General features: G+C 41.3%; 829 protein-coding genes, 17 tRNA genes, 3 rRNA genes, 1 other RNA gene, 7 pseudogenes and 2 riboswitches (2 of these 859 running past the window's edge). Of the genes and pseudogenes, 383 read left to right on the top strand and 474 right to left on the bottom strand.

The annotated features are described in order from the left end of the window. Both M0M83_RS15015 and M0M83_RS15020 read left to right on the top strand, forming a co-directional pair. Nucleotides 1–816 carry the 3' portion of an SPFH domain-containing protein gene (locus M0M83_RS15015; RefSeq protein ID WP_004260315.1) on the top strand. Its footprint begins 129 nt before the window's first position, so only the last 816 of its 945 coding nucleotides appear in the window; its start codon lies off the left edge, out of view; the stop codon is at nt 814–816. Continuing rightward, nucleotides 813–1,292 carry an NfeD family protein gene (locus M0M83_RS15020; protein WP_125891549.1) on the top strand — a complete coding sequence of 160 codons (480 nt, stop codon included), beginning with the start codon at nt 813–815 and terminating at the stop codon, nt 1,290–1,292. Before M0M83_RS15015 ends, M0M83_RS15020 begins: the two co-directional genes overlap by 4 nt. On the opposite strand, the gene cueR (M0M83_RS15025) is transcribed toward M0M83_RS15020, so the two are convergent. Further along, a complete protein-coding gene (gene cueR / locus M0M83_RS15025) occupies nt 1,246–1,656 on the bottom strand; it encodes a Cu(I)-responsive transcriptional regulator (RefSeq protein WP_213913914.1) in 411 nt (136 codons plus the stop codon). The genes M0M83_RS15020 and cueR (M0M83_RS15025) overlap by 47 nt on opposite strands. 118 nt (nt 1,657–1,774) lie before the next feature. Between cueR (M0M83_RS15025) and copA the strand changes: the two genes are divergently transcribed. Then, nucleotides 1,775–4,708, top strand: coding sequence for a copper-exporting P-type ATPase CopA (gene copA / locus M0M83_RS15030; RefSeq protein WP_248466852.1), 2,934 nt, complete (start codon nt 1,775–1,777; stop codon nt 4,706–4,708). A 94-nt stretch (nt 4,709–4,802) separates the two neighbouring features. On the opposite strand, the gene M0M83_RS15035 is transcribed toward copA, so the two are convergent. From M0M83_RS15035 to M0M83_RS15070, 8 genes are read right to left on the bottom strand one after another with little or no spacing between them, the layout of a single operon-like run. Then, nucleotides 4,803–6,434, bottom strand: a complete 1,632-nt coding sequence (locus M0M83_RS15035) for a sodium/sugar symporter (RefSeq protein WP_125891552.1) — start codon at nt 6,432–6,434, stop codon at nt 4,803–4,805. Between the two features lie 15 nt (nt 6,435–6,449). Beyond that, entirely contained in the window at nt 6,450–7,208 is a 759-nt protein-coding gene (locus M0M83_RS15040; RefSeq protein ID WP_125891553.1) for an SDR family NAD(P)-dependent oxidoreductase, read from the bottom strand. A 34-nt stretch (nt 7,209–7,242) separates the two neighbouring features. Next, nucleotides 7,243–8,589, bottom strand: a complete 1,347-nt coding sequence (locus M0M83_RS15045; protein WP_248466853.1) for an MFS transporter — start codon at nt 8,587–8,589, stop codon at nt 7,243–7,245. Between the two features lies 1 nt (nt 8,590). Further along, nucleotides 8,591–9,508, bottom strand: a complete 918-nt coding sequence (locus tag M0M83_RS15050) for a dihydrodipicolinate synthase family protein (protein WP_125891555.1) — start codon at nt 9,506–9,508, stop codon at nt 8,591–8,593. Continuing rightward, nucleotides 9,508–11,214 (bottom strand): dihydroxy-acid dehydratase, encoded by a 1,707-nt coding sequence (gene ilvD / locus M0M83_RS15055; RefSeq protein WP_213913910.1) that lies wholly within the window; start codon nt 11,212–11,214, stop codon nt 9,508–9,510. The genes M0M83_RS15050 and ilvD overlap by 1 nt, the downstream gene beginning before the upstream one ends. Before the next feature lie 18 nt (nt 11,215–11,232). Further along, nucleotides 11,233–12,093: an SMP-30/gluconolactonase/LRE family protein gene (locus M0M83_RS15060; RefSeq protein ID WP_248466854.1), complete on the bottom strand. Its 861-nt coding sequence runs from the start codon at nt 12,091–12,093 to the stop codon at nt 11,233–11,235. Beyond that, complete coding sequence (locus M0M83_RS15065) at nt 12,093–12,737, bottom strand: 2-dehydro-3-deoxy-6-phosphogalactonate aldolase (RefSeq protein ID WP_125891558.1); 645 nt, start codon at nt 12,735–12,737, stop codon at nt 12,093–12,095. Before M0M83_RS15065 ends, M0M83_RS15060 begins: the two co-directional genes overlap by 1 nt. A gap of 1 nt (nt 12,738) precedes the next feature. After that, complete coding sequence (locus M0M83_RS15070) at nt 12,739–13,617, bottom strand: 2-dehydro-3-deoxygalactonokinase (protein WP_248466855.1); 879 nt, start codon at nt 13,615–13,617, stop codon at nt 12,739–12,741. 343 nt (nt 13,618–13,960) lie between these two features. Between M0M83_RS15070 and M0M83_RS15075 the strand changes: the two genes are divergently transcribed. The 4 genes from M0M83_RS15075 (at nt 13,961) to ybaK (ending at nt 16,933) form a co-directional block, all read left to right on the top strand. Then, nucleotides 13,961–14,695, top strand: a complete 735-nt coding sequence (locus M0M83_RS15075) for a FadR/GntR family transcriptional regulator (RefSeq protein WP_125891560.1) — start codon at nt 13,961–13,963, stop codon at nt 14,693–14,695. A gap of 203 nt (nt 14,696–14,898) precedes the next feature. Next, entirely contained in the window at nt 14,899–15,480 is a 582-nt protein-coding gene (locus M0M83_RS15080) for an HdeD family acid-resistance protein (RefSeq protein ID WP_125891561.1), read from the top strand. A gap of 157 nt (nt 15,481–15,637) precedes the next feature. Beyond that, nucleotides 15,638–16,438 carry a TraB/GumN family protein gene (locus tag M0M83_RS15085; protein ID WP_248466856.1) on the top strand — a complete coding sequence of 267 codons (801 nt, stop codon included), beginning with the start codon at nt 15,638–15,640 and terminating at the stop codon, nt 16,436–16,438. Nucleotides 16,439–16,459: 21 nt separating this feature from the next. Beyond that, on the top strand, nt 16,460–16,933 hold the full coding sequence (gene ybaK / locus M0M83_RS15090; protein ID WP_248466857.1) for a Cys-tRNA(Pro)/Cys-tRNA(Cys) deacylase YbaK: 474 nt from the start codon (nt 16,460–16,462) through the stop codon (nt 16,931–16,933). Nucleotides 16,934–17,030: 97 nt separating this feature from the next. Here ybaK and ushA (M0M83_RS15095) read toward each other — a convergent pair whose 3' ends face one another. Further along, entirely contained in the window at nt 17,031–18,701 is a 1,671-nt protein-coding gene (gene ushA, locus M0M83_RS15095; protein ID WP_248466858.1) for a bifunctional UDP-sugar hydrolase/5'-nucleotidase UshA, read from the bottom strand. 258 nt (nt 18,702–18,959) lie between these two features. Between ushA (M0M83_RS15095) and M0M83_RS15100 the strand changes: the two genes are divergently transcribed. The 3 genes from M0M83_RS15100 (at nt 18,960) to M0M83_RS15110 (ending at nt 23,123) form a co-directional block, all read left to right on the top strand. Beyond that, the gene (locus M0M83_RS15100) at nt 18,960–20,183 is read left to right on the top strand and encodes an MFS transporter (RefSeq protein WP_213913904.1); all 1,224 of its coding nucleotides are present in this window, start codon (nt 18,960–18,962) and stop codon (nt 20,181–20,183) included. A 286-nt stretch (nt 20,184–20,469) separates the two neighbouring features. Continuing rightward, on the top strand, nt 20,470–22,218 hold the full coding sequence (ybaL, locus tag M0M83_RS15105) for a YbaL family putative K(+) efflux transporter (protein ID WP_125891566.1): 1,749 nt from the start codon (nt 20,470–20,472) through the stop codon (nt 22,216–22,218). A gap of 113 nt (nt 22,219–22,331) precedes the next feature. Then, the gene (locus M0M83_RS15110; RefSeq protein ID WP_125891567.1) at nt 22,332–23,123 is read left to right on the top strand and encodes an RHS repeat domain-containing protein; all 792 of its coding nucleotides are present in this window, start codon (nt 22,332–22,334) and stop codon (nt 23,121–23,123) included. 73 nt (nt 23,124–23,196) lie between these two features. Here M0M83_RS15110 and M0M83_RS15115 read toward each other — a convergent pair whose 3' ends face one another. The 4 genes from M0M83_RS15115 to M0M83_RS15130 all read right to left on the bottom strand — a co-directional run bounded on the left by M0M83_RS15115 (nt 23,197) and on the right by M0M83_RS15130 (nt 27,096). Beyond that, nucleotides 23,197–23,547 carry a DUF1937 family protein gene (locus tag M0M83_RS15115; RefSeq protein ID WP_125891568.1) on the bottom strand — a complete coding sequence of 117 codons (351 nt, stop codon included), beginning with the start codon at nt 23,545–23,547 and terminating at the stop codon, nt 23,197–23,199. 110 nt (nt 23,548–23,657) lie between these two features. Further along, nucleotides 23,658–24,434 (bottom strand): DeoR/GlpR family DNA-binding transcription regulator, encoded by a 777-nt coding sequence (locus tag M0M83_RS15120; RefSeq protein WP_102139387.1) that lies wholly within the window; start codon nt 24,432–24,434, stop codon nt 23,658–23,660. A gap of 35 nt (nt 24,435–24,469) precedes the next feature. Further along, nucleotides 24,470–25,699, bottom strand: a complete 1,230-nt coding sequence (locus M0M83_RS15125; protein WP_213913902.1) for an NAD(P)/FAD-dependent oxidoreductase — start codon at nt 25,697–25,699, stop codon at nt 24,470–24,472. Continuing rightward, the gene (locus M0M83_RS15130) at nt 25,696–27,096 is read right to left on the bottom strand and encodes an NAD(P)/FAD-dependent oxidoreductase (protein ID WP_125891570.1); all 1,401 of its coding nucleotides are present in this window, start codon (nt 27,094–27,096) and stop codon (nt 25,696–25,698) included. Before M0M83_RS15130 ends, M0M83_RS15125 begins: the two co-directional genes overlap by 4 nt. A 241-nt stretch (nt 27,097–27,337) precedes the next feature. Between M0M83_RS15130 and M0M83_RS15135 the strand changes: the two genes are divergently transcribed. Further along, nucleotides 27,338–28,777, top strand: coding sequence for an FGGY family carbohydrate kinase (locus M0M83_RS15135; RefSeq protein ID WP_213913901.1), 1,440 nt, complete (start codon nt 27,338–27,340; stop codon nt 28,775–28,777). A gap of 22 nt (nt 28,778–28,799) precedes the next feature. Beyond that, nucleotides 28,800–30,050: an ethanolamine utilization protein EutH gene (eutH, locus tag M0M83_RS15140; RefSeq protein ID WP_125891572.1), complete on the top strand. Its 1,251-nt coding sequence runs from the start codon at nt 28,800–28,802 to the stop codon at nt 30,048–30,050. 386 nt (nt 30,051–30,436) lie between these two features. Here eutH and M0M83_RS15145 read toward each other — a convergent pair whose 3' ends face one another. The 9 genes from M0M83_RS15145 to apt all read right to left on the bottom strand — a co-directional run bounded on the left by M0M83_RS15145 (nt 30,437) and on the right by apt (nt 40,881). Then, a complete protein-coding gene (locus tag M0M83_RS15145) occupies nt 30,437–31,750 on the bottom strand; it encodes an inosine/guanosine kinase (protein WP_125891633.1) in 1,314 nt (437 codons plus the stop codon). Nucleotides 31,751–31,856: 106 nt separating this feature from the next. Then, nucleotides 31,857–32,882 carry an LPS O-antigen length regulator Wzz(fepE) gene (gene wzz(fepE), locus M0M83_RS15150; protein WP_248466859.1) on the bottom strand — a complete coding sequence of 342 codons (1,026 nt, stop codon included), beginning with the start codon at nt 32,880–32,882 and terminating at the stop codon, nt 31,857–31,859. Nucleotides 32,883–33,101: 219 nt separating this feature from the next. Beyond that, on the bottom strand, nt 33,102–34,067 hold the full coding sequence (gene hemH / locus M0M83_RS15155) for a ferrochelatase (RefSeq protein ID WP_125891573.1): 966 nt from the start codon (nt 34,065–34,067) through the stop codon (nt 33,102–33,104). A 182-nt stretch (nt 34,068–34,249) separates the two neighbouring features. Continuing rightward, nucleotides 34,250–34,894: an adenylate kinase gene (adk, locus tag M0M83_RS15160; protein WP_213913897.1), complete on the bottom strand. Its 645-nt coding sequence runs from the start codon at nt 34,892–34,894 to the stop codon at nt 34,250–34,252. 192 nt (nt 34,895–35,086) lie between these two features. Beyond that, complete coding sequence (gene htpG / locus M0M83_RS15165; RefSeq protein WP_185746886.1) at nt 35,087–36,955, bottom strand: molecular chaperone HtpG; 1,869 nt, start codon at nt 36,953–36,955, stop codon at nt 35,087–35,089. Nucleotides 36,956–37,296: 341 nt separating this feature from the next. Further along, a complete protein-coding gene (recR, locus tag M0M83_RS15170; RefSeq protein ID WP_213913895.1) occupies nt 37,297–37,896 on the bottom strand; it encodes a recombination mediator RecR in 600 nt (199 codons plus the stop codon). Then, nucleotides 37,896–38,225, bottom strand: coding sequence for a YbaB/EbfC family nucleoid-associated protein (locus tag M0M83_RS15175; RefSeq protein WP_004260403.1), 330 nt, complete (start codon nt 38,223–38,225; stop codon nt 37,896–37,898). The genes recR and M0M83_RS15175 overlap by 1 nt, the downstream gene beginning before the upstream one ends. 48 nt (nt 38,226–38,273) lie before the next feature. After that, complete coding sequence (dnaX, locus tag M0M83_RS15180) at nt 38,274–40,217, bottom strand: DNA polymerase III subunit gamma/tau (protein WP_213913893.1); 1,944 nt, start codon at nt 40,215–40,217, stop codon at nt 38,274–38,276. Nucleotides 40,218–40,329: 112 nt separating this feature from the next. Further along, nucleotides 40,330–40,881, bottom strand: a complete 552-nt coding sequence (gene apt / locus M0M83_RS15185; protein ID WP_125891578.1) for an adenine phosphoribosyltransferase — start codon at nt 40,879–40,881, stop codon at nt 40,330–40,332. Nucleotides 40,882–41,023: 142 nt separating this feature from the next. Between apt and priC the strand changes: the two genes are divergently transcribed. Both priC and M0M83_RS15195 read left to right on the top strand, forming a co-directional pair. After that, nucleotides 41,024–41,572, top strand: coding sequence for a primosomal replication protein PriC (gene priC, locus M0M83_RS15190; RefSeq protein ID WP_102139397.1), 549 nt, complete (start codon nt 41,024–41,026; stop codon nt 41,570–41,572). Between the two features lie 18 nt (nt 41,573–41,590). Next, nucleotides 41,591–41,767, top strand: coding sequence for a DUF2496 domain-containing protein (locus M0M83_RS15195; RefSeq protein ID WP_213913892.1), 177 nt, complete (start codon nt 41,591–41,593; stop codon nt 41,765–41,767). Here the strand turns inward: M0M83_RS15195 and mscK are convergent, their stop codons facing one another. The 3 genes from mscK to acrR all read right to left on the bottom strand — a co-directional run bounded on the left by mscK (nt 41,768) and on the right by acrR (nt 46,265). Further along, entirely contained in the window at nt 41,768–45,148 is a 3,381-nt protein-coding gene (mscK, locus tag M0M83_RS15200; RefSeq protein WP_248466860.1) for a mechanosensitive channel MscK, read from the bottom strand. A gap of 107 nt (nt 45,149–45,255) precedes the next feature. Then, nucleotides 45,256–45,609 carry a DsrE/DsrF/TusD sulfur relay family protein gene (locus M0M83_RS15205; RefSeq protein WP_125891582.1) on the bottom strand — a complete coding sequence of 118 codons (354 nt, stop codon included), beginning with the start codon at nt 45,607–45,609 and terminating at the stop codon, nt 45,256–45,258. 11 nt (nt 45,610–45,620) lie between these two features. Then, nucleotides 45,621–46,265: a multidrug efflux transporter transcriptional repressor AcrR gene (gene acrR, locus M0M83_RS15210; protein WP_125891583.1), complete on the bottom strand. Its 645-nt coding sequence runs from the start codon at nt 46,263–46,265 to the stop codon at nt 45,621–45,623. A gap of 134 nt (nt 46,266–46,399) precedes the next feature. On the opposite strand from acrR, the gene M0M83_RS15215 reads away from it, so the two are divergent. From M0M83_RS15215 to M0M83_RS15225, 3 genes are all read left to right on the top strand, one after another. Then, on the top strand, nt 46,400–47,587 hold the full coding sequence (locus M0M83_RS15215) for an efflux RND transporter periplasmic adaptor subunit (protein ID WP_213913889.1): 1,188 nt from the start codon (nt 46,400–46,402) through the stop codon (nt 47,585–47,587). Between the two features lie 15 nt (nt 47,588–47,602). Beyond that, nucleotides 47,603–50,761 carry an efflux RND transporter permease subunit gene (locus M0M83_RS15220; protein WP_125891585.1) on the top strand — a complete coding sequence of 1,053 codons (3,159 nt, stop codon included), beginning with the start codon at nt 47,603–47,605 and terminating at the stop codon, nt 50,759–50,761. A 328-nt stretch (nt 50,762–51,089) separates the two neighbouring features. Then, the gene (locus M0M83_RS15225; protein WP_248466861.1) at nt 51,090–52,025 is read left to right on the top strand and encodes a filamentous hemagglutinin N-terminal domain-containing protein; all 936 of its coding nucleotides are present in this window, start codon (nt 51,090–51,092) and stop codon (nt 52,023–52,025) included. Nucleotides 52,026–52,092: 67 nt separating this feature from the next. Here the strand turns inward: M0M83_RS15225 and M0M83_RS15230 are convergent, their stop codons facing one another. The 8 genes from M0M83_RS15230 to dgt form a co-directional block, all read right to left on the bottom strand. Then, nucleotides 52,093–53,478 carry a DASS family sodium-coupled anion symporter gene (locus M0M83_RS15230; RefSeq protein ID WP_213913888.1) on the bottom strand — a complete coding sequence of 462 codons (1,386 nt, stop codon included), beginning with the start codon at nt 53,476–53,478 and terminating at the stop codon, nt 52,093–52,095. A 382-nt stretch (nt 53,479–53,860) separates the two neighbouring features. Continuing rightward, nucleotides 53,861–59,779, bottom strand: a complete 5,919-nt coding sequence (locus tag M0M83_RS15235) for a TcdA/TcdB pore-forming domain-containing protein (RefSeq protein WP_248466862.1) — start codon at nt 59,777–59,779, stop codon at nt 53,861–53,863. Nucleotides 59,780–60,014: 235 nt separating this feature from the next. Beyond that, complete coding sequence (gene eno / locus M0M83_RS15240) at nt 60,015–61,316, bottom strand: phosphopyruvate hydratase (RefSeq protein ID WP_004260453.1); 1,302 nt, start codon at nt 61,314–61,316, stop codon at nt 60,015–60,017. Between the two features lie 65 nt (nt 61,317–61,381). Beyond that, entirely contained in the window at nt 61,382–63,019 is a 1,638-nt protein-coding gene (gene pyrG / locus M0M83_RS15245) for a glutamine hydrolyzing CTP synthase (protein ID WP_213913884.1), read from the bottom strand. Between the two features lie 409 nt (nt 63,020–63,428). Beyond that, nucleotides 63,429–64,223 (bottom strand): nucleoside triphosphate pyrophosphohydrolase, encoded by a 795-nt coding sequence (gene mazG / locus M0M83_RS15250; protein WP_248466863.1) that lies wholly within the window; start codon nt 64,221–64,223, stop codon nt 63,429–63,431. Between the two features lie 407 nt (nt 64,224–64,630). Next, on the bottom strand, nt 64,631–66,862 hold the full coding sequence (gene relA / locus M0M83_RS15255; protein ID WP_248466864.1) for a GTP diphosphokinase: 2,232 nt from the start codon (nt 66,860–66,862) through the stop codon (nt 64,631–64,633). A gap of 16 nt (nt 66,863–66,878) precedes the next feature. After that, nucleotides 66,879–68,210, bottom strand: a complete 1,332-nt coding sequence (rlmD, locus tag M0M83_RS15260; protein ID WP_213913881.1) for a 23S rRNA (uracil(1939)-C(5))-methyltransferase RlmD — start codon at nt 68,208–68,210, stop codon at nt 66,879–66,881. A 174-nt stretch (nt 68,211–68,384) separates the two neighbouring features. Then, nucleotides 68,385–69,911, bottom strand: a complete 1,527-nt coding sequence (gene dgt, locus M0M83_RS15265) for a dGTPase (protein WP_213913879.1) — start codon at nt 69,909–69,911, stop codon at nt 68,385–68,387. Nucleotides 69,912–70,168: 257 nt separating this feature from the next. On the opposite strand from dgt, the gene mtnN reads away from it, so the two are divergent. Next, a complete protein-coding gene (gene mtnN, locus M0M83_RS15270) occupies nt 70,169–70,864 on the top strand; it encodes a 5'-methylthioadenosine/S-adenosylhomocysteine nucleosidase (RefSeq protein ID WP_213913877.1) in 696 nt (231 codons plus the stop codon). A gap of 63 nt (nt 70,865–70,927) precedes the next feature. Further along, nucleotides 70,928–71,758, top strand: a complete 831-nt coding sequence (btuF, locus tag M0M83_RS15275) for a vitamin B12 ABC transporter substrate-binding protein BtuF (protein WP_213913875.1) — start codon at nt 70,928–70,930, stop codon at nt 71,756–71,758. 350 nt (nt 71,759–72,108) lie between these two features. Here btuF and erpA read toward each other — a convergent pair whose 3' ends face one another. Next, nucleotides 72,109–72,453: an iron-sulfur cluster insertion protein ErpA gene (gene erpA / locus M0M83_RS15280; protein WP_004260480.1), complete on the bottom strand. Its 345-nt coding sequence runs from the start codon at nt 72,451–72,453 to the stop codon at nt 72,109–72,111. Nucleotides 72,454–72,667: 214 nt separating this feature from the next. On the opposite strand from erpA, the gene hemL reads away from it, so the two are divergent. Further along, nucleotides 72,668–73,957, top strand: a complete 1,290-nt coding sequence (gene hemL / locus M0M83_RS15285) for a glutamate-1-semialdehyde 2,1-aminomutase (RefSeq protein WP_248468458.1) — start codon at nt 72,668–72,670, stop codon at nt 73,955–73,957. A gap of 177 nt (nt 73,958–74,134) precedes the next feature. Here the strand turns inward: hemL and mrcB are convergent, their stop codons facing one another. Both mrcB and hrpB read right to left on the bottom strand, forming a co-directional pair. Continuing rightward, the gene (gene mrcB / locus M0M83_RS15290) at nt 74,135–76,657 is read right to left on the bottom strand and encodes a bifunctional glycosyl transferase/transpeptidase (RefSeq protein ID WP_213913873.1); all 2,523 of its coding nucleotides are present in this window, start codon (nt 76,655–76,657) and stop codon (nt 74,135–74,137) included. A gap of 182 nt (nt 76,658–76,839) precedes the next feature. Beyond that, a complete protein-coding gene (gene hrpB, locus M0M83_RS15295; RefSeq protein WP_248466865.1) occupies nt 76,840–79,299 on the bottom strand; it encodes an ATP-dependent helicase HrpB in 2,460 nt (819 codons plus the stop codon). 99 nt (nt 79,300–79,398) lie between these two features. Here hrpB and sfsA point away from each other — a divergent pair, with 99 nt between their 5' ends. From sfsA to panD, 7 genes are all read left to right on the top strand, one after another. After that, complete coding sequence (sfsA, locus tag M0M83_RS15300; protein WP_248466866.1) at nt 79,399–80,109, top strand: DNA/RNA nuclease SfsA; 711 nt, start codon at nt 79,399–79,401, stop codon at nt 80,107–80,109. Nucleotides 80,110–80,304: 195 nt separating this feature from the next. Next, nucleotides 80,305–80,760: an RNA polymerase-binding protein DksA gene (gene dksA, locus M0M83_RS15305; RefSeq protein ID WP_004260494.1), complete on the top strand. Its 456-nt coding sequence runs from the start codon at nt 80,305–80,307 to the stop codon at nt 80,758–80,760. Nucleotides 80,761–81,488: 728 nt separating this feature from the next. After that, a complete protein-coding gene (pcnB, locus tag M0M83_RS15310) occupies nt 81,489–82,835 on the top strand; it encodes a polynucleotide adenylyltransferase PcnB (RefSeq protein WP_213913947.1) in 1,347 nt (448 codons plus the stop codon). A gap of 17 nt (nt 82,836–82,852) precedes the next feature. Further along, nucleotides 82,853–83,344, top strand: a complete 492-nt coding sequence (gene folK, locus M0M83_RS15315) for a 2-amino-4-hydroxy-6-hydroxymethyldihydropteridine diphosphokinase (RefSeq protein ID WP_125891599.1) — start codon at nt 82,853–82,855, stop codon at nt 83,342–83,344. Between the two features lie 58 nt (nt 83,345–83,402). Then, nucleotides 83,403–84,194, top strand: coding sequence for a 3-methyl-2-oxobutanoate hydroxymethyltransferase (panB, locus tag M0M83_RS15320; protein ID WP_102139420.1), 792 nt, complete (start codon nt 83,403–83,405; stop codon nt 84,192–84,194). A gap of 30 nt (nt 84,195–84,224) precedes the next feature. Beyond that, on the top strand, nt 84,225–85,088 hold the full coding sequence (gene panC / locus M0M83_RS15325; protein WP_125891600.1) for a pantoate--beta-alanine ligase: 864 nt from the start codon (nt 84,225–84,227) through the stop codon (nt 85,086–85,088). 212 nt (nt 85,089–85,300) lie between these two features. Then, nucleotides 85,301–85,681, top strand: a complete 381-nt coding sequence (gene panD / locus M0M83_RS15330) for an aspartate 1-decarboxylase (protein WP_125891601.1) — start codon at nt 85,301–85,303, stop codon at nt 85,679–85,681. A gap of 126 nt (nt 85,682–85,807) precedes the next feature. Here panD and M0M83_RS15335 read toward each other — a convergent pair whose 3' ends face one another. Both M0M83_RS15335 and M0M83_RS15340 read right to left on the bottom strand, forming a co-directional pair. After that, nucleotides 85,808–86,578 (bottom strand): ABC transporter permease, encoded by a 771-nt coding sequence (locus tag M0M83_RS15335; protein WP_004913713.1) that lies wholly within the window; start codon nt 86,576–86,578, stop codon nt 85,808–85,810. Continuing rightward, nucleotides 86,575–87,516: an ABC transporter ATP-binding protein gene (locus M0M83_RS15340; RefSeq protein WP_004913716.1), complete on the bottom strand. Its 942-nt coding sequence runs from the start codon at nt 87,514–87,516 to the stop codon at nt 86,575–86,577. Before M0M83_RS15340 ends, M0M83_RS15335 begins: the two co-directional genes overlap by 4 nt. Before the next feature lie 257 nt (nt 87,517–87,773). Between M0M83_RS15340 and can the strand changes: the two genes are divergently transcribed. Next, complete coding sequence (can, locus tag M0M83_RS15345) at nt 87,774–88,427, top strand: carbonate dehydratase (protein ID WP_102139423.1); 654 nt, start codon at nt 87,774–87,776, stop codon at nt 88,425–88,427. 427 nt (nt 88,428–88,854) lie between these two features. After that, nucleotides 88,855–92,997, top strand: coding sequence for a filamentous hemagglutinin N-terminal domain-containing protein (locus M0M83_RS15350; RefSeq protein ID WP_213913870.1), 4,143 nt, complete (start codon nt 88,855–88,857; stop codon nt 92,995–92,997). Between the two features lie 93 nt (nt 92,998–93,090). On the opposite strand, the pseudogene tnpA reads toward M0M83_RS15350, so the two are convergent. Further along, nucleotides 93,091–93,527: pseudogene (gene tnpA / locus M0M83_RS15355) on the bottom strand (IS200/IS605 family transposase). A gap of 829 nt (nt 93,528–94,356) precedes the next feature. On the opposite strand from tnpA, the gene M0M83_RS15360 reads away from it, so the two are divergent. The 6 genes from M0M83_RS15360 (at nt 94,357) to M0M83_RS15385 (ending at nt 100,396) form a co-directional block, all read left to right on the top strand. Continuing rightward, nucleotides 94,357–94,902, top strand: coding sequence for a fimbrial protein (locus M0M83_RS15360; RefSeq protein WP_213913869.1), 546 nt, complete (start codon nt 94,357–94,359; stop codon nt 94,900–94,902). Between the two features lie 49 nt (nt 94,903–94,951). Beyond that, on the top strand, nt 94,952–95,629 hold the full coding sequence (locus M0M83_RS15365) for a fimbrial biogenesis chaperone (RefSeq protein ID WP_248466868.1): 678 nt from the start codon (nt 94,952–94,954) through the stop codon (nt 95,627–95,629). Nucleotides 95,630–95,773: 144 nt separating this feature from the next. After that, entirely contained in the window at nt 95,774–98,233 is a 2,460-nt protein-coding gene (locus M0M83_RS15370) for a fimbria/pilus outer membrane usher protein (RefSeq protein ID WP_248466870.1), read from the top strand. A gap of 14 nt (nt 98,234–98,247) precedes the next feature. Then, nucleotides 98,248–99,270, top strand: a complete 1,023-nt coding sequence (locus tag M0M83_RS21850; RefSeq protein ID WP_213913867.1) for a fimbrial protein — start codon at nt 98,248–98,250, stop codon at nt 99,268–99,270. 16 nt (nt 99,271–99,286) lie between these two features. Then, complete coding sequence (locus M0M83_RS15380) at nt 99,287–99,835, top strand: fimbrial protein (RefSeq protein WP_248466872.1); 549 nt, start codon at nt 99,287–99,289, stop codon at nt 99,833–99,835. A 9-nt stretch (nt 99,836–99,844) separates the two neighbouring features. Next, nucleotides 99,845–100,396, top strand: a complete 552-nt coding sequence (locus M0M83_RS15385) for a fimbrial protein (RefSeq protein WP_125891607.1) — start codon at nt 99,845–99,847, stop codon at nt 100,394–100,396. Nucleotides 100,397–100,493: 97 nt separating this feature from the next. On the opposite strand, the gene hpt is transcribed toward M0M83_RS15385, so the two are convergent. Then, the gene (gene hpt / locus M0M83_RS15390; protein ID WP_125891608.1) at nt 100,494–101,030 is read right to left on the bottom strand and encodes a hypoxanthine phosphoribosyltransferase; all 537 of its coding nucleotides are present in this window, start codon (nt 101,028–101,030) and stop codon (nt 100,494–100,496) included. Nucleotides 101,031–101,156: 126 nt separating this feature from the next. Then, nucleotides 101,157–102,758, bottom strand: a complete 1,602-nt coding sequence (cueO, locus tag M0M83_RS15395; RefSeq protein WP_213913865.1) for a multicopper oxidase CueO — start codon at nt 102,756–102,758, stop codon at nt 101,157–101,159. A 240-nt stretch (nt 102,759–102,998) separates the two neighbouring features. On the opposite strand from cueO, the gene M0M83_RS15400 reads away from it, so the two are divergent. Then, nucleotides 102,999–103,346 carry a YacC family pilotin-like protein gene (locus tag M0M83_RS15400; protein WP_125891610.1) on the top strand — a complete coding sequence of 116 codons (348 nt, stop codon included), beginning with the start codon at nt 102,999–103,001 and terminating at the stop codon, nt 103,344–103,346. A 59-nt stretch (nt 103,347–103,405) separates the two neighbouring features. Here the strand turns inward: M0M83_RS15400 and M0M83_RS15405 are convergent, their stop codons facing one another. Both M0M83_RS15405 and M0M83_RS15410 read right to left on the bottom strand, forming a co-directional pair. Continuing rightward, nucleotides 103,406–104,455, bottom strand: a complete 1,050-nt coding sequence (locus M0M83_RS15405; protein ID WP_213913863.1) for an AbrB family transcriptional regulator — start codon at nt 104,453–104,455, stop codon at nt 103,406–103,408. A gap of 212 nt (nt 104,456–104,667) precedes the next feature. Then, complete coding sequence (locus M0M83_RS15410; RefSeq protein WP_125891612.1) at nt 104,668–105,291, bottom strand: TetR/AcrR family transcriptional regulator; 624 nt, start codon at nt 105,289–105,291, stop codon at nt 104,668–104,670. Between the two features lie 370 nt (nt 105,292–105,661). Between M0M83_RS15410 and M0M83_RS15415 the strand changes: the two genes are divergently transcribed. Further along, nucleotides 105,662–106,879: a Tm-1-like ATP-binding domain-containing protein gene (locus M0M83_RS15415; RefSeq protein WP_248466874.1), complete on the top strand. Its 1,218-nt coding sequence runs from the start codon at nt 105,662–105,664 to the stop codon at nt 106,877–106,879. A gap of 12 nt (nt 106,880–106,891) precedes the next feature. Beyond that, complete coding sequence (locus M0M83_RS15420; protein WP_213913862.1) at nt 106,892–107,719, top strand: phosphoenolpyruvate hydrolase family protein; 828 nt, start codon at nt 106,892–106,894, stop codon at nt 107,717–107,719. A gap of 100 nt (nt 107,720–107,819) precedes the next feature. Here the strand turns inward: M0M83_RS15420 and M0M83_RS15425 are convergent, their stop codons facing one another. Then, entirely contained in the window at nt 107,820–108,542 is a 723-nt protein-coding gene (locus tag M0M83_RS15425) for a hypothetical protein (RefSeq protein ID WP_213913861.1), read from the bottom strand. A gap of 171 nt (nt 108,543–108,713) precedes the next feature. Continuing rightward, entirely contained in the window at nt 108,714–109,610 is an 897-nt protein-coding gene (locus M0M83_RS15430) for a diaminopimelate dehydrogenase (protein ID WP_125891616.1), read from the bottom strand. 197 nt (nt 109,611–109,807) lie between these two features. On the opposite strand from M0M83_RS15430, the gene M0M83_RS15435 reads away from it, so the two are divergent. Both M0M83_RS15435 and M0M83_RS15440 read left to right on the top strand, forming a co-directional pair. Beyond that, entirely contained in the window at nt 109,808–111,154 is a 1,347-nt protein-coding gene (locus tag M0M83_RS15435) for an MATE family efflux transporter (protein WP_125891617.1), read from the top strand. A 209-nt stretch (nt 111,155–111,363) separates the two neighbouring features. Then, on the top strand, nt 111,364–112,686 hold the full coding sequence (locus M0M83_RS15440) for a serine dehydratase subunit alpha family protein (RefSeq protein ID WP_248466876.1): 1,323 nt from the start codon (nt 111,364–111,366) through the stop codon (nt 112,684–112,686). A gap of 133 nt (nt 112,687–112,819) precedes the next feature. Here M0M83_RS15440 and yjiA read toward each other — a convergent pair whose 3' ends face one another. From yjiA to M0M83_RS15460, 4 genes are all read right to left on the bottom strand, one after another. Beyond that, nucleotides 112,820–113,782 (bottom strand): GTPase, encoded by a 963-nt coding sequence (yjiA, locus tag M0M83_RS15445; protein ID WP_125891619.1) that lies wholly within the window; start codon nt 113,780–113,782, stop codon nt 112,820–112,822. A 22-nt stretch (nt 113,783–113,804) separates the two neighbouring features. Continuing rightward, the gene (locus M0M83_RS15450; RefSeq protein WP_125891620.1) at nt 113,805–114,008 is read right to left on the bottom strand and encodes a YbdD/YjiX family protein; all 204 of its coding nucleotides are present in this window, start codon (nt 114,006–114,008) and stop codon (nt 113,805–113,807) included. Between the two features lie 102 nt (nt 114,009–114,110). Then, nucleotides 114,111–116,264: a carbon starvation CstA family protein gene (locus M0M83_RS15455; RefSeq protein ID WP_125891621.1), complete on the bottom strand. Its 2,154-nt coding sequence runs from the start codon at nt 116,262–116,264 to the stop codon at nt 114,111–114,113. Nucleotides 116,265–116,697: 433 nt separating this feature from the next. Continuing rightward, nucleotides 116,698–117,123, bottom strand: a complete 426-nt coding sequence (locus M0M83_RS15460; protein WP_248468459.1) for a WG repeat-containing protein — start codon at nt 117,121–117,123, stop codon at nt 116,698–116,700. An 866-nt stretch (nt 117,124–117,989) separates the two neighbouring features. On the opposite strand from M0M83_RS15460, the gene M0M83_RS15465 reads away from it, so the two are divergent. The 7 genes from M0M83_RS15465 to M0M83_RS15495 all read left to right on the top strand — a co-directional run bounded on the left by M0M83_RS15465 (nt 117,990) and on the right by M0M83_RS15495 (nt 124,277). Then, nucleotides 117,990–118,541: a fimbrial protein gene (locus tag M0M83_RS15465; protein ID WP_185746885.1), complete on the top strand. Its 552-nt coding sequence runs from the start codon at nt 117,990–117,992 to the stop codon at nt 118,539–118,541. A gap of 97 nt (nt 118,542–118,638) precedes the next feature. After that, nucleotides 118,639–119,313, top strand: coding sequence for a fimbrial biogenesis chaperone (locus M0M83_RS15470; protein WP_125891624.1), 675 nt, complete (start codon nt 118,639–118,641; stop codon nt 119,311–119,313). 318 nt (nt 119,314–119,631) lie between these two features. Continuing rightward, a complete protein-coding gene (locus M0M83_RS15475; protein ID WP_213913854.1) occupies nt 119,632–120,177 on the top strand; it encodes a fimbrial protein in 546 nt (181 codons plus the stop codon). A gap of 19 nt (nt 120,178–120,196) precedes the next feature. Next, entirely contained in the window at nt 120,197–120,913 is a 717-nt protein-coding gene (locus M0M83_RS15480) for a fimbrial biogenesis chaperone (protein WP_248466878.1), read from the top strand. Continuing rightward, complete coding sequence (locus M0M83_RS15485) at nt 120,910–121,332, top strand: fimbrial biogenesis chaperone (RefSeq protein ID WP_248466879.1); 423 nt, start codon at nt 120,910–120,912, stop codon at nt 121,330–121,332. Before M0M83_RS15480 ends, M0M83_RS15485 begins: the two co-directional genes overlap by 4 nt. Then, the gene (locus M0M83_RS15490; protein WP_248466880.1) at nt 121,304–121,660 is read left to right on the top strand and encodes a fimbrial biogenesis chaperone; all 357 of its coding nucleotides are present in this window, start codon (nt 121,304–121,306) and stop codon (nt 121,658–121,660) included. Before M0M83_RS15485 ends, M0M83_RS15490 begins: the two co-directional genes overlap by 29 nt. Nucleotides 121,661–121,718: 58 nt before the next feature. Continuing rightward, the gene (locus tag M0M83_RS15495; protein WP_248466881.1) at nt 121,719–124,277 is read left to right on the top strand and encodes a fimbria/pilus outer membrane usher protein; all 2,559 of its coding nucleotides are present in this window, start codon (nt 121,719–121,721) and stop codon (nt 124,275–124,277) included. A 189-nt stretch (nt 124,278–124,466) separates the two neighbouring features. On the opposite strand, the gene purT is transcribed toward M0M83_RS15495, so the two are convergent. From purT to M0M83_RS15510, 3 genes are all read right to left on the bottom strand, one after another. Beyond that, the gene (purT, locus tag M0M83_RS15500) at nt 124,467–125,645 is read right to left on the bottom strand and encodes a formate-dependent phosphoribosylglycinamide formyltransferase (protein WP_213914287.1); all 1,179 of its coding nucleotides are present in this window, start codon (nt 125,643–125,645) and stop codon (nt 124,467–124,469) included. A gap of 123 nt (nt 125,646–125,768) precedes the next feature. Next, nucleotides 125,769–126,695 carry an EamA family transporter RarD gene (gene rarD, locus M0M83_RS15505; RefSeq protein WP_125894004.1) on the bottom strand — a complete coding sequence of 309 codons (927 nt, stop codon included), beginning with the start codon at nt 126,693–126,695 and terminating at the stop codon, nt 125,769–125,771. 151 nt (nt 126,696–126,846) lie between these two features. Beyond that, nucleotides 126,847–127,842 (bottom strand): LacI family DNA-binding transcriptional regulator, encoded by a 996-nt coding sequence (locus tag M0M83_RS15510; RefSeq protein WP_248466882.1) that lies wholly within the window; start codon nt 127,840–127,842, stop codon nt 126,847–126,849. 471 nt (nt 127,843–128,313) lie between these two features. On the opposite strand from M0M83_RS15510, the gene M0M83_RS15515 reads away from it, so the two are divergent. Then, entirely contained in the window at nt 128,314–128,718 is a 405-nt protein-coding gene (locus M0M83_RS15515) for a hypothetical protein (RefSeq protein ID WP_248466883.1), read from the top strand. Between the two features lie 51 nt (nt 128,719–128,769). Continuing rightward, nucleotides 128,770–128,943, top strand: coding sequence for a LuxR C-terminal-related transcriptional regulator (locus M0M83_RS15520; RefSeq protein WP_248466884.1), 174 nt, complete (start codon nt 128,770–128,772; stop codon nt 128,941–128,943). A 606-nt stretch (nt 128,944–129,549) separates the two neighbouring features. Here M0M83_RS15520 and M0M83_RS15525 read toward each other — a convergent pair. From M0M83_RS15525 to M0M83_RS15535, 3 genes are all read right to left on the bottom strand, one after another. Next, the gene (locus M0M83_RS15525) at nt 129,550–130,191 is read right to left on the bottom strand and encodes a helix-turn-helix domain-containing protein (RefSeq protein ID WP_248466886.1); all 642 of its coding nucleotides are present in this window, start codon (nt 130,189–130,191) and stop codon (nt 129,550–129,552) included. Nucleotides 130,192–130,404: 213 nt separating this feature from the next. Beyond that, nucleotides 130,405–131,739 (bottom strand): 30S ribosomal protein S12 methylthiotransferase RimO, encoded by a 1,335-nt coding sequence (gene rimO / locus M0M83_RS15530; RefSeq protein ID WP_213914289.1) that lies wholly within the window; start codon nt 131,737–131,739, stop codon nt 130,405–130,407. Nucleotides 131,740–131,931: 192 nt separating this feature from the next. After that, nucleotides 131,932–132,861 (bottom strand): haloacid dehalogenase-like hydrolase, encoded by a 930-nt coding sequence (locus M0M83_RS15535; RefSeq protein ID WP_125893994.1) that lies wholly within the window; start codon nt 132,859–132,861, stop codon nt 131,932–131,934. Nucleotides 132,862–133,143: 282 nt separating this feature from the next. Between M0M83_RS15535 and M0M83_RS15540 the strand changes: the two genes are divergently transcribed. The 6 genes from M0M83_RS15540 (at nt 133,144) to efeB (ending at nt 137,160) form a co-directional block, all read left to right on the top strand. Next, the gene (locus M0M83_RS15540; RefSeq protein ID WP_248466888.1) at nt 133,144–133,701 is read left to right on the top strand and encodes an iron transporter; all 558 of its coding nucleotides are present in this window, start codon (nt 133,144–133,146) and stop codon (nt 133,699–133,701) included. A gap of 93 nt (nt 133,702–133,794) precedes the next feature. Further along, nucleotides 133,795–134,130 carry a cupredoxin domain-containing protein gene (locus tag M0M83_RS15545; protein WP_125893992.1) on the top strand — a complete coding sequence of 112 codons (336 nt, stop codon included), beginning with the start codon at nt 133,795–133,797 and terminating at the stop codon, nt 134,128–134,130. 11 nt (nt 134,131–134,141) lie between these two features. Beyond that, nucleotides 134,142–134,975, top strand: a complete 834-nt coding sequence (locus tag M0M83_RS15550; protein ID WP_213914290.1) for an FTR1 family iron permease — start codon at nt 134,142–134,144, stop codon at nt 134,973–134,975. Then, complete coding sequence (locus tag M0M83_RS15555) at nt 134,968–135,642, top strand: EfeM/EfeO family lipoprotein (RefSeq protein WP_248466890.1); 675 nt, start codon at nt 134,968–134,970, stop codon at nt 135,640–135,642. Before M0M83_RS15550 ends, M0M83_RS15555 begins: the two co-directional genes overlap by 8 nt. A gap of 73 nt (nt 135,643–135,715) precedes the next feature. Continuing rightward, complete coding sequence (locus tag M0M83_RS15560; protein ID WP_248466892.1) at nt 135,716–135,871, top strand: hypothetical protein; 156 nt, start codon at nt 135,716–135,718, stop codon at nt 135,869–135,871. Nucleotides 135,872–135,882: 11 nt separating this feature from the next. After that, nucleotides 135,883–137,160 (top strand): iron uptake transporter deferrochelatase/peroxidase subunit, encoded by a 1,278-nt coding sequence (efeB, locus tag M0M83_RS15565; RefSeq protein WP_248466894.1) that lies wholly within the window; start codon nt 135,883–135,885, stop codon nt 137,158–137,160. Nucleotides 137,161–137,499: 339 nt separating this feature from the next. On the opposite strand, the gene M0M83_RS15570 is transcribed toward efeB, so the two are convergent. After that, nucleotides 137,500–138,396 carry a hypothetical protein gene (locus tag M0M83_RS15570; RefSeq protein ID WP_125893985.1) on the bottom strand — a complete coding sequence of 299 codons (897 nt, stop codon included), beginning with the start codon at nt 138,394–138,396 and terminating at the stop codon, nt 137,500–137,502. Between the two features lie 166 nt (nt 138,397–138,562). After that, nucleotides 138,563–139,489 (bottom strand): LysR family transcriptional regulator, encoded by a 927-nt coding sequence (locus tag M0M83_RS15575; RefSeq protein WP_125893983.1) that lies wholly within the window; start codon nt 139,487–139,489, stop codon nt 138,563–138,565. A 144-nt stretch (nt 139,490–139,633) separates the two neighbouring features. Between M0M83_RS15575 and M0M83_RS15580 the strand changes: the two genes are divergently transcribed. Next, nucleotides 139,634–141,409: an adenine deaminase gene (locus M0M83_RS15580; RefSeq protein WP_213914293.1), complete on the top strand. Its 1,776-nt coding sequence runs from the start codon at nt 139,634–139,636 to the stop codon at nt 141,407–141,409. Nucleotides 141,410–141,450: 41 nt separating this feature from the next. Then, nucleotides 141,451–142,794, top strand: a complete 1,344-nt coding sequence (locus M0M83_RS15585) for an NCS2 family permease (RefSeq protein ID WP_213914294.1) — start codon at nt 141,451–141,453, stop codon at nt 142,792–142,794. 58 nt (nt 142,795–142,852) lie between these two features. On the opposite strand, the gene M0M83_RS15590 is transcribed toward M0M83_RS15585, so the two are convergent. Together M0M83_RS15590 and M0M83_RS15595 are read right to left on the bottom strand one after the other, a co-directional pair. Next, nucleotides 142,853–143,257, bottom strand: a complete 405-nt coding sequence (locus M0M83_RS15590; protein WP_125893977.1) for a RidA family protein — start codon at nt 143,255–143,257, stop codon at nt 142,853–142,855. A 127-nt stretch (nt 143,258–143,384) separates the two neighbouring features. Continuing rightward, nucleotides 143,385–144,149 (bottom strand): aminoglycoside adenylyltransferase domain-containing protein, encoded by a 765-nt coding sequence (locus M0M83_RS15595; RefSeq protein ID WP_248466895.1) that lies wholly within the window; start codon nt 144,147–144,149, stop codon nt 143,385–143,387. Nucleotides 144,150–144,823: 674 nt separating this feature from the next. On the opposite strand from M0M83_RS15595, the gene gltS reads away from it, so the two are divergent. The 5 genes from gltS to M0M83_RS15620 all read left to right on the top strand — a co-directional run bounded on the left by gltS (nt 144,824) and on the right by M0M83_RS15620 (nt 150,692). After that, on the top strand, nt 144,824–146,029 hold the full coding sequence (gltS, locus tag M0M83_RS15600) for a sodium/glutamate symporter (RefSeq protein ID WP_213914297.1): 1,206 nt from the start codon (nt 144,824–144,826) through the stop codon (nt 146,027–146,029). A 211-nt stretch (nt 146,030–146,240) separates the two neighbouring features. Continuing rightward, the gene (locus M0M83_RS15605) at nt 146,241–147,113 is read left to right on the top strand and encodes a LysR family transcriptional regulator (RefSeq protein ID WP_125893971.1); all 873 of its coding nucleotides are present in this window, start codon (nt 146,241–146,243) and stop codon (nt 147,111–147,113) included. Nucleotides 147,114–147,205: 92 nt separating this feature from the next. Further along, nucleotides 147,206–148,447 carry a D-amino acid dehydrogenase gene (locus M0M83_RS15610; RefSeq protein ID WP_248466896.1) on the top strand — a complete coding sequence of 414 codons (1,242 nt, stop codon included), beginning with the start codon at nt 147,206–147,208 and terminating at the stop codon, nt 148,445–148,447. 2 nt (nt 148,448–148,449) lie between these two features. Continuing rightward, complete coding sequence (locus M0M83_RS15615; protein ID WP_248466897.1) at nt 148,450–148,803, top strand: RidA family protein; 354 nt, start codon at nt 148,450–148,452, stop codon at nt 148,801–148,803. Nucleotides 148,804–149,030: 227 nt separating this feature from the next. Then, nucleotides 149,031–150,692 (top strand): alpha-keto acid decarboxylase family protein, encoded by a 1,662-nt coding sequence (locus tag M0M83_RS15620; RefSeq protein WP_213914300.1) that lies wholly within the window; start codon nt 149,031–149,033, stop codon nt 150,690–150,692. Nucleotides 150,693–150,768: 76 nt separating this feature from the next. Here M0M83_RS15620 and M0M83_RS15625 read toward each other — a convergent pair whose 3' ends face one another. After that, a complete protein-coding gene (locus M0M83_RS15625) occupies nt 150,769–151,779 on the bottom strand; it encodes an XdhC family protein (protein ID WP_248466898.1) in 1,011 nt (336 codons plus the stop codon). A 9-nt stretch (nt 151,780–151,788) separates the two neighbouring features. Then, nucleotides 151,789–152,352 (bottom strand): nucleotidyltransferase family protein, encoded by a 564-nt coding sequence (locus M0M83_RS15630; RefSeq protein WP_213914302.1) that lies wholly within the window; start codon nt 152,350–152,352, stop codon nt 151,789–151,791. A gap of 195 nt (nt 152,353–152,547) precedes the next feature. On the opposite strand from M0M83_RS15630, the gene M0M83_RS15635 reads away from it, so the two are divergent. From M0M83_RS15635 to M0M83_RS15665, 7 genes and pseudogenes are all read left to right on the top strand, one after another. Beyond that, a complete protein-coding gene (locus M0M83_RS15635) occupies nt 152,548–155,343 on the top strand; it encodes a xanthine dehydrogenase family protein molybdopterin-binding subunit (protein ID WP_248466899.1) in 2,796 nt (931 codons plus the stop codon). Beyond that, complete coding sequence (locus M0M83_RS15640; protein WP_248466900.1) at nt 155,340–155,891, top strand: (2Fe-2S)-binding protein; 552 nt, start codon at nt 155,340–155,342, stop codon at nt 155,889–155,891. Before M0M83_RS15635 ends, M0M83_RS15640 begins: the two co-directional genes overlap by 4 nt. Further along, nucleotides 155,888–157,123 (top strand): cytochrome c, encoded by a 1,236-nt coding sequence (locus tag M0M83_RS15645; RefSeq protein ID WP_248466901.1) that lies wholly within the window; start codon nt 155,888–155,890, stop codon nt 157,121–157,123. Before M0M83_RS15640 ends, M0M83_RS15645 begins: the two co-directional genes overlap by 4 nt. A 426-nt stretch (nt 157,124–157,549) precedes the next feature. Further along, complete coding sequence (locus M0M83_RS15650; protein WP_248466902.1) at nt 157,550–160,468, top strand: xanthine dehydrogenase family protein molybdopterin-binding subunit; 2,919 nt, start codon at nt 157,550–157,552, stop codon at nt 160,466–160,468. After that, a complete protein-coding gene (locus M0M83_RS15655; RefSeq protein WP_213914306.1) occupies nt 160,465–161,031 on the top strand; it encodes a (2Fe-2S)-binding protein in 567 nt (188 codons plus the stop codon). The genes M0M83_RS15650 and M0M83_RS15655 overlap by 4 nt, the downstream gene beginning before the upstream one ends. 11 nt (nt 161,032–161,042) lie before the next feature. Beyond that, nucleotides 161,043–162,362: a cytochrome c gene (locus tag M0M83_RS15660; protein ID WP_248466903.1), complete on the top strand. Its 1,320-nt coding sequence runs from the start codon at nt 161,043–161,045 to the stop codon at nt 162,360–162,362. A 55-nt stretch (nt 162,363–162,417) separates the two neighbouring features. After that, nucleotides 162,418–162,670 (top strand): annotated as a pseudogene (locus M0M83_RS15665) (hypothetical protein); the annotation flags it as partial. Here M0M83_RS15665 and M0M83_RS15670 read toward each other — a convergent pair. Together M0M83_RS15670 and M0M83_RS15675 are read right to left on the bottom strand one after the other, a co-directional pair. Further along, complete coding sequence (locus M0M83_RS15670; protein WP_248466904.1) at nt 162,667–162,831, bottom strand: hypothetical protein; 165 nt, start codon at nt 162,829–162,831, stop codon at nt 162,667–162,669. The pseudogene M0M83_RS15665 and the gene M0M83_RS15670 overlap by 4 nt on opposite strands. Before the next feature lie 150 nt (nt 162,832–162,981). Beyond that, a complete protein-coding gene (locus tag M0M83_RS15675) occupies nt 162,982–163,296 on the bottom strand; it encodes a hypothetical protein (RefSeq protein ID WP_319863620.1) in 315 nt (104 codons plus the stop codon). A 183-nt stretch (nt 163,297–163,479) separates the two neighbouring features. Between M0M83_RS15675 and M0M83_RS15680 the strand changes: the two genes are divergently transcribed. From M0M83_RS15680 to miaE, 9 genes are all read left to right on the top strand, one after another. Further along, the gene (locus M0M83_RS15680) at nt 163,480–163,911 is read left to right on the top strand and encodes a DcrB-related protein (protein WP_248466905.1); all 432 of its coding nucleotides are present in this window, start codon (nt 163,480–163,482) and stop codon (nt 163,909–163,911) included. Between the two features lie 5 nt (nt 163,912–163,916). Beyond that, nucleotides 163,917–168,227, top strand: a complete 4,311-nt coding sequence (locus tag M0M83_RS15685; protein ID WP_248466906.1) for an RHS repeat-associated core domain-containing protein — start codon at nt 163,917–163,919, stop codon at nt 168,225–168,227. A gap of 10 nt (nt 168,228–168,237) precedes the next feature. Then, nucleotides 168,238–168,834: a hypothetical protein gene (locus M0M83_RS15690; RefSeq protein ID WP_125893949.1), complete on the top strand. Its 597-nt coding sequence runs from the start codon at nt 168,238–168,240 to the stop codon at nt 168,832–168,834. 113 nt (nt 168,835–168,947) lie between these two features. Further along, on the top strand, nt 168,948–169,823 hold the full coding sequence (locus tag M0M83_RS15695) for an RHS repeat-associated core domain-containing protein (protein WP_248466908.1): 876 nt from the start codon (nt 168,948–168,950) through the stop codon (nt 169,821–169,823). A 10-nt stretch (nt 169,824–169,833) separates the two neighbouring features. Beyond that, the gene (locus tag M0M83_RS15700; RefSeq protein WP_125893949.1) at nt 169,834–170,430 is read left to right on the top strand and encodes a hypothetical protein; all 597 of its coding nucleotides are present in this window, start codon (nt 169,834–169,836) and stop codon (nt 170,428–170,430) included. 113 nt (nt 170,431–170,543) lie between these two features. Beyond that, a complete protein-coding gene (locus tag M0M83_RS15705; RefSeq protein WP_248466910.1) occupies nt 170,544–171,419 on the top strand; it encodes an RHS repeat-associated core domain-containing protein in 876 nt (291 codons plus the stop codon). Nucleotides 171,420–171,429: 10 nt separating this feature from the next. Next, nucleotides 171,430–172,026 (top strand): hypothetical protein, encoded by a 597-nt coding sequence (locus M0M83_RS15710; RefSeq protein WP_248466912.1) that lies wholly within the window; start codon nt 171,430–171,432, stop codon nt 172,024–172,026. A 647-nt stretch (nt 172,027–172,673) separates the two neighbouring features. Beyond that, a complete protein-coding gene (gene mutS, locus M0M83_RS15715) occupies nt 172,674–175,241 on the top strand; it encodes a DNA mismatch repair protein MutS (protein ID WP_213914308.1) in 2,568 nt (855 codons plus the stop codon). 1 nt (nt 175,242) lies between these two features. Continuing rightward, nucleotides 175,243–176,007 carry a tRNA isopentenyl-2-thiomethyl-A-37 hydroxylase MiaE gene (miaE, locus tag M0M83_RS15720; protein ID WP_125893910.1) on the top strand — a complete coding sequence of 255 codons (765 nt, stop codon included), beginning with the start codon at nt 175,243–175,245 and terminating at the stop codon, nt 176,005–176,007. A gap of 77 nt (nt 176,008–176,084) precedes the next feature. Here the strand turns inward: miaE and rpoS are convergent, their stop codons facing one another. From rpoS to cysJ, 15 genes are all read right to left on the bottom strand, one after another. Continuing rightward, nucleotides 176,085–177,071 carry an RNA polymerase sigma factor RpoS gene (gene rpoS / locus M0M83_RS15725; protein WP_125893908.1) on the bottom strand — a complete coding sequence of 329 codons (987 nt, stop codon included), beginning with the start codon at nt 177,069–177,071 and terminating at the stop codon, nt 176,085–176,087. A 54-nt stretch (nt 177,072–177,125) separates the two neighbouring features. Then, nucleotides 177,126–178,196, bottom strand: coding sequence for a murein hydrolase activator NlpD (nlpD, locus tag M0M83_RS15730; protein ID WP_125893906.1), 1,071 nt, complete (start codon nt 178,194–178,196; stop codon nt 177,126–177,128). Nucleotides 178,197–178,499: 303 nt separating this feature from the next. Then, the gene (locus M0M83_RS15735; RefSeq protein ID WP_213914309.1) at nt 178,500–179,126 is read right to left on the bottom strand and encodes a protein-L-isoaspartate(D-aspartate) O-methyltransferase; all 627 of its coding nucleotides are present in this window, start codon (nt 179,124–179,126) and stop codon (nt 178,500–178,502) included. Then, the gene (gene surE / locus M0M83_RS15740) at nt 179,123–179,884 is read right to left on the bottom strand and encodes a 5'/3'-nucleotidase SurE (RefSeq protein ID WP_125893903.1); all 762 of its coding nucleotides are present in this window, start codon (nt 179,882–179,884) and stop codon (nt 179,123–179,125) included. The genes M0M83_RS15735 and surE overlap by 4 nt, the downstream gene beginning before the upstream one ends. Continuing rightward, nucleotides 179,862–180,920, bottom strand: coding sequence for a tRNA pseudouridine(13) synthase TruD (gene truD / locus M0M83_RS15745; RefSeq protein ID WP_248466914.1), 1,059 nt, complete (start codon nt 180,918–180,920; stop codon nt 179,862–179,864). The genes surE and truD overlap by 23 nt, the downstream gene beginning before the upstream one ends. Beyond that, entirely contained in the window at nt 180,886–181,398 is a 513-nt protein-coding gene (ispF, locus tag M0M83_RS15750; protein ID WP_004260732.1) for a 2-C-methyl-D-erythritol 2,4-cyclodiphosphate synthase, read from the bottom strand. The genes truD and ispF overlap by 35 nt, the downstream gene beginning before the upstream one ends. A gap of 9 nt (nt 181,399–181,407) precedes the next feature. Continuing rightward, nucleotides 181,408–182,145, bottom strand: a complete 738-nt coding sequence (ispD, locus tag M0M83_RS15755) for a 2-C-methyl-D-erythritol 4-phosphate cytidylyltransferase (protein WP_248466915.1) — start codon at nt 182,143–182,145, stop codon at nt 181,408–181,410. A 67-nt stretch (nt 182,146–182,212) separates the two neighbouring features. Then, nucleotides 182,213–182,500, bottom strand: coding sequence for a cell division protein FtsB (gene ftsB / locus M0M83_RS15760; protein ID WP_004260736.1), 288 nt, complete (start codon nt 182,498–182,500; stop codon nt 182,213–182,215). Nucleotides 182,501–182,660: 160 nt separating this feature from the next. Beyond that, nucleotides 182,661–183,269, bottom strand: a complete 609-nt coding sequence (cysC, locus tag M0M83_RS15765; RefSeq protein WP_125893897.1) for an adenylyl-sulfate kinase — start codon at nt 183,267–183,269, stop codon at nt 182,661–182,663. Between the two features lie 5 nt (nt 183,270–183,274). Further along, nucleotides 183,275–184,717 (bottom strand): sulfate adenylyltransferase subunit CysN, encoded by a 1,443-nt coding sequence (gene cysN, locus M0M83_RS15770; RefSeq protein WP_248466916.1) that lies wholly within the window; start codon nt 184,715–184,717, stop codon nt 183,275–183,277. A gap of 36 nt (nt 184,718–184,753) precedes the next feature. Then, nucleotides 184,754–185,662: a sulfate adenylyltransferase subunit CysD gene (gene cysD / locus M0M83_RS15775; protein WP_248466917.1), complete on the bottom strand. Its 909-nt coding sequence runs from the start codon at nt 185,660–185,662 to the stop codon at nt 184,754–184,756. A 13-nt stretch (nt 185,663–185,675) separates the two neighbouring features. Further along, complete coding sequence (cysG, locus tag M0M83_RS15780) at nt 185,676–187,088, bottom strand: siroheme synthase CysG (protein ID WP_125893891.1); 1,413 nt, start codon at nt 187,086–187,088, stop codon at nt 185,676–185,678. Nucleotides 187,089–187,457: 369 nt separating this feature from the next. After that, nucleotides 187,458–188,192 (bottom strand): phosphoadenosine phosphosulfate reductase, encoded by a 735-nt coding sequence (cysH, locus tag M0M83_RS15785; protein WP_248466918.1) that lies wholly within the window; start codon nt 188,190–188,192, stop codon nt 187,458–187,460. After that, on the bottom strand, nt 188,189–189,922 hold the full coding sequence (gene cysI, locus M0M83_RS15790; protein WP_248466919.1) for an assimilatory sulfite reductase (NADPH) hemoprotein subunit: 1,734 nt from the start codon (nt 189,920–189,922) through the stop codon (nt 188,189–188,191). The genes cysH and cysI overlap by 4 nt, the downstream gene beginning before the upstream one ends. Next, complete coding sequence (gene cysJ / locus M0M83_RS15795) at nt 189,922–191,727, bottom strand: NADPH-dependent assimilatory sulfite reductase flavoprotein subunit (RefSeq protein ID WP_125893885.1); 1,806 nt, start codon at nt 191,725–191,727, stop codon at nt 189,922–189,924. Before cysJ ends, cysI begins: the two co-directional genes overlap by 1 nt. Nucleotides 191,728–192,070: 343 nt before the next feature. Here cysJ and queD point away from each other — a divergent pair, with 343 nt between their 5' ends. Both queD and M0M83_RS15805 read left to right on the top strand, forming a co-directional pair. Then, entirely contained in the window at nt 192,071–192,436 is a 366-nt protein-coding gene (gene queD, locus M0M83_RS15800; RefSeq protein ID WP_125893883.1) for a 6-carboxytetrahydropterin synthase QueD, read from the top strand. A gap of 359 nt (nt 192,437–192,795) precedes the next feature. After that, nucleotides 192,796–193,413, top strand: a complete 618-nt coding sequence (locus M0M83_RS15805) for a YagU family protein (RefSeq protein ID WP_125893881.1) — start codon at nt 192,796–192,798, stop codon at nt 193,411–193,413. A gap of 65 nt (nt 193,414–193,478) precedes the next feature. On the opposite strand, the gene queE is transcribed toward M0M83_RS15805, so the two are convergent. Beyond that, nucleotides 193,479–194,150 (bottom strand): 7-carboxy-7-deazaguanine synthase QueE, encoded by a 672-nt coding sequence (gene queE / locus M0M83_RS15810; RefSeq protein ID WP_125893879.1) that lies wholly within the window; start codon nt 194,148–194,150, stop codon nt 193,479–193,481. A 178-nt stretch (nt 194,151–194,328) separates the two neighbouring features. Between queE and M0M83_RS15815 the strand changes: the two genes are divergently transcribed. Continuing rightward, nucleotides 194,329–195,696: an amino acid permease gene (locus M0M83_RS15815; RefSeq protein ID WP_248466921.1), complete on the top strand. Its 1,368-nt coding sequence runs from the start codon at nt 194,329–194,331 to the stop codon at nt 195,694–195,696. A 48-nt stretch (nt 195,697–195,744) separates the two neighbouring features. Here the strand turns inward: M0M83_RS15815 and M0M83_RS15820 are convergent. The 12 genes from M0M83_RS15820 to gmhB all read right to left on the bottom strand — a co-directional run bounded on the left by M0M83_RS15820 (nt 195,745) and on the right by gmhB (nt 209,619). Then, nucleotides 195,745–196,955, bottom strand: a protein-coding gene (locus M0M83_RS15820; RefSeq protein ID WP_423811116.1) for an IS3 family transposase whose coding sequence is annotated in 2 segments (ribosomal slippage) — nt 195,745–196,613 and nt 196,613–196,955 — 1,212 coding nt in all. Because the reading frame shifts where the segments join, the coding sequence is not laid out codon by codon here. Nucleotides 196,956–197,069: 114 nt separating this feature from the next. Then, entirely contained in the window at nt 197,070–198,272 is a 1,203-nt protein-coding gene (megL, locus tag M0M83_RS15825) for a methionine gamma-lyase (protein WP_248466923.1), read from the bottom strand. Nucleotides 198,273–198,287: 15 nt separating this feature from the next. Beyond that, nucleotides 198,288–198,680 carry a hypothetical protein gene (locus tag M0M83_RS15830; RefSeq protein WP_213914318.1) on the bottom strand — a complete coding sequence of 131 codons (393 nt, stop codon included), beginning with the start codon at nt 198,678–198,680 and terminating at the stop codon, nt 198,288–198,290. Nucleotides 198,681–198,693: 13 nt separating this feature from the next. Then, nucleotides 198,694–199,881, bottom strand: coding sequence for an NAD(P)/FAD-dependent oxidoreductase (locus M0M83_RS15835; protein ID WP_213914319.1), 1,188 nt, complete (start codon nt 199,879–199,881; stop codon nt 198,694–198,696). A 214-nt stretch (nt 199,882–200,095) separates the two neighbouring features. Further along, on the bottom strand, nt 200,096–200,641 hold the full coding sequence (locus M0M83_RS15840) for a DUF1287 domain-containing protein (RefSeq protein WP_413776253.1): 546 nt from the start codon (nt 200,639–200,641) through the stop codon (nt 200,096–200,098). A gap of 95 nt (nt 200,642–200,736) precedes the next feature. Then, a complete protein-coding gene (locus M0M83_RS15845; RefSeq protein ID WP_213914321.1) occupies nt 200,737–201,528 on the bottom strand; it encodes an endonuclease/exonuclease/phosphatase family protein in 792 nt (263 codons plus the stop codon). Between the two features lie 1,511 nt (nt 201,529–203,039). Continuing rightward, nucleotides 203,040–203,155, bottom strand: a 5S ribosomal RNA gene (gene rrf, locus M0M83_RS15850). Nucleotides 203,156–203,299: 144 nt separating this feature from the next. After that, a 23S ribosomal RNA gene (locus tag M0M83_RS15855) occupies nt 203,300–206,317 on the bottom strand. Between the two features lie 315 nt (nt 206,318–206,632). Next, a tRNA-Ala gene (locus tag M0M83_RS15860) sits at nt 206,633–206,708 on the bottom strand. Between the two features lie 134 nt (nt 206,709–206,842). Further along, nucleotides 206,843–206,919, bottom strand: a tRNA-Ile gene (locus M0M83_RS15865). A 65-nt stretch (nt 206,920–206,984) separates the two neighbouring features. Next, a 16S ribosomal RNA gene (locus tag M0M83_RS15870) occupies nt 206,985–208,524 on the bottom strand. The 16S, 23S and 5S rRNA genes sit together here with 2 tRNA genes alongside, the layout of an rRNA operon. Nucleotides 208,525–209,052: 528 nt before the next feature. Continuing rightward, nucleotides 209,053–209,619: a D-glycero-beta-D-manno-heptose 1,7-bisphosphate 7-phosphatase gene (gmhB, locus tag M0M83_RS15875; RefSeq protein WP_004915273.1), complete on the bottom strand. Its 567-nt coding sequence runs from the start codon at nt 209,617–209,619 to the stop codon at nt 209,053–209,055. A gap of 168 nt (nt 209,620–209,787) precedes the next feature. Here gmhB and metN point away from each other — a divergent pair, with 168 nt between their 5' ends. The 6 genes from metN (at nt 209,788) to proS (ending at nt 215,419) form a co-directional block, all read left to right on the top strand. Next, nucleotides 209,788–210,819, top strand: coding sequence for a methionine ABC transporter ATP-binding protein MetN (gene metN, locus M0M83_RS15880; RefSeq protein ID WP_248466924.1), 1,032 nt, complete (start codon nt 209,788–209,790; stop codon nt 210,817–210,819). Then, nucleotides 210,812–211,465, top strand: coding sequence for a methionine ABC transporter permease MetI (gene metI, locus M0M83_RS15885; RefSeq protein WP_004257375.1), 654 nt, complete (start codon nt 210,812–210,814; stop codon nt 211,463–211,465). Before metN ends, metI begins: the two co-directional genes overlap by 8 nt. 59 nt (nt 211,466–211,524) lie before the next feature. Then, entirely contained in the window at nt 211,525–212,346 is an 822-nt protein-coding gene (locus M0M83_RS15890) for a MetQ/NlpA family lipoprotein (RefSeq protein ID WP_213914633.1), read from the top strand. 126 nt (nt 212,347–212,472) lie between these two features. Beyond that, a complete protein-coding gene (gene rcsF, locus M0M83_RS15895; RefSeq protein WP_125890266.1) occupies nt 212,473–212,874 on the top strand; it encodes an Rcs stress response system protein RcsF in 402 nt (133 codons plus the stop codon). 7 nt (nt 212,875–212,881) lie between these two features. Continuing rightward, on the top strand, nt 212,882–213,601 hold the full coding sequence (gene tsaA / locus M0M83_RS15900; RefSeq protein WP_248466925.1) for a tRNA (N6-threonylcarbamoyladenosine(37)-N6)-methyltransferase TrmO: 720 nt from the start codon (nt 212,882–212,884) through the stop codon (nt 213,599–213,601). A 99-nt stretch (nt 213,602–213,700) separates the two neighbouring features. Beyond that, nucleotides 213,701–215,419 carry a proline--tRNA ligase gene (gene proS, locus M0M83_RS15905; RefSeq protein ID WP_248466926.1) on the top strand — a complete coding sequence of 573 codons (1,719 nt, stop codon included), beginning with the start codon at nt 213,701–213,703 and terminating at the stop codon, nt 215,417–215,419. 65 nt (nt 215,420–215,484) lie between these two features. Here proS and chbG read toward each other — a convergent pair whose 3' ends face one another. The 7 genes from chbG to nlpE all read right to left on the bottom strand — a co-directional run bounded on the left by chbG (nt 215,485) and on the right by nlpE (nt 221,829). Next, nucleotides 215,485–216,240: a chitin disaccharide deacetylase gene (gene chbG, locus M0M83_RS15910; RefSeq protein WP_213914636.1), complete on the bottom strand. Its 756-nt coding sequence runs from the start codon at nt 216,238–216,240 to the stop codon at nt 215,485–215,487. Between the two features lie 35 nt (nt 216,241–216,275). Continuing rightward, a complete protein-coding gene (locus M0M83_RS15915) occupies nt 216,276–217,634 on the bottom strand; it encodes a 6-phospho-beta-glucosidase (protein ID WP_248466927.1) in 1,359 nt (452 codons plus the stop codon). Between the two features lie 109 nt (nt 217,635–217,743). Beyond that, nucleotides 217,744–218,610: a transcriptional regulator ChbR gene (gene chbR, locus M0M83_RS15920; RefSeq protein WP_125890271.1), complete on the bottom strand. Its 867-nt coding sequence runs from the start codon at nt 218,608–218,610 to the stop codon at nt 217,744–217,746. Nucleotides 218,611–218,620: 10 nt separating this feature from the next. Beyond that, nucleotides 218,621–218,968 (bottom strand): PTS N,N'-diacetylchitobiose transporter subunit IIA, encoded by a 348-nt coding sequence (gene chbA / locus M0M83_RS15925; protein ID WP_248466928.1) that lies wholly within the window; start codon nt 218,966–218,968, stop codon nt 218,621–218,623. A 43-nt stretch (nt 218,969–219,011) separates the two neighbouring features. Then, nucleotides 219,012–220,370 carry a PTS N,N'-diacetylchitobiose transporter subunit IIC gene (gene chbC, locus M0M83_RS15930; RefSeq protein WP_125890273.1) on the bottom strand — a complete coding sequence of 453 codons (1,359 nt, stop codon included), beginning with the start codon at nt 220,368–220,370 and terminating at the stop codon, nt 219,012–219,014. A 114-nt stretch (nt 220,371–220,484) separates the two neighbouring features. Beyond that, a complete protein-coding gene (locus M0M83_RS15935) occupies nt 220,485–220,805 on the bottom strand; it encodes a PTS sugar transporter subunit IIB (protein WP_248466929.1) in 321 nt (106 codons plus the stop codon). A gap of 367 nt (nt 220,806–221,172) precedes the next feature. Further along, on the bottom strand, nt 221,173–221,829 hold the full coding sequence (gene nlpE / locus M0M83_RS15940) for an envelope stress response activation lipoprotein NlpE (protein ID WP_125890274.1): 657 nt from the start codon (nt 221,827–221,829) through the stop codon (nt 221,173–221,175). A 271-nt stretch (nt 221,830–222,100) separates the two neighbouring features. On the opposite strand from nlpE, the gene rof reads away from it, so the two are divergent. Continuing rightward, nucleotides 222,101–222,364, top strand: coding sequence for a Rho-binding antiterminator (rof, locus tag M0M83_RS15945; protein ID WP_102139922.1), 264 nt, complete (start codon nt 222,101–222,103; stop codon nt 222,362–222,364). A 63-nt stretch (nt 222,365–222,427) separates the two neighbouring features. Here the strand turns inward: rof and tilS are convergent, their stop codons facing one another. The 19 genes from tilS to rpsB form a co-directional block, all read right to left on the bottom strand. Continuing rightward, nucleotides 222,428–223,780, bottom strand: coding sequence for a tRNA lysidine(34) synthetase TilS (gene tilS / locus M0M83_RS15950; RefSeq protein ID WP_248466932.1), 1,353 nt, complete (start codon nt 223,778–223,780; stop codon nt 222,428–222,430). 13 nt (nt 223,781–223,793) lie between these two features. Further along, the gene (locus tag M0M83_RS15955; RefSeq protein ID WP_125890276.1) at nt 223,794–224,681 is read right to left on the bottom strand and encodes a DMT family transporter; all 888 of its coding nucleotides are present in this window, start codon (nt 224,679–224,681) and stop codon (nt 223,794–223,796) included. A gap of 146 nt (nt 224,682–224,827) precedes the next feature. Then, nucleotides 224,828–225,787: an acetyl-CoA carboxylase carboxyl transferase subunit alpha gene (gene accA, locus M0M83_RS15960; protein WP_125890277.1), complete on the bottom strand. Its 960-nt coding sequence runs from the start codon at nt 225,785–225,787 to the stop codon at nt 224,828–224,830. Between the two features lie 12 nt (nt 225,788–225,799). After that, nucleotides 225,800–229,282, bottom strand: coding sequence for a DNA polymerase III subunit alpha (gene dnaE / locus M0M83_RS15965; RefSeq protein ID WP_213913019.1), 3,483 nt, complete (start codon nt 229,280–229,282; stop codon nt 225,800–225,802). A gap of 11 nt (nt 229,283–229,293) precedes the next feature. Then, nucleotides 229,294–229,887 carry a ribonuclease HII gene (gene rnhB / locus M0M83_RS15970; RefSeq protein WP_248466934.1) on the bottom strand — a complete coding sequence of 198 codons (594 nt, stop codon included), beginning with the start codon at nt 229,885–229,887 and terminating at the stop codon, nt 229,294–229,296. Further along, complete coding sequence (lpxB, locus tag M0M83_RS15975; protein WP_125890280.1) at nt 229,887–231,038, bottom strand: lipid-A-disaccharide synthase; 1,152 nt, start codon at nt 231,036–231,038, stop codon at nt 229,887–229,889. Before lpxB ends, rnhB begins: the two co-directional genes overlap by 1 nt. 44 nt (nt 231,039–231,082) lie before the next feature. Beyond that, a complete protein-coding gene (lpxA, locus tag M0M83_RS15980; protein ID WP_248466935.1) occupies nt 231,083–231,880 on the bottom strand; it encodes an acyl-ACP--UDP-N-acetylglucosamine O-acyltransferase in 798 nt (265 codons plus the stop codon). A 1-nt stretch (nt 231,881) separates the two neighbouring features. Then, entirely contained in the window at nt 231,882–232,334 is a 453-nt protein-coding gene (gene fabZ, locus M0M83_RS15985) for a 3-hydroxyacyl-ACP dehydratase FabZ (RefSeq protein ID WP_004257450.1), read from the bottom strand. A 128-nt stretch (nt 232,335–232,462) separates the two neighbouring features. Beyond that, on the bottom strand, nt 232,463–233,500 hold the full coding sequence (gene lpxD, locus M0M83_RS15990) for a UDP-3-O-(3-hydroxymyristoyl)glucosamine N-acyltransferase (RefSeq protein ID WP_125890282.1): 1,038 nt from the start codon (nt 233,498–233,500) through the stop codon (nt 232,463–232,465). A gap of 3 nt (nt 233,501–233,503) precedes the next feature. Continuing rightward, entirely contained in the window at nt 233,504–233,998 is a 495-nt protein-coding gene (gene skp, locus M0M83_RS15995; RefSeq protein ID WP_125890283.1) for a molecular chaperone Skp, read from the bottom strand. Nucleotides 233,999–234,087: 89 nt separating this feature from the next. Continuing rightward, complete coding sequence (bamA, locus tag M0M83_RS16000; protein WP_213913021.1) at nt 234,088–236,502, bottom strand: outer membrane protein assembly factor BamA; 2,415 nt, start codon at nt 236,500–236,502, stop codon at nt 234,088–234,090. Nucleotides 236,503–236,544: 42 nt separating this feature from the next. After that, complete coding sequence (rseP, locus tag M0M83_RS16005; RefSeq protein ID WP_102139932.1) at nt 236,545–237,897, bottom strand: sigma E protease regulator RseP; 1,353 nt, start codon at nt 237,895–237,897, stop codon at nt 236,545–236,547. Between the two features lie 8 nt (nt 237,898–237,905). Then, the gene (cdsA, locus tag M0M83_RS16010) at nt 237,906–238,766 is read right to left on the bottom strand and encodes a phosphatidate cytidylyltransferase (protein ID WP_125890286.1); all 861 of its coding nucleotides are present in this window, start codon (nt 238,764–238,766) and stop codon (nt 237,906–237,908) included. Between the two features lie 9 nt (nt 238,767–238,775). Further along, the gene (uppS, locus tag M0M83_RS16015; RefSeq protein WP_248466936.1) at nt 238,776–239,531 is read right to left on the bottom strand and encodes a polyprenyl diphosphate synthase; all 756 of its coding nucleotides are present in this window, start codon (nt 239,529–239,531) and stop codon (nt 238,776–238,778) included. Nucleotides 239,532–239,717: 186 nt separating this feature from the next. Continuing rightward, entirely contained in the window at nt 239,718–240,911 is a 1,194-nt protein-coding gene (gene ispC, locus M0M83_RS16020) for a 1-deoxy-D-xylulose-5-phosphate reductoisomerase (RefSeq protein WP_125890288.1), read from the bottom strand. 149 nt (nt 240,912–241,060) lie between these two features. Continuing rightward, a complete protein-coding gene (frr, locus tag M0M83_RS16025; RefSeq protein WP_125890289.1) occupies nt 241,061–241,618 on the bottom strand; it encodes a ribosome recycling factor in 558 nt (185 codons plus the stop codon). Between the two features lie 110 nt (nt 241,619–241,728). After that, on the bottom strand, nt 241,729–242,457 hold the full coding sequence (gene pyrH / locus M0M83_RS16030; RefSeq protein ID WP_004257499.1) for a UMP kinase: 729 nt from the start codon (nt 242,455–242,457) through the stop codon (nt 241,729–241,731). Nucleotides 242,458–242,653: 196 nt separating this feature from the next. Next, on the bottom strand, nt 242,654–243,505 hold the full coding sequence (tsf, locus tag M0M83_RS16035) for a translation elongation factor Ts (RefSeq protein ID WP_213913023.1): 852 nt from the start codon (nt 243,503–243,505) through the stop codon (nt 242,654–242,656). A 142-nt stretch (nt 243,506–243,647) separates the two neighbouring features. Then, nucleotides 243,648–244,373, bottom strand: a complete 726-nt coding sequence (gene rpsB / locus M0M83_RS16040) for a 30S ribosomal protein S2 (protein WP_004257504.1) — start codon at nt 244,371–244,373, stop codon at nt 243,648–243,650. 653 nt (nt 244,374–245,026) lie between these two features. Between rpsB and map the strand changes: the two genes are divergently transcribed. The 4 genes from map (at nt 245,027) to M0M83_RS16060 (ending at nt 250,259) form a co-directional block, all read left to right on the top strand. Continuing rightward, the gene (gene map, locus M0M83_RS16045; RefSeq protein ID WP_166264459.1) at nt 245,027–245,824 is read left to right on the top strand and encodes a type I methionyl aminopeptidase; all 798 of its coding nucleotides are present in this window, start codon (nt 245,027–245,029) and stop codon (nt 245,822–245,824) included. Between the two features lie 108 nt (nt 245,825–245,932). After that, a complete protein-coding gene (glnD, locus tag M0M83_RS16050) occupies nt 245,933–248,569 on the top strand; it encodes a bifunctional uridylyltransferase/uridylyl-removing protein GlnD (RefSeq protein ID WP_248466937.1) in 2,637 nt (878 codons plus the stop codon). A 62-nt stretch (nt 248,570–248,631) separates the two neighbouring features. Beyond that, complete coding sequence (gene dapD / locus M0M83_RS16055) at nt 248,632–249,459, top strand: 2,3,4,5-tetrahydropyridine-2,6-dicarboxylate N-succinyltransferase (protein WP_213913025.1); 828 nt, start codon at nt 248,632–248,634, stop codon at nt 249,457–249,459. A 419-nt stretch (nt 249,460–249,878) separates the two neighbouring features. After that, nucleotides 249,879–250,259, top strand: coding sequence for a DUF3461 family protein (locus M0M83_RS16060; RefSeq protein ID WP_004908747.1), 381 nt, complete (start codon nt 249,879–249,881; stop codon nt 250,257–250,259). Nucleotides 250,260–250,345: 86 nt separating this feature from the next. Here the strand turns inward: M0M83_RS16060 and M0M83_RS16065 are convergent, their stop codons facing one another. The 3 genes from M0M83_RS16065 to M0M83_RS16075 are packed head-to-tail and all read right to left on the bottom strand — an operon-like array spanning nt 250,346 to nt 251,921. After that, nucleotides 250,346–250,798 carry a flavodoxin gene (locus tag M0M83_RS16065; RefSeq protein ID WP_248466938.1) on the bottom strand — a complete coding sequence of 151 codons (453 nt, stop codon included), beginning with the start codon at nt 250,796–250,798 and terminating at the stop codon, nt 250,346–250,348. 21 nt (nt 250,799–250,819) lie between these two features. Then, on the bottom strand, nt 250,820–251,578 hold the full coding sequence (gene truC / locus M0M83_RS16070; protein ID WP_248466939.1) for a tRNA pseudouridine(65) synthase TruC: 759 nt from the start codon (nt 251,576–251,578) through the stop codon (nt 250,820–250,822). A 7-nt stretch (nt 251,579–251,585) separates the two neighbouring features. Further along, nucleotides 251,586–251,921 carry a YqcC family protein gene (locus tag M0M83_RS16075; RefSeq protein ID WP_125890295.1) on the bottom strand — a complete coding sequence of 112 codons (336 nt, stop codon included), beginning with the start codon at nt 251,919–251,921 and terminating at the stop codon, nt 251,586–251,588. Nucleotides 251,922–252,173: 252 nt separating this feature from the next. On the opposite strand from M0M83_RS16075, the gene M0M83_RS16080 reads away from it, so the two are divergent. After that, the gene (locus M0M83_RS16080; RefSeq protein ID WP_248466940.1) at nt 252,174–253,070 is read left to right on the top strand and encodes a DUF535 family protein; all 897 of its coding nucleotides are present in this window, start codon (nt 252,174–252,176) and stop codon (nt 253,068–253,070) included. Between the two features lie 476 nt (nt 253,071–253,546). On the opposite strand, the gene syd is transcribed toward M0M83_RS16080, so the two are convergent. Continuing rightward, entirely contained in the window at nt 253,547–254,107 is a 561-nt protein-coding gene (gene syd, locus M0M83_RS16085) for a SecY-interacting protein (protein WP_213913029.1), read from the bottom strand. Nucleotides 254,108–254,254: 147 nt separating this feature from the next. Between syd and queF the strand changes: the two genes are divergently transcribed. The 3 genes from queF to xni all read left to right on the top strand — a co-directional run bounded on the left by queF (nt 254,255) and on the right by xni (nt 257,326). Continuing rightward, on the top strand, nt 254,255–255,100 hold the full coding sequence (queF, locus tag M0M83_RS16090) for an NADPH-dependent 7-cyano-7-deazaguanine reductase QueF (RefSeq protein WP_213913030.1): 846 nt from the start codon (nt 254,255–254,257) through the stop codon (nt 255,098–255,100). Between the two features lie 85 nt (nt 255,101–255,185). Next, nucleotides 255,186–256,553, top strand: coding sequence for a nucleotide 5'-monophosphate nucleosidase PpnN (ppnN, locus tag M0M83_RS16095; RefSeq protein ID WP_102139946.1), 1,368 nt, complete (start codon nt 255,186–255,188; stop codon nt 256,551–256,553). A 17-nt stretch (nt 256,554–256,570) separates the two neighbouring features. Further along, nucleotides 256,571–257,326, top strand: a complete 756-nt coding sequence (gene xni, locus M0M83_RS16100; protein WP_248466941.1) for a flap endonuclease Xni — start codon at nt 256,571–256,573, stop codon at nt 257,324–257,326. A 55-nt stretch (nt 257,327–257,381) separates the two neighbouring features. On the opposite strand, the gene rlmM is transcribed toward xni, so the two are convergent. The 3 genes from rlmM to M0M83_RS16115 are packed head-to-tail and all read right to left on the bottom strand — an operon-like array spanning nt 257,382 to nt 259,842. Beyond that, the gene (gene rlmM, locus M0M83_RS16105; protein ID WP_125890299.1) at nt 257,382–258,485 is read right to left on the bottom strand and encodes a 23S rRNA (cytidine(2498)-2'-O)-methyltransferase RlmM; all 1,104 of its coding nucleotides are present in this window, start codon (nt 258,483–258,485) and stop codon (nt 257,382–257,384) included. Next, a complete protein-coding gene (locus M0M83_RS16110) occupies nt 258,478–258,873 on the bottom strand; it encodes a DUF423 domain-containing protein (RefSeq protein ID WP_125890300.1) in 396 nt (131 codons plus the stop codon). Before M0M83_RS16110 ends, rlmM begins: the two co-directional genes overlap by 8 nt. Nucleotides 258,874–258,900: 27 nt before the next feature. Continuing rightward, complete coding sequence (locus M0M83_RS16115) at nt 258,901–259,842, bottom strand: transcriptional regulator GcvA (RefSeq protein WP_102139949.1); 942 nt, start codon at nt 259,840–259,842, stop codon at nt 258,901–258,903. Between the two features lie 708 nt (nt 259,843–260,550). Here M0M83_RS16115 and csdA point away from each other — a divergent pair. Together csdA and csdE are read left to right on the top strand one after the other, a co-directional pair. Next, entirely contained in the window at nt 260,551–261,756 is a 1,206-nt protein-coding gene (csdA, locus tag M0M83_RS16120) for a cysteine desulfurase CsdA (RefSeq protein WP_248466943.1), read from the top strand. 18 nt (nt 261,757–261,774) lie between these two features. Further along, nucleotides 261,775–262,233, top strand: coding sequence for a cysteine desulfurase sulfur acceptor subunit CsdE (csdE, locus tag M0M83_RS16125; RefSeq protein ID WP_125890302.1), 459 nt, complete (start codon nt 261,775–261,777; stop codon nt 262,231–262,233). Nucleotides 262,234–262,274: 41 nt separating this feature from the next. Here the strand turns inward: csdE and tcdA are convergent, their stop codons facing one another. Both tcdA and mltA read right to left on the bottom strand, forming a co-directional pair. Continuing rightward, nucleotides 262,275–263,090 (bottom strand): tRNA cyclic N6-threonylcarbamoyladenosine(37) synthase TcdA, encoded by an 816-nt coding sequence (gene tcdA / locus M0M83_RS16130; protein ID WP_125890303.1) that lies wholly within the window; start codon nt 263,088–263,090, stop codon nt 262,275–262,277. Nucleotides 263,091–263,126: 36 nt separating this feature from the next. After that, the gene (gene mltA / locus M0M83_RS16135) at nt 263,127–264,242 is read right to left on the bottom strand and encodes a murein transglycosylase A (protein WP_248466945.1); all 1,116 of its coding nucleotides are present in this window, start codon (nt 264,240–264,242) and stop codon (nt 263,127–263,129) included. Nucleotides 264,243–264,474: 232 nt separating this feature from the next. Here mltA and M0M83_RS16140 point away from each other — a divergent pair. From M0M83_RS16140 to M0M83_RS16150, 3 genes are all read left to right on the top strand, one after another. Then, nucleotides 264,475–264,551 (top strand) — tRNA-Met (locus M0M83_RS16140). Nucleotides 264,552–264,611: 60 nt separating this feature from the next. Further along, nucleotides 264,612–264,688, top strand: a tRNA-Met gene (locus M0M83_RS16145). An 18-nt stretch (nt 264,689–264,706) separates the two neighbouring features. Then, nucleotides 264,707–264,783, top strand: a tRNA-Met gene (locus M0M83_RS16150). Between the two features lie 135 nt (nt 264,784–264,918). Here M0M83_RS16150 and amiC read toward each other — a convergent pair. Next, nucleotides 264,919–266,169: an N-acetylmuramoyl-L-alanine amidase AmiC gene (gene amiC / locus M0M83_RS16155; protein WP_248466947.1), complete on the bottom strand. Its 1,251-nt coding sequence runs from the start codon at nt 266,167–266,169 to the stop codon at nt 264,919–264,921. Nucleotides 266,170–266,531: 362 nt separating this feature from the next. Between amiC and argA the strand changes: the two genes are divergently transcribed. Further along, nucleotides 266,532–267,875 (top strand): amino-acid N-acetyltransferase, encoded by a 1,344-nt coding sequence (argA, locus tag M0M83_RS16160; protein ID WP_213913034.1) that lies wholly within the window; start codon nt 266,532–266,534, stop codon nt 267,873–267,875. A 103-nt stretch (nt 267,876–267,978) separates the two neighbouring features. Here the strand turns inward: argA and M0M83_RS16165 are convergent, their stop codons facing one another. The 13 genes from M0M83_RS16165 to rppH form a co-directional block, all read right to left on the bottom strand. Next, nucleotides 267,979–268,548: a hypothetical protein gene (locus tag M0M83_RS16165; protein WP_213913035.1), complete on the bottom strand. Its 570-nt coding sequence runs from the start codon at nt 268,546–268,548 to the stop codon at nt 267,979–267,981. 53 nt (nt 268,549–268,601) lie between these two features. After that, nucleotides 268,602–270,449, bottom strand: coding sequence for an exodeoxyribonuclease V subunit alpha (gene recD / locus M0M83_RS16170; RefSeq protein WP_248466949.1), 1,848 nt, complete (start codon nt 270,447–270,449; stop codon nt 268,602–268,604). Further along, the gene (recB, locus tag M0M83_RS16175; protein WP_248466951.1) at nt 270,449–274,057 is read right to left on the bottom strand and encodes an exodeoxyribonuclease V subunit beta; all 3,609 of its coding nucleotides are present in this window, start codon (nt 274,055–274,057) and stop codon (nt 270,449–270,451) included. The genes recD and recB overlap by 1 nt, the downstream gene beginning before the upstream one ends. Next, on the bottom strand, nt 274,054–276,951 hold the full coding sequence (ptrA, locus tag M0M83_RS16180; protein ID WP_248466953.1) for a pitrilysin: 2,898 nt from the start codon (nt 276,949–276,951) through the stop codon (nt 274,054–274,056). The genes recB and ptrA overlap by 4 nt, the downstream gene beginning before the upstream one ends. Nucleotides 276,952–276,968: 17 nt before the next feature. Continuing rightward, the gene (gene recC, locus M0M83_RS16185) at nt 276,969–280,343 is read right to left on the bottom strand and encodes an exodeoxyribonuclease V subunit gamma (protein WP_248466955.1); all 3,375 of its coding nucleotides are present in this window, start codon (nt 280,341–280,343) and stop codon (nt 276,969–276,971) included. Beyond that, nucleotides 280,321–280,707 (bottom strand): prepilin-type N-terminal cleavage/methylation domain-containing protein, encoded by a 387-nt coding sequence (locus tag M0M83_RS16190; protein ID WP_213913039.1) that lies wholly within the window; start codon nt 280,705–280,707, stop codon nt 280,321–280,323. Before M0M83_RS16190 ends, recC begins: the two co-directional genes overlap by 23 nt. Continuing rightward, a complete protein-coding gene (locus tag M0M83_RS16195) occupies nt 280,707–281,147 on the bottom strand; it encodes a DUF2509 family protein (protein ID WP_248466957.1) in 441 nt (146 codons plus the stop codon). Before M0M83_RS16195 ends, M0M83_RS16190 begins: the two co-directional genes overlap by 1 nt. Next, nucleotides 281,144–281,749, bottom strand: coding sequence for a prepilin peptidase-dependent protein (locus M0M83_RS16200; RefSeq protein ID WP_213913041.1), 606 nt, complete (start codon nt 281,747–281,749; stop codon nt 281,144–281,146). The genes M0M83_RS16195 and M0M83_RS16200 overlap by 4 nt, the downstream gene beginning before the upstream one ends. Then, complete coding sequence (locus M0M83_RS16205; protein ID WP_248466959.1) at nt 281,743–282,228, bottom strand: prepilin-type N-terminal cleavage/methylation domain-containing protein; 486 nt, start codon at nt 282,226–282,228, stop codon at nt 281,743–281,745. Before M0M83_RS16205 ends, M0M83_RS16200 begins: the two co-directional genes overlap by 7 nt. 317 nt (nt 282,229–282,545) lie before the next feature. Continuing rightward, the gene (locus M0M83_RS16210) at nt 282,546–283,397 is read right to left on the bottom strand and encodes a thymidylate synthase (RefSeq protein WP_213913043.1); all 852 of its coding nucleotides are present in this window, start codon (nt 283,395–283,397) and stop codon (nt 282,546–282,548) included. A gap of 118 nt (nt 283,398–283,515) precedes the next feature. Continuing rightward, nucleotides 283,516–284,412 carry a prolipoprotein diacylglyceryl transferase gene (gene lgt, locus M0M83_RS16215; RefSeq protein ID WP_213913044.1) on the bottom strand — a complete coding sequence of 299 codons (897 nt, stop codon included), beginning with the start codon at nt 284,410–284,412 and terminating at the stop codon, nt 283,516–283,518. A 163-nt stretch (nt 284,413–284,575) separates the two neighbouring features. After that, nucleotides 284,576–286,822: a phosphoenolpyruvate--protein phosphotransferase gene (ptsP, locus tag M0M83_RS16220; RefSeq protein ID WP_248466961.1), complete on the bottom strand. Its 2,247-nt coding sequence runs from the start codon at nt 286,820–286,822 to the stop codon at nt 284,576–284,578. Between the two features lie 3 nt (nt 286,823–286,825). Then, on the bottom strand, nt 286,826–287,359 hold the full coding sequence (gene rppH, locus M0M83_RS16225; protein ID WP_004908658.1) for an RNA pyrophosphohydrolase: 534 nt from the start codon (nt 287,357–287,359) through the stop codon (nt 286,826–286,828). A 112-nt stretch (nt 287,360–287,471) separates the two neighbouring features. Further along, a riboswitch (TPP riboswitch) is annotated at nt 287,472–287,569 on the top strand. Nucleotides 287,570–287,627: 58 nt separating this feature from the next. Between rppH and thiB the strand changes: the two genes are divergently transcribed. The 6 genes from thiB to rluA all read left to right on the top strand — a co-directional run bounded on the left by thiB (nt 287,628) and on the right by rluA (nt 297,416). Then, on the top strand, nt 287,628–288,632 hold the full coding sequence (gene thiB, locus M0M83_RS16230) for a thiamine ABC transporter substrate binding subunit (RefSeq protein ID WP_125890318.1): 1,005 nt from the start codon (nt 287,628–287,630) through the stop codon (nt 288,630–288,632). Further along, nucleotides 288,608–290,212 (top strand): thiamine/thiamine pyrophosphate ABC transporter permease ThiP, encoded by a 1,605-nt coding sequence (thiP, locus tag M0M83_RS16235; protein WP_248466963.1) that lies wholly within the window; start codon nt 288,608–288,610, stop codon nt 290,210–290,212. The genes thiB and thiP overlap by 25 nt, the downstream gene beginning before the upstream one ends. Continuing rightward, on the top strand, nt 290,205–290,915 hold the full coding sequence (thiQ, locus tag M0M83_RS16240) for a thiamine ABC transporter ATP-binding protein ThiQ (protein ID WP_248466964.1): 711 nt from the start codon (nt 290,205–290,207) through the stop codon (nt 290,913–290,915). Before thiP ends, thiQ begins: the two co-directional genes overlap by 8 nt. A 73-nt stretch (nt 290,916–290,988) precedes the next feature. Next, nucleotides 290,989–293,340: a DNA polymerase II gene (locus M0M83_RS16245; RefSeq protein WP_248466965.1), complete on the top strand. Its 2,352-nt coding sequence runs from the start codon at nt 290,989–290,991 to the stop codon at nt 293,338–293,340. A 379-nt stretch (nt 293,341–293,719) separates the two neighbouring features. After that, nucleotides 293,720–296,626 carry an RNA polymerase-associated protein RapA gene (gene rapA / locus M0M83_RS16250; RefSeq protein ID WP_213913050.1) on the top strand — a complete coding sequence of 969 codons (2,907 nt, stop codon included), beginning with the start codon at nt 293,720–293,722 and terminating at the stop codon, nt 296,624–296,626. 136 nt (nt 296,627–296,762) lie between these two features. Further along, nucleotides 296,763–297,416 (top strand): bifunctional tRNA pseudouridine(32) synthase/23S rRNA pseudouridine(746) synthase RluA, encoded by a 654-nt coding sequence (gene rluA / locus M0M83_RS16255; RefSeq protein ID WP_140171583.1) that lies wholly within the window; start codon nt 296,763–296,765, stop codon nt 297,414–297,416. A gap of 445 nt (nt 297,417–297,861) precedes the next feature. On the opposite strand, the gene djlA is transcribed toward rluA, so the two are convergent. Next, nucleotides 297,862–298,677, bottom strand: coding sequence for a co-chaperone DjlA (gene djlA, locus M0M83_RS16260; protein ID WP_248466966.1), 816 nt, complete (start codon nt 298,675–298,677; stop codon nt 297,862–297,864). 181 nt (nt 298,678–298,858) lie between these two features. On the opposite strand from djlA, the gene lptD reads away from it, so the two are divergent. The 6 genes from lptD to apaH all read left to right on the top strand — a co-directional run bounded on the left by lptD (nt 298,859) and on the right by apaH (nt 305,810). Then, nucleotides 298,859–301,231, top strand: a complete 2,373-nt coding sequence (lptD, locus tag M0M83_RS16265) for an LPS assembly protein LptD (protein ID WP_185746836.1) — start codon at nt 298,859–298,861, stop codon at nt 301,229–301,231. Nucleotides 301,232–301,482: 251 nt separating this feature from the next. Next, entirely contained in the window at nt 301,483–302,802 is a 1,320-nt protein-coding gene (gene surA / locus M0M83_RS16270) for a peptidylprolyl isomerase SurA (protein ID WP_125890325.1), read from the top strand. After that, nucleotides 302,786–303,778 (top strand): 4-hydroxythreonine-4-phosphate dehydrogenase PdxA, encoded by a 993-nt coding sequence (pdxA, locus tag M0M83_RS16275; RefSeq protein ID WP_248468461.1) that lies wholly within the window; start codon nt 302,786–302,788, stop codon nt 303,776–303,778. The genes surA and pdxA overlap by 17 nt, the downstream gene beginning before the upstream one ends. Further along, a complete protein-coding gene (rsmA, locus tag M0M83_RS16280) occupies nt 303,775–304,584 on the top strand; it encodes a 16S rRNA (adenine(1518)-N(6)/adenine(1519)-N(6))-dimethyltransferase RsmA (protein ID WP_004257672.1) in 810 nt (269 codons plus the stop codon). The genes pdxA and rsmA overlap by 4 nt, the downstream gene beginning before the upstream one ends. Before the next feature lie 18 nt (nt 304,585–304,602). Continuing rightward, complete coding sequence (gene apaG / locus M0M83_RS16285; RefSeq protein ID WP_004257676.1) at nt 304,603–304,980, top strand: Co2+/Mg2+ efflux protein ApaG; 378 nt, start codon at nt 304,603–304,605, stop codon at nt 304,978–304,980. A gap of 2 nt (nt 304,981–304,982) precedes the next feature. Beyond that, entirely contained in the window at nt 304,983–305,810 is an 828-nt protein-coding gene (apaH, locus tag M0M83_RS16290; RefSeq protein ID WP_125890326.1) for a bis(5'-nucleosyl)-tetraphosphatase (symmetrical) ApaH, read from the top strand. 73 nt (nt 305,811–305,883) lie between these two features. Here apaH and folA read toward each other — a convergent pair whose 3' ends face one another. Continuing rightward, a complete protein-coding gene (gene folA, locus M0M83_RS16295; RefSeq protein ID WP_125890327.1) occupies nt 305,884–306,378 on the bottom strand; it encodes a type 3 dihydrofolate reductase in 495 nt (164 codons plus the stop codon). A 236-nt stretch (nt 306,379–306,614) separates the two neighbouring features. Between folA and M0M83_RS16300 the strand changes: the two genes are divergently transcribed. After that, nucleotides 306,615–307,229 carry a LysE family translocator gene (locus M0M83_RS16300; protein WP_125890328.1) on the top strand — a complete coding sequence of 205 codons (615 nt, stop codon included), beginning with the start codon at nt 306,615–306,617 and terminating at the stop codon, nt 307,227–307,229. A 71-nt stretch (nt 307,230–307,300) separates the two neighbouring features. Here the strand turns inward: M0M83_RS16300 and ftsP are convergent, their stop codons facing one another. The 7 genes from ftsP to nudF all read right to left on the bottom strand — a co-directional run bounded on the left by ftsP (nt 307,301) and on the right by nudF (nt 316,395). After that, the gene (ftsP, locus tag M0M83_RS16305) at nt 307,301–308,716 is read right to left on the bottom strand and encodes a cell division protein FtsP (protein ID WP_213913053.1); all 1,416 of its coding nucleotides are present in this window, start codon (nt 308,714–308,716) and stop codon (nt 307,301–307,303) included. Nucleotides 308,717–309,069: 353 nt separating this feature from the next. Continuing rightward, nucleotides 309,070–309,804, bottom strand: a complete 735-nt coding sequence (locus M0M83_RS16310; protein ID WP_125890330.1) for a 1-acylglycerol-3-phosphate O-acyltransferase — start codon at nt 309,802–309,804, stop codon at nt 309,070–309,072. Between the two features lie 107 nt (nt 309,805–309,911). Next, on the bottom strand, nt 309,912–312,167 hold the full coding sequence (gene parC / locus M0M83_RS16315) for a DNA topoisomerase IV subunit A (protein ID WP_248466967.1): 2,256 nt from the start codon (nt 312,165–312,167) through the stop codon (nt 309,912–309,914). Between the two features lie 33 nt (nt 312,168–312,200). Beyond that, nucleotides 312,201–314,096 (bottom strand): DNA topoisomerase IV subunit B, encoded by a 1,896-nt coding sequence (gene parE / locus M0M83_RS16320; protein ID WP_248466968.1) that lies wholly within the window; start codon nt 314,094–314,096, stop codon nt 312,201–312,203. Between the two features lie 87 nt (nt 314,097–314,183). Further along, nucleotides 314,184–314,765: an esterase YqiA gene (yqiA, locus tag M0M83_RS16325; RefSeq protein ID WP_213913056.1), complete on the bottom strand. Its 582-nt coding sequence runs from the start codon at nt 314,763–314,765 to the stop codon at nt 314,184–314,186. Between the two features lie 7 nt (nt 314,766–314,772). Next, nucleotides 314,773–315,612 carry a 3',5'-cyclic-AMP phosphodiesterase gene (gene cpdA, locus M0M83_RS16330; protein WP_213913057.1) on the bottom strand — a complete coding sequence of 280 codons (840 nt, stop codon included), beginning with the start codon at nt 315,610–315,612 and terminating at the stop codon, nt 314,773–314,775. Between the two features lie 144 nt (nt 315,613–315,756). Continuing rightward, entirely contained in the window at nt 315,757–316,395 is a 639-nt protein-coding gene (gene nudF, locus M0M83_RS16335) for an ADP-ribose diphosphatase (protein WP_248466969.1), read from the bottom strand. 305 nt (nt 316,396–316,700) lie between these two features. On the opposite strand from nudF, the gene tolC reads away from it, so the two are divergent. The 3 genes from tolC (at nt 316,701) to M0M83_RS16350 (ending at nt 320,360) form a co-directional block, all read left to right on the top strand. Then, nucleotides 316,701–318,089 carry an outer membrane channel protein TolC gene (gene tolC, locus M0M83_RS16340; RefSeq protein WP_125890336.1) on the top strand — a complete coding sequence of 463 codons (1,389 nt, stop codon included), beginning with the start codon at nt 316,701–316,703 and terminating at the stop codon, nt 318,087–318,089. A 399-nt stretch (nt 318,090–318,488) separates the two neighbouring features. Further along, nucleotides 318,489–319,190 (top strand): DUF1190 family protein, encoded by a 702-nt coding sequence (locus M0M83_RS16345; protein WP_125890337.1) that lies wholly within the window; start codon nt 318,489–318,491, stop codon nt 319,188–319,190. Nucleotides 319,191–319,196: 6 nt separating this feature from the next. Continuing rightward, nucleotides 319,197–320,360 (top strand): glutathionylspermidine synthase family protein, encoded by a 1,164-nt coding sequence (locus tag M0M83_RS16350; RefSeq protein WP_248466971.1) that lies wholly within the window; start codon nt 319,197–319,199, stop codon nt 320,358–320,360. 82 nt (nt 320,361–320,442) lie between these two features. Here M0M83_RS16350 and ygiD read toward each other — a convergent pair whose 3' ends face one another. Beyond that, nucleotides 320,443–321,246 carry a 4,5-DOPA dioxygenase extradiol gene (gene ygiD, locus M0M83_RS16355; protein WP_185746825.1) on the bottom strand — a complete coding sequence of 268 codons (804 nt, stop codon included), beginning with the start codon at nt 321,244–321,246 and terminating at the stop codon, nt 320,443–320,445. 238 nt (nt 321,247–321,484) lie between these two features. Further along, nucleotides 321,485–322,138 (bottom strand): 3,4-dihydroxy-2-butanone-4-phosphate synthase, encoded by a 654-nt coding sequence (ribB, locus tag M0M83_RS16360; protein WP_125890339.1) that lies wholly within the window; start codon nt 322,136–322,138, stop codon nt 321,485–321,487. Nucleotides 322,139–322,295: 157 nt separating this feature from the next. Beyond that, nucleotides 322,296–322,447, bottom strand: a riboswitch (FMN riboswitch). Between the two features lie 232 nt (nt 322,448–322,679). On the opposite strand from ribB, the gene ubiK reads away from it, so the two are divergent. Then, a complete protein-coding gene (gene ubiK / locus M0M83_RS16365; protein WP_125890340.1) occupies nt 322,680–322,946 on the top strand; it encodes a ubiquinone biosynthesis accessory factor UbiK in 267 nt (88 codons plus the stop codon). A gap of 117 nt (nt 322,947–323,063) precedes the next feature. Here the strand turns inward: ubiK and hldE are convergent, their stop codons facing one another. From hldE to M0M83_RS16380, 3 genes are all read right to left on the bottom strand, one after another. Beyond that, nucleotides 323,064–324,491 carry a bifunctional D-glycero-beta-D-manno-heptose-7-phosphate kinase/D-glycero-beta-D-manno-heptose 1-phosphate adenylyltransferase HldE gene (gene hldE / locus M0M83_RS16370; RefSeq protein WP_213913060.1) on the bottom strand — a complete coding sequence of 476 codons (1,428 nt, stop codon included), beginning with the start codon at nt 324,489–324,491 and terminating at the stop codon, nt 323,064–323,066. 92 nt (nt 324,492–324,583) lie between these two features. Then, nucleotides 324,584–327,430: a bifunctional [glutamate--ammonia ligase]-adenylyl-L-tyrosine phosphorylase/[glutamate--ammonia-ligase] adenylyltransferase gene (glnE, locus tag M0M83_RS16375; protein ID WP_248466973.1), complete on the bottom strand. Its 2,847-nt coding sequence runs from the start codon at nt 327,428–327,430 to the stop codon at nt 324,584–324,586. A gap of 12 nt (nt 327,431–327,442) precedes the next feature. Then, entirely contained in the window at nt 327,443–328,405 is a 963-nt protein-coding gene (locus M0M83_RS16380; protein ID WP_213913062.1) for an inorganic triphosphatase, read from the bottom strand. A gap of 280 nt (nt 328,406–328,685) precedes the next feature. On the opposite strand from M0M83_RS16380, the gene M0M83_RS16385 reads away from it, so the two are divergent. Both M0M83_RS16385 and M0M83_RS16390 read left to right on the top strand, forming a co-directional pair. Then, nucleotides 328,686–329,300 carry a TIGR04211 family SH3 domain-containing protein gene (locus M0M83_RS16385; RefSeq protein ID WP_125890344.1) on the top strand — a complete coding sequence of 205 codons (615 nt, stop codon included), beginning with the start codon at nt 328,686–328,688 and terminating at the stop codon, nt 329,298–329,300. 14 nt (nt 329,301–329,314) lie between these two features. Further along, nucleotides 329,315–330,541, top strand: coding sequence for a multifunctional CCA addition/repair protein (locus M0M83_RS16390; RefSeq protein WP_248466975.1), 1,227 nt, complete (start codon nt 329,315–329,317; stop codon nt 330,539–330,541). Between the two features lie 39 nt (nt 330,542–330,580). Here M0M83_RS16390 and folB read toward each other — a convergent pair whose 3' ends face one another. Continuing rightward, a complete protein-coding gene (gene folB / locus M0M83_RS16395; protein ID WP_125890716.1) occupies nt 330,581–330,940 on the bottom strand; it encodes a bifunctional dihydroneopterin aldolase/7,8-dihydroneopterin epimerase in 360 nt (119 codons plus the stop codon). A 108-nt stretch (nt 330,941–331,048) separates the two neighbouring features. On the opposite strand from folB, the gene plsY reads away from it, so the two are divergent. Together plsY and M0M83_RS16405 are read left to right on the top strand one after the other, a co-directional pair. After that, nucleotides 331,049–331,705 (top strand): glycerol-3-phosphate 1-O-acyltransferase PlsY, encoded by a 657-nt coding sequence (gene plsY, locus M0M83_RS16400; RefSeq protein ID WP_125890346.1) that lies wholly within the window; start codon nt 331,049–331,051, stop codon nt 331,703–331,705. A 275-nt stretch (nt 331,706–331,980) separates the two neighbouring features. Continuing rightward, nucleotides 331,981–333,513 (top strand): annotated as a pseudogene (locus M0M83_RS16405) (methyl-accepting chemotaxis protein). A gap of 70 nt (nt 333,514–333,583) precedes the next feature. On the opposite strand, the gene tsaD reads toward M0M83_RS16405, so the two are convergent. Beyond that, nucleotides 333,584–334,603: a tRNA (adenosine(37)-N6)-threonylcarbamoyltransferase complex transferase subunit TsaD gene (gene tsaD / locus M0M83_RS16410; RefSeq protein WP_248466977.1), complete on the bottom strand. Its 1,020-nt coding sequence runs from the start codon at nt 334,601–334,603 to the stop codon at nt 333,584–333,586. Between the two features lie 330 nt (nt 334,604–334,933). Between tsaD and rpsU the strand changes: the two genes are divergently transcribed. From rpsU to rpoD, 3 genes are all read left to right on the top strand, one after another. Beyond that, nucleotides 334,934–335,149 carry a 30S ribosomal protein S21 gene (gene rpsU / locus M0M83_RS16415; protein WP_001144069.1) on the top strand — a complete coding sequence of 72 codons (216 nt, stop codon included), beginning with the start codon at nt 334,934–334,936 and terminating at the stop codon, nt 335,147–335,149. A 170-nt stretch (nt 335,150–335,319) separates the two neighbouring features. Continuing rightward, on the top strand, nt 335,320–337,065 hold the full coding sequence (gene dnaG / locus M0M83_RS16420; RefSeq protein WP_213913065.1) for a DNA primase: 1,746 nt from the start codon (nt 335,320–335,322) through the stop codon (nt 337,063–337,065). 186 nt (nt 337,066–337,251) lie between these two features. Further along, on the top strand, nt 337,252–339,099 hold the full coding sequence (gene rpoD, locus M0M83_RS16425) for an RNA polymerase sigma factor RpoD (protein WP_213913066.1): 1,848 nt from the start codon (nt 337,252–337,254) through the stop codon (nt 339,097–339,099). 70 nt (nt 339,100–339,169) lie between these two features. On the opposite strand, the gene M0M83_RS16430 is transcribed toward rpoD, so the two are convergent. Then, entirely contained in the window at nt 339,170–339,562 is a 393-nt protein-coding gene (locus tag M0M83_RS16430) for a hypothetical protein (RefSeq protein ID WP_213913067.1), read from the bottom strand. Further along, nucleotides 339,563–340,894 carry an MFS transporter gene (locus tag M0M83_RS16435; protein WP_248466979.1) on the bottom strand — a complete coding sequence of 444 codons (1,332 nt, stop codon included), beginning with the start codon at nt 340,892–340,894 and terminating at the stop codon, nt 339,563–339,565. 99 nt (nt 340,895–340,993) lie between these two features. Here M0M83_RS16435 and M0M83_RS16440 point away from each other — a divergent pair, with 99 nt between their 5' ends. Then, complete coding sequence (locus tag M0M83_RS16440; RefSeq protein ID WP_125890352.1) at nt 340,994–341,893, top strand: LysR family transcriptional regulator; 900 nt, start codon at nt 340,994–340,996, stop codon at nt 341,891–341,893. 112 nt (nt 341,894–342,005) lie between these two features. On the opposite strand, the gene M0M83_RS16445 is transcribed toward M0M83_RS16440, so the two are convergent. The 8 genes from M0M83_RS16445 to M0M83_RS16480 all read right to left on the bottom strand — a co-directional run bounded on the left by M0M83_RS16445 (nt 342,006) and on the right by M0M83_RS16480 (nt 350,348). Then, nucleotides 342,006–342,305, bottom strand: a complete 300-nt coding sequence (locus tag M0M83_RS16445; protein ID WP_125890353.1) for an HdeA/HdeB family chaperone — start codon at nt 342,303–342,305, stop codon at nt 342,006–342,008. 420 nt (nt 342,306–342,725) lie between these two features. Then, entirely contained in the window at nt 342,726–343,826 is a 1,101-nt protein-coding gene (locus M0M83_RS16450; protein WP_248466981.1) for an ABC transporter substrate-binding protein, read from the bottom strand. Nucleotides 343,827–343,909: 83 nt separating this feature from the next. Next, nucleotides 343,910–346,111, bottom strand: coding sequence for a TonB-dependent siderophore receptor (locus M0M83_RS16455; protein ID WP_248466983.1), 2,202 nt, complete (start codon nt 346,109–346,111; stop codon nt 343,910–343,912). 213 nt (nt 346,112–346,324) lie between these two features. After that, a complete protein-coding gene (locus M0M83_RS16460) occupies nt 346,325–347,095 on the bottom strand; it encodes a class I SAM-dependent methyltransferase (RefSeq protein WP_248466985.1) in 771 nt (256 codons plus the stop codon). Nucleotides 347,096–347,108: 13 nt separating this feature from the next. After that, nucleotides 347,109–347,474 (bottom strand): cupin domain-containing protein, encoded by a 366-nt coding sequence (locus M0M83_RS16465; protein WP_125890357.1) that lies wholly within the window; start codon nt 347,472–347,474, stop codon nt 347,109–347,111. Nucleotides 347,475–347,510: 36 nt separating this feature from the next. After that, nucleotides 347,511–348,251 carry an ABC transporter ATP-binding protein gene (locus M0M83_RS16470; protein WP_248466986.1) on the bottom strand — a complete coding sequence of 247 codons (741 nt, stop codon included), beginning with the start codon at nt 348,249–348,251 and terminating at the stop codon, nt 347,511–347,513. Further along, on the bottom strand, nt 348,248–349,267 hold the full coding sequence (locus M0M83_RS16475; RefSeq protein WP_248466987.1) for a FecCD family ABC transporter permease: 1,020 nt from the start codon (nt 349,265–349,267) through the stop codon (nt 348,248–348,250). Before M0M83_RS16475 ends, M0M83_RS16470 begins: the two co-directional genes overlap by 4 nt. Beyond that, complete coding sequence (locus M0M83_RS16480; RefSeq protein WP_248466988.1) at nt 349,260–350,348, bottom strand: ABC transporter substrate-binding protein; 1,089 nt, start codon at nt 350,346–350,348, stop codon at nt 349,260–349,262. Before M0M83_RS16480 ends, M0M83_RS16475 begins: the two co-directional genes overlap by 8 nt. Before the next feature lie 95 nt (nt 350,349–350,443). On the opposite strand from M0M83_RS16480, the gene M0M83_RS16485 reads away from it, so the two are divergent. Beyond that, the gene (locus M0M83_RS16485; protein WP_213913075.1) at nt 350,444–351,160 is read left to right on the top strand and encodes a Crp/Fnr family transcriptional regulator; all 717 of its coding nucleotides are present in this window, start codon (nt 350,444–350,446) and stop codon (nt 351,158–351,160) included. 39 nt (nt 351,161–351,199) lie between these two features. Here the strand turns inward: M0M83_RS16485 and M0M83_RS16490 are convergent, their stop codons facing one another. Beyond that, nucleotides 351,200–353,257 carry a TonB-dependent receptor family protein gene (locus M0M83_RS16490; RefSeq protein WP_248466989.1) on the bottom strand — a complete coding sequence of 686 codons (2,058 nt, stop codon included), beginning with the start codon at nt 353,255–353,257 and terminating at the stop codon, nt 351,200–351,202. Between the two features lie 257 nt (nt 353,258–353,514). Between M0M83_RS16490 and M0M83_RS16495 the strand changes: the two genes are divergently transcribed. Both M0M83_RS16495 and M0M83_RS16500 read left to right on the top strand, forming a co-directional pair. Then, nucleotides 353,515–354,240: a hypothetical protein gene (locus M0M83_RS16495; RefSeq protein ID WP_248466990.1), complete on the top strand. Its 726-nt coding sequence runs from the start codon at nt 353,515–353,517 to the stop codon at nt 354,238–354,240. After that, the gene (locus M0M83_RS16500) at nt 354,236–355,063 is read left to right on the top strand and encodes a S8 family serine peptidase (RefSeq protein ID WP_282561521.1); all 828 of its coding nucleotides are present in this window, start codon (nt 354,236–354,238) and stop codon (nt 355,061–355,063) included. Before M0M83_RS16495 ends, M0M83_RS16500 begins: the two co-directional genes overlap by 5 nt. 32 nt (nt 355,064–355,095) lie before the next feature. On the opposite strand, the gene M0M83_RS16505 is transcribed toward M0M83_RS16500, so the two are convergent. From M0M83_RS16505 to M0M83_RS16530, 6 genes are all read right to left on the bottom strand, one after another. Next, a complete protein-coding gene (locus tag M0M83_RS16505) occupies nt 355,096–355,689 on the bottom strand; it encodes an ATP-binding cassette domain-containing protein (RefSeq protein ID WP_248468462.1) in 594 nt (197 codons plus the stop codon). A 14-nt stretch (nt 355,690–355,703) separates the two neighbouring features. Further along, nucleotides 355,704–356,480, bottom strand: a complete 777-nt coding sequence (locus M0M83_RS16510) for an ATP-binding cassette domain-containing protein (RefSeq protein ID WP_248466992.1) — start codon at nt 356,478–356,480, stop codon at nt 355,704–355,706. Beyond that, nucleotides 356,474–357,286 (bottom strand): ABC transporter permease, encoded by an 813-nt coding sequence (locus tag M0M83_RS16515; protein ID WP_102137865.1) that lies wholly within the window; start codon nt 357,284–357,286, stop codon nt 356,474–356,476. The genes M0M83_RS16510 and M0M83_RS16515 overlap by 7 nt, the downstream gene beginning before the upstream one ends. Beyond that, nucleotides 357,283–358,251: an ABC transporter permease gene (locus M0M83_RS16520; protein WP_125890366.1), complete on the bottom strand. Its 969-nt coding sequence runs from the start codon at nt 358,249–358,251 to the stop codon at nt 357,283–357,285. Before M0M83_RS16520 ends, M0M83_RS16515 begins: the two co-directional genes overlap by 4 nt. Continuing rightward, nucleotides 358,251–359,795 (bottom strand): ABC transporter substrate-binding protein, encoded by a 1,545-nt coding sequence (locus M0M83_RS16525; RefSeq protein ID WP_248468463.1) that lies wholly within the window; start codon nt 359,793–359,795, stop codon nt 358,251–358,253. Before M0M83_RS16525 ends, M0M83_RS16520 begins: the two co-directional genes overlap by 1 nt. 249 nt (nt 359,796–360,044) lie before the next feature. Beyond that, nucleotides 360,045–360,902 carry an AraC family transcriptional regulator gene (locus tag M0M83_RS16530; protein ID WP_248466993.1) on the bottom strand — a complete coding sequence of 286 codons (858 nt, stop codon included), beginning with the start codon at nt 360,900–360,902 and terminating at the stop codon, nt 360,045–360,047. Nucleotides 360,903–361,349: 447 nt separating this feature from the next. Between M0M83_RS16530 and M0M83_RS16535 the strand changes: the two genes are divergently transcribed. From M0M83_RS16535 to ureG, 7 genes are read left to right on the top strand one after another with little or no spacing between them, the layout of a single operon-like run. Then, nucleotides 361,350–362,186: an urease accessory protein UreD gene (locus M0M83_RS16535; RefSeq protein ID WP_125890369.1), complete on the top strand. Its 837-nt coding sequence runs from the start codon at nt 361,350–361,352 to the stop codon at nt 362,184–362,186. Nucleotides 362,187–362,206: 20 nt separating this feature from the next. Continuing rightward, complete coding sequence (locus M0M83_RS16540; protein WP_004908484.1) at nt 362,207–362,509, top strand: urease subunit gamma; 303 nt, start codon at nt 362,207–362,209, stop codon at nt 362,507–362,509. A gap of 8 nt (nt 362,510–362,517) precedes the next feature. After that, on the top strand, nt 362,518–362,841 hold the full coding sequence (locus M0M83_RS16545) for an urease subunit beta (RefSeq protein ID WP_125890370.1): 324 nt from the start codon (nt 362,518–362,520) through the stop codon (nt 362,839–362,841). A gap of 2 nt (nt 362,842–362,843) precedes the next feature. Then, nucleotides 362,844–364,547, top strand: coding sequence for an urease subunit alpha (gene ureC, locus M0M83_RS16550; RefSeq protein ID WP_102137871.1), 1,704 nt, complete (start codon nt 362,844–362,846; stop codon nt 364,545–364,547). Nucleotides 364,548–364,569: 22 nt separating this feature from the next. Then, the gene (gene ureE, locus M0M83_RS16555) at nt 364,570–365,052 is read left to right on the top strand and encodes an urease accessory protein UreE (RefSeq protein WP_248466994.1); all 483 of its coding nucleotides are present in this window, start codon (nt 364,570–364,572) and stop codon (nt 365,050–365,052) included. A gap of 21 nt (nt 365,053–365,073) precedes the next feature. After that, a complete protein-coding gene (locus M0M83_RS16560) occupies nt 365,074–365,739 on the top strand; it encodes an urease accessory protein UreF (protein WP_140171546.1) in 666 nt (221 codons plus the stop codon). 9 nt (nt 365,740–365,748) lie between these two features. Further along, entirely contained in the window at nt 365,749–366,366 is a 618-nt protein-coding gene (ureG, locus tag M0M83_RS16565; RefSeq protein WP_125890373.1) for an urease accessory protein UreG, read from the top strand. A 42-nt stretch (nt 366,367–366,408) separates the two neighbouring features. Here ureG and hypE read toward each other — a convergent pair whose 3' ends face one another. The 12 genes from hypE to hypF all read right to left on the bottom strand — a co-directional run bounded on the left by hypE (nt 366,409) and on the right by hypF (nt 379,106). Then, the gene (gene hypE / locus M0M83_RS16570) at nt 366,409–367,425 is read right to left on the bottom strand and encodes a hydrogenase expression/formation protein HypE (RefSeq protein WP_125890374.1); all 1,017 of its coding nucleotides are present in this window, start codon (nt 367,423–367,425) and stop codon (nt 366,409–366,411) included. Then, complete coding sequence (hypD, locus tag M0M83_RS16575; protein ID WP_248466995.1) at nt 367,426–368,538, bottom strand: hydrogenase formation protein HypD; 1,113 nt, start codon at nt 368,536–368,538, stop codon at nt 367,426–367,428. Then, a complete protein-coding gene (gene hybG / locus M0M83_RS16580) occupies nt 368,522–368,818 on the bottom strand; it encodes a hydrogenase maturation factor HybG (protein WP_248468464.1) in 297 nt (98 codons plus the stop codon). The genes hypD and hybG overlap by 17 nt, the downstream gene beginning before the upstream one ends. Further along, nucleotides 368,809–369,840 carry a hydrogenase nickel incorporation protein HypB gene (gene hypB, locus M0M83_RS16585; RefSeq protein ID WP_248466996.1) on the bottom strand — a complete coding sequence of 344 codons (1,032 nt, stop codon included), beginning with the start codon at nt 369,838–369,840 and terminating at the stop codon, nt 368,809–368,811. The genes hybG and hypB overlap by 10 nt, the downstream gene beginning before the upstream one ends. Before the next feature lie 90 nt (nt 369,841–369,930). Continuing rightward, nucleotides 369,931–370,272, bottom strand: coding sequence for a hydrogenase maturation nickel metallochaperone HypA (gene hypA, locus M0M83_RS16590; protein ID WP_248466997.1), 342 nt, complete (start codon nt 370,270–370,272; stop codon nt 369,931–369,933). Then, on the bottom strand, nt 370,265–370,756 hold the full coding sequence (gene hybE, locus M0M83_RS16595; RefSeq protein ID WP_248466999.1) for a hydrogenase-2 assembly chaperone: 492 nt from the start codon (nt 370,754–370,756) through the stop codon (nt 370,265–370,267). Before hybE ends, hypA begins: the two co-directional genes overlap by 8 nt. Next, on the bottom strand, nt 370,746–371,243 hold the full coding sequence (locus tag M0M83_RS16600) for a HyaD/HybD family hydrogenase maturation endopeptidase (protein ID WP_248467001.1): 498 nt from the start codon (nt 371,241–371,243) through the stop codon (nt 370,746–370,748). The genes hybE and M0M83_RS16600 overlap by 11 nt, the downstream gene beginning before the upstream one ends. Further along, entirely contained in the window at nt 371,243–372,946 is a 1,704-nt protein-coding gene (gene hybC / locus M0M83_RS16605) for a hydrogenase 2 large subunit (RefSeq protein WP_248467002.1), read from the bottom strand. The genes M0M83_RS16600 and hybC overlap by 1 nt, the downstream gene beginning before the upstream one ends. Next, nucleotides 372,943–374,130: a Ni/Fe-hydrogenase cytochrome b subunit gene (hybB, locus tag M0M83_RS16610; protein WP_125890381.1), complete on the bottom strand. Its 1,188-nt coding sequence runs from the start codon at nt 374,128–374,130 to the stop codon at nt 372,943–372,945. The genes hybC and hybB overlap by 4 nt, the downstream gene beginning before the upstream one ends. Beyond that, nucleotides 374,114–375,100 carry a hydrogenase 2 operon protein HybA gene (hybA, locus tag M0M83_RS16615; RefSeq protein ID WP_248467003.1) on the bottom strand — a complete coding sequence of 329 codons (987 nt, stop codon included), beginning with the start codon at nt 375,098–375,100 and terminating at the stop codon, nt 374,114–374,116. Before hybA ends, hybB begins: the two co-directional genes overlap by 17 nt. A gap of 2 nt (nt 375,101–375,102) precedes the next feature. Further along, nucleotides 375,103–376,221, bottom strand: a complete 1,119-nt coding sequence (gene hybO, locus M0M83_RS16620; RefSeq protein WP_125890382.1) for a hydrogenase 2 small subunit — start codon at nt 376,219–376,221, stop codon at nt 375,103–375,105. Nucleotides 376,222–376,811: 590 nt separating this feature from the next. Further along, a complete protein-coding gene (gene hypF / locus M0M83_RS16625) occupies nt 376,812–379,106 on the bottom strand; it encodes a carbamoyltransferase HypF (protein WP_248467004.1) in 2,295 nt (764 codons plus the stop codon). Between the two features lie 463 nt (nt 379,107–379,569). Between hypF and nirD the strand changes: the two genes are divergently transcribed. From nirD to M0M83_RS16695, 14 genes are all read left to right on the top strand, one after another. Then, nucleotides 379,570–379,884 carry a nitrite reductase small subunit NirD gene (gene nirD / locus M0M83_RS16630; protein WP_248467005.1) on the top strand — a complete coding sequence of 105 codons (315 nt, stop codon included), beginning with the start codon at nt 379,570–379,572 and terminating at the stop codon, nt 379,882–379,884. Nucleotides 379,885–379,886: 2 nt separating this feature from the next. Then, complete coding sequence (locus M0M83_RS16635; RefSeq protein WP_248467006.1) at nt 379,887–380,195, top strand: recombinase-like helix-turn-helix domain-containing protein; 309 nt, start codon at nt 379,887–379,889, stop codon at nt 380,193–380,195. A 58-nt stretch (nt 380,196–380,253) separates the two neighbouring features. Further along, nucleotides 380,254–381,294: an aromatic ring-hydroxylating oxygenase subunit alpha gene (locus M0M83_RS16640; protein WP_248467007.1), complete on the top strand. Its 1,041-nt coding sequence runs from the start codon at nt 380,254–380,256 to the stop codon at nt 381,292–381,294. Continuing rightward, on the top strand, nt 381,287–382,042 hold the full coding sequence (locus tag M0M83_RS16645) for an SDR family oxidoreductase (RefSeq protein ID WP_248467008.1): 756 nt from the start codon (nt 381,287–381,289) through the stop codon (nt 382,040–382,042). The genes M0M83_RS16640 and M0M83_RS16645 overlap by 8 nt, the downstream gene beginning before the upstream one ends. A gap of 33 nt (nt 382,043–382,075) precedes the next feature. Further along, complete coding sequence (locus M0M83_RS16650) at nt 382,076–382,852, top strand: IclR family transcriptional regulator (protein ID WP_248467010.1); 777 nt, start codon at nt 382,076–382,078, stop codon at nt 382,850–382,852. 110 nt (nt 382,853–382,962) lie between these two features. After that, the gene (locus M0M83_RS16655; RefSeq protein WP_248467011.1) at nt 382,963–383,889 is read left to right on the top strand and encodes a VOC family protein; all 927 of its coding nucleotides are present in this window, start codon (nt 382,963–382,965) and stop codon (nt 383,887–383,889) included. Between the two features lie 4 nt (nt 383,890–383,893). Continuing rightward, nucleotides 383,894–385,108 (top strand): NAD(P)/FAD-dependent oxidoreductase, encoded by a 1,215-nt coding sequence (locus M0M83_RS16660; RefSeq protein WP_248467012.1) that lies wholly within the window; start codon nt 383,894–383,896, stop codon nt 385,106–385,108. Nucleotides 385,109–385,129: 21 nt separating this feature from the next. Further along, on the top strand, nt 385,130–386,410 hold the full coding sequence (locus M0M83_RS16665; protein ID WP_248467014.1) for an MFS transporter: 1,281 nt from the start codon (nt 385,130–385,132) through the stop codon (nt 386,408–386,410). 24 nt (nt 386,411–386,434) lie between these two features. Then, nucleotides 386,435–386,947, top strand: coding sequence for a cupin domain-containing protein (locus M0M83_RS16670; protein ID WP_233618402.1), 513 nt, complete (start codon nt 386,435–386,437; stop codon nt 386,945–386,947). A 15-nt stretch (nt 386,948–386,962) separates the two neighbouring features. Further along, nucleotides 386,963–387,802, top strand: a complete 840-nt coding sequence (locus M0M83_RS16675; protein ID WP_248468465.1) for an alpha/beta fold hydrolase — start codon at nt 386,963–386,965, stop codon at nt 387,800–387,802. A 10-nt stretch (nt 387,803–387,812) separates the two neighbouring features. Beyond that, nucleotides 387,813–388,607 carry an SDR family oxidoreductase gene (locus M0M83_RS16680; RefSeq protein WP_248467015.1) on the top strand — a complete coding sequence of 265 codons (795 nt, stop codon included), beginning with the start codon at nt 387,813–387,815 and terminating at the stop codon, nt 388,605–388,607. Between the two features lie 10 nt (nt 388,608–388,617). Beyond that, the gene (locus tag M0M83_RS16685) at nt 388,618–389,409 is read left to right on the top strand and encodes an aspartate dehydrogenase (protein ID WP_248467016.1); all 792 of its coding nucleotides are present in this window, start codon (nt 388,618–388,620) and stop codon (nt 389,407–389,409) included. A 13-nt stretch (nt 389,410–389,422) separates the two neighbouring features. Next, nucleotides 389,423–390,892, top strand: coding sequence for an aldehyde dehydrogenase (locus M0M83_RS16690; protein WP_248467018.1), 1,470 nt, complete (start codon nt 389,423–389,425; stop codon nt 390,890–390,892). A 41-nt stretch (nt 390,893–390,933) separates the two neighbouring features. After that, complete coding sequence (locus M0M83_RS16695; RefSeq protein ID WP_248467019.1) at nt 390,934–392,577, top strand: thiamine pyrophosphate-binding protein; 1,644 nt, start codon at nt 390,934–390,936, stop codon at nt 392,575–392,577. 120 nt (nt 392,578–392,697) lie between these two features. Here the strand turns inward: M0M83_RS16695 and M0M83_RS16700 are convergent, their stop codons facing one another. From M0M83_RS16700 to M0M83_RS16715, 4 genes are all read right to left on the bottom strand, one after another. Beyond that, complete coding sequence (locus tag M0M83_RS16700; RefSeq protein WP_140171526.1) at nt 392,698–393,192, bottom strand: nucleoside deaminase; 495 nt, start codon at nt 393,190–393,192, stop codon at nt 392,698–392,700. 557 nt (nt 393,193–393,749) lie between these two features. Beyond that, on the bottom strand, nt 393,750–394,766 hold the full coding sequence (locus M0M83_RS16705; protein ID WP_248467020.1) for a phage integrase: 1,017 nt from the start codon (nt 394,764–394,766) through the stop codon (nt 393,750–393,752). Next, the gene (locus M0M83_RS16710) at nt 394,756–395,691 is read right to left on the bottom strand and encodes a hypothetical protein (protein WP_248467021.1); all 936 of its coding nucleotides are present in this window, start codon (nt 395,689–395,691) and stop codon (nt 394,756–394,758) included. Before M0M83_RS16710 ends, M0M83_RS16705 begins: the two co-directional genes overlap by 11 nt. A gap of 1 nt (nt 395,692) precedes the next feature. Beyond that, the gene (locus M0M83_RS16715) at nt 395,693–396,283 is read right to left on the bottom strand and encodes a phage repressor protein CI (RefSeq protein WP_248467022.1); all 591 of its coding nucleotides are present in this window, start codon (nt 396,281–396,283) and stop codon (nt 395,693–395,695) included. Nucleotides 396,284–396,429: 146 nt separating this feature from the next. On the opposite strand from M0M83_RS16715, the gene M0M83_RS16720 reads away from it, so the two are divergent. The 5 genes from M0M83_RS16720 (at nt 396,430) to M0M83_RS16740 (ending at nt 398,064) form a co-directional block, all read left to right on the top strand. Further along, nucleotides 396,430–396,654, top strand: a complete 225-nt coding sequence (locus tag M0M83_RS16720; RefSeq protein ID WP_248467023.1) for a helix-turn-helix transcriptional regulator — start codon at nt 396,430–396,432, stop codon at nt 396,652–396,654. A 29-nt stretch (nt 396,655–396,683) separates the two neighbouring features. Further along, nucleotides 396,684–397,193 (top strand): phage regulatory CII family protein, encoded by a 510-nt coding sequence (locus M0M83_RS16725; RefSeq protein WP_195697486.1) that lies wholly within the window; start codon nt 396,684–396,686, stop codon nt 397,191–397,193. A 2-nt stretch (nt 397,194–397,195) separates the two neighbouring features. Continuing rightward, nucleotides 397,196–397,351 carry a hypothetical protein gene (locus M0M83_RS21855; protein ID WP_231068180.1) on the top strand — a complete coding sequence of 52 codons (156 nt, stop codon included), beginning with the start codon at nt 397,196–397,198 and terminating at the stop codon, nt 397,349–397,351. A 9-nt stretch (nt 397,352–397,360) separates the two neighbouring features. Then, the gene (locus M0M83_RS16735) at nt 397,361–397,711 is read left to right on the top strand and encodes a DUF5347 family protein (RefSeq protein ID WP_219108939.1); all 351 of its coding nucleotides are present in this window, start codon (nt 397,361–397,363) and stop codon (nt 397,709–397,711) included. Between the two features lie 71 nt (nt 397,712–397,782). Continuing rightward, nucleotides 397,783–398,064, top strand: coding sequence for a hypothetical protein (locus M0M83_RS16740; protein WP_238562768.1), 282 nt, complete (start codon nt 397,783–397,785; stop codon nt 398,062–398,064). A gap of 15 nt (nt 398,065–398,079) precedes the next feature. Here M0M83_RS16740 and M0M83_RS21860 read toward each other — a convergent pair whose 3' ends face one another. Further along, nucleotides 398,080–398,352 (bottom strand): hypothetical protein, encoded by a 273-nt coding sequence (locus M0M83_RS21860; RefSeq protein WP_096864694.1) that lies wholly within the window; start codon nt 398,350–398,352, stop codon nt 398,080–398,082. Between the two features lie 101 nt (nt 398,353–398,453). On the opposite strand from M0M83_RS21860, the gene M0M83_RS16750 reads away from it, so the two are divergent. From M0M83_RS16750 to M0M83_RS16760, 3 genes are all read left to right on the top strand, one after another. Further along, nucleotides 398,454–400,622 carry a replication endonuclease gene (locus M0M83_RS16750; protein ID WP_248467024.1) on the top strand — a complete coding sequence of 723 codons (2,169 nt, stop codon included), beginning with the start codon at nt 398,454–398,456 and terminating at the stop codon, nt 400,620–400,622. Further along, on the top strand, nt 400,582–400,950 hold the full coding sequence (locus M0M83_RS16755) for a hypothetical protein (RefSeq protein WP_231068177.1): 369 nt from the start codon (nt 400,582–400,584) through the stop codon (nt 400,948–400,950). The genes M0M83_RS16750 and M0M83_RS16755 overlap by 41 nt, the downstream gene beginning before the upstream one ends. 125 nt (nt 400,951–401,075) lie before the next feature. Further along, entirely contained in the window at nt 401,076–401,297 is a 222-nt protein-coding gene (locus tag M0M83_RS16760) for a hypothetical protein (protein WP_248467026.1), read from the top strand. Here M0M83_RS16760 and M0M83_RS16765 read toward each other — a convergent pair. From M0M83_RS16765 to M0M83_RS16775, 3 genes are read right to left on the bottom strand one after another with little or no spacing between them, the layout of a single operon-like run. Then, a complete protein-coding gene (locus M0M83_RS16765) occupies nt 401,283–401,600 on the bottom strand; it encodes an ogr/Delta-like zinc finger family protein (RefSeq protein ID WP_141395919.1) in 318 nt (105 codons plus the stop codon). The genes M0M83_RS16760 and M0M83_RS16765 overlap by 15 nt on opposite strands. Beyond that, nucleotides 401,600–402,631: a phage portal protein gene (locus tag M0M83_RS16770; RefSeq protein ID WP_423811125.1), complete on the bottom strand. Its 1,032-nt coding sequence runs from the start codon at nt 402,629–402,631 to the stop codon at nt 401,600–401,602. The genes M0M83_RS16765 and M0M83_RS16770 overlap by 1 nt, the downstream gene beginning before the upstream one ends. After that, complete coding sequence (locus M0M83_RS16775) at nt 402,631–404,418, bottom strand: terminase large subunit domain-containing protein (RefSeq protein WP_248467027.1); 1,788 nt, start codon at nt 404,416–404,418, stop codon at nt 402,631–402,633. The genes M0M83_RS16770 and M0M83_RS16775 overlap by 1 nt, the downstream gene beginning before the upstream one ends. Before the next feature lie 163 nt (nt 404,419–404,581). Between M0M83_RS16775 and M0M83_RS16780 the strand changes: the two genes are divergently transcribed. The 23 genes from M0M83_RS16780 (at nt 404,582) to M0M83_RS16890 (ending at nt 421,949) form a co-directional block, all read left to right on the top strand. Further along, the gene (locus M0M83_RS16780; RefSeq protein ID WP_248467028.1) at nt 404,582–405,427 is read left to right on the top strand and encodes a GPO family capsid scaffolding protein; all 846 of its coding nucleotides are present in this window, start codon (nt 404,582–404,584) and stop codon (nt 405,425–405,427) included. Between the two features lie 57 nt (nt 405,428–405,484). Continuing rightward, entirely contained in the window at nt 405,485–406,510 is a 1,026-nt protein-coding gene (locus M0M83_RS16785) for a phage major capsid protein, P2 family (protein ID WP_248467029.1), read from the top strand. Continuing rightward, a complete protein-coding gene (gpM, locus tag M0M83_RS16790) occupies nt 406,510–407,217 on the top strand; it encodes a phage terminase small subunit (RefSeq protein WP_248467031.1) in 708 nt (235 codons plus the stop codon). The genes M0M83_RS16785 and gpM overlap by 1 nt, the downstream gene beginning before the upstream one ends. 95 nt (nt 407,218–407,312) lie before the next feature. Continuing rightward, complete coding sequence (locus tag M0M83_RS16795; protein WP_248467033.1) at nt 407,313–407,723, top strand: hypothetical protein; 411 nt, start codon at nt 407,313–407,315, stop codon at nt 407,721–407,723. Continuing rightward, nucleotides 407,702–408,154, top strand: coding sequence for a head completion/stabilization protein (locus M0M83_RS16800; RefSeq protein WP_248467034.1), 453 nt, complete (start codon nt 407,702–407,704; stop codon nt 408,152–408,154). Before M0M83_RS16795 ends, M0M83_RS16800 begins: the two co-directional genes overlap by 22 nt. Then, nucleotides 408,151–408,630 (top strand): phage tail protein, encoded by a 480-nt coding sequence (locus M0M83_RS16805; RefSeq protein WP_248467035.1) that lies wholly within the window; start codon nt 408,151–408,153, stop codon nt 408,628–408,630. Before M0M83_RS16800 ends, M0M83_RS16805 begins: the two co-directional genes overlap by 4 nt. Further along, nucleotides 408,620–409,333 carry a hypothetical protein gene (locus tag M0M83_RS16810; RefSeq protein ID WP_248467036.1) on the top strand — a complete coding sequence of 238 codons (714 nt, stop codon included), beginning with the start codon at nt 408,620–408,622 and terminating at the stop codon, nt 409,331–409,333. Before M0M83_RS16805 ends, M0M83_RS16810 begins: the two co-directional genes overlap by 11 nt. A gap of 12 nt (nt 409,334–409,345) precedes the next feature. Then, nucleotides 409,346–410,464: a DUF2586 domain-containing protein gene (locus tag M0M83_RS16815; RefSeq protein WP_048608862.1), complete on the top strand. Its 1,119-nt coding sequence runs from the start codon at nt 409,346–409,348 to the stop codon at nt 410,462–410,464. Next, nucleotides 410,464–410,919 (top strand): phage protein, encoded by a 456-nt coding sequence (locus M0M83_RS16820; protein ID WP_048608860.1) that lies wholly within the window; start codon nt 410,464–410,466, stop codon nt 410,917–410,919. Before M0M83_RS16815 ends, M0M83_RS16820 begins: the two co-directional genes overlap by 1 nt. A gap of 16 nt (nt 410,920–410,935) precedes the next feature. After that, a complete protein-coding gene (locus tag M0M83_RS16825) occupies nt 410,936–411,229 on the top strand; it encodes a phage holin family protein (RefSeq protein ID WP_048608858.1) in 294 nt (97 codons plus the stop codon). Further along, a complete protein-coding gene (locus tag M0M83_RS16830) occupies nt 411,226–411,636 on the top strand; it encodes a structural protein (RefSeq protein ID WP_248467037.1) in 411 nt (136 codons plus the stop codon). The genes M0M83_RS16825 and M0M83_RS16830 overlap by 4 nt, the downstream gene beginning before the upstream one ends. Then, a complete protein-coding gene (locus tag M0M83_RS16835; protein WP_164455416.1) occupies nt 411,633–412,010 on the top strand; it encodes a hypothetical protein in 378 nt (125 codons plus the stop codon). The genes M0M83_RS16830 and M0M83_RS16835 overlap by 4 nt, the downstream gene beginning before the upstream one ends. 101 nt (nt 412,011–412,111) lie before the next feature. After that, nucleotides 412,112–412,375: a putative phage tail assembly chaperone gene (locus M0M83_RS16845; RefSeq protein WP_096864679.1), complete on the top strand. Its 264-nt coding sequence runs from the start codon at nt 412,112–412,114 to the stop codon at nt 412,373–412,375. A 107-nt stretch (nt 412,376–412,482) separates the two neighbouring features. Then, nucleotides 412,483–412,566: a DUF6890 family protein gene (locus M0M83_RS22025; RefSeq protein WP_375084321.1), complete on the top strand. Its 84-nt coding sequence runs from the start codon at nt 412,483–412,485 to the stop codon at nt 412,564–412,566. Continuing rightward, nucleotides 412,563–414,662: a phage tail tape measure protein gene (locus M0M83_RS16850; protein WP_248467038.1), complete on the top strand. Its 2,100-nt coding sequence runs from the start codon at nt 412,563–412,565 to the stop codon at nt 414,660–414,662. The genes M0M83_RS22025 and M0M83_RS16850 overlap by 4 nt, the downstream gene beginning before the upstream one ends. Beyond that, on the top strand, nt 414,655–414,990 hold the full coding sequence (locus M0M83_RS16855; RefSeq protein WP_048608849.1) for a DUF2590 family protein: 336 nt from the start codon (nt 414,655–414,657) through the stop codon (nt 414,988–414,990). The genes M0M83_RS16850 and M0M83_RS16855 overlap by 8 nt, the downstream gene beginning before the upstream one ends. Further along, nucleotides 414,980–416,170, top strand: a complete 1,191-nt coding sequence (locus tag M0M83_RS16860; protein ID WP_248467039.1) for a baseplate J/gp47 family protein — start codon at nt 414,980–414,982, stop codon at nt 416,168–416,170. Before M0M83_RS16855 ends, M0M83_RS16860 begins: the two co-directional genes overlap by 11 nt. After that, nucleotides 416,157–416,774: a phage tail protein gene (locus M0M83_RS16865; protein ID WP_248467040.1), complete on the top strand. Its 618-nt coding sequence runs from the start codon at nt 416,157–416,159 to the stop codon at nt 416,772–416,774. Before M0M83_RS16860 ends, M0M83_RS16865 begins: the two co-directional genes overlap by 14 nt. A gap of 12 nt (nt 416,775–416,786) precedes the next feature. After that, nucleotides 416,787–418,547, top strand: coding sequence for a phage tail protein (locus M0M83_RS16870; RefSeq protein WP_248467041.1), 1,761 nt, complete (start codon nt 416,787–416,789; stop codon nt 418,545–418,547). Nucleotide 418,548: 1 nt separating this feature from the next. After that, nucleotides 418,549–419,001 carry a tail fiber assembly protein gene (locus M0M83_RS16875; protein ID WP_248467042.1) on the top strand — a complete coding sequence of 151 codons (453 nt, stop codon included), beginning with the start codon at nt 418,549–418,551 and terminating at the stop codon, nt 418,999–419,001. Further along, the gene (locus M0M83_RS16880) at nt 418,983–419,759 is read left to right on the top strand and encodes a hypothetical protein (protein WP_248467043.1); all 777 of its coding nucleotides are present in this window, start codon (nt 418,983–418,985) and stop codon (nt 419,757–419,759) included. Before M0M83_RS16875 ends, M0M83_RS16880 begins: the two co-directional genes overlap by 19 nt. Then, nucleotides 419,704–420,270, top strand: coding sequence for a hypothetical protein (locus tag M0M83_RS16885; protein WP_248467044.1), 567 nt, complete (start codon nt 419,704–419,706; stop codon nt 420,268–420,270). The genes M0M83_RS16880 and M0M83_RS16885 overlap by 56 nt, the downstream gene beginning before the upstream one ends. A 2-nt stretch (nt 420,271–420,272) precedes the next feature. Beyond that, nucleotides 420,273–421,949, top strand: a complete 1,677-nt coding sequence (locus M0M83_RS16890; RefSeq protein ID WP_248467045.1) for a phage baseplate assembly protein V — start codon at nt 420,273–420,275, stop codon at nt 421,947–421,949. Between the two features lie 680 nt (nt 421,950–422,629). Here M0M83_RS16890 and M0M83_RS16895 read toward each other — a convergent pair. Next, nucleotides 422,630–422,706, bottom strand: a tRNA-Ile gene (locus M0M83_RS16895). Between the two features lie 359 nt (nt 422,707–423,065). Here M0M83_RS16895 and M0M83_RS16900 point away from each other — a divergent pair. Next, on the top strand, nt 423,066–424,139 hold the full coding sequence (locus tag M0M83_RS16900; protein WP_125890387.1) for a dihydrodipicolinate reductase: 1,074 nt from the start codon (nt 423,066–423,068) through the stop codon (nt 424,137–424,139). Between the two features lie 45 nt (nt 424,140–424,184). Here M0M83_RS16900 and M0M83_RS16905 read toward each other — a convergent pair whose 3' ends face one another. Continuing rightward, nucleotides 424,185–424,781: a GNAT family N-acetyltransferase gene (locus M0M83_RS16905; protein ID WP_125890718.1), complete on the bottom strand. Its 597-nt coding sequence runs from the start codon at nt 424,779–424,781 to the stop codon at nt 424,185–424,187. 222 nt (nt 424,782–425,003) lie between these two features. Here M0M83_RS16905 and M0M83_RS16910 point away from each other — a divergent pair, with 222 nt between their 5' ends. After that, nucleotides 425,004–427,025, top strand: a complete 2,022-nt coding sequence (locus M0M83_RS16910) for an NADPH-dependent 2,4-dienoyl-CoA reductase (RefSeq protein ID WP_213913094.1) — start codon at nt 425,004–425,006, stop codon at nt 427,023–427,025. 105 nt (nt 427,026–427,130) lie between these two features. On the opposite strand, the gene sstT is transcribed toward M0M83_RS16910, so the two are convergent. Together sstT and M0M83_RS16920 are read right to left on the bottom strand one after the other, a co-directional pair. Beyond that, nucleotides 427,131–428,384: a serine/threonine transporter SstT gene (gene sstT / locus M0M83_RS16915; protein WP_125890389.1), complete on the bottom strand. Its 1,254-nt coding sequence runs from the start codon at nt 428,382–428,384 to the stop codon at nt 427,131–427,133. A 263-nt stretch (nt 428,385–428,647) separates the two neighbouring features. Further along, nucleotides 428,648–429,607, bottom strand: coding sequence for a TerC family protein (locus M0M83_RS16920; protein ID WP_248467046.1), 960 nt, complete (start codon nt 429,605–429,607; stop codon nt 428,648–428,650). 615 nt (nt 429,608–430,222) lie between these two features. On the opposite strand from M0M83_RS16920, the gene M0M83_RS16925 reads away from it, so the two are divergent. From M0M83_RS16925 to M0M83_RS16945, 5 genes are all read left to right on the top strand, one after another. Continuing rightward, complete coding sequence (locus M0M83_RS16925; RefSeq protein ID WP_125890392.1) at nt 430,223–430,891, top strand: DedA family protein; 669 nt, start codon at nt 430,223–430,225, stop codon at nt 430,889–430,891. 236 nt (nt 430,892–431,127) lie between these two features. After that, nucleotides 431,128–431,433, top strand: a complete 306-nt coding sequence (locus M0M83_RS16930; RefSeq protein ID WP_125890393.1) for a DUF883 family protein — start codon at nt 431,128–431,130, stop codon at nt 431,431–431,433. A gap of 6 nt (nt 431,434–431,439) precedes the next feature. Beyond that, complete coding sequence (locus M0M83_RS16935) at nt 431,440–431,847, top strand: phage holin family protein (protein ID WP_248467047.1); 408 nt, start codon at nt 431,440–431,442, stop codon at nt 431,845–431,847. Further along, on the top strand, nt 431,834–432,133 hold the full coding sequence (locus tag M0M83_RS16940) for a YqjK-like family protein (protein WP_125890395.1): 300 nt from the start codon (nt 431,834–431,836) through the stop codon (nt 432,131–432,133). Before M0M83_RS16935 ends, M0M83_RS16940 begins: the two co-directional genes overlap by 14 nt. A 238-nt stretch (nt 432,134–432,371) precedes the next feature. Continuing rightward, nucleotides 432,372–432,767 carry a DoxX family protein gene (locus tag M0M83_RS16945; protein ID WP_248467048.1) on the top strand — a complete coding sequence of 132 codons (396 nt, stop codon included), beginning with the start codon at nt 432,372–432,374 and terminating at the stop codon, nt 432,765–432,767. Nucleotides 432,768–433,065: 298 nt separating this feature from the next. Here M0M83_RS16945 and M0M83_RS16950 read toward each other — a convergent pair whose 3' ends face one another. Beyond that, nucleotides 433,066–433,959 carry a LysR family transcriptional regulator gene (locus M0M83_RS16950; protein WP_125890397.1) on the bottom strand — a complete coding sequence of 298 codons (894 nt, stop codon included), beginning with the start codon at nt 433,957–433,959 and terminating at the stop codon, nt 433,066–433,068. Between the two features lie 123 nt (nt 433,960–434,082). Between M0M83_RS16950 and M0M83_RS16955 the strand changes: the two genes are divergently transcribed. The 10 genes from M0M83_RS16955 (at nt 434,083) to dagF (ending at nt 443,159) form a co-directional block, all read left to right on the top strand. Beyond that, entirely contained in the window at nt 434,083–434,784 is a 702-nt protein-coding gene (locus M0M83_RS16955; RefSeq protein ID WP_125890398.1) for a pirin family protein, read from the top strand. A gap of 141 nt (nt 434,785–434,925) precedes the next feature. After that, complete coding sequence (locus tag M0M83_RS16960) at nt 434,926–436,896, top strand: BglG family transcription antiterminator (protein ID WP_125890399.1); 1,971 nt, start codon at nt 434,926–434,928, stop codon at nt 436,894–436,896. A 471-nt stretch (nt 436,897–437,367) separates the two neighbouring features. Next, nucleotides 437,368–437,706 carry a transcriptional antiterminator gene (locus M0M83_RS16965; protein ID WP_125890400.1) on the top strand — a complete coding sequence of 113 codons (339 nt, stop codon included), beginning with the start codon at nt 437,368–437,370 and terminating at the stop codon, nt 437,704–437,706. A gap of 32 nt (nt 437,707–437,738) precedes the next feature. Beyond that, complete coding sequence (locus M0M83_RS16970) at nt 437,739–438,104, top strand: SFCGS family glycine-rich protein (protein ID WP_004258177.1); 366 nt, start codon at nt 437,739–437,741, stop codon at nt 438,102–438,104. Further along, complete coding sequence (locus tag M0M83_RS16975; protein WP_004258180.1) at nt 438,104–438,400, top strand: DUF4312 family protein; 297 nt, start codon at nt 438,104–438,106, stop codon at nt 438,398–438,400. Before M0M83_RS16970 ends, M0M83_RS16975 begins: the two co-directional genes overlap by 1 nt. Nucleotides 438,401–438,426: 26 nt before the next feature. Then, nucleotides 438,427–439,218 carry a DUF4311 domain-containing protein gene (locus M0M83_RS16980; RefSeq protein WP_125890401.1) on the top strand — a complete coding sequence of 264 codons (792 nt, stop codon included), beginning with the start codon at nt 438,427–438,429 and terminating at the stop codon, nt 439,216–439,218. Nucleotides 439,219–439,220: 2 nt separating this feature from the next. Then, nucleotides 439,221–439,889 carry a DUF4310 family protein gene (locus M0M83_RS16985; RefSeq protein WP_248467052.1) on the top strand — a complete coding sequence of 223 codons (669 nt, stop codon included), beginning with the start codon at nt 439,221–439,223 and terminating at the stop codon, nt 439,887–439,889. A 289-nt stretch (nt 439,890–440,178) separates the two neighbouring features. Next, entirely contained in the window at nt 440,179–441,321 is a 1,143-nt protein-coding gene (locus tag M0M83_RS16990) for an amidohydrolase/deacetylase family metallohydrolase (RefSeq protein WP_248467053.1), read from the top strand. Beyond that, on the top strand, nt 441,305–442,417 hold the full coding sequence (locus tag M0M83_RS16995; protein ID WP_125890403.1) for a DgaE family pyridoxal phosphate-dependent ammonia lyase: 1,113 nt from the start codon (nt 441,305–441,307) through the stop codon (nt 442,415–442,417). Before M0M83_RS16990 ends, M0M83_RS16995 begins: the two co-directional genes overlap by 17 nt. Before the next feature lies 1 nt (nt 442,418). After that, the gene (dagF, locus tag M0M83_RS17000; RefSeq protein ID WP_125890404.1) at nt 442,419–443,159 is read left to right on the top strand and encodes a 2-dehydro-3-deoxy-phosphogluconate aldolase; all 741 of its coding nucleotides are present in this window, start codon (nt 442,419–442,421) and stop codon (nt 443,157–443,159) included. 126 nt (nt 443,160–443,285) lie between these two features. Here dagF and M0M83_RS17005 read toward each other — a convergent pair whose 3' ends face one another. The 3 genes from M0M83_RS17005 to rsmI all read right to left on the bottom strand — a co-directional run bounded on the left by M0M83_RS17005 (nt 443,286) and on the right by rsmI (nt 446,008). After that, complete coding sequence (locus M0M83_RS17005) at nt 443,286–444,362, bottom strand: 4Fe-4S binding protein (RefSeq protein WP_248467055.1); 1,077 nt, start codon at nt 444,360–444,362, stop codon at nt 443,286–443,288. A 305-nt stretch (nt 444,363–444,667) separates the two neighbouring features. Next, nucleotides 444,668–445,041, bottom strand: an RNA gene (gene rnpB, locus M0M83_RS17010) — RNase P RNA component class A. 94 nt (nt 445,042–445,135) lie between these two features. Further along, nucleotides 445,136–446,008, bottom strand: a complete 873-nt coding sequence (rsmI, locus tag M0M83_RS17015) for a 16S rRNA (cytidine(1402)-2'-O)-methyltransferase (RefSeq protein WP_125890406.1) — start codon at nt 446,006–446,008, stop codon at nt 445,136–445,138. 61 nt (nt 446,009–446,069) lie between these two features. Between rsmI and M0M83_RS17020 the strand changes: the two genes are divergently transcribed. The 4 genes from M0M83_RS17020 to dolP all read left to right on the top strand — a co-directional run bounded on the left by M0M83_RS17020 (nt 446,070) and on the right by dolP (nt 449,508). Then, nucleotides 446,070–447,797 carry a penicillin-binding protein activator gene (locus M0M83_RS17020; RefSeq protein WP_248467057.1) on the top strand — a complete coding sequence of 576 codons (1,728 nt, stop codon included), beginning with the start codon at nt 446,070–446,072 and terminating at the stop codon, nt 447,795–447,797. 39 nt (nt 447,798–447,836) lie between these two features. Further along, nucleotides 447,837–448,217, top strand: a complete 381-nt coding sequence (locus M0M83_RS17025) for a YraN family protein (protein ID WP_125890408.1) — start codon at nt 447,837–447,839, stop codon at nt 448,215–448,217. 115 nt (nt 448,218–448,332) lie between these two features. Further along, nucleotides 448,333–448,923, top strand: a complete 591-nt coding sequence (gene diaA, locus M0M83_RS17030; protein ID WP_004908326.1) for a DnaA initiator-associating protein DiaA — start codon at nt 448,333–448,335, stop codon at nt 448,921–448,923. Between the two features lie 9 nt (nt 448,924–448,932). Further along, nucleotides 448,933–449,508, top strand: a complete 576-nt coding sequence (gene dolP, locus M0M83_RS17035; RefSeq protein WP_125890409.1) for a division/outer membrane stress-associated lipid-binding lipoprotein — start codon at nt 448,933–448,935, stop codon at nt 449,506–449,508. Between the two features lie 63 nt (nt 449,509–449,571). On the opposite strand, the gene mtgA is transcribed toward dolP, so the two are convergent. From mtgA to arcB, 3 genes are all read right to left on the bottom strand, one after another. Further along, entirely contained in the window at nt 449,572–450,294 is a 723-nt protein-coding gene (gene mtgA / locus M0M83_RS17040; RefSeq protein WP_125890410.1) for a monofunctional biosynthetic peptidoglycan transglycosylase, read from the bottom strand. An 8-nt stretch (nt 450,295–450,302) separates the two neighbouring features. Beyond that, on the bottom strand, nt 450,303–450,953 hold the full coding sequence (gene elbB, locus M0M83_RS17045; RefSeq protein WP_125890411.1) for an isoprenoid biosynthesis glyoxalase ElbB: 651 nt from the start codon (nt 450,951–450,953) through the stop codon (nt 450,303–450,305). A 232-nt stretch (nt 450,954–451,185) separates the two neighbouring features. Next, complete coding sequence (gene arcB, locus M0M83_RS17050; protein ID WP_248467059.1) at nt 451,186–453,531, bottom strand: aerobic respiration two-component sensor histidine kinase ArcB; 2,346 nt, start codon at nt 453,529–453,531, stop codon at nt 451,186–451,188. A gap of 300 nt (nt 453,532–453,831) precedes the next feature. On the opposite strand from arcB, the gene M0M83_RS17055 reads away from it, so the two are divergent. After that, on the top strand, nt 453,832–455,238 hold the full coding sequence (locus tag M0M83_RS17055; RefSeq protein ID WP_213913100.1) for an FAD-dependent oxidoreductase: 1,407 nt from the start codon (nt 453,832–453,834) through the stop codon (nt 455,236–455,238). 84 nt (nt 455,239–455,322) lie between these two features. Here the strand turns inward: M0M83_RS17055 and sspB are convergent, their stop codons facing one another. From sspB to zapE, 5 genes are all read right to left on the bottom strand, one after another. Then, the gene (gene sspB, locus M0M83_RS17060; RefSeq protein ID WP_213913101.1) at nt 455,323–455,817 is read right to left on the bottom strand and encodes a ClpXP protease specificity-enhancing factor; all 495 of its coding nucleotides are present in this window, start codon (nt 455,815–455,817) and stop codon (nt 455,323–455,325) included. A 4-nt stretch (nt 455,818–455,821) separates the two neighbouring features. Continuing rightward, a complete protein-coding gene (gene sspA / locus M0M83_RS17065) occupies nt 455,822–456,463 on the bottom strand; it encodes a stringent starvation protein SspA (RefSeq protein WP_125890415.1) in 642 nt (213 codons plus the stop codon). A 541-nt stretch (nt 456,464–457,004) separates the two neighbouring features. Next, nucleotides 457,005–457,397 (bottom strand): 30S ribosomal protein S9, encoded by a 393-nt coding sequence (gene rpsI, locus M0M83_RS17070; RefSeq protein ID WP_004258235.1) that lies wholly within the window; start codon nt 457,395–457,397, stop codon nt 457,005–457,007. A 14-nt stretch (nt 457,398–457,411) separates the two neighbouring features. Further along, nucleotides 457,412–457,840, bottom strand: a complete 429-nt coding sequence (gene rplM / locus M0M83_RS17075) for a 50S ribosomal protein L13 (protein WP_004258237.1) — start codon at nt 457,838–457,840, stop codon at nt 457,412–457,414. Between the two features lie 306 nt (nt 457,841–458,146). Continuing rightward, nucleotides 458,147–459,277 carry a cell division protein ZapE gene (gene zapE / locus M0M83_RS17080; protein ID WP_125890416.1) on the bottom strand — a complete coding sequence of 377 codons (1,131 nt, stop codon included), beginning with the start codon at nt 459,275–459,277 and terminating at the stop codon, nt 458,147–458,149. Between the two features lie 345 nt (nt 459,278–459,622). On the opposite strand from zapE, the gene zapG reads away from it, so the two are divergent. The 3 genes from zapG (at nt 459,623) to degS (ending at nt 462,978) form a co-directional block, all read left to right on the top strand. Next, entirely contained in the window at nt 459,623–460,027 is a 405-nt protein-coding gene (zapG, locus tag M0M83_RS17085; protein ID WP_125890417.1) for a Z-ring associated protein ZapG, read from the top strand. 377 nt (nt 460,028–460,404) lie between these two features. Next, entirely contained in the window at nt 460,405–461,799 is a 1,395-nt protein-coding gene (locus tag M0M83_RS17090) for a Do family serine endopeptidase (RefSeq protein ID WP_125890418.1), read from the top strand. A gap of 114 nt (nt 461,800–461,913) precedes the next feature. Continuing rightward, entirely contained in the window at nt 461,914–462,978 is a 1,065-nt protein-coding gene (degS, locus tag M0M83_RS17095) for an outer membrane-stress sensor serine endopeptidase DegS (protein ID WP_125890419.1), read from the top strand. A gap of 109 nt (nt 462,979–463,087) precedes the next feature. On the opposite strand, the gene murA is transcribed toward degS, so the two are convergent. From murA to mlaF, 7 genes are all read right to left on the bottom strand, one after another. Beyond that, complete coding sequence (murA, locus tag M0M83_RS17100; protein WP_125890420.1) at nt 463,088–464,350, bottom strand: UDP-N-acetylglucosamine 1-carboxyvinyltransferase; 1,263 nt, start codon at nt 464,348–464,350, stop codon at nt 463,088–463,090. A gap of 52 nt (nt 464,351–464,402) precedes the next feature. After that, the gene (gene ibaG, locus M0M83_RS17105) at nt 464,403–464,657 is read right to left on the bottom strand and encodes a BolA family iron metabolism protein IbaG (protein WP_125890421.1); all 255 of its coding nucleotides are present in this window, start codon (nt 464,655–464,657) and stop codon (nt 464,403–464,405) included. Between the two features lie 222 nt (nt 464,658–464,879). Further along, nucleotides 464,880–465,170 carry a lipid asymmetry maintenance protein MlaB gene (gene mlaB, locus M0M83_RS17110; protein ID WP_125890422.1) on the bottom strand — a complete coding sequence of 97 codons (291 nt, stop codon included), beginning with the start codon at nt 465,168–465,170 and terminating at the stop codon, nt 464,880–464,882. 1 nt (nt 465,171) lies between these two features. Then, nucleotides 465,172–465,801 (bottom strand): phospholipid-binding protein MlaC, encoded by a 630-nt coding sequence (gene mlaC, locus M0M83_RS17115; RefSeq protein WP_125890423.1) that lies wholly within the window; start codon nt 465,799–465,801, stop codon nt 465,172–465,174. Between the two features lie 35 nt (nt 465,802–465,836). Beyond that, nucleotides 465,837–466,340 carry an outer membrane lipid asymmetry maintenance protein MlaD gene (gene mlaD, locus M0M83_RS17120; protein ID WP_248467061.1) on the bottom strand — a complete coding sequence of 168 codons (504 nt, stop codon included), beginning with the start codon at nt 466,338–466,340 and terminating at the stop codon, nt 465,837–465,839. A gap of 3 nt (nt 466,341–466,343) precedes the next feature. After that, a complete protein-coding gene (gene mlaE / locus M0M83_RS17125) occupies nt 466,344–467,126 on the bottom strand; it encodes a lipid asymmetry maintenance ABC transporter permease subunit MlaE (protein WP_102137925.1) in 783 nt (260 codons plus the stop codon). Between the two features lie 6 nt (nt 467,127–467,132). Then, entirely contained in the window at nt 467,133–467,936 is an 804-nt protein-coding gene (gene mlaF / locus M0M83_RS17130) for a phospholipid ABC transporter ATP-binding protein MlaF (RefSeq protein ID WP_125890424.1), read from the bottom strand. 476 nt (nt 467,937–468,412) lie between these two features. Here mlaF and kdsD point away from each other — a divergent pair, with 476 nt between their 5' ends. The 11 genes from kdsD (at nt 468,413) to rnk (ending at nt 476,046) form a co-directional block, all read left to right on the top strand. Next, on the top strand, nt 468,413–469,381 hold the full coding sequence (kdsD, locus tag M0M83_RS17135; protein WP_185746828.1) for an arabinose-5-phosphate isomerase KdsD: 969 nt from the start codon (nt 468,413–468,415) through the stop codon (nt 469,379–469,381). 14 nt (nt 469,382–469,395) lie between these two features. Further along, nucleotides 469,396–469,956 carry a 3-deoxy-manno-octulosonate-8-phosphatase KdsC gene (gene kdsC / locus M0M83_RS17140; protein WP_102137928.1) on the top strand — a complete coding sequence of 187 codons (561 nt, stop codon included), beginning with the start codon at nt 469,396–469,398 and terminating at the stop codon, nt 469,954–469,956. A 16-nt stretch (nt 469,957–469,972) separates the two neighbouring features. Beyond that, nucleotides 469,973–470,548, top strand: a complete 576-nt coding sequence (gene lptC / locus M0M83_RS17145) for an LPS export ABC transporter periplasmic protein LptC (RefSeq protein WP_125890427.1) — start codon at nt 469,973–469,975, stop codon at nt 470,546–470,548. A gap of 1 nt (nt 470,549) precedes the next feature. Further along, complete coding sequence (lptA, locus tag M0M83_RS17150) at nt 470,550–471,110, top strand: lipopolysaccharide ABC transporter substrate-binding protein LptA (RefSeq protein ID WP_125890428.1); 561 nt, start codon at nt 470,550–470,552, stop codon at nt 471,108–471,110. Between the two features lie 5 nt (nt 471,111–471,115). After that, nucleotides 471,116–471,841 carry an LPS export ABC transporter ATP-binding protein gene (gene lptB, locus M0M83_RS17155; RefSeq protein ID WP_125890429.1) on the top strand — a complete coding sequence of 242 codons (726 nt, stop codon included), beginning with the start codon at nt 471,116–471,118 and terminating at the stop codon, nt 471,839–471,841. Nucleotides 471,842–471,883: 42 nt separating this feature from the next. Beyond that, nucleotides 471,884–473,329, top strand: a complete 1,446-nt coding sequence (rpoN, locus tag M0M83_RS17160; protein ID WP_125890430.1) for an RNA polymerase factor sigma-54 — start codon at nt 471,884–471,886, stop codon at nt 473,327–473,329. Nucleotides 473,330–473,351: 22 nt separating this feature from the next. Further along, the gene (gene hpf, locus M0M83_RS17165) at nt 473,352–473,639 is read left to right on the top strand and encodes a ribosome hibernation promoting factor (protein WP_125890431.1); all 288 of its coding nucleotides are present in this window, start codon (nt 473,352–473,354) and stop codon (nt 473,637–473,639) included. A gap of 92 nt (nt 473,640–473,731) precedes the next feature. Further along, a complete protein-coding gene (gene ptsN / locus M0M83_RS17170) occupies nt 473,732–474,199 on the top strand; it encodes a PTS IIA-like nitrogen regulatory protein PtsN (protein WP_125890432.1) in 468 nt (155 codons plus the stop codon). A gap of 116 nt (nt 474,200–474,315) precedes the next feature. Then, nucleotides 474,316–475,167, top strand: coding sequence for an RNase adapter RapZ (gene rapZ, locus M0M83_RS17175; RefSeq protein ID WP_125890433.1), 852 nt, complete (start codon nt 474,316–474,318; stop codon nt 475,165–475,167). A gap of 7 nt (nt 475,168–475,174) precedes the next feature. Beyond that, entirely contained in the window at nt 475,175–475,447 is a 273-nt protein-coding gene (gene npr, locus M0M83_RS17180; protein ID WP_125890434.1) for a PTS phosphocarrier protein NPr, read from the top strand. Nucleotides 475,448–475,635: 188 nt separating this feature from the next. Next, nucleotides 475,636–476,046: a nucleoside diphosphate kinase regulator gene (gene rnk, locus M0M83_RS17185; RefSeq protein ID WP_125890435.1), complete on the top strand. Its 411-nt coding sequence runs from the start codon at nt 475,636–475,638 to the stop codon at nt 476,044–476,046. 133 nt (nt 476,047–476,179) lie between these two features. Here rnk and pmbA read toward each other — a convergent pair whose 3' ends face one another. Next, nucleotides 476,180–477,520 (bottom strand): metalloprotease PmbA, encoded by a 1,341-nt coding sequence (pmbA, locus tag M0M83_RS17190; RefSeq protein ID WP_213913104.1) that lies wholly within the window; start codon nt 477,518–477,520, stop codon nt 476,180–476,182. Between the two features lie 185 nt (nt 477,521–477,705). On the opposite strand from pmbA, the gene yjgA reads away from it, so the two are divergent. Continuing rightward, the gene (gene yjgA, locus M0M83_RS17195) at nt 477,706–478,251 is read left to right on the top strand and encodes a ribosome biogenesis factor YjgA (RefSeq protein WP_004258329.1); all 546 of its coding nucleotides are present in this window, start codon (nt 477,706–477,708) and stop codon (nt 478,249–478,251) included. A 71-nt stretch (nt 478,252–478,322) separates the two neighbouring features. Here the strand turns inward: yjgA and M0M83_RS17200 are convergent, their stop codons facing one another. The 11 genes from M0M83_RS17200 to M0M83_RS17250 form a co-directional block, all read right to left on the bottom strand. Further along, entirely contained in the window at nt 478,323–478,910 is a 588-nt protein-coding gene (locus M0M83_RS17200) for an RBBP9/YdeN family alpha/beta hydrolase (RefSeq protein ID WP_213913105.1), read from the bottom strand. A gap of 60 nt (nt 478,911–478,970) precedes the next feature. Next, a complete protein-coding gene (locus M0M83_RS17205; RefSeq protein WP_125890438.1) occupies nt 478,971–479,258 on the bottom strand; it encodes a barstar family protein in 288 nt (95 codons plus the stop codon). Between the two features lie 12 nt (nt 479,259–479,270). Next, entirely contained in the window at nt 479,271–479,759 is a 489-nt protein-coding gene (locus M0M83_RS17210) for a ribonuclease domain-containing protein (RefSeq protein WP_125890439.1), read from the bottom strand. A 111-nt stretch (nt 479,760–479,870) separates the two neighbouring features. After that, nucleotides 479,871–481,316, bottom strand: coding sequence for a metalloprotease TldD (tldD, locus tag M0M83_RS17215; RefSeq protein ID WP_125890440.1), 1,446 nt, complete (start codon nt 481,314–481,316; stop codon nt 479,871–479,873). A gap of 5 nt (nt 481,317–481,321) precedes the next feature. Further along, nucleotides 481,322–482,173 (bottom strand): deaminated glutathione amidase, encoded by an 852-nt coding sequence (nit1, locus tag M0M83_RS17220; RefSeq protein WP_125890441.1) that lies wholly within the window; start codon nt 482,171–482,173, stop codon nt 481,322–481,324. After that, on the bottom strand, nt 482,173–485,964 hold the full coding sequence (yhdP, locus tag M0M83_RS17225) for an AsmA2 domain-containing protein YhdP (protein WP_248467063.1): 3,792 nt from the start codon (nt 485,962–485,964) through the stop codon (nt 482,173–482,175). Before yhdP ends, nit1 begins: the two co-directional genes overlap by 1 nt. Nucleotides 485,965–485,978: 14 nt before the next feature. Next, nucleotides 485,979–487,448, bottom strand: a complete 1,470-nt coding sequence (gene rng, locus M0M83_RS17230) for a ribonuclease G (RefSeq protein ID WP_125890443.1) — start codon at nt 487,446–487,448, stop codon at nt 485,979–485,981. Continuing rightward, nucleotides 487,445–488,032 (bottom strand): Maf family protein, encoded by a 588-nt coding sequence (locus tag M0M83_RS17235; RefSeq protein ID WP_125890444.1) that lies wholly within the window; start codon nt 488,030–488,032, stop codon nt 487,445–487,447. Before M0M83_RS17235 ends, rng begins: the two co-directional genes overlap by 4 nt. Nucleotides 488,033–488,067: 35 nt before the next feature. After that, nucleotides 488,068–488,556, bottom strand: coding sequence for a rod shape-determining protein MreD (mreD, locus tag M0M83_RS17240; RefSeq protein WP_115167923.1), 489 nt, complete (start codon nt 488,554–488,556; stop codon nt 488,068–488,070). A 44-nt stretch (nt 488,557–488,600) separates the two neighbouring features. Continuing rightward, complete coding sequence (gene mreC, locus M0M83_RS17245; protein WP_125890445.1) at nt 488,601–489,569, bottom strand: rod shape-determining protein MreC; 969 nt, start codon at nt 489,567–489,569, stop codon at nt 488,601–488,603. A gap of 86 nt (nt 489,570–489,655) precedes the next feature. Then, nucleotides 489,656–490,699 (bottom strand): rod shape-determining protein, encoded by a 1,044-nt coding sequence (locus M0M83_RS17250; RefSeq protein WP_004908213.1) that lies wholly within the window; start codon nt 490,697–490,699, stop codon nt 489,656–489,658. Between the two features lie 603 nt (nt 490,700–491,302). Here M0M83_RS17250 and M0M83_RS17255 point away from each other — a divergent pair. The 4 genes from M0M83_RS17255 to accC all read left to right on the top strand — a co-directional run bounded on the left by M0M83_RS17255 (nt 491,303) and on the right by accC (nt 494,831). Next, nucleotides 491,303–492,283, top strand: coding sequence for an oxidoreductase (locus M0M83_RS17255; RefSeq protein WP_248467065.1), 981 nt, complete (start codon nt 491,303–491,305; stop codon nt 492,281–492,283). 235 nt (nt 492,284–492,518) lie between these two features. Continuing rightward, entirely contained in the window at nt 492,519–492,983 is a 465-nt protein-coding gene (gene aroQ, locus M0M83_RS17260; protein ID WP_248467066.1) for a type II 3-dehydroquinate dehydratase, read from the top strand. A gap of 18 nt (nt 492,984–493,001) precedes the next feature. Beyond that, a complete protein-coding gene (accB, locus tag M0M83_RS17265; RefSeq protein WP_125890448.1) occupies nt 493,002–493,472 on the top strand; it encodes an acetyl-CoA carboxylase biotin carboxyl carrier protein in 471 nt (156 codons plus the stop codon). Nucleotides 493,473–493,484: 12 nt separating this feature from the next. Then, nucleotides 493,485–494,831, top strand: coding sequence for an acetyl-CoA carboxylase biotin carboxylase subunit (gene accC, locus M0M83_RS17270; protein ID WP_125890449.1), 1,347 nt, complete (start codon nt 493,485–493,487; stop codon nt 494,829–494,831). 76 nt (nt 494,832–494,907) lie between these two features. Here accC and M0M83_RS17275 read toward each other — a convergent pair whose 3' ends face one another. The 4 genes from M0M83_RS17275 to M0M83_RS17290 are packed head-to-tail and all read right to left on the bottom strand — an operon-like array spanning nt 494,908 to nt 500,162. Continuing rightward, on the bottom strand, nt 494,908–496,158 hold the full coding sequence (locus M0M83_RS17275; protein ID WP_248467068.1) for an anaerobic sulfatase maturase: 1,251 nt from the start codon (nt 496,156–496,158) through the stop codon (nt 494,908–494,910). Between the two features lie 26 nt (nt 496,159–496,184). Then, nucleotides 496,185–496,901, bottom strand: coding sequence for a GntR family transcriptional regulator (locus M0M83_RS17280; RefSeq protein WP_248467070.1), 717 nt, complete (start codon nt 496,899–496,901; stop codon nt 496,185–496,187). Nucleotides 496,902–496,957: 56 nt separating this feature from the next. Then, nucleotides 496,958–498,727 carry a sulfatase gene (locus M0M83_RS17285; RefSeq protein WP_282561379.1) on the bottom strand — a complete coding sequence of 590 codons (1,770 nt, stop codon included), beginning with the start codon at nt 498,725–498,727 and terminating at the stop codon, nt 496,958–496,960. Nucleotides 498,728–498,740: 13 nt separating this feature from the next. Then, the gene (locus tag M0M83_RS17290) at nt 498,741–500,162 is read right to left on the bottom strand and encodes a PTS transporter subunit EIIC (RefSeq protein WP_248467072.1); all 1,422 of its coding nucleotides are present in this window, start codon (nt 500,160–500,162) and stop codon (nt 498,741–498,743) included. A 164-nt stretch (nt 500,163–500,326) separates the two neighbouring features. Between M0M83_RS17290 and M0M83_RS17295 the strand changes: the two genes are divergently transcribed. The 7 genes from M0M83_RS17295 to fis all read left to right on the top strand — a co-directional run bounded on the left by M0M83_RS17295 (nt 500,327) and on the right by fis (nt 505,367). Further along, the gene (locus tag M0M83_RS17295) at nt 500,327–500,683 is read left to right on the top strand and encodes a YidH family protein (RefSeq protein WP_125890453.1); all 357 of its coding nucleotides are present in this window, start codon (nt 500,327–500,329) and stop codon (nt 500,681–500,683) included. A 7-nt stretch (nt 500,684–500,690) separates the two neighbouring features. Beyond that, nucleotides 500,691–500,990 (top strand): DUF202 domain-containing protein, encoded by a 300-nt coding sequence (locus M0M83_RS17300; protein ID WP_125890454.1) that lies wholly within the window; start codon nt 500,691–500,693, stop codon nt 500,988–500,990. 133 nt (nt 500,991–501,123) lie between these two features. Then, nucleotides 501,124–501,366, top strand: coding sequence for a YhdT family protein (locus M0M83_RS17305; RefSeq protein ID WP_125890455.1), 243 nt, complete (start codon nt 501,124–501,126; stop codon nt 501,364–501,366). After that, on the top strand, nt 501,356–502,816 hold the full coding sequence (gene panF, locus M0M83_RS17310) for a sodium/pantothenate symporter (RefSeq protein WP_125890720.1): 1,461 nt from the start codon (nt 501,356–501,358) through the stop codon (nt 502,814–502,816). Before M0M83_RS17305 ends, panF begins: the two co-directional genes overlap by 11 nt. Nucleotides 502,817–502,878: 62 nt before the next feature. Then, complete coding sequence (prmA, locus tag M0M83_RS17315) at nt 502,879–503,763, top strand: 50S ribosomal protein L11 methyltransferase (RefSeq protein ID WP_248467073.1); 885 nt, start codon at nt 502,879–502,881, stop codon at nt 503,761–503,763. Nucleotides 503,764–504,079: 316 nt separating this feature from the next. Further along, entirely contained in the window at nt 504,080–505,063 is a 984-nt protein-coding gene (gene dusB / locus M0M83_RS17320; RefSeq protein WP_125890457.1) for a tRNA dihydrouridine synthase DusB, read from the top strand. 7 nt (nt 505,064–505,070) lie between these two features. After that, on the top strand, nt 505,071–505,367 hold the full coding sequence (fis, locus tag M0M83_RS17325; protein ID WP_004258438.1) for a DNA-binding transcriptional regulator Fis: 297 nt from the start codon (nt 505,071–505,073) through the stop codon (nt 505,365–505,367). Between the two features lie 97 nt (nt 505,368–505,464). Here fis and M0M83_RS17330 read toward each other — a convergent pair whose 3' ends face one another. Continuing rightward, on the bottom strand, nt 505,465–507,021 hold the full coding sequence (locus M0M83_RS17330) for a methyl-accepting chemotaxis protein (RefSeq protein WP_248467074.1): 1,557 nt from the start codon (nt 507,019–507,021) through the stop codon (nt 505,465–505,467). Between the two features lie 399 nt (nt 507,022–507,420). Continuing rightward, nucleotides 507,421–507,837 carry an aromatic amino acid transport family protein gene (locus tag M0M83_RS17335; RefSeq protein WP_248467075.1) on the bottom strand — a complete coding sequence of 139 codons (417 nt, stop codon included), beginning with the start codon at nt 507,835–507,837 and terminating at the stop codon, nt 507,421–507,423. Between the two features lie 69 nt (nt 507,838–507,906). Between M0M83_RS17335 and M0M83_RS17340 the strand changes: the two genes are divergently transcribed. Continuing rightward, nucleotides 507,907–509,060, top strand: a protein-coding gene (locus M0M83_RS17340; protein ID WP_102140835.1) for an IS3 family transposase whose coding sequence is annotated in 2 segments (ribosomal slippage) — nt 507,907–508,153 and nt 508,153–509,060 — 1,155 coding nt in all. Because the reading frame shifts where the segments join, the coding sequence is not laid out codon by codon here. Nucleotides 509,061–509,070: 10 nt separating this feature from the next. On the opposite strand, the gene M0M83_RS22030 is transcribed toward M0M83_RS17340, so the two are convergent. Continuing rightward, on the bottom strand, nt 509,071–509,160 hold the full coding sequence (locus M0M83_RS22030) for a hypothetical protein (RefSeq protein ID WP_423811144.1): 90 nt from the start codon (nt 509,158–509,160) through the stop codon (nt 509,071–509,073). A 68-nt stretch (nt 509,161–509,228) separates the two neighbouring features. Here M0M83_RS22030 and M0M83_RS17345 point away from each other — a divergent pair. Then, nucleotides 509,229–510,382, top strand: a protein-coding gene (locus M0M83_RS17345; protein ID WP_102140835.1) for an IS3 family transposase whose coding sequence is annotated in 2 segments (ribosomal slippage) — nt 509,229–509,475 and nt 509,475–510,382 — 1,155 coding nt in all. Because the reading frame shifts where the segments join, the coding sequence is not laid out codon by codon here. Here the strand turns inward: M0M83_RS17345 and M0M83_RS17350 are convergent. The 6 genes from M0M83_RS17350 to M0M83_RS17370 all read right to left on the bottom strand — a co-directional run bounded on the left by M0M83_RS17350 (nt 510,379) and on the right by M0M83_RS17370 (nt 514,829). Beyond that, nucleotides 510,379–511,140: an aromatic amino acid transport family protein gene (locus tag M0M83_RS17350; RefSeq protein WP_248467076.1), complete on the bottom strand. Its 762-nt coding sequence runs from the start codon at nt 511,138–511,140 to the stop codon at nt 510,379–510,381. The two genes, M0M83_RS17345 and M0M83_RS17350, sit on opposite strands and share 4 nt — an antisense overlap. Nucleotides 511,141–511,203: 63 nt before the next feature. Beyond that, the gene (locus M0M83_RS17355; protein WP_248467078.1) at nt 511,204–512,607 is read right to left on the bottom strand and encodes a tryptophanase; all 1,404 of its coding nucleotides are present in this window, start codon (nt 512,605–512,607) and stop codon (nt 511,204–511,206) included. A gap of 96 nt (nt 512,608–512,703) precedes the next feature. Then, nucleotides 512,704–512,805, bottom strand: a complete 102-nt coding sequence (tnaC, locus tag M0M83_RS22035) for a tryptophanase leader peptide (RefSeq protein WP_125890461.1) — start codon at nt 512,803–512,805, stop codon at nt 512,704–512,706. A gap of 333 nt (nt 512,806–513,138) precedes the next feature. Beyond that, nucleotides 513,139–513,795 (bottom strand): DUF799 domain-containing protein, encoded by a 657-nt coding sequence (locus tag M0M83_RS17360; RefSeq protein WP_213914283.1) that lies wholly within the window; start codon nt 513,793–513,795, stop codon nt 513,139–513,141. Beyond that, nucleotides 513,792–514,145 carry a DUF4810 domain-containing protein gene (locus M0M83_RS17365; RefSeq protein ID WP_213914282.1) on the bottom strand — a complete coding sequence of 118 codons (354 nt, stop codon included), beginning with the start codon at nt 514,143–514,145 and terminating at the stop codon, nt 513,792–513,794. Before M0M83_RS17365 ends, M0M83_RS17360 begins: the two co-directional genes overlap by 4 nt. A gap of 9 nt (nt 514,146–514,154) precedes the next feature. After that, the gene (locus tag M0M83_RS17370; RefSeq protein WP_102137964.1) at nt 514,155–514,829 is read right to left on the bottom strand and encodes a CsgG/HfaB family protein; all 675 of its coding nucleotides are present in this window, start codon (nt 514,827–514,829) and stop codon (nt 514,155–514,157) included. A 587-nt stretch (nt 514,830–515,416) separates the two neighbouring features. On the opposite strand from M0M83_RS17370, the gene M0M83_RS17375 reads away from it, so the two are divergent. Next, nucleotides 515,417–516,712 (top strand): MFS transporter, encoded by a 1,296-nt coding sequence (locus M0M83_RS17375; RefSeq protein WP_248467079.1) that lies wholly within the window; start codon nt 515,417–515,419, stop codon nt 516,710–516,712. Nucleotides 516,713–516,778: 66 nt separating this feature from the next. On the opposite strand, the gene M0M83_RS17380 is transcribed toward M0M83_RS17375, so the two are convergent. Both M0M83_RS17380 and M0M83_RS17385 read right to left on the bottom strand, forming a co-directional pair. Further along, a complete protein-coding gene (locus tag M0M83_RS17380; RefSeq protein ID WP_248467081.1) occupies nt 516,779–517,909 on the bottom strand; it encodes a hypothetical protein in 1,131 nt (376 codons plus the stop codon). Continuing rightward, nucleotides 517,906–519,159, bottom strand: a complete 1,254-nt coding sequence (locus tag M0M83_RS17385) for a hypothetical protein (RefSeq protein WP_248467082.1) — start codon at nt 519,157–519,159, stop codon at nt 517,906–517,908. The genes M0M83_RS17380 and M0M83_RS17385 overlap by 4 nt, the downstream gene beginning before the upstream one ends. Nucleotides 519,160–519,437: 278 nt before the next feature. Here M0M83_RS17385 and M0M83_RS17390 point away from each other — a divergent pair, with 278 nt between their 5' ends. Continuing rightward, nucleotides 519,438–520,151, top strand: a complete 714-nt coding sequence (locus tag M0M83_RS17390) for a UTRA domain-containing protein (protein ID WP_125890466.1) — start codon at nt 519,438–519,440, stop codon at nt 520,149–520,151. A gap of 89 nt (nt 520,152–520,240) precedes the next feature. On the opposite strand, the gene M0M83_RS17395 is transcribed toward M0M83_RS17390, so the two are convergent. The 12 genes from M0M83_RS17395 to M0M83_RS17450 form a co-directional block, all read right to left on the bottom strand. Continuing rightward, nucleotides 520,241–521,923 (bottom strand): electron transfer flavoprotein-ubiquinone oxidoreductase, encoded by a 1,683-nt coding sequence (locus M0M83_RS17395; RefSeq protein WP_248467084.1) that lies wholly within the window; start codon nt 521,921–521,923, stop codon nt 520,241–520,243. An 11-nt stretch (nt 521,924–521,934) separates the two neighbouring features. Continuing rightward, nucleotides 521,935–522,885 carry an electron transfer flavoprotein subunit alpha/FixB family protein gene (locus tag M0M83_RS17400; protein ID WP_213914279.1) on the bottom strand — a complete coding sequence of 317 codons (951 nt, stop codon included), beginning with the start codon at nt 522,883–522,885 and terminating at the stop codon, nt 521,935–521,937. A 15-nt stretch (nt 522,886–522,900) separates the two neighbouring features. Further along, complete coding sequence (locus M0M83_RS17405) at nt 522,901–523,656, bottom strand: electron transfer flavoprotein subunit beta/FixA family protein (RefSeq protein WP_213914278.1); 756 nt, start codon at nt 523,654–523,656, stop codon at nt 522,901–522,903. A gap of 151 nt (nt 523,657–523,807) precedes the next feature. Further along, complete coding sequence (locus tag M0M83_RS17410) at nt 523,808–525,247, bottom strand: purine-cytosine permease family protein (RefSeq protein WP_125890470.1); 1,440 nt, start codon at nt 525,245–525,247, stop codon at nt 523,808–523,810. Nucleotides 525,248–525,521: 274 nt separating this feature from the next. Further along, on the bottom strand, nt 525,522–526,661 hold the full coding sequence (locus M0M83_RS17415; protein WP_125890471.1) for an acyl-CoA dehydrogenase family protein: 1,140 nt from the start codon (nt 526,659–526,661) through the stop codon (nt 525,522–525,524). After that, nucleotides 526,658–527,842, bottom strand: coding sequence for a CaiB/BaiF CoA transferase family protein (locus tag M0M83_RS17420; protein ID WP_248467086.1), 1,185 nt, complete (start codon nt 527,840–527,842; stop codon nt 526,658–526,660). The genes M0M83_RS17415 and M0M83_RS17420 overlap by 4 nt, the downstream gene beginning before the upstream one ends. 56 nt (nt 527,843–527,898) lie before the next feature. Beyond that, nucleotides 527,899–529,566: a urocanate hydratase gene (gene hutU / locus M0M83_RS17425; protein ID WP_125890473.1), complete on the bottom strand. Its 1,668-nt coding sequence runs from the start codon at nt 529,564–529,566 to the stop codon at nt 527,899–527,901. Nucleotides 529,567–530,877: 1,311 nt separating this feature from the next. Then, a complete protein-coding gene (gene livF, locus M0M83_RS17430) occupies nt 530,878–531,579 on the bottom strand; it encodes a high-affinity branched-chain amino acid ABC transporter ATP-binding protein LivF (protein ID WP_102137976.1) in 702 nt (233 codons plus the stop codon). Next, nucleotides 531,579–532,358 (bottom strand): high-affinity branched-chain amino acid ABC transporter ATP-binding protein LivG, encoded by a 780-nt coding sequence (gene livG / locus M0M83_RS17435; RefSeq protein ID WP_213914276.1) that lies wholly within the window; start codon nt 532,356–532,358, stop codon nt 531,579–531,581. The genes livF and livG overlap by 1 nt, the downstream gene beginning before the upstream one ends. Continuing rightward, nucleotides 532,355–533,626, bottom strand: a complete 1,272-nt coding sequence (locus tag M0M83_RS17440) for a high-affinity branched-chain amino acid ABC transporter permease LivM (RefSeq protein ID WP_102137978.1) — start codon at nt 533,624–533,626, stop codon at nt 532,355–532,357. Before M0M83_RS17440 ends, livG begins: the two co-directional genes overlap by 4 nt. After that, nucleotides 533,623–534,549, bottom strand: coding sequence for a high-affinity branched-chain amino acid ABC transporter permease LivH (gene livH, locus M0M83_RS17445; protein ID WP_125890475.1), 927 nt, complete (start codon nt 534,547–534,549; stop codon nt 533,623–533,625). The genes M0M83_RS17440 and livH overlap by 4 nt, the downstream gene beginning before the upstream one ends. 102 nt (nt 534,550–534,651) lie before the next feature. Beyond that, a complete protein-coding gene (locus tag M0M83_RS17450; RefSeq protein WP_125890476.1) occupies nt 534,652–535,761 on the bottom strand; it encodes a branched-chain amino acid ABC transporter substrate-binding protein in 1,110 nt (369 codons plus the stop codon). Between the two features lie 379 nt (nt 535,762–536,140). Here M0M83_RS17450 and panM point away from each other — a divergent pair, with 379 nt between their 5' ends. Further along, nucleotides 536,141–536,554 (top strand): aspartate 1-decarboxylase autocleavage activator PanM, encoded by a 414-nt coding sequence (panM, locus tag M0M83_RS17455; protein WP_125890477.1) that lies wholly within the window; start codon nt 536,141–536,143, stop codon nt 536,552–536,554. Then, nucleotides 536,541–536,927 carry a VOC family protein gene (locus M0M83_RS17460; protein WP_125890478.1) on the top strand — a complete coding sequence of 129 codons (387 nt, stop codon included), beginning with the start codon at nt 536,541–536,543 and terminating at the stop codon, nt 536,925–536,927. The genes panM and M0M83_RS17460 overlap by 14 nt, the downstream gene beginning before the upstream one ends. A gap of 110 nt (nt 536,928–537,037) precedes the next feature. Here the strand turns inward: M0M83_RS17460 and rpoH are convergent, their stop codons facing one another. From rpoH to ftsY, 4 genes are all read right to left on the bottom strand, one after another. Further along, nucleotides 537,038–537,916, bottom strand: a complete 879-nt coding sequence (gene rpoH, locus M0M83_RS17465; protein ID WP_125890479.1) for an RNA polymerase sigma factor RpoH — start codon at nt 537,914–537,916, stop codon at nt 537,038–537,040. Nucleotides 537,917–538,173: 257 nt separating this feature from the next. Next, a complete protein-coding gene (gene ftsX, locus M0M83_RS17470) occupies nt 538,174–539,151 on the bottom strand; it encodes a permease-like cell division protein FtsX (RefSeq protein WP_125890480.1) in 978 nt (325 codons plus the stop codon). Beyond that, a complete protein-coding gene (gene ftsE / locus M0M83_RS17475) occupies nt 539,144–539,809 on the bottom strand; it encodes a cell division ATP-binding protein FtsE (RefSeq protein ID WP_004258545.1) in 666 nt (221 codons plus the stop codon). Before ftsE ends, ftsX begins: the two co-directional genes overlap by 8 nt. Nucleotides 539,810–539,815: 6 nt before the next feature. Beyond that, nucleotides 539,816–541,777 (bottom strand): signal recognition particle-docking protein FtsY, encoded by a 1,962-nt coding sequence (gene ftsY, locus M0M83_RS17480; protein ID WP_248467087.1) that lies wholly within the window; start codon nt 541,775–541,777, stop codon nt 539,816–539,818. A 276-nt stretch (nt 541,778–542,053) separates the two neighbouring features. Between ftsY and rsmD the strand changes: the two genes are divergently transcribed. Next, nucleotides 542,054–542,635 (top strand): 16S rRNA (guanine(966)-N(2))-methyltransferase, encoded by a 582-nt coding sequence (rsmD, locus tag M0M83_RS17485; protein ID WP_248467088.1) that lies wholly within the window; start codon nt 542,054–542,056, stop codon nt 542,633–542,635. A gap of 11 nt (nt 542,636–542,646) precedes the next feature. Continuing rightward, a complete protein-coding gene (locus tag M0M83_RS17490; protein WP_213914273.1) occupies nt 542,647–542,943 on the top strand; it encodes a DUF1145 family protein in 297 nt (98 codons plus the stop codon). Between the two features lie 6 nt (nt 542,944–542,949). Here the strand turns inward: M0M83_RS17490 and M0M83_RS17495 are convergent, their stop codons facing one another. Beyond that, nucleotides 542,950–543,300 (bottom strand): DUF2500 domain-containing protein, encoded by a 351-nt coding sequence (locus tag M0M83_RS17495; protein ID WP_125890484.1) that lies wholly within the window; start codon nt 543,298–543,300, stop codon nt 542,950–542,952. Nucleotides 543,301–543,452: 152 nt separating this feature from the next. Here M0M83_RS17495 and M0M83_RS17500 point away from each other — a divergent pair, with 152 nt between their 5' ends. The 3 genes from M0M83_RS17500 to M0M83_RS17510 all read left to right on the top strand — a co-directional run bounded on the left by M0M83_RS17500 (nt 543,453) and on the right by M0M83_RS17510 (nt 547,859). Beyond that, the gene (locus M0M83_RS17500) at nt 543,453–544,082 is read left to right on the top strand and encodes a lysoplasmalogenase (protein ID WP_125890485.1); all 630 of its coding nucleotides are present in this window, start codon (nt 543,453–543,455) and stop codon (nt 544,080–544,082) included. A 161-nt stretch (nt 544,083–544,243) separates the two neighbouring features. After that, nucleotides 544,244–546,655: a zinc/cadmium/mercury/lead-transporting ATPase gene (locus M0M83_RS17505; RefSeq protein WP_248467089.1), complete on the top strand. Its 2,412-nt coding sequence runs from the start codon at nt 544,244–544,246 to the stop codon at nt 546,653–546,655. 229 nt (nt 546,656–546,884) lie between these two features. Continuing rightward, on the top strand, nt 546,885–547,859 hold the full coding sequence (locus M0M83_RS17510; protein ID WP_213914270.1) for an Rpn family recombination-promoting nuclease/putative transposase: 975 nt from the start codon (nt 546,885–546,887) through the stop codon (nt 547,857–547,859). A gap of 52 nt (nt 547,860–547,911) precedes the next feature. Here the strand turns inward: M0M83_RS17510 and tusA are convergent, their stop codons facing one another. After that, the gene (gene tusA / locus M0M83_RS17515; protein ID WP_125890488.1) at nt 547,912–548,160 is read right to left on the bottom strand and encodes a sulfurtransferase TusA; all 249 of its coding nucleotides are present in this window, start codon (nt 548,158–548,160) and stop codon (nt 547,912–547,914) included. 168 nt (nt 548,161–548,328) lie between these two features. On the opposite strand from tusA, the gene M0M83_RS17520 reads away from it, so the two are divergent. Then, the gene (locus tag M0M83_RS17520) at nt 548,329–548,997 is read left to right on the top strand and encodes a 7-cyano-7-deazaguanine/7-aminomethyl-7-deazaguanine transporter (protein WP_125890489.1); all 669 of its coding nucleotides are present in this window, start codon (nt 548,329–548,331) and stop codon (nt 548,995–548,997) included. A gap of 94 nt (nt 548,998–549,091) precedes the next feature. On the opposite strand, the gene glpC is transcribed toward M0M83_RS17520, so the two are convergent. From glpC to glpA, 3 genes are read right to left on the bottom strand one after another with little or no spacing between them, the layout of a single operon-like run. Further along, the gene (gene glpC, locus M0M83_RS17525; RefSeq protein WP_004258601.1) at nt 549,092–550,285 is read right to left on the bottom strand and encodes an anaerobic glycerol-3-phosphate dehydrogenase subunit GlpC; all 1,194 of its coding nucleotides are present in this window, start codon (nt 550,283–550,285) and stop codon (nt 549,092–549,094) included. Continuing rightward, the gene (glpB, locus tag M0M83_RS17530; RefSeq protein WP_248467090.1) at nt 550,282–551,577 is read right to left on the bottom strand and encodes a glycerol-3-phosphate dehydrogenase subunit GlpB; all 1,296 of its coding nucleotides are present in this window, start codon (nt 551,575–551,577) and stop codon (nt 550,282–550,284) included. Before glpB ends, glpC begins: the two co-directional genes overlap by 4 nt. Beyond that, the gene (glpA, locus tag M0M83_RS17535; protein ID WP_248467091.1) at nt 551,567–553,222 is read right to left on the bottom strand and encodes an anaerobic glycerol-3-phosphate dehydrogenase subunit A; all 1,656 of its coding nucleotides are present in this window, start codon (nt 553,220–553,222) and stop codon (nt 551,567–551,569) included. Before glpA ends, glpB begins: the two co-directional genes overlap by 11 nt. Nucleotides 553,223–553,658: 436 nt before the next feature. Here glpA and glpT point away from each other — a divergent pair, with 436 nt between their 5' ends. Both glpT and glpQ read left to right on the top strand, forming a co-directional pair. Then, complete coding sequence (gene glpT / locus M0M83_RS17540; RefSeq protein WP_248467092.1) at nt 553,659–555,008, top strand: glycerol-3-phosphate transporter; 1,350 nt, start codon at nt 553,659–553,661, stop codon at nt 555,006–555,008. 102 nt (nt 555,009–555,110) lie between these two features. Continuing rightward, nucleotides 555,111–556,184 carry a glycerophosphodiester phosphodiesterase gene (gene glpQ, locus M0M83_RS17545; protein ID WP_125890493.1) on the top strand — a complete coding sequence of 358 codons (1,074 nt, stop codon included), beginning with the start codon at nt 555,111–555,113 and terminating at the stop codon, nt 556,182–556,184. A 61-nt stretch (nt 556,185–556,245) separates the two neighbouring features. Here glpQ and epmA read toward each other — a convergent pair whose 3' ends face one another. Continuing rightward, a complete protein-coding gene (gene epmA / locus M0M83_RS17550; RefSeq protein WP_125890494.1) occupies nt 556,246–557,223 on the bottom strand; it encodes an elongation factor P--(R)-beta-lysine ligase in 978 nt (325 codons plus the stop codon). 799 nt (nt 557,224–558,022) lie between these two features. On the opposite strand from epmA, the gene frdA reads away from it, so the two are divergent. Genes frdA through frdD form a run of 4 tightly spaced genes read left to right on the top strand, consistent with a single transcriptional unit; the run spans nt 558,023 to nt 561,325 of the window. After that, entirely contained in the window at nt 558,023–559,819 is a 1,797-nt protein-coding gene (gene frdA, locus M0M83_RS17555) for a fumarate reductase (quinol) flavoprotein subunit (protein ID WP_213914267.1), read from the top strand. After that, nucleotides 559,812–560,546 carry a succinate dehydrogenase/fumarate reductase iron-sulfur subunit gene (locus M0M83_RS17560; protein ID WP_248467093.1) on the top strand — a complete coding sequence of 245 codons (735 nt, stop codon included), beginning with the start codon at nt 559,812–559,814 and terminating at the stop codon, nt 560,544–560,546. The genes frdA and M0M83_RS17560 overlap by 8 nt, the downstream gene beginning before the upstream one ends. 14 nt (nt 560,547–560,560) lie before the next feature. Next, nucleotides 560,561–560,956 carry a fumarate reductase subunit FrdC gene (frdC, locus tag M0M83_RS17565; protein ID WP_109911650.1) on the top strand — a complete coding sequence of 132 codons (396 nt, stop codon included), beginning with the start codon at nt 560,561–560,563 and terminating at the stop codon, nt 560,954–560,956. Between the two features lie 15 nt (nt 560,957–560,971). After that, nucleotides 560,972–561,325 (top strand): fumarate reductase subunit FrdD, encoded by a 354-nt coding sequence (gene frdD / locus M0M83_RS17570; protein ID WP_248467094.1) that lies wholly within the window; start codon nt 560,972–560,974, stop codon nt 561,323–561,325. A gap of 76 nt (nt 561,326–561,401) precedes the next feature. Here frdD and tetR read toward each other — a convergent pair whose 3' ends face one another. Next, nucleotides 561,402–562,001 carry a tetracycline resistance transcriptional repressor TetR gene (tetR, locus tag M0M83_RS17575; RefSeq protein WP_248468467.1) on the bottom strand — a complete coding sequence of 200 codons (600 nt, stop codon included), beginning with the start codon at nt 561,999–562,001 and terminating at the stop codon, nt 561,402–561,404. Nucleotides 562,002–562,079: 78 nt separating this feature from the next. On the opposite strand from tetR, the pseudogene tet reads away from it, so the two are divergent. Beyond that, nucleotides 562,080–563,269 (top strand): annotated as a pseudogene (gene tet / locus M0M83_RS17580) (Tet(A)/Tet(B)/Tet(C) family tetracycline efflux MFS transporter). A 310-nt stretch (nt 563,270–563,579) separates the two neighbouring features. Here tet and M0M83_RS17585 read toward each other — a convergent pair. Genes M0M83_RS17585 through M0M83_RS17600 form a run of 4 tightly spaced genes read right to left on the bottom strand, consistent with a single transcriptional unit; the run spans nt 563,580 to nt 567,591 of the window. Further along, nucleotides 563,580–564,764 (bottom strand): MFS transporter, encoded by a 1,185-nt coding sequence (locus tag M0M83_RS17585; protein WP_213914264.1) that lies wholly within the window; start codon nt 564,762–564,764, stop codon nt 563,580–563,582. 52 nt (nt 564,765–564,816) lie between these two features. Next, nucleotides 564,817–565,581, bottom strand: coding sequence for a helix-turn-helix transcriptional regulator (locus M0M83_RS17590; protein ID WP_248467096.1), 765 nt, complete (start codon nt 565,579–565,581; stop codon nt 564,817–564,819). A gap of 15 nt (nt 565,582–565,596) precedes the next feature. Next, entirely contained in the window at nt 565,597–566,790 is a 1,194-nt protein-coding gene (locus tag M0M83_RS17595) for an MFS transporter (protein WP_248467097.1), read from the bottom strand. Nucleotides 566,791–566,829: 39 nt separating this feature from the next. Further along, entirely contained in the window at nt 566,830–567,591 is a 762-nt protein-coding gene (locus M0M83_RS17600; protein WP_213914261.1) for a hypothetical protein, read from the bottom strand. Between the two features lie 206 nt (nt 567,592–567,797). Between M0M83_RS17600 and M0M83_RS17605 the strand changes: the two genes are divergently transcribed. Further along, nucleotides 567,798–568,007: a helix-turn-helix domain-containing protein gene (locus M0M83_RS17605; RefSeq protein ID WP_004908101.1), complete on the top strand. Its 210-nt coding sequence runs from the start codon at nt 567,798–567,800 to the stop codon at nt 568,005–568,007. Nucleotides 568,008–568,115: 108 nt separating this feature from the next. Here M0M83_RS17605 and sugE read toward each other — a convergent pair whose 3' ends face one another. After that, complete coding sequence (gene sugE, locus M0M83_RS17610) at nt 568,116–568,430, bottom strand: quaternary ammonium compound efflux SMR transporter SugE (protein WP_125890504.1); 315 nt, start codon at nt 568,428–568,430, stop codon at nt 568,116–568,118. 268 nt (nt 568,431–568,698) lie between these two features. On the opposite strand from sugE, the gene M0M83_RS17615 reads away from it, so the two are divergent. The 3 genes from M0M83_RS17615 to M0M83_RS17625 all read left to right on the top strand — a co-directional run bounded on the left by M0M83_RS17615 (nt 568,699) and on the right by M0M83_RS17625 (nt 572,488). Further along, nucleotides 568,699–569,607: an EamA family transporter gene (locus tag M0M83_RS17615; RefSeq protein WP_125890505.1), complete on the top strand. Its 909-nt coding sequence runs from the start codon at nt 568,699–568,701 to the stop codon at nt 569,605–569,607. A gap of 341 nt (nt 569,608–569,948) precedes the next feature. Then, the gene (gene cstA, locus M0M83_RS17620) at nt 569,949–572,042 is read left to right on the top strand and encodes a pyruvate/proton symporter CstA (RefSeq protein ID WP_102138006.1); all 2,094 of its coding nucleotides are present in this window, start codon (nt 569,949–569,951) and stop codon (nt 572,040–572,042) included. A gap of 248 nt (nt 572,043–572,290) precedes the next feature. Continuing rightward, a complete protein-coding gene (locus M0M83_RS17625) occupies nt 572,291–572,488 on the top strand; it encodes a YbdD/YjiX family protein (protein ID WP_004258665.1) in 198 nt (65 codons plus the stop codon). A gap of 77 nt (nt 572,489–572,565) precedes the next feature. Here M0M83_RS17625 and efp read toward each other — a convergent pair whose 3' ends face one another. Further along, nucleotides 572,566–573,132 carry an elongation factor P gene (gene efp, locus M0M83_RS17630; protein WP_125890506.1) on the bottom strand — a complete coding sequence of 189 codons (567 nt, stop codon included), beginning with the start codon at nt 573,130–573,132 and terminating at the stop codon, nt 572,566–572,568. A 43-nt stretch (nt 573,133–573,175) separates the two neighbouring features. On the opposite strand from efp, the gene epmB reads away from it, so the two are divergent. After that, a complete protein-coding gene (epmB, locus tag M0M83_RS17635; protein WP_125890507.1) occupies nt 573,176–574,204 on the top strand; it encodes an EF-P beta-lysylation protein EpmB in 1,029 nt (342 codons plus the stop codon). A 44-nt stretch (nt 574,205–574,248) separates the two neighbouring features. Here the strand turns inward: epmB and M0M83_RS17640 are convergent, their stop codons facing one another. From M0M83_RS17640 to M0M83_RS17655, 4 genes are all read right to left on the bottom strand, one after another. Then, nucleotides 574,249–574,593: a DUF4156 domain-containing protein gene (locus tag M0M83_RS17640; protein ID WP_004908089.1), complete on the bottom strand. Its 345-nt coding sequence runs from the start codon at nt 574,591–574,593 to the stop codon at nt 574,249–574,251. Nucleotides 574,594–575,010: 417 nt separating this feature from the next. After that, the gene (gene groL, locus M0M83_RS17645) at nt 575,011–576,654 is read right to left on the bottom strand and encodes a chaperonin GroEL (RefSeq protein WP_125890508.1); all 1,644 of its coding nucleotides are present in this window, start codon (nt 576,652–576,654) and stop codon (nt 575,011–575,013) included. A gap of 51 nt (nt 576,655–576,705) precedes the next feature. Continuing rightward, nucleotides 576,706–576,999, bottom strand: coding sequence for a co-chaperone GroES (locus tag M0M83_RS17650; protein ID WP_004908085.1), 294 nt, complete (start codon nt 576,997–576,999; stop codon nt 576,706–576,708). 163 nt (nt 577,000–577,162) lie between these two features. After that, nucleotides 577,163–577,678 carry an FxsA family protein gene (locus tag M0M83_RS17655; RefSeq protein ID WP_125890509.1) on the bottom strand — a complete coding sequence of 172 codons (516 nt, stop codon included), beginning with the start codon at nt 577,676–577,678 and terminating at the stop codon, nt 577,163–577,165. A gap of 438 nt (nt 577,679–578,116) precedes the next feature. Between M0M83_RS17655 and aspA the strand changes: the two genes are divergently transcribed. The 8 genes from aspA to M0M83_RS17695 all read left to right on the top strand — a co-directional run bounded on the left by aspA (nt 578,117) and on the right by M0M83_RS17695 (nt 585,844). Next, nucleotides 578,117–579,541 (top strand): aspartate ammonia-lyase, encoded by a 1,425-nt coding sequence (gene aspA / locus M0M83_RS17660; RefSeq protein WP_213914258.1) that lies wholly within the window; start codon nt 578,117–578,119, stop codon nt 579,539–579,541. A 144-nt stretch (nt 579,542–579,685) separates the two neighbouring features. Continuing rightward, the gene (locus M0M83_RS17665; protein ID WP_125890511.1) at nt 579,686–581,008 is read left to right on the top strand and encodes an anaerobic C4-dicarboxylate transporter; all 1,323 of its coding nucleotides are present in this window, start codon (nt 579,686–579,688) and stop codon (nt 581,006–581,008) included. A 626-nt stretch (nt 581,009–581,634) separates the two neighbouring features. Then, complete coding sequence (locus M0M83_RS17670; protein ID WP_102138014.1) at nt 581,635–581,928, top strand: helix-turn-helix domain-containing protein; 294 nt, start codon at nt 581,635–581,637, stop codon at nt 581,926–581,928. A 218-nt stretch (nt 581,929–582,146) separates the two neighbouring features. Beyond that, nucleotides 582,147–582,719: a division control transcriptional repressor DicD gene (gene dicD, locus M0M83_RS17675; RefSeq protein WP_413776252.1), complete on the top strand. Its 573-nt coding sequence runs from the start codon at nt 582,147–582,149 to the stop codon at nt 582,717–582,719. A 126-nt stretch (nt 582,720–582,845) separates the two neighbouring features. After that, nucleotides 582,846–582,921, top strand: a tRNA-Phe gene (locus M0M83_RS17680). A gap of 237 nt (nt 582,922–583,158) precedes the next feature. After that, the gene (locus M0M83_RS17685) at nt 583,159–583,476 is read left to right on the top strand and encodes an MGMT family protein (protein ID WP_125890514.1); all 318 of its coding nucleotides are present in this window, start codon (nt 583,159–583,161) and stop codon (nt 583,474–583,476) included. Between the two features lie 281 nt (nt 583,477–583,757). Further along, complete coding sequence (locus M0M83_RS17690; protein ID WP_248467098.1) at nt 583,758–584,723, top strand: hypothetical protein; 966 nt, start codon at nt 583,758–583,760, stop codon at nt 584,721–584,723. Nucleotides 584,724–584,764: 41 nt separating this feature from the next. After that, nucleotides 584,765–585,844, top strand: a complete 1,080-nt coding sequence (locus M0M83_RS17695) for a hypothetical protein (RefSeq protein ID WP_248467099.1) — start codon at nt 584,765–584,767, stop codon at nt 585,842–585,844. A gap of 71 nt (nt 585,845–585,915) precedes the next feature. Here the strand turns inward: M0M83_RS17695 and ushA (M0M83_RS17700) are convergent, their stop codons facing one another. From ushA (M0M83_RS17700) to M0M83_RS17725, 6 genes are read right to left on the bottom strand one after another with little or no spacing between them, the layout of a single operon-like run. Then, the gene (ushA, locus tag M0M83_RS17700) at nt 585,916–587,520 is read right to left on the bottom strand and encodes a bifunctional UDP-sugar hydrolase/5'-nucleotidase UshA (protein ID WP_413776242.1); all 1,605 of its coding nucleotides are present in this window, start codon (nt 587,518–587,520) and stop codon (nt 585,916–585,918) included. Nucleotides 587,521–587,552: 32 nt separating this feature from the next. Continuing rightward, nucleotides 587,553–588,701 carry an esterase-like activity of phytase family protein gene (locus tag M0M83_RS17705; protein ID WP_125890516.1) on the bottom strand — a complete coding sequence of 383 codons (1,149 nt, stop codon included), beginning with the start codon at nt 588,699–588,701 and terminating at the stop codon, nt 587,553–587,555. Between the two features lie 18 nt (nt 588,702–588,719). Then, nucleotides 588,720–589,634, bottom strand: a complete 915-nt coding sequence (locus tag M0M83_RS17710; protein ID WP_213913605.1) for a carbohydrate kinase family protein — start codon at nt 589,632–589,634, stop codon at nt 588,720–588,722. Nucleotides 589,635–589,649: 15 nt separating this feature from the next. Beyond that, nucleotides 589,650–590,693 (bottom strand): SIS domain-containing protein, encoded by a 1,044-nt coding sequence (locus tag M0M83_RS17715; RefSeq protein WP_213913607.1) that lies wholly within the window; start codon nt 590,691–590,693, stop codon nt 589,650–589,652. Then, complete coding sequence (locus M0M83_RS17720) at nt 590,690–591,772, bottom strand: ADP-ribosylglycohydrolase family protein (RefSeq protein WP_125890519.1); 1,083 nt, start codon at nt 591,770–591,772, stop codon at nt 590,690–590,692. The genes M0M83_RS17715 and M0M83_RS17720 overlap by 4 nt, the downstream gene beginning before the upstream one ends. Nucleotides 591,773–591,785: 13 nt before the next feature. Continuing rightward, entirely contained in the window at nt 591,786–592,532 is a 747-nt protein-coding gene (locus tag M0M83_RS17725; RefSeq protein WP_125890520.1) for a GntR family transcriptional regulator, read from the bottom strand. A gap of 264 nt (nt 592,533–592,796) precedes the next feature. On the opposite strand from M0M83_RS17725, the gene M0M83_RS17730 reads away from it, so the two are divergent. The 3 genes from M0M83_RS17730 to add all read left to right on the top strand — a co-directional run bounded on the left by M0M83_RS17730 (nt 592,797) and on the right by add (nt 596,208). Further along, the gene (locus M0M83_RS17730; RefSeq protein ID WP_213913609.1) at nt 592,797–593,564 is read left to right on the top strand and encodes an oligogalacturonate-specific porin KdgM family protein; all 768 of its coding nucleotides are present in this window, start codon (nt 592,797–592,799) and stop codon (nt 593,562–593,564) included. A 106-nt stretch (nt 593,565–593,670) separates the two neighbouring features. Beyond that, the gene (locus M0M83_RS17735; protein WP_213913611.1) at nt 593,671–595,002 is read left to right on the top strand and encodes an MFS transporter; all 1,332 of its coding nucleotides are present in this window, start codon (nt 593,671–593,673) and stop codon (nt 595,000–595,002) included. A gap of 27 nt (nt 595,003–595,029) precedes the next feature. After that, entirely contained in the window at nt 595,030–596,208 is a 1,179-nt protein-coding gene (gene add / locus M0M83_RS17740) for an adenosine deaminase (RefSeq protein ID WP_248467100.1), read from the top strand. 186 nt (nt 596,209–596,394) lie between these two features. On the opposite strand, the gene M0M83_RS17745 is transcribed toward add, so the two are convergent. Further along, nucleotides 596,395–597,966, bottom strand: a complete 1,572-nt coding sequence (locus M0M83_RS17745) for an AbgT family transporter (RefSeq protein WP_102138017.1) — start codon at nt 597,964–597,966, stop codon at nt 596,395–596,397. Between the two features lie 457 nt (nt 597,967–598,423). On the opposite strand from M0M83_RS17745, the gene M0M83_RS17750 reads away from it, so the two are divergent. Both M0M83_RS17750 and M0M83_RS17755 read left to right on the top strand, forming a co-directional pair. Continuing rightward, a complete protein-coding gene (locus tag M0M83_RS17750; RefSeq protein ID WP_125890524.1) occupies nt 598,424–598,804 on the top strand; it encodes a DUF1992 domain-containing protein in 381 nt (126 codons plus the stop codon). Between the two features lie 155 nt (nt 598,805–598,959). Further along, nucleotides 598,960–599,367 (top strand): DUF2628 domain-containing protein, encoded by a 408-nt coding sequence (locus tag M0M83_RS17755; protein WP_248467101.1) that lies wholly within the window; start codon nt 598,960–598,962, stop codon nt 599,365–599,367. 38 nt (nt 599,368–599,405) lie between these two features. Here the strand turns inward: M0M83_RS17755 and M0M83_RS17760 are convergent, their stop codons facing one another. From M0M83_RS17760 to M0M83_RS17845, 18 genes and pseudogenes are all read right to left on the bottom strand, one after another. Beyond that, complete coding sequence (locus M0M83_RS17760; protein ID WP_125890526.1) at nt 599,406–600,119, bottom strand: helix-turn-helix domain-containing protein; 714 nt, start codon at nt 600,117–600,119, stop codon at nt 599,406–599,408. Between the two features lie 183 nt (nt 600,120–600,302). Continuing rightward, on the bottom strand, nt 600,303–600,638 hold the full coding sequence (locus M0M83_RS17765) for a tRNA-binding protein (RefSeq protein ID WP_125890527.1): 336 nt from the start codon (nt 600,636–600,638) through the stop codon (nt 600,303–600,305). A 198-nt stretch (nt 600,639–600,836) separates the two neighbouring features. Further along, nucleotides 600,837–601,163: a DMT family transporter gene (locus M0M83_RS17770; RefSeq protein WP_042845455.1), complete on the bottom strand. Its 327-nt coding sequence runs from the start codon at nt 601,161–601,163 to the stop codon at nt 600,837–600,839. A gap of 21 nt (nt 601,164–601,184) precedes the next feature. After that, on the bottom strand, nt 601,185–601,613 hold the full coding sequence (locus M0M83_RS17775; RefSeq protein WP_213913615.1) for a DMT family transporter: 429 nt from the start codon (nt 601,611–601,613) through the stop codon (nt 601,185–601,187). Between the two features lie 61 nt (nt 601,614–601,674). Further along, on the bottom strand, nt 601,675–602,367 hold the full coding sequence (locus tag M0M83_RS17780) for a hypothetical protein (RefSeq protein ID WP_248467102.1): 693 nt from the start codon (nt 602,365–602,367) through the stop codon (nt 601,675–601,677). Nucleotides 602,368–602,381: 14 nt separating this feature from the next. Continuing rightward, nucleotides 602,382–603,026 (bottom strand): phosphate propanoyltransferase, encoded by a 645-nt coding sequence (locus M0M83_RS17785; RefSeq protein ID WP_213913618.1) that lies wholly within the window; start codon nt 603,024–603,026, stop codon nt 602,382–602,384. After that, nucleotides 603,023–603,454, bottom strand: a complete 432-nt coding sequence (locus M0M83_RS17790) for a BMC domain-containing protein (RefSeq protein ID WP_125890531.1) — start codon at nt 603,452–603,454, stop codon at nt 603,023–603,025. The genes M0M83_RS17785 and M0M83_RS17790 overlap by 4 nt, the downstream gene beginning before the upstream one ends. Nucleotides 603,455–603,467: 13 nt before the next feature. Continuing rightward, nucleotides 603,468–604,417 (bottom strand): annotated as a pseudogene (gene cutD, locus M0M83_RS17795) (choline TMA-lyase-activating enzyme). 101 nt (nt 604,418–604,518) lie between these two features. After that, nucleotides 604,519–607,950: a choline trimethylamine-lyase gene (gene cutC, locus M0M83_RS17800; RefSeq protein ID WP_248467103.1), complete on the bottom strand. Its 3,432-nt coding sequence runs from the start codon at nt 607,948–607,950 to the stop codon at nt 604,519–604,521. 58 nt (nt 607,951–608,008) lie between these two features. Next, the gene (locus M0M83_RS17805) at nt 608,009–609,139 is read right to left on the bottom strand and encodes a 1-propanol dehydrogenase PduQ (RefSeq protein WP_213913624.1); all 1,131 of its coding nucleotides are present in this window, start codon (nt 609,137–609,139) and stop codon (nt 608,009–608,011) included. Between the two features lie 7 nt (nt 609,140–609,146). Beyond that, the gene (locus tag M0M83_RS17810) at nt 609,147–609,404 is read right to left on the bottom strand and encodes a EutN/CcmL family microcompartment protein (RefSeq protein ID WP_004259057.1); all 258 of its coding nucleotides are present in this window, start codon (nt 609,402–609,404) and stop codon (nt 609,147–609,149) included. A 26-nt stretch (nt 609,405–609,430) separates the two neighbouring features. Further along, nucleotides 609,431–611,065, bottom strand: a complete 1,635-nt coding sequence (locus M0M83_RS17815; protein ID WP_213913625.1) for an acetaldehyde dehydrogenase (acetylating) — start codon at nt 611,063–611,065, stop codon at nt 609,431–609,433. 69 nt (nt 611,066–611,134) lie between these two features. Next, on the bottom strand, nt 611,135–611,413 hold the full coding sequence (locus M0M83_RS17820; RefSeq protein ID WP_004259063.1) for a BMC domain-containing protein: 279 nt from the start codon (nt 611,411–611,413) through the stop codon (nt 611,135–611,137). Between the two features lie 15 nt (nt 611,414–611,428). After that, complete coding sequence (locus tag M0M83_RS17825; protein ID WP_004259066.1) at nt 611,429–611,713, bottom strand: BMC domain-containing protein; 285 nt, start codon at nt 611,711–611,713, stop codon at nt 611,429–611,431. Between the two features lie 20 nt (nt 611,714–611,733). Further along, nucleotides 611,734–612,012, bottom strand: a complete 279-nt coding sequence (locus M0M83_RS17830) for a BMC domain-containing protein (RefSeq protein WP_004249182.1) — start codon at nt 612,010–612,012, stop codon at nt 611,734–611,736. A gap of 618 nt (nt 612,013–612,630) precedes the next feature. After that, the gene (locus M0M83_RS17835) at nt 612,631–613,149 is read right to left on the bottom strand and encodes a FidL-like protein (protein ID WP_125890536.1); all 519 of its coding nucleotides are present in this window, start codon (nt 613,147–613,149) and stop codon (nt 612,631–612,633) included. Continuing rightward, entirely contained in the window at nt 613,146–613,988 is an 843-nt protein-coding gene (locus M0M83_RS17840; RefSeq protein ID WP_248467105.1) for a transcriptional regulator, read from the bottom strand. Before M0M83_RS17840 ends, M0M83_RS17835 begins: the two co-directional genes overlap by 4 nt. A 79-nt stretch (nt 613,989–614,067) precedes the next feature. Further along, nucleotides 614,068–614,640 carry a TetR/AcrR family transcriptional regulator gene (locus M0M83_RS17845; protein ID WP_125890722.1) on the bottom strand — a complete coding sequence of 191 codons (573 nt, stop codon included), beginning with the start codon at nt 614,638–614,640 and terminating at the stop codon, nt 614,068–614,070. A 293-nt stretch (nt 614,641–614,933) separates the two neighbouring features. On the opposite strand from M0M83_RS17845, the gene M0M83_RS17850 reads away from it, so the two are divergent. Continuing rightward, entirely contained in the window at nt 614,934–615,494 is a 561-nt protein-coding gene (locus M0M83_RS17850; RefSeq protein ID WP_213913627.1) for an NADPH-dependent FMN reductase, read from the top strand. Between the two features lie 97 nt (nt 615,495–615,591). On the opposite strand, the gene M0M83_RS17855 is transcribed toward M0M83_RS17850, so the two are convergent. The 7 genes from M0M83_RS17855 to potA form a co-directional block, all read right to left on the bottom strand. Continuing rightward, entirely contained in the window at nt 615,592–616,071 is a 480-nt protein-coding gene (locus tag M0M83_RS17855; protein ID WP_125890539.1) for an Hcp family type VI secretion system effector, read from the bottom strand. Nucleotides 616,072–616,084: 13 nt separating this feature from the next. Continuing rightward, complete coding sequence (locus M0M83_RS17860; RefSeq protein WP_248467106.1) at nt 616,085–616,480, bottom strand: DUF1240 domain-containing protein; 396 nt, start codon at nt 616,478–616,480, stop codon at nt 616,085–616,087. 5 nt (nt 616,481–616,485) lie between these two features. After that, nucleotides 616,486–617,397: a hypothetical protein gene (locus M0M83_RS17865; protein ID WP_213913631.1), complete on the bottom strand. Its 912-nt coding sequence runs from the start codon at nt 617,395–617,397 to the stop codon at nt 616,486–616,488. A gap of 221 nt (nt 617,398–617,618) precedes the next feature. Further along, the gene (gene potD, locus M0M83_RS17870) at nt 617,619–618,668 is read right to left on the bottom strand and encodes a spermidine/putrescine ABC transporter substrate-binding protein PotD (RefSeq protein ID WP_125890542.1); all 1,050 of its coding nucleotides are present in this window, start codon (nt 618,666–618,668) and stop codon (nt 617,619–617,621) included. A 163-nt stretch (nt 618,669–618,831) separates the two neighbouring features. Next, complete coding sequence (potC, locus tag M0M83_RS17875) at nt 618,832–619,620, bottom strand: spermidine/putrescine ABC transporter permease PotC (RefSeq protein ID WP_125890543.1); 789 nt, start codon at nt 619,618–619,620, stop codon at nt 618,832–618,834. Then, a complete protein-coding gene (gene potB / locus M0M83_RS17880; RefSeq protein WP_125890544.1) occupies nt 619,617–620,480 on the bottom strand; it encodes a spermidine/putrescine ABC transporter permease PotB in 864 nt (287 codons plus the stop codon). The genes potC and potB overlap by 4 nt, the downstream gene beginning before the upstream one ends. Further along, a complete protein-coding gene (potA, locus tag M0M83_RS17885; RefSeq protein ID WP_125890545.1) occupies nt 620,467–621,576 on the bottom strand; it encodes a spermidine/putrescine ABC transporter ATP-binding protein PotA in 1,110 nt (369 codons plus the stop codon). The genes potB and potA overlap by 14 nt, the downstream gene beginning before the upstream one ends. A 901-nt stretch (nt 621,577–622,477) precedes the next feature. Between potA and M0M83_RS17890 the strand changes: the two genes are divergently transcribed. Then, a complete protein-coding gene (locus M0M83_RS17890; protein ID WP_102138038.1) occupies nt 622,478–624,124 on the top strand; it encodes a fumarate hydratase in 1,647 nt (548 codons plus the stop codon). Nucleotides 624,125–624,284: 160 nt separating this feature from the next. On the opposite strand, the gene M0M83_RS21865 is transcribed toward M0M83_RS17890, so the two are convergent. The 6 genes from M0M83_RS21865 to M0M83_RS17920 form a co-directional block, all read right to left on the bottom strand. Then, a complete protein-coding gene (locus M0M83_RS21865) occupies nt 624,285–625,250 on the bottom strand; it encodes a fimbrial protein (protein WP_248467108.1) in 966 nt (321 codons plus the stop codon). A gap of 12 nt (nt 625,251–625,262) precedes the next feature. After that, nucleotides 625,263–625,739, bottom strand: a complete 477-nt coding sequence (locus M0M83_RS17900; RefSeq protein ID WP_248467109.1) for a fimbrial protein — start codon at nt 625,737–625,739, stop codon at nt 625,263–625,265. An 85-nt stretch (nt 625,740–625,824) separates the two neighbouring features. Continuing rightward, entirely contained in the window at nt 625,825–626,553 is a 729-nt protein-coding gene (locus tag M0M83_RS17905) for a fimbrial biogenesis chaperone (RefSeq protein WP_125890548.1), read from the bottom strand. 11 nt (nt 626,554–626,564) lie between these two features. Further along, nucleotides 626,565–629,060, bottom strand: a complete 2,496-nt coding sequence (locus M0M83_RS17910) for a fimbria/pilus outer membrane usher protein (RefSeq protein ID WP_248467110.1) — start codon at nt 629,058–629,060, stop codon at nt 626,565–626,567. 76 nt (nt 629,061–629,136) lie between these two features. Continuing rightward, nucleotides 629,137–629,694 (bottom strand): fimbrial protein, encoded by a 558-nt coding sequence (locus M0M83_RS17915; protein ID WP_125890550.1) that lies wholly within the window; start codon nt 629,692–629,694, stop codon nt 629,137–629,139. Between the two features lie 228 nt (nt 629,695–629,922). Further along, a complete protein-coding gene (locus M0M83_RS17920; protein ID WP_125890551.1) occupies nt 629,923–630,168 on the bottom strand; it encodes a helix-turn-helix domain-containing protein in 246 nt (81 codons plus the stop codon). 1,307 nt (nt 630,169–631,475) lie between these two features. Here M0M83_RS17920 and M0M83_RS17925 point away from each other — a divergent pair. From M0M83_RS17925 to M0M83_RS17965, 9 genes are all read left to right on the top strand, one after another. Further along, complete coding sequence (locus M0M83_RS17925) at nt 631,476–632,471, top strand: nitrilase family protein (RefSeq protein ID WP_213913635.1); 996 nt, start codon at nt 631,476–631,478, stop codon at nt 632,469–632,471. Nucleotides 632,472–632,553: 82 nt separating this feature from the next. Next, nucleotides 632,554–633,459: a LysR family transcriptional regulator gene (locus M0M83_RS17930; protein ID WP_213913636.1), complete on the top strand. Its 906-nt coding sequence runs from the start codon at nt 632,554–632,556 to the stop codon at nt 633,457–633,459. 78 nt (nt 633,460–633,537) lie between these two features. After that, on the top strand, nt 633,538–634,536 hold the full coding sequence (locus tag M0M83_RS17935; RefSeq protein ID WP_125890554.1) for a 3-oxoacyl-[acyl-carrier-protein] synthase III C-terminal domain-containing protein: 999 nt from the start codon (nt 633,538–633,540) through the stop codon (nt 634,534–634,536). After that, nucleotides 634,533–635,540 carry an NAD-dependent epimerase/dehydratase family protein gene (locus M0M83_RS17940; RefSeq protein WP_248467111.1) on the top strand — a complete coding sequence of 336 codons (1,008 nt, stop codon included), beginning with the start codon at nt 634,533–634,535 and terminating at the stop codon, nt 635,538–635,540. Before M0M83_RS17935 ends, M0M83_RS17940 begins: the two co-directional genes overlap by 4 nt. Beyond that, entirely contained in the window at nt 635,534–636,337 is an 804-nt protein-coding gene (locus M0M83_RS17945) for an MBL fold metallo-hydrolase (protein WP_125890556.1), read from the top strand. Before M0M83_RS17940 ends, M0M83_RS17945 begins: the two co-directional genes overlap by 7 nt. Continuing rightward, nucleotides 636,331–637,614 (top strand): F390 synthetase-related protein, encoded by a 1,284-nt coding sequence (locus tag M0M83_RS17950; protein ID WP_248468468.1) that lies wholly within the window; start codon nt 636,331–636,333, stop codon nt 637,612–637,614. The genes M0M83_RS17945 and M0M83_RS17950 overlap by 7 nt, the downstream gene beginning before the upstream one ends. After that, complete coding sequence (locus M0M83_RS17955) at nt 637,607–638,221, top strand: phosphatase PAP2 family protein (RefSeq protein WP_213913639.1); 615 nt, start codon at nt 637,607–637,609, stop codon at nt 638,219–638,221. Before M0M83_RS17950 ends, M0M83_RS17955 begins: the two co-directional genes overlap by 8 nt. After that, complete coding sequence (locus M0M83_RS17960; protein ID WP_248467112.1) at nt 638,214–639,338, top strand: sterol desaturase family protein; 1,125 nt, start codon at nt 638,214–638,216, stop codon at nt 639,336–639,338. Before M0M83_RS17955 ends, M0M83_RS17960 begins: the two co-directional genes overlap by 8 nt. Further along, nucleotides 639,328–640,431 (top strand): fatty acid desaturase family protein, encoded by a 1,104-nt coding sequence (locus M0M83_RS17965; protein WP_213913643.1) that lies wholly within the window; start codon nt 639,328–639,330, stop codon nt 640,429–640,431. The genes M0M83_RS17960 and M0M83_RS17965 overlap by 11 nt, the downstream gene beginning before the upstream one ends. A gap of 34 nt (nt 640,432–640,465) precedes the next feature. Here the strand turns inward: M0M83_RS17965 and M0M83_RS17970 are convergent, their stop codons facing one another. Beyond that, on the bottom strand, nt 640,466–641,785 hold the full coding sequence (locus tag M0M83_RS17970) for a polysaccharide deacetylase family protein (RefSeq protein WP_248467113.1): 1,320 nt from the start codon (nt 641,783–641,785) through the stop codon (nt 640,466–640,468). Nucleotides 641,786–641,918: 133 nt separating this feature from the next. Continuing rightward, nucleotides 641,919–642,680, bottom strand: coding sequence for a transcriptional regulator ExuR (gene exuR / locus M0M83_RS17975; protein ID WP_004259169.1), 762 nt, complete (start codon nt 642,678–642,680; stop codon nt 641,919–641,921). Between the two features lie 240 nt (nt 642,681–642,920). Between exuR and M0M83_RS17980 the strand changes: the two genes are divergently transcribed. Further along, nucleotides 642,921–644,414, top strand: coding sequence for a UxaA family hydrolase (locus M0M83_RS17980; protein WP_213913650.1), 1,494 nt, complete (start codon nt 642,921–642,923; stop codon nt 644,412–644,414). Between the two features lie 164 nt (nt 644,415–644,578). On the opposite strand, the gene araD is transcribed toward M0M83_RS17980, so the two are convergent. Then, on the bottom strand, nt 644,579–645,277 hold the full coding sequence (araD, locus tag M0M83_RS17985; RefSeq protein WP_213913651.1) for an L-ribulose-5-phosphate 4-epimerase: 699 nt from the start codon (nt 645,275–645,277) through the stop codon (nt 644,579–644,581). A gap of 455 nt (nt 645,278–645,732) precedes the next feature. Between araD and M0M83_RS17990 the strand changes: the two genes are divergently transcribed. The 11 genes from M0M83_RS17990 (at nt 645,733) to M0M83_RS18040 (ending at nt 658,225) form a co-directional block, all read left to right on the top strand. Next, nucleotides 645,733–646,545, top strand: coding sequence for a DeoR/GlpR family DNA-binding transcription regulator (locus M0M83_RS17990; protein WP_125890566.1), 813 nt, complete (start codon nt 645,733–645,735; stop codon nt 646,543–646,545). Nucleotides 646,546–646,756: 211 nt separating this feature from the next. Continuing rightward, complete coding sequence (locus M0M83_RS17995) at nt 646,757–647,749, top strand: substrate-binding domain-containing protein (RefSeq protein WP_036958239.1); 993 nt, start codon at nt 646,757–646,759, stop codon at nt 647,747–647,749. A 157-nt stretch (nt 647,750–647,906) separates the two neighbouring features. Beyond that, nucleotides 647,907–649,424, top strand: a complete 1,518-nt coding sequence (locus M0M83_RS18000; RefSeq protein ID WP_125890567.1) for a sugar ABC transporter ATP-binding protein — start codon at nt 647,907–647,909, stop codon at nt 649,422–649,424. After that, a complete protein-coding gene (locus M0M83_RS18005) occupies nt 649,417–650,406 on the top strand; it encodes an ABC transporter permease (RefSeq protein ID WP_125890568.1) in 990 nt (329 codons plus the stop codon). The genes M0M83_RS18000 and M0M83_RS18005 overlap by 8 nt, the downstream gene beginning before the upstream one ends. A gap of 13 nt (nt 650,407–650,419) precedes the next feature. Then, nucleotides 650,420–651,454 (top strand): ABC transporter permease, encoded by a 1,035-nt coding sequence (locus M0M83_RS18010; protein ID WP_125890569.1) that lies wholly within the window; start codon nt 650,420–650,422, stop codon nt 651,452–651,454. Nucleotides 651,455–651,472: 18 nt separating this feature from the next. Next, entirely contained in the window at nt 651,473–652,336 is an 864-nt protein-coding gene (locus M0M83_RS18015; RefSeq protein ID WP_248467114.1) for an L-ribulose-5-phosphate 3-epimerase, read from the top strand. A gap of 11 nt (nt 652,337–652,347) precedes the next feature. Beyond that, nucleotides 652,348–653,820 (top strand): FGGY-family carbohydrate kinase, encoded by a 1,473-nt coding sequence (locus M0M83_RS18020; protein ID WP_213913653.1) that lies wholly within the window; start codon nt 652,348–652,350, stop codon nt 653,818–653,820. Between the two features lie 391 nt (nt 653,821–654,211). Next, nucleotides 654,212–654,961, top strand: a complete 750-nt coding sequence (locus M0M83_RS18025) for a sugar phosphate isomerase/epimerase family protein (protein WP_248467115.1) — start codon at nt 654,212–654,214, stop codon at nt 654,959–654,961. A 4-nt stretch (nt 654,962–654,965) separates the two neighbouring features. Further along, entirely contained in the window at nt 654,966–655,946 is a 981-nt protein-coding gene (locus tag M0M83_RS18030; protein ID WP_248467116.1) for a sugar kinase, read from the top strand. 13 nt (nt 655,947–655,959) lie between these two features. Next, complete coding sequence (locus M0M83_RS18035) at nt 655,960–657,240, top strand: MFS transporter (RefSeq protein ID WP_248467118.1); 1,281 nt, start codon at nt 655,960–655,962, stop codon at nt 657,238–657,240. A 10-nt stretch (nt 657,241–657,250) separates the two neighbouring features. After that, nucleotides 657,251–658,225, top strand: coding sequence for an NAD(P)-dependent oxidoreductase (locus M0M83_RS18040; RefSeq protein WP_248467120.1), 975 nt, complete (start codon nt 657,251–657,253; stop codon nt 658,223–658,225). 43 nt (nt 658,226–658,268) lie between these two features. Here the strand turns inward: M0M83_RS18040 and M0M83_RS18045 are convergent, their stop codons facing one another. The 3 genes from M0M83_RS18045 to dsdC all read right to left on the bottom strand — a co-directional run bounded on the left by M0M83_RS18045 (nt 658,269) and on the right by dsdC (nt 660,904). Continuing rightward, nucleotides 658,269–658,736: an E3 ubiquitin ligase family protein gene (locus M0M83_RS18045; RefSeq protein WP_248467121.1), complete on the bottom strand. Its 468-nt coding sequence runs from the start codon at nt 658,734–658,736 to the stop codon at nt 658,269–658,271. 112 nt (nt 658,737–658,848) lie between these two features. After that, nucleotides 658,849–659,889 carry a LacI family DNA-binding transcriptional regulator gene (locus M0M83_RS18050; protein ID WP_423811126.1) on the bottom strand — a complete coding sequence of 347 codons (1,041 nt, stop codon included), beginning with the start codon at nt 659,887–659,889 and terminating at the stop codon, nt 658,849–658,851. Between the two features lie 43 nt (nt 659,890–659,932). Continuing rightward, entirely contained in the window at nt 659,933–660,904 is a 972-nt protein-coding gene (gene dsdC, locus M0M83_RS18055) for a DNA-binding transcriptional regulator DsdC (protein ID WP_102138076.1), read from the bottom strand. Between the two features lie 216 nt (nt 660,905–661,120). Here dsdC and dsdX point away from each other — a divergent pair, with 216 nt between their 5' ends. Beyond that, nucleotides 661,121–662,458: a D-serine transporter DsdX gene (gene dsdX, locus M0M83_RS18060; protein ID WP_213913659.1), complete on the top strand. Its 1,338-nt coding sequence runs from the start codon at nt 661,121–661,123 to the stop codon at nt 662,456–662,458. Nucleotides 662,459–662,470: 12 nt separating this feature from the next. Further along, the gene (locus M0M83_RS18065) at nt 662,471–663,805 is read left to right on the top strand and encodes a D-serine ammonia-lyase (RefSeq protein ID WP_213913660.1); all 1,335 of its coding nucleotides are present in this window, start codon (nt 662,471–662,473) and stop codon (nt 663,803–663,805) included. Nucleotides 663,806–663,880: 75 nt separating this feature from the next. On the opposite strand, the gene M0M83_RS18070 is transcribed toward M0M83_RS18065, so the two are convergent. The 8 genes from M0M83_RS18070 to M0M83_RS18105 form a co-directional block, all read right to left on the bottom strand. Then, nucleotides 663,881–664,393, bottom strand: coding sequence for a GNAT family N-acetyltransferase (locus M0M83_RS18070; protein ID WP_125890580.1), 513 nt, complete (start codon nt 664,391–664,393; stop codon nt 663,881–663,883). Beyond that, nucleotides 664,390–664,677, bottom strand: a complete 288-nt coding sequence (locus M0M83_RS18075; RefSeq protein WP_102138080.1) for a DUF1778 domain-containing protein — start codon at nt 664,675–664,677, stop codon at nt 664,390–664,392. Before M0M83_RS18075 ends, M0M83_RS18070 begins: the two co-directional genes overlap by 4 nt. Nucleotides 664,678–664,925: 248 nt before the next feature. After that, nucleotides 664,926–665,981 carry an osmoprotectant NAGGN system M42 family peptidase gene (locus M0M83_RS18080; RefSeq protein WP_213913662.1) on the bottom strand — a complete coding sequence of 352 codons (1,056 nt, stop codon included), beginning with the start codon at nt 665,979–665,981 and terminating at the stop codon, nt 664,926–664,928. Between the two features lie 4 nt (nt 665,982–665,985). Further along, a complete protein-coding gene (locus M0M83_RS18085; protein ID WP_125890582.1) occupies nt 665,986–666,756 on the bottom strand; it encodes a FadR/GntR family transcriptional regulator in 771 nt (256 codons plus the stop codon). A 30-nt stretch (nt 666,757–666,786) separates the two neighbouring features. Beyond that, on the bottom strand, nt 666,787–667,590 hold the full coding sequence (locus M0M83_RS18090) for an ABC transporter ATP-binding protein (RefSeq protein WP_213913663.1): 804 nt from the start codon (nt 667,588–667,590) through the stop codon (nt 666,787–666,789). Continuing rightward, a complete protein-coding gene (locus M0M83_RS18095) occupies nt 667,590–669,404 on the bottom strand; it encodes a dipeptide/oligopeptide/nickel ABC transporter permease/ATP-binding protein (protein WP_213913664.1) in 1,815 nt (604 codons plus the stop codon). Before M0M83_RS18095 ends, M0M83_RS18090 begins: the two co-directional genes overlap by 1 nt. Then, on the bottom strand, nt 669,401–670,348 hold the full coding sequence (locus M0M83_RS18100) for an ABC transporter permease (protein ID WP_125890585.1): 948 nt from the start codon (nt 670,346–670,348) through the stop codon (nt 669,401–669,403). Before M0M83_RS18100 ends, M0M83_RS18095 begins: the two co-directional genes overlap by 4 nt. 51 nt (nt 670,349–670,399) lie before the next feature. Further along, nucleotides 670,400–671,959 (bottom strand): ABC transporter substrate-binding protein, encoded by a 1,560-nt coding sequence (locus M0M83_RS18105; protein ID WP_248467123.1) that lies wholly within the window; start codon nt 671,957–671,959, stop codon nt 670,400–670,402. Between the two features lie 163 nt (nt 671,960–672,122). Between M0M83_RS18105 and M0M83_RS18110 the strand changes: the two genes are divergently transcribed. The 4 genes from M0M83_RS18110 (at nt 672,123) to M0M83_RS18125 (ending at nt 677,428) form a co-directional block, all read left to right on the top strand. After that, a complete protein-coding gene (locus tag M0M83_RS18110) occupies nt 672,123–672,785 on the top strand; it encodes a DUF1028 domain-containing protein (protein ID WP_125890587.1) in 663 nt (220 codons plus the stop codon). A gap of 917 nt (nt 672,786–673,702) precedes the next feature. Further along, nucleotides 673,703–675,121 carry an NAD(P)/FAD-dependent oxidoreductase gene (locus tag M0M83_RS18115; protein ID WP_248467125.1) on the top strand — a complete coding sequence of 473 codons (1,419 nt, stop codon included), beginning with the start codon at nt 673,703–673,705 and terminating at the stop codon, nt 675,119–675,121. Between the two features lie 124 nt (nt 675,122–675,245). Continuing rightward, nucleotides 675,246–675,749, top strand: a complete 504-nt coding sequence (locus M0M83_RS18120) for a RidA family protein (RefSeq protein WP_102138089.1) — start codon at nt 675,246–675,248, stop codon at nt 675,747–675,749. Between the two features lie 212 nt (nt 675,750–675,961). Beyond that, a complete protein-coding gene (locus M0M83_RS18125) occupies nt 675,962–677,428 on the top strand; it encodes a hypothetical protein (protein WP_125890589.1) in 1,467 nt (488 codons plus the stop codon). Between the two features lie 163 nt (nt 677,429–677,591). Here M0M83_RS18125 and M0M83_RS18130 read toward each other — a convergent pair whose 3' ends face one another. From M0M83_RS18130 to M0M83_RS18220, 19 genes are all read right to left on the bottom strand, one after another. Continuing rightward, a complete protein-coding gene (locus tag M0M83_RS18130; protein ID WP_102138091.1) occupies nt 677,592–678,350 on the bottom strand; it encodes an ABC transporter ATP-binding protein in 759 nt (252 codons plus the stop codon). Nucleotide 678,351: 1 nt separating this feature from the next. Further along, nucleotides 678,352–679,335: an iron chelate uptake ABC transporter family permease subunit gene (locus M0M83_RS18135; protein ID WP_213913669.1), complete on the bottom strand. Its 984-nt coding sequence runs from the start codon at nt 679,333–679,335 to the stop codon at nt 678,352–678,354. Next, on the bottom strand, nt 679,322–680,284 hold the full coding sequence (locus M0M83_RS18140) for an ABC transporter permease (RefSeq protein WP_125890591.1): 963 nt from the start codon (nt 680,282–680,284) through the stop codon (nt 679,322–679,324). Before M0M83_RS18140 ends, M0M83_RS18135 begins: the two co-directional genes overlap by 14 nt. A 3-nt stretch (nt 680,285–680,287) precedes the next feature. Beyond that, nucleotides 680,288–681,256, bottom strand: a complete 969-nt coding sequence (locus tag M0M83_RS18145; RefSeq protein WP_125890592.1) for a siderophore ABC transporter substrate-binding protein — start codon at nt 681,254–681,256, stop codon at nt 680,288–680,290. A gap of 375 nt (nt 681,257–681,631) precedes the next feature. Further along, nucleotides 681,632–681,904 (bottom strand): helix-turn-helix domain-containing protein, encoded by a 273-nt coding sequence (locus tag M0M83_RS18150; RefSeq protein WP_004259284.1) that lies wholly within the window; start codon nt 681,902–681,904, stop codon nt 681,632–681,634. Nucleotides 681,905–681,918: 14 nt separating this feature from the next. Next, on the bottom strand, nt 681,919–682,761 hold the full coding sequence (locus M0M83_RS18155) for a fimbrial protein (RefSeq protein WP_125890593.1): 843 nt from the start codon (nt 682,759–682,761) through the stop codon (nt 681,919–681,921). A 16-nt stretch (nt 682,762–682,777) separates the two neighbouring features. Then, nucleotides 682,778–683,308, bottom strand: a complete 531-nt coding sequence (locus M0M83_RS18160; RefSeq protein WP_125890594.1) for a fimbrial protein — start codon at nt 683,306–683,308, stop codon at nt 682,778–682,780. Continuing rightward, nucleotides 683,308–683,793, bottom strand: coding sequence for a fimbrial protein (locus M0M83_RS18165; RefSeq protein WP_248467127.1), 486 nt, complete (start codon nt 683,791–683,793; stop codon nt 683,308–683,310). The genes M0M83_RS18160 and M0M83_RS18165 overlap by 1 nt, the downstream gene beginning before the upstream one ends. A gap of 10 nt (nt 683,794–683,803) precedes the next feature. Next, on the bottom strand, nt 683,804–684,358 hold the full coding sequence (locus tag M0M83_RS18170; protein ID WP_125890595.1) for a fimbrial protein: 555 nt from the start codon (nt 684,356–684,358) through the stop codon (nt 683,804–683,806). Continuing rightward, entirely contained in the window at nt 684,351–684,932 is a 582-nt protein-coding gene (locus M0M83_RS18175; RefSeq protein ID WP_125890596.1) for a fimbrial protein, read from the bottom strand. Before M0M83_RS18175 ends, M0M83_RS18170 begins: the two co-directional genes overlap by 8 nt. 13 nt (nt 684,933–684,945) lie before the next feature. Beyond that, complete coding sequence (locus tag M0M83_RS18180; protein WP_125890597.1) at nt 684,946–685,698, bottom strand: fimbria/pilus periplasmic chaperone; 753 nt, start codon at nt 685,696–685,698, stop codon at nt 684,946–684,948. 35 nt (nt 685,699–685,733) lie between these two features. Then, nucleotides 685,734–688,424, bottom strand: coding sequence for an outer membrane usher protein (locus M0M83_RS18185; RefSeq protein ID WP_125890598.1), 2,691 nt, complete (start codon nt 688,422–688,424; stop codon nt 685,734–685,736). Between the two features lie 20 nt (nt 688,425–688,444). After that, nucleotides 688,445–688,996 carry a fimbrial protein gene (locus M0M83_RS18190; protein ID WP_125890599.1) on the bottom strand — a complete coding sequence of 184 codons (552 nt, stop codon included), beginning with the start codon at nt 688,994–688,996 and terminating at the stop codon, nt 688,445–688,447. Between the two features lie 79 nt (nt 688,997–689,075). Next, nucleotides 689,076–689,606, bottom strand: a complete 531-nt coding sequence (locus M0M83_RS18195; RefSeq protein WP_148099013.1) for a fimbrial protein — start codon at nt 689,604–689,606, stop codon at nt 689,076–689,078. A gap of 1,233 nt (nt 689,607–690,839) precedes the next feature. Continuing rightward, nucleotides 690,840–691,517 carry a respiratory nitrate reductase subunit gamma gene (gene narI / locus M0M83_RS18200; protein WP_004907792.1) on the bottom strand — a complete coding sequence of 226 codons (678 nt, stop codon included), beginning with the start codon at nt 691,515–691,517 and terminating at the stop codon, nt 690,840–690,842. Further along, entirely contained in the window at nt 691,514–692,236 is a 723-nt protein-coding gene (gene narJ / locus M0M83_RS18205; RefSeq protein ID WP_213913674.1) for a nitrate reductase molybdenum cofactor assembly chaperone, read from the bottom strand. The genes narI and narJ overlap by 4 nt, the downstream gene beginning before the upstream one ends. Then, a complete protein-coding gene (narH, locus tag M0M83_RS18210; protein WP_125890602.1) occupies nt 692,233–693,774 on the bottom strand; it encodes a nitrate reductase subunit beta in 1,542 nt (513 codons plus the stop codon). The genes narJ and narH overlap by 4 nt, the downstream gene beginning before the upstream one ends. Next, on the bottom strand, nt 693,774–697,535 hold the full coding sequence (locus M0M83_RS18215) for a nitrate reductase subunit alpha (protein WP_248467129.1): 3,762 nt from the start codon (nt 697,533–697,535) through the stop codon (nt 693,774–693,776). The genes narH and M0M83_RS18215 overlap by 1 nt, the downstream gene beginning before the upstream one ends. A gap of 67 nt (nt 697,536–697,602) precedes the next feature. Then, nucleotides 697,603–699,003: a NarK family nitrate/nitrite MFS transporter gene (locus M0M83_RS18220; protein WP_213913679.1), complete on the bottom strand. Its 1,401-nt coding sequence runs from the start codon at nt 699,001–699,003 to the stop codon at nt 697,603–697,605. 333 nt (nt 699,004–699,336) lie between these two features. On the opposite strand from M0M83_RS18220, the gene narX reads away from it, so the two are divergent. Together narX and narL are read left to right on the top strand one after the other, a co-directional pair. Next, nucleotides 699,337–701,079 carry a nitrate/nitrite two-component system sensor histidine kinase NarX gene (narX, locus tag M0M83_RS18225; protein ID WP_213913681.1) on the top strand — a complete coding sequence of 581 codons (1,743 nt, stop codon included), beginning with the start codon at nt 699,337–699,339 and terminating at the stop codon, nt 701,077–701,079. Nucleotides 701,080–701,100: 21 nt separating this feature from the next. Then, entirely contained in the window at nt 701,101–701,757 is a 657-nt protein-coding gene (gene narL, locus M0M83_RS18230; protein WP_248467131.1) for a two-component system response regulator NarL, read from the top strand. Nucleotides 701,758–701,769: 12 nt separating this feature from the next. Here the strand turns inward: narL and M0M83_RS18235 are convergent, their stop codons facing one another. From M0M83_RS18235 to M0M83_RS18265, 7 genes are all read right to left on the bottom strand, one after another. After that, nucleotides 701,770–702,924 carry a CdaR family transcriptional regulator gene (locus M0M83_RS18235; protein WP_125890607.1) on the bottom strand — a complete coding sequence of 385 codons (1,155 nt, stop codon included), beginning with the start codon at nt 702,922–702,924 and terminating at the stop codon, nt 701,770–701,772. A gap of 14 nt (nt 702,925–702,938) precedes the next feature. Beyond that, entirely contained in the window at nt 702,939–704,102 is a 1,164-nt protein-coding gene (locus tag M0M83_RS18240) for a glycerate kinase (protein ID WP_213913684.1), read from the bottom strand. A gap of 33 nt (nt 704,103–704,135) precedes the next feature. Continuing rightward, the gene (locus M0M83_RS18245) at nt 704,136–705,476 is read right to left on the bottom strand and encodes an MFS transporter (protein ID WP_125890609.1); all 1,341 of its coding nucleotides are present in this window, start codon (nt 705,474–705,476) and stop codon (nt 704,136–704,138) included. A 120-nt stretch (nt 705,477–705,596) separates the two neighbouring features. Beyond that, nucleotides 705,597–706,781, bottom strand: a complete 1,185-nt coding sequence (locus tag M0M83_RS18250; RefSeq protein WP_125890610.1) for a thiolase family protein — start codon at nt 706,779–706,781, stop codon at nt 705,597–705,599. Nucleotides 706,782–706,790: 9 nt separating this feature from the next. Then, complete coding sequence (gene fabG, locus M0M83_RS18255) at nt 706,791–707,528, bottom strand: 3-oxoacyl-ACP reductase FabG (RefSeq protein WP_125890611.1); 738 nt, start codon at nt 707,526–707,528, stop codon at nt 706,791–706,793. 26 nt (nt 707,529–707,554) lie between these two features. Further along, nucleotides 707,555–709,123 (bottom strand): acyl CoA:acetate/3-ketoacid CoA transferase, encoded by a 1,569-nt coding sequence (locus M0M83_RS18260; RefSeq protein ID WP_213913688.1) that lies wholly within the window; start codon nt 709,121–709,123, stop codon nt 707,555–707,557. Nucleotides 709,124–709,189: 66 nt separating this feature from the next. Next, complete coding sequence (locus M0M83_RS18265) at nt 709,190–710,707, bottom strand: class I adenylate-forming enzyme family protein (protein WP_213913690.1); 1,518 nt, start codon at nt 710,705–710,707, stop codon at nt 709,190–709,192. Between the two features lie 493 nt (nt 710,708–711,200). On the opposite strand from M0M83_RS18265, the gene yghU reads away from it, so the two are divergent. From yghU to M0M83_RS18295, 6 genes are all read left to right on the top strand, one after another. Next, nucleotides 711,201–712,040: a glutathione-dependent disulfide-bond oxidoreductase gene (gene yghU / locus M0M83_RS18270; protein WP_213913692.1), complete on the top strand. Its 840-nt coding sequence runs from the start codon at nt 711,201–711,203 to the stop codon at nt 712,038–712,040. Nucleotides 712,041–712,692: 652 nt separating this feature from the next. Beyond that, nucleotides 712,693–713,961, top strand: a complete 1,269-nt coding sequence (locus tag M0M83_RS18275; protein ID WP_125890615.1) for a cytosine permease — start codon at nt 712,693–712,695, stop codon at nt 713,959–713,961. Nucleotides 713,962–714,474: 513 nt separating this feature from the next. Beyond that, complete coding sequence (locus M0M83_RS18280) at nt 714,475–715,881, top strand: cytochrome-c peroxidase (RefSeq protein ID WP_125890616.1); 1,407 nt, start codon at nt 714,475–714,477, stop codon at nt 715,879–715,881. A 307-nt stretch (nt 715,882–716,188) separates the two neighbouring features. Further along, nucleotides 716,189–717,460, top strand: a complete 1,272-nt coding sequence (locus M0M83_RS18285) for a nucleoside permease (protein ID WP_248467133.1) — start codon at nt 716,189–716,191, stop codon at nt 717,458–717,460. Nucleotides 717,461–717,545: 85 nt separating this feature from the next. Continuing rightward, nucleotides 717,546–718,565 (top strand): ADP-ribosylglycohydrolase family protein, encoded by a 1,020-nt coding sequence (locus M0M83_RS18290; protein WP_248467135.1) that lies wholly within the window; start codon nt 717,546–717,548, stop codon nt 718,563–718,565. Further along, a complete protein-coding gene (locus tag M0M83_RS18295; RefSeq protein WP_248467136.1) occupies nt 718,552–719,535 on the top strand; it encodes a PfkB family carbohydrate kinase in 984 nt (327 codons plus the stop codon). The genes M0M83_RS18290 and M0M83_RS18295 overlap by 14 nt, the downstream gene beginning before the upstream one ends. 31 nt (nt 719,536–719,566) lie before the next feature. Here the strand turns inward: M0M83_RS18295 and M0M83_RS18300 are convergent, their stop codons facing one another. The 5 genes from M0M83_RS18300 to M0M83_RS18320 all read right to left on the bottom strand — a co-directional run bounded on the left by M0M83_RS18300 (nt 719,567) and on the right by M0M83_RS18320 (nt 725,050). Beyond that, nucleotides 719,567–720,313, bottom strand: a complete 747-nt coding sequence (locus M0M83_RS18300) for a GntR family transcriptional regulator (RefSeq protein ID WP_248467137.1) — start codon at nt 720,311–720,313, stop codon at nt 719,567–719,569. Nucleotides 720,314–720,422: 109 nt separating this feature from the next. Next, a complete protein-coding gene (dmsD, locus tag M0M83_RS18305; RefSeq protein WP_248467138.1) occupies nt 720,423–721,061 on the bottom strand; it encodes a Tat proofreading chaperone DmsD in 639 nt (212 codons plus the stop codon). Nucleotides 721,062–721,123: 62 nt separating this feature from the next. Next, a complete protein-coding gene (locus M0M83_RS18310) occupies nt 721,124–721,975 on the bottom strand; it encodes a DmsC/YnfH family molybdoenzyme membrane anchor subunit (protein ID WP_248467139.1) in 852 nt (283 codons plus the stop codon). Nucleotide 721,976: 1 nt separating this feature from the next. Beyond that, nucleotides 721,977–722,594, bottom strand: a complete 618-nt coding sequence (locus M0M83_RS18315; protein ID WP_102138125.1) for a DMSO/selenate family reductase complex B subunit — start codon at nt 722,592–722,594, stop codon at nt 721,977–721,979. Nucleotides 722,595–722,605: 11 nt separating this feature from the next. Continuing rightward, nucleotides 722,606–725,050 carry a DMSO/selenate family reductase complex A subunit gene (locus M0M83_RS18320; protein WP_248467140.1) on the bottom strand — a complete coding sequence of 815 codons (2,445 nt, stop codon included), beginning with the start codon at nt 725,048–725,050 and terminating at the stop codon, nt 722,606–722,608. Nucleotides 725,051–725,580: 530 nt separating this feature from the next. Between M0M83_RS18320 and M0M83_RS18325 the strand changes: the two are divergent. Then, nucleotides 725,581–725,667 (top strand): annotated as a pseudogene (locus tag M0M83_RS18325) (hypothetical protein); the annotation flags it as partial. 650 nt (nt 725,668–726,317) lie between these two features. Here M0M83_RS18325 and M0M83_RS18330 read toward each other — a convergent pair. Continuing rightward, nucleotides 726,318–726,638 carry a hypothetical protein gene (locus tag M0M83_RS18330; protein ID WP_185746830.1) on the bottom strand — a complete coding sequence of 107 codons (321 nt, stop codon included), beginning with the start codon at nt 726,636–726,638 and terminating at the stop codon, nt 726,318–726,320. A gap of 552 nt (nt 726,639–727,190) precedes the next feature. On the opposite strand from M0M83_RS18330, the gene M0M83_RS18335 reads away from it, so the two are divergent. Beyond that, nucleotides 727,191–727,871, top strand: a complete 681-nt coding sequence (locus M0M83_RS18335) for a hypothetical protein (RefSeq protein ID WP_248467141.1) — start codon at nt 727,191–727,193, stop codon at nt 727,869–727,871. A gap of 100 nt (nt 727,872–727,971) precedes the next feature. Then, nucleotides 727,972–728,265 carry a DUF1240 domain-containing protein gene (locus M0M83_RS18340; protein ID WP_248468471.1) on the top strand — a complete coding sequence of 98 codons (294 nt, stop codon included), beginning with the start codon at nt 727,972–727,974 and terminating at the stop codon, nt 728,263–728,265. A 24-nt stretch (nt 728,266–728,289) separates the two neighbouring features. Here the strand turns inward: M0M83_RS18340 and M0M83_RS18345 are convergent, their stop codons facing one another. Continuing rightward, the gene (locus M0M83_RS18345; RefSeq protein WP_248468472.1) at nt 728,290–728,763 is read right to left on the bottom strand and encodes an Hcp family type VI secretion system effector; all 474 of its coding nucleotides are present in this window, start codon (nt 728,761–728,763) and stop codon (nt 728,290–728,292) included. Between the two features lie 853 nt (nt 728,764–729,616). Between M0M83_RS18345 and M0M83_RS21870 the strand changes: the two genes are divergently transcribed. Both M0M83_RS21870 and M0M83_RS22040 read left to right on the top strand, forming a co-directional pair. Further along, nucleotides 729,617–730,123 (top strand): PAAR domain-containing protein, encoded by a 507-nt coding sequence (locus M0M83_RS21870; protein ID WP_423811145.1) that lies wholly within the window; start codon nt 729,617–729,619, stop codon nt 730,121–730,123. 24 nt (nt 730,124–730,147) lie between these two features. After that, entirely contained in the window at nt 730,148–730,447 is a 300-nt protein-coding gene (locus M0M83_RS22040) for a DUF4225 domain-containing protein (RefSeq protein WP_282561527.1), read from the top strand. Nucleotides 730,448–730,507: 60 nt separating this feature from the next. Here M0M83_RS22040 and M0M83_RS18360 read toward each other — a convergent pair whose 3' ends face one another. The 10 genes and pseudogenes from M0M83_RS18360 to M0M83_RS18405 form a co-directional block, all read right to left on the bottom strand. Then, a complete protein-coding gene (locus M0M83_RS18360; protein ID WP_248467144.1) occupies nt 730,508–731,332 on the bottom strand; it encodes a DUF932 domain-containing protein in 825 nt (274 codons plus the stop codon). A 95-nt stretch (nt 731,333–731,427) separates the two neighbouring features. Further along, nucleotides 731,428–731,862 carry an antirestriction protein gene (locus M0M83_RS18365; RefSeq protein ID WP_004917455.1) on the bottom strand — a complete coding sequence of 145 codons (435 nt, stop codon included), beginning with the start codon at nt 731,860–731,862 and terminating at the stop codon, nt 731,428–731,430. Between the two features lie 197 nt (nt 731,863–732,059). After that, nucleotides 732,060–732,563 carry a hypothetical protein gene (locus M0M83_RS18370; RefSeq protein WP_231131548.1) on the bottom strand — a complete coding sequence of 168 codons (504 nt, stop codon included), beginning with the start codon at nt 732,561–732,563 and terminating at the stop codon, nt 732,060–732,062. 37 nt (nt 732,564–732,600) lie between these two features. Beyond that, nucleotides 732,601–732,947 (bottom strand): annotated as a pseudogene (locus tag M0M83_RS18375) (DUF932 domain-containing protein); the annotation flags it as partial. 59 nt (nt 732,948–733,006) lie between these two features. Beyond that, a complete protein-coding gene (locus tag M0M83_RS18380) occupies nt 733,007–733,423 on the bottom strand; it encodes an antirestriction protein (protein WP_248467146.1) in 417 nt (138 codons plus the stop codon). A gap of 89 nt (nt 733,424–733,512) precedes the next feature. After that, the gene (locus M0M83_RS18385) at nt 733,513–733,683 is read right to left on the bottom strand and encodes a hypothetical protein (RefSeq protein ID WP_248467147.1); all 171 of its coding nucleotides are present in this window, start codon (nt 733,681–733,683) and stop codon (nt 733,513–733,515) included. A gap of 107 nt (nt 733,684–733,790) precedes the next feature. Next, nucleotides 733,791–734,237 carry a hypothetical protein gene (locus tag M0M83_RS18390; RefSeq protein WP_104872832.1) on the bottom strand — a complete coding sequence of 149 codons (447 nt, stop codon included), beginning with the start codon at nt 734,235–734,237 and terminating at the stop codon, nt 733,791–733,793. Nucleotides 734,238–734,251: 14 nt separating this feature from the next. Next, on the bottom strand, nt 734,252–734,926 hold the full coding sequence (locus M0M83_RS18395; RefSeq protein WP_210799349.1) for a helix-turn-helix transcriptional regulator: 675 nt from the start codon (nt 734,924–734,926) through the stop codon (nt 734,252–734,254). A gap of 56 nt (nt 734,927–734,982) precedes the next feature. After that, nucleotides 734,983–735,711, bottom strand: a complete 729-nt coding sequence (locus M0M83_RS18400; RefSeq protein WP_071547780.1) for a DUF3944 domain-containing protein — start codon at nt 735,709–735,711, stop codon at nt 734,983–734,985. Nucleotides 735,712–735,980: 269 nt separating this feature from the next. Then, complete coding sequence (locus M0M83_RS18405) at nt 735,981–736,961, bottom strand: hypothetical protein (RefSeq protein ID WP_248467148.1); 981 nt, start codon at nt 736,959–736,961, stop codon at nt 735,981–735,983. Nucleotides 736,962–737,745: 784 nt separating this feature from the next. Here M0M83_RS18405 and M0M83_RS18410 point away from each other — a divergent pair. The 9 genes from M0M83_RS18410 (at nt 737,746) to M0M83_RS18445 (ending at nt 751,771) form a co-directional block, all read left to right on the top strand. After that, nucleotides 737,746–738,786, top strand: a complete 1,041-nt coding sequence (locus M0M83_RS18410) for a YagK/YfjJ domain-containing protein (protein WP_248467149.1) — start codon at nt 737,746–737,748, stop codon at nt 738,784–738,786. Nucleotides 738,787–738,899: 113 nt separating this feature from the next. Next, nucleotides 738,900–739,136, top strand: coding sequence for a helix-turn-helix transcriptional regulator (locus tag M0M83_RS18415; protein WP_248467150.1), 237 nt, complete (start codon nt 738,900–738,902; stop codon nt 739,134–739,136). Nucleotides 739,137–739,411: 275 nt separating this feature from the next. Further along, entirely contained in the window at nt 739,412–739,801 is a 390-nt protein-coding gene (locus M0M83_RS22045; protein WP_423811146.1) for a putative zinc ribbon protein, read from the top strand. Nucleotides 739,802–739,929: 128 nt separating this feature from the next. Beyond that, nucleotides 739,930–742,371: an EcoAI/FtnUII family type I restriction enzme subunit R gene (gene hsdR / locus M0M83_RS18420; RefSeq protein ID WP_248467151.1), complete on the top strand. Its 2,442-nt coding sequence runs from the start codon at nt 739,930–739,932 to the stop codon at nt 742,369–742,371. A 71-nt stretch (nt 742,372–742,442) separates the two neighbouring features. Next, complete coding sequence (locus M0M83_RS18425) at nt 742,443–743,915, top strand: N-6 DNA methylase (RefSeq protein ID WP_248467152.1); 1,473 nt, start codon at nt 742,443–742,445, stop codon at nt 743,913–743,915. Then, on the top strand, nt 743,915–745,699 hold the full coding sequence (locus tag M0M83_RS18430; RefSeq protein ID WP_248467153.1) for a restriction endonuclease subunit S: 1,785 nt from the start codon (nt 743,915–743,917) through the stop codon (nt 745,697–745,699). The genes M0M83_RS18425 and M0M83_RS18430 overlap by 1 nt, the downstream gene beginning before the upstream one ends. Nucleotides 745,700–745,709: 10 nt before the next feature. Then, nucleotides 745,710–746,801, top strand: a complete 1,092-nt coding sequence (locus M0M83_RS18435) for a nuclease (protein ID WP_036942752.1) — start codon at nt 745,710–745,712, stop codon at nt 746,799–746,801. Between the two features lie 145 nt (nt 746,802–746,946). Then, on the top strand, nt 746,947–748,110 hold the full coding sequence (locus tag M0M83_RS18440; RefSeq protein ID WP_248467154.1) for a DUF4268 domain-containing protein: 1,164 nt from the start codon (nt 746,947–746,949) through the stop codon (nt 748,108–748,110). A gap of 1,063 nt (nt 748,111–749,173) precedes the next feature. Beyond that, nucleotides 749,174–751,771, top strand: coding sequence for an SIR2 family protein (locus M0M83_RS18445; RefSeq protein WP_248467155.1), 2,598 nt, complete (start codon nt 749,174–749,176; stop codon nt 751,769–751,771). A 795-nt stretch (nt 751,772–752,566) separates the two neighbouring features. On the opposite strand, the gene M0M83_RS18450 is transcribed toward M0M83_RS18445, so the two are convergent. Both M0M83_RS18450 and M0M83_RS18455 read right to left on the bottom strand, forming a co-directional pair. Next, complete coding sequence (locus tag M0M83_RS18450) at nt 752,567–753,814, bottom strand: tyrosine-type recombinase/integrase (protein ID WP_248467156.1); 1,248 nt, start codon at nt 753,812–753,814, stop codon at nt 752,567–752,569. A 316-nt stretch (nt 753,815–754,130) separates the two neighbouring features. Continuing rightward, nucleotides 754,131–754,215 (bottom strand) — tRNA-Leu (locus M0M83_RS18455). A gap of 414 nt (nt 754,216–754,629) precedes the next feature. Here M0M83_RS18455 and ampH point away from each other — a divergent pair. Further along, nucleotides 754,630–755,853 carry a D-alanyl-D-alanine-carboxypeptidase/endopeptidase AmpH gene (gene ampH / locus M0M83_RS18460; protein WP_125890624.1) on the top strand — a complete coding sequence of 408 codons (1,224 nt, stop codon included), beginning with the start codon at nt 754,630–754,632 and terminating at the stop codon, nt 755,851–755,853. A 203-nt stretch (nt 755,854–756,056) separates the two neighbouring features. Then, complete coding sequence (locus M0M83_RS18465; protein ID WP_213913346.1) at nt 756,057–756,503, top strand: hypothetical protein; 447 nt, start codon at nt 756,057–756,059, stop codon at nt 756,501–756,503. A 60-nt stretch (nt 756,504–756,563) separates the two neighbouring features. On the opposite strand, the gene lptG is transcribed toward M0M83_RS18465, so the two are convergent. Further along, nucleotides 756,564–757,640 carry an LPS export ABC transporter permease LptG gene (gene lptG / locus M0M83_RS18470; RefSeq protein WP_125890626.1) on the bottom strand — a complete coding sequence of 359 codons (1,077 nt, stop codon included), beginning with the start codon at nt 757,638–757,640 and terminating at the stop codon, nt 756,564–756,566. Next, nucleotides 757,640–758,737 (bottom strand): LPS export ABC transporter permease LptF, encoded by a 1,098-nt coding sequence (gene lptF / locus M0M83_RS18475; RefSeq protein WP_125890627.1) that lies wholly within the window; start codon nt 758,735–758,737, stop codon nt 757,640–757,642. Before lptF ends, lptG begins: the two co-directional genes overlap by 1 nt. 339 nt (nt 758,738–759,076) lie before the next feature. On the opposite strand from lptF, the gene pepA reads away from it, so the two are divergent. The 4 genes from pepA (at nt 759,077) to M0M83_RS18495 (ending at nt 764,819) form a co-directional block, all read left to right on the top strand. After that, entirely contained in the window at nt 759,077–760,588 is a 1,512-nt protein-coding gene (gene pepA / locus M0M83_RS18480; protein ID WP_102138169.1) for a leucyl aminopeptidase, read from the top strand. Between the two features lie 220 nt (nt 760,589–760,808). Then, the gene (locus M0M83_RS18485; RefSeq protein WP_125890628.1) at nt 760,809–761,258 is read left to right on the top strand and encodes a DNA polymerase III subunit chi; all 450 of its coding nucleotides are present in this window, start codon (nt 760,809–760,811) and stop codon (nt 761,256–761,258) included. 37 nt (nt 761,259–761,295) lie between these two features. Further along, a complete protein-coding gene (locus M0M83_RS18490; protein ID WP_213913416.1) occupies nt 761,296–764,166 on the top strand; it encodes a valine--tRNA ligase in 2,871 nt (956 codons plus the stop codon). Nucleotides 764,167–764,324: 158 nt separating this feature from the next. Continuing rightward, nucleotides 764,325–764,819: a GNAT family N-acetyltransferase gene (locus M0M83_RS18495; RefSeq protein WP_125890630.1), complete on the top strand. Its 495-nt coding sequence runs from the start codon at nt 764,325–764,327 to the stop codon at nt 764,817–764,819. A 51-nt stretch (nt 764,820–764,870) separates the two neighbouring features. Here M0M83_RS18495 and M0M83_RS18500 read toward each other — a convergent pair whose 3' ends face one another. From M0M83_RS18500 to M0M83_RS18510, 3 genes are all read right to left on the bottom strand, one after another. Further along, on the bottom strand, nt 764,871–765,272 hold the full coding sequence (locus M0M83_RS18500) for a MerR family transcriptional regulator (RefSeq protein ID WP_248467157.1): 402 nt from the start codon (nt 765,270–765,272) through the stop codon (nt 764,871–764,873). 164 nt (nt 765,273–765,436) lie between these two features. After that, nucleotides 765,437–765,790, bottom strand: coding sequence for a helix-turn-helix domain-containing protein (locus M0M83_RS18505; protein ID WP_213913347.1), 354 nt, complete (start codon nt 765,788–765,790; stop codon nt 765,437–765,439). Nucleotides 765,791–765,819: 29 nt separating this feature from the next. Beyond that, nucleotides 765,820–766,110, bottom strand: coding sequence for a DUF1471 domain-containing protein (locus M0M83_RS18510; RefSeq protein WP_213913348.1), 291 nt, complete (start codon nt 766,108–766,110; stop codon nt 765,820–765,822). A 296-nt stretch (nt 766,111–766,406) separates the two neighbouring features. Between M0M83_RS18510 and M0M83_RS18515 the strand changes: the two genes are divergently transcribed. The 6 genes from M0M83_RS18515 (at nt 766,407) to M0M83_RS18540 (ending at nt 774,528) form a co-directional block, all read left to right on the top strand. After that, nucleotides 766,407–767,591 (top strand): efflux RND transporter periplasmic adaptor subunit, encoded by a 1,185-nt coding sequence (locus tag M0M83_RS18515; RefSeq protein WP_213913349.1) that lies wholly within the window; start codon nt 766,407–766,409, stop codon nt 767,589–767,591. Next, nucleotides 767,591–770,731: an efflux RND transporter permease subunit gene (locus M0M83_RS18520; protein ID WP_213913418.1), complete on the top strand. Its 3,141-nt coding sequence runs from the start codon at nt 767,591–767,593 to the stop codon at nt 770,729–770,731. The genes M0M83_RS18515 and M0M83_RS18520 overlap by 1 nt, the downstream gene beginning before the upstream one ends. Nucleotides 770,732–770,933: 202 nt before the next feature. Then, nucleotides 770,934–773,432: a heavy metal translocating P-type ATPase gene (locus tag M0M83_RS18525; protein ID WP_213913350.1), complete on the top strand. Its 2,499-nt coding sequence runs from the start codon at nt 770,934–770,936 to the stop codon at nt 773,430–773,432. 63 nt (nt 773,433–773,495) lie between these two features. Continuing rightward, nucleotides 773,496–773,765: a glutaredoxin family protein gene (locus tag M0M83_RS18530; protein ID WP_213913351.1), complete on the top strand. Its 270-nt coding sequence runs from the start codon at nt 773,496–773,498 to the stop codon at nt 773,763–773,765. Nucleotides 773,766–773,808: 43 nt separating this feature from the next. Then, entirely contained in the window at nt 773,809–774,270 is a 462-nt protein-coding gene (gene cueR, locus M0M83_RS18535) for a Cu(I)-responsive transcriptional regulator (protein ID WP_213913352.1), read from the top strand. Nucleotides 774,271–774,330: 60 nt separating this feature from the next. Further along, a complete protein-coding gene (locus M0M83_RS18540; RefSeq protein ID WP_213913353.1) occupies nt 774,331–774,528 on the top strand; it encodes a heavy-metal-associated domain-containing protein in 198 nt (65 codons plus the stop codon). 130 nt (nt 774,529–774,658) lie between these two features. Here the strand turns inward: M0M83_RS18540 and rraB are convergent, their stop codons facing one another. Further along, entirely contained in the window at nt 774,659–775,072 is a 414-nt protein-coding gene (gene rraB, locus M0M83_RS18545) for a ribonuclease E inhibitor RraB (RefSeq protein ID WP_125890640.1), read from the bottom strand. Between the two features lie 169 nt (nt 775,073–775,241). Between rraB and argF the strand changes: the two genes are divergently transcribed. Continuing rightward, nucleotides 775,242–776,267 (top strand): ornithine carbamoyltransferase, encoded by a 1,026-nt coding sequence (gene argF, locus M0M83_RS18550; RefSeq protein ID WP_213913354.1) that lies wholly within the window; start codon nt 775,242–775,244, stop codon nt 776,265–776,267. 48 nt (nt 776,268–776,315) lie between these two features. Here the strand turns inward: argF and phnX are convergent, their stop codons facing one another. After that, a complete protein-coding gene (gene phnX, locus M0M83_RS18555; RefSeq protein WP_213913355.1) occupies nt 776,316–777,125 on the bottom strand; it encodes a phosphonoacetaldehyde hydrolase in 810 nt (269 codons plus the stop codon). A 9-nt stretch (nt 777,126–777,134) separates the two neighbouring features. After that, nucleotides 777,135–778,238 (bottom strand): 2-aminoethylphosphonate--pyruvate transaminase, encoded by a 1,104-nt coding sequence (gene phnW, locus M0M83_RS18560; RefSeq protein WP_213913356.1) that lies wholly within the window; start codon nt 778,236–778,238, stop codon nt 777,135–777,137. A gap of 138 nt (nt 778,239–778,376) precedes the next feature. Here phnW and phnR point away from each other — a divergent pair, with 138 nt between their 5' ends. The 13 genes from phnR to nrdG all read left to right on the top strand — a co-directional run bounded on the left by phnR (nt 778,377) and on the right by nrdG (nt 789,864). Then, on the top strand, nt 778,377–779,096 hold the full coding sequence (phnR, locus tag M0M83_RS18565) for a phosphonate utilization transcriptional regulator PhnR (RefSeq protein ID WP_125890644.1): 720 nt from the start codon (nt 778,377–778,379) through the stop codon (nt 779,094–779,096). A 127-nt stretch (nt 779,097–779,223) separates the two neighbouring features. After that, nucleotides 779,224–780,237 (top strand): 2-aminoethylphosphonate ABC transporter substrate-binding protein, encoded by a 1,014-nt coding sequence (gene phnS / locus M0M83_RS18570; protein WP_248467159.1) that lies wholly within the window; start codon nt 779,224–779,226, stop codon nt 780,235–780,237. Between the two features lie 6 nt (nt 780,238–780,243). After that, on the top strand, nt 780,244–781,353 hold the full coding sequence (phnT, locus tag M0M83_RS18575; RefSeq protein ID WP_213913358.1) for a 2-aminoethylphosphonate ABC transport system ATP-binding subunit PhnT: 1,110 nt from the start codon (nt 780,244–780,246) through the stop codon (nt 781,351–781,353). A gap of 1 nt (nt 781,354) precedes the next feature. Beyond that, the gene (gene phnU, locus M0M83_RS18580) at nt 781,355–782,215 is read left to right on the top strand and encodes a 2-aminoethylphosphonate ABC transporter permease subunit (protein ID WP_248467161.1); all 861 of its coding nucleotides are present in this window, start codon (nt 781,355–781,357) and stop codon (nt 782,213–782,215) included. A 2-nt stretch (nt 782,216–782,217) separates the two neighbouring features. After that, entirely contained in the window at nt 782,218–783,015 is a 798-nt protein-coding gene (gene phnV / locus M0M83_RS18585) for a 2-aminoethylphosphonate ABC transport system, membrane component PhnV (RefSeq protein WP_213913360.1), read from the top strand. Nucleotides 783,016–783,416: 401 nt separating this feature from the next. Further along, entirely contained in the window at nt 783,417–783,920 is a 504-nt protein-coding gene (locus M0M83_RS18590) for a fimbrial protein (protein ID WP_125890649.1), read from the top strand. 109 nt (nt 783,921–784,029) lie between these two features. Beyond that, nucleotides 784,030–784,545: a hypothetical protein gene (locus M0M83_RS18595; RefSeq protein WP_125890650.1), complete on the top strand. Its 516-nt coding sequence runs from the start codon at nt 784,030–784,032 to the stop codon at nt 784,543–784,545. 193 nt (nt 784,546–784,738) lie between these two features. Further along, nucleotides 784,739–784,870: a hypothetical protein gene (locus tag M0M83_RS21580; RefSeq protein ID WP_272664528.1), complete on the top strand. Its 132-nt coding sequence runs from the start codon at nt 784,739–784,741 to the stop codon at nt 784,868–784,870. A 34-nt stretch (nt 784,871–784,904) separates the two neighbouring features. After that, the gene (gene pyrB, locus M0M83_RS18600) at nt 784,905–785,840 is read left to right on the top strand and encodes an aspartate carbamoyltransferase (RefSeq protein WP_125890652.1); all 936 of its coding nucleotides are present in this window, start codon (nt 784,905–784,907) and stop codon (nt 785,838–785,840) included. Between the two features lie 13 nt (nt 785,841–785,853). Beyond that, on the top strand, nt 785,854–786,318 hold the full coding sequence (pyrI, locus tag M0M83_RS18605; RefSeq protein ID WP_102138191.1) for an aspartate carbamoyltransferase regulatory subunit: 465 nt from the start codon (nt 785,854–785,856) through the stop codon (nt 786,316–786,318). A gap of 162 nt (nt 786,319–786,480) precedes the next feature. Continuing rightward, nucleotides 786,481–786,867, top strand: coding sequence for a 2-iminobutanoate/2-iminopropanoate deaminase (gene ridA, locus M0M83_RS18610; RefSeq protein ID WP_004907508.1), 387 nt, complete (start codon nt 786,481–786,483; stop codon nt 786,865–786,867). A 389-nt stretch (nt 786,868–787,256) separates the two neighbouring features. Beyond that, nucleotides 787,257–789,395 carry an anaerobic ribonucleoside-triphosphate reductase gene (gene nrdD / locus M0M83_RS18615; protein WP_125890653.1) on the top strand — a complete coding sequence of 713 codons (2,139 nt, stop codon included), beginning with the start codon at nt 787,257–787,259 and terminating at the stop codon, nt 789,393–789,395. A gap of 4 nt (nt 789,396–789,399) precedes the next feature. Next, complete coding sequence (gene nrdG, locus M0M83_RS18620) at nt 789,400–789,864, top strand: anaerobic ribonucleoside-triphosphate reductase-activating protein (protein ID WP_248467163.1); 465 nt, start codon at nt 789,400–789,402, stop codon at nt 789,862–789,864. On the opposite strand, the gene M0M83_RS18625 is transcribed toward nrdG, so the two are convergent. Both M0M83_RS18625 and bhsA read right to left on the bottom strand, forming a co-directional pair. After that, complete coding sequence (locus M0M83_RS18625) at nt 789,861–790,298, bottom strand: YhbP family protein (RefSeq protein ID WP_248467165.1); 438 nt, start codon at nt 790,296–790,298, stop codon at nt 789,861–789,863. The genes nrdG and M0M83_RS18625 overlap by 4 nt on opposite strands. 319 nt (nt 790,299–790,617) lie before the next feature. Then, entirely contained in the window at nt 790,618–790,869 is a 252-nt protein-coding gene (gene bhsA, locus M0M83_RS18630) for a multiple stress resistance protein BhsA (RefSeq protein ID WP_125890656.1), read from the bottom strand. A 270-nt stretch (nt 790,870–791,139) separates the two neighbouring features. Here bhsA and M0M83_RS18635 point away from each other — a divergent pair, with 270 nt between their 5' ends. Further along, nucleotides 791,140–791,478: a GIY-YIG nuclease family protein gene (locus M0M83_RS18635; RefSeq protein ID WP_248467166.1), complete on the top strand. Its 339-nt coding sequence runs from the start codon at nt 791,140–791,142 to the stop codon at nt 791,476–791,478. On the opposite strand, the gene M0M83_RS18640 is transcribed toward M0M83_RS18635, so the two are convergent. Both M0M83_RS18640 and ubiT read right to left on the bottom strand, forming a co-directional pair. Then, nucleotides 791,451–791,954, bottom strand: coding sequence for a GNAT family N-acetyltransferase (locus M0M83_RS18640; RefSeq protein WP_248467167.1), 504 nt, complete (start codon nt 791,952–791,954; stop codon nt 791,451–791,453). The genes M0M83_RS18635 and M0M83_RS18640 overlap by 28 nt on opposite strands. Further along, entirely contained in the window at nt 791,948–792,472 is a 525-nt protein-coding gene (ubiT, locus tag M0M83_RS18645; protein WP_125890659.1) for a ubiquinone anaerobic biosynthesis accessory factor UbiT, read from the bottom strand. Before ubiT ends, M0M83_RS18640 begins: the two co-directional genes overlap by 7 nt. 513 nt (nt 792,473–792,985) lie before the next feature. On the opposite strand from ubiT, the gene ubiU reads away from it, so the two are divergent. Together ubiU and M0M83_RS18655 are read left to right on the top strand one after the other, a co-directional pair. Next, nucleotides 792,986–793,981, top strand: a complete 996-nt coding sequence (gene ubiU / locus M0M83_RS18650; RefSeq protein ID WP_125890660.1) for a ubiquinone anaerobic biosynthesis protein UbiU — start codon at nt 792,986–792,988, stop codon at nt 793,979–793,981. A 17-nt stretch (nt 793,982–793,998) separates the two neighbouring features. Then, nucleotides 793,999–794,874, top strand: coding sequence for a U32 family peptidase (locus tag M0M83_RS18655; protein WP_248467168.1), 876 nt, complete (start codon nt 793,999–794,001; stop codon nt 794,872–794,874). A 39-nt stretch (nt 794,875–794,913) separates the two neighbouring features. On the opposite strand, the gene M0M83_RS18660 is transcribed toward M0M83_RS18655, so the two are convergent. The 5 genes from M0M83_RS18660 to M0M83_RS18680 form a co-directional block, all read right to left on the bottom strand. Further along, nucleotides 794,914–795,231, bottom strand: a complete 318-nt coding sequence (locus M0M83_RS18660) for a type II toxin-antitoxin system YafQ family toxin (RefSeq protein WP_125890662.1) — start codon at nt 795,229–795,231, stop codon at nt 794,914–794,916. Next, the gene (locus tag M0M83_RS18665) at nt 795,212–795,505 is read right to left on the bottom strand and encodes a type II toxin-antitoxin system RelB/DinJ family antitoxin (protein WP_125890663.1); all 294 of its coding nucleotides are present in this window, start codon (nt 795,503–795,505) and stop codon (nt 795,212–795,214) included. The genes M0M83_RS18660 and M0M83_RS18665 overlap by 20 nt, the downstream gene beginning before the upstream one ends. 129 nt (nt 795,506–795,634) lie before the next feature. Next, nucleotides 795,635–796,789 carry an ABC transporter permease gene (locus M0M83_RS18670; protein WP_125890664.1) on the bottom strand — a complete coding sequence of 385 codons (1,155 nt, stop codon included), beginning with the start codon at nt 796,787–796,789 and terminating at the stop codon, nt 795,635–795,637. Beyond that, a complete protein-coding gene (locus tag M0M83_RS18675; RefSeq protein WP_248467169.1) occupies nt 796,789–797,934 on the bottom strand; it encodes an ABC transporter permease in 1,146 nt (381 codons plus the stop codon). The genes M0M83_RS18670 and M0M83_RS18675 overlap by 1 nt, the downstream gene beginning before the upstream one ends. An 11-nt stretch (nt 797,935–797,945) precedes the next feature. Then, the gene (locus tag M0M83_RS18680; RefSeq protein WP_213913369.1) at nt 797,946–798,917 is read right to left on the bottom strand and encodes an HlyD family secretion protein; all 972 of its coding nucleotides are present in this window, start codon (nt 798,915–798,917) and stop codon (nt 797,946–797,948) included. A 515-nt stretch (nt 798,918–799,432) separates the two neighbouring features. Between M0M83_RS18680 and M0M83_RS18685 the strand changes: the two genes are divergently transcribed. Together M0M83_RS18685 and btsR are read left to right on the top strand one after the other, a co-directional pair. Further along, nucleotides 799,433–801,118: a sensor histidine kinase gene (locus tag M0M83_RS18685; RefSeq protein WP_125890726.1), complete on the top strand. Its 1,686-nt coding sequence runs from the start codon at nt 799,433–799,435 to the stop codon at nt 801,116–801,118. Between the two features lie 19 nt (nt 801,119–801,137). Further along, complete coding sequence (btsR, locus tag M0M83_RS18690; protein ID WP_213913370.1) at nt 801,138–801,854, top strand: two-component system response regulator BtsR; 717 nt, start codon at nt 801,138–801,140, stop codon at nt 801,852–801,854. Between the two features lie 4 nt (nt 801,855–801,858). Here btsR and M0M83_RS18695 read toward each other — a convergent pair whose 3' ends face one another. The 18 genes from M0M83_RS18695 to rlmE form a co-directional block, all read right to left on the bottom strand. Then, nucleotides 801,859–802,188, bottom strand: a complete 330-nt coding sequence (locus M0M83_RS18695) for a helix-turn-helix domain-containing protein (RefSeq protein WP_004905885.1) — start codon at nt 802,186–802,188, stop codon at nt 801,859–801,861. Continuing rightward, nucleotides 802,178–802,612, bottom strand: coding sequence for a type II toxin-antitoxin system RelE/ParE family toxin (locus M0M83_RS18700; protein ID WP_096864327.1), 435 nt, complete (start codon nt 802,610–802,612; stop codon nt 802,178–802,180). The genes M0M83_RS18695 and M0M83_RS18700 overlap by 11 nt, the downstream gene beginning before the upstream one ends. Nucleotides 802,613–802,720: 108 nt before the next feature. Beyond that, the gene (locus M0M83_RS18705; RefSeq protein WP_248467171.1) at nt 802,721–804,577 is read right to left on the bottom strand and encodes a DEAD/DEAH family ATP-dependent RNA helicase; all 1,857 of its coding nucleotides are present in this window, start codon (nt 804,575–804,577) and stop codon (nt 802,721–802,723) included. 170 nt (nt 804,578–804,747) lie between these two features. After that, entirely contained in the window at nt 804,748–805,614 is an 867-nt protein-coding gene (gene nlpI / locus M0M83_RS18710) for a lipoprotein NlpI (RefSeq protein WP_125890727.1), read from the bottom strand. A 144-nt stretch (nt 805,615–805,758) separates the two neighbouring features. Beyond that, nucleotides 805,759–807,882 (bottom strand): polyribonucleotide nucleotidyltransferase, encoded by a 2,124-nt coding sequence (gene pnp / locus M0M83_RS18715; protein WP_125890669.1) that lies wholly within the window; start codon nt 807,880–807,882, stop codon nt 805,759–805,761. A 280-nt stretch (nt 807,883–808,162) separates the two neighbouring features. Beyond that, nucleotides 808,163–808,432 (bottom strand): 30S ribosomal protein S15, encoded by a 270-nt coding sequence (gene rpsO / locus M0M83_RS18720; protein WP_004905890.1) that lies wholly within the window; start codon nt 808,430–808,432, stop codon nt 808,163–808,165. A 112-nt stretch (nt 808,433–808,544) separates the two neighbouring features. Further along, nucleotides 808,545–809,498 carry a tRNA pseudouridine(55) synthase TruB gene (truB, locus tag M0M83_RS18725; protein ID WP_125890670.1) on the bottom strand — a complete coding sequence of 318 codons (954 nt, stop codon included), beginning with the start codon at nt 809,496–809,498 and terminating at the stop codon, nt 808,545–808,547. Continuing rightward, a complete protein-coding gene (rbfA, locus tag M0M83_RS18730; protein WP_125890671.1) occupies nt 809,498–809,908 on the bottom strand; it encodes a 30S ribosome-binding factor RbfA in 411 nt (136 codons plus the stop codon). Before rbfA ends, truB begins: the two co-directional genes overlap by 1 nt. A gap of 86 nt (nt 809,909–809,994) precedes the next feature. Beyond that, a complete protein-coding gene (gene infB / locus M0M83_RS18735) occupies nt 809,995–812,733 on the bottom strand; it encodes a translation initiation factor IF-2 (protein WP_125890672.1) in 2,739 nt (912 codons plus the stop codon). A gap of 23 nt (nt 812,734–812,756) precedes the next feature. Next, nucleotides 812,757–814,265, bottom strand: a complete 1,509-nt coding sequence (gene nusA / locus M0M83_RS18740) for a transcription termination factor NusA (RefSeq protein WP_125890673.1) — start codon at nt 814,263–814,265, stop codon at nt 812,757–812,759. Nucleotides 814,266–814,288: 23 nt separating this feature from the next. Beyond that, nucleotides 814,289–814,741, bottom strand: coding sequence for a ribosome maturation factor RimP (rimP, locus tag M0M83_RS18745; RefSeq protein ID WP_125890674.1), 453 nt, complete (start codon nt 814,739–814,741; stop codon nt 814,289–814,291). Nucleotides 814,742–814,993: 252 nt separating this feature from the next. Beyond that, nucleotides 814,994–815,070: transfer RNA gene (locus tag M0M83_RS18750), tRNA-Met, on the bottom strand. Nucleotides 815,071–815,129: 59 nt separating this feature from the next. After that, a tRNA-Leu gene (locus tag M0M83_RS18755) sits at nt 815,130–815,219 on the bottom strand. Between the two features lie 115 nt (nt 815,220–815,334). Beyond that, nucleotides 815,335–815,679 carry a preprotein translocase subunit SecG gene (gene secG, locus M0M83_RS18760; RefSeq protein ID WP_125890675.1) on the bottom strand — a complete coding sequence of 115 codons (345 nt, stop codon included), beginning with the start codon at nt 815,677–815,679 and terminating at the stop codon, nt 815,335–815,337. Between the two features lie 220 nt (nt 815,680–815,899). Next, nucleotides 815,900–817,237: a phosphoglucosamine mutase gene (gene glmM / locus M0M83_RS18765; RefSeq protein WP_125890676.1), complete on the bottom strand. Its 1,338-nt coding sequence runs from the start codon at nt 817,235–817,237 to the stop codon at nt 815,900–815,902. 4 nt (nt 817,238–817,241) lie between these two features. Continuing rightward, the gene (gene folP, locus M0M83_RS18770) at nt 817,242–818,078 is read right to left on the bottom strand and encodes a dihydropteroate synthase (RefSeq protein ID WP_248467173.1); all 837 of its coding nucleotides are present in this window, start codon (nt 818,076–818,078) and stop codon (nt 817,242–817,244) included. A gap of 65 nt (nt 818,079–818,143) precedes the next feature. Next, nucleotides 818,144–820,135 carry an ATP-dependent zinc metalloprotease FtsH gene (gene ftsH, locus M0M83_RS18775; protein ID WP_125890728.1) on the bottom strand — a complete coding sequence of 664 codons (1,992 nt, stop codon included), beginning with the start codon at nt 820,133–820,135 and terminating at the stop codon, nt 818,144–818,146. Between the two features lie 57 nt (nt 820,136–820,192). Beyond that, entirely contained in the window at nt 820,193–820,822 is a 630-nt protein-coding gene (gene rlmE, locus M0M83_RS18780; protein WP_102138213.1) for a 23S rRNA (uridine(2552)-2'-O)-methyltransferase RlmE, read from the bottom strand. Nucleotides 820,823–820,957: 135 nt separating this feature from the next. Between rlmE and yhbY the strand changes: the two genes are divergently transcribed. Beyond that, entirely contained in the window at nt 820,958–821,251 is a 294-nt protein-coding gene (gene yhbY / locus M0M83_RS18785) for a ribosome assembly RNA-binding protein YhbY (protein ID WP_004905914.1), read from the top strand. A 118-nt stretch (nt 821,252–821,369) separates the two neighbouring features. Here the strand turns inward: yhbY and greA are convergent, their stop codons facing one another. Next, a complete protein-coding gene (gene greA, locus M0M83_RS18790) occupies nt 821,370–821,846 on the bottom strand; it encodes a transcription elongation factor GreA (RefSeq protein WP_125890678.1) in 477 nt (158 codons plus the stop codon). A gap of 244 nt (nt 821,847–822,090) precedes the next feature. Between greA and dacB the strand changes: the two genes are divergently transcribed. Continuing rightward, nucleotides 822,091–823,539, top strand: a complete 1,449-nt coding sequence (gene dacB / locus M0M83_RS18795) for a serine-type D-Ala-D-Ala carboxypeptidase (RefSeq protein WP_248467174.1) — start codon at nt 822,091–822,093, stop codon at nt 823,537–823,539. 60 nt (nt 823,540–823,599) lie between these two features. Here the strand turns inward: dacB and cgtA are convergent, their stop codons facing one another. The 3 genes from cgtA to rplU all read right to left on the bottom strand — a co-directional run bounded on the left by cgtA (nt 823,600) and on the right by rplU (nt 825,526). Then, nucleotides 823,600–824,775: an Obg family GTPase CgtA gene (gene cgtA, locus M0M83_RS18800; protein ID WP_125890680.1), complete on the bottom strand. Its 1,176-nt coding sequence runs from the start codon at nt 824,773–824,775 to the stop codon at nt 823,600–823,602. Between the two features lie 165 nt (nt 824,776–824,940). Then, entirely contained in the window at nt 824,941–825,198 is a 258-nt protein-coding gene (rpmA, locus tag M0M83_RS18805; protein WP_004905922.1) for a 50S ribosomal protein L27, read from the bottom strand. Nucleotides 825,199–825,217: 19 nt separating this feature from the next. After that, nucleotides 825,218–825,526, bottom strand: coding sequence for a 50S ribosomal protein L21 (gene rplU, locus M0M83_RS18810; RefSeq protein ID WP_004905925.1), 309 nt, complete (start codon nt 825,524–825,526; stop codon nt 825,218–825,220). 334 nt (nt 825,527–825,860) lie between these two features. On the opposite strand from rplU, the gene ispB reads away from it, so the two are divergent. Further along, on the top strand, nt 825,861–826,832 hold the full coding sequence (gene ispB, locus M0M83_RS18815; RefSeq protein ID WP_248467176.1) for an octaprenyl diphosphate synthase: 972 nt from the start codon (nt 825,861–825,863) through the stop codon (nt 826,830–826,832). 40 nt (nt 826,833–826,872) lie between these two features. On the opposite strand, the gene M0M83_RS18820 is transcribed toward ispB, so the two are convergent. Together M0M83_RS18820 and M0M83_RS18825 are read right to left on the bottom strand one after the other, a co-directional pair. Beyond that, on the bottom strand, nt 826,873–827,235 hold the full coding sequence (locus tag M0M83_RS18820; RefSeq protein ID WP_125890682.1) for a DNA-binding protein: 363 nt from the start codon (nt 827,233–827,235) through the stop codon (nt 826,873–826,875). 130 nt (nt 827,236–827,365) lie between these two features. Then, nucleotides 827,366–827,713 carry a DNA-binding protein gene (locus M0M83_RS18825; RefSeq protein ID WP_125890683.1) on the bottom strand — a complete coding sequence of 116 codons (348 nt, stop codon included), beginning with the start codon at nt 827,711–827,713 and terminating at the stop codon, nt 827,366–827,368. Nucleotides 827,714–828,229: 516 nt separating this feature from the next. Here M0M83_RS18825 and M0M83_RS18830 point away from each other — a divergent pair. Next, on the top strand, nt 828,230–828,502 hold the full coding sequence (locus M0M83_RS18830; RefSeq protein WP_115168092.1) for a helix-turn-helix domain-containing protein: 273 nt from the start codon (nt 828,230–828,232) through the stop codon (nt 828,500–828,502). Nucleotides 828,503–828,645: 143 nt separating this feature from the next. Here the strand turns inward: M0M83_RS18830 and mdh are convergent, their stop codons facing one another. Continuing rightward, nucleotides 828,646–829,584, bottom strand: a complete 939-nt coding sequence (gene mdh / locus M0M83_RS18835; RefSeq protein ID WP_125890684.1) for a malate dehydrogenase — start codon at nt 829,582–829,584, stop codon at nt 828,646–828,648. Nucleotides 829,585–830,077: 493 nt separating this feature from the next. Here mdh and argR point away from each other — a divergent pair, with 493 nt between their 5' ends. Further along, nucleotides 830,078–830,548: a transcriptional regulator ArgR gene (gene argR / locus M0M83_RS18840; protein ID WP_004907450.1), complete on the top strand. Its 471-nt coding sequence runs from the start codon at nt 830,078–830,080 to the stop codon at nt 830,546–830,548. An 85-nt stretch (nt 830,549–830,633) separates the two neighbouring features. Beyond that, nucleotides 830,634–831,095, top strand: coding sequence for a DUF6122 family protein (locus tag M0M83_RS18845; RefSeq protein WP_248467178.1), 462 nt, complete (start codon nt 830,634–830,636; stop codon nt 831,093–831,095). Here the strand turns inward: M0M83_RS18845 and mpl are convergent. Then, nucleotides 831,092–832,474: a UDP-N-acetylmuramate:L-alanyl-gamma-D-glutamyl-meso-diaminopimelate ligase gene (gene mpl, locus M0M83_RS18850; protein ID WP_248467180.1), complete on the bottom strand. Its 1,383-nt coding sequence runs from the start codon at nt 832,472–832,474 to the stop codon at nt 831,092–831,094. The two genes, M0M83_RS18845 and mpl, sit on opposite strands and share 4 nt — an antisense overlap. 163 nt (nt 832,475–832,637) lie before the next feature. Here mpl and fbp point away from each other — a divergent pair, with 163 nt between their 5' ends. Together fbp and ppa are read left to right on the top strand one after the other, a co-directional pair. Continuing rightward, on the top strand, nt 832,638–833,645 hold the full coding sequence (fbp, locus tag M0M83_RS18855) for a class 1 fructose-bisphosphatase (RefSeq protein ID WP_004905947.1): 1,008 nt from the start codon (nt 832,638–832,640) through the stop codon (nt 833,643–833,645). Between the two features lie 187 nt (nt 833,646–833,832). Beyond that, on the top strand, nt 833,833–834,363 hold the full coding sequence (ppa, locus tag M0M83_RS18860; RefSeq protein WP_102138224.1) for an inorganic diphosphatase: 531 nt from the start codon (nt 833,833–833,835) through the stop codon (nt 834,361–834,363). Nucleotides 834,364–834,509: 146 nt separating this feature from the next. Here ppa and M0M83_RS18865 read toward each other — a convergent pair whose 3' ends face one another. Genes M0M83_RS18865 through tamA form a run of 3 tightly spaced genes read right to left on the bottom strand, consistent with a single transcriptional unit; the run spans nt 834,510 to nt 840,376 of the window. Beyond that, nucleotides 834,510–834,857, bottom strand: a complete 348-nt coding sequence (locus M0M83_RS18865; RefSeq protein WP_004907442.1) for a gamma-glutamylcyclotransferase family protein — start codon at nt 834,855–834,857, stop codon at nt 834,510–834,512. Between the two features lie 3 nt (nt 834,858–834,860). Continuing rightward, entirely contained in the window at nt 834,861–838,637 is a 3,777-nt protein-coding gene (gene tamB, locus M0M83_RS18870) for an autotransporter assembly complex protein TamB (protein WP_248467182.1), read from the bottom strand. Next, complete coding sequence (gene tamA / locus M0M83_RS18875; RefSeq protein ID WP_213913375.1) at nt 838,634–840,376, bottom strand: autotransporter assembly complex protein TamA; 1,743 nt, start codon at nt 840,374–840,376, stop codon at nt 838,634–838,636. The genes tamB and tamA overlap by 4 nt, the downstream gene beginning before the upstream one ends. 133 nt (nt 840,377–840,509) lie before the next feature. Between tamA and msrA the strand changes: the two genes are divergently transcribed. After that, nucleotides 840,510–841,151: a peptide-methionine (S)-S-oxide reductase MsrA gene (gene msrA / locus M0M83_RS18880; protein WP_248467183.1), complete on the top strand. Its 642-nt coding sequence runs from the start codon at nt 840,510–840,512 to the stop codon at nt 841,149–841,151. Between the two features lie 253 nt (nt 841,152–841,404). Further along, nucleotides 841,405–842,772, top strand: coding sequence for a hemolysin family protein (locus M0M83_RS18885; RefSeq protein WP_125890689.1), 1,368 nt, complete (start codon nt 841,405–841,407; stop codon nt 842,770–842,772). 75 nt (nt 842,773–842,847) lie between these two features. On the opposite strand, the gene M0M83_RS18890 is transcribed toward M0M83_RS18885, so the two are convergent. Next, nucleotides 842,848–843,054, bottom strand: coding sequence for a DUF1107 domain-containing protein (locus tag M0M83_RS18890; RefSeq protein WP_004905964.1), 207 nt, complete (start codon nt 843,052–843,054; stop codon nt 842,848–842,850). Nucleotides 843,055–843,344: 290 nt separating this feature from the next. On the opposite strand from M0M83_RS18890, the gene M0M83_RS18895 reads away from it, so the two are divergent. Next, on the top strand, nt 843,345–843,905 hold the full coding sequence (locus M0M83_RS18895) for a YtfJ family protein (RefSeq protein ID WP_248467184.1): 561 nt from the start codon (nt 843,345–843,347) through the stop codon (nt 843,903–843,905). 169 nt (nt 843,906–844,074) lie between these two features. On the opposite strand, the gene qseC is transcribed toward M0M83_RS18895, so the two are convergent. Then, nucleotides 844,075–845,436 (bottom strand): quorum sensing histidine kinase QseC, encoded by a 1,362-nt coding sequence (gene qseC, locus M0M83_RS18900; protein WP_213913420.1) that lies wholly within the window; start codon nt 845,434–845,436, stop codon nt 844,075–844,077. Then, nucleotides 845,436–846,098, bottom strand: a complete 663-nt coding sequence (gene qseB, locus M0M83_RS18905; protein WP_213913377.1) for a quorum sensing response regulator transcription factor QseB — start codon at nt 846,096–846,098, stop codon at nt 845,436–845,438. The genes qseC and qseB overlap by 1 nt, the downstream gene beginning before the upstream one ends. Before the next feature lie 177 nt (nt 846,099–846,275). Here qseB and M0M83_RS18910 point away from each other — a divergent pair, with 177 nt between their 5' ends. The 4 genes from M0M83_RS18910 to mqo all read left to right on the top strand — a co-directional run bounded on the left by M0M83_RS18910 (nt 846,276) and on the right by mqo (nt 849,593). Further along, nucleotides 846,276–846,680 (top strand): YgiW/YdeI family stress tolerance OB fold protein, encoded by a 405-nt coding sequence (locus M0M83_RS18910; protein ID WP_213913421.1) that lies wholly within the window; start codon nt 846,276–846,278, stop codon nt 846,678–846,680. Between the two features lie 115 nt (nt 846,681–846,795). Further along, nucleotides 846,796–847,386 (top strand): GDP-mannose pyrophosphatase NudK, encoded by a 591-nt coding sequence (nudK, locus tag M0M83_RS18915; RefSeq protein WP_125890692.1) that lies wholly within the window; start codon nt 846,796–846,798, stop codon nt 847,384–847,386. Between the two features lie 315 nt (nt 847,387–847,701). Next, nucleotides 847,702–848,091, top strand: coding sequence for a cupin domain-containing protein (locus M0M83_RS18920; RefSeq protein ID WP_213913378.1), 390 nt, complete (start codon nt 847,702–847,704; stop codon nt 848,089–848,091). A gap of 8 nt (nt 848,092–848,099) precedes the next feature. Next, the gene (gene mqo / locus M0M83_RS18925) at nt 848,100–849,593 is read left to right on the top strand and encodes a malate dehydrogenase (quinone) (RefSeq protein ID WP_125890694.1); all 1,494 of its coding nucleotides are present in this window, start codon (nt 848,100–848,102) and stop codon (nt 849,591–849,593) included. 44 nt (nt 849,594–849,637) lie between these two features. Here the strand turns inward: mqo and cysQ are convergent, their stop codons facing one another. Further along, nucleotides 849,638–850,378, bottom strand: a complete 741-nt coding sequence (gene cysQ, locus M0M83_RS18930; protein ID WP_213913379.1) for a 3'(2'),5'-bisphosphate nucleotidase CysQ — start codon at nt 850,376–850,378, stop codon at nt 849,638–849,640. Between the two features lie 124 nt (nt 850,379–850,502). Next, on the bottom strand, nt 850,503–851,123 hold the full coding sequence (locus M0M83_RS18935; RefSeq protein WP_125890696.1) for a peptidylprolyl isomerase: 621 nt from the start codon (nt 851,121–851,123) through the stop codon (nt 850,503–850,505). A gap of 218 nt (nt 851,124–851,341) precedes the next feature. Between M0M83_RS18935 and M0M83_RS18940 the strand changes: the two genes are divergently transcribed. Continuing rightward, nucleotides 851,342–851,941: a LysM-like peptidoglycan-binding domain-containing protein gene (locus tag M0M83_RS18940; protein WP_125890697.1), complete on the top strand. Its 600-nt coding sequence runs from the start codon at nt 851,342–851,344 to the stop codon at nt 851,939–851,941. 132 nt (nt 851,942–852,073) lie between these two features. Further along, nucleotides 852,074–852,823 carry a CDP-diacylglycerol diphosphatase gene (locus M0M83_RS18945; RefSeq protein ID WP_248467185.1) on the top strand — a complete coding sequence of 250 codons (750 nt, stop codon included), beginning with the start codon at nt 852,074–852,076 and terminating at the stop codon, nt 852,821–852,823. A gap of 90 nt (nt 852,824–852,913) precedes the next feature. Here M0M83_RS18945 and rplI read toward each other — a convergent pair whose 3' ends face one another. The 7 genes from rplI to nsrR all read right to left on the bottom strand — a co-directional run bounded on the left by rplI (nt 852,914) and on the right by nsrR (nt 858,277). Beyond that, nucleotides 852,914–853,363 carry a 50S ribosomal protein L9 gene (rplI, locus tag M0M83_RS18950; RefSeq protein WP_125890699.1) on the bottom strand — a complete coding sequence of 150 codons (450 nt, stop codon included), beginning with the start codon at nt 853,361–853,363 and terminating at the stop codon, nt 852,914–852,916. 38 nt (nt 853,364–853,401) lie between these two features. After that, nucleotides 853,402–853,629 (bottom strand): 30S ribosomal protein S18, encoded by a 228-nt coding sequence (rpsR, locus tag M0M83_RS18955; protein ID WP_000135199.1) that lies wholly within the window; start codon nt 853,627–853,629, stop codon nt 853,402–853,404. Between the two features lie 4 nt (nt 853,630–853,633). Next, nucleotides 853,634–853,951, bottom strand: coding sequence for a primosomal replication protein N (priB, locus tag M0M83_RS18960; RefSeq protein WP_125890700.1), 318 nt, complete (start codon nt 853,949–853,951; stop codon nt 853,634–853,636). 8 nt (nt 853,952–853,959) lie between these two features. After that, nucleotides 853,960–854,355: a 30S ribosomal protein S6 gene (gene rpsF / locus M0M83_RS18965; protein ID WP_125890732.1), complete on the bottom strand. Its 396-nt coding sequence runs from the start codon at nt 854,353–854,355 to the stop codon at nt 853,960–853,962. A 156-nt stretch (nt 854,356–854,511) separates the two neighbouring features. Beyond that, nucleotides 854,512–855,261: a 23S rRNA (guanosine(2251)-2'-O)-methyltransferase RlmB gene (gene rlmB, locus M0M83_RS18970; protein WP_125890701.1), complete on the bottom strand. Its 750-nt coding sequence runs from the start codon at nt 855,259–855,261 to the stop codon at nt 854,512–854,514. 88 nt (nt 855,262–855,349) lie between these two features. Beyond that, nucleotides 855,350–857,812, bottom strand: a complete 2,463-nt coding sequence (gene rnr / locus M0M83_RS18975; protein WP_213913381.1) for a ribonuclease R — start codon at nt 857,810–857,812, stop codon at nt 855,350–855,352. Nucleotides 857,813–857,854: 42 nt separating this feature from the next. After that, on the bottom strand, nt 857,855–858,277 hold the full coding sequence (nsrR, locus tag M0M83_RS18980; RefSeq protein WP_125890703.1) for a nitric oxide-sensing transcriptional repressor NsrR: 423 nt from the start codon (nt 858,275–858,277) through the stop codon (nt 857,855–857,857). A gap of 501 nt (nt 858,278–858,778) precedes the next feature. On the opposite strand from nsrR, the gene M0M83_RS18985 reads away from it, so the two are divergent. Beyond that, nucleotides 858,779–859,981, top strand: coding sequence for a mechanosensitive ion channel family protein (locus M0M83_RS18985; RefSeq protein ID WP_248467186.1), 1,203 nt, complete (start codon nt 858,779–858,781; stop codon nt 859,979–859,981). A 106-nt stretch (nt 859,982–860,087) separates the two neighbouring features. Here M0M83_RS18985 and M0M83_RS18990 read toward each other — a convergent pair whose 3' ends face one another. The 9 genes from M0M83_RS18990 to tsaE all read right to left on the bottom strand — a co-directional run bounded on the left by M0M83_RS18990 (nt 860,088) and on the right by tsaE (nt 870,447). Continuing rightward, a complete protein-coding gene (locus M0M83_RS18990; RefSeq protein ID WP_125890705.1) occupies nt 860,088–861,386 on the bottom strand; it encodes an adenylosuccinate synthase in 1,299 nt (432 codons plus the stop codon). Between the two features lie 280 nt (nt 861,387–861,666). Next, nucleotides 861,667–862,668 (bottom strand): protease modulator HflC, encoded by a 1,002-nt coding sequence (gene hflC / locus M0M83_RS18995; protein WP_109912137.1) that lies wholly within the window; start codon nt 862,666–862,668, stop codon nt 861,667–861,669. A 2-nt stretch (nt 862,669–862,670) separates the two neighbouring features. Further along, entirely contained in the window at nt 862,671–863,876 is a 1,206-nt protein-coding gene (gene hflK, locus M0M83_RS19000) for an FtsH protease activity modulator HflK (protein ID WP_248467187.1), read from the bottom strand. 117 nt (nt 863,877–863,993) lie between these two features. Next, nucleotides 863,994–865,274 carry a ribosome rescue GTPase HflX gene (gene hflX, locus M0M83_RS19005; protein ID WP_213913383.1) on the bottom strand — a complete coding sequence of 427 codons (1,281 nt, stop codon included), beginning with the start codon at nt 865,272–865,274 and terminating at the stop codon, nt 863,994–863,996. 92 nt (nt 865,275–865,366) lie between these two features. Beyond that, nucleotides 865,367–865,660: an RNA chaperone Hfq gene (gene hfq / locus M0M83_RS19010; protein ID WP_102138247.1), complete on the bottom strand. Its 294-nt coding sequence runs from the start codon at nt 865,658–865,660 to the stop codon at nt 865,367–865,369. Between the two features lie 107 nt (nt 865,661–865,767). After that, the gene (gene miaA, locus M0M83_RS19015; RefSeq protein WP_125890708.1) at nt 865,768–866,709 is read right to left on the bottom strand and encodes a tRNA (adenosine(37)-N6)-dimethylallyltransferase MiaA; all 942 of its coding nucleotides are present in this window, start codon (nt 866,707–866,709) and stop codon (nt 865,768–865,770) included. After that, entirely contained in the window at nt 866,702–868,672 is a 1,971-nt protein-coding gene (mutL, locus tag M0M83_RS19020) for a DNA mismatch repair endonuclease MutL (protein WP_125890709.1), read from the bottom strand. Before mutL ends, miaA begins: the two co-directional genes overlap by 8 nt. Nucleotides 868,673–868,681: 9 nt before the next feature. Then, complete coding sequence (amiB, locus tag M0M83_RS19025; protein WP_125890710.1) at nt 868,682–869,968, bottom strand: N-acetylmuramoyl-L-alanine amidase AmiB; 1,287 nt, start codon at nt 869,966–869,968, stop codon at nt 868,682–868,684. A 14-nt stretch (nt 869,969–869,982) separates the two neighbouring features. Beyond that, nucleotides 869,983–870,447 carry a tRNA (adenosine(37)-N6)-threonylcarbamoyltransferase complex ATPase subunit type 1 TsaE gene (gene tsaE / locus M0M83_RS19030; protein ID WP_125890711.1) on the bottom strand — a complete coding sequence of 155 codons (465 nt, stop codon included), beginning with the start codon at nt 870,445–870,447 and terminating at the stop codon, nt 869,983–869,985. Nucleotides 870,448–870,734: 287 nt separating this feature from the next. Between tsaE and queG the strand changes: the two genes are divergently transcribed. Beyond that, nucleotides 870,735–871,916 carry a tRNA epoxyqueuosine(34) reductase QueG gene (gene queG / locus M0M83_RS19035; RefSeq protein ID WP_213913384.1) on the top strand — a complete coding sequence of 394 codons (1,182 nt, stop codon included), beginning with the start codon at nt 870,735–870,737 and terminating at the stop codon, nt 871,914–871,916. 683 nt (nt 871,917–872,599) lie between these two features. Here queG and M0M83_RS19040 read toward each other — a convergent pair. The 4 genes from M0M83_RS19040 to orn all read right to left on the bottom strand — a co-directional run bounded on the left by M0M83_RS19040 (nt 872,600) and on the right by orn (nt 873,719). Next, a tRNA-Gly gene (locus M0M83_RS19040) sits at nt 872,600–872,675 on the bottom strand. A 42-nt stretch (nt 872,676–872,717) separates the two neighbouring features. After that, nucleotides 872,718–872,793, bottom strand: a tRNA-Gly gene (locus M0M83_RS19045). 40 nt (nt 872,794–872,833) lie between these two features. Continuing rightward, nucleotides 872,834–872,909 (bottom strand) — tRNA-Gly (locus tag M0M83_RS19050). Between the two features lie 264 nt (nt 872,910–873,173). Continuing rightward, nucleotides 873,174–873,719 (bottom strand): oligoribonuclease, encoded by a 546-nt coding sequence (orn, locus tag M0M83_RS19055; protein WP_213913385.1) that lies wholly within the window; start codon nt 873,717–873,719, stop codon nt 873,174–873,176. A gap of 109 nt (nt 873,720–873,828) precedes the next feature. On the opposite strand from orn, the gene rsgA reads away from it, so the two are divergent. From rsgA to M0M83_RS19075, 4 genes are all read left to right on the top strand, one after another. Then, the gene (gene rsgA / locus M0M83_RS19060; protein ID WP_248468473.1) at nt 873,829–874,881 is read left to right on the top strand and encodes a small ribosomal subunit biogenesis GTPase RsgA; all 1,053 of its coding nucleotides are present in this window, start codon (nt 873,829–873,831) and stop codon (nt 874,879–874,881) included. 157 nt (nt 874,882–875,038) lie between these two features. Further along, nucleotides 875,039–875,935 carry an archaetidylserine decarboxylase gene (gene asd / locus M0M83_RS19065; protein WP_248467188.1) on the top strand — a complete coding sequence of 299 codons (897 nt, stop codon included), beginning with the start codon at nt 875,039–875,041 and terminating at the stop codon, nt 875,933–875,935. Nucleotides 875,936–875,968: 33 nt separating this feature from the next. Beyond that, on the top strand, nt 875,969–879,310 hold the full coding sequence (gene mscM / locus M0M83_RS19070) for a miniconductance mechanosensitive channel MscM (protein WP_248467190.1): 3,342 nt from the start codon (nt 875,969–875,971) through the stop codon (nt 879,308–879,310). Between the two features lie 8 nt (nt 879,311–879,318). Further along, complete coding sequence (locus M0M83_RS19075) at nt 879,319–879,657, top strand: hypothetical protein (RefSeq protein ID WP_248467192.1); 339 nt, start codon at nt 879,319–879,321, stop codon at nt 879,655–879,657. A 3-nt stretch (nt 879,658–879,660) separates the two neighbouring features. Here the strand turns inward: M0M83_RS19075 and M0M83_RS19080 are convergent, their stop codons facing one another. The 5 genes from M0M83_RS19080 to pldA form a co-directional block, all read right to left on the bottom strand. Further along, entirely contained in the window at nt 879,661–880,464 is an 804-nt protein-coding gene (locus M0M83_RS19080; RefSeq protein WP_248467193.1) for a tetratricopeptide repeat protein, read from the bottom strand. A gap of 256 nt (nt 880,465–880,720) precedes the next feature. Beyond that, nucleotides 880,721–881,533, bottom strand: a complete 813-nt coding sequence (gene yigL, locus M0M83_RS19085; protein ID WP_125894281.1) for a sugar/pyridoxal phosphate phosphatase YigL — start codon at nt 881,531–881,533, stop codon at nt 880,721–880,723. A 13-nt stretch (nt 881,534–881,546) separates the two neighbouring features. Continuing rightward, a complete protein-coding gene (pldB, locus tag M0M83_RS19090; protein WP_248467195.1) occupies nt 881,547–882,542 on the bottom strand; it encodes a lysophospholipase L2 in 996 nt (331 codons plus the stop codon). Between the two features lie 20 nt (nt 882,543–882,562). Further along, nucleotides 882,563–884,389 (bottom strand): ATP-dependent DNA helicase RecQ, encoded by a 1,827-nt coding sequence (recQ, locus tag M0M83_RS19095; protein ID WP_125894285.1) that lies wholly within the window; start codon nt 884,387–884,389, stop codon nt 882,563–882,565. A 110-nt stretch (nt 884,390–884,499) separates the two neighbouring features. Further along, entirely contained in the window at nt 884,500–885,393 is an 894-nt protein-coding gene (gene pldA, locus M0M83_RS19100; protein ID WP_125894287.1) for a phospholipase A, read from the bottom strand. Nucleotides 885,394–885,548: 155 nt separating this feature from the next. On the opposite strand from pldA, the gene M0M83_RS19105 reads away from it, so the two are divergent. The 6 genes from M0M83_RS19105 to prfH all read left to right on the top strand — a co-directional run bounded on the left by M0M83_RS19105 (nt 885,549) and on the right by prfH (nt 893,710). Continuing rightward, nucleotides 885,549–886,019: a thioesterase family protein gene (locus M0M83_RS19105; protein ID WP_125894289.1), complete on the top strand. Its 471-nt coding sequence runs from the start codon at nt 885,549–885,551 to the stop codon at nt 886,017–886,019. A gap of 158 nt (nt 886,020–886,177) precedes the next feature. Further along, complete coding sequence (gene rarD, locus M0M83_RS19110) at nt 886,178–887,071, top strand: EamA family transporter RarD (RefSeq protein ID WP_213913391.1); 894 nt, start codon at nt 886,178–886,180, stop codon at nt 887,069–887,071. Between the two features lie 883 nt (nt 887,072–887,954). Beyond that, nucleotides 887,955–889,307 (top strand): APC family permease, encoded by a 1,353-nt coding sequence (locus M0M83_RS19115; RefSeq protein WP_125894382.1) that lies wholly within the window; start codon nt 887,955–887,957, stop codon nt 889,305–889,307. Between the two features lie 101 nt (nt 889,308–889,408). Beyond that, the gene (locus tag M0M83_RS19120; protein WP_248467197.1) at nt 889,409–891,127 is read left to right on the top strand and encodes an amidohydrolase; all 1,719 of its coding nucleotides are present in this window, start codon (nt 889,409–889,411) and stop codon (nt 891,125–891,127) included. A gap of 838 nt (nt 891,128–891,965) precedes the next feature. Further along, entirely contained in the window at nt 891,966–893,099 is a 1,134-nt protein-coding gene (locus tag M0M83_RS19125; RefSeq protein WP_248467199.1) for an RNA ligase RtcB family protein, read from the top strand. After that, on the top strand, nt 893,099–893,710 hold the full coding sequence (gene prfH / locus M0M83_RS19130; protein WP_248467201.1) for a peptide chain release factor H: 612 nt from the start codon (nt 893,099–893,101) through the stop codon (nt 893,708–893,710). The genes M0M83_RS19125 and prfH overlap by 1 nt, the downstream gene beginning before the upstream one ends. An 83-nt stretch (nt 893,711–893,793) precedes the next feature. Here the strand turns inward: prfH and M0M83_RS19135 are convergent, their stop codons facing one another. From M0M83_RS19135 to lptM, 9 genes are all read right to left on the bottom strand, one after another. After that, the gene (locus tag M0M83_RS19135; protein WP_213913394.1) at nt 893,794–894,063 is read right to left on the bottom strand and encodes a hypothetical protein; all 270 of its coding nucleotides are present in this window, start codon (nt 894,061–894,063) and stop codon (nt 893,794–893,796) included. 214 nt (nt 894,064–894,277) lie between these two features. Continuing rightward, nucleotides 894,278–894,862 (bottom strand): 2OG-Fe(II) oxygenase, encoded by a 585-nt coding sequence (locus M0M83_RS19140; RefSeq protein WP_248467203.1) that lies wholly within the window; start codon nt 894,860–894,862, stop codon nt 894,278–894,280. A 252-nt stretch (nt 894,863–895,114) separates the two neighbouring features. Beyond that, nucleotides 895,115–896,539, bottom strand: coding sequence for a hypothetical protein (locus M0M83_RS19145; protein ID WP_248467205.1), 1,425 nt, complete (start codon nt 896,537–896,539; stop codon nt 895,115–895,117). 200 nt (nt 896,540–896,739) lie between these two features. Continuing rightward, nucleotides 896,740–898,902: a DNA helicase II gene (gene uvrD, locus M0M83_RS19150; protein WP_248467206.1), complete on the bottom strand. Its 2,163-nt coding sequence runs from the start codon at nt 898,900–898,902 to the stop codon at nt 896,740–896,742. Between the two features lie 87 nt (nt 898,903–898,989). Further along, nucleotides 898,990–899,706 carry a 5-amino-6-(5-phospho-D-ribitylamino)uracil phosphatase YigB gene (gene yigB, locus M0M83_RS19155; protein WP_248467207.1) on the bottom strand — a complete coding sequence of 239 codons (717 nt, stop codon included), beginning with the start codon at nt 899,704–899,706 and terminating at the stop codon, nt 898,990–898,992. Then, nucleotides 899,706–900,635, bottom strand: a complete 930-nt coding sequence (xerC, locus tag M0M83_RS19160) for a tyrosine recombinase XerC (protein WP_248467208.1) — start codon at nt 900,633–900,635, stop codon at nt 899,706–899,708. Before xerC ends, yigB begins: the two co-directional genes overlap by 1 nt. Continuing rightward, complete coding sequence (locus M0M83_RS19165) at nt 900,617–901,321, bottom strand: DUF484 family protein (protein WP_125894313.1); 705 nt, start codon at nt 901,319–901,321, stop codon at nt 900,617–900,619. The genes xerC and M0M83_RS19165 overlap by 19 nt, the downstream gene beginning before the upstream one ends. A 24-nt stretch (nt 901,322–901,345) precedes the next feature. Then, entirely contained in the window at nt 901,346–902,170 is an 825-nt protein-coding gene (gene dapF, locus M0M83_RS19170) for a diaminopimelate epimerase (RefSeq protein ID WP_248467209.1), read from the bottom strand. Between the two features lie 21 nt (nt 902,171–902,191). Further along, nucleotides 902,192–902,377 carry an LPS translocon maturation chaperone LptM gene (gene lptM, locus M0M83_RS19175; protein ID WP_004906065.1) on the bottom strand — a complete coding sequence of 62 codons (186 nt, stop codon included), beginning with the start codon at nt 902,375–902,377 and terminating at the stop codon, nt 902,192–902,194. Between the two features lie 235 nt (nt 902,378–902,612). Here lptM and cyaY point away from each other — a divergent pair, with 235 nt between their 5' ends. Continuing rightward, entirely contained in the window at nt 902,613–902,930 is a 318-nt protein-coding gene (gene cyaY, locus M0M83_RS19180) for an iron donor protein CyaY (RefSeq protein ID WP_125894317.1), read from the top strand. 46 nt (nt 902,931–902,976) lie between these two features. Here cyaY and M0M83_RS19185 read toward each other — a convergent pair whose 3' ends face one another. Further along, entirely contained in the window at nt 902,977–905,547 is a 2,571-nt protein-coding gene (locus M0M83_RS19185; RefSeq protein WP_125894319.1) for a class I adenylate cyclase, read from the bottom strand. 592 nt (nt 905,548–906,139) lie between these two features. Here M0M83_RS19185 and hemC point away from each other — a divergent pair. From hemC to hemY, 4 genes are read left to right on the top strand one after another with little or no spacing between them, the layout of a single operon-like run. Beyond that, nucleotides 906,140–907,084: a hydroxymethylbilane synthase gene (gene hemC / locus M0M83_RS19190; protein WP_248467210.1), complete on the top strand. Its 945-nt coding sequence runs from the start codon at nt 906,140–906,142 to the stop codon at nt 907,082–907,084. Next, nucleotides 907,081–907,836 (top strand): uroporphyrinogen-III synthase, encoded by a 756-nt coding sequence (locus M0M83_RS19195; protein ID WP_125894323.1) that lies wholly within the window; start codon nt 907,081–907,083, stop codon nt 907,834–907,836. The genes hemC and M0M83_RS19195 overlap by 4 nt, the downstream gene beginning before the upstream one ends. 3 nt (nt 907,837–907,839) lie before the next feature. Then, the gene (hemX, locus tag M0M83_RS19200) at nt 907,840–909,108 is read left to right on the top strand and encodes a uroporphyrinogen-III C-methyltransferase (RefSeq protein ID WP_248467211.1); all 1,269 of its coding nucleotides are present in this window, start codon (nt 907,840–907,842) and stop codon (nt 909,106–909,108) included. Nucleotides 909,109–909,110: 2 nt separating this feature from the next. Then, nucleotides 909,111–910,304 carry a protoheme IX biogenesis protein HemY gene (gene hemY, locus M0M83_RS19205; protein ID WP_125894327.1) on the top strand — a complete coding sequence of 398 codons (1,194 nt, stop codon included), beginning with the start codon at nt 909,111–909,113 and terminating at the stop codon, nt 910,302–910,304. A gap of 1,361 nt (nt 910,305–911,665) precedes the next feature. Here hemY and M0M83_RS19210 read toward each other — a convergent pair. The 14 genes from M0M83_RS19210 to wecC form a co-directional block, all read right to left on the bottom strand. Continuing rightward, a tRNA-Pro gene (locus M0M83_RS19210) sits at nt 911,666–911,742 on the bottom strand. 29 nt (nt 911,743–911,771) lie between these two features. Continuing rightward, nucleotides 911,772–911,857, bottom strand: a tRNA-Leu gene (locus tag M0M83_RS19215). Nucleotides 911,858–911,872: 15 nt separating this feature from the next. Then, nucleotides 911,873–911,948: transfer RNA gene (locus tag M0M83_RS19220), tRNA-His, on the bottom strand. A 79-nt stretch (nt 911,949–912,027) separates the two neighbouring features. Beyond that, nucleotides 912,028–912,104, bottom strand: a tRNA-Arg gene (locus M0M83_RS19225). Between the two features lie 167 nt (nt 912,105–912,271). Continuing rightward, complete coding sequence (thrP, locus tag M0M83_RS19230) at nt 912,272–913,648, bottom strand: bifunctional threonine/serine APC transporter ThrP (protein ID WP_213913401.1); 1,377 nt, start codon at nt 913,646–913,648, stop codon at nt 912,272–912,274. Nucleotides 913,649–913,939: 291 nt separating this feature from the next. Further along, nucleotides 913,940–914,707: a lipopolysaccharide N-acetylmannosaminouronosyltransferase gene (gene wecG, locus M0M83_RS19235; protein WP_125894333.1), complete on the bottom strand. Its 768-nt coding sequence runs from the start codon at nt 914,705–914,707 to the stop codon at nt 913,940–913,942. Between the two features lie 9 nt (nt 914,708–914,716). Further along, nucleotides 914,717–916,072: an ECA oligosaccharide polymerase gene (gene wzyE / locus M0M83_RS19240; protein WP_125894335.1), complete on the bottom strand. Its 1,356-nt coding sequence runs from the start codon at nt 916,070–916,072 to the stop codon at nt 914,717–914,719. Then, nucleotides 916,069–917,151 (bottom strand): TDP-N-acetylfucosamine:lipid II N-acetylfucosaminyltransferase, encoded by a 1,083-nt coding sequence (locus M0M83_RS19245; protein WP_213913403.1) that lies wholly within the window; start codon nt 917,149–917,151, stop codon nt 916,069–916,071. The genes wzyE and M0M83_RS19245 overlap by 4 nt, the downstream gene beginning before the upstream one ends. Then, complete coding sequence (gene wzxE / locus M0M83_RS19250; RefSeq protein WP_125894339.1) at nt 917,148–918,398, bottom strand: lipid III flippase WzxE; 1,251 nt, start codon at nt 918,396–918,398, stop codon at nt 917,148–917,150. The genes M0M83_RS19245 and wzxE overlap by 4 nt, the downstream gene beginning before the upstream one ends. Beyond that, nucleotides 918,398–919,528, bottom strand: coding sequence for a dTDP-4-amino-4,6-dideoxygalactose transaminase (gene rffA, locus M0M83_RS19255; protein WP_125894341.1), 1,131 nt, complete (start codon nt 919,526–919,528; stop codon nt 918,398–918,400). The genes wzxE and rffA overlap by 1 nt, the downstream gene beginning before the upstream one ends. Next, nucleotides 919,515–920,255, bottom strand: a complete 741-nt coding sequence (rffC, locus tag M0M83_RS19260; RefSeq protein ID WP_213913405.1) for a dTDP-4-amino-4,6-dideoxy-D-galactose acyltransferase — start codon at nt 920,253–920,255, stop codon at nt 919,515–919,517. Before rffC ends, rffA begins: the two co-directional genes overlap by 14 nt. Further along, nucleotides 920,233–921,114: a glucose-1-phosphate thymidylyltransferase RfbA gene (gene rfbA / locus M0M83_RS19265; RefSeq protein ID WP_125894345.1), complete on the bottom strand. Its 882-nt coding sequence runs from the start codon at nt 921,112–921,114 to the stop codon at nt 920,233–920,235. The genes rffC and rfbA overlap by 23 nt, the downstream gene beginning before the upstream one ends. A gap of 8 nt (nt 921,115–921,122) precedes the next feature. Then, nucleotides 921,123–922,196, bottom strand: a complete 1,074-nt coding sequence (gene rffG, locus M0M83_RS19270; protein WP_213913406.1) for a dTDP-glucose 4,6-dehydratase — start codon at nt 922,194–922,196, stop codon at nt 921,123–921,125. Then, nucleotides 922,187–922,746: the end of a UDP-N-acetyl-D-mannosamine dehydrogenase gene (gene wecC / locus M0M83_RS19275; RefSeq protein ID WP_248467212.1), read on the bottom strand. It continues 703 nt past the right edge of the window; the window shows 560 of its 1,263 coding nt (coding positions 704–1,263); its start codon lies off the right edge, out of view — the gene reads right to left on this strand; the stop codon is at nt 922,187–922,189. Before wecC ends, rffG begins: the two co-directional genes overlap by 10 nt.

The following is a 922,746-nucleotide window of genomic DNA, read 5'->3' on the forward strand; positions in this document are numbered from 1 at the left end:
ACGCTACAACCGGGCTTGCATATTATTGTGCCATTTATGGATAAAATTGGCCGTCGTATCAATATGATGGAACAAGTCCTTGATATCCCATCTCAAGAAGTTATTTCCCGCGATAACGCCAACGTCACGATTGACGCCGTCTGCTTTATTCAAGTGGTTGATCCTGTACGTGCAGCCTATGAAGTCAGTAACCTTGAGCTTTCAGTCCTGAATTTGACGATGACCAATATTCGTACCGTATTAGGTTCCATGGAACTGGACGAAATGTTGTCACAACGTGATTCCATTAATAGCCGTTTGTTGCACGTAGTGGATGAAGCAACCAACCCTTGGGGTGTCAAAATTACCCGTATCGAAATTCGTGACGTGAAACCACCAAAAGAATTGATTAGTGCGATGAATGCGCAAATGAAGGCTGAACGTACTAAACGTGCTGATATTCTTGAAGCCGAAGGGATCCGCCAAGCGGCAATTTTAAAAGCTGAAGGTGAAAAACAGTCACAAATTCTCAAAGCCGAAGGGGAACGTCAGTCGGCATTTTTACAAGCCGAAGCACGTGAAAGAGCCGCGGAAGCGGAAGCAAAAGCGACACAAATGGTATCTGAAGCTATCGCAGCCGGGGATATGCAAGCAATTAACTACTTTGTGGCGCAAAAATACACTGATGCACTGACTAGTATTGGTTCCGCCGAAAATAGCAAAGTCATCATGATGCCATTAGAAGCCAGTAACTTAATGGGTGCAATTGGCGGGATCACTGAACTAATCGGTGAAAGCAAGAAAACCAGTGCCATGAAAAAGCAGGTAAAAGAATGATAGAGCTTATCAGTGCTCAACCTGCATGGTTTTGGCTGTGTCTTGGTGGGCTATTGCTGGTTGGTGAACTTCTTGGTACCGCGGGCTATCTTTTATGGTCGGGTATTGCTGCAGTACTTGTTGGGGTTATCGTTTGGGCACTGCCATTCATCGGTTGGGAGTGGCAAGGAGTCTTATTTGCTATTTTCACTGTGGTTTCTGCCGTATTATGGCGTAAATGGTTGAACAATAGGCAAAAAGGCAAAGCGGATAATGTCAATCAAATTAGCCATCAACTCATCGGTGTTAAAGGCCGTTTATTGTCAGATACTGAAGAAGGTTTTAGCCGAGTACGCCTTGCTGATGGCAGTTGGCGTGTCTATAGCGACACGCCATTAAAAGCCAACACGGAAGTCGTCGTCATCGCAGTAGACGGCATCACCTTGCAAGTTAAACCTTCTCATGATGACAACACCCACGAGCCAAATGGTCAATAATTGGGCAATCCGCCCCATCATCCCCAGGGCACACGTCCACAAGCTCTTGTAATGTATCTCGAATGGCAGACAATTTAACGATTGTCTGCTCAATTTCATTTATCTTAGCTATCGTTGTCGTTTTTACATCTGCGCTATGTCTGGTTGGATTACGAAACAAACCTAGTAGTTCGCCACATTCATCTAAGGTAAAACCCACATCTTTTGCCTGTTTGAGTAATACAAGTTCGTTTAAATGACGCTCTTGATAATAGCGGTAGCTATTTTCACCCCTTTCAGGTGGTGTAATTAGCCCTTTTTCTTCATAAAAACGAATAGCTTTTGCTGTTAGGCCCGTTTTTTTGGCAATTTCACTAATATTCATAATTCCTCTTGACCTTAACCTTGCTGGAAGGTGTAACCTTTGTTCATTGTCGAATTATAGACCTAATTGTAGATAAAGTTATAGACCCAATACATCAAACGGGTTTGGAGGCTGCAAAATGAGTAACATGATTATTTTAAAATTACAGGGGCTAAGCTGCATGCACTGTGTCGGCTCAGTCACTAAAGCGCTCGAAGGGCGCGGTGATGTCACTAACTTAAAAGTCACTATCGATTATGCTGTGATGGAAAGTGATAGCAATATCGATGACATAATTAAAACCATCGTCGATGCAGGCTATGAAGCTGAGGTGGCTAAGAGCCCAGATATCGAATTACAACTTTCTGGCCTCAATTGTATGAAATGCGCAGGTAAAACACAAAAAGCACTCGAAGAAGTTGACGGTGTCGCCGCTGCTGTTGTCGATACTACTAGCGCCAAGGTATATGGCACTGCTGATGCACAAACGTTAATCGCTGCCATTCAACAAGCAGGCTACAACGCAGAAATTGCCCAAACTAAGGCGATCACTTTAGCCCTTTCAGGCCTAAGTTGCATGAAATGTGCCGCTAAAACACAACAAGCGCTAGAAGCGGTTGATGGTGTTGAAAGCGCAACTGTCGATACCCAAACTGCTGTTGTTCATGGTACGGCCTCCGTAGACGCCTTAGTTGCTGCGGTTCAAGCCGCTGGCTACCAAGCCACTGCGGATGAATCTCACCCAAAAACTGAGCCGCTGAGTACCACAACTGAACAGCCGGAAGCTGATTCAGCGGCAATCTGTGAGATCCCGGCACAAGAGTCTGATTTAGGTGAACAACCTGAAATTAGCCCAATGGATGACAGTGTACAGTTACTGCTTGATGGCATGACCTGTGCCAGTTGTGTCAATAAAGTTCAGAAAGCCTTAAATAGCGTACCGGGTGTTGAAAATGCACGGGTTAACTTAGCAGAGCGCAGTGCTTTAGTCACCGGAACTGCTGAACCTAACGATTTAATCGACGCGGTTGTCAAAGCAGGCTATGGCGCGGAGATCATTCAAGATGAAGCCAAACGCCGTGAGCGCCAACAAGAAGTCGCGCAAGCCAATATGCGCCGCTTCCGTTGGCAATCAGCATTAGCTCTTGCCCTTGGTATCCCTGTGATGGTATGGGGGATGATGGGCGATAACATGGTGCTGACTGAGCAAAACCATACCATTTGGCTTACCATTGGTGTATTAACCCTTGCGGTCATGGTATTTGCAGGTGGGCACTTTTATCGCAATGCATGGCAAAGCCTAAAAAATGGCAGTGCCACCATGGATACCTTAGTTGCGTTAGGAACGGGAGCGGCTTGGCTCTATTCTATTGTGGTGAATATTTGGCCTGATTTATTCCCAGATCAAGCTCGCCACCTTTATTATGAAGCCAGTGCCATGATCATCGGTCTTATTAACCTTGGTCATGCCCTAGAACAGCGAGCTCGCCAACGTTCATCAAAAGCTCTTGAACGACTGCTAGACCTAACACCGCCAACTGCCCGTGTTGTCACAGAGCAAGGCGAAGTGGATATGCCACTGGAGCAAGTCAAAAAAGGGATGGTTTTACGCTTAGCTACGGGTGATCGTGTGCCTGTGGATGGTGAAATTATCGAAGGCGAAGTCTGGTTAGACGAAGCCATGCTAACCGGTGAGCCGATCCCACAGCAAAAGAGTAAAGGGGATCAAGTCCATGCCGGAACCGTGGTACAAGATGGTACCGTGCTATTCCGTGCCGCTGCTGTCGGTAGCCAAACGACTTTAGCACGAATTATCCACCTTGTTCGCCAAGCACAAAGTAGTAAACCACAAATTGGCCAGCTTGCTGACCGTATTTCTGCGGTATTCGTGCCTGTAGTTGTTGCTATTGCTTTGATTTCAGGGGCTATTTGGTATTTTGTTGGTCCTGCGCCACAAATCACTTACGCATTGGTTATTACCACAACGGTATTAATTATTGCGTGTCCTTGTGCGCTAGGCCTTGCAACACCAATGTCGATCATTTCTGGCGTGGGCCGAGCCGCTGAGTTTGGCGTGCTAGTACGCGATGCGGATGCGTTACAGCAAGCCAGTGAGTTAGATACCATTGTGTTTGATAAAACAGGTACATTAACTGAAGGAATGCCTCAAGTTACGGATATCCATGTGTTTAATGGGTTCGAACAAGACACCGCCTTACAGTATGCCGCTTCATTAGAAAATGGCTCTAATCACCCACTAGCCCGCGCTGTTTTAAATCGCGCAAAAGGTTTAACACTGCCGGCTAATGAACAATTTAGAACCTTAGCTGGGTTAGGCATTAGCGCAGTAATTAACGGCCAAACTATTCTGTTAGGTAACCAAAAACTGTTAGCGCAAAATAATGTTGATACCCTTGACGTAGAAGAAACGCTACACCAACAAGCGACTCAAGGCGTAACACCTGTTCTACTGGCTGTTGATGGTAAAGTTGCCGCACTGTTATCTATCCGTGACCCATTGCGTGAAGATAGCATAAGTGCACTGGCGCGGTTACATAAACAAGGTTTCCAATTAGTCATGTTAACTGGGGATAACCCAGTAACAGCTAACGCCATAGCCAAAGAAGCGGGTATTGATGAAGTCATTGCGGGCGTCATGCCAGACGGCAAATCTGCTGCTATTGAAGCCTTACAAGCCAAAGGCCACAAAGTGGCAATGGTGGGTGATGGTATCAATGATGCACCTGCTCTCGCTCGAGCTGACGTTGGTATTGCGATGGGGGGCGGTAGTGACATTGCGATTGAGACCGCATCGATTACTCTGATGCGCCAAAGCTTACATGGCGTTGCCGATGCGGTGTCTATTTCAAAAGGAACACTGCGTAACATGAAACAAAACCTGTTTGGTGCCTTTGTTTATAACACATTAGGCATACCTATCGCGGCGGGGATTTTATACCCAATTACGGGGACTTTACTTAACCCTGTCGTTGCAGGTGCGGCAATGGCGCTATCGTCAATAACTGTCGTGAGCAATGCCAACCGGTTATTACGCTTTAAACCTGAGAAATAAGAGCTAACTTATTGATATTTTGTTCCTATTATATTAAATAACATATTAAAGGGCCTCAAATTGCTGAGGCCCTTTATATTAAAAGTATCGGACACTACCAGAAAACAGCATATAACATAGCGAAAATAATAAAGATGGCATATGACGAGATATTAAATGCCGTACTCGTTTTAAACTCTTTCGCTGTCAGTATAATCGCCTTCGGATCATCATCACCTGTATTATTAGTCAAACTCACTACAAAAATACAAACGATAGTAAACAGGAATGTATATAGCATTTGATCTAAGAATGGCATACCAAATGGCATCAACTTAAGGAATAAGGCGAATGGAATTGATAAAACCACTCCCCAAATAGCGCCTTTAGACGTTGCTTTCTTCCAGTATATCCCTAATAAGAAGACCGCTAAAATCCCTGGGCTGACTAAACCAGTATATTCTTGAATATACTGAAACGCTTGCCCCAGATTTTTCAATAATGGTGCAATAAAACTCGCAATAATTAATGAAATAATGGCAGAAAAGCGACCGACATTAACTAAAACTTTTTGGCTAGCTTTAGGCGCAATGTACTCTTTATAGATATCCATCGTAAATATTGTCGCGATAGAGTTAAGCATTGAAGCTAATGAAGAGACAATTGCTGCAGTTAAAGCTGCAAATACAAGCCCTTTAACACCTGCAGGTAAAAATTGAGCTAACCATGGGTAAGCTTTATCCGCTTGTTCAAAGCTTGGCAAATTAAATGTCGCATATTCTCCTAATCCAGCCAATAAAGCAGGGTCATTTACAATAACATAAGCTGCTATTCCCGGTATAACCACAATGATAGGCAATAAAAATTTAATAAAGGCAGCAAAAACTAATCCTTTTTGCGCTTCATTTGTTGATTTAGCCGCTAATGCTCTTTGAATAATATATTGATTAAATCCGAAATAGTATAAGTTAGCGACCCACAATCCCCCGAGTAAAACAGCGATACCCGGTAAATTTTCAAATTGAGGGTGGTCCTTACTAAGGATCATTTCGAAATGATCTGGTGCCGCTTGCGTTAATTGGCCTAACCCTGAGAAAAAGCCTTGTTCTCCGCCAATGTAGTCTATCGCTAAAAATGCAGTTAAAAAACCGCCAAGAATGAGCACAAAAACTTGAACAACGTCAGTCCATGCTACAGCAGATAACCCACCATAAACTGAATAGACGACAGCAAATATTGATAGCCCTGCAATCGCATACATCATTGGTACATTTAGAATCGTTTCTAATGCTAATGCACCTAAATATAATACGGAGGTTAGATTTACAAAAACAAATAACCCTATCCAGAAAATAGCCAGAATTGTTTTTAACGATTTATTGTAACGTTTCTCAACAAACTCCGGTATTGTATAGATTCCTTCTTTTAAAAAAATTGGTAATATAAATTTAGCTACAACCACTAATCCTATTGCAGCAATCCATTCATATGCTGAAATCGCTAACCCAATTGAAAAACCAGAACCAGACATGCCGATAAATTGCTCTGCGGATATATTCGCTGCAATTATTGAGGCACCTATCGCCCACCAAGGTAAGCTTTTACTTGCAAGAAAATAATCCTCAGTTGTTTTTGTTTGACCATTTTTCGTTCTGGAAACCCATAAGCCAATTCCAATAATAACGATCGCATAAGTAATAAAAATCACATAGTCTAAAGTACTTAAACCAATTATTTCTGTGTTCATAGTGTATTCTCCACACTAATCTTGCATAACGGCACTACGACCGCCATCAATTAAAATTGTTGTCCCTGCAATAAAACCAGCATCATTACTCGATAGAAATAAACAAAGCTTACCTACTTCTTCCGGCTTACCTATCCGCTTAACACAATGCTTATTTTCAATTTCTTGGCGTGCTTTATGTGAATCAGCAAAAGAGTCAAAATAGGTTTGATTACCTTCTGTATCAATAAAACCCGGTGCAATACCGACCGTTCTTATTGTGGGTCCCCAATTTAACATTAAGCTTTGAACGAGAGATAGAAGAGCCCCTTTGCTAATATTATAAGGTGCGCATTCTGGTAATGTGTGATATGCATGATTAGATGTAATAATAATAATTACGCCATTACTTTTTTCTAATAATGGCTTAAACGCTTTAGCCATTCTCCAATGTGATTTTAAATTCAAGTCAAAATTGTGATCCCAATCTTCTTCCTCACAATCGATACCTTTGAATATATTTTTCCCTGCATTTGAAACTAAAATATTAATTACCCCAAACTTTTCACTTACTATTTTTGAAAAACTTGTGATTTCGTCTTTTTTAGAAACATCAACTTCATAATAATGAAAATTATCAATGTATTTTTCTGCTAAAAGAGAAATGTTTTTATTTTCAGGTTCACAAGCGCATCCAATAACAATATCTCCATTCTTCAAATACGTTTCACAAATACTATAGCCAATACCTTGACTGACGCCAGTAACAACAACGACTCTAGAATTATTATTCATATTAAGATACCTGTTCTATCTTTTGCTATGTTTATTAATTATTTTTTATTTCAGGATTAACTAATTTAGCGGGAATGAGAAATATCAAAGGTGCACACAAAGCAAGAAAACCGGCTAAAATAAGTAACCCAATACCAGAACTACCTGTTAAATCATTTAACCATCCTAAAACTGTCGGCCCAAAAAAACCTGCCAGATTTCCAACCGAGTTGACTAACGCTATACCAGCAGCTGCAGCAGTTCCTGAGAAAATCGCACCCGGTAAACTCATATAAGTAGGGATCAGAGCTAAAGTTCCTGAAATCGCAACACAAATCCAAAACATCATTGCTATTGTTGAACCTTCATTTAAAGAACTAAATACTAGCCCTATAGAACCTAATATCGCAGGAATAGCAATATGCCAACGTCTCTCTTTTTTAAGATCTGAGTGATAACTATTCCACAACATAAATACAGAACCAAATAAATAGGGTAATGCAGCTATAAAGCCAATTGATAAGTCATCAGTTATCCCAGACGATTTAATGATAGATGGCAACCAGAAATTAATTCCATAATAACCAATATTAAAACTAAAGAAAATCAGTGATAATAGCCAAACATATTTATTTTTTAACAAATCTTTCAAACTAACAGCAATTTTTCCATCGCTATTTTTCTTCTTTTGCTCTCCATCTTTTTTTAGATCATTTTGTATGACCAATTTCTCTTCATCTGTTAACCATTTTGCTGATTTAACATCATTATCTAAATATTTTAAAACAACAAAAGCCAATAAAAATGAAGGTATTGCTTCAACCAAGAAAAGCCATTGCCAATTGTACCAAGGCCCAACACCGTCAAATATTTTTAGAATAAAACCTGATAGTGGGCTACCTAAAATTGTCGATAAAGGTGTTACTAATATAAATAACCCCAATGTTTTAGCTGAACGCCATGATGGAAACCATAGCGTCAAGTAGAAAACAATCCCTGGAAAGAATCCCGCTTCCGCAACACCTAATAAAAAACGGACAACGTAGAATTGGGTCGGCGTTTGAACAAACATCGTTAATGCAGATAATATTGACCAACTGACCATTATTCTAGCGATCCAAAACCTCGCACCATATCGCTGCATTAATAAGTTGCTAGGTACTTCAAATAAAAAATAGCCAATAAAAAATATACCAGCGCCGAGCCCGTAAACTGTATTACTAAAGCTAAGATCCTCCTGCATATGTAATTTTGCGAAACCTACATTTACTCTATCTAGGTAAGCAAAAAAATAACATAGCACAAGGAAAGGAATTAACCTAAATATCACTTTCCTATAAACTTTATCTTTTTCTTTCTCTATTTTTTTATCATTTTCAGAGATCAGTGATGAATTAGCCATATCACCCCCCACCTTTAATTGGTGTTAAGTTAAATTCATTCATAAATTTAGCAATTATTTTCATATCATCATTATTCAGTGGGTAATTGGGTTTTCGACAATAATCGCTTTTTAAAATCCCTCTTTCATTTAGAATTGTTTTTTCTACTTGAATAATATATTCGCAATGTGTCATCCATTGAGTAATATATTTCAATAATCGGCCATGTAACTCCCTCGCTTTATCTTTTTCTTGATTTATCCAAAGACGATATATTTCGACATAAATTTCCGAAAAAGAGCAGCCTGGCATAACACCTTTCCCACCAATATCTAGCATGTCAAGCATATAGAGGCCTGCATAGCCATTAAGTACTACAGCATCAGGGGCATAGCTCAAGAATTCTTGGGTATATTCTGTCGGAGGATTACACTCTATTTTGAAAACCGCATTAGGATAAATTTCACTCCACTGCGCCATTTTTGATGGCGTAATAAGAAACCCCGTTTCATTGGGAGCATATTGCAACATAACAGGAATTGATACTGATTCTAATACCTCTTGAATATGCTTCTCAACCGCAGCCTGAGATGGATTCAAAAAAAAGGGAGGAAGCAGCATCAATGCATCCGCACCAAGCTGTTCATATTTTTTTGCTCTTTTAACTGCATTTTCAGTTGAATGATCAGTGACTGACAATGCCTTATAAAAATTAACCTCTGATTGATTAAGGTAAATATCTGCTAGTAAATCACGCTCATAATCATTAAATTTAGCAAATTCACTCGCAACACCAAATAGCGTTGCACCATTAACACCAATCGAATTTAAATAAGAAATAATATTAGAAAAACCCTGTTCATCTATTTCACCATATTTATCAAATGGTGCAGCAATAATTGGATTAACACCAATTATGTCTTTAACTTGATATTTCATTACAGATCCTCATCATCAATAAATATAGCGCCAAGAGCTGCTGAAGAAGTACTTTTTCGATATAAACGTAAAAAACCACGGGGAACTTCTTTTCGAATTGGAGTCCAATTTTGCTTTCTAGAATCTAAAATTTCATCTGATACTTTTAGTGATATTTGTCGATTAGGAATATCTATAACTATAGAGTCACCATCTTCAATTAAACCAATAATCCCTCCTTCTACAGCCTCAGGAGACATATGGCCAACAAATAAACCTCGATTAGAGCCAGAGAATCTTCCATCTGTAATGAGTGCACAACTGTCTGATAAATTCATACCTTCGAGTAATTTCATCGGTAGGTACATTTCAGGCATGCCCGGCCCTCCTTTTGGCCCCTCATAACGTAGGACAAGAACGCTACCAGGTTTTACTTGACCATTCATAATTGCATCAACAGATTCTTTCTCACTATTAAAGGTGATTGCTTTGCCTTCAAAAAACATCAGGTTTTCAGGAACCGCGGCAGGTTTAACCACACAACCTAGAGGCGACAAATTACCTGTCAGAACCGCAATTCCTGACTCTTTGCGAACAGGATCACGCAAGGTTTTTATGACTTCTGGGCGTGTTGTCTTCACATTTCTGGCTAACAAAGCACCTTTTTCTTCACCATCAACAGTCATTGTGTCTGAAAATAAAATAGATGAAATTTCATGCTCGACGGCAGGAACGCCACCTGCTTCCCAATAATCAATCATGTCGTGCTCTGATGCGGGATATAAAGCAGATACTAGAGGAACTTTATAACTCAATTCATCAAATGATTTTAAAGGCAAGTGCCCTAGTCCTGCTTCATAATGAATCGCTTGTAAGTGAAGAATGGCATTCGTTGACCCGCCTGTTGCCAGTAGGTAAGCCATTGCATTATGTATAGATTTCTTATTAATAATTTGACGTGCGGTGATATCTTTCAGTACTAAAGAAACTATCTTTTTTCCTGACTCAATAGCAATCAACCTACGCTCCTTCGATACCGCAGGCAACGTGCTACCACCAGATAAAGACATCCCCATCGCTTCTGCAATACAGCACATCGTATTCGCTGTACCATACATTGTGCATGAACCTGGCCCAGGCTCTGCGATATTTTCTATATGTTCAAATTCGGCCTCATCGATTAACCCTTGTTTTTTCCATCCAATTGCTTCCGTTATTATGTTTCCGTCCCAATGTTTTCCTTTATATTCAGCTGGATACATTGGTCCACCATTAACAAGGATCGCAGGGACATCTAAACGCGCTGCGGCCATTAGCATAGCTGGAACTATCTTGTCACAAGAACCGAGTAGCACCATTCCATCAAATCGATGCGCCCTCATCATGCATTCAATAGAAGCGGTGATAACTTCACGGGATGCTAAGACATAACGCATACCAAAATGACCTTCCGCAATACCATCACAAGGCGCGATAGTACCGAAAACCATACCGACACCGCCTCCTTCATCGATCCCTTTTAATACATTTTCGGTAAGTTCATTTAGATTAACGTGACCCGCAGTTGCATTAGTGTAGCTATTAACTACCGCAATAACTGGGCGTTTTAATTGTTCTGTCGTGTGGCCACTTGCTTTATATAAAGCTCGTTTTAAAGCCCCACTGTCTCCTTGTAAACTCGGGTTAAAGTGTGTATTACAAGAAGAACACCCTCCACAATTACTCATTATTTTCTCCATCAATTTTTACAGTACAAATGTATTACTAGGTTGACCAATAAAATTTGTTTTAATGGACGTTACCATTCCATCATTTATCGTTATTTTTTCTAATCCGTCATAAGCAGAAGTTACATAAAGAGTTGAATAGTCAATTCCTGAAAATAGGCAACTTGTTGGTTGAGAGGAATCAACTATTATTCTTCCTATTAATTGCATTGAATTATTCAGGTCGTATAAAGCGAGACATTTATCTCCCCAGCAAGCATTAATTAAAATACCCTCTTTGGTTAGAGCTGAACCATCTGCAATATAATTAACTGGATACTCTTTAATCGCTTTTGTATTTAAATCTTTTCGATAAAAAACTTTACGTCCTGAGTCTGCAAACCAAAACCCACCGCCAAACCACTGCATGGTATTCGGGATTAGTAAATTAGAATGAATACAGTTCAATTCCTTTCTTTCAGCATTGAACTCATAAATCACACCAATAGGATTATTCGCATTTTTATCCATTACACTGATAAAAATATTTCCATCAGGTGAGACTTGGCATTCATTTGTTCTTATTTTTTTATTATTAAATTTAAATTCAAAGTAAACACTCAACTCTCTTGTCTTATAGTTTAAGACATAAATTCCATCGATATTAATCAAAACAAATAGGTCTTTTATATTTGTAGGTAAAACAGCACTTGTTAACGTTGGAATATTCTGTACTTCTACAGCATCACTTAAATTAGGGTAAAACCTAAACAATTTCCCTTTTTTAATATCAACCCAAAGTAGTGAATTCGTGTGATAACACCAAATTGGTGACTCACCCAATTCAGCTTGGGGGCTTTTTATAATTTTAGTATCAAATGCAAAAATACTTTTTGACATTATCGATTATTCCATGCATCAATTAATTCATCTGCATTTTTCAAAACTTCTTCAACGCTCATCGTTGGCTTATATAGGCTTCCACCAATACCGAATCCATTAGCTCCTGATTTTATATATGCGTTTAATTGATTCGAATCCGCGGAAATCCCCCCAACAGGAAAATATAAGCCTGTTTTAGGCAGAACAGTTAACATTGCACTCAGTACTTTTGGAGTGATCATATCTGCGGGATAAAACTTTAAAATATCTGCACCATATTCTATTGCATTAAAAGCTTCAGTCACTGTGTAAACACCAGGACAACTAATCATTTGTAGATCTTTAGTTTTTCGAACAACATCTTCATTCAAATTAGGCGATATAATAATTTCCCCACCAATATCTTTGATTTTTTGAACCTGTTCTGTTTTTAGAACGGTTCCTGCACCAATAATTGCTTGGTTACCAAACTCTTTAATTAACAATTCAATAACTTCATATGCATAATCAGTATTTAAGGGTACTTCTATATATTTTATCCCCTTATTAATCAAACCACGACAAACTGGAATTGCATGTTCTACCGTTAACCCTCTCAATATAGCAATAAATGGATATTTATTATTACTCCAATTCACCTTAAACTCTGTTCCATTTTTCATTTTAATTACCTAATTGATTAATTAATTTGTAAGCACCTTTTAGAAAGCACTCATTACCAGACACATACTCCATATTTAGTCCAAAGTATTTTCCTGCGACAATATATTTTTCACCTAATGACTCATTTGTAATAACCCATATTTTGTTTTCACACTCAACATTATTTAATTCGATTCCAATTAAAATCCCCGACAAGTAACTACCAACATACTCAGCAGGTATTTCTTTATTTAATTGTTTCGTTCTGGCAGAAAAAATTAAATGTGTAAATGGGATATTTTTCTTTGACTTTTCGAGTCCCATTAAGAAATATTTTTCATTATCAATCTGTTTTGGTAATCCTTTACCAATCATTGATGATTTTATTAATAAGGAGTAGAGTTCTCCCGTCATAAAGCTAGTAAAGGTTTTAATTTCACCATGAGAAATAACGCTGTGCTTACTATGTGTGCCAGGCAAAATTGCATAAGTATCCGCACTGTCTACTAATCCTAGTAATTGGGTTTCTTCTCCACGCATAACATCTGGTAATGCATACTGGCTTAGATTTTGAATACCTGGAACAATCCACGCTTTACTACCCCAGTATGTGGTTATTTCTTTCAGTGACTCAGTTAATCCCTTTGCGGTTATTGGTACTGCTTGATATGGAACTTCATACCACCCTTTTTGGGAACCAACCATTCCAGCTAATAAAATAGGAAGGTGCCCTTTCGATGTCAGCCAATGCTCAATATTACGGTGTAAAACAACATCAAATTGATTTTCAGTAACAGATAAAATCCCTTCGGTTCCAATAACCTCATCAATGACTTCATCTTTTTTCATTAAAAAGGCACGAAAATTTGTAGTACCCCAATCAACCGCGATCCAATACACTTTGTCCACCCCCCCCAATCTTGTAATACAAGTTTATATAATTTGTATCACATGATTTTATTGTGTCAACTAGCTCAAAATAGGAGGAAAATAATAAACAATTGATAATGCTGGATTTACTGGCATTTGTGGGATAATTTGTTTTTATTATTTGTTATCTACGTCTACTTTTTTGTAAGTATAAGATTTACCTTACAGTAAAAATAAACTGTATAGCTGACGGTAGAATCGATATCCGTTACGTTATTGTAATCACACGAACAAAGATCAGCAGGCAGTTGGACGTCAATCATGATAGATTGTTACAGTCCTCACTATTACATCAAAATAAGGTTTTAATTTAATGGCCGAGCCTCAGCAAACATTAGCTCAATCGATCATGCAACAAATCGGGATGCAAATTATTCTTGGGCATTATAAAGACAATATGCTGCCTGGTGAAAATGAGCTCGCACAACAATTTTCTGCGTCAAGAACGTCAATTCGCAATGCACTACAGCAACTTTCTAGTAAAGGGCTTATCTCTATTCAACCAAAGAAAAGAAGTGTTATTAATCCAAGAGATGAATGGAATTTTCTTGATTTCGACCTACTTAAATGGGTTGGCAAAGCAGGAGTTTCTCCTGAACTATTCAAACAGCTCGTTGTATTAAGACTCATGTTTGAACCTAATGCTTCTGCACTCGCCGCCAGCTTTGCTACAGGGGCAGATTTAGCAGACTTAGAGAAAGCCTGGTTTTTAATGCAAAAAGGCCATGAACAAGATTCTTTGGCTTTATTTGAACAAGGTGATATTGACTTCCACTACGCATTACTCAAAGCATGTCATAACCCTTTTTTATTCTCAATTGGGAATGCTATTCAAGAAGCACTCATTTTATCGTTTAAACATACGCAAGAAAAAAGTGCGAGAGAAACAACCGAGTCAGTTAAAATGCATAAATTATTGTTTGATGCGATCCGCTTAAAAGACAGCCATAACGCAAAAAAACTGATGAAAGAAATTATTTTAACTGCTGCGACTCGTCATTTTCCAAATTTAGATCAAGAAAAATATTTAGATATTTTAGATCACTAACTAAAATTGGCCATAATATTGATAGTTTCCAGATTCTATTTACACTATACATCGACTTCCCTACGTCATTTAAAGTATAAAAATGATGCAAACTTACACGAAGACAACTAAAGCGGATTAAATTTATACTAACTAAGATGTTATTATGTGAAAGCTAAGCCTATACTTATAAATAGTTGGTTATTTAATATTTGGAGTACAAAATGCTTAATATTGATCGTGAGAAACTCGCCAAACTTGCGGGAGAAGAGTTTAAAAAACAACGCACCTTTCTAATGATCTTATCCATTTTACTGTTAGCGGGTGGGCTTTTTTGTATCATCAACCCGATGATCTCCGGTATTGCCGTCAGTACAGTACTGGGCGTACTCCTGATTATTGGAGGTGTTGGTGCAATAGTCAGCATCTTAAGCACGGTGATTTATACTGGTTGGTCTCGGTTGTTTGGTTTTATTATTGGCCTTATTTATATTATTGTCGGCTACTCTTTCATTAAAGACCCATTAAAAAGTCTGGTCGCTTTGGCTATTTTAGTCGCAGCATTATTTATCGTGGGTGGAGTGATCCGGCTCTATGTCGGTTTCCAAAAAATTAGCTCAGCCAGTGGCTGGTTACAAATCATCATTGGGCTGCTAGATTTCTTTATTGCCTATTTACTCATCGGTAATGGCCCAATTACATCAATTACCTTACTGACAACCCTAATTGGGATCGAAATGGTGTTTAGTTCCTTTAGCTTATTCGCTTTACTCAGTGTATTTAAAAGCATTAGTAAGAATAACTAACCTTATAATGCCCCTGTAATAGGGGCATTTTTTTGCATTATTTCGCCTCCACGAAAAAAACAGTTAGCTAAAAAATGCGTAATCAATGATAAGCATTCGCAAATTGCAGCAAGATTGTTTAACCTAATAAAATGAGAAATAACGCAGGGACGAAATCGTGGGCAAACTGATTGAAAATTTTAAAAATTGGCTTCATACGGAAACCGCTCCGGTTTATCCTTACCCTGCTATTGATATTCGGCTATCAAAAAAATGCAAATTGCACATTGTGGGTAGTATCCATATGGGAACAGAAAATATGTTTCCTTTATCTGCCACATTACTCGATAAACTCAATTTCGCAGATGCCTTAATTGTTGAGGCAGATATCACTGAGACATCTCCCCCATTTCCTAATGATGCAGCAGAATATCTTCCTGTCGAGCAGCGGTTAACCCAAGATGAATATCATCTTTTTCAACAATATTGTTTAGAGCTCCGCCAATCCCCCGAGCGTTTTGATACCTTACCCTCATGGCAAATTGCCCTGATCCTACAAGCGACGCAAGCTCAAGAACTCGGGCTCAGAGGCCATTATGGTATTGACTACCAACTTATCCGTAATGCGCAATCACAACTCAAACCGATTATTGAGTTAGAAGGAACCGCCTCTCAAGTTGAATTGCTGCTTTCTTTACCTAATAATGGGTTAGCGTTATTACAAGATTCGTTGAACCACTGGCGTGCAAACGCGCGCTCGCTACAGACAATGATAAGCTGGTGGCTAGATTACCAACCCAACAATCGCGCCACTTTACCCAATACCTTTAGCGAAGACATTTACCAAGTATTGATGAAGCAACGAAATGCGAATTGGAGCGAACAGCTTAAGTCACTTCCTGATGGTAACTATGTTGTTGCCGTTGGTGCATTGCATCTGTTTGGTGAAAACAGTCTGGTAGAATATTTGCGAAATTAAGTTATACATAGAAGGCTCAAAATGACCCCAGCCGTTAAATTACTCGAGAAACAAAAAATTTCCTTCACATTACACCCCTACGATCACGACCCAAATGAAAGTAGCTTTGGTGATGAAGCCGTACGAAAACTTGGGTTAGATGCCAAACAAGTGTTTAAAACCTTATTAGTTGCACTCAATGGCGACCAAAAAACGTTAGCCGTTGCCGTTACCCCTGTTTCAGGGCAATTAGACTTAAAATTAGTCGCCAAAGTATTCAAAGTGAAAAAAGTAGAAATGGCTGATCCGCAAGTTGCGCAAAAAACAACTGGGTATTTACTCGGTGGCATTAGTCCATTAGGCCAAAAAAAACGTCTACCAACGGTAATTGACGACCAAGCTCAGCAATATGCCACACTGTTTATTTCAGGTGGAAAACGTGGGCTAGATATTGAACTTGCGCCTAACGATCTCGCAAAAGTACTGAATGCAACCTTCGCGGAAATACGGAAATAGTATTGCACTTTGATGATATTGGGGATTATTGGGTAGTATTAAACTAAAAAGCCCCACTGTGAAATAAAGTGAGGCTTTCAAGGTAATAATGGTTTAATTATTTATTATTATAAATAATTTCACCTTTTGGTTCATAATCTGCCGCTTTCAGAGGGGAATGCTTTTCAATATACCCTTTGAGAACTTCTGCATCGACAAAACCGGTATTAACGTAATTAGGGTGGTTGTCAATTTTTGGATAACCGTCTCCACCAATCGCATTGAAGTTCAAAGTTGCCATACGATAGGTTTTCTCTGGGTCAACTGGCTTACCATCAATTTTGACATCACTAATCGTGCCGTCTTTATTCAACGTTAAGTTCACATTGTAAAACTGGCCATACGCCCCTGCATCTGGTTTCATGTTTGCAACCGCAGTCAGGTATGAGATCACTTCATCGCCTTTGAAATCCACATAAACTAACTCATTGGCAAACGGCTGAACTTTAAGAACATCTTTATAAGTGATATCGCCACTTTCGATAGAATCACGAACACCACCACCGCTCATAATCGCGAAGTCAGCCCCTGCGCGTTCTTTCTGTGCGGCTAACAGAAGGTGCCCCATATTGGTTTGAACAAAACGTACTTTGCTGCGATCGCCTTCGAGTTTACCTTCAACAGATCCCACTTTAACGCTTAGTTGCTTGTCACCTTTTTCTTGATAAGGTGTCAGTAATTTCATCATATCAGGGTTATGAGCAATTTCTTGCGTATAGTAAACTCGCTCGCTAGTTCCATCTTCTTTTGTGACTTTTTTCTTCAAGTTAATTGGGATTAACTGGTAATGCTTCAGGGTAAACTTACCGTTTTTAAATTCAAAATCCGCGCGGCCAACATATTTACCCCATTCATGGGCTTGCACAATCCAAGTCCCATTTTGGTTATCTGGTGCACATGGTGTACCGGGTACATAGTCTTCTTGTTTGTAGTTTTTCTTTTCTTGAGACATACAAACAGGATCTTGTGAGTGACCACCCACTATCATATCTAAATAGCCTGCGGGTAAGCTGCGCGCCATTTCGACATCGCCTGGGGCATTGGAGCCATGATTGCCATCGTCATAGTGGCCCATATGCGTTGCGGCGATGATAATGTCTGGTTTCTCTGTCGCACGGAGCTCTTCAACCACTTTTTTGGCTTCGTCCGCAGGCACACGGAATTCAACATCAGGGAAGTTAGCAGGGTTACCGATACGCACAGTATCGTCGGTTGTCAGCCCCATTACTGCAATTTTTACACCTTGTTTATCAAAAACTTGGTAAGGTTTGAAAAGGCGTTTGCCTGTGCTGGTTTGATAAATATTGGCTGATAAAAACGGGAAAGTTGCCCATTTTTCTTGCTGACGCAGTGTTTCAAGTGGGTTATCAAACTCATGGTTTCCTAATGCCATCGCATCGTAACCCACTAAGTTCATTCCTTTAAAATCGGGTTCTGCATCTTGTAAATCAGACTCTGGTACACCGGTATTAATATCACCACCAGAGAGCAATAAAACACTACCCCCTTGTTTAGCGACTTCGTCACGGATTTCATCAACCACCGTTTTTTGCGCGGCTAAACCATATTCTCCATGGTCGTTGTGCCAGAAATGGCCGTGATGGTCATTGGTATGTAAAATGGTAATATTGTATGTTTTGTCTTTTTCCCACGCATTTGCCATAGTCGCGGGTATTAACGCTAACGATACCGTTAATGCGCATACGGATGCCTTAAATGCAAGTTTCATACATTTCTCCCTGCTGATATAGGAATTTTTATTCAGTCATATTAGATTATAGTTTGTCACTACCTGCTGTTTTATAGCACAAAAATATGATCAGGATTTGATACCTATTGCAGAATAAGAAATTCGTTTCATAAAAATGAGATCGTCATCAAATAATTAACCGGCACTAATTATTCACGTGATTTATTTATTCATTTAAATAAATTGTATTTCAGTTATATTGATAACAATTATGTAACACAGAAAGTTGATAATAATATGAGTGAGCAAACCACAAACCCTAGCAACCCAAGCCCGTCAAAGCCATTAAACAAAACGGGAAAAACGGTTTTTAGTATCCTAACGGCGATCAGTGTCTCTCATTTACTTAATGACATGATCCAGTCACTGATTTTAGCAATTTATCCTTTATTACAGTCTGATTTTTCATTAAGTTTTGCCCAAATAGGGATGATCACCCTCACTTATCAGATTACGGCATCATTACTTCAACCCATTATCGGCTATTATACTGATAAACACCCGCAACCATATTCTCTACCAATAGGTATGAGCTTTACGTTAACGGGATTAATATTGTTAGCAATGGCAGAAACCTTCCCGACCATATTACTTGCCGCAGCACTTGTTGGTACGGGCTCTTCCGTGTTCCACCCTGAATCTTCACGCGTTGCTCGTATGGCTTCAGGAGGACGACATGGCCTTGCACAATCCTTTTTCCAAGTGGGTGGTAACTTAGGGGCCTCCCTTGGGCCATTACTTGCAGCGCTGATTATTGAACCTTATGGAAAAGGCAATATTGGCTGGTTCTCACTGGCGGCTCTACTTGCAATTGTTATTTTGCTGCAAGTCAGTAGTTGGTACAAACACCAACACCGTGCCGCAAGTAAAAAGCCGATCAGTGCGGGAGATGTTAAAGTCTTACCACGCAAAGTCATTGTTGGCTCTTTAGCTGTCCTGTTAGTTCTAATTTTCTCCAAATACTTTTATTTGGCCAGTATTAGCAGCTATTACACCTTTTATTTGATCGATAAATTCGGTGTTTCTGTGCAAAATGCGCAAATTCATTTGTTTGTTTTCTTATTTGCCGTTGCCGCTGGCACGATGATTGGTGGGCCAATAGGTGATAAAATAGGGCGTAAGTACGTTATTTGGTTCTCAATCCTTGGTGTTGCACCATTTACCTTAATTTTACCCTACGCATCCCTCTATTGGACTGGGGTACTGACTGTCATTATTGGTTTGATTTTAGCCTCTGCATTTTCGGCTATTTTAGTCTACGCACAAGAGCTAATCCCCGGTAAAACTGGCATGGTATCAGGGTTGTTCTTTGGACTCGCATTCGGTATGGGGGGCGTTGGCGCAGCAGTTTTAGGCCATATCGCTGACCAGACCAGTATTGAACAAGTTTATCATTATTGCGCTTTCCTACCATTACTTGGGATTTTCACAGTATTACTGCCAAATATTGGCAATAAATAGATTTATTTTCTTATTTTACCCATACTTACACAAAAATAAGTATGGGTCTTTCCATCCATAATTCAAACAAATTTCAGATAAAAATCTCACAAACACAGCGATTGTAACGATTTAGCACCTTTAAGCTGTCTTTTTTTTTAAAACATTTCATTTTTTTAAGGAAATTTATCTCAAAAAAAGTTAGAATATAAAAACATGCAAATTGCATTTTAAAATGAAGGCCTCATTTTAAAAGTCAACGGCATGTACCCACCTTTCTATTTTTATATTCACCAGAGGAGACTAAATGGAGCATTCAACGCCCTTAATTACAACCATTGTTGGTGGTCTCGCCCTTGCATATTTGTTAGGTATGATCGCGCAGCGATTAAAAATTTCCCCTTTAGTTGGCTACCTTGCAGCCGGTGTCCTCGCAGGCCCATTTACTCCCGGGTTTGTCGCTGATGCAGCGCTTGCCCCTGAACTTGCTGAAATCGGTGTTATCTTACTGATGTTTGGGGTTGGCCTACACTTTTCATTAAAAGATTTACTTGCTGTTAAAGCTATCGCTATTCCAGGTGCCATTGCACAAATCGCAGTAGCCACTTTACTGGGTCTTGGCCTCTCTATGCTATTTGGCTGGGGAATATTTACAGGTGTTGTATTTGGCCTATGTTTATCCACCGCCAGTACCGTGGTATTACTACGTGCTTTAGAAGAACGTCAATTAATTGAAAGTCAGCGTGGGCAAATTGCTATCGGCTGGCTGATTGTTGAAGACTTAGCCATGGTCTTAACACTTGTTCTACTGCCTGCCGCTGCCGCTATTATGAACACGGATGACGCAAGTTTCAGTGAGCTCGCATTAGGCCTTGCATGGACAATTGGTAAAGTAGTTCTATTCATATTCATTATGATTGTCGTGGGTCGTAAAGTGATCCCATGGATTTTATCGCGTACCGCATCAACCGGTTCTCGTGAACTATTTACCCTTGCGGTTCTTGCTCTTGCATTAGGTATTGCCTATGCCGCTGTGGCAATTTTTGATGCTTCATTTGCCCTCGGTGCGTTCTTCGCAGGGATGGTATTAAATGAGTCTGAACTCAGCCATCGCGCTGCACAAGACACTCTGCCATTACGTGATGCCTTTGCGGTTCTGTTCTTTGTCTCGGTTGGGATGCTATTCGACCCAGTCGTATTAATTGAACAACCTTTAGGGATTTTGGGGGTTCTGGCCATTATCATTATTGGTAAATCTGCAGCAGCCTTGGTTCTTGTCAGGATGTTTGGGCACTCACGGCGAACAGCACTAACCATTTCTGTCAGTTTGGCGCAAATCGGTGAGTTTGCCTTTATCTTAGCTGGCATGGGCTTGACCCTTGGCGTGATGGATAAAGACGCTCAAAACTTGGTATTAGCGGGGGCAATTGTCTCTATTATGCTAAATCCTGTGTTATTTAGCTTATTAGATAAATACCTTGAGAAAACCGAGACTATCGAAGAGCAACTGCTGGAAGAGACTTTGGAAGAAGAAACTCAAGTTCCTGTCGATATCTGCGGCCACGCTATCATCGTCGGTTACGGCCGAGTCGGTGGCATGCTTGCAGACAAACTACGCAGAAAAGAAATTCCTGTCGTTGTCGTTGAAGATACCCGCGCTCGGTTTGAGGAACTTGCTGAAAATGGCTTTAGCGCAATTTTAGGTAATGGTGCAAATAAAGATATCATTAGCCTTGCACGTATTGAGTGCGCCAAAACATTGCTTTTAACCATTCCGAATGGTTATGAAGCTGGGGAAATTGTCGCAACAGCAAAAGAAATGAACCCTGATATCACTGTGATTGTTCGCGCCCATTATGATGATGAAGTCAGTTTTATCAAAGAACGAGGGGCTGAGCATATCATTATTGGTGAACATGAAATTGCTAAGTCCATGGCAACACTCATGTGCAATGATGTGGAAGAGTTCGGTTGTTCTATCGATGATTTTATTGATAACGACAATAAAAAAGTTGAAGGCAAAAACTTAGATGAATATCTAAAACCTAGCCACTAAACACCACCCTATTTTTAAAGCCGTAGCCTTTGGGTTACGGCTTTTTTACGCAAACTTTTTGCTCATCTCTTAGGTAGTATTCCGTAAACATAAATCATCTAGGAACTTACCGAATGAAAAAAACAGTTTTACTTTCTCTATTAACCTTGCTTGCTTCATCTGCTTATGCCGTTGAAAACTGTAGTGATGAACAACGGAATATGCATGATGATAATTTGCATTTGATGACGCAAAAAATCGTGTATGGCCCTATCAAAACAATTAAAACCGTAAACTATAGCTCAGCCCATACAGGTTCATCCTTAGACAGTAAAACACTTAAAATGGCATTTTTACCTTGCGGTGAACTAGAAAGCTATCAAAGTGAATCAAAATGGTTTTTAAATGGAGAGCTCAATTCATCACTGAAAAGAACAATCCAGAGAAAACCAACTTATCAAATGGTGAACCTGATTTCATTAGGTCAACCCGTGCAAAATATGGAAAGCAAGTTCACTTTTGAACAAGATCCATCCGGCAAAATATCAGCAGTCAAAACTCAAGATCAGGCAGGCAAAGACTACACTGTCACTGCTAAGTATAACAATGGCAAAATAGATTCGACAAAAGGGTTTTCTGAAGGGATGGAGGTGTTTTACCAATATTCTTATGATGACCAAGGTAGGTTAGCCGCTATTCATGGAAATTCAGGGCGTGATACTCGCCAATTTACTTATGACTCTGATGGCTTCTTTCAGAAAGAAACTCGGACAATTAAAATTGATACTGATGAGATAACTACCATTATTGAATGCCTAGAAACTGATAAATATGGTAATTGCTTAACTGAAACAGTAACCAATTCACATAGTAGCCAGCCAGCCCCTTTAATTGAGACGTTTAAATACCAGTACCAATACTATTAAAATTAATTAATATTCCACAAAAAATCCATGACGATAAAACGTCATGGATCATCAAGATAACTATAAATAAACGTTATTCTGCCATTTGTAGTTTAAACTCATCCCCCGTCCAAACTGGCAATCCTTGGTCTTTAAAAAATTGAATTTCCGCTGCTACGCCACCACTTTTTTCCCAGCCTGGTAATGTCAGCACAATTAAACCATCACAGCGCTTTAGAAATTCCATATCAATAGAAGACCAAGCAACCTTTTGCCCTTGTGAGGCAAGGTATTGGTTAATAGGATGGGTCATCGTGATTTGGCTGTAAGTAGCGATACCTTTAAGCGCAAGCTCCGCCGCAAATTTGGTACACTCTTGGAAGCGCATTTCCACAACATTGCTATCAGGATCTGAATAAGGGCAAGCAATAAAATAGAGGCTCATAATAATTCCTAGTATTGGCGTTAATCAAATTTCAGGTAAAGTAACCCTATGAAAAATAATTAAATATATTTCATAGAGTGTGTTTATAATTGAATGATAATAATTAAAACTTATTCAACATCCGCAACAATAATCTTCGTTTTAGGATGTTTTTTATTTTCAGGTAATTTAAATTCTTTGCTAGTTGTCACCAAATAATCAATATTTTCCCAACTCGTCACAAAATTAATCGCATGCTTATTGGCCTTTGTGCCATCCGCTAGTACCATTAATTTATCGCTATTTTCCATCATCTTTTGCGCAATTGCAGCTTCATCGACGTGCTGGTCCATCACACCATGCAGTGCGTGTATCGCCCCTGCGCCAATCACGGCGTAATCAGCAAAAAATTCAGCAATATTTTTTAGCGCAATCGCACCTAAGCACGCGTTTTGCGCTGCATTAAATTGCCCACCAATCAAAATTGTTTCGATGGTTGAGTTTTCTTGTAACGTATTTGCCAATAAAGGCGAATTCGTAATGACGGTTAAATTATCAATCAACTTGATTCTTTGGCTAAATTCAAAGGTGGTTGTGCCAAAATCAATAAACAATGTGTCTCCGGGTTTTATTAGCTCAGCCGCTTTTGCTGCAATCGCTTTTTTCTCATCAACCGCGGCTTGTGCTCTTTCCGTAAAATTACGCTCAAATTTTGACTGGATATTGACCGCCCCACCATGGACTTTTTTCAGTAACTTTTGTGTTTCAAGTTTACTAAGGTCACGACGGATAGTTTCTTGCGCGACATTAAAATGTTTTGCAAGCTCCTGTACGTAAACCTGGCCTTGAGTAGAAAGTAGCTCAATGATGGTTTGATGACGTACTTTTGAGGAACGTCCCTCACACATAGTTTAATCCTTCTTAACCATTTAACTTTCCAGCACTATACAACAGTGATACTAATTTCAGTAGCATCCCGTTGTATTTTTGTTAAATCAATATTTTTCAGTAAAATACGTCGTGTTGGTAAACAGCGATGGCGTTTTTCATATAACAGGGTATTTCCTGCCATAACTCGAATAGTTCCGCTCACGGGTTGTTCAACTTTGATATTAAAATCAATTTGTCGCACTGATAAATTATCAATATCAATACATGCAGGAACACTAAAACAAATTTTCGAGTCAAACTGCACAGGAATATGTTGGGTTTCTTTTAATTGTTGTTGATGATGATTCGCTAATAAATCGTCTGCTATCCGCCCCCCTGTCACTAAGCCTTCTTGATAACATTGGTCGCCCATATCGGCCGGATGCAACATATTGCCCGCAGCATAGTAACTGGCATCTGAGCAACGTCCATATTGGTCTGTTACCGGTTTTCCTGTCGCCGCATCAAACCCCAAATGACTTTTACGGATTAACGTGTTTTCACCGACAAATTGCCCGGTAAAAATGACCGAATCACACATAATTTTGTGGCTTTTACCTTTGGTTTCAACAATCACATATTCCACGCGATCTAATCCACCAATCTCCGTAATCTTACTGTTTAGATGAATGGGAGTCCCCATTGCCTTGGCAAATAACGTCGCGGGTTTAAAGGCTAAAATCCGTTCGCCACTTTCAATCATCGCTTGGGCTTTAACGCCTGCGTTTTTTAGTGTCCATAGCGCCGAAAAACTCACTAATTCACTGCCGACTATCACAGGATTACGGCAAGGCTTCTTACCATTTAAATAAACAAATTGCTGTAATGCCCCTGCCGTTAATACCCCTTGAGGGCGTAAGCCGGAGACCAAACGTGGGTGGCGTGGTGTTTCTCTTACCCCTGTTGCTATCAGAACCCGCTTAGCTTGCATTTCAACAAGGCCTTCTGGTGTTGAAACCGTTAATTTTCCATTAGGCTGTAATGCCGTTACCGTACTACGGGTGAAAATCGGCGTATTTCCCAGTTGATTGACAATTTTTTCTGCAAATTGATTGCCTTTCATCGGGCGCTTGAATGCGAGTATGCCAAAAGTTGGGTGTTGGCAATGACGCGGAACACCGCCTGCCTGCGCTTCACGTTCAATAATGGCAATATTTTGAATACCGCGACGACGCAAAGCCTGTGCCGCAGCAACACCAGTAGGACCCGAGCCAATGATAATCACATCATAATTTAAACTCATTTTACGGCCTCCACTGCCAGTGTGTGGTCGAAACGACCATTAATGATTTCAGCCACCTGGCTACTACAATAAAACCCATTACAGCGCCCCATCATCACTCGCGTTCTGCGGCGTAAAGCGCCTAAACACTCGGGAGGAATATCCGAATCAAATGCGGCTTCAATCTCCCGCTGAGTCACTAATTCACAATGGCAAACAATACCGCCATTGCTTTTGCATTGGTAATCCCGTTGATGATATTCAGAAATCATTGGCATAGTGGGCCAAATGAGCGCTTCTGGCGGTGATAATTCAAAAAGTGGTGTGAAGTTTTCTTGATACAATTTACCAAGATAGCTCGCCACACCTAACGCTGAGGTTAAGCCTGTGGAACGAATTCCCCCCGCACATATCCACTGCTTTTCAGGGTAATCATTAATGCGGTAATATTTCTCTTCTGTCGCAGGACGTAACCCCGCATAGGTTGCGGTCACACTGTAATTGTGCAATGAAGGTAACATACGCGAACCTTGAGCAATTAAGTCCTCAAGGACTTCCTGTTTTACCTCAGCTTTCCAACGGTCATTTTGTTCTTCCGCTGTTGGGCCAAGCAAGAGGTTGCCGAAGATGGTTTTTGATAACAAAACACCTTTTGTGATGGCCGTTGGCACAGGCAAGATAATCGCATTGATATCTGCCGCTGCGGCTTTATCATAAACAAGAAACTGCCCTTTACGTGGTTTTATTTGAAACGGTGATGGGTGGCAAATGGATTCAACAATATCCCCATTAATTCCTGCACAGTTAATGACTAAACGGGCAGAAAACTCACCTTTTGATGTGGTTAAATTCCATACTCCATCATTAAGTGCTCCGCCGCTTACCTCACAATGAAAACGGTATTCAGCCCCATGTTTCACAGCTTGAGTTAAATACGAAAGCGGTGTACTCCATGGGTCGATAACCGCCTCACCGGGAACAGAAACGGCTGCTAGAGCACCTTCCGCTAAATGTGGTTCTCTACGATAGAGCTCTTCTTTATCAATAATTGCCACATCTAATACATTGTTAGTATGCGCTTGTTCGACTATCGCAGGTAATTTACTGAGTTGCTCATCATTCCATGCAACCACTAATGCCCCTGTTTCAAGAAGAGGTAAATTCATTTTTTCTCTAATTTCAATGAATTCACGATACCCTTCTTGCATGCACTCAAGCTCTAGACTCCCTGGTGTGGCGTCAAAACCTGTATGTAATAGCGCACTATTTGCCTTACTTGCTCCCGAAAGGATGTCACCGCCACGTTCGAGTAACAACGTGTTGGCTCCCATCAGTGTGAATTTGCGTGTCACTGCACAGCCAATGACACCACCGCCGATGACAATGACATCCCAAATTTTTTTATTATTAATATCCATGGCTGAGATCCTTAACTTAAAACTTGCACACATAAAACCACATAATTCCCACAATCACAATAAATAAAACAACACAAAGAACAACAACAACCAAAAACTTACTCACATTGTTACTTTATTGTGATTTTTGTCACATTAGTGAAACTTACTGTGAGTTTTTTGTGGATTTTATTTCCGATTGAACGATAGTAAGCAAAAAAACAGACCTATTTACAACATTTATAACACTGGGAACATTGTGATGCTCAATCAACGTTATGCGGCTATCGATCAGGGAACAACGGGAACCCGGGTCGTTGTCTTTGAAGAAGGCGGCCATTATCACTCCCCTATGAGCATTCCTCATAAGCAAATCACATTAAATAGTGGTTGGGTTGAACACGACCCAGAGGAAATACTGGCAAACATCATTAAGTGCTTACACAGTTGTGAAGTTGTTGATGCTATTGGGCTTTGTCACCAAGGTGAAAGCATTGTGGCATGGGATGCGGACAGCAAGCGCCCTTTATATAATGCCATTGTCTGGCAAGACTTACGGACAGAAAAAACTATCTCAATGCTCAAAGAGGCAGGATTAGAGCCACTGGTGCAATCTAAGTCGGGATTACCTCTCGACCCGTATTTTTCCGCCAGCAAAATGGGGTGGATAATTGAAAATGTCGTCGGCGCGAAAACATTAGCGGATAAAAATAAACTGCGTATCGGTACGATGGATGCTTTTTTTCTCGACCGCTTATGTGGCGTATTCGTCACCGACTATAACTCTGCATCTCGAACGTCATTACTCAACATTCATACCTTGGAATGGGACCAAGAGCTATGTGACATTTTTGGTGTTCCCATCCACTGTTTACCGCCTATTAAGGACAATATTGGTGACTTTGGCGCAATAAATCTCGATGGGCATCTCACACCAGTCACCGCCATTATTGTTGACCAATTTGCAGGCACATTTGGCCATGGTTGTCGTGAAAAAGGCGATGCAAAAATTACCTTCGGTACAGGCGCTTTCTTACAAGCATTGACTGGCACCGATATTCCACAAACTCATCACAGTGGTTTATTACCCACACTCTGCTGGAAGTTCCCCAATCAGCCCCCTGTCTTTGGGTTAGATGGCGGCGTATACAACGCAGCATCAGCCATCAATTGGGCTCGTAAAATCGGTTTATTTGACTCATTCGATGAACTCGGTGATTTCAGGGCTGAATCCGCTATTAAACGTGGTCTCGCCTTTGTCCCTGCGTTATCGGGTTTAGGGTGCCCATACTGGGATCGCAGTGCCGCAGGTCTCTGGGCTGGGCTTTCATTAGATACTGACAAAAAAGACATGATGCAGTCTGTCTTGGAAGGTATAGCAGCACGCTCTGCTGAAGTTATTTTTGCAATGGAAAAAATTTCACCACTAGGCCAATCAATCTCAGTCGATGGAGGGCTTTCTTCAAATCAATATTTTAAGCAGTTTTTAGCGAATTTATTACAAAAAGACATTGAAGCACCAGCAAACCGTGAAGTCACCGCACTAGGCGCAGCCTTGCTAGCTCGCAAAGGCATCGGTATCACTCACGAAATGGCGGTAAGACGCAACGCGACTGTGACGCATCCTGATGGAACGAACATGCAAGGTGTGATGGAACAATATCACGACATCATTGCCCGTTCTCGCCAATTAAGACACTAAAATAATAAAAGGAAACCCTACCATGGCTGAATTCGGAAATTACATTATTTATTTGATTATGTGCGGAGCCATCATTGGCGCAGTCGCATCCATTGTGAAACCAACCAGTGAACTGGGGAAAGAGTTTGTTAACGGGATCTTTTCTATCGGCCCTGTATTTCTTGCTCAAGCGGGGATCATGGCTGCAGTTCCACTACTCTCACAGTTAATATCTTATGTACTCGGCCCTGTGTTTTCATCGGTCGGGTCTGATGTTTCAATCGCGGCTTTATCCATTATTGCCGTCGATATGGGGGGCTACCAATTAGCGGATGCCTTAACCACTAATCGAGATATGTGGATCACCGCAATGTTGATCGGCTATACCTCTGGGGCCACCATTGTTTACCTGATCCCAGTAGGGTTAACAATGTTAAATCGCAAAGATCATAAATACCTTGCACTTGGTGCAATGGCTGGGTTGATCTCAATACCATTTGGCGTACTCGCTTCACTGCTATTAATTACGTTCAATAATATTCCAGTCAGGGACATTATTTCTACGAACTCACCAGCGGCACATCAATTAACCTTAGATTTCTTTACCATGTTGCAATACTTGATGCCGCTGTTTGTATTCTGTTTTTTATTGGCTGCTGGGCTAAAATATCGCCCGATGTTAATGGTAACCGGCTTCCTGATTTTCGGTAAAATCATGGATGCATTCGTCAAATTAGTCTTAGCATTTTCCATTGTTGAGCACTTTACCGGAGTATTCACCAAAGTTTTCGGTGCATGGGGCTTCGACCCACTGTTTGCAGACCAAAATGAGCTATTCCGTGCCATCGAAATTGCAGGTTATATCGGTATTATGTTAGCGGGTACATTCCCAATTTGTTATTTGTTCCAACGCTACTGTAAACCTTTAGTACGTGCATTAAGTAACCGTTTAAAACTGAGTGATACGGGTTCTTTAGGTTTTATTATGGTGATGGCAAACATTATCGCGACTTATCACTTATTCAAAGAAATGCGAGCGAGGGATAAAGTATTATGTGTCGCATTTGGTGTCTGTGCGCAAGCGACCATCGGTGATCACCTTGCATTCACGGCCAATTTCCAACCTACACTCGTTTTGCCTATTTTGCTTGGTAAATTGGTCGGTGGCTTCTTAGCCGTATTTATTGCGATTAAAATTTCAGTACCACAGGCGATGCGTTATGAAGCTGATGATATAAAAGCGGCTGAAATATCCAAAGAAGAAAGTGAACTCGCGGTTGCGAAACAACATTAATTAACATTAACCACACTTATATATTTAAAGATAAAACCCGCTGTATGCTAAATATGAATACTCATAAAGTAGCATACAGCTTTTATTTATTAGCCTAAAAGCAACTAAAATACTCGTCCATTATTAACATTAAACTCATCCATTATTAACATCAAATTCATTAGATAAATTATCTATATTTAGTCATCACGAACTATTATATGGCCTATCTTTAAATGATATTTTTATATAAATAACTATCAACAATAAATAAAATGTAATAATAACAATTTATAAAAGAGTAATTTATCAAATAACAATTCTCCCAAAATAAAAACACCTCAATAATAGAGATATTGAGGTGCTTCAAGATAAATACCATTAACTCAAATAAGAATCATTTCGCTTTAACGTTCCCAATACGATTCTTCTAAACTATCTTCTTTTTCAGGTAAACCACGAGTCAAGCGAGGTGAATGCTGAGTTAATACTTGATAACTTACACGATTAGCATATTTACACACTTGGGCTAAAGATGAATACGTTAAGTATTGGCGCTCATGTTTACTGGAATTCGGTACATTAGAGCGATGATAAGAATTGGCGGTAATATCGTGAAGTAATGCAGATAAAGCCCCGTCTCCCGCCCCATTCGTGTTCATGATTTTCTCAGGTCCGCCCATATAAGGCTCAATATGCGAGAAAATTCGTAATGGAGTTTGGCAATCTTGTTGGCGCATTGCTCGGCTAAATTCATACAAATTAAATTCTGCAATTGCACCCGGCAATAATGGGTGCTGCGTCGTGCGTTTATAAGCGTCTTCGGTATAGCCAGCCATATACAAGCCAGACGGGCCAGCGGTACATAAAACTAAATCGACCCAGTCTAATGCCATATTAGAGGCAAGTAATGGGTCACTCAGCCCGGTCAGTTCCTGCGCTTCGTCTTCATTCATTGCAACGACTGAAATATGTTCCGCCAAAAAATCACGCCAGAACTGAGGGTCTTGAGCGATGACGAATTTTGTTCCAAGTGTCAACACGACGGGGACATTATGCTTTTTCGCATACGCAATAGCCTGCATCGTCGCATCCGGCATAGTTTCTCCGGGTTTACAGCGAACTAAATAAGCCGTTAATACCAGCGCGGAAGCCCCCGCAATGATATCTTCTGGAATGCTATTTGGGTGCAAGCGGTTCATATGGCCGGGACTGATAGCAAAAGTCCGCTCACCATTTTCAGTGACTAAAGTAAAACAGCGCCCAATCGGGCCATCCACACCCTGTAGAAAATTTAAATCCATACGGCTGGAGGTATGGCATAAATAGCGATAAGCATAGCTGCCAATTTGGATGTTATTGCACATTGCGCCTAATAACACAGATCTGTCATCTGCTAATACTGAATAATTGTGCAGTGTGTTGCCAATCGTTCCACCCGCAAACTCATGAGTAATCAATGCATTATCTGTAAGTTCTTTATATAACGCTTCGGCGGCATCATCTTCAATAACCAGTGAATGCCCCTTACTCAACTGATAGCGTTGAATGAATTCGTCATCCACTTTCGCTTCAATATCGACTAATGTTTGGTCGATACCAACGATATAGGACTTACAATTCTCATCATCTACTAACGTTTCTTTTAAAGGCTGTAATAAAGGATCTCTGAGACTAACAGGGAAATAGTGTTTTGACTTGCGTTGACCGGGGAATTTCATAATTAGAAGATTAACAATGGAACATCGCCCTATTCTAGCACGATAAAATAAAGCCAGCACCTGCAAAGAAGACACTGGCTCCATTGTTTGTCATTTGGTGGTAATTTTACTGATTCTGATGTTTATAATCGCGGTAAAGCTCCCGACTTAACACAAATGCACAGCTCAAAATTAAACCTAATATAGCGCTTAACGCAACAATCAACGCTGATTTAGGCGAATCTTTCTGTAACGGTAAGTCTGGCGTTAAAATAAACTTAACAGGCGTAAAAGCTAATTCTTTCGCGGTTATCTCTTGTAAATTATCGAGATAAATTTTACGATTTTGTAGATTTTCACTCATCAAAGCCAAATCACGATTTTGAGTTTCAATCAGTAATTTTCGCTCTAAAGCTTCAGTTCCTAACGCAATTGGGTAATCAGGATCATCATTAATAGCAACGGATTCGCTGGCGATTGGTTTTTCAATTCCCGCAGCTTTTGCAATATCAACGGCACGCTTAAGCCTTTCAACTTTAACATCATATTCTGTTTGAATTTTGCTGACTTCGCGTTTTAGTGACTCACTAGCATAAATAAGTTTCTCTGAAATCAGATTATCGATTTCAACTTTTAACTGCTGCCTTACTTTCGATGCACTATAACGAATATAGCCTTCAAGCAAATCTTGGGCTTCTGTAGGCGAGGGGGCAGTAAAGCTTAATACAATATCATTTGAGGTACTGTTCTTCTCTTTTGAGAGATCTTGAATTCTAATATCATTAGAAATGATTGAATTCACTAGCCTTTGCTGCGCGATAACATCATCTTTTGGGTCAATTTTCTCGACAAGATTATGGTAATACTCAGTACTTCTTATATAATTTTCTTGATTAACTTTTGAACGATACTGGTCAATAAATGCAGTAAAAACACGTTGAGCACTAAGGTCAACAGGAACATCTAAGACATCCAATTGCGCTTTAAATGCATTGACTTCTTTAAGCTCCTCAGATGCAGGAGGAATAACAATAGCAGTACTGCTCCATTTTTGAGGTAATAACTTAACAACACCAGCACTTACCCCAATACAAACAATCGTAAATATAAGAATCAAAAATTTATGTTTTAACAAAATGGAAAACAAGGCCATCAAGTCAATTTCATCGTTTTGTTGTATATGAAATTGATGAGCAGAAGTCGTCTTCTGCTCTATATTACTCTATGGTGGCTGCTGCTTATTGCTCATATTAATTCCAAAAGACATAACATTTGTTCAATCATTTATAATTTCAGATAAGTGATTATAGTCTATAATCCGCTTATTGATATATCGATAAGCAAACTTTTCTACATTATTTTGCTGAATAGATTATTTTAGTATACCTTGAATTATTGTATTAATCATATGAATACTATTTGGATTGTCATTTAAAGCTGGTATGTAATTATATTGATTACCACCGCTACTCATAAAAAACTCTTTATTTTGTTCGCTAATTTCTTCTAATGTTTCTAAGCAATCAACTGAAAAACCAGGGCAAATAACCTGAACTGATTTTACACCTTGGCTGGGTAATTCATGCATCGTTTTATCCATATAGGGCATCAACCATGGCTCACGCCCAAAACGTGACTGGTAGGTCAGCATGACTTTATCCTTTGGATAATTCAACGCCTCACGGAGTGCCTCAGCCGTTTTTTCGCATTCTTGCTGGTATATATCTCCAGTATCACAATAACGCTGTGGAATGCCATGGAAAGACAGTACAAGCCTATCGGGCTCACCATGCTGAGCGAAGCTTTCTTCTATCGAGCTGACTAGCGCTTGAATATAAGCGGGATGTGTCGCATAACTGCGAATGAATTGCACGTTTGGAATGGTTCGTCTGCTGGCAAATGCTCTCGTTAATGCATCATATACCGCGGCAGTGGTCGTACAGGAATACTGTGGATACAGTGGGAGGACGACTAAATCGGTCACGCCTTGGTCTAACAAACTATCCACTGCGCTTTTAATTGAAGGGGAACCATAACTCATACCTATCTCTACGGCAGTATCCGGCAATAATTCCGCTAATTTCTGTTTTTGACGTAAGGAATAGACCAGTAATGGCGAGCCATCTTCTAACCAAATCGATTGGTATAATTTGGCGACTTTAGAAGAACGAAGCGGTAAAATCGCCCCATGCAAAATGGGTTTCCAAATCAAGCGAGGTACATCAATAACGCGCTTATCACTAAGAAATTCGGCTAAATAGCGTTTCACTGCTGAGGTTGTTGGGGCATCAGGGGTTCCTAGGTTAGCTAACAAAATGCCGGTTTTTTTTTCTGACATGAAACAACTCCTAATTGATAATTATTCCCAACTTTAGCACAGTTAATTAACGATTTTTGTCACCAAGTGGTATAAAAAAGAAAGGCAGCGATCACCGCTGCCTTCATATAATACCTTTATACTTAAAACAATTCGAATCACAGTAACTATAACTGCAATGCAAAGCATAATAAGTACAAATATTAACCTAAAATTTTCGCCAGTTCTTCACTAACTTCGGCTACTTTACGCGTACCATCTAATTTGAAGTACTTGGTATTCCCTTTTTTAGCTTCATTTTGGTAATACGCAATTAAAGGCGCGGTTAATGCATGATATTCTACCAGACGCTTACGTACGGTGTCTTCTTGGTCATCTTTACGGATGGTTAGTTCTTCACCTGTTATATCGTCTTTGCCTTCAACCTTTGGTGGGTTAAAGTTAATATGGTAAACACGGCCTGATGGTGCATGTACACGACGACCAATGATGCGCTCAACAATAATTTCATCAGGTACATCAAATTCCAGCACGTTATCAACCGTGATGCCTGCTTCTTTCATGGCATCCGCTTGTGGGATAGTACGAGGGAACCCATCCAACAAGAAGCCATTGCGGCAGTCATCTTGTTTGATGCGCTCTTTAACTAATGCGATAACTAATTCATCAGTAACTAATTTACCGTTATCCATCAGCTCTTTAGCTTGTAAACCGAGCTCGCTCCCTGATTTAACAGCGGCACGTAACATGTCACCAGTTGAAATTTGAGGGATCCCAAACTTTTCCATAATAAACTGAGCTTGAGTGCCCTTACCAGCGCCCGGAGCGCCAAGCAGAATGATACGCATTGCGTAAACCCCTTGCTATTTAGATTTTTATAATTTGAAAAGAAAACAAGCTACCATACCATTAGCATGCCGCTTTACTCAAGAACACACGTAAACGATTTCGCATTTATCTTTTTTCGCAAAAGAAAAAAACCACGCTAAAGCACAAGCAAAAGCGTGGTTTATGCTCAATAACGAAAATACCAAATTAAATTACTTTAGAAGTAATTCATTGATTTTTCGTATAAATAGGTTTGGATCTTCCAATGTACCGCGTTCTGCTAGTAATGCTTGATCCAACAATACATCAACCCAATCTGCAAATACGGACTCATCTGTGACTTCAGCTGCTTTTTTCACCAACGGATGCGTTGGGTTCAGTTCGAAGTTATATTTCACTTCCGGCGCGGCTTGCCCTGCTGCTGCAAACAGTTTCGCCATCTGAGTACTCATTTCATCTACGTCGGTTGTCACAATGGCTGGAGTATCCGTTAAGCGGTGTGTAAGTTTAACTTCTTTAACACGCTCACCTAAGAATGATTTTACGCGCTCAATAAAGGGCTCTAACTGCTTATCGGCTTCCTCTTGCTCCGCTTTGTTTTCATCCGCTAGCTTATCTAATGACTCATCGGCTTTACTTACGGATTGGAACTGTTTGCCGTCGAATTCCGATAAGTAATTCATCATCCATTCATCTATACGGTCAGATAACAGCAAGACTTCTATACCTTTTTTACGGAATAACTCAAGGTGCGGACTACCTTTTGCCGCTGCATAGCTGTCTGCGGTGATGTAATAGATTTTATCTTGGCCTTCAACCATACGGCTTACATAGTCTTCTAAAGAGACATTCTGTACGCTACTATCGGTATGAGTCGTTGCAAATCGCAGAAGTTTAGCAATAGTTTCGCTATTTGCCATATCTTCTGCTGGGCCTTCTTTCATTACTAAGCCAAATTGTTGCCAGAAGGTTTGGTATTTTTCGGTATCAGATTTAGCTAGCTTTTCCAACATTTGCAGAACGCGTTTAGTTAATGCGCTGCGTAAACTACGGGTTAATGCGCTGTCTTGCAGTATTTCCCGTGAAACGTTCAGCGGTAAATCATTGGAATCCAACACCCCACGAATAAAGCGTAGGTAATTCGGCATGAACTGCTCTGCGTCATCCATAATAAATACGCGTTGAACATAGAGTTTCAAGCCGTGCTGTTGGTCACGATTCCATAAATCAAACGGCGCTTTAGAAGGTACATATAGTAGGCTGGTGTATTCTTGCTTACCTTCTACACGGTTATGGCTCCATGTCAGCGGGTCTGCATAGTCATGGGAAATATGTTTATAGAATTCGATGTATTCTTCATCTGAAATTTCAGACTTACTACGCGTCCATAATGCTTTCGCTTGGTTAATTTTTTCCCAAGTAACCGTACCGTCTTCTTCATTTTTTTCTTCAATTTCAACCGGTAAGGCAATATGATCAGAATATTTGCTAATCACTGAACGCAAGCGCCAGTTATCCAAATATTCTTTTTCATCATCGCGCAAATGCAAGGTAATTTCAGTGCCGCGTTCTGCTTTTTCAATATCAGCGATAGTGTATTCACCTTCACCGGCAGATTCCCAGAACACACCTTCGTCTGCTGGAGCACCTGCCGCACGGCTACGTACTGTTACTTTGTCAGCCACGATAAATGCGGAATAGAAGCCCACACCAAATTGACCAATCATTTGGCTATCTTTGACTTGATCACTACCTAATGATTCTAAGAATGCTTTTGTGCCTGATTTCGCGATAGTTCCGAGGTTTTCAATCACCTCTTCACGGCTCATACCGATACCGTTATCGCTGATGGTCAATGTACCTTGGTCTTTGTCGGCACTAATACGCACGCGCAGCTCGCCATCGTTTTCATACAGTTCGGGGTTAGATAATGCACGAAAACGCAGTTTATCCGCCGCATCAGATGCGTTAGAGATCAATTCACGTAAGAAAATCTCTTTATTGGAATAAAGGGAGTGGATCATTAACTGGAGGAGTTGTTTAACTTCTGATTGGAAACCACGAGTTTCCTGTCCTTTCATACTCATTAATCGCCTCTATTTCATCAATCTAATTTAATTGGATAGGTTTGACTTATCGATGCAGATTAATTGGGGGCGAAAAACAGAAATTCAAGCGAAAAGAACAAAAAATTTAAACCATCAGAACCAAAAGCCAATGATTAGAAAGAAAATAATAACCGCAATCATTTTAAAGGTAGTTAATAAAAGGAATAGTTTTATTCATCTCCAATCATGTCCTCTAAATAATTTGTGCCGTAGCTAGGCGTCGAATGCATTAATCCCTGGGAGCATACACAAGTATGTGACTAGGGTTGATGCATGAAGACAACAACGCTACGGCGCAAAGAATGACGAGGACTTTAGAGCCGTTGGCGCCCCGCCAACGAGTGAGAAAGTGTGGTTCCATCAACCATTTCCAACTCCCCACCCACAGGCACCCCGTGCGCAATTCGGCTCGCTGCCACCCCATATTGGCCACACATTTGCCCAATATAGTTTGCCGTCGCTTCCCCTTCTACCGTTGGATTGGTTGCTAAAATGACCTCATTGACCGTCTCTGACGCCAAACGCTCTTCAAGCCTATCAAGGCCGATATCCATTGGGCCAATACCATCAAGAGGTGACAAATGCCCCATCAACACAAAATAGCGCCCGGAAAATTGACCAGTTTGTTCAATTGCATAGATATCTGCTGGGCTTTCAACCACACAAATTAAACCATTTTGTTGGCGGCGTGGGTTATCGCAAATATTACAAACATCTTGTTCTGTAAATGTTCTGCAATCACGGCAGTGACCAATTTCAGACATGGCTCGAGTGAGTGATTGTGCTAAACGCATTCCACCACTACGGTCACGCTGTAAAAGATGAAAAGCCATTCGCTGCGCTGACTTGGGGCCAACCCCCGGAAGACAGCGCAACGCTTCCATCAACGATTCAAGAAGCGGACTTGTTTGCATTAGAATGGCATCTTAAAGCCTGGTGGTAATTGCATACCACTTGAAACGCTAGCCATTTTTTCTTTTTGCGTTTCTTCGATGCGACGCGCAGCATCATTAAATGCCGCTGCAATCAAATCTTCTAACATTTCTTTGTCGTCTTCGAGCAAGCTAGGATCAATTTCAACACGGCGGCAGTTATGTGAGCCATTAATGGTCACTTTAACTAAGCCAGCTCCAGACTCACCTGTAGCTTCGAGTTGAGCGATTTCTTCCTGAACCTTTTGCATTTTATCTTGCATTTGCTGGGCCTGTTTCATCAGGTTACCCAATCCACCTTTACCAAACATAGTTATCTCTCACAACTGAGGCTACAGCTTAACAATGAGACTGTAGCGTTAAACGGGGCGAATACTCTCTTCATCTAATTGCGCATCAAACATTGAGCGCAGTTTTTGAATCGTTTTATCCGCAATAATAGACTGGCGCGCTTGTGCCAGTTTTTCTTCATAAATCGCCTGTCGCCATTCTAGCGGGGTTTTCACCTCGCTATTATCATCATGAACGATTTTCAGTTCAACAGTACGACCATATAGTTCGCTCAGAGCTTCTTCCAACGCTTTGTGTGCCGATGGTTTATCCAGATGCTTCTGAGCCGAGCGCAAATGTAAAACAATTTGCGACTCGCTTAACTCTTCTATATATGAATTCAAAGCTAATTGTTCAACCAGTTTGGGAATATTTAATTTTGCAATCTTCCCAGACCAACTGTCACGAATTCGCCCTTCCTCAATAATTTTAACGGCTAACTCAGGCGTTTTTTCATATTCCAACGCCTCTTTGATCCCGCTTGGCGTTGTCACTGCCTCTTTTGGCGCCATCGCCTCTTCATTTTGAGGCTTCCATTGGTACTGCTTTGGTTTTTGTGGTTTAGCTGCCAGAGACGCTTTATTGACCACATTTTGTTGATGTTTGCTGGTCACGGCAGCCAGCCTTTCCAGTGCTGATGCCGCCGGCTTAGCCCTTTCAGGCATCACCGGTTTAGCCTTTTTTGGGCTAGGATCCTCACTTTGTGGAGATTGTAACGCCTGCCTAGCCTTCAATAACTGTAAAGTTGGGCTATTGTCTGGCAGATTTTCTGCTCGCGCTTGTGCCGGAGGCACCCTTTGCGCCATATTTGATGCCGCAGACGGTGCAGATTGAACAGCGGCTTGTGGAATAACTTTTGGCGGTGCTTCAATTTCAGCAATCACATTTTTAGGATGAAAAGCCAATGCACGTAATAGTGCCATTTCAACCCCCATACGCCGCTCAGGGGCATAGGGGAGTTCTTTTCTTCCGACTAATAACGTTTGGTAAAACAGTTGAAGGTCTGCAGGGGAAATGACCCTTGCGACCTGCCGTAGCCGCCCTTCTGTCGATGACGGATCTGTTTCTTGTTCAGCAGGAAGCAGTTGGATCATCGCGATACGGTGTAATTGCGACAAAATTTCCACCAGCAAGTTTTCCCAATCCGCACCGCGGCTGGCAGCTTGCTCTACCTGTCCCATCACCGCCATGCTATCAGCACGTACTAGTGCTTCAATAATGGCTAATGGCTGCTCGTCATCAAGGGTTCCTAGCATTTGGCTGACAATATCAGCCGTGACTTTCCCTTGCCCCATCGCAATGGCTTGGTCAGTTAAGCTTAATGCATCACGTAAACTGCCATCAGCCGCTCTTGCTATCAGCTGGCGAGCACGTTGGTCATGCTCAATATTTTCTGCATTCAGGATGAGTTCAAGTTGCTCACTGATTTGCGTCACATCTAACGCTTTTAGATGGAATTGCAAGCAGCGAGACAAAATGGTCACGGGGAGTTTTTGCGGGTCCGTCGTCGCCAATAAAAACTTCACATGTTCAGGCGGTTCTTCAAGGGTTTTTAACAACGCATTGAAACTATGACGAGACAGCATATGTACTTCGTCAATTAAATAAACTTTGAAGCGCCCACGTGCTGGCGCATATTGAACATTGTCTAATAATTCACGCGTATCTTCGACTTTGGTTCGGGAGGCTGCGTCAATTTCAATTAAGTCGACAAATCGCCCTTGTTCTATTTCAAGGCAATTAGCGCATTGTCCACAAGGTGAGGCTGTGATCCCTGTTTCGCAATTAAGGCCTTTAGCAAATAGGCGCGCAATCGTTGTTTTCCCTACACCACGTGTGCCGGAGAAAAGATAGGCATGATGAAGCCGCTGATGCGTTAGCCCATTAGCGAGTGCAGTCAAAACGTGCTGTTGGCCAACAACGTCTGAAAATTTTTGGGGGCGCCACTTACGGGCAAGTACCTGATAGCTCATGGATTCCACTGTCATTTAACATGGTACGTGAATATATATAATCATAGTACCATGCTACCACAGCCTCAACCTATACAGCGAGGCTGTGATAAAAATAGAGGGAAAATAAAGATTAGTGGCCTGGGAACTCAACAAGGCTATAAGAAGAAACACCTTCTTTTTGTAGACGTTCAACGCCACCAAGATCAGGTAAACAGATGATAAATGCCGCATCAACAACATTAGCACCAAGCTGTTTGATCATTCTTACCGTTGCTTCCACGGTACCACCGGTCGCGAGTAAGTCATCAACAACTAAGACGTTATCTTCAGGGCTGATGCTATCTTTATGGATCTCAAGCGTATCGGTGCCATACTCAAGGTCGTAAGTCATACTCAATACTTCACGTGGTAATTTCCCTTTTTTACGCACAGGGACAAAACCTACGCCTAAACGTAATGCAACTGGCGCGCCAAATAGGAAACCACGCGCTTCAGTTCCTACAATTTTAGTGACGCCTTTATTTTGATAATGTTCTACTAACATATCAATCGTTGCTTGGTATGCAGCAGGGTTATTTAATAAAGTCGTAATGTCACGAAAGATCACGCCTTCGATTGGATAATCTTGAATCGATGCGATACTTTCTTTAATCAATTGCAGTTGTTGCTCTTTAGCGGTCATAATAAAAGCCATGTAGTAAACACGAAAGTGTAGAATCTATGTAAAGTACCATGAAAATGCAATAAGAAGCCGTCAATTTGGCATCAGTTTTGTTGCTGAATATCAATATTTCGCTATTTTTGACACTTAATGAGAACAAAAAATGAAAATCCCCGCTCTTTTGGACGCGTTAAAAAAGCAAATTGATGAATTGAAAACACGAGTGGAACCCATAAAGGATCTTGAATTTTCACATTCACGCTTCGATATGCAATTGTTTAGTCGCAAATCAACCCGTTTGGGGGATTGCCAAAACGAATTGCAGACCTTATACCAGCAATTGTGCCATAGCGTAACGTTAAACCACAGCGAGCAGGTCAATTTTCTGACTGAAAAAATTGTCCATCAAATGCAAGCAATTTCACGAGAGATCTCTACACAAACGCTACGTGAAAAAGAATCCAGTTTTACTAAAAAAAGGGAACAGGTTGATTTATATGAACGTTTATCACAACATCAAGACTATGAACGACGCTTGCAGGCCATGGTGAGTGAAAAAGAACTTCATTTAAGTGAGCTAACCGACCACCGTTTGCAGCACCAATGCCAAAAAGAACTTGCTGTACTCGCAGGCCGTTTGTACCGATGCCGCCAAGCACTTTTGCGTATTGAAAAAGCCATTGAACATCAAGAAAATCAATATTTTGATTAAATCTCAGAAGGGATCACTATGAATTCGCTCAAAGATGCCCCCCAAGAAGTACAACTTGCCGTTGATTTGATTTATTTACTCGAAAATTCAGGTATTGAAGCCGATATTGTATTAAAAGCTCTTGATATTGTTAAAAATGATTATATTTCCAAACAGATGCAGGCGGCACAAGCCACCCGCACAGATGAAATCTAATTAACTTGGTAGGTTGTCATCACTGTCTTTTGGTGTACGTTTCACTTCTTGCACTTCATCCCCTTTGCTATTATGCAAATGAACCTCTAACTGATTGAATGCAATATCAATATCATTTTCTCGACATAATTTATCTATCGCACGGTTCACTTCATCGCTGGTCACACCACGGTCACCTATCTGCCGCACATAAAAACGCAATTCATGATCTAGCGTACTTGCCCCAAAACTGGTGAAGTAAACATTGGGAGCAGGTTCCGTCATTACCTTGCTATTACTGGTGGCTGCAGATAATAAAACGCGTTTTACTTTATCGAGATCTGAACCATAAGCTACCCCAATCGCTATCGTTACTCGTGTGACGGTGTCTGAAAGCGACCAATTGATCAACCGTTCAGTCACAAAGGCTTTATTGGGTATGATCACTTCTTTACGATCAAAATCGACGATCGTGGTTGCCCGAATACGAATTTTACTAACTGTTCCTGAATAGGTCCCAATCGTCACCGTATCGCCAATGCGGATCGGCCGTTCAAACAACAAAATGATCCCGGAAACAAAGTTTGCAAAAATCTCTTGTAAGCCAAAACCTAACCCGACCGTTAAGGCTGCCGCCAACCATTGCAGCTTGTTCCACGTGACACCAATCATCCCTAATGAGGCGATCGCCCCAATTCCCACAATAATATAAGTCAATATTGTCGTGATGGCATAAGTGGAACCTTGACGAAGTTTTAACCGCGATAAGACCAACACTTCGAGCAACCCCGGTAAGTTCCGTGTCATGACCCACGACACGACGATAATCACTAACGCTAAGATTAAATTAGCCAGAGTCACGTATTGCAAGATATTGCCACCGTCTGCAGAGGTGGTGGTATAACCCCACAAATTCACGCTATCTAAGAAAGAGAAAATAGTGATGAAATCAGACCAAATTGCGTAAAACGCCAATGCAAAGATAATAAACAACACCATCGTGGTGAGGCGTAACGATTGCTGGCTAATCAGCTCAATAGTCATTGGTGGCTCTTTGATTGGCTCATTTTCAGCATCTTCTTGCTTCGACATCGCACGGCGTTCTATGGCACGTTGATATGCTAATTTACGAGCAACCAATGTTAACCCCCTCAAACACGCGCTATAAGTGATATACCACAGCAATAACAGGTATAAACTGTCTATCCAACGGTTTGCTAAGCGTAACGTGGTGTAGTAGTAGCCCGCCATCATTAATCCCACTAAAATTAATGGCGAAAATGTCAGCAATGTCACGACAATACTACGCGTTAAGTGGCTGCCCTTCTCTTGCCAAACTTGTTTGCAAAAAGGAATCGTAAAGATACACAACAAGATAAGAGAAACCAGTACAATTAACTGACCTATCACGTCCTCAGACACTTTCAGTGGGTTAGTAACCCCATAAGTGGAGAAGAAAATGAGTGGTACCAACGGAATCGATAACCGGAGCATTTGGCGCCGCGTCTGGGATATTTTCTCTTTTTCGATACCAAAATGTTTTCGCGCAATACCTTGCGGTTTTAACACGCGGAAAGTTAGCTCAAATAACGCCCAAAATATCGCCAATTGTTGGCAAAATTGCCAAAAGAAGGGCCCTTGTACATTTCCTGTTTTCAAAAACCAGTAACCTAATGCCAGTAAAAACAGTGAAATAGGCAAGGTTTGTATTAATGTCAGCAGCAGCGCAAAAGGTGTGCTTAACACACTATCGTTACGCAAACTGGAAAGCCGCTGGTCAATATCTTGCAATCGATTATTAATTTTACGGTTAAACCAAATAAACAACAGGGCAACCAAAACAAGTGGAATAACCACTAACAGAGAGTTACTAATTCCTCGTTTAATACTGCGGTTCGATAAACTAAAATCAAAGCTATTAATTTGTGTCGCTGCGGCTTCAGGGAAACCTTTAACCCATTCCAAATCGATTGGCTTATTGCTATTCACCCAAAATATTTGTTGCGCCAAGGTATTTTCAAGAGAGCTCACCACACTCAATAATTGGTTTTGATCCAGTTGCAAGTTGATAGCTTGCGAAATTTGCCCACCAAGCTGCTGGTTGAGTTCGTCTAATAAACCCCGGCGTACTTCCAATAATTTCAATAATGTAGATTTATCTTCAGCTGATAATAATGTGCTATTTGCTGGCTCATCCCCTGTTTTTATTTCAAATTGCTGTTCCAACTTCGTAATATAATCATTAGGTTGATAAAGCTCATCACGCTGTTGGTTAATATCAAACTGTTCAAGCCGCAAATCGGCAATCGTTGTGGGTAAATTTTTCGTTAAAATGTCAGGTGGCAAGTCAATTTGTTGTTGAAATAAAATTCGTGAAAGCAATAAGCTACCGCGTAATACATTAATTTGCTCTTTTAAATTTCGTTCAGACTGTGTCGCTCTTTCAAGCCATGTTTTAACTCGAATACCATTTTGCACCAGTTTATTGCTATTTTCGGTCACTGCGATTAAACGGTCACTGAGCGCATTATTAATCGTAATTTCTTTTTGAATAATGGGATTCTGTTGCGCTTCAATATCGGTTTCAGAAGTACTCAATGCTTCACGCACTGTTGATTGGGAGTCATTTAGTCGGCGATGGCTAATCGCGTTTTGTACTTGCTGAATATGGTGCTCCAATTGCTCAATATAGGCTGCGGTATAATCACGTTGTTTTTGCAGCACATCTTGTAATTGAGTGTTCGCCTGTAGAATACGTTTTTGATATTCATTTTGTTGCTGCAATAAATACTGTTCAACTTGCAGCATGGTAATTTGAGTCGGTCTTAAATTCACAGATTCATTCAATGAACTATTTAGCTCATTACGAATTTCTTGTAAGCGCCTCGCATTTTCCAACATCATCGCTTGTGCCCTTTCAGGCTGCGTTTGTAAGCCAATTAATTGGCTACTATAGGTTGCAAGGTCATTTTGCTCTATTTGCAGACTTTCTAAATAAGAGGCTTGTAATGCTTCTAATTGTGAAAGAGAACTATCTTGTATTTTTCGTAGGAAATTTTCGGTGCGTTGCTTATTTTCATTTTTTATTTGCAACAAACCTTGTGCTGCTTGTTTCGATTCTTCACTCGCGCTACTGAGTTTTTTTTGCAGTTCAGCCGTTCGCTGTTCAAGTTTATCCAGCTCGTTATAAAAATCTGAGGTTTTTTCCAGATCAGCGAGAGCAAGTTTATCTTCTTCACTGAGTGAACTTTTTTTATTCAATGCGCTGAGCGCACTTTTTATTTCATTCTTATCAGGTAAGTTATTAGATGTTAATGCCGTAATTGAACTGGAAAAAGATATGATGAAAAAAAACAGTGTTATCGATACTAACTGCCGCCACTTCCATTGTTGTTTCATCATAATGGCATTCCTTTATACAAATAATAATATTGTTTAATTAGGTAAAGTGCCGATAGTCGCCTACCAACACTTACTTTCATCTAATTAAACACATTTTACGTAAAATGCTAGAAAGTTAATATCTTATCAGCTGTTAATGTCCAGCTTGCAAGCTCAACCAATGTGCCGACCTCAACACCATCAGCAAGAGTTAAGTCACTCACACCACGGGCGTCTGTACACGTTTTACATAATTTAACAGGGACATTTTGTGCCGTTAAAATCTCTAACATTTGTTGAAGATTATAACCTTCCTTCGGCTTTTGAGCTGCCAATCCTGCGCTCACTGCATCTGACATCAGAAAAATTTTTAAATCTAACTGTGGCTCTTGCTCTTTTAACGTTATCGCTAGTCGCAATGAGTTGAACAGTGTTTCACTGCCGTAAGGTGCCCCATTGGCAATAATCAAGATAGAGGACATATGGACTCCACTTATTCAGTTTGAATTGGTTTTAACCGGATTGTCGTACTACACTTTAGTGTTTCTAATAGTGTATCAACCAATGTGATTGTATGTTGATTAAAATTTTCTGATTGGAGTAGCCAGTTCTCTAATAAACCCGACATTAGTGAACGGATCATAATCGCAGCACATTCCACATCAAGGTCTGCGGGAAGCTGTCCTGCATCAATACAGGCAGTCAAATTGCCAACTATTCGGCATTGACTCGCAATATAATTAGCGCGTTTAAAATCAACTAACTCAGCCATTTCACCAACTAATTCACACTTCAAAAAGAAAATTTCCATCAAAGCGCGATTTTTTGGGCTTTCAATAAAGTCAGTCAAAATATAAATTAATAATTCTCTTAGTATTGAAAGTGGATCATTGGTATATTTAGAACGATAATATTCTTCAGCTTGTATTATTTGATTATCACCAAATTCACAAGCTTGATAAAAGAGATCAACTTTGTTTTTGAAATGCCAATATATTGCACCTCGGGTAACCCCGGCTGCTTTTGCAATATCGGCTAATGATGTGGCAGAAACTCCTCGTTCAGAGAATGTTTTGATGGCAGCATCTAATATTTCCTGACGGGTTTCTTCAGCCTGTTGTTTAGTTTTTCGTGCCATTGTGACCCGTTTCTATCGAAAGCTGATTTACATACATTCGTGTATGTTTGTACTATAGCATAGTGATAAATCATATTGTTTACCATTTTTCTTATTTTTGTTTTGAACTCATATTGATTAATTGAGGTTAACTTATGCGAAAAAACAGAGGGGTGTTACCTCTGGCTCTGTTAGTTCTTTCAGGTGGCTTGGCTTTATCTGGTTGTAACGATGAACAACAAGGTGGCGGAGAACGCCCGGCGCCTGAAGTAGGAATTGTTACGCTTAAAGCCGAACCTCTGACTCTCAAAACCGAGTTACCAGGCCGTACATCCGCATTTCGTGTTGCCGAGGTTCGCCCTCAGGTTAGTGGCATCATTTTAAAGCGCAACTATAAAGAAGGTAGCGACGTAGAAGCAGGAACATCTTTATACCAAATTGATCCTGCACCATTCCAAGCAACCTATGACAGCGCAAAAGCGGAGCTAGCAAAAGCACAAGCGAATGCAAATCTGGCTGCCTTAACGGTGAAGCGTTATAAACCATTATTAGGAACTAATTACATTAGTCGTCAGGAATACGACCAAGCAACCTCAACCTATGCGCAAGCACTTGCTGCCGTCAAAGCGGCTGACGCAGCGGTTGAAACTGCACGTATCAACCTGAATTATACCAAAGTCACCGCACCGATTAGCGGCCGTACTGGCAAATCGAATGTGACTGAAGGGGCTTTAGTATCATCAGGGCAAACCACTGAATTAATGCGAGTTCAGCAACTTGACCCTATCTATGTAGACGTAACGCAATCGAGTGACGATTTTTTACGTCTGAGAAATGAGATAGCGAAAGGTGCTGTGCAGCAAGAATCAGGGCAAGCTCCTGTCCGTTTGATCAATAATAACGGTCAAGAATATGCTCAAAAAGGCGTTCTAGAATTCTCTGATGTCACTGTTGATGAAACAACAGGGTCTATCACGATGAGAGCCATGTTCCCTAACCCGAACAAAGAGTTACTTCCAGGTATGTTTGTTCGTGCTGTATTAGAAGATGGTGTTATTGATAATGCGATTCTAGTTCCGCAACAAGGCTTAACTCGTACGGCTCAAGGAACTTCTCAAGTCATGGTTGTTAATGCTGAGAATAAAGTTGAAGTCAGACAAGTTAAAGCAGGACAAGCAGTTGGCAACAAATGGCTGGTAACTGAAGGTCTACAAGCAGGTGATCGTGTCATTGTCATCGGCTTACAAAAAATCAAACCAGGAATTGTTGTGAATCCTAAGGAAGCAAACTTAGAAACGCAATCCATAGACAATCAGGCAAAACCTGAAGAAAAGTCTAAATAAGGGAGCGGCTGATTAATGCCTAAGTTTTTTATAGAAAGACCAATTTTTGCGTGGGTAATTGCAATTATCACCATGCTTGCTGGTCTGTTGGCAATTATCCAGTTACCTGTTTCACAGTACCCGACCATCGCGCCACCAGCTGTTTCTATTTCAGCTAACTATCCAGGAGCGGATGCTGAGACGGTACAAAATACAGTAACGCAGGTTATCGAACAGAATATGAACGGTATCGATAACTTGGTATATATGTCATCGAGCAGTGATTCATCAGGTTCTGCTAGCATTACGCTGACATTTGAAGCAGGAACTGATGGTGATATCGCGCAAGTACAGGTGCAAAATAAATTGCAACTGGCAATGCCATTGTTGCCACAAGAAGTTCAGCAACAAGGTATTAGTGTCGATAAATCAACTAGTTCATTCTTAATGGTTGCGGGTTTCGTTTCTAGCGATGGCTCAATGGGGCAATACGATATTGCCGACTACGTAGGGTCAAATATTAAAGACCCTCTTAGCCGAGTTAACGGTGTAGGTGAAACCCAGCTGTTCGGTACCCAATATGCAATGCGTATTTGGTTAAAACCAGAGCAACTCGTTAAGTACAACATGACCACTACAGATGTCATTAATGCGATCAAGGTACAAAATAACCAAGTCGCAGCAGGGCAACTCGGTGGAGCACCTTCTATTGCAAATCAGCGTTTAAACGTATCTATCATTGCGCAGACACGTTTAAATAGCCCTGAAGAATTTAGCAATATTTTATTACGTGTTAACCAAGATGGTTCTCAGGTACGTATTAAAGATGTTGCTGATGTTCAATTAGGTGCTGAAAACTATAGTACGATTGCCCGCTTTAATGGTAAGCCAGCAGCAGGTATTGGTATTAAACTGGCAACTGGTGCGAACGCATTAGATACATCTAATAACGTTCGTGCTGCGCTTGAGGAAATGAAGCCTTTCTTCCCTCAAGGATTAGAGATTGTTTATCCATACGATACAACCCCATTCGTTAAAATTTCGATTAACGAAGTAGTTAAAACGTTAGTGGAAGCAATCATGCTGGTTGTTGTCGTTATGTATTTGTTCCTACAAAACATCCGTGCAACGCTGATACCAACAATTGCAGTACCTGTCGTATTGTTAGGTACCTTTGCTATCTTGTCGGCATTTGGTTATTCCATAAACACCTTGACCATGTTCGCGATGGTACTCGCCATCGGGCTTCTCGTCGATGACGCCATCGTCGTTGTTGAGAACGTTGAGCGTGTTATGCAAGAAGAAGGCTTGTCTCCAAAAGAAGCGACCAAAAAATCAATGGGTCAAATCCAAGGTGCATTAGTCGGTATTGCAATGGTTCTATCTGCGGTATTTATCCCAATGGCCTTCTTTGGAGGTTCTACCGGAGCAATTTATCGTCAGTTCTCTATTACCATTGTATCATCCATGATCTTGTCAGTACTGGTTGCGATGATCTTAACGCCAGCACTGTGTGCCACCATGTTGAAGCCAATTGAAAAAGGCAGCCATGGTAGTCAAAAAGGGTTCTTTGGATGGTTTAACCGTACATTTGAAAAACAAGCACACCACTACACCGACAGTGTAAGCCGTATGCTTAACGGCACTGGCCGTTATTTAGTGATTTACCTGCTGTTAGTGGTTGGTATGGCGTTCATGTTCGTCCGCTTACCGTCTTCCTTCTTACCCGCGGAAGACCAAGGGGTATTCTTGTCGATGATCCAGTTACCACCAGGCTCAACACAAGAACAAACCCAAGCGGTATTGGATGAAGTGAATAACTACTACCATACCGAAGAAGCCAAAAACGTTGAATCGGTCTTTACCGTTGGGGGCTTTAGCTTCGCCGGTCAAGGACAAAATATGGGTCTCGCTTTCGTCGTTCTGAAAAACTGGAGCGAACGTAAAGGCGATGAAAACCACGTTGATGCGATTGTACAGCGCGCGAATATTGCACTGTCACAAAAACAAGAGGCATTGATTTACGCCTTTAACCTACCCGCAATTGTTGAGTTAGGTACCGCAGACGGGTTTGACTTTGAGTTAGTCGATAAAGGTAACTTGGGGCATGATAAATTAATGCAAGCCCGTAACCAGTTACTTGGATTAGCGGCTCAGCACCCAGAAATGCTTCAAGGTGTTCGTCCAAATGGTCAGGATGATACCTCGCAATACCGTATTTATATTGACCAACAAAAAGCACAGGCTCAAGGTGTTGCTATCAGTGATATCAACGCAACATTGAGTTCTATGTTTGGTGGAAGCTACGTGAATGACTTTATCGACCGTGGTCGTGTGAAGAAAGTTTACGTACAAGGTGACGCAGAAAGCCGTATGTTACCTTCTGACATTAGTAACCTGTATGTTCGTAATAACCAAGGTAAAATGGTTCCGTTCTCGGCCTTTATGGACGAATCCAAAGATCCTTGGAAGTATGGTTCACCGCGTTTAGAGCGTTATAACGGTGTCCCTGCGATGAACATTCAAGGCCAAGCAGCTCCTGGGAAAAGTACGGGTGATGCGATGCTGTTAATGGAAAAACTCACCACTGAAAACCTGCCTGAAGGAATTGGTTACGAGTGGACAGGTATGTCATATCAAGAACGCTTAGCAGGTAACCAAGCCCCTGCTCTGTACGCAATCTCCTTGATAGTGGTCTTCCTGTGTTTGGCGGCTCTCTATGAAAGCTGGTCAGTTCCATTCTCAGTTATGTTAGTCGTTCCATTGGGGATTATTGGTGCATTACTGTTTACCAGTGTTCGTGGTCTAGACAACGACGTTTACTTTAAAGTGGGTCTCTTAACAACCATTGGGCTCTCGGCGAAAAACGCAATCTTGATTGTTGAATTCGCCAAAGACTTGATGGAGAAAGAAGGTAAAGGGTTAGTCGAAGCAACGCTGAATGCAGTTAAAATGCGTTTACGACCAATTCTGATGACATCTTTAGCATTTATGTTAGGTGTTATCCCTCTGGTATTTAGTAACGGTGCAGGTTCAGCATCCCAGAACTCAGTAGGTACTGGTGTTCTTGGGGGAATGTTTGCCGCAACCTCATTGGCTATCTTCTTCGTACCTGTCTTCTTCGTGGTGATCCGCCGCCGCTTTACCAAGAAGTCAGAGGATATTGAACACAGCCATCCACCAACAGCACAATAATTGCTGATAGGTAAATTGAAAAGAGCCACATAAGTGGCTCTTTTTTTTGTGTATTAATTCTAACTTGCTGCAGACCGCCTCCCCTTTCAAGCTAATCAGTATCTGTGCCTTCGCTCTCTTGATAACCCAAATAGAGACGTCTGATAACCAAAATAGAAACACACCTTGGTGCGGCTAGAATGGAAATATCGTGTTTCATCTAGGTCAATTGAGGGTCTGCGTATCATATTTTATTAAACCCAGATAATTTTTGATTATTAAGACAAGCCACTCCGTGCATTATACTTTTAATCATAAAATGGATTTTTACAGCAAGGAGCTAATAAAAATGAAGAAAACCATATTATTCACTCTATTAACTTGTACTTTATATCACCACTCATCATTGGCCGGATCCCCTGATATTTCTAAGGCAAAGGTCATTAATATAGAAGCCCCTCTAAAAAACAACATTTCATTTAATACATTTGAAAGTCTCTCATCTAATGACGATGGCTTAATTTTTAATAATGATATTAACAGTAATAACAAACTTAATAATAAGGCAGCAAGGCTTATTTTTGCAGAAGTTACAGGGACTGAAGCAAGCCAACTGCAAGGAATATTAGGTATTAAAGGGCAGCGCGCTAACCTTGTTATTGCGAATCCTAATGGCATTTCATGGAAAGATGGCACCGTTGATAATATTAATAGCCTCTCCTTAATTGCCGGTAAGTTTGAAAAAAAATATGTGAAAAACAAAGATAAAGATAACCAGCTCGAACCCCAAAAATTGGAAGACTATAACCAATTGAAGTTTTCAACGCAGCCAGCTAGCCAAATCAGTATTAGTCAGCAGCAAGGCAACCCAATTCAACTAGCAAAATTAAATGTCGTTGCAGACCAAATAAAGCTGCAAAATTCCCTTAATATTCACTCTGCCATACAAAACTATATCAGCGCATCTGGCAATAGCACCCTTTCCCCTAGTGAAGGCATTGTCAAATACAGCTCAAAATTCAAAACTGATATTCCATATATTCAAGGTAATCATTTAGAGCTAAATGAACAGGCTACATTGACAGGACGTAACATTGTGCTTGAAAGCCACCAATATCAATGTAAAGACAGTTTTCTTTGTCCACAAAATAAAGTCGATATTCAAGGGGTTATAAATACGATGAGTTTCTCTGTACGTGGAGATGCAGATATTATATTTTCAGATAAAGGCATCATAAAAATAGGGAAAAATCAGCAAGCCCTTATCGCTAAAACAGCGAACTAATTTTAATTTAGCCTACAAAAAATAACGGCCTCTAAAAGAGGCCGTTAAGATGAATTTTGATACTAAATTACATCCAGACAAACCAAGCAAACAATGAAATAACTAGGATACAGGCCACATTCAATACCGCACCGACACGTACCATCTCAATCTGCCTAATATAGCCTGAACCAAACACAATCGCATTTGGTGGTGTAGCAACAGGTAACATGAATGCGCAAGATGCACCAATACCGATGATCATTGTTAAGACAATCACAGGCATACCTAATGCTTCAGCAACGGTTGCAAAAATAGGTACCAATAAAGCTGCGCTCGCTGTATTACTAGTAAACTCAGTCAGAATGATGATAAAAGCAGTAACAGCAAGAATAATAACGAACCAGTGGCTTTCACCAAATGTCATTTGCATCCAGTCTGCCATGATTTTACTTGCGCCAGAAGAGCTTAAGATTGCGCTGAGTGTTAAACCTCCACCAAACAGCATCAATACGCCCCACTCAGTATTTTTTTGAATTTGAGACCAACTAGCTACGCCAGTTATACCAATTAAGATAGCTGCAATCATTGCAATAACGGTGTCTAAATCTTTCACACCACCTAACGCATCACTAATGAAAGTACTGGTGATCCAGCAAACAACCGCAAACAGGAAAATCCCCATTGCAGTAATACGTTTACCATTCCATTTCACATGCTCTAATTCAATTTCAAAGCGATGTTTTAAGTTAGGTCGAAGCATCATGTACATCAATACGAACATCATAGGCAGCAACACTACCATGATTGGAACACCGTATTTCATCCAGGATAAGAAATCTAAACCTAAAGCTGCTGCTGCAATTGCGTTTGGTGGGCTACCGACAATCGTACCTAAACCACCAATACTTGCACTATAAGCAACACCTAATAGAACAAACACAAAAGTATTGCGCTCATGGCGGACATCAAGATTAGACAGTATACCTAATACTAACGGCAGCATCATTGCTGCGGTCGCTGTGTTACTAATCCACATAGACAGTAACGCGGTTACACCAAACAGTAATAGTACCGCTACTGATAAACGCCCACGAGCAGCCATAAGTAAGCGATTAGCAATTAGCCTATCAAGACCTTGGATATGTAGAGCTGTCGCTAGCGCAAAGCCACCGAAGAATAAGAAAATGATTGGGTTTGCAAATGATTTCAATGCCTCCCCTGTATTCATCAGCCCTAAGCCGACGGCTAAGATAGGAATACACAATGCAGTAATGGTGACGTGGATAGCTTCAGTTAACCAAAGCACACCAATGAAAACCATCATTGCAAGACCTGCATTCGCTTTGTCATCGAATGGTAAATATTTTAGTAATAGAATTAATAATACGATATCAACAGCTAAGATTATCCACCCTCGTTTGTTCGAGGGCGTAGGGCTCACTGATGGTGTTAACGATTCTGAAGCGTCCATGTTTACTCCATAGCTTTGGAAGCAAGTTTAGTTTTAGCGCGTGCATATTGTTAATAGTTATTTATAAGGAGTGAAATATAGAGTTAATTTATTGAGATGAAAATGTGGATAACCTAAAAGTGAGATCTACCCCGCGCAATTTAATTCATTTTTCGTTTAATCAACAAGAAATGTTTTATTTTCCTTACAAAAACCAAGCTAGGAGTCGCTCCAGCGACACAAAAGACTACAAAACCGACCATTCAGTTTTAATTACCAAAAAAAAGCAATAAAAAAGATAAATTTAAGAATAATCAATACACTTAAGTATTATACTCAACACTTTAATTTAAATTTGGCTATTTTATTAGCCAGCACTGATGGATGGCTAATCTATCACAATTTATAATATATGCCCGATGTAAAGAGGGGGATTTATTAAAGGGGAATGGACAATGCGCTGATTGCTAAATGTACTCTCATCGTTATTCAACGACACTGTTGAATCTGCCAGCTGTAACAATTGATTTTCATTTCTCAGTGCGATTTCTTCACTACTTTTATCAAATTTACTGGTTTCGGACAAAAAAACACCAGTAAGCCCATAGTTTTCTACTATCGCTTTTACTTTGATTTCTTCTGTTGAATTTAAAAACCGCAGTTGCAAATGCTGATACTTTTCAGCATTTAGTTCAAAAGCCTTATTAATTAATAACATACTATTAGTGTTGATATCAGTAAGAATAAGATCATCGTTAAAACGGCTTACAACTAATGATCCCATATCATCTACAGGTAAAACGAGAGTATCGGTTAAATAATCACTTGCATGATTATTAATAACAATCACTTGATAATGTAGCCAAGCCGCTCGGGAAATAACATAGCTATCTTGTTCATTTCCAGCGCTCAAGACAATATTTTTGACATTATCAATAACGGGAGGATTAATGATGTCTTTTTGATTTCCACCTTTAATGAGCAATGAAGAGAGAAACCCTCTTTTATTACCATCTGCATGAGCAATCGCACTATCGTGATATAAAATTTCATTATTTGAAGTATACATGAGCAACCCGTCAGCTAATTTTTTGACTGCTTCAAATCTCATGTTAGGGTATATTTCATACAAAGATGGTAATGAAGCTGGGTTATACATTTTATTTCCAGTAAAAGCTTTCTCTAACTCGATAGTTGTTGCTAAAGGCTGCCAATAAAGTCGCTTACTTGATATATCATAAATAATAGCAGCAGACGATTTATTATCTATTCCTAAATATTGTAATGTGTTTTTAGAGGATAACTGGTGAGCAATAATAATATTTCCATTATCATACCAAGCAGGTATAACTTCATTATTATCCATTCTTTTAAGGCCAAGTAATAAATATGAATTCATTTTATTATTTACTTCCTTTAAATTTCCCCACCAGACCACATTTTTATCAAACCAATTTTCATTTATTGCAAAGTTATTCATTTCTCCTTTAGCTGTAATTTGATTAACAATACCATCTTGATTAATAACAAGGAGTATCCCGTGAGAAAAAACAATACTATCTACATTAGAAACCTCAATGTACTTAACTTGTTGCTTACCTATTTGAGATATATTAGGAGCAGAACCAACCTGACGATAAATCAGGCTATTATCTTGACTATAAAAATAAAACACCTCATTATCATTTTCATCAATTAGATTCGCGACCAATATAATATCTTTAGGTTGACTTAATTTATTGAGGCGCGTATTTTTGTTATCCATAGAGTCTAAATAAGAAATGACATTTGACTTAATAACCGTACCATCGCCAGATTTCAGCCAATCGTGATAAACGCGGTTATTCTTATCAACACCGGTGATGAGTATTATTTCCGCGAAATTTGATGGGTTTGCATTTTTATCACTAACGAGTTTTTCATGATCCTTCACTGATAGTAGATACTTATCTAAAACCTGTTCTAACATTTTCTTAGGTATTTTATCTTGCCCTTCAGATAATCGGTAGTATGTTAACTCATCAACAGAAATACCAATGAGTATAATGTTATCGCCGTCAATCATATAGGTCACAACTTGCGGTAGATCATGATCTTGATAGCGACATGAAAAATAAACAGCTCCATTGTTTTCCCATAGATTCATTAACTCAAAAGAATTTCCCTGATTATTAATTAGCATATACTTGGATTTTATTTTATTATCTGAATTAATCGCCCATATTAAATTGTATTTTTTAGAATAAAGATAAAATAAATCACCAATAATAACAAAAGAGTCCGCGCTGTTCGTTTTATCATCAGAAGAATGAGTGAAAATATAACGACCTGTGGATACCTGATAAAATGCACGCCCCACATTCCTCCCCTTATATTGATAATTTTCAATTATTATATATTGGCTATTAAACTTGTGTTGAGAATTTAACTTATCCAAATGTGCAGATAATTCATCCCCCTTACCTGCCCACTTATGACCATCTTCACTAATAAGATAGTAACCTAAATTCAAAAAATCAATTTTATAAATCTCATTATTATTATTAATATACAATATATTATCTTTAGACATTGATGGCGAAAAATTAACTTCTACTCCAGAAATAACAACTTTATTATGATGGATTATTATTTCATTATTTTCAAAAAACGCGCCATCAATAAACCAATTAGAAGGTGATTTAGAACCAGATTCATCAAATAATGTAATTTTCGTTCCTAATTGAGGTGCTATTTTATATACCCCACCATTTCCCTTAATAGAATAATTCAACTTTCCGTACCATTCATTAGGAATTTTAGGAACAACCACATAACGATAGTTATCATCCAGATTTACTTCTATTGGTGTATCTACATACTCATGGAATATTTGTGTTATTGTATTCTCACTTGGAAAAATATAAAAATCATAGTCAAATTTATCTGTGTTTTCTAAGCGACGAATAATATCAAATCCATTATCATGCCGTGTTGTTGCACCAGGCCACAGATTATAATTATATTTAATGTAAGATTTAGGTGTCGTTGGTAAAACAACTATTTCAGCCTCTAAATAATCAAATTCTCTATAGCTATTTGAATAACCAATACCTTGACGTATGTTTAGAGCTTGTTGCCGGTCATGAAGCATTGTAGGGAAATTACCGGCCCAAAAAATATAATTTTTTCGCCCTCCCCCTGCAGAATGTGAAGTTGTTCTATAAATATACTGGCTATCAAATTCTATTTGGTTATTTTTAAGATCTATTCTTTTAAACACCGCACCAAATTTTGGTGTTGCTATTTTTTTCTTAGTCAAATAGTCATATCCATTACTTTGATAAGCTTGATCTAACATATAAAAATAATGGCCGACAGATTTTGCATCTTCACCTATAACGACAAAATTACGAGCTAAACTTGTGAAGCCAATACTCAAACCAGCGCAAATAACGCCAGCTCCACTCATAAATGTTGATACCCCGCTAGCCCCTAGAAGCCCAGCTCCTAAACTCGCACCACCCGTTATCAAGTTTGCTGAGTCAAAGGCAAGTTGTGTACCAAAAATAACCTTCTGTGGTTCGTTTTTTGCTTGGGATAGCTCATATACATCAATACCAACTAATGCACCATTGAATAAAATCGCTGTACTTTCATTCGCTGTTCGCACCAATGAGGAAGAAAAAATATTAATGGCTTTAGACTCTACTGTTAAATTATTTTTTAATCCTTTTCGAATAACCCCTATAATTTTAGATAAATCACTCATTATGCCGTGTGAGATCATGCCATGATTAATATAACCATGTATTTTTAGAGCAATGGCTAAATTAAAACCATCAGTTTCGATTGGTTTAATACTATTATTTTCATCCGAATACCATTGAATGAGTGATTGAACAGCAATTCCCGTATTTAATCCATCAAAAGTGTGAGTGTCACTGCTAAACTCTTTTAGCTTAATATCGTTTTCTTCAAGATGGGAATACGCTTTAAATCCTTCCATCTTTTTATTATAGTAATGGTTAAACTCTAAAAAAGTGGTATCTTCCGTTTCTACCCAATGACTTTTTTCTGGATCGTCATAATTAACGAACTGTAGACGATATTTTCCATTCTTTGTTTCTTGTAAAGTAGAAAAAATAGGGATCCACTTTTTCGTCATTTGATACTCAAATAACAAACCTTTTATTGAATTATCTAGCCTGTCCCCCCATTGTTCTGCCTCTAAAATGCTGAGAGTTCCTTGTAACTGGAGGTCATTTTTTATTGTATCCTGCTTTTCAATGACTCGGCGGCTCTCTTGCTCTCTTTTAGCTAACTGACTAAGTTCATTTGAATCACTTAAGTGACTTACTTTTAAACCATTACCAACAGAGACAATCGCCATATCTTCAGTTGAAATTGTAATAATTTCAAAGTGAGGTTTTTTAGCGCTACCAAATGCCGAATAAAAATCAGCCATTTTGTGTTCAACCATATACATTTTAAAAGCGATGAAGAGTTCTTGACTGCTATTAAATGTAAATAGCCCAAAGTTAGGGTCATAAAAATAGTAATGTGATTGGTCATTTCCCACCACTTTTCCAATCAGCATGGAATGATTTTGGCTATTAATCGCAAACATTACTGTTTTTTCCCCTACATCCAATAAATTTTGCGTCTCTTCAATTCCCATCCGGCCATGAGAAAAAGAAGCTTCAACCGCATCAACATTTGAATGGAGCTTCTCTAGCGCTGATTTAAGTAGTATTGAGTCTTTATCTTTTGGATTCGCAGAAGCAATAAATAGCTTATTAATTAATACATCTGCACCATTTTGTCCATCTCTAGCTAATGCTACAGACATTGCTCTAACTAATGGATAACATCGCCCCTTAGTTTCTCCCCCCATAAGTGACAAATAGAAGTCTTGTGGCATTAACCGGTTTGATAGGCTATTAAAGGAATAAAACAACTTGCTGACTTTACTTGTTTCGCTCAATACATACTTTATGTATTCTTCATGGCTAATTTCACTAATTCGTCGATACAATGCCCCACGCTCTATCGGGCTAAGCTCCAATGTTAAGTACAACTTTTTTAATTCTAAAGACGACATTTTTCTATTAATACCTGAAATATTTACTTCATTAAAATCTTCCATACCTTCGCTAAAACGTCGTCTAAATGGAATATTGTTTGAATTCTTATGCACAAAAACTAAATTTTCATAACGCTCATTAACCGTTTTTTTGTTTTCATCACTTCCTCCTTGAATAATCAGCTCCCCTGTCTTTACAACCGCATTCATTCCATATTTTTCTTTTAGCTGCCACCATAACCAACTACGTTCAACTTGTCGGGCTTCTACCAAAGCTTTACTGTAACGGTTTTGATAAAGGCTAATGTAGATATCACTCTGTATTATTTTTTGTTGTAAAGCTTTGATTTGTAATCTTTCACTGACTGAGGTTTTAGATAATTGTTTTATTTTATGTCTCCACCTATTTTGAACCTCATCTAATATTGAAATGTTTCTATTCAATTTTTTATAAATTACTGCATTCAAATCTCTCCACGTATTATTTATGGTACTTTCTAGAGAATCTTTATCTTGAATATAGAGACCACTATCTATTTTCTTCACTTCGATATTTAGCTCATTTGCTAATGACAATGTTTCTTGGTGTACTGCATCTCTATATTTTAGAAATTCTTTTTTATTATTAACTTCCTTACTAGGTGATTTTTGTACTAACCGACTATTTTCTCTTAATATTAAGGTTTTTTTTCCTTCATAATATTTTGTCTCTTGCCTTTGGTAGTATAGTTGCCATTCATTATTAATATACTGCATGTAAGCCGTTGCATTTCCACTTTCCTTACCTTTAATATGGTAATCCTTATAATCAACTGCCATGACAACATTGTCATATAATATAGAACTATTAGTACGGCAATCATGATACACCCGATAATGATCTTTATCATAATCAGTGATAATTAAAGAATGTTTATCTAGCGTATCTGTAAATAAAAAGAAACTGTCTGATGGATTTTTAGGAATATCAATATAGTATGGATAGAAATGGCTTTGGTCGGTTTTGTTATAACTCAAAAAATAGCTATTAATTGTAGGCTTATTTTTACTATCATTTAAATACCTCACAACATAACGTTTATCTTTTGTTTTAATAAATTCCACTTTTCCTTTTTCAACAATACCACTCGAATTTATTAACTCACTTGTGTCTATCGTTAATTTCTTTGACACCTCTTTTAAATTGGCTATTTTATTGCTGCGAATAATATTATTTTCTGTAATAGTTACTAATGATTTAGTTTTATCATTTTTCATATTCATTCCTTTGAATATATTATATAAGTGAACGGAAAAGCGGAAAAGCGGAAAAGCGGAAAAATAAAAATAGTTTATTATTAATAGAAAAACCACTACTGGCTTACAATTTCAGACAGACTTCTATTTAACAATAAAGTTGTTTTATATGTTGATTAGAGGGGGGGATATCATTGATTCAAAAAAAATGGGAAGCTTTCGCTTCCCATTAATGATTTTAGCTAAACAAAATAAATTATGCTTGGCCTTTAACTTCTTTTAAGCCATTGAATGGTGCATTTTTACCTAATGCTTCTTCAATGCGGATCAGTTGGTTATATTTAGCAACACGGTCAGAACGGCTCATAGAACCTGTTTTGATTTGACCTGCTGCTGTACCGACCGCTAAATCTGCGATAGTTGCATCTTCAGTTTCGCCTGAACGGTGAGAGATAACTGCAGTATAGCCTGCATCTTTCGCCATTTTAATTGCAGCCAACGTTTCAGTTAAAGAACCGATTTGGTTGAATTTGATCAGGATAGAGTTAGCGATGCCTTTATCGATACCTTCTTTCAGGATCTTAGTATTCGTTACGAATAAGTCGTCACCAACCAGTTGGATTTTGTCACCAAGAACTTTAGTTTGGTATGCAAAACCATCCCAGTCAGATTCGTTCAGACCATCTTCGATAGAGACGATTGGGTACTGTTTAGTCAGCTCTTCTAAGTAGTGGGTAAACTCTTGTGAAGTAAAGGTTTTACCTTCACCTTTCAGTTCATAGTTACCGGTTTCTGCGTTATAGAACTCAGATGCTGCGCAGTCCATCGCCAGTGTTACGTCTTTACCTAACACATAACCTGCTTGTTCAACCGCTTCTTTAATTGCTGCTAATGCCGCTGCGTTTGACTCTAAGTTAGGTGCATAACCACCTTCATCACCAACCGCAGTGTTCATACCTTTAGACTTCAGTACTTTTGCTAAGTGGTGGAAGATTTCAGAACCCATACGAACCGCTTCTTTCAGCGTTGGAGCGCCAACAGGCTGGATCATGAATTCTTGGATATCAACGTTGTTATCAGCGTGCTCACCACCGTTGATGATGTTCATCATTGGCAGAGGCATAGAGTATTGACCGTGAGTACCATTTAAATCAGAAATGTGCTCATACAGAGGCATACCTTTCGCCGCTGCTGCTGCTTTAGCATTTGCTAAAGATACAGCAAGGATTGCGTTTGCACCAAATTTAGATTTGTTCTCAGTGCCATCGAGATCAATCATGATTTTATCGATGTTAGCTTGGTCTTTAGCATCTTTACCAATCAGCGCTTCTGCGATTGGACCATTAACAGCAGCAACTGCTTTCAGAACACCTTTACCCAGAAAACGTGCTTTATCACCGTCACGCAGTTCCAGAGCTTCACGAGAACCAGTTGACGCACCTGATGGTGCTGCTGCTAAACCAACAAAGCCACCTTCTAAATGAACTTCAGCTTCTACAGTTGGGTTACCACGAGAGTCAATGATTTCACGACCGATCACTTTAACAATTTTGGACATTAGGTTTTCCTCAGTACAAGTTAAATTTTGGGAAGTTGGTGCACCTGCGCCGACCTCCCCATATCTTATTTCAACTCACCTTTCTGGTACTTACCAGCGGCTTTAACAAAACCTGCAAACAACGGATGACCATCTCTTGGCGTAGAAGTGAATTCTGGGTGGAACTGACATGCCACAAACCATGGATGATTAGGGTTTTCAATGATTTCCACCAGCTTATTGTCCACTGAACGGCCTGCAATTTTTAGACCCGCATCTTCAATACGTTTCAGTAGTAAATTATTCACTTCATAACGGTGGCGGTGACGTTCAATGATAGTTTCTGAACCATACATTTCACGTACAAGGCTACCATTCACTAAATGACATGGTTGACCGCCAACACGCATTGTTCCACCAAGATCGCTCTCTTCTGAACGTACTTCAAGGTTACCCTCTTCGTCACGCCATTCAGTAATCAGCGCAACAACCGGGAATTTACAATCCGCTTTAAATTCTGTTGAGTTTGCATCTGCCATATTGGCAACATTACGTGCAAATTCAATCAATGCAACTTGCATGCCCAAACAAATTCCTAAGTAAGGGATTTTGTTTTCACGTGCATATTGTGCGGTCAGAATTTTCCCTTCAACACCACGCTCGCCAAAGCCGCCTGGTACTAAAATAGCATCTAAACCTTTTAATAACTCAACACCACGTGTTTCGATATCTTGTGAATCAATTAATTTGATGTTCACAGTTAAACGGTTTTTCAAACCGCCGTGTTTTAATGCTTCAATTACAGATTTATACGCATCGGGTAACTCGATATATTTACCCACCATTCCAATAGTGACTTCACCCGCTGGATTGGCTTCCTCGTATATAACTTGTTCCCACTCAGCTAAATTAGCTTCTGGTGCATCAATACGAAAACGGTTACAGATGTATTCATCCAAACCTTGTGATTTCAATAAGGCTGGGATTTTATAAATTGAATCAACATCTTTGAGAGAAATAACGGCTTTCTCTGGTACATTACAGAACAGCGCAATTTTCGCACGCTCATTCGCTGGGATCACTCTGTCTGAACGACAAATTAACACATCTGGTTGAATACCAATTGACAGTAATTCTTTCACAGAATGTTGAGTTGGCTTAGTTTTCACTTCACCAGCGGCTGCAAGATATGGCACTAAGGTTAAGTGTAAATATAATGTGCGCTCACGGCCGACTTCTGCTGCCATTTGACGAATTGCTTCAAGGAATGGCAGAGATTCGATATCACCTACTGTGCCGCCAACTTCAACCAAAACAACGTCATGGCCTTCGCCACCACGGATGATGCGGTCTTTAATTTCATTAGTGATATGTGGGATAACTTGAATTGTCGCGCCTAAATAGTCGCCACGGCGCTCTTTGCGCAGAACTTCAGAGTAAACACGGCCGGTCGTAAAGTTATTACGACGAGTCATTTTAGTACGAATGAAGCGCTCATAGTGACCCAAATCTAAGTCAGTTTCAGCGCCGTCTTCTGTAACGAAAACTTCCCCGTGTTGGGTTGGGCTCATTGTGCCTGGGTCTACGTTAATGTAGGGATCCAGTTTCATAATAGTCACATTGAGTCCACGGGCTTCGAGTATAGCCGCCAAAGAGGCTGCGGCAATGCCTTTACCCAGAGAGGATACGACCCCGCCGGTCACAAAAATATAATTAGTTTTCATGCTGAACCTGAAAGTTTAGGTTTAAAAGATGATGGATATAACAGGACGGGAAAACAGTATACCCGAACCTTAATTTCGCTACAAATGTTCTAAGCATAATAAGGCTAAATTTCATCAATACTCTAATATTATCAGCAAGTTAAAAGCGAAAGTTTTTTTATCGCTTCAAAATTAGTCATCTTTATCTATTTTTATAGATTAACACAGTTCAAACATAAAAGCTAAATCCTTTCAGCTCATTATAAGGTATAAAAAATGCGATTTTGCACTAACTTTGATTTTGAATAACTATTTACTCTAACTCTCCATCGCAACAAGAGAGGATATCTCGGGGAGCATACACTAAGTATGTGACCCGTGTAGCTGAACGCAGCCAACAACGCTGTAGTGCGAAATATGACGAGCCATTTTATTCTTGGCTCTTAACCTGCTTCCAAAGTGCCTCCATCTCATCAAGTGTAGCACTTTCTGTCGTTTTGCCACTTTCCGCGAGGCTTTTTTCGATTTGGCGAAAACGACCTTCGAATTTCTTACAAGCTTTTTGCAGCGCTATTTCAGGCTTATGTCCTAAATGACGGGATAAATTCACTGTTGCAAACAGTAAATCACCGATTTCTTCTTCTAAGCGAGCTTGGTCAACGACAACTTGAGTGGCTTCTTCCATGACTTCTTCAAGCTCTTCATGGACCTTTCCAAGCACTGGACCTAAGGTATCCCAATCAAACCCTACAGAAGCGCAACGTTTTTGAATTTTATAGGCTTTCATTAGTGCTGGGAGCGAATTCGGGATATCATCCAGCACAGAAAACTGCGATTTTTCAGCTCGCTCTTTTGCTTTTCGTTTTTCCCACCCCTCAATCACTTCCGAGCTGCTCAATGTGTTATTTGTATCAAAAATATGTGGGTGACGATGTTCAAGCTTATCGCTCACTGCTTGGCAAATATCATTAAAATCAAACAATGATTTTTCATTCGCCATTTGCGCATAGAAAACCACTTGGAACAATAAGTCGCCCAGCTCACCTTTTAAGTCGTTAAAATCTTCACGTTCTATCGCATCAAGCACTTCATAGGTTTCCTCAAGTGTATAAGGTGCAATAGTTTTAAATGTCTGTACTTTATCCCATGGGCAACCTGTTTGTGGGTCACGCAGCTGTGCCATAATGGATAATAAGCGTTCGATTTCGGGTTTTTCCTGACTCATTGTATTAACCTTTGATTTTCTTTTGTTTCTAATTGTCATCTTTATCTCAAACTTACCAGATATAAAGGCAAATCAACAAATTTTTCCCAACAAAAGAAAAAACAAAGAAAAGATTATTGAACATTTGCAAAAAATTATTTTCAAAATAGTTTGAATTGCAGCTAGGCGGCAAGTAAACGAGCCCCTAGGAGCATACATCGGTATGTGACTAAGATGAGAGCGCGCAGCCAACAACGCTGCGGTTCAAAATATGAAGAAAACCACTGACAATATAACAGTACTGATTTTCAAAATAGTTTGAGATGTAGGTAGGCGGCAAGCGAAGATATCTCGGGGAGCATACATAAGTATGTGACCCGAGTAGCTAAGTGTAGCCAACACCCCTACAACTCAAAATATGAAGAAAATCACTGGGAATGGCGTTTTGCCTCAATAACATCCGGCAACTGATTTAATTTTGCTAACACCCGACTCAGCACCTCAATATTATACAGCTCAATTGTCATATCTATCGTCGCCAATTGCTGCTTCACATCACTGCGGCTACTGACGCCAAGTACATTCACTTTTTCATTCGCTAATATTGTCGTGATATCACGTAATAACCCGCTACGATCATTAGCTACGACTCTAACCACTAGAGAATAACCGCTGGAATAGTTTTCGCCCCACACCGCATCGATGACGCGTTCTGGCGCATGACTTTGTAATTCGGCTAACTGCTCACAATCTGAACTATGAATGGAAATACCTCGCCCTTTGGTGATAAAACCAACTATATCATCCCCTGGAATTGGCTGGCAGCAACGTGCAATATGGTGCATTAAGTTACCAACCCCTTCAACGACCACTCGACCGCTACCATGAGATGGCGCTCTTGGTAGTGAAGACTTGCTTTCCAACGTCTTCATTGCCGCGCGGTCTTCTTCTTCCGCTGTGGCTTTATTAAATTTACTTTGCAGGAAATTCACTAATTGGTTAATACGAATATCACCTCCCCCTATTCCTGCTAACACTTCATCCAATGAATGAACATTATAGCGAGCTATCAACAGTTTCTCTGCTTCGCGGAGACTGATATCAAGCTGTGATAGTTCACTATCTAGAATTTGACGCCCTGCAAGGATATTTTTGTCTTTATCTTGCTTACGGAACCAATTTTGGATTTTCGCACGCCCACGGCTGGTTGTGACATACCCTAAGTTAGGATTTAACCAGTCACGGCTTGGGTTTGGGTGTTTTTGAGTGATAATTTCAATTTGATCACCCATTTGTAATTGATAGCTAAATGGGACAATACGCCCACCTATTTTTGCACCAATACAACGGTGGCCGACATCACTGTGAATATGGTAGGCAAAATCAAGTGGTGTAGAGCCTGCGGGTAAATCCACCACATCCCCTTTTGGGGTAAAGACATACACGCGGTCATCAAATACTTGGCTACGAACTTCATCCAACATTTCGCCAGAATCTGCCATTTCTTCTTGCCATGCAATCAACTTACGTAACCACGCAATACGATTTTCGTAACTACTGCCTTTGCCAATGCCAGTCGCGCCTTCTTTGTATTTCCAGTGCGCCGCAACCCCCAGTTCTGCATCTTCATGCATTTGGCGGGTACGAATTTGAATTTCAAGCGTTTTGCCGTTAGGGCCTAACACCACAGTATGGATCGATTGATAGCCATTAGGTTTCGGGTTCGCCACATAGTCGTCGAACTCATCAGGAAGGTGGCGAAAATGGGTATGAACAATCCCTAAGGCTGCATAACAATCTTGCAAGCGTTCAACGACAATACGCACTGCTCGCACATCAAACAGCTCATCAAATGCCAATGATTTTTTCTGCATTTTGCGCCAAATGCTATAAATATGCTTAGGTCGGCCGTAGATATCTGCTTGAATACTCTCTTTTAACATGTACTTGCGTAAAGTTGTAACGAAAGTATCTATATACTCTTCACGGTCAATACGTCGTTCATGGAGGAGTTTTGCTATTTTCTTATATTCATCTGGGTGCAAATAACGAAAACAGAAGTCTTCTAACTCCCATTTCAATTGACCAATTCCTAAGCGGTTTGCTAAGGGTGCATAAATATTTGAACACTCTTTTGCGGCTAAAACGCGTTCATCTTCCGTTGCATCTTTGACTTCACGTAAATGGGCAATTCGTTCCGCTAACTTAATGACAACACAGCGGAAATCTTCCACCATCGACAATAGCATACGACGAATATTATCGACTTGTGTGGAGCTTGTTTCGCTCGATTGTGTGGCTTTGAGTTGACGAATGGCATCCATTTCCAGCACGCCTTTAACAAGTTCGTGAATGGATTTGCCAAATTCATCAATAACTTCTTGTTCTTCTAACTTTCCCTCCTCCACCAAGGGGAAAAGTAAAGCCGCTTGTAAGCTGCCGATATCCATACTTAGTGTCGATAGGATTTCGGTCATTTCAATACCACGCCACAGTAATAGAGGGGCGATTTCTTGTCCGGCTAATTTATCGTGACAATATTGCCAGGTATGGATGAGCTTTTCTTCTGATTGTTTATTGCTCAACCCTAGGCCGTTAACCCACTTTTCTGGGGCAAACTCACCTGCTGGGGTAAGATGTGCACTTCTTACTGCAACCATATATTCTCCCTACCTGTTAAACCTCTGGGCGACGGATAAATAGCGCCATTGACTCTAAATGGCTAGTTTGCGGAAACATATCTAGCATCCGCAACTGTAATAATTGATAGCCCCCATCCAGTAAAACTTTGCTATCTCTCGCCAATGTTGTGGGGTTACATGAAACATAGACAATTTTTTCTGGCATCAGTTTAATTAAATGTTCCATAACACCAGCAGCTCCAGCTCTAGCTGGGTCTAATAATACTTTGTTAAAACCATGAGCCGCCCAAGGTTGTGTGTGTATCTGGGCTTCTAAGTTTTCATTATAGAATGTGGCATTACAAATAGTATTGAGCTGGGCATTATTTCGAGCTTGTTCGACTAAATTTTCAACACCTTCAACACCCACAACGGATTTCGCTAGCCGTGCGATCGGTAAAGTAAAATTACCCATTCCACAAAAAAGGTCTAATACCCTATCTTCACTGTTTAGATCTAACCATACTAATGCTTGTTCTACCATCAACTGGTTAACTTGCCCGTTCACTTGAATAAAATTTAATGGGTTAAATTTTAATATCTCCCCTGCAACTTGATATTCTGGTTGTGGCGAATTTGGTGATAGAGCTTGTAAGCTTTCATCATTCCCCGCTAACCAGATAGACACTCCGTGCTGATTCTCAAAATCACTCAACTTTTGAGTATCTGATAACGAAAAAGGCGTTAAGTAACGAATCAATATAATTTTGCAATTGTCTGCACGGATCAGTTCTACATGACCCAGTTTCGCTTTATTACTGAGCTCGTTAATGCATTCAGAAAGCGGCTTTAGTAAGATATCCAATTCAGGGGAAAGTACCGGACAATTTTTTATATCAACCAATGTGTTAGATTGAGGTTGACGGAACCCCATAATGACATTTTTACTTTTAGACTGATATTGTAGCCCTAATCGAGCTCGACGGCGGTAACCATATGGCTCACCACTCATCACCGTAGGAATGGATATATCTAGCGATGTTTCGCGCTGCATCAGGTAAGCTAAAGCATGAGCTTTACTTTCTCTTTGCAGAGCAATGTCAACATGCTGTTGTTGGCATCCTCCACATTGATTAAAATTACGGCAATGAGGCTTTACTCTCTGGGGGCTAGTGCTCAAACGCTTAACCACCTTTCCTTTAGCAAAATGTCGTTTCTCTTCCGTCAATTCAATTTGAGCTTCTTCTCCAGGCAATAAACCTGTTACAAAAATGGTTTTCCCTTCGATACGGGCAACACCTTGCCCTGCGGCATCAAGGCTATCAGCAATAACCGTGATTTGGCGACGTGAAGTGGTGCGACGATTAGGGGAGTAAAATTGAGCCATAAAGTAGTCACTACAGAGTATTAAGTTATAAAAATCATGATTGTCGTGTTTCCAATTTTAGTACGATATTTTTTCCGCTAATTAATTAAGAAAAACGAACAGGCCCATTATACCTATTTTCCTATCATTTGATTGACTACTTTTATAGTTTTATCATTCCATTCAATTATTATATTAGTTACTAACCATAAATTTACGATATTCTTCATAAGCATAGTGGTCGGTCATACCACTAATATAGTCTTGAATCAAACGAGCTCGATAATAAAACTCTAGAATAGATTTATCTGATTCATTCGTTGCAGAGATTTTCTCAAGTGCTTCTGTGTAGGATAAGCGGTGCTTATTAGATAATTTATGAAACAACCTCGTTTCTATGAAAAAGTGCTTGTGATAATTTTTTTCGACAAGATCAGCAAAATCGCGTCTATCCATCATCAGTAATGGACTATAAAAATCTAATAACCCACTGATAATTCGGTAACCTTGCAACTCTAACTCTTCAACTTCATGATGGTTAAATACATGTTTAAAGGCCACTGTTTTTAGTACTTTCAGTAATCTATGTTCTGGACTTTTATCTTCTAGTAACGCACTGTTAAAAGTGCCATTATAAATTTCAGGCAAATTTTTAATAAATTGTTGTGCGCTGTAATGTGACAATTTCCCCGTGATATTCACGCGCAAATACATAAAGAATTGATCTTGCTGAATACGCCTTGTGTGGTTGTCACTGATATTATTGAAAGCTCGCATGACAGTTTGATCGAACAAATCATTTTGTTGAATATCTCCCCACTCGGCTTTTAAAAATTCAATCAACTGTTCAACAGTAAAAATGCCTTTTTCCGCGGCATCATCCAAGTCAGCAATACAATATGAAATATCATCAGCCGCTTCCATAATATAGGACAGCGGAAAACGACAATATTTCTCCATATCGAGCTTTTTAGTTAACTCACTAACAAAGTCCACCTCAGACCAATAATAGCCTGGCTTTTTCATCAAATAATCAAACTCAGGTGGAATTGGCTCCAAATCATAAGCCCCACGCGTATATTTTAAGATAGAACCAACTTGCGCATAGGTTAAGTTTAATTTGAGTAAGCGATGCGCCATACGCAGCCCTTGCGCATTACCTTCAAATGAGCATAAATCCTGCTTTAATTGGCGGCGGAATAAATCTTGTTTTTCATTTCCAGTTAACTGTAATGCAGGTATTTTGCATGGATCAGGAGTATTCGGTGTAAACAGGTAACTTGGAGACAATAATTTGGTGAACCAACGTTGAATTGCGGCCTCACCAAAGTGCCCAAATGGTGGATTACCGATATCATGCATTAAACAAGCCATTTCGACTAAGCTTTCAAACGCATCACAACGTTCATCTAGCCCATAGGGTTCCAGTAATTTTTTCTTTTTTAATTCACCTAAAACCGTTTTACTGATGTAACGGCCAACCTGCTGAACCTCTAGTGAGTGAGTTAATCGGCTACGCACTGCTGCGTTTTGCTCTAAGGGGAAAACTTGTGTTTTTTGTTGTAAGCGGCGAATGGCTGCTGAATTGATAATCCGCCCACGATCACTTTCAAATAAGCGATTAACCGCATCTTCATCTTTAGGTGAAATTTTTTGGTTTTTCGCACTGCTCATGTAGTTACGCTGAAAGTTTAGCTTCTTAACAAAATTAATCTCACCCACTCTGCCACCTTCCCTATTTCGATTGATGTTTCATTATATAGCCTAAATATAGGAAAAAACCTTCACGACTCACCTTTCAATGTTACACTTCGTGCATCTTTGTAATTTCGTTGTCTAAATCCGAGTTGTTGCAATTAAAATTGCGAACCCACTCGAAGAATACAGCAATAACACAATAAAACATTATCGTCCCTAGTCAAAATTTTGACACTATATTGACATTAATAGTGCAAATTGTGCAGGGAAAAGGAGACAAAATGAAAGTTGGAATAATTGGCGCCATGGAACAGGAAGTGGCGATTTTGCGCTCACAAATTGAAAACTGCCAAACTATTAACCGTGCTGGCTGTGAGATTTATACAGGCCAAATTAATGGCGTTGACGTTGCGTTATTGAAATCGGGTATTGGAAAAGTCGCAGCCGCAATCGGTACAACGCTATTATTAGAGCATTGCCAACCAGATGTCGTGATTAACACGGGTTCTGCGGGTGGTTTAGACCCTCGTTTAAACGTCGGCGATATCGTGGTTTCTACAGAAGTTCGTTACCATGATGCTGATGTGACCGCATTCGGTTATGAACCCGGCCAAATGGCACAGTGTCCGCCAGCTTTCGTTGCTGATACTAAGCTAATTGAAGTTGCTGAGCAGTGCATTAAGTTATTGGATATGAATGCTGTACGTGGTTTAGTCTGCAGCGGTGATGCTTTTATTAATGGTGCTGAACCGCTAGCTCGCATCAAGGCCATGTTCCCGCAAGTTGCGGCAGTAGAAATGGAAGCCACTGCAATTGGCCAAGTGTGCCACCAATTTGGCACCCCGTTTGTCGTCGTTCGTGCTATTTCAGATGTGGCAGATAAAGAATCTCATACGAGCTTTGATGAGTTTTTACCTGTTGCTGCTCGTCAATCTTCACTGATGATCACAGCAATTTTAGCTAAACTCGTTAAATAATTTTCATAAAAGGTATAACCTTATGTTAGTTATACCTTTTTATTAATATCACAATGAATTCCCATGAGAAGCATAACGTATTATTTTTCCCTTACAGCTAGCTTATTATGCGCTTTATTGGTGTCTTTTTCTGTTCTAGGAGCAGCAAAGCAACGCGTTATTAGTTTATCGCCTGCTAATACTGAGCTTGCTTATGCGGCAGGGCTTGGGGATAGCTTGATTGCAGCCAGTGCTTACTCCGATTACCCAGAGCAAGCAAATAATTTGGAACAAGTCGCTGATTGGCAAGGTTTAAACGTCGAACGTATTATCGCACTTAAACCTGATTTAATCCTTGCATGGCGAGGAGGTAACCCCCAGCGTCCTCTTGATCAGCTTGCGGGTTTTGGCATTCCAATTATTTATTTCGATCCTCAAACCATTGATGATGTTATCAGTTCAGTGATTGAATTAGCGCAATACAGCCCAAATCCAGAGCTAGCACAGCAAAATGTAGAAAAAATGCGCGCTAAGCTGACTCCTTATCAAAATAAAAAAGTATCAAATAACAACCCCAGAAAAGTATTCATTCAACTCGGTACTCAGCCTTTATTTAGCGCAGGTAATCACACGCTGCAAAATAATATCGTCGAGTTTTGTGGTGGTGAAAATGTTTTTGTAAATAGTGCAGTACAATGGCCACAAGTCAGCCGTGAGCAGGTACTCACTCGCAAACCAGATGTAATTATTATGACTGGTTCAGCCGAACAGGAAAAAACAGTGAAAAAATTTTGGCACTCACAGCTCAATGTCCCAATTATCCGATTAAATGAAGATTGGTTTCACCGAGCAGGCCCAAGGATTGTTAATGCGACAGAACAACTGTGCGAGCAGTTAAACGCATTATCTGATTGAGAATTACAAATTACAAATTACAAAAATTTTCTAAATAGTTCGAGTTGTGGCAAGGCGGCAAATGAAGATATCTCGGGGAGCATACATTAGTATGTGACCCGAGTAACTGAATGAAGCCAACACCGCCACAACTCGAAATATGACGAAAAATAGGAGCATACAAAAGTATGTGACTAGGTCTAGTGAATGCAGCCAACACGGCTACAGATTGAAGAAGAACTCAATAATTCTCTAAATCATTCGGCCTGTAGCAAGGCGGCAAATGAGCTAGAACCTAGGAGCATACAAAAGTATGTGACTAGGTCTAGTGAATGCAGCCAACACAGCTACAGGTTGAAGGATGACGAGAATTAGACGCTAAAGGACGAACCACACCCACAAGTAGACTTAGCATTCGGGTTAGTTACAATAAAGCGCGAACCTTCTAAGCCTTCAGTATAATCAACACTTCCACCCACTAAATATTGTAGGCTCATTGGGTCTACAACAAGAGCAACACCTTGTTTCTCGATTGTCATATCGCCTTCATTGATTTGGTCATCAAATGTGAAACCATATTGGAAACCGCTGCATCCGCCACCAGTGATATAAACACGCAGACGCAGATTTGGATTGTCCTCATCAGAGACTAGATCTTTAACTTTAATTGCTGCCGCATCAGTAAATTGCAAAGGCAGAGCTGCATCATCACTCATTTTTTTACTCCAAACCGGTGACCGGTAAATTCATGTGTAGGCTAAAACCTACTCAGATCAATTAACCTAATTATCCGCCACTTGACTAAATGGTTCAAGTGTTGTTACGCAATTAGACACATTGTGCATATCTTCGTATCAACATTTGGTTTAATTGGTGTGGTGCTTTAGAATGAGAGCAATTTTTTTCTTAGCCTCTTTCTGGAGCCCTGCGATGTCACAATCTGAAAAACTTTACGCACAAGCAAAAGAACAAATTCCTGGTGGTGTAAACTCCCCTGTTCGTGCTTTTAATGGTGTTGGTGGAACCCCATTATTTATTGAAAAAGCGGATGGCGCTTATATTTATGACGTTGATGGTAAAGCCTATGTAGATTATGTTGGCTCATGGGGACCAATGGTTTTAGGCCATAACCATCCTGAGATCCGTGATGCCGTGATCAAAGCGGTTCATAAAGGGTTAAGTTTTGGTGCTCCGACTGCCGCTGAAGTTGAAATGGCTGAATTAGTTTGTGAGTTAGTCCCCTCTATGGATATGGTACGCATGGTGAATTCAGGCACTGAGGCGACCATGAGCGCAATTCGTCTGGCGCGCGGTTACACAGGCCGTGACAAAATCATCAAATTTGAAGGCTGCTATCATGGCCATGCAGATTGCTTATTAGTCAAAGCGGGTTCTGGTGCGCTTACTATGGGCGAACCAAACTCCCCGGGTGTACCTGAAGATTTTGTAAAACACACATTAACTTGTACCTATAATGACCTAACTTCAGTTCGCCAAGCATTTGAAAACTACCCAGAAGATATTGCGTGCGTGATTGTTGAACCTGTTGCTGGAAATATGAATTGCGTACCACCAACAGCTGAATTTCTCCCCGGTTTACGTGCACTATGTGATGAATTCAATGCCGTACTCATCATTGATGAAGTTATGACAGGCTTTCGCGTCGCATTAGGTGGAGCACAAGATTACTATGATGTTCAGCCTGATTTAACCTGTTTAGGTAAAATCATCGGTGGTGGTATGCCTGTTGGCGCCTTCGGTGGCCGCCTTGAAATTATGGAAAAACTAGCACCAATTGGGCCTGTTTACCAAGCAGGGACCTTATCGGGTAACCCTGTCGCGATGGCTGCAGGTCTTGCTTGCTTAAAAGAAGTCTCTCAACCGGGTGTTCATTCACGTTTAAATGAATTAACAGAAAAGTTAGCTCGTGGTTTAAAACGTGTTTCCGCAGAGCAAGGTATCCCGATGGTTATCAATCACGTCGGTGGCATGTTTGGTATTTTCTTCACCGACGCCCCAACCGTAACTTGCTACCAAGACGTGATGAAATGTGACGTTGAACGCTTTAAAAAGTTCTTCCATTACATGTTAGAACAAGGTATTTACCTCGCACCTTCTGCATTTGAAGCAGGTTTTATGTCTATCGCACACAGCGATGAAGATATTGAGAAAACGGTTAAAGCGGCAGAAACTGCATTAATGAAAATTAAAAAGAATTAATTCACATTGATGTTATAGAGGTGAAATTTATCCAATTTCACCTCTATTTTTTTATAGTTAAGAATAGATAACGCTCGATTTGACACCACAACGCTCTAACTAGCCTTTAAAATAATTAATTCACCAGCTAATTCTCTATGAAGCCAACACAGTCACAACTTGAAATATGACGAGAATTTAGGGGCTATTGCCAAACATATCCTTAACCCAATCCGGTGCATCATCTTGTTGCTCGCCATTATTACCATTTAAGTCCCAGACCGGAGCTTGCTCTTCTGACGCTTGGCATAACCCTTCTGGGTTATCTGTCCAAATCGGCAACATTCTACCGCCGCCGAAGTTTGAGCAACTTAATTGACCATCAGCAGTGACTTGCATATCAACAATGCCCTCTGGTGCACGGTTAATGAGTGCCAATGGCGCTTGGTTATCTAAGTAGCGTTGGTACACCTTCAGTGCGCCTGTCGCCCCAGTTAATTGTGTTGGGCCGTTATTGTCACGGCCAACCCACACAATTGCGACCTCTTTGCCATCAATCCCTGCATACCAGCTATCACGTAGATCGTTAGTTGTCCCTGTTTTACCGGCTAAATTATACTTTGCGTATTTAGACAATAAGACTCGGCCCGTACCTTGTTTAACCACTTGTTGCATACCATACAATGTGAGGTATGCCGCTTGTGAAGGTACTGCTCGCTCAGCAGATGGGTAGCTTTGGTAAATCTCGTTGCCATCGCCATCAATAACAGAACGTAGTGCCGACAATTTCGCACGATTACCATTACCACCAATAGTTTGGAATACTTGAGCAACTTCAGCAGGTGTTAAGTTAACCGCCCCTAAGAGCATCGCGGGAACTTTTTCCATAGCCGCCGCAGGTGCCCCTAAGCGTACAAAGGTGTTAAACACTTGGTCTAAACCGACCTCTAAGCCTAAGTTTACGGTTGGGATATTCTGTGATTTAGCCAAGGCGTCAACTAACATCATCCGGCCATTGAAATTGCGGCTGTAGTTTCTCGGGCTCCAGTTTTGATTCCCAACTTTAACTGTTAGTGGCTCATCTTTTAACCATGTATTTAAACGAAAACGGTCCGGTTCACTTAGTGCAGCGAGGTATACAGGAGGTTTTGCCAGAGAACCAATGCTACGCCGTGCATTTAACGCACGATTAAACCCTGAATATTGGGGTTGAGAACCACCAACCATCGCACGTACTTCGCCATTAATGCGGTCAACTACTACCATGGCTCCTTCTATGTCATCTAATTTACGAGATTTACGTAAATCAGCGACACCATTCTCAACTGCATTTTCAGCCGCAGTTTGAGCAACTGGGTCTAGGGTGGTAAAAATTTTCGCACCGGAGAGTTCTTTAACTTTATCACCCAATTTTTCATTGAGTTCTAAACGAACCATTTGCATAAAGGCAGGTTGAGAAGCCACCAGCCCTTCTTTATTTTTCACCCCAAGAGGCCTTGCGCTAAGTACCTGATACATTTCTTGGTCAATCACGCCACGTGTTTCCAAGATTTTCAGCACGATATTACGGCGTTTAATCGCATTTTGTGGTTTAGTCCAAGGGTTATATGTTGACGCCCCCTGCACCATCCCCACTAATAAAGCCTGTTGGTCAAAGCTTAACTCATTGATTGGTCGGCCAAAATAATACAGGCTCGCTAATGGGAAGCCACGAATTTCGTCATTTCCATTTTGACCTAAAAAGACTTCGTTTAAATACAGCTCTAAAATACGTTCTTTACTGTAGTTGTAGTCCAGTAAAACCGCCATATACGCTTCATTCGCTTTACGCTTTAATGTGCGCTCATTAGTTAAAAACAAGTTTTTGACTAACTGTTGGGTTAACGTACTTCCCCCTTGAACGGAGCGCCCAGCACTTAAGTTAGCAACAACAGCACGACCAATAGAGTACAAACTGACGCCATCATGCTCATAAAAGTTGCGATCTTCGGTTTCTAGTAAGATTTTAACTAGAGATTCGGGAAAGTCAGATATCGGCAAAACTAACCGTTGCTCATTATTTGCCGACTGCATCATTGTGATCAGTTTCGGGTCTAAACGGAAAAAACCAAATGAGCGACCGTTCTCCATGTTTTCGATCTTACTCAAGGCATTATTTTCAAACACCATTCGAGCAAGTATTTGCCCTTCTTTTTGATCAGGGAAATTGAACGGTCGACGTAAGATTTCGATGCTATTACCACGCACCACAAATTCGCCCGATGTTGTTATTTTACTCACCTTACGGTATTGCATGCCTTCAAGTAGGCGAACCATTTCTGCCTGGCTGTAATCCATACCGGGCTCAAGGTTAACCATTCGGCCGTATACGGCGGCGGGTAAATCCCACACCTTACCATCGAGACGTTCTTTAATTTGTTGATTTAAATAAAAACCATATGCCGCGAGTAAAACCGCAAACACGATCATCAGTTTGACGAGCAGCCAAAACCAACGCCATTTACTTTTTACCTTTCGAGGCTTGTTATTTCTTGAGCCTTTTTTAGCCATTTGCTCTTCTTCATCTTCATCATCGAGATATTGTTCATCAATATCATCATGTTCGAATAAATCTTCATCGTCATAGTCATCGCGGTCTCTACGACGGCGGGATGAAGACTGTTTTTTCCCAGCAGTTTTTTTGTTACGCCTGCCGATTGGTTCAAAATCTTTACCTGACATGGTCGCTCCATATCACCTTACAAAATATCTGAGTCACTCACTATTTATGCCAGTTTAGTGGTTAATTTTGGCCCATAACCTCAGAGATTTCACCAAAGAAAGCTCTTAATTACATTTCCTTACTCAGTTTAGCCTATCAATTGGCTAAACAAGGAAACCCGCTATTAGAGCATAAAAATAGGTTATTTCGCACCCATCATCGCTTTTTTTGTTTGTCTTGTTGGTGCAGTATTTGCAGGGTCATCCGGCCATAAATGTTTTGGATAACGCCCTTTCATCTCTTTTTGTATCTCTTTATAGCTGCCTTGCCAAAACGCGCCAAGGTCTTGCGTGATCTGCAACGGCCGCATGGCAGGGGACAGTAGAGATACCGTTACCGCTATCTTCCCTTGTGCTATTGTCGGATTTGTTTTTTCTCCATACATCTCTTGCATTCGAATTGCGATTACAGGAGGCTTATCTAACGAATAGTGAATACTTACATCATGTAAAGATGGCGCCTGATAGCGTCTTGGGAACATATTTTCTAACCATTGTTGCTGCTGCCAATCTAATCGATTGATTAATAAAGAGGCTAAGTCAATCTGCTGTAATTTTTGTTTATTCGTTACGCCATCAAGATAAGGTTCTAGCCATTCACCCAGCGAATCCAATAGCGCTGTATCATCAAAATCTGGCAAGTCAACATCGGGAAAATACTGCTTAGCTAACGTACAACGGACACATAATTGCCGCGCATCTTCCTGCCAATTTAGCTGCTGTAAGCCATTTTGTTTCAACCAATACACCAACGCTTGGCGAAGTTCAGTCTTATCTGGGTTGCTTAAACGTTCTGATTTCACCACTAATTGACCGCATTGCAAGCGCTTCCAAGCTAATAATGTCCCTTTTTGTTCATCCCATTCGACCGTTTCTTGAGTGTTAAACAGTGATGGGCAATCGGCTTGTAGTCTGTCAATCTCGACAGGGTAAGCCAAGGAAATACGTGCATCCGCTGTATTTTCTGGCTGCCATAAGGATACCACCATTAACCACGGTGTCCCCAATAGTCTATCTGATTCACCCAACGTTGCCCCTAAGCCACTCGCTAATTGGTAACGTTGTTGGTTATCTCGAGATTTCGCTATGTAGTCGGGAAACCCTGTAGCCAGCAACGTTGGTAACCACTCACTAATGAGCGCATCTCGCTGACCAATGGTACTCGGCACTTTTTGTTCGCAAAGTGCTGATGCTCTTTTACACCACCCCTCTGTTGGCCTTTCTATGCAATAGCGAAGATCCGCATCTTGTTGACGAGGAGGTTCCTCGATAATCGCCACCAGTAGTGCTGCTAATTGAATAACATGCTGATTTTGGCTTTGTTGTGCTCTACATAACATTGCTGCTGTTCGTACTGAACTACCTAACTCCGCCATCTGCTGCCCAAAAGACGTTAACTTACCAGCAGCATCAATAGCACCTAATTTACCCAGTAAATCTTTTGCCGCTGATATCGCAGGTTTTGGTGGTAAAGTGAGCCAGCTAAGCTGTGCCGCATCGTGGCACCCCCACTGTAATAAAGACAGCCATAAGCTACTCAGGTCACTTTGCGCAATTTCGGCTTCACTAAATTGTGCCGCCCGCTCAGCTTGCTCTTCACTAAACAAGTGCCAACAAACTCCTGCTTCCAAACGGCCTGCTCGCCCTGCTCTCTGCGCCATCGACGCTTGGCTAATTCGCTGTTTCACTAATTTGGTTAACCCTGTTCGTGGATTGAACTGCCCCACACGTTCAAAACCACTGTCCATCACAAGGCGGATCCCTTCAATCGTCAAGCTGGTTTCCGCAATATTGGTGGCTAATACCACCTTACGCATACCTTCAGGTGCCACTTGTATCGCTTGTTGCTGAGCCTGTAGAGATAGTGCTCCGTATAAAGGACATAAAAGTATGTCCTCACTGACCATCAAAGCGAGTTCTACTCTTACTTTCTCGATTTCCCCCACACCTGGAAGAAATAATAATAAAGACCCATGCGCTTGCTGCAATAATTGCCAAGCTGCCAATGCCACTTCTTTATGAAAGAGTTTATTTGGCTTTATTGGATGATACTCACGTATGACGGGAAATGTACGCCCTTGTGAAGTAATAACCGGCGCATCAGGAAACAGCTGAGACAGCCCTTGATTATCCAATGTCGCTGACATCAATAGAATACGCAAATCTTCGCGTAAAGCTTGTTGTGAATCAATTAACAAAGCTAGACCGAGGTCTGCTTGTAAGTTTCGTTCATGAAACTCATCTAAAATAACTAAACCAACCCCTTCAAGCATTGGGTCATTTTGCAATAAACGAGTCAGTACGCCTTCTGTCACCACTTCAAGACGCGTGTGACGACTAACTTTAGTTTCAGAGCGCATGCGTAAACCGATGGTATGACCGACTTCTTCACCAAGTTGTTGTGCAAGACGAGCCGCCACTGAACGTGCCGCTAGGCGACGAGGCTCCAACATGATAACCCGACCATTAATAACCCCACTCTTTAATATTTCTAGCGGCAAAACAGTTGATTTACCCGCACCTGTAGGTGCATGAAGCAATACTTGAGGTGAAGCCATCAAGGCGGTAAGTATGTCCTCACAAACTTCGAATATCGGTAACACTGGGGTTATCACTCCATCTATTTAACTTTTACTGTCAGACATTGTAGCATTAGCCTCTTTTGCCAGTAAGCATATTACCGATACGCTAGCGGAGAGCTCATGGAATTTAAACCTGCCTTACAACCAGCCACTTTAATTAAGCGTTACAAGCGCTTTTTGGCTGATGTCACTTTACCGAATGGTGAAGAAATGACAATTCACTGTGCAAACACAGGCGCTATGACAGGTTGTGCAACCCCGGGTGATACCATCTGGTATTCAACGTCTGATAATAAAAAACGCAAATACCCGTATAGCTGGGAGTTAACCCAAACAGCAAACGGTCATTTTATTTGCATTAATACCCTTCGTGCGAACCAATTAGTTGCGCAAGCCTTAACCGAAAAACACATTCCAGAATTATCCGAATACAGCGTAATAAAACCTGAAGTCAAATATGGCACAGAAAATAGCCGAATCGATTTCTATCTCATGCAAAATGGATTACCCGATTGCTTTATCGAAGTAAAATCAGTAACTTTACTCGAAAATAATCAAGGTTTTTTTCCTGACGCAGTGACACTTAGGGGCCAAAAACATTTAAGAGAACTAATGTATATTGCGAAAGAAGGAAAAAGAGCCATACTATTGTTTGTTGCTTTACACACAGGTATTCACGTAGCATCTGCTGCGGCACATATTGATAAACAATATGCGCTATTATTGGAGGAAGCGAGACAAAGTGGTGTTGAAGTGCTTTGTTATCAAGCTGATATAACTGTTCAACAAATGGTGTTAAGTAAGCAGATTCACTTTAACTCTATTAAATAAAGTTTTTTTAACCGATTTTTATACGAGGCCGCAGAGTTCTGGGCGCTAAAAAGGGAATAAACACGCTCGCCCTCACAGCATTACAAAACTCATTGCAGGAACGATTGCCAAGAGAGCAGTCTTCTGCTATTTATAGCGACCTTAATTTTTCCCCCTTGGGGTTTTTGTAAAATTTGCGTGTGTAGGAGAAGCATTATGCAAGAAGGGCAAAAACGTAAGACATCGTCCTTAAGCATTCTCGCCATTGCTGGGGTTGAACCCTATCATGAAAAAGCTGGCGAAGAGTACATGAACGAGGCCCAGTTGGCGCATTTTAAGCTCATTCTCGAAGCATGGCGCAATCAACTCAGAGATGAAGTGGACCGGACTGTTACTCATATGCAAGATGAGGCAGCTAACTTTCCAGACCCCGTTGATAGAGCCGCTCAGGAAGAAGAATTCAGCCTTGAATTACGTAACCGGGACCGTGAACGTAAACTGATTAAGAAAATCGAAAAAACGCTGAAAAAAGTTGAAGATGACGACTTTGGCTATTGTGAATCATGTGGTGTAGAAATTGGTATCCGTCGTTTGGAAGCCCGTCCTACCGCTGATTTATGTATCGACTGTAAAACATTAGCTGAAATTCGCGAAAAGCAAATGGCTGGCTAGTGTCTATATGGAGTCCTGAACGGCGCATATTACTGCGCCGTTACAAGGGAACTCTACATTTTATTGTGTTCAGCTCAAAGCTTATTCCTTGCGTTAGCTATCACGTCACTCCATCCTCCCCCGCACCTTTCTACTCATTAATTGGCGATAACGTCCTATCGTGCTCTTTTAAATAAGATAAACATTTACTTTCACGTAAATTTTTACGGAAATAGATTAGGTTATTTTTTAACCCTATAGTTTGAAGTTGAATAATCCTCTAACAACAAAAAAGCGCTTAAAATAAGGCTTCTAACCTTATACCCCTATAGCAAGAAAGCTTTTTACGCTATTATTTTGCGTAAATTTTATTGGTAACGTTTATAATTAGAGACGACTTTTATTCGTTTAACCATTCTCAAAGAAACTTCTGTGAGCTATGATTAGCCGCTTATTTTGTTTAATGAATATTGGTAATGACATCGAGGTGTACTATTTTTAACCGAGTAGCAAATTTCTGCCGTAACATTTTATCTCGCAATACAGCCGCATCCCCTGAAGATGTAGTAGAACATCGTGATCCTTCGCGAGATAGTCAGGCAGCCGGTAAAAGGCCAGTCACTCATTCTGCTCATGCGCAAACCGCACCTAAAGAGCGGAACACAGCTCAGCCCCATAAAACAACCCCTATTAGAAAAACGGTTCGTCAATCTCAACGTGCCGATTCAACACCTGAGAAGCGCCCTACAATGACAACCGTAAACGAAGAAAACATTACTGTTATCCCGCGTTCCGAACACCCTATTTCGCGCAGTGATATTAGTGACAATGCGTTAAAAGTGCTGTACCGCTTAAACAAGAGTGGCTTTGAAGCCTATTTAGTGGGTGGAGGTGTGCGTGATTTGCTTTTAGGCCAAAAACCTAAAGACTTCGATATTACGACGAACGCCACACCTGAGCAGATCCGCAAATTATTTCGCAATTGCCGACTCGTTGGTCGTCGTTTTCGTCTAGCACATATTATGTTTGGCCCCGAAATTATTGAAGTTGCAACTTTCCGTGGCCACCATGACCAAAATGCCTCAGATGACAAAAACTTATCTGCACAAGCACAAAACGGCATGTTGTTACGTGATAACATCTTTGGTTCCATTGAGGAAGATGCGATCCGCCGGGACTTCACCGTTAACAGCCTCTATTACAATATCGAAGACTTCACATTACGTGATTACGTTAATGGTTTAAATGACTTAAAAGCTGGCGTTATTCGTCTAATTGGTGACCCAGAAACACGCTATCGTGAAGACCCAGTCAGAATGCTACGAGCGGTACGTTTCGCCTGCAAATTAAATATGAACATCGAACCAAAAACTGCAGAGCCAATTTACCAACTTGCTCATTTATTGAGAGAAATTCCATCTGCTCGGTTATTTGAAGAGTCACTCAAATTACTACAAGCAGGCCAAGGTTACGATACCTATAAAATGCTCAAAAAATATGGTTTGTTTGAGCAGCTTTTCCCTGTTGTCGCAAGCCGCTTTACGGATAACAGTGATTCGCCAATGGAAAAAATCATTGAGCAAGTCCTTAAAAATACTGATTTCCGATTAAAAAATGATAAGCGTGTTAACCCTGCTTTTTTATTTGCGGCTATGTTATGGTACCCAGTGACAGAGCATGCTGAAAAGCTCTCTCAAGAAGGCGGGCTAGCCTATTATGATGCCTTTGCCCTTGCGATGAATGATATTTTAGACGAACAGTGCCGTTCGATTGCGATCCCCAAACGCATTACAACCACGATGCGCGATATTTGGTTGCTGCAGTTACGTTTACCTCGTCGCCAAGGTCGTCGTGCCAATAAATTAATGGAGCACCCGAAATTCCGTGCCGCGTTTGATTTATTAGAATTAAGGGCCAATGTTGAGCACCGAAACGAACTACAAGAGTTAGCATTATGGTGGGCTGATTTTCAACAGGCAAATAATACTAAACAGCGTGAAATGATTTCGGAATTAGGCAATGCACCCACTCGCCGTCGCCACCGCCCACGTTCATCACAAGGTGGAACAGGTGCGCGTCGGTCAAATAAGTCATAATAGATAGAGAGAATACAATGGAACACGTCTATATTGCAGTAGGAAGTAACCTTGGTGAGCCGCTACTACAGGCACAGCAAGCTATTGCAGCATTAGATGCTATTCCCAATAGTCGTGTTGTTTCTACCTCTTCTGTTTATCGAACCAAGCCACTAGGCCCGCAAAATCAGCCAGATTTTCTGAATCTGGCTGTACTACTCGAAACGAGTCTTGAGCCCGAAGTACTTCTCAACCACACTCAAAAAATAGAACTTGAGCTTGGTCGTGTACGTAAAGAAGAACGTTGGGGCCCACGAACACTTGACCTTGATATCATGCTTTTTGGTAACCGTATTATCAATACTGAACGGTTAACCGTTCCACATTATGGGCTAAAAGAGCGCGAGTTTATGTTGTATCCGCTTAATGAAATCGCTCCTTCTCTTGTTTTTCCTGATGGCGAAAAGCTTTCAGAAAGACTCAAACAAGTCCCTCGAAATGGCCTAACATTTTGGGATATTCCAGCCTAAAATGTTCAACCTCTTATGAGGTATGGTCGCAGGGAGATCATTTCCGGAGGTTATTATAATGAAACCAATTTCTCTGGCTGATTTATGTCAGTTTAAAAAAGACAAACACAAATTTGCAACGATGACTGCCTATGACGCAAGCTTTGCTCAATTATTTTATGAGCAAGGTATCCAAGTGATGCTCGTTGGAGACTCACTGGGAATGACGATCCAAGGTGAATCATCGACTTTACCAGTTACTGTCGAGCAAATTGCTTACCACACCCGATGCGTTCGCAAAGGCGCCCCCAATGCCTTCATTATCGCAGATATGCCATTTATGAGTTACGCCACCCCAGAACAAGCTTGTGCTAATGCAGCAATCTTAATGCAAGCAGGTGCAAACATGGTGAAAATTGAGGGTGGCAGCTGGCTATGTGATACTGTAAGAATGTTAGGAGAACGCTCTGTTCCTGTGTGTGGTCATCTCGGTTTAACACCACAAGCCGTCAACGTCCTAGGTGGTTATAAGGTCCAAGGTCGTGATGAGGTGACAGCAAATCAGTTACTCAAGGATGCGATTGCATTAGAAAATGCAGGTATCCAATTGTTGGTTCTCGAATGTGTTCCAACCGCCTTAGCAAGTCATGTTTCGGAAGAGCTACTTCTACCGGTAATTGGTATTGGTGCAGGAAATGGAACTGATGGACAAATCCTTGTTATGCATGATGCACTGGGTATTACAGCGCGAGCGCCTAAATTCGCTAAAAACTTTTTAGCTCAAGCAGGCAACCTTCATGATGCTATTCGTATGTATATCCAAGAAGTGGAAGATGGCATTTACCCAAGTGAAGCCCACTCTTTTTCTTAATTGATATCAGAAACTATAAGGAACACACGTATGCTTATCGTTGAAACGGCACTTATTTTACGCCGTGAAATCCGTCGCTGGAAACAAGAAGGCAAACGTATTGCACTTGTCCCAACAATGGGTAATTTACACGATGGTCACTTAACGCTCATTGACCAAGCAAAAAAACAGGCTGATATTGTCATTGCCAGTATTTTCGTCAACCCGATGCAATTTGATAGGCAATCTGATTTAGCCAATTACCCTCGGACGTTGCAACAGGATTGCGAAAAATTAAAGCGCCGTGACATCAACTTAATTTTTGCCCCTTCCCCACAAGAGTTTTACCCTGAAGGGATGGAAAAGCAGACTTTTGTTGACGTTCCTGAATTATCGACCATGTTAGAAGGCGCAAGCCGCCCCGGTCATTTCAGAGGTGTCGCAACGGTTATCACTAAGCTGTTCAACTTAGTTCAGCCAGATATTGCCTTGTTTGGTGAAAAAGATTACCAACAATTGCAATTAATTCGCAAATTAGTTTCTGACTTATCATTTGATACTCAAATTGTTAGTGTCCCAACGGTTAGAGCCAAAAATGGCCTAGCACTGAGTTCACGCAACAATAATTTATCAGCGGAAGAGCTAAAAACAGCGCCTAAACTGTTTCAAATTATGCAACAAGCGGGTGAAAAATTAGTCGCTGAGCCTAACGCATCTGAAGTTATTATCGAAGAGATGAATAATAGCTTACGTGAGGCCGGTTTTACCCCTGATGAGCTATTTATTCGTGATGCAGATACATTATTACCACTTGGTGAGTCCAGTAAACGTGCGGTTATTTTAATGGCTGCATGGTTAGGTCAAACGCGTCTTATTGATAATTTACAAGTTGACCTGCAACGCGATATTGCATAAAAATAAATCAATTATAAAAATGAAATAACACACTGCAATTACAGTGTTTATAGCGTTAATTCAATGTCTGTGTTCCGAATGGCTTTTATTTTTCAAACTCATTTGGTTCACAGCTAGGCGGTAAGTAAGCGAGTCCTTAGGAGCACATAAGTATGTGACTAGGGCGAGTGAGCACCACCAACAACGCTGTGAGCCAAATGAGGAAGAAAAAAATGTTAAGAAGAATGTTACAAGGCAAACTCCATCGCGTCACGGTTACACAAGCAGACCTACACTATGAAGGCTCATGTGCGATAGATCAGGACTTCATGGATGCCGCGGGGATCCTTGAATACGAAGCCATTGATATTTACAACGTTGATAACGGTGAACGTTTTTCAACTTATGCTATTTCAGGCGAACGTGGCTCAAAAATTATCTCGGTTAATGGTGCTGCTGCACGCCGAGCTGCAGTTGGTGATAAACTGATTATTTGCTCTTATGTGCAAATAGAAGATGAAGATGCTCGTTTACATAAGCCAAAAGTAGCTTACTTTGATGAAAACAATAAAATGAGTCGCCTAGCAAAAGCGGTTCCTGTCCAAGTGGCTTAATTTGGGGTTTTACTTACCCAATGAATTGATTAATAACACCATTTATACACATTTCAATAAAAAACGGCTTTTGATTACATTCAGTATCAAAAGCCGTTTTTTTTAACACAATTTCATCCCTAAAATTTAGCTTCTGAGGCCTCGACCCTGCTCAATTAGGAACCATGTTAATGCATAAAAAACGACTAAAAAAATCATTAAGACGCCTAATGTAATCGCGATAGAAACATCAGCTATTCCCAGAAAGCCATAACGAAAGCCGCTGATCATATACACAATTGGGTTCAGTTTAGAGACGGCTTGCCAAAACGGTGGTAGTAATGACAACGAATAAAACACACCGCCTAAATACGTTAATGGTGTTAATACAAAGGTAGGAACAATACTAATATCATCAAATGTCTTAGCGAAGATGGCATTTAATAAACCGGCAAGGGAAAACACAATTGCGGTTAGCAATAAAGTTATTACCACCATTGCCCATGAATGCACTTGCAATGGAATAAAAAATAACGATACCAATGTAACGAGAAAGCCGACTAAAATCCCTCTAGCAACACCACCACCAACAAAACCTGCGATAATAATATGCGTCGGAACAGGGGCAACGAGTAATTCTTCAATATTTTTCTGAAATTTAGAACCAAAGAAAGAAGAACAAACATTTGAATATGAATTAGTGATCACCGCCATCATGATCAGCCCGGGGACGATAAACTGCATATAATCCACACCGCCCATATCACCAATTCTTGAACCAATTAAATTACCAAAAATCACAAAATACAACGACATTGTGATCACTGGTGGTAACAATGTTTGTATCCAAATACGGCCAAACCGCGTGACTTCTTTTATCCAAATAGTTTTTAATGCGACCCAATATAATGAGATCATCTTGCAATCTCCTTCTCGGTTGCATTACTTTCTCTTTTGACTAAGTTAACAAATAACTCTTCTAACCGGTTTGCTTTATTTCGCATACTTAAAATCTGAACACCTTGCTCACTGAATTGGCTAAAAACACTATTTAGACCTTGCTCTCTTTTGACATCTACCTCAAGTGTTGAGGTGTCTATCAAACGTGATTCATACCCTAATAATTGAGGGATCGGACTTTTTGGCATTAAATCAAAAATAAAGGTTTCTGATTCTAATTGGCTCAGTAATTGTTTCATACTGGTATTTTCAACTAATTCACCATGTTGAATAATGCCAATATTACGGCACAACATTTCAGCCTCTTCCAAATAGTGAGTGGTTAAAATGATTGTCGTTCCCTGAGCGTTAAGGTTCTTTAAGAATGTCCACATTGAACGACGAAGTTCAATATCAACACCTGCTGTTGGTTCATCCAAAATTAATAGCTTTGGTTGGTGCATCAACGCACGGGCTATCATTAAGCGGCGTTTCATACCACCGGACAAATTACGCGCCCGCTCATCACGTTTTTCCCATAAATCAAGTTGGGTCAGGTACTGCTCCGCACGTTGAACAGCCACAGAGCGAGTAACACCATAATAACCGGCTTGGTTAAGAACAATTTGCAATACCGTTTCAAATGGGTTGAAATTAAACTCTTGAGGCACTAATCCAAGTTGCTGCTTTGCTTGTACAACTTGCTTTTCTAAATCATAACCAAATACTTTTACAGAACCGCTCGTTTTGTTCACCAGTGAGCTAATGATCCCGATTGTGGTTGATTTACCCGCGCCATTTGGCCCCAACAATGCGTAAAAGTCACCGTCTTCAACGCTCAGGTCAATCCCTTTCAGGGCTTTCACACCACCTGGATAGGTTTTGGTTAACTGCGATAACTCAAGTGCATATGTCATATGTAAAAAAAACCTTTATTCTTAGGACGATTTGAAGGCAATATATCACCATGATGCCACTTTTTTCTGCTCTATGTTATGCAGAAAAGAGATAATTAGTTTATACAATATAATTCAATATGTTATGAATATAGGGTTGTCTTGACGAAAAGACAGGTTCATCATAAGGGTGTTGAAATTAGTATAACTAATTATTAATTAATCAATAAATGTTGTATAAGATTTTATCGCAAAGTAACACAACTAGGCTATAAGTCATGATGAGAAAAATCGAAGAGCTGTTTGCTAACAATGAAGCATGGTCAGCATCAGTCAATGAACAAGATCCCGAATTCTTCAAAGAATTATCAAAAGCGCAAAAGCCGAGATTCTTATGGATAGGCTGCTCTGACAGCCGAGTACCTGCAGAAAAATTAATTAACGCCGCACCTGGCGACCTTTTTGTGCACCGTAATGTTGCCAACTTAGTTATTCACACTGACCTAAACTGTTTATCTGTCATTCAATATGCCGTTGATGTCTTACAAGTTGAGCACATCATTATTTGTGGCCACTACGGTTGCGGTGGTATTGAAGCAGCGGTTGATAACACCGAACTTGGCTTAATTAATAACTGGCTATTACACATAAGAGATATTTGGTACAGACATAGCTCTATGTTAGGTGAGCTAAAACCTTGCGAGCGCCTTAACCGTTTATGTGAATTAAATGTCGTTGAGCAAGTTTATAATTTAGGGCATTCAACCATCATGCAATCTGCATGGAAACGAGGCCAGAAAGTGATGATCCACGGTTGGGTATATGGGATTAATAATGGCCGGTTACACGACTTACATATTACTGCAGACAGCCGAGAAAAACTTGAGTTATGTTACCGTGAAGCTATTTCAACATTAACTCAAAAAAAATAAATTAAACTAAAAATAAAAAGCTCTTACATTTAAGAGCTTTTTACCGATTAAATCCAAAAATAGCGTAATTAAATTATAAAATATATTTTCATTTCTTTTAAATTAAAATGAAAATATTAATCCAAAAAAACTTATGATTAACAATTGTTGTAATTATATTTATACGCATATTGATTTAAGTATTGATACATATTTATTCTGAAGCAGAGTAAAGCTTATTTGTTGATTACAAAGAAATTAACCTCAAGAAATATATATTCAACCACGAAAAACTCATTGATGATATTTTATTTTGGAATAAAAAACTGGACTTTGAATAAGTATTTTTAAATATACTTATTTTAAATTTCAATCATAATTCAAGTGTTATAATGGGGTATTGTTAATTTACATATATTAACTTCAAATCATATTTAGGGATATTTCTATGAGTCAGCCTATTAAAAGTGGGTCTTCTAATCATACATTAAAGCTAAAGCCTATCGTCTTATGCGTCTCTGCAATTTTAGGGATGACTTCAATGGCTCATGGCGAAATAATTAATACTAACGGTGCTGGAGTAATCAATCAGCACAATGGCCCAACAATTGTTAATATAAATAAAGCTAGTGACAAAGGGGTTTCTCACAATATATACAATAAATTCGATGTTGATAATAAGGGAGTCATTTTAAACAACAGTAAAGATAACGTTAATACTCAGTTAGGTGGAATGATTAACGGAAACCTTAATTTAGCGGGTGGTGAAGCAAAAGTTATCCTTAATGAAGTTAACTCTAATAATGCAACAACGCTAAATGGTATGGTTGAAGTTGCAGGGAAAAAAGCACAAGTTATTGTTGCTAACCCATCAGGTATTACATGTAACTCATGCGGCTTCATTAATACAGAAAGTGCGACTCTAACAACGGGTAAGCCAATTGTTACTAACGGAGAAATTCTTGGCTATAACGTTTCTAAAGGCCAAATTATCGTTAATAAAAACTTAACGTCTAATTCTCCAACTGAACTGATTGCTCGTTCAGCAATTATTAATGGTCAATTAGCAGCAAAAGAAATCAAAGTTGTTACGGGAAATAACTTTGTCGATGCTAATGGTGAAGTATTATCTTCTGTTGCCGGTACAGGTAGCCGCCCTTCTGTCGCAATTGACGTTTCGTCTTTAGGGGGTATGTACGCAGATAAAATTACCCTTGTTTCTACCGAAATGGGGGTCGGCGTTAGCAATCAGGGCATTATTTCTGCTGGTAATGATGGTTTATCTATCTCTTCTAATGGTGGGCTATCTAATAAAAGAAATAGAATTGAATCTAACGGTAATATTGATGTAAAAGCCTCAGGTATTAACAATGATGCCATAATTACTGCTAGAAAGAATATTAACGTTGATATTAATTCCGGTGGTTTCATCAACAACGATGGTGGAAAAATCATCTCAACAGATGGCAGCATTAGTCTCGCAGGTAATTCCTCAGTATTTAACCGCTATAAAGGTTCCATTCAAGCTAAAAACAATGTAAGTATTTCAGGTGAAACGCTTCAAAATGGTGATGGTATAATCAAAGCCGAAACTGGTGATATTAATATTGATTTAACTGATACACTCTATCAGTGGCGAAATACAGCTAATAGCCACGTTGAAGATAGAATTATTGCAGGTAGAGATATTAATATAAAAGCCAGCCGAATCATTAATGAAAATGCAAGAATTGAATCTGGAAGAGATATTAATTTAACGCTAAATTCAGGGTTAGAAAATACAAATTCTGCAGTAACCGCGCAACGTAGAATAAAAGTTGATGCTGATATATTAACCAACAAATCATCATCTATTACAGCAAAAAATGCAAAATCTGATTATAACATTACCAAATATATTAATAATGATGCAAAATCTACCATTAGTAGCGGCCGTGGATTAAATATCACTTCTGCAAAATTAATCAATGCAGGTAAAATTGTTTCACCTACTAATGTACCAAATACAGTACCAGTCCCAACTTATGCTTCTAACATCAAGGTTGACAATCTTGAAAATAACGGTGGGTCTATTGCTGGTGATAACTTAACTATTACTTCTAATAATATAAGTAACACACAAGGTTTCATTGACGGAAAAACACTTAAAGTTACCGCTAATACTCTAAGCAACAATGGTGGATATATTCGCTCATATAACGACATGACATTAAATGTTGGTCATTTAAGCAACTTAAACTCTAATAATTTCTCTTCTGTTGCATCTCGATTTGCTTTAACAAACAAAGTTGGTGGTATTGAAGCATTAAATTCCGGCATTACAGTTACTGGTAATAAGGTTTCTAACTATTTTGGATTATTTAAAAGTTCCTCATCAGAAAAAGCAGCAACAAGTGGTGGAATGGAGTTTAAATTAACTGATGAACTAGATAACAATAATGGACAGTTAATTAGTTATGGCGGAATCAATATTGATGCTAAAGGGCTAAATAACTATAAAGGTGATATCTATGCGGGAGGCCGTTTGGATATTAAATCAGCAAGTAATATTAATAACTATTATGGTAAACTCAGATCTGATTATATAACAACCCTTTATGCTCCGGGTATTAGTAGCTATGATACGAATGGAACCTATAGTTTAGACGGTACAGGTATCATTTATAAACCAAACGGTTTAAATATCATTCACATCAAAAAACCAACAGACAGTGGTATTTCCCATAACACCTATCAAAGTTTTAATGTGAACGAAAAAGGCGTTATTTTTAATAACAGTAGCACTGCAACTGATACCCTTTTAGGGGGTAATATTTTTGGAAATGATAATATTACTGCTGGTAAAGAGGCTTCAGTTATCTTAAATGAAGTTATCGGCAACAGCATGACAACTATTAATGGTATGATGGAAGTTGCTGGAAATGCAGCTCAAGTTATTGTTGCTAATGCATCGGGTATTACATGTAACAGCTGTGGCTTCATCAACGCTACACGTGGTGCATTTGTTACAGGAACACCTATTGTTGTTGGTCAAAACTTAGTTGGCTACAATGTCTCTAAAGGCGAAATTACAGTTAATAATGACCTGACATCTAACAGCGTTGTTGATTTTATCTCTCGCGCTGTACTTGTTAACGGCAACGTTAAAGCAAATGAACTAAACATTACAACCGGTTCTAATTTTTATGATGCAAATGGTAATATAATCTCTAGTATTACCGGGCCTTATAATCAGAAAAATTACGGTGTAACTGTCGCTGCAAACGGTAGCTTAAACGCAGAAAAAATGAACATTAATATTAATGATTCCAATACAGGTCTCTTTAATAAAGGTGTTATTAATGCGGGTAATCAAGGATTAAACGTTAAAGCTGGTGCTATAAATAATACTGGAACCATTCAAAGCAGAGGAAACATTGACTTAGCTGCTAATTCAACTAATTCCTTTAGTAATGATTATGGGACAATTATCTCCTCTAATGGTGATGTTAATATTTCCTCAAATGGTACTTTACTCAATCGCTATAATGGGTTAATCAAAGCTAATCAAAACGTTAACATCAATACCGCACAAGACATCCAGAATAGTAATGGCTTGATTCATGCTGAGAAAGGCAACATTAATGTTAACGCAGATACAATCTACAACTGGGCAGGTAACAATAGTAAATATGGTAAATACAGATTTACTGCTGGCCAAGATATTGTTTTTAACGTTAATAGACTCATCAATGAACAAGCTATCATTTCAGCAGGTAGAGACTTTACTTTCACAGGTAAAAGTTTAGATAATAAAGCATCAAGTGCGCTCTATGCAAAACGCCGCATGACTATCGATACTAATATTTTAAACAACCTGTCATCTACCATGAAAACTGAAAATGGCAGAATGGATATTACTGCATACAATTCAGTCGTTAATGATAGTAAATCGGTAATTAGCAGTGAGAAATTATTGAATATTACTTCACCAAAACTGACAAATAATGGTGTTATCTCTTCTAACAATGGTAAATCGACGTTTAAAGTTAATAATTTAGTTAATAATGCTGGTTACATTAAAGGCTTTAACCTTAACTTTATCTCTCAATATTTAAACAACTCTAATGGTTTGATTAAAGCGGATAATAACTTAGTAATGAATGCTGATTATATCAGTAATACTAATTCGTCTGACTTTAGCCGATACACATATAACCTTGGTTTACCAAGCCAAAAAGGGGGGATTGTCACCAACAATGGCAACATTAAAATTAAAGGTATTCAGATGAATAATACTTCAGGTATCGTTCAAACGAATGCTCTTTTCCCTGCACCTGGTGAAGCTGATATTGATGTAGCATTGAGCAATGAGCTTATTAACAACTACGCTCAAATTAATAGTGCAGGAAATATGAATATCCAAGCGAATTCAATTTCCAACTATAATGGTGCAATAAATGCAGGTATTAATTTAACAGTTAAGGGCAACAGTTCCATCAACAATGCCTATGGTAGAATCAACTCAAATGGTACTACTCAAGTTAACACGCCTCTGCTTTCCAATTCTTATGGAAAAATCACGGGCGGTACTGTTATCATCAATAAATAGTTATAATATAATTTATTGATTTATCTAATATATGCCACCTTCTAAAAGAGGTGGCTTTAAATATAGCCCTCTATAAGTGGGCTATATTCTTTATTAATCCTCCAATAATTCCATTTGTTGGTCGAGCTCTTGATCAACTTTATCCTGATGCCTTACATAACGCCTAATGATGACTTCATTACCCCTCACCGTATTAGCAAAATATCCCCTAGCCCAAAAGTGATTACTCCAAAGTTTCTTACGTATATGTGGAAATCGATTATATAACCTCATCGCACTACGTCTTTTCAGGACTCCCATCAGTGCTGATATTGATAGTTTAGGTGGGATCATTACAACTAAATGAACATAGTCTGGCTGAACATTTAGCTTCAATACTCACAGTCTTTCATATTGCAGAGAATATAAATTGTTCTATAAAGTTCTTTTCCTACTTTATCTTTCAATATCTTATAACGATATTTAGGTATCCAAACTAGATGATATTTGCAACACCAATACACATGTGATGAACTTCTGTATAAATCCATGTTATTTCCTCTTTACTTGTGGTGAGTAAGAGGTAGTTTTTTAATATGGGTTTCCTTCCGGCTATAGCCTCACAGGGTCAATCACTACCTCCTTAGGAGGTCGTTTAAGGCTGACAATGAAAAGGTCATATCTATCGTTGTCACTCAACTAATTAGATACGGCCTTTTATTTTTAAGTAAAACCACTTAATTAAGTAAAGAATATTCTCGATATAAAACCAAAACTAAAGTAAATTTAATAAAAATTCATATATTAAAGAGAGTTTACTCTCTCTTTAATTTAAACTATAAATAGTTTCTTATTGAAAACATTAAAATCCATAGTCTTATCATTCATTTTATTTACCTAAAAAGGTAAAAATAAAAAGATGATTTTATAGCACCATAAGATCATATCTTAAGCGTTTTCACATCCCCCCACAGTAAATAAGCTTTAAGCACCTTAAAAACCAACTTTAGACATTTTTAATACCACGCACCCCACAAAATAAGAATATTAGTCTGCACAAACCTATTAAATTGTATTTCAAGCGAAATATAATGTTACAGTTACTTGAATAATATTTAAATTTAATTTTGATTTGATTGATATCGTTAACAGTTAAGATAATGGTAATTTATTGGATTATCCATCTACTCCATTAACTTAAATGCATTAATTACAGGTTAAATATCACAACCTAAGTTAAATACCTAAAATTACTCGTCCAGTGGACTTACTTTAAAAATACTAATACAATCTTTACGTGTGAAATATATGGAATAATAGTTATTAAAAAATAACTTAAATATAATTAATAAATCTTTACTAGATAGATAAGAGGTTCCTATGATTTTTAAAAAGTCAGTATTAATGGCATCAATTATTATGGTTTCATTATCAAGTGTGGCACATGCTGCAATTGATAGCGGTAATGCTAAAGGTACCATTAATTTCAAAGGTCAATTTATTGATACGACATGCACTATTGAAGTTAATAATGCTAATAAAAATGAAGGTGTAGTACAACTTGGCACTTGGATGACTAACACCTTCGATAAGGTCGGTGAATTAACTGATGCAGTTCCTTTAACAATAGGCTTGAGTGGTTGCCCTGCAACATTAGCACGTGCTCGCGTCACCTTCGGAGGAACCGCACATCCAGATAACAACCAATTATATGCAGTCAATGAAGCTGATGGTGTTGGTATTGGTATTTCTGGTGATGTTAACGGAACAAATTTCTATACTCCAGACACTGAAGCTGATGGTATTGATTTGAATGGTAATAGTGGAGAGAAAACATATTATGCGCGTTACGTTACAACCGCAAATGAAGTTACTGCAGGTAAAGCAAACGCTGACGTTACTGTCACTATTCAATATAACCAATAGTTCACTGAATTAAGGGAACATTCGTTCCCTCTTTTTATAGGGGAAAATTTTGAAAAAGCATCTCATTTCATTAGCGCTTTTATTTATGACGACTCTTAATGCAAACGCCAGTGTTATTTTAGGTGGTACTCGTGTTATTTATGAAGGCAATAAGAAAGAAGCTTCAATTTCAGTGAGAAATGATGATAAAACACCTTATCTAGTACAATCTTGGGTAAATAATTTTAATAATAATGATAAACAGAAAGTACCATTTACTGTAACGCCTCCACTTTTTCGCATTGAACCTGAATCAGCCAATGCCATTCGAATTGTTTTAACAGATTCTCAGCTGCCCTCTGATAAAGAATCAGTTTATTGGTTAAATGTTAAATCAATTCCACCATCTGACCCAAATTCAACAAATAATTTAACAATTTCAATTAATAACAAGATTAAATTATTTTATCGCCCTGCTGGTTTACCAACAGCGGAAGCGTTAATTGCGTATGAAAAATTAACCTTTGAAAAACAAGGAAACTATTTAAAAGCAAATAATCCAACTCCTTATTATGTTTCATTTGGGGAGTTGAAGATTGGTAATAAAGAAATTGCAGAACCAGGCATGGTCCCTCCTCTGGGCGAAGCGTCATGGGATATTTCGGGAACTCAAGCAAACCAAGTTACTTGGAGTGCAATTAATGACCATGGAACGATAACGAAAGCGAAAAATCAGACATTAAAATAATCAGTTGGAAGAACATTCATTATGCGCTGCATTTCAAGAAAGCAACATTCATTCAATTGTCATTATGACGCGATAACCGATTTGCATAATGGGATAACTTATTTTCGATTGAAAAAAATATGTCAGGTAGTAACCGCAATAATTTTGGCTGGAATAAACATCAGTCATGTATCTGCGGAAGATTATTTTAGTCCTAACTCACTCAGCGTCATTAATGGCCAAAATATTGCAGATCTACCTAATTTAGACCAGTTCGCTAATCCTGGAGGACAGTTAGCGGGTGAATACCATGTCGATATTATCGTAAATGGTATTTTAATGGATTCTAAGGTTACCGAATTTGTTAAAGATGATAAATCAAGCCAGTTAATTCCACGCATAACAAAAGAAGAATTAGCACTTTGGGGAGTTAAAGTTAACTCTATTCCAGCATTGTCTGCACTTTCTGCTGAGCAATATATAGGCCCAATAGGCGAGTATATACCCGAGGCAAAATCTACGCTCGAATTGAATCAACAGAAGCTGAATATCTCAATACCTCAAGTCGCTATGAATAAACAAGCATTAGGTACTGTTCCCGTTAGTCAGTGGGAAAATGGTGTTCCTGCTTTAATCTTAAATTATTATTATAGTGGTTCAAACAATTGGAGTCGTAATAACACCAAAGACACAAACTCTCATTATTTCAACCTTCGTAGCACTGGAAATCTAGGCCCATGGCGTTTAAAAAATTATTCGACTTATACGGATAATAGCGGAGAACGCGAATGGAAAAACATTGAGACTAGCTTAGAAAGAGGGATTAACTTTTTAAAATCTCAATTAGTAATTGGTGACACAGCGACACCAAGTGAGATTTTTGATGGTTTTCAATTCCGTGGTATTCAATTACAAAGTGATGAATCCATGCTACCTAGTTCAATGAGAGGGTTTGCTCCCATTATTAGAGGAATAGCTCAAAGTAACGCAGAAGTTACGATTAAACAGAATAACTATGTTATTTATCAATCCTATGTCTCTCCAGGTGCATTTGAAATTGATGATTTATACCCAACGGGGACTAGCGGTGACTTAACCGTTATAATTAAGGAAGCAGATGGTACTGAACGCTCATTTACTGTTCCTTTCTCATCAATTGCTATTATGCAGCGAGAAGGGCAACTCAAGTATTCATTAACGGGGGGAAAATATAAATCTAATGCCTCCGGCGAAGTAGAACCTGATTTCCTGCAAAGTACTTTTATTTATGGGTTACCAAAAGGTATTACTGGGTATGTTGGAACTTTACTATCAAAAAATTACCAATCTTATGCGATAGGAATGGGGATTAATTTAGGTAGTTTGGGCGCACTATCGGCCGATGTTACACAAGCAAACAGCCAAAATTTATTAGGGAAAGAAGATACCGACAGTGGGCAGTCATATCGTTTCCAATACTCCAAAAACGTGACCTCGACTGGGACATCTGTAACTTTAGCTAACTATCGTTACTCAACGGAAGGTTTTTATTCATTCAGTGAAGCTAACAGTAATCAACCTAAAATATATCGCGATAATAAAAAAAACCGCTTTCAAGTCTCACTAAATCAGTCACTAAATAAATTTGGTAATATTTATTTTTCTAGTTATCAGCAAGATTATTGGAACCGTTCGGGTAAAGAACGCTCATTAAATGCGGGTTATAACAAAAGCTTTGATGGGATCACTTATAACTTTAATTACAGTTATTCTGATAGTGCTTATCAGCGTAAAGCTGATAATTATTTCTCTTTCTCAGTTTCTATTCCACTTAATAATACATCCGGTAATTACACATCGATAAATAGTAGTATTACAGCGGATAACAGCGGCAATGCAGACGCAATGATGGGAGTAAGTGGTACTCTTGGCGAAAAAAATAATATTAATTACGCTGTTCAGCAATCATATGGAAATAAAGAAACTCGTGGTAGTGGAAATGCTTCGGCATCTTATAGAGGAAGTTATGGTGTCGCTAATGCGGCCTATGGCTATGATAGATATTCACAGCGAGCAAATTACGGTTTAACAGGAGCGATTGTTGCTCACCCATATGGCATCACTTTAGCTCAGCCTATCTATGATTCTTTCGCGATTATTCGAGCCCCGGGCGCAGAAAATGTGCAAGTTTTAAATCGATCAAATATTTCAACCGATTCTCGAGGTTACGCAATTGTGCCTTATCTCAACCCTTATACTAAAAATGAAATATCCCTCAACATTGACTCTTTACCTGAAAATGTTGAATTAAAAACCAATACAGTTAATGCGGTACCAACAAAAGGCGCCGCAATTTTGGCAAACTACCAAACTCATGTCGGTTACCGATTATTATTTAATGTTATTCATAATGGAAAACCAGTGCCTTTTGGTGCAATGGCCCAATTCGCTCAAAATGATGACCAAAATATGAGCTCAGGTATTGTCGGTGATAATGGTGATGTCTATCTCAGTGGGATGCCAGAGCAAGGGCGACTACAAATTAAATGGGGTAAAAACCAAGAAGATCAGTGTGTTGCCGAATATAAATTAACCGCTGAACAATTGAAGCATCATTTACCCATATTGCCCGTCAACTGCCAATAAAATAGGTTTTGAATATGAATATAAAACAAATTATTGCTTTGGTTGGTATTACCTTATTTTCATTTAACGCGCTCAGTATCGGGCAGTTTCGCATCAATTTAGGGGATTTAGAAATTGATGCGGCAGCTCATAAACTTCCCCGTGAAGCGATATTGGGTAATGGTTGGAAGCAATTTGAGTCTACAGGGAATCAGGAATTATGTGTTGCTGAAGGGCCGGGAAACTTTAATTTTATTCCACAAGTAAATAGCCAACCCGTAGGAACGGTAATTAATGATAGTTCAGGGAGCTACCCCGTTTTTAGCACAGGTATTAATGGCGTGGGTTATGTCATGGCATTAAGGCAAAAAGGAACGAGCCAATGGTATCCGTTAACAGGAAATAATAGCGAAATTAGTGCCATTGATGGCTCATCATCGCTACAACTTGAAACACGAATGATGTATGTCAAAACCGTTCAAGGAGATATTGAAGGAACGGATAAAGCTGTTACACATTTTAATCCAGTCAAAGTGCAATGCAGTGGTGATATGAATTGGATCTCATCAGTAGGAGAAATATTACCTGCATCAACATTGATTTCATGGGCACAACGCACTTGTGCAGTTTCATCGGTTCGACAATCGGTCGACCTCGGCGTCCATGACATCGCTAAAGTTCGCGCGTTAAATATAGGAGATACCTTTGGCCATGCTCAACAGTCTATTACGATTAACTGCCCTGCCATCATGTCTGTAGCCTACACCATAGCGGATAACTTACACCCAAGTAATATAAATACAGATATTATTTATTTAGAAAATGAAAGCGAAAGCCCTGGATTTGCAGTGCGAGTATACGAAGCAGGTCAATCTTCCCCATTGAAATTAGGAGGAGACCGTACCTTATCCAACAATTATGTCTATTCCTTGCTGGATAAAGCAAGTCTGAACCCTATTGTCACAAAAACATTTGAATTCAGATATGTCAAAACATCGAATGAAGTGAAGGCAACTCATGGTAATGCACAGGTTACGGTTACCCTTGTGTATAAATGATCAAGGGTCATTATTTATGAAACATAATTTAAACATATTTGTACTGTTCTTTATATTTCTAATGCCAATGAATGCGATAGCTGTGGATGCCAAAATCAAGGTGAATTTTACAGGTTCGATTAAAGGTGCAACGTGTAGCATATCTTCTGATGCGCAAGGCGTTGATTTAGGAATGTGGTTTTTAGAAGGGGGTGGAAGTAACTTCCCTCGTAACTCAGTGACAGATTGGGTGGAATTTGATTTGATTTTTAATTGTTCAACAGCAAATCGACAAGTGAGTGGCGCTTTAGAAGGAACTCCTGCAGCACTAGATAGAAAGCTATTTGAGTTGGATCAGAGCGAAGGTTCAGCGAGCGGAATGGCTATTCAAATTGAAGCTTATTCGCCTGAGCGCAAACGTTGGGAAGCAAAAAATGCAAATGAAGTCAGTACCTTAATTAGTGCGGCAGGGACAACTTCAGGAACTAATACAGTTCAATTGCGTGCGCGCTATAAACAATTAGCAAATAGCGCAACACCAGGTACGGCAAATGCCTCTATTACATTCGTTGTACGAAATAATTAAGGGAAAACAATGAATAAAAAAATTCAATATGCAATTCATTGCCTTGTAACAACGATATTACTTTTCCCTGTTAAATCATTTAGTTACGATGCCATTTTTAATGTTACAGGACGAGTGTCTTCTAATACTTGCTCTATCCAATCATCAAGAATACAAAATATTCATCTTGGTGATTATACTATTAGTCAATCCGGCTTTGGCTTGGGTAGTGGCGTCAACTCGCAAAGTAAAGATGTGAGATGGCAGATTGATTTTGATTGCGATAAAGGCACTAAAATTAATATTGCTCTTCAAGGACGTCAATATCCGGGCGCTAACACAGTTCTAGATATAGATAACTCTACTGATAAAGCCAGAGGTATTGGTATCAGAGTCGAATACAGTAATGACCGAACGTCGTGGTATAGGATGATAATAGGTGGCCGTGATACTTTGGCTTCCCCGTCATATGTTGACGGAAAACTATCGATATACTTTAACTCTTACTATATACAAATGGAAAAAACGATTACTCCAGGTAAAGCCAATGCGACTATGGACATCGAAGTGACTTACGGATAATAAATTACAAGGTAAGAAAAGCGCCCCACAGTATACTGCCTAGCGACAATAAGAAGAGCCGCCTAAGCACGACTCTTCTTTATCGGGTTACCGAATATTAATCTTCAAGTAACGTTACATGCCCAATATAAGGCAGATGACGATATTGCTGAGCGTAGTCAATACCGTAACCCACCACAAATTTGTCTTCAATCGAATAACCAATCCATTCAACAGGAACCTGTACTTCTCGGCGTGAAGGTTTATCCAATAATGTACAAATCGCAACAGATTTAGGGCCGCGTAATTCGAAAATTTCACGAACTTTATTTAAGGTATTACCAGAGTCGATAATATCTTCAACGATTAATACGTGTTTATCACGGATATCTTCGTCCAAGTCTTTGACAATTTTAACATCACGACTTGATGTCATCGCATTGCCGTAACTTGAAACGGTCATAAAATCGACTTCATGAGGAACATCAATCTTACGACATAAATCAGCCATAAAAATAAATGAACCTTTCAGTAAACCAACAAGGACTAATTCACCATCAAGTTTTTGATAATGAGCGCTAATTTTATCGGCTAATTCACTGATTCGTTGAGCAATCTCTTCTTCAGAGATCATTACTTCAAGGGTATGTTTCATCTTCTATTACGCATCTATGGGAATGGAAAGCACGTAATTTTAACATAGGCAGCACGCATATACTAATAAAGGAAAATGCAGTGCTAAAATTTCACACTGCATTTTATCTGAAAATAAATGTGGCTGTTAACTTACCGTGAAGCCCAACATCATTCCGGTATCTTCATGCTCTAAAAGATGGCAGTGAGCCATATAAGGATGTTGTTGAGTTGCAGGGTGTTTAAATTCGACTAAAATTTCACTCACCTGCCCTTCCACTTTAACAATATCTTTCCAACCTTGGCGATGAGGCTCTACGGCTTGGCCATTTTCTTTTAGGATACGAAAACGTGTTCCATGAACGTGGAATGGGTGCAACATCATATCGCCACGCCCAGAAACGACCCATATTTCTTGTTGATTCATAGGGGCATTGAATGCAGGATGAGTCATTGAAAAAACCTGTCCATTAATGGTATTCGCGTTATGAATATCTAAACCATCAGAACCTGAACCACAATGGCCACCACTTCCCATTTTGCCATTCATATTTCCATGATTCATATTTCCATGGCTCATATTACCCATCATTGCACCATGACCGCCCATATTACCCATGGCCTGGTCGCCATATTTTTCGCGTAACATCATCATACCTTGCATGTCTAAACGCATATCCATCATTAAATGGAAACGGCGGCGATTTAATCCAGCAAGAGAAGGGATCGCAGATATTGCTGCAAGCGTTGATGGCAGGACTCCGTCTCCCTTAGTCAAAGTTGTTTCAATACGCAGTACTGGCAAAGGCTGGTCAAATGGTGCGATTGTCATACCCATTTGCCCGACAGGTAGCGTAACCAAATCGAATGCGCGACCATCGGAGGCGTCAATTAATACTTCAAAACGCTCTCCCATCAAGATAGGCAATTCTGTGACTGCAATCGGTTCAGCCAACAAACCACCATCACTTGCAATGACATACATTTTACGTCCATCACTAGTGGAAATGTTTAAACTTCTCGCATTGCAGCCATTTAATAACCTTAAGCGTAGCCAACCTTTTGGGGCAACATGTTTAGGGTAAACAGCTCCGTTCGTCAACATGATGTCTCCGAACCACCCCACTGCAGCGCTCATTACATCAAGCTGGTAATCAATTTGCCCATCATCTTTTAAGCGTTTGTCTTGCAAAATGACAGGAACATCATTGACCCCCCAATCACTTGGTAAGCCGTGTTTTGTGCTGTCATCATCTTTAATTAATACAAGACCAGCTAACCCCATCGCCACTTGGTATCCGGTTTTTCCATGAGTATGTGGATGAAACCAACATGTCGCTTCACTTTGGTTTACCGTAAAATTCACTTTACGGCTTGCTCCCGGCTGAATTATCGCTTGAGGCCCACCATCTTGTTCACCTGAAATCTCTAAGCCATGCCAGTGAACGGTTGTATCCTCAGCCAATTGATTCACAATATTGATATTAACGCTTTGCCCATTTCTTAAGCTAATCGCGGGGCCCAATAAATTACCGTTATAGCCCCATGTTGTGGTTTTCTTTCCCGGAACAAATTGCGAAACACCTTGTTGGATAGCTAACTGAATGTTGCCTTGTGCATCTGGTTCAACTAGCGGGGGGATCGCTAATTCAGGGTAGTTTCCCGCTGCGACCGCGATGCGGCTCCAAATAGGCAGCGCACTTGCAGCATATGTGATAGCACTTAATTTCAAAAAATCGCGACGTAGCATTGATAACCTTCCTTTTATTTATCAAATCAATAATCATCAGTGGTGTAATTTATGGCAAATTACACTTTCGAAGCAAAACATGGTTTAATGAAGGGATGATAAAGCCTCCCCTTACAGGAAGGTCAATAAAACCACTCTTTAAATGTGGTTTTATTACATGGATTTAAGAAAAATATAGTTGACTAACAATTCTATTCTTATGCTAACGTAACTTGACATAGAAAACAGATAGAATATCGAATGCGCAAATTTATATTGATGTCATGCTTAATGACTCTGTTAGGGATAACCAATTCTGCCAGAGCTCTTTCTCCCAATGAAGCTGAAGATCTTGCTGATCTTACGGCTATTTTTATTTATCTAAAATATGATTGTGGGTATTCACAAATCCCTGATAGGGAAATTGAACGTGCTATCGTTTACTTTGCTAAAAGTAATAAATGGGATCTTAGTAACTATAATGCGGAAAAAATGACCGCTCTTAACAAAGAAAGTTATAGTGACCTAAAAGGAATACCACTCACCGCTGAGTTTAAATGTCAGTCCCTTGCTCGCGATTCGCTAGGCCTTTTTGCTTACGTTAAATAGGCAGATGAGAAAGCCCATCAAGAAAACATGCCTAAACATAGTCTGCATGTTTTCTTTCTTTACTCTAAATTATTATTCCTTTTTTGCCTTCGTTCTTGCCAAAAAAGCACTAGCGATGGAATACTTTGAATAATTACCATTCTGATAATATGGTTTGACATCACAAAGCCGGCATCTAAATTCATCGTAATTGCTGCGAATGTCATTGCTTCCATACTTCCCGGCGCCCAAGCTAACAATAATACGGAAATGTCATAGCCGGTGATCCAAGATGCAAATACCGTGATAAGAAAAGTCAGCACGATATTTACCACCACCACTTGGGCTGAAGAGTATATATTTTTAATCAACGATGAAAGTGGAAAAACAATGAAATGATTACCAATATTCATCCCAATCAAGACCATACTGAGTTCAGTCAGCATCAGTGGGAAATTCAACGGGATATCAACCCAACTTTGAATGAGTGTTGCCGCCGCTAATGACGTTAACATAAAAGGCGCAGGGACTCTTAAACGCTGTAAAATTATCCCTGAAATAACACCGACAGCAACAATCAACAGTAACCACCCCGTTGAAACTAATGTGAGTTCAGGAAATTCGATTATTGGTTGCGGATCACCATCACTACCAACAACAATACCGGCTAATAAAATAAGAATAATTAAGCGAATAGTATGGGAAATAACAATTTTTTGAGGTGGTGTATGGGTATGGTCAGTTAATGCGAGAATTGCAGCCATCGCACCGGGGACAGAGCCAAGCATCGCCTCTTGTTTTGTCCAACCGACTTTTCGGTAAAACCAAAAAAAACTGAACGAAAATTGCACTGCCAAACAGACAACTAGCATCAATAATAAAAGAAATAAATTGTCTGCTTCGTTAAGAGATACTTGATTAAACATCAAGCCGACAGAGGTTCCCAGTGTGACTTGAACAAAGGTAATGGTATGTTTAGGAATAGCGAACGAGATACCAAAACGATGAAAAATGATAATCGCAATGATCGGGCCAAACATCAATGCAAGGGGAATTCCAAGATAGGTAAGCCCACCACCGATTAAAGCACAGATGGAAATCCCGCCTATCATTTTTAGTAATTTCATCATATGGTATTAACCATTACGTCTTTTATCACCCTAATTTATATCACATTATTTAAGCCATATGGCTTTAGTTTTTAATTATTTATCCCCTTAGTGATATCTATCAGTATTTATCCATTTATTAGGTTTTGATCTAGTTATTTTAACTTAGTGTCTAAAAAAAACGCTCTAACATAAATTAACATGGCGTAGTAACAAAACTATTTTTATTTTCATCATTTTATATTATCAGCACGAGCTTGATTCATAATCGCTTTGGACATCCATTGGGCTAATTCTGTTACTTGAGCGTCATCCATTTTCCAAATATCTTTTAAGACTAAAAATATTTCAGAACCATAAATAACAGAAAAGGCTCGAATCACTCTATCGATAATTTCTTGCGGATAGTCTGATTTCATTGGCGATGTCACCATCGCAAGGATTTCTTTACGATTACCACGTTCTAGGCGCTTATCTTGAAGACTTTGCGGCGTAGCTCTACCCTGCGCCCACTGCTGTAATGATGCTTGCAACGCAGCCCGTAAAACCCCTTCATGTTCAAACATACGAGGAAAAGCATAGGTCAATAACTCATCAATACGCTCTTCAGTTTGCTCACTTTGCGGACGCCAAGTTAAAATTGGACCTAAACTTTCATTAACCGTTGCGGTAATTAAATCGGTTTGTGTCGGAAAATAACGATAAGCTGTCGCACGAGACACTCCCGCCTCAAGCGCTAATTCCGAGACAGAAGGCATCGCCCCTTTTTCAAATAGGTCTAAAGCTGTCGTAACCAATAATACATAGGTCCGTTTTCGTGTTCCTTTGTACTCTGTGAGTGTGTGAATTTTAGACATTAATTTATCCTTAAAATACTGCCAATTACTATAAATTCAGTTAGCATTAATGAAAACATATAAGTGTGAATAGGTAAATGTACTTGATTGATAATTTGATAAGACTTATCTCAGGAGATGATTTTAAAGATAATAGCAAAAATCATAATAATCACATTTAAATCTTTTAATTTTCCACACATTTTCAAAACACTCAAAACCACAAATAAAAAAATCATAATTTTCAATCAGATAAAAAACAAAACCCAATATCTCTTACAATAAAACAAAAAATGAGACTGCAGTCTCATTTTACAATTAAATCAAATGGTACTATAGTCTCATTATGATGAAAAATTCAACGCTCGTTTTACTCTGAAAGGGTTGTTCTATGAAAAAACATCCGGGTTTTATTTATGTTGTAACGACGCTTGACACAAAAAGTGCTGAACTATTTTATGTCAGTGAATTAATTAAAAAAGCCGGATTAGCGGTACGCACCGTTGACCTGACAACACAACTCACGCAATTAGAAAAAAACGCAGATATCAGCGCACACACCGTTGCAAGTTTTCATCCGCTAGGTGCTGAAGCCGTTTTCTGTGGTGATCGTGGTAAAGCCATTGAAGCCATGGCACACGCTTTCAGCCTTTATCTTGCGGCACAAACCGATGTCGCTGCTATCCTTGGTTTAGGGGGGTCAGGTGGAACCGCTCTCATAACACCCGCCATGCAAGTATTGCCTGTAGGTATTCCAAAGTTAATGGTTTCCACGATGGCATCAGGGGATATTTCTGGTTATATCGGTGCGAGTGATATTTCTATGATGTACTCCGTTACTGATGTATCAGGTTTGAATATCATTTCCCGCAAAGTATTAAAAAATGCGGCCAATCAAATCGCAGGAGCCGTTTGGTTTGATAGCGAAGAACAACCTCACGACTTAAAACCTGCCATTGCCCTAACCATGTTCGGAGTAACGACCCCGTGCGTACAGACACTTACAACACAGTTAGAAGCGCAATATGACTGTCTAGTTTTCCATGCAACAGGTAGCGGTGGTAAAGCCATGGAAAAACTGATTGATAGCCAGTTACTGCATTCAGTTTTAGACATTACAACCACCGAAGTGTGTGATTATTTATTTGGTGGCGTATTAGCGTGTGATGAAGACCGTTTTGGAGCCATTGAGCGTACTCAGACTCCGTGTGTGATGTCTTGTGGAGCCTTGGATATGGTGAATTTTGGCCGTCCTTCCAGCGTGCCAGAACACTACCAAAATCGCTTATTTTATCATCACAACGCTCAAGTCACTTTAATGAGAACGACCAAAGAAGAAAATCAGCAAATGGGTCGTTGGATTGCAGAAAAATTAAATCGTTGTCACGGTGAAGTGCGCTTTATCATCCCAACAGCAGGATTTTCAGCATTAGATGTTGATGGTGCTCCGTTTTGGGATCCTATCGCAGACCAAGCCTTCATTGATGCTTTAACCGAAAATCTAATCATAACAGAGAAAAGACAGCTTATTTTGAGTCCTTATCATATTAACTCCTCCGAGTTTTGTGACCAGGTTATTCAGCTACACCAGGAAATTTCGAACAAATAATAGAGGTTAATTATGAAACATAACCGCGCAGATTTATTAAAAAAATTTAGAGACATGATTGCTCGGGGAGAACCAATCATCGGCGGTGGTGCGGGCACTGGGCTATCCGCGAAATGTGAAGAAGCGGGCGGTATTGATTTAATCGTTATCTATAACTCTGGTCGTTACCGTATGGCAGGTAGAGGTTCACTTGCCGGCTTATTAGCCTATGGCAATGCGAATGAAATCGTTATGGATATGGCAAAAGAAGTTTTGCCCGTCGTAAAACAGACTCCTGTCCTTGCAGGTGTAAATGGAACAGACCCATTCTGCCAATTTGATAAATTCCTTGATGATATCAAAGCGACAGGCTTTGCAGGGGTGCAAAACTTCCCTACCGTCGGGCTAATTGATGGTAATTTTCGTGCCAATTTAGAAGAAACAGGAATGGGTTATGGGTTGGAAGTTGAAATGATCCGTCTAGCCCATGATAAAGATTTACTTACCACGCCTTACGTTTTTAGTGCTGAAGATGCCATTGCGATGACTAAAGCCGGCGCTGACATTATTGTGCCACACATGGGGCTAACGACTGGCGGGAATATTGGCGCAGAAACGGCATTGACGCTCAAAGATTGTGTGCCATTAATCAATGAATGGGCAAAAGCGGCAAAAGCAGTACGCGAAGATGTGATTGTTCTGTGTCACGGTGGCCCAATTGCGACACCAGAAGACGCTGAATATATTTTAGCTAACTGCCCTGATTGCCATGGTTTTTATGGTGCCAGCTCAATGGAACGTTTACCAACAGAAGTCGCACTAACCGCAACAACACAAAAATTTAAATCAATAACTCGCTAGGCCTTTTTATTTTTACTTTTTGTATTGCCAACACCAGGCGCCTACTTCGGTAGGCGTTTTTTATTTTTTCGCCCCTGTCATCTTGAGCGTGACATAATAGTTATTTCCCTTTTTCCTGGTAAATAGAACGTCCTTTGCATAAAAAATGCATTAAACAAGCCATAAATATAGGCATACCAAAGTAGAGCACACCAAAGGCAAAAGCTACATGGGGTTTATCCGGGAATTCACCACCACTAGAAATACTCGAATAATAGCCAATCGACCTTAAATATTCAGGCGTTAACCCACCATAAGGCACGAGGAAAGATAAAATTAATACCAAGAAAATACAGAACATAAAATTGAGTGCCATTAATGCTGAATAGCCCATATTTTCTGAACGTTCTTGCTCTGTTCGGCTGGTTAAACCAAAAAGCATTCGATTGGCAACAGTGGCACTGTATAAATATAAAATTAATGGGGAATCACCTAATACTGACATATTTATGGCCAGCGCAAAAAGACCATAAAAAAGAGCAAATAGCGTTAATACTCGCCAATCACGAAATACCGCCATAAAGACGCCTGAGTGAACTAAAATAAATTCAAAAATCAGGATCAATGTCAGGTTATAAATAATTTCTACCGTATAGTATTCAGGGAAAAACCATACCGATAAAATAAAGCCGACATAAAATAATGAAAAGCCGTAATTTATTATTTTAGAAAAAACACGAATAATGCTGAAAGAATACGAATTTTCCTTCACACTTTTTACTGATGATTGTTTTGGGAAAAAACCTTGGTGCTTATCTTTCTCGTTCCTTGGCGGTTTTACCATTACCTCACTCCATGCCATCAATATCACTTTATTAATAAGCTACTTGATAATATAAAAAATAAACAGTGGCTAAAATCTGAATGACAAATTAAAGAGAGGATAAAGTGTAATAAATATCGACAAGATGGCATGAACGTAAAAACGCCATGCCACAGATAAACTAAATTGAAATTAAACCAGTTTCGCGATCAACGTATCTAAGTCACCCTGTAAGAAATTCACGGGTGGTATTTCAATTACAGTATATGCGCCTGCAGCTTGTTTCATCGTTGCACGTGCAGCAGAAACCATAAATTGAGATGTCAGCGCGGGGTTATTAATACGCATTGAATATTCGAATAATTGATTGTGTGTTGCTCCAGAAACCCCTTTATGGGTCATGTGCACACCGTGTCCAACATCTTTCAATGCATCGATACTATCAACTTGGCGAATATGTGTTTCATCAGAAGAAAAATAGCTATCTGCTTTAATCGCTTGAGCCACTTCATCAAACTTCGCACCAGCGTCTAATTCAATGTACACCATACGACGATGAACCCCAGTTCCTAGTGGAATAGTCACGGACAGCGCATCTTTCACGCCATCAATAGCCTTAGCCGCTACACTATGCCCCATACTCATCCCCGGTCCAAAGTTTGTATAAGTCACACCTTTAGGAGCCATGGCTAACATCAATGTACGCATAATTGAATCCGACCCCGGATCCCATCCCGCAGACACAACTGCCACGCTATTATGCTGCTTCGCGACATCATCTAAGCGATGTTTTAAAGCCACGATATCTGAATGCACGTCAAAGCTATCAACCGTATTGATTCCCAAACTTAAAATTTTTGCGGCTAATGGCCCGATTGCACGCGTAGGTGAACAGAGTAGCGCAACATCAATTTTTCCTAGTTTTTCAATATCATCGACCACTTTGTAGGATGAAAGCTCAGCAGGAATATCTTGTGTATTACGACGAACTATCCCGACTAACTCAAAATCTTCAGCGGCCAGAACAGCTTCTAGTGCATAGCGACCAATATTGCCATAGCCCACTATTGCTGCTTTAATTTTTGTCATTTTTGCTCCTATACAGTTCTGATGTTGCTTATTAAATTATTTATAGCGAAATTGAATTTAACAGAATAATTAAAAGTAAACAAAACATTAGCCTCATTAAATCAGATGCATTTTAACCCTATTTTCATTGTTGAAATCCATGTAGAATTAATCCCCCAGAAAGCTTTCCCTAACATTCATGAATATAAAGGTTCTCAATGCATCAATCCGATGTGACTGAGCGGTCACTCTTTTCGCTCAGCTGGCCAATTTTTATCGATATTTTTCTTCATTTGGCCACATTATTAATTAATACCTATATGGTGAGTCACGTTTCTACCGCCTATCTTGCCGCTATGGGGGTAGGAAACCAAGTATTTGATTTATTTATCACTATTTTTAACTTTATCAGTGTGGGGTGTAGCGTTGTTATTGCCCAGTACCTTGGAGCAGGCCGCCGAGAAAAAGCCAGCCAAGCGATTCATATTTCAATCGCTTTTAACTTTATTCTTGGTTTTTCCAGCGCATTAGTTGCGTTATTTTTTGGCTATAGCATTTTAACTATTATGAATATGCCATCACATTTAATGGCTGATGGTTATACCTATTTACGTATTTTAGGGATTTGTTTAATTCCTGAGGCAATTTCAATTATTTTAGCGGCTTGCTTACGAGTATATGGTAAAGCACAACCCGCAATGTGGGTCACATTAATTGCTAATGTGATTACCGTATTTGGTAACATCATTGTTCTTTATGGGTTCTTCGGCTTACCACAATATGGACTTGAAGGTGTTGCTTGGTCAACTGTTGTTGGGCGTATTGTTGCCGTTATTTTACTCTTCTGCCTACTGTTTTATGGGTTAAGGATCAAATTTGTCCCACTGATGTTAATACACTGGTCACGGAAAATGTTGGGTAAAATTCTACATATTGGATTACCCTCTGCAGGGGAAAACCTCGTATGGATCCTCCATTTTATGACTGCATCTGCGTTTATCGGTCTCATGGGAGAAACATCTCTTGCAGCACAAACACTCTATTTCCAATTGTCATTGTTTATCATGCTGTTTGGGATATCTATCAGTATTGGTAATGAAATTATGGTTGGCCACCTTGTTGGTGCAAAGCGATTTGAAGATGCTTTTAGGCGCGGCGTAAAGAGCCTTAAAATGGGTTTTTACGTAACAATTGGTGTTGTTATCGCCTTTTGGTTATTTCGTGATCCTATCTTAAATAATATTACGGATGACCAAGGTATTATTCAGGTACTGCTGCCATTGTTTTTACTCTCTGTTTTCTTAGAGCCCGGCAGAACAATTAATATCGTGATGGTAAACGCATTACGTGCCTCAGGCGACGCTCGCTTTCCGCTATGTACTGCCATTATTTTTATGTGGGGCGTCGCTATACCGTTAGGCTACTTCTTAGGTATAAAAATGGAGATGGGTCTCTTAGGTATTTGGCTAGGTTTCTTTGCTGATGAATGGCTGCGCGGCTTAACCAATGCATGGCGCTGGCGTTCACGTAAGTGGCAAAGTAAACGCCTTGATTTAGAAAACTAACCTTTTTCACTTATCACTGGGTCCTGCCCAATTTCATAGGCAGGACTTTTGTGACCAAGCTCAACGTTAGAAATATTTCATTTTTATAGCTCAAATGAGAGATAATATTTCTCCCCACTCTCTTTAAATCCCCTAACTTAGTGAAGTTTTTCTCCAGACTGTTGTTTAAAATAATAAAAACGAAAAAGAGTTTATTAAGGGGACTTGCCATGCATGCTCAATCACAACCACTACTTTGGCAATATTTTATCAATGCAGTAAAACAAGAAGTAAAACCTGCCTTAGGTTGTACTGAGCCTATTTCATTGGCATATGCTGCCGCCAAGGCCGCCTCATTACTTGATGGATCTGTGATCCGTGTTTGTGCGTTTGTCTCCCCTAACCTCATGAAAAATGGCATGGGTGTAACAGTACCCGGAACAGGTATGGTTGGTTTACCCATCGCAGCAGCCCTTGGTGCAATTGGGGGAGATGCCGAAGCCGGTTTAGAAGTATTAAAATCTGCCTCTGCGGATGCTATTACCTTAAGTAAAAGCATGTTGGCGCAAGGAGCGATTACCGTTGATATCAAGCACCCTTGTGATGATGTCATATACTCCGAAGCCACGGTATATACACAAACTGGATCCGCAACCGTTATCATTGCAGGCTCTCATACGAATATTGTTAAAATAATTCATAACAATCGCACCATATTTGATGCCACGACAGCTCAACCTCATCATGAGTCCCCCGTTGACTGTGCCGCAGACGTCCCACTGCCGCCAGTCAACGCAAAATCGGTTTATCAATTTGCTACCGAAGCCCCTTTAGATGATATTCGTTTCATTCTTGAGGCGGCCCATTTAAACGAAGCCTTATCTCAAGAGGGCTTACGCAATGTTTATGGCTTACATATTGGCAAAACATTGCAAACTCAGCGGGACCGTGGTCTGCTTTCAAAAGACTTAATGTCTGAAATTATGATCCGCACCTCAGCAGCCTCTGATGCACGAATGGGAGGGGCGGTATTGCCGGCCATGAGTAATTCAGGATCCGGTAATCAAGGTATTGCGGCAACCATGCCGGTGGTTGTCACGGCTGATTATTTGCAATCTTCTGAAGAGCAACTGGCTCGTGCGTTAATGTTGTCACACTTAATGGCTATTTATATTCACAATCAACTTCCTGCATTATCAGCACTTTGCGCAGCTACAACAGCCGCAATGGGTGCCGCCGCAGGGATTGCTTGGTTATTAGAATCTCGCTATGAAGTGGTCGCTATGGCAATTTCTAGCATGATTGGTGATGTTAGCGGCATGATCTGTGATGGCGCATCAAATAGCTGTGCAATGAAGGTTTCCACCAGTGCAAGCGCAGCTTATAAAGCCGTGCTAATGGCATTAGATAATAGCTGTGTTAAAGGGTCGGATGGTATTGTTTCTGATGATGTCGACCAGTCCATTGCCAATTTATGTTCTTTAGCGGCGGGTTCTATGAAATATACTGACGTGCAGATTATTGAAATTATGGCCGCTAAAGCGCGTCCTTAACGCCGTAGCGTTGTTGGCTACATTCGCCAACCCTAGTCACATACTTGTGTATGCCCCTAGGGATTGGCTTTTTTGCCACACGGCACTAAGACTTTGAACTTCTTTTTTGAATTGTTCTACTTTGAATCAACGTCTATTTCACTTCCAGTGCCGCAAATTTCTCACGGATCATCTCTTCGGGTAGGTCTATACCAATAAACACCAAGACGCTGCGGCGTTGTTCATCAACTTCCCAATCCCTATCCCAATCTGCGCTATAAAGACGCTGAACACCTTGGAACAATAGGCGTTTTGGCTCATCGACAATAGAAAGGATGCCCTTATAACGCAGCAAATTATCTGCAAAGCTAAGCAATAGATCTTCCATCACTTGAGAAACGGCCATCAGCTCTACAGGATAATCAAATTCGAGAACAATCGAGCCCACTTCATTTTGCTGCTTAGGAGCAAAACGGAATGTCGGTTGTTTGACATTCAGTTGCGAATCCAATAAAAAGCCTTCGATGTCCAATAATAAATTCAGGTCGATATCACCGTGAATAACGGGGTAAATCGGTGCTCTTGCATTAATTCGTTGTAAACGTTCAATTAAAGCTTCGTTATTTGGCTCAATATCCGTTTTAGTCAATAAAATGCGGTCTGCATAGCCAATTTGCGCTTGAGCAATGGCGAAATCATTCAGTTGTTTATCCGCATGAACAGCATCCACTAGTGTAATAATACCGTCTAATACATAACGTTCACATAAGACTTCATGGGAAAAAAAGGTTTGCGTGATGGGGCCGGGATCTGCCATACCCGTGCATTCAATGACAAGACGGTCAAAATCTAATTTTCCATTATCAAGGCCATCTAATAGGTCTAATAAGGCATTTTCTAATTCATTCGAACGACTACAACAAATACAGCCATTACTTAATGTGGTAATTTGTGTCGCACGATCACCAATTATTGCGTTATCAATGGGGACTTCACCGAACTCATTTTCAATTACTGCGATTTTATGGCCATGCTCAGCATGAAGAATATGGCTAAGGAGAGTTGTCTTACCAGCACCGAGAAAACCGGTTAAAATTGTTACGCTAATAGGTTTCATTATTTCCCTCACACTTCATTGATTAACAGCAGCGAAATCCGCCTTTACCACTACCACCATAACGTGCATCTTGCCTTTCGCGAAAAAACTCTTTGTATGTCATCAAAGGTTTATCTGGGTGATTATCACTCATATGCTGTACATAGGTATCATAATCAGGAATACCAATTAACATTCGTGCTGCTTGTCCAAGGTATTTTCCTGTTTTGCCGAGATTTCCAAACATCAGGCTCTCCAATACAAATGCCCTACATCATGATGTACACAATGTAGGGCGACCTTTCATTTACTGAACACCTTTAGATGTTCAAATTCGTTGAAGGGTGACTTAATGTGAAGATGAAACTTTCACGCCCTCTTTAGGTACAGGAACATAAGGTGTTTCTTTGTCTGTACGCTCTGGGTTTTTGTGTGCTTTCATCCCAACACGGATACCGTAGAAAATGATACCGTAGACAACCACTAAGAATAGAATACTCAGGCCTGCGTTGGTGTAGTTATTAATAATAATGTGATTCATATTAGTAATTTCTTGTGCAGTTAATTCTGCACCACCTGCCGCAATCTTATCTTTATAAGATTTCGCTAAGTATAAGAACCCTTCCAGTTGTGGGTTATCACTGAATAATTTCAGTCCCAATGCCCATGTTGTACAGATTAATAGCCAGACCGCAGGTAAGACAGTCACCATAATGTATTTACTGCGTTTCATCTTAATCAATACAACTGTACTTAAGACTAAAGCAACCGCGGCTAACATTTGGTTCGAGATCCCGAACAGAGGCCATAGGCTCTTAACACCGCCCAGTGGGTCAACAACGCCTTGATACAATAAGTAACCCCATAACCCAACACAGCCTGCTGTACCGATGATACCTGCAACCAGTGAATCGGTTTTCTTCAAGAACGGAACAAAGTTACCTAATAAATCTTGCAGCATAAAGCGGCCAGAACGGGTTCCTGCATCCAATGCGGTTAAGATAAATAGAGCTTCAAACAGAATACCAAAGTGATACCAGAAGCCCATATTTGCCGCAGGCATGATTTCATGGAAAACATACGCAATACCTACTGCTAATGTCGGCGCACCACCTGCACGGTTTAACACCGACGGCTCACCAATATCTTTAGCTGTTTGCATGATTTGTTCAGGTGAAATCACAAAGCCCCATGAACTCACTGTAGCAGCTGCATGAACAGATACATCTTTGAGCTGAGCCATGATAGCTGCGCCATCTGGGCCACCCAACTCATGCAAGTTAGGCATTGTAATACCCAACGCTGCCGGTGGTGTATTCATTGCAAAATACAGACCTGGTTCGATAATAGAAGCCGCTACCAGTGCCATAATCGCAACAAATGACTCCATTAACATTGCGCCATAACCGATGTAACGCGCATCTTTTTCGTTTGCTAATAACTTAGGTGTGGTACCTGAAGAGATTAACGCATGGAAACCGGATACCGCACCACAAGCGATGGTAATAAATAAGAATGGGAATAGAGTACCTTTCCAAACAGGGCCGGAGCCATCAACAAATTGCGTGACTGCTGGCATTTTTAATTCAGGGTTTAGAATAACGATACCAATCGCTAAACCAACGATAACCCCAATTTTCAGGAAGGTCGCTAAGTAGTCACGAGGCGCTAAAATCAACCATACAGGTAATAATGCTGAAATAAACGCATAACCCACTAACGCATAAGTGATCGTCGTGTCTTTGAATGTCAGTGCTGGGCCCCAGTATGGGTCGTGAGCAATCACGCCACCAAACCAAATGGAAGCCACTAAGAGAACAATACCGATAACAGAAACTTCACCTACGCGTCCCGGCCGGATATATCGCATATATATCCCCATAAACAATGCGATAGGCACCGTTGACACAACGGTAAAGACACCCCATGGGCTTTCTGCCAAGGCTTTCACCACAATCAATGCTAATACAGCAAGGATAATGATCATGATTAGGAAGCACCCAAAGAGCGCCAGCGTTCCCGGAATCGGGCCAAGCTCCTCTTTAACAATTTCCCCTAATGATGCACCATTACGGCGTGATGAAATAAATAACACCATGAAATCTTGCACCGCACCGGCTAACACAACCCCAGCTAGTAACCATAAGGTACCGGGTAAATAGCCGACTTGAGCTGCTAAAACGGGCCCGACTAATGGCCCAGCCCCTGCAATCGCGGCAAAGTGGTGACCAAATAGAACGTTTTTATTTGTCGGAACATAGTTTAGCCCATCATTGTTAATGACGGCAGGGGTCGCACGTGTTTCGTCCAGCTTCATTACTTTCTTAGCAATATATAAGCTGTAATAACGATATGCGATGAGATACACCGCCACAGAAGCGACAACAATCCACAGCGCACTAATGTGCTCACCGCGTCTGAGTGCAACAACCCCTAAACAGACTGCACCGATTATCCCGAGGATCATCCACGGAATGTGCTTTAAAATACCATTTTTGTTCATAGAACACCCTTCTGAGGTAAAACGAACATGCCATTGATTTTGTATTAACCACCTTAAAAAATGATATCGCTGTGTTTTCGTTGCTTATCATTTATCGTGATGGCTTTTTAATTGGCAGTGGTTGAACTGTATTAAATCTAAAAATTGAGCTCTGCCATGGTCTATATGGTATGAAATTACACACCGCAAATGATTAAAGTTAGGCTAAGTGGTGACATAGGGAATTAAGCGGTTTGTTTTTTACTTTGAATGGTTTTCAGGGGGAATAAATGGAGCTAAAAATGTGATCTATATAACTATTTCAATTTGTTTTCAATAAGTTAAAAATTTAGGCTAATATAGTCAAAATGAGTATTATTGTGAATAAACCTAACTAATATCGTAAAAGCCTAAAATTAATTCAGCTAAAACTATATAATATCGATGTACTATATTAGCGTGTAATTGTTGTCCAGTTACCACCAACCCACCAACTGTGTTCACCGTCTGTTTGTATTTCACATCCGATACCCACTTTCGCTTTTCCTGTTTCAAAGGGATACGCGCAATCATAAATTGCATCAATCACTATTTCTCCTGTTATTGCGTCTGCAAAACCGATTTTATCTTCTTTACGTATTCGATATACCCCATCTTGCGCTTCATCAGGCCAATTATCAAAATAATAAAGTTGATAAATTTCTTCTCCTTTCAGGTTAAAAACTGCCGAACCTCCATTAAGTGATTCGCCTAAGCAATATTTGAATGAAGCTTCCGGCGAAAAACATTCAATTTTATCTTTTTCATTCGATAACCATAAGCTAAATTGTTGCTCCAGATTTTGCGCTGTTGATAAAACAGATATGAATCCTAGTGACATTAAACCCACTACATAATAAATCCTCATAACTCTCCTTACTCTACTTTACGCCTAATAGGTGATAAGAAGCTAGGCCTATCTACTTTGCTTCTATTGAATACTTGCTTAATAAAGATAGCGGATATCCTTTTCAGTGAAACTAGGAATAACGGTAAATAACGTTCTATATAAGAATAATCTCAAGACTAAATTTGAGTCGGTAACTAAAAAAATGACGAAGTAACATGCCATAGCAATTTATCAAACCAATTTATCCACATAGAAAACATGATCAAGATTAATTTAAGTGTTAATGATTTCTAATTAATTGGCGTTTTTATCACACACCGTAGTTATTCGTAACACTTTCCCCCCTCGCACCAGGATAGTGTGATATTTAGCTACAAGTTATGTATAAATATTAATTTCAGAATATTAAACTTTTTAAACGCAAAGATAACACGAATCTAAGCATATAAAACCAAAAACCAATCAATGATATCACTTAAGCCAATAAAAAAACACATAACCCATTGAAATAAATATCAATTAACAATTAGAAATCAATTAAAAAAACAGAAATTTGCATTTTCCACCTGTTTGACAACTTATATGAGTATTATTAATATTATCCACGTTCTCTGGTGAGTCAGTATTCACCAAATAAACATGACTACATTTTAAAATTAAGTTTTTTGTGACGAAGTTTATTATTTATCAAATAGCCAATATTAATAATATTATTTATTAATAGGGTTATTTAAATAATAAATCCGACTTTCAAATATTAATTTAAAAACTAAAAGTCAATCTTAAATATAAAATTTTAAACATCTATTAATTTAAAAACTACATTCAGTTTTATCACATACTTAGGAATAATGATTATGAAATTTAATAAACTTGCTTTAATTGGTGCATTAACTGTTGCGACTCTTTCTTCTCAAGCTTTTGCAGCACAAGATGCAACTGTTAACTTTAATGCCCGTTTAGTTGCTGCAACTTGTGACATTAGTGCGTCTAAAAGTTTAATTAGTTTAGGAACACACTCAAACAGCAATCTTGATACTACCAAAGCATTATCTGAATCGAATTTTAACTTAGTTTTAAATAACTGCACTAAAGTATATGACGCTGATAACGGTGACAATGCAACTACAAATGCAACAAGCGTATCTATCTTAGCGACTGGTGAAACATTAACAGGCCATTCAGACATGTTTGCTGATGCTCAAGCATCACAAATCGGTGTTAAACTAGCAGCTGGTAAAGCGAAAACAGCAATGACGCCTAATGCAGCAACTGAAATTACAGATATAAAAATCACAGGTACAAATGATTATATCGTACCAATCGTTGCAAGTCTTCATGCTACTGCTGCTGATGCAGTCGCTCAAAACTTAAACGTACCTGTTACTTTTAGCGTAGCTTACGACTAATAAATTAGTTAATTATAGTCTACAATAAGTTTAGAGGATAAATCGGGTAGTACTAGTTTGCTACCCGCAATTTAAATTTAAATATAAGAGAAAAAAAATGAAAAAATTAAAATCTCTACTTTTTATCTTATTAACATTTTCATTTTTTGCTCAAGCGGGTGTCGGTTTAAGTCAAACCCGTATTGTAATTGAAGAAGCAACTAATTCCGCCTCTATTACTGCTCGCAATGAAGATAATAAAGCGTATTTAGTGGCCAGTTTTATTACACAACAGTTAGATAGCAAAACACCATCCGAAGGTTTTTTTGTTATTACCCCTTCTATTTTTAAATTAGAACCTAAACAACGCAATGTCATTAAAATAAAAGCAATTTCGCAAAAATTCCCAAAAGACCGAGAAAGTATGTATTACTTTCACTCTAGAAATGTTCCTGAATCCAGTAAAGCTGATGGTGTAAAGGTGGGATTAGAAAGTGTGATTAAAATTTTTTATCGTCCTGCTAATTTGTCTATGCCCCAAGAAGATGCATTTAAAAATATAAAAGTAACCCAAGCCGCTAATGGAGTTAAGTTAATCAATAACTCACCTTACTATGTTAACCTGGCAGGGCTAACCGTTAATAAAAAGTCAATCAAACTGAATAAACAAAATAATGTCATTTCCCCTTTCTCTGAAATGACCATCACAAGCCAGAGCAAAACCGGGTCAGTAAAGTGGGCCGTCATCAACGACTTGGGTGGATATAATGAGTATCATGGGATCGTAGAGTAAAAGTATATTTGTGCTGGTCAAGCGATATTGTTCAACTTAGTGATGACACTCAGCAGATACATATTATTCAAAATCAAGTTAAAATCAGTGGTATCTATACAATTTAATTGTGATATTTTTTCGAAACAGAAGATACAACTAAAACGGGTTTTTCACTTGAATCCTGAGATAAAAACAACCAAAATTAACAGATAGTGAGTAATTAAGGAAACTTCTACCTTTCCTTCAATAAGCAAAATATTAGTTATAGAGTTAGTCTAGTGAAACGTAACAATAATGTTAAACCAGACATTTGGGATATTATCAGGATTGATAGACATGAAAAAAATAAAACAGTTATTACTGACTACTCTGATGGTGTTCATGTATTACCCTGCAATGGCGTCAGATGACTATAGCGTACACTACGAATTTTCTGTTTTATTTTTAGCTAAAACTTGTGAAATTGACGTTCCTAATGAAATTATATTGGGTAATTCATCAGGAGTGACGACAGTCAATGAAATTAAAAATGATACAGTTTCAAAAAACTTTCCTATTGGCTTAAGAAACTGTACCAGCACGGATCAAACAACAGCCGTCGTGTATTTAGCATCTGGAAATACCTTAACAGGCAGTAATAATTTCTTTAATGATGACCCTAATGGGGTGATTGGCGTACAATTATTAGATGGAACTCGTGTTATTAGTGTTAATCAAACGCCATTAGCCAAGCCAGATGCATCATCAATTATTTGGGATAACATAAAAACCAGTAGTGAAACAAAAGTGGTCAATGCTAAATTGCGTTGTGCCAAAACAGATTGTGAGCCAGATGAAGGTGATTTTTCTGCAACCTTAACTATTGGTTATTACGCCGATTAATAATTTATGCGGACATGACATGAAAAAAATAATTCAAGCCATTTTAGCGACATTTTTTGTATCTCAAAGTGCATTTTCAGCGGTATCACTCGACCATTCTCGAGTCATATTTACTCAAGATGATAAAAGCCAAAGCATCACAGCATACAATAGCGGTGGAAAAAAATACTTATTACAAAGTTTAATTTTCTCAACGTTAGAAAGTGAAAATACACCGAGCGAAAATTTTACGATTATACCGCCGATTGTAAAACTTAAAGAAAACTCAAATACTGCACTAAAAATCATTCCTAAATCATTAGCTTCTCTCCCTAATGATCAAGAGTCCTTGTTTTATGTAATGACCAATTTCATTCCTGAGTCTAAACAAAAAAATAATGATGACAATGATAAGGTAAATACACGATTTAATTTATCAACCAAAATAGTGATAAAAATGTTTTACCGTCCGAATGGAATTGAAGGGCACGTTAATGACTACATTAATAAATTAACAGCGACTCAATCAGGAAATAAAATTATTATCAAAAATCCATCTCCTTATTATTTCACTTTAGTTAACATAAAAATGGATAAAGTGTCTTACGAAAGTGACAGAGCACCAATGGTCGCACCATTTTCTTCCATTGAATTGCCTGCAAATAATAAAGTTTCTCAAATAGAATGGGATATTATTAATGACTATGGCGGAGAAACTAAAGTTGAACCAATTGCATTAAAAGGTACACAAAAATGATAAAAAATAGTCTTCGCGCCCTCTGGTTTTTTATTTTTATTTTTCCACTTGTTGCAGTGGCAAATGGTCAGGCTGGATTTGATTTCGTATTAAAACGTTATGTTTATAACGAAAGTGATTCTGGTGGTATCAATATCGATATGACTAATGGAAATGCGGATAGTTACTTAATGGAGGCTTGGATTTCCAATGTCGATGAAGAAACTTTGCTTCCTAAAATTGATAACACAAATGAACGAGTACCATTTATTATTTTGCCTCCACTAAAAAAAATGGACGCAAATACACAAAACTCTTGGAATATTCGTCGAATTAGTAATCAAGTCAATGGCGTAACTCTCCCTAACGATCGGGAAAGTTTATTTTGGATTGGTATAAGAGCAATCCCGAGTGAAGAAAAAAAACAAAAAAGAAAATAGCATTAATTTGAATATTGTCCCTAATTTCTACTTTAAACTATTGTACCGACCTAAAGAAATTGAAGAGTTAAAAACAAGTCAATTAGCAAAAGAAGTTAAACTTTCTCGCAAAGGAAATACTTTAACAATAGAGAATCCCACACCATTTTATTTAACATTCGATTATTTAAAAGTCGCTGGTAATATGATTAAAAATGGAGAAAGAGAAATAACTCTAGTGCCTTTTTCTACTCAGGAAATTACCTTAAAAAGTTCAAATCTAGGAAAAATCGAATGGCGTTTTACCGATGAGTATTTACTGGAATTACGTAACGAATCTATTGAGTGAACTTGAAAAATATAACATTCGGCAACAATAAATAACAAAAGGTGATGCAGTGAAAGGGATGAAATTAAACATAATTGCATTAGAGGTTTTTCTTTGCTGCTATGCAATGGCGCCCTCTTTCTCGCCTGCCGAATCATATTTTGACCCAGGCTTATTAATGCATGGGAGCGGGATTGATGTTTCTCAGCTCGATTTAAATGACTTTGCCAATAGCAATACTCTAACGCCGGGTAAATACGATGTCATGGTGAATGTCAATTTGATCCCTTCCGGGGAATTCAATATTGCCTTTGATAAACAGCCCGATGGTCAAATTATCCCTGTATTTACCGTGGGTGAGCTGAAAAAACTGGGGGTGAATACCTCTGCATTACCTAAATTAAGAGATCTTGGCGAAGAGGTTAAGATTGCAAAACTGTCGGACTATATTGCCGATGCGACTATCACGTTTGATGCTCAAACATTAACCGTGAATTTATCCGTACCACAAATTGCCATGGTGCCTAATTTCGCAGGCTATATTCCCCCTGAATTACGTGATGACGGTGTGACTGCGTTAGTCATGGACTATGTCTTTAACTACAGTAATAACCGTCAGTTAGCTCAACATAACCAAAAATCCAGTACCAATGATTCCCTATTTGCTAACTTAAATGCAGGGATCAACGTGGGGGCATGGCGCCTGAGAACCAGCTACCTGTACAACTACAGTAAAAGCAGTGGGGACTCAAGCAACAGTGATTCCAACTTCACCAACACGTATGTTTATCGCACCATTAACGCAATTAAATCTACCTTTCGCGCTGGTGAGATTTCAACAGGGGGCAATATCTTTGACTCCATTCCCATGAAAGGGGCAACGCTGAAATCTAACCCACAACTCGACCCTAGCAGCATGCAAGGGTTTGCTCCTGTGGTTGAAGGTTTTGCTAACACCAATGCCACCGTCACCGTGCGCCAAAACGGTAGCGTGGTTTACCAAACCTTCGTCGCACCAGGCCGTTTTATTATTCGTGATATCCCAGCCAGCGGGTTGGCGGGGGACATGGAAGTGACCGTGGAAGAAGAAGATGGCAAACAAACTGTCTTCACCCAAGCCTACTCTTCACTGCCTATGATGGAGCGCCAAGGTTCGTACAACTACGAGGTTTCTGCAGGACGCTACAATGGCGGAATAACGGTGGACTCTGAGCGTAAAACCTTTGCACTCGGTTCATTTAGTGTTGGTCTACCTCATAATATCACCACCTATGGTGGGTTACTGGTCTCTAACGGCTATAACTCAGTGGTGGGCGGTATTGGCTTGTCTCTGGGCGTGCTTGGGGCGCTGTCCACGGACATTACGCATTCCGATGCCAAATTCTCAGGGAAAAACCTAAAAGGGCAGTCTTACCGTATTCGTTATTCGAAAAGCTTGCTCTCTACGGGAACCTCCTTTGACTTGACGGCGCTGCGTTATACCACCGAGAACTTCTATTCTTTCTCGGATTACAACAACGCGGGTTATGAGTTGAAAGATGGCTTGGCGCCTTGGACGGGCTCACGTCAACGTTACAGTTTCCAGACATCCATCAGCCAATCCTTTGATTCGTATGGCTCCTTATCACTGAGAGCCTCGAAAAATACCTATTGGGGAGGGCAGAGCTCTAATACCTCCGTTGGATTGTCCTATAACAACAACTTCCGAGGTGTTTCTTATAGCTTGGCCTACATGGTTGACCGCGTGAAAAGCTACAACAACAGCTGGCCAGAAAACCGGGTGGTGTCGTTCGATGTGTCGGTACCGTTGAGCCTGTTAACCAACAGTGAAATGGCGCAAACCATGAGTGCCCGTTACGGAATAAGCGTAGATAACCACGGTGATACACGCCACCAAGCAGGTTTAACTGGCAGTGCGATGAGTAACCGCTTCAGCTACGGCTTGTATCAAAACTATGACAGCCGAAACAGCAACTACGGAGGCAGTGTTAACGGGACGTATTCCGGTAATAACGCCACGTTATCTGCGGGTTACAGCTACTCCGATACGAATCGCGCTATGAATGGAACACTCAGTGGCGGGTTAGTTGCGCATTCTGATGGCGTGACATTAGCCCCGAACGTTGGGGACACCATTGCTATCATTACCGCGGATGGCGCAAAAGGTGCCGCATTAACCATGGGCGCACAATTTGACCGCTTTGGTAATGCCGTGATCCCTCAGTTAGCCAGCAACACGGCTAACCAAATCGCGGTTAACGTTAATACATTACCGGATGATACGACATTTAAAGATACGTCCATGATGGTGTACCCAACAGAAGGTGCGGTGATTAAACGTCACTTCAGGACCAAAGTGGGTTATCAAGCAATGATTAACTTATCGAACACTGGGAAAATGCCTCCGTTTGGCGCAATAGCCACATTAATTACAGAAGACAGTGACGATAGCGATATCAACACCGGTATTGTCGGCTCAAATGGGCAGCTATACATGAGTGGATTACCGGATTCAGGGCGTATTCGCATTCAATGGGGAGGCAAAGCAGGCCAATGTACAGTGAATTATTCGGCATTAGAAAAAATAGCCGTCACTGCGGACTCTCCAGTGAGAACATTAAATACACAGTGCCAATAATAAGCATTACGGGATGATTTGGTCCCGTTTAATAAATGAAAACATGTTAAGTGGTCACTTTAAAATAATCGAAGCAAGCAGCTATTACGACAGTATTGATGGGGCATTTTAAGTAGAGTAAATCATCGTTATTATCTTAATAGACAAGCGCTCACTCAATTAAAGTGAATGAGCAAAACCTTATCAAAATCAACCAGAAACGCACACTGTATTAGCGGTTTTTTTAGCCATATCTAATGCACTTTCAATAGAATCAGCAATCGCCAAAGCAACACCTAGTCGGCGAGTTCCTGCTATTTCCGGTTTACCAAATAACCGTAATTGAGTATCTGACCCTAATGCTGTACCTATATTGGAAAAAACGACATTTTGACTATGTAAATTGGGTAAAATAACAACTGAAGCGCTCGGCCCATATTGGCGAATTATACCTATTGGGAAACCAAGAAATGCACGAACATGTAAGGCAAATTCAGATAAACTCTGTGAAATAAGAGTCACCATCCCCGTATCATGTGGGCGAGGTGAAACTTCATTAAAAATGATATCGTCACCACACACGAATAATTCAACACCAAATATTCCATATCCCCCCAAAGAGGTAACAATTTTCTCAGCAACGTCCTGCGCTTTTTTCAATGCAACCTCACTCATGTACTGTGGCTGCCAAGACTCACGATAATCCCCTTTTTCTTGTCGATGCCCCACTGGTGCACAAAAGTGAATACCATCTACCGCATTGACCGTTAACAATGTGATTTCAAAGTCAAAATTGACCATTTTTTCAACAATAACACGTCCCTGCCCTGCTCGCCCACCTTGTTGTGAGTAATCCCAAGCCTGATCTAATTCATCTTGAGAACGGATCACACTTTGCCCCTTACCTGATGAACTCATCACGGGCTTAACAATACAAGGAAAACCAATTTTCGTTGCCGCGGTGACAAAATCAGGTTTACTATCCACAAATTGGTATTCTGATGTTGGTAGCTTCAGCTCTTCTGCGGCTAATCGGCGGATCCCCTCTCTATCCATAGTCAGAACAATGGCTTTCGCAGACGGGACCACTTTTTGCCCTTGCTGTTCAAGTTCCATTAATACCTGTGTCTCAATCGCTTCAATTTCAGGTACAATAATATCGGGTTTTTCAATTGAAATGACTTGCTTCAGCGCTTCGCCATCAAGCATGTTTATCGTATAACTACGGTGCGCAATATGCATTGCAGGTGCATTATCATAGCGATCAACGGCAATAACTTCGATGCCCAACCGTTGACACTCAATCGCCACTTCCTTGCCTAACTCCCCAGCACCTAACAACATCACTTTTGTTGCTGATTTACACAGTGCAGTACCTAATTGATTCATAATTGATGCCCCTACCGACAAAAAGTTAATGCCAATTATATACGCAATCGTTTGCTTTTACTATCAAGGATAAAAGACCACAAAACAACAAACTCATAAGTACTTGATAATAATATCAATAAATTAATCTAGTGGTGTTTTATCACGCCCTGTAATAAAGGGTTCTTTATGTGAAAATTTAATATATTGTTTGCGTAAAATAGCGAACACACAAAACATTAAACCAATCCAGATAAGTGAAAAACTGATGCCTTTAACCCAATCAAATAGCTCATTAAATAAAAATACGGCTAATAAAAATTGAATTGTTGGTTCTATATATTGTGCCAATCCGATCACCGTTAATGATGTTCTTTTAATTGCAGCTGTAAAAAAGAGCAACGGAATTATCGTAACAGGAGCGGCCAACATATAAAGAATTTTGATTTGCCAATCGCCTTGTGCTACTTCACTTAAACCATTAGATACTAACCACCACGTGATCGCTATTGCGATAGGAAGTAGCCAAAGTGCCTCTAGAAATAAAGACGTAATCACATCAAATCGAATAAATTTACGAATTAACCCATATATCGCAAATGCACTCCCCATAACTAACGCTAAAATAGGTAACTCGCCATACTGCCAAATTTGGTAACCAACCCCCGCACAAATAAAAATAACAGCCATTTTTTCTGCGAGAACAAGCCGTTCGCGAAGAAACAAAACCCCCAGTAAAATAGAAAATAATGGATTAATAAAATACCCAAGGCTAGCGGCTAACACCTGCCCATGAGTTAATGCGTAGGTAAATGTTGTCCAAGATATCGCCATCACCGACGAACTAAATAAACAGAGGATTATCGACCGTTTATCAGACCATACCTGACGCCACAAAGATTTGTTTTTAATAATTAAGCGAACAAAAAAAAGTATCGGTACAGACCAGATAAGACGTTGTGCAAGCAGCTCTAAAGGTTCAGCACCGGGAAGTAAACGATAAAATAATGGTGTTATTCCCCATAAGATATAGGAAAAAATAGCAAGAGCTACTCCCGAACGAAGCAACATAATTTATCCACAATACGATCTGATTAAATAATATTAGCTTCGTATCATACGCCAAAATGCAGAAAATAAAACTTCTTAGAAACAACGATTTATTGGTAACTCAAAAAATCAATTGAATAGCAGTTTATTAGGTTTAATTTTCTCAACAAAATTAAAAAGAATCACGTTCTAATAAATCGCAAGCAACATATTCAACACAATTTTGCTGCCGTTCCTCTATGATATGCAAAGCGGCTTGTTGGCCTAACTGATAGTGCGGCAACACAACTGTACTTAATGGTGGATAAAACAGTTCTCCAACACCTATCATATTATCATAGCCAAGTACTGCAATATCTTTAGGGATACGCAAACCATGACTAAGCAGTACTTGATAAGCTAAAAAAGCAATACGATCATTTCCACAAATAATGACATCAAAATCTGGTTTTTTATTATCAAAATGACTATTAATTAAAGCTATCACATCTAAATAGTGTTCATCACCTAACTCTAAATGGTATTGCTGAAGCGATGATAGCGGCAAATTAGCCTTTGTCCATGCAGACTCCACGGCTTCACGGCGCATTTTTCCAGCTAGAGTCTCTTGTGGAATATAAAGACAGAGAGGATTCCGATACCCTTTCTCTATTAAACGATTTACTGCATTAAATTGACCATTAAAATCATCTGGCACATAAGCTGGAAATTGCCCTTTTTTATCTATGCAATTAGCTAACACCAAACGATTATTATGTAATGCTTCAGGAATAGTCACTTCTCGAAGCCCCATTGTTGTATAAATAATACCATCTGGTCGCTGAGATAATAGTTGTCGGACAGCTCTTTCACTGTCTTCACTGGATGTAATATTAACAACAAAGCTACTCCAGCCAAATTGCCTCGCGGTTTGCTCTATGGATAGAATGATTTCCACAGAAAATGGGGTTGTTGCTGTATCCAGGGCCAAAACGCCAACTGTTGAAACCCGAGAACTTTTTCCTCTAATCTTTCGTGCAGAAAAATCAGGAATATAATTGAGTGACTCAATAGCTTGTTGGACCTGTTTCAAGGTTTCAGGTCTTAATAACTCAGGGTTATTAATTGACCGTGATACTGTCATTAATGAAACATTTGCAAGTCGCGCTACGTCTTTTAAAGAAGCCATTAAGTATATCCACTCATCAAAACTGGGTGAAAATAAATTCTAACATGTTAGATATAAAAAGTACTTAATCTTCGTCAATTCACAAGTTAAGTACAACCACCTAAGAAAATAGCATAAAGTGCACATCTAAGACTTTTTATGACTAATGTTTTAAGATACTATTGATTAGCTTTAACAGTATTTCTGTCTATCACATTATGCTAAAAAACACATTTAATAAGTAAATTCACCTAAAATGTTACACATCATTAATCGAATATTACTCAATGACACAAACTTTAACTATTGTTTCTATTTTTATATTAAATTTAACTAGATGATGTTTTTAATATAAATTAATGTCGGTAATACATTATAAAAAAAACAACGATCAGTAGAAAATATTATTGTGAAATTTAAATTTCACTTTATTTATCTACGTATTTTATCAGATTGATATGAATATCAAATCAGTTTAACAGGAGTATGGTGATGAATAACACCATTCATGTAATTGTAGAAAGTGATAATGTCTTTAAGAATAAACTGAAATTAATGATGGAATCTTTTGGCTTTACCTTTAGATTTTATAATAATGAAGAAGTGTTTGTGAGTAATTATACTTACCCTAATGAAGATAATGTAAAAGAATGCATTTTATTATTCTTAAACAATGATGAAAATCGTATTAGGCGATTAACCAATATAAAGAATTCATTTGGTATTGTTCCCTTCATTGTGCTTGCCGAAGAGCCTTCAGTCAGTTTGTGTCGAGAGAGTTTCAAAGCTGGAAGTTTTGACTTTTTTCCCTTTCCTTTCAAGGAGGTTGAAATTTTAAACTCCATAAATAGTGCAACGGAATTGTTTTTAAGCTTGCATGAAAAGCATAAGAAATAAACTCATCTCTCTGATAAGTTTAACCGTCTTTCAGTTAGGGAAAGAGAAATTATGGATATGATCTTAGAGGGCAATACAAGTAAAGAAACAGCTGAAAAGCTGTCTTTATCACCACGAACTGTAGAGGTTCATCGCTCCAACATTTATACAAAATTAGGTATTAAATCGCTACCACAACTTATTCAAGAATACGAATACATCAACACTTATCCTAAATATTTTTAATTCATATGATATGTTTACTTTTTTATAGCGTTATTATTTCTGATGGTTTTATTCTAAACCATCAGAAGTTAATTATATGAGGGATACGAAATATACTATATTTTAGATAAGTATAGATTAAAGTTCTGTCAGTTCTGAAATAAAATTTTATCTTCATATCTGATAAACAACAGCTTCACTCTATTATTGATAAAAAATCAAGTAACTTGATAATTCGAATAGGAATAATAACTGCTAATACTTACAAGATAAAATAATATTTTTTTGGGTTATTGAAATACGATTTAAGATAAAATGTTTTCTATCACACCATTTTTTAGTAAGACAATAACCTTTCTCGCTCCTATTCACCCATCATAAATCTAAAAAAAAAAGCTAAAAACAACATACTGCTTTACCAAATCTCTGCATAATGAGCATCGTTTTCATTTTCTTTTCTCGATACATCAAGTAACGATATTAGCAGGTAGGTTATGCTTTATTTATCTATTGGCTATTTTTCAAAATGTTGGTATGTCTTGCGCGCTTCGCTATTTTTGCTTTATTGTTGCCCACAAAAATATGCGAAAGCGCTATTTTTTTATTTTTCAAAACACATGAGAGAAGCTATTTGTAGTCTTTAATATTAATTTCGTATTGCTTTAATTTGCGCCATAACGTTGTCCGTCCCATATTGAGGACTTTATGCATTTGCTGAATTTTACCTTTACAAGCTTGCGCAACTTCAATAATCAACGCTTTCTCAACTGAGTGAATATCCAAGTTAGCGAATCGTTGCTCTTGCTTATCGACCTTAAAATTCCCTTGTTCATAATAGTGAAATTTCAATTTTTCACTCACTTCTCTTGCTAAAGATTGCGTAAGCGCAAACAAAACATTGCAACAATTCTGAGTTGAAGATATAGCGACAACTAATACCGTCTCACCTGTGTGTGAATACACTGGCGCTAAATAATAAAAAATTCCATGTAGCTCAATTGGAGCTGCGTATAACCTAACTTGTGCTCCACAAGTTAAATTCTCTGATAACAAGTTTGCTATTTCAAAATTACCGCTAAACTCATTACTAAGCCAAAGCGTTTTTCCATCAGTACTAATTAGGGAACTACAAATATTGTTATCATGTAATGAGGCCAATCCATCCTCAATGGTTGTATAAGCAAGCTTCACGATATTTCCGTAATCATATGAATTATAATTACTTTTTATTACAGGTGTTGTAGTTGGAAATGTTAAATGGGTTGACATAGTTATCCTTATTCTTCGATAAGAGTTATCTGATTATGTCAACTTACCATTTAATTTTTATATTCTAGATCAAGTTATTAATTGATAGATTTAAAACCATTGATCCACATCAATTTTATAATTAAAAGCAGTATATCAATGTGCTAAAAAACAAAATGGCTAACTTAATTTACCTAAGTTAGCCACATAGACTTTTAGAACGCTTTCATCAAATTACGAAGTAACGATACTCCCCCACAGATCATATTCATCTGCATGCTCAACGAATACTTTCACTATGTCTCCTGCGCTAACTCCAAATTCACCATTAAGATAAACCATACCATCAATTTCTGGTGCATCAGCCATACTACGGCCAATCGCACCTTCATCATCAACCTCATCAATAATAACCAAAATTTCTTTACCAATTTTATCTTGTAATCGCTGTGTAGAAATTTGCTGTTGTAATTGCATAAAACGATGATAACGTTCTTCTTTAATCTCTTCAGGGACTTGATCAGCTAACTCATTCGCTTTCGCACCTTCGACAGGACTATACTTAAAGCAGCCCACTCGATCTAACTTAGCTTCTGACAAGAAATCTAATAGCATTTGAAAATCTTCTTCTGTCTCACCAGGAAACCCCACAATAAAGGTTGAACGCAAAGTGAGTTCAGGGCAAATTTCACGCCAACGTTTAATGCGCTCAAGTGTTCTTTCAACAGCACCAGGGCGTTTCATTAATTTTAAAATTTTGGGACTTGCATGCTGTAACGGAATATCTAAATAAGGTAAAACTTTGCCTTCTGCCATCAATGGAATGACATCATCAACATGTGGGTAAGGATAAACATAATGTAAACGCACCCATACCCCCATTGAAGCAAGTTGTTCACATAACCCCACCATGCTGGTTTTTACAGGTTGCCCATCCCAAAAACCTGTTTTATTTTTAACATCAACACCATATGCAGAAGTATCTTGCGAAATAACCAGTAGCTCTTTTACGCCTGAAGCGACCAAACGCTTAGCTTCATTTAACACATCACCGATTGGGCGGCTATCTAAGTCCCCTCGCATAGAAGGAATAATGCAAAAAGTACAACGATGATTACACCCTTCCGAAATTTTTAAATAAGCATAATGTTTCGGTGTCAGTTTTACCCCTTGTTCTGGGACTAAACTCAAGAAAGGGTCATGTTCTGGCTTTGGAACATAGTGGTGCACATGGTTAAGTACCTGCTCATAGCTATGTGGGCCGGTGATCTCCAATACTTTTGGATGCACTTCACGAATTTGGTTCTCTTTCGCACCAAGGCATCCTGTCACAATCACTTTACCGTTTTCATTCAGTGCTTCCCCTATCGCTTCTAACGATTCCTGCACTGCACTATCGATAAATCCACAGGTATTCACAATGACTAAATCAGCATTATCATAGCTTGGAACCACTTGATAACCATCTGTGCGTAATTCAGTTAAAATACGTTCTGAATCAACTAGGTTTTTTGGGCAGCCAAGAGAGACGAAACCAATTTTTGGTACCGGATTAGTATTTTGCGACATAGCTCACTTCTTTTATTGTGTTATAAATATTGTTTTAAAAAATGGGCGAAATTTTACCTGAAGAATAGCGGGAATTGTATAAATTTTTATCAAAAATAATCTGTATTTAGGGCTCAAATAGGAAATGGAAATCTTGCTGATATAGGCGATTTCTACAAAGCACTCTTGTAAAAATCACCTAAAAAATATCAATCAACGATTCACTGAACGAGCAATACGTGAATACGTGTGCCGAACGCCTCGGATCACAATACTATAGTTTAAAATATTCTCAGGTAATGCAATTCCGTTATATCCTGAATCACCAATGTGGTGTAAATCTGTCCCAGCCATTTTGCACATTAATGCAATTTGCCGAATAGTTTGCAGATCTGCACCTTCTTGAGAAGTGCCAATCGCCGTCATTGTCATCACACCTTGAGAGTGACAATAACCCACCATTTTTTGCACAAATTCTAACGAGATCCCAGGGACCGTTCCCGGTGCTGGGAGCAAAATGATATCTGCACCACTGTTAATAAAAGTACGAATATCATCTTCTGTGATGAGTTGCTCAGCCGAGGCATTCAAAACCCCCGCAGCGTGCATTTTTCCTGTGATAAGCACAATATCTTCACCCACAACAGCTTTAAGCTCTTTAAGACTCTGGTTAATTTCCTGATTAGTGACGCCATTTCCAGGGTTTCCCGTTAAAACAATGATATCTGCGCCCATTTCTTTTAATTTCAGGGCATTTTTTACTGTTGCTAATCGCCCTTCTGACATTTTCCACTGCGCATCTTGTGTCGGATTATTAAAGCCCTCAGGTACAGGCTCTAAATTAACACCGATTGCTCGTCCCGTTAAACGCTTAAGTGTGCGAATGATTTCCTCAGGTTCAACCCCTTCGGGCAGACCTTGCATAATCGGTTGATTAACATCAAAAACATTCAGCAACAGGATATCGGCACCTTGGCTTGCGGCTAATTCAGCATTCGTCACTGTCATTAATACGGGTTGAATTGTACCTATGGTTTCAGAAACCAAAATTCGCCCTTCACTTGCTTTAATTGATTCTAATAGGTTCTTTTTATTGAGTTTTGCAATTTCTGAAGCAGAGCAATCAAGATAACGTCGTTGCATGGCTATACCTTTATTTTCAACAAAATGAATGATGTGTTCTTTCGCAATAAAATTCACACCTTCAAAATATATCATGTAGACAATAATAAACTGCCTAATAGAACACATTATTACCAAGTTATTTTTTAAAGAATAATAACTTTTTATAACGCTTAGATTTTTATATAAAAACAACCCTTTTTAGCGGCGAGTCATTTACTTATCGTAAATTACCACTTGTTTTTTAGTAATAGTAATGATTATCATTACAGCTCTATATCACTTATGGTAAGGACGAAAATAATGAAACTCGCCTACAAAGCTGCTGTTTCAGGTCTCGCGTTGTTTTCAATCTCTGCATTAGCTCAAGAGTACCCTCTCGGTCACCCTGTGATCAAAAACGGAATGGAAATCCAAGGTGTTTATCTACAACCCATTACAATGGATACCGAAGAAGGCCATCATGCGATGTCTCACTTAGCGGCTGATAAAGCAGATGTCCACTTAGAAGCAGATATCCACGCGGTTGAAGATAACCCAAATGGCTTCGCAGAAGGTGATTGGATCCCTTACCTAACCATTGAATATTCGGTGACCAAACTCGGTGACAAACCACAAACTCAAACGGGCACATTTATGCCTATGGTAGCCAGTGATGGTCCTCATTATGGGGAGAACATAAAATTAGATGGCAATGGTAAATACCGTGTCACCTATAAAATTTATCCACCATCACACAATAAAGATGTCGCCTTTGGACGCCATATTGACAAAGAAACGGGTGTGGTACCTTGGTTCCAACCTTTCGAAGTCTCTTGGGACTTTGACTACGCAGGTGTTGGCCGTAAAGGTAGTTACTAATTTTAATCGAAATTAGCTAAGGGCTTAACCAAGGACATTTTCTTGCGTAAGCCCTTTTTTGTTTGTACTTATTAAAGGATAAACCAAGCCAAAATGAAAACATTACTGAGTTTTTTACTGGTTATCGTTTGTACAATAATTCCCCTATCTTCATTAGCGGCCGAAAAATACACTGTCGAATTAGAAATGAAAAATGGTGATCTCATCCCACGTGTTCTGGAAGTCCCCGCAAAAACGATTATCCGAATCAAAATTACCAATACAGGCACTGAGCCCGCAGAATTTGAAAGCATTCAGTTAAGAAAAGAAAAAGTTTTAGCACCTGGAGCAAGTTCAGTTGTTGTTATCGCCCCCCTAAAACCCGGTACCTATTCTTTTTTTGATGACTTTCACCTTTCTCACCCCAAAGGCGAGATCATTGCGAAATAAAAGGATTTAATATGGGACAAGTTCTATTTGTTGTTTGGCGTGAAAGCTTTGAGGCGCTACTTGTCATTGGCATTATTTATGCGTGGATTAAACGCCACCCTGACGCACAAAATGGTATGAAATACCTTTGGGCTGGCGTCGCTATCGGGGTTATTACCTCCATCTTACTCGCACTTCTGATTTATGGCGTATTCAATGTCCTTGATGATACGGGGCAATCACTGTTCATGATTTTTATGGAATTACTCGCCTGCGTTCTGATTGTCCAAATGGTGTATTGGATGAACAAACATGGCAGCTCAATGAAATCAGAAATTGAATCAGGAATTAGCCGTAATGCTGCTCATCATAACTGGTGGGGAGCCGCATTGATTATAGCCATTGCCATCGCCCGTGAAGGGAGTGAGATCGTCGTCTTTTTATCTAGCTTTATTATGTCACTCACTACATCTAATGCGTCGGCTTTCTTTATCGAGGTAGGTGGTGGGATTGCAATTGCAGGCCTTACACTTTATATCTTCTTATTAACAAATCGCTTAGTTTCGTGGTCTATCTTCTTTAAAGTTACAGGGGTTATTCTATTATTCCTCGCATTATCTCTGTTACTTAAAGGTGTAGAAGAAAGTGCAAACTTACTAATCGAATATGATTTTACTATCCCTGATTTTTTAATTTACCCCGCTTGGGATACAACTGTATTTCTTGATGATTCTGGTATCGCTGGCAATTTTATCTCTTCCTTCTTTGCTTATCGTTCACAACCTATTTGGCTCAGCGTCATTACCTTTGTCCTTTATTGGGCTATTGTGATCCCATTGTTTGCTCGGAGCAAACAAAATGTCTAGCTCACTGAGACGGAATATCAAATGGATATCTTTTAGCTTAATATTCAGTGTTTCGCTGCCTACTTTGGTTCAAAGTAAAGCACTGAGATCCCCTGTGCAAACAGGGGATAACATCATTATTGCTAAAGGGGATATACCTACTCCAGAAAAATATCAACATGCAATCCAAACCTATCTAATCTTTGCTAATACTGAGCTGGCAAAAATGGTCACACAGTTGGAATTATTGCAACAGAGTTTACAGCAAGGAAAGCTACAACAAGCTCAAACTGCGTATATTCAAGCTCACCAGCACTATGAAACCGTGCGCCCTATCATTATTTTATTTGGTAATACAGATAGGACAATTAATCCAAGAGCCGATTATTTTCTCGATAAAGAAACCGATTACCGATTTACAGGGTTTCATCTTGTTGAGTACCAATTATTTAAGCAAAAAAATGCAAAACTTGCTTTAGTCGCAAACCAAGAGCTATTACTCAAAGGGCGTGATTTATATAAACGAGTAGCAACCGAAACCATTGAAATACCAAAGCTCTTACAAGCCTCAGCTGATTTTATTGAAATGATCTTAGAAACGAAATTGGGTGGTAAAGAAAATATCTACAGTTTGTCTGATTTAACTGATATTGCCGCTAATTTAAAAGGAATCACAAAAAATCATTGAGATTCTTAAGCCTTTTATCACGCCAGAGACACTTCAAAAGATACAGAAAAATGACCAACTGATTAACCAAATAATGCAGCCATATCAAGCTTCAGATACCACATATCAACCTTATAGCCAATTACAATTAAAAGACAAAATGGCGCTTTATTCATTACTCACTCAGCAAGCTGAAACCTTAGCGAAATTACGTGCTGAGCTCGATGTCGATGTTTACTATAAATATTAAGGCATATATTTATGCAAGCTAAACTAAGAAGTATATTGCAAACCAACGGAATGTCTCGGCGTAATGCCCTAAAAATGCTCGCAGTTAGTAGTGCCGTTTTGGCAGCCCCAACATTAAAAGCGCAAGGGAAAATCGCCAATTGCCAACTCTCCTATGACAAAACAATTAATTATATTGGGCTGCATCAAGCTGGTGTTTTAACGCCTGAACCCAAAAATGCCACCTTTGTCGCATTTAATATCACGGCGAATTCCGTGGAAGAATTACAGACTGTGTTTACTTTACTAACTCAACGTATTGCTTATTTAACCCAACCCCAAAAAGAGTCTTTAATCAATAATGATAAAATGCCTCCCGCAGAGTCAGGTATTCTTGGAACACAACAACAACAACCCGACTCACTGACCATCACCGTTGCTTTAGGAAATTCTCTTTTTGATAACCGGTTCGGCTTAAATAAAATTAAGCCTAAACATCTTAGTGAAATGACCAGTTTCCCTAACGATCGACTAGAACAAAAATGGTGTGGTGGTGATCTCCTTTTGCAAATATGTGCGAATAGCCAAGAAAGCGTTATTTATGCATTACGTGATATTCTACGGCATATTTCTCCTTACAGCTTTCCCCTCTGGAAAATCGACGGTTTCTTACCCGCACGAGACATTGATAACCACTCAACTCCTATCAACCTTTTTGGTTTTAAGGATGGGACAGGAAATGCGCCTGCCGATGACAATTCGTTAATGAACGAATTAATATGGATAACAAAAGGTAGCCAAGAACCATCTTGGTGCGACGGAGGGACATACCAAGCAGTACGCCTTATTCGCTTTAATTTAGAGTTTTGGGATAGAACACCATTAGAAGATCAAGAAAATGATTTTGGCCGACATAAAGACTCAGGAGCACCCATCGGCATGAAAAATGAGCATGATGATCCTGAGTTTGAAAAAGATCCTCATGGTGACCGTATTTTATTTGATTCCCATATGCGCCGTGCAGAGCCTCGTAACCCTGAACGTTATACCGCAAAACTAAGGCGAAGAAGTTATAGCTATTCACTGGGGTTAACCGAAACAGGAACTCTCGATATGGGCTTAGTTTTTGTCTCTTTTCAACAAAATTTAAAGACAGGCTTTATTGACACTCAAAAACGGCTCAATGGTGAGCCACTTGAACGTTATATTAAGCCTTTTGGTGGAGGGTACTATTTTGTATTACCTGGAGTCCAATCGGCACAAGACACACTTGCTGAAAAAATGTTTACAGCCTTAAAACAAACTAGCTAATTATATTTATAAAATGGAAGCTCTTATTGCATTTGCCGTAAGGGCTTTATTCGAAGCGATATCACTTCTTTTTAATTAAACACAGTATTATTTTTTACGTTCCTTCACATTCGCTTCAACTTCCTACTTCTAGTCCTCTGGTATTGGCGCAACTATTTGTTTAGCTTCCACCACTTTATTTACAGCACGATAAGCCTTATCGTATCCGGTAGCATTTAAAGTTTTAACACCACTACTTTCTGTATACTTAGTAGTCATATTCTTATATTGATTTCGGGAAAACGATTAATTAAGAATAATTTTCCAATTCAATGCAAATAAGCAAATACATCTATGCCATTACTCTCTTAACCAAATACCATTTTCTCTTACTACATTAATTTCTTGAATAAAATGATTATACTTTCTATTTTCTGCAACAGAATTTGATGCAGCGCTTCGAGCCTGCTCCTGAACTAATTCTGTGATAGCATGGTGGAATTCTTGGTTTAATTCTTTATGAATATTCACATCATCGGTATTTTTTAACTGTGTAACTAACTGAATTAATTTTTCGGCCTTTACCTGTACATCCTCATTATCAAAAGTAACTGTTGGGATTCCGTACATAAATACCACATTGATAGAATCTGTAGCTTCATGATTAGCAGGATCCGGCAATAAATTTTGTCCGTATTCATTATCTAAATAGACAATTAATTCATGTTTATCAAAACACTTGGATTTAATATTTCCATCTAACTTATCATCATAAAGTGTAATTGAATCAGGAAAGTTTTCGCCAATCGGATAGCTACACCTAAATATATTTCCATCAATAAGCGTTGCATTAGAGCTGTGAACCGGTAGCTCAAGCTCATGTCCATTAATCGTAATGGGGTAACTCGCAGGTTTAAACCTATCTTCTTTGCCATCAATGGCATAAACTTCAGACAATGTGTAATAAACAAAATTATTTGGGTTAATAATACCGCCAGAGTTATTTTCAAAAACAAAAAAATCTGTCACATGACCTTCATCACTTTTTAACTGGTGTAACCCACTAGAAAGTAAAACTACCCCTTTATCATCGGGTAAAACGTCATAATCTTTACCATCTAGCGTAAACGTAATAGTGTTTTCACTTGGATTACTATAATAAAACTTGCCTTTACCACTTAAAAGATCCATATCATCACAAGCAGAAAGCAACATAACTGCAAAGACAAAACAGCTATATTTTAGTATAGTATTCATAGTGTTATTCCAAAACTTTTTAAAATTAATTTATTAACTAAAAACACCAGAGCTATCCATGATGCTCTTTAACATATTATTGTCGGTATTAGAGACCATTATTCAGTTATTCGAATAAAATAACTTTACGATAAATGCGATAATAACCAAACCTAGTGGATATATCTCATACGTTATTTTCACGCAATACTTTTAGCAATACCTGAAAAACCTCATTCATTAATGGTGTCGTTTGCTGGCTATTGCGAATTAAAGCGACTGTGCGCGTTAACTCAGGTTGTTGTAATTGCAAAACTTTCAATTCAGGGTCACGTAAATGTACAGTATAAAGCTGAGGTAAAATAGCAATCGCTAATTTCGAACGAACTAAGCCATATAAGGTTTCAATATAATCTACTTGATAACGAATATTTAATTTTAGTCGGTGACTTTCCACCGTAGCAGCAACTAAACGTTGAATATTTCCTTTCGAAAATACGGCAATATCACGATTATTTAGCAATTTCCACGGTAAGTGAAACGCATTAACAGATACAGGGTCATCATGATGAATAACGGCAACAAAAGGGTCATCCTGCAATGGAAAGATATTTAAATTTTGAGGCACTGAGCTATCTAACACACCAATGCCAAAATCAATTTCATGATTGATAAGCTTTTCCACCAAAGCGTCATTCGTTTGGTCATAAAATTCAATATTAAGCCTCGGAAAATATTGAGTTAATAATTCAGGTACTGCTGGAAATAGCAAAGAACTTACGGAAGGAACTAACCCAATACGTAATGTACCATCCCCTCCCTCTACGATGATTTTCTGAATTTCACTAAATGCACGGTGAGAAACACTCAGAATTTGCTGCGCATATGGCAAAATTGCAGCGCCTAGCTCCGTTAATGTTACGGATGAAGCGGTGCGATTAATTAACTTTCCTCCAATAACCGTTTCTATTTGCCGCAAAGCACTACTCAAAGCAGGTTGGCTCACCGCTAGACGATTTGCTGTCTCGGTAAAATGACGCAGTTTTGCTAATGTTACAAAATACTGCAGTTGTTTGAGCGTGAGTGCTGGCAGTCTCTGCCAAGGTTCTATCATAATAATGTACTTTTATTTTTATTGGGTTAGCCAATATATCTGTTCATTATAACCATTTCTTATCGCATGATAAATTTTATCATCTTGGCAAACGTTTGCGTTACTCATAAAGTAACAGTCATAAACTGTAGCAATGGTAACTTTATGTGCATAACAAAACAAAATAGGCGTCATGTCATTCAATCCGCTAAAGGTGAAAAACCTTTTGACCTTTTACTTGCTAATGCCAATATTGTCGATATGGTCACAGGTGAAGTTCGCCTTGCAGATATCGGGATAACCGACAACCTAATTGCTAGCGTTCATCCTACAGGAACTCGTACTGATGCAAATGAAACCCATGATTTATCTGGCTATTTCATTTCACCCGGCTTAATAGACACTCACGTCCATTTAGAGAGCTCACACTTACCCCCTGCTCGTTATGCAGAAATAGTTCTAGCTCAAGGAACAACAGCTGTTTTTTGGGACCCCCATGAACTTGCCAATGTATTAGGTTTAGAAGGTGTACGTTATGCTATTGATTCTAGCCGAAATTTGCCGCTAGATGTTATGGTTGCAGCCCCTTCATCAGTGCCATCAACACCTGGCTTAGAAATGTCTGGTGCGGATTTTGCTGGGAATGAAATGTCAACCATGCTGAGTTGGCCGGAAGTCCGCGGTGTGGCTGAAGTTATGGATATGTTTGGTGTGCTCCATGGCAGTGATAGAATGGAAGAAATTTTAAATGCAGGAATTACATCAGGCAAACTTATAGAAGGCCATGCAAGAGGTTTAAAAGGGGCTGATCTCCAAGCTTATCTGGCGGCTGGCGTCACCTCTGATCATGAATTAACTTCGGCTGAAGATGCCCTTGAAAAGCTGCGTGCAGGTCTTACGTTAGAAATTCGAGGCTCACATCCTTATCTCCTTCCCGATATTGTTGCCGCATTAAAATCTTTACCTCATTTATCATCACAAATTACGGTATGCACAGATGATGTGCCGCCCGACATGTTGATTGAAAAAGGAGGAATTATTGCGTTGCTAAACCTTTTAATCGAGCATGGAATGCCGGCAACTGACGTACTGCGCTTTGCCACATTCAATGCGGCAATACGCCTACAACGCCATGACCTTGGCCTGATTGCAGCGGGGAGAAAAGCAAATTTAGTCATTTTCGATTCATTGGAAATATTAAGAGCACAAGCTGTGTATGTATCAGGACAAAAAATTGCAGAAAACAACCAACTTATTAATACGTTAAGTATCCCTGATAATATTTTACCACCACGCGATACCATGCGACTTTCGCCAATAACCCCAAATGATTGCACATTAAAAATTGATGAAATCAATAATGGTAGCGCGCGTTTACGTCACATTCGTGGAGCACGCTTTACCCAGTGGGGAGAAATTGACGTACAAATCAAAAATAGCGTGGTACAACTGCCGAATAATTTCAGTCTTATTCGAGTTCAGCACCGTCACGGCCGCCACGATGCTTTACCTCAAATAGCCTTACTTGAGGGTTGGGGGGAATTACGCGGAGCCATTGCAACTAGCTATTCGCACGATTCACATAACCTCGTTGTGCTTGGTCGTGATCCTGATGATATGGCCACTGCCGCTAATTTATTAATCGAAAGTGGTGGAGGTATGGCGTTAGTACAAAATGGCAAGGTTTTAGCTCATGTCGCTATGCCAATTGCCGGTATGTTATCTGATTTACCCGCAACTGAACTAGCCGCTCAATTTCGTCAATTACGTGAATTAAGTAGTCAAATCGCAGATTGGGAGCCGCCATATCGAGTCTTTAAAGCCATTGAAGGAACTTGTCTTGCATGCAATGCGGGACCGCATTTAACTGATTTAGGATTAACTGATGGAACAACGCGTCAAATCGTTAACGCAATCATCCATACTGTTAAGCACGCTTAGAAAACTATAAATATCAAAAATAATAATAGGAGAGCCAATTAATGGCTGACAATTCAATAGATAAGCCAACATCAGGGAGTTGGCTGGAAAGATGCTTTGCTTTACGTGAGCGTGGAAGTTCAGTGAAAACAGAGTGTTTAGCCGGAATTACTGGTTTTTTAGCCGCGGCTTACCTTCTTGTGGTGATCCCCGGTTTACTTGCCGCTGGAGGGATGGATAAAGGCGCAGCAACCACTGGAACGATTATTGTCTTCGTTATTGCCAGTTTATTAATGGCATTCTACGCAAACTTACCCTTTATTGTTGGCCCCGGTATCGGAGGCTCTGTTCTTGTCGGAATTACTCTCGCGGGTAGTGAAGGCATTGACTGGCAAATAGGGCTAGGCATTGCTTGTTGGTCAGGGATCTTATTTTTTCTATTAACTAAATTTGGCTTGCGTGAAGTCGTTACACGCTCTGTCCCTCAATCAATTAAACTCGGATTAACTGCATCAATTGGTCTTTTCGTTGCCGTTTTAGGCTTTCGAAATGCAGGATTAGTCCTCGCTAACCCAAAAACAAATGCATTAATGCTTGGTGATTTCCTTTCTCCTGGAGCGTTAGTCGCACTCGCAGGCTTTTTCATTGCCATTGCTCTACAAGCTCGCAAAATACCAGGCGGAATTTTATGGGCAATTTTATTTGCCACCCTTTTGGGTATTCCATTTGGCGTCACAAAATTACCTGAAAGTTTTATTGGTATTCCACATTCTGTTGCCCCTGTCTTAGGCCATGTTGATTTAATTGGCGCACTAAATATCGCGTTTCTCCCTTTCTTATTTGTCTTTTTTGCCGCTGAATTTTTTTCAACGATGGGAACAACATTAGCCGTTGGCGGAGAAGCCGGTTTATTAGATAAAGAAGGTAATATGCCAAATATTAACCGCCCTTTTATCGTTGATTCTATTGCTGCTGCATTAGGCCCGTGGGTAGGTATTCCTGCGGCAACTGCACTCATTGAGTCCTCCGCTGCCGCAGAAGCTGGGGGTAAAACAGGTATGACTGCCCTTGCTGCTGCCTTTATGTTTTTATTAATGCTGTTATTTACGCCTATCGCATTAATGATCCCAGCCCAAGCCACAGCTCCAGCGCTCATTTTAATTGGACTAAATATGTTTAGTGGCTTACGAAAAGTGGACTTAGGCAATTTTACTGATGGCTTACCAGTATTAATGATGGTGATGATTACATTAATCGCTAATAGTTTTGGTACGGGTATCGCCGGTGGGTTGCTATTCTATATCTTAATTAAAGCCGTTGCTGGCAAGTGGAGAGAAATTCCAATTAGCTTGTGGATCCTTGCAGTACCTCTTGTTTATTATTTCTCAACATTAGTAAAACACTAATACCACGAGTGCCAGAAAAGCCGATTTTTCCACTGTCGGCTTTTCTATTCTAATAAATTTAGTTCAAAACTGCATGAGCTTCTATTTCTATTAACCATTCCGGTAAGGAAAGCCCTGAAACAATAACCCAAGAAGATGCAGGTGGCATATTTGGAAATTTTTCTTTTAATGCTCGCGCAATATCAGCTTGTTCCTCATGGCTGTTAAAGCCCTCTTTGATATAAATACGTAGCATAGCCACATGAGATAAATCGCCACCGGCCTCATGCAGTACATGTTCAATATTCATTAATGATTGCACAGTTTGTTCGTAAATTCCGCCAGCAACCGTTTCTTCCACAGCATTCACACCAACCTGGCCTGATAGAAATAATTGTCGGGTTCCCGTTGTTTCTACGGCTTGGCTAAAGCCATACTGCAAAGAATTAAAGACAGATGCTGGATTTATCGATTTTTTAGTCATTTTTGTTCCATCGTGAATAAAACAGTAAGGCAGTATAAGACCTTTTCTTTTCAATTCATTAAAGATCAGGCAAACGTTATTTGATTGGTATTAAAAAAGCATCAAAAGACACACTGGCTATGTGCATCTAAGAATAAACACGAATACGCTCAGCTAAATAGTTCGCACACAAGGTGACTTCCACCTGTTGATTTTCCCAATCAACAGAAATACCAGTTAAATAGGCCTTTTTCGCTACCAGTAACACCGAGGCCAATTCCACTGGCATGAGTTCTATTGCCCAAATGGCAGCCTCATCCTTTGATATAAATAGTCCCGTTTCCATGGTGTGCCACATGCGTGCTAATGTCAGTAAAACATTACGCTCATCACCTTTTAGAGATAACTCTAAATTAGGGAGTGAATCTAACATAGCTCGGCGAATATCATGCAGGCCAACAATAGGTAAGCCGTATATTTCCTTGTGCCATAAACTTACTGCTTCTTGTGACGCTTGGGCTAACATTAATGTGAATTCAGGGTCTTGAGTTTGTCCTTCAAATACCCCTTGCTCGTACTCTGTACGTAACCACTCTCCATAAATTAATTCACATTTTGCAGGATAAGAAAGCATGTTTAATTCACTTGTTAAGAATACAACAATTTCCAGTGGTCGCCGGCCTTTTGGATCAATCGGATATAAGCCCGAAATATCCATTAAATCTCGTACAAGTTGTTCACGGCAAAAATCAGTCACGGGGCTATCAATCACCACAAGTAAATCAATATCACTCATTGGCCGTAACCCACTAGAAACAGAGGAACCGTGTAGATAAACTGCAATTAATGAATCAGAAAAATGTTTTCGCAGAATAACCAATGCTTGTTCTGCTTGGGGGGGAGTCACCATCATATCGCTCCTATCATATTTAATGATACTAATACTATTATAAATAGTAATTAAAATAATAATTTTAATAAAAGCAATAACTAAATCACTGACTTATTTTTATGATATAAATAAATTGGTTAAAAACCAAGCTATAATATTTAAATAGAATTACACTATTATTTTAATGGATAATATTCGCATTCGTTTCACTGAGGTTAAAAGCAATTAATCGTTCAGATACTGAGCCCAAATGACATGTCCAAGACATCAATTTTCATTTGAATTATTAAATAAACTAAAAGCTCATTCTACATCATGTAGCATTACTCCTCTTCTTCTACAATTGCTAAGCGTCTTACATGCGACACATCACACTTCTCATCATTTATATTGAATACGGCTTTATAACCACGAGATAAAACCAGTGCAAATATTAATCACCACATAAATGATACCCAAATACACACAAAACAGAAAAAACCATAATTAACAACTAGTTAAATTAAAAATAAATAATTTACTACGGGATTTAATGACTCGACAAATGAAAAAATAAGAATGTCGCAGTTAACTAAAAGTTATAGATACCCAAACAAAACTCATTGTTAAACAAAAGTTACGCAAAGTAATTTAATTTATCGCTAATGTTAAATAACAACGGTGAAAGTTCTGGTAAACTAACTTGAGGTAAAATAATGATCCTAGATGCCAGCTACACTTTATTAGTCGCTTGTTTGGCGCTATTGATTGGTATGTTTGTTGTAAAATACACTCCTTTTCTACAAAAAAACCATATTCCTGAAGCCGTTGTTGGCGGTTTTATTGTTGCTATCATCCTATTAATTGTCGATAAAACAGCAGGATACTCATTTACTTTTGATGCTTCACTACAAAGCATTTTAATGATTACGTTCTTTTCATCAATTGGATTGAGCTCAGATTTTTCGCGTTTAATAAAAGGCGGTAAGCCACTTGTCTTATTAACTATTGCGGTGACTATCTTAATTACGATTCAAAATACCGTTGGTATGGGAATGGCAGTCATGCTTAACGAAAGTCCATTTATTGGTTTAATTGCAGGCTCAATCACACTTACGGGTGGTCACGGCAACGCAGGAGCTTGGGGACCAATACTGGCTGATAAGTATGGCGTGACTGGTGCTGTTGAATTAGCTATGGCATGTGCAACCCTAGGTTTAGTATTAGGTGGGTTAATTGGCGGCCCTGTTGCTCGTCATTTATTAAAAAAAGTTTCAATCCCTAAAAGCACTGAACTCGAAAAAGAAACAATCGTCGAAGCTTTCGAACAACCAAGTGTTAAACGAAAAATTAATGCCAATAATGTTATTGAAACCATCTCAATGCTGATTATCTGTATTGTTGTCGGTGGCTATATTAGTGAGTTTTTTAAAGATACTGTCATGCAATTACCAACCTTTGTTTGGTGCTTATTTGTCGGTATTATTATTCGTAACGTCTTAACCCATGTATTTAAGCATGAAGTTTTTGAACCAACTGTTGATGTTTTAGGTAGCGTTGCCTTGTCATTATTCTTAGCAATGGCGCTAATGTCCTTAAAATTCGGTCAACTAGCCAGTATGGCAGGCCCTGTTCTAATTATTATTGCCGTACAAACCGTGGTTATGGTTCTATTTGCAACGTTTATTACCTTTAGAATGATGGGCAAAGATTATGATGCAGTTGTTATTAGTGCTGGGCACTGTGGGTTTGGAATGGGAGCAACACCAACCGCAATAGCAAATATGCAAACAGTCACTAAAGCATTTAGTCCTTCTCATAAAGCCTTCTTAGTGGTACCAATGGTCGGTGCATTTATTGTCGATATTTCAAATAGTATCTTAATTAAAATCTTTCTCGAAATTGGTACGTACTTTACCTAGCGCACAATCATAAAGGCCAGGCTATAACCTATGTATATAGCCTGGCCTTCGCTTTTTTATCTCTTTTTAATTTATACCGCCAAATTTCCTTCACCATTTTCAGTACAAAATGAAGAGTTGTTCAGATTAATTTGTATTAATTCGGTAGAATATGCGAATTAATACCAACAGTCGGTTTCTGTGAGTAAAGGCAAATAATAGGTTTCTGAAAATGAAATTAAGGCATCTCGATATTTTTTATGCGGTCATGACCTGTGGTTCTTTAACCCGTGCAGCGGAGGTTTTACATATATCACAACCTGCGGCAAGTAAGGCCTTAAAACATGCAGAGCAACAACTTGGCTTAGTCTTATTCCAGAGAATAAGAGGAAAATTAATTCCGACTGCTGAGGCAAACCTACTATTTGAGGAAGCCAAAGAAGTTTATCATAATTTAGATAGGCTCAGAATTTTAGCACAAAATTTATCACGTGACCCACAAGGTAAATTAGCCATTGGCTGCTTACCTAGCTTAGGGCTGAACTTAGTACCTGAAGTAACCGCACAATTTATAAAAAAACATCCCAATATCAAACTCACGATCGGTACACATCATACAACGGATATTCTACAACTATTAACTCAACAAGATCTCGATATTGGTATTGGCTTTAATCTTGAAATTGAAGGGGGGATTACTGTTCTACCCATTGCGGATATCCCATTGGTTTATGTGGATAGCAAATTACCACTACACTCCCCTGTGTCCCTCACTGATATCGACCAAGAGCGTTGGATCCACCCTGGGTCTGATTCCTTATCTCAGCTATTACAAAAACGTCATGAGTTTGCAGAGTCAAATATTAGTGTGCACACCTACCATATGGCAGCAGAATTTGTCCAAGCTGGATTAGGCTGCAGTATTACCGATATTTTTTCAGCCGAGCACACATTACCTGAATCGATGATTTATCCATTACAGGAAGGTTTACACCTTGCCGTATCTGTTTTTCATCGAGCTGATAAGCCATTAACCAAAGCTGCACAGAATTATGTTAACACCTTGGCATCCACACTCGAAAAAAGAAATAAAGTAGTTAACTAAAAGTTATACTCTGGTAATGAAAACTCAATTGTTTAGTTAGCTTATTCACCGTTAAATAATAACATCTTGGTTTTTATAGGTTACGGATTATTATGACTAAACATGTGGTGGTTATTGGCGCAGGTGTTATTGGTTTAAGCACCGCCTATGCATTAATTAAAGCAGGCCAAACCGTAACATTAGTTGAATCAGATACCGATGTCGGTATGCAAACCAGTTTTGCTAACGGTGGGCAGCTCAGCTATCGCTATGTATCTCCCCTTGCTGATGCAGGTGTTCCTTTACAAGGCTTACGCTGGATGGGAAAAAGTGACTCACCTTTAAATTTAAAAATAATGCCTTCATTACAACAATGGTCTTGGCTAGCGCAATTCACATTAGCTTGTAACCGTAAAACCAATAAAGTTAATGGTGCCCATCTTTTACGTTTATCACTCCTGAGCCAAGAAATAATGAATAAATGGCGTAGCAATGGTGATATCGCTGATTTTGCTTGGGAGAAATCAGGGAAATTAATTATCCACCGTGATAATAAAAGTTTCCAAAAAGCCAGTGAAACGGTTAATAAACAATTTCAAAAAGTATTAACGCCCGCTGAAATTGTTGAACTAGAGCCTTCTTTAAAAAATATACAGTCTCAGCTAGTAGGTGCAATATATGCCCCTGATGATGAGAGCGCTGATTGTTATTTATTCTGTAAAAATCTACTGCAATATTTACTCACACAACCTAAATTTAAACTTTGTTTGCAGCACAGTGTTAAATCTTTCATTACACAAAATAACGAAATCACTGGAATAGCGACTCACCAGGGAACGATCCAAGCTGACGATTTTATTGTTTGTGCAGGAAATGGCAGCCGCGAATTATTAAAACCACTGAATATTAATGCTCCTATTTTAGGGTTAAAAGGGTATAGCCTCAGTGTTGAATACCCACAAACTGAGCATATTGTTCCGAAAATTAACGTTACCGATTACGCCAATAAAATTGTCTATGCCAAACTGAATGACCAACTACGCATTGCTGCAATGGTTGATATTGGCTATGACAATCAAGGTTTACGTGAAAATAGAATACAAGCACTCAAAAATATTATAAAAAATACCTTCCCTGAATTACCCCAAATTAACGATGCTGAAAGTTGGTGTGGCTTACGCCCCTCAACACCAAAAGGCCCTCCTCTATTAGGAAAAACTGCCTATAAAAATTTATGGCTTAATATTGGACACGGTAGTTTAGGGTTTACTCTTGCCGCAGGCAGCGCGGAAATATTAACCCAGCTGATAACAGAACAAACATCCCCCATTTCTTTAACTGGATTAACGAGGTAATCATGTCCATCAAACGTAACAACCCGAAACCACGATTAGCAGACAGCGTTGAATATGCAGGGGTAGTTTATTTATCAGGGCAAGTACCTAATGACCTAACCGGTGACATAACTCAACAAACATTTGAGGTTTTAGCGAAAATTGATTCTTTACTTGCTGCAAGCGACAGTAATAAAACTCGAATTCTATCTGCTCAAGTTTGGATTAAAGATATGGCAAGGGATTTTTCAGCGTTTAACGCTGTATGGGAAGAATGGATGCCCGTTGAAAACAGCCCAGCCCGCGCTGCTGTTGAAGCTAATATGGCTCGAGACCAAGTGCTTGTTGAAATAATGGTAACAGCCGCTAAATTTTAATATTACATTTAATAATAGCAGTGAGGTCTTATAATAAAAATCTACTGCTTTTATTCGTTCTTTTTTAATTCATCCTATCAAATAGTCCCTCACTATATTTTAATTTAACAAATATACTCAATCCTATTACGAAGAATAATATTTTATTATTTCTCTCATTAACTAGTATTATTTTTATAAACATAAAAATCACAAGACTGTTATTAATTAATAATTGGAGAAATAAAATGAACGAAACTGTGATTGAATATATTTTATCTAAACTATATGACTTAGGAATTGAAGATATTTTTGGTGTACCAGGTGATTATTCCTTTCCTATTAATGATACGGTTTGTACAACGCCTTATTTACGTTGGGTTGGTAACTGCAATGAGCTCAATGCAGCCTATGCCGCCGATGGGTATGCAAGAATAAAAGGAATGGCCGCATTATCAACAACATTTGGTGTTGGCGAGCTAAGTGCGCTAAATGCAATAGCGGGCTCTTTTGCAGAAAGATTACCGATATTTCATTTAGTTGGGATGCCACCAAGTCAATCACAACAAAACCAACGCATTGCTCATCACACACTAGGAAATGGAAACTATGATGCATTTTATAAAATGAGCCAGCATATTGTCTGTGCTCATGCCATCATTACCCCTGAAAACTGTATTGAAGAGACTGAACGGTTAATCATATGCGCCTTACATGAACGCCGACCAGTTTATTTTGGATTACCTGCTGATTATGCAATGCAGCCTATTATCAAACAAACTAATACATCCTTATCATTTGCCCCCAAAAGCTGTTTAAAAACGTTAAAAACGACAGTTAATCTGATAATTAATAAATTAATTAATAGCAAACAAGCCTGCCTATTAGCTGGCTCTATCTCTTTACGTTTAGGGTTAGAAAAAAATTTACAAGACCTGATTGAACATACCCAAATTCCCTATACAACCCTCTTTATGGATAAGAGCGTGTTAGATGAAACTAACACACAATATATGGGAATGTATGCAGGTGATTTTATCAATCCACAAGTGACTTCATTTGTAGAAAGTTGTGATTGTATTTTAAATTTCGGCACAATTATGTCAGATTTTAATACGGCTTGTTATACCTCAAATATTAAAGCTGAAAACATCATCCATATTATGGATAACTACGTAATTATAGATGACCAATGCTACAATAATATTTATATGAAGGATATTCTTCTAGCCTTAAAGAATAATCTAATATCTCCTACTCATTATCCTTTTAGTCAAAATTCATTCCCAAGAGCACAATCACTTGGGGAGCCAATAGTTTCAGCCACAAAAGAAATAACGGAAACATTCTTATACCCTCGATTAGAAAAAATGCTCAAACCTAACGATATGATATTTGGTGATATAGGCACATTCACCATGGGCTTAGCATTTGCACTTTTACCTAAAGGGGCGTCTTTTCAAACGCAATCTTTATGGGGATCAATTGGTTGGGCGACGCCTGCCGCATTAGGTGCAGCCTTAGCATCTCCCTCTCGTCGTATTATTTTAATAACCGGTGAAGGTGCTCATCAATTAACTATGCAAGAAATTAGTCAATTTTCACGATTTGGATTAAAACCCATTATTTTTGTTCTAAATAACGATGGCTACCTTATCGAGCGACTATTTTGTCGAGAACCTGAATATTATTATAACGATGTTGCTAAATGGAATTATGCACAGCTACCTTCGGCACTTGGGTGTGATGATTGGTATTGTAAAAAAGTAACAACCTGCGAGGAACTCAATGACACCTTACTGCATATTGAAACTCTGGAGACCGCAGCTTACATTGAAATAATTACCGATCGGTATGATGCATCAAAATATTTGGTGAAAATGGGAGAGGCGATTACCTCCATATATTAACTACATTATTTGTAGTTAGCTCCGCCATCTAAAATGGCGTGAGCTATTAGAAATAAAATTACGTTATATTAAATAGTTAATTTATACCCATCAATTTCTTAGTTTTATATGCAGTCTCTGATGAGGTCACGCCATTTTTATAAGCAACGATGTCGGCCATTATCGCTAAAGCAATTTCAGGTGGTGTTTTGCTACCTATCGGAATACCAATGGGGGCATGAATACGCTTTATTTCCTCTTCCGTCATCCCACCAGATGCTATAAGACGTTCACGACGACGAGCACTCGTTCTTACTGATCCCATTGCACCAATGTAAAAAGCCTCTGTATTAACCGACTCCATCAGAGTTAAATCATCAATTCGGGGATCATGGGTTAAGGAAACAATGGCAGTATTTGGAGAACAACCTTGTTCTTCTAAATAGCGGGCGGGAAATAAAGAAACAACCTCAACTTGGGGTGGAATTTGTGGTGCAAACCGCGCTATTTCGTCTTCTCGGTGATCGCAAATAATGACCTCAAAACCCAATGTTAAGGCAAAATTAGCGCAATAGGCTCCGACAGTAGAAATTCCTGCGATAATTAACCGAGGAGGAGCTGCAATATATAACTGAATTTTATCGCCATCACGCGCTATCTGTGTTGGTTGCTCTGATTTATTAGCTATATGAATTTCACCGCTCTGCGGCAAAGTGACTTTCTTGATAATGGCCGAATAACCCAATAGCGCATTGTGGATCTCAACAAGGTAATGAAGCGATTTTTCATTATTGGGTAAATATTCGATCAAAACATCTAAGCTGCCATCACAGGGCAAGTTGACTTTAGTTTCAATCCCACCTCTCCCATAACGAACAACTTGGCTGTGACTAACATAGTCAATATTTTTGATTCGTTGAATAAAATCTTCCTCAATACAACCACCTGATAAAGAACCAACATACAGACCATCTGCCTTTGCAACAAGAAGTGAACCTGGGCTACGAGGGGAAGAACCATATGTACTTAGCACCGTACACAACCATATAGGCTCTTTTTTTATCCAAGAAAGGGCTTGAGAGATAACAAAAACATCTTCACGCAACATATTCGTTCCTTAATCGTTATCAACACTCGGATAATCAATATCTTTTACAACATTTTCATCATTTATGTTTAATTGATAAACAAGGTTGCGACGTAATATTGATTTCGCACCATCATCACCTACTAGATTAATTAATTCCGTATAATACTTCGCAGATATTCCCACCGGATGGCCTGGTAAACCATTATATACTGGCCTGACTAATGTATGGTGTTTTAATTTATTCGCTACACGGGTAAATAAATGACTATTGATATATGGCATATCCGCCAAATGAATTATCCATCCATCTAAATTTGAAGTATTTTTAACACCAAATGCGATTGATTCACCTAGCCCATTACTATTTATCAACGAGTATGGAATATTAAATTGTAAACAATTATTAATAACACCTTCATTCTCAGGCCGTGTCACTACATGCACAGGAAGCTCACTATCGATTGAATTTAATAGTGTTTTCTCAAAAACTGTATTTTTTTCAAGCATGAAATTCAATTTACTTCCTGTACCTCCAGCATTTTGAAAACGTTCACTTTTTCCTGCTGCCAATATTAAAATACCAATATTCATAGTTTTTATTTTAAATCGATATACTGATTGCGTATCCCATAAATAAAGTATATTCAGTAAGATCACAAGAACTACTTATCATTAATTTGAAAATTATTAAGAGAGGTATAATATAAATGTGACACGAGTAATTTTTTCGATGTGACTATAAAAATAAAAATACCGATGTAATAATAATAAGTGTAAGGGTGTATTATGAGCAAAAGCAATGTCGAACTCTCCCGCAGACACTTTCTAAAATGTGCCGTTATAGCGGGAATATCTGTTTATTTAGCCCCTTTGTATAGCCGTGCTTTTGATGTGCTATTCGAAGAAAAAATCCTTCAATCTCCTGACTGGAACCCGGTCGACAAACAAATCAAATTTCGTATTGATGGGTTTGCCAAAGTCCAAGGGGAAAAAGTCTTCGCCAGAGACATCCGTGCACGAGATATCCCTCACTGGCCAAAACAACAAGGTCATGCATTTTTACTCCGCGTGACTCAAGCCGATAAAATTTACCAAGGCTTTAACCTTGATCGACTAAAAAATGGCCTGATGCCTGACCGCATCGTAACCGCAAGTGACTTAGAAAAAGATGGCGTTGCTTTTCCTGAATTTTATGGTGATGATTTATTGCTTCCAGAAGGGAAAACTCCCGCTTACCTTGGCCAAGCCGTCGCATTATTGATTTATCATGATTTTGCTAAATTCCGTTTTGCCAAAGAAACCTTAAAATTCCGTGACGATGTTATCCAATACGGCGCAATAACTGGCCCATTAGAACGAGACCCATGGGGAACCTACCGTGGCGTGCGAATTGGCAATGAAAATCCTTATGAGCCAGATATTTATTCAAGCCTAAAAGATATGCCAATCTCCCCTATTGGCATGAAAAAGCACTTACCCGTTTGGCCTGAAGGTCGCGAAGGCGGAAAATTAGATCAACAAGGCATGCTATATGCTGATGAGCTCGCTAAACAACTGGAAAACCCACCGGAAGACTGGTTAGTGCTCAAACGAAAATACTTTTCTCAATCCATTGATACTGCTGCCTTAGAGCCTGATAACGCTAACGGTTGGTACGACGCCAAAACACAGTCATTCCATCTTGTTATTCCGACACAGTCCCCTCAGGAAGTTGCGGAATCATTACCAGAGATGTTGGCAAAATCGCATTTCCCAATTAAACAAATTTTCCTACACCCTTGTTTTACCGTTGGTTATGGTTCTAAAGACCACACTCCATTCCCCTATTATGGTGCGATGGCAACATTATATGGGGACGGAGTTCCTATTCGTCTAGCTAATGACCGTTATGAACAATTTCAATCCACCATCAAACGCCATGCTTTCGATATGGATTACACCTTAGCGGTTAATAAAAAAACGCATAAAATTGAAGCCCTTTCAGCTTCTTTTATTGGTGACGGCGGTGGTCGCTGTAATTTTACGCCTTCCGTTGTTATGGTCGGGGCTACAGGTGCCCAAGCTATCTATTATATTCCCCGCAGTGATTTATCTGCAGTCGGTATTGCATCAAGAGCGGTCGATGCGGGTTCAGCTCGCGGTTATGGTACTTTACAAGCCATGGCAGCAACCGATATGTTAATGGAAGAAGCCGCAAAGCTCCTCAAAGCTGACCCCATCGAGTTCCGTCTTAAAAATATCATCAAATCTGGGATGAAGAATACCCAAGGGGCAATTCCTGGCGGCGCAATTCGTGCCGATGAAGTGTTAACCCGCTGTGCTGCGCACCCAATGTGGACTGACAGAGCCAAACGTAAAGCCGACTTCGAAGCGAAAAATAGCGGTAAACTATTCGGTACAGGGATTTCTTGTGTGCAAAAAGACTTCGGAACAGGCGCGGAATCCTCCTTTGCTCGCGTAGAACTTACCCCCGAGGGTAAAATTGCCATTTACCATAGTGGTGCAGAAATTGGTACAGGTATGTCTACGTCCCAATCGGTGGTTTGCGCTAAATGGTTAGGAAAGCCTGCGGAACAAGCTCACTTTTCCGTTGTTGATTGGTCAATTTTACCGATGATCTCAACAGGTAACCCATTTGCTATGTCACAAGATGAGCAAAACCACTTAGCACAAAACCCATTATGGACACCGAACTACTGCTCACCTGCGAGTGCCAGTAATTCCGCCTATTATTTCACCCATAGCACCGAAGCGGCAGCGCGTCTTATATTCGAACATGGGTTATGGCCAGCGGCTATGTCAATTTGGCAAGAAGGCATTGGTGGCGGGCAAGCTGCTCCTCTCGTTGTTCGCCGTGAGGATGCTCGTTGGGTTGCTGAAGGCTTAACCGCTGATGGGCTTGAGGTGCTTAGCTTACCGCGCTTAATTGAACGCACTTTTGCAATGGACGGGGTAACTGGCGCAGTGTGCCACGTATTTAACCGCTGGCAATGGGCTGAAGCCGATTTTCCTATTCAGGGTGAAACCCGCCGTTTACCGATTGATGGGCTATCGCTACGATTTGCCGATAAAGAATACCAAGTTTGCCACCGCGAAAAAGCGTATTACCCTGATACACAAAGAAATAATGCCGGAGTCACTTACTACAGTGCCGTCGCTACCGTTAGCGAACTATCCATTGATAAAGCGACTGGGCAAGTCGAATTGCTGAATCACCATAGCGTGGTGGAGTGCGGTAATCTTATCGTTCCACAACTGGTTTCAGGGCAAATTCAAGGTGGATTAGCAATGGGTATCGGCCATGCGCTCCATGAATATTTACCTCTCTACGAAGATGGCCCTGGTAATGGGACATGGAACTTCAACCGTTATCATCTCCCGCTTGCCAGTGACGTTGCTGTTTGGCAACAAACCAACGAAGTCTTACCCGGACTTTCGGACACTGACCCGCCGAAAGGCGTTGCTGAGGTTGTTATGATCCCGGTGGTTTCATCCATCGTCAATGCCATTGCAGATGCAACTGGTCATCATTTCTTGCATTTGCCTGTACGCGCAAAAGACATTTTAGAGGTAATATCATGAGCCTAAATTTCCTTCCTCTTACCTTAACCATTAATGGCCAACAGTATGGACCAATGGACGTGCCTGAAGGCCTCATGATGATCGACTTTCTTCATGAATATGTCGACCTAACAGGTTCTCGCCTAGGCTGTGGTCAAGGCATCTGCCATGCTTGCGTTGTTATCTTAGATAATCCATCCGGTAGCAGCGAAGAGATCCGTACCTGCATTACTGGCGCACATTTTTTCAATAATAAAAGCATCCGAACTATCGAAGGGGCTGCCACCAAAGAAGAAAACGGGGAGGTAAAACTATCCCCAGTTCAACAAGCTTTTGTTGAACATTTCAGTTTTCAGTGTGGCTACTGTACCCCAGGTTTTGTAAATGCAGCGACCGTATTTATTGAAGAACTTCAGCGAAACCCGATTGCAGAAGCAGACTTAGAAGAGGCTATCAAACAAGCTCTAAATAACCATATTTGCCGTTGTACGGGCTATGTCCGCTATTATGAAGCGGTACGCGATGTGGTTCTGGCGACTCCTGGTCTTATTAAGGAGGCAGTAAAATGATCAAACGAATTATTTTATGGTTTATAGCCATCGCTATCATCGTTTGGGCGGTGCTCTACTGGTATGAAAGCCGTACCTTAGATGGCCCGGTACAAAAAGTCACCGCGACTCCCCAAGAAATTGAGCGAGGTCGTTATCTCACATTGGCCGGTGACTGCGCTGCGTGCCACACCAGTGCTGATGGCGCACCATTAGCCGGTGGTTTTCCACTCGATACCCCATTTGGTACCATCTACAGCAGTAACTTAACGCCTTCAGCTGACTTTGGTATCGGCCGCTGGACAAAAGATGATTTTTATAAAGCACTGACCCAAGGTATCTCTCCACCGAGTAAAAATCTTTATCCGGCAATGCCTTACACATCCTATAAAGGGATCACTCGTGAAGATTCTGATGCTATTTACAGTTATTTGATGAGCCAACCCGCTGTTGATGTCGCGCCACCTGAAAATTCATTGCCATTCCCACTAAACCAACGTATGGCTATGATTGGCTGGAATTTATTGTTTTTTAACGATAAACCACTCCCCGATAGCTCACAAGGTAGCTCCTCTGAATGGCTACGTGGCCGCTATTTAGTTAATGTATTAGAGCATTGTGCCGAATGCCATACCCCAAGAGGGAAATTGGGTGAAATGGATTTGGATAACTTTATGAAAGGCGGTGCATTAGGCCGTTTTATGGCTCCAGATATTACCCCGAAAGCGCTTGCAGAACGAGGATGGACAAAAGAAGATTTACAGCAGTTTTTCATGACTGGGCTCACGCCGCAAGGTTCCGCCTACAGTGATATGCACCCTGTAATTTACCTGAGTTCACAACATTTAACTCCAGAAGATAATAGTGCCATAGCCACCTATTTAATGGGCGACAACCCACCAGCCACTTCACCATTAAGAATGGGGGAAGGTAACGCACAAGGCCGCCAAATTTATTTAGAAACCTGCTCCGGCTGCCACTCCTATGATGGTAGCGGCAAACCGAATGTGGCGGTGGCTATGAAAGGGAATTCAACATTACGTGATGCGGATAGCACTAACCTAATTAACGCTATTTTAGATGGTTTGCCTGAACAACCGTTTCCTAATAACCAAAACATGCAAAGCATGCCGGGGTTTGCTAATAAGCTAAATGACCAACAAATTAGCGAGTTAGTGAATTTCCTTCGCGTTCAATGGGGAGGACAGCCTGCCGATGTCACCCCTGAGCAGATTAAATCTTTACGTCAATAATGACAAAAAATGAACTATCGGGCTTGTTTGTATTTAACGAGCCCAATAGTTTTCTATTTAATAACCGAATACAAATACACTTTATATAATTAAATGCATATTGATTTAATTATTCATTAATAAGAATTGATGTCATTTACATAAATTATATTCTAATAAAGCTCAGTTATTTTATTCAACACTGTCATATTAAGATGACTCCAACAATATTATTCACTTTGTTTTATAAATCCCCTTATTGATTCTTGATATATCATTATATATACCCATAATATTTGTGTAACTTACTGAGCTATCTGATATTAGCCATCGAATTGTGAGCTAATTTAATCGAAATAAAACAACCTTATAGTACATGGCTAAAAAGTATTATTTATCTCCATTGTTCATAATAAAAACCCTAAAAATATAATCAGGGAGTACACCATGTCGGGACATATTTCTAGACGCAATTTCATCAAACTAGGCACTATTGCGGGTATTGCAGTGATGGTCGGCAAACTCCCTTTTGCGATAGCAATGGAGCTCGATTCTGATTCTCCATCAACGGATTGGATTGGTCAAAACGGTAAAGCACGTTTTCGTTGGGATGGCGTTGAAAAAGTCACTGGGCGTAAAAATTTTGCTCGTGATTACCGAGCTAAAGACATCCCCGGCTGGCCCAAAAAACAAAGCTATGCCTTTATGTTAAAAGCGACAGAGGCAGATAAAACCTTTGAAGGCATTGATATTTCAATGTTAGGGCCAAATCTACAACCTGATAAAGTTGTTTTACAAGAAGACCTTATCCGTGATGGCTTAAATATCCCTCAAGACACCAGTATGGGGAAAGGCTTCTATGGCACCAATATTTTAGTGCCCCTAGGAGATACCCCACCGATTATTGGCCACCCTGTTGCTATCTTGATTTATCATGATTTCGATAAATACAGTGCGGCACAGCGGATGCTACGCTTTGCCACAAACACCGTAAAATATGGAACGGTGACAGGACCAAAACCGCCTGCTAACTACGGTGCAGCACGGTACGTGCGTATCGGTGGTGACACCCCACTGTCGCCTTCTATTTTTTCTCCTTATCAAGATTCAGGAATTAAAGGTGGGTTTGATGGCAATACCCCTATTTGGCCACCTTATGACCCCAAACACGCCATTTCTATTCCACCCGTCATCCGTAAAGATCGTGGTGGCGGCTTTATTCAAGCCCTTCATCAGGCAGAAAAGAGCCCTGATAAACAAGAAAAAGCGATGGACTACGCACGGCAAATTGAGCAAGAAATCGCAGCCGCTCGCCAGAACCCTGATAAGTTTGTGATTGAACGCCATGGTTTTTCACAATCCATCGACCCTTGCGCAATGGAGCCTGATAACTGTAATACTTGGTATGACGCACAAACCAAAACGCTGCATATCTTAACCGCAACGCAATCTCCTGCGGGTGTCGTCAATGCTGCGGCTGAGCTATCTAAACACAACACACATTTTTCCGTCGAAAACATTGTGTTATTAACCGGTTCTACTGTTGGTTACGGCTCAAAAGACTATTCAGTTTTTCCGTTCTATTCGATGGTTGCTAGTTTCTACGCTGATGGCTTGCCTGTTCGCATGGCAAATGACCGCTATGAACAATTCCAAATGGGGATGAAACGCCACTCCATTGAGATGGATGTCACCATTATTGGTGATAAAAAAACCGGTAAATTTGATGTCTTAAAAGGTACTTACAACTGTAATGGTGGAGGCCGTGAAAACCTCTCCGTTGCCGTATCCCACGTTGCGGTACGTGGTGCCCAATCTATTTATTATTTCCCTAAATCAGACCTCACTGCTCTCGCCATGGCCACTCCGGCTGTCGAATCGGGCTCAATGCGTGGCTTTGGTTCCTTGCAATCGATGGCTGTCACTGAATTGATGGTCGATGAAATCGCTCACAACCTCAATATTGACCCAATCGAACTACGCCGTCGTAATGCCATTTTAGAAGGTTATCCGAATACACAAGGCGGTGTTATCGCCGGTGACCCTCGCAATGTCGAAATGTTAAACCTCGCGGAAAAACACCCGATTTGGGTCGAACGTGAGAAAAACAAAGCCGATTATGAAGCGAAAAACCCCGGTAAGCTATACGGTGTTGGATTCGCACAAGTGCAGCAAGTTTATGGCTCTAGTGGCGTCCCAACCATTCTTTCCCTCGAATTTGATATCAATGGCAAACTAACAATGCGCCATTGTATGCAAGAGATTGGTACCGGTGGTACAACCGCACAGCAAGTGATGGTGTGGCAAGCACTCAGCAAAGCCCCTGATGTGGTTGAGTTTGGTGTAACGGAATTTGAAGAACTCCCACTCAAAACCAGTTGGGCAGATCAGAAAAAACAAGACGAGTTGTCCAAAACGGATCCCTATTGGACGCCGGCTCTGATCCCTGACATGAGTTCATCGAGCGGTGTTTATTACATTGGGTTCGGCACGCGCCAAGCTGGCCATTTTTTATTGGAAAATACCCTCTGGCCTGCGGCCAAAAGTATTTGGAGTGAAGGCCCCGGCGGCGGTGCGTTCAACGGCCTAAATGTCGAGTTTGCGGATATTCGTGTCGGCCCAGAAGGTATTGGCGGTGGCGGAATGAAGCCCATTCCTTTTGACATTTTAGCCAAAAGAGCCCATGAGATGGGGCTCATCACCGGGGTTGCTGTTCACGGCTATTCCAGCTGGCAGTGGGCTCGTGCAGAGTTCGATATCCCAACTGTGGGCTTAAAAAATCTGCCTCTTGATGCGATATCCGTTCGTTATGGCGAGGGTGCGCCACAAGAGCTGAAAAAACAGATGACAACTGGCGGTTACCATTTTATTAAACGTAAAATTGCCTATTATCCACCCACACAACGCGCAAAAGCAGACCCCACAACGGTCACACCCGCTTCTTGCCTCGTTGAACTCAACGTCAACACGATGACGGGTGAGGTCGATATCATGCGCCACCATATGATTATGGATCCCGGTACGATGATTGTCCCTGAATTGGTTTCAGGCCAAATTCAAGGAGGTACAGCAATGGGTATCGGCCATGCATTGATGGAAGAATTACCACTGTATGAAGATGGACCAGGTAATGGGACATGGAACTTTAATCGTTATGTCCTACCGCGCGCAAAAGATGTGGCAGTTTGGCAGCAAACCATTGATTACTTACCACCTCTCTCAGAAACTTCGCCACCAAAAGGCATGGCTGAACTGGGGATGATCCCTATCTTACCTGCGACGAGTAATGCATTAACTCATGCGACAGGCAAGCGTTTCTACGAATTTCCTATCACGGTAGATAAAATTAAAAAGGCACTCTCATGAAAATCAACAATGCCGTTCCGATTATTGAGCGCAAGCCACTAACACTGACCATTAACGGCCAAAAAGTTGGTCCTATTGATGTCCCTGTTGGGATGCCAATGATTGAGTTTCTACATGAATACCTAGACCTCACTGGCACCCACTTTGGTTGCGGACAAGGGATCTGCCATGCTTGCACCATTATGGAAATCCAGCCCGATGGCACAACGGTTGAAAGCCGCACTTGTATCTTTGGTGCCCATTATTTCAACAATAAAAATATTGTCACCATCGAAGGGCAAGCCAAACTGGATGAACAAGGCAAAGTTGTTGAATTAACGCCAATTCAACAAGCTTTTATCGAAAACTTTTCGTTCCAATGCGGTTATTGTGCGCCCGGTTTTGTCACGGGCGCGACGGTATTTCTTGATAAACTTAAGAAAAACCCAGTGAAACGTGACCAACTCGAACATGCGATTGAAGAAGCCCTCAATGAGCATATTTGCCGTTGTACAGGTTATGTACGCTACTATGAAGCTGTGAGGAAAGTCGCTCTCGACACTCCTGGCTGCGTGATCGACTAGGGGGAAACATCATGGCTAAATCCAGCTCTCTACGTAAAAGCATTTATATTATTATCTTATTATTCATAATATTAATGCTTGCGGTCCTGTTTGGCGCTTTTCGTACCTCCAGTATCGGCCCTGATTTAGATAAACCGCTGACCTCAGAAGAAGTCGCCAAGTTACTGCCTAGAGGACAAGAACTGGCAACCGCTGGGGATTGCTTTGGTTGCCACTCATTACCTGAAGGGCCATTGGCTGCGGGTGGTCGTGCTATCGGAACCCCTTTCGGTACCATTTACTCCACAAATATCACGCCTGATAAGCAATTTGGTATCGGTAACTATACCCGTGCTGATTTCCATCGTGCTTTAAAAGACGGAATTGGCAAAGATAGAGGTAATCTCTACCCTGCGATGCCGTTTGTATTTACCCATATGACCACATCGGAAGATATTGATGCCCTGTATGCTTATGTGATGTCACTTCCACCAATGGCGGTGCCAAACAAAGAAAATACCGGGGTATTTGTCCTACCCGTTCGCCCATTTATGAACTTCTGGACTTTGCTCAACTTTCCTAAACAAAATGCGCCCCATGACCCGCAACGCTCTGCCGAGTGGAACCGAGGCGCGTATATTGTCGAAGGTTTGGCACACTGTGGTGCTTGCCACTCACCACGTAACCTAATGATGGGCGTCGAGTTTTCACGGTCACTTCAAGGGGGGGAAGAAGCGGGTTTGGCGATCCCTGATATCACAGCAGAAGCGCTTTCCAAACATGGCTACGATACCGCCTCTTTGAGCCAATTTTTACTGACGGGCAATGCCCCACAAGGCTCTGCATTTGCAGACATGAGCACAGTAACCCACTTTTCCACCAGTCAGATGAAAAAGAGCGATGTTGATGACATGGCGATTTATTTGATGACCGATAAACACGGAAAAATACTCGGAGCCAAAGCCCCACCAGCGCCATTACCGGAGGCAAACTCACCAGAAGTGGGTGATGTCAGTCAAATCATGGAAACCGGTCGCTTGATGTATATGTCTACCTGCGCAGGTTGCCACGGGATCACCGGAGAAGGTGTGCCAAATGGTATTCCAGCGTTGAAAGGTAATGCCATCCTAGCCATGGACAGCCCTGAAACCTTTATCAGTGTGGTACTAACTGGTATTCCAACCACCACCTTCCCGAATGGACAGCGTATGTATGCCATGCCAAGTTTTGCCGATGATTTAACGCCTCAAGAAATGGCAGATTTAATTTCATGGGCACGTGCTGAGTGGGGTGGACAAGGTAAACCCGTCACCGCCGAACAAGTTGAAAAACTGAAAAAGGCGGCTCAGTAACTAAAATACTCCTCGGCGACTTATATTAGCTCAAAGAGGAGATATTACATAATTTACCATATCACTTATTCAGCGCTGGCACCGCCAATGGTTAGGGAATGTTTACGAGTGGGCAGGTCAATTACGCACAGTGAATATTAGCAAATTTAGTCGCAGATGTGATGGCGGTACAAGCTGGTTTTCAGCCGTTAGATTACGAAAGTTGGACTCAACACCCCGAGCAGTACATTGCAGCAATCCACGCAGGGTTAAACCTTAACTATGAACCTATGAAATATTGGGTTAATAAAGCCTTGAAAGCGAACTAAATCGCCAGTTTCAAATGTCCAAACTTCTCACGCTTTGCTTTCATTTCTTCTTCAAGGCGACGAGACTCCTGCCCTGTTTCAATCGCTGTAGAGGTTACTACCGAACGAATGAGCGGGGTGCGAGTTGGTCTTGTTGCTTGAATTAATTCATTCTTTTTCATGGTAGTCTCACTTCAAACTGGTGATAGTGCGTTTTATCACCGTTGTTTTATATGGCAACATAAAGCTCGAAGTTAGATTTTTCTCTTCAGATATGGCTCTGATGCTATCCATATAACATTAAAATAATACTTATCAACATTAAATATTTTTTATATATTAGAATCACTTAATACAGATAGTAAATCAGTGCTAATTCCATATTTCTTGAATTCTTGCTCTAAGATAGCTAACTGGCGGCCTTTAATATCATAATTGTATCCATTGGCTAAACATGCCCACTTCATCTTGCTGGGTAAATATTGCAATCCTGTACCTATCTCAAAAGAACGGCTCCCCACTTTGGCAGTTTTATACGCTTGTCGATATTCAATAATTAATGGCATTTTGCTAATTATCTTGACGCCCACATCCATCAAATGGGAGATAAAATTAACTATGCCACTACAAAAACAGTAACGCCTCATCACGTTCCTCTGAAGTTAGATACATAAAATTTAGGATAAGACAAAACCTAATTTACCTTATCTTAATTTGACAATATATTTATATTCAAAATATTTACCAACTCAAACAATGTGCAGTAAAGCATCTTTGTTTTCCAACCAAGATAGTCATAAATATATTGCCAACGATAAAAGGGAATTTGAATGAGTCACGAAACGCGTTGTATTTTTTCCGAAGGTAGTGTCATTCTACCTGAGGGCTACAAGGAACAAACCGTCAATATCCTAATTTCCCCCACTGGCAATGCAGTTAACATTTCTCGGGATGACAAACCCGCTGATGAAACCTTTGATGACTATGTTGTTCGCCAAAAGCAACTTTTGCAACACTCCTTGAAAGATTGGCAACTCCTTGAAGAAAAGCCCTCAGTACTGGGACACGATGGTATTCACGGCTACCTTATCAGTTCACGCTACCGTCCGAACAAAAAGCAACAAGTCTATCAAATTCAAGCCGTTTACCCTTTCAGTGATACCCAAACCCTGATTTTTACAATGTCCTCGCCTAACGCCTTTAACGATGAGCAATGGGCATGGATGAATACTCTCCTACTTAGCTTTCAACCAAGAGGGTAATCGCCATGCCTGAAGCCGCCAGAGTCGGGGACATTATCGGTCACTCCAAATCAATGTGGGGAATGCTCGTCGGGACGGTATTAGGTGCCGCTATCGCCATTGGAGGAGCAGTCGTTTCCGGTGTCTTAATGGGTGTCGGTATTGCTGCAAGCTGTATTGGGGTGGGCGTGCTTGCCATTGGTGCTTCACTGGCGGTAGGCTATGGCACGGGGCTACTGGCAGAATGGGTTCGGGATAAATGTGTTGAAACGGGGTCTAAATCGTTAAGTCCCTGTGGAGAAATCAAAACTGGCTCTCACAATGTTCGCATTAATGGTAAACCCGCCGCCATGTCCACGCGCAGTCAGGTCAACTGTGACAAAGAAAATAGCCTGCGTCAAATGGCCGAAGGCTCCGGCTCGGTGTACATCAATGGGTTTCCCGCTTCTCGGGTCGGTGATAAAACCACCTGTGATGCCACAGTGATGGAAGGCTCCCCCAATGTCAGAATTGGCGGCGGTACGCAAGCAACCGAAAATATTGAGCCTGAAATTCCCTATTTGCTCACCACCGCCTCTGACCTCACTATGTTATTCGCCGGCTTTTTGAGCTTTGGTGCTGGCACAGCGAAAGGCCTCGGGGCAATAGCGAAGTTATGGAACAAATTACCAGGCAGTGCCAAAATAGGCCGCTTCTTTTGCCGTTACGGCAAGGTGATTGCAGGTTTGGGGATGGGAATACCCGCTTTGGGCATCCTGTTACGTCCCGTCGAAGTCATTGGTGGGCAAAAAGTATTAAACGGTGAAGAGGAGCTGGATTTTACCTATGAGTCTGAATTACCGCTTTACTGGCAACGCAATTATTTAAGTAGTTATTGTTATGACGGCGTACTCGGTCGAGGCTGGAGCTTCTTTTGGGAAAGCCGATTAATTAAAACTGAAGACGGCTTTGTTTGGCAAAACCTGTCGGGGGATATCCTCCCATTTCCAGATATTCCACTCGGGTACCGTAGCTTTTGTGAGGCTGCCCAAGGGTGGATAATCCATAATGATGATGACAGTTGGACGTTTCAGGATGCGGGTGAGCTACGTTACCATTACCTCCCTTTTGATAACGAAGGTCAAAGTCGATTAAGCCATATTGTTGATAATGTGAGTAACGAGCAGCGTTTCCACTACAATGAGCAGCATCAACTGATCCAAATTACCGGTTGCGGTGACCTGAATATCACTTGTGAATATCAATCCTTTGAGCTTGAAGAGACCACAGTATCACGCCTCACTGCCGTGTATCAGATGAACGCCAATCAAGTACGTCGTCGGCAATGTGCTTATTTTTATAACGAGCACGCTCAATTGGTGCGTGTCGAACAGCACACTGACCACCCTTACCGCCAATTTGGCTGGACAGACGCTGGCATCATGGCGTGGCATACCGATAAATATGGTTTACGCAGTGAATACCGCTGGGAATTCACCGACGATAACGTGTGGCGTGTGATTGAAAACAGGACCAGTGAAGGGGAACGTTACCGCCTCGAATACGATGATATCAACCTCACACGAACCGCGTATTGGCAGGACGGCACAACTGCCTGTTGGCAACTCAATGATGACTATCAGATTATTCAGTATACTGACCGTACAGGCATCCAAACCGAACTCCTGTGGGATGAATTCGAACTACCGTGTGGCTGTCGCAACGCCGAAGGACATACGCAAACCAGTGAGTGGGATGAGCTCGGACGATTACTCAGTTTAACTGATGGTAATGGCAACCAAACCCGCTGGCAATATCAAAATGAACGCGAACGCCTTATCACCGTCTTTTGGCCTGATGGCACTGAATCCCGTTTAGACTATGACCGCTTTGGGCGATTAATCAAAGAAATTTCTCCTCTGGGGCAAACCACTGAATACCGCTATGACTTTAAAACCACGCTTCGACCAACCGCTCGTATCGATGCCAAACAAGGCCGCAGCGAGTTTCTTTGGACAAAGCGGGGGCAAATATTGCGTCACCTCGACTGCTCAGGTAAACAACATATTTGGCGTTATGATGAGGGGCGTGTTGTTTCTCAAACCAACGCCTTGCAGGAGGCCACCGAGTACCTGTACGATGAGGCTGGGCGTGTCACCCGCATCGTGTTACCCGATGAGTCCACAGTTCAACTGGCTTGGAATGCCGCGGGGCTCCTCACCCATCACCAACGCAATGACAATACCCCGCGTCAATGGCAATACAACGCCTTCGGTCGCGTCACAACGGAAATTGATAAACTCGCTCGGCATATCCATTACCATTACAATGCTGAGGGGGCATTAATTTCAATTGAAAATGCCAATGGCGGACGCTACCAACTTAACCGTGATGCCGAAGGCCGGCTCGTCGAGGAAACCCGACCGGATGATACGCTACTGCAATATCGCTATAACAGTTTCGGACGTTTAGCCGAGGAAACTCGCCTAGGCGACCGCGTGTTCCCTTCCCCTGCTCGCACGGTGTTGTTGCAGTATGACCCCGCTGGCAACCTTGCTAAACGGGAAACCTTCACCGATAGCTATCAATACCAGTGGGATAGCCTAAACCGCTTATTGGTGGCGTCGAGGCAACCGAATCAACTCGGCCTTGAAATGGGCTTGCAAGCGAACCGAGTTCACTTCACCTACGATGCCCTTGGGCGTATTACCCGTGAGCAAACGGGCGATGATATCGTCGAATTTGCTTACGATGAACTCAATAACCTGAGCCGTCTGACGTTACCTCAAGGTGACAGCCTCAACTGGCTCTATTACGGTTCAGGGCATGCGACTGCCATCAATCACCTTGTTGAGGGTACACCGCACTTAATCACCGAATTTGAACGCGATAACCTGCACCGTGAAATCAGCCGTACCCAAGGTACTCTGACACAATATCGACAGTACGATAAACTGGGGCGGACGATAAGCACCTTCAGCTCACGCGATAAACAGCATCCACTCAACGGCATTGCCTCATCACGAAAATGGTTCTATGACGAACAAGATAACCTTGGCGCGATGGAAGACCATTATCGGGGCTGGGTGGAATACCTGTATGACTCGGAACAGCGACTGAAAAAAGTCGCCAGTGGCGAAAACATGGATGCAATGCTGTTCTATGACCGTGCGGATAATCTGTTAGAGCGTCCTCAATCAGAAATCGAAGCTCAAACGCCAGATCTAAGCCCACAAGGGGATAGGCTACTTCAATTCCAAGGCTGGCAATATCGCCATGATGCCTATGGTAACGTGATTTCACGCGGACACCCTAACCAAGCCAAACAAACTTATCAGTATGATGGGGATAACCGTTTAATTATCGCCCAGACCAGTGACATGAAAGCCCAGTATCACTACGATGCACTGGGTCGCCGTATTCATAAAGTGGTCGAATCACGGGCTCATGGCAAGCTAACACGCCACGAAACTCATTTTGTCTGGCAAGGGCTGCGATTGCTGCAAGAGCAGGATATCAATACCGGTAAACACCAAACCTATTGCTACGAAGAACACGGCAGCTATACCCCACTCGCCGTTATCGTGAAGCAATCCGCAGGCTACCGTTATTACTGGCACCACAGCGACATTAACAGTGCCCCACTCGACGTCACCAACGAACAAGGTAATACGGTGTGGTCAGGGAAATATGAACGCTTTGGTTTTGTTCGCAGCAGCCCGTTGAGTTTCTACTCTGACCCAGAACGCAAAATGGAGTCCTTTGAGCAGAACTTACGCTATGCCGGACAGTATTTTGACACTGAAACAGGATTGCATTTTAATACCTTTAGATTCTACGACCCACAGATAGGGCGATTTATCATGCCTGACCCAATTGGATTATTGGGTGGGATAAATCTGTATCAGTATGCACCTAACACTCTGGGATGGATTGATCCTTGGGGATTATGCCGACGTGGTAATGCAGCGACTAAATCACATATGGATGATGTGCGGGATCAGTTTAAGAGAGATAATTTCGATTCTGTTAGTCATACACGAGGGGGGCGAGATGCGGTGAGTGGCGCAGAACAACCCGAAACCTATTTAAAACCATTAGACCCTGCCAAAACCGGTCGCAAAGGTGGTTCTTATACAGATATGACGTTTACCGATGCTAAAGGTCGTACCGTTTATATTCAGACGGTAGATAAAGGTAATATAAACGGAATGACTCAACGAGAATGGGATAATGCTGTTCGCATAACCCAACAAAACCCAAATGCAATCGTCATAACCGTACCTAAAGGTAACACTTTACAGCCGGGAGCACTAAATACAGATAATATGGTCCCTGGGACCGTGACTCAACGATAAGGTATAGTATATGCCACCAAAAAATAAAGTGGTTGCAATTGAAACATTCATGACCAAAAAAGATGAGGCTGATTTTTCTTTAGCGCTTATCTCATCGTTCAATGGTATAAAGTTCATTGACAATCACCCTTGGAGCACTCCTCAACCGCAACTTAAAGACTCAATTTCTTCTTGCTATGCTGCGTTGAACTCTATGGTTACTATTTTAAATGAAAATATTATTGATTTAGATAGTTATAGCAAATATTTGGTTAAACAAAGCTCAAGTGGCTCATGTTATACCGGCGCTTCAATAGGTAAGGGATTAATAAAATTCTTGCATTCAAAAGAAGCTGATTATGCAAAAGGGGGGTTATCGAATGGAAGTATTGATGCTTCTTATTTCCCTGAAACTGATCCTGAAACAGACATATTCGTTAAATCGGTTTGGAAAATATTTAAAAAAGGTGCCAAAAAAGTTTATCTGATAGATCCTGAAACAGGAGAATTAAATACGAAGCCTGAGACCCGTTTCTTTGCTTGGCCTGATGCTGCAAAGACTTATGACGGAACAGATGGTCGCTATTTAACAAATCATGCCTTTGCTTATTTTGTTGCTAAGCCTTAGTTTAAATATTGCTGGCAATGATAAAACGTCATAGTTAACTAAGGAAGAGAAGTTTTCTCTACCTTAGTTTTTTCTAAAACAATAGCATTTTTACCCGACACGAAACCCATTTTGTGTGGCAAGGGCTGCGGTTGCTGCAAGAGCAGGATATCAATACCAGTAAACACCACACCTATTGCTACGAAGATCACGGCAGCTATACCCCACTCGCCGTCATCGTGAAGCAATCTGGATACCGATATTACTGGCACCACTGCGACATTAATAGTGCCCCACTCGACGTCACCAATGCACAAGGCAATACGGTGTGGTCAGGGAAATATGAACGCTTTGGTTTTGTTCGCAGCAGCCCGTTGAGTTTCTACTCTGACCCAGAACGCAAAATGGAGTCCTTTGAGCAGAACTTACGCTATGCCGGACAGTATTTTGACACTGAAACAGGATTGCATTTTAATACCTTTAGATTCTACGACCCACAGATAGGGCGATTTATCATGCCTGACCCAATTGGATTATTGGGTGGGATAAATCTGTATCAGTATGCACCTAACACTCTGGGATGGATTGATCCTTGGGGATTATGCCGACGTGGTAATGCAGCGACTAAATCACATATGGATGATGTGCGGGATCAGTTTAAGAGAGATAATTTCGATTCTGTTAGTCATACACGAGGGGGGCGAGATGCGGTGAGTGGCGCAGAACAACCCGAAACCTATTTAAAACCATTAGACCCTGCCAAAACCGGTCGCAAAGGTGGTTCTTATACAGATATGACGTTTACCGATGCTAAAGGTCGTACCGTTTATATTCAGACGGTAGATAAAGGTAATATAAACGGAATGACTCAACGAGAATGGGATAATGCTGTTCGCATAACCCAACAAAACCCAAATGCAATCGTCATAACCGTACCTAAAGGTAACACTTTACAGCCGGGAGCACTAAATACAGATAATATGGTCCCTGGGACCGTGACTCAACGATAAGGTATAGTATATGCCACCAAAAAATAAAGTGGTTGCAATTGAAACATTCATGACCAAAAAAGATGAGGCTGATTTTTCTTTAGCGCTTATCTCATCGTTCAATGGTATAAAGTTCATTGACAATCACCCTTGGAGCACTCCTCAACCGCAACTTAAAGACTCAATTTCTTCTTGCTATGCTGCGTTGAACTCTATGGTTACTATTTTAAATGAAAATATTATTGATTTAGATAGTTATAGCAAATATTTGGTTAAACAAAGCTCAAGTGGCTCATGTTATACCGGCGCTTCAATAGGTAAGGGATTAATAAAATTCTTGCATTCAAAAGAAGCTGATTATGCAAAAGGGGGGTTATCGAATGGAAGTATTGATGCTTCTTATTTCCCTGAAACTGATCCTGAAACAGACATATTCGTTAAATCGGTTTGGAAAATATTTAAAAAAGGTGCCAAAAAAGTTTATCTGATAGATCCTGAAACAGGAGAATTAAATACGAAGCCTGAGACCCGTTTCTTTGCTTGGCCTGATGCTGCAAAGACTTATGACGGAACAGATGGTCGCTATTTAACAAATCATGCCTTTGCTTATTTTGTTGCTAAGCCTTAGTTTAAATATTGCTGGCAATGATAAAACGTCATAGTTAACTAAGGAAGAGAAGTTTTCTCTACCTTAGTTTTTTCTAAAACAATAGCATTTTTACCCGACACGAAACCCATTTTGTGTGGCAAGGGCTGCGGTTGCTGCAAGAGCAGGATATCAATACCAGTAAACACCACACCTATTGCTACGAAGATCACGGCAGCTATACCCCACTCGCCGTCATCGTGAAGCAATCTGGATACCGATATTACTGGCACCACTGCGACATTAATAGTGCCCCACTCGACGTCACCAATGCACAAGGCAATACGGTGTGGTCAGGGAAATATGAACGCTTTGGTTTTGTTCGCAGTAGCCCATTGAGTTTCTACTCTGACCCAGAGCGCAAAATGGAGTCCTTTGAGCAGAACTTACGCTATGCCGGACAGTATTTTGACACTGAAACAGGATTGCATTTTAATACCTTCAGATTCTACGACCCACAAATAGGCCGTTTTATCATGCCTGACCCAATTGGATTATTGGGTAGGATAAATCTGTATCAGTATGCACCTAACACTCTGGGATGGATTGATCCTTGGGGATTATGCCGACGTGGTAATGCAGCGACTAAATCACACATGGATGATGTTCGAGATCAATTCATCCGGGACAATAATGGCGCAGTTACTCATACTGATGGTGGACGAAATGCTTTAAATGGGGCTGAAAGGCCTGAAACGTACTTAAAACCACTAAACCCAGCCGTTACAGGCCGTAAAGGTGGGTCTTATACTGATATGACGTTTACTGATGCCAAAGGTCGCACAGTGTATGTTCAGACGGTAGACAAAGGCAATGTAAATGGAATGACGCAACGTGAATGGGATAATGCGGTCAGAATAACCCAACAAAATCCAAATGCAGTTGTTATTACTGTTCCTAAAGGTAATACGTTGCAGCCTGGTGCATTGAACACCGATAATATGGTTGCTGGCACGGTAACTCAACGATAAGGCAAAATATATGTCACCAAAAAATAAAATGCTAACCATCGAGATTTTCATGACAAAAAAGGATGAGCAAGAGTTTTCACTTAAATTAAGAGAAAGTTTTCCCGACATTTATTTTATTGATTTTCATCCTTGGGATTCGCCGTTTCCCCCCATGAAAAATTCAATTGCACTTTGCTATGATAAACTAAATTCAATAGTAGTAATTTCAGATGAAAGTATAGTCAGCCAAGCGGAGTATATTGAAAATGATGTGAAACCTTTCCCAACAGGTTCTGGTTATATGGGTAATCCTATAGGAAGAGGACTAATTCAATACCAGCACTCAAAGGAAGCTGGCTATGCTAAAGGTTGCATAATGAATGGTCGCTTGACGGCATCCTATTTCCCTGAAAACGATCCTGAAACAGATGTATTCGTTAAAACCGTTTGGAAAATATTCAAAAAAGGAGCCCAAAAGGTTTATCTGATAGATCGTGAAACAGGAGAATTAAGTGCGAAGCCTGAGACCCGTTTCTTTGCTTGGCCAGATGCTGCAAAGACTTATGACGGAACAGATGGTCGCTATTTAACAAATCATGCCTTTGCTTATTTTGTTGCTAAGCCTTAGTTTTTTCTAAAACAATAGCATTTTTACCCAGCACGAAACCCATTTTGTCTGGCAAGGGCTGCGATTGCTGCAAGAACAGGATATCAATACAAGTAAACGCTAAACCTATTGCTGAAGTGATCCCCAATAATTGGGCTACCAATTACTGGGGTCTTTTTGTGTCAAAATACAGCCGTGATTTAAACATTATCATTGCTAACCAATATCTCGCTAGTTTCGCCTATTACGTGTTTGTTATATTCATTAAGATCGCATTAAGGAAACAAAAAATGAATACATTGCCCACTTGAACCTTAGCGCCTCAACCATCAATTTCTCGCACGAGTTCAGATTCATAGTAATAAGACTTATCCTACAGTCTAGATTTTTATCTTGAATTTGCATATTCCTTATATGAGGTAAAATCCAGAACAACATGCCTACATAAATTTCATTTTTAGTCATCAATTTTACCTTTGTATCACTAATACATATTTCAGACACTTTATCACCAAATGCACGTTGCTCCCGATAACCTCAACGTAATACCATAGAGAAATCCATGGCTAACACGTTTGCCTACTCTCATTTGAGACGATCTGTGGTATTTTAGTCTCTGAACACCTCACAGAATTTAGTTAACTCAATACGTTAGAACAGACAACATTATGACTGATAAGCAAAGTTTCGAATCCCACACACCAATGATGCAGCAGTATCTAAAACTAAAAGCACAACATTCAGACATACTGCTGTTTTATCGCATGGGTGACTTCTACGAACTGTTTTTTGATGATGCTAAAAAAGCGTCTCAACTGTTAGATATTTCCCTCACCAAGCGAGGTCAATCCGCAGGGCAGCCGATCCCTATGGCGGGTGTTCCTCACCATGCTGCAGAGGGTTACTTAGCTAAATTAGTACAAATGGGTGAATCCGTCGCCATTTGTGAGCAAATTGGCGACCCAGCGACCAGTAAAGGGCCAGTTGAGCGCCAAGTAGTACGCATTGTGACACCAGGCACCATTACCGATGAAGCCCTATTAAATGAAAGGCAAGACAACCTTTTAGCCGCGGTATGGCAAGACCAACAAGGTTTTGGTTTCGCAACATTAGATATTACCTCCGGTCGCTTTATTATTAGTGAAATTGCCGACGAAGAGGCATTACAAGCCGAACTGCAACGCACCCGACCTGCTGAACTTCTATACCCCGAAGATTTCGGCAGTATGGCATTAATTGAACACAATAAAGGCTTACGTCGCCGCCCATTATGGGAATATGAGCTTGATACTGCAAAACAACAGCTCGGTTTACAGTTTGGCACGAAAGATTTAATCGGTTTTGGGGTTGAAGATGCCCATAAAGCGCTCAGAGCCGCAGGTTGCCTATTGCAATATGTAAAAGATACTCAGCGTACTTCACTGCCCCATATTCGCAGTATTGTGATGGAAAAACAAAATGATAATGTCATTTTGGATGCAGCGACTCGTCGCAATTTAGAAATCACGCAAAACCTTGCCGGTGGTACAGAAAACACACTTGCCGCCATTTTAGATATGTGTGTGACCCCAATGGGTAGCCGTATGCTAAAACGTTGGCTACATACCCCATTGCGTAATATTCAAGTATTAAATAACCGCCAACAAGCTATTAGTGCATTGCAAGAATGCGGTTTTGAATTGCAACCATTTTTGCGCCAAATAGGGGATTTAGAACGTGTATTAGCACGCTTAGCACTACGTTCCGCACGCCCACGCGACTTAACTCGTATGCGTTACGCATTCCAGCAATACCAAGATATTCATCAAATACTAAGCCAATCAAGTTGTTCGTATTTACAAGCTCTTCAAAATCGTATTGGTCAATTTGATAAGTTACAAGACTTACTTGAAAAAGCGATTATTGATGCGCCACCTGTGTTGGTACGCGATGGCGGTGTTATCGCCCCGGGTTATAATAGTGAACTCGATGAATGGCGCGCTCTTGCTGATGGGGCAACCGACTACCTCGATAGACTCGAAATTCGTGAAAGAGAAAAGCTGGGGATCGATACCCTAAAAGTCGGTTATAACGCAGTTCATGGCTACTATATTCAAGTTAGCCGCGGTCAAAGCCATTTAACGCCTATCCATTACGTCCGTCGCCAAACGTTAAAAAATGCGGAACGCTATATTATTCCTGAACTCAAAGAGTATGAAGATAAGGTATTGACATCAAAAGGAAAAGCACTCGCTATTGAAAAAGCGCTGTATGATGAGCTGTTTGATATGCTATTACCTCATCTTGCTGCGTTGCAAACCAGTGCTGAAGCACTCGCTGAGCTAGATGTCCTAGCCAACCTTGCGGAAAGAGCACAAACTCTAGGCTACGCTTGCCCACAACTGACTGAGAAACCGGGTATTCAAATTACCGAGGGTCGCCACCCTGTAGTAGAACAAGTGCTTAGCGAACCGTTTATTTCCAACCCATTATCGCTGTCACCGCAACGTCGTTTATTGATCATCACAGGCCCAAACATGGGCGGTAAAAGTACCTATATGCGCCAAACCGCATTGATTACCCTGTTAGCGTATATCGGTAGTTTCGTCCCTGCCAGCAAAGCAGTGATAGGCCCAGTCGATCGCATTTTCACCCGTGTCGGCGCCTCGGATGACCTTGCATCTGGCCGTTCAACATTCATGGTGGAAATGACAGAAACCGCTAATATTCTTCATAATGCAACAGAGAATAGCTTAGTGCTAATGGATGAGATTGGTCGCGGGACTTCAACCTATGATGGTCTTTCTCTTGCTTGGGCTTGCGCTGAGAATTTAGTGAATAAAATCAAGGCAATGACATTATTTGCAACCCATTACTTTGAATTAACAACACTCCCTGAGAAACTCGAAGGTGCGGTCAATATCCATCTCGATGCTATTGAACACGGTGATACCATTGCTTTTATGCATAACGTTCAAGACGGTGCCGCTAGCAAAAGCTATGGCCTTGCTGTCGCTTCTCTTGCCGGTGTACCAAAGGATGTGATTAAACGGGCAAAACAAAAACTTAGAGAACTTGAAGTTATCTCAAACAATGCCAATGCGAGCCATGTGGATAGCGCACAACTGAGCTTTTTAACCACAGAAGATGTCGAGCCATCACCAGTATTAACGGCTCTAGCTGAAATTGATCCAGATAAACTCACTCCACGCCAAGCCCTAGATTGGATTTATCGGTTAAAAGATATGGATAACTAACATGGATGAGTATGCACAGTTACTCGCACCAATCAGGCAGTTTCTGCAATGTGAAACGCCTGATGCGTGGGTAAAAAAAGCGAGTTTGCCTGAAAACTTGCCCATTATCTTAAAAGACCATTTATTATGCGAGTTAAAGGCCGCGCAAAGTGCGATGTTTTTAATTCGCAAGTATGCTGTCGATAAAGACAGTGCTGCAGTGCTACTTGAATGGTTTAAACCTTATGAATCATTTGCTTATGATAGGGTTGGTGACATCCATACATTAAGAAACAAAAATCAGGTTTCTAAACAAATATTGGCAAAAAAACAATCACCTTATAGTCAAGATTTAATTGATAAAATGGTCCTGCTAATCAAAGAGGAACTTCATCATTTTTACCAAGTTCTAGAGATTATGCATGAACGTAATATTCCATACGATGGCATCACTGCAGGCCGTTATGCTAAAGGGTTGTTGAGCCATGTCGACCCCCATGATCCAAAAACCTTAGTTGATAAACTAATTATTGGAGCTTATATCGAAGCACGTTCTTGTGAGCGTTTTGCTAAATTAGCCCCATTTCTTGATGAGCAGCTTGCAAATTTTTATATTTCATTATTACGCTCAGAAGCTCGCCACTATCAAGATTATTTGCACTTAGCACAATTAATTAGCAAACAAGATATTACTGAACGAGTTAATTATTTTGGCATTATTGAAGCTGAATTAATTTCAACACCGGATGACGATTTTAAATTTCACAGTGGTGTTCCCATTAATTAAGCTCACTCTCTATTCTTTACATACAAAAACCCCTATAAACATTAGCTTATAGGGGTTTTTAACTATCGAATCAACATCTACATATTAAATATCGACTCTAAGGTCAGCTCTTCTCCATGTAAAATATCTTTCAATCGCTTTAAACCTTCGACTTGGATCTGGCGAACACGTTCTCTTGTTAACCCTATTTCACGGCCAACTTCTTCTAGAGTTTCCGCTTCATAGCCTAAAAGCCCAAAACGTCGTGCTAAAACCTCCCTTTGTTTTGGGTTCAATTCATACAACCACTTAACAATATTTTCTTTTAAGTCATTATCTTGAATTGTATTTTCTGGACCTGAATCATTATCATCAGACAATACCTCAAGCAAAGATTTCTCTGAGTCCCCTGCAATTGGCGTATCAACAGATGTGATACGTTCATTTAAACGTAACATCCTACTGACATCTTCGACAGGTTTATCTAGCTGCTCAGCGATCTCTTCAGGGCTTGGCTCATGGTCCAACTTCTGGGCTAATTCACGTGCAGTACGGAGGTAAATATTGAGTTCTTTAACGATATGAATAGGAAGGCGAATAGTTCGAGTTTGATTCATGATAGCGCGTTCGATCGTTTGACGGATCCACCACGTTGCATATGTTGAAAAGCGAAACCCCTTTTCTGGATCAAACTTTTCAACGGCACGAATTAGCCCAAGATTTCCTTCTTCTATCAAATCGAGTAATGCAAGGCCTCGATTATTATAGCGGCGTGATATTTTTACAACGAGACGAAGGTTGCTTTCTATCATACGCTGTCGTGATGCGATATCACCACGCAATGCACGTCTTGCATAGAAAACTTCTTCTTCTGCTGTAAGGAGTGGTGAGAACCCAATTTCACTAAGATAAATTTGAGTGGCATCCAGAACACGCTGACTTGTGTTCTGGAGTAAATCCATTTCGTCATCTAGCTCAGTAACCAGATCCTCTTCTTTAAACTGACTCTCATCAAAAGTGTCATTTAAATTACTTTCATCGAGGTCATTGTATAACTCGTTAACTTTCAGCGAACTTTGGCTCATCAGTGACTCCTACCCTAGATAATGCGGGTAGAATGCCAAAACACTCTACCCAGTTTATCGCTGCGGCAAATAGCGCAACGGGTTTACTGATTTTCCCTTGTAACGAATTTCAAAGTGTAGTCTAACCGAACTAGTTCCAGTACTACCCATAGTGGCTATTTTTTGACCCGCAGTGACGTCCTGCTGATCACGCACAAGCAATGTATCGTTGTGAGCATAAGCACTTAAGTAGTCATCGTTATGTTTTATAATTATTAGATTTCCGTATCCACGCAAAGCATTACCTGCGTAAACGACTTTTCCTGGCGCAGCAGCAAGCACAGCTTGACCACGAGAACCAGCGATATCTACCCCTTTGTTCCCGCCTTGAGCATCAGAGAAACCTTCAATCATTTTCCCTTCTGCTGGCCAACGCCATTTTATTGACGAATTATTTGTACTGCTGACTGCAGTAGAAGCGGTTGTTGTCGAGGTTGTTGTTGTCGTTGAAGCCTGTGTCGCAGGTTTCTTATTATTAGGCAACATCTTACCTGAATTTTGACCACCACTGTTTGCAGGATACTCATTAGTTGTTCGAAGATCAACCGCTTGCTGATGACTATTTGATGAATTTGCCGCTAATTGAGTGTTCGAGTTCACATTTGTGTTACCAATATTAATAACCTGCCCTACATTTAGACTGTAAGGTTCTGGAATATTGTTTCTCGATGCTAACTCACGGAAATCATTACCGGTTAAGTATGCAATATAGAATAATGTATCACCACGCTGGACCGTATAACTATTACCGCTATAACTGCCTTTTGGAATACTGCCATAGTCACGGTTGTATACTATGCGCCCTTCACCATTAGTTGTTACCGGTGCTGAACTGCGGCTTACAGGCTGAGTATTTGTATTACTTGATAAATTTGGACGAGACGATGGCATTGCCGTGCTCATACCCGTATTTGGTGACGAGGCCGGTGTCGTCCTTTGCACCGTTGGCTGGCTAGATTGGCTATCATTCACACTCGAAATAGGTGCTGCTGTATGATACGGTGTAGAACAACCTGCCAATAGCGCTCCGCTAAATGAAAAGATGACGGCCCATCGAATTCTGCTTATAGGGCTAACAATTTTCATGCTTCTTCTCCCGTGAAGAAAAATCTGACGTGACAATTCAAAATAATGTCAGCAATAGAGTTATCATAAAATATTTCACTTATTAAAGCAGAAATACAAAATAGTGAACAAGTTAAATATATTAAAAATATAACAATTTGAGAAAATGACTAACAGTTTAAGCTATTCCCTCGAATTCAGCTGGGTAAAATATCATATTTGGAATAGTTTTACTGCTATTTGCGTTAATGAAACCTTTACAATGATATTTAATTTAAATCGATTATTTTTATAATCATTTTTTTAAATACCATTGTAAATAGGTTAAAGGAGGTCACCGGCAACCAATGGGACAAAACGAACTTTTTCAATAAAATTCGTATGGTAATCATTACCACGTCGAGTAATTAGCTTCAGCGCTTGTTCTTTATCACCGACAGGTAAAACCATTCGCCCACCATCTTTTAATTGCCCCAATAGTAGAGTTGGTATTTCTGTTGGTGCCGCAGTAACTATGATGGCATCAAAAGGCCCTTTTGATTGCCAACCTTCCCAACCATCACCATGGCGTGTTGAAATATTATGTAAATCAAGCTGTTTCAGGCGCCGCTTTGCGGCCCACTGCAAGCTTTTTACCCGCTCAACAGAAAAAACATGCTTAACCAAGTGTGCCAATACTGCAGTTTGATACCCTGAGCCTGTCCCTATCTCGAGAACGTGATCATCCGGTGCTAAAGCCAATAGTGCCGTCATTTTAGCAACAATATACGGCTGTGAAATAGTTTGCCCATGACCAATAGGTAATGGGATATTATCATAGGCTTTATGGGAGAGCGCTTCATCCACAAACCGTTCCCGCGGAACGAGTGAAATGGCATCTAATAGGCGCTCATCGTGAATTCCCTGTTGGCGTAATTGAGCCAAAAGTTCTTTCATGAGCCCTGTATTCATTTTACTGACACTCCTGATTTTTCAAGCCACTCTTCCACTAATGAGTGTGCTTTATAAGCGGTTAGGTCAACTTGTAATGGGGTGATTGAAACATACCCATTTTTCACGGCTTCAAAATCCGTTCCAGGACTGGCATCACGAATTTCCCCAACGGGACCTAACCAATACAATGTATTCCCTTTCGGGTCCTCTAGGCTATATACCTCAGAAGCGGCATGACGACTACCACAGCGAGTGACTTTGATACCTTTAATTTCTTCGTATGGGATATCAGGCACATTAATATTTAAAATATTCCCTGCTCGCAATGGGTTCGTCTGCAAAAGAGCGAGGATCTCGCATGTCACTTTAGCCGCACTTTCATAATGCGTTTCCCCATCTAACGATACCGCAATTGACGGTAAACCTAAATGGCGGCCTTCTGTTGCCGCTGCAACCGTGCCTGAGTAAATAACATCATCCCCTAAATTAGGGCCACAGTTGATACCAGATACAACAATATCAGGACGTGGGCGCACCACTTTATTCACCCCAATATAGACACAATCTGTTGGTGTGCCTTCCTGTACAGCAAGGTCGCCATTACTTAGTGTTTGAATTTTAAGTGGTTTATCTAATGTTAATGCGTTCGATGCCCCACTACGATTGCGATCAGGCGCAATCACCTGAACATGATAATATTGGCGTAGTGCAGCTGCAAGAGTTTGAATTCCCGGCGCATTTACCCCGTCGTCATTACTCAATAAAATCTTTAGCATCGACATTATCCTGCCCATTTTGATTAATAATTTCTCTCACAACACTGGTTGCAAAACAACCCGAGTTTAAGAAAAAATTCAGTTTTACCGTCGAGTCATCCAACCATTCCCACTGTAAGTCTTGTGGCTTAACAACTATCGCCCTTCTAGCTGAAGAAACTCGTTCGCGCTGCATTAAAGAGATAAAGGGTTGGTAATCCGCTAAACACTGAGTTTCAAATGCCTGAGCTTCATCCTGAGTTCCCAACGCACCATCACCGGGTAATGGCGCGGTAATGCTTAACTCGTTGGACTCTAAGCGAGGTTGCAATGTAGCAAACTCATCTTGTGTCGCGACAAACCAACTCCCTCTGCCCGTTAATTGCAATGCATCACCTAACATCACGTGTTGGGCAGTATTATTTGCAATACGTTCACTTGCCACATGATTAAACATGGCACTACGCGCAGCAGAAAGATAGAAGCTACGCTTGTTGCGTTCACGCACGTTGATTTCTTGGTTTGCCCAACGCAACGCTTGCGTTAAATTTTGCCCGTCACGTCCAAAACGTTGTTCACCGAAGTAATTAGGTACCCCTGATAATGCAACTTTGTGTAAACGTTGTTCGACATCTTTCGCATCCGAAATATCACGCAAGGTTATTTCGAACTGGTTTCCTTTCAAGGAACCAATACGTAATTTACGTTTTTGTCTGGTGACTGCCAGTATTCGGCAGCCTTCTAGCTGCCATGTTGAAAAAACAGGCGTTTCTTTACCTGGCATTTGCAAACAGAACCATTGCTCCGTCACAGCGTGCCTGTCTTTTAAACCTGCGTAACTGACAGCTCTGGCTGAAATTTTAGCAAACTTTGCAAGTTGTTCCGCAACGAACACCGTATTGCAGCCTGTTTTTTCCACGCGAACCATGACATGTTCGCCTTCGCCATCTAGCTCAAAGCCCAAGTCTTCTTTGACGATAAAATCTTCTGGGACACTTTTTAATGTGCCAGAAGATAATGGCTTACCATGCAGGTACTGAACATTCATTACTTTCATTACTATTATCTTTTATTAAAAGAACAACCGCAGCACAGGCAATGCCTTCTTTACGACCCACAAAACCTAATTGTTCTGTCGTGGTCGCTTTCGCATTGACATCATCCATGTGACACTCTAGGTCTTCGGCAATATTCACACGCATTTGAGCTATGTGTGGCAACATTTTTGGCGCCTGAGCCATGATGGTAATATCAATATTCCCAATGCGATACCCTTTGGCACGTACATGGCAAAATGCGTCTCTCAATAGTACTCGGCTATCCGCCCCTTTATAGGCAGGGTCAGTATCAGGGAATAATTTACCGATATCCCCTAATGCAGCTGCGCCGAGAATTGCATCGGTTAACGCATGCAATACCACATCACCGTCAGAGTGCGCAAGTAAACCTTGTTCATAAGGGATACGCACGCCACCAATGATGATAGGGCCTTCGCCACCAAATTTGTGTACGTCAAAACCGTGTCCGATTCTCATTTTTTTTCCTTAATTGTTCATTCTTGAAAGATAAAATTCCGCTAAAGTGAGGTCTTCTGGGCGCGTCACTTTTAAATTATCAGCGCGGCCTGCAACTAACACTGGTTGGTGACCGCAATACTCTAGCGCAGAAGCTTCATCGGTGATCACCGCGTTTTCTTTCAAGGCTTTACTTAGACAATCCCGTAATAATGCTAACGGAAAAAATTGTGGTGTGAGCGCATGCCATAACGCTTCACGTTCAACGGTATGGTCAATTAATTGACTGGCTGTTGAGCTGCGTTTCATGGTATCACGCACTGGGGCAGCGAGGATCCCACCACAACAATTTTGTTCCGCTGCTAATTGAATAATTTCATTTAAATCTGATTGATGAAGGCAGGGGCGCGCGGCATCATGTACTAATACCCAGCAATCTGAAAAGTTGGGGTTAGTGATTAAAAAATCCAGACCTGCTAATACTGAATCGGCACGCTCTTTGCCACCAATAACCGTCGTCACACGAGGGTCATTAGCAATTGCAAGTTGCTGAAAATAATCGTCTTCCGCACTTAAAGCAACCACAATCTCTTGCACTTTATCATTTTCAAGCAATGCGCTTATGGTGTGTTCAATGATTGTTTTACCTGCAACCTGCAAATATTGTTTTGGACACTCTGCATTCATACGGCTACCGACCCCAGCCGCAGGGATCAATGCAACAATTTGCGGGAGATTGTTTTGTGGGGCATGGTTTGGATTTGTCATTATTGAATTCTTACATCAGAAATTATCAGGCTAATGGGTACACTATTTTGACATCATATTATTATGTCTATTTCTGGTTATTACTTTCTTTAACCATTCGATAAAATGACTCTCCGGGTTTGATCATCCCAAGCTCAGTTCGAGCTCGTTCTTCAATCGCATCTTGGCCATCATTTAAGTCATTGATTTCAGCGAATAGCTGTTCATTACGCATTTTTAAGCGCGAATTTACAATTTCCTGAGCAGCGACATCATCTTTGACTTGTACGTAGTCATGTATGCCATTTTTGCCTAACCATAAGGAATACTGTAACCAAGCTAATATCGCAATTAATAGTAGCGTTAATTTACCCATTTTGCCCCCTGAAATGATTTGCTAATCATCCCATAACTCAACGATTGACGCTACTGTGATACTAAAATTGTGATAAAAAGTCAGATTAAGTCGGTTTTTGATCCGCAAAATACCGCCTTATTTTACCATCGGATAAAATAAAGGGGGTATTTAAGCTGTATTAATAATCTAGTTGAATGACATGATTGCGCAATAAAAGCGCAATAATTTGGGAAAGGGAATCCGAAATCGGTTGCTGCCCATCCAGATGCAGCTCAGGGTGTTGCGGTTCTTCATAAGGGGAGTCAATTCCGGTGAATTGTTTAATTTTCCCTTCCCGCGCTTGTTGATATAACCCTTTAGGGTCTCGCTGTTCACAAATACTTACCGGGGTATCCACGTACAACTCAAAAAATTGATCGGGTTCAAATAAGTCACGGACTTTCTGCCTATCGTCTTGAAAAGGTGAAATAAAGGCAGTAGCAACAATTAACCCTGCATCAACCATTAGCTTCGCCACCTCCCCCACTCGACGGATATTTTCTTGCCTATCAGCCTCATTAAACCCTAAGTCGCCGCATAAACCATGGCGAATATTATCGCCATCCAGTAAATAGGTTTTCATTCCCATGGACGTAAGTTGGTGCTCTATTGCCCCCGCCAATGTTGACTTTCCTGAACCTGATAACCCCGTGAACCACAACACGGCACCTTTGTGGCCATTATTACTCTCACGTAACTGGCGAGTTACTGCGTGTTGATGCCAAACAATATGGTTTTCTTTTGTCATCCGTGCTATTTCCCACCCAATACATCGCGCGCACCCCAATGTGGGAAATGGCGGCGAACTAATTTATTTAGCTCAATTTCAAATTCACTAAAATCGCTGGGTTGTTCAAAGACAGGGGTTTGTGTTTCACGGACTAAGCCCGCTCCGACAGTCACATTGGTGAGTCTATCAATAAAAATCATTCCGCCTGTGTCTGCATTGCGTTGATAGTTTTCCAGTAACAATGGTTCATCAAAGGAAAATTCCACTAAACCAATCCCATTCAACGGCAGCTCTGTCGCCACTTTCTGCGTTAAATTATTGATATCAATTTGATATTGAATATTTTCCACTTTTGCCCGACTGCGTTTTCCTGCAATTTTAATATCCAGTTGCTGGCCTTGAACTAACGACTGTTCAGACATCCATACCACATCGACAGAGGCATGCTGTGTGCTTTGTAAGATTTCATCTTGTGCGACAATCAAGTCGCCACGACTAATATCAATTTCATCCTCAAGCACTAATGTAATCGCTTCCCCTGGCACCGCAAAATCTTGTAACCCTGAAAATGTCACAATTTCTTTGATTGCTGAGGTGGCACCGGATGGCAATACTTTGACCTTTTGTCCCACTGCCACAACCCCTGATGATAATGTTCCGCTGTATCCACGAAAGTCTAAATTTGGGCGGTTCACATATTGCACAGGGAAACGCAAAGCTTGCTCCGAGGCTTTTTGTTCCACTTGGACATTTTCCAATATCGATAATAATGTATCACCTTGATACCACTTAAAATTATCGCTAGCATTCACAATGTTATCGCCATCAAGGGCTGAAATAGGGACAAACCATACCTTTAAATCAACCGGCAATTCCGTCGCAAACTTTTGGTAATCCTGCTTTATTTTGTCAAAAGTGGTTTCACTGTAATCCACTAGATCCATTTTATTGACAGCAACAATAAGATGGCGGATCCCAAGTAATGTGCTAATAAAACTATGTCGACGCGTTTGCTCCTGTACCCCTTTTCGAGCATCGATCAACAAAATAGAAAGTGAGCAAGTTGATGCGCCTGTCGCCATATTGCGCGTATATTGCTCATGGCCGGGGGTATCCGCAATAATAAACTTGCGCTTTTCTGTTGAAAAATAACGATAAGCTACATCGATTGTGATCCCCTGCTCACGTTCAGCAGCAAGGCCATCCACCAGCAAAGCAAGATCAAGCTTTTCCCCTTGAGTCCCTATCCGCTTACTGTCACTTTGCAGAGTTGACAGCTGATCTTGGTATATTTGGCGAGTATCATGCAGTAAACGGCCGATTAAGGTGCTTTTACCATCATCCACATTGCCACAGGTTAAAAAACGCAATAATCCTTTTTGTTGCTGCGCCAATAAATAAGGCTCTACACCACCTTGCTGTTCAATTTGATGAGCGATTGATTCATTATAAACGGCTTGTGCCATGATTTTTCTCCTGACTTTGCGTATTCACCTTGCCCACTAAAAATAACCTTGGCGCTTTTTCAACTCCATCGAAGCGGATTGGTCGCTATCAATCAGCCGCCCCTGTCGCTCACTCGTCGTAGAAATCAACATTTCTTCTATAATCTCAGGCAGCGTTTGTGCTTCTGATGGCACAGCTCCCGTCAGTGGCCAACAACCTAATGTTCTAAAACGCACTTTTTGCTGACTAATGACTTCACCCGCTTGTAGGTCAATACGGTTATCATCCACCATTAACAAAGTACCGTCCCGCTGAATAACTGGCCGTTCTTTTGCAAAATACAGGGGAACAATGTCGATATTTTCCAAATAGATATATTGCCAAATATCGAGTTCTGTCCAATTTGATAGTGGGAAAACACGAATACTTTCTCCTTTATTGACCTGCCCATTGTAGTTATGCCATAGCTCAGGCCGTTGGTTTTTAGGATCCCAACGATGAGATCGGTCACGAAAAGAGTAGATCCGCTCTTTTGCACGTGATTTTTCTTCATCACGACGAGCACCACCAAAAGCAGCATCAAAACTGTACTTATCCAAAGCCTGCTTTAAGCCCTCGGTTTTCATAATATCAGTGTGCTTAGCACTGCCATGCACAAACGGGTTGATCCCTAATTTTTCCCCTTCAGGGTTACGATAAACAAGTAGCTCAAAACCATATTTTTCTGCCGTTGCATCACGAAATTCGTACATTTCACGAAATTTCCACCCTGTATCAACATGTAAAAGAGGAAATGGGAGCTTTCCTGGATAAAATGCCTTGCGTGCTAAATGCAGCATCACGGAAGAATCTTTACCAATAGAATACAGCATCACTGGGTTAGCAAATTCGGCGGCAACTTCACGAATGATATGAATACTTTCTGCTTCTAACTGCTGTAAATGAGTTAATTTTTTGTCGTTCACGATAGCCCCTTACTTAAGCCAGTTCCAATACGGCACTGCGCCATCTTATATCTTCAGTTTGCGAACCAAACCATGCGAGTTGTTGGTGCAATGCAGCCACTTCACCGATCACTATCAAAGCAGGAGCAGGAGCCTGCTGCGCTAATGTTTCGAGCTCATACAATTTGCCAGTTACGACTTTTTGTTCACGTCTTGTACCACAGCCGATAACCGCTACAGGGGTATTTTGAGCTCGGCCGAATTGGATTAATTGCTCACTGATTTTCGCGGCCTTCACCGTCCCCATATAGATAGCTAAGGTTTGATTTCCTCGGGAAAGTGCCTGCCAATCGAGTTCAGTTCCATTTTCACGGCAATGCCCCGTAATAAATGTAATGCTTTGTGAATGTTCACGGTGAGTCAGCGGAACCCCCGCGTAAGCGGCTGCACCAATTGCTGCGGTCACACCCGGAACCACTTGAAATGGGATCCCCGCTTGCGCTGCAACTTGTAGCTCTTCTCCCCCTCGCCCAAAAATGAAAGGGTCCCCCCCTTTAAGGCGCACGACTTTTTTACCTTGTTGAGCAAATTTCACGATCAGCGCATTGGTTTCTTCTTGAGAAACGCTATGAGCCCCTGCACGTTTACCTACGCAAATCTTGTCTGCATCACGGCGAACTAATTCAAGAATTTCTTCGCTAACTAAATGATCATATAAAACCACTTCCGCGCTTTGTAAAACCCTTAGCCCTTTTAACGTGAGCAACCCTGCATCCCCCGGCCCAGCCCCCACTAAAGTTAATTCACCGTGGTTATCTGGCTCATACAGTTGTCGCTCCAGTTGTTGCTCCGCTTCGCTGAATTGCCCTTTTTCAACTAAGGAGGCAAAACGTCCACTAAAACTTTTTTCCCAGAAACGTTTTCTTTCACGCATATTCATTAACGTTTCTTTGACTTTATGACGCCAGCGGCCGGCTATTTCCGCCATTTTCCCCAAAGACGTTGGCAACATCGTTTCCAATTTTTCTCTGAGTAAACGTGCTAATACAGGCGCAGTCCCCCCTGAAGAGATCGCCACAATCACTGGCGAGCGATCGATAATAGAAGGGACAATAAATGAACATAATGGTTGGTCATCGACGACGTTAACGAATATTTTTCGCTCATTCGCATCATAGAAAACCTTTTCATTCAGTAATGCATCATCCGTTGCAGCAATAACCAGAAAAGCATCATCTAAATGAATAGTTTGGTAATCTTCTGCTAACCAAACAAATTTATTTTGTTGATATTCAGTTTGAAGCGGAGTACATAACGTTGGTGAGATGATCACTAAATTCGCTTGTGCTTTTATTAGCAATTCTGCTTTTCGTGCCGCGACCACACCGCCGCCAATTAACACGACCTTTCGCGTGCGGACATCGACAAATAACGGTAAATAATCCATCTTGCTCACCCATCGTTATATAAACTGATTATAAGAAATATAAAGTTGACTATATGGTTTCAGACAATAGGTTTGAAATGACAAAAAGCTCTTTCTTGTAACTGAAAAGCATAAGCCAGAAAATTCACATAAAAACCATCAAAATAAGTTAATTTTAAACAAAATATACAAAACTTAACGCAAACTGCTAATTTTCATAATAAAAACAAAAATAATAAAAAATAAAGAGACGATTATTTTTAATAAAAACCATCCCTTTGTAATTAAACAAATATTTCATCAAGTCTGCTATTATTTACAATCTAAACTCAATTCATGGCTTAAAGAATGATTAACCAACAACGCTGTGGGTTGAATTATGACGAATATTTAGTTTTCATGAAGCCCACACTCACGCTTTAATCCAAAAAAGCGCGTATCTTCTTCATTCATTCCCTCTTCCCATTTGCGAGTCGTATGCGTATCACCAACCGATAAATACCCTTGCTCCCACAGAGGGTGATAAGGTAAACCATATTTTATTAGGTATTCATAGACTTGCTTATTGTTCCAATCAATCACGGGTAAAACTTTAAAAATCCCTTTTCCGATACCTAACACAGACAAATTTGCGCGGCTTGCTGACTGTTCTCGCCGTAACCCCGAAAACCAAGTTTGTGCCTGTAACTCATTTAAGGCCCTTTCCATTGGCTCAACCTTATTAAGCTGATTGTAGCGTTCGATGCCCTCAAGGCCTTGCGTCCAAAGTTGTCCATACAGTGCTTCTTGCCAAGCAGGTGACTGCTTTGCTCGATACACCTGTAAATTTAAATTTAGCTTATCTGTTAACACTTCAATAAACTGATAGGTCTCTGGAAACAAATAACCGGTATCCGTTAAAATAACTGGGATATTAGGCATAACCTGCGTCACCATATGCAATGTCAGTGCCGCTTGGATCCCAAAACTGGAAGACAACACAAACTCAGTCGGTAAGTATTCAACCGCCCACTCAATGCGCTGCAATGCAGTCATGGCATCTAACTGGGAATTAAACTCAGCGAGATAAGCGACTTGGTGAGGCCTATCGAGCTCGATGAGTGTTGTTAGTTCAAGTCGGCTCATACCGCCTCCTTAACCTCATAAAAATCAACAGCAGAATTCAATACGGGCTTAACAACATGGGTACGAATAACAAAATCGCCAAATCCTTCATTAGGTAGACGGTTTTTCGCCCAATCACCGATTAACTCATCCAAAATAGCTAAAATCTCTGTACTAGTGATATTTTCACGGTACATACGTGGAATACGAGTACCAATGCGGTTCCCGCCTAAATGTAAGTTATATCTATCCATCGCTTTACCGACCAGCCCTACTTCCGCCAGCATCGCTCGTCCACAGCCATTAGGGCAACCCGTTATCCGTAGAACGATATGTTCATTGGCGACTTGATGAGCGGCCATAATATTTTCTACCTGACTAATAAATTCAGGTAAAAAACGTTCCGCTTCTGCCATCGCAAGTGGGCAAGTTGGAAATGAGACACACGCCATGGAATTTTCACGTTGCGCTGTAATTTCATCACTCATTAACCCATGAGCTCTGGCAATCGCTTCAATTGCCGCTTTTTCACTTTCGGGTACACCCGCAACAATTAAATTTTGGTTTGCAGTTAAACGAAAGTCCCCTTGGTGAATACGTGCAATTTCAGCCACGCCGGTTTTTAATGGCTTATTTTCTAAATCAATCAATCGGCCATTTTCAATAAACAATGTTAGGTGCCAGCGATTATCAATTCCTTTAAGCCAACCAATCTTGTCACCGCGTTCAGTAAATTCATATGGACGAATAGGTTCGAAAACTACGCCTGAGCGCCTTTCGACTTCAGCTTTGAAAGTATCAACTCCCACTCGCTCAAGGGTGTATTTGGTTTTCGCATTTTTACGTTCAGTACGATTTCCCCAATCCCGCTGGGTAGTCACTATCGCTTCTGCAATCGCTAACGTTTTCTCTAATGGAATAAACCCAAACTCACTGGCTAAACGAGGAAATGTTGCGGTATCGCCATGAGTCATCGCAAGGCCACCGCCCACCAGCACGTTAAAACCGATCAATTCCCCATTTTGGGCAATCGCGACAAAGTTCATATCATTTGCATGTAAATCCACATCATTTAGTGGCGGGATCACGACAGAGGTTTTAAATTTTCTTGGCAAATAAGTTTGCCCTAAAATAGGCTCTTCATCCGTTGTCACTATTTTTTCTTTATCTAACCAAATTTCCGCGTAAGCACTTGTGCGCGGTAATAAATGTTCAGATATTTTCTTTGCCCATTCATAAGCTTGTTGGTGCAATTCAGATTGCACTGGGTTAGAGGTACATAACACGTTACGGTTAACGTCATTCGCCGTTGCAAGGGCATCTAAACCAACGTGACTTAACATTTGATGGGCAGGCTTTACATCCCCTTTTAAGATGCCATGGAACTGAAATGTTTGCCGATTCGTAATGCGCACACTGCCATACAGCGTGTGGTCCGTGGCAAACTTATCAATATCCAGCCATTGCTTGGGGGTAATAATGCCCCCCGGTAAACGACAACGCAGCATCATTGTATGGCGAGGCTCGAGTTTTTGTTCCGCCCGCTCGGCACGAATATCACGGTCATCTTGTTGATACATACCGTGAAAGCGAATCAATAAGAAATTGTCGCCTTCGAAACCACCTGTTAACCCATTTTTGAGGTCATCTTTAATTGTTCCACGTAGGTAATTACTGTCTTGCTTCATGCGTTCGCTGTCTGCAAGTTTACCTTCGACAATTAAGGGCTTTTGTTGTTGTTCATTGCTCATTAATAAACATCCCTCTGATAACGGCGCATTACGCGCAACTCACTTAAAAATTCATCGGCTTCTTCACTGTCCATGTTCCCGTATTGGCTGACGATATCTAATAATGCCTGTTCGACATCTTTGGCCATGCGGTTTGCATCACCACACACATAGATGTGGGCCCCTTCTTGTAACCATTGCCAAACTTCTTCACCTTGTTCACGAAGTTTATCTTGTACGTAAATTTTCTCTTGCTGGTCGCGAGACCACGCTAATGAAATATGGGTTAATAAACCGTCTTTGACATAGCGCTGCCATTCCACTTGGTAGAGAAAGTCGTCAACAAAATGTGGGTTACCAAAAAATAACCAGTTTTTGCCTGTCGCACCGTCATTGTCACGCTGCTGTAAAAAAGCGCGAAATGGCGCTATCCCTGTACCAGGGCCAATCATGATCACAGGCGTATTTGGGTCTTGTGGTAGACGGAAGTTATCATTGTGCTCAATGAATATACGGAGTTCATCATCCTCATTTAAGCGATCAGCTAAGAAACCCGAAGCACCGCCAGTTCGCGCCTTACCATCAATCTCATAGCGGACAACGCCAACCGTTGCATGAACTTCATCTTCCACCTCGGATTGGGAAGAAGAAATCGAGTACAAACGAGGGGTTAACGGGCGCAGTAGGTCAACAAATTCTTGGGCAGCAGGCTGAGATGCCGCTTGGCGTACCATATCGACGATTGGCGTATTTTGTGCGTAGTGCAAAATAGCGGCTTTATCGCTAATTAATGACAATAGTGCATCGTCTTTTGATAACTGAGCGTATTTTTCGACAATCACTGGGGTATTTTGTGTCAGTTCTAATTGATAAATCAGCGCATCACGGAATGAATGACGCTGTGAGCCAATAAAGACTTCTTCATCACCTTGCAGCCACAATAAAGCCACCAGCTCATCAACTAAAGCGGGGTCATTATCGAACCAAACACCTAGCGCATCACCCGGTTGATAACGTAAACCAGAGTCACCGAGGTCAATTTCAATATGGCGAACATCTTTTTGTGAGTCGCGGCTGGTGATCTTTTGATTGCTCAGTAGCGATGCAGTTAATGGTGCCGTTTTACTATAAGGTGATGAATGAATTTCATTGATACTTCCTGTTTGAGTCGCCAATAATTGGCTATCACTTTGAGCAGGAACGCGAGCTTTTAAAATCTGCGTGAGGTTTTCAACCCATTCATCTGCAACCGCTTGGTATTCAACATCTGCATCAATTCGTTCCGTTAATGATATCGCCCCTAATGATGCAAGCTGAGAATCGAAATCTTTACCCGCTTGGCAAAATTTTTCGTAAGAGGAGTCTCCCAGCGCGAAAACCGCATAGCTAGTTTGTGATAAATTAGGCGCTTTTTTAGAATGAAGGTATTTGTACAACGCAACCGCCTCTTCGGCGGGTTCACCTTCACCCTGCGTTGAGGCGACAATAACCAACACTTGCTCTTGGTTGATTTGTTTGAATTTATAATCCCCTGCATTCACCAAATTCACACTAATTTTCTCCCCCACCAAGCGCTCTCTGAGCTGCTCAGATAGGCGACGTGCATTTCCTGTCTGTGACGCAGAGATAATAGTGACGGTATCTTGAGTAACAACAGGCGTACTGGCTGATACATCAACTTGCGTGTTCTGATTTACCACTCCCCACAAATAACCAGAAAGCCATGCGAGTTGATGAGATGAAAAATCATCAACGGCTGTCTGTAAACGTGTTAATTGCTCAACAGATATTGGCAGCGCCGCTAATGGCGGCTGTTTTTTTGTCATTATCTTGTAACCCCAGCGTTATTCATCTTTGATTTAAAAAAACGATGCCATGTCATTACCCAAAAAAGACTGACAACCTAACACCCACTCATTTCCCCAAATAATTAGGGTAATAAAGCAAAAAATACCGCAGTACCTGAAACATATAGGGTATGCAGTTAGGTTATAACAACCCTAGATATTGGGATAAGAAACGATAGCCATAATTAATAACTAAAAAGCCTAAAGCAATTAACTGATGGATCATATTGATAAAAGCGGTTAACGCTATTTTGGTAATTAAAGATATTTTCACCTAAAAATGCAGTACAATACGCTGTTTATTCACAACAAGGAGCCACATATGAGCACAACAATCTATAAAGATTTCACTTTCGAAGCCGCCCATAAACTTCCCCATGTTCCAGAGGGTCATAAGTGCGGCCGCCTCCATGGGCATTCTTTCATGGTGCGTTTAGAAATCACTGGTGAAGTCGACTCACATAGTGGTTGGATTATTGATTTTTCCGATGTAAAAGCTGCATTTAAACCTATTTGGGAACGCTTAGACCATCACTATTTAAATGATATCGAAGGGTTAGAAAACCCAACGAGTGAGGTATTAGCCCAATGGATTTGGCAACAAACTAAGCCTTTACTACCCTTATTAAGTGCGGTTACCGTAAAAGAAACCTGCACAGCAGGCTGTGTCTATCGCGGAGAAGCTTAAAAGCACAAGCACTAAAAAAGTCATATAATATAGGGATACACGCTCCTCAGGCCGCTGACTTAGCGGCAAGCCTAAATAGGTTTTGAACATAAATGAGGGGTAAATCCCTATATCCTTTACCTTTGACTCATTACCAATATCAACGCCTAACGCTGCATAGAAAGTTTCCTAATTACCTTTAATAGCCGAAATTCGAAAAAACCATACGTTATTAAGGATGAGGTTAAGGCAAGAAACAAATAGTGGCTGGCATTTCTCCTTTTAACATTAAGGATATAAAAACTTTAATTTGACATAGTGCATTAAATTATAACCTGATCTATTATTTACCATTATTTACTTTTAATAAGGCAGGGAAAATGCATTTATTTCAGCAAACACCAAAATCCAGAAGGCGTTATGGACTGGCCGCATTTATTGGTCTAATCGCTGGTATCGTTTCTTCATTTGTCAAATGGGGGGCTGAAGTCCCATTACCGCCAAGAAGCCCAACGGATATGTTCAATGCAGCTTGTTCGCCAGAGACGCTGATCCGTGCAGCGGAACAAATAGACTGCTCACGTAACTTCCTCAATCCACCTTATATATTCTTAAGGGATTGGTTAGGCATTGCCGACCCTAACTCTGCAGTTTACACCTTTGCTGGGCACGTTTTTAACTCTGTGGGGGTTACTCACATCATATTTTCTATCGTATTTGCTGTCGGATATTGTATCGTTGCTGAAATATTCCCTAAAATTAAGTTATGGCAAGGGTTGTTAGCGGGTGCACTGGCGCAATTATTTGTCCATATGATTTCATTCCCACTTATGGGGCTAACCCCTCCACTTTTAGACCTGCCATGGTATGAAAATGTTTCAGAAATATTTGGTCATTTAATTTGGTTCTGGTCTATTGAAATTATTCGTCGTGACTTACGTAACCGTATTACTCACGAACCAGATCCTGAAGTACCATTAAACCAACCTTTTAGGTAATTTAAAGACCCCCAATGCGTGTTTTTTAGCGCTTGGGGGTTACTAAAAATCATTGCTATTTTTTATTATTGAATATCCAAATATTTATGTGTTTGAATCGATAAACGCCAGTTGCGTTGAATACAGGTTTCAATACACAATTTTGTTGCTGCCGCTTTTTGGCTGATTGGCTGTAATGCTACTACAGGAGGCGTTTCGGCAATACGTAATGCTAAAATTTTCTCAAGTGCTTCTATATCTTTTTCGCGAGCAACAGGATGTTTAATTTCATTGGCCCGATTCACTGCTTGGCTGATCACCTGTAGTCCTCCTTTCATACCGACTTTTGGTGATACAGTAACCCATGTGTTATCAGTGCATTGAATAGGGTATGTGCCACTAGTTTCAATTTGGCATTGATATCCATGCTGTTCTAATGCCTCAGTCAATGGCTGTAAATCATAAATACAAGGCTCACCGCCTGTAATAACAATATGCTGTGCGCTGAAGTGCTTTTCTTTCATTAACTGAATCAATGCCTCACTATCTGACATCGCCCATGCATCTGAATCAATCGTTTTAAGTGCGATATCCCCTAGGGTAGATTCTTTATCTTGTTCTATTTCCCATGTTTGTTTGGTATCACACCAACTACATCCAACTGGGCAGCCCTGCAAACGAATAAATACGGCTGGAACACCAGTAAAAACCCCCTCTCCCTGAATGGTTTGGAAGATTTCATTAATTGGGTATTTCATATCACTCCTAAAATAGTTAGCTGAGCACGCATTATATTGCAGATATCTATCTCACGAACAAGGAAGTTTGTGATAATGTAGCCACCTTAGGGTTCAATAAAGTACGTCCGACTTAATAAACAATACCGAAAGCCTATTCGGAACAATATATCGAACGAAGAAAAAGACAGGAAAAGACATGCAAAGTAGTGAACAAAATCAACTCAGAAAGGGACTGAGTGTTCGGCACATTCGCTTTATGGCTTTAGGATCAGCGATTGGTACCGGCTTATTTTATGGTTCTGCTTCCGCAATTCAAGCGGCAGGGCCTGCAGTTCTCCTCGCTTATATGGTCGGTGGTGCTGCTGTATTTATGGTCATGCGAGCCTTAGGCGAGATGGCAGTGCATCATCCTGTACCCGGTTCGTTTTCTCACTACGCTAGCCATTACATGGGCCCCCTCGCTGGTTTTTTAACTGGCTGGAACTACGTATTTGAAATGTTGGTCGTCTGCTTGGCCGACATTACCGCTTTTGGGATGTACATGGGGTTCTGGTTCCCACATGTCGACCAATGGGTGTGGGTATTAAGTATCGTGCTATTTATTGGTGCGCTCAATTTATGCCATGTTAAAATTTTCGGTGAAATGGAATTTTGGCTGTCTATCGTGAAAGTCTCCGCTATCATCGCAATGATTGTTGGTGGTACCTTCTTAATGTTCTACGGTTTCGGCCAAGAAACTGACCATGCGGTGGGTATCCAAAATCTCTGGGAACACGGTGGCTTTATGCCTAACGGTATTGAAGGTGTTATTGCATCCTTAGCTATCGTAATGTTCGCCTTTGGGGGTATCGAGGTGATCGGTATTACCGCCAGTGAAGCACAAAATCCAGAGAAAACCATTCCAAAAGCAATTAATGCCGTTCCAATCCGTATCTTACTATTCTATGGGTTAACATTGTTCATTTTGATGTGTATCTATCCGTGGAATCAAATTGGTCAAAATGGTAGTCCATTCGTCCAAATTTTTGATAGCTTAGGCATTCAATCAGCGGCAAATATCTTAAATATCGTGGTGATCACTGCGGCAATTTCAGCGATTAATAGTGATATTTTCGGTGCTGGTCGCATGATGTATGGTATGGCACAAGACAAACAAGCACCAAAAGTCTTTACCAAGTTGACTAAAAGTGGGGTGCCTTGGGTCACTGTACTGGTGATGTCTGTTGTCATGTTATTAGGCGTTTATTTAAACTACCTACTTCCAGAAAAAATCTTTGTGATTATTGCGTCAATCGCAACCTTTGCGACCGTTTGGGTCTGGTTAATGATCCTGCTATCTCATGTCGCAATGCGCCGCCAAATGAGCCCTGAAGAGGTTAAAAAACTGAAGTTCCCAGTCCCATTTTGGCCAGTTGGCCCTGCAATTACTATCGCATTTATGGTCTTTGTTATCGCACTACTTGGCTTCTTTAAAGATACACAAGTTGCCCTTTTAGTTGGGTTTGCATGGGTCGCGATATTGAGTGTGACCTTCTTTGTCATGCGTAAATTTCAAAAATCTTAATCGACTAAAGTATTCGTATGACTAGTCCTGATATAGGTTGACAACTTTTCAGGCATAAAACGCTCGGTGAACCTCATCGGGCGTTTTATAGTTTAATGATAAATGCGGGCGCCTTTCATTATAAATCTGGATTGATTCTTCAACCAACCTTCGTGCCTGCTCTAAATTTCTTGGTTTTACTAGAAGATACTCCATTTTTAATATTCCATTAATTCTTTCTGCTAAGGCATTTTGATAGCAATCATAGCCATCAGTCATAGAACATTGAATATTATGATTTCTATGTATTTCTTGATACTCCGACGAACAATACTGTAGCCCACGATCTGAATGATGGATCAGCGATGTTGTCGAACAGCGTTTTTTTAAAGCCTGAACCAGCGACTTCTTCACCGAACTTGTTTTCATATTGTCATCTAAATGATATCCCACGATTTTTCGCGAGTACGCATCCGTAATTAAACTTAAATAGGTATCACCCTCATGTGTCGATAAATAGGTAATATCCGCTACCCAGAGTTGCTCAGGCTGTGTGGGGATAAATCCTGACTTAATTAAATTTGGATGTCGATGAAAACGATGATGGCTTAAAGTTGTTCTATGATAAGCCCGCTTATTCGGCACAAGTAACCGATGTTCCTTCAATAAAGTAAATAGCCGGTCACGACCAATAATCATTTGTTTTTGCTTTAAAATAAAATGTAACTTACGCCCTCCCAGTCTGGGATGAAAGGCGCGTTCAGACTTAACAATATCAATAATGGCCGTATCGATTTTTTGTCGTTCTTCAGTCTTATCCTGTCGCTTGTAGTAGGCTTGCCGGCTAATATTCATAAAACGACAAGCTATTGTTACGGTGAGGTTTTTAACCGTTTTTTCTTTAATAACTCGGCCTTGCGCTTTTTTGACAAGCGAACTCCGAAGTCTCTATCCATAACTTTGACAACAGCTTCAAAGAAATCGGATTTAAGCCGAGCTTCTTCAAGTTCCCTTTCGAGTAGTTTGATGCGTTGTTCTGGGGTTTGTTGCTCAGGAGTTTGGGTCATAGCAGTACCTTTATAAAGAGTATTGGGCGTACCTTCAGACCAATCTAATCTACCATGTTTACGAAGCCATACCAAAACGGTAGAACATCCTTGTATCCCATATTGATATTGAGCTTGTTTATAGGTGAGTTCGCCTTTTTCTACTTGGTCAACAACCTGTAATTTAAAAGCGAGGGAATAATCGCGTTGAGTTCGTTTAGTGATTGCTTTCATTACACTCTCCAATTTTAGATTGGAAAAGTGTCAACCTTATTTAGGATGGGTCAGTAGAGTAAATTTAGGCCCTATATTTATATGATATAGGGCCTTTTGTTACCTATTTTGGTATCAAATGAGCGCTTGCCTAATATCGGCAATCAAATCATCAACACTTTCTAATCCAACGGATAAACGAATAAGCCCATCACTAATCCCATACTGTTTTCGTTCCTCTGCAGTATAAGTAGAATGGGTCATACTTGCAGGGTGCTGAGCCAATGACTCACAATCACCTAAGCTAACCGCACAAGAGAATAGCTGTAGACGGTTCAGAAACTGCTTACCCGCCTCAAGTCCCCCTTCAAGTTCGAAAGCAATCATCCCTCCAGGTAACTTCATCTGCTTTTGAGCTAATGCATATTGTGGAAAACTCGATAAACCCGGATACATCACTTGAGAAATTTCAGATAGTGAAGCCAAATATTCTGCAACTTTCTGTGCATTCTCAACCACTCTTTCCATTCTGATTGGAAGTGTTTTCATTCCTCGCAATATCAGGTTTGCATCGTGAGGGGATAGGCATGCTCCAGTCATATCTTTCAGCCCAACCAATCTGATTTGTTTCGCTAATTCCTCAGTTGTTATAACAGCGCCAGCCATCACATCACCATGTCCATTCATATATTTAGTCAATGAATGAACAACAATATCTGCCCCAAGCTCAAGGGGTTTTTGAATGTAAGGGGTACAATAGGTATTATCTACAGTTATCAATATTTCTTGGTTATTTGCAATATTATATTGGCGAACGATATTACTCACTGCACTAATATCAACTAAACGCATGTTTGGGTTTGCAGGTGATTCGAAAAATATCATCCTTGTTTTTTCAGTGAGCTCTTGTGCCACATGATTTGGATCACTCATATCAATGTGACGAACTTTGATACCAAAACGAGCCAACCCATGATGAAAGAACGCATATGTACAGCCATAAACCGTCATGTCAACTAACAACTCATCTCCAGGGCTCAGTAATGTCCAAAGCGTCGATGTTATTGCCCCCATCCCTGAAGAGAATGCAATTGCTGCATCTCCCTCTTCTAAATCAGCAAGCCGCTTTTCCAACAAACTTAATGTTGGGTTATTTATTCGTGTATAAATATAACCATTCGATTCACCGCTAAAGCAGGCTGCACCTTCTTCAACACTATTAAATACGTAGGTTGAAGTTTGATAAATGGGAGAAGCTAGTGCCCCTAAATTTTCAGCTGCATCATAGTAATTATGTATCACACGCGTATCAAAAGAATACTGTCTATCTAATATCATACCACCTCCGAAATATTACCCCTCTTGGGGTGAAGATAATCGAGAACCCATTATTTGCAAGGTTCGTAAAACGGTACTAATTCCACGTAATGTATTTGGATCTTTTAATAAAGCATATACCGAGCGAAAATTTGGATTTTTACTATTATATACCTCTTCCATTTTAGCCATATTATAAGCCGTACCGAACTCCCATATCGGTGATAAAGTATCCTCAAATGAATTGGCCAGTTTTTCTACCGTGCTATTATCAGTAATGTCAATAAGGTCAGAAATTAGAGAAAGTAAATCAACAATATTATCTAAACGATTCAATTGTAATAGCGGTGCTAATTTGTCTGCGAAATGATCACCCGACTCAGAATTAAGAAGTTCAATTAGTTTACTTTGATTTTCATTATTAGACATTTTGATTTCCTCCTTAAACTAAGCCACGAATAGCAGCCCAATAAATACCTCTATTAAAGCCATTTCTGAGTAATCCTCCTAATTTAGTCGGAGGTGTAGGAATAACATCGTGTTTATAATCGTATTGTAAAGGCATTCCTGCTGTTAATCCCATTTGAGCAACGGCTTGAACTCGCCCATCATAGATAGCCGCGGGATAACCATAAATTAATTCACCACAAATATTATCGGCTATAATCGCAGCTTGATTATGGCAGCTTCCACCCGCTTTACTGATCGGTAAATCAACGGTGTCACCAATAACATAAACACCATCGACACCATAAACTTGCATTGTTTCGTGGTCAGTTGGTAACCATCCTTCACCATTATTATGTTCACTCAATCCTGTATTAATAACCGCTTCAACCGCAGTAATAGGAGGAGTACTAATCAATAAATCGAAATTTTGCTCGTCCCCTTCCTTCGAATAAGCTATTTTCTTATCTGGATCAACTTTATCTAAAGTAAATCCTCTCTGTGCCTTAATATTTTTAGCAGTGAATACTTCGGGAATAACTTCACAAACAGGTTGCTGCATAAATAAACAGTTACGTAATAATTGTGAAACGGTTGGATATGTATAAACGATTTCAATATTATCCCTGACTCGACGTTTTCGTAAAAACTCATCAATCATTAACGTTGTTTCCATCGGTGCGATACCACACTGATGAGGCACATTAGGTGTTTCAGGGAATGATACCGTAATAAAAATTCGACCTTTTTCAATCTTAGCAAGTTGGTCAGCTAGCTTTCTTGATGCTTCATAAGCATAAAAATGGTTACCGATATCTTTTAAACCTTGAATACGCTCAGGTTTAGGTACGCAACCTGTCGCTATCACAAGAAAATCATAATTATATTTTTTTCCATGTGTTGAGTTTAGCTCTTTATTTTTAAAATCAAAGTATTCTATTTTATCAATGGCTAACTCTATTTCAGGCCTTAACAGCTCTCTTTCTGGACGGCTTAATTCATCCTTAAAAAATAAATTAAAAGCAACATACATAAATGCAGGTTTATAATAATGGATTGGATTATCCGTAATTAATGTTATTTTTATTTTCTTTGAAAAAATTTCTTTACTCAATTTTCTAGCGAGTGTATTTGCTAGCATCGTCCCGCCCGTTCCACCGCCAACAATAACTATATTTTTCATCACATTAACCACCATTTATTTATGCTTTATACTCTATACGATTAACCCTTCATTTATAAATATAGTTCAAGGTGAATTAATGCTAATATAATAATTAGAATATAATTTAAAAAATAACAATTAAAACTAATCACTTACATATATAAAACCTCTTGAATAAGTTGATTTTAAAAATTATAATCTAGGAAATTATATTATATAAAAACCATCTCACTTAATAAGAATAATGTCCAACAATATCCCAACGAAATAAAACATCTTCAAAGACTTGGCCATATCCAATATTGTGCATCACTAAATAATTCTGTGTATTTGATGACTTTCTCGATGTTACAACACCGATATGTGGCCGACCATTATCCAAACGCCAAGAGACAATATCGCCAGGAATATAATCACTGGCATTCTTTGATATAGGCTTATTTTTCCCTTTTCGTGAGAAAAAAGCCTCTAAATTAGGTACGCGACGATGATCAATATTTGTATCTGGCTTACGCAATCCCCACATTCGTTGACTGGGGTATTGGCGAAAATTTGCTTTCATGTCTTCATGAACTAATTGTTGCAAATCAATACCAATTTTTCGGTAGCTTCGTATAACCACATCAGAGCAGACACCGTATTGTTCGGGCACATCACCATTCGGATAAGAAATTTGTCGATAAGATGGGTCATAAATAACTAAACGAGGCAACTGTTCCGCATGTTTAGCTAACAATAAGCTAGACCCATTAGCTATTTGTGCAAAAAAGAAAAAGATATATAAAAGCGATAATTTCAATCTGATGTCCCCAATAAAAAGAGTTCATCAAATCTATAATTAAATGCGAGGGAAAATAAGGGAGATAATCTTAATTACTTAGAAAGCGTAAATTTGGTCATAATAGGGTTATGATCAGATGCATCTGTCGGTAGTACAGTGCTATCTTTAACCTTCAATCCACGATAAAACACGTAATCCAAAGGACGACCAAAAGCCTTAGTCCGGTAATCATCACTAAATGCTATTTCTTTTAGACCCACACTACGAATAAACCGTTTTAATGCATTTACCCGTTGTCTACTCCATGCATTAAAATCCCCCGCAAGGATCACTGGCCCCACATGTTTAGCAATATGAACACCCAATTTATTTAGTTGTCGCGTATATACATCCACACCAAAACTGAAGTTAATTGCATGAACATTCGCGACCATCAAGTGCTTCCCATCTGGTAACGGGTATACTGTAATCAGCGCAGATTTAGCCAGTCGTAACAGTGGTTCTTTTTCTCTTAAAGGACAGCAATATATCGGATGTGAAGCAGCGAGCGTCATCACGCCAGCTGGATGAGGTGAAAAAGGTAATGCAGGTACTTGGTCAGCAATTAATTTATGTGATGCAGCAAAAGATATTAGCTCAGGTGACATTTGAGCCTCTTGCAACAAAATAAGTTTTCTATCCTTCACTAACTCATTAAGAGTGGGCTTCCAATTTGGCCTCTGCTGTTTGTAAATATTCCATGTAACCACATCAAGAGTTTCACCCGCAGCGAATAGAGGTAAACCTATTGGAAGTGATTCACCCAACATATGTACAGACATAGGCTGAATTCGTTTAGCGGGCTCACCTGCAATATACCGAACAGAATAGGTTCTTTTTGCCAAATTTGAAGTCCCTATATCACAGAAAAATAATGAAAATCTTACACTTTTTGATTAATTACTGGTTGTAGTATATCAAATTTGAGTAGTTATAGCTTATCAAATTTATCCCGATATCCACCCTACTCATAAGGTTTTTAACCTTTTTCACTAAAACGTTCTGTTCTTATCTGACTTTCTTACGAAATGATAACTATTTAATTATTCGCTACTTTATACCCCCTCAATCGGATCCACCATCTAAATAAACCTGGAAACACCCACTTTAATTTATTTTTCTCTCATTTTATCTACCCCTTATACTCCTTTGCTACCAAAAGAGATGTGAGCTGTTACTTACTAGTTTATATCCAGAGCTTCCATCATGATCACAATACCACCGAGTGTTATCTACCAATTGCTTGACTTAATTCTCTTAACTCATGTTGCCTCGCCCCACACTCAGCACTTGTCTCCGCGCACTTTTCAACATGTGAGCTGTTACTTACTAGTTTATATCTAGACCTTCCATCATGGCGCTAGTAGATAATCACTACCACACCATATCCAGTTAATTTTATTGCAATTATGCACACTAATTAAGGAACAAGTGAGTTGTTACTCACTACTTTAGTTCCAGACCTTCCATTCACAGCAGTAATAGATAACCACCACCACACCATATCCCGTTAATTTTATTGCAATTATGCACACTAATTAAGGAACAAGTGAGCTGTTACTTACTACTTTAGTTCCAGAGCTTCCATTCATGATCACAATACCACCGAGTGTTATCTACCGATTGCTTGACTTAACTCTCTTAACTCATGCTGCCTCACCCCACACTCAGCACTTGTCTCCGCGCACTTTTCAACATGTGAGCTGTTACTTACTAGTTTATATCTAGACCTTCCATCATGGCGCTAGTAGATAATCACTACCACACCATATCCCGTTAATTTTATTGCAATTATGCACACTAATTAAGGAACAAGTGAGCTGTTACTCACTACTTTAGTTCCAGACCTTCCATTCACAGCAATAATAGATAACCACCACCACACCATATCCAGTTAATTTTATTGTAATTACGCACACTAATTAAGGAACACGTGAGCTGTTACTCACTACTTTGGTTCCAGAGCTTCCATTCATGATCACAATACCACCGAGTGTCATCTGCCGATTGCTTGACTTAATTCTCTTAACTCATGCTGCCTAACCCCACACTCAGCACTTGTCTCCGCGCACTCTTCAACATGTGAGCTGTTACTCACTACTTTGTATCATGAACTTCCATTTGCGATAGTTATATTCATGACTAATCGCCCTGCGTAGAAGGATTAAATTAAGTGAGCCATTAAAAGAAAGAAGTCGGGAGTTGGGAGTTGGGTGTTGGGTGTTGGGTGTTGGGTGTTGGGTGTTGGGTGTTGGGTGTTGGGACATTAAGGGGCTTCACCTCTAACATCAACAATTAATGAGTTTCCCCAAACGCAAAAAAGCCACCCAATGGGTGGCTTCTTCACTAATTTAATGTCTGGCAGTTCCCTACTCTCACATGGGGAGACCCCACACTACCATCGGCGCTACGGCGTTTCACTGCTGAGTTCGGCATGGGGTCAGGTGGGACCACCGCGCTATTGCCGCCAGACAAATTCTGTTTGTTCCCGTTTAATGTCACTTTTATACACTAAACCAGAACGTCAATCTCAAACAAGCTGTGTGTCCTTCACCTTTCGGCTTCTCACTCTCTATCGAAAACAACTCTGTCTCTCTAAAACACCTTCGGTGTTGTCAGGTTAAGCCTCACGGTTCATTAGTATTGGTTAGCTCAACGTATCGCTACGCTTACACACCCAACCTATCAACGTCTTAGTCTTAAACGTTCCTTTAGGACCCTTAAAGGGTCAGGGAAGACTCATCTCAAGGCAAGTTTCCCGCTTAGATGCTTTCAGCGGTTATCTCTTCCGCACTTAGCTACCGGGCAATGCCATTGGCATGACAACCCGAACACCAGTGGTGCGTCCACTCCGGTCCTCTCGTACTAGGAGCAGCCCCTTTCAATCTTCCAACGCCCACGGCAGATAGGGACCGAACTGTCTCACGACGTTCTAAACCCAGCTCGCGTACCACTTTAAACGGCGAACAGCCGTACCCTTGGGACCTACTTCAGCCCCAGGATGTGATGAGCCGACATCGAGGTGCCAAACACCGCCGTCGATATGAACTCTTGGGCGGTATCAGCCTGTTATCCCCGGAGTACCTTTTATCCGTTGAGCGATGGCCCTTCCATTCAGAACCACCGGATCACTAAGACCTACTTTCGTACCTGCTCGAGCCGTCACTCTCGCAGTCAAGCTGGCTTATGCCTTTGCACTAACCGCATGATGTCCGACCATGCTTAGCCAACCTTCGTGCTCCTCCGTTACTCTTTGGGAGGAGACCGCCCCAGTCAAACTACCCACCAGACACTGTCCGCACCCCGGATAACGGGGCAACGTTAGAACATCAAACATTAAAGGGTGGTATTTCAAGGTTGGCTCCACGCAGACTGGCGTCCACGCTTCGAAGCCTCCCACCTATCCTACACATCAAGGCTCAATGTTCAGTGTCAAGCTATAGTAAAGGTTCACGGGGTCTTTCCGTCTTGCCGCGGGTACACTGCATCTTCACAGCGAGTTCAATTTCACTGAGTCTCGGGTGGAGACAGCCTGGCCATCATTACGCCATTCGTGCAGGTCGGAACTTACCCGACAAGGAATTTCGCTACCTTAGGACCGTTATAGTTACGGCCGCCGTTTACTGGGGCTTCGATCAAGAGCTTCTCCTTACGGATAACCCCATCAATTAACCTTCCAGCACCGGGCAGGCGTCACACCGTATACGTCCACTTTCGTGTTTGCACAGTGCTGTGTTTTTAATAAACAGTTGCAGCCAGCTGGTATCTGCGACTGGCTTCAGCTCCATCCGCGAGGGACTTCACCTAGCGCCAGCGTGCCTTCTCCCGAAGTTACGGCACCATTTTGCCTAGTTCCTTCACCCGAGTTCTCTCAAGCGCCTGAGTATTCTCTACCTGACCACCTGTGTCGGTTTGGGGTACGATTAATGATAATCTAGAGCTTAGAGGCTTTTCCTGGAAGCGGGGCATGAGCTACTTCATCACCGTAGTGACTCGTCATCGAACCTCAGCATGTAGTGAACCGGATTTGCCTAATTCACCTGCCTACATTCTTAAACCGGGACAACCGTCGCCCGGATAGCCTAGCCTTCTCCGTCCCCCCATCGCAATTATCACCAGTACGGGAATATTAACCCGTTTCCCATCGACTACGCATTTCTGCCTCGCCTTAGGGGTCGACTCACCCTGCCCCGATTAACGTTGGACAGGAACCCTTGGTCTTCCGGCGTGCGGGTTTTTCACCCGCATTATCGTTACTTATGTCAGCATTCGCACTTCTGATACCTCCAGCATACCTCACAGTACACCTTCACAGGCTTACAGAACGCTCCCCTACCCAACAATATTTACATATCGCTGCCGCAGCTTCGGTGCATAGTTTAGCCCCGTTACATCTTCCGCGCAGGCCGACTCGACCAGTGAGCTATTACGCTTTCTTTAAATGATGGCTGCTTCTAAGCCAACATCCTGGCTGTCTGAGCCTTCCCACTTCGTTTCCCACTTAACTATGACTTTGGGACCTTAGCTGGCGGTCTGGGTTGTTTCCCTCTTCACGACGAACGTTAGCACCCGCCGTGTGTCTCCCGTGATAACATTCTTCGGTATTCGTAGTTTGCATCGAGTTGGTAAGTCGGGATGACCCCCTAGTCGAAACAGTGCTCTACCCCCGAAGATGAGTTCACGAGGCGCTACCTAAATAGCTTTCGGGGAGAACCAGCTATCTCCCGGTTTGATTGGCCTTTCACCCCCAGCCACAAGTCATCCGCTAATTTTTCAACATTAGTCGGTTCGGTCCTCCAGTTAGTGTTACCCAACCTTCAACCTGCCCATGGCTAGATCACCGGGTTTCGGGTCTATACCCTGCAACTTATTCGCCCAGTTAAGACTCGGTTTCCCTACGGCTCCCCTATACGGTTAACCTTGCTACAGAATATAAGTCGCTGACCCATTATACAAAAGGTACGCAGTCACCCCACCCCAAAGCACATTCACTGCTTGTTTTGTGTGTTGGGCGTCGCAAAAAGCGCTCCGCCAACGCGTGTTGAATGTCACTTCAAAGTTGTCCTCAACACCAGAAAATGCTTTGGTGGTGGGGCTCCCACTGCTTGTACGTACACGGTTTCAGGTTCTATTTCACTCCCCTCGCCGGGGTTCTTTTCGCCTTTCCCTCACGGTACTGGTTCACTATCGGTCAATCAGGAGTATTTAGCCTTGGAGGATGGTCCCCCCATATTCAGACAGGATAACACGTGTCCCGCCCTACTCGTCGAGTTCACAACACTAACACCTTCGGATACGGGGCTATCACCCTTTACTGCCGGACTTTCCAGACCGTTCTCCTGATGCTAATGCTGATTAAGACTCTGGGCTGCTCCCCGTTCGCTCGCCGCTACTAGGGGAATCTCGGTTGATTTCTTTTCCTCGGGGTACTGAGATGTTTCAGTTCCCCCGGTTCGCTTCGTTTGACTATGTATTCATCAAACGATAGTGCAACGAATTGCACTGGGTTTCCCCATTCGGAAATCGTCGGTTGTAACGGTTCATATCACCTTACCGACGCTTATCGCAGATTAGCACGTCCTTCATCGCCTCTGATTGCCTAGGCATCCACCGTGTACGCTTAGTCGCTTAACCTCACAACCCGAAGGCGTCTTCTTACAACGAGTGACTGTGCTTCATGATTTCGGCGTTAGTCCGTGCGCGCAATGCTCACGTACTTAAAGTACGCTGCGCTTGCTGTGCGCGGGCTGCCTTGAACTCATTTCGCTCGTCGACTCGATAGTTCAAAGTACACTATTCAAGTTGAGATTTTTGAGAGACTCTCACATTGTTTAAGCGATAAACAATGTGCGTTGTTTTCAATTTTCAGCTTGTTCCAGATTGTTAAAGAGCATAATTATTCGCAATAGACTAGTTGACTAATCTATTCTGAATAATCAGAAAAATTTATGGTGGAGCTAAGCGGGATCGAACCGCTGACCTCCTGCGTGCAAGGCAGGCGCTCTCCCAGCTGAGCTATAGCCCCATAAAGGTATTTTCGGTATCGTCTCTTTCTTTTTATGAAAGAAATCAGTTATAAATTGAATTCAGGCAAGGCATAGATTGGCGAAGCTTACGTGGGTAAGCGAGCTAATCTATAACAAAGCATCAATTCAATTTTGGTAGGCCTGAGTGGACTTGAACCACCGACCTCACCCTTATCAGGGGTGCGCTCTAACCACCTGAGCTACAAGCCTATCGATACCGCTACTCTATTTCATCAGACAATCTGTGTGAGCACTTCACAAAAACACTTCAATGGTAAGGAGGTGATCCAACCGCAGGTTCCCCTACGGTTACCTTGTTACGACTTCACCCCAGTCATGAATCACAAAGTGGTAAGCGCCCTCCCGAAGGTTAAGCTACCTACTTCTTTTGCAACCCACTCCCATGGTGTGACGGGCGGTGTGTACAAGGCCCGGGAACGTATTCACCGTAGCATTCTGATCTACGATTACTAGCGATTCCGACTTCATGGAGTCGAGTTGCAGACTCCAATCCGGACTACGACGTACTTTATGAGTTCCGCTTGCTCTCGCGAGGTCGCTTCTCTTTGTATACGCCATTGTAGCACGTGTGTAGCCCTACTCGTAAGGGCCATGATGACTTGACGTCATCCCCACCTTCCTCCGGTTTATCACCGGCAGTCTCCTTTGAGTTCCCGACCGAATCGCTGGCAACAAAGGATAAGGGTTGCGCTCGTTGCGGGACTTAACCCAACATTTCACAACACGAGCTGACGACAGCCATGCAGCACCTGTCTCAGAGTTCCCGAAGGCACCAAAGCATCTCTGCTAAGTTCTCTGGATGTCAAGAGTAGGTAAGGTTCTTCGCGTTGCATCGAATTAAACCACATGCTCCACCGCTTGTGCGGGCCCCCGTCAATTCATTTGAGTTTTAACCTTGCGGCCGTACTCCCCAGGCGGTCGATTTAACGCGTTAGCTCCGAAAGCCACTCCTCAAGGGAACAACCTTCAAATCGACATCGTTTACAGCGTGGACTACCAGGGTATCTAATCCTGTTTGCTCCCCACGCTTTCGCACCTGAGCGTCAGTCTTTGTCCAGGGGGCCGCCTTCGCCACCGGTATTCCTCCACATCTCTACGCATTTCACCGCTACACATGGAATTCTACCCCCCTCTACAAGACTCTAGCTGACCAGTCTTAGATGCCATTCCCAGGTTAAGCCCGGGGATTTCACATCTAACTTAATCAACCGCCTGCGTGCGCTTTACGCCCAGTAATTCCGATTAACGCTTGCACCCTCCGTATTACCGCGGCTGCTGGCACGGAGTTAGCCGGTGCTTCTTCTGTCGGTAACGTCAATCGTTGTTGATATTAGCAACAACGCCTTCCTCCCGACTGAAAGTACTTTACAACCCTAGGGCCTTCTTCATACACGCGGCATGGCTGCATCAGGCTTGCGCCCATTGTGCAATATTCCCCACTGCTGCCTCCCGTAGGAGTCTGGGCCGTGTCTCAGTCCCAGTGTGGCTGATCATCCTCTCAGACCAGCTAGGGATCGTCGCCTAGGTGAGCCATTACCCCACCTACTAGCTAATCCCATATGGGTTCATCCGATAGCGCAAGGACCGAAGTTCCCCTGCTTTGCTCCTAAGAGATTATGCGGTATTAGCCACCGTTTCCAGTGGTTATCCCCCTCTATCGGGCAGATCCCCATACATTACTCACCCGTCCGCCGCTCGTCAGCGGGAAGCAAGCTTCCCCTGTTACCGCTCGACTTGCATGTGTTAGGCCTGCCGCCAGCGTTCAATCTGAGCCATGATCAAACTCTTCAATTAAAAGTAGTCTGATGCTCAAAGAATGTCTTACTGACCGTAACGTTCTTTTGTTCGGCTAACTTTGTCGGCTTCGCATCGCTTCCCCTCGCCGTACCTAAGTACTGCCTCGGGTTATCTCTGCTTGCCTTCGCGTTATCCTTCCAAAATAAGCGTTACTACCTTATTTCATATATATGAATTAACGTGTTAGTCACTCTTCAAGACTTAAAATCAAATATTTTTTTGATAGTGTCCTGTGAGTGCCCACACAGATTGCCTGATAAATTGTTAAAGAGCGTTGCGACTAAATCTTTCGATTTTCGACTTCGAGGTCGTTGTCGCGAGGAGGCGTATATTACGTTTTCCTCCGTGAGAGTCAAGCAATTTTTTGCTTTTTCTTTTCAGAATCTCTCGCTGCCGTTTCAGTGTTCATCGCGCTTTGCGTTGTCTTGTTCCCGGTCAGTGGATGCGCATTATAGGGAGTCAGAAAAATCTGGCAACCCCTTTTTTCATTTTTTTATTCAACTGCTTGCTTATCACTCAAAACGACTACTTTTTGATTCTTTTTAGTGCTTCTGGCAGTTCGGCAATACTATTAATAACAAGGTCTGCATTATTAATTGCCTCATCTGTGACTGGCTCGCCACTTTTTACTAATACGGTCGTACCGACGTTAGCACCTTTACCTGCTAACATATCAGCCAGTTTGTCACCGACCATAATGGATGAAGCCATATCTATCTTTAAAAAGTCTTGTGCATCTAATAGCATTCCAGGTTTTGGTTTACGACAATTACAGTCTTGGCGATATTCTTCTACTGTAGCTTCAGTATGATGAGGGCAAAAATAAATACCGTCTAAGTCAATACCGCGATCTGCTAATGACCAATCCATCCATTCTGTTAGTTGCATAAACTGGTCTTCTGTATAAATTCCCCGACCAATACCTGACTGGTTGGTTACGATAACTAATGCATAGCCCATCTTTTTTAATTCAAGCATTGCTTCAATTGACCCTTCGATAAATTCGAAGTCATCAATTTTATGCACATAGCCATGATCGATATTAATTGTTCCATCTCTATCTAAAAAGACTGCTGGGATCCCGTTACTCACCTGTTTGCTCCTAAAATTTAGTATTTTTTTAGTATCTCATGAAAAGAAATAAAAGGAGAATAGAATAAATAGAACAATCTTTATTGACTTAGACGTCTAGACGCCTTAACATCCAACCTTATTAGATACACTATCTAAAAACAATTCAGATAAAGTTAGAAACTATAAATGATAAAGCTCTCAAATATTAATAAAGTTTTCCAGCAAGGAAGCCGTAACATTCAAGCACTTACTGATATTAGCTTGCATGTGCCTGCTGGTCAGATCTATGGCGTTATTGGTGCTTCAGGTGCAGGTAAAAGTACGCTTATTCGTTGCGTAAATATGCTTGAGCGTCCAACTTCAGGCCAAGTTATTGTCGATGGACAAGATTTAACATCGATGACTGAAAAAACGTTGACGAGAGCACGTCGCGGCATTGGCATGATTTTCCAACATTTTAACCTGTTATCTTCACGTACTGTTTTTGATAACGTCGCTCTTCCTTTAGAACTAGATAATACGCCTAAAGAAAAAATTAGAGAGCGTGTGGATGAATTACTCGATTTGGTTGGGTTAACTGAAAAGAAAGATGCGTACCCAGCAAACCTTTCTGGCGGGCAAAAACAACGTGTTGCTATCGCTCGCGCATTAGCTAATTCGCCTAAAGTATTGCTCTGTGACGAGGCAACAAGTGCATTAGACCCCGCGACAACTCGTTCAATTTTAGAATTATTGAAAGATATTAACCGCCGATTAGGCCTAACTATCTTATTGATTACTCACGAAATGGATGTTGTAAAACGTATTTGTGACCAAGTTGCTGTAATCAGTGGTGGGCAATTAATCGAGCAAGACAAGGTGAGCGAAGTATTCTCTCACCCGAAAACACCTGTCGCTCAAGCGTTTATTCAATCAACATTAGTGATTGATATTCCAGATGATTATAAAGAACGATTAAAAACAGAGCCTGGTAAGGACTCATCACCATTACTCAAGCTTGAATTTACAGGGCAGTCTGTTGATGCGCCTTTAATTTCAATGGCTGTACGCAAGTTTGATATTGATATTAATATTTTAAGTTCACAAATTGACTACGCGGGTGGCGTAAAATTTGGGGTGATGTTAGCCGAGCTACATGGCATTAATGGTGGCGTTGAATCCACAATTGCATTTCTGAAAGAGCATCACGTGAAAGTAGAGGTTTTGGGTTATGTCTGAGAGAATGATTTATCTGCTGATTAACGGCACAATTGACACTATCACAATGACCTTTGTTTCCGGCTTTTTGGGTTTTGTTTTAGGTTTACCATTAGGTGTATTGCTCTATATTACACGCAAAGACCAGGTCATGGAAAATGTAGGGTTATATCGAGCTCTTGCCGTTGTCGTAAATATTTTCCGTTCAGTGCCATTTATTATTTTACTGGTTTGGATTATTCCATTAACTTCGTTTCTTGTTGGGACGACTATTGGCTTAAAAGCGGCAATCGTTCCTTTAACAATTGGCGCTGCACCATTTATCGCTCGTATGGTTGAAAATGCGTTATTAGAAATTCCAAGCGGTTTAATTGAATCAGCCCGTGCGATGGGTGCAACTCCTCTTCAGATTATTCGTAAGATTTTGATCCCAGAAGCATTGCCAAGTTTAATTAATGCAGCCACTATCACGTTAATTATGTTAGTCGGATATTCTGCAATGGGTGGCGCTGTTGGTGCCGGTGGTTTAGGTCAAATCGCACTACAATATGGCTATCAGACCTATAACCCTGTAGTGATGAATACCGTTATTGTTCTCCTCGTCATTTTAGTAAACCTTATTCAGTTTGGTGGCGAGTATTTAATGAAAAAAGTTTCACATCGATAGTTAGTAAAATAGCTGCGCCATTAAGGTGCTTATAACGTCCGTTTTAAAGGGGTAAACCAATGTCTATTAAATTAAAATCTATCGCAGTTGTCGGCGCGCTATTAGGCACACTCATTCTCACTGGTTGTGGTGAAAAAGAGAAAGATGCCAACAGCATCAAAGTTGGTGTGATCATGGGCAAAGAATTAGAAGTTGCTGAAGTCGCACAAAAAGTTGCTAAAGAAAAGTATGGTTTAAATGTTGAGCTCGTTTCATTTAATGACTTCGTTTTACCTAATGAAGCGTTGAGTAAAGGCGATATCGATGCAAATGCATTCCAACACAAACCTTATCTTGATCAGCAAATTAAAGATCGTAATTATAAATTAGTCCCTGTCGGAAATACCTTTATTTATCCAATTGCGGCTTACTCTAAAAAAATCAAGTCGGTAGATGAACTCGCTGATGGTTCACAAATTGCGTTACCAAATGACCCAACTAACTTGGGCCGTTCATTACTGTTACTACAACAACAAGGTTTAATTAAATTAAAAGATGGTACTGGCTTAATGCCGACTGTTTTAGATGTGGTTGAAAACCCGAAAGACCTGAAATTTGTTGAGTTAGAAGCGCCTCAATTACCTCGTGCTTTAGATGACCAAAAAATTGCATTAGCGATTATCAATACAACTTGGGCAAGTAGTGCTACACCTAAATTAACCCCAGCAAAAGATGGTTTATTTGTTGAAGATAAAGATTCTCCATACGTAAATATTATTGTTGCTCGTGAAGATAATAAAGATAACGAAAATGTGAAGAAATTTATTCAAGCATATCAATCGGATGAAGTTGCAAATAAAGCAAATGAAGTCTTCGATGGTGGTGCAGTTAAAGGTTGGTAATCTTTTTTATTATTTAAAAAACGATTAAAATACTAGACGGCTTAACGCCGTCTAGTATTTTTTGTAATTTATAGACTATAAAAACAACGCGGCATTATTTTGAATAATATAAGAAAGGTATAACTTATGAGACTGTTATTGCTCACTTTGGTAACATTTGTGTTAGCCGGGTGTGGAATTAACCAATACACGAGTCCAGGGCAAAATAAAGGTTTCACTAGTATGAAATTGTCTAAACCTGTACCGAAAGTAGCAGAGCCAGACACAGCAAACGTTAAATTAATGAACAGCCCAGAAGAGTTATTAGGGATGCCTTTCAAAGATTTGGGTGTTGTCTCCGGTGAATCTTGTCGAGAAAGCGTTCAAAGCCCTCCGGCAAATTTAAATACCGCAAAAAAAAGCATGTTATCACAAGCTGCCTATATTGCTGCTGATGCCGTACTTTTACATCAGTGCCAAACTATGACCTCTCCGGGTTGCTATCAGGCAACAATTTGTGAAGGCAGCGCATTACAAATTGTTGAATAAATATCTTATGCAATCTTTTCAGTTTAATGTTATTGGGCACATTGAATCTCCGTATAAAGAAAAGTTTGCAATCCCTCGCCAACCTGGACTTGTTCAGGCTGGTGTGGGCCGCTTACATTTGCATTCGCCATTTAACGACCCTAATTCAGTACGAGGACTCAATCAATTTAGCCATGTGTGGGTTTTATTCGTTTTTCATCAAACGATGGAAAATGGTTGGAAACCACTCGTGCGTCCTCCAAGACTCGGGGGGAATGAAAAAATGGGTGTTTTTGCGACTCGTTCAACTTTTAGGCCAAACCCAATAGGTATGTCACTTGTTGAATTACGTGGAATAACAATCAAAAACAACCAGGTGATCCTTGAGCTTGGTAGCCTTGATTTAGTTGATGGCACCCCGGTTATCGATATAAAACCTTATTTACCTTTTGCTGAAGCAGTATCAAACGCAACCGCAGGATATGCACAAGACACACCTTCAGATGATATGCAGGTTATATTTACCCCACAACTAGAAACTGAATTAGATGTTTATCAAAATCAGTATCCGGGTATTAAACAATTTATTTCACAAGTCTTAATGCAAGACCCTCGCCCCGCATACAAAAAACAATCTACTGAAACACGTGACTATGCCGTTCATTTATTAGATTTTAATATTCGTTGGCGAGTAATTGATGGTGTGACTGAAGTATTCGCTATCGAACCATGCGAAAAATCACGTTAACCCCTTTTGGCAAGCCTCCGTCACTGGTAGACTAGCTCACTATATACCTTGGCAAATAAATCGTTTGCCATAACTTATTGTTCTAATGGAACCTATACAATGCGTACTAGCAAATATCTGCTCTCAACTCTAAAAGAGACCCCTGCGGATGCAGAAGTTATCAGCCATCAGCTGATGCTGCGTGCAGGAATGATCCGTAAACTTGCTTCTGGTCTGTATGACTGGTTACCCACTGGTGTGCGTGTTCTACGTAAAGTAGAAACCATCGTCCGTGAAGAAATGGAAAATGCAGGCGCTATAGAGGTATCTTTACCCGTCGTTCAACCTGCAGATTTATGGCAAGAAAGTGGTCGTTGGGAACAGTATGGTCCTGAATTGCTGCGTTTTGTTGATCGTGGTGAGCGCCCGTTTGTTCTCGGTCCGACTCATGAAGAAGTGATTACAGATTTAGTGCGTAACGAAATCACGTCTTACAAACAATTGCCATTGAATTTATTTCAAATTCAAACCAAATTCCGTGATGAAGTTCGCCCACGTTTTGGCGTGATGCGCTCGCGTGAATTTATTATGAAAGATGCGTACTCTTTCCACACTAGCCAAGAATCATTGCAAGAAACCTATGATGCGATGTACGAAGCCTACAGCAAAATTTTTACGCGTATTGGCTTTGATTTTCGTGCTGTTCAAGCTGACACTGGCTCTATCGGTGGTAGCGCATCCCACGAATTCCAAGTATTAGCGAAAAATGGTGAAGATGACGTCATTTTCTCTACTGAATCTGATTACGCAGCTAACATTGAATTTGCAGAAGCATTAGCACCAACAACACCACGTTGCGCTCCAACAGAAGAGATGCGCTTGGTGGATACGCCAAATGCAAAAACAATCGCAGAGCTTGTTGAACAATTCAATTTGCCTGTTGAAAAAACCATTAAGACATTGATTGTTCATGCGAAAAAGGATTCAGGCCATTCACTTGTCGCTTTGCTAATTCGAGGCGACCATGAGTTAAATGAAATCAAAGCAGAAAAACATCCTTTAGTCGCTAGCCCATTAGAATTTGCCACTGAAGCTGAAATTAGAAATGCGGTGAATGCAGGCCCTGGATCTTTAGGCCCTGTAAATATGCCACTGCCGATTGTTATCGACCGTAGCGTTGCAGTGATGAGCGACTTTGGTGCAGGTGCAAATATTGATGGAAAACACTATTTTGGTATCAACTGGGAACGTGATTTAGCATTACCACAAGCTTTTGATTTACGTAACGTAGTTGAAGGTGACCCAAGCCCAGACGGTAAAGGTGTACTGCAAATTAAACGCGGTATCGAAGTTGGTCATATATTCCAATTAGGCACTAAATATTCAGAAGCAATGAAAGCTTCAGTCCAGAATGAGGATGGACATAACCAAATAGTCACTATGGGCTGTTATGGCATCGGTGTAACGCGTATTGTTGCTGCTGCTATTGAACAAAGCCATGATGACCGCGGAATTATTTGGCCGGATGCAATTGCTCCGTTCCAAGTGGCTATTTTACCGATGAATATGCACAAATCTTATCGTGTTAAAGAAGTTGCAGAAAAACTTTATGCGGACCTAAAAGCAAGCGGTATTGATGTGATTTTCGATGACCGTAAAGAGCGCCCAGGCGTGATGTTTGCCGATATGGAGTTGATTGGTGTTCCATACACTATCGTTATCGGTGACCGCAACTTAGACAATAACCAAATTGAATATAAATCACGCCGTAGTGATGATAAAGAACTGGTTGGCCTAGAAAATGTCATTAGCTTCCTAAAAGGTAAGCTCGGTAAATAAAATAGGTTAAAAGCTAGAAAATAAAGCCCAAATTTCAGTTAATCCATTGAATTTGGGCTTTTTCTTTAAATATCTCGGTACGAACCAATCTTAAAACCATCCACCAAAATCTGTGATTTTAAACGCTCAGATGTTAATACTTCCAATTCATTTAAACGTGGATAAGCATAGTTACTTTTTAGTAATTCATTATCAATAAAAGCAGGATGGCTCATAACTTCAATAGAGTTATTCCCTTGTGCTTTAGCTTCATTAATAATCTTCAAAAACAATGCTTCTGAAATTTCATCACCATAAAACTCACTGCTGAAACAGTCAGTGCTTGCCACTTGATATGATAATGGCGGCCAATTTTTCTCTAATTGGCGGTCAACTCGCAATGCAACGCCCTTTTCTTGGGCGAAAGCAACAACAATCGGAAAAATACCTTCTATCATATGGATATGATGATGACTATCAATATGGCTCGGTTTTCGACCAAAAATTTCGATAAATTTTTGATATTGCAGATTTAACTCTTGTTCAATTTCAACCAATGGTAAATCATTAATATCAATATCCCAGAGCCATTTGCCCAACATCCCACCACGGCTAAGTGTCGGCATTGATGAGAAAGGCTTTCCCGCAGTTAAAACAAAATGCATACCCACAGCTAAATTCGGATTTTCTTGGCTTAATTTAGCCGCATGGGATATTGCGGGCATATTCATCATCGCGCTAGTCGAATGAACAACTCCATTACGATGAGATTCGATAATGCCGTAATTAACCGCTTCACAAAGTCCAAAATCATCGGCATTCACAATAAGTAATACAGCCATATGCTCTCCCTTAATACGATAAGCTATTTCGCTTATTAACCTTCTTGCTCAAGCTGTTGTATTGCTTTAGCAAAGTTCGGTAGATATTTTTTATGGGCGATAAGTAATTCCTTAGAAATTAAACGCGCATCGTTATCTGAGTGAATCAATGGGTTTAAATTCATCGCCAGTAACACATCATTAAACTGGCCATTTACTGCGGCTTTGCTAGTCGCAACTTCAAAATTTTTTAAGGTATAAATTAAGCCAAGGACTTTATCATCAAAATGTTTTACACGTGGATGCGGTTTTGCACCATCATGACCTAATATGCATGTCATTTCGACTGTCCAGTCTTCAGGGATATTACCAATATGTCCATGATGTGGAATATTAACGTAGTGCTCAGTTTGTTTGTCATTGTATATCGCATTGATGACTTCACAAGCCGCATCTGAATAATAAGCTCCACCTCGTAATTCAAGCTCTTTAGGTTTTACATCTAATGTTGGGTTTTTATATAGTTCAAATAATTGGTGCTCAACTTTTTGTACAATCTGTGCCCTAGCACCACCTTTATAATACTCACCAAGCTCAATCGCTAGCATTTCCTTTGGTTTAAAGTAATACAATAAATAGGAACACGGGATCAGATTTAACCCTCGAATTAACCCTTCATCAAAAGCAAGGTCAGTAATATTTTTAACTGAATTTGCACTTAACGTTCCAGAGGCAATACCCTCTAATAATTCATTAAATCGCGATGAACCATTTACAATAACATCTTTGATAAAAACCATATGGTTTAAACCAAATAAATCGATAGATAATTCATCACTATTGGATAATTTTAAAACATCGGTAATAAACATTTTCATACCGATTGGGATATTACAAACACCAATAAAACGTTTGAAGTTGGTATGGCGATATACCGCCTCAGTTACCATCCCTGCTGGGTTGGTAAAATTAATTACCCATGCGTTAGGGCAAATCTCTTCGACATCTTTAATAATGTCAAAAATTACAGGTATAGTTCGTAGCCCTTTAAATAATCCACCAGCACCATTGGTTTCTTGTCCTAAATAACCATGTTTTAAGGGGATTGATTCATCTAATTCACGTGCTTTTAATTGCCCAACTCTTAATTGAGTTGTGACAAAATCAGCGTCTTTTAATGCTTCTCGCCTATCAAGCGTTTTAAATATTTTGAGTGGTATATTGGCATGTTTAACCATTCGCTCGCATAAATTATAGATAATATCTAATTTTTCTTTACCTTCTTCAACATCCACTAACCACAATTCAGTAATAGGTAATTCATGGTAACGTTTAATAAAACCTTCCAGTAATTCAGGAGTGTAGCTACTCCCTCCGCCAATAGTGACAACTTTTAATTTCTGTTTCTGAGTCATATTAACCTCATTGTACCTTTATAATAGACATAGAAAAGCACACCATCTTTATAAAAAAGATGGGTATGCTAGAGATTTTTGGAAATGGAAAGCTTATTTAGGTAATAATTTAACCTACCATTTTTTGTTCAACACTAAATAGATTTTTTCGATAATCACTCGGTGTTAATGAAGTTAGTTCTTTAAATTTTTTCACAAATAAACTTGGACTGCTATAACCTGATTCAAAAGCAATATCTGTAATTGAATAGTTAGTTATTTCAAGTTGCTTTTTAGCAAAATTAATTCTGATATCATTAATAATCTGCATTGGCGTTTTGCCATAATAACGTTTTGTTGCTCGGGTTAAGTATTCTTGTGATTTCCCCGTTATAGCGATCATATTTTGTAGAGCGCTTTCACTAAACATAGCGATATCATGCATTTCTTCCAATGTACTTTTTAACCACTGAGGTGCATCATCTCGCATACTTTTTTCACGATAATGACGTAATCGATTTACCACATTAAATGTAACTAATTCAATAAATTCATTAAATTCACTGTCGCGAAAATTTAACGATGCGATCACAGACTCTATATAAGCCATAAATTCATTTTTCAATTGATAGCCTTGTGATGCAACAAAGCAACTTGGTAATAGTGGTAAATAATGCTTATCAAAAAATGATTTGCTAATACCAACATTCAATATTCGTGTTGGCCCAAAATCATAAGCGCTTTCGTGATAAGAGCCTATCGGAAGAAAAATAAAATCCCCTCGCTCTAATAAAACTTTTTTTCCATTAATTATTTGGTAACAACGACCCGTTAAAACGATCATATACTCATAATAATCATGTTGATGCAGTCCACTTGCACTCTCAACTTTATTATAAATAAAGACATGAAAGGTTTTATTATTAAAAAGCTCACTTTCTTGAACTAGTTTAACTTCAGCATTAGTGTCGGTTCTATTCATCAGTGCCTGCATCATGGCTCCCTCTCTAATGGTTTAATTTTTCATGTAACTCAATTAACTCTGTAATTAATTCACGGGCTAACATGGCATTCATTAAATGATCTTGTGCATGAACAAGGACTAAGCTAACTTTGATCCGTCCTTCCCCCATATCACTTTCAATCAATTGAGTTTGCACTTTATGCGCCTCATTCAGCGAAGAGTGCGATTGCGCCATTAAACTTTTTGCTGTCTCATAGTCACCTTCTTTCGCCTTTTTTAATGCAGTATAAGCTAAGCTTCTTGCTTGCCCCGAATTAATAATCAGCCCCATAACAACTTCTTCAAGCTCATCCGTAGCGGTATCGTCTTGGATATCATTAAGTTCAAACATATTTTTATCTCTTTTTAATGGGAGGAGCACGCTCCTCCCTATTTTAAAACTTCAGTGCGTTAGCAATATCTTCTTCACTTTCTTCTTCATCGATTGTGTTTTGTGCTTTATTCGAAATCACAACGAATGGTAGATAAACGAGTACCGCCACACCAAGGTTAAATAATGCAAGTAATAAGGCAGCGATACTACCATTAGTATTGAAGAATGCAGCTAGCCCTGTTGGCATTGTCCATGGTGCGATATTCGTCACGGGTGGGATAATCCCTAAATAATAAGCTGCGACCATTATTCCAGCCAATAGAGGCTGAATAAGAATAAATGGAATAAACATGACTGGGTTCATAATGATCGGCAGACCAAAGATAATCGGCTCATTAATTTGGAAAATACCTGCTGGTAATGCTAATTTCGCAACCTGGCGATGATCGGCACGACGAGATGCAATAAAGATAGCAATAATTAATCCTAATGTAGCCCCGGTTCCACCTAAGAATACATAGGAATCAAGCATCGGTTTTGCCCACATATGGAAAGATTTACCCGCGGCAATCGCAGCGTCAACTGAACCATACTCTGCATATAAAGACACGTTTTCTAATGCCCACGGTGTCATTATTCCACTGTCTAATGCGGTTAATGCAAGAGAGCCGTGAATACCAAAGAACCATAAGAGAGACGTAAATACTACATATGCCCAGCCAACAACATTCCCCATAGAGGCAAGTGGTGTGGATACTGTGTCCATAATGATTTGGTGGAAATTACTACTAATGCCACTTAGTGCCCACGACACAATTCCCATAATCGATAAGATAATAAAACCAGGAATAAGTGCAGAAAATGAGCGTGAGACGGATGGAGGTACGCTATCTGGCAATCTAATCACCCAATTACGGCGAACAATAAAAGCGAACATTTCAGCAACGACTAGACCAAGAATGATCCCTGAAATGATATTTGCCCCACCGAGCCAATTAGCGCCAACAGCATAAGCACCATTAACGTCATAAGGCGTGACTGTCATAAAAGAAGCAACAGCCAACAAACCAGCAGCGAGTGGATCAACTTTTCTCTCTTCTGCAAGTGCCATTGCAATGAAGAAAGGCGCCATTAAGGACATAATCCCCAATGTCCCGTTATAAACATTTCCACCGATAACTTTAAAACCATTTAGTGTTTCTATCGTTGATGGCTCTAGTCTAACCCCCAAAGAATAGAAAAATGACCCTGTATCAAAACTCAGAAAAACATTATTAATTAACACAAACATCGCCCCAACTAAGGTCAGAGGCATAATTCGAATAAAACCATTCTTTATTGCATTAACATGAGGTTGCTTTCCCAATCTAACCGCGAATGGAAGGAGTACCTTTTCAAGCGAAGTGATAAAAAGACTCATAAAAATACCCTCAATTTTTTGAGTGTGCTCCATTCTTAACTTATTACGTTGTATTCATAGCGTTAGTATTGATGGAGTTATTATGTTGTAGAGGTAGTAAATAGCTTATGGGTATTAACTTGCTGTTTGTTTTTTTATAATTGCAACGGCGGCTTTTAGTACACCAAGCCCATCCACTTTTCCGTATAAGAGTGAATCAATGACTTCAACTGGCTTATTAGGTAATAATTTCTGAATATCCGATAACATCCACGCAATTTGCGGGCCCAGCAATATGACATCCGCATCGACACCTTTTTCTGAAGCTAAGCTTTCAGGGAAGGCTTCTATATTGACAGGTACATCGTATTTTTCTGCTTGCAGTCTCATTTTGTTAACTAGCAGTGAGGTAGACATTCCTGCAGAACAAAATAGATAAATATTTTTCTTATTCATTCCTTATCCTTTAATTCGTTCTATTTTTTATTACCGCTGTGACTTATAAATTTTCTTATAGGCTTATCATGTAATCTAACCTTGCACACTAAAGAACATAATTATCTCTAGTTGAAGGGAGTATACTGTCTTCCCTGCACTTACGATAATTCAAACTAGCTAACAATTGTCTCCTATTGACCATCAGCTATGACGACCTTCACATTTATATAAATATTTTGCGTCAATAAAAAAGTTATATTGATATCAAATAATGACAAGAAATGAATTAAAGGTGGGTAATACGACATTTTAATCGAACATTTACAGCCCAAAAAAAGACCCACTTCAACTGAAAGGGGTCTTTTTAAGAAAGAGAAAGTACGAATTAGTTACAAGAAGCTGTTTTGTCGAATTTAATCTCACCAGTTGGTACTAATGCGGCATCAAACTGGCCATCTTCCATTGAAGGGCGAATTGTATAATAACCTTCAATTTCTGCGTAGACAGGCGTACCACCATCAACTCCTGTTTCACCATACGCTTTTTCTAATTCGATGCCAGAAGTTGCGTATTGACGACCACTAGCACACTCTGTGAAGACAGCGGCATCAGCCATATAGCGGTACTGTCCCACTTTTTTACTCGGCTTAACTTGGTCTAATGTATAATTCATCTGTGTTTCAATCGGATTGCCTTCTAAATCCAATAAGGTCACTGATTGGCCATCTTCCGACTGAGCAAAATAAGTACTTTCACCTTTAGGATTAGTTGCACGTAATTTATTATTTTCTATATCCCACTTACCAGTATCATGAAAAGCGGTATCACCATCTCTAGTGCCTAAATAAACCAGTTGTTCAACATAACTACCATCTTGGTTAACTAACAATGTTGCCTCAATACCAGAGCAATCAGCACAAGGTAAAACCCCTGTATAGACTTTATCGACTGGTGCTGCATCAGTATTTTTTGTCGCACTTTGGCAGCCAGCTAACGTAATGCTTCCAACCGCCATTAAGACTAACATTAGTGATTTTTTCATTATAATTCCCTTAAAACCGTGTGTTTTGACTTATTAACCAATATAAGCATCATAGCATTTCATCTAATAAAAATATGGCATACCGAAGAAAATTCGGACATTACTGATCAAATACGTTATGCATTGATTTGGCGAATAAGAATTGTCTTTTTCCCTTCGCTGTGATTATAGTTATTAAAGTTACTATGCTATTATCGTATTAAGCACATTTTTGCTTGGTACAACATGTTCAAGGCGGCAATAACCGCCACTAACACAGTGGTGAGGGAATATGTCTACAGATACTGAATATCAACCTATCAATTGTGATGATTACGAATATCTAGAAATCGCATGCCAACGCCAACTAAAGTTGCAAATAGCACTTAATGACGGCATGAATATTGAGGGGCAGGCCAGTGATTTACTCCTACGAAAAAAAGTTGAGTACCTGATTGTTGAAACACATGAAGGAACCAAGGAGTTAAGATTGGATTGCATAATTTCCTTCAGTCATCCAGAAATCGGCACGATTGTTGTCGACCACTCTCACTAATACTCACGATTTTGAGTCCTTCTATAGCCCCTTATGGTAATCACAGTCATAAGGGGCTTCTCATTAGTGCAATACCTTAAATTCACCCTCTTTTTGCCAATCGATAGCAATCCCCAGAGACGCTTCATCAACTACCCCCTCAGGGGTAATAAAGCACCCTACTGCGGTAATGAGCTGGTCGTTATAATAGATTAATGGCACTCTTTCTCTCATCCATGGCGCTACACCTAATTCTTGCCAGATCTTCTTACTGCTTCTGGAACGATGACGCCCTACAATGTTTAGCGTGCCTTGCAGCCCAAAACGAATTGTCACCATTTCATCTGGTTTGGGCGGACGTATTTGCCCCTCACCTTCCATAACCCGTAAAATTCCCAAGGATCCAGGCAATTTAAAAACCTTAGGAAAGTCCCATTCAAACTGTTGATTTACTAAGCTATTAATTCGCTTAACAACCCACAACGCCCCCTGATAACGACGAATTTCAAATTGCCCTAGTTGGCAAATAGGATCCGCATCCTGACGAGCTAATGCCACTTCTTGCCAAATTCGTTCCAATTGATTAAAAGGTGGCATGGGTAGCTGATGCAACCCAACCCAGCGACGAATAAGTGCATTGCGCTTTGATGATGAGCAGGCTTTCAGGTCATCAATAAATAGCCCGCCTCGATAGTCCATCATGTTTTCAAGGGTGTCTTTTAATAATTCATCGAGTAAGCTTTCTTGCTCCGCACATAGCGCCGCACTACGGGCAACTGCACTAGAAAAATGAGGCCAGCGCTCAACCAAAACTGGCATGACATTCAATCGCAAAAAATTTCTATCATAACGGTCATCTTGGTTACTATCGTCTTCAACCCACGATAATTTCTGCTCTTGCATATAAGCTTCTAGCGCTATACGAGGCGTTGTAAGCAATGGACGTAACAACCATGTTGAGCCACTACACGCGGTAAAAGCTAATACTTCAGGCATTGAAGATAACCCAGCAGGCCCACTGCCACGCTTTAGCGCTAACATGAAAGTTTCTGCTTGGTCATCAAGGTGTTGAGCTGTGACTAACACCTCACCCTCTTGTAACTCTTCTCGGTAAGCCTGATAACGGGCATCTCGTGCCGCAGCTTCAATACCTTTTTGGCTTGAGTCAACCACGACATGTCGGCAAATGAAAGGAATGTCCCACTGTAAACATAATTGAGCACAGTGCTGCTCCCATTCATTTGCTTTACTATTCAACCCATGGTGAACATGAATAGCGCGAATTTCTAGTGAAGGGAGTTGCTGTTGCCGAATAAGATAAAGCGCATGTAATAAAACAGTTGAATCAATACCGCCACTGAACCCCACTAGAATTTTTTGAATACCGTTTATTTTATTGAGAACCCGTTCAACAATGACTTGCGAATGCTGTATCATTTGTTCGCCCTTCTCATAATTTCTGACCATGTTTTTTGGAACCAATACACAAAATACCAGAAATAATTACTAGTAATACCCCTGCAATATAAGCAACTTCAAAAGCATCATTTAAGATTAACACTAACCAGAGTACCGATAATACGGGAGATAAAAATATCACAGAAGCAATTTTTGCTGAATGCCCTGTATTCATCGCCTTGAACCACAAAATATAAGACACTCCATTGATTAAAATGCCATTAACTAATGTTGGCCAAAAAGCGGCTTTTGAAGGTAATCTCATTTCACTGAACAGCATCAATAAGACAAAAGAAGTCAGCGTTGAAAAAATAAATAACCATACGGTACTAATATAAGGGTCAATCGAATATTGGCGGGAGAAAACTGACATTAGTGCGAAACAAAATGCACCACTAAAAACCAGTAATAATGCTGTTGGATTTTCAACATGAAGTTGAGTAATTTGCCCTTTGGTGAAAGTGATAATTACTGCAATAAAGCCAATAATGATACCAACGACTTGTCTTCCCACTAATTTGTCTTTTAGCAATACCACTGATAACAAGATAATAACTAATGGCCAGCTATATTGAATGACCAATACGGCGATACCATTTTCAATGGAATATCCGTAGTACAGTAACAAGTAGAATAAACAATCAAGAAACCCAAGAACAAAGACTTTGATTAGTACATCTCTTGGCAAAATAAACAATTTTGTTAGCCGATATCCTGAAGCAAACGCAACAATAATTACAGATATCGCAGAAATTAAGTTTGACCAGAAAAGGAATTGGAAACTATCCATACCTTCCTGCCCAAAACGAGAGACAATAGGAATAAAGCTCCATATCAATACGCAAGTAAAAGCATATAGCAAATAATTATATTGTCGCACCCTAGTTCCTATCTATTGTTATTCTCAGCAGATGAATAATTTAAATCAAAACACTCTGTTATCATTAAAAATGACTAGCTTAAAAATAAAAAACGGGAGCTGGCAAAAGCAAACTCCCGTTTTTATTAACGATTAGCTGTTAATGATTAACAATAACCATAGTCCATCAGGCGCTGATAGCGACGGTTTTTCAATGCTTCAGCATCTAACGCTTCTAATTCGTCTAAATCTTCAGTCAGGCGTGCTTTTAACTGTTCTGCAATTTCATCATAATTACGATGTGCACCGCCTAATGGTTCAGGGATCACATTATCAATTAATTTTAATTCTTTAAGGCGTGGAGCCGTAATCCCCATTGCTTCTGCTGCTAATGGTGCTTTATCTGCGCTTTTCCACAGAATAGATGCACAGCCTTCTGGTGAAATAACAGAATAAGTGCTGTATTGCAGCATATTGACTTTATCACCCACACCGATAGCAAGTGCACCACCAGAGCCACCTTCACCAATAACGGTACAAATGACCGGAACAGATAAACGAGACATTTCACGTAAATTACGAGCGATAGCTTCTGATTGGCCGCGCTCTTCAGCACCAACGCCCGGATAAGCTCCAGGGGTATCGATAAAGGTAATAATAGGCAAGTTAAAACGCTCAGCCAGTTCCATCAGACGCAATGCCTTACGGTAACCTTCTGGGGCTGGCATACCAAAATTACGACGGATTTTTTCTTTTGTCTCACGCCCTTTCTGATGCCCAATAATCATGACTGGACGGCCATCTAGACGCGCCATCCCACCAACAATGGCTTTATCATCTGCATAAGCACGATCCCCTGCTAATTCTTGGAAATCAGTAAAAATGCGAGAAATATAATCCAATGTATATGGACGACGTGGGTGACGAGCGAGTTTAGCGATTTGCCAAGCTCCTAGATCAGAGAAAATTTTACGTGTCAGTTCAACACTTTTTTCACGTAAACGAGCAACCTCTTCATCTAGGTTGACTTCTAAGTTGTTATCTTGACGGCTAACCGCTGTTAGAGAATCAATTTTCGCTTCTAATTCTGCGATTGGCTGTTCAAAATCAAGAAAATCCAGACTCATAATATTCCTATTTTAGTCAAATTCTAATTCTACCTGCTCACTACCCAGCAGAGTTCGAAGATCGTTCAGAAGAAGATCCACTGGCGTCACACGCCAAACAACACCAAATTTAAGCTTGGCTCTGGCATCATCCTTCTGGTAATACAGATGAACCGGGATCGTTCCTGAACGATGAGGTTCAAGAGTGCTACGAAGCCGGTTCAGCAATTGATCGTTAATTTGTTTATCTGACAGTGAAATTGCAAGTCCTCGAGCATATTTTTCCCTTGCTTCACTAATGTCCATTAACTCACGCACTGTCATTTTATTACCACCATTGAAATCATCAAAGCTGACCTGACCGGTGGCTATCAGGATATTGTCTTTTTCCAACATATGTTGGTATTTATCGAGCGCATCTGAAAATAACATAATATCCAGACGACCGGAACGATCATCAAGCGTACAAATACCAATTCTATTTCCACGCTTGGTTGTAATCACTTTAGCTGAAAGTACTAAACCTACCACAGTTGTCACTTGACCACGAGGGGTGGGGTTCACATCTTTTAATCTAAGCCCGTTAGTATAACGCTCTATTTCGCTCAAGTATCGTGTTATTGGATGCCCTGTTAAATATAAACCAAGCGTCTCGCGTTCACCATCCAATACCACCTGCTCTGGCCATTTAGGTACGCTTGCATATGAACTTTCAACTTGTTCGGGTGCTTCCGCTAAGACACCAAACATATCTGCTTGGCCTATTGCCTCTGCTTTAGCATGTTGGTCAGCCGCTTTTAACGCATCCTCAAGGGAAGACATCAATGCTGCACGGTGAGGGCCTAATCGGTCAAATGCCCCTGCCATAATAAGCTTTTCCATCACACGACGGTTAATTTTTTTAATATCAACTCGCGCACAAAGGTCAAAAATCTCTTTAAATATCCCGCCTTGTTGACGCGCTTCAACAATCGCTTCAATCGGGCCTTCACCGACCCCTTTAATTGCACCGATGCCGTAAACTATCTCACCTTCATCATTCACATGGAAGTGATAAAGCCCACTATTGATATCTGGTGGCAATACTTTTAAGCCCATGCGCCAACATTCGTCAACTAAACCAACCACTTTTTCCGTGTTATCCATATCTGCGGTCATGACTGCTGCCATAAATTCAGCGGGATAGTGGGCTTTGAGCCACAGTGTTTGGTATGAAACTAATGCATAGGCAGCTGAATGCGATTTATTAAACCCATAACCGGCAAATTTCTCTACCAAGTCAAAGATTTTCATTGATAACTCGCCGTCTACCCCGTTTTTGATTGCTCCCTCTTCAAAAACAGAACGCTGCTTCGCCATTTCTTCAGGTTTCTTTTTTCCCATCGCACGGCGCAGCATATCTGCACCGCCGAGTGTGTACCCAGCTAAAACCTGAGCAATCTGCATAACCTGTTCTTGGTATAAAATAATACCATATGTGGGCTCTAGAACAGGTTTTAATGATTCATGTTGCCACTGCACATCTGGGTACGAAATTTCTTCACGACCATGCTTACGGTCAATAAAGTTATCTACCATGCCTGACTGCAGTGGTCCTGGACGGAACAATGCTACCAGTGCGATCATATCTTCGAAGCAGTCAGGACGTAATCGCTTAATTAAGTCCTTCATTCCACGTGATTCTAACTGGAATACCGCTGTGGTTTCTGAGCGCTGCAGCATATCAAAACTTTTTTGATCGTGTAGCGGAATAGCAGCAATATCAATCGGCTCTAAGTTTTTCTTAGCGCGACGCGCGTTGATCATTTCCAACGCCCAGTTAATGATCGTCAACGTCCGTAAGCCGAGGAAGTCGAACTTCACTAGCCCTGCATATTCGACATCGTTTTTATCGAATTGTGTGACGGGGTTATTGCCTTCCGCATCACAATAAAGTGGGGCAAAGTCCGTAATTTTAGTTGGAGCGATAACCACCCCACCTGCATGTTTACCGGCATTTCGTGTGACACCTTCGAGTTTACGCGCCATATCGATAAGCGCTTTAACCTCTTCATCAGCCTCATAAATCTCAGGTAACTGAGGTTCTGCTTCGAACGCTTTTTCCAGTGTCATACCAGGATCTGGCGGCACTAATTTTGAAATTCTATCAACAAAACCATATGGATGCCCAAGTACGCGCCCCACGTCGCGGATAACCGCTTTTGCCGCCATCGTACCAAAGGTAATGATTTGAGAAACCGCCTCACGGCCATACATTTGAGCCACGTGATCAATCACTTGATCGCGTTTTTCCATGCAGAAATCGACGTCAAAGTCAGGCATGGAAACACGCTCAGGGTTCAAAAAACGCTCAAACAGTAAATCAAATTCCAGTGGGTCAAGGTCTGTAATTTTTAATGCGTAGGCAACAAGGGAACCCGCCCCTGAGCCTCGTCCTGGCCCAACGGGTACGCCGTTATCCTTCGACCATTGGATAAACTCCATAACAATCAAGAAGTAGCCGGGGAAACCCATTTGGTTGATTACGTTGAGTTCGATGTCTAAACGTTCATCATACTCAGGACGTCTTTCTGCTCTAATTTTTTCATCAGGAAATAAAAATTCTAAACGCTCTTCGAGCCCTTCTTTAGAGCGCATAACTAAAAAGTCTTCTGTTTTCATATCCCCTGTTGGGAATTGAGGTAAGAAGTATTCACCTAGACGGATAGTTACATTACAACGCTTAGCAATCTCTACACTGTTTTCTAGCGCTTCAGGGATGTCAGCAAACAGCTCACACATCTCTTCTTCGGAACGTAAATATTGCTGAGGGCTATAATTTTTAGGCCTTTTGGGATCGACTAATGTAAAACCATCATGGATAGCAACACGTATTTCATGAGCATCAAAATCACTACTTTCAATAAAGCAAACATCATTCGTTGCAACGACAGGTAGGCCTTTTTTAGTCGCTAACTCGACAGCCGCATGTAGATAACTCTCTTCATCAGGTCGCCCTGTCCTAACCAATTCTAAATAGTAGCTATCTGGAAAATGGGTTTCATAGAATGCAAGGCACTCATCCACTAAGGCTTGATTTCCCCTTAATAGAAATTGCCCGACATCCCCTTTACGGCCACCTGACAGCAGAATCAAGCCGTCTTTGTGCTTGGCCAGCCATTCTCGTTTTATGGTTGGCCCAACCGCACCATAGCCCTTTTGGTATGCTTCAGAAATTAGTAAGGTAAGGTTTTGATAACCTTCATTATTACGTGCCAAAACAGTTAAGTGGGATATTTCATCACCTAATAGTTCACTTTCCACATAAAAATCAGCACCAATAATTGGCTTGATCCCCGCCCCATGCGCTGCACCATAAAACCGGACTAACCCACAAAGGTTAGTAAAATCGGTGATCGCAAACGCAGGCATGCCCATCGAAGCCACTTTTTTAACCAGTGGCCCCGTTTTGGCTAGCCCATCAATCATGGAATAGTCACTGTGGACGCGTAAATGAATAAAACGAGGTGATGCCATCGACCTAATACCTACTTATTGCTGTCTAAAGCTCTTCTCACAGGAGCAAAGCTTTTACGATGGAATTCGGTTGCGCCATACTGCGCCAATTTTTCTAAATGATAAGCCGTTGGATAGCCTTTATGCTTCGCAAAGCCATATTCAGGAAAGGCTATGTCTAGCTCAACCATTTCCCTATCTCTGATCACTTTAGCTAAAATGGATGCCGCGCTAATTTCTTGTACTAAACTGTCGCCTTTAATTACTGCCTGTGAAGGCATTGGCAACTCAGGGCAGCGGTTGCCGTCAATGAGAACATACTCAGGAACAATAGATAAACCTGCAACGGCGCGCTGCATAGCTAACATGGTTGCATGTAATATATTTATATTATCAATTTCTTCTGGCTCTGCGCGGCCGATGCACCAACACAGCGCTTTTTCCTGAATTTCATCAAATAATTTCTCACGTTTTTTTTCGGTGAGTTTTTTTGAGTCTGCCAGCCCTGCAATTGGCTTATTGGGATCAAGGATCACCGCTGCAGTCACTACAGCGCCAACTAATGGACCTCGGCCCACCTCATCAACACCAGCAATTATATTTGCTTTTGGATAGATAAATTCCATTAATTTTTGACCATCTCTAATACCGCTTCAGCCGCTTGTTTATCTGCATCACAACGAATGAGCTGATGTAATTGCAAAAAAGTGAGCTTCAAGTTTTCAACCTGCTCGCCACCATTGAGTAATGGGAGTAACTGCTGTGCGAGTTTATCAGGCTGACACTCCTCTTGGAGTAACTCTTTAACAATCTCTTTTTCTGCTAATAAATTAGGCAAAGAAACATACGGCGTTTTTACTAATCGTTTTGCTAACCAAAAAGTGAAAGGTTTCATACGATACCCCACCACCATTGGGCATTTTGTTAACATGCACTCGAGTGCCGCCGTTCCCGATGCTAATAACGTCGCGTCCGCTGCAATCATCGCATCACGTGCTTGACCATCTAAAATATGGACTGCCAATTCAGGTGCAGTGTTTTCTTTTATCTCATCAAACTGCTGACGGCGTTTTTCATTCACCAACGGCACCACAATATGTAAATCTGGGATATTACGCTGTAATATTTTCGCTGTATTGAGGAAATCTGCACTAAGCATTTCGACTTCGGAATGGCGGCTTCCCGGCAGTAAAGCTAAACATTTAGCATGTTCAGGAATATTCAATCGATGTCGAGCGGCTTGTTTATCAGGATGTAATGGAATGGCATCGGCCATTGTGTGCCCGATAAAACGGCAAGGAACATTAAAACGATCGTAAAATGCTTTTTCAAAAGGTAAAAAAGCTAATACTAAATTCGTTGAACGACCAATTTTAAATACCCGCTTTTGGCGCCATGCCCAAACTGATGGGCTAACGTAATGAATGGTTTTGATACCTTTAGATTTCAAACGGCCTTCGAGGGTAATATTAAAATCAGGGGCATCAATTCCAACAAAAACATCAGGTTGCAGTTCGGTAAAACGCTGGGTTAAATCCTTACGGATGGATAATAACCGAGGCAGGCGGCCAAGGACTTCAACAATGCCCATGACAGCAAGCTCTTCCATTTCATACCAAGCTTCGCAACCCTCGGCTTGCATTAAAGGGCCAGCAACACCAACAAAGCGAGCATCAGGTATTTGTTCTTTAAGTGCACGGATAAGCCCTGCACCGAGAATATCACCAGATGTTTCTCCGGCAACAAGGCCAATAGTAAGTGGGCGGCTATTATTCACCGAAATTCGCTCCTTATTAAAGGCCTCGATTCATTAATACTAAATTAACGAATAATACCACGTTTAGACTGCGCAGAATCCTCTAAGAAATCACTAAACACTTTCACGTGTTCATTGGATTTTGCCATTTCTGCGATTTCATCACGGGCTTCTTCTAACGATTTACCTGAACGATACAACACCTTGTATGCATTACGGATAGCATGTAGTGATTCTTTTTCAAAACCACGGCGTTTTAAACCTTCAAGATTTAAACCAAATGGTGTCGCGTGGTTACCTTGTGCAATGACATAAGGCGGCACGTCTTGTGCAACACCAGAACAACCACCGACCATAACATGGGCACCAATTTTACAGAATTGGTGAACTGCGGTCATACCACCAATAATGGCATAATCACCCAGTGTTACATGGCCACCTAGCGTACCGTTATTTGCAATAATACAACGGTTTCCAATGATACAATCATGGGCAATGTGCACATTCACCATCAGTAAATTGTCGTTGCCCACTTTTGTCAAGCCAACATCTTGAACGGTACCACGGTGAATAGTGACACTTTCGCGAATACGGTTTCTATCCCCGATTTCAACTCGCGTTGGTTCACCTTGGTATTTAAGATCTTGGTTAATTTCACCGATGGAAGCGAACTGGAAAATCACATTGTCACGGCCTATTTTTGTATGACCATTAACGACAACATGAGATTTCAACTCAGTACCTTCGCCAATTTCGACATTCGCGCCAATATAGCAAAAAGGGCCAATTTGAACATTGGCACCGATGATAGCGCCATCTTCTACGATAGAAGATGGATGAATATAGGCTGTATTATCAATCATATCAGACCTCACGGCGACGGGCGCACATCATTTCTGCTTCGCAGGCCACTTCTCCATCAACTTTAGCAACACCTTTAAAACGTGCAACTCCACGACGTTCTTTGATAAATTCAACTTCTAAGACCATTTGGTCCCCAGGCAGAACTGGACGTTTAAAACGCGCATTGTCTATCGCTGCAAAATAGTACAACTCACCAGGCTCTAATTTCCCAACGCTTTTAAACGCAAGGATCCCTGTTGCTTGTGCCATGGCTTCTAAAATTAATACGCCTGGAAAAATCGGTTTGCTTGGGAAATGTCCTTGGAAAAATGGCTCGTTAAATGACACATTTTTCACTGCACGCAATGATTTGCCTTTTTCAAAATCTAATACACGGTCAACCAAAAGGAATGGGTAACGGTGTGGAAGCAGTTCTAAGATTTCTTCTATATTCAGAGTATGATTATCACTCATCGAAATACTCTTCCTGTCTATTAATACGGTTTAATTAATGAATCGGCCTGCTTTAACCTTAGATTAGGTTAACTGGCAGGCCGGAAAACGTAACTCAGATAACTATTTTAGCCTGAATTACAAAATGATTACTGATTTTTTTGATTTTGGCTATCTAATTCACGCTCGACATGTTTCAGTCGCTTATTCATCTCATTGATATTTAAGACTAAAGCAGCTGTTTTACGCCAAGATTTATTAGGCTGTAAAGGGATCCCCGAAGAATACACTCCCGGTTCAGTGATAGGTCTCATGACCATCCCCATTCCTGTTACTGTGACCTTATCGCAAATTTCCATATGGCCGTTGATGACACTAGCACCACCAATCATACAGTAGCGGCCGATTTTTAAACTACCCGCCATGATAACACCTCCAGCAACTGCGGTATTATCACCAATTATGACATTATGTGCAATTTGGCACTGGTTATCGATAATAACCCCATTACCAATCACTGTGTTATCTAAAGCACCGCGGTCAATGGTCGTGCTCGCACCGATCTCAACACGATCGCCGATGATCACTGTGCCTAATTGAGGAATTTTGACCCAATTACCACGATCATTCGCATAGCCGAAACCATCAGAGCCAATTACTGTGCCAGATTGAACCAAACAGTGTTCGCCAATCTCAACATTGTGGTATACGCTAACATTCGCCCACAAACGGGTTCCTGTACCAATACGCGTATTTTTGCCCACAAAACAACCTGCGCCAATCACCACATTATCGCCAAGCTCAACACCACTTTCGATAACGGCATTTGCGCCAATTGCGACATTCTTACCAAGTTTTGCATCATCAGCAATGACCGCTGATGCATGGATATCTTCAGCCGGACTTGGCGTTGTATCCATTATTTGAGCCATTTTCGCATAAGCCAGATACGGGTTATCAACAACCAGTGCTGCAACTTTGCAGGCTTCGAGATCTTTTGCTGTGAGAACCACCGCTGCAGCTTGGCAATCAGCCAATTTATCACTATAACGGCTATCAGATAGAAAAGTAATCTGTTGATTATTCGCTGAATGCATTGGAGCAATACCAGTGATGGTAATATCACCATCACCGTGTAATTGCGCATTCAACTGCTGAGCAAGGTCAGCCAATCGAATTGAAGACATCTATTATTTAACCTGTTTTTGAACCTGACTTGTAATGTCAACGCTATCTTTTGCATAAGCTACTGCATTTGCATCGATAACGACATCATAGCCTTCTTTAGCTGCAACAGACTTAATAGAGTTCTGAATACGAGTTAAAATTTTAGCACGCTCTTCGCCTTGACGACGACGGTTGTCTTCTTCAAATTTTTGAGCTTTTTCAGCAAATTGATCACGTTTAGTCATGAGTTCAGATTCAAGCTTTTCGCGCTCACTTTGTTTCATTGTTGCACCATCACGGCGCAATTTTTCAACACGAGTTTGCAAATCTTTCTCTAGATTTTGTAACTCAGTCGCACGGCTTTTGAATTCACTTTCAAGCTGTTTAGCAACGGCTTCACGCGCTGGCATATTTTGGAAAATTTCACCGACATTGACGATAGCGATTTTCTCAGCATAAGCCCCCGCAGACATTGCTAAAGCAATACTCACACCCGCTGCACACAACAATTTTTTCACACTAAACTCCTTAACCCATACGTATGGCTGGAAATTTTGGTTGCTCCCACAAAATTATGGGAGCCATCATAAGTAGAAACTGTAGTAGATTACCACGTTCTACCAATATTAAATTGGAACTGTTCTGATTTATCCCCTTCGTAGTCCTTAATCGGCTGCGCATAAGAGAAGACCAGTGGTCCAAGTGGGGACATCCATTGTAAAGCCACACCCGTAGACACTCGAACGTTAGATGCCTTACCATAGTCAGGCATACCTGCACGCCAAGCTGCTGGGATACTATTCCAATTCGTGTCCCATACCGTACCCGCATCAACGAACAAAGATGTACGAACTGAGTTCGAATATTTTTCATCAATAAATGGAGTCGGAGTGATTAATTCAAATGATGCTGCGTACATCGCATTACCACCGACCGCATCACTGGATGGGCTTCCCGGCTCAGGACCATCTTTTCCATTCACTTTCTTCAGGTAAACTGCTTTTGGACCGATATTATTCGAACGGAAACCACGAATGGTGCTTGAACCACCCGCATAGAAGTTTTCATAGAATGGCATTTGCTTACTACCAATACCATCACCATAACCTGCTTGTGCGCGTCCCAGAACAACCCAACTTTCGTCTTCATCCAGTGGGTAATACTGTGCTGTATCAAAGCGCAGTTTATAGTATTCGTTATCAGAGCCAGGTATTGTCACTTTAGCCGAGACGTTTGTTTTATTACCCGATGTCGGGAAGAAACCACGATTCAACGAGTTATAAGTCCAACCTAAGTTTAACGTAAAGTCATCCGCATCAAAGCTTTCTTTATTGCGTCCATCTGTTGTAACTGGTGGATTTTTACCCATAGAATCAAGGTAATCCCACATAGCAGCTTGAGCACGCATATCTGAAAGTCGGTTATGAACATAACCCGCACCGAGACGGAAAGAGTTATTTTCATTGAATGGGAAGCTTAAGAAACTGTCTAAACCATACGTTTTGTTGTTATAGCCTGACAAGTCTGCATCTTTTGCACTAAAGTCGTTATAGAAAATACGACCGCCTAAGCTCACACCATTAACCGTGAAGTACGGGTCAGTAAATGAGAATTCAACGTTAGTTGAGTAATCATTTTTACTTGCGTTAATACCAACCGCGTTACCTGTACCCAACCAGTTATCTTGTGTAACCCCAACTTGGAAGCTCACACCACTTTCAGTACCAAAACCGATACCGAAGTTCATTGAACCAGTATTACGCTCTTTAACCTTGTAGATAACATCAACTTGGTCAGGGCTACCAGGAACACGTTGAGTTTCAACATCAACCGTTTCAAAGTAACCAGTACGATTCAAACGTTCTTTACCCAGTTCAACAAGGTCATTTCCGAGCCATGCGCCTTCCATTTGACGCATTTCACGGCGTAAAACGGTATCTTTACTGGTGTCATTACCTTGGAAACGGATTTCACGTACATAGAAACGGTTACCTGCATCAATATTTAAATGCAATTTAACTGTTTTATCTGCATCGTTGATTTCAGGTTGTGTCATGACTCGAGGATACGCATAACCATAACGGCCAAACATATCTTTGATTTTGTTTTCCATGCTCGTCACTTGAGCACCGTTATATAATTCTCCCGGTGTGATAGTGATAAGTTCTTGGATTTCGGATAAGTGTTCCGCTGTATTACCATTAACCTCGACGCCAGATATTTTATATTGATCGCCTTCAGTGATGTTAATCGTAATATAAATGCCTTTTTTGTCTGGGGTCAGACTGACTTGCGTGGAGTCAATGTTAAAACGTGCATATCCGCGATCAAGATAAAAACTGCGCAGCGTTTCTAAGTCACCCGCCAGTTTTTGCTTCTGATATTTTTGGTCTGCAGCCAGGTTCCACCAAGGTACATCATCACGCAATTGCAGCTTATTAACTAATTCTGCTGTGGTGTAATTCTTATTACCCACAATATTAATTTGCTGAATTTGAGCTGAAACACCTTCAGAGAAAACAAATTTTAAATCCACACGATTACGCGGCAAAGGTGTTACAACAGCTTTTACTGTTGCATTATATTTACCAACGCTATAGTAAAAGTCTTCTAAACCTTTTTCGATATTCGCAATTGTCGTGCGGTCAAGTGCCTCACCAACGCGGATATTCGAAGCTTCCAAGTTCTGCTTGAGCATATCATCTTTAACAGACTTATTACCTGTAAAGGTGATACTGGCAATCGTTGGTCGTTCTTTTACTTGAACGATCAGCGTGTTTCCATCACGCAGGACCCTAACATCTTCGAAGTTACCGGTTGAAAATAGGGAACGGATCGAACGGCTGATATCATCGTTATCAACTGAATCGCCAACCCTAACTGGCATGTTCAATAATGCTGCACCAACGGCGACGCGTTGTAGACCTTCGAAACGAATGTCTTTAACTACGAATCCGTCTGAACCGTATGCAGTGGCGCTGCCGAAAAGCAGCGACGCTATGAGCAACTTTTTCATCGCCATCGTTGTTATGCGTATTCCTTACTGGTCCCCAGCTTATAAAAATTAGAAGCGAGAGAAATCATTAAAAAGTGCAAGTCCCATTAACAGAATCAATGCCATTGCACCTATCCGAAAACTAAAGTCTTGTACTCGCTCAGACACTGGACTTCCTTTAATTTTTTCAATTAATAAGAAGAGCAAGTGCCCCCCATCTAAAACAGGCAATGGAAACAGATTGATGATACCTAAATTGACACTAATAAGCGCAATAAACATCAAATAATATACCAAGCCTGACTCGGCGGATACCCCCGCACCTTTAGCGATAGATATCGGACCGCTCAAGTTATTGAGTTTGACATCCCCAACAACCAGTTTACCCATCATATTGACCGTCAACTTCATTAATTGCCACGTCTTATCACTGGCTTGGTAAAACGCAGAAAATGGCCCATATTGTTGCACCATTTTATATTCATCTGCTAACGGTAACACTGAAAGTTCTACACCTGCAAACCCAATTTTCTCCCCACGCTGTCCATTCTGGCTATCTGGGGTCAGTGTGAGTGAAATCAATTGTTGTGACCGCTGTACTTCAAGTTTTAACGGGACGCCTGGGTTATTACGAATAATGCGTGTAACTGGGTTCCAAAGACCTAATACTTCCCCATTAACACTGACTATTCTGTCGCCTTTCTGTAAGCCGGCTCGTTCACCAGCTAACCCTTGCGTCACCTTTTGGATAACGGGGTCAATCCTTGCAGAAACCGGCATTATACCTACCGACAAAATTGGATCTTGTTTCTCAGGATCAAGCTGCCAAGTCGTTAAATCAACTGTTTTTGTAATCGGCTCATTATAACCATTTGGTAATACTTGAGCTGTCAGTTCACGGTCGCCTATTTTGCCAACCAATGCTAAACGAACTGAATTCCAGTCAGGAGTTTCGATGCCATCAATGGATTTTAGTTCCATTTTTGGTTCAAAATTTGCAGTTGCCGCAATAGAACCTGGTTTTACGTCTTCAATGATAGGTTTTACGGAAGGAATACCTATCATAAAGACTATCCAATAGACAACAATTGCTAACAAAAAGTTCGCAATTGGCCCAGCACTAATAATGGCCGCTCGTTGACCTACAGTTTTATTATTAAACGCTTGATGGCGACGTTCAGGAGAGACGCTCCCCACTCGCTCATCAAGCATTTTGACATACCCCCCTAGCGGGATCATTGCCAAAACAAATTCAGTGCCATGTTTATCGACTTTGCGCCATAACGTTTTGCCAAACCCAATAGAGAAACGTTCAACATAAACACCACAACGACGAGCAACCCAGTAGTGGCCGAACTCGTGCACTGTAATTAACACGCCTATCGCGATAATAAATGCAACTAAACTCCAAATAAATCCCATGTATCTTCCTAAAGACCAAAACCGTTAAAAATTAACAAATTTAGCCCAGCAAAAACAGGAATTGCTGCTGTCAGGCTATCAATACGATCCAAGATACCGCCATGTCCAGGAATTAAGTGGCTACTATCTTTAATACCTGATTGGCGCTTAAACATACTTTCGGTTAAATCACCAAACACAGATACTATAACAACAATAATTGAAGTCACTAGCAAATAATCAGGCATCACAGGGATTGGCGCAAAGGCACTAAATAACCATGAAATTACCCCTGCAGTTATAAGGCCACCAATTAAACCTTCCCATGTTTTACCTGGTGATACCTTAGGGGCCATTTTGTTGCGTCCGATAGTTCGACCAAATGCATAAGCACCTGAATCCGCGCCCCAAACCAGCAACATGACATACAATAACCACCAAGCACCGAAGAATGTATCACTTTGATAACCAACGGTTCTTAAAACCATCATCCCACAATAGAACGGGATAATTGTTAACACACCAAATAGCAATCGAATAATGACGGACTTACCCCATGCTGCAGAAGCAGGATAGGTAACCACTAAAATAATGGCAATTCCCCACCAAATAAGGCCTGCCCATAGGCCATACAGGATCATAGGTTCAGTAGAAAACTGATTTATATCGGAAATAGAAAATTGCATTGCGAGTAATATTGCAGTAAAAACAACCGCTAAGCCTATACGCTTAGCTTGTGAATGCCAGCCGACAAATTGCGCCCATTCCCAAGCGCCTAAAGCACAAACCGCAATCACAACAAACCCAAAATTCGCTGGAGAAAGTAAAAACAGCGCTGCAATAACAATCGGTATTAAGACTATCGCAGTAAGCAAACGATATTTCAGCACATCTTTCCCCTATTCTTTGCCCTGTTCATCATCTGATTCAGCTCCACCATAACGGCGCTCACGCTGACTAAAAGCATCAACTGCACTTTGAAACACCATTTCATCAAAATCTGGCCACAAAACGTTGGTGAAATAAAATTCCGCATAAGCGACTTGCCATAAGAGGAAGTTGCTAATACGGTGCTCCCCCCCCGTTCTTATGACTAAATCGACATTCTCTTGGTCATGCATACAAATATGGTTATCAATACTTTCTTCATTGATGTCATCAATAGAAAGCTCACCACTTTGAACCTTTGCAAATACTTGTTTTACACTGTTACTAATATCCCAGCGGCCACCATAATTCGCAGCAATATTCAGTTTTAGCCCAGTATTGTTTTGCGTTAATGCTTCCGCCTTATCAATTCTTTTTCTGAGACGTTCACTAAAACGGTTCACATCACCAATGACTTTTAGTTTTACATTGTTTTTATGTAAGTTTTTAACTTCATTATCAAGAGCAAAAACAAAGAGTTCCATTAAAGAACTCACTTCTTTCTCTGGCCTTCTCCAGTTTTCACTACTAAAGGCATACAATGTCAGCGAACTAATTTTATTTTTTACCGCAAAGCGTACAGAATTACGGACAGACTCAACGCCTGCCTTATGACCTGAAATTCTAAGTTTCCCTCTTTGTTTCGCCCATCGGCCATTACCATCCATAATGATAGCAACATGCTTAGGCATCATTGAATCAGAGAGATTTTCACCACTAGAGTTCATTAAATATTAATCCTTGTGAGTACCACTTTGAGTATACAGACCAATAATAACTACTATTATTGAATTTGCTGATAAGACACATCCTTAAATCTCTAAGCGATACCATGTTGTTTTTCTTTTTTTAAACACGTCACATATTAAAGAGTTATTATGGCTATCAGCAACTAAATAAAACACATACCAGTTCTAAATTGTCTGAGCGATTATTTTTTCTGCATTTTTACGCGCCCATCCGTCGATTTCTAAGACCTCTTCAATCGAAACTGGTTCAGAAAAAACTTGGTTTTCTAATACATTGTGGTTGATTTTGGCGATATCCGTAAAGCGTATTTTACCTTCAAGAAATGCGGCAACGGTCATTTCATTAGCACCATTAAGTACAGTTGTCGCGGCTTGTCCTTGATGACAGGCATCGATTGCAAGCTTCAAGCAAGGATAACGTTGATAGTCAGGCTGAACAAACGTTAATGATGAAAGTGTTGCAAAATCAAGCGGTTTTGCGCCAGATACGATACGCTGGGGATAAGCCATGCTGTATGAAATCGGTGTACGCATATCTGGCGTCCCCAACTGGGCTATCACGCTACCATCTTGATACCGAACCATGGAATGAATAACAGATTGAGGATGGATAATCACTTCCATTTGCTCGGCGCTCGCATTAAAAAAATAGCAAGCCTCAATATATTCTAGCCCTTTATTCATCATTGTCGCTGAATCGACTGATATTTTTCGCCCCATTGACCAATTTGGGTGGTTACACGCTTCATCAGGTGTCACATTATCAAAATGCGATAACGGGGTATCCCTAAATGGGCCGCCTGAACCGGTTAATACGATGCTCGAAATACCCGATGCAGACAAATCAGAGAATCCTAAATTTAATTGAATAATTTCAGGTAAACTTTGGAAGATAGCATTATGCTCACTATCAATAGGAAACACAGTTGCATTGTGCTTGCGAATCTCATTAAAGAATAAACGGCCACTGGTAATTAAAGACTCTTTATTCGCTAATAATATTCTTTTACCTTTGCGTATTGCTGCTAAAGTAGGAAGTAAACCGGCAACCCCGGTAATTGCTGACATCACTTGGTCTGCATCATCAAGACCAGCAAGGTCAATTGCAGCTTGTTTTCCTGATAAAACTTCAGTTTTACAATTATTCTCTGTCAAAATAGTTTTTAACGCTTTTGCAGATGGTTCATCCGCCATTGAGGCATATTTCGGATTAAACTCAAGGCACTGTTTCGCCATTTCAGCGACATTCTTTCCTGCCACTAAAGCAATAATTTGAAATTTTTCGGGATTTTGGCGAACAACAGAAAGTGTATTGGTACCAATTGAACCTGTAGAACCCAGGATTGTCAGACGTTTCATAGTGATTGGTTACTCTGTATTAATTCAATACTGAGATTATATCAGCTTAATGATTAGAAAAGATTTATTAATAGATATGAAAATAATAAAGCCACGCTAGCGCACACTTTTACAGTTGTTTGCTTTGGTGGCTTTATTATCATGATGGATTAAAACTCCATCAGCTCCGCTTCTTTTTGCGCTAATGACTCATCAACTTTTTTGATGTAGTTATCAGTCAGCTTTTGGATATCATCCTGTGAACGGCGCTCATCATCTTCACTGATTTCTTTATCTTTCAGTAAAGCTTTTACTTTATCGTTAGCATCACGGCGCACGTTACGAACAGCAATACGACCTTGTTCTGCCTCACCACGAACCACTTTAATTAAGTCTTTACGACGCTCTTCCGTTAATGGAGGAAGAGGAACACGGATCACGGTACCCGCTGATGATGGGTTCAGACCTAAGTCAGATGCCATAATCGCTTTTTCAATCGCAGGTGACATGCTGCGGTCAAAAACAGAAATCGCTAATGTGCGTGAATCTTCAACAGTGACGTTTGCTAATTGGCGCAGAGGCGTTGCTGAACCATAATATTCAACAGTAATACCATCTAACAGACTTGGGGATGCACGGCCTGTACGAACTTTACTAATTTGGTTTTTGAATGCTTCAAGGCTCTTTTCCATACGGTCTTGAGCATCTTTTTGGATTTCATTAATCACGTTTTCAACCCTTAAGAACTGGTTATTAAAGGCCGCGATGCGGCCTCGCTTAAATAGTCTGAATTTATATGCTAGATAATACATTTAAACTCAGGTCATGTCTCTGAGTATTAATTGTGAGAAATCAGAGTTCCTTCATTTTCGCCCATAACCACGCGTCGTAAAGCGCCTGGCTTATTCATATTGAATACGCGAATCGGTAAGTTATGATCACGTGCTAATGTGAACGCAGCCAAGTCCATCACTTTAAGTTCACGCTCTAAAACTTCTTGGTAACTCAGATTTTCATAAAGGACCGCATCTGGGTCCTTAGCAGGGTCTGCTGAATACACACCATCAACTTTTGTCGCTTTTAATACAACATCCGCTTCAATTTCAATGCCACGTAGACACGCAGCAGAGTCTGTTGTAAAAAATGGGTTGCCTGTTCCTGCAGAAAAAATAACAACACGGCCGTGACGTAACAAGCTAATAGCTTCTGCCCAGCTATAGTTATCACAGACACCGTTAAGTGGAATTGCAGACATCAGTCTTGCATTCACATAGGCGCGATGTAATGCATCACGCATTGCGAGTCCGTTCATCACAGTTGCTAGCATTCCCATGTGGTCTCCGACAACACGGTTCATGCCTGCTTGTGCCAAACCAGCACCACGAAACAGGTTACCACCGCCAATAACGACACCGACCTGTATACCCAGTTCTATGAGTTCTTTGATTTCCTGAGCCATACGATCTAAAACGCTAGCATCGATACCAAAACCTTCTGCGCCTTGTAAGGCTTCGCCACTTAGCTTAAGCAGGATACGCTGATAAACGGGTTTTGCATTGGTTGCCATGGTGTTCTGTCCTAACAGAGATTTATTGGGGTAACATACGTAGAATTATAGAATTCTACATACCTAAATTTTTAATGAGTTTAAATACAATGTTTTTATACACAATGAATTCTAGCGCTATTTATGTAAGTGACATAAACATCGATGGGAATAGACGTATATAAAACAGAGCCGCCAATTGGCGGCCCTTAGTTGATTACTTGCTCATTGCAGCAACTTCTGCTGCAAAGTCAGTTTCAACTTTTTCGATACCTTCACCAACTTCAAAACGAAGGAAACCAGAAACTGTAGCACCTTTCTCTTTCAGTAAGTCACCAACAGATTTGCTTGGGTCCATTACGAAAGGCTGGCCAGTCAGAGAGATTTCGCCAGTGAATTTGTTCATGCGACCGATAACCATTTTTTCAGCGATTTCGCGTGGTTTACCCGATTGCATAGCGATGTCTAACTGGATTTGGTGCTCGTGAGCAACAACATCAGCAGGGACATCATCTGGAGTCACATATTCAGGTTTGCTTGCAGCGATGTGCATAGCAATGTGTTTCAGTAATTCTTCGTCAGCACCTTCAGCTGCAACTAAAACACCAATACGTGCACCGTGCAGGTAGCTACCTACTTGTGCGCCTTCCAGAATAGCAACGCGACGAATATTGATGTTTTCACCAATTTTCGCAACTAATGTTGTACGAGCTTCTTCGAATTTTGCTTTCAGCGCTTCGATATCCGCATTTTTGTCAGCGACAACAGAAGCTAAAACTTCTTTACCGAATGCTATGAAACCTGCATCTTTAGCAACGAAGTCAGTTTCGCAGTTCAGCTCAACCAGAGCACCTGTTTTACCACCGTTGAAAACTTCAGTCAGGATAACACCTTCAGCTGCAACGCGACCTGCTTTTTTAGCCGCTTTTGCTTGACCTGATTTACGCATGTTATCAATTGCTAATTCGATGTCGCCATTAGCTTCAACAAGTGCTTTTTTACATTCCATCATACCTGCGCCAGTACGTTCGCGCAGTTCTTTTACCAATGCAGCGGTAATTCCAGACATGTGATTTATTCCTCGATATTCCCCGTGGGAATATTCCCCACGTGGATAGTTCTGATTCATATATAAAAGGGGCCTAAATCAGGCCCCTTCTAACATATAGCAGTACCTGTATAGCAATACCTAAATAAGGGTTTAAACCTTATTATTCAGCTTCTACTAAGCTTTCTTCTGCTTGAACAGCCAGATCTTGTGAACGACCTTCACGAACGGTGCTTGCTACAGCGCCCAGATACAGTTTGATTGCACGGATTGCATCATCGTTACCAGGGATAACGAAGTCGATACCGTCTGGATCAGAGTTAGTATCAACGATAGCAAATACTGGGATACCCAAGTTGTTTGCTTCTTTAATAGCGATGTGTTCGTGGTCTGCATCGATAACGAACAGAGCGTCAGGTAAACCGCCCATATCTTTGATACCGCCTAAGCTGTTTTCTAACTTACCAAGTTCACGAGTACGCATCAGCGCTTCTTTCTTAGTCAGTTTGTCGAAAGTACCGTCTTGTGATTGAACTTCTAAATCTTTCAGACGTTTGATTGACTGACGAACGGTTTTCCAGTTAGTCAACATTCCGCCTAACCAACGGTGGTTAACGAAATACTGATCACAGCTGTTAGCAGCTTCTTGAACGGCTTCGCTTGCAGCACGTTTAGTACCGACAAACAGAATTTTGCCTTTACGAGAAGCAATTTTAGTCAACTCAGCCAGAGCTTCGTTGAACATTGGAACAGTTTTTTCCAGGTTGATGATATGAACTTTGTTACGCGCACCGAAAATGAAAGGTTTCATTTTTGGGTTCCAGTAACGAGTCTGGTGACCAAAGTGTACGCCTGCTTGTAACATATCGCGCATGGAAACAGTTGCCATTTAATACCTCTGTATTTAAGTAATTGGGGTTATGCCTCCACAAATCCCATGCTACCGACTCCAAAGCTGCGTTAAAACGCATAAGAGCACCCCGGCGCACGTGTCGATTTGTGTGTGTTATTACACAATTGAGTTTTAAGTTTCGCACATCCAAACTTTCATCATAAGCCACTTCATCTTGATGCCATAAAATGACACTTCGATGATGCTGATAAGAAATAATATGGATTGCCGGCGCGCTTTATACCATAAAACCAACTTAGAAGCCAACTTTTGTTGTTTTTTTCGTTCACAAAAATGCCTAAAAATGGATTTAATTTAAAGCGATTCGCCTGAGCAATATTTAACCATCACTCAGGCTAATTATAGTCACTTTTTGACAAGATAAAAAAGCCTTATTTTTATTATGCCATTCTCAATGGCCTTCGTGATTATTTTGCATTTTGTGCTATTAAAAGCTCAAAATGAACAAACTCCGTACCGTTCCTTATCTACTATGCAGCGACTTCGACTTTCGGATCCACTCGATAGCTAGTTGGCAGAAAATGTGGTGGCTGTTACCATATATCTTATCGAGGTAAAATGGGCTCCCTATTTTCCCCCCTCTTTTTAACATGCCATCAAATCAATGTTGGCATGAATGGACTAAATTCATGGCTATTATTATCAAAACTGAAGAAGATATTCAGAAAATGCGAGTTGCTGGTCGCTTAGCAGCAGAAGTATTAGAAATGATTGCACCGCACGTTGTGCCGGGTGTTAGTACAGGTGAATTAGACCGCCTATGTCATCAACACATTGTTGATGTGCAGAAAGCTATCCCTGCATGTTTGGATTATCACGGTTTTCCTAAATCTGTTTGTATTTCCGTGAATGATGTCATCTGCCACGGTATTCCTAGCGACGATAAAATTTTGAAAGATGGCGATATTGTCAATATCGATGTCACTGTTATTAAAGAGGGTTTCCATGGCGATACCTCCAAAATGTTTATCGTTGGTAAACCGACAATTCAAGGCGAACGCCTTTGCCAAGTCACCCTAGACAGCTTGTATTTAGCTATCCGTATGGTTAAACCGGGTATTCGCTTACGTACCCTGGGCAAAGCAATTCAAGAATTTGTCGAAAAACAAGATTTCTCAGTTGTGCGTGAATATTGCGGCCACGGCATTGGGCAAGGTTTCCATGAAGAGCCACAAGTTCTGCACTATGACGCTGATGACAGTGGCGTAGTCCTGCAAAAAGGGATGACTTTTACCATTGAGCCAATGGTCAACACGGGTGATCACCGCATTCGTACCATGAAAGATGGCTGGACAGTTAAAACCAAAGACCGCGGTTGGTCAGCGCAATATGAGCACACATTAGTCGTAACAGATAACGGCTGTGAAATACTCACACTCCGTAAAGAAGAAGAGCCCTTTATCTCTGCGGTATTAGTTAACGAATAATCTTCTTCTTAGAGCCTTTTTAATCGAAGGCTCTACCTCTGTTCATTTTTATCAAAAAACCGTAAGCTGGTAGCTAACCCCTATTGCTATCAATACGGAAAGATAAAGATGACAGCCAATTCAGCTTCCTACCTATCTCCGAATCAATTTAGTCCTCATGACCTCGAATTGAATTCATTAAGACAACATGTCGATGATTTCGACCAATGGTTGGAAGAGGCTTTCAACCAAGGTAAAAATGTTGCCGACCTTATTCACTTGCGAAGTGATTACCTTGATGCGTTACTAACTCGATTATGGCAATCTTTTAAATTTGATAAGCAGCCCGATATGTCACTGATCGCCGTTGGGGGTTATGGGCGCCATGAACTACATCCACTTTCTGACATTGATATTTTAGTTTTAAGTAAAAACCCCCTTCCAGAACACATCGCTAGCGAAATAGGGCAATTTATCACGCTCTTGTGGGATTTGCGGTTTGATATCGGCCACAGTGTTCGTTCCCTTGCTGAATGTATTGAAGCCGGAAATACGGATCTAACCACCGCAACTAACCTCATTGAATCACGGTTAATTTGTGGTGATGTCACTCTGTTTTTACGATTACAAAAAACCATTTTTAGCGATGGTTTTTGGCCTTCTGCCGTCTTTTTTGCCGCAAAAATTGAAGAGCAACAAGAGCGTCATCAACGCTTCCATAGCACCAGCTATAATTTAGAACCTGATATTAAAAGTAGCCCTGGGGGATTGCGAGATATCCATACCTTACTGTGGGTCGGACGACGCCATTTTGGTGCAACTACCGTCGATGAAATGGTAGGCTTTGGCTTTCTCACTGAAGAAGAGCGCCAAGAACTCAAAGAGTGCTTAATGTTTTTATGGAAAATTCGCTTTGCACTCCATTTAGTGGTGAAACGCCATGATAATCGACTGCTATTTGACCGCCAGTTTAGTGTGGCTCGCTTACTGGGTTATGAAGGCGAAAAAAACCAACCCGTTGAACGGATGATGAAAGATTTCTATCGCGTCACTCGCCGTGTTCGAGAACTTAATCAAATGTTATTGCAGTTATTTGATGAAGCTATTTTAACACTTAACCCCAACGAAAAGCCCCGCACTATTGATTCACTATTCCAATTACGCGGGTCATTGATTGACGTTATTGATGAAGAGTTATTTATTAAGCAGCCAGCCGCCATTTTAAAAATGTTTTATCAAATGGCTCGCTATCCAAATATTACAGGGATCTATTCCACCACATTGCGTCAGCTTCGTTATGCACGCCGCAACCTTTCAGTGCCACTATGCGAAATCCCTGAAGCCCGAAAACTGTTTATTAAAATTTTACGCCATCCCAGAGCAATCAAAGGGGCTTTTGTCCCTATGCACCTTCACAGTGTATTAAGTGCCTACACTCCATTATGGGGCAATATCGTTGGTCAAATGCAATTCGACCTATTTCATGCGTATACCGTTGATGAACACACGATCCGCGTACTGCAAAAAATTGATAGTTTTACATTAGAAGAAAACCGCCGAGATCACCCTCTTTGTGTCAGTGTTTACCCCAAGTTATTGCATCCCGAACTTTTACGATTAGCTGCGATTTTCCATGATATCGCTAAAGGCCGCTCAGGGGATCACTCTGATCTCGGCTCTGAGTTTGTTTATGATTTCGCCTTACTGCATGATTTTTCTGTCAAAGAAGCTGAATTGGCTTCCTGGTTGGTAAAAAATCACTTATTAATGTCAGTGACAGCTCAACGACGCGATATTCAGGACCCTGATATTATCAAGCAATTTGCAGGAGAAGTTAAAACCGTTTCACGGCTTAACTACTTGATGTGTTTAACAGTTGCAGATATTTGTGCCACAAATAGCACGCTATGGAATAGCTGGAAACAAAGTTTAATTCGTGAGCTATTTTTATCGACAGAACACCAGTTAAATCAAGGCATGCAAAGTACCCCTGACTTACGCGAACGCATTCGTCATCACCGTTATCAAGCTTTATCATTACTGCGCCAATCATCCATCGATGAAGAGAAACTACAAAACTTATGGTCTCGCTGCCATGCTGATTATTTTTTACGTCATACGCCATCCCAATTAGCATGGCATGCTAAGCACTTACTGGCCCACGACTTGAGCCAGCCATTGGTGTTAATCAGCACGCAACCTAAGCATGGCGGAACCGAAATTTTTATTTGGTGCCATGATAAACCCCATTTATTTGCAGCTGTTGCCAGCGAATTAGATCGGCGAAATTTAAGCATTCATAGCGCTCAAATTTTCACCAATAAAGACAATATGGCTATGGATACCTTCATCGTACTGGAACCTAACGGTAGCCCTCTATCCAAAGACAGATACGACCATATCCGAAAAATGTTGTTATTAGCCGTACAGCAACCTGAAATTTCACTGCCTAAGCCACGTACCTTACCGTCAAAATTACGTCACTTTACTGTGCCAACAAAAGTGAATTTCCTGCATTCCACTAACGAACGTCGCACTTATATGGAGCTGTTCGCTTTGGATCAACCGGGGTTATTGGCTCGTATCGGTCATATTTTTGCGCAAATGGAAATTTCGCTATATGGCGCACGCATCACGACAATTGGCGAAAAAGTAGAAGATTTCTTTGTCTTAGCAGATAAAGATCACAAGGCCTTGACTAAAAATATGCAACAAGAGTTATCAGAAAGGTTGACAGAAACCCTAAAATCGAAGGATAAAATATAGCGTCCATCACATTTTTATGGTGAACGTTCACTTTTAGGTCATTTAAGAGGAAAATACAATCAATGCAGCATTTACAAGCGATCATTGAACAAGCGTTCGAAGAGCGAGCCAATATCACACCAAATACCGTATCAAGTTCGGTAAAGCAAGCCGTGCTAGATACCATAGCATTACTCGACAACGGAAAATTACGTGTCGCTGAAAAAATTGCTGGTGTTTGGGTTACCCACCAATGGCTGAAAAAAGCAGTTTTATTATCATTTCGCATTCAAGATAACCAAGTCATTGACGGTGCAGAAAGCCGTTATTTCGATAAAGTCCCGATGAAATTTGCAGATTATGACCAAGCTCGCTTCGAGAAAGAAGGCTTCCGAGTTGTTCCCCCTGCCGCGGTACGTAAAGGCGCTTATATTGCTAAAAATAGCGTATTAATGCCGTCATATGTCAACATTGGTGCCTACGTTGATGAGGGCTCGATGGTGGATACGTGGGCAACCGTTGGCTCATGTGCACAGATTGGTAAAAACGTGCATTTATCTGGTGGTGTAGGGATCGGTGGTGTACTCGAACCATTACAAGCCAACCCAACGATTATTGAAGACAATTGCTTTATTGGTGCTCGTTCTGAAGTCGTTGAAGGGGTAATTGTTGAAGAGGGTTCCGTCATTTCAATGGGCGTTTATTTGGGGCAAAGCACCAAAATCTATGACCGTGAAACGGGTGAAATCCATTATGGCCGAGTCCCTGCTGGCTCCGTAGTTGTTTCGGGTAATCTACCATCTAAAGATGGTCGTTATAGCCTGTATTGTGCAGTCATTGTCAAGAAAGTCGATGAAAAAACCCGCGGTAAAGTAGGCATTAATGAATTATTACGAACCATTGATGAATAGTTAACCCTTTATAATCTCACGCCAAACCTGTTACTGGTTTTTATAATAAGCTTTTATAGTGAGCGACGGTAATTAGGTTAAAAAACCAAAGCTATCCCGAATCGCATACCCCCGTATGCAACTCGGGTGGCCATATCAGTGTTACCTTTTAATATTAGCGCATTAATTGCAAAGAGAAGTTTGTCAATTTCTACAAATCGCGCATAATATATCCGTGGCTTTTGCCGTTTACCTTTAATAAAACTGTATTATTTTATTTTTCATTATAATGATGCTGTTTGTGTAATAACATCATTCTATCTATCATCCAAACGAGTGGAATAGATAACTTATTAACGAGAAATAGACCGATATTGTTACGGCCTGCTCACACTATCACTTTGTTTACCGACTCTGTCTCTACAGTAAAGCGAGCTAACATGTACGATAATTTGAAAAGTTTAGGCATCAGTAACCCTCAAGACATCGACCGCTACACCTTACGCCAAGAAGCGAATAATGACATTTTAAAAATATATTTTCGCAAAGATAAAGGTGAGTTTTTCGCTAAAAGTGTAAAATTCAAATACCCACGCCAGCGTAAAACTATTGCTGACGGTAATAATAATTTCAAAGAAATTAATGAAATTAACACTAACCTGCGTTATGCCATCGAAGAACTAGACCAAATTTGCCAAACAGATCAAACTGATATTGATTTAAAACACAAAATTCTTGATGACTTACGCCATCTTGAACACGTGGTTTCAAATAAGATCGCAGAAATTGAAGCGGATCTAGAAAAACTGACCCGTAAATAATTTACAGGTGAAATGATTAATTTACTGCGCCGTAGCACTGCCAATATTTATCATTAATATAGGTAATACTACGGTGCAGACATTTTTTAGAGCAGCTCTGCCCACGCTTCAACCCAAGGCTTAGCAAACTCCTCAGGAACATCCACCTCAATTGCATCAATAAATAAAATATCACCAATACGGGTCGCTGATTGTTCAGCTAACAACTCATCAAAACGAATACCGGCCCCACAAAAGCTTTCATAGCTGCTATCACCTAAAGCAATTAAGCCATAACGCAAGTCAGGTTGATAACCGACAACATCTTTGATTTCACTATATAACGGAGCGATAGTGTCCGGTAAATCTCCTTGCCCTGTCGACGAGGTAACAATAAGCGCAATTTCATTGCCTGAATTATAAAGTTGCCAATCGTTCAAGGTGGGCTCATCAAAAACAACCACTTCATGCCCTAGCTGCTCTAAAATTTCTTGTGCTGTTTCTGCAACAGCTAAAGAGTTACCGTAGACAGTTCCAACAAAAATGCCTATTTTTGACATAACTTTCCCTCTATTTTATAGTTAACTTGATGAGTTAATAACGTTTATCCCTAATTTTTCAACTTTGCCTGACCATCCAAATTGCTCAATTAATGACAACCATTGTGTATCCCATGTGGCAACCAACGATATATTTTCTTTTGTTATTGGATGGTTTAAATTTAATACGCTGGCATGTAACATCAAGCGCGATACTGAAAAATGCGTATTCACGCCTCTATTTTGGCGTAAGTCGCCATGCTTGCTATCTCCAATAATAGGATGGCGAAGGTGAGACATATGCCTTCTCAATTGATGTTTACGACCAGTTTCAGGTTTTAATTCAACCAAACTAAATCTTGATGTTTCATATCGCCCAATCGCAATGGGACATTCAACTGTTGCTATCGGTTTACAGTGGGTAACACACTCCTGCAAAACAGGCTCACGTGATGCATGCTTATCCGCAATTTTATCTAACTCTTCTAACAACGGATAATCGATGGTTTGCTCTTCAGTTAAATAGCCACGAACAATGGCATGATACACTTTTTCTAACTGATGGTTTTCAAATTGAGCCGACAACAGCCTTGCAACCTCACTCGATAATGCAAAAAGTAATATACCTGAGGTTGGCCTATCTAAGCGATGAATGGGATAAACATACTGGCCAATTTGGTCACGTAATGTTTGCATCGCAAAGACGGTTTCTTTACTGTCCAGCCAACTGCGATGCACTAGCATCCCCGCGGGCTTATTCACAGCCACCATATACTCATCGTGATAAATAATTTCCAGCATCAATAAATTACCCGTGGGTCTTTGTTGAGAAAAAACCATCTAATTCACGCAAATAATCAATAATTAGGGTGTATTGTTCTTCTTCATCATGCTTATAAGCTTCTTCAAAATAAGGAGCAACCGCAAAGTTAGTTGGCAGCGTCGCCCCTTGCTCAATTAACATTTGCAGGCGGGGGATCAAAATCCACTGTAGCCACTCTATCGCCTCCATCGTGTCAATACAAAAAGGCTCTACACTATTAAAAGCGTCTGGCAAAGGCGGTTGCTCCCTCCAAAGAGATTTTAATTTCATTTCCTCTTCTAAGTGACGAAGCTTCTCAATGATACGTTGTTCAATATTCATACTTAAACTCATTTAGTAATAGCAATGGCAAATATACGATATTTTGTATAACAATTCTGTCGAATAAATGGGGTTAAAAATGAGTAAATACAAGCTGATTCATTTTCCTTATCTATAATTATTATCGCGACCATTAAGCTAACAACTCATTTAATAAATTCTGTTTATGTTTCGTTGCAGATAACACATGTAAAATTAAATGTTTTATCAATTTAGAACTTACAAAATAATTAACAGCAAAATGGTTTATTTATGGGACGACTAAAACAGTGGCGCAAGGAAAATAAAGTCTGGAAAGCTTTAAACTCTAACTATATTGAATTAAAAAGAAAAATACGCATTTCAAAGCTACCTTCGTCACAATATCAGCATTATCAATTTATGTGTCAAAACTACCGTAGTGCTCAGTTTTCTTCCGTTATTGAAGGCGTTCCTCACTTCATTGAGCGCCCAATCAATAAATACCTACATAAAAATTGGAATGGAAAACAAAAATTATTAACTGCCAGCTACACGCTAAATTTAATTGAAACCACATTTAAACCTGAAGCGCTTGAAGCGATGTTTTGTGCTAAGCGCCAAGGGCTTAATGTAGCCAACATTGAATTAAAATCAGGAGAATTTGCTCAATTAACATTGATTTATTCTCAATATCCTCGGGAAGGTGATCTCACCTTACACTTGAGAAATGAAACGGGTGACGATATTTATTTAATGAGTTTTTCCTTTGGCCCTGAAGGACAATTGTATGTGTGCTCTTTACAAGGCCCTTCCACTGAACAAAGTGTCGACCAAGTTAGGTTGATAACTAAGCAGATGCACGGAATGAGACCGAAAAACTTATTAATGTCCGCGGTTTATGCAGTAGCAACCTTCTTTCAGGCCAAATCAATATTAGGGATTTCAAACCAGTGCCATATTAAGAGCCAGCATTTGAAATCAAGCTACGATACGTTTTGGCAAGAATGTAGTGCAACGAAAACACCTGATGGTTGGTTCCAATTACCCATTCAAGAACCAGTACGAGACATTGAGTCAGTGAAAAGCCAGCGTCGTGCTGAATTTCGCCGCCGAGAAGCACTACGCGATACCATGACCCAAGATATTATTGCCTCGTTAACCGAAAACTCAACTAGGACAATGCATTGATTTTTAACAAGTTAAATTACCATTGATACTTTTCTACCTCTCTACTGTAATAAACGCATAACTAAAAAAGCCAGTCAACCGAAGCTGACTGGCTCATACTTTAAAATTTACGCATCCTGCAAATGACTTCCCGTCATTCAACATCCTGTTGATTAAAACAAATTTATAGATTCGTCACCTAGTCGCGTTCCATCGCTTTGTTTTAAACAATTTTTACACCTTATATTAAGCATTAAGGTATAAAAAGCTAAACGAGTTTACCCTGTCCAGCGAGATAAGAATGCATTAAATGTATTAATGAAACAACCTAGCAAAATAAACAATAATACGGTGAAAACACCTACAAATCACAATCCAGATAGTAACGCCATGAAATTAAAAGTTAAATAATTATCATTACAATATAAAGATCGTTTTTTAAGAGATGACTTAGCTCAATTGTAGGCATTTACTTACATAAACTCACTTCAAAATACTTACCCCTGAGGTTCAATGACAACCACTAGTTCATCGAGAAAACTTGTTAAATTCGAAGAAAGTACACGCCTTTCCTGACTACCAAATTTTTCTAATATAATTTCCCCCGTGAGATTACACATTGAAATCATTTCAATCTCTGATTCTAAAGTCGCAATGAACAGCGTGGGGGATAGTTTTAAGCGCTTCTGAGTGACTAAATGGCCAATTAAATTTTCTTGCAAACGGATGAAATCATCTTCATTCCATACCTGCACTAAACTCAGCGTAATATCTCGAAATGTGGCTTTCATATCACCAGCAAGTTGTGTCGTATAAAAAGCATGGATGTCATCTTGTAAATTGATTTCCAATGCTGTCGCGACTTTGTCTAAGTTCGCATCCTTTATTGGGAATGGCTGAGGCTCCCAATAAACCCAGTTTTCACCTGTACGGACAATACATGGAGATGGAACACCATAGAGATCTGTTGAGGCAGGAGGTAAACCCGTTTGTTGGTGCCACTGCGAAATATATTTGTGAGTAAAATTTTGTAGAGCGACAGAGTGTGATGTATTCATAGTTATGCGTTTTTTGTAGCCAATTTAAAGAGAAAGGCGTCAATGTAGTAGATAAATGGTATTATGACAGAAGTTTGCAAATGAAGAAAACATCCCAATTTTTTACCTGTAAGCCTCATTTTAAGTTTATGAAGTATAAGGACCCCTATGTCACACTACCAGAATAATCCCGCACTTAATAATTTAACACTTGGGAAGAAAACGACGTACCATGACCGATATGATGCCACATTATTGCAAGCCGTCCCTCGTAGTTTAAATCGAGATCCTTTAGCCATTCACGCTAAGGCGCTTCCGTTTCACGGTGCCGATATTTGGACAATGTATGAGCTTTCATGGCTAAATCAGCGTGGTGTTCCTCAGGTAGCAATAGGTTCGGTTAGTGTTGATGCAAATAGCGAAAATTTAATTGAATCAAAAAGTTTTAAGCTTTATCTAAACAGTTTTAACCAAACACGTTTTGAAACTTGGGAAAATGTGCGAAGCGCTTTGCAAAATGATTTAAGCCACTGTGCTAATGGCCAAGTAAGCGTTACACTCCATAAATTAGCCCATTTTTCTCATCAACCTATCCAGCCATTACTTGGCGAATGTATTGATGAGCAAGAAATTGATATTGATAATTATGAGTTTAATCGAGACTATTTGGCGAATTGTACCCAGCAACAGGTTGTCGACGAAACGTTAGTAAGCCATTTATTAAAATCAAACTGCTTAATTACCAATCAACCTGACTGGGGCTCTGTGCAAATCCACTATCGTGGGCCAAAAATTGATCGCGAAGCTTTATTGCGTTATTTAGTTTCATTTCGTCATCATAATGAATTTCACGAACAGTGCGTTGAACGCATTTTCACTGACATTATGCAATTGTGTAAACCTGAAAAATTAAGTGTTTACGCACGCTATACTCGCCGTGGAGGGCTTGATATAAACCCATGGCGTAGTAATGAAGAATTTAAGCCTGAATTAGGTCGTTTATCACGGCAATAAGTGACATATAGTTGAAAAATAAATGTAATTAATGCATTTACAGTACAATCACATATCAAGAACCCATTGGGTAAAGGAGTACTACTTGATTACTCACATCAGTCCATTAGGATCTATGGATCTACTCTCTCAACTTGAAGTTGATATGCTAAAACGCACGGCCAGTAGCGATTTGTACCAATTATTTAGGAATTGCTCTTTAGCCGTTTTGCATTCAGGCAGCTTAACCGATAGCAGTAAAGAGCTTTTAGAAAAAAGTAAAGATTTTGATATCAACGTATTACGTCGTGAGCGCGGCGTTAAGCTCGAACTTATCGAGCCACCAGAAAAAGCCTTCGTTGATGGTAAAATCATCCGCACCTTACAAGCAAACCTGTTTGCCGTATTACGTGACATTTTATTCGTACATGCGCAAATTACACATGCCAAAGAGCGATTTAATCTAGACCTCGAAAATGGCACCCACATCACCAACATGATTTTCTCCATCTTGCGTAATGCTCGCGCACTGCACATTGATGAAGACCCAAGTATGATTGTTTGCTGGGGTGGCCACTCAATTAATGAAATTGAATACCTATATGGTCGTAAGGTCGGTAACGAACTTGGCTTACGTGAACTCAATATCTGTACAGGTTGTGGTCCCGGAGCTATGGAAGCACCAATGAAAGGTGCTGCTGTTGGCCATGCCCAACAACAATACAAAAATAGCCGTTTTATCGGCTTAACTGAACCTTCAATTATTGCGGCTGAGCCACCAAACCCATTAGTGAACGAGCTCATCATTATGCCTGATATCGAAAAACGTTTAGAGGCATTCGTTCGATTAGGTCATGGGATTATTATCTTCCCTGGCGGTGTCGGTACAGCTGAAGAGTTGCTTTATTTACTTGGTATCTTGATGGATCCAGCTAACAGTGAACAAGTTCTGCCATTGATTTTAACGGGTCCAAAAGAAAGTGCTGAATACTTTGAAGTATTAGACGATTTTATTCGTCACACTTTAGGTGATGAAGCCAGCAAGCATTACCAAATTATTATTGATGATGCTCCAGAAGTTGCTCGTGTGATGAAACGTAGCATGCCACAAGTTAAAGAAAATCGCCGTAGCACTGGTGATGCCTATAGCTTCAACTGGTCGATCAAAATTGCTCACGATTTACAGCATCCATTCGAACCAACGCATGAAAATATGGCGTCACTGAACCTACACCCAGGACAAGCACCTGAAAAATTGGCTTCAGATTTACGTCGTGCTTTCTCCGGTATTGTCGCTGGTAACGTGAAAGAAGTTGGTATGAAAGCCATCGAAAAACATGGCCCATTCAAAATTCACGGTGATAGTGAGCTAATGAAGCGTATGGATGTGTTATTACAAGGCTTCGTTGAACAACATCGTATGAAATTACCGGGTGGTACTGCATACGAACCTTGCTATGAAATCGTGAAATAAATAATGATGGCGTATTTATGATCCATTTATTAATTATTGATGCATTAAACTTAATACGCCGGATCCACGCGGTGCAAGGAAGCCCATGTGGAGAAACTTGTTTATCTGCAATAGCGCAGTTGATCACCCATACAGAGGCCACACACATTGTCGCTGTGTTTGATGAAGAAGGACGTCATCAAAGCTGGCGCCATGAAAGACTGCCTGATTATAAAGCTGGCCGACAACCTATGCCTGAAGATTTGCATGCCGAACTCCCTGCATTAATCGCTTTATTTAAAGAAAAAGGGATTCACTGCTGGCAGTCTGAAGGGGATGAAGCTGATGACTTAGCCGCAACCTTAGCAACACGCATTGCGGGCTCTGGTCATACGGTTACCATCGTGTCCACAGATAAAGGTTATTGCCAACTCCTTTCTCCTAACTTAAGAATTCGTGACTATTTTCAAAAACGCTGGCTTGATATCCCCTTTATCGAGAAGGAATTTGGTGTTTCTCCTGAGCAACTTCCTGATTATTGGGGACTCGCAGGGATCAGTAGCAGTAAGGTTCCTGGGGTTGCAGGTATTGGCCCCAAAAGTGCCACAACCTTATTGCAGCAATACCATTCTATTGAAAATATATTTGCTAATTTAGATAAACTTGAAGAAAAGTGGCAGAAAAAACTCATCAATCAACAGGAAATGGCATTGATTTGTCGAGATATTGCAACTTTAAGAACCGATATCGCGTTACAAGGAAATTTGAATCAGCTACGTTATAGAACCAACTAATATATACAAGAAGGCCACTTAATTAGTGGCCCTTCTTATTAGCTGATTTTATGGATTAATAATACTCGCGTGCCATTGGATTTGCCGACCATATCCTCATCACATGTACAGTCACTTCTTCGCGGTCATGATAAAGCTGTTTCGCTTGAATCAACACATTAACGCCTTGCTCTTTAAGCTGTGTTTTCATCTTTTCTAAGATATGTGAAACTTCTTCATAGCGCTTTTTCATCGGCAATTTTAAGTTAAAAATGGCCTCTCGGCACCAACCTTGTGCAAGCCACTCCGTCATTAACGCAGCAACTTTAGCCGGTTTTTCGACCATATCACAGACTAACCACGTAATATTGTGGGACGTTGGTTTAAATTTAAACCCATCTTCACGGTGATGCTTAACTTGCCCTGTATCCATAAGGCTTTCCGCCATTGGGCCGTTATCTACAGCATCCACCATCATACTACGTTTTACCAATTGATAAGTCCATCCACCTGGACATGCACCAAGATCGACTGCTTTCATTCCGCTCGCTAAACGCTCTTCCCACTCTTCATAAGGAATAAAGACATGGAAAGCTTCCTCAAGTTTTAAGGTTGAACGGCTCGGCGCATCCGATGGGAATTTTAACCTTGGGATCCCCATATAGAAATTTGAACTATTATTGGTATATGAATACCCGGTATAGCAACAACCTGGGGCAATAAAGAACACATGAATAACGGGCCGCTTAAAGTTTTCGAGTGGCAATAAGATTTTTTCTTTGCGTAATGCATTACGCAAAGGTACCGTAAACTTACGGCAAAATTTCAGCAGCTCTTTCGATTCGTTGGTATCAGCAACTTCAACACGGATATCACCTGCCCGCGCAACTTGCTGACTCAATGCATTTACAATCGGAGTAATACGGTCTTCAGGCGGTAAGTCCTTAAGTAAGTCTCCTATTACAATCATTTGACGAGCAAAAATTAATTCTCGAAAAGGCAACGTCCGTGCGAGTGTGTCGGCATCTTCTGCTTGATAACACTCAAAAATAACATAACCACTATTTTCTTTTACGCGGGCAAAACCATAAATCTCTTTTTGCCCTGCTTTATCTGTAATCTCTGCTGCACATTCTTTTTCAAAGCCTGGACGGCAATATAGTGCAATTTTATTACTCATTGCGTGACGCCGATTTCCTTAGACGCATAGCGCCAATAACCACTAACAGCCAACCAATTAGGAAACATACACCACCTATTGGCGTAAAATAAGAGAAGTATTTTACCTGCAATAGTGCCATACAATAAAGGCTACCGCTAAAAAGAAGTATTCCAACAGAGAAAAACACACCTGACCAATAGAACCATAGGATAATTTTACGTAATAAAACAGCCCCAAGCACCATCAGTGCTACAGTATGCAGCATTTGATAACGTAGCCCTATTTCAATCCAGTCCATTTGATGGACACTCATAATTGACGATAACGCATGCGAACCAATAGCTCCGAAAGCCACAGTAAAGAAGCCACTAATTCCAGCGAAAATTAACATCAAACGACTATTCACAGTAACACCTTTTATTTAAATACTTGATTACTGAATAAGCGCCACATCTTGGTCACCCGTAATAAAGCCTAATTTCTCTTGTTCACTTGCTGCCTGCCCAAGGATCCATTGGCGAAATGCAGCTATTTTTCCTAAATCTGCCTGATTTTCTTGGCAAACTAGGTAGAAAGCGTTTTTACTAACTAATACCTCACTAAAGGGACAAACTAAGCGCCCTGCGTCAATTTCATTTTTGGCCATAACATTATTCGTTAATGCAACCCCCTGACCATGAACAGCAGCTTGAATCACCATAGCACTATGACTAAAAATAGGGCCTTGCTGTACATTGACTACATTTTGTAACTCTAGTTGCTTAACATATGCTTGCCAGTCTCTTCGTGAAGAATCGTGAAGTAACGTATGTTTTGCTAGATCTTCAGGAACTTTTAGTTGGCTATCCCCAGTTAATAAAGATGGTGAACAGACTGGCATTAAATATTCAGCATAAAGCCTATCTGTTCTTAATCCTGGCCAATTACCCTTACCGTAGAAAATAGCGACATCAACGTCATCAGCCAATTTATCTTCTTCTCTATCTACAGCTTGGATCCGCACATCAATTCCTGGATAGGCTTGATTAAAGCCTGAAAGCCTTGGTACCAGCCACTGAATTGCAAAACTTGGGGATAAACTCACTGTTAATGCTCCCTTCGCGCTCCTTGCCTGTAGCTTACGTGTCGCCTCATTTAAAGAAGAAAAAATTTCTTTAATATCAAGGTAATAACTTTGTCCCTCTTCTGTCAACAACAATGACCGATTGCGTCGACGAAATAATTTCAACCCAAGGAAATCCTCCAAACTTTTCATTTGGTGGCTAACGGCCGCTTGAGTGACAAATAATTCTTCTGCTGCCTTAGTAAAACTTAAATGACGAGCTGCAGCGTCAAAGACTCTCAGTGCATTTAGGGGCGGTAATCTTTTAGACATAATCACTTCTACTTGGCATCTTGTTATGCATTAGTTTTTTTCATCCGAAGCATTATAATTTGTCCCTTGAGGATACGCTAGTAAATACCTATAGTATGCACACTTCCTAAGCCGGAACGAAAAGTTACAGAGTTTAGTTACTTTGAAACTTTTGGCTTTGTGGTTGTGATGTTGTGTTTGCAAGTTGTCTGGTTGAACCAGACCTTTGTAGCTTTAGCTACTGTTTTTTCACTTCCTGTACATTTACCCTGTCTGTCCATAGTGATTTTATATAGTGCACCGCCAACACGCGGTGCTTTTTTTTACTCTTTTTTTACTCTTTTTTTAATGTCATTTCGGTATTTACTTAAGCAATTTAACTTAATAAATACAAATATCTATAGATAAATACAAGTGTACAGAAAAAACTTTCAGTAAGATATTTAAGATAAATCTTGAAAATTATTTACTAAGCACTTAAAAAAATAAATTTATACGTAAAAGGCGTTGCATTGTAATGCAAAACACTGAATCATCTTGAAACCACATCTAGAATAATTACCAACAATTAATACCAAACGTAACAAAATATTTCAATGTTTAGATTAAAAAATGATGGGTTTAAATTAATCAGAAAATAACTATAAATGTACTAATAAATGTACAATCAGCAATACAGCACTCAGTAATTCAAATTACCTTGAAATTTTGACTAAAAAGAAAATACTCATGGATCATTTTAGCGACACCACATTTCGCCTCGCCTTTCCAGCGATAGACTCGTCAACACTATTTTTTGATAGTGCCGCCACTGCATTGAAACCTATTGCCATGATCAATGCATCAAATGACTACTACCGCTTGTCGGGCAGTTCGGTATACCGAGGGCAGTCACTTGAATCATTAAAATTAACACGTGATTATGAGCAGGGGCGAATTCGTGCTGCAAAATATATTCGTGCTTCAAGTGAAAGAAATATTATTTGGACACGCGGGACAACAGAATCAATTAATTTAATTACACAAGGTTATTTTCGCTCAACATTACAACCTGATGATGAAATTATTGTTAGTGAAATAGAACATCATTCAAATTTATTACCATGGATTATGCTTTCACAGCAAACCGGTGCAAAAATTATAAAATGGCCAGTTGAAAAAAACCTGACATTGAGCATTGATGTACTCAAATCTAAATTATCAGAAAAAACGAAGGTGATCGCTATTACGCAAATGTCCAATGTAACTGGGTATCAGCCAGATATACAGACAGTCACCCAACTTGCCCACCAAATCGGAGCTCTCGTCGTTGTTGATGGTGCACAAGGTGTCGTCCATAGCCCTATTAATGTCAGTGATCTGAATATCGATTTCTATGTATTTTCAGCACATAAGTTATATGGGCCCACAGGGCTTGGGGTTTGCTATGCAAAAACAGAACTGTTAGAACGAATGTCCCCTTGGCATGGTGGCGGTAAAATGCTGACTCACGTCACATTTGATAATTTTACACTTGCTCCTATTCCCCAACGGTTCGAAGCAGGGACACCGAATATTGCTGGAGTAATTGCCTTTTCAGCTGTCCTAGAGTGGCTGGAAGAGACAAATTTAACACTAGCAGAAACATATACTTGCTCATTAACCGAATATGCAACTAAAAAACTATCAGCACTTCCCGGCTTTATTAGCTATAGTGTGCCACATTCTCCTTTGCTATCATTTAACTTCAAAGATGTTCATCATAGTGATCTGGGAGCCCTCTTGACCGAGCAAAATATTGCACTACGCTATGGTCAACACTGCACCCAACCATTAATGGATGCATTAAATATAAGTGGCTGCTTGCGTATCTCAATGATGCCTTACAACAACCTGCAAGATGTCGATAAATTTATTGACGCAGTCACCGTTTCACTTTCTATACTCAATGAATAAATCAATAAAGGAAGCCTAATGACTTCGACTAACCATGAACTTGCTCCGCACCCATTCGGTACAGAGATTAAAATTCAAGAAATAGTTGAACAGTTTTCCACACATAAAGCATGGGAAGATAAATATCGTTTGTTAATTCAATTGGCGAGAAAACTGCCTGTATTGTCTGATGATGAAAAGCTGCAAACTCAAGAGGTTAAAGGCTGTGAAAACCGAGTTTGGATTGGAGCGCTTCTCAATGATGATGAAACATTTCATTTTTATGGGGATAGTGAAGGCCGAGTGGTGAAAGGGTTATTTGCCATTTTATTAGCGGCAATAGAGCAAAAAACAGCAAAAGAGATCATGGAAATTGATTTTAATAACTTATTAGCTCAAACCGGCTTACCTAACCAACTCAGCGAATCCCGCCAAAATGGTATTCAATCACTCATTACTGCAATTCAAAATATTGCCAATGAAATGACACCTGCGTAATTCATTGGATGAGGCTATCTATCGCAATAGCCTCATTCACTTTACAGATTTTCCATTTCCCGTTGTGATTTTGCTATCATCTTTTTAAGTGCATGTGAGACAGCAATAAACCCAAAACTCGCCGTAACCATAGTCACTGCCCCAAAGCCTGAAGCGCAGTCCATGCGCTTAGAACCATCCGCAGTACTTTTTGCCGCACATACCGTGCCATCACTTTGTGGATACATAAGCTGCTCGGTAGAAAAAACACAATCAATCCCAAGCTTTCCTTTTCCATTTTTAACGACGTTAAAATCAGATTTTAAGCGTTCTCGCAACTTAGCCGCTAATGGGTCTTGGATAGTCTTAGCCAAGTCTGCCACTTGAATTTTTGTTGGGTCGATTTGCCCACCAGCCCCACCAGTGGTGATAATAGGTATTTTAAAGCGCCTACAATACGCTAGCAACGCAGCTTTAGGTCTTACGCTATCAATGGCATCAATAACATAATCAAACCCTGTACTAAGGTAATGAGCGACATTATCAACCGTAATAAAGTCATCAATAACATTCACTACACATTCAGGATTAATGTCTAGAATACGATTTCTCATCACATCAACTTTTGGCTGCCCAACAGTCGACTTGATGGCATGTAATTGACGATTAGTATTAGTCACACAGATATCATCCATATCAATCAATGTGATGCACCCAATACCTGAACGTGCAAGCGCCTCCGCGGCCCAAACACCGACCCCACCAACCCCAATGACACAAACATGGGAACGTGCAAAAAGATGAAGAGCATGTTGCCCATATAAACGCCCGATCCCAGCAAAACGCTGCATCCAAGCATCAGAAAGCTTAGCTTGCATAATAACGAATAACCTCAGTTAAACCTGTAACTACAGTCAACCAAATAGCGGCTGGCTTTTTTTCAGCACCCAAACTCGCCCATAATGATTATAAAAACCGGCCATTTTCCCAGCGTCATGGCCTATACCATGGTAAATATCAAAATGATGCCCTTTAATTGCACCACCGACATCCAAGGCTATCATCATACGCATTTCGTACTGCCCCGTAAATTTCCCATTATTATCTAATACAGGGATTTCCGCGAGTAAGGCTGTACCCGGTGGAATGAGAGTTTTATCTGATGCAACGGATGCCTTCGCAATTAAAGGAACTGCACTTGCTCCTCTAACAGGGACAAATGATTGCGGTTTAAAAAAGACAAATGACGGGTTTTCTTCTAAAAGTTGGCGAACTTCTTGCTCGCTGTGCTGATTAGTCCAATCATGGATAGCTTGCAATGACATCTGGCTTAGAGGAACCTCACCGCGATCTACCAGCACTTTTCCGATACTTTTATAGGCGTGACCATTTTTACCTGCATAACCAAAGAAATTCAGTGGGCTGCCATCCCCAAAATCAACATAGCCACTTCCCTGAACTTCCATCATGAAATTTTCAACGGGGGAATTACTATAAGCTAAAATTAAATTATCACTCAGGGCACCGTTATAAATCGCTGCTCGGCTAGGTAAACGTTTTTTTCCTTTTGGGGGCATTCCGTACAGCGGATAACGAAATTCACCTTGTGCCATACGACGTGCCTCAATCACAGGTGTGTAATACCCTGTAAATTGTACGTTTCCATAATTATCGGCACCTTCCATTTGAAAAGCGGTTAAATTGAAATTTGCCAATTGAGCTGGATCTCCCCCCGCCATCAACCAATTTTCTATGGCATGGTAAGCATCATTGTTATTTTTAAACAGCCGTGGTGATGCATTTTTAATTTCATTAACCTGTTTATTAAAATCTGGCGCATTAATTGGTCGCCCCTGTACATTCACTTGATTTACTTTTTGTAAATCTTGCACTAAGCGGCCATCTTTATATTGTTGGCCTTTATCCGTTGGATGAGTTTGGCACCCAGCTAATAAAGAAAGAAATATACTAGTTACAAACCATTTCTTTAGTGTTTGTTTATTGACGATTTTTATTAGCTCTATATTCATACTCTACCACCCAGATAAATCCAACAATCCAATATGAAACGCACAATAGCAAACCCCATTAGGGAATGAAACGTGTAAATATATTTAGAGTGGTTATTTTCATTCACCAACTCATCAAAGTGTAAAAAACAGCCAGACAGAACAAATTTTGTTCTGTAAATGCTAAATTTTGAAAAAAAAACACGAAAAAACTTGCATCAGATCTCATCCCGAGTATAGTGCCCGCATCGGACGCGGGGTGGAGCAGCTTGGTAGCTCGTCGGGCTCATAACCCGAAGGTCGTTGGTTCAAATCCAGCCCCCGCAACCAATTACTGATTAAATCAGTAAAGTCACAAAAATCTGCAGTATAAAGTCGTAAAAATTCAGTCGCGGGATGGAGCAGCATGGTAGCTCGTCGGGCTCATAACCCGAAGGTCGTTGGTTCAAATCCAGCTCCCGCAACCAATTTTTTACCTCTTCAGTCGCGGGGTGGAGCAGCATGGTAGCTCGTCGGGCTCATAACCCGAAGGTCGTTGGTTCAAATCCAGCCCCCGCAACCAATTTATTTGTATATTCTTTCTGATCCCATCACCTTTTTTTAATCCCACTGTAAAACACTATTTTTAACCATCCATAAAAAATAAAAAAGGCGATTCACATACGTTCATCACCTTTCTTAATCTGTTTAAAATTAACTAATTGCGGATCGCTAATGCACCACCGTTACGAAAATAAGCTTTAACGCCTTCAAAAATGGATTCTGCCATTTGCTGTTGGAATTTCGCTGTTTTTAATTTTTTCTCTTCTTCCAAATTACTAATAAAAGCGGTTTCGACTAAAATCGACGGGATCTCAGGTGCTTTAAGTACCGCAAACCCGGCTTGGTCAACTTTGTTCTTATGCAGTTTGTTAACCCTCCCCATGCGTTTTAGCACTTCATCACCAAATTTCAAACTGTCATTTATTGTCGCAGTTTGCACAAGGTCAAACATCGTATGGTCAAGATACACATCACCACTTTTACTCACTCCGCCCACTAAGTCCGCTTCGTTTTGTGTTTGGGCAAGGTAACGAGCCGTATTACTGGTCGCACCTTTCGTCGATAGCGCAAAAACAGAAGAGCCTCGGGCTGAACGATTAGTAAATGCATCCGCATGAATTGAAACGAATAAATCTGCCTGCATTTTACGCGCTTTCGCCACTCGGACTTTTAACGGAATAAAGACATCTTCATTGCGTGTCATATAGGAGCGCATTTTAGGGTCTTTATCTATCAAAGCTTTTAACCGCCGTGCAATCTGTAAAACCACATCTTTTTCACGTGTTTTGTATTTACCTACCGCACCAGGGTCTTCACCACCATGTCCAGGGTCGATCATAATAATAATTGGGCGATCCGTCCCTGCTTTCCCAGGCTTTTTCGCTTGAGCAGGCATGCTTTCTTCAAGATCGCCTTTATTATAATCCTCAAGTAATGCCAATAGAGGATCATCATTGGTCTCCACGCCTTTACCTGGATAAAAATCGAGAACCAAACGGTGCTTAAACTCCGCGACAGGGGTCATTGAAAAGAATTGAGGGCTGACTTTATTTTTAACTTCAAATACCAAGCGAACCGTTTTCGGATCAAATTGCCCAACTCGAACCAATTTGAGGTAAGGATCACGTGTTTGGATTTGGGTTCCCATATCCTTCAATACATTATTTAACTGCCCCCCTTCAAGATCGACCACAATACGCTCAGGGTTATTAAGCACAAACTGACGGTACTTCAATGGAGTACTAGATTCCAATGTAACTCGAGTATAGCTCGATGCTGGCCAAATGCGCACAGCCACCACGCTGCTACTCGCAGAAAAACCGAATGGGCTAATGCTCAGTAACATAACTGCTGCTGCGCCTTGAATAAAACGACGCTTCGATGGGTTGTGATCTTGGTGACTCATCAATAATTCCGAACCTAGAACTGAGAAATAAAGTGATTTTAGGATAATTGCTAATAGTTAGCCTTGAAATATGCACTCTAACTAATCATTTGCACTCTGTCATTAAGAATATATCAAAGCATCTATAGAGTTACAGACATGAGTATAACCTAATCATACTGAGAGAAAATATTTGTGAGTGACTTTCTGTGTCAATTTTATGCAAATTAGTTTTTATAGAGTATATCGAGTTAAGTTTAGAGATATGTAAATGTAAAAAATAAAAATGTGACTTTTTTTATCCCATCTTTTACTTGATATTTACCGACAAAAAGAATAAAAATACAATATTAACGAATAAAAATTCAATTAAGAGGGTTGTTATGAAAGAGCGCAGCACCGAGTTGGTTGATGAGTTTCGCCATTCGGTCCCTTATATAAACGCCCACCGCGGCAAAACATTTATTATTATGCTTGGTGGTGAAGCGATTGCGCATGAAAATTTTCCTAGTATAGTCAATGATATAGGATTATTACATAGTTTAGGCATCCGAATTATTGTCGTTTATGGCGCTAGGCCTCAAATTGAGGATATTTTAGCAGAGCACCAATATGACGCGGTTTATCATAAACATACTCGCGTAACAGATTCGAATACTCTTGAATATGTAAAACAAGCTTCAGGCGCTTTACAATTAGATATCACAGCTCGGTTATCTATGAGCTTAGGTAATACCCCACTTCAAGGTGCACACATTAATGTGGTTAGTGGTAATTTCGTTATTGCTCAACCTCTAGGCGTTGACGATGGTATTGATTATTGCCACAGCGGTAGGATCCGCCGTATTAATGAAGATGCCATTAATAATCAGTTAGATAATGGTTCAATTGTGTTAATTGGCCCGGTTGCCGTTTCAGTCACCGGGGAAAGTTTTAATCTGACCTCCGAAGAAATTGCCACTCAGTTGGCAGTAAAAATGAAAGCGGAAAAACTGATCGGTTTTTGCTCTTCTCAAGGTGTCACAGACAAAGAAGGCAATATTTTGTCTGAATTATTCCCAAATGAAGCAGAAAGCCGTATTCAAGAACTTGAATCTGAAGGTGATTACTATTCAGGAACAGTGCGTTTTTTACGCGGAGCCGCAAAAGCTTGCCGCCGAGGTGTCCGCCGTAGCCACCTATTGAGTTACCAAGAGAATGGCTCATTGATTCAAGAGTTATTCTCTCGTGATGGTATTGGTACCCAAATCGTCATGGAAAGCGCGGAACAAATCCGCCGTGCAAACATTAATGATATTGGTGGAATATTAGAGCTTATTCGCCCATTAGAGCAACAAGGGATTTTAGTTAGACGTTCACGCGAGCAATTAGAAATGGAAATTGATAAATTTACTATTATTGAACGTGATAGCTTAGTGATCGCTTGTGCAGCGCTTTACCCTTATCCAGAAGAAAAACTAGGTGAAATGGCTTGTGTCGCTGTTCATCCCGATTACCGAAGTTCATCTAGAGGAGAGGAGTTACTGCACCGTGTCGCTGTACAAGCGAAACAATTTGGCTTAGATAAACTATTTGTCCTGACAACTCGTAGTATCCATTGGTTTCAAGAGCGTGGTTTTACCCCTGCAGAGATTGAAATGTTACCAATGAAAAAGCAGGCTTTATATAACTACCAACGTCGATCTAAGATATTGATTTTAGACCTAAAAAACCAATCTGATAAGTAAACATTAACGTCTTTAGCATAATGGCTGTTTCATTACTTACTTTAGCCCAAACTATACAAGGATGCATAGTTTGGGTCGTAGCTTTAAAACTAGGGAATAGCCGCTAAGCTATCTGAATAACTCTAGCTTTCTCGCACAAAGGAATGGAATCTAAATGTGGTTGGATTGCCGCTTTCATCTCAGCGAAAGAAGTACCATAAAAATAAAATGCGGTTTCTGTCGGACCATCCCAAACGCCATGAATACTCCCAATATCTTCCACAGCGTCATCTAGAACATCGAACACTTCACTGATATCCCCGTTTTCATAAACGTCATCGGCGAGTTCTGTCCCGTTGAAATAAATAGCCATACCTTCATCTGAACCAAAATCGATTCGAACATCTTCACCATGAATAAATAAACGAGAGCCTTTTGGAGCTAACATTGAGGAAAAAAGTTGAATAATTAAACTGATATTTTCGTCACTCGCCTCTTCAAGTGCTATTTCTATATCACATTCCTGCGCTTCACCATTATCACCTAATAATGTCCCACCGCCTGTGACATGGATATTTTTATCCATGCTTTTCATGACTTCATTAAATGCATCTTCTAAATCACCACGCCTAGTAGGCTCAAGCCTTGCATTTAATGTTACTGTAATTGCTGTCATTTCTTGCTGGTTATCCATCTCATTACCTTTACTTTAGGGTGAATTATTCACGTAACTTACAAATAAGTTAGTTATATTAATTGAGTCGCTAAACCGCTTCGTCGCTTAGTTGGCGTTTCAACGGCTCGACGTAATACTTTTGGGCTACCATAAAGAGATAGCTCTTTTTTAGCTCGAGTTATCGCTGTATACACAAGCTCACGTGTCATCACCGGAGAATATACATTTGGTAAAACCAATGCGGTATGAGCAAACTCCGAACCTTGTGATTTATGAACTGTCATTGCATAAGCTGTTTCATGCTGTGGAAGCCGGTTAGGTTGTACTCCACGAATAGTCCCATCTGGAAATTGGAAATAGGCTCTCAGTGCATTTTCTTCATCTGGTAAAATGATGCCTATATCCCCATTAAAAAGTCCTAATGGGCTATCATTACGGCTAATCATAATTGGCCGGCCTGCATAGTGCTTATTCAATAAATTATATGGACGATTTATTATCCCTTGCCTATGAAATAATTTTTCCAATTTATCATTAAGGCCAATAACGCCAAAAGGCCCTTCCCGCAGAGCCGTTAGTAACCGATATTGATTAAATTTTTTCAGAACTTGCTCAGGATCTTCTTTATCTTTAACCGCAAGTAGATATTCTTTATAATTTTCAGCGGCATCTAATAAAATTTGAGCGTAGTCATCCGCTGTTTCTTGAATATAACAATGCACATCTGGACGTTGTTGATTTAGTAATTGTTGAACTCGAGAAACATTGCCTTCATTTACAGCAAAAGCGAGTTGGCCAATCCCTGAATCTGCAGAAAAACGGTAACTTTTACGCAGTAAACATAGGTTATCACGAATAATTGGGCCGTTTGGTGATGCATAAGCTGCAACAGAATACCCTGTTAGCGCCGAAAGTTGAGATGCTCGTTCTATGCTATAACCGTTATCAGCAAACTGACAAATATCCCCTAACACAGCACCTGCTTCGACAGAAGCGAGTTGATCTTTATCACCTAGAAATATTAATTTTGCATTTTCAGGCAGTGACTCAAGTAGTTTGCTCATCATGGGTAAATCTACCATTGAGGCTTCATCAACAATGAGTACATCAAGAGATAAACGGTTGTCTCGGTTATAACGAAACTGCTGACTTTCAGGTTGAGCCCCTAATAAACGGTGTAATGTTTTGGCATGATTAGGCAAAACAGCGCGTTCTGCATCGGTTAAAGGCATCTTTTTCATCGCCTCACCTAGAGATTCCGTCAACCTAGCAGCCGCCTTACCCGTTGGAGCTGCCAGCTCTATTCTAATTTTGTGGTGAAGTTTGGCTTCAAGCTTAATTAATGCGGCAAGGATACGTGCAACCGTTGTTGTTTTTCCCGTCCCTGGCCCCCCTGATATGATTGACACCCTGCTGGTTACAGCAACTGCTGCTGCAATTTTTTGCCAATCAATATCATCAGTAGTGGGAAATAAATTATCTAGTATTTCCTTGATTTGAATATTATTTTGCTTCTCTATTGATGTGTTAGAGAAAAACTTTGCAACATGTTGCTCATATTGCCACATCCGTTGAAAATATAAGTATTCCCCTGAAAGTATTAAAGGCGAGACCTGGTTTTCTGTTGATAGCGACACTGCATTTGCTTGTTTGAGCGTTTGATAAAGTACTTGTTCGCTCGGCTCCCCCATTTTCTGCCAAAATTCAACGGCTAATTCAGGATGCCTCCCTGCAAATAACTTTTCAGGTACAACATCGGCCAATGCTAAGCAAACGTGCCCAGCCATAGTTTCTGCGCTAAGAAGTGCGGCAAGCATAAGTACTATCGGGTGCTTATCATCAGAAATACTGTAAGCAAATTGCACATCAAGAGGTGTGAAGATACGTAGCTCAATAGCCTGATTAAATAGGGATTTCATTAAACGTGTTCCCCTTGTTGAACATTTTTAAATAAGCTATCTAACGCTTCAATAAACGCCTCTACAGGACGATAAAAGAAAATACCGTTACTGGCGTTAACATCATCTACCCCTCTTAGAAATAAATAATAGACACCCCCAAAATGGGTTTCATAATCATAATTAGGCATTCTTTGCTTTAAGTAACGATGTAAAGCCAACGAATATAGTTGATATTGCAAATCATAGCGGTGGTCTATCATCGCTTCAGCCATGGCTTCTTGGGTATAAAAACTAGCATCTTCCCCTAGATAATTTGACTTATAATCAAGAAGGTAAAATTTACCTTTCCAGTAAAAGGTAAGGTCAATAAACCCTTTTAAAATTCCCTGGACTTTCTCAAAACTTAGTGGAGGACAACGTTGTGATAATGGGTCATATTGATGCGTTACCTTATCTAAATGACCTGCCCCCAATATTGACTCAATAGGAAGATAAAACTGCATCTCATCTAATTGGTCTTGAGGCCGTAAAGCAGATAAACATAACCCATCTTCTGATAGTGGTGCCTGTACAATAGCGTGTAGCCATTCTTGCAGCATTGGTGCCCACTGTAAGTCAAACCCAGAAGATTCAAGTTTTTCAGCCAACCATTCTTGCGAAACTGGTTCACTAAAGTCAATCTCTTCCATTAAGCTATGTAAAAATGTTCCGGGTGACGCACCTTTAGGAAATTGATGAGGAGTTAAAGTAAAAAACTCATCTTCCTGTTGTTCCACATCAACACTGGCCTCAACATCCATATTAGGAGCTAATGAATTAGCAAATTGCAATGCTGAAACTGATTCTTCTGCTTCAGTATGGCTTGAACCATAACTTAACCCCGAATAGCTGGTAACACGCCAGTGGTCATTAAAATGACGAGTCACTGCTCTTGCCGATAAGTTTATGCTATCATTTTGTTCTAATAGCACGCGTTCCGACTTAGGTTGATTAATCACTGCAACATCAATAACGTCATTGCTAATTTCAGCCAACATTTCGTTTAAGAGTTGGTAATCACCAGCTTGTCCTTTTTGGATAACGTAACCCAGCGCAGATAAGTGTAAATCGGTTTCACCACTTTTTTTCCTGTTACCTTTAATTAATGGCGCAATACCGACACTACAGTGATAAATGGCCCTTGTGAGGGCCACATATAATAAACGTAGGTCTTCTGCCAAGCGTTCTTGGTCAGCTAAAGCAACATTTTCTTCGCTGTCATTTAAGTCTAGCCGTACCCCATAATCTGTTCTGTCGTGATATAAGCCTTTAGATTGAGGTAAAAAATTGCTTGCAAAAGGCAACCATACAATCTTGTATTCAAGGCCTTTAGATTTATGTATGGTACTGATCTGCACCAAATGTTTATCACTTTCAAGACGCATTTGCTGTACGTCAGATTGATGATCAGGGTGGGATATTTGTTGCGCTAGCCAACGAGTTAGTGTGTGCTCACCTTCAAGCTGTAATGACATTTCTTGCAGTAGTTCACCAATATGCATCACATCCATCAAACGGCGCTCTCCATCGGTGCCTGATAATAATGTTTCTGCAATTTTCCTCTGTGCCATGACCATTCTAAGCATGGGGAGCACACCTCGTTTTTGCCAAACCATCGCATAACGAGCAAATTCATCAACAATCTTTTCCCATGCTTTTTCATCATGGTTAAGGTCATCAATGTGTTTAGCAGTTAAACCCAATATCCCCGTCGCCAATGCACTGCGCAAAACACGTTCTTTTTCCGGTGTTAAAACTGCCTGTAGTAACCACAATAAATCTCTCGCTTCTGGCGTTGAAAATACACTCTCCCGATTAGATTGAAACACGGAGGGGATATTTAACCGATTTAAAGCATCACGAATTAATACGGCTTCGCGCCGACTGCGCACCAACACAGTGATATCAGAAGCTTCGACAGGTGTACGCGTTCCATTGTTGTCAAAATAGCTACTACCTTGCAAACCGCCCTGCAAATATTGTGCGATTTGTACTGCACATTGTGAAGCTGTTGCTTGCTCGTATTCAGAAACGGAGACACCTTCTTCTTCCAATTGCCAAAATGTAAGCGCTTTGGTTTCTTCACCATTATGGATAAGTTTTTTACCGCTATTTTGCTTAGCAAAATTAACGGGTTGAAAAGGAATTTGTTCAAAAATAAAAGGTGACTGACAATGGCTAAATAGATGATTAATCGCTTCAACCATATTTTGTGATGAGCGAAAATTAGTCTCTAATGTATAGTGAGCGCTAACTTCATTTTTTGCTTCAATATAAGTGAAAATATCAGCGCCTCTAAAAGCATAAATAGCTTGTTTAGGGTCGCCAATAAAAAGTAATGCACTGTCATTAACTTCTCGGTAAATTCTTTGGAAAATACGATACTGCTGTGCATCTGTGTCTTGAAATTCATCTATCATCGCAACTGGAAAACGTTGTCTAATAGCCTGAGCTAAAAACTTTCCACTTTCTTGAGCAAGAGCATTGTCTAAACGGGTCAACAAATCATCAAACCCCATTTCACCACGGTTATGTTTTTCACCGCTAATTGCTGCCCTCACCTCTGAAATTGCCAGTGGAATAATTAGATCTTTCAGGGTTAATGATTGAGAAAGTAGCTCATCTATTCTTTGAAAAACAACATGCTCTGGCCCTGAGCCACTTTTTGATTTTTTATGTAGTACCGTTTGCGAGAAGCGTTCAAGATCTTTAGGCAGCTGATAATCTTCAGTTTCTTCTTGAGCCCATTCGCCAATTTTTATCAGCCATGCGGGTAGAAAACGCGTACTATAACTTCGTTTATCAACATCTGACTCAGCGATAAGCTTCTCAAAATCCGCTGAATTTTCTAACCATGCCGTTTTAACTGACTCAATTAACAAAATTAGCCGCTGATGCCGTTCTTCTAGGGTTTCTACTTGTTTCGGTTGGTTAATAATTAAAGGAATATCACCCTGTAAAAAAGGTTTAATCTCTGAAAGCAATGCTTCTGGACTATTCCACAGTGACTGAATAACTTTTGTCATGGAGTAATTCAGAGGATAAAAATGGCGACGCCAAAAGTCTGCACAGGCTTGTTTTTGTATAGGAAATTCATCTTGGATCATTGTTTGTTCAAACAATACTCCAGACTCAAATGCGTTATGAACTAGCATTCTTTGGCAAAAACCATGGATAGTATATATAGCGGCTTCATCCATTTGCCTTTCCGCATCCTGTAGCCATTGCGCAGCAAATTTTCTTTGGGACTCCCCCGAAAGCTCAGTTAATAATTCAAGGTATTCTGGCTGCGACTCGAAACCAACGCCATTTCTTAAGCAAGCCAAGCGCATATCGTGAATACGTTGACGAATACGCCCACGTAACTCATTTGTTGCAGCCTCTGTAAATGTTACAACTAAGATTTCTTCAACACTTAACGGCCTAGGAAACGCATTAGCGCCTCCCAAACCTAATAAAAGCCGCAGATAAAGTATACCAATTGTATATGTTTTACCTGTTCCCGCAGATGCTTCAATTAGCCGCTGCCCACGCAGAGGTAATGAAAAAACATTCAGTAATTGGGACTCTACCTGCACTTTATTCACTCAGCATCTTCCTTTATTGGTAAAATCTTTTGCAACTGAGAAGCTGTCGAGTAAAGCACCCAATCTTTTAGATGAGCATACCCCTCTTTAATATCAACTCCCTGGCCGATAACTTGGGAGCTAACAGCTAACCCTTTGTGTTTTATCACTGCATTTTCATAATACTCAATGACTTGCTCTTTTGTTGCAGTACCTAAAGTTGCAATCACTTTTTCACGAGTATCAAAACTGAAAATATTCCTAGAAAAATCAGATGAATAGCGACCTACTTCTTCATAAAATGTTTGTGGTGGCTGATTCATCTCAGTGATAATAGATTGTTTATATTGATTAAACTCATCTATCGGCAGCTTTTTCAATTTCTCTAATGCTTGAAGATAAAACTGTTGGTAACGCGTATTCAAGTAACTCGGTGTCTTGGCATTACTTTGAATCAAAAAGCCCATTCCCCACTGGTCACCCAACCCTGCTTTAAAAGCAAATACGGCGTAACCCAGCTGCTCATTGGTTCTTAATTGATCATAAAACCAAGGCTGAACCACTTTAGAAAGAATACCGGATAATACTGCACCATCGATGCGGCTATAACCGTCTGGAATAAAGATTTCTGCAAGCGCATTATCGGAGCTGTTCCCCTGTTTGTGGAAATCTGCTAGGTAATTTTTGTCAATTACGACAATATCGCCACGCCACCAATTGGTACCTTCGCTCTTTAATAATTGCTGTGCATCTTTAATGGTTTTAATGCTTTGTGACTCAGTCATATTGCCAAAGACCAGAGCTTGTAATGCTGCGCTTTTAACTATCATTTCACGGTAGTTAGTGATGTCTTGTAGTGAAATTTTATCTAGCTCGGCTAAGCGCTGCTCTTGCTCAAAATAAGGCACACTATTAATACGCTGAAGCGGTTGCATAGCCAGCTCATAAGCTTTCGCATTATTGGCGACTTCAATTTGCTCTTTATACCAAGATTTTGCTTGAGCTAACTCTTGTTTCGTTGGCTCAAAATTCAGGTATAGCTTAGTCATGGATAAAAAGAGTTCAGGTAAATGTTGGGTGTAACCACTGGCATTTAATTGCAGGCCAACACCTTGGGAAACAGAGACCGACATGCCTGCTACAGATGCCTGATATTGCAATTTATCCATTTTCAATGAAGCAATATATTGTAATAAAGAGCCAGTAACTTGCTCCTTGGCATCTTTATCTCCTTGATTAGAACGTAATGACAAGGTGATACTTGCCTTTGGCTCATCTGCAAAATATTGACTTGGCATATATAACACGCGCGTATTACCATCTTGATAGATGAATTCAGGGTGTTTATAAGCCTTATCAGTTTTAATTAATGACAAGTTATCAGCAATGTACGGGTTTAAAGTAGGTAGTTTGAAGTTCATTTTGGATTCTAAACTTGCCCACGTTTTAAACTGTTTTGCTGTGATCTTATTGACTTGATACGGTGCATCAACAAAATAAGCTTTTTTGTTATTCGGTTCGTTCGGACTAATAAACCAAATCCTCGCCTCTTGTGCAGTAAGCTCTGATAAACGTTGTTTAATCGCCTCAGGGTTATACTTATCAGCAATGTAATCTGAATCAAGGACATGGTTAACAGGAACATCAATCATTTGGTCTGATAACCATTCAATATAGTTCATATCCCTAACAATTGAGCCATAACGGAATGATAAATTAAGAACTTTTGCTATTTCATCAAAGTAACTTTTATTGACGCCATCATTCTTAATTAACTCAAGATAAGAAAAAATAGCTGCAATAATTTCATCTCTTTCTTGTAGCCCTTTATCAGTCAATGTGACATAAATAGAGAATGAACCATAGTTTCTATCTAAATTTGGGGTGGCAGAGGCGCTGATACCTTCAGCAAGCCCTTGCGATATTAACCAATCAGCCAATGTTCCTGGGCTTCTGTTACCAATTAAGTAACTAATATAGCTATCACTTTTGCTACGGAAGTCCGCCATATTATTTTTAATACTAAATTCAATTTGTATGGCTTTTTGTGGTTGAGCAGGCACATAGTGAATGATAATGCCTTTTTCGTTATCCGTTACTGCAGGGATATTAACAGCAGGAACACTGGCATTAAAATTAGGTATACGCCCAAATGTTTCCTGAGCAATATTTGCTAATGACTCAATAGATTGGTCGCCGTACAGCACTGCATTCATTAGATTTGCAGAATAATACCGCTTATAAAAACCCACTAGCTCATCTTGTAATTTGCTATTAGGTTTATCTTTCAGAGTCTCTAAATTTCCTCCAGAAAAACGTGAGTTTGGGTGCAACGGATTCAAAGTTTCAGAACGCACTTGCCACATACGCATCCCATCACGAGAACGTGCCATCGTGAGTTCTGCATTAACGGCATTACGTTCTCTATCGGCATTAATTGGGTCTAAAAGCGGGTCTGCTAATGCATCTGCAAGCCTATCCGTCGCTTCTTTCAATGCTCCATTTTCAACTTCAAAATAATAAGCTGTACGGTGCGATGCCGTGCTTGCATTATGGCTACCACCATGTTTTTGCAAAAACTCAGAGAAACTACTTGGCTCTGGGTACTTTTTGGAGCCCATTAAAACCATATGTTCTAAATAATGGGCTAACCCTAATTGGCTATTTGGGTTTTCAATACTACCAACAGGTATCGATACCGCAGCCAATGATTTAGTTGCTTTAGCGTCCGATACTAATAAAACCGTCATATCATTACTGAGTTTGATGGCTTTGTATTCCCTAGGGTCACTTTCACTTTTATTTACTGTTTCAGGCAAAACCTGCCAAAGTGGTTGTGCTGCAATAGCTTGACCACCGAAGAGAATTATCAGTAATAAAAATAGATGAGCGATATTTTTGGATAAATATTGCATCCTTTGGTGCTCTCCTGTCATTTCAAGTATTTAGTCATCGGCAATAAAAACCGCTGAGTATTTGATAATAAAGATTTAATCATCGCATCATCTATGCTTCTGCAAGCTCTTGATACATAATCGTCCTCCATCTCACCTTTTTGCATCTGGCTTCCTTGTAAGCTCTGGAACAATGCAGATAATGCTTTTTGTTGAATTTCTTCACTCGAAAAATCGTACTGTTTAGTCTTTTTATCAAAACAAGCCTTAACCCAACTCCAACAACTTTGAGAAAGAAGAATTAGTGGGGAATTAAACCCTTCACAGTAGCCCTCGACTAAATCTTGCAGATAAACCAATGCATCTTCTTTGCTAATTGCTGAGAACTGCCAAATGCTATTCTCTCTTCCCAGTGCCAGGCTTTCCCCTTCACCTATTTGTGAGTTAAATAACAAATGCTCCACCCATAGCTGTACGCCATCATTAGCAGTTAAGTAAGCCGGGCGATAACGTACTATTCCTGTTTCATGAACATTTTTCAGTACACCAGTAATTTTTATTCCATTTAACTGAAAATCAAATGGATAATCAAATAACTGCATATCATATTCTTTAACTTTTTCAGCTAATGGCGATATCTCATTCAACTGTTGTTCCCAAAAAAGTTGGCCAAATTGCCTAGCTGGCAGCTGACCTGATGCCTTTAAAGCAGAGTAAAAAGGTTCAATGCTTTTATCTTTGACAAGCAAATCTAAAATTTGGTCATTAATTTTATATCGCTGTAATCTACCTAAGTTAAATGGTTCTTCTTCTGGCAGTTCAGTTTCTTCAATAGAAAAATGGACTTTCAAACGCTGTTGAAAAAACGCCCTAATAGGATGACGATAAAAACGTAATAATTGTTCTAACGAAATTTCAGTGATGGGTTCACGTATTTCAAGTACTGAACAAAATGGTTCATCAACTTTATTTGTTGTTTTTGCAGCAGGTAACCATTCACTCGCGAAGCTTTGATAGGGCGTTTCTGGTAAGAAATTTTCTTTGGCGAATGGGACTCTATTATGTTGAATGACCAGATGTGCTCTTAATCGTTTAGCACTTTCATCTATATTCAAGGTTTCATCGCCAATTAAACAAAAACTTTGGCAAATATAGTCAATTAATTCAGTCACTAATACCGATGGATTACAAGGCTGATTATCACGAATAGAAAGCCCAATATAGCTAACATACAGTTGTTTAGATGCTGAATTCAATGCTTCTAAGAATAGATATCTATCGTCGTCCCGGCGTTTTCTATCACCACGAACAGGCTTTTCAGCCATCAAATCAAACCCTAAAGGTGGTATATTTCGCGGGTAAGCCCCATCATTCATCCCCAATAAACACACAACCTTAAATGGCACTGAACGCATTGGCATCAAAGTACAAAAGTTAACAGCTCCAGCCAAGAAACGTTGACTAATCTTTTCATCATCAAAACGAACTGAAAGTTCATCACGAATTAATCGCAATGGCACTTGCTCTTCATATCCTGAAGTTATCGCATTATCGATTATTTGATGCCACTGTTCCGTCAATAGTGCGAGAACGAGTTCAGTTTCTCCATCAACCATAAAGCAGCTATCAAGTAATTGTTGGCAAAGTTCTTTCCACGCATCAAGTGGACGTTCTTGTGCGAGTACAGAACGCCATTCTCTGAGTGTGTTGATTAATAGTGCTAATTTCCCAGCAAGTTGAGCCGCTAAACCACTACATTCATCATAAGGTAAAATACCATTCCATGGGCCATTTCTACTATCCATTGCATAGCCAAGCAACATTCTACTTAAACCAAATTCCCATGTGTTTTGCCCTATCACTGGTAAAGCGAAAGAACGTACATTATCATCATCAAGCCCCCAGCGGATCCCTGATTCATTAACCCAGCGGCGCAATAAACTTAACTCACTTTCATCAATACCAAAACGTTGAGAAAAAGCAGAAACTTCAAGTAGGCTGAGAACTTGCTCCGTTGAGAAACGGCTCTGAGGCAAGTCAAGTAACATAATAAATGCCTGTAGAATAGGGTGAGCTTGTAGTGCTTTTCTATCTGAAATTGAAAATGGGATATAACGAGTTGATGCTGTATTACCAAAAACAGCCTGAATATAGGGTGCATAGCTGTCAATATCTGCAACCATGACAATGACATCACGCGGTGTTAGCGATGGGTCTTGCTCAAAAAGAGCAAGCAGATGGTCTTGTAATACTTCAACTTCCCGCTGTGCACTATGGCATAAATGGAATGTTATCGAATTATCTGACTTATTGATTGCTCGCTTACCGATACTCGTTTCATAATCTTCTAATGTTGTCCCTAATTGAGCGTGATTTTCGAGATCTAAAATATCTTGCTGGATATTCTCTAATAAATTAACTCGTTCAGTATCAACATAGGCTGATATTTCATTAGCGCTATCGATTTGAGAAATAAAGTATAAATTGTCTCTGCCAAGCCTTCCCCACGATGCGAGTAATGGATTTACGATGTCCTGTTCACCATTTTCGTTGAATAAATTAGGTACATGCTCTTCAAGTTTAAAACGTGAAATTTCATGTTTATCAAGATAATGTCGAAGCTTTCTTTGCTGTAACCTAGCTAAAAACGATGCACTTTGAATATCACCCCAATAATAACGACAAGGGTTAGTGAACATTAAATGAACATCTGTATGTTCTGCTATAGCATTGAGAGCTTGTAGATAAACAGGCGGAAGAGATGAAATACCGCAAATAAAAATACGTTTAGGCAGTTTTTTTCCTAAATCAGGGTTCGATGATAATGTATCAATAAAATGTTGATATAAATTAGCACGGTGCCAAGGTGGCTGTTTTAATTCATTTGAATAATCAACAAGGCATTGCCACAAACGTTTTTGCCACAGTTGATTTTCACTTAGCCCCTCTACTCGTTCATTTTTTTGCCATACTTCGACCCATTGTGGGCGATAAACTAAATACTGGTCAAATAAATCGGCAATCCTACCAGCAAGCTGATGAAGTTTACGTTTATCTGTATCCTCTTGAAGATAATGCCTTAAAGGTTCAAATTCGTCCTCGCCAATGACAGTTGGCAGTATTGTCATGAGTTTCCATGTCATGGCTTGCTTGGTATAAGCACTTTCTTTTGGAATATCCGGTAAAACCCGCCTAAACATGTCCCAAATAAATGTTGCAGGTAAGGGATAGTTAATATTTGCGGCAATACCAAATTGCTTAGCAAGTTCGATTTGCAGCCACTGAGACATCCCAGGGCTTTGCACTAAAATTATTTCTTGCTCAAAAGGGTGAGAAAGTGGTTCATTTTTCATTAAATGAGTCATTAGATCTTTTAATAAATCTAATTGATTAGAATGATACACTTGAAACATAGTGCTCTCCTGTTGAGCAATACCAACGACTTAATGAAAATGGCTGTCTTTTTATTGTTAACGATACCACTAACTCTGTACAGTTATCGACCTGCGGTAAACGGGTCATTTGTATTTTCCATTCAGGGTAACGCAAATCTGGGTCCATGGCAGAATTTTTCTCCCCAGATATTGATGCTGTTAACATTGCGCTTTTTTCTAATGTGCTATGCAATGCCCTAACCGCTGAGGAATTCATATACAATTGATTAAAATTCAATATGATATATTGAGAATAGTTTACCAAAGCTACTAATGAAATAGCAAAAATAACCACGCCAATCATTGCCTCTATTAATGCAAATCCTTGCTGTTTTATTTTCACTAGCAAAACCCTTTTTTTACTACTGGGCAATAATCTAACCACCCATTTTTACGGGGAAAAAGCTGTTGCTTATTTGCATCTAATACCATCCATCGATAAACTTTAATATCATTTCCTAGACGATAATGGCTTTGCCCCGACAACAAAAAAGTCGCCCCTTTGTAGTGTTTTAAACAACTTTTCCACTGCTGAGTTTCCTCTGTCTGGCAAACCCAACTCCTTAGCCCTCTATACTGACTATCCCATTTCAATGTCCCACCCCACGCAAGCGCTGACTCTGCTTTATTAAAAGCATCGAAATATTTAATTTCCTTGCGCAGTTCATCTCGAGCCCGCTCTTGGAAAAAATGTACAGATTTAATCAATAATGAGCCTATTGTGATAAAAATGATCACCGTAAGTAGAGACGCATTTCCCTGTTGTTGCGCTATATTCTTCATAAATTCCTAACCAAAACCGCTATTCGGTAATCAAACGTTTGGTTAGGTAACAAATCTGCCTTAAGGTTTATTTTCATTTCAAGTAATTGGGTATTTTCCTGCCAATCAAACGCTAATTTTTTAACCTTGATTAGCTTCTCATCAAATAGCGATTGCCAACGCGTTCCATCGCAATCCCTGACATTTCGATTAGATTCTAATTTTTCATTATTTAATCGATACCCAAAATAATCAGACTCTATCGATTTAGATTTAATATTCTCCCACTTGCCCGATAAATCTTGGTCGTAGGCAAAAATAATACATGAGTTACTTCCTCGACTTAAAAACTTAGATGTGATTTTTAACGGCTCTTTTCCACAATCTAAGCTACTGCAATAACCGATCCTTCTAAAATCTTTTTCCATGTTTATTAATGTTTGCCTTATATCTTTGTCTACTTGATATTGAATATAAGCTCGATAGGTTTTTTTAAACAATGTCGGAATGGCACTCATCGCTGATACACAGACAATGCTACTGATTGCCATTGCCATCAATATTTCAATCAGTGTAAAACCCCGCTGTTTTTTTAATTTATCGTTATTTAAGGGGTTCAACATTTCGGCACCCCAGTCATTTTTTTATGACTACAACTTCTAATGCGGCCTAATGAAGAGATATAAATGGTGATCTGCTCATACTGATTTTTTAGCCCTACACTGAAAGCACGAATAGTCCCCTGCTTTCCATATAACTGAATTGACGTCCGGCTCGCTTTCCAGAGCTCTATTCCTCGATGCCTTTCTGCTGTTAGCTTGCCAACCTCTTGATTGTTATTTGCATCTTTAACAAGCAGCTGCCAATCACCTACCCCAACCTTAACCGATAATATTTGGTACCTATTTAAATAGACGCCTTCCATCATTTGACTATAGATAAACTCTGATACTTGCCTAGCTGCATCGATTAATCGTTGCCTTTCTACCTGCTGTTGCCATTGATATAAACCAGACAACATGACCAAAGAACAGATAAATAAAACAATTAGAATTTCAATTAAGGTGAAACCACGCTGTATTGTATTTGATTCAACTTTCATCTTGTTGTGACCTCACTTTTTCATACGCAAGACAGAGATTGCCAAAAAAAGCCGATATAGCGAGGCCTGTCATTGCAAACTGCATAACGTTTCGCAACAAAATAAAAAGATTCATATCCATACAACTTGGTCTGCGAAGCGCTTCGCAAAAAAATAGTTAATTCAAAGTAAATACAAGAAAGTAAATTAATTATGAGCCAAGATAAAACTCATCAAGGACAATGAAATCAGTAAAGGGAGGGAAATAGTGAGATGAAAAAAACAAGACTAAGATGGTTTTCAGATAAAACCATCTTAGTAAACAATTTATTCGCTAATCAAACAGTAAATGGATACTTGATAGCCTCATGGCACTGGTACCCTTCGAGGATAAAATCATCTGAAGTTACCCATGTTTCGAGGTCTTCTAATGACTTAATTTCGGGGTTAATAACCAATGAAGGGGAAGCAAAAGGCTCACGTTTCAGCTGGACATCACGCATCAAAGGCAGTTGGTTCTCATAGATGTGCGCATTCACAATTTTATGATAAGCCTTACCAGCTTTGTGCCCTGTAATGCGAGCCATTAGTGCAAGTAGAACAAAACATTGTACTTGGTTGAAATTCAGGCCAAGAGGAACATCACAGCTACGCTGATAAGATGTTAAATGTAGCGTATCACCTAATAGTGAAAAAGTATGAGTATGCATGCAGGGACGTAAGCAGCCCATTTCAAATTCACCCGGGTTATAGAAAGTGATAATTTCCGCGCGGTCATCAATTCCATTTTTTAAGTTATTGACGACTTTTTTTAATTGGTCTAAGTGCGTACCGTCTGGACGTTGCCATGAGCGCCCTTGAACACCATAGACGCGCCCCATGTCATCTTCACCTTTACGATGGGGATTATTTAGCCATGCATGGTTTTCGTTTGCATTCGCATTCCAAGTATTACACCCAATCTCGCGAAACTGGGCTGCGTTATCATAGCCGCGAAGGTAGCCAAGAAGCTCTGCTATTGCCGCTTTATAAAAACTTTTACGAGTCGTAATCAAGGGGAATTGATTATTACCAACATCATATTCAAGGTCAGCGTTAATAACGGTTAAACAACGAACTCCTGTTCGTTTGTTTTCAACCCATTGGCCTTCATCAATAATACGTTGGCATAAATCAAGATACGGCTTCATAGTGACTCTCTTTTTCAAAAATAACTTAAGTGGCTAACTTTCACCAGCTGAACTTCATTGTTTTAATTACAAAATAGTTATGTTCAACAGACTAAGCTAGCCTTAGCAATTGTACTTATTAACTCTTTTTGGGCTCTTTTAGTGGCTTATGAGCCGGCACATTTTTACCGTATTTATAAGCCCAAACAATCATCAGAACTCCAATAATAATCATTGGGATTGATAAAATTTGCCCCATGCTAATACCACCAAACAAACCAAGCTGGGCGTCTGGTTGCCTAAAGAATTCAACGATGATCCTAAATGCACCATAACCAATCAAGAATAGCCCGGAAACACTCCCCATTGGGCGAGGTTTACGCACAAATAAGTTCAAGATAAGGAAGAGAACAATCCCTTCTAAGAACATTTCATAAAGCTGCGATGGGTGTCTTGGTAACACACCATATTGCTCTAATATGGGTAATAACGAAGGGTCCTGGGCGGCAAGTTGAATATCTTCACTGCGCGAATGGGGGAATAAAAATGCCCACGGTGTATCGAGTGTCACTCGTCCCCATAACTCCCCATTAATAAAGTTCCCAATACGGCCCATACCTAAGCCAAATGGAATTAATGGTGCAACAAAGTCAGAGACTTGCAAGAAACGACGGCGAGTTCGGTGAGCAAACCACATCATGGCACATATTACACCGATTAGGCCGCCATGGAAGGACATGCCGCCATCCCAAACCTTAAAGAGATATAGAGGATCATCAAGAAAAACAGGGAGATTATAGAAGAAAACATAACCTAGCCGGCCACCGACAAATACGCCAACAAAGCCAATATACAGTAAATTTTCGACTTCATTTTTTGTCCAACCACTATTTGGTTTTGCAGCACGGCGTCCGGCAAGCCAAAGGGCAAAAACAAAGCCAACAAGGTACATAAAACCATACCAGTGTAACGATACTGGCCCAATCGAGAACATAACAGGATCTATTTCTGGAAATGCTAAGTAGTTGTTACTCATTGTTCCCCACTTTTTAATCATTAAGCCAACTACTCGTCGACTATTACGTATTCAACAGACTTCAACTTATAAAGTCCCCTGAAGCATACAACAAAAAGGATAGTTATTTATACTTGATATTTTTCGAAGTAAACTAAATAAAATGCTCACGTCCTGCTGTGAATTAAATACCCCCACGAACAAACCCACCTAAATGATGCAATTCCATAAATTCACTCGCTTCTTGCCTAACGCTGTCACTCGTTTCTGCAGCCAACAACTTCGGTACTAACTGCGACATCAAGACTGGGTCAAGCTGGCGGATTAAATATTTCATACGAGGAACACTACGCCCACTCATACTTAAGGAGCGATACCCAAGTGCAATTAATACCATTGCGCTAAGTGGCTGCCCCGCCATTTCCCCACAAACACTTACAGGAAGTTGAAGGCGTTGGCACTCTTCACTGACTTTTGCTAAAAAGCGTATTACTGAGGGGTGAAGATTATCATATAGCGCTGCTACATGGGTGTTATTACGGTCAACCGCAAGTAAATATTGTGTAAAGTCATTCGTTCCAATAGAGATAAAATCAACCCGTTTTTTAATTTCAGGTAATAAGAACAGCAAAGAAGGAACTTCAAGCATAATACCAATTTGAGGCATCTCAATTGGCATTTTTAATAAAACACTCACTTCATCCCTTGCTCTTTTAACCAACAAAATGGCTTCGTCTATCTCATTAACACTGGTCACCATAGGTAATAAAATACGTAAATTACCCGAAAGCATATTCGCCCGAAGCATAGCCCTTAGCTGAATCAAAAAAATCTCGGGCTGGTCCAACATAATACGAATACCACGCCAGCCTAAGCTTGGGTTTTCTTCGCTAATTGGCATGTATGGCAGCTGTTTATCAGCCCCTATATCAAGGGTTCTTAACACAACTGGTTTGGTTGGGAAGAGTTGTAAAACTTCCTTATAGAGCTGTTTCTGCTCATCTTCCGAGGGAAAACCATTGTGCAACATAAAAGGAAGTTCAGTACGATACAAACCAACACCATCAACCCCTGTGTTAATTTGCTGCTCGTACCGCGGGCTTAAACCCGCATTAAGGTAAATATGAACGTGTTCGCCACCTTTAAGTATTGCATCTTGCCCAAGAGTCCCTTCTGCTAAGCGGCTAATGACATTTTCTTCTTCAATAATTTGCTGGTATTCCTGAACAATTAAGTTTTCAGGTTCAATAAAGAGTTCGCCACGATAACCGTCCAAGATTAAATGGCGGTTATGTAATAGCGAAGGCTCAATATCCGCCCCCATAATTGCAGGAATTCCCATTGCTCTGATTAAAATCGCAGAATGAGAATGTGTTGCTCCGTCACGCACGACCACACCAGCAAGTTGCTCAATAGGTAACTCGGCCAATACGCTAGCACTTAGCTCATCAGCAACTAAAATAAAACGCTCTGGCCACTGCTCATTTGCGGTCAGTGAATCATCAAGATGAAATAATAAACGTTGCCCCAAGGCTTTTAAGTCAGCCCCTCTTTCTCTTAAATAGAGGTCACGCAGGCGAGAAAACTGCTCTACATAATTTTCAATGACCGTTTTCACCGCCCATTCCGCGGTTGCGTTGTTATTAATGGTAGCAAAGAGGTGTTTTTTTAGCTGTGGGTCGCTAAGCAGATGATTATAGAGATCAAATATTGCAGCACTTTCCTTTGCTGAACTCGCCATAAAACGTTTACTAATACGACGACATTCCGCAGTGGCGCTTTCGAGGGCTGTGGCAAGGCGTTGTTTTTCTTTCTCGATATCAATGGCGCTGGCTTGAAAAACACTCTCTAAAGAGGGTTGGGAACTATCTTGCCATCCATAAGCCATTGAAATCCCCTGTGATACAGGAATGGCTTTAATTCTATTTTGTCGATATTGCCCAAAAATACCTTTTGCTTGAGCTTGTGACAAGATCACGGCAAGTTGCATCGACAACGTGACCATAAAAGATTCTTCGGTTTCATTAAACAGTCGTTTTTCCCGCTGCTGTACCACCAGCACGCCTAATAATTGACGGCGATAGACCACTGGGACACCTAAGAAAGCCCTTAACTGTTCTTCTCTAAGCTGAGGCAGGAATTTATACTGAGGGTGTTCACGAATATCGGCTAGATTAAGCATCTCAGATTGGCGCCCTACGGCCCCCACGACACCTTCATCAAACCCTAGGCGAATAGCAATCCCGCTAGGTTTTTTTAACCCGCGGGTTGCCATTAAGTAATAGCATTGGCGAGGGTGATCCGCTAAATAAATGGAACAAACATCAGTTCGCATTGCTTTGCAGGTCTCATTCACCAACACTTCTAGCGCATCAGTTAAACTTGTCGCCATTGCAACTTTTTCGACAATTTCACGTAAACGCATCAACATAGGCTACTTTGCTCCACGCCTACGGTTATTAAAAGTGGGTCGTTGTGGTAATTTTTGTTCCTGCAGAGGCATAACAACAGGGGCAAATTCCTTCATAACACGCCGATAAACTTCACGTTTAAAAGAAACTACCTGCCTAACAGGATACCAATAACTGACCCATCGCCAGCCATCAAATTCTGGCGATTTACTGCGCTGCACGTTTATATCGGCATCATTGCATTGAAGTTGAAGTAAAAACCAACGCTGTTTCTGCCCAATACAAACAGGTTTTGTATCCCAACGCACCAAACGCTTGGGTAATTTGTAACGTAACCAATTACGGGTAGATGCCAATAACCTAACATCCTTACGCTGTAGCCCGACTTCTTCGTATAGCTCACGATACATCGCCTGTTCCGGCGATTCCCCGGGATTGATGCCTCCTTGAGGAAACTGCCATGAGTGCTGACCATAGCGGCGGGCCCATAAAACTTGCCCTTGCCGATTACAAATTACAATTCCTACATTCGGGCGGTAGCCATCATCATCAATCACAGACTACCTCAATAACCAAATTTGAAAGATGCCTAATTGTTTCACACATACCTAAACTGGTAAACCTATATCAATACAGTTTGCAGATATGTCTGAAGTCACTACAATAGTGAACATCTCAACGGGGTGCCGAATTTATTTAGGCTGAGAACTAACCCGTAGAACCTGATCCGGTTAATACCGGCGTAGGGATTTGAGCCACCGCCTGCATATCTGCACCGGTTCCACCTCAAATCCTGTGTCACTCTCTATTAGCGCAGGAAAAAGCATGTTTAAAAACAAAATTATAGCATCGATTTTTACCTTTAGTGCACTCAGTTTAAGCCAATTAGCATGGGCTGATAAGCCAACACTCACTGTTTATACCTACGATTCCTTTGCTGCAGAGTGGGGCCCTGGCCCTCAAATTAAAAAGAATTTTGAAGCGCAGTGCGATTGCGAGTTAAAAATAGTGGCGCTGGGAGATGGCGTAGCGCTGCTAAACAGACTCAGAATGGAAGGGAAAAAAAGCAAAGCAGATGTGATTTTAGGGTTAGATAATAATTTATTAGATTCTGCTGAAAAAACAGGCCTGTTTGCCCCTGCTGACATTGATACTAGTGCATTGAAGTTGCCTATTTCGTGGGATAGCTCAACCTTTATTCCTTATGACTATGGTTACTTTGCATTTATATATGACACTAATAAAATTAAACAACCACCAGCAAGTATGGATGCATTATTAAATAGTGATAATAATTGGAAAATTATTTACCAAGATCCTCGCACCAGCACTCCAGGGCTTGGCTTAATGCTGTGGATTGAAAAACTGTATGGCGACAAGTCTGCGGATGCATGGCAAAAAATGGCAGGCAAAACACTTACCGTCACTAAAGGTTGGAGTGAAGCTTATGGCCTGTTCTTAAAAGGGGAAGGTGATTTTGTACTCAGTTACACCTCATCACCGGGCTACCAAATGCTTAATGACCAAAAAGATAACTATGCGGCGGCATTATTTAATGAAGGTCACTACATGCAAGTTGAAGTCGCAGCAAGGCTAAAAAATAGCCCACAACCGGAACTCGCCAAGCAATTCCTACAGTTTGTCTTAACGCCTGATTTCCAAAACACCTTGCCAACAACTAACTGGATGTATCCGGTTATTGATATTCCATTACCTGAGGTATACAACCAGTTACCTCTACCTGAAAAAGCCTTACAATTTAGTTCTCAAGAAGTTGCAAAAGAACGCCAAAACTGGACTCGTTTATGGCAAGCCGCCGTCAGTCGCTAATGAATTTATCTTTACTACCGGGGGCGTTGGCCTCCGGTTTATTGATTACAGTTGCACTCATTAGTTTTGGCGCGCTGTGGTTTTTTGCACCTGAAATTTCACTGGCTGACATTATCAGTGATAGCTATTTGTGGCATGTGATTGGTTTTACTTTCTGGCAGGCTTTTTTATCCGCTATTTTTTCTGTGATCCCTGCTATTTTTCTTGCAAGAGCATTACATCGCCGTCGTTTTTTTGGGCGAACCCTGTTTTTACGTTTATGTGCGATGACATTGGTTCTTCCAGTGTTAGTTGCTGTGTTTGGTATTTTATCGGTTTACGGGCAAACGGGTTGGTTGGCTAAACTTTGCCAATTATTGGGGCTTAATTACACCTTCTCACCTTATGGTCTAAAAGGCATTTTGTTAGCGCATGTATTCTTTAATATGCCACTAGCAACACGTATGCTATTGCAATCTTTAGAGAATATTGCCGTTGAGCAACGGCAAATTGCAGCACAGCTGCGGTTTAATGAGTGGCAACAATTTACTATTTTAGAATGGCCTTATTTACGACGACAAATATTACCCACGGCCGCATTAATTTTCATGTTGTGCTTTGCCAGCTTTGCGACGGTTCTTGCTTTAGGAGGCGGCCCGGCAGCAACCACCATCGAATTGGCTATTTACCAAGCACTGAATTATGATTTTGATTTAGGACGGGTTACTCTTTTGGCACTCATCCAGCTGTTTTTCTGTGTTGGTTTAATGTTTATCTGCCACAGAGTAAATAGTGTATTTTCAGTGGGTTTTAGCCAACAAGCGCAATGGGTTGACCCCGCTGATAACGCATTTCGTCGTATTCGTGACCTGCTGCTCATTATCGCTGCCATGTTATTGCTACTGCCCCCGCTGTTCGCTGTTATTTTTGATGGCTTAAATGGGCAACTCTGGGCGGTACTGCAGCAATCTGCCTTATGGCAAGCCACGGCAACCTCGGTGTTTATTGCACTATGTGCGGGCGCTGTCTGTGTGGCACTCACCTTAATGTTGTTATGGAGCAGCCGTGAATTGCGCTTACGCCAAGCTGCTCGTCTTGGGCAAGCCATAGAACTTAGCGGGTTAATTATTTTAGCCATGCCCGGTATTGTGCTAGCGACAGGTTTTTTTATCTTTTTTAATGAAACGATAGGCTTACCTGAATCCCCTTACCCATTAGTCATCATGACAAACGCTTTGTTAGCTATCCCCTATGCGTTAAAAGTATTAGAAAACCCAATGCGAGACAGCGCTGAACGCTATAACCCATTGTGCCAATCACTCGATATTTCGGGTTTTAATCGCTTTCGAATTATTGAACTTAAAGCACTGCGTAAACCAATCGCCCAAGCGCTCGCATTTGCCTGTGTTATCTCAATTGGTGATTTTGGTGTCGTCGCGTTATTTGGCAATGATAACTTCCGCACGCTCCCTTATTATCTTTATCAGCAAATAGGGGCTTATCGGTCGAACGATGGGGCTGTTACGGCCATGCTATTGTTATTACTTTGCTTTTGCTTATTCAGCTTGATTGAACGTATTTCAGGAAAACATCATGATTAAATTGACTCAGTTAGATTACCAATACGACAACCTGACAATGTCATTTGATTTTTCTGTTCAGTCCGGTGAGTCTGTGGCAGTTATGGGGCCAAGTGGTGCAGGGAAAAGTACGCTATTAAGTTTAATTAGCGGTTTTCAATTTCCCAATAGCGGTAAGATTGTGCTCAATGGCGAAGACCATACCTTCACGCCACCTGCTAAGCGCCCTGTTTCCATGCTATTTCAAGAAAATAACTTATTTTCACACCTGACTATCCGGCAAAATATTGGTCTGGGTCTGCAACCCAATTTACGCCTTAATAAAACGCAGATTCAACTAGTTGAACAAATGGCGAGCCGAGTCAGCCTGAGTGAATGTTTAGATAGGTTACCCGCGCAGCTGTCGGGAGGACAACGCCAACGCGCAGCATTGGCACGCTGCATGATCCGTAACCAACCGATTTTACTGCTTGATGAGCCTTTTTCTGCTCTCGACCCTGCATTACGCCGAGAAATGCTGTTATTACTTAAGGAAATTTGTGCGGAGAAATCAATCACGTTATTAATGGTTTCCCATAATATCGATGATGCCCTGCAAATTGCCCCGCGGACACTGGTTATTGCAGAGGGGAAAATCGCCTACGATGGCGATACTCAATTACTATTGAAAGGGCAAAGTGCGGCATCTGCGTTACTGAGTATCACAACCGCTGCCAATAATTAACACTGTATAAATTCACACTATTCGCGTATATTTATCGTAACTATTTTTATGTGAGTTTTATGCGAGTAGCCTAATGACCCAACTCATCCGCTCAGTGGAAAAAGGCTTTATTCTTAGCCGTCACTGGAAAGACACCCGCCACGGTGTCGAGGTCTCTTATTGGCTACTCACTGATAACCAACCACAAAAAGTCACCGTTCCCTATCAAAAAGCGATTGGCTTTTTAGCTGAATCTCAATTTCCTCAAATAAAACACCTATTAGATGCGCACCCCAATATTACCTATCGTCTTCTTGAATTAATTGATTTTAAACGCGAAAAAGTCTATGCGATTTATTGCCATCAATATCGGCAATTACAGAACCTTGAAAAAAGTTGCCACGAATTGGGTGTGGAATTATTAGAAACCGATATTCGTCCAAGTGAACGCTATTTAATGGAACGTTTTATCGCCGCTTCTGTCTGGTTTTCTCGAGATCCCCAAGGGGAGTTCCAACTAAAGCCTTGCGAAGGTTATCGCCCTTTAGTCAAAGCCGTTTCTCTTGATATCGAAACCAGTCAACATGGTGAGCTCTATTCGATAGGGCTGTCTGGCTGCGGTGACAACGTGGTATTTATGCTAGGGCCTGAGCAAGGACCTGCATTGAGCACTGAACATCGATTAATCTATGTGAATAGCCGCCCACAATTACTTCATAAGCTCAATGAATGGCTTCAGCAATACGACCCTGATGCTATCATCGGTTGGAACCTAATCCAATTCGACCTACAAGTCTTACAAAAGCATGCAGAGCGTTATGGCATCCCCTTATTGTTTGGTCGGCAAAGCAAAAAACTGGAATGGCGAGAGCATGGCTTTAAACAAGGAGTATTTTTTGCTGCTGCTGAAGGCCGATTAATTATTGATGGTATCGATGCATTAAAAGCCGCGACATGGAGTTTTTCCTCATTTAGTTTAGAGTTTGTCGCCCAAACGCTACTTGGTGAGGGCAAAGCCATAGATACCCCTTATGATCGAATGGATGAAATAAACCGTCGCTTTGCTCACGATAAACCGGCCTTGGCACATTACAATATTCAAGACTGTATTTTAGTTCATCGGATCTTTGAAAAAACTGATTTAATGGCGTTTTTGCAGGAGCGTTCAACGGTGACAGGGTTGCCTGTCGATCGAATGGGGGGCTCAGTTGCCGCATTTTCTCATTTATATATCCCACGATTGCACCGCCTTGGTTTCGTTGCGCCAAACCTCACAGAGCAAAAAATGCAACTCAACCCCGGTGGCTTTGTCATGGACTCTCAACCCGGGCTATATGACTCCGTATTAGTTTTGGATTACAAAAGCCTATATCCTTCAATTATTAGAACTTTTCTCATCGATCCGGCGGGTATGATTGAAGGATTAGCGCATCCAGACCTTGAACATTCTGTTCCCGGTTTTCGCCAAGCTTGGTTTTCTCGCACAACCCACTGTTTACCCGATATTGTCAGCCATATCTGGCAAGAACGGGATAAAGCCAAAAAAGAACATAATGCACCGCTATCCCAAGCGTTGAAAATTATTATGAACGCATTCGCTGGGGTACTTGGGGCTGAAGGTTGTCGTTTTTTTGACCCAAGGCTAACTGCATCAATCACCATGCGCGGACATGAAATCATGCGTACAACCAAACGTTTGATTGAGTCACAGGGTTATCAGGTTATTTATGGGGACACCGACTCCACGTTTGTATGGTTACGTGATGCCCACACTGAAGAGCAAGCCCAAAAAATTGGTTTTGCTTTACGTGATTACGTGAATAGTTGGTGGAAAAAGCATTTATCAGAAGAGTGGCAATTAGAGGGGGTTTTAGAGCTCGAATATGAGACCCATTACCGCCGATTTTTAATGCCAACCGTGCGTGGTGCTGAAATGGGGAGCAAAAAGCGCTATGCAGGGCTGAGTAAAGACACCATGGTGTTTCGAGGGCTGGAAACCATTCGCTCAGACTGGACCCCATTAGCACAAATATTCCAAAAAGTGCTCTATACTCGTATTTTTTATCGCCAACCTTACCGTGAATATATTCGTGAATATGTACAAAATATTCGTTCAGGCCAATATGATGACCGTTTAGTTTACCGAAAGCGTCTGCGCCGAAAATTGACTGATTACCAAAAAAATGTTCCCCCCCATGTTCGAGCCGCTCGTGCCGCTGATGATTATAATTTAAAATTACAGCGTCCTTTGCAGTACCAAAATGGTGGTTGGATAAACTATATTATCACTCAAGCGGGGCCTGAACCGCTAGAAATCATCACAGCAAAACCAGATTACGAACATTATATCGCTAAGCAAATCAAGCCAATAGCCGATGCCATCTTACCTTTCTTACAAGATGACTTTGATACCCTGCTAACTGGGCAAATCACCCTTTTGTTTTAAAATTTATTCCATCTTTGATGTTTTTTTAACAGGTGACGATGGGCCTCGGTTGAATTAATATATCGCCCCTTTGATATCTCGCACGTCTGGCTACACAAATTATGCGTGATAATCAACAATACCCGTTATAATTCAAATAGACATTACTTATTGTCTTGGCCACAAGCCCAGCAAACGTCTTGATGCTTACTTTGCTGCAATTTGAATGATTAAATGTGTATAATTAATCATCAGGTAACGACTGTTTTTAAAATAATTCGAACTCTTCCTTGTGTAACTAGCTAATGCGTTACACCAACACTGGGCGAAGACACTGATAAAAATTGTCTTAAAAAATCTAAAAAATAAACTCTCAATTTTATGGAATTAAGTTAAATCTATGCCATTTACTCTTGGTCAACGCTGGATCAGCGATACAGAAAGCGAACTTGGATTAGGTGCCATCGTGGCAATTGATGCCCGTATGGTAACGCTGCTTTTCCCTGCTAGTGGCGAAAACCGCCTGTACTCTAGCAGTGATGCCCCTATTACCCGAGTGATGTTTAATGAAGGTGATACCATTACCAGCCACGAAGGCTGGCAACTTCAAGTTGAAAGCATTGAAGAAGATAAAGGATTATTGACTTACATCGGCACACGTTTAGATACGCAAGAAACCGGTGTGAGCCTTAGAGAAGTGTTCCTTGACAGCAAGCTCACATTCAATAAGCCGCAAGACCGCTTATTTGCTGGGCAAATTGACCGTATGGATCGTTTTGCTTTGCGCTTTCGTGCACGTAAATTCCAAAGCGAGCAAGTCAAACACCAAGCGACTGGCTTACGCGGCATTCGTGCAAGCTTGATCCCACACCAATTACATATTGCCAATGAAGTGGGAAAACGCCACCACCCGCGCGTATTACTCGCTGACGAGGTGGGTTTAGGTAAAACCATTGAAGCAGGAATGATTATCCACCAGCAATTGATGGCAGGCCGTGCTGAGCGTGTCTTAGTTATCGTTCCTGATAGCTTGCAGCACCAATGGCTGGTTGAAATGCTACGCCGCTTTAACCTACGTTTTTCATTGTTTGATGATAGCCGCTATAGCGAAGCACAACATGACAGCGACAATCCATTTGAAACAGAACAACTTGTTCTCTGTTCACTGGATTTCGTCCGCCGTAATAAGCAGCGTTTTGACCAATTAGTTGAAGCTGGCTGGGACATGATGGTTGTCGATGAAGCTCACCACTTACAGTGGAGCGAGACTGCCCCGAGCCGCGAATATCAAGTCATTGAAACATTAGCCGAAAATATCCCGTCTATTTTGCTATTAACGGCAACACCAGAGCAACTTGGCCAAGAAAGCCACTTCGCCCGCCTGCGTTTACTTGACCCTAGCCGTTTCCATGATTACCAAGACTTTATTGCTGAGCAAGAAAACTACCGTCCGGTCGCTGATGCAGTTTCACTGTTACTGTCGGGTGATAAACTCACGAGTGACCAGCAAAATTTACTTAATGAGCTAATCAAAGAACAAGATATCGAACCGCTGCTAAAAGCGGCTAATGTCGAGAGTGAAGACGGCCATGCTGCTCGCCAAGAACTGATCAACATGTTAATGGATCGCCACGGTACCAGTCGCCTATTGTTCAGAAATACCCGTAATGGCGTGAAAGGCTTCCCGCGTCGTGAATTGCACTCATTAAAAATGCCATTACCCAGCCAATACCAAACCGCAATTAAAGTGGCCGGTATTATGGGTAGTAAAAAAGACGTTGAAACACGTGCAAAAGAGATGCTCTATCCAGAACAAATTTACCAAGAGTTTGAAGGTGAAAACGCCACTTGGTGGAACTTTGACCCACGTGTTGAATGGTTAATGGGCTTTTTGACTGCTAACCGTCATGAAAAAGTGCTAGTGATCTGCGCAAAAGCCGCAACTGCTCTACAATTAGAACAAGTTTTACGCGAGCGCGAAGCGATTCGTGCTGCCGTGTTCCATGAAGGGTTATCGTTATTAGAGCGTGACCGAGCAGCTGCCTATTTCGCTTCTCAAGAAGAAGGGGCGCAGGTGCTATTGTGTTCTGAAATCGGCTCTGAAGGACGTAACTTCCAATTTGCTAATCAATTAGTAATGTTTGACCTGCCATTCAACCCTGATCTGCTGGAACAGCGTATCGGCCGTTTGGATAGGATTGGTCAAAGCCGCGATATCAGTATCCATGTGCCTTATTTAGAACAGACTGCGCAAGCAGTGTTGATCCGCTGGTATCACGAAGGCTTAGATGCCTTTGAACATACCTGCCCAACTGGTCGCGCTATCTACGATAAATACTACCAACCATTGCTACAATTTATGGCTGAACCGACAGTCACTGAAGGTTTTGATGATTTTATTAAAACCTGCCGTGCTGAACATGACAGCTTGAAATTACAATTAGAACAAGGCCGTGACCGCTTACTTGAAATGCATTCAAACGGTGGCGAGTCGGGTAATCAATTAGCTGAAGAAATTGGCGAGGGTGATAACGATACCGAATTGGTCAACTTTGCACTTAATCTTTTTGATATCGTGGGTATTAATCAAGAAGATAAAAGTGATAACTTGATTATCCTAACGCCTTCAGACCATATGTTAGTCCCTGATTTCCCAGGGCTTCCTCAAGATGGTTGCACCATCACATTTGATAGAGAGCAAGCGCTTTCCCGTGAAGACACGCAATTTATCAGCTGGGAGCACCCAATTATTCGTAATGGTTTAGATTTAGTGTTATCTGGCGATACTGGCAGCTGCGCAGTTTCTTTGTTAAAAAACAAAGCATTACCTGTTGGCACCTTATTGACTGAACTCATTTACGTTGTGGAAGCGCAAGCACCTAAAAACCTGCAAATTAGCCGGTTCTTACCTGCAACACCAGTACGCTTATTAGTTGATTTAAAAGGTAATAACTTATCATCTCAAGTTGAGTTTGAAAGTTTTAACCGCCAATTAAATGCCATTAATCGCCATATGGCGAGCAAATTGGTCAATGCCGTACAAAATGAGGTTCATTCGGTATTACGCTTATCAGAACCGATGATCGAGAAAGAAGCCAAAGCATTGATAGAAAATGCAAAAGAAGCGGCAGATAAGGCACTGACGCTGGAACTTTCTCGTTTAGAAGCACTCAAAGCGGTCAACCCCAATATCCGTGATGAAGAGCTTGAGATCATTGAAGAAGAGCGCCAAAAACTGATGACCAATATCGACCAAGCTACATGGCGCCTAGATGCCATCCGCTTAGTTGTGGTGACTCATCAATAAGCGTATTACGTGCTAAACCATTCATGCACTTATTATTAGCTGTTTAAATTATGATGAGCGTAGCTTAAAATCATTACCAATTTCTCCCTCATTAGAGGGAGAATTTATTTTAAGAGCTTTGGGAGCGATATACCTTATGATGGAACCCTACCATCCCTCCGTTGAACCTTGGCTGCATGTGCTATACCAAGATGACCATATTATTGCGGTGAATAAGCCTAGTGGGCTACTTTCTGTGCCCGGAAAAGCCCCTGAGCACCACGACAGCATTATGAGCCGTGTTCAGCGTGATTTTCCCGTAGCTGAATCTGTACATCGCTTAGATATGGCGACAAGTGGTGTCATGGTTGTGGCACTACACAAAAAGGCTGAGCGAGAGCTTAAACGCCAATTTAGGGAGCGTGAGCCTAAAAAAGTCTATATTGCTCGTGTTTGGGGCCATTTAGAAAAAGAAGAAGGTTTGATTGATTTACCGCTGATTTGTGATTGGCCAAACCGCCCTAAGCAAAAGGTGTGCTTTGAAACGGGTAAATCGGCACAAACTGAATACCAAGTTTTACAATATGAAGAACAAGCCACTCGCGTGAAATTGTCACCAATTACAGGCCGCTCTCACCAATTGAGAGTCCATATGTTAGCTTTAGGCCACCCTATTCTTGGTGATCGCTTTTATGCTCACGATGAGGCCAAAGCGCTCGCCCCTCGCTTACAGTTACATGCTCAGGAGTTATATATCACCCACCCTGAATATGGCACACCAATGCATTTTACCTGCCCACCGGATTTTTAACGGTCTCTAATCGATTGATTAGATTTCAATATTACCAGTGCAGAAATTAACTCACTCTGTTTTTGCGCTGATTATTTTCCCGTTTGTTTTTACCCTAAGAACATACATAACTATGTAACTAGGGTGCGCGAGCGCAGCCAACAAAAAACGGAAGCGAAATAATCCATTTTAATTATTCCCCTGATTTCCCCTAAATAGTTCGTGTTGCAGCTAGGCGGCAAGAGAGCAAATCCCTAGGCGCATAGATAACTACGTAACTAGGGTTCATGAATGAAGATAACAAAGCGAGATTTTTTGGTTTTTCTTCGTTAGCCTGATTTCCCCTAAATAGTTCGTGTTGCAGCTAGGCGGCAAGAGAGCGAATCCCTAGGAGCATACAGTAGTATGTGACTAGGGTGCGCGAGCGCAGCCAACAACGCTGCGGCGCGAAATATGACGGGGAAATTTATTTGAAGCCGAGCTCCTTCTTGACTAAGTCATAGGCCGCTTGGATTGATTGCGCTTTTTGCTTCGCTATTTCCATCATTTCTGGCGGTAAACCTTTAGCAACCAGTTTATCGGGGTGATGTTCGCTCATCAATTTACGATAAGCACGCTTAATTTTTGTTGGCTCGTCACTGGGAGACACACCAAGCACTTTACAAGCATCTTCAAGGGTTGGGCCATTCGATTGCTGATAATACCCGCCTGATTGCTGCTGAGAGTACCCTTGGCCAAATTGGCGACCACTTTGGATCATATCCAAGAACTGTTCAAACTGAACCTTAGAAATCCCTAGTTCTTCTGCAATGATAAACAGTACTTTTCGTTCGTTCGGATGTAATTGTCCATCGGCAAAAGCAGCTTGTAATTGAATTTCCAGAAACATCTGAATCAAATCAAAACGACCATAGCAGGCCATACGTAATTGTTTTAGTACATCACGTAGAGGAAAGTTAGGTGATTTGCCTTCTCTAAACGCCTGTTGAGCCGCTTTTCGTGTTTCTCCGTGTAATTGCATTCTGTCCATTAAATTGGTCGCAAGCTGAATGTCTGTCTCGGTTACACGGCCTTTGGACTTCGTTAAATGCCCCAAAATTTGGAAAGTACTCGCAAAGAAAATGATTTGGCGATCTCGCTTATTCATTCGCCCTGCAAATTTACGTTGGATCGATGCTTTATCAAAACCATGCCCAATAATTAACCCAACTAGCGCCCCCCAAAAGCCTAATCCAGAGACGATTGCGAGCATAACGCCAATAATTTTGCCCCAATAGTGCATATATCCCTCAATTCTTCAATGCTCAAAATGCAATTTTGCATTATCATACTATTCATTCAGCTCTATGCATAACTACCCGCGCGTAAAGTTTCTTACATTATACTGGCGCAAAGTGGTTGGCTAAGTTAGTCTTTGAGCGTTTGCTGGCGATGCCAATGATGACGGAACCCCATATTTAATGATGAAAAAAAGCTATCCAACACTACTCGCCACCATGGTATGGGCGGCAATTTATAGTCAGCAAGCGCATGCTGACCTTGCACAGCAGTGTATGCTGGGTGTCCCTGTTTACACAAAACCGATTGTAAAAGGTGACCCTAACAGCCTGCCGATTCACATTACCGCTGAAGATGTCCGTGGTGAATACCCTAATTTTGTTGAATATGAAGGTAATGTTGATATTCAACAAGGGAACCAAACATTAACCGCTGATAAGGTTAAACTCACGCAAACAGAAACAGCCGGGGAACTCCCCGTCCGTGAAGTCACCGCGACAGGTAATGTTCACTACGATGACCCACAAATTATCTTAAAAGGCCCTTCTGCGTGGTCTAATTTAGATAATAAAAACACGGATGTGAATGATGGTAACTACATGATGGTAGGCCGTCAGGGACGTGGTGACGCGACAAAAATGAAAATGCGGGGTGAAAACCGTTATTCTATTATGGAAAACGGCACATTCACGACCTGTTTACCCGGCAATAATAGCTGGAGCGTTGCGGGTTCCGAAGTGATTATCGACCGCGAAGAAGAAGTCGCTGAGATCTGGCATGCACGTTTTAAAGTGGGTGACGTGCCTATTTTCTATAGTCCGTATATGCAATTACCGATTGGTAACAAACGTCGTTCCGGTTTCTTAATTCCGACTGGGAGCTATTCGAGTAACGATGGGCTAGAGTTTTCATTACCCTACTATTGGAATATTGCGCCAAACTATGATGCCACGATCACACCTCAATTTATGACCCACCGTGGTGTAAAATTAAATAATGAATTCCGCTACCTTATCGCGCCAGGTACAGGCACCGTGGCCTTTGATTATCTGAATCGTGACAGAGCTTATATCAAAGACAAAGAACGTGGTAAGCGTGAAGCTCGTGATAGCGATGACCGTTGGTTGTTCTACTGGCGCCATTCAGGAACTTATGCAGGGCACTGGAATTTTAACTCTGACTATACCAAAGTAAGCGACCCTAGCTACTTTACAGACTTTAGTTCCCAGTATGGTAACACTACAGATGGCTACGCCACGCAAAAATTCAGTGCAGGTTATTCCGATACAAACTGGAATGCGAAAGTCACTCACAAACAATTCCAAATTTTTGCAGATAACCCTAACAAACGTGCTTATAAAGCAGAGCCACAAGTAGATTTCAATTATTATAAAAATAATTTAGGCGCCTTTGATGTGCATACATACGCACAAGCGGCTCGTTTTACGAGTGTGGGGAAAAATAACCCAGATGCAACTCGTTTACACATTGAGCCTGAAGTGAATCTGCCATTATCTAATGGCTGGGCGAATATGAATAACAGCATCAAATTGTATGCGACTCATTACGACCAAGATATCCCTCGCTCGAATACGGATAAAAGCTTAGAAAAAAATGTTACGCGCGTTCTGCCTATGTTTAAAAGCGATGCAAAAGTTGTCTTCGAACGAGACCTTTTCCAAGGCAGCGATTTCGTTCAGACACTAGAGCCACGCGTCCAATATTTATATATTCCGTATAAAGATCAAGATAATATCAATAACTTTGACTCTTCATTATTGCAATCAGACTATAGCGGCTTATTCCGTGACCGAATTTACAGTGGCCTTGACCGTATTGCCTCTGCAAACCAATTCACCACCGGTGTTACGACACGTGTTTATGACGATACTTTAGCAGAACGCTTTAATTTCTCCGTGGGTCAAATTTATTACTTTGAACGCCCGCGTGCAGGTGATTCAAATCGCCCTATTGATGATAAAAGCAACACGGGTTCATTATTGTGGGCCACTGACTCTATGTGGCGAATTGATGATAACTGGGGCTTACGGGGTGGTTTACAATATGACCGCCGTCTCGGTAATGTCACCATGGGGAATGCGGTTGCAGAATACCGTTTAGATGCCGATCGTTTAGTTCAGTTGAACTACCGTTTCGTTGACCGCGATTATATTCAAGCGACCTTCCGCCGAGAAGATACTGCGAATGGCGGCTATACCTATACACTTCCTGAATACCAACGTGGTATTTCACAAGTGGGTGCTGTCATGAGTTGGCCATTAAGCGAACGTTGGGGCTTTGTAGGATCATATTATTATGATACCAAACAACAGCAACCTGCTAGCCAACTGGTTGGTTTGCAATACAATACTTGCTGCTGGGCGGTCAATCTTGGCTATGAACGTAAGATAGTTGGTTGGCAAAAAGAGAAGTTCAGTAGTGAATATGACAATAAATGGTCAATCAATGTGGAACTTAGAGGCCTAAATAACAATCATAGTTTAGGTAGTCAGAAAATGTTAGAAAGTGGCATTATGCCTTATCAGCGTGCTTTCTGATAAAAATAACATAATTTACTCTAAATAATTCGAGGTGCAGTCAACAACGCTGCAACTTGAAGTAGGACGAGTATTTACTCTAAGTAATTCGAGGTGCAGTTAGGCGACAAGTGAGTGAGTCGCTAGGAGCATACACAAGTATGTGACTAGGGCGAATGAGCGCAGTCAACAACGCTGCAACTTGAAGTAGGACGAGTAAAAAGAGATTAGCCCGCTTTTGCGGAATCAAAGTCAATATTTATAGGACCATTATGAAGAATTGGAGAACGCTTATTCTGGGACTGATGTTCGCAAGCTCCACTGCTTTGGCTGCGCCTCAGCAAATGGATAAAGTGGCTGCGGTCGTCAACAACGGTGTTGTGCTGGAAAGTGACGTCCAGAATATGATCAACACGGTAAAACTGAATGCTCAGAACGCACGTCAACAGGTGCCTGATGATCAAACTCTGCGTCATCAGATCCTTGAGCGTCTCGTTATGGATAACATCATTTTGCAAATGGCTAGCCAAATGCAAATCAATATTCCAGATGAAGCTGTGGACGCAACTATTACTGATATCGCTCGTCAAAACGGTTTAACACTGCAGCAAATGCAACAACGTTTAACCGCAGATGGCATCAATATGAATCAGTATCGTAGCGAAATTCGTAAAGAGATGCTGATTGCTGAAGTGCGTAACAATGAAGTTCGCCGCCGTGTTACCATTTTACCTCAAGAAGTTGATTCTCTTGCTGAGCAAATGAGCTCACAAGCAAATTACGAAATGGGAGTGAATTTAAGCCATATTTTGATCCCATTATCTGAAAACCCAACACAAGAGCAGCTAAAAACCGCTGAAGCATTAGTGGACAAAATTTTAGCTGAACTGAAAAAAGGTGGAGATTTCGGTAAATTAGCTATCGCTTATTCCGCAGACCCGCAAGCGCTGAAAGGCGGTAATATGGGTTGGTCACGCCTACAAGAATTACCCGTTGTCTTTGCTGAGCAACTGAAAAATGCGAAAAAAGGCGATATTGCAGGCCCAATTCGTTCCGGTGTCGGCTACCATATTTTACGTGTTAACGATGTCAGTGGTGGCAGCCAACCTATTTCTGTCACTGAAGTGAAAGCGCGCCACATCTTGATTAAGTCATCTCCAATTATGGATGATGCACAAGCAAGACAAAAACTAACTCAAATTGCTCAGGAAATTCGTTCAGGCAAAATCTCATTTGAAGATGCTGCAAAAGAAAATTCTGAAGACCCAGGCAGTGCGTTAAAAGGCGGTGAATTAGGTTGGAATATGCCTGATGTCTATGACCCAGCTTTCCGTGATGCATTAATGAGACTGAATAAAGGCGAACTCAGTCAGCCTGTTCAATCAAATTTTGGTTGGCACTTAATTCAATTAGAAGACACTCGTAACGTTGATAAAACAGATGCGGCGCAAAAAGATCAAGCTTACCGTTTACTGTTTAACCGTAAATTTAACGAAGAAGCACAAAGCTGGATGCAAGAACAACGCGCTTCCGCTTACGTGAAAATGGTTGATGGACGTGACAGCCAATCTACAGATGAAAAAACAAATTAAGCCTATTGTTATCACCCCCGGCGAGCCAGCCGGGGTTGGTCCAGACCTACTTATTCAGCTAGCTCAACAGCAATGGCCTGTTGAGTTGGTTGCTTGTGCCGATCCTGATTTATTACGCCAACGTGCCAAAGCGCTAAATTTGCCTCTGACATTAATTGAATACTCCCCCAATTCAATTGGTCAAGTACAGCCTGCAGGTCACTTATCCGTTCTACCAGTTCAGTTGGCAGCGGTAGCAAAAGCAGGTGAACTCAACGTTGATAATGGCCAATATGTTGTGGAGAGCTTAGCAAAAGCATGTGATGGCTGTTTAAATGGTGAATTTTCAGCGCTTGTTACAGGTCCCGTACATAAAGGGATTATTAATGATGCAGGCATGTCATTCAGTGGCCACACAGAATTTTTTGCGCAACGAGGCGGCTGTGAACGCGTTGTTATGATGCTAGCTACCGAGGAACTGCGTGTTGCATTAGCCACGACACATCTGCCACTCAAAGACGTGTCGGACGCTATTACCCAACAAAGCCTTCATGAAGTTATCACCATTTTGCACCATGATTTACAAACCAAATTTGGTATTGAAAAACCGGCCATCTATGTTTGTGGTTTAAATCCACATGCAGGGGAAGGCGGCCATATGGGTACCGAAGAAATTGATACGATAGAGCCTGCACTTGAAAGCCTACGAGCAAAAGGAATGAATTTGATTGGGCCATTGCCTGCGGATACCCTATTTCAAGCTAAGTATTTAGACCATGCAGATGCAGTGTTAGCAATGTATCACGATCAGGGCCTTCCTGTGTTAAAATACCAAGGTTTTGGCAGAGCGGTGAATATCACTCTCGGCCTGCCTTTTATCCGTACCTCAGTCGACCATGGGACAGCTCTTGAACTCGCAGGTACGGGTCATGCTGATGCGGGAAGTTTTATTACCGCATTAAAATTAGCTATCCAAATGACATCTAAGAATACATGAATAATCGAGTCCATCAGGGGCATTTTGCCCGCAAACGTTTCGGGCAGAACTTTTTAACTGACCAATTTATTATCGACAGCATCGTGGATGCCATGAACCCGCTACCGGGTCAGTCCATTGTAGAGATTGGCCCCGGCTTAGGTGCCTTAACCGAGCCTGTCGGCAGCCGAATCGATAAAATGACTGTCGTTGAACTTGACCGTGACCTTGCAGCACGTTTACACGTTCATCCTCAACTAAAAGATAAATTAACTATCATTCAGCAAGATGCAATGACAGTGGATTTTGGTGAATTAGCCAAACAAGCAGGCCAGCCTCTGCGCGTCTTTGGTAACTTGCCTTACAACATCTCCACACCGTTAATGTTTCACTTATTCACATTCACCAATTCTATTTCTGACATGAATTTCATGTTACAAAAAGAAGTGGTGAATCGTCTAGTTGCAGGTCCAGGCAGCAAAGCCTTTGGACGCTTGAGTGTTATGGCGCAATATTATTGCAACGTGGTGCCTGTGTTGGAAGTACCACCAACCGCATTTACACCAGCACCAAAAGTGGATTCTGCCATTGTTAGGTTGATCCCTCACCGCGAAAATCCATACCCGGTAAAAGATATTAAATTTTTAAGTCGTATTACCACACAAGCTTTCAACCAACGCCGTAAAACGATCCGTAACAGTTTAGGGGACTTATTCAGTGTTGAAGAGCTAACCGAACTGGGTATTGACTTAAGCACCCGAGCAGAAAATATTTCTGTTGAACAATATTGTAAAATGGCAAACTATCTCTCTAACCGTTCAGAATAGTCAGTTGAAGGAGGCACTATGCTTAATGAGCCAAATGTAAGCATCCAAGTTCAGAGTGTCTATATAGAAAGCCAATCTCAACCCGATATTGCGCGATATGTGTTTGCTTACACAATCTGCATTCGTAATTTAGGGCGAGAGCCTATCCAACTAATGAGCCGCTATTGGCTCATTACTAACAGTGATGGCCATAAAACCGAAGTTCAAGGTGAAGGTGTAGTGGGTGAACAACCCCTTATTCCACCAGGAAAAGAATATCGTTATACCAGTGGCGCAATCCTTGAAACACCAATGGGTACGATGGAAGGTTATTATGTGATGATAAGCACACAAGGGGACAGTTTCCACGTTGATATCCCAGCTTTTCGTCTTGCTATCCCAACACTGATTAATTAATTATGTCGACATATTTAGTAGGTGATATTCACGGTTGTTATCATGAGCTCCGTGACTTGATGGAAAGTGTCCATTTTGATCCAACCAAAGACACATTATGGTTAACTGGTGATCTCATTGCCCGCGGAACTCAATCACTGCAAGTTTTACGCTATGTAAAAAGCCTTGGTTCTGCCGCTCGTTTAGTGCTTGGTAACCATGACCTCCATTTGTTAGGGATTTACTGTAAAATCAGCCGTAATAAACCCAAAGATCACCTCGATGAGTTATTACATGCACCGGATCTTGACGAACTGATCAACTGGTTACGTCGTCAGCCTTTATTACAAATTGATGAAGAAAAAAAGATCTTGATGACTCATGCTGGTATAACACCACAATGGGATCTCGAAACGGCACGCATGTGTGCAAGAGATGTTGAAGCGGTGCTGTCTAGTGATGCCTATCCATTATTCATCGACTCCATGTATGGTGACATGCCAAATAACTGGTCTGAAAGCTTAATGGGGCTAGCGCGTTTGCGTTTTAGTACTAATGCGTTAACACGTTTGCGCTACTGTTTCCCGAACGGGCAGTTAGATATGATTTGTAAGGAAAACCCGAAAAAAGCGCCGGCTCCACTAAAACCCTGGTTTGATCTACCAAGCCAAATTCCCGATGATTATTCGGTATTTTTTGGCCACTGGGCCTCGCTCGAAGGGAAATGCACCCCCGATAACGTCTATGCTTTAGATACAGGATGCTGTTGGGGAGGAGATTTAACGCTATTCCATTGGGAAACCAAACAATATCACCGACAAAAGTCATATCAGAAAAGCCGCAAAGAATAGTTTTTTGTATGGTTAACCACAAGTTATAACAAAATGGCGCCATTAAGCGCCATTTTTGTACTCACACCAAAAGTTATGCTCTTTTGGTTAGGATCTCAAAACAATAACCATGGGTATTGTTTTCGTCAGCTTCATGATATTCCGTAAAGATAGAGTCCCACTCATCGGGCTCATAAGCTGGAAAATGGGTATCTCCGATAACTTCGGCATCTACGTGCGTCAAGTAAAGCTTGTTCGCAAGTGGCAGGAACTGCTGGTAAATTTTGCCACCACCAATGACCATAACTTCATCATTACCTTCAACGGCTTGTGCCGCCGCCAATGCCTCTTCAATTGAAGTGACCCAAATAACATCAGAATCAGTCCCAGGCGCACTGCTTAATACAATGTTTACACGTTGTGGTAATGGGCGCCCAATTGATTCGTAAGTAACACGCCCCATAATAACCGGTTTATTTAGCGTATTTCGTTTGAACCACGCAAGGTCCCCCGGTAAATTCCAAGGCATCGCTTTTTCCATGCCGATAACCTGATCGATCGCCATTGCTGCGATTAAGCTAATATTCATCTATTCACCTTAGAAACAAGATATAAAAATTGAGCACACTATACGGAAAGAGAATTGTTTCGTCGACTAAATTTAAGCTTCCTTAAACAGCTTTGAATCACTTATACTCGAATTGATAAACTTACGACTAAAAATAACATTTAAAAACAAAATGCCCCCTCTAATATCAGCCTAAATGTGAGTATTTAGCCGGTCATTTTTATTTGCCAACATTAAACGGGAAAAGAGATTATAACATGTACGAAACGAGTATTATGGTTGCGACCATCGCTGCACTCGGTATGCTTTCTCCAGGGCCTGACTTCTTTTTAATTGTCAAAAACTCAGCTCGCTACCAACGCTCTGCGGCATTAATGTCTGCATGTGGTGTGATAGTCGCGATCGCTTTGCATATGTCTTACTGCGTTGCTGGTCTTGCTGTGTTAATCACGACCACTCCTTGGCTATTTAATATTTTAAAATATGCAGGTGCGGCCTATTTGGTTTGGATCGGTATTAAAAGTTTACTCCCACAATCAAGCCACTTCGTTGATTTAGCAACGGGTAAACATGAAGTGGTTTCATTTAAAAAAGCCTTTATGCAAGGTTTTCTCTGTAATGTATTAAATCCCAAAGCCACGTTGTTCTTTTTAGCGGTCTTTACCCAAGTACTCGATATTAATTCTACTGTCGGTGAGAAGCTGTGGTTTGCCTTTATTATTTGGGGATTAGCCGTTATCTATTGGCCGATTTTAGTTTTCTTAATCCAAAGCGCCCCTGTAAGAAAAGGCCTAGCAAAAGTACAAAAATATGTTGATAGAGTCCTTGGCGTGGTATTAATCGCTTTCGGTATTCGCGTTGCGCTGAGCTAACTTTATTCGCCCTCATCAAAAAGCAGGCTAAACGCCTGCTTTTTGAATATTCAATATTGTTATAATGATTATCATTGCATGGTGTCTTGCGGTGCGACCACCATTTGCCCTGCCGAGCCTAAATCCGCCTTCTCTAAATTATGACTATAGAATAAGAATGGAAAATGGTTATAGGAGGGTTGCATCATTTGTACTAATAATTCGACTCGGCCATCAACCCACACCGTATCTTTCCAACCATAATCTTCTGCCGGTGTTGGCTTGCCATTGCGATTTAGCACCTTAAAGCGCACGCCTTCAATATGAAACGCTTGCGGTTCATTCGTCGTCACCACCCAACGTTCCCAGTTACCTTGGCGACTTGAGAAATCAACCCTGTTTGTATCAATGGTCGCATTATTAATACCCAAGCCATCATTAAGATGAATATTACGTTGTGTGATACTGGATGTGACTTGCGTTTTATCTTCAACTAATTGTGTCGGTAAGCCATCTGTTACCAATGACATCAAACCTGTCGCTTTGATGGTTAATACATTAGTTGAAATTAAACTGTTCGATGGCTCAAATAGCCCTTTTAAACGGTCCATAAAGGTAGCCGACTCACCCGCAGTAATCGTTAACTCCTGCGTTTTCGCCATATCAATCAAGACTTCTCGTCGTTCACCCGGCGCTAATGGCAGTTCCTGAACACTCACAGGGACAGTTAGCAAACCTTGGTCTGACGCAATTAACGAAAATGGGCGCCCATCACTGATTTTCATTACATAATGACGGGAGTTCGACGCATTTAATAACCGTAAACGCACCCATCCTCGAGAGACCTCAACATAAGGATTTTGCACACCGTTTACAAGTAATGTATCGCCTAAAAATCCATGTTCATTTGCTTTGTATTCAGGGGTGCCAAAATTATCCAAACGCTTATCTTGAATAATGATAGGAAAATCATCGACACCATAATGTTTAGGTAAGCGCAAATTTTTCGTCACGTCATCTTCAATGATCCACATACCCAATAAGCCATTATAGACTTGTTCACCCATTTTTCCTTGAGTGTTGGCATGATACCAAAGCGTTGCCGCGTTTTGGCGTATTGGGATCACCGGAGACCAGTCTGCATTAGGTGAAATTAACCTTGCCGCTCCACCAATTTGTGTTCCTGGTATTTGCAACCCACTGATTGTCATCGAAACCGCTTCAGGTAAGCGATTACTATAAATCAGTTTAATATCATCACCATTTTTTACTTTGACTGTCGGCCCAGGGGAAGAACCATTTACTCCCCAAATATCAGCCGAATATTTTCCATCAAAAGACCAATGAATTTTTTGTAATGTTAAAAATAATGGCTGTCCCGACCGTGATTCTAATAACGGTGGCACAGGTAAAACTGTCGCCCCTTCTGCACTCGCATAAATAGGTGCATAAGACAAACATAGAGCCATCCCTGCCGCTATCAGGGTTTGGCATCGATTGAATGACATAAATTCTCCGCTAAACAAAATTCCAGCGCATTTTATTATTTAATATTATAAATTTTCAGCCAATAAGATGGCTAATTTCAGGTTGGCGCTAGTAATATAACTACTTAGATGCAACAACTTAAGACCATAATAATTTGTGAGCCATGATATCGCGAAAAAATGCTAAATTCTAAAAATATCTATCTAATATGTAAAAATTTAATTAATAGAATTATAAATAGTAAGGTAAGTAATTAAAAAGGGAAGATAAGAAGAGTAGACGATAATCAAGTCGGTGTATTCTGTGTTCAACCTAAAAAAATAGGCAATATTTATATATTGCCTATTTTTAAAATAAATTCAATTAGTTAGGGTTATTTCCCTTGCTTTGCCATTTCTTCAACCTCGAGATCGAGTTCTTTAATTTTTGCTTCCATTAAAGCATGGCAATGTTCAGATAATTCCCTCACTTGCTCTCGACTATAACGCGATGTATCGATCGGGTCTAACATTTCAATAATGACACTACCGTTATTCCAACGGTTTAACTTAATTTTACCTTGTGTACTCGAAACGCAAACAGGCACAATCGGTACCCCTGCGGCAATCGCGGCATGAAATGCCCCCGTTTTAAATGGCAGTAAACCACGGCCACGACTGCGAGTGCCTTCGGGGAACATCCATACCGAAATTTTACGTTTTTTAATCTGGTCAGCAACCTGCGTGATTGTGTTATGAGCTTTAGAACGATTAGCACGGTCAATTAAAATATTACCCGTGATCCAGTACAAAAAGCCAAAAAAGGGTATATAAACCAAGCTTTTTTTACCCACAGTTACCGTTCTAGGTTGCACCCCATTCGACATAGTCACCATGTCATAATTGTTTTGGTGATTACCAATATAAATACTCGGGCCATAGCGCTTCGCTTTCTCAGGGACGCGATTGATGATGTTAATCCCAAAAACGACGGATAGCCGCCCAAACATGTGACCAAATGTCATTACGTGTTTTGGGTTACGTGGGCTAAATAGGCAATAGATCCCGCCCCCTATACATACTGCAATCGTATAAATAATAACAATGATCGCTCTAATAAGCGCTAACATACTAACCCCAAATTGTAAGAGACTTTTCAGCCCATGATGAATATAACCTGCTTATAAACCTTTTGAAGTCTATAACTCAAAAGGTTTATAAGGCTTTTCTTTACTAATTATTCACTATCTACTGGCTCAATATCAATACGCTCAATATTGTGCATTCCGCGCGGTAACGATGTCCCTTTACGGCCACGTTCTGAGCGATATTTTTGTAAGTCTTCCGCTTTAAACTTCAGCTTCCGCTTACCGAAATGCAAGGTCATTGATGCCCCTACAGGTAAAATCATCAACCAAGTCAATAAATCATCGCCAGTTGCCGCTTGTGCGCCGGCAATATTGATAATTTTATTCCCTTTACCTTTCGAAAGCTGAGGTAGATCTGCCACAGGGAAGATTAACATACGCCCTGCTTTGGTAATTGCCAACAGCAAATCTTCTTGCTCATTATGCAATTCAATAGGTGCCAATACTTTTGCATTTTCAGGTAAAGAAATTAAGGCTTTACCTGTTTTATTTTTAGTGACTAAGTCGTTGAAGGTACAAATAAAACCGTAACCTGCATCCGAAGCCATTAAATATTTTTGGTCGTCAGGCGCCATTAATACATGTTCAATGGTTGCGCCAGGTGGCAAGGTTAGCTTACCGGTTAAAGGCTCTCCCTGACTGCGTGCAGATGGCAATTCCAGCGGGTCAATGGAATAACTGCGCCCTGTAGTATCAAGGAACACGGCAGCTTGGTTTGACTTACCTCGCGCAGCCCCTTTAAAGCCATCTCCTGCTTTATAGTTCAGATTAGTCGGCTCGATATCATGCCCTTTAGCACTACGTACCCACCCCATATCAGAAAGCACAACGGTAATTGGTTCTGACGGTAAAATCTCATGTTCGCTCATGGCTTTCGCTTCTTCGCGTTCATGCAGTGGGGAGCGACGGTCATCACCGTAATCTTTGGCGTCGGCTTGAATTTCTTTTTTAATCAACGTATTTAAACGTCTTTCAGACCCAAGGATCGCTTGTAAGTCATCGCGCTCTTTGGCTAACTCATCTTGGTCGCCACGAATTTTCATTTCCTCAAGTTTGGCTAAATGACGTAATTTTAACTCTAAAATAGCTTCAGCTTGAGTGTCACTAATATTAAAACGCGACATGAGAACCGCTTTTGGTTCATCCTCTGTACGAATAATTTCAATGACTTCATCAATATTCAGGTAGGCGATTAATAAACCATCTAAAATATGTAAGCGTCTTAATACTTTTTCTAACCGATGATTTAAGCGGTTACGCACAGTTTGGCGACGGTAAGCAATCCACTCATTTAAGATCTCAACGAGCCCTTTCACCGCAGGTCGGTTATCTAAACCAATCATATTAAGGTTAACGCGGTAGCTACGCTCTAAATCCGTTGTCGCAAATAAGTGTGTCATCACTTGTTCAAGATCAACGCGATTACTACGTGGAACTATCACTAAACGTGTTGGGTTTTCATGGTTGGATTCATCACGTAAATCTTCAACCATCGGTAGTTTCTTCGCACGCATTTGGCTGGCAATTTGTTCCAGTACTTTTGCACCTGAAACTTGATGAGGTAATGCCGTGATCACCGCATTACCATCTTCTTTTTCCCACACCGCACGCATACGTACAGAACCGCGTCCATTTTGATAAATCTTACGGATATCATCACGGGAAGAAATAATTTCTGCTTCCGTTGGGAAATCTGGTCCCGGCACAAATGCCATGATGTCATCAAGATTTAGCGTAGGTTTATCCAGTAAAGCAACCAAAGCTTGAGCCACTTCTCGGGCGTTATGTGGTGGAATATCTGTCGCCATCCCAACCGCAATACCCGTGGTTCCGTTTAACAGAATATTCGGCAAACGCGCAGGCAACATTTTTGGCTCATTTAGCGTACCATCAAAGTTTGGTACCCAATCCACAGTGCCATGGCCAAGTTCGCTGAGTAAAACTTCAGCATATTTTGATAAACGTGATTCGGTATAACGCATGGCTGCGAACGATTTAGGGTCATCGGGTGCCCCCCAGTTCCCTTGGCCATCCACCAGCGGGTAACGGTAAGAAAATGGCTGTGCCATCAATACCATCGCTTCATAACAAGCGATATCACCATGCGGGTGATATTTACCGAGAACATCGCCCACCGTTCTGGCGGACTTTTTGTATTTCGCAGTGTTGCTTAAGCCAAGTTCTGACATTGCATACACAATACGGCGCTGAACAGGTTTAAGCCCATCGCCAATAAATGGTAATGCCCTATCCATGATGACGTACATCGAATAGTTCAGATAGGCATTTTCAGTGAAGGCGTGTAGCGGTAAACGCTCTACACCATCATGAGTAATTTCACTCATTCAATTCGTTCCTTTCTCATCGCAATTCGGATATTAGACATCAATTTCAGCCATATCGCCTTTCTCTTGCAGCCAATTACGGCGGTCTTCCGAACGTTTTTTCGCCAGAAGCATGTCCATCACAGCAAGAGTTTGTTGGTAGTTTTCATCATCGATAATTAGCTGTACAAGACGACGAGTATTTGGATCTAATGTGGTTTCACGTAATTGCAGTGGGTTCATTTCACCCAGCCCTTTAAAGCGCTGAACATTGGGTTTACCTCGCTTGCGGCTAAGGCGGTCAAGCACAGCATTTTTTTCGCTTTCATCAAGGGCGTAAAACGTTTCTTTACCTAAATCAATGCGGTATAGCGGTGGCATTGCCATATAGACATGCCCTGCTTTAACGAGTGTTGGGAAATGACGGACAAATAACGCACATAATAGTGTCGCAATGTGTAAGCCATCGGAGTCCGCATCCGCAAGGATACAAATTTTCCCATAGCGCAATTGGCTAAGGTCTTCACTATCAGGGTCTATTCCAATAGCCACAGAGATGTCATGCACCTCTTGGGAGGCTAAAACCTCATCGGAAGACACTTCCCACGTATTGAGGATTTTACCGCGCAACGGCATGATAGCTTGATATTCACGGTCACGCGCTTGTTTTGCAGACCCCCCAGCGGAGTCCCCTTCAACAAGAAACAGCTCCGTCATACTTAGATCTTGCGAGCTACAGTCGGCCAATTTACCCGGCAATGCAGGGCCACTGGTGAGTTTTTTACGCACCACTTTTTTCGCCGCACGCATTCTACGTTGTGCGCTAGAAATGGCCATTTCTGCAAGCTGTTCAGCCACTTGCACGTTCTGATTAAGCCATAAACTGAAGGCATCTTTCACCACCCCCGAAACAAAGGCGGCACATTGACGAGAAGACAGGCGCTCTTTGGTTTGCCCAGCAAATTGTGGATCTTGCATTTTAACGGAAAGCACATAGGTACAGCGCTCCCAAATATCATCTGCTGAGAGCTTAACACCGCGAGGCAATATATTACGGAACTCGCAAAACTCACGCATCGCATCAAGCAACCCTTGGCGTAGCCCATTAACATGGGTTCCGCCTTGCGCTGTAGGGATAAGGTTAACGTAGCTTTCCGTGAGTAATTCACCACCTTCAGGCAACCAAAGCAGTGCCCATTGAGCGGCTTCCGTTTCCCCAGAAAATTCACCTGTAAACGGTTTTGGTGGTAACGCTTCAAGGCCGTCAATTGACTCCATGAGGTAATCGGTTAACCCATCGCTGTAGCACCAACTTTGTTCTGTATTGTTGAGCTTATCCTTAAACGTGATTTTCACGCCAGGGCATAAAACAGCTTTGGCTTTTAAGTTATGAGTTAAACGCGTTACTGAAAATCTTGGGCTATCAAAATAGCTGCCATCCGGCCAAAAATGCACGCTGGTCCCTGTGTTACGTTTGCCACAAGTCCCTAGTACATGTAAATCTTCCACCTTATCGCCGTTCTCAAAGGCAATTTGATACACTTGGCTATCACGACGAACAGTAACTTCAATACGTTTTGATAACGCATTGACAACAGAAATCCCGACACCGTGTAAACCACCTGAGAATTGGTAGTTTTTATTGGAGAATTTTCCCCCTGCATGTAATTGCCCCAAGATCAGCTCAACCGCTGACACTTTCATTTCTGGGTGAATATCGACAGGCATACCCCGCCCATCATCAATTACTTCAAGGGATTGATCGGCATGTAAAATAACCTCGATGTGGCTCGCGTGCCCCGCAAGCGCTTCATCGACGCTATTATCAATTACTTCTTGAGCCAAATGGTTCGGTCGACTGGTGTCGGTATACATCCCCGGGCGACGGCGAACAGGCTCTAAACCACTGAGGACTTCAATGGCCTCTGCGTTATAACTAGATTGAGTCATGTTGTCATTCTGCGGTAATAGGTGATTAATTGAACTATTCAATCAGTGAGTTACTGTTGATAATAACAGTGTTCATACGTTTTGACACTATTTCTCTGCCAATTGTAGGAAATCAACAATTTGAGAAAAGTAAGATTCAAAACCAATAAAGGCATGATTACCGTCAGGTTCCACAGTTTGTTTGCACTTTGAAAGATAGGCAACAGCCTCTCGATAATCAAGTACTTCATCACCCATTTGTTGTAACAACCAAATAAGATGAGGCGAAGTTAGTCTTTCAATGTATAAAGATTTTAGCTCATGGATATGCTTTTCTTCCAACACATATTGTTCATGAGTATATGGGTTTGTATTGTCGCCTAAGTAGTCTTGCAGTAAATCAAAAGGACGCACTGCGGGGTTTACGACGACAGCAGGAAGCTGATAACGCTCTGAAAACCAAATTGAAAAATAACCGCCTAGCGAAGAGCCGACTAACCCCATTTTTTCATGCTGATGCTGTTGGATAATATCATCCAACATAGCTTGGGCTTGCTGAGGGTAATTTGGCAACTGCGGTACAAGCATATTAATATGTGGATAATTCATACCAATCCATTGCTTTAAGCTATTAGCTTTAGCGGATTGAGGTGAACTATTAAAACCATGAATATAAAGTAGAGTTGACATAAGCGAATTAATAACCGTCAGAGTCAAGGTCAGGGCTAAACTCCCTTGTGTCTAAACGGTGAACGCGGGTTGTAATATGCCTTTGGCTTTGTTCATTAATACTTAATTCTAAATATCGCCAACCTGGCGCGACGGTGTCTAGCGCAAAATTAGTACAGTGAGGCTTAAACTGTACACAGGTAGAAGGCGTTGCTAACAACCGAATACCGTGCCAATTTTCATCCATTTCTTGATGAATATGGCCACATAGCATCGCTTTAACATTTGAATAGTTTTTTAAGTAGTCAGCTAAAATATGTGAATTTCTCAAACTGTGCTGATCAAGCCAAGTACAACCCGAAGCTAGAGGATGGTGATGCAGCATAATCAATGTAGTACGCTCAGGTTCAGCATCTAAGCTGGCTTTCATCCACTCTAACTGTTGCTCAGAAAGCTCGCCATGAGGTACATCTTGAAGCTGGCTATCCAGCATCAAGATTTGCCATTCATCACCAATCAAAATTTGTTTAGCACTTGAAATCCCCGCGACTCGGAGTGTTTCTACCATTGCAGGCGGGTAGTCATGATTACCAGGAAGCCATACACAAGGAGCAGGGATACGCGCAATGCCATCCGCAAAATGCTGATAAGCTTGTGGTGATTGGTCTTGAACTAAATCTCCTGTCGCAACAATTAAGTCAATTGGGAGATTTTCCTCAGTGATAGCATCAAGTACCGCCTGATAGCTTTTGTAAGTATTTACCCCTAAAAGCGTATTTTCTGTATTAGCGAAAAGATGCGTATCAGTAACCTGTAAAATTCTCACAATTTTAGAGTTCTTTGCAGTCACTTCAAGCTGGCTGTCCAAAAGTATTCCTTTTCCTTAAATATTATTTAGTACCTAATCTATTTATTACAACTATATAAAAGCTAAACACACTTACAACTATCTTAAAACTTTACTTTCTAACTTTCTGCTAATCAGCACACACTTCACCAGATTAATCGGTATTTAAAACGATTTCATCCACTTTTCATGTAGCTTTTGATAGTGGAGTTGTAACCATTGAATCGCAATAACTGTCGCGGCATTATCAATAGTGCCGTCTTCAACCCATTGATATGCTTGTACTCGGCTGACCACATGTACACGAATATCTTCATTTTCTGACGCGAGCCCATGCACACCTTTCGCTTGGCTACTATCGACTTCACCGATAAATACATGCATGCGCTCAGTTGTCCCGCCAGGGCTAGAAAGATAACTTAGCGCTTTTTCAGTTCGACCAATAACCAACCCAGCTTCTTCAACAGCTTCGCGGCGAATAACTTCTTCGGGTGATTCATTCTGCTCTATCATTCCCGCAACGGCTTCGAGCAACCAAGGTGTTTCACTCGTTTCGATAGCAGGTAACCTAATTTGTTCAATTAAAACAACGCTATCTGTTTTTGGGTCATAGGGTAAAACCACACCTGCATGGCCCCGCTCAAAAACTTCACGGCGAATTTCTTTACTCCATCCGCCCGCGAAGAGGCGATGACGAAATTGATATTCAACCATTTGAAAAAAACCGTTAAATAATTTACGCTTGGATATAATTTCAACATCATTTTTGCCGTATTTAATTGGCTGCTCTATTTGTTTTGTCATTTCATTCTCCAAACTCAATTATTCCATCTTAAGGAAATAATTGTGGATTAAAACAGTTTTTGAGGTTTTTTAACCTTAGATGAGGTAATGTTTAATAAATTGAGACAAAATGGCACAAAAGGCTACCGTTAATAGAAGTGATACTCTGTTACAATAAGCGCCATTATTCAAATCAAAGAGCAACATAGTGTCTGTTTTTAATAACTGTCTCTAAAACGGATAATTTAACATCTATCGCCTAGTTAGGCATGGTACGTTTTAGACAACAGACTCAACTTAATTTGCTGTTTAATCAAGGAATCAAAATGAAGAAACTGCTTCCCCTTTTAATTTCGATGAGTTTTGTGGGTCTCAGTACCAATAGCTTTGCAGAAGATTTACTACAGGTTTACCAAAAATCCAAAGAAAGTAATCCTGAATTAAGGAAATCATTAGCTGAACGTAATCAAGCTTTTGAAAAAATTAATGAATCTCGCAGCCCATTATTGCCACAATTAGGTTTAGGTGCGGGCGCTAGCTACGGCAGTGGTTACCGCGATGCAAGAAACACTGAAAGCACAGGTTTAAATGCTTCATTAAAGCTAACTCAAGTTGTGTTTGATATGTCTAAATGGCGCCAATTGACTATCCAAGAAAAAACAGCGGGTATTTCCGATGTCACCTATCAAACAAGCCAACAGCAATTAATTTTAAATACTGCAACTGCGTATTTTAACGTCTTAAAAGCGATTGACGCGTTATCTTATATTGAAGCAAATAAAGAAGCGGTTTATCGCCAATTAGACCAAGTTACACAACGCTTTAACGTGGGCCTTGTTGCCATTACTGACGTGCAAAACGCCCGTGCAAACTATGATAGCGTTATTGCACAAGAAGTTGCAGGCCGTAACGAGTTAGAAAATGCGATTGAAAAACTGCGTCAAGTCAGTGGCGTGTACTACAACCAACTCGCTTCTTTAAATATCGACCGCTTTAAAACCAATGAGCTGGGCGATATCAACGCTATCCTAAAAGAAGCCGAAGAGCGTAACCTCAGCCTGTTGAGCGCACGTTTAGCACAAGATGTTTCTCGAGAAAACATCCGTTTAGCTGAAACAGGTCACATGCCAACGGTTAACTTAGATGCATCTACTAGCGTTGCAAATACCTATCAGCATGGCAGCGGTTATAACACGCCATATGGTGGTGGGGCGACCAACAGCTATAATGGACAAAATAGCATTGGCTTAAATTTAAGCATTCCACTGTATACTGGTGGTGCAGTCAGTTCTCAGGTTGAACAAGCACAATATGGTTTCCAAGGTGCGAGCGAACAACTAGAAAGCGTTTATCGCAATGTGGTTCAGTTAGTTCGTTCATCATTTAATAACGTATCATCGTCAATCAGTAGTATTAATGCTTACAAACAAGTCGTTGTTTCCGCACAAAGCTCACTAGATGCAATGGAAGCTGGCTACCAGGTAGGAACTCGTACAATTGTTGACGTATTGACAGCAACAACCGCGCTATACCAAGCGAAACAAAATCTGTCTAATGCTCGTTACGATTACATGATTAACCAACTGAATATCGAATTTGCTCGTGGTACGTTGAACGAAGACGATATTGCACGTTTGAATGCGAACTTAGGTAAAGAGATTTCAACCTCTGCAACTAGTATTATTCGTAGTACCAATGCGCCAAAAATGAACTAAAATTCTTAGTTTATTTGAAAATGATATAATGACCCGCTTATATAGCGGGTTATTTTTTGAAGGAAGCCAAGTAAATCGGTTAGAATTGCGAATTTGTACTAATTGGCCCGCTTACAACCCCTTTTCATTATCCTATGGCACAAATTCAGTGAATTCTCACTCTGTTCACTACGTTTTAGAACAAAAAATAACCTGTAGTTAATTTATTGATATCAAATAAAAATATTATTTTCCTCTTCAATAAATACCATGCTAATTAGAAAAAAATAGCAGAAAGTTATCAAAATGATAAATTCAACCCATTTCTCCTATATTTCTGCTTTAATTTTCAGCGGTTATCCCCTATCCTAGAGCTAACATCTAAAAACATCTTACTTAATTAAATTCAGGGTAATTACCATGACCATGAAGCGTACCAAAGATATTAATCAGAGCGCCTTCCGTAAGTCTTGGCGTTCATACCGTTTAGCGCCTGTGGCTGTCGCGGTCAGTGCCGTATTTATGCTTTCCGCTTGTGAAGAAAGCGATGAAACTGTATCACTGTACACCAACGCGCAAGATTGTAGCCAAGCGAACCCATCACAAGCCGAACAGTGCACCGTCGCTTACAATAATGCACTACAAGAAGCCGCTAAAACTGCACCTAAATATGAAACTCAGGCTGACTGTATTGCTGAGTTTGGTGAATCTATGTGTACTCAAGCCCCTGCTCAAGCGGGCCTTGCAGGCACTAGCTCAACAAATGGTGAACAAACCGCCCAAGCACAAAGCAGTGGCGGTAGTATGTGGATGCCATTAATGATGGGTTATATGATGGGCCGTATGATGGGCGGTAGCGCTGCATCACAACCATTATTCAGCTCGAAAAACCCAGCGAGCCCAGCCAACGGTAAATTTGTTGACGCTTCAGGTAAAAGCTATGGTCCTGCTGTTGCAGGTGGTCGTTCAATGAGCGTACCAAAAACCGCCATGGCACCTAAGCCACCAACAACTTCAACCGTGACTCGTGGCGGTTTTGGTGACACCGTCAATAAACAAGCGATGGCACAACGTTCATCTTCTTCTGCAAAATCAACTTCTTCCCGTTCGATGGGTGGTTGATAAGTAATGAAACGAGTTCCTATAGTAGAGCGCCCAAACTGGCGCGAAAAAGCTTCTGAGTTTGGCTTTGAATTTCACACTATGTATGGTGAGCCTTATTGGTCAGAAGACGCGTATTACCAATTCACGATGGCACAAATTGAAGAAATCGAAGATGCAACCGAGCAGTTGCATCAAATGTGCCTAAAAGTGGTTGAACGTGTTGTTGAAAGCGATGAGTTAATGGCGCGTTTTCAGATCCCTAAACATTGTTGGGAGTTTGTTCGCAGTTCATGGAAAAGCGAGCAACCTTCGTTATATTCTAGGCTTGACCTTGCTTACGATGGTATTAACCCCCCTAAGCTTTTAGAAAATAACGCGGATACTCCAACTTCATTGTATGAGTCTGCATTTTTCCAATGGATCTGGTTAGAAGATCAAATTGAAGCAGGGAAATTACCTGAAAATGCCGATCAGTTTAATAGTATTCAAGAGCAGCTGATCGAGCGCTTTACGCAATTAAAAGATCAGTATGGCTTCCGCTTGCTGCATATGTCTTGTTGCCGTGACACAGAAGAAGATCGCGGTACCGTTCAATATTTACAAGATTGTGCTAATGAAGCGGGGGTTGCCACTGAATTCTTATATATCGATGAAATTGGTTTAGGTGAAAAAGGCGAGTTTTCGGATACTCAGGATCAGGTGATTAGTAACCTGTTCAAATTGTATCCATGGGAATTTATGCTAAGAGAAATTTTCTCGACCAAATTGCAAGACGCTGGCGTGCGCTGGTTAGAGCCTGCATGGAAAAGTATCATTTCTAACAAGGCCTTATTGCCGATGTTATGGGAAATGTTCCCTGATCACCCAAATTTACTGCCTGCTTATTTCGCTGATGGCAAAACCCAGCCAGAACTCGAAAAATACGTTATTAAGCCACTATTTTCTCGTGAAGGTGCCAATATCCGTATCATCGAAAATGGTAAGGAAATTGCAGCGGCTGATGGTCCATACGGCGAAGAAGGCATGATTATTCAACAATTCCATCCACTTCCACAGTTTGAAGGTAGCTACACCTTAGTCGGAAGCTGGTTGGTGAATGATCAACCTGCAGGGATCTGTATTCGTGAAGATAAAGAACTGATCACTCAAGACTTATCACGCTTTTATCCACATACGATCATCGATTAATCGTATTTAAAATTAAAAGCTCAGCCCAAACATAGCAATATGATTTGGGCTTTTTTATCAATCAATTCTATTGCCGAAAAGTTTATCCTACCTGAATAGACAACATACTTAACGACGCCGACACAATTCCTTCAATCGGTGTGCTGATCTCTTCTCGCCCATCCCACGTCCCTAAAATAGGCAAAATAGGCAAGTAATGTTCTGGTGATGGATTCGATAATTTCCCATCCTCCCGTTCCAATCCTTTAGTCAGCGGATGGGGAATTTCATGACTTTGCAGATTGTCATACACAAACTTCTCAAAAGATATTGCCCATGGATACGGCTCGGCATGAGCATTTTGCCAATTCATCGCCCGCAGATTGTGTACCACGTTGCCGCTACCCATAATTAGTACACCTTCCTCTCGTAGAACCGATAACTTTTTCCCGAGATCGTAGAGCCAAGTAGCAGGTTTACTACCATCGATACTCAGCTGGATCACAGGGATATCGGCTTCTGGATACATACGCACTAAGATCTCCCATGTACCATGGTCTAACCCCCACTCTTGTTCATCAAGATAAATGGGCTCAGGAGCTAATAATGAAGCAACTTGCTGAGCTAATTCAGGAGAACCAGGAGCTGGATATTCGATTTGATACAAAGCTTCGGGGAAACCGCCAAAATCATGAATAGTTTTGGGTTTTAACATCGAAGTCACAGCAGTGCCACGCGTATACCAGTGGGCTGAAATCACCAAAATCGCAGTTGGCCGAGGTAAGATTTTACCCAGTTTCTCCCATGCTTGAGTGTAAGGATTATCCTCAATCGCATTCATAGGGCTACCATGGCCAATAAAAATGGCAGGAAGCTTATTTTTTACCACTGAAGTATTTACCGACATGATGATTTAAACTCCAACTCAATTAGTTTCTCCCCACAGCATACGCTTTTCAGCAAAAAACACAGTGAGCTAATTATGAGTATGATCATCAAAAAAATTGAAAAGGCCACGAGGTGTGCAACTCAGTGGCCTTCAAGATATTCTATATGCTTAACGTACTATTAATAATTTAAATAACTTAGCTTATTAATATTTAAACTTATCAAAACCTCTATCTAGAGCTCTTCCTCTAAGAGGATCAGCTCGCTTTCTTTTCCTGCAACAGACGATACTGAACTAAGTCTTCAATCGTCACCACAGTCAAACCATGTTGCTTACCAAACGCAGCCACTTCAGGGGTGCGAGCCATAGAACCATCATCATTGGTTAACTCACACAGCACACCGGCAGGTTTAAAACCCGCTAGAGTTGCAAGGTCGATAGACGCTTCAGTGTGGCCACGACGCGCTAATACCCCGCCATCACGCCCACGTAATGGGAAAACGTGGCCTGGATGATTTAGGTCGGCTGGAACGGCGTTGTCTGCGATTGCAGCACGAATAGTGGTAATACGATCTGCGGCAGAAACGCCCGTTGTAACCCCTTTTGCGGCCTCGATAGTTACCGTGAAACCTGTTTGGTTTTGGCTGGTGTTATTTTCCACCATCATCGGTAATTCGAGCAACTTACGACGCTCTTCAGTGATACAAAGACAGACGATCCCACTGCTATAGCGAATGGTAAATGCCATTTGTTCAGCGGTCATGGTTTCTGCTGCAAAAATTAAATCGCCTTCGTTCTCACGATCTTCATCATCAAGAACAAGAACACCTTTACCTTGGCGTAAAGCCTCGATAGCATTTTCAACACGTTCGATAGGGTTACCGAATACAGAAAGTAGCGAATGATCCATGGTAAAAACCTCTTAAATAGTTATTAACTAGTTACCAGAATCAAGGCAGTCTTAGGAATACGAGAAATGGGGAATATATAAATAGCCAATAAGAGGCATTTACCTATTCAGGTATGCAGAACACTATTGTGCGTAACAGCACAAACATGCAGATACTGTTAATTCTCTCCCATCCGGACTATAACCGTCGGCCCCAGATTCACACTGGGTCTGCTGACCTTTACCACAGAATGGTAAAGCGCTCGCGGGCTTCATGCGTGATGCATGTTTACCGCCGGTGGGGACTTTCACCCCGCCCTGAGATATACGCAATTAATATAACGCCAATAATTCAAGTTCGCAACGATGATAATCAAAATTGGCGAACGACTCACACTTTTAGCCAAAAAACATGAATAAAAACTTAGCGTTATCAAGGTTAATTTCACTATCGGTTCTAAACCTCTCCCTAAATAATTCAAGCTAGCGCAAGGCAGCAAGAGGTATTAAACTAGTCCCAACAATTCACAACAATATTTTGATAAACTTAAGGACCCGCGAAATGCTCGATCCGAAAAAAATTGAACAAGTTGCCCGCCAAATTCAAGGCGCTTTACCACAAGGTGTGCGTGATTTAGGTGAAGATTTTGATAAAAAACTGCGTTCACTATTACAATCACAACTCGGTAAATTAGACTTAGTCAGCCGTGAAGAATTTGATATTCAAACTCAAGTCTTATTACGCACCCGTGAAAAATTAGCGAAGATGGAACAACGCGTTAGCGCACTTGAAGCCCATTTAGATGTAGAAGAAAAAACGGCTGAGTAATTAAATTGAAAAAGTGCCCCCACTTTAATTTTAGATAAATAAAAACCTCACGGCGTTTTTACATACGCACGTGAGGTTTTTAACTAACTAATTAATTAATTAATTAATAATGATAAATTAACTCGTTTTCATAATATTTTTAATGATATTGGTTGTAGAAATACCATCTTCAAAGTTAAGGACTTTAACTTCGCCTCCAGCAGCCCACACTTCAGCGCTGCCCGCTATCTCTTCAGGGCGGTAATCCCCCCCTTTAACTAAGATGTCTGGCAGAACTTCTGCGATTAAGCGTTGCGGAGTGTCTTCTTCAAAAGCGACGACCCAATCAACGGATCCTAGCGCTCCGAGTACGGTCATTCGCTGTTCTAATGGGTTGACTGGACGTGTTTCCCCCTTTAAGCGGCGCGTCGATGCATCGCTATTGACCGCCACAATTAGGCGGTCACCCAATTTACGCGCGTTAGCTAAATACGACACATGCCCTGCATGGAGAATATCAAAACAACCATTCGTCATCACCACACGTTCACCGCGCAGTCTTGCATTCTCAACCGCTTGTTTTAATTCACTTTCCGTCATAACACCAAAACCAGTGTCAGCACGGCCACGAATAGCGTTTTCTAATTCAATAGGCGAAACTGTTGAAGTCCCTAATTTGCCCACCACCACGCCTGCTGCGGCATTAGCTAGTGCACAGGCTTCATGTAATGGGCGGCCAGATGCAATAGAGGCAGCGAGAACACCAATGACCGTATCCCCTGCCCCCGTCACGTCAAACACTTCTTGTGCCTGAGTCGGTAAATGCAATGGGGCTTCATCACGGCGGATCAGGCTCATACCTTGCTCTGAACGCGTAATTAACAGGGCTTTAAGCTCCAATGAATGAAGCAGCTTCATGCCTTTTTCTTCAACGTCTTGGTTGTTTTTACATGGCCCAACAATCGCTTCAAACTCAGACATATTTGGCGTCAATAATGTTGCCCCGCGGTAACGTTCAAAATTGTTTCCTTTCGGGTCAATCAAAACGGGAACATTGGCCTTGTTCGCGAGCGCTATCATCTTTTCAACATGAGTTAACGCCCCTTTTGCGTAATCAGACAGCACTAGTGCGCCAATGTGTGGCAGTGCTTGTTCTATGCGCTCCAGTACGGGGGCTACATCCACGTTTTCAAAACCTTCTTCAAAATCAAGACGAATAAGTTGCTGATTGCGAGAAAGTACACGTAATTTAGTAATCGTTGGATGGGTTGGAATAGCGACAAAATCACACCGCACCTGCACCGCATTTAAATTTTCAGTTAGAGCTTTTGCCGCGTCGTCAATCCCAGTTAACCCCACAAGGCGGGAGTTTGCCCCTAATGAAGCAATATTCATCGCGACGTTAGCTGCACCACCGGGACGCTCTTCTACCATCGTGACTTTAACGACCGGAACAGGGGCTTCTGGGGAAATTCGGTTTGCAGGACCATGCCAATAACGGTCTAACATCACATCACCAACCACCAGCACACCGGCTTGTTTATAATCCGGAAGAGTTACTTTCATCCTGCACTCCAGTCTTAAAAAGGAAATCTGATAATAATTAGCAACAATACTAGCATATTGCGCTGTTTAGCTAAATAAAATGCGTTTGTTCTTTATCCTTCAAGCCATTTTTGCCAACTTGCTAAAACTTGTTCACGTTGTTGAGTAAATTGGTTTATTTCAACGCGGCTTGGCAACGATTGTAATGCTAAGTGATGGAGTTCATTACGCATCGTGACATACGCTTGAGTTAAAGCATTCGCCTCATCTTCAGGCATGAAACCATATTGCGTCATTAGTTCGAAAATACGCACATTATCAGACCAACGTGTTAACACATTGTTTTCTGAAGCGAAACGCAACACTAAGTATTGCGCGATAAATTCAATATCAGTGATCCCGCCTGGATCAGCTTTTAAGTCGAACACATTGGCTTGATGGCTTCCTAAGTGCTGATGCATTTTTAACCGCATATCGCGCACTTGCTGCTGCAGAGTTTGAGGTTCTCTTGGCATACACAAAGTTTCGTGGCGAGTGTGTATAAATTTCCGTTGTAAATCCTCATCACCAAACACCATTCGGGCTCGAATTAGCGCCTGATGTTCCCATGTCCAAGCATCGTTTTTTTGGTAGTCATCAAATGATTGTATTGTACTGACTAACATTCCTGACTCACCGGAAGGCCTAAGTCGCGCATCAACTTCATACAACACACCAGAAGGGGTTCGAGTACTAAACAAATGGATAATGCGCTGAGCGACACGCAAATAAAATTGGCGAGCATCAATGGAACGTTCGCCATTGGTGACGACATCTAAAGGACAATCGAAGAGAAAAACGAGGTCTAAATCCGAACTATAACCCAATTCCCAGCCACCTAGCTTTCCATAACCTAACACTGCAAAACCATATTGTTTTTTATCATTTAGTTCTAGATGTGAGGGCTCTCCGTAGCGTTTTGCCATTTTTTGCCACGCTTGGTGTACCACTGCATCAATAATCGCTTCAGCAAGGTAAGTCAGATGGTCACTGACCTTCATTACAGGTAAAACCCCCGAAATATCTTCGGCGGCGATGCGCAACAATTGGGCTTGTTTAAATTGACGTAAGGCTTCAAGTTGCTGCTCTTCGTCATCTTCAGGAACCCGCATTAAATATTGGCGCAGTTCATCGCGGTAAGCCGTTAGTGGTAGCGGCTGGTATAATGATTGAGGGTCGAGCAATTCATCTAATAACAATGGGTGGCGCGCTAGCTGCTCCGCTATCATAGGTGACGCTGCACACAAGCGAATAACGTGAGTTAAAACCTCGTCAAATTCGAGCATTAACTCGAGATAAGTTGTACGGCTAACAATGCTCAATAACAGGGGGGTGATACGCTCAATGACTTGGCCTGCATCATCACGTTCACCGACTTTTGCCAATAATTTAGGCATTAATTCATCAAGAACATCCCGTCCACGAGGGCCAATGGTGCGTTTATTAAGATCATGACGGAACATCACTATGCCGTGAATAATGCGTTGGGCAATATCTTCATTTTTAGAGGGTAAGTAAGTGGCTAATTCTTCTTTCGATAATTCACTTTGCCATAGCGTGATATAAATTTCATCGAATGCATCAGTGTTCTCACTATCATCTTCCTTGCCTATTTGCTCAGTGAATATTTGATGCACCGCGGCCATTTTCTGGCTCAAAACCAGATAAAATGCGGGCCAATCCGCAAAGCTCATTCCCCACGCTAAGCGCGTTTGGTTTAAACTATCGTCAGGGAGTGTTTGTGTCTGTTGGTCATCGATACTTTGCAGTAAATTTTCGACTCTACGCAAGAAAAGGTAGCCATCTTGCAGGATATTCACTTGTTCTTCCGTTAATAATGCAAGTTCTCGGATCCCTTGTAATGTTGAAAATAAGGATTGCGACTGTAAAACAGGTTCTCGCCCCCCTCGAATTAACTGAAAAACCTGTGAAACAAATTCAACTTCACGAATACCTCCAGCCCCTAATTTGATATTATTTACCAAACCACGACGCCGGACTTCCCGCTCAATCATATTTTTCATGTTGCGCAAAGATTGGATCACGCTAAAGTCGATATAGCGACGATAAACGAAAGGACGCAAAAGTTTTCGCAAACACGCCTCATAATGCAGGCTATCTGCACCCATAATGCGAGCTTTAACCATCGCATAACGTTCCCAATCACGCCCTTGTTCTTGGTAATAGTCTTCAAGTGCGGAAAAACTAAAAACTAACGGCCCGCTATCACCAAATGGCCGTAAGCGCATATCAACCCGGTAAACAAAACCATTCTCTGTCACTTGATCAAGTACACGGATCAACTTTTGCCCTAAACGCGTAAAAAATTGCGCATTATCTAACTCTTTTCGACCACCTTGGGTAACCCCGTTTTCTGGATAAACAAAAATTAGGTCAATATCTGATGAAAAATTAAGCTCTCTGCCCCCTAACTTTCCCATCCCTAAAACCAATAGCGGCTGCGGTTTTCCTTCTGCATTACAAGGGGTTCCCCATGACTGACTATATTCTTGATACAACCAATCTCGCGCCGCAACAACCAAGGTCTCCGCCAATATGCTGAGCTGATAAATCGTTTCTTTTTGCGTGCTTATTTCTAACACTTGCATCCATGCACAGCGCACTAACATATGGTGGCGAAAGATGCGCAATACTCGCATCAAATGTTCTTCATTGTTAACTAACGACAAATTTTGTGATAACCATGATGCATAACTTTTCCATTCATCAGCTTTCGGTGGCTGAGAACGAATTTCAAGTAAAAACTGTGGGTGTGCGAGTACTTGCTTGAGTGCAAAATCGCTGAAAGACAGCACCTGAATTTCTTGTTCACTTAACGGCAATAACTCGTGAACTTGTTCCGTAATTCGGTTTAAAACACGTTCACCTTGGCTTTGCAATACGTCAGGAAAAGCATGCATATTATCAATACCTTAATGGGCTTCTTGATAGGTTAAAGCACTTAACCATTGGATAAAGGCTAATTTACATTTTAACCACTGGCTGCTATAGCAAAAATCCTCTGCACTCATGGATTCATCAGCAATGTTTGTGCGTAATTGTTCTAGCGGAGTATCATGAATAAAATGAGGCGCTGAATTTTGGTAATGCACTAAAAATGCCTGAACAAAACGTAAAAACTCACTGAAACCTTGGCGCGCATTACTTCCATTTTCTAACCAGTAAGCTTCATGCTGCTGGCAAAGTAATTGCATATGCATTAATGACTTTTCTAAGGGCAGCTCTTCGTAGTCAAACAGCGAGTCTGGACAAGTTAATGGCTCTTTTGGCAGCGATAGCAAGGAATATCCACGTGCAGCTTTGCTAAGTGATGACAAATGTAATCCGTCGATATCTGCAAATTTCTTCGCTAAATTGAGTACATCAGCAATAAAGCCTTTTTTTAGTTCTAGTTCAAACTCTTGAATAGGCAAATCCTTTGCGCCAGAGGAAATTTCACCTTGGTCAAAAACCACTTCTATTTCGCTATCTTCAAAAGTCACTAACCATTTTTCACGGGTAAAATTGGTGCTAAAGAGGATATTTAATTCAGACTGAAGCTGTGAAACATCAGTGCCTTCTGGCCAAATTTCAGCAGGTAATGCGGCTAAATCAAGCTCAGGTGAATCAATGTCAACATTATATTCAGGCCGTTGGTGTAAGCCGCCTATCGCCTGCCCAGCCGTTTTCATTGTCATTTCATAACGACCATCACAACCGCGGATACGTAAGCCCATATCCCACTGACGTAACTGCTTATTTGCCGTATCAAAGTAGATATTGGTTAACTTCGTTGGTTCGCTGTACTGGTGAGACAATGTTGATAGACACTGTCGTACAGCCTCTATTGCCGAGTGCTTAGCAGCAAGTTTGAGTTCAACCTCTACGTGGCTCATACATATCCTTATTTAATTATTTCACTCCACTCATATTACCCCAATCGAGCTAAGCTGAGAAAAGAAACTGCATAGGAATCAAAAATTCTACCTGTCATATTTCTTTCAGTGAGTTATATTGAAAATAGAGTGAAAATAAGGGTAATTTAGACAGTTAGGATAGTTCTCATTCTCCTTTTGGGTGTGAATACATCTGCGTTTAGGGTTTGCACCCTTACACTTTACTCATTAGTATTCAAATAATATAAAACTCATTCACCATCAAAAGACTGTAAATACCATGCGAAAAATTCCATTATTATTAATTTCAATCATGGGGCTAGGCCTTTCCTTAAATTCATATGCAGCAGAAAAACGTTATGTTTCGGATGATTTATCCACATACGTTCATAGTGGACCAGGCACAAAATATCGTATTGTAGGTACGCTCAATGCCGGGGAAGCGGTTGAACTGCTTTCCACAGATAACAAATTTGCACAAGTTCGCGATGAAAAGGGTAGAACGGTCTGGTTACCTGTAGATCAACTCAGTAATACACCCAGTATGAAAACCCGCATTCCAGAACTTGAAGCGGAAAATCAAAAACTACGTCAGCAACTCGATAATATTGACAACACTTGGAATACACGAACCGCAGATATGCAGCAAAAAGTCGCTGATAATGACAATATTGTCAGCCAACTGAAAGCTGAAAATGAAAAATTAAAAAACGAGCTAATTAAATCAGGTAAAAAGCTGGAAATTGCTGAAGTCAACTTAGATGATCGCCGTCGTGAATTGATTTTACAATGGTTTATGTATGGTGGTGGCGTTGCCGGTGTTGGCTTAATTTTAGGTTTGATTTTACCGCACATCATTCCACGTCGTAAAAAGCGTAATGATGGTTGGATGTAATTGAGGCCATTCACATGAAAGTCTATCTCGTGGGGGGGGCTGTACGTGACCAACTTCTTGGGCTACCTATTTTAGATAGGGACTATGTGGTGGTTGGCACAACACCCGAGGCAATGCTATCGCAAGGTTTTCAACAAGTTGGAAAGGATTTTCCTGTATTCCTACATCCAAAGACCCATGAAGAATACGCTTTAGCCCGCACAGAACGTAAAACTGGTGCCGGCTATACTGGCTTTAGCTGCTATAGCGCTCCCGATGTTACTATTGAAGATGATTTGCTACGTCGCGATCTAACAATTAACGCGATAGCACAAAGTGGATCAGGTGAAATTATTGACCCATTCCAAGGCGTAAACGATCTCAATAACCGTATTTTACGTCATGTGTCTGACGCATTTTCTGAAGATCCTTTACGGGTCTTACGGGTTGCGCGATTTGCCGCTCGCTACTTTGAACAAGGTTTTACGATTGCGCCTGAAACATTAGCATTAATGCAAAAAATGGCCACAACAGGGGAATTATCTCACCTCACCGCCGAACGCGTTTGGACAGAAACCGAAAAAGCGCTGAAATCAAATTCTCCACAGGTGTATTTTGATGTTTTACGCCAATGTGGTGCTTTAGCTGTACTTTTTCCTGAAGTTGATGCGTTATTTGGTGTTCCTGCCCCTGAAAAATGGCACCCTGAAATTGATACCGGTATCCATACTTTAATGGTAATGAAAATGATTGCCGAGCTATCTAATAATGTAGATATTCGCTTTGCGGCCTTATGCCATGATTTAGGCAAAGCGCTAACACCACCGGATATTTGGCCGAGCCATCCAAACCACGGTGAAGCAGGTATTCCATTAATAGAAACTCTCTGCGCAAGATTAAAAGTACCAACTACGGCTCGTGACTTAGCCCGTCTAGCTGCGCGTTACCATGATAAAATACATATTATCAATAAATTACCAGCTAATGAGCTCATTGCGATTTTTGATGGGCTTGATAGCTGGCGTAAACCAGAACGTATTGAGCAACTCAGTTTAATCAGCGAGGCGGATGCAAGAGGTCGATTAGGCCTTGAACAGCAAGCCTATCCACAGGGACAGTACTTCAGGCAAGCTTTTTCTATAGCACAATCCGTTGAGGTCAAACCCATTATTGAGCAAGGTTTTCAAGGCCCTGAGATCCGGCAAGAACTTACGCGGCAACGTATTGAAGCCGTTGCTAGTTGGCAACAACAAATGTTCTAATGGTCATAACGCTGGCGGCTAAACACCGCCAGTCATCATTTAAGCGCTTTTCACGCCTCTTTCGATAATAACCCCAACTTGTTTGGCTCGCGCCACAGCTCCCGGCTTAGCCACCTTAATTCGAACCCATGGGCTAGCAAATTGAGTCATCAGTAGTTGTGCGACTTCTTCAGCAACACGCTCTACTAACCCAAACTTGTTATTCCCAACATGAGCAAGGATAGCCTGACTAACTTTGGCATAATCTAAGCAATATTCTACATTATCGCTCATAGACGCGCGTTTGTTATTCCATCCCATTTCGATATCGAGCACCAGTTTCTGTTCAATATCTTGTTCCCAGTCATATACACCGATCGTGGTGATGACTGATAATTGCTCAATAAATACGATATCCATCACGTCATTTTCTCATTTATGTACTGAATTGATACCACTTCAGCAAAAATATGCGTATTATCCAAGACTGAAGTGAATTTATGGCCTTAACCGTTTTTGGAGTTAGCTATGAGTGCAACCGCGCTTGGCATGATAATCTTCGCCTATCTTTGTGGCTCAGTTTCGAGTGCGATACTGATCTGCCGTTTGGCGAGACTACCCGACCCCCGTCAACACGGCTCTGGTAACCCTGGTGCAACTAACGTATTACGTGTAGGCGGTAAAGCCGCCGCTGCTGGGGTACTCATTTGTGACGTATTAAAAGGGATGATACCCGTTTGGCTTGCTTATTATTTAAATGTGCAGCCATTCTATCTTGGCTTTGTTGCAATTGCAGCCTGTCTTGGGCATATATATCCTATTTTCTTTCGTTTCAAAGGCGGGAAAGGGGTAGCAACTGCATTTGGTTCAATTGCCGCTATTGGTTGGGATCTTTCTGGTTTAGTCGCAGGGACATGGTTACTGACAGTATTGCTTAGTGGTTATTCATCACTCGGCGCAATTGTCAGCGCCTTACTCGCTCCCTTTTATGTTTGGTGGTTTAAACCTGAATTCACCTTCCCTGTTGCCATGTTGTCTTGTTTAGTGTTAGTCCGCCATCATGGCAATATACAACGCCTTTGGCGCGGCCAAGAAAGCCGTATTTGGCAAAAGCTGAAAAATAAAAAACAAAAAACCAATAAAGAAATAGCCCAAGAAGCCAAAGAGCAAGAACAGGATGACTGATCGTTATCTTTAATTTCCCCTAAGAAGAGCTGATTTCAGCTCTTTTTTTATGCTATTTGCCTTGTTTAAAGTTTCCCAAAAAATCCTATCGATAACAACAGCGTGATATCCCTACTTAAAACTGTACTGGTAGCAATTTGTGCTGCGTTACATTTTTGCCATAACTAGCGCACACTTTTAAATAAAAGTTAAATTATTGCAAAATTATTACTAAGGAATATTTAAAAGCTGTCGACTATATAAAAGGAAAACTAAACAATAATAATGGTATTATAATGAGCAGAACCCCTTATATCACTCAAAATGAATATGTATTAGATGAAAATATCACATTGATGACAACTAGCGATCTGCAAGGAAACATTGTTCATGCTAATGATTTCTTTGTCCAAGTTAGTGGTTATGAATTAGATGAATTATTAACACGTCCACACAATATTATCCGCCATCCAGATATGCCCAAAGAAGCTTTTGCCGACATGTGGGCAACTCTTAAAAAAGGAGAACCTTGGACTGGTATTGTCAAAAATCGTCGGAAAAATGGTGACCATTACTGGGTTCGAGCCAATATCACCCCAGTGGAACGCAAAGGGGTTATTACGGGCTATATGTCCATTCGAACTCGTGCAACACGCCAAGAAATTGCGACAGTAGAACCGCTCTATAGCGCAATGAATGAAAATAGAAGTAAACAAAAGATTTTTAAGGGAATTGTACTTTCTAAAAAAATACCGTTTCACTTTTCAACATATTCAACACGTTCACGTATCCGACTCGTCATGAGCCTGTTATTTGTCCTCTGGCTCATCATGGCAAGCACTGTTTTGCAACCAACCGCATCCCTTTTAATCATGAGCATCTGCACATTTATCACATTACTGGTCGGTAATATGATATTTGAAAAAATGCTCGCCACACCATTGGAAAATATTACCCAACAAGCGCTTAGTATTGCACGAGGGAATCGACATAGCGTTAACCATATGCAACGCACAGATGAAATTGGCTTAGTATTACGCGCTATAGGGCAACTTGGACTCGTCTGCCGTTGGCTAATCAAAGATGTCTCCGAGCAAGTTGATAACGTTCGCAAAGGCAGTGAATCTTTAGTCTCCGATTGCGGTGAATTAGAAACGCATACTCAGCAAACTGTCGGTTATATGCAACAAACCGTTGCGACCATGAACCAAATGGCTGTTTCTGTAAAAATGAATGCCGATAATACAATCCAAGTTGATCAGCTTTCTAATACCACTAGCGAAACCGCGGTAAATGGCGGTGCCATGATGGAAGCGGTTGTCGATACCATGAATGAAATTGTCAGTAGTACCAGCAAAATCCATTCCATCACGGATGTGATTAAAGACATCGCATTTTAAACTAATATACTCGCGTTAAATGCTGCTGTAGAAGCCGCACGTGCGGGTGAGCAAGGTAAAGGCTTTGCCGTTGTTGCAAATGAGGTTCGCAGCCTAGCAAGCCGCAGTGCAAGCGCAGTGAATGATATTCGCGAATTAATTAATGATTGTGAGAAAAAAGTCAATTCAGGGAAAAATCAAGTGCATACGGCAGGGGACACCATGAAGGAGATTGTCGAGCAAATACAAAATGTCACGCAATTGATTACCCATATTAGCCAAGCGACTTCTGAGCAAGCGGCTGGGATCGCCGATATTACCCAAGCGGTGAGTGAGCTCGAAACCATCACGCAACAAAGCACATTACTGGTAGAGCAAAGCACAGAGACATCAAATATGGTAAAAGCACGTTCAAGCCGACTTGAAGATGCTATCGTTGTTTTACATTAATATTGAGTTGAAAAGCAAAAGGGCTGTCATCCAGCCCTTTTTATCAAACAACATAAACTTATCAACAGTATTATTTTTCTAACGGTGGTAATTCGGCCAGTGGCCAGCGCGGACGAACTGTCACGCCAAGCCCTGTCGTTGACCCACCTTTAAGACGAATAAGCCCCGCTAAAGCAATCATCGCACCGTTATCTGTACAAAACTCAGGGCGCGCATAAAAAACCTCACCGCCACGCTGTTTGAGAACGTCTTCCATTTTTGCTCTAAGTGCGCGGTTAGCACTAACGCCCCCCGCCATCACCAAGCGTTTAAACCCTGTTTGTTCTAAAGCGCGTTTGCATTTAATGGCCAACGTATCTACCACGGCATCTTCAAAGGCTCTCGCAATATCAGCTCGGGTTTGGTCGTCATCCGCATTTTCACGAATGGTATTTGCTGCAAAGGTTTTTAACCCTGAGAAGCTAAAATCAAGCCCTGGCCTGTCTGTCATTGGTCGAGTAAACACAAAACGGCCCGCAGTCCCCTGCTGTGCCATGCGAGATAACACAGGGCCGCCAGGGTAGTCTAAACCTAATAATTTCGCTGTTTTATCAAACGCTTCACCTGCTGCGTCATCGATGGATTCACCAAGTAGCTCATACTCACCAATCCCCGTCACACTGATAAGCTGGGTATGTCCACCAGAAACCAGTAATGCAACGAAAGGAAATTCAGGGCTTTTCTCTTCTAGCATTGGAGCCAATAAATGGCCTTCCATGTGATGAACAGCCACAGCAGGAACATTCCACGCAAAAGCTAACGAACGCCCGACCGTTGCACCGACCATTAAAGCCCCCACCAAACCGGGGCCCGCAGTATAAGCGACGGCGTCGATATCTTGACTTGTTAAATTAGCTTCTTTCAGCGCGGCTTGAATTAACGGCACTGTTTTACGAATATGATCACGCGAGGCCAATTCAGGCACGACACCACCGTAGTCTGCATGAACTTTAATTTGGCTGTATAATTGATTGGCTAATAAGCCTCGCTCATCATCATAGATTGCGATACCCGTCTCATCGCAAGAGGTTTCGATACCTAAAACACGCATTGCACTACCCTTGTTTGTTGCATAACCGCAAGTCTATCACTATTTTCGTGCAATCGCGTAATTAATGTTGGCAAAAGGCTGACTTTCCTGACTGTATAGTCTATAATCAGTCCCCTGTAATAAAAAATTTCGTGTGGCTAACTCTCATTATTATCTGGTTTTGTTTGCTTTTTCATCAAATGAACTGCAAATCAGGTAATCTTGTGTGATTCAATTTTATACGGCACTTTACAAACCCGTACTCATTGAAGTAAAATTCCGCACCATTTTAAATGAAGGCTGGTGAATCAGTACCAGCAACAAACCGATTTCTATTGAGGTGAGAGGCACATGCCGGTAATTAAAGTACGTGAAAACGAGCCATTCGACGTTGCACTGCGTCGTTTCAAACGTTCCTGTGAAAAAGCAGGTGTTTTAGCTGAAGTTCGTCGTCGTGAATTCTATGAAAAACCAACGACTGAACGCAAACGCGCTAAAGCATCAGCTGTAAAGCGTCACGCTAAGAAACTGGCTCGCGAAAACGCACGCCGTACTCGTCTGTACTAGTTGTTTGCAGTGAAAACTGCATTCATGACAGACGATAGCTAATACAAAATTTTAGTTTCTCTCGTAGTCACTCAGTTTTTGTAGTAGTAAATAGCTAAGCAGTTAAAGGCCGTGCTTTCCTCAAGGAAGCGCGGCTTATTATCGTTCATCAACAGGCGAAAAAGAGGCTTATGGCTGGACGAATTCCGCGTTCATTTATCAATGATTTGTTAGCAAGAACCGATATCATTGATTTAGTCGATGCAAAAGTCCCGTTAAAAAAACAGGGTAAAAACCATCACGCTTGTTGTCCGTTCCATAATGAAAAAACACCCTCTTTTACCGTAAACGGTGAAAGACAGTTTTATTACTGTTTTGGTTGTGGTGCTCATGGCAATGCTATCGATTTTTTGATGAATTATGACAAACTCGATTTTGTCGAAGCTATTGAAGAATTATCTGCACTGCATGGCCTTGATGTCCCTTATGAAAAAGGAACGGGTTCAAGCCAAATAGAACTTCATCAACGGCAAAATTTGTATCAGTTGATGGAAAAAATTAATCAATTTTACTGTGCTGCCTTAAGTCATTCTTCGGCTAATAAAGCGAAAGATTATTTAAGCCAACGTGGTTTAAGCGCTGAAATTATTGAGCATTTTTCGATTGGTTTCGCCCCTGCGGGCTGGGACAACTTACTCAAAAAATTCGCTGTAAACCCAGAAAGTCGCAAACAGCTTGATGATGCAGGCATGTTAGTGACAAATGATAATGGCCGAATCTATGACCGCTTTAGAGAGCGTGTTATGTTCCCAATTCGGGATAGACGCGGTCGTGTAATTGCCTTCGGTGGCCGAGTATTAGGGGATGCCCTTCCCAAATACTTAAACTCTCCCGAAACTGATATTTTCCATAAAGGCCGTCAATTATTTGGCCTCTATGAAGCAACACAAAATAGTAGTGAATTAGCGAAATTACTCGTAGTTGAAGGCTATATGGACGTTGTTGCTCTCGCTCAGTATGACATCCGCTATGCGGTTGCCTCACTTGGCACATCAACAACCTCAGAACACATTCAGCTACTTTATCGTTCAACAGATACAGTTATTTGTTGTTATGATGGCGACCGCGCAGGCCGAGAAGCGGCTTGGCGGGCACTGGAAACAGCACTTCCCTATCTAACGGATGGTCGCCAATTGCGCTTTATGTTTTTACCTGATGGTGAAGACCCGGATTCATTAGTGCGTAAAGAAGGCAAAGAGACTTTTGAGCAACGCATGAAAGATGCTCAAACCCTTTCCTCCTTTTTATTTGATTCACTTGTTCCTCAGGTGGATTTAAAAACGCAAGAAGGGAAAGCAAAATTTAGTAAATTAGCTATCCCTTTGATTAAACAAATACCTGGTGAAACATTGCGCCTTTATATGGCTCAAGAGCTAGGAAATTTTATTGGTATACCGGATATTTCTCAAGTTCTTGCTATGATTGATAGAGAGAATACAGAACAAGTTAACTATCAGGCGCCCAAATTAAAACCAACCACAATGCGAATACTTATCGCACTGTTGGTACAGAATCCGAACTTTTCGGAACTTGTTCCCTCATTAGAGGGGATCGCCCATATTCAAATGCCGGGGCTTTCTCTATTTCAGGAACTGGTTGATGTTTGCCGTTCTACCCCCGGAATGTCGACTGGGCAGTTGCTAGAGCGTTATCGTGATAATAAATTTTCGAAACAGCTTGAAAAACTCGCAACATGGAACGATATAGAAATAGAGGAGATAGCGGAAAATACCTTTATAGATGCGTTAAACCATCTATTTAATAGCGCACTCGACGAACGTTTTGACTATTTGATAGCAAAAGAACGAACTGAAGGGCTGACCCCAGAAGAGCGCGAAGAAGTCCGCTTAATCACTCTTTCAAGAGTGAAAACATAATCTAACCCAAAACAGAATTAGTATTTTAAACGGCTTAAGTGCCGATAAACACAAGGCAAATGCCTGTAAATGCTACGAGAATAAAGGGCGTAGCGAATAATAAATATTCCCTTTGTATGTTCTTGTTGGCCGAATGTTTCGCCGACCGACACCAATTTAAATACTCAGAAGTGTGGATACCGTCTTATGGAGCAAAACCCGCAGTCGCAGCTTAAGCTACTCGTAACCAAGGGTAAAGAGCAAGGTTACTTAACCTATGCCGAGGTCAATGACCATCTGCCGGAAGATATCGTCGATTCAGACCAAATTGAAGATATCATTCAGATGATTAATGACATGGGCATCCAGGTCATGGAAGAAGCACCTGATGCCGATGATTTAATTTTGGCTGAAAATACTTCCGATACTGATGAAGATGCAGCAGAAGCCGCTGCACAAGTGCTGTCCAGTGTTGAAAGTGAAATCGGCCGCACGACCGACCCTGTCCGCATGTATATGCGTGAAATGGGCACCGTCGAGCTTCTCACACGAGAAGGCGAAATCGACATTGCAAAACGTATCGAGGATGGTATTAATCAGGTTCAGTGCTCTGTTGCTGAATATCCTGAAGCTATTACCTATCTCCTTGAGCAATATGACCGTGTTGAAGCAGGAGAAAGCCGTTTATCTGATTTAATCACCGGCTTTGTTGACCCTAACGCGGAAGAAGATCTCGCACCAACAGCAACTCACGTTGGCTCTGAATTACCACAAGCAGAGCTTGATAAAGACGATGACGAAGACGAAGAAGATGAAGACGCCGATGACAGCGATGACGATAACAGCATCGATCCTGAATTAGCGCGTCAAAAATTCTCTGATCTTCGTGAGCAATATGAAAAAACGCGTCAACATATTAAACAATATGGTCGTAGTGATGCGAAAACGGCTGCCGCTATTGAGCAGCTTTCCGAAGTATTTAAAGAGTTCCGTTTAGTTCCTAAGCAATTTGACTATTTGGTCAATAACATGCGTGAAATGATGGACAGAGTTCGCTTACAAGAGCGTACCATCATGAAACTGTGTGTTGAACAATGTAAGATGCCGAAGAAAAACTTCATTACTTTATTTAGTGGTAATGAGACCAGCGAAACTTGGTTAACTGCTGCAAAAGCAATGAACAAGCCTTGGTCAGAAAAACTACTTGAAGTTGAAGAAGAAATTCTACGTTGCCTGCAAAGACTGCGTCAAATTGAAGAAGAAACGGGTCTGACAATTGAACAAGTTAAAGATATCAACCGTCGTATGTCTATCGGTGAAGCAAAAGCACGCCGTGCGAAGAAAGAGATGGTTGAAGCAAACTTACGTCTGGTTATTTCTATCGCTAAGAAATACACCAACCGTGGCTTGCAGTTCCTTGACCTGATCCAAGAAGGTAATATCGGCCTGATGAAAGCCGTTGATAAGTTTGAATATCGCCGTGGTTATAAGTTCTCAACTTATGCAACTTGGTGGATCCGTCAGGCTATCACGCGTTCAATTGCTGACCAAGCACGTACTATTCGTATCCCGGTTCACATGATTGAAACTATCAATAAACTGAACCGTATCTCTCGCCAAATGCTGCAAGAAATGGGCCGTGAGCCATCGCCAGAAGAACTGGCAGAACGCATGCTAATGCCGGAAGATAAAATTCGTAAAGTCCTGAAGATTGCTAAAGAACCAATCTCTATGGAAACCCCTATCGGTGATGATGAAGATTCACATTTAGGTGATTTTATTGAAGATACCACTTTAGAGCTGCCTTTAGACTCTGCAACGTCAGAAAGCTTACGCTCTGCAACTCACGAAGTGTTAGCAGGCTTAACCGCTCGTGAAGCAAAAGTGCTACGCATGCGTTTTGGTATCGACATGAATACTGACCACACCCTTGAGGAAGTCGGTAAGCAGTTTGATGTTACCCGTGAACGTATCCGTCAGATCGAAGCGAAAGCGTTACGTAAATTACGTCACCCAAGCCGCTCAGAAGTTCTGCGCAGCTTCCTTGACGAATAATTGATTTATTTATATCTAAAAACACCTGCTCCGGCAGGTGTTTTTTTATGGTCACTAAAACCATGGAAAGCTACACTACCGGTGTTTCATGCAAATAAACCCAAACACACTTTTCGGGTTCGACCCTGATACATGCAGTCGAAATTCTTAACGACTCAATACCATTTATTTGCTGTTTTTCTTGATACTGAACCCAGCAATAGCCATTGTCTTCGCGCAATGGAATCAGATTAATACACTCTGTAGAAAATGATGTTCTAGCCCCGACATTCTGACTGAATAGCTGAGTCACTTCATTTAACCCAATACAATGGCCTTGTGTGGTAACCATTTTGAAGTGCTCATCGAAACTGGCTAATAGAGGAGCCAAACTTTTATCACCATTTCTCCCCATAAAAACATTCTCAATTAAGACATGTACGTCCACAACGCTTTGCAGCGCGCTTTCCATTGTTTCACTCATTTATTTTTCCTTGATCACTGAAATTAATGAAAGTAACCCGAGTATTGATGCGATAAGAAACGTATATTGATAGCGTAATAAATCACTCGAAAAAGTCGTTAGGCTAAATATAGAAATAAATATGACGGCGCCAACACTAAATGCGACTTGTCGATTAATATTCCACAATACGCTCCCTTGAAGTAAATCTTTGTCTTTGAAGTCCATCAGCGAGCTAATTTGTGCAGTATTGGCGCTCAATCCACCACCCATCCCCATCAATAAATAAGCGATTATTAATAAATAGAGCTGACTTGAAGATGAAACCCAATAAAGCAGAAAAATACCAAGGCTATGTAATGTAATACCAATAATAAATAATTGTTTTTTCCCTATCTGCAAATAAAGGCGCCCACCAGTTACCATTGAAACTACCGCCCCCAATGCATATAGCACCATAAATAATCCTGTTTGTGCTGCGCTGAATCCTATATTCTCTTGTAGATTAAAAATATTCAGTAAATTAACTCCCGTAAAAATACCGGGAACAGCATAGTAAACAATAAAAGCGTTACGCAAATTGGTGTTATTCAATAATTGAAAATTTAAAATAGGTTCTCGACATTTTTTGGCATATTTAAGATAAATAACAAATACGAGAGTTGAAGTAGCAAAACTCACCAAAGCCAATAATAAATTGTGATAGTCATTATAAAAAGAGAATGATAATAATAAGCTTAATAAACTTAAACTTACCATTATTAGCCCCAAAATATCTGGCTTTTCTCTTATTGCTTTCCCATCATTTTTTATCCAAACCCAGGCAAGTACGGCCGTTAGCAATGAAAAAGGTAAATTAGCATAAAAAACCCAATGCCAAGATAAAGAATCAATAATTAAACCACCAATGGCAGGTGAGAATGCAGGCGCAATTAACGCGACTGTCATAATCAATGTTGATATACGCTGACGATCATTATTTGGAAATAATGCAAAAACGAGTGCCTGACCGACAGGAATTAATAACCCTCCCGCGGCTCCTTGGATAAAACGCCAAAAAATTAAACTATAAATTGAATCACTGCTCCCACTGAACCAAGCTGCAACAGAAAAAAGCAACATGGAATAGCAAAGTAGCTTTTGATTACCTAGCCTGCCTGCTAGCCATAAACTGATGGGCATCACCAGCACTAAACCTAAAATATAGCCATTGGCAACCCAAGCAACTTGAGATTGGCTCGCTGAAAATGACGATGCAATATCAGGTAATGCTATCGCCGACATAAAAATATTAATACAATCAATAAAGAAACCGAGTAAAAATACTGTGGCAATTTTGTATCGATAAGTCATGGACTTCCTCCGGCGGCAAAGAATAGATTTAAGTACTTTCTTTGTCGATATAAGGGAGGTAACATGATTGTTTAATAAAAAAGAACAATCGCCACCATTATGCAAAAAAATCTCAAAAAGATTATCAGCTTTCTACAAGTTGTTGACTCCGGTTCATTCACGAAAGCCGCAGATATTTTAGGGCTAAGCCGCTCTATGGTTAGTGTGGATATCAAACAATTAGAAACTCAGCTCAATGTGAGCTTGCTGACACGAAATACGCGGAATATTGCATTAACAGAAGTGGGAAAACATTTCTATGACGACTTTAAACGTATTCAAAGTCAAATAGATGAAGCTTTCGAAAAAAGCCAAAATTTAGGCACTAATATTGTAGGTTTGCTGCGCTTTTCATCAACGAGTGAGTTTGGCCAACGTTTTATTTTGCCACTACTTCCTGAATTTTGCCGCCTTTATCCTAAGCTAAGGTTACAGTATTCATTTAACTCATCCTTAGATGACCTTATCACAGAGAAACTCGATTTATCTATTCGGTTAGGTAATTTAAAAAATTCATCCCATAAAATGAAAAAACTGGGTGAATATGAAATTTACTTAGTTGCCACCCCTGAATTTCTAAAAAAACACCCAATCAAACAACTCACTGATTTAGCAAATGTTCCATGGATTAACCATGCGTTATTAAACTGGCAAGATCCGCAATATTTTTTACAGAACGCAAAAAATGAAAAATATTACTTACCTCTAATTAAAAACCAATACGAGTCTAATTCTGCCGCCGTTATTCACCATATGGTGTTAGCCTCATTAGGTATTGCAATATGCCCAGCTTGGATGGTTGATGATGACTTGCGGTATGAACGCTTAGTACATGTATTACCTGAATACCGTTTGCCGAAACAAAATATTCAATTACTTTACCCAAGTACTTTTGTTTTACCGGCTAAGACCCGTGCTTTTATTGATTACTTAGCAGATAAATTAGCGGTAAAGAAATAAAAATAGGTCGATTCAATGTTTCTAAAATAGAGATTTCTAATCTACCACAGTATAATAGCCATTTTCCTAATCGGAAATGGCTATTATGCCTTCCATGGCATAATAGTTTGCTTTACTTCTTAGATGCTAAATAATCTTGCAGAGTACCTTCCGGTTTTTTCTTACAAAACTCAACAATCTGAGGGACTTCAGCAACACTTTGCTCTGTTAGTGAAACATAATCTCCACCTTTAAATTGCGTTTCTTGGTTTGTTACCCATAACGCAATAGGTGCCCAGCTTTGAGGATCTAAATTAATAAATTGCTGACAAGTCATATTCTCAGGTGTAACCGTATTTTTGTCTGCTGCCATTGAGTTAAATGAAATTGTAGATACAGCAAATAATACGCTAGATATAATAACCTTTCTCATTTTGAACTCCATTGGAAATTTTAAATATAGGATTATGTAGCCATCTATTATTAGCATATTATTTATATAAATTATATATTCTAATTTTGATGATTAATTTCATACTGAGTTAAACATTTTAATAATGAACATTAAAAATAATCAGCTATAAATAAAAACAAAATAAGACCATCAATAAATGATTTATTTTATGTGAAATCCACTTATAAAAGTGCCTATAAATATTTAGTTATACTATTTTCACCTCCATCTCTACAATGTCTTTTATTGGCTCATTTATACAAAAGAAATACGGACCAGTTAGATATAAAAATTATATCTAACTGATTAAAAATTTTAATTTTAAATGAGTATCTACGATAATAAAATATGATTTACCATCTTGATACTTATACTTCAAAAAACGCAGGATGACTCTGTTTATAAACTCACCCAAAACACGCCAGTTTCTCGGATCTCTGTAAATTGATTTTGGAATTCGACTAAGTTTTGTTCTGGATTTAATGCGCTAAATCGTTCTGGATGCATAAATTTAGCCATAGCTTCAATGGCAAATATATTCATCGGATTGTTGTAAAAATTATGGTAAATCGCCATAACGCGCTTTTCTTTAACTGCCGTTAATGATGAGATCCCTTGTCTATCCATTAATACTGATAACTGCTTCTGCACGTTAGCTTTATTTGCATTATATCCTAAGCTTACTGCGAGCGAGCGACGATTAAAGTTGTGCCAATCGGCGCCTGTCAGTAAATAATATTCTGGGTTTAATGTAATAATATTCTCAATGGAACTTTCAGCCCCTTTTGCAGGGAAGCTATCTGCAACAACATTATTTCCGCCTGCTAGGGCCGCTAAAGAACCGTAACCTGAACGACCATAAAGTTGACAACAACTATCCGTAAATAACCCTGCATTCGCTTCAATCAAGACAGTTGGAAATGGTTGAGATAATTGGCTTTCAATCGCATCTAATTTTTCGTGGTACAGCTTTGCAAATCGTTCCGCTCTTTCTTGTGTTCCTAATAACTCACCTAATAATAAAATACTTTTTGGCGTGTTTTTCGCGATATCCATTCGAAAATCAATAAAAATGACTTGGATACCAGCTGCTTCAAGTTGCGGTAAAATTTGGCTATCACGCATCGCGCCATAATTAGCCTTATGCATAATTACCACATCAGGCATTAGCTCGATCAGTTTTTCAACTTGGAGGCCGGCTTCACGAGTTTTCTTTAACGTTGGAATTTGGCCTAATTCAGGCAACACACTGAAATAAGCTTGTTTTAAATCTGGTGCGTACTGTGTAAGTGAATCACTCCAACCCGCAATACTGGATATCCCTCTTTTACCCGCAGCAATATCCACGGACAAAATATCACGGCTATCCACCAGAAATAACTTTTCAACGGGAAGATTAACGGTGACTTCACGGCCTTGTAAGTCAGTGATCACCGTCGGCGTTTTTGCCTGTGCCCAAAGACTTAATATGCACAATAATCCTGTGAGAAATAATTTCATGGAAAATCTTTTACCTTAAATTTAAAGAGGTTGCTATGAATAAAGCCACTGTGAAGTGGCTTATTTTTGACTAAAACATCCAACTAGAACGTCACACTGTAATTCAGAGCAAAGGTTCGACCACGGCCTTTATAATCGTACAGGTTTGCAGCACCGTATTTAGGGCTATATAAGCTTTGTGCTCGTTGCCCCCAAATTGTGGAGTAATTTTTATCCAGTAAGTTTTCAACTGCAAAACTGACTTTACCCACTGGCAACATATAACTTCCTAATAAATCAACGGTATTATAGCCATCAAGTTTCTTACCAGCCGCATCCGTTAAATTGAACGTTTGTTGGCTTTGTAAGCGTAGTGCCCAATCATTCGGTTCCCAACCAATATAAGCATTCACTTTTGACGGGCTCGCGAAGTCAACACTCCATTTTTCCCAGCTACCATCCACTTTAGTTTCTGATTTTTGTAGATTGAAATTACTTCCTACACTCCAATCTGAATCAGCAAAGAAGTAATCCACCGCGCCTTCAACCCCATAAATACGGCGTTTATCGGTTTTCATATAGATGCTCATGTCATCTTTATTAATGCCGTAGCTTCTATCAGATAATGAATAATAGGTAGCAACTTGCGTGCGCAGGTTTTCCCCTGTATAGCGCCATCCTAACTCAAAGGAATTAACCTTGATTCCTTTTACCTTGGTATCATTAATGTTAACACTTTTATTTAGATGATAGTGGCCATTGGCATCTGGAGTCTTCGCATAGTCACCAGTTCCGTAATACTTAGCAATATCAGGAATTTCAAAACCTTGAGAGAAATTAAACCATGTTTGTTGCTCTTCGGTTAGGTTAACCAGCAGCCCTGCGTTAAACAGTAAGTTGTTGTAATCCGTTTTCCCACCCGGTACTGCATCGGCTGATTTACCTTTGCCGTTAGCAATGGCTTCTTGCTGTGCATAACCAATAAAATCATCCACTTTATTTTCTGTGTACTGATAACGCACACCACCGCTTAATGTGAACATTGGCGTAATGTCATAACTACTTTGTAAAAATGTCGCCATATTCGTCGTGGTATAGCTTGGATAGCGGCCAATTTGGAAAGCTTTAGTTAAGTCCATTCCCCCGGATTCTTTCGCTTTATCTAAATCAAAAAACATTTGATTCGCGCGAAATTGCTCATGCTCTGCATCCACACCATAAGTTAACGTTAATTCATCGATAGGTTGGCTATTGAACGTCAGCTTGGTTCCATAAAAATTGGTTTTTTGATCCGATGAGCTGATACTTGTAACATCTTTGCCAGTCAGAGTTGGGAAGGGATAAAACTTTTTTGATTCATCACGATAATAAACCTGTGCAACAAAATCCTGCCCAAATACATCTGCATTTGAATATTGTAAATTGAGCAAATTACGCTCAGTTCCCGGCAAACGGTCAGAACTTAATTTACTGCTGTTATAAGCTTCACCTTGCCCTTTAACCGCGGAAAAATTTTTTCCTAAATAGAGGCCGTGTTTACCATCAGACTCACTTTTATAATGCTGATAAACAGCTTGAACCTGTTGTTTTTCATCGATTTTGATAGTGCCTGACGCCATCACATCCAAGCGATCAGAAAATTGTAACCCTGTTTGGGTATTATCGATATTAATCGCATTACCTTTACCATCATACCAACCACCATAGCGTTGATAAGCAACAGAAACACGTCCGTGAGCATTCTCATTACCACCACTTACTGCTGCAGCAATATTTTCATCGTGATCTTTACCATTGTTAAAGCCTGTTTTTCCACCTAATTGCAGGGAAACTTGTTTTTCTTCTTGGCCTTTTTTCGTCACAATATTAATCAAGCCGCCGCTGCTACCGCCACCGTACATCGCCGTAGCACCTGAAATAACTTCGATATGGTTAATATTAAAAGGATCGATGGAATCTAATTGGCGACTATCACTACGAGAAGAGTTAAGGCGTACCCCATCCACCATAACAATCATTGAACGGCCACGCATATTCATGCCATAGTTTGTCCGCCCTTGGCCGCTGACACTCATTCCTGGAATAAGCTGCGCTAAAATATCTTTTAACTCTTTTCCACCTTCAGCTTGCTGTTCAATTTCAGCATTATCAATCACCCATGTGGTTTGTGCCATTTCTGAAACTGATTTATACCCACGCGTAGCGGATACGGTTATGGATTCTTCTTTTTTATCAGCGGCAAATACGGAGGGAGAAAAAAAGGGTAGAAAGCAAGGGGAGATAATAAATAAATGCTTTATTTTCATTAAATTAAACCTTTACATTATTAAAATCGCTGTTATTGATTATAAAAATAAATCACAATATATAATTAAATTACTGTTTATTATTTTATCAAATAATTATTAACAACAGTAACTAAGAATCAAGATAAATATAAGAATTATTATTATTAACAGCAAGAAATGAAAGGTTATTCAGTACTAATCACGCATCCTTGCGCAAAGTTTTCCTATTAATTACTTCACACTAACGACAGCGATATAATTCAATTTCCCACGATTTTGCCGAAAATGACGGAACATACGCAAAAATTGGGGGCGATTTTCTTTTTTCAGTGCATTACGGACAATCTTTAGTGCACCGAAAACGCCCTCATCGTAAATCAGCCCTTTTGGGGATAATAATGTCATTGGCCCGGTGTGAGAGAGCACTTGCTGGAAACCCGCTTGTTGAAATAATTCCACCCATTGTGTCTCAGGTAATGGCTGCGCTTTGACATTAATCGCCCGCTGCATTTGAGAAACCACATTTTGTACCGCTTGGGCATCCTTAAATGCAATATCGTGGGTTAATAGACAGCCCCCCGGTTTTAGTACTCGATAATACTCCTGCAATAACTTCGCTTTCGCTTTATCACCATACATGGTCAGCATGGCTTCATTAATGACCACATCAAAGCTGTTATCTACAAATGGTAATTTTGATGCATCCGCCATTTGGATTGTTACTAAATCGGTTAACCCTTTATTCGCCACATTTTTTTGTGCTTGAGCGAGCGCCTGCTTATCCATATCAATACCCGTAATATGGCAATGAAATTGGGAGGCTATTTCAATGGCGGTGGTTCCCATATTACAGGCTACTTCAAGGACTTGGCTGTTCTTATGTAACCCTGATTGGCTAAGTAGCCACTCAGTAGCTTCTTTTCCCCCTGGGCGTAGACGTTTTTTCCCCAAGCGCGCTAAAAATTTGTGCCCGGCTTCATGGCTGGTAAATGATTGGTCCATTCGCACCTCCAAGCTAGTGTGTGCAAGCCGTTTCAGGCTCACGTAACATGACTAACAACATTTTTGCGGGCTCTAGCGCATCTACTGCATGAGGTATATTGGCGGGCATTCTGACGATTTCCCCCGGTTTAGCCATGACCGGTTTTCCTTCAATAGTGAGTTGCAGGCTCCCTTCAACAACCATCACTATAGCGTCAAAAGGGGCGCTGTGTTCAGATAGCGCTTGGCCTTTATCAAAAGCAAATAAGGTGATATTTCCCCCGCCATTTTTCGCTAATACACGGCTTGCAATACCCTGTTCGGTATAATTAATTAACTGGTTGATAATCAGCGCTTCTGAAGGTGTAATCGTGTTACTGCTTACTGTGTTATTGCTCATCGTTTAATATTCCTCAATTCAATCGTTTTCATTCAGTTATCTAAATAGCGGAATGACCCCTTGGGTCTGCCGGCCTTGATAATCCATTGGCGTAATTGCAACGGGTAATTGGTACAGCTGTGACAGGTTTTTTTCCGTTAAAATGTGTTCAGTTTCACCAAATAAACAGCCACTGTCGTTAAATAACAACAGTGAATAATCAGCGATATGCAGCGCATGTTGCGGGTAATGACTCGTAAACAAGATAGTCATTCCGCGGTGTATGGCTAAGTCACGTAATACGCTGAGCACACTGTCTTGATTGGCGAGATCCAATGCGGATGTCGGTTCGTCAAGGATCAGGATTTCTGGTTCACTGGCTAATGCTCTCGCAATCATGACCATCTGTTTTTCTCCGCCACTGAGGCAGTTAAAAGGCTGGTCCGCAAACTTGCTTATGCCTAAGTACGCTAAGCACTGCTCTACAATTTGGTGATCTTTTTCATTAGGTGAGGCATACCAAGGCAAATGACGAATACGCCCGAGACTCACCATTGTGCGAACAGAGTAATGAAACAGTGAACCACTAAGCTGTGGAACATAAGCCACCGGTGCATTCAATAAAATATTGCCCGTTGCCCCTTTTTGTAAGCCGAGTAAGAGCTTTAATAAGGTTGTTTTACCACGGCCATTTGGCCCTAAGATTGCGCCAATACTGCCTTTTGGTTGCCGAAAACTTAAGTTGGTAAATAATTGGCGTTGGGCAATGTTGAAATTAAGGTGTTCAACTTGGATCATAAATCGGCCACCTTTTTATTTAATGTATGGATAAGTAACGCAAAAATGGGGGCGCCGATCAGGGCGGTGATCACACTCAATGGAATTTCTGCATTGGTCATACTGCGTGCGAAAGTGTCGACAGCCACCATATAAATCCCACCAATGACGGCACTGGCTGGCAGTAATATTCGGTGGTCATGCCCTACCATTAATCGTGCAATATGGGGAACAATTAGCCCTACCCAGCCAATAGTGCCGGATACCGCTACTGTCGCACTGGTGATCAACGTCACGCTGAGTAACACCGCCCAACGGGTTCTATTGATTTTCATCCCTAAGGCTTGTGCATTTTCTTCCCCAAGGGACAGCACATTGATACGAAAACGCAGTGCAAAAATAACCAAAACACAGACCAGCACAACCGGAAAAATAATATTGAGCTTGAGGTAAGAGGCGCTAGCAAAGCTACCCATAAGCCAGAAAACAATGGTTTGTAACGTGTTGTTTGGGTCTGCAAAATAAGTAATTAACGAAATTAATGCAGCAAAAAAAGCATTAATAATGACTCCAGCAAGGATCAACATTAATAGCTGGCTGCCTTGGCGATTCAAACCCAATAAGAAAACCAGCACGATAGCCAACAACCCACCGATGAAAGCGAATGAAATGGTGATAATTAAAGAGGAAAATAATAAAATGGCTAAAGCCCCGCCGAGTGCGGCGCCTGATGAAACACCAATAATTTGTGGCCCAACTAATGGGTTACGGAAAATACCCTGCAAGGCCGCCCCCGCAACGGCTAACCCCGCCCCTGCTGTACCGGCTATCAGAACACGGGGTAAACGTACATTCAGCACAACATTTTGTTCAGTACGGCTATAGTCCCCCATCATTTCGTTACCCAAAATAGTGTCATAGAGAATATGCCAAACCGCGGAAAACGAAACTGGGTAGCGGCCACAGCTGAGTGCCAAAACGAAAGTCAACAACAGGCAAATAGCGAAAACAAGCCAAAGATATTGGGATTTACGCATGCAGTTTCCCCATTAAAGAAAGATAATGTTGGCTGTTTTTGTTCATCTCCATTTGTAATATGCCGTCTATTTGCTCATCCGAAACGTCATAACCATAAAGTTGCTGATATCGCAGGCGAATTTCTTCCCTCAATGGCATTTTCATCGTTTCTGGGTGAAAAATCATCGATAACCATTGCCAGTAGAGTGGGGTTTCTTGGTTTGGTGCATCCCAGATAAAACCACCAATGGGGAGCTTATACACGCGCTGGTTTTTCACTGCGGTGACTTCACTTAACATAGGATTACGATAAACGTCAGCTGGCGATAACCCCTCTTCGAAATTACCCAACAGAATAATGTCAGGATCCCAAACCAGAATTTGCTCAATATTAAGGGTTCTTGGCCCAGTTAGGTCACGATTTAAACTCACCCCTCCCGCCAGAGCAAAATCCGCATTGTTGTGCGATGTTGAACCAAACGTTTGAATGCTTTGATTAAAATGTGAAAGATATAAAACTCGTGGCTGTTCAGATTCAGGAATTTTAGCGGTGGTTGCCGAGAGCGTATCGACAACTTGTTGACGCCACTGGATCATTTTTTGTGCTTTATCATTATGGCCAAGTGTTTGCCCCATTAAACGGATCCACTCTTGCGTATAGCTTTCTTGCCCATAATCGAGTGTTGCGACTGTCAACCCCGCATCTCGCATTGGTGAGATAATGTCATCCCCTCGGTGTCCCCATTGCCATACCAGATCGGGCTCGACATTAAGTAACGCTTCAATATTTGGCGTGAAATTGTTCCCCACAACATTTGAATTCACCTGTAAAACTGGCGAAAACATTTGGCTTAGCATGCCATCCCGAGCGGCAACCTTTGCAAAAGGGTGCATTCCGACTAATTTTTCACTGCTTTCATCCAGACCAACTAACATCGAAGCGGCAGGGATCGGGATCACGACAATACGTTTTGCAGGGGCTGACAAATGAATTTCATCACCCGACATATCTTTGAAATCAACGGCTTGTGATGCACTTGCATTGGTCATCCCACCAATAGTTAGAAAAACAGCGGCGAGTCTAAAAGCATTATTTATCATAGGGTTATTCAGCTCTCTGCTAACATCTCAATTGATAATGTGTATGATTATCATTTATACTTAGGCCATTCTAAGACGACGTAAGAGGATGACCTATGACATTTGTCAAAAACGTTTTCCCCCATACACAATCGCTCAATGCCCTAAAATCGTGCTTGCTATTTAATGGGGTGGAAGATGAAAAACTGGCATTGCTGCTGGAAAATTGTGGCCATATTCGCTTTAAAAGCGGTGAAATTCTGAATCATGAAGGGGAGCCATTCAAACATTGCCCCCTAATGATAAGCGGGCAAATCGAGGTGTACCGCCACACTTATCTGGGCGAGGAAAAAATTTTCGGTTTATTTTGCACAGGGGAAATCGTTGCCATCGCCGCGGTTTTTATGCCGCACAATCGCTATCCGATGAGTTTACGAGCGAAAACCGACGGTGAAGCCTTGCTACTCGATAAACGCGATATTCTGCGGTTTTGCCATGCTTGCCCACAGATTATGGAAAAATTACTCATGCGTTTTAGTAGCAAACTGTATGAAAACATTAACCATATCGATTGGCTAACCTCAAGCTCTGCTGAACAACGATTAGCCGCTTATATCCTTGATTTAAAACACAAGCAATTGACTTCAAATATTATTTTGCCTTTATCACGAGGCCAGCTCGCGGCTAAATTAGGCATACGTTACGAAACACTCAGCCGGTTGGTTTCTGGCTGGCGGCAAAAAGGGTTTATTGATATCGAAAAAGACACTGTGCATATCCATAATGAAAACTACTTAACGCAATTATCTATTTCTGCACAGCGTCCATTTTAGGCATAACGCATTAACCAAGATTAATGCGTTTATTTATTATTAGAAATTATAGGTTACGCCACCATTCACATTAAACCCCATACCGGGGAATAAGGTACTGTCTTTTGCGGTGACAGTTTGGTTAGCAACCGATGTTGTCGCATAACGTTCATCCGTTAAATTATCCATCGACAAATACACAGACCACTGTTCTGTTGGCTTATAACTGCCTTTAAGTCCCAGTACGGCATAATGTTTACGTTTTTGAATATCAAGGTTGTTTTGGTGGTCAACTGCCATATCGGTTGGCGCCCAATGAAGGTTAGGTCCAACACTCCAGTCCCCAATTTCATATAACACCTCGGCAGCGACAATATTGCGTGGAATACCCGCGATATAGTTGCCATTATATTCTCCGCCCATAAAGCGAAAATCGTTATAAGTCCAAGAAACTCGGTAATTAATATCTCCCGGCCCTGCGCCAACGCGTCCCGCAAGCCCTGCTTCTAAGCCTTGATGGCGCGTTTTCGCGGCATAATTAAACACGCCCACGACAGTCCCTGCACTGTCATAAGTGGTGATATACTCATCTTTAATTTGGCTACGATACAGCGCTAAGTTCCATTTCAACCCATCCGTGACATCCCCTTCCCCTCCAATTTCATAAGTGATGGCTTTTTGTGGTGAAAGTTTCGTCAATTTTCCATTACTGGAGTTAATAATTTCCCAAAATGTCGCTGGTTCTTCACTCGCACTGATATTGGCAAAGTAGCGCTGACTTTCTGTTGGGCGCCAAATAACACCCGCTTTTGGTGTCCAAAATGTCCAACTTTGGTCTAACGACAAATGGCTTTGCCGTTTTTCCACATCACGGCGTGCATGTGTGCCTTTGACATCTAAATTAACTGTCACGGTTGGCGTAATATATAAATCCACCCCAACACTGCCGTAGAGGTTTTCAGCTCGGCCATCATATTTACCTATTTTTGTTTTGTCTGCGGGGGTCCCTTTACGGTTTTGCATTAATTCGGTTTGTAGGGTCATTTGATCCCAAGCAAGTGCCGTGCGGTAAGTAACGGGTTCAGTTTCAATATTATAGGTAAATTGCAGCCCTTCACTGTGGCTGCGACTAAAGCGGTAGTATGCGGGGGTGGTAAAATTATCATGGGTACGAATGTGCCAAACTCCTGCGCCAATCGCTTGGTTATCCACTTGCCAGTCGGAACGGTTAGCCACTCGCAATTGCTCAACATTACGGTGTGGGTCACGCAACCATACCATCGGGTACACATCCGTTGGGTTATTATTTAGTACCTCTTCAGAAACTGGCCCCGCAACGTCAAAGCGAAAGTCTGTCCAGCTCAACCAAGTTCGGTTTTCAAAGTTATCGGTCACATAGCCAAAGTTGCTGCGTAACGTTTTACGTTGGGAAGCGGAGTGCTTGCGATAACCATCAAAATGGTCATAAGTGAAATTAACACGGCCATCAAATACCCCATCGTCAGAAACACCGCCGAAAGCAGTTTGTAACCCTTCACGCCCATGGGAGCCATACTCATAGCGTAGGCGGCCTTGTTCATTTCTGCCTGTGTAAGAAAGGACGTCGAGCTCACCACCGAGGCTGTTGCTTTGTGGGTTTAGGCTATTTGCACCACGGCGCACACTCACCATCCGCGCATCACGCATTTCTAAGGTACTGATATGAAAACTGCCATCTGCATCCGTTGCGGGTAAACCATCTTGGAGCAATAGCACACCACGGGCAAGCGGTGCACTTTGTACGCCAGAGCCACGAATATTCAAACGCGGCTGGTCAATTCCCCCAAAGAAATTTTGGATAACCAACCCTGGCTGGTAATCAAGAGCATCTTGTAAGGTCGCAAGGCGAGTCTCTTTTTCGATAACCACTAAATTTGTTCCGCCTGCCACTTTTTCGAGTTTATCTTTTTCTTGCTGTTCACTCGGTACCAAGCGGCTTTGCCCTGTTGAAGACGTGACGATCAGTTTATCTGCTGTTACTGCTGGTGCAGCGAACCCAATTGGTGTCGCCAAAGATCCGATGCCTAAAGTGAGTGCAATACAATGCGCCAATTGGTGCCGTTTTAAACGATAAGACATATATTCACCCCAATAATAGTAATGGTTATCATTTTCATTTGAGGGGTTTAAAATAGAGGATGGGAATTGATATCCCTATGACATTTGTCAAAACCAAAATAAATTAATTTATAACTTATCTTGAAATCATAATTTCCATTAAATTCTGTTTAATTATCAATCTTGTCGTAAATACATTTTCTCCTTTAAATAACCTACCCAATTTAATGTTTAGATAATTAAAAAAATATCAATAACGTAATATAAAAAGAGAATGTATGAATATAAAAACCTTTAAATTTATCGATGTAAATCAAACTGGTATCGTGGTCAACTTTAATAATGTAGATAAAAACCCTGTTACCGTGAGTTTATTTTTAGATAATGAAAAAATAGAAACCATATCTACAAATAAATCTCACTATCTTTTCAACATAGATAAATCAGGAAGTTACCATGTTTCCATTTCATTTATAGATAGCAACAAGAGCATTTGTCATTTAATTGATAACCCAGTTAGCTATCACCTTTCTCAACAAAACATTAAACAAGAAACCAAACCAGAAATAAAATTAAAAACCATCAATCATAAAATAGATGGGATTAACAATTATTTTCTCGAGATCAAGTTCAAGATAAATAACACACATTTAGTGATGGATACATTATCAACTGAATTAATAAATTCTAAATTAACATTAACTAAGCCAAATATTGAATTACCGACTCAACAATATGAGTATCTGAATCTTTATGGTGAAGATAATTTTGATCATTTAGTTGAAATAGCACAAAAACTTGAGCAATTAGATTATGTCAATTATTGCTGCATCTGCCCTGACACAACAGACTACCTGCCGCCCAAACTCCCGTTAAATAACCAAATCATAAAAGAAGATGACATCCTCAGTGATGAAATAACCCCAGATTTTTCTGAGTTACAAAAATATTTAGATGCCCCAATGGGAATGAATGTAAGAGAACCATGGGGAAAAAAATATTAATGGCTCGCAAGCAGTTGTACGTCATATGGATTTTGGCGTATACCGAAACCATGAAGACCTTAAAGATGCAAACCTCATAGTGGTAAGTAGCCGGTCTGAAACTCAAAATTGTAACCACGGTACCGCTTCAACAGGCTGTGTAATTGCAACTAAAAATGAATTCGGTGTGACTGGCGTTGCGCATGGTTGCCAATTTTATTTCTATGACACCGACGATTTGGACCGACTTACTGATGATACTCAGCCGGGTGACATCGTGAGTTTCGACCTCCAATTTCATATTGATAATAAATTGCTTCCTATCATATCAGTTCGTAATTGGTGGGAAAGGATTAAAATCATGGTCGATAAAGGCGCGACTGTTCTTTTAGCGGCTGGTAATGGCGGCTTGGATTTAAGCCAATTCGGGGTTATGGATGATTTTGGTGATAATGGCTGCATGTTAGTGGGAGCTTGTGACCACCTAACAGGAAAACGCACGTCTTTCTCAAATTATAATCAAAAAAACTCCCTGATTAATTCATGGGGAGACTGGAGCGTAACTACTACGGGGTATGGCACACTGCAAAAACACCCCGGCAATGACCGAAATTATACCGACAGTTATTCAGGAACATCGAGTGCAACACCGCTGTGTTCAGGTGCATTAGCGTTAATTCAAGGCTATGCTAAGCAACATCAAATTATTCTATCTGCCTGGGGAATGCGTGAGCTGATAAGAAAATCGACATATATGGAAGGCGTTTGTGATGGGATAGGCTACCGACCTAATGTCAATCAGTTATTAGAAGAAATTGATAAACTCGCTCAAATTACTGAATAATTCAGTTGTTATTTGGCCATAATAGGCACCTGTTATGTGACTAGTGAAATAACACGACTACACACTTTCTCTAATAACGCTTTGTTATGGCTAAAAATAACCATTGTTAGTGGTCGCTCTTCGGATAATTTCACTAACAACTGCCAAATCTCTTTTTGCAAATTAGCGTCTAATTGTGCGGTGACCTCATCGGCAATTAAAATTTTTGTTCGCGGGTCAAGGGCTCGCAGTAACGCAATTCGGGCGAGTTCACCACCGGATAACTCACTAGGTCGCCTTTCTAACCAAGTAGGTTTAATTGAAAACTGATCCAGCCAATCTGCATCCGGTTGCCATGCATCAGATAAGCTCGCCCCTACGGTACGGTATGGATTAAAACTTTTTTCAGGGTGCTGAGGGACTAATTGAACAGGACAATAACCCTGCTGAGGTAACGGTTTCCCTTCAAACAAAATGGTTCCTTGGGTTGCATGCTGCCACTGAGCGAATACTCGGCCTAACGTAGTTTTACCAAAACCACTGGGGGCAGAGATCCCAAGGCGTTCACCGCTAGTCAGTGACATGCTAAAGCCATCCCACAGCCGTCGGCCACCTTGTTCAATGCATAAATTATTTACTTGGAAAATAGGTTCAGTGATACTCATTTACTTGCCATAAATTGATGTTCCGGTAACGCATTCCACAACGACTGCAGCCATTGACCACCACCACCTTGTTGTAGCTTTTGGCTACTTAACACGTCTTCCAACGCTCCGTTACGCAATAAGGCAATACGGTCAGCAAAACGCACTGCCATGGACAAATCATGGGTGACCCATAAAACACCTCGGCCATCGTGGCAGAGCGATTTAATGTTTTCGAGTAGCTGCATGGCATGGTCATCATCCAGCCATGATGAAATTTCATCCGCTAAAATATATTGCGCGTGCGAGAGTGTCGCACTACTGGCGAGTACCCGTTTAGCCATTCCACCAGATAACTGGTTTGGGTAGCTATCTACCAATGAGCCTTGCAGATTATATTGCTGTAAATGCCGTGCGACATCGTGCATTTTAATATGCTGCCCACTTAACACAGCGGCACGTTCTAATTGTGGGCCGATACGAATTAACGGATTAAGCGCATTAACCCCTTGAGGGATATAACATAATGCGTTTCCACGATGCTGAGCTTTGTTTTGTTCAGTCAGCTTTTTACCATTAAGGTGAATACCGCCACGACAGCGCATATTATGGGGAAGCAACCCCAAAACACTCTGTAATAACAAGCTCTTACCTTCTCCGCTCCCACCTACCAATGCAACCATCTCACCGGGCTGAATATCCAATGAAATCCCTTGCAGTAACGGCGACCAACGTTTACGCCCTAACCAACGAAATTGCGCGACATCCACGGTGAGATTATCAAGACTCAACATACGGCCCCCTTCAACCATAACTGTTGTAAGGCTTTGGCGAATTGGTCAAATAATAACACTAACCCAACTAAAGCAACGCCAGGGAAGACCACCAGCCACCACGCTCCTGTGCTGAGATAACGCAATGCATCAGACAATAAAATGCCCAGTGAGGGCTCATGGGGCGATAAACCAAAACCTAAAAAACTTAATGCTGCGCTGTGTAATACTGCGTGGGGAAACATTAATAACGTCCCGACCATCCATTGCGGCAAAATCATGGGTAAATAGTGATAGCGCCAGCGATAAAATGCACTGTTACCAATACGTTGAGATAACATAATGTAATCTGACTGGCTAACTCGTTGTAACTCCGAACGCAAAATTAAGGCGAGTTTTGGCCAATGTGTTAGTGCAACCGCCCAAATCACCCCCATTTTTCCGCCTCCCAACGTGAAACAAATCAATACCAGCAATAAAAGATGGGGTAATGCCAACATGGCATCAATAATACCACGCACCACATAGTCCATGGCTTTGCTTATTGAAGATAACCCCGCCATGACAAGTGCAATAAAACCACTGGTAATGGCCGCCATAAGGCCGATTTGCAAGCTGGTTGCCACACCTTGAAAGGTTCTGGCAAATAAGTCACGTCCTAAATTATCTGTCCCAAATAGATGTGCCCACGACGGTGGCAATCGCCTATCGAGTAAATTCATTTCAATATCATTGAGGGAGAAACCAAACGCATAGATACTGACGATAACCAATAAAAGCAACGAGAAAGCTAACTTAAGCAAAGCGCGATTCGGGTTATATGTCATGACGACCTCATCACTCCCTTATTCACTTTTTTTAGCAAGCTGTCGGCTATCGTATTGCTAAAAAATATTAGCGCAGCACATAACATCACGATCCCCATCAACAAGGGAATATCTCCACGTAACCCTGCATCAATCGTCGCCTGACCTAAGCCTGGATAGGCAAATACTTTTTCTGCTAATAATGCCCCACTCAATAATTCACCAATAGAAGCAAACTGCAAACAAATTGCGGGGGTGATGGCATGCTTTAGGACATGAAAGCCTATCATCGACCAGCCTTTATCTCCTTGGGCTTGTGCATAATGAATAAATTCACTGCTCATCACCTCAACCACTTTGGCACGTGTATGCAATGCGATATTGCCGACGCCTAACATACCCAACGCAATGACAGGTAAAACCAGATGATGAAGTTTTTGTGAAAATGTTGCCGTTTGCTCATCCAAGCCTATCGGCCAAGCACAGCATATCGGCGCCCACTGTAATGTCACCGCAAACAGAGACAACAACAGTAAACCCACCCAAAAAACAGGAATTGAAGCAAGTAAATAGCATAACGTTGAAATAAGTTTGTCTGGCCAGCGGTTTAAATAACGCCCCGCGACCAAACCCAACGCAAAACCAACAACGCCAGAGAACAGCCAAGAGCTAATAAGTAGGGCTAAAGAAGGCACAAGGCGGTCAGCAATCACTTGAATTACTGGGGTATTATAGAGCATGGAATAGCCCAAATCCCCCTGTAAGACTTGTGAAAACCAGCGCCAGAACTGAACCCACAGTGGTTGGTCAAGCCCCCATCGAGCAGCAATGAGCGCATATTGCTCAGGGGGTACGTGCAGTAAGTCATTGCCGATATAGGCTTTTATTGGGTCGATAGGCGAGTAACTCAGCAGGATAAAAATTCCTGCTGCCGTTACGGTTAATAAACAAATAAATCGCAATAAAAGCCCAAGTGCGGTTCGCATTACTGACAGGTCCACGCCCATTCATCGACATTATTTAACACTGACCAAGAGCCGTGAATTTCAGGGGCACTGGCGCCTAAATCAACACAATTATTCAGTAAATAAATATGTTGCAGGTTCATCAACCAAGCCCATGGGGCATCACCTTTAATACCCACCCCCGTGTTACCGTTCCAATCCACTTGTTGCCATAACGGGATCGCTGCGTCTTGGTCAGCTTGCGCTAACGCTTTTTCAATCAATTGATCGACTTCAGCATTTTTATAATAACCCGGGTTGTAAAAGCCAACACCCGCAGCCTTGCTGCTGTAATTATGGACAATCTCCATCGGGTCTAAGCTTCCCCAACCAAACAGTGTTGGATTCGCATGCATATTGAGTTCAACGGTTTCCCAACTCCCCGATTTTAAATCCATTTCGATACCAATGGGTTTTAAACTTGAACGGATTGCCTGAGCAAGGTCTCGACGTGTGGTATCACCACTGGCATACCATAAGGTTAGCTTAGCCACTTTACCGTCTTTTTCCCTTAAGCCATCTTTGTTTAGCGTCCACCCTGCCTCTTCTAAAATGGATTTCGCTTTCTCAAGATCGCCATCTTTAAAAGCAGAGTCTGGGTTATTCCATGGCAGCCCTGCAACACCGGTATAAGCTGGCACCGCAAAGCCTTCCAATACGGATCCTGCTAATAGTTTACGGTCAAGTGCATAGTTAATCGCTTTACGGACAGCAACATCTGAAGTGATGTCGTTACCAATAGGGTTACCTTGGGCATCTTTACCACCTGCAGGTGGAATTGGGAAAGAGATACCGCGATTTTCCACACTATAGCGCTCAATCAATTTCATGTTTTTCACATTATTAGCATTCGCTGCTACCGCCACAGGGATACGAACGATTTCCAGTTGATTGCTTTGTGCCGCAGCAAAGGCCGCATCTTCATCAAGGAAAACAAAGACCATTTTACCAAAATCATTTTTTGGCCCTGCATAATATGGATTTTGCTCAACAATCAGTTGCTGCCCCGGTTGGAATGCGACTAAACGGTAAGGGCCTGCACCAATCGGGTTATGTGCGTAGGTTTTCGCATCATATTTATCGGCACAAACAATTCCTAACGAGCCTAATACATTCACAAAAGTACTTTGTGGGGAAGATAACGTGATTTTTACGGTGAGAGGGTCGATTTCCTCTGCTTTGGCAAAGTTGCCCATGTCCACCTTGCCGCCACTGGCTGCGGCATTGTTATAGGTAAAAACCACATCTTTGGCGGTTAATGGTGAGCCATCGGAAAATTTTAAGCCTTTTTTCAGTTTGAGCGTCCATTGTTTACCATCGGCATTATGTTCATAGCTTTCAAGCATATAGCTATGCCATGAAAGATCCGCTTTTTGTTTCAGTAATGGACTATGCAACAGTAAATAACTACCGTGGCTCCACCCAAGCATTGGGTCAAAACCTTCAGTGGGCTCTGAGCCAATGGCTAAACGTAAGGTTTGTGACTGAGCAGGCTCTACCGCTTGTGCTTGCAGTGTAAGCCCCATCAGGCACACGGCTGCAACGATATTTTTAATCATACATCCCTCTATAGACAGGTTTTATTTTTTATTTCAAATCATCAATGTCGCTATTGTCATTGATGCCGCTATCGGTGAGATATTCACTATGTGTAAAGTAGCAAATATGAGTTATATTAAATTTAACGCCCTGATTGCTAGGCGCTATATCAAGAGAACCACGAATTTAATCAAGAAACGGTAAAAATTGAGCCCCTGTTTGACCTGCCTTAACAATTACCCATCAATTTCTTTGTCAAATTCAATCGGGTTAGAGTGCAAGGACAAATTGGTAATAAAATTCGGGTCGTTCGACTGCCTTGATTGCAACCGAAATTGAGAAGGCGTCATATTATATTTTCGCTTAAAGACATCACAAAAATAAGCATTGCTTCCAAAACCGCAGCGGTGACTAATTTGAAAAACAGAATAATTTGAAAAGGTTAAAAAATTCAGCGCCATTCCCATTCGCACATCGAGTAGTAATTGGCGAAAAGACACCCCTTCGCGGCTCAAATGACGGCGTAAAGTGGATGGCGTGGTAAATAACGCTTTCGCGACATCCTCTAAGTGCCATTTTTTTTGCGGTTCTTGAGTGATCAAATGGGTAATCGCTTGATTTTTCGGCTCATCATAATTGAAGCGAAAAAGATTTAGAATATCGATACCATCTTGATATATCGCCATTAAAATAAAATATAGGCTCTGTCTCATTAGCAATGCTTCTTGGGACTCACTCTGTTTTTTTAATGGTAAGCATTGTTTTAATAAACTAAAGTTATCTCTCACGGTTTCTGGGGGAGACACATGGTAAATGGGTTGGTGGCTAGTCAGAGGTGCACCCGACTTCATTAAGGTTTTCAGTAATAAAAATACCGGTTGTAATTCATCTGCCGACATCGACAATGTGTGTAATTCAAGCGGCTGCTTCACGGTATTACACACAATATTGCAAGACACTTGACTATATTTAGGAATAATTAAGGTGACATCGCTTTCAATTTCAATGGATTGACCGTTGATCACAACATTTCCTTTCGCGCCCGTCAGCATGGCTATCATCGCATTTTCAATATAAAACGCTTTTAACACCATTTGGCTTTCCGAAAGAAAAAATTTATATTCCATAATCTCTATAAACTGCCGTTAATGTCAGAATGACTTCCCAAGAAAAGGGATTGTTGAATCGATATAAAGTCACGTCGTAAAACATCTCAACCCCATATCAGTGCGGCTGAGAATATAGTCCTGTTACGCTGAAATCGCAATATAGATATACGCTCATTTTTTACTGTTATTTTGATGGTTGTTATATTTTCTAAATAAAATGCTGTTTAATTGAAAGGCAATTTTCGATATAAGGTGTAGAATCGCGCGGCAGGCACATGCAGCCGATAACGCTGCATAATAATAATGATTTTGGTATTCACTCACACCCTACCCTACTTGCATTAGCTTTTACATTACAAGTACCCAATTTTTGTTTGGGGTATAGCTAAACATGTTCGCGTATTTTTAGTTGACTGAGTTGCAGGAGAAAGTATGTCTGATTTTTCAGGATCAGGCTGGTTAGCTGAAATCTTTTTACGATATGAACTAAAACGTGGCGTCACCCGCTTAACGGATAAACAACATATCGGCCCTTTAATGGTTCAGCGGTCATTCTACCCCGAGCAAGGCATTGCACACACGTATTTACTTCATCCACCCGGTGGCGTTGTCGGGGGGGATAAACTTCTTATCAATATTGATGTTCAACCACATGCCCATGCGTTATTGACTACGCCTGGAGCAACAAAATTTTATCGCAGTGCGGGCGGTGTTGCGCGGCAAGTACAAACCTTAACGGTGGCACCTAATGGGTTCTTAGAATGGTTGCCTCAAGAAAACATTTTTTTCCCTGAGGCGCAAGTTCACATAGAGACCCATGTGCGGATCACCAGTTCATCAAAATTTATCGGCTGGGAAATCCAGTGTTTAGGCCGCCCTGTATTAAACGAACAATTCGACAACGGCAATATTCGGGGCCGATTGCAATTTTATATTGATGACAAGCTCACCTTGGCGGAATCTATCTTTATCAATGGTTCTCAAAAACAATCGGCCGTCATGCGTGAGTTTCCCATGTTCGGCTCTTTATATATCTACCCCGCCAGCGATGAATTGAAAGCAGAACTTCAAGATAGCTTAGCCTGTTTTTTCTCTACCGATGTTAGGCCGCTTGAGTATGGGCTAACTGATGTGGACGGTATTTTAGTTTTGCGGCTATTAGGCTCTCAAACCGAGCCAATAATGGCCTGTTTTGCCCATATTTGGCAGGCAACAAGACAATACTGGTTAGGTTATTGTCCTGAGCCACCGCGTATTTGGGCAACGTAAACGTTTTTTAGGAGCAAAAAATGGAATTAACCCCAAGAGAAAAAGACAAATTATTACTTTTTACGGCAGGTCTCGTCGCAGAAAGACGCTTAGCCCGTGGATTAAAGCTCAATTACCCTGAGGCCGTCGCGCTAATCAGTTGTGCGATTATGGAAGGCGCCCGTGATGGTAAAACGGTTGCCCAGTTAATGAGCGAAGGTCGAACCGTGTTAACAGCAGAGCAGGTCATGGAGGGGGTACCAGAAATGATCAAAGACATCCAAGTGGAATGTACATTTCCTGATGGCACAAAGTTGGTTTCTATCCACGACCCAATTGTATAGGTGGCAACATGATCCCCGGTGAAATTAAAGTCAATCAAGATTTAGGTGACATCGAACTCAATGCAGGTCGAGAAACCCAAATAATCCTCGTTGCAAATACAGGCGATCGCCCGATACAAATTGGCTCTCACTACCATTTTTACGAAGCAAACGAAGCGCTAAAATTTGCACGTGAAGGCACGCTTGGGTTTCGTTTAAACATCCCAGCGGGAATGGCTGTTCGTTTTGAGCCCGGACAGAGTCGCACTGTTGAGTTAGTCGCATTTAGCGGTAAAAGAGAAATTTACGGTTTCCATGGCAAGATCATGGGAAAATTAGAGAGTGAGAAATAATCATGAAAACCATCTCACGGCAAGCCTATGCGGATATGTTTGGCCCAACAACGGGTGACCGCCTACGCTTAGCAGACACAGAATTATTTTTAGAAATTGAAAAAGATTTTACGACTTATGGTGAAGAGGTCAAATTTGGTGGCGGTAAGGTCATTCGTGACGGTATGGGACAAAGCCAAGTAACCAGCGACCAATGCGTTGATGTGATAATCACCAACGCCATTATTCTCGACCATTGGGGCATTGTTAAAGCCGATATTGGCATTAAAAATGGCCGCATTGCGGGGATTGGTAAAGCCGGCAACCCTGATGTGCAACCGAATGTTGATATCGTGATTGGCCCCGGTACTGAAGTGGTTGCAGGCGAAGGTAAAATTATCACCGCGGGTGGTGTTGATACCCATATTCACTTTATTTGCCCACAACAAGCTGAAGAAGGCTTAGTGTCTGGCGTCACCACCTTTATTGGTGGCGGAACCGGCCCTGTCGCAGGCACCAATGCCACGACCGTCACGCCGGGGATTTGGAATATGTACCGCATGTTACAAGCCGTGGACGAGCTGCCGATTAATGTCGGTTTGTTTGGCAAAGGCTGCGTGAGTAAACCCGAGGCTATCCGCGAACAAATTGAAGCGGGAGCTATCGGATTGAAAATCCACGAAGACTGGGGTGCGACCCCGATGGCCATCCATAACTGCTTGAATGTGGCTGATGAAATGGATGTCCAAGTCGCTATCCACTCCGATACATTAAACGAAGGTGGCTTTTATGAAGAAACTGTAAAAGCTATCGCGGGGCGTGTCATTCACGTATTCCATACGGAAGGTGCTGGTGGCGGCCATGCCCCTGATGTGATCAAATCGGTGGGCGAGCCCAATATTCTGCCTGCGTCAACTAACCCAACCATGCCATACACCATTAATACCGTTGATGAGCATTTGGATATGTTGATGGTTTGCCACCACTTAGACCCATCTATTCCTGAAGATGTGGCTTTTGCTGAGTCCCGTATTCGCCGTGAAACCATCGCCGCTGAAGATATTTTGCATGATATGGGCGCCATTTCAGTCATGTCTTCGGACTCACAAGCCATGGGGCGTGTTGGTGAAGTGATTACTCGTACTTGGCAATGCGCTCATAAAATGAAATTACAGCGCGGAACTTTAGAAGGCGATACACCAGAAAACGACAATAACCGCATCAAACGTTACGTGGCGAAATACACCATTAACCCCGCTATCGCCCACGGTATTGCCCATGAGGTTGGGTCGATTGGAAAAGGAAAACTCGCGGATATCGTCTTGTGGGATCCCGCCTTTTTTGGCATTAAGCCTGCCTTGATCATGAAAGGCGGCATGGTCGCTTATGCCCCTATGGGAGATATCAACGCGGCTATCCCAACGCCTCAACCTGTGCACTACCGCCCAATGTTTGGCACATTAGGTAAAGCCAAATACCAAACGTCGATGATTTTTATGTCGAAAGCGGGTATTGATGCCGGCGTGCCTGAAAAACTCGGTTTACAGAGCAAAATTGGTCGTGTGGAAGGCTGCCGAAATATTAGTAAGGCATCCATGATCCACAATAGTTATGTGCCACATATTGAGCTGGATCCGCAGACTTACATCGTAAAAGCCGATGGTATTCCATTAGTTTGTGAACCTGCGATTGAGCTGCCAATGGCACAGCGTTACTTTTTATTCTGACCCCCGACGAAAGAGCCAGAACATGAAAAAATTCATTAAAATTATAGATAGCCACCAAGCATCACACACCGAGTTATCCTTGTGTTTGACTATGGATGAGCGCACAAAGAGCCGCTTAAAAGTCACCTTAAGCGATGGCCAAGAAGCCGGGTTGTTTCTGCCACGTGGTACCGTGCTTAAAGAAGGCGATATTTTAGCCACTGAAGAGGGTGAGTTAGTCACCATCGAAGCGGCAAAAGAGCAAGTATCAACCGTTTATAGCGATGACCCACTGCTGTTAGCGCGTGTTTGTTATCACTTAGGTAACCGTCACGTTCCACTGCAAATCGAAGCCGGCTGGTGTCGTTACTTCCATGACCATGTCTTAGATGATATGGCACGAGGGCTTGGCGCGATCGTCAGTGTGGGTTTGGAAAAATACCAACCAGAACCGGGGGCTTATGGTGGTTCATCCGGTGGGCATCACCACCATCATCACGATCACGATGACCATCATCACCATTAATTATATTTGGGAAGTTTATCCATGTTAGCGGATTTGCGTTTATATCAATTAGTCAGCCCGTCTTTGCCTGTTGGGTCATTTACCTATTCCCAAGGCTTAGAGTGGGCCATTGAAAAAGGCTGGGTAACCACGCCTGAAACGCTAGCAAGCTGGTTAACGGCACAAATGACCCATGCGATTGCGACATTGGAACTCCCTGTTTTACGGCAAATTCACGCCCACTTATTAAGTGCCGATATGGAAAAAGTTACCTATTGGTGTGAATTTATCATTGCCAGCCGTGAAACCAAGGAACTGCGGTTAGAGGAGCGGCAACGAGGGATTGCTTTTGCCCGCTTGCTGCCTCAACTGGGTATTGAGCTTGATACAACCACATTGACCTGCGTTAAACAAACGCAGCTTATGGCGTTTGCCCTTGCCGCAGTCAATTGGAATATTGATATCGACAAACTCTGTAACGCCTATGCATGGGGCTGGCTGGAAAACACCGTGATGTCGGGTGTTAAACTCATTCCACTCGGCCAAAGTGCGGGGCAACATATTTTGTTCACCCTAACCGAGCGCATTCCTACCATTGTCTCGCAATCGGCCACATGGCCTTTAGAAGATATTGGCAGTTTTACACCTGCACAAATTATTGCCAGTAGTCGGCATGAAACCCAATACACACGACTTTTTCGTTCATGAGAAAATGCTATGCAAGAATATAATCAACCCTTAAGAATTGGTGTCGGTGGGCCGGTCGGCTCAGGAAAAACGGCATTATTAGAAGTGTTATGTAAAGCGATGCGCGACACTTACCAAATTGCTGTTGTCACCAATGATATTTATACCCAAGAAGATGCCAAAATTTTAACCCGTGCCGAAGCATTAGATGCAGACCGCATTATTGGTGTTGAAACTGGCGGCTGCCCTCACACGGCTATTCGTGAAGATGCATCAATGAACTTAGCGGCAGTTGAAGAGCTCGCCATGCGCCATAAAAACCTCGATATCGTATTCGTGGAAAGCGGCGGCGATAACCTGAGCGCGACCTTTAGCCCAGAACTGGCTGACTTAACCATTTATGTAATTGATGTCGCTGAAGGGGAAAAAATTCCACGTAAAGGCGGCCCGGGTATTACCCATTCCGATTTACTGGTGATTAACAAAATTGACCTTGCACCCTATGTCGGGGCTTCATTAGAAGTGATGGAAGCCGATACCGCAAGAATGCGCCCAGTCAAACCCTATGTTTTCACTAACTTGAAGAAACAAGTCGGCTTAGAAACCATTATCGAGTTTATTATCGATAAAGGCATGTTAAGACGTTAATAAATTTGTTCACCCTATAGGTTTTATCTATAGGGTGCCCAATTAACAAATACGCGGTAAAGGCTCACTGTGGGGTAAATCTAATAACCTTGATGTCCCGAAGATCCCAACTAATCTGACTTGCTTCTGTTCGGTGACACAGCCTATCGTGGTCGCATCTTTCCCTAATGGGTGCTGGTGTAGTGCAGCAAGTACCGCATTTTCCGCTTCAGGTTTCACCACAATCACTAATTTGCCTTCATTGGCAAAGTTTAACGGCTCTAAACCTAATAGTTCGCACACGCCCCTAACTGCTGAAGAGACAGGTAAATCCCCCTCATTTATCGCTATCCCGCAGCCACTTGCCTGCGCAAACTCATGTAAAATAGCCGTCACGCCCCCTCGGGTCGCATCACGTAAAGCACGAACGCCATCAATTTCACGTAACGGAGCGATTAAAGGTGTTAATACCGCACAATCACTGCAAAGCTCTGCTTCTAATCCGAGTTGTTCACGCAGGTTTAAGATAGTCGCGCCGTGATCACCCAACGTACCGCTAACAATCACTTTATCCCCCGCTTGAATGTGCTGAGCCCCCCACTGAATATGGGGCGGGATCACGCCAATACCCGCGGTATTGATAAAGATTTTGTCTGCCGCACCGCGCTGTACCACTTTGGTATCGCCTGTCACAATAGCCACGCCAGCCGCTGCTGCTGTTGCAGCCATCGATTCCACAATTGAAGTCAGTTCAGAAAGTGGAAAACCTTCTTCCAAAATAAAACCGCAGGACAAATATTTTGGGATAGCCCCACTGACGGCGACATCATTCACCGTGCCGCATACCGCCAGTTTGCCAATATTACCACCCGGGAAAAAAATCGGGTCGATGACATAACTGTCGGTACTGAATGCTAAGCGGTCGCCCAATGCGGTCATTTCAGCCAGTGCTAGCCGAGCTTGGTCTTCCCGCTCATTCAACGCTGGGTTAGCAAATGCTTGCAAGAACAACTGTTCAATCAATTGCTGCATAGCCTGCCCACCACTACCATGTGCCATCGTCACCACATGATCACTCATTTATACCTCCCGACGATATTGGTAATAAGCTGCACAGGCGCCTTCAGAAGAAACCATTAGTGCACCAAAAGCGGTTTGTGGCGTACAACGGCGCCCAAACAACGTACATTCGTTAGGTTTACAGCGCCCGGTTAACACCTCTCCACAACGAGCTAGCGGGTCATCCGCCACTTTATGAGGTTGTACCTGAAAGCGCCTCTCTGCATCAAAAAACTGATAAGCTTGAGTTAATTGAACCCCTGAACCTGCAATTTCCCCCAATCCACGCCATTCACTGGTTTGTTTGAGTTCAAAAACTTCTTCTAACGCCTTCATTGCCAACAGGTTACCTTCATCGGCCACAACACGTTTATATTGGTTTTCTACCTCACAACGGCCATCAGCGATTTGGTCAACTAACATAGCTAATGACTGCAAAATATCTAAGGGTTCGAACCCTGTGACCACCAAGGGTTTATGAAAGTCTTCGGTAATAAATTGGTAGGGATGCGCCCCGATCACCATACTCACGTGTCCCGGTGCTAAAAAACCGTCAATACGGACATCCGGTTGTTCGAGTAAGCTACGCAAGGTGGGAATGATCGTAATGTGCTGGCAAAATACACTAAAATTTGCTAATTGGCGGCGTTTCGCTTGCTGCAAGGTGATTGCCGTGCTTGGCATGGTGGTTTCAAAGCCTAAACCAAAGAAAACCACTTGCCGATGAGGGTGCTGCTCTGCTAATGCCAAGGCATCTAGCGGTGAATAAACGATACGGACATCTGCCCCATTGCGTTTGGCGTCAAGTAAAGAGCCCTTTTCTCCCGGCACACGCATTGCATCGCCATAAGTACAAAAGATAACCTCTGGGCGCTGCGCTATTTCGATACAGCCATCAATTCGCCCCATTGGCAAAACGCACACAGGGCAACCGGGCCCATGAACAAATTCAATTTCGGCGGGTAATAGCTGGTCAATACCAAATTTAAAAATCGCGTGGGTATGGCCTCCACACACTTCCATGAGTTGTAATGGGCGCCGTTTTGCTTGGGGTATTTCATTCACCCGTTGATGAATACGCGCTAATAGCGCTTTTGCAAGAACAGGGTCGCGAAATTCATCGACGTACTGCATCTGTTGCTCCTGCATTTAAACAACTAAAATCGCTAACTTCGTGGTCTAGCTGGCTCATCGCGGTTAACGCATCCAAGGTGGATTGCGCTTCTTCTTCATTGATGATGCTCATGGCAAACCCGACGTGTACCAATACCCATTGCCCTAATAAATCAGCGGTTTCCCCCTCACAAATTAAGCCAATATTCACGTCGCGTTTTACACCACAAACATCCACTTGGGCGAGTTGGTGAATGTCTTCACCAACGGCAACTATTTTGCCCGGAATACCTAAGCACATAGCTGTGTCTCCAACCATGCCAGCCAAGCATCCATCCCTTCACCGCATGTCGCAGACACTTGGATAACTTGGATATTGGGATTCACCTGTTTGGCATTGGCGATACAAGCATCAACATCAAAATGTAGATAAGGCAATAAATCAATTTTATTCAGCAACATGATATCTGCTGCCGCAAACATATGCGGGTATTTGAGGGGTTTATCTTCCCCTTCCGTGACCGACAGCACCGCCACTTTATGGCGCTCGCCCAAATCAAAGCTAGCAGGGCACACAAGATTCCCCACATTTTCAATAAATAACAAGCTGTTATCTGCTAACTCTAAACGTGCTGTTGCATCGTGCACCATTTGTGCATCTAGGTGACAGCCTTTTCCTGTATTCACTTGAATCGCAGGCACACCCGTTTCGCGGATCCGCTGTGCATCATTGGTGGTTTGTTGGTCACCTTCAATCACTGCGCAATTGATTTTGTCACGCAGCCTTAACAGCGTTTCCGTTAATAAGGTGGTTTTTCCCGAACCCGGGCTAGAAACGAGATTTAGCGCTAAAATATTCTTCTGGTTAAAATCGTTACGGTTATGCTCTGCCAGATGGTTATTTTTATCTAACACATCCATTTCAATTTGTAGCATGCGTTTCTGGCTGATCCCCGGTGCATGGGTACCCGCTTCACCGTGTCCATAATCAAGGTCATGATGTTCGCCAGCCGGTTTAAAACTTGCCTCTGCGGTTTGGTAAATATGTTTGTGCTTATGTTTGTGTTTATGCTTTTTAGATTTGCTTTCAGCAGGTGCGGGTTCATATTGGTGATAATGGTTGTGGACATCACCTTGATGATAGTAATGGTGATAAATAATCACTGTTTGCCCGTGAGGTTCATGATCATGATGATGGTCGTGATCATGATGGTCATGATCGTGGTGGTGATCATGGCCGTGATGGTGGTCGTGAGCATGGCCGTGATGGTCATCACCCTCGATTTTGCGTTCTCCCGATGCACATCCACAAGTACTGCACATAAGTTTCACTCCCAACAGCTAAATTGTTAAATTAGATTAATACATAATCCATAGAGGCTGGTTGATACACCTCAAGCTCACCTCAAAAAGCTATTCCACTTCCAACTCTTTGATGCGTAAACTCTCCCCACTTTCCACTTTCAGGTTCACCCCCTGACAGCATGGACAAACCGATTGGTGGCTATCTATTTCCACTATTTCACTGCAATCCCAACACCATGCTTGTGCGGGCTGGTAAATAATGTGGAGCTGGCAGCCTTCTGCAACCGTACCACGACAAACGACATCAAAACTGAAGCGAAAGGCACTCTCTTCAACACAAGAGAGCGCACCGATTTCAAGCCAAACAGCGATGACTCGGTTAACTGCATTTTTTTTCGCCTGCTGTTCAATAATGTCTATCGTACTTTGGCATAACGAAACCTCATGCATCCTGCCCCCTTAAGTGGCGGGCAAACAATGCTCTACGTTCAGGTGCTTGAGGAATATTTGGGTCACTTACTGGAAGCGATAACAATATTCGCTGGCAATCATCCGTTAGGTGAATACCTTGTTCTGGTGTCATTTTCTTTTCTAATGGCGACATTAATGAACACGCGAAATATTGGGTTAAACCGTCTAATTCACCCACGGTATAGGTCATTTCACCATAGGGGAGGATTAACCCAACCTTGTCACCGACCACGCGACGAGGCCAGTACTGTTCAGGCCCCGGTAGAATAATCGCGCTGAGCATCCAAGGCGTGATCACCGCGCCCACCCATTGCCCTTCAAACAGGGCAAACTCACTGGCGTGCACAGGCATCGTTGGATGTAAAAATGACAAATCATGCATCGATTGTTCAGCAACTCGCACAAATGCGGCCTCAACCAGAGGCCGAGGGCTAGTTTCATAACCTAAGATGTCATCCGGCATGCAAACTCTCTTCTTTCGCTATGATTTCCAAGCCTTCGCTTCGCAAAACCTCAATAACCTTTTGTAAAGCTGGCTCTAAAGCGGCCTGCCCTATTGCCGTCAAACCGATATGCGGTTCGAGGGACTCAGGCACAACGCCAACTAATGTTAGCCGCTGTGGGAATTCATCGGTTAAATGCAAAGCGGATAACACATCAGACAAACCTAATTGATGCGGGGAGATTTTACGCGTAAACAGGGCAGGAACTTCGTCATCGCGCAAGACTAAAATCGAGCCAGCCTGCTGGCTTGATAACACGACATCGGCGATGATCAAATGGTCTCTATCTGCCATCGGGCCAATCAGTTCCATTCCTGCGGTTCCACCATCTAGCACTTCCACGCATTCAGGCAGGTGATAGCGCTGCTCTAAAGCCTCTACGATGCGTACCCCAATTCCTTCATCGCTCAGCAAAATATTGCCAACACCCAAGACTAAAATACGCATTACAACACCTTAACCTTAGTGACTTCGCCACCTTCTGGGTCAACAATGTGCACAGCACAAGACATACAAGGGTCAAATGAGTGAATGGTTCGCACCACTTCAAGGGGTTTAGCAGGATCAGCAACAGGGGTTCCTACCAATGCTTGCTCATAAGGGCCTGGCTCATCATTAAAATTACGCGGACCTGAGTTCCAAGTGGATGGCACTACCGCTTGGTAATTTTCAATTTTACCGTCTTTAATCACCACCCAGTGAGACAGTAATCCGCGAGGAACTTCCCCAAAACCTACCCCTTTAATCGTGGCATTTTCAGGGAAATGTGGTTTCACAAACGTGGTGTAATCGCCTTTTCCTATGTTATCGACCAGCGCTTGCCACTGAATAGACAGAGTTTCATTCAGCACACAGCAACGAACGCTACGACCGATAATTCGACCCAATGTGGAATGCAATTGATCCACACTAATCGTATTGCCCGTCAGTGTTTGGTACAGGTTTACCACATCATTAAAGTGTTTTTCTGTTGGCTCATGTTTTGCTGCTAATTTACACAACAAGTCAGCAAGCGGCCCAACCTCGACGGTTTTATCATAAAAAGTTGGGGCTTTTACCCATGAATATTTACCGTCATCATCCCAGCCAGTGTAATCTGGGTTGGTGGTGCCTTCCCATGGAGCCTGTGGCTCATTTTCTTTGTACCATGCATGTTTGCTACTTTCTTTGATGCCGTTGATCAAATACTCATCCATATGGCTCGTAATGGGGCGATAAGTACTAAAATCGCTGTTTTCCAAATAGCCACCCGGTAATAGGAAGCTCCCGTTTTTACCATCCATTGGCATTTCAGGCATGCACATGTAATGTTTCGCGCCTTGACCGACTTCGAGCCATTCAGGGTAGCCCGCGGCAATCACTGCTGCGTCAATCTTATACACTTGCTCAATAAAATCCCCTAAACGGTCAATAAAGGATTTCACATACATCAAACGTTCAAGGTTCAGAACCCCGACACCATCAAGGTTAATAGGGTTTGCCACACCACCAACTGCAAGGTTTTGAATATGCGGTGTTTTCCCGCCTAATAACGCCACAATACGGTTAGCATCTCGCTGACATTCAAGGGCTTGTAAATAGTGGGCCACGGCAATTAAGTTTACCTCAGGCGACAGCTTCATCGCTGGGTGCCCCCAATACCCATTGGCAAAAATACCCAATTGCCCACTGGCAACCAATTTTTTAATTTTATCTTGAACTCGCGTGAATTCTTCTGGGCTATTCAATGGCCACGTCGAAACGCCTTTCAATATTTCTGCTGCTTTATTTGGGTCTGCATTCAGTGCAGAGGTGATATCCACCCAATCTAACGCAGATAATTGATAGAAATGGACTATGTGGTCTTGAATGGTGTGCGCGGCTAAAATCATATTACGGATATACTGCGCATTCACTGGCACATCAATATTTAAAGCACTTTCAATAGTGCGTACCGACACAATACCGTGCACCGTGGTACAAACCCCACAAATACGCTGCATAATCATCCAGGCATCACGGGGGTCTTTCCCTTTGACTATCTCTTCCATACCACGCCACATCGTGCCTGAAGCCCAAGCCTTGGTGACTTTTCCATCTTCAATTTCACAATCAATGCGTAAGTGACCTTCGATACGAGTGACTGGGTCTATTGTTATACGTTGGCTCATGCTTTACCTCGGGCCTCTGAATGGCTCATCGTTGTTTTTTTCAATGCTGGAATAACAGGTAATAAGCGGATCAATAAGATATAAGCGCATACCTCTATTGCCACAAAACCTATTGAAATTAAAAGCTCTTCTGTTGTTGGGAAGTAGTCGTATCCGCCCCCAGGGTTAAATGCAACGAGGGAGTAGTTCATCCGCCACATAGCCGCACCAATCAATATGCTTAAACCACTTATATATAACCACCGAGAATCATTTCTCAGTGATGGCATACGGAAAATAACCAATGGGAAAACCATTAATGCGGTTTCTATCCAGAACATCATGGCGTAGAAATCGGTATTGAAGATATGGTGCAACTTGCCCCGATAAATTAGTTCACCGAAACGGCAGACCAAGAACAGCACTAACAATACCTGCAAGATCCGAGTGATACGAACAAACAGTGGCCGTTCATCAGCGCCTTGCCCCCGCAACGCGGCTTGGAGCAATGACCCTTCGAAAATCACAATGGAAAAGCCCATAATGAATGCAGTCAGTAATGAGAGTAGTGGCAACATTTCATAACTTTGCCAAATAGGATGGACTTTATGCCCTGCTGAAATCATCAATGAACCCATTGATGATTGGTGCATCATTGGCAGTAATGCGCCAAGAGCAATAATAAAGAACATCACTTTATTCAGACGTTTTAACGAAACCTTCCAACCAAAGCGCTCACACAGTGCGGGGGCAAACTCTAATGCCATCACCCCGATATAAATCGTCATACACACTGCGGTTTCGAACAGCACCGAATTGGTGTTAAAGAAACCGGGGATGTAAAAGTAAGGCAAGTTCCAGTAGCGGCCTACGTCAATAGTGATGGACAAACCACCGAGAGAGTAACCGAACAAGCTGGCTAATAATGCGGGGCGCACTAACGGATGATATTCACCGCGGTTAAATACGTACACCGCCCAAGCCAGTGCCCAACCGCCACAAGCAAAACCGGTACCAATTAGTAAGTCAAAAGCAATCCAAATCCCCCAAGGATAGCCACCATTTAGGTCAGAAACTGAGCCCAAACCGAAGACCAAGCGTTTAACAATCAAAATGACACAAATCAGCACCAATGGCCCAAAGACCATGATTGGCCAACTGACTAAACGCCCGCCTAGCGGCTGCTCTTTATGATGCGTCGTCATTTGAGTCATCTCCTTCGTGTTTGTCATTCTTGGTATTGCGGTACACCAAGAAACTCAGCCCTGCCAACGCGGCCAATGGCAGTACCATGCCTTTGTAAAGCGTGTGCTGCACATATTCAGAACGCGCCCCTGTAGACAACTGCTCCAATTCAGGTAGTCCAAGGTTTTGATATGGCACACCGGAAAGAACAATGACTTGTGTACCACCGCCTTCAAGTTCGCCATAAATATGGGACTCATATTTCGGCACTTTAATCACATTCGGGTCATTGCTGTGTAAGGTTTGTCTTGGATAACCGTACTCATCACCGACTTTGAGTGTTAGACGTTTTTTGGCTTCCGCGAGTAATTCTTCCCGCCTCCCAAAAATTACTGCGCCCGTTGGGCAAACTTCGACACAACCCGGCAAACCACCCTTGTCTAAGCGTTCGACACCTTTTTGGTTACATAACTCGCATTTATGAATTGCACCAAATTTGTCATCGTAGGCATATTTCGGGATATTAAATGGACACGCCACCATGCAATAGCGGCAACCGGTACATACGCTAGCATCGTAATGAACAATGCCGGTTTTTGGGTCTTTTTTCAGCGCTTGTACTGGGCAAACCGACACACAATTAGGGTCAACACAGTGCATACATTGCTTTTTAATGTAGGCATAGCCATCTTTTTCTTGGTCTTTATGAACACCTGTTCCACTGCTCCAAACCTGAATAATATTGTTGGTATAAGGGGTGAGTTTGTCATTATTTGACCAAGTTTGTTCCCCAGCCGGGTTACGTTTTGGGTGGTTAATATCTTGGCATTTTGTCACGCACGCCTGGCAACCAATACACAGGGTCGAGTCGTACAGCATCCCCAAAGAGTTAGGGATCGGTGGGCGGTTTTCTGGCCCCGCCAAACTAGGTGAACTTCCCGCAAGTAATGCTCCCCCAGCGGAAAGTTTAAGAAAATTTCGTCTATTCACGGTTATTCTCCCCGTGAGTCAGTATCTTGTTGGCGTTTTTGACGGCCTAGCTCACGTACCGCCATCACGCTGACTCCAGCCACTAACCCGACAACACCACCGATTAGCCCCACAGCCGTAGATGAAATTTGGCCACCTTCGCGGTTATTGACATCCGGTTTATCCGCCCGTGGTGTTGGGTTTTCCACACTCGCCAGCTGATGGATCGCTTTGTGAAAGCCCACATTTTCTTCATTACAGCCATAACAAGGGTGACCAATTGCCACAGGCCAGACACCGCCAACATCGCAGAATTGCAATGTTGAGCAGTTCCCGTAAGTTTCAGGCCCCTTACAACCTAAATGGTATAAACACCAACCTTCACGATGACCATCATCACCGAACTCTTTTGCGAAGCGGCCCGCATCAAAATGAGGACGACGCTCACAGTGTTCATGAATTAAACGACCGTACGCGAACATTGGGCGATTTTTACTATCCAGTTTTGGTGGGCGATTAAACGTAATTAAGTGCGCGACTGTCGCAAGGAAGTTATGTGGATTAGGTGGGCAACCAGGAATATTGATAACTGTTTTGTCTTTAATGACTTGATCTAAACCCACGGCTCCTGTTGGGTTATCACCTGCAGCAGCGACGCCCCCCCACGAAGCACAAGAACCAATCGCAATCACGGCCGCAGCGTTTTCAGCCACTTCGCGGATATGCTCAACAATCGGTTTACCTGCAACCATGCAGTAAATACCACCATCTTTCAATGGGATAGATCCATCAACAACTAAAACATATTTCCCTTTATACTTCTCCATCGCATTATGTTTATTTTGTTCAACTTGCTCACCAAAGGCGGCAGACAGTACCTCGTGGTATTCCAATGAAATGGTATCGAGAATTAAATTCTCCAAGGTCGGGTGGGTAGAACACAGTAAAGATTCCGTACACCCCGTACACTCTTGGGCACCAATCCAAATGACCGGTGGTCGTGCTGGGTCACTAATAGATTCAGCAATTTGGGCGGCAGCCTTCCCACTTAACCCCATTGTTGCTGCCAGTGCTGTACATAACTTCATAAAATCACGGCGATTAATACCATGAGAAGAAATAATAGAGTTATCTCCTATCATTCTTTTTTCCTATTATTATGGGTGGCTTAGAACCTATTCATTAGGCAAATTCTGTTTATTATCTTAAGGTTATAGATACTACAAAGCCCTGTGTACAAATGATGCACACACCTTTGGCTTGTATTTGTCTATTTAAAAAGTAAACAAAACCAAGTCTAATGAAATAAATTCTTATTTAATTAACCTGATGCATAAATATAAAATAGGATCCTATTCCTACCGCTCCTAAATCATTTGATCTTCATCAAGAGGCAATAAGAAATTTTCTTTTTTTTATATATTTGCTAGAAAAATCGATTCAGTAAACGGTATTTAAAAATGAGGAAAAATATAAATAAACCAATTTTATTTTCAATAATGCGTTATATATCACATTACCATAAATAAAAAATACATTTATTTTCATTGCGATACCTTGATTTGTAATTTCAATTTAATTAATTAAGCGAAATATGAGTATTAATAACAATCAATATATTAATATAGTAAATAACATGCTGAATAAGAATCAATATCAACGAAGTAATATAGGAAATTAAAATAACAAACTGTAAAAAGATAGTTAGATATACAACCGTGTTAATATAATATTATTCGTCAATATCAATATTAGGTCTTAACAACGCAGAAGCAATAGTAACTTGTCCGAGTGATAATCCACCATCTCCCATGGGAAATTGTTTTGCATATAACACATCGAACTCAGGTAGATTATTTACGATTAGCTCTCTCAACAATTGGTTATGGATCACGCCACCCGACAAAACAATTAGCTTAGTACCATATTGCTTCGCGGATTTTCTTGCGAGCTCAGTAAAACCTTGCGCTAATGCTACATGAAAGGCATGTGCCCGTTGTGGTTTAGGCGCACAGTACGCCATCCACTGTTGCCAAAATGTATGTAAATCCAATTGTTGCCCCACTAATGGCATAGTGACCGGATGTACGCTCACGGGTGATTTCATGGCAATCGCTTCCAGTTGGCAAGCCGCCTCCCCTTCCCAACGAGTTTGTGCTGTGCAAATACCTAACGCTGCAGCAACTGCATCAAAAAGCCGCCCAGAGGATGAAGCCGTTGGGCTATTTATCCCTTTTTCAATTGCCTTTTGTAACCCCTGCCAAGGAAATGACATTAAATCAGCGGCGCACTCTTGCTCTTGCCACTGGGGAACAAATTGCAAACAATGTGCGAGGAGATTACGCCATGGTTGCCGAGAAGCTAGCTCTCCGCCCGGCAGTGCAACTGGGGGCAAACCGCCAAGATATTGACTGGATTTATAATCCACCAATAAACATTCACCTCCCCATAGACGGTGGTCAGCGCCATACCCTAATCCATCGAGAGCTAACCCGATGACTTTGCTCCCGTTTAGCGGCAAACCATGTTCAGCCATTACCGCAGCAATATGTGCATGATGATGCTGCACTTTTATCAATGGGATCCGTAATTGCTGTGATAACGCCTCGCCATAGCGCGTACTTACATAATTCGGATGCATATCAGAGACTATAGCGGTTGGCGTAAAACGATAAATAGATTCAAATAATGTAATAGCTGACTGATATTGCTCAAAAATATCTATATCATCAAGGTCGCCTAGGTGTTGACTCATGACTGCACTTTTATCTCGCAATAAACAAAAGGTATTTTTAAGATCTGCCCCTAAAGCCAGTATTGATGGGGAATGCTCAAATCCTTTAGGCAAGTCAATCGCATCAGGGACATAGCCCCGTGCACGGCGGAGCATTTCCGCTTGTCCATCATGATAACGCACCAATGAGTCATCCGCGCGTTGGACAATATCGCGGTTATGAGTGAGCCAAACATCCGCGATATTCACTAAATCAGCCAATGCAGCTTGCTCGCTCAACACAGGGGGCTTCCCTGATGCATTTCCTGACGTCATCACTAATGGGCGATTAACTTGTGCCATCAATAGGTGTTGCAATGGGTTAGAAGGCAACATAACACCGATTTCCGCTAGATTTGGTGCAATATATTGGCTTAATACAGGATTTTTCCAATTTTTAATCAATACAATCGGAGCGGCAGGGCTTTTTAATAATGCACGTAAGCCATCACTCAGCGGCATATTGTGCTGCTCTAACCAATTCAGTGATGGGATCATCACCGCCAGTGGCTTAGTTGGGCGGCATTTACGAACACGCAAAGCCTCTACCGCCTCATCACTGCTTGCATCACAAGCAAGATGAAAACCGCCAATCCCTTTAATAGCAACAATTTTTCCTGCCAATAATTGCTGAGCTGCCAAGAGTAATGCGTTCTCATTATTTGCAATCGTTTTTCCTGATGGGTCGCACAATTTAATTTCAGGGCCACACACCGCACAGGCATTAGGTTGTGCGTGAAAACGCCTATCTGCGGGAGATTGATATTCTTCTAAGCAATCAGAACACAACGGAAAATCAGCCATTGCAGTATTGGGTCTGTCATAAGGCATACGACGAATAATCGTGAAACGCGGGCCGCAATGCGTGCAGTTTGTGAACGGGTAATGAAAACGTCGATTAGATGGGGTAAAAAGCTCTTGTTGGCATGCATCACAAGTGGCAGCATCTGGGATGACTTGGGTGTCCATTTTGCCTTCACCACTACGGCGGATCGTAAATGCAATTGGTAATGTATCCCATTGAAAAGGTTGTGATTCAATACTTTCTATAAGGGCTAACGGCGGGCAGTGTTGGTACAATAACTGAATAAATTCAGTAGGTTCTGAACCAGTACATAAGCGAACCAGCACGCCTTCGCCATCATTACAGACATCACCTAAAAGTTGGTATTGATGTGCTAATTGCCAAACATAGGGGCGAAACCCCACACCTTGCACTTTCCCCTTGATGCGTAACTGTATGCCACCTTTCACTGAAATCCCCTCTTACCACTATGAGGCTATTTTCACGCTAAAACATAAAAAAAACTTCACTTAAGATCAAAAAAAGTTGTGGAAGTGCCGTTGACAGGCCCAACTTTCACTCATTAATTATGCTAAATAAGATTAAATATCAATAGAATACTAATAATTTATATACAATATCACACCAATATTAACTTATAGACCGAGCTGATTATCTTCTAAATGATTTTTCGCTATTCGTTTTGGCACTTTACTCAATCAGTTCAATGAGTATTCCACCCATCAAAAGTTTCTCATATGAAACCAAACTCCTTCATAACCTCGACACACACCACACTTTGAAACGAATATTTTACATATAGTCAACATTCGATTGACTAATAATCATCCATACAATTAATCTGGTTTTAAATAAAAAACAATGTTTCGCATATGAAACAAAATGTTACAACACATTCAAAAGGAGAAAACCATGAGCTGGGTTGCTGTCTGCGATGTCTCACAAGTTCAAGAAGAATTTCCTTTTTCAGCCAAAGTGGATGATGTCGAAATTGGGATTTTCTTAGTTGAAGACCAATATTATGCCTTAGAAGATGTTTGTCCACATGCCTATGCCCTGTTAAGCCAAGGATTTGTTGAAGATGGCAAAGTTGAATGCCCATTACATGAGGCCATTTTCGATATCAAAACGGGTAAATGTTTACGCGAACCAGGAGGGCGAGATCTCCGAACCTACCAAACACGCATTCACGACAACCAAATCGAAATCAGTTTGATTGAGGAGTAAAAATGGAACCTATTCAGAATATTAATCCGTATTTACCAGCAAATAACCAAATCATCCCAGCACGCGAAGGCGGTAAAGGCAGTATTCAAGCGCCAGGAAGTGCGCCGAATATCGTTTGGCAAACACGTTCACGCGTCCCTGATGAGTATGAAAGCAAACTCATTTTTGCACTCGAAACGCTATTCGCAGCAGACACTGGATCCCTTGATGAATTAGTTCAGTCATTAAACCAGCAACAAATATATGACCGACAAGGTCACCCTTGGTCTTCTAGTAGTTTCCGAGAATTTCTTCTCGTCAACGGTTACTAACACATTGTCACTAATAAGAAAATAAAACTCAGACACCTTTGATAAACGGAAGCAAATCATGACAACCAATGCACAACCTCAAAACTATCAAGAATATTTAGATGTTGGGTTACGTGGACAATGGTACCCCGTATTATCCAGCTGGGAAGTCAGCAATAACCCTATTGGTATCACGCGCCTTGAAGAACAAATCGTGCTGTGGCGCGATGATAAAGGCCAAATTCATGCTTTAGAAGATAGATGTCCCCATCGCGGAGCCCGTTTATCAATGGGTTGGAATCTAGGTGAACGTATTGCCTGTTGGTACCACGGCGTCGAAGTCGGTGGTGATGGTGTCGTTAAAGATGTTCCAGCGGTCAGCCAATGCCCTCTTGAAGGTCAAAAATGTTTAAAAACCTATCCCGTTCAAGAAATTCATGGCGCTATCTTCCTCTATTTTGCGGTAGTTGACGGTGAAACACCTCCAGCCCTTGAGTTTCCTGAAGAGTTAGCTGATGACGAAAACCACAGCAATTTCCTCTGCACCGCATCGTGGAAATGCAATTACCAATACGCATTAGAAAACGTGATGGACCCAATGCATGGTACCTATCTCCATTCATCATCACACTCAATGGCAGAAGGTGATAAACAATCAGAAATGATCCTAGAAGCAACAAAAAATGGGTTTATTTTCCGTAAAAATGACCAAATTGGCGTCAACTTCGACTGGGTTGAATTTGCGAGCACTGGTGCAAATTGGATGCGTTTATCCATCCCGTATCAAAAACGTTTTGGACCCGGTGGACATTTTTGGATTATCGGCATGGTCGTTCCTGAAGACCGTCATCACACTCGTGTTTTCTTTTGGCGAATTCGCAAAGTAAAAGACTGGCAACGTGATTTATGGCGCTTTATGTATCGCAATCGCCTAGAAGGGCTACATTGGGATGTCCTAGAACAAGATCGCCTCATTTTGGAAAACCTCACACCAAATGCACGCGATAAAGAGTTTCTTTATCAACACGATGTGGGGTTATCACGCCTACGTCGCATTATGCAACGTGAAGCGAAAAAGCAATTTGACCTAATACACAGTAAGGAAGCTGAAAATGCGTGATTTACTGGCAGGAAAACGCATTGTGATCACCGGAGCCGCAAGGGGGCTTGGCTTTAGCTTTGCCCAAGCCGCAGCACAACAAGGCGCTCAAGTTGTCTTGTGTGACATCCTAGCGCAACGATTACAAGAAAGTGTCGAATCTCTACAACAACAAGGCTTTGAGGCCCAAGGTGTTTCTCTCGACTTAGCGGATCCTGACTCAATCACTCATACATTCGACAGTATTGGTCAACAAGGTGCAATTGATGGGCTGATTAATAATGCGGCCTTAGCAACTGGAGTGGGTGGAAAGCTGCTCGACGAATATGACTTGGCGCTGTGGGATAAGGTGATGACCGTCAATGTCAGAGGAACCTGGTTGGTCACCAAAGCCGCGCTTCCCTTTTTAAAACAGAGTTCCCGCGGGAAAATTATCAATATTGCCTCTGACACCGCACTATGGGGTGCTCCCAAGCTGATGGCCTATGTCGCCAGTAAAGGAGCCATCATCAGTATGACCCGTTCAATGGCGCGTGAGCTTGGTACTCACCGCATTTGTGTTAATGCTATTGCTCCGGGGTTAACAAAAGTCGAAGCGACGGAATATGTGCCCGCAGAACGCCACCAGCTATATGAAAATGGTCGAGCGCTCCAAGGAGAACAGATGCCTGAAGACGTTACAGGAACCGCTTTGTATTTGCTTTCTCCTATGGCCGATTTTGTCACAGGACAGCTAATCCCAGTTAATGGTGGCTTTATTTTTAACTAATTTCGCCATTCAGTCGGTTAAGAGGTGAGGATCATGAATTCAACATGTAAATATCTGGTACCCGGTTTGGAAAAAGGGCTACAGCTTCTTCTGCTACTTGCACAGCAGCACCGTGAGCTCACATTTGCAGAAATCCTCCGCTTAGTCGATATGCCCAAAGCAACGGCTTACCGTGCGATCCAAACCTTGGTGCATTTGGATTTCCTTGTTCAACACCCACGAACTGGGGCATTTTCGTTAGGCCGTAAAGTCCTCAGCCTTGGTCTTGGCTATATTGCCTCACTCGATTTAACTCAATTAGGTCAGCCGATTATCGAACAATTGAGAGATCGCAGCCAATGTAACAGCCATTTAGTTATCCGAGATGGTCGGGACATTATATACATCGCCAGAGTCAGTGGCGCAGAATCCAAAATTAACCATGTTAGCGTAGGGACACGTTTATCAGCGCACCGAACCTCACTAGGCCGCATGCTACTGAGCGGATTAACTCGCACTGAGTTCGATGCGCTTTACCCTGATGATGAACTGCCCGATAACGCAGGGTGTAAACAGGAATTCTGGCAAATGATCCAAGCCGACAAACTGCGTGGCTACGTGATTGGAGAATCATTTTACCGTCGGGGAATTTCCTCCATTGTTTACCCTGTTTATAACCAAGCAAATGGTGTCGAGGCGGTCATCAGCATCATGGTACCCATGAATAGCATCCCTGCACAGGAGTGTCGGCGATTACAAAATGAAGTAAGCCATGCCGCGCAAAAATTGACTGAATTTATTGGTGGAATGAGCCAAGCAAAAGCCGTTTAGCATTAACTGATTATCTACCCTACATTTTTTAGGTTTATTGCCATAAGCCTCGGGTTCTTTCTGTCCAAAAAAGCCGTTGGCAATAACACCAATCGATAGAGGACTTTATAATGTCAGTGATTGGAATAGAAAAATTAGAATTTGGTGTCGAAGACATCCCTAGCTGCCAAAAATTTTTACACGACTTTGGCCTACAAGTTACCAAAAGTGACCCCTCGTTATTTTCGACGCTTTCTGGGGCAAAAATACAGCTTTTCACCCAGCAAGAACCATCTCTCCCCCCCGCTTTCGAAACAGGTTCAACCCTGCGTCGGATCACATGGGGGACAGAAAATACGGCAGAACTCAATAAAATCATCGAGAACATTCAAGGCTGTGATGGTTTTAAACTCACGTCTGATGGTGCTGAGTGCCGTGATCCAAACGGCATGGCGGTCGCGTTTACCGTCACCAAACAAAAAGACGTTGACGTTGAAGTCTCACCAATCAACCAATGGGGCGACATTCGGCGCATTGATAAACCAAGCCCTGTTTATGAAAAAGCTACACCGATTAACGTAGGGCACGTCGTCTTTTTTGTTGATGACTTACCATCGACAGAAGCGTTTTACTGCCAAAAGCTCGGTTTTCAAGTCTCTGATCGTTATATTGACCGCGCCGTTTTTTTACGCGCCCAAGTTAATGGCTGCCATCACAATTTATTTTTACTTAAATTACCGCACCGTGGCCGTGGCCTAAACCACGTAGCCTTCACTGTACGAGATATCCATGAAGTCATTGGCGGCGGCTTAGCGATGAACCGCCAGCAATGGAGCACCTTTATTGGACCGGGTCGCCACCCTATTTCATCTGCCTATTTTTGGTACGTTAATAGCCCAACTGGTGGTGCTTTCGAATATTACACCAATGATGATTTCCTGACAGACAAATGGCAGCCCCGCGAGCTGGAACATTCTCTGGTTTCATTCACTGAGTGGGCGGTTGAAGGCGGTCTAGACTATGAAACACGTCGTCAAGTAAAACTGGTGAAGGAGTAAGCTAATGAACTCCTTAATCCAAGGCGGTATCGTCATTATCGGTGGTGGACAAGCAGGTGGTTGGGCGACAAAAACTTTACGCGATGAAGGTTACCAAGGCACAATCAGTGTGATCAGTGATGAAGACCATGATTTTTATGAGCGCCCACCTCTGTCTAAAGCTGCACTCACCCAAGAGAGCTTTGCACTATCACGATTATTCAGTGAAGAAGCAACTCAGGCCTTAAATTTACAATGGTTTCGTCCAGTTCGCGCCACTAAAATTGATACGAAAACAAAATGGATCCACCTCAATGATGGCCGCATTGTGACATTTGAAAAACTGTTACTTGCCACTGGCGGGCGTCCCCGTTACCTCTCAAGTAATTGGCAGAAACACCCGCAAGTCTTTGCCTTGCGGTCATGGAACGATGCACAACAACTACGCTCGGCGCTGCTTGAGGCAAAAAAAGTGGCCATCATTGGCGGTGGGTGGATTGGCTTAGAAGTTGCCGCTTCTGCTCGAAAAATGGGGATTGATGTGGCCATTTTTGAGCGCCAAAGCCGTTTGTGCGAACGCAGCGTTCCACAAAATGTTTCTGAGGCATTAGCTCTACGCCATACGCAAGCTGGCGTACATGTCATTACAGATTGTGGCGATATCGAACTTGGTGCTTCTTCCATTAAGCTACAAATTGGCTGCCAAAAACAACCATTACAAACTTTCGACCTTGCCGTAATGGGCATTGGAGTAGAACTAAACCTAGAGCTCGCCAAACAAGCGGGGCTTGATGTCACTCATGGCATTGTCATCAATGACCAAGGACAAACTTCACACCCAGATATATACGCCGCTGGCGATGTCGCTTGCCATCCAACATTGTCTTTATGTTTACAATCATGGGCTTATGCACAGAACCAAGCGATCACGACCGCAAAAGCCATGCTTAACCCACATTCTGAAGGCTTCAATGAACTCGCTTGGTTATGGTCAGATCAATACAAAGACAATATCCAAATTTTAGGCGTCCCAACCTCACAAAAACTAAAACACATTCAACGTCATACTGCTAATTCTGAGGTGCATTTTTCATTAAGTGAAGCTAATGAATTAGTGCAAATGATTGCTTTTAATGATGCTCGGGCAATCAAGCTAGGTAAACGTTGGATGCAGAGCCACCGTAAATTGGATCCCTCACAACTTGCTGATCCCACATTTTCACTGATGTCACTGAAATAGTGGCCAGCAAGGAGAAATAACATGGCTAATCAGAGTATTACCCTAAAAAACTCAGAAAATACTCAAGCAGTGCAAGATGTGCCTGAGAAGATCAATTGGCTCATCCCAATCGGCTTATTTTCCTGTGTACTGCTGGCTTTCTTTGACAAAATTAGTATTGCCGCTCTGTTTTCTGATGAAAAGTTTCAACAAGCACTGGGGATCGACTTTGACCCAACCCGTTTAGGGCTACTGATGAGCGCCTTTTTATTCGCTTATGGCATTTCATCGATGCTATTAAGCGGTATTGGCGACAAATTTCATCCGACCAAAATGCTGTTATTTATGATCAGTAGCTGGTGTTTTCTCATGATTTTTATGGGCTTCACACACCACTACGGCACGATGATTTTTCTGCGAGTCTTATTGGGGATCGCTGAAGGGCCTTTGCTAGCAATCGCATACGCTATTGTGCGCCGTACTTTTCCGCCAAAAATGCAAGCTCGTGCCACTATGATGTGGTTATTAGGCACACCGTTAGGTGCAGCGCTAGGATTTCCTATCTCATTGTATTTACTTAATAACTTCGGTTGGCAAAGTACATTTTTTGTCATGGCGGCCTTTACCGTTCCCGTTTGGTGGTTAGTGGTCATAGGCATCCGTCACCCTAATTTAGTCAATCGCCAAGCACAAACGAAAAATACAACGGGTGAAACACTTCCAGCAGAGCAACTGGCCGCAATGAAAGCCCATAAAAAACGTTTATTCCAAAATAGCCATTTTTGGATTATCTGCATGTTTAATATCGCTTTTCTTGTTTATCTTTGGGGAATGAATGGCTGGTTACCAAGCTATTTAATTAAAGGGAAATCCATCCACTTAGAGCATGCAGGGATCTTATCTTCCCTTCCTTTTATCGCCATGTTATTTGGTGAAGCCATCGGTGCATGGCTATCTGATCGTTATGATCGTCGAGCTCTAGTGTGCTTCATCTCTCTGTTAGGTGCCGTACTGGGGCTAGCAATGGTGCTATTTCTTACCGAGACCTACAGCATCATTCTTATGATGGCATTTAGCATGTTTATGTGGGGAGCCGGTGCCCCGAATATCTTTGCCTTACTTGCCAAAGCCACACAAAAACAAGTGAGTGCATTAGCGGGAGGCATCTTCAACGGCCTCGGCAATCTCGCTGGCGCGGCCGCCCCTTTACTTATGGGCGTCCTGATCACTGTTACTCACACTATGGATAGCGGTCTGTTATTCATCGTAGTTATTGGTCTGGTTGGCAGCTTACTACTACTGCCTTTACTGAAGAAATATTAATCACTCTTTGTAGGAGATAATGCGATGTCACAACCTCAAATCAAACCACAAGATATGCCAATGGCACAATGGATTGAGTCACGAATTGCCCGCCTTGAAGGCCGTAAATACGACTGGAATGCCCTGAAATTCCAAGCGGATTACGACCCTAAATATCGTCGAGCCCAAATGCGCTATATCGGAACAGGAGCCACTGGCGTCTCTAACGATGTCAATACCGTTCCCGCAGAGAATTTCACCTTCTCCACAATGGTTCTTCCTGCCAAATGCGAAGGCCCATTACATCTACATCCCGATGTTGAAGAAGTGTTCTTTATGTTGAAAGGCACTATCACGTTGTTTGTAAAAGATGGCGATGAAGAATATGAAACCGTTCTTAAAGAACGCGACCTAATTTCAGTTCCTGCAGGGATTTATCGTGGCCTATTTAACCACGGGGAAGAAGAGGCGTTAATGTGCGTCATGATAGGCACACCAAAGCCTGCAATTCCAACGTATCCAGAAGATCACCCGTTATCTAAAGTTAAACGTAATTAATCGGAGCTATCAGTGATGAATTTGCTAATCGAAAAACTCCCCGCACAGCAACTGGCTGATTTTGGCCAATATCGTCTCAATTGGCGCAGTTCTGGCCATGGAAATGCGGTGGTTTTACTGCATGGAATTAGCTCCGGCTCTGCCTCATGGGTAAGCCAATTGGCCTCTTCATCACTAACTGACCACTATCAGCTATTCAGTTGGGATGCCCCAGGTTATTCAGGTAGCTCAGCGCTAAATACACAAACCCCAACGGCTATTGACTATGCGAAGGCACTAAAAGCATTCATTGATGGGTTAGAACTACAACAGGTTGTTTTAGTTGGGCATTCACTCGGCGCATTGATGGCGAGTGCTTTCGCATCACAATATCCGCAACAAGTGAAAGGATTATTCTTAGCCAACCCAGCTCAAGGCTATGCCACTAAAAGCCCAGAACAACAAAATGCAGTGTATGAACAACGGCGTGACATTGTATTTAATTCAGGAATAGAGTCCTACGCCCAAAACCGAGCCGCTGCCCTGTTATCGCCAAGCGCAACCTCTGAAAAAATTGATTGGGTTAGACAGAATATGAAAAAACTCAATCCCCAAGGCTTTCTTGCCGCAGCTTGGATGTTAGCCCATGACGATATCTACTTGTATTTAAAGGATTATAACGGGCCAATCGAAATACTGGTAGGGGCTGATGATACCATTACGCCACCTGCACAAGTAGAGCGACTCGCACAACAAAAAAATTGCCCTTATTTCCTAATTAACCAAGCGGGACACGCCAGTTATCTGGATGCACCAGACACCTTTAATCATCACTTACAACAATTTTTAGAGACGGTCTATTGCCAAGCTGAATAAAGGAAAACGCATGAATTTACAGTTAAATAACCGTGTTGCTGTCGTGACAGGAGGAAGCTCCGGTATAGGCTTTGCAACCGTCAAACTGCTACTCGACGAAGGTTGTAAAGTCGCTTTTTGCGGCCGTGATAATGAAAAGCTGCAACAAACGCTTAAAACATTGCGCGAGCTTTACCCTCAAGGTGAATTTATCGCCCAGCAATGTAATGTCCTTGAAAAAGCACAGACAGAAGCCTTTGCTCAGCGGGTTTATCAACACTTTGGCCAAGTTGACTTACTGATTAACAACGCAGGGCAAGGGTATGTCGCAAGCTATGCAGATACCCCTGAAGAAGCGTGGTTACATGAAGCCCAACTCAAACTATTTGGAGTTATTAACCCGGTGAATGCATTTTTGCCTTTCTTAGAGCAATCCAATATTGCATCAATTACCTGTGTTAACTCGCTATTAGCATTACAGCCTGAGCCGCATATGGTCGCCACCTCAGCGGCTCGGGCTGCATTACTAAACATGACGCTGAACTTGTCAAAAACACTGTTACCCAAAGGGATCCGCGTTAACTCTATTTTACTTGGCATGGTCGAATCTGACCAATGGCGACGCCGCTTCGAGAACCGGAGCGATAAAAGCTTAGATTGGCAGCAATGGATTGGCGATATCGCCAATAAACGAGGGATCCCGATGCAACGTTTGGGCAAACCGGAAGAACCCGCCCGTGCTTTAGTATTTTTAGCGTCGCCGATGGCTTCGTTTACCTCAGGTGCTGCTTTGGATGTTTCTGGCGGCTTTAGCCATCACATTTAAAGGATTGATAATGAAAACATTAATGTTGATTGGTTATGGAGCAATGGCACAAGAAGTGATGACTCGCTTACCTACTGAGATAGCACTGCGTTACATTGTTGCCCGGCCTCATCACCACCAAGCTATCTTGGAACGCTTTAAAGGAGCGGTCACACCTATAGATAGCCTCGATAATATTATCGAGCCGCCTGATTTAGTACTGGAGTGTGCGGGTCACCAAGCGGTACAACAATATGCGCCAACTATATTACAAAGGGGTTGGACACTCGCTATTATTTCCACTGGCGCACTGGCTGATGCGACTTTAGAGCAAACATTGACTGATTTAGCAAAACGCCATCAAGGACTACTCATTCCTCTGACAGGTGCCGTTGCTGGGCTAGATGGTCTACGTGCCGCCAAAGAAGCCAATATCACCCAAGTGACCTACCAGTCACGTAAAAGCCCAGCAAGTTGGCACAATAGCGCGGCTGAACGTTATATCGATTTATCAAATGTCTCGGAAGCCACTGTATTTTTTAGTGGGAGCGCGCGTGAAGCGGCTCTGAATTTTCCAGCCAATGCCAATGTTGCCGCCACTGTCGCGCTGTATGGTATTGGCATGGACGCCACACGAGTGAAACTGGTCGTTGATCCAAACACCACAAAAAATTCACATCGTATTGATGTTACTGGTGATTTTGGCCATTTCTGTATTGAACTCAATGGAAACCCTCTGCCCTCAAACCCAAAAACATCTATGCTAGCAGCCTTAAGTGCTGTTGAAGTTTGTCGTCGTGTCGCTGGACATCAAGCTATTTAATAGGAGCCCAATAATGAACAAAATGGATATTTTTGTTGGCGGTAAATGGCAGCAAGGCCGCGGGCCTGAAATGCAGTCGCGTTTTCCGGGAGATAACCAAGTGATTGCCACCCTTAACAGTGCTAGCCTTGACGATGTTGAAGAGGCCGTTCTCGCAGCAGATAAAGCGTGGCGGGAGCCTACTTGGCGCAATATGCCTGCACATCAACGTGCCACTATCTTATATAAAGTTAGCACACTAATTGACGAACAGCGGGAAGCTTTAACGCAATTACAAACTTTGGATAACGGCAAACCGTGGGCAGAAGCGCGTGGTTTAGTCATGAGTGCAGCGGCCACCGCACGTTACTTTGCCGCTGTTTGTGAGGTCTCCGGCGGGGAGCTTCCTCCTCGCCGCCAGCCCGACTTAATGACGATAAGTACTTACCAACCTATCGGGGTGATCGCTGCGATCACGCCATGGAACTCCCCGATTGCCAGTGATATGCAAAAAATTGCCCCGGCCCTTGCCGCAGGTAACGCCGTAATTTTAAAACCCGCAGAAGCCACGCCTCTAATTTCATTAAAACTGGCTGAGCTATTTGAACAAGCGGGTTTACCCAGCGGCCTATTGAGCGTGCTCCCGGGTAGAGGTTCGATTGTCGGTGATGCACTGGTTCGCCACCCTCTGGTGAAAAAAATCTCCTTTACAGGTGGCACCAATACGGGACGACAACTGGCTCACATTGCGGCCGATAAACTGATCACCACATCATTGGAACTAGGTGGTAAATCCCCAACGATCGTGCTGTCAGACGCTGATATTAATGTCGCCACACATGGTGTTTGCTACGGTATCTTTAGCTCAATGGGGCAAGCCTGCATCGCAGGTTCACGCCTATTTGTGGCTAAAGATATCTACTCATCCTTTATGGAAAAATTAACCCAATTGACCCAAAACTTGATCATCGGCGACCCCAGACAAGAACGAGTCCACGTGGGGCCATTAATTTCCCCTTCGCACCGAGACAACGTCAAAAACTATGTCGAGCAAGCAGTCCAACAAGGGGGGCAGATCCGTATTGGTGGAACTGCACCTACTGACCCAGCGCTTCAAGATGGCAACTACTTTTTACCGACGATTATTGAAGGCTTAGATAACCAATCTGTTGTTTGCCAAGAGGAAATTTTCGGCCCAGTGCTCGTCGCCATGCCATTTGATGATGAAGAAGATTTAATTCAGCAAGCTAATGATTCTGTTTATGGACTGGCTGCGGGTATTTGGACTCGCGACTACACTCGAGCCTTTAAACTGGCGGATGCCCTTGATGTCGGAACCGTTTGGGTCAACACCTATAAAGTTTTTTCTATTTCAACGCCATTTGGCGGCTTTAAAGAAAGTGGCATTGGCCGCGAAAAAGGCCTTGAAAGCCTCAAAGCCTATATGCAACAAAAAAGCCTATTTCTGGCACTTAACCCACAACCAAACCGTTGGTGTGAATAGCAAATCCGTCACCGGATTATGGCTGCATTGAGGAAAACATAATGTCTGAAATGATTACAGTTGGCGAAGCTATCGCCAGAACACTCGAACAATACCAAGTCACAACGGTTTATGGGGTTATTTCAATTCATAATTTACCCATAGCAGATGCTATCGGGCGCCGCGAAGTGATTGATTTTACGCCAAGTCGTGGGGAAGCAGGAGCCGTTACCATGGCGGATGCACATAGCCGTTTTAGTGGCTTAGGGGTAGCACTAACCAGTACAGGCGCAGGTGCTGGAAATGCTGTTGGCTCAATGATTGAAGCCATGAATGCTTGCTCACCAATGATCCACATTACTGGGCAAGTTGAAAAGGCGTATCTAGATATGGATGCAGGGTTTATTCATGAAACACATGACCAACTCGGTTTTCTACGTTCAAGTTCTAAGCAAGCTTTTCGTGTTCATACCCCCGAACAAGCCGTTGCCACTCTACATAAAGCCATTCAGGTTGCTCAAACGATACCTTGCGGCCCTGTCTCTATCGAAATTCCAATTGATATTCAAAGTGCGCAAGTGCCATTATCTGTGCTCAGTGTGCCACTTCCCCCTTCTACGCTGCCTGACTGTTGTACATCGCTAGTCAATGCCATTTGGGATAAACTTCAACACGCTACACAGCCTCTATTATGGGTTGGCGCAGGTGCTCTACAAGCAAAAGATGCTGTGAAACGCCTTGCTGATGCGGGGATTGCCGTCATCAGCAGCACCCATGGGCGAGGTATTTTATCGGATAACCACCCATTCAGCTTACGTGCTTTTCATAATGCAGATTCCATTGATGCATTACTGCGTTCATGCGATTTAACTATCGTCGCTGGCTCGCGTTTACGCAGTAATGAAACCAAAACATGGTCATTACCTTTGCCACACCCCATCATACAAATCGATATAAATCCACTCGCAGCTAATCGCAACTATTTAGCCGACTTAACAGTAACTGGGGATTGCAAAAGTTTACTTGAAGCACTTGCCTATAAAATCGAACAAGCAAAGCGCCCTATCTCTGCTCAGTGGAAAAAACAAGTACAAGAGGCGGTACAACTGGCAGAAGAGCAACTCAGGCAACAATGTGGCCCTTATAGCCAACTCAGTGATGCCGTGGAGCAAGTCTTACCAAGTGACGGTATTTTTGTCCGAGACATTACGGTATCAGGGAGTTTATGGGGAAGCCGTTTACTCAAAGCGACCCAACCAATGCACAACATTCACTCATTAGCCGGTGCGATTGGTCTAGGACTCGCCATGGCAATTGGCAGTGCCAAAGCAAATCCGAATGTGCCTGTTATTGGCTTAGTGGGTGATGGCGGGTTAATGTTAGGCATAGGTGAATTGGCCACTATGGCACAAGAGCAGCTCCCCATTGTTCTGATTATTATGAATGACCAAGGCTATGGCGTAATGCGAGGTATTCAGGAAAAATATTTTTCAGACCGCCAATACTATAATCAGTTACTCACGCCTTCATTTAGCCAACTAGCTCAATCTATGGGGATTCAGGCATTTACGATAGATAAAGCTACAGATTTCGAATCAACACTACGCCAAGCTGTCGATTTGAAGCAACCTGTTGTCATTGAAGTGTTAATGAATAGCATTGGCAAAATGAATTTCTCAGGCCCGCCACAGAAAAAATTATTTTAACTTTCAAACTAATACGGGTGGCACAAGCCACCCTACTTCATTGATAGATAATGATATAAATGATTAAAGCCATCTGCTTTTTAAATTATTATAGTTAGGGACTAGATCACCCGACTAAGGTTATAAATTTGGCTTAAAATATTGCGTATAAATAGAAATCGCTTGCTCTTTTAAGATGCCTTTAACCACTTCAGGTTTAAAGGGGCTTTTGTCAAAGATTTCATCACTCCCCAGCATGATATTAAAACCGGCAATCTCGGCAAGTTCATCATGAGAAAGGCTATAAACCATCCGACCTAATTGGCTCCATACCATTGCACCGGAACACATACAACACGGCTCACAACTGGTATACAGCGTATAATCGGATAAATCCATGACTTTATGTTCAGAACAATACTGGCGTATGAGACCTAACTCCGCATGATAGGTTGGGTCACTTTCCGTATGAATATGATTTTCACCAGTCATAACGACTTGGTTATTTTTAACTAATACCGCACCAAAGGGTTCATTGCCATTTTTCGCAGCATCCGTTGCCAAGGCTAAAGCCTGCGTCATAAACTGAATATCCAGCGCATTCTGTTGCTCATTGTTGTTAAGCTTATTTTCCATATACACCCCCTTATATGCATAAATTAATTTAATTTTAAAATAACCTAAATAGGTTATATCAAGCTTAGTGATGTATTAATACAAAATAACGAGATCCTGTTCAATTTTCTGGCACATTTGGGAGGTATAAAACATTTCACAATGTCTTGTTAGCACTAGAGTTCTACAGACGTTATCAAGCTTAAAGATATAAAAATGATTTCAATTTTTAGGCCACAAAAGGATTACAACATCCCTCACATAATTTCAAAAAGTCAGTAAATATATGGATTAACAAGAAATTAAAAGCTGAGATGAATTACAAAAGTATTTTAGGGAGCCATTAGCGTGATATGTTTCAGATACAAAAAAGCCACTTCTTTCAAAGTGGCTTAATGCGCTGATTTAACAGCTTAAATTTGGTGGCCCCTACTGGACTTGAACCAGTGACCAATCGATTATGAGTCCTTTAAATCGCCTAACAAAAACAACAACTTACTTTGTTTTCAATAGGTTAATAAACGAATGAATACGAATAAATACGGTGATAGGGTTTCTTTGCTGCCACTTTGCTGCCATTAAATTAGTTTTTGCAGTGGATTGAACTCTATTGCTTCAGAAAGGTGATTAGGTGAAAAGTGAGCATATCTCATTGTCATCTTAATGTCTGTGTGCCCTAGTATTCTTTGCAATACTAAAATATTGCCACCTGACATCATAAAGTGCGAAGCAAAAGTATGTCTTAAAACATGGGATGATTGACGTTCAGGCAATTCAATACCTGTACGTTCTAATGCGGAACGAAATGCAGAATAACAAGACTTAAATAATGGATTGTTCCCCTTCCCTTTTGGCAATGTTTTTGCAAACTCGTCACTAATGGGAACTGACCTATTACGCTTACCTTTTGTCTTGATAAATGTGATTGTGTTATTTCTGATTTGTGATGCTGTCAGTTTTTCGGCTTCTGACCATCGCGCACCAGTTGCTAGACAAATTTTAACGACATGAATCAAATCTTTTGAGCTACTTTTCTCACATTCAGTTATTAGCAGTCTCATTTGCTCATCATCAAGGAAAGCCATTTCCTGTTCGTCAGTTTTATATGACCTGACTTTTGCTAATGGGTGTTCTTTTGCCCATTCATCAAGTCGAATCAACTCATTAAACATAGCCCTAAAGTAAGCAAGCTCTAAATTAACCGTGCGTGGAGTAACAGTTTTTAATCTATCTGTTCGTGTGATTTCCCCACTCAAGCGCTTTTCACGATATACAGAAAAAATCTTTGCATTAAATTCAATGGCGAGAGGATCACCCATTGCTTCGCAGGCAAATATCATTAAAGATTTACGCTTTTCACCATCACCAAGAGTCACACCATGAGCACGGAACCAAGTTTCAACTAATTCTGTTAACTTGCGTTTATCTTGTTTTTCACCTAGCCACGGCTTATCTTGTGTTTCATCAAGAATATGACGTTCAAATGCAATAGCTTCACCTTTAGTTGTGAAGAGTTTACGAACTCTTTTACCTTGACGACCATTAGGAAAACATTGAACAAGCCAACGCCCGTCAGGTTGTTTTTTAACTGTCATGATTCGTTATGCCCGCTACATTTTTTAACCAATCATGAAAGTAATATTTTTTATGACCATCACTTGATATCATTGTTTGAATTCGGCTTGCCAAAAATGTTCTGTGCTCCATCCTTGTATAACAGAAACCTCCAATATACTCATCGCCATAACCATTTTTGAAATATTGGTCTATATCTATAGTCCTTTTATTTTTACCTGAACTAGAAATATAGGTGAATGTTGATTTGATAGGCGGAAATTCAGCTACTAAATGCAACTCTTTAGCCTCGTATCTAATGCTTTTTGCATACTCAAACATTTCATGCAAATCTAATTTTAAAACCTTTCGACATAATTCAACAAAATCATAGCGTGTTGACCCAACAATAATTTTTGTTTGTATTTCTTTCTCTTTTATTTCTGTTGTTTCTCCAGTCTCAGGGTCTGTTATATTCAGATAAAATTCACCATCATTTTTTATGATAAGGCTAGTTATAATTCCATATATTTTATCTCTGTGATCAACAATCTTAAATGACGCAAGCTTCGTCGTGCCTTCCCATACAAGAGATTTGTTATTTTCCATAACATATGTCTTGTTTATGTTATTCTCCGTGCCTTCATCAACAGTAAAAATCACAGGTGGTTTTGTTGCGGACTGCAATTGCTGAGTGATTTGTCTTTCAGAAAACTCTTTTGCGGCTTGTTCTTCTATTTCATTATTTTTTTTGATTGGCTTTTCCTGTTTTTTTTCTTTCGTTTTCCCAGAAAAAAACCACCAACGCGATAAACCGACAATCAAAGAACCAGTAACAATCAACATAAATATTGATACGCCTTTATTTTTCTCATCTGGAGAAACAGTAAGGCTTAAGCCTGCCGCAAAGAACAATACTAAAAATAAAATTATTAATACTTTCAAAGTGGTTAATATTTTACCCATTTCAATAGTCCTTTATTTCTTTTATTACTCGCCCAAGCACTGTTAAGTCTTTCAAATCACAATCAAAAGCCATACCTACACCCGAGACTCTAACGCGTTGAACTGGTATACGGGTTAACTCTCTGATGCTGATCTTTCCCTCTATATCAACAAGCCATTTTCCGTCAAAAATATCACTAAATGATTTATCAATAAGATAATAGTCTTTATCCATTTGAACACAGATCGGGTCAACAGGTGCTGGTTTACTAGCAGATAACATAACCTTATCAAACATAACACTACTAGCTCTTTGCAACTCACCGTTGAATTCTTTGAAGTTAGTTAATTTTAAAATATCAACGCGCTCATTATCAAACGGGTTGCCAGTTCCCCAAACTAACCATTCAAGATTTGCACCAGTTTCATGCATACACCTAACAACCATATCAGCAGGGAAGATATTTCTTTTGTATCTACCTGAAATGGCACTAGGCCCCATATTAAAATGCTCAGCCATCATCATTTTTGATGAAAAACCATAAGCTTCCATAATTCTATCTAAAACGATAGCGCTGTTTTCACATGACACAAAATCAAATGAGTCACTCATTTACGTTCCCGCCAATTTTACGTGATGGAAAATATCATATGAATGATGTTGACATTTCACCTAACGTGAAGTAGATTTCAAATCATAGCAAATGACGAATATAACCGGATGCCACCGGATAAAACCAGAATAGGAGATTTTGCACTATGCGCCCTAATATTACAATCACCATTCCTGAGCCATACCTCACTATAGAAGCCTACTGTGAAAGATTCGGTATGGCTAAAAGCACTGTTACAGACATGATCAAAGATGGTCGTTTACCTGTGCGAAAAAAACATAAAGACATGAAAAGTGGTCGCGTCTTTATAAACATGGCAAAGCTAACCGTTGAAGCATTATCAGACTGTGACATTTCGCTTCAAGCGTAGTCATTATTCGTATTAGGAGAATAAAGGCTATGTTTGATTATCAAGCTTCCAAACAATCACATTTTGATAATGCATGTCGCGCTTTTGCGATTGCTCACAAAGGTGACCTTGTTCAGATAGCGGAAGCAATCGGCATGAATGCGCAAATGTTGCGTAACAAGTTAAACCCAGAACAGCCGCACCAATTAACATCAAGTGATTTAGTTAAAATTACGGATGCGACAGAAGATGCCACGTTGTTAGATGGTTTATTAGAGCAGCTTCAATGCCAGCCGTCTGTACCGTTGAATAATGCAAGTGAAGGAAATTTTCCTGCGCATATTCTAAATGCAACGGCAGAGGTCGGAAAGTTAGCAAGCCAAGCGGTTTTAGGTGGTCATATTAATAATGCCCGTTCCGCTGAAATTAAACAGAGCGTAAATAATGCGATCCGTTGTTTAGCATTAGTTGGTGTGACAATTTCAGCCCGTTTACATTCATCCCCCGCGTTTGTATCAGCGATTGATACCGTTGTGGGATTCAGCCAAGCAATGGTGTGACTATGACTCAAGCACATAAACAGCAGTACAAATATAAAGTCACTGGCGACTCATTTAAACGTTTAGAAGAAATCAGCGTAAACAAAAAAGATGGTTCATTAAAATATATTGTTCCAGTTCTTTTGCTTGCCGTTGTTTATCTAATTTCTAGAATATAGGTGATTGCTATGCAACAGAATCCAGCGTTATCAGAAAATCGATTCAATCCAATGACAATAAAAGACCGTTCAAATGGTTTGAATCATATTAATGAATTGAGAAACAAAATATTTGGGGAAACTGATAAAGAATTAAAAGGTTATATTAACAGCGCCAATGATAGATTTAGCGATGATGCTGAGAGTAGTAAAAGATTTCTATCTATGATTTATTGGTGGGCAAAAATAGAGCCAAGTAGACATGGTTGTAAATATGAAGAATTAACCAAGAAAGAAATTAAAGCAATTGTTAAAGCTATGATTGATATAAAAAGTAATACCGCTAATTTACCAAAGCGATTTCCATCAATAATTAATTAAATAATACCCAATTAAATAAATGACGTTAGCGCGTCAGGGATTTTTACACTCTAAATTTAGGAATTAAATAAATGAATATACCAGAACCAACATTCACACCCGTATTAGATGCCACTTCAAATGATGCAATTTTAATTGATGGTTGCATCAACTGGAATCGTAACGATGAACGCAAAGTTTGCAATGACCGTTACGCTTCTCGCCTGCGTAAGCTTCAAATGTATGTGCTGCAAGAAAAACCAGATTATGCAGCAATCAGCCAGTTATTAGAAAGTGAAATTAGTCATATTGAAAATCAGGAAACATCCAATCGATACGTTGAAAAGTATATGGTCAAAAATGAGCAGTTCTAAAACTGCTCTTAATAATCATTTAAATGTGAATTGGCTGTCGTACTTACCCGGACTTAAATTATCGGCAAACAAATCCGTTAAGCCTAATGCAGCCAATTTATCAACTAAGCTAAGGTATGAGGACATTCCATATGTTGTTATCACTCTATAGATTTCTCCATTTTCATTTTCAATTGCAACCACCATCGGCCCTCCTCCTAATTCATTTTTTGATACTTTTTTAGCTATTTTGGAGATTTTTTCCTCAAGTTGACTTCGCTTGATGTTATCAATGTATGAATCGTCCATGGTAACTCCTCTATGAGTTTTAGAAAAATACTGAATATGCTGAATCATTATCACAGATATACCAACAAAAAAGAATTAACTAAACATCACGGACTAACAAAATGAGCTCGAACCAAGAACACAATAGTGACGTATATATTTCAATGCGTCGCCAACAAGAAGAAAATAAGCCAGAGTTGCCAAAATCAGCGACTTTGGCTGAACGCATTATGTGGGATGCTAATAAAGATGATGCTGAGTGGCGTCATGAAATTATTTCGCATGTTCCCGATTTCCTCTCAATTTATTTTGCCACTAAATACGCACGCCTTTTTAATCAAAAGGGTCGTCGTCGTGCCAATGAGTTTTTACGCAAAACCGCTAAGAATGTATTGCCACGATTCGAACGGGTCATGAAACAGTATGAGTTTAAGCATCGTGTTTCAGGTGATAGACCATTCCCTTTTATTGAACAACTCGAAAATATTGCGCAGTTAGATAGAACGGTTATCAAAACTTTAGCAAATGATATTGCCAGTTTTATGAGTGATAACTATGAAGCTGCAACAAAGCAATACGCCAACAGCGACCCAAAAGATGAATGTGAAGCCCGTCAGCGTCTTGATAAAACTTACGCTTTCCTTGCTAAATTAACATTGCAGTCGGGCACACAGCCGCCATATTGGCAGCAATTTATTAAAGGCAGAATTAAACCAAGTGAAGATAAACTTTGCGCGGCATTACTTCGCATGTTTGATGTTTCTTGGTGGTATCGTCGCTTAAAGCGTTTATGTGACCTTAAACGTGAGCACCTTGCTATCGCGATTGGTCAAGTTCAAAAATCCGCATCCCCTTATGTTTCAAAAACAACCTTGCATCGCTGGGTAGAGCAAAAGCGTTCAAACTGGCAATTTCTTAAAGACTTTGAATTAGAAGACGAAGACGGCAACCGAACTGAACTTACAAAAATGGTTTTAGGTAGCGTGGCAAACCCTGCTGTTCGTCGTTGTGAGTTAATGGCACGCATGCGCGGGTTTGAAGACCTCGCAAATGAAATGGGCTGTGATGGTGAATTTTACACAATGACAGCTCCATCAAAATACCATTCAGCCTATCAAGCAGGTGGTTTTGTTGATAATTGGAACGGATGTGATCCAAGAGCAACCCAAAAATATCTATGTAAAACGTGGGCGAAAATACGTGCGGCTTATAGCCGTGCGGGTATCCGTGTTTTTGGTTTTCGTGTTACTGAGCCACACCATGATGGTACACCGCACTGGCATATGTTGCTGTTTGTTATGCCTGAACATAAAAAACAATTGCGTTCTATTTTTAGTCACTATGCACGTTTAGAAGATAAAGACGAACTTACTACACCTAAAGCATTAAGAGCCCGTTTTCACGTTGAGCCTATAGACGAAAGAAAAGGTAGTGCAACTGGCTATATCGCTAAATACATTTCAAAAAATATCGACGGTTACGCGATGGACGATGAAGTCGATAAGGAATCAGGCCAGAAGTGCAAGGACATGGCGCGGGCGGTTTCCGCTTGGGCTTCACATTGGAAAATTCGCCAGTTTCAACAAATAGGCGGTGCGCCTGTGTCGGTGTGGCGTGAATTGCGCCGTATGGGTGATGATACCGAAGCATCAACAGGTTTAGATGTTGAATTTGCCGAAGTCCACAAAGCAGCCGATACCAGCAACTGGAGCGAATACACTAAATTACAAGGTGGTGCGTTCGTGCGTCGTGCCGACCTTATCGCCCGTCTATGGTATGAGCGTGAAGAAAAGACCAACGCATATGGTGAGCCCGTCGATTGCATCAAAGGGGTTTACTGTACTTTAGTGGGTAACGACTCCCCAATTATCACTCGTATTAAGAACTGGCAGATTGTGCCGAAGTTAGCCGAAGCGACAGCGGAGGCTGGTTTTGATGGCGCGATTAGCGCCCCTTGGAGTTCTGTCAATAACTGTACGCAGGCACGGAGGACGATTAAAGACAAAGAAACGGTTATTCCCGATATTGTGAGAAAAGCCAAAGAAATTGGCATCACTTTAGACCCCGAAAAAGACCCTTTCATGATCCATTCGATAGCAAGAGGGGCAATTTATACAGAAAACGGCCAAAGCGTGAAGTTTCATGCTAATGGCCATATCCAAAAAATCGTATTTAAGTCAGATAAAGTCAAAAAATCACTGGCTCGGTGTGAGTCGGCTATATCTCGAATTCAGCAGAGGATAAAAGAAAATGGCAAAAACAGCAGCAGAGCGCAAAGCGGAACAGCGTAAACGACAAAAAGACAGTGGTGAAATGAAATTTGAGTTGATTGTTGATAGCCAAGAACTAGAAATGTTACGCCAAAATTGTGCATTACGGCGACCAGGGCGAGAGCCTTACGATATGAATGAATACATTCAATTACTCATTATCAAAGACAACCAAGAACTGACGGAAAAATACAAACAGCTTTCTAATGAGTGTTGCGGTAAGTGTGGAGAGAGTTTGCCTGTTGCTGAGTGTTGTTTGTCGGGAGCAGCAGACTGTTGGAACACCAAAGGTTGGCATGAATTATCGTTAAGTAAAATTGGCGTGACATGTCACGAAATTAAAAGTTAGGGAAGCATTTAACGTAACTCTGTAATAAAAAAGATTTTTTTATTTTTTTGGCTTATACAGTGTTCCCCTGTGGTTTAATTTATGTATACTGTATAAATATCCAGTATACAAATGGGAATTTGAATATGAGCGATTTATTACAGGAATCGGTAGCGTTTGAACGCATTAGTGTTATTGCAAAGCTGGGGAGTTTAGAGGGTTGCAACCATTATGAGCGTCAAGTTGTACTCACACTGATTACTGAACTTGCAGACGGTGCAAGGGAAGAAATAGCAAAAAAGAGCAACCAAAAAATTAGGCTGCTAAATAGCAGCCCTGATGTAAGTCAGAAATCATGCACCCTTTGAGGTTAATAACCCTAGCGCCAATTGGCGCTGTTCAGGGTTAAATTTTTCAATCATGGATTGAATCAAATCATCTGAGTGGGCGCTAGGGCTGATAGTGTGACTAAACGTTAGATTTAAAACATAGGTGTGACCGCATTCAACATCATTACAGGCGCAATAAAGGTCTGAAATTTCACGATGTTTACGATTCGATTTGCGAATTGTCGCGCGTTGGCCGCAAATGGGGCAGAATATTTTTAATACTCGCACGTTCCAGACCTCCGATTGTTGATAACGTCTTAATTTTACCCTATTTTTAGACATTATTCATTTTCCTTAATGATATTTTGACGGAAATTTAATTTCAAAGACTCATTTCTACCGATTTCACTATTGACCGCATTCATAAATAAATTTTGTACAGGGATAACTTCATCTTGTCGATAAGCCTCTCTTGCTTTTAAGGGGTCACCTAAGCCGCCAGAGCCTAAGCCGGGAATGATGCCAGCAAGGCCTGCGGGGAAGCGATGAGCATTCAAGATATCTTGCGCACTAATACTTTTCACATTGCTAAACTCATCGTTTGCAGAGATATCCCCAACGGGTATAAATTTGATGCCGTCAGGGTCACCATTTGGCACACTCACAAACATGGTTTCAAAATTACCGATTCCCTTGCTTTGGCTGAGTTTTTGGATGATTTGTTCTTCTACTTCGTCGGTCATATTCGGGTCATTACAGTAAATCATCCCGCCCGTGTGTGCCCCGTTATGGTAATAACGACGACGAAATATAGTTGCTTCACTGTTTAGTAAAGCTGCGTGGATACCGCCAATATAGTCCGGTAAACCGTAGACTTGCTGTTGTGGGTCATACATCTTGATATAAATGATTTCATCAGGGGTATAAACTAGCGGCTCACCTTCTTGTAAAATGACAAAATCACCGTCTTTACGCCTACGCAAGTAAAGTGAGGGTAAAACCTCCAATCCGATGATTTCCCCCCAACCGTTACGCACTTTTAAAATGGCCACATCACCAAATAAAAAGTAATTAAAGACAGCCGCTTTTAATTGCTCATGAGTTAGGCCACCTCCAATATAATCGCTGGTGACCATATTATGGCGGGCATAGAGAACGCCCCCATGTTGGCCATTTAAATTTACCAATTGCGCCAGTGCTTCACGGTCTATTGGCGGTGTCCAGTGGTCAAAATCATTGTCATACCAGATATTTTTATAATCAGTATGTGTCGTTAGAATAGGCGTTGGCTTGCCCAGTGTGATACTAAACCCTTTCGAGGGGGCTTTAGTGGTTTGCGCCATTTGTTTGCGTGAATTCCGTTTCTTTTTCATTATGCAGCCTTTGGTAATATATATTTAGATTTGCGCTTTTTATCCGTGTTAAGCGGCTCTTTAATTACTGCGTGAGACGTTGCCCAGAAAACATCCGCGTGGCCTGTTTCTTGTGTTCTATCTGCGACGAATGTCATTGCGCCACCTTTACCCGTAGTTGTGTGACGTATGCATAAAAATGACGCGGGGATTTCTTTCTGATCCATATCCCATTCAATGCGTTCTTCATCAACAATATCTATCATCTTCATCACAAGTTGAGTTTTCATTTGCAGGCTATAAAGAATGGGCTGTGTGATACGTGGCGCAAAATCTTGCACCATTTCATATACGGATTGACCTATCCCTGTGGTATCGATGCCAATGTGTGTGAAACGATATTTTTTGGTTAAGTCTTCAATCAATTTTGCCTGATGTCGCCAGCTAAAGCCCTGCCAGTAAAATGTTGCCAATACCCGAAATACTTCGGGTGCCATCATGGGTGGTGCAACGATAACAAATGTTGATGTGTCGCCAGAGCGTGCAGGGTCATACCCGCCCCACACTTCGCGATTGCCAAATGGGCGCGGGTCGTCGGGTTTATGGTCTTCCCATAAATTCACATCAACACCGCATTTCATTAAGGTGTCATATTTAAAGACAGACTTACCACTATCAATAAATACGCACATATACAACATGTTGAATGTGTCAGGGTTATATCGTTGTCGTAATTTATCGATGGACGCTAAGTTAAAACCGCATTTTATCGCATCTTCAAGGGTGATGATATAGCGCCATTGCCCATCGGGGCACTCACGCCCCCCGTCGCGCATTTCTTTTTCACTGGGAAACTCAACGTTTTTACGTTTAGGGTCATTGCCGCGCCATTCATCCCCCATCCAGAACGGATAGGCCGGATGCGTTTTAGAGCTAGGCGTGGAAAAATAGGTGATACGCCAGCGGTCATGCGTTGCCATTGCTGATGCAACATCATTTAAGCGTTTAAAATCAGGTACCCAAAAATATTCGTCGCAATAAAGATGGCCACTGTAAGACTGTGCTGTGTTTTTATTGGTGGATAAGAAGCGTAATTCAGCCCCATTACTTAAACGGATTGGGTTACCTGTTAATGTTACCCCAAAAAATTGCTCTGCAATATTCACAATATATGACCGGAATACTTCAGCTTGGGGTTTTGATGCGGATAAAAATATCTGCGGGTCACCCGTCAAACAGGCATTTTCAAAGGCTTCAAAGGAGAAGTACCACGTCGCCCCAATTTGACGGCTTTTTAATATATTGCGTACTGCCTGCGTGATATTAATGCGCAAATGCTTTTGATAACCAAACAGCATTTCATCAGCAAAGCGTTGGAAATCTTCTGGCGTCAGGCTAGAAATATCATTTTTGCGGTATTTTTTCTTTTTCTTCGGTTCCCCATCATCATCTAAGACGTAATTGCCACGCCCTTCCATATCTGACGATTGAGATTTTAATGCTGCCATTTTTTCAGCGTGCTTATTCGCTTGCGCCATTAATTTAACGTGGCTAGCAATTAAGCGGTCTAACTCATCTAATTCAAGCTCCGTTTTTTTAGTTCGCTCGCTCAATAAAACAATGCGACGGTTAATTGCTTCAATCACACTCTCATGACTGAGCATATCAGCCCAATTCCATTTTTCTGCCCAATAGTAAACAATCCGACGATTAGGCAGGCTCAATTCCTCCGCGATTTCCGCTGGAGTATAGCGTCGCAAATATAACGATTTTGCGACCTGTATTTTTGCATCCGTGTATTTAGCCATAGTAGATGCATTGTGCCCCGACCTTTAAACGCTGGCATTAAGCGGCTTTCGGCAAAGCATTTATAACCGAATCGAACTTGTCGCAAGTGAAAAAAATGTGGGCAATACTGAGCACCTAACGAAATGGAAGCAATAAACCCAAGGATGGGAGCAACATGTAAATATGTCTCAATTAATGACGAATTGGCTTTGCATTGCGACTGAGGGTGACACGGTTGATGGTCGTAAAATTGAAGCTGCATGGATAGAGGAAGCGGCAGAGCTTTACGATACGAATTTATATACCGCCTGTATTTGGCCTGAACATGAGCGCTATTTTGGCTCAATGGGGGAAGTGTTAGCCGTTAAAGCTGAGAGAGATGATGAGGGGTTATTAAGGTTATATGCACAATTGTGCCCAAACCATCATTTGTTACAAGCCAATCGCGATGGGCAACTTTTATTTACCTCCGCTGAATTTACACCAGATGGAAATTTTAGAGGTACAGGCAAAACGTATTTAGAGGGGCTCGGGGTTACTTGCTCCCCTGCAAGTGTTGGAACAACACGATTACGCTTTAAATCAGGAAAAAACCAATATCGATATGGTTCACTGAAACCACTTGTTATCGATGAAGTTAAACAGTTTAAGGACAAACCAAAAATGGCTAAAGAGAAAAAAGGCGGTTGGAAAAGTTTTTTCAATATCGATGATGCAAATGATAGCAATTCATCTTCTACTGATGAAGTTACATTGGAAAACATCAAAGAAGCACTTCAAGAATTCAATACACGTTTGACCAGTATTGAATCTCGTCTTGATTCAACTGAAACCGATGTTGAAGAGGTTCAAGAAGACATTGAAGTCGTCAAAGATGTTGTTGATACCGCTGAATTCAAACAACTAAAAGACAACATTTCAAACATTGTTAAAAATTTCAGTAAATTAGATTCGAAAGTTACTAATTTACCTAACAAAAACCCGCGCGGCGATAAGAGCAAAGAAAAGCGTTTCAATCACTTAGTTTAATGATGCTTTGATTAAACTAAAAAAATTGAAATTGGAACAATTAGGAGAGGGATTTCCATGTTATTAAACCAAAAAGCGCGTGAGTTTCTACGAAATTATGCAATTGCGTTAGCAACCGAATCAGGCGTTGATGATGTCTCACGCTATTTCGCGATTACTGACCCAAAAGAAATTCAGTTACGTGATGCATTGTTAGAGGAAGTTGACTTTCTCGGCATGATTAATGTGCAGTACGTTGACCAACTTCAAGGGCAAGTGGTCAGTACAGGCAATCCGGGTATTTTTACAGGTCGCGTTAAAGATGGTCGTTTTTCTCGTAAGTTAGGTGTTGATGGAAATACCTATCAACTTTATGAGACTGATTCATGTGCGGCATTAGAGTGGCACTTATTATCCGTCTGGGCGAATTCAGGTAGTGAAGACGAGTTTTTCCAGAAAATGCAAGGGTTTACTCTGAAATCATTTGCATTAGACCAATTACGCATTGGATTTAATGGAACACATGTTGCTGAAAATACGGATCCGCATAAGTACCCAAATGGCGAAGACGTTAATATCGGTTGGCACGCACTGGCTAAGCAGTGGCAAGGTGGTAAACAAGTTATCACTACGCCTGTAGTTCTTGATGAAAAAGGTGATTTTAAATCATTGGATGCAATGGCATCAGATATTGTTAATACCTGTATTCCTGCTGAATTCCGTAATGACCCGCGTTTAGTAGTGCTTGTTGGTGCTGATTTAGTGGCTGCTGAACAATATCGCTTATATCAAGCGGCAGACCGTCCAACGGAGAAAATCGCGGCTCAAATGCTGGGAACCACAATTGCGGGTCGCCCTGCGATTATCCCGCCATTCATGCCGGGTAAACGTATGGTAGTCACGCCATTATCTAACCTGCATCTGTACACTCAACGTGGCACAGGCCAGCGTAAAGCTGAGTTTGTAGAAGACCGTAAGCAATTTGAAAATAAATACCTGCGTAATGAAGGTTATGCGCTTGAGTACTACGAATTATACGGTGCTTATGATGAAAGTGCGGTCACCATTGGTGAAGTGTTAGAGCCTAAGGAAACCGTAGAGTAATGCTATCACCCGCACAACGCCACCGCCAAGCTGTAGAGCTACGCCAAAAGCTAGAACGGCAAGAGGCCGTCACTATCGCTGATGGTGCCAGTATGCACTTACAAGCGAGGGCGATTGAGCGGGATGTCAAAAGATTGCGTGAGCAACCGACAACGGCTGACAGAGTGGAAATGAAAAAGCGGGAATTACTCCCCGCTTATCTTCCCACCGCTGAACGCTACTTGTCCGAGGGGGAAGTCTACCGAAACCCAATTTTTGCTTATTGCGTCATTTGGCTATTTGATATTGGGGATTTCGACAAGGGGTTGGATTGGGCAGATATTGCCATTGAGCAAGGACAGCTCACCCCAGACAATTTCCGCAGTAATTTTCCGGCCTTTGTTGCTGACACTATCCTAGCGTGGGCAACATTGGAAAATGAAGCGGGAAACAGTATTGAGCCTTATTTTTCAAGAACGTTTAAAAATGTTACTGAAAAGTGGCGAGTTCACGAAAAAATCAGGGCGAAATACTACAAATTTGCTGCATTGAATTTGCTAAGAAGCAATATCAATCAAGATGCGAAAGCCAGTGCCATTGACTGTGTTGATACACTCGAGCAAGCCGCATCATACATGGAAAAAGCACGACAGCTTAATCCTAAAGTGGGTGTTGATACGCATTTAAAACGAATCGCAATGCGCATTCGAGCGTTAACAGCCGAATAAAAACGACTACCGCAAGCCGAAACGGGCGCGGTGGAGGTATGACAATCATGTCATTAACCGTGGAAACCGGACTGCCCGTTTTTTAAGGATAAAAAATGAAAGCATGGATGATAGGCGTATTTGGTGCGCTGGTATTTTTAATGAGTTTAATTGTGGGTAATACATTTGATATTGAAATATTATCAAACGTTGGGTTTTCACTCGCATGGGTGTGTATTGCTTTTTATTACATTATTTCCGGTTCGTTATTTTTAGCTCTATTTGCTTTTACATTTGGTGATGCAGAAGATAAAGAAAAAATTAAAGAATATGTTTTAATGCTTAATACAGATAATTCAAAAACGAGAACCATTTTCTATTTAATAAATAATGTATTAGCAATTGTATTATTGTTTTTATCAGGGTTCATTATTACATCTGTAAGCCTAGCTGTATTGAGTGTTGTATCGCGATATCTAATTAAATTTGTGGTAAGGAAAATATCATGTTCAACGGTAACGATTTAAATTATCAATCAGTTGAAATAACGAATGATGGTTTCTGGCCTGATATTAATTTAGCTGACTTTCAAAGACAGCGCCAAATACCACCGGATTTAAATCATGAGTTATTAACGGATGCGTTATTAGCCAGTGTTGCTGAAATTAATTTATCGCTGGAATCACTGAAAAGACAATTAATGTCTAAAGGTTATAACACTGCCAGTGATGCACCGGGTGCTAAAGCTAACGGACAAAACGCATTATGTGCGCAATATAAAAAAGCGCTCTATGCCCGTGCAAAAGCTGACTTAATTGGAGAGTACACCTCAATTGTCAGCCGTGCGGCAAATCCGAAGCAAGAGAACCCAGAAACAAAAAGTAATTTACTCGCAGAAGCCGCATTTGTGATCCGTAATATGAAAGGCTTAAAACGTGTCACGGTAGCAATGATATGAATAAATTAAAAAGCCTAACCAATTTTTTAAAAGCTAATTTACCACCACGCGTCTGCGAGGTTGAATTTAAAAGCGAAATGGACGAAATACAGTTTATTCGTGCCCATCGAGATTTAGGCTTAGACCAGTATCAAATGATGATACGACAGAGTGAAGCTGTCATTTCATGGGGGCGTTTTCCTTATCGACTGATTCATCCTGATTATATCCCTTTGCTAATTGATGCGTGGGCATGTGAACAAGATAACGAGTTAGGCAATAGCAATATCGAACAAGAACCGCCATCTATGATTGTTGAAGTTGATGACGAAACAGCCGTTGTCATTGTGTCAATTTCACTCGCTGAGCCCGTTGTCATGAAAGAAGATCCAAATGGTATCGTTCCATTTGATGGTAAACGTTGGTCGCTGGCAAATACCGAATTTGGTTATGCCGAACACGCTGAAATTTATAGCGATGTGAAAAATGATAATTAAAGGCCAATTGAGCAAAGAGCAATTTGCAGAAATGCAAAAAGCGTTAAAAAACCTTGAATTACCAGAAAAGAAAAAACAGCGTTTTTTATGGCGCATGGCGAAACATGGCGTAATTGCATCAGCAAAACGAAATGTTAAAAATCAACAATCGCCTGATGGTCAAGCTTGGAAAAAAAGGCAAAGTAATTATAAGAAAAAAATGCTTCGTAATATGCCTAAGTTATTACATATCAGGGAAATGCCAGAAAAAGAAGCCGTTAGGATTTATTTACAAGGTGGTCATTATCGTAATGGTAAAAAACCTGTTCCTGCTGGTGTAGTTGGTTATGCACAGCAAAATGGAATGAGCATGAGCCGAAGAAAAAGAGACTCAGAGCAAGAAAATAAATCAAAACCGACGGATAAAGATAGAAGAGCAACTATCAAACAAGCTAAAAAATTACGGGAGCTTGGTTATCAGGAAACCAAAGGAAAACGAATTAAAAAACCATCAGTTAAAGATATCACAACAAATATGTCTTTTATAAAAGCAGGTGGAATAATTCGAACGTTAAGTAAAAAAACAGCCAAAACATTTTGGACTATTGAAGTACCTTCACGTGTTTTCCTCGGCATGAGCGACAGCGATTTTAAAAAGGCACTCGCAAGGCAGTTACAAGGGATTGGATTTGGCGCTGATGTTAAAGCGCAGGATATTAAATAAAAGGACTTAACTATGTGGCCTAACATTCAGGTTAATCAAGTCAATCAGTTACAAGGCGAAACCAAAGAAATTGAGCGTGTTTTGCTGTTTGTGGGCAAAGGGAAGAGCCATATTGGTGAAACCTTACCTGTTAATACTCAAACTGATTTAGATACATTATTGGGGGTAGAAAATAGCCCTTTAAAGTCGAATATCAAGGCAGCAATGGCGAATGCTGGGCAGAATTGGTTTGGTTATGTTCACGTCTTGCCCGAGAGCGCAGCCGAAACCGATTTTGTTGATGCGGTAATGAAAGCGCAATCTGTTGCCAGTGTTGAGGGCTATGTCTATATCGGTGATGCCACCAAAGCAACAATTAAAGCTGCGCAAACACTCCGCGCCAATTTAATGGCGAAGTTTGGGCGCTGGACATGGGCAATTCTTTCTGTCGCAGGGTTACAAGCGAAAGAAACATGGCAGCTAGCATTAACCCGCCTTGGTGAACTCCAAAAAGGCGAAGCGGTTGAATCTATTCAATTAGTGCCCACGTTTTGGGGAAATGAAGCGGGAGTATTGGCGGGTCGTTTATGTAATCGTGCGGTTACCATTGCCGATAGCCCGGCTCGGGTAAAAACAGGCGCTCTGCTTGATTTAGGCAGCGTTGATAAACCCAAAGACGATAGCGGTGTGGAAATTGACTTAGCCACCTTGCAAGCGTTGGAAAAACTCCGTTATAGCGTGCCAATGTGGTACCCCGACTATGACGGCATGTATTGGTCAGATGGTCGAACCTTAGATGTTGAGGGCGGCGATTTTCAAGCAATTGAAAACCTGCGTATTGTTGATAAAGTCGCGCGTCGCGTTCGCTTACAAGCTATTGCAAAAATTGCAGACCGTAGCTTAAACAGTACACCAAACAGCATTGAAACCCACAAATCGTATTTTGCTCGCACTATGCGTGAAATGTCACGTAGTGCAGAAATCAACGGTGTCACGTTCCCCGGTGAATGTAAACCGCCACAAGACAATGACGTCGTGATTGTGTGGAAAACCAAAAATACCGTTGAAATTTATATCACAGTAAGAACGTATGAATGTCCGAAAGGAATTACGGTCAGTATCTTACTGGATGCTAGCTTGGAGAGCGCATAATGAGCCAACGTTTATCTGGTCAATCCTTTGACTTTAATATTGATGGTGACTTAATTCACGTCGAAAAAGTGAGCCTATCCATTACTGATAATACCGCAGCCGCGCAAACCAAAGGTATGCCCGACGGTTTTGTCGCGGGTGATGTGAGCGCAGAGGGTGAAATCGAAATTAGTACAAAATATTTTGAGATTATCGTCGCAAAAGCGCGGGCGGCAGGCTCATGGCGTGGGATTAAGCCAATGGATTTCCTTTGGTACGCCAAGGCAGGCAATGAAGAAATGAAAGTCGAATCATTCGGCAATAAATTGATTTTGACTGATATTTTAGATACCGATCCCAAAGGTGGCGCACTCACTACTCACAAAATTAAATATCTGGTTACGAGTCCTGATTTTGTGCGTATTAAAGGCATTCCTTATTTGGAATCTGAGTTAACTCAAACCCTTATCGGATAATAGGGATAATTTGTTCATGGAAGAACACGAAAAAACATTTATTACAATGGTTATTATCGGGGCGCTAATTAGCATTGGTCAAATGCTAACAGGGGCTGAGCCCATTACGATTAAGTTATTTGTGAGTCGGGTGATTTTAGGGGCGGCAACCTCTGTCGCTGCTGCTGCACTTTTAATTTGGATCCCCGACCTTTCACCGCTTGCCCTTGTTGGGTGTGCGTCTGCATTAGGGATTGCCGGATATCAAGCGGTTGAAATGTGGATTAGAAAACGTGGAAGCGCACTGTTAAAAGGGAAATTTAAGCAATGAGCAAATTACCACCAAGAGGCATTCGTAACAATAACCCCGGTAATATCCGCCACGGTGATAAATGGCGAGGTTTACACCCTGAGCAAACAGATAAATCATTTTGCCGATTTATCGCACCGGAATGGGGGTATCGGGCGCTGTTTATTTTAATGCGTACCTATGAGCGAAAACACAAGATTTGCTCTATTCGTGAAATTATTAACCGTTATGCACCGCCAGTGGAAAATAACACGGAGGCCTATATTCAGCGGGTCGCAAAAGAGTTAGGGGTTAGTCCTGATGATTGCTTATCTGTTATGCAAAAAGACGTTTTGTTTGCTTTAGCGGATGCCATTACTCGTGTCGAAAATGCGGGGCAGCAACCTTGGGGCATTGCCGAATTCGAAAAAGGATATGCATTAATATGACAAAACAACTCGCGCTGATAATTGCTTTATTGGCCTGTGCCTTTGGCGCGGGTTGGAAAGTCAACGGCTTATATCACGATAGCATTGAGCTAACCGCAAGTAGGACAGCAGCAAAAATCAAAGGGGATATTGAAAAAATATCAAGTGAGTCCGGTCAAAAGCTGGAAGAACAATTGGAGGGGATTGCCAATGCTGCCCCCAGAGAAATACGCACTGAAATTATTAAGCCTGTGTTTACTAACGTTTGTGTTAGTGATGAGTTTGTCAGCATGTACAACCAAACCGCAGAAAATATCGAGCGTGAGTTATCAGGAAAACCTGTTAAAAAAATGCTCGACGGACATTCCGAGACTCGCGGGAACAACAGGCCGTGATATCTCAGAGCCATTAGAAAAAATGGCTATTTTATACGGTCAATGTGCCGCACGGCACAACCAATTAACGGACGAAATCAGAAAGAGAAAGGAACTATCTCATGACTAAAAAAATTATTACGTTAACTATCAATGAAAAAGACGTTAGCTTTGAGCCAAATATCACGGCTTATAATGGCATGATTAACGATATGTCGATGGACAATAAAGTTGCCCCGCTCACCACTTATTTAAAACGCATTGTCACCGCTGAAAGCAAAGAATATTTAGACGAATTACTCAGCTTTCCCGGGGCTGCCGCACAACTTGCCGAAGCAGTAAACAAAGAATACGCGCCAAAACTGGAAATTAGCGTAAAAAACTAAAAAACCGTGTTCGTGCAATTGAGCGTAATGAGTTAGAGCAAATCATTGCGCTCAGAAAACACTACTTACCTCATGAGCCGGACACGGAAGAAAATATCGCTACTGCAATCTGGTTAGATAACCGTCACTGGGAAAACACGCAAATTGCAGTCGCAAACGGAATTGTATTAGCGTTTAAAGGTGACTCATGAGCGAGTTAGATTTTACTCTCAGCCTTATCGACAATATCACAAAGCCTATTCGACAAGTGCAATCGGCTGTCTCTAATTTTGCTAGAGATAGCCAAGTCGCCTTTGGTAAAATTGCTGTAGGCGGTGCAGGTCTTGCCGGGGCGTTCTGGTCTATTAAAAGCATTCTTGACCCTGCCATTGAAATGAATGACGCCATGATGAGTGCATCATTACAGGGTATTGATGATGGCATTATGTCTAAAGTGTCTAAAGACGCCCTGAAATTCGCATCCCAATACGGAAAATCATCCATTGATTTTGTCAATTCCACTACGGCAATCAGCAAAGCCATTAACAATGTCACGCAGCAAGATTTGCCGCAATTAACCCGTATTACCAATACGACAGCCGCGGCATTAAAAACTACATCAACCGAAGCCACCGAATATATGGGGCAAATGTTTAACCAGTTTGAGAGCCAAGCAAATGCCGTTGGGCATGTTAAATTTGCCGAAGATTTGGCAGGTAAGGCCGTGTATATGTCAAAAGCCTTTGGCGTATCGATGGCTGAAATAACAGGTTTGATGGAGGGCGCAAAAAATGCAGGTACGCAATTTGGCGTCGGGATTGATGAGCAGCTTGCGGTATTGGGTGAACTGCAAAGAACGCTAGGCGGTGAGTCGTCGGGAGCGTATGAAGCATTCCTTAAAACAGCTACCGATAGCGGTAAAAAACTCGGCCTGTCATTCGTCAATGCGTCAGGCCAGATGTTATCCATGCCTGAAATGTTGGATAAATTACAGGCTAAATATGGCGCAAGCATTGAGGGCAATTTAAAAGCCCAGAAAGAAATTGAAGCGGCCTTCGGTGATTCTGCCGTCGTGGTCAAACAACTTTATGGCAATGTTGATATTTTGCGTAAAAATATTGGTTTCTTAGGTGCCAGTGATGGAATGAAACGCACCACGGAGCAAGCCGCAAAATTAGCCAATCCGTGGGAACGGCTTATGTCTATTTGGCAATCTATCCGTATCGCCATTGGTATGACGTTATTACCTGTCATTACCCCATTAATCGATAAACTCGCGGAAGGCGGTCAAACCCTTGTGCGTTGGTTTACGTTATTCCCTAATATCGCGCGGTGGGTAGGTTATTTGGTGACAGGGATTGTTGGCATAGCTGCCGCAGGGGCGATAGCAAATATTGTATTGGGTATTTCTAAATTTATTTGGGCAGGATTAACTGCTATTTGGAAAATCAGCCTAGCCACGTTGAAATTAATCCCCGGTGCTGTTTGGTTAAGTAATGTAGCCATGAAAGCATGGAACGGCACAATGAACTACTTGCGTCGTACATTAATTGCATTACGGCTTGTTACTGTCACTACGGGTGGCGCTATTAGCTTTATGACATGGCCTATGCTGTTAGTCGTAGGCGCTATCGCCCTACTCGCTTACGGCATCTATAAACTTATTAAACATTGGGATGCAGTAAAAGCCGCAGTAATGAACACGACAGCGTTTAAAGTGGTGGCGATAGCTGTTCGTATGGTTGGATTAGTTGCCGCACAAGCGTGGGAATGGATGGCACAAAAATGGCAAGAATTTAAAGATTATTTCGGTGATACCTTAGTTTTCAAAACCATTATTGCCATGTCTGAATTAATTAACCAAGCGTTTAATACCGCATGGAATGCCATTGCAGATGGTTGGGCGGCACTTTGGGGCGCATTTGAAAACTTCTCACTAATTGACACATTCAACAGTATGATTGAGGGTGTCGTTAAGCTGTTCTTTGACGCATGGGAAACTATCGAATCATCCTTTGCTAAAACATTTAACGGCATTATCGACCTGTTAAATTACTTGCCGGGCGTCAATATTGAAACCAAAGCCACAGGAACCGTTGACGGCTCACCCGCTCCAGCAGGCGCGGCAGGTTTATTAGTCGGTGGGCAACTTAGTGGTGTAGAGAAAGGCGGCATTAGTCGGCAAATCAGCAATAACCGAACCCAATCGATTGATAACAGCAAGCGATACGATACAGTAAATATCAATGTGACAAACGGAATGTCACCAACGGATTTAGCGGAATGGACTGCGCTTGATAATGGATAATTTACTCTACATTGATTTATTAATTACAAACCGAGATTTGACATTAAACTCCGGCAATGAGCCGGAGTTATGCAATAACCGTCAATCAATCACCCAAGATGTGGCACACCGCATTATTGAAAGCGGACTCGCCACCCAATTAGTGGCGGAGCGTAGCCCAACATTACGCGCAGACATTCGCACGCAAATGGAAATCTTGGTTGAAAGTGATGAACGGTTAGTTCCGGGTACCGTTGTGATTGATGAAGAAAATACTAAGCGACTTTGGGTAACCGCAGATACTTATGATTTTGGCCGTATCAATTTAGGGGTGAATTATGAACAGTAAAAACATTCCTGAAATTGATTATGAACAGGCTTTACGTGATAGCGGGATGCCTGTCTCAGAGGAAGAAATTAGCGACAAATTTGCAGAAATTGTCCACGATGAGGGCTTTGTTACTAACACCTCGGACATGTCACCGTTTTGGCGCTTGATTAATACCATTGTAACAAAGCCTGTTCGCTGGCTCACGGAAGCATTAATTAATGTCACCTTGAAAAATATGTATTTAGCCACCGCATCAGGGCAATGGCTAGATATGTTTGCATGGGGCGTCAATTTAACGCGCAAGCCTGCTACCGAAGCAAAAGGTGTTATTCGTTTTTATCGTGCCGCAGGTGCGGGAACGGTCACCATTCCAGCCGGAACCATTGTGCAAACAGAACGCATCAACGGAATTATTTACAGTATGAAAACCGTTGAAACGAAAGCGATAAATACCGATAGCGCATTAGTGCCGGTTATCGCTGAAAATGCCGGAGGGGCTTACAATCTTGCTCCTGGTTATTTTCGTATTTTACCCGTGGCGATAGCAGGTATTGAGCGCGTTCAAAGTGAAGAAAATTGGTTATTAGTTCCGGGTGCGAATGCCGAAAGTGACAATGATTTGCGTGACCGCTGCCGCAACCAATATAACTTAGTCGGTCAATATCACACTGACGCCGTATATCGCGGCATGATTGCAAATGTTGTCGGCTTAAGCATTGACCGCATTTTCTTTTTGCATGATGCGCCGCGCGGGGCGGGAACCGCTAACGCCTATTTATTATTAGACAGCGGTGTCACCAGTCAGCCATTTATCGACAAAGTGAATGATTATATTAATGCACAAGGCCACCACGGACACGGTGATGATATGCGGTGCTTTCCCATGCCAGAAACACAGCACGTATTAAAAGTGACTTTATTTGTGCAAAGCGTGGAAAACTTCACGGCTGAGGAACTGCAAAAACTTAAACAAGATACGGGTGATTTGGTGCGCTGTGCCTTTCGGGAGAACACCAATTATGACGTTAAAAAAACATGGCCATATTCGCGTTTTTCATTCTCAAATTTAGGTCGTGAGCTACATAAACAGTTTTCCGTCTTGGATTCTATTGTGTTTAGCATTCCCGATATTGTCAGTGATTTAAGCGTCCCACGTCTAAAATCGCTCACGATAGAGGTGCAAAATGCCCGAGTTTAAAGAACGATTAAAGCGACTGCAGTTACCGTCATGGATGAACCAAGGCGAACTCGCCACTTTATTACGGTCAGCTAAGCGATTTTGGGAAATTGTTTATAGCTGGTTAACGTGGCCTTTGGCGCAGTTAGACCCCGACACATGCACTGAGCCATTATTAAACTTGTTGGCCTATCAGCGAGATATCCACCGCTTTAATAATGAACCGTTGGATTTATACCGTAAGCGCGTGAAATATGCGTTTATTAACGCAAAAGACTCCGGCAGCGTCGCGGGGTTTATTGAGATATTTAAACGCCTTGGCGTCGGCTATGTCGAAATTAATGAGCGACAACCGGATATTGATTGGGATGTCATTATTTTACGGGTCAGTGATGGGCAAATTGCGAATAACCCTGATTTGTTGTTGCAAATTATCCGTCAGTACGGGCGAACCTGCCGCCGCTATCGCTTTGAGGTCATGGCAGTACATGAATTAGGAATGCGCGTAGGCTTTGTTGAGGCCGATTATATTTGCTATTACGCCATACTGCCAAATCAGCCGTTATTTATTCGAATTGGACAAATTACCGCGTCAAATGAAACCTTTGGCGCATCATTAATGTAAAGGACTACATTCATGGCATCAGTTATTACTTTAGCTTTCGAAAATTGGAAAGCCCAAGAAGCGGCAAGCGGTAAGGCCGTGTTGTTGGATGAATTCGTGTTCGCTAATGTGCCGAATTTAGACCCGACACAACCAATTGACCGAAATGAAAAATTACCCCCTGCAAATCAAATTGTTCACCGTCAAGCGGTCAATAAAGCAGGTTTAGCCAGTGAAAATGCCGTGGCCTACAGCGTCACGATGGGTGCGGATGTCGGTAACTTTGATTTCAACTGGATAGGCTTATTAAATAAAGCGTCTGGCACCGTGGCCATGATTACTCATGCGCCAACCCAAAAAAAGCTAAAAAATCAAAACGGGCAGCAAGGGAACGTATTAACCCGCTCATTTATCTTGGAATTCCAAGGCGCAGCGGAAGAAACCCAAATCAAAACCAGTGCGGAAACGTGGCAAATTGATTTCACTGCGCGTTTATCTGGCATTGATGAAATGCAGCGCCTGATAAATTTAGATAGCTACGGTGCAGCTGCTTTTTTTGATGAAAGTTTTGAAGTGACTCGCAGTGGAGAACAATTCACCGTCAAAAAAGGCCTAGGCTATATCGGCGGCTTACGCGGTGAGCTGACACAAAACCAAATTTTAAATGGCTTACGTAATACAAAGGTATATGCCGATTTCAGCTATCAAGGAAATATTGTTAGTCAATGGAATACGGTTGTTAAAATTACAGCGGCGGCAACATTGAATAATTATGTTGATGCGGCTGGATTTACTCACCAAGTATTTGCTATTGCGAGTATTGACGCGTCAGGGAATGTAAAAGATTTACGCCCAATGGGTGCATTAAGTAGCCAAGAAATTAGCGCGTTAGAAACTCGTTTTAAGCTTGATTTAAGTAAAAAAATTGATAAAGCCAATATTTCAAGCCAGAAAGGCAACGATAACGACAAAGTGCCTAGTCTTGACCTTTTAACAACTGAAGTTGGTAAGTTGCAACCTAAAGGTGATTATGCAACAAACGAAAGCGTCGACAAGAAACTGACTAGCAAGGTATCAACAAGCAGCATTACTCAAGAAACGGGCGGGTATATAACCTATGTTATGAGCCAGTCAGCGGTTACTCGAGAGCTTAATAAAAAATTTGAGACTGAAAATGTCTCAACTGTAAAGGGTAATGATGCTCAAAAAGTGCCCAGCCTTAGCTTATTTACATCTGAATTAGATAAGAAACTTGATAAGTCAGGTGGAGAAATAACAGGAAAAACCACTGTTGTAGGCGCATCATCCCCATTTTCATTACAAAAATTCGCATCTACGCAAGCTCTAATCTTGGCATTTTTAGATAACGAAGGAAATAGACAGGGTTATGTAGGGTTGCCGGGTACGGGAAATGAATTTGCTCTCGTTAATTCTATTACAGGGAAACCACTATCACTAGGTGCTGATGGGGGGCTTAGATATGATGGGTTAAAAGTACTAACAAGTGACTACCTTCCAAAGCGTTCTTTCAATGAAAATGACTCAATCAGAATTCCTGATGAGCCGGGAGGGCTAATAGTTCAGTGGGGAAAAAACACCGGTGAACGAATAAATTTTCCTATCCAATTTCCAAACAAGTGCCTTTGGATGATTCAAGTTCCTAATGTTGATGTTAATGAACCGCATGGCCTTGTGTGGCATGCAGTGAAAAGCTTTGATAAGTCGGGTTTCATTAGATACACAAGCACAACGATTGTAACAACTTCATGTTATTTCTTAGCGATAGGTTTTTAAAATGGATACGATATTTGAAGGTAGAGAGCCAGTTATCGATGGGCGTGTATATTTCAGCGCAAGCACGCTAAGTTTTTTTTTAAAACAAATGATTGATGATGGGAGTTATGAGTGTATTCCCGATGATGCGGTACTTTTGACTGATGCTGAAAAAGATAAATACTTCAAACAGTCACCGCCTGAAAATAAAGTTTTGGGTGCTAAAAAAGGTAAGCCTGTATGGGTTGATATTATTATTACAGCAGAGCAATTGATTGCAATTGCTGAGCAGAAAAAAAAGGCTCTGCTTGTCGATGCCGCAAGTGCGATTGCACCGCTGCAAGATGCTGTTGATTTAGGTATAGCAACAGATAAAGAAACATCATCACTAAACGTCTGGAAAACTTACCGTGTGGATTTAAACCGAGTTGATACAACAACCGCACCGGATATCGAATGGCCAGTGAAACCTTAGTCCACCCAAGGTGGCGTAAATCATTGATGAAAATGTCCCCGACTATGTCGGGGTTAACCTGTTCGATGGTACCAGCACATCCGTTTATTTATGGGCTTGGGCAAAAAACAGATACAGGCAGCTATTTAAGCCCAACCAACGCAATCAAGCATATTGCAAAAAAATTGGCAGGTACTGCAGAAACAGAAATTACGGTTATGATGGTCTGTGCAAAAACGCAAACGGAATTTATGGGATTGCTGCAGCAATTTTCGACCGTGTTCCCATTGCCCGTTTTCTCGCAAGTGGAACGCATGGCAAAAACAGCGGAATCACTGCAGATAACAAAAATGCAGTTACCGGGCAAGCAACTAGGCGGTTTACCCAACCCACAGGCACTATCAACATCAAGCAGCCGTGATACTATTAACGCTCAGTTGATAGAACAAGCCAAAAATAGCGCAGGCAGTGCAAGCGGTATCGATGCCATGAAATCCGCGATGTCTGGCTTTAAATCAGCCAGAGAGAATGCACTCAAAGACATTGGTAATAAACTGACTGATTTACTTGGAAAATCGGTAGTTATTTGGAGTTTTACGGGCAAAGGCACAGGCGATTATTTAGCGGAACGGCTACAAAAAGATATCCCTGAGCCAGATGCCATTTTTACATTGGCCACACTGTTCGCAGGAAGCGAACTTTCATCTTTACAGGGAATGCTTCATGATCCAACAAAATCAATCAACAGCACAGAACCCGACAATCACGCTCGCCCTTGACGGTGAAGCTATTCCGCTGAAAAACATCAAAGTTAATTCGTCCATTCAATTTCAAGACAAAGACCAGTCCGGTCAAACGTCCAGCACATCCGTAGCAGAGCAAGGCATTAAGCCGCAAGAGTTGCGCATAACGGGCGTGATTAATTTTATTGATGAAAAAATCCTCACGCGCTTATTTACATTAGCGAGAGCCACCGAAAACGGAAAGCTAAAACGTTATCGGGTAGCAAATCACACTGCTAAAGCAATTAATTTTCGCATTGGTACCTTTACCAACAATATTGATGCCAGCGAAATCGACGGGCAAATGGCATGGCAAGTCACATTCACATTAAGAGAGCATTTATCTGTCTCTGAGAAAAAAGACGCCAGAGCAGTAGCACAAGCCAAAGCGAAAAAACAGACGGGCAACCCTAAAGCACCGACAGCTGCGTCAAAAGAAGAAAAAGACGAATTAACATGGTTTGAAAGTACAGTTTTAAAACCAATTGATGATTTTGGGAATAAATAATCATGAAACCAATTAGCCGCTGTTATTTATCCAATGATGAAGTCCATATTGTGGACGCTAAAATCATGCTCGAACTATCAGCGTGTGGTCGTGGGTTTCTGACGGTTGAGACAGAAAATGATTACACAGGTAAATTAGTGCGATTTGATACGGGTTACACAGATTCACTGTATCGATATTTCACTGGGTACGTTGAACGCTCACAACCTGCCGATAATGGCTTTCAAAAATTGTTTGTTCGTGAGCTGGTTGGCCTGTTTGATAAAATGTGGCCATGTTCATTTCAGCACCCAACATTAAAAACCATCACCGACTACTTACAGGAAAATAGCGGCTTAACCTTTATTTTGCCCGATGCAAAATACATCAATACGCCTATTCCGCATTTTACCCACAACGGCACCGGATATCAGCTATTAACTAATTTAGGCGAAGTTTTTAGTATCAGCGATTATGTGTGGTACCAAATGCCAGATGGTAAAGTTTTTGTCGGCAGTTGGGCTGATTCGATGTTTAAATCCGATAGCCACGAAATCCCCGCTGAATTTTCAAAGAATCAATCCGCAGGGAATAGCGCCACTTATCCATTAATCCCCGCCTTACGTGCTGGAACCGTGGTAAATAATCAGCGGGTTAATAAAATTCAGCTTGAAAATGACGATATTACGCTCTACTGGACAGCCGCAAATCCACTGACAGGGAAAGCCGAAAATAAGAGCCCAATTCAAAAACAAATTGATAAAGCTTACCCCGAATTATCAGCGGGTTTGCATTTACCAAAATTCGCGCGAATTGAATCACCGAGCGAGTCAGTGAGTGCCGGTGATATTTCTGACCCATTCAGACCGAAATATGCCGTTGACGTGCAATTGCTGGATAGTGACGGTAACGAATCAGCCGCACCAACTTACAAAGCCGTACCTTTACCACTACCAATGGCAGGCGGTGAAAGCGGTATGTTTCAATTTCCACCCGAGGGAACATTAGTCGAAATTGCTTTTGAAGGCGGCAGGCCAGATAAACCCTTTATCCGGCAAACGCTCAGTCAAAATAATACCCTACCGGACATACAACCCGGGGAGCAATTGCAGCAACAGCGAAAAGAAGTTTTTCAGCGTGTAACCCAAGAGGGTAGTTGGAACCGTGAAACTGACCAAAGCATTAATGAAGCGTCAATGTTACGTATTATCAAAGCGGACAAAGAACAGCGCGAACTGGTCGCGAGGGAAACCACGGTTCAGGCTAATGATACATTAACCATTTTAGGTACCAAGAAATTATTAGCAGGCGCGATACAGCAATTATCTGAGGGTGACTACTCAATCGCTACATCATCAAATTATGTCGCCAGTATTGAAAAAGACATGACCCTTGATGTTGGGCAAAACTCAAGTCTCACCGTGGGACAAAAGCTGATAGAGAAAGTTGGTCAAATAAAACAAAGCATTGCAGGCGCACAGCAACAAATTATAGCGCCTGTTATTTGGATAGGTAGCCAGCAAATCAACGTCGCACAGCTAATGATAGACACACTTGATGTAGTGAAGGAATTAGCAGAATTGACAGCCGCGCACACTCACAGCAATACAGGTGCGCCATTAAACGCGCAAGATATCAAAGGCACTGGCACCAAGTCAGACAACTTGAATAAAAAGTATTCTCCCGTCATTGGTAAGTAAAGTTTTCGTCCACCATTTGCCCACATCATGTGGGCTTTTTTATACCTGCAATATAACAGCCTATACGCCACACAGCGCGCATCAATAATTATCTAACAGAACCCTAATCATTAAATTGGATCACGTTCCCTACATGATGCAGGCAAAGCACAGCCCCCACGAAAGAAAAGATTTCACCACGTAAAACGCACTACACCGCACCCGCCTGCACAATTTGGATCTAAAAATTATTTCAGTTTTAAAATTCTACAAAACATATCGCCAAGCCGCGCCAATACTAGGGAGTTGCCAAAAACTTCAAACTGAAATGTGTGAAAAGAATTTCAATAGATTTCAGTTTTTAGATCACAAAATGGATCGCGCAAAAAATACAACACAATGAAAGATAAAAGAAATTTCAATTTTACGTGGCTTTCATTGGATCGCGATATTAGCCGCATAATTTCAAAAAGCCAGTAAACATGCGGCTTTAGAAGAAATGAAAAACTGAAATGAACTGGAAAATTATTTGGGGGAATTAGCGTGACATACTTAGAAAAAATAAATCACGCTGTGACATGTCACGAAAAAAACAACCGCTGCCAAAAAAAAGCCGCTGCCATTTTGCTGCCACTGACTATTAAAAACAAAAAAGCACTTCGTTAAAAGTGGCTTAATACGCTGATTTAACAGCTAAAATTTGGTGGCCCCTACTGGACTTGAACCAGTGACCAATCGATTATGAGTCGACTGCTCTAACCAACTGAGCTAAGGGGCCAAAGTGGAGAGGATTATACGTGTAGTTTTAGCTTAGGTCTAGTGTTTCGAAACCGTATGATGAAATTGTGTTCAACCTAGTTACCCTTCTTATAATTCAATGCGATAGCATGGGCAATTACTATCATTCGAGCGTCGTTTTTTGCAATTTTAATGAGCCCTACTATTTTTTATTTAAATCACGTTCTCGCACTTTATCTATATTTAATTCTCACCAATATCAAATTAACAATAAAAACAACATCATAATTGCAATCAATTTTATTAAAAATTCTTTATTCAAATAATTGATATAGAACAATATTTTTTACATTCAAATCTCACAATATGGTCTATAGATAATTCGCATATAGGACAATAATGATGAAAAAAGTACGTGCAGTTCAATATGGTTGCGGAAAAATGGGTAAATTTTTGATCCGTTACTTGCAAGAGCATGGTGCTGAAGTTGTGGCGGCTTTTGATATCAATGAAGCCGTTATTGGCAAAGATATAGGTGAAATTGCAGGAACGACGCCAACAGGGGTAAAAGTCCAGCCGCTACATGAAGCAGATAAAACTCTCGCGGCATTAAAACCTGATGTTGGCATCATCGCCACATTAAGTACCATGGCGGATTTAGAAGATGCATTCTCCCTATTTGCTCGTCATGGTGTAAACGCCATTTCAACCGGAGAAGAAGCCCTTTACCCATGGAATTCATCACCTGAAATTACACAAAAGCTTGATGCATTAGCCAAAGAAAATAACTGTACCCTGGCGGGCAGTGGTTACCCTGATATGTATTGGGGTGTCTTAATCGATACCTTAGCAGGCTCCATGCACAAATTGGTGAAAATTAAAGGTTCAAGCTGCTATAACGTTGAAGATTACGGTATTGCTTTAGCCATTGGCCATGGTGCAGGCTTAACCGTTGATGAATTCGATAAGCAAATCGGCAACTATAATGATTTACCTTATGAAGTGATTTCACAAAAAATTGAAAGCGGTGAATATGCACCACCGTATATGTGGACCCAAAACGGCTGGCTATGTAGCCGCCTTGGGCTAACGATCACCAGCCAAACTCAGCGCTGTGTGCCACAAATTGCTCAGCAAGATATTTACTCCGAAACGCTCAAAATGACTGTTAAAAAAGGGGATGTCTTAGGCTTATCTGCAGTGGTGATCACCGAAACCGCAGAAGGGATTACCCTAGAAACAGAGTGTATTGGGAAAATCTTAACAGCGGATGAGTGTGATAAAAATAGCTGGCAGTTAATTGGCGAACCCGACACCTCAATTGAGGTGAATAACCCAGCAACCGTAGAATTAACTTGTGCAAATTTAGTGAACCGCATCCCTGCACTGATTAATAGCCCCGCAGGCTATATCACAACAGAGAAAATGCCTAATAATGTGTTTATGACCAAACCAATGCATGAGTATTTATAGCTAACATTGCCCACCTTTCGGTGGGCTTTTTGCCGACACCTAACTTTAGCGCGGCTTTACCATTTGCCATTCTAAATGGCGCTTAATCGCTGGCCATTCTGACTCGATGATACTGTAAATACAGCTATCACGCAGTTCACCCGTTTTAGTTTTCATATGATTGCGAAGGACACCATCGAGTTTTGCCCCTAAACGTTCAATGGCACGGCGACTTTGGCTATTTAAAAAATGCGTACGAAACTCCACTGCAACGCAGTCTAATTCCTCAAAGGCATGTTTTAACAGCAAATATTTAGCCTCTGTATTTAATGCGGTACGCTGCACCTCCACCCCATACCACGTGGCGCCAATTTCAACCCGTCTTACCGCATGGTCTACACGGTTATAAGACGTAATACCAACTGGTTTATCGCTTCGTTTATCGATCACCACAAAAGGTAAGCATTCCTTTTTCTGGAAATTTTCCAGGCGTTTTTCCACATCTTGAGAGAAATGTTCAGGCTCAGGCACTAAGGCATACCACAAATTATGCAGTCCATCTCGCCGAATAATATCTGCCAGTTCGACATCATATTGGTGAGATAGAGGTTCAAGGCGAACGCATTCACCTTCTAAAATAATAGGTTGGCAAATCTCTTTCATCATCGTTTCCCCATATCGTTCTTTATGCTGTATGCCTCTTTTTTAATCTCTTTTTATGACATAAAAACCAAAAAACACCTATTTTTTTATGACACTCAGCTATTTAACCGAAAACATATGATAAAAATCACAAAATTTTAACATCTTTACCAAATTATCCCTTCATTAGGCTACAGTTAACTCATCTGACCTGTTAATAAAATCCCGAATGGGAGTATAATAATGAGCAATTTCCCACACCTTTTTGCCCCACTTGATTTAGGCCATACCGTCCTAAAAAATCGCATCTTGATGGGCTCAATGCATACTGGGCTTGAAGAGCACCCACAAGGCAGTGAGCGGCTAGCACATTTTTATCGCCTACGCGCTGAAAATGGTGTCAGCCTCATCATTACCGGTGGCATAGCGCCTAACCCTGAAGGGGCACTTACCGCTCATGGCGCGGTATTAAACGATAAAAACCAGCTTTCATTTCATCGACAAATCACAGATGCTGTCCATCAAGCAGATGGTAAAATCGCCTTACAAATCTTGCATGCAGGGCGTTATGGGCTGCATCCTAAATTAGTTGCGCCAAGCTCAATTCAAGCAGAAATTATTCCTTTCGCCCCCCGAGAGCTCTCAACTGGTGAAGTTGAAAAAACGATTGATGACTTCGTGACAACCGCCAAGCTAGCTCAGCAAGCTGGGTATGATGGTGTTGAAATTATGGGTTCCGAAGGTTATTTAATTAACCAATTCATTACCAAGCGCACCAACCATAGAACTGATGAATGGGGTGGGAGTTACATAAACCGAATTCGCTTTCCCATTGAAATCGTGCGACAAATAAGGGAAGCCGTTGGGGAGAACTTTATCATTATTTATCGACTTTCCATGTTGGATTTAGTCGAAGAAGGCTCAACATGGGAAGAGGTTGAATTTCTTGCCAAACAAATTGAAAACGTAGGTGCCAGTATGATCAACACCGGTATTGGTTGGCACGAAGCTCGAGTACCGACGATAGCAACACAAGTTCCCCGTAGTGCATTTAGTTGGGTTACGCAAAAATTAATGGGAAAAGTGAATATTCCGCTGATAACCACAAATCGCATCAATGACCCCTTTGTTGCAGAACATATTATTGCCAATCATCAAGCAGATATGGTTTCAATGGCCCGGCCGTTTCTTGCCGATGAAGCGTTTGTTCGTAAAGCCGCAGAAAATCGAGCAGATGAAATCAACACCTGCATTGGCTGTAATCAAGCCTGTCTCGACCTTATCTTTAGTGGCAAGCTCGCCAGCTGTTTGGTTAACCCACAAGCCGTTAGGGAAATGGATTACCCCAATGAAAAAGCGCCACAGAGTAAATCTGTCGCAATTGTTGGCGCAGGGCCTGCTGGGTTATCTTGTGCAATTTACGCGGCAAAGCGTGGGCACCGAGTCACTTTGTTTGAAAAATCTAACCATATAGGTGGTCAATTTAACCTCGCTAAACAGATACCCGGCAAAGAAGAATTCCATGAAACCATCCGTTACTTTTGCCGCCAATTACAATTATTGAATGTTGATGTACGCCTTGAACAACAAGCTGATGTTGACTGTTTATCGGGATTTGATGAGGTCATTATTGCAACAGGCGTCGTCCCACGAAAAATCCAGCTCGAAGGGATTGACCATCATAAGGTCATTTCTTATATCGATGTCATCACCAAACAACGTTCCGTGGGGAAAAGCGCCGCCATTATTGGGGCTGGGGGGATTGGGTTTGATGTTGCTGAACTGCTAACCCAAGAAGGAAAAAGTAGCAGTTTAGATTCATCACTATTTAATAAAGAGTGGAATATTGATACCTCGATCCATTCAAAAGGTGGTGTATTTCCCCCACAAAAAACCCCGATAGCATCAGCTCGCCAATTGTATTTATTACAGCGGAAAAACAGTAAAGTGGGAGCAGGCCTCGGTAAAACAACCGGTTGGGTACATCGTTTATCACTAATGAAACGCGGTGTTCAAATGCTAAATGGCGTGGAATACATGCGAGTTGATGACGAAGGGCTCCATATTCGCTATCAAGATAAAACACAGTGCCTGCCCGTTGATAATGTCATTTTGTGTGCAGGGCAAGAGCCTTACTGCCCATTAAAAACACAACTAGCAGAACACGGGATCAACGCCCATGTGATTGGCGGTGCGGATGTTGCCGCAGAACTGGATGCACGCCGAGCAATTGAGCAAGGGATGAAAATTGCGTATCAGCTTTAATTTTTCTGCTCCGTTGTTCGGGATTTTCGCTAGGTTTTATCACATATTCAAAAATAAAGGCAGAGATTGCTTTCACAGTCCCTGCCCTTTCTTTGGTTCACACAATTAATCACGATGAGATAACTGCGCTTCCGCGTTAGCCAGTTTTTCGTCTTCCGCTAAGCACACAGCCGCAGTAAATAACACATCGGTTGAAGAGTTAAGCGCTGTCTCAGCTGAATCTTGTAATACGCCAATCATCACCCCAACCGCGACCACTTGCATCGCAATTTCATTTGAAATACCAAACATATTACAAGCCAATGGGATCAGCAACAGTGAGCCACCTGCAACCCCAGAGGCCCCACAAGCGCATACTGCAGCAACCACGCTTAATAATAGTGCCGTTGGGATATCCACTGGTACACCTAAAGTGTGCACAGCGGCTAGCGTCAATACCGTAATTGTTACCGCAGCGCCTGCCATATTGATGGTTGCACCTAATGGAATAGAAACAGAATAGGTATCTTCGTGTAAATTCATACGACGACACATCCCCATATTTACAGGGATATTCGCTGCTGAACTACGTGTAAAGAATGCAGTTACCCCGCTTTCACGTAAGCAAGCTAAAACTAATGGATATGGGTTGCGTTTCATTTTCCAATAAACAATCAGTGGGTTAACAATAAAAGCAACGACCAACATACAGCCAATTAAAACAGCGAGAACGTGGATATAACCTTTTAAGGTTTCAAAGCCAGTCGTTGCGATAGTGGAAGCAACTAAGCCAAAAATCCCTAAAGGCGCTAAGCGGATCACAACACGTACCAGCTGTGTTACCGCATTAGAAAAATCATGAACTAAATTTTTTGTGGTTTCATTTGCATGGCGCAATGCAATACCCAACCCAATCGCCCACGCTAAAATACCAATATAATTGCCCTTAATCAGTGCATCGATAGGGTTCGAAAATATATTGATTAGCAAACCTTTTAACACTTCAGCAATATTTCCCGGTGGATTTAGCTGTGTATCACCGACCACTAACACTAAATTTGATGGAAATAGAAAAGAACCAATAACGGCGACAACCGCGGCAAAAAATGTTCCCAAAATATACAAGACCAGTATAGGTTTGATATTGGTTTTTTGACCTTGACGGTGGTTAGCAATAGATGACATCACTAACACCCATACTAATACAGGCGCAACAGCCTTTAATGCACTAACGAATAAATCCCCTAACAACCCGACATTTTTTGCAGCAGATGGCCATAACCATGCAAGCAAAATACCTGCTATCAAGCCAACCAGTATCTGCTTGACTAGACTACCTTGGCTAATAACTCGCCATAACCCTGTTTTATTTGTATCCATAATAGACCTATATTATTTATCTTTATTAGGAATTAAATGTGTTTGCACAGCAAGTATAAGGAATAATAGTCGCCTGAAAAGGCAATTATTCAAAATATACACAATGATTGACTTTGTTTAACAAACATTTTACATAACTGTGATCTCAATAGAGTTTTGTTTCTTATAGTAGAATGGTATGACTAAAATGGTTGAGTGTTTTCAGAGGGTTAAAAAAAATCCCCTGCTTCACAGCAGAGGATTTAAAAAATGAAAAAGGTAAATTAATTTTTTGCTTCATTACGTTTATTAACAATGGCATTAATAACCAGCGTTATAACTAAGATTGACGCAATCACGCCCAATGAAATTGGTGTTGGGATGTGGAAAATATCAATCAATAGCATTTTTATACCGATAAAGCTTAAAATCACCGCTAAACCGTATTTTAACATTGAGAATTTCTCAGCAACTCCAGACAACAAGAAATACATGGCACGTAGGCCTAAAATAGCAAATAAATTCGATGTTAAAACAATGAATGGGTCAGTTGTTACCGCAAAAATAGCGGGTATGCTGTCCACTGCAAATATCACATCACTAATTTCAACTAAGATCAGGACTAAAATAAGTGGGGTCGCAAATAAAACGCCATTACGTTTAATGAAGAATTTTTCACCATGCAATTCATCTGTCATACGTAAATGAGAACGAACCCATTTGACTAACGGTTTATCGGTAATTGGCGAATCATCTTCTTTAGCAAAAGCCATTTTCAAACCCGTAAATAGCAAGAACAAGCCAAATACATATAAAATCCAGCTAAATTGCGTGACTAACCAACTACCTGCAAAAATCATAATCGTACGAAGTACGATAGCGCCTAATACTCCATAGACCAACACTCGACGTTGTAAATTGGCTGGGATCGCGAAATAACTAAATAACATTAACCAAACGAATACGTTATCAACAGCTAATGCTTTTTCCAATAAATAACCCGTTAAGAACGCCATGGTTTGGCTGTAGGCAAACTCACGCCCCACGTTCTCATTAAGATACCACCAAAAGCCTGCTGCAAAGAGCAGTGAAAGAGTTACCCACACAATACTCCAAGCCGCAGCTTGTTTCATCGACATTGCTTGGCCCTTGTGTTTCCCTTGCCAGAACAAATCAATGAGCAACATAAGTAAAATAATAACGGCAAAACTACCCCATAAAATCGGGTTACCAACTGAGTGCATTTTCCTTTCCCTTAAAAAACAAAAAACGGCTGATATCCAGAAGACATCAGCCGCTTAAAATTCGTTAACCACAAGTGATTTCTTTAGGTTGTAAATTATGAGCAAACCTCGCCTTCTGGCAAGGTCTCACTTACAACACAAACACCCAGAAAATAGGGAACTGTGGTGCTCGGCTACCGGGTGTAATGTGTACACCGTAATGACGATAAACCGACAAGAAGAAGTTACTCCCCTTTGCTATGGCGATAAGATACGGTAAATAGTCTTAAAATGCAATAATTAGCCGTTATTGTTTTATCGTTATTTTCTTACATTAAAAGATAAATTAACCAGTATATTTAGTATACCTTACGTAAAAAAACAGGTTAAATGCCGTTTTTAAGCACTTTACATCGTTACATACCACACGATAAATTGTAAAAATAAGCCAAAACTTAAATGAATTCTAAAAATAAGCTTAAAATTTGCTGTTTAGTTATTTTCTGTTTTGTTAAAGTGAGCGTGCTTTACACTAACAGCCTGAGGAAACACTACTTTCACTTTGGCATTCACTTAATCCATTTCTCCCTGCCCAACAACAAGTTTGTTGTTGTTATTGCCGTTTAGGAAACATTAATGGAATTAGTTAGAGAACTTTTTTTCGCCCTTTGGCACCAAGATTATGTCACCCTATCTAACCCTGCGTTAGTGTGGTCGATTTACTTCATGCTGTTTGCTATCTTGTTTCTTGAAAACGGGGTATTGCCTGCAGCGTTTTTACCTGGCGATAGCTTATTGATTTTAGTTGGTGTACTCATTGCTAAAGGCACATTAAGTTATCCGCTCACTATCGTAATTTTAACCGCTGGTGCTAGTTTAGGCTGTTGGGTAGGTTATATACAAGGCCGATGGCTGGGGAACACACGAATTGTTAAAGGCTGGCTTGAGCACCTACCTGAACACTACCACCAACGCGCTTATGGTTTATTCCACCGTCATGGCCTCGCTGCACTACTCATTGGCCGTTTTTTAGCGTTTGTCAGAACCCTACTGCCAACTATTGCAGGACTTGCAGGCTTGCAAAATGGTCGTTTCCAAGTATTTAATTGGTTAAGTGGCTTACTGTGGGTGTTAATTTTGACTGCGATTGGTTATGGCTTTGGTAAAAGCCCGATTTTCCTACAATATGAACATCATATTATGAATATATTGATGTTGATCCCTGTAGGGCTACTGATCCTTGGCCTAATTGGTAGCATTGCCGTTGTCGTCAAGAAAAAGTTTTCAAGTAAAAAAGCAAATTAATCCTCCGTGCGGGAACGCCCTGTTCCCGCATTTTCATTTTTACTTAATTTTACCTCTCAATGTTTCGGTTCATCACGATAAAGCTAATTCACTGAAAATAAAAATATTTACCTTAATACTATTTTTTACATTTTTTCTGAACCCACCATTTATTATTGAATAAGTCATTGCACTTAATGTAAAAACGGTTATTGTTAATACAGTAAAGTTTCTTTTCTATTGATAGGAGGTTCTATATGTCATCAAGTCATTCATCAGAAGACCTACGCGCAGAACTCAAAGCGTTAGCTGACTCTCTTGAAGCCGTATTGAATGATACGGGCGAGAAATCGAAAGAAGAGATTGAAAGCTTGAAATCCAAAGCGAAAGACGCACTTTGCTCATCTCGCGCTAAACTCGGTCAAACGACTGAAAGGATCACTGAACAAACAAAAGAAATTGCGGGTCGTGCAGACAACTATGTCAAAGAAAACCCATGGACTGGTATCGGTATCGGTGCTGCGGTTGGTGTGGTTCTTGGCGTACTTCTCGCAAAACGTTAATTGCTTATGGAACAAAATCAACAACGTCAGGGCCCCGGTAAAGGGGTCCTTGAAATACTGCAACGCATTGCCAGTATCACCGTTAATATCGTTGAAACTCGCCTTCAGCTCATAGCCGTTGAGCTCGAAGAAGAAAAAGTTAATTTTATCCAGTTGCTGTTGTTAGTTGGGCTAGCGCTTCTTTTTACTGCTTTTGGCCTAATGTGTCTAATTGGACTCATTTTTTGGTCTGTAGACCCTGTTTACCGCTATCAAGCACTGGCTATTACAACAGGGTGCTTGGTTCTACTCGCCATTGCCTTCGCCATTTGGGCTCTCAAAAAAGCGAAACAATCTACCTTATTGAGCTCCACGCGGGAGCAACTAAGCCAAGATGCAAGTGCATTAGCAGGTAAGGATAATGACCAAAAATAGACGCCAATTACTTGCCGCAAAAAAACAGCGTTTACTCAACAGAATTGAGCAGCAACGGAACGACCTTGCTGCAAGTTCTGAAGATTGGCTTCATGTGACGGCCCCTTATGACCGTACATGGAAAACCTTGGTTACCTTCCGCCCTTTATTTATTGCGGCAACAGGCCTGCTTTCAATTTATTCACTGAAAAGACCACAGCGCATACTCCAATTAGGGAAAAAAGCCTTCACGATGTGGGGCATAGCAAGAACAATTCAAAGTACGATCAATGCAGGAAAGAAATAATTTAGTTTAAAATCAACAAATTAAACCAAGCACCATCCCTTTAACTCGTTCTCCACTCATTATCATTCAATTTTTTTGACCATTATTGTTAATAAGCTTTGCTTTTTATTGAATAAGCAAATGACTACTATAAGCCCATCAAATGTTTTCTTACCTATTTGTGCTGAAAACAACACTACAAATCGATATATATCACAAAAAAATTATATTTAATGGCTTATTAGTCTGGAGAATTTCAATGAAAAATTTAGAAAATGGTGCGGTATTGTTAGCTCGCATTATGATGCCGGTTCTGTTCATTGTCGCTGGGTACGGAAAACTGGGAGATGCGTACGCAGGAACACAACAATACATGCAAGCGATGGGTGTTCCAGGCTTTTTATTACCTTTAACCATTTTATTAGAATTTGGTGGCGGCTTAGCTATTCTGTTCGGTTTCTTAACTCGAACTGTAGCCCTATTTACTGCAGGCTTTACCGTATTAACGGCGCTACTGTTCCATATCGACTTTAGCGTGGCACCAAATAGTTTAATGTTTATGAAGAACTTTACTATCGCAGGCGGTTTCTTACTATTAGCAGTAACCGGCCCAGGGAAATTTAGTATTGACCATTTATTAAATAAAAAATGGTAACTCCGATTTCATTATCACCCTTATTGATTTAGTTTCATTTATCCGTCCAATTTATACCTCCTTCGGGAGGTATTTTTTTGTCTAAAATAAAGGTATTGAATCAGTTGAAGAGAAAATCACTTAGATGGGGCATTTTCAGTTATTGTTTTAGGAGCTGCATAATCAAACACACTCGTAAACTCTAAATAGTTTGAGTTGTAGGTAGGTGGCAAATTGAGTCATCCCGTGAGCATACATAAGTATGTGACTCGGGTGACTCAATGAAGCCAACACCCCTACCGCTCAAAATATAACGAGTTTACACTCTAAATAATTTTGGGATCTCTCGGAGACACCACGACTTAGCCTCCCCCATACTATCTCTACGCCACGCCATAATAATATTCGTCTCATGGCTATACTCTGCACCAACCACCTTCAAACGCCCTTCACGAATATCTTGTTCAACTATGGGGTACGGCATTGTCGCAACACCCAGGCCTGCCAATAACGCATTGTGTTTATCTTCAATCGTCGACACCGTTAATCGTTGCTGCTTATCCAACAACTGCACCGTTATCACGGGTCGCTCACGTGCGGTATCAGCCACGGCGATCCCACGGTACTTCACTCGAGTCGCATCAGATAACGGTTCAGGCTCTTGATGGATGGGATGATCTGGACTCGCTACGTAAATATGGTTAATGGTATATAACGATTTAGAGTTAATCTCTGAAGATGACCGGAAATGCATATCAGGGGCAATCACGATATCCGCTTTACCGCTTTCAAGTCGCTCCCATGCCCCCGCTAAGACCTCAGTAATCAAAGATAACTGGGTTTCTGACTTTTCCGCCAATCGTTCCACCAGCGGAAAAAGAGAATGAGCAGGAACTAACGCTTCGCACACAATGGTTAAATGTGTTTCCCATCCTTTGGCAAGGGCCTCTGCGTCAGATGTTAGCTTATCAGCGGCTTCAAGTAGGATCCGACCTCTATCAAGTAGCATCCTACCGACATTAGTAAACTTAGTTCTATGCCCTGAACGGTCAAATAAAATGACATCAAGCTCTTCTTCTAATTTTTGCATGGTATAGCTCAGCGCAGAAGGGACTCTCCCCAACTCTTCAGCGGCTGCAGCAAAACTACCACGGCGATCGATTGCATCCATAACTCTTAATGATTCAAGCGTTAATGCTCTCTCTTTACTCATGAAGCTTCTCTTTCAGGAAATTTGAACAAGGGAAACAGATTAACTGGCTAACAATTCAACGTCCAGCTATTTATTATAACAATAGATTATTAACTTATTTATTTTTGATGGGGGGTAACCATTATGATGATACTGAGACCCGCTAATCATTGCGGCAAAGCTGATTATGGTTGGCTACAAGCGCGTTATTCCTTTTCATTTGGCCATTATTTTGACCCAGACTTTATGGGTTTTAAAACACTCAGAGTGCTAAATCAAGAAGTTATCGCGCCACAAAATGCATTACAGCCAAGAACCTACCCACATGTCGATATCTTAAATATCATATTAAAAGGGCATGCGGAGTATCGTGATAGCTCAGGTAATACTATCCAAGCGAATGAAGGGGAATGTGTGCGTTTTTCACCGCGCCCAGATCTCAGTTACAGTGAACAAAATGTGTGCCCAAAAACACCGCTAACACGTTTACAGCTCTGGCTCAATGCTTGCCCACAGCTAGAATCGTTACCTTTGCAAAAAATAACCATTAATGAAAATGAGAACAGACTGATCGCATCTCCTGACGGGGAGCAACAAAGTATTCAATTACGTCAACAAATTTGGATCACCCAAATTCATTTGGCAGCCAATGAATCATTAGTTATAACGCTAAAAGGAAGAAACTCATTTCTTCAATCTATACATGGTGGAGCAACATTGCGTACACCAAAAGGCGAGCAGTTAGGAATGAATTGCAATGACGGGGCGTTTATCCAAGACGATAATCAAGTCATTATTAGTGCAGATAAACCGTTTAGAGGTCTATTAATTGACCTTGGGGAATAAAAACCAGTCCCTTCCAGCTATAACAGCATGAAATTTGCGAACAGATCCGCAAATTTCATGATTTACATATCCTACATATTGACATGCTTGTGTTAGAGTCCTGCCATTAGCGAGCAAAAAATACGTGATTTTCTTGCTCAAATGCTTTTTTGTTTTGATTTTAAAGGTGTTTCCGTGGCTCTATTCACTCAACAGCGACATAATCAAATTTTTGCTCAAATTCTTAATGAGGTTGTGCCTCAAGACGAATTAGCAAAAAACTTTTCGGTTTCTACTCGAACGATTCGTTCTGATATCAATGAAATCAATGAATTGATACAGCCATATAGTGCACATATTGTGTATGAGCGAGGTCGTGGTTACCGGTTGAAAATTGAAGATGAAGCCCTATTTGCCACTTTTACGCAACAAAATGATGAAGACAGCCATATTCCTCGCACGAGCAAAGAACGCATTGATGCCCTGCTATTAAAACTCTTAATGCTATCACTCCCCGTAAAACTTGATGATATCGCTGAAGAGTGGTTTATCAGCCGCGGTACATTACAGCAAGATATGGGCGCGGTACGAGAACAGCTCCAAAAATACCAAATTGCGTTAGAAAGCATTCCTCATCAAGGCATTCGTTTAAACGGTAGCGAGTGGGCGGTTCGCGCTTGTATGACCGAAACTTTATGGCGTCGTTATTCCGCACAGATAACGCCTGATTTATCCACTTTCCGTCCAGATTGCCTTGATAATTTAGACCTGACATACATCGATAAAGTTTTGCATAACAGTATGAATCGCTTTGATATTCGCATTAGTAATGAAGGGCATTTGTACTTGGTTTTTAATTGTGCAGTCACTATTTTACGCATCACTCGCGGACATGAACTCACCACCGCTGTCAAAGATGATGACAGTGAAGAAGCGATCCGCAAAGCCTGTGGTGAAATATCTAAAGGGTTAATCTACTTCCTTGGCAATGACTTGTCAGGCGCAGAGCTTAGCTATTTACATGACCAAATTATCGCCCAACGCATTAGTCACCAAGACTCAAGCACGCAAAAAAATGGAACGCATAATGAGCTATGCGAATATATTTTAAGTTATATTAATGAATTATATAATTATGATTTGCGTAACGATGAAAAGCTCAAAAAAGATCTCAATACGCATCTCGCTGCGTTGATCACTCGCTTGCAATACCATATTTCCACACCAAACCCATTACTTTCTGATATTAAACAATATTATCCTTTTGCTTATGATGTCACACTGAGCGCGTTGACCAGTGCCAGCAAACAGTTACTCCCTCATCCTATTAGCGAGGACGAGTTAGGTTATTTAGCGGTGCATATCGGTGTCAGTCTTGAAAGAAATTATGGCGCTGGCTCTATTCGCCAAACGGAAGTACTGGTGGTAACGGATGCTGGAAACTCCACGTTTCGCGTGGTTGAATCTAAAATCATGCGTGAATTTCCACAACTCAAATTTAGCCGAGGGTTAACGCTACAAGAGTATGAGTCTTTGGATGAAGTCTCTGAAGATTTCGTCATTACCACGGTGCGAATTTCAGAGAAAAACAAACCTGTCATTAAAATCGCACCTTTTCCAACCCCCTATCAGCTAGAGCAAGTTGGCCGCCTAGCGATGGTTGACCAAACTCGCCCTTATATTATCGAGCGTTTTTTTGATGAACGGTTCTTCATGGTCATCAATGAAAAAATTAGCCAAGAAGAGCTCTTTCAAATGGTTTGCCATAAATTACAGCAAGAAGGTTATGTCACACCCGATTTTTACCCTTCACTGCAAGAGCGTGAATCAATTGTGTCCACTTTGCTTGGGGAAGGCATTGCATTGCCCCACTCTTTAGGACTACTCGCCAATAAAACGGTAGTTGCAACCGTTGTCGCCCCCAAAGGCATTGAGTGGAATAAAGAAACCAAAGAGAACGCTTATGTCATTTTCTTACTGGCAATTAGCAAAACAGACTATGAAGAAGCAATGGCTATTTATGATTTATTCGTTACCTTTGTAAAAGAAAAAACGACTCGTCGCTTAGTCAGCGTCAAAAATTTCAATGAATTCCAAGTGATAGCTAAAGATAGCTTAGCGCGTATTCTTTAATTTGATAGCAACTTCCACTTTGGAGTGGAAAAGAGGGAGTTGCTAATTTTTACGTGATCCTAGCCACAACTCTCGCAAATATTTCCCTATCCTAAACGATCTGTTTTACACACAAAACGACTAAGTGGAAGCAATTACAACTAATATAAAATAATTTCCATTTATAATTTCCACTTTCTTTTCCAGTTCATTTTTTTGTTTCCATTTTGTAGTTAAAAAAATAATCAATTGATAAATAACACATTTTATTCACGCTATTGTTATTTTTATCCTTTTTAGAGAGTTGACTGATGTCAATTTTTCCACTTAACTTCCAAATAGAACAAAAAATACACTCTTTAGCTTCCAAACAATTTCCACTTACAAGTGGAAATTCCCTGCCTGCAAAAAATACGAATAAGCGTCTAATGTATAAGACATGAAGGAACAGAGTAGTCTAACTTGCAATATTACTTTGGATTTTAAATAGTTATGAGTGAATCAGTTGTCGTTTTTAAAATGTTAGAACATAACCTTGATATTGATGAGGTGACACAAAAACTGCTAGCAGTGATTACTGACTGGCTCAAGCAGGAGGGCTGCTACACCACAGATGTACAACAACAAATGTTGGAGTCTCATTTACGTGCCATGGTTGGTAGAGCAAAAACGGGTGAAGCCTTACCAGAGGTCGATATCAGCTTATTCGATGAAATTTCTGAACATTCGATAGCGCTCGCACAACGGGTTGTTGACACACTTCCCGGTTTAGCACCTGAAGAGACCTATTTACTCTCTGTTCACTTTGAAGTCGCACGTTCAAATGATTAATTACTAATTTTGTAGGATTTGGAGAATATTTTATGAAACAGATCGTTGTTGTTATCGGTGACCGTTTAGGTAAAGGCCAAAAAGTAGCTGCAGGTGTTGAAGCTGCGGGTGGTAAAGCGGTTGTTGTTCCGGGTGTCGCTGCTGACATGAAACTCGGTGATGTGATGAACGCAGAGCAAGCCGATTTGGGTATCTCATTTTGTGGTAGTGGTGGCGCTGGCGCAATCACAGCACAAACTAAATATGGCTATAAAGCTCGCTATGGGATGCGCTCTATTGAAGAGGGAGAAACCGCGATTGCAGATGGTTGCAACGTACTAGGTTTCGGTTTTATGGACAAGGAAGAGTTAGGCGAGCGCTTGGTAAAAGCATTCAATAAAAAATACGGCAACGCTTAATGAAAAAATCTATCGAAACGGTTGTGCGGGTTACAGGGCAAGGCGACACTAAGCAAAAAGCAATAGCTGACGCCTTAAATTCAATTCAAAAAACCGTACTGAAAAACAGCACAGACATCATCCTACGGATAGAACCAAAGGATGTTGAAGTGATTAGTGCTCACTCTCATTCGCGGACAGAAAAATTTCTCTTTCTCTTTTTGCCACGCAAACGTGAACATTTTCGTGTTGTACTCGACGTTTCGCTGGATGTCACTTTACTTTCTGTCAACGAAATACCATTTACAGAACAATAATAGCAATCAGGTCTGGAGTTAATTCCATGAGTGAAACTGCATCTTTTTTAGAAATATTGGGTATGTCCCTGATTATCGGTGGGCTTTGCGGCTTTGGCTTAGGCGCAGGGGCTGCGCGTATGTTCCACGCACCAACCGTACAAGGTATGGGGGCATTCCGTACATTGGGTGAGCTGAACGCGTGCGAAGGCGACCCAGCTTCTCACTTTTCTTTCGGCTTAGGGTTCTTCTTTAACGCATGGGCGTCGTCAGTTGCCGCAGGGGCATTTACACAAGACGTTGACCACCGCATCATCCCAAACTGGGGGGCCGCAGCGCTACTAACCAAAAACCGTAGCGTTGCTGACACACTGCATAACCCGAAAAAAATGGCTATCGCTTGTGCCATCATCGGGGCATTAGTAGTCGCCTTCTTAAACACCACCGCTTCTGCTGTTCCGGCTGCTCTGCAAACAACAGCCATTAACGTACTGGTACCTGCCGCAAACTTGCTCGTTAACACAGTGATGCCTGTTATCTTCTGGTTAGCCGCGATGGATGCAGGCCGTCGTTCAGGTTTCTGGGCAACGCTATTTGGTGGTTGCGCCCAATTAATCATGGGGAATGCCATCCCTGGTTTAGTTTTAGGTATCTTGATTGGTAAAGGCGTTGATGACAACGGCTGGAACCGTATCACTCGCACAATGATGGTAACCGTCGTTCTACTGTTCGTTCTTAGCGGCTTCTTCCGTGAATTCGATCTGAAGATGATCACCTCTTTCAACCTAGATAAACCATTGTGGCTTGAATACGTCCACGGTCTGCTGAGCGGGAAATAATCATGACAACTGAAATTAACAAACAAGATTTTTGGTATGCAGAGTGGTCCTTCCCGATTTTTGTCGGGCTGTTATCCGCAGGGATCTTCGCAGGTACCCACATGTATGTCGTCTACGGCTTTGGGGCATTTAACGAAGTGGCGTTCGTTGCCATGTTACGTGCAGGGTTAGATACCGGCGTATATGGTGCGGTTGCCGCATTTGGTGCGGTTGCCGCATTTGGTGCGAGTTTCCTATTTGCTCGGATTATCGAAGGCTCACTGGTGGGTATTTTAGATATTGGTGGCGCACTACAAACTGGTATTGGCCTCGGTGTTCCTGCCTTATTTTTAGCCGCGGGTTGGGATTTTTTAGTCACTAACTTTTGGATGTCGTTACTAACTGGCTTATTCCTTGGCGTATTAATCGGCTTACTGATTGTATTTGCACGTAAATTCACGATTGCTCAGGCTAACTCAACCTTTGGTGCTGACGTCATGATGGGCGCGGGTAATACCTCCGGCCGTTTCTTAGGCCCATTGATTATTTTAGCTGCGATGGCCGCATCTATTCCAATCGGAATTGGCTCTTTAATTGGCGCATTGATTTTCTATGTATGGCAAAAACCCGTTGCCGGCGGGGCAATTTTAGGGGCGATGTTGTTCGGTTATTTCTTCCCAATCGTCGCCTAACTCGTATCCTCCCGGAGCATCGGCTCCGGGTTACTGAATAACATCATTAAAAGCAGGCTCGAAATAGTTCAAAGAGTAGCGTAAGAGTAACCAATAACGCTGCGGTTGACATCATTTAGAATACGCACTTAAGCATACTCTAAATAATTCAAATCGCAGCTAGGCGGCAAACGACGATATCCCTAGGAGCATACACTAGTATGTGACTAGGGTAGCGGAAGTGCTGCCAACAACGCTGCGGTTTGAAGTATGACGAGTATGACGAGCACCGAATATAAAGAGGGCAACTATGTACTATTCTCTAATCATCAAGCAAGCTAAGCGTATCGATGGCACCATTATCGATATTCTCATCAAAGATGGAAAAATCGAAGCGGCAGGTCCTGAGTTAGCCTCCAACCAACAAGCTGACAAGATCATTGATCTCCAAGGCAAAACCTATGTCAGCGCCGGATGGATTGATTCTCACGCACACTGTTTTGTTGAGTCGCCTATCTACTTCGATGACCCTGATTTAGCAGGAGCTGCTGGCGGAGTTACCTCACTGGTTGATGCAGGTAGTGTCGGTGCTAATGATATAGATAAATTTTATCAGCTCACCCAGAAATCAAAAACGAATGTCTTTTCTCTACTGAATATTTCGCGTATTGGCATCATTGCACAAAATGAACTGTCCGATATGAACAACATCAATGAAACCTGCTTTCAAGACGCTATCGAACGCCACTCAGGCTTTGTCGTTGGTATGAAAGCCCGTATGAGTAAAAGCGTGGTGGGTGAAAATGGCATTGCCCCACTGGTTAAAGCCAAAGAAATGCAAAAAAAACATCACCTTCCACTCATGGTACACATTGGTAATAACCCACCTAATATCGATGAAGTCGCTGATTTACTGACGCGCGGCGATATCATCACTCACTGCTTTAACGGTAAGCCCAATAAAATTTTAGGTGAAGATGGCTACCTAAAACCATCAATTGCTCGCGCCTTAGCACGCGGTGTCATATTAGATGTTGGCCACGGCGGTGAAAGTTTCAGCTTTAAAGTTGCCGAACAAGCCATGCGTATCGGCACTTATCCTGACATTATCAGTTCAGATATTTACCAGCGCAACCGCGTTAATGGCCCAGTTTATAGTCTCGCTTTTGTAATGACTAAATTTCTGTGTATGGGTTTTAGTGCGGAACAAGTGCTTCGCTGTGTGACCGAAAAAGCGGCCGATTTCTTATCTTTGCCAGCGAAAGGGTATTTAAGACCAGGCTTTGATGCCGATATTACCCTTTTTGACCTCAAAGAAGAGCAAACTGAGCTCACTGATGCAGAAGGCGAACAGCGTATAGGCACACACCGCTTCGTACCGTTGGCCGCTATCGTTGGTGGAAAACACATTATTCATGCACAAGGTGAATCCGAACATGCAATCGATTTATGATAAGTATCAGTTAAAACACGTTATTAATGCTTCTGGCCGCATGACAATTCTGGGTGTTTCAACACCAACGCCAGAAGTTGTCGAACGTGTTGCTTACGGTCTAAATAATTACTTTGAAATTAAAGATTTAGTTAACAAAACTGGCGAATATATTGCGAGTTTATTAAACGTTGAAGCGGCAGTTGTTGTTTCCTGTGCATCTGCCGGTATTGCACAAGCTGTTGCAGCAGTGATTATAAAAGATGATGATGATTTACTGCTCAATTTGCATTCATCCGACAAAGTTGTTCCACGTGAAATTATTTTACCTAAAGGCCATAACGTTAACTTTGGAGCCCCTGTCGACACAATGGTGAGCTTAGGTGGTGGTAAAGTGGTAGAAGCGGGTTTTGCTAATGAGTGCAACGCAGCTCAATTAGCGGCAAAAATCACCCCCAATACTGCTGCTATTCTGTATATCAAATCGCACCATACCGTACAAAAAAGCATGCTAACGGTTGAACAAGCCGCCAAAGTGGCTCATGACCACCAGCTCCCCCTGATTGTTGATGCGGCCGCTGAAGAAGAACTCACGGCTTACTACCAAGCTGGTGGCGATATTGTGATTTACAGTGGCGCAAAAGCGATTGAAGGCCCAACAAGCGGCCTTGTTATCGGTAAAAAGCAGTATGTTGAATGGGTCAAACGCCAAAGCCAAGGTATTGGCCGCGCGATGAAAGTGGGTAAAGAAGGTATTTTAGGTCTGACACTCGCTATCGAACAGTACCTGACTGCAACAAAAGAAACTGGCGCAGAGATGGTCAATCGAATGAGTAAATTCATCAGCGATTTGAATGCAATTAAAGGTATCTCCGCGCAAGTTGTCTGGGATGCTGCAGGTCGTGATATCGCCCGCACCGAAATTAGCTTTGATGAAAAAACGATAGGCAAAACCACTTACCAAATTATGGCTGAATTAAAGCAAGGTGATACCGCGATTTACTTCCGCGAATACAAAGCCAACGAAGGAAAAGTGGAAGCTGACATTCGCAGTGTTAGCACTGAGCAACTTGATGTTATTTCACAGAATATTCGTTTGTTAGTAGAAGGAATTTAAAATGAAATTGTCACCAAATTTTTATCGTGACCGTGTGTGTTTAAACGTTCTGGCGGGCAGCCATCAAAATGCAAAAGATATCTATGCCGCCGCAGAAACCTTTGTTGTTGTTGGTGTTTTATCTAAAAATTACCCTGACTTAGAAAGCGCGATTGCGGATATGCGTATTTATGCCCAAGAAACGGATAATGCTTTATCGGTTGGTCTGGGTGCTGGCGATCCAAACCAATCAACCATGGTATCGTTGATTTCAAAAGAAGTGCAACCGCAGCACGTTAACCAAGTATTTACTGGCGCTCCAATTAGCCGTGCACTATTAGGCCAAAACGAAACCTTCGTGAATGCACTCATATCACCGACAGGCACAGTGGGTATGGTAAAAATTTCCACAGGCCCATTAAGTTCTCAAGCGCCAGAGGGCATTGTGCCGATTGAAACTGCCATTATGATGCTTAAAGACATGGGAGCTGATTCTGTTAAATTCTTTAATATGAAAGGGTTAACTTATATTGAAGAATATAAAGCCATTGCCAAAGCGTGTGCTGAATTTGATTTTTCTTTAGAGCCTACAGGCGGTATTGATTTAGATAATTTTGCCGAAATATTGCAAATTGCCCTCGATGCAGGTGTGAAGAAAATCATTCCTCATATTTATAGTTCAATCATTGATAAAGAATCGGGCAATACTCGCCCAGAAGATGTGCGTCAATTATTGCAGATGGTTAAGCAAGCGGTTAATTGATGCAGTAGTAAGTCGTAAATAAGAAAATAAATATAAGCGAAACGTTATAATATAAGTCATTGTCACAATGACGAAACAACAAATCCCCCTCTCATCAAGTGTGAGTGGGGGATTTTTTATTGTAAGTTAATGACCTATCATTCTTGCATTCGGTATAATATGAAACCAATAATTATCAGGCACTGGGCTACCCCAAACGCCAAAATACATAGCAATTCCAATCGTTATAAATAAAATTGCCAAAGTTAAAATGGCCATTATCATGCCCGATAACCGAAATTGACGTTTTTTTGTTGGTACTTGCAATGAAAAATCTAACGTTGATGCAACAGGGCAAGATTCAACGCACGTCATACATCCCGTACATTCCACCGTTCTTACCGTAATTAACTTATCGACAGGTATCCGTGATGGGCAATTTTTGGCACATTTTCCGCAATCAATACAACTTTCCACATTTCGCCGAATTTTAAATGGCGAAAATAACGAAAATAGCCCTAACAATGCACCATAAGGACATAAATAACGGCACCAAGCGTTACGAATAAACAAACTTGCCACCACTAAAACGACCACAGTGATAAGCGCAAACAAGCTAATATAGCGAAAGAAATCCAACATTTTTACGTCAATAATGATCCCATAAGGGGACATCATAAAATATTGGATCATCTGCGCAGACATGGAAAATGCAATATAAAGAAAGAAACCTAATAACAAATATTTTAGGCCTCTTAAAGGGATATCGAGCCATTTAGGTAAACTGATTTGGTTTTGATAACGAAAGAGTTTTTTCCCTAACTTACCTGTGTACTCTGATATTGTGCCAATCGGGCACATCCATGAACAAAATGCTTTTTTGAACAGCAAGCTAATCATGATAAAAGAAACTAAAAGAAACATTGATGCCGCATGAATGACCGGAAAGCTGCCTGTTTCCAACGTATATTTTAAATTCATTAACCCAGCAATCGGCAGCCAGCCTTCAATCCCTCCCGGACGAGGAAGATAAAGTGTTGCCCCACCCGTTTCGTAGTAACGAACCCAATAATAGAAAGTAATACCGATGTAAAGGTTAATTGCTAACAGTGTTATCTGTACAAATTTCCGCCAAGTTGACGCGTTTCGCCAATCATTCCAAGGAAGCTTTCCTCCTGTTGTACCGGGGCGGCGTTGGTACCTTATACGTGGTTTTTCTATCATGTCCGCACATCTCTTTAACATGCATTATAAATACCACTATTGTAATTACATATTCACATAGCATATTGATTTGCATCAGAGGGTTGTGATCTTGATGATTTGATACTTTGATACTTTGATGCAGCGAATGGTGAAGACAAACAAGATAAGTATTTTGATATTAAATAAAAAGATTATGATTTTTTCTAAATAATTCGAGTTGTGCCACGGCGGCAAAATGAGGAAATCCCTAGGAGCATACACCAGTATGTGACTAGGGTTGACGAATGAAGCCAACACAGGCACAGCTTGAAGTATGACGAAAAAATGGGAGTTGGCCGATAAGCCGGGTTCTGTCATGGACAACCATTCATCTAGGCCAGCACTTGCGCACTGGCTCCAGCAACCTACCCGAGTTCAATGCGGGCCGCACCATATGAACCCCTATTTGGTCTTGCTCCGGGTGGAGTTTACCGTGCCACGAACTGTTACCAGTCGCGCGGTGCGCTCTTACCGCACCCTTTCACCCTTACCTGATCCTGTAAACAGGCCATCGGCGGTTTGCTCTCTGTTGCACTAGTCGTAGGCTCGCGCCTCCCAGACGTTATCTGGCACCCTGCCCTATGGAGCCCGGACTTTCCTCCCCTCTACCCGTCTCCCGAAGGGACTACGATAAAGCAGCGGTTGTCTGGCCAACTCCGCGGCGAATTATAGGCACTTTACTGAGTCTTGTACAGACTCTAACGACTTTCATTTACCACTTATATAAATGAACTCGTCTATTTGCTCAATAATCATTCATCAGCTTGATTATCAAGCATCAATTTATACAACATATTTTTCTTGAGACCATAAATTTCAGCCGTGATTGCAGCCGCTTTTTTCGGTGGTAACTCTTTTTGCAACAAATTCAAGGTGCGAACTACGTCCGGTGAAATTGCAGAATCATCTTCAGGCTTCTTATACCCTTCAACAATTAACACCATTTCGCCGCGGTGACGATTCTCATCTTCTTTTACCCAAGCGAGCAACTCCCCTACGGGGCGGCCTTCAATGGACTCCCATGTTTTAGTGATTTCTCGCGCTAAAACAACATGGCGCTCCGGTCCCCAGACTTCCACCATATCTGCTAAACTGTCTAACAAACGGTGGGTTGATTCATAGAAAATCAGCGTGCGAGTTTCTTGTTCGAGTGATTGTAAAACATCTTTGCGACCTTTTGTTTTTGCGGGTAAAAATCCTTCATAACAAAAACGGTCTGAGGGCAAACCTGCGGCAGATAGCGCAGTAATAGCAGCACAAGGCCCCGGTAAAGGTACAACTCGAATACCCGCTTCGCGGCAACGATTGACGAGATGATAACCCGGATCATTAATTAAAGGTGTACCCGCATCGGAGACTAATGCGATACTATCGCCTTGTTGAAGTCGACTAATTAATTGATCTGCCTTTTGCTGTTCATTATGATCATGCAGAGCAAACAATCGTGCATTTATCGCAAAATTCTGTAATAGAATGCCTGAATGCCGAGTGTCCTCTGCAGCAATAAGGTCAACATGTTTAAGAACATCCAACGCGCGTTGCGTGATATCCCTCATATTACCAATTGGGGTAGGAACGATATACAGCGTGGATGCCATAACCACAGCTTGATTAGGTTGGTTCATTGTTTCATCCAAATAGCCGGTTTAAAATTAAGCAATTGAAAAATACACCATTGGATACAGTATGCGTCCTTCAATTTTTTTGCATTTGAAAAAAGGGTTAATGTGCACAGCGATGCTGTCCACATTTGCACTGTCAGGGTGCCAAATTGTCTCGGAATATTTTCCGTCAACCCAAAAAACACCTGAGCAAAGCACATCTGATAATGCTAGCCGTTACCAAGCAATCATCGATGCTGCACAAGGTAAGCCTTCAATGGAGGCGATACGCGCCTACATTAGCCAGGAACCTTTATTAAAAACAGCCGCTGAGCGCCAAGCGAATATTGATGGGTTATGGCAGATGTTAACACAGTTAACGCCAGAACAAATTCATGGCGTTGGCGCCGATGAAAATATTCTCCAAGGCTGGATCGATCTTTTAGATATTTATCAAAACAACCGTGATGACGCCGATGCCTTACTCGCAGGCTATAACGACTGGAAAATGCGTTACTCCAATAACCCTGCGGTGACGACAACGCCGACTCTTTTGCAGCAAGCCATGATACCTCAAGTGGGTAAAACCCCTAAGATTGCTTTATTTTTACCCATGAGTGGCCAAGGGCAAGTATTTGGCCAAGCGATTATGCAAGGCTTTATGGATGCACAAAAAGGCCTGCCTGAAGGATCAACGCCTCAACCTACCGTAACACCACCCAGTAGTGGAAATGATGTCCTCGACCAAATTTATGAACAAGTCGCGGCAACAACAGGTAATGCCCCTACTGCTAGCGATAGCGATGTAGTAGCATCCGCTTTGCGTATCGATGCAGCCCCTGTGAACACCCAAAGCGTCAAGGTGTTTGATACGACAAACAAGCAAATGCCTGCGCTTATTGAGCAAGCAAAAAATGAAGGCTTTAATCTCATTGTTGGGCCATTACTAAAAAGCGATGTTCAAACCATTACCCAAATGGGCGCCCCTATTAGTGTACTCGCGCTCAATGAACTTGATGCGAACCAATTACAGCCTCGCCCAAATCTTTGCTATTTTTCATTATCACCAGAAGATGAAGCACAAAATGCAGCGGCTTACATGAAAGCTGAAGGCAAGCAAATGCCATTAGTATTAGTTCCCGCGAATGCTTTTGGTGATAGAATAGCCAAAGCCTTTGCCCAAGGGTGGCAAGAAAATGGGGGGGGAACCGTTTTAATGCAAACCTTTGGCTCCGTTCCTTCTTTAAAAGAATCAATTAATCGTGGGGCCGGTATCCGTATGACTGGAACGCCAGTGAATAACGGTACACTGCCGATAGATACACAATCAGTAGATACGCAATCGATAGAGCCACAATATATCGATTCAACCGGTGCGATTGACGGCGTTTATATTGTCGCTACTCGTGATGAGCTCACCTTAATCAAACCAATGATTGAAATGGCAATTAGCTCTCGTTCCCGCCCAGCCCTTTATACAAGTTCCCGTAGCAACCAAGCTGGTTCTGGTGCTGACTACCGATTTGAAATGGATGGCGTTAAATTTAGCGAAATCCCTTTACTCGCAGGTGCAAACAATAACTTACGTAAACAGGCCCAACAAACGCTGAATAATGATTACTCTTTATTTCGTTTATATGCCATGGGTATTGATGCATGGTCTTTAGCCAACAATTATGACAAGCTGCAACAATCTGGGCAATTTCGTATCAATGGTGCATCCGGGACCTTAAGCACAACACCAAACTGTGTGGTGTACCGTGAATTACCTTGGCTACAATTTAAACAAGGTCAAGTGGTTTCGGCGCAATAGGGCCATTCAATATTTCATTTTTTTTCAGACAAGGACGTCATGAAAATTATGCCAAAAGCCATACAATGGTTAACAGGCCGGTACTATGAGAACCGAGTGCTCGCTTTCTTGAAACAACAAGGATTAACATTTGTCGAACGTAATGCAAGGAACCGAGGTGGAGAAATCGACCTCATTATGCGAGATAATACAGGTTGGGTATTTGTTGAAGTTCGTTTTCGCAAAAATTGTGACTATGGCGATGCACTTTTATCAGTAAACTGGCACAAACGTCGAAAACTATTAGCGGCTGCCAAATTTTGGCTCGCACAAAGACAAGAAAGCTTTGAAACCAGCTCATGCCGTTTTGATATCTGTGCCATCACGGGAGACCAATTTGACTGGTTACAAAATGCATTCAACGAAAATGATGTTTATTAACAGATAAGATAGTCAGCTTTATACTCTGATCATGCAGTCAACAACGCTATAGTTCAAATATAATGGCAATGCACAAAATGATTTGAATTATATCGAGGCGACAAAGGAAAAACTCGTGCTAGACCGAATAAAAGTTTGCTTTACTGAAAGCATCCAAACTCAAATAGCAGCCGCTGAAGCGCTGCCTGATGCCATTTCTAGAGCCGCCATGATGATGGTTCAGTCTTTACTCAATGGCAACAAAATTTTATGTTGTGGTAATGGCGCTTCCGCTGCTACGGCACAACGCTTTGCGGCGAGTATGATCCATCGCTTTGAAACCGAGCGCCCCAGCTTACCCGCTTTAGCACTTAATACCGATAATGCCGTGTTAACTGCCATTTCGGGTAGTAAGCAACCTTCTGAAATTTATGCGAAACAAGTTAGAGCACTAGGTCAACATGGCGATGTTTTGATGGCGATTTCAACTCATGGTAATAGCAGTGATATTATTAAAGCTGTTGAAGCTGCAGTCACTAGAGACATGACAATTGTCGCCTTAACAGGCTATGACGGAGGGGAACTCGCGGGTTTACTTGGCCCCCAAGATGTTGAAATTCGCATTCCATCCCAACGAAGTGTTCGAATTCAAGAAGTTCATCTTCTTACTGTAAACTGTCTGTGTGACCTCATAGATAATACTCTTTTCCCACATCAGGACGATTAAGGAGACAAAATGCGATTAATACCAATTTTTGCCATAGTCATCAGTACTGTTCTATTACAAGGCTGTATAGGCGCTGCCGTCGTAGGTTCTGCGGCTGTTGCAACGAAAAGTGCCACGGACCCTCGTACTGTTGGCCAACAGGTTGACGATGGGACCTTAGAAGCTAGGGTTAGTGGACAACTAAACAAAGATAAGGATATTTCAGGTAAAGCCCGTATCATTGCAACCGCTTATAAAGGTAATGTGCTGTTAACTGGCCAAAGCCCTGATATGGCTTGGGCTGAACGAGCAAAACAAATAGCCTCTAATGTTGATGGCACCATCGCAGTTTATAATGAAGTCCGTAGTGGAGAACCCGTTGATTTGGGTACCGCGTCGAAAGACACTTGGTTAACAACCAAAGTTAAATCTAAAATCCTTGCTAGTGATAGCGTTAAGTCAGGTAGTGTAAAAGTCATTACTGAAAATGGTGAGGTTTTCTTACTAGGTGTACTAACAAGACAAGAAGGCGATGCAGCGGCCAAAATTGCAAGTGAAACAGATGGTGTTCGTCGAGTTACTACCGCTTTCACTTATCTTAATTAATCATAAACAATAATATATCGTTATAAAAACAAAAGCCGTGAGTGAAAAACCATGGCTTTTTTCTTATTCATCCATTAACTTATTTATTTTCAGATAATTCTTACCCCCCAGTAAGTGCATTTGATTCAAGATCCAAGCTTGCCTTTTGAGGACGTAAGAGGATGGGCTTTTTACGCTATATCTATGAGGATTAGGAAGAACCGCAGCTAATAGTGCAGCTTCACTCATCGAAAGCTTACTAGCAGGCTTATTAAAGAATTTATTTGCAGCCTCTTCAACCCCAAAAACCCCATCACCAAACTCAACTATATTGAGATAAACAGTCAAAACCCTTTTCTTTGACCACATCAACTCCATAATAGGAGTCATTACTGCCTCTAACCCTTTTCTTAACCAACTTCTTCCATCCCATAACCATAGGTTTTTTACTGTTTGTTGTGAGATCGTTGAAGCCCCTCTGATTGTTTGTTTATTGCTCAAATTATGCTTGTAAGCTCGCTCGATTGCATCAAGGTCAAAACCCCAGTGATGAGGAAAATTTTGATCTTCTGCTGCAATTACAGCTAAATAAATATACGGAGAAATGTGATTTTCATCTACCCATTCCGAATGAGACACATAAGAAAAATTTAAGTTTATCCATGCGGTAATTTGCCGCTCAATCATCACTGCGGAAAAAGGCACTGGTATATATTTAAATAAGACGACTGAACAAATCCACACCACAAGTAATGAAAATGTGATCTTCTTTAACCAGTGCCATAATCTAGAAACAATAGTTCGCATTCAAATAATCACGCCATTTCCAATACTTTCTTAACGAGTTTATTAATACCTGTATTTGCCTCAGAAATTGATTGAGCAAGCATATAAGCAGGTGTTGTAACAACTCGGTTAACTTCATCAATTACAATGTCATCAACAGCACATTTAATATGTTTCCCGCCCATCATTTCTATTTGAGCAATCGTTTCACTATCATTGCCAATAGTTAGTACGACTGATGTATTTAACATTTTAGGGAGCATCACCGGTGCAATACACATCAGCCCTAACGGCTTTTTTTGTTGGTGCATTTGGCGAACTAAACTTAATAGTTCTTTATTAATTACACACTCACTTCCTTTAACAGCGAAATCACATAAATTTTTTGCAGCACCAAAACCACCAGGAATTATGAGGGCATCTAGCTTTGAAGCATCAGCTGACGACAAAGGCGATATTTTACCACGTGTAATACGTGAAGACTCCTCCATTTGATTGCGTTTTTCTGCTTTAGATTCACCATTCATATGATTAATAACAGTAGGTTGCAGCTCATCAGGTGCGAAAAATTGAACTTCAGCATTATTTTGGCTCAAAGCCAGCATTGTTAACACTGACTCATGGATCTCACTTCCATCAAAAACACCACAGCCACTTAAAATAACCGCAATTGATTTCATATCTTCCTCCATTTGTAGTAAATTATCTCTCAAGCACTAAGGCGCATAAACATCAATCTTCATCACAGATTTTAATGAATCTTGTAACAGATTCGCTAAATTTTGGTATCTTGATGTTGTTCCTTACAGTGATATACCGAATTTAATGATTTGCAAAAAACAAAAAGCACATGCAGATCAATGATTTCCCTGGTGTTGGCGCAGTATTCGCGCACCCCAACTTCGGTTGGGGTTATTTTTTTGTACGTTCATCAACCCAGTTTCTCAAAGTTTCTATATCTGCTTTCCAATCTTGTTTTAGTTCATCCACCCATTCCTGTACATTGTCCCACCATGCTGGTAAATCAGGAGACTGAATTTGTTGTGCTATTTTCTGTAAATTCTTTAAACCAACAGAGCCTGCTGCCCCTTTGATTTTATGGGCTTCCTCAACAATGCCTTTTTGGTCTTTAGCCACCATGTTCGAGTCAAGAATAGCCAAATAGCCTGGAAGCATTTTTTCAAAGACATCTAGCCCATCATAAATAAGCTTAGGGCCAACTAATTCAATATACTGCTCTAGCATGTCGCAATCTAATATTGACTCATCAACACTTGAAGCATCACGGTCATTCGATACTTTTTCAAGTTGAGTCGATTGTTCCCCCCAAAATTGCTCAATAACTTGAGTCAATGCAGGGACGGATAATGGTTTACTCAATACACCATCCATACCTGCATCAAAGTATTCTTTTTTATCTTTGAGAACATTTGCAGTTAATGCAATTAATGGTGGTAAGTCTTGCTTATCATACTGCTGTTTTAGTTGCCTAGAGATATCTAAACCTGTCATATCAGGTAATTGAATATCCAATAAAACTAAATCATATTCACCAGGGGCAAACATTTCGAGGGCATCTTTACCATTCATTGCCACATCAACCGTATTGCCTAAATTTTCTAATACAGAGCAAGCAACGACGACATTCAGTTCAATATCTTCTACGAGTAGAATATGCAATGCTGGCAATGGGTAATCGTCTTCACTATCTTGCTGTTCAGTAACATCATTTTCAACAACAGGCGCGGTAATGGATAACGTAAAAGTGGAACCTTGGCCTATTTCACTTTCAACTTGTATATCGCCTCCCATATTTTGTGCTAAACGACGAGATACAGAAAGCCCAATCCCCGTTCCCGTAGCCGGTTTACCACCAGCAGAATCTGTTACTTGATAATACATTGCAAAAATTTTATCTAGCTCGTCTTTCGGTATGCCTATGCCGCTATCCTGAACTTTAAAAAACAATTTATTTTCAGCTTCTTGCCAAATACTAAGCTTCACTTCACCTTTCTGCGTGAACTTAACTGCATTGCCAATTAAATTCCATAAGACTTGCCGTAAACGAGTCCCATCGGTTAAAACCGTTTTGGGTAATGCAGGCGCAACATCCATGACAAATTTTAGCCCTTTTGGCTGCACCAATAACCCACTTAAATTCTCTAAGTCATTCACAAATTCAGATAATGTGATTGGCTGGTTATCTAACTGAACTTTACGGCGTTCAATTTTATCCATCTCAATAATATCATTGAATATATTACCCAAAGTTACGGCACTGACATGGATCGTTTTTAAATAGCTAGATTGTTCCGAAGTTAAATCGGTGTCTAATAAAATTCGGCTCAAACCAACGATGCCGTTAAGGGGTGTACGAAGCTCGTGGCTGATTGTAGAGATAAAGGTGGTTTTCTCCCTACTCGCGTTCTCTAACGCCTCCTGATAGCGTTTACGCTCTGTTATATCGCGCCCAAAGCCCATTAGACCATGTCGTTTGCCAACTCGGTCATAAAAAGGCACTTTACGGAGCTCAAAACAGGCTTTACGGCCATCTGGATATACCAGCCACTGTTCATATGTGAGAGAAACATTATGCCGAAAAACTTTTTCATCGGTTTCCATAACCTTGGAGGCAATTTCAACATCATAAATATCTAATGGCGTTAACCCAACTAAGTGTTTTTCACTTTTCCCAGTCAACAGTTCCATTGCTCGGTTACATCCCGAAAACTCATTATTTTCGTTGCGATAATAGACTAGGTCAGGTGAGGCATCTAAGAATGAACGAAGTAATACAGATTGCTGCTCAAGTTCAATTTGTGTCTGCTCACGGTATTTCATTTCTTGTTTTAATTGCTCAAGAAGCTCTAAGTGAGCGCGCTCAGCCTTTTCTCGTTCTAAGATTTCAAGGTTAAGCTGTTCAATATTTCCCTGAAGTTGAATGTTTAAATCCGCATCACGCTTTCGCATAACTTCAAGTTTATCAACCATTCGCGATAAACGCTGCCGAGATTCTTCAAGTTGCTCAACCACCACCGACAAAAAGTAGACGGCTAATGGAGTGATGATTAACCCAAAGAAAATTGACCCCACCATGTCGAGGCTATCTACATGCCCCCTTAAAAAAATTGTCACTGCCATTTGCATTATCATGGCAAGAACAACCAGTGCAGCTGCGAGTAACAGAGAAAAACGCACTAGACCGAGCTTCATCATTAAATCGACATAGTATTGCGCAAGGCCGCGAAGTACTTTCATAACCACCCCTTAGTTAAATTCTCTTTGAATCATATATCAAACAAGGCAGTTTCGGATGATTATTCACTCGAAATGTCGATCCCGCTCATTCAATAGCCATTTTTTACGATTAATGATAAAAAACAATCAGGTATTTTCTTTCTATTAGATAAAGTAAAAGTTCATTTTGGATAACTTTTAATCACAATTACATAAAAATCAAAATAATAGCACTATTGTTCCTTGGGTAAGGCCGCTAAAATCACAGTAAAATCCCAAGCTATCTCAAGTAAAATCAGACAAAATCCAGTAAGGAATACCATGAATTCAAATATTTTCGGTCACCAACGTCGCGAACCGCTCAAAAAAGCGTTGGAAATCCGCAAAATAGCGTTTACTGAAATCTATGAGCCCGATAATGCCGTTGATGTACAACAGCAAGCGAGCCGTTGTCTATCTTGTGGTAGCCCTTTTTGTGAATGGAAGTGCCCGTTACATAACCCAATATCAAAGTGGCTCAAGCTTGCTGCCGAAGGCAAAATACTTGAAGCGGCAGAATTATCCCACCATACCAATAGCTTACCTGAAATCTGTGGGCGTGTTTGCCCACAAGAAAAACTCTGCGAATTAGCCTGTGTACTTCATGATACAACAGGTTCCGTCACTATCGGTCATATTGAACGATATGTTAATGATACCGCCTTTGAGATGGGATGGCGCCCAACGCCTTCCCCTATTCGTGCAGTGAACAAGCGTGTCGCCATTGTTGGTGCAGGTCCTGCAGGTCTTTCTTGCGCGGATGTACTTATTCGAAATGGTGTAAATGTCGTCGTTTATGATAAACACCCTGAAATAGGGGGATTACTCACCTTTGGTATTCCCTCATTTAAGTTAGAAAAGAAGCTGATGATCCAACGACGAGAAATATTTACAGAAATGGGCATTCAGTTTCAATTGAACACCGAGGTAGGTACAGATATCTCTCTAGATGAGCTTCTTTGCAATTATGACGCTATTTTTATTGGCACTGGTACTTACCAAGCTATTCGAGGTAACTTGCCTAAAAAATCGATTCAGGGCGTTTTTGAATCACTCCCCTATCTAATCGCAAATACGCGTTATTTAATGCAGCTTCCTATTCCTAATGACGAGCCCTATATCAATTTACACTCAAAAAGCGTTATCGTATTAGGAGGTGGAGATACTGCGATGGATTGTGTCCGTAGCGCCATTCGCCAAGGAGCGAAACAAGTTAGTTGTCTCTATCGTAGAGATGAACAAAGTCTACCAGCCTCACGAAAAGAAGTTGCCAATGCATTAGATGAAGGCGCTCAGTTCCATTTTAATTTGCAAGTCACCCAGTTTGCCGTTAATGAACAACAGCAGCTTACAGGGGTTTACGCCACTCGCACACAGAATGGCAAATTAGAAAATGGTCGACATCAATTAGAACTCGTTGATGATTCAACCTTTTTTATAGAAGCCGATGCCGTAATTGTGGCTTATGGATTTGCACCTCACCAACAAGCTTGGCTAGATAACGCATTAGTCAGGCGTGATAAGTATGGCCATATTTTGGCAAACCGTAATAGTCCCATACCTTTTCAAACTTCCCATGAAAAAGTGTTTGCCGGTGGGGATATAATAAGAGGTTCAGATCTTGTTGTGACTGCGATTGCTGATGGACGTAATGCTGCTGAAGGTATTTTGTTATTTCTAGGGGTTTAGTTAGCTATTTATATGAAATAGAAGGTATATAAAAACAGAGGGGGTCCCCCCTGTTTTTAATTTGCGACTAACCCGCCTAATGAGCTATTTTACAACTCTTAAAGAAGGCCTACCCTTTGGTGGTCGTGGTGGTTCATCCTCTGACGGCTCATGTGAATTTTCATCCACAAATTCAGCTTCATGAACTAAAGTAATGTTGTCTTCAGGTTCTTCAGCGTTCTCAAAACCTGTAGATAATTCTGCATCATAGGCAGCTTCAGGCTCAAACATCATTCCAGCACCATTTTCACGTGCATATACCGCCATAATTGCGGCCATAGGGACATAAACTTGACGCGGTATCCCACCAAAACGAGCATTAAAACGCACTTCATCATTGGTTATTTCAAAATTACCAACAGCTCTTGGCGCAACATTCAACACAATTTGCCCATCACGGGCAAACTCCATAGGAACGTTAACAGCAGGAACGGTGACATCAACCACCAAATGCGGAGTCATATCGTTATCAAGTAACCACTCGTAGTGGGCACGTAACAAATAAGGGCGACGTGGTGACATTGCTGTCATTTCCATCATTCTTTTAGCCTCTTGTAGACAAACGCATTTCGCGCTCAGATTCAGTCAACGATGCTAAGAATGCGTCACGAGCAAACACACGCTGCATATATAACTGCAAGTATTTGCTGCTAGATGGGTTCAATTCAATACCAAGTACGGGTAAACGCCATAATAGCGGCGCTAAATAGCAATCAACTAAACTGAATTCATCACTCATGAAGAATTCCATTTCAGCAAAAACAGGAGAAACAGCGATCAGTTCTTCAGACAGCTGACGACGGGCATTTGCGGCTTCTTGCGCACTACCATTCTCTATTTTACCCATTAATGAATACCAATCATTTTGAATACGGTGCATCAATTGGCGGCTAGTACCACGTGCAACAGGGTAAACTGGCATTAATGGTGGATGAGGAAAACGCTCATCAAGGTATTCCATGATAATGTGTGGGTCATAGAGAGTCAGATCACGGTCAACTAATGTTGGAACGCTCTGATATGGGTTGAGATCAATCAGATCCTGAGGCAGATGACCGGGTTCGACATGTTCAATTTCAACACTTACCCCTTTTTCAGCCAAAACGATACGTACCTGATGGCTAAAAATGTCAGTAGGGCCAGAGAACAATGTCATTACCGAACGTTTATTAGGAGCGACAGCCATTAAAACCTCCAAAATACAAAATGGACGAAATGTAATTAATTTTTAATTACCCATTACCCATTTTAAAATCCCCTGTGTTTAACTTTCATTTATCCATATTGAAAGTCAACACAACCCTCCCGCACAGTAAAGGCGAGAAATGTGAAATAAAAAAACAGGGACATATTCTAACAGATTTTGTACAACTTAGGGGGGCTACCTAGAGAAAATCATCGATTTATTTCATAAAAAATAAAGAAAAAGAAGAAACTCAGAATTTAACTAACACAAAAACAAAAACAAAAGAATAAAAACCTTAAAGTTAACTCTATAGTTTGAGCTATATTCATAAAAAATATACGAATACTGTTAACTCATAATTACGTTTAATTTTAGATTATTATTTTCTCTTTAAATTATATATTCGTTCTTATATAAAGCATCATGATTCAACGCCGTTATTCTATCATTTAGAATAAAAATGTAAGTAAAACAATAGACAATAAAAAACCCGCCACTAAGACGGGTTTTTTCATCAATTTTATACCCAAAGGGTAATAAATTAACGTTTGGAGAACTGTGGACGACGACGTGCTTTGCGCAGACCCACTTTTTTACGTTCAACAGAACGCGCATCACGGGTAACGAAACCAGCTTTACGCAGATCAGAACGAAGAGTCTCATCATAAGCCATCAGTGCACGAGTAATACCGTGACGGATTGCGCCTGCCTGACCTGAAATACCACCACCTTTAACAGTGATGTACAGATCCAATTTTTCCAACATTTCAACCAATTCTAACGGCTGACGAACGACCATGCGCGCAGTTTCGCGACCAAAGTATTGTTCCAGTGTACGTTGATTGATTGTGATGTTACCGCTACCCGGCTTAATAAAGACACGAGCAGATGAGCTTTTGCGGCGACCAGTGCCGTAGTATTGATTTTCAGCCATTGCTATAATCCCGATTAAATGTCAAGAACTTGCGGTTGTTGAGCCGCGTGGTTGTGCTCATTACCTGCGTAAACTTTCAGTTTACGGTACATTGCACGACCCAGAGGTCCTTTTGGCAACATGCCTTTAACCGCGATTTCAAGCACACGCTCAGGACTGCGAGCAATCATTTCTTCGAAAGTTGCTTGCTTGATTCCACCTACATGGCCAGTGTGGCGATAGTAGATTTTGTCTTCGCGTTTATTGCCGGTAACAGCAATTTTTTCTGCATTCAGAACGATGATGTAATCACCAGTATCCACGTGCGGAGTGTATTCCGCTTTATGCTTACCGCGCAGACGGCTAGCAATTTCAGTTGCAAGACGGCCTAAAGTTTTGCCATCTGCATCAACAACGTACCAGTCGCGTTTTACGGTCTCTGGTTTAGCTGTAAAAGTTTTCATTAAAACTTACCCAATATTGAAGTTACACGTTGGTGAACACTCATGTTCATAAGCTTTCTGAGGTTCACACGACTCTTTGTCCAGTAAACCTACCCCTTCGAGCAGCCTAACTGGCATTTATGCGTTATTTTTTGGGAAATAAAAAACAACGCTGTAACGTGGGGTCGCAAGATTATAGAGAAGTCAGAAACAAAAATCGACCCCAAATGCATTTTTTTTACGTTTGTTCGAATAAACATCGCACTTTGTACTTAAATCATGCAATCCAGGTGACTTTTTGCTAACAACCCTGTTTGATTACTCACTTTAAGTTAGATGCGGTATTTTCAAGTACTCTTCACTTTGCATTTCTTGCAATCGAGACAAGCAACGCTGGTACTCAAAAGCCAAAAGTTGCCCTTGATAAAGCGACTCCATTGGCACTTCCGCGTTAATAACTAATTTAACTTTTCGTTCGTAAAACTCATCAATTAATGCCAAAAAACGACGTGCTGGGTTTTCATCTATTGTTCCCATCACGGGGACATTGTACAACAACACGGTGTGGTAGCAATTTGATAGATAAATATAATCATTTTGGCTACGAGGCTCTTCACACAACACTTTAAACTCGATGGCTAATACCCCTTCCGCTGCATGAATGGCTTGCATCTTACGATGATTAACCTCTAAAACGGGATGTTGCTCTCCTTTCTTACCAGCCAACTTAATGAAAATTTCATCCAAATGCTGGCGATTTTGAGAATTAATCGGAGATAAAAAAAGATGTGCTTGAGTTAAGGTCCTTAAACGGTAATCAATGCCTGCATCGACATTCATCACATCACAGTATTTTTTAATTTGCTCAATAGCAGGTAAGAAACGCGCTCGCTGCAAACCGTTACGGTAGAGATTATCAGGGGGGATATTTGAAGTTGCGACCAGTGTGATCCCGCGAGCAAAGAGCCCTTCGAGCAAAGTGCCAAGGATCATAGCGTCGGTAATATCCGACACAAAAAACTCATCAAAACACAACACATCCGTTTGTTTTTTAAACTCATCTGCAATAATATCTAGCGGGTTCTCTTGGCCTTGCAACGCCATCAAATCTTCTTGTACTTTTTTCATAAACCGATGAAAATGCAAGCGAAGTTTACGAGTACCTGGCAAACTTTCGTAAAACATATCCATTAGCCAAGTCTTCCCACGACCAACGCCGCCCCACATATATAGTCCTTGTACGGGAATAATCGGCGCTGTTGACGTTTTACCTAAAAGACGACTAAAGCGTTGCTTTAAACCTGAAGGCTTATCTTGTAAAGTGGAAAAATTGGCATCAACAAGCTGCTGATATATTTTATCCAAGCGTTCCACAGCAAGCTTTTGTACGTCATCTGGCTGATAGTTGCCATCAGCAAGCGCTTGTTGATAACGCATTGTAGGGGTCATCGGCGACATTAACTGAATAATCCTTAAAAATTTTTCGGTTTTTTTACCGTTATTTGATATACACTGCCTTTATTATAACTAGATTCAGTTATCATTTAACTTTCGGTTAACGAGCGCTATAGAGTAAGGAAATTCGATTTAAGATTCCACTCTTAATAAGTTGTTGGCTAATTAAACCTATCGACTTCAAGGCTTGTAGATTTTTTCATCACTTAACTCGTCAGATGGCAATATGTTAAGACGCTTTACTTGACGCTTACATGCAACTTGAATTATTTAAGGTATAGTAACGGTAACAACACTAATTTCTGCGAACATTGAATCTGTAAACATTGAAGTAATGAAGGAGTCAGCATGACCTGGGAGTATGCATTAATCGGATTGATTGTGGGTTTTATCATCGGTGCATTAGTTGTGCGCTATGGCAACCCAAAGCTTCGCCAACAAAAAACAGCGCAAGCTGAGCTAGACAAAAAAAGTACTGAACTCGAAGAGTACCGTAAAGAACTTGTTAGCCATTTTGCCCGTAGCGCAGAATTATTGGATAAAATGGCACGCGATTACCGCCAGCTTTACCAACACATGGCACAAAGTTCGTCTGAATTAATGCCTGATATGCCAGAGCAAGACAACCCATTTAACTATCGTTTAACCGAATCTGAAGCAGATAACGACCAAGCGCCGGTTAAGATGCCACCAAGAGATTACTCAGATGGTGCTTCGGGTCTTTTCCGCCCTATCGAAGAGAAAGAAAAGTAAATTTTTATCTTTTATCACCAGTAAGCACCTTTTACTGGTGATTTACTATAAAACACACTAAATTTAATCACTTTCTGTGTGTCTTTCATTATTAAATTTTTATTTAATAATTCTGAACAAGATTTCCATCCAAATACAATTTAACAATTCATTTATCTACTGTATAGAAATTAAAGTTTCACTTAAAGCACGTGTAAATAGATGTAAAAGAGTAGATATTCGCTACCCGTCATGGGAACTTTTGCGCATAATCGGTAGTCATAGTCATCAGTAAAATTGAATCTGATACCAACCAATATTATATCAACGCATTGTGTTTCTTCTAAGTTGCATTCACAGTGAGTTAATAATTTATTCTTGAGAGAATCGACTGAATTATGAAAAGAAAAAACTTTTTTCTTACCGCAGTAGCAATGAGTTTAGGGTTATCTTTAGCGGCTATTCCTGCGGTTAGCAGTGCAGCATTGCCCGCCACTTTACCTGCTACAGCCCAAAGCCAGAACATGCCTAGCTTGGCCCCTATGCTTGAAAAAGTATTGCCTGCTGTAGTGAATATTCATGTGTCTGGTACCCGCGTACAGAGCCAACAAATTCCAGAAGAACTTAAATTCTTTTTTGGCCCAAATATACCACAGCAACAACAAAGCGTGCGTCCATTTGAAGGCTTAGGTTCTGGTGTCATTATTGACGCCCAGCAAGGTTATATTTTAACTAACAACCATGTCATTGATGGTGCTGACAAAATTCAAATTCAATTAAATGATGGTCGAGAAATTACAGTTAACTTAATTGGTAAAGACCCACAAACAGATATCGCCTTATTGAAAATAAGCAATGCAAAAGATATCAAAAATTTAACGGCTGTTAGTATTGCAGACTCTGACAAATTACGCGTTGGCGACTTCGCTGTCGCGGTGGGTAACCCATTTGGCCTAGGTCAAACAGCCACATCAGGGATTATCTCAGCATTAGGCCGTAGCGGTTTAAACCTTGAAGGGTTAGAAAACTTTATCCAAACCGATGCTTCCATTAACCGTGGTAACTCTGGTGGTGCACTCGTTAACTTAAATGGTGAATTAATCGGTATTAATACCGCTATTTTGGCACCAGGTGGCGGCAATATCGGTATCGGTTTTGCGATCCCAAGTAATATGGCTAAAAACCTGAGCGAGCAGTTAATTAAGCATGGTGAAGTCAAACGCGGGATCTTAGGTATAAAAGGTACTGAAATGAGCTCCGATATCGCTAAAGCATTTAATATTGATGCACAGCGCGGTGCTTTCGTGAGTGAAGTTTTACCTAAATCATCGGCGGCTAAAGCGGGTATTAAATCCGGTGATGTTTTAGTTTCTGTTGATGGTAAACGCATTAATAGCTTTGCTGAGCTAAGAGCCAAAATCGGCACCAGCCAAATCGGTAAAGAGATCACGATTGGTTTAATTCGCTCAGGCAAACCGATGGAAGTCAAAGTGGTTCTGGAGAACGACGAAGGCTCAACAACAAAAGCAGAAAAACTGAGTGAATCGTTATTAGGTGCAACAATTTCTAATGCAACCGTTAGCAACACTAAAGGTGTACAAGTAGACAGCGTAGCGCCAAAATCGCCAGCCGCAGCCATTGGCCTCGTAAAAGGTGATTTAATCTTTGGTGTCAATGACGCTCGTGTTGAGACTATTGAACAATTCCGTAAGATTATCGACGCTAAACCTCCGGTGTTAGCAATGAAAGTATTACGTGATGGCGAAACTTTATATTTACTGATGAGAAATTAATTCATCAAAAACCCTCTGAAAATCAATAAACGGGTACAGTATCACTCTGCTGTGCCCGTTTTTTTGTGTTATGCTCAGAACATGTTTAAGCGATAACTCAATATTTTATATCCTATGGTGAAAAAGCTAACTTTATCTGTCATGCTTGGCCTGTTGACTGCATTGATTATTATCGTTGCGGTTCCTTCTTTGCGCCCTCAAGGTTTAGCCGATTTACTATATGGTAAAACAAACAGTGAACCCGTCAGTTATAACAAAGCTGTACGCCGTGCTGCACCTGCAGTAGTCTATGTTTACAGCAGCTCAAAAGGGAGTTTTTCCCAGTCAGGACGTGAATTAAAATCCCTCGGTTCAGGTGTGATCATGAGCCAAAATGGCTACATTATCACCAATAAACATGTTGTTGATAACCCAGACCAAATCTTAGTGGCTTTACAAGATGGTGCTATTTTTGATGCCCTACTGGTTGGTTCTGATCCATTAACAGATCTCGCTGTACTGAGAATTGACGCTGATAACCTACCTGTCATTCCAATTAATACACAACGCGTCACTCATGTTGGTGATGTCGTACTTGCAATCGGTAACCCTTACAATATAGGTCAAACCGTTACTCAAGGGATTATCAGTGCAACCGGTCGCGTAGGGCTAAGTTCGACTCGCCGGCAAAATTTCCTGCAAACAGATGCTTCAATCAACTCGGGTAACTCTGGCGGGGCATTAATTAATACCGAAGGCGAGTTAGTTGGTATCAACACACTTTCTTTCACTGCAGGTCAAGGCATTAGCTCTGAAGGTTTAAGCTTTGCCATTCCTACCGCCCTTGCCACTAAGATCATGGATAAACTGATTCGTGATGGTCGAGTTATCCGTGGTTATATTGGTATTACAGCACGCGAATTGCCTCAAATCAGATCAAATCATAATAATATTAATCAAATACAAGGATTACGCGTTTTCCAGGTTGCCCCGGGCGGGCCAGCAGCCAAAGCGGGGATATTGCAAGGGGATATCATTTTATCCGTTGATGGCAAACCGGCCATTTCAGCCGCAGAAACCATGGACTTAGTCGCAGAAATCCGCCCTGGAAGCAAAACCGCAGTACAGATTTTACGAGATGGCGAAATTAAAAATATTGATGTGATTATCGAAGAAATTCCTGATGAGCAGGCAGGATAATCATTTTTAAACGGTCTTTCGTAAAAAAGGTTGTTCAATATCGAACAACCTTTTTTGATTTACTAAAAATAGATGAATGAAGCCAGCGCCTATTCACCTCATCAAAGCATTAATCATCTGAATGCACGCGCTGAATGTCTGCACCTAAGCCACGTAGTTTATCTTCGATATGCTCATAACCACGGTCAATATGATAAATACGGTCAACGGTTGTTGTCCCTTCAGCAATGCAGCCAGCAATAACTAAACTTGCAGAAGCACGTAAATCTGTTGCCATCACTTGTGCACTGGTTAATTTTTCAACTCCGTGACATAACACAGTATTACTTTCAATTTCAGCGTGAGCGCCCATACGGATTAGCTCAGGGATATGCATAAAACGGTTTTCAAAAATCGTTTCGGTGATCATACCAGCCCCATCAGCAACAAGATTAAGTAAACTAAACTGTGCTTGCATATCCGTTGGGAACCCTGGATGTGGTGCTGTACGTAATGTCACCGCTTTTGGACGCTGACCTTCCATATCTAAGCTAATCCAGTCATCACCGATTTCAATCTTAGCCCCTGCTTCACGTAGTTTAGCTAACACTGCATCGAGTGTATCTGGACGTGCATTGCGGCAGATGACTTTGCCGCGTGAAACCGCTGCAGCAATTAAAAATGTTCCCGTTTCAATACGGTCAGGCAGTACTTTATAAACTCCCCCACCTAAACGTTCAACACCATCTATAACAATACGGTCAGTACCTGCGCCTGTAATTTTTGCGCCAAGAGTATTTAAGAAGTTGGCGGTGTCTTCAATTTCAGGTTCACGTGCCGCATTCTCAATCGTTGTTGTGCCTTCAGCTAGCGTTGCAGCTGTCATAATAGAGACAGTCGCACCCACACTGACTTTATCCATTACGATATCCGCACCTTTCAAACGCCCATCGACTGTCGCTTTCACATAACCATCTTCCAGAACAATGTTGGCGCCTAATTGTTCTAAACCAGAGATATGTAAATCAACAGGACGAGCACCAATAGCACAGCCGCCAGGTAAAGAAACTTCACCATGACCAAAACGAGCAACCAATGGTGCCAAAGCCCAAATAGATGCACGCATAGTTTTAACGAGGTCATAAGGCGCACAGTATGTCGTTACAGTGCTTGCATCGACGTAAACTGAGCCATTGCGTTTTACTTTTGTTCCTAGTTGATTCAATAATTTAATTGTTGTGTCAATGTCCCTCAAGTGAGGGACATTCTGTATTTCTACCGGCTCTTCAGCCAACAGAGCAGCGAACAGGATTGGTAATGCCGCATTTTTTGCGCCAGATATAGTGACCTCACCCTGTAAGCGGGTTGGTCCTTTAACTAAAAACTTATCCATTAAAGTATTCTCGTATGTCGAATTTTACAGTCTGTTCGCTTAGGTTTTGAAATCAAAAGCCACTAAGTTTACGATCGCGCTCCCATTGCGCAGGGGTGTACGCTTTAATAGACAGAGCATGAATGCGGTTATCCGCAATATACTCCATTAAAGGCGCATAAATTGCTTGCTGTTGCTTAACACGGCTCATACCGTCAAACATGTCACCGACAGCAATAACCTGAAAGTGGCTACCATCACCAGTAACAATAGCCTCATTCAGAGACAGTTTTTCCATCAATACTTGCTTAATTTCGTTGGTATCCATAATGACTCAATTTATTAATTATTTGTGATTTATAATTTTACTCTAAATAGTGAAAATTGCATGCATAGCGTACAGAAGCATCCCAATAAGAATACTTAGAGCTTAATCCTCTATCCTAAAGGATTAGGCCCAACACTTAAACCAAAGAAAACGCCTCTTGTGCCGAAAAGCACATAGAGGCGCTTATTTTTACATAACTTGACCCAATTTCGGATGTTTAACCTAATTGAGGATAATCGCTTGAACCCCATACAGTTCAATCAATGTATTTAAGTTATCGCTAACACCGGTAATATTCAGTGAACGGTTTTTAGCTTGGAATTCACTTTTTAAACGAACTAGCATCGCTAACCCAGTTGAGTCCACGTGCTTAAGACCAGAAACATCTATATTTTCAACCTGTTCCAGCGATGAATTTTTTTTATCCCAAAACGACATTAACGAATCACGGTCTAATGTCCCAGTGAGATACAGCGTTGTTTCATTGACTTCCCATGCTAACAACTGACTCATATTACTTTGTCTCTTCTAAAGTAATTGGCGCTTTTGCACTGATTTCTAACTGTTTTGTTAAGCCATCGACACCCTGTTTACGTAGAATATCACCCCATTCATTTTGCTTAGTTGTGATCATGCTTACACCTTCTGCAATCATGTCGTAAGCTTGCCAATAACCTGTTTTGCTATTTTTGCGCCATTGAAAATCTAAACGTACAGGAGGACGGCCGTTAGTATCAATAATCGTTACACGGATAGCCACAATGTTTTTATCACCCAGAGGTTGCTCTGGAGCAATTTGATACGTTTGGCCATGATACATAGCCAATGCTTGGCCATAAACTTGCTCAAGGTAATCTTCAAACGCTTTGAAGTAAGCCTCGCGCTGGGCAGGGGTAGCCCCTTTATAATAGGTTCCTAGCACCAAAGCCCCTGCATATTTAACTTGTACATAAGGTAGTAATTCCTCACGAACAATTGTTCTGAGATACTCGGGGTCTTGCTTAATTTTGGGTTGCTCTGATTTCAAGCGGTTAAACGTTTTCGCCGCCGCTTCATCCATTAACTTATAAGGGTTGGTTTGGTCTACTGCCATGGCAAATGGCGCAATGGCCAACATAGCAACCATCATTAAACGTTTAAACATAATTCATTCCTTTATTCTTCAAAGGGAGCATCAAATTACTGTGCAGTTGACTCTGGCTCTGCACCTTGGCTATCACCACTTTTATATAAAAACTGGCCAATTAAGTCTTCTAATACCATCGCGGGCTTTGTATCTTCAAGGCGCCCGCCATTTTTTAAGATTGCGATACCTAACTCTTCGTCATCTGGGCCGATATTCATCGCAATATACTGTTCACCCAACAAACCTGATGTGCGAATTGACAGTGAACTCGAATCAGGGATATTGTCGTATTCACTCAATAAATCAATTTTCACTTCAGGAACATAATTTTTTTTATCTAATGTGATACTGGCAACTCGACCAATCACCACACCGCCCACTTTGATTGGAGAGCCTTCTTTTAAGCCACCAATATTTTCAAAAGATGCTGATACTTGATAGGTGGATTGGCTTCCTATCGATTTTAAATCAGCGACTTTTAAACACAAAAAGATAATTGCGGCAATCGCCAACAACATAAAACAACCAACCCATATTTCACTTTTTTTACTTTGCATGACTTAGTTCCCAAACATCAGTGCGGTAAGTACGAAATCCAGTCCTAAAACAGACAATGACGCATGCACAACGGTTCTTGTTGTAGCTTGGCTTATCCCTTCCGAAGTTGGGATGGCATCATAGCCATTAAATAATGCGATCCAAGTAACCGTGATGGCAAAGACTAAGCTTTTAATCACACAGTTGACTAAATCTAACCGCCAATCAATGGAAGATTGCATTGAAGCCCAGAAAAAGCCTTCATCAATACCCTTCCAGTCAACCCCAACTAATGCACCACCTAAAATACCGACAGCAACAAAAATCAGAGATAACAATGGCATACTAATAAAACCGGCCCAAAAACGTGGGGCAATGACTCGCCTGAGGGGGTCAACGGCCATCATTTCAAGGCTAGAAATCTGTTCAGTGGCTTTCATTAAGCCAATTTCCGCGGTTAACGCAGAACCCGCTCGTCCGGCAAACAACAACGCAGTCACAACGGGGCCGAGTTCACGCAATAGTGAAAGCGCCACCATCATACCTAAGCTAGCTTCAGCACTAAACGTCGTGAGAACCAAGTAACCTTGTAACCCTAAAACCATCCCAATAAATAACCCAGAGACGGCAACGATCAGCAATGACTGCACACCAATGGCGTACAATTGCTTCATCAATAATGGCCATTGTTTACGAAACTCTGGTTTGCCAAGTAAGGCGCGAAACAGCATGTAGCCTGCTCGACCAAACGCGGAAAATATATCAATCCATCGGCGTCCGAAGGCTGCTATCGCCTTTATTATCATCTTATTTTACCCTAATAAATCAGCTAGATAATCATTGGCGGGAAAACGGAATGGAACAGGCCCATCCGCAATACCATCAAGGAATTGTCGCACACGAGGGTCTTGGTTTTCACGCAATTCTTCACCCGTTCCCTGAGCAATGACATGCTGCTGCGCAACAATATAAGCATTATCTGCGATGCTCAATACCTCTGGAACATCATGGGAAACCACGACACAGGTGACACCCAGCGCCTGATTAAGCTCATCAATCAATTTAACCAAAACACCCATAGTAATCGGATCTTGACCAACAAAAGGCTCATCAAACATGATTAAATTTGGGTCTAGAGCAATAGCTCGCGCTAAAGCGGCCCGCCTAGCCATACCACCCGATAATTCAGATGGCATTAATTTGGCAGCGCCTCGCAAGCCAACCGCCTCTAATTTCATCATCACCGTCGTATGGATCAGCGATTCAGGCAGGTTAGTGTGCTCACGCAGCGGGAAAGCCACATTATTGAATACGTCCATGTCTGTGAATAGTGCTCCAGACTGGAACAGCATGCTCATCTTTTTACGAGACTGATACAGTTTTGAGCGTGATAGAGCCGGAATATTGTCACCATCAAACCAAATTTCACCTTCATTTGGCCGTAATTGCCCACCAATCAAGCGCAGTAATGTGGTTTTACCGATCCCTGACGGCCCCATAATTGCCGTAATTTTCCCACGAGGAACAGTCAGATTAATATTTTCAAATATTTTCCGATCTCCTCGAGTAAAGGACATGTTCCGTACTTCAATTAAGTTGTCTGTCTGTGCTTGCATTGTTAAATAACTCGTTATACACCACGCGTAAACATTTTTATCCCTTCAGATGTTACCGAAAGATAAACTGAAAATCGTCAAATATCACAACAAAATAGAATTTATAGTATTATAGCGTCGAAAATATGACTTTTAGTATTACAACTTTGTTTTTACCTAAATAATACAGAGAAAAAACAATATAATTTCTTTATAGTCAGCAAAAGCTTTCGCGATTAACAGCAGATAGCTCTTAGAATGCTATAATTTACCTAGCTGAGGATACGCGAATTTGCATATCTATTTTTGGTTCAAGGTGCTAATGAAACCCTCTAATACAGATTAAATTCTACACCGAAGTGCCAAAAATACTTATAAAGTCTAAAGCTAACATTAAAAATAGCTTAACTGACAAAATACTTACTGATACCAAGTATTCGTTATACAATTTGATTTCGCTAATCCCATTAACTTGAAAGCTACGCATGGAACTAGAAATGTCAAACTTCGATTTTCAGAAAGTAGGTAAAGAAGTTCTCCATATCGAACACGAAGGTCTAAAAAACCTCGAACAATATATCAATACTGATTTTGACCGCGCTTGCCAGCTTATTTTTAACTGTGAAGGCAAAGTCGTCGTAATGGGAATGGGGAAATCGGGGCATATTGGTCGTAAAATTGCAGCCACACTAGCGAGCACAGGTACGCCATCATTTTTTGTTCACCCAGGAGAAGCTAGCCACGGTGACCTTGGGATGATTACGCATAAAGATGTTGTGTTAGCCATTTCGAATTCAGGGGAGTCAGGGGAAATTTTGGCCCTGCTTCCTGTTTTAAAAAGAATTAAGGTTCCCTTAATCTGCATGACTAATAACCCTGATAGTAATATGGGGAAATATGCTGATGTGCATTTGTGCATCAAGGTGCCTCAAGAAGCCTGCCCTTTGGGGCTTGCACCTACCACAAGTACAACTGCGACGCTTGTGATGGGGGATGCATTAGCGATTGCCTTATTAACTGCACGCGGTTTCACGGCGAATGATTTTGCGCTTTCGCATCCAGGTGGCGCACTTGGGCGCAAACTTTTACTCCTCGTTCGTGATTTAATGAATACGGGTGATGATATCCCCCATATTCCTAAAAGCGCGTCTTTACGTGAGGCACTCGTGGAGATTACCCGCAAAAAACTGGGGATGACGGTCATTTGTGATGATGACATGAATATTGAAGGTATTTTCACTGATGGGGATTTACGCCGTATCTTTGATATGGGTATCGACCTGAATAACGCTAAAATTGCTGATTTAATGACACCCGGTGGAATACGAGTATCGCCAACCATGTTAGCAGTCGAAGCGCTCAACTTAATGCAATCTCGACACGTGACTTCGTTACTGGTCGCAAATGATAACAAATTAGTTGGTGTATTACATATGCATGACCTGCTACAAGCAGGTGTTGTATAACATAAGGAAATACCATGACGTCTACCTTTTTGGAAACCTGCTATGGCCCTGTCGCCGATACTGTTTTAATCAAAGCAGAAAAAATCAAATTACTGATCTGCGATGTTGATGGTGTCATGTCCGATGGTTTGGTCTATATGGGAAATAATGGCGAAGAACTCAAAGCCTTTAATGTCCGTGACGGCTATGGAATACGTTGCTTATTAACGTCCGGTATTGAAGTCGCCATCATTACAGGAAGAAAAGCGAAGCTTCTTGAAGATAGAGCCCAAACATTAGGGATTACATATCTTTACCAAGGGCAAAGCGATAAGCTTTTGGCGTATCACGAACTGTTAGATACACTACAATTATCAGATGAAGAAATAGCTTATATTGGGGACGACCTGATTGACTGGCCTGTTATGGCCAAAGTCGGCTTATCCGTCGCCGTTGCTGATGCCCACCCTTTGCTATTACCGAAAGCGGATTATGTGACCCGTATTGGCGGCGGAAAAGGGGCAGTCCGCGAACTTTGTGACCTTATTTTGCTTTCTCAAGACAAACTAGAAGAAGCAAAAGGTTTATCAATATAACGAATAGATTGAATTCATGAGCAATGCGAAGAAGTGGTTAATCATTATTTTATCCTTAGTGGTATTAGGGCTTATCGGTTGGAATTTAGCAGGTAATGATTCCGACAGCGCAGAGGATAAAGTAATTAATGATGGGCAACCTAATTATCAAACTGATGATTCAGTGACTTTTGTCTATAATCCAACGGGTAATTTAGCGTATAAACTCGTTTCAGATAAAATAGATAACTACACTGAAGGGAAAATCACGTGGTTTTCGAAACCGGTTCTTACCACTTATAACGAAGCAGGTGAACCTACCTGGACGGTTAAGGCTTTCAAAGCAAGGTTAACGAACGATAGAATTCTCTATTTATACAGCGATGTTCAAGTTGATAGTTTAACTAAAGACTCGCAGATCCAACGAATTACAACTGAGAGTGCAGTTGTCAATTTGACAACACAAGACGTTTCATCTGATGATAAAGTGACCATTATTGGACAAGGTCTCAATTCTACTGGTATGAAAATGAAGGGAAACCTTCGTACAAGAACGGCTGAATTAATCGAAGATGTAAAAACTCATTATGTGTTACAACCAGAAGAGCATTAAAATGAATCAAGTAACTAAGAAACGTTTTATTCAAGGAGCTGTTGCCAGTGCAATTTTTGCTCTTAGCCTACCTGCGATGGCATTAAAAAGTGATACGCAGCAGCCAATGACGATTAATTCGGTCAAACAATCTCTTGATTTAGAAAAAAACGTCACCACCTTTACTGATGATGTTGTTATAAAACAAGGTTCTATTGATATCAGAGCCAATAAAGTGGTTGTAACACGTCCAAGTAGTGACTCGGATAAAATTGTGATTGAGGCCTTTGGTACCCCAGTTACTTTTTACCAATTACAGGATGATGGCAAGCCAATTAAAGGCCATGCCAGCAAAGCCCGTTATGAGGTCGATAAACAGCTCGTCACCTTAACAGGCAATGCCTATCTTGAGCAATTAGACAGCAATATTCAGGGTGACAAAATTACCTATATTGTGCCAACGCAACAAATGGAAGCATTTAGTGATAAAGGCAAACGCGTCACTACCGTAATACTGCCAGCGCAATTGCAAGAAAAAGGCCCTGCAGCAAATAAAAATTCATCAGCAAGTAAGAGTAAATAACTGTTATGGCGACACTAACCGCTGAAAATCTAGCTAAAGCCTATAAAAAACGTAAGGTCGTTGAAGATGTCAGCCTGGAAGTTAAATCAGGTGAAATCGTTGGCTTGTTGGGACCAAACGGGGCCGGTAAAACAACGACTTTTTATATGGTTGTGGGTATTGTTCAGCGGGATGCTGGCAAAATTATGATTGATGGTGAAGATATCAGCCTTCTACCGTTGCATGAACGTGCACGCCGTGGAATAGGCTATCTTCCTCAAGAAGCCTCCATTTTCCGTCGTCTCAGTGTTTATGATAACCTAATGGCTGTATTAGAAATTCGTGAAGATTTAAATTCTCAGCAACGTAAAGATCGTGCTGAGGAACTGATGGAAGAATTTAGTATTACCCATCTTCGAGACAGCATGGGGCAATCTCTATCCGGTGGAGAACGTCGCCGTGTTGAAATTGCTAGAGCACTTGCCGCTAACCCAAAATTTATTTTATTAGACGAACCTTTTGCGGGTGTTGACCCTATTTCCGTCTTAGATATCAAAAAAATCATTCAGCACTTAAGGGATTATGGCCTCGGCGTTTTAATCACCGACCATAACGTGCGGGAAACCTTAGATGTGTGCGAAAGAGCCTATATTGTTAGCCAAGGACACTTAATTGCTCATGGGTCACCAACCATGATCTTAGAGAACGAACAAGTGAAACGTGTATACTTGGGTGAAGGTTTCCGGTTATAAACTTAGTATGTCGTTATTTTTTAGGGAGAATAAAACAGATTCATGAAGCAAAGTTTGCAGCTTAGAGTCAGTCAACAACTTGCAATGACCCCTCAATTGCAGCAAGCCATCCGCTTGTTGCAGCTGTCTACGCTTGAGCTTCAGCAAGAAATTCAACTTGCCTTGGAAACTAACCCACTTCTTGAGCAAGAAGAGTTAAATTCCGAGTCCGAATCTCTTGATTCACTAAATGAAAGTGCCGATACCAGTGAGCTCGATACCAAAGATGCTCTCGAAAACCAAGATATGCCAGATGAGCTCCCTTTAGATGCGGATTGGGATGAAATATATACGGCAGGCACGCCGTCAGGGACCAGTAACGATTATAGTTTTGATGAACTCCCTGTTTATCAAGGTGAAACAACGCAAACATTGCAAGATTACCTGACGTGGCAAGCTGAGCTGACCCCTTTTACTGATACGGACAAGGCAATTGCCACCGCTATTATTGATTCAATAGATGATTCCGGTTATCTGACAACCGCAATTTCTGATATACATGAAGGGATTGATAACCCAGAGATTAGTATTGAGGAAGTCATTGCTGTTCTCAAACGTATTCAGCATTTCGACCCACTGGGTGTCGCAGCACAAGACTTAAAAGAGTGTCTATTAATTCAATTGTCACTCTACCCTGCGCAAACTGATGGGCTACAAGATGCAAAGCTCATTATTAGTAACCATATTGATTTACTGGCTAACCGTGATTTTCGCCAGTTAGCTAAATTAACTCGCTTAAAAGAAGATGCACTCAAAACCGCGATAGACCTGATTTTAACGTTAAATCCAAAGCCAGGCCAATCTATCAATACCGGGGAATCGGAATACGTCATTCCTGATGTTTTAGTGAAAAAAATCGCAGGGCACTGGCAAGTTGAGTTAAATACAGATAGCATCCCTAAACTAAGTATTAATAACCATTATGCTTCGATGTTACATAATTCAGCAAATGAAGATGATTCTCAATATATTCGGAGTCATCTGCAAGATGCAAAATGGTTGATTAAAAGCCTTGAGAGCCGCCACGAAACGCTATTAAAAGTTGCGACTTGTATTGTAGAACAGCAACAAGAATTCTTTGAGCTGGGAGAGGAGTACATGAAGCCAATGATACTGGCCGATATCGCCTATCAAGTGGACATGCATGAATCAACTATCTCACGAGTGACAACTCAAAAGTTTCTCCATAGCCCACGAGGCATTTTTGAGTTGAAATATTTTTTCTCCAGCCATGTTAATACGGACACAGGTGGCGAAGCCTCCTCAACCGCAATTCGAGCATTGGTGAAAAAACTGGTTGCTGCTGAAAACCCAGCAAAACCATTGAGTGACAGTAAATTGACGAGTATGCTGGCTGAACAAGGCATTCAAGTCGCTCGCAGAACTGTTGCTAAGTATCGAGAATCGTTATCCATTCCGCCCTCTAATCAGCGTAAACAGCTGGTTTAATTGATAAAATAAGGAAGATTGTATGGAATTTCAGATTACTGGACACAATATTGAACTTACTCCTGCATTGCGCGAGACTGTTGAGAAAAAACTCAAAAAATTGGAACAATTGTTTGATCGCATTAATGGTATCCAAGTTGTCTTGAAAGTTGAAAAAGTTCAACAAATTGCGGAAGCAACCGTGCAAGTCAATGGAGCGGATCTCCACGCCTCAGCGGAAGAAAACGATATGTACGCTGCTATAGATATACTCGTAGACAAGCTGTCGCGCCAATTAACCAAACATAAAGAAAAACTGAGACAACATTAATACATTGATGCGGCTTATTAATTAGCCGGATAATGTTTCAAACCAGATGGTGGGTACACCATCTGGTTTTGTAGTCCTAAGTGAACAATAAAATGAATAGTGATATAGAAATCCAGTTAAACGTTGTTTTATCATCAGCCTGTACACGTAATAATATTGTGTGCACCAGTAAAAAAAGAGCTTTAGAAATTATTAGTGAGCTGGCTGCCGTTGAATTGGAATTACCTGAAAATACGGTATTTGAAGCGTTATTAACCAGAGAAAAAGTTGGTACAACAGGCATTGGCGGTGGTATTGCTATTCCTCATGGAAAGCTGAACGAAGGTGAAAGCAGCCGTGCTGTCGGTGTCTTTTTACATTTAGAGGAGCCAATTGCGTTCGATGCAATTGATAATCAGCCTGTTGACTTGCTATTCGCGCTACTTGTGCCATCAGACCAATGTAAAACGCACTTGCATACATTGTCGCTTATCGCCAAAAAACTAGCCGATAAAACGCTCTGTAAACGCTTACGCAGTGCACAAAGTGACGAAGAGCTATACCGCATAATTATAGAATAGATAAATTATGTATCTTGCCATATGCAAATGATATTGTTATGGTTTCTAAGTAATATTATTTGGCAAATACTGCTTTTCAAGAAGCATATTATTAGGAAACAAAAGGGAGCAAGCTCATGGTGCTGATGATAGTCAGCGGCCGTTCCGGTTCGGGGAAATCCGTTGCCTTACGTGCGCTGGAAGATATGGGTTTCTATTGCGTAGATAACCTACCGGTTGTATTACTACCGGAGTTAGCGAATTCACTGGCTGATCGTAATATTTCAGCAGCAGTAAGCATCGACGTGCGTAATATGCCCGACAATCCAGAGATTTTCGAAGAAGCGATTGATAAATTACCTTCAGCCTTCTCTCCTCAGTTATTGTTTCTAGATGCCGATCGTAACACGCTTATTCGCCGTTACAGTGATACTCGTCGACTGCACCCACTTTCAAGTAAAAATCTTTCACTTGAGAGCGCAATAGATGAAGAAAATGAGCTACTTGAGCCTTTACGCTCTCGAGCTGATTTAGTTATCGATACTTCTGAAATGTCCGTTCATGAATTAGCTGAGATGCTAAGAACACGTTTGATGGGCAAACGTGAGCGTGAACTGACGATGGTGTTTGAATCCTTTGGCTTCAAACATGGTATTCCTATTGATGCAGATTATGTATTCGATGTGCGCTTTTTACCAAACCCGCACTGGGATCCAAAATTGCGCCCAATGACAGGCCTTGATAGACCCGTGGCTGCATTCTTAGATAGGCATACTGAAGTCCATAACTTCATTTACCAAACTCGTAGCTATTTAGAATTATGGTTACCGATGTTAGAAACCAATAACCGTAGCTACTTGACTGTCGCAATTGGCTGTACAGGGGGTAAACATCGTTCCGTGTATGTTGCTGAACAACTTGCCGACTATTTCCGTTCTCGTGGTAAAAATGTGCAATCACGCCACAGAACGCTGGAAAAACGCAAGTAACCCGTAAATGACAGTAAAAACAACTATAACGCTCAAAAATCGGCTTGGGATGCATGCACGACCTGCGATGTTACTCTATGATTTAGTTCAACAATTTAACTCAAGAGTTATTTTGCGGAATAATAACCAAATTGAGGCTGAGGCCGATAGCGTTATTGCGATGTTGATGTTAGACTCAGAACAAGGTAGTAATATTGATATTGAGGTTAGCGGCCCAGATGAAAATCAGGCATTATCCGCAATTATTAACCTGTTCGAAAGTGGGTTTGACGAAGAGTAGTCAATTCAAACCTAGCGATAAAAATATCAATCTGTATTTTTTACAAAGGTAGGCTTAGAGATCGTGATCCTGATCTCTTCCCTTTAAAGCGTATAGCGCCTAATATTTTAAACAAACTTATTTCTAGCGACACCCCCTACCTTATGGGTGGGGGGTGTTTGCTTTGTATGTCTCTATTGGAGTGTGGTATGAAAAAGCCAACAATTATTATCAATGATTTAGATGCTGAACGTTTAGATACACTGATGGAACAGCCGGCTTATGCGGGCACACCGGTTGCCGAAGCGCTCAATGATGAACTGGACCGTGCGGATATTCTGACCCCACAAGAAATGCCTGCTGATGTGGTCACGATGAACAGTACCGTTCGCTTTTTGGATTTAATCAGCAACGAAGAACGCACACGTACCTTAGTTTACCCTGCGTCACTGAAAGATAGCGCAGAGCAGCTGTCTGTTATGGCACCGATTGGTGCAGCCTTGTTGGGCTTGCATGTAAACGATGAAATCAGCTGGGAATTGCCAAACGGTGTTCAAACACGTGTTCGTGTACTGGAAATCGTTTATCAGCCAGAAGCGGCTGGTGAGTTCCACCGTTAATTTCGACAACGACTGGATTAAGGAAGGCTTAGCGAAAAAAGTTTTATTTAAAAAACTCAGGTAAGTCCTCTGACATATTCAGGCACTCAATTGAGTGCCTTTTTTGTTGCTTTTAAATGGACAAATAAGAAAACTACTCTCCCGCAATACTCATCTCTGGGATCAATACCGAACCACACTGAATATTACTACGAGTTTCAATATCATCAGCGATAGTGACCATATTCGCCCACATATCTTTTAAGTTACCCGCAATGGTAATTTCGCTCACAGGGTACTGAATTTCACCGTTTTCCACCCAAAAGCCTGAAGCACCACGTGAGTAATCCCCCGTAATACCGCTAACCCCTTGGCCCATTAACTCTGTAACGATTAGCCCTGTCCCCATTTGTTTCAGCAATGCATCGAAAGAAAGGCCTTGGCCTGCAATACGCCAATTATGGATGCCACCCGCGTGGCCTGTACTTTGCAAACCGAGCTTTCTTGCGGAATAACTGGTCATTAGCCACGTTTGTAGCACACCATTTTCAACAATATTGCGTTCACAGGTGCGGACACCTTCACTATCAAAAGGAGATGACGCCAACCCGCCCATTAGATGGGGTTGCTCGTTGATGGTCAGCCAGCTTGGTAAAATTTGCTTTCCTAAGCTATCTAATAAGAAAGACGATTTGCGGTAAATACTGCTACCACTAATGGCACCGACTAAGTGACCGAATAGACCCGTAGCCACTTCTGCCGCAAAAATCACTGGGGCTTTCATCGTTGGCAATTTACGAGGTGACAAACGAGATAAGGTGCGACGAGCACACTCCTGCCCAACCCACTCAGGGGACTGCAATGCCTCTATGCTCCGGCCAATCGTATAAGCGTAATCACGCTCCATTTCACCATTTTGCTCAGCAATCACACAGCTCGACATCGAATAGCGGCTTGAACAGTAGCTTTGCAACATGCCATGAGAGTTTCCAAACACACGCACACCATAGTGCCCATTAAAGCTACCGCCTTCCGTATTCACAATGCGGGAGTCTGCATTTAGTGCCGACATTTCCGCAACCGACGCTAAACGGATCGCGGCTTCAGGAGAAAGTTCGCTCGCTTGGAACAAATTGAGGTCAGGTGCTTCAAAAGCCAGCAACGATTTGTCTGCCGGCCCTGCAAACGGGTCTTCTGAGGTGTAGTTAGCGATATCAATTGCCGCCTGAACTGTGCGCTCAATAGCTTCAGGACTTAAATCTGTAGAAGACGCACTGCCTTTACGTTGTTGATGATAAACGGTGATCCCTAGCGCTCCATCACTGTTAAACTCAACATTTTCAACTTCCCCTTGGCGGGTACTCACACTAATTCCAGTGCTTTTGTTTACTGCGACTTCCGCAGCATCACAACGTGTCTTGGCGAATTCTAATGCGTGCGCGACGGCTTCTTCGAGTTTTTTGCGTTGTTCGGTGACTTGTTCAGTTACACTCATGCTTTAGTCCAATCAAAAATGTGGGGGAAACGTGATTTTCTGCCCTAGCAAGCAAATGCTAGGTAGTCATAGAGGGGTTTTCCCAGTTACAATATATAATAGATGAATGTTAACACTCACAACACAGTAAATCATATTAATTACGCGTAATTAAACGACTGTGTTCGGTAAAAAGGAAAATCGATATGGCCAAACAGCCTGATGACTGGCTGGATGATATCCCAGCGCCGCAAGACGAAGAAGACGAGGAAATCATTTGGGTCAGTAAAAGCGAAATTAAACGCGATGCTGAGATCCTCAAAAAATTAGGGGCTGAGCTCGTAGATTTAAGTAAAAGTGAGTTAGAGCGCATCCCGTTAGATACTCAATTACTTGAAGCCATTGAACTTGCCCAAAAAATCAAACGTGAAGGCCGTCGTCGCCAATTGCAACTGATCGGTAAGTTATTACGTTCACGTGAAGTTGAGCCGATTACAGAGGCGTTGGATAAGCTTAAAAACCGTCACAACCAACAAGTGGTCATTTTACATAAACTGGAAGACTTACGTACCCGTTTATTAGATGGCGGTGATGAAGTCATTGAAGACGTGGTTGCCCTGTTCCCACAAACAGACAGGCAACAACTGCGTGCATTAGTCCGTAATGCTAAAAAAGAGCGTGAAGGTAACAAACCACCAAAAGCCTATCGACAAATCTTTCAATACTTGAAAGATCTCTCTGAAATGGCTTAATGAATTACCCCCTATGCTGCGGCTAGGGGATTTTTCTTGGTAAATGTACCTAGTATTCTTACCAACCATAACTAACTAAAATGCGTTTTGATTGTATCAAGGAGTGTTTTAAATTCCGTATAGCCTTCTCTATCAAGGAAATGACCGGCTGAGCCTTCAATAATAACCTGTGTTTTTAAGGCGTAAGCCAATGCTTTCGAAGACTCTGGTGATACAATCCCATCATTGGTTGATATAATCGATATTCGATTATTTGCTATCTGTATGAGCTCGTCATAATTCAATGGTTCAACTGTGTGGTGCTGTAATTCAGGCAATGTTTGCTGTTTTTCATCAAACCCTGATACCAATACATAACCCGCTACCGGCTGCCCTGCATTTTGAAGAAATCGTAATACGGTGACGCAACCTAAGCTATGGCCAATCAAAACCGTATTTTCATCAATATCAAAAGGCAAGTGTTGTAAGCGCTGCTGCCACCTTTTAGGGTCTGGGGCTAATGAGTCAGGCATGGTGGGCACGTTAACAAAAGCGCCTAAAGCTTCGAGCTCTGATTTCAACCATGGAAACCAGTTTTTTTCAGGGGATGCGGTATAGCCGTGAACAATCAGGAATTTTTTTTCTTTTAGCGGAAAAGCAGTACAGGTAACGTTATTCATCCTAAAGACCCCTATCAGCTCAGTTATCTTATTTAGACTTTACCATGAGTGATAGGAATATTAGTTAGAGCTTTTTGTTATATCTAAAGCAAAAATGAACTCTTCTTCCCACATATCTTGTGCGTCATTCATCACATCAATAACATCTGCGAATTGGATACGTTGTTCCGCAGTCATGTGTGAAAACGTGATAGTGACAGGTAACTCAATGCCTGCGGAAACCATGTCCCACAGGGCATCAAGATTGCGACCAAACCAGTCAGGAAGGGAAAATTGCCGAGCAAATTGGTCATAAAAATCATTCAATGAGTTTATCTGCCTGAAATCAAAGATCACCTGTTTGCTCATCACGGTTTTCCTTTAGTTGACTTGCGTAAAGCTCTTATAATGGTCATGCGTCACAAAAATCATCCCGTCCGATGAGTATAACAAGCGATCGGCTCCTCGGTGGCCACAACGATAATTAATGTCTGCTTCAAACCATTGGCGCCCTTGTGCAATGGGTAACCCTTTCTCACGGTTAGAAAAACGGTCGCCGCCAATCGCTCTTCCTGGTAATACATCACAAAGATTGCCTTTTTTCGCATCCCATCCTGCTTCGCGGGCTTGTTTTTTCGTCATATAGAAAGCGGGAAGTTTTTGGTATTTCTCCATAAAGCTGACCACATTATCTTGTGCGGTCAGTTTATCGATGGTTTGTGAGGTTTCTTTTGGCGCGACTGCTTCACGAGCCGGAGGGTTGTTCTGCGTGGCTGGGGCTTCTGGTGCCGTTTTATCGCCACCATTAAAATAAAGGCTAATGACAATCAAAATAGCCATCAACACGACGGGTAAAATACGTTTATTCATAACACCTCAGTTTTTTGTGCTTTGCAGGCACACAAACGCCCTAGTCACAACATCTCCAAGAGTTTGTCACAAGGGCGAGCAAAGCCTAATTTATCTCAATCGCCGTGAAAATTACGCGGTACCACCAACGGTCAGTTTGTCCAATTTTAATGTAGGCTGCCCCACACCAACCGGCACACTTTGGCCTTCTTTACCACAAACACCAACGCCTTTATCAAGAGCCAAATCATTACCAACCATTGAAATCTGCTGCATAGCTTCAACACCGGAGCCGATTAACGTTGCCCCTTTCACAGGAGAAGTAATCTTACCTTTTTCAATCAGGTAAGCTTCTGATGTCGAAAATACAAATTTACCTGAGGTGATATCGACTTGACCACCACCAAAGTTTGGTGCATATATGCCTTTATCCACACTCGCGATAATTTCTTCTGGCGTTGATGTCCCTGCTAACATGTAGGTGTTGGTCATACGCGGCATAGGTAAGTGTGCATAAGATTCACGGCGTGCATTACCTGTTGGAGCAACTCCCATCAGGCGTGCATTCAGTTTATCTTGAATATAATTACGTAAAACACCATTTTCTATTAGGACGTTATACTGCCCAGGCACCCCTTCGTCATCAATAGCGAGAGAACCTCGACGGCCTGTAATCGTACCATCATCCACGACCGTACACAGTGGCGATGCCACTTGCTCACCAATTTGGCCTGAAAAAACAGAGGTACCGCGACGGTTAAAGTCACCTTCTAAACCATGGCCTACTGCTTCATGTAATAGAACCCCCGGCCAACCAGCGCCCAGCACAACTGGCATCATTCCAGCAGGCGCTGCGATCGCAGACAAGTTCACCAGCGCCATACGCACCGCTTCACGTGCATATTGCTCAGCAACTACTTGCCCTTGGTGAATTTCCAGGAAATATTCGTAACCATAACGGCCACCGCCACCACTCGCACCACGCTCGCGCTTGCCATCATGTTCCACCAGCACGCTGACCGATAAACGCACTAATGGGCGAATATCTGCCGCTAAAGTGCCGTCTGTTGCAGCGACTAACACTTGCTCATAAACACCGGTTAAGCTGGCATTGACTTCAATGACACGCGGGTCTTCTGCACGAGCAACTTGGTCAACACGATGCAGTAAATCAATCTTTTGTTCCCGCGATAAACTTTGCAGTGGGTCTGCTGCTGAATACAATTTTTTATATTCAACGTTAGTTAAAATTTGTGATTTACCAGTGCCTTGCTCATTCACAATACTGCGTGCAGCGGTTGCACTTTGTGTCAGCGCATGAAGTGAAATTTGGTCAGCATAAGCAAACCCGGTTTTTTCACCACTGATAGCTCTTACGCCAACACCTTGGTCGATATTATAAGAGCCATCTTTGATGATCCTATCTTCAAGTACCCACGACTCATGGAAACTCGATTGAAAGAACAGATCCGCGTAATCCAGATGGCGCTCAGATAACAAACCTAAAATGTCATACAGATTTTCTTGCCCAAGGCGGTTGGCGGCCAGCAAGTGTTCGCTGACAGAAACTAAACTCATATTCGTTACTCTTTGGTTTCTTTTTTAATCAATGATGTCAATTGCGGTCTAAAGCGGTTGTGTTTGACCACTTTGATTTGCTCACGCATGACACTTAAGCTGTCTGTTTTAATATTCAGTACCGTAGAAGCAACTGCATCCACGTTCTTTTTCATCACTTTACCCCAACCGTCAACGGCAAGGCTATGCCCCCACGTGCGACGCGTACCATGCACACCAACTTGAGCAGGCGCTAAAATATAGCATTGGTTTTCTATCGCACGAGCACGTAATAACGGCTCCCAATGCGCTTGGCCGGTGTAACGGGTAAATGCAGCAGGTACAGAGATAATTTCTGCGCCTTGCTCGCGTAATGCTTGGAATAAACCTGGAAAACGTAAATCATAGCAAATTGTCATGCCAAGGCGACCAACGGGTGTATCAACGACGGTAATATGTTCACCGCGTTGATAAATTACAGACTCGTTATAAGTGCCTTGCTCGTCTTCGATATTGACATCAAACATGTGAATTTTGTCGTAGCGCGCTTTAATATTTCCTTCAGAATCAAACAATAAGCTACTACTTGTAATACGCTCAGGATCTTCACGGCTAACCATTGGCATTGAACCAATTAAAATCCAAACATGATAACGTTTAGCCATTGCGCTAATCGCATTTTGCAAAGGGCCTTTTCCTTGCTCTTCTGCTTGTTTGCGATACGTTGCAGCATCCGCGAATAACAATGCGTTTTCAGGTGTCAGTACTAACTCAACGGTTTCGGGTAACTGTTTGATCTGCTGTTCGATTTGCGCCAAATTGTGTTTAGTATTATTTCCGCTACATAACTGCAAAAGTGCAACGTTGCCATTTTTCATTACTCTTGAGTCTCCTTAAGTTGACGTAATACTTCATCAATTTTCGGCTCGTCCAAACTACCTGTTACTCGGTAACGAATAACGGAAACTTTACTCCATAATGGACCGAGCACTTTTGTTGCTGCAAATACGGCAGCCCCAGCAAATGGATTTACCACAAACGCGGTTGCTACTCCTACTGTAGCAGATATTTCTGGTGTGATAACGGCTTCGACGTTAATTTGGCGTTTAACAAGGTCAATTTGACCATCAAATGAGATGTCTGCAACTAAGCCATCAACATAGGTATTTTTCGAAACCAACACACCATTTTTAATCGTCGCATCACCTTTAATCGAGTCAAAATCGAAGTCATTACTAAACGTGTCGCTAAAATCAAATCGTAGCTTACGTAACAAGGCATCAAAGCTGACTAGGCGCAATATTTGCCCTGCGCGGCCACCGCCCATTTGAGCAATCGCACCTTTACCCAATTTTGCAGACATTTTACCATTTAAAGAGGCAATATCGGGTGACCAAGGCAAGTTAGCCCAATTTAAATCAAATTCAATAGTATAAGGTGATTGGATAATCGGAACTAATATACCAAAATAGGCTGCTGTTTCGTCAAAAGCATCACCGGTTAATGAGCCTGCAACTTGAGTTTTATTGCCTTTTTCACTGTCCCAAATCGCATCTAACTTTAATTTCGTAACACTGTTATCTAACGTGCCATCAGTCAATTGCAATAATGTCCCTTTAGGTTTGATATTCGCGCTAATCTCACCCAATTTCTGCCCAGCAACCCAGCACTCTTTACAGTGCAACTGTAATTGCGGCCATTGGCTAAAATCAAATTGGCTTGTGGCAAGGTTATTAATTTCGGCGCTCGTGGAAGCGCTGGGATTGTAATACAAATAATCAATAGCGACCTGCCAAGGCTGTGAAGCAAATATTTGTAACGAACCTTTTAGGTTTTCACTATTGATACTGACTAATTGCTCAGCCTGTTGTAAGTCATAGGAAAAATTGACTGCATTCCATTGCTGCCCAGCGAGATAAATAGATGGAATATTGACCTCAAGCATGTCAGGTAAGCGAATATTCATACCGCCTTCACGGCTATGGGAAGACACTAGCAACCCAGCTAATTTCTCCCAGTTCATGTCGGTAATAGCAGGTAAATCAACGACAAAAGACGAGCCTTTAGGTAATTCAGGAATGCCATTACGCCATTGGGCAATATGGGCTTTTAATAAGCTTAAAGGCTTATCACTCAGCCCCCACTGCGAATTAAAACCAATGCGCTTGCCAATATCACCACCAACTTCCAACTGCTCTGTCGTCCCTTTCGCCTGAACGTTAATTTGCCCAAGTTCCGCTAATAGAGTGCTATCAATAGCGGGTAACTGACTTTTCAGTTGTTTTAACCCTGCGGTGACGCCTATTTGTAAGCCTACTGGCTCTTTCGCCGTATTTGGAATCGTGATAGCAACTTGGCTTTTCCAGTTAGTGGTTCCTGACACTTTTTGCTTAATCTCAGTCGGCAACATGGCCAATTTATTCACGGCCCAGTTTCCGTTAATATTCACATCCACTAAATAATTTTTTGCTTGGTCTGTGGTGGTGAAATCGACAGTAATCGGCTGTTCGAACCAATGACCCCGCAGGTTTTCCCCTCGTAGATCGCCATTGTTAAACTCAAAACTGCCCGTTAAAGCGGAAATAGTGCTATCAATGGGCTGAATATATAAATCATTTTTATTGAGATTGACCTTCCCTTTAGCAACAACGTCCTTACCCGCTACCAGTGGAATAGACAATCCCAACTGCCCATTAACGGCTCCCCCAATTTGTAACTCTTCAAGCGTATCGCCAATTGAGTGTTTCATCGGGGTATGCACAAAATATTGTTGGATTTGTTTTCCTGTTCCATGGATATCCGCATTGATATACAGCATTTCTTTCGTGTAATCAGGAATATTGGCATCAAGGTTAGTTGCGGTGGCATCGGCCAATTTCACGGCTGGTGCATGCATATATAGCCCTGCACGCCTGAAGTCTAAATCCATATCCAAGTTCAACAACGCAGGCCATTCACTGTCATATTCAAATGTGGCATCACGCAGAGGAACGTAAACTTGGAATTGCCCATCATTGTTATCATAAGGAAAATGAGCGGGGTCGCCTTTATAGACTAAAGTGGCGTTATCTACACTACCGGCGATAATCGCTTTCGTCAGGTAATCCGCCACATCTTGGCCCATTAACTTTTGGGGAAAATAACGCCATGCATCTCCCGCATCATCTAAACGAATTCCGGCAAGAATAGCGAGATCGGCATAATTTCCTTTTTTCGCTTTTGCGTAACGAAACTCACCATTGGCCCATAATGACGTTGCTTGTACCTCTAATGATGGGCTCCACAATTTAAATTCACTGTCATTATTGACCCAATGGAATTGGCCCGTTGCCGTCTTTATCGAAAAAGGGGCTTTAAATTCATCACGATAGTCCACTTCACTATCTTGTAAGCGGACCGTTGCACCACCACTTTGCATTCCACCAATTAAAGCCCCCGAAAAATGGTTAACCGAAGGTAATTCTTTCCATTTTTTCCAGCTAACATTTTGCCAGTCCATGTTGAATTGTACGTTTTCAGGCAGATTTGGCGTGATATCAAGTGCAAATTCACTCACCAGCCCCGTTGGTTGGCGATGTTGCCAATCCTGTACCATTTCAGGGGTTAAAAAGGAAAATGTGGGTAACACTTCACTTAAACGTTCAAGTTCAATATCTTTTGCACGGATGCGCCAATGGTCATTATCCTGATATTTTTTGCTAGCAGGCAAATACAAGACCGAGACGCTCCCTTGTGGCCAAATAAATTCATTGGTTTTTAAGGTATCAAGCTCGGGAATATTAAATAACCACCCACTCCCCTGCCTTTTCATTCGCAAAAGCAAATCATTAACTTGTAAGTTTTGTGCTAATTTGCCCTCTCCCCAGTTAGCTTCCCCCTGCCGTAATTGAATAAGGCCGCTATCAATGCGGTGATTTCTCAGGGTTACCCAAGAAGACAGGCTAAAGTTGGCATCCCGTAATGACGTGTTATCCCGTAACCAGCGGCTAAGCCATGGCTGCATATCAATATTATCCGCTTGCAGATAAAAAATACCGTCGCTTAACACGCCATTTTTATCTGACACATCAAGCTTTACTTGCAGATAACCATGCTGTTTATTAATGGTTTCGAGGCTAACAAAGCCTTGAGCACGATGCCGTTCATTATCATTAAGCCACGAGAGTTCGGGCAAAATCAGCGTCGTTTTTTGTTCAGAAGGTGTGAGAAAGGTTAATCGGCTTTCTTTTAATACAAAATGGTCAAATTGCCGTAAAAATAGATCTTCAATGCCATCTAAAGACTCGCCTTTTGTTGAGTCTCCAAAACTAAAAGGGATTTTATAATCCACATTTAATTGATAAAAGGTTAAATCACGAAAACGCCAGCGTAGAGAAAACAACGAGCTCCAGATATCTAATTCAACCCTAATAGTATTCGCTGTGATATCGGTGGTTTGATTCTGTAAAACTACATCAGATAACGTCAGTACGGGGCCAAAAGATTGCCAAGCCCCTTTGATTTTACCAATTTGTACGGATACATCGGTCTTTCTTTCAACGTAATCAATCAGATCTTGCCGATAATTATCGATATTTGGCAGAAGAAAACGCAGCCCAGACAACACTAATGCGCACAGCAATAATATAACCGCAGTCGTCACCAGTGCTACACGTGGCAGTCGTCTCACTCATATCTCCTTTATTACATCATCACGACATCAAAACGTTCCTGACTGTAAAGTGGCTCAGTCTGAACTTTAACTTGCTTCCCAACAAAAATTTCAACTTCTGCAAGAGCGTGTGACTCATCCCCTTTAAGGACATCCACCACAGCTTGAGAGGCATAAACGAGGAACCTATCAGCATCTATCGTGCGGTGCACACGAACTATTTCACGTAAGATTTCATAACATACTGTTTCGACTGATTTAACAGTTCCACGTCCTTGGCAAGTTGGGCAGTCATCGCATAACACATGTTCTAAGCTTTCTCTTGTGCGCTTGCGCGTCATTTCGACTAAGCCTAGCTGCGAAAAACCATTAATGGTTGTTTTGACTTTATCTTTACTCAATGCCTGCTCTAATGATGCTAGCACACGACGACGATGTTCTGAGTCAGCCATGTCAATAAAATCAATAATAATAATACCGCCTAAGTTGCGCAAACGCAGCTGTCTTGCTATCGCTTGAGTGGCTTCGATATTGGTATTGAAGATGGTTTCTTCAAGGTTACGATGCCCAACAAATGCCCCTGTATTGATATCAATAGTCGTCATGGCTTCAGTTTGATCGATAATCAAGTAACCACCTGATTTCAACTCCACTTTTCGATCCATTGCTCGCTGAATTTCGTTTTCAACGTCAAACAAATCAAATATCGGCTGGTTTCCCTGATAGAGCTCGAGCTTAGCGGTCATTTCTGGCACATACTCTTCGATAAACTCTTGTAATTGAGTATAGGTCAAACGAGAGTCAACACGAATGCGGTCAAGGTGAGCGCCAGCAAAATCACGGATAATGCGGAAGGCAAGCGCTAATTCACCATAAATTTTTGTGCGAGTCACATTACGCTTTTTTCGTTCAATCACTTTCGCCCACAGGCGCTTTAAGAAAGCAGCATCCTGTTTAACTTCCTCTTCCCCGACCCCTTCTGCTGCCGTACGGATAATAAAACCGCCATTTTCATCACAATACTGTGAAACACAGGCTTTTAAGCGTTCTCTTTCATCTTCACTTTCGATACGTTGTGAGACGCCAACATGGGAAGCCCCTGGCATAAAGACCAAATAGCGAGAAGGAAGAGTAATGTCCGTAGTCAGGCGAGCGCCTTTAGTACCAAGAGGGTCCTTAACAACTTGGACGATTAAATCTTGTCCTTGTTTAACCAGTTCTGCAATATCCCTGACATGAAAGTTTTTCTGCTCATCTCCTGCAATACATTCCGTATGAGGCATAATGTCAGAAGCATGCAAAAAAGCCGCTTTATCTAGACCAATATCAACAAAGGCCGCCTGCATTCCCGGTAAGACACGGCTCACACGGCCTTTGTAAATATTCCCTACTAACCCTCTTTTTGCTTCTCGTTCAACATGAATTTCTTGTAATATCCCACCATCAATATAAGCAACACGCGTTTCAGATGGTGTAATGTTCACTAATAGTTCCGCTGTCATGACTTCCCCTTACCATCACTTAACGCTAAAAATCGCTGAATTAGCTCGTCTGTTTCAACCAGTGGTAAACCAACAACCCCATGATAGCTGCCATTAATCTTACGTATAAAACGCCCACCAATTCCTTGTATTCCATAAGCGCCTGCCTTATCCATTGGCTCACCTGACTGTATATAATCCTGTATTTCGAGCAAAGATAACTCGCGGAATGTCACATCTGTCACAATTAGTGACTGTATCGTCTGTTGACGGTTGGATAAGGCAATCGCCGTCATGACTTGATGGGTTCTTCCCGATAATGCACTTAGCATCGCTTCTGCGTGCTGGCTATCTTGCGGCTTTTCCAATATTTTGTCTGCAAGAACAACGATAGTATCAGCGCCCAAAACAGGCTGATTATTGGGTGCTATCGCAACACCAGCTAAAGATTTATCTCTTGCAAGACGCTGAACATAGTCTTGAGGCGTCTCCCCCTCCTGCCACTGTTCTTCTACCTCAGGACGTAAAATTTCAAAGGTATAATTAAGTTGCTGAACAAGTTCACGTCGACGGGGTGAGCCGGACGCAAGATAAATTAAACACATAAACTGAATTCCCAGTCAGACCGACAACTAGCACTCTAACATACTGAAAATTGCCGACGAATTTTACGTAAAAGCAAAAATAGCCATGGCCATAGAATACCATTCACTACGCTATTCCAAAATACTTGCGGGTGGAATAATACTTGTGATGATAGAAATTCAGCCCAAAAAACAGCAAGATCTTGAATGATAGTGAGTAACATAATCACCAACGCTTGCTGCCACAACGCCATATTGCGCAACAGCTGGTGTTTATAAGAGACGAGATAGCAAATAATACTAAAAGAGAGAGCATGCACTCCTAGCGCGGAGCCCTGAATGGAATCAACAATAATCCCTAAGATAAAGCTTGTGCCAACACTCACTCGGTGTGGTAATGCCATCACCCAATAAGTGAGGATCAACAGAAGCCATGATGGCCGGTAAAAGCTGAGTTGCTCCGGCCAAGGCATGACTTGTAAAATCAACGCAATAAAAAATGATAACCAAATGATGGCTCGGCCATTTCCACGATACTCATCCATGCTAATTTACTCCCTTGCCCATAACCATACTGTGTTTCCTCTACTTATGGTTGTGACGTCGGAGCCATTGATGGTGGCAATGGAGGCCCCTGAATTTCATTCGGGTTAGGTAATACTTGCGGCAACACTTTCATCAAGCGTTCATTTGCTGCACGATAAACTTCCGAAGGCTGTAGTGGCGTTTTAGGGTCGTTATCATTTCCCCATAATAACAGAAGATAACGCAAACGTTGTAATTCCGCACTCGGCTTCGCGCTAATGATAGTATAAGCGCGTTGTGTGTCATGTTTTACGGCTGATACCACCCCGACTGGATACCCTTCAGGGAAACGCCCCCCTAGTCCTGATGTGACAAGGACATCACCAACACGAATATCGGTATTTTCAGGTAACGGTTCTAATTGAATATCATCAGAACAGCCAGAACCCGCAGCAATAACACGAACATCATTACGTAATACCTGTACAGGCAAGGCATGAGCAGTATCACAAATTAACAAGACACGGCTATTAAAGTTACTCACCCCGACCACTTGGCCAACAACGCCTTTATCACTAATAACGGGCTGCCCTTCATACACACCTTCGTTACTGCCCTTGTCTATAACAACTTGGTCGCGATAAGGTGTATTCGCCCCCGAAATCACTTGCGTGACCATCATGTGTTCATCTTGGCGAAGTGGCGAGCCAAGCAACTCCCTTAAGCGTGCATTTTCCTGCTTAAGTTGCTCTAAAAGTAAGTTGTCCGCTTTTTTCAGTAACAATTCTTGGCGTAATGCTTTGTTTTCAAATTGCAGTTGGTTTCTTGAAGAGAAACTTTCAGAGATATTATCGAGAAATTGCCGTGGGCCATTCGCTAAAAAATAGAATGGGCTAACCGCCGTGTCTAAATAGTTACGGACTTTATTGAAAGGCTCGAAACGATGGTCAATCACCACCAGTACAAGTGCAATGATTACCGCAAAAAAAATGCGTAACTGTAGGGATGGACCTCGCCTAAAAATTGGCTTCATGTGTGGCTAAGTTTCGCTAATGTCAGAGGAACAAAAAATAGTCAAAACAGTTGGAGAACTGTCCCCAACTGTTTCTAAAAGGCCATTTAGTCTTCGCTAAACAGGTCACCACCGTGCATATCAATCATTTCTAACGCTTTACCGCCACCACGAGCGACACACGTTAGCGGATCTTCAGCAACGATAACAGGGATACCCGTTTCTTCCATCAATAGGCGATCTAAATTACGAAGAAGCGCGCCACCACCGGTTAAGACCATACCGCGTTCTGAGATATCTGAAGCCAATTCAGGAGGGCACTGTTCAAGTGCTAGCATGACTGCGCTGACAATTCCTGTAAGCGGTTCTTGCAATGCTTCTAAAATTTCATTGGAGTTCATCTTAAATCCGCGAGGCACACCTTCTGCAAGGTTGCGACCGCGAACTTCGATCTCGTAGACTTCATCTGTTGGGAATGCAGAGCCAATCCCATGTTTAATGCGTTCGGCTGTCGCTTCACCGATGAGTGAGCCATAATTACGGCGTACATAGTTAATGATAGACTCATCGAAACGGTCACCACCAATACGCACAGATGAAGAGTAAACAACGCCATTCAGAGAAATAACAGCAACTTCTGTTGTACCACCACCGATATCAACAACCATTGAGCCCGTTGCTTCTGATACAGGTAGCCCAGCGCCAATCGCCGCTGCCATCGGTTCTTCAATTAAGAAGACTTCACGCGCGCCCGCACTTAATGCGGACTCGCGAATGGCTTTACGCTCAACTTGTGTTGCCCCAACAGGGACACAAACAAGCACTCGCGGGCTTGGGCGTAAAAAACTGTTACTGTGAACTTGTTTGATGAAGTGCTGTAACATTTTTTCAGTCAAGAAGAAGTCAGCGATAACACCGTCTTTCATTGGCCTGATTGCCGAAATATTACCAGGTGTACGTCCCAGCATCTGCTTCGCTTCACCACCGACAGCAGCAACGCTTTTTGGCGATCCAGAGCGGTCTTGACGAATAGCAACTACAGAGGGTTCATTTAATTTTACGCCTTGTCCTTTGACATAAATAAGGGTATTGGCCGTACCCAAGTCAATAGACAGGTCATTAGAAAACATGCCACGAAATTTTTTAAACATAACGAAAGAGTTATCCTGCAAGCTGGGGACGAATTTAAACCCGTCTACTCTACCAACCACTTGAAGCGGCCTCAAGGCGTTAATGAGCGGCTTCTACAAATATGGTTAATTCATCTACTTTTCACGTACCGTACTGTACATGCTTCTTATATAAACGAAGCAGATAAAAACCCCAAAAATAGAGATTAATTGTATTTTTACCGACAGGATAAAATGATACAAAAAAATTTCTACTCTTTGGTTGTTATATACTCCATCTTTTTCTTCCCAGTGTGACAAGCTATTGGGGCAACAAGTTCAAATATTATTTAGTTCTTTTTATTATTGCTACACACTGGCTATTTCCAATACAAATTGGGTGAATTCGCTGAGTGTTCGCTCTATTATCTACCAGAAACGCGGCAAATTTATGTCGATATACAAAATGAATCCGTCAGGATGCGATATTTTGCATGATAAAAGCCTATTTATGCCAGAAAAAAATAAATTTTTACAAATTAATTACAATATTAATAGCTTAAATACTGTTACTACGTCAATGAAATGCACTCAAATTTTAGTAATTTTCAAAATACATATTTAATCATTATATAGGAGTGAAAGATGAAAGCTCTCGTCCTACAACAAACTGACGAAAAAATCGTCTCTAGCATTCAACCATTAACTACAGAAATGCTTCCAGCCGGAGATATTATAGTCGATATTCATTGGTCCACACTCAATTATAAAGATGGATTAGCCATTTGTGGAAAAGCAGGTGTTGTTCGCCAATATCCGATGGTACCTGGTATCGATTTTTCAGGTGTGATCCACCACAGTGAAGACCCGCGTTTTCAAATCGGCCAACATGTCCTATTGACTGGATGGGGAGTTGGTGAAACGCATTGGGGAGGCTTAGCCTCTCAAGCTAGAGTCCCAGCCAAATACTTAACGCCTCTTCCAGAAAATTTAACGTTAAAACAAGCGATGATAATTGGCACAGCTGGCTTTACCGCTATGCTCTGTGTAAATGCTCTAGAAGACGCGGGGGTGACACCAGATAAAGGTGAAATCATTGTGAGTGGAGCAAGTGGTGGTGTTGGCAGCACCGCAGTACAATTACTTACGTTATTAGGTTATGACGTTGTCGCGATTTCAGGTCGAGCAGAAAACAGCAGTTACCTACAAAGTTTAGGTGCCAAGAGAGTGTTACCTCGCAGTGATTTCACTCATCCCGCGAAACCACTAGACAAACAGCTGTGGGCGGGTGCAATTGATACGGTAGGCGGTGAGCTACTCGCCAATCTTCTTGCACAAACACATTATAATGGTGCGGTTGCTGCTTGCGGCTTAGCCGGTGGCTTCGATTTACCGACCAGTGTCATGCCATTTATTTTACGTAATGTCCGGTTACAAGGTGTCGATTCGGTTTACTACCCTGCTGCAAACCGTCCTAAAGTATGGCAACGGCTCGCGGAACTTCTCCCACCGTCTTTCTATGAGCAAGTCAGCAATGAAATCACGTTAGAAGATTCTGTCGAATATGCAAAAAAAATCTTAAAAAATGAAGTCACTGGGCGTACGCTAGTCAACCTGCGCGCTTAACAATGAATATGTTGCGGTACCTTGCCAAAAATAGGGATTACCGCACAATTTCTAAAATAATTTCGGGTAATTTCTCTGATAAGACCAGTATTTTGCTGCTATATGTCACGAAATAATTATAATGGCGAACCTTGTCAGTAGAAAATCCATTTATTTTTATGATAAAAGATGACAAACGCTTAGCATCGCGTTATGTTGTCGGGCTATTGATAATATCGTCGGAGTTAGCAGCATAATGACAGAAGATATTCACATTTTACTCTTGAATGGGCCAAACCTAAACCTGCTAGGTACACGGGAACCCGATAAATACGGCAACCAAACTCTTGCTGATATCGTATCCAACCTTGAGGCAGAGGCGAGTCAACTAGGCATAAAATTGAGTCATTTTCAGTCAAACGCAGAATTTGAACTCATCGATAAAATTCATGCTGCACGTCATGATGCTGATTTTATTCTCATCAATCCGGCTGCATTCACACATACCAGTGTTGCACTACGTGATGCATTACTCGCGGTGAGTATCCCGTTTATCGAGATCCACCTGTCTAATGTGCACGCTAGGGAGCCATTTCGCCAACATTCTTATTTCTCCGATAAAGCTATCGGTGTAATTTGTGGTCTAGGTGCTGGTGGTTATAGTTTTGCTTTACAGGCAGCGGTTAACCACCTGCGCCTAATTAATTCAATCCAAATATAAGAGTACGGAATCATATTCATGGATATTCGTAAAATTAAAAAGCTGATCGAGCTGGTCGAAGAGTCTGGCATTTCTGAACTGGAAATTTCTGAAGGTGAAGAGTCAGTACGTATCAGCCGCGTTTCACCTGCTTCTCAGGTTATGGCTGCACCACAACAATATTACTCAGCACCGGTTGCACAACAACCAGCTCTGGCTAATGCGGTTGCACCATCTGAAGCAATGGTAGCGCCAGCTGCACCAGCTGCAGTTGCAGGTCACCAGGTTCGCTCACCAATGGTCGGTACTTTCTACCGCGCGCCAAGCCCAGAAGCTAAGCCGTTCGTTGAAGTTGGTCAAACGGTCAGCGTAGGTGATCCTCTTTGCATCGTTGAAGCGATGAAAATGATGAACCAAATCGAAGCAGATAAAGCAGGCGTTGTTAAAGCCATTCTGTTGCAAAACGGTGATGCAGTAGAATTTGACGAGCCATTAGTTGTCATCGAATAACGAGGCGTTTCCATGCTGGAAAAAATTGTTATTGCTAACCGTGGAGAAATCGCATTACGTATTTTGCGTGCCTGTAAAGAACTTGGCATCAAAACAGTAGCGGTTCACTCTACGGCAGATAGCGATCTAAAACACGTGTTACTGGCTGATGAAACAATTTGTATCGGCCCAGCAGCATCAGCAAAAAGTTACTTAAATATCCCTGCGATTATCTCCGCAGCGGAAATTTCAGGTGCACAAGCGATTCACCCAGGATATGGTTTCTTGGCTGAAAACGCAGATTTTGCAGAACAAGTTGAAAACTCTGGTTTTGTTTTTATCGGTCCAAAAGCTGAAACCATCCGCCTAATGGGTGATAAAGTTTCTGCGATTAACGCGATGAAAAAAGCCGGTGTACCTTGTGTTCCGGGTTCTGATGGCCCATTAGGGAACGACACTGAAAAAAATAAAGCCATCGCGAAACGTATCGGCTTCCCTGTCATCATCAAAGCATCTGGTGGTGGTGGTGGTCGTGGTATGCGTGTAGTGCGTAATGAAAAAGATTTAGAATCTTCTATCAACCTAACGCGCGCTGAAGCGAAATCCGCTTTTAATAATGATATGGTTTACATGGAAAAATTCCTTGAAAACCCACGTCATATTGAAATTCAAGTCATGGCTGATGGCCAAGGTCACGCAGTTTACTTAGCTGAGCGTGACTGTTCAATGCAGCGTCGCCATCAAAAAGTGGTTGAAGAAGCACCAGCGCCAGGCATTACGCCAGAAATTCGCCGTAATATCGGTGAACGCTGTGCTAATGCATGTATTGAAATCGGTTATCGCGGCGCAGGTACCTTCGAATTTTTATTCGAAAACGGTGAGTTCTACTTCATTGAAATGAATACCCGTATTCAAGTTGAACACCCAGTCACTGAGATGATCACGGGTGTCGACTTGATTAAAGAACAGCTGCGTGTTGCATCTGGGCTACCATTATCAGTGAAACAAGAAGATATCGTGGTACATGGTCATGCTGTTGAGTGCCGTATCAATGCTGAAGACCCGAATACTTTCATCCCAAGCCCTGGGAAAATTACCCGCTTCCACTCACCAGGTGGTTTTGGTGTGCGTTGGGAATCTCATATTTACGCAGGTTACACAGTACCTCCGTACTATGACTCAATGATTGGCAAATTAATTACTTATGGTGAAACTCGTGAAATCGCTATTTCTCGTATGAAAAATGCGTTAAACGAATTAATCGTTGATGGTATTAAAACCAATCTTGAATTGCACCAAATGATTATGAACGATGAAAATTTCCAAAAAGGTGGTACTAACATCCACTATTTAGAGAAAAAACTGGGTATTGCTGAATAAGTCAGCGATAACTTGTTTTACCCATCGTCAATAAATACCGCATAGCTGAGCTTTGCGGTATTTTTTTGAGTGAAAATCAACGAATATGCTGAATTGGGATCGTATTTTCGATAGGTGCGGCGCGCTGGAATAAATGTAGATTATCCATCACAGAGGCTGGAGGACGATGTAAGCGTAGCTCATTCGCCATATATTGCATATAGGGGTCAATATGGCTAAAAATGGCTTTATAGCCTTCACACAAATGATTGTGCCATTTATTTTCAACTTTTGTTGTCCTATGTTTAGGACATCCCCCATGACAAGCAAACTTAAATTCACACTGTTGGCACAAAGAGGATAGGTTGAGTTTTTGCTGACCAAAACGTTGTTGCTGTTTGCTAGAAACCAGTTTATTCAGAGGCTTAGTTAATAGGTTACCCAACTTAAATTCAGGGTAAACAAAGTGGTCACAACTATAAATATCCCCATTTTGCTCTGCCACCAGCCCGTATCCACAAGAAGGTTGCATCACGCAAAAACTTGGCATGTCCCCAGACCATGCAGCAAGTGAGTTATCAAATAGCTGGATAAACACATTGCCAACATCTTTTCTTACCCAAAGGTCAAAGACTTTATTGATAAAATTGCCGTATTGCTTTCCTGTAATTGACCATGGTGTTAAGTGCTTTTCGCCCTGTTCTTGCGGATAGCTCAAATGTTGAAATTCATTATTTGTTATCTCATATTCAACCACAGGGATAAATTGTAAATAACGCGCTTGCAGTTCTTCAGTAATAAAACGGTAAATTTCTTCAGGATATTTTGCCGTTTCATTATTAATCACTGTCAAAATATTAAAATCGATTTGATATTCTTTAAGTAAATTAACTGCATTGATGACTTTATCAAAGACGGAGTTACCTGAGTTAGATTTGCGGTAAATATCATGAAGCCATTGAGGGCCATCAAGAGATATTCCGACTAAGAAATTATGTGTTTTTAGAAAATTAGCCCAGTCAGAGTTTAACAAGACGCCGTTTGTTTGGATGCTATTGTAGATTTGCTTCCCTTTCCCATAGCGTTGTTGATACTGGATAACTTTTTTGAAAAAATCTAAGCCAGCCATTAGCGGCTCGCCGCCTTGCCAAGTAAAATCAATCTCATGGCTAGGTGATAATTCAATATACTGACGAATATATTCTCTCAATGTATTGTCATCCATACACTTGAGTTTTTTATCACTGAACCCAGTTTGATGTTCTTTTTCTAAATAAAAGCAATAATCACACTTTAAATTGCACTGGTAACTTGTTGGCTTTGCCATAATGTGAAATGCTTTTTTCATAAAAACCTCTTTTGTGATGGCTTAAACTAACTACCATTCACTTTATATTCGTAATAATCACTCAAATAGCTCCCTTCCATATACAAAATAGCCTCATTATTTTTGTTATAGTCCACACGGCGGCGAGATAACACCGGTATTTTCTCATCAATATTCAATAATGCCATTTCTTGTGGGGAGGGAATAACAGCAGACAATTTCTCTGTATAACGGTTAGAGTTTAGCCCTTGAGTCTCTAAAAATAGATAAATAGAATCTTCTAAATCGTTTTCACTGACACTTTCAATGCAAGGTGGAAAGTAGAAGCAGTTATATTGAATGGGTAACTTCCCCTTCGTAATCACACGCTCTACACGAGTCAACATAGTGCCTTTTGGCAGTTTCATGATCTCACAAATTTCATCTCTAGGAACCATTTTTGTAATTGAAATGATTTTCCTTTTTACGCGTTCTGTTGACGCCCCTAAAACTTGAGTATGAATGGTCGCATAGGCTTTTTTAGAATTACGAATAACTAACGTACCCACACCACGAGAGCGTTTCACGTACCCTTCTTTCTCTAATTCTGATAACGCACGTCTTGCTGTAATACGGCTAATACCAAACATTTCCTGAAACTCAGCCTCGGTCGGAAATGTGTCATTTTTCCGATATTCACCTTTGTTGAGCTTCTCCACTAATATGTCATAAACTTGTGCATATAACGGTTTTGAATGCGTGCTGTAATCTAATTGTTTTTTCATATAACCATAATCACCATTACCCGGTTGTACTTCCTTCACCGGGTAATGGCTCTTGTTTATTTTAATCTCATTTCCAGAGCCACCCGGTACATAAGCTCATTATGGTTTTCAACAGGGAAATTATCAATAATGAAAGTCATCAGCTGTTCTGGCGTCATTCCATGAGATAATTGATTGATAAAACGTGTTTTTATCTCATCTAATTGACGTGTTTCAATATATTGTAATAATGACATCGCCCCATATTTAACATCCAGAGAAAGCGAGTATTGGTCAAATTGCGTTTTTGCCGCTCCCGCCTGCTGATGCTCATTTTCTATTTGTTCAATAGTAACGGATTGATCTTTAGATAAGCCATAACGTGCATACAGTTCAGCAGGTGCATCACTTTCAATCATCATTAAACGCAGATTTTCTAGCATCCGTAATTCCGTTGCCATATCGACAACCGGTGATGTTTGTGATGGATCTTGTTTTACATTGTATAAACGATGACCAAATCTATCTGAATCCGTAGTCATCACACTAGTAGCCGGTATTTTTAAAACCGCGCAGCCTTGAGTAAAATCAAACCCGTCATGCAATTGAGTACCTTGCAACTCTTTAGGCGTGAAACGACGATTAATACGAGTTGGCATTAATGTGTAGTCATACAACCCTTGGGTTCCCTGTACCACTGGAGAGCGCATATAGACATACTCACCATCCGTAATGTTAATTTGGCAACCATGATAACCAAATAAGGCATACTCACGGACAGGCTCATCTGTGGCTAACCCGGCTAATAAGCTCTTACCCTGCATATTTTTAGGGATTGGCGCATTAAAGTAATCAAGTAATGTCGCTGGTATATCTATGGTTTGAGCCAACATTTGGCGTGACTCATTTGCAGCATTAATTTGAGGATAGCAAATAAAGAATGGTGTGTTGGCTATCTCATTATACAACGGCATAATGTTTTTCCCCCACCAATCGTGTTCACCGAGTAAGAAGCCATGGTCTGTATTCACAATCAACAGAGTGTCTTCCCACAAGTTATATTTATCAAATATATCTAAAACTTGACCAACATAGGCATCGACCATTGTCACTAGTGCTTGATAAAATCCACGGATGACTTTTTGCTGAGCTTCACTTTCTGTCACCATATAATATGGAGGCCAGCCGTCAAAATCCGTATTTGATAACCCATACAGTTTTAAATATTTCTCAGGAACATAAAACGGCTCATGAGGATCGAAACACTCTAGCTGCAAAAACCAATTGTCATCTTTCTGATTGGTCTCTATAAACTCAATCCCATGATTTATGGTTTTGACCAAAGGATGATCTTTCTCATCTTGCATATACTGCTGATTGATCAAGTGCTGTGTACGACTGGCAATTTTGCGTTGTTTATTTTCTTCGGGCTCACCAGATTCATAGTGAACAACGGGCTTATTGACTACGCCTTTCCAATTATCCCCCTCTTGCCCACGAATAAATTCGTAGGTTGAAAAACGAGAGTGATAAGTTGCCCCGCCATCACGCCAATAATGCTTGTGATCCGTCACTAAGTGGGTATGAATGCCTTGTTTTTTTAGTATTTCAGGCATCGACTCGTCAAAAGGTTCAACAGGCCCCCAGCTACGATGAAGAAAGTTGTATCTCCCTGTATGTAATTCTCTTCTCGCTGGCATGCAAGGCATACTACCAACATAAAAGTTATCAAACTTCAGTGAGCGTTTACGCAAACGCTCAAAGTTAGGTGTAATTGTTGTTTTACAGCCATAAGCCGACAACATATGTTTATTCAATGAATCAAACATTAACATTACAGCTTTCATCATTAATTCCTTTTTACTGGTATTTTCTAATTCGTCCAACAAAATAAGTCAGTATAAATGCGATACTTGCTCCCACTAACCAACTAAAAATGTATTGAAGATATTTTCCATCCGCAATCAGCGGTAATGCCGATAACCCTGCTGCACCGACACCATTTGCCGTGACATCTAATAAGACGATCATCATCCCCCCAAATCCTGCACCTATTGAACCGGTAATAAATGCAAAGCCTGCTGGGATGTTTACACCGAAGATAGTTGGCTCCCCTACCGCTAAAATACTCGTTGGAATAGCCCCTTTCGCAACCCGTTTCATCACCGGATCTTTGGTTAGCAATAAAACAGCAATTGCAGCTCCCACCATGCCAGAGTTACTCATTATTTGGATCGCAAATAATTGTGAGCTTCCTGTTGCTTGGATTAATTCAAGATGGATAGGTATGAGTCCTTGGTGTAAACCAAGTGAAATTAAGAACGGGAACAAAGACGATAGAATGAAGCCAGCCGCTAAACCGCCATGCTCTAAAATACCCGATAAAGAGCCTAAAATACCATTAGAAACAACCCCTGCCACAGGCATAATGCCGAATAACAAAAATGCAGCCATAATGATGATAGTTAAAGTTGGTGTTGCAATCACATCGATCATACTTGGAATATAGCGACGTAATCTCTTTTCTAGCCAGCAACTTACCCAAACCGCAAAAATAACCCCGATTAGCCCGCCCTGTCCCGGCGTTAATCCTAAAATAGCAACTTGAGGTGCAATCGTTATTGCCCCTAAAATCCCCCCAAGGATTTCGGTTCCTTTAAACTCTTTAGCGGCAAAAATCCCCGTAAACACTGCCAATAAGCTGAATAAACCGTTAGCGATAACCCCCATAATGGTACTAATTTCTAACAACCCTTTTTGTTGCAAAATAACTTGGGCTGCCGACATATTTGCAGTCGCTTGAATTCCCTGAGTCAGCGCCTCTGCATGTGCAGAGTTAACAATAATATTGTTGATCCCCATTAATGTACCTGCGGCAATTAAACCGGGTAATAACGGGACAAAAATATTCGCAATACTTCTTAGCACCGCTTTAACGGGTGTCTTTTTCTTCGCCTTATTTCTGGCGATTTCTGCTTTAGCGAGGACATCACTTTCTGGTTGTTTATCCGTTAAGCCTGAGCCTTCAATTTCGTGATTTGCGAGTAACTGATTAATCGCGTCAGCAATATTGTTACATTTTCCAGGGCCTACAATCACTTGTAATGTTTCATCACTCACAACGCCCAGTACACCAGGTAGTGCTTTTAAACTCGCAACATCAGCCTTTTCTTCATCTTTTAATGTCATTCTCACGCGTGTCATACAGTTTGTGACATGAATAAAATTTTCAGAACCGCCTGATAATTCTATAATTTTTTTTGATATTTTATCGAGATCCATAGAGCCTCTCTTAGGGCATAATTAGGTAAAATGCTTTGTTATATTGTTATAACATTTAGATTAATATATCATCAAAAATAGAAAGCCCACACTTACATTATTGTTTTGTGATTTTCTTCTCACTTTTTATTTTGTCGAAATATGAGTAAAGGTTGAAAACGCCGATGACTATACAAAAAGAAAACTGGAAAACACTTGGAAATACACCGGATTATCGATTTTCTCTTGCTAACGAGAGAACATTCTTAGCGTGGATTCGAACAGCTTTGGCATTTTTAGCGGGAGCAATTGCTATTGAGCAATTGTTTCAGTCTATTGAATTTCCATGGATCAAATTGACCTTAACACTTCTACTCGCTTCATCCAGTGGGGTTATTGCAATCATGGCATTGTATCGTTGGAAGCAAAATGAAATTGCTATGCGCCAAGATAAACCGCTTCAGTACACATCGTTTTTGATCTTAATATCCTTACTTGTCACAGCTGCTACTGCTATCGCACTTCTACATCTTTTACTGTAAAAACACCATGCGAGATCCCGGATTACAGCCAGAGAGAACACAACAAGCTTGGAGCCGAACACTACTCGTTTTAGCTCTAAATATATTGCTGTTCCTTCGTTCAGGTTTACTTAATCACTCATTGCCAATGTTGATAGGGACTTTGGCGGGAGCGTTATTATTTTTAATGATTTGCTATAAAAGGCATACGAGCCCTAATTACCCCCAAAAAGGGTTAAAAATAAACAATTATTTCTTTCTGATTTTTACCTCTCTAATACTCTTTTTCATGTCTCTTATGCTAATTTTTAAGATTTTATCAACTTAATTATGAATTTTAACGCCAAGTTATCTTTGTATAGGTTGCTCATATTTTCGAGTTTCCCTGAATTTTTTACACTACACACTCGGATTATCGTACAATCCCTGATTATTTTTATAGGAATGAAGGGGAATAACGGGTGGATAAACGTTTTCTTCAATCAAATAAAGAAGCACGCTGGTCATTTTATTTGACTATCGCCTATCTCATTGGCTGGGTTATTAGTGCCTACCTCCCAGACAATACACGTGGAATTACAGGGCTACCATTGTGGTTTGAATGGTCTTGTCTCGTCTTACCCATCATTTTTATTTTGCTCTGCATTATGATGGTTAAACTGATTTTTAAAGACATCTCTCTGGAGGAGAATGATGCAGATTGAAGTTCTCCTACCACTCGTCGGCTACCTAGCTCTCGTCTTTTTGCTATCCATTTATGCATATAAAAAACGAACAAAAGGCGAATTCTTAAATGAGTACTTTTTAGGTAATCGTTCGATGGGTGGTTTTGTTCTTGCGATGACCATCACGGCGACTTATATCAGTGCGAGTTCATTTATTGGTGGGCCAGGTGCTGCCTATAAATATGGCCTAGGTTGGGTGCTATTGGCGATGATCCAGCTACCTGCGATTTGGCTTTCCCTTGGCGTGCTCGGTAAAAAATTTGCTATTTTGGCACGTCGCTATAATGCCGTTACACTTAACGATATGCTGTATGCGCGCTACCAAAGCCGGTTTTTAGTGTGGTTCGCCAGTGTAAGCCTGCTCATTGCCTTTTTTGGCGCCATGACGGTGCAATTTATTGGTGGGGCGCGCCTATTAGAAACCGCAGCAGGTATTCCATATACTTATGGGTTAATAATTTTTGGGGTATCCATCGCACTCTACACCGCAATTGGCGGGTTTAGAGCCAGTGTCCTAAATGATGCGCTGCAAGGGCTTGTAATGCTTTTAGGTACGGTGATCCTATTAGTCGCGATAATTTATCATGCAGGTGGTTTACCTGCCGCGATAGAAAAAATGCATAGCATAGACCCCAAATTGGTATCGCCTGAAGGTGCAGATGACATTTTAAGCGGGCCATTTTTAGCTTCGTTTTGGGTTTTGGTCTGTTTTGGGGTGATTGGTTTACCTCACACCGCGGTACGTTGTATCTCATATAAAGACAGTAAAGCGGTTCACCGCGGAATTATCTTAGGAACGATTGTCATGGCCATGCTGATGTTTGGCATGCACTTTGCGGGGGCACTCGGTCGCGCAATTTTACCTGACCTGACGATCCCAGACCAAGTGATCCCAACGTTGATGGTTCAAGTGCTACCACCTTTCGCAGCAGGGATTTTCCTAGCGGCACCAATGGCTGCGATCATGTCGACGATCAACGCACAACTACTGCAATCTTCAGCAACCATCGTAAAAGATATCTATCTGAATACCGTGCCAACACAAATCAAAAATGAAAAGCGTCTTGCGCGGATCTCTAGCCTTTCCACTTTGGTCTTAGGTGCATTGCTTTTAGTTGCAGCATGGAACCCGCCTCAGATGATTATCTGGCTCAATTTACTGGCTTTTGGGGGGTTAGAAGCTGTTTTCTTGTGGCCATTAGTCCTCGGGCTATATTGGGAAAAAGCCAATGGAACAGGCGCTATCAGTGGGATGGTCGTCGGAGGCGTCAGTTATGCCATACTGGCTAGCTTTAAAATTGAGATCATGGGCTTCCATGCCATCGTCCCCTCACTATTTTTTAGCCTTGTGGCTTTCTTAGTGGGTAACCTTTTCGGTAAAAATCCCGTACAATCGACGCCAATTGAGCAGGTAACTAGAACGCACTAACGCCTATTATAGGCAAGTGATTTTGCTTTACCTGATATAAACGAATAAATAGAGAAAAAATAATGCCTTGGATCCAAATTAAAATTAACTCCACTGCTCAACAGGCAGAAGCGCTTGGCGATGAACTGATAGAAACAGGGGCGGTATCCGTCACTTTTCAAGACAGCCACGACACGCCCGTTTTTGAGCCGCTCCCGGGGGAAACCCGCCTTTGGGGTGATACCGACGTCATTGGCCTATATGACGCAGAAACCGACATGAAACTTGTCGTTGCTCAACTGGAAAATAGCCCTCTATTGAGTGCAGGTTTTATCCATAAAATCGAACAATTAGAAGACAAAGATTGGGAAAGAGAATGGATGGATAATTTTCATCCAATGCGCTTTGGGAAACGTTTGTGGATCTGCCCAAGTTGGCGCGATGTGCCTGACCCGACCGCAGTCAATGTCATGTTAGATCCTGGCCTCGCTTTTGGTACTGGTACGCATCCAACGACGTCATTATGTCTTCAATGGTTAGACGGTCTTGATCTCGAAGGTAAAACCGTGATCGACTTTGGCTGTGGATCTGGAATTTTAGCGATCGCAGCCTTAAAATTAGGTGCCGCTCACGCGATTGGCATTGACATCGATCCTCAAGCTATCACGGCAAGCCGCGATAATGCGCAGCGTAACGGTGTTTCAGAGCGCTTATCCCTATACCTACCGCAAGACCAGCCTAATGACTTACAAGCTGATGTCGTGGTTGCTAACATCCTTGCTGGCCCATTGCGTGAGCTCTCTCCTATGATTAGCGTGCTACCCCGTCCGGGTGGGCTATTAGGACTTTCTGGCGTACTCGCCACTCAAGCAGAAGGAGTCGCTGATGCTTATCGTTCCACTTTTGAAATCGACCCTGTTGCTGAAAAAGAAGAGTGGTGCCGGATTACGGGTGTCAAGCATTTTTAGTGAGATTTTTATTAAAATTAGAGAATAATTTCTTTGAAAACAACGCCAGAATAGATTATCTTATAGCTCAAATATTGCTCAATAGCTGGTGATAATCTGTTCTGCACGAGATTTGAACAGCACAACAGTTATTTTAATAAATCGTTATAAGACTTACTTAACCATTTGTTAAATATAGCTAATTTCATAATTGCAAAGATGCAAGATAAAAAAATTAGTGATAAATAACCGTTTGCTCAAAGTTTGTCCTTTCATATCTCGTAAAAAATGCGTAATATACGCGCCCTTGCAGTCACAGTATGGCCCCCATTTAGTTATGCGAATCGGACAATATCAGCTGAGAAACTGTCTTATTGCTGCCCCCATGGCAGGCATTACAGATAAGCCCTTTAGGTCGCTCTGTTATGACATGGGTGCTGGGATGACAGTATCAGAGATGCTTTCTTCTAATCCTCAAGTTTGGAAGACCGACAAATCTAGACTCAGAATGGTTCATCGCGATGAACTTGGGGTTCGTTCTGTGCAAATAGCTGGCAATGATCCCGATGAAATGGCTGCCGCGGCTCAAATTAACGTTGAGAGTGGCGCTCAAATCATCGATATCAACATGGGCTGTCCAGCTAAAAAAGTGAATCGTAAGCTTGCAGGCTCTGCACTGCTACGCTACCCAGAAATCGTGAAATCGATTCTTGAAGGTGTCGTCAAAGCAGTGGATGTGCCTGTTACCCTTAAGATCCGCACAGGTTGGTCACCCGAAGAGCGAAACTGCATAGAGATTGCCAAATTGGCCGAAGATTGCGGCATTCAAGCTCTCACCATTCACGGCAGAACTAGAGCCTGTCTATTTAATGGGGAAGCTGAATACGACAACATTCGGGCAGTTAAGCAGACTGTTACCATTCCGGTTATTGCCAATGGCGACATTACTGACCCGCGAAAAGCCAGAGCTGTTTTAGACTACACAGGGGCGGATGCCTTGATGGTAGGCAGAGCGGCTCAGGGAAGACCCTGGATCTTCCGGGAAATCCAGCATTATCTGGACACAGGTGAAATATTACCACCAATGCCAATGGCAGAGGTTCAACGTATTATGCTAGCGCATGTACAGGAATTGCATGACTTTTATGGTCAAGGCAAAGGAGCCCGTATAGCGCGCAAACATGTTTCTTGGTACTTAAAAGAACATGCACCTGATGACCAGTTTCGGCGCTCATTCAACACCATTGAGGATGCCAGCGAACAGCTGGAGGTGTTGGAGGCATTTTTTGAAAATTTTTGCGTAAATAAAGATAAGAGCTGACAGAACTATGTTCGAACAACGCGTAAATTCTGACGTACTAACCGTTGCTACTGTAAATTCACAAGATCAAGTAACTCAAAAACCGTTACGTGACTCAGTTAAGCAAGCACTGAAGAACTATTTTGCTCAATTAAATAACCAAGATGTTAATGATTTATATGAGCTGGTATTGGCTGAAGTAGAACAGCCTTTGTTGGACATGGTTATGCAATATACCCGTGGAAACCAGACCCGTGCAGCCCTGATGATGGGTATCAACCGCGGTACTCTGCGTAAGAAACTGAAAAAATACGGCATGAACTAATCCTAGTCGGTTAATGCCGTGTTTTTGTGGGCCCTCACTGTGATGCAGTGAGGGCTTTTTGTTTGTAAAAATAATGGCGGGTTGCCAAGATAATGTGTTAAACCGTTTGTGGCGATAAATTAAACTGCTGGACCGCTTGCTGTAATTCTTGCGTTTGCTCCGCTAATGAACTGGCCGCTGTAGCTACTTGCTCAACTAAAGCTGCATTTTGCTGCGTAACACCGTCCATTTGTGTAATTGCGACCCCAACTTGGGCTATCCCTTTGCTCTGCTCTTCTGATGCTACCGTGATTTGTGCCATAATTGCAGTCACTTCATTAACTCCCTGTAAAATATGCTCCATCGTTTTCCCCATCTCATTCACCAGACCCGTTCCTTTTTGTACGCAAGTCCCTGAATCTGCGATAAGCCGTTCAATTTCCATCGCCGCTTCCGCACTGTGACTTGCTAACTTACGAACTTCCGCAGCAACCACCATAAAGCCGCGTCCATGCACACCCGCACGAGCGGCTTCGATGGAAGCATTGAGCGCCAAGATATTAGTTTGAAAACTAATATCGTTAATCATGTTGATGATATCAGCGATTTTCTGTGAGCTTTGGGAGATTTCAGTCATCGTAACGACAACAGAATCAACAATACGATTCCCTTTATTAGCCGCCACAAACGCTTCGCTGACAAGCTGATTGGCTTGAAGTGTATTTTCCATATTCAACTGAACTGCAGCTGTAATTTCTTCCATGCTCGCCGCTGTCTCTTCTAAAGCAGCCGCCTGTTCTTCTGTTCGTGATGAAAGATCGCTATTACCATTTGAAATCTCATTCGCGCCTTGATAAATGTTTTCACTTCCTTGCCGGATTGAATTGACCGATTCACTTAAGTCTTTTCTCATCCCTTCAAGTATTGGAAACAATTTTCCTACACAACTATTTCCAAATGGCTGTACAGGATGGCTTAAATCGCCTTTGGCGATATCGACAAAATGCTGCCTTAATAAGCCTAGTGGTTTTTGCATCATCTCTGCCATATAGCGATCCGTAAAAATGAGCATGAAGATCCCTAATATTGCCGTGATGATCATGACCACTCGTGTAATATCCATCACATCATCAACATGATTTCGAGCTTGGCTAATCAACCCTTCTGCAGTTTGGTTGAATTTTTGAATGGATGCACCAAACGTTCGGCTCAATACGGGAGTGACATTATGAGCGTGAGATAAATATTTATTGATATCACTTTCCATACTCAGGGCTAATTGCGGTTTTACCCCATCATCAAGTAGTGCTTGCCAGCTATTAATGACCTGCTCTGCTATTTCAGGCGTCATTGGCCCAGGGGAAATCAATTTCATCTGCTCTAAATATTTTTCCATATTGGACATCGCCTCATGGACTGGACCATAGTCCACCGTTTTCCCTTCACTTTGGCTTTCCATTACTCGGGTTAACCGAGTGACAAAACGAAAATATTGATCATTTCCCTGACTGATCACCGTCATTTGCTGCACTAATTGTCTATCGATGTCATTTCCATCTGCGATACGTGATAGTGACCAACCACTGTATACATTCGTTCCCCCTAAGATCAGACACAAAATACTTAATAATATGAAGACCACAGTGCGGATTGAGTAATTTCGAAGTTTCTGCATAGAATTTCTCTTTCGGTGGGATAATATGAGGATATTTAACTTTATCGGCACTATAGAGAAATATTTTAACCACTGTATTTGCTTGGTTTTCACTCAAAATAAGTAAAAACACTTACATTTCAAAAGGGTTACTATTTGATCCTGGAAATCAGAGAATAGTAAAAATTTGAAATTAATATGAGGAATTTGAAGTAGATCGCTAAATGCAAACATCCAACCTGAATAAGTGAACTAATGAAAAACATTTTTCCCGTTGGAAACAGTATGGTTAATGTACAAATATGGTCAAAGTACAAACATGGTTAAAGTGCAAATTTGGCTATTCGTTGGATAGGAAAAAAGGTACAGCGGATCCTCACTGTACCTTTGCAGTTACTTTACAGCCTATGTTTTGAAAAATTAACGGTATATCGGTAACAAATTAAACTGCGCTAACAATTGGCAAATAATGCCGACGACGCCAAAGGCGATAACGGCATAAATTAACCCTTTTCCGCCCCACACTTTAAATCTAGAATCAGGAAAGCGCTCTCTTACTTTTAATGCCATAACGGCAGGGCAAATAATCGCCCAGATACATGCAGCCATACCTGCATAAGCAATCGCAATAAGAAAACCATTTGGGAATAACATGCAAAGAATAAGAGGAGGTAAAAAACATAATAATGCCGATTTCATTCTTCCTGATGGGTTATCTTTAAAATTCAGTGAAGCAAGAATGTAATCAAATAACCCAATTGCGACACCTAAGAACGAACAAAATACAGCACTAATAGAGAACCACAGTAAGAATGTCGCAATATTTTTACTATTCAATACTGATCTGATTTAATGGCACCGCACACTTTTGTGAAGGATAATTAGTCCAACAACAAAGGTGTGAAAATGACCCAACGAAGAAAACCTAGAAAATATACTGATGAGTTCAGAGAAGAAGCTGTAAAGCTAGTCACTGAACAAGGTTACAGTGTTACTGAAGCAGCCAAATCATTAGGCATAACAACTAAGCTGCTTTACAACTGGAAAGACAAACTAGCCAAGCAAACTTCAGGCGAAGCATTAAGCAAAGATGAGAGAGCTGAACTGGTTAAGCTCAGAAAAGAGAATAAACGCTTACAGATGGAGCGTGAGATCTTAAAAAAGGCGAGTGCCTTCTTTGCGAAAGAAATGAAATAAAGTTCGAATATATTAAAGAGCAGCAATGGCGCTTTCCAATTAGCGTTTTGTGCGAGGTTCTAGAAGTGAGTCGGTCAGCCTATTACGCATGGCTGAGGCGACCAGCCAAGATTATTAGTGTTGAAGAGTTAATGCTTTATCGTCGCATGAAGAGGTTATTTGATGATAGCCGCAGTAGTGCTGGTGCCAGAACCTTAATGAAGTTGCTACGCAAAGAAGGCTTTAAAATTGGTATTTGTCGGGTTAAGAGCTTGATGAAAAAGCTCGGTTTAGTCGTTAAACAGCGAGTGGCTTATAAAGTGACGACTATGCGCAAACATAGCCATGCGGTTGCTGATAACTTATTGAAGCGCCAATTCAATCCAGCCAGAGCAAATCAGGCGTGGGCGGGTGATATCACCTATCTAAGAACGCATCAAGGCTGGATGTACCTAGCTGTTGTGATGGATTTGCATTCTCGCCGTATTATTGGCTGGGCGTTGAGTAAACGCATGACGGTTGATTTAACCATGAGAGCGATGCAAATGGCTATCAACCTGCGTCAACCCAAAGCAGGCTTGATCTTCCATAGCGACAGAGGCTCACAATACACCAGTAAGCGTTTTCAATCATTGCTATGGAGCAATCGAATTACGCCATCAATGAGTGGTTGTGGAGCATGTTTAGATAATGCTGTGGTTGAAAGGTTTTTCGGCAGCTTGAAAAATGAATGGCTATTAAATGTTTACCATTTAACCAGAGAAAGCATGAAAACTGATGTAGAGAAATACATCAAATACTACAACTCAGTTCGGCTTCATACTTCATTAAATGATATGTCGCCAATTGAGTTTGAAAGTGTAAGGAAAAAGTGTGCGGCCTAGCTTGACCAGATCATACTGCATATAGTGATTCAATAAATGCATCTAAATTACCGCCTTTATTGATAATGGTTAAAAACTCTGCCCGCGGTAAATTTCCCATTGTGATCTGATTTAATGGCACCGCACACTTTTGTGAAGGATAATTAGTCCAACAACAAAGGTGTGAAAATGACCCAACGAAGAAAACCTAGAAAATATACTGATGAGTTCAGAGAAGAAGCTGTAAAGCTAGTCACTGAACAAGGTTACAGTGTTACTGAAGCAGCCAAATCATTAGGCATAACAACTAAGCTGCTTTACAACTGGAAAGACAAACTAGCCAAGCAAACTTCAGGCGAAGCATTAAGCAAAGATGAGAGAGCTGAACTGGTTAAGCTCAGAAAAGAGAATAAACGCTTACAGATGGAGCGTGAGATCTTAAAAAAGGCGAGTGCCTTCTTTGCGAAAGAAATGAAATAAAGTTCGAATATATTAAAGAGCAGCAATGGCGCTTTCCAATTAGCGTTTTGTGCGAGGTTCTAGAAGTGAGTCGGTCAGCCTATTACGCATGGCTGAGGCGACCAGCCAAGATTATTAGTGTTGAAGAGTTAATGCTTTATCGTCGCATGAAGAGGTTATTTGATGATAGCCGCAGTAGTGCTGGTGCCAGAACCTTAATGAAGTTGCTACGCAAAGAAGGCTTTAAAATTGGTATTTGTCGGGTTAAGAGCTTGATGAAAAAGCTCGGTTTAGTCGTTAAACAGCGAGTGGCTTATAAAGTGACGACTATGCGCAAACATAGCCATGCGGTTGCTGATAACTTATTGAAGCGCCAATTCAATCCAGCCAGAGCAAATCAGGCGTGGGCGGGTGATATCACCTATCTAAGAACGCATCAAGGCTGGATGTACCTAGCTGTTGTGATGGATTTGCATTCTCGCCGTATTATTGGCTGGGCGTTGAGTAAACGCATGACGGTTGATTTAACCATGAGAGCGATGCAAATGGCTATCAACCTGCGTCAACCCAAAGCAGGCTTGATCTTCCATAGCGACAGAGGCTCACAATACACCAGTAAGCGTTTTCAATCATTGCTATGGAGCAATCGAATTACGCCATCAATGAGTGGTTGTGGAGCATGTTTAGATAATGCTGTGGTTGAAAGGTTTTTCGGCAGCTTGAAAAATGAATGGCTATTAAATGTTTACCATTTAACCAGAGAAAGCATGAAAACTGATGTAGAGAAATACATCAAATACTACAACTCAGTTCGGCTTCATACTTCATTAAATGATATGTCGCCAATTGAGTTTGAAAGTGTAAGGAAAAAGTGTGCGGCCTAGCTTGACCAGATCATTGTTCCCATGATCCAAAGAAAATAAAGAACCAATGCCAATACACAACCGATAACACAGCTCTTAACAACCTTTCTTTCATTCTCATGATAAAGCTTATACAAGCTACAAACATTTCCATGATAACCAAAAGAAGTAATTGCATAAGGGATAATAATAAAGACAAAAGGTAGCAATGCTGTTTGTCCACCTTCAACGGGTGAAGTTAATAACAAATCTGTTTTTACAATAAAAAACAAACCGGAGAAAGCCAAAATAAATAACACTATTTTAATAAATAAAAATAATGATGTTAAACGACTGGCTCCAACACCGCTCCACCAGATACTTGCACCTAGAATTAATGTAAAGATAATAAAAATCAATCTTAAGTTAATATTGTATCCATAAATAGCAGCAGCTTCTTTAATAACTGAACCTGCTGCTGATATATAGGCATATATTAATATATAAAGGACAAATATTAATGCTATATTGGCAATGTAGCATGCCCATTTTGGTAATAATTCTTTAGAGATAAAAAAGTAATTCGTTCCTGCTCCATATTTTGATATACATTCTAAAATATAGATCCCCGAATGAAACATAAAAAAGCAAACAACTAACAAGATAACTACAGAGTTAATAAACCAAGCTCCAGCCATAATAGTAGGCAAGCTAAACATTCCCGCCCCGATCATGGCACCGCCTAGCACAAAACCCCCTACCATTATGGAGGGTTCTTTCTTGGCTGCCGAATTATTCATGGTGTTTACCCTAAGAATAAGGATGGGGTTCCCGCATTGCACGGGAACCATAAGAGCGACCTATTATTTAATTGGTTTTAATCTCGCAGTAAAGTGTCTTAATACTGGCGGCTCATATTCGAAATCCAGTCCTTTTAAGGTTGCAAATTTATCTTTTAAGCCAATCAGAGCATCTGCAATGTAATCCATATGGTCATTAGTATAAACCCGTCTCGCAATAGTTAACCGCATGAACTCCATATCTGCATGTTTTTGTTTACCCGTTTCAGGATCACGCCCTAATAAGAATGAACCAATTTCAACTGCACGAACACCTGATTCTAGATAAAGTGCGTTAATCACCGCTTGGGCAGGGAATTGATCTCCTGGGATATGTGGAACAAGTTTCTTACAGTCAACAAATACCGCATGCCCGCCTGTAGGATACTGAATTGAAATACCACCTTCACGTAAACGGTCACCTAAATATTTAACTTGGCCGATACGATAATGCAGATATTCTTCTCCAGCCCCTTCTTCAAGCCCCTGTACCATTGCTGCCATATCACGCCCCGCAAGACCACCATAAGTCACGAAACCTTCCATTGGCACGCAACGCTGTCTTGCTAAGGTAAAGATTTTTTCGTCATTTTTAATACTGACTAACCCGCCAATATTTAATAATGGGTCTTTCTTCGCTGACATGGTTAACGCATCAGCATATTTATACATATCAAGAATAATTTCTTTGATAGTAGAATTTTTATATTTAGGATCACGTTCTTTAATAAAATACGCATTTTCACAAAAACGAGCCGAGTCCATGACAACAAAGATATTATGTTGTTTAGCAATTTCATAAACTTCTTTTAGATTAGCCATAGATACTGGCTGGCCGCCCGCACTATTACAAGTCACTGTAGAAACGATAGCCACAACGTTTTCTGCACCATACTTTGCAATATTATCTTTTAATTTTTGGATATCAAAATTGCCTTTGCAATCATCATAAGTATCCGAGTCATAGGCTTTTTCGGTAACAATATTAATTGCCTTACAACCGTTTAATTCAACGTGTGCTGCGGTTGTATCAAAGTGGAAATTAGAAATAAATACCGGTTTTTTAGCACCGCCTTGTTCCTGTTTAACTTTCAACAATACAGGGAACAACATATTTTCAGCACCGCGACCTTGGTGAGCTGGAATGATATAATCATAGTCAAACATCTCTTTCACTTTATCTTTTAAATCATAATAGTTACGAGATCCTGCATATGCTTCATCACCAGTGATCATTGCTGCCCACTGGTGGTCACTCATCGCATTGGTGCCTGAGTCCGTTAATAAATCAATATAAACCGCACTACTTGGTAGTAAAAATGGGTTATATCCCGCTTCTTTTAGCGCTGCTTCGCGTTCTTCTCTTGATGGAATACGGATATTTTCTACCATTTTAATACGGAATGGTTCTACAATTCTTTTAGCCATGATAATACCTTTAATTTTTCATTAAATAATAAACATTAGAGATTTAACCTATAATTAAATAAGTTAAAAAAACTTTAAGGAAAGAAAAAAGAAAGGTTATTTATTTGGAAAGAAGAAGGCTAAGGAAATATCAATATTGAACCATTTCTTCATATAGAAGAAACACCTTAATATAAGTGATTCGTTTAACAAGAACATACTATGACTCCTATCAACGAGGAATTAGTACAACCGACTGCTATTATATATATAACAGTTGTATTACCAAAGTAATCACCATTGTCATAATATTGTACCTATATCACACTATTCTTGACATAGGCCAGAACAACTTGACTCAAATCACAGTATTAATCTCCATATTAAATTAAAAACTTAATATGATGAATTTTCGTTTAATCACGTAAATCAAGATACGCATAAATAACGTAATAAGATAATTAGACAGGTTAATTTCACTTAAATTAATTATAACTTAAGTGAGATGGGTAAAATATTTTTTATTTTACCCATTATTCAAACAATTAATAATTACTGAGCATCTTTACCATATTTAGGTGATCTAGGCCCATATAAGATACCATTAGGCTTACCTGCAGATAATAACCTGACACTTGTTATACCCGCAATTGCATAGCTTTTGTCTGTCATTGTATCTACGATTTGGTTAACAACCGCTGAGACTAATGCGCCAATAATACCATTTGAGGAAGAATTATTTTCAGCACTCGATGCCGTCGCGGAGCCGCTCCATAATAATGTCCCTGTTCTGGCATCAACCAATTTCGCATCCGCAGTGACACGAGTGTCACTAGAAATGACCTGATAACTTGTACCATATTCAGTAATATTCAAATACAGGATTGCATCATTACCAAAAATCTCACGCAACTTTGCAGGTGGAACAGCCTGAATATCGCCCGCATTTGTTATCCCATTTTGTTTAAATGTTTCTTCAACAACGGCAACAGGGAAGACATAGTAACCCGCCTCAGCTAAAGGAAGCATTGTCTGTGATAATAAGCCATGGCTGGCCTGTACTTCTGGTGAGCTATTTTGTGGTAACAACACCAGAATACTTTTGGGCTTACTTTGATTAAATGCCGTGTAATCAACTTTCGTTGGCTGAGCACACCCCGTTAATAACCATGTCATTATCAATCCACAGACTATAAGTAAATGTTTCATTTTACTTTTCCTTTATTCTTCATGAGAAAATCCATGTAAGCCGCAGACTCTGGATACAATGCTTTTTCTGCAGTAAATTCTTGCATTGCAAGATCAACCGCTCCAGTTGTTGAGTACAATAACCCTAAATGCGCATGCAGCCCTGGTGGCGTTGCCAAACCATTTGCTTTACTCATTTCCAAATTCTTTTTCAAAGCTTGAATTTGTTCTTGAGGGCTAGTTTCTGTTTGTTGGTAATATTGGTAAACCGTTGTTTGATAACCGTCCCAGTGATATAGCGGTTTTGGTTCATTAGCACAGCCATTTAATAAAATGGTACCTGCTAAAATAGCCAATAATTTAATTTTCATCTTATTCCCTTATTTAGCTGGCTGCCATGCACCACTTTCAATGCCAGAAACTAAGTTATTTACAGCTTCCCTAATTGCTAAATCTAATACTTTGCCATTTAACGTCGAGTCATAACTGGCTGTGCCACCAAAACCAATCACTTCTCTATTTGATAATTCATATTCACCAGCACCTTGTGAAGAAAATACCACTTCAGATGTTTGAACATTAACAACGTTTAAATTAACTTTGGCATAAGCGACTTGTGATTTACCGCGACCTAAAATGCCAAATAACTGGCGATCTCCAACTTCTTTTCGCCCAAATTCAGTCACATCACCAGTAATCACATAAGTTGCACCTTTTAACTGTTGTGACTGACCTTTAATTCCAGCTTCTTCTTTAAGTTCTTGCATATTTGCACGGTCTAATACATTAAAACGCCCCGTTTGCTGCAAATGTGTCATCAAAATAGTTTTAGATTGATTACCTAAGCGATCAACACCATCAGAGAAAATGCCATTCATATAACTAGAACGATTATCAAATTTCCCTATTGATATTGGGCTTTTAGGACCTGAATATTGAGTGTTATATGTTGCAACTTTTTCTACGGCTAAGGAGCGAGAGGATTCTTTAGCACAACCAGTTAATAATGCACTTGCAATAAAGATTGATGCAATGCTGATTTTAGATATATTCATTTAGCTATCTCAATTAAAAGAAAATTAGAATTAGAATTAATTTTTGCATTGTTATTTTGCATTAAATGAAAAACCGAATCTAGTCAATATTACTTATTTTTTATCTTATATTTAGTTTTACTTTCAATTACTATAGTATTCATAAAGTAACTAAGGTTTACTAAAGTGGTTTTCCAAAACAAAATCAACCGTTTGATTAATATTGATAGATTTAGAGTGAATAATTTAATTGGTAATCTTTAGTGATGATATCTAATATGGTCACGTATAATTAGTAATATATAGTATTAACTGTATTTCTTGGATTCTAATTATAATTTCCTAATTAGCGGTTATATTTCCATATAATAAGTTAAAGTTGTCTATTTTTTAACTGTTTTTCAATGTGACATTAGAAATAGGCCTTTCTCACCTTACATATGCAGATTTACTGCAAACTATATCCATTTCCTGCATTAATTTAACCTTTACTTAACATTAAGCATTGTACTTTACCTTAGAAACGTTGAGTGTAACTAAGTCACCTTGGACTCAAGAAATAGGCTTGTAATTAAAAAAAACAAACCCTCACCATAAGAGAGTTAGCCATGACAATGCAAACAATCGCAGTGAAATCATTTGGTTCTACAAAAACAACATCAAAAGTTTTACTCATTTGTTGGATGAGTATTTTATTTGAAGGTTATGATGTCGGTGTTATGGGGGCCGTTTTACCTACACTTGCTGAATATAAACAGTGGAATTTATCCCCTCTAGAGCTAGGTGCTTTAAGTAGCTATGCGCTTGTTGGGATGTTCTTCGGCGCGTTTATCATCGGTACTTTGAGTGAATTGTATGGTCGGCGCCGCATGTTACTCACTTGTGTTACCTTATTTTCATTGACCATGTTAGGCGCAGCATTCGCACCAACGCCTTGGTTTTTTGGTTTAATGCGTTTTATTGGCGGTATTGGTTTAGGAGGTGTTATTCCTGTTGCAGCGGCACTCACAATTGAATATTCCCCAACAGAAAAACGCTCTTTTAACTATGGGATTATGTATTCAGGATATTCATTAGGTATATTAAGTGCCGCGCTCGTCGCAATGTGGTTATTAGAACACTTTGGTTGGCGTAGTGTGATTGCATTTGGAGCATTACCTCTATTACTTATTTGGCCAATGGCGCGTATTCTGCCTGAGTCATTAGAATATTTGACACACAAGGGCTTACACTCTGAAGCTCAAGCTCTCGCTAAAAAACTCGACATTGATTACCAATCATCTTCAGAATATGTGCAACATAAATCACAAAGTATTAAAGAGATTGTAGCAGTCGTATTTGCTTGGCGTCATTTGCGTGCCACCGCTTGCTTCTGGGTTGCATTATTCTGTGGGATGCTATTAGTTTATGGTCTAAATACTTGGCTGCCATCTATTATGCGAAAAGAAGGTTATAACCTTGGTTCTAGCTTAACATTTTTAATTGTGTTCAGTTTGGCTTCCGCATTAGGCGGATTATTTCTCGGAAAAATTGCAGATAAATATGGTGTACGTAATTCTGTCGCATTTTTCTTTTTACTGGGCGCAATCGGTGTGGGTTGCTTGATATTCAAGCAAAATATCTATATGAATTACGTTCTCGTAGCTTTTGCAGGTGTTGGAAGTATTTCTGCCGCGCTCATATTAACGGGTTATATTGCCAATTATTATCCATCAAATGCACGTGCTTCCGCAACAGGTTGGGCCCTCAGTTTTTCTCGAATCGGCGCAATGACAGGCCCTATGTTTGGTGCTTATATTGCTAGCCTAGGGATTGCCACTAGCTGGAATTTTATTGCTTTTGCTATCGTTGCCGTCATCGCAGCTACGGCTGTTATTTTGTTACCTAAACAACGCGCACTATAATGACAAAAAAGGATAGGGTTTTCCCTATCCTCCTTGAATGAGAACGTGCTAAATCACCATTGCCTATCAATGCAAAGATTGATAAGAAACTTGCGCTCCCTTAGTCAGTTTACTTTCATTCGAATATGTACTTTCTATTTCAATTAAGGATTGGTCCGCCATATTGTATATTTTGTTATACAAAGGAAACTGAGGACGATAACGGATCTCTTTCGTGGCAAAATCCATCATTAAATATTGTTGCGAACCTCTAACTATATTCGAAACAATTAAACCTTGATTGCCGACTTCTAAGCTGTTCATGTGGTTATAACCGCTTTCTGCGATCACCTCAAAATTACCATTAGTATGAAATTGCATCAAAGAAAATAAGCGACGTGAGGGCTCTTGAGCAACTACAAAAATATCACCATTACGATTTTGTGCTGATTCATTGATCCTGACAGGCAGCCATTTACTGCTAATAACCTGTTTTGTTGGGATATCCATAATAACTTCTAGAGATCCCATTTGGTTGCCATAGCTATACCACATCACTATTTTATCTCGATATGTTGCATACGAAAAATTTGAATTTCCTTCAATTTCTTCAGGATATAATGATTTGGCTAAATCTCGAACATTGATAAAATGTTCCCATGTCATTCCTTTATCAGCACTGATAAAAATATTTTCATTATCCGCAACAACATAGAAAGGAGAGCTTTTAGATAAGTAGATTTTTCCCATAATCAACGTTGAAAATAGCTTGCCAGTTTTTTTACTCCAAGGTGTAAATTCACTCACTGAAAAATCAGTTAAGTTAATTTTTTGATAGCCATCACTGAACATCATTAAACATTGTTTTCTTTCACAAACCGCATTATAGAAACTTTGATCGCTATGAGTAATAAAATGCACGCCATTATTATCTGCAAATAAAATCTGGTTATCATATTCGCTTGAAGGCATATAAGTATTATAAGAAGAGTAATAATAATTAGAACGGCCACTTTTTTTAGCTACAACTAACATCCCATTTTCTGCTGGAAATGTTGTTACAAAATCATAACTACCAATCGGGAAGCTATTTTCATTGTGGTTTTTCCACTGCCAATCAACTGTACCAGTACGAATAAAAATAATAAAAGTGAAAGCGAGACTTAGTGCAAACACCAAAACCAAAAAGAGAAAACGTTTACTCAAAAATGGGTTCATGAGCGCACCTCCGTCACATAATCCGTTTGGCCATTTTTACGGCGTAGATGCTTCAAAATATATTGCGCTTGATAATACCCATTGCCACGCTGAGATAGTTTAAAATATATCGCCACGCACAAAGCAATAAGAAAGCTGATACCGAATAAAATCGTGACTGCGAAACTGGTAAATAGCACACCTGTATCCACAATATTAACCCAGTCCCAATAATCCCAATATCCGCCTTTCTCCAGGGTTTCGGAAATTGATAACCCTCCGGCCATAAAGACAAAGAACATTAAAAGTAAGCAAGTGAACCCCCACAGCCCGAAATAAAAGCCTCTTTCTTGAGGAGCCCCCTTACCAATCAAGCTATAGGCAAGCCCGTCTTGATGATTGTAAATACCAAAAATTACCTGCTCTTTTGAATGCGCTTGGATATTTTTATGAAAAACCTCAAGTTCGTCACCTTGAGCAATAAAGAGATTATGGTTGTTAAATAACGGCTCATTGGCTGAAACCAGTACATCCATATGGCTTTTATTAATCTGCAAGCCGATATGATTGAGCTTTTGTTCTGTATCCCCTCTTGCAACGGTTAAGCTAAGGGTTGAGGTAATATTAACCGTCCCACGAGTGACGAATAAAGACGTTTTATCACGGTAATTATCGACTGATTGACGTAATTTATGGGCTTTAGCTTTCGAGTTTTTAATTCCTGGAATGTTAATTATCTGCTCTTGTTCGCTTTTTTGGTATTGCCCATCAATAACCAAATCCAATGCCTTTAAAATTTGCTTTCGTTTTGGACTTAAAATATATTTGGTTTCGGCCAATGCAAGGCCAAACAGAACGATCCCGCCGAAAGCTGCTAAACCTAGAATTGCCACTAGGATGATCATTAAAAAACTATCTTCTGCATTAATAAAGCAATAGTACACCGCAGGAATTAGCATCATTAACAACAATGAAACTAAATATTGTATTCCTAATTTTCGAGTAAAACTGACTGTTCTGTCGGGCTCTAAACGACCATGTTTTTCATGGCAAACCCATTGCACCCAATAGCTTCCATCATTCATCTCTTCTGCGCAAATTACCAAGGGGTCTCCTTGCTGTATGCGCTCTAAAAAAATTTGGCTATTTGAAAAATCATCCTGATTAAAGAAAAATACTTTTTCGGAGGCGATCAATCTTACCATTCCCATTGGGCTGACATTTTGATAATCACATTGAGTAAGACTGACATGGAAATATTGAACTCGCATGAGTAAATGCCTATTTCACTAAGAAAATTTAACATTATGATAATAAATAAAGGTATATAGCCCTAGTAAAACTTACCTTATAATAAAATAATTCAGATAATGATTAACACCATTGAACAGTTATCTAATGATAGTTTAATCATTAGAAATAGGTGTCTCCTACTAGCAAAGACAGTAATTACTGATAAACTTGCACCTAATACAAAGTTTGTGAGTGAAATGTGGCAATAAAACAATTTTACCACTCTTTCCTTTAACAATAATTTTGAATAACAGCGATGACATCACAACCTGCATATAAGCAAATTCAGTCTTACATTTTACGCAGTATTGATTTAGGAATTTTTAAGCCTGGAACTCAAATACCCACAGAACTTGAGCTGTGCGCTCAGTTTAATGTAAGCCGTATGACGGTGAATAAGGCCATTTCCGAGTTAAGCCAAAAAGGGATCTTGAATCGTATTGCAGGAAAAGGCACATTTGTTGCCACGCTAAAACATGAACTCCCTGTTACAAAAGCATTTGATATTTTTGATGAAATCTCAACGAGCGGTAATAAATATAGCGGTCACCAATTACAACTGAAAATTATTTCGGCATCAGCAGAAATCGCATTACAGCTAGGGATTAGTGAAGGAAGTGATGTGGGTTACTGTAAAGTTCTACATTTTGAAAATGATATTCCTTTAATGTTAGAAGAACGCTATGTTAATCATGCCATTGTGCCTGATTTTGTTAAGCAAAAATATGGTGACACTGAAACGCCGAGCGGTTATCTACAACGCCATTTTCCTGTCAGTGAAATGGAGCATACAATAGAAGCAGCGCTAGCCACAAAATCCATAGCTCAGTCCTTATCAATTAAAGAAAACTCACCTTGTCTACAACTTAGCCGCCGTACTTGGACAGGCAGTATTCTAATTAGCTACGTTAATATGATCACTGCTGGCTCTCGTTACAAATTAAAATTACATTCGCGAATTGAGAGTTAATGCAAAAATAAAAAAATGGGGCAAAATTGCCCCAAAGCGACTGATAAAACAAAAAATATCAAGCACAACTACATCACAACAAATTCGTTTTACATTCCCTGATAAATAGGGCCTTCGCCTCCTTGAGGGGCTGTCCAAGTGATATTCTGTAACGGGTCTTTAATATCACAAGCCTTACAGTGCAGGCAGTTTTGCGCATTAATTTGCAGTTTTTCTTCGCTTTTGTCCCCTACAATTTCATACACTCCTGCAGGGCAATAACGCGTTTCGGGCGCAGCATATTTAATTAAATTAACTTGGATAGGGACATTAATATCCGCCAGTTTTAAATGGCAGGGTTGTTCCTCTTCATGATTCGTATTCGATAAAAACACGGAAGAAGGCTTATCAAAAATTAATTTACCATCAGGTTTTGGGTAATTTATTGGCGAAAAATTTCGTGCTTCTTTTATTCCTTCATGGTCTGCGTGTTTTAACTTTAAAGTCCACGGACTACGGCCTTTTAATAACAGTTGTTCTGCACCAAATAGCATTGAACCAACCACTAACCCTTTTTTCATATAGGGTTTAAAATTGCGTGTTTGATAAAGTTCTTGATATAGCCAGCTCTCTTCAAATAGCTGGCGAAATTGCTTTTTAAATTGTAAATAATCAATCATTCCATCCTGGTTAGCGCTAAACCATGCTTCTGCTGCTAATAGGCCACTTTTCACAGCACAGTGTGTACCTTTAATTCGAGCCGCATTAAGAAAACCGGCATCATCACCGATTAATGCGCCACCGGGAAAGCTCAATTCAGGTAATGCGGCCAGCCCACCAGCAACCATCGTTCTAGCACCATAGCTAATACGCTCCCCCCCTGATAAAAAAGCACTAAACTCAGGGTGGGTCTTTAAACGCTGAAACTCATCAAATGGTGATAAATAAGGGTTTTCATAATTTAATCCGACCACCAAACCCACTGCGACTAGGTTATCTCCATAGTGATAAGCAAAACCGCCACCGTAGGTGTGATTATCTAGGGGCCAACCAACAGAATGTACAACAAGCCCAGCTTGATGCTGCTCTTTTGGAATTTGCCAAATCTCTTTGATGCCCAAACCATAGGTTTGTTTACCGCTCTCTGCGGCTAAATTAAAATGATTTATCAATCTCTTACCTAGCTGACCACGGCACCCTTCCGCAAAAAAGGTCATTTTTGCCAGTAAATTCATACCCGGTTGGTACATCGCTGTTGGGTTGCCTGATTTATCCAGCCCCATGTCTCCAGTGGTGATACCTATTACTTGGTTTTTATCATCAAACAGCACGTCAGTGGCAGCAAATCCGGCAAAAACATCAACACCTAATCTTTCAGCCTCAAGGGCAAGTGCGGCACTTATCTGTCCTAAGCTGCCAATGAGATTGCCATTATTTTTCAAACAGCTTGGCAATAAGGATAGGGGTAAATGGCTCGCTTTATTTTCTTTTAACCATAAAAAACGGTCATGATTTACAGGGGTTAAAGAAGCTGACACCTTTTGTTGCCAATCTGGCAGCAGTTCATCAAGAGCCCGAGGGTCTATTACCGCGCCAGATAAAATGTGAGCACCTATCTGCGCACCTTTATCAATTAAACAAACTGATATCTCTGTGCCTTTTTCTGCGGCTAGCTGTTTTAAGCGTATTGCTGCAGATAACCCAGCGGGCCCGCCACCGACAATCAGGACATCGAACTCCATCGATTCCCGCTCGGGGGCCTCGTTTATCTTATCAATATTGTCGATAGCCATTTGTCCACCTCTTACGCTAATGCTTTGTCAAATTCAGGTAAGATCTCAAATAGATCACCAACAATGCCATAATCTGCGACTTGGAAAATCGGTGCCTCAGGATCACTATTAATAGCAACGATCACTTTACTTTCCTTCATACCAGCAACATGTTGAATTGCTCCGGAAATCCCTACTGCGATATATAAATCTGGGGCGACAATTTTCCCTGTTTGCCCTACTTGGTAGTCATTTGGAACAAAACCGGCATCTACCGCAGCACGAGAAGCCCCCACCGCAGCACCAAGTTTGTCAGCTATCGTTTCCAATAACGCAAAATTGTCACCTGAACTCAAACCTCTTCCCCCTGAAATAACCACTTTTGCAGAACTCAATTCCGCGCGGCTTACTTGAGTTAGAGATTGGCTTTTTAACTGCGTAGGTTGAGGTAAATCCGCTACCGTTAATGTGTCAATTTCAGCAGGAGCTTGCGTTTCATATCCCCCCGAAAATGCCGAACTACGCACTGTAATGACCACCTGCTGGCCATTATTTTGTACTGTTGCTAACGCATTTCCTGCATAAATAGGCCTAATAAAGGTTTGAGGATCAATAATTTGGGTAATATCTGAAATTTGGGCAACCCCTAACGTTGCAGCTACTCGTGGAGCAATGTTTTTACCAAATGTCGTCGCTGGAAACAGTAAATGGGTATACTCTTTTGCGATACTTGCCACTGCATGGCCCATCGGCTCTGCAAGTTGGTTTTTAAGGTTATCTGATTGTATTTCTAGGACTTTACTCACGCCCTGTATACTTGCAGCTGACTGAGCGACCTGTTCAGTCTCACTTCCTGCAACTAATAAGTGCAAATGACCACCAGCTGTGAGAAGTTGCTTTGCAGCGTTAATACTATGATAAGTAGATGTTTTTATTGTTTGATTATCATGCTCGACAACCACTAATACCGATATTTGGCTCATAGATATTTTCCTCGATTAGATCACTTCTTTCGCTTGTAATGCACTAACTAGCTCTGTCGCGCTGCTTAACAATGTGCATTGCCCCGCTCGTTTTTTAGGTTCTGAGACACTCAGCGTTTTAATTTGCCCTAATGGCGTAAAATCCATCTCAGCAATATCGATAATATCTAACGTTTTTTTCTTAGCTTTCATGATATTAGGCAAAGTAGCATAACGAGGTTCATTGAGTCGCAAGTCCGTTGTGATAACCGCAGGTAATGGCATCTCTAACGTTTCTAAGCCACCATCAATTTCCCTAGTCACTTGCAGTAATTGGCCTTCAAGCTTCACTTGTGAGGCAAATGTTGCCTGCGGATAATCCAATAATGCACTAAGCATTTGGCCGATTTGATTACAGTCATCATCAATCGCTTGTTTGCCTAATAAAATAAGATCCGGCTGTTCCTTTTCCACGATTTGTTGAAGTAAACGGGCAATATCCAGTGGTTCTAAAGTTAACTCTTCCGGCTTTTGGACTAAAACCCCGCGATCTGCCCCAATCGCCATCGCACTGCGTAATGTATCTTGATAACCAATATCACCAACGGAAACCGCAATAACTTCTGTCGCTTTTCCCGCCTCTTTTAAACGCACAGCTTCTTCGACGGCGATTTCATCAAAGGGGTTGATGGCCATTTTGACATTTGCCAGCTCAACGCCTGAGCCATCGGATTTCACTCTTATTTTGACGTTATGGTCTATCACTCGCTTCACTGCGACTATAATTTTCATAGCAACTCCTATCCCAATTCTTCCGCGATTGGTGGGTATGGTAATGTTCTAAAATCGTTTTTTAGGTTGAGAGAAACCGTAACAGTGATATTCACACTGCTACTGGTTATCTCAATTTTTACTATTTTGAATGCTAATTTTTATGAAATGGTTATTTACTCGTAGGTAATATCAATCTGTCTGCCACTGACATAGGCCATTGTTTTATCGCAACATAATAAATAACACTGGTTGCTACTAAGCCCACAATCCATGAGATATCAACCCCACCCAGTTTTTCAACTAGAGGCCCGGTATAGAAGCCCGTGGAAATAAATGGCAATTGAATCAATACCCCAACGATATAAGTGATAATCCCAACTTTATTCCAACGTCCATAACGGCCATTTGGATTGGCGAGCTCAGGTACATCGTAACGCCCTTTAGTGACCCAATAGTAATCAACAAGATTGATTGCGCTCCAAGGGGTGAAAAATGCTAGCAAAAACAGTAAGAAAGCAGAGAATAACTTTAAGAATGAGTGCTGCCCCGCTAACCCTAAAGCTGTCGAGAAGCTCACCATCAGAATGATGAAAAATAACCTTTGTCCGCGAGAAATTTGGCTTTTCCCACGGAAGCCACACCAAATAGCCGCCATAGACATAAAGCTACCGTAAGCATTCAGTGCAGTTATGGTCACTTTCCCATAAAAAATACTGATGTACAGCAACGCAGCAATTAAACCTGTGCTACCTAAGCCTACGATATAAGAGACTTCATTACCTGCAAATTGATTGCCAGCAAGCGCTGCGGCAAAAACGCCTAAAATCATCGAGGCTTGCGTACCGATCACAGTACCTGAACCGACGGCCAAGAAGGCTTTAATGGTTGGGGTTTTAGTCGGCAAATAGCGAGAGTAGTCAGCAACATAAGGCCCAAATGCAATTTGCCAAGAAGCTGACAATGACATCGCTAATAGAAAGTTCGTCCAGCTAAAATGACGGTTTTCGAGTAGTATTGAAACATCATTCATATAAAACAGACGGAAAAATAAATAGAAGAATGTAATCACACCCACTACACTCGCCACTTTTCCGAGAATATGGATAATCCGGTATCCACAAATAGTGATGCCGATAATCACCGCACCAAAAATTAAGATACCAACCCAGTCAGTCACATGCAGTAATTGGCCAACTGCCTGACCCGCTAATACCGTACCACTGGCAGAAAACCCAACATACATCATACAAACCAGTAAGATAGGGATAACTGCACCGTATACGCCAAACTGTACACGGCTCGAAATCATTTGTGGTAACCCCAATTTAGGTCCTTGCACCGCATGCAAGGCCATCACTGCACCACCTAACAGCTGGCCAATAAATAAACCAATTAGTGACCAGAATACATCTCCCCCCAGTACCACAGCTAAGGCACCGGTGACAATTGCGGTTATTTGCAAATTAGAACCAAACCAAAGTGTGAATTGGCTTGATAAGGTGCCGTGGCGCTCAGACTCGGGTATGTAGTCGATGGAACGCGCTTCGATTAAAGGTACATTCTCCTGCCGAGCTTTTTGCCCTGTTGCGATGTCGTTTGAAACTGTCATGGTAACTCCTCTTTAAGCAAGGCTGGCTTAAAGAATGAACCAATTAATCGTAATGAAACCGTAATAACTACAGTTGTAAGGTCCAGTTATTAAGCATTACGCTGGGTGATGTTTTATCTATTATTCACCCTAAATAACTAATTGAAATACATTCTTAAACCTGATTGTTGTTGTGTTTTTAATTCCATGATCCTGTTGTCAGGTAGTGCTTCCTAAGGTGCTCCATAAACCAGTAAACGCCTGTCCCGCTTACTCGCTTAATATGTAAAATAAGTTAGTGGGCGTCTAAAACAGCACGTGAAATAATAATTTTCTGTATTTCAGACGTTCCTTCAAAAATTCGTAAAATTCGTGCGTCACGCACATAACGCTCAAGGGGAAGGTCACGAATATAACCGTAGCCTCCGTGAAGCTGTAATGCGGCATCCGTAACAAACCCCGCGCACTCCGCAGCAAATAATTTCGCCGTAGCGGATTGCAAACTAAAACGTTCCCCTGAATCACGTAATTCGGCAGCTTGCCATGTCAACATACGAGCAGCTTCCAATTGCGTATGCATATCCGCAATACGCCATTGGGTTCCTTGGTAAGCCGCTAATGGTTTTTTACCAATTTGGCGTTCTTTTACCCAACCTAAAGCACTCTCCATCGCGGCTCGAGCGATACCGAGTGAAGTTGCTGCAACTTCGACGCGCCCCTTATCTAAAACTTCCATAGCAGTATGGAACCCTTTATTTTCCTCTCCCAGTAATGCAGATTCAGGTAGCCAACAATTCAGTGCTAATTCATAAATCGTGCTACCCCGTAACCCCATAGTTTTTTCAGGTTGAGAAAATGCCACACCTTCAGTCCCTTTAGGGATCACAAATGCGCTGATCCCGCGAGCCCCTGCTTCTACATCCGTTTTCGCATATAACACGATGAAATCAGCTTCTTTGGCGTTAGTAATATAGTGTTTATTACCCCGAATGCGCCAGCCACCATTTTCACGAGTTGCCACGGTGCGCATATCTGCAGGGTTAGAGCCAGCTGCTGGCTCAGTTAAGCCAAATGCACCTAATAATTCCCCAGCTGCGGCCTTGGGTAACCAATGCTGTTTTTGCGCTTCTGTACCACCAATTAAAATTGAATCTGTCGCCAAAAAATGTGCTGTTAGCGCCGATGACGTCGAAGCACAAGCCGCTGCAACCGCTTCCACGACCTTACTCATCGCGACACTGCCAATACCAAAGCCACCATATTGTTCAGGTAAATTAATTCCCCAACACCCCATTTCCCCTAATGCTTGTAAACTTTCAGCGCAAAAGGTTTCGGTTTCATCGTATCTTTGTGCATTCGGCTGTAAAATGTCGTGACAAACTTTTTCTATCGCATCCACAACCGCTTGTTCTGTTTCATTAATTTTAAAACTCATTGCATCGTCTCCGCATTTTTAATTGTTGTTTTCTCTGGCTTATAAACTGCATTTGCCTCACCTAATTTCGGGGCCCGACGAGTCGAGTGAGGTTTATTTCCATTAAAAAAAACTGGTTGCGAAACCAATGGTGTTCCTCCGTCATTCAGGTGTGTGAGCACTTGCCTCACTTGGGCATGCTCACTTTGTGTGGCTTGGTGTAAATTATGGATCGGTGAGGCAGGCACACCCGCGTTTAATAATATGTCGCATACCTCTTCAACGGTTTTTTGGCACGTCCAACTTTCGATTTCTTTTCGAAGCTCAGCTTGGTGCTGTGTTCGACCCGGGTCATTAAGGTAGCGTGGATCGTGGCATAACTGCGGTTTTTCCATACATTCGCAAAAACGTTGAAATAGCTTTTCACTGGCAATCGCGATCACCACTAAACCATCTTTTGCCTGATAAGTATCAAAAGGCGTAGAGACTGGATGGCGGTTACCCACTAAGCTCGGGGCCTTGTCATGAGCAAATAGGTTTGAAAGCCCTGTTAATTGCATGCTGAGTAAGACATCCACCATCGCCACATCAATATACTGTGCCGCTTCACCATGACGCTCTCGCGCAAATAACGCACTGCTTATCGCCCAAGATGCAAACATCCCAGCACACACATCCCCAATTGACTCACCACTGCGTGTCGGCCCTGTTTCTGGAAAACCCGTGACACTCATTAGTCCCGACATCGCTTGTGCCACGATGTCATAAGCGGGATAACTGGCTAATGGGCTATTTTGTCCAAAACCAGAAATACTGGCGTAGATTAACTGGGGGTTGTGCTGCTTTAAGCTATCAAAATCGATGCCAAGCCGTTGAGTCACACCAGGGCGAAAGTTTTCAACCACCACATCACTCTCTTTGACTAGTTGGAACAAAATAGCCCGGTCTTCATCTGCTTTGAGATCCAATTCAATACTGCGTTTACCTCGGTTAATCAAACCGTAATAAACACTTTCGCCATCAATGAATGGTCCTAAATGGCGGCTGTCATCACCGTGGTTGGGCACTTCGATTTTGATCACTTCAGCACCGAGATCGGCCATCATACCGGTGCAATACGGGCCGGCTAACACACGGCTTAAATCGATCACTTTGATCCCCGCCAGTGGCCCTTGTCTTTTCTGAGTTAACGCAGCATTCATACTGAATTCCTTCTATTCCAGAAAGATGCCAGCTCAACGTCAGCTGGCACACGACATTACTTCACCATAGGCAAATTAAGCCCTTGCTCTTTCGCACAGTTAATGGCGATGTCATAACCTGCATCCGCATGGCGCATAACGCCTGTTGCTGGGTCATTATGTAAAACGCGAGCTAAACGTTTATCAGCTGCATCCGTACCATCACACACAATGACGACCCCTGAGTGCTGTGAGAAGCCCATTCCAACACCACCGCCGTGGTGTAAACTAACCCACGTTGCACCACCTGCGGTATTTAACAATGCGTTCAATAACGGCCAGTCTGATACCGCATCAGAGCCATCTTTCATAGATTCCGTTTCGCGGTGTGGGCTAGCAACAGAGCCTGAATCTAAGTGGTCACGGCCGATCACAATTGGGCCTTTTAACTCGCCACTTTTCACCATTTCGTTGAAAGCACGACCCAATCTTTCTCTGTCTTTTAAGCCTACCCAACAAATTCGTGCAGGAAGCCCTTGGAATGCGATACGCTCACGAGCCATATCGAGCCAATTATGTAAGTGTTTGTCATCGGGTAATAATTCTTTTACTTTTTGGTCTGTTTTATAGATATCTTCTGGGTCGCCAGATAACGCAACCCAACGGAATGGGCCAATACCTTCACAAAACAGTGGTCGGATATAAGCAGGAACAAAGCCAGGGAAATCAAAGGCATTACTAATGCCTTCATCTTTTGCCATTTGGCGAATATTGTTGCCGTAATCAAAGGCTGCTGAGCCGCGTTTTTGCATCGTTAACATGGCATCAACTTGGACTGCCATACTTTTTTTCGCGGCTGTCGTCACTTCAGCTGGCGCTGTTTGTTGTTTTTCACGCCATTGGGTGAGAGTCCAACCCTGTGGTAAGTAACCGTGTACTGGGTCATGGGCACTCGTTTGGTCAGTGACTGAATCTGGGGTGATATTGCGTTTTACCAGTTCACTGTATACATCCGCCGCATTACCCAATAACCCAACAGAAACTGGCTGGCCATTGGCTTTGGCTTCTTCAATGTATTGCAATGCTTCATCAAGAGACGTGGCTTTTTTGTCCACATAACGCGTTCTTAGGCGAAAATCAATACGGCTCTCATCACATTCCACCGCTATCATGCTAAAACCCGCCATCGTTGCAGCTAATGGCTGTGCGCCCCCCATTCCACCGAGACCCCCCGTTAAGATCCAACGTCCCGCTGCGTTGCCATTAAAGTGCTGCTTCGCCAGCGAAACAAAGGTTTCATAGGTGCCTTGTACGATCCCTTGAGAACCTATGTAGATCCAAGAACCAGCCGTCATTTGGCCATACATCATTAAGCCTTTACGATCTAGCTCATTGAAGTGGTCCCAATTCGCCCAGTGAGGAACAATATTTGAGTTTGCAATCAATACACGCGGCGCATCTGGATGGGTAGGGAACACACCGACAGGTTTACCTGACTGCACTAGCAAAGTTTGGTCATCTTCCAACGTTGTTAGTACCTCTAAAATTTTGTCATAGCATTCCCAATCACGTGCCGCACGGCCGATGCCGCCATAGACCACTAAGCTTTGAGGGTGCTCAGCAACATCTGGGTCTAAGTTATTTTGCAGCATGCGGTATACCGCTTCTGTCAGCCAGCTTTTACAGGTTTTCTCACTGCCACGCGGTGCGCGGATCACTCGAGTTGAGTCAGTACGATTTAACATGGTTGTATCCCCTATCATCCATTTCTAATTAACGTTAAATTAACAATTTTATTTATAATAATCTGCGAGATACCTAGTTAGTGGCTTTGCACATGTATTTTCAAACCTATTAATTGATTAAAAATCAAATAATTAATCTTATATTAACTCACTCGAGACTATTTATTCATTGACGATGTTTATCTATGACTCAAATATATATACATTTACTTCACAAAGTATATACATTTAAATTTGAATTTTTGCAGGAAGAGTGAAGATTGGAATACCTAGGGAGTTATACAACAACAAGTAGATCTCTGTTTATAGAGAAAAAGTTGTATATACATTTAATTTTTTACATAGAAACAAGCAAATAGCGAAATTGCGAGTCGCCTCACAGAACGTAGCAACGATGTATAGCGAGAAGACCCATGCCGTACCGCTCAAAATGGTATACGCCAGAAACAAAAATGGGCTACCTGCATCAACAGATAACCCAAGTGGATTATAACCATGACGAAAATTTAATTTTCTAAATCATTCGCGTTGTGGCTAGGCGGCAAAATGAGGATAGCTCGGGGAGCATACACAAGTATGTGACCCGAGTAGCTGAATGAAGCCAACAACGCCACAGCACATAATATAACCATGACGAAAATTTAATTTTCTAAATCATTCGCGTTGTGGCTAGGCGGCAAAATGAGGATATCTCGGGCAGCATACACAAGTATGTGACCCGAGTAGCTGAATGAAGCCAACAACGCCACAGCACATAATATAACCATGACGAAAATGTAATTTTCTAAATCATTCGCGTTGTGGCTAGGCGGCAAAATGAGGATATCTCGGGGAGCATACACAAGTATGTGACCCGAGTAGCCGAATGAAGCCAACAACGCCACAGCACATAATATAACCATGACGAAAATTTAATTTTCTAAATCATTCGCGTTGTGGCTAGGCGGCAAAATGAGGATATCTCGGGCAGCATACACAAGTATGTGACCCGAGTAGCTGAATGAAGCCAACAACGCCACAGCACATAATATAACCATGACGAAAATTTAATTTTCTAAATCATTCGCGTTGTGGCTAGGCGGCAAAATGAGGATATCTCGGGCAGCATACACAAGTATGTGACCCGAGTAGCTGAATGAAGCCAACAACACCACAGCACATAATATAACCATGACGAAAATGTAATTTTCTAAATCATTCGCGTTGTGGCTAGGCGGCAAAATGAGGATATCTCGGGGAGCATACACAAGTATGTGACCCGAGTAGCCGAATGAAGCCAACAACGCCACAGCACGAAGGATGACGAAAATTTTAGCCGCCGAGATACGCGCTTCTTACTGCTTCATTGGCTAAAAGCGCCTTTCCACTATCTTCCAACACAATATGCCCATTTTCCAACACATAACCACGGTCTGCGAGTTTCAGCGCTTGGTTGGCGTTTTGTTCGACAAGAAAAATTGTCATGCCTTCCTCGCGTAGCTGTTGGATCGTATCGAAAATTTGCATAATGATAATGGGGGCAAGGCCTAGGGACGGCTCATCAAGCAACAGCAGCTCTGGCTGGCTCATTAAAGCACGGCCTATCGCTAGCATTTGTTGCTCTCCACCTGACATCGTTCCTGAACGTTGGCTTCGGCGTTCATAAAGCCTTGGAAACAGCTTATAAACCCGCTCAATACGTTCTTGGTACTGTTGGCGATTTGCAAAAAAGCCCCCCATTGCGAGGTTCTCTTCCACGGTCATACGAGAAAAGACACGCCGCCCTTCTGGCACTATTGCAATGTCTTCACGCATAATTTTCGAAGTGGGCAATTGAGTGATATCCACCCCTCGGTAGATGACTTGACCTTCCGATGCACGCGGGTCTCCACAAAGGGTACTGAGCAACGTTGTTTTCCCTGCACCATTTGCTCCGATTAAGGTCACAATCTCACCTTTTTGGATATTCAAGCTAATTTCATGTAACGCTTGTATTTTTCCATAATGGGTAGACACTTTTTTAAATTCAAGCATCAGTAAGCTTCCCCCAAATAGGCTTTTATCACATCAGGATGTTGACGAATTTCACTTGGCGTCCCATTGGCCAATGGCGTTCCTTGATTCACCACATAAATGCGATCTGAAATTCCCATGACTAATTTCATATCATGTTCAATTAATAAAATGGAAACATTATGATGAGCACGTAGTTCGGCAATTAAATCATCCAAATCATTGGTTTCTTTAGGGTTAAGCCCCGCAGCAGGTTCATCTAGCATTAAAATTTCAGGGCGAGTTACCATACAGCGAGCAATTTCTAACCGGCGCTGCTGCCCATAAGCTAAATTTCCAGCTTGTCGGTTTGCAAATGGTAGTAAATCTATGCGCTCTAACCATTTTACTGCATTATCAAGCGCTTCTGATTCTGCACGACGAAATGCAGGCGTTTTCAATAACCCAGAAAAAATGCCACTTTTTAAATGTTGATGCTGTGCAACAAGGAGATTTTCAATCACCGTCATTTCTTTGAATAACCGCACATGTTGGAACGTTCTTATCACTCCAAGACGAGCAATCGCCTGCCCAGTCAGCCCTTCAAGGTGCTTTTCACGATATAAAATAGTGCCGCTGGTCGGTTTATAAAAACCCGTTAAACAGTTAAAAATGGTGGTTTTCCCCGCCCCATTCGGGCCAATCAGTGAGACAATTTCCCCTTGGTTAATGGTTAACTCAACATTATTGACAGCAAGTAACCCACCAAAACGCATCGTTAAACCATTCACCTGGAGCAAAGGCGTTGTGTTATGGCTCATACGCCCTCCCCTTCAGGGACTTTTTTCACCTGCATTTGACGACGTTTCATTGGTAATAAGCCTTGGGGCCGCCAGATCATCATCAATACCATTAATGCCCCTAATAGCAGCATGCTGTATTGGTTAAGGTCACGCATCATTTCCCTTGATACGACTAAGATAATCGCAGCTAAAATAACGGAAGTTTGTGAGCCCATTCCTCCTAAAACGACGATGGCTAACACAAATGCCGATTCCACAAAAGTAAAAGACTCTGGGCTAATAAACCCTTGCCGTGCAGCAAATAATGTACCTGCAAACCCAGCAAAGGCTGCGCTGATAGTAAATGCCGTTAATTTTATTCGAGTTGGGCTTAGCCCTAATGAACGACAAGCAATTTCATCTTCACGTAGTGCTTCCCACGCACGGCCTAATGGCATACGCAGTAATCGATTTATCACAAACAAAGTTAAAACTACTAATAGCAAAGCGACAAAATACAGGAAAATAATTCGGTCGCCAGGACTGTAATCTAAGCCGAAAAAGTTATGGAAGGTATCCCAACCATCTTTTGCTGTACGGCTAAATTCCAAACCAAAAAAAGTCGGTTTTGGTAATTGGCTGATCCCATTTGGCCCGCCAGTGATTTCGGTATTATTCAGTAATAAAATACGAACAATTTCCCCAAACCCAAGTGTCACTATTGCGAGATAGTCCCCACGTAGCCTTAGAACAGGGAACCCCAATAAAAAGCCCGCTAATGCAGCGGTTAATCCTGCAATCGGTAAACTTTCCCAGAACCCAAAACCATAGTAATGATTTAATAAACCAAAGGTATAAGCCCCTATCGCATAGAAGCCTGCGTAGCCTAAAACCAGTAAGCCAGATAACCCAACCACCACGTTTAAGCCTAGCCCTAACATCACGTAAATTAGCGTTAAGGTCGCGATATCCACACTTCCACGAGAAACAATAAACGGCCAAATAATTGCAGCAATAATAATTATAACCGCAAGGATTTTTTGCTTCGTTGTCGAACCATCAAAATCAGGAATAGCCCACGCTTTCTTAGGAACGCCTTGCCACACTTTTCTTAAGGTTGGACGAACCAATTGGTACACAAAGATCACAACAATACCTGCAATGATCCAGTTCCAACGCACTGAGTCTCCAACGGTCACAACCAGCTTCGTGCCATCCAGCGCGAGCTGCAGCCCCATCATAAACAATGCCAATACAAAAAAAGTCACTGAAGCTACAATGGCATTAATCCAATTTTCTTTTCTCATACTTTTTCGACCTCCGGGCGTCCCAGAATGCCGGTTGGCATGATCAATAACACACCAATCAATAAACCAAATGACACTACATCTTTATATTCCGTGCTTAAATATGCAGAAGTCATTGCTTCCGCAACGCCTAAGATCAACCCACCTAGCATCGCACCGGGAATACTTCCAATCCCCCCTAATACCGCCGCGGTAAATGCTTTCATTCCTGCCATAAAACCAATGTATGGGTTAATCACGCCATAAAATTGCCCTAATAGCACCCCCGCGACAGCAGCCATGGCTGCACCAATCACAAAGGTCAATGAAATAACGCGGTCAGTATTAATGCCCAATAAGCTGGCCATTTTAAGATCTTCTGCGCATGCTCGACAGGCTCTTCCCATTTTTGAATAGCGAATAAATAGCGTCAAAGCTAACATCGCAAGCACGGTAACCACCCAGATGGTCAATTGCATCTTAGTCACCGTGGCTTCAAAACCATCGCTTTCACCCAGAACCCATTGCCCGGTGATCAAGCTGGGTAGGGCTAAATCACGCGAACCTTGTGACAGGCTGACATAGTTTTGTAGGAAAATAGACATCCCGATCGCAGAGATCAGTGCAATCAAACGTTTAGAATGGCGAACTGGACGATAAGCAACCCGTTCAATACTCCAACCATAGGTGCTAGAGACCACAATCGCGGCAATAAAGGCCGCTGCAACAAGGATCCAGCCGATATCGATCCCGAGCATCATCAAGCCTGCGATCACAATAAAAGAGACATAGCTGCCTATCATGTACACTTCGCCATGGGCAAAGTTAATCATCCCAATGATGCCATATACCATCGTATATCCGATGGCTATCAGTGCATAGGTACTGCCAAGGGTTAAACCATTCAGAAGCTGCTGAATAAAATAGAGAATTTGATCTGACATAAGACTATCCTTTCTAACTACCTGTCCTATATAGAGAGCAGAAGCCGGAAGCAATTAACTCACTTCCGGTTCTTATTCACTATGCTGGAACACTGCTGAGTACTATTTTACAGAGGTGGAAGTCCCATCTTTGTGCCACTCAAATACACCGAACTCAAACCCTTTCAGGTCACCGTTTGGCTGCCAGCTTAATGTCCCCATAACCGTTTCGACTGGATTTGCTTTCAGGTCTTTCACCAAATCTTCAGGCTCGATGCTGCCAGTACGCTCCATTGCCGTCGTTAAACCTTGGATCGCAGCATAAGTAGTCCAAACAAATGGTCCTGTTGGGTCTTCTTTTTTCGCTTTAATGGCATCTACGATAGGTTGGTTCGTTGCGACTTGGTCATAACGTTTTGGTAAAGTTACCAACATGCCCTCAGAGGCATCACCTGCAATATTCGATAATGAAGAGTTACCGACGCCTTCAGGCCCCATAAAGCGAATATTCAAGCCAGCTTGCTTCGCTTGGCGTAAAATTTGCCCCATTTCTGGGTAGTAACCGCCGAAATAAACAAAATCGACATTCTCTTTTTTCAGTTTAGCGACTAATGCAGAGAAATCTTTATCCCCTGCAGTTACCCCTTCAAACATCACCTCTTTGACGCCCGCTTTATTTAAGCTTTCGCGTACCGAACGTGCTAGGCCTTCGCCGTACTGTTGTTTATCATGAACAACAGCAATACGAGATGGCTTAATATCTTCCATAATATATTTCGCCGCAGTTGGACCTTGGTCTGAGTCTAAACCTGTTGTACGCAGAACCATTTGGTAGCCACGGGTGGTTAAATCTGCATTAGTGGCCGCTGGGGTGATCATAATGACACCTTCATCTTCATAAATATCGGATGCAGGCTGTGTTGAAGAGGAACATAAATGCCCAATGACATGGCGAATACCATCATTAATGACCTTGTTTGCGACCGCAACCGCTTGTTTTGGGTCGCAAGCATCATCATACTCAACAGCAACTAATGTATTTCCATTAATGCCACCTTTAGCATTAATATCCGCAATCGCTTGTCGTGCGCCTGTAAATTCCATATCACCATATTGCGCTACAGGTCCTGACATTGCGCCAACAACCGCTATTTTAATTTCCTTTGCCCATCCTGCAGAACTGAATGCCATCGCAATGCAGCCCGCTAATAATGCTTTATTCATATTCTTCATTTTATCGTCCCCGTCTTCATGGTTCTGAGTGTTTGTGTTTGATTTGTAGTAGATTATTATGGTTGACAGGTACAATGCCTGATATTTCAAAATACAGCGAATAAGGCTATATATTTCATAACATTAAACAAGATAATTATGCTAAATAGCAAATGGATATGGCAGGTTTTTACATTAGATGCAGAATAAAAAACTGATGTGTTAAAGTGGTTTTTTTGTAAATACTAGTGTTATATTCGGGTTAAATTTAAATTAATCCGAGTGAAATTCGGAAAATTCAGTATCACCAAATTTTTCTCTCTAAAATCAAAAAATCGGTTGTAGATCACTCTGGCAGGATGAGTGACTGCAACTCTTACAGGGAAACAGACAAAATATCATGAGACTCACGATTATCCCTTTGGTCAATCCTACTGAGCAACAATCTCTGGACTTACATAAAATCTGGCCTGACCAGAGCCAAGCATTACTAGCAAAACAGCTTGCAACTGGGCAACAGATCTATGCTGCCCGCTTTAATGACCGCCTTCTTGGCGCCGCAAAAATTACCGTAGAACATAATACAGCCACTATGCAGGATTTTTATATTCGAGAAATCACTCGTCGACGAGGTGTCGGTTCATATTTATTAGCAGAAATTTGCCAAGCAATCCCGAATATTACACTATGGAAATTCGACACTAACGGAGTTGCACCGCAAGAAAAAAACGTGATGCGGCTATTTTTGACTGCTCATGGCTTCAATGCCACCACACTGCCTGATATCTGGGAGAAACAGCATGAAACTAAATAGAATTCATCATGTTGCAATAATTGCATCCAATTTTGAAGTCAGTAAGGATTTTTATTGCCGTATTTTGGGATTAAATTTGCTTGAAGAACACTACCGTCCAGCAAATGATTCGTGGAAAGCGGACTTAGCCTTTGGTGAGCATTACCAAATTGAGTTATTCAGTTTTGTTAATCCACCAGCGAGACTAAGTTACCCCGAAGCCACAGGGCTACGTCATTTAGCCTTCAGTGTCGATGATTTAGATAAATGGGTCGCTTATTTAACTGAACAAGATGTGGCTTGTGAAGCAATACGGGTTGACCCCTACACGCAAAAGCGTTTTACATTTTTCACAGACCCAGATGGCTTACCGCTAGAGTTATACAGTGATTAATTGAACAATTAAAAATTGTAAAAGTAGAAATGATTATCTGCATTTATCCACCTCTTAACAGGCAATAAATGCAGATAATTTTAGTGAACAACGAATTGGCAAGTAATAAATCACATTTCGCTGTCTTCGTCTTCTTCCATCGCCAAACGTAACTTCTTCATGGCGTTCTTTTCAAGCTGACGAACGCGTTCTGCTGAAACACCATATTTATCAGCAAGTTCTTGCAACGTGGTTTTGTTGTCATCGTCTAGCCAGCGAGCTCGGATGATATCCTGACTGCGCTCATCTAAAGAGTCTAACGCCTCTGCTAGGCGGTCAGTCGCATGACTTTCCCAATTATCATCTTCAATTGAGCCAGCAAAATCTGATGCTTTGTCTTGTAAGTATAAGACTGGGGCCACTGGGCCACCAAAATCACTGCTGTCATCGTCATCTGACATATCAAATGCCATATCTTGTGCAGCCATACGTGATTCCATTTCACGTACATCTTTAGGACTTACACCTAACTCTTGGGCAACCATATCGACCTCGTCTTGGTTAAACCAACCAAGACGTTTTTTATTCTTTCTTAAATTAAAGAACAGTTTACGCTGCGATTTTGTTGTTGCAACTTTGACAATTCGCCAGTTACGTAAAACATATTCATGAATTTCAGCTTTGATCCAGTGAACCGCAAAGGAAACAAGGCGAACACCAACCTCAGGATTGAAACGACGCACAGCTTTCATCAGGCCAATATTACCTTCCTGAATTAAATCAGCTTGCGGCAAACCATACCCTGCATAACTACGAGCAACATGAATAACAAAGCGCAAGTGCGATAAGATCAGTTGCTTTGCAGCATCCAGATCACCATGGTAATGCAGCCGTTCAGCAAGTTCCTTTTCTTCCTCAGCGGTAAGCATCGGGTAAGCATTAGCAGCCCGAACATAGGCTTCAATACTTCCTTGTGGAACAAGAGCTAATGATTGCATGTCTTTGGTCATTCAGATCCTCAATAAAATAATAGGAAATAGATTAGTTTGTATTAATAACCACTTTGGTTAACGCATGAAGTAAACACTTTTAGTCTACCAGCTTAACCGCGTTAAATAAATTATATACAAATTTGTTAGCAGTAGGTCAATGTAAGACAAAACAATTCAGACTGAGTTCACTTTTAACACAAATAGTTAATAAATTCAAAAGGTAACAAAACAATCAAATCATTACCTTTTGATAAAAATGACGGAAAAACAACTCATTACTCAGGTGTAAAGTGTCGTAAATGTTGAAGTGTTGCCAACCATGCCGCTACCCAGCCAACCATAGCGGATAACAATAAGACCAATAAAGACTCTTCCCATAACAGCCCTTCAATCAGAAATTGTGTACCGAATACACTGGCCACTTTTGCCACACCGTCAGCTAATTGCCAAACAAGTAAGAAGGTCATAATTAGGGAAATAATCGCCCCTGATGCACCTAATACAAGACCACCATTTAAAAATGGCCTCATGATAAACCCATCGGTAGCACCGATTAATTTCATCACATTAATCGTATCGCGGCGAGCAAAAATATTAAGCCGAACGCTATTACCTATTACAAGGAACAGGGACACAATCATTAAAATCCCAATAACAGAAGCGACTTTCCCAACCAAGCCCGTAAGTGCGGCTAACCGAGCAAACCAGCTATCATCCATGCGAACTTCTTCAATTCCATCGACTTGGCTGACTCTATCACGCAAAGTTGTTAATACATCAGAACCTTCAAAATCAATTTTAGGCGTAATGATTGCGACTGCTGGCAGTGGGTTTTCCTCTAGCATATCGAGTGCGGTACTGAAGCCGGACCAACTGCGAAACTCGCTCATGGCTTGGTCACGAGAAAGGTAATTCACATGATCAATGCCATCCAGAGCCTGCAATTGTGTTACCACATTTTGCCCACCTTGTTCATCAAGAGATTTATCTAAATAAACAGTAAGTTGTGGCGTTGGGTACCATTGCTCCGCGGCTTGCGACACATTTTTCCACACAATATAGCAAAGGCTTGGTAACGTAAGTGAAATCGCAATAACCATAATAGTTAAAAAGGTCGCTAAAGGCTGTCTAAGCATGTCAGCGAGTGCATTCAGCCATGAATAGCGCCACTGCTCTTTCCAGCCCCCTTTTAATGCTTTGCTTTTCGATTGCTTGGCGCGTACTGGCTTGCTTTTACGGACATTCTTAGCCATGTTGACCTCCAAGCATACGACCTTCACTTAGTGTAAGAACACGGTAGTTACGACGCTCAATCAGAGCAATATCATGGGTCGCCATTAAAACAGTCACCCCCACACGATTGAACTCTTCGAATAAACGCATTATCCCTTCAGACAATTCGCCATCAAGGTTACCTGTTGGTTCATCCGCTAATAACATCGTTGGCTTATTCACCACGGCTCGGGCAATACCGACACGCTGTTGCTCCCCTCCAGATAACTGAATTGGAAAGTTTTTAGCTTTGTCCAATAACCCGACTTTATCCAAGGCCGCAGAAACCCGCCTACGAATATCTTCCGTGCTAGCGCCAGAAATAATTAATGGCATCGCCACATTGTCATAGACGGTTCTATCAAATAACAAGTGATGATCCTGAAAAATCATCCCGATCTGCCGGCGCAGAAATGGGATCTCTCGATTTTTCAAGCGGCTGATATCATGACCATTGAATAAAATATGGCCCGCACTTGGGCGCTCAATACCACAAATCAGTTTAAGTAATGTACTTTTACCTGCGCCTGAGTGGCCTGTTAGAAATGCCATTTCTCCAGGTTGAAGATGGAAATCAACCCCTTGGAGTGCTTGGCGGCCACCGCGATAAGCTTTACTAACGTGTTCAAAGCGAATCATCGAAAATTATTCCTCTCGGGCAAATAGAGCCTCGATAAAGTCATCTGCTTTAAATGGACGTAAATCTTCAATACCCTCACCAATACCAATATAACGAATTGGAATACCAAATTGGTCGGCAATAGAGAAAATTACGCCACCTTTTGCTGTGCCATCGAGCTTAGTCAATGTGATACCCGTCAAACCGACTGCATCATCAAAAAGTTTGGCCTGACTTACCGCATTTTGTCCAGTACTTGCATCTAGCGTTAACATAATTTCATGGGGAGCATTTTCATCGAGTTTTTTCATCACTCGGACAATTTTTTTCAGCTCTTCCATCAGATGCGATTTATTTTGTAAGCGCCCAGCGGTGTCTGCAATTAAAACATCCACCCCTTTCGCCTGCGCTGATTGAATCGCATCAAAAATAACCGATGCAGGATCTGCGCCTGTATGTTGGGCTACCACAGGAATTTTATTGCGTTCACCCCATACTTGAAGTTGCTCAACAGCAGCTGCACGGAAAGTATCCCCCGCAGCTAACATGACGCTTTTTCCTTCTGATTGATATTGACGTGCTAATTTACCAATTGTTGTCGTTTTTCCGACCCCATTAACACCAACCATAAGAATAACATAGGGTTTTTTGTCTTCGATCACGAGTGGTTTATCCACTTTCGCTAAAATATCAGACATTTCCTCACGCAATTTGCCATATAACGCTTCTGCATCCTTGAGTTCTTTACGGCTCGCATGCGCCGTTAAGTTATCAATGATTTTTCGCGTGGTATCAACCCCGACATCCGCTATTAATAATTGTTCTTCGAGCTCTTCAAATAAGTCATCATCAATTTTTTTACCTGAAAACAGCCCAAAGAAACCCGAACCTAAATTCTGTCGAGTTTTTAATAGCCCTTTCTTTAGCCTAGCAAAGAAACCTTCTTTTTTAGGTTTTTCTTGCTCTGTTGGTGAATTATTTTTTTCTTCTTCTAAACGTAAGCGTTCAGCTTCTTCCTCTGCAATTCTCGCTTCTTCGGCGGCCTGTTCTTCGGCTAGACGCGCGGCTTCTGCCGCTTGACGTTCACGCTCCGCTTGCTCTTCGGCTAAACGTGCGGCTTCTGCCGCTTGACGCTCACGCTCCGCTTGCTCTTCGGCTAAACGCGCAGCTTCTGCCGCTTGGCGTTCACGTTCCGCTTGTTCTTCCGCTAAACGTGCGGCTTCTGCCGCTTGGCGCTCACGTTCTGCTTGTTCTTCCGCTAGACGCGCGGCTTCTGCCGCTTGGCGCTCACGTTCTGCTTGTTCTTCTGCTAGACGCGCGGCTTCTGCCGCTTGGCGTTCACGTTCCGCTTGTTCTTCCGCTAAACGAGCGGCTTCTGCCGCTTGACGCTCACGTTCTGCTTGTTCTTCCGCTAGACGCGCGGCTTCTGCCGCTTGACGCTCACGTTCTGCTTGTTCTTCTGCCGCTTGGATTGCAGCTAACTCTGCTTGACGACGCTGTTCTTCGGCTTCTTCTGCAGCCTGGATCGCTGCTAACTCAACTTGACGCTGACGTTCCATTTCTGCTTCGGCAATACGTATTGCTTCAGTTTCTTGGCGTTCACGCTCTGCTTTTTCTTCCGCGAGTATTTTCTCTTGGGCTTCCTGATGCGCTTGTTCCGCTTGATCTTGAGCTGCTTGGAGCGCCGCTAATTTAGCTTTTCGCTCACGTTCTGCTTGCTCGGTTGCTGCATCAATCGCAGCTTGCTGCGCTTCATACTGACGCTCTGCTTCATCTTCAGCGGCTTTAATAGCAGCTTGCTCTGCTTGAGCTTGACGTTCCGCTTCGGCGGTTGCGGCATCAACCGCAGTTTCATGGGGTGATTTGTTTTCAACATCCTTGACTACATCATTATCATACTGTTGAGCTTCTTGTTGCTGAGTTTCTTCTTCATTTTTACGCCCAAACCCCAACCATGAGAAAAAACCTTTTTTCTTGTCTTTAGCCATTTGCCACTACACTCCTCGCGGTAAAAATATGGCACTCGATAATCAAATCGCAATAAAATTATATGCAGTCTACCATTTCATCGCTCAGCAACACATATCTGAAAGAAAAATCCTGCCAATTTAATCTGAATTTCCGTGTTAAAACGGTGAAAATGAAGTTCTATAATTGAAAAATGACCAATCAGAGATAACAACACTGCAACTTATCGCCTGACAGGTATACAATAGTAACAATCAAATTTAAGTACATAAACCCGTTAAGTAACAATAAACATTATGGCAAAAAAACCACAATCCCCCTCTTTAGGGCAAATTCGTATTATTGGTGGAAAATGGCGCGGAAGAAAGCTGCCAGTTCGTGATAGTGAGGGCTTACGTCCAACCACAGACAGAATTAAAGAAACGTTATTTAACTGGTTAATGCCAATTATTCGAGATGCGCGTTGCTTAGATTGCTTCGCAGGAAGTGGCTCACTGGGCTTTGAAGCTCTTTCTCGTTTTGCAGAAACGGTCACTTTTATTGAGCTTGATAAACAAAACACACAACTGTTAACTGAAAACAAAGCTCGCTTACAAGCTGATAACGCAACTATTATTCAGAGCAATAGCCTCGCTGTTTTAAGCCAAGCTGGAACCCCTTTTGATGTGGTTTTCATTGACCCACCTTTTCGCAAGGGGCTGCTCAATGAAACCATTCAATTGTTAGAAAAAAACCAATGGTTAGCTGAAGAAAGCTGGATATACGTTGAGTCAGAAGCGGAGTCACCACTTACTGACATTCCGGCAAATTGGCAGCTTCATCGCGAAAAAATAGCGGGGCAAGTCGCATATCGCCTTTTTATTCGGACTTCACTTTAGGAACAAAAAACATGTTTATCAATATTGGGCGCCTACTCATGATTTGCGTTTGGGGCTTTATGGTCTTTAACCTTGTCCATCCATTCCCTAAACCATTGAAATACTTTATGGATATTGCAATGGTTTTTATGGTTTTCATGCACGCATTACAAACTATTTTCCTAAAAGCAACGCTACCAAAAGGCGAGAAAATATCGGGTTTAGCTCAACTGCGCATTTTCTTTTTTGGCGTATTCGAAATGCTAGCGATGCAGAAAAAAAATAAAACTGATTTAGAAGAAGCGAAGAAAAAACAATCAGGTGAATGAGTTATGCTAAGCTGGCTCAAAACGAATAAAGCGGGTACCTTGCATAATCAGCTTACCCTCATGGCCAAGCTCAACGCCTTGATACTGTTCTTCCGTTACAATGGTTTTAATAATTTCGCCGCTTGATAGCGTCTTAAAGTGAATCTCATAGCGAAAAGTTTCAGGAGAAACAACATCCCGCTCTCGAGAGCGCATATTTGGGTATGGATAGTCTTTTTTGCTATCAACTTTGACTAAGTAACTCACAGGCAAGGCGTTATCGTTGATTTCATTTTGCTTGCGTTGATCAAAAAAACGCTTAGTTGCTAGGACAGCAATGACTGCTAAAACAATGATCAATAATATAGGCTTATTCATAATGTATGCTTTTCACTTAAAAAGTCAGTCGCTATAGTTTATCTTATTTAACTAAGCTGGACACATTTCTATACTCTAAATAGCTTGAAATAAACGAGTATAAGTTGCCGGATCACTGTCGTGTCATTCATTGAACATATAAGGATGTGTATATGATTAGTTGGCCATTCCTCGCTGTACTCTTTTCCGGTTGGTTATATGTCGATGCCGCCTATCGAGGACCCGGGTGGCAACGGTGGTTATTTCGCCCGATCACACTGCTACTTTTATTACTTTGGGGCTGGAGTTCCGACGATCTTAACCTGCAGAATTACCTCATTCTTGCGGGGTTGCTAGTCTCGCTCGTCGCAGATCTGTCTCGTATGCTTTCAAGTGAGCACTTACTAGCTTCCGTTGCGTTGATGTTCTTGAGTTACTTGATTTATACCATTAGTTTCGGAATGCAACTCAATTTTGGGCTCTATCTACCTTGGTTGGCCGCCCCTCTGATTGTCGCTGCCATTACTTTAGTGTTTATTTGGGGTAAACTTGAAAATCTTCAAGCCATTGTTTTTGCATCATTAATAATGTGTATGATTATGGCATGGGTTGCTGGCGACCAATATTTTGGTCTCGGTCGTGAATACAATTTTTCAATCATGATTGGTGCGTCACTCCTCTTTCTTTCTAACTGCGTATGGCTAATTGCTCGATTCCGTATCCCATTTAAAGCTTCAAAAGCCGTTGTTGCTGCGCTCTATTTCATCGGGCAATTCTTTATTGTCCGGGCCATTTATTTGTAACTCTTCGGTTAGTAAATACCATGCCAATTGATAAAAAGTGCTATTTGAGAATTTTATCAGTTGGCAGCTCCTCTTTTAGTTTGACTCTGGAGTAGACTCCAGAGTGTAGACTTATCTGCAATGAATAATGAAACGAATTATTGTTAGATAAGGGGGCGCTTATGCACTCACACTCTCATAAAGAAAATCATGTACATACCAGTTCTTGCTGCTCAAGTAGCGCGACCTGTTCTTCTGTAATAACAGAAAATAGCAAAGAAGTGAGTAATGACTCACATACTCACGAACATGGCTATACAAAGCAACACTCAGATGACGATGAAGAATCTCACCAGCATCAAGGATGCCATTCACCCCATAAGCATGATACAGACGATACGCACCATAACCATGCAGGCCATGGCCACCAACACGGTGATAGTTGTGGATTAAGCTCGAATATCATCAATGACGTTGAGCCAACCCAAGCCGCAGGGCAACGATTCAGTTGGGTTATTCGCGGTATGGATTGCCCTAGTTGTGCCAATAAGATTGAAACCGCAGTCGGCCAAATTAGTGAAGTTAAACAAGCTAAGGTGTTGTTCGCTACTGAAAAATTAGTGGTTGATGCCAATACGGATATTAGTGCAGCGGTTCGTTCCACGGTTGAAGCTGCTGGCTATGAATTGCTCGAAGTGACTGGTAACAGTGCGGCGGCTATTGCGCCACCACAAAGCTTACTCAGTGAAGCTAAGCCTGTCATTATATTAGCGATTTTGATGGCAATTAGCTGGGGTATTGAATCATTCAACCCAAAAATTGGTAACATCGCCTTTATTTTGACAACCCTGTTTGGATTGTATCCGATCGCACGTAAATCACTCCGCTTAATGCGTACAGGTTCACCTTTTGCTATCGAAACTTTGATGACTGTTGCCGCTGTAGGCGCTATCTTCATTCAAGCAACAGAAGAAGCCGCGATGGTTATCTTACTGTTTATGTTAGGCGAAATGTTGGAGTCTTATTCTGCTGGTAGAGCCCGACGAGGAGTTAGTGCCTTAATGGCACTGGTTCCAGAAGATGCTGTTTTAATCAAAGATGGGCAAAAATTGACGATCCCTGTTGCGCAATTACGCCCAGGAGACATTATTGAGATTGCTCCGGGTGGGCGTTTACCGACCGATGCCGTATTACTCTCAGGTTTTGCTAGCTTTGATGAAAGTGCGCTAACAGGTGAATCCGTTCCTGTAGAACGCAATGCGGGCGAAAAAGTGGCAGCAGGCTGCTTATCTGTCGATAGATCTGTTCAAATGCAGGTGGTATCAGAGCAAGGCCAAAATGCCATCGACCGTATTTTACAGCTCATTGAAGAAGCTGAAGAACGCCGCGCACCAATAGAGCGCTTTATTGACCGCTTTAGCCGTGTGTACACACCAATCATCATGCTAATTTCCGCATTAGTAATTGTTATTCCGCCTATTTTTTTCAGCGCACCATGGGAAACATGGATTTATCGCGGTTTAACACTGTTACTAATCGGTTGCCCTTGTGCACTAGTGATTTCGACACCTGCAGCCATCACCTCTGCACTCGCAACGGCGACACGACGCGGTGCATTAATTAAAGGCGGTGCAGCACTTGAGCAACTGGGTACAATCACAACAATTGCTTTAGATAAAACAGGCACACTAACGGAAGGTAAACCTCATGTCACTGACCTTGTTCCTGTAAAAGGCATGACAGAAAGTGAATTAGTTCAAATCACGGCGTCTGTTGAGGTTGGCTCTCACCACCCACTCGCTAAAGCAGTGGTGAATAAAGCAGAGTCGCTATCACTGAGCATTACTGAAGCTCAAGACCGTAAAGCGTTAGCAGGAAAAGGCGTCGAAGGCATACTGGGTAGTAAACGTATACTGGTGAGTGCACCAAACCGCCTTGATACTCCACTCAATAGTGAATGGAAAAATAAGGTCGATGTTCTAGAAGCAGAAGGGAAAACGGTTGTTGTCACACTCGAAGATGACAGTGTAATCGGTTTAACTGCGCTGCAAGATACACTACGTGGTGACGCGTCGGATGCGATGAGCATGCTTAAAGCGCTTAACGTTAATGCGGTAATGTTAACGGGTGATAACCCTCGTGCTGCGAGTGCTATTGCAGGGCAACTAGGCATGGAGTTCCGTGCTGGCTTATTACCTGAAGATAAAGTGACTGCAGTAATGGAACTTAATCGTAACCACAGCACCATGATGGTCGGTGATGGCATTAACGACGCTCCGGCAATGAAAGCCTCCAGTATCGGGGTAGCCATGGGAAGTGGTACGGACGTTGCGTTAGAAACCGCCGATGCCGCATTAACCCATAACCGTTTAACGGGGCTAGCTGAAATCATCGCGCTTTCTCGTGCAACGCGAAAAATCATTCGTGAAAATATCGCGATTGCCTTGGGGTTAAAAGCGGTCTTCCTCGTGACCAGTTTATTAGGCATTACCGGGCTTTGGGTTGCTGTACTTGCTGACTCAGGTGCAACAGCACTCGTCACAGCAAATGCAGTGCGTCTACTACGCGTTAAATTACCCCAAGTGAAAAAATAGCTTTAATTAACAGGGCTTCAATCAATCTAGTTTCAATCAACTGATTTAAACGCCACGCTAAGTGGCGTTTTTCATTTACAACCCTTCCAATAAACGTCTGTATTACAATATGTTAAATACAAATTCAATTAAATAATTAGGACTAACTTTTTCTCCACGAACCTCAATTTTCGCTAAAATACGTTTTATTAATAGACTATTTTGGTATAACGTTTAGTGGGTTCTGAGTATGGTAAAAAATCACAGTTCAACACCGCATGATGCTGCATTTAAAGGGTTTATGTCCAAAATTGATAATGCACGTGATTTTTTTGATATTCACTTACCCAACCATATTAAGCAATTATGTGATTTCAAAACATTAGCAATAACAAATTCATCTTTCATTGATAATCAGCTACGTACTCGTCTTTCGGATGTTCTCTACACTGTCGAGACACAGCAAGGTGAGGGGTATATTTATATGTTAGTTGAACATCAATCAACACCCGATAAACTAATGGGTTGGAGGATGATGCATTATGCGTTCCTTGCCATGAATCAGCACTTACAACAAGGTCATCGCGATTTACCACTGGTTGTCCCAGTTTTATTTTATCATGGGAAAATAACCCCCTACCCATATGCTCAGCCGTGGACACACTGTTTTCCGTGGCCTGAAATTGCGTCAAACTTATACAGTCAGCCATTTCCTCTCGTCGATATTACTGTTATTGATGACAATGAACTCGTGAACCATCGCAAAGTTGCCGTTATGGAACTCGCGATGAAACATAGAGACCTAAGAGATAACATAGAAAAAATTACGCAATTACTAGCTGAAGCGATGAATCGAAACTATCATCATAGTGATGATATAATTACTATTTTCAATTACTTATTTATTACTATGGATTCACCACATTTTGAAACAGTGGTCAATCAACTTATACACCAACTAGAAAATAACCAAGAGGATATCATGAACATCGCACAACGATTAAAAAACCAAGGGTTACAAGAAGGCATTGATATCGGTGTAAATAGAGGCATTGATATCGGTGTAAATAGAGGCATTGATATCGGTGTAAATAGGGGCATTGATATCGGAGCAAACAATAAACAATATGAAATTGCTCTTAAAGGCTTACAACTTGGTACAAGTATTGAACTTATCTGTCAACTTACAGGGCTAAGCTATCAGGAAGTATTAAACCTACGTTAATCCCTACTTCTTGGCAAGAATTAACGTACAAAATGAAATTAGCTAATGACTACTAGCTCGACTTTTTACGCAACAAATAACGATACGGGGTATCATCAACCTCTACGGCTAATAAATCATGCTCCATAAAACGGCAAAAGCCCGGAATGTCGCGTGTGGTTGCTGGGTCATCCGCAATAATTAACAACGTTTCCCCATCTGCCATATTACGAACCGTTTTACGCACTAACATCACAGGCTCAGGGCAACGCAACCCAAGTGTGTCAAGGGTTTTAGTGGCATTATCAAAAGAATCAGACATTAAAAAACACTTCCAAAAGGGAACAATAAATTGATTATATAATAAAATAACATTCAATGAATGAACTGTTTTGCTTTTGTTGCGCAACAGGCGTATTATGCGCAGTTCCCAACTGTTGGGATGAATTTCATGGGTTCCCTCACCCCATTGTCACTAAAAAGGTACAATATGTTTAATTTTACTGCGCAGCAAAAAGCCACTGCGTTAATTTGGCTTTCGTTGTTTCATATTTTAATTATTACTTCTAGTAACTACCTAGTGCAATTGCCGATTAATATTTTCGGTTTCCATACCACTTGGGGCGCATTTACTTTTCCATTTATTTTCTTAGCAACTGACTTAACCGTCCGTATTTATGGCGCACCGCTTGCACGTAAGATTATCACTGCAGTTATGCTACCCGCACTATTAATATCCTATGTAATTTCAGCGCTATTTTTCCAAGGGGAATGGCAAGGCTTTACCGCATTATCTGAGTTTAACTTATTTGTCGCACGTATTGCCGCAGCAAGCTTTATGGCTTATGTGTTGGGTCAAATATTAGATGTCAGTGTTTTTAATCGATTACGTCAAAATGCACGTTGGTATGTGGCTCCTGCTTGTGCCATGTTCTTTGGTAATTTAATTGATACTATCGCATTCTTCTTTATCGCATTTTTCCGTAGTAGCGACCCATTTATGGCCGCAAACTGGGTAGAGATTGCATTAGTTGACTATGTCTTCAAACTACTTATTTGTATGCTGTTTTTCTTACCAGCTTACGGTGTACTTTTGAATTTTATTTTGAAATATTTCTTTGCAAACTCAGATAAAAAACAGTTAGTCAATCAACACTAAAAACAAAAAAAGGAGATAGCTAAATGCTATCTCCAAATAAGTTTAACTGAGCTAAAACAAAAAATAACAACCCTACAATTTGATAAGTAATAGATCACAAAGCTTTTGCTAGAAGTGAAATCGGGTGCTCACACTTCTTACTCGTCGACATCTCAATCTGCCACTTACAAGTCTCGCAGTCTGTGATCACCATATCCGCGCCACTTTCTTCAATTTGGCGAAATAACCCTGCACCAATACCTTGAGAGACTTCATAGTTTTCTTTTTTGAAACCATAGGTTCCTGCGATACCACAACATTGTGAATCCAACACAATCAGTTCAACGCCGGGTACACGCTTAATTAACTCTAATGTGTAGGAAGTCCACCCCATTTTTTCCATATGGCATGGTGTGTGATAAGCCACTTTTAAAGGCGTATGTTTCAGTTTAAGTTCACGACCTTCTTCCAGTAAACGGTAGATATAACGTGTTGCAAGCTCGATGTTATCCCTCATTGCGGAAGTATCAACATCAAGGACATGCGTATATTCATCACGGATGGTAAACGTACAGGTTGATGAAGTTGCAACAACAGGTACATGTTTTTCAAGGATAGTTTCTTGCAATGACTCTAAATTAACATTGGCTTGGCGCTTAGCCTGTTTCATAAAGCCATTGGCTATTAATGCCACACCACAACATTTTTCACGTTTAAGTAGCTGAACACCAATATTCATGCCGTTAAAGACTTTAATTAAGTCTTTACCTAATTGAGGGTGGTTATAATTCACATAACAGCCATGGAAGAACGCAACTTGCTCTTCAAATTTAGCTTGTTCAGCGGCTTGTTTTGCATACCAACGGCGGAAAGTCCCAAACGAATATTTAGGTAATTCACGGCGGTGGTCTATTTTCAATGCTTTATCAAGGATTTGACGTACAGGTTTTAACCCTGTAATGGTATTCACCACGGGTGCAAATGGTGTCGATAATGACCCCATTAAATCAGTATGGCTGAGAATTGCATCACGAATTTTAGGTTTTTGCTGGCTGTAAGTATTACGCGCACGAGCGATAATATCGCCAATTTTCACATCCGACGGGCAAGCCACTTCACAGCGCTTGCAGTTTGTACAATATTTAAGTGCCTCGTCATATAACATTGGGTCTTTTAAGCGCAAACGCTCACCATCAGGTCCTGCTTGCTTAGGACCAGGGTACAATGGATTGACCTTTGCAACCGGGCAGTAAGTGGTACACACCGTGCATTTAATACAGCTTTCAAAGCTTGCATCTTGAATACTCATTGTGCCACCTCCACCTGCTGGGCTTTACTCTTAATCCGTTCATTAATGATTTCATTAGCGGCATATAATGCGCTAATTATTGATACCCCCGCCCCACAACCTTGGGTGAGAGGGTCAAAACCGCCTAATACAGCGCCGGCGACATAAAGGTTTGAAATAGCGTTGCCCTCTTTTTGAGCGCGCAATTTTTCATCGGTTTTCACACCAAAAGCCATATACGGTTGGGAAGCAAAAAACTCTTTGTTAGTCCATTTTGCACGTTCTGAAATTTCACACAGGTCCAATTGCATCAATGGTTCATACACACGATCGAACTCTGCCACCAATCCATTATTGAAAAAACTCCCCGTTGCCAGAACAAAATGCTTAGCTTTTAAAGAGATATCACCATGATTACGAGTCTGGACAGATTCAATTCGGCCATCCACACAGTTTACCGCGGTGACTTTATCACCTGGCATCACTATGCCACCTTGACGCCGAAACTGACGCAATAACATTTCGTGTAAACGGATCCCCAATAAAGAAGGCGGAAGAGTCGGCAATAAAAATATAGGCTTACCTAAGCTCCTTTGTAACTCCTGTAAAGGTTCATCACTGTCGAGTCCGATACACGCTGGCATGAAAATCGCTTCTGCATCTGCGACCAACGGAGAGATTTCAGCCACCATTTGAGTCATGTTTTCTGGACGATCTAACCAACGAGCAACATTAATAGCTCTAAATTCGCTCGGGTTTTCTCTTAGTCTGTCTAATAAGGGTAAATGCACGTAGTGAGCTGTTGCTTGTAGCCCTTCACGTTGTAGCTCATCAGCCACCATCTGGGGTTGAAAATCCAAGAAACCTTCGATACCAACCACCGCGATTTTGTTAGCATCCATTTTATGGTGCAAGCCGACAGTTGGAACCGATTTAGGACTAAGCCAAGTCATGCGTTTATGGCCTAGAGGGGTAATCCGATAGTGATTTTCCTCGCACGAACCTTTTAAATGAACACCTGCTTGCTGTAATATCGACTGAGCCACATGCGCTAACTCAGTAACCTGCGTTTTTCCAATTAAACTATAAGGGTGTGCTGGCGACTGTTCCTTTAGCGCATCAAGCATTTCTAGTGGTTTTTCAGCCACTTGTCCATTTGGTAAATGGGTTAATAAATCCAAGGAGCCTGATGAAAAATGTAATGCATTTTGCCCTGCACTAACAATTGCACAAGATAGCCCAGACTGAGTTAAGCGTATGCCGCTCATTAATCCAGCTAAACCGCCGCCCATGACTACTACATCATATTTCATTGTCCGCCTCCTTCTGTGCATCCTTACCAAGTGTCGCTTCATTCATGCCACATAACCCGTGATATACCCAGCTGGTAAATTCACTTTCACGCAATGCGTCACCCCAAGCAATTGGACGTACACCTTTCCAACGTTCATTCAGGAAGTGACTTAATTGCTGCTCCGTTTCATGGGGCGTTGTGACATTAAAACGGTTGAGTAAGCCAGCTGCGCGGCATGCACATAGCTCACCTTGGCAAGTTCCCATCCCCACACGAGTACGGCGCCTTAAATCAAGTAAATTATTGACTGTTAATGAATTAACGGCATAGCGCACTTCACCCGCAGTAACGGCTTCACACTCACAAACTAAACTTTTATCGAGCCTATCCGCACTGAGAATTGCAGAAGCCCTGTCGCCATGGCGGTAAACCGCTGAACCACGAATAGGGGCTGGAATGGAAACAACATTGCGTAAGGCTTCTTCTGCACTATGTTGCGAACCCGGTAGTTGCGCTTCTGCTGTTGTACATTTGGCACTGTAGCCTAATTTTTCACAAACTTTATCAGTAGCCCATTCCGCCATCAGGCGATATGTCATTAACTTACCACCAGTGATAGTGATAAACCCTTCTAAGCCATCGCGTTTAGCATGGTCTAACAACACAATACCGCGGCTGACATTACGCCCTGATGGATCATCATCACTGGCAACTAATGGCCGAACACCGGCATATGCACGTAGAATGCGCGTTGTCGCGAGTGCAGGAGACAGCATCGAACCTTCACGAATCAGAATATCCACCTCTTCAGGGGTGACATACATATTATCAATTTGGTCATATTCAATGTGCGTGGATGTGGTACCGATCAGTGAAATGGTGTCGCCAGGCACAAGAATATCGGCATCAGCAGGCTTACGGCAGCGGTTTATCACCATGTTGTTCAAACGGTGACCTAAAATTAATAATGCCCCTTTCGCAGGGAACATTTTAATTTTTAGTTCGCCATATTCTGCAATTTTTTGTCCCCAGATCCCGCCTGCATTGACGACAATTTCTGCGTAAATATCATATTGTTTTTTAGCATGGTGATCATAAACCGTCACGCCACGTACCGTATCGCCATCACGAATCAAGCCAATAACTTCATGATAAGTTAATACTTTAGCGCCATGCTCTCTGGCATCTAACATATTTGCAGCAGTCAAACGGAATGGGTCAACCGTACCATCAGGAACACGAACCGCACCGATGAGATGTGGGTTAACAGAAGGTTCAAGACGAATTGCCTCTTTAGGGTCAATCGCAGTCGCATCAATACCCGCCGCTTGGCAGGCCGTAATGAATTGCTGCTGATATTCTAAGCTGTCTTCAGGGAGAGTAATAAACAAACCGTCCGTTCGTTCAATACAATGATGTGCGATACGCTTTAAAATTTTGTTCTCTTCGATACATTCTCTGGCAGATTCACCATCGGTGACGGCATAACGCGCGCCACTATGCAATAATCCATGGTTACGACCTGTTGCGCCAGTCGCAATATCATGCCTTTCGAGTAAAACGGTTCTTAGACCTCGGCGAGCGCAGTCACGAGCGACTCCTGCACCTGTTGCGCCACCACCGATAATGATGACATCCGTTTCAGTCACAGATGAGCCATTCATGTCGCATTCCTCACATTAATAAACGTTTCTATAATAAATAAGTATAGGTTCTATTTTTATAATCTATTATTAAATATAGTCCAGAAACGCGATCAATGTTTGATAAGGAACAAAAACGAAAGCATTTAATGCGTATTTAGTGTTCAAAAGAACAAAATCGTGATGAGAATCACAAAATAATTAACATTTCCAGTTCCATTCTATTCACAAATGTCATTTACTATGCAACTTCATAAACAAAATCAATAATTGTGCGTTGGATTACAGATAAATTGTTTTTTAACGACTACAATTTAGAGCAATTAAGAAAACAAAGACTCTTAAATTACTCGATTACTTTCGTTTTTGTTACTTCACCAATAATAAACACTCAATATTTCTCTGAGATAGAGAAATGGAAGTGTAAATAAAAATTAGCATGCCATCGGAGGCGTATATGTTAAGCATTTTTAAACCAGCACCTCATATAGAGAGGCTGCCAGCGGATAAGATAGATCCTGTCTATCGTAAGCTTCGTTGGCAGATCTTCATGGGTATTTTCTTTGGTTACGCAGCGTATTATCTAGTCCGAAAGAACTTTGCGTTAGCGATGCCATATCTTGTTGAACAAGGTTTCTCTAAAGGTGACCTTGGTTTTGCATTATCAGGGATCTCAATTGCTTACGGATTTTCTAAATTTATCATGGGGTCGTTTTCCGACCGTGCAAATCCGCGCTATTTCTTACCCGCAGGTTTGATTCTCGCCTCCGCAGTGATGTTAATCATGGGCTTCGTACCATGGGCAACATCAAGCATCATGGTCATGTTCGTATTACTGTTCCTTTGTGGTTGGTTCCAAGGTATGGGTTGGCCTCCTTGTGGACGTACCATGGTTCACTGGTGGTCACAAAAAGAACGTGGCGGTATCGTTTCGGTTTGGAACTGTGCGCACAACGTCGGTGGTGGTATCCCGCCATTACTGTTCATGTTAGGTATGGCATGGTTTAACGACTGGAAAGCTGCGCTGTATATGCCTGCATTGGCTGCTATTCTTGTTGCAATCATTGCATTTGCGTTAATGCGCGACACCCCACAATCTTGTGGTCTTCCTCCAATTAAAGAGTACAAAAACGACTATCCAACTGACTATAAAGCATCAGATGAGCAAGAGTTAACTGCAAAAGAAATCTTCATGAAGTATGTTTTCCCTAACAAACTATTATGGATGATTGCGATTGCGAACGTGTTCGTTTACTTACTGCGTTATGGTGTTTTGGACTGGTCTCCAACTTACCTGCGTGAAGTTAAACACTTCGCAATGGACAAATCTTCATGGGCTTACTTCTTATATGAATACGCAGGTATCCCAGGTACGTTACTGTGTGGTTGGATGTCGGATAAAGTCTTCCGTGGTAACCGTGGAGCCACTGGTGTGTTCTTCATGGTTCTGGTAACCATTGCAACTATCGTATTCTGGATGAACCCAGCGGGTAACCCAAATGTTGATATGGCATGTATGTTGATCATCGGTTTCCTAATCTATGGTCCTGTTATGTTGATTGGTTTGCACGCCCTTGAACTTGCACCGAAAAAAGCAGCAGGTACAGCCGCAGGATTCACAGGCTTGTTCGGCTACCTCGGTGGTTCTGTAGCAGCAAGTGCTATCGTTGGTTATACCGTAGACTACTTCGGTTGGGACGGTGGCTTCGCTGTCATGATCGGTGGTTCAGCATTAGCGGTTGTTCTACTGTTTATCGTCATGTTGAGCGAAAGCAAACATAAACGTGAATTAGCAAACTCACAATAAACATTCATCAAATGTTCATTGTTAATCGCTAGACTCGTGGGCTATATCAAAAATGATGTAGCCCATTTTTTTACCCAAATAAAGTGCCAAGGAGATATAATCATGAGCTTTCCATTAAAAACATTGGTGGCTAGTATGGTTTTAGTGATGTCAGTGTCTGCTGTAGCTCAAGCTTCAAGTAAAGTTGTCATTGCACATCGTGGTGCAAGTGGTTACTTACCGGAACATACCCTACCTGCAAAAGCTATGGCTTACGCACAAGGTGCTGATTTTCTTGAGCAAGATTTAGTTATGACGAAAGATAACGAGCTTGTGGTCTTACATGACCATTATCTCGATCGCGTGACTGATGTTGCTGAACGTTTCCCTGACCGCGCTCGTAAAGATGGCCGTTACTATGCGATTGACTTTACCCTTGATGAGATCAAATCACTCAATTTTACAGAAGGATTTGATATTGTTGATGGTAAAAAAGTGCAAAGCTATCCGAACCGCTTCCCGATGGGGAAATCAGATTTCCGCGTTCATACTTTCCAAGAAGAGATTGAATTTGTTCAAGGATTAAACAAATCAACGGGTAAAAATATTGGCATCTACCCAGAAATTAAAGCCCCTTGGTTCCACTTACAAGAAGGCAAAGATATCACCAAGAAAACACTCGAAGTCCTTAAAGAGTATGGCTACACCACCAAGGATTCCAACGTTTATCTACAGTCATTTGACCCTAATGACCTAAAACGTATCAAAAATACCTTGATGCCAGAAATGGGAATGGATCTTAAATTAATTCAATTGATTGCTTACACCGATTGGAATGAGACTCAAGAGCAAAAACCTGACGGAACTTGGGTTAATTACAATTATGATTGGATGATGAAACCCGGTGCCATGAAAGAAATTGCGACCTATGCAGATGGTATTGGTCCTGATTATCATATGCTAATTAATGAAGAATCTACACCTACCAATATCAAGGTGAATGGTATGGTCAAAGAAGCCCATGACAACAAAATGGCGGTTCATCCGTTCACTATCCGTGTTGATAAGCTGCCAAAATACGCCAAAGATGGGCAACAGCTTTATGACATCATTTATAACCAAGCCGATGTCGATGGCGCCTTCACCGACTTCCCTGACTTAGGGGTTAAGTTCTTAGAACAACAGAAACAAAAATAGTTTCTGCACCAAATAAGAATGCAGCCATTTGGCTGCATTTTCTTCAAGTTGGACGCCTTAGTTAAGCGATAGTGACAGGGAATGCGATCACATCACTGATTTTGTCTGCATTTAAAGCAATCATAATCAGCCTATCCACCCCAACAGCGACCCCCGAACAATCGGGTAGACCATGTTCTAAAGCCGCAAGTAAATGCTCATCAATAGGTGCTGTCGGTAGCCCCATTGCCGCACGCTTACGGTTGTCTTGTTCAAATCGCTGACGTTGCTCACTGGCATCCGTTAGCTCGTGGAAGCCATTCGCCAGCTCCATCCCTTTGAAATACACCTCAAAACGCTCGGCGACTCGGTGATCTTCGGTACTGATTACAGCAAGAGAAGCTTGAGTCGCAGGGAAATGATACACGACTGCAGGCTTTTCTTTACCAATATGAGGCTCAACGCCCATGGTAAATAGCAACTGAAGTAAAGTGTCTTTATCTTCTTCCTGATCCGCGATATTGCTCAAATCTAAACGGGCGGCAACCTCACGTAATTCGCTTTTTTCAGCGGACAGCGGGTCAATATCCAAATAACGTAAAAACGCTTGTTGGTAAGAAAGTAGCTCTGCACTCTCACATTCTAAAACTTGTTGCAGTAAATCATCCACTTCATTAATCAAACGATACATATCAAAATGCGGACGATACCACTCTAACATGGTAAATTCAGGATTATGATGCCGCCCTGCTTCTTCATTTCTAAAGCTACGACCTAGCTGATAGATAGGACCACTACCTGCAGCTAATAAACGTTTCATGTGGTATTCAGGGCTAGTCATTAAATATAAATTAATGCCTTGTGCCGCACCTGGCCCCACAAAACGCGTTTCAAATGGAACAAGATGAATGTCAGTGACTGTTGCCTGACTCATTGCGGGGGTTTCGACTTCAAGTACACAGCGATCAGTAAAAAAACGTCTGATTTCCGCAACTATTTTTGCGCGCTGTAACAGGTTAGCGATGGGGGCGGTTGGCTGCCAATTCGCTATATCACTCATTAAGATGACTCCAAAATAAACTTAGTCGTGCAGTGTACCCACCTCACTTGCAACACACAATGCATTTACACTGATAAAGCGCATTTATCTGAGCGTCAGCGCTTGTGACTGTCGACATAATGAGTAAGTAGGGATAGCCTGATTATCCCTTGCTTTATACGATTAGGCAAAGCCTTTGCTTTTAGCTTTACATAGACTGATGGGGAGACGTAAATAAAACCGCCTAAAACATGATTATTTCTTATGTTATGTGACATAACTGTTACTAAAAAAACGAAACGATTCGCTTTCTCAATCTATTTTAAAATTTTCGCTTAGAAAATAAATTTATTCTAAAAATAAATAGTGAGACTCCTCGCAAATTAGCATTCAATATGAATTAAACTCTTCAGCTATAATAATAGTATTATTCACTTATTATTGATAAAACCCGACTAATCCACTTGGTTTTATACACTAAAACTCCCTGTGAATTTAATGATAATCATTTGAAATTCCTTTTTATTCGATGTTAACCACCTACAAAATCGAGTAATATAAAAACAATTTACAAAAAGAAGATCTACCTCACACTTTATTGCTAAATTTGGCCAAAACCCCCCTCTATATCAAATTTATCTTGAGTACTATTCGCTATAATTCACAGCATGATAAGTCATTATTAGCTATTATATTATTTACTATTAAAAAACAGATATTTCGTAGTTTAGCTTTAAGTTGAACTGAAAATGACATAGCTAATTATCAAAAGTATTTAAAAGAATTTATCAATTTTACACTTGAACAATGGAGAAGCGCAGTGCAAACCTTCAATGCCGATTTAGCGATTATCGGGGCCGGGGGCGCAGGCTTACGTGCAGCAATTGCTGCCGCTGAAGCAAATCCCAATATCAAGATTGCTCTGGTCTCAAAAGTATACCCAATGCGTAGTCACACTGTGGCCGCAGAGGGGGGATCAGCAGCAGTTACTCAGGCTCATGACTCCTATGACTATCATTTTAATGATACTGTTGCTGGTGGAGACTGGCTGTGTGAGCAAGATGTCGTCGATTATTTCGTCGAACATTGCCCAACAGAAATGACCCAGCTAGAGCTATGGGGCTGCCCGTGGAGCCGTAAACCAGATGGTTCAGTTAACGTTCGCCGCTTTGGTGGGATGAAAATTGAGCGGACTTGGTTTGCAGCCGATAAAACAGGCTTCCACATGCTCCACACACTCTTCCAAACCTCATTAAAATATCCACAAATTCAACGCTTTGACGAACACTTCGTCCTCGATATCATTGTTGATGAAGGCCAAGTCCGTGGTCTTGTCGCGTTAAATATGATGGAAGGAACAAAAGTCCAGATCCGTGCTAATGCCATCGTGATGGCAACTGGCGGTGCTGGACGCGTTTATCGCTACAACACCAATGGCGGTATTGTGACTGGTGATGGTATGGGGATGGCATTCCGCCATGGTGTTCCTTTGCGTGACATGGAATTCGTTCAATATCACCCAACTGGTCTTCCAGGTTCTGGTATCTTAATGACTGAAGGTTGTCGTGGTGAAGGTGGGATCCTTGTCAATAAAGATGGCTATCGCTATCTGCAAGACTACGGAATGGGCCCTGAAACGCCACTGGGCAAACCTGAAAACAAATATATGGAACTGGGTCCGCGTGACAAAGTTTCCCAAGCGTTCTGGCACGAATGGCGTGCAGGCCGCACTATCAGTACCCACCGCGGTGATGTTGTTTACTTAGATCTTCGCCACCTTGGCGCAGAAAAACTGCATGAGCGTTTACCATTTATTTGTGAGTTGGCGAAAGCCTACGTAGGGGTTGACCCAGTAACAGACCCGATTCCTGTTCGCCCAACCGCTCACTACACCATGGGTGGTATCGAAACGGATCAACGCACAGAAACACGTATCAAAGGCCTATTTGCTGTCGGTGAATGTTCTTCTGTTGGCTTGCACGGTGCAAACCGTTTAGGTTCTAACTCATTAGCTGAATTAGTGGTATTTGGCCGCCTAGCGGGTGAAGAAGCCGCTCGCCATGCTGCTGAAGCAACACCAGCTAATGCAAATGCTATCGAAGCTCGTACCCGTGATATCGAAGCTGACCTGAGTAAGCTCATGAACCAAAAAGGGAAGGAGAGCTGGTCGAAAATCCGTGACGAGATGGGTATTTCAATGGAAGAAGGCTGCGGTATCTACCGTACTCCTGAATTAATGCAAAAAACCGTTGATAAAATTGCTGAACTGAAAGAACGCTTTAAACACGTCGAAATTACCGACCATAGCAGCGTCTTTAACACTGACCTACTGTACACCATTGAGTTAGGCTTTGGCCTTGATGTGGCGGAATGTATGGCTCACTCTGCAATCAACCGTAAAGAATCACGTGGTGCACACCAACGTCTCGATGAAGGCTGTACTGAGCGTGATGATGTTAATTTCCTTAAACATACTTTGGCATTCTATAACCCAGAGGGCTCCCCTCGTTTAGAATACAGTGACGTAAAAATCACGAAATCTCAGCCAGCTAAACGTGTTTACGGTGCCGAAGCTGAAGCTCAAGATAAGGCGAAGAAGGAGCAAGCTAATGGATGATATGAAACACCTAAAAATGGAGATCATGCGTTACAATCCTGAAACGGATAGTGAGCCCCATTTGGTGACGTATGATGTCCCTTACGATGAGCAAACTTCTTTGTTAGATGCGTTAGGCTATATCAAAGATAACCTCGCTCCAGACCTGTCTTACCGCTGGTCTTGTCGTATGGCGATTTGTGGTTCTTGTGGCATGATGGTGGATAAAATACCTAAACTGGCTTGTAAAACATTCCTGCGTGAATACCCGCAAGGCATGAAAGTTGAGCCATTAGGTAACTTCCCAATCGAGCGCGACCTTGTTGTTGATATGACACACTTTATTGAGCGTTTAGAAGCGATCAAACCGTACATTATTGGTAATGACCGTAAACCTTCTGAAGGCCCAAATAAGCAAACGCCTGCGCAGATGGCGAAATACCATCAATTTTCAGGCTGTATCAACTGTGGTCTGTGCTATGCAGCTTGCCCACAATTTGGACTGAACCCAGAGTTCATCGGCCCAGCCGCGATCACATTGGCAGAGCGCTACAATTTAGATAACCGAGACCATGGTGCGAAAGAACGCATGACCTTGTTAAACGGTGACAATGGTGTCTGGAGCTGTACGTTTGTAGGCTACTGCTCTGAAGTCTGTCCTAAGCATGTCGACCCTGCGGGCGCGATCCAACAAGGTAAAGTTGCCAGTGCGCAAGACTTTGTTATCGCCATGCTGAAGCCACGATAAGGAGAATTGAAGTCATGACAACGAAACGTAAACCCTATGTTAGGGAAATGAAGGGCGATTGGTGGCAAAAGCTGGGTTTTTATCGCTTTTACATCATGCGTGAAAGTACTTCAGTCCTTCAAGTTTGGTTCAGTATTTTAGTCCTATATGGGGTATTTGCACTGAAAAGTGGCCCTGAATCATGGGCGGGTTTTGTTGGGTTCTTAAGTAACCCAATCATCCTTATCATTAACATTATTACTTTGGCAGCAACGCTATTGCACACCACAACGTGGTTCAAACTTGCACCAAAAGCCGTCAGTATTATTGTAAAAGATAAGAAAATGTCAGAGGAGCCTATCGTTAAAGGCTTCTGGGCACTCACGATTGTTGTAACTGCGGCAATCTTAGCAATCGCATTGTTATTTTAATCTAAGGAGAATCTGATGAATCTAACGCCTAAACGTTCCGATGAGCCGATTTTCTGGGGGTTATTTGGTGCAGGTGGTATGTGGAGTGCCGTGATTGGCCCTGCTATCATCATTCTGTTAGGAATTTTAATTCCGCTGGGTGTTGCACCAGAAATGCTGAGCTATGAGCGCATTATGGCATTTAGCCAAAGCTTTATCGGCCGTATTTTCTTATTATTGATGATTATTTTGCCAGTATGGTGTGGTATGCACCGTATCCACCATACGTTGCACGACTTTAAAATCCATGTCCCAGCGACAAAATGGGTTTTCTATGGCGGCTCAGCAATCATCAGCGTAATTGCAATTATCGGCGTATTCACACTGTAAATAATTCAATCGCACATTATTTTAATACAAGGTATGGCAGCAATGGCCATACCTTTTCTTTTTTAGAGCTTAAAAACTACTGCTTAAAGCCTCGAATAAGTGATTCTAAACCGAATAAGAAAGCTACCGTTCCATCATCACTATCCATGATGTGTATCGCCTGCTTTAATAACAATGGCATTGAGCTATCTTGTTCTACATCCCGCTCACTGATTGCGGCAATATGTTCTTGCTGTTCTAGCACCGAACCTAACGTAAAATGCCCCACCGCGCTAATTGCATATAAACCGTTTTGTAATGAAAAACCGTTATCGACCATAAACTGTAATTGTTTTTCCACAGTAGCATATTGCTCTGAACTAGGGCGAGTCCCCAAATGTACCTTTGCCCCATCACGATAGCGAAGTAAGGCACGGCGAAAACTTAATGCGTTATGACGCAAAAATTCCTGCCACGTTTCCCCTTCGGCAGGTAATGGGTGGTCATGGTGCCGTTTTAGCATTTCAACCGATAATGCATCCAACAACGTGCGCTTATTCTTCACATGCCAATACAGTGTAGGCTGCTCAACGCCCAGTTTTTGAGCCAATTTTCGAGTTGTCAGCCCTTCCATCCCCACTTCATTCAGCAAGTCTAATGCAGCACTAATAATGGTTTCTCTATCTAACCTTGCCATCATGTTCCCCTATTTTTATTGACACTCTATCACTGATAGGGATATATTCCAACTCTATCACCGATAGAGAAATCAATTATGAATAAGTTTGCGATCACTGCTTTAACGATCACCGCCCTCGATGCCATGGGGATCGGCATGATCATGCCTGTTTTGCCAGCCTTACTTCGTGAGTATGTAACAATAGAAAATCTGGCAAACCACTACGGCATCTTACTAGCCCTGTATGCCGTCATGCAGGTGTTTTTTGCGCCAATACTGGGAAAATGGTCCGATAAATTCGGTCGCAGAGCTATCTTACTGCTTTCCCTTGCGGGAGCCGCTCTCGACTATACTTTACTGGCTTTATCTAGCTCACTTTGGATACTGTATTTAGGCCGTTTAGTTTCGGGGATCACTGGTGCAACAGGCGCTGTTGCCGCTTCTATTATTGCTGACAACACAGCCCCAAAAGAGCGTACAAAATGGTTTGGACGACTAGGTGCAGCATTTGGTGTTGGCCTAATCGCTGGCCCTGCGATTGGCGGCTTTGCAGGGCAATTCTCTCCACATTTACCTTTTGTTATTGCAGCCGCCTTGAACGCGTGATCTTGCTTATTTTTAAAGATCAAAACAGACGTGCTATACAGAATGATCAAAATGAAACTGTAGAGCAGCCGGTTTCCTTCATACGGCTGATAAAACCTGTCATTTTGCTCCTTTTTGTCTTTTTTATGGCGCAGCTAATTGGCCAGATCCCTGCAACAACCTGGGTGTTATTTACCGAAAATCGCTTTCAATGGGACAGTATGCAAGTTGGGTTATCTCTGGCGGGTTTAGGCGTCATGCATGCCCTATTTCAAGCCTTTATTGCCGGGGCGATAGCCAAAAAATTCAATGAGAAAGTGACAATTATTGTCGGTTTTATCGCAGATGGCACCGCATTCATTATTTTGTCATTACTCACAGAGGGCTGGATGATTTTCCCTACATTAATTTTACTCGCCGGTGGCAGTATTGCGTTACCCGCACTACAAGGGCTAATGTCCGCTCAAGTCAATCAAGCTAACCAAGGTAAATTACAAGGGATTTTAGTCAGTTTAACCAATGCCACTGGGGTTATTGGTCCATTATTATTTAGTTTTATTTTTGGTCAAACACTCGCAACATGGGATGGCTGGGTATGGCTGATTGGTGCGATGATGTATGTTTTATTGATCGCATTTATTTTATCTTTTCATAGAAATAGCAGCCAGATAGTTGAAACAGCAAAACTACCAAAGAGCTAAGTTTTAGCATGCCAACATTAAGTGCAATGATGGCCTTATCAGATTTGCTTTTGGAACATGACGTTAAGAGATATTTCAATGACAATACAACCTAAAAAGCCGAGAACGAAACCTGTAGAAGAAAGGCTAGACGACCTGATGAATCCATCATCTAAGCTTAAATCTTTGTGTAAAAATAGCGTCAAACTCTATGTCGAAAGGCAAAATATTTATATAGTTAATAAGGTAACAAGCTGATTTTTCGTTACTATAACCCTATCGTGTATTGTTATTTAATCCCCCTTGCGGGGGGACTAAATCATAGCTAATACTAAACAGGATTTGGTTTTGGCAACCAAGTAGATATAAAGTAAGAAAGCCCACAACCCGCAATAAATAGCCCAACATAGCCTAAGTTAAAGTGACTTAAATAACTAACAATCAGAGGGGTGATCCCACCGATAAATGCAGCCGCACTGTTATAACCCACTCCTAATATTGTTGCCTGCCCATTAGATTTATCCATCAGTACGGCCGATAAATTACACAATATCATCGCTGAATATGCGGACATAACGACTTGAGCGAAAAAGACGAGAAGTAAATTATCTAGCTGCAATGAAAAATAGAGTGGTACTGAAAACAATACCATTCCAATGACGCCCATATTAAAAACAGATTTAGCCGAACTATATTTATCGGTTAGCCAACCACATATCAGCATAAAAACTAACAATAGGCCGGACGAAAATATTTCATAAAAACTCTTTATCTCGTCTATCTTTAATTGTTGAATAATTAGTGAAGTTGACAAATTTTGAGAATAAAAAGTGACAGTCCCAGGGATGGTAAATAAAAACACCCAAAAAACATGGTACCAGCTGAACATTATTTTTTTGTTCAAATCACTTTTATAATCTGGTAATTTAGCTCTAAACCAAAAGCTAATTAAAATATTAATTAAACCAATTAATAATGGGATCCTCCACCCAATTGACTGCATAGCATCTTCAGATAACGTATTCTTTAGAATGAAAACGATAACTAATGATGCAATGACCCCACATAAAGAGCTACCAACAATAATTGACGAAACTCTAGACAGAATATTTCCATCTAAATCCTTAAATAAATACGTAATTAGAGAAGGAAACTCACCTGCAAAACTAAAAGAAAGGGCCAATTGTAAAATTAATATTGCTAATGGCGTATAGTCTCCTAATAATTCAATGGGTAACAGTGCCATCATTAATGTTGCCGTACCGGTTATCATACTTGTTAATACTAGAGCTGATTTTTCCCCTACCGTATCAGCATATCGGCCTATAACATACCCACCTAGTGGGCGGATTAAAAAACGTAATGCAAAAATCCCCCATACCATTTCCGTTGCTTGTGTATAACCTAAATTAGTTAATTCCGTACTTAAATAAGTGGATATAGCCGCAAACACAGCAATATCATAATACTTTAAAGCATTACCTGCGACGGCACCAAACATGAATCTCCATTTCATTATTTATCCCTTTTCTATTAAACAATTTCCTTGTAGAAAAATATTCTCATATTTAAGGATAACTCACCAAAGATTCCAAACACGCAAGAGTAATGCCATTTTCTTTTAAAGCCTGAAATAAACCACTAGGTGAAGTATAAGAGCAACCTAGTTTTTCTTTAATGCGTAGAATACGTTTATTTTCTGTCGCTTCCGAACAACCTTGAATATAACTAATTTCCTTTACTCGGCAATGTGATAATAATAAACGAATAGTTATCATTTCTTTACGGGTAAAACGAATGTTACCAAAACGCATATAATGATGAAAATCTAAAATATCTCGGTTATTATCTTCAATTTGTTGAGATAAGCTTATGTCCGCCCTAAGTGGTAAAATAATATTTTCATTATCTTTCCAGACATGCTGGGAGTAATCAGAAATAACAGCTCTTAATTTATAGAGCTCTAATAACTCATTAGATGAGAATTTCTTTCTTGAATTTATTGATGTAATTTCATATACACCGCCATATTGAGTACAAAAATCCACTTTCATTTCTTTCTTATCTGTTTTAGATAATGTTTTTTGAAATTCGGCAGAGTAATTATTCCAATATTGAATACCAGGGATTAATCGCTCCTTTACTTTCTTATCTAAATCATCATCCCAAACCATAATAACCCAATTATAATTACTAGAAATAGTCCTTACAGAATGATTAATCAAATCTACTCTACTATAAGTAACATCTATATCATTCCAATCGAAGTACTTTAAAAACTTATCACCAAAACCAGAACAAGAAAGTTCTAGGTGTTTATTTTCTATATTCATATGTCACCCTTACATTTAAATAGTTAATAACCTTTGTTTTTTACTCAATAACAATGAAACAAATAGAGTTAACGAACTCAACGAAACAAAAACACCAACCAAGGAAACATCAATGAGGACTAAATAATTGATAATTAAAGGCGTTACCCCTCCTATAATCGTCGATGCAAGATTGTATCCCATACTTAAGGTTGTAACTTGTCCATTGGCGGGTTTTGCCACAGCATAATTCCAATTACATAAAACCATCGCTGAAATAATAATAATTGACGATTGAGAGATAAGTACTAATGATAAAACCTTAGTCGACATTAGGTAATAAATAGGAATTGATAGTATGGCAGCAAGCTTTACCCCTAAGTTAAAAACCCGTTCAGCGTAACTGTATTTATCGGTTAGCCAACCAACTATTGCCATTAAAAGCAATAATAACGTTGATGATATCATTGAATATATGCTTTTAAATTCTTCGAGTTCTAACTCTTTAAGTAAAAATGAAGATGAAAAATTTAAGGTATAAAAAATAACCGACCCAGGAATAACAACCAGTAAAATATTAAATACCTTAAGCCAATCTATTTTTTGGCGCCCATCATACTCAATGGGTTGGTCTGGTAAGCGATAGCGAAACCAAAAACAGATCAGTATATTACCTAGACCTAATAGTAGTGGTATCCGCCACCCCACCCTTTGCATGGTTTCAGGGTCTAATATATTTTCGAGAATGAACACGACCCCTAGTGAGCCAATAACACCAACAACCGCACTTCCGGTTAACAACGCAGAAATTCTACCTCGTTCTTGGGGTTTAGAGTCTTTATATAAATAGGTAGACAGTGATGGGCTTTCACCCGCATAACTAAAAGATAACAACATTTGAAGAAATAAGATGGCTAAAGGCGTATATACCCCTAAGAGTTCAATAGGCAGAAATGCCATACATAATGTTGCACTACCGGTAAGAATACTGACCAAAATCATGGCCGGTTTTTTACCGACTTTATCTGCATAACGGCCAATCACATACCCACCTAGTGGCCGTATAAGAAAACGTAAAGCAAAAATACCCCACACCAGCTCCGTTGCTTGCTGATAACCTAAGCGAGTTAATTCTGCACTTAAATATGATGAAATCGCAGCAAAAATTGCAAAATCATAAAACTCAAGAGAATTCCCAACCACAGCGCCAAAACGTAATTTCCATTTCATAAAATGATCCCATATCCCTATAGAAAACCAATAGTTAAATTAATTAATAGGCATTAATTTTTCTAAGCTTGCTAATGTAATCCCATGATCTTTCATTACCGAAAAACATTCCTTTTGAGATGCCATTTCACAGTTTAATTTTTTTTTGATATTGTTAACCCTTATATATTCGTCCTCCTCCGAACAGCCTTGAATACGGCTAATTTCATTTATATTTCGGTGGGAAAGCAACAAACGGATGGTTAATACTTCTTTATTTGAAAATGACAACTGCCCAAAACGTATATAATTAGAGGTTTCATTACCCCTGAAAATAATAGGTGCGGTTTCGTCTAATTCAATTTTTTGGCGTAACGGTAATGCAACCGTTTTATTTTCAGACCATTTTTCATATGCATATTCAGAAACTATTGAACGCCATCGATATAATGAAAATAAATGATCATATGGGACTTTATGGTTCGCATTGAGTGAAAATATCTCAAATAAATTATTGTATCTATTGCAAAAATCAATTTTTTTATTTCCTTTATCTAATTTGGTTAAAATTTTCTGGTATGCATCTGAATAATTACTCCAATATTGAACACCCGCAAATAACCGTTCTTTTAATGATAAATCCATATCATGATGCCAATAAATTAATTGCCATTCATAGTCGCTTGACAATGCATATATCTTTTTTTCATCAATATCAATAATATTATAATTAACATCAATATCATTCCAATTAAAATAATTACATAGGTCTAATTTCACACTAGCACTTATTTTTTCCATCCTATTATTTTCTATATCCATAAAAATCACCTTTTAGTTATTTAAATAAAAATAAATATAATAAAAACGTTGAATCTATATCTTTAACACATAAAAATAAATATTCAAAGGCCAAAATTTAAAGGTATTCAAAATTAAGAATTATTTTTTTATCTTTATATCTCAATTGAATTACAGTTCATTAAAATAATTTAAATTATATTTATATATTAACTATTGGAGATCATATGAAACAAGATTGGCACTCGGCTGATATTATTGCAGCAATAAAGAAAAAAGGTTCTTCTCTTTCACAAATATCACGTTCAGCAGGGTTAAACTCATCAACATTAAATAACGCCCTATCAAGACGCTGGCCAAAAGGAGAGCGCATTATTGCCGAGTTTTTGGGTGTTGCACCATCTGAAATTTGGCCATCGCGTTATAACGAAAAATAACATAAGAATTGTTTTCTCTATGTCCCCCAAAATATCAAAAAAAGCGGGTAACTTTCTCTGTCACCCGCTTATTATTCATTTTTAATTAAAAAATGCTTAATTTGAAAGCTAACTTGATACTTTTAAACCAATTAGCCCTGTAATAATCAAGGCAAGGCTTAATAAGCGAAACATATTCGCTGATTCCCCAAGGAAAATAATCCCAACAATTGCCGTACCCACAGCACCAATACCGGTCCAAATCGCATAAGCCGTGCCGACAGGCAAATCACGCATGGCATAAGCCAATAGCCCCATACTCGCAATAATAGCGATAATAGTGATGATACTTGGTGTTAAACGGGTAAAACCGTGGGTATATTTTAAGCCAACAGCCCATACCACTTCTAATAAACCTGCAAATAAAAGGATAATCCAGGCCATTGCTGGTTACTCCCGTTAAATACTTGGGGCCGTCCCCATAATTAAATGACGTTTTTCAGGTCGTCCTGAATACGTGTGATGTGAGAACACATTATAAACATTCACAGACCCAGACTCAAACAACCAAAAATAACAAATAAGTGCAAATTAACAATAATATTTAACATTTTTATACTGTATTTTATAATTAAGCATCATAACCATCGCACTCAAAATTATACGCAGGTAAAGTAGGTCTCTTATCTGGCAAGTTCATCGAGAAAATAGCATGAGTCTCAGAGACATCTTACTCGCCCTTTGTGTCGTGGTTATTTGGGGTGTTAACTTCGTTATCATTAAACTCGGCGTGACCGCACTTCCGCCATTATTATTAGGCGCATTACGCTTCATGTTTGTAGCCTTTCCCGCTATTTTTATTTTTAGACGCCCTAAAATTCCATTCAAATTATTGCTTCTCTATGGGCTAACGATTAGCTTTGGTCAATTCGCCTTCTTATTTTGTGCTATTCGAGTTGGTATGCCTGCGGGTATAACCTCTGTCATATTGCAATCCCAAGCTTTCTTTACCCTATTACTTGGCGCAATGATTTTAAAGGAATCATTACAGCCAACCCACTTTATTGGTATGTTTATCGCGATTGCAGGGCTGACGGTGTTAGCCAATGGCGCCACTGCCGGCGGGCTAGATGATATCCCATTGCTCGGGTTAGCATTTACTTTAATTGCAGGATTATCATGGGCTTGTGGTAATATTACCAATAGAATTATTATGAAACAGGAAGGCTCAGAGAAATGCAGTGCCCTATCTTTAGTCAGTTGGAGTGCACTTATCCCAATCATCCCATTTTTAATTAGTTCATGGATATTAGAAGGTGAAGAAGCAATTATAGAAGGGCTATCCGGTTTTAACTGGTCAGTCTTTGGTGTCATTATCTATTTAGCTTACTTATCAACATTCGTCGGCTATGGGATCTGGGGAGTCTTACTTGGTCGCTATGAAGCGTGGCGAGTTGCTCCTTTTTCATTGTTAGTTCCCGTCTTTGGTTTAAGCAGTAGTGCATTATTTCTTGATGAGCACATTAATGGCGTACAAGTTGCTGGCCTTGTTTTAATCATGTTTGGCCTAATTACTACACTTTTTGGTAAAAAAATAATTCAAAAATTAAGACATTCCTAGTTAACCCATTAATAATCGAAGGTTTTTTAACTTTCGATTATTTACCCTACCTTTATTTATCCCATCATAGAGAAAAATACATCAATAGTCATTAATTTCAAAATCAACAATAAATCAAGATAAAAAACCAATTCAATAGATAACTGCTAGTTCAAAACCAAATAAAATCCAATAAATAATCCTAAATTAGTGATACTGCCTACAATTATGAAATTTATCTCAAATCTCAATTGGGTGTATCGGTTTAGCTACTTTTTCTTTGACTTAAGTCTGGTTATATCTTTCTCAGTTTTACTTAAACAAATAACAAAAAGTAATCAACTGAACAGATGGGGATGGCTATGGGTAAACAATTAATATGGATTGTGCTCGCATTACTTGGTGCTTTTTCACTGGGTTACATCGCCTTAAATCGAGGTGAACAGATTAATGCCCTGTGGATCGTTGTTGCCGCCGTGTGTATTTATCTGATTGCATACCGATATTACGGGCTTTTTATTGCTAAAAAAGTGCTCCAAGTTGATGCAACTCGTATGACACCGGCAATTCGTCATAACGATGGCTTAGATTACGTACCAACAGATAAAAAAGTATTATTTGGCCACCACTTTGCTGCTATCGCAGGAGCTGGCCCACTTGTCGGCCCTGTACTTGCGGCGCAAATGGGATATTTACCCGGTATGCTTTGGCTACTTGCCGGGGTTGTCCTAGCGGGTGCCGTACAAGACTTTATGGTGCTGTTTGTTTCAACACGTCGAGACGGCCGCTCACTGGGTGAATTAGTTAAAGAAGAAATGGGCAATACCGCAGGGGTGTTGGCTTTAATCGCTTGTTTTATGATTATGGTGATCATCTTAGCAGTACTGGCCATGATTGTCGTAAAAGCGCTTACTCACAGTCCATGGGGGACTTATACCGTTGCGTTCACGATCCCACTGGCCATTTTTATGGGTATTTATACCCGTTATATACGCCCTGGACGCATTGGTGAAGTTTCTATTATTGGGTTAGTTTTCCTCGTATTTGCCATTATCTCTGGAGGTTGGGTTGCTGAAAGCGAAACTTGGGCACCTTATTTTGACTATACCGGTGTTCAACTTACTTGGATGTTAGTGGGATACGGCTTTGTTGCTGCCGTTTTACCCGTTTGGTTGCTACTTGCTCCCCGTGACTACCTATCAACTTTCTTAAAAATCGGGACTATTATTGGTTTGGCAATTGGTATTTTAATCCTCAATCCAAATCTACAAATGCCATCCCTGACGAAATATATCGATGGTACAGGCCCTGTCTGGGCAGGGGATCTGTTCCCATTCCTATTTATTACCATTGCTTGTGGTGCGGTATCCGGTTTCCACGCACTGATTTCATCAGGCACCACACCAAAAATGTTGGCGAATGAAAACCAAGCTTGTTTTATTGGCTATGGTGGCATGTTAATGGAATCTTTCGTGGCAATTATGGCGTTGGTTGCCGCTTGTGTGATTGACCCGGGTGTTTATTTTGCGATGAACAGTCCAATGGCGATGTTAGCGCCTGCGGGTACACAAGATGTCGTCGCTTCTGCTGCCCAAGTCGTCAGTAGCTGGGGCTTCCAGATCACCCCTGAACAGCTCAATAGCATTGCTAATGACGTGGGTGAAACCAGTATTATTTCACGTGCCGGCGGTGCTCCAACACTGGCTGTTGGGATGGCGTATATTCTCCACGGTGCCCTTGGCGGCCTAATGAATGTTGCCTTCTGGTACCACTTCGCCATTTTATTTGAAGCATTATTTATTTTAACCGCAGTGGATGCAGGAACTCGAGCAGCACGCTTTATGCTGCAAGATTTACTGGGTGTGGTTTCTCCCTCCTTGAAACGCACCGATTCGTTACCCGCAAACTTGATAGCAACAGCCCTGTGTGTGCTGGCTTGGGGCTACTTCCTTCATCAAGGCGTTGTCGATCCACTTGGCGGTATTAACACCTTATGGCCGCTGTTTGGTATCGCGAACCAAATGTTGGCGGGTATGGCATTAATGCTGTGTGCTGTGGTACTGTTCAAAATGAAGCGCCAAAGATACGCTTGGGTCGCTTTAGTCCCAACTGCATGGTTGTTAATCTGTACCATGACTGCTGGCTGGGAGAAAACCTTCAGTGAAGATGCCCGTGTTGGTTTCTTAGCTGTCGCAAATAAATTCCAAGCAATGATTGATAGCGGTAATATTCCAGTTCAATATACGGAATCTCAATTAACTCAGTTAATTTTCAATAACCGCTTAGATGCAGGATTAACTATTTTCTTTATGATTGTTGTGGTATTACTGGCTCTATTCTCTATCCGCACTGCGTTGAAGGCATTAAAATCTGACCAACCCACTGCGAATGAAGTACCATACGAACCCATGCCAGCTAATTATGAAGAAATCGTGGCAAATACACGCCATCATTGATTTTTGCGGAAAAGCTTGTCACTGTTTAGGGCATATACTCTTTCTCCAAAATAATTCACGTTGGAGCAAGGCGGCAAAGAAGATAATCCCTAGGAGCATACTCCAGTATGTGACTAGGGTTAGCGAATGAAGCCAACGCAGCAACAGCGTGAAGTATAAAGGAGAAACGAGGAGCATACATAACAGTATGTTACTTAGGTAGCCGAGAGCAGCCAACACCGCTACAACACAAAGTATGACGAGGATTTATGTTTGGAGAACTGGGAAAAGCAGCCCGCTATTTAGGTCAAGCGGCAAAAATGATGGTTGGCGTTCCCGATTACGACAACTACGTCGCTCATATGCAAAAAACGCATCCTGACCAAACTCCCATGACCTATGAAGAGTTTTTTAAAGAACGGCAAGATGCACGCTATGGTGGCAAAGGTGGTTTTAAGTGCTGTTAGCCACTTAAAATAGACAAAAAAGCCGTGGCACTCGACCACGGCTTTTTATTTCTAACGATTCAGTATAGGATCAACCGTTATTTTACACGTGCAACATACTCACCAGAACGAGTATCAACACGGATCACTTCACCGATCTGAACAAACAGAGGAACCTTAACCACTGCGCCAGTGCTCAGTGTTGCAGGTTTACCACCTGTACCTGCGGTATCACCTTTCAGGCCAGGGTCAGTGTCGGTAATTTCTAATTCAACAAAGTTAGGTGGGGTAACCGCGATAGGACGACCGTCCCACAGGGTTAAAATACATTCTGCTTGGTCGACTAACCATTTCGCGTTATCGCCAACGGTTTTTTCGTCCGCAGCTAATTGTTCGAAAGTTTCGTTGTTCATGAAATGCCAGAACTCACCATCGTTATACAGGTAAGTTAAGTTCATATCCATGACATCAGCAGCTTCAACAGAGTCAGTAGACTTAAATGTTTTTTCCAACAGTTTGTTAGAAATCAGTTTACGGATACGCACACGTGCGAAAGCTTGACCTTTACCCGGTTTGACGAATTCACTTTCTAAAACGACACAAGGCTCGCCATCTAACATGATTTTAAGACCTGAGCGGAATTCATTGGTACTATAAGTAGCCATGGTGATCCTCTAATTTATAAACTAAAAATGGCATAGCCAAAAAATGGTCGATATTGTAACTCAAAATACCTCATCCAGAGAAGTCTGGATACAACAACTTGCTGAAGCAATCACTAATCCAGATGAATTGCTGCAAATACTTAACCTAGAAAACCACCTTTCATCGAAAGAAGGCAGTGAGGCACGCAAATTATTTCCCTTACGCGTTCCAATGCCCTTTATTTCCCGCATGAAAAAAGGCGATCCACTAGACCCTCTGTTATTGCAAGTATTAACCGCAAAAGCAGAGTTTGATATACATCCAGGTTTTTCTACTGACCCACTAGAAGAGCAGGATAATGAAATTCCAAGTTTACTGCATAAATACCACAACCGCGCATTACTGCTGGTAAAAGGTGGCTGTGCAGTCAACTGTCGCTACTGTTTTCGCCGGCATTTTCCTTATGAAGACAACAAAGGAAATAAAAATAACTGGTTGATGGCTGTGGATTATATAAAAAACCACACCGAACTCAATGAAATCATCTTCTCGGGTGGCGATCCGTTGATGGCAAAAGACCATGAACTCGATTGGCTCATCAGCCAATTAGAAGCAATCCCTCATATAAAACGCCTTAGAATTCATACTCGTTTGCCTGTAGTGATACCAGAACGTATCACTGAAACGCTCTGCAAACGCCTTGCTAGCTCAAGGTTACAAGTCATTATGGTGACACATGTTAACCACGCTAACGAAATCGACGAGTCATTCACCAATGCTATGCAAAAACTAAAGTTATCAGGTGTGACATTATTAAACCAAAGCGTATTACTGCGCCAAGTTAATGACAACGTGACAGCCCTGATAAATTTAAGTAATGCTCTATTTGATGCAGGTATTTTACCTTATTACTTACATGTATTAGATAAAGTCCAAGGCGCTGCACACTTTTTAGTGAGTGATGCTGAAGCTAGACAATTAATACAGCAATTATTAAGTAAGGTCTCAGGGTACCTAGTGCCTAAGCTCGCTCGGGAAATTGGGGGAGAGCCGAGTAAAACACTGCTTGACCTGAACTTAAGGCAGAACTAGAAAGCAAAACGCCCAAATAACCATTTGGGCGCTATGAATTCATTTTAGGGGCACTTATAAACTTGGCCAACCATTTTGCTATCTAATGGAATGAAGCTAGATAACACGGTTTCACTTGGGCTTGATGCACCAAAAATCACGTTACCGCCCATTGCCGCGGCTTTATTACGTAAATCATTAGCTGCACTGCGCATTGAGCTAGATTCATTGTTCACACCGCTCAACCAGTTGCTTTGAGTCCCTGCAACCTGACCGAGAAGTTGGCAATCACTTCCAGGTTGATTCTCAACAAAACGAACTTGTGAGCCTGCCGCAGTTAAATTAGTTGTCGTTGAACAACCAGCTAAAAGCAATAATGCAGCAGCACCAAGCAAGACTTTAATTCGCATGTTTTCCCTCATTTTTCATTGTGTTTTTGCAGCTGGCTTGAAAATCGCTTTAGTTCCAATAGCCTATTGATTGAAATACCTAGGAGGTGATTAACATGCAGCACCATCATTGCCGCACACCACCAGCCGAATAGAGTCTATCACAAATTAACCAAAAACCTGCTCTATTCTTTGCGAATTCAAACCATTTACCTTACGTTAAATATAACCCGCGAAGCAACGTTGACGCAAAAATAAATCGCATAACGCATAAATTGTACATTGTTTCGAGATATTGCTTTCATCAATAATTAATAGTTATTTATTAATTAAAAATCAATAAAAAACCGGCACCGTTAGGAACACTAACGATACCGGTCTTATGGTGGGTAGTCCTAACTGAGCTAGTAACTACTTGAGTTTGATGTCGCCAAAGGCTTACATCATACCGCCCATTCCACCCATGCCGCCCATACCAGCTGCGCCTAAATCAGGTGCGTCTGATTTTGGCAGTTCAGTGATCATCGCTTCAGTGGTGATCATCAGACCCGCGATAGACGCTGCAAATTGCAGAGCAGAACGCGTGACTTTAGTTGGGTCTAAGATACCCATGTCGATCATATCGCCATAAGTATCAGTTGCAGCGTTGTAACCTTCGTTACCTTTAGATGCTTTCACGTTGTTAACAACAACTGAAGCTTCTTCACCTGCGTTGGTGACGATTTGGCGCATAGGTGATTCCATCGCACGCAGAGCAACACGAATACCTACTGTTTGCTCTTCGTTATCACCTTTCATGCCTTCCAGTTTCGCTGCAACACGAACCAGTGCAGTACCACCACCAGCAACAACGCCTTCTTCAACGGCTGCACGAGTTGCATGCAGAGCATCATCAACACGAGCACGTTTTTCTTTCATTTCAACTTCAGTTGCTGCGCCCACTTTGATTACCGCAACACCGCCAGCTAATTTAGCAACACGCTCTTGCAGTTTTTCACGGTCGTAGTCTGAAGAAGATTCTTCGATTTGTTGACGAATTTGTGCAACACGGCCTGCAATCGCAGATTCTTCACCCACACCATCAATGATAGTGGTTGTGTCTTTGTTGATAACAATACGTTTTGCTTGACCTAAATCTTCTAATGTCGCTTTTTCTAACTCCATACCGATCTCTTCAGAGATAACAGTACCGTTGGTCAGAATCGCGATATCTTGCAGCATTGCTTTACGACGGTCACCGAAGCCCGGCGCTTTAACCGCTGCAACTTTAACAATACCGCGCATGGTGTTAACAACCAGAGTTGCCAGCGCTTCACCTTCAACATCTTCAGCGATGATTAACAGTGGTTTGCTTGCTTTAGCAACGCCTTCTAATACTGGCAGTAACTCACGGATGTTAGATACTTTTTTGTCAACTAACAGGATGAATGGGTTTTCTAACTCAACAGCACCTGTTTCTGGTTTGTTGATGAAGTAAGGAGACAGGTAACCGCGGTCAAATTGCATACCTTCAACCACATCCAGCTCATCTTCCAGACCAGTACCTTCTTCAACCGTGATAACGCCTTCTTTACCGACTTTATCCATAGCTTCTGCAATTAATTTACCCACGGTTTCGTCGGAGTTTGCAGAAATAGTACCAACCTGTGCGATTGATTTAGTGTCTGAACAAGGAACAGACAGGGCTTTCAGCTCTTCAACTGCAGCAACAACTGCTTTGTCGATACCGCGTTTCAGGTCCATTGGGTTCATACCCGCAGCAACCGCTTTTAAGCCTTCAGTAATGATAGCTTGAGCCAATACAGTTGCAGTTGTTGTACCGTCACCCGCAGCGTCGTTAGCTTTAGAAGCAACTTCTTTCACCATTTGAGCGCCCATGTTTTCGAATTTGTCTTCTAATTCGATTTCACGTGCAACTGAAACACCATCTTTGGTGATAACTGGTGAACCAAAAGATTTATCTAAAACTACGTTACGGCCTTTAGGACCTAAAGTCACTTTTACTGCGTCTGCCAGAACATTCACACCACGAAGCATTTTCGTACGTGCATCACTACCAAATTTAACGTCTTTAGCTGCCATTATCTCTTTCCTTCAAATTCTTTTCGTTCGTTGAGAAGTTTTAAGTGAAAATTACGCTTCAACAATTGCCAGAATGTCACTTTCGGACATGATCAGGACTTCTTCATTGTCGATTTTTTCAGCTTTCACGCCATAACCATCGTTAAAGATTACGATATCGCCAACTTTCACATCCAGTGCTTTGATTTCACCATTTTCGAGGATGCGGCCGTTGCCAACAGCAAGAACTTCACCACGAGTTGATTTGCTTGCAGCAGTACCCGTTAGAACGATCCCGCCTGCAGATTTTGATTCAACTTCTTTACGTTTAACGATAACACGGTCATGCAATGGACGAATTTTCATTAATAGTTCTCCTATAAATAAAGTCCATACTAGGTAAAAGGACGATACCAGCATGTCTTAAATAAACTAGTACCATGTTTGAGCAGATTGGGGCGAAGAAGAGGGACTTCAAGGGGGGAGATAAAAAATTTTTCATTTTTATCTCCCCATAAATAGGGTGGTTTTATGATTTAGGGCGATCGTCTTTATCCGATGAATCTGTTTTATCTGAATTATCGATTGTAAAAGAAGGATCATCTTGCTTACGTTGGAATTCCCCCTCAAAAGTATCGCCACGTTGAAAGCCGCTATTTCCTGTTTGGTTAAAACCTGAACCCGGCTGGTAAAAACGAATATGAGGAATTAAACGCATTACAATAAGCTTTTGAATTGGTGGAAGTAACAATAGTAAGCCAATAAAATCCGTAAAGAACCCAGGCACAATCAACAAGAAACCAGCTAAAACCAGTGCGACGCTCTTGATCATTTCGGCTGCGGGGCTTTCACCTGACGCTAACTTTTGTTGGATTTGCAGTACATTTTTCATGCCTTGATTTTTAACGAGTGACACACCTAAGCACGATGTTAAAACAACTAAAATCAAAGTCATTAAAACACCCACTTCGGATGCAACCCGCACAAAAATGACGGATTCAATGTAAACGAGAATACATATCAGAATGAGTGGTAACCAGCGCACAAGTTCTCCTTTATTTCAATAAGCTATCGATTATTTTACGCCCCTAGGGAAACCTTTGTGAACTGCATCTAAGAGACAACTATCAATATTCGCTTTTTTCTTTAGTATAGCCATAATAATTGGGGCAGATATAACGCTTTTCAACTCACAGATTTTTTTCATTAATGATACTTATCTGTGATGAATATCACACAACGTAAAATCTGTTGCATAAATCAAACTATATAGTGATCTAGGTTCAAGGCAACACATGATTAAAAGCATATCATCTACCCATAAATCAGTAGATCATAATGCTGATAACGTAGTATACGGTGTTAATTGCTTGTAAAGTTTTATTTTACAACATTAATCGCTTGTGAATTTTGTTTTACGAAGTATCAATTTTTTAAAGCGCATAAAACGGACAGTAACTGTAATCTAATTAAGAAGGTTCTCATGTCAAACAATACTCGTATCGAAGAAGACCTGTTAGGTAAAAAAGAAGTTCCAGCCGATGCCTATTATGGTGTTCATACTCTGCGTGCGATTGAAAACTTTTATATCAGCGACCGCACTATTAACGATGTCCCAGAATTTATTCGTGGCATGGTTATGGTTAAAAAAGCGGCGGCTTTAGCCAACAAAGAACTGAAAACTATTCCTCGTAATATCGCAGACACCATCATCAAAGCCTGTGACGTTGTGTTAAATGAAGGCAAATGCATGGATCAGTTCCCTGTTGACGTATTTCAAGGTGGTGCGGGCACATCACTGAATATGAATACCAACGAGGTTCTTGCAAACATCGGTCTTGAACTGATGGGTCATAAAAAAGGTGAATATGAATTCTTAAACCCTAATGACCACCTGAACAAAAGCCAATCCACTAACGATGCTTACCCTACGGGGTTCCGTATCGCAGTGTACAATTCTGTATTGAAGTTAATTGAATCTGTTGAATATCTGAAAAAAGGCTTTGAAGCTAAAGCTGAAGAATACAAAGACATTCTGAAAATGGGCCGTACCCAGTTACAGGATGCCGTTCCAATGACTGTCGGCCAAGAATTCCATGCCTTCGCGACTCTCTTAAAAGAAGAAGAGAAAAACTTAAAACGCAGCATTGAATTACTGCTCGAAGTAAACTTAGGCGCAACTGCTATCGGTACTGGCCTGAATACGGCACCTGGCTACTCAGAGCTTGCAGTTAAAAAATTAGCCGAAGTGACTGGTTTACCATGCATTCCTGCAGAAGACTTAATCGAAGCGACCTCTGACTGTGGTGCTTACATCACTGTTCATGCAGGCTTAAAACGTCTGGCGATGAAACTGTCTAAAATTTGTAACGACTTACGTCTGTTATCTTCCGGTCCTCGTGCAGGTCTGAAAGAAATTAACTTACCTGAGTTACAAGCAGGTTCTTCTATTATGCCAGCAAAAGTTAACCCTGTTATTCCAGAAGTGGTTAACCAAGCTTGTTTTAAAGTTATCGGCAACGATATCTGTGTAACGATGGCTGCTGAAGCAGGCCAATTACAGTTAAACGTAATGGAACCTGCAATTGGCCAAGCGATGTTCGAGTCTATCTCTCTGATGAGCAACGCCTGTCGTAATCTGCAAGAAAAATGCATTAGCGGCATTACAGTAAACAAAGAAATCTGTGAAGCGTTTGTATTTAACTCCATCGGTATCGTTACTTACTTGAACCCATTCATTGGCCACCATAATGGTGACATCGTGGGTAAAATCTGTGCTGAAACCGGTAAGAGCGTGCGCGAAGTTGTTCTTGAACGCGGTTTACTGACTGAAGCTGAACTGGATGATATTTTCTCTGTTGAGAACTTAAAACACCCAGCTTATAAAGCAAAACGCTTTGATGACTAAAATTTTATGTTTATCATAAATAATACTTAAAAATAAAGGCACGCCTCTCAATAGAAAGCGTGCCTTTTTTGATTGATACACACACAAATAATTAACATAACAGTTTCATAATTTTAATTTTCATTTTGTCGAGGAGTAAACACTATGTTAGCCGTAGAATTTATTATTGTTCTGCTGGCCATCTTTTTGGGGGCCCGTTTAGGTGGGATTGGTATCGGCTTTGCCGGTGGCCTTGGTGTACTGGTACTCGCTGCTATTGGCGTAAAACCAGGAACCATTCCATTTGACGTTATCTCAATCATCATGGCTGTTATTGCCGCAATCTCTGCAATGCAAATTGCAGGGGGTCTGGACTATTTAGTTGCTCAAACTGAGAAATTACTGCGTCGTAATCCTAAATACATTACCATTCTTGCACCTATTGTTACCTACTTCCTGACACTTTTCGCAGGGACTGGTAATATCTCTTTAGCAACGCTACCTGTTATTGCAGAAGTTGCAAAAGAGCAAGGCGTAAAACCGTGTCGTCCATTATCCACTGCGGTTGTTGCAGCACAAATAGGTATCACAGCATCACCAATTTCAGCGGCAGTGGTTTATATGGCGTCAGTCATGGAAAACCCAGCAATGGTGGGGGCAGGTAATACCGTCAGCTATATCACACTTCTGAGTGTACTATTGCCTGCGACATTCCTTGCAATTATTTTGATGTCATTCATTATCTCTTGGACATTCAACTCTAAGCTCTCTGATGACCCTATCTACCAAAAACGTTTAGCAGAAGGTTTAGTTGAACTGCGTGGTAGCCAAGCAAAAGAAATTAAAGCAGGTGCTAAATCCTCTGTATTGTTATTCTTACTCGGCGTTATCGGCGTTGTTTGCTATGCCATCATCAATAGCCCAAGCTTAGGGATTGTTGAAACACCATTAATGAACACCACAAATGCAATTTTGATTATCATGCTGACTGTGGCTACACTTATTACAATTCTTTGCCGTGTTAATACTGATGCAATCTTGAACTCAAGTACCTTTAAAGCAGGTATGAGTGCGTGTATTTGTATTTTAGGTGTTGCTTGGTTAGGCGATACTTTCGTACAACACAACATTGACTGGATCAAAGAGACTGCAGGGGATTTAATCCACGAACACTCTTGGATGTTAGCGGTTATTTTCTTCTTCTGCTCAGCTTTACTATACTCGCAAGCCGCTACAGCAAAAGCATTGATGCCAATGGCATTAGCGTTGAATGTTAGCCCATTAACGGCTATCGCATCATTCTCTGCGGTTTCTGGCTTATTTATTCTGCCGACCTACCCAACACTGGTTGCAGCGGTACAAATGGATGACACCGGTACCACACGTATTGGTAAATTTGTCTTTAACCACCCATTCTTTATTCCAGGTACTATTGCCGTCGCATTAGCTGTTTCATTCGGCTTCTTGTTTGGCGGTATGATCATCTAGTTTATATGTGTACCAAGTCATCTTATATCAACCCGTGCAAATCGCACGGGTTTTCTATATTTGCAGAAAATATATTACTTTGGTTTCCATACATAAAGTCACGTAAGTAATTATAAATTGATAATAACCATTTAGGTAAAAATAAAATAGTAATAAGATATATATATTTAACTATAAATAATTAAGACAATGTCAAAAATATTTTATCTAATAATATATGTATATTAATACTTCACATATAAGTGTAACAAATAATGACTATAAGTATGTAACGATAGGCTAACTTAATCATTTTACAATAAACATAAATCAAAATATAGCTTCAATAAAGGCAGTAAAAGAACAAATTAGCGATACAAAAAACCAAAATAAAAAAAACAGATAGACAATTAATCCAAAGCAACATTTCTATTACACAAGTTTAGGGTAGTGAAAATAGAAATCATCTATCAAAAATTTAAAATCAATCCGTCATAAATATTGGTAATAATCAACTCATCCTTGTTTAATAATAGCTGGAAGTCTGATTATATTCATTTAATCATTCAAACTGATACCAATAAACAATAAGATTTTTTGGTAGAAATATACTTTATTTTAACAAGATTTATATATTTGGAGGAGGCATGCTCAATACTCAACGAAATGAAAATACAAATGTAACCGTTTATATTGGAACCTTTTTAAAACACCGCAGAAAAGTGGTTGGCTTGACTGGCGCACAATTAGCCTCTCGGTTAAAAATCAGCCAACAACAAGTTTCTCGTTATGAAAGAGGTAAAAACGCCATTACGATCCAAGGTCTTTTGGATATTTTGCAAGCTCTCGAATTACGAAAACATGACATCGATGACTTTATGGAGAAAGTCTTTCAGTTTTATTATATCGATGCTGCGTTGGAAGCTAAATTGATCAATTAGGGCCTGATATAAACCCACAAGTTCGTTCCAGGGGGGTTCTTCCCCCTCCTGTTCCTTTTAAACTACCTACTTTTAAATACCCACTCAATTTCCTATTTGATTTAATCCCCCCTCGAAAACAATGTCTCGTGATAACACCGCAAATCGCTATAATTCGCAATTGAACATTGTTATGATGGAGAAAAATCAGACATATTGTGATGGAGTTAACAATGCCTATCCAACGCGAAACTATTTTGAGCCATGCGTTAAATCAATTGGAAATCCAAGGCTTATCCGCATCTACAGAAAATTTACTTAGTGAAATTGAATCTGATTTCTCGGCTATTCGACAGTTCTGGCCAGACGATGAAGCACTTGTTTATGATTGCTTGCGTTTTCATAGCCAGCAAATTGAAGTATGGCAGCGCCAAACCTTGCTAGATGAATCTCTAAGCCCACATCAAAAGTTAATGGCTCGCTACCAACAATTATCTGAAAAAGTCAGCCAAGGGCGTTTTCCTGGCTGTTTATTCATTTCTGCCTGTAATTATTACCCAGATGCAGAGCATCCTATCCACCAATTAAGTCGCTTGCAAAAAGATAATTCATTTCACTTCACTAAAAACCTATTAGATGAGCTAGATATTGAAGACTCTACATTGGTTGCTAACCAAATGGAATTAGTGCTTGAGGGTTGTTTAAACCGCTTATTAGTACAGAGGGATATTCGAGATGTGGAGATCGCACAGCACCTTTCTGAGGATATTCTCACAATCGCGCTGTGCCGTAAAAAAGGGGCGTTAAGTTAAAAAAGCAATTAACGCATACTAAACACACACCTTTTGCTGAAAAAGAAAACACTCAGTAAAAAAAAGTGGTTTTTTATAAAAAATGCATTGACGCAAACAGCTGAATACGGTTTAATGCGCCCCGTTGCCCGGATAGCTCAGTCGGTAGAGCAGGGGATTGAAAATCCCCGTGTCCTTGGTTCGATTCCGAGTCCGGGCACCACTTATTTAAAGAACCCGCCCAAAAGGCGGGTTTTTGCTTTTTATCGCTGAACAAAACCCTGTTTCATAAATATCCAGTACTACCACCAATATTAAACTGCCAGTTGCTCCCCTATCCTATTGGTTTAGCGTAATCGCCATGAGTATTTGCCAATAAAACCAATTTAGAACAGAATAGTCATTAGCATTGCCTATACTTATAGACTGATAATTCCTCATCATAATTAAGACATTCACCATGAACAGTGCGCCATCTTTTCAAGATATCATTTATAGCATTATGGGAAATATCCCTAGTGGCAGGGTCGTCACATATGGCGTACTCGCTAAAATGGCGGGTTACCCTGCTCATGTTCGTCAGGTATGCCGCGCAATTAGAAATATTCCACCTGGCAGTACCCTGCCCTGTCACCGTGTTATTAATAGTCAGGGAAAATTGTCCGTCACGGGAGAATGCTATCTACGCCATAAACAAGCCCTTATACATGAAGGTATTGTTTTTAATGCAAATGATAAGATAAAGTTAAAAGACTATTTATGGGAAGGGGGAGATTAATCCTTTCAAATATATTCATAGAATAAAAATATAAAATTATTTTTTATCTTTTAAATACCGAATTTTTTCATTATAAATATAATAAATATTATATAATCACTAAATTAATTAGTGATTAATATGTATCATTTATAGTTTACACTACTGATGATGTATCTGAGTGAGATTAACTAATAAAATATTAACTTGTATTGTTTTAGTTATGAACTATATTTAATTCTAAATCCATCTATGTCTCATGTTGATTATTTATTTTTGATAAAATATCAAGGAGAGTCTCTATGCCTATAGATCCATCATGGTTTAAATATATACCTGAATTTGTACTCGCAGCACCTCGATTCTTGCGTAGGTTAATTCAAAATGAATATTCTGACTGGTTCGATAATGCTTTGTGGGGAATCGATAGGCCTAATTTGCCAAGAGAGTTGAGTACATTCTCTGATGATATTGCCGCCTCAGCCAGAAGAGCCCATCATTACCTTACTGATATTGCAGTAAGCCAACAGCCATTACAGTATGTGGCTTGGCGAAGAGATCGAGCCATTATTAATATATACAGCCGTAACTCTTTACCATTTCATGCAACAACACGTCACCATCTATTACATGATCACTATGAGGATTTGGACCAAGCCCTTGTGAACCAATATTTTGGTTCTGAAGCACTAGCGCTTCAATCTGTTAATGACTTACAAGATCAACTTTCACAACTACCACTACTGACTCCTGATATTTATAATGTTGCTTGGTGGACACAAGGTTACTCTGGAACAATGGTTTTTCGCGGGGCACTAACCCTTGTAAATGATAATAATAGATTTGGAGCCATTTATAATTTCGGCAACTTAGCTGGACAGTATATTATCAATGAAGGCGATGTTGTTATTAACACCGATTTTATGTCAACAAGTGCGCATCCCAGTGTTGCAGCCGAGTTTGTCATCCGCCAAGCTTTACCTTACCCAGGAGATGGAGAATTCGTCCCTCAGATTATCGTTGATGCAATTTACCGCCGAGTTTTTTTCCGAATAAATATGAGGACGGGCAGGAACATTTGTGTTTGGACCAATATACAACAAGCGGAAATTTTATTTCCACTGAGAACATTGTTTAATGTAGTTAGTATTGAGGTAGGGACTTACGGTTTACTCGTAGAGTTAAGAGAATTAACAACAACTGAAATTAATAATTTAACCAAGACACCTAAAAATATTATGACAGGACATGATGTTGAATATCCCTAAATCACGTCAATAATATCAATCTTTGAAATTAAGGAAATCATATGCCTGTTATCCCTGGTTTTTTTAAAAACTTCAATGAACTCATCGATTGCTCATCCGATTTAACTCGAATCACAATGAACGATGAATACAAAAAAGTCATCATCAAAAATAGGCTCGCCGGCTTTCCAAATGCCCCAGCCCCTGACTCAATAGAATCTTTTTACGACCATATTGAAGAACACGCAACACGCGTTCATAATTATTTAGCGAATCAAGGTAGATATGCCGTTAATAACTGGGAAGAGCTTAAAGCTGACTGGTTTGCCTATGGTACACTAGTAAAAAATACCGATTTATTCTATAGAATGATAGCTCGACTTCCTCCCCTTCCTTACTACCATGGCCTTGATGATGAACTCGTCAAAATACTAACAGGTACACCATTATCACCACTTCTTGCCGCAGTTTATAATTTAGCTATAGACGACCTCCCTCTTTTAAAACCAATTGACTATGATGTCAAATGGTGGAGCAGAGGCTATGAAGGCTCGATGGCCTTCATTGGTGCAAATACAAGAATTAACCCTGACGGTGGAAAGTTTGAAGGATTCTATGCATTTCCTGATGCAGTGGGAAATAATATGATAAAAAAAGGGGATATTATTTCTAATCGAGGCCCCATATTAGCTCATGCATCGCCATATAAACCGATGGAATTTTGTTTAAGGCAATCTATGTCTCATCCTGATAGTGATCTACCTGATTATGAAGATTACTGGGAGTTTGGTTTTGCCAGACGTATTATTTTTGAAATCGACTTTATTACGGCAAGAAATGTAGCTCCTTGGTCCGCTCCAGATAGAGAGGAGTTAATATTTCTCGCGGATCGAAGATTTAAAGTTGTTGAAATTGATGAGGCGACATTTAATTATAAAACCTTAGCCTTAGTCGTCAGGTTACAAGAAATCCCTGAAAGTTCAGTACCTAAAAAAACCCCTTACAGGGACTTAATATCAGGTGAAACATATTATTCACCCATCCCAATCAATGAGCTAGAACTAAAGAAAATAATTGATTTATCAAATGAAAAACAGAATCCATTAATTAATAAAATCATAAGCTATGTAAAAAATAGATAATATAGTGACGCCTCAGATTGGCTCCGCCACGCTATCGAGCATAAGAATAATTTGAGGCGTTTTTTAAATTATTAAAGATTAATAGGCGTATTCTCTTCTATATACGTTTTTAAAATATCTGCATCTATAGAGCCTGTATTCATGAATCGATCCGTAATAATTGGATAACCATCTCCCCCATTTGCATTATAACTTGGCAAGCTAAAGCGATAGGTTTTGTTTAGTTCAATAGGATTACCTGCAATCTTAATGTTTTTTAATTTCCCATCAGAAAGGTCAAAAGTAATATTAGCGAATTGTGGATATGCTCCTGCACCAGGAGTCATATTGGCAATCGTTGTTAAATAAGGTATTAATTCTTTTCCTGTCATTTCAGCAAAACCGACTGAGTTACCAAAAGGCTGAACGGTTAATATATCACGGTATGTAATATCCCCTTGCTCTATTGGTGCACGAATACTTCCGCTGCTTATCAAGCCAAAATTAGCATCTGTTTTCCACATTTGTGCAAGTATAATTAGTTTGCCGAGATTTGTTTGTTGATGGCGAACAACGCGACGGTCACCTTGTAGTAAATTCTCAGTTTTTCCAATAATCACACCCAGTTTTTCTTCCCCTTGTTGCTGATATGGAGTCAATTCTGTAATCACACTCGGGTCCGCTTTAATTTCTTCCGTGTAATAAACATATTGCTTATTGCCGTCCGAGTCTTTTACGGTATATTTTAGATTAACAGGAAGCATCTGATAGCTTAACAGTGTGATTTTATTCTCAGTAATTTGAAAGTTTGCACGGCCAACAAACTTACCCCACTCACCTGCTTGCATAATCCAGACTCCATTTTGATAATCTGGGCGGCAATCTTCACCCACTTTATATTCAAGATCAATGGAGTTTTCCTTTACCATACAAAGTGTTGAATGTGAATGTGCACTGATAATGCCATCGATATCTCCTGGGCTTAGTGCGCGAGCTAGCTCAACATCGCCATAAGCACTCGTCCCTGATTTACCATCCTCATAGTACCCAAGATGGGATAATACCACGACCATATCTGCAATATTGTCTTTTCTTATCTGGGTTGATAGCGTTTTAACTTCAGTAATCGGGTCAGTAAAGCGCACATTCTGTAAGATTTTTTTACTACCCAGTTTTGGGGTATCTGGTGTCGTTACACCGATAAAAGCAATTTTTACATTCCCTTTTTTTAATACTACGTAAGGGGAAAATAAACGTTGATCCGTGGTTTTATCATAAATATTGGCGGATAAAAAAGGAAAATTTGCCCATTGTTCTTGTTGCTTTAATAACTCAACAGGATGGTCAAACTCATGGTTGCCAATTGCCATCGCATCATAACCAACGAGGTTCATACCGATAAAGTCAGGTTTAGCATTGAGTAAGTCAGATTCTGGAGTACCTGTATTAATATCCCCACCTGACAACAAAAAAGTCTCCCCGCCTTGTTTAGAAACTTCTTCACGGATACTATCCACCAGTGTTTTTTGCGCTGCAAGACCATATTCACCGTGCTTACTTTGCCAAAAGTGCCCATGATGGTCATTGGTGTGCAATAGTGTAACATATGAACTTTTCTGAGGTGCTGAGCAACTAATCAACAACAGAGTCAGCAGTGCAAAACCAAGGCGAGCTGCATATTGTTTTGTAGAACGAATAAGTTTATTCATTATCAAACATCCTTATAGAATTACTTCAATATGTCGTTGCTATCAATAAAAACATAAAACTTATTGCTTTGGTAAGATTGGAAATTGTTATCAGTAACAAAAACCAGGGTTTTATGTCCATCAATAACTGGGCCAAAAGTAATACCTTCAATATTATCTGGGGTCTTGGTATAATCAGAAAAGTCGATGAGTAGTTTCTTCGTTATTGGCTGAAATTGGCTTTTTTCTTTAATATCGCTCAGTGTTTCCATACCTTTAATATTTGTGCTTTTAGAAATATCTCCTAAATAGACTCGAATATTAAAATCCCAATCATCATAACCTTTGCTGGCATTACGACCCGCTCTCTCAATAAATAACAATTGATGTTCATTAACGGCTAAAATATCAGAAACGCCATTATCATTAACTGCAAACTCAGACACGTCAGGAATAGGATCAATATTATAAATATACTCGCCCACTAAAGTTAATTCATTGGTTTGTGAGTTTGCATCATATTTCAATAGCCTAGCAGGGCTAGAATTTAATGGCGTTGAAATAGGCCCATCTTGTTTTAATGCCGTTTCAACAGAAATAAATACATTTTTTTTATCTGGCGTGAGAGATACTCCCTCAAAACTAGTTCCTGAACGAACACCAACTTTCGAGGTTTTATCAGCAATACCTAACACATTATAGTATGGGGGGATAACATCATTATAATCAGCAATAAATGAGCCATCAAAGTCTGTGATACGTAATGCGCTTCCTAATTCAGATGTCCAAAACAAGCCCTTTCCATTTGGCGTTGGTGCAATTCCTTCCGCATCAACTTGCCCATTTGACCAAATTTTACCGTCTTTATCGAGAAGGTTTTTCATGCCCATAATATTGACGCTATGAATCCCTTGCTTATCAATATTCATTGTTAAGGTATAAAAGCGAGAAACACCTTCTTGTTTAGTATTTCGTGCATCAGAGATACCATAATAAATGGATTTTTCAGCATCAAAATACAATCCTGAAACACCTCCAAATAATACATCTTGATATGATGTACTCGTCGGAAGTGAATATTCCCCTATAAAGTCAAGTTTTTCGAGTGCGGTTGAAAATTGACTATAAAATAAAGTCGATGCAGTAAATAGGCTAGCAACTAGTTTCCATGATTTATTTTTTTTCTTCATAATTACCCCTGATTAATATTATTTGTAATCGTTAATAAATTCTTCAACTTTACTTTTGGTTAATATGGAGTTTCGAGCCCCCAAATAACCAATAGAAATAGCGGCTGATGCACAAGCAAAAGCCAATGCTTCTTTCAATGTTATTTCTGCAAGTAAGGCGTGGATAAAAGACGCATTAAAGGTATCTCCAGCCCCAGTGGTATCAATCACGTCAACACAAAAGCCATCATGTTTCTCATCGCTATCTTTTGTAACAGCGATAGCGCCTTGCGCACCACAAGTGACAACAATCACATCAAGTTGATATTGCACAACCAAATGTCGTAATGCATTAACAGTGAGTTCAAGCCCTGTACAGGTAAGAAATCCTTCTAAATTGAAAATAACGATATTGCTAGCGGTTAAAATCGTTTCAAGCTTATCTTGGGTGTCCGCGATATGAGGCTCAATATCCACTGCAATTTTAGTGTCATGTATTTGGCAGATTTCAGACATGTATTTGAATTTTTCAATATTCCCCGGCATGGTATACAGCACCTTACTTTCTTTAATTGCCTGAGTGTAATTCGCCTGATTGATTTTAGTTTCTTCACCGGGGGAAAATACCAATGCCTTTTCTCCACTATGATCAAGGAAGATAATGGCCAAATTCGGAGAAAGACGAGGAATAATTTCAACAAAACACGTATCGACACGGAAGCGTTTAAAGTCATTTAAAATCATTTGCCCATAATTGTCATCCCCCACCGATGAAAGGGATAAAGTCTTAGAGCCCAATTGCCCAAGAACACAAGCGCTATTAGCGACTGTCCCTCCGACGCATTCATTAATTTTTTCACCGACGACTTTACTGTCATATCTTGGCAAACTAGGCACTCTAAACATGAGATCAATATTGGCATCGCCCACCGCAACAACATCATATTTTTTCATTATTATTCCCTTTCTTTAGTTATTGCTAAAAGCTCTAACGCCACCTTGAGCGACCCAATGCTCAGCGAGCTTTAGAGATAAAACTTGTAAAAAATTGAGGCTATAAAAGCTAAATTCCGTTGAAGTACTGCAAGGAAAAGTTATTACCATAAAACCATTCATGTCATTTTCTTTTAGTGGATAAGCAGATAGCAATATGACGCTAGCCCCTTGTGCAACTAATGTTTTTGCAGTATTCAAGAAAATAGACTCATGTTTTTTATCACTAAGTAACAGAATAAAACGACGTAAATGGTTGTCATGTAGAAGGCGTAAACTATGGTGATATTCTTCTATAAGGAATGAATGGGCTAATAATTGTGGCCCGCAAGCGAGTAAATTGCACCCCATTTCGGCAATAAAAGAGGTTATTCCTGTTGATAGGAATACATGAGCAGCTTCGAATGGGTAGTTTCTGTCTATCTGATATTCAATAGTTTTTTTCTGAATAATCGGGGCGGCCAGATTCTCAACGATTAATCGGAGCTCAGCTAAAGCATCATTAATATCTGATGACTTCAGATAAATAGATAATTGAATTAATAGCAATAAACTTGCAGTTGTGCTTTGAGTGGGAATCCCTTGCTTTTCTGCACCGGTATACAACACAAAATTAGCTTGTTCACGTATCCTGTCATTTTTATGATTTGTCACTACAACAACAAATGCACTTGAGTCTGAGGCAATGGCTAAAGCATCGATAACCGGTGAGGGACGACCACTGGCTGTAATAATAAAAACGACACTATCCTTCAGGAGCAGGCGTGCCCCATTGACAAACTCATAAGACTGAATAGCTTTGCAATCTATACCTAATTGCTTTTCATAATATATAGCTATGAATTGAGCAATCGCATAGGAGTCACCAGAACCAACAAACAACATCTGTGTGATTGTTTGTTGTTTGATACCAATTGCTAACTCACGAACAAGATGAGGTTCTTCCAATAAGTACGCCAGAACCCTAGGCGTACTTGTTATCTCTTGCCATGTTTTATCTAATGGCATGATGGCTTTCATTGCGCTTCACCCTGCAAAGCTTGCCATGCGAGCTCTGATAACCCTTGTGCAATTTTAGGGATATCAAAATCATGGCTGTTTACTTTGCTAAAGAACTGGTACTGGTCTTGTGGAAGACTATCAAACCCTTGTAGTGCCCCTGCCATGGCCCCTACCATCGTGGCAATACTGTCGGTGTCATTTCCTACGTTTGTTGCAGCAACAATGCCATCCCAAACCTGACCTTTAGTGAATGCAAATAACCCAATAGCCGTTGGAATAGATTCATGTGCCGCTACGGAATTTCCAACATATCCTTCAAGCTGTCTTAAGCAAATCTCTAAGTCTGTATTTTCACGGGCGATTCTAAGGGCTAATTGAATACGCATTTCAATACTTGGCCCAGCAACAACACGCCCTATTTTTTTAGCTAAAACTTCACCATACCGTGCACCGTATAAACACGCTTCAACCACAGACTCTACTGTTGCACTCACCATCATTGCCTGGCTCACACCAGCCGCAATAGCACAGGCACTCGCTATCGCGATGTTGGTGTCATGAGACGGAATGCAAGTCAATGCTGCGAGTTCACAGGCTTTGTCTAGCTGCCCTGGATAAATAAGCCCTGCAGGCGCAATGCGCATACCAGCTCCATTTGTCGTACCAATATTTGGCGCTTGGCGTTCAGAAGTCCCTATGCGGCCTATTGTGTTAGTTGCTTGCCCTGATTTTAACGCATTAACAATCAGTTCAGTGGTCGGCCCCTTATAGTTTGCATAAGGTTGCATATCCGCCCAGCGTAATAAACAATTCACCCAATCTTGGTTAGTAAATCTATTATAACCCGCAGAGATGAGACCTTCTGATAAAACATACATTTGACTTGAGTCATCGGTAATTAAACCTGCGACCCCGTTTAATGACCCGGCGAATGTATCTTTAGGCGGTGTAATAAAATGGTCTAGAAAGCCTCGATGAGCAGCGATAATTTCATCAATACTGTATAACTCCGTGGGTGCACCAAGCGCATCTCCCATGCCTGCTGCAGCGAGTGAGCCGTATATTTTGTTATAAATAACTTTCTGAGTAAGTTGCATTTTTTATCCTTAATTATTTATTGCGACCAAAACTATCGCGATTGATTTTCATGTTGTAGGTATAGCGGCTCGCGGGATAAACCATTTCAACGTATTCCATTGGTTTTAGTGCTTCAGATAATGTAATTCGAGTACAAGCGAGTACGACCCCTTCATGATCCAACTCTAAAAAACTTCGCTCTGAAGAAGAGGCTAAACGAGCACTAATTGACTCATAGGCTTCCAATGGAAATAAATTATATTTTTCTTTCAATACCTTATATAAAGAACCATACTCAAGAAGCGTTTCTTTTTCGATAGGCATATTATGCGGTAACGGTATATATGAGGTATGGATCCCCATTGGGGTTGTTTCTGAAAAACGAATACGTTTAATACGAAAAATAGTGCGTTCATGTAGCGATAATTGCAAATTTTGCCTAATTATATTGCTAAGAGGAACGAACCCAATTTCCAAAATTTCTTGTGATGGAGTCCCACCTCGAGACGAAATATCATCGGTAAAACTGTGCAATGAGCGCCTAGATAACCGGCTTTTCTCTGGTAAAACAAATGTACCTCGACCATGTTGACTAAACAGATAACCATCTTGCTTCAGTAACTCAATGGTTTTTCTAATCGTGGTACGGCTAGTTTGATAAACTTCAGCAAGCTCCCGCTCTGTTGGAATGACATCCTCCTCCTGCCATTCTTGCTGATCAATTTTATTTTTAATATCCAGATAAATTTCCTGATATTTCAAAATATAGTTTTTTGACATTATTTATATCTCTAAGATTGGTAACTACCAATATTGTTAACTAAAAAAGAAAAAGAACAATTATTATTGCTATTTTTTGCGATCAAAATCAAAATTTAATATTTTTATCAATAAAAACAAATGATTATTTTTATTTTCATTTATTAGTGACATCGTTCACAATTTAAACAATGGTTTGTTGTGGTATATACCAATATTATTAATCTCTAAATCAAACAGAGAGAAAAAATATAAATAATGTTAATTGAGAATAAGGAATGAAATATGTTTAATCAAAAAAATAAAGCCGAATGTTCACGAAGAAAACCCTATTACTTATCATTAAGCACCCTAGTTTTTACGACTATTTTCATCTCATCCTCGTATGCAGGTGGTGGTTACCTTGATTACCGTAATGAATATTTAACTAAGCAACGCGTTTCCAATGATCGCGTTAAAATGGGGTACTTTTTTGATAGTGGACTAGATGTACACCTTGAATTAATGTGGAAACAAAAAAACAATGATAAAAGAGGGGAACTTCCCGCTAACCGTGATAGTTGGGGTCATTTTGAAAATAATGGTCATGGTATTATCTTAAATTATCCACTTCGATTTGAACCTTTAAAGAATTGGACATTTACCCCCACTTTTTCCGTCTATAGTTCAAGTTATTGGACAACCTATGAGCCCGGTCTTGAAGTCGCTTATAAAATTAATGCCGACCATCGCATTCGTTCAAGATTCCGTGTGGATTTAGATCATCCAAGTTCCAGTAATTCTGCGGATAAACAAAAAACTTATAGAACCGATTTTTGGTATGACTGGCGCCCTAAAGATTTACCAATTGGGATCACCTACAACTTTGTTTGGTATGACACTGAAAATGTACGTTGGGATAATAAAAAACGCGACTATGCCCAAGATATTAAAGTCCAATATACCATCGAGAATTGGACACCTTATATTGCAATCGGTGATGTAAAAGGATATAGCAAATACAGTGATAACCGCCAGTTAAGATTAAGAACAGGAATATCATATAGTTTTTGATTATCAAAAATACAAGGACGTAATTATTCCAAAGCAAATAAAAGCGCAGCTTGGTAGTAAGGAATTAAAAGCTAACTATCATGCCGCTCTATAAAGGTTAAATAAGATGAAACTATCTATTTATGAAAAAGTTGGCTTTGGTGCAGGTGACATGGCAATTGCCATTGTCATGATCTCCATGCAACTATTATTAGCGTATTTTTATACTGATATTTATGGCTTGTCTGCGGCCGACACTGGTGTTTTATTTATTATTGTTCGCTTTGTTGATGCTTTAGTTGACCCAATGATTGGCATATTTACTGATCGAATAAATACGCGTTGGGGACGGTATCGCCCTTACCTACTCTTTTTGGCTGTCCCATTCGGCTTTGCTATTTACTTAATGTTTGTCACCCCTGATATCGCCTATACAGGTAAACTAATTTGGGCGTATGCAAGCTATATCTTACTTACCATTATCTATACATTTATTGCCATTCCTTATGTTTCTCTCATTAGTGTTATTAGTGACGAACCATTAGATAGACTGAGTGCAAATGGCTATCGTTTTGTCATGACCAAAATAGCTGCCTTTATTGTCACTATCATCGTGCCCTTAATGGCGGTGTATTTTGGCCAAGGACAATTAGCTAAAGGCTACCAGAGCTCAATGGCCATTATGGGGATATTAGGTACGGTACTTATTTTATTCTGTTTTTTTTCCACCAAAGAAAGGGTCTCTGTAAATATAGAAAAAACACCAATAAAACAGCAGGTAAAATTATTATTTAAAAACGACCAGTGGATTATTTTAGGTATTGTTCTGACATTAATTATGTGTGGTGGGACGATCCGCGCATCTGTATCAGCCTATTATGCTAAATACTATTTATCCGGTGGCGATAGCTTAATTCCTGCATTCTTAACCACAGGAGTGATTGCTTCGGTGTTAGCTATGATTGTGAGTACATGGATGACTAAATTTTATGATAAAATAAAGTTGTTTCGTTATTCCCAAATCGCGACCTTTCTATTTAGCACATTAATGTACTTTATGGTGGGACAGGGCGATATTGCTCTCGCCTTTATATTCTATTTTGCCGTTTCATTCTTATGTGATTTACAACTACCTATTTTTTGGTCATCGATTGCTGAGTCTGTCGATTATGGTGAAGTAAAAACAGGAACTCGAGTTTCTGGGCTGGCTTTTGGTGGCATCTTATTTTTCCAAAAATTTGGAATGGGGGTCGCAGGTGGTGCCTTAGGTTTTGCCCTAGCTTATATAGGCTACCAACCCGATGTTGAACAAACAGTGTCATCCCTTATCGGCATATCACTCATGATGACATTAATACCGGCAATATTTCATTTGTTAGTCGGGTTATTAATGTTCAAATTTATTATTAATAACCAATATTACCAAAAAATAAAAAACGAGTTACTCAAAATAGCCTAGTTATTTATCACATAAAATGAGAAAGAAATGAACATAGATCAACAGAGTTATTTACCTAAAGTCATTTTACATGAGCATTTGGAAGGATCGGTTACCCCTAAAATTGCCAAGCAATTAGCCATGAATAATGCCATTAATTTACCATCATCGTTATTTTATCCAGTAGGGGAGTATGATGATATACAATTTCCTGATGGGCGCTATTTTTATGATGAAAGCCAGTTTAATGAATTTATTACCATCTATGATCGTGTTGCTTCACTCATTCAAACCGCAGATGACTACTATCTGATCACCGAAGATTATCTCACTCGAAATGCGCAGCAAGGGCTAATTTATTGCGAATTATTGATCTCCCCCTATCATATGAGCGCCAGTGAAGTTAACGGGAAAGTATCCTGGGACAGCACGCGCTATATGGATAGGCTATTAGCCATTACACGAGCCATTGAGGATGTGAATCAGTTGTATCCTTTAATTGTCAGGTTACATGCCGTGGGAGTCAGGCATTTAGGTCCTGATATTGTCTATCAAACGCTCCAGTTTGTTCAGCAAAATCCCCATGATGTAATAACTGGTTTTAATATTGCAGGTAATGAGTTGAGCTACCAATTTGCTGATTTTTCCATGAGCCACCAATTAGCAAAACAACTGGGGCTGGGCCGGTCATACCATGCAGGTGAAATTGGTTCAGACCAGCAAATACAAAATGCAGTTAAAGCTGGTGCTGTACGTATTGGCCATGGTATTCGCGCCATTGATAATGAGGCTTTAATAAAGCAATTAATTGAGAACAAGATCCTCTTAGAAATCTCGATGACAAGTAACCGTATATTAGTCCCTGAGTTAAATGGCGATATTCATCAACACCCTATTCGCAAACTGTATGATAAGGGAGTGCGTATTGCGATTAATACTGATGATGCAGGGATTTTTGGTACAGATATCAACAAAGAATACCAAATCGCCCAACAGACTTTTCAATTTACACGCATCGAATTATTAGACATCACTCTTTGTTCCCTTGAAGCCGCTTTTTTAGAGGATGAGTATAAAGAACTCGCACTGCAACAGGTTTACAAAACTTTTACCGAGGACGATATTAAACAACTACAGAAGTATGTTGACAGACCATCAATTAGTTCCGCATTAGTCTCTCGGTTAAATAACCATTTACACTATTTAAAAAATCATTTATTACCGTGACATTATGATTATTGGTGTTTGGTAAAATAAACTGCTTCACTCACGGCAGTTTATTTTTATAATCTTTATTTAATCTAGATTCTCTGCTCATAACAACAAAATCACACTTTATACCCTCACTGGTTGCCCCTAACCTAATGAACTAAAATAGGGCAACCAATGATTTTCTAATTACACATAAAAAGGCTAACTTCCCGGTGTGAAATAAATTGGGGAACCAGGACCTACAGGAATACCCAATACAAATACCCACACAATAAAGAACAACGACCAGCCAATGAAGAAAATGATGGAATATGGCAACATCATTGAAACCAATGTCCCTATTCCTGCATCTTTTTTATATTTAACCACTATCGCCATAATCAACCCAAAATAGCTCATCATTGGCGTGATAATATTGGTTACCGAATCCCCAATACGATAAGCGGCTTGGATAGTTTCAGGCGCATAACCTGCCAACATCAACATGGGGACGAAAATAGGCGCGGTGACAGCCCACTGAGCCGATGCAGAGCCAATCATTAAGTTGATAAAAGCACAAATAAGAATAAAGCCAATAAACAGCACCCCACCGTGAAGGTCGATACTATTTAAGAAGTTGGCACCTTTAACCGCAATAACTTGCCCGATATTTGTCCAACCAAAGAAAGCAACAAATTGTGCGGCAAAGAAAATGATAACCAGATATAAGCCAAGAGTGCTCATTGCCCCTGCCATTGCGTCAACAATGTCTTTATCAGAACGCATGGTTTTAGCGATATAGCCGTACACAATACCCGGGACAGCAAAGAACACAAAAATGAATACCACTATGCCTTTTAGGAAAGGCGAGTTGCTGACTAACCCAGTATCTTGGTTACGTAATATTCCGTTTTCGGGTACCACCATTAACGCCAAAATCGCGGCTAATCCCCAAAACGTCACTGATGCCCAAAATAACGCTTTTTTCTCTAGCGGAGTGACATTTGCTGAGGCATAGAGGCTATTTTCATCTTCGTCAACTGCACCGCCAGTGTATGGACCAAGCTGTGGCTCAACTATTTTTTCTGTGATCAAGTAACCTAAAATAGTAATCAAAAACGTACTCGCAAACATAAAGTACCAGTTCGCTTCCGCTCCCACAATATAAGTCGGGTCAATGATTTGCGCAGCCTGCTGGGTGATACCTGACAGTAACGGGTCAACCGTACCTAATAATAAGTTTGCTGAATAACCGCCTGAAACCCCTGCAAATGCAGCGGCAAGGCCAGCTAAAGGATGACGTCCTAATGAGTGGAAAATGATAGCGGCTAACGGAATAAGTACCACATAGCCCAGTTCTGCCGCGGTGTTTGACATAATACCTGCAAACACGATCGCCATCGTCGTTAATTTACGTGGGGCTTTGGTTACAACCAAACGCATGGCCGCAGAAAGCAAACCGGCTCGTTCTGCAATTCCAACCCCTAATAACGCAACTAATACCGTCCCTAATGGCGCGAAGCCGGTGAAGTTAGTAACGACATTAGCAATAATTTTTCGGATCCCTTCAGCATCCAATAAACTGACAATGTGAATAATACCGTCTTCTGCACGCCCTTTCGCCCCTTCTGGGCGAGGATCTGGCACGCTGACACCAAAATACTGACCAATTGCTGAAGAAACTAATAAAATTGCAATTAAAATAATAAATAAGATGACGGGATGTGGTAGTGCATTACCTAGCCACTCAACCGTTCGCAAAAAACGGCTTCCCTCTTGTTTCTTTTGTTCCATATTTTCTCCTTATAAACAAGCAAAACGGACATTACACAATGTTTTTCCTTTTTGCTATTTACAAATAGATAATTTCAATCCAACAAAAATCATACAAATTAGACATAAAATTCAACATAATTAGAAATTATTTACCCCAACTAGTTATTAATATCACTTATTTATATAAAGGCGAAAATTAAGACCAAAATAAACAAGATAAATTAATTTCCATAAGTGTGGTCAATATAACAATTTTCATATTATTCTTCGCTTTTTTACCTCATTTATCACTAATTAAACATCATTTTTCAGCCGTTTTATTTTATAAAAATAACCAACCCTTCATTTATAAACCCTCGGTAAAACCTTACTGATAACTCGGAATAATAACCATAATAAAGAATAATCTGCCAACTTCCTTTATATTGATATGGAGGGCTATAATAGTAAAAAATCAACTTTTGGAGCCACTATCATGTCAGTTATCGACCTTTGGGCTGAGCGCCATATTCAAGCCGCACTGAATAAAGGGGAATTATCGAGTTTAGATGGGGAAGGCAAGCCACTGCAGCTCGAAGACGATAGCTTAATTCCACCTGAACTTAGGGCTGGATATCGGATATTAAAAAACTCAGGCTATTTGCCTGTAGAATTACAACAAAGAAAAGATGCATTAACGTTAAGTCAAATGCTACAAAGCTTATCTATAGACGACCCAAATTACACATCCATAAGCAAACAGTTAGCGTTACTCGAATTAAAGCTCAAACAAGCCAATGTCAATACCGATTTTTTACATGGCAACTATGCAGTTTCAATTTCTGAACAAATAACAAGAAAATCAGATACAAAATAATGCTAAGTAAGCCGATCTCTCAGTAAATGAAGATATTACCCTTTTATTAAGAAAACTCTGTAATAGTCAAATTAAGAATATCCCTCCTGCATTTATAGAAGCATCCAAGTATTATCAATCCCGATTTTATAAGTATAAATAGATAAGGGATGAAGATGGAACAGAAACAATATTCTAATAAATGGCAAAAACGGTTCGATTTCTTTGATAAGCATGGTGCTCCTGATACGCCTGAATTCAAAGCAGCGTTAAAAGCGGCCTCTTTCGGTGAGCGTATTCTCATTAATATGAACATTTTTGCCTTCTTCTTCGGCATTATTTATTTCTTGATTTTAGGGCTATGGAAGAAAGGGTTAGTGATGTTTGGCATCACTCTTGGGGTTGCTATCGTTTTGAATATTATTGATTTTATGATTGGTGGAACGATTCCTAACGCCGTCTTTACTGGGGTATCTGTCGGTATGTCAGCGCTGTGGGCCATGGTTGCCAACTATGCTTACTATATTAAAGAAACCAAAGGATTGGATAACTGGAACCCATTTGAAGGGATCCGCATGCTGTAGATAGCAAATATTGTAAAGATTGGTGGCTAGCAAAGCTGCTAATTTTTACAAGGTACTAAGTTAACGCCCTGAATTCGATATTCATTTGGTGTTCTGCCATAAAATCGACGAAAAGCTTGGCTAAATGCCGAATGAGACTCATAACCGACAGATAATGCAATTTGTTCTATTGAAGTATTTGTTAGTAATAAGCTTCCTGCGATTTCCATGCGTTTTTGTAATAGAAATTGCATCGCTGTTAATTGTGTTTCTGCTTTTATTCGCCGCTGCAATGTACTCACCGACATACAAAAAGCAATCGCCATATCTTCACAACTAATAGGATGATGCAAACGCAACTCCACCCATTGAGAAACTTCATCAATCCACTTATTTTCAGGTTTTAATTGAGCCAATAATAGACGAGCAACGGTAAAATTATGTTCGGGAGCTTGTGGAAAACTTTGTAACCAACTCAAAAGACCGACTGCGGCTGGAGTCAGAGTGAATTGTGTCATCTTTTCATTTAATGCCCACTGCGCTGTATTTGGCATTTCTAATACATAATTTTGATTTCCTAGCTGGCCACTAAATGCATGATTGACACTCGGAGGGATCACGACGCCCTTCCCTGCATTTAACAAGAAATGTTGCCGATACATATTGATTTCCATCTGCCCAGATAACGACAACACGACTTGCCACTGCCCATCATGTTGATGAGAAATGACTTCGTCTGAATATTGGCGAAAATGTAGTTCAGGTAATCGCAAAGGGTCACACTCCTACTGATACAGAGAATAGCAGTATAACCTTTTTACTAATAAATAGCAGTGATGGCACCGACGACACTAGGCGGCAAGCAAGCGAGACCCTAAATATGGCCCCACTGAACCAAGTAAGTATAACCAAAAAGCCATATCAAATTAATGTATTAACACGAAGTATAACGAGTATTATGCTAATAAAGCACCGTTTGGCAAAGGCAGGTTAAATTCAGCAAGAACGATCGCCCCCGTTTCGTCAGGCGCCCCCGTGATCAATACTTCTGATTTAATGCCTGCTATACGCTTTACTTCAAAATTACACACGCACAGCACTCGCTTACCAATCAAATCTTCAGGCGTATAATTGACGGTGATCTGTGCACTTGAACGCTTAATACCCAATTCGCCGAGATCAACCTCCATAATATAAGCGGGTTTTTTAGCTTTAATATTCACTTCTGCACTAATAATCGTACCGACGCGCATTTCAACCCGAGTAAAATCGTCCCATTCAATTATGTTCATTCATTTTTCCTAATTAGATTATTTATAGAACGTAAATTAACATAGGATAGATCCTTTCTTTTATCGCCAAACCATCACTTTGTATCGTAAAACAGTCATACTATCGCATGATAAAAACGGATGATAAAAAAATAGCCCTCACGAAAATACATGGAGGGCCAAACAATGAACGAAAGAAAGAATGCAACAATGAATCAATTACATCGTTGAGAATGTATTCATAATAATCCCACCACTAATGATGAGCCCCATCGCGAATACCGCTGGAAAATCGGGTTTTTGTTTATATAAAACCATAGAAACGAGTGTCACACCGACAATACCAAACCCACACCATAATGAATAAGCCACACCAACTGGGATATAGCCCATTGCACGAGTTAAAGCGAAATAACACAAACAATACGCAATAATGACTAATACAGATGGCCCCAATTTACTAAAGCTATTGGTCTTTTTAATCATTGAGGTGCCCGTTATTTCAGAGCCAATAGAAAGTGCTAACCATAGAAATCCAGTAAACATAATATTCCCCTTAGCTTTAAATTAATGCGCTGTCTTATTTTTTGCAGATAATAATGAAGACTCAGTGTCATCTTGAGATGCTTCGGTTTCTTCTGGATCATCTGAGCCCATTTTGGAAAATAGATTCATGATCACAATACCACTTGCGATCACCGCCATGCCAATCATGGCTGCAGTATCGGGATGTTGTCCATAAAATAGCATGCCAAGGGTTGAAACCATTAGGATCCCCGTACCTGACCATGTTGCATACGCTAAGCCAACAGGAATATATTTTACTGCGCGGGAAAGTGAGTAATAGCAAATAACATACAGTACAACAATTAATGCTAATAATAATGATTTGGTCATACCTTCACTGTTATCAAACATTTTTAAGGTCGATGTTGCTGAGGTTTCAGAAATAATAACCGCCAGCATCCAAAGCCATGCTTTTGCTTTAGGGGACATAGATAATACTCCTACGATAAATAGAAAGATTAGAATTAATTTTTAATTTAATTAAATAGCCTTATTTTTTCAGAGACTTTAAATAATCGATTGCTGAATCCGTTAATTTATTTTCATTCGCAAAACACCCCCTAGGGTTATTCATCACTTCTTTTAAAGTAATATAGCGATTTGGATGTTTATTATTTAGTTCAGGTTTTAAATCTTCAGTAACTTCATTAATGAAGAAGTTTTTTTCTATTTCGTTTAATGAACCGAAACGAATTCCTAAATTAATAGCCTTACTGATATTTTCTTTAATCAGACGATTATAATTTTCGTTTTTATTTAAACCTAAAACCTGACTTAACTCACTTTCAGGGCAACAATGGTATTTCAAGGCGAATATTGGCATGTTTTGTGATAATGCATGCAAGACCAATTCACTTTCTTCACTGACAAATAAACCATTGGCAATTTCACCCACTACTTTTGCATCAATGAATGGTAAAAATAGACTGCCATAGTGGTTTAACGTGTTTATTGAGACGACATTTTTATCTACAACACTTCCCAATTCAGCCCATTTTTCAACATCAGAAGACTGAAGCATGGATGCGGTGGCATAAAAGGAAAAAGAAATAGAATCTAGCTGTGCCAGCCTTCGGTAAATCGCTTGCTGATACCCCTCAACTGGCGATAACACCACCAAAACCTGTCGCTTTAACTGACGTAAAACTTGCTGCACAATTTGTTCAATCAGCTTTTCGTTCATTTTGCCACCATCCCTTAACCCGCGATGAATACGCTATCGTTATTACGTAATCCTGCTGCGTTTGCCTCATCGGTATCGATATGAAACTCAAGGGAAAACCGTTCATCAACCCTCACGATAACTTCATCGAAAACTAAGCTGCGTTCACCTTCAGTACGGATATTCACCTTTTGCCCATTCACCACATTTAAGGCTCTTGAGTCCATCACACTCATATGAATATGACGCTGAGCACAAATGACTTGTGACTCAAGATTGACATGTCCTGCAGGGCCAATCAGTAACGCATTACCCGAGTTCGTCATATCCCCTGACTCTCTCACTGGCGCTTTAATCCCAAGGGCAAAACAATCGGCTTTAGACACTTCCAGTTGTGTTTTTGGGCGAACAGGCCCTAGCACTCTGACTTTGCTAATTGACCCTTTTGGTCCCACTACCATCACGCACTCTTTCGCCGCAAATTGCCCCGGCTGTTTTAAATCTTTAAATGGCGTCAGCTGATAGCCTTGACCAAACAAGGCTTCAACGTCCTGCTGTGAAAGGTGAACATGACGGTTAGATATGCCAACAGGGATAGCGATGTTAGAAACGCCATTTTGTGCCGGTGTATAGGCTGAAAGCCGAGCCAGTATTTTCCCCATCAATTGCTCATTCATCATGATTTTTTCCCTTTACGTGGGTCATTTTTGATGTCTTTCACATTGATATCGGTTTTAACTTCAGCTACTGGTGCTTCAGTTTTGGCTTCAACAACCGCTTTTTCCACTAGTTTTTCTGCTTTTGCTTCAACACTTTTCTCTAATTCGCCTTTTTTACTTTTTACAGTAAGCAATTTGCTGATCACACTTTCTTCAGGTCGTGCAATCACTAATGAGCCGACTAATAGTTGGCTACTGGCGATCACTTCAATGCCGTGGTCAACTGCGGTGCGAACGGCACTGATTTCGCCTTGAAAACAAACGGATACCAGTCCAGAACCGATTTTTCGATAACCTACAATTTCTACACTGGCCGCTTTGCATGCCGCATCCGCAGCCTGTATGGCGGATGTCAGTCCCCGAGTTTCAATTACACCTAAACTTTTCATCTGTCTCTCCTACTTAATGACGAACCAGTCGAATATCGAAATCAAATTGTTTGAAGAATGCTTCAAGTTGGTCTAATTCTTCTGCGCTATAGGTTGGGTCTTGTTTAACGGGATAAATCATATCCAGTTTGTCGTATTTGCCGCGGCCCAACTGGTGATAAGGTAAATATCAATGCGTTTTACATTGCCGCGTTTGGATAATTCCATCGCATAGTGAATCGCCCCTGTAATGGCATCAAACGAGTCGTTATAGCCACGAACTAAGGGCATTCTGACCACGATGTTAGCGCCGAGGTCGACCAATCTTTCGAGGTTACGGCGGACATTTTCATTGCCAATACCGAATAGGTTTTTATGCTGCGCCGTATCAATATGTTTAATGTCATAGAGGAATAGGTCGACAACTTCGGCTAACTTTTCATAGTTTTCTAACGATGTCGTACCTTGGGTTTCTATTGCGGTGTTGATCATCATTTTTTTACACTCACGCAGTAGCGCAACGGCAAAATCGGTTTGTAGGCTCATTTCGCCGCCACCGATTGTCACGCCACCACCGGAAGAAATATAAAAATCATAATCTTGCATGATGATTTCCATCATTTCGGCGACCGTGACATCTTTCCCCATGATGTCTAATGCACCACCAATACATACCTCTTCGCATTTACGGCAGCCAATGCAGTCAATGCTACGATTGACTCGATGAATTTGTTCACCTTGCTCATTAATAGTTTTGTAGTGGATCCCTGTAGGGCAGACATCAACACATTTTCCGCAGTTGACGCATTTGTCGTGGGAAAACATCACTTGGAACTGACTGCTTAACCCTTCTGGATTGGCGCACCATGGACAACGAATATTGCACCCTTTTAAGAAAATCAGCGTTCTGATACCGTCGCCATCATAAATCGAGTATTTTTGGATATTAAATATCCGACCTTTCATCTCTGCCGCGCTCATCATTGCACCTCTAAAACTATGTTTATAAATCAAAATTTATTATTGTTGTTATGAAATAGCTGGTATGAAATGGCAGGTATAGATTCATACCTGCCTACATGGGTTTAGAACTTCTCAATTACAGTACGGCTAATAATTTCATCTTGAACTTCTTTACAGAGTTCAACGAAGTAAGCACTGTACCCTGCGACACGAACGATTAAATCACGATATTTTTCAGGCTCTTGCTGAGCTTTTTTCAGCATTTCGTTATCCACATAGCTGAACTGCATTTGCCCGTTTCCTAAGATAGACGCGGTTCTCAGCAAGGTGATTAAGCCATGATGGCCTTCTGGCGTGTCCAATAAGCCTTTTAAGAACTTAAAGTTATGCACCATACCAATATTCATCGTTTCAACATTCATTTTACTGATTGATTTAATGATGGCTGTTGGGCCTTGTTTATCCGCACCTTGTGTTGGGCTGATGCCATCTGATAACGGCATCCACGCCAAGCGACCATTGGCACTCGCTGCAGTTAATTCGCCAATCGGCGTGTTGTTAGAGATGGATAAGGTTCCGTGACTCAGTGTTGAATACAGCATGTCGTACTTACGGCACTCACGCTCTGTCCACTCCGTAATATCCAGTGCATATTGGTCAACATAATCATCATCGTTACCAAACTTAGGCGCATTTAAGCAGTCACGACGCAGTTCGTCGTAGCCTTCAAAGTTGGCTAGCAGGCCATCGCGAATTTGTTCAAGGGTGTAGCGGCCATCTTCATAAACCAATTTGCGGATCGCGACAATGGAGTCAACATAGGTTGCCAGACCAGAGAAAATCAGCCCTGGGCCGTGGTTGATCATCGCCCCACCCGCTGCAACGTCTTTCCCTTTTTCCATACAGCCTTCCACTAGCAAGGACATTAATGGTTTGGGTGCCACATCGCGGTGGACACGTTGACTGATGACGGTACCGATAGCCGATAAGCGAACAATATGAGCAATCTGCGCTTTCACTGCATTATCAAAGTCTTCGAATGTTTTCAGGTCTCGTAAATCACCGGTATCTAAACCTTGATAGCTATCGAATAACACCATGCGACCACGGTTTAATACGAATTCAATCGCAATTGGCCATTGGGTGTAACCCGTTGAAGTCCACTGATAAATACGGCCTGATTTTTGTGGCTCAACACAGCCCATCAAGCAGTAATCACGCGCATCTTCAAAGTCGAAGCCCTTACGCAGCATCATTTTGATGTGGGAATCGTCGAAGTGACAGGCAGGGAAGCCCATACCGGCTTTCACAACATCAACGATTTTTTCCATGTATTTCTGTGGTGATTGGTTATGAATACGGCATGCCAGCGATGGCTGATACACTTTAACGAAACGAACCGCATCCATAATCAAGTAGGTCAGGTCGTTACAAGCGTCACCGCCTGAACGTTTTTGTCCACCTACCGTTAAGTTGATAAATGGCTGATAACCGGCGAAGTACTTCGCACCCAGCTCACTCGACATCCACATTAACTCAGCACATTTAATGATAAACGCCTGCATCATTTCCAATGCTTGGTCTTGGGTTAAACGGCCTGTTTTGATGTCGTTTTCATACATTGGGAAGCAGTACTGGTCAAGACGTCCCAAAGAAAGACCGGTTTGGTTTTCTTCAATTTCAAACAGTGACTCAACCGTCCAAATGCTCTGTAATGCTTCTTGTAACGTCGTCGGTGGGTTCGCTGGCACGTTTTCGTTGACTTGTGCGATAGTCAGCAATTCTTCGCGGCGTTTTTGGTCTGATTCCAACACCGCTAGTTCGCGAGCGTGGGCAGCAATACGGTGTGAATACGCCACCACCCCTTCACAGGTTTCAATTGATGCTTTATAGAAATAAATGCGGTCAATGTCATCAGGGTTTTCCATGCTTAATTCAGCCAGTTTCGCCTGAGCATCTGCTTTAATGCCATTCATTCCTTTGGTGAATAACAGCACGTCATAACCCGGACAAGTATCGCCACCACCGTTGATTTGGTGATAAGACAAATCACTGACAAACGTTTCACCGCTGAATTCCCATACCCCCGCTTCGCGGTATTGAGCCTCACAAATTTCATCCAGTGAGCGCCCTTCCCAGAATGGCGCGATTTCCTCACGGATCACTTTTTTGTCTTCTTCAGAGATAACAAACGGGTCTTGTGGACGCGTGCTCATGGTATCGAGTTCTTCGACCACCCAGCGCCATGCGATATCCGGTGAGAAAGCCCCCGCACGAGCTTTACCACATGGATGACCTACAATCAGTTCTTCTGGCTGAATTAAGATTGGCGCGGTTTCACAAGCGCGGCGGAAAGCTTTCGCACGCAATAGAATTGGCGGTAAACCTGGGTTATTTTTAACGACGTCAGTGAAGGCGAGTGCGCGATAAATAGAGACACTTGGACGCGCTTCTAAGTAACGGTTACGCAAGCGTTGTAAGCGAGGCGTTAAGCCTTCCATCACGTTGAATTCAGTTTCCGCTTGTGCCGTTGGAGCAACATAGCTGCCATTTGGCGCGGCGTATTGCGGCTGAGCGCTGTTCTTTCCACAATATAAGCGAACTTTCAATCCATTATTGATAGCACTGATATTTTCATGAGCAGATAACATCATGGCAGATAATTCGTTAATGCAGACACGCGGGTCATTCAGATAAATGCCATCTTTCAATGCATCGAACATGGGGTAGCCATCGACTAGCTTGGTTGAACGAACTTCAGACAGTTCAGCCAGTTTCAACCATAAACTTTCTACAATCTCATAAGCTTGTGCTTGGGTTAAGCGGCCTTGTTCAATATCGCGTTGGTAGAATGGATAAACGGCTTTATCGAATCCCATTGGGTTAACTGCATAACTGCCATTTTCTAAATGCAAAATAAGTTGCAGTAAATAGAAGGCTTGGCAAGCTTCTTTGAAGGTTTGCGCGGGTTTTGCTGGCACATTGCGTAAAATGGCTGCACTTTCTTGCAATTCTGCACGGCGATATTGATTAGATTCTGCTGCCGCCATGCTCTCTGCTTTAGACGCTAAAGCTTGTGCAAAATGCATGGCCGCATCACATGCGTAAATTGCTGAGCGGCAGTTATTCGCTTCATCAATGCTATTACGGCTAACTGCACTGCCAATGTTTCTGACTTTGTTTTCTAATTGGGCTTTGATAGCCAAGAAACCAATATTTAAAACTGCTAAGTAATCAGGCGCATCAACTGTGCTATCGCCTGCTAAAAAGGTATAAATACTGTGGCTGTTGATTTCATTTTCAGTATGGAAAATGGCTCCGCGTGGGGTTGATGATTGGCTACCAATAATCAACTCATCTTGGCCAATAAATGTAGGAAAGTGGCGGATAAACTCATAAAAACGTTGTGCAGGTTTAATTGCCTGCGGTGCGCCAGATAGTTGGTTGCCAAGCGCTTCTAAAATATTGGCACGTTCAGTAATAATTGAGCTATTGCGGGCACTTAAGCGTTCAGCCAGCATTTTTACGCGTGGGGTCAAAGCATATTTATTCATGTTAGCCTATCCTGATGTTCTTTCTAGTTTGTTGTTCATCACATAAAAGCGTTAACTGTTAAAAAGACTGTCTATACAGCACTTCCAGTTGCACCTTGCTCACATCCCGTGGATTGGTCGGAGTGCAACTATCGCGCAGTGCTTGCCCAACCATGTCCCCTAAACGGGCGTTAAAATCGAATTCATTGGTACCAGTTGCTTGAATGCCTTTTGGCATATTCATTTCATCTTTCAATACGTTGATTGCCATAATTAAACTTTCAACGCCTTCACGAATCGTTGATGCGGGTAAATTTAAATTTTTCGCGAGATGGGCGTAACGTTTCGCGGCTTCGTTATCACAACGTCCTTCTAAATCTGCATTGAAAGCCACAACTTGCGCCATCAATAACGCATTTGCACGGCCATGTGGAATGTGGAATACACCGCCTAATGCATGGGCTAAGCTGTGCGTTATCCCAAGTGATGCGTTAGTAAAGGCCATTCCCGCAATGCATGAAGCGTTGTGCATTTTTTCGCGTGCCACTAAGTTGCTACCGTCCCGATAGCAGTCAATTAAATGACCAAATACTAATTGCACCGCTTTTTCAGCTAAGGCATCAGAAAAGTCAGATGCAGTACGAGAAACATAGGCCTCTAGCGCGTGGCACAGCACGTCCATACCTGTGTCAGCCGTAATAGAAGCGGGTACTGACTTCACCAGTGCGGGATCTAAAATGGCGACATCTGGCAACATAAATTCGTCAACCAAAACCAACTTTTCAGACTGGGATTTGATCACTGAAAACGAAGTGACTTCCGAGCCCGTCCCACTGGTAGTTGGGATCGCGATAAACTGCGGTTTAACTCGATTGACGTCTTTTTTCGTGTGCCAGAGGGAGTAAATAACAGCTTTCGCAGCATCAATAACCGACCCACCACCGAGTGCAATCACCACATCTGGATATTGCCTATCCATGATTTTCATACCTTTAACGATGGCTGAAATATCGGGATCTGGCTCAACATCGTCGTAAATCGAAAATGCGATGCCACTTTGGGTTAGCCTGCGAGTGACTTCATCAGCTAAGCCAAATTTCACCATCGCTTTGTCAGTGACGATAAAGGCATGGTGAGCACTCATTTGTGAGATAAAATCCAATGCGTTAGCACCGAATTGGACTTTAGGTTTAATCAAAAACTGGTTCATGCTGTTTTTACTCCTTGGTATAAACCTTCTCAACAATGGCAACCACTGACATGGCTTTGTAATTGTCTTTATTCAAAGCGAAGTAAGCTTCAGCTAACACAATGTCGTTAATACCTGCGCCAACACTGTCGACTGCCACATACGTTTTGTTTTTCAACGGTTCAAGGTCATCCCCTAGCTTGGTAACCATTAATAAGTTACTGCCACTAAGTTCTTGGCATTTCTGCGTTGCAACAACATGTCCAACTACCTTTGCGAGGATCATGGTTTATACCGCCTTATTTCAATAAGTTACTTACTTAGGCGTCCAAGAACGGCCTTGATGATTTGCTCAACATTCTCTTCAGTGATATCTCCTTGAGAAACCACCGCCTCAGCAATCGCAGCCGTTGTTACCGCACTGCCAAATCGGTCATCACCTGCAGGGTTAGCGGTCACTGGTGACGCGGTTGCCGCAACAGGATTACGGAAACGGCTATCATCAAAAATGCTGACTTGCGGTTGATTGACCGTAGCCGGTGCCGCTGGCTGAGCCACTGCACAAGGCTGGGCGGGTTGCCTTAAATCATCAATAGAACGTACGCCATAGCCCACTTTACGAATATTCAGTAAATTCATTGGGCCAACGTTATCAGAGCTAGAACCGCCACCAACCGCGCCACAGCCCAGTGTTAACGCAGGTGTGATATTGGTCGTTGCCCCAATCCCACCGAGTGCAGCCGGTGTATTAATCAAAATGCGATTAACGGGTTTTTCCAGAGAGAATTGACGAATAACATCTTCGTTTTGTGTGTGGATCACCAAGGTATGGCCGAGGCCTTCGTTGGTCAGCAAATCAACCACGCGATGGCACGCGGATTGCCAATCTTCCTCGATATACATCCCTAAAATTGGGCATAATTTTTCGCGGGAGTATGGGTTTTTCGGTGATACGGTGTCTTGCAACGCAATCAACACACGTGTGTTAGCTGGAACAGTGAAACCTGCACGTTGGCTGAGTGTGATAGCATCTTTACCCACTACTTCTGGGTTGATGGTGCCGTTCGCTCTAAGCAACATTGAGGCCATGCGTTTCGCTTCGTCTTCATTCATGAAATAAGCGCCTTGAGCGAGTAATTCACGATGAACTTCGTTATAAATACAGCGTTCCACAATGATGGATTGCTCAGAAGCACAGATCACGCCGTTATCAAACGTTTTACTGGTGATAATGTCACTCACCGCCTGCTTGATATTGGCGCTACGTTCAATAAATGCAGGGCCATTGCCTGGACCGCCACTAATGGTTGGTGTACCGGATGCGTAAGCTGCACGCACCATGCCTTCACCGCCCGTCGCCAAGATTAAAGAGACGTCTTTGCTGTGCATCAGTTCTTTCGTTGCTTCTAAAGTCAGCATTGTGACAGCATCGACAATTCCAGCTGGAGCACCCGCTTCTAATGCGGCTTTTTTGACAATTTCTAATGTTCGGAAACTGCAGGCTTTGGCATTTGGATGAGGGGAGAAGACAATGGCATTACCCGCCTTCAAGGCAATCAACGTTTTGTAGATGATGGTAGATGTTGGGTTAGTAGAAGGAACTAACGCCGTGATCACACCAAGAGGAACCCCCACATCCATGACTTTGTTGATTTTGTCATCATTAATGATGCCAACGGTTTTGAGATCTTTAATGTGTTCATAAACACGCATTGAAGCAAAAGTGTTTTTCAGGACTTTATCTTGCCACTTACCAAACCCAGTTTCTTCATTGGCCATTTTTGCCAGCTCTTCGGCATGAAGTGCGGACTCAATTGCGATGTGTTTAACAATATTATCGATTTTTTCCTGCGAAAATGTCGCAAACTCTTTCTGCGCTTGTTTCGCGTTTCTAACTAGCTCTCTTGCCAGTTGTCTGGATTGCAGATCTTTGTCTAATGCAACCATGTCTTCCCCCGTATCGGAGCCAAAATTAATTCATTCACTTTTCGTGTTATTGGCTTATTAGCCAATGACTTAGGCTTTATGTTGTTGTGCAATTTTGCCAATATCGTTGTGTGGTCTTGCAATCACACGTGAAGTCACCACTGTTCCGATACGTTTTGCAGCCTCAACACCTGACTCAACTGCAGCGTTAACGGCACCGACATCGCCTTTAACCATCGCTGTTACCAGCCCTGAACCGACATTCTCATAACCGATTAGCTCGACATTGGCGGCTTTACACATGGCATCAGCAGCTTCAATACACGCGACTAAACCTTTGGTTTCAATCAGACCAAGTGCTTCTTTCATAAGTAATTTCCTGTTTTATTCCGTGACTTTATACTGGGCGACGATTTTCTGAATATCGCTATGGGGACGCGCGATAACCAGTGATGTCACAACGGTGCCAATACGAGAGGCAGATTCAACACCTGAATCCACTGCAGCTTTCACCGCACCCACATCGCCTTTGACCATGGCGGTAACTAAACCTGACCCAACATTTTCATAACCAATCAGCACAACATTTGCGGCTTTACACATCGAGTCTGCAGCTTCAATACAAGCCACTAACCCTTGAGTTTCAATAAGACCTAATGCGTCACCCATATTTTTTCCTCCGGAAAAAGTTATGCCTTATGCTTAATAACGATTTTGTTGATATCGTTGTGTGGACGCGCAATGACCAGTGAAGTGACAACTTCACCAACACGCTGCGCTGATTCAACACCCGAATCGACAGCTGCTTTGACTGCGCCGACATCGCCTTTAACCATTGCGGTAACGAGACCTGAACCGACATTTTCGTAGCCAATTAGCTCAACATTTGCCGCTTTGCACATGGCATCAGCTGCTTCGATACAAGCCACCAGACCTTTTGTTTCAATAAGACCTAATGCATCACCCATTGTTGTTTCCTCCGAGAAGCCTTCTTTATTTTTCTTTACCTTCCATATTCCAAGCTAATGTGTCCGAGTACATGTCCCTTGCAATATCTGGGTAAACATTTACGCCAATGGTGTCTGCGCGGTGATCTATTGAACGCAACCTTTGGCTTCAGACTCACTATAGAACCGAAAAATAAAAACGAAATATAAATCCACATACGGTAGATAATTAGTGTTTTAATCTAAAATTTAGTGTGATTTATTGAATTATTTATATGTAAACTCTGAAAAAGCCAAAAATTCACGTATCTATATGGTCAGAAAAAATGGGCCAAACATGGATTTAGCATTAGCTAATTAGATTGTTAATAAAATATTATTAGGCTGATAAATGGGGGTGATTTGTGGGATGATAACTGTGGGTTCGCTCACTCAGTTATAAGCTTTACCTACTAGCCGACACCGCAAGCTAAGTGCTGCACAAGAGAGAAACTCCCCCTTCATGATGACAAGTCTCTGCGAGGTTGTGGCCGCTATCATTTGTGAATAGAACAAAAAGGAAATAAACAGAAAAGAGGTATCGTCAATTAACGATGAAGCGCACTACTTCACCGCTAAACTGATTCAATAAGAACTGAATTAATCAAATTTACTGCCAGGCTTTAACGTACAGATATAAAGTGGGGAATTAATTGAACTGAGTAGTAAAGCTTTGTCATTGAGCTTTTGCGCATTAAGAAATAGCCCATCATGGCTATCTGACATTTCTCTCATAAAATAATCAAATATCACATTTGGCGATTCATCAATAGAAGAAGCGCTCGCCTCCCACTGACTAATACTATAATGACGCTCCGTCGGTGATATCCGTTTTGTCGTATAGTTGAATTTCACATAGCGCTGTAAATACAACCAGCCCGCTTTAGAATCGGTATAGCCCTCCACCACAATTGAGCCCTTTCCATTCGCGCCAAAATTGAAGTGAATATTGCCGTTAACGTTTTCGTCTTTCATATTTTCAAAGCGCATGATGCCTTTAGTAGAGCACACCATTAAGCCATCTTGTTTATTGGAAAATAAGACTGACTGGGTATAAATCGCCACAACAATAAATAACAAAAAACTCAGTAAGCATAATACTTTTCCTGATATCTTCATGATGGTTTCCAAGAATAGTAAAAGTAGTTATCGCAATAGCTAAATGGGTTATCTTCATTGACTGCACAATGTGCAAGAAATACTCGACCTAGTCCGTTAGTCTGTAATTTGTCCCCATAGAAAAAAACAAACCGTTCTTTCTCAACACACTCTAGATTTAAGTTATTCCTAACCTTATCAAAATTTTGTACATAGTTTAGTGCGACAGTGTTATTGATCATTTTTTCATTCGACAATACATCACAATGAGTATGCTCAAGCACGGTCATATTAATCGGCACTGATGGTTGATTTGATAAATAAGCCATGACAGCTAATAAAATGGAACACAATAGAAAAGCACCACTGGCAAGATACCAACAGATTTCTTTTTTTTCTGGTGTCAGTGTTGAATCTATTTTTTGAGGGTCTGTAGGATCAGAGATAGGTTGGGAAGTTGGAGATAAAACAACCGCTGTTTCTTCTATTTCACTTAAGCTAGTTATTAATTCAGTTGTCTGAATTTTAATATCATCAATTAATTCAAGGGAAACATCAGAATTAAACTCTAATCGCCCCCGAGCAACTGTCACAATAATATTTTCAATACCATATGGGCGAAATGCTTTTCGTAATATACTGAGATATTGGTTTAAATTACTGTTTGATGACACTAATCCATTATCATCCCATACTGCTTTTAATACCTCATCTCGGGGAACAACCCCCCTATGTTGAATAAAATAAAATAATAATGCATTCGCCGTTATCGACAGTTGGGTATCCACCTCGTCTTCTTTTAAAGATAAAGTGCCATCAACCGCATCATATAGAATGAAAGCATTGATTTTATATTTCACTGTCGCCTCATGTGCTTATTTTTGGAATAAAATTGCACTACCGTTATCACTGCTATTTTCACTTACATAATATTTTTATTTATAGAATTTTTTCAAATGAAATAGTCGTTAACCGACTAACAATCGCATCACGTTCTTGCTGTGACAATGTTTCGCCCTCCGTCAATGATGAAAGCCATAGCCCATCCGCGGCATAGCGTACTAACGCGCCTAAATAACTGTTATCAAACTCATCCCCCTTCGCCAGATGGTTGCTTACCCAATCTCGCCAACACTGACGCAATACGGGTTCCGTTGGCATCGCTAAAGAGAGTAAAGCAAGTTGAAAACTTTCATCAGACTCTTTCAGCTCACCAATGTAGTGCAAATAAGCACGAGAAAACCGGCCATAGGGATTTGAGTCATTACCCATAATGGTATGGATCCGCTCATCCATAATTTCGAGTAATTGGAGAAAAAGCGCATGAATAAGCTCCTGTTTGGAGGGGAAATGGTGCATCAGCCCTCCTTTGCTAACACCCGCCTCCCTTGCCACTGCATTAAGAGAGAGCGAAGAGATCCCTTCTCTGCCAGCAATAATGCGAGCCGCTTTCAGGAGCTCCACTTGAAGCTTGATAGGGTCTTTTTTTCTGTGTTGCGCGGATTTATTCATGCAACGAATGATACCGACCAGTCGGTATGTTTCATTTTGACTAAAATCAAGTAACCCTGATTTGTTCATGGGTAAATCTAAATAGTGGAAGAGGACTCACAATATCGAATAGTGATACGTTATAACTCTATAATTAATTTAAAAATATCAAATATTTTTGAGGGCATTTAATTTGACTTAGTTTTGCACATATTCGTATTATGATGTTTAATAATGACAACAAAATAAAATTCTGACGACGTAAAAACGGTTTGCAATGTTCCTAATTAACTATCCGTAAAAGAGGTTTTATCATGTCAAATCAATACAATATTGGCGTTATTGTTGGTAGCTTACGTGCTGATTCTTATAATTTAGTTGTTGCTAAAGCCATAACTAAATTATTCCCTGCGAATTTCACGTTTAAGTTTATCGATATTGGTGAGTTACCTCTCTACAACCAAGATGCAGACCAAAATGTACCTTCTGTTGTGGCTAATTTCAAATCTCAAATCAAAGCCTGTGATGGCATTATTTTCGCCACCCCAGAATATAACCGTTCAATGCCTGGCGTATTGAAAAATGCGATTGACCAAGGCTCTCGCCCATGGGGAGATAACTCATGGGATGGTATTCCTGCTGGAGTACTAGGGGTATCTATTGGCAATATTAGTACAGCTATTGCACAACAACATTTGCGTAATAGCTTGGCATTTTTGAATATGCCAACAATGAACCAACCAGAGTGCTATTTGAAGTGGTATGAAGGAATGGTTGATGAACAAGGTAATATTTCCCCAAAAAGCAAAGATTTCTTACAGCCGTGGGCCGATACCTTTGCCAAATTTGTTGCCCATAATGCAGCGAGTAAATAAGTCGCTGAGCTTATTTAGCCAAATTATTCGATGATGTACTTAATCTGGCAGCTACCAATTTTGATAGCGGTAACTGTCAGGTTAAATTGCACTCTTCTTACTTAACCATATCACTGTTAATACTATAGCTTGATGTATTTGCCATTACATGACGCCTTGATATTGAAGTGTATTTCATCTGAATATACTGATGCGGTATTAATTCACTACTTTTTATTGAATCAGGAAAGATATCAGAAACCTCAATCAGAGAAACGCCCGAGAGTTTAACCTCGTAATATTTCTCAAGCTGTCCATGCTGACTGGTACGATAAAAAACAAATACAGCCTCTAATACTTCATTACTATCTAGCGAGGTGGAAAGTAAAGGTGATGATTTATCAATTAATTTAGTAAACACAACGGGTTGATAAGCTGCATTTTGAGCTCTAAATGAACCACTGTTTAAACTAATAACTTGAATTTCATCTTCGTGACCAATCTGGTGACGATTACCAATTGAATCAATGGTGGAACATCCTGCAGAAATTAAACCTTGGTTCTTGCCAGTTAAGGTTAAATAAATCGGCTCAGCCATAAAAAGTCCTTTGTTAATCACATAGAGATATGTTTTTGACATACGTCGTTGGAGACATCCATGACATTTTATCACAGGTTTGATAACCATCACTTTTAAGCATGAATCCAACACCAAAAGAAATAGGTATTCCAGTGATTAAGGCTATATAGATCAAGTAACTTAAATATCGACCTATAATAATATGATGCTTTGGATGCCTTTCGAATATAAATACATAAACCACACAAGACATAGCATAAAATATAAGCGGAAAACCAATTGAATACATAGCTATACCGCTAGAAAAAACAATTTTATCTTCCATAAAAAAAAGTGAATGAAGTGACTCATAAACAGGGATCATTATTGCAGAAACTATAATAAGTAAAAAAACTCCGCCCATGATTTTCAAAGATTTTCTCATCATAAATATCATCTTCTAGGTAACATATGAAGAACTTTATTAATATCCGCTGTTGGCTTATATTCCCTTTCCCACGTTGTTTTTAACAGCTCTATGACTTTCGCACTAATTTGATATTTACTATCTAAATATTCCAACCCAAAGGCAACACCAATGCCAACAAAAAAAACAATTCCAGCAACAGCAATAATGCTCCCGCCAAAAACTCCAGCAGCTATTAATGCAGTACCTACTCCCCAAGATGCTGCTGCCACTAGAGCCGTTTTCGCCATATCCACCGTGATATTGCCAAGAAAATCAGCAAAGGTATATTCGTCCTTAAAAAACCACTCTAGCCCCCGATAAATGGCAGAAAACACTAGGCAGAAACGAATTCCTCTCGCAATACCCGCTTCTAATCCTTGTTGTCCTATTCCCATATGTAACATCACAGGATGGGCTGCGCCATATCGAGTCCCTGTGACTATTCGTCTTAAGCCAGCGTAGCCGGATATGTGTATCATTCGGTTGCCATTAGCAGCAATATGTTCAGTCGCTGTTATACCTAATTGTCTGAATTCACGGATCAAAACATAGATATCAGGAGTATCACGAAGCGTTCCTGCATAAGGAGAAATAGGGTCTGTCACATTGAAAATATGTCTAAAGGGGTTATTTCTTCGCTCATCTTCTTTTCGTCTTGCGTTGATATCACCTGCATTGACGATCTCTCTGGGCTTAATATCGTCAATAATTCCAGCTGCCTCATGAAGGCTAATCAATGCATCATATTGAATATTTGCATTTAAAGCTTCAGTCACACCAATCGCATCAAAGTACTCATGCCGAGGCTTTAACTGGTTAACCCCCACATTACCTTTAAGGTAATCTCCTAGATATCCGCTCAATGTCGGATCATATTTTTTAACCACAACCACCATCCTTAATATTATTCACCTTAAAATTTAACTTAAGGCTAATTTAATTATAATTATTAATCAACCCAAGCTACAGATAAAAGTTGAGTTACAGAATCTAACCTGTAAAAATCTAAGCTACCGTCCATTCGAAGCATACCGTAGACAGGTAGCACCATGCTCAACGCACCACCATAAAAAAAGGCACTTCAATGAGTGCCCTTTGCAAAGAATTAATCAAGCCATTAACGCCCGGCTTTTAGCTTTTGGAAATACTCTTCGTACAAAATGTTGGTATTCCCGACATCACTTTGCCATTCGCCTTTTTGCAGAACTTCTTCGCTTGGGTAAAGTGATGGGTCATTGGCAATTTCAGCAGGTAATAATTTTTTAGCTTCTAAATTTGGTGTTGGGTAACCAATAGATTCAGCCACTTGAGCCGCAATTTCTGGACGCAATAAGAAATTAATCAGCTTATGAGCCCCTTCCACATTTTTGGCATTCGCTGGGATAGCTAGGCTGTCCATCCAGAAAATTCCGCCTTCTTTAGGCCACACCACTTCAATCGGTAAGCCAGCTTGCCTTGCCACAAATGCAGAGCCATTCCATAACATACCCACATCCACCTCACCTTCAATAAATGGTGTTGCTGGGTTGTCTGAGTTAAAGGCTAAAATATTTGGACGCAGTTTTTGCAGTTCTTTATACGCCTCTTCAATCTGTTTCGGGTCAGTCGTATTGCCTGAATAACCTAATTTTGTCAGCGCCACTTGGAATACTTCCCGTGCGTCATCCATCATCAGCAGGCTATTTTTATATTCCGGTTTCCAAAAATCCGCCCATGAGGTGACAGACTGCGGATCAACTGCTTCACCATTAATGCCTATCCCCGTCGCACCCCAAATATAAGGCACGGAATAGTCATTGTTTGGATCGAATTCTTTATGGGTCAGGTTCGGATCAAGGTTTTTAAAATTGCTCAATTGACTTTGATCGATTTTTTGCAGCATGCCTTCCTTACTCATTTTGGCAATAAAATAAGTGGATGGCACCACCAAATCATAAGCCCCTTCTTTATAGGTCTTTAATTTGGTGTACATGCTTTCGTTTGATTCGTAGGTGGAGTAAATCACCTTGATGCCCGTTTCTTTGGTAAATTGCTCTAATAAACCCGGGGGAACATATTCTGTCCAGTTATAGAAATACAGTACGTCTTTATTATCGTCAGCGGCAGTTGCCGCGCCAATACTTGCAGCCATTACACCAGCCGCCAGTAGATAGGACCATTTTTTCATGACTGAGCTTCCCTCAACAACGTGTTTTTTATCCCTTAATTCATCAAGCAACTCGAATTATTTGGGAAATGTATCGTATAGGCTCAATTGGAGCCCACCCTCTCGCCTAATGGCTGTGAAAAAAGATGCTGATAGATAAAACTTTCAGCATCATCGTATTAATCTATTGTTTGGCTTTTTTGGCGTATTTATCGCGCATCACCCACTGGCTTAAACACACTAGTAAAAGGGACATAATCAACAACACCGTGGCCAATGCATTGACTTCAGGAGAAACGCCCACCTTCACCATGGAGTAAATTTTCAATGGTAAAATTTCATAGCTTGGCCCCGTGACAAATGAGGAAACCACCACATCATCCATCGACAAGGTAAAACTGAGTAACCACCCGGCAATAACCGCAGGTAATGCCAAAGGCAGAATGATTTTGCGCAAAATGGTAAATTCCCCCGCCCCAAGGTCACGCGCTGCTTCTAACATCTTCACATCAAAATCTTTCAACCTTGCATAGACAGTCACGACGACAAACGGCAAGCAAAAGGTAATGTGCGAAAATAATAACGACCAAAAACCGAGTGAAACCCCAAGGAGCATAAAGAGAACCAATAATGAAATCGCCATAACGATATCAGGAGACATCATCACCACAAATAACATGCCACCGACGAAAGGTTTTCCTCTAAAACGATAGCGAAATAAGGCAACGGCTGTGAGTGTACCAATGGCTGTCGCGAAAGTTGCTGACAAAACCGCCATGGTTAATGAGTGCCCCGCTGCTTCTAATAAGCTATCGTTATTACTCAGTAATTCATACCATTTAGTTGAAAACCCTTGCCACTGAATACCAAAACGTGACTCATTAAAGGAATTAACAATCAAAATAATGATTGGAATATAAAGATAAGCGTAGATAATGGCCATAAAGCCACCACGGAGAGTACGTCCGATCATTCTTCATATGCCTTTTTATTCAGAAGCTTAGCTGCTCGGTAATAGACATACAGCAATAATCCCATCATCACTGTAAGGAAAATACTGGTTGCTGCCCCGAATGGCCAATCACGAATATTTAAGAACTGGCTCTTAATTACGTTGCCGATCAGTAGATTTTTTGCACCCCCCATTAAATCCGCCACATAGAACAGCCCCATTGCGGGTAATAACACCAGCAAGCAGCCTGCAATAATTCCTGGCATCGTTAACGGAATGATGATTTTCACAAACCGCTGAAATTTATTCGCACCGAGATCTTTTGCCGCCTCTATATATGACTTATCCAATTTTTCAATACTTGAATACAGCGGCATCACCATAAACGGCAGTAATATATAAATAAGCCCCAATATCACTGCCTCAGGGGTATACATAATTTTCAATGGTTTATCGATAACACCAACCCAGAGCAAAAAGTCATTTAAATACCCTTTGGTACTGAGAAAAACTTTTAACCCATAAATGCGAATCAATGAATTGGTCCAAAATGGCACAATTAACAGAAACAGCATCAAAGGTTGCACTCGTTTAGGTAGCCTTGCCAATATAAAGGCAAATGGATAACCGATAACTAAACAGAAAAAAGTTGCGATCACCGCCATATTGAGTGAATGCAACATGACCTCTGCGTACATCGGGTCAGACAAGCGAATGTAATTATCCCATGTAAAAACCAAGTCAACTAAGTTGGTGTCGCTACGCGTCAAAAAGCTAGTGCCGATAATCATAATATTAGGCAAAAAGACGAACAGCAGCAGCCAGCCGACTACCCCGGTGATAATCACATTCTGCAAAATTTTATGTTTACGAATGATCATCCAGAACTACCTCCCAACTTTCAACCCAAGTCACTGCAACTTTTTGGTTAAGGGAGTGGTCGACATCAGGGTCATCTTCATTGAAAAATTCACTTACCATGACAATTTTGCCATCTTCCATTTCAACCACTGAGTCTAACGTCATGCCTTTATAGTTACGCTCACGAACGTAGCCAATCAACCCAGGATAGTTATCTGCATCATTGACTTCTTCAACACGCAAGTCTTCAGGACGCAATAACACACTAACCTGTTGCCCTTCATTGACAGAAAGCTCAGTGAAAATATCGCATTCATGGCCTTCAACATTGGCACGAATACGTTTATCATCAATGCGATACAATACTTTTGCATCAAAAATATTAATTTCACCAATAAATTGAGCAACAAATAGGTTTTTCGGTTCTTCATAGATTTCACGAGGTGTGCCGTCTTGCTCAATTCGCCCTTCACGCATCACAATGATCCGGTCAGACATTGCTAAGGCTTCTTCTTGATCGTGGGTCACAAAAATAAACGTGATCCCCAGTTTTCGTTGAAGGGCTTTTAGCTCATTTTGCATTTGTTTGCGCAGTTTATAATCGAGCGCAGACAATGACTCATCCAGTAGTAGGACTTTCGGGCGATTCACTACCGCACGGGCTATCGCCACACGCTGTTGTTGGCCACCAGACAGTTGGTTGGGCCTACGCTCAGCAAAATCGTCTAGTTGCACCATACGCAAGGCTTGGTCCACACGTTTTTGAATTTCAGCCGCAGGCGTTTTTTGCATGCGTAAGCCAAAAGCAACGTTATCGAAAACCGTCATATGAGGAAATAAAGCGTAGCTCTGGAACACCGTATTCACAAAACGCTGTTCTGCAGGAATATCTGTAATATCTTGACCATCAAGAATAATTTGACCGCCATCAGCGTCTTCTAACCCAGCAATAAGACGTAAAACTGTGGTTTTACCGCAACCAGAAGGCCCAAGAATGGTCAAAAACTCACCGTTCTGAATGGTTAAGTCAAACTCAGAAATAATTTGTTTGTCATCAAAACCTTTACTTAAAGATTTTAATTCAATGAGTGGTGTCAGAGAGGTTGTCTCAGTCATTTATTATACACTCTATCCCTAGGAATAATGCAGATAGAACCGCCACCGTTAAAGACTGTATAAGCTTGTCGGAGGTTTACTCTGTCGACTTGTGACATAAGCAAATAGTTTCCCCAGCAAAGCCCAAAACCAGTAGCGCCATTTAAACTTCATAAGGCATGCATGATAAACACTGTTTTTGTAAATTGAAAGCCATTTTCACAACTTCGTTTGCCTTTCATTATGAATTCTCAATAAATAAAACAGATTTTTGAGAAAAATAAGCAACATAGCGATATATAGAATCAATTCATCTATATCTATAGATTTACATGATACATTAGAGCACGAAACTTAAGTCAAACTCACTAAAATTCATAGCGTTAAAACAATTCATAATAAAAATAATAATTATGGAATTAATAGTTTTTATTATTTTTAATAAATTTTAATTCCTACATTCAGTGATATAGGATTTGCTATTATATGCACAAGAAAAATACAATAAAGACTGTATAACAAAATTAGCAAGGCATGGTAATAATTATATCCAATAGATATATATCTTGATTACACATGGAAAAAGCCAATAACTGGTAACATCTATAACAAATAATTAAAGTCGCAGTTAATAATATTATTATGTGATTTAAATCTAATTTTCATTGATCCTTATTTTTTATCTCAATAACTTTAACCAACATCATATTATCACCCGCATCTCTTTGAATATAATAATCAAATTGGTATAATTTCAATCTAAATTGTAACTTTTAGTGACTTGTTTTGTGATTTTTGTTTCATTATTACACCTACAAATTTTACTTTGTATCTTTCGCGTTAAACCAATTAAAGAATAAACATAAGCCTGCGGGTGACTATTTTTGGAAATTCCACTGAAATTAATATGTGAGTGAGCAAAATGGCTAATAAAGAGTTTTTTTATCAAGAACCTTATCCATTATCTGAGGATAAAACCGAGTATTTCCAAGTCTCTGACAAATATGTTTCTGTAGAACAATTTGCGGGAAAGCAAATTCTAAAGGTTGAACCAGAAGCTTTAACCCTCCTTGCCGAACACGCAATTTATGAATCTCAGTTTTTTTTAAGGGCCGCGCACCAGAAACAAGTCGCGGCTATCTTACATGACCCAGAAGCCAGTGAAAACGACAGATATGTTGCATTACAATTACTTCGTAATGCTGAAATTTCGGCAAAAGGTATATTACCAAACTGCCAAGATACGGGCACTGTCGCGGTTGTTGGGAAAAAAGGCCAACAAGTTTGGACAGACTGCGACGACGAAGAGTACCTCTCTCGAGGGATTTATAACGTCTTCCAACACGAAAATCTGCGTTTTTCTCAAAATGCTCCGCTAGATATGTTTAATGAGGTCAATACTGGTACAAACCTACCTGCCCAGTTTGATATTTTTGCCACCACCGGTGATGAATATCACTTCCTGTTTGTCAATAAAGGCGGCGGTTCTGCCAATAAATCAGCGCTTTATCAAGAAACTAAAGCAACACTGACCCCGGCTAAGTTGAAAAACTTCTTAATTGAAAAAATGAGAAATTTAGGTACAACAGCTTGCCCGCCTTATCATATTGCTTTTGTTATCGGTGGCACTTCTGCGGAAACTACCCTGAAAACCGCCAAACTTGCCTCTGCAAAATATTACGATAATCTACCAACCACAGGTAATGAGTATGGTCGTGCTTTCCGTGATATTGAGCTAGAAAATGAGTTATTAGAAGCTTCACGTCATCTTGGCTTTGGTGCACAATTTGGTGGTAAATATTTTGCTCACGATGTTCGTGTTGTCCGTTTACCTCGTCATGGCGCCTCTTGTCCTATCGGCTTAGCTATTTCTTGTTCTGCAGACCGAAACATTAAAGCGAAAATTACCAAAAGCGGTTTATGGCTTGAGAAAATGGAGCACAACCCTGCCCAATACATTCCTGAGTCGATGCGTAATCAAGCTGAAGGAAAAGTGGTACATATCGACCTCAATCGCCCAATGAAAGACATTTTAGCTGAACTGAGTAAACACCCTGTATCGACACGTGTATCTCTCAGTGGGCCGCTTATTATTGCTCGGGATATTGCGCATACTAAACTGAAAGAGCGTTTAGATAGCGGCGAAGAATTGCCTCAATACTTTAAAGACCATATGGTGTATTACGCAGGTCCAGCGAAAAAACCTGAAGACATGGTTTCCGGTTCTTTGGGCCCAACCACAGGTAACCGGATGGACCCTTATGTTGACCTATTCCAGTCTCACGGTGGCAGCATGTTAATGTTGGCGAAAGGTAACCGAACTCAATTGGTGACAGATGCCTGCAAAAAACATGGTGGGTTCTATTTAGGCAGTATTGGTGGGTCCGCAGCAATACTCGCACAGGAATATGTGAAAAGTCTAAATTGCCTTGAATATCCAGAACTTGGAATGGAAGCGATTTGGAAAATGGAAGTTGAAGGGTTACCTGCATTCATTTTGGTTGATGACAAAGGGAATAACTTCTTTGAGCAAGTGCAAAATGAAACTTGCGGAAAATGTGTTAAATAGAGTTAGCCAATCAAGCGCAAAGGAGTGCGCTAACATTCGTTAGCTAGTATGACGATGTAGCATAATAGCCAAGCAGTTATATAATCATACTGTTACAGAGTAAAAGAGCAGGCCGGATGCCCACTCTTTTACTATTATTCACATCGATATATTACCTAAATCAATAATAGTTAATTCGAACAATGGTTGAGGCGTTAAACCCACCCGTTTTGACCGTTCCCACTTTTTTAATTGTTGCACTGTAATCGCGAGTTACTGAAGTACTGCCTTGCGGTAAGCTACCAAAAAACTGGAAGTAATTGAATCTCATATTATTACTTTTGTCATCCATAATTGTTAAGTTGGTACCATTTTTTAAATCAATCGCATATTCACCATTTAGTGGATCGGTCGTTTCAAAATTAATATTCATAGAGAAATTATCAAGACACCCTCTTTTCACTGCTTGAATTTGAAAATCCTTTTTAAACTCTTTCCCTTGATTCAAGTCTGTAATCATTAGCTGGCCAAAATCAATTTGCTGTGACTCAGGAAAAACTTTAATATCCGCACCGCATTTTAAGAAACGGATCCCCCGTAATCCCGATATCGAATAGCGTAAGTTTTTCGCCCCAGGCGACGTATTGATCCCCCCGCTTCCATCAAATTGGAAAACCGTAAATTGGTTATCACCGTCATAGTTTCCTGATGGTGGAACTATGCCCGTCACCTTAATATATAAGGTAAATGTGACTGTCACTGTGACGTTTTGATTACCGCTAATAGGTGCGGTTCCCAAGCTGACTCTTTGTTGGTCACGTTCCAGTTGTTGACCTTGATAGTTGGCACCAAGTAGCAACCCGGTTCCTAATTTTTGCGATGTCGGGTTAAAATACATATGAACAACGTCAATCATATTCCCAAGTACGTTATCGCAAAAAACGGTGACTGTTAGTGGGTCAGATTGCCAAACAATCGTTCCCGCAGGCGTATCCGCTAGAATGGCTAATTGCCCAACAGGTACAGCAGGTTTAATGACCACCCCAGTTCCGGCTTCAACACAATCTAAAGCAAATGTTTTTGGGCTAATAAAGACAAATAAAAATAAAATATAAAAACCATATTTTCGAATAAGCCTGTGTATCATGATTTATACACCTTATAGGTAAGTAATATTCAAGGTAATTTGCGTTTTAATATTACCCACTGTTAATTCATTTCTGGGTCGATAACTCTCTAGCATGGAATAAATCGTAATTTGCTGGTTATCATCAAAATAGATTGGATAACTACGGTATTCACCATTAGGAACAATATTGCCATCTTTATCCATTAAGCGAATGCCATAGCCATTTAGAATAGTTTTGCCACCAAATAAATTACGGTCTGTACTTGCAGTTGGCTCTGAAATAAACATGATCCGGACAACAGGCTCCCTATCATCACGATCGTGTTTTGGGAAAATGCAGTCATCAAATTTTAATTTGATTTCATGTTTAGGGCTTCTATCCCCAATCTCATTAAAATAATTCAGAGATATTGGGCCTAATTCAATATTTTGATCTATCGAGTAAAATGAAATTTTACAAGGCAATGCCACGACATTCCCTGTAAAATTAAGATCACCTCTCATCATGCTACTATCTGCATAACTTTGGCCTCCACATAGAGATAGCATGAAAAGACATATTGAAAAGTAGCAATTTCTCATATCTAAAATCCTATTGGCTCTCTTTTGACAGCTGGCAGGTCGATGCGGCGCATTGGTAAGTCAACATTTTCATTCCACCGTAATCATCCATATAGCCGGTATATAACTGATTAAAACTGCTTGTCGGCACAGAGACACTTTCCTTAGAAAACGGAGCAATCATCACGCTGTCAAAACCAGGGAAATTTTTCTGGTTGTTATTACTAAGATAGCCCAGTGTCACGTAATATTTAGTTGGATTTTCAATTAATAATTGTCCACCCGTGTGCGTATATTTCAGCTCTTTAGCCCATACCTTATCGCTGTTATTTTCGATTTGAGGTGGTCGATAAAACATTTTTAAGCGGCTTTGAATTGCAATCTGCACGACATTTTCTTTATCTGTCACCGGTGGAATTTCACGAACATTTAAATAGAACAGAGATTCCCTATCCTGTGGAAGGGCATCAACGCCCTCTGTTTTAATGATTTTTATTTGGTTTTTAGCATTAGGCTCAACACGTTGCATTGGCGGTAAAACCGTAAAAGGTTCAGAAACCTTATTTCCTTTTTCATCTTCTATCCAAGATTGAGCTAAATAAGGCATTGTTTTGCTTTGGTTATTAATAACCAAACTTATTGACTTATCTTTGCCAGGAAAAATAATCCGTGTGCGGTCAATATTAATCGCAGCAGACGCAACTTGCATGCCCACAAAAACTAATGAAAATCCTAAAGCTACTACATACTTTTTACTCATACATCATTCCTTTATTGGCAAGGGATCAGGACTTTACCCTGACTTTTTTCGGCAATATTAGGTAAATTCAAACTACATTGGTTTGCGCCTGCAGCCCATTTCACTATGTAGCTTTCTTCTGGATCTACACCCGTTAAATATGCAACTCCACTATCTGCAATAATTCCGACTTCTCTTCCTGTGCTTGATTCAATCACACTGGTGCCAAGCGGTGGATAATTTCCATTATTCAGACGGATAATTGCTAAAATACGTTTTCCTTGGTTTGCTTTTATCCTCTGATAGCCAATTGCCCCTTCAGTCAGGGTTTTACCAATAATGTTGTCATTGACATCTACATCATCAGGTAATGTATTCATATCAATATAAACATCTGAATTAGAAAAACTGTTTAAACTTGTCGCTACACCAATTCCGAATCGGTTTGTAACTGACTCACCATTGTCAATGGAAATCCCTGCAACATTGTCACTATCAATCATCACACGAGGTTCATTGTTAGTCCCATTGCGGTGCATAGCTGCACCATATTTTGTTGCTGTCATGGAGCCATACCAACTACCACCAACAGCACGATATGAGTTCACATTTTCAGTCGCATTAACATTTAATACGCCATAAGGTGATGAATACTGATAACTACCACTGATATTTGGTTCTGCGCGTCCTAATTTGTGCTGGTCACCACCAACACGCATACTCCAGTAGTTATTATTCTCGTTTGCACTGTAATAACCCACTGATTGACCAAAGCTATGATCATTGTCTGCATATTGAGCGTCATAACTAACCGAAGCGCCATTTTCGAGTGGCACAGAGAAAGACAGATATATTTGATTATCATCCGTCTCTTCATATTTAATTTTATTGAGTGATAATGTTCCGGAAATATTTTTAATTTGCCCAATGCTAAATAACTTACTAAAACTCATTCCAAAGTTTGTTGTTGATTCACTATTCCAAAATTGGCGATGAGAAGCATTAAAATAAATCGTTAAATCAAGTGGGCTAATGTATTGATTAAAAGACGCGGTATAGACGTTTTTATCACGCCTAAAATCAAGCACACCATTAGCTGCATCAATGTATTGAGGCATCGTTAAGAATTCTTTTTCAGAAAACTTATAGCCTGCGAATGTTATCTGTGAATTAGTAGATTCAAAACGTTTAGAATAATTTAAACGATAGCTATTACCTGAATAAGACCCAAAATTATCTAAATTTGCATGGGTACGAGTAATATCAACAGAGATAGCACCAAACATATTCATATTTTGCCCTATCCCCAAGTTCATCGCTTGATAATTGTTATTATCTACTGTTGCAATTAACCCACCGAAGATAGATGTATCACCAAATAAACCATAGGAAATTTCTCCTACAATAAACTTAGGATCGACTTTCTGTGAGCGACCAAATGGGTCAGATTGCCCCATGGTAAATTTATAAAGGAACTGGCCCTGACGCGTTAAAAACGGCAACGATGCCGCTGTCACTTGGTAAGTGGTCTTTGAACCATCTTCTTCTTCGATCGTTACATCTAAAGTGCCTTGTACCGCTTCAGTAATATCTTGGATATTAAATGGCCCTGGAGCAACTTTAACCTGCTTAATCACACGGCCATTCTGTGAAATAATCACCGTCGCATTCGTTTTCGCAATACCGGTAACCTGGGGCGCATAACCACGTAACGAAGGTGGCAGCATCCGGTTATCACTAAAAATAGACGCTCCGATAAAGCGAAAGCTATCAAATAAATCAGTCTTTAAATAAGACTCACCGAGTAAAACCTTTGCCCCCATTTGAGGTAAAGCGCGAAAGGCATATAACTGAGTCCAATCAAACCGCTCATTCGTTTTGCCTTGAGAGCGATTATATTGATATTGATAGTCAGCGCGAAAACGCCAAGCTCCTAAGTTAACGCCAGCGGAACCATTACTACTACCACTGAATGTTTCACTATTATTTTTAGGCGCTGAGTAATTGACAAATAAGTTATAGTCAAGAAATGCCCCCGTAATCCCATTTTCCCATTGGGAAGGTGGTACCCAGTAAGGATCATCATATTCAAGCCAAGCTTGAGGAATCGAAAATAAGATATTCTGATTCGCTTTATCAAAGCGATAGTTAATATCTAAATTTTTAGATAGTTCAACACACTGGCCATTATTATTTTGCAGAAGTTCTTCCTTTACCTTCTTTTTTAATGCAAAAACATTTACCATCTCTGGTGTAATACAGAGTGTTGAAGTATCTTTACTCTCTTCAATAAATTTAATTAAATACTGTCCAGATAACTTTCTACCATTTAATGTAATATCTGTTAAATATTCACCAGCAGGAATAAAGTCAGGGTTAGAAAACTGACTCAAATCAATATTATCTCTGTCCTTAGCATCAATAATATTCATATTAAATTCTACTGCATTCGCTATTCCAGAAACGGAAAACGCCAAAGCAATTGAAAATAATATTTTATTTATTTTAAACTGAGGCAATAGAGACATGATTTTCCCTGTAAAAAAATAAAAATAAGAAATGAAAATAACAGGCATATATTTGCCTGTTATTTTAAATAAAAAATTACAGGTAGTTTAAAGCGTAAGTTGCTTGAGAAATAATACTACCAGTTTCAACTTTGCTACCATTTGCTTCAACACGCGCACTGAATGCTAATTTATTTGGACCATCAGCTAATGGCAACTCAACGCTAGTGTCACCAACTTTCATTGTTGCGCCATCTGCGTTGATTAAACGGACACCAACACCTTTAGAAGTACCTGTATTTGCCAGTAATTCTTTAGCTGTCGTATCTGGAGTACCAGTGAAAGTAACTTTTACTTTGCTGACTGCAGGGAAGATAACTTTATCGTCAGCATCTGTCACTGCTCCTAAATCACAGTTTTCTAACTGGATATTATATTGAACACTTTGGCTATATTTGTTACCCGTTTCCAATACTTTATTTGCAACTTGGCCCAGATCAACGTTAATTGTACCATCCCCAGGGATTGAGCAAGGAGCATTAATGACTTTACCAGTAAAGTTAATGATACCACTTCCTTGATCTACAGGTGCTGCGTGTGCAATACCGAATGAAGAAGCGATAATTGTAGCTAATGCAATTTTAGTTAATTTCATTTATATTTTCCTATAAAAAAGACGACAGATATACCAACCACTTAATAATCAGTAGATTATTAAGTTGATATTTATTTGCTGAGAATGTAATAACAAATAGGATAAAAGTTAGACTTTTACTATAAAAGTAAAAAAAACATAATTTTATTTATTTAAATAATTGATTAATAAAATAATAATATTTTATTAATCAAAGGTCATATTTAGAATATTTTTGACTTTTTTACGTCAACTATTTTCTTTATTTTCTTTACTGATAAAAACATCATCAATAAAAAAACAAATCATTTCAGTTTCTAATGCGTTAGCAAGTACATGCAGATTCTCAATATTAATATTGCACTCACCTCTTTCATAGCGAGAAATTTGTTGCTGACTCACACCAACAAGATTCGCTAATTCAATACCCGAAAGCCCTAAGTGCTTTCTTCTTTTTCTAATCTCTCTACCTACTATCCGATTTACATTTATCATTAACAATAGCCCAAAATAAACTGAAATATTAAATGGCTAAATTATATTACAGATCAAAACCTTTAACATAACAAATTGCACTGATTATACACTGCTTATATATCCAAATCAAAATAGCAAAAACCAATTAAAACACGAAATTTGAGTTAATTATAGTTTTCAATATATAAAAGTAAAACTGTTTATAACGATCGATAATTTAAATTAAAGTCATTGAAACCTATCAAAATTTCATTATTTAAAGTTTAATTCACTTATAAGATAAAAAGCATATTATTCATATTGGTTATTATTTTTAAAATAATAAAAACTAAAGCATAACATACTGATTTTAAAGATTAATACATAATTACCACTGACAATGGTAACAACTAAAAATATGACATAACTTCTATTGATAATAAAAAATAGATATTTTTCATTGATACTATTTATTATTCATTGATTACTAAGCATTTTTATATCATTGCTATTTATATATTAATTTATTTCTTACATTTTTAATGTTTCTTTCAAAAAAACAACTGAGAATGGTTTTTTTGTTTTTATCATTTTTTATGATTAAATTAATAGTATTTTTAGTTTACTCAAATTAAGAGTTTAGAATATAAAAAATTGAAATCTTCTCTCAATGAATACTATTTACCTATATAACATAGTAAATTATTCATAATTAGAGTAAAAAGATATTGATAATCATCAATAACACGTATTTAGCGTAAAAACAAATAAACCAACAAATAGATAACCCTTAAATAACAATGAGTTATACCAGTTTCAAATTGTAACAAACTACAACCTTATATTGCAGTTTTATAGAATAAAGATGAAACATAACAAAAATAAAACATAATAATTGTAGCCTAATACATTAAAAAATGAGTAATACAAGTATTTCACTTCGCATTTTCACCAATAAATAGTCAAAATAACAAAAAAGATACCTATCATTATTACATTTTGCGCGTATAGCTTAAGTTAATTTCTTTCCTTTAATAACAAGAGTAAAGACCGTTTATGTGCCTAATTCATTAAATAAGGATATTTTTCTGAGTGAAAATTGGCCAGACACTCTTAAATAAAACAGACAACACAAGCATGTTACACCAAATAAGATATATATTCAGTATAATGCAATAGTAAATATTTCTTATTTCGTCAGTTTATACATAAAAATTCTTTTATCCATGTTTGCTAAGAAGTCTATTCAATAACTTATCGTTATTGAATGAGAAAATAACTCATTATTTTTTGTTCGAACTACATGGTTTCATCTTCTTAACCTAAGGACTAAGGAGATATAAAAAATGCAAAGGCAACCTCGACTTCGCGTTGCAACCGTTCAGTTTCAGCATCGCCCTAATGATAAGACCTATAATCTAAGCCGTATTCATGACTTTATTACCCAAGCCGCGCAACAAAACGTGAAAATACTAGTGCTGCCTGAGATGTGTATTACGGGTTATTGGCATGTACCAAAATTACCTGATGATGCTGTTCATGCATTAAGTGAAACTTTACATGATAGTCCATCATTAGCATTGATCCGCCAGCGTGCAATTGAATTAGATATGATTATTGGTGTTGGGTTGATTGAAAAAGGGTTAGATGGCAAATGTTATAACACTTGGGTCGCTTGTATGCCTGATGGGCAGTACCATGCTCATCGTAAATTACACGCCTTTGAACACCCCTCTATCCATAGTGGAGACAATTACACTGTTTTCGATACCCCGTGGGGGGTAAAAGCTGGCATTTTAATTTGCTGGGATAACAACTTAATTGAAAACCCACGCATAAACGCGTTACTTGGCGCTGATATCATTCTAGCTCCCCATCAAACGGGGGGTACCCATTCGAGCAGCCCATATGGCATGAAACCACTTGATTTGCACCTTTGGGAAAATAGGCTACAAGATCCACAAGCTTTGCTTGATGCTTGCCAAGGGGAGCACGGACGTGGATGGCTAATGCGCTGGTTACCCTCAAGAGCTCACGATAACGGTGTCTTCTACCTGTTTAGTAATGGAGTTGGCTTAGATGATGATGAAATTCGCACAGGTAATGCAATGGTGATAGATCCCTATGGTCGAATTATCAAAGAGAGTCTATTGGTTGAGGATGATATGGTGATTGCAGATCTTGACCTTAGTTTGCTTCCTACCTCTAATGGACGACGTTGGCTTACAGGTAGAAGGCCTGAATTGTACCGCATTATGGCTGAAACGATGGGCTATGAAACCGATATTCGTAGTGTTCGTTTTGCGGAGCAGAATTCCCCTAATCATAAGGAACAGCCATAATAGCTAAAGTTAATGACATGTCATATCATTTATAATACAAATACTATAGTGTCTTATATTATTAATAAGCTGGCTAACTACCGTGGATACTCGACTACTTCGTGCATTTGTCATTCTCGCAGAAACAAAAAATTACCGCGAAGCTTCATTACGTTTATATATTAGTCAGCCAGCTTTAACCAAACAAATTCAATTACTTGAAAAAAAATTAGATATAACATTATTTGAACGCGGGCGTCATGGCGCTATATTGACTCCTCATGGGAAAATGTTATTTCCCTATGCACAGGAGATACTCGCTCAAACCACTGAGTTTTTACGCCAAACCGCAATACTTCGGGAACAGCCCCCCATAAAGTTAACGGTTGGGTTTGGTATATCAACATTTCAAGAAGCGTCCTTTTTTGTTGCACGACTACGCGAAAAATTACCTAATATCCCAATTCAATTGGATGATATGCCTTCTCATGAAATGGAGAAACAACTGCAAGCCCATGAATTACATATTGCTTTTACTCGCCAGTTTGCGTTTAAACCAATAGATAACTTAGTGAGCAAAACATTAAAATCTGAAGTACTTGCCTTAGCGGTAGCACAAAAATTGGAGCCCCAATTATCAGTAAAAGAATATCTAACCCATTTTCCTTTATTATTGTTACGCGCAGAACGTGGTTCAAAGCTTAATCAACAAATTCAGCGCTATCTAAAACATGAAAACTTATCAATATCCCCATCCCAAGAAGCAAATGATATTCAAACGTTAATTGCACTCGTAGCTGCCGATGTTGGTGTAAGCCTGTTACCCTATAGTGCAAAAAACATTAGCTCAAAAGACACTCGTTTTATTCCTATTCAGCATTCTGAGCATGCTCAATGGCGGATTGATGTGGTATGGCAGGCTTCATTACCTAAATTATGGCAAAACACCATCAATGAATTAATTGATGAAATTTATGAAACATTCTCAAAAGAAAGTGATTCAGAATAACTCCGTAATTCCTATATATTAAATATTTGAACTCTGATATTTATTGTCATTATCATCGCAAGATAGGCACATATTGATATGTCTGGTAACCAGTCCATAACCCCCCTAAAAATCATTGCTTCTGGAGTCGCACTTCCTGAGCATAAAATTTACTCATCCATGCTGGATGAAAAATTAAATAAACCAAAAGGGTTTGTCGAAAAGCATTCAGGCATCAAATACCGCTTTCATGCAAGTTCTCACGATTCACAAGCAGTTTTAGCCGCACAAGCAATCCAAAATGCATTGCATACGAACCATATCAAACCCAGCAGTATTGATATGTTGATTAATGCTTCTGCTATCCCAGTGCAAGCGCTTCCGTGTTCAGCTGCACATATCCTTGAGCAATCGAATTTAAATCAAGGGATTGCCTGCTTTGATGTCAACTCCAGTTGTATCAGCTTCATCACTGCACTTCAGGTCGCTGCAGGGTTATTAGCCACTAGTGCTTACCAACGTATTGCGATTGTTTCTGCAGATATCGCCTCACGCGGTATTGACTGGCAAGATAAAGAATCGTCACTGATTTTTGGTGATGGTGCAGCTTGTGTTGTTGTGGAAAAAGGAGATGGAAATAGCGGAATTATTTCTTACACCCATACCACCTATACTGCAGGGATCGATTTTTGTGAAATTCGTGCAGGTGGTACAAGATGCAACCCGCGCTCAGGTATGACTGACGATGATTTTCTTTTTCATATGCAAGGGAAAAAACTGTTTCGCCTCGCGTCTTCGTTGATTGAAGATTTTATGCAGCAGGTTTTCGATGAGTCTGGTTTACAACTGCACCAAATTGATACTGTGGTTCCACACCAAGCTAGTCATTTATCATTAGAGCACATGCGCCAACGCGTAGGCGTGACGACTGACCAACTCATTGATATTTATCGTCACCGCGGGAACCAAGTCGCCGCCTCGATCCCTTCAGCACTACACGAAGCGATTATCACAGGCCGTTTCTATGAAAAACAAAGTGCGATGCTGATTGGCACTGCCGCTGGTCTTGCGTTATGTGCCATGGTACTTGTTCCATGAAGATCTTAGTTACAGGCGCCACTAGTGGCCTAGGGCGTAATGCGAGCGAGTACTTACTTCAAAGAGGCATTGATGTCGTCGCTTGTGGCCGAAACCATCAAGCAGGGGAACAGTTAAGCCAATTAGGTGCAACATTTATTGCCAGTGAATTATCTGAACTTACCGTTCAAGAAGCAAAAATGCTCATGGCGGGCTGTGATGCAATTTGGCATTGCGCTGCCCTTTCCTCGCCTTGGGGAAAACGCCAAGATTTTGAGAAAACAAACGTTCATGCAGCTCAAATATTGGCTACCGCTGCGGGGGAAGCCAAAGTTTCACGCTTTATCCATATTTCCACCCCTGCCATCTATTTTAATTTCACCCACCAGCAAAATATTCCTGAGTCTACGGTTAATAAACATTTCGCTAACCAATACGCTAGAACAAAATATTTAGCCGAGACTATGATAGAACAGTGTGTTAGGCAGTTTCCGACAACGCGTTACACTATTTTGCGCCCTCGCGGCTTATTTGGCCCTCATGATCGCGTTTTGCTACCGCGTTTACTCGCTCAAATAAAATCACGAAAAGGAAAGTTGGTCTTGCCTAATGGGGGAAATAACCATTTTGACCTCACCTATGTGGGAAATGTGGTTCACAGCATGCAGTTGGCGACGTTCAAAGAAACACTCCCCAATGGCGCCATTTATAATATTACGAACCAACAGCCACAAGCTCTTAAACAAACATTAAATCAGCTATTTAGTGAACTTAACTTAGATTGTGAAATTCGTTCAGCCCCTTACCCTTTACTGTATGTTATTGCCAGTCTATTAGAGACCATTGGCTATTTAACGGGAAAAGAACCATTACTGACACGCTATAGCCTTGGCGCTGCCTATTTCACCATGACATTGGATAACCAAAAAGCCCAACAAGAGCTGGGGTACTATCCTTTATATAGCATGCAACAAGGCGTTCATTTAACTGCAAAATGGCTGAAACAACAGGAGAACCCATGCTGACTATTCATCAATATGAAGTAGGCTATTGTACGCATCCCGGTTGTGTCGCCCTAAAAGGTGCCAGTTTTAAATCCTGCAAGTTTCCTGCAAGAGCATGGTTAATTGAAGATGAAAATCAGCGTTGGTTATTCGATACCGGCTATGCCACCCATTTTTATGACCATACGCGCCATGGCATTATGCGGCTATATCGAACTGTTACCCCAGTGTATTTCGACAGCAAAGATGCCCTTGTCAATCAATTGGCCAATGATGGCCTAAAACCGAATGATATTAATGGCGTGATTTTGTCCCATTTTCATGGCGACCATATCGCAGGGCTACGTGACTTCCCCACCATACCCATTATTTGTTCAGGGGATGGTTGGGCTAAAACACGCCCTTTAACTGGGTTTGCTGCATTGAAAAATGCCTTTGTCAGTGGTCTCTTACCTGACGACTTCGAACAACGTACTGTATTTTATGAAGGTTTTCCCAAGGTCGCGTTACCCAATGAATTGCAAGTTTTAGGCGAAGGCTATGCCGTCAATCCGCAGAAAACGTTACTCATTGTTCCGCTCCCTGGGCATGCTGCAGGGCACATTGGTTTGTGTGTACTTACTAACTCGGGTTGGATATTGCTCGCGGGCGATGCGGCATGGTCCCCCACTAATTATCGTGAATTACGCGGCCCGATGGCAATTGCCAATATCATCATGGATGATAAGCAAGCTTATTATGAAACACTAAATAAATTGCATGAGATTGATAAAAACAATGTGGTTATTCAACTGTGCCATGAAGGGGATTTATTGTGATCCTCTCGATGCTCTGGCATTACTGGCGCGCACGTCGTTTAAAATTTAAAACTCGGGATGAACTAGAAGCCCATCAACAACGACATTTGGCACAATTCAAGCGCAATGTATTAACTAAAAGCCCCTATTTTCAACCTTATATTCATCAAGAGTTACATGATTTCCCCATTATGAATAAGCAAATCATGATGGATAATTTTGATGAAATGAATACCGCCGGGCTTTCTAGTCAAAAACTTCTAGAATGTGCGCAAAAAAGTGAGCAATCTCGGGATTTTGCCCCTAAAGTGGGGCGCTACAGTGTCGGGTTATCCTCTGGAACTTCAGGCCGTCGAGGTCTGTTCGTTGTTAGCCCAGAAGAACAAAATGTCTGGTCTGGCAGTATGTTAGCTAAAATGCTACCTAAAGACCTGTTTAGTGGTGAACGCGTTGCACTGTTTCTACGTGCCAATAATAACCTGTATGAAAGTGTTAATAACCGATGGATTTCACTGCGTTTTTATGACCTTTTTGCCGATTTTGAGCTACAACTCACAGCGCTTGAACAATATCAACCTTCCATTATCGTTGCGCCAGCCCAAGTACTCTGCGCGATTGCGGATGCCATCAACCAACAGAAAATCCAATTAAATACGCAAAAAGTGATTTCTGTCGCTGAGGTATTAGAACTCCATGACAAACAAAAATTACAGGCGTGCTTCCCCAATGTCGGGGAAGTCTACCAAGCAACGGAAGGTTTTTTAGGCTGCACTTGCTCTCATGGTACGCTGCATTTAAATGAAGCATTTGTCCATATTGAGCCTAATTGGCTTGATAATGACCGTTTTTCCCCCATTATTACGGATTTTACCCGTAAAACTCAGCCTATTGTTCGTTATCAACTGGATGATGTGTTAGTGGTGAAAAAAAGTGCTTGCCCCTGTGGCTCCCCTGAAATGGCGATTGAACGCATTGAGGGCCGCTGTGATGATTTACTGCAACTTCCGGGCTATAACGGCAAAATTGTGACGATTTTCGCCGATCCCTGTGCACGGGTTATTGTGAATCACTTACCTGTTACTGCCGATTTCCGCTTAACACAGCAAGAAAACTCATTATATTTACAGGCTGAATGTTCTCCCACGGAGCTCTCCCATTGCCAACAACAGCTGGCAAGCTATTTTTCAAGCCAACACGTTGATATTTCTCAATTAGATTGGCAACTATCATCAGCTGCTATTATGCAAACACTCTCTATTAAAAAGCGACGCATAACCCGTAAGGAAGCAAATGAGTAGCAAAGAATTATTTACTCGCTTTATTTATTGCCTGCTCGGCTGGGGAGCGGTTGGTATTGTTTATCAATATACTGGCCAAGTCACTGGGCAGGCTCATATTTTGTCCCCCAGTGAGATTGATAATGCCGTGCCATTTTCACCCGATGCCATCTGGCTTTATCTCTCATTTTTCCTGTTTATCCCACTTGGGTATTTTCTCAGCCCTCTAAGAAAAGCTCGCTCACTCATGTATGCCATGCAGCTCTGTGCGCTGGTTTCTGGGGCGGTCTATTTGGGGTATCCTACGACCATGCTGTACCACGATTACGACTTATCAACCTTATCTGGACGAGCTTTGTCTGCGTTGATAAATATCGATAGCCCACAAAATTTATTACCTTCTCTGCATGTCTCATTGACTCTTGTGGTACTGAATGCATTATGGTCAACACAACAAAAATTTCGCACACTGTTTTATAGCCTTTGGGCAATTGCGATTTGTGCCTCTGTATTGGTGTTAAAACGTCATTTATTTATTGATGTGGTCACTGGCGCACTCACCGCTTGTGGGGCATTAGTGATTGTTCACACTGCGAAGTTTGTCTTAAAGAGAAACTCTAATGAATGAATTAACCTTTCCGATTATTTTCATGTTAGCGGTCGTGGTCGCAGAAGGTTTAGTGATCGCCAAAACACAAAGAGGCACCGTTAGCTGGCAAGAGTTGGTATTCAACCTCAACTCGGGCCATATTATGTTATGGCTATTTAGAGGGTTAGAGCTCTTTTGCTATGGTTTTGTAGTCACCCACTATTCATTCAATGTGGTCGAAAACTGGCCGACCGTGTTAGTGTGGATTTTTACCATTTTCGCATGGGATTTTGGCTTTTACTGGCTTCACCGCTTACATCACACTTACCGTATTTTATGGGCCGTCCATGTGGTTCATCACCAAGGAGAGCATTATAACCTCTCCTTAGGCGTCCGTAATTCATGGTATTCATCACTGACATCGATTCCATTTTTCATGCTATTGGCACTGATGGGGATCCCCTTAGAGGTATTCCTCACCGTTTCAATATTGCACTATACCATTCAATTCTTTAACCACAGTGCGCTGATCCCACGTTTGGGTTGGTTGGAGAAATTCATGGTAACGCCACAGCACCACCGAGTTCACCATGTGAAAGAAGGGCATTACTCCAACCGTAATTTCGGGGGCAGCTTTATTTTTTGGGATAAACTGTTTGGCACATTTTCCAAATTACCTGAAACTGAGCACCATTTTGGTATCAAAGGGGCACCCGCCTCTGAAAATCCGTTTATTGATAGTAACTTACCTTTTTGGCGTATCATTAAACGTCACAGTCAACCCAAGGTGAAACCTGCGCCCTTATTTCGTGTAAACCAAGTCGCATTAGTAATGGGAACACTTCTCTTATTTAGCTTAGTTATTGGTTATGTCTATCTTTATGGCTATGGTTACCAAGGTACTACACTGCAACAAGCCATTTTGTTCGTTCTATTAGCTCTGGGAACCGTAGCTTTATCGGGTATTTCAGATGGCCGTAAAATTGGCCTGATGAGCTGGTTTTTCATCGCTTGCTTGCTATTAATTTGCATTTTATTTATTTGGCAATGGACAACCCCATTTTGGGTTATTTTTACCAGTGCTCTGTGGTTACATAGTTTATTAATGTTAATCGGTATAGGCCGAAAACCCATACAGGTGAGTGATGTCCTCTGAGCCGCTAAGGCCGTTAGGCTACCAACATCGCCATGATCAAGCGTTCCAAAAAGCGTTGAACATGGCGGCCAAACACTATTTACAACAGAGGGCTGATCACCGGTTTGCTGATACACGCTTTTATTTAAAGAGCCTAACTTTAATCTTTTGTTGCTTAGGCAGCTACGCCATTGCGTTATGCGTTAACACGTCTTGGGCATTTTTTATTTTTTACCCTCTATTTATTTGCTTCGCATTGTTATTGGCGATTAACTTAGTTCACGATGCTTCCCATAATGCGATTTTCAAACAGGCCAAAGCCAACTATTGGCTCAATTTTTGGGTCACTATTCCATTGGGGTTAGACCCTGAATGTTGGCGAGTCAGGCATATTATTTTTCACCATGCGCACACCAATATTCGTCATTATGATTTAGATATTGAAGAAAATTTTGTCTTACGGCAAACGCCTTATCAGCGCTGGTACCCGTTTATGCGAGCTCAGCATCTGTATTGGCCATTAATTGCCGCAATGACTTTCCCCGCATTGATTTGGTTCTTTGATTGGATGGACAGATTTCATTTGACGCGCGTCGCCCCTCATATGCGCCATCAAGGCCACCGGGGTATTGGGTCATTTTTATTGGCTAAGTTACTGCATTTAATTGTTGCAATAGCCATACCTGCGTTTGTTATCACAGATATTGGTTTAGCGACCTTGATATTCACCTACTTATTTAGCCAAATGTTTGCTTCTCTCATATTTGTTGTATTGATACTTGGCACCCATTGGGCGAAAGCAACTTTTTATACGCCTCCCAAAGAAGGTAATATGCCACATGGTTTTTATACTCATACTTTTTCAACCACTTATGACTGGCAAACCACACCTCGTTGGCTAACCTATTGGTTGGGAGGGTTAAACTTGCATCTTACCCATCATCTATTTCCCAATTGGAATCACCGCCATTACCCTGCCCTTGCTAAGATCATTGAGCAAACCGCCAAACAGTTTTCGATGGATTATCATTGTATTAGCGCGAAAGAATTGTTTATTTACCAACAGCAGTTTTTAAAAGAAATGGGAACGGGCAAGCAAGCAGATAAGCACTGAACCCTATAACTCAGTGCTTTCATTACACTATGAATTACCTATCAATAATAATATTTTGATTTACGACGCTTTTTTCACTATTTCCTACCATCTGAGCAAATTTCTCTAATGGGTCACTCCGAAAAGCATACAAACGTTTAAGCGCAAATGGGTTATCCCCCAATTTGACTTTTCCTTGAATAGTTGTCAGCGCCAAGTGCAAACCGGCTTCCCTTCCTGCCTCCATCGCGGAGGCGTTATAACCACCAAACGGATAGGCTAAATAGCGCTGTTTAGGTTCAAAGCGACTCAAAATTTTCATCGACCGCTTAAAATCCAACATGATCGTGTGTTCTTTCCGGCTAAACAAAATGGGCGAATTATGGTTATCTAAACGATGTAAAAAGTGAGTATGAGATTGGATGTTAAAAACGTCTCGACTATCTTTGATTTCTTGCTTACTCATAAATTGCAGGGTATCCGCCGACCATTTTTGTGGCTGCGTTTTGATGCGTGAAGAAATAATAAATAGCGTCGCCTGCTGGCGGTTATGCCTTAAAATCGGTAATGCATAGCGATAAACTGATTTTAAACCGTCGTCAAATGTCAGCACAACCGCCTTACCGGGTAGATTGGCGGATTTATTCAGATAATCTTCCACGTCAGCAAGCGAAAGGGTCTGGTAGCCCTCTTGTTTTAAATAATTCATTTGTTCGCGAAATGCTTCTACGGATGTCGTCGTTGACGTGTCACGAAAATGCTTATTTTCACTGTCTTTGAGAATATGGTGATAGGTTAAAATTGGAATGCCTTTATCCAATGTAACATCATCTAAGCGCACATAACCGAGCCTATCCCCTATACGAATAGTTAGCCATGCCGTTTTTTCACCAGCCTTATCCGTTTTAATCATCCGTGCTAACACAGGGTAACGCAGGTTTTCCCATAAAGAGGCAATTTGCTTACCATTACTCTGAGTTGAACTGTATATCGCTGTTTTTTGGTGTGTGACTAAATAATCATAAATGGGGTTTTGTAAATCATTTAGCCTATCCACTTCAGGTACATAACGGGGTTTTTGGTTAGAAAACGATACTGTTTTTACAAAAGCATAATCATTGCCAAACTGCATTGCACAATAATCTCCCGAAGGAGAATAGGCATAAAAACCGTGTTCTGCGTTAAGTTCTGCGACAGCGCGCATTTCTCCAGCAATCATGGCAAAAATAATTTCAGGCTGTTTCGTTTGCACTAGCTTGGGGGGTATGTCAGTTAACCGCCAATCATCTGTGTTGTTGACGATTTCAGAAGCCAAAGATTGAGGTAAAGAGCTCGTCAATAAAATACAGAGCAAAAAAAGTAATCGTTTAGACATTTTTCATCCACTATAGCGCTGAGTTTTGCGTAATTATTCTAAACCGACTCTGGATTGAACCCCATACCCTGATAAAAATTTTATTGTCTCATCCTCTTTCTCAAAAATAAGCCAAGAAAATAATGAGGAATAACTAGCTGTTATCATCCATGGTTGGGCTATCTGCGAAGAAATAGCGATCCATGGTGAATTCGAAGTCATCACTGGTCGCATTGAATAACATTTTTTTGGTATTTTCCAAATGTTGCCACATAGCTTGCCGTGCCCCTTTCGGGTCTCGACGCGCTAGTGCCTGCAAAATTTGGTCATGCTCATCACACCAGCTCTCAATCGAACGGTTATCAATGTGCTCGTGAAGCTTGAGCCAGTAAGGATTACGTAAGCGTTGGCTCCACATTTGCTCAACGATCACCACCATCGCACTGTTATGGGTCGACGCGGCAATTTGCATGTGAAAGGCGAGATCCCATGTTGAATCACGAAAACGATCCTCTTTGCGAGCATGCTTTTGAATATCAACCAGTTTTAGAATATCTTCTTTGGTGGCTTGGGTTGCTGCGAACTCAGCGATGTGACTTTCAATCAGTTGCCTTGCTTGTAATAGCTCAAATGGCCCACAACGGCTAAATTCTAATCCTGTTTCTGTATTGACTGAGTTATTGGACCGGTTACTAATAACATGTATACCAGATCCCTTGCGCACATCCACATAACCTTCGACTTCTAGCATAATGATGGCTTCACGGATCACCGTACGGCTCACCTTCATTTCGTCAGCAAGTAACCGTTCCGCAGGCAATTTGGTGCCAACTGGGTATTCGTCATTTTCGATACGTTCTTTGACCAGAGCCGCAACTTGTTGGTATAGGCGCGGTTCACTCTCTTGTGAGCTCATTATTTTCTCCTTTCACATAACCACCCGACTCGCTGACCATCAATGCCTACAGTATAACGAAATTTTTCGACGATGGGTGAAATAGAACTTCACGAATAAATAAATCACAATAAATTGGTATAACACCTTTTAAAGTTATAAACCAGACCGTATAATGAATGAAATTTAGACAACAAAAGATCATTCATACTTTTTATGGCTGATCACGCTTAATCCGATTTCCAATTCAGGGAACGCAATATGATAAAAGATATAATTAAAATACATCCCAATGACAATGTCGCCATTACTTTAGTTAACCGACAAGCAGGGGAAACCATTAGTGTTGCAGAGCAATCAGTGACATTAAAACAAGATGTTGACCGAGGGCATAAAATCGCCCTAGCTCCGATTCAAACTGGCAAAAATATTGTTAAATATGGCGCTCCCATCGGCCATGCAACGACGACCATAACGGCAGGCGAGCATGTTCATACTCATAATACCGCCACCAATTTAAGTGCTTTAAACGAATATGAATACCGCCCTGAACACAACACAATTGCCGTTACACGACCAAATCCAGACGTGCAAATCTATCGCCGAGCAAACGGTGATGTGGCTATCCGTAATGAAATTTGGGTGATCCCAACAGTCGGCTGTGTTAATGCGCTGGCGAGAAAAATGATCGAACGCTTTAATAAACAACACAATGGTGCTTCTGATATTGATGGTGTATATCTTTATAACCATACTTTAGGCTGTTCCCAGCTCGGTGATGACCATTTAACAACCCGTACTATTTTACAAGATATGGTTAAGCACCCTAACGCAGGTGGCGTACTCGTCATCGGTTTAGGCTGTGAAAACAATCAAGTCGCCGCTTTTAAAGAAACACTAGGTGACTATGATGATGAACGCGTCAAATTTATGGTTTGCCAACAATTAGATGATGAAATTGAAGCCGGTGTAGAGCACCTTAATGCACTTTATCAATTCGTCCAACAGAACAAACGCGAGGCGGGTAAGCTGAGCGAAGTGAAATTTGGCCTTGAATGTGGTGGCTCTGATGGGCTTTCAGGGATCACAGCTAACCCATTGCTAGGCTGTTTTTCTGATTTTTTAGTCAGCCATAACGGAACCACGGTGTTAACCGAAGTCCCTGAAATGTTTGGCGCTGAACAAATTCTAATGAACCACTGCCATGATGAACAGACGTTTGAAAAAACGGTCAATATGATCAATGACTTTAAACAGTATTTTATTGCTCATGACCAGCCAATTTATGAAAACCCATCTCCAGGCAATAAAGCTGGAGGAATTTCGACACTTGAAGAAAAATCCCTCGGCTGCACACAAAAGGCGGGTACTAGCCAAGTCATGGATGTTTTAAAATATGGAGAGCGCCTGACAACCCCAGGGTTCAATTTGTTAAGCGCACCGGGTAATGACGCCATTGCCACCAGTGCCTTAGGCGCAGCTGGCTGCCATATGGTGTTATTTACAACGGGTCGCGGCACACCATACGGTGGTTTTGTTCCCACCATGAAAATTGCGACCAATAATGAGTTAGCTGCTAAAAAACCCCATTGGATTGATTTTAATGCAGGCGCCTTATTAACAGGAAAATCCATGGATCAATTATTAGATGACTTCATTCAGCTTGTTGTCAAAACCGTTAATGGTGAACACACTAAAAATGAAATCAATGATTTCCGTGAATTAGCGATTTTTAAAATGGGCGTCACACTTTAAAAACAAACTATTCCCTATTGCTTAGCTAATTATTAAGCAATAGGGATACAACTAACTATTTATATTTATTGTGGATATTTTATAAACAAAGAAATCCGTTATTGATCATAGGATCAATAATTACTCTCGTTTGCCAATTCTATTTAATTAATTTTTTAACCGCTTTATTTTTGCCCGTAATACGCATTTTTACCATGCTTACGTAAATAGTGTTTATCTAATAATACTTGTTGCATTGAACCTATTTGTGAACTTAATTGACGGGTAAATAAATTCATATAGGCAATTTCTTCTAAGACGACCGCATTATGTACCGCATTATCAGGGTTGCTTCCCCACGCGAATGGACCATGGCTATTCACTAATACAGCAGGAATGTCTTTCGCTGAAATCCCTTTTTCTTTAAAAGTTTCAATGATCACATGACCTGTTTCTCTTTCATAATCGCCTTCAATTTCATTTGCTGTCATTTTACGGGTACAAGGGATTTCACCGTAGAAATAATCGGCATGGGTTGTCCCCAAGGCGCTCAGTGGTTGCCCTGCTTGAGCCCAAATAGTGGCGTGGCGAGAGTGAGTATGGACAATACCGCCAATTTCAGGGAATGCTTGGTACAGCGCCAAGTGCGTGTCGGTATCTGAAGAAGGTCGATATTTCCCTTCTACCACTTTTCCGCTTTCCAACGAGACCACCACCATGTCCTCTGCTTTCATGGTTTCATAGTCAACGCCAGAAGGTTTTATCACCATTAACCCAGCTTCGCGGTCAATACCACTCACATTCCCCCAAGTAAAGGTCACTAGGTTATGTTTGGGTAAGGCAAGGTTTGCTTCAAAGACTTGTTGTTTCAATTGTTCTAACATAACAACTCCCTAGCTTTTTAAAATATGCTTTAATATCAACAGCAAAAATTTATTATGGTGATGTTTTTTGTGTGTTGATAACCTGTATCTACCTATTAAGGTAAACAGTTTTAGGCCATTTAAAAAGCACCTCACTTTACAAATTCGCAACAAAACAGACCAACTCAGGCGTACTCGGGCACGCACGGTCATAAAAACACATAAATAGAATGTGGTTAACTGACCGAATTAGCCCAATGATTTTTGTTTAATACCATAAAAGTAAAAAGATCCCGCGAATATAGTGATGCAAGTCTAGTTATCGTGTAACTGGTTGGAATTAAATTCACAAAATACCGATCGCAATCACTTTAATCGGCTTTGTTTTTTTCAAAAAGAGATAACTTGAATCCAATCACGACAAAAAAAAAGCAATACGGGCAGAATAAATATCGTGGAAAGAATAGGAGTTAAATATGTTACAAGCCGAACGCCATAAATTAATTTGTTCTCATGTTTCGCAGAATGGCTCGGCGCTAGTGCGTGATTTAGCTCAATTATGTCTCGTTTCTCAAGAAACTATCCGTCGTGATTTAACGGCTCTTGAACGTGAAAATAGGATCATCCGTAGCTTTGGGGGCGCGGTTGCCATCGACCAAGAAGAAATGCCGATGGTGAATGTGATGCCTTCTTCGGTCAAGCTCAGCCAAATGGTGGATGGCGCAGAGTCTTTTCGCAAAAGAACCGAAGAGCACCCTGATGCCAAGATGAAGATTTCGAAGGCTGCACTAAAATTAATTCAGCCTGGTGACTGTATTATGTTAGATAACAGCAGTACTTGCTGGTTTCTCGCACGGCAAATACCTGATATCGACATTACGGTAGTGACAAACTCGGTTAAAATTATTCAAGCGCTGGCCTGCCGTGACCGAGTACGTGTCATTGGTATAGGTGGGGAGTATTCAGAACGTCATGATGATTTTCATGGCCCAATTGCAGAAAGTATTATTCGTAGCTTTCAGATAAAAACCTTATTTCTTTCATGCCAAGGGTTTAATATCGAAAATGGTATTCGTGATGGCAGTGAAATAAACTCAAAATTAAAAAATATTATGTTACAGGTTTCTGAAAATAAAGTTTTGCTCGCGGATAATAGTAAATTAGGAAAGTATGCATTTAGTCAGGTTTGTACATTTGATGATATTGACGTATTAATCACAAATAAACTCAATGATAATAATTTTCAAAAACAATTCTCTAATCTTAAAATTATCGAGTGCGACAAATAATTTATAAAAATAAAAATCATATAGCTGTAATGTAAGTAAAAATAATAAGTTCCATTTTATTTTCTGTATTAAATAAGTGCAGGGATATTATTTAACCATAATTCCTTGGCACTTAATTATAGGCATACCTAAATATGAGAAATTCATTATTTCTAAATAATGGAATTTCTTGATTTAGTATCCATCTACACTAAGGAATACAACTATGAACATGAAGAAGCTAGTTTTACCTTGTTTAATGAGCGTTGCACTATTTTCAAATGTCGCGATGGCTGAATCACAAAAAGCACAAAAGCCCTTTACTATGGGTGTCGTCGTTAAAGTCGGTGGTATTCCTTGGTTTAATGTTATGGAACAAGGTATTACTGAAGAAGGTAAAAAACTCGGGGTAAATGCCTTCCAAGTTGGCCCAACAACGGCTGATCCAGCAGAACAAGTTCGTGCTATCGAAGATTTAATCGCGAAGAAAGTGGATGTCATTGGCGTTGTTCCTAACGACGCTAAAGTGCTTGAGCCTGTATTAAAACGCGCCCAAGACGCTGGAATTAAAGTTATTACCCACGAATCACCAAATCAAAAAAATGCCGATTGGGACTTTGAATTACTTGATACCCAAAGCATGGGGGCTAACCATATGAGAGACATGGCGGCCTGTATGGGTGAAGAAGGCAAATACGCCATGTTTGTGGGAAGCCTGACAGTACCATTAGTGAACGAATGGGCCGACGCGGCAATTGCTTACCAAAAAGCGAACTACCCAAAAATGCAAATGGTCGATGACCGCTTTGGTGTTGCCGAATCCGTTGATGACTCAATGCGTACAGCTAATGACTTGTTATCTAAGCACAAAGACTTAAAAGGCATCATGTCATTTGGTTCACAAGGCCCTATCGGTGCAGGCCGAGCCATTGATAAACGCCGTAAAAATGACGAAACCTGTGTATTCGGGACATTCACACCTGGCCAAGGCATCAAATTACTGGAAAAAGGCGCAATTGATGGCGGCTATATCTCTAATCCAAAAGTCGCAGGACAAGTATTTGTACAGGTTGCAACTGCCATGATGAATGGCGAAGAAATCAAAGATGGCGTGTCTATTGGTGATATGGGTGAAATCAAAGTCAGTGGCAACACGATTTTGAGTGACAACCCCGTTAATTTGAATATTGAAAATACGAAAAAATTGGTCGAAGTCGGTCTGTAATTTTACCTTGTCAAAATAATGTTCAAAACAAAAATACAATATTTATCAATATATTAAATTTTATGTTCTTTGAGTTCGAGTCGCCTGCACTAACGCAGCGGCTCGAACGCATCACGAACAAGCCAACACCAATTTATTTGCAGTAGGAATTGTACTTATGACAAGCACCTCAAAAGCTGACAAATCCGATCCACTCATTACCTTGCGCGACCTTTCCAAAAGCTTCGGTGGTCACCGTGCATTACGCAATATCGATTTGACGCTCAACAAAGGTGAAGTGCACTGTTTAGCGGGCACCAATGGGTGTGGGAAAAGCACATTAATTAAAACCATCAGTGGTGTCTATGCCCCTGATGACGGTAGTAAAATTGAAATTGATGGGAAAAGTTATCACCGGTTGACGCCAGATAAAGCGCGTGAGCTAGGCGTGCAAGTTATCTACCAAGATTTGTCACTATTTCCAAACTTAACCGTTGCCGAAAATATCGCCTTTGAGCTGAACCTCAAAGGCTATTTTGGCTGGTTTCGCAAAAAACAACTGCGCGAAAAAGCCTTAGAAATCCTCAATGAACTGGCTTTCACCATTGACCCCGACACCCCTGTGCAATTTTTACCCATTGCTCAACGCCAACAGGTTGCTATCTGCCGAGCCCTAGTTGCCGATGCACGTCTGGTGATTATGGATGAACCAACGGCTTCATTGACCCGTACCGAAGTCAACCAACTACTCTCAACGGTTAATTACCTAAAAGATAAGGGTATTACTGTTGTTTTCGTAAGTCACCGACTAGAAGAAGTGAAAGAGATTTCTGACCGCATCACCGTGATCCGCGATGGTCAAAAAATTGGCACATGGCCTGCTGAAGGCTTAACTACCCGCAAAATTACAGAGTTAATGACTGGCTTAGATATTGTCCATGAACGTAAGCCCCCCAATAACGCGGAAGACCGACGCACGGTACTAGAGCTAAAAAACCTCAGTCGAGCTGGGCAATATCGCGATATCAACTTAAGTTTAAAACGCGGGGAAGTATTAGGTTTATGTGGTTTGTTAGGCTCAGGCCGCACCGAATTAGCGCTATCATTGTTTGGCATTACCCATCCCGATAGCGGCGAATTACTCATCGAAGGCAAACCGGTTAAGTTAAAAAACAACACCGACGCCATTAAGCGTGGCATTGGTTATGTCTCTGAAGACCGCCTGACTTTAGGTGCCATTTTACAGCAATCAATCGCAGACAATATGGTGATTTCGATTCTGGATCGCCTCAAAACGCCTTTGCATTTAATCGATGAAAAACAGTGCCAAGAAATCGTACAAGAGTGGATAGCCGACTTAGATATTAAAGTCACTGACCCCAATAATGCCCTTTCAACACTTTCAGGCGGTAACCAACAAAAAGTGGTACTTGCTAAATGGATTTTAACACGTCCTAAAGTACTGATTTTAGACTCACCGACCGTTGGTGTTGATATCGGCGCAAAAGACAGTATTTACAAACTCATTCACCGTTTGTCAGGTGTCGGTATCTCTATTCTATTAATTACCGATGAAGCCTCCGAAGCTTATTACAATTGCGACCGAATTTTACATATGAAACAAGGCTCTATCGTCAAAGAAATTGAGACAGATTCCATCAATGAACAACAATTGGAGGAAATCATCAATGGCTAATTGGCAAAAATTACGACCACAATCTGTCGAAGGCTGGCTGATTTGGGTCATTCTTATCATGGTGGTGTTCTTCACATTGATGAGCCCGCAATTTCTCACTATTCAAAATTTACTCGACCTCAGTGAAAGCTACGCCGTTACCGGTATTTTCGCCTTAGGCTTATTTGTGGTTCTCGTCACTGGGGGCATTGATATTTCGTTTGCCGCCGTGGCTTCCGTAGTGCAATACGTGATTGCCACTTGGTTATTGCAAGGTTTTATTGCAAGCCCTGCCGTCAGTATCACATTGGCGATTATCATTGGTATCGCTTTTGGCTTGATCAATGCCATTTTGATTTATTCGCTGAATGTAGTGTCGATTATTATCACCATTAGTATGCAATCGCTGCTGTTCGGCATGCTGATGTGGCTAACCAATGGGCACAGTATTTATGACTTGCCTGATTGGTGGGTAGATCCTGTCACTATCCTGCCTTTTGAAGTGGATGGTGAATATTACCAAGTTGGCTTACCGTTAATTGTGATGCTTGGCATTGCCTTCTTAACGTGGATTTTGATGAATAAAACCCACATCGGCCGTCAGTTATATGCCGTTGGTGGCAGCCAAGAATCTGCGTCTCGTATTGGTATCCGTGTTTCCGTGATTTACCTATTTGCTTATGGTTACCTTGGTGCGATGGCAGCGATTGGCGGCATGTTGCAAACCTACCGAATGAGTGAAGTGGTACCGAGTGCCCTTGTGGGTGGAGAGCTGGATGTGCTTGCCGCGGCCGTATTGGGTGGCGCCAGTTTATCCGGTGGGCGAGGTTCAGTGATAGGGACACTCATGGGGGTTTTCCTGATTGGTATCTTGAAAAACGGCCTTAACCTGATTGGTGTTTCAAACTACTTCGTCAATATCGTCATCGGGCTGGTTATTCTCATTGCGATTTGTATTACCCACTACAAAAAACGTAAAGAGACGGATGTCGGTTTTGTTTAACAGGAATATCACCATGAAAAAAAATACTTTTTTTAACATTGATGGCTCTGTTATCGGACTGCTTTCAATCTTTGTTTTGGCTATCGCTGCGTTTAGCATTGCCATGCCAGGGCACTTTTTTACTCAAAATACCTTTTTGAGTATCACTTTTCAGTTACCTGAATTGGGCTTACTCACCTTTGCCATGTTTGTTCCTATGTTAAGTGGTGGGTTGAACCTTGCCATTATTAGCACTGCTAACTTAACGGGGCTCTTTATGGCTTGGGTATTTATCAATTACCTCCCAGTGGATGCCAGTACTGGCACACAGCTAATGTGGTTGGTCTTCGCATTAATCGGCGCAACCGTGATTGCAGTCATTATCGGTAGCTTAACAGGGCTGATGATTTCCCATATCGGAGCCCACCCGATCCTAGTGACCCTCGGTACAATGACGATTATCAGCGGCATTGGTGTTTACCTCACCAAAGGTGCGGCATTAAGTGGGATGCCCCCCATTGTTCGTGCCATTGGTTCCGATACTGTGCTTGGGGTACCAATTGCGATGATTATCTTCATTGTTACCGCAATTCTCTTAGCGCTGTTTCTAGGCTGTACGCGCTTAGGTAAAAATATCTATATGAGTGGCAGTAATATCAATGCAACGTGGTTCAGCGGTATTCGTACCGACCGAGTCATGATTGCGATATACACCATTTCTAGCCTGTTATGTGTATTAGCTGGGCTCATCATGATGGCTCGCTTTAACTCTGCACGTATGGGCTACGGGGATTCCTATTTACTGCTCACCATTCTTGCCATCGTATTAGGTGGAACTAACCCATTTGGGGGAGTTGGTAAGGTTAGCCGAGTGTTCTGTGCCTTATTGGTTTTACAGGTCATTGCGACAGGTTTAAGCCTGCTTGGTGTAAGCCTGCACTTTAACCTCGCAGTTTGGGGGATCACGCTCATCTTGGCATTAGCATTCAAATTCTTCAAAGAAAAATGGAGTGCTAAACGTGCGATGAACCGCAACCAACGCCTTAATAAAGCATCGACACAAAGTTAATTTTTCAAGGGGAAAACCATGCGCAAGCATCCAATTGGTATTTATGAAAAAGCATTACCAAAAAACAGCAGTTGGTTAGAAAAATTAGTCATCGCAAAATCTGCGGGTTATGATTTTGTGGAAATGTCAGTGGATGAAACTGACGAACGCCTAGCTCGGTTAGACTGGAGCCCCGCTGAACGTCTGGAAGTGGTTAGAGCCATTCAAGAAACAGGTATTCGCATTCCAAGTATGTGTTTATCGGGCCATCGCCGTTTTCCTTTTGGTAGCCATGATGAGGCCACTCGCATGATGGCCTATTCCTTAATGGAAAAAGCCATTAAGCTCGCTCAAGACTTAGGCATTCGCACTATTCAGCTCGCGGGTTATGACGTTTACTATGAAGAGCAAGATGCCGAAACGATTGCCAATTTCGAAAAAGGCATGCAGTGGGTCAGTGAAATTGCGGCTGCTTCTCAAGTCATGTGTGCGGTGGAAATCATGGATACGCCATTTATGAATTCCATTAGCAAATGGCAAACGCTTTCCGATAAAATTCGCTCGCCTTGGTTCAAGGTGTATCCTGATGTCGGTAACTTAACGGCATGGGGTAATGATGTCGAAAAAGAATTCACCCAAGGAATTAAACACGTTGCAGCCATTCACTTAAAAGATACATATGCGGTGACTGAAACCTGCAAAGGCCAATTTCGTGATGTGCCTTTCGGCGAAGGCTGCGTAGATTTTGTTAATTTATTCAAATTATTAAAACGTTTAAATTACCGCGGTTCCTTTCTGATTGAAATGTGGACAGAAAAAGCCGATGAACCACTGATTGAAATTATCAAAGCCCGTCATTGGATGGAAGACAAAATGCAACAAGCTGGCTGGTATAACGCCTAAAGGAGCCGATAATGAATGCATTTTTTATGGGTGTTGACCTGGGTGGTACCGTCATTAAAGCGGGGATCTACACCGCTGAAGGCCAAGAAATTACGGTTGCTGAGCACTCTTTTCCCACTGAAAGCCCACAGGCGGGTTTTAGTGAACGCAATATGGAAATGTTATGGGAAGCGGCTTGCAGCGTGATCCGCAAAGCCATTCAAAATAGCCAGCTCAGTGCCGCCCAAATTTCCGGTGTCAGTTTTTCATCCCACGGTAAAGGGCTTTATTTGCTCAACAGCCAAGGAAAACCAGTTAGAAATGGGATCGTATCATCTGATTCACGTGCTCAATCCATTGTTGATAAATGGCACCAAGACGGTACTGCGGATAAAGCTTATCCATTGAGTTTGCAGCAATTATGGGCTTCTCATCCCGTTGCACTACTGCATTGGCTAAAACAACACGAGCCTGATAACTATCGCGATACTCAGCATGTTTTGATGGTTCATGACTATATTCGCTATCGCTTAACCGACCACATTGCCTGCGAAGAAACCAATATTTCGGGTAGCCAATTATTTAACCAAATCCAGTCGAGTTATGACCCTAAATTATGCCAACTGTTTGGTATTGATGAAGCAAATGACAAACTCGCACCTGTAATTAACTCAGCCCAATTAGCGGGTACCGTAACCCACAAAGCTGCCGCAGAATCTGGACTGGTAGAAGGAACCCCTGTATTTGGTGGTTTCTTTGATGTCGTGGGAGCCGCGTTGGCGTCAGGGGTGAGCCAAAAAGATAAACTCAGTGCAGTAGCAGGCACTTGGACCATTTCAACGCGTGTCTTTGATGAGATTGTGCCTTCAGATTACCCATACGTATGGAGTAAATACTGCATTCCAGGTACCTATTTTGTCCACGAAGGCAGCCCGACTTCCGCCAGTAACCTCGCGTGGTTCACTCGTCACTTCTTCAATCAACGTTTGCAAGATTATGATGTACTGAATCACTGTGTGGCTGAAGGGGCAACGCGGCCAAACGATATTCTATTTTTCCCTTGGCTGTACGGTTCTAATTACCACAGTAATTTGCACGGTGGTCTACTCGGTTTAAGCTCACACCATACAGATGCTGATATTGTTTATGCTATCTATCAAGGGATTGTATTTTCACATTTGTTGCATCAAGACCGTATTGTTGGCCTTGATAATACAACCGAATCTATTCGTTTCACGGGTGGCCCAACACAGTCACCGTTGTGGATGCAAATGTTCTGTGATGCCAGTAACTTGCCGTTAGATGTCGTCAACGTGCAGCAATCAGGTTGCCAAGCGGCGGCACTTTGTGCCGCTGTCGGAACAGGTTACTACTCAGGTTTTGATGTCGCTATTGCGGCAAGTACCCCCAAAATCACTACTTACCAACCCAATGCGATTGGCCATCAACAGCTGCGTGACAAATTCGCTCGTTTTAAAGCAGTTGCCGATGCATTAAGCCAATAACCTATTGAATAATAAAGGCAGAACTTATAACTCAGTTCTGCCTTACTTTTTCTAAACTAATAAATTATCGTTCTTGATTGCAGTAAGAAATGAATTAGCGCCCTTTCTTTTAGCCCGTTAAAACCCAAAACGCCCCCTGAGCAAAACTATCAAAAATGATGCTTTGACAAAATCACATACGCTATGAAAACCCTATCTGAACTTTTTATTGCACCCATTACATCAAAAGTTGTGATGGTGATCGGTAATTAAACATTTATCGCCGTTTGGTTAGTGATATAGCTCTGATTTTGATCTTTCGTCACTAGAAAGTGAAATGGAACCGGTTCCATAATGCATTATTCGCAATGACAAATGGGCTAAATCCCCTTTAATCAGACAGAGGAAAGTCATGAGCAAAGACATTATCGTTGTTACTGCCGCCTACGGTGCACAAACCGTAAAACAACTAGGGGGTCAACAAGCCCTATTCGATATTATTCAAAACAGCCATGCGGATGGTGCTGAAATCCGCCAAGAACTGTTGTTACCCAGCGATAATTTTTCGGATATAGCCAAAGGACTGCAATCAAGACAGCTCACCGCGGTTTATTCCGTGCCAGACACGCTATTTCAGCAACAAGCTCCTATCGAAATTCATCAATTACGCCTCTATTTGGAACAAGCTCAGTCATTCAATGCGCAGATATTGAAGCTGTCATTGGGGAACTTACCTGAACAATATGATTTATCAGAAGTCATTAACCTTCTCAATCAATACACCACACAGTTAGTGATCGAGAATGACCAAACCGAGGTAGGCGGTCACATTGCACCTCTTGAACGTTTTTTTGCTGATGTTAAAGCCCAAAATCTGCCAATAAAAATGGCATTTGATATGGCGAATTGGCATTGGCAGCAAGAAGACCCGCTAAAAGCCGCCCATATTTTCGCTCCCCAAGTCGCTTATATTCACGTTAAAGCCTGCCAATTGCGTGGTAATAAACTCGTTGCTGTAGCACTTGATGACAGCGACGGCACATGGAAAGAAGTGCTAAACGCGCTACCGAATAACGTCCCTCGTGGTATCGAGTTTCCACTCGAAGGCCATGATTTACGTGCAGTTACTGAATACTACGTTTCTCTGTTAAAGGAGATTTAACATCATGAAAAATCAATTAGATGTTGTCACGCTTGGTGAAGCCATGATGATGTTTGTGGCAACACAAACAGGGGAATTACATGACGTCGAAAGTTTCGTTCGCCGCGCAGCCGGAGCTGAGCTGAATGTTGCTATCGGTCTGTCTCGCTTAGGGTTAAAAAGTGGCTGGATAAGCCGACTTGGCGATGACTCCTTCGGGCGTTTCATTCAAGCCACTTTGGATAAAGAACAACTGGATAGTCAATGCGTTACAGTGGACTTTCGTTACCCAACGGGCTTCCAACTTAAATCTAAAGCTGAAAATGGAACCGATCCCAATGTGGAGTATTTCCGTAAAGGGTCAGCAGCTAGCCATTTAGATCTCACTGACTTTAATGAAGCGTATTTTCTGTCTGCCCGTCATTTACATTTAAGTGGCGTGGCAGCCGCACTTTCGCCCACCAGCTATCAACTGTCACTGTATGCAGCAAAATGGATGCGAAATGCAGGGAAAACACTGTCATTTGATCCTAATTTGCGTCCATCCCTATGGAAAAGTGAACAGGAAATGGTCGAACAGCTCAACCAACTCGCGTTCCAAGCTAATTGGGTCTTACCCGGTTTAAAAGAAGGCAAAATACTGACGGGCTTTGACCAACCCGAATCTATTGCTGATTTTTATCTCGCTCAAGGTGTCGACGTGGTTGTGATTAAAACCGGGGAACACGGTGCGTATTATAAAACAGCCGGTAACCAACAGGGTATGGTTCCCGCTGTCCATGTGAAACACGTCATTGATACCGTCGGAGCTGGTGATGGCTTTGCTGTTGGCGTCATTAGCGCATTACTTGAAGGCTTAACATTACCGCAAGCTGTTGCAAGAGGTAATTTTGTTGGAGCAAGAGCCATTCAAGTTATTGGCGACAGTGAAGGTTTACCAACTCAGGCACAACTGCAGCATGAAATGGCATTACTGTCCGCGACCACCACTAAAGCGGTATGTTAAAAGGAAATCGATTATGACAATGAATACTCCAGCAGCGTCACGTTGGTGGCGCATCATGCCAATCGTGTTTATCACCTATAGCCTTGCCTACTTAGACAGAGCAAACTACAGTTTTGCCGCGGCTGCAGGGATCAACGCTGACTTAGGCATTACCAAAGGGATGTCATCCCTGCTCGGCTCATTATTTTTCCTTGGTTATTTCTTTTTCCAAATACCGGGGGCTATTTATGCAGAGAAGCGCAGTGTCCGTAAACTCATTTTTGCTTGTATCTTCCTATGGGGCTTATTCGCTAGTTTAACTGGCATGGTGAGCAATATCCCTATGTTAGTGATTATTCGTTTTAGCCTAGGGGTCGTCGAAGCCGCGGTCATGCCTGCGATGCTTATCTATATCAGTAACTGGTTTACGCAATCAGAGCGCTCTCGCGCCAATACTTTTCTAATTCTAGGCAACCCCGTTACGGTACTGTGGATGTCCGTGCTATCCGGTTATCTCATTCAAGCCTTCGGGTGGCGTGAAATGTTTATCATTGAAGGGGTTCCTGCGATTTTATGGGCCTTTTTCTGGTGGCGAACAGCACGAGACAAGCCTAGCCAAGTCAATTGGTTAAGCCAATCAGAAAAAGAGACATTGGATAAGATCCTGAGTGACGAACAAAAAAATATCAAGCCCGTTCGTAATTACCGTGAAGCCTTTAAGTCTCGCAATGTGATTTTACTCTGCGCTCAATATTTCTGCTGGAGCATTGGGGTGTATGGCTTTGTGCTGTGGCTGCCATCTATTATTCGTGGTGCCTCCAACCTTGGGATGGTAGAAACAGGCTGGCTTTCCGCAGTCCCTTACCTTGCTGCGACTCTGGCCATGGTCTTAGTTTCATGGGCATCTGACCGAATGCATAACCGCAAATTATTTGTCTGGCCAATGCTTTTACTCGGCGCGATATGTTTCCTCGGTTCCTACTTACTCGGTAGCAGCAATTTTTGGTTCTCTTATACCTTATTAGTGATTGCGGGTGCAGCTATGTACGCCCCGTATGGGCCCTTCTTCGCTATTATTCCTGAAATGTTGCCAAAGAACGTTGCCGGTGGTGCAATGGCATTAATCAATAGTATGGGCGCATTAGGTTCATTCTTCGGTTCATGGTTTGTAGGGTATTTAAATGGAGCAACAGGTAGCCCAAGTGCCTCATATATGTTTATGGGACTCGCATTGTTAGCTTCGGTTTTCTTTACCCTGATTGTTAAACCAAACCAAGAGCAAAAACGTGATGCCATCATCACAGAACATGCTTAAAAGGGATATCATGAAAAAGAATATTATTTTATATAAATCCATTCCCGCGGATCAACTTACGCGGCTACAGCAACACTTTAATGTCACTGAATTTGATAGCATTACCCCTGAAAATCTCGCCAGCTTTAAACAAGCCTTGACGAGAGCTGATGGCATTATTGGGGCTAGTTACCCTATCACTGCAGATGACATTGCCAATGCACCAAATTTGAAAGTCGCGTCAACCATTTCGGTTGGTGTCGACCAATTTGATATTGACGCAATGAATGCCAGAAAGATTGCATTGATGCATACCCCCAATGTATTAACCGAAACCACCGCGGATACCATTTTTACATTAGTACTGTGCAGTGCACGCCGCATTATCGAAATGGCTGAAATGGTCAAAAATGGCCAGTGGACTCAAAGTATTGGTGAAAATGCATACGGCAGCAATGTGCACGGTAAAACGATTGGTATACTCGGAATGGGGCGTATTGGCTATGCTGTCGCTAAACGTGCACACTTAGGCTTCGGAATGCCAATTCTCTATTACAATAACCATACCCATCCCGATGCAGAAACCCAGCTTAGTGCACGTCGTTGTGACCTCGATACATTACTCACGGAATCGGATTTTGTCTGTGTCGTGCTGCCATTATCCGCTTCAACCGAAAAATTAATCGGTAAAAATGAGCTGGAAAAAATGAAACCCAGTGCGTTTTTGATCAACGGTTCAAGAGGTCGAATTATTGATGAGGCCGCGTTAGTCGACGCATTAGAAAATGGCACAATTCGCGGAGCGGGTTTAGATGTGTTTGAGGTGGAGCCGCTTCCAAGCAACTCTAAGCTACTCACGTTACCAAATGTGGTGGCCTTGCCTCATATTGGCTCAGCCACCCATGAAACCCGTTATGCTATGGTCGAATGCGCTGTCGATAACCTAATAGCAGCTTTAAAGGGTGACCTGAGCCAAAATTGTGTTAACCCTGAAATAGCCAAATAGATAAGTACCGAGAACGCCCTAATTTATTAGGGCTCTTTAAACATTAATGCTCATGGGCGTGTCCCTCACGAGCAACATGGCTTCGTTCACACTCCGTCAGAAACTGGACAGAATTCAGTTTACTGGTTGATGGTGCTAAATAATATAACCCCACTGTTTTTTGAGTTGGTGAGTAAATCTCTAACATGCCATTGACATCAGAATAAAAATCACCTTTATTGATCACGACATTAAAATCTTTGATTTTTTCAACACGTCGTTGCTCTGTGCTTTTCACTAGCGGATAACTCATATACTCATAGCCAACAAAATCAACAACATTTATTTGATCATTATTGAAAAAGATTTGAACTTTACTGGCACCGGTAGGGAAAAAAAACTTACCATTACGCTCTATTGTGATGTGATTATAGCTTTGGTCAACTTGGCAGGTATATTCTTTGATCTGACTTCTGGTGCTACATCCCGCTAAAACAAGGCTAGCTAGCAATAATATCCCTATCTTTTTCATATGTTCCCTATACTCTCAAAATGGTTATAATTTAGTCTACACACCAGTATACATGTAATAACCCTTAAGCTAAATTGGTAAATGGTAACCAAATTTTAAGAGCCGCTAAAGACTACAATGTCGTTGATTTGCGGATCAGTAATTCCCCATTAAATAAATATTGCATTGGGGGTTTATCTGGGTTTTCCAGTTTTTCTAGCAAGCACTCCACCGCCTTATGCCCCATTTCCGCTGTCGGTTGAGACACCGAGGTTACCCCTTGCCCTGCTAATGCCGCCCATTCGAGGTTATCAAAACTGAGAAAACCAATATCCGTTCCCCACCGTAACCCTTGCTTATTCATGACATACGCCAACTGCAAGGTCAGTACGCCATTGGCCGCGACAATCACTTTGCGCATACCCCGATGAGCCGTACAAAAATCAGCAACAATGGCTTCTAATTTCGCAGGATCAGGCAAGGCCACTTCATGAAATTCGCTTTGAATATGTTGATGGCTCTGTGATAACGCTTGGAATGTCTGTAAGCGCTCTTGCCGTGCGCTGTTATACACAATGGGCTCAGTAACAAAACAAATCGCTTCGAACCCTTGTTCCAATAGGTGATGAAACGCCATTTGTGCAGAAGCGGGGTTATCTAGACCAACCATATCGCTGGGGAAATTGTCGATTTTTCTATCTAATAAGACAAAAGGCAGCGTGGTTTCTTTCAGCACATCAATGAATTGTTCGTTAACACCTGCTGAATTGATAATAAGCCCATCAACGCGGTAACCTTTTAATAGCTGAATAAATTGGCATTCACGCTCAATGCTATTATCAGCATTGCATACGACGGTCATAAAACCTTGCTTAATGGACTCCGCTTCCACCCCTTTTAAGACTTCAACAGAAAATGGGTTACCGATATCGGCAATAATCAAGCCAATCAGGCCTGTCCGCCCATGTTTCAAGCTCCGTGCTATTTGGTTTGGGCGATAGTTTAATTCACGAATGGCGCTTTCAATACGTTGGCGCAAATTATCTGAAAGTAAATGGAATTCACCATTCAAATATCGCGAGATACTGGTTTTCCCAGCTTGGGCTTTGGCAGCAACATCTTTGATCGTGGCAACTTTTTGCGTTTTCGGGGCCATAGCGTCAGTTTTATCCATTCTATAAAAACATCACCAGCCTGTTATCTTACTCGAATAAGCGTCATTTTACTTGTGATATTGCGTTAACTTGCTGTTTTAACCATTGAATAAAAATATCTGCCTTCGGGTTACGTTTATCATTAAGCATCGCAAAATAGTGGCGTTGTTCGCACTTCAGCGAAATATCACCAAATGGCATTACCAGTTCTTGGCGCTTTAAACGTTTTTCAACCAATTGTTTACGCCCCATGGCTACACCTGCATGGTTCATGGCGGCAACAATCGCTAAATCAGAACGATCAAAACATAAGTTTCGGCGATGAGGAAACAACGTTAATTGGTAATACTCACTCCATGCCTTCCATTCATCATAGTCAGAGTTACTGCTCCATGCTTGCCTATCATGCAATAAAGTACAATTTTTCAATTGGTGCATATTATTAAGTAAATCATGCTGTTCTGCATATTGTGGGCTACAAACCGGGACAATTGATTCTGACATTAAATCTTCACAATATAAGTTTGGCCGAGTGATATCATCATAATAAATGGCAACATCAATACCATAACCACGAAAATTAACGTCATCGTTCCCTGTTAATAAGTTCAATTGAATCGAGGGGTATTGATGAGCAAAATCCGCAATTTTAGGAATTAACCAGCACTGGGCGATGGATGGTCGCGAATATACCGTAAGTTCACCCGAGATTTCTTGGTTCTTGATATCAATGATTTCTTGGTTAATATCATCCAAATTTTTGCGTAAAGCCCAGTAAATCCGCTCACCATCAACCGTCAATTCAATGCGCCGATGAAAACGTTCAAATAATTTAAACCCCAATTCCCCTTCTAACGTGTTAATTCGGTGGCTAACCGCACTAGGCGTTAACGCCAGTTCCTGAGCCGCTAATGCAAAAGAGCAGTGCCGTGCCGCCGCTTCAAAAGTATGTAGACGCGATAGCTGATAACTTGATAACCGTTTATTCCACTGAATAAATCCAGATTGCTCAAATTGATTGAAATGTGCTGACACAACGCCTCCGATAAAAACAATGATCCCCAATAATCTCTACAATACCCATTTTAAGATGAATTAGGGTGACTCAAATGCACTAATCTCCATTTTATATGACTAATATCACACCCTTGGGTTAATTTAGCTCATCTAAACCATATGTTTCATCGTTTGTCACCTTTGAATATTTATTATCCAATAGAAGAACAACAACAAGATGATCAGGGGTAGGATATGGACTCTACAATGTGGATGATTGGTACTTTAGTTATCAGTATTTTACTAATCATCGTTTCAATAATTAAATTTAAGTTTCATCCCTTTTTAGCACTTTTACTCGCCAGCTTCTTTGTCGGTATCTCCATGCAAATGAACCCATTAGAGATGGTCAGCGCCATCGAAAATGGCATTGGCGGTACGCTTGGTTTTTTAGCCGCCATTATTGGGTTGGGTACCATACTCGGCAAAATGATGGAAATTTCAGGTGCCGCTGAACGCATCGGGGTCACTTTACAAAAAAGCCGCTGGTTGACGCCTGACGTTACCATGGTGCTAATTGGGTTAATCTGCGGTATTACGCTGTTTGTTGAGGTTGGTGTGGTGTTACTGATCCCACTCGCATTTTCCATTGCCAAAAGAACCAATACCTCGTTATTAAAACTCGCTATCCCATTATGTACCGCTCTGATGGCCGTCCATTGCATCGTACCGCCACACCCTGCAGCCCTATTTGTCACAAATGAATTGGGGGCTGACATTGGTACGGTGATTGTCGCAGGGTTAGCGGTAGGCTTAGTCGCCTCGTTAGTTGGTGGGCCACTGTTCCTCAAGTTCTTAGGTGACCGCTTACCATTTAAAACTGTGCCAGAGGCCTTCTCTGACCTTGAAGTACGTGAAGAAAAAGACTTACCTTCTTTAGGTGCCACACTGTTCACGGTGTTACTGCCAATTGCTCTCATGTTAATCAAGACAGCCGCTGACTTGAACATGAGCAAAGATAACCAGTTATTTACCTTATTACAGTTTATTGGTAACCCAATAACCGCTATGTTTATTGCTGCTTTTGTCGCTTATTACATGTTAGGTATTCGACGTAATATGGGTATGAGCGTATTACTCAGCAAAACCGAAGAGAGTTTTAGCTCAATTGCTAATATCTTATTGATTATCGGGGCAGGTGGGGCATTTAACGGCATCTTAAAAGGCAGTGGACTGAGCGATTCCTTAGCGATGGTGTTATCGGGCATTGATATGCACCCCATCTTGCTGGCCTGGCTAGTCGCCATTATTCTTCATGCCGCCGTCGGTTCTGCCACCGTTGCGATGATGGGCGCAACCGCGATTGTGGCGCCATTAATGCCAATGTACCCACACATTAGCCCAGAAATCATGACATTAGCCATTGGCTCCGGCGCGATTGGCTGCACTATCGTCACTGATTCGTTGTTCTGGTTAGTTAAACAGTACTGTAATGCCACTTTAGCCGAAACTTTCCGTTTTTATAGTGTCGCCACGTTGATTGCGTCTTTCGTCGCGCTGGCAGGGACTTTTGCACTTTCATTTGTGATTTAAAAGAGAGTAATTATGACTCAGATAAATGTTGATAAGTTAATTGCTGACTACCCTTTAGTTCAGGACTTAATCGATTTAAAGCAAATTGCGTGGTTCAACCCAAATGTCACGACAACACAAGCGGGTTTGCCTTATGTCGGGCTAACCATTGAAGATGTGCAAGACGCAGAGGCGCGATTACACCGCTTTGCGCCTTATTTGATGAAAGCCTTTCCTGAAACCCAAGCCACACAAGGGATCATAGAATCCGAAGTGGTCACGATCCCACAGATGCAAGCCGCTCTTGCAGCTCGCTACCAAACGCCAATTACCGGGAAAATATTACTTAAAAAAGATAGCCACCTGCCCATTTCAGGGTCAATCAAAGCTCGGGGCGGCATCTATGAAGTCCTCACCCATGCGGAAAAACTCGCTTTAGCTGCCGGTATTTTATCGACAGACGATAATTACGAAATTTTATTTTCCGAACAGTTTCGCCAATTCTTTAGCCAATATCGTATTGCCGTGGGTTCAACCGGCAACCTGGGCATGTCTATCGGCATTATGAGCGCTAAACTCGGTTTTAGCGTCAGTGTGCATATGTCCGCAGATGCCAGACAGTGGAAAAAAGACAAATTGCGTTCACATGGTGTAAATGTGGTGGAATATGAGCAAGATTACAGCATTGCCGTCGAGCAAGGCCGTAAAGAAGCCGAAAAAGACCCAAACTGCTTTTTTATTGATGATGAAAACTCTACCACCTTATTTTTAGGTTATGCCGTGGCAGGCTTGCGTTTGAAAAAGCAATTTGCAGACCAAGGTGTTACCGTGGATAACGACCACCCGCTATTTGTCTATTTACCCTGCGGTGTCGGTGGTGGCCCCGGTGGTGTCGCTTTCGGGTTAAAACTCGCCTTTGGGGATGCCGTCCACTGCTTATTCGCCGAACCAACCCACTCACCTTGTATGCTGTTAGGCGTACATACTGGCCTGCATGATGGTGTCTCTGTTCAAGAAATTGGTATCGATAATATCACCGCCGCAGACGGCCTTGCGGTTGGCCGTGCATCAGGCTTTGTAGGACGTGCAATGGAGCGGTTAATTGATGGTTATTACACCATCGAAGATAGCGAAATGTATAACCTGTTAGGCTTACTGAACCAGACCGAGTCTATTAAATTAGAACCGTCGGCCTTGGCGGGTATGACTGGCTGCGTGCATGTCACGCAAAACACCGATTATTTGCAATCAAAATCACTCACACCAACCAAACTAGCTAACGCAACACATCTGGTATGGGCAACGGGTGGTGGTATGGTTCCTGCAGATGAAATGCAAAAATATTTATCACAAGCCAATCTAAACTAATAATTAACATGTTCAAAGCCCTCTTACATTCAATGATATGAGGGCTTTGATAAAAACTCGGGATCCCAAGCTTGGTCAGTTCGAGTGAATACCCAATGCGAATTGTAGATCGGCAAGCGTTATCATCAACATCATAGAGTCAAGTGGTGAAGGGACGAAACCAATGTGCTCATAGAACCGTTTAGCATTGTCCGTTAATGCGTGAACCACAACCCCTCGAATGCCCACCAGCCCAGAAGCCTGAATAACACGATGACAGGCATCTTTAACTAACCCCCTACCAACTCCAAGACCTTTCGCCCTTGTATCTACTGCTAGCCTGCCGAGTAAGATGACGGGAATGTCAGAGGGCATGTTGCGGCGAAATCGCCCAACGGCTTGATTGGTGCTCACAACCCCGGTGGACAAGGCATAGTAACCCATTACTTGGTTATCCGAAGTGGTCACAAAAGTGCGCGAGGCCCCTGAGTTTTGATTACTCATTGCCCGGGTTTTTAGCCAGAGATCCAATGCCTCTTCACCAGAGGAAAACCCTTCCAGTAAATGGCCTGTTTTTAGTGGTTCTGGCGCTGTTAGCTTCAATGTCATTCCTCCCAAGGGGATTTAGACATCATCGTTTTCCTCAATGCCTCATTACTACTCGGCGCGGCATCAAGCTGGCTGATAAATTCTTGGTAAACCTCGGCGCTGACATTAATCACCCGCAGATCGGCCAGCGTTTCTTCAGCTGCACGTCGCGCCGCTTCCAGAACAAATTCGGTACGGTTTTTTCCCACAGCATTCGCAGCACGGTCGATCAGGATTTTGTCTTCCGGTTTTATTCTCAGGTTAAGAGATGAGCGAGTCACGGCAACATCATTTTGAGTCGACATATCGACCTCCCAATTGATTGCTTACTCAGCTAAGCATACAGAAGTGTAATGTCGTTGTCATTACGCTGTAACTACAAGATTGTCGTACCATGTATTTATGACGTAAATATCACATTGATTTAACAGTGAAATTAATAAAAAAATCAAAACGCTGACATGAGTGAAATCCCCCAATAGCTGGGCAACCAATTATTAGGGGTCACTTAATGAGAAGAGGGCTTTTTACCATCAACCGCACATTATTCGCTTTATAATGATTGCCCCGGTAGTGGCACTAAATCACTTTCAATATAGCGTCTTACTAACGTCGCAAGCGCGACTAATGAGTCAAGATGCGTTCTTTCCCAGCCGTGGGAACTGTCTAGCGCGAAACAGGCTAAAGCCGCACGAATATCCCACCCGGCATCAATCGCGGCGGCACTATCCGAACGATAATGTTTAAACGTATCGCGGACGTGAGGAATGTCATACTGCTGACATAGCTGCAATAAATGCCGTGTAATGGCTAAATCAAACGGCCCGGTTCTGTCACGAAAAGCTAAAGTGAGTGCGTCATCCCGTGTAGTTTGGTCTGGGGCAGAAACAGAGTTATCAATCGCTAATAATTCTTGAACTTGCGGACCAAAACCGTGTGTTCCACCAATACCGACCTCTTCTGAAATCGTGAACATCATTTGGCAAGGCACAGCAGGCACAACGCCATCATCCACCAATGATTTTAATGCCGCTAACATCACCGCGCAGCCAGCTTTGTCATCTAAATGACGAGAAACAATAAAACCGTTATCAATAAATTCGGGTTGTGCATCAACCGCAACAATATCCCCGACATTTAAGCCATGGGATTGCAAGTCAGCGAAGTTATAACAGGGGGCATCAAGGCGAATTTCTAAGTTATCCCAATCGGCTATTTGCGTATCCACTTCAGTATTAAAGCGATGCCCTGAGGCTTTTAACGGCAAAATCGTCCCACGATATTGGTGATTGTCACTAAATACCGTCACCCTTGCACCTTCTGCAAAACGCGCTGCCCATGTGCCTGTATTACGCAGTGCCAAACGCCCATTCGGTTTGAGTTGTGTCACCATCGCCCCTAACGTATCAAGGTGAGCGGCTAACGCACGTTTAGGCTCTTCAGTGCCAAGCGTGATATATAACACCCCACGGCGTGTATATTTCGGTGTGAACCCCAACTCAGTCAACCATTGATGTGTCTGCGCAACGGCTTGTTCAGTCATCCCTACCGGGCTAGGTGTACATAACAATGTTTTTAATACAGAGGTCAGATATACTTTATCTATCATTATATTACCTATCTTCACTTAAAAAACGTTCTTGCAATGTGGCTTGCAGCGCTAACATGGCTTGTTCTGCATAAGCCATATGTGCTTCCATCACCGATTGGACTTTTGCGGCATCTTTACGGCGTAATGCTTCGATTAATTGATATTGGTATTCAATGCCTTGGCGTCTATCGACAGGCTCAGGTTTTAAATAAATATCCTTACAAACCGCTAAATCTTTGAGTAAACGCTGTAAAAAATGGCAAATAAACACTAATAAAACGTTGTCGGAATAGCTGGCAACCACGGCATGAAAATCCAGTTCTGCCATCCGCTGCTGCCAACGTTCGTTTTCATCTGCGGGTTCATGGTCATAAATGGCGATGGTATCGTACAGTTTTTGAATACCGTCATTATCGATGTTGTCAATCGCACTAACGGCAACTACCGGTTCGAGTAATTTACGTAACGTATAAATATCTTTGATTGATATATCCCGCGTAAACAAATAGTTGGATAACAAACTCATTGCTCGGGATTCAGTCATCGAATCAATAAATGCGCCGCCACCCGGCCCAGTTTTTGTTTTAATTAATCCTTGAACTTCTAATGATTTCAGTGCTTCTCGCACCGTACTTTTGCTGGCGTTATAATGTTCAATCAGTTCTTTTTCTTGTGGCAAACGGTCACCGGGTATGAGGTTATCGGCCATGATAGTTTCTTTTATTGCATTGACGATTTCATCAGTCCGCTTAATACGTACTGGCTCTATTGTCGTCGGCTTATTGGTGCTCATATTAGGTTCTCAACTGGTTTAAATTATTTTCTAAACGACTGAATCAACACGAATACGTGGGGCACTCGCCAATAAATTTCGCGTATATTCATGCTCCGGCGCGGCAAATAAGCTGCGGGTATCTCGACATTCTAACAAATCTCCTAAATAGAGTACGGCAACCCTATCTGCTATCGATTCCACTACCGCTAAATCGTGGCTAATAAATAAATAGGATAACGAAAACTGTTGTTTAAGTTGTTCTAATAACAATAAAACTTGCGCTTGCACCGAAACATCCAACGCACTAACCGGCTCATCAAGGACTAATATCCGCGCATCTGCGGCTAAGGCTCTCGCAATCGCTAGCCGCTGCGCCTGTCCTCCCGAAAACTCATGGGGGTAACAAGCTAAAGCATCCATTGGCATATTGACGGCCTCAAGTAATTCCGCCAGCCGAGTTGCTCTTTGCGATGAATTCATGTGTTTTAAATATTTCAAGGGAACCGTTAATGTCTCACCTATCGTTTTACGGGGGTTCAAAGATGCGACAGGGTCTTGAAAAACATACTGAATAGCTTGACCAAACGCACGAGCACCTTGTTGCAGCCATTCGGTACGAGTTTGCCCTAATACGGTAATTTCGCCTGAGGTTTCACGTTCCAACCCAACTAAAATGCGCGCGAGAGTACTTTTTCCTGAGCCACTCTCTCCAACAATCGCTAGAGTTTCACCTTCATAAAGCGACAGTGAAATATTTTTCAGTGCATGAACTTGGCGTCCACGGGGGTGAAATAGGCTTTTCGGCTGCCCGAAGATTTTCACCAACTGATTAACCTCAATCACTTTTTTCATTAAGCCTCCTGCGTCGATGTCAAATCATTACCATTGGGCTGATAACCATAAAGTTGTTGGACTTGCTTTAAAAATTCGCGCCCTTCTCCTAACTTAGGTACACTGGCGATCAGACGTTGTGTATAAGGGTGTTGCGGATGCCGTAATACCGTTTGCGTATCCCCTGTTTCGACTATCTCACCTTGCTGCATCACCGCAACACGGTCGCAAATTTGGTTAATGACCGCAAAATCATGGGTAATAAATAAGAGCGCAACACCACGTTCACGACGTAGTCGGTCCAGCAATTCTAGAATTCGCGCCTGTACGGTGACATCTAATGCGGTGGTCGGCTCGTCAGCAATAATCAATACGGGGTCATTGGCCAATGCCATTGCGATCCCTACCCGCTGGCGCTGCCCGCCCGAGAGCTCATGGGGATAGGCATCAAAACGTTCTTGCGCATCAGGGATCCCCACACTATCCAATAGTTCGATAGCTTTATTTTTCGCCTCATAGAGTGACAAAGACTGGTGAGCGGTGATGGCTTCACGCAATTGCACACCAATGGTAAATTGCGGATGGAGTGTCGTCAGTGGGTCTTGGAAGATATATGACACCTTCGCACCGCGACGGCGTTGCATAACGGATAGCGGCAATGACAGCATTTCTTCGTGTTCCACATAGATCCCTCCCGCGGTAATCAATGCAGGAGGCGATGCGAGCAGCCCCATCACAGACAAAGCAGTAACACTTTTACCTGAGCCGCTCTCCCCAATTAACCCTAAACACTCCCCCGCCCCAACGGTAAAACTGATCCCTTTTACAGTCGGACGTAATTGATTTCCTTGGCGAAAAGCGACAGATAAATTTTTGACTTCTAATACCGCTTGTTTATCCCCTGTTTTCGCAGGAATATTAACTCTATCAGTCTGTGTCATCGGTTGTGAGCGCTGTAAAGCCCCTGATTTTAAGCGGGGATCAAGAATGTCACGCACGCCATCCCCTAATAGGTTAAAGCTAATCACAATAAGAAAGATCATAATACCGGGTACCAATGCCACATGAGGTGCAACAAACATCTGTGCACGCCCTTGCCCTAACATTGAGCCTAAATCTGCATTCGGTGGCTGAGTCCCTAACCCTAAAAATGACAAGCCCGCTGTCTCTAAGATCATCCAACCGATGGTTGTTGACATGGTCACCACAATGATTGGCAAGACATTCGGTAACACTTCCGTTAATAGCACTTGTAGGTGGTTTTTACCTGACAGCCTTGCTGCTTGAATAAAGTCCCTATCACGCAAACCCACCGTTAACCCACGAATATTTCTCGCAAAAAAGGGAATATTCACTAATGCGATAGCATATAACGCATTGAGTAACCCTGGCCCAAGGACGGCGACAATCGCTAATGCCAATAGTATGTATGGAAATGCCATTAGCATATCAATACAACGCATCAATACTGTATCAGTACGATGGCCTACATAGCCGGCCACCAAGCCAATCAAGGTACCGAATATGGCTGCAATGAGCGTTGCTGAAATACCGACCAATAGGGAGACTCGGGTTCCCCACAACAATCGAGACAAAATATCTCGCCCTAAATGGTCTGTCCCTAATAAATGATCAGGTGAAAAAGCGGGAAGTAGCCGATTCACTAAATCGGTTTTATCTGGATCCGCAAGGGGGAGCCAAGGCGCTAAAAATGCCAAGAGCATAATGATAACTAAAATAAATAGCCCCAACGTTGCTAGACGGTTCGCCAGTAATAACGAGCCGATCGATTGGCGATGACGATGCTGAATAACAGGGGTCACAGACTGGCTCATGATTTCAACCTCGGGTCTAACATGGCTTGCACAACATCCGCAAGCAAATTGATAAAGACATAGGACGCTGCTGCAATCAATACGCCCCCTTGGACTAAAAACAAGTCACGGGTTGCCACAGCCTTGACTAACATGGCACCTAGCCCCGGCCACTGAAAAACGGTTTCAATGTACACCGCGCCACCAAAAACAAAGCCCGCTTGGATACCAATCACTGGGATGACTGAAACCAGCGCCATACGAAATGCATGACGGAAAATCACTTTGCGTTCGCTCAGGCCTTTAGCTCTGGCGGTACGAATGAAATCAAGCCTTAATACTTCTAACATTGCGGTACGAGTCAAACGTGCTATCACCCCTGTCGCGACCAATGAAAGCGTTACCGCGGGTAAAACAAGGTGATGCAATAAATCGCTCAGGCCACCGCCTTGCCAAATATCGTACATTCCAGATGCTGGAAACCATTGTAATTGAACAGAAAAAAGCATAATCATCAGTAAGCCTATCCAAAAAGATGGCATTGATATACCCAATAAAACGGCGAGTGTAATAAACCGGTCACTCCAACTGAATTGACGAATGGCGGAAAGGACTCCGGCCAGTAACCCTAGAATTGAGCTGAGTAACAACGCGCTTCCGCCTAAAATTAGCGTGGCAGAAAATCGCTCTAAAACTTCATCGACAACTGGTCGGTTAAGGACAAATGAGCGGCCAAAATCACCCGAAATTAAATTATGCATCCAAATAAAATATTGCTGATATAACGGCTTATCGAGCCCAAGCTCAACTTTTACTCTAGCTACATTTTCAGGAGTCGCCCAAGGGCCAAGCAATGCTTGAGCTGGGTCTCCAGGGATCATTGCCATGATAAAAAAGACAATTAACGTCAAACCAATCAGTATGGGTATGGTCGCTAAAATGCGTTTCAAACAGTATAACCACATAATTTTTCCCCATAAAATCAAATAATTAATTGAATAACCAATTCACATTAATCAATCTTTACGAACGTCTTTAAGTAATAAGTTAAAATTAGGCTGCAATTTGAAATGCTTAACATGCTTATTCGCGACCGCATTTTGCTTCCAATTCGCGACAAACAGCCAAGGTGCATCTTGGTGAACAATTTTTTGGACTTGTTGATATAACTGGGCTCGCTCCTCGAGATTATTGGAAACTCGGGCTTTATCTAATAACCTATCCAGCTGCTTGTTACTGTAATAACCAGAATTAAACCCGCCTTTGTCTGGCCAAGAAGCACTATGCAAGGTTAAAAAAGGCAAGGTATCAGGGTCATTCGTCATCCATGCCATCTCGGCCATATGAGCTTGTTTGAGGCCTGCATTGACCTTAGATAGGTAGGTATTCCATTCAAAGGTTTGAATTTCGACAGATAAGCCAACCGCTTTCAGGTCAGCTTGAATGGCGGTCGCCATGGGGATCGGGTCTAGCATTCCAGAGCCGCCTTCCGTGACATAAAAAATAATTTTTTGCCCTTGAGCCCCCGCTTCTGCTATCAATTGGCGGGCTTTTTCAGGATCATAAGGATAGGCTTTTGTTTCTTCATCAAATGCCCAATCGAAAGCCGATGGAATTGGCCCTTGCGCTACCCCTGCCGAGTCCTGAAGAATGTATTTCACAATATTGTCTTTATTTACCGCATAGTTAACGGCTTGCCTCACACGTACATCATCAAACGGAGGCTGAGACGCATTGAGCATGGTATACCAAACATGGGGCCCTACCGCTTCATAAACCTCAAAGCGGTCGTCATTAACAAATAGCGGGACATTATCTGCGGGGACCTCAACCATGGCATCAATCCCCCCTGATAACATTTCTGCGACCCGAGTATTAGCGTCAGTAATCGGCCGAAAAACCACATGCTCTAAACTGGGTTTTCCATCCCAATAGTTTTCATTCGCGGATACGACCACCCTTTGGTTTGCGGTCCACTCATCAAATTTAAAAGGCCCTGTTCCGCTGGGATGGCGGCTAAAGTCTTTGTCGTATTGTTTTACTGCTGTCGGTGAAACAATCAGCCCTGCCGGTGTCGCTAAGTTCGATAAAAACGGGGCAAATGGCTCTTTTAAGGTAAAAACCACCGTTTTATCATCTGGAGTTTCTATCTTGTCTATTGCAGAAAAGAAAAATGATAATGGGAATGGCCCTGTATGGTAGTACGGGTGCTGTTTATCCAACATTCGTTCAAACGTGAATTTGACGGCATCCGCATTGAATGAGCTACCATCGTGAAATTTCACATCTTCGCGCAAATGAAAAGTGTATGTGAGGCCATCATCACTAATAGTCCATGACTGGGCTAAAGCAGGTTCAAGCGTTAATGTACCATCCGCATTGCGAACTAACCCTTCGTACAAGTTAACTAAAATGCGGGAATCATTCGCCGCGGTTGCAACTTGTGGGTCTAATGACTGCGGCTCAGCAACTTGCCCTAATAACAAGACATTAGGATGATTCACCGCCAATGTCGGTAGCGAAATAAAGCCTAAAAGCCAAAGAGTGGCTATCCATCTACATAAACGCATTTTCATTCGCGCCTCCCCGAGTGCTGACATTGCTATATGATTGTGAAGTGTGATTTGTGTCAATTTTGTTAATAATTTTATCTTTTTCTTTATTTATGATGATAAATTATATTTCAAGCAAGAATTTATAATGATAAATTTGATCAAGGTCTAATTTATGAGGTGTAAAATGACATTTTCAATTGTAGCGCGCTGCCCATTGACAGGAAAAATAGGTGCAGTGACGGCAACAGGTGGGCCTGCGGTTGGTGCATTGGTCTTACATGGCAAAAGCCAAACGGGGGCAATCGCCACCCAAGCAATGACGAACCCAATTGCAGGCCTAACGGGTATCGAATATTTGCAACAAGGCCATAATGCGAACAAAAGCTTAGACTACCTAGTGACACAAGATATTGGCTGTAAACAACGGCAATTGATTATTATTGATAACCACGGTGGTACAGCGGACTGGACGGGCCAAGATTGTTTACCTTGGTGCGGAAGTTTATCGGAACCCAACTTAGCCATTGCTGGAAATATGTTAGTAGGTGAACAGGTTCTAAGCGCTATTTATCAAAGCTATTATAAAAATGTTGACCAAGATCTGGCTGATCGATTACTCATTGCCATGCAAGCCGGTGCAGATGAAGGGGGTGACTATCGGGGGATCCGTTCTGCTGCATTAAAAGTATGGAATAACCGACAATATGCTGACATCGATATTCGCTGTGACTGGTCTGAAACACCGTTATCCGCACTTATCACCATTCTTCAACAAGTCCGATCCGAGGATTATGCTAATTTTTTCGCACAAATTCCCACAGGAAATGAACATATCACTAATAATTGAACCTATCATGGTGCATATCGACTAATAAAGTAAAATAACTGAATGATATGTACCTAAAATAAAAAGAGTCATCTGTTAAATGACTATTAACCGCATGAATCGCTCTGTATTTTTTATTATTAATAACAAATTTCGATTTTATTTAATTTTTAATTCATTATTTAATCTTAATTATCTATTCTTGTTATATTTTCTCTTAATGTTTAGTACTGAAAGTCATCAAGAAATAAATGGTTATTTTTACAACATTAAAGATAATGGAAATTACCTATTTCCTTGAGTCTGTCTAATTCTATCTCATAGATGATGACATTAATTAACCTTAGTAAATGCTAGGTTATTTTCCTCTGCTTATGTATTACGCAACAAAAATAAAATAAACAATATTATCAATGTATTAAAAACAATCCTCACTATTAATATCATGGATAATATTTAGACAGGCCAACTAAGCAATATTAAACGAGCTTGAATTCGTTAGGATTTACCAAATGGATAATTAATAATCAAACGAGCAAAAATAACTCAATATGGTCATTAAAATTCCATTTATATATTATATTTTTCATTTTATCACTTAAGGGATATTCAGAGTTTTTATCTATGGCGAAATATTAATCTCCTTCTTTGTTCCCCTCATCAATTATTAAACTTAAGTCAAATTATCATATTTACACCTGTACACTTTTAATGACATTAACATTAAAAAAATATTAATTCTTACATCTCTAAAATAAAGTAATCACCGACAAAGCCTTTACAGCACTGAGCACATCAATTTACGTCACATTTCATTTCAATGACCTTTATTAACAAATGCTACCGGCACTTAACAATTACAAAATATATGATAAGATCATTATCTCAATTTGAAATTATTTACTATATAAAAAACAAGATTGTTATTGAGGTTATAGATGAAAATCTCGAGAAGAAAGCTATTATTAGGGGTTAGTGCTGCTGGAGTTCTAGCAGGGGGTGCTGCAGTTGTTCCTATGATCAATCGTGAAGGTCGTTTTGAATCGACTAAGTCACGTGTACCTGCCGTTGCTGGTACTGAAGGCAAATTACCTGAGTCTGCAGATGCAGTCATCATCGGTGCTGGCCTTCAAGGGATCATGACCGCAATTAACCTTGCAGAAAAAGGTCTTAATGTTGTTATCTGTGAAAAAGGTGTTGTCGGCGGTGAGCAATCAGGCCGTGCATACAGCCAAATCATCAGTTACAAGACCTCCCCAGCGATTTTCCCTTTACACCACTACGGGAAAATTCAATGGCTTGGCATGAACGAAAAAATCGGTGCTGACACCAGCTACCGTGTTCAAGGCCGCGTTGAAGTGCCTTCAAGCGAAGAAGATTTAGAAGTTTCAAGAGCGTGGATAAAAGCGGCATCTGAAAACCCAGGTTTCGATACCCCATTACGTACCCGCATGATTGAAGGTACTGAACTGGCTAATCGTCTGGTTGATGCACAAACTCCATGGAAAATCGGTGGATTTGAAGAAGACTCAGGTAGCCTTGATCCTGAAGTTGTCACACCAACCATGGCAAACTACGCAAAATCAATCGGTATCCGTATCTACACCAACTGCGCAGTACGTGGTATTGAAACTGCAGGCGGCAAAATTTCTGATGTTGTTACAGAAAAAGGTGCAATCAAAACGTCTCGTGTTGTTCTGACGGGGGGGATTTGGTCGCGTCTGTTCATGGGTAACTTAGGCATTGACGTTCCAACACTGAACGTTTACCTGTCACAACAACGTATTACTGGCGTACCAGGCGCACCAAAAGGTAACGTACACTTACCTAACGGTATCCACTTCCGTGAACAAGCTGATGGTACCTACGCGGTTGCTCCACGTATCTTTACCAGCTCTATCGTTAAAGACAGCTTCCTGTTAGGACCTAGGTTCCTGCACGTATTAGGCGGTGGAGAATTACCATTAGAGTTCTCTATTGGTAAAGACTTATTCAACTCCTTCATGATGGCAACGTCTTGGAACTTAGACGAGAAGACACCATTCGAAGAGTTCCGTACAGCGACGAATACACCAAACAACGAACACTTAGATGGCGTTCTGGAAAGACTGAGAAAAGAATTCCCAGTATTTAAAGAGTCCAAAGTGGTTGAACGCTGGGGTGGTACCGTTGCACCAACGGATGATGAAATTCCAATTATTTCAACCGTCGAGCAGTATCCAGGCTTGGTCATCAACACCGCTACAGGCTGGGGTATGACAGAAAGCCCTGCATCTGGTCGATTAACGGCAGAATTGTTAATGGGTGAAACACCATTTATCGACCCTACGCCGTATAAACTTTCTCGTTTTAACTAAAAAACAGGGAAAATAACGATTTTTACTGTGGATCTATTAGTGAATAGTTTAAAGTTAAATGAAAGTTTAATTTTTGATAATATTAATAGATCCTATTTTACTTTGATAATGTTAAGGAGTTTACATGCGCTATAAAACTTTATTGCTTTCTCTGCCTTTGATTTTAGGTGTAGCAAGTGCAAATGCAGCCGATGATGTTAAACGCGTTCCAGTGAAAGGATTCCCTATCTCTGAATCAGTAGAAATCGGTGCAGGCAACAGCCTTATTTTCCTGAGCGGAAAAGTTCCTTCTAAAATCTCTGCAGACGCTAAAGAAGGCGTTTTAGAGTCTTATGGTAATACCGAAGCACAAACGATCAACGTGTTAAAACAAATCCAAGCTAACCTTGAAGGTATGGGTTTGACCATGAACGACGTTGTTAAAATGCAAGTATTCTTAGTTGGTGGTGAAGAAACTCAAGGCACGATGGACTTTGCTGGCTTTATGGCTGGTTACAACAAGTTCTATGAGTCTGAGAAAGTGACTAATCTGCCAGCTCGTTCTACCTTCCAAGTCGCTAAACTGGCTAACCCAGCTTGGAGAGTAGAAATCGAAGTGACAGCGGTACGCCCAGCTGCAAAAAAATAAGTTATTCGCTAACGAATAGCTAACGATAATGGGGCATAGCAATGTGCCTCGTTATATTAACCCCATTTCTTTATTGCCATATCTTTCAACATCCTCTCACAGATTGTTACGCTCGTTTCCTGTATGCTATTACCTAAGTTCTCCAACAATTAAACATGCGATGCTGCGATTACCAACGTAAACGTTAGTAATGACATAAGACAAGGTAATGTATGATTAAAGAATCTCTCAAGATCCATGGAAAAAAACAGTTTGAAATCAAACAAAAGGTATTATTTCCACGTAAGTCTAAAGAGATCCGCTACCAAGTAGAGACTTTTTTCTTTTTACCTTCATCATTACAGATTAATCCTGACCTCTATACTGCATCAAACCTCCAGCGTAGCCTAAAAAACTATATTCGGCTACGCCCACCTACAGTGAAATTAGCATCACTTACAGATGAAAACGGGGCATTGGATGAGCTAAAACAGTGGCTACAGCAATATAACCCACAAAACTTACCTTCATTGGACGAATACGAAAATAGGCTAAAGCGCTATGCCTTAACGTTCAAAAGAACGATCCGTTTGAACATTAAAATGGTAAGCCAAACTCCCCAACGGCAGACTCCTGAATATTTGACTGAGTTTATGGCAAATATCGCCAAATGCCTCTGTGCTTATCGGGAGTTAGCAACACCATCAGCCAACATTGAAAAAGCTATCCATTCCAATGCTTTTTCTTATTGTGACGAATTTATGACGTATTACACTATGAATTATTTGCGTGATTTATTAGCAGATAAACAAATACCGTTACGCGAAGAAATACGTCATTTTTGGTACCAAGAGATGCGTTATTTGAAAAAGCAGTATCCTGATTGTTTTCCCAGTGATGAAACGGATGCTGAATTAGTCACATACCGCCGCAATTTATTGAAAAAGTATATCAATCGTTATCTCTATTTAGAAATTCGCCATAAACGAGGACTTCCCCTGCTATTGCACTCTATTTATGGTATTGCCGCTGCAATTTCAATGATTTTCGCTACTGTTATCGCCTTTTTCTGGCAAGGAAAATATGGCGCTTTAAGTGCCAACTTATTTTTGGCGATGATCATCGGTTATATCTTCAAAGATAGGCTAAAAGAAGTTGGCCGGGAGCAACTGTATCGGTTATTCCAAAAGTGGATCCCTGACCGCCAATTGCGTATTTATCGCGAAGGGGTGAAAGCACCTGTGGGTACTTGTAAAGAGTCTTTTCGCTTTATTAGCGAAAATATGCTTTCCCCAGATATCCGTGAAATGCGGCAAAAATCTCATTGGGTCAATTTAATTAATGTCCAGCGAATGGAAGACATTCTGTATTATCGTAAAGATGTATTACTCCATAATCGCCATTCCGTGTTTGAAAAAAACCAATCATCAATCGCTGATATTACGCGCTTTAATATTTCTGACTTCCTAAAATATATTGATATTAGCTACGAAGAATTAACGGTCAATGATGATGAGCCTGCGATCATTGGTGAGAAAGTTTACCATATTTACCTTTGCCGTCGCGTCACGATAAATAAAAAAACCTACAATGAGCTGGCGCGTTTAGTGGTGAATGCCGATGGGATAAAGCGTTTAGAAGTACTGCAACCGCTAGATTTACTGACAACCGATGAAGACATTGAGATTTCACCGCAGTGAAGATTACCCCTTTTTATAAAAAATATTCTAACATTTAATTTTCTAAATCATTCGAACTGTAGCAAGGCGGCAAGAGAAGCTAATCCCTAGGAGCATACAAAAGTATGTGACTAGGGTTAGCGAGCGTAGCCAACACCGCTACAGCTCGAAGGACGACGAAAATTTAGTAGTAGAGAGCAATATACTGATCATCTACCCTCTTAATATCAACCGGGGTATCAAAAATATCCTCAATAATTTCAGATTTCATGATCTCCTCTGGCTTACCGTGGTAAGACAAACGACCGTTTCTCAGTGCAACAATATAGTCAGAATAAACTGACGCAAAGTTAATATCATGGATAACTAAAATAATCGTTTTGCCCAGCTCGTCTGCTGCTTTACGCAGCAGTTTCATCATAATCACGGCATGTTTCATATCGAGATTATTCAATGGCTCATCGAGTAAAACATATTCTGTATCTTGGCATAAAACCATTGCCACATAAGCCCGTTGGCGCTGGCCGCCCGATAATTCATCTAAATAACGGTGACGTAAATCTGACAAATTTAGAAAAGAGAGTGACTCATCAATTTTCTTTTTGTCATCAATGGTTAAACGGCCTTTGGTATACGGGTAGCGCCCAAAACCAACTAACTCTTCAACGGTTAGCCGACTCGCAAATTGGTTCTCTTGGCGCAGAACAGATAAACATTTGGCGAGTTTATCACTAGGTGTTGTTGATACATCAAGTTCATTCACTTTGACATAACCACCGTCATCAGGCTGTAACAAACGCCCAATAATCGACAACAGTGTTGATTTACCTGCACCATTAGGCCCGATGATTGAGGTAATACCGCTATTTTTAATTGTTGTTGTGACGTTATCTAAGACTTTAGTATCCTGATAACTTTTCGATATCTGACTAATTTCAATCATACTAAAACCTTCTTAACACCATATAAATAAAGAATATTCCACCGACAAACTCGATAACAACCGATAATGTCCCCGCCATATTTAGGCCATACTCAAGGATCAATTGGCCACCAATCAGCGCAATGACACCAAGTAGAAAGGAAACGGGAAGCAAATAGCGGTGTTGGCTACTGCCAGCCACTAAGTAAGCTAAGTTCGCAACCATCAAGCCTAAGAATGTTAAAGGGCCAACCAGTGCCGTAGAAACCGCCACCAATATTGAAATAAGCAACAAGATAACCGTGACTTGCTGGCGATAATTAATCCCTAAGTTCACTGCATTGGCTTGCCCTAACGCGATAACATCGAAGCAATAGCGCATACGCCACAATAAAACGCCCACAACCGCAGTGATAAGCAGCGTGAATAGAATGAGCTCAGGCGTTCCTTTGGTAAAGGTAGCAAACATCCGGCTTTGTAAAATAGAAAACTCATTGGGGTCCATTAAGCGCTGTAGTAATGTCGCTACACTGCGAAATAATGTGCCAAGAATAATACCCACCATCAATACTAGGTTGATATTCATTTTAACTGACACAAATAACCAGCGATAAAGTAGTACAGAGAACAGCACGAGTAGTGTGGACTCTAATAAAAACTTACCAATATTCAATAACCAAGAGGATGGAAAGCTATCGGTATAGAAGACAAAAATGGTTTGTAATAATATAAATAATGCTTCTAATCCCATGATAGATGGGGTCAATATCTTATTATTAGCAATCGTTTGAAAGAGAACTGTTGAAACCCCTGAGGCGAAAGCCACCACAATCATGGTGAGAACAATATAGCCTCGGTGCGGCAAAATATAAGCAAGGTTATTGCCCAAATTGACCGTCATATAAAGAACAATGGATAACAATGATAATGCCAGTAGTATCCCTATTCTTTGCAACGGCGTTACCCCTTTTTTCGGTAACGCTATTGATGAATTAACTTTTTGCATAACGTTGTTGCTTCAACAATAAATATAAGAAAATCACCGCGCCAACAACACCTAAAATCACACTTGCAGGGATTTCAAATGGATAGCGAATTAAGCGCCCAATAATGTCACAGAGTAAAACTAAGCCACCACCAGCAAGACAAATCCATGGAATGGTTTTACGTATGTTATCGCCCATCACTAAGCTCACCAAATTTGGAATAATTAAGCCTAGGAAAGGTAAAGCCCCAACCACCACGACCACCACGCCACTGATTAAGGCGATGATTGATAAACCGATAGTCATTACTTTGCGATAATTTAGGCCAACATTAATTGAAAACTCACGTCCCATACCGGCAACCGTAAAGCTATCTGCAATCCAGCAAGCAATTAATGTTAATATTCCAACTAACCACAACAGTTCATATCGACCTTGAATGATGCTAGAAAAGTCACCACTCATCCATGCACCAAGAGATTGCAACAAGTCGAAATAATAAGCGGTAAAGATGGTCAATGCGCTAATCACTGCACCTAACATAATCCCAACCAAAGGGACGATCAGTGCCGATTTTAAAATTACGCGACGCAATAGCATCATAAACAGCATGGTGCCAAGAAGTGCAAAACCACTGGCAACCACCATTTTGGTCATAATGCTTGCCGCAGGGAATAATATCATTACCACAAGTAAGCCTAAGCTAGCTGACTGGGTTGTTCCTGCAAGAGAAGGCTCCACAAAACGGTTTTGCGTTAATAATTGCATGATTAGGCCTGCAACGCTCATCGCGCTACCAGCTAAAATCAAGGAGACGGTTCGGGGAATTCGGCTAATAAAAAAGATGTCTTGCATCTCTGGGTCGGTGAAAAGCGAAACGGGTGACACGTCACCCGCTCCAATAAACAAGCTTAATACCGCTAAAACCAATAACGCGATAATTCCACAAAAAAGATAAAGCGTTTTCATCGGTTATTTTGCTTGGCTCTTCTCTAATGCTGTATTGATATCGTCCATTAACTGGGAATAAGTTTGGATCCCACCCGCAATATATACGGCAGTTGGGTCAAGGTAAGTAATTTGGCCTTTTTCCCATGCTGCTGTTTTTCTCACTAATGCGTTATCTAATACTTCCGCAGCAGGCTGTGCATCCGTTTTGCCAATTGCGCTGTCACGGTCGATAACAAATAACCAGTCTGGGTTTAATTTCACCAGTAATTCTGCATTAACGATATTACCGTGGCGACCAGTGTTTTCTTCAAACACATAAGCAGGTTCAAAACCTAATACATCAAAGATAAAACCGAAACGTGAGCCTGGGCCATATGCGGAGATTTTACCGCCGCTGACTAAGATCACCATTGCTTTGCCCGCAGTAGGCGCTTTAGCTTTGATACCTTCAATTTTTGCATTGAAGTCAGTAATGAGTTTTTTGGCTTGCTCTTCTTTACCAAACAATGCGCCAAGCTCATTAGTACGCTCAGTTAAACTACCAATAAAGTTTTTGTTATCTATGTCTAATGAAATAGTTGGAGCAACACCACTGAGTTTGTCATAGGCATCACGAGCACGGCTACCGCCTAAAATCAGGTCAGGTTTAGCATTACTTAATGTTTCATAAGCAGGTTCAAATAATGTCCCGCCATTGACGTATTCAGAGCCGCTATATTTTGTTAAGAATTCAGGGAAGTGAACATTGGTTTGAGGAACACCGGCAACTGGGGCTCCGAGTGCATCCATGATGTCTAGTGTTTCCATGTTCATCACAATGACTTTTTGAGGGTGACGAGGAATTTCAGTTTTGCCTTGGGCATGTTCTATTGTGATAGTTTGTTTTTCTGCGACTTGAGCTGTTTCTGTAGAGTCTTTCGCGTTATCACAACCCGCTAATACTAATGCTGATAACAAAGCAATACCCGAAACTAATGATTTTGCAAACATCTAATTTCCTCCGTCCATCGATAAAAGTACTGATGATAAAATTTGGTGATCCACAATGTAGCGTATATTACACGCAAATAAGCGCAAATGATATTAGTTTGCATTTGCATTCGCTGAAAAGTTGTTACAACGCACAAAAACATCAATTTAATTCGTTGAATCTATGAATTTTAAAGTGTTAAAAGGCAAGAGCGAGATACAAAACGAGGAGAACTCTATAAAAGAAAGGGTTGGCAGTTTGTTACGGCACTTAATTCAAAAATAAATAGGTTGAGTTTCCTACTGTACGTGCTTGCTTAGCGACTTTTATTACAGTTAGGCGACATAAAATCGTCATCTCAACCTATTTATCATTAACAACCATTTAAAGACTTATTATTGCGTATCATCCAGTCGCCCATTTTCACTGAGCTGAGAGCTGATATCTTCAAGGAACCAATCAATTGGTGTTCCCATCAAAAATGCAAGTTTAAACAAGTGAAATAAATCAATCTTGATTTTGCCTCTTTCATAGCGTGAGATCTGTTGTTGGCTAACACCGAGTAATTGAGCTAACTGAAAACCGGTATATCCCAGTTCTCTACGCTTTTCTAAGATCCTCTGACCTACCATATAATGGATTTTTTCACTGCCATTTTCTGAATACATATTTTCACCATCTATTAAGGCACAGTTAAAATAAGGGCTGCGGCACCTTCAAATTGGCCAGCTTGAACTCGGCCACTGGTACCTAATACGGCTTTCAACGTTACCGAATTTGTTCCACCTGCAGGTACGTGAATTCTATAACCATTTTCCCCTGGTGTATTATTCCCGCCTAAATACAAATTCGCGTATAAACTGTTATCAGGCCGTAAATTTACACGCCCATTTGTTACGTTAACACCAGTGGCAATCACTAAAACATCCATCGCTAAGTTACATGTCACACTAATGTTTACTTGTTTTGATTGGCCTGCGAGGTCTGCTTCGCTAATTGGGCCAAAGTTGATATCTGGGATGGTATTGTTGATCTTACAAGCTCCAATCGGTGGAGGCGCAATGCCACATAATGAGCCGGGAATTAACCCACCGTTATTTGTAACCCCTGTGCGATCTTGGTAAAACAGCCCCACACATTCCTGATTATTCTGTAGCCTAACCCCGGTATGAACAGCCCACTGTGTTGCTGGAGCTGTCGCCTTTGCCAAAACACCGGGTATATTCTGAATGTCACGCATGTATTGATACTTAGAAATTTCGGCCAACTCGACGGTTGCCGACCCTGGTGTTCCAGCAGCTGTGTGCTTATGGCTTATGGTGAGATAACATCTCGACCACCCAAAGCAAGGATTACGCGTAGTTGGCAATTCAGGGTCCCAACGGGCAATCACATACTTATAATCTGCATCTCCGTTATTTGGGTTACTACCGGGTCTTGATTCCGTGATATAAGAAAAAATAGAGGCGGATGCAGTAGATGAAAACATGACTGCACCAATTAATAGCGATAAAAATACTTTCATATTAGTCACAGCCTTATTATTCATAATCTAATTTAAATGTTGCTACAGCACTGTAAGGCCCTACTTTTATTGTTTTATTCGCAATAGCATCAGGTTCACCTTTTAAATACGCATAAAACCGTAATTGGTTAGCACCATCTTGTAACGTTAACTTCGAGCCTTTCTGGTCAATAGCCAGTGGTGTTTTATCTGAGTTTTGTAACCCCACTGCGAAACCAGATGCAACACTATTTGTTGATAATGCAATAAAACCAGGAAGTGCAAGATTAGGTGTTCCTGAAAACGTCACTTCCACAAATTTGCCTATCGTTGTGTCACAGTCGGCCAGTTTAATCGCAAACTCTTTAGGCGGAGTTTCACCATAGGTGTAAAAGTTTTTTTCTGGTGTATCAAAAAATTCCATCAGGATGTTTTCATCACCAGGCAAAATAGTGCAGGGTTCCTCTACTAAATTACCGATAATTCTTAAATTATCAGGTACAGCAAAAGCCGTACTGAAGTTGATAACTAATGCTCCGGCTACTGCACATTGAATTAATTTGTTCATTATTGGTACTCCGCTAGCAATGTCCCTGTTGCGGTAAAGCCTCCTTCAGGCAACGTAACTCCCAATCTCTTAACTGGAACAACTTCTAAAACAGGCGGTTGCCCATATGTAATCTTTAATGGTTTATTGATTTCAAAACCTAAACCATTTTGGGTAATACGCATGCCAAGATCTCGAACATTGGTTTCCAAAGCTGACGCATCAAAATCGGTTGCGGTGCCTTTGATTGTCAGCATCAAGTCCCAACCTTTTAAATTGTCTTCACACTTCAATGCGTAATTAATAGGTTTCGTGAATCTGACCCCATCTATTTTATGTAAACCAATATCTTTGTATTCAATGACGTTGACTTTATCTTCAAAAACAGTACAAGGCGGTGGAATTAACAAGGTTCCTGTAAATTCCACATCGTTTGCCATCACAGCGCTAGTAGGTATTACTAACAAACTCATTATCAGCGGAAATCTTTTGATTATTCTTTGCATTATTTTTCCCTCACTGATAATCAAGTTTGATAGTGACGCCCGCATGAAAAACCCCACCCTTTGTTAGTGTTGTGGATAGGTCACGAACAGGTATCGCTTCAAATTGAGGTGCATTTGGATATACAAACTTAATTTCTTGATTTAATCGAAGCTTGCTTCCGTTATAACGAAATGCTATTCCTAACCCCGGAAGATCTGTCTCAATTGCACCGCTATCAAAAGATGCAGGAATACCAATCAACGTCATCTTCATTTGCGATGTTGGTCTTTTTTCACAGTCAATGTTGTAATTTATAGGTCTCGAGTAAGCGTTACCGTCAATTCGCGTACTCATGATTTCATCAAAATTGACTTTGATTATATTTCCACCATTAATTTTGCAAGGCGGTGGAGCTAACACAACACCTTTAATCGGTACGGTTATCATACCGGGCGTGATTGTCGCCCGTGTATTTCCCGATGGGCTGATACGTGATTCGGGTAACCCTGCATAGGAAGCCGATGTAAAAAGTAGTCCAGCGAGACATGATGCCAGCAGGTACCGCTGCTTATTTAAATCATTCATAATCCACCTTAAAGTCCATTACGGCGCTGAAACTTCCTTCCGTTAATTTTTCGGGAGTTCTCACTGGCGTGACGAAATACTGAAGAGTCCCCTGCGGTGCATCAAGGAATTGTGGACGACCTCGGCTTCCTAATCTGATGTCTTCCCGTTGTGCATCAGTCACTTCTAACGCTAAGCCGGAGACACCTTTTACACTTAACATTTCTGGAAAATGTTTATCTGATACAGCAACAAAGGAAACCGTTATCACGGGCTGCATTGCATCCCAAATCGCTCTGCCCGTTCTAGTGTCTTTCATTCGGCTTTCCGTGCGAATGCAATGTCTAAATTCTAATTCGAATGAAACTGGCTCAGCTCTGTCACCAGGTTTACGGAGTGAATAAGAAGGGATCTCCCCTAGAGACACTTCTTGGCGCATTGAATTAGTCACATCCATCGTACAAGGTGCTTCGGTCATCATGCCATTGACTGTCAATGTCCCGTGTAAACCATCAATATCCCAACTGCTTATTCCAAAGGTAAACGTAGGAACTAAACCGAATAAGAGAGTGCTGAACAGGAGAGTCCTTTTCATACGTTATTCCCCGTTATCTGTCTGTCGAAGATTCAACTTTGCAAGTTGTACCAGCGCAACCAAACGTCAACTTAGGCCTTCCACCATAATCGTTGATATAAGTCAGAACTGGTTTTGCCCCCATGGCACTTGCACTACCTTTAAGCATTCCATTACTTTTTGGTGAGATCATGACCGGTTCAAATTGTTTGACAGTGTCTCCACCCACTTTTGCGCTTGCATCTACAATCGTGACGAAATAAGCCGTTGGATTCGTAATTTCATAGGCATCACCTTTGCGTGTGAGTGTAATTTTCTCTTGCCATGGGTTTTCTAAGTCCGTACGAGTGGCATATAACGCTTTTGGTCTATAAAACAATTTAATACGCGTCTGTAACGCAATTTGTAATACGTTAGCTTCTTTACTACGCGGTGGAATTTCACGTAAGTTAAAGTAATAAACACTTTCTCTATCCTGTGGCAATGTAGCGATATCAGGAAGAGATTGAATTTTAACTTGGCTACCTTCACCGGGCTCTACACGTTGAACTGGCGGTAAAACCGTGAGTGGGCTTTCAATTTTGTTACCATTAATATCTTCAATCCAGCCCTGTGCAAGATAGGGTAACTCTGTGTTTTCATTCTTAATATTTAAGCTAATGGTCTTTTCAGCCCCATTATAAATGACCCGTGTTCTATCAAGTGCAATTGCAGCTAAAGCCTGTCCACATAGCACCGCGGATAACGTAATTGTCGTAGTAAAAAATGCAATTTTCTTAATATTCATATGTACCAACTATTTATAAAATCAAGCAACTTGGGTTACTCGGTATAATCTGCGCTGTAAGCAATATCCGGTGGTTTCAATAACCAACGCTGACTTGGTGCTACGCCCTGTTTAATCGGTGCAGGTTTGTAAACTGGTGCAGGCTGCCCAACAGGCACGGCTTTTGCTGGCATATATCCAGGTTCAACACTTGGGCTGCTTGTACACGGTAATAACAGTGAGTTAAATTCCGCTGTTGTAATATTTTCAGGGACTTGAATTTTGCATTGCGCACTTCCATCCCAGTAGACATCTAAAACTTCATTTGGATTAACACCCGAGATATACACGGAGCCATTATCTGTCACGATACCGAGCTCTCTATTTTTCTCATTTCTCACGGTAGCCCCAAATGGCGGATAACTTCCGTCTGCCAATGCCAATCTCACCATCGTTTTAACACCCGATAACACCTCAAACTCGCGGTAAGCCACGGCTCCTTCGGTCAGTGTTATAGGCTGCGATGTTCGAATCGCTTCCACGTCGTCAGGTAATTGAGTCACATCAATATGCGTACTGGTACGATAGTAATCACTGATGTCAGCGACCACTGCTTTACCAAAAATATTGGTTTCCGTGTTTGGTCCAAAACCTTGAATAGGAACATTTTTCACACCTTCAGTACCTACCATCACTCGACTTCCACCTGGCGTATTAATGCGGTGTAGTGCGGCACCATGCCCCGTGACAGTTGCGCCACCCTGTAAAGAAAATGCCGCTGAAGAGGTATCCCCATTGATATAGCTGGTACTTGCCGTTACTGTTGCTAAATCCGCGTAACGCGTATAGAAACCATCAATAGTTCCGCGACCACGACTACTCACCCCAGTACCAACACGATAATTTGTTTTATCATCAATGGAGTCGAAATAGCTGACAGTGTGAGAATTACCATCCCTAGTAACCATATTGTTATAGCTAATTGACGCTCTATCAGCCCAAGGCAAAGAGAGGTTCATATATAGCCCATCGTCATTATTTCTATTATCAAATTTGTTACGAAATGCCGTTAAACTTAAATTGATGTTTTTAAAACGGCCAATATCAAAATATTTAGCAATAGAAAGGTTATAGCGTTTTGCCGCAGGCTTATTCCAATAAGTTTCGTGGTTATAGTTCAGATACGCAGTCAGATCCGCACTAGTGAAATACTTATTAAATGTGATCGTATACAGCTCTTTACTATTATCGAATTCCACCCCTCTGTAACGACGGTCGAGATATTGGTTCATACTCATAAAGTCACGCTCAGAGAATCGGTATCCTGCGAAGGTAACTTGGCTATCATATTCTTCAAAACGTTTTGAATAACTTAAGCGATAAGACGCACCCGTATAGATTTTGTTTTCTGTTTTCAGTTTTGCTCGTGACTCAGTGATATCGAATGAAATTGCACCGAAAGCGAGTAAATCTCGACCAACACCGAGTGATAATGCGTTATAGTCGCCTGCCGCAACGCCACCGCCGAATAATGACCAACCGTTAGAGACCCCCCAGCTAAACTCCCCCGTAACAAATCCTTGCCCTTCTGTTTCGTGTTCCATATTATTCGGTCGGCCACCTGCAATCTTAAACAGTACTGAGCCAGGACGAGTTAAATATGGTATGGAGGCAGTATTCATTTGGAATTCTTGTACAGAACCATCTTGCTCTTCGATACGTACATCTAATTTACCGCTAACAGCATCACTTAAATCTTGAATACGAAAAGGCCCAGGAGCAACTTGCGTTTCATAAATAACGCGCCCTTGCTGAGTCACAACCACTTTAGCATTAGTTCTTGCAACACCAGTGACTTCAGGCGCATAGCCACGTAAGTTAGGTGGTAACATTCTCTCATCAGAGATAAGACTTACCCCCATATAACGAAATGAATCAAATAATCCTGAGCGTAGGAATTGCTCCCCCATCGTTAGCTTTGCATTTAGTTCTTTAACTGCTCGATAAGCATAATATTGGCTCCAATCCCATTTACGATCTGTGGATTGACCATTAGTTCGATTATAACTTGCTTGCCAGTCAGCTCTAAAGCGCCAAGCTCCGAGGTTAAAACCTGTTGTACCATTACCAGTTACCGACTGGCTATTGGCTGAATCAGCAGGCCTTATCAGGTTAGCATTCAAGTTATAGTCAAAAATGAGAGCGGGTACCCCTTCATCCCAGCGAGATGGTGGATCCCAGTTATCAGAGGTAAATTCGATATACGCCTGAGGTACAGTAATGGTAACTGTTTCTTTGGCTAAAGAACCATTTATTGTCATTCCTGGAATGGTTTCTGGAATTAAACATTGGCCATTTTTAGCAAACTCAACCTTTTGCTTCCATTCGTCGCGCAAAGCGATATGGTCAACAATATCTGGCGTTAAACAAGGTTCAGTCATACTCGGATCATTGGGATCCGCGATATACTCAATATCAAAAATGTCAGCTAAATCGCGACTATTTAAATTAATTTTAAATGGGTATTTCCCAGGCATAACATAGCCCGCACGAGAGAACTCATTTAAAGAAATATTTTTTTTATCCTGAAGATCTAAAACGTCCGTATTAAACTCAATACTATCATTATTTGCATTAGCTAAATTTATATGAGCAATGGCTATAAACACCATGGTAGCAACAGGCGTTAAAAAATAACTTACTGAGTTATTAAATACTTTATTTTTACTTTTTAATCGCAGAGCCATAATAGTCCCTTAGTAATAACTCAGTAATAATCCATTTTAAAACGGATAGTTGTCTGATAATTCCCTGGTTTTAAGCGCTTATTATTAGGCACTACCTGCACCTTATAGTGCAGAGTTGTCTCTCCCGCGCTAATAGGTAAATCTGGCATTGCCTTACCAGGTATTGCAACATTTCCAGCCAAATCAGAAATTTTTACTGATAATCCATTCGCATGCCCAAACACATCGAAGTTACGGCCATCAGTTGGACCATCGAATGTAATATTGAAAGTTTGCCAATTAGGAGCTCCAGGAGTTACCGGTGTTAAAACACAATTGATAAGGCGTATAGAGAAATCACTTGTTGGACTTTCTCTGTCGTGAATTATCTGGCTAACCGGTACAGTCGTTATGCTAACTGATTGATCTCGGTTATCAGCATCAATTGCACAAGGGCTCTCAATGATTGAACCGCCCATAGTAACAGTTCCTTTGAACTGACTTTGTGCCCGAGAATTTTGATTTTGCGCACTCACTATCGGGGCAAATATCATTCCTGAAAGCACCATGACAATAATGCCAAAGTGATTCATAGCGACTCCATTTCAACTTAATAACCAATTTCAATGCATTCAAATTAGTGCCCATACATCCTTGTACGGGCGATACCAATTACTGGTAGCTCAGAGCAAATGTTGCGATTGCATCAAATTCACCAGGTACAGCTGGTTTATTTACTGCATCATCATCACCTTGCAAATATGCTTGGAAACGCAGTGTATTTGCACCTGTGAACAGAGCTTGTGATGGAGATTTCGCGCCTAAAGCAATTTTAGTGCCGTTGAAATCAGTGATCACAATACCTGCGTTTTTCGCGGTACCTGCGATAGCTAAACCATCAGTTACAGAAGCACTTGGTGTACCAGTAAATGTAGTTTGAACTGTTTTCAGAGTCGAAATGTCGCACTGCTCTAATTGAATATTGAAGTCACGAGCAATACTTTTACCGCCGCCGTTTAATGCGGATGTTGCGATAGCACCCATTGGTACTTCAAATGCTTGAGAACCTGGTGGAATTGAACAAGGAGCATCAATGATTGAACCTTTAAAAGTGACTTGGCCACCACCTTGGTTTGCAGAAGCAGAACCAGCAACTACCGCTAAACCTAAACCTAATACTAAAGCAAGTTTATTTAATTTCATTTTATACATTTCCATTAGATAAAAAGACAACACAAATTAAAATAACGATTTATTATTAATCTGATTATTTTAATTTTTTCTTAAAATATATTCGATCAGCAAATATTAAGGATTGATACTAATAACTATTTCTATTTATCACACTTAGCTAATTAAATAAGTGAAATAATTAAACAGTGCATCAATGCGCTGCCATTATTATACCTCATTTTAGTTATGTCAAATCCGTGAGTTAACTACCCCTTTCTATTATAAGTTAGTGATATATATATATAATCCATTACACGCACCATCTTAAATACACCATTACAGGATAAGTTAGTGATACTCATCTAATTAAATTAAGGTTTTTTTAATAAAAAACCATAAAATAAACCCAATCATTACTAATAAAGTTTTTTATACTCACAAAACGGGTTCTTATTAGTGAAAAAAAATGAAGAAAGAGGAAATGCAATCAGAAAATTAATCCAAAGATATTAAATCGAGATTTACCCGACAAATAATTAATCAGAAACATCCCAAAAAAAACAAATGAATATTTTCATAATATTTCATAATTCACTAATTGTTACATATTAGACAAAACAAAAAACAAAAATAAATCAATAATTATCAAACAGATAAACAAATTAAACCATAAAATAAATATAAATAACACCTAGAAATCATTCATATAAAAAAACATTTATTTAAATTAAAGTGGAAATAGAAACAATTAAGAAAAAATCAAACCAAAAATAATCATTAGATAATTTTTTATATTTCAAATCATTTCAGATAGTAATAAAAGGTAACCAGAGATAACTTTATAAATATACACCCCCATATTAAGGCCAAAATCGGAACCAAATACCTTCAATTAAAACTAATCAATCCATCTTTAATGTGATTAATTAAATTGAAATACGTTAAATAGCGAAATAGATAAATCCCAAAGTGGAGTAAAGCGAAAGACCAAATGACTTTCAATAAACACATCACCGCCAAAATAATAATACCTAGAATATATAAACTAATGTTTAATTGAAGCGTCATCGAAAATCATCATAGTTCATCATTATATTTAACATTATCTATACTCAAGGTGATGGTGATAAAAAGTAAATCAGCCTTTAAAACAAAACCCCATCTTATATAAGATGGGGTAGCAAAATAACCATGTTTGTTGTTTATACAAGAACCAGTTGTATTAAAAAAATATACTGGTCAATATTCCTATATACCCAAAACTTAATGGCGATTTCTCACCAATTGATACCGACGAGTCAGGTATTCGATAGGTGCACTCCAAATGTGCACTAAACGGCAGAATGGGAAGAGTAAAAATATCGTCATACCCAACACAATATGCAGTTTAAAAACAATCCCAACCCCTTCAAGGTAATTGGATGCCCCCCAATGGAATGTCACAATAGACTGTGCCCACCCCACTAATTTTAACATTTCGCTACCATCCATATGTTGTGCTGAGAAAGGAATGGTAAGTAACCCTAAGCAAACTTGCACCACCAACAAAGTTAAGATCATGATGTCACCGAAGGATGACGTTGCTCTCACGCGAGGATTTGTTAGGCGGCGCTTCAATAGCATCGCACCACCAATTAGCATCATCACACCAGCAGCGCCCCCACCAATCATCGCCATTAACTGCTTAATATGCATTGGCAGAAAAGATTCATACATCCAATGAGGCGTTAGCATGCCTAAAAAGTGCCCGACAAAAATCCCAATAATCCCCAAATGGAATAAGTTTGATGCCAAACGCATGTTCTTTTTATCCAACATTTGGCTGGAACCCGCTCGCCACGTGTATTGCCCGTAATCGTAACGTAACCAACTACCGACAATAAATACCGTCCCTGCGATATAGGGGTAAATATCGAAGAAAAATTGATTGATAAAATTCATTTTTGAACTCCTACATGGCTGCCCACACTGAGATCCAAATACTGTGGTACCACCGCATTGGCGAAGCGATGTTGATGTGCCGCCACTTCGCTACCACATGTTTTTTCATCGGCAAAAAATTTCACTTGCTCCTCTTCCCAAACCGCATCTAGCGCCTCTGGGGTATCATCCCGTACTTCGGTTGCCACTTGTTTGCTTAATTGCTCCGTCGCAATATCGCTATGAGAAAGCTCAAGTAAAAAATTAAATAAAACAGAAAAACGGCTTTCTCGCTGTTTCAGTCTTTCCCCTAACAACGCTAAAATTGGCGCAATATCCTGTAACCCCTCGAGAGTTTCATTGCTCGGCAATACCGTTAAATATTCCAAATAAATGGGCAAATGGTCGGGTAATTCACGGCAATCAATTTGCAAACCGTGTTGCTGATATTGCGCCATTAAATCCACCATCGCCTGCCCTCGGTCTCGGGACTCACCGTGTACATGCTCAAATAGCAATAAAGATGTTGCGCGACCTCTATCAAACAACTCACAATATTGCGCCTGCATATCAAGTAAGTCTTCGTTGAGATACTCGCGCACAAACACCATCAATTGAACAGCCCGTGTGACTGGCAGCTCATCAGCCTGTTCTAGCGCTTCAATGAGCTCATCGCGATGTAACCAAAGCGCTTCCGAAGGGTATTCCAATAACCGAGAAATCACTTTTAGTGTCATCATAGTGCTTTCTCCTGATTACTTTTTGGTGTGATATCAATGGCATCAATGCGCCTGCTATTAAATAAATTCGCTTTGCTATCGCTGCCATGGCAACCATCACCAAAACTAAAGCCACAAGCTTTCGCTTCAGGGAATGCTTCACGCGCCAATTCTCGATGACTCGATGGAATGACAAAACGGTCTTCATAGTTAGCAATGGCTAAATAGCGGTACATTTCTTGTGCCTGAGCTTGTGTTAAGCCGACTTGCTCTAATGCACTGGTATCACATTGGTTTTCCACAGTTTCTGCTCGTTTGAAATGGCGCATCGCTAACATACGTTTTAACGCCAATAACACTGGTTCGGTATCCCCTGCGGTTAACAAATTCGCAAGGTATTGCACTGGAATACGTAAACTTTCCACATCTGGCAATACACCGTTATTAGCTAAGAGCCCTGAATCCGCTACTGACTGAATTGGTGACAAAGGGGGTACATACCACACCATGGGTAACGTGCGGTATTCAGGGTGCAGTGGCAGGGCTAAGCGCCATTCCATCGCCATTTTGTACACTGGAGATTTCTGTGCCGCATCGATCACACTCAATGGGATCCCTTGTTTTTGCGCTTCTTCAATCACTTTTGGATCATGAGGATCAAGAAAAACATCAAGTTGGCTCTGGTAAAGGTCGGTTTCCTTTTCGACACTGGCCGCCGACTCAATTTTGTCCGCGTCATACAGCAATACCCCTAAATAGCGGATACGACCAACACAGGTTTCAGAACAAACCGTTGGCATGCCTGACTCAATACGTGGGTAACAGAAAATGCATTTTTCTGATTTACCACTTTTCCAATTGAAATAGATTTTTTTATACGGGCAACCAGTTAAGCACATACGCCAGCCACGGCATTTGTCTTGGTCAATCAAAACAATACCGTCTTCTGAGCGCTTATAAATTGCCCCACTTGGGCAGGTCGCGACGCAAGCTGGGTTTAAACAATGTTCACACAGGCGTGGCAAATACATCATGAACGTATTTTCAAACTGCCCATACATCTCTTTTTGAATATGTTCAAAGTTTTTATCTTGGGCTCGTTTGGCGAATTCACCGCCTAAATCATCTTCCCAGTTTGGTCCCATTTTCACGTTACTCATTCGCTCACCAGTAATTAATGAACGAGGGCGTGCTGTCGGTACGTGCTTACCTTCTTTAGCATTTTTTAAATGGCCGTAGTCATAATTAAACGGCTCATAATAATCATCCAAAGCAGGTACATCTGGATTAGCGAAGATTTTTGATAAAACGCCCACTTTGTTCCCCATACGTGGAACCAATTTACCCTTAATGGTGCGGATCCAGCCCCCTTTCCATTTCTCTTGGTCTTCCCAATTATGGGGGTAACCAATACCCGGTTTGGTTTCGACGTTATTAAACCATGCGTATTCCACCCCTTCGCGGCTAGTCCACACATTTTTACAGGTCACTGAGCAAGTGTGACAACCAATACATTTATCAAGGTTTAGCACCATGCCGACTTGAGAACGAATTTTCATTATGCTTTCTCCTTTCCGCTCAAGGTCTGCTGGTAGGCATCACCTTCACCATCCAGCCAGTCAACCTGTTTCATTTTGCGAACAACCACAAATTCATCACGATTAGAACCTACTGTTCCGTAATAATTGAAACTATAGGCAAGGTGCGCATAACCACCGATCATATGCGTAGGTTTCGGGCAAACACGCGTGACCGAATTATGAATTCCGCCACGTTGAGCCGTAATTTCAGAGCCGGGTAAGTTGATCAGCCGTTCTTGGGCATGGTACATCATGATCATGCCATCAGGAATACGTTGGCTAACGATCGCTTTAGCGGTTAATGCACCATTACTGTTAAAAGCTTCAACCCAATCGTTATCTTCAACACCCAGTTCGCGGGCATCTTCTTCGCTAAGCCAAACCACTGGGCCACCGCGGCCTAACGTCAACATTAATAAGTTGTCACTGTAAGTGGAGTGGATCCCCCACTTTTGGTGCGGCGTTAAAAAGTTCAGTGCTTTTTCTGGGAACCCATTGGATTTTTTCCCCATAAGTGGCTGAGCCGCTCGAGTGTCAATCGGTGGGCGATATACCACAAGGCTTTCCCCAAAGGCGCGCATCCATTCATGGTCTTGATATAACTGCTGGCGACCACTGAGCGTCCGCCATGGGATCATTTCATGCACGTTGGTGTAACAGGCGTTGTAGGAAACATGTTCATCTTCCAGCCCTGACCATGTCGGGCTCGATATAATTTTACGCGGCTGCGCAACAATATCGCGAAAACGGATTTTTTCATCTTCTTTATAACGAGCAAGATGAGTATGGTCGCGGCCCGTTACTTTGCTTAACGCATCCCATGCTTTTACTGCCACTTGCCCATTGGTTTCAGGCGCGAGTGTTAAAATGACTTCCGCTGCATCAATCGCTGTTTCAATTTTTGGCCGCCCAGCATTGGCTCCCTCTGGCTGGGTTTTATTGAGTTTTTTCAAGAAATCAATTTCATCTTGCGTATTCCAATTGATCCCTTTTCCCCCATTACCCAATTTATCCATCAGTGGGCCAAGAGAGGTAAAACGTGCATAAGTATTTGGATAGTCACGCTCAACACTGATAATGTGCGGTGCAGTTTTTCCGGGGATTAGATCGCACTGGCCTTTTTTCCAATCTCTCACATCAAAAGGCTGTGCCATCTCGGCTGCACTATCATGTTGGATCGGCAACGTCACCACATCCGTTTCTTTACCTAAGTGCCCAACGCTGACCTCAGAAAATGCTTTGGCAATCCCCTTATAAATTTCCCAATCGCTTTTGGATCCCCAAGCAGGGTCGACCGCAGCTGATAATGGATGAATAAATGGATGCATATCCGAGGTATTCATATCGTCTTTTTCATACCAAGTAGCGGTCGGTAAAATAACGTCTGAGAATAAGCAGGTGCTCGACATTCTGAAGTCGAGAGTCACCACTAAGTCAACTTTCCCTTCTGCCGCTTTGTCTTGCCATTCCACTTCTTCAGGTTTGACGCCGCCTTGTTGACCTAAGTCTTTGCCTTGAATACCATTTTCAGTTCCTAATAAGTATTTCAGTAAGTATTCATGGCCTTTCCCTGCGGAACCCAATAAATTTGAACGCCAAATAAACAGATTTCGTGGGAAATTTTGAGGGTCATCAGGTTGCTCTGAAGCAAAGCGAATATTGCCTTCTTTCAACTGTTTAACCGTATAATCAGTGGGTGACATCCCTTCACTTTGTGCCTTCTTCGCAATATTTAATGGGTTGACATTTAATTGTGGTGCTGACGGCAGCCACCCCATGCGTTCGGCACGTACATTCATATCAACCAAACTACCGCTAAAGGCGTGTTTATCGGCTAGAGGCGATAGCAACTCTTCTGTTGAGACAGTTTCGTAACGCCATTGGCTTGAATGGTTATAAAAGAAAGAGGTGCTATTCATATGACGAGGTGGACGCTGCCAGTCCAAACCGAATGCTAATGGCAACCACCCCGTTTGTGGACGTAATTTTTCTTGCCCAACATAATGAGACCAGCCACCGCCGCTTTGCCCAACGCAACCACAGAAAATCAACATATTGATAATCGCACGGTAGGTCATATCCATGTGATACCAGTGGTTAATCCCTGCGCCAACAATCACCATAGAACGGCCATGGGTTTTCTCTGCGGTATCGGCAAACTCACGCGCTATGCGAATAATATTTTGGCGGCTAACCCCAGTGACTTTTTCCGCCCACGCAGGTGAATACGCTTTCATATCATCGTAATCCACTGCACAGTTTTCATCGCCAAAACCACGTTCAATGCCGTAGTTCGCTAGCATTAAATCATAAACACTAGTAACCAATGATTCACTACCATCAGCTAACTGAATACGTTTAGCGGGCAGTTTATGTAATAAAACATCTTTAAGTTCAACATGCTGGAAGTGCTCACTTTCTAATCCACCAAAGTAAGGAAAACCAACATCGACAAATTCATCATGACTATCTGCCAAGCTGAGTTTCATTTTTATGTCATGAGCATCTTGCCCAGCGCGCGGCTCTAAATTCCATTTTTGACCGCCATCCCAACGGAACCCCATTGAACCTTGTGGAGCACATAATTCGCCTGTCTCTTCATCAATCACGATGGTTTTCCATTCGGCATTTTTCTCTTCGCCTAATGAATTGTGTAAATCGGATGCGCGTAGCATACGGCCAGCAACATAAGAGCCATCTTCACGCTTATCTAGCATGACAAGCATCGGCATATCAGTGTAAGTCCGCACATATTCACGGAAATATTCCGCTTCACGTTTTACATGGAATTCATTGAGGATCACATGTCCCATCGCCATTGCCATGGCGCTATCTGTTCCTTGTTTCGGGTTCAACCAATGGTCACATAATTTGGCAATTTCCGCGTAATCCGGCGTCACCGCGACTGTTTTAGTCCCTTTATAGCGGACTTCTGCAAAGAAGTGAGCATCTGGCGTACGGGTTTGCGGAACGTTAGAACCCCAAGCAATAATATAAGATGAATTGTACCAATCCGCTGATTCCGGTACGTCAGTTTGTTCGCCCCACGTCATGGGTGACGCAGGTGGCAAGTCACAATACCAGTCATAAAAACTTAAGCATGAGCCACCAATTAACGATAAATAGCGAGCGCCCGAGGCATAGGAAACCATTGACATCGCGGGAATTGGAGAAAAACCAACAATACGGTCAGGACCAAATTCTTTAATTGTCGCAACGTTTGCCGCTGCAATCAGTTCATTCACTTCTTGCCAACTTGAACGAACAAAACCACCACGACCACGAGCTTGTTTATAGCTTTTTGCCTTTTGCGGGTCATTGATAATAGAAAGCCACGCTGCAACAGGGTCTTGTTGCTCCGCTTTTGCTTCACGCCACAATTTAAGTAAGCGCTTACGCATCATTGGGTATTTAACACGGTTTGCGCTGTATAAATACCAAGAGTAGCTCGCCCCTCGAGGGCATCCTCTCGGCTCATGGTCAGGTAAATCAGGACGAGTTCGTGGGTAATCCGTCTGTTGCGTTTCCCAAGTGACTAACCCATTTTTGACATAAATTTTCCAGCTACAAGAGCCAGTACAATTAACACCATGGGTGGAACGCACGACTTTGTCATGCTGCCAGCGGCTACGATAACCATCTTCCCAATCACGGTTTACATTTAACTCTTGCCCGTGATCACCTGAAAAGGTTTCGCCCAACTGCTTAAAATACCGAAATCTGTCTAAAAACTTGCTCATCGGATTGCCTCCAAAGAGACGGCGACCGGCGCCGTACATTGCTAAAATTGATTTTTATGACTTGTTATTATTTGTGTTTACGGCCGTATACCAGCCATGTGATAAACACACAGGAAATATAAAATATAAAAAATACTTTCATTGCATCTGCCGGTGAACCCGTCAGTGTTAATGATGTACCGAACGCTTTTGGAATAAAGAAGCCACCTATTGCCCCAATAGCAGAGATAAACCCTAGAGCCGCTGCACTTTCTGTTACCGCCTCTTTTTGAGCCTCTTGCTCTGAAGCCCCTCTTAAAATGGCTTTATCCATGGTTAATTTACGAAAAACGACTGCGATCATTTGGAAGGTTGAGCCACTGCCTAACCCTGCCGTTAAAAACAGCACCATAAATACGCCATAAAACGCCCCAAAAGAGCCTCCTTGACCGTTTTCTGGTAACGTAAAAAACAGCAAGCCGGAGAAAACAGCCATGACCACAAAGTTCAGTAATGTGACTTTCACACCGCCAAAACGGTCAGACAGCATGCCGCCAACTGGGCGCGCTAACGCCCCGAGGAAAGGACCAAAAAAAGCAAATTTCAAAATAATGACGTCTGGGAACTGCGTTTTCGATAACATCGCAAAACCGGCAGAAAAACCGATAAATGAGCCGAATGTCGCCAGATATAACAGGCTTAATACCCATAGATGGCCCCGTTTCAAAACAGGTAATTGTGCTTTAAGAGATGCCTTATTTGCCGCTAAGTCATTCATGCCAAACCAAGCCATCACCGTAAAAAGCAGTAGAAATGGCACCCAAATCCAAGCGGCGTTTTCTAGCCACAACGTTGAACCATCAGGCTGAGCCGCTCCAGTCCCACCAACGAAAGTAAATACACCAACACCAACGATAAAAGGGGCCACTAATTGCATGACACTGACCCCTAAATTTCCTAGCCCACCATTCAGGCCAAGTGCACCGCCTTGGCGAGCTTTAGGGAAAAAGAAGCTGATATTGGCCATGCTGGATGCAAAGTTAGCGCCGGCAAAACCACAAAGTAGGGAAATAATGACAAAGACTTGATAAGGTGTGGCGGGGTTTTGAATCGCATAACCTAGCCAAATGCATGGGATCACCAAAAATAGCGTACTAATCGCAGTCCAACGGCGCCCACCAAAAATAGGAATAACGAATGAATAAGGGACTCTTAATAAAGCACCTGAAACGGAAGGTAATGCAGTTAATAAAAATAATTGGTCTGTCGTAAAATTAAAACCCACTTTATTTAAATTAACCGCAACTGCACTAAATAACATCCATACGCAAAATGCGAGCAATAAGCATGGAATAGAAATCCATAAATTACGATTGGCAATACGCTGCCCTGTTTTTTGCCAAAATTGAATATCTTCAGGCCGCCAATCCTGTATAACACCGTTATTTGGCTGTACAGCTACGCTATTAACATTATCTCGTTGAGACATAAATCACCCCGATAAATACAATTTCTGCTTGCAGTGTGTGGCGAATAGACCACCGTGAAGCTGATCTAAATCAAGAGAGATTTAAATGAAATATGCGTGATTTTTTTCGTTAACCACTAGAGGAGTATTAGGAGTACAAAACAATAACAAATTGAATTAAAACAAAAAAAACTCATTACTGCGTAATTTTATGTGTTGGAATTTAAAGCGAATAATTCAATGGGATATTAAGGAGTAATACCGAAGTGGCATATTCAATTTTATATAATAGAGAAACAATATCTACGTTATCAAAAAATAATGAATAAACGTAAAGAGTAGAAAGGAACACTTATGTCTATTGCTTATCACCGATTTTCAATCATTAACCAAGTTATTGGTCTAATGCTATTGATTGCCGTACTCGGTATTATTGGCATGACAATTTCAAATAGTATGATTATTAGTGTGCAAGGAAATGCACATGCAATTAATAAGTCAGGCTCATTGCGGATGCAAAGCTATCATTTACTTTCATTAGTGCCGCTCAACCAATATTCTGACGTATATGTTCGTGAGCTTGAAAAAAATTTATTAAGCAATGAACTGACACAAGTTGTCGAAATAGAAGATTTAAATCCGCAATTTGCAGAGCTTTATCAATATTGGGTTACAGAATTAAAACCAGTACTTAACCATGCAGTTTCTCCTAATGATGCACGTCTTGCTGTCGTTACCTTTGTTAATAAACTCGATGCATTAGTTCGTAATATTGATGAAAAAACAGAACAAAAAATAACCTATGTAGCCATCACCCAAATGGTATTTATTAGCCTCGTTTCATTGCTACTTATTTTTGCTATCTGCCATTTTAGAAAGAAAATTTATACACCTTGGCTTAAGTTACTTCATATGGTGAATGCAATTAGCCATCAAGATTTTAGTCGGCGCTTCCCTGTCGGCAAAAAACTAGATGAGCTAAATTCACTCGGTCAAACGTTAAATCAAATGTCGGATGAGCTCGCACAGAGTTACCATCAATTAGAATCCCGAGTTATCGAAAAAACGGCTGATCTACAAAATAAAAATAATGTATTACTCTATTTATACCAATCTAATCGCACCTTACATGCCATTGGGCCACTATCTGTCAGGCTAGAAAAAGTATTATCTGAACTGAAAAGCTTAATGCCATTACAACATATCAGATTGAGGCTATATGAAGAAAATAATGATGCCTGCTTTCAAGATATTCATTGTCCTGAAAACAAGGAACACTGCCTCAAATCCCCCAAAATAGCTGAGCACCTTAAAGTAATATCATGGGAGATTTCCGATAACTTACAGCGTTATGGCATGATTTTGGCTGAAATAGATATAAACCAGCCATTATCTGAAGAGCAAAATAATTTAGTGCTCATGCTAGTCAAACAAATTGCTGGAATGCTAGCAATGGAGCACCAATTAGAACAACAGCAGCAGTTACTGATTATGGATGAACGCTCGGCGATTGCGAGAGAATTGCATGATTCAATCGCACAATCATTATCTTGCCTCAAAATGCAAATTAGTTATCTGCAAATGCAACCTAAAACATTGCCAACTAAGCACCAAGCACTATTAAACGAAATGCGCAATGAAATAAATTCCGCCTATAGCCAATTACGTGAACTTTTAACAACCTTCAGACTAAAGTTAACTGAATCAGGCCTATTCCCTGCCTTAGAAAGCACAATCCAAGAATTCAGCCAACGTCTTGGTTTTCAAATTGAATTAGATTACCGAATTCCAGCCAAAAGCCTCTCTCCACATCAATCTATTCATATTATTCAGATAATCCGAGAAGCGTTAAGTAATATTCTCAAGCATGCTAATGCAAACTGGTCACAAATCTCATTAATCGAAAGTAACGGGCTAATCACCATGACGATAGAAGACAATGGGGAAGGGATCCAACCTCAGCCAACAAAAAATAACCATTATGGATTGATTATTATGAGAGAAAGAGCCCTAAGCCTAAATGGAAAATATCAAATTTCCCCAAGAGTTCAGGGTGGCACTACGGTTAATGTCGTATTTCCACTGACTGTGGCCTAATTAAATTGGAGTAACTCATTAATGAAAAATGACAATAAACTGACTGGGCAATCTACCATTTTACTGATTGATGACCACCCAATGCTACGTAACGGTGTTAAACAATTAATTAGTTTAGAACCCACATTGAAGGTCATTGGTGAAGCAGACGATGGAATAACGGGTATTAAAATTGCGGAAGAGCAAGACCCCGATTTAATCCTATTAGATCTCAATATGCCAGGTATGAATGGCTTTGAAGTACTTGATAATTTACGTAGCCGCGAACTTTCAGGCCGAATTATCTTATTTACCGTATCCAATTACGGTGAAGACTTAATTCATGCGTTAAAACGAGGTGCTGATGGCTATTTACTCAAAGATATGGAACCCGAAAAACTCATTGTTGCATTAAAAGAAGCAGCAAGTGGTAAAATGGTCGTTAGCCCAACGCTTGCCTCCATTTTAGCTGAATCCTTAAGAGATAACCGAGCCTCTACAGAACATAATTTATTGGCATTAACCCCAAGAGAAACCCATATCCTAGATTTAATCTCTCAGGGGCTATCAAATAAGATGATTGCGAATAAATTACAAATTACAGAGAGCACAGTCAAAGTCCACGTCAAACACTTACTAAAGAAACTCAATTTAAAATCGCGCGTTGAGGCCGCTATTTGGGTTTTACAACAAAAGTAATGACACAGCACCTCAACTTAATGCATCGAGCCATGGCTGTTGTTTTGGGTAACGTCGACGGTAGCCATGCATCGCAACAGATAACTGAATAAGATCCGTAAACCTTGTCGGGTCCAAATTGGTTTGCTTTTTAATTTGCTGTAACCGATAGCTTAATGTATTTCTGTGAATGCCTAATTGCTGTGCGGTACTGCCTATTTCGCCATTTTGCGATAAAAACAACTCCAGAGTCTCAATCAAAATATCCCCTGAATCATGCAACAATATTTTATGGCAAATATCCAAGAAAAAATTAAATAGATAGCTATTTTCCAACTCATTAAAGAGGCACAAAGATGCCATTTCTTTAAATAGAAAAACCTGTTTATCAGGAACCGTTAGCCGGCCAACTTCAATGACTGAACGTGCAAAATGAACAGCATCCCTCACATGTTCCTGCGTATCTGCCTGGACACCAACACCAATATAATATTGGCTAAGCTGGCTATCTAGAATGAAATGAAGACTCGGAATAAATGATTCATTTTGATAATGAGTTGACGGAAATAGCATCAAAATTTCGCGGCTATTAAGTAATAACACATCACTTTTTTCTATCGCTGATAATTCAGTAATGATTGTATCGAGTATTTCAGGACGGTATTGAACCGCTTCAATATTTATAATCACAGGGATCGTCGGTAACGTGAATATAAAACCGGAATTATGTAGTTTGAGTAATGCGCTGCGTCCCTGTGCTTGTGTTGTACTTTCTATATATTGGACAAATAACATGTCACGCAAACGATGCTGCCAGTTAATACTACGCCGCTCAATTTCTTGCTGAATTAGCAGCTCAGCCGTCAGTATGGCAAGTTCGGCATAACGCTGGATCACGACGGGATCGCCACTCACACCAATCACTAATTCCACTTTATCCGCCACAACAATCGGATGGTTTATCCCCGGAGCCACATTCGAATAAGCTCGCGCTTCATTTTCATTGTAAATCGTGATCCGTTTGCCGCAGCGGATCACTTCCACTGCGGCTTCATGGATTTCACCAATACGTTTTTTTTCTCCTGAAGCGATAATCACGCCCTGACTATTAATCACATTAACGTTGTGATGGATAATTCCCATAGCACGCGTGACAATATCATTGGCTAATTTATCAGTCAGTAGCATCTTACCGCCTCACTCTAGGGTTTTATTTGCTTATTCGGATTTGCGAGTATGGTACGCAGCAAATTTTCAGCGGTATCTGCTAAATAACGCTCACCATTGGTCATCGCTTGCTCAAGGGAAACCGGCCCGGGGCAAAGTGACCACATTGCAGTAATGCCATGTTGGTATAGGATACGGCTATCTTCACTATATCCCCCACAAAGAGCAATAACAGGTACATCATAATGACTGGCCATTCGAGCAACTCCCACAGGGGCCTTACCATTCGCACTTTGGCTATCAAGCCGCCCTTCTCCTACAATGACTAAATCCGCTTGTTGAATATAGGATTTTGCACCAAGGAGCCCCAAAACGAGATCAATACCCTTTTCGAGTTTTGCCGAAACAAACCAACGAAGCCCCGCACCTAATCCACCCGCAGCACCACTGCCCGCCTCAAGTGAAACATCTTTTCCCGTTATTGTTGACATTAATTTTGCATAATGCGCCATCCCGATTTCAAGCTGGTCGAGTGTGTCTTGGTCTGCTCCCTTTTGGGGGCCATAAACATAAGTCGCCCCATTTTTACCTAATAAAGGGTTTTCAACATCGCAAGAGACACTAAATTCAACCTCTGCGGCGCGTGAGTCAAATTTATCAAAATCAATCTTTGCAATGTTAATGAGGTCTTTACCGCAAATTGGCGCCTCAATAAGCTGCGAGTTTTTATCATAGAACTGAGCACCTAATGCTTGAGCAAATCCCGCACCACCATCATTAGTTGCACTTCCTCCTATCCCAATAATAATACGAGAGCAGCCCATATCTAATGCATGTTTGACCATTTCACCCAAACCATAAGTTGAAGCATTTTCAACGCGACGATGCTCACGTTGAACTAATTCCAGCCCACAGCATTGCGCCATTTCAATAAAGGCAGTTTTTTCCTCCAGCACTAATAACCCTGCATCAACCTTACTACCATAAGGCCCAGTACAGCTAAAAATGTAAGGTGTTACACCAGAAAGCGCGGGGCTATGTTCCAGTGACTCCAACAAACCTTCTCCACCATCAGATATGGGTAATAACGTCATATCTAACTCAGAGGATACACGCTTGAAACCCTCAGCAACGGCTTGACATGCTAACCTTGCAGAACAACTTCCTTTAAAGGAATCAAGTGCGATAACAATTTTCATGCAGACTTTCCTATTGTAAATGGCGATGTTGAATTACTTGCTTTCCACTGAAGCCGATACTTGTAATGATTCGGGTTCGCTCATACCGTTAGTATTCACTCGTGAAGCAATAATCGTTCCAATAACTAACAAACCGACACCAAACCATAATCCAGAAGTGGCTGTTCCTGTATAATCTTCAAAAAATCCTAGAATAAACGGGCCTAGGAAGCCACCAAATAAACCTAAACAGTTCAATAATGCCAAACTTCCTGCCAACATACTGCCACTCATATACGTCGGTGGAAGAGAGAAAATAATCGATTGAACCACAAAAAACATAAATGCCGTTAAACAAAAGCCAATTAAGCCAACTACTGGACCGCCCACGGCACCAATCACTAACCCAACCGCCATCACGGCATAACCTGAAATTAAAATACGCGATGAACGCTGTGGTGTATTGGCTTTTCTCGCTACGAAAATGCCACCAATTGCGGCTGAGATCCAAGGGATCGCTGTTAATAGCCCGATCTGAATAGGTGTCAATTTGCCATACTCACCGATAATAGTAGGCAAAAAGTAACTTAAACCATAGACCGAGAACTGGTGGGTGAAATAGATAGCAACAATCATCATGAAGGCTTTATTTTTAAATGCTGCCTTAAGTGAGAATTTACTATTACTCACACTAATACTATTTTTGTCTTGGTCGTGTTTATATTTAATATAATTCCGATCATCTTCATCTAACCATTTCGCATCTTCAGGTTTATTTGGTAACACAAACCACACAACAAATGCTAGGATAACTGCTGGCAAGCCTTCAATGACAAACATCCATTGCCAACCATGGAAGCCCCATAAGCCATCCATACTCAGTAATAGGCCGCTCAGCGGTGCCCCAATAATATTCGCGAGACAGACCCCTAGTAAAAATAACCCTGTTGCTTTAGCCCGCTCTTCTTGGCTAAACCAATATGTCATATACAAAATGACCCCAGGATATAGGCCCGCTTCAGCCGCTCCCAGTAATAACCGCAAGATATAAAAAGAAATCGGCCCTGTCACAAATGCCATTGCTGCAGATAATAGCCCCCACGTGATCATGATCCGCGTGATCCAAAAACGCGCCCCCACTTTTTCCATTATTAAATTACTTGGGATCTCAAGAATCGAGTAGGTTAGGAAAAAAAGCCCTGCACCAATACCAAATGCAGTTGCAGATAATCCTAAATCAATCGACATCGCATTTTTTGCCATGCCAATATTGGTTCGGTCAATAAAGCTAATAATGTACGCTAAAATCAACAACGGCATCAGGTTACGGTATATCTTTGCGTTGGTTTTTTTCCCCTGAGCCACATAATCTAACTTTGCATTTGTAGAAAACATAGATAAGATCCTCATGTTGTAGTGAAACAGGTACGGCTCTTGGCAATAAGTGACATACCTGTTGTTTTACTTCAGCAACAGCCCGACGCCCCACGTCGGGCTTTCTGCTTGCAGCTTTTCTTATTCTCTTTCGAACAACATTGATATCCCTTGACCACCACCGATACACATCGTGACTAACCCGGTAGCAACCTGACGACGCTCCATTTCATACATTAACTTCACTGGCAAAATAGCCCCACTGGCACCTACTGGATGACCCAGAGCAATCGCACCGCCATTCACATTCACCTTCGTGCTATCAAGAGACAAATCATTCATAACTGCGATAGCTTGTGCTGCAAATGCTTCATTTAGCTCAATTAAGTCAATGTCTTTTACATCCATTTTGAGCTTTTCCATTAATCGACGGGTTGCTGGCGCGGGTCCAAAGCCCATAATCGCAGCTTCACATCCCGCGACAGCCCAATCAACGACCTTCATTCTTGGCTTCAGGCCACGTTTTTCCGCTTCTTCACGGCGCATCATCACTAATGCCGCAGCACCATCATTGATCCCTGAAGAGTTCGCGGCAGTGATCACACCATCCGCCTTAAATGCAGGGCGTAACTTGGCTAATTTTTCACGTGGTGTGTCCCGCGGATGTTCATCAGTATCAAAAATACGTGTTCCTTTACGGCCTTCCGGTATTTCTACTGGCAATATCTGGTCAGCAAAATAACCCGCTTGAATCGCTTTTAACGCTTTTTGCTGGCTGTCCCATGCAAAATCATCCATTTCTTCACGGGTAATATTGAACTGTTCCGCAACATTTTCTGCCGTCATTCCATTGTGATAAGGCCCTTCTGGCCAAGTTAGAATGGACGTTAACCCATCTTCGAGCACATCATTCCCCATACGGTAGCCATAACGCGCTTTGCGTAAGTAGTACGGCAGCATCGTCATATTTTCTGTACCACAGGCCACCACAACATCGGATTGACCAGTCTGTAGTAGCATCATGCCATCAGCTAAAGCTTGTAATCCTGAGCCGCATTGACGGTTCACCGAATATGCCGTCGTTTCTTTTGGAAGCCCTGCCCGCAGTTGGCAAATACGTGCAATAAACCCACTTTCGGCGATTTGCCCAACATTACCCACGATGACTTCATCAACATCTTCGGGGGCAATTCCTGCTCTTTTCACAGCTTCACGGATCACAACAGCCCCGAGGTCATGTTGATGTGTATTTGCAAAACTTCCTCCCATCGTACCAATGGCTGTTCTCACACCACTCACAATGACAATATCATTCGCTTGTTTCATTATTTCCCCCTATAGCACCATTCCGCCGCCAACATTGATCACTTCACCATTGATATAACGCGCTTTATCAGAGGCTAAAAAGGCAACACATTGGCCTACATCGCGCGGATCGCCAGCAAACCCCGCTGGGATCTTACTGATCATGATGTCCCACACTTTTTCAGGTACACCGCGGGTCATATCGGTATCAATAAACCCTGGGCAAATCGCATTTACGGTGACACCTTTACGGGCTAACTCACGGCAAGCCGTTTTTGTCAGACCAATAACCCCGGCTTTAGACGCGGCATAGTTGGCTTGCCCAACATTCCCAAGCCAACTGGCCGAGGAGATATTGACAATTCGGCCATGTCCTTGCTCACGCATTAATTTTGCGGCTTCTTGCATGCAGTTAAATGTCCCTTTTAAATTGATATCAATGACTTTATCCCAATCATCTTCCGTTAATTTATGCAGCATGCCATCGCGGTTGATCCCTGCATTGTTCACCAGTACATCAATCGCCCCAAAATGTGCTAACGCTTTAGAAAATAAGCTATTAACCTCTTCACGCTTGGCAATATCGCAAGGAATAAAAATGGCTTGATGGCCTTGCTCTTGTAGCTGTTTTGCACTTTCTTCACCCGATGACATGGCTAAGTCAGAAATAACGACTTTTGCCCCTTCTTCCGCAAGCACCTGAGCAATAGCAAAACCAATACCTCTTGCAGAGCCTGTCACAATGGCGACTTTATCTTGTACTAACATGGATAAATTCCTCTTTAATATTGAAACTATAAATACGAAACCAGACCAAAGGGGGCTTCTTCAAATAATGAAGAAGACATCACCTTCAAATCAGGGGAAATTTCGGGGACAAAGTCCATATGGGCAAGAATGTCACGTTCTAGGTCAACACCGGGGGCAATTTCAACCAATACTGGGGTTTTCCCCCCTAAAGTGAACACTGCACGTTCCGTGACAAAATGCATGGTTTGGTTGATATTTCGCGCGACATCCGCATTCCATGAAATTTGTCGTACTTGGTTAACTAACTTTCTAATATCCCCTTCCCGCACAATCTTTAACTGTCCATTTTCACAACGAATATCTAACCCTTTTGCGGTAAACGTTGAGCAAAACACCACGTGTCGCGCATTTTGGGTAATATCAATAAACCCACCCGCACCCGGGCAAATATTGCCTAACAAAGTCGCATTGACATGGCCACTGGCATCCATTTCCCCTGCCCCCATATACGTGATATCAACGCCTGCACCGTTGTAGTACAACATTTGGTCTTGGTGACTAATCATCGCTGATAGGTTACGGCCTATGCCAAAATCAATACCGCCAGCTTGGACGCCGCCCCAAATCCCTGACTCCACGGTGATATCAACGCGCTTAGTTGCATTTTCTTCCTGAATAATGGAGCCGATAACATCGTTTGGAATACCCGTTCCTAAGTTAATCACACAGTTTTCATATAGATAACGGCATGCAATTCGCCCAATCAATTTGCGAATATCCAAAGGTAATGGCGTAGTTTGTTGGACAGGGGTGCGAATATCACCGCATAGAGTTGGGTCAAAGAACCAGCTAGAGGATTGGCGATGATCTTCTTCAGGGTTATCGCACACGACAATGTGGTCAATAAAGCTTGCAGGAACAGTGACACGCTTGGGATGTAGAGTCCCTTCTTCAACGCAATACTTCACTTGTGCAATCACTTTGCCGCCAAAGCGTTTAGCCGCCAGTACCGCATGTAAGACTTCTAACGTCATCGCTTCTTCATCGGTGGTGAGGTTACCTTTACTATCAGCGTGAGTTCCTCTGATCACCACGACATCTAAAGGAATTTCTGGGTACCATAACCATTCTTCCCCTTTGAAATTCACTTTTTCAACCAAAGGAGGAAGTGCCAACGTTTTCGCGTTCATCCTACCGCCTTCAAGATCAGGATCGATGAATGTCCCTAACCCCACTTTGGATAAACGCCCCGGTAAACCCGCAGCCATTGCTCCATACAAGTGCACCATTTGCCCTTGTGGGAGGCAATACGCTTCGACTTGGTTATCATTAATCATTTGCATCCATCGAGGCGCTAGCCCCCAATGAGAACCAATGATCCGTTTTACCATCCCTTCGTGGGCAAAGTGTTGATTCCCTCGAATACGGTTACATTGCCCTGCCGCATGAACGAGAGTGAGTTGATTTGGCGCGCCCTCGGATAAAAAGCGTTGTTCAATTGCTGATAAAATAGATTCAGCAGCGCTGGTTAATGTCATTCCCACAGTACAAATCGTATCGCCATTATTAATTAATTTAGCGGCATCTTGTTTAGAAATAAATTTATTATTCATGATAAAACCTACCTGAAGGCTAATATTTCATAGCCCCTTTTGATTAATTAAAAACTAATTTAGACTTTAGTTATTTAAAGAGTAATATCGTAATTTCAAATCTTTCTTACTTATTTTACCATTCCATGTTCTAGGAAAATTACGTGTAAATATAATTCTTACTGGAACTTTATACGTTGGCACCCTATCTTTTAACCATTCAATAATTTCTTTACTGGTTAAACATACTTGATTCTCAGGGATAATAAATGCAATGGGTTCTTCGCCATAAATGGTGCTTTCAATTGGGATGACAGCAACCTCATTAACACCTGGGTAATTAGAAATTAAATCTTCGATTTCAATAGAATATATTTTTTCCCCACCACGGTTAATCATATCTTTAATTCGGTCTTGGATATAAAGAAAACCATCATCATCCCTATAACCAATATCCCCTGTGAAAAACCAACCATCGTTAAATGATGTCTTATTTGCAGGGCTATCAGGCCAATAACGTTGGATAACAACATCCCCTTTTACCCAAATATTACCTGTCGTGTTAGCGGGTTTATCTTCACCTTTATCATCACGTATGGCCACTTCTAACCCGGGAATCGGTGTGCCTGAGCTCGCTTTCTTATCACTATAGCGGATATCATCTCGAAATACCGTGGCTGGTGATGATGTCTCCGTCAAACCATAAACAGAATGAATGGATGTTTTGGCAAATATATAAGAAAGCTCTTTAATGGTACCTTCATTTAAATGACCAGCTCCACAAGCAATTTTTTTTAATGAATTAAATCGTTCCAAATTAATACTTTTATTTTCTTTTATTTTTTGAATTAATAATATAAATACCGTTGGCGAACCATGTAAGAATGTTATTTTTTCTTTCGCAATTGTTGAAATAATATCTTTCGCATTAAATTTCTTCTGAAGATAGATTGTACCACCTATATGAATAAATAATGCCAAAATAGCGGAGAGCCCCGTAATATGATAAATCGGTACAGCCAAAATTGTTTTATCGTGCTCAGTTAACTTTAACGTTTCCTGATAGGCATATACGGCAGATAATATATTCTTGTGCGTGATCACCGCACCTTTCGGCGCTCCCGTTGTGCCCGAAGTGAATATCACCACTGCTGGGTCTTCTTCATTAACTTGGTTAATAAAATTAATTTCATCAGTAAGGGTTATATTATTCCACTGAGAAAGGCTAACTCCTTTTTCACTGAGTTGTGCCAACCATGGTTGATATGTATCATCCCAAAAAACAGCATCCGCATTAATACAAGATAAATGCTCTTTACCTTCAAACTCTTTCATTTTGGTACTCAAGGGAATTACCTGAATACCCAGACCTACCGCAGCATAAAATAATTGGCAAAATTCAATCGTATTTCCCCAGCCAAGTACAATCCGGTCACCTTTTTTCAACTGCACGGTGGTTGTTAGCCACAACATTGTTTGGTTTACTTTCACAAGTAATTGGTGATAACTCCAACTTTGCTCTTCAAATACAATGGCAACAGCGTCTGGCTGCACTTTTGCTCTCTGTAATAAGCTTTGGTAGATGTTTGAATTTGGCACAAGCATGGACACACTCCGATACTGCTGAATATGACTGATATGCTATCAATGTATAAAATACACTCCGATAAATTAGTGCCAATCTTCACAAATTATTCACACCCTTTTTTTATTTGAATTAGTGATCTGCACAACCCATTTGTTAACGTTTTTTTATTTTGGCCTCATTTCACACCCTATTTTTTATGGCAAATAAACATATTTACCTTTTGTTATTACCAAACCATCCAAAAGACACAGAAATTCCTATGAAAAACTCGTTTTCCATTGTGCGTATAAACAATAACTCAGAGACACAGAGAGCTCGGGGCTAATATTTAGCAAACTCGTTTATTCTCTATCTGCTCTTGCACTCTGTGCTATTTAGCCCTCTCACCACATCCAATAAGGTAAAAAGAGTGGTGAATTCACTGGAGATTGCTACAGTGAGAGACAGTCATAATGAAAGAACTGATGAAAAAGCAATCGCCACCTTTAAAAATGGTTAAGGAGTTAACTCATGGCAAACACCCCTTATGTTCCACCTAAAGTCTGGCAATGGGAGCAAGGGAATGGCGGAAAATTCGCCAATATTAATCGCCCAATTTCTGGTGCAACTCACGAAAAACCTTTACCTATAGGTAAGCACCCACTACAGCTATATTCATTAGGAACTCCCAACGGACAAAAAGTCACTATCATGTTAGAGGAGCTGTTAGCCCTTGGCATTAAAGAGGCTGAATACGACGCTTGGCTCATTAATATTGGTGAAGGTGACCAATTCAGTTCCGGCTTTGTTGAAGTCAACCCTAACTCAAAAATCCCTGCATTAGTTGATAGAAGTGGCAAAGAACCTATCCGAGTATTTGAATCGGGTTCGATTCTGACCTATTTAGCTGAAAAATTTTCCGCTTTTTTACCCGCAACTCAACCAGAACGTGCTGAAACCTTATCTTGGCTATTTTGGCAAATGGGTTCAGCACCTTTTGCTGGTGGCGGTTTTGGCCATTTTTATGCCTATGCGCCTGAAAAGTTTGAATACCCGATTAACCGCTTTGCAATGGAAACCAAGCGCCAATTAGATGTGTTAGATAAACGTTTAGCAGAACATAAATATGTTGCAGGAGACCACTACAGCATCGCTGATATCGCCATATGGCCGTGGTACGGTGCATTAGTGAAAGGTTGGCTTTATGATGCCGCTGAGTTTTTATCTGTCCATGAATATAAACATGTCATTCGTTGGGCTGATGAAGTCTATGCACGCCCAGCCGTACAGCGCGGCCGCCGTGTTAATCGCCTACAAGGTGACCCCACACAGCAAGTACGCGAACGCCACAATGCGAGTGATATAAGTTAGTTAATAGATTTTTATATGTATCATTAGTGATAAAAGCACAAGTAAGTTAGCAAACACTTACATTGTGCTTTTTTTTGCATTTATTCCCTATATCTAAATACTGATACAATATTGGCTTTTGGTGGTTAGATAGCAATTATTTCTCATTTCCCTCCATCTTCTCATTATTAATAGTAGAGTTATATCATTTAATTAAACACTTAAAACAAACAATAAAATAACAATTAACCAACATTGATTTTGATATAAATCACAGATAAGCGATTATTATTTTCACAACAGAAAATAAATTATAATTTAGGGTTTTAATATCATCGAAAAATAACATTAATTTGCTAATTAGCACGTTATCTGTCACAGAATATAGCCTTTATTGAAAGCAACTCAACAATCAATGCATCATTAATGAATTGTTTTTAAATGGATTTTATTACCCGACAACTATTGATATGCTTGACCCACCACAAATAGTAATAAAAACACCAATCTATTTATAGAAGTATTATTTTATAAATGATGATTAATCCTTTCATTATTCATCAATATTATTTTCTTTAATAAATAATATGACATAAATAAAAAATTCATAAAAATATATTTTTTATTTTTATAGGTACGCCAGTTAATTTTATTTAAATGAGGTTCACCTAATATGACAAATAATGAGAATAAACCTACCTTACTTGACTCAGAATATGAACATGTCCCTGTCCCTATTGAACATCGCAAAAGCTTTGCATCCGTGTCTGCTGTTTGGTATAGCTTCCCTTTAGTCTTAACCAGCGCTGTTATTGGTGGCGTTGTCACCGCAATGCTCGGTTTTAAAATGGGGGTCACCGCCATCTTAGTTGGGAATTTACTGCTGTGCCTAGTAATTGGCTCACTCAGTTATTTAGCCGGAAAAACGGGTGAAAACTTCGCTATCTCTGCTAAAAAAACATTTGGGCGCCGTGGATATATTGCGGTTTCAGGCTTACTTGCAACTGTCGTGATAGGCTGGTTTGCTCTCATGGTCGGCCTAACTGGTGACACGATGTTTCGGTCATTTGGACAAAATTTATTGCTCATGACCGTTTTAGGGGGAGTATTGTATGTAGGTGCCACCTTTATTGGTATTAAAGCCTTAGCAATTTTAGGTTATATTGCAGCCCCTATGTACGTAATTCTTGGTGTTATTTCCGTTGTTATTGCGATGCAAAGCGGTTCATCCGATATTATCAATTATCAACCGGTTGTTGGGGCTGGAGCCCTCTCATTCGGTGTCGCGGTTACCATGATTTTCTCGACATTTACCGACTCAGGTACTATGACCGCCGATTTCACTCGCTGGGCAAAAAATGGTAAACAGGGTTTCTTAGCCGCCTTCACCGCATTTCCTATCTCCAAATTTTTTGCTGAAGTTATTGGCGCAATTATTGTTGCAACAGGCGTTGTATTACACCCGGAAGTCACAGGCGGCGATTTTATTACCATTCTCGCCAATGCTAGCCCATTGCTCTCCATATTAGCCATCATCTTTGTTTTTGTTAACTTAGGTGTCGGCTGTACGCATTGTTTATACAACGGTGCAGTAGGTTGGTCTCATATTACTAAAGGTAAAATGAGAACCTTAACGATCATATTGGGTATTATCGGTATTCTTGTCGCAGTTACTGGTATTTGGAATGCATTCCAAACTTGGTTAAATTTACTTGGGTTAATCGTCCCCCCAATCGCCGCGATTATCATTATGGACCAATTAGTGTTAAAACGAAAAAATGATGAATCAAAAAACTGGCAACCTTTAGCCTTTATCTCTTGGATATTCGCCTCAGGAATTGCCCTCATTGTCAATTCGTATGCGCCTGAACTCTCCGTCGTTGTTGCAGGCTTAGTTTCATCATCTATTATCTATCTTATTGGCCATAAACTGACTAAATAGTTAATTCCAATTGGGGGATATTTACTCTCCCCCAATATCCTTCCTGATAAATCGCCTAAATATATCAATACGTTTTCTCTTCTTTTTTCGCAACATGCCCCTTAAATAATTTATATTTTTCTTAATTCTATAATATGCATTTAGTCCGCAACAATTAAAAAGTTAAAAAATTAAAATTTTTGATTAACTTTACGATATTTATTTTAATAATTAACAAGTCATCATTTATAAATACCCGCCAATTAAATTGAAATAAAAAATGTTTTAAAATAAACTGAAATACGACAATAACCAATAAAATCAATTCGATATAAATTAATTTCGGTTTTTATATTTTAATATTTTTTACATTGATAGGTAAATCTTATTTCAGCAATCGCTTAAACCGATGGCCATCATTGATAAAAATCAAGAACCTCTCAGGCTTATTTATCCATCATAGTCCGGCTGTAGAATTATATTAATTAAAAAATATTTAAATATATTTGACCGCAATCTTTCAAGGATAGTGTAATGAAAAAACTTACTCGCATTACGGTCGCTGTCATATTTTTGCTTTTACTCGGTTATTTTGGGTTATCTGGATATGTGTGGTATCACGATAATCAACGAAGAGAAAATAATGACATTCAGACATCTAAAATTGCAGAAAATAATCAAGTCCTAAAATTCTTTGCTGAAAAAGGATGCGATTACTGTCACACGCCGTCAACTGATTTACCTGCCTACGCATCATTCCCCATTGCTAAACAACTGATGGAGTACGATATTCAGCTAGGTTATAAATCATTCAACCTCGAGGCCGCTCGCGCTGCACTCATCGCAGGAGAACCTGTACCGCAAAGTGAATTAAATAAAATTGAGTGGGTTATGCAGAACCACACCATGCCACCAACGCGTTATGTTGCACTGCATTGGGCCAGTAGCGTCAGTGATGAAGAACGTGATAACCTATTGAATTGGATAGCTAAACAGCGGGAAGAGCACTATGCCAGCCAAGATACCGCTGCTGAGCACCGCAACGAACCAATTCAACCAATTCCAAAATCACTGGATGTCGATGATGCAAAAGTCGCATTAGGTTTCCGTTTGTATCATGATGCGCGCCTGTCAGGGGATAGCACGATCTCTTGTGCACACTGCCACGCACTCAATGCAGGTGGTGTTGATGGCCGTAAAACGTCAATTGGGGTTGGTGGCGCCGTGGGTCCAATCAATGCGCCAACGGTGTTTAACTCCGTATTTAATGTCGAGCAATTTTGGGATGGTAGAGCGCCTGACTTACAAGCTCAAGCCGGTGGCCCACCATTAAACCCTATCGAAATGGCATCAAAATCATGGGATGAAATCATTGAAAAACTGGATAAAGACCCCGTCTTAAAACAAGATTTCAATGCCGTTTACCCAGAAGGGTTTACGGGTGACACCATCACTGATGCGATTGCCGAGTTCGAAAAAACCTTAATCACCCCGGACTCTCCGTTTGATAATTGGTTGAGAGGTGACAAAACGGCATTAACCGCGCAACAGCTCCATGGTTATCAGTTGTTTAAAGAGAACAAATGCGCAACCTGCCATGGGGGCGTGATCTTAGGTGGTCGTTCCTTCGAACCTCTGGGCTTGAAAAAAGACTATGAGTTCGGTGAAATCACTGCTCAAGATATTGGTCGCATGAATGTCACCTCTGATGAGCGTGATAAATTACGCCAAAAAGTGCCAACGTTACGTAATGTTGAGCTAACCGCACCATACTTCCACCGTGGAGATGTGGCTACCTTAGATGAAGCAGTGAAACTGATGCTGCGTTATCAAGTGGGTAAAGAACTGCCACAAAAAGATGTCGACGACATTGTCGCCTTTCTTGAAAGCTTAACGGGTGTGTATACACCGTATATGCAACAAAGTGGGTCACAACAGTAAATATCAATATCTGATTGATATGAAAAACCAATAGCACCGCGCAAATAATAGCGGTGCTATTTTTTATATAACACTGCCGTATAAGCTACCTACAACCCTGACTTGACCTGTATTCACAGCAATTCACATTATCGAACACCTCTTCCTCACTGTGTTATTACTTAAAAAGTTTCTGTTTCCTATTTATACGAAACAATGTTATCTAGCTCAAAGTTTTTATCGAATGGTATTTAAAAGGTATTATTAAATGGTATTGTTGTTTTCGTACCCTACAATACCTATAATTAGCCGTATAAAGGAATGAAAGATGAAAAAAACGACAGCAAAACTCTCATTCATGATGTTCATTGAATGGTTTATATGGGGAGCTTGGTTTGTTCCCTTATGGCTATTTTTGAATAAAAGTGGCTTTACCCCTTCTCAAATAGCATGGTCTTACGCCTGTACAGCCATTGCTGCAATTATCTCGCCCATCCTTGTAGGATCAATTACTGACCGATTTTTTGCTGCACAAAAAGTCCTGGCGGTACTGATGTTTGCAGGGGCAGTTTTTATGTTTTTCGCAGCTCAGCAAACTGAATTTTCTAGCTTTTTCCCTCTACTATTAGCGTATGCACTGACTTACATGCCAACCATTGCGCTCACCAATAGTATTGCTTTTTCCAATGTGGAAGATGTGGAACGTGATTACCCTCGTATTCGTGTAATGGGGACTATCGGCTGGATTGCATCGGGTATTGCATGTGGTTTTTTACCTTCCATGATGGGCTTTGGTGATATTTCCGCGACCAATATTCCACTCTTAGTGACAGCCGCTAGCTCGGCTTTACTGGGCTTTTTTACCTATTTCTTGCCAGACACCCCACCAAAAGGAACAGGCAAAATGAGTATTAAAGTCATGCTTGGATTGGATGCCATTGTACTGTTAAGAGACCGTAATTTCTTAGTATTTTTCGTGTGCTCATTCCTCTTCGCCATGCCTTTAGCCTTTTACTATATTTTTGCTAACGGCTACCTTACTGAAGTTGGGATGAAAAATGCCACGGGGTGGATGACCTTAGGGCAATTCTCCGAAATCTTTTTTATGCTTGCTTTGCCCTTCTTTACCAAACGTTTTGGTATCAAAAAGGTATTACTTCTTGGTTTAATCACTGCGGCTATCCGTTATGCTTTCTTTATCTATGGTGATGCAGACCACTTATTTACTTATGGATTACTCTTCCTCGGTATTTTATTACACGGAGTTAGCTACGATTTTTACTATGTCACTGCATATATTTATGTCGACAAAAAGACTCCTGTGCATATGCGAACAGCGGCTCAAGGCTTAATTACTCTTTGTTGCCAAGGCTTTGGAAGCTTACTGGGTTATAGCCTAGGTGGCCAAATGATGGAAAATCTTTTTTCTTACGGTGAACCAGTCAACGGCCAGACCTTTAACTGGGCCGGTATGTGGGGCTTCGGCGCAGCTATGATCGTCGTAATCACGATTGTTTTCATGTTGATGTTTAAAGAGTCGAGTCGTGATATTCAAGAAATTGATATTAATAAAAGTGGCGTAAAACCCACATCCAATTAGTTAAGCAATCATTAATTAAATGCCTTTATTGACTGACCGCTAATACATAAGGGCGCTTTTTTTAGCCAAAATTGAAGGAATTATAATGAACAAAGAGAACCGTATTTTAGGCACGTTTTATGGCCAAGCCTTAGGTGATGCAATGGGAATGCCTTCTGAATTATGGCCTCGCTCTCGTGTTAAAGCACACTTTGGTTGGATAGACCGCTTCTTACCTGGACCAAAAGAAAATAGTGCAGCTTGTTACTTCAATACGGCAGAATTTACAGATGATACATCGATGGCACTCGCACTTGCGGACGCGATTATAGAGTGTGATGGCCAAGTGAGCCCTGAACTTATTGGTCACAATATTCTAAAATGGGCAGAGCAATTTGATGCCTTTAACAAAAATGTCCTAGGACCAACCTCTAAAATTGCCTTAAAAGCAATAAAGCAAGGGACTCCAATTTCTCTGCTAGACAATAATGGAATGACAAATGGTGCCGCAATGCGAGTTTCCCCACTCGGTTGTTTACTGCCAACTCATTCTATTGATGAATTTATTGATGAAATTACACTCGCCTCATCGCCAACGCATAAATCGGATGTGGCAATTGCTGGGGCGGTCGCTATCGCTTGGGCGATTTCTAAAGCGATAGATGGCGAAGATTGGTCACAAATTCGCGACCAGTTACCCGCTATTGCGAAGTTAGCACAAGAAAAGCACGTCACAACCTTTAGCCCATCAATAGCTGCACGTATTGAGCTTGCTTTATACACGGTGAAAAACACAATTGGCACCGAGCAAACAATGGAACAGCTTTATCAACTCGTTGGCGCTGGCACTAGCACTATTGAGTCAGTTCCTGCCGCCATTGCTATGGTTGAATTAGCGGAAACCGATCCCAACCGCTGTGCCATTCTGTGTGCTAATTTAGGGGGAGATACCGATACCATAGGGGCAATGGCCACCGCCATTTGTGGCGCATTGCATGGCATTGATGCCATCGACAAACAATTTAAAAAACAATTAGATGATGTGAATCAACTTGATTTTACACAGTATAGCCAAGCCTTTATGGCATTGAGAACTGCAAGAGAAAAAGCTTATGAAAACCGCTGAACTTATTGCCCATCTTCCATTGCAAGCAGAGCATCGTCCTGTCTGCCTGATTGGCGCGGCCGTTATTGATGTGATTGCAGATGCGTATTCACTGCCTTATCGCGGAAGTGACATCGAATTGCACCAACAAAGTGTCAATATCGGTGGATGTGCTCTGAATATTGCTGTGGCCTTGCAACGCCTTGGTATCCAATCACTCAATGCATTACCTATTGGGCAAGGTGTGTGGGCAGATATCATCCGCAACCAACTCAATAAAAAAGGTGTGAGTTCAGTTATAGAAACGAATAAAGGTGATAATGGCTGGTGTTTAGCCTTAGTCGAACCCGATGGAGAAAGGACATTTCTTTCAATTAGCGGTGTGGAAAACCAGTGGGAACGCCATACATTAGATGATTTACCAATTACATCTAACACCATTATCTATCTTTCTGGTTACCAATTAGCAGCAAAATGTGGCGAAACTCTGCTTTCATGGCTGGAATCACTCTCCGATAACGTCACTTTATTTATTGATTTTGGCCCTCGGATCGCCGACCTTTCGAAAACACAATTATTACGATTGATGGCTTTAAAACCTATCATTTCATTGAACCGTCAAGAAGTCGAACATATCGTCACGCTGTTCCCTGATATCGCACACCAAGGAATGGATACAGAAGCATTAGCCAATATTTGGCATTCTCAATTTTCAGTTTCCGTGATTGTTAGAGTCGACAAAGAAGGCGCGTTCTTTCAAGAAAGTTGTCGTTCATCAGGCTGGGTGGCACCATTTAAAACTACCGTTGTCGATACCATTGGTGCAGGGGATAGCCATGCAGGAGGCGTGATTGCCGCATTGGCGTCCGGCTGGGCACTCCAAGATGCCGTATTACTTGGAAATGCTGTCGCATCCTATGTTGTTAGCCACCGCGGCGGAGATTGTGCGCCTTCGTCTGAGCAACTCACCGCGTATTTACAGCAATATTAATCATCAGAATAAAAAGAGACCATGTCTCTTTTTATTCTTCAGATACAAACACATACATATCACTGCGGCATTGATTAAAACTGTATTCAATGGGCACATTTTTATGGTCGAAAGCCACCTGCTTAATCACTAAAACAGGCACGCTCTTTTCCAATTTAATGTGCGTTTGAAAGTCTTCATCTGGCATTCGAGCACTTACCTTGCTCTTTGTTCGCGTAGGATAAATATTTTGGCTGCGGAAATAATCGTACAAAGATAAACCAATATCGTCTACGTCACCAATCAACCCAATAGGAACATATGATTCCTCAATAGAGACAGGCTGCTCATCCACATAACGAATGCGTTTTAACATAAACACATCACTATTGATGGGGAGTGCTAGCGACTCTGCGACTTCCTGTGAACAAGGCACGATACTTTTATTGACCCAAAGTGTGTTTGGTTTTTTTCCAAGTAAAACAACTTGTTGTGAAAAACCCTTAGCTTCTTTGAGCGAATACTCAAACTTATCACTAATTTGGGTACCGTAGCCTTGTGACCGAATGATAACGCCTTCTTGCTCAAGTAACTCTAACGCTTTTCGAACGGTAATACGCGACACGCCTGTTTGTTGACCTAACTCCCTTTCACTGGGCAGCATATCACCTTGATGTAAAACCCCTGTTCGCACGGCAAATTTCACCGTTTCAGCAAATTTTACATATAAAGGTGTATTGTCTATTTCAGCAAGACGGGTACAAAGTTGTTGGATCAAAGATAAATGCGCATCATTCATATTGAGTTAGTCACCTAAAAATCGCAGCAATAATCCATAGTACCACTATCCATAGATTAATTGCAGGCAATTGAATTAGATATATTAATTGCCAACAAAAAACAAAATGCTACAGGGTATCATTTCCTCTGAGGTGCACGCTTTTCTCTAATACAGGCAATGTTAACTGTTGTTGATATCCATCCAATGTTTCTTTTGCCAATATTGCTAATGCACGGTAAAAATCGCTGTTAGCCGAATCTATCAATACTTCAAGAAAATGTGCCGACCAAGGTAATAGATGCCAAGCGAGTAACTCTTCTAAATCCGCTCTACGATTTTGCTCAGCGAGCCAAGCCGCTAACATCAAGATCAGCCCAAAGTGGTCTTCTGGCTCTTTTTGTGTCGTTACGGGTTCAACACCTTTGGCTCGCATCCATTGGCGCAGCTCAACGGTTGAATCACCAAAAACAATCTTTTCTTTGTCTAGCCAGACTGACCCCCAAGGAGGCGCGGGTAAAGCATAAGGCCCGATAAACAAGCGCTGCCATACTTCACTGAGTGGTTCGTTTTCCTGAGTGCTGGATTGCAAAAGTTGGCTAATTTTCGCTAAGGAAGGTAAAGCAAATGGCCATTCTTCATGCCAAGTTGGCTCTTGTAAAATCGCAATAATCTCTGCATTGTTTTCATTTTCTGGTGAGAAATAAAATAAAGATCCCAGAACCCGGCCTGTCACTGCCACGTGCTCAAGAAAGTGCGCTTCTTGCATATTGATTGTCTCTGAAGTTATCAGCGCAGGGAGACCAGCTCCTGCGCTGAAAGGTTTACCAATTAAGCCACAGCCATGCCGACTGTCATATGTAAACCATAGAATAGCCCACGACCAATAAATTCACCAACCAGTACCAATACGGTGCCTAGCAGTAAACTCAAAACTGAAGGCTGATTTTGTCGTACAATAGGCAAAATCCATAGCAGCAACCCAAGACTGGTCACCACGATGCGTATCACTTGTAAAACACCGAAATCAGGGACTAAATCTACGGCTTTTTGTACAGAAGTGGCAATTAGCGCGATTTCTCCGCTTTGCAGTAAAACTGACGCGATAGTCACGATATAAGCGATAACACTAATAAGGGCTAATTTACCACTATTAAACGGAAACTTAGCCACTCGTAATAGTAGAGTGCCTAAAATTGGCCCAACAACAAACAGGGTCATAAAGAAGCCGATGGTGGTATGTGGCGTATTCCATGTTGGCACCGTGCTTATCATATAAACTCGAGTCATTGCCCAAACAAATAACAGCCCCATCAGCATGGTGATGATTAACCACACTTTGTCCAACCCTGTTGGCATTTTTTTCATTGCAGATAACAGCCACCATAGGCCACCCAAGGCAAAGAAAATGGAGCCAAACAGCACTTCGTTACTTAATGATGACGCAAACACACGGTTCATCGAGTTAAATGCACGCATCGGTGAACCCATATGCATCATGGATGCGAGAAAACCTAACCCCATCAACACCCATAACGCCAACATTGCATTCACAATGCGCTGTTTTTGTGATTTATCATCTGTCGATAACCAGGCAAGCCCAGTCACAATCACGCCACCTGCAATACTTTGGCCTAATACTGTAAATAAAATGAGCGGCCATTCGTGTAATCCATTGCCCATGTTATACCTCCCGAGGATTGGCTAAATGGCCTGTCGTATCATTGACAGGACGACTATTGGCATTGGGTTTAATGACAATATTAGGCTTGGTATAGTGCGCTTCAGGTAATGGCGCAATCTCTGCCAAATTGCCATGTTTTTCACGTAACTCTTCAATAGGGCCAAAGTCTAATGCACGCAGTGGGCAAGACTCAGCACAAATTGGTTTTTTGCCAACCGCAACACGTTCATAGCAACCATCGCACTTGGTCATATGCCCTTTTTCGCTATCAAATTGCGGCGCACCGTATGGGCACGCCATATGGCAATAGCGGCAACCAATACAGACGCTTTCATCCACAACGACAAAGCCATCCTCACGTTTGTGCATCGCGCCACTTGGGCACACTTTGACACAAGCAGGGTCTTCACAGTGGTTACATGAAATCGACAAATAATAACTAAATACGTTTTGATGCCACACGCCGTTATCTTCTTGCCAATCTCCCCCTGCATATTCATAAATGCGTCTAAAATTCACCGCAGGAGATAAATTTTTGTAATCCTTACACGCTAATTCACACGTTTTACATCCTGTGCAGCGCGCAGAATCAATATAAAAACCATATTGTGTTGTCATGATTTATCTCCCTATACCCTTGCCACTTCAACTAAATTACTGTGTTGTGGATTACCTTTCGCTAACGGTGACGGGCGCAGAGTCGTCAGGACGTTTAGGCTTCCACCATGGTCCACCTTGTTTTCATCAGGCGCGTACCAAGCCCCTTCCCCCATGGCCACAACCCCAGGAATGATGCGTGGGGTCACTTTGGCAGCGATCTGCACTTCCCCTCTATCGTTGTATATACGCACTATGTCGCCATCTTTAATATTGCGACGTTTTGCATCAATAGGGTTGATCCACATCTCTTGTAAACAAGCAGCCTTAAGCACATCAATGTTGCCGTAGGTGGAGTGAACGCGCGATTTATAGTGGAAGCCACTCAATTGCAGTGGATATTTTTCGGTGAGCTGATCATCATGGCTTTCAAAGCCTGGAGAATACATTGGAAGTGCTGATATCAAATCGCCCTCTGCGAGGGTCCATGTTTTCGCGATATCCGCTAATTGTGATGAATAGATCTCAATCTTGCCTGACGGGGTATTTAATGGGTTCGCAATTGGGTCTTCGCGGAAAGCTTTGTGTGCCACGACATGCCCTTGTGGGTTCATTTTTTTGTAAATCCCTTGCTGCTGGAATGTCTCAAAATCAGGTAGCTCAGGTAACTTTTGTCGTGAGATTTCATACAAATGGCGTAACCACTCTTCTTGAGTTCGCCCTTCGGTAAATTTCTCTTCAACCCCCATACGGCGTGCAATTTGTGTACACATTTCATACACCGTTTTGCTCTCAAAACGTGGTTCAATGGCTTGGCTAGCGAAAATCACATACCCCATATTACTGGCGGCACCATCCAAGCAAAAATCCATTTGCTCAGAAGCAGTGCAATCAGGCAGAACTAAATCTGCATATTTCGCAGAGGCGGTCATATGGTTATCAATCACCACTATCATTTCGCATTTTTTATCATCCTGAAGAATGTCATGCGTTTTATTAATATCAGAGTGTTGATTGATTAAACTGTTACTGGCGTAGTTCCAAATAAACTTAATCGGCACATCCAGTTTATCTTTGCCTCTAACCCCATCGTGAGTTGCGGTCATTTCTGGGCCGCGTTCAATAGCATCCGTCCATAAGAATACGGAAATACTCGCTTTAACTGGGTTCTCTAACGTTGGCATCCGCTCAAATGGAATGTCATAGTTCCCTTCACGAGCCCCCGTATTTCCCCCATTGATACCCACATTACCCGTTAAAATCGGTAACATCGCAATCGCACGCGCAGTTTGCTCGCCGTTCGAATGGCGTTGTGGCCCCCAACCTTGGCTAATATAAGCTGGTTTTGCGGAACCGATTTCACGCGCTAATTTAATAATTTTATCCGCAGGGATACCGGTGATTTGCGCAGCCCATTGTGGCGTTTTTTCGACACCATCATCCCCTTGGCCTAAAATATACGCCTTGTAGTGGCTGTTTTTCGGGGCATCAGCGGGAAGCGTTTTTTCATCATAGCCCACGCAGTATTTATCTAAGAAAGGTTGGTCAACCATATTTTCTGTGATCAGCACATGGGCGAGCCCCGCGACTAATGCGGCATCTGTTCCTGGGCGGATCGGGATCCACTCATCTTCACGTCCCGCTGCGGTGTCAGTATAACGTGGGTCGATCACGATCATTCGTGCATTGGAGCGCTCACGGGCTTGTTCCAATTGGTAAGTAATGCCACCACCGCTCATACGCGTTTCTGCGGGGTTATTCCCAAATAGCACCACTAATTTTGAGTTTTCGATATCGGAAACACTATTCCCCGCCCCGCTACCATAGGTATAAGGCATCGCACAGCTAATTTGTGCTGTACTATAGGTACCATAATGATTTAAATAGCCGCCCATACAGTTCATCAAGCGGGCGATTGGGGAATTCGCTGGCGGCCAAGAACGTGCGACGGTACCGCCTAATGTGCCAGTCCCATAGTTCAAATACACGGCTTCATTACCATAATCGGCAATAATCCGTTTTAGATTGTCGCTAATTAAATCGTAGGCTTCTTCCCAACTAATTTGTTTGAATTTACCTTCACCCCGCGCCCCAACGCGCAGCATCGGGTATTTCAAGCGGTCAGGGTTATAGACACGACGGCGCATTGAGCGCCCGCGTAAACAGGCTTTAACTTGGTGCTTATTACCGTAAACATCATCACCGGTATTGTCGGTTTCGACATATTTTATTTCACCATCAACAATATGCATACGCAGTGGGCAGCGACTCCCACAGTTAACGGTACATGCGCTCCAAACTATTTTTTCTTCCGGCGTGGCCGTTTTGGATGTAGTTTCACTGGTATCAGCAATACTGTTAAAAGGTAAACTTAGCGCTCCACTTGCAAGTGCGAGTCCCCCGACGGTACTGGTTTGCATTAGCTTCCTGCGGCTGATCCCCGATTGGAGTATTCCCTCAGATAATGCTTTACTCATAATCTGCCTCACTTAACATTGCTTCAGCGTTTTAAAATGGCTTTTTGAAATTTATTTTTATCTTTAATTCATTTATCTACTTTCAATGACCATTTTATCGTTAGGGCTCAGTAGGGCATTGTGCGCGATCAACAATCCAACACAAAAAGTATGGTTTTTATCTATTAGCAATCATTAAATAACATTGAAAATAAAACCATTCCAGTTTTTATCATTAAAAATTAATTTAATTAAAATAAATATAGTGAGATTATTTCTTAAGTTGAGTTGATTTAACTATTTTAAAGCCTTTTTATTTAATAAATATTTTTTAATTAATAAATTGCGCCATTCGTTTCTATTGTGCAAATGAACAAATAAATTAACAATTGACCGTACAATAAACACAGCTATCTTCACATTATTTTAATAGTACTTCCCTACTATTAAGATTACCTCTAACCAATAGCCAATCATATATATCACATCGTATCTAAATTAATTAGATACATTCCTTCTAACCAATCGATATTATTAATAGGACTGTAAAAATGAAAATAAACGTATTATTAGATTTGAAGAATAATTTAGGAGAAGGCCCTGTTTGGGATATTCAACAGCAACGCTTATATTGGATTGTAGTGGCATAGTTATTATTGGCCTATTCATAAAAAATGATAAATTAACATGATAAACTCAATTAGAAATCATCATACATACTACCAACCGATGAGTACTATTTCCTTGATAAATAAATGATTAAGCGGACCACATTCATCACGAGATCAAAAACCACGCAAGTCAGAGTCATAAAAATGGTAAAACCTCGCAAGTAGCTCCCTATCAAAACAGTTTTGAAGTTAGCGTATGCGGAGTCCCATATTAAAAACGAACCGATGGGAAATTTTACGAAAACGTAAAAATACCAGAAAACTAAAGAAATGATGGTAGGTATGAGGAAATACAACAATACACGATAAGCTAAGTTTATGTGTGTTTTAAGGTAGTAGTAATATACAAGGGCCAATACGACTGCATAAAACAACAAACCTAAACTTAATGCATCATAAAAAGCAATTGAAATTGACTCGTTGTTTCCCCCTTTTTTATATAACGTAAAGAACAGTTGATGGACTGTTTCAAGATAATAAAACAAAACACCTAAACAAATTGAAATATAAGAAATAACTGCTGAATGATGTTTATTGGAACGGCCTGCGTGGTGGCATAGTGATGAAGACATTCGGAACGACACCTTCCTGTGATTGAATATTGAGTAAATGTTTTTTTAACCCCCATGGAGCAAAAAACTCATCTGGAATATTATTAAATACTCCACCACTTTCACGCAAAAATCGAGCGACATTTGAGGCACAATAAATTCAATCAAAACTATATCTTCACCATCATCTAAATGAAACTTAAGATAACTATCCCAATCAAATTCTGGATATTCAAAGAAATCCCCTGACCCTCTAAAGCTTTCTACTGAACCTCGGCACTCTTTTTCCTCACACCCTTCATATGTACCCGCAGGATCATACAAAAATGCATCTTCACCTTCACCAAGGATAAGTCCTGCATGACCAATAAATACATTATTGATCATGATAAAAATTCTCACATAATCACCTTGTCCATTGGCAATTGCGGTTTGAAGTTTAGGATCATTGTCCCTAATAATAGGAACTGGCCGCCGAGTAGTAAAAAGATCATTCCTCACTCAAATAACTCATTGTTAGCTATGCTAGAGAGTAATAACGGGGAGGCTTTATCGTCAGCTTTGACAAAAACAAAATTCCCATAGAATCATAAGTTGAACATCCAGTTGGAATAAGGCCTTACTTGTTTCCTATGAAAGTGAGATAAATGATGTCAGCCATAATTCCTTTAATTTCCATTGAATATTATCAATGCTTCTCATAAGCTTAACCTAAGCTAAATTTCAGAAGGAACTAGCATCGCATATAAATATGACCCCGTATCAAAAACACTCATTGATGCGGACGCGAAATTTAGCTTCGAAGAGGTACCTAACTATGATGAGCTTTACTATCAAGCTAATCTAATAAAAATTAAAAGTATTCTTAACAATGAAAAAGACGATGATAATGTTGCTGCAGTAGCTACAATTGAAGAAGCAGATTATATTTTAAAGAATATGTCCACCCCCACGCCTTTCAAAGACCCGAAAGAGGCTTTATTTGGTATTGGTAATTTTATTTCTAATTACTCATCGAATATCTATGAAGCCCATCGTGTTGCTAGAATTATCAATGAATTTAGAAATATTAATATCCAAGCAACTGAATATGTTGGCCCAAACAGTAATGTTTATATTCGTCTATCTGAGCATGCTGGAGTTAGAGCTTACTTAAATGGGACTCGGTATTTAATCAACAATCCTCGCATTCTATACATGGGCGTTGGAACCCAAGGTATGAATAACATATCCGTTGGTGCAACTCGATTCGCAATCGTTTTTTCAGCAGCTTACAGAGTAGTAGAATTAATATTCAAAAGTGAATATACGCTAGTAGATTTTTTTGTAAACATCACCATGGATATGGCAAAATTAGCTATTAGCACTCAGATAAGTACTACCATTGTAGGAGGTTTAACAACCGCAGGATTAATTACAGGAGGAAGTGTTATTGTCATATCCGTGGGGATATTTTTACTAGGAGCAGCAATCGATTATGCTCTGTATAAATTAGATGATGAATTCCAAATTAGTACGAGTATTATTAAAGCCTTAAAAACTCACAGGCCAAGAAAACCTGAAACACCTTACCATCCAGATCAGTTTTTTTCTCAGTGGGGGAGATTCAGTCGTGATTAAAATAAACTCATTTAAATTATACTTAATTGCAGCATTTCTTTTATTTTTGGCTTTATTTTGTTTCTATGACTCGATAATTTTTTATAAAAATTATTTCATGATGAAAGATAGAATTTTATTTTCATTTCAAACTGGTCTACTTTGTTTTGCAGCACCTTTTATTATTTATTTTTCATACCTATCTTTTATATGTGGATATACAAAAAAACCACAAAAAATGAATAATAAATTAGCCCGTTTTTTTGCCGGAATCGGGGTAGTGGGTATCATATTTAGTTCTTTCTTTTCGGCCTATGTCAGCATTGATTTAGCATCGAAGGGCTACTACACGTGCTACAAATCATCTATTTTTGCACCAAATGAATATGTTATATCAAAAGAGATGTGTAAATAATATGCATCTCTTTTGATGCTAAAATTACTTAACCATCTCACTATTAATGCTGTAACTTGATGTGTTCGTCATTAGATGGCTTCTTGATATAGATTCGTATTTCATTTGAACCCGTTGATATGGCATGGATTCATTATCTTTTATTGAATCAGGAAATATGTCAGAAATCTCAATCAAGGAAATGCCAGTGAGTTTAATTTCGTAGTATTTTTCAAGTTGCCCCGCTTGACTGGTGCGGTAAAACATAAATTTTGCTTCTAGCACTTCGTTACTATCCAAAGCCACTGAAAGTAAGGGAGATGATTTATCAATCGGCTTAGTAAATACGACGGGTTTATATGAAGCATTCTGCTCGCGAAAGGAACCACTATTTAAGCCGATTATCTGAATTTCGTCTTCATGGCCGACCTGATAACGATTACCTATTGAATCCTGAGATGAGCACCCTGCCGAAATTAAACCTTGGCTTTTACCTTTAACACTAAATACGTCGGATATGCCATACCCTCTCCTGTAATCGTTGGCCTTTAACTATTAATTGTTCATATTACCTGAATTTAGGTTAAGTGGACAGAACCATTCGAGTGAATATAAAGAAACAGGCCATCACTACCGGTCAGTGTGTAAGCTTTCTCGTTTTATTTAGCTGCACGAATTTTCGTATCGGTTAATGCCATATTCTTTATCCTTCCACCTTTGAGCAAGCATATACTCTAAATAATTCGGATTACATGTAGGCAGCGAGTGAAGATAGCCGAGGAGCATAGATAACTATGTGACTCGGATAACTGAATGAAGCCAACAACCATGTAATTCGAAGTATGACGAGTATACATTCATTATCGAAGCGACGTATATACTCACTCGGAGGTTGAGTTAGGTTGACATGCATTGACTGAAAACACGGGGAAAGCCTTGCAAACACTGGATTTTAGATACAAAAAAAGACGTCTGTTGACGTCCATTGTTGTTCTTATGGTGCGAAGGCCGGACTCGTACTTTACAGACAATGCATTGTTTTTATTCAGTATAAATTTACAGATAATTTTTTGTATACTTAAATGTATACTCAGTAGTTTGGGGTTTGAAAACTAAATTAATTAGCATCACTCCCTCTCTTACATAAGCTTCTGCCATAATACCATTTTATCCTTCTTGTTGGACATTATTAAAATACTAACACCCTACTCTTATCTATTGTAATCCTTAGTAATTGTTAAAAATAACTTGTCAATGCCTTAACACTGCTCAACAATAACATTTAACTTAAGTGCAATTACGTTTAGGGACAGACATGGCTATAGGCTATTTTTTACGTGTTGGTGATAAAACAACTTGCGGTAGTTAGATTCTGACGGGTGATAATACTTTTATATTTCATGGAAGATCGGCTGCACGTCAGGGCGATCTAGTTACCTGTGGAAAGCATTCTGGGACATACAACATACTTGGTGGCGTTAGCAATGTATGGGGTAATGGCAGAATGATGGCGGGAACACTGGATAGCTTTAGCTCCTGTCCATGCAAAGCAAGACTGATAAACTCGATCACTGATTGCTACAGCAAAGAAGATGAACCGATGTCTCGCGCATATAACCCTGTAGCTACCCAGGCTCCTATTCAGCAAACAATTAGCCAACCAAGTAATCATTATGCTCCTCCTATTATTGCCAATAACAGCAACAAAATTAAAATTGATGCGCAACACCTAATTGATTGTACTGATGAGCTTTGTGAAAAACACCTCTATTATCCAGACATAAAGAATGCATTCCAAAGTCAAGTAGAAGCTTTTGCTTATCTTGTTGTTGATCAAGTTGAATCTGGCCAAAAAAGTTATGAACAAGGTTCTGCCTAGTTAAAACAGGAAGAGAAAAGCTTACTGGAACAATCACTAAACTGGTTAACTAATGGTCTTTCAATTTTTGGTGGTGCAGGCATGGTGTGGGCTGGTGGTGCATTATGTGGAACAGGGCTTGGCTGTATTATCGGAGCTCCTTTAATTGCACATGGCGCTAATGGTATTTACGAGGGTATAGAAGGTTTAGTAGAAGGACGAGACGATATCGATGGCCCACTAAGAGATACATTATTCAATTGGAGTATACTCGTTTCAGCTGTGATCATTTTATTATTTTATTTAAAAATGATATGGGCATTAGAGTCTTTAGGACGGCGTTAATATAGGGTAGAGCCTTAGTCTCTACCCACATTATACCCACCCTAAGCACTCAATGGAGCTTCATTTGTTAATATACTCATACATCTTTTCAGTCATCACCCACAGCGCCTTATTCAATTTAATATCCCCATCAATACCGTTCACTGAACGAGTACGAGCGCGTTTACCTTTCGCATTTCTGCCTGATAATCCCCCTTTAATTAAATTTTCTTGCAAACGTTGGTACACCGTCCAAAGATCGTCCTTCTTATCTTCTACACGGCGTGGCTGTAATACTTGCGCTTCGGTGATCGGCTGATGCGCTTCACCATAACGATATGTGAGAGCAGATTGAGCAAAGATGTGTTGTGCGGGTGGCGGTAATATCAAGCTTTGCATTTCTTCGCGTTTATCTGCGATGGCATCGAAGGTGCCTAATACTTCATAAGCCCCTTCAATGACTTTATTCACCACATCGCCCTTGTGCGGTACTCTCACTTCACCAAACGTGTCACCGCAAACGAGGCCATTACAGCAAATGGCTCTAAAGAAGCCGGGTAACATTTGATAGCTACTTGAGCCATCATGGCTATTGAGTAAGATGATTTCAGGCACTTGACTTCCTGTAATTTGGTCATGGCGTCGAAGTCTTAACATATGCTTGGTGTGCTCTCGGCGACTAGCATCACGTACACGGGTCTGGCAAGCAAAGAACGGATAGAAGCCTTCTTTTTGAAGACTATCCAATAAGGTAATAGTTGGGATATAGGTATATCGTTCACTGCGGGATTCGTGTTTGTTTTCACCAAAAACACTGGGTACAGTACGATACAGCTCTTCGGTAGTTAGCGGGCGGTCACGACGAATAGAGCAAGCATTGCCAAAACGGGAAGCTAAACGAGACATAGGGGTTCTCCTCAGTAATTAAACTGATAAATAATTCGATAAATGGATTAAATGAAGATTGCTGGTGGGGGAAAGATAAAACCGTGACTGATAAATCAGTCTATAAGGCGAAAGATTTGAGCTTGCTCCGGATGCTGTATAGCGTAATCACGCAACAGGTAAAAATATTCCACCAGCACAGGGCTTTCGGTTTTAAATGACCAGATGCTATACACCAGTAAACAGACAGCAATACCGGCTGCCTCCGGGCTTAACTCAGCTTCATTTCCGTTATGCGGGTTAAACATTTGCAGGGAGGTTTCGAGCATATCAGGCCAGATAAATGCGCCGCCATTAGACAGCATACTGAACTCCCAGAAAGCACCTTGATAGCGATTACAAAGCTTCGCCATCATGTTAAAGATATCGCCTTCAATACGTTGCCAGTCTGGCACAGTACCAAAGTAAAAACGCCAGAAGGTACTACGACCACGGGAATTGACGAGGTTGGTTTTGATAACAGTTGATTCTTGCTCTTGTAAAGTAAACATAATAGAACTCCAATTCAGTCGATATTGATAGACAGTAATAAACAAAAAAGCCCTACACCTTGTGGTGCAGAGCTTTCTAAAAATGATAGGTATATTGAGTATCATTTTTAGTGACTCATTCTGATGATTGATTCACTAAAATAATATAGATATAAAAGTAAATGTAAGTTAATTAATGGGTTAGTCTGATGATGCTTTTATAATGAATCAGATTCGGGGATCCCTTCATCTGCTAATTGATAACCGATGTTATTCACGACGGTTTTGGGATCTAGTTTAATCTCAACAAGGTGCTTTCCTGTCTCTACGGATCCTTTATAGACATTGAGGGTGCTAAAAGGCTGACCTTCTTCATTACTGCCATCACTGACAAGATAGGTAGTATCACCATTACGTATAGTAAACTCACTGATGCTATAAAACCGATTACTTTGACTAGCAAATGAAGTTCTGTTTGCAGGTACAAAGATATCCATCTCTTTTTTTTCTACCCCCACTTTACCAAAAGAATAAGATACAGAAGGTGAAACAATGCAGATCTCAACTTCCTTCTTATGGTTCGCTGTTTGAGCATAAAACACAGGTTTAGCACAACGAGATAGATGAGCTTGGCGTAAATCCTTATGTGGAGTTGCATAGCTCAATGGAATAACTAATAAAGAAGTAAGAACAATTAACGGTAGTTGGATTGATCGTTTCATACATTTTCCTTTTCGTAGATACCCTGTCAGAATAACATAGTGGATCATAAATAATTCTACCATCATGACTATTAAGCAATATAATTTCCGGCACTTGGCTACCTGTAATTTGATCGTGGCGTCTCAGGCGCAACATATGCTTAGTATGATCGCGACGGCTTTCATCTCGCACACGAGTTTGGCATGCAAAAGAACGGATAAAAACCTTCTTTCTGTAAACTATCGAGTAAGGTATGTAGGAATATAAGTGCACTTTTCGCTACGAGATTCATATTTTTCTTCTGAAAACACACTGGGTACTGTGCGAAACAATTCTTCAATCGTTAATGGGCGGTCGCGACGGATACTATTTGCCGCACCAAAGCGGGATGCTAAGCGAGTCATAATGAATTTCCTTTAAAATAAAGTAGATAGATAAGAAGTCGGCGTAAATAAGGGCGAGGTTAATCGATTAAATGGAAAATAGCGGAACGTTCAGGATGTTGCGCCGCATAATCACGCAATTGATAAAAGCGATCGACGAGGGTGTCACTTTCCGTTTGAAAGGACCATAAACTGTACATCATCAAACACACAGCTATGCCCGCAGCTTCAGGACTGAGTTCCGCTTCGTTACCATTATGCGGATTGAATAGCGTAAGCTCCTCTTGATTCAAATCGGGATAAATAAAAGCGCCGCCATTAGATAAAGTGCAATATTCCCAATACCCGCCGTGGTAGTCCTCACAAAACTGGCCCATGGTAGTAAAAATCACCACTTCAAAGGTTGAAAAGCCTTTAACGTTGCCAAAATGAGTTTGCCAAAAATGCGTGCGCTGGCGGTTGGAAGCGGGTGTTGAGATGATGGGTTCAAGTGTCATAAAAAAGCCCTTTTGTGGATGTTACGAAATAAAAAAGGCAGACCGATTGGTCTGCCGTTATGTTGAATCTACATTGAAATAGTTGAGTTTTAGTGGTCACTAAATAGCCCGTTGAGTAGTCGTTCAATGGCTCCCCCCAATAAGGTTGTGCAAGCAAGCGTCGCCCCAAGTCGAGCCGCTTGAATTTCCGTGTCGGAATACTTGCCTTCAAGCGCAAGTTGTTCATTGACCGTCTTCTGGGCGTAGTAGGTGATAGACATCAGTGTCACAACACTCACAGAGGTGGCGATAAGTTTAAAAATCGTCATGATGAATTCCTAGGAAGTAAGCCTGTGTGAGAACAGGCTCAAGTAAGGGTGAGCGTAACTTATTGAGGACCAGACCAGTTATCACTATCCAAAACTAAAAAAGAGTCACAGCCTGATTGACCTACAGTACAAACTCGCTTGGCTATTGATTTAGGTGGCCATTTTTTATCGGCTGAATAAGCTAAACCATTATTATCGACGCAGGCGACTTTTAACCAGTTAGCCGCTGCACCACGATTATAATAAACGCTACTAATACAGGTCATCGCGGTAGGGGCAGGAAAACCTTTTGCTTGTCGAATTGGAGTGTCGCCTGTCAACTCTCCATGAGGCACACCTAGGACAGGTCTTTCATTACTCTCATTTTTCTCCTTCAATTTTTGACCATATTCTGGCGTTAAATAGTAGGTATAACGTGTGGGCTGAATTTCACCGGGTAGGTGAAGTGCTAATGCTTGAGCACAAACCGTTAGCGAGATTAAAGTCGTAAATAGTACCTTTTTCATAAAGATGAACTCCATTATTTCATTAAAGATTGGATATATTGGTAATGGGGCAAGGCTTGAATAAACGCCTCTTCACATAACCGTTGGTTGAGGTCTTCACGATAACGAAAGCCCCGCGCCGTCATGACCACGTCTTGCAAGGCCATCACATCAAAGACATGAATGTGCTCCGCGATATCAGCGGCGAGATACCAATGACCTTGGTAATAAATCAACTTATACGGGGCAACGTTCGTGATGTTTTTTCCTTGGTGGGCAAATTGCAGTAAACGCCGTTTCACAATGGCTTGTGTCAAGATATAAAAGCCCCCGAACAGCGAGGGACGCTGTTCGGGCGGGGTATGGTAAACAATAAACGGTGAATCAATCGTCGGGTCGAGCAGAACTGCTAGCAGCTTCCTGTCTAAAGCCGGAAACAGTGAGGTGACATGCGTAATGGCGGCAAAGCGCAATATGTCCTTATCGGTACGAAAGGGACGCTGTGATGCTGCCAATCGATAGCCACCTTGGTGATATTCCAAGTCCAGATATTGAAGGCGCTCATTAAAGTCACGCCGTAGGGTACGAGTCGAGACATTGAGCTCTTCTGACAGCTCGGATAAATAAACGGTTTCCCCGCGAAATAATTGACTAATAATAAACGCCAACCGAGACGCAAGCCGGTCATGGCGAGACACAGAAGTCGACATGATGTTGTCCTTATTAAAATAGCTCCGGCAAGCGGATAGAATGGGATTGATAAACCTTATTGCGATAAGGCTTTTTGTCGTAAGTACGCCACAATGATGCAGGCGGGGACGGTGACCCGATAAGCGGGTCCCGCTAAGTCAGCGACAAGCCATGCCGAGCTCACGGCAAGACCAATCGGCCCAGCAATCAAGGAAAGTGCTCGGTGTGCGGCAAAGAGTGTGCCAATGGTGGCAACCCCGCCGAGCGCATTAATTACACCAATGGCTGAGAGTGTGGCCACTTCCAGAGCAGCAATGCCTGAGGTACGGATAGCCGCTTGAACCGCAATCAAAATCAATTGTGGCGTGGGGTTGGTGAGGTTAAGTTGCATATCACGAGAGAAGGTTTGTAGCTCTTCTGTGGTCAGCTCATTTAAGCTTTTTTCTAATACTTTCAATAACAAATTTAATTCCAAGGTTTCGGTATTACCCTCCTTTGGATAATTGACATCAAGGTGGTCACAGACATCTTGTAAAATTTCACGGTACAACACGCCTTTATTACCTCGAACGAGACTCATCAAGCTGTTAGCCCCAAAGGCTTGCAGCTCAGCCGCAATCGACATCCAATATTGTTGGTGTTCAGGGTGGTAGAGTTGATATTCAGGTGAGCTGGTCAAGGTTTCAGTCCAGCGTTTTTGCCCGTCTTTGCTGTCGTGAGTTAGGACGGATACAAGTAAGCCCAGTTCTTCGTTACTGCATTCACGTAAAAACGCTAAATCGGTATCTAATCGGTAAGTTGCCATCGGTGTTATTCCCTAGCTTGAAAAAGAGAACACCACGATAACAACCTCACTGGACAGGTTATGTCCGGCTATTTGACTTTTTTTTTGAGATAAAAAGGAGGGAAAATGACAGGGTGTGTCACAATAATTTTGTAACTATTTGATATAAAATTGATTTTATATATCATGCTAGTATTGTGTATGTGAGATTTTCTTGAGTTAGTATCGACTCAAGTTAAAACACTAATCGGATGAGGAAGAGACTGGTCAAATAACCAGCCTTATATTTATCATTTTGAATTGCGATATTCACTTTCAATCAGGTATGTTACCATATCGACAATGGTTTTATCATAGGCTTTTGCTAACTCATCTAAGTGATTTTTTACACTGATATCCAAGTAACAATTTAGCGATTTCTTATTTTCTCGTTCAGCTCTAAATTTTCGTTGCCGACAAGCTTTACTCATATCCTGAAGCAATAGCCGTTTTTCTCCACGAAATCTGGGTTGCCAAACTCTCAAGGCGGCATATATAGCTAATGAGTACTCTTCCTCGTTAGTTGGATTAAAAATATTTATAGATAAAGAATCAAAATTAGGAGAGCTTTGATGTAAGTTTCTTTGTTCTCGTCCATACTTATTTAAGTAATCCCATGCCCATTCGAGCGTATTATTATCGCTAGATAACCACTTTAAATTTTTCACTTCATCACAAGACATTTTCCAATAGCGCTTTGCATCGGAGATTAGTTGGTGTTTATCGATAGGTAAAAAAGCAATATTTAAATAAAGCTTAATAGATAAGAATCTTTCCTCATGATTACTACCATTCTCATTTACCTTTAATATATCTATCCAGTCATTATAGTTTAAACCATTAATGTAACTGTCTATTTTTGATTTTTCCTTATCATATTGTGTTACTGGCAATTCGTTTCTTAAAATATTATCTTGATTACAAATCAAATAACACCATAGAAAAGAACAGGCAGCTTTATCTTTTTTTACCCATAGAAAATTCTTGTCATTGACTATATTTGAATCAATAGAGTTATAAATTAAATAAACAAGGCTATCATAATCTTCTGGGATTTCATTAATTAGTGACTTTAGTACGTTCTTTATTTCAGTCCAGTTTTCAAGCTTATAATGAAGGTATTTTTCATTCAAATGATCATCATAATTAAAAATATGTAAAATAAAATATTTACATTTAACGGAGTCATTAGAGTTTAATAAATTATCAAATACTACCTTTTTATCAAACATTTTTATTCCTATTACATCGTAGTGAAATTGAATTCATATTGACATGTTATCGTGACAATTAATGTGATTGTTGTAGTATAATTGCTTTATTTATGATTAATTACTGCATGAAGTTACATAGTAAATACGTAGTCATTTATCTTCTATTATTGTTTTTTGGTTAGTCTACTACAGCAACCAAGGTGAAAAAAGAGGATAACTATCATAAAAAAGGACTAACTTTCACTGCTAATAAATGGTATTTAATACTATACTTTGCCATTCAATACTGAGAATAATACGATTTGCAACCAAAGAATTTCGCATAAAAATTAGGATTGTTTATTATTAATGTTATAGTGTTATTAATGTTATAGTGTTAATTCTATAGTCATTCAATTGATAATCGCACCAACATGTATAACCAAAGAAGTAATTGAGCCATACACACAAGCACAATAACCACTAATGGTGCTTATTATTCAAACATGATTTAACTCCATCCAATGACGAAATGCTAATTTTTATTAATTAGCACTAATTAATAAAATCATAATTAAAAATAACAAGCACTCTGAAATTTAGTTTAACTCATCTATTCGGTTCGGTTATGAAATTAAGAGTCAATATCTTTAAATTAGTATTACTTGGAGTAAAAACATAATACCTTGCCAAAAAATAATGGAATTAAACATAAAACAATTAATATCTAATAAATATAATAATGGCTAACGGTTATCTAACGAGTTAAAAATAACTTCTCTGCCTGATGATACGAATCTTTATTCAATCACAGGCAAATAAAATGACAAATCGTGCACTACACTTAAATCAAGTTGTTCTCTCTACTAGGTTTGAACATGACCGTTTAACGCTAACTCGAGACCACTCACTACGTGAGCTGGTGTCTCTACTTATGGGAAATATTAAACACCTTTCAAAACGTCTAACTCATAAATTAGATTTATATCAAGGCATTCCCTTGTCACCTAATAACCCTCGTTTGCAGCTCACCTCGGCATCCCCCAAAGGTGAGCTCTTTTTAGAAACGCTCAAGTTCACCCGTTACATTCAATCAATGAAAATATCGCAAATACAGCACTTGCATCCCACTCTTGCGCTCTTGGTCTCTCTTGTTAACAAATACCGCCTAAGCGATATTCTGATAGAAGGCGATAAATACTGGATGGTGGATAGCCCTGAACACGTTCAGTGGCTTAACGAGGCCTTTCGTGAGTTCCAAAGCACGTTAAAGAGCCCTGACTACAAAAATCAAATCCGTACCTTTGAACAAGGCGCTCAGAAGAACTACCGTCGAGCTCAGCAATACATTGACTCGTTGTATCAACGTTACTCCAAACTGCTAGTTGTGCGTGTAGACCTGTCTTACAAAAGTGGTATTTGCCATAGAGTCAAAGCTCACCACCTTCGTCAGCATCGACAAGCCCTGTACAAAGCCATTAATAGCGACCGACTCTTTTCATGCTGTGTCGGGTATATCTTGAAATTGGAATTCGGCATGGAAAAAGGCTTCCATTACCACGCTTTGTTTTTCTTTAACGGTCAAAAAGTGAGGCAGGACATCACGCTGGGTAAACTCATTGGTGAACTCTGGCAAGAACGTATTACAGACATGGCTGGTTTGTACTTTAACTGCAATTACCAAAAAGAAAGATATCGTGAACTGGGTATTGGACTATTACCCCGAGGTAATGCTTATCTGAAGAAAGGATTGTTGAATGCGGTAAGGTATTTATGTAAAGCCGATGCATGGGTCCGTCTGGCTGTGCCTGAACTCAAACGCACCTTTTGGCGAGGCGAAATCAAACCGAGAAAACGTCAGTAGTTAGCAACCAAATTATTTTTTACACATCCGGTTAATGATGTGGAGTGATATCCACATCCCATTTTTCGATATCGCTCCTGCTTTTTATCCACATTAAAAACAGGAGTTTTACCATGAGCACGCAAACTGAAAATACTGCATTACTTAATGACCAATTCATTGACATGAAATTTATCACCACACTAACGGGGTTAACGGATAAGTGGTTCTATAAGTTGATCCAAGATGGCGAATTCCCAAAACCCATCAAGTTTGGTCGTATGTCGCGCTGGTTAAAAAGTGAAGTCGTACAGTGGTTACAAGCACGCATTGATGAATCGAGAGGGGTCAACTCCGCTCTTGGATCCTAAGGCACTAGCGCGAGTCGCCGTGCATTTTCCATAGCATCCCCACCCATTACCCACCAACTCAATTTCAACCACACCTGGCGCGATTGAATGCGCTCTAGGCAAAGCGACGTCCTAAATATACGAACCTGACTCGATATGCATGCAGGCACAGCTCAGTGGTCTTCTAAGTTTCATGGTGGGTTGCCGAGTGTGGATCCTGAATGTTGGGTACTCAGAACGTTTAGTTTAAGTTTTACAGAAGGAGCACAACCATGCTTAAATTACATGAAGTCAAAATGTCGCTAGCCTTAACGCAGAACAATCGTTTCGCGGGAGCCAATCAGGAATCGAGTTATTCACGAGAAAACTATTACTGTGCTCACTGCGGTGAGCCCGTCACACTGCACAAGACGCCAACGGAGTCGTGGTTTACTCATTCTGATCCTCAGACCGCAGAACACTGTCCGCGGGTCATCAGTAAGCTCAAGAGCTTAGAAGACAAGGCACGACTGAGCATACACGTCCGATCAGCTTCACCCATTTTAAAGGTCATGGATTGGTTTTGTGTGCGGTGTCATGAGTATTTTACTAGTAATAAAAAATGTTGCCCAAAGTGCCATGAGGGGATTTGGTGTATTCCTGCTTTGAATGTGACAGAAGAACATCAGCCTAAAACAAATAGGTAATTTCCATATAAGCGATTTAAATATTAATGGATTTTAATAATTATAATGCTATTCACTTTATAACCTAACTCCCTCCTATATTCTGTGTATAATTAAGCACTAATCCCAATTTCGTTAAGAGAGCTGCTATGGCTGGTGTGAATAAAATTCATCTGACTGAAACGGACATCATTACTAAGTATATCCTCCCTGCGGTTAAGGATGCAGGTTGGGATGTGATGTCGCAGATCCGCCAAGAAGTCAAACTTCGTGATGGCAAAGTGGTGGTCCGTGGTAAGTTAGCAGCACGGTTGACAGTGAAATCAGCCGACATAGTGCTCTACCATAAGCCAGGGTTGCCCCTTGCCGTCATAGAAGCGAAAGCGAATAAACACGAAATGGGGAAAGGGATGCAGCAAGGGCTAGATTACGCACGCCTACTCGACGTCCCTTTTATTTTTGCTTCTAATGGCGATGGTTTTATCTTCCACGATAAAACAAATCCAGTACAGCTTGAGTCAGAAATAACACTCGACGACTTTCCAACACCAGAACAGCTTTGGACTAAATACTGTACTTGGAAAGGTTTTACTGCCGAGCAGCTACCCATAATTAGTCAAGATTACTACGATGATAGTAGTGGAAAGTCCCCTCGTTATTATCAGCTACAAGCCATCAATAAAACCGTAGAAGCCGTTTCAGCTGGACAAAAACGTGTATTACTCGTAATGGCGACGGGGACTGGCAAAACCTATACCGCATTTCAGATTATCTGGCGTCTATGGAAAGCAAAAAATAAAAAACGCATTCTGTTTCTTGCCGACCGCAATATCCTTGTCGATCAAACTAAAAATAATGACTTCCAACCTTTTGGCAGTGCAATGGCAAAAGTGACAGGTAGAACAATTGACCCAGCCTATGAAATTCAATTGGCACTTTACCAGGCAATTACTGGTCCAGAAGAGCACCAAAAAGCTTTTAAACAAGTTGCTCCCGATTTCTTTGACCTGATTGTTATCGACGAGTGCCACCGAGGTAGCGCCTCGGAAAACAGCGCATGGCGAGAAATTCTTGAATACTTCAGTAGTACGACCCAAATTGGCTTGACCGCAACCCCAAAAGAAACCGATGACGTTTCCAGCACCGATTACTTTGGCGACCCCGTTTACACTTATTCACTTAAAGAAGGTATCGAAGACGGCTTCCTGGCACCTTATAAAGTAGTTCGAGTCGATATCGATGTCGACTTACAAGGTTGGCGTCCCACAAAAGGCCAAGTTGATAAACAAGGCCAGCTGATTGATGACCGAATTTATAATCAAAAAGACTTTGACCGCACTATGGTGATTGATGAGCGTACCCAGCTGGTGGCTCAAACCATTACTGATTACCTAAGGCGCACCAATCCAATGGATAAAACCATCGTTTTTTGTAACGATGTTGACCACGCTGAACGTATGCGCCGTGCATTGGTAAACCTAAATCCAGAGCAAGTGCGAAAAAATGAAAAATACGTGATGAAAATCACTGGCGATGACGACATTGGTAAAGCACAACTCGATAATTTCATCAACCCGAAAAAGCCTTATCCAGTGATTGCAACCACCTCTGAACTGATGAGTACCGGAGTGGATGCTCAAACCTGCAAACTGGTCGTGCTAGACCAAAACATTCAATCCATGACCAAATTCAAGCAGATCATCGGGCGTGGAACACGTATTAACGAGAAGTTCGATAAACTCTGGTTCACCATTCTCGATTTCAAAAAAGCTACCGAACTGTTTGCAGACGAGCGCTTTGATGGCGTACCTGAAAAAGTTATCCGAACAACACCTAACGATATTTCCGATCCCGAGTCTGATTTCAATGATGTATTAGAAGATGAGGTTCCAGAAAACGAAGCGTCAGATAACGATATATTTGCCGGCGCAGAAGAACCGTCCGCTCACTATGGCGCAACATCAGAAAATGCCAGCGGTGCTTTCGAAGAGTCCGACGACAACAGAATTCGCAAATATCATGTCAACGGAGTTACCGTAAAAGTACTGGCAAAACGCGTTCAATATTACGATGCCGATGGTAAATTAGTCACCGAATCCTTTCAGGACTACACCCGTAAAACGCTACTCAAAGATAAAGACTTTGCCTCTCTTGATAACTTCATTCGAAAATGGCACTCTGCCGAACGCAAACAGGTTATTATTGATGAGCTCCAGCAACTCGGCGTGCTTTGGGAAGTATTAGCAGAAGAAGTGGGCAAAGACCTTGACCCATTCGATCTCCTTTGTCATGTGGTTTATGGTCAACCGCCCCTAACGCGTAAAGAACGGGCTGACAACGTGCGTAAACGTAATTACTTCACCAAATATTCAGAACCTGCTCAGCACATACTTAATACCTTGCTGGATAAATACGCGGATGAAGGCGTGCAGGAAATCGAAGGTATTCAGGTACTAAAACTGAAACCGTTCGACAACCTAGGCCGTCCGCTAGAAATCATCAAAAGTAGCTTTGGAAATAAACAAGCTTACGAGCAGGCAGTCAATGAACTGGAAGATCAAATTTATCAGTTACCACCTCGCCAGGCCTAATAACCCATATTATTTTACCACCGTGAGTCATCAGCTCTCGGTGGTTTCATTTTTACCAATGGAATACCAATATGTCGATCAGCTCAGTAATTAAATCCTTACAAGACATCATGCGCAAAGATGCAGGTGTAGACGGTGATGCTCAGCGCCTTGGACAACTGTCTTGGCTATTATTTCTGAAAATATTTGATACTCAGGAAGAAGAGCTGGAACTCGAGCAAGACAATTACCAACTCCCCATTAATGCGCGTTACTTATGGCGTACTTGGGCGGCAAACAACGAAGGAATGACTGGAGATGGACTGCTCGAATTCGTTAATGACGATTTATTCCCTGCTTTAAAAAATCTGACCGCACCTATTGATAAAAACCCACGTGGTTTTGTGGTGAAACAAGCGTTTAGCGATGCCTATAATTACATGAAAAATGGTACGCTCCTACGCCAAGTCATCAATAAGCTTAATGAAATCGACTTCAGCAGCAGCACCGAACGCCACTTGTTTGGTGATATCTATGAACAAATTCTACGCGACTTACAAAGTGCAGGTAATGCAGGTGAGTTCTATACCCCGCGCGCCGTTACGCGATTTATGGTTAATCGTATTGACCCGAAATTGGGTGAGTCGATTATGGATCCAGCGTGTGGTACAGGTGGCTTCCTTGCTTGTGCGTTCGACCATGTGAAAGAGCATTACGTTAACACCACTGAAGATCATAAAACACTACAACAGCAAATCTACGGCGTTGAAAAAAAACAACTCCCGCATTTGCTGTGCACCACTAATATGCTATTGCATGGTATTGAAGTTCCAGTACAAATTCGTCATGACAATACATTGAACAAGCCACTATCCGCTTGGGATGAACAACTCGACGTCATTATCACCAACCCACCTTTTGGTGGCACTGAAGAAGACGGGATTGAGAAAAATTTCCCAGCGGAAATGCAAACCCGCGAAACCGCCGACCTGTTCCTGCAATTGATCATTGAAATACTGGCTGATAAAGGCCGTGCAGCCGTCGTCCTACCGGATGGCACATTGTTTGGTGAAGGCGTCAAAACCAAAATCAAAAAATTGCTAACCGAAGAGTGCAATCTACACACCATCGTGCGGTTACCGAACGGCGTGTTTAACCCATACACCAGTATCAAAACCAATATCCTCTTCTTCACCAAAGGTCAGGCAACCAAAGAAATCTGGTTCTACGAACACCCCTACCCTGAGGGAGTTAAAAACTACAGCAAAACCAAACCGATGAAGTTTGAAGAATTCCAAACTGAAATTGACTGGTGGGGTAATGAAGCTGATGGCTTTGCAAGTCGTGAAGAAAACAATCAAGCGTGGAAAGTCAGCATTGATGAAATCATTGCCCGTAACTTTAACCTCGATATCAAAAACCCGTATCAAGGTGAAACTATCAGCCACGACCCCGACGAATTACTGACGCAGTATCAAACACAACAAGTTGAAATCAGTAAACTGCGTAATCAGTTACGCGATATCCTAAGTGCGGCATTAGCTGGCAATAAGGAAACAAACTGATGACCGTTGAGCAACTGATTACCGACCATATCGATATTTGGTCTTCTGCGCTACAAACTCGCTCCACCGCAGGGCGTGGCAGCAACGGTAAAATTGATCTTTATGGTATTAAGAAACTGCGCGAGCTGATCTTAGAGCTGGCAGTTCGTGGCAAATTAGTACCTCAAGACCCAAATGATGAACCCGCCTCAGAGCTGCTAAAGCGCATTGCAGCTGAGAAAGCGGAACTGGTGAAGCAAGGTAAAATTAAAAAACAGAAGCCGCTGCCAGAAATTAGTGAAGATGAAAAGCCGTTTGAATTGCCGGAAGGGTGGGAGTGGACTTCATTAAATGAGATTGCATTAATTAACCCCAAAATAGAAGTAACAAATGATGAGCAAGAAATCTCTTTTGTCCCAATGCCTTGTATTTCTACACGATTTGATGGTACACATGACCAAGAAATAAAGAAATGGGGAGAAGTAAAGAAAGGCTATACGCATTTTGCGGACGGAGATATCGCTTTGGCTAAAATAACACCTTGCTTTGAAAATAGTAAGGCTGTCATTTTTGAGGGCTTAAAAAATGGAGTGGGTGTGGGTACAACAGAATTACATGTTGCTCGCCCATTAAGTTCTGAACTAAATCTTCAATATATTCTACTTAATATAAAAGCACCTCATTATTTAACTATTGGTGAATTACAAATGACTGGTTCAGCGGGTCAAAAACGTGTACCACGAAGTTTCTTTGAGAACTACCCTATTCCGTTTCCACCAAAGACTGAACAAGCAAGAATAGTAGAAACATTCTCGGAACTAATGTCCCTCTGCGATCAACTGGAACAACAATCACTAACGAGTCTAGAAGCACATCAACAACTAGTTGAAACTCTGCTAGCAACGCTTACTAATAGCCAAAACGCAAAAGAACTCTCTGAAAACTGGTCGCGAATCAGCCAGTATTTCGACATATTATTTACCACTGAAGCGAGCATCGATGCACTAAAGCAAACCATTTTGCAATTAGCCGTCATGGGTAAACTGGTTCCACAAGATCCTAACGACGAACCTGCATCTGAACTGGTAAGGCGTATTGAACAAGAAAAAGCACAAATGGTGAAAGATGGCAAAATTAAAAAACAAAAACCATTGCCGCCAATTAGTGATGAAGAAAAACCATTTGAGTTGCCGCAAGGGTGGGAATGGTGTCGGATCGGTGAAATCATTGCTAATATGGATGCTGGTTGGAGCCCTGCATGTTTACCAGAGTCATCTCCCAATGAAAATATTTGGGGAGTATTAAAGACCACAGCGGTGCAAAATTTAGAATATAGAGAGCAAGAAAACAAAACCTTGCCTAGTAGCAAACAACCTCGACCACAGTATGAAGTTCAAAGCGGTGATATCTTAGTTACAAGAGCTGGTCCAAAAAATAGAGTAGGTATTTCATGTCTAGTTGAGAATACAAGATCTAAACTAATGATATCAGACAAAATTATTAGATTTCATTTAGTTTCAAATGCTATATCAGCAAAATATATTTCCTTATGCCTCAATTGTGGTGTGACAGCTGATTATCTGGAAGCATCAAAATCAGGTATGGCAGAAAGCCAAATGAATATATCCCAAGATAATTTAAAACTAGCCCCGGTAGCACTTCCACCCACTGCGACTCAGCTGAAAGTGATATCGACTATTGAGAATTTCTCCAAAGTCTGCGACACCCTTAAATCCGGTCTGCAATCCGCCCAACAAACCCAGCTCCACCTGGCGGATGCGCTCACTGATGCAGCATTAAACTAAGGAATAGACTATGTCAATCAATCATGCTATCTGGCGTGTGGGTGACAATCCCCAGCCACTCATTACTAGCAAACTTGCCAGCGAACAACTGCTGGAAAAAATGATTTTAAACGACCCAGCTATTCTCTCTGACCAATGGATGATTATTGGACATCAGGAAAATACTCTCGACAAAGGTCGCATCGATCTACTGGCAATTGCTCCAGATGCATCTCTGATCCTAATTGAGCTTAAACGTGACCGTACACCGCGTGAGGTAGTCGCACAAGCACTGGATTATGCATCTTGGGTTGATGACCTCAGTGCTGATCGTCTGTCGCAGATTTACGAAAAATTCTCTAATGGAGGAAACCTGGGTGATGCATTCAAAGAACGTTTCAATGTTGAGCTAGAAGAGGAATCACTTAACCAGTCCCATCAAATTATTATCGTCGCAGCAGAACTCGACCCGTCTACTGAACGTATCGTGGACTATCTAAGCAAAAATGGTATTTCGATCAACGTTCTGTTTTTTAAAGTATTCCAACACGGTGATGAACAATTTCTAAGTCGTGTTTGGCTTATTGACCCAAGCGAAACACAAACCAATGCGGCACTCGCAACCACTGGGTCAAATGCGAATACCAAGGAACCTTGGAACGGTGAGTTTTATGTCTCTTTTGGAGGCCGAATTTGGGAAGAGGCGCGCCGTTACGGATTCATTAGCGCAGGTGGTGGAAGCTGGTATAGTCAGACATTAAAACAACTTCAACCAGGTGATCGTGTGTGGGTAAAAATTCCAGCGACAGGTTATGTTGGTGTTGGCATTGTACAAAGCACCGTTGAACCTGCTAGTAGCTTTACCATCAACACTGATGATGGTGAAAAACTGGCAATGGATGTACTCAAATACAGCGAGCTTTATCAACAGAATGCAAATGACCCTGATAAATCTGAGTATTTTGTTCCTGTAAAGTGGCTAGAAACCCGTGATGAACAAGAGGCAGTTAATGAAGTCGGATTCTTTGGTAATCAAAATACGGTCTGCAAACCCACAACACCGAAATGGCGTCACACAGTCGAAAAATTAAAGCGCTATTTTACAAACTGGGATGCGAAATAGTCATTTCCGATGGTGCTTTTGCGGGATATATAAAATACCAGTACTTGATAGACGTTTTAACTAGACTTTCAGACATTCTAGCCGTCAACTACTTTCAAGCGAAATTACATTACCTAAGACTGAAAATAACTAAAAGAGGCAATTCATGTATAAAGTCGATAAGCAGGAAAATACCTTACACTCTTTACAAGAAATGTCTTTCAGTAGCTTAGGTTTCCGTGAGCGTGAACATCTACAAGAATGGTTAGCTAAAAATCCGCAAGCATTAACTAAAAAAGAAGAAGTTAACGATGAACTGTTAATTATACAAAAAGAATTTGCTGGATTTGATGAAACTAAAGAGCGTCTAGATCTACTTGCATTAGATAAAGATGGTAATTTGGTGATCATTGAAAATAAGCTTGATGACTCAGGGCGAGATGTAGTTTGGCAATCCCTCAAATATGCGGGGTATTGTGCTAATTTACGTCAAGAAAGTATCATTGACATATTTCAGCGCTATCTCAACCAGTATGAACCAAATGAAACGCGCTCAGCATCTGAAATCATTATTGAATTTATTGGCCGTGAAGTTGTACTTAACCGCAAAGGTACACAACGTGTCATCATGGTAGCAGCACACTTTCGCAAAGAAGTGACTAATACCGCATTATGGCTGATGCAATTTAATATTCGTATTCAATGTTTTAAAGTAACCCCTTATTGCTTTGATAACGATGTCTTTATCGATATTCGACAAGTTATCCCAACTCCTGAAGCCGAATCGTTCATGATCGGCATGGCACAAAAAGAAGCAGAAGAACAATCGTCCGGTAATGACCTTCAGCAGCGCCACTACTTACGACGTGAGTTTTGGACTTTGGCATTAGAAGAGTTTCGTCGCAGTCGCTGCGACCTTTTTAATAATCGCTCACCATCAACAGATCATTGGTTAGCGGCGGGATCAGGTCTCAGTGGAGTACCTTATGAGCTGATTTTTTCGCAAAAAGATGCTCGAGTACAACTCAATATTTCTCGAGCAGATGCCCAAGAAAACACATGGTTGTTTGAACATTTACTCGAACAAAAATCACAAATTGAGCATACCTTTGGTCATAAATTAGAATGGAGACCATTACCAGAGCGAAAAAGTTGCCAAATAGTTTTCCTTCAATCTTTTGATGGCATGGATAAAGAACAATGGCCAACCATCATAAATTGGATGATTGAAAATATGTCCAAATTAGAACTTGCTTTAAGACAGCCTCTTGCAGAACTTTCTATTGAGCTTAAACAGAGTGGCCTAATCACAGAGGGTGAAGAAGAGTAAATTTTAAATGAAAAGGTTTTAGACAAATTAGGTTCTATTAATTTTTGGAGTAAAACTGGGGAATTTCACATGCCCCTAGTATAGACTATAATGGTGAAAAGGCAGTATGTTCATCTTTATAAGATTTGTTTGCCCAGTGGAGTAAACACTCGAATAACTTTTGTAACTAAAACGGTTGTACTTACAACACAAGTATTTGATGAATTTAGTTGTGGGGTAATTTTGCATCGTTGATAACGCAATCCTGTGATGTTATTGAGGTAAGAATATCACCTCTAGTCAGGTGGCCAAATTAACTATGCCACTTCAGTAGTACAATTTCTATGACTTTTCGGTCACCCTCTCCAAACTATATTTTATTATCTTGATAATCTAGACGTTCAAAGCCAAAAGTCTTCTGCAATTTTATACATTAAATACTCATAGATTTAATCTTAAACCTGATGGGTGTTCCTTCATTATTTTTCAATTAATACAGTTTGTTACATAAAAACAGAGATTTGGTTCAGAAGGTATATTTAAACAAGTCCCTTCTAAGTATGAGAAAAACGATACCACACCGTAATGCGCTAGAAAAATGAACCTGTCAGAATCAAGATTAGTGTTCAGAAATGAACTAGCCTAGAACTAATTATAATGACTAATTAATGATCTTCTGTAAATAACTCATAAATTAACATATAAAATTCAGCTAAAAATATTAGTTTTTATGGTTTATATATTTAGAAATTATTTAAATAAATACTCAAACCTTAATAATTAAGTAATTAGAACCAGCCAGCATTCAATCCCCTAAATAAAGACTCTCTGGTTTGCTTGATAACAATCAAATTTTCATTTAAATAACCGTCATATCAACTTAAAAAAATCTATTTTCCATTATATTTCATAAGATTTTTATAATCAAATTATTCCATTAAAAAATAAGTTTTAATCAAAATTAAAAACTAAAAAGCAACTTATATTTATTTTTTCATTGAAAAATTGAAGGGCAATCACTTTATTTAGGTAAAAAAAATGCCATAATTTTTATTAATTTAAGCAGAAAATCATAGGAACAAAAATGGATTCAGAAAAAAAGATGAATAATATCCCTGAAGTAAAGTTGTTATTCAAAAAACGAAGTATTAAAGATCTAGCTGACTATATAAGGATTAAATCTGGAACATCTCCCAATTATGCTATATTTCTTGGTGCTGGAGCATCGGTAACCTCCGGAATAAAAACTGGTTTTGAATTAGTTCAAGAATGGCGAAAGGAAATTTTTGATAGACTCAGTCCAAATCCTTACACTGACCCTGATTCAGCGGCAGAATGGTTAGCTGAAAATCATCCTGATTGGTATGATAAAAATAATGAATATTCTTCATTATTTGAAAAAAAATTTGATCTACCTTCACAGCGTAGAAGATTTGTTGAACTTCAAGTAGATAAAAAACTACCTTCTATAGGTTATGCATATTTAGTTGAATCAAAATTTTTTGATACCGTTTTTACAACTAATTTTGATGATTTAATTAATGAAGCTTTCTATCAATTTTCTTCCGATAGACCCTTATTATGCGCACATGATTCATCTATAAAAGGCATTTCTATAGCATCATCTCGACCAAAAATAATAAAATTACATGGAGATTATCTTTTTGATAGTATCAAAAGCTCACTAAAAGAGACTGAATCGCTAGAAAATAATACCAAAGAAAAGTTAGTAGAGTTCTCCAAAGAATATGGATTAATATTTGTAGGCTATGCAGGAAATGATAATTCTATCATTGAGGTATTGAAATATTTATTAAAACAACCTGATTACTTAAAAAACGGGATATATTGGTGTAAAAGAAAAGGAGATAAAATTACACCTGAATTATTTAAACTCTTAAATCAGGAAAAAGTTTATTGGGTTGAAATTGATGGCTTTGATGAGTTAATGGCAGAGCTGGTTCATGAGCTCGGAAGTCAATTATCCCTGGGTGAAACTCTTAAAGCAACGAAAAGAGAAAAAATGATACAAAATTTCATCACAGATAATCATGGTTTAACAAAAAACAAATTTATAAGTAAAGATTTAATAAAATTAAAAAAATACACATACACTCAAGACATATCTTCATTAATAAATGAACTATCTGAAAGTGATAATGATGAGCAAAAAATACCTGAAGAGGATTTCAAAAATTTACTATTCATTGATAACTTGATCAGAGAAAAAAATTTCTCTCTTGCAGAGGAAAAATTAAAAGACTTTATATCTGATAGTAACAATCATAACATAAAGTCAAAATATCTTCAGAGAATAATTAGTTTAAAAATTAACAATGAAGATATAAAGTCTGCTTTAGAATATAGTGATAAACTAATAGAGTTAGACGAATTTAATTTAAACAATGCATTATCCAGAACTAATATACTTCCTAAGTTAACTGAAAAAATACAATACTTAAAAGATTTGAAATTAAAATTCAATTATAGCATCAATGTAAAAAATAATTTATGCAGGATAGCCTTACGATATTTGGAATATAATAAAGAAAGCATTTTTAGCTTTAAGGAGATATATGACCTAATAGAAGAAAGTCTATATCAAGATAATAGCCTTCAAAACTCCGCATGGAGAATAAAATTCGACGCAATTTTAGACGAGTATTCTGATTGTATAGATAAAAAAGAAAGAAGAGAAAAACTATACGCTTTGCTAAATAAAATTAAAGATATAAACCCGACACATGACACATATTTAAATATATTTTCATCTTGTTCTATATTAGAAAAAGAAAAATCAAAAATATTTGATTGCATTAGTCACCTAGAAAATGTATATAATTCTTCATCAAAAAATAAGAAAAAAAACATATTAAAATACTTAACTAAACTTCACTCATGTTTATTGACACTAGATGATGGAGAGAAAGAAAAAACTATTATTAATGAATTTATTAACAAATATTCAGAAGATGAAAACATTTCCAACATCGCTCCATTTAAATTATTTATAGCAAAATATGAAATAGGGCAAAATAAAGATATAGCCAAGGGAATTGAGTTAGCAAAAGAAGCAATCGATAGTCCTTGGAGAAATGAAAACATTCATGAAATTTTATCAATCTTACTAATTGATAAAAATAACATACAAATATCAGAAGAGTTCCTAGACAATATATCTAAAGATATTCCAGAAACATCCTATTTAGAAAGTAAAGTAGAAATATTAAATAGTAAAAATGAATTTAGTAAATCACTTAAGATTTTAGAAAAAATGTTTCATAAACAATATAATTTTAGTCGTTATATTTCTTCAAAAGTTTATACACTATTAATGGATGAAAACTATAACGAAGTCATTACTATTGTTAATGAAAACTTAGATAAGTTAAGAGATTACCAAGAAAAAGACATCCTTATAATTAACAGGGAATTAGCAAAATCAAAAATAGGAATAGACATATCGAAACATGAACTACATTCTATTATTTCTCACAACCAATCTAAAGGTGATGTAGCTATGTGTGCATTCTTCATTCTAGGAGACGAATTGAATGGTAACAGACAGCTTAAAAATGCTATAGAAAAGGATTATATGAATTATTTTAATTTTTTAAAATGGCCTGCAATACCTAAGAAATTTTTATCGATATATAGTAGTCAAGATAGTAAAGTAGCTTAACCTTGTATGGGTATTTTGGTAACTGCTAAAATATCCTTACAACCACATTATTTCACTACATCTATTCATGGGTTTAAACTAGAATTGTTTTAATTAATATATAAAAATAATCTTATAACCGCTTAATCATCAAAATATTCATAAAAGGAGCCATCATAATTTCTGATATTAATTCATAAAATTTAAGCAAAGAACTAATAATAAAGAAATCATCACTCCTCTAGATAAAGGTAGCGAAGCACAGTTCCTTATTTATTAATCATATCTGAAATAGAATCAACAAAATTTCCTTATCTTAGCCCCTTAGATAAACAAGCTTTTTGACTGCTTAAGGTTAAATATTAATACTGAAATGCATAGCGTAATTGACAAAAAATCTAAGGAAAAATTCACATTTGGCCTCCTTGGTTTGAATGAAAGATTCCATATAGAAAATCATATTTATATTTCGACAAATACAATGTAACTAGTTGAGATGAATTTATTTTTCTTTAATCTTACAAAATCACTCTATCGAATAATATGTAATTATTGCGCTTAATACTGACATATAATCTGAATACATCTCAAAGATATTATTACGGCTAACTGTAAGAGCGACTTCAAGCTCAAAGTAGACTGTTAGATTTTTAATTATTGACCTTAGTCAAAATATAGTTTGGCCTACTACAACTATATTCTAAAAAAGCTATCTGTATATGGTTGTATAAAATACAACCATATACGTAACCTTCCAATTATTGCTAATATGCTATCGGCAACTTTTATAATTTAACTATGCAGTTAAGTCCAACATCACTTCCCAAACCCAAACGCCCCTACATGCCCTTCCCTATTCACATCCAAATAATCCGCCCACCATTGCACCATCAGCCGCCTTTCCTCAATATGCTCCGCCTTATGAATATAAGCAGCTCTCACTGAGTTGCGCTCTTGGTGACTCATTTGCCTTTCTACTGCATCCTTCGACCACAAACCTGACTCAATCAACGAACTACAGGCCATTGTTCTGAAACCATGACCACACACTTCTGTCTTAGTGTCATAGCCCATCACTCGTAATGCGTTGTTTACCGTATTTTCACTCATTGGTTTTCTAGGGTTATGATCGCCGATAAAGATCAGGTCGTGATTACCGCTGAATTGATAGATCTGTTTTAAGATCTCAATGGCTTGTCGGCTTAAAGGCACTAAATGGGTAGTACGCATTTTTGATCCGCGATGTGAGTGTTTAACCCCTTCTATCGCCTCACGCTCAGCAGGGAGCGTCCACATGGCATTTTCAAAATCGATTTCATCCCAACGAGCAAAGCGCAATTCACTAGAACGAATGAAGACTAACAAAGTAAGTTTAACTGCAAGTTTAGTTAAAGGTCTTCCTTTATAATCGTCAATACGTTGTAAGAACTCAGGTAGGCGCTTAAGCTCTAATGCTGCTCTATGGACGCGTTTGCCTGTGGCGACTGCGCCAGCCATATCCTGCGCTGAGTTATAGTCAATTAAACCACTTTGTACTGCGTAACGCATAATGGCTGTTACACGTTGTTGTAAACGTGCCGCCACTTCAAGACGTCCAGACATCTCTACGGCTTTAATCGGTTCGAGTAGATCGCGAGTTTTTAGTTCAGCAATATTACGTTTACCAATAGCAGCAAAAATATTGTCCTCAAGACTTTTGAGGACTCTATGGCTATGCCCTTCCGACCACTTCTTATTGGTTGCATGCCAATCACGAGCAACTTTCTCAAAGGTATTGAATTCCTTTTGCTGCTCTTCCTTTAATTCTTTCTTGAGCTCACGAGGATCGATACCTAAAGCAACTTGCTTTCTGGCAGCGTCCCTTCTTTCTCTTGCATCTGCTAAGGAAATTTCAGGGTATACACCAAAGGCCATTAAATGTTGTTTGCCGCCAAAGCGAAAACGGAAGCGCCAATATTTAGAGCCATTGGGGTGAATATAAAGAAACAAGCCATCACTGTCTGTCAGTGTATAAGCTTTCTCTTCAGGTTTAGCTGCACGAACTTTTGTATCGGTTAATGCCATATTCTTTGTCCTCTTCACCCCAGAGTGAGTATATAAACAAGATATCTCAGATTACTGTTGATGATTTCGAGTTACACAAACAACTAAGTGTCTACGCCACAGGCTGCGCCTGCATTGTTTTAACATCGGTAATTCGAGATATAATGAGTATACAAATATTATCGAAGCGAAGATATACTCAGATGTATACTCACACGGAGGTTGATGTGGGTTGAGTTAAGTTGACATGCATTGACTGAAAACGCGGGGGAGGCCTTGCAAACACTGGATTTTAGATACAAAAAAAGACGTCGCTTGACGTCTCTTGATGTTCTTATGGTGCCGAAGGCCGGACTCGAACCGGCACACCCGAAGGCGGTTGATTTTGAATCAACTGCGTCTACCAATTCCGCCACTCCGGCACGAAGTGATGTGTTTCTTGGAAAACGCTGCCATTATACTTGCCTTGTGTCTACTGGCAACACTTATTCGTGAAGTTACAGTTTGTTCGATTAAAAAAAAAGCATATTCCCTAGATTTAATAAAATCATTGGGAAAGCTTCTTTTGTTTATATCTCGATTAATGAGTATGTTAACTTCTCCCAAATTATTTTTCTTATCGCGAGGCTCTGTGACTGGCGGCAGGTCATTATTTTTGTTAGTTTATCTGCAATCTAATGTCAATATTTAAGGTTTAATCATGGGTTTTGTTGGGTGGATAGCAACAGGTATCTTTATTGGCATCTTAATTGGTGTCGTAATGAAGATTTTCGCTAAGAAAAAATAATATTGGCTGAAAGGCTATTTGCAAACAATCATATCGGCTGGCTTCCAACATGAAGAAATCATTTCTAAAAGTTCTGTCTGTATCTGCATTATCTTTAGTGTTAATGGCATGTTCAAGTAAGACAGAAAAAGCACCAAAATTTCTGCAAAGTAATGATGTTGAATCCTCAGACTGGCAGGTTTTTGAGGGAGATAGAAGGACTTACGAGCGTGTCGCTAAGATTGTCGACTTATATGCTAATCGCATTTTTAATGAAAGCAATGCACGGGGCATGGCTATCATTGTTATTGATAATAATCAGGCGTTATCGCGCTATTATGGTGAAACCGCACCGGGTAATGGTAAAAAACCGGGCCCTAATTCATTAATTCGTATTGCATCAATTACCAAATTAATGACAAGCGAAATATTAATTAAGCTCGAGCAAGATAAGAAACTGTTAATTACTGATCCGTTGCAACAATATGCCTACCACGGTGTTACTGTTCCTGATAATGCCAGTGGGCAACCTATTCGCTTATACCATTTAGCAAGCCATACCAGTGGGTTACCTCGCGAACAACCCGGTGGGAAATGGGGGCGCCCTGTTTTTATTTGGCCAACTCAAGATAACCGCTGGACATGGCTAAAAACAGGCAAATTAGATGCAACACCGGGGACAGAAGCGTCCTACTCCAACCTTGCATATGATTTACTCGCTGATGCGATGGTTAAAGCATCTGGGCACTCCTATCCGCAGTTATTTAGCCATTATGTGACGTCTCCGGCTAAGATGACAAATACCACTTACACGCCAAATAATGCTCAATGTGCCCGTTTAATGGAAGGAACGAAACCCAGCCCTTGCCATAACACACTCGCAGCAGCAGGCAGTGGTGGTGTGTATTCTACCCCTGCAGATATGCAAAAATGGATGCAACAATTTTTATCGACAGACAGTAACTTAAGAAAAGTCACAGCAGCCCGTGAACAAGGTATCTATTTCCCACGTGAAAAGCTTTTAGAAATTAAAGGGATGGATGTTGCAGGCCATGCTGATGGACTCGGCCTTGGGTGGGTGTATATGAAACCTAAAAATGGCACTCCGGGAATTTACCAGAAAACCGGTGGTGGTGGCGGGTTTAATACCTATATGGCAATGATCCCACAGCAAAATATTGGGGTATTTGTAGTAATGACCCGCAAAGATAACAGTAAATTCAGTAAATTAACGATTGGCGTTAACGAACTAGTAGCCTCATTGTCTACTAACCACGCTTATGGGAAACATTGAAGGAGTACCGCCGAAGCATTACAAACAATGGCGAGTTACACCCCGACCTTAAAACGTGGATTTACCCGTATTATCACGTTAATTGCGACAACAGCCTGAGATATTCAGGCTGTTTTTAATAAATTTACTATCCATTTTTAAAATCAATTATCTAATCTTCTCGGTAATCTTTTAGCTACTTTATCCACAACTGCAAAGCTAAAATGAGAACTAAAAATTACGCGACATCACCCAGTAGCCATCCCACTCTGGCCCATAAAACAAGTCAATCCGAATTGACGAGTATCCTCAATAACATTAAAAACCACAAAGTTAAATATTCCCAACACATCGAAGAGAAACCAATTAGCCCTCTATTTCCTTGTAAGTATTTAGGCGATTTTGAAATGCAGGCTATTCGAGCTTATCGGCAAGAAGAGAGGCGAATTTATCGTGAAAAATGTCAGAAAGCGTTTAGATTCAAAGCCCATAGTAGTCTGTGTGGGGGAATGTTTTCCCTTGCTCAACAACTGGCTAATCGCAGTGGCGAAAATATTTTAGCAATTATTGATAACCCAGCAAATACATCTATCGTCAGGAAAAAGTTATTCCAACCACAAACTGGGTTATTAACCTATATCAGCGCTCTAGGTTACGCACTGTTTGGCTAATAATAAAAAACGGTAGACTGTTCAAGTTACTACCGTTTTTTATTTTTCATTGGCCTGCCATTATTTTCGTTTGACTAGTAAAACAATACTCACAATCAAAAACAGCAAACTCGGTAAAACAGCGGCAATGATAGGGGGGACCGAATAAACCAAACTCCAGTTACCAAACCCTTGGTTAAGAACGTAAAACAAGAACCCACCCACAATACCTGAAATAACCCGCACTCCCATCGGTACGGTTCGCAGTGGCCCAAAAATAAATGAGACGGCCATTAGCATCATGACGGCAGCGGATAATGGCGCTAATATTTTTTTCCACATACTGAGTTCATAAACCGCAGCGACTTGACCACTCTCTTTTAAATACGAGACATATTGATACAAGCCCCGAATGGATAACGAGTCAGCATTCAGTGAAACTATACCCAGTTTTTCTGGGGTCAGATTGGTTTTCCAATCTACAGTGAGTCGCTGTGAACCTGTGATTTTTTTCTCACTACTTAAAATTGACTCATCCACTTGAGATAAAACCCAAAGTTGATTTGTTGCGTCATACTCACCGTTTGCGGCAAACATGACTGACTTCAACTTACGTTGATCATCAAAGCGGTAAACCGAAACATCTTGAATCGAGGTCGCATTATTAATCCGCTGAATATGGATAAAATCATTAGCATCTTTTGCCCACATCCCCTCATCGGTCACCACTAATGAGTTACCCACAATTTTTTCTGCGCGGTAGTTTCTTGCCCACTGCTCACCCGCCGGCGCAATCCACTCACCGATAAACATAGCGACAATGACCAATGGAACTGCCGTTTTCATCACTGATAATGCAATTTGTAATCGGGTAAAGCCGGAAGCTTGCATGACCACTAGCTCACTACGTGAAGCCAGTGCACCTAGCCCCATGAGTGCGCCCAACAATGCCGCCATTGGGAAGAAAATATCAATATCTTTTGGGACAGTTAATAAGGTGAATACACCTGCGCTCAATGCCGTATAGTCGCCATCGCCTACTTTGCGAAGCTGCTCGACAAATTTAATGATCCCTGCCAGTGAAACGAGCAGAAATAGCGTCACTAAAATCGAATTTAAGATGGTTCGACCGATATACCTATCTAAAACACCAAACATCAGGCAACCCCTTTACTCAATTTAAGACGCATACGGCGCACTGGGACGGTATTCCACGCATTTAAAACGATCGCCAATATCAAATACCCCACATTCACCGCCCACATGGTATACCTTGGGTCGAGGTCGCCTTTATCGGCACTATTACGCAATGTGCTCTGTAATAGAAAGAAAATAAGGTACAGCAGCATTGCAGGAAGCATACTCAACACCCGCCCCTGACGTGGGTTAACCTCGCTTAACGGCACAACCATCAAAGCCATGACAACAACAGAGAAAACAATCGTTAAACGCCAATGGAACTCTGCGTTCACTTCAGGTGTATTTTCAGACCACAGCTGCAACATATTTTTTTGCTCGACTCGGTCACTACGCGTTTCTGCCGTTTGGTGATCAACAATGGCTTGGTAATTAACAAAGTCAGTTATGCGAAAATCGCGCAGTAGCGCTGTTCCTTCATAACGAGTTCCTTCATTTAGAACAACGACTTGACGGCCATCTGGGTCTTCTTTCATATAGCCGCTATCCGCAACTACAACAGAAGGCCGTTGTTCATTTGCAGCACGTAGTTGAGCAAGAAATACGTTTCTAAAGTTATTCCCTTTTACATCACCGATGTACAGCACATAGTTGCCATCTTTAGTGGTTTTAAATTGCCCTTCTACCATGGCCGCTAGCCCTGGGTTCGCTTTCGCATCCGCCAATACTTGCTCTTGATATTGAGACGACCATGGCAGCATCCACGTAATGTTAGCAACCGCGACCATCGCGGTAATCACGGCAAGGACCAATGCGGCTTTCACTAAAACACTTTTGCCTAAACCGCAGGCGTGCATTACCGTGATTTCACTTTCAGTATAAAGTTTACTGTAGGTCATCAAAAGCCCAAGGAATAGGCTTAAAGGTAAGATAAGCTGCGCCATTTCAGGCACACCTAACCCCAGCAAAGGAAGTACTAAGTTTGAGGGAATATTGCCCTGAACCGCTGCGCCAAGAATATCTATCGACTTCTGACTAAAAAAGATTAGCATCAATACAAAAAGTATGGCTAACTGACTTTTCAGGGTTTCCCGTACCAAATATCTAATAATGATCACGCTTATTACGCCTGTGAAAACTTGTCTTTTGGGAAGAAAATGGCTAAGTTCGTTCGATGTCTGCCATTTACTAACATATACTCTAGTTTATTGTATGGCTACAATGATATAAAAGCATTCTCTGTACTGATAGAAATATCAGAACATGCTTAATATTCGAGAAACCAGATATACCCGCCATACTTCATGGTGTATTGCGATTAACAGCATACAACGTGAGCTATTTCGCGTATAGATGGTTAGTTTAACATAAAGAGTTCATTCTCTATGAGGTAGATCATGCGAAACGCTAATTTTAGCGGGAGCATCGGCCTTTGTCTTTAAGATTCAGGAGAACGCATGGAGTTTAGTGTAAAAAGTGGTAGCCCGGAAAAACAACGCAGTGCGTGTATTGTTGTCGGAGTCTTTGAACCACGCCGTCTGTCCCCAATTGCTGAACAGCTGGACAAAATAAGTGACGGATATATCAGCGCCCTGCTGCGCCGCGGCGAACTTGAGGGTAAAGTGGGGCAATCCCTGCTACTCCATCATGTACCCAACGTTCTGTCTGAACGCATTCTACTTATCGGTTGTGGTAAAGAACGCGAATTAGATGAGCGCCAATTTAAACAAATTATTCAGAAAACAATCAGTACGTTAAATGAAACGGGCTCAATGGAAGCCGTCTGTTTCTTAACTGAATTACATGTCAAAGGCCGCAATAACTACTGGAAAGTTCGTCAAGCTGTCGAAACAGCGAAAGAATCGCTGTATGTGTTTGATCAACTGAAAAGTAATAAAACAGAACATCGCCGCCCATTGCGTAAACTGGTATTCAATGTACCAACACGCCGTGAATTAACCAGTGGTGAGCGGGCTATTTCTCACGGGTTAGCTATTGCATCCGGGGTGAAAGCAGCGAAAGACTTAAGTAACATGCCGCCAAACATCTGTAATGCAGGTTATTTAGCGTCCCAAGCACGTCAATTAGCCGATATTTCAGATAGCAAACTCACCACTCGAGTGATTGGTGAAGAGCAAATGAAAGAGTTAGGAATGAACGCCTATCTCGCGGTGGGTCAAGGTTCACAAAATGAATCGCTAATGTCCATCATGGAATATAAAGGCAGTTCAGACCCTGAAAGTAAGCCAATCGTTTTACTTGGTAAAGGTCTAACCTTTGACTCTGGCGGTATTTCAATCAAGCCATCCGAAGGCATGGATGAAATGAAGTACGATATGTGTGGTGCCGCAAGTGTGTATGGCGTCATGCGCTTTATCACTGAGTTGCAACTGCCAATCAACGTGATTGGGGTATTAGCTGGCTGTGAAAACATGCCAGGCGGCCGCGCTTATCGTCCGGGTGACATCCTAACGACGATGTCAGGGCAAACCGTTGAAGTCCTCAATACCGATGCCGAAGGCCGTTTAGTTCTGTGTGATGCTCTCACCTATATTGAGCGTTTTGAGCCTGAGCTGGTTATCGATATTGCGACCTTAACCGGGGCTTGCGTGATTGCATTAGGTAGCCACTATACTGGTTTGATGTCAAACCATAACCCACTGGCTCACGAACTGTTAAATGCATCTGAGCAAGCGGGCGACCGCGCATGGCGTCTACCATTAGCGGATGAATATTTTGACCAAATCACACCGAATTTTGCGGATTTAGCCAATACGGGTGGGCGTCCAGCAGGGGCTATCACTGCAGGTTGCTTCCTGTCTCGTTTTGCCACGAAATATAACTGGGCACACCTTGATATCGCAGGGACTGCTTGGCGTTCTGGCGCAGCGAAAGGGGCAACTGGTCGCCCTGTTTCCATGCTCGCACAGTTCTTATTGAACCGTGCTGGCCTTAATGGTGATGATTAATCCCATTTAGTGATTTAGCGGTATATCACTCGTAAAAATATCCCGATGAGCAATAGCGATTCGGGATATTATTTTTGGTTTTTTGATACGCCAAGAAAGCCATTTTGAGCCAGCTATAAAAAAGGTTATAATTCAGCATAGAAATAATCTGGCTTTCAGTCACCAAAAGAACATAACCAACAACCCTGCAAACTGAAGTATGACGGGTATAGACGGGCATATGAAAAAAGGTACATTTTACCAGCTACAGCAGCCCTCACCACAAGCGGAATATGAAGCCCATGAATGGCTTGCTTGTGAGCTTGCGGCTCAGCTATGGCGCAGTGGAAAGCGCGTTTTGATTGCTTGCGAAACACAGCAACAAGCTGAAAAGATTGATGAAGCCCTGTGGCAACGCGATCCGCACCAGTTTGTCCCGCACAATTTGGCGGGTGAAGGGCCACGTTATGGTGCACCGATCGAAATTTGCTGGCCAGCTAAACGGGGAAATACTCCTCGTGATATTCTGATTAATTTACAAAATCAATTCGCAGATTTTGCCACGGCTTTCCATGAAGTGGTAGACTTCGTACCTATTGATGAAACTTTAAAACAGTTGGCGCGTGAACGGTATAAAACTTACCGTAGCGTCGGCTTCAATTTGACTATGGCGGCGCCGCCAACTTACTGAATATAAAAAGATAATGGAAAAGAAACCAGATAGCCCAATGAATGAGCCTTCGCTCGATAAAACGTATAACCCCGCTGAAATTGAGCAGTCTCTGTATGCTCACTGGGAGAAAAGCGGTTATTTTAAACCTAATGGGGATACCACCCAAGACAGCTTCTGCGTCGTCATTCCCCCCCCGAATGTCACCGGCAGCCTGCATATGGGGCACGCCTTCCAGCAAACTATCATGGACACCATGATCCGCTACCAACGTATGCAAGGTAAAAATACCTTATGGCAAACGGGAACAGACCATGCGGGTATCGCAACTCAGATGGTTGTAGAGCGTAAAATCGCAGCAGAAGAAGGTAAAAACCGTCACGACTACGGCCGCGACGCGTTCATTGATAAAATCTGGGAATGGAAAGCAGAATCTGGCGGTACCATTTCACAACAAATGCGTCGTTTAGGCGACTCAGTTGATTGGGAACGCGAACGCTTCACCATGGATGAAGGCTTATCTAAAGCGGTTAAAGAAGCATTCGTTCGCCTTTACAAAGAAAATCTAATTTATCGTGGCAAACGCCTCGTTAACTGGGATCCAAAACTGCACACGGCAATTTCTGACTTAGAAGTTGAAAACCGTGAAGTTAAAGGGTCTATGTGGCACCTGCGTTATCCACTGGCTGACGGCGCAAAAACCGCTGAAGGCAAAGACTATTTAGTGGTCGCGACCACCCGTCCTGAAACCATGTTAGGGGACACCGGTGTTGCCGTTAACCCAGAAGATCCACGCTATAAAGATTTAATTGGCAAAGAAATTATTCTGCCAATTATCAATCGCCGTATTCCAATTGTGGGTGACGAACACGCCGACATGGAAAAAGGCACCGGTTGTGTGAAAATCACCCCTGCTCATGACTTTAATGACTACGAAGTCGGTAAACGCCATCAGTTAACCATGATTAACATGATGGACTTAGACGGTAACGTCCGTAATGAAGCAGAAATTTTTGATACTAACGGTAACCCATCGACTGCATATAGCAGTGAAATCCCAGAAGCTTACCGTGGTATGGAACGTTTTGCTGCACGTAAAGCTATCGTGGCAGAATTCGAACAACTCGGCCTGCTGGTTGAAGTTAAACCGCATGACTTAACTGTGCCTTACGGTGACCGTGGCGGCGTAGTTATTGAGCCAATGCTGACTGACCAATGGTATGTACGTACCGAACCATTAGCGCGTGATGCGATCAAAGCCGTAGAAGACGGCCGTATTCAGTTCGTTCCACGTCAATATGAAAACATGTATTTCTCTTGGATGCGTGATATTCAAGACTGGTGTATTTCTCGCCAACTATGGTGGGGTCATCGCATCCCTGCATGGTATGACGAAAAAGGTAACGTTTATGTGGGCCGCGATGAAGACGAAGTTCGTCGTGAAAACAACTTAAGTGCAGATGTTGCGCTGCGCCAAGATGATGACGTACTGGATACGTGGTTCTCTTCTGGCCTGTGGACATTCTCTACTTTAGGCTGGCCAGAAAATACCGATGCACTGAAAACTTTCCATCCAACGGATGTATTAGTCAGTGGCTTCGATATTATTTTCTTCTGGATCGCCCGTATGATCATGATGACCATGCATTTCATCAAAGATGAAAACGGCGAGCCACAAGTGCCATTTAAAACCGTCTACATGACAGGCCTGATCCGTGATGAAGAAGGCCAAAAAATGTCGAAATCCAAAGGGAACGTTATCGATCCACTGGATATGATTGACGGTATTTCTCTGGAAGACTTACTCGAAAAACGTACTGGCAACATGATGCAGCCACAACTGGCTGAGAAAATCGCTAAACGTACCCGTAAAGAGTATCCAGAAGGAATTGAAGCCCACGGTACTGACGCCCTGCGCTTTACTTTAGCAGCACTCGCATCAACAGGCCGTGATATCAACTGGGATATGAAACGTCTGTCAGGCTACCGTAACTTCTGTAATAAGTTATGGAACGCAAGCCGCTTTGTATTAATGAATACCGAAGGACAAGATTGCGGCCAAAACGGTGGCGAAATGAGCTTCTCATTGGCTGACCGCTGGATCATGGCGCAATTTAATCAGACCGTGAAAACTTACCGTGAAGCGTTAGATACTCACCGTTATGATATCGCAGCAGGTATTTTATATGATTTCACATGGAATGAATTCTGTGACTGGTACTTAGAGCTATCTAAGCCCGCGGTTCATAAAGGTAACGAAGCGCAAGTCCGTGCAGCACGTTTCACGCTGATTGAAGTGCTAGAAGGTTTACTGCGTCTCGCTCACCCAATCATTCCATTTATCACTGAAACCATCTGGCAGCGAGTGAAAGTGGTTAAAGGCATTGATGCCGATACCATTATGTTGCAAGCGTTCCCTGAGTTCGATATGGCTAAAGTGGATGAACTTGCGCTGAGCGACCTTGAGTGGATCAAAGAGGCCATTATTGCCGTTCGTAATATTCGTGCGGAAATGAATATTTCTCCGGGTAAACCACTGGATGTGATGCTGCGTGGTGCTTCTGCTGATGCGAAACGTCGTATCGAAGAAAACCAAAGCTTTATCAAGTCGATGGCGCGTTTAGAAAGCATCCGCGTGCTGGCTGAAGGCGAAGAAGCGCCGGTTTCTGTCACCAAACTGGTTGGCGGTGCTGAGCTGCTGATCCCAATGGCAGGCTTAGTGGATAAAGATGCGGAACTGGCTCGTTTAGATAAAGAGCTGGAAAAAGTGGTTAAAGAGATTGAAACCATTGAAAGCAAGCTCGCTAACGAAGGTTTTGTGAGCCGTGCGCCTGCTGCCGTTGTTGAAAAAGAGCGTGAACGCTTAACTGCCAATATTGAAGCAAAAGCGAAAATTGAAGCACAAAAAGTGACCATCGCCTCTTTATAATTATTCATTAGCTAATCATTTTTAAGCCCTTATCGATTCGTTGATAAGGGCTTTTTATTCGAGTATCATCAAACGACTGCGTTCGCAGTTCTCAGATTGAAGTTCCCTTCTGGTTCTCTCTACACTGAGTTGTACACAATAATAATCAAGAGTTTCACATGACAACACAAAACTACAAAATTCGTCTTATCGAACAAAAAGATAACGCAGGTATTGCCGCAGTGATCCGCGAAGTTTCCGCTGAGCATGGCTTAACCGCAGACAAAGGATTTGCCGTTGCAGACCCTATTTTAGATACCTTATTTGACGTTTATAGCAAACCGCGCAGTGCTTACTGGGTGGTGGAAATGGATGGTGAAATTGTTGGCGGTGGCGGTATTTCGCAAGTTGCAGGTGGTGATAGCCAAACCGCTGAGCTACAAAAAATGTACCTGTCTTCTGTACTCAGAGGCAAAGGCCTAGCTAAGCAAATCGTACTGATGTCCCTCGAGTTTGCTAAAGCTCATGGCTACACCCGCTGCTATTTAGAGACAACCAAAGAGCTCCAAGCGGCCATTAAGCTGTATGAAAAATTAGGTTTTGAATTTATTGATGAGCCATTAGGGAATACCGGCCATAGCGACTGCGAAATTCGGATGTTGAAAGCCTTATAGCCATATACTTATAAGGGTAGCCTTCCTCGCTATCCTTATAAATCGACCATATTAGAATTTTTCTGATAATAGATTTTTTATGATCCCACATTTATGACGCGGGTCTATTTCATCGCTATGGTCTTGCAAAATAATGAGTTCTCGCTCTAAACTTACTAATTTTTTTATGTTTTTTTGAACATTAATTAAATGAGTTTTAATTACTGCTTCAACTAATTGGCAATCATCACTATTATTATCAACTAAGTCTAATAATTTCTTTATTTCTCGATGTGACATATTAAGGCTACGACAATTTTTTATAAACCTTAGTCGTTTAATATGATTGTCACTATAGCTTCTATAATTATTATCATTTCTATTAGGTGGCGTCATTAGCCCCTCTTTTTCATAGAAACGGAGAGTTTCTCTTGGAATATTAAAAAGCTTTGATATTTCGCCTATTTTCATCATTTACTACCTAAAAAGCACAGATAATCTCAAGTTTTAAATAATGGTAAACCTTACCATCATTGCAAGGTCAAGAAATAGTTATCCCTTATTTATGTGACTTAGCCTAGAATCAGTCAACCGAGTGACTAATTCTATGACTATTTTAGTAAACTGCATTCATTAAATTATGCATAATACCTTACTATCTTTTCTCTCCTATATTTCGCTGGTGTTATTTTTAATTTTTTCTTAAATGCGCGGGTCAGTTCTTGTTGGCTATCAAAGCCATATCTAAAAGCAATATCAATAATTTTATCATCAGTTCCTTTCAAATCTTCAGATACTTTTAATAATCGACTGTTCAACAAATACTGCCCTAAACTAACACCAATCGTATCTTTAAAAACACGCTGAAAATACCACTTCGAATAACCCGCACGACTAGAGATTTCTTCGATTTGAAGTGGTTTATCAACATTCATTTTTATCCACAAAATAATATCTTGTATTACATACTCTCTAATAGTGTGATGACTCATCGCTTTCATCCTTAATAAAACGATTGGTTTTATTGATAAAATATTACATGGCCTCGAAGTTGCGTTTCACCGCTTGCTCCAATTATTTTATAACGACTGGCACCTAATTCTTTGGCCTTTTTCTTAGCTTGCATTTCGATTGAAGATAAACTCGCATCCCCAACCAAAGCAATTGAATCCAATATTTTTTTATTTTCCCCTTCAGAGAAAGGACTTTCAACTCCTGTGTTTTCAGCCAATGGAGAATCAACCTTATTGCTTGACGCTAAAGCTTGGTAGCTCATTAAACTTAAAACTAACAGCATAGTCATGTTTTTCATTATTACCCCTTATTTAATTATGTATTTAACTTGATAATAATTATTAAAAACCTTAAAGCAGATACAAGGTCAATAGTTTATTTCAACTTTACACATTACAATTCAATTTAATAAAAAAAAGACATTCAACCATTAATTATCCAAATATTAATATTATCTAAATTTTAATCTTTCACCGTGTTCTTATTTCACTAAATATGTTGACCTTACAACTACTGTAACCTTTACCCTGCAAAAACATTTTTTATTAAAAATTTAAGCTAACAATTAAATCAATTAATTAGGTAAGGTTTATTATGAAAATGATAATTGGAATATACGCCACACTTATTGTGGCTATGAATATAAGTGGCCTAGCCATCGCACAAGACACAAATAGTGATAATCAACCAGAAACCGCTAGTTCCACAATGCTTCCAAAAGTACCGGTAGCAGAAGTTGTTCAACGTGAAATTATTCCATCTTCTGAATTTACGGGTTATTTAGCATCCCCCAAAATTGTTGATTTGCGCCCTCGCGTTGGTGGGCGCATTAATTCGGTGGAAATTCCAGAAGGCCAATTAGTTAAAAAAGGTGATTTGCTCTTTAAAATCGATCCTCACCCCTTTCAAATCGCGCTACTCGAGGCTGAAGGAAAGCTAAGCCAAGCAGAGGCTTTAGCTGCACAAGCGAATAGAAATTATCAACGTTTAAAGGGGTTGGTCAACAAAGGGGCGGTTTCCCGTAAGGATTATGACGATGCCCTTTCTCTGCTCACCGCAAATAATGCACAAGTGAGATCCAGCAAAGCCGCAGTGGAATTTGCAAAATTAAATTTATCTTATACCCAAATTAGTTCCCCGATTACAGGACGGGTTGATAGAGCATTTATTACTGAAGGCAACTTAGTCACAGGGGGTGATACAAATGAGGCTACCCCTTTAACCACTATTGTGTCTATTGACCCAATATATGCTTATTTTGATATTGATGAAGCCACTTTTCATAAGCTCACGAATTTACAATCATCAACGGTAAACAATCGTGATCCCGCTTTACCTCCCGTGGTCATACAGTTGCCAAATGAAAAAAGTACACCATATACTGGCCATCTTAATTTTATTGGTAACCAAGTTGAACGAACGACTGGCACTGTAAAAGTTAGAGCGGTTATTGCAAATAAAGATGGCAAGTTGGTACCCGGTGCTTTTATTCGTGCACAGCTTCCTATTGGAGAAAAAACACCTTCTATTTTAATTGATGACCAAGCCATTGGGTCTAATCAAGGACAAAACTATGTTCTCGTTCTTGATAAAAATAATAAAGCCGAATATCGCCCCGTAGAATTAGGCTCCATGGTTGATGGTCTCAGGGTCATTCATCACGGTTTATCTGCTGGTGAGAAAATTATTATTAAGGGCCTTGTTAGACCCGGTATGGAAGTCATGCCTGATTATAATAGCGGGCCAATCACGGCAAATGAAGTTGAGGAGAAACAATGATGAAGTTTCCCCACTTCTTTATACAGCGTCCTATTTTCGCTATGGTTTTATCAATATTTATATTGATAGCAGGGATATTAAGCTTTTATAAACTTCCACTCAGCGAATATCCATCGGTGACACCACCGACAGTTCAGGTTATTGCGAGTTACCCTGGAGCAACGCCAAAAGTGATTGCTGATACAGTCGCTTCTCCTATCGAACAAGCCGTAAATGGTGTCGAAGGTATGCTCTATATGAGTTCGCAAATGTCTACTGATGGCAAGATGGTTCTCACTATTTCCTTTAGACAAGATGTTGACCCTGATATTGCTCAAATCCAAGTACAAAATTTGGTATCGCGGGTGATCCCTCGTTTACCTCAAGAAGTGCAGCAAATAGGCGTGACTACCGAGAAGACTTCACCTGATGTACTCATGGTCGTTCATATGTACTCACCAAATAATGTCTACGACCCCCTATTTGTTTCTAACTATACATTGCTTAATGTACGTGATGAGATAGCAAGATTACCCGGTATAGCCAGCGCATTAGTATGGGGAGAGGGTGAATATGCAATGCGCGCATGGATTGACCCAACCAAAATAGCTTCATTGGGGCTCACTGCAAATGATGTCGTTACTGCGATTCAAGAACAAAATATTCAAGTTGCTACAGGCTCTATCGGGCAGCAACCAAACGTAATGTCCTCCTTTCAAGTCAGTATAAATGCACTTGGGAGGCTAACAACCGAGGAACAATTCGGCAATATTATTGTTCACTCAGGAAAAGATGGCCAAGCGACGTATTTAAAAGATGTCGCCAGACTAGAGTTAGGGGCCGATAATTATTCACTACGTAGCTTATTGAATGGACAAAATGCCGTTGGGTTGCAAATTGTCATGAGCCCAGGAGCGAATGCATTAGATGTTGCCGAATCCGTTAGAGAAACCATGGCGCGCTTGCAAACTCATTTCATCGATGGGATTGATTATAAAATCGCCTATGATCCGACTGTATTTGTTAGTGCATCTTTGAAGTCTGTTGCCATTACTCTACTTGAAGCTACTATACTCGTCGTTCTTGTTGTTGTTTTATTCTTACAAAGCTGGCGAGCCTCGATTATTCCCTTGGTTGCTGTACCTGTCTCGTTAATCGGTACATTCGCCTTTATGTACCTATTTGGTTTTTCTCTCAATACTCTATCTCTATTTGGTTTAGTTATCTCAATAGGGATCGTGGTAGATGACGCAATTGTCGTTGTTGAAAATGTTGAAAGGCATATCGCGAATGGCCTAGCCCCAAAAGAAGCCGCATTTAAAGCGATGGACGAGGTGACAGGCCCCATTCTCGCTATAACCTCGGTTCTAGCCGCTGTGTTTATCCCCACCGCCTTTTTATCTGGATTACAAGGTGAGTTTTATCGCCAGTTTTCATTAACCATCGTTATTTCAACGATTATTTCAGCTATCAACTCACTGACATTATCTCCCGCTCTGAGTGCGATTTTACTCAAACCACATGAGGGTAGCGCTAAATTAGACTGGCTGACACGTGCTATCAATGTAATATTTAGCCGTTTCTTCGCCAAGTTTAATATATTTTTCAATGCATTATCTAACAGGTATGTTCAAATCGTACGCCGTTGTATTCGCGGAAGCTTAATTATATTAGTGCTATATCTGGGCTTTGTTGGATTAACGGCGGTAGGCTTCAAAGCCGTACCGAATGGCTTTGTCCCCGCACAAGATAAATATTATTTGATTGGTGTTGCTCAACTCCCCCCAGGTTCTTCTCTCGATAGAACAGAAGCTGTTGTAAAAGAAATGTCACGCCTTGCCTTAATGGAACCTGGGGTTGAGAATGTAGTCGCTTTTCCGGGGCTCTCTGTAAATGGGCCGGTGAATTTACCTAACTCCGCCCTTATGTTTGCCATGCTCAAACCGTTTGATGAGCGCGATGATCCCTCTTTGTCTGCAGATGCAATAGCTGAACGATTAATGGGAAAATTCAGCCAAATACCTGACGGATTTGTTGGTATATTCCCCCCACCTCCCGTACCTGGGCTCGGCTCAATGGGCGGTTTTAAGGTACAAATTGAAGATAGAGCTGACCTAGGCTTTGAAGCATTAGCTCAAGTTCAAGAACAGGTGCTTATGAAGGCGATGCAATCACCAGAGCTAACAGGAATGATGGCAAGTTTTCAGACGAACTCCCCACAAATAGATGTCGATATTGATCGTGAAAAAGCCAAGTCTCAAGGTGTCCCATTGACTGATATTTTTGATGCTTTACAAATTAATTTGGGTTCTCTCTACGTCAATGATTTCAACCGTTTTGGCCGAACTTACCGTGTAATTGTCCAAGCGGATGCACCATTTAGAACGGATCCCAACGATATTGAACTGATCAAGGTTCGTAATAAACACGGCGAAATGATCCCCTTAAGTACTTTAGTCACGATAACTCGTACAAATGGCCCTGATCGCGTGATCCACTATAATGGTTATCCTTCCGTTGATATCACTGGAAACGCTGCACCGGGCTACACCTCTGGTCAAGCAACTGATGCAATGGAAAAAATCTTACGTGAAACATTACCTGAAGGGATGAGTTTTGAATGGACTGATTTAACCTATCAAGAACAATTGGCAGGTAACTCAGCACTTTATATTTTCCCATTGGCGGTATTATTTGCCTTCTTAATATTAGCTGCTCAATATAACAGTTGGTCGTTACCATTCTCAGTATTATTAATCGCACCAATGGCGCTACTTTCTGCAATTACAGGAGTTTGGTTACTCGGTGGAGATAATAATATTTTCACGCAGATCGCTTTCATTGTCTTAGTCGGCCTTGCCGCGAAAAATGCGATTTTGATTGTTGAATTTGCAATCGCGCAAGAGAAACAAGAGAAGAGCCCACTAACCGCTGTCTTAGAAGCTTCACACTTAAGGCTACGCCCTATATTAATGACCTCTTTCGCTTTCATCGCTGGCGTTATTCCTCTCGTATTAGCGACGGGAGCTGGCTCAGAAATGCGACAAGCGGTAGGAATTGCGGTTTTCTTTGGGATGCTAGGTGTCACCTTCTTCGGCTTATTACTCACCCCTGTCTTTTATATGGCAATACGGCGATTCACATCCAAAAAATCGCTCTAAAACAAATTTAATTCAATCTCGCCACTCACTAAACACGGATAGTTTAGTGAGTGTCTTAATCCACAAAAATAAAATGGCTTATAAAATAATGAGATAAAAAATATTATTTTCAATATCGATAATAATAAAAAAAACACTTGACCTTACCCTTAAGGTAAACCTTAGGCTTTGTCCAATAAAGAAATCCAAGAGGGTAAAATCCATGACAACAAATATACCTAACACCTCCGCCAACAGGCTGAGTTTGCCAGTAGAAGGCATGACTTGTGCATCCTGTGTCGGTCGTGTTGAAAAAGCATTAAAAGCTGTCGTAAATATTGATACTGCGGTCGTGAACTTAGCAACAGAACGTGCAGACATTACTTTTAAAGGTCATGTTGACCCTGATTCTGCAGTTCGAGCAATCGAGAGTTCAGGTTATAAAGTTCGTGAAGAAACAACCGAATTGGCGATTGAAGAGATGACTTGTGCGTCTTGTGTCGGCCGCGTTGAAAAAGCATTATCACAAATACCTGGAGTGCTTGAGGCAAATGTTAACTTAGCCACTGAGCGCGCCCGTATTCGCCATTTATCTGGAGCCGTGACTATCGAGGATCTAGAAGCGGCGATAGTTCAAGCAGGCTATAAGCCTCGCCGGTTGTCAGACACCACGACCGATGCAAATGAGCAAGCCAATGAGCGTCGTGAAAATGAAGAACGTTCACTGCGTCGCGCTTTATTCACTGCTGCAATTTTTACATTACCTGTATTTATAATCGAAATGGGTTCACATTTCATTCCAGGGATCCACCACTGGGTATCTGAAAACCTTGGACAGCAACTCAATTGGTATATCCAATTTGTATTAGCCACCATCGTTCTATTCGGCCCAGGTTTACGTTTCTTCCAAAAAGGTGTTCCTGCGCTATTACGTGCAGCTCCAGACATGAACTCACTTGTTGCTGTAGGTACTGCGGCAGCTTATGGGTATTCTGTCGTCGCAACGTTTATGCCGCAGGTCCTCCCGGCTGGCACGGCAAATGTGTACTTTGAAGCCGCGGTCGTTATCGTGACCTTAATTCTACTGGGTCGTACATTAGAAGCTCGCGCAAAAGGAAAAACATCTCAAGCAATTAAACGTCTTGTTGGGTTACAAGCTAAAACAGCCCGAGTGGAACGTGACGGAAAAATGCTTGAGATCCCACTGGATCAAGTCATCGCCAATGATATTGTTTTCGTGCGTCCCGGTGAGAAAATTCCTGTCGATGGCGAAGTCATTGAAGGGACTTCCTATGTCGATGAGAGCATGATCACGGGAGAACCAATCCCTGTATCCAAAGACATTGGTTCTGAAGTTGTTGGCGGCACAATAAATAAAACGGGTGCATTTAGTTTCCGAGTAACGAAAACAGGCTCGAATACCGTATTAGCGCAAATTATTCGTTTAGTTGAAGAAGCACAAGGGTCAAAATTACCTATCCAAGCGTTAGTGGATAAGGTCACTATGTGGTTTGTTCCTGCTGTTATGGCGGGGGCAGTGATCACATTCTTCATTTGGCTCATTTTTGGCCCAGATCCCGCGCTGACTTTTGCCCTGATTAACGCTGTCGCCGTACTAATCATCGCATGTCCATGTGCAATGGGCCTTGCAACACCGACATCCATCATGGTCGGAACTGGGCGTGCGGCTGAATTAGGCGTGCTATTTCGCAAAGGAGAAGCATTGCAAGCGCTACGTGATGTCACTGTTGTCGCGCTTGATAAAACAGGCACATTGACGAAAGGCCGTCCAGAACTGACTGACTTGATCCCAGCCGATGGCTTTGAATATGATGAAGTTTTATCCTTAGTTGCCGCGATTGAAACACGCTCTGAGCACCCTATTGCAGAAGCGATTGTGAACGCAGCCAATGAGAAAGGTTTGCCATTAGCGGCTATTGAAAAGTTTGAAGCCATCCCTGGATTTGGTATTTCAGCAAAAGTGGGGAGTCATGCGGTTTCTGTCGGTGCCGACCGCTTTATGAAACAACTTGGTTTGGATGTCAGTCACTTCCAGCAATCGGCGCAACGCCTAGGAGAACAAGGGAAAAGTCCCCTGTACGCAGCTATTGATGGACGTTTAGCGGCAATCATCGCTGTGGCGGATCCAATAAAAGAAACAACCCCAGAAGCAATTAACGCGCTACACGCTTTAGGCCTGAAAGTTGCGATGATTACTGGTGATAACGCAGCGACTGCCGCTGCTATCGCTAAACAACTTGGCATCGATGAAGTTGCGGCCGAAGTATTACCTGATGGCAAAGTTGCAGCACTAAAACAGTTCCGAATCAATGGCAATAAGGTCGCATTTGTGGGTGATGGTATTAATGATGCCCCTGCACTTGCCGAAGCTGATGTGGGGTTAGCAATTGGTACAGGAACCGATGTTGCTATCGAAGCGGCCGATGTTGTACTGATGTCTGGAGACCTGCGCGGTGTTGTTGACGCAATTGCATTAAGTCAGGCAACTATCCGTAACATAAAACAGAACCTATTTTGGGCATTTGCTTACAATGCACTGTTGATCCCTGTTGCTGCGGGTCTGCTCTACCCAATTAACGGTACTTTGCTTTCTCCTATTCTAGCAGCGGCGGCAATGGCACTTTCCAGCGTCTTCGTATTAGGTAACGCTTTACGCCTAAAACGCTTTCAAGCACCCATGAAAAATAGCCTCTCTCAATAAATAACTCGATAGCCAGGCTCTTCGGAGTCTGGCGTCAATTTCTAGAACTGTAAGGTGGCCACTATGACGTTCCCATCAAAGCCCAGTATTCTGATTTACACCACGCCAACTTGCCCTGACTGCAAATTACTCAAAGAATGGCTGGTTAAAGAACAATTTCCTTTTGAAGAAAGAGACCTGACTGATCCACAAATCATGGCTGAAGCCAAAGCGAGGACGGGTGTGCGTGTGGCTCCGATTACCCTCATTGGCGAACATATTTTTTACGGTACTTTCTCATCGCAAAAATTGAACATTATGGAAGTGCTTAAATTACCTGAAGGGAAAAGCTAGGTATTTTATTTCTAAAATATAAAACTGTTGAGGAGGTAACATTATGAATATTGGTCAAGCAGCTAAGCTTTCTGGTATCTCAGCAAAAATGATCCGCTATTATGAACAAACAGGTTTGATCCCCAAAGCCAACCGCACTAACTCTGGGTATCGCTTTTACAGCCAATCTGATGTCGATAGCCTGAATCTGATCCGCCGAGCCCGAGCGCTCAGCTTTTCAACCGAACAGATTTCAGTTTTACTGTGCTTATGGCGCAATAGAGAACGTGCCAGTGCCGATGTTAAAAATATGGCACTTACTCATTTATCTGAATTAAAAAGAAAAATTAATGAACTACAAGGTATCGCAAATACACTCGAAGTACTTGCAAAGCATTGCCATGGTAATAGTGAACCTCAATGCCCGATTATTGAAAATTTAGTTAATCCCGCTGAGCACCGTGAGCCCCAAGCCCGTCAAAAAGGGCAAATCGGTCATTTGTTCACATATTCAGTGAAAAATTAATTGACCTTCCAATAGGGTAAAGCTTTATATTTATCAAAACGTTAATGATAGGAGTTAAAAATGATTAATCTGACAATACCTAAAATGGCTTGTGGTGGCTGCGCTAAGTCAATCACAAAAATTATATTGGATATTGATGCTAATGCACTGGTAGAAACTGACACTTCAACCAAAAAAGTGCAAATTACCAGCAATATGGAGGAAAGTATTTTCCGTACCGCGCTCAGTGCGGCAGAATACCCAGCAGATCCGGCGTAATAAATCGTTTATTTAGGAAGCTTTACACATCTAGCTTCATTTATTTAAGCGTCTTATAAAATGCCTGCTTTTGTTCATTATTCAAAAGCAGGCAACTAAAAAGCTTACATTACCGTTTTAGCTTATCAAACTAGTGGACGCGATCTTCAGGGCCGATATCGTCACCGTCTTCATCGTCATACTCTGCATCTGGGTCTTCAAAATATGTGCCCCAACCATCATAGTTGATGCCCATTTTCTCAGCCAGTTTCATTAATTGCTCAACCTGTGCGTCAATCAGCTCTGCATTTAATGCACTTTCACTGATCACATCACAGCACATCAGGGTTTCACCCGTTTCAATTTCGAGTTCTTCCGCATCCGTGACTTCGTAGCCGAGTTTAAAAGCTTCAACCGCCGCTTTTTCTAACAGCGCAAAGTTGTCCGCAGAGAAATGATGCTCAATTGCATACAATGCATCAGGATCGCTGCCATCTTCCAGTAATTCCTCGATAATCAAGCGAGTTTCTTCGTACTGCGCATCGAGTTCAGCTTTATCTACCATATCCACACCCCTTTTGTTTCTTTGTCGCTCATCTTTCTTTGTGCCATTCTCCCATACGGTTGACAGTGAAACCATATATTTAAAGATAATTTCTTTTACATTGGGGGTTGATTTTGAATTTTTATGAATATAAATTGAATATTAATTCAAAACAAAAAGGCTGCCAATTATGAATCCCCTATATAATAAACCTTTTCTAAGGTTACTTGATTTTAGTTCTAGCGAAATTCATTCACTTTTAAAACTCTCTTCTTGGTTAAAATCAGAAAAAAAAGCGGGCACAGAACAGCCCCTACTTTCAGGTAAAAACTTTGCGCTTATTTTTGAAAAAGATTCAACACGGACACGCTGTGCATTTGAAGTTGGCGCATTTGACCAAGGGGCTAGAGTCACGTATTTAGGGCCTTCCGGCAGCCAAATCGGTCATAAAGAAACCATGAAAGATACCGCTCGAGTCTTGGGCAGGATGTATGACGGCATTCAATACCGTGGATTCGCCCAAAACACAGTAGAACTCTTAGCCGCGCACTCGGGAGTGCCTGTATGGAATGGACTAACTAACGAATTCCATCCCACACAGTTATTAGCCGACCTGCTGACCATCCAAGAACACCAACCAAATACGCCATTCTCAGACATTAAATTTGCCTATTTAGGTGATGCGCGTAACAACATGGGTAATTCGATGCTAGAAGCCGCTGCACTCACAGGTTTAGATTTACGCCTTGTTGCGCCAAAAAGTTGCTGGCCAGATGAAGACTTAGTGAAAACTTGCCAAGCACTGGCTCAAAAAACGGGGGCTAAAATCACACTCACGGAAGATGTCGCCGAAGGCGTTAAAGATGCCGATTTTCTCTATACCGACGTGTGGGTATCGATGGGCGAAGCCAAAGAAGTATGGGCACAGCGCATTAATTTATTGAAGCCATATCAAGTAAATATGGATGTAATTAAACTCACTGGCAACCCGAATGTGAAGTTCCTACATTGCTTACCTGCATTTCATAATGAAGACACCACGTTAGGTGCGCAATTAGCTAAAGAATTCAATATGTTTGGCGGCTTAGAAGTTACGGAAGAAGTCTTTGAATCCCCGTATAGCATTGTGTTTGACCAAGCAGAAAACCGCTTACACACTATCAAAGCGGTGATGGTAGCGACATTAGCGCCAGAACTTCCTATTAATATTTTTTAATATTTATCTCCCCTCAACTTAATCAAATGCGTTGAGGGGAACCTATCATTATGGACGTTCACCTTTTGCCAAACGCTCATTGATACAATCAATAACTGATGGTAAATCAGCCAAAGTATCAATCACATAATGAGCACCCGCAGCATACAATTTCTCTGCAGCTTGCTGTTTCAATAAATTCACCGCATCAATCGACATCCCTTGATATTCTTCCCATGTTTTACCGAATTCATTACCCGAAACCGATAACCCGATACTCCACATTCCTGCATTGCGCCCTTCTTCAATGCCGGGAACAGCATCATCCACTTTGATACAGGCGAATACGGAACCAACACCCAGTTCAATGACGTTCTGTAATGCCATCCAAGGTCCCGGGCGACCACCAGCAAGTAGGTCATCACTCGCGACCCAATAGTCGGATTGGTAGCCCAACGCCTTTGCTGCTGGCACTAATTTTTCCATCACGGCACGAGGGTAACCCGAACAAGAACCAATCTTAATATTTTGGCTGCGTAATGTATCGATTGTGTCGACAACGCCAGCGATTGGTGCTGCAAAATCGACAACCTTCGCAATTTGCAATGGCATAAAGGCCGCATAGATTTTATCAATGTCTTCACTGTTCATTGAGCGACCAAATTTTGCTGTCCACAACCTATCGACTTCTGGTAATTTTCCTAATGCTTCAATATGTTGCCATTTACCCAATCCCATAGGAATACGTGCTTGAGCCAATGTAATGTCCACATCAAACACAGATTTAAATGCTTCGATGAAAATCTGAGTAGGTGCAAAAGAGCCAAAATCTACAGTGGTTCCTGCCCAATCAAGAATAACGGCTTCAATACGGTTCATTTCTTTTCCTTATATTTCCCAGTAAATGGCTTTTTCTATTGCTAACAACAATGCATCGATGTCTTTTTCATAAACCTCACCAATGTTTCCAATACGAAAACAGTCGCTTTGCGAGACCTTACCCGGATAAATAACAAAGCCTTGTGATTTTAAATTTTGATAAAATTTCTTAAATTGGTAATCAGGTGAATTTGGTGAATAAAATGCAGTGATAATCGGCGAATGGAGGCTATCTTCTAACAATGTGGTAAAACCTAATTCACGCATACCAGACACCAACTTATGTTGATTTCGCTGATAACGTTGAAACCGAGCAGCAACCCCGCCTTCTTGCATGAGCTCCTTAAGTGCTTGAGCAAACGCTAATACAGTATGAGTTGGTGAAGTAAATCGCCATTTACCGTTGAAATCTTCCATACAACGCCACTGCGCGTACAAATCTAACGATAACGAACGGGATTGCCCTTTACAGTATTCAAGTGCCTCAGTACGAGCGATAACAAAAGCAAACCCCGGAACTCCTTGAATACATTTATTTGCTGAACTAATTAAAAAATCAATGTTAAGCTCAGCAATATCCATGGGGATCCCACCAAAACTACTCATTGCATCCACGATATAGCGTTTTTGATACTGCTTCGCTAATTTCGCAACTTTCTCTATTGGGTTTAAAATTCCTGTCGTCGTTTCACAATGCACCATCGCAATATGCGTGATCTGGTTATCTTGTTGTAATATCTGCTCAATCTGCTGTAGATCAGGCAGTGACACTTCACCACAATCATAAATACAATGGGAAATACCTAAACCTTCAGCCATTTGCGCCATTCGAGCCCCATAGGCACCATTACTGATAATAAAAATTTTCTCCTTAGCGCCAATCGCGCTACCTAAAACAGCTTCAACCGCATAACTCCCACTTCCCTGCAGTAACACCGACGAATACCCCTTTTTGTCGGTTGCCAATGTGACTAACTGTTGGCGGATGTTTTGGACAACGCCTAAATTATAATCATCATCCCATGTGCAGCTATCAAACAGCATAGCGTCCTTTACCGTTTTAGACGTTGTGAGCGGCCCCGGCGTTAATAGCAAATAATGGTTGTTTGTCATTCGATTCACCTTTGGTCTATACCAGATTACCATTATAATGGTCGCAGGCTGCCCAAAAGGTCAAAGGAAAAGTGCGCGTGAAACAAAAAATTCATATAACTATGTATAATATGGTGGAAACAATGATAGGAAATAACCATGAAATTATCAGCGGATGAGACCCCACAATACCTGCTTATCAAAGCCCAATTACAAGGAAGAATTCAAAATGGTGAGCTAAAATGTGGTGATAAACTCCCTTCAGAACGCGAACTTTGTGCTATTTTTAATACAACACGCATCACTATTCGTGAAAGTTTGGCACAGTTAGAGTCCAGTGGGGTAATTTACCGCTCTGAGCGCCGCGGTTGGTTTGTCACACCTGAGCGCCTTTGGTTAGACCCAACCCAAAATACTAATTTTCATAAACTTTGCCTCGAACAAGGTCGCCAACCGAAGACAGTTTTACTGGATGGAAAAGTTATTACCGTTCCTCTCGAAGCTATGGAGCCGTTAAAACTTCAATCATTTGAACAAATTTATTTACTCACCCGCCTACGTTTTGCTGATGACAGACCCGTTTGTTACTGTGAGAACCATTGTTTACCTGCTCGCGTTCCTGAACTGCTACGACACGACCTCAACGGCAGCCTAACGGAGGTATACGAAACCCATTTCAATTTAATTTATACCAGTATGCACTTGTCTTTCTATCCCACTGCAATGCCAGCTCAAGCCGCGCAAGCACTGGGGGTTACTGTTGGTCGTCCAGCCCTATTATTACAGCGTTTAAACTATGACCAACATGGGCGAATTTTAGATTATGATGTTGAGTATTGGCGCCATGATAGCTTGCGCATCGAAGTCGATACGTTGTAATTTTTTCTGCTTATAAAAAATAATTTTAGCTATTTAGCTGTATTTCATCTTTTTGTCATATAAACCCGTTAGCGTAAAAAGCATCTGGTATATACCAGAATGCATTTTACCTTAACAGGAGAACACGATGAAACGCACCTATTTAGCAGGCCTATTAATGGCAGCCTTTTGCTCTACCTCTGTTTTTGCCGCTGATGTTGTCACTGTTTACTCCGCTGATGGACTACACGATGGCAATAATAGTTGGTATAAAAATCAGTTCGAGGCATTCACCAAGCAAACAGGTATCAAAGTACAGTATGTTGAAAGTGGTTCAGGGGCGATCGTTGAAAGGCTCTCTAAAGAGCGCACCAATCCACAAGCGGATGTACTCATCACCGTTCCGCCATTTATCCAACGTGCAGCAAAAAACCAACTATTAGCTGAATTTACCCCCGAAACTGCGGCTAATATTCCTAATTCAAACCACTATTACACACCATTGGTCAATAACTACCTGACCTTTATCTATAATGCCAAACTGCTTAAATCCCCACCTGAAAACTGGAACGCCCTACTCGATCCTCGCTTTAAAAATAAACTGCAATATTCAACCCCAGGACAAGCTGGAGACGGTACTGCAGTGATGCTACAAGCTTTCCACAGTTTTAATAGCAAAGATGCAGGGTTTGATTACCTCGGTAAATTGCAAGAAAATAACGTTGGCCCATCGGCTTCCACCGGTAAGCTCACTGCACTGGTCAATAAAGGGGAACTTTATGTCGCGAATGGCGACTTACAAATGAATTTATCTCAAATGGGACGTAACCCTAATGTCCAAATTTTTTGGCCGAAAGATGCCAACGGGGAGCGTAGTGCGCTGGTTTTACCCTATGTTATCGGCCTAGTTAACAATGCTCCCGAAACAGAAAACGGTAAAAAACTGATTAATTTCCTTTTGGATAAACCATCACAAAGCCGTGTTAGTGAGCTTTCATGGGGTATGCCTGTTCGTTCCGATGTCACACCATCCGATAAACAGTATCACACTGCTCTTCAGAAGTTAGAAGGCGTGAAAACTTGGCAACCTAATTGGGATGAAGTTGAAGTTTCCCTATCCGATGATATTTCACGTTGGCAGAAAGTCACTGACGGTGAGTAACTTAAGATGTTGATGAAACGAAAAGTCACTACAGCAATACAGCAAACCGAACACTCTGGGATCACATTAGAGTCTTTACGTGTCTCTTATCATAATAATGTCGTGCTTAAGCCCCTAGACTTAACCATCGACCCCGGGGAAATATTGGTGTTGATTGGCCCATCAGGTTCAGGGAAAACCACGGTATTGCGTGCTATTGCAGGGTTCGCTCAACCAGATAGCGGGCGCATTTTATTGGGTGATACGGATATCACCCACCTTCCCCCGTATCAACGCGGACTTGGCATGGTCGTGCAAAACTACGCACTCTTTCCCCACATGAAAGTGGAAGAGAATGTCGCGTTTGGTTTGCGAGCACAAAAACAGCCCAAAGCACTGATTAATGAGCGAGTCGTTGAAGCCCTTAAAATTGTTGGAATGACGGATTACGCAACCCGCTATCCTCACCAACTCTCAGGGGGGCAGCAACAGCGGGTTGCGATTGCGAGAGCAATTGCCGTAAGGCCTCGAGTCCTGTTACTTGATGAACCACTTTCCGCGCTCGATGCACAGATCCGCCACAATATGGTCGAAGAAATCGCCCGTTTACACCGTGAACTGCCTGAATTGACTATTCTTTACGTCACCCATGACCAAACGGAAGCACTCGCACTTGGTGACAAAATTGGCATCATGAAAGAGGGCTACTTAGTCGCACATGGTGAGAAAAATGCCTTATATCACCGCCCACCCAACCGTTTTGCCGCTGAGTTTTTAGGCCGAGCCAATATTCTAGCCGCTACCGCGCTCGGTTTTTCAACAAGCCCTGGGAAAGTGAATGTCAGTTGTGGTGGAACATTGCTGGAAGCCCATACATTAGGTATGAGAGCGGGTACACACAAATGGGTGTGCATTCGCCCGCAACACCTCACTCTATTGCCAAATACCAATACCACTAATCAGCTACAAGCTACATTAACGTCTATTCGCTGGCAGGGAGATTTAACCCATTTAATTTGTGATGTTGCTGGAGAAACCGTGAGTGTTGCCGTTACCCATTTGGCCTCACCACCTGCAGTAGGCGATAAACTCACTTTATGGTTTTCACCTGCAGATACCGTTTTAATTGAGGAATAACATGTCACATATTAGCGTGCCAAAAGGTTCATCAATAACGATAAAGCCCATTTATTGGATATTGCCCCCATTGCTGGTGTTAGCTACGCTGTTTTTTTATCCCTTATTGTTGATAGCCCAACAAGCACTGCAAAATGAAACCGGAGGATGGGGGTTAGATGCATTTTGGCAACTGATTGAGTCAAAACGCTTTATTAATGGGTTATGGAATACTCTCTACATTGCCATTTTTGCCACCTTAGGCTGCCTTGTGATAGGCAGTGTTTTATCGCTGATCTTGGTGTTTATTCCTTTTCCGGGAAGCCGTTTTATCACTCAAGTAATTGATACTTTTATTGCCCTACCGACTTTTTTGATCACCCTCGCTTTCACCTTTATTTATGGTTCTGCTGGGCTACTCAATGGCACCTTGATGGCATTGTTTGATTTCGAACTGCCCCCCGTTGATTTCCTTTATTCCATTCATGGGGTGATCTTAGCAGAAATTACCGTTTTTACCCCTCTGGTCATGCACCCTCTCATGGCAGCATTGCGCCAAATAGACAAGAGCCAGTTAGAAGCCGCCAGTATTTTAGGTGCGCACCCTGCGCGGGTGATCGCGAAAGTCATTTTTCCTGCAGCACTTCCCGCTCTATTAGCCGGTGGCAGCCTGTGCCTACTGCTAACCACCAATGAATTTGGCATCGTACTGTTTATCGGGGCGAAAGGCGTCAATACCTTGCCTATGATGGTCTACAGTAAAGCGATATTAGAGTCAGATTATGCGGTGGCATGCATGATTGCCTTAATTAACATCTTGCTTTCACTCGGGTTATTTTTCCTATACAGAATGGCGACCACTCGCCTTGGAGTAAGGAATTAATTATGTTGATATGGTCTAAAAAAGGGCGAGCAATCGCGACTATCATTGCCATCAGCTTATTTTGTTTATTATTTTTGCTGCCTTTAGTGATGATTTTAATGTCAAGTTTCAGCCGACAATGGAATGGTATTTTACCTTCAGGCTTCACTTTTGAACATTTTGTGAACGCGTTTAGTGGGCCTGCTTGGGATGCCATATTATCGAGCCTAGTGGTTGGTTTTAGTGCCAGTCTATTTGCACTGTTTTGTGGGCTTTGGGCTGCGTTAGCATTAAGAAGACACAGCGGGAAAATACAAAAGTGGCTGAGTATCGCATTCTATCTACCCAGTGCAATTCCTTCTGTTTCTATTGGGCTTGGGATCCTTGTGGCATTCAGCCAAGGCTATTTACAAATGAATGGTACCTTTTGGATTGTATTTAGTGCTCACTTTGTGTTGATTTCTGCTTTTACGTTTAGCAATGTTTCCACTGGCTTAGCGCGTATTTCTCCCGATATTGAAAATGTGGCTTTTAGCTTAGGCGCTTCCCCTTGGTATCGTTTATGCCATGTCACCCTACCACTATTGATGCCATGGATGATTTCAGCACTGGCATTAAGTTTATCGCTGTCCTTAGGAGAACTCGGCGCCACAATGATGTTGTATCCCCCCGGCTGGGCCACTTTACCCGTATCCATTTTCAGTTTAACCGATAGAGGCAATATTGCAGATGGCTCCGCTCTGACGATTGTGTTAGTTTCAGTAACATTATTCCTAATGTTTAAACTTGAAAAAATAGCAATAAAATTAGGGCAAAAATAAATACCAAGCCAGATAAAAGCCCATCATGGGTTTTTATCTATTTTCTCATAACTCTAAAGTTTATTAACGATAACACACTCACATCAACACTATTATTTAATTTAAAATTAACAAGCTATATTCTTAAAATTAAATTAAAAACCAATCATAAAAAACACGCAGATTACTTAAGTAAAAAAACATAGCTATTAAAATATATAACTATTAAATAAAATATACTAGCTACGTATTTACCCCAAACATTTAAACATGATAAACCGCCACGGTTTAAAAAAAGGGTTTTAAATTAATTTAAAATTCAAAGTCAGGATTAAATAGTTATTTAACCTCAGTCTATTTAATAGCATTACTATATTTATTAGAATATAAAACTTCTCAAAATCAATAAAAGGATTTTTATTATGTGTTTGCTAAAAAAAAGCAGCCTAGCACTCTTACTGTGTGTATCTTTACCTGCTCTATCCGCCGTTCAAAATATGCCAATCAATATCAAAGGGACGTTCTCAAACGTGACCCAGCCTTGTAATGATGCCAAGCTTGAAAATACAACAAATTTTGGTGCTATCAATACATTAGAAAAAGTGGGTGATGAAACCGCATACCGTAACTCGGGTTATTTAAGTTTTTCATGCGAATTCCCTGCAGATGCGAAACTCACTTTCGTCGCCAACAATGCGCCAAATTCACCTGAAGCATTTAAAACCTCAAGTGATGCATTTGGTGTGAAATTAAAATATAACAGCACCGAAATTAAACCTGGTCAATCTGATGATATTAAAGTAGTTAAAGGCGGAAATACTATTTACTTCTATACCAGTGTTGCTCGTTTATCCGCAAATGGCCCTAATGACTTTGGTAATCACACTTTTGATATTACTGGTAACTTAGCGATTACTTACCAGTAACAGATAGAAAAAAGATATTCGTGGCTGAGCAAGATTATTCCTCAGCCACACAATAATGGTTTAATAATATAAAAATAGATAAAGCATGATTTATCATTTGAGAAATACTATGAGTTATGTCGTTCCTTTAAAAACACTATTATCCTCCGTATTATTATTCGGCACGGTTTCTATTTCTCAAGCGGTAACACAAAATATGCCTATTCATATTAGTGGCTCATTTTCAGCAACAACCGCAATATGCCATATGTCGAGTAATACAGTATCGAGCTATCGTGTATTAGCTGTTGGGAGAAATAGAAATATAGGTCAAGAAATCGCACCACATAAAATTGAGCTCAATATTGATTGCAATACGAACGCCAAAGCACAATTATCCTTTAATGCTCCATCAACGTCTTATTCAAGCCATTTATTTCAAACTTCCAGTAATGCATTCGGCGTTAAATTAAGCTGGCAAGGGGAACCTATTTTCCCTAATGAAAGTGTCGCCATTGCCATGACACAGAATCAAAAAAGCTACTATCTCGATGCTGTATTAGTCAGAGTTGCCCCTAATGGACCCGGAGATTATGGCGAGCACTCGTTTAATATTGCTGGAAACTTAGCGGTAGATTACCCATAGATACTGGCTGGTTTCTACCAGCGCTCAATTTTCCGTCATCTTGTTGATTTTTTCCACTTTTATCTCATCGTCTAGTTTTTGTACAAAATAGAAACGTAAGTGCAAAAATAAAAAAAATGTATTTTTCTTTATGCAAACGCTTGCGTCATGGAATGAGATGCGTATAATGCGCCACAATTTGCCGGGAGAAACCATGAACGCTGCTGCTCTATTTTTTACAGAGAACACCTCCACTGCACTGCCTTCTGGTGGTCTGGACAGCCTGTTTTTCCCCTTCTTATTTATAAAAAAGCCCCTCAATGAGGGGCTTTTTTTTGGCCTATAGACCTAATATGTCTTGCTGACACAGGAGAACAACAATGCCGAACCCTTTATACCACCGCGATATCATCTCAATTAATGATTTAGACCGTTCAGACCTTGAGTTAGTGCTTAACGTCGCTGCTTCATTAAAAAAACAGCCACAACCTGAGTTTCTAAAGCATAAAGTCGTCGCAAGTTGTTTCTTTGAAGCCTCTACACGCACACGTTTGTCATTCGAAACGGCGATTCATCGCTTAGGGGCGTCTGTTGTTGGTTTCTCTGATAGCACCAACACTTCACTCGGCAAGAAAGGCGAAACTCTGGCAGATACCATCTCTGTCATCAGCCAATACGTGGATGCAATTGTCATGCGCCACCCTCAAGAAGGCGCCGCTCGCCTCGCTAGCCAGTTTGCAGGCCAAATCCCTGTCATTAATGCAGGCGATGGTTCAAACCAACATCCCACACAAACGTTACTCGACTTGTTTACTATCCAAGAAACTCAAGGCCGTTTAGAAAACCTGCAAATTGCCATGGTCGGTGACCTAAAATATGGCCGAACCGTGCATTCCTTAACCCAAGCGCTGTCTAAATTTGACGGTAATCACTTCTACTTTATTGCCCCTGAAGCGCTTTCAATGCCAAACCATATTCTGCACATTTTAGAAGAAAAAGGCGCAACCTACAGCCTCCATAATAATATTGATGAAGTGATGCCAGAACTCGACATCCTGTATATGACCCGCGTACAAAAAGAGCGTCTCGACCCTTCTGAATACGCGAATGTTAAGGCGCAATTTATTTTAAGTGCCGCTGACCTGCATTGTGCAAAACCGAATTTAAAAGTCTTACACCCACTGCCTCGTGTTGATGAAATCGCGGTAGATGTAGATAACACACCGTATGCTTACTATTTCCAGCAAGCAGGAAATGGGATTTATGCAAGGCAAGCATTGTTATCTCTGGTTTTAAATAAAGAATTGGCTATCTGAGGAGGAAATTACCATGACACACGACCATAAATTACAAGTTGAAGCAATCAGCCACGGTACCGTTATTGACCACATTCCTGCTCAAATTGGTTTCAAATTACTAAAATTGTTTAAGCTAACAAAAACAGACGAACGCATCACGATTGGCTTAAATTTGCCATCAAGCAATCTAGGCAAAAAAGACATTATCAAAATCGAAAATACCTTTTTAACCCCAGAGCAAGCTAATCAATTAGCCATGTATGCCCCTGAAGCCACCGTTAACCGTATTGAAGATTACCAAGTGGTAGAAAAACTTGAACTCACACTGCCTCACTATATCGACAATGTGTTAATTTGCCCAAACAGCAACTGTATTAGCCATAATGAACCTGTATCAAGCAGTTTCCGCGTGAAAAAAATCGGCAAAGAAGTCGCACTGACGTGTAAATTCTGCGAAAAAGAGTTCGATAGAGACGCTGTGATCAATAACCAATAGGTTGTTTTTGCGTAGACTGCGGTGTTGTCTAGGAGCAATCCATGTTTATAATGGTGCCTAACACCCCATAAAGTTATACTCAACATCATACCAAACTACAGAAACCGCTGTGGCTTGCCATATGATGAGTATTTTCTCATTACGTGATGAAACGGAGTAGTTATGTCATACGAAATCAATACAGAAAACGCACCAGCAGCGATCGGTCCTTACGTTCAAGGCGTAGATTTGGGTAGTATGGTTATCACATCAGGGCAAATCCCTGTCGACCCTAAAACGGGTGAAGTGCCTGAAGATATCGCAGCACAAACTCGCCAATCACTGGCTAACGTAAAAGCAATTTTAGAAAAAGCTGGCTTAAGTGCGGCTAATATCGTGAAAACAACGGTATTTGTAAAAGATTTAAATGACTTTGCGACCGTGAATGCGACCTATGAAGAGTTTTTCAAACAGCATAATGCCCCATTCCCAGCTCGTTCTTGCGTTGAAGTTGCTCGTCTGCCAAAAGACGTAAAAATTGAAATCGAAGCAATCGCTGTGCGTAAATAATAATGACGTAAAGCCAAGCACCCCATGAATTAAATGGGGTGTTTTTCATTTTATTCCTTTATACACAAGCTCACACATTCCTCGTTCTCCTCATGTTTCTTGATAACAAAAGCATGCCACACATTTATTTATTCGATTAAAATTAACATCGCTGACTAAAAGATTTATTTCCTCTGCGCTTTTGATATTCATACAAATTATTTTTTTCCTTGTTTTAAATCAAATAGTGGTGATCTAAAAAAAAGCAAAACACCACATATTGTGCTTTAATTACGCATAATGACACAACATATAGTATTTATTCACATTTTATCCACAGATTAGTACCCGTGATAAACATGGCGAATAGCTGAAGTCGCATTGTGGATAACTTAACAAGGAGAATGCCCGTGGGAACGGTTGTTATAAAAAGAGATGGTTGTCAGGTCGGTTTTGACCTTCCACGAATTCAAGAAGCCGTTAAGCGTGCAGCGGCTGCTGTGAATGTTAAGGATGACGATTATTGTCTTCAGGTTGCATCTGTTGTTACAGAGCAACTTTGCAGCCGTGACCGAGTGGATATCGCTGAAATCCAAGACGCTGTCGAAAACCAATTGATGGCCGGGCCTTATAAAGACTTAGCCCGTGCTTATATTGAGTATCGCCATGATAGAGACAGCGAACGCGAAAAACGCAGCCAATTGACACATGACATTCGTGGTCTAATCGAACAAAGTAACGTCTCTTTACTCAATGAAAATGCCAATAAAGACAGTAAAGTGATCCCGACACAACGCGATTTACTCGCAGGTATCGTCGCTAAACATTATGCAAAACAACATATTTTGCCAAGAGATGTCGTTATTGCACACGAACGAGGCGAAATTCACTATCATGACCTCGACTATGCGCCTTTTTTCCCGATGTTTAACTGTATGTTAATTGACCTTGAAGGTATGTTAACTAATGGTTTTAAAATGGGAAATGCCGAAATAGAGCCACCAAAGTCTATTTCAACCGCAACAGCCGTTACCGCACAAATTATCGCCCAAGTTGCTAGCCACATCTATGGCGGTACAACCATTAACCGCATTGACGAAATTTTAGCGCCATATGTCGCAATCAGCTATGAAAAGCACCTAAAAGTCGCCAAAGAGTGGGGAGTTGCAGATGCGGAAGGTTATGCACACAACCGTACAGATAAAGAGTGTTATGATGCTTTTCAGTCCTTAGAGTATGAAGTCAATACACTCCACACTGCAAATGGCCAAACCCCTTTTGTGACTTTCGGTTTTGGCCTTGGCACTTCTAAAGAAGCGAGACTCATTCAGCAATCTATTCTGAAAAATCGCATTGCTGGCCTTGGCAAAAACCGCAAAACAGCGGTTTTCCCGAAACTCGTCTTTGCGATTAAAGATGGTTTAAACCATAAACTGGGTGATCCTAATTACGACATCAAACAACTCGCTTTAGAGTGCGCCAGTAAGCGCATGTACCCTGACATTCTTAACTATGATCGCGTCGTTGACGTGACGGGGTCATTTAAGACCCCTATGGGCTGCCGCAGCTTCCTTGGCGTCTATGAAGAAAATGGGCAACAAATCCATGATGGGCGCAACAATTTAGGGGTTATCAGCCTAAACCTGCCTCGCATTGCTATCGAAGCGCAAGGCAATGAAGATGCATTTTGGGCATTACTAGATGAACGCCTAGCAATTGCTAAGAAAGCATTAATGACCCGGATTGCCCGTTTAGAAACCGTAAAAGCACGTGTTGCGCCAATTTTGTATATGGAAGGCGCCTGCGGTGTTCGGTTAAAAGCTGACGATAACGTTGCAGAGATCTTTAAAAACGGACGTGCGTCTATTTCCTTAGGTTACATTGGGTTGCATGAAACCATCAATGCGCTTTTTGGCACACAAACTCATGTCTATGATGACAAAAAATTACGTGAAAAAGCGGTCGAAATTGTCAGCCGCTTACGCCAAGCCACTGATGAGTGGAAAGCCCAAACAGGCTACGGTTTCAGCTTATACAGCACACCAAGTGAAAACTTGTGTGACCGTTTTTGCCGTATCGATACCGCTGAATTTGGGGTAATACAAGGTGTTACCGACAAAGGTTATTACACCAACAGCTTCCATTTAGATGTTGAAAAACAAGTCAATCCTTACGATAAAATTGATTTTGAAGCCTCTTACCCAGCTATCGCGAATGGTGGTTTTATCTGTTACGGCGAATATCCTAACTTACAACATAATGTTAGAGCCTTAGAGGACGTGTGGGACTACAGTTATCAACATGTGCCTTATTATGGGACTAACACTCCAATTGACGAGTGCTATGAATGCGGTTTCTCCGGTGAGTTTTCTTGTACTAGCAAAGGCTTTACCTGCCCTGCTTGCGGTAATCATGACACAAATAGAGTTTCTGTTATCCGTCGAGTTTGTGGTTATTTAGGTAGCCCAGATGCCAGACCATTCAATGCGGGAAAACAGGAGGAGGTTAAGCGTCGTATCAAACACTTAGGTAACGGACAACTAGGTTAACACGATGAATTATCACCAATATTATCCTGTTGATGTGGTCAATGGCCCCGGAACTCGCTGTACGCTGTTTGTGGCAGGGTGTGTTCATCAATGCCGTGGTTGTTACAACCAAAGTACATGGAGAGTGGATTCTGGCATACCATTCACCCAAGAAATGGAAGACCAAATTATCCAAGATTTGCAGGACTCGCGAATCCATCGGCAAGGGCTTTCCCTTTCAGGTGGAGACCCGCTGCACCCAGCCAATTTACCTGCGGTGCTCAAGTTGGTAAAACGCGTAAAAGCAGTTTGCCCAGATAAGGATATCTGGTTATGGACAGGATACACATTGGGTGACTTCACGCTTGAACAGCAAAAAGTGGTGAGCTTTGTCAATACCGTGATTGACGGCAAATTCGAGCAAGATTTACATGACCCGCGCTTAATTTGGCGCGGCAGCTCAAATCAGGTGATCCACAAACTGCGCTAAATTTGCCGTTCCCAATATAGTTTGGTGCCAAAACCTAATTTATTATCCACCATTTTGACATTATCTAAGTGAAGCTGCCAAACCGGCAGTTTCGCTGTTAGTGCGACAGGAAAACGACGGCAATACTGGGCTTTCGCCAATTGCTCTTTCTCCCCCTCGAGTCTCTCAATGAACCCTTTAAACTGGATACCTTGTATCTGACTAACCGCTTTCGATTGTGTGGAAATAGTACCGGCAACTTGTGGATTAGCCACCATAAGCTGCCCATGTTTTGAACTTGAGTCAGTCATTAAAATCAGTGACATACTTTTCGCATCAAATGCATAGTAACAACTGGCAGGCCAGATATCATTGTGATGGTGAGTAAACAGGGAAAAAACGTGTTGGCGGGCAATATAGCGTTGGATGTGTTTTAACGTTTGTTCAGGCGTCATAGCGGTTTCCATATAAACCCGTTCAGAACAAGCTTTCGGGTTACCCCTAAGCTTGCTTAAACTGTTCTGAACGTAGGTATAAAATTCGCTATTACTATAGCCTAACTAATTAAAAAATGGTTCTAATTAGTTTTATCACTCTAATTAACTTGGGTTTTTACACCATATCACCCGAGCCTTTACTCTAAATAATTCGAGTTGTAGCTAGGCGGCAAGTGAACGAAGCGCTAGGAGCATACATAAGTATGTGACTAGTGCGAATGAACGCGGCCAACAACGCTACGGCTCGAAGTATGACGAGTAAATATGACGAATAAATTTATTTATAAATAGCTGCTGTACCACTCATGCTATTCTCACCGCCAGCTGAAATCACACGGAATGAAGTTGCACCAGCTTCATCAGCTTTTTTGGCTAATTGTGCGGTCAGGTCATTGACACTCACAGCACCCGTTACTGAGACATAACCAGCTGCAGGCTGACTAGTATGTTGAACTTCTTCAGCAGCCATTGAACCAAATGAAACAGCACCTAAAGCTAAAGCAGCAGCAAATAATGTTGATTTTTTCATCGTACATACCTTCTTATAAAATTGATTTTTAGCTGGGATTTTTACTGTCCCTCTGTGATATGGATCATATTATGCGCTTTATTTTGAAAAGAGAATTAGCTAATTTTGCTATAGTCATTCAAATATTTTGAATGATAACTTAGGTTGAGGTTACAAATTTGTGACAGTTTCATATCATTTTTTATTTATATTTTAATATGTTATAAATATCTTACTTAACGAATATATTCGTCGTTAACCTAATATTTTCTTCTTATAAATCAGCACAGAATGATAAAAACGACACTAGAAAAAAAACAATCAAAACAAAGTGATTGGTATCTTTACTTAGTAAGAGAGAGAAATAACGCCTTATATTGTGGTATCACCACCGATGTACAACGTCGTTTTGAGCAACATAAGGTAGGAACAGGGGCAAAAGCATTGAAAGGAAAAATGCCTCTAGAATTGGTATTTTCGTGCTTTATTGGTTCTCGTTCGGCAGCTTCAAAAATGGAATATCAAGTTAAGCAACTAAATAAAAAAATAAAAGAAAGGCTGGTCATTGACCAGCCTGATGACTTAGTTAGCTACTTAGCTAGCTATAAATTATTGAAGTGTGAAGAGTAAGTCACCAAACCTTGGTGTTCTCCAATCTCGCCATTTTCTAAGCCACAAACCAAAAAGTGAGCCTGTTGTTCAGGCCATTGGCAACTTATACCGTGGGTTGCAGCGGGTTCAAAACCGAACCGTGAATAGTAGCGTTCATCGCCCAGTACAACGACCGCACCGTAACCAAACTCATTAAGGCTATCTAACCCTTCATAGACCAGTTTTTCTGCGATCCCTTGGCCTTGATGCACTTTACTTACCGCTAATGGTGCAAGACCGACCCATTGTACGTCTTCCTCGTTAACGTCCACAGGCGTGAAGCCAACATAACCAATCACTTCACCATCATCGTTTGTTGCCACAACCCCGAGCGTTAGCAAACCATCTTCACGCAAATGTTGAACAAGGTTAGCTTCCGCTTCAGTTGGAAAGGTTTCTCTCAATAATTTATCAATACCCATTGCGTCGACAGGGATTTCAACTCGGATTAGCATGATGTTAACACAGGCGATTTATGCTCTGCGTCCTCACTTTCATGCACCGTTTTAATCACATCGGCTAATTGTAGCAAAGCAAAACGCAGTGGCGCTGGCATGTTTTCAAGCTCGAAAGCATCCATTAAATTCTTCACATAGAGGCCGAGTTCGGTGTCCCCTTCAATCACCAATCTACGTTGGAAAAAGAGCGTATCGGGGTCTTCTTTACGCGCGGCGATCAGTACCAGATCATTCGCATTACCACTCACACTAACATCAGCCTCTGCATGCTGTTTTACAGACAGTTGGCCATCTTGCAAACTGATAAACCAGACTAACGCTAAGTCACGGACCTCAACCTTTAGCCATTTGTCTTCAAGAAAATCCAGCTCCCCTTCCTTCACTGACTCACGAAATTGCCAGCTTAGCAACTGTTCAAGAACCTGACGCTGCACTGCGAATGGGGTCACTTTCAAAGGCAGTTTTAAAAATGAAGGGCCTTTTGTGATGAGTTGAGAACGAATTTTACTTAACACAGTACTGACTCCCGTAGTAATTGTCTGCCCGTTTTCGTGTAACTACTTAACCGCAGTAGCAGCTCGAATTATTTAGGGTAACATATTGCATATTTAGATGATTGAATTTTCAACGCTAATAACTCCATTTATTGAAGTCATTAACCTAACATTTGACTCACGATGAGTTATATTGCCAAAAAATGATATTATTGGATTGATCCTATATCAACTTTTACACATCCAGCCAATATTTATTTTTCACATCCCTTTGATAAAAACTATCTCTAATTACCTATTTTCTCCAATAAACAATCAAAAGTCAGTCAAAAATAACGCATACCTTCCATTTACAAAACTTATTCTCTGTCATTTAATGAAGTCCCTTTATTACCCACCAGCCCTCTTTTTTCCTTAACGACCTTAATTAACGAATACTGATATCCATTAACAATTTCTCTGCTCTAAATCAAAATCTATAACAGTTCTGTTGACTAGAATGTCAGCTGTTAAATTTGATACAGGGATAGAACAATGGAATTACTCTGCCCCGCAGGGAATTTGCCCGCGTTAAAAGCGGCTGTCGATAACGGTGCTGATGCCGTTTACATTGGATTAAAAAATGATACCAATGCGCGCCATTTCGCAGGACTTAATTTTACGGAAAAAAAACTGCACGAAGCAGAGCGCTATATTCATAACCGTAAACGAAAATTACACATTGCGATTAATACGTTTGCGCATCCTACTGGTTACGAACGTTGGCAAAACTCCGTTGATCTTGCAGCAGATCTCGGTGCCGATGCGCTGATCTTAGCCGATATCGCAATGTTGGAATACGCGGCAAATAAATACCCACATATTGAAAGGCATGTTTCTGTTCAAGCCTCTGCCACCAACACAGAAGCCATTCGCTTTTATCAACGCAATTTCGATGTACATCGCGTCGTACTTCCTCGCGTGTTATCCATTCATCAAGTCAAACAACTGGCTAGAAATAGCCCTGTACCACTTGAGGTATTCGCCTTTGGTAGCCTGTGCATTATGGCAGAAGGACGTTGCTACCTTTCTTCTTATCTTACGGGTGAATCACCCAATACCGTAGGCGCATGCTCCCCAGCACGCTTTGTTCGCTGGCAACAAACGGAAGAAGGCATGGAGTCTCGCTTAAATAATGTGCTGATAGACCGCTACCAAAAAGATGAAAATGCAGGCTATCCAACGTTATGTAAAGGACGTTATCTTGTCGATGATCAGAAATATCATGTCCTGGAAGAGCCTACCAGCCTCAACACCATTGAATTATTACCTGAATTGATGGCAGCAAATATTGCCTCTGTCAAGATTGAAGGCCGCCAACGTAGCCCCGCTTATGTCACGGAAGTGACCCGTATTTGGCGGCAAGCCATCGACCGCTACAAATCCAACCCTAATCACTTTGTCACCGACCCGAAATGGCTAAAAGCATTAGGTGGGCTTTCTGAAGGAAGCCAAACCACGTTGGGCGCTTATCATCGTAAATGGCAGTAATTTAAAAGGTAAATACCATGCAGTACTCGTTAGGATCTGTTCTTTATTATTGGCCAAAACAGACGCTGGAAGATTTTTATCAACACGCCATGCAAAGTGACGCCGATATTATTTATCTCGGTGAGACGGTATGCAGTAAGCGCCGAGAAATGAAGCCCAATGACTGGATAGAACTCGCCCAGCAGCTCACTACAAGTGGCAAACAAATTGTCCTGAGCACCCTTGCTCTCCTTCAAGCACCTTCAGAACTTAAAGAGATCAGCAAGTTAGTTGATAATGGTGAGTTTCTCGTTGAAGCCCATGATTTTGGTGTGATCAACATGTTAGCCGAAAGAAACCTGCCTTTTGTCGCGGGTCATGGTTTGAATTGCTATAACGCACAGACCTTAAATATTCTCTTACGCCAAGGTATGACCCGCTGGTGCATGCCTGTAGAGTTATCGCGTGACTGGCTCGTTAATTTGCTAAATCAGTGTGATGACATCGGCATTCGTGGCAAATTTGAAGTGGAGGTCATGAGCTATGGACACTTACCACTTGCCTATTCTGCACGCTGTTTTACTGCACGCTCTGAAAATAAGCAAAAAGACGAGTGTGAAACCTGTTGTATTAATTACCCCCAAGGGCGCAAAGTACTCTCCCAAGAACAGCAACAAGTATTTACGTTAAATGGCATTCAAACGCTCAGTGGCGCTTGCTATAACCTCGGCAATGACCTGCATTCAATGCATGAGCTTGTGGATATTGTACGCATTTCCCCTGAAGGTATTGAATCTCTTGAAGTTATCAAGCAGTTTAAAGCCAATGAAAGTGGGGATACCCCGCTAAATATAGCCAATCAAAACTGCAATGGTTACTGGCGACAAATTGCAGGGTTATCGCTAGTGCCTTGATATACAATAGGTAATGAGTTCGAACTATAGCTCATTACCTTAACCAAATAATTCGCTGTGCGAACCAATATCAACGAAAGTGATTAAATTACCTTTATCTGATAACCGATAAACCAGTAAGAAATCACCACCAATATGAAGCTCCCTAGCTCCTTGCCATTCATGACCTTCTAATTCGTGGTCAAGATATTCTTTTGGTATCATTTTTTGAGAAAACAGTATTTCCATAACGAGAACAGCCGTGTTCATATCCCTACGGCCCGCTCGGTTATATCGTTCCCATGACTTCTTAAACGTTGGTGTATAAGCAACCTGCCTTGGTTGCTTAGCTCGCTTATTACTTGGCTTCTGAGTCAACTTTGCTTAACTCCACCATCATTTCGTTAATTGAATCGTAGTGCTGCTCAATAGCTTTAGCTTCTTTCAACGCTAGTGTCGTTTTCAGTGAAGGTTGCTTACGTTTGATTTCAAAGGGAACTCTTTGCTCTTGAACTACTTGCTCTAAAAACAAACGAATAGCTGCGCTAATAGTCAAACCACAATCTTGTAATACACTTGTGGCTTCCGCTTTTAATTGTTCATCAATTCGACTACGAACATCTGTTGTTTTCATTTTCAATAGTGTTGACATATCATCCCCCCACACGCATCAAACGTAGCTACATTGTGACTACATTGTGTTGAGTTTAGCATTTGTCGATTAATTAGTCATTATTTCTTTAGGTCGCCTTTTCTAATAGACCATAAACACGATTAAATATTAATGCCGATGCCTGCGCCAACGGTTAAACATATGGCTAATATGGCGCAATTCGCCATCTCGAAGCATACCGATGAATACCCCAATAACCGTATAAATAACCCCTAGAATCAACATCATCACGATATCCATCAGGACATCGCTAAACGGTAGCCCCATTTGATTAAGGCCTGCCATGGCATTTGTGGCCCATGTTGATGGCAATGCTGAAGCAATCATACGTACCCAATCAGGCATCGCCTGCAGTGGCCAAATCGTGCCTGACATGTAAAACACTGGGGTCGTAATAAATGCCAAGGTTAAATAGATCATTTCGACACTGCGCAAACATTCCGTCACTAACTTACCAAGCCCTAGAACCGCTAATAGGAATGGGAACGTGAACATCCAAATAACATATAGTGGCGCTTCTTGCCGATAACCCAATACCCACGGCCAAAGGGCGAAAAATACGGTAGATAAAAATAACCAAATCGGAATTAAAGCGGATAATGCTCCTAAATAAACCGCTAATGGTGGTTTTCCTTTAGGCGTAGAACGAACCGCGATACTCACTCGCACGCAGGCAATTAGCAGGGAGTGCTGCAGTAACATCACCAATAGGCCAGGAAAAACAATCGCCGCAAAGCTAATCCCTGGGTTATACAATGGCTCAGTTTCACTGCGGATAGGGGTAATAATCACTTTAGCCTGTTCTGGGCTATAACCTGCTTTAGTGAGTAGCTGAGTATTATAAGCATTGAGCAGTGTTTGATAGGCTTTTGATAACTCTTGCTGAATTTGCCCACTCGCTAGCCGGTTGGTCCCATCACCATACACTGGCACTGTGATATTTTTACCGCTCAATAAATGTTGTTGGAAATCCGTTGGAATGATAATTATCGCAAATAGCTTTCTCGCAATCATATCCTGACGCGCTTGAGCAAGGTTGTCATAACTCTGCAACTGCACTTTTGGTGTTGCATCGAGATCACGGATTAGCTCGCGGCTTGCGGTGCTGTGATCCATATCAATCACTGCAACAGGTAAATCCCAAAGAACGGGCTTTGCATAAACTAAGCTCATGACGCACAGAGAAACCAACAATAACAGCCACATCGGTTTTTCCAGCATCCCCAGCAGCACTTTACGAAAGGTTGCAAAATAGATAGCCATCAGACAACCCCCCCTTGGTTTTCTAAACGTTTGATTAGTCGCTTACGGATTAAAAAGCCAATCACAAAGGGGTAAATCAATAAAAATAGACACACTTGAACAATGCGAGCAAAAGAAATTTCCCGCAAGAAAATATCAAACATAGCATTCAATGTATGTGTAAGTGGTTCAATGTTCGAAATGATTTTTGCAGGCAATATCATTGACAGCTCGGGTACCGCCATACCCGAAAAGGCCAAAGCGATACTCACCAGCATCCCTATCAAGCTATATGCCATGATGGCACTTGAGGTAAAACTAAACAGTAATAAGCCGATACTTTGTGCTGCTATCACATAGAAAAACCCTAATATAATCATATACAACGGGTTACCAACCACTTTAGCATCAAAGATGGTAACCAATGCCGCAATCTCTACAGCAAGTAATATACTGAAAAATAAGGTGTAAGGAGCTAGCTTCCCGAGTAGCGCCATGATAAACGGTTTAACACTTTGTAAGGTGGAACCCCGTGACATCGTATAGATTGTTGCAGTAACAACAAATAGCTGCAGCATATGAATAGTTGCGGCAAACTGTTGATAATAAATATAACTACCACTCGGGTTGAATAAGCTGTCATAAGAAAGTGTCACTTGAGCTAACGGTGGCAATGCCTTTCCCATTGACTTCGCCATTTCTTGTCGATACTTCGCATTCAGCTCTGCCACCAGCCCACTAAAATCTTGAATGGCATAACTACCCGATGCATAAAAGAGCGCATTATAGTACATACGAAGTTCAGGCTGACGGCCCCGTAAAACATCTTCTTCAAAGTTATGAGGAACATACAATAATGCGTAATCTTTTGAACTACCTAGCCTTTTTAATGATGTGCTTAAATTATCATCTATCGTTTTTACGTCTGCATGCGGGCCTGCGTTGAGGTCGCGAATAATTTGCCGAGACACAGGGCTATGGTTGTCATCCACTACAGAAACAGGTAAATCCATTAATGTCCCCTCTGAAAAGTTAGCGCTAACTAACGTAAACAGCATTAATGGAAACAGCCAACTTAACCAATGAAAAACAGGGCTACGTATAGCCATTTGAGTTTCACGGCTAAAAGCATGCTCAAAACCGTGCCAAGCGAACTTAAATTTCATGGCAACACCTTTTACTTATCCCAGTGCCATAACACACTCATGCCAGGCCTTAGTCCTTCAATCGGCTCTACAGGATATAAGCGAATTTCAAATGTTTTTAAATCGAAGTCACCCGTTGCACGTGTTGCTCGTTTTGTCGCATAGTCACCTTTCGGTGCAATATAGCGAACCTCAGCTTCAATCAACTTGTTCCCCAAAGCAGGTACATCCAGCTGTACTTTGTCGCCTTTTTTCACATCAACTAAAATATCTTCACGTAAGTTATAGACAAAATAAGCTTGCGGTAGCCGGATTAATGAAACGAGTGGGCTTCCTGCATTAAATAACTCGCCAATTTCCGCGGGGATAGGTCCTACCTCACCATCAACAGGAGCTTTAACTTGCAAATCATCAACTTGTACTTGCAATTCAGCCAGTTTTTGTTCTGCCTGATTAAGTGCAGCTTCATATTGATGGCGTAATTCAATACGGTCACCATTCTGGCCTTCTTCTAATCGTGCTTTTGCCCCTTGCACTTGCGAAAATGCCACTTCTTTGGCCTTACGTGCATTATCTAGCTCATTCGCCGAAACATACCCTTTATTTTTTAAATTACTCAAACGTGCATATTCACGAGATGCATTTTGATATTGGGAGTTAGATTGCGCTAAAGTAGCCTTAAGATCACGGATAGTTTCTTCGCGAGTACCATTAATAGAGAGTTCTAACTGTGCTTTTGTTTGGTCTCTTGCCGCTTTCGACGCTTCATATTGTGCTTGCAGCTCAGGACTTTCTAATGTTAATAAGAGTTGCCCTTGTTTTACATCATCACCACGCTCAATATGACGTTCAACCACCCGCCCTTTTGCTTTCGACGTGACGATCACTTCGGGTGCATCTACCTCCCCCTGTAACAATAAATATTGGTTGTGAGAATGAAAAAGTGCCGCTGCTGCTATTAAGATAAGCATCAGCAAAATCAGTGCTATTGTTCTTTTTTTCATTATTTATGTGAACCTTAAATAATAACGGGGGAAACTATCATCCCTTGAGTATGACAAGAAAATTAAATACAGCGTTAATAAATTCGTGCGCAAGATCACGAAAAGGTAGGACATTGATTAATATTGAAACGATTTTGGCCTTATGTCAAATAATGATGAACGTACTTTTCCCAAATGTCGATTACTTAACCAATGGCTTACGGTATAATAACCACCCAAATAAAAACTAATAAAAGATAGTTAAAGTGAATAACTCTCCCCCAATGCAGCGCTAAAAAGTAATTCAGTAAGATAAAAAACGACAAGAGAAGATAGCTTGGGGAGCATACACAAGTATGTGACCCAAGGAGCTGAACGCAGTCAACACCCCACAATGTGAAACATGGCGAGCCATGCTCTAAATAGTTCGCATTATGGGTAGGCGACAAGAGAAGATAGCTTGGGGAGCATACACAAGTATGTGACCCAAGGAGCTGAACGCAGTCAACACCCCCAGAATGTGAAATATGACGAGCATGTACGAATTTGACTTAATATTACTCCTCCTCCAGCAAATGTGCGTCTACTTAGTGATCGCATGGGTCCTCAGTCGCACCCCGCTGGTTATCCCCTTACTTAAAGTTACTATCCGATTACCTCATAAGGTAATGTGCTACCTGATTTTCTCCGTATTTTGTATTATCGGGACTTATTTTGGTTTACATATAAATGATTCTATTGCAAATACTCGCGCTATTGGTGCCGTACTTGGCGGATTATTAGGCGGCCCTGCGGTAGGCTTTGCCGTCGGTTTTACTGGCGGATTACATCGTTACTCATTGGGTGGCATGAGCGCCTTTGCCTGTATGGTCTCAACGATTGTTGAAGGGTTAATTGGTGGATTAGTTCATCGTCACTTTATGAAACGTGGCGAAATTAATAAAATTTTTAACCCTGTGATCGCCAGCTGTGTCACTTTTATTGCTGAAATCATACAGATGCTAATTATTTTGTTGTTAGCAAAACCTTTCGATGAAGCCCTCGAACTCGTTAAAAATATCGCGGCACCAATGGTCATCGCGAATACGATTGGCGCAGCCATGTTTATTCGTATTTTACTCGACCGCCGTGCTATCGTTGAAAAATATACGACTGCATTCTCTGCTCAGGCACTAAAAATCGCCTTAACGACTGAAGGTATTCTGCGTAAAGGCTTCAATGCTGACAACAGTATGAAAGTCGCTAAGATTATTTATCAAGAGTTAGAAATTGGCGCCGTTGCCATTACTGATCGTGAAAAAATCCTCGCGTTTATTGGTATTGGTGCTGATCACCACCGACCCGGAACACCGATCTCATCCATTCAATCAAGACAAGCCATTGAAAACAATGAAGTTGTATATGCTGACGGCAATGAAACTCCATATAAATGTTCATTAAGCCCAACCTGCAAACTCGGCTCTGCATTAGTGATCCCATTACGTGGGGAAAATGAAAAAGTCATTGGTACAATAAAACTGTATGAAGCGAAAAATAGCTTGTTTAGTTCCATAAACCGGACCCTAGGTGAAGGGATCGCTAGCTTATTTTCCGCACAAATTTTAGCGGGCCAATATGAACGTAATAAACAATCATTATTGCAATCTGAAGTTAAGCTACTTCACGCCCAAGTCAATCCTCATTTTTTGTTCAATGTGCTCAACACGCTACAAGCAGTGATCCGCAAAGATAGCCAGCAAGCCGGCCAGCTTGTGCAGTATATCTCGACTTTTTTCCGTAATAACCTAAAAAGACCAGAACAAAATGCCACGCTCGGTGAAGAAATTGAACATATCAACGCCTATTTGCAGATAGAAAAAGCCCGTTTTCAAGAAAGCTTACAAATTCATATTGAGATCCCTGATGAAGTCAAACAGGTTGAACTTCCAGCATTTACTCTGCAGCCCCTTGTTGAAAATGCAATTAAACACGGCACCTCACAGTTATTAGAAACAGGATATATTACAATACGTAGTTATATCGGCAGTGAACATGTCTACATCGAAATAGAAGATAACGCGGGGCTATACAAGCCCACTAAAAAATCCGATGGCTTAGGAATGGGACTAGTCGATAAACGCTTACGTTTAAAATATGGTGAGCAATATGGTATCAGCGTAGAACATGAGCCAGAAAAATTCACTCGAATGAAAATTCGCCTGCCTTATTTGGCGACAACATAATAATGATTAAATTACCTCTATGAATGTATTGATTGTTGATGATGAACCTCTGGCACGTGAAAACGTGCGTTGCCTACTAGAAGAACACGATGATATTGAAATTATCGGTGAATGCGCCAATGCAATTGAAGCGATTGGGGTCATTCACAAAAAAAAGCCTGATGTGGTTTTTCTGGATATTCAAATGCCACGCTTAACAGGCCTTGAAATGGTGCGCATGTTAGATCCAGAAGACCGTCCCTATATTGTCTTTCTTACCGCTTTTAATGAATTTGCCATTCAGGCTTTTGAAGAGCATGCATTTGATTACTTATTGAAGCCTCTTGAAACAGAACGATTGGAAAAAACCTTGAACCGCCTACGTCAAGGTAAGCAAAAACAGAACCTTGAACTTCTAGTCAATAACGAACCACTAAAATTTATTCCATGCACGGGACATAGCCGAATTTACTTGATGAAGCTTGATGAAGTGCTATATGCCACTTCGCGGATGAGCGGTGTGTATGTAATGAGCACACAAGGGCAAGAAGGCTTTACTGAGCTCACCTTGCGCACATTAGAAATGCGCACACCATTAGTGCGCTGCCATCGCCAATATTTGGTCAATATGACTCAGTTAAATGAAATTCTGTTTGGCGACGGTGGACAAGCCGAGTTGGTACTCAGTTCCGGTGAACATATACCTGTCAGCCGCCGTTACCTCAAGCCACTAAAAGAGGCATTGGGTTTAGTTTGAGTGGTTAAATAATTAAAATCTCTGGCCCTCGCTGCTCTATAAGATGTAGCATTCTTAGAGCTGGGCCACTGGGTTTTTTTTCTTCTCTTTCCCACTTAGATACGCTTTCCTTAGACATGCCCAGCGCTAAAGCTAACATGGCTTGTGACATTCCATATTGAGCACGGAGTTGTTTGATTTGCGCACCGCTCATCATAGGTACTACCTTGATTTTATTATTTATTTTACGATTTCCAACCTTCTGTTCTAAATCAGTAACTAAACTTTTTGGTGCAGCATCAACCTGATGTAACTCTTTCGCTAGCTCAAGCATGTTTTCTAGTTTATTGCTCATCAGTAAGCTCCTCCAAAATATTATGTAAAACTAAATCAGCAATTTTATCATCCGTATAATTAAGAAAAAGTCGAGATAAATTCTTATACGCATCTAGTTCATCATCTTCAATTTCTTTTACTCCTTTAGCAGCTATATTGCATTTCTCCCAACCATCGGCAAAAAAGAGATGATGGCTAACTTTGAAGAATATAATAACCCTGACCCCACCACTTTTCCCTTTTCCATTAATGGCAATCCTTTTTTTAATTACACCACTTCCTAAGTCTGCTTCATAAACCCCCGCTAAGACTTCATTTGCAGCCTTAAGCAAGTGTTTATCCATTATCTTAATTTTTTTGGTGCTTCGCTTAAATGAGGAAATTTTATAGAACGCCACAACTACTCTCCATGTAGTACCTATTACTATAGTAGCAAGTGCCATTTTTGAAGACAATATATATTGCTCATTTTTAAAACAACAAAAAACCCGCATTTCCAAGAAATGCGGGTTTTCATTTTATTAGGGAATAACTTCCCTAAAACCTAGCAATTACGCGTTATGGCTGCTGCTACGACGACGAGGTGCTGCATTAGTGCCATCTTGGCGTGGTGCAGAGTTACCACGGTCACGGTTACCACCGCCACGACGTTCACCGCCGCCACGACGACCACCACCACGACGCTCACCCCCGCCGCGACGTTCGAACGGTTGTGCATCACCGATCAGCTGCATTTGAGTTGGTTTATTCAAAATGCGTGCGCGACTTAAATGCGTTAACACGTCAGTTGGCATGCCTTTTGGTAATTCAATTGTCGAATGTGTTCCGTACAATTTGATATTACCGATATAACGGCTACTGATATCCGCTTCATTAGCAATCGCACCAACAATGTGACGAACTTCCACACCATCATCACGGCCAACTTCAATACGGTACATTTCCATATCACCCACATCACGACGCTCACGACGTCCGCCACGCTCACCACGTTCTGCACGGTCAAAACCATTGCCGTTGCTGTTGCGGCGATCACCACGGCGATCATCGCGATCATTAAATTCACGACGTGGACGACGTGGCGCATCTGGTGGCAGGATCAGAGCACGTTCACCTTGTGCCATTTTCAGTAATGCTGCGGCTAAAGTCTCCATATCCACATCTTCTGATGGAGACATTTTCGCTAACAGTGAACGATATTGGTCTAAATCGCTGCTTTCTAACTGCTGCTGAATTTTCTCAGCGAATTTCGCCTGACGACGTTGGCTCAGCAGATCTGCATCTGGCAATTCAACTTCAGGGATAGTCAGTTTCATCGTGCGTTCAACGTTACGCAGCAGACGACGTTCACGGTTCTCAACGAACAGTAACGCACGACCTGCACGGCCTGCGCGGCCTGTACGCCCAATACGGTGAACGTAAGACTCAGCATCCATTGGGATGTCATAGTTAACAACTAGACTAATACGCTCAACGTCCAGGCCACGCGCTGCAACGTCAGTTGCGATCAAAATATCTAAACGACCATCTTTTAAGCGCTCTAAAGTTTGCTCACGCAGTGCTTGGTTCATGTCACCATTCAGTGCCGCACTGTTGTAGCCATTGCGTTCTAACGTTTCAGCCACTTCTAATGTTGCATTTTTGGTACGTACGAAAATAATCGCGGCATCGAAGTCTTCAGCTTCTAAGAAACGCACTAATGCTTCGTTTTTGCGCATGCCATACACTGTCCAATAGCTCTGAGCAATGTCTGGACGAGTGGTAATGCTAGCCTGAATACGAATTTCTTTCGGGTCTTTCATAAAACGACGTGTAATACGACGAATTGGCTCAGGCATTGTTGCAGAGAACAGCGCAGTTTGGTGCTCAGCTGGAATTTGGCTCATGATGTTTTCAACATCTTCAATGAAGCCCATACGCAGCATTTCATCAGCTTCGTCTAAAACTAAGCCTTTTAATTTAGAAAGATCTAACGTGCCACGTTTTAAGTGATCAAGGAGGCGACCCGGTGTACCCACAACAATTTGTGGCCCTTGGCGCAGTGCACGTAATTGTACGTCATAACGTTGACCACCATACAGGGCAACAACGTTAACGCGGTTCATATGTTTAGAGAAATCGCTCATTGCTTCCGCTACCTGAACAGCCAACTCACGAGTTGGTGCCAGTACTAAAATTTGCGGAGCTTTTAAATCTGGGTCGATGTTATGCAGCAATGGCAAACTGAATGCAGCCGTTTTACCGCTACCCGTTTGTGCCATACCTAAAACATCATTGCCATCCATTAACAATGGAATACATTGTTGCTGGATTGGAGATGGTTTTTCGTATCCCAGGTCATTTAGTGCTGTCAAAATAGATGCTGATAAACCTAACTCAGCAAAAGAAATATCGGTCTCAGTAGTCATGTAAAGGTGCCTCATACTTAATGGCAGCCAGTTTACATAACCATGGGAAAATCATTTCGGTCATTTTCATTTAAAATGTGAACTGGCTCAAATTGTGTTTATTAAACGAACAAATAGGCCGTCACCCCTAAGGATGATGACTTAAAAAAATATTGTGAAATGTTCGTCAGCTATTGCTGGCCCGATTCTAAAAGGTCGTCTTGTTCTTGGCCTAACAGCGCCAATTCCAACAATGCATAGCGGTGTTCAACAAAGCTGTGAGCGTTGTTAGCCACCGTCAGTTTGAATAACGCAGCTGCGCTATTCTTATCCCCCAGACTTAGGTAATGCTTACCTAAATAGAAGTTAGTTTCACTGAGATGCTCAGCGAGCGAAGTGTTATCCGTAGATGTTTCTTTCAAACGCTCCATCAATGTCGTTTCACTGATATTGCCAAGATAGAATTCTACGATATTCCAGCCCCATTGCCCTTTCTCCGCTTGGTTGTAGCGGGCGGCAAGATTATCTTGCGCCATACGCGGGTCTATGTCTTTCTCTACGAGATAAAGCCACAGAGTACGAAAAGGATCATTTGGATCTATCTGATAATACGCCAGCAGATCATCCTGCGCTAGTTTGTACCGTTCACCGTAATATAATGCGATGCCACGGTTCATTCGCGCGAAATTGTAAGTTGGATCAAGCTCTAAAACAGAATCAAACGCTTCATAGGCAGCATCATAATTCCCTGCCTGCGTAAAATATATTCCTAAAAAATTAAAAACTTCAGGAATATCAGGACGAATGGCTAACGCAGTTGAAAAATCATTACGCGCCAGTGCCCTTAAACCTAGACTATCATACAACACACCGCGCTCATATAAAAGCTGTGCGTATTCATCATCGGTTAAAGACCGGCTCGCAAGGATTTGTTCCATACGAGCCAGTATCACTTCTTGTTGCAATGAAGGTTGAAGTGGAACGGCAAATACCTCGTTCTTTCGCCAATCTTTGCTACTACATCCAATAATAACAAAAAAGATAAGCGCCAAGAGCACACGCGGTAACGTGCGATAATCTCTCACCCGAAGACAGATACTGTTCAACATACTCCGCCCTTACATTACCACGCTTTACAAATTATGGTTTCAGCAAATTTAGGCTGATAGCGCCCTAACTTAATAGAGCGCTGTTAGGTCAGCTTACTCTGCTGAGTCCTGCGGTTGCGCTGCTGGCTCTTCAGTTGCTACCGCTTCTTTCATGCTAAGACGGATACGGCCTTGACGGTCGATTTCCAAGACTTTAACAGGAACTTCTTGACCCATTTGCAGGTAATCAGTCACTTTCTCAACACGTTTGTCCGCGATTTGAGAAATATGAACCAGACCTTCTTTGCCACCACCGATAGCAACAAATGCACCAAAGTCGACGATACGAGTGACTTTACCTGGGTAAATGCGGCCTACTTCAACTTCTGCAGTAATGTCTTCAATACGACGAATCGCTTCTTTCGCTTTTATGCCATCCGTTGCTGCAATCTTCACAGTACCGTCATCTTCGATTTCGATTGTTGTGCCTGTTTCTTCCGTTAACGCACGGATCACAGAACCACCTTTACCGATGACATCTTTGATTTTGTCTGGGTTGATGCGGATAGTGTAAATACGTGGAGCAAATTCAGAGATTTCTTCACGTGGACCATTGATTGCTTGTTCCATCGTACCAAGAATGTGCAAACGCGCACCTTTTGCTTGGTTTAATGCAACTTGCATGATCTCGCTAGTGATACCTTCGATTTTGATATCCATTTGCAGTGCGCTGATACCTTCACGGCTACCCGCTACTTTAAAGTCCATATCACCTAAGTGGTCTTCATCACCTAAGATATCGGACAGAACAACGAAGTCGTTGCCTTCTTTTACCAAGCCCATTGCGATACCCGCAACCGCAGCTTTAATTGGTACACCTGCATCCATCAGTGCTAATGACGCACCACAAACAGACGCCATTGAAGATGAACCGTTAGATTCAGTAATCTCAGACACCACACGTACTGTGTATGGGAAATCTGCGTGGTCAGGCATAACCGCTAACACACCGCGTTTCGCTAAACGGCCATGGCCGATTTCACGACGTTTTGGTGAGCCAACCATGCCAGTTTCACCGACAGAGTATGGAGGGAAGTTATAGTGGAACAAGAAACGGTCAGTGTACTCGCCCATTAATTGGTCGATAACCTGTGCATCACGCTCTGTACCTAATGTTGCGGTCACTAACGCCTGAGTTTCACCACGAGTGAACAACGCAGAACCGTGAGTACGAGGCAGAACACCAGTACGTACATCCAGTGCACGGACCATATCTTTTTCGCGGCCATCAATACGTGGCTCACCACGAATAACACGGCTACGAACCACTTGTTTTTCTAAGTTAGCTAAAATATCAGCCACTTCAGAAACATCAACGTTTTCATCTTCAGCAACTAATACCGCAGTGACTTCTTCTTTGATTAAGTCAACTTGTGCGTAACGTTCTTGTTTCTCAGTAATGCGGTAGGCATCACCCATACGGCTTTCAGCTAATGCCGCGACACGGTCATTCAGAGCTTGATTAACTGGCTCTGGCTGCCAATCCCATTTCTCTTTACCGGCTTCTTTCACTAACTCATTGATATTCTGAATAACAATTTGCTGTTGATCGTGGCCAAATACCACCGCACCTAACATTTGTTCTTCACTTAACAAATCAGCTTCAGATTCAACCATTAATACTGCGTTATCAGTACCTGCAACCACTAAATCTAAACGGCTGTTTTTCAGTTCGTCTGCTGTTGGGTTCAGAACATATTGGTCATTGATAAAACCAACACGAGCTGCCCCAATTGGGCCATTGAATGGAACACCAGACAGCGCTAATACCGCAGATGCGCCGATCATCGCAACGATATCAGGGTTAACTTGTGGGTTAACAGAGACAACGGTAGCAATGATTTGAATTTCGTTGTAAAAACCTTCTGGGAACAGAGGACGTAGAGGACGGTCAATCAAACGTGCGATTAATGTTTCGCCTTCACCAGGACGACCTTCACGACGGAAGAAACTGCCTGGGATGCGGCCTGCTGCATATGTACGTTCTTGATAGTTAACCGTTAAAGGGAAGAAGTCTTGGCCTTCTTTCACTTTTTTCTGTGCAACCGCAGTAACAAATACTGCAGTGTCATCCATGTTAACCATAACAGCTGCAGATGCTTGGCGTGCAATCATACCTGTTTCAATCGAAACAGTATGTTGACCATATTGGAATTTACGAACAATAGGATTTAACACTATATTACCCTTTTTGTAAGGCCCCTTGAGATTCTCAGGGAGCATTGGCTTACTCTTCCTACTACAGCCTCGCGACTAATGAGAATACTGATATTCCTGTAATCAATTCTCTCATTAGCCGCGCGAATCGGATGTAGTGAAGAGGCATAAATAAAAACAACTTACTACGATTTACAGCTTAGCATTTAAGTTAAGTATAATTCGAGTATTACTTCAACTTTCAAAATAACTTTTAGAAGAAAAGGGGCCAATTGGCCCCTTTCCTCTGAAACTGACAAGATTAGCGACGCAGACCTAAACGCTCGATAAGAGCAGTGTAGCGCGCGATATCTTTACCTTTCAAGTAAGCTTGTAAGCGACGACGCTGAGCAACCATACGCAGCAGACCACGACGGCTGTGGTGATCTTTTTTGTGCTCTGCAAAGTGGCTTTGCAGGTGGTTGATTTGTGCAGTCAGCAGAGCGATTTGAACTTCGCTTGAACCAGTGTCATTTTCACCGCGGCCGAACTCAGCAACGATTTTAGCTTTCGCTTCATTACTTAGAGACATAATAAACTCCAAAATGATTAATGTAAGTGATGAGAGCCAATCTCTAATTTAGCATCTCAAGATTAAGCGCCGCTATTCTACGCTGCTTAAGGCAGCAAAGCAATAAGCGCCACTATGCGGACGGTTCATTTTCCACGACCAAACGCTTCGGTGCAAGTCGGCCATCTTCGCTGATAAGAGCAATACCGATAAATCGTTGCGCTTCACCGCAGGTGACACGTACCATACAACCCTCTTCAAGGGCTTGGACTGCGGCTCTCACAGGTTGACCCTGTTTGAAATAAGCCGCTGTTTCTTCTGTAATATTTACTGCTGGAAAATGAACAACTGCGGTATCCATTGGCAATAATAAAGCGTCAAGCAAGGACTCAAAAGAACCTTCACCCTCATCGACTTTTGCCCGTAAAGCGGCTAGTTGCTCCAATGTTACCATTCGCTCATAAGGATAGTTAGCCACTTGCACTCGACGCAGGTAAATGACATGCGCACCACAGCCTAACATCTCACCTAAATCATCGATAATTGTACGAATATAGGTGCCTTTAGAGCAGTGTATTTCCAGTTCTAATTCATTATTTTCTAAACGAATAAACTGTAATTCATACACTGTAATTGGACGAGCTTCACGTTCAACGGTAATACCTTTACGCGCATATTCATACAATGGACGACCTTGGTGTTTCAACGCTGAATACATTGAAGGAACTTGTAATGTATCACCACGGAAAAATTCTAAAGCATCATCCAGTTGCTGCTGTGTAAACTCTACGTTACGCTCACTGATAATTTCGCCATGTGAATCTGACGTATCAGTACGCTGCCCAAGACGAGCAATGACGCGATAACGTTTATCTGAATCGAGTAAAAACTGGGAAAATTTCGTCGCTTCGCCGAGACAAACAGGCAACATACCGGTTGCGAGAGGGTCAAGTGCCCCTGTGTGCCCAGCTTTGTTGGCATTAAAAAAGCGCCGCACTTTCTGCAGCGCATCATTTGAAGAAATATCCGTGGGTTTATCCAGCAGCACTACACCGTCAATATTACGGCCGCTACGACGACGCCCCATTATTTTTCCTCTTTACTATCTGTATCAGCACGACGCTCTTCGTCATGGCGAATGACATTCGATACCAAGTTAGACATACGCATACCATCGACTAATGAGTTATCATATTCGAACGTTAACTCAGGAATGATACGTAAGCGCATCGCTTTACCAATTAATGAACGAATGAAACCCGCTGCTTCATTTAATGCTTTGATACCATCAGCAACCATCTCTTCTTCGCTTTTATCGTTCGCGATATTAAAGAAAGTCACAAAGACTTTACCGTATGCAAGATCGCGAGATAACTCGACACCTGAAACAGTCGCCATACCAATGCGCGGATCTTTAATCTCACGCTGTAAAATGATCGCAATTTCTTTTTGCATCTCTTGCGCAACGCGCTGAGCTCGGCTGAATTCTTTTGCCATCGTCATGTCTCCTGACAATAAAGGGGGCAATCGCCCCCTTATTAACACTATTTTGTAGTCACGATGCTTCGTGGGTTCTCACAAAATTAACCGTCGATAGAACGCTTAACTTCAATGACTTCGAAGACTTCGATCATATCGCCAACGCGAACGTCGTTGTAGTTCTTAACGCCGATACCACATTCCATACCGTTACGAACTTCACTGACGTCATCTTTGAAGCGACGCAGTGATTCTAACTCACCTTCGTAGATAACAACGTTATCACGTAATACGCGGATTGGGTTATTACGTTTGATGGTGCCTTCAGTAACCATACAACCAGCAACTGCACCGAATTTTGGTGATTTAAACACATCACGGACTTCTGCAAGACCAATGATTTGCTGTTTGTATTCAGGCGCTAACATACCGCTCATCGCTTGTTTGATTTCATCAATCAAGCTATAGATAACAGAGTAGTAGCGTAAGTCAACGCTTTCACTTTCAATGACACGACGTGCAGAAGCATCAGCACGGACGTTAAATCCTAAAATGATAGCATTCGATGCCGCTGCTAATGTTGCGTCAGTTTCAGTGATACCACCAACACCAGAACCGATGATTTTAATTTTAACTTCATCAGTCGACAGCTTCATTAGAGAGTCAGTAATCGCTTCACAAGTACCTTGAACGTCGGTTTTCAGAACGATGTTCAGCTCAGAAACTTTACCTTCTTCCATGTTAGCAAACATGTTTTCCAGTTTAGATTTCTGCTGACGAGCGAGTTTAACATCACGGAATTTGCCTTGACGATACAGGGCAACTTCACGGGCTTTTTTCTCGTCGCGTACAACGGTCGCTTCATCACCTGCCGAAGGCACGTTAGATAAGCCTAAAATCTCAACAGGCATTGAAGGTCCTGCAGACTGAACGTCTTTACCTAATTCATTACGCATAGCACGAATACGACCGTATTCGAAACCACACAGGACGATATCGCCTTTGTTCAGTGTACCTTCTTGAACTAAGATTGTCGCAACTGGGCCACGACCTTTATCCAGATAAGACTCAACGACCACGCCACTCGCCATACCGGTATAAACCGCTTTAAGTTCTAATACTTCAGCTTGCAGCAACAGCGCATCAAGTAAATCGTCAATACCTGTACCCACTTTCGCAGATACACCAATAAATTGAGTATCACCGCCCCATTCTTCAGAAATAACACCGTACTGAGACAGTTCATTTCTAACGCGGTCTGGGTCAGCTTCTGGCTTATCAATTTTATTCACTGCAACTACGATTGGAACACCCGCTGCTTTTGCGTGCTGGATAGCTTCGATAGTTTGTGGCATTACACCATCGTCCGCTGCAACAACCAGTACAACGATATCCGTTGCCTGGGCACCACGAGCACGCATGGAAGTAAACGCGGCGTGACCTGGGGTATCTAAGAAGGTAATCATACCTTTGTCAGTTTGGACGTGATACGCACCAATGTGCTGAGTAATACCGCCCGCTTCACCTGACGCCACTTTCGTTGAACGAATGTAGTCAAGTAAAGAAGTTTTACCGTGGTCAACGTGACCCATGATGGTGACAACTGGTGCGCGAGGCTCTTGCGCTGCAGAACCAGTATCACGGTCATTCATTACTGATTCTTCTAACTCGTTCTCACGACGCAGAATCACTTTATGGCCCATTTCTTCTGCGACTAGCTGTGCAGTTTCTTGGTCAATCACTTGGTTGATAGTCGCCATTGCGCCCATCTTCATCATCGTTTTGATGACTTGAGAACCTTTTACTGCCATTTTATTAGCAAGTTCACCAACCGTGATTGTTTCACCAATCACAACATCACGGTTAACCGCTGCAGCTGGCTTAGTAAAGCTTTGTTGCAAAGAACTGCCTTTACGTTGTTTACCTTTACTGCGACCTGAACGGCCCGCGGCGCGTTCTTCTTCGCGATCTGCCTTTTCAGAAAGTTTATTACCTTTCTTTTGGCGAGGTGCTTTTGCAGTACGATTACGTGAACGACGGCCTTCTTCTTTCTCATCACTTTCATCTTCAGCCGCGCGAGCGTGCGTCGACGTTGTGGTGTGATAATCGCTGTCTTCGTCAGTTTTCGTTTCAGCAGTCCACTTTTCACCGTTTTCTTCTGCCATTTTGCGTGCTTCTTCAGCTACGCGACGCGCTTCTGCTTCAACTTTGCGCTGAGTTTCTTCTTCAGCTTTACGTTTTAGCTCCGCAGCTTCAGCTTCACGGCGTTGTTTGTCGGCATTACTTTCTACAGCTTTGCCTGGTTTTTGTTGATTTTCGCTTGGTTTCACTTTTTCTCTTTCCGCTGCTTCGCGCGTAGCTTTATCTGCTGCTTCACGTTTTGCTTTCTCTTGGGCTTCACGTTTTGCCTTTTCTTCCGCTTCACGTTTAGCTGTTTCTTCTGCTAATCGTTTAGCTTCTGCTTGACGTTGTGCCAGTTCTTCAGCTTCGCGCTGTGCCTGCTCTTCCGCCTCACGCTGCGCCTGCTCTTCCGCTTTTGCTTCTTCAGCATCACGGTTCACATAAGTGCGTTTTTTGCGGACTTCGACATTTACCGATTTGCTTTTGCCACCGGTGACGGGGACACTCAGCGTACTACGAGTTTTGCGCTGTAGTGTCAATTTGCTTGGCTGACCCGTTGCACCGCCTTGTTCACGGTTTAAATGGCTCAGTAAAGCTTCTTTTTCTGACTGGCTAACAGAGTCATTCTCACCTTTTTTGATCCCTGCTTCAGCAAATTGCTGTACCAGGCGATCAACTGTGGTTTGAATTTCCGTTGCCAATGTTTTTACAGTTTCTGTCATGCCGTTCCTTCCTGCTACAGTGTTTACGCATCGTTACCGAACCAGCAAATATTACGTGCGGCCATGATGAGCGTACCTGCTTTCTCATCATCCAGACCTTCAATATCAATCAGGTCGTCGATGCCCTGCTCAGCAAGATCTTCCAGTGTACAGATTCCACGTGTAGCCAAATTATAGGCAAGAGTATGATCCATACCTTCAAGATTCAACAAATCTTCTGCTGGCTGATTATCACCGAGGCTCTCTTTTTGAGCCAATTCTATTGTGGTGAGGGCCGCTTTCGCTCTTTCACGTAGAACTTCAACAGTCTCTTCATCAAGACCATCAATTTCCAGAAGTTCATTAATAGGCACGTAAGCCAGTTCTTCTAACGTCGAGAAGCCTTCTTCAACAAGTGCAGTGGCAAACTCTTCATCAATATCAAGATGCTTGGTGAATGTATCAATAGAAGCATGTGCTTCTGCCTGATGTTTTGCATTGAGCTCTTCTGCGGTCATGACATTTAATTCCCATTTGTCATCACCACGGTGTTTTTTCAGTAACTGAGCTGCCAGACGCACGTTTTGACCGTTACGCCCAATGGCTTGTGCCAAGTTACTACTTTCTACGGCAACATCCATCGTACATTTGTCTTCATCGACGACAATAGATGCAACATCAGCCGGAGCCATAGCATTAATAACGAACTGAGCTGGGTTATCATCCCATAACACAATATCAATTCTTTCGCCGCCTAGTTCACTAGAAACGGCTTGAACACGTGCGCCACGCATACCAACACAAGCACCAACTGGGTCAATACGCTTGTCATTAGTTTTTACTGCGATTTTTGCACGAGAACCTGGATCACGGGCAGCGGCTTTGATTTCAATAATTTCTTCGCCAATTTCTGGCACTTCAATGCGGAATAATTCAATCAACATTTCAGGGCGAGAACGCGTAACAAAAAGTTGTGCGCCGCGTGCTTCAGGACGAACATCATACAGGACTCCGCGGATACGGTCACCTGGACGGAAGTTTTCACGTGGCAACATATCTTCACGCAGAATAACCGCTTCCGCATTATTGCCTAAATCTAACGTGATATTTTCACGGTTCACTTTTTTTACCTGAGCAGTGATAATTTCACCTTGTTGCTCACGGAATTGGTCAACAACCATAGCACGTTCTGCTTCGCGCACTTTTTGCACGATAACTTGCTTAGCTGTTTGAGTGGTAATACGGTCAAATACAACAGACTCGATTTGGTCTTCGACATACTCTCCAAGCTGCAGCGCAGGATCTTCGTATTGAGCCGCTTCCAACGTAATTTCACGTGTTGGCATTGTGACTTCTTCCACAATTAACCAACGACGAAACGTGTCGAAATCACCTGATTTACGGTCAATTTCCACACGGACATCAATTTCTTGCTCGTATTTCTTTTTAGTCGCCGTCGCTAATGCAGTTTCCAGAGCCTCGAAGATTTTTTCACGAGGGAGGGATTTTTCGTTAGAAACCGCTTCTACAACAGCCAGAATTTCTTTATTCATCCTAGTTGCCTCATTGAACTTTATTAAAAGTGGGGTACCAAGTTAGCTTTCTGGATGTTGCCGAGGGCGAACACCTCATCCTTACCATCTACAGTAACCGTAATCATTTCACCGTCTATGGCCTTAATAATACCTTGCCACCTACGGCGGTTCTGCATTGCTATACGCAAAGTCAATGCTACCTCTTCACCCATAAAACGCTCGTAATGCGCAATTGTGAATAATGGGCGCTCAAGCCCTGGTGACGAGATTTCCAGGTTATAAATGACAGAAATTGGATCTTCAACGTCCAATACTGCACTGACCTGATGGCTGACATCAGCACAATCATCAACAGTGATGCCTTCTTCACTATCGATGAAGACACGCAGTGTCGATGTGCGACCACGGATAAACTCTAAGCCAACAAATTCAAAGCCTAGCGCCTCCACCGGTGCTGAAATCATCTCTGTTAATTTCTGTTCTAATGTGGACAAGGCCACCCCCAGACATAAAAAAAGGGCTATAAAAGCCCAGTTAATTCGATTGTCAAATAACAAAAAACCCCGAAATTCGGGGCTTTATGCAACTGGACCCTGTAGTGCACGGGTTCACCATATTCTTATTATACCTGTAAAATCTAGAGAAATCGATGAGAAATTTTGAGAGCTATTAGATAACTACACTTGATTACTACACCGGATAACTACTATAGACCACGATACTGACAAGGTATGTTGAATAAGAAATGGTTGCGGGAGCCGGATTTGAACCGACGACCTTCGGGTTATGAGCCCGACGAGCTACCAAGCTGCTCCATCCCGCGTTCGAAAACGTGTCATATTCTACACAGATAACCTGTAAATCACAAGCCATCTTAAATAATGGTGCCGAGGACGGGACTTGAACCCGTACGCCCGTTTTGTAGGCACTACCACCTCAAGGTAGCGTGTATACCAATTTCACCACCTCGGCACTGAGGCGAGGTTATCAATACTTAATCAATAACCTCAAATTTTAACTTCTTACTCATCGCTGAGTTTACTACTTAATGATGGCATTAGTCGCCTTCATTCGGGATCTTTCACACTTAACGAGGAATGTCGCTCGTTGGTGTAGCTGGTGCCGCCGGAACGTCTGTTGGTTGCTCGACTTTAGTAGGTTCACTAATGTTTTCCCACTTACTACCACTACCAGTTCCGTACTTGTTGGCAGTCATGTTGCCAAGTATTAAACTGATGATGAAAAACACAGCAGCCAAGATCCCAGTCATACGGGTCATGAAGTTACCTGAACCCGATGAACCAAACAGTGTTGCAGAAGCGCCCGCACCGAATGATGCTCCCATGTCAGCACCTTTACCTTGCTGTAACATGATCAGAGCAATAAGCCCGATAGCCGCTAGCAAGAATATAATTAAAAGAGCTACATACATTTGAGTTACCTATTCAGTTGCGGTGCATAGCGTAATGCTATGACCTTTATCACTGCACACCTACTCATTTCGACCGTGAAGAAACACTCTTACGGGATTGAGCAGGTGCGAATACTAACCAAAGCTGAGCAGACAAGCAAGTCTATTTTAACTCCATTTGATTATTTGCAGAAAAAAACAACAAATCATCAAAATATTGCTCAGCTTCCCCAATAACAACTTAGCCAGCTGCTTTTACAGCATCAGCAATGCGGTTTGCCATTGCAGTCACATCAGCTTCGTTTTCACCTTCAACCATGACTCGGATTAACGGTTCTGTTCCTGATTTTCTTAGTAACACACGGCCTTTTCCTGCCAATTGTTTTTCAACCTCTTCGTTTGCAGCAACGACCCCATCACTCTGTAATGGGTCGTGTTGACCTTTGAAACGAACATTGACTAACACTTGAGGCAATAATTTCATGCCACTACATAAGTCATGCAAACTCATATGGTTGCGTACCATCGCACTTAATACCTGCAAGCCCGCAACAATACCGTCGCCGGTAGTCGTTTTATCTAATAAAATCACGTGACCTGAGTTTTCAGCCCCCATGCGCCAGCCTTTTTCCTGTAATTTTTCGAGCACATAGCGGTCGCCCACTTTTGCACGCTCGAAAGGAATTCCTAGCTGTTTTAGAGCGATTTCTAACCCCATATTACTCATTAATGTTCCCACTACGCCGCCTTTAAGCTGGCCTTGACGTAGCGCTTCACGAGCAATAATAAAGAGAATTTGATCACCATCGACTTTTTCACCGAGGTGGTCGACCATAATAATGCGGTCACCGTCACCATCAAATGCTAAACCGACGTGGGCTTTTTCTTCTAATACTTTTTGTTGTAGTTGACGAACATCCGTTGCACCACATTCTTCATTAATGTTGATCCCGTTCGGATCGCAACCAATAGTGATGACTTCAGCCCCTAATTCACGGAACACATTTGGTGCGATGTGGTACGTCGCTCCGTTTGCACAGTCAATCACAATCTTTAAACTCGCCAAACTTTGTTCGTTCGGGAATGTGCCTTTGCAGAATTCAATGTAACGTCCGGCAGCATCTACAATACGGTTTGCACGACCTAACTCAGCCGACTCAACGCAGGTAATCGGTTTTTCCATTTCAGCTTCAATGGCTTCTTCCACTTCATCTGGCAGCTTAGTTCCATCAATTGAGAAGAATTTAATCCCATTATCATAATATGGGTTATGAGATGCAGAAATCACAATCCCTGCTTCTGCACGGAAAGTGCGTGTTAAATAAGCGACTGCAGGGGTTGGCATTGGGCCTGTGAAAGAGGCAGATAGACCTGCTGCTGCTAAGCCCGCTTCTAATGAAGATTCCAACATATAGCCAGAAATACGCGTATCTTTACCAATGATAATTTTACGTGAGCCATGACGTGCAAGGACTTTTCCTGCCGCCCAACCTAATTTTAAAACAAAATCAGGGGTAATTGGGCTATCACCCACTTTGCCACGAATACCATCAGTACCAAAATATTTACGGTCGCTCATACGCTTATTTTTCCTTTTCTGACAGAGTCATCTGTACCACTTGCATCGCTTGCACGGTTTCTTTGACATCATGAACTCGAATGATGTGCGCACCTTGCATCGCAGCAATCACTGCACAAGTTAGGCTGCCGGCGAGGCGCTCTTGCGGTGGAACATTTAATAATTGTCCAATCATAGATTTACGTGACATCCCTGCCAATAGCGGTAGTCCGAAATTATGAAATTGTTCTAAGTTTGCCAATAACTGGTAATTATGCGACAAGTTTTTGCCAAAGCCAAAGCCTGGATCAAGGATAATTTGCTGTCTATCTATGCCTGCAGTCACGCATCGGGTGATTTCAGTGTTAAGATAGTCTTTTACTTCACGCACCACATTTTCATAATTCGGTGCTTCTTGCATTGTCCTTGGCTGACCTTGCATATGCATAATACATACGGGTAAACCTGTTTTCGCAGCGACGTCTAGTGCATCCGGCTCATGAAGCGAGCGAATATCATTGATGATATGCATGCCTGCATTTGCGGCTTCCGCCATGACTAGTGCTTTAGATGTATCGACTGAAATCCACACATCAAAACGTTGCGCTATCGCTTCAACCACGGGGATAACCCTATCAAGTTCCTCATTCACAGAAACTTCGGCAGCGCCAGGGCGGGTTGATTCGCCACCAATATCAATGATAGCCGCACCGTGTTGGACCATTTTGGCCACATATTCAAGCGCATCCTGATAACGATTATGAGTGCCACCATCTGAAAATGAATCAGGAGTAACATTCAAAATCCCCATCACCTTAGGCGTTGATAAGTCAAGGACACTGCCTCTCGCTTTGATCTGCATTGTTATTTTTCCTTAACGAAAAAAACCCCAGCGAACTGGGGTCTTCGTATTTTATTTACGACCGCTTATTGTGGCTTGCTGTCGTTATTGTCTGATGGGTTTGATTCATCAGCATTATTACTATTATCTGTCTTATTTGCTTCTTCAGTACTGTTTTTCGGCTCTTCAGATTGAGGTTTTTCAGCTGCGTTTGCTGCACCTTTACCAAATGTACCGGTCACATTACTGACTTTTTTGTCTTCATCCCAACCTGCAGGCTCACGAACTGGCCGACGATTCATTAAATCATCAATCATTGGCATATCGATAGTTTCATATTTTAACAATGCATCTTTCGTTGCATGTAGAATATCGATATTGTCTTCCAACGTTTTGTAAGCCAGTTGGTAACAGTAGTCTAAAATCTTCTTAATTTCTTCATCAACAATACGTGCTGTTTCATCAGAAATTCCAGAACCATTACCTGAAGAACGACCTAAGAACGCAGGGCCCTCTTCTTTCGAGTATTGCATTGGACCTAAACGGTCTGAGAAGCCCCATTGCGTTACCATGTTACGTGCAGTATTGGTTGCGAACTGAATATCGGAAGAAGCCCCCGTAGTGACTTTATCACGCCCATAAATCAGTTCTTCGGCAATACGACCTGCATAGGCTGTTGCAATCATACCTTCAAGTTTCAAGCGACTACGACTAACTTCATCACCTTCAGGTAAAAAGAATGCTACACCCAGTGCTTGGCCACGAGGAACAATGGTAACTTTGTGAACAGGGTCATGTTCAGGCATTAAATGACCGACAATCATATGGCCACCTTCATGGTAAGCCGTTGATTCTTTTTGTTCTTCGGTCATCATCAGAGAGCGACGCTCTGCACCCATCCAAATTTTGTCACGCGCTTTTTCGAATTCCACCATGGAAACAACACGCATATTTGCACGTGCAGCAAATAATGCAGCTTCGTTAACCAAGTTCGCCAATTCAGCACCTGAGAAGCCCGGTGTTGCGCGTGCAAGAATGAAAGTATCCACATTTGGGTCGATAGGAACACGACGCATATGCACTTTCAGAATTTGTTCACGACCGCGAACGTCTGGTAAGCCAACGACTACCTGACGGTCAAAACGACCTGGACGTAATAAAGCAGGGTCAAGTACGTCAGCACGGTTAGTTGCTGCGATTACAATGATCCCCTCATTACCTTCGAAACCGTCCATCTCAACCAGCATTTGGTTCAGTGTTTGCTCACGCTCATCGTGACCACCACCAAGACCTGCACCACGTTGACGACCTACTGCATCAATCTCATCAATAAAGATGATACAAGGCGCTGCTTTTTTCGCTTGTTCGAACATATCACGAACACGAGAAGCACCAACCCCCACAAACATTTCCACGAAGTCTGAACCGGAAATAGTAAAGAATGGGACTTTAGCTTCACCTGCGATAGCCTTCGCCAGTAAGGTTTTACCTGTACCAGGAGGCCCTACCATCAGGACGCCTTTGGGAATTTTACCACCAAGTTTTTGGAAACGAGCAGGTTCACGCAGAAACTCTACGATTTCGCCCACTTCTTCTTTGGCTTCATCACACCCAGCAACGTCCGCAAATGTAGTTTTGATCTGATCTTCTGTCAGCATGCGGGCTTTACTTTTGCCAAATGACATTGCCCCCTTGCCGCCACCGCCTTGCATCTGGCGCATGAAGAAAATCCAGACACCAATCAACAGAAGCATTGGGAACCAGGAAATAAAAATAGATGTCAGTAAGCTAGGTTCTTCTGGTGGTTCACCAACAACCGTCACATGCTTATTCAGCAAAGTATCTAACAGCTTCTCATCCTGCATAGGAAGATAAGTTGTATAGCGGCTATTATCAGCCTTTCTGACGTTAAGTTCACGACCGGTGATACGAACTTCACGTACCTGATCCTGGGCTAACTCATTGATAAACGTTGAATAATCAACTCTGCGACTATTCGAATCGCTTGGGCCAAAACTCTGGAACAAGGACATCAGAACAACTGCGATGACTAACCAGAGAATCAGGTTTTTCGCCATGTCACTCAAGGGATTAACCTCATATTACAACTGTGTTAACAAATAACGCTCAGGGTACTATAGTTTTAGCCCTGTCGCTACAATGTATACTTCACGCGATCGTGCCCGCGAAGATTCAGGTTTACGAACTTTTACTTTCGTAAACAGGGAGCGGATATCCCTAAGGTAATCGTCAAAGCCTTCTCCCTGAAACACTTTAACAATGAAACTTCCCCCAGGAGCCAATACAGAACGGCACATATCCAATGCTAATTCAACTAGATACATAGAGCGAGGAATATCAACCGCTGGTGTCCCACTCATATTTGGCGCCATGTCAGACATGACCACCTGTACTTTTTTGTCGCCAACGCGTTCTAACAAAGCGGCGAGAACGGCTTCATCGCGAAAATCCCCTTGCAGGAAATCAACACCAACGATTGGGTCCATCGGCAATAAGTCACAAGCAATAACCCGCCCATTATGACCTATTTGGCTAACAACGTATTGCGACCAACCACCAGGGGCTGCTCCTAAATCAACAACGGTCATACCTGGTTTAAAAATTTTATCACCTTGCTGGATTTCCTCCAGCTTAAACCATGCACGTGAGCGTAGCCCTTTTTTTTGTGCTTGCTGAACATATTTATCACTAAAATGCTCTTGCAACCAGCGACTTGAGCTTGCCGAACGTTTTTTATTGGCCATTGTGCTTTCCAACTATACTAAAAGAACTTCACCTAACTTGCTGCTTCTTTACCACCAAAAAGATATAATTGATGGTGATAGATATCAGATGGCGGTAGAATAAGCCATTTTCAATACTAACCAAGCAAAAAATCAATGAATCTTAATAAAAAACAAATTCAGCACCTAAAAAGTCTCGCTCACCACTTAAACCCTGTTGTTATGATCGGCAACAATGGTTTAACCGAAGGTGTTTTAGCTGAGATTGAACTCTCATTAGCGCATCATGAGCTTATCAAAGTCAAGATCGCAGGCGAAGACCGCGATACTAAAAATTTGATCGCTGATGCGATTGTTCGCGAAACTGGTGCAGTAAATGTACAAATCATCGGTAAAATTCTTGTTATCTACCGTCCTTCGGCAGACCGCAAAATCATTTTACCTAAATAATCCCCCATCATTTATATAAAAATGCCATTGAAAGCATGTTTTATATGGTGAAAAAGGCCGCCTGCGGCCTTTTTCTTTAAATCAGGGAAATAATATAACCAATTCAGGCAAATAGGAATCAGATATACTCAACTTTAAGAATTTCGAACTCGACATCGCCACCTGGGGTTTTAATCGAGACCGCATCATCAACTTCTTTGCCTACTAAGCCGCGTGCTATCGGTGAGTTCACTGAAATCAGATTGATCTTAATATCGGCTTCATCATCACCAACAATACGATACGTTAGCTCTTCGTCAGTATCAACATTCAATACTGTTACCGTTGAGCCAAAGATAACGCGACCGTTATTGACCATTTTAGTGACATCGATCACTTGAGCGTGAGAAAGTTTACCTTCAATTTCTTGAATACGGCCCTCACAGAAACCTTGTTGCTCACGTGCTGCATGATATTCTGCATTTTCTTTTAAGTCACCGTGCTCACGCGCTTCCGCAATAGATGCAATAATTTCTGGGCGACGGACAGATTTAAGGAATTCAAGCTCTTCTCTTAGCTTATCCGCACCAAGTACCGTCATCGGGATCTGTTTCATTAATAAATACCTCGGTTCAATCCTATCTAAAAACAAGTATCTTCCTGATTTTGTAACAACAGTACACCGAACACCTGCGTAAAACGGGGGTGTTCTAGTAAAAAAACGCAATCAGACTCATGTACTCATTTATCTTATCATAATGTACGCTATTTTAACTGAGACTTAATAACGGGTCACCGTTTACTTTCTTAGGCATTACACTTTAGTATGTATTATATGTCCACCCTAATGCGTGAAATATATGTCATTATTAACTTTAACCAGAAAATGGATAATCTCTTTAGGAATAACCTTAGCCAGTGCGCAAGCTCTAGCTATTCCTATTGATGAGTACAAACAATATTTACCTGATGGCACTAACCTTGCTCTGGTCGCGCAAAAAGTGGGAAGTAGTACTCCATTAATTGATTATAATGCGCAGCAAATGGCATTACCTGCAAGTACGCAAAAGGTTGTGACCGCTCTTGCTGCCCTGTTACAACTGGGGCCAGACTACCGTTTTGTCACCAATTTTGAAACTGATGCAAAACTTAGCAACAACACGCTAACGGGTGATTTAGTGATCCGCTTCAGTGGTGACCCGACATTAACCCGCCAACAAATTCGCAATATGGCTAATGCATTAAAGCAGCTTGGGATCCATAAAGTTGACGGCGATCTCGTCGTTGATATTTCTGCTTTTACTAGCCATGACAAAGCACCCGGTTGGGTTTGGAATGATATGACCCAATGCTTTAGTGCGCCACCTGCAGCGGCTATTATTGACCGAAACTGTTTTTCCGTTTCTCTTTACCCCGCTGAAAAAGCAGGAGATTATGCATTCATTAAGGCGGCTAGTTTTTATCCTGTCAATATGTTCAGCGAAGTCAAAACATTAGCTAAAGGCTCCCCAGAAGCACGCTATTGCGAGCTTGATGTCGTCCCTGGTGAACTGAACCGCTACACCCTAACAGGTTGTTTAACTCAACGCAGTGACCCTCTACCACTTGCTTTTGCTGTACAAAACGGAGCGAGTTACTCTGGAGCGATTGTCAAAAATGAGTTAACCACCGCTGGCATTGAGCTAACAGGCCATGTAAAAAAACGTACATTCCAAGCACCTCAATCACAGGTATTAGTCAAAACTGAATCTAAGCCACTTCATGACTTGCTAAAAGTGATGCTAAAAAAATCCGATAATATGATAGCGGATACCGTTTTTCGTACTATTGGTCGAGAATATTATGGTGTTCCAGGAACTTGGCGGTCAGGATCTGACGCGGTAAGGCAAGTACTGAAGCAAAAAGCGGGGATCGACCTTGGCAATACCGTGATGGTTGATGGGTCTGGTTTGTCCCGTCATAATTTGATCACGCCAGCAACGATGATGGAAGTTTTGCAATTTATCGCAAAAAACGATCAACAGCTTGATTTTATCTCCATGCTTCCGCTTGCAGGCCATGATGGCACATTGCGTTATCGCGGTGGCTTTGATGAGGCAGGAGTCAATGGTAAAGTTTCCGCCAAAACCGGGGCATTACAAGGGGTCTATAACCTCGCAGGCTTTATTACCACGGCGAGTGGGCAGCGAGTTGCCTTCGTGCAGTTTATTTCTGCGTATGCGGTACCACAAAACCAGCAGCGTACTCGTCGAGTTCCATTAGTACGGTTCGAAAGTCGCTTGTATAAAGATCTGTATCAGAAAAACTGATCACATCGCTTTTAGACATTAAAAAGGCGCTTTCGCGCCTTTTTACATTTCTAAGATAAACTATTTTTGGTAAATGATTTCGACACCTTCGTCGTCATCTTCATCCCAATCGTCATCCCAGTCATCATCAATATCATCAGCACCAGAAAGTTGCTCTTTGTGGTAGTCATCCCACATAAATTCAACTTTTTCAGGCTGCTGTGCATCTTCAGTGGTTGCCATATCACGCGGTTGAGTATTCATAAACTCCATGATATCCCAACACAGTGCTTTCACACCCTCGTGGTTAACCGCTGAAATCATGTAAAATTTATCTTCCCAGCCCATCGCTTTGGCAATTTCTGCTGCGCGCTCCGCTGACGCCTCTTCACCTAAAATATCAATCTTATTGAAGACTAACCAACGTGGTTTTGCTGCCAGCTTTTCACTGTATTTCTCTAACTCACTAATGATGATCTTCGCATTTTCGACAGGATCAGACTCATCGATAGGACAAATATCAACTAAGTGAAGCAAAACACGGCAGCGCTCTAAGTGTTTCAGGAATTGGATCCCAAGACCTGCACCTTCAGCTGCACCTTCGATCAACCCTGGAATATCGGCAACCACAAAGCTTTGTTCGTTATCCATACGCACAACGCCCAAGCTTGGGACTAAAGTGGTAAAGGGATAATCGGCAACTTTTGGCTTAGCGGCTGATACTGAACGAATAAATGTTGATTTACCCGCATTTGGCATACCAAGCATGCCCACATCCGCTAACAGCATTAACTCTAACAGTATTTCGCGGGTTTCCCCTTTTGTCCCCATTGTACGTTGACGTGGAGCCCGGTTTACTGAAGATTTAAAACGGGTATTTCCAAGACCATGGAAACCGCCCTTAGCGACCATGTGACGTTGTTCGTGACGCGTCATGTCACAGAGTATTTCGTTAGTCCCTAAGTCGCGTACACGCGTTCCTACAGGCACTTTCACTGTGATATCTTGACCACGCTTGCCCGTGCATTCACGGCTCTGGCCATTTTGACCACGTTCCGCACGAAATGATTTTTCAAAACGGTAATCGATTAACGTGTTGAGGTTTTCGTCCGCTTGTAAGTAAACGTCCCCACCATCGCCACCGTCACCACCGTCCGGCCCCCCTTTCGGGATGTATTTCTCACGGCGGAAGCTGACACAACCATTGCCACCATCTCCTGCCACGACCAATATTTTGGCTTCATCTACAAATTTCATAATTCTCTCTCCGCTTCTGAGCCGCATAACGCTGGATGGCTGTTCTACTCAGAGATGGTGCATCTTTAATACGTGTGTAGTTCATTAAAGATCAAATATCTGAATATAAAAAGCCCCGCAAAAGGTTTTTGCAGGGCTTTAATTCTGAATTAAAGGTCAGAAAACTTATTCAGCTTCGATGCTGATAAATTTACGATTGTTTGGACCTTTAACTTCAAATTTAACTTTACCGTCCGCTAATGCGAACAGAGTGTGGTCACGGCCACAACCTACGTTGTTACCTGCGTGGAACTTAGTACCACGTTGACGAACGATGATGCTACCTGCTAATACAGCTTCACCACCAAAACGTTTAACACCTAAACGTTTTGCTTCTGAGTCACGACCGTTACGAGTCGAACCACCAGCCTTTTTGTGTGCCATTAATCTGCTCTCCTAAATCTTAAGCGATGACAGTGATCTTAACATCAGTGAACCACTGACGATGACCCTGTTGTTTACGGCTATGTTTACGACGACGGAACTTGACGATTTTAACTTTTTCGCCACGACCGTGTGCAACCACTTCCGCTTTCACTTTAACGCCTTCAACGACAGGAGCACCGATTTGGATCTCATCGCCATTAGCAACCATTAGAACTTGATCAAATTCAACAGTTTCACCTGTTGCGATGTCCAGCTTTTCTAGGCGGACAGTTTGACCTTCGCTAACTCGGTGTTGTTTACCACCACTTTGGAAAACCGCGTACATATTAACTCCGCTTTCCGCGTACCCGTTAAATATTTCAATTCCAGAGCACGCTATAAAATATTCACAATAGGGCGCGAATTCTACGCAAAAAAGCATCAGAACACAAGCCAATAATGCGGTTAGATGACAAAAAATACGACTTTTTTCTCAATAACCGTTTTTGAGCATTGATTTAGTGCCTATTCACTCAATTGTTACTTATTTAAACATTTTTTGCATCACACCTGATAATCTTATAATTAATAATGTTATGCTAGAAAGATAACTGTTCTATCGGTCTCCCATTTTTTTATTTCGGGAATGAACCAAAAACTAATAATATGAATAAATTACAATGAATTTAGAATCTATCATTGAACTGACAACTGAGGATATGTCAGCGGTAAACGAAGCCATCCTCAGTCAATTGAATTCGGATGTTGCACTCATTAATCAGCTTGGTTATTACATCGTCAGTGGTGGCGGTAAAAGGATCCGGCCGATGATCGCAGTGCTTGCAGGTCGATCTTTAGGCTACTCGGGTCATAAACATACTCAAGTTGCTGCATTGATCGAGTTCATTCATACCGCAACGCTGCTACATGATGACGTCGTTGATGAGTCCGATATGCGTCGTGGAAAACAAACTGCAAATGCGGTTTTTGGTAATGCAGCGAGTGTCCTCGTGGGTGATTTTATTTACACTCGATCATTCCAGATGATGACGGATCTCGATTCAATGCGGGTGCTAAAACTGATGTCTGAAGCGACGAATGTGATCGCTGAAGGGGAAGTTTTACAGTTGATGAACTGCAACGATCCCAATATTACTGAAGAAAGCTACATGCAAGTGATCTACAGTAAAACTGCACGTCTTTTTGAAGCAGCCGCCCACGCATCTGCGATTTTAGCGAATGCAACACCGGCACAAGAAAAAGCGCTACAAGATTATGGTCGCTATATTGGTACCGCTTTTCAGTTAATTGACGATCTTCTCGATTATGATGCCGACAATACTCAATTGGGGAAAAATACGGGTGATGATTTAGATGAGGGTAAGCCTACACTTCCCCTACTTCACGCTATGCAAAATGGTAATGAAGAAGAGTCCGCGTTGATCCGCCAAGCGATTGAGCAAGGCAATGGGCGCCACCTGTTAGATACGGTTCTGGCAACCATGAAACGCTGTGGTTCCCTTGAATATACCTATGCAAGAGCCCAAGAAGAAGCACAAAAAGCGATTGATGCCTTGAATGTAATTGAAGATTCAATTTATAAAGATGCATTGATCGGCTTAGCTTATATTGCAATCCAACGCCATTCTTAGTCACTAGAAAAGACAAAGTAGATCAAGAAAAGGGGAAACGTTATTTTTCCCCTTTGTCTTCTTCATCGATTTGAGCAAGTAGTGACGATAAGCCATAACGCAGGATATATTTGACTATTTTATTGCGCTCGGACTCTGTCAGTTGATAATACGCTTCCGACCAAATTTGCAATGCATCTGTTCTTTGGCTTTGGTAAATTACCGAAGGCTCATGTAAGCTAAGCTGCCCTTGGATTTCTCCCGGTAAGCTTTCAAAATAATACTCAACGGCTTTACCCTGTACCCCTCTTTTACGGCGGTTTTTCCAACCTTCTCGTCTTGCCATTAGGTTAATTCCCTGAGGAGATGTCGGGAGTCCTTCTAACCCAGCTAATTCTTTGGCAGTGAACCACAATTTTTTCATTTTTCAATTCACACTTATATTATGAAACCTGCTTTTCAGCCTACTAAAATGTCATCTGTTAAACCGTTTTTTAAATTCAATATAATATTATTTTTATATATTAATTATTTACACCTTAAGTAATTGTAAATTATTTATTATTAATTAAATTTATTAGCGCTAATGCCCCTTCGCGCATAATAAATGTCAGGATAATGTCTCGTTCTTGGCTGGAAAGCTGGTTATAAGCCTCTTGCCAAATAAAGGCATTATCATTTCGTTTTGCTTGATAAGGTGGTGAGGTTTCGTTAGCAAACTGACTTTCAAAAATATCGATAGGTAAAGAACTTATATGGTATTCCAGCGCTTTACCTTGAATACCTCTTCTTTTACGGTTGACCCAGTTTTCACGCCTTGCCATAGCATTAATACCTTGGGTTGTCATGGGAAGCCCTTGTAACCCAACCAACTCTTTTGCCGTTAGCCATTCCTTGTACATGCTGACCCTCCTAGTCATGATGACAATTTGATTTTCAGTTGTTGAAAACTATCTCTATTTTCTCAAAACCCCATTAACCTATTCGTTTTGTTTATACATATAAATAATAATATACAAATTATATTTGTTATTAGAATTCTAATTTCTTTTAATAACAGACAATTAAATAATTTACTCTCTAATAATTTAACTAATTTTATTAATTAATCTAGATATATTATGAGTTCAAGTAAAAAGTAGCATTAAATATGTTATTCCTATCCCTAACTAGAAAGAGTTAGTTTTAATAACAAAGATTTATCCTAACTCACAGTTATTCATTCTGACTTTCCATTTAATTTCATAAAAACCACGACAGTTTCATAAAATGAATTTTTAAGAAAAAATCAGAAATTATTTTGGGAAATTTCTGTTATTTTATTTCCAATAACGAAACGGATGTACTGAATGTACCATAATTTTCTGTTACTCGTACCATTAACTCTACATGATTCTAAGTGAAAAAAGGACTAAAAAATGATTTTACGGAAATCGGACTGGCACCCTGCAGATATCATTGCTGCTTTACGTAAACGTGGAACAACACTTGCTGCAATTTCACGTGAGGCTGGACTAAGCTCTTCAACGTTAGCTAATGCACTATCACGCCCTTGGCCTAAAGGGGAATGGATCATTGCAAATTTCTTAGCCATTCACCCTGCTGAAATTTGGCCAAGTCGTTATTACGACCCAATTACGGGGGATTTATTAGAAAGAAAAGTCAGAGTTAAAGCACCAGTGGAAGATTAGAAACTGCATGGGATATAGCGATAAGGCCGTGAAAAATCAATCAATGTATTCACGGCTTTATCTTTTGATAACAACCAAATAAAAAAGGTTGAGTTCCGAACGAAACTCAACCCTTCACAATTTAGAAAAAGCGTTAATTGGCATTAGCCATTAATGAATTTTTCACCTAATTCGATATCTGCTTTTAATACATCTAGCATGTCTTTCAGCGCTTTTTCTTCAAATGCACTTAATTTACCAATTGGTAAATGTTTTTCGATACCGTTTCTGCCTAAAACGACTGGTTGTGCAAAGAAGCGAGCATATTCACCATCACCTTCAGTGTAAACACATTCAACCACATTGCTTTCACCTTGGAGACCACGAATTAACGATAAGCCTAAACGTGCAGCAGCTTGGCCCATCGATAAAGTTGCAGACCCACCACCCGCTTTCGCTTCAACGACTTCTGTACCTGCATTTTGAATGCGTTTAGTTAACGCTGCAACTTCTTCATCAGTGAAGCTAACACCTTCAATTTGAGATAACAGTGGCAGGATAGTCACACCAGAGTGGCCACCAATTACAGGCACTTCGATATCATTAACATTTTTGCCTTTTAGCTCAGCAACAAATGTATTAGAACGAATGATATCTAATGTCGTCACACCGAATAAACGGTTTTTATCGTATACGCCTGCTTTTTTCAGGACTTCCGCAGCGATAGCAACGGTGGTATTCACTGGGTTAGTGATAATACCGATCAATGCTTTAGGACAGGTTTCAGCAATTTGTTGGATCAGATTACGGACGATACCCGCATTGATGTTAAATAAGTCAGAACGATCCATGCCTGGTTTACGTGCGACACCCGCAGAAATAAGAACAATGTCAGCACCTTTCAATGCAGGTTTTGCATCTTCGCCGGCAAAGCCTGTCACTTTAACATCAGTTGGGATATGGCTTAAGTCAGCAGCAACACCTGGAGTGACTGGTGCGATGTCGTAGAGGGAGAGTTCTGAACCTGCTGGGAGCTGGTTTTTGAGAAGAAGGGCGAGAGCCTGACCGATACCACCTGCTGCACCTAGGACTGCAACTTTCATTCTGAAACTCCTTAATTTGTACTTTAAAAAGATATCACTTTATTTGTTATACACTTAACACATTACGTATAAAAAACAATTTGTTAACAGATAGAGAGAGAGTTTAACGCAAGAGAACTTGTTTATTAATTGCCAGTATTCTAAACAAATTCCTTATCTGTTAATGAGATAACGGGCACTTTTTTAACAAATAGTTTTTCTGGGTGTTGCATTTCGCACAATAAGTTGTTTTTAGTGTATATTATTCAATCAAAAATATTTTTATTAACAATAAATTTACAGTAGACATCTGGAAAATTCATTGTTCTATTATGCTAATTTTTCATTTTCGCAATTTACGATAACTTAATACTTTTAACTACCAATCCAAAATGAGACGACTTAACCTTAAGTTATTCGCTGGTTACAAAATCATCATAACGCAATTTTGTTGCATAAAAATGCACTTTTACGGATAATACAACTTAATTCAATGCAAAAGAATGGGTTAATTATGCGCACTCCGTCTAAACAAGAAGACTTGGTTAAGGCTTTTAAAGCCCTACTTAAAGAAGAAAAATTTAGCTCGCAAGCTGAGATCGTCACAGCTTTGCAAGAAGAAGGCTTCGAAAATATTAACCAATCAAAAATTTCCAGAATGCTTACCAAATTTGGTGCTGTTCGCACCCGTAATGCAAAAATGGAAATGGTATATTGCCTACCTACAGAGCCTGGTGTCCCTACCGCTACCAGTCCACTCAAAAACTTGGTTTTGGATATAGACTATAACCCTTCTGTTGTCGTGATCAGAACGAGTCCTGGTGCTGCACAGCTTATTGCACGTTTGTTAGATTCATTAGGTAAAGCAGAAGGAATTTTAGGTAGTATTGCTGGTGATGATACTATCTTCTCAACACCCGCCAACAATTTCACCACAAAAGAATTATATGAAGCGATTTTAGCGTTATTTGAACAAGAGCTTTAATCTATTGATATACATTAGCTTAAGAGGGAAATTGATTTCCCTCTTATTGTTTTTGTCTGTTTCTATTCTATTTTGAGACATCATTTTGCTATTTGATATTTTCCGTAACATCATACACTACGGTTTTCACTTCCTAATGCCAATTGCCTTTGGTTACCTATTTTGGCGAAAAAATTGGAAACTAGCGGCCCTGATAATGATTGCTACGATGGCTATCGATTTAGATCATCTGCTAGCTGACCCAATTTTCGACCCAGAGCGCTGTGGCATTGGTTTCCACCCACTCCATTCCTTTTGGGCTGCGGTTGTCTATGTCGTATTATTATTCATGCCATCATGGAAACTCAAAGCGATTGCGGTTGGCTGCTTGTTCCACCTTTTCACTGATTCACTAGATTGTTATATGGGAAGTTTAAAAAAAGAGATGAATAGCCCAATAACATTAAGTTTCATCACAGAACCACACTCATTAAGTACGCCAAACATAAAAAAACCCAGCAATCATAAGGATCACTGGGTAATCGAGTATATCGCTAATAAAGCTTAATCATCTTGTTCTGTTTCTGCCTTTGCTTTCAAAGCTGCGAGCAATTTGCCATGAATGCCGCTAAAGCCACCATTGCTCATCACCAAAATATGATCGCCCGGTTGTGCGGTTTCAATAATCATATTGGTGAATGCCTCAATATCTGCGCTCCAACGAGCTGGTTGAACACATTTTTCAGCGATGTCTGTCACCATCCAAGGAATATTGGCGGGTTGGAAAAGAAACACTTCATCTGCACGGCCAAGCGCAGGTGCAATATCATTTTTATTGATACCCATTTTCATCGTATTCGAGCGAGGTTCGAGTACCGCAAGAATACGTGAAGTTCCGCCAACTTTGCTGCGAAGTGCTTCTAACGTTGCCAAAATAGCAGTTGGGTGATGCGCGAAGTCATCGTAAACACTGACAGCATTTTCAACACCTCGTAGTTCAAGGCGACGGCGTGCATTGATAAAACTATTCAAAGCGAGGCAAGCTTCTTTTACTGGAACGCCCACATGGTGAGCCGCTGCAATCGCCATCAATGCATTTTGGATGTTGTGGTTACCCACTTGTGACCAAGTGACTTCTCCAACTTTTTCCTGCTGGTAGTACACAGCAAAGTGGCTGCCGTCGTGGCTGAGTTTCTCTGCTTGCCATCCGCCGTGCTCCCCACCCACCAGCTCTTGCTCACTCCAGCAACCCATTCCAATCACTTGTTTTAAATGATTGTCGTTGTCAGGTGTGAAAATTTTGCCGCTGGCTGGCACAATACGTACAAGATGATGGAACTGTTTTTGAATCGCTTCGAGGTTTTCAAAAATATCCGCATGGTCGAATTCAAGGTTGTTCAATACCAAGGTTTTCGGGCTGTAATGCACAAATTTAGAACGCTTATCAAAGAATGCACAGTCATACTCATCCGCTTCAATAACAAAAAACGGGCTTTCACCAATCTTAGCGGAGACATCAAAATTCCCTGGAACACCGCCAATTAGAAAGCCAGGCTTGTAACCACAGTCTTCTAAGATCCATGCAAGCATTCCTGCAGTAGTCGTTTTACCATGGGTCCCCGCCACAGCTAGTACCCAACGTTCAGGTAACACGTGGTCATGAAGCCACTGTGGGCCAGATGTATACGGTAAGCCTCTTTCTAGAACAGCTTCGACACAAGGGTTACCACGCGTCATTGCATTACCAATCACGACCATATCCGGTATTGGGTCAAGTTGAGCCGGATCATACCCCTGAATGAGTTCAATCCCTTGATTTTCAAGTAATGTGCTCATCGGTGGATACACATTGGCATCCGAACCCGTCACTTTATGTCCTAAAGAACGAGCCAATATTGCTAAGCTTCCCATAAAGGTGCCGCATATACCTAAAATATGTATGTGCATTCTTTTTCATCCAATTAGCATGAGGTTGGTCACTATTCTACCCATCAAAAACAGGTTTATAAATGCATTAACCTATTAATCTTTTTTTTATTTAGTTAAACTCTTCCCGCGCGAGGGTAAATGCCCCGCAAAACCTCTGTCAATTTTATTCAGGACCTTCGTCATGAAAACATTAGGCGAATTCATCGTCGAAAAGCAACAAGATTTTCCTCATGCAACAGGTGAGCTGACTTCTTTATTATCAGCTATCAAACTGGGCGCTAAAATTATCCATCGTGATATTAATAAAGCTGGACTTGTCGATATTCTTGGCACTAACGGTGTTTCGAATATTCAAGGTGAAGTTCAGATGAAGCTTGACCTGTATGCAAACGAAAAACTAAAAGCGGCTTTAAAAGCACGCGGAGAAGTCGCCGGTATCGCCTCTGAAGAAGAAGACGAAATTGTCATTTTCGAAGGAGACCGCGCAGAAAACGCAAAATATGTTGTTTTAATGGACCCACTTGATGGTTCTTCGAACATCGATGTAAACGTTTCCGTTGGAACAATTTTCTCCATTTACCATCGTATTACACCGATTGGCCAACCGGTTACAGAAGCGGATTTCCTGCAACCTGGTAACCGCCAAGTGGCTGCGGGCTACGTGGTTTACGGTTCATCAACGATGTTAGTTTACACCACGGGTGTTGGTGTACACGCGTTTACTTACGACCCATCATTGGGCGTGTTCTGCTTGTCTCATGAAAAAGTGATGTTCCCATCAGAAGGAAAAATGTACTCCATCAATGAAGGCAACTATATCAAGTTCCCGATGGGTGTTAAAAAGTACATTAAATATTGCCAAGAAGAAGATAAAGCAACAAATCGCCCGTATACCACACGTTATATCGGTTCTTTGGTTGCAGACTTCCATCGTAACTTGCTCAAAGGGGGAATTTATATTTACCCAAGTACGGCAAGCCATCCCAATGGAAAACTGCGCCTTCTGTACGAATGTAACCCAATTGCATTTTTAGCAGAGCAAGCCGGTGGTAAAGCCAGTGATGGAGCAAACCGCATTTTAGATATCATACCTAGCGAATTACACCAACGTGCGCCGTTCTTTGTCGGAACAGAGTCGATGGTAGAAAAAGCAGAATCATTTATGCGTGAATTCCCTGACACGGAATAATCTAATTCATTAATTATAAGGCGGGGCTTCCCGCCTTTTTTGTTCCTTTTTTTCACCAACTAGTGAGTTTTGCCCCCTTTTACGGCTATAATGTCCCTCACGCTATCTACTCTATTATTTAATTTGCCTAAAAACGGTAACACATTAAAATGAGTAAATTCATTATTCACACAAAGGATACATTTAAATGGGCCTGAACAATGTACCGGCAGGTAAAGATCTGCCAGAAGATATCTATGTTATCATCGAGATCCCAGCGAACGCAGATCCTATCAAATATGAAGTTGATAAAGACTCTGGTGCGCTGTTTGTAGACCGTTTCATGTCAACCGCGATGTTCTATCCATGCAACTATGGTTACATCAACAACACCCTGTCTTTAGATGGCGACCCAGTTGATGTATTAGTTCCAACTCCATACCCATTACAACCAGGCTCAGTCATCCGTTGCCGCCCTGTTGGCGTCCTAAAAATGACTGACGAGTCTGGTGAAGATGCAAAATTAGTGGCTGTTCCGCACACTAAATTAAGCAAAGAATACGATCACATCAAAGATGTGAACGACCTGCCAGAATTACTGCGTGCTCAAATTACTCATTTCTTTGAACATTACAAAGATTTAGAAAAAGGTAAATGGGTTAAAGTTGACGGTTGGGAAGATGCAGCATCTGCAAAAGCAGAGATCATCGAATCTTTCGAACGCGCTGCAAAAAAATAATCACCCTTTAAGGGCATAATGAAAGCACTGGTTAATATCAGTGCTTTTTTATGGGCTCTAATAGGTTGATTAGGCCATAAAGTAAAAACGCCAGCTATTATTGCTGGCGTTTTATATTTTACAACTCGATAGCGAGTCTTAAACCGTTATACTTCTTCATCACGTTTCAACCAGTCGCCACTCTTTATTTGGCGTAGACCATCAACGGAATGTTTATATAGATAAATCCAAGCGTTGCCATACGGCGTTGGGATGAGCTCCCTCACATAGTCTTGAGAATTTTTCTTTAACTCATCTAACTCTGTCAAAATGGACGGGTTGATTCGATACACTTCGCACTCTATCGCCCCATCCCCTTTGACAACTGCTGGATAATATCCAAGATCATACAGTTCATAGCCTTCTAGCTTATGTTCACCGAGTAGCTGAGCATAAGTCATCCAGTGATGATTTCCTTGCTTTTGTCTTAAGCTGCCATAAACAATTACACGCATAATCTAAAACTCAAATTGGTAAAGGAGATCCAATGCCTGATTAACACCAGACACAGCTTCTAAATACAGTTTTGGCATCAACCGATAACGTAAAGTTAACGTCGCCAATGAGTCAAAGATACCAACTCCATACTTCACTTGTAAATCATTAGTGATCTTACCGCTTACAACGACTTGAGAACCATCCCCCACACCTTGGGTATCGACGGCTAAATCAGAGACTCCAAATGTCTCACCAATTTTACCCACGAGTTGCCCACTTTGTGCTACACCTAAGCCTATTAACATAGATGTCATTTGTGAACCATTTGCGTCCCCACTGTCTAAGCCCTCTCCTCTTAATAAGTAAGACAGCGCTTCTTGCTGTGTTTTCGCCGGTTCAGAGAATATCTCTACTTTTGGTTTATCCGCAAGGCCTGTGACCTTCACCCCGGCAATCACGTTATCTGCGGTATTGTCTGGGTTACGAATCGCTTCTAAGTTTAAGAATGGTTGGTCTGCAGGGCCCGAGAACTGAATTTGGCCTTTACGGACAATCAAATCTTGCCCATAAGCACGGAAACGGCCAGCCGGAATATCTACTTGACCATTAATGTGCAAGCCATGGATATTCTGAACCACTTTCAATAAACCGGTTAGGCGTGCTTTTAAGCCAAATGCGTCTAATTGCACATCGTTGCCAATTTTAATATCCAAATTGGTCTGAATAGGAATGGATGGCGCTTTTTCCTCAATTGGCTGTAAATTGCTATCTAACATCACCACATCTGAAGACGCGCTTACCGCCGACTCAGGGAGTTCTTGAACAGTAATTCGAGCCCATGGAATATTGACGGTACCCTTTAACGTGAGTACCGAAGGTGATGCATCAAATACAATATCCGGTTGAACATCAATTTGGATCATCGGCGGTAAAGAAACGCGGAGGTTATTACCTCTCGCCATGACTTTTGCGCGCCATGCATCAATATTTCGCCAGTCCGCATCACCATCAATGTTCAGATAGCCCTCTGGCGTGTTTATCTGACCATTCATTACTGAGCTTGTGCCGTTGAAATTAATGCCTAAATGACCACTTTTGATATCAAACGGGATCATTGCCGATCTCACTTCTAAACTCGATAGCGCTAAATTACCATTTAATAATGGGTTATTTGCTGACCCACTTAAACGTAAATTCGCATTTAAGCTACCATTCGCCACCTCTTTCTGGCTTAGCAACGGCTTGATTAAATCTAATGTAACCGAATTAATTTCAACATTACCCGACAACAAACGACGTTTCTCAATATCAGACACTTGGATATTGCCGCGCATTTGCCCATTATTCGTTAGCCCAAACAGCCAGTTAAGGTCTGCCTTGCCATTTTTTAAGCCCGCACTTAACGTTAAGGTATCAAAAGCAATAGGTAAACGAGTACCATCCACAAACTGAACCGCTTTGACATCATTTCCTCGCAAGTCCAGCTTCACTTGTGGCATGCTACCATCTGCTTTCCAAATGGCATTAGCTTTACCCGTAAATACGCCACTGACTCGAGTATCTTGTGGCATAAATGGTTTGATCATGGCGAGATCAAAACGTTCTAGCACGATATCCGCGCTACCACTTTTACCGGCTTTAATCGGTTTTGGTACACACAAACGGGCATTCGGGTTAACCCAACAATGTCTGCCAATGGTCACTTCTTGTGTTTGGTTGGCATAATCGAGTGACATCGCTTGGTTTAAGCGCCATTCACCCACCACCGTATCAAATAAGGTGTTGGTTAAATTCCCTTTCCACACTTCAGTCTGCCGGTCAAAACTGCCTGCTAATGCTAATTGACCCGAAACTGGCTCACCCTTCATATTCAATTTTAACGTATGCTGTTTTTCACTGCCTTTCGCATCTAAAGTCAGGTTACTGACGACAAGGTCACCTTGTTTTAACTGACGCAAAACAACAGATAGGTTCCCTTTAATTTGTTCGCCTGTTGCCACATTTCCTTTGATAACAACATTTTCGATAGCGAGGTCATCCTGCCACTTCACGCCGCGTGCAGTGAGGTCAACAAGCGCTTCTGGCGTCTCTAAATTACCCCGTAATTTCATATCACCGGCAATCACGCCACCTAAGCCAGGCAGCAAACCATTCAGTTCAGGGGCATTAATTTTGGCATCAAGGTTCCATTTATCAGCAAGGGAGCCTTTTATATCGACATTATTTTTACCCAGTGCCAAATTAAAGTTTGGAATATCCCATTGGCCTGCTGCGTTACCTTTGGCTTTGCCGCGCGCTTTCAAGAGATTATTTTTGACATTACCATCCAAAATAATTTCAGGGATATCTAACTGCCAGCTACCACCGTATAAACTTCCACGAGTGGCAATCTTGCCATCCACTTTAGCAGGCCATTCAGGGTACTGTTTAGCCGTATTAATACCCGACAAGGTCAATACCGCATTCCAACTAATCGCCTTACTCCAGTCCGCTACACCTGTAATATCTGCATTACCCTGTAAAGCGGCTAAACGTAAGCGAGTTAAATTAATTTGCTCTTCATTACCTTTCGCATCTAATAGCAAGGTAGAGGGAGGGAGATCCTGCCCAGTGATCGCTGAACGTACAGACATATCATAAGCCGATGGCCGGCCATTTAGGCGCAGACGAGTCCCATCGAGTTGATATTGCGCCTCCCCCACTAACGGCCACGTTAACTTATCACTTTCTAATGTAAGCAAAATAGGTAGGTCTGCTTGTGACAAATCCGTTTCTGCATCTAATTTCGCATTAATTGGCCCGTGTAAGTTCAATGCCAATTTTAGCTCATCAACCAAACCGCCTTTTAAGGAGAGGTCTATTTTTTGCCCATCTAAATCCTCTAAACGGCTTTCCCCCACGACCGACAATGAGACTGGCCATTTATCTTGCAATGTTGCTGTGCCAGATAACGCAATATTCCCCTGCGGTGCATCGACTTTTAACTGTTTAACTAAAACTTGTTGCCCTTCATTCGAAAGGCTCAAGTGTAATTGGTTAATTTTAAGTTCAGTCGCTCCCGTTAATTGAAAATTCGAAGCATTAATGCCATCAACATTTAAATCAACAGGTAAAATAACTTCTGGTAATTCAGCGAGTAACGGTTTAGAAAATAGCGCTTTTAATTCGTCCGCTAATGATTTTTGTTCATTAACCGGCGTTGGCTCTGGCTGTTTCTCTTCAACGACGGCATCTGATTTGGTTTCAGGTAAATTAATTGCCAAATCCATGATATCGGTTGGAATGATAGTGATCGCTTTTCCTTCCCACGTGATCCCTGTGGTAAATTTGGCTAAATCGATGTCCATGCCATCCACATTGACGTGCGTTGAAACCAAAGCCAATTGATTCAAACGAATAGTCAAAGGTGCCTTGAGTTCGGTCAAAGGTTCAGATGGTGGCGTTTCTTCAGCAGGGGGAAATTGGGTAGTATCGACAGTAACAGTGACATTTTCCGTGCCTAAGTTGTCGACACAGAGTTCACGACTGGTTAAACAACCTAAACGTACCGCTAAATTTAATTTCCCTGCGTTAACATCAACCCCTGGCATTTGGTATTTAACGCCGCTTAGCGTTAAGTTACTAATATCCCCGTCAATTTTATCAATGGTTAATTCAGGAACAAAGCGTGTCGCTGTATTTAATGCAAAGTGAAGACCAGACTGGGTTCCAATCACCCAACTGAGTGCGGCAACAACCAGAACAAGAATTAATAAAATGGAAAGACTGGTCCATTTTAGCCACTTCAACCACCTCATAACTCAGTCCCCAAGCCGATATAAAACTGTATTTTGTTGTTATCTGGATCACCGATAGGTTTTGCTAAGTCTAATTTTATCGGCCCAACCGGTGAGACCCAGCGGATACCAATTCCCGCACCCGTTTTAAAATCATTATCTTTAAAATTATCAACGGCTTCACCACTATCAATAAAGGTTGCTCCCCACCAATTCCCTGTAAAGTTATATTGGTATTCCACAGAGCCTACCGCCAATTTTGATGCCCCTGTTAGTTTACCTTTACTATCTTCTGGCGAGATCTTTTGATAGCCATATCCACGCACGCTGCCGTCACCACCCGCAAAGAAACGCAAGTCCGGTGGAACTTTGTCGAAGTCATTGGTTTCAATCCAACCGATATTTCCACGAACAACAAAGCGATGACCTTCCCATGGCGTTCTGATCCATACATTTTTGGCTTGTAGTACAGCGAAGTCGATATCTGAACCCCATATTTTATTCGAATAATCAATAGAATAACGTTGGCTATCACCCCATGTTGGCATCACACCGCCGCGTTGGCGAATGCGGCTCACATAGGCCCCGGGATATAGCAACATGGTCGTATTCGTCACGTTGGCTTGGGTAAAGTTACTCAGCATCCAACGCATGTTTACACCATACTGCCAACCGGATGAATAATCCCAATTACGAGACACATTCAAGGTTGTTGTATTCGCTTGGGTATCATTTAAATCTGTCCGTTTAAAGCCCCCTTGAACCGCATAATATTGCTCAAGCGGGTTCGCTTTTAATGGAATTTTATAGCTCGCATCAATTAATTGTTCTGGTTGGGATAAACTAATATTTGACGTTAAACTCTGCCCACGGGAGTTGATCCACGGCTTATTCCATGTCGCTTTAACGCGAGGACCTACATCTGTTGCATACCCCCCACCAAGCTCAATAAAATTTTTGGCTCTAGGCGTCATCACCGCTTCCATCGGCAATTCATAGGAGTTTTCTTTTCGAGCACTCACGATGCGAGGCGTCACAATCGCAGAAGTGAACCAACCTGTTTCTGCTAACCGACGATTAAATTCAGCGAGTTGCTCTGATGTGTAGTATTCCCCTTTTTTGAAAGGCGCAAGGTTGTTCAGGTAATCTTCACGAATTTGTGAGCCTGAATAAGAAATGGCACCAAACCGATAGCGTTCACCACTGTTAAAATCAAAATCCCAATATGCCGCATGGTGATCAAGAGAAATACCCAATTGGCTTTTCTCCATCATCGCATCAAAATAACCTTTACGAACCGCTAAGCTGTTAAAGCGCCCTTTGAATTCTTCGTATTCGCCATCATTTTGAACAGTATCAAGCTTTGGCGTATATTGTTTGAGCATCTTTTCATAGGCTGGATCCGTTTTTGCTCCACCTTGTAACTCAACATTCACCCCTTTTAATAAAATAGGTTCCCCAGGAGTGACCTTGGCGGTTAAAACGGACCGAGCAGGCGGGGTTTTTTCTTCATAGCTAAACTCAACCGTGGGTTGGTAATAGCCTAAAGGCTTTAAACCTTCTTTAATTGCTTTCTCAACACGGGCTCGAAAACGGCCGTTTGGCACAACTTCATCTTGCGATATATTAGATAGCTGTACACGAACGTTTTGATTAAGTTGTCCTTCAAGGCCTTCAATATTAAGACGAAGATTAGCTGCGTGTGCCACTGGCACTGCCGCAGTTAGGCAGAGAAAACAAATTAGAGGGTATTTCGACACGCCTACTCCTAAGGTGATTGTTCGATTGACTAAATACTTCATATCAATTTATTTTGAGTAAAATTCGCCATAGACACAAGTTTTCATCCCCATTTTTAGATTATTTGTACGGTCAATATATATAGGAATCATTATGCCTTTTAATAAATTTCACTCTGCAAGTATTGCACAACCTCTGCCCGGCAGAGCAACTGCTATGACCTACTCACCATATCATGCACTTAACCATCATTCGATTGAGATTATTCCTAAGAATATGAAAGTTGCTTATTTTGCCATGGGCTGTTTTTGGGGAGTCGAACGACTATTTTGGCAGCAAGCTGGTGTTTATTCAACATCTGTAGGGTATTGTGGTGGTGTGACCCCTAACCCTACCTACGAAGAAGTTTGCTCAGAGCGAACTGGCCACGCAGAAGCGGTTCGTGTTGTTTTTGACCCGCAAATTATCAGTTACACCCAATTATTAGCTTTATTTTGGGAAAACCATGACCCCGCACAAGGTATGCGCCAAGGGAATGATATGGGGAGTCAATATCGTTCTGCCATTTATACTGTGTCTGATGAACAAGACCAACAAGCGATGGAGACACTGCAAGCTTACCAAGAGGCAATGAAAGCACAACATGACCCTCGTGCAATCACAACCGAAATAGCCCCATTAGACACTTTCTATTTCGCAGAAGATTACCACCAGCAGTATTTATACAAAAATCCAAATGGATATTGTGGATTAGGAGGAATTGGTGTTTGTTTACCACCTTCATTAAAAAGCTAAATCAATAGGTTAGTGCTGTAAATTCACTTTACAAATCGTTCAGGCTGTCTATCTATATTACTTAAGGCAGTTTGAATGATGATGAATATCTAGGCAGATAAATCACCTCAGTGCTATACTCATGCAACATATCAACAATTTGCGCATATTGCGCAACATATATTTGCATACTCAATATATTAAAATACACGAGACTATGCCTTCAGAGATCTTTGAATTTAATGGATTCTCCCTTTGATTGGCTGGATAACTTATGCTCAACAGTTTATTAATCGTTCTATTATTATGTGCAATCAGCGCATTCTTTTCTTTGTCAGAAATTTCTCTGGCAGCTTCCCGCCGTATTAAACTTAAGCTCATGGCCGATGAGGGCAACATTAACGCGGCTCGCGTGCTTAAATTACAAGAAATGCCGGGAATGTTCTTTACCGTCGTTCAAATTGGTTTAAATGCCGTTGCTATCCTTGCAGGTATTGTCGGGGAATCTGCGTTTTCTCCTGCTTTGTACGATATCTTTATTCAGTTTTTATCCCCAAGCTGGGCCCAACAAGTTTCATCCATCCTATCGTTCACCATTGTCACGAGCTTGTTTATTTTAGTGGCTGATTTAACGCCAAAACGTATCGGTATGGTAAAACCTGAAGCCATTGCTATTCGTATCGTGAATCCGATGCGCTTCTGCTTAGTGATACTGGGCCCATTCGTTTGGTTTTTTAATGGTCTCGCTAACCTAATTTTTAAATTATTCAAATTACCTACATCACGTAATGAAGACATCACTTCTGATGATATTTTTGCGGTTGTTGAAGCGGGTGCTGTCGCGGGTGTGTTACGTAAGCAAGAACATGAATTAATTGAGAATGTCTTTGAACTAGAATCACGTACTGTACCATCGGCTATGACCCCGCGTGAAAGTATCATCTATTTTGACAAAAACGAGTCAGAAGAAAGTATCAAACATAAAATATCAACCCAGCCACATTCTAAGTTCTTGGTCTGTGCGGGGGATATTGACCATGTTATCGGCTATGTTGATTCAAAAGAATTACTTAATCGTGTACTCAATGGGCAAAGTTTAAGCTTAAAAGAAGGTGCTCACATTAGAAATACGCTAATGATCCCTGACACCTTATCACTATCAGATACCTTAGAAGCCTTTAAAGCAAATGCGGTCGATTTTGCTGTTATTCTCAACGAATATGCATTGGTCATGGGTATCATTACCATCAATGATGTAATGATCACTTTAATGGGTGATTTAATTGGTCCAGGGCAAGAAGAGCAAATCGTGGTCCGTGATGAGAATTCTTGGTTAGTTGAAGGTGGAACACCAATCGAAGATGTGATGCGCATTTTGGATATTGATGATTTCCCTGACTTTAGCAACTATGAAACCATCGCAGGGTTTATGATGTACCGGTTAAGAAGAATGCCGAAGCGGACAGATTATGTGAAATATGCGGGTTATAAATTTGAAGTCGTCGATATCGATAATTACAAAATTGACCAACTACTCGTAACTCGCCTTACTACGGTGCCATCACCTGTGGTTGTACAGCCCGGAAAAAATACTATTGAAACGGCTGACGCAAAACAACAAACAAAAGATACTGAACATTAGTGCTTGATAGCGAAGCCGTTTCTTTCAATGCGCCACCCATGTGGCGCGTTGTTAACCAAAACCTTCTTGATTAACCTAACCCAGTTCCGCCTGCAATAATGAAACCTGTTTATTGACCTCACTCATCACATTGTAATGGCGCTTATCACTGATTTTAGGTGGTAGAATTTTCCCATAATTAAACTCAAATGCCCCAAAATCCTTAATATAGAGCCTGCCACGGAATAGCGTTTTGACGTAAAGAGCAATCTTCGATGGGTTATAACGGTTAAAAATTTTCATTAGAACTTTGCCTCCCCTTTGTTCTTACGATATTCAATAACTCATACCGTACAATAATCATAGACCAGAAATTTTTACTTTGGTTCTAAAATTGCAGTTTTATTCAATTTGCTGACATAACATGACACTGTAAATTAACTGTTAAAACCCCATAAACTTTGCTTTTATTCTAAATTTTAAAAAAATGTTAAATTACCTCTTGAAACTCATCCGATGAGCTATGCTATAAATAGTCTTCATCAGACAAACCACTAGGCTCACATGGCAACATCATCAATCAAGGGGCTTTTATGATAAGAAATTATTTACTTTTAATATGTTTGCTTGGGGTATCAGCAGTAGCTTCTGCAGCAAATATTCAATTAAACCAATCTGTTTCTGCTATTTCCGTCACCGATAAAGGTGAGCTTGTGATGAATAATGAAGGGAAGTTGGAGTATCAACCGTGGAAAAGCCAACAACTCGTTGGGAAGGTGCGTACTATACAGCACATTGCAGGCCGCTCTTCAGCAAAAGAGCTCAATGCCCCCTTAGTTGAAGCTATCAAGCAAGCCAAATTCCCTCATGATACCTATCAGACAACGACAATCATTAATACCGATGATGCAATTTTTGGTACTGGTGTCTTTGTTAAAAATAGCGTTGAAGATAGCAAAAAAGAGTTTCCTTACTCACAATTTATTGTTGATAGTGAGGGGACAGTAAAGAACGCATGGGGCTTGAAACCAGAAAGCTCGGCGATCATCGTATTGGATAATCAAGGAAAAGTGTTGTTTTTCAAAGATGGTGAATTAAATACCCAAGAAATTCAAAAAGTCATTAGCTTATTAGTCTCATCGCTAAACCAATAAGGGCAAACTTTTACTATGTCGTCGTGTGGGTCACTTCGCACACGACGTCTGTAATTAACCCTATCTCGCTTGAGCTAGAAATAGTGAGTTATGCTAAAATACCCTTACACTAAATATGCATAATTATGATTAATTTTTTCATAAACAAGCATGGCTAATGTGCTCATTATCACGTTTTTATTTCATTCCAATAGACTTTGGCACAAAATCCACCATTAGTACCGTGAGTAAAAATAACCTGCAAATGATGCAATTGTGCAACTCGTTTAACAATAGAGAGCCCTAAGCCACTCCCTGTCTTTTCTTGCCCCGGCGGACGATAAAAACGTTCACCTAGGCGCTGTAAAACCTCAGGTGTCACGCCATCACCATCATCTTGAATTTCAAGATGATCTGTATACAAAATAATCTCAACTCGCCCCGCTATTTTTCCATAACGTATTGCATTATTGAGTAAATTTCTCAGTAACGCGTTGAGTAGTAATGGTTGGCCTTGAAAATCAGGGGGGCAACTAACTAACGTGTTTATTATCGTTGTTTGCTGCTCTTGAGCTTCGGGCTCCACATCTTTTATCGCCGATTCAATTAATGCGGGCCAAGATACAACTGTAATATCATCGAGTTGCGTGGATGATTCTAGCCGAGACAACATGAGTAGTTGGTCAACAAGCCTAGTCGCCCTATCAATACCTTCCGATAAATTCGCCACTGCATGGTTACGAACCGCGTTATTATTCCCCGCAATTTGTACCACTTCCGCCTGCACCCTTAACGCTGCGAGTGGGCTACGTAATTCATGAGCAGCATCCGAGGTAAATTGTCGCTCGCGAGCAAACATGTCATTAATACGGCCAAACAACACATTCATAGAGTCAATAATAGGTCTGACTTCACTAGGAATACGCGTTACTTGTACTGGGGTTAATTCATCGGGTTTTCGGTGATACAACTGCTTTGCTACATCCTTCAATGGACGTAAAGCTCGTGTAAGCAGCCATAAAAATAGCAATAACATAATTGGCAAAGCAATTAACCAAGGCATAAATTGTGCCACCATAATATCGGTTGCCATTTCTTGCCGGTATTCCCACTCCTGCCCTACCGCGATAACATATTGACCATCTTGAGATTTTAGCCATACAAAGCGCCAAGGATCGTCACTTCCTTCGATCATTCCATCCGTAAAACCTTCTCGTTTAAATTGATAGACAATATCTCTACCATTATCACCGTCGTTTAAAACCATTTCACCAACAGGTGTAAAGATAGCAAATGCCAGTGCATCGTCATCCTGATGCCCGCGGTTCTTGCGTAATAATTTTTTGGTTTTAGTCAGTGAAGGCCGGCTCAATTCGAAGTCTGATGGCAAAACAGATAACCGTTTAGCAAACGCCATTTGCTGGGTATCAAACAGTTCATTGATCGTTTTATAGCTTTGATACCAGGCTAGCGAACTGGCGATCCCCCATGTCAGCAAAGCTAATAGGAGTAGCATTAACGTGAGTTTCAGCCTAAGACTAAATGTCTTCATCATGTATCATCACCTAACCGATAGCCTACACCGTGAATAGTTCGAATAAATTTATTACCTAATTTACGTCGTAAATGGTGGATGTGTACCTCAACCGAGTTACTAGAGACTTCCTCATCCCAGTTATATAATTTTTCTTCAATTAAAGGGCGAGAAAAAACTTTATTTGGGTTATGCATAAATAAAGACAGTAAAGCGAACTCTTTGCCTTTTAGCTGTACAGGCTCACCTTGCTGTGTCACCGTCATTGCAATTGGGTCCATTTCGACATCGCCATGCGTAAGTTTAGAAGACAGCTGCCCACTTCTGCGGCGGATCAACGCTTGCAAACGCGCCATGACTTCCATTAAAGCGAATGGTTTACACAGATAATCATCAGCCCCTTGCTGAAGCCCTTGAACACGTTGATCCAATGCATCTCGTGCCGTCAAAATCAAGACAGGCTCATCACGCCCTTCTTTGCGCCAATGTTTTAAAATATCCATGCCATCAATATTGGGTAACGAAAGGTCGAGTACAACAGCATCATAAGGTGCATCAAATACAGCCAGTTGTCCTTGTTTACCATCCATAAACCAATCAACCGTAAACCCTAGCTGCGTTAAACCCACTTTTAAACCGTCACCAATTAACCGGTCATCTTCAATTAAAAGAATTCGCATAATCTCCCCCACAACAGAATATTATTATATTTATCCCATCAGCCTTAAGATGACTAGCTATTATTAATAAAATTAAAAATATAATTCGTTAGTTAAGTTTCTTAAGATCCTGTTAAGATTTACTTGGTTTAATACCCTCCATACAAACAAATTCATGTCCATTTGGAGATACTGATGATGAAAAAATTACCTATAATCGCTTTAGTCGCTGCACTCGCAAGTGCACCTGTTTTCGCTGCAAATGGTGGATTTGACGGCCCAGGCGCGGTCACAAATACAACAACTCAAACCTCTAAAACGGGTGGTTTTATCGGCCCAAATAGTGGGGAAATGACGGTTGCAAAAGCGCTTGATATGTCAGATGACAGCTGGGTTATTTTACGTGGGAATATCGTCAAACAACTCGACCATAAACATTATGAATTCACCGATGGTACTGGCACTATTAATTTAGAAATCAGCGAAAAGCGTTGGAATGGTGTAAATGTGACGCCAAAAGATAAAGTTGAAATTCGCGGTAAAATTGATAAAGACTGGAACTCAAGAGAAGTCGAAGTTAAACAAATCCAAATTATTAAATAATTCACCACGTTTACAATGGGGCCTGCTTTAAAGCAGGCCCCATCTAAATCCTATTTTATACAGAAATTAACAGTGCTACATTAACAAAATCATTTTTGTTTTTTAAGGCTGCTTAATGACTGTAAAACGTCCTAACATACGAAATATTCAAGAGAAACTACTTTCAGATAATTGGTATATTTTAAAAAAATATACTTATGAGTTACAACGACAAGATGGTAGTTGGCAACAGCAAGAGCGCGAAGTCTATGACAGAGGAAATGGCGCTGTTATTTTGTTATATAACAAAATAAAGAATAGCATTATCTTAATTCGGCAATTTCGCATGCCAGTTTATGTGAATGGATATTCTGATTTCCTAATCGAAGCCGCCGCTGGCTTACTCGAAAACGCCTCACCAGAAGCTCGTATTATTGCTGAAACAGAAGAAGAAACAGGTTTTAAAGTCGATAAAATTCAGAAAGTTTTTGAAGCCTTTATGAGCCCTGGCTCAGTCACCGAGAAACTCCACTTTTACATCGCTGAGTACAGTGATAATAACCGTCAAAATGCAGGTGGCGGGCTGGAAGAAGAAGGGGAAGATATTGAAGTGTTAGAGTGGCCTTTCCCTAAAGCCATTGATGCGATAAAAACGGGAGAAATTGTTGATGGTAAAACCATCATGCTGATCCAATACCTCGCTCTAAACTCTATTCTAAAAAGCTAATCCTTTTTTCATAGCTCATAATGATAAAATAACATCATGGTGAGCTTTTCTACTTTTTACCCATCATTAAACGAATAATGAAAATAAAAATAAATCATAAAAAGATAATCAATTTTTATGATTTTGTTTTTTAATTAAAAATTAAAACCATAAAACTAAGATAAAACATATTTCGCTTTGACCTCTTCATTAAAAAACCTTAAATTTGAATAATATTAATTTTATTTATCATCACTTTAAGAGTCTTATTTTTGCATCCAATAAATATCAAATAATTGTTATATATTACAGTCAGTGATTAAGGAGCTAAATAAAATGATACGCTGCGTTCGTATGTGGACAGGAGAAGATGGAAATTCTCTATTTGAAGAAGGCACTCTTGAGCTCAATAATGTCACAGGTGGAGATAGCCAGACCTCCCCCATTGCAGCTAGTGAGCTGACCTTCCGTGAAACAGTTTCCGGTGGCTCTTTTGATTGGCATCAAGACCCAGTCCCTCGTTATGTCATTACCCTTTCAGGCACTTTAGAATTCGAAACTAAAGATGGCTCTAAATTTATCATCAATCCAGGTGATATTTTACTGGCACAAGATAATACCGGAACCGGCCATAAATGGCGGCTTATTGGTGATGAACCTTGGCGTCGTGCTTATGTTGTCTACCAAGAAGGCACCGACCTTAGCTTCACTCCAACACAAAAATAGAGGCCATCATGAATAAACCGATTGCTGAAAATGTCGATATAGCCCTCATTGGCGCAGGGATCATGAGTGCAACACTGGGTACATTTCTCAAAGAACTTGAGCCATCACTGACGATCGCCGTTTTTGAAAGGCTAAACGACTGTGCTCAAGAAAGTTCCCACCCGTGGAACAATGCGGGAACAGGGCATGCTGCAAACTGTGAAATGAACTACACGCCACCAAACCCAGATGGCACGGTGGATATTAGTAAAGCGCTTGAAGTTAATACAGAATTCGACCTCTCTCGCCAGCTCTGGTCTTACCTAGTCACCAAAGGAAAAATTAAAGATCCACGTGACTTTATTCACCCATGCCCACACATGAGCTTTGTTTGGGGTGAAGACAATGTAAAATTCTTAAAACAGCGCTACCAGCAGATGTCTGCTCACCACTGTTACCACAACATGGAATACAGTGATGATCCAAAACAGATCAACGAATGGGCGCCACTGATCATGGAAGGCCGCGACCCTAAAGAAGCAATTGCAGTCACCCGTGTTAATACAGGCGCTGATGTCGATTACGGTGCGCTAACGCATTTATTAATCGCACAATTAAGCGAACAATCCGGTTTTTCTATTCACTATAAACATGAAGTCATTGATGTTAAAAAAACCGCCGATGGCAGATGGAATATTGAAGTTAAAAACCTTCTGACCCATGAGAAAACGATCACTTCCGCAAAGTTTGTGTTCGTGGGTGCAGGTGGTCGGGCGATCGAGTTACTACAAAAATCGGGGATCCCAGAAGGAAAAGGGTATGGAGGGTTCCCCGTCAGTGGGATCTGGCTGCGATGCGATAACGAAGAAATTGCCTCTCGCCACCACGCTAAAGTTTACGGTAAAGCAGACAAAGGCTCACCACCAATGTCTGTTCCACACTTAGACACACGCATTATTGGGGGGAAACGCTCTCTCTTATTCGGGCCTTATGCCGGTTTTTCGAGTAAATTCCTTAAGCACGGCTCGTATTTAGACCTGTTTGAATCGGTGAAATTGAATAACCTTGAACCAATGCTTGCAGTAGCGAAAGATAACTGGTCACTTGCAGAATACTTAGTAGGCCAAGTCCTGCAAACATCTGCTCACCAATTTGCCATGCTGCAACAATTCTACCCAGAAGCTCAGCATGAGGATTGGAAAGAGGTGGTTGCAGGGCAACGAGTACAAATTATTAAACCTGACCATGATAAAAAAGGGGTCTTAGAGTTTGGTACAGAATTGATTACCAGTGCGGATAAATCATTTACTGTATTAATGGGTGCATCTCCAGGGGCATCGACAGCGGCATTTATTGCATTAAATGTATTAAAAACCTGTTTTGATGAGCAACTCAAGGCCGATGGCTGGGAAGCACGCTTAAAAGAGATCATTCCAACCTATGGAATTGATTTAAAAACGGATGCAAAAGCCTGTTTAGATATTCGTACTGCGACTGCTAAAGTTCTAAAACTAGATAATTAGTAACTAATTAGGTTGGGAAATAACTTCCCAACCTTTATTAAGGTTTAGAATAGAATCACCCGAAAGCCTGGGTTCAAAAAAGACTCCTTCGGTGTGTAATCAAGCGTTTTCCCATTCCAATCAACCACTTTAGCACCTGCAGCAATCGCAATCGCATGTCCAGCCGCGGTGTCCCAAATATTCGTCGGCCCAAAACGTGGATAAAGCTGCGCTTTTCCTTCTGCGACTAAACAGAACTTGAGTGAAGACCCAATTTCGACTGTTGTGTGTTCACCCATTTGTTTTAAATAATCCATTAATTCATTATCTTGATGGGAACGGCTAATAACAATAACCGGTGGTTTAGCATCATTTACATGAATAAGTTGCTTATGACCACCTTCTTCCTTCCATGCTTGATTGCCTTCAGCGTAATACAGCAACCCTTTGGCCGGGGCATATACCACCCCCATTATTGGCACACCATTCTCGATAAGTGCGATGTTAACCGTAAAATCCCCATTACGATTAATAAATTCTTTCGTTCCATCCAATGGGTCAATCAACCAATAACGTTGCCAATTCTGCCTAATTGGCCATTCTGGCGGGTCTTCCTCGGACAATTGCGGGATATCAGGAGCAATACGAGCAAGACCCGCAGTGATCACATTGTGGGCGGCAATATCAGCCTCGGTAACAGGCGAATTATCACTTTTGTGTTCAACCTGTAAAGGTTCTTGCGCATTATACGTTTCCATAACCGCATAACCCGCTTCTTGAGCTAATTCGCAAATTTGCTGTAGCATATTATTCACCTCTCTGATAACCCTTTACAGCAAGAGTAGCAATTGTGTGAAATTAACGCCATAAAAAAAGCCCCAAAGTCCAAAGACAATGAAGCTTTTTAGCTGTGAATTAAACTAACAGAAATTATAAAATTTCAAGTAATTCAACTTCAAATACTAATGTGCTGAATGGCGGGATTGATGCGCCTGCGCCACGCTCACCATAAGCTAATTGATGAGGAATATATAATTCCCATTTAGAACCAACAGGCATCAGGGTCAATGCTTCAATCCAACCCGGGATAACACCGCTTACAGGAAACTCTGCTGGCTGCCCACGCTGTACTGAGCTATCAAACACAGAGCCATCAATTAAACGGCCTGTATAGTGAACACGAACGCGATCTGTACGTGAAGGAATAGCACCATCACCTTGGTTAACGACTGAAAATTGTAAGCCAGACTCAGTCGTTGAAACACCATCACGCTTTTGGTTTTCATCTAGGAATTTTTGGCCTTCTTCCGCTAATGCTGCCTGACGCTCAACACGAACGGCATCTGCACGCTCATGAATTTCACGCAGTGCTTTATGCAATGTTTCAACAGGCACTGATGGCATATTGCCTTCTAAAGCGTCAACGAGGCCGGCTAAAATTGCATTTGGCACTAAACCTTCTAGCCCTGACTCTAATAATTGCTGCCCAACCTGTAGACCTATGCCATAACTCGCTTGAGCTTCTACCGAATCGAAATTTTGGTTTGCCATGAAAACACCCATATGATTTTGAGAAAAACCAAGAATAGCAGCCCCATCCTTATGGGTAAACCCAAACAATGAATCTAAAGAATAAAACTGATTGATTCCCTACAAATTTATTCAGTGTTCTCTGAAAAATTCAGCCAAACGCTAAAAATGTCTAAAAAGGGTGCTAGTATGCGTATAAATACAGCCTAATTTACTCATTGCCTCATCAAGGAGGAGTGATGCTTAAACTTTCAAAATTTCATCGCTATGGCATTGCACTACTCGCCCTAATTGTTGTGGTCGCTTTCTTTTGGCCTGCTAGCGATAAGTCCCCTAGCGATATTGTCCAAAACCAGCCTATTGTCATTCCTCCACCCACAGCTCCTGAGGTCATGCCTGAACCTACGGTTACACCACCAATACCTGAACCAGTACCGGCACCTGAAGGTAATCCCCCACTTTTACCTACTGAGCCTGAAATTATCCCAGAGCCTATTGAGCCTGAGCCCAATCAGCCTCCGGCGGTGACTTCACCAGAGAACACGCCAGAGCCCAAAGCTCCCCGTCCTTCCGCTAATGAATGGCAAAGCTACCAAGTACAAAAAGGGAAAACGCTTGCGCAACTGTTCCGCGATAATAACTTACAAGCCAATGACGCTTTTATTATGGCTCGCGTTGAAGGTGCCGAAAAACCACTGAGTAATTTGCGCCAAGGGCAAAAAATTCGTTTAAAGGCGAACAAAAAAGGTGAAATTCAATTGCTAGAAACAACGGCATCTGATGGGAAAACATATAGTTTCGCGCGGTTAAGTGATGGCAGTTACTACCGGACTCCGTAGTCATTTTAGGGTGGCTTGCGTCAGAGCTGCCCTAAAACTTTGTCTGAATCATCGCTATATGTATTGATTTTTACCTAGCAACGAATAACTAATATTGTCTTTCACTACAATGCTAGGTAACTGAAAATTATTATGTTAATAAAAAAATGGATTAACGCTTTTTTAGGTACTGTTTTATTATTACTTACCGCTATTATTGGCTATATTTCATGGGTTAAACTCAATTCAAATGCACTTTGGAACATGATAAATGAACAATGTATACCACCGCAGCAAGCTGCGCTATCTTGTCTAAAAGTCGATAGAGATCAACAGTATGTGCTGTTTAAAGATAAAAAAGGGCCATTACACAACTTAATTATCCCAATGGAAAAAATCACAGGGATAGAATCCGCACGATTACTTGAGCGAAATATACCAGACTATTTTGATATTGCTTGGCAAGAACGGAAAAGCGTGTCGTCACAAGCGAACATCTCAATTTCTGATGATTTGCTCGCTGTTGCAGTGAATTCCCAATATGGCCGCTCCCAAGACCAACTGCATATCCATATTGCGTGTTTGAAACCTGAAATTAGTCAACAACTTAATCAAGTTTCATCGGAGATAACAACCGGCTGGGCTAAGTTATCAACTGAACTGATCGGCCATCACTATTTAGCCAAGAAACTCCAAAAATCCCCTGCCAAATTCGATAATGCATTTAATCAGCTCAATGAATACGTTGTAAAACATCATGATGAAATGGGCAATTATGGCCTAGCGATGGTGCAGCTGAAAGACGGTTCAAAGGTGCTGCTCGCAAACCGTTTTAGCATATGGGATTTGAATTTAGGTTCAGCGGGGGAATTACTCGACTACGAATGCTTGGCAAATCAATAAACTAAATACCAGAAAACAAAAAACACCGGACTTAGCCGGTGTTTTTATTTGCACCATGGATAACCCAATGATGCATATCATCATTATTGATTACTCAGCAACGATGATAACGTTCAGCTCTGCGAAAACATCGCTGTGTAACTGGAAGTGAACTTCATGGTCACCAGTAGTACGCAGAACGCCGTTTGGCAGGCGAACTTCGCTTTTCGCAACTTGAACGCCAGCCGCAGTAATTGCGTCAGCGATGTCACGAGTACCGATTGAACCGAACAGTTTACCTTCGTCACCAGCTTTAGAAGCTAAAGTCACAGAACCCAGAGCAGTAACAGCTGCTGCACGAGCCTGTGCTGCTGCTAGAACTTCAGCTAATTTAGCTTCCAGTTCAGCGCGGCGTGCTTCGAAGAATTCGATGTTTTTCTTAGTCGCAGGAACAGCTTTGCCCTGTGGAACTAAGAAGTTACGAGCATAGCCCGATTTAACGTTAACCTGATCACCCAGGCTACCTAGGTTAGCTACTTTATCAAGCAGAATAACTTGCATTACCTTATCCTCTATTAGTCGTTAATGGACTGTACCAATTACTGATGACGATCAGTATATGGTAACAGAGACAGGTAGCGAGCGCGCTTGATAGCACGAGCGAGCTGACGCTGATATTTTGCACGAGTACCAGTGATACGGCTTGGTACAATTTTACCACTTTCAGTGATGTAGTTTTTCAGCGTTGCGATATCTTTATAGTCGATCTCTTGAACGCCTTCCGCTGTGAAACGGCAGAACTTGCGACGACGGAAATAACGTGCCATATGGCTAGTCTCCAGAATCTATCAAATCAATCTGCTCGGCATGGAGGACTATCTTGCTGACCCCATTACGCCCTTGATGGGTACTAATGAAACCGCTTACTGTAATCCAACTGCCGACCGTTATACTGTGAGTATGGGCTTGTAAGGTTTGTCCGCTGGCAATAATGGGCATTCTGCACCATGCTTGCCTAGACAACCCCGCTTCCTGTTGTTGTGAACGATGTTCTAAAACAAACTGGCAGTGAGGAATGCCTGACGGACTCACTTTTCGAATCAATGCTTTACAGACTGTGCCTGTCAGCACCAAACGATTAGTGGTCACCTGCGCAATTACTCTTCAGAATCCCCAGCTTCTTCAGCTTCTTCTTCCTGATATTCATCAGACATGTCACGGCCACGACGTTCGTCTTTGGCTTTGACCATTGGAGAAGCTTCAGTTACTGCGTGTTTTAAGCGCATAACCATGCTGCGGATAACGGCATCGTTGAAGCGGAAGTTAGTTTCCAGCTCATCAATCGCTTCCTGTGGAGCTTCTACGTTCAGAAGAACATAGTGTGCTTTGTGCAGTTTGTTGATTGGGTAAGCCAGTTGACGACGGCCCCAGTCTTCCAGACGGTGGATCTGACCTTGTGCGTTAGTGATAACAGCACTGTAACGCTCGATCATGCCCGGAACCTGTTCGCTTTGGTCAGGATGGACCATAAAAACGATTTCGTAATGACGCATTAGTAGTTGCTCCTTACGGATTATTAGCCTCCTGTCTGGGTTAACCGCGGCCCGCGGAGGCAAGGAACTTGTTGAGTGCGGCTAAAAAATTGACGCGTAACTATACCCATCCCTGAGATAAAACTCAAGAGATGGATACCGTTTTACACTAAAATATTATTTTTCTGCGGAAACCGATAAGCGTTGACGCACGGCTTCAAATAAACAAACCCCTGTCGCCACTGACACATTCAATGATGACACCGAGCCTGCCATAGGAATACTGATTAACTCATCACAATGTTCACGCGTTAAACGACGCATACCTTCGCCTTCAGCCCCCATCACTAGCGCTATCGGGCCCGTTAGTTTGCTTTGATATACGTTATGGTCAGCTTCACCTGCCGTTCCCACAATCCATACATTATATTCTTGTAGTAAACGCAATGTCCTTGCCAGATTCGTCACGCGAATAAGAGGAACATTTTCTGCCGCACCACAAGCCACTTTTTTCGCGGTCGCATTGAGCTGGGCAGATTTATCTTTCGGGACAATCACAGCATGAACACCTGCTGCGTCAGCACTACGTAAGCACGCACCTAAGTTATGTGGATCTGTCACGCCGTCCAATACCAATAAAAATGGCGAGGGTGTGCTTTCCAGCAAATCAGGCAAGTCACCTTCTTGATATTGTTTTCCCGGTAATACTTTCGCAATAATACCTTGGTGAACTGCGCCTTCGGTTTGGCTATCCATCCATTGACGATTTGCCACTTGAACGACAATCCCTAGCGCTTCAATTTCGTGCACCAGCGGCATTAAGCGGCGATCTTCACGGCCTTTTAGAATATAGACTTCTTTAATGCGTTGCGGTGAACGCTCAAGTAAGGCTTTCACTGCGTGAATGCCATAAATCATTTCGCTCATAAATTTCTTATTTATTAATATAAATAGTAAAGTGGCGTATTAACGCCACTTTGGTTAATCACTGTGGTTAATAACTACAGCAAAAACATTATCCCTCTTGTTTTTGGGATTTTTTTGCAACACGTTTAGCTTTTAATTTTGCTGTAATTTTACGCGTTTTATCAGAGGGCTTTTTGCCTTTTCCTTTCGTCTCTGATTTGGCCTCGGCTTTTTTTCCTTTTTTCTCGGAACGACGAAATGCAGAATCAGGCTCGAAGTTTTTATCTTTGCTCACATCGGATTTTCGACGAGCAGAACGTGTCGCATTTTTTACTTCTTGCTTCATTTTGTCCCGAGCAGTTTTGCCTGGGTTTTTCGCTTTACGGGTGGTTGAAATTAATGCGAAATCAATGGTGCGCTCATCCATATGCACCGCTTCAACGCGAATTTCAACTTCATCCCCAAGACGGTAAGTCGTACCTGATGATTCACCAATTAAACGCTGACCAACTGCATCATAACGGTAGTAGTCATTATCCAACGTTGAAATATGCACTAAACCATCAATAAATAAATCATTAAGGCGCACAAAGAAGCCAAAACCGGTCACACTGGTAATTAAACCTGTAAAGGTTTGGCCAACTTGGTCTTGCATAAAATCACATTTCAGCCAGTCAGCCACATCACGCGTCGCTTCATCAGCACGGCGTTCAGTCATTGAACAGTGCTCACCCAGCTGTAACATGCTGTCCATGTCTGAATGCCAACCACCGGTTTCTGTCCAGCGCTTATCTCCATGGCCATGCTCTTTAGCCAGCAAATATTTTATTCCACGGTGTAACGTCAGGTCAGGGTAACGACGAATTGGCGATGTAAAGTGAGCATACGATTTCAAGCCTAAACCAAAGTGACCGCGGTTTTCAGGATCATAAATCGCTTGCTTCATCGAACGTAAAATCATGGTTTGCAGTAATTCATGATCGGGGCGTTCAGCCACTTCATTCATGACTTGCGCATAATCTTTTGGTTCTGGCTTCATTCCGCCCGGCAGAGTCAGACCTAATTCACTGAATACTGAGCGTAAATTCATCACGCTTTCTTCTTTAGGGCGGTCATGCACACGGTACAACGCAGGCTCTTCGTTTTTCTCAACAAACCGAGCCGCTGCAATGTTAGCTAAAATCATGCATTCTTCAATCAATTTATGTGCATCATTTCGCTCTACAGGTTCGATACTTTCAATACGGCGTTCTGCGTTAAAAATGAATTTCGCTTCTTCGGATTCAAAAGAAATCGCACCACGTTCAATACGTGCAGCATCAAGTGCTTTATATAATTGATGCAAATGCTCAATATGTGGCACTAATGTTTTATAGTGCTCACGCAGTTCTTCGTCTCCTTCCAAGATTTTCCATACTTTTGTATAGGTTAACCTTGCATGCGAATTCATAACCGCTTCATAAAACTTATATGAAGAAAGCTTCCCGGAAGCCGACACCGTCATTTCACATACCATACATAGGCGGTCAACACCTGGGTTAAGTGAACACAGGCCGTTCGATAGGACTTCCGGTAGCATAGGAACAACTTGAGATGGGAAATATACCGAGTTACCACGGCTACGGGCTTCTGTATCCAGTGCCGTTTGCTGGCGAACATAATAGCTTACATCTGCAATCGCAACCCATAAGCGCCATCCCCCACCTTTTTTCGGTGCGCAGTGAACGGCATCATCAAAGTCGCGCGCATCTTCACCATCGATAGTTACCAATGGTAGATCGCGTAAATCCATACGCCCTTTTTTCGCAGACTCAGGGACATGCTCACTCAGGTCAGCGACTTGCTTTTCAACCTGTGGTGGCCATGAATGTGGGATTTCATGAGTACGTAAAGCGATTTCAACCGCCATACCCGTTCCCATGGTTTCGCCTAATACTTCAATGATATTCCCCACCGCTTGAGAACGACGCTGTGGACGAGTCACTAACTCTACAACTACAACATTCCCCATGCGAGCACCACAAATGCGGTCTTTTGGGATCAAAATATCAAAGCTTAAACGGCTATCATCCGGTACGACAAACCCCATACCCGATTCGATAAAATAGCGACCAACAATTTGGTTATTCCGTGGTTCTAATACACGAACAACCCGAACTTCTGTACGTCCTTTACGATCTTGCCCATAAGGTTGCGCAAGAATAACATCGCCATGCAGGGCGCGTTTCATTTCATCTTGAGATAAATAGTAATCTTCTTTTTTACCATCGACGCGCAGGAAGCCGTAGCCATCACGGTGGCCAATGACTTTCCCTTTTAATAAGTCTAAACGCTCCGGTAATGCATAACACTGACGGCGAGTAAAAACTAATTGCCCATCACGTTCCATCGCTCTTAGTCGACGGCGTAAGGCTTCTAATTCATCTTCTGTCGATAAATTTAATAACTGTGCGATTTCTTCGCGATTGGCAGGCGCTGTACGTTTAGAGATAAGATCAAGAATATATTCTCGACTTGGAATTGGGGACTCGTATTTTTCTGCTTCTCTTTCCTGAAAAGGATCTTGTGACATCGTTACCTCCGTTGTCATCAGAATTCATAACTACCGCAAATGCTAATCGAGCAGTAGTTGATAGAGCGGGCTGTTGTCTTTCACCATGTCCGCCAGCGTGTATTGATCAAGTTCTTGTAAAAACTGCTGTATTGCTTGGTGTAGCACACCTTTTAAACGACACGCAGGTGTAATGTGGCAAAACTCGCCACTACAATTAACAAGGGTTAGGGGCTCTAGTGATCTAACGACATCCCCTATACGGATAGATTCTGCTGGTTGGCCTAGTGTGATCCCGCCATTTTTGCCTCGAGTGGCTTTAATATAACCAAGATGACTGAGCTGATTAATAATCTTAACCATATGATTACGAGAGACACCATAAACTTCAGTGACTTCTGTGATACTGGTCATTTTCCCTTCTGGGAGAGATGCCAAATAGATCAACGCACGTAATCCATAGTCTGTAAAACTTGTTAGCTGCACAATCACCTCAAAATTTTTTGGCTAAGCCAATCGCTATCTCATCATATCTGTCTTAATAATCTCAAATTATAGACAAATTACTTTCTATCTTTTTGTCTTAGGCCAATATTTAGGAACAAGATAGTGAAATTTACTGAGACTAATTTCGCCTCAATTTGACATCACAAGATAGCATTTTATTAGCGTTTAGCTTATCTACTCTACAAAGAAAAAGCAGTTCTATCATGGAGTAACCAGATGACCTGTTACCGTTATAGGGTATTTATTGCTCAACCTTTCTGCTATACATTTACAACAAATAATATCAAAGAACAATCGAACACATAATAGCACATATTTTTTGGCGACTCGTGTTTCTTGAGCTTACTCCTCTTTATCTATACTGTTTAAAAAGGTTTATAAAGAAATAGCCACTGACTTATCACTTTTAACATCAAATCTTTTTATTTGATTCGCTATACAATAAAGAGCCAGTATCATAAAGAGGTGACTTAGGGTAACATGGAACAAATCATTGAAATATATAATGATATATCAGAAAACACTTTCTTAATGGCCTCTTTTCTAGTCATCATATTGCTATTAACGTGGTTTGTAGGAAAAGTCATTTTTTTACGGGTTGCGAGAAGGTTATTACCATTATTCACGAATTTAAGTGACGATGAGTTAATTGATGGTATTGCTCGAAAAATTGCATCGATCGTCGCGGTAACGCTTGTACTTTATATCAACCAGATGCTGCCTTCCCTTTCTGATGAAGTAAACATTACGTTTAAAACTATCTGTTGGGCACTGATTATTATTAATGTTGCCGCATTAGTAAACGATGGCTTAGATGTGTTTATTATCCGTCAGTCAAAAAAAATATTACATCGTAATAATTCGATAAAAGGCTATATCGAAATAGCGAAAATTATTGTTTGGATAATTTCCTTTATCTTAATTATTGCGCTGATGACCGAACAGTCCCCGATCATTATTATTTCCAGCTTCGGTGCTATCGCTGCGGTATTAATGTTTGTATTTCAGCACACGCTATTATCGTTTGTAGCCAATATATTAGTATCAAATGGAAAAGTGTTAAAACTGTATGATTGGATTGAGCTCCCAAGCAGTAATATCAGTGGTGAAGTCATCGATATCGCGCTACATACTATTACAGTTAGAAATTGGGATAACACCATTTCACGCATTCCAACTAAAGATTTTTTGACTGAAAAATATACCAACTGGCAGCCCATGTTTTCCTCAGGAGGCCGCCGCATCAAACGTAGCTTTTATATTGATCAATCGTCAATTTCCTTTGCGACAGAAGATCTCTTTAATGAATTAAAAAATACCCCTCCCTTACGTCAAAGCATAGAAAGCATGTTAGAAGAACGAAGTGAAATTGGGGATATAAATGAATGGATGATAAATAATGGTGTCACTAACCTACAGCTGTTTAGAAAATACATTCTGAATTGGATAAAGCTGCGTGGCGATGTCAGAACGGATATGTATTTGGTGATACGAACAATGCCACCGACACCAAATGGATTACCTGTTGAAATTTATTGTTTTACACGCTCAACCACTTGGGTTGATTATGAAGAGGTTCAATCCGAAATTTTTGAGTATGTTAATGCATCTGCCAACTACTTTAAGCTACGAATTTATCAACACCCAGCAGGAAGTGATCTCGCTAATTTAAAATACCATTAGCCGATAACAAAAAACACCGAACAAATCGGTGTTTTTTCATCTAATTAAAATACTTGCTAATACATACTATGAGCAGGCTACTAGCAGTACCTAATCAGCCATTAGGCTATACGTCAAACGGGTCACGTAGAACCATGGTTTCTGAACGATCTGGGCCCGTTGAAATAATATCAACTGGAATACCCGTTAGTTCTTCAACGCGTTTGATGTAATCCAGAGCGGCCTGTGGCAATAATTCTCTTTGTTTCACACCAAAAGTCGTTTCTTTCCAACCTGGCATTGATTCATAAACTGGCTCTAAACCATCCCACTCATCTGCAGCTAAAGGAGTTGTTTCAAGCACTTTGCCATCTGGACGACGGTAACCTACGCAAATTTTAACTTCTTCTAAACCGTCTAAAACATCCAGTTTAGTCATGCAGAAACCTGACAGTGAGTTAATTTGCACTGCTCGATTGATCGCAACGATATCTAACCAACCAGTACGACGTTTACGGCCTGTAGTTGCACCAAATTCTTGGCCTTTTTCACGCAGGAATTCACCCACTTCGTCAAACAGTTCAGTTGGGAATGGACCTGCACCAACACGTGTTGAGTAAGCTTTGATGATACCCAATACGTAGTTGACATAACGAGGACCTAAGCCAGAACCTGTCGCCACACCGCCAGCAGTCGTATTTGAAGAGGTTACATAAGGATACGTACCGTGGTCGATATCTAATAATGTCCCTTGTGCGCCTTCAAACATCACGAATTCATTCTTCTGACTTGCTTTATAGAGCAGATCAGAAACATCAATGACCATGCCAGTCAGGATATCAGCCACAGCCATGATATCATCTAACGTTTTTTGGTAATCTACAGCAGGTTCTTTATAGTAATGAACAAGTTGGAAGTTATGGTATTCAACGATTTCTTTTAATTTTTCTGCGAACGTTGCTTTATCGAATAAATCACCAACGCGTAAACCACGACGAGCAACTTTATCTTCATAAGCAGGACCAATACCACGACCTGTTGTTCCAATCGCTTTGGAACCACGTGCTTTTTCACGCGCATTATCTAGTGCGATATGATAAGGCAGGATCAGTGGGCATGCTTCAGAAAGACGTAAACGTTCCCGAACAGGAACACCGCGGTCTTCCAATTCTTTCATCTCTTTCATTAATGCGTCTGGCGCTAAAACGACGCCATTAGCAATAATACTGATGACATTTTCACGAAGAATACCGGATGGAATTAAGTGGAGAACGGTTTTTTCACCGTTTACAACAAGAGTATGGCCAGCATTATGGCCGCCCTGATAGCGAACTACGTATTTAGCACGCTCTGTCAGCAAGTCAACGATCTTGCCCTTCCCTTCGTCACCCCATTGGGTGCCCAGTACGACAACGTTCTTACCCATTTTGAAATACACTCGGTTGCTTAAAAATGAATTCTACCATCAAAAATGAACTGTTCCAGTGATATTTTGGCAATACAAAAATTTTTTTCTGGAAAGCAAGTAAAATGGTATTTTTTATTTCTGCCGTAAACTCAAAATGAATGCCATCAGTTGAGCAGCTCAAATTTTCCCTGAAAAATCCTACACTTAAAACGACAGGCGAAAAAAAGCCCACCGAAGCGGGCTTTTCTTTAATAGATTAACAGTTATTTTGCTAGGTTGCACGCAACTTAACTTGTTATTAATCTGTCGCGCGAAGCTTAGTTGGCGCCTTCATAAAGCGGAAGAAGTCAGTGTCTGGACTCATGACCATCACGTCGTCACCACTCTTAAAGCTCTGTTCATAAGCACGTAAGCTACGAATAAACGCATAGAACTCTGGGTCTTGGTTAAATGCATCAGCAAACAGTTTTGTTGCCATTGCATCACCTTCACCTCGGTAAGTCAGCGCGGTACGTTCAGCTTCAGCCAACGTTTCTGTTACTGTTTTATCTGCAACAGCGCGGATTTTCGTTGCTTCTTCTTGACCTTGTGAACGGTGCTGACGTGCAACTGCTTCACGCTCTGCACGCATACGCGCATAGATAGCCTCAGAAACTTCGTTTGGCAGTTCGATACGTTTAATACGCACGTCAACAACTTCAATACCTAACGCCGCCATACTGTTTGCATTCACAACCAGTGGCTTCAGGTTCGTTTCTTCTTCAACACGTTTTGCGGCATCTGCAATCGCTGCATCTGCTTCTTTAGTCGCGTCGTCGGTTGCAGTACCTTTGTTCAAGGCATCACGGACATCGATAGTCAAACGACCACGTGAGTCAGTAATGATATCTTTCACGCTTAAGCGACCAAACTCAGAACGTAAACGGTCACTAAATTTACGTTTTAATAGGGTTTCCGCTTGGAATGGGTTACCGCCCCCCGTCGCTACATAGTAGCGACTGAAATCAGTCACACGCCATTTCAGGTAGGAGTCCACCATTAAGTCTTTGTTCTCACTTGTCAGATAGCGGTCGGCTTGAATTTCAAGAGTCTGAATACGTGCATCCAACATTTTCACAGTTTCAATAAATGGAACTTTGAAATGCAGACCCGGCTCATAAATGATCGGCTTGTTTTCAGAATCACGCAGAACCTTACCAAAACGTAAGACAATGCCACGATCAGTTTGAGGAACAATAAAGATAGATGCGTATGCAACTGCCAAAATGGCCAGAACGATAACAATTAGCGATTTACGCATGATTATTGTCTCCCTACTCTAACTGCATCACCACGAACAGCACTGTTTGGCTGAGCGGATGTTGCGCCATTAGATGACGCGTTATTATTTGGCGTCGCCATTCTGGCTGATGGACTGACTTTCGGTGCTGACGTCGCGTTCGTATTAGCGCCACGCATGATTTGATCAAGCGGCAGCACTAACATGCTGTTGCTCTTATCATTTGCAATTACTTTACGTGTATTACCTAATACGCGTTCCATCGTTTCGATATACAGACGCTCACGGGTAATCTCAGGTGCAGCACGATATTCAGGCAACATTTTTGCAAAGCTTGCCACCTCACCCTCTGCTTTGAAGACCACACTAGCTTTATAAGCTTCAGCTTCTTCAATTAAGCGTTGTGCATTACCTTTTGCCAGAGGAAGAACTTCATTTCGATAAGCATGTGCTTCACGAATGGTTTTTTGTTCTTCTTCCCTTGCTGCAATTACATCATCAAACGCTGCTTTAACATCTTCAGGTGGACGAGCCGCTTGGAAGTTGACGTCAAGCAGGGTGATCCCCATCTTGTATGGCGCAATTGTTGCTTCGAGCTCTTTTTGTGTAACATCACGGATAAAAGCACGATTCGTAGTCAATACTTGCTCCATTGCAGATTGACCAATTACACCACGCACAGCACTATCTAGCGCCTGACGCAGGCTATTGTCTGGGTTTGTGACGCTAAATAAATATTGTGCAGGATCTGTAACACGATACTGAACGTTCATTTCAACGCGGATCACGTTTTCATCTGACGTTAGCATCATGCCATTTGTCGCTTGCTCACGCACAGTTTCCACGTTGACAGGGATGACCCTATCAATGAAGGTTGGTTTCCAGTTCAAACCAGGCCCAACAACACCACTGTATTCACCAAAACGCAATACTACGCCACGGTCACTTTCTTTGATGGTGTAGAAGCCAGAACCTGCCCATACAACAACGATAGCAGCAAGAGCTAACATACCTAAACGGCCGCTGATTTGTGATGGTTGTTTATTATCATCATCACCACCGCCGCCTTTGTTTCCACCAAGCTTGCTGCCTAGTTTACGAAAGAGATCGTCGAGATCATAAGCCCCACGTTTTCGACCACCTTTGTTCCCGCCAGAGTTGCCGCCTTTATTGCCGCTTCCCCACGGATCGCGGTCTTGTCCGTCATTACCGGGCTGATTCCACGCCATGTTTTAGCTCCATTCTTTATGATTGATTTTCAGGGCTAAGAGCGATAGGGCTCTTAATATCAATTCCATTGCCTAACTATATTATTAATGGCCAAAGCATTATAAAAACCAAAGCAACTAAATAACGTAGTCAGGTAATTGCTGCTCTTGTTTGCACAGACGTCGCCAATCCACCATTGGCATACGCACCTCAAGGCCAATTGAGCCGTCCTCTTCCAGCCATTCACGTTCGATTGACTGAAGTTGATAGAAACGGCTACGTAAACGACCTTCATTCGGCGGTAAACGCAATTCAACATGTGCGATTTCACCTGAAAGACGTTCCGTCAATGCCTGCAGCAACAATGGGATACCATCGCCCGTTTGTGCTGAAACCCAGACACGAACCGGCTTGTTATCCTCATCTCTGTCAATACGCGGGACAAACCCCTCCAGCATATCGACTTTGTTCATCACTAAAAGTGTTGGTATTTCATCCGCTTCGATCTCTTCTAATACGCTTTCAACTGCATGAATATTCTCATCCAAGCGATTATCAGCTGCATCAATAACATGTAGCAATAACGTTGCTTCACGTGTTTCTTGCAGGGTTGCTTTAAAAGCAGCAACCAAATCATGAGGTAAATGACGAATAAAACCCACAGTATCTGCAAGCACTACAACACCCACATCTTCTACATCAATACGACGAAGCGTTGGGTCAAGTGTTGCAAATAACTGATCAGCAGCATAAACATCAGCGGCCGTCATGCGGTTAAACAAGCTTGACTTACCAGCATTGGTATAACCGACAAGCGAAATGGTCGGGATATCGGCCTTACTTCTCGCTTGACGTCCTTGTTCACGCTGTTTTTCCACCCGACTAAGACGAGATAAAATTTGTTTAATTTTATCCCTTAATAGCCGGCGGTCGGTTTCAAGTTGAGTTTCACCGGGACCTCGTAAGCCAATCCCGCCTTTTTGTCGCTCTAGGTGCGTCCATCCCCTCACTAAGCGAGTCGATAAATGCCTTAACTGAGCTAATTCAACTTGAAGCTTACCTTCGTGTGTACGTGCGCGTTGAGCAAAAATATCTAAAATTACCCCTGTACGGTCAACCACCTTACATTGGCAAATCCTTTCGAGATTACGTTCTTGAGCAGGGCTTAGAGTATGATTAAACAGCACCACATCTGCACCACTTTCCTCAACAGCTTGGGCAATTTCTTCTGCTTTACCTTCCCCAACAAAAAACTTTGGATGAGGAGCTTTACGACTGCCCGTGACTATTTGTACTGGTTTCACGCCAGCAGATGTCACAAGTGACTCAAATTCCGCTAGATTATCAACGTCTTTCTCTTGAGAAAAAAAGACATGGACCAATACAGCTAGTTCACCGCCTTCATACCTATCAAACAAGGTGTAACCTCTTAGGCTAAACAATTATTGCAAAGGAAAAACACAGGTACAGTCTCCCTACCCATGCTTTCCTTGTCTTTTAGCGTACAAACTTACTCAGTTACTTCGCCATCTTGCGCTGCTGGGTTACCTGACTGGTAATTACCATTACCTGTGCTACCAGTAGTGCCGCTATGATGAGAAACAGGGCGAGCAGGGACAACAGTCGAGATAGCGTGCTTATAAACCATCTGGCTAACTGTGTTTTTTAATAAAATAACAAATTGGTCAAAAGACTCAATTTGCCCCTGCAATTTGATGCCATTAACGAGATAAATAGAGACCGGAACCCTTTCACGACGTAATGCGTTCAGGAACGGATCTTGCAAAGATTGCCCCTTAGCCATTCTATGTTTTCCTTATTTTGTTGTTTTTAAAAGAGAATCTTTTAGATTCCAAAAAGTAACTACTCAAAAATTGCGCTTAACGTTCTAATTGTACACAAACATCAGTCCTATGCACGCATAACCTGCATAACGGTGCTAAGCGCTTGCTGTGGTTGTTCACTATCTAGCCAATGAACATTCTCCCAGCCTCTTAACCAGGTAATTTGACGTTTTGCCAATTGGCGAGTTGCACAAATTCCCCGATAAATCATATCATCATGGCTAATTTCACCATCCAAATATGACCACATTTGCCGATACCCCACACAACGAATTGAAGGGAGATCAACATGTAAATCATTTCGTTGATGCAATTTGCGAACTTCTTCTTCAAAGCCCGCCGCTATCATCAGATGAAAACGTTGTTCTATGCGCTCATGTAAAATTTTACGATCTTGTGGCGCAATAGCAAACTGAAACACATTATAAGGCAATTCTTCCCCGGCTGTTTGTATCATTTCAGTCAAAGTTTGTCCCGAAATGAGATATACCTCTAAAGCACGGGATAATCTTTGTGGATCGTTAGGGTGGATCCTTGCAGCTGCAACTGGGTCAACCTCAGTAAGACGGCGATGAATTTCCCCCCACCCTTGCTCTTTCGCAATGTGTTCAATTTCAGCACGCACAGTTGGATCCGCTGAAGGAAGTGGCGAAAGTCCTTCTAACAAAGCTTTAAAATACAACATTGTGCCGCCAACTAATAATGGAATTTTACCTTGCGAAGTAATTTCGGCCATGGCATTTAATGCGTCATGGCGGAAATCAGCAGCACTGTATGGTAGAGACGGATCGAGAATATCAATCAGACGATGGGGAGCTTGGCTGAGTTCTTCTGCTGTTGGTTTTGCTGTGCCGATATTCATCCCTCGGTAAATTAATGCCGAATCGACACTAATAATTTCCACAGGCAAATGCTTGCGAAGTTCTATCGCCAAAGCGGTTTTACCTGAGGCCGTTGGACCCATTAGGAATATTGCATCAGGTTTTTTTTGAGTTGCTAAATCACTCATTTGTTAGTGTAGCTACCACGGATTGTAAATTAATTAATTGTAATAATGTTGGTGGGGGATTTTTCACCCACTGCGGACACACCCGCTCAACATCTGCCAGCAACTGAATAGCCTGTGCTAAACTCCAACTTTCTTCTGTTTTAACCTGTGAAACAGCTTTAGCAAGCCATTGTGCTATCTCTTCGTCAGTTACACTTTCTTTTCCCGATAAAAAACCGAGTAATTCAGAAAAAAGCTGTGATAAATTTTGTGTTCTTAATGGTAACGATACCGTATGAATTGTGACTTTTCCATGTAATATCGTGGCTTCGATACCAAATATTGTCAATTGTTCCTTGTACCGCTGTAAAACCTCTATTTCATCATTTTTAAGTGACACTTTTAGAGGTATTAATAATGGTTGGGGCTTTAAGGCTCCACCACTCGGTGATAACTGTGACAATTTCAATAAATAATTAGCTTCCGTTAAGGATAACAGGATTAGCCCTAACGAAGACTCAATTAATGCAAAGTTTTTTGCGTAAATTGTCAATACTTTGCCAAAAAGGTAGTTATCCGCATTTTTTGCTACAGGTTGTGAGGATATTTGCGGTGAACTGATTGGGTTACGTTCAGGAAAAAGCGGTTTTTTATCTTCAGGAGCAACAGGAATAGACATTAAGCTCTGATACAGTTCACCGGCTTTTTTGTCATAAGTTGAACCAAACGCTTTTGCTGGTACATTTTCTGAAAAACCTGACGTTGATTTCGGCGAAGAGAAGGCGTGATTTACCGCATTGTCCATTAAGTGACTAGCTTGTTTATTCGATGTCTTAGACTCTTGAGCGGTATTTTCGATTCGCGTATGGTTTTCTGTCTTAAATTGCTTAGGAGCCACGCTAGGAGAAGAAAAATAGTTTTCCCCCGCAGAAGGCCGATTTTCCAGCTCTGCATTTACTGGTTCAATACCCGGAAGCTCATCAATAGATGCGGCTTCTAATAATACTGTTCGTACCGCTTGATAAATAAAATCATGTACCAGACGAGCTTGGTGAAAACGAACCTCATGTTTTGCTGGGTGTACGTTAACATCAACTTGTTTTGGGTCAATGGTCAGATACAAAACATAAGCAGGCTGCTGGTTTTCGTCTAAATGCCCTTCATAAGCTTGGCGAATAGCATGATTAATCAGGCGGTCACGCATCATACGGCCATTAACATAGCAATATTGTGTTTCACTACCCGACGTCATTGATGGAGAAACGACCCACCCTTTGATTGCAAGATCGCTATGTTCCCAAGACAACGCTAAAGCGCCTTGTATGAAGCCTGTTCCACAAATCGTGCCAAGCCGCCTTTCTTGCTGCGCCTCATCATGGGCGGCACGATATTGTTTTACCAATTTGCCATTGTGAGTCAGGTTGATAGCCACATCAGGGCGAGAAAGCGCAATTCGGCGAACAATTTCATCAATGTGCCCAAACTCGGTTTTTTCTGTGCGCATAAATTTACGGCGAGCTGGCGTATTATAGAATAAATCTAATACCTCAACTGTTGTGCCGTTGGGGTGGGCAGCAGGTTTAACCATCACATCCATATCCCGACCTTCGGCATAGGATTGCCATGCTTCTGTCTGGTCTGCGGGCTTTGATGTCAACGTTAAACGTGAAACAGAACTGATACTCGCGAGTGCTTCACCGCGAAACCCCATACTCATAATGGCTTCAAGGTCATCCAATGTGGCAATTTTACTGGTCGCATGGCGAGCTAAAGCCAGAATCAGTTCATCTTTACTGATTCCACAGCCATTATCACGAATACGGATCAGTTTTTCTCCGCCACGTTCAATATCGATATCAATACGCGTTGCCCCTGCATCAAGACTGTTTTCTACGAGCTCTTTAACCACTGACGCAGGCCTTTCAACCACCTCGCCCGCTGCAATTTGGTTGGCAAGTTGTGGGGAGAGAATATGTATTGCCATGTCTCCCCCTTATTGTGGCGCCGCTTGTATTGGATTTGCCAAGAAATATTGACGCAATCCTAAATGAATCGCTTCTGCAACTTTGTCTTGGAATTCATTAGATTTTAGCAACTGCTCTTCCGCGGTATTACTAATAAACCCTGTTTCCACTAAAATCGATGGGATATCAGGAGAACGCAATACACCTAGACTTGCATGTTCAGGGGTTCTTTTGTGAATATTACCGACTTTTCGCAGCTGTTCGATCACTTTAACTGCAACATCGTACCCCACACGCTGAGAATGACCGAATTGTAAATCTAAAACAGCTTGGCTTAAGTAAGGGTCCGCGCCACTCAGTGCATCACCCGCCCCACCTAATAATTCCGATTGTTTTTCACGTTGTTCTAGCCAACTACCCAGTTCACTATTTGCACGTCGATTAGACAAAACCCATACTGATGCTCCGCGTGCGCTGCTATTCGGGGCCGAGTCTGCGTGAATAGACACCAACATATTCGCCCCTTTCTTACGTGCCACATCAGAACGACCACTAACAGAAATAAAATAATCACCGTCACGTGTCATCGCGGGCTTAAACATTGGGTCGGCTTCAAGGCGTTGGTATAATTTACGTGCAACGCTAAAAGTCACATCCTTTTCTTTATAACCATTCTTACCTATCGCACCCGGGTCTTTACCACCGTGACCTGCATCGATGGCAATGACAACCTGCTTACTGCCTTTTGGCATACTCTTATATTTAGTCGGTGTAGGTGTCGCAACAGGTGCAGACTCACTCATCTTCAACGGTTTATCTTGAGTGCTATTTACTGCTGGTTTAACCGTATTATTGGTTCGATTAAAAGAGGTAGAACCGGATGAACTCCCAGTCGATATCGTTAATACCAACTGATATTCACCTGAAACTTGTTTAAGTACCGCTTTCGCTTTTGCTGCTCGGGATAACTCCAAAACTAAGCGTTTGTGTTGGTTATCAGAAGGTTGGCTCGCTCGTACTAATTTTACGAGGTCTCCCGCAGGAACTTTAAGGGGTAAACCAATGATCTCACCTCGCTGTTTGATATCAACAACAAGGCGCTCAGGTGAATGCAATGGAAAATAGGAGTAATCGGGCTTACCATCAATAAAGCTTAGCACCACTTCTGCTTGTGATGGGCTGTTATTAACTTGAATATTTGATAATGTTGCCGCGTGCGCTTTTGCAGCAAACAGCCACATGACTGATACCATAAACAAGACGAAAACAGTAAAAAAACCCTTTTTTGTTATTCTGTGCATTGATGCATTCAACATGAGCAATAGCTTCCTTAGAGTAGGGGTAATGCTTCTAACAACGACTCCCCATTGGCAGAAAAAGCAACAAAGTGAGCCTGACGCCCTTCGCCTTGATAGGTCAGATGGAGCTCAAGATCCGCTTCAGGTAAAAAACCTTTACCTTGTTGCGGCCATTCGACCAAACAGATCGAATTTCCAGAAAAATAGTCACGAATTCCCATAAATTCAAGTTCTTCAGGATCAGCTAACCGATAGAGATCAAAGTGAAAAACTTGGCGATCTGCTAATTCATAGGGTTCAACCAAGGTGTAAGTTGGGCTTTTTACGTGACCTTGATGGCCCAGTGCTTGCAAGAAGCCTCGGCTAAAGGTCGTTTTCCCTGCGCCGAGATCACCATATAAATGAATAACTGTACCTTGATGGCAAGCCTTAGCGATAGCATTACCTAACGCAACAGTTTGCGCTTCATTGGCAAGTTGTATTGTACGTTCTTTCATATTGTTCTTTTTTATGTCATTAATAGGCTGTGTCGCCTGTTTATCCTTTAAATGCATAGTTTATATTGCTGTTCAAAATGCATAAAGAGATATCAACAAACATCAATATTACCGCTTATCTTAACCTAAGATGGGGCTTTTTTCTTAATTAACATTATCTAAATGATGAGTTCAGAAATATCCTATAATTGCTCTCAATACTGAGGGCATTTTTTCATCCCTTTTGATGAACAACGCAGGTCATGATAGAGTGCCTGCCGTTTTACTCTTTATCAATATAGGATCCGATGGCAAGATACCTCGATCTCGATCTTCTCGCTCAGAATATTAAACAATGGGGCATTGAAGCAGGTTTCCAACAAGTCGGGATCTGCGATACTGACCTGTCTGCGGAAGAGCCCAAATTACAAGCGTGGCTAGATAAACAATTTCATGGCGAGATGGAATGGATGAGCCGCCATGGGATGATGCGAGCCAGACCCCACGAACTGCATCCAGGCACGTTACGTGTCATTAGCGTGCGCATGAATTACTTGCCAGCTAAAGCCGCATTTGCCAGTACACTAAATAACCCTGAATTAGGTTATATCAGCCGCTATGCACTAGGGCGAGACTATCACAAGCTGTTAAAAAAACGCCTAAAACAACTTTCAGGTCGTGTTGTAGACTATTGTCGTGAATTTAATGGAATGATACTGGCCGATGGTACCACCATCGATGATCTTAATTTTCGACCTTTTGTCGATTCTGCTCCAATCTTAGAGCGTCCTCTTGCGGTAAAAGCGGGCTTAGGATGGACAGGAAAACATTCATTAGTTTTAAATCGTGAAGCAGGATCTTGGTTCTTCCTTGGTGAATTATTGATTAATTTACCCGTTCCTGTCGATAAACCTATCGAAGAAGATTGTGGCCGCTGTGTTGCTTGTATGACAACCTGCCCAACCGGTGCGATTGTTGAACCTTACACCGTCGATGCAAGGCGCTGTATTTCTTATCTCACCATCGAGCTAGATAGTGCTATCCCTGAAGAATTTCGCCCGCTAATGGGAAATCGGATTTACGGTTGTGATGACTGCCAGCTCATTTGCCCATGGAACCGTTTTTCTCAACTTACGGATGAAGACGATTTTAGCCCAAGAAAGGCGTTGCATACACCAGAACTGCTTGACTTGTTCTCATGGGACGAAAAAACCTTTTTGAAAGTGACCGAAGGCTCGGCGATCCGCCGCATTGGCTATATTAAGTGGTTAAGAAATATCAGTGTCGCGCTAGGCAACGCACCTTATCAAGATAGCATTGTTATCGCATTACAAAACCGGCTTGGAATTAACGCTATGTTGGATGAACACTTCCAATGGTCTATACAACAACAGCTTAACCGACGCAATGCAAACCAAGTTACAATCCAAACTTCGCAACAAAAACGTCTTGTACGAGCTATTAACAAAGGTTTACCGAGAGACGCCTAGAAAAAAGCCTGCCATATATCTGAAATCAAGAATTGTCAAATCAATGTGAATAAAATAAAAAATGCTTAGCTGACAATAGGTAAAGAATTTGCAAGCTACGCTAGCCTCATTTTGACAAAATAACCCACAAAACAATAAAATCAATAAGTTACAATAATGCAACTTAAACGCTAGAATTAATTAGCACAACAGAAATTTATTAATTAGCCTGTGGATAACTCTGTGTAATAAGTTATTTCAAATCGCGATAAAAGCGCAGGTTGATTGAGTTAGCTGTGGATAACTTTCTAATGTCTCGTTGAAAAGAAAAACACTGATTTTACGTTAACTAGCAATACAAAAGTGACCAAAAAGCAAGGTTAAAATGAAAAAATACTCGAAGTAAATAAAAAAGCATATTTTTGTTTATTGTTTAAACTTCGTGTTTTCATCTTAGAGATGGAAGTAAAACACCCTATTGCTAAGGGGTGGCTATTCTATTGTGCCCCGAAAGTGAATGCAAGCACAAATCTGGATATGATCCAAAAAAGATCGCAAAAACCTTTTAGATCCTAGTGTTCAAGGAATAAAATAGTGAACAAGCGCAGTTCGTATGCACTACGTGATTTCACTTAATAAAAGTGAGATAAATGGATATTATGTGAGATTTAATTAAGAAAAAAGTTAAGAGATAAAGAAAATATTGGAGCGGGAAACGAGACTCGAACTCGCGACCCCGACCTTGGCAAGGTCGTGCTCTACCAACTGAGCTATTCCCGCATTTGGTGGGTACTGTTCTTTCACTAAAACACTAAGAAAGTTTGGAGCGGGAAACGAGACTCGAACTCGCGACCCCGACCTTGGCAAGGTCGTGCTCTACCAACTGAGCTATTCCCGCATCACGAAAATAGTGCTTTAGCTAAAACATCAAGAAAATTTGGAGCGGGAAACGAGACTCGAACTCGCGACCCCGACCTTGGCAAGGTCGTGCTCTACCAACTGAGCTATTCCCGCATCACATTTCTGGATGTTTCACGTGCCGACTCAATCACAAAAACTTCATCGGTACGGGGAGCGCATTATACGAAAAATTCAGATACTAGCAAGCCCTTGCGCTCAAAATTTTTATTTTTTTATCCGTTTGCCGACAAAACAATCACAATGATGATTTTATCGACACCCGTTGTAATAAACTGATTTCAATACGTTAACATTGTTAACTTATTGAGAAAAAACCGCGAATGAAAGTCGCCAATGGCGACTTTCATAACGAATCATTTATTCTTTAATAAATGTTTCCCGGTAATAAGCTAATTCAGCCACTGATTCACGAATATCATCAAGAGCTTGGTGGGTATTTTTCTTCGAAAAACCCGCTAAAATTTCAGGTTTCCAGCGACGAGCGAGCTCTTTTAGTGTGCTGACATCAAGATAGCGATAATGGAAATAGCTTTCTAATTCAGGCATATAGTTGAATAGAAAACGCCTATCTTGCCCAACACTGTTTCCACAAATGGGTGATGCCCCCTGTGGAACCCATTGCTCTAAAAATTCAATCGTGGCTAACTCAGCTTCACGCTCACTTACGGTACTTTTGCGTACACGTTCAACTAAACCGCTGTTGGTATGGGTGTTTACATTCCACTCATCCATTAAAGCGAGTTGTTCATCCGTTTGGTGTACTGCAATGACAGGGCCTTCTGCTAAAATATTAAGATGACTATCTGTTACAATGGTCGCTATTTCAATAATACGATCACGAACAGGATCGAGCCCTGTCATTTCTAAATCGATCCAAATTAAATTATTCTCATTCTTTTGCATGATATACCCTAACCGCATTCTATGAAGTTAAGGTATGATAGCACTCTTCATGCCTTCAGTGACAGGCGTGAGTAACCCTAAAATACCGCCCACAGTAAAGAGAGGACAGGTGGCTAAACAGAAACTTTCGAAAGGCCAACAGCGCCGAGTTCAAGAAAATCATCAAAAAAGACTCAAAAAGCAAAAAACCGTTGAGATTGATGATAGCCAATTAGGTGAAGCACAAGAAGGCTTAGTCATCAGCCGTTTTGGGCAACATGCTGATATTCAAGCAAGTGACGGGACTATCCAGCGCTGTAACTTACGCAGAACCATTTCTTCCCTCGTTACAGGGGATAACGTGGTGTGGCGGCCTGCCCTGAACACACAAAGCGATATCAAAGTAAATGGCATTGTTGAAGCTGTTCATGAACGCCACTCTGTTCTGACTCGTCCTGATTATTATGATGGCTTGAAACCGATTGCCGCTAATATTGACCAAATTGTCGTGGTTTCCGCTATTTTACCTGAGCTTTCGCTGAATATTATTGACCGTTATTTGGTTGCCTGTGAAACCACGGGGATTAAGCCTGTTATCGTTCTTAATAAAGTCGACTTACTCGACGACGAAAACCGCGAGTGGGTAAGCGATTTAATGACGATTTATAGTGATATTGGCTATCAAGTTCTCGAAGTTTCAAGCCATACCAATGAAGGCATGGAAGCGCTTACTAACGCACTAGCAGGTAAAGTGTCCGTGTTTGTTGGGCAGTCTGGTGTGGGTAAATCCAGTTTATTAAACGCATTGCTTCCACACAATGAAGAAGCCATTTTAGTCAATGACGTTTCAGACAACTCAGGGCTGGGGCAACACACAACAACGACAGCCCGCTTATATCATTTCCCATTGGGAGGTGATGTGATTGACTCCCCTGGTGTGCGTGAGTTTGGTTTGTGGCATTTAACCACGGAACAAGTGACCAAAGGATTTGTCGAATTTAAAGATTACCTTGGTGGCTGTAAATTCCGTGACTGTAAACATTTGGATGATCCTGGTTGCCTGTTACGTGAAGCCGTAGAAACAAATAAAATTGCGGAATCACGTTTTGAAAACTACCATCGCATTTTAGAAAGCATGGAGCAAATCAAGCCTCGTGGCAATTTTATGGCAAAAGAGAAATAATATTAGTGAGTACTTACAAAATACCTAACTAACACTAAACTCGCTCTAAATAATTTAATCACGGTTAGTCAGTTACGCGACCGTTTGAAATATGACGAGTAAACTGTGTACAATAACCGCCCTTTTGCTAACATACCTTTAAAAATCAGAGGTTAACGTGCTAGATAAAATTAAAATTCGCTTGCAATATATGCTTCCAAAACAATGTCTTACTGAATTTGCTGGCTGGTTCGCAAGTCGCAATGCGGGTTTCATGACGCAATGGGCAATTAAACTGTTCGCAAAAGTCTATAAAGTGAACATGAATGAAGCACAAAAAAGCGAGCTTACGGCTTATGCCACTTTTAATGATTTCTTTGTCCGTCTGTTAAAAGAAGGCGCTCGCCCTATTGTCGAAAAAGAGCACCAACTTGCTCAACCTGCTGACGGTGCCGTGAGCCAATTAGGTCCAATAAATGATGGCCTTATCTTCCAAGCTAAAGGTCATCATTACACCGTTGAAGCGTTACTTGCTGGCCAATACCAATTAGCAGAACGTTTTCGTGGCGGTGACTTTATTACCACTTACCTCTCCCCAAGTGACTATCACCGTGTACACATGCCATGTGATGGCTTACTCAAAGAGATGATTTATGTACCAGGCGATTTATTCTCTGTAAATCCATTAACGGCACAAAATGTTCCCAACCTGTTTGCACGAAATGAACGTTTGATTTGTGTCTTTGACACCCCTGTCGGCCTAATGGTACAAATCCTTGTAGGTGCAACCATCGTTGGTAGTATCGAGACGGTTTGGAGCGGTTGCGTTAACGCCACTCGTGAAGGTGTCATCAAACGTTGGGTTTACCCTGAGCTGGATTCTGAAGGTGCTGTTTTCTTGAAAAAAGGTGAGGAAATGGGGCTATTTAAACTGGGCTCAACGGTGATTAATTTATTTGAGCCAAATAAAGTAACCTTTAATTCATCACTGATCCCCGGTTATGCAACTCGCATGGGTGAATTACTCGCTGAAACTGTTACAAATACAGTGGCAGAAGAGTCCGTTGACGCTTAATTAAATTATTATTCCTTGAAGGAGCTCCTCACTGTGCGTGTGATTATCAGTTTTTTTCTTAGCCTGTTAATCGTTTTTTCTTCCGTTGCAGCGCCGACTGCAGCGCAGGACGAAGCACAGATTAAGCAGGAGCTCAAACAACTCGAGTCAAGCACCAATCCTAAAGATGCAGAGATAGCGCAAGCATTACAGGGCGCGCTAAATTGGATGAGTGAGACACGTGAGTCCGACGCTAAAGCCAAGTCTTACCAAGAAGCTATTGATAATTTCCCTAAAATCATCAAAGACATAAGACAAAAAATCCTCAATGAAAGTGATGAGCCTACCCCTATACCCGTTGGTATCAGTCTAGGTGAGCTTGAGCAACGCATTATTCAACTTAGCAGCCAATTACTTGATCTAAGCCGCTTAACTCAGCAAGAACAAGATAAAGGCCGCGAAATCAGTGAATCACTCAGTATTCTCCCACAACAACTTTCTGAGGCGAGGCGTTTGCTCAACGAAGCCTCTTCGCGTTTTCAGTCTCTGAGTACACCATCAACACCATTAGCCGATGCCCAGTACACTTTGGCTCAAGCCGAAGTAAGCGCTCGCAAATCCGTAGTTAATGAGCTGGAAATGGCCCAGCTTTCTGCCAATAATCGTCAAGAAATTTCACGGCTTACGTTGGAATTATATAAAAAACGCTACCAACGTATGGAACTTGAATTACAAAACCTGCGGGATTTCCAAAATACCCAACGCCAACAAAAAGCAATCTTAGCGCTAGAACACACAGAGATGTTGGCTGCGCAAGGTGAGCTTACGCCATTTTTAACTGAGCAGCTTGATATTAATCGAAAAATGTCTCAGGAATTAACCGCTCAAGCACAACGTATGAGCGCGATTACTAATAGCCAAGCCGAAATTTCAACGAGTATCCGTGATGCACGCCAAGCACTCACAACTATTCGTGAACAAGCTCAATGGATCAGCAGCTCAAGTACATTAGGGGAAGCACTCCGAACACAGCTCTCTCGCTTGCCTGATATTCCCAAAAGCCAGCAACTTGATCGTGAAATGGCGGCTTTACGTGTTCAACGATTAAATTATGAAGATAGCCTCGATAGACTAAGTAAAATAGATACAACCGAGCAGGAAACCGAACATGGGCTCAATGCAGCTCAAGTGCAAGTTTATCAGTCATTGATTAAAACGCGTCGTGAGCTACTAACCTCTTTAATTTCAGGTCTCGATGCTGAAATGTTGGAGCTAACCAAGCTCAATGTCGCTACAGGGCAGTTGACTGATGCATTGAAAGAGGTCAAAGATGCCTCAAACCGTTATCTTTTCTGGGTCGCTGATGTTCCACCGATTAGCATCAGCTACCCCGTTATGTTAGTGACTGATATTACTCAATTACTTTCTTTGGATACCTTGTCTCAACTGGCTGGTGCTCTGCGTGTTATGCTAACGACACAAGATACCTTTTTGTATCTTTTAGGTTCGATAGCCTTAGTCATTTTCAGTATTAGCACACGTAAACACTATCAAGCATTTCTTGACCGCTCCAGTTTACGCATTGGTAAAGTGACACAAGACCGTTTCTACTTAACCATTCGCACTATTTTCTGGTCAATTATTGTTGCACTACCTCTCCCTATGATGTGGTCCGCCATCGGTTATGGCTTACAAAGTGCATGGCAGTTCCCAATGGCTGCTGCCATCGGCTATGGCGTTAGTGCCACGACACCGTTGTTGTGGCTATTTATGATCAGCGAAACATTCTCTCGCCCTACAGGGTTATTTATTTCTCACTTCGGTTGGGATAAAGACTCGGTTAAGCGTGCAATGCGCTATTACCGAATGGCTATTTTTGTCATCGTTCCATTAGTCATGGCAATTATTACCTTTGAACATTATAGCGATAGGGAATTTGCAGCTAGTATTGGCCGCTTATGCTTTATCTTTTTATGTGTCGCACTTAGCTTAATTACCAACAACTTACGCCGCTCACAGATCCCTCTCTATTTAGATAGACATGGGTCCGGTGAGAATATTGTTAATCAAGCATTGTGGTGGATGATATTACTCGCCCCCATTGTTGCTGGGTTTTTCTCCATTTTAGGTTATTTTTCAACCTCACAAGCCTTACTAGCGCGCTTAGAAACCTCCGTTGCTATTTGGTTTGTCATCCTCATCATTTACCACACTATTCGCCGCTGGATGTCAATGCAGCGCCGTAAATTAGCCTTTGAGCGAGCAAAACAGCGCCGCGCTGAAATATTAGCGCAACGTGCTAAAGGTGAGGACGATAGCCAGCAAGCAAATGCCAGCAGTGAAGGGAATATTGATATCGAAGAACAGGTTATCGACTTAGATGCCATCAGCACCCAATCCGTTGGGTTAGTTCGTTCGATTTTAACTATGATTGCCTTGGTTTCATTGATTTGGCTGTGGTCTGAACTACATACCGCATTCTCTTTCCTTGAAAATATACGCTTATGGGATGTGACATCAACCGTTAATGGCGTTGATACTGTTCAACCTATTACCATGGGCTCAATTTTTATTGCTATTTTGACTATTATCGTTACTGCCCAATTAGTGCGTAACTTGCCCGCTTTACTTGAGCTGGCCGTACTCCAACATTTGGATTTAACACCCGGTACCGGCTACGCCATCAGTACATTAACAAAATATACGATTACTATTATCGGAACCATTGTTGGCTTCTCTATGTTAGGGATTGAGTGGTCAAAACTGCAATGGCTTGTTGCTGCAATGGGGGTCGGGCTTGGTTTCGGTTTACAAGAAATTTTTGCTAATATTATCTCGGGGTTGATGATCTTATTTGAAAAACCAATCCGGATTGGAGATACCGTCACTATTCGTAACTTGACCGGCAGTATTACCAAGATCAACACTCGTGCCACTACACTGACGGACTGGGACAGAAAAGAAATTATTGTGCCAAATAAGGCATTTATTACTGAACAATTTATTAACTGGTCGCTGTCTGACACGATCACACGTATTGTGATGACCATTCCAGCACCTTCTGACGCCAATAGTGAACTGGTGACAGATACCATTTTACGTGCAGCCAAACGTTCTACCATGATCTTAGATAACCCTGCGCCAGAGGTTTATCTGGTTGATTTACAACAAGGTATTCAAATTTTCGAATTACGTGTCTATGCTGCTGAGATGGGCCACCGGTTACCTGCACGTCATGAAATCCATCAAAACATCTTAGTTTCCTTTGCTGAACAAGGGATTACCTTACCATTCCCACCATTCCAAGCAAGGGTGGATGTCCGTGATAATTCGCTACAAAGTGCGACAAACAATCTTTCGGCACGTAATCCAAGCCGTAAACCAGGGGAACTGTAAGCCGTATTATGCGATTAAAACCAGATGATAAAGATGAGTTGGTGACGTTGAAGATCGCCCAACTTGAGCGTGTTGGGTCGATTTTATTCTTTTTAATTCCATTAATTATCTTATTAATTGTTGGGAAAGCTTTTGCATTTAATACACTGTACCTTTGGCAAGTGTATTGTGCGGTTTATATCGTTGGGTTTCGTGTACTTTGTGGCAAGCTATCATCACAACAGCTACAGCTAGCTATTCGTCGAGGCTGGGGGAATAACCGTTTCTATCGGCTTTCGTGGTGTTATCTTGTATTCTCTATAGCCATAATGGTGGGATACAAAATAGTCTCCCACACATCGGCTTAGTCATTAGCTGGCTTTGAAACCGTACGATTTAATGTAGTTTTCTGCTAATTTTTGTGCCTGCTGTAATTCTTCAGGATCTAACTGATCCGCTATCTTTTTCTGCAGGCGATGGCTTTCTGCGTTGCCACTGAACACTGCAGTTGCAAGCCATGCGTAGGCTTGTTGCAAGTTTTTCTTCACGCCACGTCCTTCAGAGTACATAACGCCTAAGCGGTCTTGAGACTTAGCATCTTTTTGCTTTGCGGCTTTTCTAAACCAAAACACCGCCTTTTCATCATCTAAATCAACGCCGCTACCAATCGAGTACATTTGACCTATTTGGAATTGAGCAAGTATGTTTCCGCCTTGCGCTGCTTTTCTAAACCAAAATGCCGCTTTTTCTAAATTTTGAGTGACACCTAAGCCTTGCGCATACATCATCGCCATATTGGTTTCAGCTCGCGTATCACCTTGTTCTGCTGCTTGCTCATACCATAGCATCGCTTTGTCATAATCACGACGCACACCAAAACCATTAACAAACATCGTGCCAAGACGGAATTGCGCATCTGAATTCCCTTGGTTCCCAGCCTTGATAAACCACTCAGCCGCTGCTTTAGAATCTTGAGAAACACCTAACCCTTTAAAATAACGTTCACCTAGCTGGAATTGGGCTTTAGGATCACCTTTTTGGGCTAACTGCGTAATTTGTTCAATCGAGGGTTCTTGTGCTGCTGTTGCCGATGCTGGCACAGGGGTAGGTTTAGCGGTTAAAACGGAACTATAACAAATCGAGCCCAACAACAATACTAACGCTATTCTTTTCATCCTAAGGAACCCTCAACAGTGCAATATGCAAACTGTGAAAACAGTGCTATCCATTAATATCGACCTAAACACTCATCCCCCTAGTTTAAATTTACTTTCTGTCAGAAAAAATAGGAAAAGTGGCCTAAATTTCACAAAAAGCACGTTTCGCTGTATTTTCTCTATGGGAACTTGTGTTTTTCATCTAATTACAATAATAAAAAACCAGATAAACATAATGCCTATCTGGTTTCTCTATTTCAAATAACAAAATAAATTATGCGTTGTTAAGGTATTTATTTCTCAGGTAGCGAGCGACTGCATCATCACTATTCGAGCCAATAACTTCCATCTGCGGTAACGCATCTTTCAGCAACTGGTGCGCATTTTCCATGATGCAGCCTTTTCCAGCCATCGTCAGCATTTCTTTGTCATTCATACCATCACCAAAAGCAATACTATCACTCGGTGTATAACCATGTAGTGCGGCCACTTGCTTCAGTGCCTCACCTTTAGAAACACTACCAGCCATAACTTCTAAACAGCTACGCAGTGAAAACGTGACATTCACTTTATCTTGCCAACGTGCTTGAATACGCTGCTGTAAATCCACCAGCAAATCATGATCTTCACTGGTATAGTAAACTTTACAGACCTCAGAAGTGACAAAGTCATGGCGATCAAATAACTGATAGTTAAATACCGATTCTTTAAAAAATTCTTTTTGTTCAGGGCTTTCACGGTTGATAAACCAATCATCACCATGGTAGTAGTTAGTGATAAGTTCAGGGTTATCAAATTCCATCAAACACAACTCGTGAGCAATTTCAGGCGCAACATTGTGCTCAAAAATCAAGTCACCGCGAGTATTATGGATCCGTGCGCCGTTAGACGTGATCATATACGCATCGATGCCTAAACCATCGCGGATTTGAGCAACATCCACATGATGACGGCCTGTTGCAAACACAAAATGCACATCTTGCGAAGTCACTAGCTGTTTCAAGGTGTCTTTGGTATAAGACGTTAAGTCATGATTGGGAGATAACAGTGTCCCATCTAAATCGGAAGCAACTACAGGATATTTCATATTCAAACCCTAACTAATACTGCTCAAAAAAATCACAGATAGCATTGAGCGCCATCGCTCTTAATGCATCCACTTCAAATAGGATTTCATGGTGTGCCCCTTCTATAATGAGAGGTAATTTTTCTTCTCGTCCTATTTGCGCTTTTTGCCTGCTTTGACAAAAAGCTTGTAGCTCTTTATTGCTGACCACTTTTTCTTCACTGGCTTCTAACACCATCAGTGGTACATCAATCTCTCCCGCTCTCGCAATTAGCTCATCGCCAATCACAAAACTCTCACGTAACCAATGATAAGTTGGCCCACCTAAGCGCAATTCGGGATAATCGGCGTAATAGCGTAAGTAACGCCGATAACGCTCCGGGCTGTGTGTTAATACGTTGATTAAATAAGGTAACGGCTGCCATTTCCCAGTAGAAGCCGCGTAGTCATTACGAACACTTTCGCGAGATTCGGCCCTATCAACAATAAAGCTCGCCATCCAACGAGGCATCGGTAGATTAATTCCAATCATCGGTGCACATAAGGTTGCAGCATCAAATGTGACGCTATCTCGCAATAAATACCCGGCTAAGATAGCACTCCCCATTGAGTGAGCTAACGCGTAACATTTTGGATAATGCCGATATTTAACTTCAAGCTCAATGAACTTTTCAAAATCATCAATGTAGTCAGTGAATTTTTCAACATGACCTTTTTGAGGATCCGCTAACATGCGCCCTGATCGGCCTTGGCCTCGATGATCAATAATAAAAACATCATAGCCTAAATGATAAAAATCATAAGCCACTTCCGGGTACTTTACATAGCTTTCACTGCGTCCTGGTGAAATAACAATCGCTTTGTGATGCTTAGGGTGAATAAAACGGACATAGTGAATGGGAATATCATCAACTCCCATAAATTGAGATTCTTCACGGCGTTGCCAGAAATCTAAAAGTGGGCCATTTGTAAAAGCAGAAAATTGAGTTTCTCGATTCAGCCAACTCTCTTTTAGGTGTTCAGGCGTCATCCAACAGCTTCCTTATTTATTCATTCATAACCTTCAAGATGGTCTTGGATAAGTGCCATAAATGCCACTCCAAAACGTTCGAGTTTGCGCTCGCCAACACCATTAATTAATAATAATTCGGCTGGTGAAGTCGGAGTGTGCTCAGCCATTTCAATCAATGTTGCATCATTAAACACCACAAATGGCGGAATATTTTCTTCATCTGCAATGGATTTACGCAGTTTACGCAGTTTCGCAAAGAGCTTTTTATCATAATTGCCATGATAAATTTTGTTTTGTTGATTACGGCTTTTTACCACTAAAACACGCGGAACTGCGAGTTTCAGTGTCGCTTCACCCCGTAATATTGGCCTTGCAGCCTCAGTTAATTGAAGCGCTGAAAAATGCGTAATATTCTGTGTGATCATACCTAAATGGATCAGCTGACGGATCACACTGACCCAATGTTCATTACTTTGTTCTTTACCGATACCGTAAACAGGCAGTTTGTCATGACCTAAGTCGCGGATACGCTGATTATTCGCACCACGTAATACTTCTACAATATAGCCGATACCAAAGCGCTGACCAACACGATAAATACAAGATAGTGCTTTTTGCGCATCAACTAATCCATCGTACTGTTTTGGTGGATCTAAGCAAATATCACAGTTACCACAAGGTTGCTGGCGATTTTCACCAAAATAATTGAGTAGCACCAAACGACGGCAGGTTTGCGCTTCGGCAAAAGCGGCGATAGCATTCAGCTTATGTCGTTCAATATCTTGCTGCATACCCGCTGGCTTTTCTTCAAGACAACGACGTAACCATGCCATATCTGCTGGGTCATAGAATAAAATGGCTTCGGCTTCAACACCATCACGCCCTGCTCGCCCTGTTTCTTGATAATACGCTTCGATATTACGCGGAATATCGAAATGAGCGACAAACCGAACATTTGATTTGTTTATTCCCATCCCAAAAGCCACTGTTGCCACAACAACTTGTAGGTTATCTTTTAGAAATGCATCTTGTACCCATTCACGTTGTGCAGCATCTAACCCTGCATGGTATGCCGCAACACTTAAGCCGCGTTTTTGCAATCGCTCTGTCGTTTCTTCAACCTTACTGCGACTATTACAATAAACAATACCCGCTTTGCCTTTTTGGCCTTTAATAAAAAACCAAAGTTGATCTAAAGGCTTATATTTTTCGACTAAGGTATAACGAATATTTGGCCTATCAAAGCTACTCACATGGACGAGTGGCTCATGGAGTTCTAATAAACGAATAATGTCTGCACGTGTGGTTTCATCCGCAGTCGCGGTTAGCGCCATCACGGGTACATTGGGTAATGATTGCCGTAATTGACCTAGTGCGCGGTATTCAGGGCGAAAATCATGCCCCCATTGGGAAATACAGTGGGCTTCATCCACCGCTAGCAAGGTGATATTCCATCCTGCTAGTTGGCTTAGAAAATAGTCAGTTAACAACCTTTCAGGGGCAACATACAGTAGTTTTATTTCCCCCTGACTGCACCGCTCAATAATTTGACGTTGTTCTTGTGACGTTTGCGATGAATTTAAACACGCAGCATTAACCCCATGTAACCGCAATTGGTCAACTTGGTCTTTCATTAATGAAATTAAGGGAGAAACCACCAGTGTAACGCCCTCTTTCACTAAAGCAGGAACTTGATAACAAAGGGATTTCCCGCCCCCAGTTGGCATTAACACTAAGCAATCACGGTTATCAAGAATAGCCCCAATAACGGCATCTTGCCCTGGGCGAAATGACTGATAACCAAATGTACTATTGAGCACATTTTCAGCCAATGAAAGTGGGTTAATGACGCAAGCAGTGGACACAAACTTCCTCAATCGATAAAACAAGTCGCTGCCCAATTGAGCAGCGAATTTGTTGATTTATGACTTGGTATGCAACTCAGAACAAAATAGAGAACTGAGTTTTTCTTCCATTACAACATATCGTTTAGCATAACACCGATACCAAAACGTGTTTGGCGATAATTGTAGTCTATCATCGACTCACCATATCCGCTAAACAACTGGGTATAAAAACGCACATGTTTACTAATTGGATAGCTCCACCCCAGTTCTGCACCACCATAACCCGTATTCCAGTTATAACGCCCAGTTGTAGTAAATACGCTGTCTCCCAATGCATACCCTACTTTTAAACGATAGTAACCCATATATTTGGTAATATCGGAATTATCATCACGCCCTTCACTTTCATGAATGCGGTACCACGGTTTAAGGTCAACTTGCCAGTTACCATTTTGCGCCATCGCTCTCGCATATACTCGGTTCCAGCTGCGAGAAGTTGGTTCTGAACGCCCATTTGACTCATGGTTAAAGCCCGTTTCAAACTCACGTAACGTCCAACCGGCAAATTGGTAGTCGGTTAACCAGCCAACAAACACTTGAGGCTCATAGTTGGTTTCTCTAAATGGTGAAGACTCTTTTTTATTACTTAGCTGCCACCAAGAACGCTGAGTATAAGAAACAGCTAAAATTGAGTCATCACCCGCAATACCTGCCCATAAAGGAAAAGCTAAACTTAGTTGAAATTTAACTTCATCCTTTAACGCATCATCACCCCAATTGTAGCTAGAAATGGCTTCTTTATTTATCGAGGATGTATAGGTATAAATGATGTAATTCGATTCATACGGGTACAACACAAATGGATTATCGTGGTGTTGTAGTAACCCTGAAATGATGCTACCACGAATTGGTAGGGTATTTTTTACATCGTCAACAGGCTGAATATCTGTATCTTCGGTCGCAAACAGTGAAGCAGACCAAAAGCTGAGCACTGCACTTAACAAAATCGGTAAAGCGCGCATTAGTCATTCCTATTTTCAACATCGTCCAAAAAAAGTTTGTCCTATTTTACACACAAAACTGAATAACTGTTGAAAGATTATTCATTCGTTTGTTAGAGACATCATTTAAACATAATGTTAACTTATGATTTACATATTTTTAAAGGATGAAAGCGATGAATGACCGTACTTATACTTTAGAAGAAGCCAGTGAGTTAATGAGCCATGCTTTTATTTATAAAATGCCATTTAACCAACTACTGGGTATTAAATTAATGAGTCTAAATGATGATTTTGTTCAGCTTAGCATTGAGAATCGTCAGCAATTAATTGGTAATTTCACTCAAAACATCCTACATGGCGGTGTGATCGCTTCGATTTTAGATGTTGCAGGAGGCATGGTGTGTATTAACCGTATTTTGCAGCGAATTACCCCCTTAACTCATACTGAGATCGTCGACAAAATGTCTCGTATGGGGACAATTGACCTACGAGTTGATTATTTGCGTCCTGGTCGAGGCCAACTATTTACCGCCAGTGCCAGCTTATTAAGAGACGGTAATAAAATAGCCGTTACCCGCTGTGAGCTTCATAATGAAAATAATCAACACATTGCAACAGCAACGGCTACTTATCTGGTTGGGTAAAAATAAAATATAAATAATTAGTCACCTACTAAACTAATAACTTGTAAAAAAACCTGAGCAATGTCACATTAGTGGTATCAAAAATCGAGCCGCTTAAATCGGCTCGGTCTCTCTGTATAAGTATCTTTTTAGTCTTTAATTCAATTTCAGAGCCAACAATGAGCCAGCAAAATACTACCAAAGGCGTGTTATGTGCCTTAGGCGCCTATTTTATTTGGGGTGTCGCACCTATTTATTTTAAAAGTATCCAAGAAGTGCCCGCAGAAGAAATTCTGACTCATCGTATTATTTGGTCATTTTTCTTTATGATTTTATTATTAACCGTTTCACGGCATTGGAGCTATGTCCGCCAAGTACTAAAGCAACCAAAGAAAATATTAGTTCTTGGTGTGACTGCAACGACAATTGCTTGTAACTGGTTAATTTATATTTGGTCAGTTAATAATGGTTATATGCTACAAGCCAGCCTAGGCTACTTTATCAACCCATTAGTTAACGTACTGTTTGGAATGTTATTTTTACAAGAACGTTTTCGCCGCATGCAGTGGGTTGCTGTTGGTCTTGCATTAACGGGTGTCTTGATCCAGCTATGGCAATTTGGCTCAGTCCCTGTGATAGGGCTAAGCTTGGCTGTAACATTTGCCACCTACGGCTTATTACGCAAAAAATTAGGGGTCGATGCACAAACAGGAATGACATTCGAAACACTTTGGCTTCTTCCTGTCGGTATAATCTTCTTATTATTTTTTGCAGATAGTCCAACGAGTGATATGACAATGAATGATTGGCATTTGAATGTGCTTTTGATTGCTGCTGGGATAATTACTACAGTGCCACTGTTACTATTTACAGAAGCGGCTAACCATTTAAGGCTTTCAACGCTAGGCTTTTTCCAATATATGGGGCCAAGTATTATGTTCTTGCTCGCTGTCTTTGTGTACGGTGAAGTTATGACTCCTGAATTGTTAGTCACTTTTGGGTTTATCTGGGTTGCATTAATTTTATTTACATTAGATGCTTTATATACCCAGCAAAAACTAAGAAGAAAATAACGGATAACAGTTTTCAAAAACTCAGATAGCCGGAAAATAGTGTTAATATTAAATGCCGACTCTCGTTTAATATTCTAAACGAGCTCGGCGTTTCATTATATGGAACTCGAATAGTTAATTTAATTAATGCAAATAGGCTATTTAATTAAGTCGCAAATTCTTTATCTAACTCATCCTAAATCAAAATTAATTTAAATCTTTTTGTTCTTATCTATAATATGCCAAAATTGTAACAAAATAAACTTTACCCTACAAAATCAGCATGTTATCCACAAAAAATTCATCTTGATTTTCTAAGTATAATCGCTATGATTTAACTTATCTTAAATCCACTTCAATTAATAAACACATCCATCAAACAACTCTTTGAAATAAAAGTAGTTGTTTATTTTTTTAAATTAATGATTGCTTAATAGGAACTTGGTAATTATATTGTACGCCGCTTGTATTCACCCCAGCGGATGGTGATGGTCCGATTCATCACTGACGTTTCATTAAAGTGCGCACGATGACATTTCATTTTTAAAATGTCCTGGTGCGAGGTTTTCTGAAATTGAATGCAGACGGTTCTAAAATTTAATTTTATACAATCATGTAGCGTTAAGACTCTAAATAGTTCGAAAACATAACTAGGTGGCGAGCGAAGCCAACAACGTTGTGATTCGAAGTATGACGAGTACGACTCTAAATAATTCGAAAACACAACTAGGCGGCAAGCAAGAGAGTCGCTAGGAGCATACAAAAGTATGTGACTAGTGCGAGCGAGCGAAGCCAACAACGTTGTGATTCGAAGTATGACGAGTACGGCTGCATTTTAGGTTCACTCGGCCTGAACATTCAGACAGAGTTGACGTTGTTAAGGGCTTTTGGGAAGGGCTTAAAAATGCAACAGAATACCGTTCAAATGAAACGCGTACTGACCGTGCCTGCGTTAGTTTTTTTCGGGCTGGCTTATATGGTGCCACTCGGAATTTTCACCACCTATGGACAAGTGACTGTATTAAGTGAAGGCCATCTGCCTATCGCTTATTTAATTACATTAGCTGCCGTCTTTTTCACTGCCATGAGCTATTGCCGCATGACAAGCGCACTTCCGCTTTCAGGATCTGCTTATTCATACGTGCAAAAAACCTTTGGCGGCACACTCGGTTTTTTAGTGGGTTGGGCACAACTGCTCGATTACCTCTTTTTACCTATTATTAATTACATTGCGATTGGGATCTTTGTTCACGAAGCATTCCCCAATATCCCGATGTATGTGATTATTTGCAGCACAATTACAATTGTTAGCATTATGAATATTTTGGGAATTAAATTAGTTTCCTCAATGAATATGCTAATCATTTTAATGCAATTTGTTTTTATCGCCGTATTCCTATATTTGAGTTTTAAAACTTCATTTATATTGGATACTGATGCTTTATTAGCACCGATTACGGTCATGTCAGAACAAGTATCAGGGTTATTTGCAGGTGCTGCGGTACTCTGCTTAGCCTTCCTTGGATTTGATGCGATCTCCACCATGGCAGAAGAAACCAAAGATGCACGGAGTGCGTTACCCAAAGCGATTTTATACACCGTATTTATCGCGGGTACCCTGTTTGTCGTCATCTCCTATGGCGCGCATCTGGTTTACCCGATGTGGCAGGATTTTATTCCTAATACCGATATTGCGAGCCTTGCGGTAATGAAACAAGTGGGTGGCGCGATGATGGCATCTAGCTTTATCACCGCTTATGTTATTGGTGTATTTGCCTCCGCAATGACTTCACAAGCCAGTATTGTGCGTATTTTCTATGCGATGGGCCGAGAAGGTGTGTTGCCACGTTCGCTGTTTGCCTATCTGCATCCAAGACTCAACACACCGATTTACTCGATTATTTTTGTTGCACTAGCGTCATTACTTTCATTGGTACTTTCGCTCAGCATGGTCGCCTCAATGATCAGCTTCGGTGCCTTAATCGCGTTTACTTTTGTGAATTTATCGGTCATTAAGCATTTTTATATTGACCGTAAAGCACCGTTGGATAATACAAAAATTATCACTTGCCTGATTATGCCTTCTGTTGGTGTTATCCTAACATTATGGTTATGGACAAGCCTTGATAGCGAAGCCTTTAAAGTAGGTTTATGGTGGTTAGCTGCTGGGGCTATTTACCTAGCACTATTGACCCATGGTTTTACTCGTCGTCCACCTGCAATCTCTGACGATGAAACTGAAATGATTATAAACTAAGCATTTCAAGTCTTATAAATGATTACGGGGGAGCACTTGCCTTCCCCGTTGTTTTTTTAGCTCTGGTGCCACCAAAGCACCACTGATACAGACGGTTTACAATGAATAATCAATTAGCTGACGTTATTTACTTTAACGGTTATATATATACCGCAGATGATAAAAATCGCGTTGTCGATGCGGTTGCTGTTCGTGATGGTTATATTCTTGCCACAGGTACCTCTGATGAACTTCATCAATATGTTGGCCCTGAGACAGAGAGTATCGATCTCGAAGGAAAAATGATGATGCCTGGCATCATTGATGGTCATATGCATCCTTTTTGGGGCGGTATTCAACTCTTTGGTTGCCATTTAAATTATGAATCGTTAACTATCGACCAAATTTTAGCGCGCGTACAAGATCACCTCGATAAAGACCCTCGTACCGGGGAAAATGATTGGCTCAAAGTCACTGCATGGCTGCGCCAAGGTATGATCCCTGCAGGTGTTGATATGTACCGTGAAGATATGGACAAGCTCAATACAAAACGCCCTGTCGTCTTGTTTTCAAATGACTGCCATACACTGCTAGCAAATAGCCGTGCCCTCGAATTATTTGGTATCACCAAAGATACGCCTGAGCCACCCGATGGTAAAATTGGTAAATACGAGAATGGCGAGTTAAACGGTATCCTTGAAGATGCGCCTGCTATGCGTGCTGCCGATAGCATTCCTTCAATTCGTGAAGACCAAGCAATTGAAGTTGCTGAATTAGTACAGAAAGTCCTTAATCAGCAAGGTGTGACCATGGTGATGGATGCGCGCGTTTCAGAACAACAACTTGAAGCCTTTTCTCAATTACAACAACGTGGCGACCTGACAATCCGTTTCCAAGCAGCACGTGAAATTACCCCTGATGAAACACCAAATGTTGCCTCAGTAGCGGCAGCAGTGGATAAAGCTGTTGCATTTGCCAAAAAATGGCACCAAGCCGATTGGACGCCAACCCCGGGTATTGGCTTAAATAATATTAAAATGTTTGTTGATGGTGTTATGCAGTTTCCAACCATGACAGCGTCATTATTGCAGCCATACCGTATCAATCAGGGCACGGATGACGCTCCGAATTGGGTTGAAACGGATAACTACGGTGATTTGTATTTCACGGCTGAGATTCTTGATGAATTAATGGAAAAAATTGCCGCAGCGGGCTATGACCCTCACTTGCATACTGTCGGTGAAGGTGCCGTTTCCATCGTTTTAGATGCGATAGAAAAAATGCGTGCTGCACACCCCGAAAAAGATATTCGCCCAGGACTCGCTCACAATGAATTAGTCCATGCCGATGACTATGCACGTTTTGCGCGTTTGAAAACCATCGCTTGCTTATCTTTCCAGTGGGCCGCTCCAACTCCAGAGCTCGCCGCTTTTGAGAAAAAAATGCTCGGTGATGAGCGTTTTGAGCAACTTGAACCCATCGCTAAATTTGTCGACGCTGGCGCGGTTGTTGCATTTGGTAGTGACTGGCCAATCGATGATTTCGACGAGTGGTACGATTTAAAAGTGGCAGCAACACGCCGTGGCCGTGATATTAATGGCCAAAAAGCACCGAGGCTGGATAATGACCGAGACTTAACGGTAATTGAAGTTTTGCGATCCGCTACGATAGACTCAGCTTATGCACAACACCGTGAAGATGTACTTGGCTCATTAGAAGCTGGAAAATTTGCCGATATGATTGTATTAGATCGCAATGTATTTGAGATCCCAGCCGATGATATTGAGAATGTAAAAGTATTACGCACAATTATTGGCGGAAAAACGGTACATATCGTTTAATAATTTAATTATCTATATAATTAAATAAACACCCCAAAGATTAAATAACATCTTGGGGTGTTTTTAATTGGGCACTTAATTCCAAACCTGAATACGCACAATTAAATCGGGAAATTACGAGGGAATAGTTTCCCTCGCAAAGCAACATTACTCTTCGTAAGAAAACGTTGTTTGAACAACTGTATTTCCATGACTAATGATAATTAGACAAAGTCTGTCTCGCATTAGTACTGAAATACTAAACACGGTAATACACGCTGAAACAAACGCAATCACTGCGAACTTGCTCATTTCCCTTGACCTCTTAATGGTTAAGAGGCACAATCCCAACTGTCGGGTTAGGTTTGGGCCTCGTTGGTTAATAATAACTAACGGGGCTTTTCCATTTCTAATCCAAACATTTTATCCAACATAATAAGCTTGAACCAGAAAGGCTCAAGCACCCGCAAAAATAATAACAAACTTTTATATTTCACTCACGTTTAATTTCATAGAAATAAATGAAAATACAAATTTAATTACCTAATTATTTATTAGATTAAATATTATAAATAAATTTAAATCATTTAATTTTATATTTTATTTTTATATATTGAACTTCGGGAAAAGGCTAAAAATCGGTAGTCTCAAAAATAATCCTTGCAAAAGAAAAAAGTTATCGTTAGTATCCGCAGCGTTTTATATTCATCTACTAACTGCAAGGAGGTTTACCATGACAACAATTAATCAAACTCTTTGCGGGCACTCTCAGAAATAGCCACTCTCGTTAGTTAATCTATTTTCTTAATTTTGCCTGCTAATTCACCTTATTTTTCAATTAAAAATGAGTTAATAGCTTATGGGCAATACCTTACATACTGTGGATCAGCAAGTTAGCTATATCGCCACAGGATCTACATGGATTGAAAGTAAAGCAATCCAACAATTACAAACAACTGCAAGCTTACCTGGTATGGTATCTGTTGTCGGCATGCCGGATCTGCACCCAGGTCGTGGATACCCAATTGGCGCGGCATTTTTCTCTACCAAGCGCTTTTATCCTGCACTGGTTGGTAATGATATTGGTTGTGGAATGGCACTATTCCAAACTGATCTTAAAAAATCGAAAGTTAACCTCGATAAGCTCGAAAAACAACTTTCTGAAATGCCAGATCATGCGCCTTTGTCATGGCTTGAAGAGCATGTCCCAGACAACATGCTATCACATGATTTTATGCCATCATTAAGTTCTATTGGTGGTGGAAATCATTTTGCTGAATTTCAAGCCGTTGACGAAATATTAAATACAGAATTATTCAGTATGAGTGGTTTAGATAAACAGCAATTACTGTTATTAGTTCACAGTGGCTCTCGAGGTTTAGGCCAGTCCATCCTTCGTCAGCATGTAGAAAATCATAGTCATGATGGGCTTATAGACAATACTCAAGATGCAAAAAATTATCTGGAAGCACATCAGCGTGCTTTGCATTTTGCTCAGTTAAATCGCCAGATGATCGGCTTACGTATGCTTCAACAGGTTAAGTCAAAGGGTGAACTTGTTCTTGATATCAATCATAACCTAGTTGAAGCCTGCAAAATTAATGGTATTGATGGATGGATACACCGAAAAGGTGCCACCCCATCAGATCGCGGGCTTGTCGTTATCCCTGGCTCTCGAGGTGATTACAGTTATCTGGTTTCCCCACAACCAAGTGAAGTTTGTCTGAATTCTCTTGCTCACGGCGCTGGTCGGAAATGGATGCGAACTGAGTGTAAAGGGCGTTTGTCTCATAAATATACACCGATTCAATTATCAAGAACGGCGCTAGGTAGCCGTGTTATCTGTGCAAACAAACAATTGATTTACGAAGAAGCCCCACAATCTTATAAATCTATTGATACTGTAATTGAAAGCATGGTGAATATTGGCGTTATTCAAGTGGTTGCACGTCTTAAACCTGTCATCACGTACAAAACCAGTGGAGAGTGTTAATGATCTTATTACAATTCTCCTCAGCTCAAGGACCGGAAGAGTGCTGTATTGCTGTCGAAAAAGCCCTTGCCCACTTTCTACAAGAGGCTAAAGAATATCATGTCACTTATGATGTCTTAGAGTCTTTTCCGTCTAAAAAAGGGCTGAAATCTGCCTTAGTTTGTTTAGAGGGTGTAGAGGCTGAAACTTTAGCAAACAATTGGTGTGGTACGATCCAGTGGCAATGCCAAAGCCCTATTCGGCCACGGCATAAACGAAAAAACTGGTTCTTAAGTGTGACTCAATTTTCACCTGTTCAACCTATCGAGGAAAGTGAAATTGAATTTGAGTTTACCAAAGCACAAGGGGCGGGAGGTCAACATGTTAATAAAACCTCCTCTGCGGTTAGAGCGAAGCATGTCGCCACAGGTATCACTGTCAAAGTGCAATCTGAACGCAGCCAACACGCTAACAAAAAACTCGCGAAGCAATTAATACAATGGAAGTTGAATGAGAGCCAATCGCAGCAACTTAATAAACTGGATAAACAACGTCATCATTCCCATTATCAAATTGAAAGAGGAAATGCAGTAATTACTTTTTTAGGAAATGAATTTAAGCGATTGATGTAAAATTAGTGCCACTTCTTATTAGGGTGGCACATAATTTAATACAATATTAGAGAATATTTAATTATTAGGATTACAAAACAAACCTATTTAAAACAATAAAAAATCGAACTATTCAATTTAGATGAATAACCCCCTATTTCAGCCACTGATAAATAGTCTTTTTGCGCTGGGAAATGATTTACATTTTGAATTAATGATGACATATCATCATTAGAATTAATTATCACAGTATCGCCTATATTTTTCTTACTTAACTCCTTCAATGCTTTTTCTAATTGGCGTTCATACTCTATAACGCTAACACCTTGTTGGGACTGTTTAGAACCATAACCAAATTTATCAGTATCACTCATTTATAAACTCCTTTTATATAATTGATTAACACAATAGAAAACATAGTCAATAATTGAATATTAAAACACTAAGACTCGAATAACTTTAATATCAAGAAAAACAAAAAATCAAATTAATATATTGAAACCGCTGTTATAAAATTTGTTGGATATATAAATAATGAGAATACTTCTATCAGCCACCTCATTAAGAGGTGGTAATAGTCTGAACGAGTTAAAGTATTTTTTCTGTTAAAAACCAACCAGCAATGCTTTCTCGTTTTTGTTGAGTCGGTAGCACTTCATGTGGAAATTCTTCAGACATGAAAAAAATCATTCGGCCAGCCCGAGGTTCTAATTCAAACAGTTGATTGTTTTCTTTGTCGTAGACAACAAGTTCACCGCCATCTCCTGTTTGCCATATTTCATTCATATATAAAACAGTAGTCACCTTACGACGCCCTTGTCCTCTTGGGTTATCAAGATGCTTTTTATAAAACCCACCATTAGGATAACGGCAGAAATGCGTTTCAAAATCACGTAGCCCTAGATAAAGCTGGCAGTTTAACTCTTGCCTTATCTGTTCCATTTTATCTAGATAATGGGTGATAGGCGCCCCCATTTCAGGCTCTAGCCAAATAGTTTGGTCAGCACGAACAGCTTTATTACCTTGTAATGAGTCTCCATGCCCAATGCGTGCATCTTGCAATGTGTTTGGTATGCATTGTTTTATCGTTTTTATATCTGACAAGGTCAGAAAATCGTTCCACACATACCAACCTTGTGAGGAAAGTGAATCAATAAGTTTATTCATTGACATGATGAGTCTTAGAAAAGTTAATTAGGTAATATTTTATACTTCATTGAGATAAAACTTTAAAATTAAAAACTTAAATCCTGAGGATTAATACGGCATATCAAAGTCAATCACTAAAAAGATAGTGATAGTTATCATCGAGTAAACTAGAAAAGAGATTCAAAATCACATAAATAACATACTCATTCCATAGTAAAAAAGCACTCCATCCATATTGAGTGCTTACTATAAAATCAAATTAAATGATTGATTGACTTAGCAGAATGCAGTTCTTCCAATACCACCACAAGAACAACGTGCCACTGGGTTAAGAAGGCTTACCTGTCCTAGGTTTTTATTTACTTCACTATTCCCCTCTTCCACCGATTGGAAAGCCGTAATTCGTTCTGAAATTAATTCGCTTTGAGTTACAGGTAGAACTAATGCATTACCATCTTGATTTTCAATCATTTTTTGAGAACGAATTGACCAGTGAAGTTCAACATCCTTGATAGTTTCTTTAATATCATGCATTTCTTCATTATATCTTTTAATATTTAAAGATAGAAAGTTTTTAAAAGGCTCTGATTTCACTTCTAATTCGCCTTGTTTTTCTATTTCAATATTTAGCTTATCAATATATTGATTTAATTCGTCTGATACTTTTAGTAAATTGGACTCCTGTAGTTTACTTATCCTACTTAACTCATTTAATACATGCTTATCTTTTGCTATGCTAGGGCTTTCTAGTCTATACAATGTAATATTGCTACGTAATGACCTTATTTCTTCTATTTCTGAATTAGTTTTATGTTCGTTCAACTCACTTAAGCCTTTAAACATATTTAATTGTTCATCAAATACTTTTACATTTTTATAAACTTTTTCTTCCAGCATTCTCATCGACTCATCTATCTGTTTTTGGCTATATTTATCAGTAATAACCGAACTGGAACCCCAAGCTCTTCCTTTATTTAATAGCTGTACCGAACGAGATTTCAAATCATTTATAGACGAAACAAATTTTTCAATTTCATCATCTATCTCTTTTTTATTTTTTATTGTCTCAATTTCTATGTTATCTAACTGTAAATCAATTTTTCGTTCATCTTCTAATAACTGAGATGCTCTATTTTTCAATGATTTTAGTTTAGCGTTATGATAATTTATTGAGATAGATACAATACCTGTTTTAATTTTATTAAACGATGTATTTAGATGAGTTATTTCATTGTTTATCTTTACTAAAGTAGATTTTTCATTATTTAACATAACCTCCTTTGTCTCATGAGGGATTTTTTTGATTACAAAAATACTTTCTAGTATCTTATGGTCACTACCAATATTTTTATTTTGTTTATTTATTTCCAACTCTATTTTACACTTAGGTAATTCATTAGTCTCAAAATATACAATTTCATTACCGATGCTTTCCTTGTTATATTTACTAGCAAGTTTTTTCATTGCTAGTAAATCACCTTCAAAAAATTCAATAACTTTATTTACCTCATCTATTTTAGCAGTCACTTCACTATTTATATTTGTTTTTTCAGATAAATATTCATAACCATATTCATCTTTAATTTTCATTACTAATGAAGACTTCAGTTTCTTAATTTTATTTAAACGGTTTTCAGCAGAAAAAATTAACGAGTCTATTTTTTTAAAATCATAATTATTTAAATTAAAATCAATTTTCATATTAATTCCTTTTATTTTCATATAATTAAAAATATAATTTGATATCTATATTGCGTTTTTATCTTATATTAAAGACAAAGGAATGACTAATTTATTATTTGTATAATAAAAACAAATTATAATTATTTTAAACCTATATTTCATTTAAATAAATAAAGTAGAAATATTATTCAGATTTCTACTTTATTTATACTTGCCTATTACAGTTTCTCAAGCTTCGCATATGACGCCACCAGCCACTTAATCCCTTGGCCTTGAAAAGCAATTTGTAGACGGCAGTGCTCACCACTACCTTCTAAATTAATAATCGTGCCTTCGCCAAATTTTGGATGCATCACTCGTTGCCCTAATGAATAACCCGAGTCATTTTGGCTAATCGGGGTACCAAGGCGTTGATGACTAACTGGTCTTGAAACCTGCGCTCGCAAGCGAACTTCCTCAACACACTCAGTTGGTAACTCACCGATAAAACGAGAAGGCCTGTGATAAACTTCTTTGCCATATAAACGACGGCTTTCAGCGTAGGTGATCGTGAGTTTCTCCATTGCTCGGGTAATACCGACATAGGCAAGGCGACGTTCTTCTTCAAGACGACCGCTTTCATCCATCGACATTTGGCTTGGGAACATACCTTCTTCCATCCCCACAATGAATACAACGGGAAACTCTAGCCCTTTAGCTGAATGTAATGTCATTAATTGAACCGCATCTTGACTGACATCCGCTTGCCCATCTCCTGCTTCCAATGCTGCATGAGAAAGAAAAGCCTGCAGTGGCATTAAGTCTTGGTCTTCATCTTGATAACTAAAGTCACGAGTCGCGTTGACTAGCTCTTCCAAGTTTTCAATTCGTGCCTGTGCTTTTTCACCTTTTTCTTGTTCATACATCGCTCGAAGGCCTGAGTCATTTATCACTCGATCAGCCTGAACATGCAATGGCATATCTTGGGTTTCTTTAGCTAATGCATCGACTAATTCTAAGAAACGCTCAATTGCAGCGGCTGCCCGCCCACCGAGTACCTGCTCACGAAGTAAGTACTCACAACTTTCCCATAATGTCAGTTGTTGATCCCGTGCAGTTTGGCGAACAGTATCTAATGTTCTCTCTCCAATCCCACGGGTTGGTGTATTGACCACACGTTCAAAAGAAGCATCGTCGTTGCGATTTGCTATCAGCCTTAAATAAGAGAGCGCATCTTTGATTTCTTGGCGTTCAAAGAAGCGTTGCCCACCATAGATACGATATGGCATAGCACTTTGGATAAGCGCTTCTTCCAATACACGAGACTGGGCATTACTACGGTAGAGCATAGCGCAATCTTGTAAAGCGCCCCCATTTTCATGCCATTGCTTAATGCGCCCAACCACATAGCGCGCTTCATCTAGCTCATTGAAAGCACAATAAAGGGAAATTGGCTCGCCATCTCCCCCTTCCGTCCATAAATTTTTTCCTAAGCGGTCACTATTATTCGCGATCAATGTATTCGCTGCTTTTAATATATTATTCGTTGAGCGATAGTTTTGCTCGAGACGGATAGTTTCTGCACCAGGAAAATCATTGAGAAAGCGCTGGATATTTTCGACTTGAGCGCCACGCCAACCATAGATTGACTGGTCATCATCACCAACAATCATGACTTTGCCCGTATCCCCCGCGAGTACACGGATCCATGCATATTGGATATTATTGGTATCTTGGAATTCATCGACAAGAATATTCGTAAAACGCTCACGGTAATGCTGCAATACATGAGGTTTATTTAGCCACAATTCATGGGCACGTAATAATAGCTCAGCAAAATCCACCAGTCCGGCCCTGTCACAGGCTTCTTGGTAAGCTTGGTATACTTTTAGCCATGTTGCTTCAACGGGATTACCGTAGGCTTCAATGTGTTGAGGCCGAAGGCCTTCATCCTTTTTACCGTTGATGTACCACATACCCTGACGTGGCGGCCATTGTTTTTCATCTAAATTCATCGCCTTGAGTAAACGACGAATTAAACGGTACTGGTCATCGCTATCGAGAATTTGGAAATCTTGGGGTAAATTGGCATCCATATAGTGTTGGCGTAATAGGCGATGCGCCAATCCATGGAATGTCCCTATCCACATTCCGCCTTCACTGGTTCCAATCAATTGATTGATTCTATGGCGCATTTCTGCAGCTGCTTTATTCGTGAACGTCACTGCCATAATTGAAAATGGAGAAGCATTTTCTACAGACATCAGCCATGCGATTCGATGCACTAACACCCGAGTTTTACCACTCCCCGCCCCCGCAAGGACAAGTAAATTGGTACGCGGTGCGGCAACCGCTTCGCGCTGTTTGTCATTAAGACCTTCAAGCAGATAAGAGACGTCCATAGTTACCATCAAAGCAAAACAGTGGCTAACACCACTGTGAGGTTATTGACAATGGCAAACCCCACTGTCTTTTTATACAGTAAATGATTATACCAATGATAAGAGAGAATCCAACCGCGAAATTTCCACATGCGGTAATAAACGCCCCTCTTTCTCTTCCATCAGTGTTTTTTGATTTGTGTTGATCCAGCAGGCTTGCATACCGCTATTAATTGCACCTTCAACATCCGTTAACAGGTTGTCGCCAACATGAAGAATAAACTGTGGTTCCATCTCAAGCCGCTTCGCCGCTAAGCGATACATATCACAAAATGGTTTTGAGCGTCCGTCGGGCCCTGCTTTCAATACAAATTGAAAATATTGACCTAACCCACATGCTTCAGGCTCTGCATTTCCATTTGTGATCGCCACCAGCGGAACTTTCTCTGCAAGCTGACGCAGTGTTTCATGGGTGGATTGCGGAATATCAATTCTATTTCGCCAATAGGTGAAGTGCGCCATGATGTCATCCGCCCCTTTTTGCGCGGCTTCTTTCGAGTAACCATAATGGCAAAGCATCATTTTGGAAGAAAGCCAACGCCAGCGTGATATATCATGATAAATATCAGGCTCTTGTTCTTCAACAAGGCGCCGAAAAGCATAAAGATCTTCATTATTAAAATGATTAAAGCGCGGATCATATTCACGAACAAAACGTAAAACTTCTTCTTCCGTTTTATCAATAACGGGATGGTTATCGTAAAGCGTGTCATCCAAATCAAACGTGATCGCCAAAATGGGTGATAACGGACGGTAAAAATGCATTAAGGTTTCTCCCTCTTTGCTCTCGGATGAGCCACATCATAAACGTTTGCTAAGTGCTGAAAATCAAGGTGCGTATAGATTTGTGTCGTCGATAAATTTGCATGCCCAAGAAGTTCTTGCACTCCACGTAAATTCCCACTGGATTCAAGGATATGTGTCGCAAAAGAGTGGCGTAATTTATGGGGATTAATGTGGCTATTAACCCCTTGTTTTATTCCCCATTGCTCAAAACGCTTCTGCACGTTCCGATTCGAAATACGTTTACCACTTTGGGTTGAGATAAAAACAGCGTCATCTTCTGGCTCATAGAGTTCTCGCATCTCAAGCCAACGCTGCAGCCAGCTCACTGCGGTTTTCCCCATTGGCACTCTGCGCTCTTTGCTCCCTTTTCCCATCACCCACACTTCACCCGTATTTAAATCAAGATGGCGAACGTCCAGCCCAACGAGCTCAGATAAACGTAACCCCGCACCGTACATTACTTCAAGCATTGTTCGGTCACGTACAACAAGGGGGTCGCCACTATCCATATTCAACAGTTGGGAAACTTCATCCACATCCATATTTTTAGGGAGACGCTTTTTGGATTTTGGAGCATGGATTGCTTTTGCCGGGTTTGCTGGTAGTTCCCCTTGATGTACCATCCAATCAAAAAAACTACGCAACGATGATAACCGCAACGCCATACTTGCTGCTTGCAAGCCAGATTTACGACTTTTCGCGGCAATATTACGCACAATAGTCGCATCTACTTTTTGCCATTCATGGATATTTAATGAAGCTAACATTTCCACGATAACACTGAGTTGACGGCGATAATTAGTGATAGTGACGGGGCTTAGCCGGCGTTCAACTCGCAAATAATGCAGAAAAGCTTCAATTTGGCTCATCAGCCCTTCTGGCTGATTTTTTACAGGCGTTCTATCCATTGGCATAATAACCTCGGTAGAATTTGAGCAACTTTTTCCAGCATGACCGTTCCCATATCATGTTGGTAATGTTCACGATCTCGGCTAGTAAAAATGACCATACCTGATTCACCGTGATGACCAAACAGTGAAATAGCGACTGAGCCCACATTTAATGCTTCGGGTAAAAGTAATTGAATTTCAGGGCCATTTAGCCGACCGAGGTAGTTAAGATTATCGCCAAACCGTTGAATTCTCACAGGTTCAAAGACGCGACGCGAAATAACAAGTTGATGCGCATCCATCGGTGCAGACAAATGCCAGCTATCGCTAAACAAGCGTACTTGGGCACCTGATAAACCTAATTTTTTTGCCCAACGATTTAACGCTAACAGCATTTGTTGTAAACTTTCTGCTGACGACATTTCAATCACCAACACTAATAACTCTTCAAAAAGCTCCGCATTTTCATGGGCTTGCTCAACCATAAAACGAATATCTTGTTCGAGCTCTTTGATTTTCAACCGTTGACGGCTCATCACTAATTCAGGTAATGAAATAGCCTCCCGCACAACATGGGGGATTTTTAGCTGTTCCAACAGTTGAGCATTACGAAGAAAAAAATAGGGGTTTTCCGTTAAGTAGCGCACGACATCGAGCTCATCAATTTGATGAACCAATTCCTGTGCTTTTTTGGTTTTATCCATTTTTCCCTCTTCGGCTATTCAAAATTAGAGTTGAATGACTCCGTCATAAACATGCGTTGTAGGGCCTGTCATATAAAGTGGCGACCCAGGGCCGTCCCACGAAATATCTAATGAGCCCCCCGGCAAATCGACTTTAACCCGTTTCGCCAGTAGCCCTTGAGTAATTCCAACTGCAACAGCCGCACATGCTCCGCTACCACAAGCTTGAGTTTCCCCAGCCCCGCGTTCATAGACACGCAAGCGAATATGGTCAGCACTGATAATTTCCATAAAGCCAATATTGGCACGTTCAGGGAAGCGCTCATGACTTTCTAATGCGGGACCTAAAACTTCGACTTCTGCCGTATGAATACTTTCAACTTGAATGACACAATGCGGGTTCCCCATTGAGACAACCCCACACAACACTGTACGTTCTTGTGCTCGAATAATATAGGTCTTTTCTTCTTTGATAGCGCGAAATGGCACTCTCTGTGGTTCAAAATCAGGTTCGCCCATATTAACGCTGACATCATCATTTTCATTTATGGTTAATGTCATACGGCCGGACTGAGTACTGACCTTAATTTTCTGCTTATTCGTTAAGCCTTTTAGCCTAACAAAACGTGCAAAACAACGGGCTCCATTGCCACATTGTGCAACTTCACTGCCATCCGCATTAAAAATACGATAATGAAAATCAAGGTCAGGGTCATAAGGTGCTTCAACTAATAATAGTTGATCGAACCCAACGCCTGTATGCCTGTCTGCTAATCGACAAATCAATTCAGGCGAAAAATACACATTTTGTGTAACACCATCGACAACCATGAAGTCATTGCCTAAGCCATGCATTTTAGAAAATTGCATTTCACGCTCCATAGAGGCGACTTACTGATTATTTGTGGTTTGAGCAGGCTCTTTGGCAGTACTGTCTTGTGCAGTGGGTTGCACATCAGATGCCTTAGCCGGTGCTGCAGTTTCTTCCGGCGGAAAATACAACGGGCCTTTTAAGCCGCAGCCAGAAAGGGTAAATAAAACAACTAGAGCACTAAGCCCAATTAAACTTTTTTTCATTCTTTTTCGCCCGTAATGCTTACTTTTGACATCTGATATTTTACACAATAACAGGAGTGGCCTTGCAAATCACGCCTGTTTATTCAGCATGCTGATATTATATACTTTAGGCTAAATTTAGTCTGAAATTTTTAGTAGGTATGCTTAGATTGACCCCAATGCCGATCCCCTCCTATAATTTCAATCAATAATAATAGTTTTCATTAAATCATTGTGAGCAAACAGGAAATTAATCGTGAATGACAGCGAATTTCATCAGTTAGCCGAAGCGCTACTGAACAGCATCGAAGAGCATTTAGATAATTATGAAGGTGATGCCGATATTGATTGTGAAATCAATGGTGGCGTGATGACCCTTAGCTTTGAAGATGGCAGTAAAATTATTATCAACAAACAAGAGGCATTCCACCAAATGTGGTTAGCAACGAAGCAAGGTGGATACCATTATGATTATCAACAAGGTCATTGGGTTTGTGACCGTTCAGGACATGAGTTTAAGGCTAAACTAGCCGAGGCAATTGCTTTCCAAAGCCAAGAGCCCTTTTCATTCTAAGCCTTATGAATTTAAACGGTGGGCAGCGTTATACTACTGCCTACCATCAATAATAGTGCGCTTGTGGGTGCTGCGGTTGGCTAGAATGCATTTCATACCCAATGTCATCATCTTCTGCCGTAAATGGCCATGTCCCGCCAGAAAAGGCAACAACTTGGTTTTTACCATCTTGATTAATGATTTGGTAAAATTGAGGTAAATTGAAGTTGATAAAGTTTGCACCGTAGGTAAACCGATCATGGGAAGAAGAATAGAATTTACTCACATCACGGACAAGATCTTCTTTCGATCCTTCACAGTGGGAATAGATTTCAACCCGATTCGCTTCATCTAAAACATAAATATTAAAACTGGTATTATCTGCCGTATTTTCAAAGAAAAACTGTACAATCCCTTCACTTGCATAGCCATCGACAACCGCAGGCAAATGGTTGTCACTCTTCGCCTGAAGTTTAACGGGCCAGCCATGCAACTTGTTATGGGAGATAGCCCCATAGAACTCAACCGCATTCTCAAGTTTTTGTACGGAAACATTCAGGCGCTCAAAGAATAAACCCCATGTCTGCCCCGCGATACGTAATGCCTTAAAACGCCCAGGGTCATTTCGGTTGCTCGATAAACGCAATTCAACACACTCAGAAATTAGCTGTTGTACACGGGTACGAATCAACCCACGTAAGTGCTCACTATAACAAAACACTTCGACCGCTTCAGGAGGTGACGCATCTTGATGCATTTTCCCTAAAATGGTTTTAAGTGCTTCTAACATGCACTGTTCTCCGCTGAAATGTAGCGTTCTTACCTCATTCCACGAATTACGATATAACAAATCAATGCTACCGATCAGACATTGTTGTGATTCGCCAAAACTGAAAATATCCAGTTTTCTAAAATCAACATGAACAACTTGCTCAGAATAGACCTGTGTTGGGTCTTTTTCTAAGTTAACAATGATTGCCAGATGGCGAATTTCACACGGGCTATAAAGCGCTTTTGGCGTTGGAGCGGGTAACCTAATAGGGAAATGGCTTGAAACATCGTGCATTAATTCAAGCAGTTTTCGTTCATCACACTGGGACTTCCCATTATGCATATAAACTTGGGTTGTCTCAGTCAGTAGACCATTAAAATACGCCCACGCCACTAATTTATTTAAATAGCGGTTATATTCAAGAGGTTGATGGCCAATAATGGCATCAATATTTGGCGCTTGGTTATACAGATACCAACCACTCCGGTTAGCGCGCCCCTCAGGCACATAAATAAAGGTGAGATGCGCTTCGCTTAAATCAGGTGAAATTTGGGGGTTAACTAATGTCACCTTACCAGGAAGAGCCTCGAAAGCCGCATATAATTTACGGGTTAATACCCCAATATCTTGTGGGCTTGCACTAACACTTAAATTATTTCTCCGCGCAAAGCGAATAAGGTTACGATAACTTTGCATCATCGTATCAAGTAACTCGTTATGCGCCTCACGGACACGCTCAATTTTCCATTGATTACGTGTATCGAGTATCGACAAACGTGCTTCCCCCCAACCCCATGATTCAACCAACTGAGACAACACATCACGGCGCCAGCCTGAACACGTGTTAGCGTCTTCTTCAGACAGTTTTTCACACACTTTTAGGTAGAAACAACGACGGATAAGGTCAAGACGAGTTAAATCATTAATTTCAGTCAGGTAACGTGTCACACGCTCTAACATTAAGCAGTATGAGTCCAAGCCATAACACACAATTTCGCCAGCATGTAAATGACGCTTAAACTCCATCGCTAATAATTTGCCGTTAGGGTAATCCCATGAATAGGATTCCAACAAAATACTCTTCAATACGGCCTTATAGGGGGAATCGACACTCTTGTACAACTGCCATAGGCTTGCACCGAAATACTCCGCGGCAGAAAGTTCGCTTAACCCGCCTAAATCAAGCCATTCATTAGGCGTTAATACCCCTTGCGCGTATAACCCCATAACATATTCATCGTAATGCTGTTCTTCCTCAACGGGTACCATCGTCCACAATAAACGCTTGCCCGCCATACGCACAGCCGTTCGATAAAATTCATCTAATAGTAGGATGTGTTGCGTTGAACCACAGTTCTCTCCACCGATATGCCCACTGGCATGATGGCGAAAACGATTTTCATCGATTAAAAAAACAGTGACATCAATGCCTAAAGACGCTGCCCACTGTTCAATCAGTGTACATTTTTTTTGTAAGAACCGTTTTTCTTCGTGATCCAACCAAGAGGGGTGACAAACCCACACATCAATATCTGAGCATTGGCTTTGTCCAACAGAAGAGGTACTCCCCATCGAATAAATACCTGTGATGGGTAATTCGCCATTCGTGGCAGTTTCAATAGGTAAAAAGCGTTCAAATTGTTCCAACCACTTCATTTGCTCTGCATCAGGTGAGAAAAAACAGACACCATGAGGCACATTACCTTCAATAAAACCAGGTATCATTGGGTGATGATAATGAAACAAGACAGGCAGCAAGCTATAAACCTTCGAGAAGGCTTCACTCATAGAAGCTGTTGCACGTTCCAACCGTAATTGGTTTATCGCATCCAGTCTTTGTTTTAAGGTTTCAATATAGAGATACAAAGGTTACGCCTGATTGAATGAAAGTAATACAAACCGGAGAATTTCCCAGCACCCAACAGATAGAGATAGATTTAAAATAATTTTCAAATGGATTGTCGGAAACGTGATCAATTTAACACCTTGCATCAAAAGGGTAAAGTAGATCACATAATTTTACGCGCTTATTTTTGATACAAAATGCTTTTCAACATATTGTATAAAAAGACTTTTTATTTTTTAATCTGTAAAATATCCCTTGTTTTTCAATGGAATAATTTCTTTTTACCCAGCAGTCTAGTAAAACAACAAAATAGAATGATATTAAGTACAATACGCACAGCGTCTGTGCTTACACGCTTCAACACGAATTAACAGAAAACACAGAATGTTCCACGCAAAAAATAGCACGATAAGCTAAAGAAAGGACTTAATAACGATTCTAGGTCATCTCATTTTTAATCACTTTCTTGCATCATGGTAGAAAAAGTAAATCGGCGATAAACGATCCGAAGAGGGTTTTTTCACCTAACTGGAAAAAATATCCTTAACATGTTAAAACTAATGCCAATTGTATGGTTAATCTGCGGCATTCTTCGCCAGAGAAAACAGTAAAATGACATCAACAAATATCGTGCGTATTGCTACGCGCAAAAGCCCTCTAGCCCTATGGCAAGCACACTTTGTCAAAGACAAATTAGAGCAACTTCACCCAGGTGTGCTGGTTGAACTCGTGCCTATGGTGACAAAAGGTGACATCATCCTTGATACACCTCTCGCGAAAGTTGGCGGAAAAGGGCTGTTCGTCAAAGAGCTAGAACTTGCTTTATTGGAAGGGCGCGCTGACATTGCCGTTCACTCTATGAAAGATGTCCCTGTTGAATTTCCTGAAGGCTTAGGGTTAGTCACGATTTGTGAACGCGAAGACCCTCGAGATGCCTTTGTCTCAAACCACTACGATAGTCTTGATGCATTACCAGAAGGCAGTATCGTTGGGACATCGAGTTTACGCCGTCAATGCCAATTAAGGGAACTTCGCCCTGACTTAGTCATTCGCGACTTGCGCGGCAATGTGGGAACACGCCTATCAAAATTAGATAACGGTGAATATGACGCTATTATTTTGGCCGTTGCAGGGTTAAAACGTTTGGGATTAGAAACGCGAATTAAAACCGCTCTTGCTCCTGAACAATGCTTACCTGCGGTTGGCCAAGGCGCTGTCGGCATCGAATGCCGTTTAAATGACAGTAAAACCCGCGAGTTACTTGCGAAGCTAAATAATGACGCAACCTCAACTTGTGTCCTTGCGGAACGTGCGATGAATATGCGCCTTGAAGGCGGTTGCCAAGTCCCTATTGGCAGTTATGCTATTTGGCAAGATGACAAAATATGGCTGCGTGCCTTGGTGGGAGCCCCAGACGGCAGTGTTATTATTCGTGGGGAACGGCTCGTTTCTCCAAGCGAAGCTAACCAAGCAGGGGTATCCTTGGCTGAAGAATTACTTGAGCGTGGTGCAAGGGAAATTTTGGCGGATGTCTATCAAGGAAACCCGCCTGCATGAAAGTGCTTGTCACTCGCCCTGAACCTGCAGGTTCAGAGCTGATCACGGCAATCACCGCCAAAGGGGGGGAAGCCTTCTCCTCCCCTTTAATTCGCATTGGACCCGGTGCTGAATTAAATACCCTTATACCTCAACTTGATAGCCTTACTGAAAATGATTTAGTCTTTCTTTTATCTAAAAATGCAGTCGAATATGCAAATTTAACACTTGAACAAATGGCGCGTAGCTGGTCAGATAAGTTATCTTACTATGGAATTGGCCGCTCTACAGGGCAGTATTTTCAACAAGTAACAGGAAAAAGCATAAGTTGGGCTGAACAAGGTGAAACCAGTGAAGTACTACTAACACACCCTGAACTTCAATTTCTCGAAGGGAAAAATGCTCTATTATTACGAGGAAATGGCGGACGAGAGCTTCTCGCATCAACATTAAGGGCCAGGGGCGCAAAAGTCAGCTATTGTGAATGTTATACAAGGCATCCCGTTTACTATGATAGAGCCCTGTTCAATCAGCAATGGTTTCAAACGGGTATTACAGATGTTGTGATCACGAGTGGTCAAATGTTAGCCTTGTTAGACGAATTAATCACTGAAGAATACCAAACTTGGTGGTTTTCCCGCCGCCTACTTGTCGTCAGTGAACGGATTGCAGACCAAGCCCGCAGAGGCGGATGGCAAAAGGTCTGTATAGCTAATAGCGCAGATAATAATGCTTTATTAGAAGCATTAATTTCAATCGATATGGGATGCTAATTTATGACGGAACACGATAAAACAACCGAGACGGTTACCCCAGAAGCTGGCGCAGAGCAACAGCGCCCAAAAACTAAACCTTCTTCGGAACAAAAACGTTCTGGTCTGGTAGGCGGTGTAATTGCTATCGCTATTATCATCGCGATTGGTGGCGGATTATACTATTTCACCCAACAAAGCACTGCCACTTTAGTAAATGAAAACAATGAATTAAAGCAAAGGCTGAGTGATTTAGTCGAACAACAAAACTCCGACAGGCAACGGTTAGACGCATTAGTTGCGGCCAATGCTGAAATAAAAAGCCATTCTCGTGAATATGAAGAGAACCTCAACCGCCGCATGCAAGAGTTGCAAGCACACGTCACAGCATTATCCAGCGCTGATGTGAAAAGTTGGCTATTAGCCCAAGCTGACTTTATGGTCAAAATGGCAGGAAGAAAGCTGTGGAATGACCGTGACCCAGTGACCGCAGCCGTTCTGTTAAAAAGTGCAGACTCAAGTCTGGCAGAAATGAATGACCCGAGCCTACTCGACATTCGTAAATCGATTAACAGTGATATGGCTAAATTAGCCGCAATCAACCAAGTTGACTATGACGGTATTATCTTACGTTTAAACCAGCTAAGTAATGAAGTCGATAATTTACGGTTAGCGGATTTAAACAGTGGCGACGTGAAAACTGAAGATAACGCTGACGTTAGCGATGATATCTCTGATTGGAAACAAAACTTGACTCGTAGCTGGAAAAGTTTCGCCAATGACTTTGTTACAGTTCGAGCTCGTGATGGTTCAGAAGCCCCGCTCCTAGCCCCAAATCAAGATATTTACCTACGTGAAAACATTCGTTCTCAATTATTAATCGCAGCACAAGCGGTACCCCGTTATCAAGAAGCCACTTACAAGCAGTCATTAGAACAAGCTTCGACATGGGTAAGAGCCTATTTTGATACTGAAGCGCCTGAAACTAAAGCTTTCTTATCAACTATTGATGACTTAATCAATCAGCCGATTGACATTGATATGCCTGACACCTTAGAAAGCCAAGAGAAGCTAGAAAAAGTCATGCAAACACGGGTTCGTAGCTTACTCTCTCAGTCGTCAGACAACACAAAAGTTAGCGATGGTGCTGTTGATGCCGCAGCAGATGCGCCTAAAGCGTCAACAGAGGCTGCGCCCGATGCTGATGTTCCTGCCACGGATACGCAAAAAGCAGAGTCAGCTGACAATTCGCACCCTTTTGAATCAGCAGAGCCTGCTGGCAATAGGGGGTAATTATGATAAAAGTCCTGATCCTATTTATAGTACTTATTGCCGGGGTGATCTTAGGCCCATTATTAGCAGGTCACCAAGGTTATGTTTTTATTCGTACTGACAATTATGACATTACGACCAGTGTAACCAGCCTCGTTTTAGGCTTTATCTTGCTCCAATTTGTGCTGTTGTTCCTCGGTTGGTGTTATCGTCGCTTTATTAGTACAACATCGCGTACTCGAGGTTGGGTAAGTGGCCGTAAATACCACAAAGCACATACTCAAACACAAAAAGCGCTATTGAAATTAGCAGAAGGTGATTTCGAACAGGTTGAAAAGTTAATGAGCAAACATGCTGATTTCTCTCAACAACCCGTGATTAACTACCTAATGGCAGCTGAAGCCGCTCAACAACGTGGTGATGAATATCGCACTCACCAGTACTTAGATAGAGCCGCAGAAGCTGCGGGAAGTGATCAACTTCCTGTTGATATCAGCCGTGTCCGTATTCAATTAGCGGAAGGGGAAGTCCACGCTGCTCGTAATGGCATCGATAAACTTCTCGACAAAGCTCCAAGGCACCCTGAAGTCTTACGTCTTGCGGAACAAGCTTACTTACGTTCAGGTGCTTACCAGTCGCTGATTGAATTACTCCCGGTCATGGCCAAAGTGCAATTACACAATGAAGATGAGCTCGATGCATTGAAATTAAAGGCTTACAAAGGGCTGATGAACCAATATATGGCTGAAGGGGGTAGTGATGGACTAAAAGCTTGGTGGAAAGCACAGCCTCGCCGAGTTCGTCATGAAACCGCATTGCAAGCTTTCTTAGCAGAACATTTAATTGAATGTGGTGATATTGCAAGTGCAGAAAAAATAATTATTGATGGCTTAAAACAGCAATATGATGAACGCTTGCTTCTGTTAGTGCCAAAACTTAACAGTGAACGCCCTGAAGTTATCGAAAAAACCCTTTTACATCTGCAAAAACAAAACGGTGCCACCCCGTTACTCAACAGTACATTAGGCGTTTTGTCGCTACAACACGCGCAATGGGACAAAGCAGAAACCTACTTTAAAGCTGCTTTGGCTCAACGTTTTGATGTGCAGGATGCATCATGGTTAGCCGATGCGTTTGACAAACAACATAAACCTAGCGATGCGGCAAAAATTCGCCAAGATGCATTAAACCATTCATTAAAACAAGAACGAAACTAATACGCTTGTTTGGCCTTTTCTAAAAACTCCACTCATTTTAGTGGAGTTTTTTTATTCATAAGCTTAACTGAAATTACATTTACCATCCCAAATAAAAACACAAAAAACAATTTAAATGCATTGCTTTAATCGCATTAAATCATCATAAAAGGAGAATATGAGGTTTATGATTGGCAACATCACAGATCAATAACGCAATGTTTAATCAATAATTTTTATTTAAGGATAAGCAAAACACATTCCGCTATGTTATAAAATAAACACATAGTGTATAAAGCTTTATATACATCTTTGCTTTGAATGAATTAGGGATATCGATATGAATGTAATTAAAACTATTTGGTGCTGGATTATTGCAACCCCAAACCGTTTACAAATATTCTTTGACCTTCTGCTGTTAGTATTATCACCTTTTGTTTTTATTATGATTATTGGTTTTAATACCGAAGATCTTAGTAAAGACATTTTCATTATTACATTCATTATCCTCTGCTATACCTATATTACTCGTTGGTTTAGTAAATGGTTTAGTAAAGGTAGAAGCTAATACCTCTCTTATTCTTAGCCTCTTAGTGATTTTCTAGGGGGCCTAGTGTTTTGTATAGACAAAAAAACACCTGCACAAGGCAGGTGTAAAATACAATCAGGTCTACAGACGGATGGTGCCTCACTCAACGTTTCGCCCGTTCGTTGATGGTAAGAGGATGAGCTCTTGATCATCTAAGTTGGACAATAGGCACCGATAATCGGCTTTGCGTCATCTCTGGGTTTATGAAGCTTCGCTGTCATAAGAAGTGAGATGAGCATCTACATATAGAATAATGCACAATGCATGCCAACTTTTTTTAAATGATATTTTTTAAGCTCACTCTTTTAACTTCTCTCTCATCCCTCCGGTTTTACACATAATTTTTCTTCTTGGAAGTCAGCCTCTCTAACATTAAAGAATGTACGCTCTTGTTGCCCATATCTTGCTGTACTATTTTGTCGCAGTTTAGAGACACCATAAATGAGTTATTTATATTTACTTATAAATCAAAAGGTAATATGTCGCCTTTTGGCGACATCAATATAATAGATTGTATCTATTCTACGACACTAGCGAGATGACCTACTAAATTACAAATAAAAACAAGTAATTAACCATTCCCAGTCACTAATTGAAAAAAAACCTGAATATGCTCTGGGTAATTCTAATTATGGCTAAAACGGCAAATGAAGATATCCCGAAGAACATACATAAGTATGTAACCTGGGTAGCTGAACGCAGCCAACAAAACATGGCTTGAAGAATGAAGAGAATATAAAAGTATAAATATAAAAAGCAAAAAACCCGTCGATTAAGACGGGTTTCTTTAAATTGGTCGGCGAGAGAGGATTCGAACCTCCGACCCACTGGTCCCAAACCAGTTGCGCTACCAAGCTGCGCTACTCGCCGAATTTTTTAGTACTCATTACATTTCTTCGTGGTGCGAAAGGGGGGACTTGAACCCCCACGTCCATAGGACACTAACACCTGAAGCTAGCGCGTCTACCAATTCCGCCACCCTCGCAATATCACAAAAAAATGGGGTGGCTAATGGGACTCGAACCCACGACAACTGGAATCACAATCCAGGGCTCTACCAACTGAGCTATAGCCACCATAACTTCACTTTTTTCAAAGCGTTGCTATATTACTACATACAACGTCATTTTGCCAACCGTAGCGAAGCGCTAAAACTGGTGCGCCCGACAGGATTCGAACCTGAGACCTCTGCCTCCGGAGGGCAGCGCTCTATCCAGCTGAGCTACGGGCGCTTAACGCCGTTGCGGGAGAGGATAGTACGGATTTATCCTCCTGCTGTCTAGTCCTTTTTGAAATAAAAATATCGATTGCTTGCCTTTTATCCATTTCGTCGAGAAAGAGAGCATATTTACTCTCTTTTTCACTGTACCGCTAATAAAAATCAGGCAAAAAACGGCGATTACACTTTTGCCTTACGGTTATTGAACAGACGAATGATAAAATAAAGCAGGGAAACGCCCCCTAAAAAGATAGCGCCCACGATTAAAGATAAGCGAGTATCAGGGTTAATCGCCATTCCAACCAAAACACAGGCTAAAAAGAGCAAGGTTGCATAGTTAACCCATGGAAAAAGAATCGATTTGAAAGGGTGTCCAATGAGTTTTTCTCTGTTTTGTTGGCGAAAACGGATTTGGCTGGTCAATAGCACTAACCAAGGCACCATTCCGGGTAACACACTCGCACTATAGACATACACAAAGACTTTCTCTGGATTAGGTATGATGTAATTCAGGCTTGACCCAGCCACTAAGCAAAGGATAGTAAAGCCCACACAACGTGCCGGTACGCCATTTTTTGTTAATTTCAATAATGAGCGAGGTAACTGTTTATTTTGCGCTAAGGCATACAACATTCGCCCACCGCTATACATCCCACTATTACACCCAGATAACGCTGCAGTTAATACCACAAAATTAATCACAGCAGCGGCTGACACAATTCCCACTTTTGCAAAGGTGAGAACAAATGGGCTACCTTGTGAACCCACTTCAGTCCACGGAAACAGCGTTACAACAATAAAGATAGCGCCCACATAAAAAATTAATATGCGCCATAAAATATTATTGATCGCCTTTCTTAACGTGACTTGCGGATTTTTCGCCTCACCCGCAGTGATCCCAACTAGCTCAACCCCTTGATAAGAGGCCACAACGATACACAAAGCAAATAAGAAGCCTTTCCAGCCCCCGGCAAAGAAACCACCATGTTCGGTAAGGTTCGCAAGCCCAATCGGCTCAAAGTTATTACCTAGACCAAAAAAAATCAGCCCTAAGCCAATTAAAATCATCACCACAATCGTGGTCACTTTGATCATGGCAAACCAGAACTCAAGCTCTCCATACAGCCGTACAGCGGCTAAGTTAGCTAATGCCACTAATACCACTGCGATAATGGCAAAAATCCATTGAGGCACATCAGGGAACCAATATTCCGCATATACACCAATGGCTGTAATCTCAGAAATACCGACGGCCACCCACATAAACCAGTAGCCCCACGCGGTGAGACATCCCCAAAATGGACTCAAATATTTATAACCAAACGAAGCAAAAGAACCCGTTACAGGTTCAAGAAATAGCATTTCCCCCATTGAGCGCATAATGAAGAAAACAAAAATTCCTGCGATGATATAAGCCAGTAAAACAGAAGGGCCCGCCCATTTTAGCGTACTGGCTGATCCCATAAATAACCCAACGCCAATAGTTCCACCGAGCGCAATAAGCTCGATATGGCGTGCTTCTAACCCACGTTGAAGCCCCTGTTGTGGATTTCCCATACATACCCCTGTCAAAATTAGAAATTAAAACTGCAGTTTTAATTGAAGCTCAGTTAATAATAATCACTGCAATTATTCGGAAAGAATCAATTAGTCGATTAAAAAAATGCCATAGCCGCAAGATTGAGCACAAACTGATGCGAACATACTTATTTTTGAGGGATTATAGAAATATTTGAAGGAAGAGACCAGCAATTCGGAACCGTAAGAACGGTAAGTCGGCCTGTTAAGCCCACTTACCGTGAGTGAAACCTAGTGAAAATAACAATAAAAATCAAATCACTAAAAAATTTATAGCTTACCACCGTAATAGTAACCTAAAAATTTCAACAATTTAAACTGACGAGTAATACGGGAAGGTTGAGATAATAAGCGATATAACCATTCCAGCCCTAAGTTTTGCCAAACTTTCGGTGCGCGCTTAACATGCCCTGTAAACACATCATAGGTCCCTCCAACGCCCATATATAAGGCATCTGGGTACACACTTCTGCAATCCCGCATAAAAATTTCTTGTTTCGGGGAGCCCATTGCAACTGTCACAATTTTGGCCCCACTTGCCCGAATACGTTCGAACAAGGCACTTCGATCTTCAGCCGTAAAATAGCCGTTTTGCGAACCTACAATGTTCACATTCCACTGGGAACGTAGCTTGCTTTCTGTTTGTTCTAGGATCTCTGGTTTGCCGCCAACTAAGAAAACAGGCGTCCCTTCTTTACCCGCCCTTTCCATTAACCCTTCCCATAAGTCAGCACCAGCCACACGGGAAACTTCTGCTTGTGGGTATTTACGACGAATAGCACGGACAATACTAATTCCGTCAGCGTATAAATATTCGGCTTGGCCTAATAACGTATTTAAAGCGGTATCTTGTTCAGCGATCATCACTTTTTCTGCATTAATCGCAACAAGTGTTCCCGTTTTCGTTTCCCCACCCGCAAAAAGGTAGTCTAAGAAATGGGCCATATTTTTGAAGCCCCAAATATTATGACCACGAATACGATATTGTGGAACAGATGACTGTGTAACGGATGAAGACTGAGTTGATGACGATTCCATGATACTCCTTTAGCGGCTTTCACGCTGTTGGCTTCTAAAAAAAGAAGCTGTTTTTATGCGAATAAGCCCCGCACTTTCAAATAACCAATACAGTAATTTTGCTAACACCAGACACAGTCCGAATATTAAGCAGAAGAAAACCACCCGTGAGACGAAAGAATCTACGCCTTCACGCGCTAAAACAATAATGTTGAAAATTGCGCCAAAACAAAATGCCTGCATAATGGCAGCTTTATAGCGATTCGGTTCTTTCAGGCTCATGCCATAGATCCAATCAAACCATTTGATGATAAGCCCCACAACGATGGCGCCGAGTGGTATAAAAATCACTCCGCCCATCACTACCAATGAACCAATTAGTGTTGGCGAAATTGCCAGTCCTGAATGGTTGTTGAGTACTTCCCACGTAAAATAATTGGCAGAGTTCAATACCGTATCTGGACGTTCAGGCCAAACCCAAGAAGGAATGAAAACATAAAAGTCACGAATAATTGGCGCTAGGCCTTGAAAATCCATCTCATCGTAATGACTCAGCAGCAATGCTAAGTTTTCCCACGGGGAGAATGTGTCCCGCGTTAAGTACAAGAAAGTGTAATACGCTTCGGCACCGCTAACATCTAGCCCATAGCGTTTTAAGGCTAACCAGAACATCCCTACAATACTGGCGACCCCAGCCGCGGCTAACATCCACAGCGTAATCCAACCTCTGACAATCCCAATAAATAAGAACAGCGCGAAGGCAATAATGATGTTCGCTCTTGTTCCCCCGACGATAACATAGGTTAAGAAACCAAATGCGACGGTACTAACAAGGAAGAAAATCCAGCGTTTCTGTGTTGGCCGCAAGAAATAAACAATCAACATTGCAGGAATGAAGAAATAGAAAAAGCGTTTTAATGCCACGCCAGAAACTTGGCTGGAGAAAATTTGGCTATAGGATTTTAACTTAAACAGCAAAAAACCGTTCTGCATGAAAAAGATACCTACTGTCACAACAGCAATCAGTATCAATAACAGACAGGTTAGATTCGTTTCCACTTTGTTCATGCTAAACAACGCACGTCGTGGTGCATCCGGTTGCCTAGACAGCCGTGTTTTATAGGCGACATAATAAATCGCATAAAAACTGGTTGCCGCTAGCTGCGCATAGAGTAAGTAATCCGCCTTCACAACCGCAACATCAAATTGAAACACTAACGCACAGGTTAATGGGAAACCAAAGTAAAACGTCAATAAATACAGCATTGAAAAGAAAATATTGAAGTTAAACCGAGCACGTAAAAATTCTTTGTATAGCAAAGTACCAATAAAAATAATTGATATCAGGTAGACCAGTGCTAAGCCGCCTAATTCCGTCAGCGTCATGCTCGCTCCTCCAGGGCTCTGAGAACGGTTTTCCAGCCCTCAGTAAAGTTAGGAGCAAAAAATTCAATATGGTGTTTATCTAATAAACTCATTTGGCGCTGAGCTTCGTCCACCAGCGGTATCGTCAGGTTGTCACCATAGAAAAACACAGGGACATTTTGAGCGGTTAAATCCTGCCAGAACGTATTTTGACGGCTGATGACAAACGGAATACCAAATTGGATCAGCAAACAAACCGTCCCCACCCCTTGCTGGCGATTAAAAATAAAATAACCAAGATCACAGGATTTGAGCAGATTAAGGTACTCGCTAAACTCCATGCGCTCTTTCAGAATTTCCACTTGCCCTGAAGTAAATTCACTATTTGCAGCCTGTTCGACTTGTTCAATATAGCCTTGGTTATTTGCAGGATAGCCCATTGGGACAATCACCTTAACCTCATCACCGAATTGCTGTTTAATCGCACTCAGCGCCTCTACATGACGATTAGAACGGTCACCTGAGTTACCCAGCAGAATCGTCAGTTGAGAGCCTTCACGTGCTTTGGGCTCGCTTATTGTCAATGCGGGGTCCATTCGTGTTGGAAAATACAACACGGAGGCAGGCACTTTAGGGTTCGACTGGTGGAAATAGCACAAATCCCCGCGTGTCGCACACACGTGCCCCACTTTTTTCTGCGCTAGGCGACGTAAAATATAGAATAACTTAAATTTCAGTGAGCTAGACTCTTCATAGAGATCAGCTCCCCATATATGCCACCAAAACTGATGGGATTTGATTTGGCCAAATAACAGCGCTAACCAAATAGGCGCATTAAATTGCCCATGAAAGAAAAAACGAGTACGCCGATCTGCCTTGGCGCGTTGTATGACGCTATTAGCAATAGCCTGTTTATTCGCAAAAACATCTATTTTTAGCTGAGGATAAGCGTCAGCAAGCTGCACATCGTCGCTTACGACCATAAAATGCGGTGTTGATGATGGCGCCATCTCTCGGTAGATTACGTCATTAAAAAACGTCAGTACCGTCTGATTGTGGTGTGGGAGGTTCGATCCCAGTACATGTATTAAGGTTGTCATGCTCGCCTACGGTAAATCAAAAATACGCAACAACATAAAGTGAAATAGACAATATAAGTGGCCATATAAGCCTGAGTTGCACCTACTGCGCCATGTTCAGGGATTAGCCAATGGGCAAAGCCCGTTAATAATATAAACTGACTAACTTCAGTGAGGACATAAAAACGCAATGCGGCTTTGGCAATAACCAAGTAACCAAATACGTAAGCCCCCACTTTCAATACATCACCGACCAGTTGCCATGCAAACAGGTCTCTCATCCCTGTAAATTCTGTTGAGAACAGCAACCAAATCGCAAAATCACGTAATAACCAAACCGTAAAACTGACAACCGCTACGGCTGGTAAAACGAATTTCAATGCTTTAACAATCTCTGCTGTGATTTCATTTTTATGCTGCAAACGCGATAACGTCGGCAACAAATACACTGAAAATGTCGCGGTAATAAACTGCAAATAGGCATCTGAAATGGTGGTCACACCGGTCCATAGCCCCACTTCATCCCAACTATAGGTTTGGGCGAGCAGGTTTCGCATCATGATATAAGCGACTGGCAACGTAACTGCGGTTAGCATCGCCATGACGGTGAACTTGCCTAAATTAGTCGCAATTGCTTTGTCCCATGCGGGTTTCAATGATGACAACGCAAATTGCTTACGTTTAATTATCATCCCTGCCGCAGGCAGTACCACGAGTGCTGGCACTAATGCCAATCCTGCGAGTGCGCCTTCATACCCGCCAACTAGATAGCATAAATAATAAGCAACCACGCCAATTATGCTACCCCAAATAATGGCCAATGCATTACCTGAAGCGTCTCGATACCCTTTTAAGATAGCTAAGAAATAGTTGGCGTAACCGATCCCCATTTGGATCAAAGCAACCATTTGAATAACTGAGCTATATTTCACGCTATCAAATAGCGCCTCACTAATGACCGGGCTACACAGTAAAAAGATAATTGCTAATAAGGTCGAAAACCCAAGGATAATCGTCGATGAGGTCCCCAACACTGCACGCAATTTCAGTGGGTCTTGGTGGTGCTCTGCGACATATTTGGTGACACCATTAAAAATCCCTGCGCCCGATAATACTCCGAGTACCGTAATCAATTGGCGGAAATTACCCGCCAGCCCCACACCGCTGGGGCCAAATGAGACTGCAAATAACTTAACGATTAACAGGCCTACCCCGATTTTAATCAGGGTAGACCCAGCAGTCCAAACCGATGCTTTAGCTAATGACATTAGGCAAAGAACGCTTTGATTCGCTCAATGACTGTCTGCTGCTCGTCATCAGTCATGTTGTAGAACATCGGTAAACGCACTAAGCGGTCACTTTCTGATGTCGTATACTTATCTTCGCCATGGAAGCGACCAAACTCGATACCGGCAGGGCTTGTGTGCAATGCAACATAGTGGAATACCGTCAAAATACCATGGGATTTCATATAATCATTGAACTCGGTACGCTCGTCGATATCTTTAAGTTTGATATAGAACATATGGGCATTGTGTTTTAAGCCATCTGGCACCGTCGCTAAGACTAAACGTCCCGCATCAACCAATGGCTGCAACGCTTCATCATAACGTTTCCATAATAGTAAACGGCGATCATTAATTTTGTCGGCTTCTTCTAACTGCGCCCATAAATAAGCGGCTTGTAAATCAGACAATAAGTAGCTTGAGCCGATGTCACGCCATGTGTATTTATCCACTTGGCCGCGGAAAAATTGGCTACGATTCGTCCCTTTTTCACGGATCACTTCGGCACGGCTAATCAAGTCTTTATCATTGATAAGCGTTGCTCCACCTTCACCGCCTGAAGAGTAGTTTTTCGTTTCATGGAAGCTATAACAACCGATGTGGCCGATAGTGCCCAGTGCTTTGCCTTTATAGGTCGACATCACACCTTGTGCCGCGTCTTCAATCACAAATAAATTGTGTTTTTTCGCGATATCCATAATGGTGTCCATCTCACAAGCAACACCTGCATAGTGGACAGGAACGATAGCGCGCGTACGTTCAGTGATTGCGGCTTCAATTTTAGTTTCATCAATATTCATGGTATCAGGGCGGATATCAACGAATACGATTTTTGCGCCACGTAACACGAATGCGTTAGAGGTTGATACAAAAGTAAAACTTGGCATGATGATCTCATCACCCGGCTTGGTATCAATCAGGATCGCCGCCATTTCTAATGAAGCCGTACAAGATGGCGTTAACTGCACTTTCGGGCAATTAAACCGTTTTTCCATCCATTCTTCACAACGTTTCGTGAAGCCACCGTCACCACACAGTTTGCCACTTTCCATGGCTTGTCTCATATACTCTAATTCAGTACCTACAACGGGTGGTTTATTAAATGGAATCATGTTGTCCCCTGTATAACCAATAGGCGGTACTGGCAATTGCTGCACCGCTACGTGAATAAAGATTTAATGCCGCAACATTACTGATTTGCGTGGCCACATTTAACTGTCTTTTTTGGTGTTCCACACACCAATTAAATGCTGCTGACATCAACTTACGCCCCACACCTTGCCCTTTCGCTTCTGGCATTTTCGCGAGTAGGCCAACCCGTGCAGTTTCTGCATCAAGGTGCCGCAAACTCACAAAGCCCAATATCGCACCAGACACATCTTTAACCAGTAAACAAGTGTGGTCAAACGTACCCAGAACTGATTTTTCTATCCACAACGCATAAAACTGCCCGCTATCACCATCACGGTACCAAGGTGCTCTAAAGCGGCTTTTGCTAAAGACAGACTCAGCGGCTTGTCGCAGCGCAGGGATATCACCCACTTGTGCAGCAACAACGTGATCTTCCGCTGTTAAACCCGCTTTTAAATAAGCATTTTCTGTGCCAATAGTCAGCGCGAAATCGATTTCACCTTCAACAAATGAAAACCCCATACCGGCTAAATCGTCAATCAACTGCGTTTCAGACGCAGCGACTTTTGCTTGCACGATATCGTATTCATTTATTTGATAAGCAAGGAGGGTTTCGAGATTATCCCCCGTAAAATTCAACTTTGCCGTTGAACGATGAAAAAATTCGCTCTCCCATGGCAAGCTCTCAATACTGGCGCGGACGGACACGTAATAAATCCTCTAAGTATTGCCCATAACCTGTTTTTTTCAGCTGTTGTGCTGAAAAAGCGACTTGTTCATCTGTCAGCCAGCCGTTACGCCACGCAATTTCTTCCAAACAAGCAACTTTGAAACCTTGACGTTTTTCAACCGTTTGCACAAAGGTACCCGCCTCAATGAGGCTATCGTGAGTGCCTGTATCTAACCAAGCAAAACCACGACCGAGCAATTCAACGTTTAATTCGCCACGTTCTAAGTACATTTGGTTAATCGACGTAATTTCTAACTCGCCACGTTCAGAAGGTTTAACTTGTTTAGCAAATTCAACCACTTGTGAATCATAGAAATACAGCCCTGTCACTGCCCAATTCGATTTAGGTTTAACCGGTTTTTCTTCAATCGACAGTGCTTTAAAATTATCGTCAAATTCCACGACCCCAAAACGCTCAGGATCCATCACTTGGTAACCAAAAACGGTTGCGCCATTGACTCGTTCAGCAACAGATTTCAATTTTGGGCTAAATGAATGACCGAAAAAGATATTGTCGCCCAAGACTAAACAGCAAGAATCACCATTGATGAACTCTTCACCAATGATAAACGCCTGCGCAAGGCCATCTGGTGATGGCTGCTCTGCGTAGCTCAGCTCAATCCCGAACTCGTGGCCATCCCCTAATAAACGCTTAAACATCGGCAAATCGTCAGGGGTAGAGATAATTAAAATCTCACGAACTCCCGCTAGCATCAGAACAGAAAGCGGGTAGTAAATCATCGGCTTATCGTAGATTGGTAATAACTGTTTAGAAATACCACGAGTAATAGGGTGCAAACGCGTCCCCGACCCTCCAGCTAATATAATACCTTTCATACTGTCACCTAATTTCCTAGACCTAAACGTTCGCCCGCATAGGAACCGTCTTGTACGCGGCGCCACCACGTTTCATTGTTCAAATACCACAGCACTGTTTTGCGGATACCTGATTCGAAGGTTTCTTGTGGCGTCCACCCCAATTCGCGCTCAATCTTCGCGGCATCAATGGCATAACGCATATCATGCCCCGGCCGGTCTTTCACATATGTGATTAAATCACGGTAGTGCGCCACACCTTGTGGCTTCTGCGGGTGCAGCTCTTCAAGCAGATCACAAATCGTTTCTACAACGTCAATATTACGGCGCTCATTATGGCCACCAATATTATAGGTGGTGCCAGGTTGCGCGGTTGTCGCAACTAAATGCAGTGCGCGTGCATGGTCTTCAACAAACAGCCAGTCACGAATTTGCTCACCTTTCCCATAAACAGGCAGAGGTTTACCGGCTAAGGCGTTCAAAATAATTAAAGGGATCAATTTCTCAGGAAAATGATACGGCCCATAGTTATTTGAACAATTAGTGATCATCGTTGGCAGGCCATAGGTTCTTTGCCATGCACGAACTAAATGGTCACTCGATGCCTTCGAGGCTGAATAAGGGCTACTTGGTGCATAAGGCGTGGTTTCTGTGAAGAAACCATCTGGCCCCTCTAGGTCACCATACACTTCATCTGTTGAGATATGGTGAAAACGGAAAGCCGCTTTTTTCTCATCATTCAGTGCAGACCAGTAATGACGTGCCGCTTCTAACAGTGTGTAAGTGCCCACAATATTAGTTTCGATAAATGCCGCAGGGCCATCAATTGAACGGTCAACATGGCTTTCTGCCGCTAAATGCATCACGACATCGGGTTGATATTGTTCAAAAACAGCATCTAATGCAGCTCTATCACAAATATTCACCTGCTCAAAAGCATAGCGCTGGTCACTCGCAACCATTGTGAGGGACTCTAAATTACCTGCATAAGTCAGGCAATCCACCACAACCGCACTGTCATCCGTGTTCTCAATAATATGACGAACAACTGCGGAGCCGATAAAACCAGCGCCTCCAGTGATTAAAATGCGTTTCAACGCCATACTCCTTTTGTATCCACAACCCATTTTTGTGGGATTGTAGAACCTTGGATACCTTTGAACACATTGTGGTCAACTAACATTAAGATCACATCCGCTTCATTAACGGCTTGTTCAATCGAAACCAGCTCAGAAATACCTTTTAAAGAGGTCGGTAATTCATGGATGTGTGGTTCAACCGCATACGTTTTACCTGGGTTCCAGTTCGCCACCATTTTGGTGATGTGCATTGCTGGGCTTTCACGTAAATCATCAATATTCGGTTTAAATGACAGGCCGAAACAGGCAATTGTCACTTCACTGGCTTTTTTACCTGTTTCCACTAAGCAATCAGCGACCGCCGCTTTTACTTGGTCAACAACCCAAATAGGTTTGCCATCATTGACTAAACGCGCGGTATGAATGAGGCGTGATTGTTTCGGGTTTTGTGCAACGATAAACCATGGGTCAACCGCGATGCAGTGCCCACCAACACCCGGACCGGGTTGCAAGATGTTAACGCGTGGGTGGCGGTTCGCAAGGCTGATCAGTTCCCACACATTGATATCTTGTT

This window comes from Providencia rettgeri (genome assembly GCF_023205015.1).
GTDB classification, from domain to species: Bacteria; Pseudomonadota; Gammaproteobacteria; order Enterobacterales; family Enterobacteriaceae; genus Providencia; species Providencia rettgeri_E.

Bases quoted from the DNA above. Each gene is read 5' to 3' on its own strand.
- M0M83_RS15020 (WP_125891549.1), top strand. From the start codon at position 813: ATGATAGAGCTTATCAGTGCTCAACCTGCATGGTTTTGGCTGTGTCTT.
- cueR (WP_213913914.1), bottom strand. From the start codon at position 1,656: ATGAATATTAGTGAAATTGCCAAAAAAACGGGCCTAACAGCAAAAGCT.
- copA (WP_248466852.1), top strand. From the start codon at position 1,775: ATGAGTAACATGATTATTTTAAAATTACAGGGGCTAAGCTGCATGCAC.
- M0M83_RS15035 (WP_125891552.1), bottom strand. From the start codon at position 6,434: ATGAACACAGAAATAATTGGTTTAAGTACTTTAGACTATGTGATTTTT.
- M0M83_RS15040 (WP_125891553.1), bottom strand. From the start codon at position 7,208: ATGAATAATAATTCTAGAGTCGTTGTTGTTACTGGCGTCAGTCAAGGT.
- M0M83_RS15045 (WP_248466853.1), bottom strand. From the start codon at position 8,589: ATGGCTAATTCATCACTGATCTCTGAAAATGATAAAAAAATAGAGAAA.
- M0M83_RS15050 (WP_125891555.1), bottom strand. From the start codon at position 9,508: ATGAAATATCAAGTTAAAGACATAATTGGTGTTAATCCAATTATTGCT.
- ilvD (WP_213913910.1), bottom strand. From the start codon at position 11,214: ATGAGTAATTGTGGAGGGTGTTCTTCTTGTAATACACACTTTAACCCG.
- M0M83_RS15060 (WP_248466854.1), bottom strand. From the start codon at position 12,093: ATGTCAAAAAGTATTTTTGCATTTGATACTAAAATTATAAAAAGCCCC.
- M0M83_RS15065 (WP_125891558.1), bottom strand. From the start codon at position 12,737: ATGAAAAATGGAACAGAGTTTAAGGTGAATTGGAGTAATAATAAATAT.
- M0M83_RS15075 (WP_125891560.1), top strand. From the start codon at position 13,961: ATGGCCGAGCCTCAGCAAACATTAGCTCAATCGATCATGCAACAAATC.
- M0M83_RS15080 (WP_125891561.1), top strand. From the start codon at position 14,899: ATGCTTAATATTGATCGTGAGAAACTCGCCAAACTTGCGGGAGAAGAG.
- ybaK (WP_248466857.1), top strand. From the start codon at position 16,460: ATGACCCCAGCCGTTAAATTACTCGAGAAACAAAAAATTTCCTTCACA.
- ushA (WP_248466858.1), bottom strand. From the start codon at position 18,701: ATGAAACTTGCATTTAAGGCATCCGTATGCGCATTAACGGTATCGTTA.
- M0M83_RS15100 (WP_213913904.1), top strand. From the start codon at position 18,960: ATGAGTGAGCAAACCACAAACCCTAGCAACCCAAGCCCGTCAAAGCCA.
- ybaL (WP_125891566.1), top strand. From the start codon at position 20,470: ATGGAGCATTCAACGCCCTTAATTACAACCATTGTTGGTGGTCTCGCC.
- M0M83_RS15110 (WP_125891567.1), top strand. From the start codon at position 22,332: ATGAAAAAAACAGTTTTACTTTCTCTATTAACCTTGCTTGCTTCATCT.
- M0M83_RS15115 (WP_125891568.1), bottom strand. From the start codon at position 23,547: ATGAGCCTCTATTTTATTGCTTGCCCTTATTCAGATCCTGATAGCAAT.
- M0M83_RS15120 (WP_102139387.1), bottom strand. From the start codon at position 24,434: ATGTGTGAGGGACGTTCCTCAAAAGTACGTCATCAAACCATCATTGAG.
- M0M83_RS15125 (WP_213913902.1), bottom strand. From the start codon at position 25,699: ATGAGTTTAAATTATGATGTGATTATCATTGGCTCGGGTCCTACTGGT.
- M0M83_RS15130 (WP_125891570.1), bottom strand. From the start codon at position 27,096: ATGGATATTAATAATAAAAAAATTTGGGATGTCATTGTCATCGGCGGT.
- M0M83_RS15135 (WP_213913901.1), top strand. From the start codon at position 27,338: ATGCTCAATCAACGTTATGCGGCTATCGATCAGGGAACAACGGGAACC.
- eutH (WP_125891572.1), top strand. From the start codon at position 28,800: ATGGCTGAATTCGGAAATTACATTATTTATTTGATTATGTGCGGAGCC.
- M0M83_RS15145 (WP_125891633.1), bottom strand. From the start codon at position 31,750: ATGAAATTCCCCGGTCAACGCAAGTCAAAACACTATTTCCCTGTTAGT.
- hemH (WP_125891573.1), bottom strand. From the start codon at position 34,067: ATGTCAGAAAAAAAAACCGGCATTTTGTTAGCTAACCTAGGAACCCCT.
- adk (WP_213913897.1), bottom strand. From the start codon at position 34,894: ATGCGTATCATTCTGCTTGGCGCTCCGGGCGCTGGTAAGGGCACTCAA.
- htpG (WP_185746886.1), bottom strand. From the start codon at position 36,955: ATGAAAGGACAGGAAACTCGTGGTTTCCAATCAGAAGTTAAACAACTC.
- recR (WP_213913895.1), bottom strand. From the start codon at position 37,896: ATGCAAACAAGTCCGCTTCTTGAATCGTTGATGGAAGCGTTGCGCTGT.
- M0M83_RS15175 (WP_004260403.1), bottom strand. From the start codon at position 38,225: ATGTTTGGTAAAGGTGGATTGGGTAACCTGATGAAACAGGCCCAGCAA.
- dnaX (WP_213913893.1), bottom strand. From the start codon at position 40,217: ATGAGCTATCAGGTACTTGCCCGTAAGTGGCGCCCCCAAAAATTTTCA.
- apt (WP_125891578.1), bottom strand. From the start codon at position 40,881: ATGACCGCTAAAGAGCAACAACTGCAATTGATTAAAGAAAGTATCGCA.
- priC (WP_102139397.1), top strand. From the start codon at position 41,024: ATGAAAATCCCCGCTCTTTTGGACGCGTTAAAAAAGCAAATTGATGAA.
- M0M83_RS15195 (WP_213913892.1), top strand. From the start codon at position 41,591: ATGAATTCGCTCAAAGATGCCCCCCAAGAAGTACAACTTGCCGTTGAT.
- mscK (WP_248466860.1), bottom strand. From the start codon at position 45,148: ATGATGAAACAACAATGGAAGTGGCGGCAGTTAGTATCGATAACACTG.
- M0M83_RS15205 (WP_125891582.1), bottom strand. From the start codon at position 45,609: ATGTCCTCTATCTTGATTATTGCCAATGGGGCACCTTACGGCAGTGAA.
- acrR (WP_125891583.1), bottom strand. From the start codon at position 46,265: ATGGCACGAAAAACTAAACAACAGGCTGAAGAAACCCGTCAGGAAATA.
- M0M83_RS15215 (WP_213913889.1), top strand. From the start codon at position 46,400: ATGCGAAAAAACAGAGGGGTGTTACCTCTGGCTCTGTTAGTTCTTTCA.
- M0M83_RS15220 (WP_125891585.1), top strand. From the start codon at position 47,603: ATGCCTAAGTTTTTTATAGAAAGACCAATTTTTGCGTGGGTAATTGCA.
- M0M83_RS15225 (WP_248466861.1), top strand. From the start codon at position 51,090: ATGAAGAAAACCATATTATTCACTCTATTAACTTGTACTTTATATCAC.
- M0M83_RS15230 (WP_213913888.1), bottom strand. From the start codon at position 53,478: ATGGACGCTTCAGAATCGTTAACACCATCAGTGAGCCCTACGCCCTCG.
- M0M83_RS15235 (WP_248466862.1), bottom strand. From the start codon at position 59,779: ATGAAAAATGATAAAACTAAATCATTAGTAACTATTACAGAAAATAAT.
- eno (WP_004260453.1), bottom strand. From the start codon at position 61,316: ATGTCCAAAATTGTTAAAGTGATCGGTCGTGAAATCATTGACTCTCGT.
- pyrG (WP_213913884.1), bottom strand. From the start codon at position 63,019: ATGAAAACTAATTATATTTTTGTGACCGGCGGGGTCGTATCCTCTCTG.
- mazG (WP_248466863.1), bottom strand. From the start codon at position 64,223: ATGAGTCAGGAAAAACCCGAAATCGAACGCTTATTATCCATTATGGCA.
- relA (WP_248466864.1), bottom strand. From the start codon at position 66,862: ATGGTTGCAGTAAGAAGTGCACATCTTACCCCAGCAGGTGAGTTTGCC.
- rlmD (WP_213913881.1), bottom strand. From the start codon at position 68,210: ATGGCTCAATTTTACTCCCCTAATCGTCGCACCACTTCACGTCGCCAA.
- mtnN (WP_213913877.1), top strand. From the start codon at position 70,169: ATGAAAGTTGGAATAATTGGCGCCATGGAACAGGAAGTGGCGATTTTG.
- btuF (WP_213913875.1), top strand. From the start codon at position 70,928: ATGAGAAGCATAACGTATTATTTTTCCCTTACAGCTAGCTTATTATGC.
- erpA (WP_004260480.1), bottom strand. From the start codon at position 72,453: ATGAGTGATGATGCAGCTCTGCCTTTGCAATTTACTGATGCGGCAGCA.
- hemL (WP_248468458.1), top strand. From the start codon at position 72,668: ATGTCACAATCTGAAAAACTTTACGCACAAGCAAAAGAACAAATTCCT.
- mrcB (WP_213913873.1), bottom strand. From the start codon at position 76,657: ATGTCAGGTAAAGATTTTGAACCAATCGGCAGGCGTAACAAAAAAACT.
- sfsA (WP_248466866.1), top strand. From the start codon at position 79,399: ATGGAATTTAAACCTGCCTTACAACCAGCCACTTTAATTAAGCGTTAC.
- dksA (WP_004260494.1), top strand. From the start codon at position 80,305: ATGCAAGAAGGGCAAAAACGTAAGACATCGTCCTTAAGCATTCTCGCC.
- pcnB (WP_213913947.1), top strand. From the start codon at position 81,489: ATGACAACCGTAAACGAAGAAAACATTACTGTTATCCCGCGTTCCGAA.
- folK (WP_125891599.1), top strand. From the start codon at position 82,853: ATGGAACACGTCTATATTGCAGTAGGAAGTAACCTTGGTGAGCCGCTA.
- panB (WP_102139420.1), top strand. From the start codon at position 83,403: ATGAAACCAATTTCTCTGGCTGATTTATGTCAGTTTAAAAAAGACAAA.
- panC (WP_125891600.1), top strand. From the start codon at position 84,225: ATGCTTATCGTTGAAACGGCACTTATTTTACGCCGTGAAATCCGTCGC.
- panD (WP_125891601.1), top strand. From the start codon at position 85,301: ATGTTAAGAAGAATGTTACAAGGCAAACTCCATCGCGTCACGGTTACA.
- M0M83_RS15335 (WP_004913713.1), bottom strand. From the start codon at position 86,578: ATGATCTCATTATATTGGGTCGCATTAAAAACTATTTGGATAAAAGAA.
- M0M83_RS15340 (WP_004913716.1), bottom strand. From the start codon at position 87,516: ATGACATATGCACTTGAGTTATCGCAGTTAACCAAAACCTATCCAGGT.
- can (WP_102139423.1), top strand. From the start codon at position 87,774: ATGATGAGAAAAATCGAAGAGCTGTTTGCTAACAATGAAGCATGGTCA.
- M0M83_RS15350 (WP_213913870.1), top strand. From the start codon at position 88,855: ATGAGTCAGCCTATTAAAAGTGGGTCTTCTAATCATACATTAAAGCTA.
- M0M83_RS15360 (WP_213913869.1), top strand. From the start codon at position 94,357: ATGATTTTTAAAAAGTCAGTATTAATGGCATCAATTATTATGGTTTCA.
- M0M83_RS21850 (WP_213913867.1), top strand. From the start codon at position 98,248: ATGAATATAAAACAAATTATTGCTTTGGTTGGTATTACCTTATTTTCA.
- M0M83_RS15380 (WP_248466872.1), top strand. From the start codon at position 99,287: ATGAAACATAATTTAAACATATTTGTACTGTTCTTTATATTTCTAATG.
- M0M83_RS15385 (WP_125891607.1), top strand. From the start codon at position 99,845: ATGAATAAAAAAATTCAATATGCAATTCATTGCCTTGTAACAACGATA.
- hpt (WP_125891608.1), bottom strand. From the start codon at position 101,030: ATGAAACATACCCTTGAAGTAATGATCTCTGAAGAAGAGATTGCTCAA.
- cueO (WP_213913865.1), bottom strand. From the start codon at position 102,758: ATGCTACGTCGCGATTTTTTGAAATTAAGTGCTATCACATATGCTGCA.
- M0M83_RS15400 (WP_125891610.1), top strand. From the start codon at position 102,999: ATGCGCAAATTTATATTGATGTCATGCTTAATGACTCTGTTAGGGATA.
- M0M83_RS15405 (WP_213913863.1), bottom strand. From the start codon at position 104,455: ATGATGAAATTACTAAAAATGATAGGCGGGATTTCCATCTGTGCTTTA.
- M0M83_RS15410 (WP_125891612.1), bottom strand. From the start codon at position 105,291: ATGTCTAAAATTCACACACTCACAGAGTACAAAGGAACACGAAAACGG.
- M0M83_RS15415 (WP_248466874.1), top strand. From the start codon at position 105,662: ATGAAAAAACATCCGGGTTTTATTTATGTTGTAACGACGCTTGACACA.
- M0M83_RS15420 (WP_213913862.1), top strand. From the start codon at position 106,892: ATGAAACATAACCGCGCAGATTTATTAAAAAAATTTAGAGACATGATT.
- M0M83_RS15425 (WP_213913861.1), bottom strand. From the start codon at position 108,542: ATGGTAAAACCGCCAAGGAACGAGAAAGATAAGCACCAAGGTTTTTTC.
- M0M83_RS15430 (WP_125891616.1), bottom strand. From the start codon at position 109,610: ATGACAAAAATTAAAGCAGCAATAGTGGGCTATGGCAATATTGGTCGC.
- M0M83_RS15435 (WP_125891617.1), top strand. From the start codon at position 109,808: ATGCATCAATCCGATGTGACTGAGCGGTCACTCTTTTCGCTCAGCTGG.
- M0M83_RS15440 (WP_248466876.1), top strand. From the start codon at position 111,364: ATGCATGCTCAATCACAACCACTACTTTGGCAATATTTTATCAATGCA.
- yjiA (WP_125891619.1), bottom strand. From the start codon at position 113,782: ATGAAACCTATTAGCGTAACAATTTTAACCGGTTTTCTCGGTGCTGGT.
- M0M83_RS15450 (WP_125891620.1), bottom strand. From the start codon at position 114,008: ATGTTTGGAAATCTCGGCAAAACAGGAAAATACCTTGGACAAGCAGCA.
- M0M83_RS15455 (WP_125891621.1), bottom strand. From the start codon at position 116,264: ATGAACAAAAATGGTATTTTAAAGCACATTCCGTGGATGATCCTCGGG.
- M0M83_RS15460 (WP_248468459.1), bottom strand. From the start codon at position 117,123: ATGTCACTAGGATTCATATCTGTTTTATCAACAGCGCAAAATCTGGAG.
- M0M83_RS15465 (WP_185746885.1), top strand. From the start codon at position 117,990: ATGAAATTTAATAAACTTGCTTTAATTGGTGCATTAACTGTTGCGACT.
- M0M83_RS15470 (WP_125891624.1), top strand. From the start codon at position 118,639: ATGAAAAAATTAAAATCTCTACTTTTTATCTTATTAACATTTTCATTT.
- M0M83_RS15475 (WP_213913854.1), top strand. From the start codon at position 119,632: ATGAAAAAAATAAAACAGTTATTACTGACTACTCTGATGGTGTTCATG.
- M0M83_RS15480 (WP_248466878.1), top strand. From the start codon at position 120,197: ATGAAAAAAATAATTCAAGCCATTTTAGCGACATTTTTTGTATCTCAA.
- M0M83_RS15485 (WP_248466879.1), top strand. From the start codon at position 120,910: ATGATAAAAAATAGTCTTCGCGCCCTCTGGTTTTTTATTTTTATTTTT.
- M0M83_RS15495 (WP_248466881.1), top strand. From the start codon at position 121,719: ATGAAATTAAACATAATTGCATTAGAGGTTTTTCTTTGCTGCTATGCA.
- purT (WP_213914287.1), bottom strand. From the start codon at position 125,645: ATGAATCAATTAGGTACTGCACTGTGTAAATCAGCAACAAAAGTGATG.
- rarD (WP_125894004.1), bottom strand. From the start codon at position 126,695: ATGTTGCTTCGTTCGGGAGTAGCTCTTGCTATTTTTTCCTATATCTTA.
- M0M83_RS15510 (WP_248466882.1), bottom strand. From the start codon at position 127,842: ATGGCTTCTTTAAAAGACGTAGCGCGACTTGCAAATGTTTCATTAATG.
- M0M83_RS15515 (WP_248466883.1), top strand. From the start codon at position 128,314: ATGAATAACACCATTCATGTAATTGTAGAAAGTGATAATGTCTTTAAG.
- M0M83_RS15520 (WP_248466884.1), top strand. From the start codon at position 128,770: ATGGATATGATCTTAGAGGGCAATACAAGTAAAGAAACAGCTGAAAAG.
- M0M83_RS15525 (WP_248466886.1), bottom strand. From the start codon at position 130,191: ATGTCAACCCATTTAACATTTCCAACTACAACACCTGTAATAAAAAGT.
- rimO (WP_213914289.1), bottom strand. From the start codon at position 131,739: ATGTCGCAAAATACTAATCCGGTACCAAAAATTGGTTTCGTCTCTCTT.
- M0M83_RS15535 (WP_125893994.1), bottom strand. From the start codon at position 132,861: ATGCAACGACGTTATCTTGATTGCTCTGCTTCAGAAATTGCAAAACTC.
- M0M83_RS15540 (WP_248466888.1), top strand. From the start codon at position 133,144: ATGAAACTCGCCTACAAAGCTGCTGTTTCAGGTCTCGCGTTGTTTTCA.
- M0M83_RS15545 (WP_125893992.1), top strand. From the start codon at position 133,795: ATGAAAACATTACTGAGTTTTTTACTGGTTATCGTTTGTACAATAATT.
- M0M83_RS15550 (WP_213914290.1), top strand. From the start codon at position 134,142: ATGGGACAAGTTCTATTTGTTGTTTGGCGTGAAAGCTTTGAGGCGCTA.
- M0M83_RS15555 (WP_248466890.1), top strand. From the start codon at position 134,968: ATGTCTAGCTCACTGAGACGGAATATCAAATGGATATCTTTTAGCTTA.
- M0M83_RS15560 (WP_248466892.1), top strand. From the start codon at position 135,716: ATGCAGCCATATCAAGCTTCAGATACCACATATCAACCTTATAGCCAA.
- efeB (WP_248466894.1), top strand. From the start codon at position 135,883: ATGCAAGCTAAACTAAGAAGTATATTGCAAACCAACGGAATGTCTCGG.
- M0M83_RS15570 (WP_125893985.1), bottom strand. From the start codon at position 138,396: ATGAATACTATACTAAAATATAGCTGTTTTGTCTTTGCAGTTATGTTG.
- M0M83_RS15575 (WP_125893983.1), bottom strand. From the start codon at position 139,489: ATGATAGAACCTTGGCAGAGACTGCCAGCACTCACGCTCAAACAACTG.
- M0M83_RS15580 (WP_213914293.1), top strand. From the start codon at position 139,634: ATGTGCATAACAAAACAAAATAGGCGTCATGTCATTCAATCCGCTAAA.
- M0M83_RS15585 (WP_213914294.1), top strand. From the start codon at position 141,451: ATGGCTGACAATTCAATAGATAAGCCAACATCAGGGAGTTGGCTGGAA.
- M0M83_RS15590 (WP_125893977.1), bottom strand. From the start codon at position 143,257: ATGACTAAAAAATCGATAAATCCAGCATCTGTCTTTAATTCTTTGCAG.
- M0M83_RS15595 (WP_248466895.1), bottom strand. From the start codon at position 144,149: ATGATGGTGACTCCCCCCCAAGCAGAACAAGCATTGGTTATTCTGCGA.
- gltS (WP_213914297.1), top strand. From the start codon at position 144,824: ATGATCCTAGATGCCAGCTACACTTTATTAGTCGCTTGTTTGGCGCTA.
- M0M83_RS15605 (WP_125893971.1), top strand. From the start codon at position 146,241: ATGAAATTAAGGCATCTCGATATTTTTTATGCGGTCATGACCTGTGGT.
- M0M83_RS15610 (WP_248466896.1), top strand. From the start codon at position 147,206: ATGACTAAACATGTGGTGGTTATTGGCGCAGGTGTTATTGGTTTAAGC.
- M0M83_RS15615 (WP_248466897.1), top strand. From the start codon at position 148,450: ATGTCCATCAAACGTAACAACCCGAAACCACGATTAGCAGACAGCGTT.
- M0M83_RS15620 (WP_213914300.1), top strand. From the start codon at position 149,031: ATGAACGAAACTGTGATTGAATATATTTTATCTAAACTATATGACTTA.
- M0M83_RS15625 (WP_248466898.1), bottom strand. From the start codon at position 151,779: ATGTTGCGTGAAGATGTTTTTGTTATCTCTCAAGCCCTTTCTTGGATA.
- M0M83_RS15630 (WP_213914302.1), bottom strand. From the start codon at position 152,352: ATGAATATTGGTATTTTAATATTGGCAGCAGGAAAAAGTGAACGTTTT.
- M0M83_RS15635 (WP_248466899.1), top strand. From the start codon at position 152,548: ATGAGCAAAAGCAATGTCGAACTCTCCCGCAGACACTTTCTAAAATGT.
- M0M83_RS15640 (WP_248466900.1), top strand. From the start codon at position 155,340: ATGAGCCTAAATTTCCTTCCTCTTACCTTAACCATTAATGGCCAACAG.
- M0M83_RS15645 (WP_248466901.1), top strand. From the start codon at position 155,888: ATGATCAAACGAATTATTTTATGGTTTATAGCCATCGCTATCATCGTT.
- M0M83_RS15650 (WP_248466902.1), top strand. From the start codon at position 157,550: ATGTCGGGACATATTTCTAGACGCAATTTCATCAAACTAGGCACTATT.
- M0M83_RS15655 (WP_213914306.1), top strand. From the start codon at position 160,465: ATGAAAATCAACAATGCCGTTCCGATTATTGAGCGCAAGCCACTAACA.
- M0M83_RS15660 (WP_248466903.1), top strand. From the start codon at position 161,043: ATGGCTAAATCCAGCTCTCTACGTAAAAGCATTTATATTATTATCTTA.
- M0M83_RS15670 (WP_248466904.1), bottom strand. From the start codon at position 162,831: ATGAAAAAGAATGAATTAATTCAAGCAACAAGACCAACTCGCACCCCG.
- M0M83_RS15675 (WP_319863620.1), bottom strand. From the start codon at position 163,296: ATGAGGCGTTACTGTTTTTGTAGTGGCATAGTTAATTTTATCTCCCAT.
- M0M83_RS15680 (WP_248466905.1), top strand. From the start codon at position 163,480: ATGAGTCACGAAACGCGTTGTATTTTTTCCGAAGGTAGTGTCATTCTA.
- M0M83_RS15685 (WP_248466906.1), top strand. From the start codon at position 163,917: ATGCCTGAAGCCGCCAGAGTCGGGGACATTATCGGTCACTCCAAATCA.
- M0M83_RS15690 (WP_125893949.1), top strand. From the start codon at position 168,238: ATGCCACCAAAAAATAAAGTGGTTGCAATTGAAACATTCATGACCAAA.
- M0M83_RS15700 (WP_125893949.1), top strand. From the start codon at position 169,834: ATGCCACCAAAAAATAAAGTGGTTGCAATTGAAACATTCATGACCAAA.
- M0M83_RS15710 (WP_248466912.1), top strand. From the start codon at position 171,430: ATGTCACCAAAAAATAAAATGCTAACCATCGAGATTTTCATGACAAAA.
- mutS (WP_213914308.1), top strand. From the start codon at position 172,674: ATGACTGATAAGCAAAGTTTCGAATCCCACACACCAATGATGCAGCAG.
- miaE (WP_125893910.1), top strand. From the start codon at position 175,243: ATGGATGAGTATGCACAGTTACTCGCACCAATCAGGCAGTTTCTGCAA.
- rpoS (WP_125893908.1), bottom strand. From the start codon at position 177,071: ATGAGCCAAAGTTCGCTGAAAGTTAACGAGTTATACAATGACCTCGAT.
- nlpD (WP_125893906.1), bottom strand. From the start codon at position 178,196: ATGAAAATTGTTAGCCCTATAAGCAGAATTCGATGGGCCGTCATCTTT.
- M0M83_RS15735 (WP_213914309.1), bottom strand. From the start codon at position 179,126: ATGAATACAGGGCTCATGAAAGAACTTTTGGCTCAATTACGCCAACAG.
- surE (WP_125893903.1), bottom strand. From the start codon at position 179,884: ATGCTAAAGATTTTATTGAGTAATGACGACGGGGTAAATGCGCCGGGA.
- truD (WP_248466914.1), bottom strand. From the start codon at position 180,920: ATGAAAGTAATGAATGTTCAGTACCTGCATGGTAAGCCATTATCTTCT.
- ispF (WP_004260732.1), bottom strand. From the start codon at position 181,398: ATGAGAATCGGACACGGTTTTGACGTACACAAATTTGGTGGCGAAGGC.
- ispD (WP_248466915.1), bottom strand. From the start codon at position 182,145: ATGACAAATCCAAACCATGCCCCACAAAACAATCTCCCGCAAATTGTT.
- ftsB (WP_004260736.1), bottom strand. From the start codon at position 182,500: ATGGGTAAATTAACGCTACTATTAATTGCGATATTAGCTTGGTTACAG.
- cysC (WP_125893897.1), bottom strand. From the start codon at position 183,269: ATGACAAAAGAAAACCATATTGTTTGGCATCAACACGCAGTAACTCGC.
- cysN (WP_248466916.1), bottom strand. From the start codon at position 184,717: ATGGCACAAGCCGTTTATAATGAATCAATCGCTCATCAAATTGAACAG.
- cysG (WP_125893891.1), bottom strand. From the start codon at position 187,088: ATGGATTATTTACCGTTATTTGTCGATGTCCGCACGCGAAAGGTCGTG.
- cysH (WP_248466918.1), bottom strand. From the start codon at position 188,192: ATGAGCCGACTTGAACTAACAACACTCATCGAGCTCGATAGGCCTCAC.
- cysI (WP_248466919.1), bottom strand. From the start codon at position 189,922: ATGAGCAATGAACAACAACAAAAGCCCTTAATTGTCGAAGGTAAACTT.
- cysJ (WP_125893885.1), bottom strand. From the start codon at position 191,727: ATGACAAAAAAACAGCCGCCATTAGCGGCGCTGCCAATATCTGTTGAG.
- queD (WP_125893883.1), top strand. From the start codon at position 192,071: ATGAGCACAACAATCTATAAAGATTTCACTTTCGAAGCCGCCCATAAA.
- M0M83_RS15805 (WP_125893881.1), top strand. From the start codon at position 192,796: ATGCATTTATTTCAGCAAACACCAAAATCCAGAAGGCGTTATGGACTG.
- queE (WP_125893879.1), bottom strand. From the start codon at position 194,150: ATGAAATACCCAATTAATGAAATCTTCCAAACCATTCAGGGAGAGGGG.
- M0M83_RS15815 (WP_248466921.1), top strand. From the start codon at position 194,329: ATGCAAAGTAGTGAACAAAATCAACTCAGAAAGGGACTGAGTGTTCGG.
- megL (WP_248466923.1), bottom strand. From the start codon at position 198,272: ATGATATTAGATAGACAGTATTCTTTTGATACGCGTGTGATACATAAT.
- M0M83_RS15830 (WP_213914318.1), bottom strand. From the start codon at position 198,680: ATGTCTAATAATGAAAATCAAAGTAAACTAATTGAACTTCTTAATTCT.
- M0M83_RS15835 (WP_213914319.1), bottom strand. From the start codon at position 199,881: ATGAAAAATATAGTTATTGTTGGCGGTGGAACGGGCGGGACGATGCTA.
- metN (WP_248466924.1), top strand. From the start codon at position 209,788: ATGATAAAGCTCTCAAATATTAATAAAGTTTTCCAGCAAGGAAGCCGT.
- metI (WP_004257375.1), top strand. From the start codon at position 210,812: ATGTCTGAGAGAATGATTTATCTGCTGATTAACGGCACAATTGACACT.
- M0M83_RS15890 (WP_213914633.1), top strand. From the start codon at position 211,525: ATGTCTATTAAATTAAAATCTATCGCAGTTGTCGGCGCGCTATTAGGC.
- rcsF (WP_125890266.1), top strand. From the start codon at position 212,473: ATGAGACTGTTATTGCTCACTTTGGTAACATTTGTGTTAGCCGGGTGT.
- tsaA (WP_248466925.1), top strand. From the start codon at position 212,882: ATGCAATCTTTTCAGTTTAATGTTATTGGGCACATTGAATCTCCGTAT.
- proS (WP_248466926.1), top strand. From the start codon at position 213,701: ATGCGTACTAGCAAATATCTGCTCTCAACTCTAAAAGAGACCCCTGCG.
- chbG (WP_213914636.1), bottom strand. From the start codon at position 216,240: ATGGCTGTATTACTTATTGTGAATGCCGATGATTTTGGACTTTGTGAA.
- M0M83_RS15915 (WP_248466927.1), bottom strand. From the start codon at position 217,634: ATGACTCAGAAACAGAAATTAAAAGTTGTCACTATTGGCGGAGGGAGT.
- chbR (WP_125890271.1), bottom strand. From the start codon at position 218,610: ATGATGCAGGCACTGATGAATAGAACCGACACTAATGCTGAAGTTAAA.
- chbA (WP_248466928.1), bottom strand. From the start codon at position 218,968: ATGTTTGAACTTAATGATATCCAAGACGATACCGCTACGGATGAGCTT.
- chbC (WP_125890273.1), bottom strand. From the start codon at position 220,370: ATGAGTCTTTTTATCACTTCGCTTGAAAAGGTACTCCTTCCATTCGCG.
- M0M83_RS15935 (WP_248466929.1), bottom strand. From the start codon at position 220,805: ATGAATAAGAAAAATATTTATCTATTTTGTTCTGCAGGAATGTCTACC.
- nlpE (WP_125890274.1), bottom strand. From the start codon at position 221,829: ATGAAAAAATCACTAATGTTAGTCTTAATGGCGGTTGGAAGCATTACG.
- rof (WP_102139922.1), top strand. From the start codon at position 222,101: ATGTCTACAGATACTGAATATCAACCTATCAATTGTGATGATTACGAA.
- tilS (WP_248466932.1), bottom strand. From the start codon at position 223,780: ATGATACAGCATTCGCAAGTCATTGTTGAACGGGTTCTCAATAAAATA.
- accA (WP_125890277.1), bottom strand. From the start codon at position 225,787: ATGAGTCTGGATTTTCTTGATTTTGAACAGCCAATCGCAGAATTAGAA.
- dnaE (WP_213913019.1), bottom strand. From the start codon at position 229,282: ATGGCATCACCTCGTTTTATTCATTTACGCGTCCACAGTGACTATTCC.
- rnhB (WP_248466934.1), bottom strand. From the start codon at position 229,887: ATGGAATTTATCTATCCAAAAGCAAATATAATTGCTGGTGTTGATGAG.
- lpxA (WP_248466935.1), bottom strand. From the start codon at position 231,880: ATGATTGATAATACAGCCTATATTCATCCATCTTCTATCGTAGAAGAT.
- fabZ (WP_004257450.1), bottom strand. From the start codon at position 232,334: ATGAGTGATAATCATACTCTGAATATAGAAGAAATCTTAGAACTGCTT.
- lpxD (WP_125890282.1), bottom strand. From the start codon at position 233,500: ATGTCTTCAATTCGATTGGCTGACCTTGCTCAGCAGTTGAATGCGCAA.
- bamA (WP_213913021.1), bottom strand. From the start codon at position 236,502: ATGGCGATGAAAAAGTTGCTCATAGCGTCGCTGCTTTTCGGCAGCGCC.
- rseP (WP_102139932.1), bottom strand. From the start codon at position 237,897: ATGGGATTTATTTGGAGTTTAGTTGCATTTATTATCGCGATAGGCGTG.
- uppS (WP_248466936.1), bottom strand. From the start codon at position 239,531: ATGAACTCTAGTGGTGAAAATCTCTCTGATTCAATGATGCCTAAGCAT.
- ispC (WP_125890288.1), bottom strand. From the start codon at position 240,911: ATGAAACGTCTGACAATCCTGGGTTCTACAGGTTCAATTGGTACCAAT.
- pyrH (WP_004257499.1), bottom strand. From the start codon at position 242,457: ATGGCAACCAATGCAAAACCCGTTTATCAGCGTATCCTGCTTAAGCTA.
- tsf (WP_213913023.1), bottom strand. From the start codon at position 243,505: ATGTCTGGAATTACCGCTGCATTGGTAAAAGAACTGCGCGAACGTACT.
- rpsB (WP_004257504.1), bottom strand. From the start codon at position 244,373: ATGGCAACTGTTTCCATGCGCGATATGTTACAAGCAGGCGTACACTTT.
- map (WP_166264459.1), top strand. From the start codon at position 245,027: ATGGCTATTATTATCAAAACTGAAGAAGATATTCAGAAAATGCGAGTT.
- glnD (WP_248466937.1), top strand. From the start codon at position 245,933: ATGACAGCCAATTCAGCTTCCTACCTATCTCCGAATCAATTTAGTCCT.
- dapD (WP_213913025.1), top strand. From the start codon at position 248,632: ATGCAGCATTTACAAGCGATCATTGAACAAGCGTTCGAAGAGCGAGCC.
- M0M83_RS16060 (WP_004908747.1), top strand. From the start codon at position 249,879: ATGTACGATAATTTGAAAAGTTTAGGCATCAGTAACCCTCAAGACATC.
- M0M83_RS16065 (WP_248466938.1), bottom strand. From the start codon at position 250,798: ATGTCAAAAATAGGCATTTTTGTTGGAACTGTCTACGGTAACTCTTTA.
- truC (WP_248466939.1), bottom strand. From the start codon at position 251,578: ATGCTGGAAATTATTTATCACGATGAGTATATGGTGGCTGTGAATAAG.
- M0M83_RS16075 (WP_125890295.1), bottom strand. From the start codon at position 251,921: ATGAATATTGAACAACGTATCATTGAGAAGCTTCGTCACTTAGAAGAG.
- M0M83_RS16080 (WP_248466940.1), top strand. From the start codon at position 252,174: ATGGGACGACTAAAACAGTGGCGCAAGGAAAATAAAGTCTGGAAAGCT.
- syd (WP_213913029.1), bottom strand. From the start codon at position 254,107: ATGAATACATCACACTCTGTCGCTCTACAAAATTTTACTCACAAATAT.
- queF (WP_213913030.1), top strand. From the start codon at position 254,255: ATGTCACACTACCAGAATAATCCCGCACTTAATAATTTAACACTTGGG.
- xni (WP_248466941.1), top strand. From the start codon at position 256,571: ATGATCCATTTATTAATTATTGATGCATTAAACTTAATACGCCGGATC.
- rlmM (WP_125890299.1), bottom strand. From the start codon at position 258,485: ATGAGTAATAAAATTGCACTATATTGCCGTCCAGGCTTTGAAAAAGAA.
- M0M83_RS16115 (WP_102139949.1), bottom strand. From the start codon at position 259,842: ATGTCTAAAAGATTACCGCCCCTAAATGCACTGAGAGTCTTTGACGCT.
- csdA (WP_248466943.1), top strand. From the start codon at position 260,551: ATGGATCATTTTAGCGACACCACATTTCGCCTCGCCTTTCCAGCGATA.
- csdE (WP_125890302.1), top strand. From the start codon at position 261,775: ATGACTTCGACTAACCATGAACTTGCTCCGCACCCATTCGGTACAGAG.
- tcdA (WP_125890303.1), bottom strand. From the start codon at position 263,090: ATGCAAGCTAAGCTTTCTGATGCTTGGATGCAGCGTTTTGCTGGGATC.
- mltA (WP_248466945.1), bottom strand. From the start codon at position 264,242: ATGAATATAGAGCTAATAAAAATCGTCAATAAACAAACACTAAAGAAA.
- amiC (WP_248466947.1), bottom strand. From the start codon at position 266,169: ATGAGTCACCAAGATCACAACCCATCGAAGCGTCGTTTTATTCAAGGC.
- argA (WP_213913034.1), top strand. From the start codon at position 266,532: ATGAAAGAGCGCAGCACCGAGTTGGTTGATGAGTTTCGCCATTCGGTC.
- M0M83_RS16165 (WP_213913035.1), bottom strand. From the start codon at position 268,548: ATGGATAACCAGCAAGAAATGACAGCAATTACAGTAACATTAAATGCA.
- recD (WP_248466949.1), bottom strand. From the start codon at position 270,449: ATGAAATCCCTATTTAATCAGGCTATTGAGCTACGTATCTTCACACCT.
- ptrA (WP_248466953.1), bottom strand. From the start codon at position 276,951: ATGCAATATTTATCCAAAAATATCGCTCATCTATTTTTATTACTGATA.
- recC (WP_248466955.1), bottom strand. From the start codon at position 280,343: ATGTTTCAAGTGTATCATTCTAATCAATTAGATTTATTAAAAGATCTA.
- M0M83_RS16195 (WP_248466957.1), bottom strand. From the start codon at position 281,147: ATGAAGAATATAGCGCAACAACAGGGAAATGCGTCTCTACTTACGGTG.
- M0M83_RS16200 (WP_213913041.1), bottom strand. From the start codon at position 281,749: ATGTTGAACCCCTTAAATAACGATAAATTAAAAAAACAGCGGGGTTTT.
- M0M83_RS16205 (WP_248466959.1), bottom strand. From the start codon at position 282,228: ATGAAAGTTGAATCAAATACAATACAGCGTGGTTTCACCTTAATTGAA.
- M0M83_RS16210 (WP_213913043.1), bottom strand. From the start codon at position 283,397: ATGAAGCCGTATCTTGATTTATGCCAACGTATTATTGATGAAGGCCAA.
- lgt (WP_213913044.1), bottom strand. From the start codon at position 284,412: ATGAGTAACAACTACTTAGCATTTCCAGAAATAGATCCTGTTATGTTC.
- ptsP (WP_248466961.1), bottom strand. From the start codon at position 286,822: ATGTTGATGCGTTTACGTGAAATTGTCGAAAAAGTTGCAATGGCGACA.
- thiB (WP_125890318.1), top strand. From the start codon at position 287,628: ATGTTTAAAAACAAAATTATAGCATCGATTTTTACCTTTAGTGCACTC.
- thiP (WP_248466963.1), top strand. From the start codon at position 288,608: ATGGCAAGCCGCCGTCAGTCGCTAATGAATTTATCTTTACTACCGGGG.
- thiQ (WP_248466964.1), top strand. From the start codon at position 290,205: ATGATTAAATTGACTCAGTTAGATTACCAATACGACAACCTGACAATG.
- M0M83_RS16245 (WP_248466965.1), top strand. From the start codon at position 290,989: ATGACCCAACTCATCCGCTCAGTGGAAAAAGGCTTTATTCTTAGCCGT.
- rapA (WP_213913050.1), top strand. From the start codon at position 293,720: ATGCCATTTACTCTTGGTCAACGCTGGATCAGCGATACAGAAAGCGAA.
- rluA (WP_140171583.1), top strand. From the start codon at position 296,763: ATGATGGAACCCTACCATCCCTCCGTTGAACCTTGGCTGCATGTGCTA.
- djlA (WP_248466966.1), bottom strand. From the start codon at position 298,677: ATGCACTATTGGGGCAAAATTATTGGCGTTATGCTCGCAATCGTCTCT.
- lptD (WP_185746836.1), top strand. From the start codon at position 298,859: ATGAAAAAAAGCTATCCAACACTACTCGCCACCATGGTATGGGCGGCA.
- surA (WP_125890325.1), top strand. From the start codon at position 301,483: ATGAAGAATTGGAGAACGCTTATTCTGGGACTGATGTTCGCAAGCTCC.
- pdxA (WP_248468461.1), top strand. From the start codon at position 302,786: ATGAAAAAACAAATTAAGCCTATTGTTATCACCCCCGGCGAGCCAGCC.
- rsmA (WP_004257672.1), top strand. From the start codon at position 303,775: ATGAATAATCGAGTCCATCAGGGGCATTTTGCCCGCAAACGTTTCGGG.
- apaG (WP_004257676.1), top strand. From the start codon at position 304,603: ATGCTTAATGAGCCAAATGTAAGCATCCAAGTTCAGAGTGTCTATATA.
- apaH (WP_125890326.1), top strand. From the start codon at position 304,983: ATGTCGACATATTTAGTAGGTGATATTCACGGTTGTTATCATGAGCTC.
- folA (WP_125890327.1), bottom strand. From the start codon at position 306,378: ATGAATATTAGCTTAATCGCAGCAATGGCGATCGATCAGGTTATCGGC.
- M0M83_RS16300 (WP_125890328.1), top strand. From the start codon at position 306,615: ATGTACGAAACGAGTATTATGGTTGCGACCATCGCTGCACTCGGTATG.
- ftsP (WP_213913053.1), bottom strand. From the start codon at position 308,716: ATGTCATTCAATCGATGCCAAACCCTGATAGCGGCAGGGATGGCTCTA.
- M0M83_RS16310 (WP_125890330.1), bottom strand. From the start codon at position 309,804: ATGTTAGCGCTTATTAGAGCGATCATTGTTATTATTTATACGATTGCA.
- parC (WP_248466967.1), bottom strand. From the start codon at position 312,167: ATGAGTGAAATTACTCATGATGGTGTAGAGCGTTTACCGCTACACGCC.
- parE (WP_248466968.1), bottom strand. From the start codon at position 314,096: ATGACTCAATCTAGTTATAACGCAGAGGCCATTGAAGTCCTCAGTGGT.
- yqiA (WP_213913056.1), bottom strand. From the start codon at position 314,765: ATGTCAACTCTACTTTATATTCATGGTTTTAATAGTTCACCTCAATCC.
- nudF (WP_248466969.1), bottom strand. From the start codon at position 316,395: ATGACAAAACAAATAGAGCAGCCAATTAAATACGGCAAAAATGATGTT.
- tolC (WP_125890336.1), top strand. From the start codon at position 316,701: ATGAAGAAACTGCTTCCCCTTTTAATTTCGATGAGTTTTGTGGGTCTC.
- M0M83_RS16345 (WP_125890337.1), top strand. From the start codon at position 318,489: ATGACCATGAAGCGTACCAAAGATATTAATCAGAGCGCCTTCCGTAAG.
- M0M83_RS16350 (WP_248466971.1), top strand. From the start codon at position 319,197: ATGAAACGAGTTCCTATAGTAGAGCGCCCAAACTGGCGCGAAAAAGCT.
- ygiD (WP_185746825.1), bottom strand. From the start codon at position 321,246: ATGTCGGTAAATACTTCAGTGGTAAAAAATAAGCTTCCTGCCATTTTT.
- ribB (WP_125890339.1), bottom strand. From the start codon at position 322,138: ATGGATCATTCGCTACTTTCTGTATTCGGTAACCCTATCGAACGTGTT.
- ubiK (WP_125890340.1), top strand. From the start codon at position 322,680: ATGCTCGATCCGAAAAAAATTGAACAAGTTGCCCGCCAAATTCAAGGC.
- hldE (WP_213913060.1), bottom strand. From the start codon at position 324,491: ATGAAAGTAACTCTTCCGGATTATAAACAAGCCGGTGTGCTGGTGGTT.
- glnE (WP_248466973.1), bottom strand. From the start codon at position 327,430: ATGCATGCTTTTCCTGACGTATTGCAAAGCCAAGGTGAACGTGTTTTA.
- M0M83_RS16380 (WP_213913062.1), bottom strand. From the start codon at position 328,405: ATGAGCCACGTAGAGGTTGAACTCAAACTTGCTGCTAAGCACTCGGCA.
- M0M83_RS16385 (WP_125890344.1), top strand. From the start codon at position 328,686: ATGCGAAAAATTCCATTATTATTAATTTCAATCATGGGGCTAGGCCTT.
- M0M83_RS16390 (WP_248466975.1), top strand. From the start codon at position 329,315: ATGAAAGTCTATCTCGTGGGGGGGGCTGTACGTGACCAACTTCTTGGG.
- folB (WP_125890716.1), bottom strand. From the start codon at position 330,940: ATGGATATCGTATTTATTGAGCAATTATCAGTCATCACCACGATCGGT.
- plsY (WP_125890346.1), top strand. From the start codon at position 331,049: ATGAGTGCAACCGCGCTTGGCATGATAATCTTCGCCTATCTTTGTGGC.
- tsaD (WP_248466977.1), bottom strand. From the start codon at position 334,603: ATGCGTGTTTTAGGTATCGAAACCTCTTGCGATGAGACGGGTATCGCA.
- rpsU (WP_001144069.1), top strand. From the start codon at position 334,934: ATGCCGGTAATTAAAGTACGTGAAAACGAGCCATTCGACGTTGCACTG.
- dnaG (WP_213913065.1), top strand. From the start codon at position 335,320: ATGGCTGGACGAATTCCGCGTTCATTTATCAATGATTTGTTAGCAAGA.
- rpoD (WP_213913066.1), top strand. From the start codon at position 337,252: ATGGAGCAAAACCCGCAGTCGCAGCTTAAGCTACTCGTAACCAAGGGT.
- M0M83_RS16430 (WP_213913067.1), bottom strand. From the start codon at position 339,562: ATGAGTGAAACAATGGAAAGCGCGCTGCAAAGCGTTGTGGACGTACAT.
- M0M83_RS16435 (WP_248466979.1), bottom strand. From the start codon at position 340,894: ATGACTTATCGATACAAAATTGCCACAGTATTTTTACTCGGTTTCTTT.
- M0M83_RS16440 (WP_125890352.1), top strand. From the start codon at position 340,994: ATGCAAAAAAATCTCAAAAAGATTATCAGCTTTCTACAAGTTGTTGAC.
- M0M83_RS16445 (WP_125890353.1), bottom strand. From the start codon at position 342,305: ATGAGAAAGGTTATTATATCTAGCGTATTATTTGCTGTATCTACAATT.
- M0M83_RS16450 (WP_248466981.1), bottom strand. From the start codon at position 343,826: ATGAAATTATTTCTCACAGGATTATTGTGCATATTAAGTCTTTGGGCA.
- M0M83_RS16455 (WP_248466983.1), bottom strand. From the start codon at position 346,111: ATGAAAATAAAGCATTTATTTATTATCTCCCCTTGCTTTCTACCCTTT.
- M0M83_RS16460 (WP_248466985.1), bottom strand. From the start codon at position 347,095: ATGGACCAATCATTTACCAGCCATGAAGCCGGGCACAAATTTTTAGCG.
- M0M83_RS16465 (WP_125890357.1), bottom strand. From the start codon at position 347,474: ATGAGCAATAACACAGTAAGCAGTAACACGATTACACCTTCAGAAGCG.
- M0M83_RS16470 (WP_248466986.1), bottom strand. From the start codon at position 348,251: ATGATCCAAGTTGAACACCTTAATTTCAACATTGCCCAACGCCAATTA.
- M0M83_RS16475 (WP_248466987.1), bottom strand. From the start codon at position 349,267: ATGCGTAAATCCCAATATCTTTGGCTTGTTTTCGCTATTTGCCTGTTG.
- M0M83_RS16480 (WP_248466988.1), bottom strand. From the start codon at position 350,348: ATGATAAATAATGCTTTTAGACTCGCCGCTGTTTTTCTAACTATTGGT.
- M0M83_RS16485 (WP_213913075.1), top strand. From the start codon at position 350,444: ATGACATTTGTCAAAAACGTTTTCCCCCATACACAATCGCTCAATGCC.
- M0M83_RS16490 (WP_248466989.1), bottom strand. From the start codon at position 353,257: ATGTCTTATCGTTTAAAACGGCACCAATTGGCGCATTGTATTGCACTC.
- M0M83_RS16495 (WP_248466990.1), top strand. From the start codon at position 353,515: ATGAATATAAAAACCTTTAAATTTATCGATGTAAATCAAACTGGTATC.
- M0M83_RS16510 (WP_248466992.1), bottom strand. From the start codon at position 356,480: ATGTTGAGTCTTGATAATCTCACCGTGGATGTCGCGCAATTTCGTTGG.
- M0M83_RS16515 (WP_102137865.1), bottom strand. From the start codon at position 357,286: ATGACATATAACCCGAATCGCGCTTTGCTTAAGTTAGCTTTCTCGTTG.
- M0M83_RS16520 (WP_125890366.1), bottom strand. From the start codon at position 358,251: ATGCGAACCGCACTTGGGCTTTTATTGCGATTTATTTGTTTATTAACC.
- M0M83_RS16525 (WP_248468463.1), bottom strand. From the start codon at position 359,795: ATGGGGCTTACACTGCAAGCACAAGCGGTAGAGCCTGCTCAGTCACAA.
- M0M83_RS16530 (WP_248466993.1), bottom strand. From the start codon at position 360,902: ATGGTGTTAAAAGCGTTTTATATTGAAAATGCGATGATAGCCATGCTG.
- M0M83_RS16535 (WP_125890369.1), top strand. From the start codon at position 361,350: ATGTCTGATTTTTCAGGATCAGGCTGGTTAGCTGAAATCTTTTTACGA.
- M0M83_RS16540 (WP_004908484.1), top strand. From the start codon at position 362,207: ATGGAATTAACCCCAAGAGAAAAAGACAAATTATTACTTTTTACGGCA.
- M0M83_RS16545 (WP_125890370.1), top strand. From the start codon at position 362,518: ATGATCCCCGGTGAAATTAAAGTCAATCAAGATTTAGGTGACATCGAA.
- ureC (WP_102137871.1), top strand. From the start codon at position 362,844: ATGAAAACCATCTCACGGCAAGCCTATGCGGATATGTTTGGCCCAACA.
- ureE (WP_248466994.1), top strand. From the start codon at position 364,570: ATGAAAAAATTCATTAAAATTATAGATAGCCACCAAGCATCACACACC.
- M0M83_RS16560 (WP_140171546.1), top strand. From the start codon at position 365,074: ATGTTAGCGGATTTGCGTTTATATCAATTAGTCAGCCCGTCTTTGCCT.
- ureG (WP_125890373.1), top strand. From the start codon at position 365,749: ATGCAAGAATATAATCAACCCTTAAGAATTGGTGTCGGTGGGCCGGTC.
- hypE (WP_125890374.1), bottom strand. From the start codon at position 367,425: ATGAGTGATCATGTGGTGACGATGGCACATGGTAGTGGTGGGCAGGCT.
- hypD (WP_248466995.1), bottom strand. From the start codon at position 368,538: ATGCAGTACGTCGATGAATTTCGCGACCCTGTTCTTGCAAAAGCGCTA.
- hybG (WP_248468464.1), bottom strand. From the start codon at position 368,818: ATGTGCTTAGGTATTCCGGGCAAAATAGTTGCCGTTGGTGAAGACATT.
- hypB (WP_248466996.1), bottom strand. From the start codon at position 369,840: ATGTGCAGTACTTGTGGATGTGCATCGGGAGAACGCAAAATCGAGGGT.
- hypA (WP_248466997.1), bottom strand. From the start codon at position 370,272: ATGCATGAGGTTTCGTTATGCCAAAGTACGATAGACATTATTGAACAG.
- hybE (WP_248466999.1), bottom strand. From the start codon at position 370,756: ATGCCGGATGACATCTTAGGTTATGAAACTAGCCCTCGGCCTCTGGTT.
- M0M83_RS16600 (WP_248467001.1), bottom strand. From the start codon at position 371,243: ATGCGTATTTTAGTCTTGGGTGTTGGCAATATTTTGCTGAGCGATGAA.
- hybC (WP_248467002.1), bottom strand. From the start codon at position 372,946: ATGAGCCAACGTATAACAATAGACCCAGTCACTCGTATCGAAGGTCAC.
- hybB (WP_125890381.1), bottom strand. From the start codon at position 374,130: ATGACGACGCATCATAAAGAGCAGCCGCTAGGCGGGCGTTTAGTCAGT.
- hybO (WP_125890382.1), bottom strand. From the start codon at position 376,221: ATGATAGGAGATAACTCTATTATTTCTTCTCATGGTATTAATCGCCGT.
- nirD (WP_248467005.1), top strand. From the start codon at position 379,570: ATGAGCTGGGTTGCTGTCTGCGATGTCTCACAAGTTCAAGAAGAATTT.
- M0M83_RS16635 (WP_248467006.1), top strand. From the start codon at position 379,887: ATGGAACCTATTCAGAATATTAATCCGTATTTACCAGCAAATAACCAA.
- M0M83_RS16640 (WP_248467007.1), top strand. From the start codon at position 380,254: ATGACAACCAATGCACAACCTCAAAACTATCAAGAATATTTAGATGTT.
- M0M83_RS16645 (WP_248467008.1), top strand. From the start codon at position 381,287: ATGCGTGATTTACTGGCAGGAAAACGCATTGTGATCACCGGAGCCGCA.
- M0M83_RS16650 (WP_248467010.1), top strand. From the start codon at position 382,076: ATGAATTCAACATGTAAATATCTGGTACCCGGTTTGGAAAAAGGGCTA.
- M0M83_RS16655 (WP_248467011.1), top strand. From the start codon at position 382,963: ATGTCAGTGATTGGAATAGAAAAATTAGAATTTGGTGTCGAAGACATC.
- M0M83_RS16660 (WP_248467012.1), top strand. From the start codon at position 383,894: ATGAACTCCTTAATCCAAGGCGGTATCGTCATTATCGGTGGTGGACAA.
- M0M83_RS16665 (WP_248467014.1), top strand. From the start codon at position 385,130: ATGGCTAATCAGAGTATTACCCTAAAAAACTCAGAAAATACTCAAGCA.
- M0M83_RS16670 (WP_233618402.1), top strand. From the start codon at position 386,435: ATGTCACAACCTCAAATCAAACCACAAGATATGCCAATGGCACAATGG.
- M0M83_RS16675 (WP_248468465.1), top strand. From the start codon at position 386,963: ATGAATTTGCTAATCGAAAAACTCCCCGCACAGCAACTGGCTGATTTT.
- M0M83_RS16680 (WP_248467015.1), top strand. From the start codon at position 387,813: ATGAATTTACAGTTAAATAACCGTGTTGCTGTCGTGACAGGAGGAAGC.
- M0M83_RS16685 (WP_248467016.1), top strand. From the start codon at position 388,618: ATGAAAACATTAATGTTGATTGGTTATGGAGCAATGGCACAAGAAGTG.
- M0M83_RS16690 (WP_248467018.1), top strand. From the start codon at position 389,423: ATGAACAAAATGGATATTTTTGTTGGCGGTAAATGGCAGCAAGGCCGC.
- M0M83_RS16695 (WP_248467019.1), top strand. From the start codon at position 390,934: ATGTCTGAAATGATTACAGTTGGCGAAGCTATCGCCAGAACACTCGAA.
- M0M83_RS16700 (WP_140171526.1), bottom strand. From the start codon at position 393,192: ATGGAAAATAAGCTTAACAACAATGAGCAACAGAATGCGCTGGATATT.
- M0M83_RS16705 (WP_248467020.1), bottom strand. From the start codon at position 394,766: ATGACAGTTAAAAAACAACCTGACGGGCGTTGGCTTGTTCAATGTTTT.
- M0M83_RS16710 (WP_248467021.1), bottom strand. From the start codon at position 395,691: ATGGGTAAAATATTAACCACTTTGAAAGTATTAATAATTTTATTTTTA.
- M0M83_RS16715 (WP_248467022.1), bottom strand. From the start codon at position 396,283: ATGAGTGACTCATTTGATTTTGTGTCATGTGAAAACAGCGCTATCGTT.
- M0M83_RS16720 (WP_248467023.1), top strand. From the start codon at position 396,430: ATGCGCCCTAATATTACAATCACCATTCCTGAGCCATACCTCACTATA.
- M0M83_RS16725 (WP_195697486.1), top strand. From the start codon at position 396,684: ATGTTTGATTATCAAGCTTCCAAACAATCACATTTTGATAATGCATGT.
- M0M83_RS21855 (WP_231068180.1), top strand. From the start codon at position 397,196: ATGACTCAAGCACATAAACAGCAGTACAAATATAAAGTCACTGGCGAC.
- M0M83_RS16735 (WP_219108939.1), top strand. From the start codon at position 397,361: ATGCAACAGAATCCAGCGTTATCAGAAAATCGATTCAATCCAATGACA.
- M0M83_RS16740 (WP_238562768.1), top strand. From the start codon at position 397,783: ATGAATATACCAGAACCAACATTCACACCCGTATTAGATGCCACTTCA.
- M0M83_RS21860 (WP_096864694.1), bottom strand. From the start codon at position 398,352: ATGGACGATTCATACATTGATAACATCAAGCGAAGTCAACTTGAGGAA.
- M0M83_RS16750 (WP_248467024.1), top strand. From the start codon at position 398,454: ATGAGCTCGAACCAAGAACACAATAGTGACGTATATATTTCAATGCGT.
- M0M83_RS16755 (WP_231068177.1), top strand. From the start codon at position 400,582: ATGGCAAAAACAGCAGCAGAGCGCAAAGCGGAACAGCGTAAACGACAA.
- M0M83_RS16760 (WP_248467026.1), top strand. From the start codon at position 401,076: ATGAGCGATTTATTACAGGAATCGGTAGCGTTTGAACGCATTAGTGTT.
- M0M83_RS16765 (WP_141395919.1), bottom strand. From the start codon at position 401,600: ATGTCTAAAAATAGGGTAAAATTAAGACGTTATCAACAATCGGAGGTC.
- M0M83_RS16770 (WP_423811125.1), bottom strand. From the start codon at position 402,631: ATGAAAAAGAAACGGAATTCACGCAAACAAATGGCGCAAACCACTAAA.
- M0M83_RS16775 (WP_248467027.1), bottom strand. From the start codon at position 404,418: ATGGCTAAATACACGGATGCAAAAATACAGGTCGCAAAATCGTTATAT.
- M0M83_RS16780 (WP_248467028.1), top strand. From the start codon at position 404,582: ATGTCTCAATTAATGACGAATTGGCTTTGCATTGCGACTGAGGGTGAC.
- M0M83_RS16785 (WP_248467029.1), top strand. From the start codon at position 405,485: ATGTTATTAAACCAAAAAGCGCGTGAGTTTCTACGAAATTATGCAATT.
- gpM (WP_248467031.1), top strand. From the start codon at position 406,510: ATGCTATCACCCGCACAACGCCACCGCCAAGCTGTAGAGCTACGCCAA.
- M0M83_RS16795 (WP_248467033.1), top strand. From the start codon at position 407,313: ATGAAAGCATGGATGATAGGCGTATTTGGTGCGCTGGTATTTTTAATG.
- M0M83_RS16800 (WP_248467034.1), top strand. From the start codon at position 407,702: ATGTTCAACGGTAACGATTTAAATTATCAATCAGTTGAAATAACGAAT.
- M0M83_RS16805 (WP_248467035.1), top strand. From the start codon at position 408,151: ATGAATAAATTAAAAAGCCTAACCAATTTTTTAAAAGCTAATTTACCA.
- M0M83_RS16810 (WP_248467036.1), top strand. From the start codon at position 408,620: ATGATAATTAAAGGCCAATTGAGCAAAGAGCAATTTGCAGAAATGCAA.
- M0M83_RS16815 (WP_048608862.1), top strand. From the start codon at position 409,346: ATGTGGCCTAACATTCAGGTTAATCAAGTCAATCAGTTACAAGGCGAA.
- M0M83_RS16820 (WP_048608860.1), top strand. From the start codon at position 410,464: ATGAGCCAACGTTTATCTGGTCAATCCTTTGACTTTAATATTGATGGT.
- M0M83_RS16825 (WP_048608858.1), top strand. From the start codon at position 410,936: ATGGAAGAACACGAAAAAACATTTATTACAATGGTTATTATCGGGGCG.
- M0M83_RS16830 (WP_248467037.1), top strand. From the start codon at position 411,226: ATGAGCAAATTACCACCAAGAGGCATTCGTAACAATAACCCCGGTAAT.
- M0M83_RS16835 (WP_164455416.1), top strand. From the start codon at position 411,633: ATGACAAAACAACTCGCGCTGATAATTGCTTTATTGGCCTGTGCCTTT.
- M0M83_RS16845 (WP_096864679.1), top strand. From the start codon at position 412,112: ATGACTAAAAAAATTATTACGTTAACTATCAATGAAAAAGACGTTAGC.
- M0M83_RS16850 (WP_248467038.1), top strand. From the start codon at position 412,563: ATGAGCGAGTTAGATTTTACTCTCAGCCTTATCGACAATATCACAAAG.
- M0M83_RS16855 (WP_048608849.1), top strand. From the start codon at position 414,655: ATGGATAATTTACTCTACATTGATTTATTAATTACAAACCGAGATTTG.
- M0M83_RS16860 (WP_248467039.1), top strand. From the start codon at position 414,980: ATGAACAGTAAAAACATTCCTGAAATTGATTATGAACAGGCTTTACGT.
- M0M83_RS16865 (WP_248467040.1), top strand. From the start codon at position 416,157: ATGCCCGAGTTTAAAGAACGATTAAAGCGACTGCAGTTACCGTCATGG.
- M0M83_RS16870 (WP_248467041.1), top strand. From the start codon at position 416,787: ATGGCATCAGTTATTACTTTAGCTTTCGAAAATTGGAAAGCCCAAGAA.
- M0M83_RS16875 (WP_248467042.1), top strand. From the start codon at position 418,549: ATGGATACGATATTTGAAGGTAGAGAGCCAGTTATCGATGGGCGTGTA.
- M0M83_RS16880 (WP_248467043.1), top strand. From the start codon at position 418,983: ATGGCCAGTGAAACCTTAGTCCACCCAAGGTGGCGTAAATCATTGATG.
- M0M83_RS16885 (WP_248467044.1), top strand. From the start codon at position 419,704: ATGATCCAACAAAATCAATCAACAGCACAGAACCCGACAATCACGCTC.
- M0M83_RS16890 (WP_248467045.1), top strand. From the start codon at position 420,273: ATGAAACCAATTAGCCGCTGTTATTTATCCAATGATGAAGTCCATATT.
- M0M83_RS16900 (WP_125890387.1), top strand. From the start codon at position 423,066: ATGATGAAAAAAGTACGTGCAGTTCAATATGGTTGCGGAAAAATGGGT.
- M0M83_RS16905 (WP_125890718.1), bottom strand. From the start codon at position 424,781: ATGAAAGAGATTTGCCAACCTATTATTTTAGAAGGTGAATGCGTTCGC.
- M0M83_RS16910 (WP_213913094.1), top strand. From the start codon at position 425,004: ATGAGCAATTTCCCACACCTTTTTGCCCCACTTGATTTAGGCCATACC.
- sstT (WP_125890389.1), bottom strand. From the start codon at position 428,384: ATGGATACAAATAAAACAGGGTTATGGCGAGTTATTAGCCAAGGTAGT.
- M0M83_RS16920 (WP_248467046.1), bottom strand. From the start codon at position 429,607: ATGCACTCAGTTGGTAACCCGATTTTATGGGGTAGTTTTGCCGTTATT.
- M0M83_RS16925 (WP_125890392.1), top strand. From the start codon at position 430,223: ATGGAATTAGTTAGAGAACTTTTTTTCGCCCTTTGGCACCAAGATTAT.
- M0M83_RS16930 (WP_125890393.1), top strand. From the start codon at position 431,128: ATGTCATCAAGTCATTCATCAGAAGACCTACGCGCAGAACTCAAAGCG.
- M0M83_RS16935 (WP_248467047.1), top strand. From the start codon at position 431,440: ATGGAACAAAATCAACAACGTCAGGGCCCCGGTAAAGGGGTCCTTGAA.
- M0M83_RS16940 (WP_125890395.1), top strand. From the start codon at position 431,834: ATGACCAAAAATAGACGCCAATTACTTGCCGCAAAAAAACAGCGTTTA.
- M0M83_RS16945 (WP_248467048.1), top strand. From the start codon at position 432,372: ATGAAAAATTTAGAAAATGGTGCGGTATTGTTAGCTCGCATTATGATG.
- M0M83_RS16950 (WP_125890397.1), bottom strand. From the start codon at position 433,959: ATGAGTAAAGAGAGAGCATTAACGCTTGAATCATTAAGAGTTATGGAT.
- M0M83_RS16955 (WP_125890398.1), top strand. From the start codon at position 434,083: ATGATGATACTGAGACCCGCTAATCATTGCGGCAAAGCTGATTATGGT.
- M0M83_RS16960 (WP_125890399.1), top strand. From the start codon at position 434,926: ATGCTTTTTTGTTTTGATTTTAAAGGTGTTTCCGTGGCTCTATTCACT.
- M0M83_RS16965 (WP_125890400.1), top strand. From the start codon at position 437,368: ATGAGTGAATCAGTTGTCGTTTTTAAAATGTTAGAACATAACCTTGAT.
- M0M83_RS16970 (WP_004258177.1), top strand. From the start codon at position 437,739: ATGAAACAGATCGTTGTTGTTATCGGTGACCGTTTAGGTAAAGGCCAA.
- M0M83_RS16975 (WP_004258180.1), top strand. From the start codon at position 438,104: ATGAAAAAATCTATCGAAACGGTTGTGCGGGTTACAGGGCAAGGCGAC.
- M0M83_RS16980 (WP_125890401.1), top strand. From the start codon at position 438,427: ATGAGTGAAACTGCATCTTTTTTAGAAATATTGGGTATGTCCCTGATT.
- M0M83_RS16985 (WP_248467052.1), top strand. From the start codon at position 439,221: ATGACAACTGAAATTAACAAACAAGATTTTTGGTATGCAGAGTGGTCC.
- M0M83_RS16990 (WP_248467053.1), top strand. From the start codon at position 440,179: ATGTACTATTCTCTAATCATCAAGCAAGCTAAGCGTATCGATGGCACC.
- M0M83_RS16995 (WP_125890403.1), top strand. From the start codon at position 441,305: ATGCAATCGATTTATGATAAGTATCAGTTAAAACACGTTATTAATGCT.
- dagF (WP_125890404.1), top strand. From the start codon at position 442,419: ATGAAATTGTCACCAAATTTTTATCGTGACCGTGTGTGTTTAAACGTT.
- M0M83_RS17005 (WP_248467055.1), bottom strand. From the start codon at position 444,362: ATGATAGAAAAACCACGTATAAGGTACCAACGCCGCCCCGGTACAACA.
- rsmI (WP_125890406.1), bottom strand. From the start codon at position 446,008: ATGAACCAACCTAATCAAGCTGTGGTTATGGCATCCACGCTGTATATC.
- M0M83_RS17020 (WP_248467057.1), top strand. From the start codon at position 446,070: ATGCGTCCTTCAATTTTTTTGCATTTGAAAAAAGGGTTAATGTGCACA.
- M0M83_RS17025 (WP_125890408.1), top strand. From the start codon at position 447,837: ATGAAAATTATGCCAAAAGCCATACAATGGTTAACAGGCCGGTACTAT.
- dolP (WP_125890409.1), top strand. From the start codon at position 448,933: ATGCGATTAATACCAATTTTTGCCATAGTCATCAGTACTGTTCTATTA.
- mtgA (WP_125890410.1), bottom strand. From the start codon at position 450,294: ATGCGAACTATTGTTTCTAGATTATGGCACTGGTTAAAGAAGATCACA.
- elbB (WP_125890411.1), bottom strand. From the start codon at position 450,953: ATGAAATCAATTGCGGTTATTTTAAGTGGCTGTGGTGTTTTTGATGGA.
- arcB (WP_248467059.1), bottom strand. From the start codon at position 453,531: ATGAAAGTACTTCGCGGCCTTGCGCAATACTATGTCGATTTAATGATG.
- M0M83_RS17055 (WP_213913100.1), top strand. From the start codon at position 453,832: ATGAATTCAAATATTTTCGGTCACCAACGTCGCGAACCGCTCAAAAAA.
- sspB (WP_213913101.1), bottom strand. From the start codon at position 455,817: ATGATGGAAATGACAGCAATGTCACCACGTCGCCCTTATTTGTTACGT.
- sspA (WP_125890415.1), bottom strand. From the start codon at position 456,463: ATGGCTGTCGCTCCTAATAAACGTTCGGTAATGACATTGTTCTCTGGC.
- rpsI (WP_004258235.1), bottom strand. From the start codon at position 457,397: ATGGCTGAAAATCAATACTACGGCACTGGTCGCCGCAAAAGCTCATCT.
- rplM (WP_004258237.1), bottom strand. From the start codon at position 457,840: ATGAAAACTTTTACAGCTAAACCAGAGACCGTAAAACGCGACTGGTAC.
- zapE (WP_125890416.1), bottom strand. From the start codon at position 459,277: ATGTCGCCGATGACCCCTACAATGCGTTATCAACAAGCGCTTGCTGAT.
- zapG (WP_125890417.1), top strand. From the start codon at position 459,623: ATGACCTGGGAGTATGCATTAATCGGATTGATTGTGGGTTTTATCATC.
- M0M83_RS17090 (WP_125890418.1), top strand. From the start codon at position 460,405: ATGAAAAGAAAAAACTTTTTTCTTACCGCAGTAGCAATGAGTTTAGGG.
- degS (WP_125890419.1), top strand. From the start codon at position 461,914: ATGGTGAAAAAGCTAACTTTATCTGTCATGCTTGGCCTGTTGACTGCA.
- murA (WP_125890420.1), bottom strand. From the start codon at position 464,350: ATGGATAAGTTTTTAGTTAAAGGACCAACCCGCTTACAGGGTGAGGTC.
- ibaG (WP_125890421.1), bottom strand. From the start codon at position 464,657: ATGGATACCAACGAAATTAAGCAAGTATTGATGGAAAAACTGTCTCTG.
- mlaB (WP_125890422.1), bottom strand. From the start codon at position 465,170: ATGAGTCAGTTGTTAGCATGGGAAGTCAATGAAACAACGCTGTATCTC.
- mlaC (WP_125890423.1), bottom strand. From the start codon at position 465,801: ATGTTTAAACGTTTAATGATGGTTGCTATGTTGGCCATTGCGCCATTT.
- mlaD (WP_248467061.1), bottom strand. From the start codon at position 466,340: ATGCAAAGTAAAAAAAGTGAAATATGGGTTGGTTGTTTTATGTTGTTG.
- mlaE (WP_102137925.1), bottom strand. From the start codon at position 467,126: ATGATAATAAAGGCGATAGCAGCCTTCGGACGCCGATGGATTGATATA.
- mlaF (WP_125890424.1), bottom strand. From the start codon at position 467,936: ATGCAAGCACAGACAGACAACTTAATTGAAGTACGGAACATGTCCTTT.
- kdsD (WP_185746828.1), top strand. From the start codon at position 468,413: ATGTCAAACTTCGATTTTCAGAAAGTAGGTAAAGAAGTTCTCCATATC.
- kdsC (WP_102137928.1), top strand. From the start codon at position 469,396: ATGACGTCTACCTTTTTGGAAACCTGCTATGGCCCTGTCGCCGATACT.
- lptC (WP_125890427.1), top strand. From the start codon at position 469,973: ATGAGCAATGCGAAGAAGTGGTTAATCATTATTTTATCCTTAGTGGTA.
- lptA (WP_125890428.1), top strand. From the start codon at position 470,550: ATGAATCAAGTAACTAAGAAACGTTTTATTCAAGGAGCTGTTGCCAGT.
- lptB (WP_125890429.1), top strand. From the start codon at position 471,116: ATGGCGACACTAACCGCTGAAAATCTAGCTAAAGCCTATAAAAAACGT.
- rpoN (WP_125890430.1), top strand. From the start codon at position 471,884: ATGAAGCAAAGTTTGCAGCTTAGAGTCAGTCAACAACTTGCAATGACC.
- hpf (WP_125890431.1), top strand. From the start codon at position 473,352: ATGGAATTTCAGATTACTGGACACAATATTGAACTTACTCCTGCATTG.
- ptsN (WP_125890432.1), top strand. From the start codon at position 473,732: ATGAATAGTGATATAGAAATCCAGTTAAACGTTGTTTTATCATCAGCC.
- rapZ (WP_125890433.1), top strand. From the start codon at position 474,316: ATGGTGCTGATGATAGTCAGCGGCCGTTCCGGTTCGGGGAAATCCGTT.
- npr (WP_125890434.1), top strand. From the start codon at position 475,175: ATGACAGTAAAAACAACTATAACGCTCAAAAATCGGCTTGGGATGCAT.
- rnk (WP_125890435.1), top strand. From the start codon at position 475,636: ATGAAAAAGCCAACAATTATTATCAATGATTTAGATGCTGAACGTTTA.
- pmbA (WP_213913104.1), bottom strand. From the start codon at position 477,520: ATGAGTGTAACTGAACAAGTCACCGAACAACGCAAAAAACTCGAAGAA.
- yjgA (WP_004258329.1), top strand. From the start codon at position 477,706: ATGGCCAAACAGCCTGATGACTGGCTGGATGATATCCCAGCGCCGCAA.
- M0M83_RS17200 (WP_213913105.1), bottom strand. From the start codon at position 478,910: ATGAATAACGTTACCTGTACTGCTTTTCCGCTAAAAGAAAAAAAATTC.
- M0M83_RS17205 (WP_125890438.1), bottom strand. From the start codon at position 479,258: ATGAGCAAACAGGTGATCTTTGATTTCAGGCAGATAAACTCATTGAAT.
- M0M83_RS17210 (WP_125890439.1), bottom strand. From the start codon at position 479,759: ATGAATAAACGTATTTTACCCGTCGTGTTGATGGCTATTTTGATTGTC.
- tldD (WP_125890440.1), bottom strand. From the start codon at position 481,316: ATGAGTTTAGTTTCTGTCAGCGAACACTTGCTGGCCGCCAACCGCCTT.
- nit1 (WP_125890441.1), bottom strand. From the start codon at position 482,173: ATGAAAAATGGCAACGTTGCACTTTTGCAGTTATGTAGCGGAAATAAT.
- rng (WP_125890443.1), bottom strand. From the start codon at position 487,448: ATGACAGCGGAACTATTAGTGAACATTACACCATCTGAAACGCGTGTT.
- M0M83_RS17235 (WP_125890444.1), bottom strand. From the start codon at position 488,032: ATGTGTTTAATTTATCTTGCGTCCGGCTCACCCCGTCGACGTGAACTT.
- mreD (WP_115167923.1), bottom strand. From the start codon at position 488,556: ATGGATGAGTATCGTGGAAATGGCCGAGCCATCATTTGGTTATCATTT.
- mreC (WP_125890445.1), bottom strand. From the start codon at position 489,569: ATGAAGCCAATTTTTAGGCGAGGTCCATCCCTACAGTTACGCATTTTT.
- M0M83_RS17250 (WP_004908213.1), bottom strand. From the start codon at position 490,699: ATGTTTAAAAAATTTCGTGGCATGTTTTCTAATGACCTGTCTATTGAC.
- M0M83_RS17255 (WP_248467065.1), top strand. From the start codon at position 491,303: ATGAAAGCTCTCGTCCTACAACAAACTGACGAAAAAATCGTCTCTAGC.
- aroQ (WP_248467066.1), top strand. From the start codon at position 492,519: ATGACAGAAGATATTCACATTTTACTCTTGAATGGGCCAAACCTAAAC.
- accB (WP_125890448.1), top strand. From the start codon at position 493,002: ATGGATATTCGTAAAATTAAAAAGCTGATCGAGCTGGTCGAAGAGTCT.
- accC (WP_125890449.1), top strand. From the start codon at position 493,485: ATGCTGGAAAAAATTGTTATTGCTAACCGTGGAGAAATCGCATTACGT.
- M0M83_RS17275 (WP_248467068.1), bottom strand. From the start codon at position 496,158: ATGAAAAAAGCATTTCACATTATGGCAAAGCCAACAAGTTACCAGTGC.
- M0M83_RS17280 (WP_248467070.1), bottom strand. From the start codon at position 496,901: ATGAAAAAACAATTAGATTACAGCACGCATTCAAAACCGTTATATGCA.
- M0M83_RS17285 (WP_282561379.1), bottom strand. From the start codon at position 498,727: ATGAAAGCTGTAATGTTAATGTTTGATTCATTGAATAAACATATGTTG.
- M0M83_RS17290 (WP_248467072.1), bottom strand. From the start codon at position 500,162: ATGGATCTCGATAAAATATCAAAAAAAATTATAGAATTATCAGGCGGT.
- M0M83_RS17295 (WP_125890453.1), top strand. From the start codon at position 500,327: ATGACTATACAAAAAGAAAACTGGAAAACACTTGGAAATACACCGGAT.
- M0M83_RS17300 (WP_125890454.1), top strand. From the start codon at position 500,691: ATGCGAGATCCCGGATTACAGCCAGAGAGAACACAACAAGCTTGGAGC.
- panF (WP_125890720.1), top strand. From the start codon at position 501,356: ATGCAGATTGAAGTTCTCCTACCACTCGTCGGCTACCTAGCTCTCGTC.
- prmA (WP_248467073.1), top strand. From the start codon at position 502,879: ATGCCTTGGATCCAAATTAAAATTAACTCCACTGCTCAACAGGCAGAA.
- dusB (WP_125890457.1), top strand. From the start codon at position 504,080: ATGCGAATCGGACAATATCAGCTGAGAAACTGTCTTATTGCTGCCCCC.
- fis (WP_004258438.1), top strand. From the start codon at position 505,071: ATGTTCGAACAACGCGTAAATTCTGACGTACTAACCGTTGCTACTGTA.
- M0M83_RS17330 (WP_248467074.1), bottom strand. From the start codon at position 507,021: ATGCAGAAACTTCGAAATTACTCAATCCGCACTGTGGTCTTCATATTA.
- M0M83_RS22030 (WP_423811144.1), bottom strand. From the start codon at position 509,160: ATGGGAAATTTACCGCGGGCAGAGTTTTTAACCATTATCAATAAAGGC.
- M0M83_RS17350 (WP_248467076.1), bottom strand. From the start codon at position 511,140: ATGAATAATTCGGCAGCCAAGAAAGAACCCTCCATAATGGTAGGGGGT.
- M0M83_RS17355 (WP_248467078.1), bottom strand. From the start codon at position 512,607: ATGGCTAAAAGAATTGTAGAACCATTCCGTATTAAAATGGTAGAAAAT.
- tnaC (WP_125890461.1), bottom strand. From the start codon at position 512,805: ATGTTCTTGTTAAACGAATCACTTATATTAAGGTGTTTCTTCTATATG.
- M0M83_RS17360 (WP_213914283.1), bottom strand. From the start codon at position 513,795: ATGAAACATTTACTTATAGTCTGTGGATTGATAATGACATGGTTATTA.
- M0M83_RS17365 (WP_213914282.1), bottom strand. From the start codon at position 514,145: ATGAAAATTAAATTATTGGCTATTTTAGCAGGTACCATTTTATTAAAT.
- M0M83_RS17370 (WP_102137964.1), bottom strand. From the start codon at position 514,829: ATGAATATATCTAAAATCAGCATTGCATCAATCTTTATTGCAAGTGCA.
- M0M83_RS17375 (WP_248467079.1), top strand. From the start codon at position 515,417: ATGACAATGCAAACAATCGCAGTGAAATCATTTGGTTCTACAAAAACA.
- M0M83_RS17380 (WP_248467081.1), bottom strand. From the start codon at position 517,909: ATGAACCCATTTTTGAGTAAACGTTTTCTCTTTTTGGTTTTGGTGTTT.
- M0M83_RS17385 (WP_248467082.1), bottom strand. From the start codon at position 519,159: ATGCGAGTTCAATATTTCCATGTCAGTCTTACTCAATGTGATTATCAA.
- M0M83_RS17390 (WP_125890466.1), top strand. From the start codon at position 519,438: ATGACATCACAACCTGCATATAAGCAAATTCAGTCTTACATTTTACGC.
- M0M83_RS17395 (WP_248467084.1), bottom strand. From the start codon at position 521,923: ATGGCTATCGACAATATTGATAAGATAAACGAGGCCCCCGAGCGGGAA.
- M0M83_RS17400 (WP_213914279.1), bottom strand. From the start codon at position 522,885: ATGAGCCAAATATCGGTATTAGTGGTTGTCGAGCATGATAATCAAACA.
- M0M83_RS17405 (WP_213914278.1), bottom strand. From the start codon at position 523,656: ATGAAAATTATAGTCGCAGTGAAGCGAGTGATAGACCATAACGTCAAA.
- M0M83_RS17410 (WP_125890470.1), bottom strand. From the start codon at position 525,247: ATGACAGTTTCAAACGACATCGCAACAGGGCAAAAAGCTCGGCAGGAG.
- M0M83_RS17415 (WP_125890471.1), bottom strand. From the start codon at position 526,661: ATGAGTTTTAAAATTAATGAAACAGAACAAGCGGTTGTGGATGCGATA.
- M0M83_RS17420 (WP_248467086.1), bottom strand. From the start codon at position 527,842: ATGAATGCTGCGTTAACTCAGAAAAGACAAGGGCCACTGGCGGGGATC.
- hutU (WP_125890473.1), bottom strand. From the start codon at position 529,566: ATGTTAAATCGTACTGACTCAACTCGAGTGATCCGCGCACCGCGTGGC.
- livF (WP_102137976.1), bottom strand. From the start codon at position 531,579: ATGCTTGAATTTAAAAAAGTGTCTACCCATTATGGAAAAATACAAGCG.
- livG (WP_213914276.1), bottom strand. From the start codon at position 532,358: ATGAGCCATAACACAACGCCTTTGCTCCAGGTGAATGGTTTAACGATG.
- M0M83_RS17440 (WP_102137978.1), bottom strand. From the start codon at position 533,626: ATGAGAAAAGAAAATTGGATTAATGCCATTGTAGCTTCAGTGACTTTT.
- livH (WP_125890475.1), bottom strand. From the start codon at position 534,549: ATGTCAGATCAAATTCTCTATTTTATTCAGCAGCTTCTGAATGGTTTA.
- M0M83_RS17450 (WP_125890476.1), bottom strand. From the start codon at position 535,761: ATGAAGAATATGAATAAAGCATTATTAGCGGGCTGCATTGCGATGGCA.
- panM (WP_125890477.1), top strand. From the start codon at position 536,141: ATGAGACTCACGATTATCCCTTTGGTCAATCCTACTGAGCAACAATCT.
- M0M83_RS17460 (WP_125890478.1), top strand. From the start codon at position 536,541: ATGAAACTAAATAGAATTCATCATGTTGCAATAATTGCATCCAATTTT.
- rpoH (WP_125890479.1), bottom strand. From the start codon at position 537,916: ATGACCAAAGACATGCAATCATTAGCTCTTGTTCCACAAGGAAGTATT.
- ftsX (WP_125890480.1), bottom strand. From the start codon at position 539,151: ATGGCTAAGAATGTCCGTAAAAGCAAGCCAGTACGCGCCAAGCAATCG.
- ftsE (WP_004258545.1), bottom strand. From the start codon at position 539,809: ATGATTCGCTTTGAACACGTTAGTAAAGCTTATCGCGGTGGCCGCCAA.
- ftsY (WP_248467087.1), bottom strand. From the start codon at position 541,777: ATGGCTAAAGACAAGAAAAAAGGTTTTTTCTCATGGTTGGGGTTTGGG.
- rsmD (WP_248467088.1), top strand. From the start codon at position 542,054: ATGGCAAAAAAACCACAATCCCCCTCTTTAGGGCAAATTCGTATTATT.
- M0M83_RS17490 (WP_213914273.1), top strand. From the start codon at position 542,647: ATGTTTATCAATATTGGGCGCCTACTCATGATTTGCGTTTGGGGCTTT.
- M0M83_RS17495 (WP_125890484.1), bottom strand. From the start codon at position 543,300: ATGAATAAGCCTATATTATTGATCATTGTTTTAGCAGTCATTGCTGTC.
- M0M83_RS17500 (WP_125890485.1), top strand. From the start codon at position 543,453: ATGATTAGTTGGCCATTCCTCGCTGTACTCTTTTCCGGTTGGTTATAT.
- M0M83_RS17505 (WP_248467089.1), top strand. From the start codon at position 544,244: ATGCACTCACACTCTCATAAAGAAAATCATGTACATACCAGTTCTTGC.
- M0M83_RS17510 (WP_213914270.1), top strand. From the start codon at position 546,885: ATGGTAAAAAATCACAGTTCAACACCGCATGATGCTGCATTTAAAGGG.
- tusA (WP_125890488.1), bottom strand. From the start codon at position 548,160: ATGTCTGATTCTTTTGATAATGCCACTAAAACCCTTGACACACTTGGG.
- M0M83_RS17520 (WP_125890489.1), top strand. From the start codon at position 548,329: ATGTTTAATTTTACTGCGCAGCAAAAAGCCACTGCGTTAATTTGGCTT.
- glpC (WP_004258601.1), bottom strand. From the start codon at position 550,285: ATGAGTATTCAAGATGCAAGCTTTGAAAGCTGTATTAAATGCACGGTG.
- glpB (WP_248467090.1), bottom strand. From the start codon at position 551,577: ATGAAATATGATGTAGTAGTCATGGGCGGCGGTTTAGCTGGATTAATG.
- glpA (WP_248467091.1), bottom strand. From the start codon at position 553,222: ATGAATGGCTCATCTGTGACTGAAACGGATGTCATCATTATCGGTGGT.
- glpT (WP_248467092.1), top strand. From the start codon at position 553,659: ATGTTAAGCATTTTTAAACCAGCACCTCATATAGAGAGGCTGCCAGCG.
- glpQ (WP_125890493.1), top strand. From the start codon at position 555,111: ATGAGCTTTCCATTAAAAACATTGGTGGCTAGTATGGTTTTAGTGATG.
- epmA (WP_125890494.1), bottom strand. From the start codon at position 557,223: ATGAGTGATATAGCGAATTGGCAGCCAACCGCCCCCATCGCTAACCTG.
- M0M83_RS17560 (WP_248467093.1), top strand. From the start codon at position 559,812: ATGGATGATATGAAACACCTAAAAATGGAGATCATGCGTTACAATCCT.
- frdC (WP_109911650.1), top strand. From the start codon at position 560,561: ATGACAACGAAACGTAAACCCTATGTTAGGGAAATGAAGGGCGATTGG.
- frdD (WP_248467094.1), top strand. From the start codon at position 560,972: ATGAATCTAACGCCTAAACGTTCCGATGAGCCGATTTTCTGGGGGTTA.
- tetR (WP_248468467.1), bottom strand. From the start codon at position 562,001: ATGGCAAGGTTAGATAGAGAAACCATTATTAGTGCTGCATTAGACTTG.
- M0M83_RS17585 (WP_213914264.1), bottom strand. From the start codon at position 564,764: ATGAAATGGAGATTCATGTTTGGTGCCGTCGCAGGTAATGCTTTAAAG.
- M0M83_RS17590 (WP_248467096.1), bottom strand. From the start codon at position 565,581: ATGAATATAGAAAATAAACACCTAGAACTTTCTTGTTCTGGTTTTGGT.
- M0M83_RS17595 (WP_248467097.1), bottom strand. From the start codon at position 566,790: ATGAAATGGAAATTACGTTTTGGCGCTGTGGTTGGGAATTCTCTTGAG.
- M0M83_RS17600 (WP_213914261.1), bottom strand. From the start codon at position 567,591: ATGGATATAGAAAATAATAGGATGGAAAAAATAAGTGCTAGTGTGAAA.
- M0M83_RS17605 (WP_004908101.1), top strand. From the start codon at position 567,798: ATGAAACAAGATTGGCACTCGGCTGATATTATTGCAGCAATAAAGAAA.
- sugE (WP_125890504.1), bottom strand. From the start codon at position 568,430: ATGGCCTGGATTATCCTTTTATTTGCAGGTTTATTAGAAGTGGTATGG.
- M0M83_RS17615 (WP_125890505.1), top strand. From the start codon at position 568,699: ATGAGTCTCAGAGACATCTTACTCGCCCTTTGTGTCGTGGTTATTTGG.
- cstA (WP_102138006.1), top strand. From the start codon at position 569,949: ATGGGTAAACAATTAATATGGATTGTGCTCGCATTACTTGGTGCTTTT.
- M0M83_RS17625 (WP_004258665.1), top strand. From the start codon at position 572,291: ATGTTTGGAGAACTGGGAAAAGCAGCCCGCTATTTAGGTCAAGCGGCA.
- efp (WP_125890506.1), bottom strand. From the start codon at position 573,132: ATGGCTACTTATAGTACCAATGAATTCCGCTCAGGTCTTAAAATCATG.
- epmB (WP_125890507.1), top strand. From the start codon at position 573,176: ATGGTCGATATTGTAACTCAAAATACCTCATCCAGAGAAGTCTGGATA.
- M0M83_RS17640 (WP_004908089.1), bottom strand. From the start codon at position 574,593: ATGCGAATTAAAGTCTTGCTTGGTGCTGCTGCATTATTGCTTTTAGCT.
- groL (WP_125890508.1), bottom strand. From the start codon at position 576,654: ATGGCAGCTAAAGACGTTAAATTTGGTAGTGATGCACGTACGAAAATG.
- M0M83_RS17650 (WP_004908085.1), bottom strand. From the start codon at position 576,999: ATGAAAATTCGTCCATTGCATGACCGTGTTATCGTTAAACGTAAAGAA.
- aspA (WP_213914258.1), top strand. From the start codon at position 578,117: ATGTCAAACAATACTCGTATCGAAGAAGACCTGTTAGGTAAAAAAGAA.
- M0M83_RS17665 (WP_125890511.1), top strand. From the start codon at position 579,686: ATGTTAGCCGTAGAATTTATTATTGTTCTGCTGGCCATCTTTTTGGGG.
- M0M83_RS17670 (WP_102138014.1), top strand. From the start codon at position 581,635: ATGCTCAATACTCAACGAAATGAAAATACAAATGTAACCGTTTATATT.
- M0M83_RS17685 (WP_125890514.1), top strand. From the start codon at position 583,159: ATGAACAGTGCGCCATCTTTTCAAGATATCATTTATAGCATTATGGGA.
- M0M83_RS17690 (WP_248467098.1), top strand. From the start codon at position 583,758: ATGCCTATAGATCCATCATGGTTTAAATATATACCTGAATTTGTACTC.
- M0M83_RS17695 (WP_248467099.1), top strand. From the start codon at position 584,765: ATGCCTGTTATCCCTGGTTTTTTTAAAAACTTCAATGAACTCATCGAT.
- M0M83_RS17705 (WP_125890516.1), bottom strand. From the start codon at position 588,701: ATGAAGAAAAAAAATAAATCATGGAAACTAGTTGCTAGCCTATTTACT.
- M0M83_RS17710 (WP_213913605.1), bottom strand. From the start codon at position 589,634: ATGAAAAAATATGATGTTGTTGCGGTGGGCGATGCCAATATTGATCTC.
- M0M83_RS17715 (WP_213913607.1), bottom strand. From the start codon at position 590,693: ATGAAAGCCATCATGCCATTAGATAAAACATGGCAAGAGATAACAAGT.
- M0M83_RS17720 (WP_125890519.1), bottom strand. From the start codon at position 591,772: ATGCAACTTACTCAGAAAGTTATTTATAACAAAATATACGGCTCACTC.
- M0M83_RS17725 (WP_125890520.1), bottom strand. From the start codon at position 592,532: ATGTCAAAAAACTATATTTTGAAATATCAGGAAATTTATCTGGATATT.
- M0M83_RS17730 (WP_213913609.1), top strand. From the start codon at position 592,797: ATGTTTAATCAAAAAAATAAAGCCGAATGTTCACGAAGAAAACCCTAT.
- M0M83_RS17735 (WP_213913611.1), top strand. From the start codon at position 593,671: ATGAAACTATCTATTTATGAAAAAGTTGGCTTTGGTGCAGGTGACATG.
- add (WP_248467100.1), top strand. From the start codon at position 595,030: ATGAACATAGATCAACAGAGTTATTTACCTAAAGTCATTTTACATGAG.
- M0M83_RS17745 (WP_102138017.1), bottom strand. From the start codon at position 597,966: ATGGAACAAAAGAAACAAGAGGGAAGCCGTTTTTTGCGAACGGTTGAG.
- M0M83_RS17750 (WP_125890524.1), top strand. From the start codon at position 598,424: ATGTCAGTTATCGACCTTTGGGCTGAGCGCCATATTCAAGCCGCACTG.
- M0M83_RS17755 (WP_248467101.1), top strand. From the start codon at position 598,960: ATGGAACAGAAACAATATTCTAATAAATGGCAAAAACGGTTCGATTTC.
- M0M83_RS17765 (WP_125890527.1), bottom strand. From the start codon at position 600,638: ATGAACATAATTGAATGGGACGATTTTACTCGGGTTGAAATGCGCGTC.
- M0M83_RS17770 (WP_042845455.1), bottom strand. From the start codon at position 601,163: ATGTTTACTGGATTTCTATGGTTAGCACTTTCTATTGGCTCTGAAATA.
- M0M83_RS17775 (WP_213913615.1), bottom strand. From the start codon at position 601,613: ATGTCCCCTAAAGCAAAAGCATGGCTTTGGATGCTGGCGGTTATTATT.
- M0M83_RS17780 (WP_248467102.1), bottom strand. From the start codon at position 602,367: ATGAACGAAAAGCTGATTGAACAAATTGTGCAGCAAGTTTTACGTCAG.
- M0M83_RS17785 (WP_213913618.1), bottom strand. From the start codon at position 603,026: ATGATGAATGAGCAATTGATGGGGAAAATACTGGCTCGGCTTTCAGCC.
- M0M83_RS17790 (WP_125890531.1), bottom strand. From the start codon at position 603,454: ATGAAAAGTTTAGGTGTAATTGAAACTCGGGGACTGACATCCGCCATA.
- cutC (WP_248467103.1), bottom strand. From the start codon at position 607,950: ATGAATAAATATGCTTTGACCCCACGCGTAAAAATGCTGGCTGAACGC.
- M0M83_RS17805 (WP_213913624.1), bottom strand. From the start codon at position 609,139: ATGAACCAGTTTTTGATTAAACCTAAAGTCCAATTCGGTGCTAACGCA.
- M0M83_RS17810 (WP_004259057.1), bottom strand. From the start codon at position 609,404: ATGATCCTCGCAAAGGTAGTTGGACATGTTGTTGCAACGCAGAAATGC.
- M0M83_RS17815 (WP_213913625.1), bottom strand. From the start codon at position 611,065: ATGGTTGCATTAGACAAAGATCTGCAATCCAGACAACTGGCAAGAGAG.
- M0M83_RS17820 (WP_004259063.1), bottom strand. From the start codon at position 611,413: ATGAAAGAAGCACTTGGTCTGATTGAAACCAAAGGTTTAGTCGCGTGT.
- M0M83_RS17825 (WP_004259066.1), bottom strand. From the start codon at position 611,713: ATGGGTGACGCATTAGGTCTTATTGAAACTCAAGGGTTAGTGGCTTGT.
- M0M83_RS17830 (WP_004249182.1), bottom strand. From the start codon at position 612,012: ATGGGTGATGCATTAGGTCTTATTGAAACAAAAGGTCTGGTGGCTTGT.
- M0M83_RS17835 (WP_125890536.1), bottom strand. From the start codon at position 613,149: ATGAAGATATCAGGAAAAGTATTATGCTTACTGAGTTTTTTGTTATTT.
- M0M83_RS17845 (WP_125890722.1), bottom strand. From the start codon at position 614,640: ATGAATAAATCCGCGCAACACAGAAAAAAAGACCCTATCAAGCTTCAA.
- M0M83_RS17850 (WP_213913627.1), top strand. From the start codon at position 614,934: ATGTCAAATCAATACAATATTGGCGTTATTGTTGGTAGCTTACGTGCT.
- M0M83_RS17855 (WP_125890539.1), bottom strand. From the start codon at position 616,071: ATGGCTGAGCCGATTTATTTAACCTTAACTGGCAAGAACCAAGGTTTA.
- M0M83_RS17860 (WP_248467106.1), bottom strand. From the start codon at position 616,480: ATGATGAGAAAATCTTTGAAAATCATGGGCGGAGTTTTTTTACTTATT.
- M0M83_RS17865 (WP_213913631.1), bottom strand. From the start codon at position 617,397: ATGGTGGTTGTGGTTAAAAAATATGATCCGACATTGAGCGGATATCTA.
- potD (WP_125890542.1), bottom strand. From the start codon at position 618,668: ATGAAAAAATGGTCCTATCTACTGGCGGCTGGTGTAATGGCTGCAAGT.
- potC (WP_125890543.1), bottom strand. From the start codon at position 619,620: ATGATCGGACGTACTCTCCGTGGTGGCTTTATGGCCATTATCTACGCT.
- potB (WP_125890544.1), bottom strand. From the start codon at position 620,480: ATGATCATTCGTAAACATAAAATTTTGCAGAATGTGATTATCACCGGG.
- potA (WP_125890545.1), bottom strand. From the start codon at position 621,576: ATGACTGAGACAACCTCTCTGACACCACTCATTGAATTAAAATCTTTA.
- M0M83_RS17890 (WP_102138038.1), top strand. From the start codon at position 622,478: ATGGCTAATAAAGAGTTTTTTTATCAAGAACCTTATCCATTATCTGAG.
- M0M83_RS21865 (WP_248467108.1), bottom strand. From the start codon at position 625,250: ATGATACACAGGCTTATTCGAAAATATGGTTTTTATATTTTATTTTTA.
- M0M83_RS17900 (WP_248467109.1), bottom strand. From the start codon at position 625,739: ATGATGAGAGGTGATCTTAATTTTACAGGGAATGTCGTGGCATTGCCT.
- M0M83_RS17905 (WP_125890548.1), bottom strand. From the start codon at position 626,553: ATGAGTAAAAAGTATGTAGTAGCTTTAGGATTTTCATTAGTTTTTGTG.
- M0M83_RS17910 (WP_248467110.1), bottom strand. From the start codon at position 629,060: ATGTCTCTATTGCCTCAGTTTAAAATAAATAAAATATTATTTTCAATT.
- M0M83_RS17915 (WP_125890550.1), bottom strand. From the start codon at position 629,694: ATGAAATTAACTAAAATTGCATTAGCTACAATTATCGCTTCTTCATTC.
- M0M83_RS17920 (WP_125890551.1), bottom strand. From the start codon at position 630,168: ATGATAAATGTAAATCGGATAGTAGGTAGAGAGATTAGAAAAAGAAGA.
- M0M83_RS17925 (WP_213913635.1), top strand. From the start codon at position 631,476: ATGCAAAGGCAACCTCGACTTCGCGTTGCAACCGTTCAGTTTCAGCAT.
- M0M83_RS17935 (WP_125890554.1), top strand. From the start codon at position 633,538: ATGTCTGGTAACCAGTCCATAACCCCCCTAAAAATCATTGCTTCTGGA.
- M0M83_RS17940 (WP_248467111.1), top strand. From the start codon at position 634,533: ATGAAGATCTTAGTTACAGGCGCCACTAGTGGCCTAGGGCGTAATGCG.
- M0M83_RS17945 (WP_125890556.1), top strand. From the start codon at position 635,534: ATGCTGACTATTCATCAATATGAAGTAGGCTATTGTACGCATCCCGGT.
- M0M83_RS17955 (WP_213913639.1), top strand. From the start codon at position 637,607: ATGAGTAGCAAAGAATTATTTACTCGCTTTATTTATTGCCTGCTCGGC.
- M0M83_RS17960 (WP_248467112.1), top strand. From the start codon at position 638,214: ATGAATGAATTAACCTTTCCGATTATTTTCATGTTAGCGGTCGTGGTC.
- M0M83_RS17965 (WP_213913643.1), top strand. From the start codon at position 639,328: ATGTCCTCTGAGCCGCTAAGGCCGTTAGGCTACCAACATCGCCATGAT.
- M0M83_RS17970 (WP_248467113.1), bottom strand. From the start codon at position 641,785: ATGTCTAAACGATTACTTTTTTTGCTCTGTATTTTATTGACGAGCTCT.
- exuR (WP_004259169.1), bottom strand. From the start codon at position 642,680: ATGAGCTCACAAGAGAGTGAACCGCGCCTATACCAACAAGTTGCGGCT.
- M0M83_RS17980 (WP_213913650.1), top strand. From the start codon at position 642,921: ATGATAAAAGATATAATTAAAATACATCCCAATGACAATGTCGCCATT.
- araD (WP_213913651.1), bottom strand. From the start codon at position 645,277: ATGTTAGAACAATTGAAACAACAAGTCTTTGAAGCAAACCTTGCCTTA.
- M0M83_RS17990 (WP_125890566.1), top strand. From the start codon at position 645,733: ATGTTACAAGCCGAACGCCATAAATTAATTTGTTCTCATGTTTCGCAG.
- M0M83_RS17995 (WP_036958239.1), top strand. From the start codon at position 646,757: ATGAAGAAGCTAGTTTTACCTTGTTTAATGAGCGTTGCACTATTTTCA.
- M0M83_RS18000 (WP_125890567.1), top strand. From the start codon at position 647,907: ATGACAAGCACCTCAAAAGCTGACAAATCCGATCCACTCATTACCTTG.
- M0M83_RS18005 (WP_125890568.1), top strand. From the start codon at position 649,417: ATGGCTAATTGGCAAAAATTACGACCACAATCTGTCGAAGGCTGGCTG.
- M0M83_RS18010 (WP_125890569.1), top strand. From the start codon at position 650,420: ATGAAAAAAAATACTTTTTTTAACATTGATGGCTCTGTTATCGGACTG.
- M0M83_RS18015 (WP_248467114.1), top strand. From the start codon at position 651,473: ATGCGCAAGCATCCAATTGGTATTTATGAAAAAGCATTACCAAAAAAC.
- M0M83_RS18020 (WP_213913653.1), top strand. From the start codon at position 652,348: ATGAATGCATTTTTTATGGGTGTTGACCTGGGTGGTACCGTCATTAAA.
- M0M83_RS18025 (WP_248467115.1), top strand. From the start codon at position 654,212: ATGAGCAAAGACATTATCGTTGTTACTGCCGCCTACGGTGCACAAACC.
- M0M83_RS18030 (WP_248467116.1), top strand. From the start codon at position 654,966: ATGAAAAATCAATTAGATGTTGTCACGCTTGGTGAAGCCATGATGATG.
- M0M83_RS18035 (WP_248467118.1), top strand. From the start codon at position 655,960: ATGACAATGAATACTCCAGCAGCGTCACGTTGGTGGCGCATCATGCCA.
- M0M83_RS18040 (WP_248467120.1), top strand. From the start codon at position 657,251: ATGAAAAAGAATATTATTTTATATAAATCCATTCCCGCGGATCAACTT.
- M0M83_RS18045 (WP_248467121.1), bottom strand. From the start codon at position 658,736: ATGAAAAAGATAGGGATATTATTGCTAGCTAGCCTTGTTTTAGCGGGA.
- M0M83_RS18050 (WP_423811126.1), bottom strand. From the start codon at position 659,889: ATGGATAAAACTGACGCTATGGCCCCGAAAACGCAAAAAGTTGCCACG.
- dsdX (WP_213913659.1), top strand. From the start codon at position 661,121: ATGGACTCTACAATGTGGATGATTGGTACTTTAGTTATCAGTATTTTA.
- M0M83_RS18065 (WP_213913660.1), top strand. From the start codon at position 662,471: ATGACTCAGATAAATGTTGATAAGTTAATTGCTGACTACCCTTTAGTT.
- M0M83_RS18070 (WP_125890580.1), bottom strand. From the start codon at position 664,393: ATGACATTGAAGCTAACAGCGCCAGAACCACTAAAAACAGGCCATTTA.
- M0M83_RS18075 (WP_102138080.1), bottom strand. From the start codon at position 664,677: ATGTCGACTCAAAATGATGTTGCCGTGACTCGCTCATCTCTTAACCTG.
- M0M83_RS18080 (WP_213913662.1), bottom strand. From the start codon at position 665,981: ATGATAGATAAAGTATATCTGACCTCTGTATTAAAAACATTGTTATGT.
- M0M83_RS18085 (WP_125890582.1), bottom strand. From the start codon at position 666,756: ATGAGCACCAATAAGCCGACGACAATAGAGCCAGTACGTATTAAGCGG.
- M0M83_RS18090 (WP_213913663.1), bottom strand. From the start codon at position 667,590: ATGAAAAAAGTGATTGAGGTTAATCAGTTGGTGAAAATCTTCGGGCAG.
- M0M83_RS18095 (WP_213913664.1), bottom strand. From the start codon at position 669,404: ATGAGCCAGTCTGTGACCCCTGTTATTCAGCATCGTCATCGCCAATCG.
- M0M83_RS18100 (WP_125890585.1), bottom strand. From the start codon at position 670,348: ATGTGGTTATACTGTTTGAAACGCATTTTAGCGACCATACCCATACTG.
- M0M83_RS18105 (WP_248467123.1), bottom strand. From the start codon at position 671,959: ATGAAAATGCGTTTATGTAGATGGATAGCCACTCTTTGGCTTTTAGGC.
- M0M83_RS18110 (WP_125890587.1), top strand. From the start codon at position 672,123: ATGACATTTTCAATTGTAGCGCGCTGCCCATTGACAGGAAAAATAGGT.
- M0M83_RS18115 (WP_248467125.1), top strand. From the start codon at position 673,703: ATGAAAATCTCGAGAAGAAAGCTATTATTAGGGGTTAGTGCTGCTGGA.
- M0M83_RS18120 (WP_102138089.1), top strand. From the start codon at position 675,246: ATGCGCTATAAAACTTTATTGCTTTCTCTGCCTTTGATTTTAGGTGTA.
- M0M83_RS18125 (WP_125890589.1), top strand. From the start codon at position 675,962: ATGATTAAAGAATCTCTCAAGATCCATGGAAAAAAACAGTTTGAAATC.
- M0M83_RS18130 (WP_102138091.1), bottom strand. From the start codon at position 678,350: ATGATTGAAATTAGTCAGATATCGAAAAGTTATCAGGATACTAAAGTC.
- M0M83_RS18135 (WP_213913669.1), bottom strand. From the start codon at position 679,335: ATGCAAAAAGTTAATTCATCAATAGCGTTACCGAAAAAAGGGGTAACG.
- M0M83_RS18140 (WP_125890591.1), bottom strand. From the start codon at position 680,284: ATGAAAACGCTTTATCTTTTTTGTGGAATTATCGCGTTATTGGTTTTA.
- M0M83_RS18145 (WP_125890592.1), bottom strand. From the start codon at position 681,256: ATGTTTGCAAAATCATTAGTTTCGGGTATTGCTTTGTTATCAGCATTA.
- M0M83_RS18150 (WP_004259284.1), bottom strand. From the start codon at position 681,904: ATGTATTCAGAAAATGGCAGTGAAAAAATCCATTATATGGTAGGTCAG.
- M0M83_RS18155 (WP_125890593.1), bottom strand. From the start codon at position 682,761: ATGAAAGTATTTTTATCGCTATTAATTGGTGCAGTCATGTTTTCATCT.
- M0M83_RS18160 (WP_125890594.1), bottom strand. From the start codon at position 683,308: ATGAACAAATTAATTCAATGTGCAGTAGCCGGAGCATTAGTTATCAAC.
- M0M83_RS18165 (WP_248467127.1), bottom strand. From the start codon at position 683,793: ATGCAAAGAATAATCAAAAGATTTCCGCTGATAATGAGTTTGTTAGTA.
- M0M83_RS18170 (WP_125890595.1), bottom strand. From the start codon at position 684,358: ATGAATGATTTAAATAAGCAGCGGTACCTGCTGGCATCATGTCTCGCT.
- M0M83_RS18175 (WP_125890596.1), bottom strand. From the start codon at position 684,932: ATGAAAAGGACTCTCCTGTTCAGCACTCTCTTATTCGGTTTAGTTCCT.
- M0M83_RS18180 (WP_125890597.1), bottom strand. From the start codon at position 685,698: ATGAATATTAAGAAAATTGCATTTTTTACTACGACAATTACGTTATCC.
- M0M83_RS18185 (WP_125890598.1), bottom strand. From the start codon at position 688,424: ATGGCTCTGCGATTAAAAAGTAAAAATAAAGTATTTAATAACTCAGTA.
- M0M83_RS18190 (WP_125890599.1), bottom strand. From the start codon at position 688,996: ATGAATCACTTTGGCATTATTGTCATGGTGCTTTCAGGAATGATATTT.
- M0M83_RS18195 (WP_148099013.1), bottom strand. From the start codon at position 689,606: ATGAAATTAAATAAACTTGCTTTAGTATTAGGTTTAGGTTTAGCGGTA.
- narI (WP_004907792.1), bottom strand. From the start codon at position 691,517: ATGAATTTTATCAATCAATTTTTCTTCGATATTTACCCCTATATCGCA.
- narJ (WP_213913674.1), bottom strand. From the start codon at position 692,236: ATGATGACACTAAAAGTGATTTCTCGGTTATTGGAATACCCTTCGGAA.
- narH (WP_125890602.1), bottom strand. From the start codon at position 693,774: ATGAAAATTCGTTCTCAAGTCGGCATGGTGCTAAACCTTGATAAATGT.
- M0M83_RS18215 (WP_248467129.1), bottom strand. From the start codon at position 697,535: ATGAGCAAGTTTTTAGACAGATTTCGGTATTTTAAGCAGTTGGGCGAA.
- M0M83_RS18220 (WP_213913679.1), bottom strand. From the start codon at position 699,003: ATGTCTCAACGAGATAATGTTAATAGCGTAGCTGTACAGCCAAATAAC.
- narX (WP_213913681.1), top strand. From the start codon at position 699,337: ATGTCTATTGCTTATCACCGATTTTCAATCATTAACCAAGTTATTGGT.
- narL (WP_248467131.1), top strand. From the start codon at position 701,101: ATGAAAAATGACAATAAACTGACTGGGCAATCTACCATTTTACTGATT.
- M0M83_RS18235 (WP_125890607.1), bottom strand. From the start codon at position 702,924: ATGCTACTGACTGATAAATTAGCCAATGATATTGTCACGCGTGCTATG.
- M0M83_RS18240 (WP_213913684.1), bottom strand. From the start codon at position 704,102: ATGAAAATTGTTATCGCACTTGATTCCTTTAAAGGAAGTTGTTCTGCA.
- M0M83_RS18245 (WP_125890609.1), bottom strand. From the start codon at position 705,476: ATGTTTTCTACAAATGCAAAGTTAGATTATGTGGCTCAGGGGAAAAAA.
- M0M83_RS18250 (WP_125890610.1), bottom strand. From the start codon at position 706,781: ATGAAACAAGCGAATGATATTGTCATTGTGAGTGGTGTGAGAACAGCC.
- fabG (WP_125890611.1), bottom strand. From the start codon at position 707,528: ATGTTAGTACAAGATAAAGTCGCCATTGTGACAGGCTCTGCAAGAGGT.
- M0M83_RS18260 (WP_213913688.1), bottom strand. From the start codon at position 709,123: ATGAATAATAAATTTATTTCTAAACAAGATGCCGCTAAATTAATTAAT.
- M0M83_RS18265 (WP_213913690.1), bottom strand. From the start codon at position 710,707: ATGCTTGTGCCAAATTCAAACATCTACCAAAGCTTATTACAGAGAGCA.
- yghU (WP_213913692.1), top strand. From the start codon at position 711,201: ATGGCAAACACCCCTTATGTTCCACCTAAAGTCTGGCAATGGGAGCAA.
- M0M83_RS18275 (WP_125890615.1), top strand. From the start codon at position 712,693: ATGACAAATAATGAGAATAAACCTACCTTACTTGACTCAGAATATGAA.
- M0M83_RS18280 (WP_125890616.1), top strand. From the start codon at position 714,475: ATGAAAAAACTTACTCGCATTACGGTCGCTGTCATATTTTTGCTTTTA.
- M0M83_RS18285 (WP_248467133.1), top strand. From the start codon at position 716,189: ATGAAAAAAACGACAGCAAAACTCTCATTCATGATGTTCATTGAATGG.
- M0M83_RS18290 (WP_248467135.1), top strand. From the start codon at position 717,546: ATGAACAAAGAGAACCGTATTTTAGGCACGTTTTATGGCCAAGCCTTA.
- M0M83_RS18295 (WP_248467136.1), top strand. From the start codon at position 718,552: ATGAAAACCGCTGAACTTATTGCCCATCTTCCATTGCAAGCAGAGCAT.
- M0M83_RS18300 (WP_248467137.1), bottom strand. From the start codon at position 720,313: ATGAATGATGCGCATTTATCTTTGATCCAACAACTTTGTACCCGTCTT.
- dmsD (WP_248467138.1), bottom strand. From the start codon at position 721,061: ATGCAAGAAGCGCACTTTCTTGAGCACGTGGCAGTGACAGGCCGGGTT.
- M0M83_RS18310 (WP_248467139.1), bottom strand. From the start codon at position 721,975: ATGGGCAATGGATTACACGAATGGCCGCTCATTTTATTTACAGTATTA.
- M0M83_RS18315 (WP_102138125.1), bottom strand. From the start codon at position 722,594: ATGACAACACAATATGGTTTTTATATTGATTCTGCGCGCTGCACAGGA.
- M0M83_RS18320 (WP_248467140.1), bottom strand. From the start codon at position 725,050: ATGAGTAAAGCATTATCTGAGGGAATACTCCAATCGGGGATCAGCCGC.
- M0M83_RS18330 (WP_185746830.1), bottom strand. From the start codon at position 726,638: ATGATCAATAATGTATTTATTGGTCATGCAGGACTTATCCTTGGTGAA.
- M0M83_RS18335 (WP_248467141.1), top strand. From the start codon at position 727,191: ATGTCCACCCCCACGCCTTTCAAAGACCCGAAAGAGGCTTTATTTGGT.
- M0M83_RS18340 (WP_248468471.1), top strand. From the start codon at position 727,972: ATGAAAGATAGAATTTTATTTTCATTTCAAACTGGTCTACTTTGTTTT.
- M0M83_RS18360 (WP_248467144.1), bottom strand. From the start codon at position 731,332: ATGTCTCGTTTAGCTTCCCGTTTTGGCAATGCTTGCTCTATTCGTCGT.
- M0M83_RS18365 (WP_004917455.1), bottom strand. From the start codon at position 731,862: ATGTTTACTTTACAAGAGCAAGAATCAACTGTTATCAAAACCAACCTC.
- M0M83_RS18370 (WP_231131548.1), bottom strand. From the start codon at position 732,563: ATGAAACGATCAATCCAACTACCGTTAATTGTTCTTACTTCTTTATTA.
- M0M83_RS18380 (WP_248467146.1), bottom strand. From the start codon at position 733,423: ATGACACTTGAACCCATCATCTCAACACCCGCTTCCAACCGCCAGCGC.
- M0M83_RS18385 (WP_248467147.1), bottom strand. From the start codon at position 733,683: ATGTCTATCACCTACTACGCCCAGAAGACGGTCAATGAACAACTTGCG.
- M0M83_RS18390 (WP_104872832.1), bottom strand. From the start codon at position 734,237: ATGAAAAAGGTACTATTTACGACTTTAATCTCGCTAACGGTTTGTGCT.
- M0M83_RS18395 (WP_210799349.1), bottom strand. From the start codon at position 734,926: ATGTCGACTTCTGTGTCTCGCCATGACCGGCTTGCGTCTCGGTTGGCG.
- M0M83_RS18400 (WP_071547780.1), bottom strand. From the start codon at position 735,711: ATGGCAACTTACCGATTAGATACCGATTTAGCGTTTTTACGTGAATGC.
- M0M83_RS18405 (WP_248467148.1), bottom strand. From the start codon at position 736,961: ATGTTTGATAAAAAGGTAGTATTTGATAATTTATTAAACTCTAATGAC.
- M0M83_RS18410 (WP_248467149.1), top strand. From the start codon at position 737,746: ATGACAAATCGTGCACTACACTTAAATCAAGTTGTTCTCTCTACTAGG.
- M0M83_RS18415 (WP_248467150.1), top strand. From the start codon at position 738,900: ATGAGCACGCAAACTGAAAATACTGCATTACTTAATGACCAATTCATT.
- M0M83_RS22045 (WP_423811146.1), top strand. From the start codon at position 739,412: ATGTCGCTAGCCTTAACGCAGAACAATCGTTTCGCGGGAGCCAATCAG.
- hsdR (WP_248467151.1), top strand. From the start codon at position 739,930: ATGGCTGGTGTGAATAAAATTCATCTGACTGAAACGGACATCATTACT.
- M0M83_RS18425 (WP_248467152.1), top strand. From the start codon at position 742,443: ATGTCGATCAGCTCAGTAATTAAATCCTTACAAGACATCATGCGCAAA.
- M0M83_RS18430 (WP_248467153.1), top strand. From the start codon at position 743,915: ATGACCGTTGAGCAACTGATTACCGACCATATCGATATTTGGTCTTCT.
- M0M83_RS18435 (WP_036942752.1), top strand. From the start codon at position 745,710: ATGTCAATCAATCATGCTATCTGGCGTGTGGGTGACAATCCCCAGCCA.
- M0M83_RS18440 (WP_248467154.1), top strand. From the start codon at position 746,947: ATGTATAAAGTCGATAAGCAGGAAAATACCTTACACTCTTTACAAGAA.
- M0M83_RS18445 (WP_248467155.1), top strand. From the start codon at position 749,174: ATGGATTCAGAAAAAAAGATGAATAATATCCCTGAAGTAAAGTTGTTA.
- M0M83_RS18450 (WP_248467156.1), bottom strand. From the start codon at position 753,814: ATGGCATTAACCGATACAAAAGTTCGTGCAGCTAAACCTGAAGAGAAA.
- ampH (WP_125890624.1), top strand. From the start codon at position 754,630: ATGAAGAAATCATTTCTAAAAGTTCTGTCTGTATCTGCATTATCTTTA.
- M0M83_RS18465 (WP_213913346.1), top strand. From the start codon at position 756,057: ATGAGAACTAAAAATTACGCGACATCACCCAGTAGCCATCCCACTCTG.
- lptG (WP_125890626.1), bottom strand. From the start codon at position 757,640: ATGTTTGGTGTTTTAGATAGGTATATCGGTCGAACCATCTTAAATTCG.
- pepA (WP_102138169.1), top strand. From the start codon at position 759,077: ATGGAGTTTAGTGTAAAAAGTGGTAGCCCGGAAAAACAACGCAGTGCG.
- M0M83_RS18485 (WP_125890628.1), top strand. From the start codon at position 760,809: ATGAAAAAAGGTACATTTTACCAGCTACAGCAGCCCTCACCACAAGCG.
- M0M83_RS18490 (WP_213913416.1), top strand. From the start codon at position 761,296: ATGAATGAGCCTTCGCTCGATAAAACGTATAACCCCGCTGAAATTGAG.
- M0M83_RS18495 (WP_125890630.1), top strand. From the start codon at position 764,325: ATGACAACACAAAACTACAAAATTCGTCTTATCGAACAAAAAGATAAC.
- M0M83_RS18500 (WP_248467157.1), bottom strand. From the start codon at position 765,272: ATGATGAAAATAGGCGAAATATCAAAGCTTTTTAATATTCCAAGAGAA.
- M0M83_RS18505 (WP_213913347.1), bottom strand. From the start codon at position 765,790: ATGAGTCATCACACTATTAGAGAGTATGTAATACAAGATATTATTTTG.
- M0M83_RS18510 (WP_213913348.1), bottom strand. From the start codon at position 766,110: ATGAAAAACATGACTATGCTGTTAGTTTTAAGTTTAATGAGCTACCAA.
- M0M83_RS18515 (WP_213913349.1), top strand. From the start codon at position 766,407: ATGAAAATGATAATTGGAATATACGCCACACTTATTGTGGCTATGAAT.
- M0M83_RS18520 (WP_213913418.1), top strand. From the start codon at position 767,591: ATGAAGTTTCCCCACTTCTTTATACAGCGTCCTATTTTCGCTATGGTT.
- M0M83_RS18525 (WP_213913350.1), top strand. From the start codon at position 770,934: ATGACAACAAATATACCTAACACCTCCGCCAACAGGCTGAGTTTGCCA.
- M0M83_RS18530 (WP_213913351.1), top strand. From the start codon at position 773,496: ATGACGTTCCCATCAAAGCCCAGTATTCTGATTTACACCACGCCAACT.
- cueR (WP_213913352.1), top strand. From the start codon at position 773,809: ATGAATATTGGTCAAGCAGCTAAGCTTTCTGGTATCTCAGCAAAAATG.
- M0M83_RS18540 (WP_213913353.1), top strand. From the start codon at position 774,331: ATGATTAATCTGACAATACCTAAAATGGCTTGTGGTGGCTGCGCTAAG.
- rraB (WP_125890640.1), bottom strand. From the start codon at position 775,072: ATGGTAGATAAAGCTGAACTCGATGCGCAGTACGAAGAAACTCGCTTG.
- argF (WP_213913354.1), top strand. From the start codon at position 775,242: ATGAATCCCCTATATAATAAACCTTTTCTAAGGTTACTTGATTTTAGT.
- phnX (WP_213913355.1), bottom strand. From the start codon at position 777,125: ATGAACCGTATTGAAGCCGTTATTCTTGATTGGGCAGGAACCACTGTA.
- phnW (WP_213913356.1), bottom strand. From the start codon at position 778,238: ATGACAAACAACCATTATTTGCTATTAACGCCGGGGCCGCTCACAACG.
- phnR (WP_125890644.1), top strand. From the start codon at position 778,377: ATGAAATTATCAGCGGATGAGACCCCACAATACCTGCTTATCAAAGCC.
- phnS (WP_248467159.1), top strand. From the start codon at position 779,224: ATGAAACGCACCTATTTAGCAGGCCTATTAATGGCAGCCTTTTGCTCT.
- phnT (WP_213913358.1), top strand. From the start codon at position 780,244: ATGTTGATGAAACGAAAAGTCACTACAGCAATACAGCAAACCGAACAC.
- phnU (WP_248467161.1), top strand. From the start codon at position 781,355: ATGTCACATATTAGCGTGCCAAAAGGTTCATCAATAACGATAAAGCCC.
- phnV (WP_213913360.1), top strand. From the start codon at position 782,218: ATGTTGATATGGTCTAAAAAAGGGCGAGCAATCGCGACTATCATTGCC.
- M0M83_RS18590 (WP_125890649.1), top strand. From the start codon at position 783,417: ATGTGTTTGCTAAAAAAAAGCAGCCTAGCACTCTTACTGTGTGTATCT.
- M0M83_RS18595 (WP_125890650.1), top strand. From the start codon at position 784,030: ATGAGTTATGTCGTTCCTTTAAAAACACTATTATCCTCCGTATTATTA.
- M0M83_RS21580 (WP_272664528.1), top strand. From the start codon at position 784,739: ATGAACGCTGCTGCTCTATTTTTTACAGAGAACACCTCCACTGCACTG.
- pyrB (WP_125890652.1), top strand. From the start codon at position 784,905: ATGCCGAACCCTTTATACCACCGCGATATCATCTCAATTAATGATTTA.
- pyrI (WP_102138191.1), top strand. From the start codon at position 785,854: ATGACACACGACCATAAATTACAAGTTGAAGCAATCAGCCACGGTACC.
- ridA (WP_004907508.1), top strand. From the start codon at position 786,481: ATGTCATACGAAATCAATACAGAAAACGCACCAGCAGCGATCGGTCCT.
- nrdG (WP_248467163.1), top strand. From the start codon at position 789,400: ATGAATTATCACCAATATTATCCTGTTGATGTGGTCAATGGCCCCGGA.
- M0M83_RS18625 (WP_248467165.1), bottom strand. From the start codon at position 790,298: ATGACGCCTGAACAAACGTTAAAACACATCCAACGCTATATTGCCCGC.
- bhsA (WP_125890656.1), bottom strand. From the start codon at position 790,869: ATGAAAAAATCAACATTATTTGCTGCTGCTTTAGCTTTAGGTGCTGTT.
- M0M83_RS18635 (WP_248467166.1), top strand. From the start codon at position 791,140: ATGATAAAAACGACACTAGAAAAAAAACAATCAAAACAAAGTGATTGG.
- M0M83_RS18640 (WP_248467167.1), bottom strand. From the start codon at position 791,954: ATGCTAATCCGAGTTGAAATCCCTGTCGACGCAATGGGTATTGATAAA.
- ubiU (WP_125890660.1), top strand. From the start codon at position 792,986: ATGGAATTACTCTGCCCCGCAGGGAATTTGCCCGCGTTAAAAGCGGCT.
- M0M83_RS18655 (WP_248467168.1), top strand. From the start codon at position 793,999: ATGCAGTACTCGTTAGGATCTGTTCTTTATTATTGGCCAAAACAGACG.
- M0M83_RS18665 (WP_125890663.1), bottom strand. From the start codon at position 795,505: ATGTCAACACTATTGAAAATGAAAACAACAGATGTTCGTAGTCGAATT.
- M0M83_RS18670 (WP_125890664.1), bottom strand. From the start codon at position 796,789: ATGGCTATCTATTTTGCAACCTTTCGTAAAGTGCTGCTGGGGATGCTG.
- M0M83_RS18675 (WP_248467169.1), bottom strand. From the start codon at position 797,934: ATGAAATTTAAGTTCGCTTGGCACGGTTTTGAGCATGCTTTTAGCCGT.
- M0M83_RS18680 (WP_213913369.1), bottom strand. From the start codon at position 798,917: ATGAAAAAAAGAACAATAGCACTGATTTTGCTGATGCTTATCTTAATA.
- M0M83_RS18685 (WP_125890726.1), top strand. From the start codon at position 799,433: ATGTACGAATTTGACTTAATATTACTCCTCCTCCAGCAAATGTGCGTC.
- btsR (WP_213913370.1), top strand. From the start codon at position 801,138: ATGAATGTATTGATTGTTGATGATGAACCTCTGGCACGTGAAAACGTG.
- M0M83_RS18695 (WP_004905885.1), bottom strand. From the start codon at position 802,188: ATGAGCAATAAACTAGAAAACATGCTTGAGCTAGCGAAAGAGTTACAT.
- M0M83_RS18700 (WP_096864327.1), bottom strand. From the start codon at position 802,612: ATGGCACTTGCTACTATAGTAATAGGTACTACATGGAGAGTAGTTGTG.
- M0M83_RS18705 (WP_248467171.1), bottom strand. From the start codon at position 804,577: ATGACTACTGAGACCGATATTTCTTTTGCTGAGTTAGGTTTATCAGCA.
- rpsO (WP_004905890.1), bottom strand. From the start codon at position 808,432: ATGTCTCTAAGTAATGAAGCGAAAGCTAAAATCGTTGCTGAGTTCGGC.
- truB (WP_125890670.1), bottom strand. From the start codon at position 809,498: ATGGGGCGTCGTCGTAGCGGCCGTAATATTGACGGTGTAGTGCTGCTG.
- rbfA (WP_125890671.1), bottom strand. From the start codon at position 809,908: ATGGCAAAAGAATTCAGCCGAGCTCAGCGCGTTGCGCAAGAGATGCAA.
- infB (WP_125890672.1), bottom strand. From the start codon at position 812,733: ATGACAGAAACTGTAAAAACATTGGCAACGGAAATTCAAACCACAGTT.
- nusA (WP_125890673.1), bottom strand. From the start codon at position 814,265: ATGAATAAAGAAATTCTGGCTGTTGTAGAAGCGGTTTCTAACGAAAAA.
- secG (WP_125890675.1), bottom strand. From the start codon at position 815,679: ATGTATGTAGCTCTTTTAATTATATTCTTGCTAGCGGCTATCGGGCTT.
- glmM (WP_125890676.1), bottom strand. From the start codon at position 817,237: ATGAGCGACCGTAAATATTTTGGTACTGATGGTATTCGTGGCAAAGTG.
- folP (WP_248467173.1), bottom strand. From the start codon at position 818,078: ATGCAGATCAAAGCGAGAGGCAGTGTCCTTGACTTATCAACGCCTAAG.
- ftsH (WP_125890728.1), bottom strand. From the start codon at position 820,135: ATGGCGAAAAACCTGATTCTCTGGTTAGTCATCGCAGTTGTTCTGATG.
- rlmE (WP_102138213.1), bottom strand. From the start codon at position 820,822: ATGGCCAATAAAAAACGTTCGGCAAGCTCAAGTCGCTGGTTGCAAGAG.
- yhbY (WP_004905914.1), top strand. From the start codon at position 820,958: ATGAATCTTAATAAAAAACAAATTCAGCACCTAAAAAGTCTCGCTCAC.
- greA (WP_125890678.1), bottom strand. From the start codon at position 821,846: ATGAAACAGATCCCGATGACGGTACTTGGTGCGGATAAGCTAAGAGAA.
- dacB (WP_248467174.1), top strand. From the start codon at position 822,091: ATGTCATTATTAACTTTAACCAGAAAATGGATAATCTCTTTAGGAATA.
- cgtA (WP_125890680.1), bottom strand. From the start codon at position 824,775: ATGAAATTTGTAGATGAAGCCAAAATATTGGTCGTGGCAGGAGATGGT.
- rpmA (WP_004905922.1), bottom strand. From the start codon at position 825,198: ATGGCACACAAAAAGGCTGGTGGTTCGACTCGTAACGGTCGTGACTCA.
- rplU (WP_004905925.1), bottom strand. From the start codon at position 825,526: ATGTACGCGGTTTTCCAAAGTGGTGGTAAACAACACCGAGTTAGCGAA.
- ispB (WP_248467176.1), top strand. From the start codon at position 825,861: ATGAATTTAGAATCTATCATTGAACTGACAACTGAGGATATGTCAGCG.
- M0M83_RS18820 (WP_125890682.1), bottom strand. From the start codon at position 827,235: ATGAAAAAATTGTGGTTCACTGCCAAAGAATTAGCTGGGTTAGAAGGA.
- M0M83_RS18825 (WP_125890683.1), bottom strand. From the start codon at position 827,713: ATGTACAAGGAATGGCTAACGGCAAAAGAGTTGGTTGGGTTACAAGGG.
- M0M83_RS18830 (WP_115168092.1), top strand. From the start codon at position 828,230: ATGATTTTACGGAAATCGGACTGGCACCCTGCAGATATCATTGCTGCT.
- mdh (WP_125890684.1), bottom strand. From the start codon at position 829,584: ATGAAAGTTGCAGTCCTAGGTGCAGCAGGTGGTATCGGTCAGGCTCTC.
- argR (WP_004907450.1), top strand. From the start codon at position 830,078: ATGCGCACTCCGTCTAAACAAGAAGACTTGGTTAAGGCTTTTAAAGCC.
- mpl (WP_248467180.1), bottom strand. From the start codon at position 832,474: ATGCACATACATATTTTAGGTATATGCGGCACCTTTATGGGAAGCTTA.
- fbp (WP_004905947.1), top strand. From the start codon at position 832,638: ATGAAAACATTAGGCGAATTCATCGTCGAAAAGCAACAAGATTTTCCT.
- ppa (WP_102138224.1), top strand. From the start codon at position 833,833: ATGGGCCTGAACAATGTACCGGCAGGTAAAGATCTGCCAGAAGATATC.
- M0M83_RS18865 (WP_004907442.1), bottom strand. From the start codon at position 834,857: ATGCGTGTAATTGTTTATGGCAGCTTAAGACAAAAGCAAGGAAATCAT.
- tamB (WP_248467182.1), bottom strand. From the start codon at position 838,637: ATGAGGTGGTTGAAGTGGCTAAAATGGACCAGTCTTTCCATTTTATTA.
- msrA (WP_248467183.1), top strand. From the start codon at position 840,510: ATGCCTTTTAATAAATTTCACTCTGCAAGTATTGCACAACCTCTGCCC.
- M0M83_RS18885 (WP_125890689.1), top strand. From the start codon at position 841,405: ATGCTCAACAGTTTATTAATCGTTCTATTATTATGTGCAATCAGCGCA.
- M0M83_RS18890 (WP_004905964.1), bottom strand. From the start codon at position 843,054: ATGAAAATTTTTAACCGTTATAACCCATCGAAGATTGCTCTTTACGTC.
- M0M83_RS18895 (WP_248467184.1), top strand. From the start codon at position 843,345: ATGATAAGAAATTATTTACTTTTAATATGTTTGCTTGGGGTATCAGCA.
- qseC (WP_213913420.1), bottom strand. From the start codon at position 845,436: ATGAAGACATTTAGTCTTAGGCTGAAACTCACGTTAATGCTACTCCTA.
- qseB (WP_213913377.1), bottom strand. From the start codon at position 846,098: ATGCGAATTCTTTTAATTGAAGATGACCGGTTAATTGGTGACGGTTTA.
- M0M83_RS18910 (WP_213913421.1), top strand. From the start codon at position 846,276: ATGAAAAAATTACCTATAATCGCTTTAGTCGCTGCACTCGCAAGTGCA.
- nudK (WP_125890692.1), top strand. From the start codon at position 846,796: ATGACTGTAAAACGTCCTAACATACGAAATATTCAAGAGAAACTACTT.
- M0M83_RS18920 (WP_213913378.1), top strand. From the start codon at position 847,702: ATGATACGCTGCGTTCGTATGTGGACAGGAGAAGATGGAAATTCTCTA.
- mqo (WP_125890694.1), top strand. From the start codon at position 848,100: ATGAATAAACCGATTGCTGAAAATGTCGATATAGCCCTCATTGGCGCA.
- cysQ (WP_213913379.1), bottom strand. From the start codon at position 850,378: ATGCTACAGCAAATTTGCGAATTAGCTCAAGAAGCGGGTTATGCGGTT.
- M0M83_RS18935 (WP_125890696.1), bottom strand. From the start codon at position 851,123: ATGGCAAACCAAAATTTCGATTCGGTAGAAGCTCAAGCGAGTTATGGC.
- M0M83_RS18940 (WP_125890697.1), top strand. From the start codon at position 851,342: ATGCTTAAACTTTCAAAATTTCATCGCTATGGCATTGCACTACTCGCC.
- M0M83_RS18945 (WP_248467185.1), top strand. From the start codon at position 852,074: ATGTTAATAAAAAAATGGATTAACGCTTTTTTAGGTACTGTTTTATTA.
- rplI (WP_125890699.1), bottom strand. From the start codon at position 853,363: ATGCAAGTTATTCTGCTTGATAAAGTAGCTAACCTAGGTAGCCTGGGT.
- rpsR (WP_000135199.1), bottom strand. From the start codon at position 853,629: ATGGCACGTTATTTCCGTCGTCGCAAGTTCTGCCGTTTCACAGCGGAA.
- rpsF (WP_125890732.1), bottom strand. From the start codon at position 854,355: ATGCGTCATTACGAAATCGTTTTTATGGTCCATCCTGACCAAAGCGAA.
- rlmB (WP_125890701.1), bottom strand. From the start codon at position 855,261: ATGAGCGAAATGATTTATGGCATTCACGCAGTGAAAGCCTTACTTGAG.
- rnr (WP_213913381.1), bottom strand. From the start codon at position 857,812: ATGTCACAAGATCCTTTTCAGGAAAGAGAAGCAGAAAAATACGAGTCC.
- M0M83_RS18985 (WP_248467186.1), top strand. From the start codon at position 858,779: ATGGAACAAATCATTGAAATATATAATGATATATCAGAAAACACTTTC.
- M0M83_RS18990 (WP_125890705.1), bottom strand. From the start codon at position 861,386: ATGGGTAAGAACGTTGTCGTACTGGGCACCCAATGGGGTGACGAAGGG.
- hflC (WP_109912137.1), bottom strand. From the start codon at position 862,668: ATGCGTAAATCGCTAATTGTTATCGTTCTGGCCATTTTGGCAGTTGCA.
- hflK (WP_248467187.1), bottom strand. From the start codon at position 863,876: ATGGCGTGGAATCAGCCCGGTAATGACGGACAAGACCGCGATCCGTGG.
- hfq (WP_102138247.1), bottom strand. From the start codon at position 865,660: ATGGCTAAGGGGCAATCTTTGCAAGATCCGTTCCTGAACGCATTACGT.
- miaA (WP_125890708.1), bottom strand. From the start codon at position 866,709: ATGAGTGATTTAGCAACTCAAAAAAAACCTGATGCAATATTCCTAATG.
- mutL (WP_125890709.1), bottom strand. From the start codon at position 868,672: ATGGCAATACATATTCTCTCCCCACAACTTGCCAACCAAATTGCAGCG.
- amiB (WP_125890710.1), bottom strand. From the start codon at position 869,968: ATGTTGAATGCATCAATGCACAGAATAACAAAAAAGGGTTTTTTTACT.
- tsaE (WP_125890711.1), bottom strand. From the start codon at position 870,447: ATGAAAGAACGTACAATACAACTTGCCAATGAAGCGCAAACTGTTGCG.
- queG (WP_213913384.1), top strand. From the start codon at position 870,735: ATGGCAAGATACCTCGATCTCGATCTTCTCGCTCAGAATATTAAACAA.
- orn (WP_213913385.1), bottom strand. From the start codon at position 873,719: ATGCAAAAGAATGAGAATAATTTAATTTGGATCGATTTAGAAATGACA.
- M0M83_RS19075 (WP_248467192.1), top strand. From the start codon at position 879,319: ATGCGATTAAAACCAGATGATAAAGATGAGTTGGTGACGTTGAAGATC.
- M0M83_RS19080 (WP_248467193.1), bottom strand. From the start codon at position 880,464: ATGAAAAGAATAGCGTTAGTATTGTTGTTGGGCTCGATTTGTTATAGT.
- yigL (WP_125894281.1), bottom strand. From the start codon at position 881,533: ATGAAATATCCTGTAGTTGCTTCCGATTTAGATGGGACACTGTTATCT.
- pldB (WP_248467195.1), bottom strand. From the start codon at position 882,542: ATGACGCCTGAACACCTAAAAGAGAGTTGGCTGAATCGAGAAACTCAA.
- pldA (WP_125894287.1), bottom strand. From the start codon at position 885,393: ATGCGCGCTTTACCGATTTTGTTAAGTGCAGTGCTCAGCTTTTGGTCT.
- M0M83_RS19105 (WP_125894289.1), top strand. From the start codon at position 885,549: ATGAATGACCGTACTTATACTTTAGAAGAAGCCAGTGAGTTAATGAGC.
- rarD (WP_213913391.1), top strand. From the start codon at position 886,178: ATGAGCCAGCAAAATACTACCAAAGGCGTGTTATGTGCCTTAGGCGCC.
- M0M83_RS19115 (WP_125894382.1), top strand. From the start codon at position 887,955: ATGCAACAGAATACCGTTCAAATGAAACGCGTACTGACCGTGCCTGCG.
- M0M83_RS19120 (WP_248467197.1), top strand. From the start codon at position 889,409: ATGAATAATCAATTAGCTGACGTTATTTACTTTAACGGTTATATATAT.
- M0M83_RS19125 (WP_248467199.1), top strand. From the start codon at position 891,966: ATGGGCAATACCTTACATACTGTGGATCAGCAAGTTAGCTATATCGCC.
- prfH (WP_248467201.1), top strand. From the start codon at position 893,099: ATGATCTTATTACAATTCTCCTCAGCTCAAGGACCGGAAGAGTGCTGT.
- M0M83_RS19135 (WP_213913394.1), bottom strand. From the start codon at position 894,063: ATGAGTGATACTGATAAATTTGGTTATGGTTCTAAACAGTCCCAACAA.
- M0M83_RS19140 (WP_248467203.1), bottom strand. From the start codon at position 894,862: ATGTCAATGAATAAACTTATTGATTCACTTTCCTCACAAGGTTGGTAT.
- M0M83_RS19145 (WP_248467205.1), bottom strand. From the start codon at position 896,539: ATGAAAATTGATTTTAATTTAAATAATTATGATTTTAAAAAAATAGAC.
- uvrD (WP_248467206.1), bottom strand. From the start codon at position 898,902: ATGGACGTCTCTTATCTGCTTGAAGGTCTTAATGACAAACAGCGCGAA.
- yigB (WP_248467207.1), bottom strand. From the start codon at position 899,706: ATGCATTTTTACCGTCCGTTATCACCCATTTTGGCGATCACGTTTGAT.
- xerC (WP_248467208.1), bottom strand. From the start codon at position 900,635: ATGGATAGAACGCCTGTAAAAAATCAGCCAGAAGGGCTGATGAGCCAA.
- M0M83_RS19165 (WP_125894313.1), bottom strand. From the start codon at position 901,321: ATGGATAAAACCAAAAAAGCACAGGAATTGGTTCATCAAATTGATGAG.
- dapF (WP_248467209.1), bottom strand. From the start codon at position 902,170: ATGCAATTTTCTAAAATGCATGGCTTAGGCAATGACTTCATGGTTGTC.
- lptM (WP_004906065.1), bottom strand. From the start codon at position 902,377: ATGAAAAAAAGTTTAATTGGGCTTAGTGCTCTAGTTGTTTTATTTACC.
- hemC (WP_248467210.1), top strand. From the start codon at position 906,140: ATGACATCAACAAATATCGTGCGTATTGCTACGCGCAAAAGCCCTCTA.
- M0M83_RS19195 (WP_125894323.1), top strand. From the start codon at position 907,081: ATGAAAGTGCTTGTCACTCGCCCTGAACCTGCAGGTTCAGAGCTGATC.
- hemX (WP_248467211.1), top strand. From the start codon at position 907,840: ATGACGGAACACGATAAAACAACCGAGACGGTTACCCCAGAAGCTGGC.
- hemY (WP_125894327.1), top strand. From the start codon at position 909,111: ATGATAAAAGTCCTGATCCTATTTATAGTACTTATTGCCGGGGTGATC.
- thrP (WP_213913401.1), bottom strand. From the start codon at position 913,648: ATGGGAAATCCACAACAGGGGCTTCAACGTGGGTTAGAAGCACGCCAT.
- wecG (WP_125894333.1), bottom strand. From the start codon at position 914,707: ATGGAATCGTCATCAACTCAGTCTTCATCCGTTACACAGTCATCTGTT.
- wzyE (WP_125894335.1), bottom strand. From the start codon at position 916,072: ATGACGCTGACGGAATTAGGCGGCTTAGCACTGGTCTACCTGATATCA.
- M0M83_RS19245 (WP_213913403.1), bottom strand. From the start codon at position 917,151: ATGACAACCTTAATACATGTACTGGGATCGAACCTCCCACACCACAAT.
- wzxE (WP_125894339.1), bottom strand. From the start codon at position 918,398: ATGTCATTAGCTAAAGCATCGGTTTGGACTGCTGGGTCTACCCTGATT.
- rffA (WP_125894341.1), bottom strand. From the start codon at position 919,528: ATGATTCCATTTAATAAACCACCCGTTGTAGGTACTGAATTAGAGTAT.
- rfbA (WP_125894345.1), bottom strand. From the start codon at position 921,114: ATGAAAGGTATTATATTAGCTGGAGGGTCGGGGACGCGTTTGCACCCT.
- rffG (WP_213913406.1), bottom strand. From the start codon at position 922,196: ATGGCGTTGAAACGCATTTTAATCACTGGAGGCGCTGGTTTTATCGGC.